Source organism: Candidatus Contubernalis alkalaceticus (assembly GCF_022558445.1).
Lineage (GTDB): Bacteria > Bacillota > Dethiobacteria > SKNC01 > SKNC01 > Contubernalis > Contubernalis alkaliaceticus.
Genome location: NZ_CP054699.1, coordinates 1095755 through 2018500, shown reverse-complemented (window position 1 = coordinate 2018500; position 922746 = coordinate 1095755). Strand labels below are relative to the sequence as shown.

The 922746-nt window shown below is 40.3% G+C and carries 974 protein-coding genes, 5 tRNA genes, 28 pseudogenes, 6 riboswitches and 2 other annotated features (2 of these 1015 only partly in view); of the genes and pseudogenes, 507 read left to right on the top strand and 500 right to left on the bottom strand.

The features are described 5' to 3' along the window. Together HUE98_RS10080 and HUE98_RS10075 are read right to left on the bottom strand one after the other, a co-directional pair. Nucleotides 1-569, bottom strand: the beginning of a protein-coding gene (locus HUE98_RS10080; RefSeq protein ID WP_241420528.1) for a tyrosine-type recombinase/integrase. The gene continues 814 nt to the left of window position 1, outside the view; the window shows 569 of its 1383 coding nt (coding positions 1-569); it begins with the start codon at nt 567-569; the stop codon falls past the left edge of the window. Between the two features lie 19 nt (nt 570-588). Further along, nucleotides 589-1479, bottom strand: coding sequence for a hypothetical protein (locus HUE98_RS10075; protein WP_241420527.1), 891 nt, complete (start codon nt 1477-1479; stop codon nt 589-591). 142 nt (nt 1480-1621) lie between these two features. Between HUE98_RS10075 and HUE98_RS10070 the strand changes: the two genes are divergently transcribed. From HUE98_RS10070 to HUE98_RS10010, 13 genes are all read left to right on the top strand, one after another. After that, on the top strand, nt 1622-1807 hold the full coding sequence (locus HUE98_RS10070) for an excisionase family DNA-binding protein (protein WP_241420526.1): 186 nt from the start codon (nt 1622-1624) through the stop codon (nt 1805-1807). Nucleotides 1808-1931: 124 nt separating this feature from the next. Further along, nucleotides 1932-2663 (top strand): hypothetical protein, encoded by a 732-nt coding sequence (locus HUE98_RS10065; RefSeq protein ID WP_241420525.1) that lies wholly within the window; start codon nt 1932-1934, stop codon nt 2661-2663. Between the two features lie 211 nt (nt 2664-2874). Further along, nucleotides 2875-3063, top strand: coding sequence for a hypothetical protein (locus HUE98_RS10060; RefSeq protein WP_241420524.1), 189 nt, complete (start codon nt 2875-2877; stop codon nt 3061-3063). A 65-nt stretch (nt 3064-3128) separates the two neighbouring features. After that, nucleotides 3129-3290: a hypothetical protein gene (locus tag HUE98_RS10055; protein ID WP_241420523.1), complete on the top strand. Its 162-nt coding sequence runs from the start codon at nt 3129-3131 to the stop codon at nt 3288-3290. Further along, on the top strand, nt 3287-3505 hold the full coding sequence (locus tag HUE98_RS10050; RefSeq protein ID WP_241423538.1) for a cold-shock protein: 219 nt from the start codon (nt 3287-3289) through the stop codon (nt 3503-3505). The genes HUE98_RS10055 and HUE98_RS10050 overlap by 4 nt, the downstream gene beginning before the upstream one ends. Nucleotides 3506-3586: 81 nt before the next feature. After that, nucleotides 3587-3730: a hypothetical protein gene (locus HUE98_RS10045; protein ID WP_241423602.1), complete on the top strand. Its 144-nt coding sequence runs from the start codon at nt 3587-3589 to the stop codon at nt 3728-3730. Further along, the gene (locus HUE98_RS10040) at nt 3676-3861 is read left to right on the top strand and encodes an HNH endonuclease (protein WP_241423537.1); all 186 of its coding nucleotides are present in this window, start codon (nt 3676-3678) and stop codon (nt 3859-3861) included. The genes HUE98_RS10045 and HUE98_RS10040 overlap by 55 nt, the downstream gene beginning before the upstream one ends. Before the next feature lie 213 nt (nt 3862-4074). Continuing rightward, nucleotides 4075-4557: a phage terminase small subunit P27 family gene (locus HUE98_RS10035; RefSeq protein WP_241420522.1), complete on the top strand. Its 483-nt coding sequence runs from the start codon at nt 4075-4077 to the stop codon at nt 4555-4557. A 3-nt stretch (nt 4558-4560) separates the two neighbouring features. Next, nucleotides 4561-5139 carry a hypothetical protein gene (locus tag HUE98_RS10030; RefSeq protein ID WP_241420521.1) on the top strand — a complete coding sequence of 193 codons (579 nt, stop codon included), beginning with the start codon at nt 4561-4563 and terminating at the stop codon, nt 5137-5139. Continuing rightward, a complete protein-coding gene (locus tag HUE98_RS10025; protein WP_241420520.1) occupies nt 5123-5692 on the top strand; it encodes a hypothetical protein in 570 nt (189 codons plus the stop codon). The genes HUE98_RS10030 and HUE98_RS10025 overlap by 17 nt, the downstream gene beginning before the upstream one ends. A gap of 10 nt (nt 5693-5702) precedes the next feature. Next, the gene (locus tag HUE98_RS10020; RefSeq protein ID WP_241420519.1) at nt 5703-6077 is read left to right on the top strand and encodes a hypothetical protein; all 375 of its coding nucleotides are present in this window, start codon (nt 5703-5705) and stop codon (nt 6075-6077) included. Then, on the top strand, nt 6078-7973 hold the full coding sequence (locus tag HUE98_RS10015) for a phage tail protein (RefSeq protein WP_241420518.1): 1896 nt from the start codon (nt 6078-6080) through the stop codon (nt 7971-7973). It abuts the gene before it with no gap. A gap of 141 nt (nt 7974-8114) precedes the next feature. Then, entirely contained in the window at nt 8115-8579 is a 465-nt protein-coding gene (locus HUE98_RS10010) for a hypothetical protein (RefSeq protein ID WP_241420517.1), read from the top strand. A gap of 460 nt (nt 8580-9039) precedes the next feature. Here HUE98_RS10010 and HUE98_RS10005 read toward each other — a convergent pair whose 3' ends face one another. Both HUE98_RS10005 and HUE98_RS10000 read right to left on the bottom strand, forming a co-directional pair. Beyond that, entirely contained in the window at nt 9040-9909 is an 870-nt protein-coding gene (locus HUE98_RS10005) for an IS3 family transposase (protein ID WP_407080286.1), read from the bottom strand. Nucleotides 9910-9938: 29 nt separating this feature from the next. Beyond that, nucleotides 9939-10226, bottom strand: a complete 288-nt coding sequence (locus HUE98_RS10000) for a transposase (protein WP_241420515.1) — start codon at nt 10224-10226, stop codon at nt 9939-9941. Nucleotides 10227-10436: 210 nt separating this feature from the next. Here HUE98_RS10000 and HUE98_RS09995 point away from each other — a divergent pair, with 210 nt between their 5' ends. The 4 genes from HUE98_RS09995 (at nt 10437) to HUE98_RS09980 (ending at nt 12276) form a co-directional block, all read left to right on the top strand. Beyond that, nucleotides 10437-10607, top strand: coding sequence for a helix-turn-helix domain-containing protein (locus HUE98_RS09995; RefSeq protein ID WP_241420514.1), 171 nt, complete (start codon nt 10437-10439; stop codon nt 10605-10607). A gap of 407 nt (nt 10608-11014) precedes the next feature. Continuing rightward, entirely contained in the window at nt 11015-11164 is a 150-nt protein-coding gene (locus HUE98_RS09990) for a hypothetical protein (protein ID WP_241420513.1), read from the top strand. A 349-nt stretch (nt 11165-11513) separates the two neighbouring features. Continuing rightward, nucleotides 11514-11687 (top strand): hypothetical protein, encoded by a 174-nt coding sequence (locus HUE98_RS09985; RefSeq protein WP_241420512.1) that lies wholly within the window; start codon nt 11514-11516, stop codon nt 11685-11687. 307 nt (nt 11688-11994) lie between these two features. Continuing rightward, entirely contained in the window at nt 11995-12276 is a 282-nt protein-coding gene (locus HUE98_RS09980; protein ID WP_241420511.1) for a hypothetical protein, read from the top strand. A 51-nt stretch (nt 12277-12327) separates the two neighbouring features. On the opposite strand, the gene HUE98_RS09975 is transcribed toward HUE98_RS09980, so the two are convergent. Then, the gene (locus HUE98_RS09975) at nt 12328-12501 is read right to left on the bottom strand and encodes a helix-turn-helix domain-containing protein (protein WP_241420510.1); all 174 of its coding nucleotides are present in this window, start codon (nt 12499-12501) and stop codon (nt 12328-12330) included. Between the two features lie 212 nt (nt 12502-12713). Here HUE98_RS09975 and HUE98_RS09970 point away from each other — a divergent pair. Further along, nucleotides 12714-13265 (top strand): annotated as a pseudogene (locus HUE98_RS09970) (site-specific integrase). Between the two features lie 165 nt (nt 13266-13430). After that, on the top strand, nt 13431-13688 hold the full coding sequence (locus HUE98_RS09965) for a hypothetical protein (protein ID WP_241420509.1): 258 nt from the start codon (nt 13431-13433) through the stop codon (nt 13686-13688). A 160-nt stretch (nt 13689-13848) separates the two neighbouring features. Here HUE98_RS09965 and HUE98_RS09960 read toward each other — a convergent pair. Then, nucleotides 13849-14007: pseudogene (locus HUE98_RS09960) on the bottom strand (helix-turn-helix domain-containing protein); the annotation flags it as partial. Nucleotides 14008-14068: 61 nt separating this feature from the next. Here HUE98_RS09960 and HUE98_RS17655 point away from each other — a divergent pair. Next, nucleotides 14069-14203, top strand: coding sequence for a hypothetical protein (locus HUE98_RS17655; RefSeq protein ID WP_277623663.1), 135 nt, complete (start codon nt 14069-14071; stop codon nt 14201-14203). Between the two features lie 279 nt (nt 14204-14482). Here HUE98_RS17655 and HUE98_RS09955 read toward each other — a convergent pair. Beyond that, nucleotides 14483-14557 (bottom strand) — tRNA-Trp (locus tag HUE98_RS09955). Between the two features lie 145 nt (nt 14558-14702). On the opposite strand from HUE98_RS09955, the gene proC reads away from it, so the two are divergent. The 13 genes from proC (at nt 14703) to HUE98_RS09890 (ending at nt 32390) form a co-directional block, all read left to right on the top strand. Continuing rightward, nucleotides 14703-15524, top strand: coding sequence for a pyrroline-5-carboxylate reductase (gene proC / locus HUE98_RS09950; RefSeq protein WP_241420507.1), 822 nt, complete (start codon nt 14703-14705; stop codon nt 15522-15524). 6 nt (nt 15525-15530) lie between these two features. Then, complete coding sequence (gene proB, locus HUE98_RS09945; RefSeq protein ID WP_241420506.1) at nt 15531-16661, top strand: glutamate 5-kinase; 1131 nt, start codon at nt 15531-15533, stop codon at nt 16659-16661. 72 nt (nt 16662-16733) lie between these two features. Beyond that, a complete protein-coding gene (locus tag HUE98_RS09940; protein ID WP_241420505.1) occupies nt 16734-17981 on the top strand; it encodes a glutamate-5-semialdehyde dehydrogenase in 1248 nt (415 codons plus the stop codon). A 261-nt stretch (nt 17982-18242) separates the two neighbouring features. Further along, entirely contained in the window at nt 18243-20732 is a 2490-nt protein-coding gene (locus HUE98_RS09935) for an HD domain-containing phosphohydrolase (RefSeq protein WP_241420504.1), read from the top strand. Between the two features lie 134 nt (nt 20733-20866). Then, nucleotides 20867-21172: a phasin family protein gene (locus tag HUE98_RS09930; protein WP_241420503.1), complete on the top strand. Its 306-nt coding sequence runs from the start codon at nt 20867-20869 to the stop codon at nt 21170-21172. Nucleotides 21173-21190: 18 nt separating this feature from the next. Beyond that, nucleotides 21191-22852 carry an ABC1 kinase family protein gene (locus HUE98_RS09925; protein WP_241420502.1) on the top strand — a complete coding sequence of 554 codons (1662 nt, stop codon included), beginning with the start codon at nt 21191-21193 and terminating at the stop codon, nt 22850-22852. 135 nt (nt 22853-22987) lie between these two features. Then, complete coding sequence (locus HUE98_RS09920) at nt 22988-23626, top strand: anthranilate synthase component II (protein WP_241420501.1); 639 nt, start codon at nt 22988-22990, stop codon at nt 23624-23626. Next, nucleotides 23574-25034, top strand: coding sequence for an aminodeoxychorismate synthase component I (pabB, locus tag HUE98_RS09915; RefSeq protein WP_241420500.1), 1461 nt, complete (start codon nt 23574-23576; stop codon nt 25032-25034). Before HUE98_RS09920 ends, pabB begins: the two co-directional genes overlap by 53 nt. 268 nt (nt 25035-25302) lie before the next feature. After that, the gene (locus HUE98_RS09910; RefSeq protein ID WP_241420499.1) at nt 25303-26445 is read left to right on the top strand and encodes a metallophosphoesterase family protein; all 1143 of its coding nucleotides are present in this window, start codon (nt 25303-25305) and stop codon (nt 26443-26445) included. Beyond that, nucleotides 26442-29261 (top strand): AAA family ATPase, encoded by a 2820-nt coding sequence (locus HUE98_RS09905; protein WP_241420498.1) that lies wholly within the window; start codon nt 26442-26444, stop codon nt 29259-29261. Before HUE98_RS09910 ends, HUE98_RS09905 begins: the two co-directional genes overlap by 4 nt. A gap of 236 nt (nt 29262-29497) precedes the next feature. Further along, nucleotides 29498-30664 carry a glycosyltransferase family 4 protein gene (locus tag HUE98_RS09900; RefSeq protein WP_241420497.1) on the top strand — a complete coding sequence of 389 codons (1167 nt, stop codon included), beginning with the start codon at nt 29498-29500 and terminating at the stop codon, nt 30662-30664. A gap of 62 nt (nt 30665-30726) precedes the next feature. Further along, entirely contained in the window at nt 30727-31461 is a 735-nt protein-coding gene (locus HUE98_RS09895; protein ID WP_241420496.1) for an MBL fold metallo-hydrolase, read from the top strand. Between the two features lie 59 nt (nt 31462-31520). Beyond that, nucleotides 31521-32390 (top strand): aminotransferase class IV, encoded by an 870-nt coding sequence (locus HUE98_RS09890; protein WP_241420495.1) that lies wholly within the window; start codon nt 31521-31523, stop codon nt 32388-32390. Here HUE98_RS09890 and thiD read toward each other — a convergent pair. Further along, the gene (gene thiD, locus HUE98_RS17795) at nt 32365-33738 is read right to left on the bottom strand and encodes a bifunctional hydroxymethylpyrimidine kinase/phosphomethylpyrimidine kinase (protein WP_318036491.1); all 1374 of its coding nucleotides are present in this window, start codon (nt 33736-33738) and stop codon (nt 32365-32367) included. The two genes, HUE98_RS09890 and thiD, sit on opposite strands and share 26 nt — an antisense overlap. 352 nt (nt 33739-34090) lie before the next feature. On the opposite strand from thiD, the gene HUE98_RS09875 reads away from it, so the two are divergent. Next, complete coding sequence (locus tag HUE98_RS09875; RefSeq protein ID WP_241420494.1) at nt 34091-34291, top strand: cold-shock protein; 201 nt, start codon at nt 34091-34093, stop codon at nt 34289-34291. A 132-nt stretch (nt 34292-34423) separates the two neighbouring features. On the opposite strand, the gene HUE98_RS09870 is transcribed toward HUE98_RS09875, so the two are convergent. From HUE98_RS09870 to HUE98_RS09855, 4 genes are all read right to left on the bottom strand, one after another. Next, nucleotides 34424-34684, bottom strand: coding sequence for a spore coat protein (locus HUE98_RS09870; RefSeq protein WP_241420493.1), 261 nt, complete (start codon nt 34682-34684; stop codon nt 34424-34426). Nucleotides 34685-34700: 16 nt separating this feature from the next. After that, nucleotides 34701-34901, bottom strand: coding sequence for a hypothetical protein (locus HUE98_RS09865; RefSeq protein ID WP_241420492.1), 201 nt, complete (start codon nt 34899-34901; stop codon nt 34701-34703). 119 nt (nt 34902-35020) lie between these two features. Next, nucleotides 35021-35617, bottom strand: coding sequence for a spore coat protein (locus HUE98_RS09860; protein ID WP_241420491.1), 597 nt, complete (start codon nt 35615-35617; stop codon nt 35021-35023). A 23-nt stretch (nt 35618-35640) separates the two neighbouring features. Beyond that, nucleotides 35641-35868 (bottom strand): hypothetical protein, encoded by a 228-nt coding sequence (locus HUE98_RS09855; protein ID WP_241420490.1) that lies wholly within the window; start codon nt 35866-35868, stop codon nt 35641-35643. 280 nt (nt 35869-36148) lie between these two features. Between HUE98_RS09855 and HUE98_RS09850 the strand changes: the two genes are divergently transcribed. After that, nucleotides 36149-36973 carry an MBL fold metallo-hydrolase gene (locus HUE98_RS09850; RefSeq protein WP_241420489.1) on the top strand — a complete coding sequence of 275 codons (825 nt, stop codon included), beginning with the start codon at nt 36149-36151 and terminating at the stop codon, nt 36971-36973. Nucleotides 36974-37000: 27 nt separating this feature from the next. On the opposite strand, the gene HUE98_RS17650 is transcribed toward HUE98_RS09850, so the two are convergent. Next, nucleotides 37001-37132 carry a hypothetical protein gene (locus HUE98_RS17650; protein WP_277623662.1) on the bottom strand — a complete coding sequence of 44 codons (132 nt, stop codon included), beginning with the start codon at nt 37130-37132 and terminating at the stop codon, nt 37001-37003. 355 nt (nt 37133-37487) lie between these two features. Here HUE98_RS17650 and HUE98_RS09845 point away from each other — a divergent pair, with 355 nt between their 5' ends. From HUE98_RS09845 to HUE98_RS09785, 14 genes are all read left to right on the top strand, one after another. Then, nucleotides 37488-38522 (top strand): DUF1786 domain-containing protein, encoded by a 1035-nt coding sequence (locus HUE98_RS09845; protein WP_241420488.1) that lies wholly within the window; start codon nt 37488-37490, stop codon nt 38520-38522. Between the two features lie 135 nt (nt 38523-38657). Further along, a complete protein-coding gene (locus tag HUE98_RS09840) occupies nt 38658-38957 on the top strand; it encodes an MTH1187 family thiamine-binding protein (RefSeq protein ID WP_241420487.1) in 300 nt (99 codons plus the stop codon). A gap of 162 nt (nt 38958-39119) precedes the next feature. Beyond that, nucleotides 39120-39362, top strand: a complete 243-nt coding sequence (locus tag HUE98_RS18115) for a zinc-ribbon domain-containing protein (protein WP_407080258.1) — start codon at nt 39120-39122, stop codon at nt 39360-39362. Then, the gene (locus HUE98_RS09835; protein WP_318036554.1) at nt 39344-40222 is read left to right on the top strand and encodes a deoxyribonuclease IV; all 879 of its coding nucleotides are present in this window, start codon (nt 39344-39346) and stop codon (nt 40220-40222) included. Before HUE98_RS18115 ends, HUE98_RS09835 begins: the two co-directional genes overlap by 19 nt. A gap of 119 nt (nt 40223-40341) precedes the next feature. Continuing rightward, nucleotides 40342-40545: a glutaredoxin family protein gene (locus HUE98_RS09830; protein ID WP_407080257.1), complete on the top strand. Its 204-nt coding sequence runs from the start codon at nt 40342-40344 to the stop codon at nt 40543-40545. A 58-nt stretch (nt 40546-40603) separates the two neighbouring features. After that, nucleotides 40604-41155, top strand: a complete 552-nt coding sequence (gene yfcE / locus HUE98_RS09825; protein ID WP_241420484.1) for a phosphodiesterase — start codon at nt 40604-40606, stop codon at nt 41153-41155. Nucleotides 41156-41219: 64 nt separating this feature from the next. Next, a complete protein-coding gene (locus HUE98_RS09820; RefSeq protein WP_241420483.1) occupies nt 41220-41495 on the top strand; it encodes an amphi-Trp domain-containing protein in 276 nt (91 codons plus the stop codon). 302 nt (nt 41496-41797) lie between these two features. Continuing rightward, nucleotides 41798-43627: an adenosylcobalamin-dependent ribonucleoside-diphosphate reductase gene (locus HUE98_RS09815; RefSeq protein WP_241420482.1), complete on the top strand. Its 1830-nt coding sequence runs from the start codon at nt 41798-41800 to the stop codon at nt 43625-43627. 183 nt (nt 43628-43810) lie between these two features. After that, nucleotides 43811-44233, top strand: coding sequence for a hypothetical protein (locus HUE98_RS09810; protein ID WP_241420481.1), 423 nt, complete (start codon nt 43811-43813; stop codon nt 44231-44233). 326 nt (nt 44234-44559) lie between these two features. Next, nucleotides 44560-44958 (top strand): 6-carboxytetrahydropterin synthase QueD, encoded by a 399-nt coding sequence (gene queD / locus HUE98_RS09805; RefSeq protein ID WP_318036553.1) that lies wholly within the window; start codon nt 44560-44562, stop codon nt 44956-44958. Nucleotide 44959: 1 nt separating this feature from the next. After that, the gene (locus HUE98_RS09800) at nt 44960-45619 is read left to right on the top strand and encodes a 7-cyano-7-deazaguanine synthase (RefSeq protein WP_241420480.1); all 660 of its coding nucleotides are present in this window, start codon (nt 44960-44962) and stop codon (nt 45617-45619) included. A gap of 33 nt (nt 45620-45652) precedes the next feature. Further along, the gene (locus HUE98_RS09795; RefSeq protein WP_241420479.1) at nt 45653-46393 is read left to right on the top strand and encodes a 7-carboxy-7-deazaguanine synthase QueE; all 741 of its coding nucleotides are present in this window, start codon (nt 45653-45655) and stop codon (nt 46391-46393) included. 124 nt (nt 46394-46517) lie between these two features. After that, nucleotides 46518-48563: a hydantoinase/oxoprolinase family protein gene (locus HUE98_RS09790; protein ID WP_241420478.1), complete on the top strand. Its 2046-nt coding sequence runs from the start codon at nt 46518-46520 to the stop codon at nt 48561-48563. A gap of 36 nt (nt 48564-48599) precedes the next feature. Beyond that, a complete protein-coding gene (locus HUE98_RS09785; RefSeq protein WP_241420477.1) occupies nt 48600-50330 on the top strand; it encodes a hydantoinase B/oxoprolinase family protein in 1731 nt (576 codons plus the stop codon). 33 nt (nt 50331-50363) lie between these two features. Here the strand turns inward: HUE98_RS09785 and HUE98_RS09780 are convergent, their stop codons facing one another. Beyond that, nucleotides 50364-50843: a DUF456 domain-containing protein gene (locus HUE98_RS09780; RefSeq protein ID WP_241420476.1), complete on the bottom strand. Its 480-nt coding sequence runs from the start codon at nt 50841-50843 to the stop codon at nt 50364-50366. A 189-nt stretch (nt 50844-51032) separates the two neighbouring features. Here HUE98_RS09780 and HUE98_RS09775 point away from each other — a divergent pair, with 189 nt between their 5' ends. Together HUE98_RS09775 and HUE98_RS09770 are read left to right on the top strand one after the other, a co-directional pair. Then, the gene (locus HUE98_RS09775; protein ID WP_241420475.1) at nt 51033-51590 is read left to right on the top strand and encodes a LemA family protein; all 558 of its coding nucleotides are present in this window, start codon (nt 51033-51035) and stop codon (nt 51588-51590) included. 39 nt (nt 51591-51629) lie between these two features. Then, nucleotides 51630-52688 (top strand): uroporphyrinogen decarboxylase/cobalamine-independent methonine synthase family protein, encoded by a 1059-nt coding sequence (locus tag HUE98_RS09770; protein ID WP_241420474.1) that lies wholly within the window; start codon nt 51630-51632, stop codon nt 52686-52688. Nucleotides 52689-52713: 25 nt separating this feature from the next. Here HUE98_RS09770 and HUE98_RS18110 read toward each other — a convergent pair whose 3' ends face one another. The 3 genes from HUE98_RS18110 to HUE98_RS09760 form a co-directional block, all read right to left on the bottom strand. Next, nucleotides 52714-52932, bottom strand: a complete 219-nt coding sequence (locus tag HUE98_RS18110; protein WP_407080256.1) for a DUF2273 domain-containing protein — start codon at nt 52930-52932, stop codon at nt 52714-52716. Between the two features lie 5 nt (nt 52933-52937). After that, on the bottom strand, nt 52938-53486 hold the full coding sequence (amaP, locus tag HUE98_RS09765) for an alkaline shock response membrane anchor protein AmaP (protein WP_241420473.1): 549 nt from the start codon (nt 53484-53486) through the stop codon (nt 52938-52940). A 75-nt stretch (nt 53487-53561) separates the two neighbouring features. Next, nucleotides 53562-53963 carry an Asp23/Gls24 family envelope stress response protein gene (locus HUE98_RS09760; protein WP_241420472.1) on the bottom strand — a complete coding sequence of 134 codons (402 nt, stop codon included), beginning with the start codon at nt 53961-53963 and terminating at the stop codon, nt 53562-53564. A 399-nt stretch (nt 53964-54362) separates the two neighbouring features. On the opposite strand from HUE98_RS09760, the gene HUE98_RS09755 reads away from it, so the two are divergent. The 4 genes from HUE98_RS09755 to HUE98_RS09740 all read left to right on the top strand — a co-directional run bounded on the left by HUE98_RS09755 (nt 54363) and on the right by HUE98_RS09740 (nt 57282). Beyond that, the gene (locus tag HUE98_RS09755) at nt 54363-54785 is read left to right on the top strand and encodes a universal stress protein (protein WP_241420471.1); all 423 of its coding nucleotides are present in this window, start codon (nt 54363-54365) and stop codon (nt 54783-54785) included. A gap of 104 nt (nt 54786-54889) precedes the next feature. Next, the gene (locus HUE98_RS09750) at nt 54890-56044 is read left to right on the top strand and encodes a M28 family metallopeptidase (RefSeq protein ID WP_241420470.1); all 1155 of its coding nucleotides are present in this window, start codon (nt 54890-54892) and stop codon (nt 56042-56044) included. A 115-nt stretch (nt 56045-56159) separates the two neighbouring features. Continuing rightward, on the top strand, nt 56160-56795 hold the full coding sequence (gene nth, locus HUE98_RS09745; RefSeq protein ID WP_241420469.1) for an endonuclease III: 636 nt from the start codon (nt 56160-56162) through the stop codon (nt 56793-56795). Between the two features lie 292 nt (nt 56796-57087). Further along, nucleotides 57088-57282, top strand: a complete 195-nt coding sequence (locus HUE98_RS09740; RefSeq protein WP_241420468.1) for a hypothetical protein — start codon at nt 57088-57090, stop codon at nt 57280-57282. Between the two features lie 113 nt (nt 57283-57395). Here the strand turns inward: HUE98_RS09740 and HUE98_RS09735 are convergent, their stop codons facing one another. Further along, nucleotides 57396-58454, bottom strand: a complete 1059-nt coding sequence (locus HUE98_RS09735) for a 3-isopropylmalate dehydrogenase (protein WP_241420467.1) — start codon at nt 58452-58454, stop codon at nt 57396-57398. Between the two features lie 215 nt (nt 58455-58669). Between HUE98_RS09735 and HUE98_RS09730 the strand changes: the two genes are divergently transcribed. Next, nucleotides 58670-59689, top strand: coding sequence for a GerMN domain-containing protein (locus tag HUE98_RS09730; protein ID WP_241420466.1), 1020 nt, complete (start codon nt 58670-58672; stop codon nt 59687-59689). Between the two features lie 52 nt (nt 59690-59741). Here HUE98_RS09730 and HUE98_RS09725 read toward each other — a convergent pair whose 3' ends face one another. Then, nucleotides 59742-60041, bottom strand: a complete 300-nt coding sequence (locus HUE98_RS09725) for a hypothetical protein (protein ID WP_241420465.1) — start codon at nt 60039-60041, stop codon at nt 59742-59744. 463 nt (nt 60042-60504) lie between these two features. Here HUE98_RS09725 and glgP (HUE98_RS09720) point away from each other — a divergent pair, with 463 nt between their 5' ends. From glgP (HUE98_RS09720) to HUE98_RS09660, 13 genes are all read left to right on the top strand, one after another. Then, nucleotides 60505-62184, top strand: a complete 1680-nt coding sequence (glgP, locus tag HUE98_RS09720) for an alpha-glucan family phosphorylase (protein WP_241420464.1) — start codon at nt 60505-60507, stop codon at nt 62182-62184. A gap of 263 nt (nt 62185-62447) precedes the next feature. Next, on the top strand, nt 62448-64040 hold the full coding sequence (gene asnB / locus HUE98_RS09715) for an asparagine synthase B (protein WP_241420463.1): 1593 nt from the start codon (nt 62448-62450) through the stop codon (nt 64038-64040). Between the two features lie 49 nt (nt 64041-64089). After that, nucleotides 64090-64860: a sugar phosphate isomerase/epimerase family protein gene (locus HUE98_RS09710; RefSeq protein WP_241420462.1), complete on the top strand. Its 771-nt coding sequence runs from the start codon at nt 64090-64092 to the stop codon at nt 64858-64860. A 156-nt stretch (nt 64861-65016) separates the two neighbouring features. Beyond that, entirely contained in the window at nt 65017-65217 is a 201-nt protein-coding gene (locus HUE98_RS09705; RefSeq protein WP_241420461.1) for a cold-shock protein, read from the top strand. A 157-nt stretch (nt 65218-65374) separates the two neighbouring features. Next, complete coding sequence (gene thrC, locus HUE98_RS09700; protein WP_241420460.1) at nt 65375-66871, top strand: threonine synthase; 1497 nt, start codon at nt 65375-65377, stop codon at nt 66869-66871. A 37-nt stretch (nt 66872-66908) separates the two neighbouring features. Then, nucleotides 66909-67874 (top strand): GTPase, encoded by a 966-nt coding sequence (locus tag HUE98_RS09695; RefSeq protein WP_241420459.1) that lies wholly within the window; start codon nt 66909-66911, stop codon nt 67872-67874. Between the two features lie 419 nt (nt 67875-68293). Beyond that, complete coding sequence (locus HUE98_RS09690) at nt 68294-68662, top strand: helix-turn-helix transcriptional regulator (RefSeq protein ID WP_241420458.1); 369 nt, start codon at nt 68294-68296, stop codon at nt 68660-68662. Nucleotides 68663-68694: 32 nt separating this feature from the next. After that, nucleotides 68695-69180 (top strand): AraC family transcriptional regulator, encoded by a 486-nt coding sequence (locus tag HUE98_RS09685; protein WP_241420457.1) that lies wholly within the window; start codon nt 68695-68697, stop codon nt 69178-69180. 159 nt (nt 69181-69339) lie between these two features. Next, nucleotides 69340-69984 carry a GNAT family N-acetyltransferase gene (locus tag HUE98_RS09680; protein WP_241420456.1) on the top strand — a complete coding sequence of 215 codons (645 nt, stop codon included), beginning with the start codon at nt 69340-69342 and terminating at the stop codon, nt 69982-69984. A gap of 54 nt (nt 69985-70038) precedes the next feature. After that, nucleotides 70039-70536 carry a GNAT family N-acetyltransferase gene (locus tag HUE98_RS09675; protein WP_241420455.1) on the top strand — a complete coding sequence of 166 codons (498 nt, stop codon included), beginning with the start codon at nt 70039-70041 and terminating at the stop codon, nt 70534-70536. Then, a complete protein-coding gene (locus HUE98_RS09670; protein WP_241420454.1) occupies nt 70499-70957 on the top strand; it encodes a DUF3788 family protein in 459 nt (152 codons plus the stop codon). Before HUE98_RS09675 ends, HUE98_RS09670 begins: the two co-directional genes overlap by 38 nt. 9 nt (nt 70958-70966) lie before the next feature. Continuing rightward, nucleotides 70967-71353, top strand: coding sequence for a GNAT family N-acetyltransferase (locus HUE98_RS09665; RefSeq protein ID WP_241420453.1), 387 nt, complete (start codon nt 70967-70969; stop codon nt 71351-71353). Between the two features lie 19 nt (nt 71354-71372). Beyond that, nucleotides 71373-72146: an aminoglycoside adenylyltransferase domain-containing protein gene (locus HUE98_RS09660; protein WP_241420452.1), complete on the top strand. Its 774-nt coding sequence runs from the start codon at nt 71373-71375 to the stop codon at nt 72144-72146. A 44-nt stretch (nt 72147-72190) separates the two neighbouring features. Here HUE98_RS09660 and HUE98_RS18105 read toward each other — a convergent pair. After that, nucleotides 72191-72325, bottom strand: a pseudogene (locus HUE98_RS18105) (resolvase); the annotation flags it as partial. A 91-nt stretch (nt 72326-72416) separates the two neighbouring features. Between HUE98_RS18105 and tnpA (HUE98_RS09650) the strand changes: the two are divergent. The 3 genes from tnpA (HUE98_RS09650) (at nt 72417) to tnpC (HUE98_RS09640) (ending at nt 74727) form a co-directional block, all read left to right on the top strand. Beyond that, on the top strand, nt 72417-72731 hold the full coding sequence (tnpA, locus tag HUE98_RS09650; RefSeq protein ID WP_241420451.1) for an IS66 family insertion sequence element accessory protein TnpA: 315 nt from the start codon (nt 72417-72419) through the stop codon (nt 72729-72731). Next, entirely contained in the window at nt 72725-73081 is a 357-nt protein-coding gene (gene tnpB / locus HUE98_RS09645) for an IS66 family insertion sequence element accessory protein TnpB (protein ID WP_241420450.1), read from the top strand. Before tnpA (HUE98_RS09650) ends, tnpB (HUE98_RS09645) begins: the two co-directional genes overlap by 7 nt. Nucleotides 73082-73152: 71 nt before the next feature. Then, a complete protein-coding gene (gene tnpC / locus HUE98_RS09640) occupies nt 73153-74727 on the top strand; it encodes an IS66 family transposase (protein WP_241420449.1) in 1575 nt (524 codons plus the stop codon). Nucleotides 74728-74773: 46 nt separating this feature from the next. Here the strand turns inward: tnpC (HUE98_RS09640) and HUE98_RS09635 are convergent. Further along, a pseudogene (locus HUE98_RS09635) lies at nt 74774-75463 on the bottom strand (recombinase zinc beta ribbon domain-containing protein); the annotation flags it as partial. Nucleotides 75464-75540: 77 nt separating this feature from the next. On the opposite strand from HUE98_RS09635, the gene HUE98_RS18100 reads away from it, so the two are divergent. Then, nucleotides 75541-75678: an FMN-binding protein gene (locus HUE98_RS18100; protein WP_407080255.1), complete on the top strand. Its 138-nt coding sequence runs from the start codon at nt 75541-75543 to the stop codon at nt 75676-75678. Nucleotides 75679-75697: 19 nt separating this feature from the next. Here the strand turns inward: HUE98_RS18100 and HUE98_RS09625 are convergent, their stop codons facing one another. Then, a complete protein-coding gene (locus HUE98_RS09625) occupies nt 75698-75850 on the bottom strand; it encodes a hypothetical protein (protein WP_241420448.1) in 153 nt (50 codons plus the stop codon). A 259-nt stretch (nt 75851-76109) separates the two neighbouring features. Beyond that, nucleotides 76110-76208 (bottom strand): annotated as a pseudogene (locus HUE98_RS18095) (AAA family ATPase); the annotation flags it as partial. 184 nt (nt 76209-76392) lie between these two features. Here HUE98_RS18095 and HUE98_RS17645 point away from each other — a divergent pair. The 8 genes from HUE98_RS17645 to HUE98_RS09585 all read left to right on the top strand — a co-directional run bounded on the left by HUE98_RS17645 (nt 76393) and on the right by HUE98_RS09585 (nt 81263). Continuing rightward, on the top strand, nt 76393-76524 hold the full coding sequence (locus HUE98_RS17645; protein ID WP_277623661.1) for a hypothetical protein: 132 nt from the start codon (nt 76393-76395) through the stop codon (nt 76522-76524). Nucleotides 76525-76602: 78 nt separating this feature from the next. Beyond that, the gene (locus HUE98_RS18090; RefSeq protein WP_241420447.1) at nt 76603-76746 is read left to right on the top strand and encodes a hypothetical protein; all 144 of its coding nucleotides are present in this window, start codon (nt 76603-76605) and stop codon (nt 76744-76746) included. Nucleotides 76747-77193: 447 nt separating this feature from the next. After that, nucleotides 77194-77481, top strand: coding sequence for a DUF1905 domain-containing protein (locus HUE98_RS09610; protein ID WP_241420446.1), 288 nt, complete (start codon nt 77194-77196; stop codon nt 77479-77481). A gap of 6 nt (nt 77482-77487) precedes the next feature. After that, complete coding sequence (locus HUE98_RS09605; RefSeq protein WP_241420445.1) at nt 77488-77925, top strand: VOC family protein; 438 nt, start codon at nt 77488-77490, stop codon at nt 77923-77925. 422 nt (nt 77926-78347) lie between these two features. After that, nucleotides 78348-78575, top strand: coding sequence for an AbrB/MazE/SpoVT family DNA-binding domain-containing protein (locus tag HUE98_RS09600; RefSeq protein ID WP_241423534.1), 228 nt, complete (start codon nt 78348-78350; stop codon nt 78573-78575). Beyond that, on the top strand, nt 78575-79021 hold the full coding sequence (locus HUE98_RS09595) for a hypothetical protein (RefSeq protein WP_241420444.1): 447 nt from the start codon (nt 78575-78577) through the stop codon (nt 79019-79021). Before HUE98_RS09600 ends, HUE98_RS09595 begins: the two co-directional genes overlap by 1 nt. A gap of 213 nt (nt 79022-79234) precedes the next feature. Next, nucleotides 79235-80494: a uracil-xanthine permease family protein gene (locus HUE98_RS09590; RefSeq protein ID WP_241420443.1), complete on the top strand. Its 1260-nt coding sequence runs from the start codon at nt 79235-79237 to the stop codon at nt 80492-80494. A 331-nt stretch (nt 80495-80825) separates the two neighbouring features. Continuing rightward, the gene (locus HUE98_RS09585) at nt 80826-81263 is read left to right on the top strand and encodes a nucleoside deaminase (RefSeq protein ID WP_241420442.1); all 438 of its coding nucleotides are present in this window, start codon (nt 80826-80828) and stop codon (nt 81261-81263) included. Between the two features lie 326 nt (nt 81264-81589). Here HUE98_RS09585 and HUE98_RS09580 read toward each other — a convergent pair whose 3' ends face one another. The 3 genes from HUE98_RS09580 to HUE98_RS09570 all read right to left on the bottom strand — a co-directional run bounded on the left by HUE98_RS09580 (nt 81590) and on the right by HUE98_RS09570 (nt 86982). Beyond that, on the bottom strand, nt 81590-84712 hold the full coding sequence (locus HUE98_RS09580) for an efflux RND transporter permease subunit (RefSeq protein ID WP_241420441.1): 3123 nt from the start codon (nt 84710-84712) through the stop codon (nt 81590-81592). Continuing rightward, a complete protein-coding gene (locus HUE98_RS09575; protein ID WP_241420440.1) occupies nt 84709-85962 on the bottom strand; it encodes an efflux RND transporter periplasmic adaptor subunit in 1254 nt (417 codons plus the stop codon). The genes HUE98_RS09580 and HUE98_RS09575 overlap by 4 nt, the downstream gene beginning before the upstream one ends. Nucleotides 85963-86424: 462 nt before the next feature. Continuing rightward, the gene (locus tag HUE98_RS09570) at nt 86425-86982 is read right to left on the bottom strand and encodes a hypothetical protein (RefSeq protein WP_241420439.1); all 558 of its coding nucleotides are present in this window, start codon (nt 86980-86982) and stop codon (nt 86425-86427) included. Nucleotides 86983-87649: 667 nt separating this feature from the next. On the opposite strand from HUE98_RS09570, the gene HUE98_RS09565 reads away from it, so the two are divergent. The 8 genes from HUE98_RS09565 to HUE98_RS09530 all read left to right on the top strand — a co-directional run bounded on the left by HUE98_RS09565 (nt 87650) and on the right by HUE98_RS09530 (nt 96554). Further along, a complete protein-coding gene (locus HUE98_RS09565) occupies nt 87650-88321 on the top strand; it encodes a hypothetical protein (protein WP_241420438.1) in 672 nt (223 codons plus the stop codon). A gap of 44 nt (nt 88322-88365) precedes the next feature. Then, a complete protein-coding gene (locus HUE98_RS09560; RefSeq protein WP_241420437.1) occupies nt 88366-89004 on the top strand; it encodes a hypothetical protein in 639 nt (212 codons plus the stop codon). Between the two features lie 92 nt (nt 89005-89096). Continuing rightward, nucleotides 89097-89492, top strand: coding sequence for a response regulator (locus HUE98_RS09555; RefSeq protein ID WP_241420436.1), 396 nt, complete (start codon nt 89097-89099; stop codon nt 89490-89492). A gap of 106 nt (nt 89493-89598) precedes the next feature. Beyond that, nucleotides 89599-90306 (top strand): hypothetical protein, encoded by a 708-nt coding sequence (locus HUE98_RS09550; RefSeq protein ID WP_241420435.1) that lies wholly within the window; start codon nt 89599-89601, stop codon nt 90304-90306. A 309-nt stretch (nt 90307-90615) separates the two neighbouring features. Continuing rightward, nucleotides 90616-91311 (top strand): DUF3153 domain-containing protein, encoded by a 696-nt coding sequence (locus HUE98_RS09545; RefSeq protein ID WP_241420434.1) that lies wholly within the window; start codon nt 90616-90618, stop codon nt 91309-91311. A 216-nt stretch (nt 91312-91527) separates the two neighbouring features. Next, nucleotides 91528-91767 carry a hypothetical protein gene (locus tag HUE98_RS09540; protein ID WP_241420433.1) on the top strand — a complete coding sequence of 80 codons (240 nt, stop codon included), beginning with the start codon at nt 91528-91530 and terminating at the stop codon, nt 91765-91767. An 80-nt stretch (nt 91768-91847) separates the two neighbouring features. Further along, nucleotides 91848-94382, top strand: coding sequence for an excinuclease ABC subunit UvrA (gene uvrA, locus HUE98_RS09535; RefSeq protein WP_241420432.1), 2535 nt, complete (start codon nt 91848-91850; stop codon nt 94380-94382). A 279-nt stretch (nt 94383-94661) separates the two neighbouring features. Then, the gene (locus tag HUE98_RS09530; protein WP_241420431.1) at nt 94662-96554 is read left to right on the top strand and encodes a serine hydrolase domain-containing protein; all 1893 of its coding nucleotides are present in this window, start codon (nt 94662-94664) and stop codon (nt 96552-96554) included. A gap of 440 nt (nt 96555-96994) precedes the next feature. On the opposite strand, the gene ald is transcribed toward HUE98_RS09530, so the two are convergent. Continuing rightward, the gene (gene ald, locus HUE98_RS09525) at nt 96995-98101 is read right to left on the bottom strand and encodes an alanine dehydrogenase (RefSeq protein ID WP_241420430.1); all 1107 of its coding nucleotides are present in this window, start codon (nt 98099-98101) and stop codon (nt 96995-96997) included. Nucleotides 98102-98424: 323 nt separating this feature from the next. On the opposite strand from ald, the gene HUE98_RS09520 reads away from it, so the two are divergent. After that, on the top strand, nt 98425-99003 hold the full coding sequence (locus HUE98_RS09520; protein ID WP_241420429.1) for a TetR/AcrR family transcriptional regulator: 579 nt from the start codon (nt 98425-98427) through the stop codon (nt 99001-99003). Further along, entirely contained in the window at nt 99000-100499 is a 1500-nt protein-coding gene (locus HUE98_RS09515; protein ID WP_241420428.1) for a phytoene desaturase family protein, read from the top strand. Before HUE98_RS09520 ends, HUE98_RS09515 begins: the two co-directional genes overlap by 4 nt. A gap of 29 nt (nt 100500-100528) precedes the next feature. Here the strand turns inward: HUE98_RS09515 and HUE98_RS09510 are convergent, their stop codons facing one another. From HUE98_RS09510 to HUE98_RS09480, 7 genes are all read right to left on the bottom strand, one after another. Then, nucleotides 100529-101308 (bottom strand): D-alanyl-D-alanine carboxypeptidase family protein, encoded by a 780-nt coding sequence (locus HUE98_RS09510; protein WP_241420427.1) that lies wholly within the window; start codon nt 101306-101308, stop codon nt 100529-100531. A gap of 46 nt (nt 101309-101354) precedes the next feature. Continuing rightward, the gene (locus HUE98_RS09505) at nt 101355-102458 is read right to left on the bottom strand and encodes a UDP-N-acetylmuramoyl-tripeptide--D-alanyl-D-alanine ligase (protein WP_241420426.1); all 1104 of its coding nucleotides are present in this window, start codon (nt 102456-102458) and stop codon (nt 101355-101357) included. 213 nt (nt 102459-102671) lie between these two features. Beyond that, nucleotides 102672-104210, bottom strand: coding sequence for an IS66 family transposase (gene tnpC / locus HUE98_RS09500; RefSeq protein ID WP_241420425.1), 1539 nt, complete (start codon nt 104208-104210; stop codon nt 102672-102674). A 96-nt stretch (nt 104211-104306) separates the two neighbouring features. Next, nucleotides 104307-104663 (bottom strand): IS66 family insertion sequence element accessory protein TnpB, encoded by a 357-nt coding sequence (gene tnpB, locus HUE98_RS09495; RefSeq protein ID WP_241420424.1) that lies wholly within the window; start codon nt 104661-104663, stop codon nt 104307-104309. Continuing rightward, entirely contained in the window at nt 104653-105009 is a 357-nt protein-coding gene (tnpA, locus tag HUE98_RS09490) for an IS66 family insertion sequence element accessory protein TnpA (protein WP_241420423.1), read from the bottom strand. Before tnpA (HUE98_RS09490) ends, tnpB (HUE98_RS09495) begins: the two co-directional genes overlap by 11 nt. A 234-nt stretch (nt 105010-105243) precedes the next feature. Next, nucleotides 105244-106632 (bottom strand): YheC/YheD family endospore coat-associated protein, encoded by a 1389-nt coding sequence (locus tag HUE98_RS09485; RefSeq protein WP_241420422.1) that lies wholly within the window; start codon nt 106630-106632, stop codon nt 105244-105246. 228 nt (nt 106633-106860) lie between these two features. Next, the gene (locus tag HUE98_RS09480; protein ID WP_241420421.1) at nt 106861-108273 is read right to left on the bottom strand and encodes a YheC/YheD family endospore coat-associated protein; all 1413 of its coding nucleotides are present in this window, start codon (nt 108271-108273) and stop codon (nt 106861-106863) included. Nucleotides 108274-108516: 243 nt separating this feature from the next. Between HUE98_RS09480 and HUE98_RS09475 the strand changes: the two genes are divergently transcribed. The 3 genes from HUE98_RS09475 to HUE98_RS09465 all read left to right on the top strand — a co-directional run bounded on the left by HUE98_RS09475 (nt 108517) and on the right by HUE98_RS09465 (nt 112033). Beyond that, nucleotides 108517-109653, top strand: coding sequence for a DegT/DnrJ/EryC1/StrS family aminotransferase (locus HUE98_RS09475; RefSeq protein ID WP_241420420.1), 1137 nt, complete (start codon nt 108517-108519; stop codon nt 109651-109653). Between the two features lie 116 nt (nt 109654-109769). Continuing rightward, complete coding sequence (locus HUE98_RS09470) at nt 109770-111077, top strand: nucleotide sugar dehydrogenase (protein ID WP_241420419.1); 1308 nt, start codon at nt 109770-109772, stop codon at nt 111075-111077. Beyond that, on the top strand, nt 111074-112033 hold the full coding sequence (locus tag HUE98_RS09465) for a Gfo/Idh/MocA family protein (protein ID WP_241420418.1): 960 nt from the start codon (nt 111074-111076) through the stop codon (nt 112031-112033). Before HUE98_RS09470 ends, HUE98_RS09465 begins: the two co-directional genes overlap by 4 nt. A gap of 230 nt (nt 112034-112263) precedes the next feature. Here the strand turns inward: HUE98_RS09465 and HUE98_RS09460 are convergent, their stop codons facing one another. Beyond that, on the bottom strand, nt 112264-114261 hold the full coding sequence (locus tag HUE98_RS09460; RefSeq protein ID WP_241420417.1) for a glycosyltransferase: 1998 nt from the start codon (nt 114259-114261) through the stop codon (nt 112264-112266). A 332-nt stretch (nt 114262-114593) separates the two neighbouring features. Here HUE98_RS09460 and HUE98_RS09455 point away from each other — a divergent pair, with 332 nt between their 5' ends. From HUE98_RS09455 to HUE98_RS09445, 3 genes are all read left to right on the top strand, one after another. Next, nucleotides 114594-116879: an NTTRR-F1 domain gene (locus tag HUE98_RS09455; RefSeq protein ID WP_241420416.1), complete on the top strand. Its 2286-nt coding sequence runs from the start codon at nt 114594-114596 to the stop codon at nt 116877-116879. A gap of 82 nt (nt 116880-116961) precedes the next feature. Next, on the top strand, nt 116962-118161 hold the full coding sequence (locus HUE98_RS09450) for a hypothetical protein (protein WP_241420415.1): 1200 nt from the start codon (nt 116962-116964) through the stop codon (nt 118159-118161). A 320-nt stretch (nt 118162-118481) separates the two neighbouring features. Then, nucleotides 118482-119564 carry a glycosyltransferase gene (locus tag HUE98_RS09445; protein WP_241420414.1) on the top strand — a complete coding sequence of 361 codons (1083 nt, stop codon included), beginning with the start codon at nt 118482-118484 and terminating at the stop codon, nt 119562-119564. Nucleotides 119565-119727: 163 nt separating this feature from the next. On the opposite strand, the gene HUE98_RS09440 is transcribed toward HUE98_RS09445, so the two are convergent. The 8 genes from HUE98_RS09440 to HUE98_RS09405 all read right to left on the bottom strand — a co-directional run bounded on the left by HUE98_RS09440 (nt 119728) and on the right by HUE98_RS09405 (nt 125703). Further along, on the bottom strand, nt 119728-120042 hold the full coding sequence (locus tag HUE98_RS09440) for a hypothetical protein (protein WP_241420413.1): 315 nt from the start codon (nt 120040-120042) through the stop codon (nt 119728-119730). A 236-nt stretch (nt 120043-120278) separates the two neighbouring features. Continuing rightward, entirely contained in the window at nt 120279-121271 is a 993-nt protein-coding gene (locus HUE98_RS09435; RefSeq protein WP_241420412.1) for a glycosyltransferase family 4 protein, read from the bottom strand. A 7-nt stretch (nt 121272-121278) separates the two neighbouring features. Next, nucleotides 121279-122238 (bottom strand): NAD-dependent epimerase/dehydratase family protein, encoded by a 960-nt coding sequence (locus HUE98_RS09430; protein ID WP_241420411.1) that lies wholly within the window; start codon nt 122236-122238, stop codon nt 121279-121281. A 16-nt stretch (nt 122239-122254) separates the two neighbouring features. Next, nucleotides 122255-123235, bottom strand: coding sequence for a CgeB family protein (locus tag HUE98_RS09425; protein WP_241420410.1), 981 nt, complete (start codon nt 123233-123235; stop codon nt 122255-122257). Between the two features lie 319 nt (nt 123236-123554). Next, nucleotides 123555-123947 (bottom strand): P-II family nitrogen regulator, encoded by a 393-nt coding sequence (locus HUE98_RS09420; protein ID WP_241420409.1) that lies wholly within the window; start codon nt 123945-123947, stop codon nt 123555-123557. A 1-nt stretch (nt 123948) separates the two neighbouring features. Next, complete coding sequence (locus HUE98_RS09415) at nt 123949-124290, bottom strand: P-II family nitrogen regulator (RefSeq protein WP_241420408.1); 342 nt, start codon at nt 124288-124290, stop codon at nt 123949-123951. Beyond that, a complete protein-coding gene (locus HUE98_RS09410; protein WP_241420407.1) occupies nt 124262-125014 on the bottom strand; it encodes a DUF1538 domain-containing protein in 753 nt (250 codons plus the stop codon). Before HUE98_RS09410 ends, HUE98_RS09415 begins: the two co-directional genes overlap by 29 nt. Continuing rightward, entirely contained in the window at nt 125011-125703 is a 693-nt protein-coding gene (locus HUE98_RS09405) for a DUF1538 domain-containing protein (protein ID WP_241420406.1), read from the bottom strand. Before HUE98_RS09405 ends, HUE98_RS09410 begins: the two co-directional genes overlap by 4 nt. An 896-nt stretch (nt 125704-126599) precedes the next feature. Between HUE98_RS09405 and HUE98_RS09400 the strand changes: the two genes are divergently transcribed. Beyond that, the gene (locus HUE98_RS09400; RefSeq protein WP_318036490.1) at nt 126600-126800 is read left to right on the top strand and encodes a helix-turn-helix transcriptional regulator; all 201 of its coding nucleotides are present in this window, start codon (nt 126600-126602) and stop codon (nt 126798-126800) included. Nucleotide 126801: 1 nt separating this feature from the next. After that, nucleotides 126802-127248 carry a DUF6773 family protein gene (locus HUE98_RS09395; RefSeq protein ID WP_241420404.1) on the top strand — a complete coding sequence of 149 codons (447 nt, stop codon included), beginning with the start codon at nt 126802-126804 and terminating at the stop codon, nt 127246-127248. Between the two features lie 195 nt (nt 127249-127443). On the opposite strand, the gene hypE is transcribed toward HUE98_RS09395, so the two are convergent. From hypE to hypA, 6 genes are all read right to left on the bottom strand, one after another. Beyond that, on the bottom strand, nt 127444-128454 hold the full coding sequence (gene hypE, locus HUE98_RS09390; RefSeq protein WP_241420403.1) for a hydrogenase expression/formation protein HypE: 1011 nt from the start codon (nt 128452-128454) through the stop codon (nt 127444-127446). 11 nt (nt 128455-128465) lie between these two features. Then, nucleotides 128466-129611: a hydrogenase formation protein HypD gene (gene hypD / locus HUE98_RS09385; RefSeq protein ID WP_241420402.1), complete on the bottom strand. Its 1146-nt coding sequence runs from the start codon at nt 129609-129611 to the stop codon at nt 128466-128468. 18 nt (nt 129612-129629) lie between these two features. Beyond that, the gene (locus HUE98_RS09380; protein WP_241420401.1) at nt 129630-129863 is read right to left on the bottom strand and encodes a HypC/HybG/HupF family hydrogenase formation chaperone; all 234 of its coding nucleotides are present in this window, start codon (nt 129861-129863) and stop codon (nt 129630-129632) included. Next, complete coding sequence (hypF, locus tag HUE98_RS09375) at nt 129826-132201, bottom strand: carbamoyltransferase HypF (protein WP_241420400.1); 2376 nt, start codon at nt 132199-132201, stop codon at nt 129826-129828. The genes HUE98_RS09380 and hypF overlap by 38 nt, the downstream gene beginning before the upstream one ends. Next, a complete protein-coding gene (gene hypB / locus HUE98_RS09370; RefSeq protein WP_241420399.1) occupies nt 132153-132821 on the bottom strand; it encodes a hydrogenase nickel incorporation protein HypB in 669 nt (222 codons plus the stop codon). The genes hypF and hypB overlap by 49 nt, the downstream gene beginning before the upstream one ends. 167 nt (nt 132822-132988) lie before the next feature. Further along, nucleotides 132989-133330, bottom strand: coding sequence for a hydrogenase maturation nickel metallochaperone HypA (gene hypA / locus HUE98_RS09365; RefSeq protein WP_241420398.1), 342 nt, complete (start codon nt 133328-133330; stop codon nt 132989-132991). 597 nt (nt 133331-133927) lie between these two features. Here hypA and HUE98_RS09360 point away from each other — a divergent pair. From HUE98_RS09360 to HUE98_RS09295, 14 genes are all read left to right on the top strand, one after another. Continuing rightward, nucleotides 133928-134803: a hydrogenase small subunit gene (locus HUE98_RS09360; RefSeq protein ID WP_241420397.1), complete on the top strand. Its 876-nt coding sequence runs from the start codon at nt 133928-133930 to the stop codon at nt 134801-134803. Between the two features lie 29 nt (nt 134804-134832). Further along, nucleotides 134833-136398 carry a nickel-dependent hydrogenase large subunit gene (locus tag HUE98_RS09355; protein ID WP_241420396.1) on the top strand — a complete coding sequence of 522 codons (1566 nt, stop codon included), beginning with the start codon at nt 134833-134835 and terminating at the stop codon, nt 136396-136398. Between the two features lie 30 nt (nt 136399-136428). Then, entirely contained in the window at nt 136429-137112 is a 684-nt protein-coding gene (locus tag HUE98_RS09350; protein ID WP_241420395.1) for a methylenetetrahydrofolate reductase C-terminal domain-containing protein, read from the top strand. 1 nt (nt 137113) lies between these two features. Next, a complete protein-coding gene (locus tag HUE98_RS09345) occupies nt 137114-137989 on the top strand; it encodes a methylenetetrahydrofolate reductase (protein ID WP_241420394.1) in 876 nt (291 codons plus the stop codon). A 32-nt stretch (nt 137990-138021) separates the two neighbouring features. Further along, on the top strand, nt 138022-138519 hold the full coding sequence (locus HUE98_RS09340; protein WP_241420393.1) for a HyaD/HybD family hydrogenase maturation endopeptidase: 498 nt from the start codon (nt 138022-138024) through the stop codon (nt 138517-138519). Between the two features lie 363 nt (nt 138520-138882). Continuing rightward, nucleotides 138883-139764, top strand: coding sequence for an ABC transporter ATP-binding protein (locus HUE98_RS09335; protein ID WP_241420392.1), 882 nt, complete (start codon nt 138883-138885; stop codon nt 139762-139764). Next, nucleotides 139765-140562, top strand: coding sequence for an ABC transporter permease subunit (locus HUE98_RS09330; protein ID WP_241420391.1), 798 nt, complete (start codon nt 139765-139767; stop codon nt 140560-140562). 523 nt (nt 140563-141085) lie between these two features. Next, complete coding sequence (locus tag HUE98_RS09325) at nt 141086-141619, top strand: RNA polymerase sigma factor (protein ID WP_241420390.1); 534 nt, start codon at nt 141086-141088, stop codon at nt 141617-141619. Then, complete coding sequence (locus HUE98_RS09320) at nt 141606-142709, top strand: hypothetical protein (RefSeq protein WP_241420389.1); 1104 nt, start codon at nt 141606-141608, stop codon at nt 142707-142709. The genes HUE98_RS09325 and HUE98_RS09320 overlap by 14 nt, the downstream gene beginning before the upstream one ends. A gap of 520 nt (nt 142710-143229) precedes the next feature. After that, nucleotides 143230-144507 carry a coproporphyrinogen-III oxidase family protein gene (locus HUE98_RS09315; protein WP_241420388.1) on the top strand — a complete coding sequence of 426 codons (1278 nt, stop codon included), beginning with the start codon at nt 143230-143232 and terminating at the stop codon, nt 144505-144507. A 66-nt stretch (nt 144508-144573) separates the two neighbouring features. Further along, nucleotides 144574-146424 (top strand): ABC-F family ATP-binding cassette domain-containing protein, encoded by a 1851-nt coding sequence (locus HUE98_RS09310; RefSeq protein WP_241420387.1) that lies wholly within the window; start codon nt 144574-144576, stop codon nt 146422-146424. 1 nt (nt 146425) lies between these two features. Then, nucleotides 146426-147133, top strand: coding sequence for a DUF3784 domain-containing protein (locus HUE98_RS09305; RefSeq protein ID WP_241420386.1), 708 nt, complete (start codon nt 146426-146428; stop codon nt 147131-147133). Nucleotides 147134-147679: 546 nt separating this feature from the next. Continuing rightward, on the top strand, nt 147680-148759 hold the full coding sequence (rsgA, locus tag HUE98_RS09300; RefSeq protein ID WP_241420385.1) for a ribosome small subunit-dependent GTPase A: 1080 nt from the start codon (nt 147680-147682) through the stop codon (nt 148757-148759). A 213-nt stretch (nt 148760-148972) separates the two neighbouring features. Further along, the gene (locus tag HUE98_RS09295; RefSeq protein WP_241420384.1) at nt 148973-150493 is read left to right on the top strand and encodes a bifunctional metallophosphatase/5'-nucleotidase; all 1521 of its coding nucleotides are present in this window, start codon (nt 148973-148975) and stop codon (nt 150491-150493) included. A 27-nt stretch (nt 150494-150520) separates the two neighbouring features. On the opposite strand, the gene cas5 is transcribed toward HUE98_RS09295, so the two are convergent. Beyond that, a complete protein-coding gene (gene cas5 / locus HUE98_RS18085; protein WP_407080254.1) occupies nt 150521-150634 on the bottom strand; it encodes a CRISPR-associated protein Cas5 in 114 nt (37 codons plus the stop codon). Nucleotides 150635-150801: 167 nt separating this feature from the next. On the opposite strand from cas5, the gene HUE98_RS09290 reads away from it, so the two are divergent. The 26 genes from HUE98_RS09290 to HUE98_RS09165 all read left to right on the top strand — a co-directional run bounded on the left by HUE98_RS09290 (nt 150802) and on the right by HUE98_RS09165 (nt 178617). Continuing rightward, on the top strand, nt 150802-152472 hold the full coding sequence (locus HUE98_RS09290; RefSeq protein ID WP_241420383.1) for an IS1634 family transposase: 1671 nt from the start codon (nt 150802-150804) through the stop codon (nt 152470-152472). Between the two features lie 521 nt (nt 152473-152993). Next, nucleotides 152994-153581 carry a hypothetical protein gene (locus HUE98_RS09285; protein ID WP_241420382.1) on the top strand — a complete coding sequence of 196 codons (588 nt, stop codon included), beginning with the start codon at nt 152994-152996 and terminating at the stop codon, nt 153579-153581. Between the two features lie 139 nt (nt 153582-153720). Next, a complete protein-coding gene (locus HUE98_RS09280) occupies nt 153721-154623 on the top strand; it encodes a helix-turn-helix transcriptional regulator (RefSeq protein WP_241420381.1) in 903 nt (300 codons plus the stop codon). Nucleotides 154624-154680: 57 nt separating this feature from the next. Beyond that, the gene (locus HUE98_RS09275; protein WP_241420380.1) at nt 154681-155337 is read left to right on the top strand and encodes a GyrI-like domain-containing protein; all 657 of its coding nucleotides are present in this window, start codon (nt 154681-154683) and stop codon (nt 155335-155337) included. 5 nt (nt 155338-155342) lie between these two features. Next, complete coding sequence (locus HUE98_RS09270; protein WP_241420379.1) at nt 155343-156104, top strand: N-acetyltransferase; 762 nt, start codon at nt 155343-155345, stop codon at nt 156102-156104. Nucleotides 156105-156617: 513 nt separating this feature from the next. After that, nucleotides 156618-157454 carry an amidohydrolase family protein gene (locus tag HUE98_RS09265; protein WP_241420378.1) on the top strand — a complete coding sequence of 279 codons (837 nt, stop codon included), beginning with the start codon at nt 156618-156620 and terminating at the stop codon, nt 157452-157454. A gap of 2 nt (nt 157455-157456) precedes the next feature. After that, nucleotides 157457-157822: a DUF192 domain-containing protein gene (locus HUE98_RS09260; RefSeq protein WP_241420377.1), complete on the top strand. Its 366-nt coding sequence runs from the start codon at nt 157457-157459 to the stop codon at nt 157820-157822. A gap of 479 nt (nt 157823-158301) precedes the next feature. Further along, complete coding sequence (locus tag HUE98_RS09255) at nt 158302-160398, top strand: thioredoxin domain-containing protein (RefSeq protein ID WP_241420376.1); 2097 nt, start codon at nt 158302-158304, stop codon at nt 160396-160398. 175 nt (nt 160399-160573) lie between these two features. Then, entirely contained in the window at nt 160574-161281 is a 708-nt protein-coding gene (locus HUE98_RS09250; RefSeq protein ID WP_241420375.1) for an SAM-dependent methyltransferase, read from the top strand. A gap of 256 nt (nt 161282-161537) precedes the next feature. Then, nucleotides 161538-163505, top strand: a complete 1968-nt coding sequence (gene mnmG / locus HUE98_RS09245) for a tRNA uridine-5-carboxymethylaminomethyl(34) synthesis enzyme MnmG (protein WP_241420374.1) — start codon at nt 161538-161540, stop codon at nt 163503-163505. After that, nucleotides 163506-164444 (top strand): TIGR01212 family radical SAM protein, encoded by a 939-nt coding sequence (locus HUE98_RS09240; protein WP_241420373.1) that lies wholly within the window; start codon nt 163506-163508, stop codon nt 164442-164444. A gap of 111 nt (nt 164445-164555) precedes the next feature. After that, entirely contained in the window at nt 164556-164867 is a 312-nt protein-coding gene (locus HUE98_RS09235; protein ID WP_241420372.1) for a PadR family transcriptional regulator, read from the top strand. Between the two features lie 22 nt (nt 164868-164889). Continuing rightward, nucleotides 164890-165528 (top strand): ABC transporter ATP-binding protein, encoded by a 639-nt coding sequence (locus HUE98_RS09230; RefSeq protein WP_241420371.1) that lies wholly within the window; start codon nt 164890-164892, stop codon nt 165526-165528. Between the two features lie 6 nt (nt 165529-165534). Beyond that, complete coding sequence (locus HUE98_RS09225; protein ID WP_241420370.1) at nt 165535-166323, top strand: ABC transporter permease; 789 nt, start codon at nt 165535-165537, stop codon at nt 166321-166323. A 354-nt stretch (nt 166324-166677) separates the two neighbouring features. Beyond that, nucleotides 166678-167460: a sugar phosphate isomerase/epimerase family protein gene (locus HUE98_RS09220; RefSeq protein WP_241420369.1), complete on the top strand. Its 783-nt coding sequence runs from the start codon at nt 166678-166680 to the stop codon at nt 167458-167460. Nucleotides 167461-167565: 105 nt separating this feature from the next. Continuing rightward, on the top strand, nt 167566-168432 hold the full coding sequence (locus HUE98_RS09215) for an SPL family radical SAM protein (RefSeq protein ID WP_241420368.1): 867 nt from the start codon (nt 167566-167568) through the stop codon (nt 168430-168432). Between the two features lie 3 nt (nt 168433-168435). Further along, nucleotides 168436-169665, top strand: a complete 1230-nt coding sequence (locus tag HUE98_RS09210; RefSeq protein ID WP_241420367.1) for an NAD(P)/FAD-dependent oxidoreductase — start codon at nt 168436-168438, stop codon at nt 169663-169665. 305 nt (nt 169666-169970) lie between these two features. Then, on the top strand, nt 169971-171827 hold the full coding sequence (locus HUE98_RS09205) for a sensor histidine kinase (protein ID WP_241420366.1): 1857 nt from the start codon (nt 169971-169973) through the stop codon (nt 171825-171827). 62 nt (nt 171828-171889) lie between these two features. Beyond that, nucleotides 171890-172255 carry a response regulator transcription factor gene (locus HUE98_RS09200; RefSeq protein ID WP_241420365.1) on the top strand — a complete coding sequence of 122 codons (366 nt, stop codon included), beginning with the start codon at nt 171890-171892 and terminating at the stop codon, nt 172253-172255. Nucleotides 172256-172390: 135 nt separating this feature from the next. Then, nucleotides 172391-173080 carry a response regulator gene (locus HUE98_RS09195; protein ID WP_241420364.1) on the top strand — a complete coding sequence of 230 codons (690 nt, stop codon included), beginning with the start codon at nt 172391-172393 and terminating at the stop codon, nt 173078-173080. Between the two features lie 40 nt (nt 173081-173120). Next, nucleotides 173121-173540: a potassium channel family protein gene (locus HUE98_RS09190; RefSeq protein WP_241420363.1), complete on the top strand. Its 420-nt coding sequence runs from the start codon at nt 173121-173123 to the stop codon at nt 173538-173540. Beyond that, nucleotides 173540-174211, top strand: a complete 672-nt coding sequence (locus tag HUE98_RS09185) for a potassium channel family protein (RefSeq protein ID WP_241420362.1) — start codon at nt 173540-173542, stop codon at nt 174209-174211. The genes HUE98_RS09190 and HUE98_RS09185 overlap by 1 nt, the downstream gene beginning before the upstream one ends. A 10-nt stretch (nt 174212-174221) precedes the next feature. Further along, complete coding sequence (locus HUE98_RS09180) at nt 174222-175703, top strand: TrkH family potassium uptake protein (protein WP_241420361.1); 1482 nt, start codon at nt 174222-174224, stop codon at nt 175701-175703. A 183-nt stretch (nt 175704-175886) separates the two neighbouring features. After that, nucleotides 175887-176360: a hypothetical protein gene (locus HUE98_RS09175; protein ID WP_241420360.1), complete on the top strand. Its 474-nt coding sequence runs from the start codon at nt 175887-175889 to the stop codon at nt 176358-176360. Beyond that, nucleotides 176353-176508, top strand: a complete 156-nt coding sequence (locus HUE98_RS09170; RefSeq protein ID WP_241420359.1) for a cyclic lactone autoinducer peptide — start codon at nt 176353-176355, stop codon at nt 176506-176508. The genes HUE98_RS09175 and HUE98_RS09170 overlap by 8 nt, the downstream gene beginning before the upstream one ends. A 24-nt stretch (nt 176509-176532) precedes the next feature. Continuing rightward, nucleotides 176533-178617: a hybrid sensor histidine kinase/response regulator gene (locus HUE98_RS09165; RefSeq protein WP_241420358.1), complete on the top strand. Its 2085-nt coding sequence runs from the start codon at nt 176533-176535 to the stop codon at nt 178615-178617. 55 nt (nt 178618-178672) lie between these two features. Here the strand turns inward: HUE98_RS09165 and HUE98_RS09160 are convergent, their stop codons facing one another. Next, a complete protein-coding gene (locus HUE98_RS09160) occupies nt 178673-179023 on the bottom strand; it encodes a DUF4870 domain-containing protein (RefSeq protein WP_241420357.1) in 351 nt (116 codons plus the stop codon). A gap of 337 nt (nt 179024-179360) precedes the next feature. On the opposite strand from HUE98_RS09160, the gene HUE98_RS09155 reads away from it, so the two are divergent. Together HUE98_RS09155 and HUE98_RS09150 are read left to right on the top strand one after the other, a co-directional pair. Beyond that, complete coding sequence (locus tag HUE98_RS09155) at nt 179361-180521, top strand: FprA family A-type flavoprotein (RefSeq protein ID WP_241420356.1); 1161 nt, start codon at nt 179361-179363, stop codon at nt 180519-180521. A gap of 191 nt (nt 180522-180712) precedes the next feature. After that, a complete protein-coding gene (locus HUE98_RS09150; protein ID WP_241420355.1) occupies nt 180713-181279 on the top strand; it encodes a TMEM165/GDT1 family protein in 567 nt (188 codons plus the stop codon). On the opposite strand, the gene asnB (HUE98_RS09145) is transcribed toward HUE98_RS09150, so the two are convergent. The 3 genes from asnB (HUE98_RS09145) to HUE98_RS09135 all read right to left on the bottom strand — a co-directional run bounded on the left by asnB (HUE98_RS09145) (nt 181276) and on the right by HUE98_RS09135 (nt 184719). Then, nucleotides 181276-183123, bottom strand: a complete 1848-nt coding sequence (gene asnB / locus HUE98_RS09145) for an asparagine synthase (glutamine-hydrolyzing) (protein WP_241420354.1) — start codon at nt 183121-183123, stop codon at nt 181276-181278. The genes HUE98_RS09150 and asnB (HUE98_RS09145) overlap by 4 nt on opposite strands. 242 nt (nt 183124-183365) lie before the next feature. Then, a complete protein-coding gene (locus HUE98_RS09140) occupies nt 183366-183671 on the bottom strand; it encodes a chaperone modulator CbpM (protein ID WP_241420353.1) in 306 nt (101 codons plus the stop codon). Nucleotides 183672-183690: 19 nt separating this feature from the next. After that, complete coding sequence (locus HUE98_RS09135; protein ID WP_241420352.1) at nt 183691-184719, bottom strand: DnaJ C-terminal domain-containing protein; 1029 nt, start codon at nt 184717-184719, stop codon at nt 183691-183693. A 208-nt stretch (nt 184720-184927) separates the two neighbouring features. On the opposite strand from HUE98_RS09135, the gene HUE98_RS09130 reads away from it, so the two are divergent. From HUE98_RS09130 to HUE98_RS09115, 4 genes and pseudogenes are all read left to right on the top strand, one after another. Beyond that, nucleotides 184928-186058 carry a pyridoxal phosphate-dependent aminotransferase gene (locus HUE98_RS09130; RefSeq protein WP_241420351.1) on the top strand — a complete coding sequence of 377 codons (1131 nt, stop codon included), beginning with the start codon at nt 184928-184930 and terminating at the stop codon, nt 186056-186058. Between the two features lie 205 nt (nt 186059-186263). Next, nucleotides 186264-186355, top strand: a riboswitch (cyclic di-GMP riboswitch). A 124-nt stretch (nt 186356-186479) separates the two neighbouring features. Beyond that, nucleotides 186480-187805, top strand: a pseudogene (locus tag HUE98_RS09125) (CpaF family protein); the annotation flags it as partial. Continuing rightward, nucleotides 187782-188372 carry an RcpC/CpaB family pilus assembly protein gene (locus HUE98_RS18080; RefSeq protein ID WP_318036552.1) on the top strand — a complete coding sequence of 197 codons (591 nt, stop codon included), beginning with the start codon at nt 187782-187784 and terminating at the stop codon, nt 188370-188372. The pseudogene HUE98_RS09125 and the gene HUE98_RS18080, both read left to right, overlap by 24 nt. Nucleotides 188373-188578: 206 nt before the next feature. Beyond that, nucleotides 188579-189238, top strand: a complete 660-nt coding sequence (locus HUE98_RS09115) for a PIG-L deacetylase family protein (protein ID WP_241420350.1) — start codon at nt 188579-188581, stop codon at nt 189236-189238. Between the two features lie 55 nt (nt 189239-189293). Here the strand turns inward: HUE98_RS09115 and HUE98_RS09110 are convergent, their stop codons facing one another. Then, nucleotides 189294-190022: a YheC/YheD family protein gene (locus tag HUE98_RS09110; protein ID WP_407080253.1), complete on the bottom strand. Its 729-nt coding sequence runs from the start codon at nt 190020-190022 to the stop codon at nt 189294-189296. Nucleotides 190023-190070: 48 nt separating this feature from the next. Further along, the gene (locus tag HUE98_RS09105; protein ID WP_241420348.1) at nt 190071-191210 is read right to left on the bottom strand and encodes a YheC/YheD family endospore coat-associated protein; all 1140 of its coding nucleotides are present in this window, start codon (nt 191208-191210) and stop codon (nt 190071-190073) included. Between the two features lie 294 nt (nt 191211-191504). Between HUE98_RS09105 and HUE98_RS09100 the strand changes: the two genes are divergently transcribed. From HUE98_RS09100 to thiE, 3 genes are all read left to right on the top strand, one after another. Beyond that, a complete protein-coding gene (locus HUE98_RS09100) occupies nt 191505-193700 on the top strand; it encodes a DUF5050 domain-containing protein (RefSeq protein ID WP_241420347.1) in 2196 nt (731 codons plus the stop codon). Nucleotides 193701-193860: 160 nt separating this feature from the next. Continuing rightward, nucleotides 193861-194361: an energy coupling factor transporter S component ThiW gene (thiW, locus tag HUE98_RS09095; protein ID WP_241420346.1), complete on the top strand. Its 501-nt coding sequence runs from the start codon at nt 193861-193863 to the stop codon at nt 194359-194361. Nucleotides 194362-194400: 39 nt separating this feature from the next. Continuing rightward, nucleotides 194401-195042 (top strand): thiamine phosphate synthase, encoded by a 642-nt coding sequence (gene thiE / locus HUE98_RS09090; RefSeq protein WP_241420345.1) that lies wholly within the window; start codon nt 194401-194403, stop codon nt 195040-195042. Nucleotides 195043-195068: 26 nt separating this feature from the next. On the opposite strand, the gene HUE98_RS09085 is transcribed toward thiE, so the two are convergent. Next, nucleotides 195069-195749, bottom strand: coding sequence for a YetF domain-containing protein (locus HUE98_RS09085; protein WP_241420344.1), 681 nt, complete (start codon nt 195747-195749; stop codon nt 195069-195071). A 231-nt stretch (nt 195750-195980) separates the two neighbouring features. Here HUE98_RS09085 and HUE98_RS09080 point away from each other — a divergent pair, with 231 nt between their 5' ends. From HUE98_RS09080 to HUE98_RS09070, 3 genes are all read left to right on the top strand, one after another. Next, on the top strand, nt 195981-199799 hold the full coding sequence (locus HUE98_RS09080; protein ID WP_241423532.1) for a phosphoribosylformylglycinamidine synthase: 3819 nt from the start codon (nt 195981-195983) through the stop codon (nt 199797-199799). Between the two features lie 41 nt (nt 199800-199840). Continuing rightward, nucleotides 199841-200626: a S1 family peptidase gene (locus HUE98_RS09075; RefSeq protein ID WP_241420343.1), complete on the top strand. Its 786-nt coding sequence runs from the start codon at nt 199841-199843 to the stop codon at nt 200624-200626. Nucleotides 200627-200830: 204 nt separating this feature from the next. Then, a complete protein-coding gene (locus tag HUE98_RS09070; protein ID WP_241420342.1) occupies nt 200831-201811 on the top strand; it encodes a hypothetical protein in 981 nt (326 codons plus the stop codon). Between the two features lie 56 nt (nt 201812-201867). Here HUE98_RS09070 and HUE98_RS09065 read toward each other — a convergent pair whose 3' ends face one another. Then, nucleotides 201868-202362: a glutamate ligase domain-containing protein gene (locus HUE98_RS09065; RefSeq protein WP_241420341.1), complete on the bottom strand. Its 495-nt coding sequence runs from the start codon at nt 202360-202362 to the stop codon at nt 201868-201870. Then, entirely contained in the window at nt 202340-203671 is a 1332-nt protein-coding gene (locus HUE98_RS09060) for a YheC/YheD family endospore coat-associated protein (RefSeq protein WP_241420340.1), read from the bottom strand. Before HUE98_RS09060 ends, HUE98_RS09065 begins: the two co-directional genes overlap by 23 nt. Nucleotides 203672-203770: 99 nt before the next feature. Between HUE98_RS09060 and HUE98_RS09055 the strand changes: the two genes are divergently transcribed. The 6 genes from HUE98_RS09055 (at nt 203771) to HUE98_RS09030 (ending at nt 210441) form a co-directional block, all read left to right on the top strand. After that, nucleotides 203771-204955 carry a hypothetical protein gene (locus HUE98_RS09055; protein WP_241420339.1) on the top strand — a complete coding sequence of 395 codons (1185 nt, stop codon included), beginning with the start codon at nt 203771-203773 and terminating at the stop codon, nt 204953-204955. Between the two features lie 34 nt (nt 204956-204989). Further along, complete coding sequence (locus HUE98_RS09050; RefSeq protein WP_241420338.1) at nt 204990-206291, top strand: YheC/YheD family protein; 1302 nt, start codon at nt 204990-204992, stop codon at nt 206289-206291. A gap of 25 nt (nt 206292-206316) precedes the next feature. After that, nucleotides 206317-207021 carry a cysteate racemase gene (cuyB, locus tag HUE98_RS09045; protein WP_241420337.1) on the top strand — a complete coding sequence of 235 codons (705 nt, stop codon included), beginning with the start codon at nt 206317-206319 and terminating at the stop codon, nt 207019-207021. 261 nt (nt 207022-207282) lie between these two features. Beyond that, nucleotides 207283-207708, top strand: a complete 426-nt coding sequence (locus tag HUE98_RS09040; RefSeq protein WP_241420336.1) for an arsenate reductase ArsC — start codon at nt 207283-207285, stop codon at nt 207706-207708. Between the two features lie 235 nt (nt 207709-207943). Continuing rightward, the gene (gene preA, locus HUE98_RS09035; protein WP_241420335.1) at nt 207944-209134 is read left to right on the top strand and encodes an NAD-dependent dihydropyrimidine dehydrogenase subunit PreA; all 1191 of its coding nucleotides are present in this window, start codon (nt 207944-207946) and stop codon (nt 209132-209134) included. Between the two features lie 179 nt (nt 209135-209313). After that, nucleotides 209314-210441: a glycerate kinase family protein gene (locus HUE98_RS09030; protein ID WP_241420334.1), complete on the top strand. Its 1128-nt coding sequence runs from the start codon at nt 209314-209316 to the stop codon at nt 210439-210441. A 315-nt stretch (nt 210442-210756) separates the two neighbouring features. Here the strand turns inward: HUE98_RS09030 and HUE98_RS09025 are convergent, their stop codons facing one another. Continuing rightward, nucleotides 210757-212049, bottom strand: coding sequence for an amidase (locus tag HUE98_RS09025; RefSeq protein ID WP_407080313.1), 1293 nt, complete (start codon nt 212047-212049; stop codon nt 210757-210759). A gap of 412 nt (nt 212050-212461) precedes the next feature. Between HUE98_RS09025 and HUE98_RS09020 the strand changes: the two genes are divergently transcribed. The 4 genes from HUE98_RS09020 (at nt 212462) to HUE98_RS09005 (ending at nt 214979) form a co-directional block, all read left to right on the top strand. Beyond that, a complete protein-coding gene (locus HUE98_RS09020; protein ID WP_241420332.1) occupies nt 212462-212650 on the top strand; it encodes a hypothetical protein in 189 nt (62 codons plus the stop codon). Between the two features lie 207 nt (nt 212651-212857). After that, the gene (locus HUE98_RS09015; RefSeq protein ID WP_241420331.1) at nt 212858-213106 is read left to right on the top strand and encodes a TetR/AcrR family transcriptional regulator; all 249 of its coding nucleotides are present in this window, start codon (nt 212858-212860) and stop codon (nt 213104-213106) included. 193 nt (nt 213107-213299) lie between these two features. Further along, entirely contained in the window at nt 213300-214235 is a 936-nt protein-coding gene (locus HUE98_RS09010; protein WP_241420330.1) for an ABC transporter ATP-binding protein, read from the top strand. Between the two features lie 18 nt (nt 214236-214253). After that, nucleotides 214254-214979 (top strand): ABC transporter permease, encoded by a 726-nt coding sequence (locus HUE98_RS09005; RefSeq protein ID WP_241420329.1) that lies wholly within the window; start codon nt 214254-214256, stop codon nt 214977-214979. A gap of 66 nt (nt 214980-215045) precedes the next feature. Here HUE98_RS09005 and HUE98_RS09000 read toward each other — a convergent pair whose 3' ends face one another. Next, on the bottom strand, nt 215046-216407 hold the full coding sequence (locus HUE98_RS09000) for a citrate/2-methylcitrate synthase (RefSeq protein ID WP_241420328.1): 1362 nt from the start codon (nt 216405-216407) through the stop codon (nt 215046-215048). A gap of 266 nt (nt 216408-216673) precedes the next feature. After that, nucleotides 216674-217765: a trigger factor gene (locus HUE98_RS08995; RefSeq protein WP_241420327.1), complete on the bottom strand. Its 1092-nt coding sequence runs from the start codon at nt 217763-217765 to the stop codon at nt 216674-216676. Nucleotides 217766-218300: 535 nt separating this feature from the next. On the opposite strand from HUE98_RS08995, the gene HUE98_RS08990 reads away from it, so the two are divergent. The 17 genes and pseudogenes from HUE98_RS08990 to HUE98_RS08910 all read left to right on the top strand — a co-directional run bounded on the left by HUE98_RS08990 (nt 218301) and on the right by HUE98_RS08910 (nt 237001). Continuing rightward, complete coding sequence (locus HUE98_RS08990; protein WP_241420326.1) at nt 218301-219005, top strand: hypothetical protein; 705 nt, start codon at nt 218301-218303, stop codon at nt 219003-219005. 213 nt (nt 219006-219218) lie between these two features. Beyond that, the gene (locus HUE98_RS08985) at nt 219219-220040 is read left to right on the top strand and encodes an alpha/beta hydrolase family protein (RefSeq protein WP_241420325.1); all 822 of its coding nucleotides are present in this window, start codon (nt 219219-219221) and stop codon (nt 220038-220040) included. 474 nt (nt 220041-220514) lie between these two features. Beyond that, a complete protein-coding gene (locus HUE98_RS08980) occupies nt 220515-221384 on the top strand; it encodes an MBL fold metallo-hydrolase (RefSeq protein WP_241420324.1) in 870 nt (289 codons plus the stop codon). A gap of 65 nt (nt 221385-221449) precedes the next feature. Beyond that, nucleotides 221450-222250 (top strand): hypothetical protein, encoded by an 801-nt coding sequence (locus tag HUE98_RS08975; RefSeq protein ID WP_241420323.1) that lies wholly within the window; start codon nt 221450-221452, stop codon nt 222248-222250. Nucleotides 222251-222413: 163 nt separating this feature from the next. Further along, nucleotides 222414-223295, top strand: coding sequence for an ABC transporter ATP-binding protein (locus HUE98_RS08970; protein WP_241420322.1), 882 nt, complete (start codon nt 222414-222416; stop codon nt 223293-223295). Further along, nucleotides 223292-224860 (top strand): hypothetical protein, encoded by a 1569-nt coding sequence (locus tag HUE98_RS08965; RefSeq protein ID WP_241420321.1) that lies wholly within the window; start codon nt 223292-223294, stop codon nt 224858-224860. The genes HUE98_RS08970 and HUE98_RS08965 overlap by 4 nt, the downstream gene beginning before the upstream one ends. Next, entirely contained in the window at nt 224861-225184 is a 324-nt protein-coding gene (locus tag HUE98_RS08960; protein ID WP_241420320.1) for a DUF3784 domain-containing protein, read from the top strand. A gap of 201 nt (nt 225185-225385) precedes the next feature. Beyond that, nucleotides 225386-225466, top strand: a pseudogene (locus HUE98_RS18075) (helix-turn-helix transcriptional regulator); the annotation flags it as partial. A gap of 52 nt (nt 225467-225518) precedes the next feature. Beyond that, nucleotides 225519-225704: a hypothetical protein gene (locus HUE98_RS08950; protein ID WP_241420319.1), complete on the top strand. Its 186-nt coding sequence runs from the start codon at nt 225519-225521 to the stop codon at nt 225702-225704. Nucleotides 225705-226192: 488 nt separating this feature from the next. Next, a complete protein-coding gene (locus HUE98_RS08945; protein ID WP_241420318.1) occupies nt 226193-226366 on the top strand; it encodes a hypothetical protein in 174 nt (57 codons plus the stop codon). Between the two features lie 41 nt (nt 226367-226407). Continuing rightward, nucleotides 226408-227850, top strand: coding sequence for a cytosine permease (locus HUE98_RS08940; RefSeq protein ID WP_241420317.1), 1443 nt, complete (start codon nt 226408-226410; stop codon nt 227848-227850). Between the two features lie 29 nt (nt 227851-227879). After that, nucleotides 227880-228689, top strand: coding sequence for a hypothetical protein (locus tag HUE98_RS08935; RefSeq protein WP_241420316.1), 810 nt, complete (start codon nt 227880-227882; stop codon nt 228687-228689). Between the two features lie 149 nt (nt 228690-228838). After that, a complete protein-coding gene (locus HUE98_RS08930; protein WP_241420315.1) occupies nt 228839-230284 on the top strand; it encodes a trimethylamine methyltransferase family protein in 1446 nt (481 codons plus the stop codon). A 10-nt stretch (nt 230285-230294) separates the two neighbouring features. Then, the gene (locus tag HUE98_RS08925; RefSeq protein ID WP_241420314.1) at nt 230295-231563 is read left to right on the top strand and encodes a PocR ligand-binding domain-containing protein; all 1269 of its coding nucleotides are present in this window, start codon (nt 230295-230297) and stop codon (nt 231561-231563) included. A gap of 12 nt (nt 231564-231575) precedes the next feature. Continuing rightward, a complete protein-coding gene (locus tag HUE98_RS08920) occupies nt 231576-232217 on the top strand; it encodes a corrinoid protein (RefSeq protein WP_241420313.1) in 642 nt (213 codons plus the stop codon). Between the two features lie 539 nt (nt 232218-232756). After that, complete coding sequence (locus tag HUE98_RS08915; protein WP_241420312.1) at nt 232757-235534, top strand: cation-translocating P-type ATPase; 2778 nt, start codon at nt 232757-232759, stop codon at nt 235532-235534. Between the two features lie 489 nt (nt 235535-236023). Beyond that, nucleotides 236024-237001, top strand: coding sequence for an ABC transporter substrate-binding protein (locus HUE98_RS08910; RefSeq protein WP_241420311.1), 978 nt, complete (start codon nt 236024-236026; stop codon nt 236999-237001). A 549-nt stretch (nt 237002-237550) separates the two neighbouring features. Here HUE98_RS08910 and katG read toward each other — a convergent pair. Next, a complete protein-coding gene (gene katG, locus HUE98_RS08905; protein WP_241423464.1) occupies nt 237551-239746 on the bottom strand; it encodes a catalase/peroxidase HPI in 2196 nt (731 codons plus the stop codon). Nucleotides 239747-240300: 554 nt separating this feature from the next. On the opposite strand from katG, the gene HUE98_RS08900 reads away from it, so the two are divergent. From HUE98_RS08900 to HUE98_RS17640, 10 genes and pseudogenes are all read left to right on the top strand, one after another. Further along, nucleotides 240301-240912, top strand: coding sequence for a TetR/AcrR family transcriptional regulator (locus HUE98_RS08900; protein WP_241423463.1), 612 nt, complete (start codon nt 240301-240303; stop codon nt 240910-240912). Between the two features lie 127 nt (nt 240913-241039). After that, on the top strand, nt 241040-241279 hold the full coding sequence (locus HUE98_RS18070; RefSeq protein ID WP_407080285.1) for a DUF6608 family protein: 240 nt from the start codon (nt 241040-241042) through the stop codon (nt 241277-241279). A 475-nt stretch (nt 241280-241754) separates the two neighbouring features. Then, nucleotides 241755-242441 (top strand): methyltransferase family protein, encoded by a 687-nt coding sequence (locus tag HUE98_RS08895; protein ID WP_241423462.1) that lies wholly within the window; start codon nt 241755-241757, stop codon nt 242439-242441. 315 nt (nt 242442-242756) lie between these two features. After that, nucleotides 242757-242900: pseudogene (locus tag HUE98_RS18220) on the top strand (ADP-ribosylglycohydrolase family protein); the annotation flags it as partial. A gap of 80 nt (nt 242901-242980) precedes the next feature. Next, nucleotides 242981-243190, top strand: a complete 210-nt coding sequence (locus HUE98_RS18215; RefSeq protein ID WP_241423461.1) for an ADP-ribosylglycohydrolase family protein — start codon at nt 242981-242983, stop codon at nt 243188-243190. 259 nt (nt 243191-243449) lie between these two features. After that, complete coding sequence (locus HUE98_RS08880) at nt 243450-243770, top strand: hypothetical protein (protein ID WP_241423460.1); 321 nt, start codon at nt 243450-243452, stop codon at nt 243768-243770. A 215-nt stretch (nt 243771-243985) separates the two neighbouring features. Next, complete coding sequence (locus HUE98_RS08875; protein ID WP_241423459.1) at nt 243986-244579, top strand: DUF998 domain-containing protein; 594 nt, start codon at nt 243986-243988, stop codon at nt 244577-244579. A gap of 126 nt (nt 244580-244705) precedes the next feature. Then, nucleotides 244706-245332 (top strand): GNAT family N-acetyltransferase, encoded by a 627-nt coding sequence (locus HUE98_RS08870; protein ID WP_241423458.1) that lies wholly within the window; start codon nt 244706-244708, stop codon nt 245330-245332. A 417-nt stretch (nt 245333-245749) separates the two neighbouring features. Next, entirely contained in the window at nt 245750-246829 is a 1080-nt protein-coding gene (locus HUE98_RS08865) for an alpha/beta fold hydrolase (protein WP_241423457.1), read from the top strand. A 170-nt stretch (nt 246830-246999) separates the two neighbouring features. Continuing rightward, nucleotides 247000-247122, top strand: a complete 123-nt coding sequence (locus HUE98_RS17640; protein ID WP_277623721.1) for a hypothetical protein — start codon at nt 247000-247002, stop codon at nt 247120-247122. Nucleotides 247123-247509: 387 nt separating this feature from the next. Here HUE98_RS17640 and HUE98_RS08860 read toward each other — a convergent pair whose 3' ends face one another. From HUE98_RS08860 to HUE98_RS18065, 8 genes and pseudogenes are all read right to left on the bottom strand, one after another. Continuing rightward, nucleotides 247510-248436, bottom strand: coding sequence for an alpha/beta hydrolase (locus HUE98_RS08860; RefSeq protein ID WP_241423456.1), 927 nt, complete (start codon nt 248434-248436; stop codon nt 247510-247512). Nucleotides 248437-248447: 11 nt separating this feature from the next. Next, nucleotides 248448-249224 carry a hypothetical protein gene (locus HUE98_RS08855; RefSeq protein WP_241423455.1) on the bottom strand — a complete coding sequence of 259 codons (777 nt, stop codon included), beginning with the start codon at nt 249222-249224 and terminating at the stop codon, nt 248448-248450. After that, a complete protein-coding gene (locus tag HUE98_RS08850) occupies nt 249214-250134 on the bottom strand; it encodes an ABC transporter ATP-binding protein (RefSeq protein WP_241423454.1) in 921 nt (306 codons plus the stop codon). The genes HUE98_RS08855 and HUE98_RS08850 overlap by 11 nt, the downstream gene beginning before the upstream one ends. Then, entirely contained in the window at nt 250134-250343 is a 210-nt protein-coding gene (locus tag HUE98_RS08845) for a PLDc N-terminal domain-containing protein (RefSeq protein WP_241423453.1), read from the bottom strand. The genes HUE98_RS08850 and HUE98_RS08845 overlap by 1 nt, the downstream gene beginning before the upstream one ends. A gap of 183 nt (nt 250344-250526) precedes the next feature. Next, nucleotides 250527-251189 (bottom strand): response regulator, encoded by a 663-nt coding sequence (locus HUE98_RS08840; protein WP_241423452.1) that lies wholly within the window; start codon nt 251187-251189, stop codon nt 250527-250529. Then, complete coding sequence (locus HUE98_RS08835) at nt 251176-252363, bottom strand: sensor histidine kinase (RefSeq protein ID WP_241423451.1); 1188 nt, start codon at nt 252361-252363, stop codon at nt 251176-251178. Before HUE98_RS08835 ends, HUE98_RS08840 begins: the two co-directional genes overlap by 14 nt. A gap of 199 nt (nt 252364-252562) precedes the next feature. Beyond that, nucleotides 252563-252856, bottom strand: a complete 294-nt coding sequence (locus HUE98_RS08830) for a hypothetical protein (RefSeq protein ID WP_241423450.1) — start codon at nt 252854-252856, stop codon at nt 252563-252565. Nucleotides 252857-252889: 33 nt separating this feature from the next. Next, nucleotides 252890-253168, bottom strand: a pseudogene (locus tag HUE98_RS18065) (IS200/IS605 family accessory protein TnpB-related protein); the annotation flags it as partial. Between the two features lie 854 nt (nt 253169-254022). On the opposite strand from HUE98_RS18065, the gene HUE98_RS08825 reads away from it, so the two are divergent. From HUE98_RS08825 to HUE98_RS08810, 4 genes are all read left to right on the top strand, one after another. Beyond that, nucleotides 254023-254244 (top strand): response regulator, encoded by a 222-nt coding sequence (locus HUE98_RS08825; RefSeq protein ID WP_241423449.1) that lies wholly within the window; start codon nt 254023-254025, stop codon nt 254242-254244. Nucleotides 254245-254590: 346 nt separating this feature from the next. Next, nucleotides 254591-255202, top strand: coding sequence for a DUF6518 family protein (locus tag HUE98_RS08820; protein WP_241423448.1), 612 nt, complete (start codon nt 254591-254593; stop codon nt 255200-255202). A gap of 119 nt (nt 255203-255321) precedes the next feature. After that, a complete protein-coding gene (locus HUE98_RS08815; protein WP_241423447.1) occupies nt 255322-255918 on the top strand; it encodes a permease in 597 nt (198 codons plus the stop codon). Next, entirely contained in the window at nt 255911-256390 is a 480-nt protein-coding gene (locus HUE98_RS08810; RefSeq protein WP_241423446.1) for a permease, read from the top strand. The genes HUE98_RS08815 and HUE98_RS08810 overlap by 8 nt, the downstream gene beginning before the upstream one ends. A gap of 126 nt (nt 256391-256516) precedes the next feature. Here HUE98_RS08810 and HUE98_RS18060 read toward each other — a convergent pair. Beyond that, a pseudogene (locus HUE98_RS18060) lies at nt 256517-256993 on the bottom strand (peroxidase family protein); the annotation flags it as partial. Between the two features lie 333 nt (nt 256994-257326). Here HUE98_RS18060 and HUE98_RS08800 point away from each other — a divergent pair. From HUE98_RS08800 to HUE98_RS08740, 17 genes and pseudogenes are all read left to right on the top strand, one after another. After that, on the top strand, nt 257327-257521 hold the full coding sequence (locus HUE98_RS08800; protein WP_241423445.1) for a YwbE family protein: 195 nt from the start codon (nt 257327-257329) through the stop codon (nt 257519-257521). A 12-nt stretch (nt 257522-257533) separates the two neighbouring features. Continuing rightward, entirely contained in the window at nt 257534-257872 is a 339-nt protein-coding gene (locus HUE98_RS08795; protein ID WP_241423444.1) for an arsenate reductase family protein, read from the top strand. Between the two features lie 200 nt (nt 257873-258072). Then, nucleotides 258073-258252 carry a DUF1294 domain-containing protein gene (locus tag HUE98_RS18055; RefSeq protein WP_407080284.1) on the top strand — a complete coding sequence of 60 codons (180 nt, stop codon included), beginning with the start codon at nt 258073-258075 and terminating at the stop codon, nt 258250-258252. Further along, nucleotides 258233-258337: a DUF1294 domain-containing protein gene (locus HUE98_RS18050; protein ID WP_241423443.1), complete on the top strand. Its 105-nt coding sequence runs from the start codon at nt 258233-258235 to the stop codon at nt 258335-258337. The genes HUE98_RS18055 and HUE98_RS18050 overlap by 20 nt, the downstream gene beginning before the upstream one ends. Nucleotides 258338-258751: 414 nt before the next feature. Further along, the gene (locus HUE98_RS08785) at nt 258752-259411 is read left to right on the top strand and encodes a TetR/AcrR family transcriptional regulator (protein ID WP_241423442.1); all 660 of its coding nucleotides are present in this window, start codon (nt 258752-258754) and stop codon (nt 259409-259411) included. Between the two features lie 2 nt (nt 259412-259413). Continuing rightward, nucleotides 259414-259815, top strand: coding sequence for a hypothetical protein (locus tag HUE98_RS08780; protein ID WP_241423441.1), 402 nt, complete (start codon nt 259414-259416; stop codon nt 259813-259815). Nucleotides 259816-259938: 123 nt separating this feature from the next. Next, complete coding sequence (locus HUE98_RS08775) at nt 259939-260337, top strand: hypothetical protein (RefSeq protein ID WP_241423440.1); 399 nt, start codon at nt 259939-259941, stop codon at nt 260335-260337. Continuing rightward, nucleotides 260268-260975 (top strand): DUF3267 domain-containing protein, encoded by a 708-nt coding sequence (locus HUE98_RS08770; protein WP_241423439.1) that lies wholly within the window; start codon nt 260268-260270, stop codon nt 260973-260975. The genes HUE98_RS08775 and HUE98_RS08770 overlap by 70 nt, the downstream gene beginning before the upstream one ends. A 175-nt stretch (nt 260976-261150) precedes the next feature. Further along, a complete protein-coding gene (locus HUE98_RS08765) occupies nt 261151-261597 on the top strand; it encodes a DUF3795 domain-containing protein (RefSeq protein ID WP_241423438.1) in 447 nt (148 codons plus the stop codon). Between the two features lie 32 nt (nt 261598-261629). Continuing rightward, nucleotides 261630-261761 carry a CPBP family intramembrane glutamic endopeptidase gene (locus tag HUE98_RS18045; protein WP_407080283.1) on the top strand — a complete coding sequence of 44 codons (132 nt, stop codon included), beginning with the start codon at nt 261630-261632 and terminating at the stop codon, nt 261759-261761. A 12-nt stretch (nt 261762-261773) separates the two neighbouring features. Next, nucleotides 261774-262103 carry a hypothetical protein gene (locus HUE98_RS08760; RefSeq protein WP_241423437.1) on the top strand — a complete coding sequence of 110 codons (330 nt, stop codon included), beginning with the start codon at nt 261774-261776 and terminating at the stop codon, nt 262101-262103. 66 nt (nt 262104-262169) lie between these two features. Next, nucleotides 262170-263018 carry an SDR family oxidoreductase gene (locus HUE98_RS08755; protein WP_241423436.1) on the top strand — a complete coding sequence of 283 codons (849 nt, stop codon included), beginning with the start codon at nt 262170-262172 and terminating at the stop codon, nt 263016-263018. Between the two features lie 1047 nt (nt 263019-264065). Continuing rightward, nucleotides 264066-264920 carry an EFR1 family ferrodoxin gene (locus HUE98_RS08750; protein WP_241423435.1) on the top strand — a complete coding sequence of 285 codons (855 nt, stop codon included), beginning with the start codon at nt 264066-264068 and terminating at the stop codon, nt 264918-264920. A 26-nt stretch (nt 264921-264946) separates the two neighbouring features. After that, nucleotides 264947-265171, top strand: a pseudogene (locus tag HUE98_RS18040) (SPL family radical SAM protein); the annotation flags it as partial. Between the two features lie 259 nt (nt 265172-265430). Next, on the top strand, nt 265431-265577 hold the full coding sequence (locus HUE98_RS08745; RefSeq protein WP_241423434.1) for a hypothetical protein: 147 nt from the start codon (nt 265431-265433) through the stop codon (nt 265575-265577). 67 nt (nt 265578-265644) lie between these two features. Next, the gene (locus HUE98_RS17635) at nt 265645-265767 is read left to right on the top strand and encodes a hypothetical protein (protein ID WP_277623720.1); all 123 of its coding nucleotides are present in this window, start codon (nt 265645-265647) and stop codon (nt 265765-265767) included. A gap of 608 nt (nt 265768-266375) precedes the next feature. Next, a pseudogene (locus HUE98_RS08740) lies at nt 266376-266624 on the top strand (single-stranded DNA-binding protein). A gap of 94 nt (nt 266625-266718) precedes the next feature. Here the strand turns inward: HUE98_RS08740 and tnpC (HUE98_RS08735) are convergent. The 3 genes from tnpC (HUE98_RS08735) to tnpA (HUE98_RS08725) form a co-directional block, all read right to left on the bottom strand. After that, entirely contained in the window at nt 266719-268293 is a 1575-nt protein-coding gene (gene tnpC / locus HUE98_RS08735) for an IS66 family transposase (RefSeq protein WP_241423317.1), read from the bottom strand. Nucleotides 268294-268364: 71 nt separating this feature from the next. Further along, entirely contained in the window at nt 268365-268721 is a 357-nt protein-coding gene (gene tnpB, locus HUE98_RS08730) for an IS66 family insertion sequence element accessory protein TnpB (protein WP_241420450.1), read from the bottom strand. Then, on the bottom strand, nt 268715-269029 hold the full coding sequence (tnpA, locus tag HUE98_RS08725; RefSeq protein WP_241420451.1) for an IS66 family insertion sequence element accessory protein TnpA: 315 nt from the start codon (nt 269027-269029) through the stop codon (nt 268715-268717). The genes tnpB (HUE98_RS08730) and tnpA (HUE98_RS08725) overlap by 7 nt, the downstream gene beginning before the upstream one ends. A 190-nt stretch (nt 269030-269219) precedes the next feature. Here tnpA (HUE98_RS08725) and HUE98_RS08720 point away from each other — a divergent pair. The 5 genes and pseudogenes from HUE98_RS08720 to HUE98_RS08700 all read left to right on the top strand — a co-directional run bounded on the left by HUE98_RS08720 (nt 269220) and on the right by HUE98_RS08700 (nt 271815). Next, nucleotides 269220-269468 (top strand): annotated as a pseudogene (locus HUE98_RS08720) (single-stranded DNA-binding protein). Nucleotides 269469-269623: 155 nt separating this feature from the next. Then, entirely contained in the window at nt 269624-270352 is a 729-nt protein-coding gene (locus HUE98_RS08715; protein ID WP_241423433.1) for a hypothetical protein, read from the top strand. A gap of 580 nt (nt 270353-270932) precedes the next feature. Further along, a complete protein-coding gene (locus tag HUE98_RS08710; RefSeq protein ID WP_241423432.1) occupies nt 270933-271145 on the top strand; it encodes a helix-turn-helix transcriptional regulator in 213 nt (70 codons plus the stop codon). Next, nucleotides 271135-271572, top strand: coding sequence for a hypothetical protein (locus HUE98_RS08705; RefSeq protein ID WP_241423431.1), 438 nt, complete (start codon nt 271135-271137; stop codon nt 271570-271572). The genes HUE98_RS08710 and HUE98_RS08705 overlap by 11 nt, the downstream gene beginning before the upstream one ends. A gap of 99 nt (nt 271573-271671) precedes the next feature. Further along, nucleotides 271672-271815, top strand: coding sequence for a hypothetical protein (locus HUE98_RS08700; RefSeq protein WP_241423430.1), 144 nt, complete (start codon nt 271672-271674; stop codon nt 271813-271815). On the opposite strand, the pseudogene HUE98_RS17770 reads toward HUE98_RS08700, so the two are convergent. Beyond that, a pseudogene (locus HUE98_RS17770) lies at nt 271811-271894 on the bottom strand (ATP-dependent helicase); the annotation flags it as partial. The gene HUE98_RS08700 and the pseudogene HUE98_RS17770 sit on opposite strands and share 5 nt — an antisense overlap. A gap of 90 nt (nt 271895-271984) precedes the next feature. On the opposite strand from HUE98_RS17770, the gene HUE98_RS08695 reads away from it, so the two are divergent. From HUE98_RS08695 to HUE98_RS08640, 13 genes are all read left to right on the top strand, one after another. Continuing rightward, a complete protein-coding gene (locus HUE98_RS08695) occupies nt 271985-272371 on the top strand; it encodes a GntR family transcriptional regulator (protein ID WP_241423429.1) in 387 nt (128 codons plus the stop codon). Between the two features lie 159 nt (nt 272372-272530). Further along, nucleotides 272531-273139 carry a rhomboid family intramembrane serine protease gene (locus HUE98_RS08690; protein WP_241423428.1) on the top strand — a complete coding sequence of 203 codons (609 nt, stop codon included), beginning with the start codon at nt 272531-272533 and terminating at the stop codon, nt 273137-273139. 342 nt (nt 273140-273481) lie between these two features. Continuing rightward, nucleotides 273482-273769: a recombinase zinc beta ribbon domain-containing protein gene (locus HUE98_RS18035; RefSeq protein ID WP_407080312.1), complete on the top strand. Its 288-nt coding sequence runs from the start codon at nt 273482-273484 to the stop codon at nt 273767-273769. 32 nt (nt 273770-273801) lie between these two features. Continuing rightward, complete coding sequence (locus HUE98_RS08685) at nt 273802-274044, top strand: hypothetical protein (RefSeq protein ID WP_241423427.1); 243 nt, start codon at nt 273802-273804, stop codon at nt 274042-274044. Nucleotides 274045-274104: 60 nt separating this feature from the next. After that, nucleotides 274105-274695, top strand: coding sequence for a TetR/AcrR family transcriptional regulator (locus HUE98_RS08680; RefSeq protein WP_241423426.1), 591 nt, complete (start codon nt 274105-274107; stop codon nt 274693-274695). 168 nt (nt 274696-274863) lie between these two features. Continuing rightward, nucleotides 274864-275277, top strand: coding sequence for an FMN-binding protein (locus HUE98_RS08675; RefSeq protein WP_241423425.1), 414 nt, complete (start codon nt 274864-274866; stop codon nt 275275-275277). A 41-nt stretch (nt 275278-275318) separates the two neighbouring features. Next, nucleotides 275319-275726 carry an FMN-binding protein gene (locus HUE98_RS08670; protein WP_241423424.1) on the top strand — a complete coding sequence of 136 codons (408 nt, stop codon included), beginning with the start codon at nt 275319-275321 and terminating at the stop codon, nt 275724-275726. Between the two features lie 107 nt (nt 275727-275833). Continuing rightward, nucleotides 275834-276601 (top strand): flavodoxin family protein, encoded by a 768-nt coding sequence (locus HUE98_RS08665; RefSeq protein WP_241423423.1) that lies wholly within the window; start codon nt 275834-275836, stop codon nt 276599-276601. 152 nt (nt 276602-276753) lie between these two features. Beyond that, nucleotides 276754-277110: a hypothetical protein gene (locus tag HUE98_RS08660; RefSeq protein ID WP_241423422.1), complete on the top strand. Its 357-nt coding sequence runs from the start codon at nt 276754-276756 to the stop codon at nt 277108-277110. Between the two features lie 525 nt (nt 277111-277635). Beyond that, nucleotides 277636-278157: a DUF6431 domain-containing protein gene (locus HUE98_RS08655; RefSeq protein ID WP_241423421.1), complete on the top strand. Its 522-nt coding sequence runs from the start codon at nt 277636-277638 to the stop codon at nt 278155-278157. Nucleotides 278158-278326: 169 nt separating this feature from the next. After that, nucleotides 278327-278674, top strand: a complete 348-nt coding sequence (locus HUE98_RS08650) for a hypothetical protein (RefSeq protein WP_241423420.1) — start codon at nt 278327-278329, stop codon at nt 278672-278674. Nucleotides 278675-278966: 292 nt separating this feature from the next. Continuing rightward, nucleotides 278967-279116: a hypothetical protein gene (locus tag HUE98_RS08645; RefSeq protein WP_241423419.1), complete on the top strand. Its 150-nt coding sequence runs from the start codon at nt 278967-278969 to the stop codon at nt 279114-279116. Nucleotides 279117-279347: 231 nt separating this feature from the next. Beyond that, on the top strand, nt 279348-279710 hold the full coding sequence (locus HUE98_RS08640; protein ID WP_241423418.1) for a DUF6483 family protein: 363 nt from the start codon (nt 279348-279350) through the stop codon (nt 279708-279710). A gap of 96 nt (nt 279711-279806) precedes the next feature. Here HUE98_RS08640 and HUE98_RS08635 read toward each other — a convergent pair whose 3' ends face one another. The 3 genes from HUE98_RS08635 to HUE98_RS08625 all read right to left on the bottom strand — a co-directional run bounded on the left by HUE98_RS08635 (nt 279807) and on the right by HUE98_RS08625 (nt 282798). Continuing rightward, on the bottom strand, nt 279807-280847 hold the full coding sequence (locus HUE98_RS08635) for an ABC transporter permease (RefSeq protein WP_241423417.1): 1041 nt from the start codon (nt 280845-280847) through the stop codon (nt 279807-279809). After that, entirely contained in the window at nt 280847-281698 is an 852-nt protein-coding gene (locus HUE98_RS08630) for an ABC transporter ATP-binding protein (protein ID WP_241423416.1), read from the bottom strand. Before HUE98_RS08630 ends, HUE98_RS08635 begins: the two co-directional genes overlap by 1 nt. A 107-nt stretch (nt 281699-281805) precedes the next feature. Next, nucleotides 281806-282798, bottom strand: a complete 993-nt coding sequence (locus tag HUE98_RS08625; protein ID WP_241423415.1) for a LytTR family transcriptional regulator DNA-binding domain-containing protein — start codon at nt 282796-282798, stop codon at nt 281806-281808. A gap of 878 nt (nt 282799-283676) precedes the next feature. Between HUE98_RS08625 and HUE98_RS08620 the strand changes: the two genes are divergently transcribed. From HUE98_RS08620 to HUE98_RS08605, 4 genes and pseudogenes are all read left to right on the top strand, one after another. Further along, nucleotides 283677-284006: a hypothetical protein gene (locus tag HUE98_RS08620; RefSeq protein ID WP_241423414.1), complete on the top strand. Its 330-nt coding sequence runs from the start codon at nt 283677-283679 to the stop codon at nt 284004-284006. A gap of 366 nt (nt 284007-284372) precedes the next feature. Next, entirely contained in the window at nt 284373-284522 is a 150-nt protein-coding gene (locus HUE98_RS08615) for a hypothetical protein (RefSeq protein ID WP_241423413.1), read from the top strand. Between the two features lie 257 nt (nt 284523-284779). Continuing rightward, a pseudogene (gene tnpA / locus HUE98_RS08610) lies at nt 284780-285137 on the top strand (IS200/IS605 family transposase). Continuing rightward, nucleotides 285137-285958: an RNA-guided endonuclease InsQ/TnpB family protein gene (locus HUE98_RS08605; RefSeq protein WP_241423412.1), complete on the top strand. Its 822-nt coding sequence runs from the start codon at nt 285137-285139 to the stop codon at nt 285956-285958. Before tnpA (HUE98_RS08610) ends, HUE98_RS08605 begins: the two are co-directional and overlap by 1 nt. Here HUE98_RS08605 and HUE98_RS08600 read toward each other — a convergent pair. Continuing rightward, entirely contained in the window at nt 285955-286188 is a 234-nt protein-coding gene (locus tag HUE98_RS08600; RefSeq protein ID WP_241423411.1) for a hypothetical protein, read from the bottom strand. The two genes, HUE98_RS08605 and HUE98_RS08600, sit on opposite strands and share 4 nt — an antisense overlap. On the opposite strand from HUE98_RS08600, the gene HUE98_RS18030 reads away from it, so the two are divergent. The 4 genes from HUE98_RS18030 to HUE98_RS08580 all read left to right on the top strand — a co-directional run bounded on the left by HUE98_RS18030 (nt 286117) and on the right by HUE98_RS08580 (nt 288699). Further along, complete coding sequence (locus tag HUE98_RS18030) at nt 286117-286431, top strand: transposase (protein WP_241420533.1); 315 nt, start codon at nt 286117-286119, stop codon at nt 286429-286431. The two genes, HUE98_RS08600 and HUE98_RS18030, sit on opposite strands and share 72 nt — an antisense overlap. Before the next feature lie 96 nt (nt 286432-286527). Further along, nucleotides 286528-286995 carry a flavodoxin family protein gene (locus HUE98_RS08590; protein ID WP_241423409.1) on the top strand — a complete coding sequence of 156 codons (468 nt, stop codon included), beginning with the start codon at nt 286528-286530 and terminating at the stop codon, nt 286993-286995. Between the two features lie 19 nt (nt 286996-287014). Beyond that, a complete protein-coding gene (locus HUE98_RS08585; RefSeq protein WP_241423408.1) occupies nt 287015-287413 on the top strand; it encodes an FMN-binding protein in 399 nt (132 codons plus the stop codon). Nucleotides 287414-287979: 566 nt separating this feature from the next. Then, nucleotides 287980-288699 (top strand): class I SAM-dependent methyltransferase, encoded by a 720-nt coding sequence (locus HUE98_RS08580; RefSeq protein ID WP_407080282.1) that lies wholly within the window; start codon nt 287980-287982, stop codon nt 288697-288699. Between the two features lie 216 nt (nt 288700-288915). Here HUE98_RS08580 and HUE98_RS08575 read toward each other — a convergent pair whose 3' ends face one another. Next, nucleotides 288916-289176 carry a hypothetical protein gene (locus HUE98_RS08575; RefSeq protein WP_241423406.1) on the bottom strand — a complete coding sequence of 87 codons (261 nt, stop codon included), beginning with the start codon at nt 289174-289176 and terminating at the stop codon, nt 288916-288918. Then, entirely contained in the window at nt 289173-289442 is a 270-nt protein-coding gene (locus HUE98_RS08570) for an AbrB/MazE/SpoVT family DNA-binding domain-containing protein (protein ID WP_241423405.1), read from the bottom strand. The genes HUE98_RS08575 and HUE98_RS08570 overlap by 4 nt, the downstream gene beginning before the upstream one ends. A 326-nt stretch (nt 289443-289768) precedes the next feature. Here HUE98_RS08570 and HUE98_RS08565 point away from each other — a divergent pair. From HUE98_RS08565 to HUE98_RS08415, 34 genes and pseudogenes are all read left to right on the top strand, one after another. Further along, nucleotides 289769-293971 (top strand): annotated as a pseudogene (locus tag HUE98_RS08565) (RecQ family ATP-dependent DNA helicase); the annotation flags it as partial. A gap of 387 nt (nt 293972-294358) precedes the next feature. Further along, nucleotides 294359-296029 carry an IS1634 family transposase gene (locus tag HUE98_RS08555; RefSeq protein WP_241420383.1) on the top strand — a complete coding sequence of 557 codons (1671 nt, stop codon included), beginning with the start codon at nt 294359-294361 and terminating at the stop codon, nt 296027-296029. Between the two features lie 213 nt (nt 296030-296242). Next, nucleotides 296243-296875, top strand: coding sequence for a hypothetical protein (locus HUE98_RS08550; RefSeq protein ID WP_241423404.1), 633 nt, complete (start codon nt 296243-296245; stop codon nt 296873-296875). A gap of 344 nt (nt 296876-297219) precedes the next feature. After that, nucleotides 297220-297366 carry a hypothetical protein gene (locus HUE98_RS08545; protein ID WP_241423403.1) on the top strand — a complete coding sequence of 49 codons (147 nt, stop codon included), beginning with the start codon at nt 297220-297222 and terminating at the stop codon, nt 297364-297366. Nucleotides 297367-297385: 19 nt separating this feature from the next. Beyond that, nucleotides 297386-297769 (top strand): hypothetical protein, encoded by a 384-nt coding sequence (locus tag HUE98_RS08540; RefSeq protein WP_241423402.1) that lies wholly within the window; start codon nt 297386-297388, stop codon nt 297767-297769. 92 nt (nt 297770-297861) lie between these two features. Further along, entirely contained in the window at nt 297862-298359 is a 498-nt protein-coding gene (locus HUE98_RS08535; RefSeq protein ID WP_241423401.1) for a flavodoxin domain-containing protein, read from the top strand. 118 nt (nt 298360-298477) lie between these two features. After that, nucleotides 298478-298606 (top strand): hypothetical protein, encoded by a 129-nt coding sequence (locus tag HUE98_RS17620; RefSeq protein ID WP_277623718.1) that lies wholly within the window; start codon nt 298478-298480, stop codon nt 298604-298606. Between the two features lie 15 nt (nt 298607-298621). After that, nucleotides 298622-298822: a DUF3795 domain-containing protein gene (locus HUE98_RS18025; RefSeq protein WP_318036528.1), complete on the top strand. Its 201-nt coding sequence runs from the start codon at nt 298622-298624 to the stop codon at nt 298820-298822. Between the two features lie 420 nt (nt 298823-299242). Further along, complete coding sequence (locus HUE98_RS18020) at nt 299243-299470, top strand: tyrosine-type recombinase/integrase (RefSeq protein WP_277623717.1); 228 nt, start codon at nt 299243-299245, stop codon at nt 299468-299470. Beyond that, the gene (locus tag HUE98_RS18015; RefSeq protein ID WP_407080311.1) at nt 299467-299568 is read left to right on the top strand and encodes a hypothetical protein; all 102 of its coding nucleotides are present in this window, start codon (nt 299467-299469) and stop codon (nt 299566-299568) included. Before HUE98_RS18020 ends, HUE98_RS18015 begins: the two co-directional genes overlap by 4 nt. 162 nt (nt 299569-299730) lie before the next feature. After that, nucleotides 299731-302244, top strand: a complete 2514-nt coding sequence (locus HUE98_RS08530) for a DEAD/DEAH box helicase (protein WP_241423400.1) — start codon at nt 299731-299733, stop codon at nt 302242-302244. A 101-nt stretch (nt 302245-302345) separates the two neighbouring features. Then, entirely contained in the window at nt 302346-303035 is a 690-nt protein-coding gene (locus HUE98_RS08525) for a DUF5343 domain-containing protein (RefSeq protein WP_241423399.1), read from the top strand. A 16-nt stretch (nt 303036-303051) separates the two neighbouring features. Continuing rightward, nucleotides 303052-303627, top strand: a complete 576-nt coding sequence (locus tag HUE98_RS08520; RefSeq protein WP_241423398.1) for a Swt1 family HEPN domain-containing protein — start codon at nt 303052-303054, stop codon at nt 303625-303627. 384 nt (nt 303628-304011) lie between these two features. After that, nucleotides 304012-304368 carry an IS66 family insertion sequence element accessory protein TnpA gene (tnpA, locus tag HUE98_RS08515; RefSeq protein ID WP_241420423.1) on the top strand — a complete coding sequence of 119 codons (357 nt, stop codon included), beginning with the start codon at nt 304012-304014 and terminating at the stop codon, nt 304366-304368. Further along, the gene (gene tnpB / locus HUE98_RS08510; protein ID WP_241420424.1) at nt 304358-304714 is read left to right on the top strand and encodes an IS66 family insertion sequence element accessory protein TnpB; all 357 of its coding nucleotides are present in this window, start codon (nt 304358-304360) and stop codon (nt 304712-304714) included. Before tnpA (HUE98_RS08515) ends, tnpB (HUE98_RS08510) begins: the two co-directional genes overlap by 11 nt. A gap of 96 nt (nt 304715-304810) precedes the next feature. After that, a pseudogene (locus HUE98_RS08505) lies at nt 304811-305065 on the top strand (transposase domain-containing protein); the annotation flags it as partial. Between the two features lie 304 nt (nt 305066-305369). Further along, nucleotides 305370-306899, top strand: coding sequence for an IS21 family transposase (istA, locus tag HUE98_RS08500; protein WP_241423271.1), 1530 nt, complete (start codon nt 305370-305372; stop codon nt 306897-306899). After that, entirely contained in the window at nt 306886-307425 is a 540-nt protein-coding gene (locus HUE98_RS08495; protein WP_277623716.1) for an ATP-binding protein, read from the top strand. Before istA (HUE98_RS08500) ends, HUE98_RS08495 begins: the two co-directional genes overlap by 14 nt. Nucleotides 307426-307519: 94 nt before the next feature. After that, the gene (locus HUE98_RS08490; RefSeq protein WP_241423397.1) at nt 307520-308743 is read left to right on the top strand and encodes a site-specific integrase; all 1224 of its coding nucleotides are present in this window, start codon (nt 307520-307522) and stop codon (nt 308741-308743) included. Next, nucleotides 308733-309734, top strand: coding sequence for a tyrosine-type recombinase/integrase (locus tag HUE98_RS08485; protein ID WP_241423396.1), 1002 nt, complete (start codon nt 308733-308735; stop codon nt 309732-309734). The genes HUE98_RS08490 and HUE98_RS08485 overlap by 11 nt, the downstream gene beginning before the upstream one ends. Beyond that, nucleotides 309727-310749: a site-specific integrase gene (locus tag HUE98_RS08480; RefSeq protein ID WP_241423395.1), complete on the top strand. Its 1023-nt coding sequence runs from the start codon at nt 309727-309729 to the stop codon at nt 310747-310749. The genes HUE98_RS08485 and HUE98_RS08480 overlap by 8 nt, the downstream gene beginning before the upstream one ends. Before the next feature lie 87 nt (nt 310750-310836). Next, nucleotides 310837-311076: pseudogene (locus HUE98_RS08475) on the top strand (ATP-binding protein); the annotation flags it as partial. 197 nt (nt 311077-311273) lie between these two features. Then, nucleotides 311274-311711, top strand: coding sequence for an IS66 family insertion sequence element accessory protein TnpA (gene tnpA, locus HUE98_RS08470; protein WP_241423394.1), 438 nt, complete (start codon nt 311274-311276; stop codon nt 311709-311711). Next, nucleotides 311701-312057, top strand: a complete 357-nt coding sequence (gene tnpB / locus HUE98_RS08465) for an IS66 family insertion sequence element accessory protein TnpB (protein ID WP_241420424.1) — start codon at nt 311701-311703, stop codon at nt 312055-312057. The genes tnpA (HUE98_RS08470) and tnpB (HUE98_RS08465) overlap by 11 nt, the downstream gene beginning before the upstream one ends. Nucleotides 312058-312153: 96 nt before the next feature. Continuing rightward, entirely contained in the window at nt 312154-313680 is a 1527-nt protein-coding gene (gene tnpC / locus HUE98_RS08460; protein WP_241423393.1) for an IS66 family transposase, read from the top strand. A 34-nt stretch (nt 313681-313714) separates the two neighbouring features. Beyond that, a protein-coding gene (locus HUE98_RS08455; protein ID WP_241422524.1) for an IS3 family transposase occupies nt 313715-314874 on the top strand; the annotation gives its coding sequence in 2 pieces (ribosomal slippage) (nt 313715-313973 and nt 313973-314874; 1161 coding nt in all). A gap of 617 nt (nt 314875-315491) precedes the next feature. Next, complete coding sequence (locus HUE98_RS08450; protein ID WP_241423392.1) at nt 315492-315884, top strand: hypothetical protein; 393 nt, start codon at nt 315492-315494, stop codon at nt 315882-315884. 147 nt (nt 315885-316031) lie between these two features. Next, entirely contained in the window at nt 316032-316190 is a 159-nt protein-coding gene (locus tag HUE98_RS08445; protein ID WP_241423391.1) for a hypothetical protein, read from the top strand. 50 nt (nt 316191-316240) lie between these two features. Further along, nucleotides 316241-316528, top strand: coding sequence for a transposase (locus HUE98_RS08440; RefSeq protein ID WP_241420515.1), 288 nt, complete (start codon nt 316241-316243; stop codon nt 316526-316528). A gap of 11 nt (nt 316529-316539) precedes the next feature. Next, the gene (locus HUE98_RS08435) at nt 316540-317427 is read left to right on the top strand and encodes an IS3 family transposase (RefSeq protein WP_407080303.1); all 888 of its coding nucleotides are present in this window, start codon (nt 316540-316542) and stop codon (nt 317425-317427) included. 252 nt (nt 317428-317679) lie between these two features. Further along, complete coding sequence (locus HUE98_RS08430; protein ID WP_241423390.1) at nt 317680-318006, top strand: hypothetical protein; 327 nt, start codon at nt 317680-317682, stop codon at nt 318004-318006. Nucleotides 318007-318272: 266 nt separating this feature from the next. Next, complete coding sequence (locus HUE98_RS08425) at nt 318273-319886, top strand: DUF2075 domain-containing protein (protein WP_241423389.1); 1614 nt, start codon at nt 318273-318275, stop codon at nt 319884-319886. Between the two features lie 77 nt (nt 319887-319963). After that, nucleotides 319964-320329 (top strand): nucleotide pyrophosphohydrolase, encoded by a 366-nt coding sequence (locus HUE98_RS08420; RefSeq protein ID WP_241423388.1) that lies wholly within the window; start codon nt 319964-319966, stop codon nt 320327-320329. Nucleotides 320330-320451: 122 nt separating this feature from the next. Continuing rightward, nucleotides 320452-321108 carry a hypothetical protein gene (locus tag HUE98_RS08415; RefSeq protein ID WP_241423387.1) on the top strand — a complete coding sequence of 219 codons (657 nt, stop codon included), beginning with the start codon at nt 320452-320454 and terminating at the stop codon, nt 321106-321108. A 2-nt stretch (nt 321109-321110) separates the two neighbouring features. On the opposite strand, the gene HUE98_RS08410 is transcribed toward HUE98_RS08415, so the two are convergent. Continuing rightward, the gene (locus HUE98_RS08410) at nt 321111-321311 is read right to left on the bottom strand and encodes a hypothetical protein (RefSeq protein ID WP_241423386.1); all 201 of its coding nucleotides are present in this window, start codon (nt 321309-321311) and stop codon (nt 321111-321113) included. A 219-nt stretch (nt 321312-321530) separates the two neighbouring features. Here HUE98_RS08410 and arr point away from each other — a divergent pair, with 219 nt between their 5' ends. The 7 genes and pseudogenes from arr (at nt 321531) to HUE98_RS08375 (ending at nt 326528) form a co-directional block, all read left to right on the top strand. After that, the gene (gene arr, locus HUE98_RS08405) at nt 321531-321965 is read left to right on the top strand and encodes an NAD(+)--rifampin ADP-ribosyltransferase (protein WP_241423385.1); all 435 of its coding nucleotides are present in this window, start codon (nt 321531-321533) and stop codon (nt 321963-321965) included. 102 nt (nt 321966-322067) lie between these two features. Then, entirely contained in the window at nt 322068-322316 is a 249-nt protein-coding gene (locus HUE98_RS08400) for a ribbon-helix-helix domain-containing protein (RefSeq protein WP_241423384.1), read from the top strand. After that, a complete protein-coding gene (locus tag HUE98_RS08395) occupies nt 322306-322776 on the top strand; it encodes a type II toxin-antitoxin system VapC family toxin (protein WP_241423383.1) in 471 nt (156 codons plus the stop codon). The genes HUE98_RS08400 and HUE98_RS08395 overlap by 11 nt, the downstream gene beginning before the upstream one ends. A gap of 92 nt (nt 322777-322868) precedes the next feature. Beyond that, nucleotides 322869-324041 carry a serine hydrolase domain-containing protein gene (locus tag HUE98_RS08390; protein WP_241423382.1) on the top strand — a complete coding sequence of 391 codons (1173 nt, stop codon included), beginning with the start codon at nt 322869-322871 and terminating at the stop codon, nt 324039-324041. 54 nt (nt 324042-324095) lie between these two features. Beyond that, a pseudogene (locus HUE98_RS08385) lies at nt 324096-324293 on the top strand (sigma-70 family RNA polymerase sigma factor); the annotation flags it as partial. Next, nucleotides 324290-325684, top strand: a complete 1395-nt coding sequence (locus tag HUE98_RS08380) for a DUF4179 domain-containing protein (protein ID WP_241423380.1) — start codon at nt 324290-324292, stop codon at nt 325682-325684. The pseudogene HUE98_RS08385 and the gene HUE98_RS08380, both read left to right, overlap by 4 nt. Nucleotides 325685-325727: 43 nt before the next feature. Beyond that, nucleotides 325728-326528, top strand: coding sequence for an alpha/beta fold hydrolase (locus tag HUE98_RS08375; RefSeq protein ID WP_241423379.1), 801 nt, complete (start codon nt 325728-325730; stop codon nt 326526-326528). Nucleotides 326529-326667: 139 nt separating this feature from the next. Here HUE98_RS08375 and HUE98_RS08370 read toward each other — a convergent pair whose 3' ends face one another. Genes HUE98_RS08370 through HUE98_RS08360 form a run of 3 tightly spaced genes read right to left on the bottom strand, consistent with a single transcriptional unit; the run spans nt 326668 to nt 328116 of the window. Continuing rightward, a complete protein-coding gene (locus tag HUE98_RS08370; protein ID WP_241423378.1) occupies nt 326668-326829 on the bottom strand; it encodes a hypothetical protein in 162 nt (53 codons plus the stop codon). Between the two features lie 25 nt (nt 326830-326854). Beyond that, nucleotides 326855-327604: a DMT family transporter gene (locus HUE98_RS08365; RefSeq protein WP_241423377.1), complete on the bottom strand. Its 750-nt coding sequence runs from the start codon at nt 327602-327604 to the stop codon at nt 326855-326857. Next, nucleotides 327493-328116 carry a DUF4126 domain-containing protein gene (locus HUE98_RS08360; RefSeq protein WP_241423376.1) on the bottom strand — a complete coding sequence of 208 codons (624 nt, stop codon included), beginning with the start codon at nt 328114-328116 and terminating at the stop codon, nt 327493-327495. Before HUE98_RS08360 ends, HUE98_RS08365 begins: the two co-directional genes overlap by 112 nt. 384 nt (nt 328117-328500) lie before the next feature. On the opposite strand from HUE98_RS08360, the gene HUE98_RS08355 reads away from it, so the two are divergent. The 6 genes from HUE98_RS08355 to HUE98_RS08335 all read left to right on the top strand — a co-directional run bounded on the left by HUE98_RS08355 (nt 328501) and on the right by HUE98_RS08335 (nt 331825). After that, a complete protein-coding gene (locus HUE98_RS08355) occupies nt 328501-328941 on the top strand; it encodes a sigma-70 family RNA polymerase sigma factor (RefSeq protein ID WP_318036551.1) in 441 nt (146 codons plus the stop codon). Next, nucleotides 328931-329554, top strand: coding sequence for a hypothetical protein (locus HUE98_RS08350; protein WP_241423375.1), 624 nt, complete (start codon nt 328931-328933; stop codon nt 329552-329554). The genes HUE98_RS08355 and HUE98_RS08350 overlap by 11 nt, the downstream gene beginning before the upstream one ends. 100 nt (nt 329555-329654) lie before the next feature. Next, a complete protein-coding gene (locus tag HUE98_RS08345) occupies nt 329655-330020 on the top strand; it encodes a nucleotide pyrophosphohydrolase (RefSeq protein WP_241423374.1) in 366 nt (121 codons plus the stop codon). Between the two features lie 125 nt (nt 330021-330145). Then, the gene (locus HUE98_RS18010; RefSeq protein WP_407080281.1) at nt 330146-330238 is read left to right on the top strand and encodes an SEC-C metal-binding domain-containing protein; all 93 of its coding nucleotides are present in this window, start codon (nt 330146-330148) and stop codon (nt 330236-330238) included. Further along, nucleotides 330235-331092 carry a tetratricopeptide repeat protein gene (locus tag HUE98_RS08340; RefSeq protein WP_241423373.1) on the top strand — a complete coding sequence of 286 codons (858 nt, stop codon included), beginning with the start codon at nt 330235-330237 and terminating at the stop codon, nt 331090-331092. Before HUE98_RS18010 ends, HUE98_RS08340 begins: the two co-directional genes overlap by 4 nt. A gap of 91 nt (nt 331093-331183) precedes the next feature. Further along, complete coding sequence (locus tag HUE98_RS08335) at nt 331184-331825, top strand: DUF6933 domain-containing protein (protein WP_407080280.1); 642 nt, start codon at nt 331184-331186, stop codon at nt 331823-331825. A gap of 131 nt (nt 331826-331956) precedes the next feature. On the opposite strand, the gene HUE98_RS08330 is transcribed toward HUE98_RS08335, so the two are convergent. Continuing rightward, a complete protein-coding gene (locus HUE98_RS08330) occupies nt 331957-333159 on the bottom strand; it encodes an RNA-guided endonuclease InsQ/TnpB family protein (protein ID WP_241423371.1) in 1203 nt (400 codons plus the stop codon). 647 nt (nt 333160-333806) lie between these two features. Here HUE98_RS08330 and HUE98_RS08325 point away from each other — a divergent pair. From HUE98_RS08325 to HUE98_RS08300, 6 genes are all read left to right on the top strand, one after another. Then, the gene (locus tag HUE98_RS08325; protein WP_241423370.1) at nt 333807-334103 is read left to right on the top strand and encodes a type II toxin-antitoxin system Phd/YefM family antitoxin; all 297 of its coding nucleotides are present in this window, start codon (nt 333807-333809) and stop codon (nt 334101-334103) included. Further along, nucleotides 334096-334551: a type II toxin-antitoxin system VapC family toxin gene (locus tag HUE98_RS08320; protein WP_241423369.1), complete on the top strand. Its 456-nt coding sequence runs from the start codon at nt 334096-334098 to the stop codon at nt 334549-334551. The genes HUE98_RS08325 and HUE98_RS08320 overlap by 8 nt, the downstream gene beginning before the upstream one ends. Before the next feature lie 116 nt (nt 334552-334667). Next, entirely contained in the window at nt 334668-335255 is a 588-nt protein-coding gene (locus HUE98_RS08315) for a DUF998 domain-containing protein (RefSeq protein WP_241423368.1), read from the top strand. Nucleotides 335256-335448: 193 nt separating this feature from the next. Beyond that, nucleotides 335449-335925, top strand: a complete 477-nt coding sequence (locus tag HUE98_RS08310) for an alpha/beta fold hydrolase (protein WP_241423367.1) — start codon at nt 335449-335451, stop codon at nt 335923-335925. Continuing rightward, nucleotides 335922-336230: an alpha/beta fold hydrolase gene (locus tag HUE98_RS08305; RefSeq protein WP_241423366.1), complete on the top strand. Its 309-nt coding sequence runs from the start codon at nt 335922-335924 to the stop codon at nt 336228-336230. The genes HUE98_RS08310 and HUE98_RS08305 overlap by 4 nt, the downstream gene beginning before the upstream one ends. Before the next feature lie 297 nt (nt 336231-336527). Beyond that, a complete protein-coding gene (locus tag HUE98_RS08300) occupies nt 336528-336791 on the top strand; it encodes a DUF1294 domain-containing protein (protein ID WP_241423365.1) in 264 nt (87 codons plus the stop codon). Nucleotides 336792-337129: 338 nt separating this feature from the next. On the opposite strand, the gene HUE98_RS08295 is transcribed toward HUE98_RS08300, so the two are convergent. Both HUE98_RS08295 and HUE98_RS08290 read right to left on the bottom strand, forming a co-directional pair. Next, nucleotides 337130-338236: a hypothetical protein gene (locus HUE98_RS08295; protein WP_241423364.1), complete on the bottom strand. Its 1107-nt coding sequence runs from the start codon at nt 338234-338236 to the stop codon at nt 337130-337132. 1 nt (nt 338237) lies between these two features. Further along, nucleotides 338238-338633: a DUF6608 family protein gene (locus tag HUE98_RS08290; protein ID WP_241423363.1), complete on the bottom strand. Its 396-nt coding sequence runs from the start codon at nt 338631-338633 to the stop codon at nt 338238-338240. Nucleotides 338634-338899: 266 nt separating this feature from the next. Here HUE98_RS08290 and HUE98_RS08285 point away from each other — a divergent pair, with 266 nt between their 5' ends. The 4 genes from HUE98_RS08285 to HUE98_RS08270 all read left to right on the top strand — a co-directional run bounded on the left by HUE98_RS08285 (nt 338900) and on the right by HUE98_RS08270 (nt 341952). Continuing rightward, entirely contained in the window at nt 338900-339775 is an 876-nt protein-coding gene (locus tag HUE98_RS08285; protein WP_241423362.1) for an SPL family radical SAM protein, read from the top strand. Nucleotides 339776-340314: 539 nt separating this feature from the next. Next, complete coding sequence (locus HUE98_RS08280; RefSeq protein ID WP_241423361.1) at nt 340315-340707, top strand: hypothetical protein; 393 nt, start codon at nt 340315-340317, stop codon at nt 340705-340707. Between the two features lie 237 nt (nt 340708-340944). Continuing rightward, complete coding sequence (locus HUE98_RS08275) at nt 340945-341253, top strand: DUF3784 domain-containing protein (RefSeq protein ID WP_241423360.1); 309 nt, start codon at nt 340945-340947, stop codon at nt 341251-341253. Nucleotides 341254-341613: 360 nt separating this feature from the next. After that, complete coding sequence (locus HUE98_RS08270; protein WP_241423359.1) at nt 341614-341952, top strand: arsenate reductase family protein; 339 nt, start codon at nt 341614-341616, stop codon at nt 341950-341952. A 307-nt stretch (nt 341953-342259) separates the two neighbouring features. On the opposite strand, the gene HUE98_RS08265 is transcribed toward HUE98_RS08270, so the two are convergent. Continuing rightward, entirely contained in the window at nt 342260-342424 is a 165-nt protein-coding gene (locus tag HUE98_RS08265; protein WP_241423358.1) for a hypothetical protein, read from the bottom strand. 293 nt (nt 342425-342717) lie between these two features. On the opposite strand from HUE98_RS08265, the gene HUE98_RS08260 reads away from it, so the two are divergent. After that, nucleotides 342718-343164: a DUF3795 domain-containing protein gene (locus tag HUE98_RS08260; protein WP_241423357.1), complete on the top strand. Its 447-nt coding sequence runs from the start codon at nt 342718-342720 to the stop codon at nt 343162-343164. A gap of 81 nt (nt 343165-343245) precedes the next feature. Here the strand turns inward: HUE98_RS08260 and HUE98_RS08255 are convergent, their stop codons facing one another. Further along, nucleotides 343246-343419 carry an alpha/beta fold hydrolase gene (locus HUE98_RS08255; RefSeq protein ID WP_241423356.1) on the bottom strand — a complete coding sequence of 58 codons (174 nt, stop codon included), beginning with the start codon at nt 343417-343419 and terminating at the stop codon, nt 343246-343248. Between the two features lie 277 nt (nt 343420-343696). Here HUE98_RS08255 and HUE98_RS08250 point away from each other — a divergent pair, with 277 nt between their 5' ends. From HUE98_RS08250 to HUE98_RS08215, 8 genes are all read left to right on the top strand, one after another. Then, nucleotides 343697-344413 (top strand): zinc metalloprotease, encoded by a 717-nt coding sequence (locus tag HUE98_RS08250; RefSeq protein ID WP_241423355.1) that lies wholly within the window; start codon nt 343697-343699, stop codon nt 344411-344413. 102 nt (nt 344414-344515) lie between these two features. Beyond that, nucleotides 344516-345175 carry an alpha/beta fold hydrolase gene (locus tag HUE98_RS08245; protein ID WP_241423354.1) on the top strand — a complete coding sequence of 220 codons (660 nt, stop codon included), beginning with the start codon at nt 344516-344518 and terminating at the stop codon, nt 345173-345175. A 9-nt stretch (nt 345176-345184) separates the two neighbouring features. Then, complete coding sequence (locus HUE98_RS08240; protein ID WP_241423353.1) at nt 345185-345484, top strand: hypothetical protein; 300 nt, start codon at nt 345185-345187, stop codon at nt 345482-345484. Nucleotides 345485-345523: 39 nt separating this feature from the next. Next, nucleotides 345524-346615, top strand: coding sequence for an alpha/beta fold hydrolase (locus tag HUE98_RS08235; protein ID WP_241423352.1), 1092 nt, complete (start codon nt 345524-345526; stop codon nt 346613-346615). A 127-nt stretch (nt 346616-346742) separates the two neighbouring features. Next, nucleotides 346743-347012, top strand: a binding site (T-box leader). A 59-nt stretch (nt 347013-347071) separates the two neighbouring features. After that, a complete protein-coding gene (gene metG, locus HUE98_RS08230; protein WP_241423351.1) occupies nt 347072-348700 on the top strand; it encodes a methionine--tRNA ligase in 1629 nt (542 codons plus the stop codon). A gap of 227 nt (nt 348701-348927) precedes the next feature. Further along, nucleotides 348928-349239 (top strand): hypothetical protein, encoded by a 312-nt coding sequence (locus tag HUE98_RS08225; protein ID WP_241423350.1) that lies wholly within the window; start codon nt 348928-348930, stop codon nt 349237-349239. Nucleotides 349240-349536: 297 nt separating this feature from the next. Then, on the top strand, nt 349537-350181 hold the full coding sequence (locus HUE98_RS08220) for a TetR/AcrR family transcriptional regulator (RefSeq protein WP_407080279.1): 645 nt from the start codon (nt 349537-349539) through the stop codon (nt 350179-350181). A 17-nt stretch (nt 350182-350198) separates the two neighbouring features. Continuing rightward, nucleotides 350199-351404 carry a glycosyltransferase gene (locus HUE98_RS08215; protein ID WP_241423348.1) on the top strand — a complete coding sequence of 402 codons (1206 nt, stop codon included), beginning with the start codon at nt 350199-350201 and terminating at the stop codon, nt 351402-351404. A gap of 80 nt (nt 351405-351484) precedes the next feature. On the opposite strand, the gene HUE98_RS17860 is transcribed toward HUE98_RS08215, so the two are convergent. Beyond that, the gene (locus tag HUE98_RS17860) at nt 351485-351628 is read right to left on the bottom strand and encodes a hypothetical protein (protein ID WP_320415675.1); all 144 of its coding nucleotides are present in this window, start codon (nt 351626-351628) and stop codon (nt 351485-351487) included. A 201-nt stretch (nt 351629-351829) separates the two neighbouring features. Between HUE98_RS17860 and HUE98_RS08205 the strand changes: the two genes are divergently transcribed. The 7 genes from HUE98_RS08205 to HUE98_RS08175 all read left to right on the top strand — a co-directional run bounded on the left by HUE98_RS08205 (nt 351830) and on the right by HUE98_RS08175 (nt 359573). Continuing rightward, the gene (locus HUE98_RS08205; RefSeq protein ID WP_241423347.1) at nt 351830-352534 is read left to right on the top strand and encodes a response regulator transcription factor; all 705 of its coding nucleotides are present in this window, start codon (nt 351830-351832) and stop codon (nt 352532-352534) included. Between the two features lie 2 nt (nt 352535-352536). Beyond that, the gene (locus HUE98_RS08200; RefSeq protein WP_241423346.1) at nt 352537-353961 is read left to right on the top strand and encodes a sensor histidine kinase; all 1425 of its coding nucleotides are present in this window, start codon (nt 352537-352539) and stop codon (nt 353959-353961) included. 330 nt (nt 353962-354291) lie between these two features. After that, on the top strand, nt 354292-355050 hold the full coding sequence (locus HUE98_RS08195; RefSeq protein WP_241423345.1) for an ABC transporter ATP-binding protein: 759 nt from the start codon (nt 354292-354294) through the stop codon (nt 355048-355050). 1 nt (nt 355051) lies between these two features. Further along, nucleotides 355052-357421: an ABC transporter permease gene (locus tag HUE98_RS08190; RefSeq protein ID WP_241423344.1), complete on the top strand. Its 2370-nt coding sequence runs from the start codon at nt 355052-355054 to the stop codon at nt 357419-357421. Nucleotides 357422-357467: 46 nt separating this feature from the next. Continuing rightward, a complete protein-coding gene (locus HUE98_RS08185; RefSeq protein WP_241423343.1) occupies nt 357468-357668 on the top strand; it encodes a CPBP family glutamic-type intramembrane protease in 201 nt (66 codons plus the stop codon). 281 nt (nt 357669-357949) lie between these two features. Then, the gene (locus HUE98_RS08180) at nt 357950-358567 is read left to right on the top strand and encodes a TetR/AcrR family transcriptional regulator (protein ID WP_241423342.1); all 618 of its coding nucleotides are present in this window, start codon (nt 357950-357952) and stop codon (nt 358565-358567) included. Between the two features lie 88 nt (nt 358568-358655). Continuing rightward, nucleotides 358656-359573 carry an alpha/beta hydrolase gene (locus HUE98_RS08175; protein WP_241423341.1) on the top strand — a complete coding sequence of 306 codons (918 nt, stop codon included), beginning with the start codon at nt 358656-358658 and terminating at the stop codon, nt 359571-359573. Here HUE98_RS08175 and HUE98_RS08170 read toward each other — a convergent pair. The 5 genes from HUE98_RS08170 to HUE98_RS08150 form a co-directional block, all read right to left on the bottom strand. After that, nucleotides 359570-360349: an MBL fold metallo-hydrolase gene (locus HUE98_RS08170; RefSeq protein ID WP_241423340.1), complete on the bottom strand. Its 780-nt coding sequence runs from the start codon at nt 360347-360349 to the stop codon at nt 359570-359572. The genes HUE98_RS08175 and HUE98_RS08170 overlap by 4 nt on opposite strands. A gap of 531 nt (nt 360350-360880) precedes the next feature. Continuing rightward, nucleotides 360881-361165, bottom strand: coding sequence for a helix-turn-helix transcriptional regulator (locus HUE98_RS08165; protein WP_241423529.1), 285 nt, complete (start codon nt 361163-361165; stop codon nt 360881-360883). Nucleotides 361166-361438: 273 nt separating this feature from the next. After that, nucleotides 361439-362308, bottom strand: coding sequence for an IS3 family transposase (locus HUE98_RS08160; RefSeq protein ID WP_407080286.1), 870 nt, complete (start codon nt 362306-362308; stop codon nt 361439-361441). Between the two features lie 29 nt (nt 362309-362337). Then, the gene (locus HUE98_RS08155; RefSeq protein WP_241420515.1) at nt 362338-362625 is read right to left on the bottom strand and encodes a transposase; all 288 of its coding nucleotides are present in this window, start codon (nt 362623-362625) and stop codon (nt 362338-362340) included. A 54-nt stretch (nt 362626-362679) separates the two neighbouring features. Then, the gene (locus HUE98_RS08150; protein WP_407080310.1) at nt 362680-363003 is read right to left on the bottom strand and encodes a type II toxin-antitoxin system RelE/ParE family toxin; all 324 of its coding nucleotides are present in this window, start codon (nt 363001-363003) and stop codon (nt 362680-362682) included. Nucleotides 363004-363573: 570 nt separating this feature from the next. On the opposite strand from HUE98_RS08150, the gene HUE98_RS08145 reads away from it, so the two are divergent. Continuing rightward, on the top strand, nt 363574-365208 hold the full coding sequence (locus tag HUE98_RS08145) for an IS1634 family transposase (RefSeq protein WP_241421052.1): 1635 nt from the start codon (nt 363574-363576) through the stop codon (nt 365206-365208). A gap of 252 nt (nt 365209-365460) precedes the next feature. Here the strand turns inward: HUE98_RS08145 and HUE98_RS08140 are convergent, their stop codons facing one another. Next, on the bottom strand, nt 365461-365805 hold the full coding sequence (locus tag HUE98_RS08140; protein ID WP_241423338.1) for a type II toxin-antitoxin system PemK/MazF family toxin: 345 nt from the start codon (nt 365803-365805) through the stop codon (nt 365461-365463). Then, nucleotides 365805-366044: an AbrB/MazE/SpoVT family DNA-binding domain-containing protein gene (locus HUE98_RS08135; RefSeq protein ID WP_241423337.1), complete on the bottom strand. Its 240-nt coding sequence runs from the start codon at nt 366042-366044 to the stop codon at nt 365805-365807. The genes HUE98_RS08140 and HUE98_RS08135 overlap by 1 nt, the downstream gene beginning before the upstream one ends. Before the next feature lie 170 nt (nt 366045-366214). Between HUE98_RS08135 and HUE98_RS08130 the strand changes: the two genes are divergently transcribed. From HUE98_RS08130 to HUE98_RS08110, 6 genes are all read left to right on the top strand, one after another. Continuing rightward, entirely contained in the window at nt 366215-366532 is a 318-nt protein-coding gene (locus HUE98_RS08130) for a hypothetical protein (protein ID WP_241423336.1), read from the top strand. A gap of 845 nt (nt 366533-367377) precedes the next feature. Continuing rightward, complete coding sequence (locus HUE98_RS08125) at nt 367378-367650, top strand: AbrB/MazE/SpoVT family DNA-binding domain-containing protein (RefSeq protein ID WP_241423335.1); 273 nt, start codon at nt 367378-367380, stop codon at nt 367648-367650. Beyond that, entirely contained in the window at nt 367638-368039 is a 402-nt protein-coding gene (locus HUE98_RS08120; protein ID WP_241423334.1) for a type II toxin-antitoxin system VapC family toxin, read from the top strand. The genes HUE98_RS08125 and HUE98_RS08120 overlap by 13 nt, the downstream gene beginning before the upstream one ends. A gap of 75 nt (nt 368040-368114) precedes the next feature. Then, on the top strand, nt 368115-368246 hold the full coding sequence (locus HUE98_RS17610; RefSeq protein WP_277623715.1) for a hypothetical protein: 132 nt from the start codon (nt 368115-368117) through the stop codon (nt 368244-368246). A 181-nt stretch (nt 368247-368427) separates the two neighbouring features. Then, entirely contained in the window at nt 368428-368568 is a 141-nt protein-coding gene (locus HUE98_RS08115; protein WP_241423333.1) for a hypothetical protein, read from the top strand. A gap of 75 nt (nt 368569-368643) precedes the next feature. Then, a complete protein-coding gene (locus HUE98_RS08110; protein WP_407080309.1) occupies nt 368644-369252 on the top strand; it encodes an N-acetylmuramoyl-L-alanine amidase family protein in 609 nt (202 codons plus the stop codon). 191 nt (nt 369253-369443) lie between these two features. Here the strand turns inward: HUE98_RS08110 and HUE98_RS08105 are convergent, their stop codons facing one another. Then, nucleotides 369444-369626 carry a TetR/AcrR family transcriptional regulator gene (locus tag HUE98_RS08105; RefSeq protein ID WP_241423331.1) on the bottom strand — a complete coding sequence of 61 codons (183 nt, stop codon included), beginning with the start codon at nt 369624-369626 and terminating at the stop codon, nt 369444-369446. Nucleotides 369627-369968: 342 nt separating this feature from the next. Between HUE98_RS08105 and HUE98_RS08100 the strand changes: the two are divergent. Next, a pseudogene (locus tag HUE98_RS08100) lies at nt 369969-370202 on the top strand (radical SAM protein); the annotation flags it as partial. Between the two features lie 236 nt (nt 370203-370438). Here HUE98_RS08100 and HUE98_RS08095 read toward each other — a convergent pair. Next, nucleotides 370439-371600, bottom strand: a protein-coding gene (locus HUE98_RS08095; RefSeq protein ID WP_407080262.1) for an IS3 family transposase whose coding sequence is annotated in 2 segments (ribosomal slippage) — nt 370439-371327 and nt 371326-371600 — 1164 coding nt in all. Because the reading frame shifts where the segments join, the coding sequence is not laid out codon by codon here. A 101-nt stretch (nt 371601-371701) separates the two neighbouring features. On the opposite strand from HUE98_RS08095, the gene HUE98_RS08090 reads away from it, so the two are divergent. From HUE98_RS08090 to HUE98_RS07985, 22 genes and pseudogenes are all read left to right on the top strand, one after another. Continuing rightward, nucleotides 371702-372364, top strand: coding sequence for a hypothetical protein (locus HUE98_RS08090; protein WP_241423330.1), 663 nt, complete (start codon nt 371702-371704; stop codon nt 372362-372364). Nucleotides 372365-372594: 230 nt separating this feature from the next. Beyond that, nucleotides 372595-373164, top strand: coding sequence for a DUF6609 family protein (locus tag HUE98_RS08085; RefSeq protein WP_407080278.1), 570 nt, complete (start codon nt 372595-372597; stop codon nt 373162-373164). A gap of 12 nt (nt 373165-373176) precedes the next feature. Then, nucleotides 373177-373551: a hypothetical protein gene (locus HUE98_RS08080; RefSeq protein ID WP_241423328.1), complete on the top strand. Its 375-nt coding sequence runs from the start codon at nt 373177-373179 to the stop codon at nt 373549-373551. Nucleotides 373552-373704: 153 nt separating this feature from the next. Next, complete coding sequence (locus HUE98_RS08075; protein WP_241423327.1) at nt 373705-373941, top strand: DUF6075 family protein; 237 nt, start codon at nt 373705-373707, stop codon at nt 373939-373941. 33 nt (nt 373942-373974) lie between these two features. Continuing rightward, on the top strand, nt 373975-374340 hold the full coding sequence (locus HUE98_RS08070) for a hypothetical protein (protein ID WP_241423326.1): 366 nt from the start codon (nt 373975-373977) through the stop codon (nt 374338-374340). A gap of 186 nt (nt 374341-374526) precedes the next feature. Then, the gene (locus HUE98_RS08065; RefSeq protein ID WP_241420383.1) at nt 374527-376197 is read left to right on the top strand and encodes an IS1634 family transposase; all 1671 of its coding nucleotides are present in this window, start codon (nt 374527-374529) and stop codon (nt 376195-376197) included. Nucleotides 376198-376690: 493 nt separating this feature from the next. Continuing rightward, complete coding sequence (locus tag HUE98_RS08060; RefSeq protein ID WP_241423325.1) at nt 376691-377443, top strand: MerR family transcriptional regulator; 753 nt, start codon at nt 376691-376693, stop codon at nt 377441-377443. 85 nt (nt 377444-377528) lie between these two features. Then, nucleotides 377529-378509: an ATP-binding cassette domain-containing protein gene (locus tag HUE98_RS08055; protein WP_241423324.1), complete on the top strand. Its 981-nt coding sequence runs from the start codon at nt 377529-377531 to the stop codon at nt 378507-378509. Nucleotides 378510-378542: 33 nt separating this feature from the next. Continuing rightward, nucleotides 378543-379322: an ABC transporter permease gene (locus HUE98_RS08050; RefSeq protein WP_241423323.1), complete on the top strand. Its 780-nt coding sequence runs from the start codon at nt 378543-378545 to the stop codon at nt 379320-379322. A gap of 372 nt (nt 379323-379694) precedes the next feature. Next, the gene (locus tag HUE98_RS08045; RefSeq protein ID WP_241423322.1) at nt 379695-380018 is read left to right on the top strand and encodes a PadR family transcriptional regulator; all 324 of its coding nucleotides are present in this window, start codon (nt 379695-379697) and stop codon (nt 380016-380018) included. Beyond that, entirely contained in the window at nt 380011-380403 is a 393-nt protein-coding gene (locus HUE98_RS08040; RefSeq protein WP_241423321.1) for an HAAS signaling domain-containing protein, read from the top strand. The genes HUE98_RS08045 and HUE98_RS08040 overlap by 8 nt, the downstream gene beginning before the upstream one ends. Before the next feature lie 123 nt (nt 380404-380526). Further along, a pseudogene (locus HUE98_RS18005) lies at nt 380527-380655 on the top strand (rRNA adenine methyltransferase); the annotation flags it as partial. Next, nucleotides 380656-380736 (top strand): annotated as a pseudogene (locus HUE98_RS08030) (DUF3852 family protein); the annotation flags it as partial. A gap of 121 nt (nt 380737-380857) precedes the next feature. Beyond that, the gene (locus HUE98_RS08025) at nt 380858-381538 is read left to right on the top strand and encodes a helix-turn-helix transcriptional regulator (protein WP_241423320.1); all 681 of its coding nucleotides are present in this window, start codon (nt 380858-380860) and stop codon (nt 381536-381538) included. A gap of 92 nt (nt 381539-381630) precedes the next feature. Beyond that, nucleotides 381631-382509 carry a DUF2268 domain-containing protein gene (locus HUE98_RS08020; RefSeq protein WP_241423319.1) on the top strand — a complete coding sequence of 293 codons (879 nt, stop codon included), beginning with the start codon at nt 381631-381633 and terminating at the stop codon, nt 382507-382509. Between the two features lie 2 nt (nt 382510-382511). Further along, a complete protein-coding gene (locus HUE98_RS08015; protein WP_241423318.1) occupies nt 382512-382955 on the top strand; it encodes a hypothetical protein in 444 nt (147 codons plus the stop codon). A gap of 178 nt (nt 382956-383133) precedes the next feature. Beyond that, complete coding sequence (tnpA, locus tag HUE98_RS08010) at nt 383134-383448, top strand: IS66 family insertion sequence element accessory protein TnpA (RefSeq protein WP_241420451.1); 315 nt, start codon at nt 383134-383136, stop codon at nt 383446-383448. Continuing rightward, the gene (tnpB, locus tag HUE98_RS08005; protein ID WP_241420450.1) at nt 383442-383798 is read left to right on the top strand and encodes an IS66 family insertion sequence element accessory protein TnpB; all 357 of its coding nucleotides are present in this window, start codon (nt 383442-383444) and stop codon (nt 383796-383798) included. Before tnpA (HUE98_RS08010) ends, tnpB (HUE98_RS08005) begins: the two co-directional genes overlap by 7 nt. 71 nt (nt 383799-383869) lie before the next feature. Then, on the top strand, nt 383870-385444 hold the full coding sequence (gene tnpC / locus HUE98_RS08000; protein WP_241423317.1) for an IS66 family transposase: 1575 nt from the start codon (nt 383870-383872) through the stop codon (nt 385442-385444). Between the two features lie 65 nt (nt 385445-385509). Then, nucleotides 385510-385710: a DUF6904 family protein gene (locus tag HUE98_RS07995; protein ID WP_241423316.1), complete on the top strand. Its 201-nt coding sequence runs from the start codon at nt 385510-385512 to the stop codon at nt 385708-385710. Between the two features lie 3 nt (nt 385711-385713). Continuing rightward, nucleotides 385714-386679, top strand: a complete 966-nt coding sequence (locus HUE98_RS07990) for a GNAT family N-acetyltransferase (protein ID WP_241423315.1) — start codon at nt 385714-385716, stop codon at nt 386677-386679. A 261-nt stretch (nt 386680-386940) separates the two neighbouring features. Further along, nucleotides 386941-387270: a hypothetical protein gene (locus HUE98_RS07985; RefSeq protein WP_241423314.1), complete on the top strand. Its 330-nt coding sequence runs from the start codon at nt 386941-386943 to the stop codon at nt 387268-387270. A gap of 62 nt (nt 387271-387332) precedes the next feature. On the opposite strand, the gene HUE98_RS07980 is transcribed toward HUE98_RS07985, so the two are convergent. The 7 genes from HUE98_RS07980 to HUE98_RS07950 form a co-directional block, all read right to left on the bottom strand. Then, nucleotides 387333-388403 carry a heparan-alpha-glucosaminide N-acetyltransferase domain-containing protein gene (locus HUE98_RS07980; protein WP_241423313.1) on the bottom strand — a complete coding sequence of 357 codons (1071 nt, stop codon included), beginning with the start codon at nt 388401-388403 and terminating at the stop codon, nt 387333-387335. Nucleotides 388404-388417: 14 nt separating this feature from the next. Continuing rightward, nucleotides 388418-389161, bottom strand: a complete 744-nt coding sequence (locus HUE98_RS07975) for a hypothetical protein (RefSeq protein WP_241423312.1) — start codon at nt 389159-389161, stop codon at nt 388418-388420. Nucleotides 389162-389163: 2 nt separating this feature from the next. Further along, nucleotides 389164-389865 (bottom strand): ABC transporter permease, encoded by a 702-nt coding sequence (locus tag HUE98_RS07970; protein ID WP_241423311.1) that lies wholly within the window; start codon nt 389863-389865, stop codon nt 389164-389166. Further along, nucleotides 389862-390716 (bottom strand): ABC transporter ATP-binding protein, encoded by an 855-nt coding sequence (locus HUE98_RS07965; RefSeq protein ID WP_241423310.1) that lies wholly within the window; start codon nt 390714-390716, stop codon nt 389862-389864. The genes HUE98_RS07970 and HUE98_RS07965 overlap by 4 nt, the downstream gene beginning before the upstream one ends. A 2-nt stretch (nt 390717-390718) precedes the next feature. Then, complete coding sequence (locus HUE98_RS07960) at nt 390719-391357, bottom strand: TetR/AcrR family transcriptional regulator (protein WP_241423309.1); 639 nt, start codon at nt 391355-391357, stop codon at nt 390719-390721. A gap of 243 nt (nt 391358-391600) precedes the next feature. Then, the gene (locus HUE98_RS07955; RefSeq protein ID WP_241423308.1) at nt 391601-392503 is read right to left on the bottom strand and encodes an AraC family transcriptional regulator; all 903 of its coding nucleotides are present in this window, start codon (nt 392501-392503) and stop codon (nt 391601-391603) included. A gap of 134 nt (nt 392504-392637) precedes the next feature. Next, nucleotides 392638-393132 carry an SHOCT domain-containing protein gene (locus tag HUE98_RS07950; protein WP_241423307.1) on the bottom strand — a complete coding sequence of 165 codons (495 nt, stop codon included), beginning with the start codon at nt 393130-393132 and terminating at the stop codon, nt 392638-392640. A gap of 304 nt (nt 393133-393436) precedes the next feature. On the opposite strand from HUE98_RS07950, the gene HUE98_RS07945 reads away from it, so the two are divergent. Together HUE98_RS07945 and HUE98_RS07940 are read left to right on the top strand one after the other, a co-directional pair. Beyond that, the gene (locus HUE98_RS07945) at nt 393437-393718 is read left to right on the top strand and encodes a transposase (RefSeq protein ID WP_241422816.1); all 282 of its coding nucleotides are present in this window, start codon (nt 393437-393439) and stop codon (nt 393716-393718) included. Then, entirely contained in the window at nt 393715-394602 is an 888-nt protein-coding gene (locus tag HUE98_RS07940) for an IS3 family transposase (protein WP_318036550.1), read from the top strand. Before HUE98_RS07945 ends, HUE98_RS07940 begins: the two co-directional genes overlap by 4 nt. Before the next feature lie 166 nt (nt 394603-394768). Here HUE98_RS07940 and HUE98_RS07935 read toward each other — a convergent pair whose 3' ends face one another. Next, the gene (locus HUE98_RS07935) at nt 394769-395413 is read right to left on the bottom strand and encodes a response regulator (protein ID WP_241423306.1); all 645 of its coding nucleotides are present in this window, start codon (nt 395411-395413) and stop codon (nt 394769-394771) included. Between the two features lie 706 nt (nt 395414-396119). Here HUE98_RS07935 and HUE98_RS07930 point away from each other — a divergent pair. The 6 genes from HUE98_RS07930 to HUE98_RS07905 all read left to right on the top strand — a co-directional run bounded on the left by HUE98_RS07930 (nt 396120) and on the right by HUE98_RS07905 (nt 403026). Beyond that, nucleotides 396120-396821 carry a response regulator transcription factor gene (locus HUE98_RS07930; protein ID WP_241423305.1) on the top strand — a complete coding sequence of 234 codons (702 nt, stop codon included), beginning with the start codon at nt 396120-396122 and terminating at the stop codon, nt 396819-396821. Further along, the gene (locus HUE98_RS07925) at nt 396814-397833 is read left to right on the top strand and encodes a sensor histidine kinase (RefSeq protein ID WP_241423304.1); all 1020 of its coding nucleotides are present in this window, start codon (nt 396814-396816) and stop codon (nt 397831-397833) included. The genes HUE98_RS07930 and HUE98_RS07925 overlap by 8 nt, the downstream gene beginning before the upstream one ends. A gap of 85 nt (nt 397834-397918) precedes the next feature. Next, nucleotides 397919-398683 carry an ABC transporter ATP-binding protein gene (locus tag HUE98_RS07920; protein WP_241423303.1) on the top strand — a complete coding sequence of 255 codons (765 nt, stop codon included), beginning with the start codon at nt 397919-397921 and terminating at the stop codon, nt 398681-398683. Next, nucleotides 398673-400658 (top strand): FtsX-like permease family protein, encoded by a 1986-nt coding sequence (locus tag HUE98_RS07915; RefSeq protein ID WP_241423302.1) that lies wholly within the window; start codon nt 398673-398675, stop codon nt 400656-400658. The genes HUE98_RS07920 and HUE98_RS07915 overlap by 11 nt, the downstream gene beginning before the upstream one ends. Before the next feature lie 311 nt (nt 400659-400969). Continuing rightward, nucleotides 400970-401698, top strand: coding sequence for a PDC sensor domain-containing protein (locus HUE98_RS07910; protein ID WP_241423301.1), 729 nt, complete (start codon nt 400970-400972; stop codon nt 401696-401698). Nucleotides 401699-401778: 80 nt separating this feature from the next. Then, nucleotides 401779-403026, top strand: coding sequence for an EAL domain-containing protein (locus HUE98_RS07905; protein ID WP_241423300.1), 1248 nt, complete (start codon nt 401779-401781; stop codon nt 403024-403026). Between the two features lie 69 nt (nt 403027-403095). On the opposite strand, the gene HUE98_RS07900 is transcribed toward HUE98_RS07905, so the two are convergent. After that, nucleotides 403096-403269: an addiction module protein gene (locus HUE98_RS07900; protein WP_407080308.1), complete on the bottom strand. Its 174-nt coding sequence runs from the start codon at nt 403267-403269 to the stop codon at nt 403096-403098. A 24-nt stretch (nt 403270-403293) separates the two neighbouring features. On the opposite strand from HUE98_RS07900, the gene HUE98_RS18000 reads away from it, so the two are divergent. Both HUE98_RS18000 and HUE98_RS17605 read left to right on the top strand, forming a co-directional pair. Further along, nucleotides 403294-403485, top strand: coding sequence for an ABC transporter ATP-binding protein (locus HUE98_RS18000; RefSeq protein ID WP_318036549.1), 192 nt, complete (start codon nt 403294-403296; stop codon nt 403483-403485). Nucleotides 403486-403705: 220 nt separating this feature from the next. Further along, a complete protein-coding gene (locus HUE98_RS17605) occupies nt 403706-403837 on the top strand; it encodes a hypothetical protein (protein ID WP_277623703.1) in 132 nt (43 codons plus the stop codon). Between the two features lie 783 nt (nt 403838-404620). Here the strand turns inward: HUE98_RS17605 and HUE98_RS07890 are convergent. After that, nucleotides 404621-406255: an IS1634 family transposase gene (locus HUE98_RS07890; RefSeq protein WP_241421052.1), complete on the bottom strand. Its 1635-nt coding sequence runs from the start codon at nt 406253-406255 to the stop codon at nt 404621-404623. A 145-nt stretch (nt 406256-406400) separates the two neighbouring features. Here HUE98_RS07890 and HUE98_RS07885 point away from each other — a divergent pair, with 145 nt between their 5' ends. The 3 genes from HUE98_RS07885 to HUE98_RS07880 all read left to right on the top strand — a co-directional run bounded on the left by HUE98_RS07885 (nt 406401) and on the right by HUE98_RS07880 (nt 407614). Next, on the top strand, nt 406401-406817 hold the full coding sequence (locus HUE98_RS07885; RefSeq protein ID WP_241423298.1) for a hypothetical protein: 417 nt from the start codon (nt 406401-406403) through the stop codon (nt 406815-406817). Nucleotides 406818-406913: 96 nt separating this feature from the next. Next, entirely contained in the window at nt 406914-407168 is a 255-nt protein-coding gene (locus tag HUE98_RS17600) for a site-specific integrase (RefSeq protein ID WP_277623714.1), read from the top strand. Continuing rightward, nucleotides 407078-407614: a tyrosine-type recombinase/integrase gene (locus HUE98_RS07880; RefSeq protein ID WP_277623713.1), complete on the top strand. Its 537-nt coding sequence runs from the start codon at nt 407078-407080 to the stop codon at nt 407612-407614. The genes HUE98_RS17600 and HUE98_RS07880 overlap by 91 nt, the downstream gene beginning before the upstream one ends. Nucleotides 407615-407662: 48 nt before the next feature. On the opposite strand, the gene HUE98_RS07875 is transcribed toward HUE98_RS07880, so the two are convergent. From HUE98_RS07875 to HUE98_RS07855, 5 genes are all read right to left on the bottom strand, one after another. Then, entirely contained in the window at nt 407663-408226 is a 564-nt protein-coding gene (locus HUE98_RS07875) for an ExeA family protein (RefSeq protein WP_241423297.1), read from the bottom strand. Nucleotide 408227: 1 nt separating this feature from the next. Beyond that, entirely contained in the window at nt 408228-409580 is a 1353-nt protein-coding gene (locus tag HUE98_RS07870) for a DDE-type integrase/transposase/recombinase (RefSeq protein ID WP_241423296.1), read from the bottom strand. Between the two features lie 161 nt (nt 409581-409741). Further along, complete coding sequence (locus HUE98_RS07865) at nt 409742-410338, bottom strand: hypothetical protein (protein WP_241423295.1); 597 nt, start codon at nt 410336-410338, stop codon at nt 409742-409744. Nucleotides 410339-410476: 138 nt separating this feature from the next. Then, the gene (hgcA, locus tag HUE98_RS07860) at nt 410477-411250 is read right to left on the bottom strand and encodes a mercury methylation corrinoid protein HgcA (protein ID WP_241423294.1); all 774 of its coding nucleotides are present in this window, start codon (nt 411248-411250) and stop codon (nt 410477-410479) included. Beyond that, complete coding sequence (locus HUE98_RS07855) at nt 411243-411713, bottom strand: MarR family winged helix-turn-helix transcriptional regulator (RefSeq protein WP_241423293.1); 471 nt, start codon at nt 411711-411713, stop codon at nt 411243-411245. The genes hgcA and HUE98_RS07855 overlap by 8 nt, the downstream gene beginning before the upstream one ends. Before the next feature lie 311 nt (nt 411714-412024). Between HUE98_RS07855 and HUE98_RS17595 the strand changes: the two genes are divergently transcribed. The 4 genes from HUE98_RS17595 (at nt 412025) to HUE98_RS07840 (ending at nt 413343) form a co-directional block, all read left to right on the top strand. Beyond that, on the top strand, nt 412025-412150 hold the full coding sequence (locus HUE98_RS17595) for a hypothetical protein (RefSeq protein ID WP_277623712.1): 126 nt from the start codon (nt 412025-412027) through the stop codon (nt 412148-412150). Nucleotides 412151-412336: 186 nt separating this feature from the next. Continuing rightward, nucleotides 412337-412627, top strand: coding sequence for a nucleotidyltransferase family protein (locus HUE98_RS07850; protein WP_241423292.1), 291 nt, complete (start codon nt 412337-412339; stop codon nt 412625-412627). 47 nt (nt 412628-412674) lie between these two features. Continuing rightward, nucleotides 412675-412965: a HepT-like ribonuclease domain-containing protein gene (locus tag HUE98_RS07845; protein ID WP_241423291.1), complete on the top strand. Its 291-nt coding sequence runs from the start codon at nt 412675-412677 to the stop codon at nt 412963-412965. A gap of 102 nt (nt 412966-413067) precedes the next feature. Then, on the top strand, nt 413068-413343 hold the full coding sequence (locus HUE98_RS07840) for a hypothetical protein (protein WP_241423290.1): 276 nt from the start codon (nt 413068-413070) through the stop codon (nt 413341-413343). Nucleotides 413344-413897: 554 nt separating this feature from the next. On the opposite strand, the gene HUE98_RS07835 is transcribed toward HUE98_RS07840, so the two are convergent. Next, nucleotides 413898-414671 (bottom strand): type II toxin-antitoxin system Phd/YefM family antitoxin, encoded by a 774-nt coding sequence (locus HUE98_RS07835; protein WP_320415672.1) that lies wholly within the window; start codon nt 414669-414671, stop codon nt 413898-413900. Between the two features lie 694 nt (nt 414672-415365). Here HUE98_RS07835 and HUE98_RS07830 point away from each other — a divergent pair. The 12 genes from HUE98_RS07830 to HUE98_RS07775 all read left to right on the top strand — a co-directional run bounded on the left by HUE98_RS07830 (nt 415366) and on the right by HUE98_RS07775 (nt 429910). Next, entirely contained in the window at nt 415366-416733 is a 1368-nt protein-coding gene (locus tag HUE98_RS07830; RefSeq protein ID WP_241423289.1) for an alpha/beta fold hydrolase, read from the top strand. Nucleotides 416734-416898: 165 nt separating this feature from the next. After that, on the top strand, nt 416899-417468 hold the full coding sequence (locus HUE98_RS07825) for a hypothetical protein (RefSeq protein ID WP_241423288.1): 570 nt from the start codon (nt 416899-416901) through the stop codon (nt 417466-417468). Between the two features lie 45 nt (nt 417469-417513). Continuing rightward, nucleotides 417514-417753: a hypothetical protein gene (locus HUE98_RS07820; protein WP_241423287.1), complete on the top strand. Its 240-nt coding sequence runs from the start codon at nt 417514-417516 to the stop codon at nt 417751-417753. Nucleotides 417754-417999: 246 nt separating this feature from the next. Continuing rightward, nucleotides 418000-419088 carry a DUF362 domain-containing protein gene (locus HUE98_RS07815; protein WP_241423286.1) on the top strand — a complete coding sequence of 363 codons (1089 nt, stop codon included), beginning with the start codon at nt 418000-418002 and terminating at the stop codon, nt 419086-419088. 162 nt (nt 419089-419250) lie between these two features. After that, nucleotides 419251-419619: a GntR family transcriptional regulator gene (locus tag HUE98_RS07810; RefSeq protein WP_318036527.1), complete on the top strand. Its 369-nt coding sequence runs from the start codon at nt 419251-419253 to the stop codon at nt 419617-419619. Further along, the gene (locus HUE98_RS07805; RefSeq protein WP_241423285.1) at nt 419616-420491 is read left to right on the top strand and encodes an ATP-binding cassette domain-containing protein; all 876 of its coding nucleotides are present in this window, start codon (nt 419616-419618) and stop codon (nt 420489-420491) included. The genes HUE98_RS07810 and HUE98_RS07805 overlap by 4 nt, the downstream gene beginning before the upstream one ends. Further along, nucleotides 420488-421198, top strand: coding sequence for a hypothetical protein (locus tag HUE98_RS07800; protein ID WP_241423284.1), 711 nt, complete (start codon nt 420488-420490; stop codon nt 421196-421198). Before HUE98_RS07805 ends, HUE98_RS07800 begins: the two co-directional genes overlap by 4 nt. 659 nt (nt 421199-421857) lie before the next feature. Further along, on the top strand, nt 421858-422664 hold the full coding sequence (locus HUE98_RS07795) for a sensor histidine kinase (RefSeq protein WP_241423283.1): 807 nt from the start codon (nt 421858-421860) through the stop codon (nt 422662-422664). Between the two features lie 5 nt (nt 422665-422669). Then, complete coding sequence (locus HUE98_RS07790; protein WP_241423282.1) at nt 422670-424376, top strand: EAL domain-containing response regulator; 1707 nt, start codon at nt 422670-422672, stop codon at nt 424374-424376. Beyond that, nucleotides 424339-425457 carry an FIST signal transduction protein gene (locus HUE98_RS07785; RefSeq protein WP_241423281.1) on the top strand — a complete coding sequence of 373 codons (1119 nt, stop codon included), beginning with the start codon at nt 424339-424341 and terminating at the stop codon, nt 425455-425457. Before HUE98_RS07790 ends, HUE98_RS07785 begins: the two co-directional genes overlap by 38 nt. Next, nucleotides 425450-428953, top strand: a complete 3504-nt coding sequence (locus HUE98_RS07780; protein WP_241423280.1) for a response regulator — start codon at nt 425450-425452, stop codon at nt 428951-428953. Before HUE98_RS07785 ends, HUE98_RS07780 begins: the two co-directional genes overlap by 8 nt. A gap of 339 nt (nt 428954-429292) precedes the next feature. Then, nucleotides 429293-429910, top strand: coding sequence for a TetR/AcrR family transcriptional regulator (locus tag HUE98_RS07775; RefSeq protein WP_241423279.1), 618 nt, complete (start codon nt 429293-429295; stop codon nt 429908-429910). A gap of 139 nt (nt 429911-430049) precedes the next feature. On the opposite strand, the gene HUE98_RS07770 is transcribed toward HUE98_RS07775, so the two are convergent. Next, nucleotides 430050-431300 carry an IS110 family RNA-guided transposase gene (locus tag HUE98_RS07770; RefSeq protein ID WP_241421312.1) on the bottom strand — a complete coding sequence of 417 codons (1251 nt, stop codon included), beginning with the start codon at nt 431298-431300 and terminating at the stop codon, nt 430050-430052. Between the two features lie 32 nt (nt 431301-431332). On the opposite strand from HUE98_RS07770, the gene HUE98_RS07765 reads away from it, so the two are divergent. The 4 genes from HUE98_RS07765 to HUE98_RS07750 all read left to right on the top strand — a co-directional run bounded on the left by HUE98_RS07765 (nt 431333) and on the right by HUE98_RS07750 (nt 434203). Next, nucleotides 431333-431506 carry a hypothetical protein gene (locus HUE98_RS07765; RefSeq protein WP_241421311.1) on the top strand — a complete coding sequence of 58 codons (174 nt, stop codon included), beginning with the start codon at nt 431333-431335 and terminating at the stop codon, nt 431504-431506. 422 nt (nt 431507-431928) lie between these two features. After that, on the top strand, nt 431929-432780 hold the full coding sequence (locus HUE98_RS07760) for an ABC transporter ATP-binding protein (protein ID WP_241423278.1): 852 nt from the start codon (nt 431929-431931) through the stop codon (nt 432778-432780). 11 nt (nt 432781-432791) lie between these two features. Further along, nucleotides 432792-433472, top strand: coding sequence for a fluoroquinolone export ABC transporter permease subunit (locus HUE98_RS07755; RefSeq protein WP_241423277.1), 681 nt, complete (start codon nt 432792-432794; stop codon nt 433470-433472). A 5-nt stretch (nt 433473-433477) separates the two neighbouring features. Further along, a complete protein-coding gene (locus HUE98_RS07750) occupies nt 433478-434203 on the top strand; it encodes a hypothetical protein (RefSeq protein WP_241423276.1) in 726 nt (241 codons plus the stop codon). 210 nt (nt 434204-434413) lie between these two features. Here the strand turns inward: HUE98_RS07750 and HUE98_RS07745 are convergent, their stop codons facing one another. Continuing rightward, nucleotides 434414-434707, bottom strand: a complete 294-nt coding sequence (locus tag HUE98_RS07745) for a DUF4126 domain-containing protein (protein WP_407080307.1) — start codon at nt 434705-434707, stop codon at nt 434414-434416. A gap of 276 nt (nt 434708-434983) precedes the next feature. Between HUE98_RS07745 and HUE98_RS07740 the strand changes: the two genes are divergently transcribed. The 3 genes from HUE98_RS07740 to HUE98_RS07730 all read left to right on the top strand — a co-directional run bounded on the left by HUE98_RS07740 (nt 434984) and on the right by HUE98_RS07730 (nt 436806). Next, nucleotides 434984-435256, top strand: coding sequence for a 4Fe-4S binding protein (locus HUE98_RS07740; RefSeq protein ID WP_241423274.1), 273 nt, complete (start codon nt 434984-434986; stop codon nt 435254-435256). 222 nt (nt 435257-435478) lie between these two features. After that, the gene (locus HUE98_RS07735) at nt 435479-435817 is read left to right on the top strand and encodes a 4Fe-4S binding protein (protein ID WP_241423273.1); all 339 of its coding nucleotides are present in this window, start codon (nt 435479-435481) and stop codon (nt 435815-435817) included. Nucleotides 435818-435945: 128 nt separating this feature from the next. Next, a complete protein-coding gene (locus HUE98_RS07730) occupies nt 435946-436806 on the top strand; it encodes a UbiA family prenyltransferase (RefSeq protein ID WP_241423272.1) in 861 nt (286 codons plus the stop codon). Between the two features lie 393 nt (nt 436807-437199). On the opposite strand, the gene istB is transcribed toward HUE98_RS07730, so the two are convergent. Together istB and istA (HUE98_RS07720) are read right to left on the bottom strand one after the other, a co-directional pair. Further along, nucleotides 437200-437922 carry an IS21-like element helper ATPase IstB gene (gene istB / locus HUE98_RS07725; RefSeq protein ID WP_241421684.1) on the bottom strand — a complete coding sequence of 241 codons (723 nt, stop codon included), beginning with the start codon at nt 437920-437922 and terminating at the stop codon, nt 437200-437202. Next, nucleotides 437909-439438, bottom strand: a complete 1530-nt coding sequence (gene istA, locus HUE98_RS07720; protein ID WP_241423271.1) for an IS21 family transposase — start codon at nt 439436-439438, stop codon at nt 437909-437911. The genes istB and istA (HUE98_RS07720) overlap by 14 nt, the downstream gene beginning before the upstream one ends. 402 nt (nt 439439-439840) lie before the next feature. Here istA (HUE98_RS07720) and HUE98_RS07715 point away from each other — a divergent pair, with 402 nt between their 5' ends. Continuing rightward, the gene (locus HUE98_RS07715) at nt 439841-440596 is read left to right on the top strand and encodes a Uma2 family endonuclease (RefSeq protein WP_241423270.1); all 756 of its coding nucleotides are present in this window, start codon (nt 439841-439843) and stop codon (nt 440594-440596) included. Nucleotides 440597-441144: 548 nt separating this feature from the next. Here the strand turns inward: HUE98_RS07715 and HUE98_RS07710 are convergent. The 6 genes from HUE98_RS07710 to HUE98_RS07685 form a co-directional block, all read right to left on the bottom strand. Beyond that, on the bottom strand, nt 441145-442482 hold the full coding sequence (locus HUE98_RS07710) for a COG1361 S-layer family protein (RefSeq protein ID WP_241423269.1): 1338 nt from the start codon (nt 442480-442482) through the stop codon (nt 441145-441147). An 88-nt stretch (nt 442483-442570) separates the two neighbouring features. Then, nucleotides 442571-443479, bottom strand: coding sequence for an FtsX-like permease family protein (locus tag HUE98_RS07705; RefSeq protein WP_241423268.1), 909 nt, complete (start codon nt 443477-443479; stop codon nt 442571-442573). Continuing rightward, a complete protein-coding gene (locus HUE98_RS07700) occupies nt 443424-445388 on the bottom strand; it encodes an ABC transporter permease (RefSeq protein WP_241423267.1) in 1965 nt (654 codons plus the stop codon). The genes HUE98_RS07705 and HUE98_RS07700 overlap by 56 nt, the downstream gene beginning before the upstream one ends. Nucleotides 445389-445391: 3 nt before the next feature. Then, nucleotides 445392-446078, bottom strand: coding sequence for an ABC transporter ATP-binding protein (locus HUE98_RS07695; RefSeq protein ID WP_241423266.1), 687 nt, complete (start codon nt 446076-446078; stop codon nt 445392-445394). An 80-nt stretch (nt 446079-446158) separates the two neighbouring features. Next, nucleotides 446159-447139 carry a sensor histidine kinase gene (locus HUE98_RS07690; RefSeq protein WP_241423265.1) on the bottom strand — a complete coding sequence of 327 codons (981 nt, stop codon included), beginning with the start codon at nt 447137-447139 and terminating at the stop codon, nt 446159-446161. Further along, a complete protein-coding gene (locus HUE98_RS07685; RefSeq protein WP_241423264.1) occupies nt 447136-447798 on the bottom strand; it encodes a response regulator transcription factor in 663 nt (220 codons plus the stop codon). Before HUE98_RS07685 ends, HUE98_RS07690 begins: the two co-directional genes overlap by 4 nt. 240 nt (nt 447799-448038) lie before the next feature. Between HUE98_RS07685 and HUE98_RS07680 the strand changes: the two genes are divergently transcribed. The 10 genes from HUE98_RS07680 to HUE98_RS07640 all read left to right on the top strand — a co-directional run bounded on the left by HUE98_RS07680 (nt 448039) and on the right by HUE98_RS07640 (nt 456959). Further along, on the top strand, nt 448039-448359 hold the full coding sequence (locus HUE98_RS07680; RefSeq protein ID WP_241423263.1) for a PadR family transcriptional regulator: 321 nt from the start codon (nt 448039-448041) through the stop codon (nt 448357-448359). 22 nt (nt 448360-448381) lie between these two features. Beyond that, nucleotides 448382-449002 (top strand): DUF2812 domain-containing protein, encoded by a 621-nt coding sequence (locus HUE98_RS07675; RefSeq protein ID WP_241423262.1) that lies wholly within the window; start codon nt 448382-448384, stop codon nt 449000-449002. Nucleotides 449003-449397: 395 nt separating this feature from the next. Then, nucleotides 449398-450963 carry a spore germination protein gene (locus HUE98_RS07670; RefSeq protein ID WP_241423261.1) on the top strand — a complete coding sequence of 522 codons (1566 nt, stop codon included), beginning with the start codon at nt 449398-449400 and terminating at the stop codon, nt 450961-450963. Between the two features lie 10 nt (nt 450964-450973). Continuing rightward, nucleotides 450974-452176, top strand: a complete 1203-nt coding sequence (locus HUE98_RS07665) for a Ger(x)C family spore germination protein (protein ID WP_241423260.1) — start codon at nt 450974-450976, stop codon at nt 452174-452176. A gap of 1 nt (nt 452177) precedes the next feature. Next, nucleotides 452178-452417 carry a hypothetical protein gene (locus tag HUE98_RS07660; RefSeq protein WP_241423259.1) on the top strand — a complete coding sequence of 80 codons (240 nt, stop codon included), beginning with the start codon at nt 452178-452180 and terminating at the stop codon, nt 452415-452417. A gap of 97 nt (nt 452418-452514) precedes the next feature. Further along, nucleotides 452515-453621, top strand: coding sequence for a GerAB/ArcD/ProY family transporter (locus HUE98_RS07655; protein WP_241423258.1), 1107 nt, complete (start codon nt 452515-452517; stop codon nt 453619-453621). An 89-nt stretch (nt 453622-453710) separates the two neighbouring features. Continuing rightward, on the top strand, nt 453711-454067 hold the full coding sequence (locus HUE98_RS17995; RefSeq protein WP_407080306.1) for an amidohydrolase family protein: 357 nt from the start codon (nt 453711-453713) through the stop codon (nt 454065-454067). Further along, on the top strand, nt 454064-454261 hold the full coding sequence (locus tag HUE98_RS17590) for an amidohydrolase family protein (protein ID WP_277623730.1): 198 nt from the start codon (nt 454064-454066) through the stop codon (nt 454259-454261). The genes HUE98_RS17995 and HUE98_RS17590 overlap by 4 nt, the downstream gene beginning before the upstream one ends. 30 nt (nt 454262-454291) lie before the next feature. Further along, nucleotides 454292-456067, top strand: a complete 1776-nt coding sequence (recQ, locus tag HUE98_RS07645) for a DNA helicase RecQ (protein ID WP_241423257.1) — start codon at nt 454292-454294, stop codon at nt 456065-456067. A 628-nt stretch (nt 456068-456695) separates the two neighbouring features. Further along, nucleotides 456696-456959, top strand: coding sequence for a hypothetical protein (locus tag HUE98_RS07640; RefSeq protein WP_241423256.1), 264 nt, complete (start codon nt 456696-456698; stop codon nt 456957-456959). 21 nt (nt 456960-456980) lie between these two features. Here HUE98_RS07640 and HUE98_RS07635 read toward each other — a convergent pair whose 3' ends face one another. Beyond that, entirely contained in the window at nt 456981-457943 is a 963-nt protein-coding gene (locus HUE98_RS07635) for a DMT family transporter (RefSeq protein ID WP_241423255.1), read from the bottom strand. 895 nt (nt 457944-458838) lie between these two features. On the opposite strand from HUE98_RS07635, the gene HUE98_RS07630 reads away from it, so the two are divergent. The 7 genes from HUE98_RS07630 to HUE98_RS07600 all read left to right on the top strand — a co-directional run bounded on the left by HUE98_RS07630 (nt 458839) and on the right by HUE98_RS07600 (nt 464804). Further along, nucleotides 458839-459255: a MarR family winged helix-turn-helix transcriptional regulator gene (locus HUE98_RS07630; protein WP_241423254.1), complete on the top strand. Its 417-nt coding sequence runs from the start codon at nt 458839-458841 to the stop codon at nt 459253-459255. Between the two features lie 77 nt (nt 459256-459332). Beyond that, entirely contained in the window at nt 459333-459665 is a 333-nt protein-coding gene (locus tag HUE98_RS07625) for a carboxymuconolactone decarboxylase family protein (protein WP_241423253.1), read from the top strand. 22 nt (nt 459666-459687) lie between these two features. Beyond that, complete coding sequence (locus HUE98_RS07620) at nt 459688-460059, top strand: helix-turn-helix domain-containing protein (protein WP_241423252.1); 372 nt, start codon at nt 459688-459690, stop codon at nt 460057-460059. Nucleotides 460060-460566: 507 nt separating this feature from the next. Beyond that, nucleotides 460567-462222 (top strand): PAS domain S-box protein, encoded by a 1656-nt coding sequence (locus HUE98_RS07615; RefSeq protein WP_241423251.1) that lies wholly within the window; start codon nt 460567-460569, stop codon nt 462220-462222. Nucleotide 462223: 1 nt separating this feature from the next. Then, on the top strand, nt 462224-463387 hold the full coding sequence (locus tag HUE98_RS07610) for an HD domain-containing phosphohydrolase (protein ID WP_241423250.1): 1164 nt from the start codon (nt 462224-462226) through the stop codon (nt 463385-463387). A gap of 134 nt (nt 463388-463521) precedes the next feature. Then, on the top strand, nt 463522-464523 hold the full coding sequence (locus HUE98_RS07605) for a ComEC/Rec2 family competence protein (protein ID WP_241423249.1): 1002 nt from the start codon (nt 463522-463524) through the stop codon (nt 464521-464523). Nucleotides 464524-464588: 65 nt separating this feature from the next. After that, nucleotides 464589-464804, top strand: a complete 216-nt coding sequence (locus HUE98_RS07600; RefSeq protein ID WP_241423248.1) for a DUF3006 domain-containing protein — start codon at nt 464589-464591, stop codon at nt 464802-464804. 50 nt (nt 464805-464854) lie between these two features. Here HUE98_RS07600 and HUE98_RS07595 read toward each other — a convergent pair whose 3' ends face one another. Together HUE98_RS07595 and HUE98_RS07590 are read right to left on the bottom strand one after the other, a co-directional pair. Continuing rightward, nucleotides 464855-466150: an ABC transporter permease gene (locus HUE98_RS07595; RefSeq protein ID WP_241423247.1), complete on the bottom strand. Its 1296-nt coding sequence runs from the start codon at nt 466148-466150 to the stop codon at nt 464855-464857. Beyond that, complete coding sequence (locus HUE98_RS07590; RefSeq protein WP_241423246.1) at nt 466143-467072, bottom strand: ABC transporter ATP-binding protein; 930 nt, start codon at nt 467070-467072, stop codon at nt 466143-466145. Before HUE98_RS07590 ends, HUE98_RS07595 begins: the two co-directional genes overlap by 8 nt. Nucleotides 467073-467297: 225 nt before the next feature. Between HUE98_RS07590 and HUE98_RS07585 the strand changes: the two genes are divergently transcribed. The 4 genes from HUE98_RS07585 (at nt 467298) to HUE98_RS07570 (ending at nt 469782) form a co-directional block, all read left to right on the top strand. Further along, the gene (locus HUE98_RS07585; protein WP_241423245.1) at nt 467298-467693 is read left to right on the top strand and encodes a GntR family transcriptional regulator; all 396 of its coding nucleotides are present in this window, start codon (nt 467298-467300) and stop codon (nt 467691-467693) included. A 3-nt stretch (nt 467694-467696) separates the two neighbouring features. Next, complete coding sequence (locus HUE98_RS07580; protein ID WP_241423244.1) at nt 467697-468590, top strand: ABC transporter ATP-binding protein; 894 nt, start codon at nt 467697-467699, stop codon at nt 468588-468590. Then, entirely contained in the window at nt 468583-469338 is a 756-nt protein-coding gene (locus HUE98_RS07575) for an ABC transporter permease (RefSeq protein ID WP_241423243.1), read from the top strand. Before HUE98_RS07580 ends, HUE98_RS07575 begins: the two co-directional genes overlap by 8 nt. Nucleotides 469339-469479: 141 nt before the next feature. After that, nucleotides 469480-469782, top strand: a complete 303-nt coding sequence (locus HUE98_RS07570; protein ID WP_241423242.1) for a YbjQ family protein — start codon at nt 469480-469482, stop codon at nt 469780-469782. 135 nt (nt 469783-469917) lie between these two features. Here HUE98_RS07570 and HUE98_RS07565 read toward each other — a convergent pair whose 3' ends face one another. Further along, nucleotides 469918-470103, bottom strand: coding sequence for an H-type small acid-soluble spore protein (locus HUE98_RS07565; protein WP_241423241.1), 186 nt, complete (start codon nt 470101-470103; stop codon nt 469918-469920). Between the two features lie 212 nt (nt 470104-470315). On the opposite strand from HUE98_RS07565, the gene HUE98_RS07560 reads away from it, so the two are divergent. The 6 genes from HUE98_RS07560 (at nt 470316) to HUE98_RS07535 (ending at nt 475107) form a co-directional block, all read left to right on the top strand. Next, nucleotides 470316-471023: an ABC transporter ATP-binding protein gene (locus tag HUE98_RS07560; protein WP_241423240.1), complete on the top strand. Its 708-nt coding sequence runs from the start codon at nt 470316-470318 to the stop codon at nt 471021-471023. Next, nucleotides 471024-471881 carry a COG1361 family protein gene (locus HUE98_RS07555; RefSeq protein WP_241423239.1) on the top strand — a complete coding sequence of 286 codons (858 nt, stop codon included), beginning with the start codon at nt 471024-471026 and terminating at the stop codon, nt 471879-471881. Between the two features lie 5 nt (nt 471882-471886). Then, complete coding sequence (locus HUE98_RS07550; RefSeq protein WP_241423238.1) at nt 471887-473146, top strand: ABC transporter permease; 1260 nt, start codon at nt 471887-471889, stop codon at nt 473144-473146. Between the two features lie 27 nt (nt 473147-473173). Next, nucleotides 473174-473875, top strand: a complete 702-nt coding sequence (locus tag HUE98_RS07545) for a Yip1 family protein (RefSeq protein ID WP_241423237.1) — start codon at nt 473174-473176, stop codon at nt 473873-473875. Nucleotides 473876-474016: 141 nt separating this feature from the next. Continuing rightward, a complete protein-coding gene (locus HUE98_RS07540) occupies nt 474017-474388 on the top strand; it encodes a DUF4363 family protein (protein ID WP_241423525.1) in 372 nt (123 codons plus the stop codon). Between the two features lie 368 nt (nt 474389-474756). Then, nucleotides 474757-475107 (top strand): YlbF family regulator, encoded by a 351-nt coding sequence (locus HUE98_RS07535; protein ID WP_241423236.1) that lies wholly within the window; start codon nt 474757-474759, stop codon nt 475105-475107. Nucleotides 475108-475265: 158 nt separating this feature from the next. Here HUE98_RS07535 and HUE98_RS07530 read toward each other — a convergent pair whose 3' ends face one another. The 3 genes from HUE98_RS07530 to HUE98_RS07520 all read right to left on the bottom strand — a co-directional run bounded on the left by HUE98_RS07530 (nt 475266) and on the right by HUE98_RS07520 (nt 477878). Continuing rightward, complete coding sequence (locus tag HUE98_RS07530) at nt 475266-476186, bottom strand: metal ABC transporter solute-binding protein, Zn/Mn family (RefSeq protein WP_241423235.1); 921 nt, start codon at nt 476184-476186, stop codon at nt 475266-475268. Between the two features lie 73 nt (nt 476187-476259). Beyond that, the gene (locus HUE98_RS07525) at nt 476260-477123 is read right to left on the bottom strand and encodes a metal ABC transporter permease (RefSeq protein WP_318036548.1); all 864 of its coding nucleotides are present in this window, start codon (nt 477121-477123) and stop codon (nt 476260-476262) included. After that, nucleotides 477123-477878: a metal ABC transporter ATP-binding protein gene (locus HUE98_RS07520; protein WP_241423233.1), complete on the bottom strand. Its 756-nt coding sequence runs from the start codon at nt 477876-477878 to the stop codon at nt 477123-477125. The genes HUE98_RS07525 and HUE98_RS07520 overlap by 1 nt, the downstream gene beginning before the upstream one ends. Nucleotides 477879-478067: 189 nt before the next feature. Here HUE98_RS07520 and mntR point away from each other — a divergent pair, with 189 nt between their 5' ends. The 22 genes from mntR to HUE98_RS07410 all read left to right on the top strand — a co-directional run bounded on the left by mntR (nt 478068) and on the right by HUE98_RS07410 (nt 497726). Then, on the top strand, nt 478068-478529 hold the full coding sequence (mntR, locus tag HUE98_RS07515; RefSeq protein ID WP_241423232.1) for a transcriptional regulator MntR: 462 nt from the start codon (nt 478068-478070) through the stop codon (nt 478527-478529). Nucleotides 478530-478618: 89 nt separating this feature from the next. Then, nucleotides 478619-478738: riboswitch (molybdenum cofactor riboswitch) on the top strand. Nucleotides 478739-478948: 210 nt separating this feature from the next. Continuing rightward, nucleotides 478949-479830, top strand: coding sequence for a substrate-binding domain-containing protein (locus tag HUE98_RS07510; protein ID WP_241423231.1), 882 nt, complete (start codon nt 478949-478951; stop codon nt 479828-479830). Nucleotides 479831-479871: 41 nt separating this feature from the next. Next, nucleotides 479872-480576 (top strand): ABC transporter permease, encoded by a 705-nt coding sequence (locus tag HUE98_RS07505; RefSeq protein WP_241423230.1) that lies wholly within the window; start codon nt 479872-479874, stop codon nt 480574-480576. Further along, complete coding sequence (locus HUE98_RS07500; RefSeq protein ID WP_318036547.1) at nt 480527-481306, top strand: ABC transporter ATP-binding protein; 780 nt, start codon at nt 480527-480529, stop codon at nt 481304-481306. The genes HUE98_RS07505 and HUE98_RS07500 overlap by 50 nt, the downstream gene beginning before the upstream one ends. 177 nt (nt 481307-481483) lie before the next feature. Continuing rightward, complete coding sequence (locus HUE98_RS07495) at nt 481484-481681, top strand: hypothetical protein (RefSeq protein WP_241423228.1); 198 nt, start codon at nt 481484-481486, stop codon at nt 481679-481681. Between the two features lie 44 nt (nt 481682-481725). Next, nucleotides 481726-481846, top strand: a riboswitch (molybdenum cofactor riboswitch). A 356-nt stretch (nt 481847-482202) separates the two neighbouring features. After that, nucleotides 482203-482751: a molybdopterin-dependent oxidoreductase gene (locus HUE98_RS07490; protein ID WP_241423227.1), complete on the top strand. Its 549-nt coding sequence runs from the start codon at nt 482203-482205 to the stop codon at nt 482749-482751. Between the two features lie 55 nt (nt 482752-482806). After that, nucleotides 482807-483361, top strand: a complete 555-nt coding sequence (locus tag HUE98_RS07485; RefSeq protein ID WP_241423226.1) for an ECF transporter S component — start codon at nt 482807-482809, stop codon at nt 483359-483361. 36 nt (nt 483362-483397) lie between these two features. Continuing rightward, a complete protein-coding gene (locus HUE98_RS07480; protein ID WP_241423225.1) occupies nt 483398-483916 on the top strand; it encodes a molybdopterin-dependent oxidoreductase in 519 nt (172 codons plus the stop codon). Between the two features lie 61 nt (nt 483917-483977). Further along, nucleotides 483978-484715, top strand: coding sequence for an energy-coupling factor ABC transporter ATP-binding protein (locus tag HUE98_RS07475; RefSeq protein WP_241423224.1), 738 nt, complete (start codon nt 483978-483980; stop codon nt 484713-484715). A 5-nt stretch (nt 484716-484720) separates the two neighbouring features. Continuing rightward, complete coding sequence (locus tag HUE98_RS07470) at nt 484721-485377, top strand: energy-coupling factor ABC transporter ATP-binding protein (protein WP_241423223.1); 657 nt, start codon at nt 484721-484723, stop codon at nt 485375-485377. Then, nucleotides 485367-486122: an energy-coupling factor transporter transmembrane component T family protein gene (locus HUE98_RS07465; protein ID WP_241423222.1), complete on the top strand. Its 756-nt coding sequence runs from the start codon at nt 485367-485369 to the stop codon at nt 486120-486122. Before HUE98_RS07470 ends, HUE98_RS07465 begins: the two co-directional genes overlap by 11 nt. Before the next feature lies 1 nt (nt 486123). Beyond that, a complete protein-coding gene (gene mobB, locus HUE98_RS07460) occupies nt 486124-486894 on the top strand; it encodes a molybdopterin-guanine dinucleotide biosynthesis protein B (RefSeq protein ID WP_241423221.1) in 771 nt (256 codons plus the stop codon). Then, nucleotides 486881-487624: a BUD32 family EKC/KEOPS complex subunit gene (locus tag HUE98_RS07455; protein WP_241423220.1), complete on the top strand. Its 744-nt coding sequence runs from the start codon at nt 486881-486883 to the stop codon at nt 487622-487624. The genes mobB and HUE98_RS07455 overlap by 14 nt, the downstream gene beginning before the upstream one ends. A 188-nt stretch (nt 487625-487812) precedes the next feature. Beyond that, complete coding sequence (locus HUE98_RS07450; protein WP_241423219.1) at nt 487813-488331, top strand: ferritin-like domain-containing protein; 519 nt, start codon at nt 487813-487815, stop codon at nt 488329-488331. Between the two features lie 191 nt (nt 488332-488522). Further along, a complete protein-coding gene (locus HUE98_RS07445) occupies nt 488523-488819 on the top strand; it encodes a hypothetical protein (RefSeq protein ID WP_241423218.1) in 297 nt (98 codons plus the stop codon). Between the two features lie 249 nt (nt 488820-489068). Further along, complete coding sequence (locus HUE98_RS07440) at nt 489069-490886, top strand: YgiQ family radical SAM protein (RefSeq protein WP_241423217.1); 1818 nt, start codon at nt 489069-489071, stop codon at nt 490884-490886. Between the two features lie 360 nt (nt 490887-491246). Next, the gene (locus HUE98_RS07435) at nt 491247-492080 is read left to right on the top strand and encodes a methyl-accepting chemotaxis protein (RefSeq protein WP_241423216.1); all 834 of its coding nucleotides are present in this window, start codon (nt 491247-491249) and stop codon (nt 492078-492080) included. Nucleotides 492081-492413: 333 nt separating this feature from the next. Then, nucleotides 492414-492773, top strand: a complete 360-nt coding sequence (locus tag HUE98_RS07430) for a hypothetical protein (protein ID WP_241423215.1) — start codon at nt 492414-492416, stop codon at nt 492771-492773. Beyond that, nucleotides 492761-494206, top strand: a complete 1446-nt coding sequence (locus tag HUE98_RS07425) for an ATPase domain-containing protein (RefSeq protein ID WP_241423214.1) — start codon at nt 492761-492763, stop codon at nt 494204-494206. Before HUE98_RS07430 ends, HUE98_RS07425 begins: the two co-directional genes overlap by 13 nt. A 2-nt stretch (nt 494207-494208) precedes the next feature. Further along, the gene (locus tag HUE98_RS07420) at nt 494209-496215 is read left to right on the top strand and encodes a two-component system sensor histidine kinase NtrB (RefSeq protein ID WP_241423213.1); all 2007 of its coding nucleotides are present in this window, start codon (nt 494209-494211) and stop codon (nt 496213-496215) included. Further along, nucleotides 496208-496624: a response regulator gene (locus HUE98_RS07415; RefSeq protein WP_241423212.1), complete on the top strand. Its 417-nt coding sequence runs from the start codon at nt 496208-496210 to the stop codon at nt 496622-496624. The genes HUE98_RS07420 and HUE98_RS07415 overlap by 8 nt, the downstream gene beginning before the upstream one ends. Nucleotides 496625-496811: 187 nt before the next feature. Then, nucleotides 496812-497726, top strand: a complete 915-nt coding sequence (locus tag HUE98_RS07410; RefSeq protein ID WP_241423211.1) for a hypothetical protein — start codon at nt 496812-496814, stop codon at nt 497724-497726. Between the two features lie 88 nt (nt 497727-497814). On the opposite strand, the gene HUE98_RS07405 is transcribed toward HUE98_RS07410, so the two are convergent. The 9 genes from HUE98_RS07405 to HUE98_RS07365 form a co-directional block, all read right to left on the bottom strand. Beyond that, the gene (locus HUE98_RS07405; RefSeq protein ID WP_241423210.1) at nt 497815-499242 is read right to left on the bottom strand and encodes a bifunctional diguanylate cyclase/phosphohydrolase; all 1428 of its coding nucleotides are present in this window, start codon (nt 499240-499242) and stop codon (nt 497815-497817) included. Nucleotides 499243-499609: 367 nt separating this feature from the next. Continuing rightward, nucleotides 499610-500275: a TlpA family protein disulfide reductase gene (locus HUE98_RS07400; protein WP_241423209.1), complete on the bottom strand. Its 666-nt coding sequence runs from the start codon at nt 500273-500275 to the stop codon at nt 499610-499612. Between the two features lie 73 nt (nt 500276-500348). Continuing rightward, on the bottom strand, nt 500349-500507 hold the full coding sequence (rd, locus tag HUE98_RS07395) for a rubredoxin (protein WP_241423208.1): 159 nt from the start codon (nt 500505-500507) through the stop codon (nt 500349-500351). Between the two features lie 72 nt (nt 500508-500579). After that, a complete protein-coding gene (gene rd, locus HUE98_RS07390; RefSeq protein WP_241423207.1) occupies nt 500580-500744 on the bottom strand; it encodes a rubredoxin in 165 nt (54 codons plus the stop codon). 242 nt (nt 500745-500986) lie between these two features. Then, a complete protein-coding gene (locus HUE98_RS07385; RefSeq protein ID WP_241423206.1) occupies nt 500987-502228 on the bottom strand; it encodes a BaiN/RdsA family NAD(P)/FAD-dependent oxidoreductase in 1242 nt (413 codons plus the stop codon). A gap of 17 nt (nt 502229-502245) precedes the next feature. Next, nucleotides 502246-502863 (bottom strand): poly-gamma-glutamate hydrolase family protein, encoded by a 618-nt coding sequence (locus HUE98_RS07380; RefSeq protein WP_241423205.1) that lies wholly within the window; start codon nt 502861-502863, stop codon nt 502246-502248. A 10-nt stretch (nt 502864-502873) separates the two neighbouring features. Then, nucleotides 502874-503449: a nitroreductase family protein gene (locus tag HUE98_RS07375; protein ID WP_241423204.1), complete on the bottom strand. Its 576-nt coding sequence runs from the start codon at nt 503447-503449 to the stop codon at nt 502874-502876. Between the two features lie 140 nt (nt 503450-503589). Continuing rightward, the gene (locus tag HUE98_RS07370) at nt 503590-504333 is read right to left on the bottom strand and encodes a LiaF domain-containing protein (protein WP_241423203.1); all 744 of its coding nucleotides are present in this window, start codon (nt 504331-504333) and stop codon (nt 503590-503592) included. Nucleotides 504334-504398: 65 nt separating this feature from the next. Continuing rightward, the gene (locus HUE98_RS07365) at nt 504399-506291 is read right to left on the bottom strand and encodes a diguanylate cyclase (protein ID WP_241423202.1); all 1893 of its coding nucleotides are present in this window, start codon (nt 506289-506291) and stop codon (nt 504399-504401) included. A 257-nt stretch (nt 506292-506548) separates the two neighbouring features. Here HUE98_RS07365 and HUE98_RS07360 point away from each other — a divergent pair, with 257 nt between their 5' ends. Further along, complete coding sequence (locus HUE98_RS07360; protein ID WP_241423201.1) at nt 506549-507550, top strand: SDH family Clp fold serine proteinase; 1002 nt, start codon at nt 506549-506551, stop codon at nt 507548-507550. A gap of 337 nt (nt 507551-507887) precedes the next feature. Here the strand turns inward: HUE98_RS07360 and HUE98_RS07355 are convergent, their stop codons facing one another. The 4 genes from HUE98_RS07355 to HUE98_RS07340 all read right to left on the bottom strand — a co-directional run bounded on the left by HUE98_RS07355 (nt 507888) and on the right by HUE98_RS07340 (nt 510605). Further along, complete coding sequence (locus HUE98_RS07355) at nt 507888-508346, bottom strand: Hsp20/alpha crystallin family protein (protein ID WP_241423200.1); 459 nt, start codon at nt 508344-508346, stop codon at nt 507888-507890. 49 nt (nt 508347-508395) lie between these two features. Continuing rightward, the gene (locus HUE98_RS07350) at nt 508396-509076 is read right to left on the bottom strand and encodes an Hsp20/alpha crystallin family protein (RefSeq protein WP_241423199.1); all 681 of its coding nucleotides are present in this window, start codon (nt 509074-509076) and stop codon (nt 508396-508398) included. A gap of 133 nt (nt 509077-509209) precedes the next feature. Then, the gene (locus HUE98_RS07345; protein WP_241423198.1) at nt 509210-509998 is read right to left on the bottom strand and encodes an amidohydrolase family protein; all 789 of its coding nucleotides are present in this window, start codon (nt 509996-509998) and stop codon (nt 509210-509212) included. Nucleotides 509999-510101: 103 nt separating this feature from the next. Beyond that, nucleotides 510102-510605 carry a hypothetical protein gene (locus HUE98_RS07340; RefSeq protein ID WP_241423197.1) on the bottom strand — a complete coding sequence of 168 codons (504 nt, stop codon included), beginning with the start codon at nt 510603-510605 and terminating at the stop codon, nt 510102-510104. Between the two features lie 202 nt (nt 510606-510807). Here HUE98_RS07340 and HUE98_RS07335 point away from each other — a divergent pair, with 202 nt between their 5' ends. Next, a complete protein-coding gene (locus tag HUE98_RS07335; RefSeq protein ID WP_241423196.1) occupies nt 510808-510975 on the top strand; it encodes a hypothetical protein in 168 nt (55 codons plus the stop codon). Between the two features lie 32 nt (nt 510976-511007). On the opposite strand, the gene HUE98_RS07330 is transcribed toward HUE98_RS07335, so the two are convergent. From HUE98_RS07330 to HUE98_RS07285, 10 genes are all read right to left on the bottom strand, one after another. Beyond that, entirely contained in the window at nt 511008-511181 is a 174-nt protein-coding gene (locus HUE98_RS07330; RefSeq protein ID WP_241423195.1) for a hypothetical protein, read from the bottom strand. 15 nt (nt 511182-511196) lie between these two features. Further along, nucleotides 511197-512147 carry a P1 family peptidase gene (locus HUE98_RS07325; RefSeq protein ID WP_241423194.1) on the bottom strand — a complete coding sequence of 317 codons (951 nt, stop codon included), beginning with the start codon at nt 512145-512147 and terminating at the stop codon, nt 511197-511199. A 54-nt stretch (nt 512148-512201) separates the two neighbouring features. After that, nucleotides 512202-512360: a rubredoxin gene (locus HUE98_RS07320; RefSeq protein WP_241423193.1), complete on the bottom strand. Its 159-nt coding sequence runs from the start codon at nt 512358-512360 to the stop codon at nt 512202-512204. Between the two features lie 121 nt (nt 512361-512481). After that, a complete protein-coding gene (locus HUE98_RS07315; protein WP_241423192.1) occupies nt 512482-515787 on the bottom strand; it encodes a PAS domain S-box protein in 3306 nt (1101 codons plus the stop codon). A 1085-nt stretch (nt 515788-516872) separates the two neighbouring features. Then, complete coding sequence (locus tag HUE98_RS07310) at nt 516873-517694, bottom strand: class I SAM-dependent methyltransferase (RefSeq protein WP_241423191.1); 822 nt, start codon at nt 517692-517694, stop codon at nt 516873-516875. A gap of 176 nt (nt 517695-517870) precedes the next feature. Then, the gene (locus tag HUE98_RS07305) at nt 517871-518341 is read right to left on the bottom strand and encodes a VOC family protein (protein ID WP_241423190.1); all 471 of its coding nucleotides are present in this window, start codon (nt 518339-518341) and stop codon (nt 517871-517873) included. Between the two features lie 828 nt (nt 518342-519169). Next, a tRNA-Ala gene (locus tag HUE98_RS07300) sits at nt 519170-519245 on the bottom strand. A 188-nt stretch (nt 519246-519433) separates the two neighbouring features. Continuing rightward, complete coding sequence (locus HUE98_RS07295) at nt 519434-519712, bottom strand: EscU/YscU/HrcU family type III secretion system export apparatus switch protein (RefSeq protein WP_241423189.1); 279 nt, start codon at nt 519710-519712, stop codon at nt 519434-519436. 22 nt (nt 519713-519734) lie between these two features. Then, nucleotides 519735-520364 (bottom strand): hypothetical protein, encoded by a 630-nt coding sequence (locus HUE98_RS07290; protein ID WP_241423188.1) that lies wholly within the window; start codon nt 520362-520364, stop codon nt 519735-519737. Nucleotides 520365-520705: 341 nt separating this feature from the next. After that, complete coding sequence (locus tag HUE98_RS07285; protein ID WP_241423187.1) at nt 520706-522412, bottom strand: right-handed parallel beta-helix repeat-containing protein; 1707 nt, start codon at nt 522410-522412, stop codon at nt 520706-520708. 600 nt (nt 522413-523012) lie between these two features. Between HUE98_RS07285 and HUE98_RS07280 the strand changes: the two genes are divergently transcribed. Further along, the gene (locus HUE98_RS07280; RefSeq protein WP_241423186.1) at nt 523013-524059 is read left to right on the top strand and encodes a YheC/YheD family endospore coat-associated protein; all 1047 of its coding nucleotides are present in this window, start codon (nt 523013-523015) and stop codon (nt 524057-524059) included. A gap of 194 nt (nt 524060-524253) precedes the next feature. Here the strand turns inward: HUE98_RS07280 and HUE98_RS07275 are convergent, their stop codons facing one another. The 5 genes from HUE98_RS07275 to HUE98_RS07255 form a co-directional block, all read right to left on the bottom strand. Further along, nucleotides 524254-524883, bottom strand: a complete 630-nt coding sequence (locus tag HUE98_RS07275; protein WP_241423185.1) for a cell wall hydrolase — start codon at nt 524881-524883, stop codon at nt 524254-524256. Nucleotides 524884-525435: 552 nt separating this feature from the next. After that, the gene (glgP, locus tag HUE98_RS07270) at nt 525436-527136 is read right to left on the bottom strand and encodes an alpha-glucan family phosphorylase (RefSeq protein ID WP_241423184.1); all 1701 of its coding nucleotides are present in this window, start codon (nt 527134-527136) and stop codon (nt 525436-525438) included. Nucleotides 527137-527253: 117 nt separating this feature from the next. Next, nucleotides 527254-527895, bottom strand: a complete 642-nt coding sequence (locus HUE98_RS07265) for an alpha/beta hydrolase (RefSeq protein WP_241423183.1) — start codon at nt 527893-527895, stop codon at nt 527254-527256. Nucleotides 527896-528094: 199 nt separating this feature from the next. After that, nucleotides 528095-530032, bottom strand: coding sequence for an aconitate hydratase (locus tag HUE98_RS07260; RefSeq protein WP_241423182.1), 1938 nt, complete (start codon nt 530030-530032; stop codon nt 528095-528097). A gap of 268 nt (nt 530033-530300) precedes the next feature. Beyond that, nucleotides 530301-530477 carry a DUF1540 domain-containing protein gene (locus HUE98_RS07255; protein WP_241423181.1) on the bottom strand — a complete coding sequence of 59 codons (177 nt, stop codon included), beginning with the start codon at nt 530475-530477 and terminating at the stop codon, nt 530301-530303. 236 nt (nt 530478-530713) lie between these two features. Here HUE98_RS07255 and HUE98_RS07250 point away from each other — a divergent pair, with 236 nt between their 5' ends. Then, a complete protein-coding gene (locus HUE98_RS07250; RefSeq protein WP_241423180.1) occupies nt 530714-532123 on the top strand; it encodes an aspartate aminotransferase family protein in 1410 nt (469 codons plus the stop codon). A 202-nt stretch (nt 532124-532325) separates the two neighbouring features. Next, nucleotides 532326-533996, top strand: coding sequence for an IS1634 family transposase (locus HUE98_RS07245; protein WP_241420383.1), 1671 nt, complete (start codon nt 532326-532328; stop codon nt 533994-533996). Nucleotides 533997-534262: 266 nt separating this feature from the next. On the opposite strand, the gene HUE98_RS07240 is transcribed toward HUE98_RS07245, so the two are convergent. From HUE98_RS07240 to HUE98_RS07225, 4 genes are all read right to left on the bottom strand, one after another. Then, a complete protein-coding gene (locus HUE98_RS07240; protein WP_241423179.1) occupies nt 534263-534601 on the bottom strand; it encodes a P-II family nitrogen regulator in 339 nt (112 codons plus the stop codon). A 30-nt stretch (nt 534602-534631) separates the two neighbouring features. Continuing rightward, a complete protein-coding gene (locus tag HUE98_RS07235; RefSeq protein WP_241423178.1) occupies nt 534632-535867 on the bottom strand; it encodes an ammonium transporter in 1236 nt (411 codons plus the stop codon). Nucleotides 535868-536112: 245 nt separating this feature from the next. Then, nucleotides 536113-537444: a type I glutamate--ammonia ligase gene (glnA, locus tag HUE98_RS07230; RefSeq protein WP_241423177.1), complete on the bottom strand. Its 1332-nt coding sequence runs from the start codon at nt 537442-537444 to the stop codon at nt 536113-536115. A 180-nt stretch (nt 537445-537624) separates the two neighbouring features. Beyond that, nucleotides 537625-538209, bottom strand: a complete 585-nt coding sequence (locus tag HUE98_RS07225) for an ANTAR domain-containing response regulator (protein ID WP_241423176.1) — start codon at nt 538207-538209, stop codon at nt 537625-537627. A 443-nt stretch (nt 538210-538652) separates the two neighbouring features. On the opposite strand from HUE98_RS07225, the gene carA reads away from it, so the two are divergent. Continuing rightward, nucleotides 538653-539741, top strand: coding sequence for a glutamine-hydrolyzing carbamoyl-phosphate synthase small subunit (gene carA, locus HUE98_RS07220; protein ID WP_241423175.1), 1089 nt, complete (start codon nt 538653-538655; stop codon nt 539739-539741). Nucleotides 539742-539744: 3 nt separating this feature from the next. Here carA and HUE98_RS07215 read toward each other — a convergent pair whose 3' ends face one another. The 3 genes from HUE98_RS07215 to HUE98_RS07205 all read right to left on the bottom strand — a co-directional run bounded on the left by HUE98_RS07215 (nt 539745) and on the right by HUE98_RS07205 (nt 541942). After that, nucleotides 539745-541235, bottom strand: coding sequence for an HD domain-containing protein (locus HUE98_RS07215; protein WP_241423174.1), 1491 nt, complete (start codon nt 541233-541235; stop codon nt 539745-539747). An 88-nt stretch (nt 541236-541323) separates the two neighbouring features. Next, nucleotides 541324-541533, bottom strand: coding sequence for a hypothetical protein (locus tag HUE98_RS07210; protein ID WP_241423173.1), 210 nt, complete (start codon nt 541531-541533; stop codon nt 541324-541326). Nucleotides 541534-541612: 79 nt separating this feature from the next. After that, complete coding sequence (locus HUE98_RS07205; protein WP_241423172.1) at nt 541613-541942, bottom strand: LysM peptidoglycan-binding domain-containing protein; 330 nt, start codon at nt 541940-541942, stop codon at nt 541613-541615. A 183-nt stretch (nt 541943-542125) separates the two neighbouring features. On the opposite strand from HUE98_RS07205, the gene lexA reads away from it, so the two are divergent. Continuing rightward, complete coding sequence (lexA, locus tag HUE98_RS07200) at nt 542126-542737, top strand: transcriptional repressor LexA (protein ID WP_241423171.1); 612 nt, start codon at nt 542126-542128, stop codon at nt 542735-542737. A 192-nt stretch (nt 542738-542929) separates the two neighbouring features. Here the strand turns inward: lexA and glnA (HUE98_RS07195) are convergent, their stop codons facing one another. The 23 genes from glnA (HUE98_RS07195) to HUE98_RS07085 all read right to left on the bottom strand — a co-directional run bounded on the left by glnA (HUE98_RS07195) (nt 542930) and on the right by HUE98_RS07085 (nt 566882). Further along, nucleotides 542930-544264 (bottom strand): type I glutamate--ammonia ligase, encoded by a 1335-nt coding sequence (glnA, locus tag HUE98_RS07195; protein WP_318036546.1) that lies wholly within the window; start codon nt 544262-544264, stop codon nt 542930-542932. 68 nt (nt 544265-544332) lie between these two features. After that, the gene (locus HUE98_RS07190; protein ID WP_241423169.1) at nt 544333-545625 is read right to left on the bottom strand and encodes a methionine gamma-lyase family protein; all 1293 of its coding nucleotides are present in this window, start codon (nt 545623-545625) and stop codon (nt 544333-544335) included. A gap of 75 nt (nt 545626-545700) precedes the next feature. Next, a complete protein-coding gene (hflX, locus tag HUE98_RS07185; protein WP_407080305.1) occupies nt 545701-546930 on the bottom strand; it encodes a GTPase HflX in 1230 nt (409 codons plus the stop codon). 84 nt (nt 546931-547014) lie between these two features. Further along, nucleotides 547015-547203, bottom strand: coding sequence for a hypothetical protein (locus HUE98_RS07180; RefSeq protein WP_241423167.1), 189 nt, complete (start codon nt 547201-547203; stop codon nt 547015-547017). Then, nucleotides 547204-547785: a hypothetical protein gene (locus HUE98_RS07175; protein WP_241423166.1), complete on the bottom strand. Its 582-nt coding sequence runs from the start codon at nt 547783-547785 to the stop codon at nt 547204-547206. After that, nucleotides 547766-548383, bottom strand: a complete 618-nt coding sequence (locus HUE98_RS07170) for a GTPase domain-containing protein (protein WP_241423165.1) — start codon at nt 548381-548383, stop codon at nt 547766-547768. Before HUE98_RS07170 ends, HUE98_RS07175 begins: the two co-directional genes overlap by 20 nt. Continuing rightward, complete coding sequence (locus HUE98_RS07165) at nt 548358-549410, bottom strand: AAA family ATPase (RefSeq protein WP_241423164.1); 1053 nt, start codon at nt 549408-549410, stop codon at nt 548358-548360. Before HUE98_RS07165 ends, HUE98_RS07170 begins: the two co-directional genes overlap by 26 nt. Before the next feature lie 180 nt (nt 549411-549590). Continuing rightward, complete coding sequence (gene hfq, locus HUE98_RS07160) at nt 549591-549824, bottom strand: RNA chaperone Hfq (RefSeq protein WP_241423163.1); 234 nt, start codon at nt 549822-549824, stop codon at nt 549591-549593. A gap of 79 nt (nt 549825-549903) precedes the next feature. Continuing rightward, entirely contained in the window at nt 549904-550836 is a 933-nt protein-coding gene (miaA, locus tag HUE98_RS07155) for a tRNA (adenosine(37)-N6)-dimethylallyltransferase MiaA (protein WP_241423162.1), read from the bottom strand. A 42-nt stretch (nt 550837-550878) separates the two neighbouring features. Continuing rightward, on the bottom strand, nt 550879-552756 hold the full coding sequence (gene mutL / locus HUE98_RS07150; RefSeq protein ID WP_241423161.1) for a DNA mismatch repair endonuclease MutL: 1878 nt from the start codon (nt 552754-552756) through the stop codon (nt 550879-550881). Between the two features lie 48 nt (nt 552757-552804). Beyond that, nucleotides 552805-555489, bottom strand: a complete 2685-nt coding sequence (gene mutS / locus HUE98_RS07145; RefSeq protein WP_241423160.1) for a DNA mismatch repair protein MutS — start codon at nt 555487-555489, stop codon at nt 552805-552807. Further along, entirely contained in the window at nt 555482-556108 is a 627-nt protein-coding gene (locus tag HUE98_RS07140) for a hypothetical protein (protein WP_241423159.1), read from the bottom strand. The genes mutS and HUE98_RS07140 overlap by 8 nt, the downstream gene beginning before the upstream one ends. Nucleotides 556109-556120: 12 nt before the next feature. Beyond that, a complete protein-coding gene (gene miaB / locus HUE98_RS07135; protein ID WP_241423158.1) occupies nt 556121-557467 on the bottom strand; it encodes a tRNA (N6-isopentenyl adenosine(37)-C2)-methylthiotransferase MiaB in 1347 nt (448 codons plus the stop codon). Between the two features lie 178 nt (nt 557468-557645). Next, nucleotides 557646-558377, bottom strand: a complete 732-nt coding sequence (locus tag HUE98_RS07130) for a GltB/FmdC/FwdC-like GXGXG domain-containing protein (RefSeq protein ID WP_241423157.1) — start codon at nt 558375-558377, stop codon at nt 557646-557648. Further along, nucleotides 558355-559638, bottom strand: a complete 1284-nt coding sequence (locus HUE98_RS07125) for an NAD(P)/FAD-dependent oxidoreductase (RefSeq protein WP_241423156.1) — start codon at nt 559636-559638, stop codon at nt 558355-558357. Before HUE98_RS07125 ends, HUE98_RS07130 begins: the two co-directional genes overlap by 23 nt. Beyond that, nucleotides 559638-560084: a 4Fe-4S dicluster domain-containing protein gene (locus HUE98_RS07120; RefSeq protein WP_241423155.1), complete on the bottom strand. Its 447-nt coding sequence runs from the start codon at nt 560082-560084 to the stop codon at nt 559638-559640. Before HUE98_RS07120 ends, HUE98_RS07125 begins: the two co-directional genes overlap by 1 nt. A gap of 12 nt (nt 560085-560096) precedes the next feature. After that, nucleotides 560097-561602: a glutamate synthase-related protein gene (locus HUE98_RS07115; RefSeq protein ID WP_241423154.1), complete on the bottom strand. Its 1506-nt coding sequence runs from the start codon at nt 561600-561602 to the stop codon at nt 560097-560099. Further along, the gene (locus tag HUE98_RS07110; protein WP_241423153.1) at nt 561593-562720 is read right to left on the bottom strand and encodes a class II glutamine amidotransferase; all 1128 of its coding nucleotides are present in this window, start codon (nt 562718-562720) and stop codon (nt 561593-561595) included. The genes HUE98_RS07115 and HUE98_RS07110 overlap by 10 nt, the downstream gene beginning before the upstream one ends. 364 nt (nt 562721-563084) lie before the next feature. Next, the gene (locus HUE98_RS07105; protein WP_241423152.1) at nt 563085-563561 is read right to left on the bottom strand and encodes a Fur family transcriptional regulator; all 477 of its coding nucleotides are present in this window, start codon (nt 563559-563561) and stop codon (nt 563085-563087) included. 119 nt (nt 563562-563680) lie between these two features. Continuing rightward, nucleotides 563681-563965, bottom strand: a complete 285-nt coding sequence (locus HUE98_RS07100) for a DUF3343 domain-containing protein (RefSeq protein ID WP_241423151.1) — start codon at nt 563963-563965, stop codon at nt 563681-563683. A 321-nt stretch (nt 563966-564286) separates the two neighbouring features. Then, nucleotides 564287-564508: a sulfurtransferase TusA family protein gene (locus tag HUE98_RS07095; RefSeq protein ID WP_241423150.1), complete on the bottom strand. Its 222-nt coding sequence runs from the start codon at nt 564506-564508 to the stop codon at nt 564287-564289. Between the two features lie 51 nt (nt 564509-564559). Beyond that, a complete protein-coding gene (gene yedE, locus HUE98_RS07090; RefSeq protein WP_241423149.1) occupies nt 564560-565657 on the bottom strand; it encodes a YedE family putative selenium transporter in 1098 nt (365 codons plus the stop codon). 67 nt (nt 565658-565724) lie between these two features. Beyond that, nucleotides 565725-566882 (bottom strand): aminotransferase class V-fold PLP-dependent enzyme, encoded by a 1158-nt coding sequence (locus tag HUE98_RS07085; RefSeq protein ID WP_241423148.1) that lies wholly within the window; start codon nt 566880-566882, stop codon nt 565725-565727. Nucleotides 566883-567449: 567 nt separating this feature from the next. On the opposite strand from HUE98_RS07085, the gene HUE98_RS07080 reads away from it, so the two are divergent. Continuing rightward, nucleotides 567450-568589: a LysM peptidoglycan-binding domain-containing protein gene (locus HUE98_RS07080; RefSeq protein WP_241423147.1), complete on the top strand. Its 1140-nt coding sequence runs from the start codon at nt 567450-567452 to the stop codon at nt 568587-568589. Nucleotides 568590-568693: 104 nt separating this feature from the next. Here the strand turns inward: HUE98_RS07080 and HUE98_RS07075 are convergent, their stop codons facing one another. Genes HUE98_RS07075 through HUE98_RS07065 form a run of 3 tightly spaced genes read right to left on the bottom strand, consistent with a single transcriptional unit; the run spans nt 568694 to nt 571906 of the window. Continuing rightward, nucleotides 568694-570046 carry a dicarboxylate/amino acid:cation symporter gene (locus HUE98_RS07075; RefSeq protein WP_241423146.1) on the bottom strand — a complete coding sequence of 451 codons (1353 nt, stop codon included), beginning with the start codon at nt 570044-570046 and terminating at the stop codon, nt 568694-568696. A gap of 43 nt (nt 570047-570089) precedes the next feature. Then, nucleotides 570090-571307: a DNA recombination protein RmuC gene (locus tag HUE98_RS07070; protein WP_241423145.1), complete on the bottom strand. Its 1218-nt coding sequence runs from the start codon at nt 571305-571307 to the stop codon at nt 570090-570092. 44 nt (nt 571308-571351) lie between these two features. After that, entirely contained in the window at nt 571352-571906 is a 555-nt protein-coding gene (locus HUE98_RS07065; RefSeq protein WP_241423144.1) for a GDSL-type esterase/lipase family protein, read from the bottom strand. Nucleotides 571907-572112: 206 nt separating this feature from the next. Here HUE98_RS07065 and HUE98_RS07060 point away from each other — a divergent pair, with 206 nt between their 5' ends. Together HUE98_RS07060 and HUE98_RS07055 are read left to right on the top strand one after the other, a co-directional pair. Then, on the top strand, nt 572113-572316 hold the full coding sequence (locus tag HUE98_RS07060) for a hypothetical protein (RefSeq protein ID WP_241423143.1): 204 nt from the start codon (nt 572113-572115) through the stop codon (nt 572314-572316). Continuing rightward, on the top strand, nt 572317-572505 hold the full coding sequence (locus HUE98_RS07055; RefSeq protein WP_241423142.1) for a hypothetical protein: 189 nt from the start codon (nt 572317-572319) through the stop codon (nt 572503-572505). Here the strand turns inward: HUE98_RS07055 and HUE98_RS07050 are convergent. The 28 genes from HUE98_RS07050 to HUE98_RS06915 form a co-directional block, all read right to left on the bottom strand. Then, nucleotides 572479-573969: a VanW family protein gene (locus tag HUE98_RS07050; protein ID WP_241423141.1), complete on the bottom strand. Its 1491-nt coding sequence runs from the start codon at nt 573967-573969 to the stop codon at nt 572479-572481. The two genes, HUE98_RS07055 and HUE98_RS07050, sit on opposite strands and share 27 nt — an antisense overlap. Before the next feature lie 694 nt (nt 573970-574663). Continuing rightward, nucleotides 574664-575794 carry a sodium ion-translocating decarboxylase subunit beta gene (locus tag HUE98_RS07045; RefSeq protein WP_241423140.1) on the bottom strand — a complete coding sequence of 377 codons (1131 nt, stop codon included), beginning with the start codon at nt 575792-575794 and terminating at the stop codon, nt 574664-574666. Between the two features lie 17 nt (nt 575795-575811). Beyond that, on the bottom strand, nt 575812-576177 hold the full coding sequence (locus HUE98_RS07040; RefSeq protein WP_241423139.1) for a biotin/lipoyl-containing protein: 366 nt from the start codon (nt 576175-576177) through the stop codon (nt 575812-575814). Then, complete coding sequence (locus HUE98_RS07035; RefSeq protein WP_241423138.1) at nt 576164-576574, bottom strand: OadG family protein; 411 nt, start codon at nt 576572-576574, stop codon at nt 576164-576166. Before HUE98_RS07035 ends, HUE98_RS07040 begins: the two co-directional genes overlap by 14 nt. A gap of 12 nt (nt 576575-576586) precedes the next feature. Further along, nucleotides 576587-578023: an acyl-CoA carboxylase subunit beta gene (locus HUE98_RS07030; protein ID WP_241423137.1), complete on the bottom strand. Its 1437-nt coding sequence runs from the start codon at nt 578021-578023 to the stop codon at nt 576587-576589. A gap of 111 nt (nt 578024-578134) precedes the next feature. Further along, entirely contained in the window at nt 578135-578989 is an 855-nt protein-coding gene (locus HUE98_RS07025; RefSeq protein ID WP_241423136.1) for a PHP domain-containing protein, read from the bottom strand. A 35-nt stretch (nt 578990-579024) separates the two neighbouring features. Then, nucleotides 579025-580023: a dipeptidase gene (locus HUE98_RS07020; RefSeq protein WP_241423135.1), complete on the bottom strand. Its 999-nt coding sequence runs from the start codon at nt 580021-580023 to the stop codon at nt 579025-579027. Between the two features lie 121 nt (nt 580024-580144). After that, on the bottom strand, nt 580145-580405 hold the full coding sequence (locus tag HUE98_RS07015; RefSeq protein WP_241423134.1) for a stage V sporulation protein S: 261 nt from the start codon (nt 580403-580405) through the stop codon (nt 580145-580147). 130 nt (nt 580406-580535) lie between these two features. Further along, on the bottom strand, nt 580536-581321 hold the full coding sequence (locus HUE98_RS07010) for a TIGR00282 family metallophosphoesterase (protein ID WP_241423133.1): 786 nt from the start codon (nt 581319-581321) through the stop codon (nt 580536-580538). Nucleotides 581322-581447: 126 nt separating this feature from the next. Next, a complete protein-coding gene (locus tag HUE98_RS07005) occupies nt 581448-581969 on the bottom strand; it encodes a hypothetical protein (RefSeq protein WP_241423132.1) in 522 nt (173 codons plus the stop codon). Between the two features lie 134 nt (nt 581970-582103). After that, the gene (rny, locus tag HUE98_RS07000) at nt 582104-583654 is read right to left on the bottom strand and encodes a ribonuclease Y (RefSeq protein ID WP_241423131.1); all 1551 of its coding nucleotides are present in this window, start codon (nt 583652-583654) and stop codon (nt 582104-582106) included. A 343-nt stretch (nt 583655-583997) separates the two neighbouring features. Next, nucleotides 583998-585092: a recombinase RecA gene (gene recA, locus HUE98_RS06995; protein ID WP_241423130.1), complete on the bottom strand. Its 1095-nt coding sequence runs from the start codon at nt 585090-585092 to the stop codon at nt 583998-584000. 165 nt (nt 585093-585257) lie between these two features. Then, complete coding sequence (locus HUE98_RS06990; protein ID WP_241423524.1) at nt 585258-586769, bottom strand: metallophosphoesterase family protein; 1512 nt, start codon at nt 586767-586769, stop codon at nt 585258-585260. Nucleotides 586770-586774: 5 nt separating this feature from the next. Further along, the gene (locus HUE98_RS06985; protein WP_241423129.1) at nt 586775-588025 is read right to left on the bottom strand and encodes a competence/damage-inducible protein A; all 1251 of its coding nucleotides are present in this window, start codon (nt 588023-588025) and stop codon (nt 586775-586777) included. Nucleotides 588026-588113: 88 nt separating this feature from the next. Beyond that, on the bottom strand, nt 588114-589613 hold the full coding sequence (locus HUE98_RS06980; RefSeq protein WP_241423128.1) for an AAA family ATPase: 1500 nt from the start codon (nt 589611-589613) through the stop codon (nt 588114-588116). Next, complete coding sequence (locus HUE98_RS06975) at nt 589610-590164, bottom strand: hypothetical protein (RefSeq protein ID WP_241423127.1); 555 nt, start codon at nt 590162-590164, stop codon at nt 589610-589612. The genes HUE98_RS06980 and HUE98_RS06975 overlap by 4 nt, the downstream gene beginning before the upstream one ends. A gap of 294 nt (nt 590165-590458) precedes the next feature. Continuing rightward, nucleotides 590459-591394, bottom strand: a complete 936-nt coding sequence (gene fmt, locus HUE98_RS06970; protein ID WP_241423126.1) for a methionyl-tRNA formyltransferase — start codon at nt 591392-591394, stop codon at nt 590459-590461. 61 nt (nt 591395-591455) lie between these two features. Next, nucleotides 591456-592802, bottom strand: a complete 1347-nt coding sequence (gene rimO / locus HUE98_RS06965; protein WP_241423125.1) for a 30S ribosomal protein S12 methylthiotransferase RimO — start codon at nt 592800-592802, stop codon at nt 591456-591458. A gap of 282 nt (nt 592803-593084) precedes the next feature. Further along, nucleotides 593085-593897 (bottom strand): helix-turn-helix domain-containing protein, encoded by an 813-nt coding sequence (locus tag HUE98_RS06960; protein WP_241423124.1) that lies wholly within the window; start codon nt 593895-593897, stop codon nt 593085-593087. Between the two features lie 136 nt (nt 593898-594033). Then, on the bottom strand, nt 594034-596328 hold the full coding sequence (locus tag HUE98_RS06955; RefSeq protein WP_241423123.1) for an FtsK/SpoIIIE family DNA translocase: 2295 nt from the start codon (nt 596326-596328) through the stop codon (nt 594034-594036). Nucleotides 596329-596415: 87 nt separating this feature from the next. Beyond that, entirely contained in the window at nt 596416-597219 is an 804-nt protein-coding gene (locus tag HUE98_RS06950) for an undecaprenyl-diphosphate phosphatase (RefSeq protein ID WP_241423122.1), read from the bottom strand. Between the two features lie 114 nt (nt 597220-597333). Further along, nucleotides 597334-598329 (bottom strand): Na/Pi cotransporter family protein, encoded by a 996-nt coding sequence (locus tag HUE98_RS06945; RefSeq protein WP_407080277.1) that lies wholly within the window; start codon nt 598327-598329, stop codon nt 597334-597336. Nucleotides 598330-598420: 91 nt separating this feature from the next. Then, entirely contained in the window at nt 598421-598651 is a 231-nt protein-coding gene (locus HUE98_RS06940; protein WP_241423120.1) for a YlzJ-like family protein, read from the bottom strand. Further along, nucleotides 598648-599358, bottom strand: a complete 711-nt coding sequence (locus HUE98_RS06935; RefSeq protein ID WP_241423523.1) for a ClpP family protease — start codon at nt 599356-599358, stop codon at nt 598648-598650. Before HUE98_RS06935 ends, HUE98_RS06940 begins: the two co-directional genes overlap by 4 nt. 163 nt (nt 599359-599521) lie before the next feature. After that, nucleotides 599522-600124: a flavodoxin family protein gene (locus HUE98_RS06930; RefSeq protein ID WP_241423119.1), complete on the bottom strand. Its 603-nt coding sequence runs from the start codon at nt 600122-600124 to the stop codon at nt 599522-599524. 75 nt (nt 600125-600199) lie between these two features. After that, nucleotides 600200-601123, bottom strand: a complete 924-nt coding sequence (locus tag HUE98_RS06925; protein ID WP_241423522.1) for a SufB/SufD family protein — start codon at nt 601121-601123, stop codon at nt 600200-600202. Next, nucleotides 601101-601847, bottom strand: a complete 747-nt coding sequence (locus tag HUE98_RS06920) for an ABC transporter ATP-binding protein (RefSeq protein ID WP_241423118.1) — start codon at nt 601845-601847, stop codon at nt 601101-601103. The genes HUE98_RS06925 and HUE98_RS06920 overlap by 23 nt, the downstream gene beginning before the upstream one ends. Nucleotides 601848-602118: 271 nt before the next feature. Next, nucleotides 602119-603792, bottom strand: a complete 1674-nt coding sequence (locus HUE98_RS06915) for a ribonuclease J (protein ID WP_241423117.1) — start codon at nt 603790-603792, stop codon at nt 602119-602121. 363 nt (nt 603793-604155) lie between these two features. On the opposite strand from HUE98_RS06915, the gene HUE98_RS06910 reads away from it, so the two are divergent. Further along, complete coding sequence (locus HUE98_RS06910) at nt 604156-605868, top strand: IS1634 family transposase (protein ID WP_241420768.1); 1713 nt, start codon at nt 604156-604158, stop codon at nt 605866-605868. Between the two features lie 286 nt (nt 605869-606154). On the opposite strand, the gene dapA is transcribed toward HUE98_RS06910, so the two are convergent. The 55 genes and pseudogenes from dapA to nuoE all read right to left on the bottom strand — a co-directional run bounded on the left by dapA (nt 606155) and on the right by nuoE (nt 659831). Then, nucleotides 606155-607036, bottom strand: coding sequence for a 4-hydroxy-tetrahydrodipicolinate synthase (dapA, locus tag HUE98_RS06905; RefSeq protein ID WP_320415669.1), 882 nt, complete (start codon nt 607034-607036; stop codon nt 606155-606157). Between the two features lie 96 nt (nt 607037-607132). Continuing rightward, nucleotides 607133-607669, bottom strand: a pseudogene (locus HUE98_RS06900) (dipicolinate synthase subunit B); the annotation flags it as partial. Nucleotides 607670-607743: 74 nt separating this feature from the next. Beyond that, entirely contained in the window at nt 607744-608613 is an 870-nt protein-coding gene (gene dpsA, locus HUE98_RS06895) for a dipicolinate synthase subunit DpsA (protein ID WP_241423115.1), read from the bottom strand. Between the two features lie 126 nt (nt 608614-608739). Continuing rightward, on the bottom strand, nt 608740-609228 hold the full coding sequence (locus tag HUE98_RS06890) for a general stress protein (protein ID WP_241423114.1): 489 nt from the start codon (nt 609226-609228) through the stop codon (nt 608740-608742). A 60-nt stretch (nt 609229-609288) separates the two neighbouring features. Next, on the bottom strand, nt 609289-609561 hold the full coding sequence (locus HUE98_RS06885; RefSeq protein WP_241423113.1) for a YlmC/YmxH family sporulation protein: 273 nt from the start codon (nt 609559-609561) through the stop codon (nt 609289-609291). Between the two features lie 3 nt (nt 609562-609564). Beyond that, a complete protein-coding gene (locus HUE98_RS06880) occupies nt 609565-609891 on the bottom strand; it encodes a hypothetical protein (protein WP_241423112.1) in 327 nt (108 codons plus the stop codon). A 139-nt stretch (nt 609892-610030) separates the two neighbouring features. Further along, nucleotides 610031-610483 carry a dUTP diphosphatase gene (gene dut / locus HUE98_RS06875; protein WP_241423111.1) on the bottom strand — a complete coding sequence of 151 codons (453 nt, stop codon included), beginning with the start codon at nt 610481-610483 and terminating at the stop codon, nt 610031-610033. A gap of 300 nt (nt 610484-610783) precedes the next feature. Next, the gene (locus HUE98_RS06870; RefSeq protein WP_241423110.1) at nt 610784-611620 is read right to left on the bottom strand and encodes a VanW family protein; all 837 of its coding nucleotides are present in this window, start codon (nt 611618-611620) and stop codon (nt 610784-610786) included. Between the two features lie 14 nt (nt 611621-611634). Next, nucleotides 611635-612651 (bottom strand): polysaccharide deacetylase family protein, encoded by a 1017-nt coding sequence (locus tag HUE98_RS06865; protein ID WP_241423109.1) that lies wholly within the window; start codon nt 612649-612651, stop codon nt 611635-611637. Continuing rightward, complete coding sequence (locus HUE98_RS06860; RefSeq protein ID WP_241423108.1) at nt 612648-613442, bottom strand: polysaccharide deacetylase family protein; 795 nt, start codon at nt 613440-613442, stop codon at nt 612648-612650. Before HUE98_RS06860 ends, HUE98_RS06865 begins: the two co-directional genes overlap by 4 nt. A gap of 100 nt (nt 613443-613542) precedes the next feature. Next, a complete protein-coding gene (pnp, locus tag HUE98_RS06855) occupies nt 613543-615723 on the bottom strand; it encodes a polyribonucleotide nucleotidyltransferase (RefSeq protein ID WP_241423107.1) in 2181 nt (726 codons plus the stop codon). Nucleotides 615724-615781: 58 nt separating this feature from the next. Further along, on the bottom strand, nt 615782-616051 hold the full coding sequence (rpsO, locus tag HUE98_RS06850; protein WP_241423106.1) for a 30S ribosomal protein S15: 270 nt from the start codon (nt 616049-616051) through the stop codon (nt 615782-615784). Between the two features lie 135 nt (nt 616052-616186). Continuing rightward, entirely contained in the window at nt 616187-617137 is a 951-nt protein-coding gene (locus HUE98_RS06845; protein WP_241423105.1) for a bifunctional riboflavin kinase/FAD synthetase, read from the bottom strand. A gap of 37 nt (nt 617138-617174) precedes the next feature. Continuing rightward, nucleotides 617175-618077: a tRNA pseudouridine(55) synthase TruB gene (truB, locus tag HUE98_RS06840; protein WP_241423104.1), complete on the bottom strand. Its 903-nt coding sequence runs from the start codon at nt 618075-618077 to the stop codon at nt 617175-617177. Nucleotides 618078-618083: 6 nt separating this feature from the next. Next, a complete protein-coding gene (locus HUE98_RS06835; RefSeq protein ID WP_241423103.1) occupies nt 618084-619073 on the bottom strand; it encodes a DHH family phosphoesterase in 990 nt (329 codons plus the stop codon). Then, nucleotides 619066-619443, bottom strand: coding sequence for a 30S ribosome-binding factor RbfA (rbfA, locus tag HUE98_RS06830; RefSeq protein ID WP_241423102.1), 378 nt, complete (start codon nt 619441-619443; stop codon nt 619066-619068). The genes HUE98_RS06835 and rbfA overlap by 8 nt, the downstream gene beginning before the upstream one ends. A 20-nt stretch (nt 619444-619463) precedes the next feature. Next, nucleotides 619464-619745 carry a DUF503 domain-containing protein gene (locus tag HUE98_RS06825; protein WP_241423101.1) on the bottom strand — a complete coding sequence of 94 codons (282 nt, stop codon included), beginning with the start codon at nt 619743-619745 and terminating at the stop codon, nt 619464-619466. A gap of 13 nt (nt 619746-619758) precedes the next feature. Beyond that, entirely contained in the window at nt 619759-621834 is a 2076-nt protein-coding gene (gene infB, locus HUE98_RS06820) for a translation initiation factor IF-2 (RefSeq protein ID WP_241423100.1), read from the bottom strand. 67 nt (nt 621835-621901) lie between these two features. Next, on the bottom strand, nt 621902-622180 hold the full coding sequence (gene rnpM, locus HUE98_RS06815) for an RNase P modulator RnpM (RefSeq protein WP_241423099.1): 279 nt from the start codon (nt 622178-622180) through the stop codon (nt 621902-621904). Between the two features lie 47 nt (nt 622181-622227). Beyond that, a complete protein-coding gene (gene nusA / locus HUE98_RS06810) occupies nt 622228-623436 on the bottom strand; it encodes a transcription termination factor NusA (protein ID WP_241423098.1) in 1209 nt (402 codons plus the stop codon). 23 nt (nt 623437-623459) lie between these two features. After that, nucleotides 623460-623924 (bottom strand): ribosome maturation factor RimP, encoded by a 465-nt coding sequence (gene rimP / locus HUE98_RS06805; protein ID WP_241423097.1) that lies wholly within the window; start codon nt 623922-623924, stop codon nt 623460-623462. A 123-nt stretch (nt 623925-624047) separates the two neighbouring features. Further along, the gene (locus HUE98_RS06800; protein ID WP_277623727.1) at nt 624048-624773 is read right to left on the bottom strand and encodes a glycosyltransferase family 2 protein; all 726 of its coding nucleotides are present in this window, start codon (nt 624771-624773) and stop codon (nt 624048-624050) included. Further along, a pseudogene (gene ispG / locus HUE98_RS06795) lies at nt 624753-625805 on the bottom strand (flavodoxin-dependent (E)-4-hydroxy-3-methylbut-2-enyl-diphosphate synthase); the annotation flags it as partial. The pseudogene ispG and the gene HUE98_RS06800, both read right to left, overlap by 21 nt. Before the next feature lie 30 nt (nt 625806-625835). After that, a complete protein-coding gene (gene rseP, locus HUE98_RS06790) occupies nt 625836-626849 on the bottom strand; it encodes an RIP metalloprotease RseP (protein WP_241423096.1) in 1014 nt (337 codons plus the stop codon). A gap of 34 nt (nt 626850-626883) precedes the next feature. Continuing rightward, nucleotides 626884-628053: a 1-deoxy-D-xylulose-5-phosphate reductoisomerase gene (locus HUE98_RS06785; RefSeq protein WP_241423095.1), complete on the bottom strand. Its 1170-nt coding sequence runs from the start codon at nt 628051-628053 to the stop codon at nt 626884-626886. A gap of 111 nt (nt 628054-628164) precedes the next feature. After that, the gene (locus HUE98_RS06780) at nt 628165-628953 is read right to left on the bottom strand and encodes a phosphatidate cytidylyltransferase (RefSeq protein WP_241423094.1); all 789 of its coding nucleotides are present in this window, start codon (nt 628951-628953) and stop codon (nt 628165-628167) included. Beyond that, nucleotides 628954-629706 (bottom strand): isoprenyl transferase, encoded by a 753-nt coding sequence (locus HUE98_RS06775; protein ID WP_241423093.1) that lies wholly within the window; start codon nt 629704-629706, stop codon nt 628954-628956. 50 nt (nt 629707-629756) lie between these two features. Then, nucleotides 629757-629981 (bottom strand): hypothetical protein, encoded by a 225-nt coding sequence (locus tag HUE98_RS06770; RefSeq protein ID WP_241423092.1) that lies wholly within the window; start codon nt 629979-629981, stop codon nt 629757-629759. 19 nt (nt 629982-630000) lie between these two features. Further along, complete coding sequence (frr, locus tag HUE98_RS06765) at nt 630001-630558, bottom strand: ribosome recycling factor (RefSeq protein WP_241423091.1); 558 nt, start codon at nt 630556-630558, stop codon at nt 630001-630003. A 14-nt stretch (nt 630559-630572) separates the two neighbouring features. Next, nucleotides 630573-631283: a UMP kinase gene (gene pyrH, locus HUE98_RS06760; protein ID WP_320415668.1), complete on the bottom strand. Its 711-nt coding sequence runs from the start codon at nt 631281-631283 to the stop codon at nt 630573-630575. A 93-nt stretch (nt 631284-631376) separates the two neighbouring features. Further along, nucleotides 631377-632027, bottom strand: coding sequence for a translation elongation factor Ts (gene tsf / locus HUE98_RS06755; RefSeq protein ID WP_241423090.1), 651 nt, complete (start codon nt 632025-632027; stop codon nt 631377-631379). 110 nt (nt 632028-632137) lie between these two features. Next, a complete protein-coding gene (gene rpsB, locus HUE98_RS06750) occupies nt 632138-632962 on the bottom strand; it encodes a 30S ribosomal protein S2 (protein ID WP_241423089.1) in 825 nt (274 codons plus the stop codon). A 215-nt stretch (nt 632963-633177) separates the two neighbouring features. Further along, nucleotides 633178-633729 (bottom strand): hypothetical protein, encoded by a 552-nt coding sequence (locus HUE98_RS06745; RefSeq protein WP_241423088.1) that lies wholly within the window; start codon nt 633727-633729, stop codon nt 633178-633180. Between the two features lie 112 nt (nt 633730-633841). Then, the gene (codY, locus tag HUE98_RS06740) at nt 633842-634624 is read right to left on the bottom strand and encodes a GTP-sensing pleiotropic transcriptional regulator CodY (RefSeq protein WP_241423087.1); all 783 of its coding nucleotides are present in this window, start codon (nt 634622-634624) and stop codon (nt 633842-633844) included. A gap of 23 nt (nt 634625-634647) precedes the next feature. Continuing rightward, entirely contained in the window at nt 634648-636057 is a 1410-nt protein-coding gene (gene hslU / locus HUE98_RS06735; RefSeq protein WP_241423086.1) for an ATP-dependent protease ATPase subunit HslU, read from the bottom strand. Between the two features lie 156 nt (nt 636058-636213). Beyond that, nucleotides 636214-636747, bottom strand: a complete 534-nt coding sequence (gene hslV, locus HUE98_RS06730) for an ATP-dependent protease subunit HslV (protein ID WP_241423085.1) — start codon at nt 636745-636747, stop codon at nt 636214-636216. Between the two features lie 17 nt (nt 636748-636764). Then, nucleotides 636765-637658, bottom strand: a complete 894-nt coding sequence (gene xerC / locus HUE98_RS06725) for a tyrosine recombinase XerC (protein WP_241423084.1) — start codon at nt 637656-637658, stop codon at nt 636765-636767. A gap of 46 nt (nt 637659-637704) precedes the next feature. After that, a complete protein-coding gene (gene trmFO / locus HUE98_RS06720) occupies nt 637705-639039 on the bottom strand; it encodes a methylenetetrahydrofolate--tRNA-(uracil(54)-C(5))-methyltransferase (FADH(2)-oxidizing) TrmFO (RefSeq protein WP_407080304.1) in 1335 nt (444 codons plus the stop codon). Nucleotides 639040-639079: 40 nt separating this feature from the next. After that, a complete protein-coding gene (gene topA / locus HUE98_RS06715; protein WP_241423082.1) occupies nt 639080-641167 on the bottom strand; it encodes a type I DNA topoisomerase in 2088 nt (695 codons plus the stop codon). Between the two features lie 76 nt (nt 641168-641243). Beyond that, nucleotides 641244-642242, bottom strand: coding sequence for a DNA-processing protein DprA (dprA, locus tag HUE98_RS06710; protein ID WP_241423081.1), 999 nt, complete (start codon nt 642240-642242; stop codon nt 641244-641246). Between the two features lie 218 nt (nt 642243-642460). Continuing rightward, nucleotides 642461-643717, bottom strand: a complete 1257-nt coding sequence (gene eam, locus HUE98_RS06705; protein WP_241423080.1) for a glutamate 2,3-aminomutase — start codon at nt 643715-643717, stop codon at nt 642461-642463. Between the two features lie 232 nt (nt 643718-643949). Beyond that, nucleotides 643950-644324 carry an aspartate 1-decarboxylase gene (gene panD, locus HUE98_RS06700; RefSeq protein WP_241423079.1) on the bottom strand — a complete coding sequence of 125 codons (375 nt, stop codon included), beginning with the start codon at nt 644322-644324 and terminating at the stop codon, nt 643950-643952. A gap of 3 nt (nt 644325-644327) precedes the next feature. Next, nucleotides 644328-645173 (bottom strand): pantoate--beta-alanine ligase, encoded by an 846-nt coding sequence (gene panC / locus HUE98_RS06695; RefSeq protein WP_241423078.1) that lies wholly within the window; start codon nt 645171-645173, stop codon nt 644328-644330. 11 nt (nt 645174-645184) lie between these two features. Beyond that, the gene (panB, locus tag HUE98_RS06690; RefSeq protein WP_241423077.1) at nt 645185-646027 is read right to left on the bottom strand and encodes a 3-methyl-2-oxobutanoate hydroxymethyltransferase; all 843 of its coding nucleotides are present in this window, start codon (nt 646025-646027) and stop codon (nt 645185-645187) included. A gap of 2 nt (nt 646028-646029) precedes the next feature. Continuing rightward, entirely contained in the window at nt 646030-646896 is an 867-nt protein-coding gene (locus tag HUE98_RS06685) for a Rossmann-like and DUF2520 domain-containing protein (protein WP_241423076.1), read from the bottom strand. Between the two features lie 237 nt (nt 646897-647133). After that, nucleotides 647134-648120, bottom strand: a complete 987-nt coding sequence (locus HUE98_RS06680) for a M42 family metallopeptidase (RefSeq protein WP_241423075.1) — start codon at nt 648118-648120, stop codon at nt 647134-647136. After that, the gene (locus HUE98_RS06675; RefSeq protein WP_241423074.1) at nt 648104-649144 is read right to left on the bottom strand and encodes a M42 family metallopeptidase; all 1041 of its coding nucleotides are present in this window, start codon (nt 649142-649144) and stop codon (nt 648104-648106) included. The genes HUE98_RS06680 and HUE98_RS06675 overlap by 17 nt, the downstream gene beginning before the upstream one ends. Beyond that, entirely contained in the window at nt 649135-650196 is a 1062-nt protein-coding gene (locus HUE98_RS06670) for a M42 family metallopeptidase (protein WP_241423073.1), read from the bottom strand. The genes HUE98_RS06675 and HUE98_RS06670 overlap by 10 nt, the downstream gene beginning before the upstream one ends. Before the next feature lie 439 nt (nt 650197-650635). Further along, on the bottom strand, nt 650636-652411 hold the full coding sequence (locus tag HUE98_RS06665) for an ABC transporter ATP-binding protein (RefSeq protein WP_241423072.1): 1776 nt from the start codon (nt 652409-652411) through the stop codon (nt 650636-650638). 60 nt (nt 652412-652471) lie between these two features. After that, nucleotides 652472-654211: an ABC transporter ATP-binding protein gene (locus tag HUE98_RS06660; protein ID WP_241423071.1), complete on the bottom strand. Its 1740-nt coding sequence runs from the start codon at nt 654209-654211 to the stop codon at nt 652472-652474. A 19-nt stretch (nt 654212-654230) separates the two neighbouring features. Beyond that, entirely contained in the window at nt 654231-655835 is a 1605-nt protein-coding gene (gene cimA, locus HUE98_RS06655) for a citramalate synthase (protein ID WP_318036526.1), read from the bottom strand. A 204-nt stretch (nt 655836-656039) separates the two neighbouring features. Beyond that, on the bottom strand, nt 656040-656477 hold the full coding sequence (locus HUE98_RS06650) for a universal stress protein (RefSeq protein ID WP_241423069.1): 438 nt from the start codon (nt 656475-656477) through the stop codon (nt 656040-656042). A gap of 230 nt (nt 656478-656707) precedes the next feature. After that, a complete protein-coding gene (locus HUE98_RS06645; protein ID WP_241423068.1) occupies nt 656708-657373 on the bottom strand; it encodes a 2Fe-2S iron-sulfur cluster-binding protein in 666 nt (221 codons plus the stop codon). Then, the gene (locus tag HUE98_RS06640) at nt 657370-659286 is read right to left on the bottom strand and encodes an NADH-quinone oxidoreductase subunit NuoF (RefSeq protein WP_241423067.1); all 1917 of its coding nucleotides are present in this window, start codon (nt 659284-659286) and stop codon (nt 657370-657372) included. Before HUE98_RS06640 ends, HUE98_RS06645 begins: the two co-directional genes overlap by 4 nt. Beyond that, nucleotides 659286-659831, bottom strand: coding sequence for an NADH-quinone oxidoreductase subunit NuoE (nuoE, locus tag HUE98_RS06635; protein WP_241423066.1), 546 nt, complete (start codon nt 659829-659831; stop codon nt 659286-659288). Before nuoE ends, HUE98_RS06640 begins: the two co-directional genes overlap by 1 nt. Nucleotides 659832-660165: 334 nt before the next feature. On the opposite strand from nuoE, the gene queF reads away from it, so the two are divergent. After that, nucleotides 660166-660552, top strand: a complete 387-nt coding sequence (gene queF / locus HUE98_RS06630) for a preQ(1) synthase (RefSeq protein ID WP_241423065.1) — start codon at nt 660166-660168, stop codon at nt 660550-660552. A 201-nt stretch (nt 660553-660753) separates the two neighbouring features. Here queF and HUE98_RS06625 read toward each other — a convergent pair whose 3' ends face one another. Both HUE98_RS06625 and HUE98_RS06620 read right to left on the bottom strand, forming a co-directional pair. Beyond that, the gene (locus HUE98_RS06625; protein ID WP_241423064.1) at nt 660754-661398 is read right to left on the bottom strand and encodes a protein-L-isoaspartate(D-aspartate) O-methyltransferase; all 645 of its coding nucleotides are present in this window, start codon (nt 661396-661398) and stop codon (nt 660754-660756) included. A 66-nt stretch (nt 661399-661464) separates the two neighbouring features. After that, complete coding sequence (locus HUE98_RS06620; protein WP_241423063.1) at nt 661465-661974, bottom strand: nitrogenase-stabilizing/protective protein NifW; 510 nt, start codon at nt 661972-661974, stop codon at nt 661465-661467. Between the two features lie 188 nt (nt 661975-662162). On the opposite strand from HUE98_RS06620, the gene HUE98_RS06615 reads away from it, so the two are divergent. Then, the gene (locus HUE98_RS06615) at nt 662163-662870 is read left to right on the top strand and encodes a DUF421 domain-containing protein (protein WP_241423062.1); all 708 of its coding nucleotides are present in this window, start codon (nt 662163-662165) and stop codon (nt 662868-662870) included. A 39-nt stretch (nt 662871-662909) separates the two neighbouring features. Here the strand turns inward: HUE98_RS06615 and HUE98_RS06610 are convergent, their stop codons facing one another. Together HUE98_RS06610 and addB are read right to left on the bottom strand one after the other, a co-directional pair. Beyond that, nucleotides 662910-666809, bottom strand: coding sequence for a UvrD-helicase domain-containing protein (locus HUE98_RS06610; protein ID WP_241423061.1), 3900 nt, complete (start codon nt 666807-666809; stop codon nt 662910-662912). Beyond that, nucleotides 666790-670305 carry a helicase-exonuclease AddAB subunit AddB gene (gene addB / locus HUE98_RS06605; RefSeq protein ID WP_241423060.1) on the bottom strand — a complete coding sequence of 1172 codons (3516 nt, stop codon included), beginning with the start codon at nt 670303-670305 and terminating at the stop codon, nt 666790-666792. Before addB ends, HUE98_RS06610 begins: the two co-directional genes overlap by 20 nt. 401 nt (nt 670306-670706) lie before the next feature. Between addB and HUE98_RS06600 the strand changes: the two genes are divergently transcribed. From HUE98_RS06600 to HUE98_RS06580, 5 genes are all read left to right on the top strand, one after another. After that, the gene (locus tag HUE98_RS06600; RefSeq protein WP_241423059.1) at nt 670707-671051 is read left to right on the top strand and encodes a MerR family transcriptional regulator; all 345 of its coding nucleotides are present in this window, start codon (nt 670707-670709) and stop codon (nt 671049-671051) included. 16 nt (nt 671052-671067) lie between these two features. Next, nucleotides 671068-671517, top strand: coding sequence for an Hsp20/alpha crystallin family protein (locus HUE98_RS06595; protein ID WP_241423058.1), 450 nt, complete (start codon nt 671068-671070; stop codon nt 671515-671517). A 312-nt stretch (nt 671518-671829) separates the two neighbouring features. Beyond that, nucleotides 671830-672672: a zinc metalloprotease HtpX gene (locus HUE98_RS06590; protein WP_241423057.1), complete on the top strand. Its 843-nt coding sequence runs from the start codon at nt 671830-671832 to the stop codon at nt 672670-672672. A 98-nt stretch (nt 672673-672770) separates the two neighbouring features. Continuing rightward, nucleotides 672771-673535, top strand: a complete 765-nt coding sequence (locus tag HUE98_RS06585; RefSeq protein ID WP_241423056.1) for a histone deacetylase family protein — start codon at nt 672771-672773, stop codon at nt 673533-673535. Between the two features lie 6 nt (nt 673536-673541). Beyond that, nucleotides 673542-674306 (top strand): heparan-alpha-glucosaminide N-acetyltransferase, encoded by a 765-nt coding sequence (locus tag HUE98_RS06580; RefSeq protein ID WP_241423055.1) that lies wholly within the window; start codon nt 673542-673544, stop codon nt 674304-674306. 181 nt (nt 674307-674487) lie between these two features. On the opposite strand, the gene HUE98_RS06575 is transcribed toward HUE98_RS06580, so the two are convergent. Next, nucleotides 674488-675156 carry a hypothetical protein gene (locus HUE98_RS06575; protein ID WP_241423054.1) on the bottom strand — a complete coding sequence of 223 codons (669 nt, stop codon included), beginning with the start codon at nt 675154-675156 and terminating at the stop codon, nt 674488-674490. A 197-nt stretch (nt 675157-675353) separates the two neighbouring features. On the opposite strand from HUE98_RS06575, the gene HUE98_RS06570 reads away from it, so the two are divergent. After that, nucleotides 675354-677021 (top strand): coiled-coil domain-containing protein, encoded by a 1668-nt coding sequence (locus tag HUE98_RS06570; RefSeq protein ID WP_241423053.1) that lies wholly within the window; start codon nt 675354-675356, stop codon nt 677019-677021. A gap of 7 nt (nt 677022-677028) precedes the next feature. Here HUE98_RS06570 and HUE98_RS06565 read toward each other — a convergent pair whose 3' ends face one another. Continuing rightward, entirely contained in the window at nt 677029-677670 is a 642-nt protein-coding gene (locus HUE98_RS06565; RefSeq protein ID WP_241423052.1) for a hypothetical protein, read from the bottom strand. Between the two features lie 188 nt (nt 677671-677858). On the opposite strand from HUE98_RS06565, the gene HUE98_RS06560 reads away from it, so the two are divergent. Then, on the top strand, nt 677859-679544 hold the full coding sequence (locus HUE98_RS06560; protein WP_241423051.1) for an L-lactate permease: 1686 nt from the start codon (nt 677859-677861) through the stop codon (nt 679542-679544). A gap of 71 nt (nt 679545-679615) precedes the next feature. On the opposite strand, the gene HUE98_RS06555 is transcribed toward HUE98_RS06560, so the two are convergent. Further along, complete coding sequence (locus tag HUE98_RS06555; RefSeq protein ID WP_241423050.1) at nt 679616-679765, bottom strand: hypothetical protein; 150 nt, start codon at nt 679763-679765, stop codon at nt 679616-679618. Between the two features lie 142 nt (nt 679766-679907). Here HUE98_RS06555 and cysK point away from each other — a divergent pair, with 142 nt between their 5' ends. Beyond that, nucleotides 679908-680858, top strand: coding sequence for a cysteine synthase A (cysK, locus tag HUE98_RS06550; protein WP_241423049.1), 951 nt, complete (start codon nt 679908-679910; stop codon nt 680856-680858). A 26-nt stretch (nt 680859-680884) separates the two neighbouring features. On the opposite strand, the gene HUE98_RS06545 is transcribed toward cysK, so the two are convergent. The 4 genes from HUE98_RS06545 to HUE98_RS06530 form a co-directional block, all read right to left on the bottom strand. Beyond that, a complete protein-coding gene (locus HUE98_RS06545; RefSeq protein WP_241423048.1) occupies nt 680885-681199 on the bottom strand; it encodes a DUF6951 family protein in 315 nt (104 codons plus the stop codon). A gap of 53 nt (nt 681200-681252) precedes the next feature. Further along, a complete protein-coding gene (locus HUE98_RS06540) occupies nt 681253-681747 on the bottom strand; it encodes a shikimate kinase (protein WP_241423047.1) in 495 nt (164 codons plus the stop codon). A 68-nt stretch (nt 681748-681815) separates the two neighbouring features. After that, complete coding sequence (locus HUE98_RS06535; RefSeq protein ID WP_241423046.1) at nt 681816-682490, bottom strand: HAD-IB family phosphatase; 675 nt, start codon at nt 682488-682490, stop codon at nt 681816-681818. 42 nt (nt 682491-682532) lie between these two features. Next, nucleotides 682533-683195, bottom strand: coding sequence for a CAP domain-containing protein (locus HUE98_RS06530; RefSeq protein WP_241423045.1), 663 nt, complete (start codon nt 683193-683195; stop codon nt 682533-682535). 247 nt (nt 683196-683442) lie between these two features. On the opposite strand from HUE98_RS06530, the gene safA reads away from it, so the two are divergent. After that, nucleotides 683443-685161: a SafA/ExsA family spore coat assembly protein gene (gene safA, locus HUE98_RS06525; RefSeq protein ID WP_241423044.1), complete on the top strand. Its 1719-nt coding sequence runs from the start codon at nt 683443-683445 to the stop codon at nt 685159-685161. A 197-nt stretch (nt 685162-685358) separates the two neighbouring features. Here safA and HUE98_RS06520 read toward each other — a convergent pair whose 3' ends face one another. The 10 genes from HUE98_RS06520 to fliM all read right to left on the bottom strand — a co-directional run bounded on the left by HUE98_RS06520 (nt 685359) and on the right by fliM (nt 694390). Continuing rightward, nucleotides 685359-686132, bottom strand: coding sequence for a CheR family methyltransferase (locus tag HUE98_RS06520; RefSeq protein WP_241423043.1), 774 nt, complete (start codon nt 686130-686132; stop codon nt 685359-685361). A 17-nt stretch (nt 686133-686149) separates the two neighbouring features. Further along, nucleotides 686150-687211 carry a protein-glutamate methylesterase/protein-glutamine glutaminase gene (locus HUE98_RS06515; RefSeq protein WP_241423042.1) on the bottom strand — a complete coding sequence of 354 codons (1062 nt, stop codon included), beginning with the start codon at nt 687209-687211 and terminating at the stop codon, nt 686150-686152. Nucleotides 687212-687235: 24 nt separating this feature from the next. Next, complete coding sequence (locus HUE98_RS06510) at nt 687236-687715, bottom strand: chemotaxis protein CheD (RefSeq protein WP_241423041.1); 480 nt, start codon at nt 687713-687715, stop codon at nt 687236-687238. Nucleotides 687716-687717: 2 nt separating this feature from the next. Further along, entirely contained in the window at nt 687718-688320 is a 603-nt protein-coding gene (locus tag HUE98_RS06505; protein WP_241423040.1) for a chemotaxis protein CheC, read from the bottom strand. A gap of 17 nt (nt 688321-688337) precedes the next feature. After that, on the bottom strand, nt 688338-688700 hold the full coding sequence (locus tag HUE98_RS06500) for a response regulator (RefSeq protein ID WP_241423039.1): 363 nt from the start codon (nt 688698-688700) through the stop codon (nt 688338-688340). A 15-nt stretch (nt 688701-688715) separates the two neighbouring features. Beyond that, complete coding sequence (locus HUE98_RS06495; RefSeq protein WP_241423038.1) at nt 688716-690728, bottom strand: chemotaxis protein CheA; 2013 nt, start codon at nt 690726-690728, stop codon at nt 688716-688718. A 14-nt stretch (nt 690729-690742) separates the two neighbouring features. After that, on the bottom strand, nt 690743-691252 hold the full coding sequence (locus HUE98_RS06490) for a chemotaxis protein CheW (RefSeq protein ID WP_241423037.1): 510 nt from the start codon (nt 691250-691252) through the stop codon (nt 690743-690745). A 25-nt stretch (nt 691253-691277) separates the two neighbouring features. After that, nucleotides 691278-692894, bottom strand: a complete 1617-nt coding sequence (gene fliY / locus HUE98_RS06485; protein ID WP_241423036.1) for a flagellar motor switch phosphatase FliY — start codon at nt 692892-692894, stop codon at nt 691278-691280. Nucleotides 692895-693012: 118 nt separating this feature from the next. Further along, nucleotides 693013-693390 (bottom strand): FliM/FliN family flagellar motor switch protein, encoded by a 378-nt coding sequence (locus HUE98_RS06480; protein ID WP_241423035.1) that lies wholly within the window; start codon nt 693388-693390, stop codon nt 693013-693015. Continuing rightward, nucleotides 693383-694390, bottom strand: a complete 1008-nt coding sequence (gene fliM / locus HUE98_RS06475; RefSeq protein ID WP_241423034.1) for a flagellar motor switch protein FliM — start codon at nt 694388-694390, stop codon at nt 693383-693385. Before fliM ends, HUE98_RS06480 begins: the two co-directional genes overlap by 8 nt. Before the next feature lie 189 nt (nt 694391-694579). Between fliM and HUE98_RS06470 the strand changes: the two genes are divergently transcribed. Further along, a complete protein-coding gene (locus tag HUE98_RS06470) occupies nt 694580-696349 on the top strand; it encodes a DUF342 domain-containing protein (protein ID WP_241423033.1) in 1770 nt (589 codons plus the stop codon). Nucleotides 696350-696371: 22 nt separating this feature from the next. On the opposite strand, the gene HUE98_RS06465 is transcribed toward HUE98_RS06470, so the two are convergent. The 33 genes from HUE98_RS06465 to HUE98_RS06305 form a co-directional block, all read right to left on the bottom strand. Beyond that, a complete protein-coding gene (locus HUE98_RS06465; RefSeq protein WP_241423032.1) occupies nt 696372-696656 on the bottom strand; it encodes a hypothetical protein in 285 nt (94 codons plus the stop codon). A 53-nt stretch (nt 696657-696709) separates the two neighbouring features. Next, nucleotides 696710-697495, bottom strand: a complete 786-nt coding sequence (flgG, locus tag HUE98_RS06460; RefSeq protein ID WP_241423031.1) for a flagellar basal-body rod protein FlgG — start codon at nt 697493-697495, stop codon at nt 696710-696712. A 12-nt stretch (nt 697496-697507) separates the two neighbouring features. Further along, nucleotides 697508-698317: a flagellar hook-basal body protein gene (locus tag HUE98_RS06455; RefSeq protein WP_241423030.1), complete on the bottom strand. Its 810-nt coding sequence runs from the start codon at nt 698315-698317 to the stop codon at nt 697508-697510. A 38-nt stretch (nt 698318-698355) separates the two neighbouring features. Beyond that, complete coding sequence (locus tag HUE98_RS06450; protein WP_241423029.1) at nt 698356-698601, bottom strand: hypothetical protein; 246 nt, start codon at nt 698599-698601, stop codon at nt 698356-698358. Nucleotides 698602-698609: 8 nt separating this feature from the next. Continuing rightward, nucleotides 698610-699155 carry a DUF6115 domain-containing protein gene (locus HUE98_RS06445; RefSeq protein WP_241423028.1) on the bottom strand — a complete coding sequence of 182 codons (546 nt, stop codon included), beginning with the start codon at nt 699153-699155 and terminating at the stop codon, nt 698610-698612. A 2-nt stretch (nt 699156-699157) separates the two neighbouring features. After that, nucleotides 699158-699889: a FliA/WhiG family RNA polymerase sigma factor gene (locus HUE98_RS06440; RefSeq protein WP_241423027.1), complete on the bottom strand. Its 732-nt coding sequence runs from the start codon at nt 699887-699889 to the stop codon at nt 699158-699160. An 11-nt stretch (nt 699890-699900) separates the two neighbouring features. Then, a complete protein-coding gene (locus HUE98_RS06435; RefSeq protein WP_241423026.1) occupies nt 699901-700554 on the bottom strand; it encodes a flagellar brake protein in 654 nt (217 codons plus the stop codon). An 11-nt stretch (nt 700555-700565) separates the two neighbouring features. After that, complete coding sequence (locus HUE98_RS06430) at nt 700566-701441, bottom strand: MinD/ParA family protein (RefSeq protein WP_241423025.1); 876 nt, start codon at nt 701439-701441, stop codon at nt 700566-700568. A gap of 1 nt (nt 701442) precedes the next feature. After that, nucleotides 701443-702522, bottom strand: coding sequence for a flagellar biosynthesis protein FlhF (gene flhF, locus HUE98_RS06425; protein WP_241423024.1), 1080 nt, complete (start codon nt 702520-702522; stop codon nt 701443-701445). After that, nucleotides 702523-704592, bottom strand: a complete 2070-nt coding sequence (gene flhA / locus HUE98_RS06420) for a flagellar biosynthesis protein FlhA (RefSeq protein ID WP_241423023.1) — start codon at nt 704590-704592, stop codon at nt 702523-702525. A gap of 63 nt (nt 704593-704655) precedes the next feature. Then, a complete protein-coding gene (gene flhB, locus HUE98_RS06415) occupies nt 704656-705726 on the bottom strand; it encodes a flagellar biosynthesis protein FlhB (protein WP_241423022.1) in 1071 nt (356 codons plus the stop codon). Continuing rightward, nucleotides 705723-706490: a flagellar biosynthetic protein FliR gene (fliR, locus tag HUE98_RS06410; RefSeq protein WP_241423021.1), complete on the bottom strand. Its 768-nt coding sequence runs from the start codon at nt 706488-706490 to the stop codon at nt 705723-705725. Before fliR ends, flhB begins: the two co-directional genes overlap by 4 nt. 14 nt (nt 706491-706504) lie before the next feature. Next, nucleotides 706505-706774 carry a flagellar biosynthesis protein FliQ gene (fliQ, locus tag HUE98_RS06405; RefSeq protein WP_241423020.1) on the bottom strand — a complete coding sequence of 90 codons (270 nt, stop codon included), beginning with the start codon at nt 706772-706774 and terminating at the stop codon, nt 706505-706507. Between the two features lie 16 nt (nt 706775-706790). Next, complete coding sequence (gene fliP / locus HUE98_RS06400) at nt 706791-707570, bottom strand: flagellar type III secretion system pore protein FliP (RefSeq protein WP_241423019.1); 780 nt, start codon at nt 707568-707570, stop codon at nt 706791-706793. Between the two features lie 76 nt (nt 707571-707646). Next, entirely contained in the window at nt 707647-708069 is a 423-nt protein-coding gene (locus HUE98_RS06395) for a FliO/MopB family protein (RefSeq protein ID WP_241423018.1), read from the bottom strand. A 5-nt stretch (nt 708070-708074) separates the two neighbouring features. Further along, nucleotides 708075-708569: a FliM/FliN family flagellar motor switch protein gene (locus tag HUE98_RS06390; protein WP_241423017.1), complete on the bottom strand. Its 495-nt coding sequence runs from the start codon at nt 708567-708569 to the stop codon at nt 708075-708077. 10 nt (nt 708570-708579) lie between these two features. Continuing rightward, nucleotides 708580-709077 carry a flagellar basal body-associated FliL family protein gene (locus HUE98_RS06385; RefSeq protein WP_241423016.1) on the bottom strand — a complete coding sequence of 166 codons (498 nt, stop codon included), beginning with the start codon at nt 709075-709077 and terminating at the stop codon, nt 708580-708582. Next, nucleotides 709058-709816 carry an OmpA family protein gene (locus HUE98_RS06380; RefSeq protein ID WP_241423015.1) on the bottom strand — a complete coding sequence of 253 codons (759 nt, stop codon included), beginning with the start codon at nt 709814-709816 and terminating at the stop codon, nt 709058-709060. The genes HUE98_RS06385 and HUE98_RS06380 overlap by 20 nt, the downstream gene beginning before the upstream one ends. Continuing rightward, on the bottom strand, nt 709809-710627 hold the full coding sequence (locus HUE98_RS06375) for a motility protein A (protein ID WP_241423014.1): 819 nt from the start codon (nt 710625-710627) through the stop codon (nt 709809-709811). Before HUE98_RS06375 ends, HUE98_RS06380 begins: the two co-directional genes overlap by 8 nt. A 66-nt stretch (nt 710628-710693) precedes the next feature. Further along, nucleotides 710694-713009: a flagellar hook-basal body complex protein gene (locus HUE98_RS06370; protein ID WP_241423013.1), complete on the bottom strand. Its 2316-nt coding sequence runs from the start codon at nt 713007-713009 to the stop codon at nt 710694-710696. A 77-nt stretch (nt 713010-713086) separates the two neighbouring features. Further along, entirely contained in the window at nt 713087-713482 is a 396-nt protein-coding gene (locus HUE98_RS06365; protein WP_241423012.1) for a TIGR02530 family flagellar biosynthesis protein, read from the bottom strand. Next, a complete protein-coding gene (locus tag HUE98_RS06360) occupies nt 713475-713975 on the bottom strand; it encodes a flagellar hook capping FlgD N-terminal domain-containing protein (RefSeq protein ID WP_241423011.1) in 501 nt (166 codons plus the stop codon). Before HUE98_RS06360 ends, HUE98_RS06365 begins: the two co-directional genes overlap by 8 nt. A gap of 18 nt (nt 713976-713993) precedes the next feature. Then, entirely contained in the window at nt 713994-717143 is a 3150-nt protein-coding gene (locus HUE98_RS06355; protein WP_241423010.1) for a flagellar hook-length control protein FliK, read from the bottom strand. Nucleotides 717144-717217: 74 nt separating this feature from the next. Continuing rightward, nucleotides 717218-717676, bottom strand: a complete 459-nt coding sequence (fliJ, locus tag HUE98_RS06350) for a flagellar export protein FliJ (protein ID WP_241423009.1) — start codon at nt 717674-717676, stop codon at nt 717218-717220. Continuing rightward, nucleotides 717673-718995 carry a flagellar protein export ATPase FliI gene (gene fliI, locus HUE98_RS06345; protein ID WP_277623711.1) on the bottom strand — a complete coding sequence of 441 codons (1323 nt, stop codon included), beginning with the start codon at nt 718993-718995 and terminating at the stop codon, nt 717673-717675. Before fliI ends, fliJ begins: the two co-directional genes overlap by 4 nt. After that, nucleotides 718961-719710, bottom strand: coding sequence for a FliH/SctL family protein (locus HUE98_RS06340; RefSeq protein WP_241423008.1), 750 nt, complete (start codon nt 719708-719710; stop codon nt 718961-718963). Before HUE98_RS06340 ends, fliI begins: the two co-directional genes overlap by 35 nt. Continuing rightward, a complete protein-coding gene (gene fliG / locus HUE98_RS06335) occupies nt 719703-720713 on the bottom strand; it encodes a flagellar motor switch protein FliG (protein ID WP_320415666.1) in 1011 nt (336 codons plus the stop codon). Before fliG ends, HUE98_RS06340 begins: the two co-directional genes overlap by 8 nt. 7 nt (nt 720714-720720) lie before the next feature. Continuing rightward, nucleotides 720721-722292 carry a flagellar basal-body MS-ring/collar protein FliF gene (fliF, locus tag HUE98_RS06330; protein ID WP_241423007.1) on the bottom strand — a complete coding sequence of 524 codons (1572 nt, stop codon included), beginning with the start codon at nt 722290-722292 and terminating at the stop codon, nt 720721-720723. Nucleotides 722293-722365: 73 nt separating this feature from the next. Next, a riboswitch (cyclic di-GMP riboswitch) is annotated at nt 722366-722449 on the bottom strand. Nucleotides 722450-722484: 35 nt separating this feature from the next. Further along, nucleotides 722485-722781, bottom strand: coding sequence for a flagellar hook-basal body complex protein FliE (gene fliE, locus HUE98_RS06325; RefSeq protein ID WP_241423006.1), 297 nt, complete (start codon nt 722779-722781; stop codon nt 722485-722487). A 17-nt stretch (nt 722782-722798) separates the two neighbouring features. Then, nucleotides 722799-723215 carry a flagellar basal body rod protein FlgC gene (gene flgC, locus HUE98_RS06320; protein ID WP_241423516.1) on the bottom strand — a complete coding sequence of 139 codons (417 nt, stop codon included), beginning with the start codon at nt 723213-723215 and terminating at the stop codon, nt 722799-722801. Nucleotides 723216-723224: 9 nt separating this feature from the next. Next, nucleotides 723225-723641: a flagellar basal body rod protein FlgB gene (gene flgB / locus HUE98_RS06315; RefSeq protein WP_241423005.1), complete on the bottom strand. Its 417-nt coding sequence runs from the start codon at nt 723639-723641 to the stop codon at nt 723225-723227. Between the two features lie 412 nt (nt 723642-724053). Beyond that, nucleotides 724054-724428 (bottom strand): flagellar export chaperone FliS, encoded by a 375-nt coding sequence (fliS, locus tag HUE98_RS06310; protein ID WP_241423515.1) that lies wholly within the window; start codon nt 724426-724428, stop codon nt 724054-724056. A gap of 35 nt (nt 724429-724463) precedes the next feature. Then, nucleotides 724464-724850, bottom strand: a complete 387-nt coding sequence (locus tag HUE98_RS06305) for a flagellar protein FlaG (protein WP_241423004.1) — start codon at nt 724848-724850, stop codon at nt 724464-724466. A gap of 213 nt (nt 724851-725063) precedes the next feature. On the opposite strand from HUE98_RS06305, the gene fliD reads away from it, so the two are divergent. The 7 genes and pseudogenes from fliD (at nt 725064) to HUE98_RS17755 (ending at nt 736097) form a co-directional block, all read left to right on the top strand. Then, nucleotides 725064-726992, top strand: a complete 1929-nt coding sequence (gene fliD / locus HUE98_RS06300) for a flagellar filament capping protein FliD (protein WP_241423003.1) — start codon at nt 725064-725066, stop codon at nt 726990-726992. Nucleotides 726993-727209: 217 nt separating this feature from the next. After that, nucleotides 727210-727710 (top strand): flagellar export chaperone FlgN, encoded by a 501-nt coding sequence (flgN, locus tag HUE98_RS06295; protein WP_241423002.1) that lies wholly within the window; start codon nt 727210-727212, stop codon nt 727708-727710. Between the two features lie 189 nt (nt 727711-727899). Then, a pseudogene (locus tag HUE98_RS17990) lies at nt 727900-728256 on the top strand (flagellin N-terminal helical domain-containing protein); the annotation flags it as partial. Between the two features lie 2424 nt (nt 728257-730680). Beyond that, nucleotides 730681-730983 (top strand): annotated as a pseudogene (locus tag HUE98_RS17985) (flagellin); the annotation flags it as partial. Between the two features lie 63 nt (nt 730984-731046). After that, nucleotides 731047-731211 carry a carbon storage regulator gene (locus HUE98_RS06280; protein ID WP_241423001.1) on the top strand — a complete coding sequence of 55 codons (165 nt, stop codon included), beginning with the start codon at nt 731047-731049 and terminating at the stop codon, nt 731209-731211. A 237-nt stretch (nt 731212-731448) separates the two neighbouring features. Then, nucleotides 731449-731619, top strand: a complete 171-nt coding sequence (locus tag HUE98_RS06275) for a carbon storage regulator (RefSeq protein WP_241423000.1) — start codon at nt 731449-731451, stop codon at nt 731617-731619. Between the two features lie 236 nt (nt 731620-731855). Further along, nucleotides 731856-736097 (top strand): flagellin N-terminal helical domain-containing protein, encoded by a 4242-nt coding sequence (locus HUE98_RS17755; RefSeq protein ID WP_318036523.1) that lies wholly within the window; start codon nt 731856-731858, stop codon nt 736095-736097. A 480-nt stretch (nt 736098-736577) separates the two neighbouring features. Here HUE98_RS17755 and HUE98_RS06260 read toward each other — a convergent pair whose 3' ends face one another. The 3 genes from HUE98_RS06260 to HUE98_RS06250 form a co-directional block, all read right to left on the bottom strand. Beyond that, nucleotides 736578-736892 (bottom strand): type II toxin-antitoxin system RelE/ParE family toxin, encoded by a 315-nt coding sequence (locus tag HUE98_RS06260; RefSeq protein ID WP_241422999.1) that lies wholly within the window; start codon nt 736890-736892, stop codon nt 736578-736580. After that, complete coding sequence (locus HUE98_RS06255; RefSeq protein WP_241422998.1) at nt 736889-737152, bottom strand: type II toxin-antitoxin system prevent-host-death family antitoxin; 264 nt, start codon at nt 737150-737152, stop codon at nt 736889-736891. The genes HUE98_RS06260 and HUE98_RS06255 overlap by 4 nt, the downstream gene beginning before the upstream one ends. A 394-nt stretch (nt 737153-737546) precedes the next feature. After that, nucleotides 737547-738314 carry an IS200/IS605 family accessory protein TnpB-related protein gene (locus HUE98_RS06250; protein WP_241422997.1) on the bottom strand — a complete coding sequence of 256 codons (768 nt, stop codon included), beginning with the start codon at nt 738312-738314 and terminating at the stop codon, nt 737547-737549. A gap of 112 nt (nt 738315-738426) precedes the next feature. Between HUE98_RS06250 and HUE98_RS06245 the strand changes: the two genes are divergently transcribed. After that, a complete protein-coding gene (locus HUE98_RS06245; protein ID WP_241420515.1) occupies nt 738427-738714 on the top strand; it encodes a transposase in 288 nt (95 codons plus the stop codon). 11 nt (nt 738715-738725) lie between these two features. Next, the gene (locus HUE98_RS06240) at nt 738726-739613 is read left to right on the top strand and encodes an IS3 family transposase (RefSeq protein WP_407080303.1); all 888 of its coding nucleotides are present in this window, start codon (nt 738726-738728) and stop codon (nt 739611-739613) included. A gap of 241 nt (nt 739614-739854) precedes the next feature. Here the strand turns inward: HUE98_RS06240 and HUE98_RS06235 are convergent, their stop codons facing one another. From HUE98_RS06235 to mntA, 7 genes are all read right to left on the bottom strand, one after another. Then, nucleotides 739855-740202, bottom strand: a complete 348-nt coding sequence (locus HUE98_RS06235) for a hypothetical protein (RefSeq protein WP_241422996.1) — start codon at nt 740200-740202, stop codon at nt 739855-739857. A 14-nt stretch (nt 740203-740216) separates the two neighbouring features. Beyond that, nucleotides 740217-740732 (bottom strand): hypothetical protein, encoded by a 516-nt coding sequence (locus tag HUE98_RS06230; protein ID WP_241422995.1) that lies wholly within the window; start codon nt 740730-740732, stop codon nt 740217-740219. Nucleotides 740733-740847: 115 nt separating this feature from the next. Beyond that, nucleotides 740848-741087, bottom strand: coding sequence for a type II toxin-antitoxin system RelE/ParE family toxin (locus HUE98_RS06225; RefSeq protein ID WP_241422994.1), 240 nt, complete (start codon nt 741085-741087; stop codon nt 740848-740850). A 37-nt stretch (nt 741088-741124) separates the two neighbouring features. Next, nucleotides 741125-741343, bottom strand: coding sequence for a type II toxin-antitoxin system Phd/YefM family antitoxin (locus tag HUE98_RS06220; protein WP_241422993.1), 219 nt, complete (start codon nt 741341-741343; stop codon nt 741125-741127). A 31-nt stretch (nt 741344-741374) separates the two neighbouring features. Further along, on the bottom strand, nt 741375-741524 hold the full coding sequence (locus tag HUE98_RS17980; RefSeq protein WP_277623710.1) for a HepT-like ribonuclease domain-containing protein: 150 nt from the start codon (nt 741522-741524) through the stop codon (nt 741375-741377). Nucleotides 741525-741547: 23 nt separating this feature from the next. Continuing rightward, on the bottom strand, nt 741548-741802 hold the full coding sequence (locus tag HUE98_RS17580; protein ID WP_277623709.1) for a DUF86 domain-containing protein: 255 nt from the start codon (nt 741800-741802) through the stop codon (nt 741548-741550). A 20-nt stretch (nt 741803-741822) separates the two neighbouring features. After that, the gene (mntA, locus tag HUE98_RS06210) at nt 741823-742242 is read right to left on the bottom strand and encodes a type VII toxin-antitoxin system MntA family adenylyltransferase antitoxin (RefSeq protein ID WP_241422992.1); all 420 of its coding nucleotides are present in this window, start codon (nt 742240-742242) and stop codon (nt 741823-741825) included. Nucleotides 742243-742663: 421 nt separating this feature from the next. On the opposite strand from mntA, the gene HUE98_RS06205 reads away from it, so the two are divergent. The 4 genes from HUE98_RS06205 to HUE98_RS06190 all read left to right on the top strand — a co-directional run bounded on the left by HUE98_RS06205 (nt 742664) and on the right by HUE98_RS06190 (nt 744585). After that, a complete protein-coding gene (locus tag HUE98_RS06205) occupies nt 742664-742972 on the top strand; it encodes a flagellar protein FlaG (protein WP_241422991.1) in 309 nt (102 codons plus the stop codon). A 161-nt stretch (nt 742973-743133) separates the two neighbouring features. Continuing rightward, nucleotides 743134-743361: a hypothetical protein gene (locus HUE98_RS06200; protein ID WP_241422990.1), complete on the top strand. Its 228-nt coding sequence runs from the start codon at nt 743134-743136 to the stop codon at nt 743359-743361. Between the two features lie 262 nt (nt 743362-743623). Continuing rightward, nucleotides 743624-744169 (top strand): hypothetical protein, encoded by a 546-nt coding sequence (locus HUE98_RS06195; protein ID WP_241422989.1) that lies wholly within the window; start codon nt 743624-743626, stop codon nt 744167-744169. Between the two features lie 47 nt (nt 744170-744216). Next, the gene (locus tag HUE98_RS06190) at nt 744217-744585 is read left to right on the top strand and encodes a hypothetical protein (RefSeq protein ID WP_241422988.1); all 369 of its coding nucleotides are present in this window, start codon (nt 744217-744219) and stop codon (nt 744583-744585) included. A gap of 59 nt (nt 744586-744644) precedes the next feature. On the opposite strand, the gene csrA is transcribed toward HUE98_RS06190, so the two are convergent. The 6 genes from csrA to flgM form a co-directional block, all read right to left on the bottom strand. Next, nucleotides 744645-744893 carry a carbon storage regulator CsrA gene (gene csrA, locus HUE98_RS06185; protein WP_241422987.1) on the bottom strand — a complete coding sequence of 83 codons (249 nt, stop codon included), beginning with the start codon at nt 744891-744893 and terminating at the stop codon, nt 744645-744647. A 12-nt stretch (nt 744894-744905) separates the two neighbouring features. Then, complete coding sequence (gene fliW, locus HUE98_RS06180; protein ID WP_241422986.1) at nt 744906-745307, bottom strand: flagellar assembly protein FliW; 402 nt, start codon at nt 745305-745307, stop codon at nt 744906-744908. A 95-nt stretch (nt 745308-745402) separates the two neighbouring features. Further along, nucleotides 745403-746305, bottom strand: a complete 903-nt coding sequence (flgL, locus tag HUE98_RS06175; protein ID WP_241422985.1) for a flagellar hook-associated protein FlgL — start codon at nt 746303-746305, stop codon at nt 745403-745405. A gap of 19 nt (nt 746306-746324) precedes the next feature. Continuing rightward, nucleotides 746325-747791 carry a flagellar hook-associated protein FlgK gene (gene flgK / locus HUE98_RS06170; RefSeq protein ID WP_241422984.1) on the bottom strand — a complete coding sequence of 489 codons (1467 nt, stop codon included), beginning with the start codon at nt 747789-747791 and terminating at the stop codon, nt 746325-746327. A gap of 54 nt (nt 747792-747845) precedes the next feature. Next, nucleotides 747846-748307, bottom strand: coding sequence for a flagellar export chaperone FlgN (flgN, locus tag HUE98_RS06165; RefSeq protein ID WP_241422983.1), 462 nt, complete (start codon nt 748305-748307; stop codon nt 747846-747848). Between the two features lie 11 nt (nt 748308-748318). Further along, entirely contained in the window at nt 748319-748612 is a 294-nt protein-coding gene (flgM, locus tag HUE98_RS06160) for a flagellar biosynthesis anti-sigma factor FlgM (RefSeq protein ID WP_241422982.1), read from the bottom strand. 316 nt (nt 748613-748928) lie between these two features. On the opposite strand from flgM, the gene HUE98_RS06155 reads away from it, so the two are divergent. The 9 genes from HUE98_RS06155 (at nt 748929) to HUE98_RS06115 (ending at nt 756131) form a co-directional block, all read left to right on the top strand. Further along, entirely contained in the window at nt 748929-749192 is a 264-nt protein-coding gene (locus HUE98_RS06155; RefSeq protein ID WP_241422981.1) for a late competence development ComFB family protein, read from the top strand. A 37-nt stretch (nt 749193-749229) separates the two neighbouring features. Beyond that, complete coding sequence (locus HUE98_RS06150; protein WP_241422980.1) at nt 749230-749469, top strand: AbrB/MazE/SpoVT family DNA-binding domain-containing protein; 240 nt, start codon at nt 749230-749232, stop codon at nt 749467-749469. After that, nucleotides 749466-749849 carry a type II toxin-antitoxin system death-on-curing family toxin gene (locus tag HUE98_RS06145; protein ID WP_241422979.1) on the top strand — a complete coding sequence of 128 codons (384 nt, stop codon included), beginning with the start codon at nt 749466-749468 and terminating at the stop codon, nt 749847-749849. Before HUE98_RS06150 ends, HUE98_RS06145 begins: the two co-directional genes overlap by 4 nt. A 13-nt stretch (nt 749850-749862) precedes the next feature. Continuing rightward, nucleotides 749863-751011, top strand: a complete 1149-nt coding sequence (locus HUE98_RS06140; protein WP_241422978.1) for a CapA family protein — start codon at nt 749863-749865, stop codon at nt 751009-751011. A 14-nt stretch (nt 751012-751025) separates the two neighbouring features. Beyond that, nucleotides 751026-752252 carry a poly-gamma-glutamate synthase PgsB gene (pgsB, locus tag HUE98_RS06135; protein ID WP_241422977.1) on the top strand — a complete coding sequence of 409 codons (1227 nt, stop codon included), beginning with the start codon at nt 751026-751028 and terminating at the stop codon, nt 752250-752252. Next, on the top strand, nt 752234-752683 hold the full coding sequence (gene pgsC / locus HUE98_RS06130) for a poly-gamma-glutamate biosynthesis protein PgsC (RefSeq protein WP_241422976.1): 450 nt from the start codon (nt 752234-752236) through the stop codon (nt 752681-752683). The genes pgsB and pgsC overlap by 19 nt, the downstream gene beginning before the upstream one ends. 76 nt (nt 752684-752759) lie before the next feature. Further along, on the top strand, nt 752760-755312 hold the full coding sequence (ggt, locus tag HUE98_RS06125) for a gamma-glutamyltransferase (RefSeq protein WP_241422975.1): 2553 nt from the start codon (nt 752760-752762) through the stop codon (nt 755310-755312). Nucleotides 755313-755403: 91 nt separating this feature from the next. Beyond that, nucleotides 755404-755488: transfer RNA gene (locus tag HUE98_RS06120), tRNA-Leu, on the top strand. A 199-nt stretch (nt 755489-755687) separates the two neighbouring features. After that, entirely contained in the window at nt 755688-756131 is a 444-nt protein-coding gene (locus HUE98_RS06115) for a helix-turn-helix domain-containing protein (protein WP_241422974.1), read from the top strand. A 456-nt stretch (nt 756132-756587) separates the two neighbouring features. On the opposite strand, the gene HUE98_RS06110 is transcribed toward HUE98_RS06115, so the two are convergent. From HUE98_RS06110 to HUE98_RS06055, 12 genes are all read right to left on the bottom strand, one after another. Then, nucleotides 756588-756929 carry a hypothetical protein gene (locus HUE98_RS06110; protein ID WP_241422973.1) on the bottom strand — a complete coding sequence of 114 codons (342 nt, stop codon included), beginning with the start codon at nt 756927-756929 and terminating at the stop codon, nt 756588-756590. Between the two features lie 16 nt (nt 756930-756945). Then, nucleotides 756946-759072 carry an N-acetylmuramoyl-L-alanine amidase gene (locus HUE98_RS06105; protein WP_241422972.1) on the bottom strand — a complete coding sequence of 709 codons (2127 nt, stop codon included), beginning with the start codon at nt 759070-759072 and terminating at the stop codon, nt 756946-756948. After that, entirely contained in the window at nt 759059-759289 is a 231-nt protein-coding gene (locus HUE98_RS06100; protein ID WP_241422971.1) for a BhlA/UviB family holin-like peptide, read from the bottom strand. Before HUE98_RS06100 ends, HUE98_RS06105 begins: the two co-directional genes overlap by 14 nt. Nucleotides 759290-759320: 31 nt before the next feature. Next, entirely contained in the window at nt 759321-759692 is a 372-nt protein-coding gene (locus HUE98_RS06095) for a hypothetical protein (RefSeq protein WP_241422970.1), read from the bottom strand. Nucleotides 759693-759696: 4 nt separating this feature from the next. Next, a complete protein-coding gene (locus HUE98_RS06090; protein ID WP_241422969.1) occupies nt 759697-762087 on the bottom strand; it encodes a phage tail spike protein in 2391 nt (796 codons plus the stop codon). A 746-nt stretch (nt 762088-762833) separates the two neighbouring features. Then, entirely contained in the window at nt 762834-764891 is a 2058-nt protein-coding gene (locus HUE98_RS06085) for a hypothetical protein (RefSeq protein WP_241422968.1), read from the bottom strand. Continuing rightward, nucleotides 764892-765173, bottom strand: coding sequence for a hypothetical protein (locus HUE98_RS06080; protein WP_241422967.1), 282 nt, complete (start codon nt 765171-765173; stop codon nt 764892-764894). An 18-nt stretch (nt 765174-765191) separates the two neighbouring features. Continuing rightward, nucleotides 765192-766046, bottom strand: a complete 855-nt coding sequence (locus HUE98_RS06075; RefSeq protein ID WP_241422966.1) for a distal tail protein Dit — start codon at nt 766044-766046, stop codon at nt 765192-765194. Beyond that, on the bottom strand, nt 766043-769072 hold the full coding sequence (locus HUE98_RS06070) for a phage tail tape measure protein (RefSeq protein WP_241422965.1): 3030 nt from the start codon (nt 769070-769072) through the stop codon (nt 766043-766045). Before HUE98_RS06070 ends, HUE98_RS06075 begins: the two co-directional genes overlap by 4 nt. Nucleotides 769073-769086: 14 nt before the next feature. Continuing rightward, nucleotides 769087-769260 carry a hypothetical protein gene (locus tag HUE98_RS06065; RefSeq protein WP_241422964.1) on the bottom strand — a complete coding sequence of 58 codons (174 nt, stop codon included), beginning with the start codon at nt 769258-769260 and terminating at the stop codon, nt 769087-769089. Nucleotides 769261-769280: 20 nt separating this feature from the next. Then, the gene (gpG, locus tag HUE98_RS06060) at nt 769281-769637 is read right to left on the bottom strand and encodes a phage tail assembly chaperone G (protein WP_241422963.1); all 357 of its coding nucleotides are present in this window, start codon (nt 769635-769637) and stop codon (nt 769281-769283) included. 325 nt (nt 769638-769962) lie between these two features. Next, nucleotides 769963-770235, bottom strand: a complete 273-nt coding sequence (locus HUE98_RS06055) for a hypothetical protein (protein WP_241420570.1) — start codon at nt 770233-770235, stop codon at nt 769963-769965. 32 nt (nt 770236-770267) lie between these two features. Here HUE98_RS06055 and HUE98_RS06050 point away from each other — a divergent pair, with 32 nt between their 5' ends. Beyond that, a complete protein-coding gene (locus tag HUE98_RS06050) occupies nt 770268-771518 on the top strand; it encodes an IS110 family RNA-guided transposase (RefSeq protein WP_241422696.1) in 1251 nt (416 codons plus the stop codon). A 230-nt stretch (nt 771519-771748) separates the two neighbouring features. On the opposite strand, the gene HUE98_RS06045 is transcribed toward HUE98_RS06050, so the two are convergent. From HUE98_RS06045 to HUE98_RS05825, 45 genes are all read right to left on the bottom strand, one after another. Then, entirely contained in the window at nt 771749-772642 is an 894-nt protein-coding gene (locus HUE98_RS06045; protein ID WP_241422962.1) for a major tail protein, read from the bottom strand. A 13-nt stretch (nt 772643-772655) separates the two neighbouring features. Beyond that, nucleotides 772656-773009, bottom strand: coding sequence for a tail completion protein gp17 (gp17, locus tag HUE98_RS06040; RefSeq protein ID WP_241422961.1), 354 nt, complete (start codon nt 773007-773009; stop codon nt 772656-772658). A 1-nt stretch (nt 773010) separates the two neighbouring features. Further along, a complete protein-coding gene (locus tag HUE98_RS06035) occupies nt 773011-773448 on the bottom strand; it encodes an HK97-gp10 family putative phage morphogenesis protein (protein WP_241422960.1) in 438 nt (145 codons plus the stop codon). Continuing rightward, nucleotides 773448-773786, bottom strand: coding sequence for a head-tail adaptor protein (locus HUE98_RS06030; RefSeq protein WP_241422959.1), 339 nt, complete (start codon nt 773784-773786; stop codon nt 773448-773450). Before HUE98_RS06030 ends, HUE98_RS06035 begins: the two co-directional genes overlap by 1 nt. A gap of 13 nt (nt 773787-773799) precedes the next feature. Then, the gene (locus HUE98_RS06025; protein ID WP_241422958.1) at nt 773800-774522 is read right to left on the bottom strand and encodes a hypothetical protein; all 723 of its coding nucleotides are present in this window, start codon (nt 774520-774522) and stop codon (nt 773800-773802) included. Continuing rightward, nucleotides 774522-774782: a hypothetical protein gene (locus HUE98_RS06020; RefSeq protein WP_241422957.1), complete on the bottom strand. Its 261-nt coding sequence runs from the start codon at nt 774780-774782 to the stop codon at nt 774522-774524. Before HUE98_RS06020 ends, HUE98_RS06025 begins: the two co-directional genes overlap by 1 nt. Continuing rightward, the gene (locus tag HUE98_RS06015; RefSeq protein ID WP_241422956.1) at nt 774779-775069 is read right to left on the bottom strand and encodes a hypothetical protein; all 291 of its coding nucleotides are present in this window, start codon (nt 775067-775069) and stop codon (nt 774779-774781) included. The genes HUE98_RS06020 and HUE98_RS06015 overlap by 4 nt, the downstream gene beginning before the upstream one ends. Before the next feature lie 3 nt (nt 775070-775072). After that, nucleotides 775073-776320, bottom strand: coding sequence for a phage major capsid protein (locus HUE98_RS06010; RefSeq protein WP_241422955.1), 1248 nt, complete (start codon nt 776318-776320; stop codon nt 775073-775075). Next, nucleotides 776321-777085, bottom strand: a complete 765-nt coding sequence (locus HUE98_RS06005) for a head maturation protease, ClpP-related (RefSeq protein WP_241422954.1) — start codon at nt 777083-777085, stop codon at nt 776321-776323. It lies immediately after the preceding gene. 2 nt (nt 777086-777087) lie between these two features. Further along, nucleotides 777088-778293 (bottom strand): phage portal protein, encoded by a 1206-nt coding sequence (locus tag HUE98_RS06000; RefSeq protein ID WP_241422953.1) that lies wholly within the window; start codon nt 778291-778293, stop codon nt 777088-777090. 7 nt (nt 778294-778300) lie between these two features. After that, nucleotides 778301-780001 (bottom strand): terminase large subunit, encoded by a 1701-nt coding sequence (locus tag HUE98_RS05995; RefSeq protein WP_241422952.1) that lies wholly within the window; start codon nt 779999-780001, stop codon nt 778301-778303. Next, nucleotides 779979-780338 (bottom strand): P27 family phage terminase small subunit, encoded by a 360-nt coding sequence (locus HUE98_RS05990; protein WP_241422951.1) that lies wholly within the window; start codon nt 780336-780338, stop codon nt 779979-779981. The genes HUE98_RS05995 and HUE98_RS05990 overlap by 23 nt, the downstream gene beginning before the upstream one ends. Nucleotides 780339-780455: 117 nt before the next feature. Further along, a complete protein-coding gene (locus tag HUE98_RS05985) occupies nt 780456-780788 on the bottom strand; it encodes an HNH endonuclease signature motif containing protein (protein ID WP_241422950.1) in 333 nt (110 codons plus the stop codon). Between the two features lie 681 nt (nt 780789-781469). Continuing rightward, the gene (locus HUE98_RS05980) at nt 781470-781700 is read right to left on the bottom strand and encodes a hypothetical protein (RefSeq protein WP_241422949.1); all 231 of its coding nucleotides are present in this window, start codon (nt 781698-781700) and stop codon (nt 781470-781472) included. A 63-nt stretch (nt 781701-781763) separates the two neighbouring features. Beyond that, nucleotides 781764-782243, bottom strand: a complete 480-nt coding sequence (locus HUE98_RS05975) for a hypothetical protein (RefSeq protein WP_241422948.1) — start codon at nt 782241-782243, stop codon at nt 781764-781766. 264 nt (nt 782244-782507) lie between these two features. Further along, nucleotides 782508-782954 carry a hypothetical protein gene (locus HUE98_RS05970; RefSeq protein ID WP_241422947.1) on the bottom strand — a complete coding sequence of 149 codons (447 nt, stop codon included), beginning with the start codon at nt 782952-782954 and terminating at the stop codon, nt 782508-782510. Nucleotides 782955-782979: 25 nt separating this feature from the next. Continuing rightward, nucleotides 782980-783138 (bottom strand): hypothetical protein, encoded by a 159-nt coding sequence (locus HUE98_RS05965; RefSeq protein WP_241422946.1) that lies wholly within the window; start codon nt 783136-783138, stop codon nt 782980-782982. A 21-nt stretch (nt 783139-783159) separates the two neighbouring features. Continuing rightward, the gene (locus tag HUE98_RS05960; protein ID WP_241422945.1) at nt 783160-783492 is read right to left on the bottom strand and encodes a hypothetical protein; all 333 of its coding nucleotides are present in this window, start codon (nt 783490-783492) and stop codon (nt 783160-783162) included. A 14-nt stretch (nt 783493-783506) separates the two neighbouring features. Further along, nucleotides 783507-783725 carry a hypothetical protein gene (locus HUE98_RS05955; RefSeq protein ID WP_241422944.1) on the bottom strand — a complete coding sequence of 73 codons (219 nt, stop codon included), beginning with the start codon at nt 783723-783725 and terminating at the stop codon, nt 783507-783509. A 50-nt stretch (nt 783726-783775) separates the two neighbouring features. Further along, nucleotides 783776-784840 (bottom strand): ParB N-terminal domain-containing protein, encoded by a 1065-nt coding sequence (locus HUE98_RS05950; RefSeq protein WP_241422943.1) that lies wholly within the window; start codon nt 784838-784840, stop codon nt 783776-783778. 242 nt (nt 784841-785082) lie between these two features. Next, nucleotides 785083-786705 carry a PcfJ domain-containing protein gene (locus HUE98_RS05945; RefSeq protein ID WP_241422942.1) on the bottom strand — a complete coding sequence of 541 codons (1623 nt, stop codon included), beginning with the start codon at nt 786703-786705 and terminating at the stop codon, nt 785083-785085. 13 nt (nt 786706-786718) lie between these two features. Beyond that, a complete protein-coding gene (locus HUE98_RS05940) occupies nt 786719-787060 on the bottom strand; it encodes a Cas9 inhibitor AcrIIA9 family protein (protein ID WP_241422941.1) in 342 nt (113 codons plus the stop codon). Nucleotides 787061-787080: 20 nt separating this feature from the next. Beyond that, nucleotides 787081-787647: a hypothetical protein gene (locus HUE98_RS05935; protein WP_241422940.1), complete on the bottom strand. Its 567-nt coding sequence runs from the start codon at nt 787645-787647 to the stop codon at nt 787081-787083. Next, the gene (locus HUE98_RS05930) at nt 787644-787946 is read right to left on the bottom strand and encodes a hypothetical protein (RefSeq protein WP_241422939.1); all 303 of its coding nucleotides are present in this window, start codon (nt 787944-787946) and stop codon (nt 787644-787646) included. The genes HUE98_RS05935 and HUE98_RS05930 overlap by 4 nt, the downstream gene beginning before the upstream one ends. A 23-nt stretch (nt 787947-787969) precedes the next feature. Then, nucleotides 787970-788524, bottom strand: a complete 555-nt coding sequence (locus HUE98_RS05925; RefSeq protein ID WP_241422938.1) for a hypothetical protein — start codon at nt 788522-788524, stop codon at nt 787970-787972. A gap of 15 nt (nt 788525-788539) precedes the next feature. After that, the gene (locus tag HUE98_RS05920; RefSeq protein ID WP_241422937.1) at nt 788540-788929 is read right to left on the bottom strand and encodes a hypothetical protein; all 390 of its coding nucleotides are present in this window, start codon (nt 788927-788929) and stop codon (nt 788540-788542) included. A 15-nt stretch (nt 788930-788944) separates the two neighbouring features. Beyond that, nucleotides 788945-789020: transfer RNA gene (locus HUE98_RS05915), tRNA-Ala, on the bottom strand. A 28-nt stretch (nt 789021-789048) separates the two neighbouring features. After that, nucleotides 789049-789315: a hypothetical protein gene (locus tag HUE98_RS05910; protein WP_241422936.1), complete on the bottom strand. Its 267-nt coding sequence runs from the start codon at nt 789313-789315 to the stop codon at nt 789049-789051. Continuing rightward, entirely contained in the window at nt 789312-789647 is a 336-nt protein-coding gene (locus HUE98_RS05905; protein WP_241422935.1) for a hypothetical protein, read from the bottom strand. The genes HUE98_RS05910 and HUE98_RS05905 overlap by 4 nt, the downstream gene beginning before the upstream one ends. 5 nt (nt 789648-789652) lie before the next feature. Beyond that, nucleotides 789653-790933 (bottom strand): replicative DNA helicase, encoded by a 1281-nt coding sequence (locus HUE98_RS05900; protein ID WP_241422934.1) that lies wholly within the window; start codon nt 790931-790933, stop codon nt 789653-789655. Next, the gene (locus HUE98_RS05895) at nt 790933-791784 is read right to left on the bottom strand and encodes a DUF4373 domain-containing protein (protein WP_241422933.1); all 852 of its coding nucleotides are present in this window, start codon (nt 791782-791784) and stop codon (nt 790933-790935) included. Before HUE98_RS05895 ends, HUE98_RS05900 begins: the two co-directional genes overlap by 1 nt. Continuing rightward, complete coding sequence (locus HUE98_RS05890; RefSeq protein WP_241422932.1) at nt 791785-791976, bottom strand: hypothetical protein; 192 nt, start codon at nt 791974-791976, stop codon at nt 791785-791787. Nucleotides 791977-792095: 119 nt separating this feature from the next. Then, nucleotides 792096-792413, bottom strand: coding sequence for a hypothetical protein (locus tag HUE98_RS05885; RefSeq protein ID WP_241422931.1), 318 nt, complete (start codon nt 792411-792413; stop codon nt 792096-792098). 43 nt (nt 792414-792456) lie between these two features. Further along, nucleotides 792457-793194 carry a hypothetical protein gene (locus HUE98_RS05880; RefSeq protein WP_241422930.1) on the bottom strand — a complete coding sequence of 246 codons (738 nt, stop codon included), beginning with the start codon at nt 793192-793194 and terminating at the stop codon, nt 792457-792459. A gap of 37 nt (nt 793195-793231) precedes the next feature. Further along, nucleotides 793232-793399, bottom strand: a complete 168-nt coding sequence (locus HUE98_RS05875) for a DUF6906 family protein (RefSeq protein WP_241422929.1) — start codon at nt 793397-793399, stop codon at nt 793232-793234. Between the two features lie 110 nt (nt 793400-793509). Beyond that, complete coding sequence (locus HUE98_RS05870; RefSeq protein ID WP_241422928.1) at nt 793510-794061, bottom strand: phosphohydrolase; 552 nt, start codon at nt 794059-794061, stop codon at nt 793510-793512. A gap of 271 nt (nt 794062-794332) precedes the next feature. Continuing rightward, on the bottom strand, nt 794333-795541 hold the full coding sequence (locus tag HUE98_RS05865) for a tyrosine-type recombinase/integrase (protein WP_241422927.1): 1209 nt from the start codon (nt 795539-795541) through the stop codon (nt 794333-794335). A 62-nt stretch (nt 795542-795603) separates the two neighbouring features. Further along, on the bottom strand, nt 795604-795789 hold the full coding sequence (locus tag HUE98_RS05860) for a hypothetical protein (RefSeq protein WP_241422926.1): 186 nt from the start codon (nt 795787-795789) through the stop codon (nt 795604-795606). Then, a complete protein-coding gene (locus tag HUE98_RS05855) occupies nt 795789-796019 on the bottom strand; it encodes a hypothetical protein (protein WP_241422925.1) in 231 nt (76 codons plus the stop codon). The genes HUE98_RS05860 and HUE98_RS05855 overlap by 1 nt, the downstream gene beginning before the upstream one ends. After that, on the bottom strand, nt 796019-796339 hold the full coding sequence (locus tag HUE98_RS05850) for a hypothetical protein (protein ID WP_241422924.1): 321 nt from the start codon (nt 796337-796339) through the stop codon (nt 796019-796021). The genes HUE98_RS05855 and HUE98_RS05850 overlap by 1 nt, the downstream gene beginning before the upstream one ends. Nucleotides 796340-796520: 181 nt before the next feature. Beyond that, complete coding sequence (locus tag HUE98_RS05845) at nt 796521-796862, bottom strand: hypothetical protein (RefSeq protein ID WP_241422923.1); 342 nt, start codon at nt 796860-796862, stop codon at nt 796521-796523. Nucleotides 796863-797056: 194 nt separating this feature from the next. Next, entirely contained in the window at nt 797057-797293 is a 237-nt protein-coding gene (locus tag HUE98_RS05840; RefSeq protein WP_241422922.1) for a hypothetical protein, read from the bottom strand. A gap of 104 nt (nt 797294-797397) precedes the next feature. Next, nucleotides 797398-797580, bottom strand: coding sequence for a tudor domain-containing protein (locus tag HUE98_RS05835; RefSeq protein ID WP_241422921.1), 183 nt, complete (start codon nt 797578-797580; stop codon nt 797398-797400). Further along, a complete protein-coding gene (locus tag HUE98_RS05830; protein ID WP_241422920.1) occupies nt 797580-798131 on the bottom strand; it encodes a helix-turn-helix domain-containing protein in 552 nt (183 codons plus the stop codon). Before HUE98_RS05830 ends, HUE98_RS05835 begins: the two co-directional genes overlap by 1 nt. A 168-nt stretch (nt 798132-798299) precedes the next feature. Then, nucleotides 798300-798644 (bottom strand): hypothetical protein, encoded by a 345-nt coding sequence (locus HUE98_RS05825; RefSeq protein ID WP_241422919.1) that lies wholly within the window; start codon nt 798642-798644, stop codon nt 798300-798302. Between the two features lie 264 nt (nt 798645-798908). On the opposite strand from HUE98_RS05825, the gene HUE98_RS05820 reads away from it, so the two are divergent. Beyond that, nucleotides 798909-799148 carry a zinc-ribbon domain-containing protein gene (locus tag HUE98_RS05820; protein ID WP_241422918.1) on the top strand — a complete coding sequence of 80 codons (240 nt, stop codon included), beginning with the start codon at nt 798909-798911 and terminating at the stop codon, nt 799146-799148. Between the two features lie 5 nt (nt 799149-799153). On the opposite strand, the gene HUE98_RS05815 is transcribed toward HUE98_RS05820, so the two are convergent. Further along, nucleotides 799154-799312 carry a hypothetical protein gene (locus HUE98_RS05815; protein ID WP_241422917.1) on the bottom strand — a complete coding sequence of 53 codons (159 nt, stop codon included), beginning with the start codon at nt 799310-799312 and terminating at the stop codon, nt 799154-799156. A gap of 54 nt (nt 799313-799366) precedes the next feature. Here HUE98_RS05815 and HUE98_RS05810 point away from each other — a divergent pair, with 54 nt between their 5' ends. After that, the gene (locus HUE98_RS05810) at nt 799367-799891 is read left to right on the top strand and encodes a hypothetical protein (RefSeq protein WP_241422916.1); all 525 of its coding nucleotides are present in this window, start codon (nt 799367-799369) and stop codon (nt 799889-799891) included. A gap of 151 nt (nt 799892-800042) precedes the next feature. Here HUE98_RS05810 and HUE98_RS05805 read toward each other — a convergent pair whose 3' ends face one another. Next, the gene (locus tag HUE98_RS05805; protein ID WP_241422915.1) at nt 800043-800273 is read right to left on the bottom strand and encodes a helix-turn-helix transcriptional regulator; all 231 of its coding nucleotides are present in this window, start codon (nt 800271-800273) and stop codon (nt 800043-800045) included. Between the two features lie 186 nt (nt 800274-800459). On the opposite strand from HUE98_RS05805, the gene HUE98_RS05800 reads away from it, so the two are divergent. The 12 genes from HUE98_RS05800 (at nt 800460) to HUE98_RS05745 (ending at nt 809295) form a co-directional block, all read left to right on the top strand. Next, nucleotides 800460-801107 carry a helix-turn-helix domain-containing protein gene (locus tag HUE98_RS05800; RefSeq protein WP_241422914.1) on the top strand — a complete coding sequence of 216 codons (648 nt, stop codon included), beginning with the start codon at nt 800460-800462 and terminating at the stop codon, nt 801105-801107. Nucleotides 801108-801112: 5 nt separating this feature from the next. Next, nucleotides 801113-801514 carry a hypothetical protein gene (locus HUE98_RS05795; RefSeq protein WP_241422913.1) on the top strand — a complete coding sequence of 134 codons (402 nt, stop codon included), beginning with the start codon at nt 801113-801115 and terminating at the stop codon, nt 801512-801514. Nucleotides 801515-801521: 7 nt separating this feature from the next. Next, nucleotides 801522-802028, top strand: a complete 507-nt coding sequence (locus HUE98_RS05790; protein ID WP_241422912.1) for a hypothetical protein — start codon at nt 801522-801524, stop codon at nt 802026-802028. A gap of 143 nt (nt 802029-802171) precedes the next feature. Next, nucleotides 802172-802783, top strand: a complete 612-nt coding sequence (locus HUE98_RS05785; protein WP_241422911.1) for a hypothetical protein — start codon at nt 802172-802174, stop codon at nt 802781-802783. Between the two features lie 88 nt (nt 802784-802871). Beyond that, complete coding sequence (locus tag HUE98_RS05780) at nt 802872-803999, top strand: SAP domain-containing protein (protein ID WP_241422910.1); 1128 nt, start codon at nt 802872-802874, stop codon at nt 803997-803999. Nucleotides 804000-804155: 156 nt separating this feature from the next. Beyond that, entirely contained in the window at nt 804156-804878 is a 723-nt protein-coding gene (locus HUE98_RS05775) for an abortive infection system antitoxin AbiGi family protein (protein ID WP_241422909.1), read from the top strand. Nucleotides 804879-805296: 418 nt separating this feature from the next. Continuing rightward, nucleotides 805297-805932, top strand: coding sequence for a DUF4145 domain-containing protein (locus HUE98_RS05770; protein WP_241422908.1), 636 nt, complete (start codon nt 805297-805299; stop codon nt 805930-805932). A gap of 32 nt (nt 805933-805964) precedes the next feature. Next, complete coding sequence (locus HUE98_RS05765; protein WP_241422907.1) at nt 805965-806153, top strand: hypothetical protein; 189 nt, start codon at nt 805965-805967, stop codon at nt 806151-806153. Nucleotides 806154-806170: 17 nt separating this feature from the next. Continuing rightward, nucleotides 806171-806845, top strand: coding sequence for a TIGR04255 family protein (locus HUE98_RS05760; protein ID WP_241422906.1), 675 nt, complete (start codon nt 806171-806173; stop codon nt 806843-806845). Nucleotides 806846-806856: 11 nt separating this feature from the next. Beyond that, the gene (locus HUE98_RS05755) at nt 806857-807378 is read left to right on the top strand and encodes a hypothetical protein (protein ID WP_241422905.1); all 522 of its coding nucleotides are present in this window, start codon (nt 806857-806859) and stop codon (nt 807376-807378) included. Then, nucleotides 807371-807700 carry a hypothetical protein gene (locus tag HUE98_RS05750; RefSeq protein ID WP_241422904.1) on the top strand — a complete coding sequence of 110 codons (330 nt, stop codon included), beginning with the start codon at nt 807371-807373 and terminating at the stop codon, nt 807698-807700. The genes HUE98_RS05755 and HUE98_RS05750 overlap by 8 nt, the downstream gene beginning before the upstream one ends. A gap of 53 nt (nt 807701-807753) precedes the next feature. After that, nucleotides 807754-809295 (top strand): recombinase family protein, encoded by a 1542-nt coding sequence (locus tag HUE98_RS05745; RefSeq protein ID WP_241422903.1) that lies wholly within the window; start codon nt 807754-807756, stop codon nt 809293-809295. 67 nt (nt 809296-809362) lie between these two features. Here HUE98_RS05745 and HUE98_RS05740 read toward each other — a convergent pair whose 3' ends face one another. Then, nucleotides 809363-809695, bottom strand: a complete 333-nt coding sequence (locus HUE98_RS05740; RefSeq protein WP_241422902.1) for a hypothetical protein — start codon at nt 809693-809695, stop codon at nt 809363-809365. Between the two features lie 320 nt (nt 809696-810015). Here HUE98_RS05740 and HUE98_RS17975 point away from each other — a divergent pair. The 7 genes and pseudogenes from HUE98_RS17975 to HUE98_RS05710 all read left to right on the top strand — a co-directional run. Further along, a pseudogene (locus HUE98_RS17975) lies at nt 810016-810147 on the top strand (helix-turn-helix domain-containing protein); the annotation flags it as partial. A 9-nt stretch (nt 810148-810156) separates the two neighbouring features. Beyond that, nucleotides 810157-810465: a hypothetical protein gene (locus HUE98_RS05735; RefSeq protein WP_241422901.1), complete on the top strand. Its 309-nt coding sequence runs from the start codon at nt 810157-810159 to the stop codon at nt 810463-810465. Beyond that, complete coding sequence (locus tag HUE98_RS05730; RefSeq protein ID WP_241422900.1) at nt 810458-810793, top strand: hypothetical protein; 336 nt, start codon at nt 810458-810460, stop codon at nt 810791-810793. The genes HUE98_RS05735 and HUE98_RS05730 overlap by 8 nt, the downstream gene beginning before the upstream one ends. Before the next feature lie 46 nt (nt 810794-810839). Then, nucleotides 810840-811304: a hypothetical protein gene (locus HUE98_RS05725; protein WP_241422899.1), complete on the top strand. Its 465-nt coding sequence runs from the start codon at nt 810840-810842 to the stop codon at nt 811302-811304. An 81-nt stretch (nt 811305-811385) separates the two neighbouring features. Further along, entirely contained in the window at nt 811386-812108 is a 723-nt protein-coding gene (locus tag HUE98_RS05720; RefSeq protein WP_241422898.1) for a DUF4875 domain-containing protein, read from the top strand. Between the two features lie 166 nt (nt 812109-812274). Beyond that, complete coding sequence (locus tag HUE98_RS05715; protein WP_241422897.1) at nt 812275-812571, top strand: hypothetical protein; 297 nt, start codon at nt 812275-812277, stop codon at nt 812569-812571. Nucleotides 812572-812620: 49 nt separating this feature from the next. Further along, nucleotides 812621-812797, top strand: a complete 177-nt coding sequence (locus HUE98_RS05710; protein WP_241422896.1) for a hypothetical protein — start codon at nt 812621-812623, stop codon at nt 812795-812797. 71 nt (nt 812798-812868) lie between these two features. On the opposite strand, the gene HUE98_RS05705 is transcribed toward HUE98_RS05710, so the two are convergent. From HUE98_RS05705 to HUE98_RS05655, 11 genes are all read right to left on the bottom strand, one after another. Next, nucleotides 812869-814026 (bottom strand): EAL and HDOD domain-containing protein, encoded by a 1158-nt coding sequence (locus HUE98_RS05705; RefSeq protein WP_241422895.1) that lies wholly within the window; start codon nt 814024-814026, stop codon nt 812869-812871. 169 nt (nt 814027-814195) lie between these two features. Further along, complete coding sequence (locus tag HUE98_RS05700) at nt 814196-815260, bottom strand: HD domain-containing phosphohydrolase (protein WP_241422894.1); 1065 nt, start codon at nt 815258-815260, stop codon at nt 814196-814198. Between the two features lie 28 nt (nt 815261-815288). Next, the gene (locus HUE98_RS05695) at nt 815289-818321 is read right to left on the bottom strand and encodes a PAS domain S-box protein (RefSeq protein ID WP_241422893.1); all 3033 of its coding nucleotides are present in this window, start codon (nt 818319-818321) and stop codon (nt 815289-815291) included. A gap of 214 nt (nt 818322-818535) precedes the next feature. Continuing rightward, on the bottom strand, nt 818536-820503 hold the full coding sequence (locus HUE98_RS05690) for a methyl-accepting chemotaxis protein (RefSeq protein WP_241422892.1): 1968 nt from the start codon (nt 820501-820503) through the stop codon (nt 818536-818538). Between the two features lie 213 nt (nt 820504-820716). After that, nucleotides 820717-820803, bottom strand: a riboswitch (cyclic di-GMP riboswitch). Between the two features lie 341 nt (nt 820804-821144). After that, a complete protein-coding gene (locus HUE98_RS05685; protein ID WP_241422891.1) occupies nt 821145-821654 on the bottom strand; it encodes a chemotaxis protein CheW in 510 nt (169 codons plus the stop codon). A gap of 42 nt (nt 821655-821696) precedes the next feature. Next, a complete protein-coding gene (locus HUE98_RS05680; RefSeq protein WP_241422890.1) occupies nt 821697-823658 on the bottom strand; it encodes a methyl-accepting chemotaxis protein in 1962 nt (653 codons plus the stop codon). 113 nt (nt 823659-823771) lie between these two features. Continuing rightward, a riboswitch (cyclic di-GMP riboswitch) is annotated at nt 823772-823857 on the bottom strand. A 497-nt stretch (nt 823858-824354) separates the two neighbouring features. Next, nucleotides 824355-826199, bottom strand: a complete 1845-nt coding sequence (locus HUE98_RS05675) for a sensor domain-containing diguanylate cyclase/phosphohydrolase (RefSeq protein WP_241422889.1) — start codon at nt 826197-826199, stop codon at nt 824355-824357. 23 nt (nt 826200-826222) lie between these two features. After that, nucleotides 826223-827305, bottom strand: a complete 1083-nt coding sequence (locus tag HUE98_RS05670) for an HD-GYP domain-containing protein (protein ID WP_241422888.1) — start codon at nt 827303-827305, stop codon at nt 826223-826225. Between the two features lie 278 nt (nt 827306-827583). Next, the gene (locus HUE98_RS05665; RefSeq protein WP_241422887.1) at nt 827584-828048 is read right to left on the bottom strand and encodes a hypothetical protein; all 465 of its coding nucleotides are present in this window, start codon (nt 828046-828048) and stop codon (nt 827584-827586) included. A 98-nt stretch (nt 828049-828146) separates the two neighbouring features. After that, nucleotides 828147-828338 (bottom strand): hypothetical protein, encoded by a 192-nt coding sequence (locus HUE98_RS05660; RefSeq protein ID WP_241422886.1) that lies wholly within the window; start codon nt 828336-828338, stop codon nt 828147-828149. A gap of 36 nt (nt 828339-828374) precedes the next feature. Next, the gene (locus HUE98_RS05655; protein WP_241422885.1) at nt 828375-828548 is read right to left on the bottom strand and encodes a hypothetical protein; all 174 of its coding nucleotides are present in this window, start codon (nt 828546-828548) and stop codon (nt 828375-828377) included. A gap of 371 nt (nt 828549-828919) precedes the next feature. Between HUE98_RS05655 and HUE98_RS05650 the strand changes: the two genes are divergently transcribed. Beyond that, the gene (locus tag HUE98_RS05650) at nt 828920-830134 is read left to right on the top strand and encodes an MFS transporter (protein WP_241422884.1); all 1215 of its coding nucleotides are present in this window, start codon (nt 828920-828922) and stop codon (nt 830132-830134) included. Here the strand turns inward: HUE98_RS05650 and HUE98_RS05645 are convergent. From HUE98_RS05645 to HUE98_RS05635, 3 genes are all read right to left on the bottom strand, one after another. After that, on the bottom strand, nt 830124-830558 hold the full coding sequence (locus tag HUE98_RS05645) for an RrF2 family transcriptional regulator (RefSeq protein WP_241422883.1): 435 nt from the start codon (nt 830556-830558) through the stop codon (nt 830124-830126). The genes HUE98_RS05650 and HUE98_RS05645 overlap by 11 nt on opposite strands. Nucleotides 830559-830716: 158 nt before the next feature. Further along, entirely contained in the window at nt 830717-831235 is a 519-nt protein-coding gene (locus HUE98_RS05640) for a DUF3231 family protein (protein WP_241422882.1), read from the bottom strand. A gap of 228 nt (nt 831236-831463) precedes the next feature. Then, nucleotides 831464-832468: an NAD(P)/FAD-dependent oxidoreductase gene (locus tag HUE98_RS05635; RefSeq protein ID WP_241422881.1), complete on the bottom strand. Its 1005-nt coding sequence runs from the start codon at nt 832466-832468 to the stop codon at nt 831464-831466. Nucleotides 832469-832623: 155 nt separating this feature from the next. Here HUE98_RS05635 and HUE98_RS05630 point away from each other — a divergent pair, with 155 nt between their 5' ends. Next, nucleotides 832624-833811 carry an MFS transporter gene (locus HUE98_RS05630; protein WP_241422880.1) on the top strand — a complete coding sequence of 396 codons (1188 nt, stop codon included), beginning with the start codon at nt 832624-832626 and terminating at the stop codon, nt 833809-833811. A gap of 23 nt (nt 833812-833834) precedes the next feature. Here HUE98_RS05630 and HUE98_RS05625 read toward each other — a convergent pair whose 3' ends face one another. Together HUE98_RS05625 and HUE98_RS05620 are read right to left on the bottom strand one after the other, a co-directional pair. After that, entirely contained in the window at nt 833835-835028 is a 1194-nt protein-coding gene (locus tag HUE98_RS05625) for an aminotransferase class I/II-fold pyridoxal phosphate-dependent enzyme (protein WP_241422879.1), read from the bottom strand. Next, nucleotides 835025-835519 (bottom strand): Lrp/AsnC family transcriptional regulator, encoded by a 495-nt coding sequence (locus HUE98_RS05620; RefSeq protein WP_241422878.1) that lies wholly within the window; start codon nt 835517-835519, stop codon nt 835025-835027. The genes HUE98_RS05625 and HUE98_RS05620 overlap by 4 nt, the downstream gene beginning before the upstream one ends. Before the next feature lie 54 nt (nt 835520-835573). After that, nucleotides 835574-835802: a binding site (T-box leader), on the bottom strand. 443 nt (nt 835803-836245) lie between these two features. On the opposite strand from HUE98_RS05620, the gene HUE98_RS05615 reads away from it, so the two are divergent. Continuing rightward, entirely contained in the window at nt 836246-837622 is a 1377-nt protein-coding gene (locus tag HUE98_RS05615) for a citrate/2-methylcitrate synthase (RefSeq protein WP_241422877.1), read from the top strand. A 177-nt stretch (nt 837623-837799) separates the two neighbouring features. Here the strand turns inward: HUE98_RS05615 and HUE98_RS05610 are convergent, their stop codons facing one another. Together HUE98_RS05610 and HUE98_RS05605 are read right to left on the bottom strand one after the other, a co-directional pair. Then, a complete protein-coding gene (locus HUE98_RS05610; protein WP_241422876.1) occupies nt 837800-838969 on the bottom strand; it encodes a polysaccharide deacetylase family protein in 1170 nt (389 codons plus the stop codon). Between the two features lie 132 nt (nt 838970-839101). Further along, nucleotides 839102-840856, bottom strand: a complete 1755-nt coding sequence (locus HUE98_RS05605) for a putative glycoside hydrolase (RefSeq protein WP_241422875.1) — start codon at nt 840854-840856, stop codon at nt 839102-839104. Between the two features lie 417 nt (nt 840857-841273). Here HUE98_RS05605 and HUE98_RS05600 point away from each other — a divergent pair. Next, nucleotides 841274-841582 (top strand): annotated as a pseudogene (locus HUE98_RS05600) (arsenate reductase family protein); the annotation flags it as partial. Between the two features lie 207 nt (nt 841583-841789). Here the strand turns inward: HUE98_RS05600 and HUE98_RS05595 are convergent. Beyond that, nucleotides 841790-842065 carry an acylphosphatase gene (locus HUE98_RS05595; RefSeq protein WP_241422873.1) on the bottom strand — a complete coding sequence of 92 codons (276 nt, stop codon included), beginning with the start codon at nt 842063-842065 and terminating at the stop codon, nt 841790-841792. A gap of 183 nt (nt 842066-842248) precedes the next feature. Between HUE98_RS05595 and HUE98_RS05590 the strand changes: the two genes are divergently transcribed. Continuing rightward, nucleotides 842249-842701 (top strand): FMN-binding protein, encoded by a 453-nt coding sequence (locus tag HUE98_RS05590; RefSeq protein ID WP_241422872.1) that lies wholly within the window; start codon nt 842249-842251, stop codon nt 842699-842701. Nucleotides 842702-842777: 76 nt separating this feature from the next. Here HUE98_RS05590 and HUE98_RS05585 read toward each other — a convergent pair whose 3' ends face one another. Continuing rightward, the gene (locus HUE98_RS05585) at nt 842778-843023 is read right to left on the bottom strand and encodes a hypothetical protein (RefSeq protein WP_241422871.1); all 246 of its coding nucleotides are present in this window, start codon (nt 843021-843023) and stop codon (nt 842778-842780) included. 29 nt (nt 843024-843052) lie between these two features. After that, nucleotides 843053-844153: a DUF3179 domain-containing protein gene (locus tag HUE98_RS05580; RefSeq protein ID WP_241422870.1), complete on the bottom strand. Its 1101-nt coding sequence runs from the start codon at nt 844151-844153 to the stop codon at nt 843053-843055. Nucleotides 844154-844295: 142 nt separating this feature from the next. On the opposite strand from HUE98_RS05580, the gene HUE98_RS05575 reads away from it, so the two are divergent. Next, nucleotides 844296-844433: a hypothetical protein gene (locus tag HUE98_RS05575; protein WP_241422869.1), complete on the top strand. Its 138-nt coding sequence runs from the start codon at nt 844296-844298 to the stop codon at nt 844431-844433. A 147-nt stretch (nt 844434-844580) separates the two neighbouring features. Here the strand turns inward: HUE98_RS05575 and HUE98_RS05570 are convergent, their stop codons facing one another. From HUE98_RS05570 to HUE98_RS05330, 50 genes are all read right to left on the bottom strand, one after another. After that, nucleotides 844581-845432 carry an MBL fold metallo-hydrolase gene (locus tag HUE98_RS05570; protein ID WP_241422868.1) on the bottom strand — a complete coding sequence of 284 codons (852 nt, stop codon included), beginning with the start codon at nt 845430-845432 and terminating at the stop codon, nt 844581-844583. A 144-nt stretch (nt 845433-845576) separates the two neighbouring features. Then, a complete protein-coding gene (locus HUE98_RS05565) occupies nt 845577-845768 on the bottom strand; it encodes a hypothetical protein (protein WP_241422867.1) in 192 nt (63 codons plus the stop codon). A gap of 187 nt (nt 845769-845955) precedes the next feature. Further along, nucleotides 845956-846951: an isocitrate/isopropylmalate dehydrogenase family protein gene (locus HUE98_RS05560; protein ID WP_241423513.1), complete on the bottom strand. Its 996-nt coding sequence runs from the start codon at nt 846949-846951 to the stop codon at nt 845956-845958. A gap of 58 nt (nt 846952-847009) precedes the next feature. Next, nucleotides 847010-847981 (bottom strand): ABC transporter ATP-binding protein, encoded by a 972-nt coding sequence (locus tag HUE98_RS05555; protein WP_241422866.1) that lies wholly within the window; start codon nt 847979-847981, stop codon nt 847010-847012. Next, a complete protein-coding gene (locus tag HUE98_RS05550; protein ID WP_241423512.1) occupies nt 847978-848988 on the bottom strand; it encodes an ABC transporter ATP-binding protein in 1011 nt (336 codons plus the stop codon). The genes HUE98_RS05555 and HUE98_RS05550 overlap by 4 nt, the downstream gene beginning before the upstream one ends. A 56-nt stretch (nt 848989-849044) precedes the next feature. Further along, nucleotides 849045-849884, bottom strand: coding sequence for an oligopeptide ABC transporter permease (gene opp4C / locus HUE98_RS05545; RefSeq protein ID WP_241422865.1), 840 nt, complete (start codon nt 849882-849884; stop codon nt 849045-849047). Next, nucleotides 849881-850831, bottom strand: coding sequence for an ABC transporter permease (locus HUE98_RS05540; RefSeq protein ID WP_241422864.1), 951 nt, complete (start codon nt 850829-850831; stop codon nt 849881-849883). The genes opp4C and HUE98_RS05540 overlap by 4 nt, the downstream gene beginning before the upstream one ends. A gap of 66 nt (nt 850832-850897) precedes the next feature. After that, nucleotides 850898-852490 (bottom strand): ABC transporter substrate-binding protein, encoded by a 1593-nt coding sequence (locus HUE98_RS05535; protein ID WP_241422863.1) that lies wholly within the window; start codon nt 852488-852490, stop codon nt 850898-850900. 97 nt (nt 852491-852587) lie between these two features. Then, nucleotides 852588-853148, bottom strand: coding sequence for a lytic transglycosylase domain-containing protein (locus HUE98_RS05530; protein ID WP_241422862.1), 561 nt, complete (start codon nt 853146-853148; stop codon nt 852588-852590). Between the two features lie 56 nt (nt 853149-853204). Beyond that, nucleotides 853205-853822 (bottom strand): dephospho-CoA kinase, encoded by a 618-nt coding sequence (gene coaE / locus HUE98_RS05525; protein WP_241422861.1) that lies wholly within the window; start codon nt 853820-853822, stop codon nt 853205-853207. Between the two features lie 30 nt (nt 853823-853852). After that, nucleotides 853853-854539 carry a sporulation membrane protein YtaF gene (gene ytaF, locus HUE98_RS05520; RefSeq protein ID WP_241422860.1) on the bottom strand — a complete coding sequence of 229 codons (687 nt, stop codon included), beginning with the start codon at nt 854537-854539 and terminating at the stop codon, nt 853853-853855. A gap of 86 nt (nt 854540-854625) precedes the next feature. Beyond that, nucleotides 854626-855513 (bottom strand): DNA-formamidopyrimidine glycosylase, encoded by an 888-nt coding sequence (gene mutM, locus HUE98_RS05515; RefSeq protein ID WP_241422859.1) that lies wholly within the window; start codon nt 855511-855513, stop codon nt 854626-854628. Nucleotides 855514-855528: 15 nt separating this feature from the next. Further along, on the bottom strand, nt 855529-858249 hold the full coding sequence (gene polA / locus HUE98_RS05510) for a DNA polymerase I (RefSeq protein WP_241422858.1): 2721 nt from the start codon (nt 858247-858249) through the stop codon (nt 855529-855531). 2 nt (nt 858250-858251) lie between these two features. Next, nucleotides 858252-858812: a Fe-S-containing hydro-lyase gene (locus HUE98_RS05505; protein WP_241423511.1), complete on the bottom strand. Its 561-nt coding sequence runs from the start codon at nt 858810-858812 to the stop codon at nt 858252-858254. Nucleotides 858813-858833: 21 nt separating this feature from the next. Next, entirely contained in the window at nt 858834-859676 is an 843-nt protein-coding gene (locus tag HUE98_RS05500; protein ID WP_241422857.1) for a fumarate hydratase, read from the bottom strand. A 157-nt stretch (nt 859677-859833) separates the two neighbouring features. Continuing rightward, nucleotides 859834-860268 (bottom strand): SH3 domain-containing protein, encoded by a 435-nt coding sequence (locus HUE98_RS05495; RefSeq protein WP_241422856.1) that lies wholly within the window; start codon nt 860266-860268, stop codon nt 859834-859836. A 66-nt stretch (nt 860269-860334) separates the two neighbouring features. Continuing rightward, nucleotides 860335-862275, bottom strand: a complete 1941-nt coding sequence (locus HUE98_RS05490; protein ID WP_241422855.1) for an ABC-F family ATP-binding cassette domain-containing protein — start codon at nt 862273-862275, stop codon at nt 860335-860337. 10 nt (nt 862276-862285) lie between these two features. Continuing rightward, a complete protein-coding gene (locus HUE98_RS05485; RefSeq protein ID WP_241422854.1) occupies nt 862286-862660 on the bottom strand; it encodes a hypothetical protein in 375 nt (124 codons plus the stop codon). A 327-nt stretch (nt 862661-862987) separates the two neighbouring features. After that, entirely contained in the window at nt 862988-863839 is an 852-nt protein-coding gene (locus HUE98_RS05480; RefSeq protein ID WP_241422853.1) for an MIP/aquaporin family protein, read from the bottom strand. Nucleotides 863840-863886: 47 nt separating this feature from the next. Beyond that, nucleotides 863887-864939 (bottom strand): uroporphyrinogen decarboxylase family protein, encoded by a 1053-nt coding sequence (locus tag HUE98_RS05475; RefSeq protein ID WP_241422852.1) that lies wholly within the window; start codon nt 864937-864939, stop codon nt 863887-863889. 33 nt (nt 864940-864972) lie between these two features. Further along, nucleotides 864973-865701 (bottom strand): 4Fe-4S double cluster binding domain-containing protein, encoded by a 729-nt coding sequence (locus HUE98_RS05470; protein ID WP_241422851.1) that lies wholly within the window; start codon nt 865699-865701, stop codon nt 864973-864975. A 164-nt stretch (nt 865702-865865) separates the two neighbouring features. Then, nucleotides 865866-866204 (bottom strand): DUF6951 family protein, encoded by a 339-nt coding sequence (locus tag HUE98_RS05465; RefSeq protein WP_241422850.1) that lies wholly within the window; start codon nt 866202-866204, stop codon nt 865866-865868. 410 nt (nt 866205-866614) lie between these two features. Beyond that, nucleotides 866615-866995, bottom strand: coding sequence for a PadR family transcriptional regulator (locus HUE98_RS05460; protein WP_241422849.1), 381 nt, complete (start codon nt 866993-866995; stop codon nt 866615-866617). Between the two features lie 42 nt (nt 866996-867037). Beyond that, on the bottom strand, nt 867038-867550 hold the full coding sequence (locus HUE98_RS05455; protein ID WP_241422848.1) for a glycine cleavage system protein H: 513 nt from the start codon (nt 867548-867550) through the stop codon (nt 867038-867040). 31 nt (nt 867551-867581) lie between these two features. Further along, nucleotides 867582-868958 carry a dihydrolipoyl dehydrogenase gene (gene lpdA, locus HUE98_RS05450; protein WP_241422847.1) on the bottom strand — a complete coding sequence of 459 codons (1377 nt, stop codon included), beginning with the start codon at nt 868956-868958 and terminating at the stop codon, nt 867582-867584. 152 nt (nt 868959-869110) lie between these two features. After that, a complete protein-coding gene (locus HUE98_RS05445; protein WP_241422846.1) occupies nt 869111-869962 on the bottom strand; it encodes a lipoyl synthase in 852 nt (283 codons plus the stop codon). Between the two features lie 106 nt (nt 869963-870068). Next, entirely contained in the window at nt 870069-870392 is a 324-nt protein-coding gene (locus HUE98_RS05440; protein ID WP_241422845.1) for a hypothetical protein, read from the bottom strand. 1 nt (nt 870393) lies between these two features. Continuing rightward, nucleotides 870394-870531: a hypothetical protein gene (locus tag HUE98_RS05435; protein ID WP_241422844.1), complete on the bottom strand. Its 138-nt coding sequence runs from the start codon at nt 870529-870531 to the stop codon at nt 870394-870396. A gap of 3 nt (nt 870532-870534) precedes the next feature. Continuing rightward, nucleotides 870535-871467, bottom strand: coding sequence for a uroporphyrinogen decarboxylase family protein (locus HUE98_RS05430; protein WP_241422843.1), 933 nt, complete (start codon nt 871465-871467; stop codon nt 870535-870537). 179 nt (nt 871468-871646) lie between these two features. Further along, nucleotides 871647-871772, bottom strand: coding sequence for a thioredoxin domain-containing protein (locus HUE98_RS17575; protein ID WP_277623708.1), 126 nt, complete (start codon nt 871770-871772; stop codon nt 871647-871649). A gap of 211 nt (nt 871773-871983) precedes the next feature. Beyond that, nucleotides 871984-872223: a thioredoxin domain-containing protein gene (locus tag HUE98_RS05425; RefSeq protein WP_241422842.1), complete on the bottom strand. Its 240-nt coding sequence runs from the start codon at nt 872221-872223 to the stop codon at nt 871984-871986. 69 nt (nt 872224-872292) lie between these two features. After that, nucleotides 872293-872772, bottom strand: a complete 480-nt coding sequence (locus HUE98_RS05420; RefSeq protein ID WP_241422841.1) for a biotin/lipoyl-containing protein — start codon at nt 872770-872772, stop codon at nt 872293-872295. A gap of 50 nt (nt 872773-872822) precedes the next feature. Next, nucleotides 872823-873410, bottom strand: coding sequence for a putative zinc-binding protein (locus HUE98_RS05415; RefSeq protein WP_241422840.1), 588 nt, complete (start codon nt 873408-873410; stop codon nt 872823-872825). A gap of 6 nt (nt 873411-873416) precedes the next feature. Beyond that, a complete protein-coding gene (locus HUE98_RS05410) occupies nt 873417-873965 on the bottom strand; it encodes a putative zinc-binding protein (protein WP_241422839.1) in 549 nt (182 codons plus the stop codon). 363 nt (nt 873966-874328) lie between these two features. Then, entirely contained in the window at nt 874329-875396 is a 1068-nt protein-coding gene (locus HUE98_RS05405; protein WP_241422838.1) for a uroporphyrinogen decarboxylase family protein, read from the bottom strand. Between the two features lie 40 nt (nt 875397-875436). Beyond that, nucleotides 875437-876381 (bottom strand): tetrahydromethanopterin S-methyltransferase subunit H family protein, encoded by a 945-nt coding sequence (locus HUE98_RS05400; RefSeq protein WP_241422837.1) that lies wholly within the window; start codon nt 876379-876381, stop codon nt 875437-875439. A gap of 38 nt (nt 876382-876419) precedes the next feature. Next, nucleotides 876420-878357: an ASKHA domain-containing protein gene (locus HUE98_RS05395; protein ID WP_241422836.1), complete on the bottom strand. Its 1938-nt coding sequence runs from the start codon at nt 878355-878357 to the stop codon at nt 876420-876422. 43 nt (nt 878358-878400) lie between these two features. Continuing rightward, nucleotides 878401-879084, bottom strand: coding sequence for a corrinoid protein (locus tag HUE98_RS05390; RefSeq protein ID WP_241422835.1), 684 nt, complete (start codon nt 879082-879084; stop codon nt 878401-878403). Nucleotides 879085-879694: 610 nt separating this feature from the next. Beyond that, entirely contained in the window at nt 879695-880243 is a 549-nt protein-coding gene (locus tag HUE98_RS05385; RefSeq protein ID WP_241422834.1) for a DUF2284 domain-containing protein, read from the bottom strand. A 24-nt stretch (nt 880244-880267) separates the two neighbouring features. Then, a complete protein-coding gene (locus HUE98_RS05380) occupies nt 880268-883078 on the bottom strand; it encodes a nitric oxide reductase activation protein NorD (RefSeq protein WP_241422833.1) in 2811 nt (936 codons plus the stop codon). A 19-nt stretch (nt 883079-883097) separates the two neighbouring features. Next, complete coding sequence (locus tag HUE98_RS05375) at nt 883098-883910, bottom strand: CbbQ/NirQ/NorQ/GpvN family protein (protein WP_241422832.1); 813 nt, start codon at nt 883908-883910, stop codon at nt 883098-883100. Between the two features lie 137 nt (nt 883911-884047). Then, nucleotides 884048-885109: a uroporphyrinogen decarboxylase family protein gene (locus HUE98_RS05370; RefSeq protein ID WP_241422831.1), complete on the bottom strand. Its 1062-nt coding sequence runs from the start codon at nt 885107-885109 to the stop codon at nt 884048-884050. A 311-nt stretch (nt 885110-885420) separates the two neighbouring features. Continuing rightward, on the bottom strand, nt 885421-886320 hold the full coding sequence (locus HUE98_RS05365) for a CobW family GTP-binding protein (protein WP_241422830.1): 900 nt from the start codon (nt 886318-886320) through the stop codon (nt 885421-885423). Nucleotides 886321-886434: 114 nt separating this feature from the next. Then, on the bottom strand, nt 886435-887673 hold the full coding sequence (locus HUE98_RS05360; RefSeq protein ID WP_241422829.1) for an MFS transporter: 1239 nt from the start codon (nt 887671-887673) through the stop codon (nt 886435-886437). Between the two features lie 393 nt (nt 887674-888066). Further along, nucleotides 888067-888750 carry a corrinoid protein gene (locus HUE98_RS05355; RefSeq protein ID WP_241422828.1) on the bottom strand — a complete coding sequence of 228 codons (684 nt, stop codon included), beginning with the start codon at nt 888748-888750 and terminating at the stop codon, nt 888067-888069. A 36-nt stretch (nt 888751-888786) separates the two neighbouring features. Continuing rightward, nucleotides 888787-889554: a helix-turn-helix domain-containing protein gene (locus HUE98_RS05350; RefSeq protein ID WP_241422827.1), complete on the bottom strand. Its 768-nt coding sequence runs from the start codon at nt 889552-889554 to the stop codon at nt 888787-888789. 37 nt (nt 889555-889591) lie between these two features. Beyond that, nucleotides 889592-890122 (bottom strand): cob(I)yrinic acid a,c-diamide adenosyltransferase, encoded by a 531-nt coding sequence (locus HUE98_RS05345; protein WP_241422826.1) that lies wholly within the window; start codon nt 890120-890122, stop codon nt 889592-889594. Between the two features lie 190 nt (nt 890123-890312). Further along, on the bottom strand, nt 890313-891410 hold the full coding sequence (locus HUE98_RS05340) for an SPFH domain-containing protein (RefSeq protein ID WP_241422825.1): 1098 nt from the start codon (nt 891408-891410) through the stop codon (nt 890313-890315). Between the two features lie 69 nt (nt 891411-891479). After that, nucleotides 891480-892142, bottom strand: coding sequence for a PspA/IM30 family protein (locus tag HUE98_RS05335; protein WP_241422824.1), 663 nt, complete (start codon nt 892140-892142; stop codon nt 891480-891482). Nucleotides 892143-892312: 170 nt separating this feature from the next. Next, entirely contained in the window at nt 892313-892771 is a 459-nt protein-coding gene (locus HUE98_RS05330) for a DUF4178 domain-containing protein (protein WP_241422823.1), read from the bottom strand. 286 nt (nt 892772-893057) lie between these two features. Here HUE98_RS05330 and HUE98_RS05325 point away from each other — a divergent pair. Together HUE98_RS05325 and HUE98_RS05320 are read left to right on the top strand one after the other, a co-directional pair. Continuing rightward, nucleotides 893058-893143 (top strand) — tRNA-Leu (locus tag HUE98_RS05325). 424 nt (nt 893144-893567) lie between these two features. Continuing rightward, nucleotides 893568-893888, top strand: a complete 321-nt coding sequence (locus HUE98_RS05320; RefSeq protein ID WP_241422822.1) for a hypothetical protein — start codon at nt 893568-893570, stop codon at nt 893886-893888. A 230-nt stretch (nt 893889-894118) separates the two neighbouring features. On the opposite strand, the gene HUE98_RS05315 is transcribed toward HUE98_RS05320, so the two are convergent. The 3 genes from HUE98_RS05315 to HUE98_RS05305 all read right to left on the bottom strand — a co-directional run bounded on the left by HUE98_RS05315 (nt 894119) and on the right by HUE98_RS05305 (nt 896042). Beyond that, nucleotides 894119-894832: an SAM-dependent methyltransferase gene (locus HUE98_RS05315; protein ID WP_241422821.1), complete on the bottom strand. Its 714-nt coding sequence runs from the start codon at nt 894830-894832 to the stop codon at nt 894119-894121. Nucleotides 894833-895121: 289 nt separating this feature from the next. Next, nucleotides 895122-895460 carry a nitroreductase family protein gene (locus tag HUE98_RS05310; RefSeq protein ID WP_241422820.1) on the bottom strand — a complete coding sequence of 113 codons (339 nt, stop codon included), beginning with the start codon at nt 895458-895460 and terminating at the stop codon, nt 895122-895124. A 57-nt stretch (nt 895461-895517) separates the two neighbouring features. After that, nucleotides 895518-896042, bottom strand: coding sequence for a DinB family protein (locus HUE98_RS05305; RefSeq protein ID WP_241422819.1), 525 nt, complete (start codon nt 896040-896042; stop codon nt 895518-895520). Nucleotides 896043-896222: 180 nt separating this feature from the next. Here HUE98_RS05305 and HUE98_RS05300 point away from each other — a divergent pair, with 180 nt between their 5' ends. Next, nucleotides 896223-896357 (top strand): transposase, encoded by a 135-nt coding sequence (locus HUE98_RS05300; protein WP_241422818.1) that lies wholly within the window; start codon nt 896223-896225, stop codon nt 896355-896357. 381 nt (nt 896358-896738) lie between these two features. On the opposite strand, the gene HUE98_RS05295 is transcribed toward HUE98_RS05300, so the two are convergent. The 3 genes from HUE98_RS05295 to HUE98_RS05285 form a co-directional block, all read right to left on the bottom strand. After that, nucleotides 896739-897209 carry a GNAT family N-acetyltransferase gene (locus tag HUE98_RS05295; RefSeq protein WP_241422817.1) on the bottom strand — a complete coding sequence of 157 codons (471 nt, stop codon included), beginning with the start codon at nt 897207-897209 and terminating at the stop codon, nt 896739-896741. Between the two features lie 324 nt (nt 897210-897533). Next, nucleotides 897534-898406 carry an IS3 family transposase gene (locus HUE98_RS05290; protein ID WP_241423510.1) on the bottom strand — a complete coding sequence of 291 codons (873 nt, stop codon included), beginning with the start codon at nt 898404-898406 and terminating at the stop codon, nt 897534-897536. Nucleotides 898407-898417: 11 nt separating this feature from the next. Further along, nucleotides 898418-898699 (bottom strand): transposase, encoded by a 282-nt coding sequence (locus HUE98_RS05285; RefSeq protein WP_241422816.1) that lies wholly within the window; start codon nt 898697-898699, stop codon nt 898418-898420. 142 nt (nt 898700-898841) lie between these two features. Here HUE98_RS05285 and HUE98_RS05280 point away from each other — a divergent pair, with 142 nt between their 5' ends. The 3 genes from HUE98_RS05280 (at nt 898842) to HUE98_RS05265 (ending at nt 900457) form a co-directional block, all read left to right on the top strand. Continuing rightward, nucleotides 898842-899144, top strand: a complete 303-nt coding sequence (locus tag HUE98_RS05280; RefSeq protein ID WP_241422815.1) for a transposase — start codon at nt 898842-898844, stop codon at nt 899142-899144. Between the two features lie 47 nt (nt 899145-899191). After that, complete coding sequence (locus HUE98_RS05275; RefSeq protein ID WP_241422814.1) at nt 899192-899602, top strand: IS3 family transposase; 411 nt, start codon at nt 899192-899194, stop codon at nt 899600-899602. A 378-nt stretch (nt 899603-899980) separates the two neighbouring features. Next, the gene (locus tag HUE98_RS05265) at nt 899981-900457 is read left to right on the top strand and encodes a hypothetical protein (RefSeq protein ID WP_241422812.1); all 477 of its coding nucleotides are present in this window, start codon (nt 899981-899983) and stop codon (nt 900455-900457) included. Nucleotides 900458-900680: 223 nt separating this feature from the next. Here HUE98_RS05265 and HUE98_RS05260 read toward each other — a convergent pair whose 3' ends face one another. The 4 genes from HUE98_RS05260 to HUE98_RS05245 all read right to left on the bottom strand — a co-directional run bounded on the left by HUE98_RS05260 (nt 900681) and on the right by HUE98_RS05245 (nt 905306). Then, a complete protein-coding gene (locus tag HUE98_RS05260; protein ID WP_241422811.1) occupies nt 900681-901772 on the bottom strand; it encodes a hypothetical protein in 1092 nt (363 codons plus the stop codon). Between the two features lie 34 nt (nt 901773-901806). Next, the gene (locus tag HUE98_RS05255; RefSeq protein ID WP_241422810.1) at nt 901807-902106 is read right to left on the bottom strand and encodes a MoaD/ThiS family protein; all 300 of its coding nucleotides are present in this window, start codon (nt 902104-902106) and stop codon (nt 901807-901809) included. Nucleotides 902107-902135: 29 nt separating this feature from the next. Then, complete coding sequence (locus tag HUE98_RS05250) at nt 902136-904010, bottom strand: aldehyde ferredoxin oxidoreductase family protein (protein WP_241422809.1); 1875 nt, start codon at nt 904008-904010, stop codon at nt 902136-902138. A gap of 195 nt (nt 904011-904205) precedes the next feature. Further along, on the bottom strand, nt 904206-905306 hold the full coding sequence (locus tag HUE98_RS05245) for a hypothetical protein (protein ID WP_241422808.1): 1101 nt from the start codon (nt 905304-905306) through the stop codon (nt 904206-904208). A 443-nt stretch (nt 905307-905749) separates the two neighbouring features. Here HUE98_RS05245 and HUE98_RS05240 point away from each other — a divergent pair, with 443 nt between their 5' ends. Then, the gene (locus tag HUE98_RS05240) at nt 905750-906748 is read left to right on the top strand and encodes a LysR family transcriptional regulator (RefSeq protein ID WP_241422807.1); all 999 of its coding nucleotides are present in this window, start codon (nt 905750-905752) and stop codon (nt 906746-906748) included. Nucleotides 906749-907080: 332 nt separating this feature from the next. Here HUE98_RS05240 and HUE98_RS05235 read toward each other — a convergent pair whose 3' ends face one another. Beyond that, nucleotides 907081-907548 carry a hypothetical protein gene (locus HUE98_RS05235; protein WP_241422806.1) on the bottom strand — a complete coding sequence of 156 codons (468 nt, stop codon included), beginning with the start codon at nt 907546-907548 and terminating at the stop codon, nt 907081-907083. Nucleotides 907549-907816: 268 nt separating this feature from the next. Here HUE98_RS05235 and HUE98_RS05230 point away from each other — a divergent pair, with 268 nt between their 5' ends. Next, the gene (locus HUE98_RS05230; protein ID WP_241422805.1) at nt 907817-909073 is read left to right on the top strand and encodes a hypothetical protein; all 1257 of its coding nucleotides are present in this window, start codon (nt 907817-907819) and stop codon (nt 909071-909073) included. 193 nt (nt 909074-909266) lie between these two features. On the opposite strand, the gene HUE98_RS05225 is transcribed toward HUE98_RS05230, so the two are convergent. After that, on the bottom strand, nt 909267-910415 hold the full coding sequence (locus tag HUE98_RS05225) for a DUF2812 domain-containing protein (RefSeq protein WP_241422804.1): 1149 nt from the start codon (nt 910413-910415) through the stop codon (nt 909267-909269). Beyond that, on the bottom strand, nt 910408-910740 hold the full coding sequence (locus tag HUE98_RS05220) for a PadR family transcriptional regulator (protein ID WP_318036522.1): 333 nt from the start codon (nt 910738-910740) through the stop codon (nt 910408-910410). Before HUE98_RS05220 ends, HUE98_RS05225 begins: the two co-directional genes overlap by 8 nt. Before the next feature lie 198 nt (nt 910741-910938). Between HUE98_RS05220 and HUE98_RS05215 the strand changes: the two genes are divergently transcribed. Both HUE98_RS05215 and HUE98_RS05210 read left to right on the top strand, forming a co-directional pair. Beyond that, nucleotides 910939-911280, top strand: a complete 342-nt coding sequence (locus HUE98_RS05215) for a DUF1622 domain-containing protein (protein WP_241422803.1) — start codon at nt 910939-910941, stop codon at nt 911278-911280. An 82-nt stretch (nt 911281-911362) separates the two neighbouring features. Next, nucleotides 911363-912679 carry a DUF1015 domain-containing protein gene (locus tag HUE98_RS05210; RefSeq protein ID WP_241422802.1) on the top strand — a complete coding sequence of 439 codons (1317 nt, stop codon included), beginning with the start codon at nt 911363-911365 and terminating at the stop codon, nt 912677-912679. 109 nt (nt 912680-912788) lie between these two features. Here HUE98_RS05210 and HUE98_RS05205 read toward each other — a convergent pair whose 3' ends face one another. The 8 genes from HUE98_RS05205 to HUE98_RS05170 form a co-directional block, all read right to left on the bottom strand. Next, on the bottom strand, nt 912789-913841 hold the full coding sequence (locus HUE98_RS05205; RefSeq protein ID WP_241422801.1) for a histone deacetylase family protein: 1053 nt from the start codon (nt 913839-913841) through the stop codon (nt 912789-912791). Between the two features lie 43 nt (nt 913842-913884). Further along, nucleotides 913885-914277, bottom strand: a complete 393-nt coding sequence (locus HUE98_RS05200) for an FxsA family protein (protein ID WP_241422800.1) — start codon at nt 914275-914277, stop codon at nt 913885-913887. Nucleotides 914278-914287: 10 nt separating this feature from the next. Next, nucleotides 914288-914716, bottom strand: a complete 429-nt coding sequence (locus tag HUE98_RS05195) for an acyl-CoA thioesterase (protein ID WP_241422799.1) — start codon at nt 914714-914716, stop codon at nt 914288-914290. 20 nt (nt 914717-914736) lie between these two features. Beyond that, nucleotides 914737-916482: a pyruvate kinase gene (gene pyk / locus HUE98_RS05190; protein ID WP_241422798.1), complete on the bottom strand. Its 1746-nt coding sequence runs from the start codon at nt 916480-916482 to the stop codon at nt 914737-914739. Between the two features lie 44 nt (nt 916483-916526). Next, on the bottom strand, nt 916527-917489 hold the full coding sequence (gene pfkA / locus HUE98_RS05185) for a 6-phosphofructokinase (RefSeq protein WP_241422797.1): 963 nt from the start codon (nt 917487-917489) through the stop codon (nt 916527-916529). 33 nt (nt 917490-917522) lie between these two features. Continuing rightward, entirely contained in the window at nt 917523-918485 is a 963-nt protein-coding gene (locus HUE98_RS05180) for an acetyl-CoA carboxylase carboxyltransferase subunit alpha (RefSeq protein ID WP_241422796.1), read from the bottom strand. Continuing rightward, nucleotides 918475-919362, bottom strand: a complete 888-nt coding sequence (accD, locus tag HUE98_RS05175) for an acetyl-CoA carboxylase, carboxyltransferase subunit beta (protein WP_241422795.1) — start codon at nt 919360-919362, stop codon at nt 918475-918477. Before accD ends, HUE98_RS05180 begins: the two co-directional genes overlap by 11 nt. Nucleotides 919363-919452: 90 nt before the next feature. Next, on the bottom strand, nt 919453-922746 hold the 3' portion of the coding sequence (locus HUE98_RS05170) for a DNA polymerase III subunit alpha (protein WP_241422794.1). The gene runs 141 nt beyond the window's last position; the window shows 3294 of its 3435 coding nt (coding positions 142-3435); its start codon lies off the right edge, out of view; its stop codon occupies nt 919453-919455.

Sequence of the window (922746 nt, the reverse complement as noted above, 5' to 3'; positions counted from 1 at the left end):
AGGGTTTTACTTACGGCCAATGCGGTCCCGTGGGAAACCGGTTTACCATTAAGCACCCTTGTTAGTGTCCTTCTGTCAATGCTTGACTGCTCAGCTAGTTCTTTTAAGTCTATATTATCTTTTATAAGCAATTCCTGTAAATATGGTTGTGCAAGATATTTCCCATTAAGCCTTGTGCCTTCCTTTCTAAGGGTATTATAAAACTCTAATAAGTGCATAGGCTTAATATGTTCAACTTTGTGATGTCCAAGGGCAGGTATTATACGGGTTTCAAGAATATCCTTATATCGGTGAATGGTTTTAGGGGCAAGTTCAATTTCCGCATATTCTTTTAACCATTTTTCGCAAAACTCTTTAAAACTCATTCTTCCGGTCCCGGTGATACCTGCTTCCACTTCAGCCACAAACAAATCCAAAGCCTTTTCAGCTTCTTTCCTGGAAGCACTATCTGACTTTGCATTTGTTTTAATTGTGCGGGTTTTTTTAATCTGTTTTCCCTTGCTGTCAATTCCACAGCTTACGGTCAACCTCCATGAATTTTTACCCCGTTTTTCTATACTCCCGGCCATTTTTTAATACCTCCTTGAATTATTTTGAACGGTAATTTCTCATTCTGTATCTAGCTCCACACAAGGAGCCTTTTGAATATTCATCTCCCGGACAAAACTGCTGCCGTTTATCAGTAACAATAAAGGGAAGGCCACATTCTTTACAAGTTCGGATTCCTTTACCGTTTTTCTCCTGAGATAAAAGGGCAGCGTCCCCGATCATATACCATATAGCTTCTATTAAGGAACGGGAATAAAAAGATTGCATAAAGCGATCCAATTTCTTTCCGCCTAAAAATAATGTGCGCCTAACTCTTTTTGTGTTTTCATCAATTAAGTGACTAACCATTAATATTGCAATCATCTGATATTTATTTTGAGGATTGTCGCTTAAAATTTGGCTCCCAAGTAATATTTCTGGAGTCTGAATAAATGCGTCAGTATATGAAATATTAGGACCTTCGGCAATAACGTGAGCCTTGGTTTTTACTTTTTCAGAAGCCTTTTGTGCTTCAGTTTTTTTTATCTCGGGAGCTCCTTCCCAAAGCATTTTACGAGTTATTTCAACAATTGAGCTATCAATTATTGATTTAATTATTTTTTCGTTCTTGTTTTGCATGGCTTCAATCAAATAAAGAACAAGCTTAACAGTTTTGGCATGACATATAAACCAATCTAGTGGCTCCCCTACCGATAAAAGACTTACCGTTTTTTCATCGTCAAAAGTGAAGTAACCCAAAAAACCATACCTTTTAACGAAATCAACAGCCTGTTCTGCATTGTCAACCTTTGCAAGAGCATTAGGCATGTTAGGAAAATCGAAGGGATAATATTTGGATTCCCATTCTCCTTCCCATAAAATACGATTGTCTTTAATTTTTACAGTATCAGCTTTGGGCTGAGCCCATTTCCATTTTACCAATTCTTGCATATAGTTGTCCTCCTATTGTTACGGTAATTGTTACGCTAATGTTATGTTAAACATCATTGAAATAACACAACAATCAATGCTATACTAATAATAACATAACGAGTTAAAAATATCCATTAAAATTTATGAAAGGATGAAAAAAATGGTTAAGGAAGTTTTGACGGTGAAGGATGCTGCCAGTTATATGCTATCGTCAACGTGGAAGGTTTACATGATGGTAAAAGCCGGGGAGCTGCCTCATTTCCGGGTAGGTGGGAAAATTCTTTTCAGAAAGGAAACCCTGGATCAGTGGATGGCAGAGCAGGAAAAAAAGTCAGTAAATGTTTAAAAACAAAAATCCCGGAGCTGGGGGGCTGGCCGGGGTAAGGAGAAAACTTATGATTTTTCTTATCAATATTTTACCACAAAACAAGTTATATGGCAATTATTGGCCCTCGGTGGGGGTGTAGGGGTTGAGCGGAAGTTTTTTTCCTTTTACAAAAGGACTTGCTGAAAATGAAATCTTTAAGAGAATATCCCCGGCCCACAGGTTATACTTCTTTTTACTCATATCAGAGTTTAACCTCCGGGGGAAATTTTACAAATCAGATTTGGAGGCTGCCGTTACGATTTCAACAAGTTTAGATACCATCAGGAGAGCGAGAAAAGAATTTCAACGGTTGGAATGGGCAAAGGCTAGGCCGGGATTTTTAGAGAAGGGAAAACGGCCAGTAGCAACGACATATTTTGACGTTGCATTCTCACAGGTAGAAAAAGGAGAATTTTTCTCCCCGATACATCGGTACGCATTCGAGGCACTTCTTTACTACATGAGACGCGGGACGATGGGCCATAAAGAATTATTAACGTTCTTTTACGTGTGCTACCTTAGCACCAAATACCGAGAGGATGAAGACTTCTTCATCAGCAAGCGGGAACTATGCGAATTAACAGGATTGCCTGAATCCCCGGCTGCGGTGCTTAAACTTAACGAAGTTAAATTTTTCGGTGATGAATCACTCTTTGTAATAGAAGACGTTTACCACAAAATAAAAATATTAAAACATTGGGGGTTCGTCGATCCAGAGGATAGCGAAAATAACAGAATGCAGGCCGTCAAATACCGGGAAGACATCAGCCGCCGGGTGAGTGTAGCAAAAACACAGGCCGTAAAAAAGCCCCGTAAGAAAAAAGCTGTTATGTAGGCAACGTTATGTATGCAAGGTTATGTAGGCAACGTTATGTATGCAAGGTTATGTATGCAAGGTTATGTATGCAGAAATCAATAGATATCTACCGGGTTTTGCATACTCACTAAATAAGAAGACTTATAAGAGTTAAAAAAGCTATAAGACCCTGCAGCCTGCCGGCTGCGGTGTATCTCTTTTTCTACATCAAGGACCAGGAGGTAAAACAGTGACAAAGTTTATCGAGATTAAATTGAGTGGTAAGGCGGTAATGTATTTGACGGAGAGAGAATTACTTAACGGCCTGGACCCAAACATCTATATTGCGGCAATAAAAAGGGGTAAGGCCTTCTCCCGGTCAAGGAAAATGCGGGAACATCAGCCGAAACTTCCCACAAGGGACAGGCTGTCATTTTAAATTCAATACTATGTTAAAAAGTATGCAACTAGCTAAAGATTTTTTAACAAAGGGGGTTGATAGGTATGCTTACACCTATAAAGTCAATAAGGGCAAAATGTGTTGATTGTAGTGGGGGTAGTTTTGCAGAGGTGCGGGAATGTCCGATTAAAGATTGTGCGCTGTATCCTTACCGTTTCGGTAAGCGACCGGGGACAGTGGAAAAACAAAAAAAGGAGGGAAGATAATGCAGGGTTACGTTAAAGCGTGGAAATCTGATAAGGGTTACGGGTTTCTTGCCGGTCAGGACGGCGATGATTACTTTGTGCACTTCACCAACATAGAGGGGGAAGGTTACCAGGAGCTGTTGGAAGGCCGCGACGTTGAATTTGACATTGAGGAAGTAGAGCAGGGACGGCCAAAAGCGGTTAATGTAAAAATGTTAGAGGAAGGGAGAATCTAATGGCCCCAATACGACGGCCGATGGTCCCATGTTCACAGCCCGGTTGCCCAAACTTAATAATGCCTAATACCGGGGGGAGATGTGAGAAGCACAAAAGAAAACCATGGGACGGACGAACCTGGAAAGATTCCCCTTGGGCCTCACCAGAGGGGCAACGATTACGGCGGCAGGTGTTGCGAGAAGAAAAAGTGTGCCGGTGGTGTGGTTCCCCGGCTAATTCAGTAGACCATATTCTGCCCAGGGCATGGGGCGGAACCCATGACAGAAGCAACCTGCAAGCCTTGTGTTCTGAGTGTAGGAAAAAGAAAGATATCCAGGACGCAGCAGAAGGACGGAGAAGGAGCAGGGGGGTATAGGGACATACATCTCTATAGCCCCTGCGGTGTTCTCGATGTGGCGGGTTGGTGGGTTTCTGTACGAGTCTGGGAATTTTACCCTGGGGGGTATAGGGGGTTAACTCTCTACGCATACACGGCCAAAAACTCATTGTGGCAACTGAACGCGAATCTTTTAAGCGAAGGGGTTTTTAGTCTTTAGCACGATAAAGTAATTAAAAAGAGGGTGATTTTTTGAGAGGCGGTCAAAATAAGAAATCTTCACAGTTGAAAATTTTAGAAGGACGGCCCGTGGGGGATTATTCACCGAAGCCAGCGCCTATATTTCCGGTGAAGCCTCCAAGGGGAATCTTCCCTAAAGAGGCGAAATTTGCCCGGCAGTTGTGGGAAACTTACGGGCCGATGCTGGAACGGTGCGGCATTGTTACCGAGTTGGATATACCTGCCTTTGGGAATCTCTGCATGACTTACGAGACTATTCGACAGAGTGAAGTAAAAATACAAGAGGATGGCCTTTTGATTGAAGGCCGCAAGGGTGAGCCGGTGAAGAATCCTTTAACATCTGTTTTAAACGCAGCAAGGCAGGCGTTCAGACTCCAAGCCCAGGAATTCGGCTTATCTCCTCATTCCAGGGAACGGCTGAACGTGCAGCAGGATCCAGGCAAAGAGGAACCTATGGAAAAATTATTGAGCGGTATAAAAACAAGGGAGTGTTAAAAAATGATAAACTTTTCATATTCACTAATTGAGAGAAGCCCGGGATATGGGGAACGGCTAAAGCAGGTGGAAAAGTTGGAAGCTGAAATTGTTGCCCTGGTGGAGGAATTGGATGCGCTAAAGCCAAAAATTAACGAACTTGAGGATGAATCCGTTGACGCGGAAATTTCATCAATTTGGGATCCCCGGCATAAGCGTAAGGCAGAGGCAGCGGGCAAGGAATTAGCGGCGGCCAAGGATAAACTAAAAACTCTAACTGCTAAAAAAAATAAGTATGAAATGGTTTTTGCAAGGGTAAAGCCAGAAATGGAGATTGAGAGACAACAAGCTATTGAAATAGCGAAGAATGACAGCCGAAAGGATCACGAAAACGCCGTTAAGCGGATAGTCCAGGCAATGCGGGAGTTATCGAAGGCCTTCCAGGAAGAAAGAGTTGTCAGGGAGGCGGTTAGAGACGACATTGGGGTTACGGGCCATATCCTCCCACCAAGCCCCGTTAACGATCCGGGATCAGAATCCGATGTTAATTCAAATTTAAGCATAGCAATAAGGGAGTGGAAACAGTTTGGTTATAAGATATGAGGAACTTTTAACTCAAGAAGTGCCTAATTCTCAGCGGAGCATAGCATGGGAAGCCAAGCGTTTTGTTGAAAAAGATTTACAAATAAAAATTAATATAGTTTTTTTTAGGCAAGCCGATAGCGGGGACCCGGACCGGAAAAGCATTGAAGCGTCCAGACAGATAGCTGGGCGTGCAGAACGTGACGAATTTGGGACGGTGTGGGTCCGGGAAGGTTTGCACTTTTCAGAAACAATTAAAACCATAGCCCACGAAGGCCGCCATATATGGCAATACAATAGAGACATAAATTCAGATGTTGAAAATGACGCCGTAAAATACGAAAAAGAGGTAGCCAGCAGAATTTTAGGTTATAACTTGCCAGCCGCTGAAAAAGTGTTAAAGCGTGAAAAACCACAAAAACCAAAAAAGAGGGAGGAGCCAGAAGGTGTCCCAGTATGCGGGCGGGAACTTTTTGAGATTAGAAGCAAGATTGACAAATACAATTCAAAATTAAGGCGAGCGTTGGGGCTTGATTCTAAAAATGAAATACTTGAAGTTAGAATTTCACCTTAGGAGTGATAAAATGAATGATTATTTAACCAAGTTTGATAAAATAAAAAATTCCGTCGGTCCCTTGGTGGAGAATTTAGGGAAACAAATGGAGGCCGGGGATTCTGAAAAGTTAACGGTAGAGTGCAAAAGGTTTATTAATGAATTGGCGGCGGCAGAAAAAAACTTTTCTATGCTAACACCACCACCAGCCTATAAAAAAATACATTGGTTGTTTGCCAAACTTTTAAAAAGTTATGGACCGTTGGTTAAGCAGCTAAAAAAATATCTTAGGACCGGGGACGGCAATTATTTGTTAACACTCCCCGACCTGCTGCCCGTTGTGGAAGATAGGCTTAATCGGTTTTATGATGAAGTGTTACGGCACAACAGGGAGGGGGTAATTTAATTGTCAGGAATTACGGAATTAATGGTTCGCATTAGTGCGGATGTAAAACAATTTGAGCAGGGCATGGCTGGGTTCCAGAAAAAGATTTACGGCGTAAGGGACACCGTGGCAACAGCAGGAAAATCATTGAGCAAAAACTTTACAGTTCCCGTTCTAGCTGCCGCGGGTGCTGTAGTTGGGCTAATGACCAAATACGGAGCCTATGCGGACGAGCTTTTAGATGCCTCTGCAATCACCGGTCTGTCAACTGATGAAATGCAGAAGTGGAGGAAGATGGCCGTGGATGCAGGGGTTGATGTGGACATTGTGACCAAATCCGTGCAAACGTTTAACAAGCAGCTCGAAAGAGGGAACGAGCTATCCCCTCGTCTGGCAAAAGGGTTTGACACCATGAACATAAGTGTAGAGGACTTTAAAAAGCTAGAGCCGGACGAGCAGATGCGAAAAATAATTGGCACTATGACGGAGCTTGAAGAAGCCGACGCCAGGGCCTTTGCAAACCAAATGGGCATGCCGGACTTGCTACCTATCATTGGGGATTTAGTAGCAGACGGGAGAGACCTTGACCAGATAATGGCCGAAATAGACATACCCTTTAGCACCGAAGATTTAGAGCAAATGAATGAGTTTAGAAAAGAATGGGACAATCTGAAAGAATCTTTATCCCTGCTAATGGGACAGGCTTTACAACCTCTCTTTAAACTATTTAGCGAAAACAGAGAAGCAATACAGGGCAAACTTATGCCAGCCGTGGAAAACTTAGTGCAAATGGTAATAAGCCTGTTTGAATGGTTTGCAGAGCTTAATCCAGAAACACAAAAAATGATAGGCATGGCCGTAGGGTTAGCCGTAGCATTGGGTCCAGTATTAGGCGTTATTGCACTTCTTATAACGGCCATAGGTGCGATTATATCGCCTATTGGGCTGGTAGTAGTGGCGGTAATTGCCCTGGTTGCCGCTGCAATTTACCTGTGGAAAAACTGGGACGAGATTATCACATGGTTGAATAACCTATGGGACACATTCGTCAACTGGATTTTAGAACGGACAGAAAAACTCAGGGAACGTATGCACGAAAACATTGACAAAATCAAACAGTTTTTTGAGACAGGTTTCTCTGATATGGTTCAGACCGCCAAAAACAAGGTAGAAGAAATAAAACAGGCTATCATTCAGCGATTTATTGAGATTGTCGCTTCCGTTGGTATGAAGATTATAGAACTATACACCAACGTAAGAAACCGCTTCACACAGATGCAGACTTCTATCCGCCAGACCATGGAAAACATAAAAACCGCCGCAATAAACGCCTGGACCGCTCTGAAAACTGGCGTTGTAACTAAGGCACAAGAACTTTACACCGAGGCTAGGGCAAAGCTAGAACAAACATGGAACTATATTAAGGGATTGCCTGCCCAGGCTGTCCAGTGGGGCAAAGACATTATACAAGGGTTAATAAACGGCATAAAAAACATGGCGGGGAACTTGGGTGGTGCTATCAAGGGAGTAGCCGAAAACGCCGTAAACGCTGCAAAATCTTTTCTCGGTATCCGCTCCCCCTCAAAAGTATTCGAGGGAATCGGCTTAAACATGGGCGAGGGCATGTCGATAGGACTTGGAAACGCTCAAAGAATGATAGGGCAGTCGATAGAAAAAATGTCCATGGGTGGTATGAACCTGGCTGTCTCAGGCGCAACTTCCGGAGGGGCAACCTCTGGCGGGACACTTTCTGTCCGCCATGAAATAGACTTACGAAACACGCCAGAGGGGTTAAACACTCACGAGCTGAAATCATTCCTTTTCAACATGTTCAATGACCCAGGCTACCAACGAGAAATCGACAGAGCCGTATATAAAAGTTCCGCCAGTAGAAACAGACCGGGAGGGGTCAGATGAACACTGGCAGGCGATAAGATTGACCGCTGAAAAGGTCAGGGCAGCGGTCAATGGGGGGCCATTATAGGCCCTTTTTTTATTTGGCCTACTGTCCTTTATGGTATAATAAAGGAAAAACGGGAGGGCGTTCCTATCCTGAAAATGCAGCGTTATTATACTTTTAACGAGTTGGCGGAAACTATGTTAAGGGGTTACGTGTTCAGAAGTGAACAGTTGAAGCGTTGGGAACAGGAAAGGGAGGATCTAAAATTAAGTCTTATGTATTCTTCCCCGGTGGCCGTGGGTGTGGGCGGCGGTAAACATCGAGAACGACGGAGCGTGTCGGAATCGGCCGTTATGAAGTTTGAAGAAGGCCGCATAAAAGAACTTACTCGAATGGTAGAAGGGGAAAAAAGAGTTTTGGCCCTGATGGACAATGTTTTAAATAAAGCGGATCCACAGGAAAGGGAATTAATAAAACATAGATATATTGACGGCGAAACGGAATATGCGACTTATCAAAAATTAGGAATCACTAGGGACGAATATTTAAGTTTGAAACAGACGGTAAAGAAAAGTATTATTGAACCCCTGGCGGAATCATTCGCGGCATATTTGGGGTATTAGAATCAATTTTAACCACGGTTGCAGCCCCCAGGAGGCCCAGGAAGGGCCTTTTTTTTATTTGGTGATACATTTACCCTTGCTGGCAAGGGATAAACCTCTAGTCATCTATGCCATAAATCCTTATTTGATTACCTTTCAGCTTGTACAAAATTCGTTCATTAAAATATGAGATACTACTTAAACGCTATTATGAAAGTGGAGTTGTCAAATTTGGGTTAGCCCCAAAACTCGTAATTTTTGGATTCGTTAATAAATGGATTCCTTTTGGAAATACTATTTACGGCTCTTATCTACAGGCAGAATAGTGCTCTGCTGGAGAGCAACACGAGCGGCCTGTAGAGTTCTGCCAGGGATAGCCAGGGGAATCGTTTAATAAACCCTGGTTGTCTTCTTTTCTATCCCTGGGAGAACCAAAGCGAAAAAACTCCGGGGGTTCGGGGGCAGAGCCCCTGAATACTGTTTACCCTGCCTGGGATAAGTTTTCCTGATAATAGAGCGAACGCTTGACCAAGGGTGGGTAGCCTCCATTTGTAGTGTAAATTCTTTTTCGGTTGTAGTAGATTTCAATAAATCTAAATATGATGCTTTTGACGGTTTCCATTTTCATGGTTTCAGTTTTAAATTTGTAGATGCTTTCTTTTTTCAGTGTGGCAAAAAAAGACTCCATCCGTGCGTTGTCAAAGCATTTACCTGTGTTGCTCATGCTTTGTATTGCTCCATATCGGGCAAGGGTTTGACGGAAAAGTGTGCTAGTGTATTGACTCCCCCTGTCTGAATGGAAAATCATACCATATGCCTGATGTTTTTTGACACCGGCTGTAAAAGCTTCGACGCAAAGCTCAGCGCGCATGTGATTAGCCATTTTTAGTCCGACAATGCTTCCATCAAAACAGTCCATTACGGCGGCTACATAAAGCTTACCGTCAGCCGTTGGAATTTCTGTAATGTCACTCAGCCATTTTTCATTAGGTGATTCAGCTGTAAAGTCTTGCTGGATCAGGTTTTCACTAGCTTGTGCAGCAAGATCAGCCTTGGTTATCCCCTTGCTGTGACGTTTTTTCTTCAGCATTAGATGGTGTTTTTTACAGAGCGCGAGGATTAGATAATAACTGCCCTTATAGTCCTGAAAAAGTTGTAAATGCAGATATATCCTATACGCTCCATAGTCCGGGTTGTCTGCACGAATTTGAAGAATCTTTGCCAAAAGAGCATCATATTTGTAGGGCCTGGACTGTCTTTTTAACCACTTATAAAATCCGTTTTCACTAACCCCTAATACCTCGCACATGGTCTTTATGCTGTGCTTAGATTTTCCTTGGGTTTTTTCCAGGCATATCCACTTAAACAGTTCTCGTGCAGCTACTTCTTTTGGCTCATTGCGAAAAAAGCCAGGGCTCTTTTCAAAATATCATTGGTTGCTTCAAGTTCCTTGAGTTGTTTTTCTAATGCTCTGATTTCAGCGGTTTTTGGATCTACACGCTTATGACCACTGCCGACAATAGCCATATTTCCATAACGATTTGCATTGCTTCGCCATGTGTAAAGAGTAGTGACTGGAATTCCCAGCTTTTCAGCAGCTACTGTCGGACCTACTTCACCGGACAGCTTAATGGCTTCTTCTTTAAATTCTTTATCATATACTCGCATCTGGACACCTCTTTCTTTTTGGGTTATTATTTCCAGAATTACGAGTTTTGTTACTTAACTAAAATGATACCACTCCAAAGAACCTTTAAAAGAACGTCCGGAAACGGGGGTTATGGAAACATAAAAATTACAAATAATATATTGACATATAACTAGATATAAGTTAATATTAATATATAGTATTAAATAATAAGATAGGAGGTAACACGAATGACCGAGAAAACAGAAGTGTATACGATAGATATGGCAGCAGAGTATTTAAAAGTATCAGCACAAACCATAAGAAAACTAATTGAAACCGAGGAATTACCCGCAAAGAAGATCGGCAGGTTGTGGAGGATTCGGCAGGAGGATTTGCAAGAATTTTTAAAAAGTGAATAAAGGGCATATATCGTAACCGTATTTTTAACCTTGCCATGTAATACGACATAACAGAGCCCGCCGAATTTTGCGGGCTTTCGCCGAAACATGGGGGGAGCAAGCCACAGTTAAAATGCCTGCTGGGGGTGAGCCTGAGAGCTTGTCTAAGGGGTGTTGTGTAACCGTAGGGGGTTAAGGGGCAGGGGGTGCTTGTCCGGTAAGGGCGGCGAAACTTTCTATTGTTTAGGGTGATCAGGTATTAATTGAATAAATTTCTGAGGGGGTGGGTGATGTTAGCTATTGTTTGCGAAATTAAAAAACAGGGAACGCCGGACCGCAAAGACCAGGCAATTCCCTGCCGGAAGGATTTAAGAAAATCCTCTTAATTATTTTATCACAGGTAAAAAATTAAAAAAAGGAGTGCTGAAATGAAAAAGGTATGGTTGACGTTACCGGGAGAAGTTGAAGCCTTAAAAATGGACGGCACGTTATATATTAACTTGTTACATTATCCAGAGGGAGAGGAACCGGAAGTTAATATAAAAGACATTGGAAGCGTTTCAATTAGCGAACTTTAATTTATTAACCTGGCCCCGGTGAATACAGCCGGGGTTGGGTTTTTATTGTGTGGCGGAATCACGGCGGAATAAAAAACCACCACGGCATAGAGGCCCGTTTTACAAGGGGTGGACTTCCGAGGGGATGGAGGTTACATTGTAGCCCCCCTTCTATCCATACTGCAGGAAGCCACAAAGCTCCTGTCAAGGCTAATGGGGGCCTTTAATGGCACCTTTTTTAATTGTTAGTTTGTGGAATGCTTCCGCTGCACTCCGGCGAATCCAGGCCGGGAACCTCTAGTTTAATTCAGTTTAACATAATAACCATTATGATATAATATAAAAAAATGGGAGGAGTTGCATTAAGTTAGTGAACAGAAAAGCTAAAAATAGTAATTCAAGTAAGGAAAATTATGTACGCTACGAATACGAGGATTGCATAGTTGAGATACATGGCCCCAAGCCAGGACCGGAGAGGCTTGAGAAAATTAAGAAAGTGTGTGAGGATATTTGGAAGGATTCAGAAGAAAATGACAGCCACTGAACCCTTATGTAGATCTTTTCATACAGTTTAATTTGAAAATTGTTACAGTAAAACCAAACGGCCTAATAGGCCGTCCTTTTTTGTTTAATGGCAAACTTTGCCTAATAAATGATAGCAGCAAAAAATCAGTTAACTTGTATAAGAAAAATGACAATGCTTAATAGGCAGCATTGTCACAGGGTTTTTTACATGGCCCCTTGCAGGCATTCAAACGTTTTTTTTCTTCACCAAATACAACCAAAAGAAGGTATTTTAACCTATATATAGTATTTAATAAAGATAAATACTTTTCAAAGGAGGTGTTTTTATGGGTCTTTTTGGCGGGAAGGACAAAGAAGATAAAAAACAGGAAGAAATGGAAAAGTTCATGAGAAAGTACAGACTTGCCAATTTAGACGATAATGACTTAGAGGCAGTTAGGGAAATTTCTCAGGAATTTATGGGTTTGGGCCTAATGAAAGCTGGCATGGCTCTTTCTTTAGCTAAAGCCGAAGAACAAGCTAAAGTTGGTTATCTAGCTGCCCTTGTTAAGCAAAACTGGATAATCATAAGAAAACTTGATGAAATTAGCAAAAAGCTAGATAAATAGATTTTTAATATAAAACACAAATAATTATTTTTAACCCCTCACGGGGGTTTTTTATTCCCAAGGAATAGGATGACCTAAAAATTCTTCCAGGCCTTCCCTAGCAACTCTCCACATTTTACCGTCTTTGAAGGCTTTTAGTTCTCCTTTTTTAAGCCATTTATAAACGACCATTTTAGATACTTTTAGCTTTCCAGATAATTCTTCGGGAGTAAATATTCCTTGCATTGGCAACTCCCTTCTTCTTATAAGGAAATATTTTTACGGTAAAACCAGGGCTGGGAGGCCTCTCTCCCCGCTCCGTCAAGTATATTCATACCGTTATACATTCATCCTTAGAACAGGCCAAACTAGAATACAAAATAACCTTTAATCCTGCAGATGCCGTAAAATCACAGAAACAGCATAAAAAAAAATGTCCACACTGGATATAAGTTTATATTGTAGCACTCACGACAGGCTTGAGGCGGGGCGAATTGTTGGGGTTACGGTGGAAGGATACCGACCTCAACAAAAGCACTATAACAGTTAGCCAGGGGCTGGTAAGGGTAAAGGGTAAAGGGCTTCTTTTCCAGGAGCCGAAAACAGGAACTTCCAACAGGCCTATAAATATACCCCAAACGTAGTAAAGAAACTCAAGGCCCACAAATCAAAACAGGCCGAAAAAAAGTTATTTATGGGGCCAGCATATGGATAACGACCTTGTTTTTACTAGAGAGGATGGGAAACCGATTGACTTCAGGGGATTAACAAGGCACTTTGAAAGGGTTTTAAACCGGGCAGGGCTGCCGAAAATATGTTTCCATGACTTGAGAAATACCTATGCTACCCTATCGCTTGAGCAGAGCGTTTCAGGCAGGGCCATTCAAGAAACTTTAGGACATCATGATGCAAGTTTGACAATGAGTGTATATACTCATGTTACGAACAAAATGAAACAGGAGGCCACAGATAAAATCGGGAACCTGTTAACCTCCTGCCTAAATGAATAACCTCTGGATTTGAACCCGCGAACTCTTGAATTCCAGGCCGGCACTTGTGGCCGTGGCCGGCGGGAAACAGCGGGAGAGGCGAAGCGTCCAGGAATCCTCGGTTATGAAGTATGAGGCAAGCAGAATAAAATATTTAACCTCCATGATAGAAGGCGACAAAGAGTTTTGGCGATTGTGGACAGTGTTCTGGACACAGGCGACACCACAGGAAGGGAATTAATAAAACACAGATACATTGACGGTGAAACGGAATACATGACTTATCAGAAAATGAACATCACTAGGGACGAATATCTGGACCTAAAACAGACGGCAAAGAAAAGTGTTATCGAGCCTTTGGCGGAAGCGTTCACGGCATATCTAGGTATTAATATCATACTGAGAGCAACCAGGCGGCTCCATCACAGCGGGCCTTTTTATTGAGTGATACTTTCGCCTTATAAAATATGGCCTTTTTAGCTTTAATATCAAACGAACGGACGAAGTATTTACGAAAGATTTACGAAAGATTTACGAAACATTTACGAAACAAATGGAACGAAGGTATAAACGAATAGACTGAATGTTGGACATTAACAGTTTACTTCCCTTCTAGAAAATGGGTTAGTTCTGATTCAGGTATTCGCCAGCCTTTACCGGCTTTAAGTGCTTTTAACTTTCCTTCTTTAATCCAGCGATAAACTGTTCTAACGTCTACTTTTAATTTTTTTGATACTTCTTGCGGGGTGAAATATTCCTGCACTGTAATCCTCCTTATGCTGTCACTAATGTTAACTAATATACACAAAGGAGGATTATAAAAAATGGTTGTGTGTTCAAAGGACGAAACATTCTTACAGAGGTTTGAAGAATTGGCAAGTATGCGGATTAATGACCTGGGGTTGATGTCGGGAATGAAAAAATATAAAGCTCAGAAAAGGCCATATCAAAATTCTTGAACTAACAGAGGAGGATTATAAAAAATTTCGAGAGCTTTACACAGTGTTGGAAGGTGATGTTATCTCATATGATTTAGAAAAAGCAAAACAGTCTTATCATCAGGGATTAAGGGACGGCTTACAATTAAAGGAATTACTGAAAACTTGAACATATTAAGAAAGCCCGGTAATATGCCGGGTTTTTTCTTTACTATCCCCAATTTATCCCCAATTCGTATATTTTTGATTATTCCCAAAAAAACAAAAAACCACGGAATCTCCGTGGTTACTTTAATCTTATGGCAGGGGTGACAGGGCTCGAACCTGCAACCAACGGTTTTGGAGACCGCTACTCTTCCATTGAGCTACACCCCTGCAAATGCTCGAACTCTATTATAGCGAATTTACGAATAAATGTCAATCCAAGCGAGCTTTTTTTGAAAACTCCGTATTTCTTGCAAAATATGGTGCTTTATAATACAATATTTAAGAGTATTCTTATTATAAAGGGGAGTTTTTTTTGAACAGTTATAAAGTCGGAGTGATTGGCTGTGGGGTGATGGGGACTGCTCTATTAAGTGGCATTATACACAGCAATCTGGTACATCCTACAGATATTATGGTCTGGGATGTGCTTTCCCAAAAGACAGAAGATATAAAGAAGCAGTATAAAGTGGTTGCTGCCTCTCAAATGAAAGATATGTTTGATTTACCCCGAATGATATTTTTAGCAGTGAAGCCGGCAGACATGCCCCAAGTTCTGGACCACATAAGGGATTTCTTGAAAGATGATCATCTAATAATTTCCGTAGCAGCCGGCATCTCCATAGACCAAATAATTAAGGTTGTTGGCACTGACCAAAAGGTAATCAGGCTTATGCCAAATACACCCTGCTTGATTAGCATGGGCATGACCGTTGTTTCACCGGGAAATAATGTAGCTGAAAATGAGCTGAGTTTTGTAATGAAGCTGATGGAGGCTTTGGGGAAAGTGGTTATCCTGGAAGAAAAGCTCATGGATGCTGCTACCGGCTTAAGCGGTAGTGGGCCTGCTTATGTATTTATGTTTGTGGAAGCGTTGGCAGACGGGGGAGTAAAAATGGGACTCCCCAGGGACAAGGCTCTGCTTTTAGCTGCCCAGACCGTCTCAGGTGCTGCTGAAATGGTGATTCAATCAGGGGAACACCCTTCAACCTTAAAGGATAGGGTGGCCTCTCCGGGAGGCACCACTATTGAAGGCATTTATGCCTTAGAAAAGAAATCTTTCCGAGGAACCATAATGAAGGCAGTAGAAGCCGCTGTAAAACGGGCTGGAGAATTGGGGAAAGAAAGGGAAGGGTAGGTAAGAGTGGAAGAGGCATATAGAAAAAGACTAAGAAATGTTAAAAATGTGCTGATTAAGGTAGGAACTTCTACCCTGACTTATCCTAGCGGTAAGTTGAATCTGAACTATATTGAAAGAATAGTTCGGGAACTGGCGGATTTAAAAAACCAGGGGAAGGAAGTTTTGCTGGTATCTTCTGGAGCCATTGGAGCAGGATTGGGCAAGCTGGGTTTTAAAAGAAGGCCTAAGACTACTCCTGAAAAACAGGCTATCGCTGCAGTGGGACAGGGAATGCTGATTCAGGTTTATGAAAAAATATTTTCTGAATACGGTCATACGGTAGCACAGCTTCTTTTAACCCGGGATGACCTGGTGAATAGACAGAGGTACATAAACGCCAGAAACACCCTGATTACTCTGTTGAAGTATGGTGTGGTTCCTATCATTAATGAAAATGATACTGTTTCTGTGGATGAAATTGAGTTTGGAGATAATGACAATCTTTCCGCACTGGTGGCCAGCTTAATAGATGTAGATCTTTTGATCAATCTTTCGGATATTGATGGACTCTATACATCTAATCCTCATACGGATTCTGAAGCCAAGCTGGTAACCTATGTTCCTGAAATTACCGCTGAGATAGAAAATTTAGCCCAGAGTACCTGTGGTTCATTGGGCACCGGTGGGATGAAGGCCAAGCTGCAGGCGGCGAATATTGCAGTGTGCTCTGGTGTACCTATGGTGATTGCCAACGGTCAAAAACCTGGTATTATCCATGACATAATATGTGGTGAAAGAATAGGGACTTTGTTTTTGCCCAAAGAAAAACCCATGCACAGCCGCAAGAGGTGGATTGCTTTTGGGCTTACGGTGCAGGGTACTTTAACTGTCGATTCCGGTGCCAAGATAGCAGTGGTGAGAGATGGAAAAAGTCTTCTGCCCAGTGGAATTAATTATGTTGAAGGAAATTTTGAACGGGGCGAGACGGTCTGTATCGCCGATGAGGATGGCATTGTATTTGCCCGAGGATTGGTAAATTACCCATCCAGTGATTTAATAAAGATTATGGGGTTAAAATCCTCAGAAATTTCGAAAGTATTGAGGGAAAATGGAGTGAGTGAGGTAATACATCGGGATAATTTAGTAATCATATGAGTAGTTGTATCAATCATCAGGAAAGGTAAATTTTATATATAGATAGTTAAAAATATTAAAGGAGTGAGTTACATGTCAGAAGTAAAAACAAAGGCTGCGGAATGCAGGAAAGCTGCCGCCAGGCTGGCCTATACTTCCACCCAGGTAAAGGATAAGGCACTGATTAAGATGGCTGAATACTTAGAAGAGAACGAGAAAGACATTCTAGCTGCCAACAAGATTGACTTAGAAAATCTGGCTAAAAAACCGGGATATACTAAGGCCTTTCATGACCGGTTGGAACTTAATCCAGCCAGGATTAAAGACATGGCTGACGGATTAAGGGATATTCAAAACCTTATGGACCCTATCGGTGAGGTAATTACCATGTGGAAGCGTCCCAATGAACTGCAGATCGGACAGGTGCGGGTTCCTCTAGGAGTGGTAGGGATCATCTACGAGGCCAGGCCCAACGTTACGGTAGATGCTGCTGCACTCTGTGTTAAGGCGGGTAACGCGGTAATCTTAAGGGGCAGTTCTGAGGCTATTGAGTCCAACAAAAAACTGGTGGAGATTTTGAAAAAAGCCTGTATTGAAACGGGCCTTCCTTCCGGTACAATAAACCTTATTGAAGACACAGACAGGGCCGCGGCCAGAGAACTTATGCAGATGAATGGATATGTGGATGTGTTGATTCCCCGGGGAAGCGGTGGCCTGATTAAATCGGTTATCGAAAATGCCACGGTACCGGTAATAGAAACAGGCGAAGGAAACTGCCACACCTATGTGGATAAGGAAACCGATTTGGATATGGCAGTCAGCATTGCTTTTAATGCCAAAACTCACCGTCCAGGAGTCTGTAATGCTATGGAAACCCTTTTGGTTCACTCAGACATAGCTAATGATTATCTGCCTAAAGTATCTAAACTTTTAGAAGATGCCGGTGTAGAAATTAGAGCATGCTCCAAAACCCGGGAAATAATACCCCAGGGGGTTTTGGCAGAGGAAAAGGATTGGGCCACTGAATACCTGGATATGATTTTGGCGGTGAAAGTAGTGGAAAGCATAGATGAAGCCATAGAACACATTAATAAGTACGGCACCAAACACTCTGAAGCCATTGTTACCACCAGTTATTCCCGTTCCCGTAAGTTTTTAAACCAGGTAGATGCGGCGGCAGTATATGTGAATGCATCAACCCGGTTTACCGACGGAGCTGTATTTGGATTGGGAGGCGAAATGGGCATAAGTACACAGAAGCTCCATACCCGAGGGCCCATGGGCCTAAAAGCTTTGACTTCTATTAAATATGTTATTTATGGAGACGGACAAGTTAGATAGTTTTTTATCACCTGATTGTATCTTCAAATAGTAGAAAAACCTTTACATTTTTTTTGTTGTTAGAAAAGTAAGCAGTCTGTTTTTATAGAACGGACTGCTTACTTTTCTATGTTAAAATTTATAATTACAAAAAAATCTGACACTGTTATTATTTGCTTTTTAAATAGAGGTATATGTTGGAAAGTGTAGAAAAAAGCTTTAAGTTATTTTTTTTACTCCATACGGAACAGCAATTTAAACGAAGGGGGTATTTTTCTGTAAATGAAAAGTATGACCTTGCGTCTTCGGACATTAGCTGTACTGGGAAGCCTGCATATTGTATTGGTATTAGTTATATATATGCTGTTTCATACAATTATGATGAACAGCGTTATTCAATTGGAAAAACAATATGTTCAAGAACATATAGAGCGGGCAATACGTTTGATAGAAGAAGAGATTTATTTGATGTCTATGATTGCAGAAGATTGGGCCCCCTGGGACGATACATATCATTTTGTGAATTATCTAAACCAGGACTATATTACCAAAAATGACCCTGCCGCCAGTTTAATAAATCTTCAATCCAATGTAATGGCTATTATTAATACATCAGGAGAAATAGTTTATGCTGTTAACATAGACCTGGTGAGTGGGGAGCAGCTGTCTATTTCCCGGGACTTGAAAAAACAGTTTGAGGACAGCTTACTGGTAAGTAACTTTGATTCGGACTTTTTGGTTCAAGGTATCATTTTAATAGAAGAAGGTATCATGGTAATTGGCTCTCACCCTATTCTTACTAATGATTATCAAGGCCCCTCAAGGGGAAATCTGGTGATGGGCAGATTCCTGGACTCTGAAAGGGTTAGCTTAATTGGGAAAAAAATAAATCTAGATTTATTGCTATTACCGTTGGATCAATTACAAGAGGAAAAGTTTAATTTAATCAGTGAAGATAAACCAATTTTAGTTAAGGAATTAAATAATGATTTTGTTTCCGGACATGCAGTTTTGAAGGATATCTATAATAAGCCTGTTGTTGGGTTGTTAATTAATCTGCCCCGGGATATTTTTAATATTGGTAGGGATGCCATGAAATATATGCTTTATTCTCTCATAGCAGTGGGATTGATTTTTACATTTGGGGCTTTACTATTCTTAGAGAAAAATGTTCTCTCCAGGTTAGTTAGTTTAAGTCAGGCGGTAAGTAAAATAGGTGATGCCAGTACTTCAACAGAAACTCTTCAGTCAGATGAACGCTTTGATGAATTGTCCTTTGTTTCTCATGAAATTAAAAATATGTTGAGCAAATTGCATGACTCACAACAGATAGTTATCGAAAACGAGAAAAGATTTCGTGCCCTTGTAACCAATGTTCCCGGTGCAATTTTTAGAAGGGCTAACTATTCTCATGGTACTATGGAATATATGAGTGATACTATAAAAGAAATATCCGGATATCCAACCTCTGATTTTTTTGATTTCGAAGTCCAAGCTTATCCTCATATCATATATCCGGAGGACAGGATGAGGATAGATCAAGTAATTCAAGAACACCTTTTTTTAAAAAAACCGTATACCGTAAGATATCGAATAAAAGACATTAACGGAGATATTAAGTGGGTTCAAGAAAATGGACAGGGGGTTTTTGATAAGGGTGGAAAGCTGCAGTATATTGATGGTATCATTATAGATATCAATGATTCTAAACAGGCGGAAGAAAAAATTCGATACATGAGTTTTCATGACTGTCTTACGGGGCTTTACAACCGAGCTTATCTGGAACAGGAGATGCAAAGGCTGGATACAAAACGACAACTGCCCATCAGTATAATTATGGGTGATTTAAATGGTCTAAAGCTGGTAAATGATACCTATGGACACTGTGTAGGGGATGAGATGTTGGTTAGCACTGCCGAAATTTTAAAAAAAACCTGTCGTGAAGAAGATATTGTTGCCCGCTGGAGCGGTGATGAATTTGTTATCCTCCTGCCTCAAACAACAAAAGAGGAAGCAAGTTTAATGTGTAAAAGAATTAACAATTTATGTAGTAATACTTATGTAAGAAAATTACCCTTCTCTATAGCTTTAGGGGTTGCCAGCAAGAAAAGTATGGGAAAGGATCTTGTCGAGACAATAAAAGAGGCTGAAGATAATATGTATAAACATAAGCTGGCTGAAAGCCGCAGTACCAAGAGTGCAGTTTTGAATGCTTTACTTAAAACATTGGAAGAAAAAAGCTGTGAAACAGAGGAACATGCCCGGCGTATGCAGGAAATAGCCATGAAGATTGGGGAGAAAATTAATCTTCCCGAAACAGAATTAGATAGGTTAACACTTTTAGTTTACCTTCACGACATAGGAAAAATTACTGTTCCGGAGGAAATATTAATAAAAAAGAAAAAATTAACAGAAAGAGAATGGGAACATATAAAAAAACATCCGGAAACAGGTTACCGAATAGCCCGGTCTATGGAGGAATTTGCCCATGTAGCAGAAGATATCCTTTCCCATCATGAACACTGGGATGGTTCGGGATATCCCCAAGGCTTAAAGGGAAAAGAGATTCCTTTATTGGCTCGTATTGCATCTATAGCGGATGCTTATGAGGTTATGACCCATGGGCGGCCGTATAAGGAACCCATTTCTCAACAGGAAGTTATTGCAGAATTAAAAAGGTGTGCTGGCACTCATTTTGATCCGGACCTGGTGGAGATTTTAGTTTCTTATATTGAAGAGAGAAAGAATGAAAATGTTTTTAGAAAAAGATAAAGAGATAATGTTTATATATTTTATTATTTTTTCTTTAAATCTGTTGGTAAATATTGAAAATGGGATTTTTCATAATATAATTAGGGTAAGCTTTTAAAATCTGTAAATAATAATTTAAAGAGGAGGTTTATATCATGATGAATGACTTTTTTAATAAAACTATTCTTTTCGGCTTGGGAGCCATTTCTTTAACTAAGGAAAAAGCAGAAGAAATGGTGGATATGATGGTGAAAAAAGGAGAGGTTAATAAGGATGAAGCTCAAAAAGTAGTAAACGATTTTGTGGAAAAGGGGAAAAAAGAAAGAGAGGTATTACAAGAAACCATAAAAAATGAGTTAAATCAGATTTTAAACCAGGCTGAACTGGCCACCAAAGAAGATATTGGCAGGCTGGAGAATAAAATTGATGAGTTGAAAGGGCTGCTGGAATCAAAAATGTAAGGAATCGGAGAGTGACCCATGAGGCTGCAGAAACGCTATAAACATTTCCATCGATACAGAGAAATAGCTCAAACACTCACTAAGCATGGTTTTGGTTATTTAATTAAACAGCTGGGCCTGAAGGAATTTTTAAAGGGTTGGAGGACGGGAGGCAGTGAAGAAGGACATCAGTTATCTACAGCAGAAAGAATTCGCCTGGTTTTAGAGGAATTAGGGACTACTTTTATTAAGCTGGGGCAGATATTGAGTACTCGGCCAGACCTGATTCCTAAAGAAATAACTGATGAACTGTCTAAACTCCAGGACCAGGTTCCACCATTTCCCTTTTCGGAGGTCAGGAAACAGATTGAAACTGAACTGGGGGATACTTTAGAAAATCTTTTTAAAGAGATTGACCCAATTCCCTTGGCCGCCGCTTCTATTGGACAGGTTCATCGGGCCACTCTATTAGATGGGAAAAAGATGGTAGTAAAGGTCCAGAGACCAGATATAGAAGAAAATATTAAAATTGATTTGGAAATACTCTTTGATATTGCTCGATTGGTTGAAAAGCATACAGAGTGGTCGCAGTTTTTTAATTTTAAAGAGGCTGTTTTAGAATATGAAGACATTTTGTTAAATGAACTGGATTATCTTGTTGAGGGTCAAAACATTGATGTTTTTCAAAAAAACTTTAAAGACCAGGAAGAAGTTTGTATTCCTGAAGTGCATTGGGATTATACCACTCGAAGAGTTTTGACCATGGAGTATATCGAAGGAATAAAACTGGACAATGTCCAGAAGCTCTCTGAAAAGGGAGTGGACACTAAAAAGATTGCGCAGGTGCTGAGTAAATCGGTTTTTAAACAGATGCTGTACCATGGGTTTTTTCATGGGGACCCTCATCCCGGAAATATATTGGTTATAGACAATAATACAATTGCATTACTGGATTTTGGAATCGTTGGAATGATTGATGAGGAGATGAAAGAGCAGTTTTCCAACCTTTTGATTGCGCAGGTAAACAAGAATACGGAAGCGGTGATGAGGTCATTTTTAACTTTGGGCATTACTCCCCCGGATATAAACCGGCGTGAACTGAAACAGGATATAGAAAGAATGAGGTATAAATATTATGATCGTCCCCTGGATAAAATTAAAGTGGGGGATACCATGAAGGAATTCATGGAACTGGCTTATAAATATAAAATATTACTGCCGGCGGAATTCACATTAATGGGTAAGACTTTTGTCATTCTGGAGGGACAAATAACCAGGTTATCTCCCGAAACCAGCCTGATGGAGATTGCCGAGCCTTTTGGCAGGGAGTTAATTAAAGAAAGGTTTTCTTTTGGATATTTGAGAAAGACCCTGTCTAAAAATGTTCATGAATATGGACAGATATTGGGTGCACTTCCAAAACAAATTGTTGATTTAGTTGAAATAATGGAAAGGGGTCAATTCAAGGCAACCCTCAAGCATGATTATGATGAAAAAATTCTTATTAAAATTAGCCACATGGTAAACCGTCTGGCTTTCAGTATAGTATTAGCCAGTTTGATTATTGGTCTTTCCTATTTAATTCAGATAACAGAACAGTCAATTATTTGGAAACTGCCCGTGGCTGAAATTGGCTTTCTGATAGCGGGAGCCATGGGTTTTGGACTTCTAATTTCAATTATTCGTTCCGGCAGATTTTAAGTTTCCTTTGACATTTCTAAGTATCTGTGATAATAATATTAATAATACAATTGAACGGACGCGAATCGCTGGGATGCGAACCAGTACATTTATATGTGCTGGTTTTTTATTTTTCTCCCAAAGGAGGTAAGTTTTATGATATTAATGATTGATAATTATGATTCTTTTACCTTTAACCTGGTTCAATATCTCTTTGAATTGAATGAAGATGTGCTGGTTTACCGAAATGACAGGATTACTTTAGAACAGATTGAATTATTGAAGCCTGATCAAATCATTATTTCTCCAGGTCCCTGCACTCCTAATGAGGCGGGAATAACCCTACAGCTGATTGATCGTTTTGCTGGTAAAATCCCAATTTTGGGAGTATGCCTGGGTCATCAGTCTATGGGTCAAGTTTTTGGGGGGAATGTGGTTCGGGCCCCCAGGCTGATGCACGGTAAAACTTCTAAAATATTTCATCAGGGAAAGACTATTTTTAAAGGATTAAAAAATCCTCTAACAGTTACCAGATATCACTCATTAATCCTGGAACCTAATAGTTTACCCCAATGTTTTGAGGTTAGTGCCTGGACACAGCAGGGTGAAATCATGGGAATTACCCATAAGGATTATTTGCTGGAGGGAGTACAATTCCATCCCGAAGCAATTCTAACTGAGCAGGGACATGACCTGCTCCGAAACTTCCTGGATTTAAGCCGTGAAAGGAGTGCGGAACATATTGAAAGTTGCTGCAGCCGTAAAAGAACTAAAGCCTATAATATCTCCCTTTGATGTTTACTGTCACATAAAGGATAAACCCTATAGTTTTATTCTTGACAGCAGAATGGATCCAGACCGCCTGGGAAGGTATTCTTTTGTGGGGGCTGACCCCTTTGCTTTGTTCCGTTCCAAGGGAAACCAGGTATATATTTGGCAGGAAAAACAAGGAGAAACTCGCTTAATAGGCAGTCCCTTTAAACTGCTTAAGGAATTCTTAAACAACTACCAGATGATTACAGAGCTTCCCTCAGAAGTTCCTCCATTTTCCGGAGGAGCTGTGGGATACTTTGGTTATGAATTGGGAGAAGTAATTGAAGAACTGCCGGGAAACAGCTCTGATGATCTTATGCTGCCGGACTGTCTCTTGGGTTTTTACGATCGAATATATGCCTTTGATCATCTTTTAAATAAAGTTTTCATTTTTACCCTTGGCAGGTCAAAAACTGAGGAAGAAGCAGTAGTTAAGGCAGATGAAATGATGAAAGAATTTTCCAAAGAAATTGAAAACATTCAAGACCAGGGCGCTAAAGAACCTGACGTATTGAAAAAAGATCCGTTTCAAGAAAATAGTAAAGATGAAAAGAACTTCTGTGAAATTAAGCATAAACTAAAGTCCAATTTTACACGGGAACAATATTGCAGCACTGTTCAGAAGGTTAAACAATATATTGCTGCGGGGGACATTTACCAGGCCAATCTTTCCCAACGATTTGAAACAGACCTTACTATTAGTCCCTTTGACCTTTACTGCAGGTTAAGGACTATTAACCCTGCACCCTTTGCTTCTTTTTTAAATTTTGGTGATGTAGTGGTAGCCAGTGCATCTCCAGAAAGGTTTTTACTTTTGTCTGATAAAATCGTTGAAACCCGGCCCATTAAAGGTACCAGGCCCAGAAGCAGTGACCCTAAAAAAGACCTGGAGTATAGGGAAGAACTGCTGAATAGTGAAAAAGACCGGGCAGAACTGATTATGATTGTAGATTTAGAACGAAATGACCTGGGAAGAGTATGCCTTCCAGGTACGGTGAAAGTCACAGAATTATTCGCCCTGGAGGCCTATGCTACCGTATACCATCTGGTTTCTACTGTAACCGGAGTACTGCCGGAGGATAAAGATATTACAGATCTTCTCTATGCATCTTTTCCTGGAGGGTCAATTACCGGGGCCCCAAAAATTCGGGCTATGGAAATTATTGATGAGTTGGAGGGGTTGAAAAGAAACGTTTATACCGGTTCCATTGGTTATATCACCCTGGATGGAAAAGCTGACCTTAATATTGTCATAAGAACTTTTGTTGTTAAAAATAACAAGGTGTATTTTCAAGTAGGAGGAGGAATTGTTGCCGACTCTGAGCCGGAGAAGGAATATCAGGAAACATTGGACAAGGCTAAAGCTTTAATAGAAAGTCTTTCCATTTAAGTAATAAGATGTAGAATATCATTATCGCTTTCACACTATAACGTGCTAAAGTATTTACATTTCATGCTCTTAATAATTAATAAAATAATAATTACAACCGTGGAACACCTTGTATTATCAGGTTTTCCACGGTTTTTTTTGCAGTTGAAACCAGTTTGTCGAAAAATTTTTAAAAAATACTATAATTTGGCAGGAATTTTTAAATAGAGCTAGAATAACATATTAGGTTATAAATGGAATTCCGTATAAATTATGGGGGTGAAGGGTTATGAAGGAAATAAAATTTTTGCAAACTGGTGATATTCATCTGGAAACTGCTTTTACCGGGCAAAATTTTTCTTTGGAGATGGCCAGAAGAAGGAGAAATGAAATAAAGGAGGTCTTCAGCAGAATTATTAAAATTGCTGAAGAAAGTAAGGTTGATTTGATTTTAATTACCGGTGATTTGTTTGAACACAAGTTTGTTACCAAGTCGGTTATAAGATTTATGCAGAGAAAACTACTTAGGATTCCACATATTAAAGTATTTATTACTCCTGGAGATAGTGACCCAGCTCTTGCTGATTCTTATTATCGAACTTTTTGTTGGCCTAAGAATGTGCATATCTTTTTAGAAGACCATTGGAAATATGTTGACCTTCCTCATTTAAATCTTAGGGTTTATGGTTTTGGGTGGAATCAATGGGAAATTAAAAAGCCTCTTTTGAGGGAATTAAAAATTGAATCGGGGAATTGTCTTAATTTAGTTATGCTTCATGGAGACACTTTTGGTCGTTTGGGGGAATCTAATTCTTTACCTATCAGTGAAAGTGATTTACGGGAATGTAAAGCAGATTATGTTGCTCTAGGACATATACATCAAAATCATCGGGTACCCAGCAAAGGTAAAATTATTGCAAACTATGCGGGTTCTCCAGAACCTTTAGGGTTTGGGGAACCTGGTGAGCATGGGGTTTTGATGGGGGTTTTAAGTAAAAAAGGAGTTAATTTGAAATTCCTTTCTACCGCTAAAAGAACATATTTTGAAAATAAGTTTCGAATCACCAGTGAAATGAGTATTAAAGATATTTGTAATGGAATTAGAGACTCTGCAAAAAAAGAGGACAGAATGCACCATCTATATCGTTTAAAATTGACAGGAGAGAAAGATGAAGCTGTAAATCTCAGCAATGAGGTTTTTCAGGAACTTCTCAAAGATGATTATTTTTATCTGGAGGTTAAGGACTATACCAACCCGGACTATGATCTGGAGGCAGTGATTAGAGAAAACCTGCATACAGCCCCAGGCATTTTCACTTTAAAGATGAAAGAAGAAATAGACCGGGAAAAGGGTAGAGAGCGGGAAGTTATTAATAAAGCCCTATATTATGGATTGGATACTCTTTTAGGAAAGAAGGTGTCTTTGAGGTGATTATCAGGAAACTGGAATTAAATGGTTTTGGAAAGTTTAGAAATAAGGAAATTCAGCTTTCGGATGGGTTAAATGTTATTTACGGCCCTAATGAAGCCGGGAAATCAACTATGCAAAAATTTGTTGAGGGCATGTTTTTTGGTTTTAAAAAACCCTATAAAAGCCGCAGGGTATTTACCTATGAGCTGCTGGCTTACCAGCCTTGGGAAGGAGAACAGTACCAGGGGGCCCTGGAATTTGAAAATCAAGGAAAAGTATATCGGATTGACAGAAATTTTAAAGAGGATGACGTGATCATCGGAAATGCTCAAACAGGAGAAATCCTGAACAAAAAGTTTAAACAGCATAAAGGCACAAAAGAGTTTAACTTAGCAGAGACACATATGAATTTGAACCGAAATATATTCAGCAATACCATCAGCATAAGCCAAGGGGATTGTATTAGTGATGAAGAACTGACCCAGGAGATCTGTAGTAAACTTACAAATTTAAGTTATTCCGGAAGTGCAAATATATCCATTCGAAAAGCTTCAATGGAATTGGAAAGGGTTTTGAAAGAAGAAGTAGGTTCGGAAAAAGTGCTTAAAAGTCCTTTAGGACAACTGACCCGTCAGATTCAGCAGTTGGAAGAAGAAAAGGGTAGGCTTGAAACCATGGTGAACAGTATCCGCAGTTATGAACTGCAGTTGGCTGAAACTAGACCCATAATAATGGAAAGTATTGAGAAAAAAAGAAAAAAAGAAGAAGAAACAAAAAGGCTAAAAGATTCTCTTCTGGCTAAGAAATTAAAAAACATCAGAGAACAGGAAAAGAAAATTAAGAAGATAAACAGTATTATTTATGAGCTAGAGAAATATCGTTATTTCCCCATTCAACAACGGGAAAGGGTTGTTGAATTAAAAGAAGGTATAAAAAATGTAGAGAATAATTTAAAAGAAATCAATGAATCATTAAAGAAACAGAAACAATTAGTTAAGCAGCCCCGAAAATACATTGAAAAGAATGCACATTTTCAAGATTTAGATTTTGAAGCTGCCTCACTTATCAGCAGAGATTACGCTTTATATAAATCGTTTAATGATCAGTTAATTCAAAAAAAGAATTTCATGGAAAAAACAAAAGAATCTTTAAATGAAATATATGAAGAATTAAGTAAAGAATTTTGGAAAAAATGTGGCAATAAAGATTTATATGAAGCTGAAAAGCTGGAGGACAGCATAAATAGTCTGAAAAATTCTTCGTTGAAAAGTAAAATAGACCTTTTAGAAGAGAAAAAAAATATTTTAGAAAATCAGTTGAAAGGTTCCAAGAATTTGCTTCTTTTTGTCCTGTCTCTGGTGGGGGTAATATTGGTACCCACTGTTATGCTAAATCACCTGTTTGCTTTTATGATGACCGTCCCTTTTCTTTTATCGGTTAATGTATTCAAACAAAGAAATCAATTAGATCAAGACCTGCAAAAAATAACCAATGAGATGCAGGAGCTGATCGAACAAGATTGTGATGAGCAGGAGAATATTGAAGATATGCATAAGAAACTGGATAAAATACTTAAGAGGAATCAGGTTCAGAATCCCCGGGATTTGCGGTTAAAAATAAGTCAGTATGGTGTATTGCTGACTGAAAAGGATAGATTAGAAAAAGACCTGAAAGTTGTTAATAGAGAAATAAAAGACCTGTCTCAACGATATCGAGAGTTCGAGAATGATATTACTCATATGTTAGAGAAAGCCTCCTTGTGGAGAAAGGGAGAGGAAATTACCGAATTAAAGATTGAAGAGTTCAAAAATAGATTAAGTGACTATCAAAGTACTTTTAATATGCTGATGAACTCAGAAGAAAAAATAGTAGAACTGGAAAAAGCCAGCAACAAATATGAAGTAGAAATGTTTAATTTACAAGAAGAGTCGGAATATATATTTATATCTGCCGGAGTAAAATGTTTTGAAGAATATTTTGAAGGATGCCGTCGTCACCGAGAAGTTGAAATTCTGTTGGAACAAAGGTTAAAGTATGAAGAAGTCTTAAATGCACTGCTGGAGGGCACTTCCCTGCAGGAACTGAGAAAAGTAGACTTATCTTTGATAGATTCCCAAGAGGTTCAATCGGAGGTAAGTGAGGCACAAATTAAGATGAAACAGAGAGAGCTGGAAAAAATTAACGAAGAATTAACACGAATAAAAAGCAGACACGCAGAATTGGAAGCAAAAATTGAAGCTACTGTTAAAGATTATCGACCGTTGACTGAAGTGGAAGAACAGCTTTCTATAAAGATTATGGAGAGGGATAATCTTCGGGAACAGGGGGATGCGTTACGAGCTGCTATTAAAATGATAGAGATTGTAGCTAAAGAAATACACAGGGATTTTGCTCCAAAACTAAATGAAAAGGTCAGCAGTTTAATTTCAAAAATTACTAATAATCGGTATCAGCAGGTAAAAATTAGCAAAGAGATGGATATAACTGTAATGGCTCCCGAAACCGGCAAACATGTGAGTATTCATGATTTAAGCGGTGGCACCATCGACCAGTTTTATTTTTCAGTAAGAGTTATGATTGCGGACTTAGTGACTGGCAACAACAGCCTTCCATTAATTCTAGATGATTGTTTTGTGCAGTACGATAGGAAAAGATTAAATGAAGTTCTAAAGTGTTTGATTGAACTATCTAAAAAAAGACAGGTGATATTTTTTACATGCCATTCCCGGGAGATTGACATGTTAAGGGAAATCAAAGGTAAGTTTAAATTAATAGATTTGGAGGAACCAAAACTGTTGTTTCTGGACAGGCTTCATAAAAAAACAGAAAAAGCATAAATTCAATCCTATAGATATATATTATTAAAAGCCGGATAAAAGGTATTTCCGGCTTTTAATATGTTAAAATATCTTAAGGCAGGATTAAATTTGGTTTATATGGAAGGGATTTATGAAAAACTAATAGAAAAAATACATATAATAAAAGAGATTTATATTGGATAAAATTTAATAATAGAGATAGTATTCTTTATGGATACCTAAATTAAGAAGTAGTTATACCGGGAGGTATTTACATGAAAATAGGTATTTTTACAGACAGTTTTAGACCTTATAAAAGCGGTGTGGTTCGTTCTATCGAAAGCTTTTCAAGCCAGTTAACTTTAATGGGTCATGAAGTATATGTATTTGGCCCCGATTATCCCAATTGTGAAAAGGAAGATAGGGTGTTCCGTTTCATCTCCATTCCAGCTCCTACTCAACCTGACTTTACCCTGGCTATCCCTTTTTCACCTAAGTTAGGTAAAACTATTAAAGAACTGGGGATTGATATAATTCACCTTCAGTCTCCTTTTTTACTGGGACGTTTAGGCCTCAGATATGCTAAAAAGTATAATATTCCGCTAGTCTTTACGTATCACACCATGTACGACCAGTACGTGCATTATCTTCCTATTGCCAAAAACTTTTCCAAGGTATTGATGCAGAGATGGAGCAAGGATTTCTGCAACCATTGTGATTTAGTGATTACCCCCACTGAAATAGTGCAGGAACATATAAAAAGTTCCGGGGTAGAAGTTCCGGTAATTAATCTATCTACAGGTATAGATACAAAAGAATTTGAAGATACGGATTCCACTTGGCTGCGCAAGAATTTTGGGTTTAAAGACGATGAGACTATTTTGCTTCATATTGGCCGATTGGGGAAAGAAAAAAATGTATCTTTTCTTTTAAAAGCATTTAAGGAAATTTTGAATCATCAGCCTAAAGGAAAGTTAGTAATTGTGGGTGGAGGTCCAGATTTAAAAAATCTGCAGAATACAGCAGAAGATTTAAATATTCACGAAAATGTAATTTTTACTGGAATAATACCCAGAGAGCAGCTGATTAATGCCTACGCAGGAGCAGACATTTTTATATTTGCTTCCCTTACGGAAACTCAAGGATTGGTCTTATGTGAAGCAAAGGCGGCGGGACTTCCTGTGGTGGCTGTTAAGGCCCTGGGAGCCTCAGAAATGATTAATAATGGGTTGGATGGATATCTAACCAGTTATTCCCAGGGGCAATTCGTTGAAAAAGTACTGGTTCTTATGGAAAACCGGGAACTTAGGGAAGATATGAGTCAAAGGGCTAAAGAAAGTGCCTTTGAAATGTCTTCATACAATCAGACCAAAAAGCTTTTGAATGCCTATAAAGGTCTTCTGGAGTGGAAGAACAAGTATGCTTATATTAATGCAAAGTGAATAAATTTTTCTAAACTCTTGCCGCCATGAAGAGGATTAACTGTAAGGAGCGAAAAAGTAATATGAAGATAACTGTGCTGGGAAGCTCGGGACCTTATCCTGATGCGGGGGGAAACTGTTCCGGATACCTTTTGGAGGGCAGTGAAACAAAAGTAATGTTGGACTGCGGTAATGGAACCTTTAGCGTTCTTCAAAATTATACTGATTTTTTTGAATTGGATGCTGTCATTCTTTCACATCTTCATATGGACCATATTGCCGATTGCTTTGTAGTCCGCTATGCCTTTGAAACGGCGCAGGTACTGGGCAAAAGAAAGGACCCCTTAAAAATATATGCTCCGGCCAAACCCTTTGAGCTGTATAATATGTTGAAGTATAAAGATGTTGTTGAGTTATTTCCTATAGACCACCGCTTACAATTATCTATTAAGGAATTTGAATTAAGTTTTCTCCCTACGGTTCATTCTTTGTACTGCTGTGCGGTTAAAGTGAATCAAGGTAACAGTAAAATGGTATATTCGGCGGATACAGAGTATTTTGACGGGTTGGCAGATTTTGTCAGGGGGGCAAACCTGTTTCTTTGTGAAGCTAATTATACTTCAGAGGATCTTTCTCTGGGCAGGAAAAATCACCTGGCGTCTTTTCAATCTGCTCAAATTGCAAAAAAGGCTGAAGTGGATAGATTATTATTGACACATTTGCATCCTAAAAATGCACGATCTGTAGTCCTTTCTGAGGCAGTGGAGGAATTTGCCGAAACGGAGCTGGCAGAAGAGGGTTTGATTTTTAAGGTTTAACAACTTCGGAGGCATTATATAATTTGGATAAATCATAGAAAAGTGTGGGGGAGAAATATATGGAGGGGATTTGTTATTTTAATGGAAATTATATAAACAGTGAAGAAGTGATGATTTCAGCCTCTGATCGGGGCTTTCTTTATGGAGATGGTTTATTTGAAACCCTCCGAGTCTATCAAGGAAAAGTTTTTTTGGCTGAACAGCACCTGACCCGTTTGTTTAGAGCATCCTCACTACTGCAAATTCCTATAGACAAAGATATGAAAAAATATGATGAGATATTTAAAAAAGTAATTAGAATGAATCAGTTAGGGGAGGGGTTTTTACGGCTCAGCCTTTCTAGAGGGGTGGGAAAAAGGGGACTGCTTCCTCAAGATTCTACCAACTCTGTGGTAATAGTGGTGCCTAATTTTACAATACCGTATAGTGAGGAAACATACTTAAAGGGTTTTACTGCAGTTATTATAAACAATACCCGTAGGAATCCTTTTTCACCTCTATCCAAACTAAAAACCTTAAACTATCTGGATAATATAATAGCAAAAATGGAAGCAGAAGAAAGGAAGGCGGAGGAGGGTCTCCTTCTAAATGTTTTTGGGAACTTGTCTGGAGGCACAGTGAGCAACTTATTTATTATAAAAAACCGGATTCTGTTTACTCCTACTTTAAATTGCGGAATATTAAACGGAATCACCAGGCAGAGAGTAATAGAGTTGGCGGCAAGAAAAAATATTGAGATAAAGGAAAAATCTCTAAATCCCAACCGGCTTTTTGATGCACAGGAGGCTTTTTTAACCAATTCATTAATGGAAATTATGCCCCTGGTTCAGGTTGACGGCAACCTGGTGGGTAATGGAGAACCGGGACCCATAGCCCGGCTCTTAAGAAGTGAATATAAAAAGTCTATTGTAAATCTTCGTTCTGTTTGAACTTGAAATAGTTTTCTGCTATGATTGAAACTTTGTGTGCCACATCTAAGGCATCCCTACCAAAAATTCGGATCATTCCTTCTTTCCCGAAACCACCTTTATCATAAATAGCATCTGGGACAAAACCTGTCCCCCTTAAAACAGTATCTGTTCCCCACTCGGCGTTTTCATACTGGGAATCCAGGGCTAAATTCGGTGGTTCTTCTTCCCGTTTAAAACTTTCCACGATAAACCCTGCTTTTCTCACGGTTTTGATTATGTCCGTGCTGTATTTTATATTCATAGTTGAACGCCAAGCAAAATTGTTTTTGGTAACAGCCAGAATTACCCGGGACATCCAGCGGGAACAATTAAATTGTGGTTCTGCCAGGGTGGTGATTTTATTACCTAATTTAATAATTCTGCCGGGAAATGCAGCAACTTCATCAATGCTGGAGGCTTTTGGCAGAGCCATTACCAGGTTAGATTGTACTTCTGGAATCAGGGGGGTTATGGGAACACTTTTTAAAATTAAAAGGGCTTTATTTAAATTTTCTAGAATTTCTGTCTTTTCTCTTTCATTTAATATTTCTGCCAGGGGCTGAACCGGGCCATATCCCAGTCCGGGTTTGTATGAATATTTTATGGCTGTGGTAATAAAATATTTGCTTTTTTCCACTGCTTTTAATACATCATATTCCAGGGCCAGGTAAGAGGCCAGGGCAGCGGAAAAAGTACAGCCGGTACCATGGGTGTTCTTGGTATCTACCAGGGGTGCTTCAAAGGAATGAATATCCTTTCCGTCATAAAGTATGTCTATGGCTTTGTTTTGATGAGTAAGATGTCCCCCTTTTATTATCACATATTCAGGCCCATATTCTTTGATAATTTTTGCCGCCTTTCTTACTCCCTCCATATCATTTATTTCCATATCAGCCAGGATTTCAGCTTCATCAATGTTAGGTGTAATGATCAGGGATAGAGGAAGCAGTTTCTCTTTTAATATTTTAACTGCCTGTGATTTCAGCAGCGGATCACCGCTTTGAGCCACCATTACAGGGTCTACTACAAGGTTTTTCAATTGATATTTATTAATGATATTTGATACTGTTTGGATAATTTCATTGTTGGCCAGCATACCGGTTTTTAAGGCAGAGACTTTAAAGTCTTTTAAAACTGCTTCTAACTGAGCTTCCACAAAATCTCCCGGGGTTTCCCTTATTCCCATTACACCCAGGCTATTTTGGGCGGTCAATGCAGTGATCGCCGAAAGGCCGTGGAGACCTAAAGCAGCAAACGTTTTAAGGTCTGCCTGGATTCCTGCACCGCCACCAGAATCAGAACCGGCTATGGTAAGAACTTTTTTCATGTTTTTTATCCTCATTTCTTTAACTATTTTCACCAATTAGTATTGATAATATGGCTCTTTACAATTTGCAGCTGGACAGCTGCCTGTATATCTAGGGTACATTATAATAAAAAATGATTCAACAAAAAAACTAACAAAAATAAATTTTTATTAGTTTTTTAGGAAATAATAAAAATAAAAATATTTAAAAAATATTTATGAAAAACTTGTGGAAGACCTTGGTATGTGGTATTGTAGACATAACGATTAAAAAGTGAAGATTGCTGTTCTCATCCATGTTAAAAAAACATAAGGGTGGAAGGGCTTAAGATTCCACTTTTTAATGAATAATTTTTTTAAGGAGGCCCAAGATTTGGAAGAAGGAAAAGTAAAATGGTTTAGTACAGAAAAAGGTTATGGATTTATTGAAAGGGAGCAGGGTGGCGATGTCTTTGTTCACTTTTCTGCCATCGAAGGGGATGGGTTTAAAACCCTGGAAGAAGGACAGAGAGTAAGTTTTGAGGTTGTTGAAGGCAGCCGTGGACCCCAGGCCGCCAATGTTAACATTCTCTAAATATTGTTAAACAGATGATTAAAGCATTTTCTGGATTTTTCGGAGAATGCTTTATTCTTGTACAGCAGTTATGCAAGCATTTAAAATAAAAAAAACCGCCTCAGAACGTATAAGGCGGCTGTTACAGGTAGTTTAGAGTTGTACCTTTGCATATTGCTGTTGTGCCCTGGCGATTTCAGACATATCCGCATTCTGCACTTGATACCAACCTTTTTGACTCATGGTGTCAAACATTTGCTTTTGGCAGTTGTACATATCCTGAAGGACATTTATGTAGTCATTTCTTAAGTTTTGATTTTGTGCTTCGGTAATATATGTGTTAATACTGCTGCACATTAACTTGTAGTCATTTAAAATGGAATTGGCAATATCCTGGTCTTTCATAGCAGGCATTTCATTTACCCTCCTTTTATTGTAAATTTTTATCTTTGATATGTTTAACTATAGTTTGAAAGTTATTTTTGTGGTTTTGAATGAATTGTCCACAAATGTTTTTAACTTCTGGATCTACAGCCATTTCTTGACACTGGGTTAATTTTTTAACCATTAATTCTTCCATATTTAGATGATCCTCCAGGTGCATAAGCTCTTTACCACTTAGATGATGCATTAAATCCCTCCTTTCTTTAAACTTTATTATTCCTTGAAGAATTGCAATATATACATTTCATATCCATAATAAAAAACCCCTGTAATTAGGGGTTTTTCAAAATAACTGGCTAAAAAAAATTATCGTTTCATGTCTTTTTTAATGCTGTTTTTTGGATCAGATATTTTAGGATTGGTACTGGTGTTTAAGTTCCTGGCAAAATTTTGGACAGGCTGCAGACCTGTTTTTAAATTGCTGGATTGAGGATTGGTATCAGTATTAATACTTATGCTTACATTAGAACCCTGTAATCCTTTTGTAAGGTCACTGGATTTTGGGTTTGTGTTTGTGTTGATACTTTGTCTGGCCTGAAAGCCTTCCTGAATTCCGGAAGAAATACTGCTGACTTGGGGATTAGTGTTGGTATTGACTTGGCTTCCCATTTGAGGGTTGCTCTGCATCCCCATGTTTAAGTTCATATTCCCGCCTAAGGTTGGACTGGCTTCCATGTTTTCATCGTGTATTCTTGGAACTTTGTACATTCCCTGCTGTTTCATATATTGAAAGAGCTGTTCTTGAGCGTTTATACTTTGATTTAAAAAATCTTTAAAGTTGTTCCGGAAATAGGGTTCCGAAGATTCCAGTACCGCATAGGCGTAACCTGTAACACTCATATTGATGTCCTTTAACAGGTCTCCTGCCATATCATTTTCTGTCAGGAATTGGTTCGTATTCATTTTTCAAACCCCCTCTTATTGTTTTATGATAATAAATGTCCTCCGCCGGCTTCCCTGAGATCTTGGGAGAGACGGTCGGCTCTGTTCTGACATTGGGATCCTATATCCTGAATTATGCTTTTTAAAGACTGATCCTGAATTTGATTCGAAAAGACCTGACATTTTTTGCTGCAGAGACTTTCATTTTGGTACTGCTCGTAAAGAGCCATAAATTCTGCTTTGCCTACATTTTTATTGATTTGTACAGACATGATATTCACTCCTTTCGTTTCTTTAATATTTTTACCGTGTGGAAAGTTTATATACTCATTAAAAAAAGGCAGATTTTAAAATATACGAAATAAGGATAAGGTTTTTTAGTGTGAAAATAATAAAGATAACAACAAGTAATTGATTTAGGTTATAATTATAGTAGAAATATTTACCTTAAAATTATTTTAATTTGATCATTAGAGAGATTAGAGGAGTAGATAAGAGGGAACAGGGGCCTGTAAGTTTTTTGAGACAAGTAAAAAAAATGAGGGATTGATTATGAGGGAATTGATAGTTAGAGTATTAATTGAAAATACAGTGACCAGCAAAGGGCTCTTGGCGGAACATGGGCTGTCATTTTATATTCGTAAAGATAGTCAAAGCTTTATATTTGACAGCGGACAGGGGTTAGGTCTGAAAAACAATATTCGGCAGTTGGGGTTAAACCTTAGAAATGTATCTTCAGTAATCTTATCTCATGGACATTATGACCATACCGGTGGAGTTGGGGTTCTACTTGAGGCTAATCCTAATCTAACCTTTCGGGGCCATTTAGATTTATTGAACAAAAAATATAAAGTTCAGGGGAACGAATTTATAGAAATTGGGATTCCTCATGAGATTAAGAATCAAATTTCTGAAAATATTATTTTTAATACGGAAACTGTAGAAATAGAGGATTGTATTTTTCTATCTGGAGAACTGCCTTATGGTATTTTTAAGAATCAAGAAGGAATTTTTAAGATTTGGAATGATGAATATGTAGAGGATACCTTCCGGGATGAACAAGTACTATATATAAAAACACCTCAGGGTTTGGTGGTTTTTTCAGGATGTTCCCATAACAGCATAACTTTAACCTTACAGCACATTAAAAGGATTACCGGAGAAAAAATATACGCTGTGATGGGTGGCTTTCATTTAAACGGATTGAAAGATGAAGAAATAATTAAAATCGTCAGGGAAATGGAGAAACTTGAGGTAGAATTCTTTGGCCTCTGCCACTGTACAGGGTTAAAGGCGTTTTGCCTTTTTAAACAAAAATTTAAGGAGAAAGTATTTGCCTGCCCTGTCGGTACTGAAATAAATTTATTGACATTGTAATTGTAAAAAGAAAAAAAAGGAGGGGCATTACCCCCTTTTATGCAGCATATCCTTATTCATCATGTCTCCCACCATTTTCCCTAACAGAAATGCAGCCAGGGGCAATGCAATCAAAACAGACCAGTTCTTATTCCGCTTTTTATCCATACTAAGAAACATATTGATCCCTCCTTTATGTTATTATTTTGCTATATAAATGAAAAAATAATCCTGTTAAATATTATCTATAAGCAGGTGGGGATAGGGCTTGTCTTGTGAAAGGTGTTTGAAGTTGGAAAAAAAATTTATATAGGGGGCTTTTAGGGAATGGATTTTTTTACCATATTATTAATCGTATTTGTTTTATTTGTATCTGTGTCCGGTTTTTTTGGGGTTTCTTCATGAGGGAAGGATTCCGCACAAGGTTCTTGTGCAGTCAAATCAGATGAGAATCGCCTGCATTTAAAAGATGAGGAGGAACAACAAGAAGAAGAAAAAGAAGAGCAGGACACTCTTTAATTTGGAGGAGAGAGAAATGAACGTTTTAAAAAAAAGAATATTGGCGGTAGATGTAGGAGGAGGTACCCAGGATATACTGGTGTACGATCCTGCTTACCCCATGGAAAACTGTTACAAGATGATTTTGCCTTCCCAAACGGTGGTATTGGCCAGAAAAATAAGAAAACTAACAAATGATAATAAACCGCTATTTTTAAACGGAGACGTGATGGGAGGCGGACCTTGTGTGCGGGCGCTGAAAAATCACTTGAATAAAGGACTTAAGGTATACGCCACTGCACAGGCGGCAAAAACCATAAAAGATGATCCGAAAAAGGTTAAAGACTTGGGAGTGGAAATAACTTACAGCGCTCCTGCCGGCGTGGAAAACCTGCAAATGGGAGATATTGACCTGGATTCTTTAAGAAAGATATTTAATAATTTTGAAATAGAAATGCCTGAGGTTTTTGCCGTTGCTGTTCAGGATCATGGAGAGTCTTTGGATATGAGCAACCGGCTTTTTAGATTTAAACACTGGAAGAGATTTATTAAAGAAGGTGGAGAAATTAAAAACCTTGCATATTATAGTGTCCCTTCCTATCTAACCCGGATGCAGTCGGTCCAGAGGCTTTTGCCCGGGGCTTTGATGATGGATACTTGTTCCGCTGCAGTCTGGGGAGCCTTAGAGGATAAGGAGATTTCCGGGCATAGGGAAAATGGATTAACCTTGATAAATATGGGAAACCAGCATACCTTTGCGGTACTGCTCCGGGGCTCTGCAATTCATGGCTTGTTTGAACATCATACAGGGATATTAAACCCTTCCCAAATTGATTATTATGTAAAAAAACTTCAGGATTTTTCTCTAACTCATGATGAAGTCTTTGACAGTGGGGGGCACGGGTGTTATATCAGTGAAGAGATTCAAGGAGATTTCAGTTTTACTGCTGTCACCGGACCCCAGAGGAATCTGGCTGTTGAACTGGGATATTATCCTGCAGCACCTTATGGGGATATGATGCTGACCGGTCCTTTCGGGTTGGTATCAGCAGCTCTATCGGTTCAACCATAATTGATATAATTGGCTTGATTAAAAAGGCAGGTCCTATTTATTCCTGGTTTGCGCTTGCTTCTGAATATTTTATGATTTTATGAAAAAAATAAGTTTAACACAATAAGATTTATTAGATTTTAGGGAGGTGGATATGTGGCTATATTACAGATAAATGTGGTTCCATTGGGGACTGATGAGGCCAGTATAAGTTCATTTGTAACCAAGGCCTGTAAGGCTGCCCAGGAAATGGGTTTAAAATATGAAGTGAATGCCATGTCAACCATTATTGAAGGGGATCAAGATGAGCTTTTTGAGGCCGCCAAAAGAATGCACGAAATTACTTTGAAGATGGGTGCCGAGAGAGTAATCACATCTTTTTCATTGGATGAAAGAATTGATAAATCAACAGACATGGAAAATATGGTTGAAGCGGTAATTGATCCTATGGAATAAGTCCCTTTAGGGACTTATTTTTAAGTGCGGGGATAAGTCCTTTCTCAAAAATTATCCTCATCGGTTCTATTAAGGTTATTTCCCAGTTGGAGAGATAAATACTTTAATTTTCCATATGAATAATGATATAATATTTATTGTAGGGATTGGAGTGGTTTTATTTTGATACTTCTGGGAATCGGTGAGAAAATAGAAACTTTGGGAAAAGCAGGTTTCTATAAGTGTCCTAACTGCCATAATGAGTGCCTTTTTAATATCGTGGAAATAAAAAAGAGGCTGGGCCTTTTTTTCATCCCGGTTTTAAGTTGGGATAAAAAATATTTTTTAAGTTGTACCATTTGTAAGTATGGATACCAGCTGAAACAGGAGGAATTAAAAGACTATAAATTTATTCAAAATATCTGACTGTACGGGAGGAATATATCATTTTACGTCTAGGTTGTCATCTGTCGATTGCTAAAGGATTGGACAAAACCGCAAAGATGGCCGGGGAAGTCCGAGCAAACACCTTTCAATATTTTACACGGAATCCCAGAGGAGGCGCCGCTAGAAAAATATCTGAAGAGGAAATTAAGCTGTGGAAAGAGGTAAGGGCAGCAGAAAACCTCTACCCCATTGTGGGACATCTTCCCTACGTAGTAAATTTGGCTACTCCTAAAGAAGGGATACATAAATTTGCCAGCAAAGTGCTTCTGGAGGATTTAGAAAGAATGGAGGCCATTGGGGCAGAATACCTGGTTGTGCATCCCGGCAGCCATCTGGGGGAGGGAAAAGAAAAGGGCATTTATCGAATCATAAAAGCCTTGGAAGAATCTTTATTGCAATTTTCCGGGAAAACCTCCCTTCTTCTGGAAACCATGGCTGGGCAGGGAAGTGAAGTGGGAAGCCTGAAGGATATTCGTGCCATTATGGAGGGGTTGGGGAATCCTGAAAGTTTGGGAGTCTGCCTTGATTCCTGTCATCTTTTTGCCGCCGGTTATGATTTTAGAAGCAGCCAGGGATTAGAGATATTAATAGAAGAAATCCATGAGATGTTCGGTCTGGACAAAGTGAAAGTTTTTCACCTTAATGACTGTAAGTTTCCTTTGGGCAGCAAAAAGGATCGACATGAAAGGTTGGGGCAGGGATACATAAAGAAAGAGGGATTTTTGAATATATTAAGTAACCCTGCTTTTCAAGAAGTTCCGTATATTATCGAGACCCCTGTTGAAAATTATAAAGAGTATGGTGAGGAAATAGAGCAAGTCTATTCTTGGCTGGAGTAAGTCCACGGGAACTAATCAAACTTAGATAATTAATTTTTTCTCCCGGGTAGTGATTACTATTCTTTTAACTATTACATTTTAAAAGAAAGGAGGGGAAAGAAATTAACCCTAAAGATTTAATGGTTTATATTAAGACTGGCTGTCCGCATTGTCAGAAATTAATGGAGGATTTAAAAAGTAAAAGTATATCCTATGTAGAGATTGACGTTTCTAAAGACCAGGATGCCAAATCTTTTGTCAAAGATATTTTAAAGGTAGACAAGGTGCCGGTAGTGATTAAAGAAGGTAAGGTAGAGTCTGTTGGGTTCGAGGGAAAAGGCTGAAAAATATAAGTAAACAGCCTTGCGCTGTTAAATAATTTTCTTGTTGGAGGTTTTCTAAATGAAAATAGGTGTAATTAGTGATACCCATGGTTCTCTCGATGCCTGGAATAAGGCAATGGAACATTTTGCGGGGTGTCAGTTCATTCTTCATGCGGGAGATGTCCTTTATCACGGACCCAGGAACCCTCTGCCTCAGGGTTATGACCCCAAGGAACTGGCAGCAGCTTTAAATAATTCCCCCATACCGGTATTTGTGGTCAGGGGAAACTGTGATGCAGAAGTAGAGGAGGTAATGCTAGAGGTTCCTATTATGAGCCCTTATTTCTTCTGCAGTTTGGAGGGCCTTCAGATATTAATGCTGCATGGGACAAACTGTTCAGAAGAGCAGCTTTCTGAACTGGGAAATAAATATAATGCTGACATCTTAGTTTTTGGGCATATACATACTCCCACTGCCAATCTTTCAGGAAATACCATATTGTTTAATCCCGGCTCACCTTCCATTTCTTTTCATACGGAACCTACGGTAGGAATTATCGATACTGAAGAAAAGAAAGCAAGAATTATAACTCTGGATAAAGGGGAGCCTTTTAAAGAGATATCATTTTAAGAACGTATTAAAACAGTGTAGAGAAAAAATAGATATTCCAATAAGAAATAAAGGAGGTGAATTTATGTCTGGGAAATCAGAAGAAGTAATCTTTTCCAGTGAAGAACCCAGGTCCGTTCAGGAGATTGCAGATTTCTTGATTCTGGCAGGACAAAAGTTAAAAGAACAAGGTTTTTTCAATCTAACCCAGGGAGACCGACAGATTGAGGTCCGCCCCGATGGTTCTACCAAGCTGGAGCTTAAATATGAGATTAAAGGGGAAACAAAACACCAGTTTGAGATTGAATTAGAGTGGAAACCCGGCGTAGGCGGGCAGGGCGGAAAGGTAGACATTGTGTAATGTAGGATCAGAGGTTCCTTTAGAACAGAATTGCAAAATATAAGAAAACCCGGCGCAGATTGTTTGTTCTTGCACAGGGTTTTCTTATATTTTGTAAGTCAAGGCCCTGCTGGATTGCTGTGGAGAGGAGAGAAGCGTCTTTTAAGGAAAACCTCTTGTTTGATATAATATGTTTTAGCAGGTTTTATGAACATTTAAACGCTGCCCTGCAGTTAGAACAGGAATATCATGGCTTTGCCGGGGAGATTATAGGATAGTAATAATTTTTAGGTACTAAGTCAGTTTTTAAGGGGGAAACCTTTATGAAGTTAAGTGATAACGCCAAAATAACGCTGGCAAAACGTTACCTGATGAAAGATGCTGGGGGGGGGATCCTGGAAACTCCAGAGCAGATGTTAAAAAGGGTAGCTGCTAATATCGCTCATGTGGACTGTCTTTACTATGGTAAGTCAGAAGAGGAAACCCAGAAAATAGAGAGCAGTTTTTTTGAGGTAATGAATAACTTAGAATTCTTACCCAATTCCCCAACTTTGATGAATGCCGGCAGGGAATTTCAACAGTTGTCTGCCTGTTTTGTGCTGCCTATAGAGGACAGCATAGAATCAATATTTGAAACGTTAAAACATATGGCTCTGGTGCAGAAAACCGGGGGAGGAACCGGATTTGCCTTTGACCGGCTCCGGCCCGCCGGGGATTTTGTTAAATCCACCTTTGGGGTGGCCAGCGGTCCCATATCTTTTCTAAAAATATATGACAGCGGCACGGAAGCGGTAAAACAGGGGGGAAGCCGTCGGGGGGCAAGTATGGGGACTTTGCCTTATGACCATCCCGATATAGTTGATTTTGTTACCTGTAAGGAGTCAGATTTAGACATTACAAATTTTAATATTTCCGTTACTGTTTCCGACAGCTTCATGGAAAAAGTAAGGGGGGATGATCCTGACCCGGATTATTATTTGGTAAATCCCCGCACAAAAAACCCCCATATTGACCCGGAGACAGGCAATTTAAAAAGGATGAACGCCCGGGGCCTTTTTCAGCTGATTTTAGAAAGAGCCTGGAGAAATGGGGAACCGGGAATAATTTTTATAGATAGGATGAATGAATTTAATCCAACCCCTCACCTTGGGAAATATGAAACCAGTAATCCTTGTGGAGAGCAGCCTCTTTTGCCTTACGAGGCCTGTTGTTTAGGTTCCATTAACTTGGGATTGATGGTGAACTCAAAAATTCAGGTAGACTGGGATAGGCTGCGGAAGGTAGTTCACACAGCGGTGCATTTTGAAGATAACGTGATTGATGCCAGTCAGTATGCGATTCCTCAGATTACAAAAATGCATCAGGGAAATCGGAAAATTGGGATTGGAGTTATGGGTTGGCATGACATGCTGGTTAGGTTGGGTTTTTGTTATGATAGTATAAAAGCTCTGAAGTTGGCTGAGAAAGTGATGTCTTTCATTAATCAAGAAGCTAAAAAGAAATCTGTTGAACTGGCTCTTAAGCGGGGGGTATTTCCAAACTTTAAAGACAGTATCTATGACACCGGAAAAGAAGAAGACAGAGTGAGGAATGCCACCAGGACCACTATTGCCCCTACCGGCACAATCTCCATCATTGCCGGGGCCAGCAGTGGGATAGAACCGTATTTCAGTATTGCCTTCGCAAGAAAGAATGTCCTGGGGGGCATTGACCTGCTGGAGGTAAATCCGTTATTTATGGAAATAGCAAAGCGGGATGGTTTTTACTCCATGGAACTGGAGAAGCGTATTGTTGAAAGCGGTAGTGTCCAAAATGACAAACAGGTTCCAGAGGAGATTCAAAACATTTTTAAAAATGCACTGGAAATTGATTATACCTGGCATGTCCGGCACCAGGCGGCTTTTCAGAAATATACCGATAATGCTGTGAGCAAAACTATAAATCTACCTTTTAATGCTTCCCTAAAAGAGCTGGATGAGGCCATTAAACTTTCCTGGAAGTCAGGATGCAAAGGAATTACTGTCTATCGTAATTGTTCCAGGGCCTCCCAGGTTTTAAACATTGGGATACCCGGGAAGGATGAATCTTTGAAAACCCCCATTATACCAAAAATTAACGGCACTACGAAAAAAAATTGTCCAGAATGCGGTTGAAGCACCCTGGTTCAATGGGAAAGCAGTGGTAAATGTCAACCATGTGGATTTTAATAAGTATTAATAGTTGGAATAGTCTGTATTTATCTATTGTTTTCTGTCTAATAGTTATATACAATAGGGAAAAAGGTAACAATTACTGTTAAAGGAAAGTTTTGATTTTAGAAAAAAAGGGGGTAGAGCATGAAGAAGATTTTTTATTGCTTTTTGGTATTAATGTTAATGCTGTCACTGGTATTTTTCGGTGTTGGCTGTGGTAATGGCGGTGAAGAACCTGTTCCTCAGGAGGATACAACTACTGAAGCTGATGTTGAAGAAACAGAAATAACTATCGAGGAAGAAGAAGAGGAAGCGGCAGGAGAAACGGCTGCCGCGGAGTTACCTAAATATCCCGGTTCAGCTGAAGAAGACGAATTTCCAGGAATCTTTATAACTTCGGACAGTGTTGAGGATGTAAAGGATTTTTATGAAAAGAATCTGCCAAACTACACCGTCGAGGAAGACGAAGTTATGAATTGTTTTGTTTTTTCTGCCGATGGAGAGATGAGCGTTATCCTTTGGGTAGGGGATAACGACACTGTTTTAATTGAATTTGCTGATTATTAAAAAGAAAAGTTAAAAAAGGCAGCCAGAGGGCTGCCTTTTTTTCATTTCCATTTTACTAAAAAAGGAGCTTTCATCTCACAGTGCTTTTCAGGTATAAAGTATTGGAATATAGTTACAGGTTCAGACTTGATAGTTATTATAAATTATGATATGTTTATACCCATAAAAGTGAACTGGTTTCAGCAAGCTCAAAACACATCAAGGAATCAGGTGGAGACTCTACTCCCCTGATTAAAGCCCCACCTACGCTAACGCTTAGAGGTAGGGGTCTTATACCCTAAAAAAAAGAGATAATAAGGTTTTTATGAGAAAGGGGAAATCCTGCTCTGGGAAAAGGCATCTTTACTTTAAGTGTAACAATTAAATTTTCATCTGCCCATTCTTTAAGAAATTATCAAGGAAAATGTGCCAATATCCACGGACATACATTTACGGCCCAATGTTTGGTAAGGGGAAGCCGGTTAAATTCTCAAGGGATGGTAATGGATTTTCATGCTCTGGAAGACCTGGTTGAACAGATTACTGATGAATTTGACCACCGCTTAATAAATGAACACCCTTCTTTTACTGAGGAAGGGTTAAACCCTACGGCGGAAAACCTTGCCGGTTACATATATGAGAAATTGAAAGATGTTTTAGAAGTAGTTGACCAATCTATTACTGTGCATGAAGTCACGGTCTGGGAATCAGATGATGCCTATGCATCATACCGGGAGGAAGATTAAGATGAAATCCATAGTTCTTTTGTCCGGGGGAATTGATTCTGCGGTATCTCTGGCCTGGGCAAAAAGAAATCAGTATCCGATCCTATGCTTGAACTTTGATTACGGGCAAAATTCAGCAGCTAAGGAGAAACTGGCTTCGGAAAGATTGGCCCAATATTTCGAAGTAGACTTAAATGTGGTGGAGGTACCTTTGTTTAAAAATATTCTACATAACGCCCTGGTTTCCGACGAAAAGAAAGCATTGGGCTTGTCTTCCAACGAACAGGATAATAAATCAAACGACCTTAATTCATTTAGGGTTTCAAACCGTAACGGATTTTTTTTAAACATCGCTGCAGCCTATGCTGAGAGCCTGGATGCTCCTTTAATTATTGCCGGCTTTAACAAGGATGATGCGGACATGTTCCCCCGTAACAGTTTTCAGCAGGTTAAGGATTCCATTAATAGCCAATTAGAGATGTCCACGCTAAAGGAGTTAAAAGTTCTCTGTCCCACTCAGAACTTGAGCAAAGAAGAAATAGTAAACCTGGGCATGAAACTGGAACTCCCCTTTGAACATATATGGCCTTGTGAATCAGGGGGAGATAAGTTATGTACTCAATGTGAGGGTTGCCTTTGTTATTTAAAGGCTCTTCATTACAATGATTTAAAACGTACATAATAACACAGATTCCTAAAATCTGAGGTGTTAGGCATGAAAGCACGGCTGATTGAGATATTTTCTTCCATTCAAGGGGAGGGAATATATATTGGGCACCGTCAGTTATTTCTTCGTTTTTTTGGATGTAACCTTCAGTGTTCTTTTTGTGATACTGTTCAAAATAAACTCCCTTTAAAATGTCGTGTAGAACTGAAAGAAACTGCCGGGGAGTATCTTTTAAGGGACAATCCTTTGAATACGCAGGAACTTTTAAAAATTGTTACTTTATTTCCTGTTAAACTACATCACTCTGTGAGCCTTACCGGGGGAGAACCTCTTTTGCATCATAAATTTTTAAAAAAATTTTTACCGGCCTTTAGAGAGGAAACCGGTCTTGAGATTTTTTTAGAAACCAATGGAACCTTAATTGAAGAATTAAAGGAACTGCTTCCCTGGATTGATTATATAGCTATGGATTTTAAGCTTCCCCATTTGTTGGGTGGGGATAATTATCTGAAACAACACCTGGAATTTTTAACGCTTTCCCTGCAAAAAAAGGTTTTTGTGAAAATTGTGGTTACCGGAGACAGCAGTAAAGAAGAGCTTATGGAATACATAAGAGCTGTAAGAGACGTCTCCTCATCTGTTCCAGTGGTACTGCAGCCGGTGACTGCCAAAACTGACAGCCTGGGGATATCCAACAGTTATTTAATGGAGTTACATTCATCTTCTCTTAAAATATTATCCGGAGTAAGGGTGATTCCACAAACTCATATAATTATGGGGTATCTCTAAAATATTAAAATCAGTTGGTCAGGGGTCAGGCTTGAAATATTCACTTATAAGCACCGTCTTTCCCCGTCGTTCATAATCTCTAAAGCCAGCTAAATATTTATGTAACAAATTAGGAGGACTGGAAGTGACTTTTAGAATAGCTGTAGATTCCGGGGGGACTTTTACCGATATTGCCCTGCTGGATGAGAATCGAAAGAAACTACATATTACGAAGGTTCCTTCAACTCCTGATAATCCCGCCATAGCGGTAATGACAGGAGTTTTAAAAGTTTTAACTGAAAATAAAGTCAGCTCACAGGAAGTTTCATACTTTCTCCATGGAACTACTGTAGCTACTAATGCACTGCTGGAATTAAAGGGAGCTGTTACTGCTTTAATTACCACACAGGGTTTCCGTGATGTCTTGGAAATTGCCAGGCAGACCCGCCCTTCCCTGTATAATTTCTTTCAGACGAAAGCTCCACCTATTGTTCCCAGAGAGCTAAGTTTTGAAGTAGAGGAAAGAATTCTCTATAACGGCCAGATTGAAACACCTTTGAACCAGGAACATTTATCTGTTCTGGTAAAAATACTCAAGGAAAAAGGCATAGAATCGGCGGCAGTTTGTTTTTTGCATTCGTATCTTGACCCACAGCATGAAAAAATAGTAAAAAAAATACTTACAAAGGAGCTGCCGCAGGTATTTGTAAGTTGTTCCTCAGAAATTCTTCCCGAATTTAGAGAATATGAGAGGGCCAGCACGGTATGTATAAATGCCTATGTTATGCCGACCATAAAAAAATATCTGGAAGACCTTGAGATGAGGTTGACAGATGAAAAAATTAAATCACCCCTTTATATAATGCAGTCCAACGGTGGCATCATTTCCTCTAAGATGGCCCGGGAACATAGTGCCAGGACACTTTTATCAGGCCCGGCAGGGGGAGTTAACGCCGGGGTACACTTATCCCGGTTAATGGAAGAACCAAATCTTATTACCATGGATATGGGGGGGACCAGCCTGGATGTTTCTCTTATTGTTGAGGGTCAACCCCGTTATTCTACGGAAAGTTCCATAGGCAGTTATCCCTTACGACTACCCATGATAGAAATTCATACCATGGGTGCCGGGGGCGGAAGTATTGCTTTTATTGATTCCGGTGGAGCGCTAAAAGTAGGGCCCGAAAGTGCTGGAGCTGTTCCAGGGCCGGCCTGTTACGGTAGAGGGGGAGACAGGCCTACAGTAACTGATGCAAACCTGGTATTGGGCAGGATTAACCCTGAATATATTTTAGCGGGTGATATGAAGATATTCCCGGAAAAATCGGTTCAGGCAATTCAGAAACATATTGCGGCACCTTTGGGTTTGACCTTAGAAGAAGCAGCGGAGGGAATTATTAAAGTTGTCAATGCCAACATGGTCAGGGGAATTCGGGTGGTTTCTGTAGAAAAAGGCTTTGACCCCAGGGAGTTTGCTCTGGTAGCCTTTGGTGGGGCAGGTCCTTTACATGCTCTGGAGCTGGCTCAGGAATTGGCCATAAATAAGGTAATAGTTCCAGCTCAGCCGGGGATCAATTCTGCAATGGGTATGTTGGCGGCAGATATTAGAAGAGATTATGTTTTAACCCGGATTATGAGGGAAGAAAATATCCAGGTTGACTATCTAGAGGATTTATTTAAGGAATTACAGTCAAAAGCCCTGAAGGAACTGGAAAGAGAAGGGTTTAAATATGAGAATCTGCTGTTTTACCGTAGTGCAGACCTGAGATATCCCCGGCAGGCGTATGAAATAAATATTCCTTTGGGTGCAGAGGAACTGAATAAAAAAACCTTAGAACAAATGGTTAACGAATTTCATGATATTCATTTAAAAGCCTATGGTTATAATCGTCAGGAGGAAATTATTGAAATTGTTAATGTAAGGCTATCTGTGGTAGGGAAGATGCATTCTTTCCAGCATAAAGCCGAAAGACTGGTTGACAGAGACCTTTCCAGGGCTTCAAATATTTTTCGAAGTATTTATTATAATGGGAAATATATTAAAACTCCTGTATATAATCGGGATGAAATGGCTCCGGGGGGTAAAATAAAGGGACCGGCGCTTTTGGAGCAGCTAGATTCAACTACTGTGATTACACCGGGAAAAACAGCGTATATCGATTCATATAGAAACTTGATTATCACCGGTTAATAATTATCTAACATAAGGCAGAAGGAGGAAATTCCTGTGGTGGATGCTATAACCTTAGAAGTTATGAGAAACGCGCTGCAATCGATCGCGGAGGAAATGGGTGTGACCTTAATCCGGACTGCGCTTTCTCCCAACATAAAAGATAGAAAAGATTGTTCCACGGCAATTTATACCAGGGATGGACGCCTGGTAGCCCAGGCTGAGCATATCCCTCTTCATCTGGGTTTGATGCAGTCCGTGGTGAAAGAGGTTTTAAAGGCATACCCGGTACAAAATTTAGCACCGGGGGATGCTTTAATTATAAATGACCCATATATAAGCGGCTCTCACCTGCCGGATATCTGTATTTTTATGCCGGTGTTTTATCAAGGGGAATTGATTGCTGTGATGGCAAACCTGGCTCACCATGTAGATGTAGGGGGCAGAACTCCAGGGAGTACTCCCACCAATGCAGCTTCAATCTTTGAAGAGGGTTTGAGGATTCCCCCGGTTAAGATTCTAAAAAAAGGATTGTTTGATCAAGAGCTAATGAAAGTCCTGTCTCATAATGTAAGAACTGGTTTTGAGTTTAACGGAGATATAAGAGCACAGATAGCTGCCAATTCTGTAGGAGCTAAACGACTGTTGGAACTGGTGCAAAAGTATGGACTTCAAAAAATATTAATTTATATGGAGGAGTTAATTAACTATTCGGAGCGTTCTTTACGGGAGGAAATAAAAAAATTAGAAGAAGGAACCTGGCAATTTACCGATTACCTGGAGGGGGACGGCATAACCTCCAATAGAATTACCATTAAAGCAGCAGTTACTGTCAGGGAAGACAATATTAAGGTAGATTTTACCGGCAGTGACCTTCAAACCCGGGGTCCTGTAAACTCAACCCGGGCTGTAACCCTGGCCTGTGTCTACTTTGCGGTAAAAGCGGTTTTGAATCCGGAAATACCGTCAAATGAAGGAATTTCTCTTCCCTTGGAGGTAATCACTCCACCGGGTACCATAGTAAACCCTGAATTCCCCTCACCGGTTTCAGGTGCCAACATCAATACGGCACAGCGAATTGCTGATGTAATATTGGGTTGTTTTGCTCAATTTCTTGCCCATAAAGTAACTGCTGCCAGTGCTGGAACCATGGGGCTTTTTACCATTGGAGGGATAGACCCCCGTACTAAAGAGTTTTATTCTTATGTAGAGACCTACGGTGGAGGACAGGGGGCAAATGTTATGGGTGATGGAATGGATGGAGTTCATACCAATATGACCAATACCCTCAACACCCCCTCAGAGGTGATAGAAATATCTTATCCCCTACAGGTTGTAAGCTATAGTTTGAGGCCTGATACCGAGGGCCCAGGGAGACATAGGGGTGGCATGGGCTTATGTCGAGCAGTTAAGGTAATGGGACATACAGCTCAGGTTACACTGAGTTCAGAGAGGGGAGATCTTAGGCCCTGGGGGATGAATGGAGGACTGCCGGGGGGTAATTCCCAGAACATTTTAATAGATTCAAAGGGAAAAGAGGAAAGAAAACAGCCGAAATTAACCACAGAGGTGGAAGAGGGAACCGTAATTATCTATAATACTCCCGGAGGCGGCGGATATGGTTCTCCTCTAAAAAGAGATCCCCAAGAAGTTGCCGGGGACGTCAGTAAAGCGCTGGTTTCTATTCAAAGGGCCCGGGATTTATATGGGGTGGTAATTGACCCCGAAACATATGAGGTGGATCAGAGGCAAACTGAGGCTTTACGGAAAAGTGAAATGGAAATTTAGAAATAAAGCAATGAGAGCGTATGAAATGAGTTATTAAAATATCTTAATTAAAAACCAAATGACCATTACACCTTCTATCAATAATTTGATAAAGGTACCCCCCAGAAATCCTAACAGGGTACCTATTCCAACCTTGATTGCTTCTTGAGCAGTGCGTCCCCTTACTACTTCTACCAGCACAGCTCCGGCAAAGGGTCCAACAATAACACCAAGAGGTCCCAGGGTAAAAAGGCCTACAAGAATACCGGCCGCTGCCCCCCAGCCCGCAAACTTGGAACCGCCATATTTTTTTGCGCCCAGAACCACTGAAAAGTAGTCTATCAAATAAATCAGTCCCACTACCAGGGCTTGTGAGACGTAAAACATGACCGGTAGATTGTTGAAATCAACAAAAAAACCATAGACCAGCATTCCAGCCCAGATTAAAATGGGGCCGGGAAGGGCAGGGAGAATGGTTCCTAAAAAACCCAGGATAAAAATAACCAAAGCAGTAATTAAGCCTGTTATTGACAAGAAAATATCACTCCTTACATTTTTTAATTAAATACAACACAGGGGTTTAATATCCTTCCTGTTACCATATTATATTTTAATAATATTATAGATAATACATAGAGATGAACAGAAGGAATTATATACATAAAAAAGAAATCAAAGTGTAAGAAATGTGACAAACAACTTGAAAGGAGGTAATGTTTTAGTATGTGGGATTATATATTTATTTTTATATTTGTAATTGTTGTTTTATTTATTGTTTTTGTCATAAAAACTTATAATTCACTGGTAGTTTTAAGACAAAGAGTGAACAACTCATGGGCTCAGATTGATGTTCAGCTGAAAAGGCGCTATGACCTGATTCCTAATCTGATGGAAACCGTCAAAGGTTATGCTGCCCATGAAAAGGAGGTTTTTCAAAAGGTTACCGAAGCCAGAACCAAGGCTATTAATGCACAGGGGGTTGAGGCCCAGGGACAGGCAGAAAACATGTTGTCCGGGGCATTAAAATCTTTGTTTGCCGTAGCAGAGAATTACCCGGAATTAAAAGCTAACCAGAACTTTTTAAGTCTTCAGGAGGAGCTCTCCAATACTGAAGGGAAGATTGCCTTTTCCCGCCAGTTTTATAACGATACGGTGATGAAGTTTAACACAAAAATTCAGGTGTTTCCTCAAAATATTATTGCTGGATTTATGGGTTTTAATATTATTCCTTACTTTGAAGTGGCAGAAGGGGAGAGGGGAGCAGTTAACGTCAAGTTTTAAGAACACATAAAAAAGCAGAAATAACAGGAGTGCTAATATATGAATAAACCATACCGGATGGCAACGGGTATCGGCAGTCTTCCTTTTACTGACGAAAACCAGGCTTTATCCCTAATATTTAAAAACATGCCTTTTGTGCCTCATTGGCCCCAGCTGCCCAAACTTAGTAAAACTGAAGGTATAATTGAGCAGTTTCTTTTTCCTCTTATTGAAACAGGAATACTAAGATATAATCAAAAAGGAAACCCGTTTTTTGATACCGGCAATCCCGCTTTTACAGACAGTGCTGCAAATTTTTATAATTTTTACTTAGCTGCCGGGGAGAATGACCCCCAGGCTCAAAAAATGTTTACCATGCATCCGAAATATGCTTCAGGATATTATGCCTTTATTAAGAGATTAAAACAACAGGGAGTAGGAGAGGCAAAATTTATTAAGGGACAGGTCAGCGGCCCATTAACCGTTGGGATAAAACTCACCGATGCTGACCTTGAGCCTTCCTTTTATAAGGATGAATTAAGGGATATTATGGTCAGGGCTTTAGAAATGCAGATGATACAGCAGGTAAAGGAAATGCATCAGTTTAAACTTCCGGTGATAATATTTATTGATGACCCGGGACTTTGCTATTTTGGCCAGGCGCCCTACATTGGTTTAAACAGAAATCATATTATTGAGAGTTATTCGGTAATGATTGAGAGTATTCACAAGCTAGGGGCTCTGGTGGGGGTACACGTTTGTTCCGGGATTGATTGGTCTATTCTCGTGGAAGCAGGAGTGGACATAATAAATTTAGATGCTGTTAATTATAGTGACTCTCTTCTGGTTTACACCGAATCTCTGCAGGAATTTATGAATCAGGGAGGTATCATTGCCTGGGGGATTGTTGCTACCCTAAATCGAAGTATTTCAGATGATGCAAAAACAGTGATTAACAGGCTGGAGAAGTGCTTGAATACCCTGGTAAACAAAGGATTTTCCCAAGGGCTTCTCAACAAACAGCTGATGATCACTCCCAGTTGTGGAACAGGAACTCTATCTTCGGAACTGGCTGAAAAGGTATATACATTAACCGGTGAAGTTCAAAATTTGTTATAAAAAAATCCCCGGATCCGGGGATTTTTTACTTGTTATTTCCTATTTTATCCAGCCAACTTTTGAAGTTTTGGTTTTTTTCCAGTTGAAAACCTAAAAATATGCCTGCTGCAAGGCATCCTATGATTAAAAGAGTTTTCCAAAACCCATACAAGATGAATAATAATCCCAATAAGAGGCCGCATATAGCTCCTAGTATTTTCCCCCAATTATTCAAAATGAGTTCTTTCAAAAGAGAAGTGTCCATAAGAATTACACCTCTTTTTCCCGGGGGATTCGATTGATACCCTGTTCAGCTACGTTCTCAATGAAAATTTTAACAGTGAAAACAGATATTCCAGCCATCTCCTCAATATAGTTTTTTACATTTTCTTGCAGCTGTTGGCTTACTGCAGGGATTTCATACCCTGAAAAAAACACAGTCTTAATGAATATAATTAAGTTGCCATCACTGTAAATAATTTGAGGTTCTAATTCTTTAACACCTTCTATTTCTTTAGAAGACCTTAACACCATGCTCTCCAAAGCTGTAAAGGAAACCATATACTCTCCCTGGGGGGTGCTCTGGGTAATCAGTTTTGCATTTTCTTTGGCTTTAAAACTTTTTGAAAAAAGCCAAAGGCTTATTATAAGGACTAGAAGGGCAATCAATGCCCCATACAGGTTCCCGTATAAATAGCTTATATATGCATCTACCTGTTCCAAGGGCAGTATTGAAAAAGCAAAACCTAAGAAGAGCAGCGCTGCTAATAAAAGAATTAATGATAAAATCAGGTAGACCAACCGTTCTCTAAAATTCAAAACTAAACCCCCTTATTACCAGCCCAGCAGCCCCCTGAAGTTATAATTTCAGGGGGCTGCTGGTTTTAAATCCTATTACTCAGCAGCTTCGTCTTCTTCTTTTTCTACGATCTGCTCTTCTTTAAATTTAATTCCTTGAATATGTACATTAACATAGGTGACATTTAATCCGGTCATATTTTCAACTGCGGATTTTGTTTTTTCCTGAACTTCTTTGGCAACTTCATGGATTCTAGTGCCATAGTCCGCTATTACATATAAATCAATAAAAGTTTCATTTTCTTCGATTTTTACTTTTACACCTTTGGATAGATTCTTCCTACCAAGAATTTCAGCAATGCCTCCAGCAATGCCTCCGCTCATCCCAGCAACACCTTCAACCTCTGTGCTGGCCAATCCGGAAATAATTGCCACAACCTCGTCCGCAATGCGAACTGAACCAAGCTCATTAATATCCTGGATTTTTTCTTCAGACATTTTTTTTTTCACCTCCAGTTTTTTTGAAACTTGTCTACATCAATCATACCAGAAATTACCCTTTTTATCAAATCTATTATATGTAACTTAGTTATTAATATGTTTCATTAAATGAAAAATATTACGTTTTTATAACAATGGCCTGAGGAGTGTAGTCCAAGAAATCTAAATGTTAAATAATTGTTAACAGAATTTTAAGAATATTATTATTGTTATAGATTCATTATTTTTCTAAATGTGATATAATCAATATATAAAACAATTATAATAAACATATCTTATTTTTTTCTTTCATGAAAGGAGGTTTAAAAGAAGCTTACATAGAAAACACTGATATTCTTATATAAATACTACTATAAAACATAATGGAAATTATTAGAAATACAAGGAGGTAGCAAAATGAAAAAAATATTGGCACCGGTCGATGGTTCCCAGAACTCCTTTGAAGCTCTAATGAGCGCCAAGGATATGGCTGAAAAGTTTGGTGGACAACTTATTATATTAAATATTCAAAAGCCTGCTTCTTTTGATACTCCTCACCCCGTTCCTGATTATCAAATCGACCCTGAGGCTCTGAAGAGAAGAGGAAAGGAAATTTTGGATAAAGCAGAAGAATTAGTTAAAGGGACCTCTGCAGAGGTTAAAACTCTTTTCACCGTTGGTGACCCGGCTGATCAAATTTTAAACTTGATTGAAAAAGAAGGGGCAGATATGGTAGTTATGGGTTCCCACGGCCTTTCAGGAATCCGAAGGTTCTTAATTGGGAGTGTTTCAAATAAAGTGCTTCAGCACTCTCCTAAACCGGTCATGGTAATAAAATAATTTAATAATTAAATATAATTACAGCCTCCAATCTGGGGGCTTTTTAATTTGATATTTATGATATAATGATGGGTATATATCTATTGCTTTTTGAGGAGAGTTTCATGGAAGAACTAAAACATCTTCATATGTTGACCGAACAGATAGGGCCCCGGGGTTCTACCAAAAGAAATGAACAGCTTGCCGCCCACTACATAAAAGAGTCCATGGAGAAATCAGGATTGGGGGTGGAAGTTCAAGAATTTACCTCAGTTAAATCATTTTCGTGGACATATGGTCTTATATATTCATTATTTTGCTTCAGCTTTATTATTTTTCCCTTCAGCCGATTTGTGTCTTTTTTACTATGTTTATTCGGCTTGTACGTATTTATAAGGGAAGTTAACACCAGGGAAATCATTAGTAAATTTATGCCTGGTGGCCTTAGTCAAAATGTTTTAGGCAAAATAAAAGCAAAAAAATATCCTGTAAAAACAGTAATTTTTACAGCGCACTATGATACATCTCGCTCAGGGTTGATGTTTGATCCGGAAAGCGTCAAAAATTTTAGAGTGATTTTTCTTTTTAATTATATTTCCATGGGTATAATATCCGTTTTATATGGTTTATCAAATTTTCTGGTTAACCCTCATATTTTAACCCTATGGTATTTATCATTTCCCTTTGCTCTTTTTCTTTTTACTTCCCTTTTAATGTTAATTCAAAGAGAATTACGAGGGGATTATATATCTGGTGCAAATGATAATGCATCAGGAGTAAGTGTACTTTTGGAGTTGGCCCGAGAATTTTCCTCTAACCCCTTTGACTTTGTGGAACCCTGGTTTTTAGCTACAGGCAGTAAAGAGGCAGGTACAGTAGGGATGATTAAATTTTTAGATCATTATAAATTAAATAAAGAGAATACTTTTTTTGTTAATTTGGATAGTATTGGTACAGGAGATTTGAAATATATTTTAAAAGAAGGCATATTAAAACAGCATCACGCTGATAGTAAACTCTTAAAAATGGCCAGACTTTCTGCTGAAGAAAAGCCCAAATTAAACTTTACGGGTGCCTCTTACAACTTACTGGCAACGGATGCTACTGCGGCTATGGCCCGGGGATATAAAGCTATGACTCTGATAGCATTAGATGATGAAGGGATGGTTTCAAACTGGCATTGGCATACAGACACTTATGAACGGGTTGAAAAAGGAAATTTACAGGCGGCCAAAGAAATGTCTAAGAGAATTATAGCCAGGATCCACCAATCAATTTAATTAAAACAAATACTTAAAAACAAAGAAGGGCATCAGCCTGATGATTTTACACAATTAAATAGAAAATATTATTATAGATTGTTGGTAATCTAAGAAGGGATTAATTAGGAACAAAATGAATAAAAATGAAGCAGCAGAAATTTTAAAATTGCTGGACAAAATGTATCCAAACCCCAGGACAGACCTGCTCTTTAACAATTCTTTTGAATTGTTAATAGCTGTGATGTTATCAGCACAGACCACGGATAAACAGGTGAACAGGGTTACAGAAAAATTATTTAAAAAATACCCTACGCCATGGGATTTTATAAATCTAACCCCTGAAGAATTGGAAAAGGATATTAAAAAGTGCGGACTCTTTAGAAATAAAAGCAGAAACATTGTAACCACAGCTAATATCATCGTTCAGGAATATAATGGAAAAGTTCCAGACAGGCTGGAGCAATTACTAAAGCTGCCTGGGGTGGGAAGAAAAACTGCCAGCGTAGTGTTAGCAAATGCTTTTGGGATACCGGCGTTTCCTGTGGATACTCATGTTTACCGGGTATCATACCGGTTGGGGCTGGCGGGTGGAAAGAATCCTCTGGTGACGGAGAAGGAGTTAAAGGAAATAATACCAGAGTCATTGTGGAATAAAGCTCACCACTGGTTGATTGCCCACGGACGTACTTTTTGCAGCGCCCGTCGCCCCCAATGCCAGGAATGTCCTCTGCTAGATTATTGTAAAAACGGGAAAAAAAATATTTTATAAAACTATTAAAAAGCTTTTATGGTCAAACATATGTGTGGCATTTTTTTAAGAAACTTTATTCTTGAATAGAATGTTGCCATGACCCTGAATAGCTTTTTTTTAATTTAATTAAAAGGTGACAAACAGGGGATAAAACTCATAAGATATTCCAAATTATTAAAAGAGGAGAAAGCTGGTGAGTGGCAACATGTTAACCGTTTCAGATCGCGCACAAGAAAAATTAAAGGAAATTCTTAAAGCTCAGGGAAATACGGCCCTTGTTAGATTTTTTATAAGAAGCATGAAGTGAGGCGTGCCACAAATAGGAGTGGCTCTGGAAGAGTCTAGAAAAAAAGATGACATTGCAATTCGGGTGGCAAAAGATATTATAATCATACTTGATCCTTCCACCGCAAGACGCCTTAAGGGTAAAATTGTAGAATATCATAATTCATGGCATGGCACCGGTTTTAGCGTGAGAAGAAGAATTGCAAAGTATTCCTGTTAAGCCAGAATAATAATGTTGTCAAATGCAACACGGAAATGTCAACAAAACGGGCACAATGTTGTCAATTAAACATTGTGCCCGTTTTGTTAGTTTAATTGTTAATTAGAGATAAGTTATAGATCCTGTAGATACTTAATCACCAAATCACCTACTTCAGAGGTAGTATGTCCCATAGCTCCTGCAGAAAGGCTTTTTAAATTATTAACACATACTTGAACCACTGATTGTTCTATCTCTTTTGCGGCTCTGTATTCACCCAACGTTTCCAACATCATAGATAGGGCATTGATTGCAGCCAGGGGATTAATTATATTTTTCCCCGCATATTTAGGAGCAGACCCGCCGATGGGTTCAAACATAGAGACTCCTTCAGGATTGATATTGCCTCCAGCAGCTATTCCCATTCCTCCTTGGACCATAGCTCCTAAATCAGTTATTATATCCCCAAACATATTATCAGTAACAATGACATCAAACCACTCGGGATTTTTTATCATCCACATGCAGATGGCATCAACATGAGCATATTCTGTCTTAATATTTGGATATTCCTGGGCAATCTCATAAAACGCCCTTTCCCATAAATCAAAAGCATAAGTTAATACGTTTGTTTTCCCACAAAGGGTGACTGTTTTTTTATATTTTCTTTTTTCACAGTAATCAAAAGCATACCTTAGGCATCGATCAACACCTTTTCTGGTATTAATGGATTCCTGAATGGCCACTTCATCTGATGTACCCTTTTTAAGGAACCCCCCTGCCCCAGCGTATAGTCCCTCAGTATTCTCTCTAACCACAATAAAATCAATATCTTCAGGGCCTTTTTCTTTTATAGGTGTTTCTACCCCAGGATAAAGCTTTACCGGCCTTAGATTAATATATTGATCCAATTCAAATCGGAGCTTTAGGAGAATTCCTTTTTCTAGAATTCCCGGCTTAACCTCCGGATGACCAATGGCGCCCAGGTACATGGCGTTAAAACCTTTCAGCTCATCAATAACACTATCGGGAAGCGCCTCGCCGCTGCGGAGATATCTTTCGCCTCCCAGGTCATAAGTAACCGTCTCAAAATTAATTTTAAATTTTTCGCTGACTGCTTCTAATACTTTTAATCCTTCTCTTATCTGTTCAGGACCGGTACCATCACCGGGTATTACCGCAATTTTATACATTATTAACCTCCAGTCATATTTGTCTTTTTTGCTGTTTTAAGTTAAAACACCATAATAACTAATTTTAATATAAAATAGAATAATAGTAAAATTATTTCCCACAAATATTTTTATATTTTTAAGAATAAAAATTATGTTTTTTAAGTATTTATAATTTTATTGAAAAGGGTATATTGTAAACAAAGAGAACATTATTATGAGGGAGAGTGATAAAATTGAAAGTCATTAGTAAGGTTATTTATTTGTCATTTATGGTGGTCATATTTTTGATTTTTTCCATAGGATGTAATCTTAATGAAGGACCGGTAACTGACCTTGGGCCAGATCCAGATCTAGATCCCGGGATAGATCCCGGGGATAATCAGGATTTAGTGGACAACAATGGTGATACTATGACCCTTACGCTTTATTTTCAAGATGTAACACAAAGTGACCATGATCTTGAACAGTTTGGTTTGGTCATACCCGTAGAAAAGAAAGTGTCAAAAAGTGATAATGCTCCTAAAATAGCTTTAGAAGAATTAATTAAAGGACCGGAAGATAAAACTACAGCCGGGGCCGTTATTCAAAGTGATGCAAAAATATTGGATTTTTTTATTATAGAAGGAACCTGTGTGGTAAACCTCTCTCATGGGTTTCCCCTGGTGGAGACGGGGGGGAAAAAAGAATCACAAGTATTTATGGAATCAATCATTATGACTCTTACTGAATATCCTGAAATCCACAATGTGTGGGTATTTTTGGATGGAGAGTGTTGGGAGGATGGACACATGGTTTGGGCAGGGCCTTTGAACCGGCCCATGGATACTCAGTCCTTGACACTATATTTTGGAGAAGATGAAGCAATTATTACAGGGGTTCAAGGTCAATATGGTTTTGTTTCACCAATCGAAAGGGAATTGGAATGGAGTACGACTCCTCTAATCAATGTGATGGAACAGCTTATCAAGGGACCCTTACCTGGCGAATTATCTCTTGAGCAAAATTCCTTAAGCCCCTCCCTTCCTGATAATATATCCATTATTTCTATCACCTGTCCCCGCCTTGAGGATAGGGTGGTAACCATTAATCTCAAAGGGCCGGCACCCTCTGGAACCCTGGGAGGGAGCATTTTTGTTCAATCCATAGTCTATAGTTTCACTGAGTTTCCCTTGGTAGACCGTGTTATGGTTCTGTCGGAAGGGAAAACCTGGGATGATGGCCATTCTACCTGGGATGAGCCCATTGGAAGGTAAACTTTATAAATTAAAAACGGATCCGCTGCCGGCGGATCCGTTTTTTTTATGATTAGTCTTTTCCGGTTATCACACAAAAATTTTTGCCACATCGGGCACATTTCAAGTAATAATTTCCTTTGCATTCTCCTGTTTTTTTAATATTATTGCCACCGCATCCCGGGCAAACCCACTTCTCAATTCCAACTGTTTTTTTTTCTAATATACGGTTAATAGTTTTTATGGATTCAAAAACACCCGCAGCAAAACCCTTAGAAAAAGGGTTATTTTCTATTAACCCTTCCTGTCTGTATTTCTGTCCCAGTATTTCTAACTTATTTAAAATTTCTTTAATTTTTTCATCAGGCACCATGATCTATTGAACTTAACCTCCCTAAGGATAAATCATACCTATAATATTTAAAATTGGACACGAAAAACGTGGGGGACGATTTATTTATATATATAACTTCAATTTAGGAATTAGAACAATAATGAATAGTCCCTTTACACATAAAAATGGAAAAGGATAAATTTTATTATATTTTTTAAATTAATTAAAGGAGTTTTCATTAATTTGTAGAAACTGTAACAGGTTGATTTTATAAAATGAAAATGATTTTTATATTTAAAACCTTCAACAAAAAGAGATTTCTGCATAAACATAAATGATAACCTGTGCGTTTTGTCGACAAAAAGGGTATGGTTTGTGGGTGTTACCTTAATTGGCAATATTTTTTAAGGACATTATGTTAACTAATGTGCTATACTAATGTAGAATACTCAAAATGTAGAATACTCAAATAATTAGTTAACCTTTAGAAAGGAGGGTTAGTATGAATAACAAAGAAAACCTTCCAAGAGTTGCCTATCTGTGTATGGAGTATGGTATGCATGAAGAATTACCAATTTACTCAGGTGGTTTAGGGGTTCTAGCCGGTGATGTTATTAAATGTGCCGGGGAAAAGAAATTTCCAGTGGTGGGAATCGGAATTTTGTGGAGACAGGGTTACACCACTCAGCGAATCTGCAGCAATGGAAAACCCTATGATGTTTTTGAAGATATTGATTTAAGCCTGCTTAAGGACACAGGTATTAAGGTGAATGTTACCGTTAAGAATAAAGAAGTGGTATGTAAAGTTTGGCTTCTGGACAGATATGGTAATGCACCTCTTTATCTTTTGGATACCTATCTTCCAGAAAACGAAGACAATATGAATATTACACACAGATTGTATCTGGGTTCAGATGATGACCGTGTAGCTCAAGAAATTGTATTGGGTGTTGGGGGTATCAGAGCATTGAGGGCCTTAGGCATCTCAGTTGAACTGTACCATTTCAACGAGGGTCATGCAGTTTTAGGTGCGGTAGAAATTATTCGAGAAAAAATGAAAAATGGAATTTCCTTTGAAGAAGCCTGGGCTGAAACTAAAAATGTTGTGGTATTTACCACACATACTCCGGTTGCTGCAGGGAACGGTTCATATAATCATGAGACTCTGTTCAATATGGGTGCTTACAATGGCCTTAACTATGAACAAATGTCCAGGATTGGAGGAGATCCCTTCAGTATCACGGTAGCAGGTCTCCGTTTGTCCAGAAGGACCAACGCTGTATCCAAAATACACGGAGAAACAGCCAGGAAAATGTGGGACCATGTAAAAGATGCTTCACCAATTATATCTATTACCAATGGTGTTCATCGCAGCACCTGGCAGGACCCGCGAATTAAAGAAGCCTATGATAAGGATAATGATTTATGGGTTCCTCATCTGGAGGCTAAAAGGGAACTGGTTTCAGAGATTTATAAAACAAACAATGTACTGTTTAACCCGGAGGCATTAACCATAGGATTTGCCCGAAGGGTTACGGCTTACAAAAGGTGTGACCTTATTTTAGGGAGGCCGGGGGAAATAGAGCCCCTGTTGGCAAACGGCACTTTGCAGTTAGTTTTCTCAGGGAAATTCCATCCCTATGATGAATACGGCAGGTGTGTTATTCCTAGAATTATTGAATTGTCTAAAAAATATCCACAGGGGATTGTATTTTTAGAAAATTATGATATAAGGCTGGGTAAACTTCTTACCCGGGGGTGTGATGTTTGGCTGAACACTCCCCGTCGTCCACTGGAAGCCAGCGGAACCTCGGGGATGAAGGCGGCTATGAATGGAGTACTAAACATGAGTATTCTGGACGGATGGTGGCCGGAAGCATGCATGCATGGAGTAAACGGTTGGCAGATAGGACACGGTTATGAAGGATGCAACCAGGATGAACATGATTTGAGCTGTTTATATCAGGTGCTGATGAAGGAAGTAATTCCTGTTTATTATGAAGACCGTACCCGGTGGATCAACATGATGAAGGAAAGTATTAAATCATCAATATGGAATTTTTCTTCAGAAAGAATGATCACAGACTATTTCTCCCGGTTGTATGCAGAGGGAGAGGTTGAAGTAGATGATGAATTACCTGAAATTATAACAGAATTTTCTACCTGTGCTCAACAAAGATAAATCCGGGAACCCCCGGGTTTTTTTTTGTAATCTTATTTCTAACCTTGTATTAAAGTTTTTTTATCATGCTATTTATAATCCTTCCCGGGCACTTTCCTTATTGTGAAAGTGGTTTTCAAAATATATGAAATAGCTGTAATGACCGTGTTATAAGGCTAAAGCCGGGGCATTCCCCTTGGATGTCCCTTGACAAATAGTAAATAGCATTTTACAATAATAACTATTCCAAAAGGAAAATATAAACAAAGTAGGTGGTTTTTTTTATGTGCGGCATTGCCGGGTGTTTTGGAGTGAAAGATTTAGAGACCGTCAGCAAGATGCTGGAGGCCCTACCCCATCGTGGCCCCGATGATCGCGGTATGCATACTTTCAACAACATCGTTTTTGGCCATACAAGGCTTTCCATTGTCGATGTTAAGAAGGGTCATCAGCCTATCCTGACCAACGGAGGTCGAACAGGTATTATCTGCAACGGTGAAATCTACAACTTCAAAAAGATTAGGGAAAGGTTGGCCGGAAAGTATCATTTTACGACCGGTTCCGATACTGAGGTGATTTTGCACCTTTATCAGGAAAAGGGACCGGAATGCGTCAAGGAGCTGGACGGTATGTTTGCCCTGGCCCTTTTCCACGGTGATGAATTTATGTTAGCCCGCGACCCTATTGGTATAAAGCCCCTTTATTATGGATATGTAAGCGGCAGCCTTTATTTTGCCTCAGAACTGGGAGCCATGAGCCTGGCTGGCGTAAACGAGGTGCACGAGTTCCCCGCCGGACACTATTATACTCCCCGGGAAGGGTTTGTTCATTACTATGAAATTCCGGAGATCCAGGATCATCTTCTTTCCGATGTGGAAGAGGCGTGTGAGCAGATCAGGGAAACTTTTATCGCTGCCGTTAAAAAAAGACTCCTGGCCGATAAAGAAATTCACGTCGGATCCTTCTGCAGCGGTGGTATTGACAGCAGTCTGGTGGCTGCTATTGCTGCCGAGGAAATCCCCAATCTGCATACCTTTGTGGTTGGAATGCAGGACAAAAACGGTAAAGAAAGCGATGACCTTATAGCCTCCCGTATTGCCGCAGAACATATTGGCTCTACTCATCATGAGTTAATTTTTACCGAAGATGATTATTACGAAGTTCTGCCCACGGTCATTAATAAACTGGAGAGTTACGACCCATCATTGGTGCGTTGTGCTGTTCCCTGCTATTTTACAAACAAATTGGCTGCCGACTACGTAACGGTGGTGCTGACCGGAGAGGGCGCCGATGAGCTGTTCAGCGGCTATCATTACATGAAGAATTACCCCATGGATGTGCAAAATAAGGAGGCCCGGCGCTGTATAGGCACTCTACATAACATTAACCTGCAGCGTGCGGACCGTATGGGAATGTACTTCAGCCTGGAATTGAGAGTGCCTTTCCTGGATGTGGCCATGGTTGACCTGGCGATGAAGATACCTCCTGAGTTGAAAATCCTCCAGTCTCAAAACGGGAGTAAAATAGAGAAATGGATTTTACGGAAGGCATTTCAGGGTACAGATTATCTGCCGGAGGATATTTTGTGGCGTTATAAGGTCCAATATACACAGGGGGCCGGTTGTGAGAGCCTGGGAGAAAAACTGGCCGAGAGCGAAATTAGTGAGGCTGAATTTGAACGTATTAAGGCTGAGAACCCCAAGGCAACGATTAACAGTAGGGAAGCAGCTTATTATTTTAAGATCTTTCGGCAGTTCCATCCCCAGGACTCGGTTCTCGGTTCCATCGGCATTTGGACGGGCTTCGATTTTGCCGAGGAGAGAGAACATGTGCAGGGTACTATGGACGGAGGCCTTAAGCACGATAAATGTTCTTAGAAAATCACCCATTAACTGACTCATTTTCAAAGGGTAGGTGATTGATAAAATGAAGGTAGGATTTCCTAATAATCCTCGAAAGGAAATATGTAATGAAATAAAGTGGATAGCGAATAACGGTTTCGATTTCATTGACTTGTTTTTGGAACCGGATAAAGGGGAATTGGGAAAGTTCAATCTTAAGGATCTCAAGGGGCGGCTTGATTATTATGGCCTGGAACGGATTGGCCATACTGCATGGTATCTTCCCATTGGTTCGCCGGTAAGTAAGTTGAGGGTTTGCGCCGTCGAAATTATTAAGCAATACCTGGAGGCTTTTGTGGAGATTGGTTGTGATAAGGTAACCATACATACAAACTGGCCTCCGTCTCTGTTTTCGGAGGATGAAGGAGTAAAATTTCAAACTGAGTCTATACAAAGTATTTTGGGATTTGCCGGAGAATTAGGAGCCAAAATCATGCTGGAGCCGCTGGGAACAGCTCACGACCATGCCCATAACATTGACAGTCTCCTGGCATTAAATAAGGACCTTTATTTTCATGCTGATATTGGCCACTTAAATATTTTTGGCCGGGAACCGGTAGAGTATTTATGCCGGTACAAAGATAAACTAATGCATGTTCACCTGCACGACAACAACGGGATTGATGACCTGCATTTGCCCGTAGGGTCTGGAAATATTGATTGGGACCACCTGGTTAGGGTTTTAAAATCCTTCTACGACAGCACCATAACCTTAGAGATTTTCTCAGATGAAAAGGAGTATGTTCTGTATTCAAAGAATAAGTTGTTAGAAAAATGGAATGAAAACCATAAGTAATCAAGTGAATGAGCAGGGTATTGGTTTCTGGCAGGGAAGAGCATAGGGAGAAGGATTGTATTACTGTCATTTAAATTATTTGACACCCTATAAAAAGAATGTTACTATAATTCATAGAATATTAAGAAGGTAAAACTAGGAGGTAAAAAGCATCAGATGAAACAAGGAACAGTTAAGTGGTTTAACAATCAAAAAGGTTATGGATTTATTGAAGTGGAAGGTGAAAATGACGTATTTGTTCATTTTTCAGCAATCCAAAAAGAAGGTTTTAAAACCTTAGAAGAAGGTCAAAAAGTTGAGTTTGAAGTTATTGAAGGCGATAGAGGACCTCAAGCTGCAAACGTAATAGAAATATAATAATGCCTTACCGGCTTTAATAATATTATTATTACGTTCGGTTAAAAGCGCCTTTCTCAGACGAAAGGCGCTTTTAATATAATTATCTTGAAAATAAGACAAGGGATAGCTCCACTGTCTTTAATTCATATTTTTTATTTAAGGGAGGGGGGAGGGAATGTACTATATCAGCACCAGAAAAAATTACCATAAAGTTTCCGCGGCGGAAGCCATTAAGCTGGGTATGGTACCTAAAGAGGGTCTTTTTGTCCCGGAGAATATACCTGATATCACCGGTGAGCAGTTGATGGGAATGGCCAGGCTTTCTTACCAACAATTGACCCAAGAAATCTTACGTCTTTTTTTGACCGATTATTCCCGGGAAGAAGTAAATGAGTGTGTTGCCCAAGCATACCGCCCGGGTGTTTTTGACAGTAAAGATATTGTACCGTTACATAAACTCAGTGAACATTCTTTTATTATGGAGCTTTGGCATGGCCCTACTGCTGCTTTTAAAGATGTTGCCCTGCAGATAATGCCTTATTTTTTATCCAAAGCTAAACAAAAATTAAAGATTAAAAAAGACACAGTAATTTTAGTCGCTACCTCCGGAGATACCGGTAAAGCAGCTTTAGAAGGATTTAAAGATGTGCAAGGAATAAAGATTATTGTTTTTTATCCCTATGGAGGGGTAAGCAGTGTCCAGGAACTGCAGATGACCACAACGGAGGGCAGCAACACTCATGTAGTCTCTCTGAAAGGAAACTTTGACGACTGTCAAAATGCTGTTAAAGAAATCTTTTCTGATCAGGAATTCAACCAAGATATTAGTGACAGCGGGTATGAGCTTTCCTCTGCCAACTCCATTAACTGGGGACGACTGGCCCCGCAAATAGTTTACTATTTCTGGGCTTATTTAAAGCTTTTAAAAACAAATGCAATTAAAGAAAATGAAAAGATTAACTTTTGTATTCCCACCGGTAATTTTGGCAACATACTGGCCGGTTACTATGCCTGTTTAATGGGACTCCCTATAAAGAGATTAATTTGTGCTTCCAACGAAAATAAAGTTCTGACGGATTTTATCAACACAGGAATGTATGACCGAAAGCGGGAATTTATAAAGACCAACAGCCCCTCCATGGATATATTAATTTCCAGTAACCTGGAACGTTTTTTATTTGAAATAAGCGGACGCCGGGGTGAAAAGGTGAAGCAGTGGTTTGAAGAACTTCAAACAGAGGGAAGTTTCCAGGTGGAGTCATCCCTCCTGGAAAAAATACAAAATATTATGGTAGGCTATTATGCTGATCAGGGGGAAATCCTGTCTACCATAAAAGAGGTTTTTGAAAACCATAATTATCTTTTGGATACCCATACAGCTGTGGGAGTCAATGTGTATCAAAACTACCGCCTAAAAGACCCTGAGACAGTTACGGTAATCGGTTCTACCGCTAATCCCTATAAATTTAATTCTTCCGTGCTGGAAGCTTTAAAGGGAAAGGAAGCCCTGACGGGGAAAAACGAATTTATACTATTGGAAGAGCTGAAGAGAATTAGCGGGCAAGAAATACATCCCGGGCTTAAAAACCTGGACAATAAGAAGGTAAATCATACCATTTCCGGTGAAGTAAAAGATATAAAAAGAATTATCAAGGCCATACTGGGAATATAATTTCACAGTAAACTTTCATTAGAAAGGGGTTTTATTAATGCCTGCGAATTTAACTCCCCAGTATTATTCTGCAGAAGAAGCTTATAAAAAAGCAGCGACGCATGAAGAAAAAATAGAAGCCCTGCAGAACATGCTGGCCATGATCCCCAAGCATAAGGGAACGGAAAAACTGCAGGGAGAAATTAAAAAAAAGTTAGCTGTTCTGCGGAAAGAGGGAAAGAAAAAAAAGAGCGGTAAAAGCACTTATAATCCTTTTCACGTGGAAAGGCAGGGAGCAGGACAGGTGGTACTGGTGGGGTTCCCCAACACAGGTAAATCTTCTCTGGTGGGAGCACTTACCCGGGCCAAAGTAAAAACTGCTGAATACCCTTTTTCCACAGCCCTGCCCCAGGCGGGTATGATGCCCTATGAAAATATACATATACAGCTGGTGGATACCCCCCCTATTACGGAGGATATGATACCTCCCGGCCTGATTGGCACTATCCGGGAGGCAGATGCCCTGTTGATTCTTATAGATGCCGGCGCTGACGACTGCCTGGAACAGCTGGATTCAACCTTAACCTTTCTAAGAGAAAGAAATGTTATACCGGAAGAAATAGATGATGATTCATTCCCTTATTTAATCTTAGCCAATAAAGTGGACAGGGAAAACAGTCAGGACAATCTGGAAATAATCAAGGAAATGTATCCGGACCTCACCTTACATGAGATTTCTGTGCTTCAAGGGGATTTAGAGTTTTTAAGAAAACTGATCTATAAAGCAGTAGATGTGATTCGAATCTACAGCAAAGCCCCCGGACAGCAAAAACCAGACCTGGAAAAGCCTTTCACCCTAAAGAAAGGCGGAACCATATTGGATTTTGCCGAAGCCATACACCGGGATTTCCCTGATAAATTAAAGAATTCCTATGTGTGGGGTTCAACAAAATTTGACGGTCAGGCGGTTGCAAAGGATTATGTGCTGGAAGAGGGAGATATTGTGGAACTGGATGTGGAGTGAAGATGGGACATTATTGGTTTTTGTGTTTAATGTGACTTCTTTTAACTGGTATAGGAATTTGAGTTTTTTATAAAAAGCTCCTTATGTAGGACAGCTTGTGGATAGGTTTCCTCAGACTAGCCACGTCGAGTGCGTAGTATTGATGTCAAGGGTTGAAGGGTGAGTGTGTTAGAAGTCCAGTAATACTGGGCTTATGGAGGTTTGAGAGTAAAAATCCGATGAGTAAAAATCGTAAAAATATTGCTTCGTGGGAACAAGTCCAAAGGCATGATTTTCAACGTGACAGAGTGATTTAGATGTCAGTGTTTGGTGAGTGGTCGATTTAGATGCTATTTTCAGCGAGAGAGCGGATTAGATGTTGGGTGTAATTCACCCTTTTGTGGTTGGTTATTAATATTGGTAAAAGTGAGGATAACGATATGAGTATTGATCATTACAGAAGACTGATAAACAAGACAGAAGATTATATTGAAGCAAATTTAAATCATAAAATTACTTTATCCGATGTTGCTAACAATGTTAACATTTCCGAATTTCATTTTCACAGATTGTTTTCAAAATACTCGACTGAAACATTGAAACAGTTTATTACACGCATAAAAATGGAACGTTCGGCAATTTTCTTAGCATTAAATTCTGAAATAAGTATTACAGAGATTGCCTTTAAATATGGATATAGCAGTTCAAGTAACTATAATAAAGCATTTAAGAAGCATTATAGTATTAGTCCTACTGAGTTTCGAAAAGAGCAAGAAAGGAAAAGAACTAATATATTAGCTGACGTATAATAAGTTATATTGAATTCGGAGGTGCGTTAGTAATGGAAAAACCAAGTATTACCATAGAATACTTTAACACAAAAGTTATTTATGTAAGATTTCAAGGTAGTTATGTAGCGTTTAGAAAAAACAGCAGGAAAATGTTTAATCAGTTGTTTTCTTTTGCAACAACGAATAACTTAATAATTCCGGGAGAAACAAAGGTTCTTACTATGTATCATGACAATCCGTTTATTACAGATGCGAAGAATTTAAGAACGAGCGTAGCTATGACAATACCGAGTGATACTGTCATAAATGAAATTGAAGATATTAATGTTTTACAGATTAGTGGTAAGTTTGGTATTGGCCATTTTGAAATATCAGCTATGGAATATGAAGCGGCATGGCAGTATATGTATCAGGAGTGGCTATTTAAAGGAAAAGAGAAACCTAGAGACTCATTTCCATTTGAACTATATGTGACAGAACCACCGAAGCGATTAAAAGAGAAAAGTTTTACTGACATCTATATTCCGATAGAGTGATTTTGAAATAAAATTCGAGCGGAGTTTGAGTGTGAAAATACGATTTGTGAGTGGTTAGGTTGGATGCTGGGATGAATCTGAGTCGGTAGTAACGTTGGGCGTTTAGCATAAACAACCAACAACCTCCGGCGTGAATCATGCACAAAATTGGAGGGGAAAATGGGAATCAATATAAGAAATGAAGAATCAAAAGATTATAGAAAAACTGAAGAAATAGCGAGAGAGGCATTTTGGAATTTATATTTTCCGGGAGGACATGAACATTATGTTGTTCATAAAATGAGAAAGCACCCGGATTTTATAAAGGAACTCGCTTTTGTCCTCGAAGTTGATGATGAAATTGCCGGGGGTATATTCTACACACACTCAAAAATCGTATCAGAGGATCACATTGAATATAAGACCATAAGTTTTGGACCAGTGTTTATTTCTCCAGAGTTCCACAGAAAAGGGCTAGGAAGAGAGCTCATTCTCCATTCTATCAATAAAGCGAAAGAAATGGGTTACCGAGCCATTCTTACTCTGGGATATCCATATCACTATGAGCCATACGGATTCTTGGGTGGTAGAAAATATAAGATTTCTATGGCGGATGGAAAGTTCTATAAAGGATTATTGGTGTTGCCACTTTATGAAGGCGCATTAGATGAGGTCTCCGGCTATGCTGATTTTTCAGATGTGTTTGATGTGACGCAAGAAGAAGTTGACGAATTTGATAAGTCTTTCACGCCGAAAGAAAAAAAATATCAGGCAAGTCAGGATGAGTACAAGGCTACAAGTTCAATGCTCGATGACGAAGAGTGAACTTGATCCTGACGCAATCAGGTATAGACCTGTTCCCTTCATGTGAGGATTGTTATGGAGATAAGAAAAGTAACAGAAAATAAAAAACAGTACATTGACTTGTTGTTGCTGGCAGACGAGCAGGAAGATATGATAGATAAATATCTAAATCGTGGTGAAATGTTCGTTTTAGATGACTGCGGTATAAAGGCCGAATGCGTAATTACAAAAGAAGCGGAAGGTGTTTATGAACTCAAAAACATTGCGGTTAGGGCTGATTTCCAACGTAATGGCTATAGCAATAGACTCATAGAGTTTCTGTTTTCCTATTACCCCGATTGCAAAACTATGCTTGTAGGAACCGGAGACAGCCCTAATATACTCCGTTTTTATCACAAATGTGGATTTACAGAATCGCATCGAATAAAAAAAATTTTTACGGACAATTATAACCACCCGATATTTGAAAACGGGAAACAGCTCGTTGATATGATTTATCTAAAGTGGGAGCGCAAAGCCCAAGAAAGAGGAAGAGATGCAATCAACCAAGCAACAATTACTCAGAAATCCTGATATTCAACCTTCAAGTGATATTGTTGCAAACGCGCTTGGAGAATCGAACAATGCCTATGTGAAGTTTGTCAACGAACTAGCGAGCCACGATATTCAGTTAGAATGGCGTTACTACAGTGATGGCAAGGCGTGGCTGGCAAAGGGACTCTATAAGTGGACAGGCGTTCGAGGCGGTCAAAATGAAACAACCGTTTTTTGGCTATCGATTTGGGACGGTTTTTTCAAGGTGACCATCTATGTTCCTGAAAAAGCCCGTGCAGATGTATTCAGTCTTCCGCTTGATAATGAGGTCAAGCTAATTATTGCGGACTCAAAACAAATGGGGAAACTGAAGTACTTTCCTCTTGTTTTCGACTTGTGTTCGGATGAAATGTTTGAGGCAGTTTTTTCTCTTGCTGATTTTAGAAAAAGCATTAAATAGGTGGTTAATATGGAGATTAAGAAATACAGCAAAGCCGATGAATCTTTACTTTTTGATTTGATTGCTGATGAGGGAGATGAGTGGATCGATTACCATGGGTCAACCGGCCGTGATAAATACATTAAGGCGCTTGAAACGAGCACAACCTATATAGCTTGCGATGAAACTCTTGTGTGCGGCTACGCTCGTTGCCGAGAAGATGATGGTTTCGGCGTCTATATTTATGATTTACTTGTTAGAAAATCATACAGGGGAAGGCAAATTGGAAAAAGCCTTATGGAACGGGTATGCCAAGACTTTCCGGATCAACCCGTCTATGTTATGAGTGATATAGACCCGTATTACGAAAAACTTAGATATCGTAGAGAGGGATCAATATTTGAGGTTAAAGGATAGTATTGAAAGGGAACGATTTATGCAGACAAAAGAAAAAGAACTTCTTGATCAGATCAAAAAATCATATCAAGGTATTCTCGGTGATAATCTTATTGGAATTTATGTTCATGGTTCCATTGCATTTAATTGCTTTCATTGGGATATAAGTGATATTGATTTTTTAGTTGTAACTAAAGAAACGCCGTCTTTACTTGAGAAAGAAGAGTTGATAAATGTTCTATTACATAAAGACAATATATCCCCTCCCAAGGGAATTGAAATGAGTTTGATTCTTAAAAAGCATTGCAAAAATTTCATATATCCTACTCCATTTGAACTTCATTTTTCCAATACACACAAAGAAGAATGCCAAACGAATCTGGAAAATTACTGTAAGTCTATGAATGGTGTCGACAAAGATTTAGCCGCACATTTCACCGTGGTTCGTAAGGCTGGAATTGTTCTTAGCGGAGAAGATATCAAATTCGTTTTTGGTACCGTACCAAAAGCAGACTATATTGATAGCATCAAGTGTGATATTGAAAATGCAGTAAACGATATTAAAGAAAATCCTGTTTATATTATTTTAAGTCTTTGCCGTGTTCTCGCTTATATTAAGGATGATATTGTTTTATCAAAAAAGCAAGGCGGCCAATGGGGAATGAGGAACCTCCCGGCGAGATACAAGCAGATTATTAATAAAGCTGTAAATAGTTATTGCGGGAATGAAATTTTTAGTATGGATACAAGTGCAAGCGCTTCTCAAGCATTTGCTGAATATATGATTAATCAAATATTCAATCATGACAATTAAGGCACCCTATGTTGTAATCCGTAGAGTGCCTTGTTTGTTTTTCCTTATTCTTCCACATCCACTGTCACGCCGGACTTGAATTCAATGGTGAATTTATCCTCATAAACGGTGACTTTTTCAATCAACCGTCGGACAAGCTGCTCATCGTATTCGGTTATGGTGGTGGGTTGCTCCCGAAGGAGTAAGCGTCAAACTGTGCCCACATAGTAATCTTCCATAAAATATGCGATAATTTTCCTCAAGTAAACCAAGTGAGGAGGATTTGCATTTATGACAAAAGAAGAACTGAGAAAAATGTGGGAAGCACGGGTATCGGCTTTTAGAGTCAGTGGGCAGAGCACCACAGAATGGTGCGCTACACATGATATTAAACTTCATCAGTTACGCTACTGGCTTCGCAAATATAAAAACATAGAAAACTCTGCTGCTCCAGCACAATGGATGTCAATAGAAATAGACAGTTTAGGTTCCAACCCTGGGAACGCCATGCTAGTAAGAATAGGCAAAGCAGCCATAGAAGTAAAACCAGGATTTGACAAACAGCTACTCTCAGACCTGGTAATGACATTAGCAGACATATGCTGAACGAAAATACCGTAGAACGGGTATACCTGGCCTGCGGAAGCACGGATTTGAGAAAGGCGATCGACGGATTGGCAGTTCTGGTAAAAGAAGGCTTTGAACTGGACCCCTTCTCCCCCTGTTTATTTGTATTTTGCAACAGAAAGAGAGATAAGCTAAAGATTCTTCATTGGGAACACAATGGTTTTTGGCTATATTATCGACGTTTGGAGCGAGGCAAATTCCAATGGCCGGAACAGCCCAGCTTTAAGCCGATAAAAATCAGCTGCCGTCAGCTGCGCTGGTTACTGGATGGTCTGTCCTTAGATCAGCAACAGGCTCATTCGGCAGTAACAGCTCGTACGGTCATATAAAACATAGCAATTTCACAAAAAACCACTGTTTTTAGGAGGAATTAGCCTTATATTAGTCGAATTAATAATATATGAAAACAAAACCTAAAAATACCGCCAATTCTATAGATTACTATCAAAAACGCTGCGAAGAACTGGAAAAAGAAAATGCCGAGCTTAATGCCAAGGTAAACTGGTTTTTAGAACAATTTCGGCTCAACAAACAGCGGCAATTCGGATCATCCAGTGAAAAGACCAATCCAGATCAAATGCAGCTTTTTGATGAAGCAGAGGTAGAAGCACAGCCCCTTCTGGCTGAGCCTACAATTGAAACCATTACTTACCAACGACGTAAGAAAAAGAAGGGCCACCGTGAGGCCATGTTAAAAGATCTGCCCGTGGAGACGGTAGAGTACCGCCTGCCAGAAGAAGAGCAAATCTGCTCTTGTGGTCATCCTTTGCACGAGATGAGCACGGAGGTCAGGCAGGAGCTTAAAATCATTCCCGCTCAGGTAAAGGTAGTAAAGCATGTGCGCTATGTCTATTCCTGCCGAAACTGTGAAAAAAATGAGACAAACAACAGTCCTATAGTAACTGCTCCAATGCCTAACCCTGTGCTAAAGGGGAGCCTGGTTTCCCCGTCGTTCATGGCCTACGTTATGAGCCAAAAGTATTTAAATAGCATGCCTCTTTATCGGCAGGAACAGCAGTTTAAGTACCTGGGAATTGAATTATCCCGTCAGACCCTGGCCAACTGGGTGGTCTACGGAGCTGATAAGTGGTTAAAACTTCTATACGACCGTATGCACACTCACCTACTAAATCATGAAGTGCTACAAGCAGACGAAACCACCTTGCAGGTGCTAAAGGAACCGGAACGGCCAGCAGAATCAACTTCATACATGTGGTTGTATCGAACCGGTCGGGAAGGGCCGTCCATCGTCCTCTATGACTACCAAGAGACACGGGCCAAGGTCCATCCCCACAAGTTCCTTTCCGGTTTCAAAGGTTATCTGCAGGTTGATGGCTACGCTGGCTACAACGGTTTATCGGACGTTACCCTAGTCGGTTGTTTGAGCCACGCAAGACGGAAATTTGATGAGACGCTTAAGGCTCTGCCTAAGTCCAAAAAAAATGCTGAAGTAGCAGCAAAGAAAGGCCTGGACTTTTGCAACCGCCTATTTGCTATTGAACGTGATTTAAGCGAAAAAACCTTTGATGAACGTTATGAAAAACGCCTGGAGCGCAGCCGTCCTGTGCTGGATGCTTTTTTAGCATGGCTTAATCAACAAAAACCGCAGGTGCTCCCAAAAAGCTCTTTCGGTCAAGCTATTAATTACTGCCTAAACCAGTGGGATAAGCTTGAAGCTTTTATGCTGGATGGTCGCCTGGATATTGATAATAATCGTGCTGAGCGCTCCATCAAGCCTTTTGTAATCGGAAGAAAAAACTTCTTATTTGCTAATACCCCCCGGGGGGCTAAGTCCAGTGCTACTATCTACAGTGTCGTTGAAACGGCCAAGGAAAATGGATTAAATCCCTTTAATTACTTGAACTATTTGTTTGAGAAACTGCCTAACATAGATATTGAAAAACAGAATATTCTGGATCAACTGTTACCATGGTCTGATACTTTACCTGATAGTTGCCGGTTAAAAAATAGGTAGTTTAAATACCCTGCCTTAATTAAGGTGGGGATTATTTTACGCTTACTTCAATCAACCGTCGGACAAGCTGCTCATCGTATTCGATTATGGTGGTGGGTTGCTCCCGAAGGAAAGTGCTCATGTCATCAATCCTTTTACGAATTTCGTCCCGTCCGATGCTTTCCACCTGAGCCTTTTGCTTCTGCTCACGCAGGCTGTAAATCTCATCTGCGACATCCTCGTAGTCGGCTTTGGAGCTGGCAAGCTTTAAAAGCTGGGTTTGCAGTTCTTCCAACCGTCTATCAATTCCGACCAGGGTCTTATCATTTTCATAGCATAGAACAGTTTCAATGTTTTTCTGCAAAGTGGTGAGGAAAGCATCCTTATCACATAGTGTTTGGTTGATGGCCGTAATCAGTACCTGCTCGATGGTGCTTTCCAAAACTGTGCGAGCGTCACAAAACAGACCGGTGTTTTCCAAGCGGCTGACACACCGCCAGACAATAGATTTCTTCCCACGGTTGTTCCAGTGAACCCTGCGAAACACCTCGCCGCAGTTACCGCAGATGACCATGTTAGAGAAGCAGTGGTTGCTGCTGAAACTGCGTTTTTTGCCGTTCTTGCTGAGATGGACACACCGCCGCCTGACCAGTTCTTCCTGTACCTGCATGAAAATTTCACGCGGGATGATAGCTTCATGGCTGTTTTCCACATAATATTGTGGAACAAGACCGTTGTTGGTTATAATGCCTTTTGTGGTTACGAACGCAATTACACCTATAACGAACAGCCCGATAAGAACGCAGGAAATTATAACAAGAACGTTGTGCTTTTTTGTGCCATTTACGGCGGCAATATGGCTCTCTTTTTATTGAATCACAAACACTTCAGGTTGACTGTATCAGCGGAGCCACAAGGAGCAGCAAATCGATATTAAAAGCGGTAGAAAACGCATTAAGCAAAACTGAATAATAGGTCTACTGAGGTATGCTCAGTATAAAAACCACTCTTTCATCTCATTACATATGTGATCCACACCGTCATCATCTAAAACCCAGTGACCTCTTCCTTCAAGTTCCACATATTTCTTGTTTTGTGTTCCAAGTGTGTCATATGCTTTTTTTGTGAATTTCGCAGGCGTCATCTTGTCCGCACCAGGCTGAATAACCAGAATAGGCACCAATCTAAGTTAAAGCTTGAATGTTTTTTGCATGCTGTCTTTTTTGTGCAGAAATTGAGAGGAAAACATTACATTATCCATTTAAACTTTAATTACAAGGAATTGATACAATGGAGTGGCTGGACAGGTTGAATCAATCTATAAGCTATATTGAGAACAACCTTGAAGCTGAAATAGACTCTGAACAGGCAGCAAGAATTGCTTGTTGCTCACCTTTCAGACTGATGTGATGAATCCCCCGCATCAGTTCAATCTCCCGGTGTAGCTGCCGTTTGGCATCGCCCCGGTAAAACTTGGCTTCACAATAGATTTGTTCCAAGATATGTTAAGAGAAATAAATTATTTGAAAGATAATGCCAAAACAGTAGCAAAAAATGAAATTCCTATCAGCACCCCCATTTACTTTTTTATTTCCGATGACCAAGAGGCTAGCGTAATTGGTTGGAAAGAAGCATTAAGAAAACCCGTTTCGGGAAATAAAAAAATTCTGAAAGGAGTAGGTATTTATGGAATATTTCGGTCTTTTGGCACCTATTGCTTTTGTTTTTGCTTTAGCAGCACTGGCACAGGTAGGTTCACTCAAAAAAGAAGTAGAGAAGTTAAAAGAAGAGTTGCAGTCAAAAAGTAATATTTTGTAGATTATACATGAAAGACCAACTATAAGAAGTCAAGTACTTAATGAAAAAAACAAAAAATCATATACTTTTCTGCCTCAAATGCCGCTAATATTTACGTGGCTGGGGAGATTGGTTGTACCAATATTCTTCTTCTTTGTAGTTGAGGGGTTTTTTTGTACCAGAAATAAGGGAAGATACCTAATTCGCTTATTTCTGGGCGGGAATCATGTTTATAGGAACTAAAGTCCTAAAGCAGGGAATTGTAACTGATTCGGATGCTCAGGAAGCTAATCTATCTCCATGGCATTTGGGTTGTTATGTTGGGTATAATCATCGCAATTACCAATTCAATCACACTTTAATTGGTTAATCCGGAGCAGCCGCCTGAAGCTGGAAAGACGTACCGGACTTCTTTCTCCCCCGACAAAGGTTGGCAGCCGTGGATCGATTATACCCAGATTCATGACAACTCGGTTTTTTACATACAAGGGATCTTCTCACATCCATCAGACGTTGTTAAATAGTGAGTTGTCTTCCGAAACATCATTCTTTGGAAAACTAAACTTCTCTTCGATGGTTTGATATTACTGGTAACGTTGCGTTATAATAATATCAAACCATCAGTTATTGGGAAGATTTTTTATAAAGACCATTTATAGGAATGCCCTACAATGCGAAAGGTTGATGAAAATGAATTCTAAAATATACGAATTTGACGCCGTCATCCAAAAAGTTCCTGAAATAAACGGCGCATATGTCGAGTTTCCCTTTGACGTCCGAGCGGAGTTCGGCAAAGGGCGTATCAAGGTTCACGCTACTTTTGACGGCGAGTCGTACGATGGTAGCATCGTTAATATGGGCGTGAAAAACCCAGACGGCTCAGTTTGTTATATCATCGGGCTTCGTAAGGACATTCGCGCTAAAATCGGTAAACAAGCGGGTGATAGCGTTCGCGTTACAATAAAGGAAAGGGGGTAATTAGAAATGATCGGTGTTGAAATTGATATGGTCGTAAGCGACAGCGTGAAGGCGCTTGAACTTTACGAGCGTGTTTTCGGTGCGGAGCGTGTTGAAGTTACGGCTTACGAAAAGGGTTTGAACGAAGCGGTATTTACGATTTTTGGAACAAGGTTTCACCTTCTTGACGAAAACGCTGAATATCAGCTTTTTGGCCCGAAAGACGGCGAGTGCAAACATATGTGGCTGAATGTCCTCGTCCCGGACATCAAAGCAATCTTTGAGAAGGCAATCGAGAGTGGTTTTAACGTAATCCAGCCGATAACCGAAATGCCTGAAATGGGCGTGAGCAACGCGGTATGTACAGACCCATACGGATATATGTGGATGCTTCACCAAATCCACAGCGAAGTTAGTTTTGAGGAACGGACGAAAATTTGGGATGAGAAATTGAAAAATGAGTAAGTTCTGTCAAGAACACCTGAAATATCAGGTTTACGAGAGAGGGTGTGCAAAATGCACACCCTCCCTTGAAATAGTTGAAAGTTGACGAGGGGGTCCTCTCGAGCCATGATGTGGATTGTGTGGTATTGATGTCAAGGGTGGGAAAGTAAAGCGACTGAAAATGTGCTTAAACAAAGGGTTTCTGGATATTGAGTTTTTCTCGCGGCTGTTTTGCCGGAGGTGCCAATGTCTGGAAACCCTTATTTTTGATGTTAATGGAAACATGTCAACCGTCTTAATATAGGGATAGTTGAGTTGACAGATTTTACTCTGGTCAGTCGTTATGCATTTATTTTTATTTCTTGACTTCATTCAAGAATAAAGTATAATTAAGTTATACTAATCATACTTATCTCACTTGGTAAATGAAAGGAGGGTTATTTATAAAGCATCCAAAAGGCAAATACGCATGGACTGTAAAAATAGGCGAAAAAGGTCAATTTGTAATTCCAAAGGAAGCTCGCGACATTTTTGATATTAGGCCGGGAGATACAATAATCGTTCTTGCCGATGAGAAAAAAGGTATTGCCATTCCACCAAAGTCAATGTTTTCAAAGCTACTTGAAACGATTTTTGATAGAAGTATACCAGAAAATGAAGGTGAACAATAATGATTGTAAACGAACATCGTATTAAAGTACCATGGCACTTTTGGTTAATAGGATTATTCTTTGTTTTCATTTATGCCATTGGTGCCTATGATTATTTTATGATGCTTGGGCTTAATGAAGCCTACTATAGTTATAATAACTTCGGAAAGGGAGTATATGCGTATTTTACTAATTACCCTATGTTGCCTTTGATATTCTGGACTACAAATATCTTTAGCGGTATTGTTGCTCCAATCTTGCTGTTTTTTCGCTTGCGTTGGGCTGTACAGGCATCATTTATTTCCGTCGTTTCCATAATGCTTCTGCAATTTATTACGTTTGGATTTATGGATAGGTGGAATGTTTTTGGCACCTGGTTATCTCTTTTTGATATAGTAATAATGCTAACGACATTCGGATTTTTTCTCTACTGCAGGGCAATGGCCAAGCGAGGGGTGTTAATTTAAATGTTACGGGTATATACTATATTCTTTTTGGCTGTAGTGGAAAAAATATTCACAGTTTATGTACAGCCGCGATTGAAACAGACACTTGAAAAAATAAAAATTTAACCTATATTATGGTATAATTTATTATGATAATTCTATAAAATTTTACCTTTTGATGGAACCAGCTCAGACGTTTGGAATTTACCGTTTAGTGACTCATAAGGAGAATATATGACACCGTTTTCTTTTTTTCGTTTTGACTGGAAAGACCTGATTATGGGAATGCAGTATTTATTTGTAGCTTCCGGGGCCACTATTCTTGTCCCAATCCTTACGGGGATACCCGTTTCTGCATGTTTATTTGCTGCCGGGATAGGAACTCTTCTTTTTCATGCCATTACAAAGGGAAAAGTTCCCGTTCTTCTTTCTTCTTCATTTGCATTTATCGCTCCTGTCATCACCGTCAGTGAAATGTATGGTCTGCCATATGCCTTTGGCGGGATAGTCGCAGCGGGACTTTTATATTTGCCCCTGGCTGGGATCATATATGTTGCAGGCATAGAGAAAGTTTTACGGTTTTTCCCTGCTGTTATAACATCAACCATGGTTATTCTTATAGGTCTTATTTTAGCTCCTGTAGCAATTAACAACGCTTCAACCCATTGGCCGGTAGCTATTCTGACTCTTATCACCTGCGTTGTGATAAAAGGATTTTTTGAAAAAAACCTTTTTGGTTCTTTATCTGTGATAATTGCTATTATCACAGGAACAATTATTTCAATTCCATTCGGTCTCCTTGATATATCAGCCGCGTCATCCTCCGGTTTTATCGAGCTCCCTGTTTTTACAATCCCCCGATTTTCATTTGCTGCAATTTCCATTATAGCGCCTGTGGCCATCGTAACCTTTCTTGAGCACTTTGCCGACATCTCAGCGGTTAGCAAGGTAGTTGAAGAAGATTTTCTTAAAGATCCAGGCATTCACAGAACATTAATGGGAGACGGTGTCGCCACAGCGATATCAGGATTATTTGGCGGATGCCCCAATACTACATACTCAGAAAATATTGGAGCGCTGGAAATGACTGGTGTGAAAAAACCGGGAACACTCAGAATTACCGCAGTTTTGCTTTTTTTATTGGCCTTCTTTCCAACCTTTGCTTACCTCATTCACGCTATTCCCAAAGCTGTTGTCGGCGGAATCTCCATACTTCTTTTTGGCATGATTGCATCAAGCGGTATTAAGGGTTTAGTATCGGACAAAGTAAATTTTAAGGATTTTAAAAATATGATAATTGTAGCAACCATGCTTATTATCGGTGTTGGTGGAACAGTAATTGATATTTTTGGAATTCAGTTTTCTTCTTTGGCAATCGCTGCCGTAACCGGAATAATCCTAAATTTATTTTTTGATCTTAACGACTGGGTAAAAAGAATATATTGTCAGGTTCATTCTCAGGAGGTGGTTTCAAGCTGTGATGATAAAGGTTAACGGTAATCCATAAATCTTTATCCCAAATAATAATGTTTTTTATTTATGCAACTGCTTTATAATAAAGTGGTGGGGGACAGACCATATTTGGGATATTCCGGGAATTGTCTAAGGCTATGGCCGGAAGTCTCGGGCAGGAGGCACCTGCTAGATTGTTCTATCAGAGGGTGAAGCAAAAATTGATTACATTACCGGCTTCTACATGGTTCTTTCTGATACTGAGGAATTTGGGGAGCCGGATTTGTCTCGAGACCGGCATGATGAACTGAAAAAAGTGGAGCAAAATCCATATGAGTAAATCTCAAGGAAATAACAAAGGAGTGTCTTGTAAATGGATCAGTTTATGCATGCTGCTATCGAAGAAGCCAAAAAAGGACTTACAGAAGGAGGCATTCCTATCGGTGCCGTTCTGGTTATTGATGGTCAGATAGCTGCCCGGGGTCATAATCGCCGCCTTCAACAGGGAAGTGCTATACTGCATGCTGAGATGGACTGTCTTGAAAATGCCGGCCGTCTCGAAGCTGTTAAATACAGGCAGTCTGTTTTATATACAACTCTTTCACCATGTGATATGTGCAGCGGTGCTGTTTTGCTTTATAAGATTCCGGAGATAGTTATTGGTGAAAACAAGTCTTTTCGAGGACCGGAAGAATATCTGAAATTCAGGGGAGTTAAACTTAAAGTATTAGATAATGAAGAGTGTATAAGGTTGATGGATGAGTTCATTAAGCTTAATCCTCTTATATGGAATGAGGATATCGGCGGGTAGAATGTCTGTCATTGCACGAGATTTATGGAAGGGACAATCCTTTCATAAACCCCAAAACCAACATGCCGTGACCGGTAAGTCACTCGTAGATGCCTGTGTAACAATGGCGCTAACAGTCATTGCTGTTGCCCCTACTGCACCTGCATCTCGGTATGTAGACTTGGGTGGTTCGATAGTTGTTGCGGCATATCTCATTGTGAACGGTATTATTACAATACGTAGTAGAAATACTGAGACCATCTCCAAAGCATCTGGATAGGTGCTCCTATCGGGAAATTATGTAAGTTTTATGAAAGATCAATGTAGCGATGAAAACATCGGTAGCATTATTGCTCCGCAGTAACCTCACCGGGTTCAAGCTTTTCCTGTCTCAGTTTTCTGGCCAGCCACTTCCCGCCATCGTCCATCATGGCATATACCACGGGAACCAGCAGCAGGGTCATGATGCTGGAAACCGTAAGTCCCCCGATGATTACAGTAGCCATGGGAGCTAAGGCCTCGGTTCCTTCCCCGATATTCAGGGCCAGGGGCAGCATTCCCAGGATGGTTGTCATGGTAGTCATCATAATGGGCCGCAGGCGTACTGTGCCTGCCTCACGGATGGCATCATCCCGGGCATAATTTCTCTCCCGCCTGAGAATATTGATATAGTCCACCAGCACAATTCCATTGTTCACCACAATCCCCGCCAGCATAATCACTCCGATGAAAGAGGAGGCATTCAGGGTCCTGCCGGTAATCACCAGGGCCAGCATTACCCCGATAAAGGTCTGGGGTAAGGAGAACATGATGATGAAGGGATAAAGCAGGGATTCAAACTGAGCCGCCATAATCATATACACCAGAAGTATGGCCATAATAAGGGCCAGGGTCAGGTCCCCAAAGGACTGCATCATGTCCGCCTGTTCTCCTTGAAAATCCCAAATGTAGCCCAAGGGCATCTGCATATCTTCCAGTTCCCTTTCAATATCCCGGGATACTCGGCCGATGTCTCGGTCAAATACCTGGCTGGTAACGTTGGCAGCCCTCACCTGACCGTCCCGCTGAATTTGAACCGGGCCTACCTCCCGGGTGATGGATGCTACCTCTCCGATGGGAACGGTGCTCCCCAGGGCTGTGGTAATGGTCAGCTGCTCCAGGGCTGCCATGTTGTGGCTGTGCAGGTTGGTGGTTTGAACACGCACGTCCACTTCTTCGCCCCCCACCCGGTAGCGGGTGGCCACCTGCCCCTCCAGGGCCAGGCGCACTGCCGAGGCCACCTGGTAGGTGCTTATACCTAAAGACCCGGCCCGCTCCCGGTCCAGCTTAATCCTCAGTTCTGGTCGTCCCTCACTGAAACTGGTTTCAATCTCCCGGGTGCCCTCCACCCTGGCAACCCTTTGGGCAATCTCCCAGGTTAATGTGCGCAGTACCTCCAGGTCATCACCCTTGACAGAAATGTTTACGGCACCCCCTTCCATAGCACCGTAGGCAATGTCCTGTTCTGTCACGTTAATCTCTACTCCAGGCATTCCTTGAACCTGCTGCCTCAGCTGCTCCGTCAGCTGCACAGTAGAAAGCTGCCGCTTTCCCAGGTCCACCAGCCGAAGTTGGAGGGAAGCCTTTTCTGGTGCTGCTTCTCCGGAAAAATCTCCGCCGGAACCTACCGATGCAAAAACAGCCTCTATATCAGGGTATTCCCCTAAAATTTCCTCCACATGCCTCACCGCCCGGTCAGTTTCCTCCAGGGTTGAACCTACGGGCAGTCGAATATGAACCATAATTTCTCCCATATCTACAGGAGGAAGAAACTCATACCCCACGTAAGGAATGAGAAAAATACTGGAGCTCAGTAAAGCCAGCAGCAGTACAACCATCAGCCAGCGGTAGTCCAGAACCCGGGTAAGGGCTCTGCCGTAAAATAAGGAAAGCCGCATCATAAATCTCTGCCATATCTGGTGGGGCAGGTATAAAAGAGATTTTTTCTCCTCTTTTCTGCTTGCCTTAAGGATTTTAGAAGAAAGCACCGGGATTATAGTCAGGGCCACAATCAGTGAGGCAAAGAGAGAGAATGCCACCGTCCAGGCCAGGGAGGAAAAAATCATGCTGGCCATACCTTCGGTAAAAATCACCGGTAGAAACACAACCATGGTGGTCAGTGTAGCGGCAATGATGGCCCCGCTCACCTCGCGGCTTCCCCGGAGGGCTGCTTCTTCCCTGCCTTTCCCCTTCTGCCGGTAGCGAAAGATATTTTCTAAGATAACAATAGAATTGTCCACCATCATTCCAATCCCTAACCCCAGTCCTGCCATGGTAAGGATGTTCAATGTCAGGTTTTGGAAATACATCATGGCAAAGGTAGCCACAATGGATATAGGGATGGAAAGGCCAATAATCACCGTACTGGTAACGTTTCCAAGAAAAAGGAGCAGTATCAGTACAGCCAAAATTCCCCCCACAACGGCCACTTGGGCCACGTTGTTGATGGACTCCTGAATAAACTCGCTCTGGTCAAAGGCCATCTGAAATTCAATGTTTCCAGGCATCTCCCTTTCCAGCACAGCCAGTTCCTGTTTAATCCGCTCCGCCACCTGTACGGTATTGCTGTCGGTCTGCTTGCGGATAGAAAGGGATAGTGTGGGTTCCCCATTCATTCGGTTTAAACTCTGATGCTCCTGAAATCCTTCTTCAATATCCGCCAGATCCCTGAGAAACAGGGGCCCTGTCTGGCTGGCTCCCACCACCAGTTCACCCATCTCCCGGATGCTGGTCAACTCCCCGGTGGTACGCACCATGTACTGCCGGGCGCCCTCCTCAATCTCGCCGCTGCTGAAGGTCAGGTTCTCTGCTCTCAGCACTTGGATAATCTGCTCCAGGCTCACATCGTAGGCAGATAGTTTGTAGGGGTCCAGCTGTACGGAGACCTCCCGGCTTAATCCGCCGCTGACTTCGCAGACCGCCACACCGTCCAGTCTTTCCAGGCGGTTTTTGATTACATCCTGGGTCAAGTTGTTCAGGGCTACCGCGTCCATATCCCCACTTATTCCCACCTGCAGAACCGGCAGCATTCCAGGATCAAATTGAAAAACTAAGGGGTCCTCCACCTCATCGGGCAGGAACCCCTTTACCATGTCCAGTTTTTCCCGAAGGTCCAGGCTGGCGAAATCCATATCGGTACCCCAGCCAAAAGTTGCCACAATCATGGAACTGCCGGCACCGGAATTGGAGCTTATGGACTCCAGATTGTTGACCGTGCTGACCGCCTCTTCCAGAGGACGGGTAACCATGTTTTCTATTTCATAGGGACCCGCTCCTTCATAGTTGGTAATAACGACTGCCACGGGAAAATTCATCTCTGGATACAGGTCTACCGGCAGCCGCGTTAAAGAAACCACCCCCAGCATCAAAACAATCAAAACTACCATAAAAACCGCAATGGGACGCTTTACCGAAAGATCTGTCAGGCTCATGGGGTATCCTCCTCCATCACTTCCACTTCCATTCCGTTGAGGAGGCTGCCCTGTCCCCGAGTAATCACCCGGTCTCCTGAGCTGAGGCCCTCCAGGATTTCCACCCGGGTTTCATCCCTGAGGCCCAGCTGAACCTGCTTTTTAACCGCTTTGTTATTATCTACGACAAAGACAGAGTCCGCCCCTTCTTCCAGTAACAGCGCTTCCAGGGGAATAAGGATCGCTTCCTCTCGCTGTTCCACCGGAATCTCCATTCGGGCGTACATTCCTCCCTTTAAAAGGCCCTGGTTGTTGTCCAGAACCACCTTGACTGGATAGGAACGGCTGCCGTCGGGGGTGAAGCTCATGACTTCCTCCACTTCCCCTTCAAAGGGTTCTTCCCGAACTGCGGGAACAAAAACCGATACTTTCAGGCCGGGAAATACCCGGTTCACGGCTCCCTCAGGTAGCGCTGCCTGTACATACATGGTATCTATTTCCGTGAGAATAACCGCCGGCATGGAGGGAGAGGCAATTTCCCCCTCTTTCAGGTTCACCATGGCCACGGTTCCCTCTCTGGGAGCTTCCAGCGTCATTTTGCTGTAGAGCAGTTCAGCCAGCTGCACCTGAATCCTGGCCTGCTCCACCTGAATTTCTATCATTTTAAGCTGCTGAGGAGTAACCCCCATCAGGCCTCTCAAGCTGGATTCGAGGGCTTCGGACTGTGACTGGTACTGAGATTGGTACAGCTCAATAAGGCTGCGGAAATTGTTCCGTTCCTCTTCGGTAATTTCCTTCTCCTCATACATCTCCTCCAGCTGATCCAGCTGCTCCTGAAAATCCTGTTGACTCTGTGCAGCACGGGAAGACAGGTTCTGCTCTCGTTCCTTTTGCTGCTCATAATTTTCCCGGGCATTGGCCAGCTGGGCCTGCGCCAGTCTCAGGGACGCCCGGGCCTGCTCCAGCTGCAGCCGCTGGCTCTCAGCATCCAGCTTTGCCAGCTGCTGACACTTGGTAACATAATCCCCTTCCTGGACTTCTATCTTAACCACTCTGCCCGCAATCTCCGGAATTACGTTAATATGTACCCGGGGAGTCACCTGTCCCGAAAGAACCAGCGTCTCCTGAATTTCTCCTATTTGGGCCCTGGTTGTCATAACCACCGGCTTTTGTAACCCGGCTTCCCCTACCACCTGGGATGGGGTACAACCTATAACACCGCTCCATAACAGCAGCAGACATACTAAAACCGCCAACACTCTGCATCTCAATTATTTTCGCTCCTCGCAAATAAAATGTCAAAAGTTATTAATGTACACTTATTTAGACCCCGGGAGCATACAGAATGTCCGGGGAAAACCGACTGGTCAGACACTATGTTTATACTACCAGTGCCGGAGAAATATGTCAATAATAAAGGACTTTTGACCTGTCTATAACTTTTTGAGAAAGCATGCAGATGAAGGTTCTTCGGTTTATTCACCACTCATATGTTAGAAATTGCCGAAAGATTGCTTGACAAAATTGGTGTTATATGACAGGGAATTAATAGCAGAAGGAACAGTTACGGAGCATAGAAAAAAGTTAGAAAAACCCGGTTCAACACTGGTTTGAATCTCCCGGGCATCCAAAAAGTGAAGTGATGTAAGAATTTAAGCGGTTAACACTAATTACTAAACCCCGGAAGCAGCCTGCCTTCGGGGTTTAGTAATTAGATTATTTTAAATTTTTTTTTACAAATCAATATCAAAATCAGGCATATCTATGATTTTCCATTGGCCATTTTCCATTATCAATTCGACGGTTATGTTTTCTTCTAAGTCCGGGGTTTCTGCCATTATTTCTTGAAAAGAGTCCAATAATATTTCGTAATCTTCGTCTGTTAAATCTTCATCTTCAAACATCATGATTTCAAACATTACGGTAAAGAAGTTTTCAAAGAAATGATCCATGTTGGGATAGGTTAAAATACCTTCTACTGTAGCATTGCTGCCGTCAATTTCGTGACCGGTCGTTTTTATTTTAAACCGACCAAACATAACAGAGAGCATTTCTTCGCCAAACAATTCATCTTTCATTTCATCCTTTAGGTTTCTTATTTCATCCTGATGGTCACTGATTACATAATCAGCTGCCGTTTCAAAATCTGTCTTGGCAAAAGCTTCCCAATATGATCTTACTACATCTTCGGGATTTGATGCTTTCTCACTTCCACCCTTTCCTCCGCAGCCGGAAAAAGCCAGGCAGCATATTAGTATCAGTGTTATGGTGATTAAAGATAATTTCTTCATTAATTTGACCCTCCTTTTTTGATTCGCATTTAATTTTGCTAAAATAAGCCCCCAAAAAATTTGTTATGGCACTGGTTGTGACTGTGCCAGTCTTCTCTTTAAGGTTTTATCCCGTGACTTCAATACATTATAGCATTTATATACAGTTCACAGCAATTCAGAAATATCATTATAATATTCATAGTATTTTTCTAGGGGTTCATGAAAGATTTAACAAGGTTGTCGTCGTGTCCATGAGATTTCTCATTTCCCGTAGTTAAATGTACTTATAAGGAAAAGAAGCTGGTTTGTAAATTTAATGATAAACTTCATTCCACTAAATTCAAATTTTTATCTCTTCCAATGAATAATTTAATGTTTCATTCAAGATAAAAGATTAGAAAAATGATTAGAATCCTGAATTGTTGTATGTGCTGAATCTAAATATACTGGAGTTATAACAAAGCAGGAGGTGATGTGTGAATGGCTGGGCTGGTACTGCAGAAGAAATGATTTGACGGGATACTGTGGTAGATTATTTTCAGTCCAGACGAGACGGGCATAATAGCTGGGATAAGTAGTGAATATATTATTGATGATGGGATGTTTTCTGTAAATATAATCGCTGGAGGTTTTGAAAAAAAATAAGTTTTTGAATGTTAAAAAAAAGTAAATGGAGTGCTGCCATTTGTTAGATTATTTGCCAACAATTTTAATACTTTTGGGGTTAGGTATAATGGCCGTTATATTAACAAAAAGCAATAAAAGCGGTCATGAGGAGAGATCTGCTGCGGCACAGGAAAACAACTGGGAATATACCTCCAAAGATAGTTCAGTAGTGTTAGGTAAATCATTAGATGAACGGAATATCTTTTATGAAGTAGAAGGGGTTACGAAAAAGGGGGATTCCTGGAAACTAACTGCTCGTTATCGTACCACGGTTGATAGCAGTAAACAGTTGTATGAATCTACCTGGTGGCAGTCAGATCATTCTTTTAATAACGCGATTTTGATTATCCCTATAGATGGAGTGCCTATTCCAGATATTATAGTCAATGAAATATTTAAACAGTTTGAACTTCCGCCTACCATAAATCGTCTGACACCTGGGGAACTGCCGGGAAACATGTCCGGTAAATATGAAGTATTTTTAGAAGACAAAAAGGATATAGAACTTTTGTCAACCAATGCATCACTGCTGATGCATTGGCGTAATGAGTATAAAAAGTCAGGCCAGGGAATTACCCTGTCAGCCGGGGCACAAGGCATAAAAATGAGAGTTGATTGGACACTGGAAAAGTCTCGTGATATGGTAGCTTTTATTAATATAGGATTGGCTTTTGTAGAAAACCAAGTATAATTATCTCTTCCTCTGCCAGGAGGAATATGAAAGGAAGGATTATATTGAAAAAGAAATTACCAATATTAATTGTGATTTTGACGCTGTTGTTGATTTTGGTGTCCGTAACTGGATGCACCAAGGAAGATTCAACCGAATCCGGTAATTTGCCGGCAGAACAAGGAAATGGAGAAGTTTCTGAAAAAGAAAATGATGAGGATGAAGGGGAAAAAGAAGTTAGTAAAAGTACTGAAAGCTGGATAAAGGTAGAATCAACTAATGGTGCTTATAAGAATGCCGAACCCTTAAACTGGAATCAAGTGGGAACCCAAAATGCCCACGTGGAAAAATATTCTAACTACAGTGCCTGTTTTGTTTACATAGCTAACTTTGAAACCACAGAAGTGCTGAGAGATGTTGCCCTTGAAGAAGGCCAGGCTGTGGCTTACTTTGTTCTCACTCTGCCTCCGGAAAGTGACCCTGAGGCAGGTTCGTATGATTATTTTGGGGCTTCCGGTCCTTACAGGGTCAGCCAGGTAACCATCCGTTTACCCGGAGGTACCAATATTAATCTGAGTCCAGCCTCCATGACAACGGCGGAAATGGAAGTTACGGAAGTGATGGATTCTACCATAAGCGGTCGTTTTAACATAGAAGAAAAGTGGACTCAAATGTCAGGGGAGTTTCAAGTAGCTTACGAGTAAGTAAGTTTAGTTTCTAAAACAATAGAATAGTTTTTTTATGAGAGGAAAAGTCAATATACCGGAGTTACAATAAAGCAGGAGGTGATATGTGAATGGCTGGGCTGGTACTGTTTGCAGCAGAAAATATTTACCGGGAGGCTGCGGTGGATTATTTTCAGTCCAGACCAGACGGGCATAATATCTTGGGCATTATAGATACCTTAGAGGAATTAGAAGAGGTTTGTTCACGACTGGAGCCTGACGCTGTTTTATTTTTATCTGTACCTGCTGAGCGCAGGCTGAAAGCCAGGTTGAAAAATATTCGTGAAAAAACCCCTAATACCCGGGTTATTGTGGTGACAAACAGGCATTACAGCTTTTCGGGCAATAAAAGGTTAGCAGAGATGGCAGATACCGTTATTTCCGATCAGAATGACCCACAAACCTTAATATCTGCAATTCTTATGACTCTCAAAGGGTATAGTATTAAACCTAAAAAAAATTTATAAAAACTAAGCCATACCCTAATACCCTATTTTTCAGAAATGGATATATGGTATGAGAGGTTTGTGCAGGAAAAAATTTTGAGAAAAATAATAAGAGGAGGTCTAAAAATTGCGGAAAATTAATCTGGCAGTATTTTTGATTCTGGTTATGGCTTTTAGCTTTGTCCTGGGATGTGGTTCCGACAGCGAAACTGCGCCTGCGGAAGAAACCAAAAAGCAGGAAACCAATGGAACCAGCAAGGAGGAGGAACAAGGGAACGGGGAGGAGGAACCAAGCCTCTCCAACAATCAAAGCGCAGTTCTCTGCACGTCATATGAAGCATACCTGGTTTTCACCGGGCTGGAACTGGGGACAGGCATGGAGGAGGTCATAGCAGAAGTAACCGAACTGGGCATGGTGGAGAAAAAACCCATGGAAGAGACTGTTTTTAAAACACAATCGGCACAATATGCCTTTGAAGATGAGATGAAAGAATCATATTTTGAAATAGAGTTTTCGGGAGATAACCTCGTCAGGAAATTGTATCATGTTCCTTTAAACATAAATCTTGAAACCGGTTTTCATCCCACTAAAAGTATCTATGATGATATGCATGAAAAAATTAAAGCAGGGGAAGTAAATAACCTGAAGGACGTGGAGGCATATTTTGGTCCTTCTTATCTCTTTGCAGAAGTTTTTGGCAATTACGATAAGCCAGAGGATGGGATTAAAAGAACCTATCGGTGGCATGGAGGAAACCATTATATTGACGTATACACCGACGGAAAGGATGACCTGGAAGGTTTTAAAATTGGTTCTTCTGCACTGCCTGATTAGCATACCATTTGTGTAATTATTTGGTAGAGAAGATGAGGCCGGTTGGTTGATATCTGCAGCTGCAGTTAAACCCGCCGGTCGTTATTATATTTAATTAAATAGCACTCTGTCAGTCTATTTATTTACATTTTCAACATAAAATTCTTGAAAAAACAGGAAAAAAACAGTAGACTTTTATTATGTTGCAGGCCAAACAGGTAAGCCGGAAATGGTGCGGTTCTTCCAAAGCTGGCTGACGGGTTCAGCCGGTCTATTTCTAAAAAAGTTGGCTGGACAGCTTAAAAAAAGTTATTAAAAAGGAGAAGTAGCATGGGCAAGAACCGGGCGGGTTTTATCTTGGTTTTAATCATACTGTTGTTGCTTACAGGATGTATGGACGTAGATATTGAGCTGACAGTTAATACAGATGGAAGTGGAGAGGTACTGTATCGTATTTCCATGGATTCTTTTTTCTATTCTTTAGTTAAAGAAAATGATTCTGATCCGTTTGCTGAGATTATAGAGGAGGCAGAAAATGAAGATTTCTCAGTTTCTACCTTTCAAGGGATAAAAACAGGGATTGAGGTTCGAAAAAAGATTGAAAATATAGGAGATCAGATAAATGGGTTAAGTATTACTGAAGAATCAGGGTTAGAACATTTGGAGATAACAGAGGGATTTTTAAAAAATCTTTATATATTAGACACTAACTTTGATTTAACAGCCTTTGATAACGGGTTTGCAGGGGAGACGGAACAGTTAATTGGAGAGAATCTCAGGGATGTACTGCGATTTACCTTTACTTTACACCTGCCTGTTAAACCTACCCGGCACAATGCTTCGGCAGAAGACAATGACGGGAAAACATTAATTTGGAACCTGACTCCCGGAAGTACAAATTCTATATATATGGAAGCGGAAGTATTAAATGTAAAAAATATAGGAATTATGACCGGATTATTATTGGTAACGACTGTGGTAATCGTTATGTTCCTACTAGTAAGGAAGAAACGGCAGAACCCATGAAAGCTTTAATACATAAATACTGTTTTCTTATACGAGATTGCTTCTGCGGTCTTTTTCTTTTTTTAGGGAGAATTGTGTGACATCTATGAATGGAAAACAGGTGTCAGGATACCAGAGGAACTTATTTTCTATACAAGAACAGGTTTTATGCTTATTACACAAAAGATTGGCAAAGGGGTTTATATTTCACTCTGAAAGGGGGCTGTCAATATTAGTATGATGGCCATATACCTTATGATGAGGCATCTTGATAAAGGTGAGAATATTAATATTTCTGAGGTTTTAAACACCCCTGGTGATGACGAGGACATTGTCAGTGCAGCGGATCAATGGATCGTTACGCTGGAACAAACAGAGAAGGATGCCCGGGAGATGATTTGCCAGCTGAAAAAGATGATAGATTTTTTAAATTTTAACCCTCCAGTATTGCACCAGAGTTACACTCCTGATTTATAATCAATCATGAAAACAAAAATGACATAATGAAGTAGTTTTTGATTAAGTGGTTTATTATAAAATAAGGGAGAGAAAAGATAATGCATAATGAAATTATAATAAAAGGTGCATTGGAGAACAATTTAAAAAATATCGATGTCAGTATACCTAAGAACAAACTGGTTGTATTGACAGGGCTTTCAGGTTCGGGCAAGTCTTCCCTTGCATACGATACACTTCAGAAGGAATGCCAGAGGCAATACATGGAATCCATGGGAATGGTAACGGATTTAATCAGTAAACCAAAGGTTTTATCAATTTCAGGCCTTTCACCATCCATCAGTGTTGACCAGCACCACACCAATAGAAGCCCACGTTCTACTATGGGCACTGCAACAGAAGTCTATACATATCTTAGGATTCTGTTTGCAAAAATCGGCAAAAGAGATTGTCCCCATTGTGGTAGAATGGTCAGCCCTCCCATGGATGCAGAATATGATACTGAAACTCTGGGATTTGATGAAGAAGTAGGGGAAGATACATTTCCATGTCCTTTCTGTGGTGGAGCTGTTTCCCAGCTTTCAATGACACATTTTTCATTTAATAAACCTCAAGGTGCATGTGAAATGTGTACAGGTCTCGGTACAATTTATGAAGCTGACTGGGACAGTCTGATTGATGATGAAAAGAGTATTGTTGATGGTGCAGTCAGAGAATGGGACATACACTATATTAACCGAAACAGGGAAACCTTTGCTGCTGCGGCCTGTCACTATGGATTTGATTTTAACATTCACAAACCTGTAAAATTTTTAAGCAAAATAGAAAAAAATCTTTTGTTCTATGGTGTAAATCACGATATCTTCAAAAAACATTTTCCTGATATTGAGCCACCCGAAACAGCAAGCAAGGGAAGATTTGAGGGGGTATCCTCAAACATTTTAAGAAGGTATGCAGAGCATACTGGGAACAGTGATTATCAGCAAAAAATAGAGAAATCATTGATAAAAATAGTTTGTCCGTCATGCAATGGAAGCAGGCTTAAAGTATACAGCACAAAAGTTACTGTGGCAGATACGAATATTGTGGAGGTTTCCAAAATGCCTCTTTCTGTTCTGGCAGACTGGGTGGCATCACTGGAAGCTGGGCTTTCTATTGCAGAAAAAACAGTAGCAGAACCTGTTATTAATGACTTAGTTGAAAGAATTGGAAGATTGGTAGAAGCAGGTATTGGTTACCTTACAATTGACAGAGGTATAACCACGCTTTCAGGGGGAGAGGCGCAAAGGCTCCGACTTGCAGCTTTACTGGGCTCAGGACTTACGGGTGTGCTGTATATTCTTGATGAACCCACCACAGGACTTCATTCAAGAGATACCAACAGGCTGATATCTGTATTAAACAAGCTTCGTGATATGGGAAACACAATACTTGTAATTGAACATGATATGGAGGTCATGCTTAAGTCAGATTATATCATTGATATGGGGCCGGGTGCAGGGGTTGACGGAGGAAAAATAATTGGCGCAGGAACACCAGAAGAGCTGATGGAGCAGCCCGATTCAATTACCGGAAGATGCCTTAAAGAAAGTATGCAAAATAAAACAGGTAAAAAAACACTGGTTCCCAAAGATCACATTATTATAAAAGGAGCAGCTGAGTACAATCTGAAAAGCATAGATGTATCTATACCATTAGGCGCGCTTACAGCAATAACAGGAGTTTCAGGTTCAGGAAAATCAACCCTCATTTTTGATGTTTTAAGTAATGAGCTGGATTTCAGGTTAAACAAAACTACTTTCGCACCGAATAAGTGTCATAATATGATAGGGTCAGAAAAGATCGACAGGGTCATAACTGTAGACCAGACCCCCATAGGCAGGGGGTCAAGGTCAAATGCAGCAACCTATATTGATATTTTTACACCGATAAGGAATCTTTATGCAAGTCTTCCTGAAGCAATTGTCGGCAAGCTTACAGCAAGAGATTTTTCCTTTAATGTTCCTGGTGGAAGGTGTGATAGGTGTGAAGGGGCAGGGGTGCTGACGGTTGAAATGCATTTTTTGCCTGATATAGAAATGACATGTCCCGGTTGTAAAGGAAAACGTTTTAAGAAGCACACACTGTCAGTAAACTATATGGGTAGCAATATATCAGATGTGCTTGACATGTCAGTACAGGAAGCTTATGAATTATTCAGGGACAAGGAGAGTATTTCATCCAGATTAAAAATTCTTGTAGAATTGGGGATGGGTTATCTGAAGCTGGGGCAAAGCGCAACCACACTTTCTGGAGGTGAAGCACAAAGGGTCAAGCTGTCAAAAGAGCTTAGCAAGAAAAAAAAAGGAAACACTCTTTATCTTCTGGATGAACCGACAACTGGGCTTCATCCTGAGGACACAAAAAGGCTTAAAAGATTATTGCACAGGCTTGTTGATAGCGGAAACACCGTGATTGCAGTTGAACATAATCTGGACTTGATTTCGGATTGCGACTGGATTATTGACTTAGGGCCTGAAGGAGGAGAACAGGGAGGAAAAGTTATTGCACAGGGAACACCTGAGGATGTTATGAAGATATTTGCTTCATATACAGGAAGGTGTCTTGCAGATGCCTACAATCCTAGAAGGAATTAAGGCATGAGATTATAAGTCTGGTGGAAGCAAAGTGCAAAGCTATTGTAATAAGTGCGCAAAGGAATAAGATGCAATATTGAAGGTTATTCCAAATGCAGCGTATAACGCAAACATGGATAATCATGTTGAATTTAACAAGCTATTGGATGAATTTCTTCAACATATAGCATAAAATTAGAAAAATGATTGGGGAGTTTATTCTTGATGATGTTTACAAAAAAGTTTTTTTTGCTTTTAATTGTCATAATATTTATTACTGCTGTTCTGCCGCAGGCAGCAGTGTTCAGTATTGAAATGCTGGAGCATAAGCCTTTTGATTATGAGGAATTTGAAGAATTCATAGATACTTTTTTTGAAGAGAAAATGAAGGAATATCATGTGCCGGGCGCTGCATTTGTTTTAGTTAAAGATGGAAGCACATTCATTTCTAAAGGATACGGTTATGCTGATCTAGAAAGCAATATTCCTGTAGAAGTTGACAAAACACTTTTCAGGGTTGCATCTGTTTCTAAAACTTTTACCATATTGGGTGTGCTGCAATTAGCAGAAAGAGGGCTTGTTGATCTTGATAAAAATGTAGATACTTACTTGAAGAGCTTAAAAATAAATAATAGTTCTAATGAACCTGTGATGGTTTCACACCTTCTGACTCATACTGATGGATTTGAAACCAGGGACTTAAATACTTTCTCATACACATCTGACCAAATGAATCCTCTGGGTCAGCTGCTTAAAAGAGAATTAAAATCACCTGTACAAAAGCCTGGAAGCATGGTTACATACGGTGGATATGGAACTGCGCTGGCGGGCTTTTTAGTGGAGGAGCTATCAAGGGAATCCTTTGAAGATTACATTGAGAAAAATGTTTTTGAACCTTTAAGTATGAACAGAAGCAGTTTTTATCAGGTTTTACCTGATAATCTTGCCTCAGACGTAGCAACCACATATTATTATGATGATAAAAAACATGCGTATAACCCGATAGAGTTTTTATATGTTAACACACCTCCTACAGGAGGAGCAAGTACAACAGCAATGGATATGGCAAGGTTTATTTCAGCTATTCTGAGTAAAGAAAAAGAGAATCATAATACACAGTTTTTAAGTGGATTAACAGTTGAAAAAATGTTTTCTCGGCAATATGCTGCTCATCCTGCACTTCCTGGAGTTACCTATGGCTTCATGGAGCATTTCTATAACAACCAGCGTGGACTAATCCGGGATGGAAGTGGGCTGGGTATAAGAAGCCAGATATATTTACTGCCTGAACATAACATTGGTTATTTTTTTGTGCAAAATAGTAGAGGAGACAGGCTTATTAATGACTTCAATAAAGCTTTTCTAAAACGTTATTTTACAGCAAAGGATAAAGATATCACGAAAGATAACCAGATAATAATTGAAGGCTTAGAAAAATTTAATGGAGTCTATAGGCCTGTTCAAACTGCAGAACATACACTGGTAAAACTTGAAGCATTGGTTATGGGTGAAATAAGAGTTAGGGAAGATAAAGGCAGATTGACTATAAAGCCCATGGGTATGGGAGATGTATATGGAGGCTTTGATGAAGTAACACAATGGGAACAGATTGAACAATATCTTTTCAGACAAAAAGATGACGAAGCTTATTTGGCTTTTGGAACAGATGAAACAGGACGCATTAATTATTTGTTTTCAGGTTCAGGATACCATGGCAGTTATTACAGAATACCTTGGTATGAAACTGCAAAGGTTCAATTGGTAGTTTTGGGGTTATTAGTGAGTATCTTTCTGTTAAACATTATTTTATGGCCAATAAGGATCATTAAAAAGGATAAGGCGAATGTCAGATGTTCAATAAAAAAGCCATTGCAATATGCAGGTTGGTCAGCATTTGTTATAAGTCTGCTAAATATCTCAGGGCTTACTTTGCTGCTATATGAACTTTTTATAAAACAAATTGCAGGACTGCCGGCTTTTGCCTTTGGAGTATCTTCTCTTGCAAAAGTTATGCTTGGTTTACTGATTATTACAATGGTTGTTTCTGGAGTTTTTTTCATAGCCTTGTTGGCAGGGTTGATAAAAAGGCGATATATGATAAGGGAATGTGTGTATTTGTTGGGAACAGCAGTTGGCTTTATTGTTTTTTATTTATGGCTTGATTATTGGAATATTCTTGGGTTTAAATATTAGAGGCTCGCCTTTTCGGGGCGGGCTGTGTTTTTGCTAACTGCAGCGTTCATGATCAAAAAAATAGTTAGTAGGTGCAGATATAAGGGATATTTACGATCAGTTATATGTACTCGTGAGAAAAGGTATTGCAGACGAGGAGTTTATTAATAATTATTTTGAAACCACCTCGTGAACTCGTTTCAGCAAGCTGAAACATCGGGGAATCAGGTGGAGGTTCTACTCCACCTGATTAAGAGCCCCACCTACGCTAACGCTTAGAGGTGGGGCTCTTATACCCTAATAAATAAAAGGAAATGTAAATTTTTTTTCTGTAAACGGTATGATAATGTGGACCTGGTCGCTATGGAAGCGACCCAGTCTTTATATTGGGTCAACAACTCAAGGAACACCTATCAATCTACAGGAAGCTGTTAATTAATGTTGGATTCTTCTTCTAGCATTTAATAGCAGGCGGAAACAAAAGGCAGTTCAAGAGCTTCAGCTACTGCCTTATGTACCACTTTACCATCAAACACATTCAACCCCTTGGAGAGAGGGGAATTCTCCTCAATAACACGTAAATAACCTTTTTGGGCCAGTTCCAGGGCATAAGGCAGTGTAACATTGCTTAAGGCATAAGTGGATGTCAAAGGGACAGCCCCAGGCATATTGGGCACAGCGTAATGCAATACTCCGAACTTGTCATAGGTAGGATCGCTGTGACAGGAAGTTCGATCAATGGTCTCAACACATCCTCCCTGGTCAACAGCCACGTCAACAATGACTGAACCTGGCTCCATACTTTTTATCATTTCTTCCGAGCAAAGTTTTGGAGCTTTCGCACCGGGAATCAGCACAGCACCAATAAGCAGGTCTGTTCTGGCTACTGCCAACGCCATATTGTATGGATTGGAAGCCAGGGTAAGCACTCGCCCTCTAAACAAATCGTCTAAGTAACGCAATCTTTGAGTATCTATGTCCAGGATAGTTACACGTGCTCCCATACCTGCTGCGATTTTTGCAGCATTGACTCCTACAATGCCGCCTCCGATAACGGTGACTTCGGCAGGAGCAACTCCTGGAACCCCTCCCAACATTATTCCTTTTCCACCATACGCTTTTTCCAAAAAATGTGCTCCAACCTGGGTAGCCATGCGTCCTGCCACTTCACTCATGGGTGCCAGGATGGGAATACTGTCATTTACCTCTATGGTTTCATAAGCGAAAGCAGCTACTTTTTGCTGTATTAGTGCCTGCGTTACTTCTGATTCGGCTGCTAAATGAAGAAAAGCAAACAGAATCTGTCCTTCTCTTAAAAGATCGTACTCTTCTACCTGAGGCTCCTTTACCTTGTAGATTAAATCTGCTTGGCTATAAACCTCCTCCAGGGTAGGCACGATCTCTCCTCCTGCCTTACGAAATTCTTCGTCGCTTATATTGCTGCCCAGGCCAGCTCCGTGCTGAATTAATACCTTGTGACCGGCCTGGACAAGAGATGATACAGCACCAGGGATTACACTTATCCTATTTTCGTCTTTTTTTATCTCCTTCGGAACTCCAATGATCATGATGTGACTCGCCATCTCCTTTAATTCTGGAAAACTGGTTTTGTGATACTACCGTAATCTTCTCCAGTTATTATCAATGCATAATACCAAAAATTCGACGTGATTGTTGATATTCCTGCAAAAATAATTTAAGTTTAGGTTTACCAAACAAGTGTATTTCTTAAGTAAATGGTGATTTACCCCATTGTTTTGCAACAATTCTTTTTTAAAAAACCATAATATGCAGGCAAGTGCAGTTGACAAGTAAAAAATTATGCAGCATTATATAACTATAGTTATATAATATGTATTATATAATATAGACTATATAAAGGATGGTTTGTATGCCGCCAAAAACCAAGTTTGAAAAAGAAGTTATTGTTGAAGCAGGTTTAGAGATCGCTAAAGAAAAGGGTTTTTCCGGAATCACCGCCCGCAGTGTGGCGAATCGCCTTCGCTCCTCAGTTGCCCCCATCTATGTCAACTTCGCCACTATTGATGATTTGATTGAAGCTGTGGTTCAGAGAGTTTTTGCCATATCGGAAGAATTGTTAGCAAAACAAAAAGGACAAAGTGTTTTTGAAATCATAGGGAAAGCCAGCTTAGCTTTCGCCCGGGATTATCCTGTATTGTTTCGTGAATTGTCAATACAGCCAAATCCATATATGTCTTCTTATGAAACCATAGAAAATAACATGATTGAGGCTATGGCTGAGGATGAGGCCATGCGGGGTTGGACTATTGAGGAACGTAAGTGGTTATTATTAAAAATGCGGGTCTTTCAAATGGGACTCTCAGTAATGGTTGCTAACGGCCATGTTCCCTCATGGCTAGAAAATCAAGATTTTGAAAATTTGCTAATGGAAGTGGGAGATGACTTATTGCAAGTGCAGCAATTGAAACGAAGGGGGAAATTGTCATGAAGAAGGTAGTTATTATTGGTGGAGGAGTTGCCGGGTTAAGTGCAGGTATCTTTGCCCAAAAAAATGGTTTTGAAAGCGTTATTCTGGAGAAACACCATACTTTTGGTGGAGAGTGTGCTGGTTGGAACCGCCAGGGTTATCACATAGATGGCTGCATACATTGGTTAGTGGGGACAAAAGCAGACACCCCTATCCGCAAGCTTTGGGATACCGTAGGTGCTCTGGATGGAGTGGATATACATGAACCGGAAAGCTTCATGGCTGTTGAGCACGACGGCTTTATAGTAAATTTCTATCGTGACCTTGAACGGCTCGAATCCAGTTGGCTGGAGATATCACCGGAAGACAAAGACATCATCCAGGAGTTTTCAAGGGACATCAAAAAGCTGCATTCCTTTTCTTTCCCGGTTGGAAAGCCAATGGATATGATGAATATAATTGAAAAGTTTAAATACTTCCTATCAATGAAGGATATTGGTACCATTATGCAAAAATATGATAAGATAAGTGTGCAGGAATTTGCCAAGAAATTCAAGCACCCTGCCCTTAGAGAAGCCCTGGCATCTTTTATGCCGGAAGGAGATTATAGCTCCTCATCCCTTATTTTTCCTCTCGGCACCTTTACAGGGGGGCAGTCTTCAATTCCTAAAGGAGGGTCCAAGGCATTGGCTCTCCGCATGGCAGAGCGATATCTCTCACTGGGAGGAATAGTTGAGGCTTCATGTGAAGTTATGGATTTAGATATTGAGGATGACATGGTAACACGTATCAGCTGCAAGAACGGCAAATCCTTCCAGGCCGATTACGTAATTGCAGCCTGCGATGCCCATGTGCTGTATGAGCGGCTGCTCAAGGGGCGTTACCCTGATTCAGAGTATCAGAAAAGGTTTAATAATCCGACTGTCTACCCTCTGGCATCAAATATATATATTGGAATCGGGTATGAGGGTACCATGGAGGATATTCCCCGAACCCTTAAATTTAATGTAAATAATGTGGACATCAACCAAAACCAGAAACCAATTGAGCATTTACAAATGACACACTATGCTTACGAACCAGAATTTGCTCCAAAAGGTCACACCGTAATAACCCTGGCTGTTAATCAGTTCCAGCCGGAATTGGATTTTTGGGAGGCCCTGGTAATAGATAATGAAGCTTACGCCCGGGAAAAAGAACGGATTGGCCGGGCAGTTATCCATGCGATGGAAACTCGTTTCCCACGCATGAAAGGAAAGCTAAAATTGCTTGATGTAGCCAGCCCGCAAACCTACAATCGATATTGCAACGCATATCGAGGTGCCTTCATGGCCTTTTGGCCTACCCTTCGCGGGAAGTCACTGGTCCATACAGGTCGTATTGAGGGTCTGACTAATATAGTATTGAGTGGGCAGTGGCTTCAACCACCGGGAGGTCTTCCCGTAGCACTGATTACCGGAAAAGATACGATTATGCGTCTTTGTAAGAAAGAAAAACAACCGTTTACCGGTGTTTAGATAATACCGGTCGGCTGTATGTTCTGCAACTAACGGATCTTTAATAAGATAGCTTTAAATCCATAATCAAGCATTTTTATCACTTCTTTATCTCTGGCTGCTTTGCTTGGTTCACCTAAAACGACTGCTAACAGCCTGATATTGTCCATGAGAGCAGTTGCTACCAAGCAATAACCTGCTAAAGGAGTATGCCCGGTTTTTAAACCGTCTGCTTCAGGTATAATTCCTATTAATCTATTAGTATTTACCAGCTTTTTTAACTGATTATTTTCTCTTCTAATATAATCATATTTTAATTTTGAGTATTTTATTATTTCTTCTCTTTTTAGTGACACAATTGCCATTTTCGCTATATCTAGGGCTGAAGAATAATGATTATCTTCAAATAATCCATGGGAATTCACAAAGTGTGAGTTTCTAAGACCTAACTCCTTAGCTTTTCTATTCATTCTATCTGCAAAATTATTCATAGTCCCGGAAAAATGTTCAGCCAAAGCAATAGCTGCATCATTACCTGAAGCAATAATCATCGATTTAAACATATTTTTTACAGATAATTTCTCTCCTGCTTTTAAATTAATTCTAGAACCATATATTGAAGCTGCAGCAGAACTGGTTTCTACCATGTCAGTCCATTTTATTTCTCCAGAATCTAAACCATCCAAAACTATAAGCATAGTCATTAATTTTGTGATACTGGCTATATGAAGCTTTTTATTAGCTCTTTTTTTAAAAAGTACTTTGTTATTCGGACCAATCTGAACTAAAATGGCAGCCTTTGCATTAGGTGCAAGGGTAGTTTTTCTCATTTAAACCTCCTTAAGCAGCTTTTAAAAAAATATATCTACATACCTACTATTTTGAAAAAACACTTAATAGATAATCTAGCGTTTTATGCATTTCCATGAGTTTAGATCCTTTAAGAAGAATTACAGTATTCGGTTCAATAAGCTTTTGTAGGCCTGCGTGCATTTTATCACGGTTTCTAAAAAGCAAAATATTAGAAGCAGTAAATCCAGCTTTAATTGCACCCTTTTTGATGCAACGGGCTTCATTGCCAAAGGTTAGAATTTTATCTACCTTATTTCGAGCCAGGTATTTACCGACTTTCATATGACCCTTAACTGTATATTTTCCTAATTCTAGCATACTTCCTATTATAACTACTTTTTTTTGATTTTTTCCCAATTCAACCAGTACATCAATTGCAGCTTTAGTTGCTTCTGGGTTAGCACTATAGCTATCATCGATAATAACCAACCCATTAGGAAGTTCATAACGATTTATTCTTCGCACTGGAATCTTATATTTCTTTAAACCTGACTTCATTTTCGAAGGAGGAAGCTTAAGGTAATGGCAAACTGCTATAGCAAATAGGGCATTTATAACATTATGGCGGCCAAATGAAGGGATAAAAAAAACTTCACTTTTGTTATATAATTTAACTTGAAATGACATTCCCTGAGCCAGATATTTTATATTAACTGCTTGATAATCTGAATTATTTTTAATGCCAACAGAGAAGATTTTACCTTTAAAATCCTTCGTCTGTAATAACTTTGAATTTACATCATCATTATTAATATATAAAATCCCCTCAGGCTTCATATACTTAATGAGCTCAGACTTTGCTTTAGCAGTTAGTATAATGTTGTTTCCAAACATACCAAAATGAGCAGAGCCTACATTAGTAATAATCCCTATATTGGGTTGGATATAGCTGCAATGCATTTTGCCTGTATTACCTTTTCCCATTCCGAATTCTAAGACAACTGCTTGGTGCCATGGTTTGATCATCTTAGCATGATTTTTAGTACATCTCACAAAATTTCTATTTCTTTTTGATTTGAAAATTTTAAACTTTGTTTCTAATATAGAAGAAATCATCTCTTTAGTCGTCGTTTTACCAGCACTCCCTGTAATGGCAATAGTGGGTATTTTTGGTATGAGCTGTTTCATATAGGATTAACCCCTTTTGTTTTTACGTTAGATTAGTCTATATAATATATGAGATAACATCAATAATGTGAGCTGCTTAATATACAAATTTTTATTTATACTTTTAATCGTTATCTTACTTCAGTAGAGGCTATATCAGGGTAAGCGTCTAATAAGTCAGTGGATATAAAAAAAGCAAAAACTAGTGTAAACTAAGTTTTTGCCTCTTTTTCTTTACTTGCAGTTTTCCTGGACATCCTGACTCCATGGAAGATAATCTTCAAGGAACTCTGGATGTTGCCCAAACTGTACGCCTGGAAGCTCGCTAAAGATGAAATATAGGTATTTGTATGGATTTAGGCCATTAGCCTTGGCACTTTCAATGATACTGTAAACGGCTGCACTTGCTGCAGCTCCTTTAGGGCTTCCGCTGAAAAGCCAGTTCTTTCGTCCAATAGTGAAGGGACGGATACTGTTTTCTGCCAGGTTGTTGGAAATAGAGCAGCTACCATCCTTAAGATAATTCGTTAGCTCCTTCTTATGGTTTAGGGCATAGTTCAAGGCTTCGCTCAATTTGGATTTGGGAAGCACCTTTTTCTTTGTGGAATAAATCCACGCCCAAAAGGCCTCCAAAACAGGCTTTTCCTGCTTCAGACGCTCTACTTTGCGCTGTTCACTTGGTAGCTTCTCGAGATTTTTTTCAATCTCAAAAAGTTTGTTGCAGTAGGCAATGCCTTGGCTTGAAAAGGTAGCTTCAGGTCGATGGGCATCTTTGGGAAGTGCATCGACAAACTTCCTTCTGACATGTGCCCAGCACAGGCATCTTATGATTCCTGGAATCTTTTTGTACCCAGAGTATGCATCCGAGTGGAGATACCCTTCATAGTCTTTCAGGAACTCCTGCGGGTACTTGCCGCTCCTTCCCGGTTGATACTCGAAGATCCGGATGGGGTGTTTGGCATGCTGGCCAGAACTGTATAACCACATGTAGGAATCTGTTGTGTTCTTGCGCCCCACTTCGTTCATTACTTGCACGGGCGTTTCATCTGCATGTATATAATGCTCCTGCATCAGCTTTTGGTGCATCAGCTCCACCAAAGGACGCAACCAGTCACGGGATGCAGCCAGAATCCAATTGGACATGGTAGCGCGGCTTAGGTTCACACCAAGTGTCTTCCATTCCTTTTCCTGCCGATAAAGGGGAAGGGCATTGACGAATTTCTGATGCATAACCCAAGCCACTGTAGATGGAGACGCCATGGAATGCTGAATTACCGGATAAGGCATCGGCGACTTCTCCATGTATGGTTTTCCATCTTTACGACAGGTTCGGCACTCGAAGGTTTCACGGTAATAATCAATGACCCTGACTTTGGCAGGAATATACTCAACTTCGGTGCGGATAAATTCTTCACCAACTGATAAAAGAGTGGTGTCACATTCTTCACAGAAGCGATCTTCTTCAGCAAGAGTGCAGAGGCGTTTATCGCGAGGGATATCTTTCAATAGCTCCATTCGCTGTCCCTTAAATTTCTTTCTTCGATAACCCTGCACTTCCTTAAGGTCAGGTTCTGGGGCCTTCGGATTCGCTTCTATTTCTGCCTCATCAAAAAGAGACATCTGTCCCGTGGGTAGGGACGATGTCTTCTCAGAGCTTTTCCCGAAAAGTTTACGTGTCAGATACTCGACTGTATCGTGGAGCTTTTTGTTTTCCTGCTCCAGTTGGGATATACGGTTTTCTAATTTTTCTAACAACTGCTCGGATGCGCTCATAAATGATGGTTTCCTTTGGTATTTTTACTATATTTAGTATAGCATAAAAACGTCCAGAAAGCCAGTGTTTATGGGCATTCTTAGCACTTTTTTTAGTTAAAAACCACCCTCTATCTTAACTTTTTTTACGGCCTTTGGTTGGTCAATGGAAAGTCCCTCCAAGAGCCACCGAAGCTCCTGATTTGTAATAGAACGAACTGCTTCGGCGTTCATTGGCCACTGGAACTTTCCGTTTTCTAATCGCTTGTACAGGAGCACGAATCCATCTTCTTCCCAGTAGAGTGCTTTGATTCGATCGCGGCGCCGGCCACAGAAGAGAAACAAACTGTTCTGAAAGGGATTTAACTGAAAGTTTTGTTGGACGATAGCAGCAAGTCCATCAATTGCCTTTCTCATGTCAGTATAACCACAAGCAATATATATTTTCTCGGCTTTGGAGATATCACCGAACATTTTGTAGTGCCCTTAAGGTATTTTCGATTAACGTCGTGGATGCATTGTTGCGAAGCTCCAATGTAACAGAACCAAACCGCAGAATAATTTGTGAAGTCGACTCTGAAACTGGACCGTCTGCATTTGCTGGAATGTTTACTGGTACGATTGAACTATTTTCTTCAAGAGATGGGATGGCTTCGCATGCCGCCTCACGTACTTTCCGCAACCAATAGTAGTAAGTTTTTGGGTTGATGTCATGGTCAGCGCACCATACCTTGACGGTTTGTCCACTGCTGCGACATTCGCGGATAATTTGAGTCCATTGATTCAGCCGGTACTTTCTAGTAACTTCCCTGGTGTTCAACTCTAAACCTCCTTTTGGAGTTTTTCGACCTGGTCGAAAAACTCTACAAATTCTAATTTAGAGAATTGTCTCATATTACTAGGGAAGTTACCATACACCGACTTATTGGGCGCTTACATATCAGGGATATTCCTGCATCTAAAACCACTTAAAAACCCCTCCAAAGTCATCTAAATAAAACAACTGAAAAGAGGGGTCCTGTAACACAGGATATCTTAACCTCATTGATTTTTACTAAAATCCTGCTAATGCCTTAGCATATTTAAATGGAGTTGTTGCAACTTTTTCATACAATTTCCGTAATCCTTTTGTATGCCATCCGGTGATACTATAATATAATTGCAATTCTAATAACCAAATATTTAGATTTGAATCTAAAGTTATATCTGCCGCCACATCTCCCAAATGGAAGCCAAGCTTTTCATACATTTTAACTACTCTAATAATTATATTAGTTATTTCTAATTCAATCCGTTTAGCTCTTTTTTCACTTACTCCATAAATAGATGTTAATGCTTTTCTTCCGGAAATCATTTTTTTTCTACCACGTTTGTTTGTAATAATGCTTCCCTCTTGGGCAATTCGTCCAACTAAACCTGAAGAAGCCCATTTCATTTTGCTATTCTTTTGTAAAATTATTCTGAAATCTACCTGCTGATTATTTATCTCAAAATGAACTGATTGTTGGACTATAAAAGGTGTTTTTAACTTATTTCCCAAGAATTGAGATAGAAAACGACTATTTGTTTTGGCATCGACAGATTGTTCATTTATATAAGATATTCTATTCTTCAAGAATTCAGATAACATTTTATATTTACTAAAGTGATGTGCCTTACCTCTGTTATCAATCAAAGTTATACCGTTCTTTAATTTATCCACCTTCATTATACCTATACCTCCGCTATTGTTGGAGGGTTTGAGGTAAAGGGACCCATATTGATTTAGAAGAGACTTCAACTGTTCTATACCTAAAAATTTTTCTGTATAGGGCAGATGCTTTTTTAATGTATCATCTTTTGATAAGAATTCCCAAGTTTGCCATTTGTCAAGATTCAACAAATAAGAATTAAAGATTTTATTGCCTATTTTATTTTGTATAGCTCTAATTTTCTTTTGAGGCATAAATGAACGATTAAACATAGCATTTGGAAGAGGAAATTTTCCATATCTCCAGGCATTTTTAAGATTTTTTGCATTCGGATCTAAATAGTAACCCTCAACTATACCGGAATCTACATTTATAGAGCTCTCAGTGCAGGTAATAATTAATCCTTTAATAGAATTATAGTCTAAAAACACTGGCAGGTTAAAAGCATAAGATTTTTTTTTAAATTGCTTAGATCCCGACGATACATAAGCAATTACAGGCCCAAGATAAAGGGCACCTTCTTTGTAGTAGATTTCATAAGGTATATTTTCAGGTATGGTATATTTATCCGTTAAATTTGTTGAAAGAGCCAAATAATTATCTAAAATATCATTTTTGATAATAACATTTAGTTTCATTTTTAACATACCAATATTAATGACGAGGCTTTTTGGTCTATTAAATTTATTAAATAAGTTAGAATTAATTGCTATCTGGTTTGGTTTAAGTGATTTTAGCCAAATACATTTCAAATTCCTCACTCCTAAGCTTTCTTTTCCTTTATTATATATACCTTTTTCCAAGGATGTGCATAGTTACTATTGAAAGAGATATGTTATGGAAAGGGGATAATTACATTCCAGTTTAAGGATGGTAATGAAGTACATCAGGAAATATAGGACGAGGGATAGCCTGAAAGCTATTCTACGTGATTTTATTATTTTAAAGTTAACAGGTTACAGATTGTATTAAGGGTCTGACTAACATAGCCCTGAGTGGGCAGTGGTTTCAACCACCGGGATGTTGTAACTGGAAATATCATTTGGGCTAAAACTTGAAATAAATTGGTTATTTACCAGGAACGTGGCATAGTCAAATGGGAGTCCGAATATATGTTTAAAATCCTCGGTGGGAGCATCCCTGTAAGCCCTACTGCTGGGTCTACTGTTGGCTTCAATTAACCACAGGATACCTTTTTCGTCTATGGCTATATCAAAACCTATTTCTCCTAAGGGCCCAAAAAAGTTCTCCATCGCATCAGCTGCATTAACAGTAAATACGGTTAATTTATCCCAGGACAATCCCGGGTGAAGCAATTCCTCCCGGGGAGATGAAAAGATGTCTGTGGCACCGGCAGAGAAGTTTGTAACCACTGCTTTTGGCTGTGCAATTCGATAGTTCAAGGCAGATATGACCCATTTATTGTAGATGTTTTTTTGAACTAAAATTCGCATATCGAAAGGAGAATTATTCATTTTAGCTAAAATTATTCCCTGCTGCAAAATGATATCTCTGCCCAGGGTTTTATAGATAAATGATAATAACCTGCTTAGCTTATTGAATCTCCAGCTTTCTATCTCAGCACATCCTCTTTGGCAGATATAGTGTTGTTTATATTTTTGAATGCGCAGTACTTTTTTACCGTTTCTGCTAAAATTGTGTTTAACAAAACAACTGCTGTATTTTTTAAGAAATCGTTTAAGGGCTGCTGAAGAAAACAATGTAGTCTCCGGCATGTAACCATTAGTATCTTCATTGGAGTTTAAAGCCAAAAATGTTTCCCACTTTCTAAAGGTTCGAGTATTATTTATCCATAGGAGGGATTTTACTTTCTCCTTGTGAGAAAAACTGTATATGGTGCCAGGGCCCGGATAAGACCCCCGGTCAAAAATAACCTGTGGAACAGGAACCTTGCTATTCATCCATTCTTTTGTGTTCGGATTAAGACTGTATGCGTTAATCAGGTTATTTTTCCAGTCAACTTTTTTCAGGTAAAAGCAGTAGAGCAGGATACCTTTTTCAAGAGCTACAAGAGCTCTTTTTTTTATTAAAGTATTTTCATTTATGTTTTTCCATGATTTTCTTGACAATGTCAATCCTATGCTGAGGCCTAAAACTAAATTAATCTTTGAACAAAAAACAAGCTGCAGCGGTTCTCCCTGGTAAAATGAAAATTTTAGTAATACTTCTGGTGATAAATAAATTATCTCTGGAGAATTGTCAAAACTTTGTTTTTCTGTCTTAACAAGAACTTTAACTGATCCTACCTGCAAGGTTATAAATCCTGTAGGGGGGATTTTTAACATAGAAAACTGATAGCTATTGAGATATATACATTTTCTTTTAGAACCCTGTTCAAAGAGTTTTAGTCTAAAAATCATTCTTAACCCCATTTGTAAGAGGCTCCTTTAAAATATTCTTGTTTAAAGAAATAATTAAGTATTTTTTTACCGTGAGACAATGAACTTAGGTTAAATCTCTCACTCAGGTTACCGTATGATTATACGCTATGAGTAAAGCCATGATTATGTGTATGGTAATGTAAAAAAATATGCTGGAGGGTAGATATTCATGTGTATCATTTTACTTAGTTAATCCGTATAATGAATAAACTTTAGTAGAAAGCAGGTTAAAAAATGCGTCAGGATCAAAATAAAAATACTATCCCCGGCTTTGACCTGGGCCGTCAGAATTGCATTTTGCATAACGATTTAATTGAATGTATTTCCGGAATTATAAAAAACGGTAAATTTATTCTCGGTGAAAATGTTGAGTTATTGGAAAAAAACATATCCCGTTACTGTGGAGCAGCTTATGGGATAGGAGTAGCCAGCGGCAGCGATGCGCTTTACCTGTCATTATCTGCTCTGGAGATAGGCCCTGGTGATGAAGTCATAACAACACCATTTAGTTTTTTTGCTACTGCGGGGTCCATTAGCAGGGTTGGAGCTAAGCCGGTGTTTGTGGACATAAATCCAGAAACCTTTAACATTGATGTAAATTTAATAGAAAAGAAAATTAACCGAAAAACCAGGGCTATTATTCCCGTTCATTTATACGGCTGCCCGGCTGATATGAAGGAGATTTTCAGCATAACGGAAAGCCATAATATAAAAATTATTGAAGATGCGGCTCAGGCATTAGGAGCCAGCTACAATAAACACAGAACGGGTTCCCTGGGGGATACCGGCTGTTTCAGCTTTTTCCCAACAAAGAACCTGGGTTCTTTTGGCGATGGAGGTATGATTGTTACAAATAACATAGAACTGGCAGAAAAGATAAGGTTGCTCAGGGTTCATGGCTCGAAGAAAAAGTATTTTCACGACTTTTTAGGATTTAACAGCAGGTTGGATGAACTGCAGGCGGCAGTTCTTAATGTTAAGTTCAAGTATCTTGAACAATGGACTAAGAGACGAAGGGTGATTGCAAGGTTATATAATGTTCTATTGAAAGAACAAATAGACAAAGGAAGAATACATGTTAAACTTCCCCTTGAGCCTGACAACGCACTTCATGTATACCACCAATATACGATTCAAACCCAACGTCGAAATCAACTGCAGCGGTATTTGCATGAACGTGGAATCGGTTCAACAGTTTATTATCCATCTCCACTGCATTTACAAAAGGCATTTTCTTTCCTGGGGCATAAACATGGGGATTATCCTGTTTCTGAAAGAGCATGCAGCGAAGTTTTGTCACTGCCTGTCTATCCCGAACTAACTGATGAGGAAGTAATTCGTGTGGTAGAAGCAGTGGTGGATTTTTTTTAATCAAGTTTATATTCATTAATTATCTTAACAATTAAAGCATAGCGACATCGGGATTTGAGAAGGTTCAACTCAGCGTTATCATAAGATTATAAAGGGATTCAGGTAGGGGAGTGATTATGAGACATTTATTAAAAGAAATGATAATAAATAAAGATGTAAGAGTGTGTGTATTGGGATTGGGGTACGTGGGGCTGCCATTAGCTGTAGAATTAGCAAAGATTGGATATCTTACAATCGGAATAGACAAAAACATAGACCGTGTCGAACAAGTAAAACAGGGTTACCATTATGTTTCGGGAAAAAATGACGAAGAACTGAAACAATTAGTTCAACAGGGAAAGCTTAATGTGTTCAGCAGTCTGCCAACAGGGATGGATATGGATGTTATTGTTATTTGTGTGCCTACATCATTAACCAAAAATTTAACTCCAGATCTGCAGCATGTCCGCAGTGCTTCTGAAGAAATAAGCAAAATAATAAAACCAGGACAGCTGATATGCCTGGAATCCACTGTATATCCTGGGACTACCGAAGATGTGGTTCTGCCTGTTCTGGAAAGTACCGGGTTACAAGTGGAAAAAGATTTTTTTCTATGTCACTCTCCGGAAAGAGTTGACCCCGGTAATAAAACTTATACTACAGAAAATACAAATAAAATTGTGGGTGGGATTGGCCCTCATTCACTGGATTTAGGCTTGTGCTTTTATGAACAAACCATCAGTCATGTAGTGCCGGTTACAGATGTTAAAGCAGCAGAATTGGCCAAAATTTATGAAAATACTTTTCGTGCGGTAAATATAGCTTTAGCAAACGAATTTGCTCTACTGTGCGACAAGATGAAAATATGTGTGTGGGATGTTCTTGAGGCAGCCTTTACAAAACCCTTTGGTATCATGCCATTTTACCCGGGACCAGGAGTGGGAGGGCACTGTATACCAATAGACCCTCATTATATTGAATGGAAAGCCAGGGAGTACAATTTTTTAACAAGGTTTATTAACATTGCGGGTGAAATAAATCGCAAAATGCCCGAACATGTAAGGGAAATAATCATACGTACTTTAAATAATAACGGCCTGGCTCCCTCCTGTTCTAAAATATTGATTCTAGGTATGTCATATAAAAAAGATGTAAATGATTCCAGGGAATCACCTGCTGTTTGTTTGGCTGAGCTGCTTCTTAAGGATGGAATAGAGCTTATGTACCATGACCCTTTTGTAAGTGAAGTGACGTTATCTACAAAAAAAATATACTCCGTTCCATTGTGCGGTAGGGTTGTTAATGATGTTGACATAGTTTTAATTATCACGGACCATTCTACCATTGATTATCATTGGTTAGTGAATAATGCCCGAACAATTGTGGATACAAGAAATGCAACGAAAGGGATTCCAGGGCGGGAAAAAAAGGTTGTTCTGATATGAAGAAATTTAAAATTGGTATTATTGGAGCAGGAAATTGGGGTGCTAATTATGTTAGAATACTATCTAAATTGGGATTTTTAGGTGCAGTGGCTGACTCAAGAGAGTCAATTACAAAGGATTTTAAAAAAAAATATCCTGACGTATTGATAACGGAAAATTACTTGGAAATATTAAAGGATTCTTTCATTAATGGTGTTGTAGTGGCTTCTCCCGCACATACTCATTATGAGATAGTAAAAAATTGTTTAAAAGTCGGTAAAGACGTGCTGGTGGAGAAGCCAATGACCTTATGTGTACAGGATGCCCGGGAGCTGGCAGCAATTGCTGAAAGTATGGATAAAATTCTTATGGTAGGGCACCTTCTGCTGTATAAACCTGCTGTGAAAAAAATGATTGAGTGTGTTCGCAAACAAGTAATTGGGGAGATTTATTTCGTTGAAATGAACAGGCTTAAGCTGGGTAAAGTCCGAAGCAGAGAGAATGTCCTTTGGAGCTTTGCCCCTCATGATATTGCAGTCCTGCTGTCGTTAGTTGATTCTGAGGTAGAACAGGTTACGTCAGTAGGTACCTCCGCGATCCAGTCAATGGTGGAGGACGATGTATATCTTCACATTAAATTTAAAAATGGAGTGAAGGCCAGTGTTCATCTTTCATGGTTGTGGCCCTGTGACCAGCGGAAAACAATAATTGTGGGTTCCAGGGGAATGATTTGTTATGAGGAGAATATAGAAAAATTAACTATATATCGAAAAGGAATAAGTAATGACTTAACTATTTGGGATGAAGGTAATGAAGTACTGGAGTTTGATAAAATTGACGTTTTGGAAATAGAAGTGCTGCATTTTATAGAATGCATAGAAAAGAGAATTATACCTGATACGGAAGGAAAAAGCGGAGCCCGTGTAATAAAATTATTAACGGATGCAGAAGCCCAGTTAAAAAAGCCTCCCTGGTAGTAGGCTTAAGTGAACTCGTTTCAGCAGCTGAAACATCGAAGAATCAGGTGGAGACTCTACTCCACCTGATTAATACCCCTACCTACGTTAACGCTTAGAGGTGGGGGTATTATTAAAGACCTCCATACAACAGATTAGTGTATGGAGGTTTAATTTTTAGGGGTTTATTTTAAAGATACAACAGCCCGCGGGATATCTTCTTTTCTTATCAGCAATAATAAAAAGCTTAATTATATAATTTCATGATCATTATTATTATGATATGATTTGCTGCAGTTTTTTTCTATTTGGTTGTAAAGTTTGTGAATAGCGGCTATCGTTTCGTTTTGGAATAAAATTTTAAGCCTGATTTTGGTTGTGTTATTAATTATATCATCATCTATCTTGATTATATCTTGTAGTCTGAAATTATACTTTTGCTCGGCAGCACTTTTTTGTATAATTAGTAATTTTTCGGATAGGCCGAAGTTACATTTATGAATTAACTGTTTTTCTATAGTGGATAAATATGCGCCTATTATTGACTTATCATCCACGGTGAAAAGACTGCTGGCAAATGTACGAATAATTATATTATATAATTCCAGCACATAGCTTTCTTGATTTCCCAGGATATTTCTATCAAATGGATAATTCAAAAAAAATGAAATAGGAAAAATATTAACCAGTTCAAGCTGGTTATCTTCCAATACTTTTTCTACATATTCTTTGTTACGAATTACTGCATGGTCGGCTGTGCTTCTTGTATTGATTACACTTATCGGGTCCATCAGTACACAGAGCCCATTGTCATCCAGGTGGGCGGCAATATTGCTGATTGCTTTCTCATAATTTTTTTCGTTGGTAATATGAAGCAGCACATCTGCAGCCAAAATCAAGTCGTGTTTTCCTTCAAAATTACTGCGTTTGCATATATCTCCTTGTTTGAAATGGTAGCACTTATATTTTTTACTTAACTCGACAACTGATTTTTTAACAATGTCTACAGCATAATACTGTTTAATCTTTTTTTGATGAAAAAAATCAGTAAATATTCCTGTCCCAGGGCCTAGTTCCATAACTCTTATATTGTCAATTTTTTTAAAGCAAAGATTTAAAACGTTATCCAATATATCAATCCTGTTTTTATACAGTAACCTATTATGAATTTCCCCCAGCCCAATATTACCTACACCTTGAATATTAAAACGAGAGTTAAGCCTGTTTTCCCAATAAGTTTTATAATTAAACTCTTCCCTTTCGCATTTAATTGTTTGATTGATGAGAGAGACTATTGTATTTACCTGTTTTTCTAATGAATAATTTTTTTCAATGAAGCTTTTATATTCAATGGAACTATATTTCTGTTCAGTTACCATTTCGAAAGCTTCTTCTACGGTATTCCATAGATATCTTTTGGGATAAATATTTTGGGCTCCGGCAAAATTATGAATTACCGGCTTAATCCCTTTCGACATCGCCTGCATGATACTCATATTCTGGGACTCTAAAACACTGGTATTCAATACGAAATTCTTATCGTTTAACCAGTTATCCAGGTCATTTTGCCAACCCTGGAAAAAGAAATTATTTTCAATATTTAGTTCTTTAATCATTTGCTGGTAGTATAAGTAGTATCGGTGATCTTGAAACTGCCCTGCAATATACAATTTGTATCTGCTATCTCTATCAAAGAGATATTTAAAAGCCTGAAGCAGCAGCATAGGCCCTTTTTTATAATTTATATAACCGATATATGCAATATTGAATCCAGGGTTCCTTGTATTAAATGTCCACTTGTTCATGTTGACTCCGTTTGGAATTACAGCAGTTTTTTCATCGAGGATACGATATTTTTTTACCACTATGTTTTTAATATGCTCTGCAATAAAAATTACCTTATCAACGTTATTCCAGTTAACCTTGCCCGGGTACTGAGTAAATGCTTCATAACTGTGCAATCTGCATACTATTTTTTTATTCTTTGCCAGAGGCAGCTTGCTACCATATAATAACAATTTATCGCACCATTCGAACCAGCAAAGATCCCCCCATTCCATCCACTTATCTATAAGGGGAAAATCATCATCCTTTTTAATTACTATTTTACGAACCGAGTAAAGTTGGGATAATTGACTGATAAGATCATGTAAAAAAGAGTCTGCGCCCTGATAGACAAAAAAGACAATTTTATAATTAATATATTCCAACTGACTGCTGATGTTTTCAATAGCGTTTGAACTTTCCATAAAACCACACCCCTTAGGTACATAGTAATTGTTTCAAATAATACCTGTTAATTATCAGGTATTATTTTTTTATTCGATAGATCAACATTATGTGCGGATTACTAAGGGTGCAGGATTAATTTATTCATTCATCATCATCATCATTGATATATTACAGTATTCAGTATATTGCAGAAACCAGTAAGTAACAATACATTACCTTAGAGCATAAACTTTAATAATATCAAATGTATGTATAAGAGCAATTATTGTATTGGAGGTGATAATTGTTATTGATTCATCAGGTGTTTTTTATATCTATAAATGTATTACCATAAAAGGGGTGAAGCAGGTTGTCCTTTAATGACCTTATTATTAATGGAGGGTTTGAAACCGGTTCCTTCCCACCGTGGGTTACGCTAAATGCAGTCATAACAACTCAATTTAACCATTCTGGGTTTTTTGCCGCACGATTAACTGGTGGAACTGTTAATTCATTTGTTTATCAAATTGTGCCTGTAAACGAAGGTGAAAGTTTTGAGATAATTGTGTCCTTATCAAAAGTGGGAACAGCCTCCGGTGCACCAGTATCAATATCGATTCCAACTTATGATGCAGGGTTTAATTTTGTCGGGTACATTCTTATTACAAATATTGCGCCTAATCGTCTCACAGGTGTAGACGGAAGAGACTGGCTGGAAATATATCAGACTACTGATCCCGTACCTGCAGGTGCAACTCAGGCCCTTGTACTTGTAAACAAACTATCTTTAGCAGATACTGCTGATGTTATTGTAGATGATGTGTCTTTATTAGTTGTTGAAGGTGTACAAGGACCCACAGGCCCCACAGGCGCCACGGGAGTAACGGGCGCCACGGGTGCAACCGGAGTAACAGGAGCAACGGGTGCAACAGGAGCCACGGGAGTAACGGGTGCAACAGGAGCCACGGGAGTAACGGGAGCCACGGGCGCAACAGGAGTCACAGGACCTACGGGCGCAACAGGAGTAACAGGAGCCACGGGAGCAACGGGTGCAACAGGAGTCACGGGCGCAACAGGAGTAACAGGAGCCACGGGTGCAACAGGAGTAACAGGAGCCACGGGTGCAACAGGAGTAACAGGAGCCACGGGTGCAACAGGAGCCACCGGAGTAACGGGAGTAACAGGAGTAACGGGCGCCACGGGAGTAACGGGAGCCACAGGAGCCACAGGAGTAACAGGAGCAACAGGAGTAACAGGAGCCACAGGAGCCACAGGAGTAACAGGAGCAACAGGAGTAACAGGAGCCACGGGAGTAACGGGAGCCACAGGAGTAACAGGAGCCACGGGAGTAACGGGAGCCACAGGCGCAACAGGCGCAACAGGAGCCACGGGTGCAACAGGCGCAACAGGAGCCACGGGTGCAACAGGCGCAACAGGAGCAACGGGGACAGTTGAGGATGTGGTCATTGAAGGTGTTGGACCAAGTGTAAGTTCACAGTTTGACGAATTGCGCACAGCAGAGAGAACGGCTCTTGTTGAATTGACATCTGTATATGGTTTATCCGATTTACGTGACCATGTAGAAACTACAGGAGCAGGAACGGTTACAAATACAACAGTTGAATATCAGGTAAGTACCACAACAGGTGCTGATGATAGTGCCACATTGGACAGCGTGGAAAGAGGAAGATATATGCCCGGGTTTGCAGGCGAAGCGGGAATCGGTGTGCGTATCCCTGCACCACCAACAGAAAATCAGGTGTATCGTTGGGGAATGGTTGATGATGAAAATGGCGCTTACTTTGGTCAAAGTGTGGCAGACGGAATATTTGTTGCCATAAGACGTGCCGGCGTTGAAACCATCATTCCACAAACAGCCTGGAATATTGATCCACTGGATGGCACAGGTCCCAGCGGTATTACGCTTGATCCGGCACTTGGAAATATCTATCAAATTGTTTTCTCCTGGTATGGATATGGTGTCATCGAATTTAACGTAGTTGTGCAGAATCCAGTTACACTTGCTCAGGAAGTTATTACAGTAAATCGATATAGGCCAGCTAATGAAACAAGTCTTGCAGATCCCAATTTACCTCTCCGAGCCCAAATAGAAAATAATGGGGCAACAGATGAAGCCCGAGACCTGTTTGTAGGAGGTAGAGAATACAACATTATCGGTGATTTTAATCCTGAATTCAGAATTACTTCAGACCGAAGAAACGAAACAGTAGGTATTGCAGGTTTGCCGGTATTATCCTTTCAGAGAAAAGCTATTTTCCCTGCCGGATCTGCCAGGCCTAATTCTGTGAGTGTTACCCTTGAAGGGGTGGATATTGTCACAGGTTCAGATATCTACTTCCAGGTTATTGTGAATGGATCGCTTAATACACCATTTTCTAACTTCCCAACGTTGAATACAGCTATCCCAGATAATGAGACAGCGCTATTAGTGAACAATACAGCTACAACTATAACTGGAGGGCAAGTGGTTTATCAAGGTGTTGCTGCAGGAGTAATGGGAGCAGCTAGAAACCTGGCTACAGCAGCTCTGCTCAAGTTTGAACTTCCTGATCAGCAGCCTGTGTCATTGGTAATTGGAACCTTCAGTGGTACTTCAGCTGTATCTGCTGTATTCCGGGTAACGGAAGAGTGGTAATTAAATAAGGGTGTGGTTGTGGTCGCACCCTTTTTTCCTTAGATTATGGTCATGGAAATTTGATGTTGAAAGGAGTTTTAATATGGCTATCATTGAAGGGGTTGGCCCAAATGTCAGTTCCCAGTTTGATGAACTGCGTACGGCAAAAAGATTTGCCGTTATTGAATTAAAATCTGTATATGGTTTGTCTCAGCTGCGGGATATTGTAGAGACTACCGGAGCAGGTTCAGTTACCAATACAACTGTTGAATTTCAGGTAAGTACTACTGCCGATGGAATAGATTCTGCCACTTTGGACAGTGCTGAGAGAGGCAGATATATGCCTGGTTTCGCTGGCCAGGCCGGCATAGGGGTAAGAATTCCAGCCTCTCCCACAGGAGATCAAGTATTCCGATGGGGAATGTTCGACGATGAGAATGGAGCTTTCTTTGGCCAAAGTACAGCAGACGGAATATTCGTTGCCATAAGACGTGCCGGTATTGATACCATCATCCCGCAAACAGCCTGGAATGTTGATCCACTGGACGGCACAGGCCCCAGCGGCATTACGTTGGACCTGGCATTAGGGAGTATATTTCAGGTTACTTTCTCCTGGTATGGATATGGCGTCATCGAATTTAATGTTGTTGTACAGAATCCATTTACCCTTGCGCAAGAAGTTGTAACCGTAAATCGTTTTAGACCTGCCAATGAAACCAGTTTTGCAGACCCCAATTTACCCCTGCGAGCCCAAATAGAAAATAATGGAACGGCATCTGCTTCAGACTTATTTGTAGGTGGGAGGCAGTACAGCATAATTGGGAACTTTAATCCTGAATTTAGAATTACATCTGAACGCAGAACTGTTACAGTACCAACGGCAGGATTACCTGTAATATCTTTCCAGAGAAAACCAATCTTTCCTACTGGTTCAGCACGACCCAACTCAGTAAGTGTCAGCCTGGAGGGGATAGATATTGTTACGTCAGCAGATGTATTTTTTCAAATTATTATTGGAGGGGCCCTGAATACAGCATTTACCAATTTTCCAACATTAACAACAAATATACCTGGTAACGAGACAGGTTTGATGGTAAATAATGACGCTACAACAATTACCGGAGGTGAAGTGGTGTTTCAAGGGGTAGCCTCCGGTGTACCAGGCGCAGCTAATCGGGATCTGGCTACTGCAGTTCTGCTGGATTTTGAACTTCCCGATCAAGAACCTGTATCCCTGGTTATTGGGACATTCACCGGTACTTCTTCTGTCTCGGCAGTCTTCCGGGTAACTGAGGAATGGTAATGCAGCAACAAACGCTGCACAACGATCCCTTTGTTTAATATCAAGATAGTTATATATAATTACCGGAGCGCAGGTTGTTTATAAGGCTAATCAAAAATTGTATAAAATTCTAAAAAAGCTAGTTCGGAATTATTTATAGGGTGAAGTTAATATGATTCTATTGAGAGACAAATATTTGTCAACAGGTTTTATGCAAGGGATTACTCAAATACAGGACGCAGTATTCGAGTATTCCCAGAGAGTGTGTAATCCAGGATGTCTTCCGTAAGGTAGGCACCCTGGATTAAACTGCTTAACTAAAAATGGGAAGGAGTAACGATATGATCACTATTAGTCTGTGTATGATAGTAAAAAACGAGGAAGAGTTACTGGCCCGCTGTTTAGATACAGCTAAAGATATTGTCGATGAAATAAATATTGTTGATACCGGTTCCACGGATAAGACAAAGGAGATTGCTAAACAATATACGGATCGGATTTTTGATTTTCCGTGGATTGATAATTTTGCAGCAGCCAGAAATGAATCCTTTAAATATGCTACCAAAGATTATATTTTATACCTGGATGCTGATGATGTTATCTTAGAAGAAGATCGGGTTAAATTTAAAAAGCTTAAAGAAACCTTGGATCCCTCAGTAGACTCGGTTTCTATGTATTATAATGCTGGTTCTGATGAGTACGGTAATGTTACTTTAAGATACCGCCGTAATCGACTGATTAAGAGGGAAAAAAACTATGAATGGCGGGGAGATTGTCATCAATACTTAGATGTTCACGGCAAGATAATTAATTCAGATATCGCCATTACCCATAAAAAAATCCGTCATGCTGTTGGTCGAACTATATCAATATACGAAAAAAAGATAGCACGGGGGGATATTTTTTCACCAAGGGACTATTTTTATTATGGCAATGAATTAAGAGAAAATGGTCATTATGAAAAAGCCATAGAAAGCTATGATAAAAATCTCTCAATGCCAGAAGGTTGGATAGAAGATAAAATCTTTGCTTGTATCTTTAAAGGAGACTGTTACCGTCATTTGGGAGATCTAAAGAATGAAAATTTTTCTTTGTTTCAATCTTTTCAATATTCATCTCCCAGAGCAGAGGCATGCTCCCGTATAGGTTATAATTTTCATCGGCAAAAGAATTATAAGACGGCTATTTTCTGGTATGAATTGGCTATCCAACAAGAACCAGATCCAGAGCGTTGGAGTTTTATTTATCCAGCTTATTATACATGGTACCCTCATCTGCAGTTATGTGTTTGTTATTATAATTTGGGGGATTATCAAAAAGCTTATTATCATAATGAACAGGCCAGAAAGTATAGACTAGAAGATAATAGCGTGCAGCATAATAAAAAATTACTTGAGGGTTTACTAAAAACTGATAAGACCTGAAAGTAACTCCTATTTTTATCGAAAATTAGAAGAAAGTAGTTCTAGGCCTTATCAGTGCTAAAACACGCAGTATTGCAGAATATTTAAAATATAAATTATGTTCATTCCCGCCTGTTTCATTTTACAGCAGGCGGGTAATATTATGACTTGGCTCATTGTTCAATTAAATAGTATCTGTGATTACATAAGGATAATCATATTGATTTGTATTATTATTTTTGTTTTTTATTTTTATATATATTCCATGGTTAGATTTTATTTTCTTACGACATATCTTATAATATTCTGTCACGTTTATAACAATTTCTTCCTGTCCAGGACTGGTTTTAAGAAACTTTTGGGTTTTGGAAAGCCGGGGTAAGCTTCCCTCTTTTAGAGATTTTTCATTCCATTGTGTTTTAATTTCCTTTACATAAATTTTAGTGGATGTTGGAAGCTTAGGGAGGGGTAAGTGAAGATTCATATTAGTTATTTTCATATCCCTGGGAATGACCTTTAAATTAAAAGAAACAAAAAGTTCATTTCTTTTTACAAAAAATCTGTTGGGGATAAAAAACATTTTTTTCTCCAGCGAACTCAAATTATATCAGCTCCTTATTTCAGAAATATATCCCGATGCTGCCCACAAAGCAGTGGCAGCATTGGAAGAATGAATATATGACAGTAGAACCGTTTCCTTGTCTTATTTGTTTATAAAACAGCGGCACCATCGTCTTAGGATAAATTTCTGTAAATGGATAACAATTTTTTTACTACTACTTGTCTGGAATGATATTTTCGTACATACTTTCTTCCTTCAATTCCTAAACTTTTTCTTTTGCCAGGATTTTCTATTAAAAATATTAGTTTTTCTATAATGTTGTTAGGATTTCCGTTTACTATGGGTAATGGTATTTCCGTTGGAAATTTATCTATTATGTCTGGACGGATATAGGCAATTACCGGTTTCCCGAGAGCCATAGATTCAACACATAAAAGACCGTAAGAACCACAAAGGATTTGATCCACAATTATATCTGCCTTTCGATATAAACTAATTGCTTTGGCATGACTCATTTTTTCTATACGTATATATTTGAAATTGTAATAAGGCTTTAACTGGTTAATTGCTTCTTCAATGTAGGTGGTTCCTTTAAAATCAGGATTGGTGGGTGCATGTAAAATTAAGGGCTGCTTAGTATTTTCATTGGGGTATTCTGGGATGAATTTACGAAGGTCAATGGCCAGGGGCAAAACATGGACTTTTTTATAATATGGCTCAACATAAGGTAGGACCTCGTAGTCCTGTACTATAGCTTCAGAGATATATTGTGAAATATTTTTTAAATTCTTATGAATTACGTTATCAGGGGGAGAATCTCCTGTATAAACATAAGGATTGTTTATTCGGGCTAAATTATGAAAGCGTACATCATTGCCCCAGTGGTGCATAATCATTTTTTTACCCCTGGCTTTATTTATTTTTAAGTCTTTAAATTGTCCATACATTGAAACTCCATAATGGTAATGAAACACATCAAAAAAATTTAAGATATGTTTGGACATTTTTTGTATTTCAAATAGGTCAGTATTAATAAGATGGTCCTGATACCCTAAATAAGTATGAAACGTATTATACCCGGCAGCTAAATGTCCTCTTTCTTTTAAAGCCCCACAGAGTATTCCCATTTGTCCGGCTATTTCTATTACTCCTTGAAAAATTTTCATTTATCCTCTAACCTTTCATCCATTGGAAAGTTTTTAACAGTCCTTCATGAAGATTATATTGGGGTTTCCAGTTAAGCTCTTTTTGAATCTTTTTAGCATCTATGTTTCGTCTTGCGACAATATCAATCTGTCTTTTTGGCCTAAACTCAATAGTGCCTTTAGTAAACCCTGTAATATATTTAATTTTTTCTGCCAGTTCTATAATATTTGTTTCTACTCCCATTCCTACATTGTATATCTGTCCAATTGCCTTTTCTTTTACAGCAGAAAGCAGTAAAGCATCTAATGCATCCTCTATATAGGTAAAATCCCGAGTTTGCTGTCCATCCATATAAACCATAAGGGGCTGTTTTTTTTGAGCGGCTTCAAAAAATTTGGCTACCACACCGCAGTAGGGATTTGATGTGGTTTGCCCGGGGCCATATACGTTTGATAAGCGCAGAACAGTAGTGGGAAGTTGATACATATGGTTATAGACATCACAATAATGTTCGCTAGAGAATTTGCTTGCGGCATAAGGAAGGCTTATTTTATAATAAGTTTCCGGAGTAGGCAGAATAGAAGCATCGCTGTAAATTGATGCTGTAGAAGTATATACGAATCTTTTTAAATCGGGACAATGTGATTTGGCACACTGCAGCATCACAAATCCACCAAAAAGATTTGTTTGAAAATCTTTTTCCAGGTCTCGTACAGATTGTAAAAGGTTTGAACAGGCTAAATGAAAGATGTGTTTTACTTTAGGCATTATTTCAAATAAGAGTTTTTTATTGGTAATACAGTCATGATGAAAAGTAATTTTTTCTGATACGGGAACTGCATTTTTTTGCCCGGTAGACAAATCATCAATAATATAGATGTGCCGGCATAAGGGAAGCAGTTTTTTAATAAGTTGTGAACCGATAAAACCAGCGCCGCCGGTGACTAATATATTTTCAAAGATGGATGATGTATTAGTATAATTCAAAAATTCACCCCTCACATTAATTAAGTAACGACTCAGCCATAGGCCAAACCTCACGTAAACGTTGGACGTAAGTGTGGCTTTTCAATATTTTACGACGGGCATTATTACCAATATATTGTCTTAAATCCGGTCGATTCAGGTAATAAGTTACTAGTTCAACAGTTTCCTGGGGGCAACTGGTTAGAACGACCTCTTTGTTAGTGAACAGTTCTTTAATTGCTTTAGTTCGGCTGGCAATCATAAAAGCACCGGTTCCTAAGATCTCAAATGTCCGCTGGGTAACCTGGTCTTCGGCATTTTGAATACCTAAAACGACTTTAGAGGAACGGTAAACACCGGCTGACTTTTTATATGCCAGGTGTCCGTGAAGCCATCCATCAGGTATGGTTTCCCCAAATTCTTTCTTAATATATGATTGTTGTTTGCGCCATCCAATACCCCATATATGGGTTTTTATGTTTTCCCTGACCAGGGGGAATAGAAGATGCCTGAGGCTTTCAAATCGGTATGTTTCCTTAAAGAAGTGAGTGGAACCAACCAGGGATATGTTATATTTTTTTTTCTGTTTACTTTTCTTAGGCAGAAAAACTCTCGGATTGCAGGCAAAATTTAAATAACTGGCGGAAATACCTAATTTCTCATACTTCGCTACGCAAGAAGGATGGATGGTCCAAATCAAATCAGGCTTAGCCCTTTGGACAGCCTGAAGAGACCAGTCTGTATGGTTTATCAGGTCTTCTGTTGCCCAATAAATATGGAAAAGTTGGTATTTATGGCATAAGCCAGGGAGCAAATCCAGAAATCCTCCAAACAGCTTTCGATTAAAACCAACAGTTATTAATATTTTTGGTTTGAAATATGCAATTCCCTTTTCAACTTCTTGAGGCGACCAGGAGGATTGAAAGTATATTTTATGGCCTAGTTGAGCTAAAGAGTCTCCCAGGCTGTTAATACAGTACGATCGGTGGTCTAACATAAATATTTTGTATTTCTGCAATGATTTCACCTCTGGAGGGGTTGATTTCTTCATATGAATGAACTTTTTTTAAAAACAAGAGAAATGCAAAAAAAAGCTAATCAATACTCAAATTATTGAAAACATCCATATAAATTTGATAGCTATTTGTATATTCTATGCAAAGGTTACTGAAAGAGTAATTAATAAAAGGGATTTATTTTTTATGATTTTATGGCAGGACTATTAGGAGGCTTTGTTTAAAGTAAAGGTTTGTATATAAACGGGGTCCTCCATGTTTTAAAATTTAAAACATGGAGGAAATTGCAGAAAATAGGAAGAGGTAAATCGGCATAAAACTTTAAAAATTATTTTTTTTTAATTTATCTCTTAAGTCACTATCTAGCAAGTGCGTAATCCCAGCAACTCTTTTAACTTCTAAAACAAAAGTTATGCCCTTGCCAGGCTTATTAAGTTCTGCTTCCTGAATAACTGTATCAAGAACTTTATCTGTCATTTCTCTAGGAACCAATGTCAAAATTATTTCTTTTTCAGGCTCTATAGTTATGCCAAAAAGCTTAGCTTTTTCATGAATTCCTGTGCCCCGACCCCCTAAGATAGTTCCACCTTCAGCTCCAGCCTTTTTAGAAGCTTCTACCACCAATTGTGAGCGTCCTTTGTTAACAATCGTAATTATAAGGTCAAATTTTATTTTGCATTCCTTACAATCCTGATAATCGTTTTGTTTATTCATTTCAAAGGCCTCCTTTTAACAAATGGACAATGCCATCGACTTTCTTTAAATCTATTATAAATGTAATACCACTTCCAGGTTTATTGAGTTTGCATTTATTTATAATTTCATTAAAAACTATGTCTTCTATTTCATGTTTAACTACTGTGAAAACTACTTCTCTTTCTTCATCCAAAAATAAACCAAATATTTTTTGAAATTCCTTGACACTGGTACCTTTACTTATTATAGTTGTACCACCTTCAGCACCAGCCTTTTTAGCAGTTTCACATACTTTTTTTGCTTTCCCTTTTTTCACAATAGTTATAATAACACTATGATTCCTCTGTAAGGCTTCGTTCATTTTGCTTCTCCTTTCTATCATATATAAACCCCAAGAGCAATACAGATAATATCGGTATTAAAGCCACCAGGGATATCATGCCAAAGCCCTCAATCAGCGGGTCTCTTCCTTCTATTTGAGAAGCTACCCCTATTGAAAAAGCCATAATAAATGTAACGGTCATAGGGCCTGTAGCTACACCACCAGAATCAAAAGCAATAGAGACAAAATTATCCTTTGATATAAAAGAAGTAGCCAATGCTAACCCATAGCCTGGAACCAGCAAGTACATTAAAGGTATCCCATATATAATTCGAATCATAGCCAGGGCAATAGAAAGTCCTACCCCTAAAGAAAGTGTGACTAATAAGATAATTTGTGGTATATATCCAGAAGAAACCTTTTCAACTTCATTGCTTAATGCCCTTACAGCAGGTTCTGCAAATGTTGCCACGGCTCCTAAAATAAAACCTACTGGAATAACAAACCACTTTCCAGTGCTTTGAACCATACCTTGTCCTAATAATTCTCCAATAGGCAAAAACCCAATGTGAACACCTTGTAGGAAAAAAACTATACCTATAAAGGTTAAAAGAACTCCTTTTATCATATTCATAATTTCTAAACGAGGCAGCTTTAGGTAAACTATTTGAAAAAAAGTAAAGAATAAAACCAAAGGTAGTAAGGCTATTGATACTTCCTTCACTGTATCCCAAAGTCCTTCAAATATAATAACTTCACTCATCCGTAAATCACCCCCAGAATCATCACACCAATCACAGGACCAATTGAAGCTAAAGCAACAAATCCAAAATTATCATGAGAAGATTTTCGGCTGCTCAAAACAGAAGTTACCCCCACACCTAATGCAATAATAAAGGGAGCTGTTAACGGTCCTGTAGTTACCCCTCCTGCATCAAAAGATATAGGCACAAAATAAATAGGTGTAAAAGCTGATAAAATAAAAACACCAATATAACAAACAATAAGTATGTATTTTAGTGATACTCCAAATACTACTTTTATCATGGATAAAGCTACAAATATCCCTACTCCAATAGCTACTGTATAGATCAATACATAATGGGGAATCGCACTATCAGACACTACATCAATTTGTGATGCAAGCACTCTAACATCAGGTTCAGCTGCTGTCACAAGAAAACCTAATAAAAAAGCATAAAAAATAATAAGTCCTAATTTTTTAGTTTGGGGGATGGCATTACCAATGGACTCTCCCATGGGAAGTAAACCAATTCGAATCCCAACAAGAAATAATATAAGGCCAATGGTTACATATATCAGTCCCACTAAAAACTGAAGTATTTCCTCTAAAGGTGAAGATAATACAACTATTTGTAATAAAAAAACCACAATAGTTAAAGGAAGAACAGCTTGTAAAACTTCAATTGATATTTCTTTTAACACTTTCATTTTCTATTGGCCACCTTATTTCTCTTTTGTAGTTATTTATGTTTTCTTTACAGTTCAATTAGCTGCTGCGTAATCAAAGGATTTAAGTATTAACATTACATAATTTATCTTCGTCAATAAAACTTAAAATTCCTTTTTTTAAATGCTACTGCATATAAACTATCCAGGTCGTGGAGGGACAAAGGGGGACGTACCTTGAATGTCAACTATTTTTTATTGATAAATAGATTTGAAAGTCAGCTAATGCCCGGGAGAAAGATTCTTCCAGGTTCGGTCTTCCAGAATCTCCTAGGTTACTAACGAAGTTCACTTAAGTTAATTCAACAGCCTGTTCGCTGGTGATGGTTTCTAGCATGTTTCAGACAGTCATTCCAAGTTTCCTTAACCGTCAGACGTTCAGAATTTTTGAGGTCAGACCCCTCATGGGAGTAACTGGGAGACCGTCAGATTTAAGGTTTCCACCAAGCAGGTGATAAAAAAGAATTTGTTATTCCAATGAAAAGTCCTTGATACAAAGGGCTTTTTTTTTTGACGTTACGGGTTAATCAAATATTCAATTATTCTATATTATCGGACTCATCCTATCCCAGGTAATTTGAAAAAAGCAGAGGAACTGAGGCGTTAATAACAGTTTAAGGAAAACTTATCGAGATTTTTTATCACATATTCGCAAGGCAGAAATTTTCACGGTAACTGATTAAAATGGCAGTGGCCCAAGAAACTCAAATGGAAGAAATGAAGCCTGAGTTAATATTGATATCAGAGTAGTATTTATTTCAGGAGCATGTAATATAAAATAAATAAGATATTAAGTAAAATATAATTGACATAGTGCCAAGAATATATTACTATTAGTTTAGAAAAGCAGGTAGTCAGGTAAGATGTGGGGTGATATATTGAGTAAAAATTTAAGACTGAAGTCTGCACGAGCGGCAAAGGATATGTCTCAAAAAGATATCGCCGATGCTGTAGGTGTTACCAGGCAAACGATTAATGCAATTGAAAAAGGAGATTATAATCCAACGATTAATTTATGTATCTCAATATGCAAAGTATTGGACAAATCATTAAATGATTTATTCTGGGAGGATGAATGACTTGAATAAAAAAGGTTTAGACGAAATGCAAATGCAAAGAAAAAATAAAATTGGTAATCAAGCATTTCTTATGCTTCTTTATTTGTTGATGCTTGATGCGGGTCTTCATGGTTATGGATTTAGATGGGTTAATTATCCGGCGAACGTAATGATAATTTTAACCATATGCTCTGGAACTTTTGTTGTACGGTTAATATTAGCAAACGCCTTTGTAGGACCGTCTGCAGAAGAAGAAAAACCATTCTTGAAAGTGCTTCTAACAATGATGTTAGCTATTGTGGTTTCTGCAGCCATTTTGGTTCTTTTAAAGAATGCAAGTTTTAGCAATCCAAATCAGATTGATGAAATGGCTGCACCTATTTTGTTTATTACGGCTGGTGTTGCTATTGTAATTGCAGTAACAACCATCGTAATAAAAAGGATCCAAAACAAGAATGATTCAGAATAAAATCTTCAGATATTTAAGAGAAGATGAATCATAGAATCTTTGCAGCCAAGACGTTTTACACCTCTAAAAGGGCTGACAATGCCGCAATTAGGCATTGTCAGCATGGCTGCCAAAGGGGTTAATGACATTGTTGATAATTGCAACAGCAGCAGGGTTTTCCCCTTTAATTTTAAGAATTTTTTACCGTTGTCAAAGCTAGCAAATGCGGGGTAGAGGGGTGCCTGCCAGGTAGTGCAGGTATTTAGTTCCCCCGAAAAAGGTCTTAAGATATACTTTCCCACTTCCATCTTCCACTTTACCTATGATTTGAGCTTCCTTGCCAAGGGGGTCCTCTCTCAGCAGTTGAACAAGAGCATCTGCCTGGGCGCTTTCCACAATGGTAATAAATTTTCCTTCATTAGCCAGGTAAAGGGGATCTAGACCCAGCATTTCCGCTGTGCTTCTTACCTCCTCTGCTACGGGAACCTGCTCTTCAAAAATTGTAAAATCCAACCTTGAAAATACCGCGATTTCCTTTAACGTGGTAGCCAGCCCTCCCCGGGTGGGGTCCCGCATTATTTTTATCCCTTTAATTTCTTTTAAAGCCTTCTGGATAATGCCATTTAATGGAGCGCAGTCACTCTGCAGCCCTTCTCCCAAACCCAGTTCCTGACGTCGGGTCAGCACTGTCAGGCCGTGGTCTCCTAAAGTACCGTTAATAACGATTTTATCTCCCGGCTTTACAGCTTCATAGCCCAGGACAGCTTCTTCTTCTGACGTTCCGATTCCGGTAGTATTAATAAATATTTTATCCCCATGACCTTTCTCTACCACCTTAGTGTCACCGGCTACGATAACCACCCCTGCTTCTTCAGCAGTCCGGGCCATGGATACCACAACTTCTTCCAGTTCCGAAAGGAGAAGCCCTTCTTCTAGAATAAACCCCACCGTTAAAAATAGGGGCCGGGCTCCACTTACTGCTAAATCATTAACCGTTCCGCAGACCGCCAGTTTTCCAATATCTCCCCCTGGAAAAAAGATTGGAGATACCACAAAGGAATCTGTTGACACCACAATTCCCTTCCCTTCACCAGGGAAATTTAAAAAAACAGAATCTGTCAGCTGGATTAAATAAGGATTTTTAAAATATTTCAAGAAAATATCGTTTACCAGGTTATGGGTTAAAATACCTCCATCTCCATGGGAAAGAATAATTATGTCCGACAAAAAATCACCCTCTATTCTCTAAAATCATAGTGAAAATAAGCGGAACAGGCACCTTCGGAAGATACCATACAGGGGCCAACCGGCCGGGAAGGAGTGCATTCCTTCCCAAACATACCGCAGAATGTAGGAACTATTTTGCCTGTAAGCACCTCTCCACAACGGCATCCCTCTTTATTAAACGGCCTGGATATTTCTACGGGAAAGCGTTTCAAAGCATCGTATTTTTGCAAATTATCCTGCAAAACCAGGGAACTGGCAGGTATTTTCCCCAGTCCTCTCCAGGAACCTTCTGCAGTATCAAAGAACTCCCGGATTACTGTCTGGGCAGTTTTGTTTCCTTCTTCACGGACCAACCGGCTGTATTCATTATCTATCCGGCATTCTCCCCGGTCCATCTGATAAATCAAGTTTTCCAGCGCCCCCAACAGGTCCATGGGTTCAAACCCTGCAATAACCCCTGGAATATTAAATTCCTGGGCTAAAAAGCCAAAGGCTTTTCTTCCAATAACTGCACTGACATGACCGGGAAGAATAAAACCATCTACACCCGGACCCTTGTCATTCAGTAGAGCTCTCAAGGCAGGTATCACCAGCTTATGAACAGAGTATACGGAATAATTCTTTACTCCTAAATCCTCTGCTTCCCGTATACTTAAAGCCACCACCGGAGCCGTGGTTTCAAATCCTATTCCCAAAAAAATCATCTGTTTCCCTGGGTTTCTCAAGGCCCACTGCACTGCATCGGAAGGAGAATAAAATATTTTTACCCAGGCTCCCCGGGCTTTCTCCTGTTCCAGGGAAGTACGGCTTCCCGGGACTCTCACCATATCGCCAAAAGTTCCCAGCACTACATTTTCTAGAGAACTTAACTGAATCATGCGGTCAATGTCCTCTTGATCGGTAACACATACAGGACATCCGGGGCCGCTCCTTAAATCTACTATTTCCTCCAGGGCTTTTCTCAATCCTGTCTTGGAAAAAGCTACTGTATGGGTCCCACAAACCTCCATGAATACCGGCCGTCTTCCCAGCTTTTCTTTCAAACACTTTCCTTTGAGTTTAATTTCCTGAAGCAGCTGGCAGGAAAGCTGCCGGTCTCTGAACTTCAAAAGACTGGCCCTTTCTTCTTTCTCCTGTTTTAAAATCCACCTGGCCATTATTGTGCCCCTCCCAATTTACAATTCCTCTTCTAAGGTTAACATTTCTTCCCAGATTTTTATTCTCCCCTCTGCATCCTGAAGATCAATTTTTTCCAGGGCATATCCCGCATGAATAAGAACATAATCATCCTCTTTTACATCGGGAACCAGGGTAATTCCCACCCAGCGGGACACCCCAAAGGAGTCAACCAGAGCAGTTCGGTTTTCATCATTAATCATCATAACTTTTGCCGGAACTCCCAGACACATGATTTAGCCACCTCCAGTAAGTGATAACCGCCTGCCCCAGGGAAATTCCTCCATCGTTAGGCGGCACATTTTGATGAGTAAATACCTCAAATCCCAGCTTATTCAATAATTCTTCAGAGCGGATCAGGAGATACTGGTTATGCCAGGCTCCTCCGCTAAAAACTACTTTTTTTATTGCACTTCTTTCACTGATTATCAATACTGCTTTTTCTATAATAGACACCAGCGTATCATGAAAACGGCGGGCTGCTAAATCTTTCTCCTTATGACTCTGAAAATCCTCCACCAAAGCCTTCCAGGTAGAAGCCGGATCTATAATTCCCCCTTCAATAGTGAAGGGATAGGGTTCTATTTCTGTACATTTACAAAGTTTCCTGTCTAAAACTAACTCCCCTAGTTCAATTGCTGCCTGACCTTCATAACTGCTTGTTTCGCAAACTCCTAAAAATGCAGAAACTGCATCGAAAAATCGGCCGCAGCTGGAGGCCGGGGGACAGTTAAAATTTTTTTCCAAAAGAATAACGATGGCTTCCAGTTCTTTCCCTTTATCTATAAACCTCTCCCGGGCAATAGTTTTTCCCTTCTCCCCCAGGCAGGTAATGAGATATGACACAGCAGCTCTCCAGGGCTGCTTCACAGCCATTTCTCCACCGGGCAGCGGCAGGTATGACAGGTGAATTTCCCTCTGAAAATCCAGATAATCCCCGGTAAAAAATTCAAAACCCCACATTTTTCCATCCAGTCCGTATCCGGTGCCGTCAAGGATTATCCCAATTACCGGCTCATTTAGACCATTTTCTGCCATACAGCTAGCCATGTGGGCGTGGTGATGCTGTACTGAAAATTTTTCTTCCGCCGGTATTTCCCCGGCCATCCTGGTCGTCCAGTAGTGAGGATGCATATCGTAAGCCAGGATTTTGGGCTCCAGCTGAAAAAATCTTTTAAAGTGCTCCAGACTGGCAAGGAAGTGCTCTTCAGATTCCACGGAATCCATTTCTCCGATATACTGGCTGAGAAATGCCTGCTCACCCCTCATAAGGCAGAAAGTATTCTTCATTTCACTGCCCAGGGCCAGCACCACTTCTTTTTTTTCTTCTTTGCCCGTGTTGGTGTTTTCCCTGACCCCCTGTGGGATGGGAATAACTATGGGCTTGGGAACATACCCCCTGGACCGCCGGTACATCTGCGGCTTATCTTTTATTACTGTCATCAGGGAATCGTCACAGCGGTTGACTATGTCCCGGTTGTGCCATAAAAAATAATCGGCAGTTTCCTTCAGTTCTATCAGAGCTTTTTCATTGTCCCGGGTTAAAGGCAGGTCTTTTAAGTTAGCGCTGGTCATAACCAGTAGTTCAAAGGGGCCGTTAAAAAGTAAAAAGTGGAGGGGGGTATAAGGCAGCATAATTCCTAGAGTTTTCAAATTTGGAGCAATGTCTTCAAACAGATCCCTTTTTCTCTTTTTTAAGATTACAATGGGCGCTTCCGGAGACAGGAGAAGTTCCTCCTCCTGTTCTCCCAGAAAACAGTATGTTTTAATTGTGTCTAAATCCCTGGCCATTACCGCAAAGGGCTTAAACGGCCGGTTTTTTCTTTTTCTCAAGGCAGCCAGGGCCTTCCGGCTGTGGGCGTCACAGGCCAGGTGAAAACCGCCTAAACTCTTTATCGCAATAACCATTCCTTCCCCCATGAACTTCCAAAAATTGTCCAGCCAGTTCCCCGGAACATCACAGCCTTTTTCATCCACCAGTGCTACCTCCGGGCCGCATCGGGAACAGGCAATGGGTTGAGCATGAAACCTTCTGTCTGTTGGTTCATGGTAATCCCGGTAACATTCATCGCACATGGGGAAAGGCTCCATAGAGGTTTTGTCCCGGTCATAGGGTACATCTTTAATCAGGGTAAACCGGGGTCCGCAGTTGGTACAGTTGGTAAAGGGATAGAGGTAATGTCGGTCCTTTGGATTCAGCATATCCTGCTTACATTCCTGGCAGCAGCCCACGTCCGGTGGAACCAGGGCTTCTCTCCGGGATTCCTTTTGGCTGGTCAAAATGGTAAACCCTTTAAAACATTTTTGGGGTATTACTTCCCTGGTAATATGTCTAATCACCGAAAGGCGGGGAGGCTTGTTTAACAAATCGTTATAAAATCCTTCAACTTTGTTTTCCTCCCCCAAAATTTCTATGATCACTCCGAGAGTGGAATTTAAAACAGTCCCAATAAGGCCGTGTTTTAAAGCCAGGTTATAAACATAAGGGCGAAAACCTACTCCCTGTACAATTCCTTTAACAGTTATTCGCCAACAGAGCTGTTTTTTGCTTTTTGCATATCCCTGATCCATGCAATCCACTCTCCCATTCCATCTCCTTTTGTAGCAGAAGCAGGAAATACCTCCAGACTACCGTTAATATCCTTAATTTCATCAATTACTTGTTCCAGTTGAAAGTCTGTATAAGGTATAAGGTCAATTTTATTAATAATACAGCCCCTTGACTGTCTGAAAATCAGGGGATATTTTGCCGGCTTATCACTGCCTTCGCTGACACTTAAAACCGCAATCTTAAAATCTTCACCCAGGTCGAACTCTGCAGGGCAGACCAGGTTGCCCACATTTTCTATCACAATCATATCCAGGTTTTCCAGGGGAAGTTCCTTCAATACCCCGCCTATCATACCCGCATCCAGGTGGCAGGCACCGGCGGTATTAATCTGTATGACCTCAACGTTTTTATTTTCCAATCGCTCCGCATCCCGACTGGTATAAATATCTCCTTCAATGACTGCAATATTCATTTCCCCAGCCAGCGCATCCAGCATCTTCTCCAGGAGAGTAGTTTTTCCTGCCCCCGGTGAACTGATTAAGTTGATGGTTAAAATGTTATTACGGGAAAAAATGCCCCGATTTCTCTCAGCCATACCAGTATTGACTTTTAATAAATCCTGGGCCATAAACACTTTCACAAGAACCGCCTCCTTATATTTGTAAATATGCAGACTTAATTATAATTTATCTCTTTTTTTTAGGGTATAAGACCCCCACCTCTAAGCGTTAGCGTAGGTGGGGCTTATAATCAGGTGGAGTAGAGTCTCCACCTGATTCCCCGATGTTTCAGCTTGCTGAAACGAGTTCACTCACCTTCAATATATTCCACAGACAGCTCTCTACCTTGTACTATCTCAGTCCTGCTGCCGGCACATTCAGGACAGCTATATTTTAAGCCCTTGGGCCTAAACAACAAATGACAATCCTGACAGGAAAGCTTTATGGGCCTGATTTCAATTTCCAGAACCGCCCCCTGGGCAGGAGTATCCCTGCTCAGTACCTCAAAAGCAAACTGTAGTGCTTCAGGCATTGCTGAGGTCATTTTTCCCACAACAATTTTTATTTTTTCTATTTTTTTAATTTTATGCGTTTCCGCCTGTTCCAGCACTGCCTCCAGCATGCCTTTTACCAGGGCCAGCTCATGCATAATTCCACCTTACCTTATAAATTAGTTTAAGAGTTGAAATCTCCGGGATAAAGCTCTTTTTTCTTATTTGATGATGGCTTTCTAAGCATTTAAATTTAAATTTTTCACTATTATGATAAACAATATTATTTCAGCAAAATAATATTTTTACATTATGAAAAAGGATTCTTAAAAATTAAAGTGAATAATTCAATTAACATATATTAACTATATACCCATATTAGTCTAGTACCTATTATATATTATTATATATTAGTGTATAGCAGGAATTAAGAATAGGTTGAAAGAGAAGTATGTTTGATTTAAAAAAATTTCCTTGAAGCTGTTATTTTTGTCACATGCTGTTATATTTTGTCGTATTATACATAAACTGCTTTTATTTTTGTTGATATTATTTTAGTATTTTTTTCATTCTGGTTGTGACTATAGTAACATATTTTGTGATTTATATACCATGTTAACATAATTAAGCAAATTTGTAAATAATATGTTTTTATTCTTCGGTGTTTATGCACCAGATATAAATAAGGATGTGATGCCCGGGATAAAAAAATCTTAAACATCCAATATTACATTAAGCTAAAGGAGGCGAAACTAATGTCCAAGGAAGTAACAGAATATCCTGTGATTTGGCTGCAGGCCGCAGCATGTACCGGCTGTTCCATATCCCTCCTCAACACAGCCAGCCCTACTATTAAAAACATCCTGATCGACGAACTGATTCCAGGTAAACATGTCAGCTTACGGGTTCACCCCAATGTTATGGGCGGTGCCGGTGAACAGGTGATAGAACTGCTGGAAAAAACCGTACAGGAAAAAGGAAAATATATTTTAGTGGTTGAAGGAGCCGTCCCCACTGCAGAAGATGCAGTATATGGAGCGGTGGGAGAAAAAGATGGAAAACCAGTCTCCATGTTAGAACGAGTAAAAACTTTAGGAGAAAATGCTTTGGCCGTATTAGCGGTAGGAACCTGTGCAGCCTTTGGAGGACTGCCCGCGGGAGATCCAAACCCCACAGGTTGTAAATCGGTTATGGATGTTTTTAAACAGAATGGGATCAACACCCCGGTTATCAATATAGCCGGATGCCCCCCCCACCCGGATTGGTTTGTAGGAGTGGTAGCCCAGGTAGTTATATACGGTATACCCGGACCTGAAGCTTTTGATGATTTTGGCCGTCCGCTGCTTTTCTTTAAAGACTTGATTCATGAAAACTGCCCCCGCAGGGCTTACTTTGATGAAGGCAAATTCGCCAAAAAACAGGGAGATCCCGAGTGCCTTTATGAAATAGGATGCCGTGGGCCCATCGCTTATGCCGACTGTCCTACCCGGATGTGGAACAACGGTAAAAACTGGTGTATTGGCAGCGGGGCTCCCTGCAGCGCCTGCACACAGCCGGAATTTCCCGACTTAGGTTCTCCGTTTTTTGAAAAAATTAAAGATGATGACCTACCTAACATCGGTGAAGAATAAATTAATTGCAACGGAAAGGAGGGTAATTTATGGGAAGTGTAAAAATTAATATTGATCCTGTAACCAGGATTGAAGGACACCTGAAAATAGAAACCATTGTTGAAGATGGAGTAGTAAAAGAAGCGAAGAGTTCCGGAATGCTTTTTAGAGGATTGGAGCTGATTTTAAAAGGAAGGGATCCCCGGGATGCACAGGTAATCACCCAGAGAATTTGTGGAGTCTGTCCAACACCCCACGCCATTGCAGCGGTAACCAACCTGGACAGCGCTTTTGGTATTGCCGACCAGGTTCCTACCAATGGAAGAATTGTCCGAAACCTGATTCAAGGTATGTGTGATGTTCAGGACCATATTCTGCATTTTTACCACCTGGCAGCCCTGGACTATGTGGATGTGGCCCAGGTTGCCAAATACGAAGGTAGTGACCCTGTTATAAACTCTATTAAGGATTTTGTTGCCCGGGGAGAACTGGGACCATTTCTCCCCCGCTATGAAGGGGACTACCGGCTTCCTGCCGATATAACCCAGGAAGTTGTGGGCCACTATGTGAAAGCCCTGGAGATGAGGCGCAAAGGACAAGAGGCTGTGGCCATTTTTAATGGCAAGATGCCCCACGGCTGCGGTGTGGTACCAGGAGGAGCCGTTGAACTTCCCAGCGTAGATAAGATCGCTGCTTTTATCTGGATGCTTAATGAATTAAAGGATTTTGTTGATAATGTATACCTGCCCGATGTGGTAGCGGTAGCCCAGGCATACAGCGACTACTTTGGCATTGGTGCCGGATGTAAAAATTACATGTGCTACGGCAGCTATGACCTGGAGGACGGACAGGCGGACCAGTTGAAACGGGAACGTTTCTATGGACATGGAACCACCTCCGCCGACCTGGTCCACCAGGAATTGGACCCCTCAAAAATTTCCGAACAGGTTAAATATTCCTGGTATGCTGATTCTACCTCAGGGAAACATCCTTCCCAGGGAGAAACAAAGGTAGATTATCAAAAAGAAGAAGCTTACTCATGGCTGAAAGCTCCCCGCTACGACGGAAAGGTTTATGAGGTAGGCCCTCTGTCCACGATCCTGGTAAACTACACCAGGGGACAGGCGCAGGTAAAAGATCTGGTAGATGCATACTTAGCTAAATTGAATGCAGGACCTGAAGTTCTCTTCTCTGTTCTGGGAAGGCACCTGGCCAGGGCTCTTCACACTAAACTCACTGCAGATAACATGGTTAACTGGGCACTGGGTGTAAAACCCGGCGAGCCGGTTAATATACAGTATGAAATTCCCGATGAAGGAACCGGAATGGGCCTGACGGAAGCAACTCGTGGAGCCCTGGGACACTTTATTGAAATTAAAGATAAAAAAATCGCCAACTACCACTGCGTTGTTCCTACCACCTGGAACGCTTCACCTAAAGACGACCAGGGAGTTCCTGGACCAATTGAACAGGCATTAATAGGAACACCGGTAAAAGATAATGATAATCCCTTTGAACTGGTCAGAATTGTTCGTTCCTTTGACCCGTGTATAGCCTGTGCAGTCCATATCGTATCACCCAAAGGCCGGGATTTATCCCGGTTCCGCATAACTTAAAGTAAATTCCTGAAAAAGGAGGGGTGTAGAATGTTATTATCTGAATTTAAGCCAATGGAAGAAATTCTAGATTTTTTAAAAAATGATAATAAAGTATTCCTGCTGGGATGTAAGGGCTGTGCCGAGTCCAGCGGAACCGGCGGAATGGCTGATGTGAAAGAAATGAAGGTCAAATTGGAAGCTGAAGGCAAAGAGGTTACTGGATTTACAACCGTGGACTTTCTTTGTCAAAAAACCCTGATAAAGTCCAGGCTGGCTCCCCTTACCGACCAAGTAATGGCAGCTGATTCAGTATTGGTAGCCTCCTGCGGCATAGGCGTACAGGCTTCTGCCAGTTCTATCAATAAGTACTGCCGCCCCCTGTGTAATACTATCTCTTTGGGTGATCAGCGGGGTAAGTGGGTCAGTTTTGAGCGGTGCAGAGAATGTGGAGACTGCGTACTTGATTATACCGGGGGAATCTGCCCCATTACCAAGTGTTCCAAGAGTCTCTTAAACGGGGCTTGCGGCGGAGCTTCCAAAGGGAAATGTGAAGTAACCCCGGAAATGGACTGTGGTTGGGAGCTAATTTACAAACGTCTTAAAGAGCTAAATCAGCTGGATAAGCTGAAGGTTTATATTCCGCCCAAAGACTATGCAAAGTTCCATGTTCCAAGCAAATTAATTAATTCAACCCTTTATGATATTGAATTTACCGAAGAAGGGGGTGCTTAATATGATGTCATTTCAGGAGTCTCTGGATAAATTTACCATAACTTGCGAAATGGGACCGTTAAAAGGTTGCGACACTCATGAAATTGTTGAAGTAGCGCATTTATTAAAAGGAAAGGTTCATGCAGCTAATGTGACAGACCAGCAGAGTTCCGTTTTGAGGTTGGGCCCACTGGTTACCAGCCACCTGCTCCAGGAGAATGGGCTGGAGGCTGTCCTACAGATGACCAACCGGGACAGGAACCGGATTGCTATTCAATCAGACCTGCTCAGCGCCGCTGCATTGGGTATCAACAATGTGCTCTCACTCACCGGTGACTACCAATCCCTGGGGGATCACCCCCATGCCAAAGGAGTATTCGATTTGGATTCCGTGCAGTTTCTGGCCACGGTAAAAACCCTAAATGATGGAAAAGACCTCTCCGGTCTTGAACTTACTGGAGTTCCCAATTTCTGTGCCGGCGCCGTGGTAAACCCTGGCGCCGATACGGAAGCTTCCTACGAACTTCAAATCATCAAAATGGAAAAGAAAGCGGAACTGGGAGCAAGGTTCTTCCAAACCCAGGCAGTTTACGACTTTGATGTATTCGAAAAATTCATGAAGCGGGTTTCTCACATCAATGTTCCGGTACTGGTGGGCATTATTCCCTTAAAAAATGCTGGTATGGCCAAGTATATGAACAAATTTGTTTCTGGAGTTTTTGTCCCTGAACATTATATTGAAAGAATGGCCAAAGCAGAAAACAAGGAACAGGAAGGAATTAAGATTGCTGCTGAGCTGATTAAAGGCTTAAAAGATATGTGCCAGGGGGTACACGTTATGGCCATTGGTTGGGAAAAGGCAGTGCCTGAAATCCTGGCAGAGAGCGGCCTTTTGTAATAACTCAAGAAAAACAGGGGAGACTAACATTTATGGGAAATAATGCTTCTGAGATTCAGGCTCAAAAAAACACAGGCAGCAATATTTTGGTGCTGGGTGTTGGCAACATATTGATGGCTGATGAAGGAATAGGGGTACAAATTATAAACAAAATGCAGAACCTGGACCTTCCGGAAAACGTCGAACTGCTGGATGGAGGAACAGCAGGGCTTGACCTCATTCCTTACATGAAAGATAAAAAGAAAATTATAGTTATCGACTGTGTTGACACAGAAGATCCTCCGGGCACTGTTTACAGGATGACTTCCCTGGACCTGGAGGAAATCAATACCTTTACCATCAGCTCCATGCACCAAATTGGTCTGGCGGAAACCATTAAACTTTCCCGGATATTAGGCAACAACGCGGAAATGATTATTATTGGAATCACTCCAAAAAATTATAAAGAATACAGCCTGAAAATTAGTCCGGAGTTGGAGGCCGTAGTAGACAAAGTGATAGAAATCGTTATACAGGAAATAGAATTATAAAAAAAGCCGGTGAAATACCGGCTTTTTTTATGAATCTTTTCTTCCCAAGTAATTTGCGATTTTAACCATGTTTTCCAAATGCTTTTTTTAAAACCATAAAGCTCGCCAGAAATCATTAATTCTTCTATAGTCATTTTCTTAAAAGAAACATGCATATACAAAAAGAAGGTGTATACAAATAAATTTAATGCTAAAATAATACTATGCATTGCAATTGGGAGCGAGTTTTATGAAAAAAACTACTATCGGTAGTTCACCGCAGATGGCTTAATTTACATATATAATTGACTTAAGCAATCAATATAAATTATGATGAAGAAAAGGGAGTTTAGATCATATGGCTAAACAAAGGGGGAAAGGCTATTGAACGCTATTGAAACCAGGGCCCTGACTAAGTATTACGGTAAATCCCGAGGCATGGTGGATGTGGACCTAACGGTAAAGGAAGGAGATATATTCGGTTTTATCGGACCTAACGGCGCTGGCAAGTCTACCATGATCCGTACACTGCTCAATTTTATCTTCCCTACCAGCGGGACTGCAAAGGTGTTGGGTTTGGATGCTATTAAAGAAACGAAAAAAATCAAAGGACAAGTAGGTTACCTGCCCGGTGAAGTGGATTACTATGATGATATGAGTGCAGGGGAACTACTCCACTATTCTGGGCGTTTTTACAAAAAGGATTACACCAAAAACCTGGAGGAATTGGTGGAATTATTTGATTTAGACATCAAAAAAAGTATTCACTCTCTTTCCTTGGGCAACAAAAAAAAGGTGGCTATTATCCAGGCTTTACTTCATGAGCCAAAACTACTTATTTTAGATGAGCCCACCGGCGGTCTTGATCCACTTATGCAGAAACGTTTCTTTACCCGTCTGCAGGAGGAAAACAAAAAAGGTACTACAATCTTCTTCTCATCTCATGTACTCAGTGAAGTGCAAAGACTGTGCCATCGGGTGGCCATCATTAAAGAAGGCCGCATTCTCAAGGTTGAAGATATGGATGCCCTGCGAAACAACCAGTTTCGCAACGTCCGCATCAATTTTGCTGAAACCATACCAAAGCTGAACATTCCGGGGATCCTGAATTCCCATCAAGAAAACCGCACCCTTCATCTGTTTTTTAATGGCGATGTCAACCAATTGGTTCGGGAGTTGGGACGTTATCAGCTTAATGGCCTTTGGTTGGAGGAGCCCACTTTGGATGAGGTATTCATGCACTACTACGAGAAGGAGGAATACTAGATGAATATCCTGCTGCGAGAGTTAAAATCTAACCGCCGATCCCTTATTATTTGGGGGATTGCATTGGCGCTCCTCAGTTTCTTGATGATGGCTATTTATCCCTCTTTCGCTGCTGATGCTGCCCAAATGGAAGAACTCTTTTCTGTTTATCCCGAAGGGTTTATGAAGGCCTTTGGGATGGATAAACTGAGTTTGGGCGATGCCATGGGTTGGTTTGCTCTGGAAGCTTATTTAATGATAATTCTCTTTGGAAGCATGTTTGCTGTGATTTTAAGTTCTTCCATGCTGTCCAAAGAAGAGGATGAAAAAACCATAGAATTTTTACTGGCCAAACCCGTTACCCGCAATCATGTGGTAACCAGCAAGTTACTGGCCTATGTAGGTTATCTGCTGGCCTTTAATGCCGGGGTCGGGGTGGTGACTTTTATCGGGTTTGAGATCTTTGCCGAAGAATATTCCCGCATAGAACTGCTCAGGCTTATAGTCGCCCCTTTTCTAGCTCATCTGTCCTTTGCCAGTGTTGGGTTTTTATTATCACTATTTTTTACCCGCAGAAAATCTGCCTATTCGGTGGGAATAGGTTTAGTCTTGCTGATTTATTTTATTAATATAATGGCAACCCTGTCAGATAAGGTAGAATTTCTTCGCTATGTATCACCTTTTTATTACATGGACGCCGCGGACATCATTGTGAACGGAAGGATTAATCCTCTGCACACGTTGATTTTGCTTATGGTTTCTGCCTTGGCCATGAGTGCCACCTATCTCCTCTATAACCGCCGGGACATTACTATTTGATGAGCCGACCAACCACTTGGATAACGACATGGTCTTATAGCTTGAGAATTATCTCATAAAATAAGATGTCTGATAAAAATGGGTCAAATTTAAAATTTATAAATCAAACAGCGGTGTATTCAAACAGGATACGCCGCATTTTTGTATTGCATTTCATGGTTGACATAATTATTAAGATAATTTAAGATTTGCCATTAAATTAATAAAGGGAGTATCTTATCAGTGAACTCGTTTCAGCAAGCTGAAACATCGGGGAATCAGGTGGAGACTCTACTCCACCTGATTAAAAGCCCCACCTACGCTAACGCTTAGAGGTGGGGGTCTTATACCCTAAAAAAAAGAGATAAAATTTGTGTCTTTTAGCAAAGAAAAAAAAGTGTAACCGGTATAGCGGTGGGTTGTTAGATAAGAGCTTCTTTTTTTGCAGGAAAAATTTATTTGTAAAATGAACTTTTTTACGTGCCATGACAATATATAAGTGAATGGCCATTCTAGAGGAAATATTGTGGAAAGGAGAAGCTCCTTGGATATTACAGAATTAAGCGATCTTGTTATTGTACACGGAAAATATATCTATAGGTTTTGTTACAAGCTTGAAAAGAACGGTCCCGATGCGGATGACCTGTACCAAGAAACATTTCTAAAAGCGATGGAACTGTGCCATAAAATTGATAATAACAGCAATCCTAAGGGGTTTCTCATTTCCATTGCTTTAGGGTTATGGAAAAATAAATGCCGCAAATTTGCCTGGCGGCAAAGAATAGCACCGACAAAGGAACTAAAGGAAAATGTAAGTAATCATTGGATTTTCATGGAAGAATCAACCCCGGAGGAAATCGTCATATATAATGAACAATGGGTGATGCTTCAAGCTGCTGCGGATACACTAACCAATAAATTAAAAATTCCTTTGTATATGTACTATGTTGCAGAAATGTCCGTTAACGATATTGCCTCGGTTCTGAAGATTCCGCAGGGAACGGTAAAAAGCAGGTTGCATAAGGCCCGGAAAATCTTGAAAAAAATTTTGGAGGTTCATGAGTATGAAAACTTTTGATGATTTTGATCAATTGTTAAAGCAATCTCTTTCTCCGACAGTTGAGCCCAGTGAAGAATTAAACCGAAAGATTATAAATCGATTAAAGGAGAGGAATAAAATGAGAAACAAGGTTCCTAAAAAAATGTTTCCAGCGGCACTGATTGCTACTTCACTTATCTTTGCCATGTTCGTTACTGTTTTTGCAGCAATACATCTTCTCAACTCAAAGCAAGTAGCTGAGCACCTTGGCGATCAAACCCTAGCCCAAGCTTTTGATGGGCAAGATGCTGTTGAAGTTAACGAATTGGTTGTTTCCGGCGGATATAACTTTACTTTGCATGGTATTGTTTCAGGGCAAGGTCTAACTGACTTTGCTGTCTCCGGGCAGGAGATATCCCCCGATAGAACTTATGCTGTAGTTTCAATCGCCAAGCAAGACGGTAGTAAAATGACTGATATCCAAGATGAGGAGTATGACGAGGTTTCGTTTTTTGTGTCTCCGCTGATCAAGGGCCAAAATCCTTGGCAATTTAATATAGCGTCCATGAACGGCGGATATAGTGAATTCGTAATTGATGGAGTTATGTATAGGTTGATTGATTGCGACGGAGTAGAAATATTTGCCGATAGAGGGGTTTATCTTGCTATAAGCAGCAGTAATTTTTATGATATAAATGCGTTTAACTATAATGAGGAAACCGGTGAAATCAGCCTTAACGAAGATTACGAAGGAGCCAACGCTCTTTTTGATTTGCCGCTGGATATAACAAAGGCGGATCCTGATAAAGCTGAAAAATATTTGCAGCAATTATGGGATAATACAGAGGATTCAGGGAGTAGCGAAGAAAAAATTTTTGATTGGGATGACGAGCTGGCTAACGCTGTGATGGTGCGTGAATCTCTTAAAGAAGTTACTTATGATGAAGACGGCCTGGCCTGTTATGAATATAAAAACCATAAAATTGCTTTTAATCCAGATGTTTTTTTTGCAGAAGATCAGACACCCAAACTAGTAAGTATTGCCGAGGCGGATGGGGAACGGACTGCTATTTTATGCTCAAAAGATGCTGAGGGCTTAATTTTCTGTAGTGTATGGCTGTTAAACTGAACCGGACCGCCCGCCACTGGCGGAGTAAGTCCATATTAAATACTACAACCATGGGATTTAAACTCCCGTGGTTGTTTTTGCTCCCATCTATTTCGAAAAGTAAATGAACTTTCCCTTGGGGCAGCAGAGCTGATTGCCGTTATAAATGTTTTCATTCCAACCTGGCAGCACTCTTTTTGGGCGGTATGGAAGCGGAACATGCAAAAAACTGTTGTCCTGGATAAAAAAAAGATAAATGATTTGGATAAACGTGACAAATGCTTGACAAATGGGGTACGTCCCCCTGTGTCTTCGGGAGGGGTCTGGCTTGAGTTATTCCCTTACTTAGTATTTAGGGAAGGATTTGTAGAATATTTCTTGAATTGATTAGTGAACTCGTTTCAGCAAGCTGGGATGTGATGCATATACAGCAGAAAACTTTATTGCAAAAGTTCTAGATTTTTTAAGATAAAGATTAAAATCTAAAGGTTACGGTGGATAAATCAATTACACTGTTTAATCTGTTAAGGACTGGTGAGTAATGGGGCTGATAAATTTCACTACCAGGGTTGTTCGAAGTTACCTGGTGGGTAAGGACCAGGATTTTTCTTTTAAAGCCACAAGAGATATAGATTTCGTTTCGATTAATGAGACAGGCCTTTATCTACACATCCCTTTTTGCAAAAATATCTGCCCTTACTGCCCGTATAATAAGATAAAGTACGATAAAAAGTGGGTTGGCCCGTATGTAAGTTCTCTGCTCTCAGAAATTGAACAATACTATAATCGTTTTGGAAGACTTGAGATCACCTCCATTTATATCGGTGGAGGTACCCCCACAACCCTGATTAATGAACTAGGAACGGTTCTGGATAAAATCCGAGAAAGATTCAATGTAACCGGTGATATCTGTGTGGAAACAAATCCCGGGGATCTCAATCAAAATATAATCAATAGTTTAAATGATTATGGGGTTGACATGGTCAGCTTGGGAGTTCAGAGTTTCAATGACCGTTACCTTCAACTGTTGGGAAGAAGTTATCACTGCGATATTCTGAATTACACCATAGAAATGCTGCTGTCCTCGGATTTTAAATCTATAAATCTTGATCTGATGTTTGCCCTACCCGGGCAGACTTTGCCCCAATTAGAGCGTGACCTGGAAAGAGCGGTGGCATCTGGTGTAAATCAGGTCACCGCGTATCCTCTTTTTTCCTTTCCCTATTCCACCATAGGCCAATATCAAAAACTTAAGAAAGTTAAAATGCCAAACTTTGCTGTCAGAAGGAAAATGTACCGCGCCCTTCATTCATTTTTTCTAAATCAAGGATTTCGACGGGTTTCAGTATGGGGTTTTATGCGGGGGGAAGCTCCCAGGTATTCTTCAGTAACCAGGGACCACTATATTGGGCTGGGTGCCGGTGCCGGGTCCCATATCCCGGGTTGCTTTTTCTTGAATACATTTTCAGTTCCAGAATATATAAACAGATGTACTTCTGGGCATCTTCCTGTGGTTATGAGCATTGACTTTACTGAATTACTGACCATCTACTACTGGCTTTACTGGCGACTGTATGACACCCATATTCCTAAAATACAGCTTTATGAGCTATTTGGAGAAGACAATGCAAAATTAAAGCTGTTGTTAGGGCTAATAAGTGTCCTAAGAATGGCGGATGAAGATGAGAACAAGATTACGTTGAATGAGCGAGGTGCTTTCTGGCTGCACCTGATGCAGAATTACTTTTCATTGAATTATATTAACAAAGTTTGGACTGCCGCCCGAGAAGAACCCTATCCGGAAAAAATCAGTATCTAAGGTTATTTAAAAAAATCTTGCTTTCTAATTAAGTAAGGCCAAACAATTGTGAGAGGTGCGGTTTCTTTGAACTTATTATCTGCAGAAAAAATTACCAAAAGCTATGGTGAAAAAATGCTGCTCAAAGATCTTACCTTACATTTAAGTAAAGTGGATAAAGTCGGGGTGATCGGAATTAATGGCACCGGCAAATCTACCCTTTTGAAGATCATGGCAGAACTTGAGCAGCCTGACAGTGGAAAGATTAGCAAGGCTGCCGGAACAGTGACAGGCTATTTACCACAAAACCCTATTTACGGCGAAAAAATGACCGTATTGGAGGAGGTATTTAAAGGTGTTTCCACCGAAATTATAGAGCTAAAGGAGTATGAGGCGAAATCGATTTTAACCAGACTGGGTATTACAGAATTTTATACAGATGTGAGCCGTTTATCTGGGGGAGAGAAAAAAAAGGTAGCCATAGCCAGTGCCCTGATTAAACCATGTGAAATTCTTATACTAGATGAGCCGACCAACCACTTGGATAACTACATGGTCTTATGGCTTGAGAATTATCTCATAAAGTATCCGGGCGCCATTTTAATGGTTACCCATGATCGCTATTTTTTGGATAGAATCACCAATCGAATCGTCGAAATTAGCAAGGCAAACCTCTACAATTATCAAGCAAACTATTCACAATATATGGAGCTGAAAGCCAGGCGAGAGGAAATGGAAATCAGCACAGAACGGAAGAATAAGAGTTTGTATAGAACAGAATTGGAATGGATTAAGCGTGGGGCGAGAGCCCGGGGCACGAAAAGTAAAGAACGTATAGACCGGTTTGAAAAATTAAGTGCAAGGGAAAAGCCTACGACGGGTGAGAAACTGAACCTTAGCTCAGTGACAACTCGCCTTGGCAAAAAAACCGTAGAGATTAACAGCATATCTAAAAGCTTTGGGGTAAAGCAGTTAATTTCTGACTTTAGCTATATCTTTCTGCGGGATGCAAGAATAGGGATCATCGGTAAAAATGGGTGTGGCAAGTCCACCTTATTGAAGATGATTACTGGTGAGGTCTTCCCTGACCATGGGACGGTAGTTATTGGCGATACTGTTAAACTTGGATATTTTTCACAAGAAAATGAAGAAATGGACACTTCTTTAAGGGTGATCGACTATATCCGAGGAATTGCTGAAAACATAGAAACCGTAAAAGGCACTTTTTCTGCATCACAGATGTTGGAGAAGTTTCTTTTTCCAGCGGATTTACAGTGGAATCGCATTGATAAACTCTCCGGAGGAGAGAGGAGAAGATTATTTTTACTGAGGGTGCTCATGGATGCTCCTAATGTTTTACTGATGGATGAACCTTCCAATGATCTGGATATTGAAACCCTGGTGATCCTAGAAGATTATTTGGAAAACTTCAATGGAGCTGTGCTAGTCGTATCCCATGATCGCTATTTCTTAGATAAGGTGGTTGATCGGATTTTTGAGTTTCAAAGTGACGGAACCTTAAAACAATATGTGGGCGGTTATAGCGATTATTTAGAGAACTGTACAGCACAAGCTGAACAAAAGAAACAGGAAGCAGCAATAAATCAATGCAAGAACAACGAAAAAGACAAAAGAAGTGAAAATATCTCTCCAGCTGAAAACCCTTGGAAGCAAAGAAAAATGAAATTTACCTACAAAGAAAAATTGGAATATGAAGAAATAGAAGGTGTTATTGCTGATCTTGAAGAACAGCTTAAGGTATTAGAGAAGGCCATTCAAAGCGAAGCCAGTAACTATCCCAGGCTAGTGGAATTATTGACACAGAAAGAAGACTTAGAAAAAACATTAGCTTTAAAAATGGATCATTGGATATATCTTAACGATTTGGCAGAAAGAATTGCATCTATTTTAAGAGCTGCATCGCTGAGGGAGGAATAAAATGATTTATTTTACGGCCATTTTTTTTGCTTTTCTTGCCATAGGGGTTAAATATTTTAAATGGTATTGGTTAATAGCCGGATATAACACAATGCCAAAGAAAGAGAAGGAAAATGTTGATAAAGATGGACTGGCCAATTTTATAGGAAACTGGCTCTTTGTTTTAGCCGGCCTTTTAGTCTCGTTAGAAGTTCTTCCTCCATATGGAAACGTATCAATAATTGTTTTTGTTGTCTCCTTTATCATGGTCATTACTTACATGGTGGTAGGAGCACAAAAGTATATAAAGTCTAATGAAATTAGTAAGTCCGATAAAATATTTAATAACGCAAGAGCTGGTTTTGCCGTGATAGTAGGACTCATTGTGTTGGGGTTAATTTTTTTGGGCAGCAGAGATCCCAGGGTAGAAATTACTGAACATAGTTTAAAATTTGTTCCCGGTTCAACAGTTTCTCTTTCTAAAATAACAGAAATACAATTAAAAGAAGAAATGCCTGAGGTTATAAAAAAAAAAGGAGGCTTTGATGCGGGAGAAATACGAAGAGGCAGGTTTTTGTTAGAAGAAATGGGGGCAGGTACTATCTATGTTCATTCTTCCAATCAAGGCCCCTATATCTATATTTATCATGAGGATGGTTTTATCATTTTTCAGCATAGAGATCAGAAAAAAACCGAAGAACTATATGAGTACCTGAAAATTAATTTATAATTTGGGGAGCCTGTAGAAACCAGGCTTCCACGGTACCGCCGAGGTTGCTGCTGCTTGGCAATGGCGGTGGTAAAACTCTAATTATACAGCTCATTGAGACTATAGTGAGGATACCTTTTACAGCTCCTCCGGTATCACCGGTGCTCCCTTTGCTTACACCTTCTTTTACATTCACCCGGCGGGTAGAAGAATCCGATATAACAGACCTGGAAATTTTCCTGTCTCCTGGTCAGGCGCTGTTTACAGATAGATTTTAAAACAAAGTTTTTGCCATTTAATTATTTAGTAAGCGGCTCTCGTCCTAGTTTTTTCAGGAGCGAGAGGCGCTTATGTTTTTTAAAATTTCTTTGACATTTAAGAGTTAGTAGAATTATAATTTAAGACGAGTGAAATATGTAAAATAAATGAAAAAAGAAGGAGTTGTTATTTTATGTTAAATAATAATAAATTAGAGATTGTAACTCATAGGGAGGTAGATACAAAATAAATTAGTGTATTTACCTCCCACAAGTTAATTACTATAAAAAACTTAGGAGGATAAATATATTGAGTAAAATAGATATGAAAAGTTTAGGCCTCAGCCAAAGTTTTTCTAATGAGGCAGCCAAATATAAAGGTCTATATATTGGCCGAATAATTTCTCAGTACAAAAACCTATACAAGGTCGTAACAGATAATGGTGAAATCACAGCAGAAATTTCTGGAAGATTTCGTTTTGATGTGACAGTTTCATCCGATTACCCGGCGGTAGGAGATTTCGTTATGCTTGACCGAAATGAGGATATTAGCGGAAATGCTATAATTCACAAAGTACTGACAAGAAAAAGTGCCTTTATTAGAAAGGCTCCAGGAACATCGAATTGTGAGCAAATTGTTGCGGCAAACATAGACATGGTTTTTATTTGTATGTCTCTGAATAATGATTACAACCTTCGCAGATTAGAACGATATATTGGGATTGCCTGGGATAGTGATGCAGTTCCAGTCATCGTACTTACTAAAGCTGATTTATGCGATAATCTTTCACAGAAACTGGCAGAGCTTGATACTGTTGCCTGTGGGGTGGATGTGCTTGTTACGTCATGTTTGTCTGATGAAGGATATTTACCTGTTAAAAAATATCTTGAAAGCGGTAAAACCATTGCATTCATAGGCTCATCTGGCGTTGGAAAATCAACATTGATTAACATGCTCATTGGTGAAAACACTCTTATTACAAGAGAAATTAGAAATGATGATAAAGGTAGGCATACGACTACCAGGAGGGAAATTATTGTCCTTCCAGGTGGGGGTGTTGTCATTGATACTCCAGGGATGAGAGAGCTGGGGATTGATAGCGTTGATCTATCAAAAACCTTTGCGGATATTGATGAATTAGCAACTAAATGTAAATTTTATGACTGTACTCATTCTAGTGAGCCAAGCTGTGCAGTACAAAAAGCTATAAATGATGGTTTATTAACTAGGGATAGGTTTTTAAGTTATTTAAAACTAAAAAAAGAAGCTAAATATGAGGGTTTAAATTTTAAGCAGATTGAAACTGAAAAGCTGAATGTAATGTTCAAAGAAGTAGGCGGCATGAAAAATGCACGAAAGGTTATCAAGGGTAAAAATAAAAAAAGATGACTTTTTATTAGCTGACTTCTCTTTTTTAACGAATTGCTTGAATGATTTATCACCTGTCTAAGCCATATGTCAAGTAAGAGGAACGAAAGAGGGACGTACCTTAAATGTCAATTTAATGTCAACAATTTCCAGGATATAAATGCAAATTGTTGACATTGGGGTATGTCCCCTTATGTCCCACTTATGGCCCAAAAAGAAAGGAGGAATTTTTGTATGAAATTATTTTTAAACTTGAAGACATTTTTTGCTGGGTTGCTATTGGTTGTGCTGATGCTTTTCCCTGCCGGTTGTACACAAGAGAGTGAAATGCCTCCGGAGGATATGGTGTTTACTATAGTGCATACAAACGATTTGCACGGGCGGGTTTCCGGGGGAGCAGACGAAGAAATCGGACTTGCACTGATTGCAGAAAAAGTAGAGGAGCTCCGACAGCAGGGGGAAAGGATTCTGCTGCTGGATGCTGGTGATAGCTTTCACGGAACAGCCTATGCTGTGCTGCACCGGGGAGAGAGCGTTGTAGCTTTAATGAACGCCATGGGTTATGATGCCATGGTTCCGGGTAATCATGATTTCAATTATGGAACTGACCGATTGATGGAACTGGAGGAAATTGCTGAATTTCCGCTTATAGCCGCCAACGTTCGCACCAATGACGAAACTCTCTTTCCCCCATATGTTATTATTGAGACCGGTGAATTCAGGGTTGCTGTCTTTGGCCTGGTTACGCAGGAAACCATGTTCAAGAACCATCCCGATAACGTTTTGGGTTTATACTTCGATGATCCCATTGAAACAGCCCGCAGCGTAGTGGAAGATCTCAAAGTGGAAGATGTACAGATGGTTATCGCTCTGACTCACCTGGGTTACTGGGAGGAAGATGATGCCGTCTCCAGCAATCAGCTGGCAGCATCGGTTGATGGGATTGACCTGATTATCGATGGTCACAGTCACCATTTTTTCCCTGATGGACTTGTAGTAAACAATACTGTAATAGTTCAGGCCGGTTATAACAGCCGCGCTCTCGGCTTGGTAAGGATAACCAGCCGGGGCGGTGAGCTGGTAGAAATAACACCATCACTGTTAACCGTTGAGCAAATTGATTTGCATAATGGTTATGCTCCCGTAGCTGAAGTAATTACCAATTATGAAAAACTAAGCGAACCCATACTTAATGAAGTAATAGCATCCAGTGATGTTGACCTGATCGGTGAAAGAGAACTGGTCCGAACCAGGTCCACCAACTTAGGTCAGCTAATTAACGCGGCTATGCTGGAGGCCAGTAAAGCCGATGTGGCCATGATTAATGGAGGTGCTATCAGGAGTTCAATTGATTCGGGACCGATAACCCGCGGCGATATGCTCAGCGTTTTTCCATTCGATAATTATGTGGTTGTTCTGGAAGTAAGTGGCGAAGACCTTATAGCTATGCTGGAAATTGGTCTATCAGAGTATCCAGAACCCAGCGGTGCTTATCCCCATACCACCGGTATTGAATACATTTTTGATGCCGAGGAAGAACCCGGGAACAGAACTTCCGACTGGAAGGTAGGTGGACATCCCTTGGAACCGCAAGGTTATTATCGTTTAGTTACTAACGACTTTATCGCTGCCGGCGGTGACCGATACGATATCTTTAAAAATAAAAATACCATGGCCGAGTACGGTAACCTGGATGAACTGCTGACTAACTACCTGGCCGCAATGGTGAATATTGATAGTGACTTCAGTGATTAACAAACCAGACCCCAGCATCATCGGGAGTTAAAAAAAAGTGGGATAAGGGGACAAGGGATAGCTTCTTTGTTCCACTTTTTTTTGATCATTTTTAAAAAGGCCTAGAAAGCCAAAGGAGACATACCTTAAACCGAAGTTCAACCTAAAGCATAATTAGAAATTGAAAATAGCCTATTTTAGCTGATTTACCCAGGCAATGTAGTGTAGACTATTGGACATATTTATTGGTGATATATCCAAATAATTCTTGATATACGAGGCATTATCCCTTATAATAGTAGTATAGACTATTTAAGGGGGAATGCCGAGTGTTTGTTAAGATAACTCCCCGTAAAAAAGACGGGAAGACCTATTATTACGCTGAATTAGTAGAGTCTTACCGGGAACAGGGAAAGATTAAACATCGACGTCTACTCTACTTTGGTAGTGTAGACCAGGACACGGCCAAAAGGCTTAAGATCGCCTTTTCTCGTGATTTCGATTCTTTCACCAATATAGATAAGGTTGATTTTTCAACAGCTGTTCCTTATGGTAATTTTTTTCTTATCGATTCTTTAATTAAACAACTAGATTTATTGGAGCATTTTAGTTCCAAATTTGTTTCATCGGACCCTCATATAACCGTTCCTACTGCAATCAGGTATATTAAGGCTATGCTATTCCAGAGGATTATACAGCCGGACAGTAAATTGGCCCTTTTAGAATGGTTGCCACTGACACCGCTTAAGCATTTTCTGGATATAGAAAAAGTAGATTTACAGAGTTTATACCGCAGCCTAGAAATTCTTCAGGGAAACTTCAGCATAGTAGAACAGTATCTATATGATACAGCGGTTAAAAAGTTTAATCAGGACGATAAAGAACTTTATTACGATATAACCAGCAGCTATTTTGAGGGATGTAAGTGTATCATAGCTGAGTATGGCTATTCCAGAGATAAACGCAGAGATAGAAAGCAAATTGTGATTGGACTTGTCACCACCTCTGATGGATTTCCCATTAAATGCAAGGTCTATCCGGGAAATAGAGTAGACAAAACAACCGTTACAGAGGTTTTATCCGAACTGAAGGAAAAATACCCCATAGACGAGATTGTTTTTGTCGGTGATCGAGGGATGTTAACTGCTGATAATGTCGATGCAATTGAACAGCTTAATCAAAAGTATGTTATGGCCATCCCCCGGGCCTGGACCAAGAAATTTATTCAAAATACTTTCATTGATGAAAAAGAAATGAGAAAAATCAAAAAGGACCTTTATGCCGTATTTCTTCCTTCGGCAGAGAACCAAAGGCTTTTGTTATGTCTTAATACTCAGAAACGGGAAGACGACCAAAAATATCGCACATTTTGTATTGAAGCCATTAAAGAAGAGTTAGATAAGCTAAATAGTAGCCTGGGTAAAAACAAAAATATCAGCACTCGGGATGAAGCCATGAAAAGAGTGGGGCTTATCTTAAAGCTAAACTCTACCCGCAAATATTTCAGTGTAAAAACTGTTGACAGTAAAAAGAACAATCTGGGTTTTGAAATTCACTATGAGCTAAAAACAGCAAAAATACAAAGCGATGAGAAGTTGGATGGCACTTTCGTAATTCAATCCAATAAAAAAGATTACAGTGATGAAAAGCTTATAAACACATATAAAAATTTAAACAGGGTAGAAAACGCCTTTAAAGTAATCAAAAATGATCTAGACATCAGACCTGTTAATCATCGTAAAAAAGTAAGAGTTGAGGGGCATGTATATATCTGCGTATTGGCCTATTTTATAACTACTGCTATTGAGTATATTGCCATGGATAAAAAGCTTAATAAGTCTTCTCGGAAAATATTAAGACAGCTAAGCCAAATTAGCTTACTTGACATTAACCTGACTGACAGCAAAAAGAAGTATTCGATCACTACAGTACAAAAAGAACATAAAAAAATTCTCAATGCTTACAAAATTAAAAAAGTGGAAGTGCCAAATGTAGTATAGAATTTTTTTTAAAAAACAGCTATACATGGGAGCAATTTAAGTTATCGGGTTGAACTTCGGCTTAAATGCCAACTTAATGATACTTTAAAATATGGTTTTTTTTAGAAAATAATCGTTGTCAAACAAATGCTCTTATAATAAAATATGTGTAAAATAATTAGCTTTACCTGCATTCTACAATGTTATAAGGTAATAGTAATTCAATACTAGTAATGTAGTTTCCACTTGTTTCGACATGTTGTTTTATTTAACAACATTATACAGTGGAGTACGATAAAAAATTAAATAAACTAACAGGTACATGTTTTATTTGACAACATATCTGACCGGATATGAAAATATTGTCGTTATATATGTAGTAAAAAGATATCCATGACAATGACATCTCCAAGATAATAATGAAAGTAATAGGAGTTACTTATTCTTTAATAAGCGAATTAATAAAGTATTGATGTCTGCAGACTATATATTTATGCAGCTTGAGCAGTGGAAAATTAAATTTGCCAGGAGAGATATTTAATATGAAAAACAGGGGAATAACAATAATATTGATCTTCAGTGGGGTTACCCTTCTACTGTTGTGGTTGGCGCCAGCAGAAAAAACCTTGGGACAATGGGTTAAATTAATTTACTTTCATTCAACTCTAAGCTACACTGGAATTTACACTTTCTATGCTGCCGGTATTCTGGGATTACTTTATGCCTCTTTACGGATAAACTTTCTTGGGGACTGGTCCCTGGAACTGGGCCGCAGTGGGCTTCTTATTTGGGCTGTTTCCATTGTCCTGTCATTAATATCCATGCAGGTAATTTGGGGCGGGCTCTTATTGAATGAACCCCGGACTATAGCCTCGATAGTTTTACTGGGAATTGGACTGGGAAAAGAAATTGCCTTTTCTCAGTTCAATACACTTATAAAATCCCTATCCAACACCGTTTTTGCCCTTATAGTATTTCTCATCCTGAGTAATCTCACCCGCATCATGCATCCGGATAATCCCATCCGTTCCTCTCATTCCATGGCCATACGGATCTATCCATTTCTATTATTGGTTTGTACTCTGGCGGCACTTTTTGAGTTTACCCGCTGGAGGCTATCCCAAAAATAGTTTCAACAGGAACAAATCCTTATACTCTTATATGCCGTTGCTTTCTTTCCCATTCCTGGGCATTTTTCTAGGTCGTTTACGGAGTGATACCATTAACCATAGAATGTTAAAATATATTAATTAATCAGGGTGATGGAATATGCAGATTAATAGATTACTGGAAATTGTATATATTTTGCTGGAGAAGAAGCTGGTAACCGCCAAAGAATTAGCTGGGCATTTTGAAGTATCTCAGAGGACAATATACCGTGATGTAGATGTACTTAGTGCGGCAGGGATACCGGTTTATGCAAATAGGGGAAAAGGCGGCGGTATTTGCCTCCTTGAGAACTTTGTGCTCAACAAAACAGTACTTTCTGATAAGGAACAGATTGACATTTTATCTTCACTTCAAAGCTTGAAAGCACTCAATGTATCAAACATTGAACCGGTGCTGAGAAAGCTATCTGCTATGTTTGATAAAGAGCAGTTAAACTGGATCGAGGTGGATTTTTCCCCCTGGAGCAGCAGCACCACAGAACAAGAAAAGTTTAATATTATTAAAACTGCAATTTTTAACAACATTATTGTGACTTTTGATTATTATAGTTCATATGGGAAAAAAACAACAAGAACAGTTGAACCTGTAAAGCTTCTTTTTAAAAGTCAAGCTTGGTATCTTTACGGTTTTTGCAGAGACAAGGAGGATTTTCGTATTTTTAAAGTTACCCGGATAAAGAATCTAACAAGCTCTGAGGAAACATTTACACGAAAAATTCCCGAGAATATTTGGTATAAATCCCATGAATACAATAACAAGCTGATTAAATTGGTAATGCAAATTGATTCATTTATGGCCTACAGGGTCTATGATGAATTTGATCATGACCATATTGTAAGAAATTCAGACGGAAGTTTAACAGTAAACGTTTGTTTTCCAGAGGACCAGTGGGTTTACAACTATATTTTGTCTTATGGCAATTATGCAGAGGTTTTGCAGCCGGATCATGTGCGTGAAATCATCAAAACGAAGATTAAAGACAGCTTGAAAAAATATTCATAATATGACATCAGTTGTCCTATTACATATGGTATTCTAAAAGAAACGGGAGGAAGAGCCATGTCAGGTAAAATGGACTATAAAAAAGAGTATAAATATTTATACCTGCCCAAGGATAAACCGGTACTTGTTGAAGTGCCTGAAATTCGCTTTATCATGATTGAGGGTAAGGGCAATCCAAATGAAGAGAACGGCGAATATCAAAAGGCTGTAGAACTGCTATATGCACTTTCATACACTTTAAAAATGAGCCCCAAAAATCATTATACACCGGCAAATTATTTTGAGTACGTAGTTCCGCCGCTGGAGGGTTTATGGTGGCTTGCAGATAGTACCAGTACTGACTTTACACAAAAGGATAGGTATTGCTGGATCTCTATGATACGTCAGCCGGAATTCGTTACTGAGGATGTTTTTGCCTGGGCTTGCGAGCAAGTGAAAACAAAGAAAGCTCATCTTGAAACTGCAAAGGCAGTGCTTAAAGACTTCCAGGAAGGATTGTGTGTACAGTTGATGCATATCGGCCCTTATGACCATGAGCCCGAATCTATTGCCAAAATTGAAAGCTATATTGAGCAAAACGGCCTCGTGAATGATATCGGCAGCCATCTGCTAGACGGTTTTATACGACGGCATCATGAAATATACCTGAATGACCCGCGTAAAACACAACCTGGTAAACTTAAGACAGTTCTTAGGCATCCGGTAAGGCGGTGAAAGTTATGGAGTATATAACAATAAATGAAACTAATATTGATTCAGAGCACATTTGCTGCGCTTTTTCCGATAAAAAGTGTTCAGAAGGTTATGAACTAAAAAAGCAGTGGCTGAAAAGAGAATTTGATAATGGTTATATATTTCGCAGACTGAATGAACGTGCAAAAGTATTTATTGAATATGGTCCGGCTGAAAAGGCATGGCTGCCTGTAACAGCGCCAAACTATATAATGATAAATTGTTTTTGGGTCTCAGGCAAATATAAAGGAACCGGCCATGGCAAGGCTTTGCTGGCCCATGCAATTCAGGATGCCCGAGCACAAGGAAAAGACGGCTTAGTAACTGTTGCCGGCACAAAAAAGTACCATTTCATGAGTGATGCCAAATGGCTGCAGAGACAAGGGTTTGAAATATCTGAAAGCACACCCTCTGGGTTTAGTCTTCTAGTGAAATATCTAAACCCTCATGGGATGCAGCCTGTTTTTAATGAACCGGTAAAAACAGGGGAATGCCAGCAAAAGAAAGGTTTAGTTGTTTATTATTCTAATCGTTGTCCTTATTCCGAGTATCATGTTAACAATTCCTTAATAGAAACGGTAAAGAAGAGAAAGTTGCCCCTAAAAATTATTAAGTTGGAAACTTTGGAGCAAGCTAAGTCTTCTCCATCTCCAGCCACTATTTTCAGTCTATTTTACAATGGTAAATTTATAACAACTGATATTAGTGTTTGTATGGATAAACGCTTTGACAAAATTACAGGGCTTTAGCCTGCTGCTTGAATAGACATATAGGAACGAGATAGTTAGTGGGAGCATATTTTCCATCCAGCACTTTTACCTCTCCTGTAAGTTTTTCCTTAACGGTCATACGTTCAGACGTTCTCAGAAAATTCAGGGGCAGACCCTTTATGGGAGTAACTGGAAGACCGTCAGATTTAAGGTTTCCACAATTAGGTGATAAAAGAGAATTTTTATTCCAATGAAAAGTCCTTGATATAAAGGGCTTTTCTGACGTTACGAGTTAACCAAACATTTAGACCTAGTTATTATTGATATTAGAGCAGTATTTATTTCAGGAACAATGTAAAATAAATAAGATAATAAGTAAAATATAATTGATATATTTTCTAAAGTTATTTAACAAAAATATCTGCCCTTACTGCCCGTATAATAAGATAAAGTACGATAACCTACGAGTACAATAATGATTAATTAAAAGGGAAAGTAACAATTCATATGGAATATTAATCTAAAATGTAATTATGAAGGAGGAAAAGACTGTTGAAAATTGATGTTCATGTACACATCCTTTCCCCAGATTTTATTGCTGATGTGGAGAACTATAAGAAAAGGGAAGCTCACTTTTGTTTAATACATACCGGACCTAAGGTGAAGTATGCCACTGTGGATAGTGTTTTGGCGGACATGGAAAAGTCCGGGGTGGATCGTACGGTGGTTTTTGGATTTCCTTTTAAAGATATTGGGATCTGTCGGGAAGCCAATGATTATATTATAGATGTGGTTAATAAGTATCCGGACAAGCTTACAGGGTTTGCTGTAGCGCCCCCCTTGGATCCAGGATGCGCAGCAGAAATTGCCCGATGTCATGACCAGGGGCTGAAGGGGGTTGGAGAATTAATTCCTGACGCACAACAATTTGATATCTCTGACCAGGATCAGATGAAAAGCCTGGTAGGTATATGCCGGGAGAGAAATCTGCCCATTCTAATGCATGCCAATGAACAGGTGGGCCACTATTATCCTGGTAAAGGTGAGACCGGGCCCCGGCGCGCCTTCTGTTTTGCTCAGGATAACCAGGATCTTACTATTATATTTGCTCACTGGGGCGGGGGACTGTTTTTTTACGAACTGATGCCGGAACTAAAAAAAGAGATGACCCATGTTTATTATGATAATGCTGCCTCCCCGTACCTGTATGCTCCCCAGGTTTATGAAGCAGCCCGCACGGCAGGAATCCTGGACAAGGTAATGCTGGGCAGTGATTTCCCACTGCTTTCTCCCACCCGTTATTATAAAGAACTTTCTAAGACCAATCTTACTCAAGAAGAGAAGGATATGGTGTTGGGCAAAAATGCTGAAAGAGTCCTTTTTAGCTAATCATGAAGGAAGTATGCATTTTCAACGAAACTCGGGATAGCTTCCTGGCTCAAAGGGCTTGTGTTGCCGACAGTTTTTTTCCCAGGCTGAAAGGCCTCTTGGGCAAAAAATGCCTTCCCCCTCAGGGAGGATTAGTAATTATACCCTGCAGCAGTGTGCACTGCATGGGGATGAAGTTTCCTATCGATGTTTTATATGTTTCTTTAGAACATAAGGTGTTGAAAGTGGTGGAAAACCTAAGGCCCAACCGCCTGGGACCAATAGTGAAAGGGTCTAAATATGTAGTTGAACTTCCCGCCGGTACTATTTCTGCCACCTCTACAGGAGAAGGCGACATTCTTCATCTTAAGAATATAAATGATGACTGAAGACCACTTTAAAGGCTCTAATGGTTATATGTTTAATAAGTCTCAAAGGGGTTCCTTGTGCAGCTAATTCCCGACCTTAAAAAGAAATGGAATATTTAATAGCTTAAATAAAAACACCTGAAATTTTAAATCAGGTGTTTTTTTGATGAAAACAACTAACTCCAGTATAAAAGAAAATTCTTTCTTGTTTGTGTGAAAAAAAATAAGGAAGAAAGTTAAAAATAATATCAAATATTCTTTTATTATTTGTAAAAGATAATATAAGCAAATTATTCACTCATTGGAGCAGGCCAAAAGTTTAAATGTCCAATAAATAACAGCAGAATTATCAGAAGTAGAAAATAAGACCATAGAACCGTCCCCTTGACTTAATTTTAAGATAGTTATGGAAAATTAATCTATAACGGTTATTATGTAAGATATAATATTATTAATTCACATTTTATGATATATGTAAAACTAAAAATGGAGGTGTTATTTTGAATAAGGAAAACCGGCTGATTTTTGAAAAAAGTCCATACCTGCTGCAGCATGCCTATAATCCGGTGGACTGGTATCCCTGGGGGAACGAGGCTTTTGAAAAGGCGTTGCAGGAGGATAAACCGATATTTTTAAGTATAGGATATTCAACCTGTCACTGGTGTCATGTTATGGAGAGGGAATCTTTTGAAAAGGAAGATGCCGCAGAAATTCTTAACAAGCATTTCGTGTGCATCAAGGTGGACCGGGAGGAACGTCCTGATGTGGATTCTGTTTACATGACGGTCTGCCAGGCCATGACCGGCCGGGGAGGTTGGCCCTTGACCATTTTTTTAACCCCGGACAAGAAACCGTTTTTTGCCGGCACCTACTTCCCTAAAAAAAGCATACAGGGTAGACCGGGTCTGATGGAGCTGGTGGACAGAGTTGCCCACCTGTGGAAAAATGAACGGGAAGACCTTTTAGAATCTGCGGAGAATTTACTGGGACACTTGAAGAAGAATATCTATGAAAAGGATGAAGTGGAAATATCTTTGGGAATAGAATCCCTGGACGAAGCCTACGACTCTCTGGCTCAACGTTTTGATAAAGTATGGGGAGGGTTTGGTTCAGCTCCTAAGTTTCCCACCCCCCATTACCTTACTTTTCTATTGCGTTACCATAAGCGAACCGGAGAAGAGAAAGCGCTGGAAATGGTAGAGAAAACCCTTGAGAATATGTCCCGAGGAGGAATTTATGACCATTTAGGCTATGGTTTTCACCGCTATTCTACAAATCGGGAGTGGCTTCTACCTCACTTTGAGAAGATGCTGTATGACCAGGCCCTTTTAAGCATGGCTTATATTGAGGCCTATCAGGTTACTGGAAAGGAAGATTACAGAGATAAAGTAAAAGAGATTATGTCCTATGTGCTGAGAGACATGGTATCAGCAGAAGGCGGCTTTTACTCTGCTGAAGATGCTGACAGCGAAGGAGAAGAGGGAAAGTTTTATGTCTGGGAAACCAGGGAGATGAAAGAAATTCTGGAGGAAAATCAGTACAACATTGCTGCCCGGGTTTTTAATACTAGAGATGAAGGGAATTTTCGAGATGAAGCCACTGGAAAAAGAAACGGTAAAAATATTTTGTTTCTAAAGAAATCTGTGGAAGAATTGGCGAGAGAACTTAAAATAGACAAAGCTCTGCTGAAGGATGAAATTAATAATATAAAAAATAAGCTTTTTATAAAAAGAGAAAAAAGAATCAGGCCGCACCTGGATGATAAAATTCTAACTGACTGGAACGGGCTGATGATTGCCGCCATGGCCAGGGCGGGAAGTGCTTTAAAGGAGGAAAAATATATCCGTGCCGCCCGGAAAGCTGCAGATTTTGTTTTAACAAATCTGAGGACTCCCCAGGGTAGGCTGCTTAAGAGTTACCGGGAAGGCCCCTCCAACCTACCCGGTCATGCAGACGACTATGCCTTTTTAATTTGGGGGCTCCTGGAGCTTTATGAAGCTACCTTCAAGGGGAAATACCTGGAAAATGCCCTGCGGCTGAACGATATACTGATCCATTTGTTCTGGGATAAGGAAATAGGAGGCCTTTATTTTACAGCAGAGGACAGTGAAGACCTCCCCTTGCGTCCTAAAGAAATTTATGATGGAGCCATCCCTTCTGCCAATTCCGTCACCGCCCTGAATTTGATTCGCCTGGCCCGTTTAACGGGAGACACAAGCTTGGAGAAAAAGTCGGTTCAAATAGGAAATGCTTTTGCAGGAGAAATAAGCCAACATCCTGCTGCAAGCACACAGTTTCTATCTGCTATTGATTTTACCCTGGGGCCGGCTGTAGAAATTGTAATTGTTGGTGAGAAACAAGATCCTATCTCCCGGGAGATGCTTGATAGATTATACAGCTCTTTTGTTCCAAACAAGGTAATAATTTTTAAGGATATTAAAAACACTGAAGAGGAAAAGCTCATCAACGAGCTGGCACCTTACACACGGGAACAAAAGAGCCTTGAGGGTAAAACTACTGCCTATGTATGCCGCAATTTTTCCTGTCTTTCTCCCATACACAGTCCAGAACAGCTTTTCTCCCAGGTCCAGGATTAAATCCACAAAACAGGCTGCATTGGCTGTATCCTGGCAGGATAATTGATCCTCTTGAAAGAAAATAATTATATACAAATCTGCATCTGGACAATGGACTAAGACAGCAGTACGGAGAATTCGTTGGAATTGAGCTGCAGTATAGTTTAAGAAAAATTTGCTGCAAGGGGGAAAAATCATGAAAGGTATTTTATACGGGGTGGGTACCGGGCCGGGGGACCCGGAACTGATAACGTTAAAGGCCTTAAAAATCTTGAATGACGCTGACATTATCCTCACCCTTCGGAATGAGCGGGAAGAGGAGAATTCAGCATTATCTGTTATTGTTCATCATCTGAAAGAAGCCGCAGATAAACATCGAGAAATTGTCTTACCTTGGAAAGGACGCTGTCATACTTTTATGGATTTCTGGATTAATACGGCTAGAATTATCCAAGGTTATTTGGAAGAGGGTGTAAAAGTAGCATTTGCGGTACCTGAAGACCCGGTACTGTTTAGCACCTTTTCATATCTGGTGGATATGCTGGAGGGAGAAATGGATGATGTACCAATAGAGATTATACCGGGTATCAATCTTTTCAGCGCTGGAACCGGTTTTCTTAAAATTCCTTTGGTTATGGAAAATGAAAAATTAGCGGTCCTGCAGGCTCCGGTTTCTTACCAGAACCTGTCTGATTTCTCCCAGGCCTTTGATGCCTTGGTGATATTTAAGGGAGATAATAAACTAAAGGTAACTTTAGAAAACCTGGAGAAACTGAATTTAATAGAAAAAACTTATTTTTTAGTTTATTCAAAACAACAAAATGAGTTTTTATCTCTAGGTAAGGATGATTTGGAAAAGAAAGAGATAGAAGGGGAACTGTTAATAATAATTAAAATGTACTAAAATTATAAAACCAAAAAATTTATTTGACTTACCGGAGGTCACGAGAATACGATCTATCATTTTATATGTGTCACAAATATATTCCTGAATTATTATCGTTAAAATACTGCCCCGGGGCGGTATTTTATGTTTTTAAGAAATAATACTTTACTATGTTTATAATTCAATCTATGATTATAAGAAGAATTTCTTGAAGAATAGTTTAGGAAGACTATGGAAATGAATAAGGAATATATCTATTTCGAGGTGAAAAAGTATGAATGAGGAACATTCCAACGTATTCGATGTAATAGTTATTGGAGCTGGACATGCAGGGTGTGAAGCCGCTCTGGCTGCCGCCCGTCTGGGCTGTACAGCGCTGTTAATAACTTTAAACTTAGACCAGGTGGCTCATATGGCCTGTAACCCTTCAATTGGGGGGCCGGCCAAAGGTCATCTGGTAAAAGAAATTGACGCCCTGGGCGGACAGATGGGTATTGCTGCTGACCAGAATACTCTGCAGCTTCGACTCTTGAATACCAAGAAGGGCCCGGCGGTAAGAGCCCTTAGGGCACAGATTAACAAAAATGAATATCAGAGATCCATGAAATGGGCACTGGAAAATCAAGAGGGCTTGCTGCTCAGGGAAGGGGTGGCCAGCCAGATAATAGTAGAAAACAATAGAGTGCAGGGTGTTAAGACCCTGAACGGAGGCATATACCGTGCAAAAACGGTGATAGTGACCACCGGCGTTTATCTCCGCTCTAAAATATTCCTAGGCTATAATATTTATGATGCCGGGCCTAACAATTCTCTTTCTTCAGTACATCTGGGAAAGAACTTAGCTTCCCTTGGTATTCGATTAGAAAGGTTCAAGACCGGCACGCCCCCTAGAATTTATAAAGACAGCATTGATTTGGACTCCCTGGAAGTGGTAACCGGAGAACAGGATATAGGTAATTTTTCTTTTCTGACGCCTCCGGAAAAGAAACTACAGTATCACTGCTGGATGACCTATACCAACCACGAAACCCACCGGATTATTCGAGAAAATATTGATCAAGCTTCCCTCTATGCCGGTTTAATTAAAGGAGCAGGCCCCCGCTATTGTCCCTCCATTGAGGGCAAGGTAGTCCGCTTCCCCGGACGGGACAGGCATCCGATATTTATTGAACCTGAAGGGGACGACACCTTAGAAATGTATATTCAAGGGATGTCTTCCAGTTTTCCTGAGGACCTTCAGTTAAAATACCTTCGAACTATCAAGGGGCTGGAAAAGGCAGAGATTACCCGAGCGGCCTACGCTATTGAATATGATTTTGCTCCACCTTCCCAATTGAAGCCTTCCCTGGAGACAAAAATTATTTCAGGGCTTTTCCTGGCGGGACAGATTAACGGGACCACCGGTTACGAGGAAGCGGCGGCCCAGGGCCTTTTTGCTGGGGTAAATGCCGTTCACTTTTGTAAGGGGAAAGAACCCTTGTTTTTGGATAGATCCCAAGGTTACATGGGGGTTTTAATTGACGACCTGATTACTAAGGATATTATTGAAGAACCTTATCGGGTGTTCACCTCCCGGGCGGAATACCGTTTGCATTTGCGTCACGAGAACGCGGACCTTCGGCTTACAGAAATCGGATATCAGATTGGATTGGTGACCGAAGAACGTTATGCCAAATACATGGAAAAAAAAGAAGCTATAGAGAGGGAAAAGGGGTGGCTCAGTCAGTATGTGCTTTATCCTAATGAAGAAACCAACAGTCTGCTGAACCAACGCAGTATGGCTCCCCTTTCCAAGAAAAGTACTGGTGAAGAACTGCTGCGTAGGCCGGAGATGAGCTACCGATTGTTTAGCCAGCTTTTTCCCAATGAATGGGGGGGGGACCCTTCTCTGGAGGTAATCCGGGAAGTGGAAAACCAGATTAAATACAGCGGATATATTGAAAAAGAGTTAAGCCGCGTAAAAAAAATGCAAAACCTGGAGAAGAAGCTGATTCCACCAGATTTTGATTACGAAAAAGTTCATAACCTGTCCTCGGAAGCCAGGCAGAAATTGATCCGTCAGGCTCCTACAACCCTGGGTCAGGCCTCCCGTATAGACGGGGTCTCTCCTTCGGATGTCTCCATCCTGGCTGTTTCCCTGGAGAAAAGCAGAAGAGAAAAGGACCTAAAGAAGAAACAGCATAATACTAGTATTGCAGAAAACAAAAAGCAGCAGGATAGTAGCAAAAGGGAAGGTGATTGAATGGTTCAAGAAATGATAGATAAGCCTTTTGGCTGGCATTATCGGCTTAGTGAATTTTTTGAAAAACATTTCCCCTTTCGTATTCGAAAGATACCGGTACATGCTGGATTAGATTGTCCCAATCGGGACGGAACCCTGTCCGCATTGGGTTGTAACTTCTGCTACAATCCCAGCTTTAGCCCGTTTCTTGCGTCCCCCGGCTCTATACAGGAACAAATCAGGGCATCCTATGAAAGGTTAAGCCCCAAAGGCCGGGAGAATACCCGTTTTTTAGCTTATTTCCAATCCTATACAAACACGTACGGAAAAACTAACCTCTTACAGAAAATGTACCGGGAAGCTCTCTCTTCAGATCAGGTGATAGGGCTTTCCATATCTACCCGTCCCGACTGCATATCTGATGAAGTGTTGGATATTTTGGAGGAGTATGCTGAAGATAAACATATTTGGCTGGAATACGGCCTGCAGTCAGCCCATGACCAGACCCTTTTGAGGATTAACCGAGGACACACCGCAGCCCATTTTAGCGATGCCGTAGAAAGAACCAAAAATCGGGGAATTTTTATCTGTGCCCATGTTATCCTGGGCCTGCCGGGAGAAGGTATGGAAGAGATAATGGAGACCGTCAGGTTTTTAAATGCATCTCAAATTGATGGTGTTAAAATTCACCATCTACAGGTGATAAAAAATACAACTATGGCTGAAGAATACTCTCAAAATAAATTTAAAGTATTTTCCTATGAAGAATATTTGGAAATACTGGTGAATGTGTTGGAACTTATTAGTCCCCACCTGGTTATACACCGCCTGATGAGTGAGGTTACGGACCCAAAACTGCTTATAGCTCCTCACTGGAAGCAGGGTAAAGCACAGCTGCATCAGGAGGTAGAGAAGCTGCTGAAGAGGAGGTCTACTTTTCAAGGGGTCAGATATAGATAATAATTTATGAAATAGTTGTATTCATTTGTCAATTTAGTTATTGACACATTATTATTTTTAGTTTACAATATCGACAAGCGATATCGAAATATGATTTTAGGAGGGATGCCTATGAAAGATCAGGTGCTGCGTAAGCTATTTTTAGGTTTTGTTCAGATACACATTCTCTATCATGCAGGGAAAGAACCTATTTTTGGATTATACATGATTGAAGAGTTGAAGAGACATGGTTATGAAATCAGCCCAGGGACTCTTTACCCGCTGCTGCACAGTATGGAGTCCAAAGGCCTGCTAAAGAAGCAGGAGGAAGTGGTGGAGGGGAAGGTTAGAAAATACTATACCCTCACGGCCCAGGGACAGGAAGTGTTGGAGGAAGCCCGGGAAAAAGCTTTGGAACTTTTTAAAGAAATCCAAGAGATATAGAGTGTTGGGGAGGGGTGTAAAAGTGTTTGTTTTAAAAAATGTATCCTTTAAGCATATCTTAAAAATTGAACAGCTCAGAATACCGCAAAGAAAAATCACCTGCATTGTAGGGGAAAGTGGTAGTGGAAAGACCACACTTTTAAAATTGTTAAACCACATGATCAGCAGTGACAATGGAGATATATTTTACCAGGGGAAAAATCTTCAGAATTATGACCCCATTCAACTTCGACGGGAAGTAGTCATGCTTTCCCAGGTTCCTTTAATATTTCCTGGAACCATATTAGATAATTTGATTATTGGGCTGGAATTTTCCGAAAAGCCCCCGGTTACGGAGGGAGAATTGCGGCAGCTTTTAAAAAGTGTTAAATTGGGCAAAGATCTTTCTGACAATGCACTGGAATTATCTGGAGGTGAAAAACAGAGGTTGGCCCTCTGTAGGATATTGTTGATGGAACCTGAGGTTTTCCTTTTGGATGAACCCTCCTCAGCATTAGACGATGAGACGGAAGAAATGATTATTGAGCAAATGGTGAGCTTTACCAAGAAAAAAAAGAAAACCCTGGTCATGGTTACTCATTCCAAAAGAATTGCTCGAAGCTATGGGGAGTTCATTGTTACTATGGATCGAGGGAAAATTACTCAGGTAGAGGGGGGGTAAGGTAAGATGAACGGAATTATTGAAATCGGTGTAATACAGCTTTTTGCCGCCTATATTTTTTTAATTATTCTATTGGCAATCACCCGAAGACAGGGTATCGGCAAAGAAAAGGAAATTCTTATTTCATCGCTGCGTATGACCATACAGTTAATTATCATGGGGTATGTCCTGGTTTATATGTTCACAGTAAATCATTATCTGCTTTCTATTGGGGCCCTGGTATTCATGGAGTACTTCGCCATTCGCAACATCTACAGTCGTATTAAAGTAAAAATTAACCGACGCCTGAGAAAGGTAATTTCTCTTTCTATGATATCCGGCACTACCCTGACTATTCTTTTTTTTCTGCTGGTGGTTATAGGCCTTAGTCCCTGGTATGAAACCCGATATTTTATTCCCATTGCCGGAATGATTATTGGCAACTCCATGACCGGCATTTCCTTGGGGGCAGAACGACTAATTGATGGAATAAAAAACAGAAAGGACCTGGTGGAAGGAGCCCTGATGCTGGGGGCTACCCCGGAACGGGCCACCAAGAGCATTGTTAACGACGCTTTTACCGCAGCCATTCTGCCCACCATCAATTCCATGGTGGGTATGGGGATTGTCTTTTTGCCGGGAATGATGACCGGGCAAATTCTCTCGGGTGTATCACCCCTTACGGCCATCGAGTATCAAATTGCCATTATGCTGGGTATTATGGGAAGTGTTTCTCTCACCGTGTTTGTGATGGTCCAGCTGGGATATAAAACTTTTTTCAACGAGAGAAGTCAGCTGGAGTACGGGGAACTATAAGTCTTTTTAGTCTCTTAAAAATATCCTGGTGACACAATTGAGTCAGTTTGTTATCTTTAAAGTATTTTTATCATGTATCATTGATAAAATACTTTTTCTTTTGTATAATTAACCGCAAAGAGTGAACTCGTTTCAGCAAGCTAAAAATATCGGGGAATCAGGTGGAGACTCTACTCCACCTGATTAAAAGCCCCACCTACGCTAACGCTTAGAGGTGGGGGTCTTATACCAAAAAAAAAGGAGATAAACTCTAAAGAATATTATTCCCAGAAGCTTTTTTTATCTATTGGGGCAAAATGAACTAACTACTTTATTATTATCATTAAAAATTTTACTAAATTGAGGGGATACATAATGAAAATCGGTACCGGCCTGTACTTACAGCTTTTGGAAGAGGACCCGGAATTTTATTCAAATCAATTCCAGCATATAGAAATTCAGGAATTTGTACTACCTGATAACATTGACGTGTACGCCAAAGATATCATCAAAAATTATCAGAAGATATTAAGGGACTTCAAGGGAACAATTTCGCTGCACGGCCCTTTTAAAGAGCTGGCTCTCAGCAGTATGGATTCCATGGTCAGGGAATTGGCAGATAAAAGATTTTCTGCTGCTCTAGAATTTGGAATTGAGCTGGGGTGTACTACTTTGGTGGTTCATTCCTGTTACAATACTCTGATGAATTATCCCGGATACAAAGAAAACTGGTTGGAAAACTGCTCCCTATTCTGGGACAAATTTCTGCCCAAGTGTGAAAATGCCGGAATCACCGCAGTGTTGGAAAATATATGGGATAAAAAACCAGGACACATGGTAGAATTATTGAAATCCTTTGACTGTAAATACTTTAAAGCCTGCCTGGACACTGGACATGCCAATATCTTTTCACACTTAACTATAGAACAGTGGGTGCAGGAACTGGGGGAATTTCTGGTTCATGCACATGTCCATGACAACCACGGAATAGAAGACGAGCACCTGCTGGTGGGAAAAGGATCTATTAATTTCAAAGGACTGCTTCCTCCCCAAAATGGAACATCCATAACCATGGTCAATGAAGCTTTTGGAACTCTGGAAGAGGAAGCTTCCTATGTCAAGTACCTTACTTCTTGCTTGCCCGGGAATACAACATAGTATTGACATAATCGTCTTTGTATTTTCATGCTGTTTATAAAACGGCGTTAAATTATATAATAAAATGCCATTATATTTAAATAAGTTATTGTAGGAGTTAAGGATATGAAATCTTCATATAAAGAAATGACCGTCAAAACCGCATTAACTAAGTTAAAAAGAAAAATCCCTTACGGTTGGGACCTTAATATTTACCGGGGATGTGAACACGGGTGCACCTACTGTTTTGCCCGTTATACACAAAAATACCTTAATTCAGAAGACTTTTTCGGTGAAGTATTTGTTAAAACTAATATTGTGGAAGTTTTGGAAAGAACCCTGTCCAGCCACAAATGGAAGGGTGAAGTAATTAATATTGGTGGGATTACCGACAGCTATCAACCCTGTGAAGAGAAATATCGATTGATGCCGGAAATACTCAAATTGATGATAAAATACAAAACTCCGGTTATCATATCTTCAAAATCTGACTTGATATTAAGAGATTATCATCTGATTGACCAGCTTTCCCGGATTACTTATGTTAACATTGCCCAAAGCATTATCACCTTGGATGAGAACTTGCGAAAAGCTGTGGAACCTGGTTCAAGTCCCGTAGAGAATCGGTTTAACGTATTGAAGGAATTTAAAAAAACCAGGGCCAGCATCGGACTGCACATGATGCCGATTCTTCCATATCTTACGGACAGCCGGGAGAACTTGGAATTTATCATCAAGAAGGCGGGAGATATCGGAGTTGACTATATGCTGCCCGGCACTCTTTACCTTAGAGGGACCACTAAGCCTGCTTTTATGAGTTTTCTTGAAAGTAACTTTTCTGAAGTTTACCCTCGTTATAAAAAGCTCTACTCCAGAGGAAGCGCCGGGAAAGAGTATAAAAATTCTCTTTACAAAAACGTTAATGAATTTCGTAAAATCTATTGCGTTCCGTCCAGTTATATGAAGCCCATGAGAGAAAGGATGGAGGAATGATTTATGTCTGGCATCGTTATTATAGGTAATGGAATTGCCGCAGTTTCTGCCGCTATGGCTGTACGAAGAGTAACTGACTCAGAGGAAATCTTAATTTGCAGCGCAGAACCTTATATGACCTATTACCGGATTCAACTTTCCAATCGACTGGGCACCAGTTTTTCTGCTGAGGATATCCTGGTGTATCAACCATCATGGTATAAGAAAAACAAAATAGATTTACTGCTGGGGCAAAAAGTGGTTGACATTAACCTGGCAGGAAAAGAAATTTCAACCCAAGATAATAAAATAATCTTCTATGATAAACTGATTATCGCCTCGGGAAGTCGTCCAAAAATTCCAGAAGTATCGGGTTTAGAAAAAAAAGGATTGTTCACCCTAAGGTCTTATAAGGATACCCAAATCATTAAAGAATACGGTGAAAACTGCCAAGATTTTATTATTATTGGTGGTGGAGTTTTGGGAATGGAAACCGCAGGTGCCCTACGAAGATGGAAAAAGAACGTTAAACTCTTGGTAAACTCTAATAAGCTTTTAAACAGGCAGCTGGATCCGGAGGGAGCTTCTGTAATTGACCAAATGGTACGGAATCAGGGAGTTGAGATTTTTTATGATAGCCAAGTGAAAGAAATCTCCGGCCAAGAAAAGGTAGATGGGGTATTATTAAAAAATGGTGATTATATTAGAGGTGAAGTAGTTATCTTTGCTGCCGGGGTTACGCCGGAAACCCGATTTTTACGGAGTTCCAGCATACTGGGCACAAGAGGTGTAACGGTGGATGAGAACTTGAGAACCTCTAATCCCCATGTCTATGCAGCCGGGGACGTAACAGAGTTTAATGGGTCAATTCAAGGGAGATGGCCGGTGGCCAAAACTCAGGGTGAAATTGCGGGATTCAATGCTGCCGGGAAAGAGACCATATACAAAGAAATCCCTTCTTATAGTTTAATCCAAGCTATGGGCATGCAGATTTATTCAGCCGGTGATGTAAATGAAAAAGACAAGGAAACATATACCAGTGGAGATTCTACTTCTGGGTATTTTAGAAAGCTTTTCTTTACTAAAGGGAGGCTGGTGGGTGCTGTTTTGATCGGGGATGTGACCTATGGATATCTTCTAAAAGAGGCTATCATTTCGGGAAAAGACTACTCAATTTTATTAAACAGGAGTCATAATACAGAAGAATTAATGTCTAACCTGGTCAAGGATTATCAATACGGAGACAAATTCTAACTTTCTTGGCAGTATCACTGCAGCGCATCTAAGAACTGATTAGAAGAGGATGTTTTTATTCCGGAATGTGACATTGTAAATCTAAGCGTAAAAGAGATAATGAGGGATATTAAAAGATATATTTAATATTTATGTTCTTTTATACGAATGAATTGTATATATGGATATATTCTTCTCTTTACAATCATTTACTACAGGTATACACTTAGAATAACAGTTAAATCAACGTCATACAGTTTGCAGCAGAATGCCAGCAGGCCCTATCATTAGGGGTCTTTATTTTTACTAGAGGAGTAGTGCTGAAAATGGGCCAATTAAATTTTAAGAGCCTACAAACGAAAATCCTGTTTGGCTTTCTTCTTCTGTCGCTTATAACCATTGTAGTGAGTTCTTGGGCGATCTACAATTTTTTTCGTTTAAGTGAAGCTACCAATAACATCATGGTTGAAAATTATAGGAGTGTGGTTGCTGCGGAGAATATGATGAGGGCTTTGGAAAGACAGGATAGCGCGGAACTACTGTTTCTTTTTAATCAGGATCCTGATTCTTTAACCCTTTTTATAGAAAATGAAGAAAAATTCTTGAGCTGGTTGAACCGGGCGGAGGATAACATAACTATACCACAGGAGGCCCCGCTATTGGATGAGATCAGAAAGAGCTACGTGGTCTATTTATCGAAGTTTCCAAGGCTCAGGGAAACTTTTGAACGGGATGGAACAGAAGACGCACAGCAGCTGTATGTAAATGAAATAATGCCCCTGTTTGAAGATATCATTGAATATTGTCAGATGCTTTTAGAGACTAACCAGGAAGCAATGGTGGAAGCCAACGAATTTGCCTCAGCCTCCGCTTACTGGGCTACTTATTCAACCATTTTTGTTTCTATTACAGCGGTGATTATCAGTTTAATTCTAGGGTTTAATATTGCCAATGTAATCATAAAACCTATCCGCCAGCTTACTAATAGTGTAAGAAAAGTGGCCCAGGGAAACCTGGAACAGGTAATAGAGATTGATTCGCGGGATGAAATTGGCGCATTGGCTCAGGAATTCAATAAAATGACTCAACAACTTTTTACTTATGAACAGGCCAATATCAGCAAATTGATTGCCGAGCAGAAAAAATCTGAAGCCATTGTCCGGAGCATTTCCGATGGCATTATTGTCACCGATGCAGAATATAAAATACTTTTGGTCAATCATCAGGGAGAACATATATTTAATATAAAAGAAAAAAACAGCACCCATAATCATTTCTTAGAGGTAATAAATAACGAGACCATATTTAAGATGATTAAGGAAACTATGCTAAGCAGAAGAGCCGCTGGTTCAGAAGAGCAAAGAATAATAGAAATAGTTCAGGGTAATAAGAAACACTTTTTTAAATTAGAAGTAACTCCAGTAGTTAACGAGTCCAGGCAGCTTTTAGGAGCGGTAACGCTCTTAAAGGATATTACCCATTATAAAGAAGTGGATCAGTTAAAATCTGACTTTGTTTCCACGGTTTCCCATGAATTTCGCAGTCCTCTGACCTCTATCGTTATGGGCGTAGGTCTTTTAAAAAGCGGCATGCTGGGTAGAGTGGATCTTGAAACCCAAGAATTGTTAGACGCTCTAGAAGAGGATTGTCAGAGGCTGATTCGTTTGGTAAATAATCTGTTGGATCTTTCTAAACTTGAATCAGGAAAAATTAATATGGAAATTGAGCCGGTGGAGGTAAAAAGTATTGTTGAAGCCAGTGTGGCTGCATTAAAATCCCAGGCAGAGGAAAAATCCATTGGTATTCTGTGGGCATTTCCCGAAAACCTTTCCAGGGTAAACGCAGATTACAATAAAATTATTTGGGTATTAACCAATCTTATAGGAAATGCTTTACGGTATACGGAAAATGATGGTGAAATTAAGATTCTGGTGGAGGAAAAAGGAAATCGTTTATATTTTTCTGTAGCTGATAATGGCACTGGTATACCAGAAGAGTATCAGGATAAAATATTTGAAAAATTTGTCCAGGTTCCGGGGAAATCCGGCACTAATTCCGGCGGTGCCGGTTTAGGTTTGGCCATCGCTAAAGAGATTGTCCAGGCCCACGGCGGAAGAATTTGGGTGGAAAGCACTCCGGATAAGGGATGTACTTTTACCTTTACCCTTCCGGTATCCGCATAAATCCGAATATTACAATCTTAAAATCTTATTAGATTTGAACAGCATTCGGCAAGGAGACAGCGATGTCACAAAAAATACTGTTGGTAGAAGATGAAAAAAATATTATAATAGCTCTAAAGCTGTGCCTTATAAACTATGGGTATGAGGTCCTATTGGCAGAAGATGGTATTACGGCGGTAGAAACTGCACTAAAGGAACTTCCTGACCTGGTATTGCTGGATATAATTATTCCAAAACTAAATGGTTTTTTGGTATGTGAAGCTTTAAAGGAAAATGATTTAACAAAAGGAATCCCAATTATTATGTTGAGTGCTAAGGCCCAGGAAGAAGATATAAAAAAAGCCAGGGACTGCGGTGCATCGGAGTACCTGGTAAAACCTTTAAAACCAGAGGAGTTAATAAAACAAATTAAAAAATATACTGAATAAACATCCATAGTGCCCCTAAATTATTAACACAATGAAAATTTCTATTATAAATGACGCAATTGAGTTTAATAGTTAATAAGTTGACCAATAGGCTTCGGGTTTTGGCTTAAGATTAATGATAAGGAGGTTTTATAAGTGCCCCAGGAAAATATATTAATTGTAGACGATGAAAAGAACATTCGCCTCATGCTGAGACACTGTTTAGAGGGAAACAATTATATAGTGGACACAGCGGTAAATGGAGAAGATGCTCTGGATAAATTAAAGGAAAAGGAATTTGACCTGATTCTTTTGGATATGAAGCTTCCTGGAATGAGCGGAATGGAAGTCCTACAATGGGTTAGTTTTAACAAAAAAAATACAGGCGTAATTATGATTACTGCCTTCGGGACCATTGAATCTGCCGTTGAAGCTATGAAGATGGGAGCTTTTGACTATCTCAGAAAACCGTTTTCTACAGAGGAAATCCGCAGATTGGTACAGGAGGTGCTGGAGCGGAGAACTTTAAAGGAGGAGGATTTGGATTCTTTTCAGGATATTTTACAGTTTGCTAAAAAATGTATAGTAGAAAGAAACTTCCAAAAAGCTTTAGGATATCTTCACAAGGCCATTTCTGAAGAATCAACCAAACCGGAACCATTTAATCTTCTGGGTATTTTAAATGAAGTTAAAGGAAATAAAAATGAAGCTCAAAAAATGTATCGAGTAGCGCTGGCGTTAGATCCCACTTACGGACCTGCGGAAAGTAATCTACGCAGAACTGCACAGTTTTTATACCAGCGGGAACAGTTTGATTTTGGTGATAAATCGGAAAATCAACCATAATTAAGAATTGCCAGATAATGAGGAAGGGCGTGAAACAGCAGTGTATGTCCTAATAATCGGCTGTGGAAAGCTGGGTTCTTACATTGCCAACCTTCTGTCTTCAGAGGGACAGGATGTAGTAGTAATAGACAAAGATTCCGATTCCTTTAAAGGATTGTCTTCTGATTTCAGCGGTTTCAGCCTGGTGGGCGATGCCACAGAAATTGAAATGCTGGAGGAAGCAAAAATAAAAAATGCCGATATCGTAGTTACGGTTACAGAAAATGACAATGTAAATATGATGCTGGCCCAAATTGCTAGAGATATATATAACGTGCCCCAGGTTTTTGCTCGAGTTTTTGAACCTGCAAAAACCAGTATTTATGACGATTTAAATATAAATACCATCTGTCCTACTACATTATCCGCATTAAGATTTCGAGATTTAATATTAAAGAAAGAACAGATGGAGGACTTATAATGAAAATTATTTTGGTTGGCGGTGGAAAAGTTATTTACTTTCTAACTAAGACATTTCTTTCTAAAGGATATGAAGTGGTAATTATAAATAAGGATAAAGAGGACAGCGAACAGATCGCCCGTAAACTGGAGGTTATGGTAATCTGCGGGGATGGCGCAGACCCTGCTTACCTGGAGGATGCCGGTGCCAATGATGCTGATGTGGTGGTTGCGTTAACCCCTTTTGACCCGGAAAACCTGATGATTTGCAACCTGGCCAAAAAAAGGTTTAATGTGCCTAGGACTTTTGCCCTGGTTAATGACCCGGCTCATGAGCAGATTTTTCTGCGCTTGGGGGTAACTTCGGCTTTCAGTACAGCAACATTGTTGAGTTCCCTGGTAGAACAGCAGGTTTCCTTTGACAACATTACTCATCTGATTCCCTTAGAAGCTGGAAAGATTACCATGACGGAGGTAATTTTGGATGAAAAATGCCCATCCGTTGGTTCATGTATATCGGACCTGGGACTTCCCCAGGATTCTATTCTGGCAACAGTAATAAGAAAAGATGATATTCTTATACCAAAGGGCAGCACTTGCCTGCAGGCGGGGGATAAAGTTGTAATTATATCTCTTCCTAAGAGTCAGTCTAAAATGCTAAACAAATTGTGTGGTCCGGATCAACGAAGCTGAGGTGGTTACTGTGCGGCATAGGTTATTATTAAGGGAACGATATCTAACCATTTTTAAATATGTAGGGGTAATTGTAACTGCAGTAGGTATTTTCTTACTGGTTCCCCTGTTTTTTTTAATATCATATTCTCAAGAATTGCCATATGCAGCATCCTTTTTGTGGGCGTCTTCATTAGCTCTCATAACGGGAGGAACTTTATATTTCTTCAGTACTGGAAAGATAAAGAATGAACCTGCCTTGACCATCGCTGAAGGTGGAGTAATTGTGGTAATGGCATGGTTTCTTACCATCCTGTTTTCTACCCTTCCTTTTATAATATCCGGATTATGTAGTCCACTACATGCTCTTTTTGAAACAGTTAGTGGGTGGACTACCACTGGTCTATCGGTGATGAATGTGGAGGAAACTCCAGCTCTTTTTCTGTTTTGGAGGAGTTTTATGCAGTTTCTCGGGGGTGCCGGTCTAGCGGTTATCATGTTATCAGCCATTATCGGTCCCCATGGTCTGGGGCTGTATCAGGCAGAAGGACGGACGGAACTGCTGCTGCCCCAAATTCGACGTTCAGCTAAGTTGATTCTTACCATTTATTTTGGTTATACCCTTACAGGTCTGGTGTTGTACCTTACAGCCGGTATGTCTTTTTTTGATGCATTAAATCATTCCATGGCTGCATTGTCTACGGGGGGATTTTCTACCAAAACCAACAGCATCGGGGAATGGAACAGCCTGACGGTGGAAATGGTAACCATGGTGCTGATGCTTTTGGGCACCATCAACTTTGCTACTCATTATCTGCTCTTACGGGGGAGAATCAAAGATTTTTTCCGCAGTGGTGAAATTCAGTTGGTGATTGTCCTGACTTCATTGGCTGTACCGGCAGTTGCTTTTTTAGGCCTGAGACAGATCTATTTTGGTCTGGGACAGACCTTTAGAATTTCCTTATTTCAGACTATATCAGCCTTATCCACCACCGGTTTTTCTACCGTCTCCTTTAACAACTGGAATATGTTTGGAATTCTTGTGGTTATCCTTTTAATGCTGGTGGGGGGAGGGGTAAACTCCACTGCCGGCGGTATAAAACAGTACCGCATATATGTTATGTTTAAATCGTTAACCTGGGAATTTAAAAAATATTTTTTGCCTCGAAGCGCGGTAATCCAAAATTATGTGTGGAAGGGAGAGAGTAAAGATTACCTGTCGCCTCAACAAATTAACCAGGTATCAAACTTTATATATTTGTTTGTAATCACTTATTTTCTAGGAGTTTTAATTTTCGTGGCCAGTGGTTACCCTCTGGGGGATTCTATGTTTGAACTTGCCTCATCCCTAGGAACGGTGGGATTATCCGTGGGAATTGTATCTTCTCAGGCCCCTCCTCATATCCTCTGGACCGTAATATTTGGCATGACCTTGGGACGCTTGGAATTCATCATTATCTTCGTATCTCTATTTAAATTAGGAAGGGATTTTAAAAATTACATTATAAAATAAAACAGCACCAGTAGGTGCTGTTTTATTTGTACCCTACATATTTTAATGATGAGGTGGAGACTTGCCTTTTATTCTAATACTAAAAACTCTATAAAAATATCAAATAACTTTGGGTAAAGGGTTTTTTTGGGTTTTTGTAGAATTATATTGTGAATCAGCAATTATTAACAGGAGATGAAATCTTTGAAACTTAATTTGTTATTTTGGTTATGCCAAACTTTGCCTGAAGCCCTGGCTGTGACCAGTCTGGCGGTAGTTCTCTGTAAGAAAAGATTGGAGGTTAAACCAATCTTACTCATCGGTGTTTTTTTTGCTGTAATTGTTTATTTGGTCCGGTTGATGCCCCTTGACTTCGGTGTTCATTTTATTATTTTGATGATCATACTGGCATTACTGCTCACCATACAGCTGAAAATCAATTTTAGCCGGTGTCTGTTGATAACGCTGGTAATTGGTATTATTCTTGCCGTTTCTGAAACAGTTTTTATATATCTTTTTTTGCTGTTAACAGATACCAATATGGATCAAATAGCTCTAGGTGAAACGATACACATTCTGATTGCCTGGCCTCATATAATCTTTTTGTTTTTGATAGCTTTGGCGGTAAACCAATGGAGAAAAGTCCACCCCGTAAGAGAAGGGGAGAATTATGACTAGGTACCTGGGACAGAGTGTCGCCGAAAAGATTGGCCTGCTGGCTGGACTGCCCCCCGAAGAACGGGAAGTGGTGGCTAACGCCGGTGCTGCTTCTGCATCATGGTGGTTTTCTTACGAACCCAAAATGCCGGCCAAGCTGCGCCGCTGAGATAACATAAAGGGGTAGTAAAAAATGAAGGATTGGCAAGAAAAACGACAAAAATCTTTGGCAGAGCTGAGCCTGGCTGCACACATTATGGCTTATCTGATAACTATTATCATCTTAATCGTCGTCGCTAATTTGAAAGAATATACTTTTTACACTTCCACGATAATACTTATGAGTACTATTTTACCGGCAGCAATATTTATTCTGATGGATTATCATTATTTTCAGCGGGGGCATAAACAAAGTGTACTGTTGTGTTGGAATATTACCAAACACACAGTATTATTCCTAGTAATAACCGTAGTACTAGCTAACTCTCAGAGGGAGCACCTTTGGCTTTTTGGCTCTATTTATTTACTGCCGGTAGCCCTTTCCTGTATTACCTTAGGAAAACGTTGGGGGATAGCCTTTGCCGGCGCTTCTATGATAAGCTTGTTTCTACTATGGAGGGGCATGGATTTCACCTGGAATCAGGCCGCAGAACCCTTTGAAGCGCTCCTGGTTCTCGGTGGTATTTTATTTATCTTGGCTTGGTTTTTGAGTGGTATACTGGAGGTGGAAAAAGAGAACGCCGGACAACTTAGGCAGGAGCGAGACTTAATCGCACGAATGATGGACACCAGCCCGGCGGGGATTATGGTGTTAGACCGCTGCTGCAATATTATATATGTCAACACTCGGCTTGAACAAATTTTTGATTTAAAAGGACCTGCACTACAGGAATTATTTAATAAAAAGATTACCGGTTCTGAGGATAACGTTTTCCGCAGCCCCGCAGAAGTCTTCTGGAAAGTCCTGGCCGGGGGGGAACCGGTTTACAATAATTCGGGAACTATTCACCATAACGAAGAAGAAACAATTTACCTCTCTATCAGCGGCGCACCCATTTTTGATCCGGCCGGTGATGTGGAACAGGTTGTTTTAACTGTGAACGATATTACTCAGCAGAAGAAAATGAATGAAGAGATTCTTAAAGCAGATAAGCTTGATTCCATCGGACTTTTAGCTGGAGGAATTGCTCACGATTTTAATAATTTTATGGCGGTTATTCTTGGGAATATCTCCCTGGTTAAAATACGAAATAAAGATAAAAAAATTAGTGTAAACCTTGAACATATGGAGAATGCATCCCTTCAGGCCCGGGAGCTAACCCGAAAATTGTTCGTTTTTGCCAAGGGAGGCGCACCAGTCAAGAAAACTGTCCATATGCAAAAGCTGTTAATGGATACCGTTGGTTTCGTTTTATCAGGGTCTATGTCAGTTCACGAAATCCAGGTTGCAGAGGATCTTTACCCGGTAGAGGCGGATGAATCACAGATCGGGCAGGTAATAAATAATATTGTGATTAACGCCGTTCAAGCAATGCCCGGAGGAGGCAAAATATCCTTGAGTGCTTGTAACATAACCTTAGAAGGAAATGAAATAAAAAATGTTTTACCCCTTCCTCCGGGAGATTATGTTCGCATAAGTATTGTTGATGAAGGAGTCGGTATTCCAGCCAACCAGTTGGATAAAATATTTGATCCTTTTTATTCCACTAAATTAAAAGGAAGCGGCCTTGGTCTGGCAACCTCCCATACAATCATTCAAAATCACGGAGGCATAATTCAAGTAGAGTCTCAACCAGGACTGGGTTCAAATTTTTTTGTTTATCTACCTGCTTATGCTGGACCTTATCTGGAACCTCAAGAAAATAAACAATTATATTTTGGTGAGGGCCGTATCTTGATTATGGACGACGATGAATTGATCTTGAAGACCTGCAGTGAAATGCTGAAATACCTTGGTTACCACGTTTCCTGCGCATACAACGGTGCAGAAGCTATACGCCTCTACAAAGAGGCTTTGTCTGAGAAAGCTGAATCCCCTTTTATTGCCGTAATTTTAGATTTAACCATACCTGGGGGAATGGGAGGTAAAGAAGCTATCAAGCAGTTACGGAAAATTGATCCTGAAGTTAAAGCAATCGTTTCCAGCGGTTACTCCGATGATCCCGTCATTGCAAATTATCAATACTATGGTTTTTCCGAATGTGTTAATAAACCCTATCAAATTAAACAAATAAGCAGGGCTTTAGCAAAAATTATCGATAATAAAGTTAAAGTTTGAATGAGTATATTAGGTGAGATACCCTTTGGTAATATGCTATTTTTTTTGCCAATAACTAATTAATGAATCTTATGGTCAGGGGATAGCGATACGGTTCACCGTTGCTGGTTTTAATTGAAGCAGTGATAACCAATACAAAGTAGAGAATAAAAAGGGCAATGGAGGTAAATATCCCGATGACAAGAATAATCAATATACTTGATATAATTCCATAAATAGTGATAGAAATTTGGAAGTTTAAAGCTTCCTTTCCTTGTTCATCCACAAAATTATATTCCTCTTTTTTAATCAACCAGATTATCAGGGGTCCAAGTACATTTGAAAAGGGAATCCCTGTCAACAACAAGAGTCCTGAAAGGTGACAAAGCATACCCCAAAGGCGTGATTGTTTTTCAAAGTCGTCCATATGATTTTTTCTCCTCTCAAATTATTGTGATATGTGAATCAGTTTTAATACTTTAATTAAAATTTAATGAGGCGCCTACAGCAATATGTATTAATCTAATTATAACACAATTTATTTTTCTTTAGCTCTTATTTATCTATCTTTTATATTGTTAGTATAGAAAATAAGCTGTAGAATTCTAAATATAAATGCTATGTCAGGTTATCCGAAAGAATAATATTTATATTATAAAAAAATCATATTTCCAGGCAGGATTTTGAAGCTATCTTAGCCAATAATTATTATTAGTTAAAATTATTGTATAATAATCTTTATAAACACACAAAGGAGGAATTGTATGAAGCCGGTACTGGTTAAAGATAATATTTATTGGGTAGGTGCTATTGACTGGGATGTAAGAGATTTTCATGGTTATAAAACCCAAAGGGGGAGTACCTATAACGCTTATCTGGTTATAGATGAGAAAATTACGTTAATTGACACCGTTAAACACTATCTCTTCGATGAGATGTTAGCAAGAATTTCTCAAGTAGTGAACCCTTCAAAAATTGATTATATAATTTCAAATCATGTAGAGATGGACCACTCGGGAAGTCTGCCGAAATTAATGAAGGTGGCTGATAATGCCCAACTTTACACCTCTCCCAATGGAGAGAAAGGATTAAACGCCCACTATAAAAATGATTGGAATTTTACAGTGGTTAAAAGCGGAGATAGCCTAAATATAGGGGAGAGGAGCCTGAGCTTTGTACAAACTCCCATGGTTCACTGGCCAGATAACATGGTAAGCTATATGCCTGAAGAAAAGATGCTTTTCTCCAATGATGCTTTCGGACAGCATATAGCAAGTGCAGAAAGGTTTGATGACCAGATCCCTTTAGATATTGTAATTGAAGAAGCACAAAAATATTATGCTAACATCGTGCTGCCCTATGGAGCTCAGGTACAGAAAGCCTTGGAGGCAGCTTCGGGATTGGAAATTGAAACTATCTGTCCCAGCCATGGGCTAATCTGGCGTTCAAAGATACCTGCTATTTTAAAAGAATATGTGAAATGGGCAGGTAATGAAACCCAGGAAAAAGCAGTTATTATCTATGATTCCATGTGGAATTCCACCAAGCAAATTGCTTATGCAGTCCAATCTGCCTTTGAAAGTAAGGGAATCATTACGCAAATGAGGAGTCTTAAGAGCACTCATATTTCTGATATTATGACCGATGTAATCACATCCAAATATATATGTGTAGGATCCCCAACGTTGAACAACGGAATTCTTCCCTCGGTTTCAGCTTTTTTAACCTATATGAAGGGATTAGCCCCCAAAAAAAGAATTGGGCTGGCCTTTGGTTCATACGGTTGGAGTGGTGAAAGTGTAGGTGTAGTGGAGGAGATCTTAAAAAACTGTAAATTTGAAATGCTGGACAATATTAGAATTAAATATGTTCCCAATGAAGATGATTTGCAGGAAGTGACTGAAAACTTATTGAAAACCCTATAATTATATATCTGCTCATTGAAATTGCATAAAGCTGATATTTAGGAGGAAAAAAAAACCCCTTTGGAGAAGTAATTCTCTTAAGGGGTATAGATAGTATTTAATGTGTTAAAAATGCTTAACATAAGAACTGGGGTAGAGCATTTGCCTTCTCTTGAGAACTAGAAATATAAATTATAAGGAAGAGATCTTAGATGTTTACTGCATTCTTTACTACTTTTTTAGCTGTTCTGTTTGCTGAACTGGGAGATAAAAGTCAGTTTATTACCTTAACTCTAAGTTCTAGATACACCCCACTAAAAGTTTTTTGGGGTGTAATGATGTCCCTTTCTATTCTAACCGCTATGGGAATCGGCCTGGGTCATTTAATATCAGATTACCTGCGGCCAGATATTATTGCCGTTGTAAGCGGAACATTTTTTATTGTAATGGGATTATATACGTATTATAAAAAAGAGCAAAAGGATGAATTAAAATCTTCAGACCGTTCTGCCTTCACGGAAGCCTTTATAACAGTTTTTTTTGCTGAAATGGGAGATAAAACCCAGTTTGCTGTCCTGGCTTTTTCTGCTATTTATCAGGCTCCCCTACCGGTATTTTTCGGGGCAATGAGCGCTCAGGCTGTAAATCAAGGGATTGCCGCCTTCTTAGGAGGAAAATATCTTTCAAAAATTCCTGAAAAAAATCTTACATATATATCCACCGGTGTTTTTTTATTTTTTGGGTTATTAATTCTTTGGCAGGGGTTAGCGTTGTTTTAACATATTTTTATTCGGTACTCTCTGAGCCAGCTGTCTAGCTGAATATAATAAGCATATAATTGTGGAGTGCTCATTAACTGTCCAAACCAGGGTATACCGTATTCATCCTTTGTCATTTTTAAAAGTGAAAACATGGCGTTAGAGTTTACCAGTGGCAGAAGGGGAGAGTTATGATCGGCTAGTTTTTCTGTAAGGATTTTTTTTAGAATTTTGGTATAAGCCGGGTTATGAGTTTTTGGATATGGGCTTTTTTTTCGTTCTATGATTTTGGGAGGGACTACTCCGGACAATGCATTTCTTAAAATTCCCTTTTCCCGTCCCCCGCAGGTTTTCATGCTCCAGGGAATATTCCAGACATACTCTACTAACCTATGGTCACAAAAAGGCACCCTTACCTCCAGCCCATGGGCCATGCTCATGCGGTCTTTCCTGTCTAACAATGTGGTCATAAACCAAATAATATTCAGATAAAATATCTCTCTCCGTCGGGCCTCCAGCGGTTCTTCCCCCTCTAGTATAGGTACTTCTGCAAGAGTTTCTTGATAACGGTTCCTTAAGTAATCCTCCGGTTGGATTAAACTGACTAAATCCGGGGAAAGGATTTTAAGCCGATCTTTTAAAGAACGAATCCAGGGGAAAGAATCTGAATTCAAACTTTCTTCATTGTGAAACCAGGGATAACCACCAAATATTTCGTCCGCTGCTTCCCCAGAAAGGGCTACAGTGGCTTTCTTTTTTATCTCCTTACAAAAGAGATAAAGAGAAGAGTCCACATCCGCCATTCCCGGCAGATCCCTGGCTCGCATGGCACCCATAAGGGATTCAGTGAGATCAGGAATTTTTACAACCCTCCGGTGGTGTACTGTTCCTAAATAATCCGATGCATAATCTACCCATTTGGAGTCAGAGTCTGGTTGAAAACTGTTTGCCAGAAAAAAATCATCATTATCCTCATAATCTATGGAAAAAGTATGAAGGGGCCCCCTATCATTTTTCTTAAAGGCATCGGCTGCAAAAGCGGTTAAGGCTGTAGAGTCCAGGCCACCGGAGAGAAGAGTGCAGACTCCGACATCTGAAACCAGCTGACGCTCTACGGCATTCCTCAACAAATACTTAACTCTACGTACTGTTCCCTCCAGGTCGTCTCTATGAACTTTACTTTTCAGCTGCCAGTAGCGTCGTTTTTGAATTGTTTCCCGGTTGCAAATTATGTAATGTCCTTGCTTTACTTCATACATCCCTTTAAAAACACCATGTCCCGGAGTCCTGGAAGGGCCCATCACAAAGATTTCTGCCAAACCTTCAGCCTCCACTGCCGGTGTCACCTCGGGATGGATGAGAATAGATTTTGGCTCTGAGGCAAAAAGCAGTCCGTCTTTTGTTGGATAATAGAAGAGGGGTTTTACCCCCAGGCGGTCTCGGGCTAAAAACAGGCTTTGTTCCAATTCATCAAAAACAGCGAAGGCAAATATTCCATTTAAGCGCAGAAGACTATCGGCTCCCCATTCCATAAAAGCGGTCAGCAGGGTTTCCGTATCGGAATGCCGGCTTTCAAACTGATATCCTAAACCCTGTAGTTCTTTTCTGAGTCCCAGGGTGTTATAAAGTTCACCGTTGTAAACAATGGTATAGCCGTATTTTCCCCTTTTTCGGGTCATAGGCTGGATTCCCCCTTCAGGGTCCACTACCACCAGACGACGATGTCCTAGAGCTGCTCTGGGGGAAATCCAGTAACCATAATCATCTGGACCTCTATTATGTAGAGCTTCAGTCATTCTACTTAAAATATGATTTTCTTTTGTTAAATCTTTTTTCCAGTGAATCCACCCTGTAATTCCACACATGTATTGATTCCTCCTTAAATATATAAGACATATCCTTTTAAATTATTTCGATTACTTTAAATTTATCAGAAATTTACTTAAAGCAGTTAAATATCTTAATGATTTTAATGCAAAGGTGCCACAAATAACCATTTGTGGCACCTTTGCCAAAATAGATACATAAAGTACCTGAGGATATATCTCTTATTTATTAATAATCTATGCATAGAATTGCCCGGAGGTTACTCAAAAAAAAAGAGAGTTTAGAAAAACTCTCTTTTTAATCTCTTTATTTCTTCCCTCAAAGATTCCATTTCCTCCATAAGATCCAGGATTACTCCGGCTCCGGCCAGGTTAATCCCTAAATTCTGTCGCAAGCGCAGTGCTTTATAGATGCGGCCAATTTGGTCGGAACGGACATTATTATTCTGCATTTCTACTATGCCCGTTTCGGACATCTTCCGAATCAGTTCTTCCGGTAAACCCAGTTGGGACAGATCTACCCAGTTAAAATCTTCATCACATATTTTAGCTTCAAAGCAAAATATTTCTAACTGATACTTTTTCATGAGTTTTACTCCTCATTAGTTAGTGATTGATTTCGGAAAGCTTTCGATATAATTCTTCTTCCTGGGAAGTAACTTCCTGGGGAATATCTACCACAACTTTCAAATAGTAATCTCCTCTGGAACCGTCTTTTTTAGGCATTCCTTTTCCCCGAAGCCGCATTTTATGTCCGCTGTGGGTACGGGGTGGAATTTTTACCCGAACAGATCCTTCCAAGGTAGGAGCAGAAATCCTGTCACCTAAGACTGCCTGCCAGGGCTGAACCAAAAGGTCAGCCTCCAGGTCATTTCCTTTTAACTTATAAACTGAGTGCGGCTTTATTTTTAGTTTTAAGTAAAGGTCACCCCGCTGTGCTCCGGGTTCAGCTTCACCACCCTGTCCCTTCAATCTAATCTTTTTGCCTTCCCGGGCATCCTTGGGGACTTTAATTTTTAAAGTTTTTATATTGTTCGTATGTCCAGTGCCTCCGCAGCCGGAACAGAAACTGTTTTCCTGAACTCCGGTACCCCCACAGACACCACATAAATCCTGCATAGATATTTGAAATTGTTTTTCTTCCCCAAAAAAGATTTCCTCCAGAGTGACCTCCAGTTCTGCCGTAACATCCATTCCCTTCCGGGGCCTGCGGGGCCTTTGAAAGCCGCCGGCCCTCTGGAAATCTCCGGCACCCCTGTCCCGGAAAGCCTGGCCAAACATAGCCTCAAAAAAATCACTGAAGCCGCTGCCGCCGGATTCTGAACCGAAGTCAAAGGAATGGGTGCTGCTTCTGTGTTCAGTATTCCACTGCTGTTGTTGGGCAGAGAAATCTTCCCCATGCTTCCAGTCGGCGCCAAAGCGATCATACAGCTTTCTTTTTTCTGGATCTTTCAAAACCTCATAGGCTTCGTTAATCAGCTTAAACTTTTCTTCCGCTTCTTTTTTCTTTTCCTTGGGCTGAAGATCGGGATGGCTTTCCCTGGCCAATTTTCTGTAGGCATTTCTAATTTCTTTTTCTGAGGCACTTCGTTCTATGCCTAATAATTTATAATAGTCTTGATATTTTACTCCCATGGTCTGCTACCCCTCAACATATATAGTAATTTCCGCAACTATTAAACTAAATGATTGTTCATTAATCTTTATAGTTACTTTATTCTAAATGAAATTATACTAAAATTACACAGTAAAAACAATGCTGTCTAGAGGGATTAAAACAACCTTTAGAGAAATTTAATAATTGTAAATATGATGAATTTAAAGAGAGAGAAGGAGATTGTAAATGGAAATAAAACCATTTATGGTTATGGAGGTTTTAGAAAAAGCCAAGCAGATGGAGGCCCGAGGAGAAAATATAATACACTTAGAAATTGGAGAACCTGACTTTAATACTCCGGAACCGGTGAAAGAAGCAGTCATTAAAGCTATTAAAGATGGGGATACCCAATACACTCACAGTCTGGGGAAATGGGATCTAAGGGAAGATATTGCTCATTATTATGATCAAAATTATGGAGTAAATATTTCTCCTGAACAGGTGATCATTACCTCTGGAGCTTCCCCGGCCATGCTCATAGCTTTTTCAACTTTACTGGTAGAGGGAGGGGAGATAGTGATATCTAATCCTCATTACGCCTGTTACCCTAATTTTATTCGTTTCTCCGGGGGCACTCCCCGGGAAGTTAGTGTGAAGGAAGAGGATGGGTTTAAGTATAGACCTGAAGAATTAATTAAACAGCTGACTCCTACTACCAAGGCAGTTTTGATTAATTCTCCCTGTAACCCCACGGGAAACGTTTTTTCACCGGAAGAACTGAAAAAAATAGCTGATATTGGATGCTGCATTATTTCTGATGAAGTATATCATGGATTGAATTATGAAAGCCGGGACCACAGCATCCTGGAATTTACAGACCGGGCTATTGTGATAAATAGTTTTTCAAAAAAATATGCCATGACCGGATGGCGCCTGGGTTACCTGATTGCTCCGCCGGAATACATCCGTTATATGCAGGTACTGCAGCAGAACATATTTATTAGCGTCACCTCCTTTGTGCAGGAGGCCGGCCGTGCTGCCTTAAAATATTGTCAAAAAGAAGTTGAAGAGATGACAAAGGTTTATAACCAAAGACGGCTTTATCTGTTGACTCGACTAAAGGCTATGGGAATTGCCGCTAAGGTGCCACCCACTGGTGCATTTTACGCACTGGCCAATATAAGTAAATACACTACTGATTCTTATACTTTTTCCTTTGAAATCCTAAAAAAGGCCAAGGTAGCCCTTACTCCTGGAATTGATTTTGGGTCAAATGGTGAGGGATACCTGCGTATTTCCTATGCCAACTCCCTGGAAAATATTGCTGAGGGGATGAACAGACTGGAAAATTATTTAAATGATCGTATACAAATATAAGTAAATTGTTGAGGGGAACCCTTGTGAATCTCTATCAGTGCTTTTTCTGTGTTCTAAATTCTAGCTAAAAAATTACCGTAAGCAGTCCTCCCATAATCTATTGGGATCTCGGGTTAGCTTAAATTAGACAAAAAGTAACGGACATGTTATAATGTGATAGAGTGTATATTATTTGTATTAAATACTATTTATTAACTTTATTCCTGAAAGTAAAGGGCAAACCTTCCGAAAGGTTGGGACGCAAAGTCAGGATCTAAGGTTCCTTATAAAGGAACTATGATTGCCTTGGCCGCCTATACAGGAATTTTTATGTATGAAAATAACCTGTAAACCCGGCCTGTCGGGTTTTTTATTTTACAAAAAATAAATTAGAAAGACCTTTCACCATTAAAAAATTAATCTTTGGAAAGGGGGATAATTTATGTTTTCAAAAAGTACATACAAGCTAAACGAAGTAAAATCAACACAGTCACAATTAGAGAAACAAAAAACAGTTAATACTCATAAAAAAAAGGAAATGGATCAGATTGCTAATCAGACGCTCCGACAAGTAATTGATACACTAGACGAGCATATCCAAATGGATAATATCAATGAGTTTCAAAAAAAGCAGTTTGATGAAAAAGTTCTTGAATCTCTGAATGAAATATTAATGGAAAACAGAATACCCCTATCCCAAGGAGAAAAACAGAAAGTAATTGAGTATGTTACAAATGAAATGTTCGGTTTTGGCCCCATAAATAATCTAATTAGTGATCCCAACGTTACAGAAATAATGGTTAACGGATCTGATAAAATTTACGTGGAAAAGGGTGGGAAGCTTCACAAAACCGACGTAAGTTTCCGGGATGATGACCATGTACTGCACATTATTAATAAAATAATTAACCCTCTGGGCAGAAGGATTGATGAGAGCAGTCCCGCCGTTGATGCCCGGCTGCCTGATGGTTCAAGGGTGAATGCAGTTATTTCACCCTTGTCAATAACAGGGCCTTCACTGACTATCCGAAAATTTTCTACAGATCCCTTTCAGACGGAAGATTTGATTAACTTCAATAGTATAACCAAGGATATGATTGATTTTCTTGAAGCCTGTGTTAGGACAAGGTTGAACATTATTGTATCCGGGGGAACTGGCAGTGGCAAAACTACTACGCTGAATGTCCTTTCCAGCTTTATTCCTGAGGGGGAAAGAATAGTAACCATTGAAGATACGGCAGAACTTCAGCTTCGACAGGAACACGTCATTACTTTGGAAAGCAGGTCTGCTAATATTGAGGGAAAAGGAGAGTATTCCATTAGAGAACTGGTCCGTAACTGTTTGCGAATGAGACCAGATCGTATCGTAGTGGGAGAAGTTCGGGGAGGAGAGACACTGGACATGCTTCAGGCCATGAATACCGGTCATGATGGTTCAATTTCCACACTCCATGCCAACAGTCCTCGAGATGCAATAGTACGTTTGGAAACTATGGTACTAATGGCGGGAATGGAATTACCTCTTTGTGCCATAAGGGAACAGATAGCTTCATCTGTTAATATTATTGTTCAACAGGCTCGTATGTCTGATGGAACCAGGAAAATTACAAAAATTACTGAGCTTATAGGTATGGAAGATGATAATATTAAAACCCAGGATATTTTTGTCTATGAGCAAAAAGGAACAGATCCGGAAGGTATGGTTCAAGGGAAACACAAACCTACAGGTATCGTTCCTCAATGTATGGAAAAAATTCTTCTACGGGGAGAAGATTTTTCTATAGAAAGAATACCTGAATGGAAACAGCAAAATAATGTCATTGAGTCTGAACCAGATTACCAGGCATTCCATGAGCCAGAAAAAAATTCATCAGGAGAATCTGGTAAAGTGGTCCGGCCGGATATTTTTGCTTTAGAAGAACTGGAAGTTCCACTAACATCAACTGGTTCTACCTGCTTTTCTCAGGTGAACGAAACACAACCAACAGGGTTTTACAGAGATCGAGAGAGAAACCTCTGCAGCTTAATACCGGAAAATATGAGGGGTATTAATATATCGGTCAGCGGGTTAGAGCCAATAGCCAATTTCATTAGTTATGGCAGTAAAGTAGATATTCTAGTTGTTTATGCTGATGAAAGGGATAACAGAGGGCTTTCTGCTTCCACCATTGTTGAAAATGCATTGGTTCTGTCGGATCCATGGAAAACTGAAACCTTAGAGGGATCTCCCGGAAAACCTGAGGTTATATTTATTGCAGCAACCCCTGAACAGGCAGAAAAACTAGTATATGCCAGCGTGAAAGGAACTTTCTATATAACAGTAAGGACACATTAAAGCCTTTCCATGGAAATGGAGTGGCTTTTTTTAAGAGATACTAAAAGCCAGTTAGCCTTGACAATTTCATAGGAATTAAATAATTAGTTCCAGTTTCTATGGTGATGGAATAGTATACAAAGTATAATATTGGAATTTTATATATTTCAAACATATAATTATTTAAGTGTTAATGAAAGAAATAGTTAATTCAAGGAGGGAGTATAATGAAAGTTTTAGTTTTTGCTCCCCATCCAGATGATGATCTGATAGGCTGTGGAGGAAGTCTGGCTAAACATGTCAAGAGAGGCAGCCAAGTTACCGCAGTGTATATGACTTCTGGAGATGCTGGCAGCAAAAGATACTCAAAGGAAAAACTTGCCAAGATTCGAGAAAATGAGTCTAGAGAAGCAGCTAAATTAATCGGTATAAATAAACTAATCTATCTTAGAAATCAGGATGGCTTATTATGCTGTAATGAAAAAAATATATACAGTGTTACAAATATTATTAAAATTGAAAAACCCTGTGTGGTGTATGTTCCACATATTAATGATGGGCATAGAGATCATAAAAAAACTAATGAAATTGTTATTGAAGCTATAAAAAGAGCTGGCCTGCCAATTCTTTTTGAGTTTGACAGGCCACCATGGATGGTGAGAAAAGTCTTGTGTTATGAAACTTGGACGCCATTACCAGTCGTAACTTTTAAAGAAGATATATCAAATTATTTTGAATTAAAGGAAAAAGCATTAAAACTACATAAATCTCAAATCGAAAATATTAATCATCTAAAATCTATAAAAAAATTATACGAAAAAAATGATATTTTGGTCAGCAAAGAAAAGAAATGGGAATTATTTCAAGTATTAAAGGTAAATAAATAATTATATTTGATAAATCTCCTAAGACATGATTCTAATTTGCCGCAGGTTCTTCTATTTATATTAAACTATCAATGATTATTCTATGGTACTGTAGTATTTTAGCATTTCCAATAATAATCCTGGGTTTTGTGTTCACTTCTATTATCCATGGCCAAAACCTTTGGTCAAGACCGATATCAATACCTAATTCCCTTAAATTGCTATATTCTTTATTCAAGACCTTTGCTGTATGATCCCCAATGTGATAAAGCATTGATGTTAATTCTTTAATTTCCCTGAAATCAGCACCCGTCTTATTAATGACCTCTTTAAAAGGTAAAAGTGTTCCTCCCTGGCGGTAATTTGTTACTACTCTTTTGGGTGCAGCCAGTACAGCAGTAATACCGGTTATCTCCCAAGCATTATACGGTTTCTGTACCCATATCCTTAAATTAAAAGGTCTCTCATTAATTTGCAGGACATCAATTCCCTGCTGAATTAAGAATTTTTTACCGCCGGAAAGTACCTTAACAAAGTCGTTAACATTTGAAATTTCTTTCATTAATAATCTGTTGCAATTGTAGTGGACTATAAAATGTTCATTATATCTTTTAATCCCAGCTACTTTTAACCCTTTTCTTCCGCGGTCGGGTTTAACAAATATTAGGCAATAACTGTTTAACATCTCGATTAAATTACTTTTATTATATATTATTGTTTTTGGAATGAATTTACATAAATTATCGTCACTCTGCATAACCCTGGTTTTTTTTAGTTTACTGCGGACAACCTGGTAACGTGTCATATAAATCAATTCCTTTGTATAAATTTCACTCCATTCTTAAGATTTTTTTTAACCTGCGGCGTTATTTAACTCACAGCTGATATACTTTGCATACTCCAAGGGATTAAGGAATGCTTTTTCAATTGTTTCTTTATCCCCTGTATTACACAAAGAAACTTTGGCAGACTTAGCATTACACTCAATTAACCATACTTTACCATTTTTATCTAAGCCGACATCAATTCCGATTTCCCCAAATAATCCATAAGATTCCTCAAGATACTTGTAAACAGCAATAAGAAAGCAGTCAACAGTATTTTTTAACTCTTTAATTTTATCATCTGAAAGTTGAAAATGTTTTTTAAATAATACTTCGAAAGGGTAACTTTTGCCCCGGGTAGCAATTGGAGCATTTTTTGTTCCCATCCTGGCAGGAGCAGCCGTAATTTCTAATTCTCCATTTCCATTCCTTTGAAGCTCACCTCGAATATCTATAATTCGGTTGTCAACGGTCAGTAAGTCAATAGCCTGCTGAACTAAAACTTTTTTCCCTTGAAAAAACCAATGAATTACTCTAAAAAGAGCATATAAATCCTTTACTTCACCCACAACAACTTGTTTAGAATAGAAGCTATATTTATATTTAGTATCTGATATTTTAGTTATGGCCATAACCTGCTTACCCCGACTTCCCCTGCAGGCCTTTAAGTATATACTTCTGCTTTTTTCCAAGATGAATTTAAGATCGGTGGTGCTTTCCAGGAGTCTGGTTATAGGTAAATTGGGACGTAAAGTATCATTTTTTTCTATTAGTTTATATAATTCATACTTATCAAAGTAATCCAGAGGATTTATTTTTTTAATCCCCATCTCTTTAAATCTCTCACGAACAAGCTTAAAATTTTTTCTTTGTTGTAAATTTCCTTTAACCCGGTCGTAGAGAACATCGGGGAAAGGGAAGTCATTTTCTTTCCAAATTTGTTCAGTTTCATCAAAATAGATTCCTTTAATTATACAATGTTCAAAATCTACGTCTTTGTAAGAGAATAAATACAAAGTAGTACCGGCAATCTTATTAACCTGATTCAATTTTTTAAGCCTGAAATAACAATTATTCTTTCGATTTTTTAACTTATTTATTACTCTCCTGCTTACAAATACAGCTACTATAGGTCTCTTTAACTCTGTTATTAAATTTGTTTCACTCATAATGATCCTCCAAAATTCTTTTTTTAATTACCATGAAGAGTGCCATATATTGTTTTTTCTATAACAACATAAATATTAGAACACATCTTTTGGCACAGTCATTTTTTAATACTACAGTATGCAAAGATTGTATGGTAAGTTACTCTATGAAAAAAATAAGATTTTCACTAAATTAAATTAATAACCATTACTTAATTCAAAGGATATTTAAGGTTGCATAGTTAATATATATGAGATAAATATTTTTATCTGAGGTTTAATTTTTACAAGCTTATTAAAAATTGGGGTGATATCATGAATTTAAATTATTTATGTTTAGGCTGTTTGGAAGATAAGGGTGAAGCCTTGGAATGTCCTCATTGTGGATTTATTGAAGGGACACCTCCAGAATCGCCGGCTCACTTACCCCCGGGCACAATTTTAAACGAAAAACTTTTAATCGGGCGGGCGCTGGGACAGGGTGGTTTTGGAATTACATATTTAGCCTGGGATATGAACTTAAATATTAAGTTAGCCATCAAGGAATATTATCCTCAAGATCTTGCATCTCGAACCGTGGGACAGAGCCAGGTTTCTGCTTATTCGGGCAGTTTAAACAGCCAGTATGAATATGGGTTGGAGAAATTTTTACAGGAGGCTCGAACTCTAGCCCAATTTGAGGACCACCCATCCATTGTATCGGTGCGGGATTATTTTCAGGCTAATCAAACGGCATACATAGTAATGAGCTATATAGAAGGAGTCACTTTAAAAGGTTATTTGAAACTCTCAGGAGATAAACTCCCTGTTGATAAAGCCATGAATATAATTATGCCTGTGCTGGATGCCCTGCATGAAGTTCATGAAATAAACGTATTACATCGGGATGTCTCTCCAGACAATATCTTTATCAACCGCAAGGGCCAAGTAATTTTAATAGACTTTGGAGCGGCTCGCCAGTCCATAAAGGACAAAGGACGTAGTTTATCCATTATACTAAAACCCGGCTTTACGCCGGAGGAGCAGTACCGAAGTAAGGGTATCCAGGGTCCCTGGACGGATATTTATGCCACGGCAGCTACTCTATATCGGATGATTACCGGGCAAATGCCTCCTGAATCTCTGGATCGATTGGAACAGGACACACTGGAGCCTCCTTCAAAACTGGGGGTGACAATTGATGAAAACCAGGAACGGGCAATACTGAAAGCTATGGCAGTCCGTGGAGCCGATCGTTTTCAGACAGTGCGGGAATTTCAACAAGCACTCTTAGGGGAAGCTGCTGTCCCTCCTCCGGAACTTCCCTCTTCTGGGGAAAGTTCTTCAGAGGTTCAGCCTGAGTCCGGGCCTTCACCTGGGGAAGCCTTGAAAGCCAAAGCTGCACCTCCATCAAAAAAACCCAACTACTTTTTAATTACTCTGGGAGTCTTTGGCGTTTTAGTTCTGTTAGGCATTATATCATTAAATATTATTAGTTTTTTGTCGAGCTATTTAGATGGAGAATTAATATCTCTAGATGACAAGACTGCATCGGTTGAAAATACGTTAAGTGGACTGCCATATGATGATAATTTTACAGGGCCGGGGGAAGTTCAAGGACATAATCAGGAGCAGGGCTTGGAAGTACAAAAGGAAGTCAGGGGCAATACCACAGGAAATATTGTTAATGGTGCTTTTGTTGCCCACCAGGGTGAATGGATCTATTATTCTAACCCCAGCGATAGGGGAAATCTTTATAAAATTAAAAAAGATGGTAGTGAATATACCCGTCTAAATAATGATGATTCAGGCTATATAAATGTAGTTGGAGATTGGATATATTACAGCAATTATGATGATGACAACAGGATTTACAAGATTGGCACCGATGGTCTTGGAAGAACCCTTTTAAGTGATTATTATTGGAATTTTTTCATTAGTGTTGTAGATAATTGGGTTTATTTCACTGGATGTGAATTTCATGATGATGATTACTCTAATCTTTATAAGATGAGAACCGATGGCAGTGAACTAACTATCTTGGATAAAGGTTTTGATGGACATTTTAGTTTCACAGGAGTCAATGTAGTTGGTGACTGGATATATTATTCTGATATGATAAATATTTATAAGATAAGGCTTGATGGCAGGGAGAAGACTAGTGTGGTGGGGGATGGAGCTGTTTCTTTAAATGTAGTGGATGACTGGATTTATTACGTTAATATAGACGACGATTATACGATTTATAAAATTACAACCGATGGAAGCAATCGAACCCGCCTTAATTACCACGATTCTGATTCTCTTAATGTATACGGTGACCAGATATATTTTAATTGCTGGGAAGATGATTATAGTATTTACAGTCTCTATAATATGAGAACAGATGGAAGTAATCTTAATAATGTATATAGTGATGATTTTTATTCATATTTAAATGTATTAGATGATTGGATATATTTTGTTAAATGGGAAGAAGAAGTTTTATATAGGATTAGTCTTGACGGCAGTATCTTGCAGTATTTTGATTAGAGTTTACGGTTTTTAACCTTTTAATCCTTTGAGCCAGTTTTTTTAAACGGATATAAACTGTTGTCATGGTTTTTATTCTGCTTAATTTCAGCGTAGGGAAAGTAATAAGACTCCTACCTCTAAGCGTTAGCGTAGGTGGGAGGTTCACTAGGAGGAAAACATGCATCATTCAATTACCGGCGGATACTCCTTGAGGAAAATAACAGCCATAGGGCTTCTGGTAGCGGTGGGAACTATTGCAGCCCCTTTCTCTATTCCTATAGGGGTGGCACGAGTCTACCCTGTACAGCATACTATTAATGTGCTGATGGCGGTTTTATTTGGTCCAGGCCCAGCTGTTACAGCTGCTGTTTTAACATCAATTATTCGTAATCTGATGGGAACAGGAACAGTTTTGGCTTTTCCGGGTAGTATTTTTGGTGCACTTTTGGCAGGATTGTCCTACCACTATATAAAAAGAGATCACGTGGCAATGTTAGGAGAGATACTGGGAACTGGACTGCTTGGTGCATTGGCGGCATTCCCATTAGCAAAATGGCTTTTGGGATTTGCCGGTATAGTTTTAGCTTTAATCATTCCTTTTTTTCTCAGCAGCCTTGTGGGAGCCATTATGGGAGTGGTAATCTTAAGGCTTATGAGAAAGACAGGTTTTTTATATTAATATTATTAATAATTATAGAGGGAGGGTAAACAGATAACTGTGGATAAACCAAAAATAAATCTAAGTCTTTATGTCGTAACGGACCGTTATCTTTCTGGAGAACTCCTACCGGGTAAGGTAGTGGAACAAGCTATCAAAGGGGGAGCTGCCTGCATACAGCTGAGGGATAAAGAGGGAGCTGGCGGGGAATTATTTAAAAGCGCCCTGGAATTAAAAGAGATTACTGAAAAAAGAAATGTTACATTTATTATTAATGACCGTTTGGATATAGCTTTGGCTGTTAAAGCCGATGGAGTGCACCTGGGACAGGAGGACCTGCCTGCAGCGGTGGCCCGCAGTATTATGCCTGAGGCCATGATTTTGGGAGTATCGGTAAACACTGTTCAACAGGCTCTTGAAGCCCAGGAAGCAGGGGCTTCGTATCTGGGAGTAGGCCCTGTGTTTTCTACCACAACAAAGATTGATGCCAGGCCGCCTATAGGGCTGGATGCCCTTTCAAAAATTTGTTCACAGGTTAATATTCCGGTGGTTGGAATAGGGGGAATTGATGCCGGCAATGCCAGCTTAGTAATAGAATCAGGGGCACATGGGGTAGCTGTGGTATCATCTGTGGTGGGAGCAAAAGATATAACCAGGGCAGCAGAAATAATATCCTGTGCTGTATCAAAAGTCTTAAAATAGAACAGCATATAAAAGTATAATAACTATTAAGAATTATTTTGTTTTCTTTGATAATAAAGTTTTCCATTGGGATCTATGCTGGCAAAAATAATTTCTTTTGAATTATCTATCCCAAACTTTTTTAGTTCATTATTTAACCATTCTTCGGTCAATCCAATATTTTTTAAATTTTTTCGTTCCAATTGACCGTCGATAATTAAGGGGTGGCAGAGACCCTCATATTGGGTTTCTATATTTAAGTCTTCAGGAGTTACCGGCCTTTTCTGAGATTTTGGTATAACGCTAATTTGTCCAGTGGTCTCCATGATAGCAAATTCCACGTCTGAAATATTTGAATAGCCGCTAATGCGCAGCTGTTCTAAAAGGTCATTTAAATTAACCCTAAGATTAGTCAATTCCGATTGAACAATTTTACCATTTTCGATAACTATAGCAGGTCTTCCAGAAAATATAGCACTGAGTTTTTCAGATTTCATAGATAACGTTGATACTGTTACCTGAAATATTAACAACAGCAAAATAGGAAGCACACTGTTTATCAAGGGAATGCTGATATCTTCCATGGGTAGGGCAGCCAGTGCTGAAATCATTATAGCTACTGCTAACTCTATAGGCTGCAATTGCCCAATCTGCCTTTTTCCCATTATTCGCATAACAATAAAAACTAGAACATAAAGAATAACTGTTCTAATCATAACAACAAACATATTTTAATTAGACCTTCTTTCTACTAACCTTAAAAAAACATCTTGTATTATTATCACCGATGAGAAAATAAATATCCGTTATTAATCTTTAAATTTTATCAGTGATTACTAAAATATTTAATCCGTTTTATGATAATATGTTGAAGAGAGATGAACCAGTTTATGTTGAAAGTTCTGTTATGTTATAATGTTATAGACAGAACTTTTGTTTTTTTCTTAATCTTGTTAAGCATGATATATAAGCGAACGGGAGGGCTGACATTGTCAGAAGTTGTAAAAAGAATTTACGTAGAAAAACGCAGGGTTTTCAATATTCAAGCCCGTGAATTATTACAGGACCTGAAAGAGAATCTCCGTATCCATGGATTAAAAGAGGTACGCATTGTTAACCGCTATGATATTTCAGGAATTTCCCAGGAAGAATATAACATAGCCAGAAATATAATTTTTTCTGAACCTCCTGTGGATCTTGCCTATGATGAAGAACTTCCCATCAGCCCAAAGGAAAAGGTTTTTGCCGTAGAATATCTTCCGGGACAGTTTGACCAGAGGGCGGATTCAGCGGCTCAATGTATCCAGATTTTAACCCAAAAACATCAGCCTCTAGTCCAGACCGCACAATTAATCGTCTTACAGGGGGAAATTTCTCCCGATGAGTTTACAAAGATAAAAGAATACTGTATTAACCCCGTGGAGTCCAGGGAAGCCTCCCTGGAAAAACCGGAAACCCTGGAAATGGAAACTGTTGCCCCGGAGGATGTGGCCATTTTGGAAGGGTTTATTTCTATGACTGCAGAAGAACTTTTTTTACTTCTGCAGGAACTGGGACTGGCCATGACTATGGAGGACCTGTTTTTATGCCGGCAGTATTTTAGGGATGTGGAAAAGAGAAATCCAACGATTACGGAAATCAGGGTTCTGGATACCTATTGGTCCGATCACTGTCGTCATACAACTTTTATGGCCAGCATTGAAGAAGTGAAGATTGAAAAAGGCCGGTTTTCCGCCCCTATTGAAAATGCTTACCAAAAATATCTGGACTCCCGGGAATATCTTTACGGGCAGGAACAGAATCAGCGGGAAATTTGCCTGATGGACATTGCCCTTATAGGGATGAAAGAACTTAAAAAACGAGGAAAACTCCAAGACCTTGATGAATCTGATGAGATTAACGCCTGCAGCATTATTGTCCCTGCCGACGTGGATGGACGCCGGGAGGAATGGCTGGTAATGTTTAAAAATGAAACCCACAACCATCCTACAGAGATTGAGCCTTTTGGGGGTGCAGCTACCTGTCTAGGAGGTGCTATCCGGGATCCTCTGTCAGGCAGGGTTTATGTTTATCAGGCCATGCGGGTTACCGGAAGCGGGGATCCAAGGGCAGCCGTGGAGGATACTCTGCCGGGCAAACTACCTCAGAGGAAGATAACCACCGGGGCTGCTTCAGGTTTCAGTTCTTACGGAAACCAGATCGGACTGGCTACTGGACAGGTGGCAGAAGTTTATGACCCAAGATTTATTGCCAAACGCATGGAGATTGGAGCTGTTATCGGTGCTGCTCCCCGGGAAAACATAGTACGTAAAAAACCCGTTGAGGGGGATTTGGTGCTTCTGGTAGGAGGGAGGACCGGGCGGGACGGCTGCGGTGGAGCCACCGGTTCATCCAAGGAGCATACGGTGGACTCACTTTCCTCCTGCGGGGCAGAAGTCCAGAAAGGGAACCCCCCAACGGAGAGAAAAATTCAAAGATTATTTAGAAACCCCAAGGCCAGTACCCTTATTAAAAAATGCAATGATTTTGGTGCTGGTGGCGTTTCTGTAGCGATTGGTGAGCTTACGGACAGTCTGGAGATTGATCTGGATGCTGTCCCTAAAAAATACGAAGGATTGGATGGCACGGAACTGGCCATCTCCGAATCTCAGGAAAGAATGGCTGTTCTGATAGCCCCGGAGGACGTGGATATTTTCTGCCGTCTGGCCCGGGAAGAAAACCTGGAGGCCACCGTGGTGGCCAAGGTTACCTCCAGTGGGAGGCTCAAGATGTTTTGGCGGGGAAAGACCATTGTGGACCTCAGCAGAGATTTTCTCAACACCAGCGGTGCAAGGCAGAAGGCCAGGGTAAAAGTAGTCCCACCGGCGGAAGAGAGCTGTTATTTTGAAAAAATTCCCGAGGCCGTATCTGCTAAACTTACGGATTTGTCCAAAGCCTGGCTGGCTAATTTAGGAGATCTTAATGTCTGCAGTCAAAAAGGCCTGGGAGAGCGCTTTGACAGCACCATTGGAGCCGGATCAGTGCTGACCCCCTTTGGGGGGAAATACCAGGAAACCCCTGCTCAGGGGATGGTGGCTAAACTCCCTGTCTTAAATGGAGAAACTACCACGGCTACCGCTATGACCTATGGTTATAATCCCGTTCTGGCCTGTTGGAGCCCTTTCCACGGTGCCATGTTCGCTGTAGTGGAAGCAGTAACCAAGATAGTTGCTTTGGGAGGAGAATATCAAACAGTTCGACTCACTCTTCAAGAATACTTTGAAAAACTTGGTGAAGAACCCTCCCGGTGGGGAAAGCCCTTCAGCGCACTTTTGGGAGCCTTTTACTCACAAAAGGAATTAGAAATACCGGCCATTGGCGGAAAAGACAGTATGTCCGGGACTTTTATGGATCTTGATGTTCCCCCGACCCTGGTAGCTTTTGCCGTAGCCGCCATGGATGCAGAAAAAACTGTTTCCCAGGAGTTTAAAAAGGCAGGCAGTAGAGTAGTTCTAGTACAGGTTCCCAGGAATGAAAGAGACCATATGCCTGATTTTACTATCCTAAAGAAAAATTTTGATAGCATCAGTCAGCTGATATCCAAAGGATTGGTTTTATCTTCCCACACTATAGGAATGGGAGGATTGGCAGCGGCCATAAGTAAAATGGCTTTCGGCAACAGGGTGGGCATGGTGTTTAGTGAAACACTTGACCCCAAAAGACTCTTTGTCCCGGATTATGGTTCAGTTATTTTGGAGGTGGAGAAAGGGATAGATCTTCAAGAATTCTTCAGTGATCTACATTATATAATCTTGGGTCACACTTGCTCCAGTGAAGTAATCACCATTAATGGTGTAAATATTGATCTTAAAGAGGCCTTTGACCAGTGGATTAAACCTTTAGAAAAAGTATTTCCCAACAAAAAAAATGAGTCAGTTGAAAAGCCTCCGCAGATTTCTTATAAAAAAAGAAATACTATAAAGCCCAGGATTCAGGCAGCTCGACCCAGGGTATTTATTCCAATTTTCCCAGGAACAAACTGTGAGTACGATACCGTTAGAGTTTTTGAAAAAGCCGGAGCACAGGCAGATACCCTGGTAATAAACAACATTAACCCGGCTGGCGTTGAATCTTCAATTAAAGAAATGGAAAAATATATATCCCAGGCCCAAATTATCATGATACCCGGAGGGTTCAGCGCCGGGGATGAACCGGAAGGTTCGGGGAAATTTATTGCCGCCATGTTTAGAAACCCTCGAATCAAGGAGGCCGTTACCAACCTGCTCCAGGTAAGAGATGGGCTTATGCTGGGGATCTGCAACGGTTTTCAGGCCCTCATCAAACTGGGGCTTCTACCATTCGGTGATATTGGAGAAGTTACGGAGAACTCTCCAACTCTGACCTTCAACACCATCGGGCGCCATGTTTCCCGCATGGTTCAGACTAAAGTAACATCAGTCCACTCTCCATGGTTCCGCTGTATGGAGGTGGGTGAAATTCATACTGTGTCCGTATCCCACGGAGAGGGAAGATTTGTTGCCGATGAAACACAGCTTAATGATTTGTCTAAAAAAGGCCAGATTGCTACCCAGTATGTTGACCTGGAGGGCGAGGCCAGCTCAGATTTTAACTTTAACCCCAACGGTTCATACTGGGCCATTGAAGGAATTACCAGTCCTGATGGACGAATACTGGGCAAAATGGGACATTCAGAGCGAATCGGTTCCCTGGTAGCTATTAATGTGCCCGGGGAAAAAGATCAGCGCCTCTTTGAAGCCGGGGTTAAATACTTTAAATAACCAGTAATTATCCAGAAAGCAGTCACTGGAGGATTAAATATATGAACAAAGAACTTGATGATGCAGAACTAAAGCAGGAATTAAACGAAATGTATGGTGATGAAGAAATAAATCAAGATATGCAGCGCAAGAAGCCCTGTTGGGTAATCCGTATTATTGCTTTTTTAGTAGTTATTTTGTTTTTAGGATATACCCTTAATAGATGGTTTGTCATTTGGCAGTGGCCAAAAGATATAATAGAACAGCACCATACAGTTCTGGCTCATGATGCAGAGATAAAGGAACTGCAAAAAAGTGTTGTAACTCTAAAAGCCTACACCTCTGATGGTGAGCTAAAAGGAACAGGGTTTAATATAGAAGAAGACGGACTGGTGGTTACAAATCGTCATTTGGTGGAGGGAGCGTATCTAATAACTGTTTCTTTTTTGGAAGAAGGTATCTTTAAAGTGGTTAACTGGAGTTACTCAGAAGAATATGATCTGGCTGTGCTGGAGCTGGAGGCAGAGGGATTGCCCTTTGTGAATATGCAGGAAGAGTTTATCCCTGGAATAGATGATGAGCTGCTGATCATTGGCAATCCACTAAGTCATAGAAGGATCGCCAGTTTGGGAGAAATGAAAGGGTATAGGGAATCCCAACAGGGCAGCCGAACACTATTAATCTCCGCTTCAATATTTCCTGGTTCCAGCGGCAGTCCCGTTTTTGACAAAGACAAGAAAGTCGTGGGTGTAATTTTCGCCTTCTTAAAACAAAATGTAGAAGAAAACAATTCTATGGGATTAGCAGTGCCATCTTCAGAGATTTTATATTTTATATCTACAATGTAGGTTTCTTTTCTAGTTTGTTTTTCAAAGTTTATAGCCAAGGAATTCCTGCAGGTTTCTAGATCAGACAACAATTGGTCTAGAAACCTGTTTTATTTTACAACAAATAGACTAAAAAAAAACAAAATAATTTCCCTTTTTTCGTAATAACTAAGCTGTTAATACGTCTTCATAAGTGAAGCTAAACAAAAAGGGGGAGATATTTAAATGAATAAGAAATTTATCATCATCGGTGCCATAGTATTTATGCTGGCGGCAGCTGGTGGAAGTATTGCCGCACAGGGTGGCTGGGAAAATGGCTGGGAAAAAGTTTCACGTCAAGCTGCTGAGGAGACTTTCCAAGAAGTATTAATTGGTGAAGGGCAGCTGAACGGCCGTATTGACAACAATTCGGTGGAGATCGAAGTTAATGGTGAAATAAAAGCTTTTGGATTAAGCGATGAAATTATTGAGCAGGAGTTTACAGATGGCAGCCCGGTAAAGTTTGAATATTTTATTGATAAAAACCAACGGGGCTTAATTACAAAGCTTGAAGTTTGTGATCAAAAAAAGGATACCATCATGACGGCGGCAGGTGTTTTTGTCGGTTTTGCAGACAGCCATACTGTGGAAATTAAAGTAGAGGGAGAAGCAAAAGCCTTTGGGCTGAATGAAGGCATATCTACAGCAAATCTCCAGAAGGGAGATAACATTACTTTTAAATACAAAGAGAATCAGTCAGGCAGGCTGGTAATTATTGAACTTGAAAAGAAGGGTAATGATCATGATAAGGAATTGCAGAGTGCAGAAGGGATACTTACCGGCCGCATTGACAGTCATTCAGTTGAGATTAAAGTTAACGGAAAGCACCAGGCCTTTGGTTTGAGTGAGGCTCTGCTGGAAAAGGAATTTGCCGTAGGAGAAATCAGTTTTAAATACTATATAGATAAAAATGGACGTTCAATTATAACTGAAGCCGATTTTCAGAAACCAAGAAAAGATGAAATAAAAACAGCCCAAGGTATTTTCTCTGGACTGGCAGATAACCATACTGTAGAAATTGAAATTAATGGGAAACCTACATCCTTTGGACTGGAGGATTACGTTACTTTCATTGGAGTTGAAGAGGGGCAGGAGATATTTATCGCTTACCAAGAGGACGCCGCCAGAGAAAGGCCCGTAATAATTAAGATAGAGGTTGTATTCTAATTTAATAGGTCAAAGTCTATTAAGTGAATAAAAAAAAGGCTCTTGAGAAAGTGAATTTAAGAGCCTTTTTTACTTCCTGCAAAAAATCTAGAAACTGGTATGGGAGTATAAATATCTTTAATTAATTGTTTAAATGATGGGAATTTACTTAAACGGTATTTGTAAGGAAACTTAAATAAAACCAAAGTATTTTTATTCAACAGAGGTTTTAATACATCATATACTTCCTTTCCAGTACTACAATTTATAACCTTAATTTTATTCATACCCAATTCAACAGCTCTATCTTCTATATTCTTTGCTTCATCTCCAATGGTCACCAGCAGGTCTACTGATGCTTTAACAACACTTTCACCAATGAGGGAATATTCTTTTTTCCCCTTTTCACCTAATTGCGGCATATATCCAATAACTGCAACTTTTTTTCTTCCCTCAGCCGTTTCTCTCAATACTTCAAGGGCAGACTTTACAGAGGGTGGTGTGCAGTTCCAGGTATCATCAATAATAGTGCTTCCATTAAAACCCTTCCTAAACTGTAAATGCTGGCGCATTATTGCTAAATCCCGCTAATGCCTTAGCATATCTAAATGGCGTTACCATAATTTTTTTATATCTTTCAGGAAATACTTCTGTTGTTCTATGGTTTAATTGAAGCTCCAGTAACCATAAATGTAGATTAGAATCTAAAATTATGTCTGCCGCCACATCACCGAGATGCATTCCTGATCTTTCATAAATGTGAATGGCTTTTATAGTTAAAGTAATCATTTTCTCTTCCATTCTATCTGCTGCTGTTTCACTTAGATTATAAATAGTTGTTAAAGCATCTTTTCCTATTAAAGCTTGTTGTCTGCATTGTTTGTTGGTAATAACACTACCTTCCTGGGATATTTTAGCAACACATCCTTTATAGGACCATTTTTTATCCTCATCTCTTTGCAGAATTATTCTAAAATCCACCAGTTTTTTTTCCGTCTCAAAGGGAACTGCCTGCTGAATAATAGATGGCTTAATTACTCTTTTGTTTAAGAATTTACCCATGCTATTATAATCTTGAAAATAATACCTTTGCTTTCTTTCATCGATAACTAAGAATTTTTTATTTGATTTCAAAACACATAGAATGCCTTTCCCTTGAGATTTACTGAAAGGTTTTAAATAAAGAGATTTATATTTCTTTAACAGGCCTATTAACTGTCTTACACTTTTATAATTCTCGGTGTAAGGTAAGTGTTTTATAAGTTTTTTGTCTTTTGACAGTTTCCTATATATATTCCATTTATTCAAGTTGCGAAAATATGAATTAAAAATATTGTTACCTATCTTTTTCTGTAATGCTCTTACTTTATTTTGACTTAAAAAAGAACGATTAAAAATGGCATCAGGAAGGGGAAATTCGCCATACCACCATGCTCTACCTGAAATTACCCCTTTGGGATCGTAATAGTAGCCTTTTATTCTGTTTCGAGCTAGATCAATAGAATCTTTTGTGCAGATATAAATTAATCCCTTTATAGACATATAATCAGAAAATCTAGGTAAATGGGTTGTTAATTTTTTTTTGTTTAAATTATAAAAACTTCCCATAACAATGTAGGCAATAACTGGTCCAAGATGAATCTCCCTATCTTTATGGTATATTTCATAAGGGATTTCTGTGGGAATTGTATACTTATTTGATAAGCTTATAGGAAGACCTATAGTGTTATCTAAAAGATCATTGTTAATAATTACTTTCAAGTGTTTTTTTAATGTACCAACATTGATGATAATGAGGTTTGAACACTGCAATCGATTATATAAATTTAAGTTCACTGCCGCTTCCGTTGATTTTAGTGATTTAAACCATAAATAATTCATTATTTCTCTCCTGATTGCTTTTTTTAAATATTCTATTCAACATTTTTGTATTACGTTCATAAGCTGATATCAAACAATATGTTGTATGGAGTGATTTTTATGAGTATAAATAAATCAAAGATATTGCCTGTTGTTACACTCTTTGATATTTTTGGTAAGGATTTTATTTTAAATTCTAGAGCTTCTTCTTCGGATTACCGATGGCTGCCTAAAAATCTGGATTTTCTCACAGGGCCACCCCTCACCATAGCCGGTAATATGCCTGTGATCTGTAGTTATTCAGTTGCTGCAGAAGATGTAATAACTCTTATGAAGAGTGCAAATCTTGAAGTAAATCCTATTCTACATGTATACCGTTCATATAAAGAATATAGAGATTTAGCAGCCTATTTCCTCAGTCAAAAAAAGAAAATAGTTTTTAATTATCCTCATCCCTCCTCAGAATTTAATAAGGAAGGATATTGGATTGACCCAAAGCTTGTAAAATTTTTAAATAATAAAGCTAATTTGGAAAGGCTGGTACCTAAAGAACATGTTCCGAAGAGAATTATTGTTCATCCCAGTGAGATAATTAAAACTGCTAATAAATTCAATAAATTACCCCTGGTAATCAAGGCTGCAACTGATCAGCCCACCGGAGGAGGTTGTGATGTAATCATCTGCAAAGATAGAAATGATATTAATAACGCCTGGGATTATTTTCAAACATGCAGCACAGTTGTGTTGGAGGAATATATTGAAATAAATCAAAATTATAATCTTCAGTTTGCTAAAACAATTAACCATCAAATCATATATCTAGGAGCTTCCCAGCAAATCAGCAACCCTACCGGCCACTATTTAGGTAATTGGCTTGTAAAAAACAATGAGCCACCCGGGCTATTAATCCAATTGGGACGCTTAATCATGGAACGCGCCTGTTCTTTAGGTTTCATGGGTATAGTTGGATTTGACATAGTTATTTCTAAGGAAAATCGGGTGCTGGCAATTGACCTGAATTTCCGCATAAACGGCTCAACACCAGCACTGCTTCTCAAAGAAAGCATTTTTAAAATCCATAATGCATCCGTTTTATTATCCAGAAGCTGGAAACCTAATATGAACTGGAATAAATTCAAGCTTACCTGCCAAAATGCTATAGAAAGCGGTTACCTTATACCCATTTCCATATATAATCCATTAGTAGATTCCAATTCCCATTCTATTCCTCATATATCAGGTATTTTAATCGGATCTTCTAAAGAAGATATTTTAAAAAAAGAGCGCCTGCTTGGCTTTAGTTAAGAGGTAAGCTGAATTTTTAATGGAGGGGTTATTAATGTCCTTAATAAAAATAGATAATAATATCCAACCAAATTCAATTTATTTGAATAGTTCAATACTTAAAAAAGCCAATATTAAATCAAAAAACATAATACTTCATTTTGGCGCATTCAAAAAAGTGCTCGCCATTAATATTGACAGCTATATACAACCGGCAGATATCATTATTCCCGGTAAATTAACAGAACAAATCTCAATTCCTGATGTACCTTATGATTTTTACTTTCGAGGAAATGATTTATTCTTAGGTCCGGTTATTGGCTTTTTGACAGCTGTTTATTATAAGAATCCAAGAAAGGCTATCCTGCGATTTACAAATTATGAAAACATAAAAGGGCTTATATATATATTTAAAAAAGAGTCAATTAACATGAAAAATAAAGACATTACAGGCTATTATTTTGAACCTCAAACCAAAACGTTTTTAGAAGGGATATTTCCTTACCCCAGCTCAATTTTTTGCCAACAAAACGTAAATAAAAAAACCTTTAGATATTTAAATAAACACATAGGAGATAAAATTTTTAACAGACCCTGCAATATAGATAAATTCAGTTTGTGGAACATTTTGTCTAAAGATTCTATTTTGGTGGATCATTTACCAAATACAGTTGAATTTAAAAATGTAGAAACCCTATTACAGATACTCATAAATCTAAATCCTGTTTATTTAAAACCCTTTAATAAAGCCGGGGGAATTGGAATTTTACACGTAAAAAAAATTGAAAGAAATTATATGCTTACAGATATTTATGACAGAAAGTATTATATGGAAAATGAAAAAGACGTAAGAAACATATTGAAAAAAAAGTTAAAAAGAAAAAGAAAATATTTAATTCAACAGGACATACCTTTTACGTATCAACAGCAAAAAGTTGATTTTAGAATTTATCTTCAAAAAGACTATACAAAAAATTGGATTTATTCCGGTATGGAGACTAAAATTGCAAAAAAAGAAAGTATCATATCTAACAAAAAAAAGCGGTCTAAAATGATGCCTGCGGAAATAGCTCTTAAAGAAATTTTTAATTTAGATACCCAAAAAACACATCAGGTAATAAACAATGCCGTTGAACTTTGCATAAAAGCCCTTAAAATAATAGAAGAAAATGGCTATCACCTGGGTGATGCTGCGGTAGATCTAATAATTGATCAAAATTTTAAAGTTTGGATAATTGAAGTTCAATTAGTCTACGCATCACTTAGAAAAACAGTTAGATCAATAGATGAACAACAAGTGCTGCCGGCAGTACTTCCTACACCTTTTGAGTATGCTAAAGCTTTGGCAGGCTTTTAATTTTCCATGAGAGGGAGATAACATTATGTCTAGAACAATAGGCATTCTTGGGGGAATGGGACCCTTAGCAACACTAGATTTATTTGAAAAAATAATTAGAAATACTGATGTCACGAAAGATCAGGACCATCTTCCCATAATAATTTATAATAATACGAAGATTCCTCCACGAACTGAAGCTTACTTTGAAGGGGAGGAAAGACTATTACCAGAGTTAGAAAGGTCAGCTCAATTACTGGAACGTGCAGGAGCTGACTTTATTATTATGCCTTGTAATACTTCTCATATCTGGATTAAAATAATAAAAGCCAGCGTTAATATTCCCATATACAGCATGATAGAAAATACAGCAAATTACGTACAAAAACAAGATTCTCTTATTAATAGTCAAATTTTGCTGGTTGCAACAACCGCCACTGTAAACAGCCAGATATATCAAAGAGCTTTGCAATCTTCTAACAATAAAATAATCATCCCAGATCCGGATGAACAAATTATTATCTCATCCATGATAGAACACTTAAAAGCTGGGTTGACTTATAATAACCCTGATCTTAATTCATTCAAAAATATTTTAAATAAGTATAAAGAAATTGGAGTTTTTGTTATATTGGGAGCATGTACAGAAATACCGATTTTATTCCCTTTATTAGACAAAAGCTTAGTAATGATTGACCCAAATTTGTTATTAGCTGAAATGGCAGTAAAAATAGCTAAAGGGAGAACATAAAAACACCGGCATTTACTGCCGTTGCCCTGACAGTTACTAAAACCACCTTAGTTTTTATCAGACGTTTTCGGAAGTACAGAAGCCGGAAATAAAAAGGTTTTTCTGACTTCCCCTTATATTTACATAATTTAAAGCTTACCTTTACAATAACTTTAAAATAAATGAAAGGTTTTTTCTGTTATTTTAAGAATAAAAAACACATATATAAGGGCAAACCTTAAATAACTTTGCTCAAATCTTTTACCAGGAGGAAAAATAACATTGAAAAAGAAAAAAATCCTGTTTGTATGTATTCATAATTCTGCCAGAAGTCAGATGGCCGAAGCCTTTGTTGAACTGCTGGCCGGTGACCGCTTTGAGGCCCATAGTGCAGGGCTGGAGCCGGGTAATCTTAACCCTTTGGTTGTTGAGGTTATGAAAGAAATTGATATTGATATCTCAGGAAAAAAAACAAAAAATGTCTTTGATTACTATAAAAACGGTACTCTATTTAGTTATGTCATTACTGTATGTGACCAAGCCGGTGGGGAGAGGTGCCCCTTGTTTCCGGGTCTGGTTAAAAGAATACACTGGGGTTTTCCTGATCCGTCATCCTTTGAGGGCTCTTACCAGGAAAAATTAGAAAAAACCAGAATTGTAAGGGATGAAATTAAGGAAACTGTAACTCAATGGCTGGAAACAATATAACCCAAAAATTTTTCATCCTTCATAGGTGTTTAAATCAGGCAATCTAAAATCCTGCAATATCTGTCCCTTTCTTTTATGTGAGAGCCGCTATTGCCTTTGTGTTTATTTTCATGTTACTATTACAGTAGATTTAACATTTTTAGAGTCATGTCAAATTATGGATTTAAGTTTATTATCAATTAAGATGTAAGAGAGTAGATGCTGGATAGATTTTAGACTTAGAGGGAGGTTTGTTATGGATTTATTTGTTAAAATGTCCGGGCTGCACTTTCCAAATCCATTTATACTATCTTCAGCTCCACCAACAGCCAGGGGAGATATGATTAAAGAGGCTTTTAGATTGGGATGGGGAGGGGTTGTTACTAAAACTATAAAACCAGACAAAATGGCTTTAGAAAATGTATCACCCCGTTTTACTCCTTTAAGAAATTCCAAAAAAAGTATTATAGGATTCCAAAATATCGAACTTTTGACTACACGTTCTTTAAAATCGTGGTTACAGGATATTAAAGAAATAAAGGATGAATACCCTGAAAATATATTAATAGCCAGTATCATGGCTGAAGTAAAAAAAGAAGACTGGCAGGAACTGTCTCTTGCTGTTCAGGATGCAGGAGCTGATGCCCTGGAGCTTAATTTTTCTTGTCCCCATGGGATGCCTGAACAAGGGGTAGGACAAGCGATTGGTCAAGATCATCAAATTACCGGAGAGATAACCAGATGGGTAAAAAAGGTGGCAGACGTTCCGGTTATTGTAAAACTAACACCTAACGTTACTGATATTACCATAGTGGGAAAAGCAGCTAAAGATAATGGTGCCGATGCATTATCAGCCATAAACACCGTTCAGGTATTAGCTAATATAGATTTAAATACATTTGAACCGCAGCCATCTGTGGAAGGGAAATCAACCTTTGGTGGGTATTCAGGTTTAGCTGTTAAGCCAATTGGGCTGCGCTGTGTGGCTCAATTAGCCTCCAGCGTTGAATTACCAATATTAGGAATAGGCGGTATTGGAAACTGGCAGCATGCAGCTGAGTATATGCTGGCAGGAGCTTCTACAGTTCAGATATGTACTGCTGTAATGTTAGAAGGATATGAAATAATCAGTGAAATGAAAGCAGGATTAAGTAGATATTTAACAGATAAGAATTTAAAAACTGTTCAGGAGTTAACGGGATTGGCTTTACCTAAATTGACTAGTCACGAAAATCTTAGTCGGCAGTACCGTGTAACAGCTGAAATTAATGAGGATAGTTGTGTCGCAGGTTGTAATAAATGTGTGGTTGCGTGCAGTGATGGGGGCAGACAGGCAATAGAACTCAATGAACATAAAAAGGCAGTGGTAAATGAAAGTAAATGTGATGGGTGCTCTTTATGTAGTCATGTTTGCAATAATAACAGCATAAGTATGAGAGTTAATTGATTCCATACTGAATGAAGTAACCGCCAGGAGTGATGTTGACCTGATTGGTGACAAAGAGTTCAGCCCTGACAATATCACGGAGCACTGCACCACTGCTGCAGTAACCAGCCGCCTTAAGTTAGCAGATTGGGTGCGGACCAGATGACCTTTAATTGAGAGAAAAAAAGGAGTTAAACAATATGCGTATAGTGCTGGCACCTGATTCCTTTAAAGGCAGCCTTACAGCTGCTCAAGCGGCAGAAAACATGGCAATAGGTATTAAAAAAGTTCTGCCTGAAGCCCAAATCATCAAACTACCCCTCTCCGACGGGGGGGAAGGTCTGGTTGATTCACTGGTAGGGTCAATGAACGGGGAAATACGGCGGGAACTTGTATCGGGACCTCTTAAAGTACCGGTAGAGGCATATTGGGGAGTGTCGGAAGACGGAAAAACAGGAGTGATAGAGATGGCAGCCGCCTCCGGCTTAACGCTGGTGCCACAGGAGAAGAGAAATCCTATGTTCACTACCACCTATGGCACAGGAGAATTAATTAAGGCAGCCCTGAAATACGGATGTACAAAATTGATTATTGGCATTGGAGGCAGTGGCACCAACGATGGAGGGATGGGGATGGCGCAGGCTCTGGGAGTAAAGTTCCTGGATAAAGAGAGGGGAACTCTAGGTTTGGGAGGCGGACAATTGATTAAACTCGATCACATCGATATCAGCGGCCTAGATCCCACATTAGAGAAAGCTTCTATCCTGGTTGCCTGTGATGTGAACAATCCCCTGACAGGGACGCAGGGCGCATCTGCAGTTTATGGGCCGCAAAAAGGGGCTGATGGGGAAATGGTGAACAAATTGGATAACGGATTAAAACATTTTGCCAAGATTATTAGAAGGGACCTGGGAGTAGAGGTGGAGCACGTACCTGGTGCCGGGGCCGCAGGAGGCCTTGGGGCCGGTATCATGGCTTTTCTCAAGGGACAGTTGACTCCGGGTATCGATCTTGTTATGGACATGGTTGGCCTGGAAAAGGAGTTGGCTCACTGTGATCTGGTTCTTACAGGAGAAGGAAGGCTGGATGCCCAGTCCGTTTTCGGCAAAGTTCCTGTTGGGGTAGCCCGTAGGGGTCGCAAATTTGGTGTTCCTGTGATTGCTCTGGCAGGCAGTATTGCAGCAGGGGCGGAAACTCTACATAGAGAGGGGATAACCGCTTATTTTTGCATTATTGATGCACCTATCTCTCTGACTGAAGCAAAAGAAAGAGCAGCCGAGAATATTCAGCGTACCACAATGGAAATCATGCGTTTGATAAACTTATGATATTGTCCTAATATAGAACATTGTTCTATGCATAAGAATAGTAACGACGAATATCGAAAAAATATGACTAAACATAACATAACATAACATAACATAACATAACATAACATATAATAATATAAAAAAGGAATTCTATAATAAAAATATAATCATTTAAGTATTAAAAATAATAGATTTTTTAGGAAAGCGATAATATGAATTCTACCTAGACACCTTTGTCCAGATGTAGATAAACAGCATCACCGACAAGATTTATTAGGGTCGGTTTTTTGTTATTATGGGATAATATTTTAGTACATTTTCTACTTTTTTTCGTTAATTATTGTTAGTTTCTACCTGGAGGATTGCTTCTTCAAACGCTGCAGAAGCTTGAAGTACTAAATGGTCACTATATCGCCTGCCTATAATCTGTAATCCAACAGGAAGTCCACTTTTGGTAAAGCCACAGGGAATAGAAGCTGCAGGCTGTCCGGTAAAATTAAATGGATCTGTTAAAGAGGTCCAAGAAAACTCTGACACCTCTTTGTTATCAATGATTGTAGGGCCAATAGGCCCTCCTTCACCTGAGTCAAAAGCAGTTACAGCGCTGGTAGGGGTTATAAGCAGGTCATATTCATCAAAAATCTTTCTTACTTTCTCCCAAAGAACTTGTTCTCTTACAAATTGGTCCCTAACAAGGTCTTTATTGGCAATATCAAATATTTTATCAAAAATATATTGATTAGCTGGATAGGCTACTTCTTTCCATTTATTTAATTGCTGCTCATTAGCAGTAATCATGTTGGTTATAGTAATGGTTTCCAGGGCCTTTAACATATCAGGAAGATTTGGTTTTATTTCTTCAACTTTACAGCCAAGGCTTTCAAAGGTAAGTGCTGCTTTATAAACTATGCTCTTAATTTCAGGGTCTACGATAGCATAACCTAAATCATGGCTGTAAGCTGCAGTAAGCCCTTTTACTCCCTTGTTTAAAGTAGACAAATAATCAGTTGTACCTGCCGGTAGACTTAAACGATCCCGTTCATCTGGACCAGCTAATACCTCCAGCGTAAGGGCGGCATCTGCTACTGTCCTGGTTATTGGACCTTCGTGAATTAATGAATCCCATCCCGGCAGCCTGGGATATATCGGAACACGTCCAAAAGAAGGTTTAAACCCATAAACCCCACAAAGACTGGCAGGGATACGGAGAGACCCGCCTGTATCATTTCCTATGGAAATGGGACATAATCCTGCAGCCACTGCTGCAGCGGAGCCCCCACTGGAGCCTCCGCTGGTTTTTTTATGATCCCAAGGATTTTGAGTTGAACCAAAAATGAGATTGTCAGTTATGGGGAGCAGGCCAAACTCAGGCATGTTGGTTTTACCCAGAATTATTGCACCGGCTCTTTTTAACCGTGCAACCAAGACAGCATCGCTATCAGGTACAAAATTTTCATATAATTTTGACCCAAAAGTAGTCCGAACACCCTGGGTATAAATATTGTCTTTTAAAGTTACAGGAATTCCATGAAGGAGTCCCAGCTGTTCCCTTTTATTTACACTTTCCTCCGCTTTTTTTGCCTGATCCCTTGCTGAATCCTCCATAAAGGTGACCACAGCATTGATTTGGAGATTTTTTTTTTAATTGTCTCAAGATAACATTCCAGTACTTCAACGGGGGAGACCTTTTTATTTTTAATTAACCGGACAATATCCAAACCACTGCTCCAGCAAATATCTGTCATCATTTAATCACTATCCTTCAATTAATTAATATTTGCGTTGTTTAATTACTAGTTTTTTAGTCAAATAAATAGATAAGTGATATAATATGCCGTGAAAGTATGTAAAAATATGCTGCAAGGTTAGCGTTTACAGTTGAGCCGCTGGTTATACCATAACCCAAAAAACTCCTCCGATTACAGAAATATTCACCTCTTACGGAGGGCATTAGCACACAAATTAGCTAATGAATTGATAAAAAATGGTGCCACGGTAATGAGAGAAATCTAATTATAACTATTGGAGGTGTCACTTTTTGTTAAAATTATGGGGAGTATTTCTAGATTGGGTAATTGCTATGATAGCTGTTTTTGCTCTTGCACGAGTGCTTGGATACGAAAGTGTGAATGACATTGGAGTATGGCGTTTTGTGGTTATAGGTAGTTCTTTATTTATGATTACTCAATTAATACGCTATAAAATTACCGGGAAAGTTCCCTGGTAACAACATATTTTTATTTTTTAGAGCCATAAAAAGACCCTACATTACAATAATATGTGGGGTCTTTTTAATTATAAAAAAAAATCTTTAAAAACCCTTGACATTATAACTGGTGTTATATACAATAACAGTAGTTATTCTTTATAACATAAGTTTTATTTTAAAACTTATGTTATAAAGAATAACAAGAGTTATGTCGGAGGTGGTTTTATGATTCAACCCAGTGTGTATTCCTATTCCCAAATTATTGAGGCTGACTTTCAGCTAATTCAGGAACAGGGTTGGGATGCGGTTTCCACCCGAGCTATTGCTAAAAAAATTGGATCATCAACCATGCCTATTTACTCCTACGTGAAGTCTGTGGAGGAGCTGCAAAAGGTTCTTCGGATAAAAGCCCGGGGACTTCTTAAGGAATTCCAGCAGCGTAAATATACCGAACATATTCCACGGTGTTGGTAAACTCGGACGCCTTCGGTTCAAACTCTGATCAAGCTATTCTACGGTACCTTAAGAATGCAGGGGAGGCGTTTAAATCTGGGGAACCAATAATGCACAGGGAGGAGATAATCCCAAAAAAATCAAGATTAACCAATTGTGGGGTTACAGCGGAGTATTTGAACATTTTAAACAAAAAAAAATGGGGGTGTGAATTATGGCGTTACTGGAGGTAAAGGATTTAAAAAAAGCTTTTGGTTCAAGGCAGGCTGTCAATGGTGCTAGCTTCTCTGTCCAGGAGGGAGAAATTTTTGGTCTTCTTGGTCCAAACGGTGCAGGGAAATCAACTACTCTTTCCTTAATCTGTGGTTTACTAAAAGCAAATTCTGGAAAGATTATGGTCGATAATTGGGATGTGGCTAAAGATGGAGCTAAAGCCAAAAAATTGATTGGTATTGTTCCTCAGGAACCGGCCCTTTATCCAATGCTTTCCGCTAAGGCAAATCTTGGTTTCTGGGGGACTATTAATGGCCTTACTTCCAATGAGTTGGAAAAAGCCATCGATGAAGTTCTTAAGGTTGTAGGCCTTGAAGACAGAGCAGATGGAAAAATTAGTAAATATTCAGGAGGTATGAAACGAAGGCTAAATATAGCGGCAGGACTTATTCATAGTCCCAGGCTGCTGATCATGGATGAGCCTACGGTAGGAATTGACCCTCAATCAAGAAACCACATACTGGAAACAGTAAAACACCTTAGGGAGAGGGATATAACCGTTATCTATACCAGCCACTATGTTGAAGAAGTTGAGTATCTCTGTGACCGTGTTGCTATAATGGATAATGGGCAGATAATTTCGGAGGGCACATTGGCTGAACTACTAAAACGGGGTTCTGAATACCAGGAACTGACTATAAACATGAACAGCTTCTCTGAAGAAATTCAAAACACTATTCAAACCCTGCCGGGAGTTGAAAAGGCCTTTTCATTAAACGAAAAGTTAAAAATTATTACATCCAATGCAGAGAAGATTTTACCTCTGGCCTTTGAAACAATTGTTGGCCATGGAGGGATTGTTTCTGAAATTAAAATCCATAAGCCTAACCTGGAAAGCTTATTTTTAAAGCTAACCGGAAAAGCTTTGCGAGATTAAACGAAGGGGGAGAATATCATGAAAAAAACAATAGCGATTGTATCAGTTGGGATTCGTCAGATGTTAGCAGACCCTGTATATATTATGTTTCTAATAGGGCTTCCAATAATGATGACTTGGGTCATGAGTTTCCTTCCTGTAGAAGGTGGAATGTATGAAATGGCTGCACTGGGAGTTTTGGTCATGTTTGTAGCCTTAAACATCATTACTTCAGCAGGGGGATATATCCTGGAGGAAAAACAAAATGGCACATGGCATAGAATTTTAGCCAGTTCCACCTCATACTGGAACATAATGGCGGGATACTTCATCAAACTATTCATGATGGCTATAATGCAGTCAGCGGTTTTGCTGCTTTCCAGTAAATATCTTTTCGGTGCGCCCTGGAACCAGGGATACCTTGAAATGGTTGTTGTATTAATAGTATATATCTTTACCATGACAGGACTTGGACTTTTTTTAGCTGGTTTTTTAAAGAGCCAAGGTCAGATTCAGGCGGTGGCTATGGCCGTAGTCATGATTGGAACCATGTTGGGGGGAGTTTTTTTCCCCATAGATAATTCAAACACTATCATCAGAGTTATTGCTTCCATATCTCCCCAAAGCTGGGCAGCCAATACGTTAAAAGAGATTTTAACCGTAGGCGTAAGCCTTTCATCTCTCTTAACACCTCTCCTTTGGATGAGTGTAATTGGACTGCTGCTTCTTATAGGTGGAGTTATTAAACTTCAGATGGAAGGATAGCACCAGAGTGGGACAGTTACTAAGACAGAAGGAGGACAGGGGGAACTTGTCCTCCTCCTGTCCCCCTTAACGAGCTTCCAACGGAATATATTTTTGACACGCTGAAACCGCCTTATAAGCAGGTCGAATCATTTTGCCGGAATTTACAATTTCTTCTAAGCGATGAGCTGACCATCCGGAAATGCGGGCAATGGCAAACAAGGGCGTGTATAATTGCAGCGGCAGATCCAGCATATTGTATACAAAACCGCTGTAAAAGTCAACATTTGCACTGACTCCTTTGTAAATACGCCGTTCCCTCCCGATAATTTCCGGGGCCAGTCTTTCTACCAACGAGTAAAGCTGGAATTCTTCGATACGATTTTTCTCTTTTGAAAGGCTCTCTACGAATCTTTTTAACACATTTGCACGGGGGTCAGACAGGGAGTATACAGCATGTCCCATCCCGTAAATCAGTCCACAACGATCAAATGCCTGTTTATTTAACAATCTGGTGAGATAGTCTGCCACACTGGACTCATTGGTCCAATCTTTAATATTCGCTTTCATATCCTCAAACATTTGTCCCACTTTAATGTTGGCACCACCGTGCCTTGGCCCTTTCAGTGACCCAAGTGCCGCCGTAATTGTGGAATAAGTGTCTGTTCCTGAGGAAGTAACCACATGAGTTGTAAAACTAGAATTATTTCCGCCACCGTGCTCAGCATGCAGTACCAGGGCCAAGTCAAGTATCTTGGCTTCCAATGATGTATACTGGCTGTCTAACCTTAGTATGTGCAGAATATTCTCCGCTGTGGACAGTTCAGGTTTTGGAGCATGAATATAGAGGCTCTTGTTATCATGGTAGTGACAATAAGCCTGGTACCCATACACGGCCAGTAAAGGGAACAGGGCCAACAACTGCAGCGACTGTCGCAATACGTTAGGTAAAGAAATGTCATCGGCGTAATCATCGTAGGAATACATTGTCAACACGCTGCGAGCCAGTGTATTCATCATATCCTGACTGGGAGCCTTCATGATGATATCGCGGACGAAGTTAGTGGGCAGCGAACGATATTTGTCCAATAGCCGGGTAAAATTGATCAACTTCTGGGCATCGGGCAGCTGACCGAACATTAATAAATAGGCTACCTCTTCAAATCCGAAGCGGTCTTCTCTTAGAAACCCTTCCACGATATTTTCAACATCAATACCCCTATAATAAAGTTTACCTTCGCAAGGATGTTCTTTTCCATCAATATTTTTGGAGGAGACAATCTCGGAAATCTCCGTCAAACCAGCCAGCACACCTTTTCCACTTATATCACGAAGGCCTCTTTTTACATCGTATCGATCATAAAGCGCAGGATCAATTTTACTATTTCTTTCACACAAATCTGAAAGTTCTAATAATTCGGGTGTTATCTGAGAAAAACGGTTGCTCATTAATTCCTTCACCCCTTTTTTTATTACATATACTCTTTGATTATAACACTGATATTTCTACCCTGCCACACTGGAAACAAATTTCTATAAAAAGCATTGCAGGAAAAACTCCGCTTTTTTTAGAAAAATTTATTGACAACTACACCCAATATATTGAGATTTTTGTTTGTTTAATGTTCTGAGAATCTTTTCATTGAGAACATTACCATTCAACCCTTCCGGCGGGAATGGCTTCCTCCTCATATACCTACAGGAAGGGTATCAGGTTAATCCATAACGATGTTATCTTCGAGATAATCCAGAACTGACTGATGGAGAACCATTAACTTAAGATAAGGCATGCCGTAATATTCCTCTAACTCCGAGTAATCCTGTGCCCCTACAAACTCTGTGAAATGTGCCACCACATCATCATCATTGACGGAAATGCTGGCATCTTCAGCAATAGCCTGCATGATAAGGTTGAACTTAGCAGTTTCTGTATTATTATCAAGGTATTCTTTAAGCAGCTCTTCAGTGGTTGATACGCCCATATAAGTAATCAGAAATTCCTCAAAATCCATGTCGTTATAATCCGCATAATCCTGATAGTAGTAGATCAGCGAATTTTCCTGATACTCCAAAAGGCTTTTGGGAAGAGATGTAATAGCCGTATTCTCAAAAATGTATTCCTGTACATAGAATAATATGGCTGAACTTTGTAAGCTGTTCTTAACATATGTTTCCATCTCTGCAGCAGTGTCAAAGCCGTAATATAACGATAAGTTTTCTGCAACAAAATCGTCGGTCAATTCGGGTGTGGTCATTTCAACGATATAGTTAAGCGTTACTTTAAACACAGCGTCCTTTCCATTAATTTCTTCATTGCCATAATCCTCAGGGAACGTCACCTCAATATCAAATGATTCACCGGGAGAACGCTGAATAAGCTGTTCAAAGAAGCCATCAATATAGTTTGTAACTCCGATGGTAACCTCTGTGCCTAAACCATGAGTGCTGCCTCCATCAAAATTTACGCCATCAACGCTACCGACATAATCGATATTGACAGTGTCACCATCTACTACAGCACGATCTTTTACTTGCTTCTCATGGGTGAAATCAGCTAAAATCTTGTTAACTTCTGTTTGAACAGATTCATCCGAAATCTCATGAATATCTCTTGGTATCGATATTCCCATATACTCACACAGTTCTACATAATCAAGTGCTGTAATATCTTTCCAAAAGCCATTTTCATCGATGCCATGACTGTAGGTAAACGTTTCATTGGTAGAGCAGCCTACATAAGTGAATAGCGCAAGGGTAATGTAGAGCATAAGTTTAAATATTGCTTTTATTTTTTTCATTTTTTTCATTTTTTAACCTCCATTAATTCATATTGTTTGATTTATTCAGGTTCAGTTGTAACTGTTCAAGTGAGAAGTCGCTCTTTTAATTATACACTTTTAATTATACACTTTTGATTATACACTAGGAAAGTCATGAAAAAGTGAAGATATTGTGAATGGTTAAAAAAAAATTAATGAAACTAAAATAACCGATCTGTACGTCAAGATACCCATTAGTTTGCGTAAATAATGTTGCATTTGACAACAATCAACTTAAAACATAAGAAAGCTGTTATTTTTTGCGGCAACGATTGTATTATTTGACAACATTTTTCTAGTATTTTGGTGGGATGAGGGACAGGGGGCAGAATGAAAAAATGGTCCTGTTATGTACTCACTATAACTTGGGGGCAATGGACAACGCATCAGGCTGCATCTTTAGTGCTGTTGAATCTACAGCTCAGAAAGTTGAAACTTAAAAAAAAAAAAAAAAGAAAATTGCCTGCCTTAACGGTGATATAATAATAGTTATAATGGAACCGTAGGTCGGGAGGAGTAAATTTTGATTGAAAGGAAACCAATACGAAGAAAATTTATTTTTCGTACAATAGTATTTTTGGTAATTCTTTATCTGTATATGTTTAATTTGGAGATGCTTACGGAGATAATTAATTATCGTCTGGGGGACGTTAAGGTTTATCATGTGATATGGCTGCTGCTCATGCTGGAAATGCTTCAAATTTTATTACCTAAATATAACCGCCATATCTCCTGCGGGAAGATTTTTGCTAGACATTTTCGTGAAAAAAAGGTGCCTTATGATAAAAAGGAAGTTCTGGAATATACAAAAAAATATAACCGCCGGGCAGGCTGGGCTGGGTTTTTCTGGTTGACTCTGCTCTTTTTAATAGGGATTTTTTATTTTGCCAGGATTATAGATTTGATTTCGATTCATTTGATTGCTGTTTTCTTTTATTTTAGTGATGAATTTTGCATAAATGTTTGGTGTCCTTTTCGAGCCTGGATTGTGAGAAATAAGTGCTGTAATGCTTGTCGAATATATAACTGGAGTCATTTTATGATTTTTTCACCCTTCATTTTTATTTTTTCTTTTTGGACGTACAGCCTGTTAGTCATGTCATTAGTAATATTTATACAATGGGAATACCTGCACTACAAGTATCCTGAACGTTTTTCTGAACTTTCCAATGCTAACCTCAAGTGTGGGGATTGCCCGGAGAGAGTACAAAACTGTAGATTTGTATGAGGAAACGTTTATAAGGGTTATATACCGGAGTCAGAGGAGCTTGAGCTTATCTTAGTTGATATCAATATCACAGCAATTTTTTCTTTCTCTAGATAAAGCTCAGACCTTTAGCAGTTGTTAAAAAAACGAGGGGGTGATGGGCAGAAAATTATTGATACCAAAAAGTTTTTAAGAGTTTTTACAAAAGTTAAATTATTTTGGGGAGGGAATTTGATGAAAAAGAACCATTTAACCATATTCCTGATTATTATCATCACGAGTTTTCTTGTTTTAGGCTGCTCAAACACGGATGAAGCTATTATGGAACCCCAAAACATCATTGATGAGACAAATGAAGAAATAATAGAAGAAGTAAAAGAGGAAACGAAAGCTGAAGAAGAAAAAAAGGAAGAAGAGAATACGGAAGTATCTACTGAGCCTGAGGATGTAACTTTTATTACCGACGATGGCCTCACTATTCATGGAATGCTGTTTGGAAAAGGAGAAACAGGGGTTATTCTGGCCCATATGTTTCCCAGCGACCAGAGCAGCTGGTATGATGTGGCCGTTATTCTGGCATCTAAGGGATACCAGGTTCTTACCTTTGACTTTCGAGGATACGGAAATTCTGAGGGGGAAAAGGAGATTGCACTAATACATAGAGATGTAGATGCTGCCTGGAACTTTATGAAGGGAAAGGGCATTGATAAGGTTGTTCTCATAGGGGCCAGTATGGGAGGGACGGCATCTATGAAGGTGGCAGCTCAACGACCTGCAGCAGGTGTGGTTGCTATCTCCGCACCTACTGATTTTCGGGGGTTGAGTGCCAAAGATGAGGTCTTTCAGATTAAGGCTCCTAAACTCATTTTGGCTAGCGAAGGAGATAACGCTGCTGTAATCAGTGCCGAAGAATTCTTCGTTTTAGCAAATGAACCCAAAGAAATTAAGATTTTTTCAGGAAAAGCTCATGGTACAGACATGCTGCAAGACCAACAAGGTACGGAAGTATTGGAAGAGATTTTAGGATTTGTGGATCAAATAAACGAATCCATGTGATGGAGGTTGGTAGTATATATACAACTTAACCATGATTTAATATCCCACAATATGTAAAATATTGAGTAAAAATTATTTTGGGGCTTTAATTTTATCAATCCAATTTTTTGCATTTATTTGACTTTGTATATAATTAAAATAACCCATTCCAAATGTTAAGATAAAAAACAATGCAGCTGCCAGATAATTTAGCATGGTAATTAGCTCCTTTAAAAAGTTACTTACTTGTTGTGGGTTACTGAATAATTAAATTGTATAATAATTAGTTTAATTTAATGTAAATGTTACGTTAAATTCAGGTAAAAAAAAATGGGACAGGCGGGACAAGCCAGGACAGTCCCCTTGTCCCATTTTTTATACTATAAAGAGAATAAAATATGAAAATATTATTATTATTGGACTTATTGTTTTGCTTGCTTTGCAGGAAATATTGTTACCACCTTTCGCTGCTTTAAAAGGAGAATTAAGATAACTATGAAAATGGTAGAAATAAATCTGCATAAAGAACATTTATTTTTGCAAACAGAAGATATAGATGAAGAAAGTATAACGTGTTTTATATTAACCGGCAGGGTAAATATTATTAACTCCAATTGTGTTATAATAAAATCTCCAGAACAAATTGTTATTATTGACCCCGGTGGATTACAAAGTCAAGCGGAATATATTGAAGAGATTATTGGACATTATAATTATAACAATTCCCCGGTATACGTTTTGTTAACCCATTGTCATATTGATCACTCTTATAATTTATTTAGACTTTTTCAACAGAAGAAAATTAAGTTTAAGACTATAATGAACCAGGTTTGCGCAGATATTTTCGCAGTGGTAATAAACCGTAATGTATTGCTAGAAGATTTTTTGGATTTCAAGATTCCATCTTATATACCTGATATAATCTTGCCGGATATTTCGGAGATATCCGGGTCCGGGTTAAATGTAGAAATAGATATCTGCTGCAGTAATAATCAATTAATATACAAAAAGACTTCTGTCTTAAAGGAAATTGAAATAAGCAGTTACCAGTTGATCGTCGGTGATATAGTCATAGAATGTCTTAGTACTCCAGGGCATTCACCGGACAGCACTTGTTTTCGGGTCGAAAATGTTTTAATTACAGGCGATATACTTTTTGCCGCCAATATGGGGATAGCCGGGACTATTGGCTGGTCCCTTAAAGATTTAAAACATTCAGTATGGGCTCTATTTAACTATTTGCTCCAGGAAGAATTTATTGATGCTATTGTATCAGGACACGGTCCAATCATTAATAAAACTCAAGCACTATCAATAATAGAGAAAAAAATTTCTTATCTAAAAATTTTGAAGATATTAAATTAATTGATAACGAAAGAAAGAAAAAATTAATCCATGCTTCTAATATTTTATTAAAAAAGAGCGAGGTCATGTTTGCCGCTATAGCCGGGAGACTGCACAGAATAGAATATTATTTAAATGAATTGGGAGAAAACGCTGCGGCTATGAAAGTACAAGGATTAATTGATAGTCATACCATTGACGTTTATATATCAGATTTCAGCCGTTTTGCCCGGAATTTTAATAATACAGGACTGCCCGATCCTGCTTTTTTTCTAAAAGGTCTAGAATTTGTTTCCCGTCTGAAAAAAATATTTCAAGCGGAATTACTTACAGATATAATTGATAAATACTATTTGAGGTTATGCCAACGCTTAATTAATTCATATTTAAGTACGGTAGGAGGAAATATTTTTAAAAGCCCGCCACCCTTTAATCTTGTTCACCTGACAAAGGATATGGTGGAATATGTAAATAATCAGAAACATGTTTCATCTTCAATACCTGCAGGTATTGAAGATGAAACATGTTTTACCCGGACACTGATTCAGAGATTATCTCATAAACCCCTGGTGGCCTTTACTCCGGAAATAATAATAATTAATAATCTGGGTCTGGTAGAACCTGCAATAAATGCTGACAGGGAAGCTATAGAAGATATCCTGTATTCAATATTTGAATTTTATGCCAGAAAAAAAACCAGTTTAATAAAAATTAAAATACATCTTGATAAAAACTTAATAAAATTATCAATTATTCCCGGGGATCATATAAAGTTTCCAATAGAAACCATAGATTTTTATAATATGCTCATGGATGATACAGGCAGTTACCTTTCTTTTGAAGATAATGATATCGTCTTCAACTTTATGAATGCTATTGAAGGATAACACACATTTCTCAAGGGATGGTAATGGCATTGGAGTCACCATATCTCTGTGATATTATTGCTGTTGTAAATGATCAATTTGTTTGGAATGAAGAAAGATATCCCCTGTTGCGTTCAATGTTATTTTAAAGAAACCATTAGGTATGAGGGAGGAGCATAATGTTATGGAACTCCTTATAAATAATGTCAGTAAACAGTACAAAGGAAAGGTTTGGGGACTGCAGGATTTCAGCCTGAAGCTGAGTCCGGGGGTATTGGGCCTGTTGGGCCCTAACGGGTCCGGTAAATCTACACTGATGCGTATTGTTGCTACCATTACAAAACCTACTTCCGGGTTTGTTTTCTGGAATGGGACCGATATAGTAAAAAAACCAGATGCTGTCCGGGCAGATTTAGGCTACCTGCCACAGGATTTTGGGATCTATCCAAACCTAAACGCCATAGAATTTTTAGAATACATGGCTGCGATGAAAGGCCTCGAGCCAAAAAACTCACGTAAACGGGTCACGGAACTCATTGAGCTGTTAAACTTAACCGGAGTATGTAAGCGGGCTATGGGGGGCTATTCCGGAGGGTTAAAACAGCGAGTGGGCATCGCCCAGGCACTGCTAAACGATCCCCGTCTGCTAATGGTGGACGAACCCACCACCGGACTTGATCCGGAAGAGAGGCTGCGCTTCCGAAACCTGCTGTCGGATCTGAGCGGAGAAAGAATCGTAATATTGTCCACGCATATCGTCCCTGATGTAGAAACTGTGGCCACAGATATAGCTATTATTAAAAGAGGAAGGCTGCTCTCATTTTCGTCTCCGGAAGAACTGCTGGGACTGGTAGAGGGCAAGGTCTGGGAATGGTTGATACCGGCTTCTGAACTTGCGGGAGTAAAGGAAAAACACTTAATTACCCAGATAACCCGACGCAGTGACGGAATCCACGTCAGGCTGATAAATGATTCATCCCCCGGAAGCAGCGCTGCCGAAGCAATTCCTAAACTGGAAGATGCATATATCTTCTATACCAGGGATCAAGGAGGAAAAGAGGCATGAGCCCTTTTATTACCTTATACCACCTGGCCAGGGCAGATTTTCTGGAGCGCATAAGAAGGTACAGCTTTCTTATGGTTTTAGGTGCCACCATTTTGGCTTCTTACCTGCTTGTTCCCGTAGATGAAGCAGCCTATAATGTGATGCGTTTTTCCGGCTATCGCGGAATCTATAACTCTGCCTGGATAGGGATGATGGTGGCCATGCTCACTGCAGTATTTTATTCCTTACCTGGTTTTTATATTGTAAAAAATACTATTACCCGGGATCTGGAAACAGGAGTAGGACAGATTATTGCCACCACAACTCTGAGCAGGCTGAATTATATAACAGGAAAATTTCTCAGCAATTTTCTGGTTCTAATATTTGGTATGGCTGTAATAGTTCTCTCGGCATTGGCCATGCAGTTCATCCGGGGAGAGAGTTACCAACTGGAGCTTTGGCCTCTACTATCGCCATTTGTTTACCTTACCCTTCCGGTCATGGCAGTAGTATCCGCCGCAGCAGTGCTCTTTGAAAGTGTCTTCTGGCTGCGCAGGGGGTTTGGCAACGTCGTCTATTTTTTCTTATGGCTTAATGCCATAGTTTTGTCGGCAGATCAACAGTCTTTTGACCTGTTTGGTTTAAATATGGTACTGCCTAAAGTTCAAGCAGATGCCGCTGCCTACACAGGAGTACCTGGCAGCAGTGTAATATTGTTGGGAATTGGTGAAAAAGCCGGTAATTTCCCCTGGCAGGGTATTGATTGGACAGCATCTATGCTTTTAGAACGACTGTTTTGGATTGGGGCGGCAATGCTCATCCTGTCCTTTTCTGCTTTGCTTTTTAGCCGGTTCGATTCCTCCCGGGAAAAAAAACCGTTAGTACGGCTTAAAAATAAACAGAAAACCACTCAACACATATCTGCTCCTGCATTTGCTGAATTAAATACTGACAGTCTCACCACTGCAGTAAGAGGGTTTAGTTTTGCACGGCTGATGATGATGGAACTACGCTTGATGCTTAAAGGATTACGCTGGTGGTGGTACATTGTGGCTGCCGGCCTTTTTACTGCTGCTTTAGTTTCGCAGGAGATAGGGGACATAGCCCTCTTACTCTCCCTGACCTGGATTTGGCCGGTGCTGATTTGGTCAAATATGGGATGTCGTGAGGATAACTCCGGAACAGAAGAAATTATTTTTTCGACTCCACGAATAATCAACCGGCAGCTGCCGGCCATCTGGCTGGCAGGATTTGCCGTAGCAGCTGTTACGGCAGGAGGGGTAATACTGCGTTTGGCCATTACGGGTTATTGGGAATATCTTCCCAATATTATCATTGGGGCCGCCTTCGTAACCTCTCTAGCTTTAGCTCTGGGGGTGATCAGTAAAGGCAGCAAACTTTTTGAAGTAATCTATGTTGCCTTTTTCTGGTATTTCGGACTGATGAACGGCGTACCCTATTTAGACTTTATTGGATTGTCAGGACAGGCCCTGGCGCCGGTTTCCCCTTTGTTTCACCTGACTGCGGCACTGCTACTATTTGCTGCAGCAGTGCTGGCCCGCATTCGTCAGATAGGAGTGGTATAAATGATTCATCTTCTTATTTTCATTTCACTAATCCTGCTGGGAATCCTGATTAAGTATACAAAATGGACCTGGCTTATCGCAGGATATAATACATCCCCCAAGAAAGAAAAGGAAAAATATGATACTGCCTCCCTGTGTAATGGCGTAGGTAATTTTCTATTTATTCTGGGAGCCGTTATGCTTATAGGTTCATTGGGAGAATTTTTTAATACAAATTGGCTAATATCAGTAAGCTGGATATTGTTTGTGCTGGCAGCTATAGTATTCCTTATTTATGCGAATACTGGTAATCGTTATATGAAAAGCGATACGAAAGATAAATAATAGGATTTTTTTCATCTTGTATACCCGTTTTAGTTTTATAATTGGGGGGAAGTTATTTATTGTATTTATCAAACAACGTCAGGTAATCCCTGGCTTTTTCTTTTTTTGTAAATACTCCGTTACGATTTTTCTAAAACCAAAGCCTTTTTTGCAGCCGGCAGGAATTAATTACAGTTCTTATCACAGTACTTTAGTGTTATTGAGAATGGCAACTATAACCCAACGATTAATTTGTGTGTCGCAATATGTAAGGTGTTGGATAAGACTTTGAACGATATATTTGGGAGGATGACAAAAATGAATAGAAAAGCCATTCTTAAAAGTGTTTCTTACCATGGTCTTAGCGGTTGCAGTTTCTGCATCTATTTTGGTTCTGGTAAAGAATGCAAGCTTCAGTAATTCTAATCATATTGATGAAATGGCTGCACCACTTTTGTTTATTACGGCTGCTGTTGCTATTATTATCGCAGTAACAACTATTTTTATAAACAGGATTCAAAACAAGAGAGATGAAGAATAGTGCTATTATACCAATGCTACGGTGTTAAATAAGCCTGGATACTGGAGTTAATTATTAAACAATACAAACAAAAGTGTAAATTAAATTAAACATCGCTCAAAACCGGTAATTATTTAACAATTACTGGTTTTTTCCTTAATGACCATTAAGGAAAATGAATTAGATAAAAAAACGTAAGTTAAGTTTTCAAAACATTATAAATATCGAGTCACTTTGTGCTTGTTTAAAGAATTAGAAATGGAGTAACGTCGTCTATTTCTGCTGCTTAGTTTCGCGGAGATAGGGGACTTAGCCCTCTTACTCTCCCTGACCTAGATTTGGCCGGTGCTGATTTGGTCAAATATGGGATTTTGTTATTTACTATTTTTTAAAAAATAGAACAATGGATTGATATGTATTAAAATGAGCATATATGTGCTATTTCAAAAAATTCAGCGTCATGTTATCATTTATACAAGCCAATATAATAATAGAAAGGAGGGTTAGTTGTGGGAAATGAGGTTGATTTGCTGGAGGTAATTGATAAGGAAGCCCTGGAAAGATGTGAATTTCTTGAATCAAATCCCGATGCCTATGTAGAACGAATCGAAACGAAAGATTGGTATGGATTGGTAGCAGCCGTCGTCGTATCGGCCATAGTATTAGCCCTGGGTTGGGTCTAAGTCAAAGCGCTACAATATTCAACAGAAGGGAGTTATTGCAATTGTCAATAGAATCTCAAGTAAATAATGAAGTTGTATATGGAATAATCCCCATGAAAAAGGGAGAACGAATTTACAATTTTTTTGATATTTTACTGGTTACCGGAGGGTATGCCATAGCAACATGGTGTTACTACCAGGGCGGCCATATTGCCACAATGGTGGGGTTAAAAGAATTTTTGACCAGCACCTTCGGCATCATATCTCTGGGCGGAATACTGCTCGCTTTAATTGGCATTATAGGATGCAGGTATGGTATTGATCACTGGATTTATGCCAGGGCAGTTTTTGGTTACAAAGGTGTTTTTGCTATTTTGTTTTTAGCGATTGTACCGGTCTGGGGTTGGTATGCCATCAATGCCCAGATGTACGGTTTATCTATTTGGCGGATTTTGGCGGAGGTGGGCTTACCCTTATCTGAAGGTTGGGTTGCTTATATAGCTTTAACCTGCGTTATTTTTGGCTGGTGGATAGCCATCCGGGGACCCGTTGCAGTTAAAATGGCCACCCGTATCATGGTTCCTTCACTGTTCCTGGTGGGAGTATTGATTTTAATTCTGGTTTTTAGCAATGCTTCCTTAAGCGAACTTTCCAGGATGGAACCTTTATATGCCAGCTCTTACGATGATCTCAAGACTCCTTATATGCTGGTTAACGAATGGAACTTAGCCTTTGTTTTTGCATGGCTTCCGGCAATCGGGGTTCTGACCCGACTGGTTAAGCGGGAAAGGCCTGCATGCTGGGGAACATGGCTTGGCTATTCAGTTATTATGGCAGGCTTTATTGTTCTGGGAGCTTTTACAGGTTTGTTAATGGGGGATATGGTTGGCGAGGTCAGTACCGACCCTACTGAATGGTTGTTACATTTAGGTGGTCCTGCATTAGGAATATTATCCCTTATTTTTATTGGGGTAGCCAATATAACCACCATGGCTATCGGGCTGTATAGTATGAGCGTAAGCACAAAGATTTTGAAACCCGTTTGGAGCTACAGGGTGGTTGCTTCCATCTGGGCTGCTTGGACAGGTATCCTGGTTCTGTGGGGCGGCGTTTGGGTATATTATGAAACCTTTATCGCCATCGCAGGAGTAATATGTGGTCCTGTAATTGCATTGATTATTGCTGATTACTTTGTTGTTAGAAGACAGAAAGTTTCTGTGAGATCCCTTTTCTCTTTGAAGACTGGCTGCTATAACTTTACTGGTGGCTTTAACATCATCTCTGCAGTAGCCTTTGTTCTGGGAGTTATCTCATATTTTCTAACGTACGACCCCATTACATTTATGCCAAAAAATCAAATGTTTTATTACTTCACAGCCACAGGGCTGGCAACCATTGTCAGTTTTGTCAGCTATGTTGTTTTGGCATATATACCGGGCTTACGGAGCTATGTTCTACCGGAAAATAAAGCTTGTGGAGATATAGTTACAAGCAAAGCAAATTAAATGATTAAAAATAAAGTGAGGTAACTATTATGGACTTTAAAGAGAAATTAATGTGTGCTTCTGCAATAGTAAATAAAGCAAAAGAACTGGGTGCCTCCCTGGTAGGAATTTGCAGTGTTGAAGAATTAAAAAAGGCTCCTTCCTTTACACTGGCTCCTAAAATACCAAAGGGCGATGTAGGCAGTGTAGAAAGCGATCGGGGCCTGGGGCCTGGCGAAGTCTGCTGGCCAGAAGATGCAAAAAGCGTTATTGTTATTGCTTATGCTCATCCCGAGAGCGAGCCCCGGCTGGATTGGTGGTACGGGGATGAAAACCCACCGGGCAACAAGGTATTAATTAAAATTAACAAAGATTTATCCCAATGGATTGAATCCCAGTATGAAATAAAAACATACTCCCTGCATTATTTTATCGAAAAGGGTGGGATTTTCTTAAAAGATGCAGCGGCCCAATCGGGATTAGGCTGTATAGGGAAAAACAATATGCTCATTACACCGGAGTATGGCCCCAGGGTCAGGCTAAGGGCTATGCTGGTAACTGAAACCCTGCCGGTGACAGGTACCCGAAAGTTTAACCCCTGTGAACTTTGCCAGGCACCCTGTTTAAATGTTTGTCAAAAGGAAGCTTTCTCCGAAATAATCTATTCAAAGGATGAAATGGGGCAGAGCCTGCTTCCCGGTTTGATAGGAAATTACAGCAGGCCAAAATGCAACATCCAGATGGTTGAAGATGAAAAGGCGGCTGTCATGGAACCTGTCCCCGGGGTTAGCAAAGAACCCATCAAAATAACCAAATATTGCAGAAGTTGTGAATTGTCCTGTCCTGTAGGACGGGAATAAAGTTTTTATTTAGGGGATTTCACAAATTTACTGTGGGATCCCTTAAATCTGTCATAGAAATATTTTAATTGATTATACTGCCGCTCAAATATATAATAGCTTTAAGGGGTAGCTTAAACTTTTTAGGCCTGTATTAGAGGTGAATGTTAATGAATTTGTTACACTTAGACGTATTAACCCACAGCAAGGTAGAAACTATACACCAGGCAACTCTGAATGTCCTTTATAATACTGGGCTGAAAGTGGCCGGCATTGAAGCATTGGAACTATTTGCCGATGCAGGTGCTGTAGTAGAAAAGATTGGAGAAGACAATATAGTAAAACTGCCTCCTCAACTTGTAGAGGACTGCATTAAGTGGGCCCCCAGAAATGTAGTTTACCAGGGTAGGATTCCCTTACTAGATTATCAGGGGGAGTGCGGAAAGCTATCTTTTACCACATTTGGTGAATGCATTGGAATTATTGATTTAAAAAGTGGGCAATTTCGTAAGTCACTGAAACAAGACTGCCAGGAGACAGCCCTTATCTGCGATTATTTTGAAGACATTAGGGTGTTCAGTCACATTGTAAATCCCTCCGATACACCATCAGTTAGTCAGTCGCTTCAAAGTGCCCAAGCTATTTTTTCCAACACACCAAAACATGCCTTTATAGATGCCAGAAGTGTAGATTCATTAAAGTTTATTTCAAAGATGGCCGAGGCTTGTCTGCAATTACCTGAGCATTCAGATATAAGAAAAATATTTACTGCTACCATCTGCCCTTTAAGCCCTCTGGTGTTAAATAAATCTTACTGTGAAATTATTATAGAATCTGCCAGGCAGGGTATTGGAATACTCATTATTCCCATGCCAATGGCTGGGGCCACATCCAGCGTTACTCTAGGGGGAACTTTAGTTGTATCCAACGCAGAAGCCCTTGGCAGCGTCGTTTTAGCCCAGTTAACTGTTAAGGGAACTCCCTGTACCTATGGGAGCGCAGCCACTATTATGGATTTAACTTTTGTAGATGCTTCCCTGGGAGCTCCAGAGTTTTCTTTACTCAGCGGAGCCGCGGCCTCCATGGCTAAGTTTTATGAACTGCCCAGCTATATTTGCAGCGGCCTTACTGACAGCAAGTTGCCCGATGCCCAGACCGGTTATGAATTTGGATACAGTGCCATGCTGTGTGGTCTTTCCCAGGCAGACTTTATAAGTGGGCTGGGAGTGCTGGAGCAGGGCCTTACCTTTGATTACGCAAAACTTCTGATGGATGTAGAAACAACAAGGTATATTTCCAAGATAAGAGGAGGCATAGATACCTTTCCCGAAAGCATTGCCCTTGATGTAATCAGTGAGATCGGGCCAGCTGGGGAATACCTCAGCCATATGCACACTTATAAGAATAGGCACTGCCAATCCAAAGTGCTGAACTATGATCGCAGAAAGAGGGAAACATGGGCCAGGGCCGGGGGAAAAGACCTGGCAGAAAAGGCTTATGAACAAGCCAGAAATATTCTTGCCAAACACCAACCAGCCCCTTTACCCAGAGGAGCTGAAGAAAAAATGACTGATCTTATTTCTGAGTTTGAAAGGGAAACAGGACTTAAATTATAGAGGTATTAAAATGAGTTTACTAAGGACAACGCAAGGTATAAATGAAGTAGAATATCTTGACAAGTTTTTGGGGAGCTTTTGCAGTGCTACTGGTCTGTATGCCGAGGCTGTAACGCTAAATGGAGATACCCTTTACGCCCCGGAAGGGCTGTCCCGCTGTCAGTTCTGCCAAATTGTAAGGAGTGGACCCGGAGGAGTAAAACAGTGCAGAGCCTCTTACAAAAGGGCTGCAACTGAGGCCTCTAAATGGGAAGAGCCGTATTTCTTTCGTTGTCATGCCGGTTTAGTTATCTGGGCCATTCCCATTATTATTAGGGGCGAAGCCCTGGGGGCTATTATGTGCGGCCAGGTTCTGTTGTGGGAGCCCGATGATTATTTTTGGCAGGAGCAGCAGTTTTTCAACTCCAAGCATGACCAGTTCGAGAAGCTTATTCTGGCCGTGCGAAAGTTAGAGGTAGTTACTCCTGCAAGGACTCAGGCGGCGGCGGACCTGCTATTTGTAGTAGTAAATCATATTGTGGAAAGAAATGTAAGGGTTTTGGAGGATGCAGACCAGGCGAGAAAAGTGCAGCAGGAGATTCGGCAGGAGATGGAAAGGAAAAAAAGGGATCCCAAAGATAAAAACCTTAGTTACGAAGCATACCTGGAAAAGGAAAGAGAATTATTAAGGTGTATCAGGTTAGGAGATAGAACCAATGCGGAAATCATACTCTCGGGACTTTTTGCTGACCTTTTCACCAAAGCCAAAGGAAAAGCAAACGAGATTAATCAAAGGACTTTTGAACTGGTCTGTCTGGTTTCCCGGGCTGCCATAGAGGGCGGTGTTGATGCTGACAGGGCCATGGAGGTTTTAAAGGAGTATAATAAAGAATTAAAAAAAGTGGGGGATATTTTTTACCAGGCAAAGAAAACCATCGAACATTATCTTGACGGTATTTTTGCATTAACAAACAAAAAACATATAAACACTGTCAAAAAAGCCAGGGAATACATTATGGAGAACTGCTCCCAATCCCTTACCACTCAGGATATAGCCACCCACATTTATATCAGTCCCTCCCATCTGAGTCGTTTGTTTAGAAAGGAATTAGACTGCACTGTGTTGGAATATCTTACCAGGGTAAGAATTGAGAAAGCGCTGCAGCTGTTGAAAAACAATGAGCAAAGTATTGAGGAAGTAGCCCGGAGTGTTGGATTTAAAAACACTAGCTATTTTGCCAGGATTTTTAAGGAGCGCGTAGGAGTTACTCCTTTGACTTTTCGTAATAGTCTGTTTTAGGAGAGGATACCATTGTTGGCCTATGAATTGATCAGTGAAACAGTAATTGATGGAGATGTTGAAAAGCTTATCAAGCTGATAGAAGGGGCTTTAAGGGATGGCTGTTCCGCGGACGATATTTTTGAATATGGCTTGGTTAATGGAATGAACAGGATCGCTGAAAAATTTAGGTACGAAAGGGTAATGATTCCTGAAGTTCTGGTTTCAGCCCGGGCAATGCATGCAGGGCTTATGACCATTGATCCTTATATTGAAAAAACTGGACAGCTAAATTCCTATAAAGTGGTCATTGGCACTGTAGCGGGAGATTTACATGATATTGGAAAGAGCTTAATTATCATGCTTCTATCAGCAATGGGCATTCAGATTACAGATCTTGGCGTTGATGTTTCTGTAAAGAAATTTATCCAGGCTGTCAAGAAAGAGCAACCCCATTATCTGATGTTGTCCTCCCTATTGACAACCACAATGCCGGCTATGCAGGAAGTTATTGAAGAATTAGACAAGAGGGGCTTAAGGTCAAATATGAAAGTAGTGATTGGTGGGGGTCCCATAAGACAAGTTTTCGCCGATGAAATAGGTGCAGACTTATATTTTGAAGATGCCTTTCAAGTAAGGGAATATTTGGCAAAAAAATTTAAAAATAATAAATAGAGAGCTGGAAGCATTTCCATTCAGTTTATATAACCCTTACAAACGTGCGGAGAGTAAGGGTATTTTTTACCTTTAAGGTCTGCTAGTTCTTGAACTGTAAGTAATTTTTCCATGAAATCATGCTTCTACCACCATTATACGACCAAACACAGTTTTAAGATAAGGCAGCACAAACAGTGTTTTAGGATAATTAAGGAGTGGTATAAATGATTCATCTTCTTAAAGCATTTTAGTAGTATCACCAATTAGGGCTGGTAGAAACAGCGGTCAACCCGGTCCTACTTATTATAGAAGGAACTAACATTTTTTGATGACAGAATATTGACAATCATGTAAGAAAGTATTATTTGACTTCGAAGGTCTCTTCTTATCTCCTTCCTTATCCATAGCATCTCCTTCAATTTCCTCAGCAAGATTAATAAACAATACCAACAGACTGATAATCAAATTGCAGCTTAAATTTGTATAGATTTTAACATAAAGTGAAAGCTAAAATTGTATTTATGTCGCTTAATTACTGGTAAAGGAAGAATAGAGCATTGAAAGATAATAATTACTACCTGATGGATACAGAAGAAGTGTTTAGATCTCTTGATACCAGTCCTCAAGGACTGACCGGAGAAAAAGTAGAAGAGAGAAAAAAAAAGTATGGACTGAATAAAATTGAAGAAGAACAGAAAATAGGCGTTCTGCATATACTTTTAGAGCAGTTTCAAGACCCCTTGATATATATTCTTTTAGTGGCCGGGGTCATAACAACTGCTTTGGGAGAGCTTATCGATACATATGTAATCCTGGCTGTTGTATTGTTAAACGCCGTAATCGGTTTTACCCAGGAATTTAAGGCTGAAAAAGCCATAAGTGCTTTGGCCCAGCTGGCTTCTCCCCGGGCAAGAGTGCTCCGACAAGGAAATACAAGTGAAATAGAAACGGAGGAACTGGTCCCGGGAGACGTTGTACTTCTCACCTCAGGCTCCAGGGTTCCAGCTGATTTAAGGCTTTTTGAAACAACTCTTCTGGAAATTAATGAATCGACCCTGACGGGTGAATCCCTGGGAGTCAGGAAAAAAACTAAAAAGCTGGAGGATGAAAGCTCCTCTTTAACCGACCGCACCAACCTGGCATACATGGGCACCATTGTTTTGTCCGGGAGGGGAAAGGGTGTGGTGGTAAAAACAGGTAGAGAAACCGAAATTGGAAAAATATCTGAAACTGTAAAGGACATAAAGCAGGCCCCTACCCCCTTACAGGTCCAGTTTATAAGGATGGGTAAAATCATTGGTGGTGTAATAGTAGGCCTGTCAGTACTTACTTTCTTTTTAGGTATTATTATAGGCCTTCCGCCTTCCCAAATCCTGCTCACCGCCATAGCCCTGGCGGTAGCAGCAATTCCCGAGGGACTCCCCATTGTATTTACCTTAACTCTTGCTATAGGTGTAAGCCGTATGGCCAAAAGGGGAGCCATTATGCGCAGGCTTCCTGCTGTGGAAACCCTGGGAAGCTGTTCAATCATTGCTTCCGATAAAACTGGAACCCTGACCAAAAACGAAATGACCGTCCTTTCCATTTTTGCCGGTGACACCCTTTACGATGTTACCGGCACTGGTTTTGAACCCCATGGAGAAATAACACTGCCTGGCACAAAAGAAAAGGAAGACCTGGAAAGCAATTCAGCTCTGGAACTGTGCCTGAGAGCCGGTTTCCTGGCAAATGAATCGGGACTTAACTATTCCAAAGAAAAAGGATACACAGCAGAAGGTGACCCAACGGAAACAGCCCTTATTGTTTCCGCTCTAAAGGGCGGCATAAACAGGAATGAAGAAGGAACCAAATTTCAAAAACTCCATGAAATACCCTTTGAATCCGAAAAGCTGTACATGGCTACCCTCAACAGAAGCCAAGAAGGTGAACACTACATCTTTGTAAAAGGAGCACCTGAAAAGGTCTTAGAAATGACAGCTCCTACCGCTTTATACCGGGATGGCAAACCAGGAACTTTAGATAAAAAAAAGATACTGGAACAATACGAACAGATGGGGAGAGAGGGCCTCCGGGTTCTGGCAATGGCATATAAGAAGGTCAGCCCTTCACTTACTGAACTATCCTCCTCAGATGTAGAAAAAGATTTATTATTTTTGGGATTGCAGGGGATGATTGACCCTCCCCGGGAAGAAGCGCTGGAGGCCATCAGACAGTCAAAAAAAGCCGGGATTAGAATAATAATGGTTACGGGAGACCATCAGATAACGGCAGAAGCCATAGCCCGAAAGCTAGATATAATACCGGAAGGGGAAACAGCCGTTCTTACTGGCAAAGAAATAGACAGGATGGATGATGACGAGCTCTATGAAAGAGTAGGCCAAGTTTCCATATATGCCCGGGTTTCACCCCTGAATAAACTTCAAATAGTACAACAGCTTATCAGACAGGGGGAAATAGTGGCCGTAACGGGTGACGGGGTTAACGATGCTCCGGCACTTAAAGCAGCCCACATTGGTGTGGCCATGGGCAAAACTGGCACTGATGTGGCTAAAGAAACTTCCGATATGATTATTACAGATGATAACTTTGCCAGCATTTTTTCGGCAGTGGCTGAAGGCCGGGTGGTTTTTTCCAATCTAAGAAAAGTTGTATTCTTTCTACTGGGGACTGGAGCGGGAATGATCCTTTTAATTCTCTTCATAGTACTGACCGGGTTCCCCCTTCCTTTTCTGCCGGCCCAGATTCTGTGGGTAAACCTGGTCACCAACGGACTTCAGGATATGGCCCTGGCCTTTGAACCTCCGGAAGAAGGGGTCATCCAACAGCTCCCCCGCAGGCGTGAAGAACCTATAATTTCCAGCCTGATCCTTGAAAGGCTGGTACTGGTAGGACTTGTTATCATGCTGGGCACCTTCCTGACATACCTGTGGCAGTTGAATATTGGTGCTCCTCTGGCCCAGGCCCGAACAGTAGCTCTAACTACCATGGTCTTTTTTCAGCTGTTCCATGTTTTTAACAGCCGCTCAGAGTTAACCTCCATGTTTAAAATGAATCCCTTGTCCAACCCGTTTCTCTTTTACAGCACCATAGCCTCTCTTTCTGCTCATCTGCTGGTTATCTACTGGCCTCCCCTGCAGTTTGTATTCAGGACTGTGCCGCTGCTTCCAATTCACTGGTTAGCTGCTGCTTTAGCAGCTTCTACAATAATCATAATTATAGAAATAGAAAAAGCCTTCCGCCGTAAATCAATGGAAAGCCAAGCTCTGCTGCTGAGACAATTTCCAACCAGATTTAGATTAGCCGCAATTCTCAATCTTTTTAAAAAAATAAAATAACTATAGATATGATTATCATCCCAAAATGCCCTTGCTAAGTAATAAAATCACAAGGGGAACGTTCCATAGTGCAAACTTGTTGTGAAAAAAAGTGAATTCGTTTCAGCAAGCTGAAACGAATTCACTTACAACTTTTTGCCGGAAAAAGGCTTTTTTGATAATATGATTTTATGAAATTTAGTGTTAAATAATGGATTGTCTGGGTTCAGAAATAGTGGTAATATTTAATTGCTGGTGGTGCAGCACTTTTCCGCAAGCATAGACTAGTAACGATGTCCGTAGCAGCAAGGGTCTGCCCTTTGTTCCAGTTACCTATCTTAATGATTGTATCGGGGTGGTCTTGTAAGATCTGGTTAGCTATTTTGTGCAGGTAGTGTTTGGTCTGAGTGCGTATTTTGCGGTACAAGCTGCTGATTTTCTTGTACAGCCTGTGCTAATGCCCGGAGTGTTTAGTACTTTTGCTATTTTTTAGATTACGGAGGGATAAGAATGAAAAAATTATCAGTAACAATATTAGTCGTAGGAATGTTGGTGGCAATGTTGGCGGGATGTTCAAGTAATGATGTACCGGTGATTGGCATATCGCAATATGGAGAACACGCGTCTTTGGACAATTGCCGGGAAGGTTTTTTGCAGGGCTTGAAAAATGCCGGTTTAGTTGAAGGGAAGGATTTCAAGATAGATTATCAAAATGCCGGTTTTGATGATGAGATTAACATACGAATTGCACAAACTTTTGCCAGCAATAATGTGAACTTGATGGTGGGAATCGCAACACCTTCAGCAACAGCACTCTATGCTGCAGCGGAAGGCAAGGATATTCCGGTGGTCTTTACCGCTATTACAGATCCGGTGGAAGCCAAGCTGGATTCAGGAAATGTGACAGGAACAAGCGACAAATTACCGGTGGAAGCACAACTTGAATTAATTCGTGAGATGCAGCCGGATGCAGATACCATTGGTATTATCTATACTACAAGCGAGCCTAATTCAGTTTCAGCTATCAGAGAATATAAAGAGAAGGCACCGGAGTATAATTTTACCATTGATGCGATTGGTGTTACTCAACAATCAGAGGTTACACTGGCAACAGATACGTTGATTGCCAGTGGCGTGGATGCTTTTTCAAATTTGACAGACAACAACGTGGTTGGTGTGTTGCCATCGATTTTGGATAAAACGAATAAAGCATCCATACCGGTGTACGGGAGTGAAGTAGAACAAGTTAAAATTGGCTGTGTTGCCGCCGCGGGGATTGATTATTACAAACTCGGTATTCAAACCGGCGAAATTGCCGTCAAAATATTAAACGGCGAGTTTAATGCCAGTGAGATTCCTTATGAAACTATCCTAGAATTTAGCATCTACATCAATAAGAGTGCAATCGATGAAATGGGAATGAGCTTGCCGGATTATCTTGAAGGAAAAACTATTGATATACAAACCCCTACACCACAAGACTTATAATTCAAAGCATTTAGAGTGTAACTTGTTGGGTCCATATATGAAGGAAACAATATAAAGACAAAAGACTTTGACAGTCAGCTTTGGCTCAATTGCATGGGCAAAGAATAATCTGTCATTTATAGCAATGCAATTTGTAAATGCTGGAAAAAAATTTGGTTTTGACACGATTTGGGTAGGGACAGAAATAAAGTCGCCGGAAATTGACAGGGCAGCCTGAAAGTTTTAAAAAAGAATTATATTCAGAAGAATTATTAGAAATAAAAAAGAAGATGGAAAAGCAAGTGCAACAAGAATCTGTCGTAAATCATATCAGAGAAATCTATAAGGAATGAAGACGAGGCACCTTCGCCTGATACAGTATTGCCGGTTATGTTCCTTCGTCACTACAACCAAATCCGGCAACCTGAGATAAGAGCTATCTGGAGTGTGAAAAGGCAACATTTCCCAAGAAAATATGCACACCCCAAATGCTAGTTTATGCAGGGGTGTGCATATTTTCTTGGTACAAAACAATTGAGACAAAACCCTCAAAGTCGTTTATGATGCGATTTAGGCAAGGTCGAAACGATCTGCATTCATCACTTTATTCCAGGCAGACACGAAGTCATGTAAAAACTTATCCTGACAGTCGTCACATGCATAGACTTCCGCAATGGCCCGAAGTTGGGAGTTTGAACCGAAGATGAGATCAACACGGGTGCCTGTCCACTTGAGTTCGCCCGTGGCGCGATCACGGCCCTGGAACAGTTCTTCGTCTTCAGATGCTTCCTTCCATTCTGTACTCATATCGAGAAGATTCACAAAGAAGTCATTGGTAAGCGCTTCTGGCTTCTTTGTGAAAACGCCGTGCTGAGACTGTCCGTAATTGGCATTCAAAACCCGCATGCCGCCAACCAGAACTGTCATTTCAGGAGCGGTCAATGTCAGCAGCTGTGCACGATCAATCAACAGCTCCTCTGCGATTACAGAATATTTGGTTTTAAGGTAGTTGCGAAACCCATCTGCAGCTGGTTCGAGCACTGTGAATGCCTCTACGTCTGTCTGTTTCTGTGATGCATCCGTACGTCCCGGTGAAAAAGGAACGGATATATTGTTACCGGCGTTCTCTACAGCTTTTTCTACAGCCGCACATCCACCCAGGACGATCAAGTCGGCCAGTGAAACTTTCTTTTGGCCTGACTGCGCACTGTTGAACTCCTGTTGGATTTTTTCAAGGGCCTCAAGCACGATATTGAGTTGATTCGGCTGGTTGACTTCCCAATCCTTCTGCGGCTCAAGACGGATACGCGCCCCGTTTGCCCCTCCGCGCTTATCGGAGCCCCGGAAGGTAGAGGCTGAAGCCCAGGCAGTGTAGACCAGCTGGGAAATTGACAGACCGGAAGCTAAGATTTTGCCCTTAAGGCCTGCGATATCGTTTTCGTCAATCAGTTCATAATCGACTGGGGGCACCGGGTCCTGCCAGATCAGTTCCTCCTCAGGAACCTCCGGCCCAAGATAGCGTGAGAGTGGGCCCATGTCACGGTGGGTCAGCTTGAACCACGCGCGGGCGAAGGCCTCCTCAAACTCTTTCGGGTTCTCTTGGAACCTCTTTGCAATCGGTTTATAGATGGGATCCATCCTCAAAGAAAGGTCCGCTGTAGTCATCATAGGTGCGTGTCGTATGGATGGATCTTCGGCATCCGGCACCGTTTCCGCTGCGGCTGGATCCGTGGGAACCCATTGATAGGCGCCAGCAGGACTTTTCACGAGATTCCAATCATACTTAAACAGGGTGTCAAAATAGCTGTTGTCCCATTTTGTTGGGGTCGGTGTCCAGGCTCCTTCAATGCCGCTGGTGATGGTATCACGGCCTTTACCGCTGCCGTAACTATTCTTCCAGCCAAGCCCTTGTTCTTCGATGCTGGCAGCCTCGGGCTCCGGACCCAAATGGGAATCCTCGGAGGCACCGTGACATTTGCCAAATGTGTGACCTCCGGCAACCAGTGCCACAGTCTCTTCGTCGTTCATAGCCATGCGCTCAAAGGTTTCTCGAACATCACGGCCTGAAGCGACGGCGTCGGGTTCACCGTTCGGCCCTTCCGGGTTTACATAGATGAGACCCATCTGCACGGCGGCCAGAGGATTTTCCAGCTCCCGATCACCAAAATAGCGCTTGTCCCCAAGCCACTCGCTCTCGGAACCCCAGTAAATATCCTCTTCCGGCTCCCACACATCCTGGCGCCCCCCACCAAAACCGAAGGTCTTGAATCCCATGGACTCTAGAGCGCAATTACCGGCGAGGATCATGAGGTCTGCCCAGGAAATTTTATTGCCATATTTTTGTTTGATTGGCCAAAGTAAACGGCGTGCCTTATCCAGGTTGGCATTGTCCGGCCAGCTGTTGAGGGGCGCCAGGCGCTGGGTCCCTGTCCCTGAGCCCCCGCGACCATCGCCTTTGCGGTATGTACCTGCGCTGTGCCAGGCCATCCGGATAAAAAGGCCGCCGTAGTGACCGTAATCGGCAGGCCACCAATCCTGCGAGTCGGTCATCAAATCATATAAGTCTTTTTTAACGGCCTCTAAATCGAGCTTTTTAAATTCTTTGGCATAGTTGAAGTCTTTACCCATAGGGTTAACCAGCTCTGAATTCTGATGAAGAATACTGAGATTTAACTGGTTAGGCCACCAATCCCTGATGGAAGGTCTTCCAATTACAGTGGGGATTTTAGTTCTGCCCGTTACTGGACATTTGCCTTCTTCACTCATAAATTTGCTCCTTTCGATCATTGTGATTTATATTTAAAAGGATCTTGGACAAACACCTTTAAAATATACTTTTTTCCAATGTCCTTGAGACCGGTTATTATCCTTACTAAACCGGCTTCAAGAAATACATTTAATGTGTAGTGAATAATAGATTTCAATAAAGTTGAAATTTCACATTGCCAGATCTTGTAATATTTGGTCCACCGTAGGAGGGCATAGGCGGTGAAAACAATTGTACCATTTAACAATGTTTCAGTCTATTATAATAATAATAATATTTATTATATGAATTTAATGATTCTTCTCCTAAATGTTAAGCTAAATATATTGACCAGCAAGAATAGCCTCGTAGAATCAAAAGTTCTGCGGGGCTTTTTTGATTTTTAATCAGCATGGCTTGTGGGGTCTTTTAATTAAATAAAAATATTTTGTGAAAAGCTATTGACAATATAACTACTGTTATATATAATAACGCTAGTTATAATATATAACGATAGATATAGAATATAACATTAGTTATAAATAATAACACTAGTTATCAAGGAGGTGATATCTTGATTCAACCCAGTGTTTACTCATACTCCCAAATTATTGAGGCCGCTTTCCAGCTTATCCGGGAACAAGGTTGGAGTGCAGTTTCTGCTCGAGCTATAGCAAAAAAACTTGGTTCGTCAACGATGCCTATTTACTCTCACGTGAGCTCTATAGAAGAGTTGGAAAAGAAACTTCGCATAAAAGCCCGGGAACTTCTCAAGGAATTCCAGCAGCAGCAGTATACGGAACACACTCTTTTAAACCTGGCATTCGGTTATGTAGTTTTTGCACGGGATGAAAAAAACCTGTTTCGGTTTCTCTATCTGGAGAGCCCTGAAATGCTTGATTCGGAGGATACCTCAGTGATTAAAAAAACTTTTTTTAAAGAATTCGGCGAGGATAGTGCAGAGGGAAAGGCTCTCTTAGAAATGAAAGAGTCCGGCCAAGAGACGCTGGTCCAATACACCTGGATCTTTACCCATGGCCTTGCCATGTTGGTAAACTCCGGTGCTTTCGGTTCAAACTCAGATCAGGCTATTCTGCGCTTTCTCATGGATGCGGGCGAGGCGTTTTATGTCTGGGGAATCAATAAGGAAGAGGAAAGACAAACGTCTAAAAAGGAACAAAAGTGAACTCGTTTCAGCAAGCTGAAACATCGGGGATTGCTTCAATTTCTCCCTAAAGCTGGGCAGCCAATGCTTTGAACGAGATTTTAACCGTCGGAGTAACCTTTCTTCTCTCTTAACACCATTAATTTGGATGGGAGCAATAAGAAAGGGGCTTTCCTTTAAGCTGGTTCACCTTATACATTACATAGCCACATTAATAGCCGTGTTTTTCCTTGTCTGGTTCACCGGATTATTTGCTGACCTTCATCCCGATGCCTATCAAGATATTTTCTTTAATTATACAGGAGTATATGTCATAATTATATTGGTTGAAATAATCTATTTCAAGGTAACGAAAAGAACGTTATTTGAGGTAAATAATAATGAATGAGGAGATAATTGAAAATGAGGCTCGTATATCTTCTATTATTTGCTTTACACCTGTTTGTAGGGATAGGAGCCGTATTTAGAGAACTGGCTGCTATCTTGGATCCCCAATAACCCCTTGGGATTTCCGCTGATTTCTTGGTTAATTCACTGTTCACAAATTTTCTTATCCCTGGCATTATCCTGTTTACAATCATTGGGCTTGGAAATATTATCAGTTCTTTAAGGTATTGCCCCCTTTGTTCTTTTATCTATTATGACGAAGGGAACAGGGAGTAAGTTTCACCTGCAGCCGTATAAACACGTTAAGATTTCTTTACAAATTATAAGTTCAGGGGTAATGCAAAATTATTTTTAAAATAATAAGGTTCCCCTTTATTTCACCTGACTGCCGCACCTCTATTTGCTGCAGCGGTGCTGGCCCGCAGCCGTCAGTCGATAAACAACTGATTTGCAATCTTTTATAAGGGGTAAACATAATGAAATTAAACAGAGTGGAAGGCATACAAAAATGGTGGTTTAAAAATATTGCTTATTTAATAATTACATGGGCTGCCTTGTTTTTGTCATCAGGAAGAATAGACTGGTTGATGGCTTGGGTTTATCTATCCAGCATTTTTATATTAATTATTGCTAATGCATTGGTCATGGACCAGAAACTGCTGGTAGAGCGCTCTAGATTACAGGAGGGAACAAAAAAGTGGGATATTGCCCTTGCCAGTATAGTTGCAATATGGGGGCCACTTTTAATCTGGATAACATCAGGGCTGGATATCCGATTTGGATGGACGCAGGGATTGCTGCCAGGGCTACAAATTGTTTCCATGATTTTTGTACTTTTGGGAGGATTAACTGTTACATGGTCAATGGAAGCCAATAAGTTTTTTTCAGCCACAGTACGAATTCAATCTGATAGAAATCACACAGTTGTAACCCGGGGACCTTATATGTATGTGCGTCATCCTGGATATTTAGGCGGAATCATTCATACAATTATGACACCCGTTGCCCTGGGATCATGGGCAGCACTTCTGCCGGGTCTTTTCATTGTTGGAATTTTCATAGTTCGAACCGGCCTTGAAGATAAGGTACTACAGAGAGAACTTGATGGGTATCGAGATTACTCCAGGACAGTCCGTTATCGATTAATCCCCGGTATCTGGTAAGGGCTCCCTATTAATTGACATTATTCATTGCCGTAATTATTAGTATGAAGAAATAAAAGAGTATGAATTGATAAGTCCATGGTGGTAGGGCCTGGAGTAAAAGTCCCTGAAGGTGATTTCCGCAACTGGGATGATATCACAAAATGGAGCCGTGATTTAGCTGACAAACTGAATTGATTTTAAGAAAGCTGGCGCGGCCAGTCTGAACTCAAAAAGGCCGTCATAAAATGGACATAAATATATAATGGTTGTCGAAACTGAAACAATTAGTAGAGATAGACCTGAGAGCAACCTTTTGATGATGGGGGTACTGAGATGTACGGAGCAATAATAGGAGATATCGTTGGGTCCATATATGAAAGAAACAATATAAAGACAAAAGACTTTGGCCTATTCGGAAGAGGATGTTGCTTTACAGACGACACAGTCATGACCTGCGCTGTGGCTTCAGCCCTCATGATCTGGAAAAAGTCAAGCAAAAGTATGGACCTTTATCAGATATTTGTAAATGAAATGCAAAATTTACTATCGTATCATTTTTGGAATCTGAAGACTTTGAAAGCACTATTAGAAACGCTATCTCAATCGGTGGGGACAGCGACACAATCGGAGCCATCGCAGGCGGCATAGGAGATGCCTTCTACGGAGTCCCGAGATATCTCAAAGAAAAAGCTTCTGCCTACCTTCGCAGGGATCTGACAAATATAGTAGAAGAGTTTGGACTTCTATTAAATTACTCTCCCACTTAACCTCTTCCGAGGTTTGAAAAGGTTAAGTAGGAGTAGTTCATTCCTTGTTATAAACCTTTTAATATGAAATTTACAAAAGCAAATTTTTGTATTATAATTTAAAAAAACGTAATCTAACATATTTCATTGTTTACTTGTTACAATATCCATGCACCACAGGACTTATAATTCAAAGCATTCAGAGAGTAACTTAGCCGCTAAAAATAATCTATTGGCTTTTTGTGTGCAACCCGGCCATGTAATCCAAGGAGGTGAATCTGTGATACGGGATTTACGCAACTGGAGAAAGGCGTGGGAATTTAATAAAAAAAGCTGGCATTTATTCAGAAAGAAAGTAAATTTCCGTTACTGGCTCCTTTGGTCAATTAATATGTTCGCAGCATATAACATTGTATTTTGGTTAGATTTAGCCAATGGCTTTTCGCTTAAGGTCATAACAGTCATTCTCTTGTATTTCGCTGTGTCACCGCTGTCTCTGGTATTGTGGCTCCCCCATTATATCAAGCAAAAAAAACCAATGAACTATAATGGTGTTATAATGTCTATTGGAGAATGGATAGGATTGCCATATCGGGTCTAACGCCGGATGACATAGGAACAGGCTTTTAGGAGTTACTGGAAATTTCCGTAAGGCGAGTTACGGAATCTCCGGGGAAGTCTAGATTATGCATATATTGGAGTCAGGTCATCCTCTAATCCTGTACAGATTTTGTCTATCCTGCAATTCTCACAACCTGTACAGGATGAGTAGGTCATCTCAGGAAGGCTAATTAAGTTTTCCCCGAGGGAAATAAAATGAGCAAATCTAGCTTAAAAAAAAGACATCTGCTGTTACCAGTATACATTATCATGGTTCTGGTTATTTTTATATTGCCCTTTTTTAGCAGTGAAGGATATTCAATCATATATCATACAACCAGTCAGTTGGGTGCGCAAATGACGCCTAATGCCTGGGTCATGAATATTGTCTTTTTTTTTTTAGGCATTGCCTGTATTATAGAAAGCTGGCTTTATCTTAAAAAATACTGGTTTCAAAAGATTTTGTTAACTATTTTTGGTTTATCACTTATCTTTACTGCGATCTTTAAGCATGCCCCTATCCATATGGACCTGGTATATGATCTACGGGAGGACCAGCTTCATTCGTTTTTTGCCAGCATGGTAGGATTTTCTTTTACTATTTTTGCTTTTTCTGCGGCTTTCATTGAATTAAAACCAGCCAGACGTCTTTTGGCTGTGCTGGCTGCAGTCATTGCAGTGTGCTTTTCATTACTTATCTTTAATACGGTCTACGCGGGAATATGGCAGCGCCTGATGTTTATCATTTCTTTTGCATGGTTAATTATATTTCTTAAAGAAGCAGCGTTGGATTTTAAAAAGTCAACTTGAGTACACCTACCTTGATAATTGGGTGCAGGTCACGGTTATATTGTGTGCTCAGTCGACCAAGATTACATCAAAAACTCCCGAAATTCAAAAAGCAATTGATAAAATAACTTCTTAGGAGGCATAACCTTGATAAATAATAATTACACAGTCCGTTTGGAAATGAAAAAAGACTGGAATGAAGTAGAAAATCTTACCAGAGAGGCTTTTTGGAATAAATACTGTCCCGGCTGCTCGGAGCATTTTATTCTTCATCAATTCCGGAATCGTCCTGATTTCGTGAAGGAATTAGATTACGTTATTGAAAAAAATGACAGAATTGTGGCTCATATCATGTACTGCAAATCTGAAATAGTGCATGATAACGGACAAATTATCCCGATTATGACATTTGGCCCGGTCAGCGTGCTGCCGGAATGTCAAGGCAAAGGATACGGTAGTGAGCTGATTCGTTTTACAATGGGGAAAGCACTGGAGCTTGGTTGTGGAGCGATTGTGATTACAGGAAATCCAGATTACTATCATAGATTTGGATTTGTCAGCGGTCATTCTATGCAAATTTATTACGCTGCTGTTCCACGAGATGAAGAGGCTCCGTTCTTTATGGTGAAGGAATTGCAATCAGGTTATCTTTCGGGGGTAACCGGCATTTTTCAAGACCCGGACGGTTATATGGTTGAAGATACGGACGTTGAAAAATTTGACGTGAACTTTTCACCGAAAGAAAAAAAGAAGCTGCCGGGGCAGTTAGCATGATAACAGTATATTATAAAAACAAAGGCGGCTGACACACCGCCAGAAGACGGACTTCTTACCCCTGTTGTTCCAGTGAACCCCTGCGGAAAACCTCACCGCAGCCTCCGCAGAATTTCATGGGGACGAAGGGATTAATTTAAATGGGGCAGATATTCTGGAATACATTTACGACAGCAAACGAAGGTATAAAGAGTTAATTTTTTCAACGTTTTTATCTTCGCGGTATCCCTTTCGATGTGAAACTGCCGCAAAATAAACCGTTATCCATCAGCAGTCTAAGCGAAGAGCATTTCTATTTAATACCGAGCTGCTCTTTTAATGTGACTTGTAAAGTCTGAGAAAAGTTAATACCAGCTTTTTCAGCTTTAGAATTTAACCAGTCATATTTTTATAGTAAAACATATGGAGAGATTATTTATGAAACTAATTAAAAAAGCCTTAAAGATACTTTTAGTAATTTTAATAATATGCTTATTAATTATATTATTTGTACCATCCAGAACACCACAGATTGAAGGAAATAATAGTGTAGCATCAATACAGAAAGTTGAACTTGGTGGAATAGATCAGTATATAATGATAAGAGGTAGAAATATTAATAATCCAATCCTTCTTTTTTTACATGGTGGTCCTGGGTATGCACAAATTTCATTTGCACGAAAATATCAAGAAGAATTAGAAGATAGCTTCACTGTTGTCAATTGGGACCAAAGAGGGTCTGGCATGTCGTATTCATTTAATATTCCTAAAGAATCTATGAACAAAGAACAGTTTATAGAAGATAGTAAAGAACTGATTGACTATCTATGTAAAAAGTATGGCAAAGAAAAAATATATTTGGCTGGTCATTCTTGGGGTAGTGAATTAGGTTTACATGTGATAGATCAATACCCGGAAAAGGTTGCAGCATTTATAAGTATTGGACAAGTAGTCAATGGACTCGACAATGAAGTAGTTTCATATGATTTTGTTTTAGAGAAGGCTCAAAAAAATAATGATAATAAAGCGTTAGAAGATTTAACGAAGATTGGACGACCTCCATACAAAAACATAGTTAGGGATACAATGACCCAAAGAAAATGGTTAGAGAAATATGGTGGCGTGGAAAGAAAGGTGAATACTTTAAATGACATCATCCTCTCAAGTATTTTTTCTCCAGAATATACAGGGATTGATGGGTTAAAATTTGCTTTGGGGAGTAAATTTACAGCAGATACCATGTGGGGATATAATGTAGACTTAGACTTTATAAGAGATTTACCTGAAGTGAAAGTACCTATTTACTTTTGTGCAGGTAAATATGATTACAATACCCCTTCTATCTTAATAGAGAACTATTATAGCCATATAATTGCTCCTGAAAAAGGATTTATATGGTTTGAAGAGTCAGCACACTTCCCACACTTTGAAGAACCTGAAAAATTTGCGCAATTAGCTATACAGATAAGAGAAGATATTGAAGGGATAACCAACGATAACAAGTTTCCGGATAAGTGAGATAATTTTTGTAGGATAATTGCCGAAAAAAGGGATTGCCTTAAACGTGTAATGGAATAAAGTCATTTTTTGAAAGGAGAATGGGATATGCCAGGTCATGGGCGTTCAAGCAATGCAAGGTTAGAAAGGCCATGCAGTTCTTCAGTGCCTACCATAGGGTGACTTCCCGCATGGATTTGCTGGAACGTTTAAACCTGTCAGAGAAAAGAGAAGCAGAGTATCATACTCTTTCCACTGGACAGCAGCGGAGGCTGGCCCTGGCCTTGGCAGCAGCACACGAGCCGCCAGTCTAATTTTTGGACGAGCCTACTGCTGGTGCTTATGCCATTTATTTTAGGGATGATCCTGCTGCCCCTGGGAGAGCGAACGGGACTCTTTGGTATAACAGCAGGTGCAGTTCCTGGCACCGCTTATGTAAATTCTACCCTGTGGTGATGGAAGAGGAGCCAACTTTTTGAATATATCCCGAAAAACTATACCCTGGATCAAGTTGTGACAGTGCATACACTGCAGCTGGCCAGGGGAAAGAATCATACCGCTTATACATTAACGTTTACCGATTATTGTTGTGAGTGAACTCGTTTCAGCAAGCTGAAACATCGAGGAATCAGGTGGAGACTCTACTCCACCTGATTATACGCCCCACCTACGCTAACGCTTAGAAGTGGGGGTCTTATACCCTAAAAAAAAGAGATAAATTCAACTATCCCTGGAACAAGTTCATTATGCAGTGGATACGATGGATCGCTGTAGGAAGCTATATTATCATCGTCAGTAAAAACCTCTTTCATTACATGATTCATGTTTTTTATGATAAGTGCCTCTGCATCCTTGGATCCTGCCTTAAGCGCTTCAAAGTCAGCGTTGTCAACTTGAGAGTCTGCTTCACCATGAATGAGGAGTATAGGAATATCTAATCTGCTGATGATCTCTCCAGGGTCATGCTCCATCCATGTTAGAAAGAAACGTTGATTTTCTAAATTGAATAGAGGGTGTTCATCGCTTATAGTAGGATCGGTTTTTCCTTCCTTTAAGGATTGAAGCGTCTTCATTTCCAGGCTTTCCTCCGAGTAATAAGTTGAAAGCTGCTTCTCCAGGGTTACATCAATGGGCACACCCGTGCCTCCAATGGATATAAATCCATCAATGGGTTCTTCTAACGATGCCAACATACCCACAAGGGAGCCCTTGCTGTGGCCCATGACAAAAATCTTTTGGTAGCCCTGTTCTTTCAAATACCTGATGACACCTACAAAATCATCCACAAACCGTTCAAATTCCATGTTCGTAAAATCAAAGGACCCCGCACTTTTCCCAGCAGTTCTTTTATCATACCGAAAAGTAGATATGCCTTCCCGTTCTAAACTTTTGGCCATTTGAAGAAAACAATCATTTCTGCCCTGGAGAAGGGGGCTGTTGCCATCCATGTCTGTTGGGCCTGAGCCGGCAGCGATTAAAACCACCAGGTCCTTGTCCTTACCCGAAGCTTTACCGTATAAAATGCCGTCATCCAATTGAATCTTATGATACCCTACGTTATCCAAAGCGATATGGGTTACTATGGCGAAGACCACCATAACGGCCATTATTAAATATATTCTTTTCATTTATTTCACCTCTATAACAATTCTATTTTAGTGAGACGAATCATAGTAAACCCAATCAGCAATACCATAACTGCAAGAGTAGATACCAAAGAACCAATCCATGAAACCGAAGGGATTACGGCCAGCATTTCTGCCTCAACCAGCAGACCGGAGGGTAGGTACCTGTTGATATTCAACAAGTCCCCCATTATACGGGTGCCGTACGCTGGGATTAGAACTAACAACCCTGCGGTAACAGGCTTCTTGACCAGGGACCCTATGAAAATTAATAAAGCTAAAACATACACCATATAAAACCCTTGAAACAATCCGGCCCTCAGAACAGGCATAAAAGAGGGGAGATCGAATCCAAAAAGGGCTCCTGCATACACGTAATTGACCATTGCCGAGAATATTGAACTGATTACTAATACGCTCCCATAAACACTCAGCTTTGCCAGCAGTAATCCACTGTAACTTTTCCCGGAACAGATAGGGAATATCAAGGTTTTATCAGATATCTCCTGAGCCATGATACCCGAAAGGGCAAAAGCTATGATTAAGGTGCTAATCTGAAAAACATCTCCCAGGTAGGCTCGAATATTTGCATTTTGAGTTGTAATCAGCATCCCCTGCATGACCTCTTCTGTCATGTTGGGAAACTGACTTTTTAGCAGTTCCGGCAAAACTAACTTGTTCATTACGGGATCAAATATTGCAAAAAACAAAATCCCTGCCAACAGAATCAAAAACCGGTAATTCCGGAGGCCATCCATAATCTCTTTTCGTATCATTGCTTTAATGTCCATTCTTAGCGACCTCCTCCAAAAAAATATCTTCCAAGCTGGCTCTACGCAGTGTAAAGGATTCTACCATAAGGTCCGTTGATGCGAAAAAGTTCAGGAGAGTTTTCCCCGAATTCTCCGGGGAATCCACAGAAATGGATATTTTGTCTCCCGCAGCTTCAACACTATGAATTCCGGGTAAGCGGGATAATCTATTAATGAGCCCGGTATCCTGCATAGTTTTTGGTATGGTTACATCATAAATTGACTGTACATTTTCTGCATAAAGGGCTTCCAGCGTTTTTTCCACCACCATTTGACCGTGAGCAAGGATGCCTACACGGTCGCAAACCCTTTCGGCATCACTTAAAATATGAGTAGACAAAAAAACGGTTTTTCCCCTGGCTTTTAAATCCAGGATAAGACTCAGCACATCACTTCGTCCTTCCGGGTCTAAGGCGGATGATGGTTCATCCAGTAAAATCAGATCAGAATCATAGAACAAGGCAGCGGCCATGCCCAATCGCTGTTTCATGCCCCGGGAGTAGCCACCCACACGACGGTTGGCAGCTTCCATAAGCCCAACCCACCCCAGCATTTCCTGGACACGCTTCTCCACATTACCCTGCCAGCGGCTTCCCAGATATTGCAGGGTTTCCCTACCTGTCATCCAGGGATAAAAACTGGGTTCTTCCGGCAGGTAGCCGATGTGTAAATCCCCTGGGTGCGCAATCTTGGCAAGATCCCAGCCATTCACCTCGCAGGTTCCGGCATTAGCTTTGGAAAGCCCCGCAAGAATGTTCATGGCGGTAGATTTACCAGCACCGTTTTGTCCAAGGAATCCGTAGATCTCGCCCTTTTCAACCCGTAAATCAATCCCTTTCAGGGCTTGAAAGCTGCCAAAATTTTTACGCAGCCCTTCTGTCTGAATCATTAGATATCCCTCCTCCGTCCCCAAATTAAAAAGCTAATGGGCCCCAGGGTTGAAATAAACAATACAATTGCCAGCCAAACCCATTTGCTTAAGCTTGTCACACCTTCCCTAAAAATCTTTACAATACAAATCCCCTTTAAAACAAACTCAAATAAAAGCAGCGGAGCCAGAATCAACAGGTACTCAACAGTTAATAAATCTGTCATCATTTTTCCCTCCATATAAATTATTAACTTAATAATACTACAACAAGAGGTCATATGATAAGTGACGGAAGTCACATCCATGGTCATAATTCAAGAAGATACTTATGTCAGTTTCAGATACATTTTAAATTAAAAAACGGAGGTTTTACCTCCGGAATTCCACGATATCGAGATATAAAACAGATATCACTCATCATCAAGCTGTTGAATAAGAAGTCCTGCCTTGGTTCGATTATTTGTTCCTAATTTGGCATAGATATCACTGATATAATTTTTGACGGTTCCTTCACTTAAAAATAGCTCTTTCGCAATTTGCCGGTTGCTCAGTCCCTGGGCCAATAGTAAACCTATCTCTTTTTCCCGGTCGCTGAAGAGAGGCTCTTTGTGGATATCTACTCCCTGTCGGGTTTTAAAAGAAGATTTCTGTTTAGACAAGCGAGCCGCCAGTTTTGCAGCAATCCTTCCAGGTAACATCATTTGACCTCTATGAGCATCACGAATGGACATGATTAAATGGGAAGCATCGATATCTTTAAGAATGTATCCAGCAGCCCCATTGGTCAGGGCATCAATGATATAATCGTCATTGTCAAAGGTAGTGAGGATGATAATTGACGTTTCAGGGAATTCCTCTTTTATAACGGCACATGCTTCAACCCCGTTGAGAACGGGCATACAAATATCCATCAAAATCACATCAACTATTTTTTTCTCCATCTGTTCAATGGCCATTTTACCGTGTTCCGCTTCTGCCACCACTTCCATGTCTTCCTGCAGGTTAATAATGGTCTTCAGGCCTTCCCTCAGGAGCATCTGGTCATCCACCAACATAATTCTAATCTTTTCCATCCTCATTCTCCTCCTGATAAAAGACGGGCACTTCTGCCACCAGGCCAAACCAACCGTCCTCATTTATGGTCATAGTTAAATTGCCTCCCAGGCTTTTTAATTGTTCTTTCATCGTAGTTAAACCGTACCCATATTTAATATCTTGGGGTACAGTACCATCATTGAAGCAGGAAAGAGAGATGATCCCCGCCTTCTTTTCTAAATTCATCTTGATATATTGACAGTGTCCATGTTTAATGGCATTGGTAATAGACTCTAGAATCATATGATAAAGGGTTTTCTTCAGTATAAGTTTTGCTTCTTCAATGTCATCAAAGCTGCAGTCTACATTTATTTTTGTATGGGACCTGACCTGCTCCATCAAACGATGCACTGTTTCTGGAAAGTTATCGTATTCCTTATCTACTTTAATGGCATGAACAGCCTGCCGTATTTCCTGAAGGCCTTTCCGCACCTGGTCTTTAATAATGCCCAGGCGCCTTTTGCTTTCTGCAAGGTCTTTATCCATAAGCATTCGGGCAGCTTCTATCTGTACTAATGCCGTTGTCAATTGATGCCCCACCGTATTGTGGATTTCCAAAGCAATCCGGTTGCGCTCTTTTAACAGCGTCATTTCTTCCATGGCAATCATCTTTGCATACAGCTGTGCCGAAGTTTCCCGAAGCTGCCTGCTCTGAATGCTGTACTCCTTTGCCAGAAAAGCAAAACCAACAAAGAGGATGAACTGAATCCCTCCAATAATGAATAGGAGAATGATGTTTCCCAGGGGCAAATGCAGGAAGTTCGCCACATAGATAGACATATACGCCATATATCCAAAAATGATATAGACAATACCGTATGAATATTTGTAATCCAAAGCAATATCATAGACAATAAGGACAATCAAACCAAGGCCGGTATTATTTACATCTATTAAAGTAATGTAATAGATAACGCCCCCCTCCAGGTAAGGGAAGACCAACTGCCAGATATTGTTTTTCAAATTAGAAAGATAAAAATGACGAAAGGCCGCCATAATAAAATAAAGGGAGTAACCGGCGATAAGGATGAAACGCTGCTCTTGATTTAAGGATACGATGTAAGCCGACAACAGCAAAAATAAAACCACCATGATTAGGTGTATGCGTTTAAATATGGTTTCTTGTGTTTTCCATCCAGACAGAACAGGCACGATAAACCCTCCTATGACAAGTAAACTTGGCGAACAGGGCCGGCTATACGTTTCTATTTTCATTATACTAGTTATTGGTTAATTGAACTACTCCCATTTAACCTCTTCGAGGTTTGAAGAGGGAGATTCCGGCTATCTAACCGGAACCAAGCATCCCGTCAACAAGGGCTTGTAGGAAAAATATGGCAACGTTAACACGCTACGCAGAAAAGGGTATTAAGTATTCTCCCTCTCCTGTTAGCTCTAATCGATTTCTTAGGTCCTTTAGAGAGCCTACGTTTTCCATATTCCCTAACTCTTGATACAAAGCCTGGGGCTTTACATCTTTAAGCATGCGAGTTATGTAGCTCCAATGCGTCCAATGATGCCTGACTGCTATCTTCTCCGGCAGCAAACCAGACAAAACCGGTGGAACTTTTTCGCTAAAACCCATCCTGCGGCGGGCAATGACATAAGCTGCTGCAAGATGGACCGATAAGCCTTTAGGTTTCATGTATTTGAACTTCCCCTTTTGAGAAGTGTAAGCTGGGTTTACTAAAAATATGGCTATCCCAACTTTATAAGCCCTGGACTGGATGGAATCAATTATCTTTTTATAAGCAAATTGAGTTATCTTGCGATTAGACTTTTTGCTGCCATAAGAAAGTTTTGATTTAGAATCAGTTGTATTTAGATCCTCTAATACAATAGGCTTTTTCTTATTATTAGCAATGTCAATTAACTGGATAGCTGCATCTGTCTTTTTGGGGCAAGTCTTTTTTATAGATCCTGTTTGAAAAAAAGCATTTTTCCACTTGAGATGCACCTCCTAAACGTAGCTTATATAGTAATATTATACATTGCTGAACATATGTTTGTCTAGTGTTTTTTTAAAAGCAAAGCGATTCATCCCCTACCTTCGCTTTGCTTAGAGGAAGGGGTCTTCTCGCTAAGATGATAAATTAGGGTCAATCAGCTCCTCCTGATTCTTACCTTTGACTTATAACCGAGTTGTCCAACTCACATTAGTTAGATATAATAAGATATAATAATCATGTGTTCTAAAGTGTAATTCATTGGAAGTATTTTGAGGGTAATCAAATCAAAATCTATCATGATAAATAATTTAAAGGGGAACAATGTTATGAACATACTGGGAGTTTCAATATATATTTGGATTGCATTATTTGTTGTGATGTCTGTGAGTTCTTTTCTTATAGCTGTTCGAATATTTAAAGATTTATATAAAAAATAGAGATAATAAGGGAACATAAATTTGCTTATGTCGAGAAGATTTTCAATATATTAAATCAAATTATATAATGATATGATGAGCAAGTTTTTATAACCTAAATTTGAACAAAAAACAAATTTTACAACAAAGAATATTTATTGAACAACATAACCGACAGGATTTAAAATGTCGGTTATGTAATATTAAGGATCTTGTTTAAAAATATCTTTAATTTTTTTTGTCGGGTTTTAATCTGGTGACTTAAGATTTTTTATACTGACCATTTAACTCTTTTTGACTTGAAAGAACTGCTTTAGCTGTCTGGACAGCGGTGTTGGCAAAGTAATCATTTAAACCGTATCTATTTTTTATCTGAAGATGAATAGAAATGTCGTATTTTAAATTATAATTATATTCATCTAGGTATTAGAGAGGCAGCCTGCGATATGTTATCCCAACTGGGGTATAAGGCCCATTATGCTGTAGATGGAGCTGAAGCCATCATAAAAAACCTGGAAGCTAAGAAAACAGACCATCCTTTTGACCTGGTGGTGATAGACTTGACAATTCTCGGTGGTATGGGGGGCAAGGATACGATAAAATATTGCTTGATGAAGATCCATAAATTAAAGCTGTTGTTTCCAGCGGCTATTCAACCGAACCCATAATGGCCAATTTTGATAAATATGGTTTTAAAGGTGTAATCCAAAAATCGTATCAAATAAGCGTATTTTCTAAAGTAATTTTTGAAATCATAAATTCAGCTGAATGATCATAAACTTTAGTCCGCCGGCCAAGCCCTCGATCGTCTTCAATAGGTTCCAGGGCTATAATTTTATCTGAACGTACGAACTTGCCCTAACCTAAGGGAACTACTAGTAATTATCCAAAGCTTCTTCTTCTTGGAAGGAAATCAGTTTATAAAGTCCTGCTGCAGGCTTTAGGGGAAAAAGCTACAGTATGCCTTAAAACATCTGGTGCTGGGAAAAGTTTGAACTAGGTGAGGACAGAGAAATGAAAGATAAGTTGAGTCAAATAAGAACAAAATCGGATAACGTGCTCACTATGCAACAAAACTTATGGCGAGTCTTGTTAGTATTATTACTAGGTGCTGTTTTAGGCTTTTTAGCAAAATATACAGATGGTTCAGTTGTTGGAGAAATTGGAACTTATCTAGGGTTTTGGATATTGGTAACTACTATACTTGTAGCATGGAGCCGCTCACCTGAAACTGCGGCTTTACACGCATTTGTATTTTTGGTAGCTATGATTGTTGTATATTATATTTACTCTATGATTTTATTTGGTGTATTTCCCAAATATTATTTTATAGCATGGGGTAGTATTGCTTTGCTTGCACCAATAGGCGGTTATGTTGTGTGGTACGCTCGGGGAAATGGCTGGATAGCCGCTTTTTGTGCCGCATTTCCAATCAGTTTGTTATTGGCAGAAGGCTATAGCTTTACCTATACTTTTTCTATACCGAGAGGTTTCGAATTGTTTTCAGCAATTTTACTATTTAAGATTCTACCCAAAAATTATCTACAACGCATACGCATTCTTCCTATTGTGGTAATTATGTTTCTTATCATTAAACATTTTGGACTAGTTAATTTATTGCCATGATAATTAAGCCAACCAAGTGTTAACCGCACAGAAGGAGCACAGTTAAATTAAGGTATTTACCAAAAGGATAGAAACATTACGATAATGAGAAGGGGATCACTAGTAGAGGACAGAAACTATTGAAAAAGGAAAGTGTGATCATAGGGATGAATAAAACAATCTTAGGAATAGGAATAGTCGCTGGTATTTTAGCCATAATCGCCTTTTTTCAAGGAGGCTTCTCATTAGTCGCTAAAGGATTATTACTAGGTGGACAAACGCTTCTCGGCGTCTTTCCTCTTCTAATTATTGCTTTTATAGTGGCTGGGTTAGTTTCCAACTTAATCTCGAACAAAATGGTATCTAAGTGGCTCGGGAAAGAAGCGGGCTGGAAAGGACCACTTTGGGGGTCATTGATGGGAGCCTTGGTTCCCGGTGGACCATTCTTTTTCTATCCTTTAATGGCAACTTTAATAGTTTCTGGAGCAAGTGTTGGTACAATGATTAGTTTTGTGGCTGCAAAAACCCTCTGGAATATTGCTCGAATTCCAGTTGAAATAGCATTTGTTGGAGTGGAACTTACAGCTATTAGATTCTTAATCACTTTTGCATTTCCAATATTGGCGGGAGGCGCTGTAAATATCTTTTTACCTGGGTATTCTGAGAAAATTAGGGAGCAAGTAATACAACTTCAGATGAAAAACAAACCTGGGGAAAGTAGTGAACAAAATGACTAATGCACTTGTGGTATTATCTTTAATGGCAATAATACTTTTGTTCGTGGCGTACCGACAGGATAAACATATAGAAGGCCTGAAAGAAGCAAAAAGTATGTTTTTAGCCGTCTTGCCAATGCTTTTATTTGCTTTTATAATTGTAGGTTTCATTGATATATTAATACCTAAAGAAGCATTGCAAGCTTGGCTGGGAGAAGAATCTGGTTGGAGAGGTTTAATCATTGGACCTGCAATCGGTGCACTTATCCAAGGAGGCCCCTTTGCTTTTTTCCCTTTGTTTAATACTATATTCCGTGATAGTGTAACCACCGGAACAGCAGTTGCTATGATAACAGCCTGGGGAATGATTAATATAGGACACCTACCCTATGAATTCACCTTTTTAGGTCCTCGTTTTGTAGCACTTAAATACAGTATTTACATAGCAATACCATCACTGGCCGGTCTATTGGCAAATCTTCTGTTTAGATAATAAGTGTGAAGCTTTTCCCTGCAAAAGGTTGAAATCCTTGAATAAGCGCTACCGCACAAAATACCATATGAGTATGAAAATTCCCTGCATTTGCCCGCGCATCGTACACGGACTTAGTGGTTCTTTCTTTGCAGCTTGCTCTACAGCCCCACATCCACCCAGGACGATCAAGTCGGCCAGTGATACTTTCTTTTGGCCTGACTGCGCACGGTTGAACTCCTGTTGGATTTTTTCAAGGGCCTCAAGCACGATATTGAGTTGATTCGGCTGGTTGACTTCCCAATCCTTCTGCGGCCCAAGACGGATACGCGCCCCGTTTGCCCCTCCGCGCTTATCGGAGCCCTGGAAGGTAGAGGCTGAAGCCCAGGCAGTGTGTCGTATGGATGGATCTTCGGCATCCGGCACCGTTTCAACTGCGGCTGGATCCGTGGGAACCCATTGATAGGCGCCAGCAGGACTTTTCACGAGATTCCAATCATACTTAAACAGGGTGTCAAAATAGCTGTTGTCCCATTTTGTCGGGGTCGGTGTCCAGACTCCTTCAATGCCGCTGGTGATGGTATCACGGCCTTTATTATATGAATTTAATGATTCTTCTCCTAAATGTTAAGCTAAATATAGTGACCGGCAAGAATAGCCACTGTAATAACAGAAAAAATTCTTAGAATAAGAAGACAGTATAATTAAAAAAAGGAGTAAATAAATCAGAATGCGTATTATATAAAAAAGCAACCTTAAGATAAAAGACAGTTCTGTCTTAGGAGTGAAGTGTTCCCATACCTGCATGGATGGGAACAGCTTTTATACAATGGTCTATAACTGGGGGCAAATCTGCAGACAGTGTACCCTTGAAATAATTATAATTGATGAAAATGGAATTTGTGATTTAAGAAATGGATTATTTATAAAATAGCGTAAAAATCAAGGAGACAGATTATGAATGGAAATATTCGTGAAAATCTAAAACCTGGTGCCCGAGTCTTAATAGTTCAAAAACAAGATCAGCATACCGGAAAAATGACCGAGGGTGTAGTTGAATCTATTCTTACCAGTGCTGCTACTCACCCCCATGGCATTAAAGTTAGGCTCATTGGAGGCTTAGTGGGTAGGGTCAAGAAAATCATTCCTTAAGGAGAATATTTGATGGGCATACAAATATTTGGAGCAGCAAAATGCTTTGATACAAAAAAGGCAAAGCGGTACTTTAAAGAGAGAAAAATTAAATATCAGTTCATTGACCTCTTTAAATATGGATTAAGTAAAGGTGAGTTGGCAAACGTGAAAGCTGCCGTAAGTTTACATAATTTATTTAATCAGGATACGGGTTATTATAAGAGACTTAACCTTCAGTATATTGGAAGTAGCAGTGTCCGAGAAGAAATTCTTTTCAAAAACCCTAAGCTTTACAAAACTCCAATTGTAAGAAACGGCAAAAATGCTACGTTAGGTTATCGACCTGATGTGTGGAAGGATTGGGAGTAAAGGGCTATAATATCGCCTGCCACACAGCAACGCTTATTAATAATATTTTTTATGGTAAGTGTGGTGTTACAACAATAGTGGGTTATATTTTACATAATAACCTTTTTAGGGTGGTTCTTAAAGGTATATGCAAGAAGTGCAGCATGGACGTAGCGAGACTTGTTGAAGATGGTTAAACAATATAAAAACGGAGTGATGATTTGGAAAAATTAGCTACATCTTTCTTGATAATAAACATTGTTAGCTTCATTGTTTTGGGTTTAGATAAAAACAGGGCTAAAACCGGTAACTGGAGGATATCGGAAAGAAGTTTGTTTGTGTTAGCATTTTTTTGGCGGGGCTATTGGTATTTACCTGGGAATGAGGATTTTTCGCCATAAAACAAAGCAACTACACTTCACCCATGGCATATCACTCATAATATTTTTGAATTTATTTGTAACATATTTTTACTTAAACCGGTAGCACATTTTATCATAACTTGAGGTTATTTATTTTAACTTCAGGCACAAGGCTTTGACTCCAGGTTACTGGCCGGATACACATGGCCATGGAGTAAGATATTACAACAAAACGTTCACTGCCTGAAAATATTTTTCATTTCAACCCCCTGTACAAATATTATGACTTAAAGCCCCTCACGGATGATTATAAACACAATCTTCTTTGTTGTCTGAACCAAAAAACTCTTTCCTGTTAACCATTGTTTCGCTAATCCACAAGTTTTTCCTGCCGTTATCAGAAGATTCATTAATTATAAAGAAAGGTTGGAAATTTATCGTCGTGAAGGAAAAAAGCCTTGCAATTTTTAAAAAGGCATGCTATTATTAGACTAGGTAGTCTAGACCGCTTGGTCTAATATGAAAGGATGTGAAATTTGTGGTTAAACCAGGGTTTGTCAATTTATCCAGGGAGGAACAGGAAAAGATCCTGGAAGCAGCCGTGGATGAATTTTCCCAAAAAGATTATGACTCTGCTTCTATAAACCAAATCATACAAAATGCAGGTATTTCAAAGGGCAGCATGTATCACTATTTTCATAGTAAAGAAGACCTTTATATGTATATGCTGAACAGGGTAATGGAAGAAAAAGCAAAGTTCCTTCAAACGGTTATGCAAAATTTGGATCGCCCTCTCCATGAGCTGGATTTTTTTGAAAGCCTGGCTTTTCAGATGGAAGCAGCCGTTCAATTCGCAAAAAAGAATTATCGCTATCACATGATAAATAACCATCTGCAGAATATGCCGGACAATGAACTTAAAGAGAGGATCTGGGGAAAATTTAGAGATGCCTTTGACCAGTACATTGCTTCCATGGTTGACCAAGCCATTGAAGCCGGAGAGGTGCGAAAGGGCTTAGGAAGGGATTTTATAATACGTGTTCTTGGGTTCATAATCATAAGGTTTGCCGATATTTACCCGGATTATCGAGAACTTCTGCAAAAGGGCGATGATGTCATGATAAAAGAAATGAAAAAATTATTTGATTTTTTAAAGTTTGGCCTTTCCCAAGACCCACAACCAACAGAGGAGGAATAACCATGAATTATTTTAAAGCTTTGGGGATTATGTTTGGACTGCTGGCGCTGCTGAAACCTGTGTACATGCACCTGCTTCCCTGGGATGAGAACGCGTTTATTGAGAAGTTTTACAGTGAGAAACGCCCTCCCTGGATTGTACCTGTCGCCCTGCTTGGTTTGGCTTTAATCGGTATTACCTGGTATCTGCACTTTACCCTGGATGTACCCAATTCCATATATATCACTATCATTTTTTCATTAACTGCGGTTAAAGCCCTGGCTCTGCTTTTTGATTACGGAAGGTTCCAAAAAATGGTGGCCCGGATGCTGAGAAAAGATAAAGGACGGGATATTGTTCTGATTGATATCGGAGCCAGCATCATAGGGTTAATAATATTGGTAATCATATTTCAGGTGTATTAGTTTGGCAAAACGGGTAACAAATAAATTACATTATTCCATATCTGAAAGACAGCTTTAAGAACATTAATTCACTTTTTAATAGAGTAAAAGAAAGTATTGTTAATTTAGAAGGGGGATAGTTAAATGTCATTGGTACAAATTTTTGGATTAGTTATTGCTGCAGCTGTGTTAGGTACCAGTATACTAATTGCGGTTATGGGAGGACGGTTTCAAAAAGTGGAGCAGGCCGCTTACTCAGAGAAGGGAAAGCCCTGGTGGTTTTATCTGAGTCTGGCTGCTTATATCATCTTTTATCTTGCCGTATTAGTCAGCTTTATCACCAGTCCGGACAAGACCTGGGCAGGATGGGTACTGGTTATTGTTATACCCATTGGTGCTTTGATTAAGGGATCCCTGATAATTTTCAATAAAAAAGGTCAGGAGAAGGTTACTTCCATTGAAGGAGACCAGGCGTGGATGAAGATTGCTTTGGCCAGGCTGGTCCTGGTTCCACTGTTCCTGGTGCTGGCTTACTATGCGTAAACCTGAAAGGAGTTTACTATTTTGTGAAAATAATAAAACGAAAGCAGCTGCCGGAGTTTGACGAGAACCTCCATCAAGAATTAGTTAACAGCGGATGGATAACATTAAGAGAACCTGGGACCTTAGCAGCTGCAATTATATTATCAGTTCCTTTTATGGTTGCCAACCTCTTTATTTCCGTAATGTCAATAGGGGTTTTTTCTACAATATCTTTGGAAGAATTCGGGTTTACCCCCGACTCGTTTTCCATAACCATCGATCCGGGTGTAATTATTTCACTGGTATTTGTTATTATATTCCATGAACTGCTCCACTTGATGTTCATCCCAAACTTCATGAGCTCAACAAAAACTTATGTTGGACTAGCTTTATTTGGGGGTTTTGTCTATACGGAAGAGGAGATTGAGAAATCAAGGTTTAAATTAATAACAGTGGCACCATTTCTTATAGTCTCAATCATATTGCCGATTATATTAGGCCTTTTCGGAATATTAACATCACCTTTAAAGCTTTTAATATTACTCAACGCCACGGCCTCGTCTGTAGATATGCTATCCCTTTTATTTGTTATAATGCAAGTGCCAAACAAGGCCATGCTAAAAAACAACGGGCCGAAAACTTATTGGAAGCCTCATTGAACTTGCACATGTGAACTATGATAAACTTAAGAGAGGGTTCACACCGTATTTTCTAAAGTCACATTGGCTGGATGTTTTTGAACTTCTTTCTTGTGAATCAGTTATCAGAACTGAACATGATGTATTGGATTTGGTTGCCTTATGTGGAGAAAATTTCAGGAGAGATGGGTTTATAATGAATGAAAAGCTAATTGCTCCTTGTGGAATGAATTGCAGCTTATGCATTTCTTATCAATTCATGAAAAATGACTTGAACAAACAAGGATTCCGCAAGAAATATTGTCCCGGCTGTATTCCGAGAGGAAAAAACTGTACTCACATGAGTGATGGATGTGAATTGCTTGGAAAAGGGAAAGTCCGATTTTGCTATGAGTGTGAAGCCTTTCCCTGCAAAAGGTTGAAATCATTGGATAAGCGCTACCGCTCAAAATACCATATGAGCATGATAGAAAATCTTACATATATTCAAGAAAATGGCATAGAGGGATTCCTGAAAAAGGAAGAGGAAAAGTGGCAGTGCCAGGAATGCGGCACAGTGATATGCTGTCATAACGGACTGTGCTTGAATTGTAATCTTGAAACACTACAACGGAATAAAAAATACCGCTGGAATGAGGAGTAGGCTTATAGAATCAATGACATCCTCATGGTTCTTTGGTTTTTTTCTTAATTTATCTTGTTTTTGGTCCAATTCCAGAGGAACTTAGATGGCGTGGTTATGGAATAGATAGTTTAAGATCACGATTTAACTTTTTTACAGCTAGTTTAGTTATGAGTATAATCTAGATATTTTGGCATTTGCCTTTTGTCTTTATACCTGGTTACTTTCATAATCAACTTTTAGAAACTCCGCTTGTTTTTTCTGCTTTTGCTCTGGGAATGATTCCAGCTACTTTTATAATACATTGGGCATGGTTTAAGACTAATCGTAGTATTCTAGGGGCTATTGTTTTTCGTTTTGCTTTTAATTTCTTTGGAGAATTAATTCAAATAGGTGATATTGCTCGTATTATCCAAAACGTTCTACTGGGTATATTTGCTATAGCTCTAGTTTTATATGATAAGAATTTATTTTTTAACCAGAAGTTTACTATAGATGAATTAAAGTTGGAAACATCAAAAAAATGATGAGGTTTATATACTCTTAAAATATTTATACTCATACTAATTTGTGAAGAGACAGGAAAGATGGATATGAGAAGTATTGTTGTTATCACAGGTGCAAATTCAGGGATGGGTAAGGCGACTTCCATTGAGCTTGCTAAGATCGGAGCAGTTATAGTAATGCTTTGTCGAAGCAAGGAGCGGGGAGAAGAAGCTCTTCAAAATGTTCGAGCTATAAGTGGAAATAATTCCGTGGAACTAATGCTCTGTGACTTAGGTTCTATAAAAAGTATAAGGAATTTTTGTGTAGAATTTAAGAAAAAGTATCAACAGCTTAATGTGCTTATTAATAATGCAGGCGTTATTCTGCCCGGATATCATCAGACAGCCGATGGATTTGAACTTCATTTCGGAGTTAACCACTTGGGTCACTTTCTTCTTACTAATGTGCTTCTTAACATTCTTATTGCAAGTGCTCCTGCAAGAATTATCAATGTTACATCAGGTGCACATAAAACTGGCAAAATATATTTTGAAGATGTTAATTTAAAGAAAAACTATACATTTTGGCGTGCCTATGCACAATCTAAGCTGGCGAATATTATGTTTACATATGAACTGTCAGAAAGGCTGAAAGGAACGGGTGTTACTGCGAACTGTCTTCACCCTGGTGCAGTTGCTACTAGCATGGGGATTAATAGAGATACTGGCTTTGGCACATTAATTACTCGACTGTTAAGACCATTCTTCCAGACTCCAGAACAGGGAGCAGAAACGGCAATATATCTTGCAACTTCTAGCGACATAGAAGGCGTAACTGGGAGATATTTTTATCGTAAAAGATCGGTACCGTCCTCGAAAAGTTCATATGATAAAGCTATTGCAAAAAAACTTTGGGATCTAAGTAAAAAATTGGTTGAATTTAAGGGTTTGAGTTAGGGTCATATGATTGGATTGTTTTCAGAAATCAGCGTTCAATTCCGTTTCATAAGTAAGAAGCTTTCCCACCCCCCACCCGGTAATTTTACCTCCACAAAATTACCGAAGCTAATAAGTTATTTTGCTGTTGACGGGGTATTTCTGCGGGCGGAGACTGTGGGGAGTCGTCGTAACGCTGTTGTCGGCCCTCATCTTGACCGCCGGTCCCTACATGGTCGTGCCGCGTGTTCAGTGGGCGGCATCATTCATTACAACTCCAAGGTCTATACAAAGGAGGTGAAACCAACCAGGAATTTTCAGATACTTTGATTAAGGTTGATGGTGTAGAGGAATTTGTAGTTTATATGGCACCGTTAGGGAAGTATCTATAAAAAAGACTTGCCCCAAAAAGACGTTTCCGCTATTCAAGATGCGCTCCTCATTTTTAATAAAGCAAAACACTCTGCTTATAAGTTTTTCTTAAATGAATATCAGATAGAGCTTTTGTAAACAGACTGCTATGATGATAGAATTTGTATAAACATATCTAAAAAACTATTTTGATTCACATTTAAACAAACATCCATGTTTGGTGGCTGTTGTAACAGATTAAAATCAGGTTGCTGAGGGTATATTCCGGATATTGCCCCTTGGCAATTTCCTCTTCATCATGAAAAAATTCAATATTTTGCTTCTCTGCAGCCCTTAGAAAAAGATTGCCAAACAGATAACTGACTCTCAAGTTAATAGAAGGCTGTTTTACCCCCTAAACTAAAAAGGGTTGAAGAACACACTATTTCCATAGAAGCTGCAGGAGCAGGTCTTGCAGCTTCTGCCCGGGAGTTTCTGGAAATTACCGTAAGGCAAGTTACGGAAACTCGGGCACGAAAAGCAAATAAATTCAAATTGATTGTAAATGGAAGTATTGTCAAAGAAGGACACAAGATTTACTTGATAACTTCATTTAAGCCAATCTGAATTAAGTGAACGGATTCATAAGGATAGCCATAGATTTGGGATAACGTATGCTTGCACTGGGAACGGACCTTATTGCACGAGGGCTGGGGTTTGATCTGTCTGTCAGGTTCTGGCTTGGCTAACAATACTAAGTTGCATATTGGAGATGGAAAAGATAAAATGAAACTCAAGCTCTATTATTTCACAGGAACCGGAAACTCACTGGTGGTTGCCCGTAACATAGGTAAAGAATTTGCTCATGCTGAATTGATCTCTATGCCAAAGCTTATGTGTGTGGGTAAAGAAATAGTTATAGCCGGCGATATAATCGGGTTTGTCTTTCCGATATATTTTGCCAGACCTCCAGCCTTTATCCGGGAGTTCATCCAACAGGCCCATTTTGGGGATATATCATATACATTTGCTGTAGTAAACGGTGGGGGTTTATTTGGCAGGGCATTGCATCAGTTTAGTGGGCTGCTTAAACAGAAAGGTATCAGTCTGAATGCAGGGTTTCTCATCGGTATGCCGGGCAATCATCCAAAGATTGCTTCGATACAACGTAAAAGCCCCGAAGCTCACTACGCGGCAGCAACTGTTAAAACAAAAGCAATTGCTCAACTGGTGAAGGCTAAACAACCAGGTAAGCTTGAATCAAAATGGGGGTTCCTGGGGCATATCATTGCCCTTACGGCTTTCCGAAAGCCATACCAGCTTTCTCTGATTAAAAAGCTTGATTCTGCCTACTGGGTCAATGATAATTGTGTGCAGTGCGGTAACTGTGAGCGCATTTGTCCGATGCAGAATATAACCGATTCTCAAACTAAACCAAGGTGGCATCACAACTGCATTAACTGTGCTGCCTGCTATCATTACTGTGCATCCAAAGCGATCTGCCTGGATAAAGAAGATCCCTCGTTTAGGTACAAACATCCCGAAGTTACAGCTGAAGACCTTATCGAGTAGCAAATTGTAAAAACTTGGCTTAGTGTTTGCCAGGAACTCTTTATTTAAGGGGAAAAACAAGGAGAGTGTTTTTTGATTTTATAAAAAAGGAGTTCACCGGGCTTTATAATCATTTTTTAGCACTATATAAAACAGGTGATGCAGACAAGGATTATAAGAATACCTTATATAAGACCGTAAACTTGCTTAGAGATAAGTATTCTCTTTCCAGCAGTTATTCTAAGCCAATGAAAGAAAAATTAAAAAAATAGATTATGCTGTAGTGGATAAAGTATGTAGCATCGTCGGAATTGCCCTTGGTTTGATCTCCATAATTATTGTAGTAGGCGGTTTGGCGATGTTCTCTTTCAGAACGAGCATTTACTAAGGGCTTTGAGGGGGAATTAAACAAAAAGTTTTGAGATAGATGTCATTCCTTTTGGCACTGTCTGTTTAAAGCTGGCAGTTTATTTTCCGCTCCTATAACACCTTTTCAGACTTACCTGACTATACAGGAAAGGAAGATGTAAATTGAAACAGTATGAATATAAGTGTGTGTTCATTTGGGGAATGGGAGAGGCTACGACCAGGAGGCTAAACGAATACGGCCGGGAAGGCTGGGAACTTATTGAGGTATTTTGGTGCTGGCATTATTTCAAGAGGGATCTTCAAAATTAGTGACTGAATTTACTGCCGAGATTTTCGATCGTTAAGAACTAAAACGATGAAGGGAGTCTGTGTACCAATGGCACCTGAACTGTTTCTTCCGCTAGTTCATATCGGTATGGGGTTGCTGCTTGTCGTACTGGGTTACCTGATGAAGGATAAGCAGTGGGCCTGGCTCATATCGGGCTATAACAATATCTAGCTTTCACTCTGCCGGAGTTGTGACTCAATCACTGGAATAGTTGGTTCTTTAAAAACGTAATATGCATTTTGAAAACATACAGAGTAGCGGTGCTTGGGGGTGTGAATTGTATCATTTTATTGTAGATTAGCCATCGTGGTCATGGAAGCATATCAAAAACTAGAGGGGGTGTGCATACTTTTTAGCAGAAATCCTAAACCTTTTAACAGATCAAACCTATTAGCGTTAATGCAATATCGCTAAATTGTATCAATAGTTAGCTCATTAGACACGAGCCAATCATTCCACGCGAAATTTATTTGATGGTACAAGAAGAGATGATACGACGAGCAAATCTGCATGCCGAAAAATTGGGAAAAAACGTGTCTATAGCAGCAAGTACGCCTTGTCCAGTATTGTGTATTGCGGCAACTGCGGTGAAACTATTGAGTTTAAGTCCTGTGTTAAGATATATATAAGCAGAGCATGACCGTCAGTTGAGGAAAGTAGTTCCTTGCTTGGCGGTTTTTTCATTATAACTGTTGTGATATTTTATGATAATGAACATTAATTGTGATACAATGTTGATTACCAGAAGGATAACAACATTGTTTAGTGAGGGGAGAGAAATGTTTGATGTGAATAAATTGCTGGAGGATGCTATTAATGAAACCAGGAACCTGAATGATGGTGAAATTTTCCTTGTTAAAGATTTGTTTATGGGTTACTTTTGGAAAAGAATTCCTCATGGGAATTGATTGCTGCTTGGCACTTTGTTTCTGAATTACGTCAACAAAACAACAGGCAGTATTCAGAAAATAGATAAAACATCTTCAAAACAACAAAGATACAAGAAAGTTGAAATTATACATGATTAGATCATAGGCCCGGAGTAAGTGGAGAATATCAGACAAATTTATTTAAACGTAAGCGTAAAATAATCCCCACCTTAATTAAGGCAGGGTATTTAAACTACCTATTTTTTAACCGGCAACTATCAGGTAAAGTATCAGACCATGGTAACAGTTGATCCAGAATATCCTGTTTTTCAATATCTATGTTAGGCAGTTTCTCAAACAAATAGTTCAAGTAATTAAAGGGATTTAATCCATTTTCCTTGGCCGTTTCAACGACACTGTAGATAGTAGCACTGGACTTAGCCCCCCGGGGGGTATTAGCAAATAAGAAGTTTTTTCTTCCGATTACAAAAGGCTTGATGGAGCGCTCAGCACGATTATTATCAATATCCAGGCGACCATCCAGCATAAAAGCTTCAAGCTTATCCCACTGGTTTAGGCAGTAATTAATAGCTTGACCGAAAGAGCTTTTTGGGAGCACCTGCGGTTTTTGTTGATTAAGCCATGCTAAAAAAGCATCCAGCACAGGACGGCTGCGCTCCAGGCGTTTTTCATAACGTTCATCAAAGGTTTTTTCGCTTAAATCACGTTCAATAGCAAATAGGCGGTTGCAAAAGTCCAGGCCTTTCTTTGCTGCTACTTCAGCATTTTTTTTGGACTTAGGCAGAGCCTTAAGCGTCTCATCAAATTTCCGTCTTGCGTGGCTCAAACAACCGACTAGGGTAACGTCCGATAAACCGTTGTAGCCAGCGTAGCCATCAACCTGCAGATAACCTTTGAAACCGGAAAGGAACTTGTGGGGATGGACCTTGGCCCGTGTCTCTTGGTAGTCATAGAGGACGATGGACGGCCCTTCCCGACCGGTTCGATACAACCACATGTATGAAGTTGATTCTGCTGGCCGTTCCGGTTCCTTTAGCACCTGCAAGGTGGTTTCGTCTGCTTGTAGCACTTCATGATTTAGTAGGTGAGTGTGCATACGGTCGTATAGAAGTTTTAACCACTTATCAGCTCCGTAGACCACCCAGTTGGCCAGGGTCTGACGGGATAATTCAATTCCCAGGTACTTAAACTGCTGTTCCTGCCGATAAAGAGGCATGCTATTTAAATACTTTTGGCTCATAACGTAGGCCATGAACGACGGGGAAACCAGGCTCCCCTTTAGCACAGGGTTAGGCATTGGAGCAGTTACTATAGGACTGTTGTTTGTCTCATTTTTTTCACAGTTTCGGCAGGAATAGACATAGCGCACATGCTTTACTACCTTTACCTGAGCGGGAATGATTTTAAGCTCCTGCCTGACCTCCGTGCTCATCTCGTGCAAAGGATGACCACAAGAGCAGATTTGCTCTTCTTCTGGCAGGCGGTACTCTACCGTCTCCACGGGCAGATCTTTTAACATGGCCTCACGGTGGCCCTTCTTTTTCTTACGTCGTTGGTAAGTAATGGTTTCAATTGTAGGCTCAGCCAGAAGGGGCTGTGCTTCTACCTCTGCTTCATCAAAAAGCTGCATTTGATCTGGATTGGTCTTTTCACTGGATGATCCGAATTGCCGCTGTTTGTTGAGCCGAAATTGTTCTAAAAACCAGTTTACCTTGGCATTAAGCTCGGCATTTTCTTTTTCCAGTTCTTCGCAGCGTTTTTGATAGTAATCTATAGAATTGGCGGTATTTTTAGGTTTTGTTTTCATATATTATTAATTCGACTAATATAAGGCTAATTCCTCCTAAAAACAGTGGTTTTTTGTGAAATTGCTATGTTTTATATGACCGTACGAGCTGTTACTGCCGAATGAGCCTGTTGCTGATCTAAGGACAGACCATCCAGTAACCAGCGCAGCTGACGGCAGCTGATTTTTATCGGCTTAAAGCTGGGCTGTTCCGGCCATTGGAATTTGCCTCGCTCCAAACGTCGATAATATAGCCAAAAACCATTGTGTTCCCAATGAAGAATCTTTAGCTTATCTCTCTTTCTGTTGCAAAATACAAATAAACAGGGGGAGAAGGGGTCCAGTTCAAAGCCTTCTTTTACCAGAACTGCCAATCCGTCGATCGCCTTTCTCAAATCCGTGCTTCCGCAGGCCAGGTATACCCGTTCTACGGTATTTTCGTTCAGCATATGTCTGCTAATGTCATTACCAGGTCTGAGAGTAGCTGTTTGTCAAATCCTGGTTTTACTTCTATGGCTGCTTTGCCTATTCTTACTAGCATGGCGTTCCCAGGGTTGGAACCTAAACTGTCTATTTCTATTGACATCCATTGTGCTGGAGCAGCAGAGTTTTCTATGTTTTTATATTTGCGAAGCCAGTAGCGTAACTGATGAAGTTTAATATCATGTGTAGCGCACCATTCTGTGGTGCTCTGCCCACTGACTCTAAAAGCCGATACCCGTGCTTCCCACATTTTTCTCAGTTCTTCTTTTGTCATAAATGCAAATCCTCCTCACTTGGTTTACTTGAGGAAAATTATCGCATATTTTATGGAAGATTACTATGTGGGCACAGTTTGACGCTTACTTTCATTATAACTGTTGTGATATTTTATGATAATGAACATTAATTGTGATACAATGTTGATTACCAGAAGGATAACAACATTGTTTAGTGAGGGGAGAGAAATGTTTGATGTGAATAAATTGCTGGAGGATGCTATTAATGAAACCAGGAACCTGAATGATGGTGAAATTTTCCTTGTTAAAGATTTGTTTATGGGTTACTTTTGGAAAAGAATTCCTCATGGGAATTGATTGCTGCTTGGCACTTTGTTTCTGAATTACGTCAACAAAACAACAGGCAGTATTCAGAAAATAGATAAAACATCTTCAAAACAACAAAGATACAAGAAAGTTGAAATTATACATGATTAGATCATAGGCCCGGAGTAAGTGGAGAATATCAGACAAATTTATTTAAACAATGTGGTAGATGTTGGGAATTCTGTGTAGAAATTTTGCAGAAGATAAATTGCTCCATTAAGAAAACATGTCAAAGCATTGAATTTTTAAGAGGGGGAAATAGTGAAATGGAAAAAAGTTTACCCTATATCATACCACTTTTTCGGAGTGCTTTATTTATAATTGGCGGGTTGTTTTTTGCTGCGATAACAAATCAATCGTTGGATGAAAGCACTAAGTGGTGGCCTGTTCTTTGCATTGTTTTCAATGTGATCACAATTCTTGTTTTAGTTTTAGTCTGCAAATACGAAGGCTCTGATTACAGGGATTTGATTCAATATAAAAAAGGGCAATTAAACTTTAAAAACTTATTGATTATAATCATTTTGATGATGTCAATTGGAGTGGGTGGGATGTATGTCTTTGGACTCGCTATTTATGGGCATGTTCTAACCATTCTAATCCAGCCAATTCCAATTTGGATTGCTATCATTAATATAATCCTATTGCCTGTAACGATCGTATTTGCGGAACTACCCTTATACTACGGATATTCGTTTAACAAGATTGAAGAGAATACAGGCAATAAATTTCTGGCAATGAGTTATATCATATTCTTTTATGCCTTACAACATAGTTTTATTCCGTTATTGTTTGATTGGAAATATATATTGTTTCGATTTTTATCATTCCTGCCCTTGATGATTGTTCTGGGCATTATTTACAACAAAAATAGAGCCCTGACACCTTTGATGATAGGACATGGGTTTTTAGATCTGGCAACAGGTATACAGATATTGATATCGTCGTTATTCCCGGCAATATTTGAAATCATGCAACACTCAGTGAGTACATGATTCGCATGTAACCAAATGTAAAAAAAATATGTTACATTTGAAAGGATTAAACCTGGGGAAGACCAAGGGCTTTCCAGCGTGTGCTGCTTAATGCTACAAAATAGCTGGCGGCAGATTGACTGGGAAGCCCTATTTTTGTTATGTGTGGGAACATGTCAACGGCATTAATTGAGAGAGGGCCGAGTTGACAGATTAGATAACGGTCGTTTTTGTATAGGTGTGGAGACAGGATAGATGTAAGTTAATCAGCAGTATTATATAAGCTTGGTACGTTACGACGCTGCCCAAAACGGGTTAAAGAAACTAACTGACAAGTGTTTGGCTCGCAAATGTAAAAACGTGAAAGCAACAACAATAAAGGCCTTTATTCAGATGCTCGAGAAGAGCGATACATTCTTGACTGAATAATTATCGATGAAGTCATGTCTATGTCTTAATACTTGAATTTGAAGGTAAGGCTTTGGCAGTGAGGACATACAGAAATAGTTGACTTATTCATGGAAAGTACACTTGACATTTTTTCTGACAGTGCTACAATAATAATGAAAAGCAAACTTTCCGTGATGGGAGGGTGTCGGCTATGAAGAATCGGTTGGAAGAAATTCGAAAGCAGAGAGGTATAAAACAGGAAGAACTGGCCGCTGCTTTGGAAGTATCAAGACAAACGATAGGATCCCTGGAAAATGGGCGATATAATCCGTCTATTATCCTTGCCTTCAAGCTTGCCCGATTCTTCGAAATGCGCATCGAAGAGATTTTTATTTTTGAGGAGGAGCAAAGCAATGATAAATAAGGGTATTAAAAAACATGTTGCGCTTGCGGTATTCGGCTTTGTATTGCTGATTACGGGATTTATTCTTGTAATATCGCTGTCGGATGCGCAGGGCATCATGCGCACGCTGCCTTATATCTGTATCGGGGTGGGCGCAGGCTTATTCGGAGGTACTCTTGGTTCGGCAATAAAGAACCGTATATTAAATAAAAGCCCAAATGTTGCCAAGCAAATAGAAATTGACACAAAGGATGAGCGCAACATGGCAATTAGCAACAAAGCTAAAGCAAAAGCGTATGACCTGATGCTGATTGTATACGGCGCGCTGACTTTAGCGTTTGTACTCATGCAAGTTGATATGTATGTATATTTAACTTTATTTGCGGCCTACTTATTCATAGTGTTTTCTATGGTCTATTATATCAACAAATATCACAAAGAGATGTAGCTACAAGTTTAATTTTCTTCTGCCTGTGAACCGCTGAGTCGGAGAAATAACAACAGAAAGGCTTTCAGTTAGGTAGCCAGGCAGGAAAACATCTCTCATGTGGCTGTGGTTAAGCGGCACATCAATTTTGAAGATTTGTCGCCGGAAAAACTGGATCAGCTAACGGATTACGTGGTGGAAAAGCGTGTTTTGCTAATAAATGGGGAAGGTGTAAAGCCTTATAGAGTTCAAGACTTCAGGTAAGACCAAACCAAATGATGGTGCAGCCGCCTTCCTGAAGATTGAGCCCATGTCCCGCTGAAGCCGGATGACAAAGGGCTAATGTTGTGAGTTGAATGATGAGAGTTGAATAAAACAACCTTGATATCCTACTGTGATTATTGTATGGTAACAGTAGGATGAGGTGGCATACATGAATATTCTTATTTCTACCCTGTCTCAAACGCCCATATATGAACAAATACGGGGACAATTCAAGGAAATGGTTCTTACGGGGAAGTTGAAATCCGGGGAACAGCTCCCTTCTATACGACTGTTGTCCAAGGACTTAAAAGTTGGAGTTGTGACCGTAAAACGGGCTTATGAGGAACTGGAAAAGGAAGGCATAGTCATTAACCTGCAGGGCCGAGGCTGCTTTGTGGCTGAGATTGATGCTGCAAAAATAAAGAAAATACACCTAAATATTTTGTCAGAAAGGCTGCATGAAATCAAAGATTTTTCTTCGACGGCAGGCATTTCCCGGGAAGAAGTAATTAGTGTTTTAAATAAAGTCTATCGAGGTGGCAACGATGACCGCTAATGCGCTGGAAACAAGAAATCTAACTTCATATATAGGGGACTTTGCCTTAAGGGATATTAGCCAAAGGCTTTTTCTTTGGCCCCGATTAGCGTAAATACTCTTCCCATTGGTAGAGATGATACAGAAGTGCTTAAAAACATAACACAAGGAGGACTAAAAATGAATAACAAGATGGTCGAGAAGTACAAAGAAATAATCCGTGATGGACAAGGGACGTTAGTTATTATATTTATAAATTTAATTGTATTTATCGCTTTAAATATAATTCCTAGCCTTGGAGCGAAATTATTGTTGAATCATGAGATATCTTTGATACTAGAAAAACCTTGGACATTAGTTACTGTATTTTTCTCACATCAAGTGCTTATTCACATAATTTTAAATATGGGTTTATTTTTATATTTTGGTTCAAGATTAGAAAAGATTACAAACGCAAAAACAGTAGTAATGGTCTATTTGATAGCAGGGCTGATGGGTAGTCTGGCATTTCCATTTAACGGATTAATAATTGAGCGAACAGGGCTTATTGCGGGGGCTTCTGCAGCCGTTATGGGAGTAGTTTCTGCATTCGCAGTTATGCGCCCTAGTACAGTAATACTAAAATCGAAGGCTATGTGGTGGGTATTAGCTTTGATTGTCTTTAGTGTATTTTCTGCAATTTTAATTCCTCAAGCATTAGATAGTGGTGTTGCTCATCTTACAGGAATTTTTGTGGGACTAATTTCTGGATATTATATTAAAAACAAAGAAAATATAAAGTCTAAATGACAGCGAGATATGCCGCAATTTTATAAAAGCAAAGAAAGTTGATATGTTCCCTTGAACGTCCCTTTTCGGAAAAACAGCCAAAAACCCATTGATATGTTTCCTCATACGCAAGGTGCAAAAATCGCCCTCTGCCATCAATGCTATCCTCTCGAGCCACGTGGAGTGCGTAGTATTGATGTCTATAATTTAAAGTTCGAAAAGTATTGAAATTACTAAGTTTCATAAAATGAAAGTAAATCTGTCCACTCGACTTAACCCCTCGATATGCGTTCATGGGAACATATTGAGGGTGTTTTTTTGGATAAAATACGACCTCAAAAATGGTAGGGTTGAGGAGACAGAATAGATGGAGCCATCCAAAGGGTTCATTGGAACAATCGAGGATGCAGGTCCATTGTCTGGCGATGCGTCAGCCGCCTTGAAGAAAAAGGTTCCGACTGCCCCTCCCCAACCATCAATGAAGAGGCTTTAAAGGTAGCAGTTGTAAAAGCAATAAATGATGTGCTGGCCGAAAAAGACATTTTCCTTGCAGTCTTAATCGAAAATATTGCCACCGTTTTAAATGAAGAATGCGACAAAGCCACAAAAGACATTGATGAAAAACTGGACGAGCTTCAAAAGAATTATTAAGACTGGCCAATTCCAAAGCGAATTATGAGGATGTGGCAGATGAGATCTATCGCCTTAGGGAATTGAAGCAAAACGCCCTGATTGAAAATGCAGAGCGTGAAGGAAAAAGACAACGCATTATTGAAATGGCAGAGTTCTTAGATGATCAACCAAGAGAATTGGAAGAATATGATGAACAGCTAGTAAGAAGGCTTATTAAGAAAGTGAGAGTTTTTGAAGAGAAGTTTACGGTGGAATTTAAGTCGGGCGTTGGAGCCGATGTTGACTATTATTAAGAATAATGATAAGATACGAATGAATAAAATAAAATGTTCATTCACTCGGAGGGATACTTTATGTTAGACAAACGACAAGAGATATTTAAAAGTGCGAGGGAATTATTCTATATAAAAGGCTTTAAAGAAATTGGTGTTGCAGACATTGCAAAGCTAGCTGGAATAGGTGTAGGTACATTTTATAACTACTACGACTCAAAAGAGCAGATTTTCTTTGAAGTCCTTATGAAAGAAAATGAAAAGCAAAAAAAGAGCTTGCTGGAATCTTTTAACCTCAATGAAGATGATCCATTAGCGCTAGTTACAAAATTAGTGACACAGAATCTTAACGCAATGAACACAAATAAGATTCTAAGGGAATGGAATAACAAGGAACTGGTCAGTAAATTGGAGCAACATTTCCATGAACAAGACGGTATAGAAAGCATAGGAGAGTTGTTCCAGAGCACTGCATCAGAACTGATAAAAAAATGGAAAGCTGAAGATAAAATCAGAATTGACCTGGATGATGAGCTTATATTAGCTTTATTGAACTCTGTACATTATATCGACGTTCATAAGGGAGATATTGGAGTTCACCACTTTCCGCAGATTATATATTACTTAGTAGAGTTCATAATGAAAGGGTTAACTGACTGTCATAAGGAATAGATAGACCAGGCAGTTATTTTTTGTTATTACATGAATGAATTACATTCAATATTCATTCACTCTTGTAAAAGGATGGGTGAAAAGTGAGAAGCATAATCTCCGTGAGAGCAAAGAAACGTGGATTTCGGTTTGATAGTATGTTTGAAAAAATGAAGGGAGGAACTATGTGTGCGAAAAATACTGTTAGTGGTACTAGTGATTACTCTTGTAGCAGTTTTAGGATTTGTAACATTTTTAGCCGTTGAAACCTGGCGTGAAAACAGAAGTCTCTCTGTGGGCGCTGTAGATTTTAATAATCTCAATGACGGTACTTATATTGGAGAGTATGGCGGCTATGCCGGAAATCTCAGATTAAGGGCCAAGAAACTACAGGTTACAATAAATTCAGGAAAGATCACTGCCATTCAATTATTGGAGGAAGACCATCCATCCGAAGTCTCTGAAGGGAATATGAATGAATTAATTAATTCCATAATTACGTTACAATCATTGGATGTGGATACCATCAGCGGAGCTACCGTTACCTCAAAAACTTACCTCAGTGCGGTTGAAGACGCTCTGCTCAAAGCACTAATTGAATAAAAAAAGGATAAACATGCTTGGTCAAGGGAGGAAAAGTTAAAATGCTAAAAAGAAAACTAAAATTATTGTCGGTGTTTCTGGTTTTGGCGCTGGCAGCAGGATGGACGATATTAGCTATTGAACGGCTTGAGGGCAGAAATCTTACTATTAATAACGTGGATTTTAACAATCTTAAAGAGGGCACTTATTTTGGTGAATATGATGGTGGTATGCTCAAAATGAGAGCAAAAAAAGTGATGGTGACAGTGACTTCTGGAAATGTCACAGATATCCAGCTATTAAAGCCTGAACTAACTCGACAAAACAAGTATCATCCCAGTGAATTGTTCAACAGAGTCATCAATGCACAATCATTGGAGGTGGATGTAACCAGCGGTGCAACTGTCACTCATAAAGCATTTCTTAAGTCCTTGGAAATTGCTTTAAGCAAAGCGAAAAATAGTGATTAGTTATTATGAACTGGGGTTTTGAAACATGATTACGTTTCTCTTAGCTGGGTTCCTTATGATACAAGGTTGTTAGGTAAAGTAAGAGCAATTTATGGGGGAGTGTTCTTATGAAGAAAGTGGTTGCGGTAATTGGGAGTCAGAGCAAAAACGCTACTTATAACGCTGTCCAGAAAATGGAAAGCAACTTGATGCAATATGTAGATATAGAATTTGAGTATATTTTTTTAAGCGAGTTTCACCTAGAGTTTTGCCAAGGATGCAAGCTATGTTTTGAAAAAGGAGAACAATATTGTCCTTTAAAAGATGATAGAGATAAGTTGCTGGAGAAATTGGATAATTCTGATGGGGTTATTTTTGCTACTCCTGTTTATGGATTTCAGGTGACGGCTCGAATGAAAAATTTTATAGATAGATCTTCTTATATTTTTCATCGTCCATGTTTTTTTAGTAAAACTTATATAGCTGTCGTAACCCAAGGAGTTTTTGGTGGAAGGGGAGTTCTTAAATATTTGGAGTTCGTAGGGAAGAGATTAGGTTTTGAGGTAATTAAAGGCAGTTGTGTGCGAACATCAGAACCAATCACCGATTATCAGCAAAAATGGATCGAAAAAGAAATGAAAAAATCTGCTGAAAGGTTTTACAAAGGACTTATTCAGTCAAAATTAAGTACGCCATCATTTTTTAGTTTAATCCTTTTTAGATTAATAAGAACATGTTTACAATTTGAAGATAGTTGCTCGCGTGATTTTTCTTATTATAATGAAAAGGGATGGTTTCACTCTGACTATTATTATGAGGCTAAATTGGGCCTTATAAAAAAAAGTGCAGGGAACCTATGTGATAGGATAGCTTATACCATTAGGAAAAACTGGTGAGAAAAAAATGATGCAAGAAAATTATCAAGTCATTTTTTATTTATACCCAAATCTTAGAAAGGCGGTCAAATAGAATGAAAGGGTGCAATAAGATTCTATTAATAGCAGGTCTTGCATTGCTCATTGTGTTAATTGTAGGAGGTGCGATATTTATGTTTGGTATAAAAAAAGAAGAATTCCTTGAAAAATATTTTGTTGAGCCAGGGGCACTACTGCAAGTTTACAACAAAACAGGAAGCATATCAATTACAAGTTGGGAACAGGACTATATAGAGGTTGTAGCTGTCAAACAGAGCGTGTTAGGGCTATTTCTGGATCAGGTAAATATTGAGGTAAAAGTTAGCGATAGAATTGTTATAAGCAGTGAATACAGTAATAGAGCATCCCTAATAGTTGGCGTTGAGTACCAAATAAGAGTGCCTGAAGGAATACTAGTGTCCCAGGTAGATAATTCAACAGGAAGTATCAATGTTGAGAATGTCGCAGGAGATGTCATTGCACAGACATAAAGTGGCAGTATCAATGTAAAGAATATTGCTGGGGAAGTCTCAGTCCAAACGTCCACAGGCGGGATTGAAATTAATGGAGTTACTGGTTTAGTAAATGCAATAACCGATAATGGCAAAATTAGCGTTACCGAAGCAGGCGGTATACATAAGATCTGTACCAAGCGTGGTAGCATTTCAGTTGAAGTTTCAGCTATTCAAGAAGACTTGGAAATTGGCTCTCAATCCGGCACAATTACAGTTTTTCTTTATCCAGGTATAGATGCATATATCAAGGTAGGAACTTCTAGTGGAAATATTTCATATGAAGGTTTGAATCTTACAGTCATTGAATCAACTAATAATTGTTTAAGATAGCAAAAAATGACCAATTGCTGACTGACTTGCCTGTCCGAAAATTGCCAGATATAATGACCATAACTACTCTTAAGAAAGGAAAGACGCCCCTTTTTGATAGACTGCTCACCACAGCAGTCTCAGGGACGTCTCACACAACTCTTATGGTCATTCTATCAGAATATGAGTTGATTGAAAACCCTGAAACCAGTGTTTTTTGTTAGGAGTCTGGAGCCATTTTGTTGTCCCTGTTGTCGTGGCGAGAAAGCCACTGTCATTGGAAGCCGCAACAGGAAAATCATTGAAACCAGTGAAGGCAACCCTCAGACTAAGACCATCCGCATCAGACGGTTGAAATGTGAATCCTGCAGCAGGATCCATCACGAACTTCCCGGCAGTGTGATCCCCTACAAACGCCATGCAGTCAAAAGTGTTGAAGCCGTTCTGGAAGGAAACATCTCACTGGTCATTGTGGAAAATTCCACCATTAGACGCTGGGTTTCCTGGTTTGACGGTCTCACCTGCCACCTGCTGGGTGTGTTGAACACCATGACAAAAGACAATACAGTGGAAAAAACTCCCTTTCCCGGAACCCGACTCCAACGGCTCCGGCAGTACGTAGGCGAGACAACTGGATGGCTAAGCCGCGTTGTCCACCAGGCAGTGAAACAAAATCTTTGGGTACAGACCCGTTCGGCCTTTTCTGCCGGGTAAAGCCGGTGTATGGTGATGACAATCCCCTTTTAGAAAGGAAGATGGTCATGACCAAGGAAGGATTGGGAGCAAAAGTTTTTCTGATTAGTTGTAATAAAAAAATATGTTAAAATGTAAATATTTAAAGTAGGCTGTGCGATAATCTCTACTATGGGGTGAAATTTATAAAATGCACAAAAATGAAACAATTAAATTATTTTTCATTAAATTATTCCATACAATCATTTGGGTTGTTTTTGTGATATTAATATCCTACATACTTTACTCATCAATAAAGAACATAGTTAATGCATTCACATTTATTGCAATATTAATAGTAGGAATAGAAGGTGTAATACTTTTTCTAAATGGATGGAAATGTCCATTAACAACTATCGCAGAAAAGTACGATAATAAAAGAGAAATTGGATTTGATATATTTCTTCCGAAATGGTTAGCTAAGGACAATAAAGTTATATTCACAGTTTTGTATCTATCAGGCATAACAATTGTTATTCTTAGGTTGCTTACAAAATAATTAAAAAAGAGTAATTATCTAGGGATTTTTCAGTCTCGTTATTAATCGACATGTTCCCTCATACCTCGGTTTCTTAAAAATAAGTAAAAAACCGATTGATATGTTCCCACATACGTCGGGGGTCAAAAATCAACTTCTGACATCAATGCCATCAACTCGAGTCACCTTGTTTGCGGGAACATATCAAGGAATACGGGGTGTGCAAACCTTGCCGGAGCGCTATTATCCGGTAGTTTCCGGCCCTTGCCCCTTGGCAATTTTTTAGAAACTCTCTCTCGGGGCCAGTAACACGGTGAGGGACAGGCCCCTATTAGGATATTCTGTGGCCCAAAAGCTGAAAGAACAACTTGCCGCCAGGGGCCACAAAGTTACCACCGAGCAGGTTACCATCAGCGGAGAAGCATCTCCCGGAAAGAGGAATTTCCAATTCACTGCCGTATAAAGAGAATTATAGAAAACTTTATTTTCATTATTTGAGGACACTTGACATCTAGCTATCTGATTTCTAAAATTCCTTGTGCTGAGATTGAGCGGTGGGGACCAAGGATTTCTCTGTGACATCCTCACGGGGTCAATAGACCCCAAAGATACTCGCTGGTATTTTCTAATATAATCCATAGAAATGATTATCGTGCAAATTATCTAAAAAACACACCCACCAGGAGGAAAACATATGTTTAACAATGACTATATAATGCGAGAAATAGAAAACCTGTCGAAGGCAGCAGTCAGATTTTTTAAAAAAGATATTATTACGATTGAGATATTTGATGAACAAGAAAACATTTCAGACAGCGGCTTTTTATATTACAGATTGAAAAAATTAATTCAGGATAGAAAGATTAATGAAGCAGAGGACCTTCTTTTTGAAGAGGTTGAACGCAATAGAAGCAAAGAGCACTTAAAAGTTGCCATTGCATTTTTTAAGGATTTAAACGAATTGACTGATGAAACATTGCTTAACTGTGACTATTCACGGAATGAAATTTATGAAGGAATTCAAGCTGTTCAAAAGTACTACAGAACTCCGAAATAACAGCAGCTTCACTGAAGTGAAGCTGCTGGCTAGTATTACTATAAAAAAGAAAAGATAGTTTTAGAAAGCTTTCGTCTGCAGTTAGCCATAGCACTACTATGCCACCCGCTCGCTTGCTCTCCGAAGTGTAATTACCGCTGCAAAAAACAGTATACAATTGGCAGCGGTTAAAATAAACAGAGGTAAATACAGCCTGCCCCAATCAACTGCTGGTAAAAGGGATAGGTAGAAAGCATCTATTATCCAATTAGTGGGAATTACCATCATGATTTTTTCTATAATGGGATGAAGGGCAACATTTTGAAGAAGAACGGGAACCAGTAAAAAAATCATCACCATGGATGATATTTCATTCAGGGTCATCAGGTCTTCCGTCAATCCACCTACTATTAGACCTGTTAAAGTAGTAAGTATTGCCCCCAAAATTAGAAAAGTGAAAAAGACACCCGGAGAGCTTATATTCAAGCTGCTAACCAAAGCGGTTAGCAGGCCTACTATGCTGCACAATAAAAATCCGGTAATGGCTTTGCTGGTAATAATCACAGGAAAACTGATCCCTGCGGTCACCATCGCTCTCAGGGTTCCTTTTTCTTTTTCCTCAACAATCAAGGAGGGTACCAGCAGAGTACCAATCATTACTAATCCCATAACCACACTTATTACTGAGATCTGGGTATGCATACCCCTAGGGGGTGTTTCGTCATCTTTCACGATACGCTCTACCTCTACATCTGGCATAACCTGTTCTCCTGCAGCGCTAAGGTACATAAACAAAATCATATTTGCCAGCGGGTGATTCTCCGTGTTTTCCAAAATCGTTATTTTTTTCGGGTTTCCCTCTTCCAGGGCCTCCTGGTATCCCTGGGGGAGAATCACTCCTATCTGGATATTTCGTCCCAATGCTTCTTTCAGTTCATTTTCTCTGGTGTATTCCCTCAGGTATATTTCCTCAGTTTCGGCCATCTCTGCCAGGAATACCGGTGCTTCTCCCAGGTAACCTACACTGATCAGGCCGTCGGGAAGCAGGTAGGTATACCCTCCGCCAATTATCAGCGGCATCATAATAATAAAAATAAATGACATATTGCGAACCATATCCTTTACGTCTTTTAAGAAAATGATAAGTGCATGGTACATTATGAAGCCAGCTCCTTTCCGGTAAGCCTGACATATACATCCTCCAGGGTAGCTTCACCTAAACGCAGGGAGCGGAGCTTTCCACAGTTCAATAGTTCAACGATGTGATTTTCTTTTTCCCTGGGCAAAAAAAGCTCCCGGGTTTGTCCTTCCTCTTCTATAACCACGTTCCATTCATTACGCCCGTAACGCTTTTTTAAATTTTGCGGCGAATCCACTGCCACCAGCTGTCCCTGATTTAAAAAACCAATTCGGTGGCATAATTCATCTGCCTCCTCCATGTAGTGGGTAGTAAGAAAAACGGTTACCCTGCTGTCAACAATATTTTTTATTACCTGACGCAGCTTGCGGGCTCCCAGTGGATCCAGCCCCAGTGTCGGTTCATCTAAAAAAAGAAACTGAGGCTTGTTAATAAGGGCACGGGCCAGTTCCAGCCGCTGACGCATCCCCCGGGAAAAATGTTTTACCGTTTTTCTACCGGTGTCTTCCAGGTCAACCATTTGCAGAACTTCGTCGGGGCTGTGTATGTCTTTCCCCTGGTAAAGAGAACTAAAAAATTGCAAATTTTCCCTGGAAGTTAGTCTTTCATACAGACTTCCGGTAAACGTAGCCCCAATTTTTTGCCGGTACTCATGGTTTGTAGGAGTATATTTCCCATCCAGCACTTTTACCTCTCCTGCGGTAGGAGTAAGCAGCCCGGTCAGCATCTTAATTGTGGTAGTTTTACCCGAACCGTTTGGGCCCAGCAGTCCAAAGAGTTCACCTTTCATAACCCGAAGATTCAAATTTTTCACTGCCGGCACCTTACCAAAATTTTTCCCTAAATTAATGGTTTCGATTGCCACCGTCATTCAACCACCTGCCTTCGTTTTTTTAATATTATAATTAGAAAAGAGCGGCAGTGCGATAAATATCAGCCAGGTGGAGAAAAAAGAGCCTTGACTGGAGCATTGGGGTGCTACAGATTAAGAAGGGATTTAAGTTCGTCTACCCGGTGTTTGCTTAATGGTACCTTAAAGCCGGGGGTACGAAGATTCAGTTCGAAAGAATTCTTGCTCCACTTTACAATTTCTTTGACTTCTTGTAAATTGACCAGGCAGCTGCGATGAGAGCGGAAAAAGCCCTCTCCTACCAGTTTCTCCTCCAAAGCTGAAAGAGTATAACGAGCTTCAAAAGTACCTGATGTGGTCACCACTTCCATCTGCCCTCCTGTGGTCTGAATATATAAGATTTCCTCCGGTGAAAGCAGAACCGTTGTGTCATCTTTATAAACAGGAATTCTCTGCCAGGGGCTTGAAGACAGTTGTGATTTTTGTGTTTTTTTATCTCCATCTTCATTGATTATTTTCTCATCGTTAACTTTATCTAAAGCAGTCGGAACAATCTCGCCTGTTTCCAGGTAAAGAAGACGCTGGCAGCAATTAACCGCTTCTCTCTGGCCAAAGGTTGTCAATATTAAAGAGCATCCCTCTTCTACGAGATTGTTGATTACTTCCTGCATGACAAAGTGAGACAGGCGATCTATTTTTAGAAACGGTTCGTCTAAAAGAAGCACCTGCGGGCTGCCGAGAAGAACTACAGCCAGGTTTAAACGGCGTAGAATACCGGTTTCCAACAGCGAACACTTGTGGTTGAGGAATTCCTGGAGGCTAAATTCTTCCACTAAACGGTTTACAGATTTATAAGCAGTTCCATATAAAGATGCAAAAAAAGATAGATTTTCCTTAACGGTTAAACGTTCATATGAAAAATTTTCTTCAAAGAGAATCCCTCGTTTTTGTGCGCAAATCACTTTTCCGGAGGGAGGGGGTATGGTACCGGCTAAAATTTTTTGGAGGGTTGTTTTTCCGCTGCCCGGGCTGCCTATTACGCCCATAATTTCACCGGGATTCACAGTAAAAGTAATATGATGTGAAATCGCTACAAGTTTAATCCTTTGTGCCTGAATCAATATATTCACCCCTCTTGATTCAATAACCATGCATCCAACTGTTATTTCCAAACGTCAACAATTATTAAAACTTGTTGACGAATAATTACAGTTAAGATTTTATGTTATCAATTAAAGTGCTCTGCATGGTATTCTATCCCTTTCGAATATACAGCAATCCATACATCAGCTTTCAAAGCCTGATTACATTGCCTGATAATAGGAGTTTATTCTTTCAAACATGTATCCACTTTGCTGTGGCAGTTTTATGATGTTAATATTCCATAAAAACAGAAATTTCCCTTTAAAAACAAAAATAATCTCAAATTAGGGGAACTGGACATAGTTTTCACTGAGCTTTTTATGCCCAGTTCATCAAGGACTGATGCTTCCATTGATGAAATATTTAATTTTTCTAGTGGCAGCTAGACTCATAAACAAAGTCTGCACACACTGTTTAATTAGTGCAGTTGCTTGACATAATTCTAAATAACTAGATAAAATCCACTTTAATGCTCAATTTTTGAGTATTTTTTGTTTTTTCGATAATATTACCTGAATCGGGAAGGAATTTACAGATTAAAATGTAAATGTATAAAATAGGTATTAATAGTATTGTATGGATAATTATCTTTGCATGAAGATAAGTTTAATACTTCCTTAAGATTCCAAAAAAGATAAAACTGGACAAAATTTCTTTTAGGCGAACCTATGAAGACTGAAAGAACCTTACTATTACAAAGCTAAAAATTCATACGTACATAAAAACAACTAAAATAACTAAAATAACTAAAACAAAGGCCAGCTCTTTGAGTTCTATATAGCTGCAAAAATTTAATATTAAGTAAAATTATGATAAATACTATAGGTAGTTTTTTAAAAAAAAGGAGGAAATTAGCATGGGTATTTTAGGGGTAATAGTAGTAATAGTTTTAGTGTTAGCATATTTTGGATTGCTTATATTCTGCATGATTGCAAAAGTAAGCAAAAAAACAGAAAAATTATTTAGAATTGTGGGGGTATTATTATGTATAGCAGGTTTAGTACTAGCAATACATGATATATTTGAACCTACTATATTACAAAATCTAATTACTGATTTAGGGGTTAGCCCGTTAGTTATAGGTGCTCAACTTATAAACATTAGCATATGGATTACATTTATTAACGTAAATAAAAAAGAGAACAGGAAGGATGACATAGAAAGAATAAGTAGAGAAAACAATTGATATTAAAGGCTTTTATAAAGAATAATGAAAAAAAATTGAGCTGCTTAATAGACAATATCGTTTAGATTATATATTATTGATTTACAACTTCTGCTAATCCATATAATTCGAGATATCGGATCTTAAGCTTCCGTCGCTAACGACGCTATTAATGCCAGCAACGTGAACGACGTGATTATTGACCACAGGGAGGAGAGGCTCACATGGATGACGTTATGACGGACATGGCCAGCAATGCTGTTATTTTCAAAGTAGATATATTAAAACAAATACAATGATTAACAATGTAAATGATTTTGAATATATAAACTCTCATATAAATCAAACGCTGCAAATTGACTTGTTGGAGTTAAGGGAGGTGTATGAATGAAAGAACCCTATATTTCTCCTTCAGTGCATCAAATGGGTGGTGGAGATGATATGCAGCCAATAGCACCATTGCTTGCCGCGTTGTATGTAGTAATAGTTGCTGCTGATAAATACGGCAGCATACGTGTTAGTTGCTACCAAAAATAATCTTTCTGGCTAAACTGTATTACTCCTCCATTTCTATATCATGGTAAGTGTGTTTTATTCATCTAAATGTGCATGGAGATTTAGAAAATACCGGCGGGAATCCTTGGGGTCTATTGACCCCGAGATGAAAGCCGGAAAAGCTACTATATGTCGCAAAATTAATGGATACAACACTTGCATTTGCATCATGAGCATGCTATACTATTTGCATGGAGAACATACGTTCCAGGACATGCGTTTACAACATCTGATATCATATTGTTTGGTCAACTAAATACCGTAAAAAGATCTTAACTGGTAAAATAGCCGATTACTGTCATCAGCTATTTTATGAAATCGCTGATGAGTTCGAGTTTCAAATAGCCAACATGGAAATTATGCCGGATCATATACATCTTTTTGTGACTGCACATCCCAAAAAAGCGCCTGGAGATATTGTAAAAAAACTAAAAGGAATTTCTGGCAGGAAGCTTTTCATACAGTTCCCTTGAGTTAAGGAAAGTATATTGGAAAAATCAAATATGGAACCCATCAACGTATTATGGAACTGCAGGATGTATTACACAGGAAACTATCCAAAGATATATTGAAAATCAAAAAAAGCAGGTGAAATAGTGAGTGCCTTTTACCTATCTGACAAAATACGCATTACCCCGAACAAAACAGCTATAGACAAACTTTGGGCGGTTTCTTATGCTTGCAAAGACGTCTGGAACCGATTGAACGGAGAGCATTATGATAGGGATAAGAAAACCAACTATTATCAACAGAAAAAACAGCTTCCGCTGCTAAAACAACAACACACTGCATTGAAAGTGCCCTCTTCCCAGGTTTTACAGGAAGTAGTCAAATCCCTCAATGCCAGCTGGCAGATGTATTTCACCAAGCATAAAAAAGGTGATCCAGGTGTTAAGCCTCCGAGGTTCAAATCATACAAATATTTCTTCACCCAGAAATACCCACAGCAGGGTGTTTCCTTTGAAATCCACTGCGGCATCTTGCGCCTGGCCTACGGCAAGAATAAATCCAGTTGGATTGAGATTAAATTACCACAACGGGAGTATGATTTCCAGGCGGTCAAGAATGTTGTTGTTTCTTATGACCAGCGGGACAAGAAATGGTACGTATCGCTGAATCGTCATGTCCAGCTGCCCGAAAAACGGGTCAATGCCCATACTATCTATTTTGACCCAGGTTGCAAGATGACATTGACCGGTATAAAGACAGATTATTCAGTTGTAGAGTATGACATCAACCCCTTAAGAGAGCTAAACTTAAAGCATTACCTGCTAATCAATCATCTAAAGTCTCTAAGAGATACAAAACAGAAACACTCCGGGCGTTGGCGCAGGCTGAACAAGAAAATCAGCGGCTTGTACCGCAAAATACGCACCCAGACAAACACTACCTGCACAAACTGGCTAACCAGATATTAAAAAACCACCCGGATACAAACTTTAAGATAGGTAACTGGAACAAAGGGCAGACCCTTGCTGCTACGGGCATCGTTATTATTGACAAGCGCATCAACCGTCAGGTTCAAAATAACAACCCTGTCAAGAAACTCATCGGATACCTGCGTTACAAAGCCATTATGAACGCTCAGCAGGTCGAAGAATTCGATGAGAGGGGTACAACCAGAACCTGTTCCGGTTGCGGCAGCCAACAGCAGATGCCACCAAACAAAAGGGTTTACCTTTGTCCAAAGTGTGGCTTTAAGGTGGAACGTGATATTAACTCGGTGCTTAATTTTTTAAAAAACGATAATTATGCCATGTGGCATGGCCTGGGCGAAGTGCTCAGTATCGTCAGTTATCGTTTTAACCCTGTAACTGGCGCAAACCAAAGGATCGAAAGTCGATCTGTCATCCTGAACTACCAGGATGCACGGGGTCTATTGACCCCGTGAGGATGTCACGAGATTGGTAATTCATGCAAGACAAGTTACTGAATCTCCAGGCATTAGCAGTTGTTGAAGACTTGAAATCAGTGCGGGAGGTTAAAAATGAATATTGGTATCATTGTTTATTCTCAAACGGGGAACACCTATTTTGTGGCACAAAAACTGAAGGAGCAACTTGCCGCCAGGGGCCACAAAGTTACCACCGAACAGGTTACCATCAGCGGAGAAGTATCTCCCGGAAAGAGGAATTTCCAATTCTCTGCCGTACCCTCAGTGAAACCTTACGACGCCCTCGTTTTCGGTTCACCGGTACAGGCCTTCTCCCTTAGTGTGGTCATGGAAGATTACTTGGACCAACTTTCCTCCCTGAAGGGGAAAAAGGTGGCCTTTCTGGTCACCAAACACCTGCCTTTCTATTGGACGGGGGCAAACCGGGCCCTCAGGCACATGCAGAAGATCTGCGAGGGTAAGGGTGGGGAGGTCCTGGGTTCGGGGATTGTCATCTGGTCCGGGTCCAGAAAAGTCAAAACCATGAAAAGTGCCCTGGAAAACCTGACACAGTTATTCTAATGGGATTTGGAGGTTAACTATGAGCAGTATAAAAAAGATCGCCCTGGTTTTTCTGTCCTTAATAGTTGTTCTGGCGCTGGTCCTGGCAGGAGCTATAAAAAAAATTGAATCCAATATGGAAGCCCTGAGGACCCTGTCCCTGGAACAAATCGATATCGCCGGCATCGAAAATGGCACCTACACCGGTAGCTTCAGTTCCTTTCCCGTAGCTGCCGAGGTACGGGTGACGGTGGAGGGGCAGGCAATAAGTGAAATTGAACTGGTTAAACACAACCACGGCCAGGGAGAGGCGGCGGAGGTCCTGACCGGGCATGTGCTGGATGCCCAAAGCCTGGATGTAGATGTAATTTCCCAGGCTACTTACAGCAGTATTGTAATTCTAAAAGCGATAGAAGATGCCCTTATGGGGGCTAATTAAGAGATGGGAATAGGACAGGAAGAATGACGGACTCCCCTTTCAAAGTATTCCGAGCAAGCAACGGTTGAAATATTGACCGATGCAATAAAAGAAATTATTGATTACCATAACGCACAAAGAAATACTGTAGTTACTGATATTAAGGCAGCAAAGAAGTGAGCTAAAATATCGCCTGCCACACAGCAACTGCTTATTAATAATGTTTTTTGTGGTAAGTGTGGCGTTACAACAATAGTAGATTATATTTTACATAATGATCGTTTTGGGGTGGTGCTTAAAGGTAAATGCAAGAAGTGCGGCAAGGATGTAGCGAGGCTTGTTGAAGATGGTTAAACATAACATATGGCTGCAAATAACGATAAAAAACTACTTAAAATATGATGTTTATGTTTTATTTGACAACAAATAGCATTACCTTTATCACTGTCGGAGTATCTTGCATCCTGGTCACCCTTCCGACACGTTTAACGGCAACCTGCTCAAGTAACTTAAAAAAAAGGTTGTTCGATTATAAGTAAAGGTTGGTTGAGCATAATTTTCTTTACTCTAACCTAAGAATTAGAAAGGTGGAAAGTTCATTGAAATCAGTTTCCAGGTGGTACTTTGATGAGCTGGAGCAGATTGGCCTTGATTATACTGATATTAAAGAAGTTCAAGCATATGACCAGCGTATGCAGAAAATAAGGGACATAAGTAAAGAAATTCAAGAAATAATGGCTGAAATCAACGTAAAAGAAGAACACGTGATTCTTGAAATTGGTACAGGAACAGGAGAGTTGGCTGTAGAAGTTTCTAAATATTGTAAAGAATTGATTGCTTTAGATGTGTCTGGTACCATGTTAGAGTTTGCCCGGCATAAAGCGAAAGCTCAAAATAGAAATAACATAACTCTTGTCCAGGGTGGATTTTTAACCTATGAGCATCAAAAGCAACCATTTGATGCCGTTATATCACAATTGGCTTTGCACCATCTTCCGGATTTTTGGAAAATGATTGCATTAAAACGGGTTTATGAAATGTTAAAAGATGGCGGCAAATTTTTTCTAAGAGATGTAGTGTTTCCTTCTAATGTTGAAAACTATAATAAGTTTTTCAATGAGCTGCTAATTCACATAAGAGAGAACGCTGGACAGGAGATTGCTGGAGAAACAGAGATTCATATTAAAGAAGAGTTTTCTACTTTGGATTGGATAGCAGAGGAGATGTTAAAGAGAGCAGGATTTAAGATAGATAAAGCAGAGTATTATAATAATTTTTTAGCGACTTACGTTTGTACTAAGCAATAAAGTGGCTTTTGGAAAATGAGTTATAAGGATGTGCACTCTGAGACATTGTCTAATTTTCTAGTCCAAAATCCTATTGTAGGAGATAGGTGCCAAATGAATGAAAAGCTAATCGCTCCTTGCAATTGCAGCTTATACATTGCTTATCAATTTACGAAAAATAACTTGAACAAACAAGGATTCCACAAGAATTTGCATGTTACTTCAGGATAAAGCCATTTAAGGATTCTTTAAGGTTTTATCATGTTCACCAATATTTCGCAGAAGGATACCATCCTTATAGTATTGCCATGTCATACGATAATTCATGGTAATACTTGCCTCATATATATCTTTAGTACCCTTGATTTTCTTGGTTCTTAAAGAAGGATGTTTTGGATTCTCCTCCATTAGCTCTAGTTTGCTTTTTAAAGCTTTTTTAACGTTTTCTTCTAATAGTTTTGTCTTTTGCTTGAAAAGGTTTGAATAGTAATATTTCATAATTCCAGGTCCTTGAATAATTGTTCTTTGGAATCAGCTGAATTAATTTTCTCATTTTCAATTTCTTTTTCTACTTGTTTTTCTTCCTGTTGCCATTTATTAGTCCAAAAAAAAGCTTGTTCTTTTGGCACCGTAACTACAGGACGTAATATTATTTGATCACCATCAACTTTTATTTCTAAGGTATCACCCTTTTTAAGATCTAACTTTTTAATTATTTCAACCGGGATGGTTATTTGAGATCTGCTTCTAATTTCAGTTAACATTTAAATCACCTCCGAGCAAAAGTGTGAATTTCTTACATTCTTATTATACGAAAATTTCAAACAAAGTGCAAGCATTATTGAAAAATGTAGACAACAACGCCTGCAAAAATAAGGTGTTTTTTTGTATTGCTGATTCACTACTAGAACCGGTCCGGGTATTAGAACAAAATTCGTAAATGCTAGATTTATTTCAGTTGAAAATAACAACCCTAAAAATAGCTTTTAAACCTTAAATGCTCAAATTTATGAGCATTATTTCTCATTTTCGATAATATTTTCTACCATAAGAAGGAAATTATAAGGTAAAAATGAAAATATATAAATATCAGAATTATCCTGAAGTAGAACGAATAATGAATCTTTTAAGAAATAACCCCTGTCTTAAAGGATGTTCTTACTGTAAACAAGCCCTTGATCCGCACCAGGGGTTGAAACGGTATTTTGGATTTGACGCCTATAGAACCTTTAGTGGAGAACCGCTGCAGGAAAATGCAGTGAAAGCAGCCATTGATAATAAGTCACTTTTGGCTATCTTTCCTACGGGAGGCGGGAAGTCCATCACTTTCCAGGTGCCTGCTTTAATGAGTGGAGAAAACGTTAAAGGCCTTACGGTTGTTATCTCCCCATTACAGTCTTTGATGAAAGATCAGGTGGACAACCTGGAAAAAGTAGGGATAATGGATGCGGTGACAATTAACGATTTATTAGATCCCATTGAACGAGCGAAGTCCTTTGAAAGATTGGAGGACGGCTCAGCTTCAATTTTATACATATCTCCGGAATCGCTGCGTTCCAGAAGCATTGAGCATATATTGCTGGGCAGAAAGGTTGTTCGCTTTGTCATAGATGAGGCCCATTGTTTTTCTGCCTGGGGGCAGGATTTCCGAGTTGATTATCTGTATATTGGCGATTTTATTAAAACCATACAGGAGAAAAAGAATCTTGCAGAAAACATCCCTGTATCCTGCTTTACAGCCACAGCAAAGCAAAAGGTAATTGAAGATATTAAGGCCTACTTTAAGGAAAAGCTGTCAATAGATTTGGAGGTATTTACCACCAGTGTTGCTCGGACTAACTTGATATACAAGGTTATAGAAAAAACGTGTCAGGAAGAAAAATATAATACGTTAAGGAATTTAATAGAACAGAAAGAATGTCCCACCATTATTTATGTTTCCAGAACAAGGAGAGCCTATCAGCTTGCCGAGAGGCTAACCAAGGACGGGTATCTTGCCAAACCATATCATGGCAAAATGGATAAGAAAGAAAAATCAGAAAACCAGGATGCTTTTATTGCCGGGGAGGTACCCATCATTGTAGCCACCTCTGCTTTTGGTATGGGTGTAGATAAGAAGGATGTAGGCATGGTCATCCACTTTGAAATTTCAGATTCTTTGGAAAACTACATCCAGGAAGCAGGCAGAGCCGGAAGGGATGAGAAAATTACGGCAGACTGCTATATTTTATACTGCGAGGATGACCTGGATAACCATTTTGTGCTATTAAATCAGACAAAAATTAACATTAAGGAAATCCAACAGGTTTGGAAAGCAATCAAAGGGATTACCCGTTTTCTCATGACTATCTCCCAATCCGCCCTGGAAATTGCCAGAAAGGCAGGTTGGGATGAAAACATAAGTGAAATTGAAATGCGTGTAAAAACTGCCATTGCTGCTTTGGAAGAATCGGGGTATATCCGGCGGGGCCAGAACATGCCAAGAGTTTTTGCAGACAGCATCCTTTGTAGAAATGTACAGGAAGCTATTGAAAAAATCAATGTTTCAGAGCTATTTGATGATAAAGAAAAGGAAGATGCTATACGGATTATAAAAAAACTTATTTCCAGCAGGAGCCGAAGTCAAGCTCAAGATCAGAACGCAGAATCACGGGTGGACTATATATCTGACCATCTGGGGATTGAAAAAGAAAAGGTCATTAGGACCCTTAATCTGCTTCGTGAAGAAGGAATTCTGGCAGATACCAAGGATCTCATGGCTTATATTAAACAAGGAGAAAAGATAAACCGTTCATTGCAGATTTTTAAGTCTTTTAGCAGTATCGAAAAGTATTTAGCAGCGGTTTTTGAAGAGCAGGAGGCTACCTATAATATAAAAGAATTGAATGAGGAAATGGAAAGAATAGGGTGTAAAGAAGTAACGCCTAATAAAATACGGGTGATTTTAAATTATTGGGCAATTAAAAAGAGGATTAAATATACGAACTTAGAGTATTCTAAAAATCATGTGCGACTCATCACTCTGGAGCCCAAAGAAAAGTTCCAGGACCGATTAGAAAAAAGGCAGGAACTTGCTAAATTTGTGATTGAATATCTTTATTCTCAAGGCAGTCAGTTTAAAGGAGAAGTCGAGACTGAAGAAATACTGGTAGGTTTTTCGGTAAATGAATTAAAGAAAGCATATGAAGAGAGTATGAACCTATTTAAAATTGAGGTTAGTATTACAGATATTGAGGATACACTTTTTTATTTATCTCGTATTGATGCAATAAAAATTGAAGGCGGCTTCTTGGTGGTCTATAATCCTATGACCATCAAACGGCTGGAGGAAGATAATAAAAGAAGATATAAAATAGAAGATTATCAGAAGCTGGATCAGTTCTATGAAAATAAGGTACAGCAGATTCATATTGTAGGGGAATATGCCAAAAAAATGATTGATAATTACCGGGAAGCCCTGCAATTTGTAGAAGATTACTTCCGCCAGAATTATACTACTTTCCTGCAGAAGTATTTTAAAGGAAGCAGAGGAGAGGAGATTCGGAGAAATATTAGCCCTGGGAAATTTAAACAATTGTTTGGTGAATTGTCACCAACACAGTTGAGTATTATTAAGGATAATCAAAATAAACATATTGCGGTTTTAGCAGGCCCAGGAAGTGGTAAAACCAGAATTCTCGTTCATAAATTAGCTTCCCTGATTTTGATGGAAGATGTCAAGCATGAGTAGTTATTAATGCTTACTTTCTCTCGCGCTGCAGCTACTGAGTTTAAGAAACGACTAATAAAACTAGTTGGCAGTACGGCGAATTTTATTGAGATTAAGACCTTCCATTCTTATTGTTTTGATTTGCTTGGCAGAGTCGGTAATGCTGAGAAGTTTGAAAATGCAATAAAGGAAACGGTTGAGAAAATTCTCAACGGGGAAGTGGAACCTAGCAGGATTACAAAAACAGTACTTGTCATTGATGAAGCACAGGATTTGGATCAGGATGTGTTTAGCCTGGTGCAAGCCTTAATGGTACAGAATGAAGATATGCGGGTCATTGTTGTAGATGATGACGATCACAACATATTTGAATTCCGTGGCTCAAGTGCAAAATATATGGGAAAATTTATGTTAGAGAATCAGGCAGCAAATTACGAACTATTGGAAAACTATCGCAGCAAAAGAAATCTAGTTGAATTTTCTAATCAGTTTTCTGGTTTGATACGAGGACGTTTAAAGAAAAATGAAATTTTGGCGCATAGTAAGGACAATGGAGATATAAGGATTATACGGTACACTAATAACAAACTGCTTGTTCCCTTTATTGAAGATCTTTCTGGTACAGAGCTTATAGGTAGTACTTGTGTGTTAACTCATACCAATGATGAAGCGCTTCAGGTGACTAGCCTGTTGCTCCAAAAAGGAATACTGGCAAGATTGATTCAAACTAATGAAGGGTTCTATTTATACGATCTTGTAGAACTTCGATTCTTTCTGGAGCAATTATCTATTGATCCAACGACATCAATTATTAGTGATGATATCTGGAACATGGCAAAAAGGGCCCTCGTGAAGAGATATGGGAAAAGTGAAATACTGGATATTTGCAAAAAAATTATCCTGGATTTTGAAGCCATCTATCCGCAAAGAAAGTATATAACTGATTTTGAAGTATTTGTTAAAGAATCTAGACTTGAAGATTTTATTTCAGAATCCAGAGAAATTATTTTTGTCTCAACCATTCATAAAGCAAAAGGCAAAGAATTTGATAATGTGTTTCTTTTGCTTGAAAACTTCGAGATCGGCACAGAAGAGCAGAAGCGACAGCTTTATGTGGCAATAACACGTGCAAAAAGTAACCTAACCATACATTTGAATAGGCGTTACCTGGATCATATTCAGGTGGTAAATTTGACAAGGTCTGAAGACAGGGCTCACTACGAATTGCCGGGAAAACTAGCAATGCAGTTAAGTTATCGAGATATATGGCTGGATTATTTCATTGGACGGCAATATTTAGTTGAGTCCTTGCGAAGTGGCGATATCTTGGAGTATAAAAACGAGGAGTGGCTGACGGATAAGGGGAAAAGTGTTTTCAGATTTTCTCAAAAGTGTGCAACACAATTGGAGAGAATTCGGAAAAATGGTTATGAGCCCCAATTTGCCAAAGTTAACTTCATTGTATTTTGGCGAAAGAAAGAAGAAGAACAGGAGATAAAGATTGTTCTCCCTGAATTGCATTTTGTAAGAAAAGATTTAGGACATGAAATAAACCAAGATAAACAACTATTTGGGAAGATTTAAAAATGAACTTGGCTTTAGGCTTTGCGCAATTAAAAACCTGAAAAGGTATTTAGGGACAGACTTGTAAGTTTTGGCTTTAATCAAGATGAAGTTATTAGTAGAAGTATTTAAAATTCACTCCCCAAAATGTACCCGGGGTCCCAGTCCCCCACGTTTTTGTCCAAGGGCTTTCCCTGTGTGAGCGTCAAAATATGAACTCTGTTTTTTAACCGAAGTTCAACCTAAAGCATAATTAGAAATTGAAAATAGCCTATTTTAGCTGATTTACCCAGGCAATGTAGTGTAGACTATTGGACATATTTATTGGTGATATATCCAAATAATTCTTGATATACGAGGCATTATCCCTTATAATAGTAGTATAGACTATTTAAGGGGGAATGCCGAGTGTTTGTTAAGATAACTCCCCGTAAAAAAGACGGGAAGACCTATTATTACGCTGAATTAGTAGAGTCTTACCGGGAACAGGGAAAGATTAAACATCGACGTCTACTCTACTTTGGTAGTGTAGACCAGGACACGGCCAAAAGGCTTAAGATCGCCTTTTCTCGTGATTTCGATTCTTTCACCAATATAGATAAGGTTGATTTTTCAACAGCTGTTCCTTATGGTAATTTTTTTCTTATCGATTCTTTAATTAAACAACTAGATTTATTGGAGCATTTTAGTTCCAAATTTGTTTCATCGGACCCTCATATAACCGTTCCTACTGCAATCAGGTATATTAAGGCTATGCTATTCCAGAGGATTATACAGCCGGACAGTAAATTGGCCCTTTTAGAATGGTTGCCACTGACACCGCTTAAGCATTTTCTGGATATAGAAAAAGTAGATTTACAGAGTTTATACCGCAGCCTAGAAATTCTTCAGGGAAACTTCAGCATAGTAGAACAGTATCTATATGATACAGCGGTTAAAAAGTTTAATCAGGACGATAAAGAACTTTATTACGATATAACCAGCAGCTATTTTGAGGGATGTAAGTGTATCATAGCTGAGTATGGCTATTCCAGAGATAAACGCAGAGATAGAAAGCAAATTGTGATTGGACTTGTCACCACCTCTGATGGATTTCCCATTAAATGCAAGGTCTATCCGGGAAATAGAGTAGACAAAACAACCGTTACAGAGGTTTTATCCGAACTGAAGGAAAAATACCCCATAGACGAGATTGTTTTTGTCGGTGATCGAGGGATGTTAACTGCTGATAATGTCGATGCAATTGAACAGCTTAATCAAAAGTATGTTATGGCCATCCCCCGGGCCTGGACCAAGAAATTTATTCAAAATACTTTCATTGATGAAAAAGAAATGAGAAAAATCAAAAAGGACCTTTATGCCGTATTTCTTCCTTCGGCAGAGAACCAAAGGCTTTTGTTATGTCTTAATACTCAGAAACGGGAAGACGACCAAAAATATCGCACATTTTGTATTGAAGCCATTAAAGAAGAGTTAGATAAGCTAAATAGTAGCCTGGGTAAAAACAAAAATATCAGCACTCGGGATGAAGCCATGAAAAGAGTGGGGCTTATCTTAAAGCTAAACTCTACCCGCAAATATTTCAGTGTAAAAACTGTTGACAGTAAAAAGAACAATCTGGGTTTTGAAATTCACTATGAGCTAAAAACAGCAAAAATACAAAGCGATGAGAAGTTGGATGGCACTTTCGTAATTCAATCCAATAAAAAAGATTACAGTGATGAAAAGCTTATAAACACATATAAAAATTTAAACAGGGTAGAAAACGCCTTTAAAGTAATCAAAAATGATCTAGACATCAGACCTGTTAATCATCGTAAAAAAGTAAGAGTTGAGGGGCATGTATATATCTGCGTATTGGCCTATTTTATAACTACTGCTATTGAGTATATTGCCATGGATAAAAAGCTTAATAAGTCTTCTCGGAAAATATTAAGACAGCTAAGCCAAATTAGCTTACTTGACATTAACCTGACTGACAGCAAAAAGAAGTATTCGATCACTACAGTACAAAAAGAACATAAAAAAATTCTCAATGCTTACAAAATTAAAAAAGTGGAAGTGCCAAATGTAGTATAGAATTTTTTTTAAAAAACAGCTATACATGGGAGCAATTTAAGTTATCGGGTTGAACTTCGGTTTTAAAAGCTATGTAATTCTACCGACACAATATTTTGGAAAAAGTAATAAAAGTAATATTTCATTATTATGAAAGAGGTGTTTTAAATTAATGAAATATTGAATCAAAAAAACCTTTCTGAAATCCACATTTGGTTTAAATTTACAGGTTGTGTGTTAGCCTTTATACTATTAATACACTACGGAACCCCGTGGGGCAGGTTTCAATTTAAAGAGGAATGTAAAAATTACTTCCAGGAAAAATACCAGGAAGAACTGGTTATAGAAAGAACAGTGTATTATATCCCTCATGGTATTTACAGTGCACGTGGATATTCCCAAAATTATCCAAAAGCAGTTTTTAATATTGGACAGGATTATAAAACAAAAGATCTTGTTGATGGTTATGTTGAGGCAGTTTGGAACTATAATGCAAAAAATGACTTTAGCCCAATTATTGAAAAAGTGTATCCTGATAGACGTAATTATATTGTTGAATTAAGATTCAAGAGTGAAGGAATGGCAGAATGGAACCGCTTAGTTGAGATGCGGGATATTCCAGATTACAAAGAAGAAAATACTCTGGAAATAGGAATTTCAATGAAACATAAAAATCTTCACGATGAAGAGATAATGAATGAATTAGAAAGAGCTTTAAAAGTGATAAATTTTATAAAAGAAGAACAAATTGAATTATCACTCTTTAGCGTTGACTATAAAAATAAATACCTCCAGTTAGAACATTCCGCTATTTTAACGGCAACCTGCTCAAGTGACTTAATGATAGGGCTGTTTGATTATAAATAAGGAGCTGATAAAAAATGCTTAAGAAATGCTGGCCAAAAATTATACCACTATTATTTTTCACAATTTTATTTGCTTCCGTTTCCGCTGCTCAAGGACCCTTGGATAGCGACACAAGTTTATTTGATGATAAGAGAGCCTGGGAAGAACTTTAAAAAAATTACCTCGGAGAGGTAATTCTCGTCTCTACGGAACGACTTATGCTATTGCAACGTTTTTCACACAAATTTTCAAGGATATGGAAAACAGGAACACCGATATAATGGAGTTAGACGACAGGCAAATTGAAAAACTAAAAATATTACAGGCCCTTAGTAATTCATGGAACACAATTAGCATGAAATATAGTGATACTTACAATGAAAACCTGTATGATATTAAAAAGCGGCACTGGATTGATATGTTTTAAGGAAATGGATTCAATTATAGATGAAATCCCGGGAAGTGATAGGTTTAAGGACATGGAGACAATATATCATGATGAATATGAATAATTGTTAAGGGGGCGTTAAAGTGTTTGGGAAAATAGGGGTTACTGAAGTTTTAATAGTAGGATATTTCTCAATTGGTATGCCTTTACTGGTTCTTTTTTTATCTTATTTTGCGATTAAACTGGCAATTAAAAATGCAGTAAAAAACCATAAAAACACTACTTTGAAAGTCATAAATGATTTATGTGATAAAGATGCTTTAATTACAGTCGTACGCAGGAAATCTAAGTTGATCGCTTTGTGTATTTTTTTATTTATTTTTTTAGCTATAGTAAGCAGCTTAGTAGAAGCTCTGTTTGCTATTCTTGCTCCCATAGTTATTTTAGTAATTATTTATTTTGTCGTATATTTTTCTGTGCTCCATGCTTTAGACGAATTAAAAGATGAAAACATTCTTGAACTCTAAACTTTTTTAGAGCATGGTAATACTTAGTGGCCATACTATTGTTATTTTAGAAAGACGAAAGTATTATATCAATATTGACAGGAGCTGATTTCATGTCAGGTAAAATTCTGGTAGCTTATGCGACTAAAAGCGGTTCCACAAAAGGTGTTGCAGAAGCTGTAGGTCGAGAATTAAAAAAATTGGGATTTGAAGTAGATATTATTCCTGCCTCAAAGGTTAAAAGCATCGAACCGTACCGGGCTATTATCATTGGCAGCGCCGCAAGGGTAGGACGGTTACTGCCTGAGGCAATGAAGTTCGCACAGCAATATGGTAAACAGCTGATTAAAAAAGAAACTGCTTACTTTACTGTCTGTATGACCATGGAAAAAGATACTCCTGAAAATCAGAAAACGGTGACTGCTTATCTGGATCCCCTGGTTAAGATAAAAGAGCCTCTGAGCATCGGGCTTTTTGCCGGAAAGTACGACAGCAAATCCGTAGGATTACCGTTCCGCTTTCTATTGAAAAAACTAAAAGTACCTGAAGGTGATTTCCGCAAATGGGATAAAATTTCAAAATGGAGCAGTGACCTGGCTGAAAAACTGTAAATAATTATTATGACAGCGGCCTGATGAATGTTGACAGCTGGAATTTCATTCTTGTCAGCATAGTTTTTCTGCCTGGAATATTAGACAAAACTCACAAAATTAGAAAGGTGGAAGGTCATTGAAATCATTTCCCAGGTGGTACTTTGATGAGCTGAATCAGGTTGGCATTGATTATACTGATGTTAAAGAAGTTCAAGCTTATGACCTGCAAATGCAGAAAATAAGAAGAAGAACATGTGATTCTTGAAATTCTTATCAATTTATGAAAAATGACTTAAACAAACAAGGATTCCATAAAAAATATTGTCCCGGCTGTATTCCAAGAGGAGAAAGCTGCACCCACATGTCTAATCGATGCGAATTGCTTGGCAAAGGGAAAGTCCGTTTTTGCTATGAGTGCGAAGCTTTTCCCTGTAAAAGGTTGAAATCTCAGACAAGCGCTACCGAACAAAATACCATATGAGTATGATAGAAAATCTCATATTTATTAAAGAGTACCCTTTAACGCGATGAGGGACAGGGAACCTTTTGGTAGATTCTTTAAATATTGCAAGGCAAGTTCCAGAAGCTTGCTGGAAGAATTTCCGGGCAGTGTTAAAGTAGAAAATCATATTTGCGTTTGCCGTGAATTACGCGCCTTATTTCTACAGTATTATCTACATAGTCTTAAATGCTAGATTAGTGCAGTTGGAGGGTTCTAAAATTTTTATTTTCATAAGATACAGGAAAATTTTATAAAAATAATTATATCCGACAAAACATTACAAAACATGTCAATTTATAACAAGGAAGATGTTGTATTTATGTAGAAATTATAATATATAGCCTTTAAAACGACAAAGATGCTGAAATAGAAGAAGGATAGTAACGGAGGAAATAAGGTATGAGTGTTATAGGGTGTAATAGCCGGGGTGAAGTTTTAAAAATATTGAACTTTAAACCTGCCGACTGGTTGTTTCCAGGAAGCAAAAAGGGGAGCCATATCACAGAGCGTACAGTGCAAAAAATTTTTAAAGTTGCAGCCCAAAAAGCTGGAATAATAAAAGAAGTATCGGTGCATAACCTAAGAAATTTTTTTCCACGCACTTGCTGGAGTGAGGGACTGACATAAGATATATCCAGAAACTATTAGGGCACAAAAACACTAAGACTACAGAAATATATACACACATTAACAAAAGCATATCTCTGGCATTAAAAATCCATTAGATAGGATTAGAGAAGAGAATGATGATATGTTATATGGAGTATTCACAAACTATCAAACATTCGGGAATACTCCATATTCTACATATCATGAGAACAATGTTACGGTCATAACTAAGTTATATGAAAATTATCAGTATCAGAGATGAGAGGGAGTTGTTTTAAATGGTAGATTTCAAGAAAAGATTAGGGAAAAGAGAAATTGCAAGAACTATTCATCCATGTGAAATTTATGAGACTCTGGACAGGGCGAGTGATAAAGGTCCACTAAGGCCTGTGCAAGAGCAAATATTGCAGCAATGGTATGCTGACTTTATACAACAAAGAGACGTAATACTCAAACTACATACTGGACAGGGAAAAACATTAATTGGTTTACTAATTCTACAATCTCGAATAAATCAGGAAACGGGTCCAGCGATTTACTTATGTCCGGATAATTACCTTGTAGAACAAACTTGTAAGCAAGCCGAAAGTTTTGGTATCAATTATACAGTGATAGATAAAGAATTGCCTGATGACTTTATTGATGGGAAAGCAATTTTAATAACTACAGTTAAAAAGTTATTCAATGGTGAGACAAAATTTAGACTTGGAGCAAAATCTATAACAATATCTACAATCTTAATGGATGATGCCCATGCATGTATAGGCTATATTAAAGATACCTTTACTATCTCGTTAAAAAAGAATATACAGGCGTATCAAGATATATTAACGCTATTCGGACCTGAGTTAGAGAAGCAGGGAGTAGGGTCGTATGCAGATATTAAGAACAATGAATATGATGCATTTTTAAGTGTACCATACTGGGATTGGCAAGATAAAGTTGCCGAAGTGGCCAAAATATTATCAGCTAATCGTAGCATCCCAGAAATTAGATTCGTATGGCCATTGATTAAAGATATTCTTAGAGAGTGTAGGTGCATTATTTCTGGACAAAACTTAGATATCTCTCCTTATGCCCTACCACTAGGGATATTTGGATCATATTGGCATGCTCAGCACAGAATTTTCATGTCGGCAACAGTAAATGATGATTCTTTCTTTATTAAAGGCTTAGGATTAGATGCAAAAACAGTTTCAAACCCACTTTGTATTAAGGACGAAAAATGGTCCGGAGAAAAAATGATATTAATTCCTTCTTTAATAGATTCATCTCTCGAGAGGTCTGAAATTGTTAATCTCTTAGCAAAACCAAAAAGTAAGGCAAAGTTTGGTATTGTCGCTTTAGTCCCTAGTTTCAAAGGAACATCGGATTGGGAGAAATATGGAAGTGTAGTAGCAGATAAAACATCTATATATCAAGAAATAGAGAGACTTAAAAATAAAGATTTTGAAAAAACACTCGTAATCGTTAATAGGTATGATGGTATAGATCTTCCTGATCATTGCTGTAGGATATTGGTTATTGATTCAAAACCTTTTTCGGAAGCTCTTGAAGATAGATATATGGAGTTATGTCGTAGTAAAAGCGAAATTATTGCTATAAAGCAAGCACAAATTATTGAGCAAGGTCTTGGTAGAGGAGTAAGAGGAGAGAAAGATTACTGTGTAATCCTATTAATAGGGACAGAACTCATCAAAACTATAAGAAGCAAAGAAACAAGAAAACACTTTTCTCAACAGACAAATACTCAAGTTGAAATAGGTCTCCAAATAGCTGCCTTTGCTAAAGATGATATAAAAAATGAGATTTCTCCCAACATGGCATTGAAGAACTTAGTTAATCACTGTTTAATGAGAGACGATGGTTGGAAAGAATTTTATACCGAAAATATGGATAATATGGTTCAAAGTAAAAGTTCCAATAGGATTTTAGAGATATTTGAGGCTGAGAAAAAAGCGGAAAGAGAATATGCGCAAGGAAATAGTACTGAAGCTTGTAAAACAATTCAGAACCTTATAGACATGCATATTACAACTGATGAAGAAAAGGGCTGGTATCTACAAGAAATGGCGAGATATACTTATTCAGCATCGAAAAGTCAAGCAAATGTATATCAAATCTCTGCTCATAAGAATAACATTTATCTCTTTAAACCAAAAGAAGGTATGTCAATTACAAAGATTCCTTCAGTTAGTCTTAGAAGAATTGAGAATATTATCTTATGGATTCAAAGTTTTGAAAATTTTGAACAGCTACAAATTCAAATAGATAGTATACTTAGTCTTCTTAGATTTGGTGTCGATGCAGAACGTTTCGAAAAAGCAATCGATGATTTAGCAAAAGCTTTAGGTTTTGTTAGTCAACGACCTGATAGAGAATGGAATGAAGGCCCCGATAATTTATGGAAAGTTCGAGATAATGAGTACTTATTAATCGAATGCAAAAGCAAAGTTAGCACTAGTCGAAAGGAAATAAATAAAGATGAAACGGGTCAAATGAATAATGCTTGTGCTTGGTTCTCTAAGACTTATGGAGACGCTCAAGTTAAAAGATTAATGATTATTCCAACCAAAAAAGTAAGTCATGCTGCGGGATTCAATCTTAATGTGGAAATTATTAGGGAGGGCAACTTGAAGCGCCTTACTACCAATGTAAATAATTTCTTTATGGAGTTTAAGAATCTAGATTTAATGGATATTCCCGATAAAAAAGTTCAGGAATATCTAACATTACATCGATTAACGGTGGATGATTTGTTAGGATCGTATTCAGAAATTCCTAGAATTTAGCTATCCTTTGGAGAACTGATAACTTCACAGTGAATTTCCAAAATCTCAGAGTAGATGAATGTAATAACCAGACTTAGGGAATTCACAGGACGTTATCCGAAATGGCGAAAAAAATAGAAAAAAATAAATATTGGGAGGGGAATATAATGTCTTTAACAAATGCGTACTTAATGACAACTAAGAACATCAATGAGTTTTTTAATGCGATTTTATCAGCGAGAGCACCTGAGAGATTTACTAACAGTTTGTTAAGTCAGTTGGGGTTTACAAGTTCAAATGACAGATTATATATTGCGGTTATGAAGGGGCTAGGATTTTTAGATGAAGCCTCTGCTCCAACACAAAGGTATTATGACTTTCTTGATCAAAGCCAGTCTGGAATTATAATGGCCGAAGCTATTAAAGAAGCTTATGAAGACTTATTTATGATAAACAATAATGCTTATAATATGTCAATAGAAGAGGTAAAAAACAAACTTAAAACACTAACGCAGGGACAAAAAACTGAAAAAGTAATTCACTTAATGGCTAATACATTTAAAGCATTATGTGATTATGCTGACTGGAGTAAACTGCCGGAAAAGAGAGAAGGAGAAAAAATAGATTCTAAGAAGAAAGACTTAGGAGAGGAAAAAATTATTGGTACAAAAGAAATAGTTAAAAATAAAGTAGAAAAGGATAGTTCATGTCTTAGAGAACTTCATTATAATATTCAGATTCATCTTCCTGAAACCAGAGATCCTGCTGTTTATGATGCAATTTTTAGAAGCTTAAAAGAACACTTATTATAAAAGGTGGCGATAAAAAATGCCTAATCAAATTTATTCTTATGTGTTTAGAGGCCTTCTAACAGAAGAGGCTTTAGATAGAACTGATAAACGAAATAAGTATCCTTTATCAGTTATACTAGAACAAGAAATTGCAGCAAGATTATCTATTGATTTGTTAGATGAAAACTATGTTGTAGGTGCAAGAAAGATGGCAACAGTATATACAGCAATTGCAGCTTTTGAGAATTCTGTGCGAGAATTTGTGTCGAAAAGACTTATTGAAGAGTATGGTGAAAGTTGGTGGGAACAAGCGGTTTCAGAAAAAATTAGAAATAAAGCCGAAGCTAGAAAATTAGAAGAAAATAAAATTAAGTGGCATACCCCTAGAGGGGACAACCTTATTAACTATACTGAATTTGGAGACTTAGCATCAGTAATTAGTCAAAATTGGGCTTTGTTTGAGGATTATTTACACTCTCAAGATTGGGTAAGACAAATAATCAATACCTTGGAGCGCTCCCGCAATGTAATTATGCATAGTGGCGAACTCGGTAATCAAGATATTGAACGTATTGGTACCTCAATAAGAGATTGGATAAGGCAGGTCGGTTAATATTACTGGCCACCTCGGATAACACGAGCTTTCCCGCGAGAGGCGGTGGGGCTATATAGTAATCAAATTGCAACTTTCTTAAGAGTTGTTTAATGCCTTTAAATAATGAATTATATCTAATCTTTCTTTGCTCGGAAGTAACCGGAAACCTAACGGTGTACCAGCTCCTCCCAGAAGGGGTCTGGGGGACTGCTCCCATATTAGTGGACACTGGATAAGAGAATATAGTAAAAAGTTCTGTCTTTTAATCAATACATAAAAATCTTCGTAAGCGCCCAATAAGTCGGTGTATGGTAACTTCCCTAGTAATATGAGACAATTCTCTAAATTAGAATTTGTAGAGTTTTTCGACCAGGTCGAAAAACTCCAAAAGGAGGTTTAGAGTTGAACACCAGGGAAGTTACTAGAAAGTACCGGCTGAATCAATGGACTCAAATTATCCGCGAATGTCGCAGTAGTGGACAAACCGTCAAGGTATGGTGCGCTGACCATGACATCAACCCAAAAACTTACTACTATTGGTTGCGGAAAGTACGTGAGGCGGCATGCGAAGCCATCCCATCTCTTGAAGAAAATAGTTCAATCGTACCAGTAAACATTCCAGCAAATGCAGACGGTCCAGTTTCAGAGTCGACTTCACAAATTATTCTGCGGTTTGGTTCTGTTACATTGGAGCTTCGCAACAATGCATCCACGACGTTAATCGAAAATACCTTAAGGGCACTACAAAATGTTCGGTGATATCTCCAAAGCCGAGAAAATATATATTGCTTGTGGTTATACTGACATGAGAAAGGCAATTGATGGACTTGCTGCTATCGTCCAACAAAACTTTCAGTTAAATCCCTTTCAGAACAGTTTGTTTCTCTTCTGTGGCCGGCGCCGCGATCGAATCAAAGCACTCTACTGGGAAGAAGATGGATTCGTGCTCCTGTACAAGCGATTAGAAAACGGAAAGTTCCAGTGGCCAATGAACGCCGAAGCAGTTCGTTCTATTACAAATCAGGAGCTTCGGTGGCTCTTGGAGGGACTTTCCATTGACCAACCAAAGGCCGTAAAAAAAGTTAAGATAGAGGGTGGTTTTTAACTAAAAAAAGTGCTAAGAATGCCCATAAACACTGGCTTTCTGGACGTTTTTATGCTATACTAAATATAGTAAAAATACCAAAGGAAACCATCATTTATGAGCGCATCCGAGCAGTTGTTAGAAAAATTAGAAAACCGTATATCCCAACTGGAGCAGGAAAACAAAAAGCTCCACGATACAGTCGAGTATCTGACACGTAAACTTTTCGGGAAAAGCTCTGAGAAGACATCGTCCCTACCCACGGGACAGATGTCTCTTTTTGATGAGGCAGAAATAGAAGCGAATCCGAAGGCCCCAGAACCTGACCTTAAGGAAGTGCAGGGTTATCGAAGAAAGAAAGTAAGCGCCCAATAAGTCGGTGTATGGTAACTTCCCTAGTAATATGAGACAATTCTCTAAATTAGAATTTGTAGAGTTTTTCGACCAGGTCGAAAAACTCCAAAAGGAGGTTTAGAGTTGAACACCAGGGAAGTTACTAGAAAGTACCGGCTGAATTATTTATTGCATAATAGAATTGGACAAAGTTGCAAAAGGAATTCCTCACTTTTGCAACAGTAAATTCCCCAATTTTGCAAAAGGCCATTGAAGGCACCACCCAAAAATAATATCCTTGTAATTGGAACTAGATTACGAGGAGGAATGGAGGATGCTTACAATGACCCAAGTAAAGTATATCAGAAAACTATTTTTCGAGGAAGGTAAGAATGTTAGCGAAATAAAACGGGAAACAGGGCATGATCGAAAGACAATAAACATTTATCTTGAAAAAGAAGACTGGAATGAAGAGGAGCCTACTATCAAGTCAACATCGCAGTTTCCAAAACTTGACCCTTACAAAGAAGATATAGACACATGGCTTTTAGACGACAAAAAAGCCAAAGTCAAACAACGGCATACAGCCCAGAGAGTCTTTAACAGACTGAATGAAAAGTACAAAGAAGAATTTGACTGCTCTTACAGATCTGTAGCCGGTTATGTATCTCAGAAGAAAAAAGAGATATTCGGCAAATGTAAACAATCCGGACACCTTCCACTGGAGCATATCCCGGGAGAAGCACAAGGTGATTTTGGAGACGCTGATTTTTATGAAAACAGCCAGATTCACAGCGGCAAATACCTAAACCTTTCCTTCCCTTACAGCAACCAAGGTTACTGCCAATTGTTTAAGGGAGAGAACCAGGAATGCCTTTTTGAAGGACTAATGCTCATCTTCGAACACGTCGGTGGCGTTCCTCAAAGAATTTGGTTTGATAATGCAAGCACCATGGTCACCAAGATTCTGAAAAACGGAGAGCGCAACTTGACTGACGGTTTTATAAGATTTATGGAACACTACCGATTTGAAGCAGCCTTTTGTAATGCAGACTCTGGGCACGAAAAAGGCAATGTTGAGGGTAAAGTCGGCTACCACCGAAGAAATATGTTAGTGCCAATTCCACAGTTTAAAAGCCTAGCTGAGTTTAACAAAGAGCTGCTGCAAAAATGTGAAATCGATGCCCAACGGGAGCATTATCGAAAAGACGGCACTATAGAAATGCTGCATTCTGAAGATAGGCAAGCACTTTTGGAATTGCCGGCAGTACCTCTAGATGTCAGCAAATACATAACCGTTAAAACCAACGGATATGGCAGATTTTATCTTAACAACGGCCTTTATGAATATTCCGTGTCCCCCAAATATGCAAACAGCCGGGTCTTAATTAAAATTACGGCCAATAAAGTAATTCCCTTGGATGAAAGCCATCGGGAAATCGTCCGGCATGATCGGTTTTACGGAAACTACAAGCAACAGAGCATGAAGTGGCTTCCTTACCTGACTCAGCTGTCCCGTTGTCCTGGAGCATTGAAATATACTGGCATCTACCAAATGTTGCCCGAATCCATTAATGATTATCTGGAAAAATGCAGTAAAAGCGATAAAGGCAAAATCCTACAGATAATTGCCACACTGACAGAAAAAAGCGGGTTTACTTGTGCTGTAGAAACAGTTGCTAGCGCCCTGCAATACGATGTAACAGATACCGACAGTCTGGTAAGCCTCCATAATCGTTTACACGGAAACGTGATTGAACTTGCCCCCATCAGGGTAGCAAAAAATATACCAGAGTTCAAACTGTATGCTCCCAATCTGGCTGACTATGACGCAAAACTCAATGAGGCAGGTGAACAAAATGCTGACCAGTGAAATTGCCACCTGCTGCAAAGAGTTGAGATTAAGCCGAAACATTGTGGAAATGTCTGAGAAAATAGAAGCCCAGAGCCATCAGGAATACCTGTTAAAATTACTTAAATCGGAACTGGAACATCGTGATGCGGCTAGGAAAGATAAACTCCTCAAAAGTGCTGGATTTTACACAATCAAGACATTTGAAGGCTTCAAATTTGATGAAGTTACCTTGCCAAAAGCCGTAACACCTGAATATCTTAAGAACTGCGAGTTTATTGATACAAACACCAATATTGTTATGTATGGCAATGTTGGTACCGGAAAAACCTTTTTATCAATCGCCTTAGGAGTAGAGGCCTGTAAAAAAGGCATAAAAACTAAGTTCTTTAGGACAGCAGCGTTGGTGAATAAGCTTTCAGAATCAAAGAAAAACGGTACCTTGTCAAAGTTTATGAAGCAAATACTAAAAGCAGATATTATAGTCTGTGATGAGTTATGCGAAGCTTTACATAACTCATCTTATGAAAAGTTGTTTGTTATGTGAAGTTCGGAACAGGAATCCCCTAATTTTAACAATCTTCCTGTTCCGAACTTTGCATAATAATGTGTTATGGTAGAATCAAAAAGGAGGTCTTTGATTGAATTCTACCATTTCTCTGGCACAGTTAATTGACCAGGCGAAACACACCTTGCAGGAAAAAGGCTATCGTAAAAGTACTAAGGAGCAGTATCACAGAACATGGCATCAATTATTGAAGGAATGTACGCAATTAGGCATCACCACCTTTTCTTTCGAAGTGTGCATGGAAATTCTTCAGAACCGGTATCGAATTTTCCCGAACAGCCCATTAAAAGATCATCAGAGGAATCGCATCCGCCATTTGAAAGTACTCGATGACCTTTGGAACGGTGTTGAGATACGACGCTGTCACCAAAAACCAGGCTCTAAAGCCCCGGAAATATTTAACAGCAACATCGACAATTATGTGGCTTATTGCTGGGATCAACTGCTGGCAGAGAAAACTGTTACAGGAAAGCGCATTCATATGATTAGCTTTCTATGTTATCTTCATGAAAATGAGGTGAATCAATTATCTTCCCTGGACCCGTCCATCATCCTGGATTATGTCAGAAGCCTCTCGGAGAAAGGTTATACAGAGCAGACACAAGCCGGTATTCTTTTTACACTGAGAGATTTTCTTTCATTTCTTTTTCGATCAGGACAGGTTTCTGAATCCTGCGGCCAGCTTTTTCCCATTGTATTTACCCGAAAGAATCATCAAATTCCTTCTACCTATTCCGTTGAAGAAAGAAAGAAGCTGTTATCTCTCGTTGACAGGAATAGCTGCATTGGAAAACGTGACTATGCCATTTTGATCCTAGCGGTGCAGTTTGGAATCCGAGCCGGTGATATCCGTTTGATGAAAATGGAGCATCTTCAATGGTCTAGAGATACGATTGAATTCGTACAGCAGAAAACAGGAAACGCTATCATATTGCCGATGTATGATAATACAAAGTTGGCTTTAATTGACTACATCAGGCATAGTCGGCCAAAGAGCGACTCGCCTTTTCTTTTTGTGCGAATGCGTGCGCCTTTTGAACCCTACAGTGATATGAACACCTTTCAGTATATCATTGCCTCCTACCTTGACAAAGCAGAGATTGACTATTCCGGGAGGAAGCATGGGCTGCATTCGATGCGACACAGCCTAGCTAACAGTCTTTTGCAGGAAAATACGCCTTACCCTATTATTTCAGGGATTCTTGGCCATGAAAATTCCAATACTACAAAGCGCTATCTGGCCATTGATACGGAGCAACTCCGCAAGGTTGCACTGGAGGTGCCCTATGAGAGGTAAAGCCAATATTTATGATCAGGACTTTGATGGCCCTTTCAGTGAATGTTGTCATCGGTACGTCGATTACAAAAAAAGCCTTGGCTTCAAGATGGGTGATTCAATTTTTTACCTCATTCGCGGGATGAATCGTTTTTTTAAACCATACAAGATGACTCCGGATGCATTGGTGTTAACTCAGGAAATGGTGGAAGACTACGTTGCCTATCGACCTGATGAATCCACCAAGACCCAGCATATCCGCATGAGCTTTATTCGACAGTTTGCACTGTTCATGAACCGAACCTATAACCACTCTTTCTATGTGTATCCTCTGAAAGATTTTGTCAAAATTCGAGATGGTTTCGTGCCCTATATCTTCACACATGATGAAATTGACAGGTTAGCAGAAGTGGTCGACCTCATTCCTGAATCAAAAAGGTATCCACAATATCATATTATCTATCCGATGCTTTTCAGAATGCTGTATGGCTGTGGACTTCGGATCAACGAGGCCCTTGGGCTGACCGTGGACCAAATTGATGTGAACAGCGGCATCATTCATTTAAAAGACAGCAAAAACGGTTGTGAACGCCTACTTCCAATGTCAATCTCTCTGACGCACTACTGTTGGTATTACATGGATCGGATGAATATTTCAAATAGGTATAACGGTCTTTTTTATCCGTCCTATTATGGCGGTGAATACAACAGCACACCTGTATATTGTCAGATGCGAAAATTCATGAAGCAGGCGAGTATTTATCGTTCAAATGGCACCTCACCCAGGGTTCATGACCTCAGGCATACCTTTGCTGTCCATGCTTTGGAGAAGATGGTCGCAGAGGGCATGGATATTTACTGTAGTCTTCCGATCTTGTCCCAATACTTGGGCCATCGTGGGATTGAAAGCACTGAAAAGTATCTTCGACTGACGGAATCAGCTTACCATTCCATCATTGACCCTATGCAGGATTTCTATGGCGGCATCTTTCCAGAGGTGCCACATGAATAAACTGAATCCGTTTCACCAAATGCTGTCAAACTATTTTCTCAAACATATCCCGAACCGTTCTGATTACAGCACCAATACTATTAAATCATATCGAGATGCTTTCATCCTGTTGTTTCAATACCATCAGACCTGTAAACATCAGCCGATCTCGTACATGACTTTTGCCATCATCGATAACGAATACCTTCAGGGATTTCTTTCCTGGCTGGAACAGGAAAGAACCTATTCGGTCACCAGTATCAACCTGCGTCTGGCGGCCATCCACGCATTTTATCGTTATGTCCAAAGCTATGCGCCGGAATACGCCGCATGCTGCGAGGTGATTTTCAGCATCAAAAGTCGAAAAGTGCCAATATTTCCAGTAAATTATCTGACGATTAAAACGGTCCAATGCCTTTTGGAGTTGCCGGATGCAAATACAGCGGACGGAATCCGTGATTTGGCTGTGCTGACACTCCTTTACGATTCAGGAGCTCGTGTTCAGGAGATTGTCGATTTATCTTTTGGCGATCTTCGATTTGAAAAACCAGGCACCCTTCGCATCACCGGGAAGGGAAACAAAACCAGGATCATTCCCATCATGCCGCAAACATTGGATATTCTGAATGCGTATGTCAAGAGCTGCCGGTGTGCATCAAAAGATACTTCTTTGACGGCACCATTTTTTTTTAACAAAAGTCATCGCAAACTGACTCGAGCCGGCATTGCCTACATCTTGCAAAAATACGTTGAGAAAGGGTGGCGCACAAAACCGGAATTATTTCCAGATAAAGTTTCGCCTCATACGCTTCGCCACAGTAAAGCGATGCACCTTCTTGAAGCCGGGGTCAACCTTGTTTACATCAGAGATTTTCTAGGCCATTCATCCGTATTGACCACAGAAGTCTATGCGAAAGCGAATCCCGAGATTAAGCGTAAAGCTATCGAGGCTGCCGGTAAAGCTGTGCTTCCCCACGAACATTATTCCGTAGAAGAAAAACAGGAAATGATGGACTGGCTTAAAAACTTAGTATAAAATTATTATGCAAAGTTCGGAACAGGAAGACCATTGCTATTCAGGAATTCCTGTTCTCAACTTCACATAACAAACAACTTTTCATAAGATGAGTGGGGATACGTTCCCCTGGACCGGATAGGTGCCCAACTGCTGTTTGAAGTAGTATCCGAGTGCTATGAAAAAAAGTCCTTAATCATAAACACAAATATTGAATTCTCCAGATGGGTTAATGTGTTTTATGATGAACAGATGACAGGAGCCATATTGGATAGGGTGTTGCATCATTGCCACCTGCTGCTGTTCCCAGGGCCGAGCAATCGGATGAGAGAGTCTTCATTAACCTAGCTTTAAGCCGAGTCAGTGAAAATGAAGTGCTATTTTTTTAGATACAAGGGGTGCGGGATCTTGCCGCAATAATAATCCAGGCCAATGGTGTCATGCTGTAATGTCTGGAGAAGCTTTCCTTCTTTTCAGTAGGTAGCTTTTGTACAGCATGGCACTTTAAAACAGGTATATTTTAACATAAATGGTGTTTTGGTTTTATGATTTTATGTTATTTCAAAGAAAATGGCCCAAAAGTTAACATAAAAATTCCCCACCGGTGCCTGGGGGAAAATTTTTGCAAAAGTGAGGAATTTTCACTTGCAAAAAACAGGCTGAATCAATGGACTCAAATTATCCGCGAATGTCGCAGCAGTGGACAAACCGTCAAGGTATGGTGCGCTGACCATGACATCAACCCAAAAACTTACTACTATTGGTTGCGGAAAGTACGTGAGGCGGCATGCGAAGCCATCCCATCTCTTGAAGAAAATAGTTCAATCGTACCAGTAAACATTCCAGCAAATGCAGACGGTCCAGTTTCAGAGTCGACTTCACAAATTATTCTGCGGTTTGGTTCTGTTACATTGGAGCTTCGCAACAATGCATCCACGACGTTAATCGAAAATACCTTAAGGGCACTACAAAATGTTCGGTGATATCTCCAAAGCCGAGAAAATATATATTGCTTGTGGTTATACTGACATGAGAAAGGCAATTGATGGACTTGCTGCTATCGTCCAACAAAACTTTCAGTTAAATCCCTTTCAGAACAGTTTGTTTCTCTTCTGTGGCCGGCGCCGCGATCGAATCAAAGCACTCTACTGGGAAGAAGATGGATTCGTGCTCCTGTACAAGCGATTAGAAAACGGAAAGTTCCAGTGGCCAATGAACGCCGAAGCAGTTCGCTCTATTACAAATCAGGAGCTTCGGTGGCTCTTGGAGGGACTTTCCATTGACCAACCAAAGGCCGTAAAAAAAGTTAAGATAGAGGGTGGTTTTTAACTAAAAAAAGTGCTAAGAATGCCCATAAACACTGGCTTTCTGGACGTTTTTATGCTATACTAAATATAGTAAAAATACCAAAGGAAACCATCATTTATGAGCGCATCCGAGCAGTTGTTAGAAAAATTAGAAAACCGTATATCCCAACTGGAGCAGGAAAACAAAAAGCTCCACGATACAGTCGAGTATCTGACACGTAAACTTTTCGGGAAAAGCTCTGAGAAGACATCGTCCCTACCCACGGGACAGATGTCTCTTTTTGATGAGGCAGAAATAGAAGCGAATCCGAAGGCCCCAGAACCTGACCTTAAGGAAGTGCAGGGTTATCGAAGAAAGAAATTTAAGGGACAGCGAATGGAGCTATTGAAAGATATCCCTCGCGATAAACGCCTCTGCACTCTTGCTGAAGAAGATCGCTTCTGTGAAGAATGTGACACCACTCTTTTATCAGTTGGTGAAGAATTTATCCGCACCGAAGTTGAGTATATTCCTGCCAAAGTCAGGGTCATTGATTATTACCGTGAAACCTTCGAGTGCCGAACCTGTCGTAAAGATGGAAAACCATACATGGAGAAGTCGCCGATGCCTTATCCGGTAATTCAGCATTCCATGGCGTCTCCATCTACAGTGGCTTGGGTTATGCATCAGAAATTCGTCAATGCCCTTCCCCTTTATCGGCAGGAAAAGGAATGGAAGACACTTGGTGTGAACCTAAGCCGCGCTACCATGTCCAATTGGATTCTGGCTGCATCCCGTGACTGGTTGCGTCCTTTGGTGGAGCTGATGCACCAAAAGCTGATGCAGGAGCATTATATACATGCAGATGAAACGCCCGTGCAAGTAATGAACGAAGTGGGGCGCAAGAACACAACAGATTCCTACATGTGGTTATACAGTTCTGGCCAGCATGCCAAACACCCCATCCGGATCTTCGAGTATCAACCGGGAAGGAGCGGCAAGTACCCGCAGGAGTTCCTGAAAGACTATGAAGGGTATCTCCACTCGGATGCATACTCTGGGTACAAAAAGATTCCAGGAATCATAAGATGCCTGTGCTGGGCACATGTCAGAAGGAAGTTTGTCGATGCACTTCCCAAAGATGCCCATCGACCTGAAGCTACCTTTTCAAGCCAAGGCATTGCCTACTGCAACAAACTTTTTGAGATTGAAAAAAATCTCGAGAAGCTACCAAGTGAACAGCGCAAAGTAGAGCGTCTGAAGCAGGAAAAGCCTGTTTTGGAGGCCTTTTGGGCGTGGATTTATTCCACAAAGAAAAAGGTGCTTCCCAAATCCAAATTGAGCGAAGCCTTGAACTATGCCCTAAACCATAAGAAGGAGCTAACGAATTATCTTAAGGATGGTAGCTGCTCTATTTCCAACAACCTGGCAGAAAACAGTATCCGTCCCTTCACTATTGGACGAAAGAACTGGCTTTTCAGCGGAAGCCCTAAAGGAGCTGCAGCAAGTGCAGCCGTTTACAGTATCATTGAAAGTGCCAAGGCTAATGGCCTAAATCCATACAAATACCTATATTTCATCTTTAGCGAGCTTCCAGGCGTACAGTTTGGGCAACATCCAGAGTTCCTTGAAGTGACTTATACCCGATTTGTCGGACACACATGAGTTAGGTATAATAAATCATGTGGAGGAGATATAAATGTCAAATTATTCAAATAGGTATAGTTATGAATTTAAGAATGATGCCATCAAACTTGTTAAAGAAGATAAACGGTCCATTCCAAGTGTTGCAAAGGACCTTGGAATCAATCCCCAGACATTGCGAAACTGGATTAACGAACAAAGGCACCGGGAGAAGCCTGAAACTGCAAGGATTTCAGAGCTTGAAGCGGAACTTAAGGCCGAAAAACGCAGAAATGCAGAGCTTGAGGAGGCAGTAGCAATATTAAAAAAAGCGACAGCACTTTTCGTGACAAAAGACCGGAAATAACTTACGCATTTATTAGTAAGCACAGCTCCGAATTTCCGGTTGCGAATATGTGCACAGTACTTGAAGTAACCCGGAGCAGTTATTATGACTGGGAAAATAAAGAACCTAGTAAACGAGATCTTGAAAATCAGGAAATACTTGAAACTGCCCAAGAAAGCTACAATGATAGCGGCGGCATATATGGACTGGATAAATTACTTGAAGATGTTCGAGAAAAATTCCCCAAATGTGGTCGAAACAGATTGTATAGAATCCAAAAAGAGAACAACCTGTATTCAAAACGTAAGAGAAAATTTAAAGCTACCACTGACTCAAACCACCAGCTGCCGGTAGCAGAAAACCTTTTAAACCAGGACTTCACAACCGACAGACCAAATGCCGTATGGGTAACAGATATCAGTTACTTGGACACCTCAGAGGGCTGGCTGTATTTAGCCACCGTTAAAGACATACATACAAAAGATATTGTAGGCTGGGCCACCGCAGATAATATGAAAACATCACTTTGCAAAAGAGCACTGGAAAATGCAATTAACCGGTACATGCCCATAGAGGGACTGATTCATCATTCAGATCGCGGGGTCCAATATTGCAGTAAAGAATACCAGAAACTACTAAATGAACACGGCATGATATGCAGCATGAGCCGTAAAGGGAACTGTTACGATAATGCCTGTGCCGAGACCTTTTTCAGCACCATCAAATGTGAAATGCTCTACCATAATAAATATCAGACCCACGAAGAAGCCCATAAAGACATATTCTGGTACATCGAGATCTTTTATAACCGCAAAAGGAGACACCAGGCCCTGGGCTACATGACGCCAGCAGGATATAGAGAATCTTTTGCAGAGAAATTAGCTGCTTAAAAGCTCAAACTAACTCAGGCTGTCAAGGGCGAGCGCAGCGAGTTCAACGGAGGCGCAGCCGGAGACCCTTTACAGCCAAGACGATTTATCACCCTATAGAAGGGCTGCCAATGCCGCAATTTGGCATTGGAGCATGACTACAAGAAGGGGGTTTTCGAAATAATCAGCAATTGGCTGAATCTAGGAGAATAGCTAACTTAATAGTGTCCGGTTTAACGGGAAAACCTCAAAGATTATCTTCCATGGAGTCAGGATGTCCAGGAAAACTGCAAGTAAAGAAAAAGAGGCAAAAACTTAGTTTACACTAGTTTTTGCTTTTTTTATATCCACTGACTTATTAGACGCTTACAAATCTTCTTGCATATGCCATAGAGGATTTTTTATATAGAAAGAAGAAACAATGGTAAGTTAAGACAAGCTTTAAAAATGTAAGATAAATAAAAATGTTATTTATTAAAGTAAATGACTTGGGCCAACCCCCTGGTGTCTTGGCTGTATACGGACGTTTTGGCTAGTGTGAGTTAGTGGAATTACAGACCCCGAAAAAGAGATTTTCTTTAGAAAGGGGGTGTTAAAGTGAAATTAGTAAAGGAGCACTTTATAGAAAAAGGATTATTATGGCCAGTTATAATTTTTTATATATAACAATTTTTGGTCAACTACTCATACACTTAAGAATCATGTTAGGACGAACATATAGACCATACCCGTTATTATGGGCTAGTTTATTAATGCCTTTAATATTTGGAATTTTGCTTAGACTTCCTAGCTTAATAGAGAGATGGAACAGTAATCATAAATTTAATTGGTCTAAATCTATATATCAAGGTATTCCTGCATTAATATTGGTTTTTTTATCACATCCATTTTCTGTGATGCTATTTGGTAATATTATCCCCATTTATTCAGTTCAACGTCAACTTTTTATGGTTACAGAAATAAAAATTTTAGCAGCTATTTGGCTTGGAGTTGTAGTAACAGATTCAATCAAATGCTCTCAAGAGTCTTAAAAGTTATAAAGGGTGTCAAACATAAATTTCAAGAAATTGAAAATAATGATCGTGTGATAACTGCAGCCGATTCTGGCCCGGTCTTATATAGAAATAAGAAAACAATGGTAAGTTAAGACAAGCTTTTAATTCAAAGGTAGGGTTAATATGATTATTTACAGAAGCAGTACTGCACATTTTGATTTGGATGTTCGATTCAATAAGATTGTTGATAAGCTGGAGAACGAATTTATCCGAACCCTTGGCAGAAAGGTTTCTGACCCGGAGAGAAGGTCATTTTGGAGTGGTATCATTTTAGTTAAGTAACAAAACTCGTAATTCTGGAAATAATAACCCAAAAAGAAAGAGGTGTCCAGATGCGAGTATATGATAAAGAATTTAAAGAAGAAGCCATTAAGCTGTCCGGTGAAGTAGGTCCGACAGTAGCTGCTGAAAAGCTGGGAATTCCAGTCACTACTCTTTACACATGGCGAAGCAATGCAAATCGTTATGGAAATATGGCTATTGTCGGCAGTGGTCATAAGCGTGTAGATCCAAAAACCGCTGAAATCAGAGCATTAGAAAAACAACTCAAGGAACTTGAAGCAACCAATGATATTTTGAAAAGAGCCCTGGCTTTTTTCGCAATGAGCCAAAAGAAGTAGCTGCACGAGAACTGTTTAAGTGGATATGCCTGGAAAAAACCCAAGGAAAATCTAAGCACAGCATAAAGACCATGTGCGAGGTATTAGGGGTTAGTGAAAACGGATTTTATAAGTGGTTAAAAAGACAGTCCAGGCCCTACAAATATGATGCTCTTTTGGCAAAGATTCTTCAAATTCGTGCAGACAACCCGGACTATGGAGCGTATAGGATATATCTGCATTTACAACTTTTTCAGGACTATAAGGGCAGTTATTATCTAATCCTCGCGCTCTGTAAAAAACACCATCTAATGCTGAAGAAAAAACGTCACAGCAAGGGGATAACCAAGGCTGATCTTGCTGCACAAGCTAGTGAAAACCTGATCCAGCAAGACTTTACAGCTGAATCACCTAATGAAAAATGGCTGAGTGACATTACAGAAATTCCAACGGCTGACGGTAAGCTTTATGTAGCCGCCGTAATGGACTGTTTTGATGGAAGCATTGTCGGACTAAAAATGGCTAATCACATGCGCGCTGAGCTTTGCGTCGAAGCTTTTACAGCCGGTGTCAAAAAACATCAGGCATATGGTATGATTTTCCATTCAGACAGGGGGAGTCAATACACTAGCACACTTTTCCGTCAAACCCTTGCCCGATATGGAGCAATACAAAGCATGAGCAACACAGGTAAATGCTTTGACAACGCACGGATGGAGTCTTTTTTTGCCACACTGAAAAAAGAAAGCATCTACAAATTTAAAACTGAAACCATGAAAATGGAAACCGTCAAAAGCATCATATTTAGATTTATTGAAATCTACTACAACCGAAAAAGAATTTACACTACAAATGGAGGCTACCCACCCTTGGTCAAGCGTTCGCTCTATTATCAGGAAAACTTATCCCAGGCAGGGTAAACAGTATTCAGGGGCTCTGCCCCCGAACCCCCGGAGTTTTTTCGCTTTGGTTCTCCCAGGGATAGAAAAGAAGACAACCAGGGTTTATTAAACGATTCCCCTGGCTATCCCTGGCAGAACTCTACAGGCCGCTCGTGTTGCTCTCCAGCAGAGCACTATTCTGCCTGTAGATAAGAGCCGTAAATAGTATTTCCAAAAGGAATCCATTTATTAACGAATCCAAAAATTACGAGTTTTGGGGCTAACCCAAATTTGACAACTCCATTTCAGAATTCATTAAGTAAAATGAATGAAGTACTCATCAACGAAGAGCTGAACAGTGTTAATTGCGGTGTATTAATAGAATATCATCTGCCTCAGTCATCGATGCGCCTGGATTTTATGATCACCGGTAAGGATAAGTTTTTGAATCCCAATGCGGTAATTGTAGAACTGAAGCAATGGGAAAGCGTTAAGGAGTCCAATACAGACAGACAAGTCTATACCTATACAGGGGGCGCTTTGAGAGAAGTAAACCATCCAGCCGTTCAGGTAACCAATTACAAGCAGTTTTTCATACTGATGGTGAAGATGCCCTGAGATTATACTCATGCTCATATCTCCATAACTATAAGAAGAATGAGCAGGATAAGCTTTTTGATGATAAATTCAGCTTATATATTGATCAGAGTCCTGTATATACAAAAGCAGATACGAAAAGAATTGGTCATTTTATTAAAAACCATGTGGAAAAAGGAGACGGGCTTGAACTCGTTGACTATATTGCATCTTCAATCCCCCAACCCAGCAAAAAACTGATTAATCACATAAATAACATTATCGATGCAAAGTCAGAGTTTATATTAATGGATCAGCAGCTTGTGGTCTTTGACAGAGTCATGCAGATTGTCAGAGATCATCAGCTTGATGGTACAAACGGAAGATATGTAGTAATGATTAAAGGTGGTCCTGGGACAGGTAAATCTGTTGTGGGATTGAACCTCCTTAGTAAAATATTGAGAGAAGAAAAACAATGTGTCTATTTAGCTCCCAATGCGGCATTTAAAAATTGTATGGCAAACAAAATAGACCGCGAAAGAGCCGGTCGACTTTTCAAACACCCCTATTTCTATAACCGCGAATTAACTGAAAGCCAGAAATCATTTCAGGTGGCCATCGTAGATGAGGCTCATCGCATCAGCTCAACACCGCCGCCAATGCAAAAGAAGTTAGAGAAAAGCCTGGTGGAATGCATTATTGAAAAGACCTATCTGACGATCTTTTTTACCGACGATAATCAAATGATCCGTCCCAAGGATATTGGCTCATATAGCCACGTAAAAGAAACCGCCCAAAAGCTAGGCTGCCAGATTTACGAATATGAACTGGATGCCCAATTCAGGTGTACCGGTTCAGAGGGGTATTTAAACTGGCTTGATGATGTTTTGGGTATCCGCTCTACCGCTAATGCCAGCGGCTGGGAAAACCTTGACGACTTAGAGTTTTATATAGTTGATGACCCAAATGTAATGAAAGAACATCTCATTCAACTGCAGGCACAAGGTTTTGACTCCAGGTTACTGGCCGGATACGCATGGCCTTGGAGTAAGACATTACAACAGAACGGCCAGTTAATGAATGATGTCAAAATATACGACGGAGATACCCTGACTTTTGAGATGCCATGGAACCCACAGGATTCCTATAAAGAAACAAAAAGAGCGCGCGGAATACCTACCAGTGGATCTGACTGGGCAGTTAACCCGGAAGGTGTGAACCAAATCGGTTGCATACACACTTGTCAGGGTTTAGAATTTGATTACGTAGGCGTCATCATCGGTGAAGAGTTCAGATATAACCCAAAAACAGAAACCTGGGAAGCAGATGTGAAAAAGTGCCATGATAAAAAAATCGGTAGTAACAGCCAGACACAGTTCCTCAGGTTAGCACAAAACACCTATAAGACATTACTGTCAAGAGGCATGAAAGGCGTCTTCGTATACGCAGTAGATAAAAACACTAGAGAGTACTTAAAACGAAGACTTAAAGTAGTAAAAGACATTGATAAAGCAAGGTTCTATCATAAGAAATTAACCTCTATTCGAGAGTTGTTTGTAGGTGAAAGAATACAAATAGTAGCGGAAGAAGCGCCCGGTTATTATTCCACCGACCTGGTAATCCCCCTACACCAATATAGCCTTAAACCGATAAGCCATGGTTATTATTTCTGCGACATCACTGACGAACAGCTTTTTTTTGAGAACATCACACAAATACTTGAAAATGATGAAAAGGAACCAGATGATTTTATAAAAAACATGCTCAAAGAAACACCGCAAATCCGCAACTATGCCAAAGCACCCAGCGGCTTGATTGTTGATATCGATATTCTTAAGTTTGAGCCGATTGTCATTGTGAAAAGAATTGTTGAGGGTAAAGAGGTCACTTCAATGGTATTTAGAACAGAAGTTCTAAATTAAATGTACTTATTTTATGTAGGTTATTTTGAAGATAATAAAGAAATTATTAATCATACCGAAGTAACAGGAGGCCACCGTTGGAAAAACATTTAAACATAGACGAATTAAATAAACTTATAAAAACATTCTGTGAAGACAGAGATTGGGACCAATATCATAATGCCAAAGATTTATCTATTGGTATCGTTACGGAAGCTTCAGAATTATTACAGTTATTTAGATTTAAGTCAAATTTAGAAGTTGATAATATGCTAACTGACGAAACTATAAGAACTGAAATAGGAGAGGAGCTAGCAGACATCCTTTTTTTTATATTACGCTTCGCTCAAAAATATAACTTTGATTTGTCATATGAATTGAACCGTAAGGTGGAAATAAATGAAAAGCGATATCCAATAAGCGAATACAAGGGTTCTAACAAGAAGAACACAAATGATAAGTAGAAATGAGCTTTCATTATTGACTACTTGCACTAAAAGTCAAATAAATGCAAACGTTTGTTCCATTTCGCCGAGATAATTTAGGTAGTGAGTTATTACTTTTATGTTAAGGATTGTGATTAGCAATGGTAAAATATAACTCTGAAAATATTTCTTCAAAAGTAAATTGGACAGGAAAAATTATATCTATTCAACCAAGAACAAGAGTTTGGAGATATCTCACAGATAATAGAACACATTATCATTTAGGATACAACTTATTTATCGAAGGGCAAAGTAGTGACTACAAAAAGCAGTTTACAGTCGCAATTTCTGAAAAACAGCAGTTAAAAGGATTGTTTCGGATAGGTGATTTGCTCGAAGGCACAGCATGGACAAAAAAATATAATGAAAAAGAATTTGCAGATTATTATAGGGCAGGTTCATTAAAACTTTTGGATAGAGTAAATGAAACTATTGAAGTACTATCACCACCATGGATAATGGTGCCCCCAACCATGCAAATCTATGAGGAAAGAGGAGCTAGATTATTAAGTAAAAGTTTGTGGAAAACAAAATGCTTTAAATGCATTTGGGCAAATATGGCCAATGTTGAAATTCAATGGGATTTTGATAGAAATATTAAGAAATACCGGTTTGAATCTTTTTGTTATGGTCCAAAATCATGTAAAAATTATAAAATGGGTAGACCCCGGACAGTTCCATATAAGAATAGGGGTTCGGCTCTTGATGATGGATACTTAGATGAGCTTTGTACTGAAGGTAGAGATGAAAACGATTAAAATTACTGCTCGGCAATTTTTATACCAGATGATAAATAATTCACCGATGGTACTGCCCCCAGGACAGCACCAATCCCTGCGTATGAGCAGGGTACAATTCTCTCATATAGATTCTGTAGTAATCTTTTTTGAGAATCCGTTTGCTCAGTATGATTACCACTGTATTTCTTCTTCCAGTAATTATTTTTCAGATATGAATTCAAACCATTTTCCTTCCCTACCTTGGTGTTTCGCTGAACCCCTTCCACATCACCAATTACTAACTTCTTTATTTGGTTCGCTTCAGCCCACTTGACAAACTGAAAGCTGGTTTTATGTTATTGATGTAATAACAATCGTGTAAAGATATTTGCCAATAAATTATGATATTCGAGGAGTGGGTAATGGCAACACACTGTTTCCCAAGGGAGGTAAAGACAGAAATGAATATGAAGAACGAACGGAAGCCGTTCAGTACAATGGATCCCGGACCTTTCTACCACGGCACAAAAGCCGACCTGAAGGCGGGGGACATGCTGGAACCTGGCTATAGCTCTAACTATGGCGAGAGAAAGAAGGCTAACTACGTCTATCTGACTGCGACATTGGATGCGGCTACGTGGGGAGCTGAACTGGCAGCGGGCGACGGGCCGGGTCGAATCTATTGTGTAGAGCCCACAGGTCCCATTGAGGATGATCCCAATCTGACGGACAAGAAGTTTCCGGGGAATCCAACGAGATCCTACCGAAACCAACACCCACTACGAGTAATGAGCGAGGTTTTGGACTGGGAGGGGCACTCTCCGGAGAAGCTCAAAAGCATGCGAGATCACCTTGACAAGCTTAAGCGGCTAGGCATCGAGGCAATCAACGATTGACTGCGTCTTAACTGAGAGTTTTTTATTGAAAAATAAATATCAGAGTGGGGAGTGGTGTATAATAATGTTAATAATATACACCATCACACAGGAGGTGATTTGATGATTCGCAAACAGATTTATTTAGAAGAAGCTTTGGTTGAACAAATTAAAAAAATTGCTGACAAAAATAATATCTCTCAATCTGAACTTATCCGTCAGTCCATCAAGCATTTCATTAATGAAGAACAAATAAAGGGTGAAGATGAAGACCCTTTACTGAAATTGATTGGACTATTTAGTTCAGATGTTACCGACGGATCAACTAATCATGATCATTATATATATGGAGCTAAAAAACATGAAAAATGAAGTATTTGTAGATACCGGGGGATGGTTGGCCTGTATGAACAAAAAGGATGAGCATCACAGTGCAGCGAAGGAATATCTTATGAAACTTAAAAAAGATGGTATTCCATTAAATACGTCTAATTATGTTATGTCTGAAACTCTAACCTGGTTAAATTATAATAATTTTCACGATACTGCAGTTAAGGGAATGAACCTCTGGAAAGAAGCGGAACAAATGAATATGTTATCAATTCAATGGGTAGATAGGACTATCGTGGAAGAAGCCTGGGAAATATTTAAAATTTTTTCCGACCATAAATTATCTTTCACTGACTGTACTTCTTTTGCCATTTGCAAAAAAGCTAAAATTAAGAAGGTCTTCGGTTTTGATAAACATTTTAATGTTCTGGGATTTTTACTGAGCCCCTATCAAGTTCATGAAAATAATGCCGAATATGATGTTCTGCAGCCAATCATGTAAAAACCAAAAGAGGAGCTGCTGAATTCATTGGGTAATAAATTCATGCAGGGAAATATAACTAGAGATTGAATACATGAAAGGAGATACTGAAAATGTCTTTCAGCGATGGAAAAAAACAAGTCAAACCCGGAACAAAATCAGGTGATCTTGACGAACGTCTGCAGGCTCTCCTGCAAAACCTGATGAGAAAAAAACATATAAAGCACGCTATTGCTGCTGTTGAAAGCGGAGACCGCTCCTTCCGGTGGATTGGATTCGAAGGGGAAGCCAATCCGGATGGTACCCCCATGAAAGCTGACACCCCGTTCTGGATTGCCAGCGTAACAAAACTGTATATTGCAGCCACAATCTTTAAACTCCATGAACAAAAACGCATTTCTATTAATAATCCCATGTCAGATTACCTGCCGGGGGATTTGATTGAAGGTCTGCACAGAATAAACGATGTAGATTACACTGACAAGATCACCCTTCAACACCTGCTGGGTCATTCCTCCGGCCTGCCTGATTATATAGAAATCCATCCCAAAGGAGAAAAAAGCCTGTTTGATAGGATCCTGGAGGAGGGAGACCGGACCTGGACCATTGAAGAAATCGTTGAAGTTGTCCGGAGGGTAAACACTCCGCTGTTTGCTCCACAGCCTCTAGATGCAGAGAAAAAAAAGATTCGCTACTCCGATACCAATTTCCAACTGCTGATTGCCATCATCGAAACAGTAACCGGTAAGCCGATTCATGCCGTGTTTGAGGAATTGCTTTATAAACCTCTGGGGCTGGAAGAGACTTTCCATCCCGGTACCTCACCGGAAAAACCACTGAAGCCGGCTGCCACAGTTTATTATCAAGACAAGCCTCTGAACATTCCTGAAGCTATGAGATCCTTTGGAGATTTAAACAGCACAGTGAACGATCTGTTTACATTTATGCGGGCACTGGTGAGTGGTGGAGTTTTTGATGACCCGGACACAATAAACCTCATGAGAGAGGGGTGGAATCAATTTGGCTTCTCCATAAGTCCCATTGGTCCTGGCTGGCCCATAGAGTACAGCCTTGGCATCATGCGATTTCGCATCCCGCGTATTATTTCTCCATTCCGCCCTGTACCGGAGATAATTGGACACACGGGAGCTTCCGGTTCATGGCTTTTTTACTGCCCGCCGCTGGATATCTATCTGGCCGGTGATGTCAGCCAGATTACTGCCGGACCCGTGCCATTTCAGTTCGCACCAAAATTGCTGGGTTTGCTGAATACTCATTTCACCTAACAGCAGTATTTAGAAGCTTTACAGACATTACTTTCACCGGAAAAAGTATTTGAAGACAAGGATGTTTGGCTCACTTTGGCATCATTGAGTGATAACCAGCGTCAGGTTGTCATACTGCGTTATCTGGCTGATCTATCCTTGCGTGAGATTGCGGAGGAACTGGAAGTCCCTTTAAGTACTGTGAAATCCCGATTATACCGGGCCCTGGCCCAGCTGCGAGAAAATTGGGAAAGGAGTGGGGATGCGTTATGAGAAACATAGAATTTGATAGGGATATGGATATGAAATTCAAAGAAGTTTTAAATGACTGGGCTGCCGGGGGTAGATTATCCCAGGAGCATTCAAACATGCTCAAGGAAAATGTAAAAAAAATGTCCAGAATGGAAAGAAATAAAAAGAAACCTCTGCTGGCTTGGATAAGCACCACTGCTGCAGCCGCTGTATTGTTGTTCGCCGTTCTGGTTATGAATGTTCCCGAAGTACGAACCTGGGCCGCTGAAAATATACCCATAATTAACAGATATATTGGGGAATGGACTGAAATAGAGAAGGGTTGGGAATGGGCTGAGGAACACGATATGTTTCAGGAAGTACTGGTGAGCACAACGGCTAGGGGTTATACTGTTAATATCCATAAAGTGCTGGCTGACCCCATTCAAACTACTGTTTTTTATTCACTGGAGGGCAGTTCCCCAAAGCCTGTTTACTTTGACGAGATTTTGTTCAACGGCAGTAAGTTTGTTACCGGCATGGGCGCCCGGGGAGATGTTATAGACGGTGTTTACGTTGGCAGCATGGAATTTGACCCTCTTCCGGAATATAATGGTATATTGACCTTCATAATAGAAAGTATCGGAGATATAAAAGGAAACTGGCAGGTATCGTTCTCCGTTACCAGGGAACCATTAAGCCAGCTTACCAGGAGTGTTTTAATCAATAAAGAGTTTGAAGTCCCCGCAGGCTTGATTACTGTGGAAGAATTACGGCTTGCTCCTACCCAAACAGAGCTAGTAATAAAATATCACGGAGACTTTCATGGACCTGACCTGTCATCCAGGTTTGTAACCCTTTCACTGGACGGAAATGAGGTAGGGTCTAGAGGAGGTGGGGGACAGGGAACTCTGCAGGAGGATGGAACCTGGAAAGAGCAGTATCAGGTGCATTTTCAACCCCTGGAAGGGCTGTCCCAAGACTCTGTAGTGACCATCGGGCTGTCTGGCTTATTGTTTCATGAAGGAGAAACAATTTTGCCATTTAAAGGTGACAGGTCCTCACAATCTCCGGATGGGCGCAGGGTTAAGATAGTAGAATTTGATACAAATAATGAAAAGGGAAAGGCGGTTATCAGTGTTGAGGTAGATGAAAAGAACCCGGATCCATTTTTAATAAGTTACTGGCAGGTCATAGACGATGAAGGCAGTATACATATGACGGAATTTCCAGAGGTTACGGGCCAATCAGAATCCACAGCCAGATTCGTTTTTCCCGGAGAAGAACCGAAGGAAATACAGGAAAGAAGCTGGAAAATCCAATGGAAGCTTCCTGCGGACCGCACAGCTGTAGCTCTGATTAATATGGGATACTGGGCTTATGATGATATCGGTACCGTAACTGTGGAAATACCGCTGGATATGCTTAATTAAATTTGCAGATGGAGTTATTAAAAAAGAAAGGCGGCGTACAGGGATGTTTCATATCAAAGAAGGCGTCCTGCAGATTGAAGACAGCAATATGCATTACGTTTCCCTGGGGAAAGGGAACAAGCCTCTAATAATCATCCCCGGTCTTTCCGACGGCCTCAAGACGGTTAAGGGTACGGGGATGCTAATGTGGCTTATGTATCGCGGCTTTGCCAAGGAATACCGGGTTTGGATTTTTAGCCGTAAAAATCAACTTAAGCCCGGGATGACTACCAGAGAGATGGCTCAGGACCAGGCAGCCGCCATGGATATATTAAATTTAAACAATGCTGTGGTTATGGGCGTATCCCAGGGAGGGATGATTTCTCAATGGCTTGCCATTGATTCCCCAGAAAAAGTCAAAAAACTAGTGCTTGTGGTTACACTTTCCCGTCAAAACCAGACCATACAAAAAGTTGTGGTAAACTGGATAGACATGGCAGAAAATGAACGCTATGGGGACCTGGCGGTGGATACCATGGAAAAAGCCTACATCGAAAAAGCTCTGAGGAAGTGGCGGCCGTTTTACTGGCTGATAAGAAGAACAGGAAAACCAGTTTCGAAGGAGCGTTATCTGATTCAGGCTAACTCATGTATCACCCACAACGCCTATCCGGAACTGAGTAAAATAAAATGCCCCACCCTGATAGCTGGAGGAGGGGAAGACAAAATTGTTGGAGGGGCTGAAGTACAACAGGAAATGGCTGAACATATACCAGACAACCAGCTGTTAATATATCCCGACCTGGGGCATGATGCGTATACAGCAAAAAACTTTATTACAAAAGTGCTGGATTTTTTAAGGTAAATGCTCATTTAGATGAAGCCTCGGTGAACCTCCCCAGTTTTATTTGTCAACAAACACCTTTAATATCGTTTTTGAAAATATAAAAAACCTTTCTTATATATGTTGTTTTACAAAGAGGGCCGGAGTGACAGGAACACTATTAGATAAGCTTATAGATTACCGTGGCATAGAGGCTGCCAAAAGTACCTGACATTTTGATGTCAATAACTTCAATCTTATCTTCGTTTTGTTTTAAAAAATCATTAATTTTATTCTCCAACTCTTTGACCGTAAAAAATGAACCAAATATTTTTACCCGCATTTTACAAACATCCTTTCTAAAAGAATTATAACTTCTTATTCTCGTTTTTTTGATGCATTACAGCATGTTCTTCTTTCGTTCTTTTGGTCCTCAAGCTGGTAAGGGTTACTCCGGTGATGATAATAAATCCCCCCAGAATCTGCAGATATCCCAGCTGTTCACCCAAAACGACGCCTGCAGTCAGCACAGTTACCAGAGGTATTCCATTAATGAAAACAGCGGCATGAGAAGTTTTAATTTTTGATAATGCATAATTATAGGCCAGGAAAGCGGCAACAGTAGATAGAATAATCAAAAACCCCAGTGCTGCCACGGCTGCCGGTTCTATGAGCAGCCAATCCATGGCATTATACTGCAGCAAAAACAGCGGAAGAAAAAATAAACCACCGTAAAAAAACTGGTATGCAGTAATGTTCATAACCGAAATTTTCGTAGTTAAGCGTCGAGCCAGGACCATGTATACGGCAGCAGAAATAACCGCCAGAAATACCAGGAAATTACCCTTCACAGAACTAACCGCATATTGGGGATTGTCATCGAAAAAAGCCAGCAGCACTACCCCGGCCACAGACAACAATATGCCTGTCCATTCCCGCTGGTTTAATCTTTCCTTAAGAAAGAGGCTGGCCATTAGAGAAGCGGCCGCGGGAACTCCTGCAATTATCATGGAAGCGCTGGACGCAGAGGTGAGCTGTAAGCCCAGGGTTTCAAAGGTGAAGTAAAGTCCTGGCTGGAACCAGGCTTCATCTTCTTCATCATTTTTGCTAAAACCCACCCTATGATCCCTACAAATAGAATCACCAGCAGGGGAAATAAGACCGATAGTACTGCCATTACCGTGGAAATAACCGTTTCCACAAAGGAAACTCCTAGATTAGCGCTTCCTCCAGTCATTGTTGTAGAACCGGTATGAACCACATTACTGGTAACCTTTCCAGCCAGTGAAAAGCCCCCACCGGCAATAACTGCCAGTGTCCAGGTAAGAAGGGGGCTCATTCCTGTAACCACAGAAGCGGTAATAATAATGCCGGCAATTACAGATACAGGTGAGCTTATTAGACTCAAAATATTGTCCAGGTACGGGATAAAATATGCCAGAACTTCTATAACGGTTGCCACTAAAAATATTACAAGGGCAGGGTAAGAACCAATCCATTGGAAACCGTGGGAAAACTCCAGATGTCCAGACAGTGAAGCAATGCTCATAATTAATAAAGGTACAAAAACTCTGAAACCCGAAGTCGCGCTGAGTCCAATTCCAATAAGTAGGCTGAGGATTATTTCCATATTTTTTATCTCCTCATTTCACTGGATTATTTAAAGCTATTTCTCACATTTTGTTAAATTAATATTCTATTCAATATCAATTTTCACCTTTAAATTTGGAAGTAATGAAGAATAATTTAAAACGCATGAACCTTGTTTTATTTGACAACATTTTTTAAAACTGCAACCTGGAACAATATTTTGCTAAACTTTTTAAATAATTTGTCGATGAAGTAAGTACCTGTTAAATGGTTTTTTTTGAAAGAGGTGCTTACAAAGGATAGTTCTGCTGTCTCAAACAGAAGAAAATTCATTAATTGCCCAGGCTGATGATGATAGTGCCTTTACTGAGCTTTATAACTATTATTTTCCTCGAATTTATATGTACAATACCGTGTTGCCGACATCAATGCTGTTGAAGATTTAACCAGTCAGATTTTTGAAAAATTATTCTCTAAAATTAGACACTATCAACCGGAAAGGGCGGCATTCTCCGCATGGCTTTTTAGTATTGCTCGTAATACTATAACTGATTATTATCGCAGTCGTAATCGGACCAATTTTACTTCCCTCAATTTAACTGCGGATATCATTGATTCTAAGCCTGATCCTGCTGAGATCACAGCTTTTAATGAAACAAAACAGCATTTATTAAAGGCTTTAGTTTCTTTAAATCAACGGGAACGAGATATTATAGCATTGAAGTTCTGGAGCGGGCACTCAAACAGAGATATTGCCAAACTTATCGGCATTAGTGAAAGTAATACCGGTGTTATATTGTTTCGGGCCATGCGGCGGCTGCGAATTATTCTGGAAAGCCAGGGGGTGAACATCTATGAAAGTTGAGGAAAAAGCAAGTATTTATCTGGCATACCTGGATAAAATTTTGGCCGGGGAAGATGATATTGGGCCTGTTAAAGATGTAGAGATTGAAAAGCTTCTTCTAATGGCAAAAACAATGATATCTGCTGATTTTAGCGTTGACAGCAAAGTTAGAGAATCCCTAAGAAAGAAGCTTTTAGCTCAACTGAAAGAAATAAATAAATCATCAAGGTTCTATCATAAGAAATTAACCTCTATTCGAGAGTTGTTTGTAGGAGAAAAAATACAAATAGTAGCGGAAGAAGCACCCGGTTATTATTCCACCGACCTGGTAATCCCCCTACACCAATATAGCCTTAAACCCATAAGCCGGGGTTATTATTTCTGCGACATCACTGACGAACAGCTTTTTTTTGAGAAAATCAAACATATCCTTGGAAATGATCAAAAAGAACCAGACGACTTTATTAAAAACATGCTCAAAGAAACCCCACAAATCCGCAACTATGCCAAAGCACCCAGCGGCTTAATTGTTGATATCGGAATTCTTAAGTTTGAGCCAATTGTTATTGTGAAAAGAATCGTTGAGGGTAAAGAGGTCACTTCAATGGTATTTAGAACAGAAGTTCTAAATTAGATATGCATTATTGTATGTAAATTATTTAAGAAGGATAATAAAGTGGAATATAGAAATATATTCCTTATTATTTATCATATTGAAGTTACAGGAGGCACCATTGGAAAAACATTTAAACATAGACCAATTAAATAAACTTATAAAAACATTCTGTGAAGACAGAGATTGGGACCAATATCATAATGCCAAAGATTTATCTATTGGTATCGTTACGGAAGCTTCAGAATTATTACAGTTATTTAGATTTAAGTCAAATTTAGAAGTTGATAATATGCTAACTGACGAAACTATAAGAACTGAAATAGGAGAGGAGCTAGCAGACATCCTTTTTTTTATATTACGCTTCGCTCAAAAATATAACTTTGATTTGTCGTATGAATTGAACCGTAAGGTGGAAATTAATAAAAAGCGATATCCAATTAGCGAATACAAGGGTTCTAACAAGAAGAACACAAATGATAAGTAGAAATGACATAACTGACCACTTGCACTAAAGGTCAATTATATACATTATTAACTAATTTGCATTATAAAGTCAATGCTCTTCGAGGCAGAGCATTAAGAAATAAGAAGCGTAAGGAGAATCGAACTATGGGGAAAATAGGTAGAAATGAGTCCTGCCCTTGTGGAAGCAATAAAAAATATAAAAATGCTGTATTGATAAGCCTGATAAGAGTTATATGAATGAAGGCTTTGTTCAATATATGCAAAATTTCATGACATACGAAGAAGTAAACAATATAAGCACTAATGAAATTATTCAACGGTTAGAGAGTATCGGTATCGCATTTGATCAAGAGGTTTTTTTAAGAGATGTAGAAAATTTTTATTCTGCACAACAAATATCAGAGAACTGGTTTACTAATTTTAAGGTAAGGGTAAAAGGTAGGGAAGAAGATTTTCCCTGGTTGGCTGCATGGATTTTATGGGAGAGATTAGCACCAGCGCACTTATTATCAAAAGAACAAATGAGTGAATTGATTAAAAAGGGCTTCGAACATTTATCAACAAATGATTCTCAAACAGCCTGCAATATCTGGCTAAAAGTATGGGAAGCATTAAAATACAGGTTCAACCTCAATTATAAAAATCTGGATTTCCTTGACAAACAGTATAAAGGAAACTTTTTTATTAGAAACTTCTGTCAAGACCTGGAATGTGCGTTGCAGAACGCGGGACTGGAAGATAAATTTTATCTTGAAAAAAGAATTCATTTTTGCAAAGAATTTTTAGAAAATTTCCCCGGCGAGGAGGAATTAATGATTCATAATATGAGACGAAATATTGCAGAATCCTATTCAAGCCTGGGTGACTATGAACAGGCTGAATTAGAGTTTAAAAATTTAGTGCAAGATTTTCCCGATAATCCCTGGGGCTACATTGGATGGGGGGATATGTATTATTTGGAACAAAATCAAAATTACGCTTCAGCAAAAGAACTTTACAAAAAAGCTCTAACTATGGCAAAAGATGAAATGGATATAGATGCTGTACAGGAAAGATTAGAAGACTTAGAATACGAAATGAAAAACCGATAATTAGATTCAATGTTTGGCCTGTAAGAAGGTGAGCACAGCCCAAGACATTTTATTTAAAGCAGTTTACATTTTCTTAGGGTAGGTGAAATACATGCTGATTCAATGCACCAAAGCCTTACTGGACAAAATGAATATTACTAGAGATCAGCTGAAGTCCCCCGAGGGACATGAATGTTTCCCGGACAGCCTAAAGGCCTGGCATGCCAATATTGTCAATATAAACAGAAGGAAAGCAGTTATTCTGATGAATAACGAAACAAGATATCCGGTGGTTATTTACAGGCCAAAACCAAAGAGTTTTGCAAGAATGAAAGAACTTATTAGAGAGGCTATAAGAGTTACATTGCGTATGGAAGGCATACGTGAAGATGTGATAAATAACTATATGGCTGATGCTGGCGAAATTGTGTTTTCAAAAACTGCAAATAAAAGTATGGTAGCAAAGATGAATAACACCGTTTATGAAGTGGGATTTATGGAGGAGTTTCTGGATGAAAGGACACAGATTCAAAGATACATAAGCATTGTAACAGGCAGACTAATTCAAAAATCTGTTACAAACGAGTATTTTCACCCAATACAAAAAATGATCGAGTGCCTGAGCATTTATTGTGGTAGTGATGACAAAAGTAATCCGGAAGATATTTTAGATGTAAATCTCTATCAACTTAAGGTGAACCTCCCCCACCTACACTTTCAGTTTAGAGGTAGGGGCTTCCAGGAGAATGACTAATGATATACCCGGGACGATTACTCGTTAGAGGAACCTCATTCACAAAGAATGCTCGAATATCCACTGACTCTCCTGACAACAAGAGGTTTAGCTTTCCTCCTGGCCCGGAACAGGGCTTCTACTACTTTCCGCTAACTGGCGGGCCGTAGATACGTTATCTTGCTTATGGGTATTCCCAAATCTTTTATTTCTCCATATTTGTGTTTTGCTAATATGTTTTTAGCACCATGGATATCCCGGTGTTCATTATAGCCACAATGACACCGGTAAGTTCTACCGGATACTTTTTTCTTCCGGTTACAGACAGGACATGTCTGTGTGGTGTATGATTCATCTATCCTGTTTAGGTCAATCCCTGCTGCAGCCAGCTTGTAGGTAAGATACATTAGCAGAATACCAAAGGGCCATTGACTCAACTTTTGATTTACTTTGCGGCTCCTGTGTTTCTTTTTGGGATTTTTTTTGTGAGCTTTTGTGTTTCGCTGAACCCCTTCCACATCACCAACGACTACCTGTTTAATTTGGTTCGCTTCAGCCCACCTGACAAACTGGCAGCTGGTTTTATGAAGGATATCCCGCTGTTGTCTTTGTGTCTTTTGCTGGGTTTTAACCAGTGCCCGGCGAAGTTTTTTCCATCTTCTTGAGCCTTTTTGGCATCTGCTTAGCTTTTTTTGGAGTTCAGTATATTTTTTGTTCCGCAGGCGTTTTTGGGAGCGAAGCTTCCGGGAAGTGATAATAAGTGACTGGCCGTTGTCCGCCAGGGAGGCTATCCCATGAATTTCACCCATATCAATGGCGGCAGTAAACTGTCCGTTATTTTCTTTAGGCTGCCTGCCATCTTCATAGCTAACAGCCAGCATTAGCTTTCTGTCCCAAATTAGTTCAATTTCTTTGATTTGACCTTGGGGCAGGTGAGCCAGCTTTACCCGGATTGGAGGTGTGCGTTTGCCATTAATTAAGCACATTTTTAATTCAATTAACCCGTTAGAGTGGACTGTAAAACCGTCTTTTTTCCACCGTGCAGGATAGTGTTTTTTCTCTTTGTAAGGGTAGCGAATATATTTAAAGCCTTTTTGTCTGGCCTTCCAAGCATTTGTCCTTGCTTGTAAGTATCTTTCCTGGACTGACTGGATGCTTTGACTGTGAAGGTGATATTGTTTACGGGTGAGTTGTTGTAGTTCACTTAAGTTAATCCAACAGCCTGTTTGCTGGTGATGGTTTCTAGCATGTTTCAGGCAATCATTCCAAATTGTGGCTGAAATGCGGTTACAAGCAAATAGTCTTTCTAAGTCTTTTTTGGAAACCCGAAAGGTTGTTTTGTGGGTACGAATCACTGATTTTCACCTCCCTCTAATTGCTTTTTATATTTCCATTATATCACAATTAAGGAGAGTGGGGAACAATAGTTCGTAACAGTTTTCGATTTTTTCAGCATTCATCTCCCACCTGTAGAGGATGGAGGTCTTCTGCCTAAGAATAGAGAAAAACGATTCATCCCCTACCTTCGCTTTGCTTAGAGGAAGGGGTCTTCTCGCTAAGATGATAAATCAGATCCTGAATATGAGAGTATGAAAACCTGGGCTGAATCACAAAAGGAAAGAAGACTAAGCCGGGAAAAGATAAATGATCGACTAAGGCTTTCTATAAGTGGGTACCGCTATTCACCTCTATGAGAAAACACCTGTTTATGGTTGGTTTTAATTAAAGACCGGACGGACCCGATGTCCGCACTTTTTTCCCAAGGCGGACTAAAGTCAAAACGTATCATGATAAGTCGAGATACAATTTCACAATATCTTTAATTTTCTTTCTACATTCTTCACACTCTATTGATCTATTGATCCGCATTTATTTCCAGGGCGGGTTTTTAAGGTTTGCCCAAAATATATTCCATTGACATTTCATGAGCTAATGAGAACATCTTTATTCTTTTAATTTTTAATGTTATAATGCTTTTAAAGGTACGTTTAGGAGGGATATTATGCGGATGGTTAGTATTACTGAAATAAGGAGAAATGCAAAAGCAGTACTTGCAGAATTAGTAAAAAATAAAAAGCCGATTGCTATTTTACAAAGATCAAAACCTGTTGCATATATAATAGATGCCGAAAGCTTTGATAAGCTGCAATTATTGGAAGATAACGATTTAAAGGAAAGTCGAAAAAGGTTCTTAGAAAAAATAACGAAAGTTAAAAAGCGGATTGTTAAAAAAGGAGTGCCTGAAGATTCTATTATGTTAATAAGGGATTTACGAGAAGGAAAAAACCGGTATGAGTAAGTTCATTTGTTTAGACACGTCTGTATTAGTAAAAGTTTTTTTTGAAGAACAAGACAGTTCAAAGGCAGTTTTTTTAATGCAAAACATCATAGAAAAAAATCAAATAATAATATTGCCTTCCTTTGCCTGGGCAGAAATGGGAAGTATTATTAGGAAAAAAATTAGATCTAAGCAAATTACTTTTCAAGATGGTGAAGAGATATGGACAAATTATACTAATTTCCCGGGGATTGAATACTTAGAAGGAGATTCAATAATACATAGAGCCTGGAAAATCAGTTGTTCTTTTGACATGCCTACCTTGTATGATGCAGCCTTTTTAGCTGTATCAGAAGAAATAAGAGAAAAAACAAAAAAAACTTGTGAATTATGGACAGCAGACGAGAAATTAATTAATTCCTTAAGAGGCAAGAAACAATATGTAAAATCTATAAAGGAACTGCAGTGAAAAATGGCTGCAATTGTATTGTAACCAGGGTTGGCCTGTTAGTTCCCGGATCAATTAATTGAAAAGGGACTCAATCTTTGACTTGGAATACATCAGTTTTCCCCGGGGGAAATGAAATGAGCAAATCTGGCTTTAGAAAAAGACATCTGCTGTTACCGGTATACATTATCATGGTTCTGGTTATTTTTATCCTGCCCTTTTTCAGCATTGAAGGTTATTCAATCATATATCATACAACCAGTCAGTTGGGTGCGCAGATGACGCCCAATGCCTGGATCATGAATATTGTCTTTCTCTTTTTAGGAATCGCCTGTATTATAGAAAGCTGGCTTTATTTAAAAAAATACTGGTTTCAAAAGATTTTGTTGACTATTTTTGGTTTATCACTTATTTTTACCGCTATCTTTAAGCATGCCCCATTCCATATGGACCTGTTATACAACCTACGGGAGGACCAGCTACATTCGTTTTTTGCCAGCATGGTAGGATTTTCTTTTACTATTTTTGCTTTTTCTGCTGCTTTCATTGAATTAAAACCAGCCAGACGTCTTTTGGCTGTGCTGGTGGCAGTCATCGCCGTGTTCTTTTCAATACTTATCTTTAATACGCCCTACGCCGGAATATGGCAGCGCCTGATGTTTATTATTTCTTTTGGATGGTTAATAATATTTCTTAAGGGAGCAGCGGTTAATTTTAAAAAGTAAACTGGAAGAATAAAGAACTATTATAGCGACGATGGGTTTTCGGAATAGAATGATACATCTCTATCAGTGAAACTTATATGGGGAGAGGCGGCAAAAAATATGGCTGTATCTATTTACAAAACAAAAGAAGGAGAAAAAATAGTAAAAGAATTATATGATCGGCAGGTTCAGAGCTTAGAAGTAGAATATAAAGATGTTTTATGTGGACACAAGATTTGGGAAAACCCACATCTTAAAGGTAGGCAAGGAAGATGCAAAGCCAATATTGTTATTTCATGGTGGAAACAGTACCGCTCCATTTTCATTAAAACAAAACTTGTATTTAATTAAAGACTATCAAGTATATGCACCTGATACTATTGGACACCCTGGAAAAAGCGATCAGAGCGTTTTATCATCAAATACACTTGAATATGGTGAATGGGCATCGGATGTCATTGATTCCTTAGGTTTTGAGAGAATTATCTGCATGGGAGAGTCCTTTGGTGGCGGTATTCTAGCTAAGCTTATGTGCATTTCTCCTGAAAAGATTTCAAAAGCAATACTACTTGTACCAGCTGGAATATATAATGCTTCAAAATCAAGACTTATTTTCAGCATGGGAATACCAATGATGATGTACATTGAACAAAGAAAGAAAAGTGGTTCGAGAAAGCATTTTTACCTATGACAACCAAAGGGGAACCGATTGATAAAGATACATTGGAAATGATTCGCATAAGCTTCCACCATGTTAAAGTTAATCCTAATATGCCAAGTAATGTTATTAAAGAAGAGATAAAGAATTATCAGGCACCCACATTATTACTGGCGGGTGAAAATGATGTATTATTCCCAGGTGAAAAAGTAATTCAAAGAGCAAAGGAAATAATTTCTAATGTTGAAGCATACCTTTTGCAAGATTGTGGGCATTTGTATTTTTCTTCAGAGAAAAGGAAGCAATACATGAAAAGAATAATAAATGACTTTTTGTAATAGCTGATAAGTAAGCTTTACAAAACTCCAATTGTAAGAAACGGCAAAATGCTACGGTAGGTTATCAACCTGATGTGTGGAAGGATTGGGGGTAAATGGGCTATAATATCGCATGCCACACGGCAACTGCTTATTAATAATGTTTTTTGTGGTAAGTGTGGTGTTACAACAATAGTGGATTATACTTTACATAATAACCGTTTTGGGGTGGTTCTTTAAGGTATATGAAAGAAGTGCAGCATGGATGTAGCGAGGCTTGTTGAAGATGGTTAAACAATTTAAAAACGGAGTGATGATTTGGTAAAATTAGCTACATCTTTCCTGATAATAAACGTTGTTAGCTTTATTGTTTTGGGTTTAGATAAAAACAGGGCTAAAACCGGTAACTGGAGGATATCGGAAAGAAGTTTGTTTGTGTTAGCATTTATTGGCGGGGCTATTGGTATTTACCTGGGAATGAGGATTTTTCGCCATAAAACAAAGCAACTACACTTCACCCATGGCATACCACTCATAATATTTTTTAATTTATTTGTAATATATTTTTACTTAAGCCGGTAGCACATTTTATCATAACTGGAGGTTATTTATTTTAACTTCAGGCACAAGGCTTTGACTCCAGGTTACTGTAAAACACGCCATTGCTGCCGTGGAGAGCTGGGTCTGCTGAATACCCATTTCCGCTAACAGCAGAAGAGACTTTTTTCCCTCCGTACGTCAAAAGTAAGTAGGATAGGTTAGGTTTCAAGATAAAACTACCATATAAGAACCGGCAGTCAAGATGAGGGCCAACGACAGCGTCAAAGACGACTCCCCACCCCTTTGTCTTAAGAAGAAGGACGGCGACCAGCCGGCTCAGTATTGTCTCACGTATAATGTCTTACGCCTAAAGCCTGGGGTTAAATTCTCGTCCATCTGGACTCCATAAAGGGGGGAACGCCTTCACTAAGCTTGATCTTAGCCGTCCACAGGTAGGTTTTTGGCCACTGGCGGAAGATCTTGGCAGCGTTAAACAGGAACTTCAGGAAAAGGGTCTTGGGGCGTGGCTCCCACCCGCCTCTGGGGTTAAGGGTTACTTCCACCTCTTCACCACTGCGGCTAACCTCATAAGTACCTCTCACCACCCCTGCAGACTCATCCGCGCCAAGGACGAATTCGCCGCGAAGGGAAGTATTATCCGCGATGTGGGTGATTTCCGGAAAGGGTGGGTGAAACTCGGCTGCAAAGCTATGGCTTTTGCGGCTTGAACTAATGCGGGCAAAGGAGGGATAGTTCTGTTGCTCTAAAAGCTCATAAAAAGTGTCATTCGGCCCGTAAAGCTTGTTTCCTTCCCCTCTAAGTGGCTCAAGCGCCTGTGACTGTGCCGGGCACCAGTCCACCAGAAATGTATCGGCACTGTAGCGCATAAAGTACACGCGAGAACCATTAAGTGGGAATGGGAAGGTATCTGCTTTATGAGTGCGGCCGTTAATGCTGATGGTTACGTCAGTATTGGCCCGGCGGACAAAATCAAACTTAAACATCAGATAGACCGGTAGAGACGAGGGATTAGCCGAGGAGCTTCCCACAGGCGCCAATAGCGAAAAGGGTTTGGTTGGCTTCTGGCTTTTTTCCACAATTTCAACTTCCACCTTGCGGCCAGCTTTGTCCTCAAAGGCGAAGGCCACATCAACGCCGCTTGTGGTCACGCTAAACCGGGCATTGATCATGGGACTTACAGTGGTATCAGCCAGCCCCTTTGCTGCTACGTCTATTTTATATTCTTTGGACAGGCCAGGTTGCTGGTACACATCGATATAGCCGTCCTTGCGCCAGGCTATAATTCTTAAGCCTGTACCGTAAGAAACATCATCAAACCACTGCGGCTCAAAGCCAATGTAGATTTCGTCCGGATCCTTCTCAAAATTGATGAGGAACAATCGTTCCATGGGACTTATGTTTAATGTAAAAGGCGAATACATGTGAAAACCTCCAGTCGTGCTTGCATAGTCATCCTCCTGAATCATTTTACTTTCTTCTTAGTTTAACCTTTTCAATGATGATCATAACTGCAATCACAATGGCAGCTATGACAGTGAAATTGAGGAAGATGTCCCGGTACGCATCAGGATGCAGAGGTTGAAACCGACCAAAGAGCCAGGTATAGCCAAGGACCAGACCCATTGATATGGCATAGGGCAACAGGTAACGCAGGACTTGATTTTTGACCTGAACCTTAAAAAATAAATGGATTGTGGCGACAGCAATGAATATTACAGCGGCTCTGTTAAGCAAGTGCACGTTTGTATCGGTCAACTGGCCTGTGTAGAGCTGCCATGCGCTGCTGGTGATTGTGGTAAATGTGTAAAGAATGGAAAACAGAATGATGCCTTTTTTGATTTCTACCAAGATGAGATTTGTCATTTCAGCCCCCTGTGCAAATATTATAATTTAAAGTCCCTCACGGATGATTATAGACATAATCTCCCTTGTTACCTGATCTAAAACAACTTTTTATGCTAACCATTGTTTCGCCAAACCCCCGAGTTTTTCCTGCCGTTATCAGAAGACGGAAAAAAGTCTTGCAATTAGCACATAGGGTTAATAATATTGGTAGTCACATTCCAGGTGTATTAGTTTGGCGTAACGGGAAATTGAAAAATAGATTATACACAAACGAGGGTTTATCAATGGGAGCTAGAAAATATAAGGAAATCAATTGTGAAATTGCATTAAACCAGCTTAAAAGAAGGATGCCGTACAGCTGGGACTTAAACATTTATCGGGGCTGCGAACATGGCTGCAAATACTGCTTCGCTATTTATTCCCATGAATATTTAGGTTCTGATAATTATTGTAAGGATATATATGTGAAAACAAATATTATAGAGCAGCTTGAAAAACAGCTGAGCAGCGGGAACTGGAAAAGAGAGATTGTGAATATTGGCGGGGTAAGTGACAGCTACCAGCCGGCAGAGGAGCATTATAAACTAATGCCGGAAATTTTAAGGTTACTTATCAAATACCAAACTCCTGCGATTATTTCAACAAAATCGGATTTAATTCTTAGAGACTATGATTTAATTAATGAATTGTCGAGGATAACCTATATTAATATCGCCGCAACCATTACAACCGTGGACGAAGAATTAAGAAAGCTAATTGAACCTGGTGGGGTGGAATCCAACAGGCGTTTCAAAATGCTCAAAACATTTAGAGAAACCAATGCTTCTGTGGGATTGCATGTAATGCCCATTATTCCATATCTGACAGACAGCTTTAAGAACATTGATTCACTTTTTAATAAAGCAAAAGAAAGTAATGTTCATTATGTTTTGCCAGGAACTCTTTATTTAAGGGGAAAAACAAGGAGGGTGTTTTTTGATTTTATAAAAAAGGAGTTCTCCGGTCTTTATAATCATTTTTTAGCACTATATAAAACAGGTGGTGCAGACAAGGATTATAAGAATACCTTATATAAGACCGTAAATTTGCTCAGAGATAAGTATTCTCTTTCCAGCAGTTATTCTAAGCCAATGAAAGAAAAATTGAAAAAAATTGAATAACAGCAGCTCACATCTAGAAAGCTGGTTTGTTATTTTAAAAAATAATCAATAGAAGGGGGAAATTTAAAATGTCATTGGTACAAATTTTTGGGTTAGTTACTAGGGGGCGGTTCTTAACTATATTTAGTTTAAATCTTATTGGGAGGTTATTTATGTTATAGGTAATATTTTTTTACGTGTGAAATACTTTTCCTTTGGATATTTAGTACCATTAGCTTGGATGATTATGTATGGTGCCACTTTAAGAACAAATTCATTTCTATACAAATGGTAGAAAGAATGGCTCCTATATTGGCTGTTTTTAGCCGTGCTGGTTTATATGAAATAATGGCAGGTGTGCTTTTGGCTGTAGCAACTAATACTATCTCAGTTAATAAGTCAGAGAGTTTTTTCTCCAAGTCTAAACCGGTCCCTAATTATTAGCAGGAGCTGCTTTGCGAGAAGCCTATATGATTGTAAACCTATAATAAAATCGGGGATCGGGGCCATTCCCTTTTTAATTGAGGCAGTTACTGCACAAAAAGATGGGAGGACAAATAGTGTCGAGAAAATATGCTTTTAACCTGGCTGCTTCAGTATTAACATTTTTTATGGGATTTTCACATTTTTTCGTTCCCTTGTTTTTGCCCTGGGAACAGCATGCGGCTGACCTGTATGCACCAATTAGCTGGGCCTTGTATGCAATGAACTTTTCCTTTAGTTATTTACTTACACTGGGAGGTATTCTTACATACGTTTCTTTCAACCATATCGCCATACGAAAATGGATTGTAGGTGGAATGGCATCATTTTGGATTGCCGGGGGGGTTTATCAGCTGGTAATCCCTTTTCCACTAGACGAGGCCAGGTGGATTTTACCCGTTATATCATTCGTCATTGCTATACTATATTTGGCAGTCTTATTCCCCTTAGAAAAGGTTGAACAACAATAGAGAAATAATACTTTGGTATCAGTATTCAGGGGGTAAATTAGAATATATTTTTGAGAGGTGCAGGTATCACTGTCGCTGGTGAGACTCCTTGCTAGATCGCGTGACATTGTCCCACGGCAGTTGAAATGGCCAATCATTGGGAGTTCAATTCTTTATAGAATTGCTGGTACTGGAATTTAAGAGTATATTAATAGAGCTTAAAGAGATTATTTTGCAAGAGGGAGGTTTGATTGAATTATGGTATTGATTGCAATTACTGCATTTATGGGGCTAACTTGTTTTGTCCTGGGTTATCTGGTAGGTAAAAAGCAAATGGTGGAGATTCTGGCGGGTTATGATCCGAAAAAAGTAAAAGACCAGGAGAGGCTCGCCAAGTGGGTCGGGGCCAATCTAATTTTGATGGGAATCCTGGCGTTTGTTTCCGTAGGGCTGATGGCAGTTGTACCTGAAGGAAGAGGAGTATTGTTTTTGGTGTATGCTCTGGGCGCCATACCCTTGCTTTCCATGAGAATTGTTCTGGGAAATCGGAGATTTATTATTAAATGATTTGCATTTGCTCCGGTTTTGGTATTGACTGGCTCAAAAGCATAAAGATTTAGAGAGGACACATTAATACGTTTGAAAGAAGAACTTGAAGAGCTTTTAAATAAACCTGTTGATGTAGTAACAGAAAATGCTGTTAACCCAATTTTTAGAAAACAGGTTATTAATCAAGCGGTGCAAGTATGAAAGAAGACAAGGTTTATTTGAATCATATCATTAAGTGTATCTTAAAAGAAGTCTTCTAATCTTTCCTGTACAGCTATTATATCAATTTCATCTTTTGCTATAGCTAAAGCTTTTTCATAAAGTTCTTTCGCTGTAGCATAATTCTGATTCCAAATCATTCCTTAAGGAGATTATTTGATGGGCATACAAATATTTGGAGCAACAAAATGCTTTGATACTAAAAAGGCAGAGCGGTACTTTAAAGAGAGAAAAATTAAATATCAGTTCATTGACCTCTTTAAATATGGATTAAGTAAAGGTGAGTTGGCAAACGTGAAAGCTGCCGTAGGTTTGAATAATTTATTTAATCAGGATACGGGTGAGTATAAGAGACTTAACCTTCAATATATTGGAAGTAGCAGTGTCCGAGAAGAAATTCTTTTCAAAAACCCTAAGCTTTACAAAACTCCAATTGTAAGAAACGGCAAAAATGCTACGGTAGGTTATCAACCTGATGTGTGGAAGGATTGGGAGTAAATGGGCTATAATATCGCATGCCACACGGCAACTGCTTATTAATAATGTTTTTCGTTATAGGAGACTTTTTTCCCTCCGTACGTCAAAAGTAAGTAGGATAGGTTAGGTTTCAAGATAAAACTACCATGTAAGAACCGGCAGTCAAGATGAAGGCCAACGACAGCGTCAAAGACGACTCCACACCCCTTTGTCTTAAGAAGAAGGAAGGCGACCAGGCTCAGTATTGTCTCACGTATAATGTCTTACGCCTAACGCCTGGGGTTAAATTCTCGTCCATCTGGACTCCATAAAGGGGGGAACGCCTTCACTAAGCTTGATAGCGATAATTCTTTTTTGCGAATTTAACGGCTACTTCCATCTGAAAAGCCAGGCTTTCAAAAAAATCCAATTCATGGAGAGGACGATTCAATTTTTGAATAGCCGTTTGAAGAAACTTTGCTTTTTCTTCCATTACCCTGTTCAGCATATACATATAAAGGTCTTCTTACATGATCAATAACCATCTGCAGAATATGCCGGACAATTAGCTTTAAAGAGAGGATCTGGGGAAAATTTAGAGATGCCTTTGATCAGTACATTACTTCCATGGTTAACCAGGCCATAGAAGCCGGAGAGGTGCGAAAAGACTTAGTGGCCTTTCCGAAGACAGCAGTTATTCTAAGCCAATGAAAGAAAATTTAAAAAGTGAATCAGCTATCAGAACTGAACAGGATGCATTGGATTTGGTGCCTTATGTGGAAAACATTCTAGGAGGTGGGGTTTAAAATGTATGAAAAGCTAATTGCTCCTTGTGGAATGAATTGCAGCTTATGCATTTCTTATCAATTCATGAAAAATGACTTGAACAAACAAGGATTCCGCAAGAAATATTGTCCCGGCTGTATTCCGAGAGGAGAAAACTGTACTCACATGGGTGATCGATGTGAGTTGCTTGGAAAAGGGAAAGTCCGATTATGCTATGAGTGCAAAGCTTTTCCCTGCAAAAGATTGAAATCTTTGGATAAACGCTACCGCACAAAATACCATATGAGCATGATAGAAAATCTTAAATTTATTAAAGAAAATGGCCTGGAGGGATTCCTGAAAAAGGAAGAGGAAAAGTGGCAGTGCCCGGAATGCGGCACAGTGATATGCTGCCATAACGGACTGTGCTTGAATTGTAATCTTGAAACATTACAACGGAATAAAAAATACCGCTGGAATGAGGAATAGGCTTATAGCCTCAGTTACATCCTCACGCGTCAATAGGCCCTGGGAGAATGTAACGTTTATTCAGGTAATAGCGGCAGTAAATCATTCTACATTTTGTCGTTCTTTCAGAAAATCTAACAAAATCTTGTTCAATTCCTCCGGTTTGTCCTGGTTGACAATATGATGTGCGTTTTCAACCATCTTCAGCTGGCTTTCAGGCCGGTCTGCATACCATTTTAACAGACATATTTTTAATGAAACTGATGTTCTTTTCAATATTCAATGCTTTAAATTGCCTGAGGTTTTTGACAAAAAACCTGCCGTGTCTTGACACGATCAACGCTTACGTCATTATTGCAGGGAATTTTATTCCTGTGTAGAATATTTTATACCAAATACATATTAACCGTATACCAACCCCGGCCGCAACCTCTGGGTCTTCGTGGGCACCGATTCCGGTTTCGAAGGAAAGACCACACTGTAAAATACATGGATCAAGGTCAACATTGTTTTAGTTGACTATATTCTTTTGATTGAAAGGTGTAGAAGCTAGATGATAGATGTATTATTATTTTTGTTGATGTTTATTGTTAGCTATCTTATTTCTGGAGTTATTCACGAGTTAGGACACATATTAGCTGGTCTTCTCCAGGGATTTAAATTTTTTTTGTTAGTTGTAGGTCCTTTTGGACTAAAGCGTAATGAGGATGATAGAATTGTTTTTTATATCGAAAAGAACTATACGTTTTGGGGTGGTATTGGAGGAGTATTTCCACAGAATGAAGACAACGATAGTTTTGAGAAGTTTGGCAAAGTGCTGCTTTTTGGACCCCTGACATCAATAATATTTGGCCTGCTAATGTTACCGTTAGCAATTCTAACGGATAGCAATATTTTTGTTTGGTTAAGCGCAATGCCGATAGGTATGGGCGTTGCATCCCTTATTCCAGGGAAGATGGGCGCATTTTATACAGATGGTGGCAGATGGTTGAGAATGAAAAGAGAGCATACAAGAAAAGTCGAACTCGCTTTGTGGAATGTTATTCGAAAAGCGGGATTCAACGAAAATTATGCGGATATAAATTTAGACGATGTATGTGTTTTAATTAATGATAAAGAACAAAACATCAAATACTTGGGGCATTACTTTTTATACCTGCATTACAAAGAAAAAAACAATATAGAACAGGTAGAGAAACAAAAATATCTTCTCAAAGAGTTGTCATCACAAGTATCAAAACAAATGCTAAAGGTATATCCTGTCGAGTAATAATCCATTAGCTGGATTAACTGCTCATATATAGCAGAGCCGTCAGTGGTGCTGCAGGTCTTTACCAGCGGAAAGATCTATGTGGGGAAAGAGTGAGTAAGTGTGAACATATTAGAGATAATTTTCATAATTCTTTTAATTGTATGTGGCTTGATAGGAATTCTCCTGGTCACTTCTACCATAAATCATAACTACCAACTGCGAAAAGAAGCCAAAAAATATCCGCCACCAGGGAAGCTAGTCAAAGTAAAGAATCACAAAACTCATATCTATGTAGACGGTCACGGGGATAATACATTGATCTTCATGTCTGGTCATGGGACCACCAATCCAACTATAGATTTTAAACCTTTATGGATGAGAATGGTGGATGAATATCGAATTGCTGTAGTAGAAAAGGCGGGTTATGGTTGGAGTGAAACGTCATCAAGCCCAAGAGATATTGATACCATGCTTAAAGAAACCAGGCAAGCTCTGGAATTTGCCGGAGAAAAAGAGCCATATGTACTGGTTCCTCACTCAATGTCGGGTTTAGAAGCAATATACTGGGCACAGAAATATCCCTATGAGGTAAAAGCAATCATTGGGCTTGATCCAACGGTTCCTGATTTTGTTGACCAATCTCTACAAATGCCTCACAAAACTCAATTATATTTCATGTATTTAGTATCAAGAATGGGTTTATCCCGATTCATGCCTGAGTCTGAAGTAGAAAAGACTTTCCCCCTAATGAAATCTAAAGACCTGACCAACGAAGATTAAGAACAGTACATGGCAATACTTTATAAAAGTGCCTATTCCAAAAACATGTTAAGCGAAATTGACTTTTTGTTGGACAATGCAAAAAAAGTACAAGCCAATAAAATTCCAATTCATACGCCTATATACTTTTTTATCTCTGACGGTAAAGAAGTTCCAGGGACTAATTGGAGAGAATTGCTGTCTAACTATGTGCTGAAGATTGATGTGGGAAAATACAAATACCTTGACTGTGGTCATTATCTTCATCATAAAAAAGCGGATACTATAGTTGATGAGATAAAGGCCTTTATCAGACAAATTAAAATGTGATTGTTAACATTTAATTCTGAGAACAGGGAGAACTAAACAATGCAGAAAACAAAGAAGATTCTTCAATACATTATTATCTTCATTACCACCCTGTCGGTTATATTAATAGGAACAGGCCTTCTTTATATATCTTATGAAAAACACCAGGTTCGCAGGGCCTTTGCCATCGATACCGTCAACGGTATTGAAACTCTGGAGCCAGTCGTCCTGGGTGAGGTTGAACAGTGGATATCTATTCGAGGAACTAATACCCAAAATCCTGTGCTTCTTTTCCTCCACGGTGGACCTGGAGGTTCTGCCCTGCCTAATTTGCGGCATTTTCACCGGGAGTTGGAGGAGCATTTCACACTGGTCAACTGGGATCAGAGAGGTGCCGGCAAATCATATTCTGTCCGTATCCCTGAAGATTCTTTTACTATTGACCAGTTCGTCTCAGACACACACCAGCTGACCCTGCTTTTAATTGAACGTTTCGAAACAGACAAAATATATCTCATGGGCCACTCCTGGGGCACTATTATCGGGATGAAAGCAGTTTACCAGCGTCCTGAACTATACCATGCCTATTTTGGCACTGCCCAGGTAGTCAATCCTGCAAAGGGGGAAGCCATATCCTACCACTACACTTTGGAGTCAGCTTACGCTGACAATAATAACAAGGCTGTAGAAGAGCTGAGGGCAGCCGGTGCTGCTCCTTATGAATTTGACGATACATTTTGGGACAAACTACTGGTTCAACGTAAATGGCTCTCATATTACGGCGGTAATGTACACAATAATAAGAATCTGTTTTCGGACTCATTAAACCTCTTTGCTCCGGAATACAGCATCATAGATTTCTTTAACCTTAAGCGGGGCAATCAGTCCTCGGTATACTATCTATGGGATGAACTGTTAACGGTAAACCTCATGGAACAGGTCACTGAGGTGGAGATTCCTGTCTACTTTATTACAGGCAGGCACGATTATATCGCACCCTTTGAACTAGTGGAAGAATACTACCATCATTTAAAAGCCCCTTCCAAGGAACTCATATGGTTTGAAAATTCAGCCCACAGCCCTATCTTTGAAGAAATTGAACTTTTTCAGCAAATTCTCGTCCAAAAAATTCGCCATGAACCTGAAAATTGACTATTCTAAAAAAAGAATAAATTAAAAAAAACAACAAAAAAAGTTACTGGAAGGTACAATTATAAAAAAATCAGATAAATGTTGACATTATAACTTAGCAATACTATACTAAAGAAATCAATAATGTTTAAAAACGATGAAGAGGAAGAGTAAGAAGAGGATTTCTTTTACAGAGAGCCCCGGCCTGCTGAAATGGGGTAAAGAGTATTCTTTTGAACATGGCCTCTGAGTTGCACTTCGAACCCTTTTTACGGGCGTAGGCTGTGCCGGTCTCTCTCGCACCCGTTATAGTGCTAGAGTATAAACACATTGTTTATGTGTCGTACTCGAAGAGGTCAATGCCGTGAGGTATTGGTAAAATGGGGTGGTAACACGGGAATCTGCTCTCGTCCCTTAGATTTTTCTAAGAGACGAGAGTTTTTTATTGTTCAAAAATATATTTGAGAGGTGAATAGTATGAATATATTAATCGGTGGAGCCTGGCCTTATGCAAATGGTTCCCTTCATCTGGGACACATCGCCGCACTGCTTCCGGGAGACATTCTGGCCAGGTATTACCGTCTAACTGGCAAAAACATATTGTATGTGTCCGGAAGTGACTGCCACGGCACTCCTATAGCCATACGGGCCAGGCAGGAAAAGGTATCCCCAAAAGAAATCGCAGACCGCTACCATGAAGAATTTGTTGAATGCTTTCAAAAGCTGGGATTTTCTTATGATTTATATACCCGCACCGACCAGGAATATCATCACCGGCTGGTTCAACAACTGTTTTTAACCCTGCTTGAAAAGGGCTTAATTTACCCCAAAACAATAAAGCAGACTTATTGTATAACCTGTGAGCAGTTTTTACCCGATCGATTTGTGGAAGGCATATGCCCATACTGCTTCAACCAAGCCCGGGGAGACCAGTGTGATAACTGCTCCGCAATCCTGGACCCCATAGATTTGAAAGATAAGAAATGCAGCCTGTGCGGGAGTTCACCATCGGTTAGAGATACGGAGCACTTTTATTTGGCTTTGTCAAAATTTCAACGGGACCTGGAAGAATATCTGAACAGTCATGATGACTGGAGAGAGAATGCCCTCCAGCTGACAAAGCGGTACCTGAGGGAAGGGTTACAGGACCGTGCAGTGACTAGAGACTTAACCTGGGGGATTGATGTGCCCCTGAAGGGCTTTGAAGGAAAGAAAATTTATGTGTGGATTGAAGCAGTATGGGGCTATTTTACTGCAGCCAGGAGATGGTGTGAACTCAAGGGCGTCCCTTGGGAAACGTACTGGAGGGGAGATGTGACCGCCTTTTATGTACATGGTAAAGACAATATTCCTTTTCACACGTTAATATTACCTGCCTTACTCAAGGGGTATGATGATCTGCATGTTCCTGACCAGATAATTTCTAGTGAATATCTGACTATTGAAGGAAGAAAATTATCAACCAGCAGTAATTGGGCAGTCTGGGTCCCATATATCTTACAGAATTATCATCCTGACTCGATTCGTTACTACCTTACTATAAACGGGCCAGAAAAACGCGATTCTGATTTTTCATGGCGGGAGTTTATTTACAGCCATAACGGGGAATTGTTAGGGGCATTTGGAAACCTGGTCAACAGGAGCCTGGTCTTTATTCATAAATCTTTTGAAGGAAAGGTTCCTGAAGGAACTGTCAATAAAGAAATACACAGCCAGATTGATGTACTGTACAGACAGACAGGAAACAAAATTGAATCGGGGGAGTTCAAGGGTGCGTTAGAGCAGATCTTTCAATTCATAAGGAAATCAAATAAATATTTTGATGAGCGCCAGCCGTGGGTTACAATAAAGCAGAATCCATCAGATTGTGCGGACACTATTTACACCTGCGTTCAGATTATTGCCAATTTATCTAATCTGCTGTCTCCCTTCATCCCTTTTAGCTCCAAAAAGATAAGGGAGTTTCTGAGTATCCCTGAAAATACCTGGCAGTATACGGCAGTTTCTCCACTGCAGCCGGTCAATCAGGTGGAAATACTTTTTCAACGGATAAATAAGAAAAGAATTGAAGAAGAGGTTAATAAACTAAAGGGCAGTACTGTCTAATGGGGCTCAAGCAAAAAACTGTGGGTATTAATTGTTTAGACGAAGGGAATGATGTATAATAATTTCAATGATATACATCGAATATAATTTCCTGCAGCCAATCACGTAAACACGGGGCCAATGGGAAAGGTGGTAAAATGAAATGTGAAGGATTTTGATAACTTTTTTTTTGGTTGTCAGTAGCGTAAACTAAGATACGTTAAAATTAAAGATAGGAGCTATATCAAATGATAGTAGTTGCAATCATTGGCTTTGTCTGTTTGGTGTATTCAATTTTTGCTTTTCAACAGAAAGGTCCATTATTAACAACAATGTATTTTTTAGTAAATCCAGAAGAACGGAAGAAAATGAAAACAAAGACTGAATATCTATTTGTTGCAACAGTTTATTTAGGTATAGCTATTATGTTCTTTTCAATATTGATCGGGGAATTATTCAATTTATCATGGATGCCGAAGGTGACGATTATATTTGCAATCTTTTTGGTTATCTACGTGATTGTGGCATCCATATGGAGCGAAATGGCTAAAAAGAAATAATCCCATAAACAAGAATATCCTCATGCATTCCACTATTTTCCACGCTTTCTGAAACCATTTTAATAGCAGTAACAAACCCAAGCGATTACCAATAATTAGGGGGGACGCTTGTTTTCTTTTGTTTACGAATATCTGAGCTCTTGCAGCAAATGCCGGATTCTGAAGCGGTGAATGCCGGGAAACTGTTTGACTTTTAGGAGAAGAAAAAGCGCGACGGGTTCAAGGAAAAAAATACTGAATTACCATTGACAACTTCTGACGGTATCTTTATAATAATGGTATAGACAGAAGTTGTCAATGGTAAGAGATAAGGAGTTACAAATGAATAATATAAATTTTAAACATATTGATACTGAAAATGAAAAAGTGAAGCGAATCATCAAAGCCGGATTTGAGGTGTATAGCAGAAATGAGATTGATAAAGCCTCAACCAATATGATTGTTAAACGAGCGGGTATATCTAGAGGACTTTTATATCATTATTTTAAGGATAAACAAGAGGTATTTGATTTTTTGGTCTACTATTCAATTAAAGTAATTATTCACGATATAAAAAACAGTATTGATTGGAATGATGGCGATATAATCAATAGGGAACGGGAAATTTCATTATCAATATTGCACGCCACGAAGGAGTATCCATACATCTTTGAATTCTATCAAAAACATTTATTAAAGCTTTCCAACGCGACAATAACAAAATATGCGGATGATATCAGTCAAGATATCAGCAAAAAGCTGTATAATCAGGGAATCGATAAAAATATGATCAAAGATGATGTAGATATTGATAAGATGATAGCAATTATTCGATATACAGTAATCGGACTTTTAACTGACCGATTTCGGGATACCCAAAGTAGTACTTTGGACACAGATCAGGATATTGAACATCATCTCAATGAATACTTTCAGTTTTTTAGAGATTTATTCTATAAGTGATATGAGGAGGTTAGTAGATGAGAGTACTAATACTTACAATTGGAACAAGAGGTGATATTGAACCTTATGTTGGGTTAGCTCAAGCACTAATTAAGGATAGTATTCCTGTAACTCTTGTCACAAACGACATACATAAAAAACGTGTTCAATCCCAGAAAATAGATTTTTTTTCTATAGACAATGATAATAGTGAAGATAAAAACGATTCTGTTGCGAAGCTTCTTGAGAATCAGGGGTTGAGCGCTGTAAAAAAAGGTATATCCCTTATGTTTGATGGTATGGAGAAGGCACATTACAAAATCAACAAAATTGTCCCTGATTATGATGTCGTTATTGGACATGGATGGTTTGGTGAACTTGAGGCAGATCTGCACAATAAAAAATTCATCCGAGCAGGTCTTAATCCTAGCTTGGCAAGACTTACTCAAAATAAGCTTTCGAATTCCCTTAAGAATTTGATTGGAGCTATTTTTTTAAAACAATTGATTTTCAAACCTTATAATGAGTTTCGTACTCAGTTTGGTGGTGCATCCATATCAATGGATAATTTTTATGCTAAACCTTTTTTACTTCCTATTCCAACTTTGCTAACACCAGTGCATGATTTTGAGGCTTCTGTATTTCAATCTGATTATTGGTTTCCTGATTATGATTCACCCATTTTGTCAGAGGAATTGGACGCTTTTTTACATAGAAATACCAAAAAGTTATTAGTCAGCTTTGGCTCGATTACATGGGCAAACAATAATCTGTCATCTATAGCAATGCAATTTGTAAATGCTGGGAGAAGATTTGGTTTTGACACGATATGGGTAGGAACAGAAATAAAGTCGCCGGAAATTGACAGGGCAGCAAATGAAGGTTGCTTCATCCAGATGGAAGAGTACCCTTTTCATTTTCTGTTGCCAAAAGTTGACCTGATTGCACATCATTGTGGTTTAGGGACAACATGTTCAACTTTAAGGGCAGGTGTTCCAACCATTCCAGTTCCGCATTTAGTTGATCAATTTGATTGGGCTAAAAGGCTCTATCAGATGGGAATAGCTTCAAAGCCTATTCATATTAAGAATTTAAATGAACGAGCTATCATTAATCGACTTGAAAGTGCTTTAAAAAAAGAATTGTATTCAGAAGAATTATTAGAGATAAAAAAGAAGATGGAAAAGCAAGTACAAAAAGAATCTGTCGTAAATCGTATCAGAGAAATCTATAAGGAAAACTAACTACCGGAGAGCATAACTTATCAAAGGTCTCCCTGGTAATACCTCTCTTACTGAAATTTTAAATCAATTAATCCTTTATTTTAAGAGTTTATCTCTTTAATCGCTATACTTAATAATCCTGAAAATTTAAATCCGATAGTTAGCAGAAGACCGTACCGGGCCAGTAAATAAATCTCGCCGTTAATAAATTCCATTCTCAGTGTACTTTTCTCAGAAATCTCCATAAACTCCTCATAGGAAACCTTCTTCCCACCGTACTGATAATCCAGCGCATTTTTCCTTGTGATAAAATACTGTTCAATATCTGTTACATATGGAGTCGGCTGTACTTTTTTGTGTACAAAATATTTCCATGGTTTTCTGACACGAATGTATAGTGTTATAATGTAAGAGGTGGACATAATGTGCCGGGAGTGAGAGTAAGTATGAGCAATGAAAAAATCTTGATTGTGGATGATGAAGTTGAACTGGCAGAAATCCTCCGAGATTACCTGAATCAAGAGGGTTTTAAAACCTGCCTGGCCTTCAATGGAGAGGAGGCCCTGGAACAATTTCATAAATTTCAACCTCAACTGGTAATTCTGGATATCATGATGCCGAATATTGACGGGATGGAGGTCTGCAGGATTATCCGCTCCAAATCCAACATACCTATTCTCATGCTCAGCTCTAAAAGTACGGATATCGATAAAATTCTGGGCCTGGGATTGGGCGCAGACGATTACATTACCAAGCCCTTCAGCCCCACAGAGGTGGTAGCCAGAGTTAAGGCCCAGTTAAGAAGGTTTATGCATCTTTCTAATGTCTACAAGGATTCCCCACTGCATAAGATTGGCAATCTCATCATTAACAGCAGTTCTTATTCAGTGCACGTAAAGAACTCAAAAGTAGAGCTGGCCGCCAAGGAATTTGAACTACTTAATTACCTGGCACAACATCCCAAACAGGTTTTCAACCGGGAACAGCTTTACAACCAGATTTGGGGTTATGATGAGTTTGGCGATATCAATACCATCACAGTGCATATCCGAAAAATCCGTGAAAAGATAGAGGAAGACCCCTCCAGGCCAAAATACATAAAGACTGTTTGGGGCGTTGGCTACAAATTCGACTTTGATGAAGAGGAATAGACATGGAAATCATGAAGAAACCACTGCGGCTATTAGCCATCTATTTGCTTTTTTCATTGATAGTATTAACAGCCTCTTACCTTTTATTATCCAATATTTTGGTAAACCAGAACAGCATGTACACTTTTAACCAGGCAAGGCTGCTGACCAACGGCATAATGAATGAAGCGGAAAATAATTACCACAATGTTTCGGACTTTGACCTTTTTGCCCCACGGATTCTTTCTGATATAGATGAAATGAATGCCCGTTTGGAAATCATCGACAACTGGGGAAGGCTGGTTTTTGACTCAGAGAATGAACTGGCCTATGACAGTCATATTATCCTGGACATCAAGTCGCAGGTTCACTACGATGCCAGTTTTTCAACCCTGGAAGACGGTCTGGTCAGGTTTGCTTTTCCCCTGGTGGTAGGAGGGCATCTGGAAGCCAGCGCTGTTTTTACGCTTCCTCAACACCTGGTTTTAAACCAAAGTGAGTTCCACATGAAAGCCCTGCTGCTGCTTCCTGTCTTTATACTCCTGGCCGCAGTATTTTTTGCCGCTCTTATTTTATATCGAAGGGTTAACAGGCTTTATCACCTGCCTATCCAAAGGCTCAACACGGCCGTTAATGAAATTTCCCGCGGAAACCTTGAGGGCCAAATAAATTATTTGGAAGACAACGAACTGGGAAAATTCTGCCGGTCCTTTGATATTATGAGATTGGAACTAAAGGACTCCCTGGAAAGACAATCCCGGTATGAAAAATCCCGCAGGGAATTGGTCACAAAAATATCTCATGACTTGAGAACGCCCATTGCTTCCATAAAAGCATACGTGGAAGGCCTGAAAAAAGGGGTGGCAAAAGACCCCTCCATGGTGGACAAGTACCTGTCGGTAATAGATAAAAAAACCGACAGCCTGGTAAGCCTGATCGATGACCTGTTCCAGCATTCCCTCCAGGAACTAGGCCAGCTGCGCATTAATAAACAGGAACTATACAGTAAAAAATTTTTAGAGGATATTCTTGAACCCATTATAGTGCAGTTTGATAACAGCCCCGTCTCTTTTTGCATAGAAGGGGAAATTCCCGATGTGTTGATAAATGTTGATGAATCCCGGATAGAACAGGTAATTATAAATTTAGTACAGAATGCCAATAAATACACCTCCGAAGGGGGAAATATTACCTTCACTGCTGAAAATCAAGAGGAATTTATTAAAATCTCTATTAAAGATACCGGTTTTGGCGTTTCTCAAGAGGATCTGCCCCATATATTTGACAGTTTCTACCGGGGCCAAAAGTTCCGAAACAGGGACTTTGAAGGTTCCGGGTTGGGGCTTTCCATCTGTAAGTACATCATTGAACAGCATGGGGGAAGTATCTGGGTTGAAAGCAGGCTGAACGAAGGAAGCACCTTCTGCTTTACCCTGTCAAAAGTATAATTCCTTTGTATAATTCCTTGAAGCCGGATTGAAATTCCGGCTTTTTCTGATGCTATTTAAAAACTATCACTTCTCTGATAACAAGACGTGAGTTAATAAATTCTTAATAAGTTTATAAGGGCTTAAAAAGATTTTCCGTTTAACATGATAGTAGAGTCACAACAGGTAACCACGAAAAATGACTTAAGCTGATTCAACATATCCGCCGTACCGTATTAAAACCAATACTGCCGTATTTCACAGGCTGTCGGTATGAATCCGCCTTTTAATAATTCGGCTGTAGTGACCATAATTAGCAGGTAAAATAACCACAAGAGGGAGGAATAGTTTATGCAAAATGTCATTCTCAGTACAAAAGATTTGTGTAAAACCTACGTTAGTGACGGGATTCAATTCCATGCTATACGGAATATCAACCTGGAAATATACCGGCAGGATTTTACGGTGATCATGGGAAGTTCCGGGTCCGGCAAATCCACACTCTTGTATCTCCTGAGCGGTATCGATTCCGTAACCGCCGGTGAAGTAAGCTTCCAGGGATCCCGGGTGGATTTGATGGATGAAAAGAAAACGGCAGAATTCAGACGTAAAAGTATAGGCTTTATTTTCCAGGCCATCAACCTGGTCCCCAATCTAACGCTTTTTGAAAATATAGCTATTTCCGGGTACCTGGTTTCCAGCAACCGGAAACAGGTAAACGAAAAAACAAAAGAGCTTCTGGCCGTGATGGGTTTGGAACAGGAAGCTCAAAGGCTGCCTTCTCAGGTTTCGGGGGGACAGCAGCAGAGGGCCGCCATAGCCAGGGGGTTGATTAACTCGCCTACGGTGCTTTTTGCCGATGAGCCTACAGGAAGCCTCAATTCTCAGCAAAGCCAAAATGTGCTGGATATCCTCACCGATATCAACACAGAAGGACAGACTATTGTTATGGTAACCCATGATATTAAGGCAGCCTGCAGGGCAGATAGAATACTTTTTATCAAAGACGGTAAAATCGGTGGAGACCTGAAGTTAGAGAAATACAGCAAGAACGACAGTGAACAAAGAGAAAAAGAGATATTCCGGTATCTTACAGAGAAGGGGTGGTAACGTGAGAAGCATATTCATGATGTCCACTGCGAATTTGAGAAAACGGAAAAACCAGTCCCTGTTAATCGGGTTTACCCTCCTGCTTTCAGCGCTGCTGCTGTCTGCATCCGTTGGAATTCTGGAAAACCTGAAAAATCCTTTCCATGAAATGTTTGAGCAGCAGAACGGTTCTCATATAACCCTGCAGCTCCGGGGCAGGATACACGATGACCACCAGATTGCCCGGTGGTGGGAAACCAGTGAGTTTGTTGAAGGGGTCCATGTGATGGACTATTACATGACCGGAGAAAGCATTAATCATAATGGAAAATCACAATCCGTTGGAGACCTGATCGTGACCGAACACCCGGGTATGGCCATGACCCAGGACAAACTGACCGTGGTTGAGGGAGAAACCAAAGATGCCCCCGGCAAAAATGAACTTTGGATTCCCACCGGTTTTGCCTATTCCTGGGGAATAAAACCGGGAGATGAGTTGGAAATTCATATTAATGGACAAATGAAGAGTTTTGAGGTATCTGCTGTTGTGGTGGATCCGCAGTACAGCGCCAGCATGATGAATCCTGTTCGGATATGGGCCTACAACGGCATGTTGACAGAAAACTTACTGGATGCACAGGACATGGATGCAATGATCGGTATTAGACTCTTTGATTATTCTTCATTCAGCACTCTTTGGACAGAATTTGAAGATTACCTGGGAACACCCTTTTTCGGCTTTGTATTTGATTATGAATCCATAGAATATTTTTACAGCGTGATACAAAGTATCATTGGAATCATTATGCTTCTATTTTCCATCATCATCATTTTGGTTTCCGTATTTGTTATCGCCTTTACCATCTCTAACGCGGTGATTTCTGATTATAAAGTTATCGGGATTTTAAAATCCCAGGGATTTTCAGCCCGGGAGGTAAAAAGGATTTATTCCCTGCAGTATTTGTTCCTGGCCGCCATTTTTGTCCCTCCGGGAATTTTATTCAGTAAACCGGTGGTTAATGGCATCATGTCGCAGATGATTAAAAGCCTGGGCACGTCACAGCTCAACATTTCATTTATCAATCCAGGCATTTTGACCTCAGCCGTGATGCTGATTGTTGTATTCCTGGCATCCTATGTCAGTTCATCCAAAGCGGGGGGCATTAAGCCGGCAGAGGCCATACGGAATGCTGCCCCTTCGAAAAATACTGCATCCGGAAAAAGATTCAATATTACCACATGTATGAGAATGCCCCTTTCCCTGCTGCTGGGAATAAAAAATATTGCTGCCGGGAAGAGGGATGCCGTATTTACCATTGTATCCGCAGCAGTGATGGCTTTTGTCCTGGTATTCTCTATAAACACTTACAATTCTGTGAAGAATATGGATAAAAACCTGGCATTCTGGGGTTTTGATGACTCCGAAGTCTTGATTTCCCAGGACACCGGCTCACACCATGTTTCTAATGAACAGGTGCTTAAAACCCTGTATGCTGATGACCGGGTAAAGGCAGCAGTACCCTACAGCGTCATTATAAACGCTGCTGCTGCGGCACAGTCAGGGGAGATTTCTACAAATGTTATAGCTTTCACCTATGATGGGGATATGGATTCCATCGGCCTTTTAAACCTGGAGGGTAGAAGTCCGGAACAAGATAATGAAGTTTCTATCTCATACTTGACAGCCCGGAGATATAACAAAAATGTAGGAGATTTCATAGACCTGTATATAGAAGGCGAAAAGGGAACATACCTGGTAACCGGCATTTATCAGTCCATGAACGCCATGGGATGGGGTTTCAGGATACAGGAAAAGGCGGTTCAGAAGAGCAGCCCGGATTTCCGGTCAGGCAGCTACTCTGTAAAGTTAAAAGAGGGAAATGATATTGACCTTTTCGTTGGTGACATGAAAAAGATATTTGACGATTCATTCAGCATCAGGTCTGTTTACGAAAGTGGGGAAATTAATATTTCGTCCATTACCTCCAACATGGCACTGGTAGCATTAATGTTAAGTATCATCTTTATGACCGTTGCCTTCATCATAAGCTTTAATGCAAACCTTATGAGCATTTTCAGCCATAAGAAAAGCTTTGGAATATATAAAGCACTGGGCATGACCCCTGTTCAGATTAGGGTGTCCATGGTCTGGAAGGATCTGGTACTGGCTTCCTCAGGCATTCTGGCAGGGATACCCCTTTCTTTGGTTATTTCTCCAAAGATATTGAGCATGCTGCTCTCCGGCATGGGTCTGGTCAACTTCCCCTTCGATGTGACGCTTTGGGGAACTCTGGCCGCCATACCCATCTGCATGATGGTAGTACTGTTCAGCGCCTGGATTCCCTCCGGTAAAATATTAGGTATCAGCCCAAGAGACCTGATTGTGGAATAGTAATAATGGCTTTTATCATCAGGAGAGAAAATTAGAGGAGGAAAAAATGAAAGTTTTTTTCACCAAACTGCCCCGGGTTACTCTGCTAATTATTTTAGCATCTTTAGCCCTTGCATTAATTAATGCGACGGCTGACGAAATTCTATGGCGGGGGGTTTACATCAGGGAATTCTCTGGCAGCTTGTTTATGGGTTACCTGTATCCTACTTTTGGCTTTGCCATATGGCACCTGGCTCCCCAGGCTTAAAATAATTCTAAAAGCTGGCAAAGAAAAACTACTAATTCATAACTGTAGAGCAGGAATATTTCAATAATGGAATAATCCTTTGGTTTGCGCCAGTTACAGGGTTAAAACGATAACTAACGATACTGAGCACTTCGCCCCGGCCGTGCCGCATGGCCTAATTGTCGGTTTTTAAAAAATTAACTGTTGACTATGTTGTACATAGTGCTATAATATACATATTGCATAATTGAACTGCGTCCAATGTTACATGCTGTTTAACTAATCTCTTGAGGGGGTAAAACATGAGTGCCGAAGAAAAGGCCGGTGAAAGTAGGACTGAACGAAAAAAAGAAAAGACCAGGCAGAAAATTTTAACCTCAGCGATAAACTTATTTAAGAAACAGGGTATTGATGTAACCACAATGGAACAGATAGCTGAGGAAGTTGACATAGCCAAAACAACCCTTTATAACTACTTCTCTAACAAGGAAGCAATCATCAGCGAATTTATGCAGCGGTCATTCAAAGAGAAAAACTTTCGCAGAATAATGAAATTTAAGGATATGCCTGACACCCGCTCACGCATGATACTAATATTTGAAGAATTGATTGAGGGAATACAGGGACATAAAGAAATATTCGAAAGATACCTGGTCTACCGTATGCAGAAAGTGATCTCTTTTCACCAGCATGAACCCGATAGAAGCGGTTTTAACTTGTTGAGAACCGAAATTATTAAAATGGGACAAAAAGACAGTGAAATCAGGGATGATTTGCCCCTTCATGTGTTAGAGGAGCTGTTTGAATTTGCCTTCATTGAAGCAGTAAAACAATTCTACATTGAACCGGCAAATTTTGACGGACGTCAGTTTATTGAAAGCTGTGTAGATCTTTTTTTAAATGGCGCTAAACGCAATTAGAAAAATTACCACAAGATTAAACAGGTGTTTGGAATGATCTTAAAATATTACCGATAGCTTAATTAAGCTTAATTGGAGGAATAAAAATATGCCAAGTCTGCGGGGCCGTCTTATAACATTTTTGTTGAGACATCGAAATATACGACAAAAAAAGGAAGCCATTGATTGGAATACGTACGAAGCAGTGCTCAGTTTCCGTAAAGAGGTTGAAGAAGGTGCCGGTAAATTTGGAAAAATGCCCAAGGATATAGACGTATCCCCGGTAAATATTGATGAATTGTATGCAGAATGGATTTTCCCTGCCCAGGGGAAAAAAGATAGGATAATACTGTATTTTCATGGTGGAGGGTATGTATCAGGCACATGTAAAGCTCACCGGTCAATTGCTGCTAAGTTTGTAAAAAACAGTAAAGTGGGGGCTCTGTTATTTGAGTACCGTTTGGCTCCAGAAAACCCCTTCCCTGCTGCACTGGATGACTCACTGGCAGCCTATAATTATTTGTTGACCGAAGGGTTCTCACCCTCCAATATTGTCTTTGTGGGTGATTCTGCTGGAGGAGGCCTATGTTTAGCTGCTTTACTCGCCCTACGGGATCAAAAGAAACCGCTTCCTGCAGCAGCAGTATCCATCTCCCCCGTAACTGATTTCAAGTGCACGGGAGAATCATATAAAACCAATGCCAAAGTATGTCTGTCCCCGGAAGGCACTGGACTTGCCTTCGGCAAACACTATGCCGGGAGTAATGATCCAGGGTTACCTTATATATCTCCCCTCTATGGGGACCTCCACCAGCTCCCACCAGCGTTGATTTATGCCGGAGGAAATGAAACCCTGCGGGACGACGCCGTTAGATTTGCAAAAAAAGCCAGAGAAGCAGGAGTAGATATTACATTGAAGGTTGGGGAAGGTTTGTTTCACTGCTACCCTGTTATGGCCCCCCTGTTTCCAGAGGCAAAACAGGCTATGGAGGAGATATGTGCTTTCATAAGATATTTAAGTATCTAGATATTCAAATTCATACCATCATGAGCAGCAATAACCTGCACTCCAGTTTCTAAAGATAACTGTTCCGCCAGTTTCCAGGGTTTTTTCTTTAACATGGTTAGGCCAAAATGAGTAATAACCGCCATTTTCGGTCTAATTATTTCAATTATTTTTCTACAATCCTTATAATCTAAATGTTCAATTGTGGAATGAACCGGATGCTCGTAAAGAACCACATTTAATATAATTATATCTGTGTCATATTGTTCCACTATATCATGGCAAAAAGCCGTGTCAGCTATGAATGAAACTTCTTTTTCCCCCAGTATAAATTTTAAACCGTAGGTCTCTACGGAATGTCGGTGACGCAGTGGAGTTATCAACTTAACTTCTTCACCTATAGTATAAGTAGAGCCTGCCCTAAGCATTTCGACTTTTTCTACTGCCTCTTGAAGATAACCGAAAACAACCGGTTCGTGCCCTGATAGAGCATCGGAAGGGGCCAAAATTATACCTTTCTTCCTCACCCTGCCTCCGGTCATAGCTTCAATCATAATATTAGCATCACAGGAATGATCCAGGTGCCGGTGCGTTAGTATGATTGTATCCAGGCTTTCCGGGTTTAGCCTGGGCCTGCTGGCTAAACAGCGCAATAGAGTTCCGGGACCCGGGTCAATTAAAATATTTTTACCATTAAAACAACACCAGATTCCCCCTGAATGACGGAGCTGCCTGGAAACAACAAAGCGGGCTCCCCCGGTGCCCAGAAATTTAATAGTATTCTTATGTGAATCCATATCAGGATTACCCCTTTATCAGTCTCTGCACTTTTTTCTATGGTTACTATCGGAATCCAAAAGAACTCCTTATCGTATCAGAGGAAAAAGCAATTTTTATATTTTTGCTTTACCCAGGACCCTCTGAGTTTCTTTATATCCCAGCGTAATAAGCTCCTTGCTAGTACATAAAGCCCCTCCTCCGGTTACTTGTATTTCGTCAAAAGATAGTACTATTCCTGTTAGTATTAATAGATATCTGTTATGTACATGAAAATTTATCCAAAAGACAGCTCAAGCTTCAATAATACTTCCTATATTGGAGAATGGCAGGCCTACAGCCATAATTAGGACCTGGTTATTTAAAATAATCAAATTCATGGGATAATCGGTATTCAAAACGGGGATACTCAAATCCCCATTTACCAAAAAAACCCGGAGAGTGTTATCTTTCGGGGTTTCCTTTTTGTTGCTTTACTGCCAGGCATTTCTGAGTTAGGCCCTTTTGGGCAGAACTGGAAGCCTGTGTGGCTTACGGTTCCCACCGAGCATTTATTTAATCTCAATGTGTACCTCCTTGCCCAGACCTTTAGCAATTTTAATCAGAAAATCTAAAGATGGATTATATGAACCGTTTTCAAATCTTGAAATATTTGATTTCTGCGTTCCTACTCGTAAAGCCAATTCTTCTTGTGTGATATTTTGTTCATTTCTAGCTTCAATAATCTGTGATATAACCTCATAGCGTGGCTTTAACTTCTCATATTCAGCCTTAAATTCTTTGTCTTTCAACAGCTGCTCTTTAACCACATTAGAATTGACACCTGCTTTACTCATCAATACACCTGGAGTTGTCAAATTTGGGTTAGCCCCAAAACTCGTAATTTTTGGATTCGTTAATAAATGGATTCCTTTTGGAAATACTATTTACGGCTCTTATCTACAGGCAGAATAGTGCTCTGCTGGAGAGCAACACGAGCGGCCTGTAGAGTTCTGCCAGGGATAGCCAGGGGAATCGTTTAATAAACCCTGGTTGTCTTCTTTTCTATCCCTGGGAGAACCAAAGCGAAAAAACTCCGGGGGTTCGGGGGCAGAGCCCCTGAATACTGTTTACCCTGCCTGGGATAAGTTTTCCTGATAATAGAGCGAACGCTTGACCAAGGGTGGGTAGCCTCCATTTGTAGTGTAAATTCTTTTTCGGTTGTAGTAGATTTCAATAAATCTAAATATGATGCTTTTGACGGTTTCCATTTTCATGGTTTCAGTTTTAAATTTGTAGATGCTTTCTTTTTTCAGTGTGGCAAAAAAAGACTCCATCCGTGCGTTGTCAAAGCATTTACCTGTGTTGCTCATGCTTTGTATTGCTCCATATCGGGCAAGGGTTTGACGGAAAAGTGTGCTAGTGTATTGACTCCCCCTGTCTGAATGGAAAATCATACCATATGCCTGATGTTTTTTGACACCGGCTGTAAAAGCTTCGACGCAAAGCTCAGCGCGCATGTGATTAGCCATTTTTAGTCCGACAATGCTTCCATCAAAACAGTCCATTACGGCGGCTACATAAAGCTTACCGTCAGCCGTTGGAATTTCTGTAATGTCACTCAGCCATTTTTCATTAGGTGATTCAGCTGTAAAGTCTTGCTGGATCAGGTTTTCACTAGCTTGTGCAGCAAGATCAGCCTTGGTTATCCCCTTGCTGTGACGTTTTTTCTTCAGCATTAGATGGTGTTTTTTACAGAGCGCGAGGATTAGATAATAACTGCCCTTATAGTCCTGAAAAAGTTGTAAATGCAGATATATCCTATACGCTCCATAGTCCGGGTTGTCTGCACGAATTTGAAGAATCTTTGCCAAAAGAGCATCATATTTGTAGGGCCTGGACTGTCTTTTTAACCACTTATAAAATCCGTTTTCACTAACCCCTAATACCTCGCACATGGTCTTTATGCTGTGCTTAGATTTTCCTTGGGTTTTTTCCAGGCATATCCACTTAAACAGTTCTCGTGCAGCTACTTCTTTTGGCTCATTGCGAAAAAAGCCAGGGCTCTTTTCAAAATATCATTGGTTGCTTCAAGTTCCTTGAGTTGTTTTTCTAATGCTCTGATTTCAGCGGTTTTTGGATCTACACGCTTATGACCACTGCCGACAATAGCCATATTTCCATAACGATTTGCATTGCTTCGCCATGTGTAAAGAGTAGTGACTGGAATTCCCAGCTTTTCAGCAGCTACTGTCGGACCTACTTCACCGGACAGCTTAATGGCTTCTTCTTTAAATTCTTTATCATATACTCGCATCTGGACACCTCTTTCTTTTTGGGTTATTATTTCCAGAATTACGAGTTTTGTTACTTAACTAAAATGATACCACTCCAACCTTCTTTCATAGTCAGCTTTGTATTTTCTTGCTCTTTCTAATTCTCGTTCAGGAATTTTATTACTTTTCTTCACAAAACCATTAAGTAAAACGAATGTATTAGCTTGACACAAAAAATAAAATATACGCGATATATCTGATGAAAACTTTACTCGAAGTTCATATAATCCTGTATTCTTACTCCCTTTTATCGGTTTTACATAAGGCTCTCTAAGTGCAGGACCATGTTTTTTAATCAGCTCAATCTCACTAAATGCTTTTGCTCTCATCTTCGGCGGAAGTGATAATAAAAAATCCATCACCGGTACATCTCCGTTTTCTTTTTTATAAAACTCTAAATCATAGGCCACTAACATGCCTCCTGTTATTAGTATATTCACCTTTAATACTTTTTATGTTATCATATATGATAACATTTTGCAAAATAATTTGTACCTAAAATATCATATAAATTTGATAATTATCCTTTGCAAATTCAAGGCCAAGTCCTGAACTACATTGTTCATAATAGCTAATAGCTTCAAGAAATTCTTCCTTAGCTTTGGAATGCCCGGTAGTTTCCGGACCTTGCCCCTTGGCAATTTCCAGAAACTACCTCTCGGGCCAGTCCCCCACAACTTTAAAGCAATAAAGTATTTTTCTTGTAAAAGTGTTTTTTTTAGAAGGAATTTATACAATTATGTGTAATTACTAATTAACAGTACTACAATATTATATTAGACATTCAACAACCTAATTTTTCCCATTCGAGCTAATTATACTAGATAATCACATTTAAGAAAAATATTTTCATAAATAGCGTTAATTTACAGATATTGCCTTGTACTATTTTCCCTTCTGTTATATGATAAAAACAGGAGGGGATGAACATGACTGCTGATATTGAAATGTACCATTGTGGCCCTGCTGCACTAATTTCAGCTCTATATGACCAGTTGAAGATTGGCAATACCATTGATGAAATGGTTTACTGGGATCCGGCACAGTGCCGACTTTCTCCTGGCACAAGAATTAAAGCACTGGTCATCAATATGTTTGGAGGACGCAAACCCCTATATCGAATGGATGAATTTTATGCAAATTTGGATATTGAAAACCTTTTCGGCAAGGGTGTAATCAAAAAAGATCTGACGGACTATACCCTGGCCCGTTCTTTAGATAAACTTGCAGATCGAGGGCCCCAGGAGGTGTTTTCCACCTTATGCCTTAGGGCCATATGTCATGAGCAAATTAAAATAAAGTATTTACACAATGACACAACATCTGTATCTGTGTACGGTGCTTATAACGAAGAAGACGGAGACGACTTTATCATTACGCAAGGACACAGCAAAGCCAAGAGGCCCGATCTTAACCAATTCTTATTTGGCCTTAGTGTAACTCAAGACAAAGTACCGGTCTGTGCGGAGGTAAAAAGCGGAAATACCAGCGATAAGACCTGGAACTTTAAATTTATCGAAAAACTAGCAGAAAATTTTGACCCAGATACTTTAAAAGACATTATATACGTGGCTGACTCATCTCTGGTTACTGAGAATAATTTGATGCAAATCGACAAGCACAAGCTAAAGTTTATTTCCCGACTCCCGGGCAATTTTTCACTGGAAAAAGAAATCAAGGCTAGGGCCTGGAAAGAAGATAGCTTTATAGAACTGGGAACCTTTTCTGATAAAAAAGATTCAGCTGTTTACCGGGTTCAGGAATTTACAGAGGAGCTCTGTGGAAAAAGCTATCGTTTTCTGGTGATGCATTCATCCAAGCTAGACGGTCGTAAAACCCGGTCTCTTGAAAAAAAGCTTCTTAAAAGGCAAAAAGAGCTAGAAAAGGCCATTGACGAACTAGAGAAAAATGCCTATGCCTGTGCACCTGATGCCGAAGCTGCTCTAAAAGCCTTTAAAAAACAGTGCGGGGATTCAATTTATCCCGTAACAGGTGAAGTCTTGGCTCGGGAAAAGCGAAAGCCCGGTCGACCGGGGAAGAATACCCCCAAAGAAATTGTCTATTTTCTTAAGCTTCAGTATTCCACCGATGAAAAAGAGATACAAAAAGAAAAGGAACGTCTGAGTTGTTTTGTGCTAATTACCAACCTGAATGAGTATACATCGTCTGAGATTTTAAAAGAATACAAAGCCCAGAGCAGTGTGGAAACTTCTTTTAAGTTTCTCAAAGACCCGTTTTTTGTCGGTCCTATTTACCTGAAGAACCCGGAACGGGTAGAAGCATTGGCCTATGTTTTGTTAATTGCTCTACTTATATTTGGTATCCTGGAACGTCGAGTCAGGGAAGCATTAAAAAAAGAAACGGAACCACTCGTCATCCCTGGAAAAGTGAAAACATTTAATCCAACCGGTAAAAAGATTCTGCAAAGCCTGGAATATGTGTTGGTAATGACCACTTCAAACCCTGATCGCCGTGCTTTTTCTAAAAGTTTTAAAGTGCCCAGAGTATTAGCACTCGCTGGTTTTGAGCCGGATATTTATCTTGATGTTAAAGATAATTCCTAGAAATTCCAGAAATTAACTAAAGATTTTTGTGTCCCAGGGTGTTGAATATCTATTATATTATGTAATACTATTTTTTTTGGACAAAGGATGTTACGAAAATTATAAAGATACTACATAAAAGCTGCTTTTAAAGCAGGTTTTATCTATCAATATTGAATTGGAACAGCTAAAAGAACTGTTCCTGGAAATAGAAGGGGAGCTGGAAGAGATTACACAGAATTAATTAAATATACAGCCTTGCAGGCTCAGATCCTAATCGGAGAATATTTCAACAAAGCCAAACAGTATATCAATTATTTCCTCCAAAATATCTCTGGGAGCTTTTTCTAAAAATACAGTATCTCTGGCTGAAATATCCAGGGATTTAACCTGTTCACACAGAACGACACCGGAGGTTTTTGTCCTGTTATCCAGGGAGACATGCAGGGGAAATTTTCGGTCGGTTTTTGTCACCGGGCATACGATAGCTATCCTGGTAAACCGGTTAAAAGTATTATTACTGATAACGACAGCCGGCCGCCTTCCTTTCTGCTCATGGCCGGCCTGGGGATTGAATTCTAAAAGGATAATATCTCCTTGTTCAGGAATATATGCCATTACCAGACCTCTTTTCCTGCAGGCTTTCCTGTATCCCATTCACTGCACTCATAATCTCCATTATGTTCAGCAATTCTTTCTTTAAGGGACTTATGTTTTTTTACAGGACGAATAATAATACTTCCATTTTCTACCTTTAATTCTACCCGGTCTTTCTCCTGTATTTTTGCCAGCTCAAGAATTGCTTTGGGAAGCCTGACGGCCTGGCTGTTTCCCCATTTTTGAATCGTTGTATACATTTTAACATCACCTCTGAAATAAGAATTATAATAAGTATATACCGTGTATATACGCCTATCAATGGTACAATTCTCTCTAAGGATTGAATTAACGGGAAATTACATTTAATCGGTTCTACTAAAATATGTAAGAATTTGAACACTAAAACTTTCTGAAAGGAAGAATAGCCATGAAATTTACCCTGAAAGACATAGTTTTTGCGGCCATCGTGGCGGCGGCCATGAATGTGCTGAGCTTTGTAACGGTTCCCCTGGTGGTGGCGTTACCCATTCCTGGAATCCGGTTGGTGGTAGTGGCACCCTTTTACGGGCTGCTTCTGGCCCTGGCCCTGATGCGGATTAAAAAAACCGGAACGGCTTCCCCTTTTTTTTTAAACCGGGGCGGTTCTGCTCTTTGTGGGCCCGGTCATACTGGTGTTCCTTATGGCCAGCGCCATAAGAGGGAACATGGCCGAAGATGCCCGGTAGTTTCCGGACCTTGCCCCTAGTCAATTTCCAGAAACTACCTTTCAGGGTCAGTCCCCCACAACTTTAAAGCACTAAAGTATTTTTCTTGTAAATATTTAATACTCTTGTGCTTAATCCGGCTAAATGGGACACCAGTTCCAGCAGAATTGGACAAACCGTTTTGGAAAAGATAAGGACAAGGGGTTTCGATAGCCCTTTATTAGGAGGTCTTAGAAAATTACGAAAAAAGGGGCCGAATTTTCAGGCAATTAAATGACAAAACTAGACAATTTACTCCAAAGGGATTACGACAAGTTTGCAGAAATAAGATGTAATTAGAATAATTATCCATTAATGATTCACTTTGAATAAGTGAAGAGTGCGGAGCTAAAATAGTTTCTATTTCTTTTACGAATGTGAAGTTAGTGTTTTATTATTGTAGAACATTTCCGAATTACGCTTTAACACATTAAATTGGTGGGGGACTGACCCTATTTAGGAGATTCTGGAAATTGCCGAAGGCAAGGGCCTGAATCTCCGGGCAGTTTATGGGAGGTTGGAGATTCTGGAAATTAGGTCGGCTTTTTTGTCAAATATAGAGCAAGCCAAACAAAACGTCCCCTTGGCTCCGAGAGATTTGGGCAAGGACTACCCTATATCTCTATTATAATGGATTTTTTCTTTTGGTACAATACTATATTGCAATTTCTTTAAAATAATCGTTATTTCATCGGTTTTCGTGGCTTGACATTTTAAGTATTAATTTATGCAAGGCTAGTGACCAAATATAAGCATTACCCCAGTAATTTTAATAAAAAGAGTTGTTAAAAACATACATTTATAGTATGCTTCAAGTAAGAATTACTTACCTGAAGGAGGAAAATATATGGACAAAGAAATAATGAGAATATCTACCAAGGGCCAGTTGACGATTCCTATTTCTATAAGAAAAAATCTTAACATTAAAGATGGAGATTATCTCCAAATTATAGTCGAGGGAGAAGAAATTCGACTAAAAAAGGTTAAAACCTCAAATCCTTTAAGTAAAGACGATCCAATGTGGGAACTGGTTGGAGCAGGTGAGAGTGGATATACGGATGTATCTCAAAAACATGACCAGTATCTGGCAGAAGGAGAAGCCAAGGGATGGAAAAAATAATGGTAGATACCAGTGCCATTTATGCATTACTGGATAGGTCTGACCGAATGCATGAAGAGGCTAAAAATAGTTTAATTAAATTGTCTAAAGAAAAAGTAATTACTATCATAACAAACTTTATCAAGGCAGAATCCCACGCTCTTATTTCCAGTAGACTAGGGCATGATTTAGCCAGGAAATGGCTAGGAAAAATGATATGGCCGGTAGAAAGGATAACAGAAGTAGATGAGAAAAGAGCTGTGGAAATAATTAATTATTATACTGATAAAACTTATTCTTTCACGGATGCGACTACTTTTGCAGCCATGGAACGTTTAGATATAACCAAGGCATTTACTTACGATAGGCACTTTGTTCAATATGGTTTTCATGTTTGGAATAACCTTTGATAATTTACAACAAAGGAATTGTCCTATGTATGCAGAGATAAGAAAGAATTAGTATAATTAGAAGCAGGCCCTATATTGTTACCATTGGAAACCATGTTTTTGTTAGATGAGGGAAACAATGGTTGTTATACTTTTAAAGAACCAATTGTGCAGCAACAGAGCGGACATCTCGAACAGGGGATGTCCACTCTTTATTTACCGGAATAATAAATGTAAATGAAGTACATGCCTGTAAAGAAATTTACACTACCGTTAAGTATTTATTACAGTAACAAATTCCTGCCATATATGCATATTATGTTACAACAGATTTGATACAAAGGTAAAAAATAATTTATGCGGGGAAGTTAGAATATTCAAAAAAAAAATTGAAAGGAAAAAAAAATATATGAAGGAAGAAAATATGAGAGAAGAATGCGTGGTCTGTGCAGAAGAATTTGAAGTTCATGATGATGATATTCTGCAGGGAAAAACAGGAAAACCAGTATGCCCGAAATGTAAAGAAGAGGAGGCTGTTAAGCATGACTAAACTATACCTCAGGGCAGGGCACGGAGGAGCATACAGCGGTGCTGCTGGTAACGGACTGGTAGAAAAAACTTAACCCTGGAGCATATACTGGCAGTTGCAAAAGGGTTGGCTGATTACGAATTAGAGATTAACCTTGCCAGGGATAGTGACAGGACCGTTTTAATCCGGGACAGCGTGGCAGAAGCCAACAGGTGGGGAGCAGACCTTTACTACTCTGCCCATAACAATGGGTTTACAGATAGTTCGGCAAATGGCTATGAAAGCTTTATATTTACTTCTCCATCCCAGGAAAGTATTGCTATTCAAAACGCAATTCATCTGGCCCAGGCTGCCGTTTGGACGGCGGAGGGCAGACGGGACAGGGGGCGGAAGCGGGCCAATTTTTATGAGCTAAAAGAAACCAGAATGCCTGCTATACTGGTGGAGAATGATTTTGTAACCAATACCGCTGATGCACGGCTGCTGAAAGATTCAAATTTTAAACAGCGGATCGTGGATGCTACAGTGAAGGCTTTTGCTGATTTCTATAAACTGAAGAAAAAGGTTTCTGAAGCCCTCTTGAAACGGGTATTTGTTAATGATACACAGGTAGGGGCTTTTCGTACCAATGAAGCATTAATCCGGTTTGTAACTCAGCTGATTGAAGAAAACCGCTATGATATTATCATTAGAGAGGTCAAGTAGGGAAGAACAAAAATCTATCAAGGCTGGTCTTAAAAGGGTTTTAAATAATTGTCTTTAATCTTAAAATTAGGTATACTTCTAATAGAGGTGATGTTTTTAAAAGGAGAACTTCTATACCAAGTTATAGAAAATTAGCAAATCAAATAGAGCTAAACTTGAGCACCTTAGAAGGTGCTTTTTTTATGCCCTTTTCAGCAGAACAGATTCTTTTTATTCTTAATATAGTAAAAAAGTGTCCCTTTTGATATCCCTGCCGCATTACAAATACTGTCTGTAGATGCTGCAGTATATCCTTTTTGAGCAAATTCCCTGATTGCAGTATTTATAATGTTTTTTCTTTTTTCAGCTGACAGCTTCATAAATGTCTTGTTCAAGTGTACATCCTCTTGTTCTACATGCAAATCATAAGAGAGAAAAATAATTATGGAGAACCGTTTTAAGCCTGAATAAGACAATAAGCTTATAGTAAACTTTATCTTGATAGTATTTACTTGATATGGTATGTTTATGTCATCCAAAAGGGAGTAGCAAGTGGCTTAGCCACTGGCTGTATCCGTCAATACGATACTGTTGAAGCGGCACAGTAATCCGGGTACAGTAATCATTTTATCGAATGATATGCAAGACTTTTGGCTCTTGATTAATGAGCCCAGTCTTGCATTTTTTATTTGTTTTTTTTTAGTAGTTTGACAATATGTTGATGATATCCAAAAGGGAAAGAAGTGTCTTTACTTGAAGCACTCAAATTACCATTATTTCAAGAATACCATAAAGGGCAGCCGTTTAATGAAAATCACCTTCGTCCCTGCCCGCTGCTGGATAACAAAGAACGTCTGGCAGAGATGGTAGAGAGATCAGTCGCGAAATCTACTGATTTACAAAACCCAGAAAACATTCGCGATCTGAGTGCAAAGTGTGAAAAGGCAGCGGAAAACTGGGCACCGGTATGATGGACCCCAATGTCAAGACACGATTTTTAACTTTTTAAGCGACACGGGGACCTCCTTTCTTGTTTAGTCTTTAGGGTCTTTAAATCTTTTAAAATATAAAAGTCTTTTTGTAAGTAGCAGAGGCTGTGGATATGTGGGCAACACGCAGTGTTGTCCAAGCAGGTGTGGAGCTTGTGGATAACCCTGCTTTTTGGGTTATCCATAAATCCACGCCTGCGGCATATCCACGGCCCAGGTTACGCAATCTGTTTCTGCTGCCAATAAGAATGGGCATAGTAGATATCTGCGGGTTTGCACTTATTCAGAGATTGATGCCCTCGCTCATAATTGTAGTAGCGGATAAAATCATCGATTCCCTGGCGGAGAGCTTTTGGTGTTTCATATTGCTTAATGTAGATATCTTCCCATTTAATAGTTCTAAAAAACCTTTCTGTAATCGCGTTATCGAGAGCCCTGCCTTTACCGTCCATACTTATCTTGATGCCGTGTTGTTTTAATGTATCGACATAGGTGGAGCTGGTGAATTGACTGCCCTGATCTGAATTAAGAATGATCGGCGCTCCGTGGTTGTTAACTGCTTTATTGACAGCTTTGATTACAAATTCTTTATTCATGGTTTGAGATAATTCATGTCCCACAATTTTCCGTGAATACCAGTCAATGATTATGACAAGATACATCCATCGGCCCTGCATAGCACAGTATGTAATGTCTATTCCCCAAACATGATTGGGGTGAGCCGGCGTAACGCTCCGCAGCAGGTAAGGGTAAACATATTGTGCCCTGTTGCGTTTGCTCAGATTGGGGCCGGGGCAAATGACTTTTATGCCCATATCCCTCATATAGCGTTGGATGCGTTTGCGGTTTACCTTAAAGCCCAGTTTCATGTCATTGATGTCATCCCTGATGCGCCTGGTTCCTTTAAATGGATGTTTTGTGTGAATTCTGTCGATCAGGTGCTTAATCTTAACTTCCAGTTCCGACGGTTCTTTCACTTTACGATACAGCCCTGTGCGGTTTAAGCTGAGAAGCTCAGCTTGTTCCTTAATGTTAGGGTCTGAATTATCCCAGTCTACCATTGCTGCCCGGTCCCTGACGGGGTATAATTCCTTTAGATTTTTTTTTCAGCCATTCCAACTGCGTAGTTAGACGGCCAACTTGAGAGTATAGGTTTTCAATTTCTTCTTCCTGCTGTTGTTTCTCTTTAGCAGCAGCTTTAGCGTTCTTAGAGGCGGCAAAAACTCTATCCGGATTTTCCAGCAATTCCTTCTTCCAGCGGTGGATCACGCTGGGATGGATATCATAATCTGAAGCAATATCAGTAACAAGGCGTTCTTCTTTAAGGGCCTCAAGTACTATTTTTAATTTTTCTTCTGGTGAATATTGGTTCTTTGGCATTGGGATATGCTCCTTTCCGGTTTGTCGTAATACTTCAACATCGGTGTCGCTTTTCCTCTGCCAAATCGTGTCTCATTTCCTGGGTCCATTATAGAAAGATAATGAATAAATTAGCAAAGGAATTATTAAAGAAAAATAACAGTAGAGAAAAAGCGATTTCTGATGATAACAAGGAAATTTATACAAATATGATTGTCTACTTACGAGGTTCTGATTTAACAGAATATAATCAAGAAGTTGTAAGAGAAGATATTATTGAATTAATTATAGATGGTCAGCAACGAGGTGATAATATTCAAAAGGTCATGGGGGGAAGGTATAAGGAAACCTGTGATGAGATTATTGAAGCTATGCCTAAGAAGACAAATAAAGATAAGATTATGGGGCACTTAGGTACCTCTCTTAATGTAATATGGATTTTAGGGCTTATTGCTTTAGTCAAAAACTTAGTAATTAGCTTCATATCAGACGAAGCTGCGTTTAATTTTGTCTTAACGGTTGGAGACGTTATAACTATACTTGCTATTATTCTTATAGCAAACTTTATTGTGTGGTTTATTACTAAAACGGCATTTAATTCTAAAAACAATAGTAAAGTAGTATCATTTTTGAAAGAATGGCTTATTGCGGGTGCCGCTTTCACTATAATAATACTAGGTAGTATATATTTTAAAACCATTATAGTAACCATTCCGTTATGGTTAGCAACGATTATAGTCATGTTCATTTTTGTTACTAGTAAAATAGTAAATGATAAAGTATAGTATGGTGTATTGATATAAAAAAACATATTGAAAAATCAAAAAGGTACGCGGAGGGAACCCCTATTCTCTTTTCTATTAATTTTGAAAGTGATGTTGAACAAGCGATTGAATTAATAAAATATAAGTTGTGCTGACAGAAGTACCGAAAGAATAATATGAATAACACTTGTTTAGTTTTTGATCAGAATATCGGGTTGTAGTATATTAGGGATAAAATCAGGGAGGTCAATATGGAGTACGCAGCAAAAAGTAAAGCAGTAAAATACCCACTCGTCCGGGTTATTGGAGTCTGGCTGATGTTAATTGGATCTGTTCTTGTTTTAGCAACTCTGGTTGGGGGCAGTTTTGAATTAAATCCGTTTGTCTTTATGATTGGTTATGGCCTTAGCCTTTATGTTACTGAGCTTAATCCTTATGTGAAGAGAAAATATAGTCTTAAGGGCGAAATGAACTCCCTGCAGAAAAAAATGGCTAAGTATGGTGATATCTCACTGTTTCCGTTGGTGTTTATTATGGGTGGATCGTTTATATCCAGCGGTGATTGGCGTATGGTATGGCTGGGTACTTTACTGGCCACAGGGATTCATTTTCTCTTGTTCATTCCTGTCCATGGCCGGGTTATGTTATACCTCAGTATATTGTGTTCAATTATACCGATTGCAGGAATATTTTTTGCAAATACACCGTTTTTAGTCTTTGGTCTTCTGGATGGAGTGGTGAAAATTAGCTTTGGATTATACATGTTCTATAGATGGGAGGCCTATCTGGCCGGAAACACCTCATTTGCTGAACAATCATAAAGTAACTTTTTTTTGGAATTAGAGAAAATTACCACCACAAAAATTTTCATCCTACTCTGCTTAATTTCTAGCTTTATTGGCAGCCTGTCAATAATTTCGGTAGCTTACCTCATAGACTGGACCGAGCATGTTGTCGGTTCCTCAGGTGCGGTTTTGGTAGAGATGTATGATAAAAAAGTTCTATATAAAAAAGCAGGATATTTCTTTGAGAGACACCAAGAGTCATTGGGAATAAAGAAAAATTTGTTGAGCGTAATGGAAAAAAGAACCGGTAATATGAAGAAATATCTAAATGAAGAAGCATTGAACGGGGACGGTGTCCTTGTTAAAAGATGGGGTTTAATCGTGCCGAAGACATTGCAGGAAGAGGGTGATGTTTTTGTTTAACCCAGACAGTGCGTAGATTAGAGTGTTCAGGCATGTTATATTACGCAATATAAAGCAAATTTGAGACTGGGCAATTATGAGAGAATGTCGGTTTTTTAACTGGTATTCTCTTTTTATATATATAGTTTGCGAGATTAATGGAATAAATAAAAAATGATTAAGGAGTTTGAAGCCAGGCACAGGAGGCATCTTTTTGGTGAGATTAAAGAATACCTGCTTGTGAAATACGGGCATAGGAACCGTTTCCATAAAGAAAACCGCTCTACCCCCTATAAACTGCTTGACTGCAGCTTTGCGCCATACCTCATGGAAGCCATCAGGCTGCGCTATCCCGAGTATTGCCGGAGCATGAAACGCCTATTGCCGTATTCTTTCCTAAAAGAGCGGTAACAGTCAGAGAAATTCCGATAGGAGGTGTGCCTGTTGAAGGTGATCAAGACCAAATCCACCATAAAGGACATCAAGGTTTTAGATAAAAGTGCAGATGTGACCCACAGGATGAAAAATGCCTTTATCTGCACTAAGGAGCAGGCGGAGCAGACCCAGCAGGCAAATCATGACAGTTATGTGGAGCATGCTGAGGATCAGGCGCAGGAAGGAGCAGCTACTCTTCTGCACAAAGTCGAACACGCAGCGGAGTATCAAGGTAGAAAAGGGATTAAGAAAATCAAGGAACACGCCATAGCACAGGTGAGAATAACAATTATACAAGTGCTGAAGATGGACATACAGGGGAACAAACATCATACTCTGAGACTCGCTATTCCCGGGCAGATAACCGAGTTGTAACTGATAAACCGAAGTTCAACCTAAAGCATAATTAGAAATTGAAAATAGCCTATTTTAGCTGATTTACCCAGGCAATGTAGTGTAGACTATTGGACATATTTATTGGTGATATATCCAAATAATTCTTGATATACGAGGCATTATCCCTTATAATAGTAGTATAGACTATTTAAGGGGGAATGCCGAGTGTTTGTTAAGATAACTCCCCGTAAAAAAGACGGGAAGACCTATTATTACGCTGAATTAGTAGAGTCTTACCGGGAACAGGGAAAGATTAAACATCGACGTCTACTCTACTTTGGTAGTGTAGACCAGGACACGGCCAAAAGGCTTAAGATCGCCTTTTCTCGTGATTTCGATTCTTTCACCAATATAGATAAGGTTGATTTTTCAACAGCTGTTCCTTATGGTAATTTTTTTCTTATCGATTCTTTAATTAAACAACTAGATTTATTGGAGCATTTTAGTTCCAAATTTGTTTCATCGGACCCTCATATAACCGTTCCTACTGCAATCAGGTATATTAAGGCTATGCTATTCCAGAGGATTATACAGCCGGACAGTAAATTGGCCCTTTTAGAATGGTTGCCACTGACACCGCTTAAGCATTTTCTGGATATAGAAAAAGTAGATTTACAGAGTTTATACCGCAGCCTAGAAATTCTTCAGGGAAACTTCAGCATAGTAGAACAGTATCTATATGATACAGCGGTTAAAAAGTTTAATCAGGACGATAAAGAACTTTATTACGATATAACCAGCAGCTATTTTGAGGGATGTAAGTGTATCATAGCTGAGTATGGCTATTCCAGAGATAAACGCAGAGATAGAAAGCAAATTGTGATTGGACTTGTCACCACCTCTGATGGATTTCCCATTAAATGCAAGGTCTATCCGGGAAATAGAGTAGACAAAACAACCGTTACAGAGGTTTTATCCGAACTGAAGGAAAAATACCCCATAGACGAGATTGTTTTTGTCGGTGATCGAGGGATGTTAACTGCTGATAATGTCGATGCAATTGAACAGCTTAATCAAAAGTATGTTATGGCCATCCCCCGGGCCTGGACCAAGAAATTTATTCAAAATACTTTCATTGATGAAAAAGAAATGAGAAAAATCAAAAAGGACCTTTATGCCGTATTTCTTCCTTCGGCAGAGAACCAAAGGCTTTTGTTATGTCTTAATACTCAGAAACGGGAAGACGACCAAAAATATCGCACATTTTGTATTGAAGCCATTAAAGAAGAGTTAGATAAGCTAAATAGTAGCCTGGGTAAAAACAAAAATATCAGCACTCGGGATGAAGCCATGAAAAGAGTGGGGCTTATCTTAAAGCTAAACTCTACCCGCAAATATTTCAGTGTAAAAACTGTTGACAGTAAAAAGAACAATCTGGGTTTTGAAATTCACTATGAGCTAAAAACAGCAAAAATACAAAGCGATGAGAAGTTGGATGGCACTTTCGTAATTCAATCCAATAAAAAAGATTACAGTGATGAAAAGCTTATAAACACATATAAAAATTTAAACAGGGTAGAAAACGCCTTTAAAGTAATCAAAAATGATCTAGACATCAGACCTGTTAATCATCGTAAAAAAGTAAGAGTTGAGGGGCATGTATATATCTGCGTATTGGCCTATTTTATAACTACTGCTATTGAGTATATTGCCATGGATAAAAAGCTTAATAAGTCTTCTCGGAAAATATTAAGACAGCTAAGCCAAATTAGCTTACTTGACATTAACCTGACTGACAGCAAAAAGAAGTATTCGATCACTACAGTACAAAAAGAACATAAAAAAATTCTCAATGCTTACAAAATTAAAAAAGTGGAAGTGCCAAATGTAGTATAGAATTTTTTTTAAAAAACAGCTATACATGGGAGCAATTTAAGTTATCGGGTTGAACTTCGGGATAAACTAGAGTTAACACGAGGCACCGGCATCACTTCCTCCAAAGAAAAGAAAGCCACCTCGACTACGTCTGGAGAAGCACCTGAGCAGTATCATACTCCAATACAGGCAAAACAGGCTGCACAGAAAAAAGCCTTCTCTTCCAACGCAAAGGAAACGGTGAAACGCAAATACACCCTGATCAGACCGAATGAACCGGTCAAGCGCAGATTCATTTTAAGCAGAGCAAAAGGGCGCTTTGCCAAGGCCGGGAAGATCCGGGCGGCGGGAAGAAAAGTGGCGCAAACCGTGAGTAGACAGTGTACCAAAAGCAGTTTCTGAAAGCCGTTTGGAAGGCTAGGTTTTTACAGGAGCCAAATATCTGAAAAAATATAAAAAAAGACCTTTACTCTAACCTTAGGTAAGAGTTTATACTTATTTTGGAGTTGAAAAAATGTCATATACAGTCCATGAAATAGCACAGTTATCAGGTGTAACCATTAAGGCAATGTATCATTATCATAAAATTGGACTGCTGAATCCTCAGAAAACAACAGAGGCAGGCTATCGGATTTATGGTGAAGAGCAACTTAATAGGTTACAGCAAATTCTTTTTTATCGTGAACTGAAATTTTCATTAGAGGATATTAAAAGTCTTCTGGCGGACGAACCAAACCGTTTGCATTGCCTGCAAAGTCAATATTCCCTTTTAAGAGGACAACAGCAGAGGATGGATGCTATTCTAAAAACACTGGAAACTACTATCCAGTACGAACAGAAAGGAGAACAAATGGATAAATCTGAAATGTTTCGAGGTCTTAACAAAGAAGAATGGGAAGAAGTGCTTGCCGAACAAAATGAGTATCTCAAAAAGGAGTATGATTATGATCCCCTTGAATCAAGGGAGGTTGAACCAGAAAAATTGAATGAACAAGCTGTTGAAGTTACAAAATTTCTATCATTTATGGCTGAGTCGCTAAAAACTGGTCGCAGGGCAGATGATCGTGAGGTAAAGATAGCCATTAAAAATCATATTGAGTTTATAAATGACAAAATTTATCCCACGGATTCAAAATCGTTTGTTGAGGAAGCTGAATTCTTTTTGACAGATGATTTCCACCGGAATATGTATGAGAGTCACCAAACCGGTCTTAGCTATTACATCTTTACAGCAGCAAAAATGTATGCAGCAAAAGAGGAATGTTAGTTACTCCTGCATTACATAGGGCAAGAAATCCTTGTCCTATGTAATCAATTTTCAATAACAGGGAAATTATTTTGGGGGTGAAATGATGAGTAAAGAGATCTCTATAAGTGTTCAAAATGTTATAAAAACATATGGAGGAAGTATCAGAGCACTGGATAAACTGAATTTCTATGTAAGCACAGGCTCTGTTTTTAGACTGGTTGGACCAAATGGAGCCGGTAAATCTACTGCTGTTAAGATAATGACTACGTTGACAAAAGCTGATTCAGGAATAGTTACCATAGCAGGACACGACATTTTGCAAAATCCTAATGAGATAAGAAAACGAATTGGATGCGTTTTTCAAAAATCCGGGGCGTTTTTAGATGGAACAGGTAGAGAAAACCTTACTTTACAGGGTGAGATATATGGTCTTAGAGGTCAAGGGCTAAAGAAAAAAGTAACAGAACTACTGGATTTTTTCAAGTTGATTGATGCAGCAGATCGTCACGTTGCAGGTTATTCCGGTGGCATGATGCGAAAATTAGATATTGCTATGGGACTGATTCATAGTCCATCGATATTGTTTTTAGATGAGCCAACTACTGGGTTAGATCCTGAGTCCCGCTCTGAGTTGTGGAAAACCATTGCATTTTTATCTAATGAAAAAAAAGTAACAATATTACTCACAACACACTATTTAGAGGAAGTGGATCATCTTGCCGACAGACTTGCCATTATTAACAAAGGAAAGATTGTGGTGGAAGGAGTCCCGGATGCCTTAAAAAGAGAACTTAAAGGAGATATTATCCAAATTTCTCTTTCAGAAGCAAATACCAATCTTCCATCACTTGAAACTTCTCTTCTTAATTTAAATGGTGTTAATCAAGCAGATCTTTGCAATGACAATATTAGACTTCGGGTATATGATGGCTCAAAGGTGTTGGTTGAAGTATTGCAGTTACTGTATGCAGTGAATACTCATGTATTATCTGCAACTGTTATTCCACCTTCTCTTGATGAAGTATACTTAAAGCATACTGGAGAGCACTACAAAATTAATCAGATTAGTCAGATGAATTCATAATTTTGAAAGATAATTTTCAGGAGGAGGGGTTCCATGCAATTTAATATATGTTACAATGTCAGGAAAATGTCACTAAGAAAACTTAGGCCGATGTTTAAAAATCCTTTGTCAATAATTTTATCCATGATTCAGTCAATTATATGGTTACTCTTGTTTGGATCTCTATTTTCAAAGATTACAAACATTCCTGGATTTATTACAGATTCATATGTTACTTATCTAATACCAGGTATTCTTGTAATGAACGCTTTATTTGCAGGCGTATTTTTGGGGATGGGAACTTTGTATGATATACATGTGGGTGTAATGGAGCGATTTTTGGTTGCACCTGTAAGTAGAGTTGCACTCATCCTTAGCGAATTAGTGTCTTTAGTTATCATCCAATTCATTCAGTCCGTTATTATTGTTTCGATAGGATACATTATAGGTGCCAGATATTCTTTCAATTTTTTTAGCTTGATATTGTTCATTACAATGCCAATTATTTTTGGTATGGCCATAGGAACTCTATCTATTAGTGCAGCATTGATTACCCAGAAGCATGAAGCTATGGTTAGTGTTATGCAGTTTTTCACATTACCACTTATGTTTCTATCCTCTGCCTTTATGTCACAAGATTTAATGCCTGATTGGATGATGTGGATAAGCAGATTTACCCCTGTGAATTGGGTTGTACACGTGGGAAGGTTAATGATGGAAGGTTGGGAAAACTGGATAGAATGGGCTTCAAGTACATCACTTATAATTGTCTTTTTAGTAGTATGTATTGTGTTTTGTTCAAAAACATTTCAAATTTACCAGAATAGACTATAAAATAAGCAAAAATGTCTGGCAGATTTATTTGATTTTTATATTATGATTGTTTCACAAAAAGCACTTTAATTCATTTAGTGATATAGTCGCTTATTGAAAACAATGAGAAACGGAATGAGTTTCTTTCTATACTTAGGGATTCCTCATTCAGAGGTATCCTTTTGGGACAGTCTGCTATTAGGCAGGCAAAATGCCGGGAAGTACTCTGTTTATTTCCAGATCATAATCCGCCTTTGTTGAGGAAGGATGAAATAATTAAAATATTACGTTGCAATGAATTTTGCTTCGTGGTATAATACTTTATATACTACCATATAATATATAGTAGTATACATTATACAAATCATCAGAAAATAGAAGAGTGGTGATATTTTGAATATACAATTTAAAAAAGGGGTGCTAGAGCTTTGTATCCTTGTGTTGTTGGAAAAGCAGGACCGATACGGGTATGAGCTGGTACAGAAAATCTCCGAACAGATTGAAATATCGGAAGGTACCGTTTATCCAATATTGAGAAAATTAACAAAAGAAAATTATTGTACAACATATATACAAGAATCCAGCGAAGGCCCTGCAAGAAAATATTACAAGTTAACTGATCAAGGGCATGAATACCTTCATCAGTTAGTTGACGAATGGCAAGAATTCTCTATAGGAGTTAGCAAATTGATTAAGGAGGGGAGCTCTAATGAGTAAAAAGGAATTTTTATCGCATTTATCTAGGCATCTACAAAATGTTCCGGCAAATGAAAGAGAAGATATACTACAAGATTATGAAGAATATTTTACTCTTGGAGAAGCCGAAGGAAAAACAGAAAGTCAGATTGCAGAATCTCTTGGTTCACCAAAACTATTAGCACGAGAGCTGCTGACTGCTTATCACGTTGATAAAATGGACGTAACCTCATCGGCCATAAATATTTTCCGTGCTGTGTGGTTTTTAATCGGTTTAGGCTTTGTGAACTTAATCATTGTTCTCAGCCCTTTTCTTGGGCTGTTTGCTTTGCTGGCGGCCGGATGGATGATAGGGGTAGTTGGTATTGCAAGTCCACTCAATATATGGAAAATCCAATGGCGGTAATATTGAAATTGAAACTGAACAAGAACCGATTGACTTCCGATTTGATGTAACAACAAATTCTGGTAATGTAAGCTTATTTAATCAATATAGTCAACAGGCTGTAATGGGCAAAGGCAATGTGCTCCAATTATGAAAAAATTGCTTAATAACCCGCGGAGTGTTTTACAGAGAAGTATAATAGTAATGGAAAAAGGGGCTGCCAAGCGTTTTACAGCGAAGGAAATTAAAAACTCTTATGTCTTAGCATGGAGAGCAGCGCCCGCAATTCTTTTTGGCTGCCTGGTATTTACCATGACCGCACCCTTGTATATTTGGACGATTTTGGGTATGTAGCATTTACAGAAGCCATGACATCAGCAAGACAAATACTTAAATATGTCTTGCTGATGTCATATTATCCTCTTATAATAAAAGTAAGAGGTGTGAAGATATGCAAATGAACAGATTATTTGAGATGGTATATTTACTGCTGGGTAAAGAGAGTGTTACCGCAGGTGAAATGGCAAAGTATTTCGAGGTTTCTTCTCGCACAATTTATCGTGATGTGGAGCTGCTGTCCTCGGCTGGAATTCCAATCTATATGACCAAAGGCAAGGGCGGCGGAATTTCTCTTTTACCTGACTTTGTTTTGAATAAAGCAGTGCTCACCGAAAATGAAAAGGCCGATATTCTTTCTGCACTGCACGCTATGGATGCTGTAAGTCTCCAAAAAACAGTTACGGCGGTCAAAAAACTTTCCTCCCTTTTTGGAAATGCTGATAGCGACTGGGTTGAGGTGGATTTTTCAGGATGGGCAAATGCAGAGGAAGAATCCAGGATATTCGCAACACTTAAAAATGCCATTTTGGAGAAATATACAGTACAATTCCTTTACCATGGTGGCGAAAGCAATATGCAGCGAGTGGTTGAACCTCTTAAGCTTGTGTTTAAGGGACAAGGTTGGTACTTCTATGGATATTGCCGAGTAAGAAGCGATTACCGATTTTTTAAACTTCGCCGTATTAAAAATCTAACAGTTCTAACAGAGCAATTTGAGCGACAAAAACCACCCGAAAAAGTATTTGATGGGGCTAAGGTGCTATTAGGTTTTAAATATAGAAAAATAACTAGAAGGAAAAGGGGAAATTTAAAATAAACTATTGACCTTTACGTAGCGTCATAGTTTATATTGTATATGAGATCAATAAGAGGCAAAAAAGTGATTGAAAAAAATCGGAGGATGAGAAAATGAAGATTAATATTCTGGATACGCGCAAGCTCTATATAGAGATGCTGTCGCTGCCTGACAATGAGCGAAGTTCCTTTTTTGATGAAGAGTTTTTGCAGCCTTTCGCCCCAATGTTTGAACTGACAAGAATGCCCCGCAGTACAGAAGCCTTATCCTGTTTGGCGCTATCGGGAGTGGACGACACCGCCAAAGATATGCTTAATCGGCTAATTACTGTGGACGCATGGAATGAAGCCAAAAAAACTATTGAATTTGCCATATTTAATCTGCAAAAGTTTGGAATAAAAATACCAGAGGAAATCACACTTGGTATCTTCTTGGGTGATCCTGTAAGACTTGCTCAAAGCGAAGGGTATACCGGAGTTGGCTCTATGCCCGGATATGTTCAGATAATAATTGTCCCTAACGCGCAAAACCTTCCAAAGCTCCCTGCGTGTATTGCCCATGAGTTTCACCACAATACACTGTTCTTGAACGTAAAATGGAATTTCATGAATGTAACATTAAGCCAATATCTGGCTGTCGAAGGTATGGCGGAAAGCTTCGCAGCGGAATTATATGGCGAAGACTTTATCGGGCCATGGGTGACGGGCATTGGGGAAGCGGATTTGAAAAAGGCGAATGAAATTATCGGAAAAAATCTTGGCGCTGCAGGTTTTATGGAAGTAAGAAAGTACATTTTCGGTGACCATCCAATGCTTCCCAAAAGCGAAGCGCTCGGTGTCCCCTATTGTGGGGGATATGCAGCCGGGTACCATGCAATACAAACCTATATACGCAAGACCGGCAAGACGATTACAGAAGTGACCAAAGACTTCATTGATGGAGAAGATATTGTAAAACAGTCAGGGTATTTTAATAATTCTAAGAAGGGATGAATATGGAATATACATCAATAAGCTGGCGAAGCTGTGGCTATCATTGCAATCTGCATGTTGACGCCGGACATAGCGTATCGAGCCTTGCATGTCGCCGGAGGAATACCGGAGCCAAGAAGCAAAGAGCCTACTGGAAAAGCTATCCTGCCGAACCGTCTATTATCCAGAAAGTACTACCATCAACCGGTTTTTCCCCCAAGAACGCGATAATAGCAACAGAAGGGAATAAGGTTGTTGCATCAACCTTGGGGCAGGAGGATTATCCCGCGATTGTGAACCAGTCCGACTCATCCGTTGCAAGTATTGATGATGTTTCAAATATAACCTATAAAGAGGCTCTGCTTCTTTCAGTAAAGTTATCTGATGAGCGCCACTTTACACAGGAAGAATGGAAGGACATCCTTACAAAGATTGAAAGCGGAGAAATTAAGCTGGAAGCCGAATAATAAGCAGTTTTGTTCTTAGCATACCAATGCTATGTTGCAAGCTGGCGGAATTGCCGCCAGCTTGCTTACACAAAATCTATCGGAGGTAAGTAAGCGTCAAACTGTGCCCACATAGTAATCTTCCATAAAATATGCGATAATTTTCCTCAAGTAAACCAAGTGAGGAGGATTTGCATTTATGACAAAAGAAGAACTGAGAAAAATGTGGGAAGCACGGGTATCGGCTTTTAGAGTCAGTGGGCAGAGCACCACAGAATGGTGCGCTACACATGATATTAAACTTCATCAGTTACGCTACTGGCTTCGCAAATATAAAAACATAGAAAACTCTGCTGCTCCAGCACAATGGATGTCAATAGAAATAGACAGTTTAGGTTCCAACCCTGGGAACGCCATGCTAGTAAGAATAGGCAAAGCAGCCATAGAAGTAAAACCAGGATTTGACAAACAGCTACTCTCAGACCTGGTAATGACATTAGCAGACATATGCTGAACGAAAATACCGTAGAACGGGTATACCTGGCCTGCGGAAGCACGGATTTGAGAAAGGCGATCGACGGATTGGCAGTTCTGGTAAAAGAAGGCTTTGAACTGGACCCCTTCTCCCCCTGTTTATTTGTATTTTGCAACAGAAAGAGAGATAAGCTAAAGATTCTTCATTGGGAACACAATGGTTTTTGGCTATATTATCGACGTTTGGAGCGAGGCAAATTCCAATGGCCGGAACAGCCCAGCTTTAAGCCGATAAAAATCAGCTGCCGTCAGCTGCGCTGGTTACTGGATGGTCTGTCCTTAGATCAGCAACAGGCTCATTCGGCAGTAACAGCTCGTACGGTCATATAAAACATAGCAATTTCACAAAAAACCACTGTTTTTAGGAGGAATTAGCCTTATATTAGTCGAATTAATAATATATGAAAACAAAACCTAAAAATACCGCCAATTCTATAGATTACTATCAAAAACGCTGCGAAGAACTGGAAAAAGAAAATGCCGAGCTTAATGCCAAGGTAAACTGGTTTTTAGAACAATTTCGGCTCAACAAACAGCGGCAATTCGGATCATCCAGTGAAAAGACCAATCCAGATCAAATGCAGCTTTTTGATGAAGCAGAGGTAGAAGCACAGCCCCTTCTGGCTGAGCCTACAATTGAAACCATTACTTACCAACGACGTAAGAAAAAGAAGGGCCACCGTGAGGCCATGTTAAAAGATCTGCCCGTGGAGACGGTAGAGTACCGCCTGCCAGAAGAAGAGCAAATCTGCTCTTGTGGTCATCCTTTGCACGAGATGAGCACGGAGGTCAGGCAGGAGCTTAAAATCATTCCCGCTCAGGTAAAGGTAGTAAAGCATGTGCGCTATGTCTATTCCTGCCGAAACTGTGAAAAAAATGAGACAAACAACAGTCCTATAGTAACTGCTCCAATGCCTAACCCTGTGCTAAAGGGGAGCCTGGTTTCCCCGTCGTTCATGGCCTACGTTATGAGCCAAAAGTATTTAAATAGCATGCCTCTTTATCGGCAGGAACAGCAGTTTAAGTACCTGGGAATTGAATTATCCCGTCAGACCCTGGCCAACTGGGTGGTCTACGGAGCTGATAAGTGGTTAAAACTTCTATACGACCGTATGCACACTCACCTACTAAATCATGAAGTGCTACAAGCAGACGAAACCACCTTGCAGGTGCTAAAGGAACCGGAACGGCCAGCAGAATCAACTTCATACATGTGGTTGTATCGAACCGGTCGGGAAGGGCCGTCCATCGTCCTCTATGACTACCAAGAGACACGGGCCAAGGTCCATCCCCACAAGTTCCTTTCCGGTTTCAAAGGTTATCTGCAGGTTGATGGCTACGCTGGCTACAACGGTTTATCGGACGTTACCCTAGTCGGTTGTTTGAGCCACGCAAGACGGAAATTTGATGAGACGCTTAAGGCTCTGCCTAAGTCCAAAAAAAATGCTGAAGTAGCAGCAAAGAAAGGCCTGGACTTTTGCAACCGCCTATTTGCTATTGAACGTGATTTAAGCGAAAAAACCTTTGATGAACGTTATGAAAAACGCCTGGAGCGCAGCCGTCCTGTGCTGGATGCTTTTTTAGCATGGCTTAATCAACAAAAACCGCAGGTGCTCCCAAAAAGCTCTTTCGGTCAAGCTATTAATTACTGCCTAAACCAGTGGGATAAGCTTGAAGCTTTTATGCTGGATGGTCGCCTGGATATTGATAATAATCGTGCTGAGCGCTCCATCAAGCCTTTTGTAATCGGAAGAAAAAACTTCTTATTTGCTAATACCCCCCGGGGGGCTAAGTCCAGTGCTACTATCTACAGTGTCGTTGAAACGGCCAAGGAAAATGGATTAAATCCCTTTAATTACTTGAACTATTTGTTTGAGAAACTGCCTAACATAGATATTGAAAAACAGGATATTCTGGATCAACTGTTACCATGGTCTGATACTTTACCTGATAGTTGCCGGTTAAAAAATAGGTAGTTTAAATACCCTGCCTTAATTAAGGTGGGGATTATTTTACGCTTACATATATAAAAAATATTTCTATGAATGTGTACGTTGATTTAGAGGCTTTGGTTACTGCTTTGCACGAGATAACAATTGATGAATACTCTGAGAAAAATTCAAACTATATTGATATTTCTACTCGTGTATTGGGTCTATGTTACGATGTGAGGCATGCTATGCAGGGGGACAGAGAGGTAGAGCTTATTGCCGAACCATTCAGCCTAACGAAAGAGGGGTGAACTATGCAGAAAACAAACAGTGAAAAAGGGAGCAAAGTAAGTAAGTGTTTAATTATTGTCTACTCATATCATCATTACAATACTGCTAAAATTGCCAGTAAATTTTCAGAGGTATTGAATGCACAGGTAAAGACACCAGAAGAGGTAATTCCCGAGCAGCTTAAGGATTATGATTTGATAGGTTTTGGGGCAGGTATAGACAGCGGAAAGCACTATAAGCCTCTGCTTGATCTTGCCGACAGATTGCTGGAAGTTAAGAAAAAAGCAGGCTTCATTTTCTCAACGAGTGCAGTACAAGGAAAGGCCAAGGTTGAAAAGGATCACTCATTGCTGAGACAGAAGCTGCAGTCAAAGGGTTTTTTTATTGTTGATGAATTCAGTTGCAAAGGGTTTAATACAAACAGTTTTCTCAAGTATTTCGGGGGAATGAATAAGGGTAAACCTGACGATTTAGATCTCAAGCATATTAATGCTGATACTCCCGAACTCGCTGTTTCGATATTTCCGGAATTTCGGGGATATGGAATTGGAGTCAAACTTATGAGAAAACTGTTTCAAGTTTTACGCGCAAACGGGTATAGGCAAACGTCGCTTTCCGTTCAAAAAGATAATCCGGCAGTACGGTTTTATACACGGCTGGGATATAGAATCACAGAAGAAAAACATGATCATGTGGGAAATGAAGACTATATTATGATGAAAGATTTGGTAAAAGCTATGAAATCTGAATTAACCAAAATTCCAGGTATCGGGGTTAATATGGCAGAACACTTGGTTCGGGCAGGTTTCCCAACAATAGAGTCTTTGCGAGGTAAGAATCCGGATGATATTTATGCCGCTGACTGCCATGCACAAGGTATGCCCGTGGATAGGTGTGCTTTGTACTGCTATCGTCTGGCCGTGCATTACGCCGATCATAACGGGCAATTGCCGGAGGACAAACAAAACTGGTGGGATTGGAAAGACTGATCATTTGATGAAGCAGACAGGAGAGGGGACCATGGTGCCTGTCACTTGATTTATTAAATTAAAAGGGAAGTAAGTTTCTACAATGGATTCAAAAACCTTAAGAGTGGCATTATTAATAAGGTCGCAAACGCTACAGGTAAAAATTCCAATAATAGAATTGTTGAAGATGAGCTATATGTTGCAGTAAAAATTAATGTTGACAATAAATAGAGTATTTAATAAAGGAAGGATATTTATGAATAGTTAATTGCTGAATATCTTATGAAGCGTAATATAGTCAGTGATCCAAAGGGAGAAGAAAAATTAGGCATAAAAAAATACTTTGAAAAGGTTACTCCCTGTGAAACTGTAGGTATTTTCTTTGCGTTGCTAACAGTTATCAATAGCATAATGATGCTTGCCGGAGCAGATGTACCCAAGGAAGGGGTTTTTGCATATGTACATTTGATGTCGAGACTAGGGATAATTACTTTGATTGTGACCCTAATCTCCTTTAGGGAGATTATTGCTCCTTTATATTTCGCTATATTTCTCATACATTACTGTTTCCTCAAGAGGTTTTCTTTCAGTGGCATGGTGGTCAGGACTTAAAAGCCCTTGTCAGGATAGCCCAAAAAAATTCAAAGTCCACTTAAAGCCTCCTCCTTTTGATTCTAGATCTTTAAAGGCAGCCTATGAACCAGAATTCTGGTAAGGCGGTCAGTGACAATTAACAGTAGCAGCATAGCTAAAAGATTGGCCCAGTAGCCCAGGTTGTAATAGCCAAGGATTAGAACGCTCCAGCCAATAAGGAGCCAATGTATGATGTAAAAACTAAAGATATGGCGGCTCCAAAAAACCAGTATATCCTTGAGTGCTCGGGGGATAACGGATTTTGCCAGGAATAAAAGGGCTACCCACAGCACAATCATGGATGTAAAAATTAAATTGCCCAATAAGTCATGATGGTAGTATTTGTAGTCGTCCTCAAAGCCAAGGTCGTATCCCTGAATATAACCGGTGGCAAACGAGGCAGCAAAGAATATGACAATGGCTATGACGGAAACCAAGAGATAAAACCGTTTTTTATTATTACATCTAATCAGGAAACTGCCAAAATAGACACCGACAAGGGGGTAGAAAGCCCAGATAAGTAAAGGGAAGCAGGAAATTATACCGGTGCCCCAAAAAAGACCAAGCAGAGCGTTTATGGTCTGATTGGCTGCGGTTATATCCTGGACAAAGTAGTGAAGAGCTGCAAATAAGACAGCTGCTAACGGATATAACCCCACAGGCAGCCGCAGTTTTTTAAAGAGGCCAATTACCATTAGACTAAGGCCGGCTAACATTAAAATGTCTACCACCAGAAGGTTGCCCATTAACCCTCCGTACCTTAAGGTTTCCGGGTCTACCAGGTTTAACCTAATGCCTAGGGATAGGGGAATAAAGCCACGAAGCGCATTGAGTAAATAACCCGCTGCTGTCAGCATTGCACCCCGTTTGATAAAATAGCCGGATTCTGTTCTACGGGAGTAGGCTACTCCTATGCCCATGGTAAACATGAAGACGGGAGCAGCTGGCACCCCGCCTAAAAAATGCACCAGGGCTCCGACAAAGGTTTCTTCTACTTGTGGGTTTGAAAGATATAGCAAAACATGAGCATTAAGCATGAAAAACACAGCCAGTCCTCGTGCCAAATCAAGTTCGACTTGCCTTTTGTTGTTAATCTTTTCTGCAGCCAGCATATTTTTATCTCCTTTTAATCTGCCTGATAAACCTTACGGTCAAAAAGTCTGAGCAGCAAGTATAACAGGATTCCGCAATAAAGCCACCCGGCAAGAAGTGTCGGAAGTATTGGTTTGCCTTCAGTAATTACCTGATAAAGTCGGCAGGGCCAATATAAAGGAACTATGCCTAACAGGTACTGCCAGGGCGGCAAGATATAAAAAGCTGCAATAGGGGCAATCCACAAGGCAATTGTACCTTTCATGAGAGCGAAGCCCTGTATTTTGTTTTCTGCAAAGCAGGCCACTGCAAAGGCCAGCAGCTGTGCCAGCGGTGCGGCGGATAGTGAAAGACCGAACAAGCTTAAAAGTCCCAAATCTGCCATGCCTGCTAGGAGCAGGGCTAACCATGTGCCCAAGAGCGAACCGAAAAACGGCAGCATTAGGTTGTAAAGCATATATTGCCCGGGTGCAACAGGGGTTACCAGCAACACAGACATTATTTTGTTATCTTTTTGATCCAAATGAAGAAACCCAGCAATGGCCCCGGATATTATGGGCAGAAGCAACAGAACGGAACAGACAGCTATAGCCGAATAGTAAGAACTTAAGTCCGCTGCAAAATAACTGCCCAGAGCATCAAGTGCTGCCGGCAGTCCCCAGCGCAGCAGCAGTCCAAGACCAAGGAGCATGAAGACCAGGTAACTGATATAGTCATCCCGCATAATGTTTTTTAAATCACTTTTCCCCAGTGTTTTAATTACCTGTGATGTTTTCATTGCTATCCCTCCATATCCCGAATAACCATACCCTGATACAATCTGATGCAGATATAACAGAGGGCAATTAAGCTGATTATTGAATACAGTACACCGTATGCCAACAAACCAGAATCAATAGGTGCAAAAGCCGACTGTAAAATTACTAATACTGCTTGAATAGGATGAAGAAACAAAAGAGGACTCTCAAATTGTGCCAGCCCTGTAATTAATGATAAAGAGGCAAGAGCACCGTACAGTACGGAAGGCAGCAGGTATTCTTCCAAGGAATTATAGCTAGTGACACTGATAAAGCCTATTAGTGCATAGAAAGCGGAAGCCAATAAAATGCTGCTAATAAAAGGGAACCAATTAAAATTAATCCCGTAAAGCACAATTGCCAGCACAACGCTTTCTATAACTGCCAAAAAACTAAGAGTGATTATTTTAGAGCAGAGATAATGCAGGGGAGAAAAGGGCATAACTGCACGTATTACAGAAACACCTTCGTCTTTTTCCAGCAGCACCTGTGCTGCGATAAAGTAGTAAGCTGTCATGTTCATATATATAAGTATTGCCAGCGGCAAAAGCCAGCCCCAATCAACTTCAGGCAGGCGGCTTAAGCCAAGTGCCACAAGAAATAACACAAAAAAGGTAGCCGTATAGAACCCATTTCTAAGCTGGATTAAAAAGTCACAGTAAATAGTGGAGAGAAGCTGTTTCATGTCAGATTTCTCCCTGTTACCTTAATAAAGATATTTTCCAGGGTGGCATCTTTGCTATGTATGGAAAGCACCTTGTGCTGCCGGATAAATGATAAAAACGATTCATTATAGCCCAGCCCTTCCAGGGGGAAGTCTGCAGTCATTTGGGTGCCGCTTTGTAGATACCTTACCTGGACAACAGGTTCCTGGTGTTTAATTGCAAGTTCAGTAGGATTTGCAGTAAGCTTCAATTTGCCTTCCACAATAAACCCTACCCGGTCACATAGCTCAGCTGCAACACTCATATCGTGAGTTGTCAGAAAGACAGTTTTGCCCTTTCTTCGCAGCGATAAAATGATATCTTTAACTTTGCGGACATGAAGTGGATCTAAACCGGAGCTTGGTTCGTCAAGAAACAGGACAGCAGGCTTATGGATTAAAGCGCGAGCAAGGCTGAGGCGGTTTTTCATGCCCTTTGAAAACCTGCCAACAGGGATATCAGCGCTATCGTGCAAGCCAAGCTCTTCCAGTATTTCTATGGGTTCTGTAGTGGCTTTGCTGTAGAGGGAGGCGAAATAGTTTAGGTTTTCTAATGCAGTTAGCTTGTTAAAATGATGAGGCAGCTCAAAAGAGACACCAATTTCTTCATAGAAATCCCGTTTAAATTGATTTAAACTATGCCCTAAAACTTTCACTGTTCCCTGATAACCCTTTAAGAGCCCTATGAGGATTTTCTGCGTGGTTGATTTCCCCGACCCGCTAGGACCAAGAAAACCAAAAACTTCACCCTGTTTAACAGAAAAACTCAAATCGCAAACGGCAGGGGCAGCACCTTTAGGATAAGTGTAAGAGAGCTGTTTTACCTCAATCATCGTTAATCCCCGTCCTCATGAGTACTGTTGTTTTCTGCGCTGTTCCTTGCAATATATTCAGCAATCAGGTCAAACAAAGTGTCAATAACCTTGGGGAATATATCTGCTGGAAAGCGTTCTTCATGCAAAGACACCAAAAAAACTGAACGCAACAGGCCGCTTACAAGCTGCGGCTCCTGCCCCATATTTATACCTGCGTCACTGCATAATTCCAACAGTTGTTTTGAAAAATCCGCATCGTCAGACATATGCTCTTCTATCAGCTCAGGCGGCATTTTCCTCAGCACATATTCTAAATCATCACTGTCTAATCGTGCTGATAACGGATTCTCAGTCCATGACTTAACTGCCTGCCTGAAGATATGTTTTAGATGGTCTGATTTGTTGTCCGAAGGGGTATTCTCTGCTGCAGCCAGAATACTTTTTTTAAACTTTTCCTGGGCTTCGTCAAGAAGAGCAAAATATAGATCCTCCTTAGAAGCAAAAAATTTGTAGAAAGCACCTTTAGAAATGTTTGCCTCCTGGACCAGTTCATCAACGCTGACTTTACGTACCCCCCGTGAGCCGAATAAATCTAGCCCAGCATCTAAAAGCTTTTTTCTGATATAACGTTTTTCTTGTTCAGTAAACGCTCGCGGCATTCTTGTGTGCCTCCAGTGTGACCAAAAATAATAATATAGTCACATTGTCGCACAGGCAGTGCAATATGTCAATAGCTTCCACATCAAATCTATAATTAGGCACCGTATACGGTACCTAATTATAGATCTATAAAGAAGACACATGCACACCATTCCCGTACATGTGTCTCGCTGTTTAATGCAAACCTGTTTCCCCAAGAAAAACTGTATTATCTGGAATAACACAGTTAAGACCCTTAATCTTTAAATCTCAGGCATTACCCATATTTCCATACTGGTGGTATCCGGGCTGTGGCTGGCATAGCGTTCCGCTGCAAATGGTTTGACATTGAGCTTGTGGTTGGGAAGCCATGTCTCAAACAGGTATTTATGAGCCTTGTACAATGCATCCATAATGAGATGCTCGAAATCCTCAGCCTCAAAAGAACAGACAATATACTCTCCGGCAGACAGCTCCCAGGAAGTGTAGTTTTCAGGAGTTTTGTCCGTTATTGCTTCAGCACCGGCAAAATAGCGATAATACCCTTCTTTTGTACCGGCAGAGGCAACGCCAAGTTCATCACCGCCTGCTGCCAGTTCAGAGAGAGACGATTTCTTTTCATGAAATGAATCCCATAGCTGTCCCAGTGTGTCAACTCCTGTTCCACCGCTGCCGGGCATTTGCTCAACAGGTTCTTCCGTTGTAAGTCCAATAAAGTACTGCGGTTTTGAGATCTTTTTACGTGTAACCTCAAGAACAATCCCATCGGCAATCAAGGGTACGTCCTCATCAATCAGTGTGTAATTCAAGAGCAGTTGAGGTTTTACAAAATTATTCAGCCGGACAGGATTGGCTCGGTATGCTTCCGGTGTCATCCCAAATGCGTCCTTAAAGCTTCTGGTCAGTATTTCATGTGAGGAAAATCCATTCTCCAAGGCAATATCCAGAATCCTTTTGCTCTTATCTTGCATAGCTTCGGCTGCCCTTGCAAGGCGGCGCAGCCTGATGTACTCATTTACCGGTTTTTTTACTAAGCGGCTAAAGAGCCTCTGATAATAAAACTGTGAAAGTGAAGCAAGCTTCGCCAGGTTTTCAATTCTTATTTCTTCAGCTAAATGTTTCTCAATGTAGTCAACAGTTTTTTGTATTTGTTCCCATGCGTGCATATGAAAGCACCTCCTTACAAACAGGATAGCATGTCGGAGAGCAGCCCCGCTTGACTGTCAATGCCCTCTTTTTGAACATAGCTAATTTAAAGATATCATTTCCGCGTTGGGTAATTACGTACTTTAACAGAAAACTATATACCAAGCAACTGTTTTTTCTTTGCATCGAATTCTTCCTGAGTAATAATGCCTTGCTCCAAAAGGTTTTTATATTTTAGAATTTCATCTGCATTTGATGATTGCTGAACTATTTGTTGACGGTTATTATTTTTAAATTCACGTAGTTTGTTTTGAATAAACTTATTAATTGGTTCCATTTCCGCTGCCAATTTTTTTGCCGCCCATATAGTTGGTTTGCCAAAAACATATCTATTATCGTTATTCATCCCACTCCAAACACCACCTGGTTTATCAATACCACCTGCAAAAGAAAATTCAAAAAAGCCATTTGTCCAACCACAGTTTTTAAACTGAACACTGGAAATATCGCTGTAATAAAATGTTTTTGAACCTTTTAACCCTTGTGTAATAAATCCAGCAGCACCTTTTTGTGTTAACTCTATTTTATCCTCATAAATGTACATCACTTGTCCAGTTATGCTTTTTACTTCAAAAATGTAATCTCCCATTTTTACCTCCCACACAATTAAAATTATTCAGCACAAAGCTGATTGGACCAAAAATACATATAATTGATTTAATGTTTATACCAACATCGAAAATCTGCCTTAACATCTAAATAGTATATCATACAGGAGAGCAACCCCGCTTGACTGTCAAAGCTTTTTTTTGAAATTGTTATTTCTAATCCCTTGTATAACCTTGATTATGGTATTATAAGAACAAAACATAAGAAAGGGATTATTGACTCGTTCCGACTTTGACGGACACACAATCGTGATTGTATAATTAAATCATGAAAGGGTGTTTAGAATGGGTAAAAATAATATTAGATATGATGATGAATTTAAGTCAGGTGCTGTAAAAATGGTTGTAGAAAAAGGTGTCCCAGTAAGTAAGGTAGCAAAGGATCTAGGAGTATCAGAGCCTGCCATTAGAAGATGGGTAAATAATAAGACTTTACCGAAAGACGCTGCTGCCAAAAAGCTTTTAGAGCTTGAAGCAGAGAATAAAAAGCTTAGAAAAGAGCTTAGCGACGCTAATGATACTGTAAACATTTTAAAAAAGTCAGTAGCCATTTTCGTAAAACCATAGAAAAAGTAACAATTAGTGACAAATTTAAATTTATTAAAACTCACAAATTCGGGCATTCTATGGAGAAAATGTGTATGCTATTAAAAGTTTCCCGAAGTGGTTATTATGACTGGGTGGACAGGCCACCATCTAATCGAGAAAAAAAGGATCAAAAAATCCTTAAGATAATAAAAAAGACCCATATCAAGCACCCAGTATGGGGCGTCGACCCTATCTGGGCAGAGGTTAAAGAAACCATACACTGCAGCCGTGGAACAGTCTATAGGCTGATGAAAGAAAACGGCATCAAGTCAAAGCGTAGAGCTAAGTGGAAAGCAACAACCAACAGCAAGCACAATTTACCGGTAGCACCAAACTTATTAGAGCAGAACTTCAATACAGAGCTACCAAATACTGTCTGGGTGGGAGACATTACATATAATTGGACAGATGAAGGCTGGCTATATACAGCCATAGTAAAGGATTTATGCACCAAAGATGTCGTAGGTTACGCTATGGGAGATAGAATTGTCAAAGACCTGGTTATAAGAGCAATGGCGATGGCCGTAAGAAACGAAAAACCCAAAAAAGATCTAATATTTCATTCAGATAGAGGAAGTCAATACTGCTCAAATGATTTCAAAGACCTATTAAAAACTAGTAATATCAGGCAAAGCATGAGTCGCAAGGGCAATCCTTACGATAATGCCTGTGCAGAAAATTTCTTTAGCTGTTTAAAATGTGAATGCACTAATTTTTATATATTTGAAACCCGAGATGAAGCAAAACAGGCCATTTTTGAATATATAGAAGTTTATTACAACAGACAAAGGCGACACGCCTCTTTGGGGTGGATTACACCGCTGGCATATAAAAAGCTTTTTGCCCATGACATTGTGGCTTAAATAATGAATGGTTTTAGAGTTTTTAAAAAACAAAAATCATTTTAGCAGTAAAGGTTGTGGGTATGTGGTCAACGCGAAGTGTTGTCCAAGCAGTTGTGGAGCTTGTGGGTAACTCCGGAGGAGTTATCCGTCAAATCCACATCTGCGGCATATCCATCAACCAGGACTAATATTTCAAAACTTTATGAAATGTCACGATATCTTCACGAAACGGTGTCCGATTTAGAGAGAATGGCTCATATTCACCGGAAAAAAAACTCTTCCCTGAGTATGATTCAGGACTTTTTACTGCTACAAATAAGAAGATGATTGTCAGCAAGGGGCTTAGCAACGGAAAATTAGGGTTTCGTTTCCTCAACGGTCCTGAGATTGTTACTATAACATTTGAATTGTTACCACATTTCAGCAGAAGTTTGCTTTGGGAAAAATAACAATCGCCGCAAGCAAGCTTGTCCCCAATGGCATTTGCATATTCACCGTAAACCCGACGAAGCTGTGCATTGACTTTTGCAGTAACCACTTCAAAGGAAAACGGCTTTGTGATATAGTCATCTCCTCCGTTTGAAATGGCAAATACTTGATCAGAATCGGAGTTTCGAGAAGACAAAAACAATATTGGGCATGAAGATTTTGTGCATAGCTTCGCACACCAATAAAAAACATCAAAAGATGGCAAATTCACATCAAGGAGAACGAGATGTGGTTGTTCCTTTTCAAACTCACTCAAAATATTTGAAAATTTTTCGCAGCGATAAACCACAAAACCAAATTTAGATAAATGAGCCGATAAAAGCTCGGCTATAATTATCATCTTCAACTATCATTATTTTATATGTCAATCCTTAAACACTCCTTTCAACAAAAAATTATATGGTAAAAGCGAACATATTGAAGAATTGAAGTTGAACGGTTGAAGTATACCATTATAGAATCGGATAAAGCAATTGTTGCTGGGAATATACAATACGTCCCTTGCATTAGCTCTAATAAGAATAGTCTTTAATGTGCCATTGTATGAAGTTTTAATTGGATTATATGCTGTTTTTTACAAAATGTATTGAGGTGCATATTGGCATCTTTTAAGGATTATATCATTTAACAAATACCAATGGTAGGGGGACAACTTTATGTTCAATAATAACAGGCATCTCAATATATCTGAGCATTATACTCAAAAAGGCTCATTGCTGATAGCAAAGAATTATTGATAAACTAAAAGAATGTTTCAAAGTAACATAGTTCCAGGGAGGAATTGTTATGGAGGATAATAAGAATAAGCTGCAAAGAGGCAGCTAAAGAGTATGGCTGCGATGAAGGGAACATTAGGTTACAGGGTGTCGATTACCCTGAATCAATTGGCGGAAATATACCTTTACGCAAGCTTTCGGCCCTTTAAGTTCAGGTAAGCATTAAGCCTACGTTCTATCCTGTTAGTTTGTGTAAGCTGAGAAAATTCTGTATACTTAAAACAGTTAACTAGTTTACCAGGCGTTTAGGAGAAGCGGGGAGGCGTTAGGATGTATAGGGTAGCTTTGATTGAGGATGATATTCAGCTAAGAGAGTTGATATCCGGGATGTTAAAACGATACGGCTATGAAGTATTGGCAATAGATGATTTCAAGCATATTATGGAGTATCTAAAGCAGGAAAACCCGGATATAATTCTTTTAGATATTAATCTGCCGTATTTCGACGGTTTTGAAATTTGTAAAGCCATTAGACGGAAAAGTAATGTACCGATAATAATTATTTCGGCAAGAAACAGTGAGGCTGAGCAGGTAATGGGAATCGAATTTGGAGCAGATGACTATGTAACCAAACCTTTTAGTATGGAGGTTCTCAGAGCTAAAATAACTGCCTGCATCAGACGTGTATACGGTAAATACATCTACGAAAAAAACATGCTGGAGTATGGATACTTTATGCTTGATTACAATACCTTTTCTGTATCCTACCGGAAAAAGTGCGTGGATCTTACCAAAAATGAGTTCAGAATACTAAAACGGTTGGCGGAAAAGAGCAAAACCATTGTGGAGCGGGAAGAATTGTTAAGGGAGCTTTGGGATGATATCGACTTTGTTGATAATAACACCCTTAACGTAAACGTCTCTAGGATTAAAGCCAAGTTAAAAGAAATCGGCATCGGCGAAGCGATAGTTGCGAAACGGGGACAGGGATATATTTTTACGCCTTATTGGCTGGAGGAGCACAATGAATAGAAAGTTACCGGGGGAATTCCTCAAGGACCATATTTCTCTTACCATATTTTACTATGTGGCGGTTTCCCTGCTCATATTATATTTTACTTTGGAGATAGATGAAGGAATTGACCTGTTTTACCCGTTAGCTCTTGCCACCCTTGTCTATCTTGTCTTTATCTCAATTAAGGCCGTAAATTATCTGCGCTTTGCAAACCTTCTGTTTTCTCTGCGGACAGGGGCATTTGGACATAGTATGAGCAATGCAGGTCTTAGCTCTCAGCAAAAAATTACAGTGGCAACTATTAATGAAATAACTAAAACAGCTCTAAACAGACAGCATCAGCTACAACTGCAAAACCAAGAAAAACAGCGGGTGATATCACACATTGTTCATAACATTAAGACTCCCGCTGCTGTGATAGACTTAGCGGTGCAGAACTGCAAAGAAGGAGAGGACGCTACCAGAGCACTGGAACAGATACAACAGGAAAACAGAAATATCAACGACAATTTGGACCAGGTTCTAAACTATCTGCGCCTTGATAAATTCCAGCATGACTACTTAATCGAAAGGGTTGATTTGGTCTGCCAATTACGGGAGAAAATCAACCAAAAGAAAGATAGCTTTATTTATAACAATGTTTTCCCCAAAATGTCTGTGACAGGAGAGTTATACGTCTTAACCGACAGAAAGTGGAATGGTATAATACTGGATCAGGTTATTTCTAATGCCATTAAATATACAGCCGTTAAGGAAGAAGATGGGATAATTAGCTTTCGCATCTTTGCTGCTGCAGAAAAGGTTAATCTGGAGATTGAAGATAATGGAATTGGCATATTCCAATTTGATTTAAAAAGAGTTTTTGAGCAGTTTTTTACCGGTAAGAATGGCCGTCAGGTGAAAACAGCTTCTGGCATAGGGCTATATATCTGTAAAAAAATAGCTGATGAGCTCAATCATCAGATTAAAATAACCTCTGAGGTAGGTATAGGCACCAAGGTGGTAATCACTTACCTTACAAAAACGTAATCCTATCGTAAGGCAATTTAATTGTAAGTAATTAGCTGCTACTATATAATATCCCTGAAATAAATAAGAAGCTTGGGGGATGAATATGAGCATACTAAAAGCCACAACTGTAAGAAAGGTTTACGGAGGAGGGCTGAACCATGCGGAAACGGTGGCCTTAAATAATGTTGATATCTATGTAGACAAAGGTGAATTCGTCTCTGTTATGGGCCCTTCAGGGAGCGGAAAGAGCACCCTTCTCAATATACTAAGTGGGTTCGACTATGCTACTTCCGGGGAAGTGGTAATTAATGAGACAAACATTACCGCCATGGAGCCAGATCGGCTGGCCATTTTTAGACGTGCAAATATCGGTTATGTGTTTCAGGAATATAATTTGTTAGATAGCCTGACCATCAAGGAAAACATCATGTTGCCCATGATCCTTGATAACAGGGATATTGTACAAATGCAGCAGAAAGCTGATGATTTGCTCGCTCTCCTTGGAATTAGTGAAATTAAGGAAAAGCGTCCTTTCAGTGTGTCTGGAGGCCAACAGCAAAGGGCAGCGATTGGACGAGCCCTAATTAACGATACTGCAATTTTGTTTGCCGACGAACCCACCGGCAACTTGGATTCCAAAGCATCCAGGGTTGTACTGCACAATTTCTTAAAAATGAACAAAGAGAGAAGCATTACTATCTTAATGGTGACTCATAATCCATACGCTGCCAGCTTTAGCGACAGAGTCTTATTTTTGCAGGACGGTAATATTAAGACACAGTTATACAAAAAGGATGACCAAGAGGACTTCTTTCAGCAAATCTTAGATAATTTGGCGGCCCTGGAGGAGAGAAGTTATGACTTTTAGGCAGCTGGTTTTAAAAAATTTGCGGACTAATCTGAGAAGATATCTGGCTTATTTTTTGTGTGTCCTGTTTTCCATGACAATATTTTTCCTCTTTGCCGCAATTTGGTTTGTGCCAGATTTTACGGAGCAGACTTCGGCCGGCATGCGGCAGATCATCTTAATAGGGTGGATAATAACCGGCCTCTTCTCGCTCTTTTTTATCTCATATGCCCATAATCAGTTCAGTAAAGCAAGAGCCAGGGAGTTTGGTATCTTGCTCTCGTACGGCTTACTGCAACGAGATATAAAAAAGATGGTGATACTAGAGAATATCATCATCTACCTGGCTGCATTGCTGAGTGCTTTTTTAGGAGGAGCCGTTTTTTCCAGACTGTTTTTTCTGATAATAACTAGTCTATTGAGGATTGAAAACATTCACTTTGCGTTAACAGTACAAAGTTTTCTTCTCACAGCTGTCAGCTTTGTGCCGGTACTGGCCGCTGTAGCTCTTTTGACCATGATGAAAACAGCTAACACGACTGTAATGTCGCTATTAAAGGAAGCAGGTCATCCCGAACTTCAACAGTCAGGTAACTTGAGCTTAGCAATGCTGGGGATAGTTATTATCATCCTTACTGTGGGGTCACTTTTTTTCTATACCAGTGATCCGGCCAACACCTTAAGTATGCAAAGAGTTATCATCGCTGCCTTTGTTCTTTGCCTTACCGGATTATATCTGTTCATCCATAATTTCGGTTCCATCTATTATGCCATGATTAAAAGTCGGCCGAACAGTTATTATGCAAACATTATCAACCTGGCAGAGGTTGCTCACCGTTTCGGGCAAAACAGAACAGTAACATTTGTAGTTTGCTTACTCAGTGTGGGAGTGGTGATGTTTACTTCTCTTTCATATACCCTTTTTACCCAGACGTATTGGGTTGTAGAGCAGGAGCAGCTCTATGATGTGATGATTAAAGAATTCAGTACGCTGAATCACCATATGGGGTCCGATTATGAAGACATCCTCAACTCGTCGGATGCTTCAGTGATCAACTCTGGTTCACTGGACGTTATTTACCTGCAGGCGCCACAAATAATAAATGACCTGTGGCGGCCAAATAAATGGGTACCAATAACACCTCTTACCCAATACAACAGTGTTTTTAACTCAGATTACCAGCTTGCTGACGGTGCTGCAATAACTGTGGTCTATAACAGGCTTGAAAATGACAGGGAGTTCTTCATTGAGGAAATACACCTGCAGGATGGCAATGTTTCCATAATTCTACATCAAGAGCAGACTATCTATAAAAAGATCTTTGACCGCTACGCCTTTGGCCAGCCTGTCATAATAGTCATAAGTGACAGTGATTTTGCCCAATTTGCCCACCAAGCTGAGGAGGTTAATAAAGGCGCTTTGCACTTATATAAATATGATGACTGGACAAAAAGCGGGCTGGCAGTACAAAAGCTGGTGGATGAACAGCAAGTAACGCTCTCTGTGTTAAGTGCAACTTATCCTGAAGAAATAGCTGTAATAACCAGTAGGCATCCTCATGCCTTTAACCCTGTTTCTAAGTACATGAGGTACGACCATAATAAGCAGGTGGGAGGATTTGCCCTGTTTATCATGGGATTTATCAGCTTACTGTTTGTGGTAGCCATCTGTATTTTGGTTTACTTTAAGATTTTTTCCGATCACCAAGACGATAAAGAAAAAATCGCTTTGCTCTCCACGGTGGGGATCACCAGCTTCCAGATAAAAAGATACCTCTACGGAAAACTGAAGTTGATTATGACTATACCCATTTTTTTAGGCAGCCTTTTAGCCATTGCCTTCAGCCTAGCTCTGAATCTGGGTAATGTGGTGGAGATGGAAATTTCCAATATGGTTATCTTATCAAATACCTTGATTATAACAATTGTTTACTGGCTTTTTGTGCAGTTGTTCTATCATTGGCTCAAGTTTGATTATTATAGATCGCTAAACTAACTATCGGAGGGGACATTGCTGTGGGAGCGGTACTAGAGTTAAATGGCATCAATAAGTCCTTTGGGCACTACCAGATATTACAAAATTTCTCACTGTCAATGGAGGGATGGTAGGTATTTGGTTTTCTGGGTCCAAAAAAGGAAGACATTCCTTGGCCGGGAAGTGTAGTAGTTGTTGTGGGTATGTGGGTAAAGCAACGCTTTGTCCAAGGGATGTGGTTTTGATGGGTAACCTCGCAGAGGTTATCCATCAAAACCCATATACCGGAATATCCATAACCATAAAAAAATGGAGTTAAGGCGACAACTTACTTGACAAACGCCGATACCGAGGAAATTTTACTATCTTTAGGTGAAGAAGTAGAAAAAGTTGTACATAAAGTAATGGAAGGAAAGAAAAATATTGAAGCAGGCGTTCACCATAACTACATTGTAGAAAAGGGGTTGTTCAGTATTTCTAAGGCTGTAAATGGCATGGCTTTTAATATTGAGTCCAGTAATAAGGAAATAACTAACTATCTATCCCAAGTCAATTCAGCCGCCATTTCTCAAAAACAAAGCTTGGAAAAGATAACTGGTGTAGGCGAAATATTAAAAAAGGCTGCATTGATGCTGGAGGAAAGCAGCAGCAGGATTAAATCAAATGAAGAAGGCCTGGCTTCTTTCAAAGAACTGACACCCCTGGTTAATCGGCTAAAAAATGTTTTACTTGAATCGGCTGCAAAAGAAAAAATACGGTCAATGAGTGTTGATAATCACAGGGATGTTATACTAGATATCATAAACAATCATAAAGAGCTGGAGGTAGTCTGGTCAAATCGAGCCGATGGTTCTTTCGTTATTTCCGAACCTCCCGCAGGTCTAGCCAACGCCAAAGTAAGACAGTGGTGGCAAAGATCTATGGCGGGGGAGAATTATGTCTCTGAAATCTATATTTCATCAATTACCAGGAAGCCATGCCTTACCTTATCTGTTCCCATCCGGAGCAAAGATGGAAGTATTATAGGAGTTTTAGGTTCTGATATACGCCTTAAAACTTAATCAATTAAAAACAAAAAACCACCTAAAGCTTTGTAACGTAAGAATTATGAGAAAGAATAAATAAAACAAAGGGTGAAACCATGAAAAATGTAACAAAAACAAGTCTTTTAGATGATTTGGAATTATCACCTGTTAGCTTACAAGATAATTTATTACCTTATTTTCAAGCAATCGTTTGTGTAAATACCCTTAAGGTTATTGGTTATGAAGCACTTGGAAGAAAGATTTCAACTAAAGGAATAGAAAGCCTGGGACCGTATTTCCATAATCCTGACATATCTGTAGAAAACAAAATACAGGTTGATCGTATTTTACGGAAAAAATCAATCGAAGCTTTTAGTAAAATCGATAATAGTCATCATCTCTTGTTCTTAAATATTCAACCCCAGTGGATTTATTTATATAAAGATTCGCCACAGAAATTGCCAACTATTAACTACTTGCAAAGATATGGTATATCTGGAGAACAAATAGTTATTGAAATTTCCGAATCAGAATTTGTAGGAGATATTACTCTTTTAAATAATTTGATTTCAAGGTATCGTAGTATTGGCTGCAGGATTGCTATTGATGATGTGGGCTGTGGTTTTAGCAATTTTGACCGGATTGCTTACTTGCATCCAGATTATTTAAAAATCGATGCAAGTATCGTGCAGCATAGCAGTAAAGAGGAATTAACACTCTGTCTTTTAGAATCCCTGGGCATTTTTGCCCAGAGGATGGGTATAGACCTTATATTCGAAGGAATAGAAAACGACAGACAATTTTCTATTGGTCTCCATGCTGGAGCCAGGTATTATCAAGGTTTCTTCTTTTCTCATCCTTCTCCTGATATGGATGAGAAAAATAATTGGGTTAATAATATTGAAGTAGACTTAGAAAGTCGAATAAGAGTAGAAGGAACACTTTTTGACCAGCAGATGAAATTATCCAAAAAAATAACCCGGTTATTACGTCACCTTTCTTCTTCAAGTTCATTTGTGAGCCAGGAAGAATATATCACTGTTCTTCTTAATGTTGCTCCCTTGGAATGGTTTCGAATATACATATGCAACAACCGTGGTTTTCAGATTACTCCTAATTATTGCAGAAGTTCTAAAAAAGAATGGAAAATACAACCAGAGTATATTAACCATTACTGGGGTTGGCGCCCTTACTATGTTCCCACTCTTGTAAGGTCACAACGACTAAAAAGAGCTGTATTTTCTGAGTCTTATTTAGATATGGAGTCATCAACCAGGGTATATACATTTTGTTATCCACTTGATTTAAAAACTTATATTTTTATTGATGTACGTTTACCACACAACCTACACGATTTTTTGTAATAAAAACCATTTCTTTAAATTGAAATGCAGGCTTGCAAAAATATGAAGTTTACTTAGAAAATATTACTCTCATAACTCTTCCTTAAATATCTCTTCCATAGGGAAAGCTTCTAATTTTCCTTCTCTATACGCTTTAAGCCTTTTTTCTGATTCCTCTATCCATAAATCATCGATCTTCTTATCTGGCTCATCAATACTCTTAATTAAACCTTCCACAAGTATAACCCTCTGTTCAGGTTTCAGCTTAAGTGCTTGCTTTAGTATTTTATTTTTAAAAATCCACTACATCCTTACACGCAGGGATCACTAAATTCTATACCGGTTTTTGGGAAAAAAGAAAGGTTAACCCCAAAACAATATCAACAGTCAATCTATTTTCATACGCAATACCAGGGTTGTCCTTTTTATCTTAAATGTCCAGTCAGTATAAGCTACCAAAATGAATACGATATACGTTAATACTTTGAAACAGCTTGTTAGAGTTCGATCCACGGAACTCCAACAGACTGTTTTATTTTTTGTCAGAAACGGTAATTGGCCTAACAAGTAATTTTACCTGAACTTAACGCTGTGTTTACAATAAATTGAAGTTGCAGTAGTAAAATTATATTAAATAGTATTTACAGGATATTACCATCACATAAAGCACGTAAATTAAACAAAAAGGAGGCTGTTTATTATGCTGGACTTAATGACGGCCATATTCTTCTTGGTTTATATGTTTATAATAGGGTACTTTCATTACAAGCAAAGCAAATATAATGCAGACCGATGGCTTAATGAAATCCAAAAAAACAAGGCAAAAGTGTAATATGAGCTCGAGGACAAACTCTCAGTATGTTAAAGTGAAAAGGAATTTATCATAACAAACTTTATCAAGGCAGAATCCCACGCTTTTATTTCCAGTAAACTAGGGCATGATTTAGCCAGGAAATGGCTAGGGAAAATGATATGGCCGGTAAAAGGATAACAGAGGTAGATGAGAAAAGAGCTGTGGAAATAATTAATTATTATACTGCTTATTCCGGCTGATTGGTATATCAATTCCGTCAGAAATTGGACAAACGGTTTTAGAAAGGTAAGGACGAGGGGTTTCGATAGCCCTTTATGGCGGATTCTGAAAATACCGAAGGCAGGGGTCGGATAGTCGGGCAATAAAACGGCAAAACTAGACAATTTGCAACAAAGGGATTACGGCAAGTTTGCAGAAATAAGATGTAATTAGAATAATTATCCATTAATAATTCACTTGGAATCAGTGAAGAGTGCGGAGCTAAAATAGTTTTTACCTCTCCGGATAACGCTTTTACACGTTAAATTGGTGGGAGACTGACCCCAATTAGGAGATTCTGGAAATTGCCGAAGGCAATGGCCTGAATTTCCGGGCACCAGGAGTATTAGCTTCTGGACTTGTTGGAGTAAAACCACAGTAATAATATGGAGACTAATAAATGGGAGAAAAATTAACTTGGGTGTTGAGCTAAGAGAAGTAATAACCTTAATGGTATTTTCAGTCTTGATGATTTTACTTGGAGCTTTTATTAGATATTCAACACCCTGGGACACAAAAATCTTTAGTTAATTTCTGGAATTTCTAGGAATTATCTTTAACATCAAGATAAATATCCGGCTCAAAACCAGCGAGTGCTAATACTCTGGGCACTTTAAAACTTTTAGAAAAAGCACGGCGATCAGGGTTTGAAGTGGTCATTACCAACACATATTCCAGGCTTTGCAGAATCTTTTTACCGGTTGGATTAAATGTTTTCACTTTTCCAGGGATGACGAGTGGTTCCGTTTCTTTTTTTAATGCTTCCCTGACTCGACGTTCCAGGATACCAAATATAAGTAGAGCAATTAACAAAACATAGGCCAATGCTTCTACCCGTTCCGGGTTCTTCAGGTAAATAGGACCGACAAAAAACGGGTCTTTGAGAAACTTAAAAGAAGTTTCCACACTGCTCTGGGCTTTGTATTCTTTTAAAATCTCAGACGATGTATACTCATTCAGGTTGGTAATTAGCACAAAACAACTCAGACGTTCCTTTTCTTTTTGTATCTCTTTTTCATCGGTGGAATACTGAAGCTTAAGAAAATAGACAATTTCTTTGGGGGTATTCTTCCCCGGTCGACCGGGCTTTCGCTTTTCCCGAGCCAAGACTTCACCTGTTACGGGATAAATTGAATCCCCGCACTGTTTTTTAAAGGCTTTTAGAGCAGCTTCGGCATCAGGTGCACAGGCATAGGCATTTTTCTCTAGTTCGTCAATGGCCTTTTCTAGCTCTTTTTGCCTTTTAAGAAGCTTTTTTTCAAGAGACCGGGTTTTACGACCGTCTAGCTTGGATGAATGCATCACCAGAAAACGATAGCTTTTTCCACAGAGCTCCTCTGTAAATTCCTGAACCCGGTAAACAGCTGAATCTTTTTTATCAGAAAAGGTTCCCAGTTCTATAAAGCTATCTTCTTTCCAGGCCCTAGCCTTGATTTCTTTTTCCAGTGAAAAATTGCCCGGGAGTCGGGAAATAAACTTTAGCTTGTGCTTGTCGATTTGCATCAAATTATTCTCAGTAACCAGAGATGAGTCAGCCACGTATATAATGTCTTTTAAAGTATCTGGGTCAAAATTTTCTGCTAGTTTTTCGATAAATTTAAAGTTCCAGGTCTTATCGCTGGTATTTCCGCTTTTTACCTCCGCACAGACCGGTACTTTGTCTTGAGTTACACTAAGGCCAAATAAGAATTGGTTAAGATCGGGCCTCTTGGCTTTGCTGTGTCCTTGCGTAATGATAAAGTCGTCTCCGTCTTCTTCGTTATAAGCACCGTACACAGATACAGATGTTGTGTCATTGTGTAAATACTTTATTTTAATTTGCTCATGACATATGGCCCTAAGGCATAAGGTGGAAAACACCTCCTGGGGCCCTCGATCTGCAAGTTTATCTAAAGAACGGGCCAGGGTATAGTCCGTCAGATCTTTTTTGATTACACCCTTGCCGAAAAGGTTTTCAATATCCAAATTTGCATAAAATTCATCCATTCGATATAGGGGTTTGCGTCCTCCAAACATATTGATGACCAGTGCTTTAATTCTTGTGCCAGGAGAAAGTCGGCACTGTGCCGGATCCCAGTAAACCATTTCATCAATGGTATTGCCAATCTTCAACTGGTCATATAGAGCTGAAATTAGTGCAGCAGGGCCACAATGGTACATTTCAATATCAGCAGTCATGTTCATCCCCTCCTGTTTTTATCATATAACAGAAGGGAAAATAGTACAAGGCAATATCTGTAAATTAACGCTATTTATGAAAATATTTTTCTTAAATGTGATTATCTAGTATAATTAGCTCGAATGGGAAAAATTAGGTTGTTGAATGTCTATTGAATATATTTTTGATACGGAAAATATTGACTTGAGTGAAATGAAACTTATGGGATTTTTTATTTCAAGTGGTAATTATATAGAAGGGGACTGGAGAAGCACATTCCACCTTGAGGCTGTAAAGGAAGAAAAGCAAAGGGAATATAATATCGAATTTGATACATGGACAGCAAGTCAAGTTTCTATCTCACCAATGGGCATAACATTAGTGGGCAGAGGTGAAATCGATGGAATAGAAAAAATAGTTAATAGTGCTAACATGATGGATGGGAGTGTTAAAACATTTGACTCTATGATGAGATACAGGGAAAACAAAGAGATTAGACTAAAAGTCACTTCTTCCTTACCCCTGGATATTTCTAAGGTTGAGTCAATCAATATTGATGGTCATATTATAGAGTTTAATTAACTGGAATTGATCATTCGAGATGCCTCTTTTATGTAAGGGGCATCTTTTTATCAATTCTGAGGCAGAAGACTCCCATCCTCTACAGGTGGGAGATGAATGCCGTTAAAACAGCAAACAATTACAAACCGCCTGCGTTCACCTCTATATCCTATTCAAATTCAATTGCTGCTAAAACTGCCTGATACATCAAAAGCGATCGGACAGCGCAATGTCGCGATGCTGGCGACATTATATGCTACTGGCGCACGGGCGCAGGAACTGTGCGACATAACTTTGAAAGACATCACGTTAGCAACACCGTCTTTTCCGACAAAGGTACGCTTGACTGGAAAAGGAACAAATCTCGAATAGTTACTATCCCTACGAGCTGTACCGCAATCATAATCGAGTATTTGCGGGTAAGAAAATACGATTTAAACAACAAGTCAACTTACGACCGGCATCTATTCTCAAGCCAAACCAATGAGCAAATGTCAATCTCTTGCGTTGAGGAAGTTGTCCGGAAATATGTGGTTAGAGCAAAGGAACTCTATCCGAAGCTTTTTAGACAGAACGACTACACGCCGCACTCATTTAGGCACTCAATTGCGGCTCATATGCTTGAAGCAGGTGAATCACTTATTGCAATTAAGGCGTTTTTAGGCCATGCATCGATTTCTTCTACTGTTGTTTACGCCAAGCTTACGCCAGAATTAGCTAACAAATTTCTTGATGAACGCGGCAAACCATTAGAAAATACGATAATACAGTCGATTCCGCAGTCCCTCCCCGATGCGATGCCATTCCTATACAGATAGTTTTGTCCTCAGAAATTATCCGAGGAGTCTAAAGCAGATTCCTCGGAGTTACAACACTTCAGAAGAATTATGGTGGATAATATAATTGCTGGGATATGGCCAGTTATCTGACTTCTGAGATAACTGGCCTGATAATATAAAAATAAACGGGTTTTCCGAGTCCATTTTGAAGCTAAGGAGTAACCTGATATCTTCCAGTATAGCACTGGAAACCAGCTGCACCTCATCTAGCATAATTACCGGTGTGATTTTTTGGTCATAGTAAAGGGTGCAAATGCTCTCTTGAATCTGATTAAACATGGTAACCTTCTTATGGGAAGGAATTTCTCCCAGTGACATTAATAGTCCCCTGTAAAAATCCATCACCGTAACGGTAGATAAGGTGAAATACGAAGGCTTATACAGCCCGGGGTTTAACCCTTTTGAAAACATTCTAAGGGCGGTAGACTTACCGGTGCCGGACTCTCCTATGAGAAGGAATATCCCTCGGGATGCCTGTATATACTTAAATCTTGATTTCAATTCTTTAATATCATTGCTTTCATAAGCATTACTGAGGTCCAGTTCCTTGCCAAAAGGATTAAACTTTAAACCATAATATTGTAAAAACATTTTACTCCTCCTCCATCATTTCAGAAAAAGATATGGTTTGCCGTACACTGGTATCTTCCAGGCACTCATTTTCAACGAACTCTACCTCAGCATGAGACTTAGATGGAGGCCGGCCCCTGCGTTTTACGTGGGCATTATCCTGAAAGTTTACCCGCCGTGCTTCACCAACCGGCTTATCGTCTAAGTATATTAAAAGCGGTTTAAAAGGTTCATCAAGCCATGACGGCTCATACCTTACCTCTACACTAAAACCACCAAACCTTGTACTGGTTTCAAAGAGTATTTTATCAATGCTAAAGGTGCCGTCATGGTGAACCGTTCTTCTTTTCTTCAGCAAAAACTTTTCATCCATGAGCTTTGGGTCACTGCATAATTTAGCCCTGTTAATCTGGCTCATATATAAATCCAGAGGAGTTAAACCATCTAAAGAGGTATGAGGCTTTTTATTGTAATCCTGGTCCAGCCACTTAAAAAACCGATTGTTTAAATCATCAATATCTTTAATACTGTTGGCATCCAGTGTGGATAAGAACCTTTTTCTCACTGCCAAGAAGAACCTCTCAATTTTTCCACGGGTGTTAGGTTGCAGGGGTTTCGAATGAATAAGAGTTACCCCAAGGCCTGCACATATCAGCTCAAACTGCTGCGATCTATAAATTTTTGCATTATCGGTGTACAGGAGAGTAGGCAGCCCTCTCTTCAGGAGAGCTTCTTTAAAGGAATGCCTCAGGGTTTCAAAGTTTTGAGAAAAGTAAAACTGACCGTGACAGCAAATTCTGGAGCAATCATCCAGGTATGCAAAAAGATATGTCCGCCGTTTCTTCTTGCCATCTTTAATGTAAATTCCATACATTGCATCAGTTTGCCATAATTCATTGATATATTCGTGGGAAAACCGTTTCATTTCTTTTTCTTCTTCATCATCAACGGTAACGGTAACCTTTTGCCGGATTGATTTTAGATACCTGTATACGGTGGATATGGATACTTTAGCAGGATCTATCAGGCCCTCTTTAACCAGCATCTCATAGATAACGGTATTAGGAGCCTTTGGATAACACTTCTTCTTTTCCAGAATCTTTTCTCCCAGCTCTTCACTGATCTGACGGCTGCCGCCTTTATCACCTCTGGGCCTGGGCATTAAAGCATCGAGCCCACCGCGCATGTAGTCACAGTACCAGGATTCTATGGTTTTAGGTGCATATTTCCTGGGTCCATAATGAGGCATTTCAATCGGTTCTTCTGTGATTTTACAAAAATATTCGATATTGTTTGTTACCTGGCGGTTTATGACCGGACTTATTAATGAAAATCTCTTTAAAGCGATAGCATTTCTTGTGTTCTCATCAAGCATTTACTCATGCCTCCTTCAAGAGTTTTAGGAAGCCGTAACCGGTTATGGCTTTTTACCTTGTAAAAATAGTATCAAACTTAATGTCTAAATAATAGGAAAATGAAGTGTTGGAGAATTTTTTATCACGCCGGTCTTAAAATTTAATGCTGGAAATGCTATAATTATCTGCAAAGAGCAAGGATTGTTTTGTTGGTGGTCTCATAAAACTTTTGTGAGAAGGAGTCTACCCTGTCAGGAACATCCTTTATCATCATCAACAACTTCTTTGCTCTTTCTCTCTTATTCAGTGTGCTGTCCGGCAGCTTAACCTTTGGGTTCATTTGCCTGAGTCCTGTCTGTATCAGGTTCAGGTTTTCCATAAACCTCTTCCTGTAGTGATACAAAAGCTGTCTTGTAATGCCTAACCCCTTACTTATGACATTTAATTTCTCCAGACAGGATGTCAGGGTACTGCTGGATAAAAATGAATGATAAGTATATGAAAATATATGTTCTAATCCGTAAATAAATCTTGGAAGACAGAAGCTTGGAAGATATGAGATGGTATGTCCACAAGCAGGGCATATGTACCGTCGTATGTAGATTTTATCTTTAAAAAAGGTAGTAACCAGAAACCTTCCATAAAATCCATGCTTCTTGAACTGAACGGTTTTTCTGCAGTTATGACATCTCATTAGCGGGGGTGGAGGGAAGGGATAATTCTTTCCCATTTGAATGTAAATGTTTATGCCTTCTTTAACAGTAAAATATATTTGCATTATCAATCACTCTCCTTTGCAAAATATTTTACAATAAAAAACCCTACTGTAAAGTGAAAATAATTTTGCACCTTATAGTAGGATTACCCTTTTCAATCATCTATTTTAATGTGAAAAAATCCGCCGGTTTTGGATAGATTAATTTGCTAATTTACAAAGCAAAGTCAGGGCGTTAAGTAAAAACAGCGCCGTAAGGATAATAAGAACAGGCTTGAGCAGAACTACCAATTCCATTGGGACAACTTGAAGGCGTTCCAATAAGCTGAAAGTAACCTGGCACATCCTGGGCGTAGCCCTGCATTCCATCTGAAGAAAAGCAGGGATGTGACGTGCCTGCACAGGCCCATATAAAACCTTGAAACCCGATTGCTTTAACACTTCGTGAGCCGCTACGCCAGGGCCCGCTAATTGAGGTAGAACAATTTCACGATGAGATACTATATCTTTTAAGCGCACTTTAACAATACGCTGGACAACTTCCTCAGTACTGAAAGTGCCTTTTCCTGCTGCACACCAGACATTAATACCCCTGGTATTAATTATCATCAACCAAAGATGGAGTCCAGAAAGCTCTCGTCGAAGGGTGTCAAAACTTAACTTGTAATTACCAGATACCAAAACGGGAGAATTATGGTCTGGTTCTCCCACAGCGTAAAGTCCAGGTGGGATAATATAGTTCATCCTTCCCAGATTCCAGCGCACCTTCCAGCTTCCAAGTTTATCTCGCAAGCTCAATACAGTAGCTATCCTGGCAGCCGGGCCGGCAGGTGTATTTATTATCCCTTTCTGCCAGGAAAAACCCGTAACAGACATTTCCTTTTTCTTTTCCCCATGCTGTTTAGGCCCCTGCTTGCAATCCTGAGCACCTTCCTGGCAGCAGGTAACAGCCAGTTTATCTTTGTTGTTATTCAATTGTGAATTCCTCCTTGCAGCAGACCAGGCTGCCCAGTTTATCAACAGCTTCAGCAAATAAGTAAAAACTTTCAAGAACCTGTCCATGTTTTTCTTTTGGAATCAAATCAAATACACTAGAAAAATATTCGTTAAAAAAACTATCAATACTATTATAGATAGAATGACCTTTTGTTGTCAGAGAAACTATTACATACCGCCGGTCTTCCGGATTTACATGGCGCATTACCAGGCCCAACTGTACCATCCCGTCAATAGTCCGGCTAAGAGTGCTGTTATCCAGTTGGAGAATACCGGCTAGATCTATTAGTGATATTTCCTTTTTTGTACCCACTTTCATTAGAGCATGACACTGGGCAACGGTAATGCCACAGCATTTAGCATCATTTTTCAACTGCCCACCCAAATTACGATGTAACTGTAGTATTAATTCCCGGAATTGCCTGATTTCTTGCGTTTTCATTTCTTCACTCAGCCCCTTTATAACACCAATAAATAATTGCTAGTTACATTAGTTGTATTACACACATATTAAAAAATAACATCAATACTTCTTTTAAACAATTTAAAGCATTTAGCAAATAACAGTAAAACATTCAATTTATTGAATATACAATCATGAACTATCATTAGTTTTAAACTGTTACAGTTTGACAAACTGTAACTCCACAGCACTGGTTCTTTGTGTCCAGTTATTAAGAATAACCCCGTGATGGTTCTTATTACGCAGAAGATATTAAAAAGCTATTCCACCGGGAGGTTCAGGATAAAATTATGGAATTCCACAGCAGCCCGGAATTAGAAAGAATAATCAATAAAGTTGAGGAAAATGCTTATCGTGAATTCAATGAAATAATTGGTACAGTGGGACAGTGGGACAAGTCCCTTGTCCCACTTTAAATTACAAATGACAGATCGTAATAAACATATAGGGGTTCACAAGGATGTGATCTTTTCCAAAATATGGTGGCCATTTAATATTGCACTTTATGGTTAGAAAACTGGATGATTTTCTCCTTGCTAAAAATACATATATTGGTTAAAATATTATTATAATATAATGATTAAATTGTGAGGATGATAAATATGTTAAGTAGGAACGAGATAGAAAGAATAATTAAACAAAACAAAGCCTTGCTACAGGAGAAATATAAGGTTAAGGAGATAGGAATTTTTGGTTCTTATGCAAAAGAACAGGGAACAAAGGAAAGCGATATCGATATTTTAGTTGCTTTTAATGAGCCAATTGGATTAGAATTTATCGAGTTAAAAGAGTATTTAGAATTTATTTTAGGTAAAAAGGTTGATCTTGTAACAGAAGGTGCTTTAAAACCTCAAATTAAAGATAAAATATTAAGAGAAGTTGTATATCAATGAATAAAAGTAGGAACTATGTTATGTTTCTAGAGGATATGATAGATTGCATGAACAAAATACAGGAGTATATTGGTGATTTATCATATGAAGAATTTTCTACTAAAAACATCGTAATAGATGCTGTAGTCAGAAACCTAGAAGTAATAGGTGAAGCAGCAAAAAATGTCCCTGTAGATGTTAGAGAAAAGCATGCACAAATTCCCTGGAGACAAATGGCCGGCTTAAGGAATATTTTAATCCACGAATATTTTGGCATCGATTTAAATATTGTGTGGACAATAGCGACAAAAGATATACCTAAGGCAAAAAAACAAATAAAAGAGTTGATAAAAATTTAATACTTTTGACGGATATATAGGAGATAAGTAAGAATGCCTGTAATTCCAAGAAACACTTCATGAGCATTCCAGGATTTCCCTAACGAGGCCCTATTCCTCAGCTTGTTAAAGATTCTTAAATACATCCTGATTCTCATTAGCACCCTGGCAGTTTTAATAATGGGAACAGGCTTTCTTTATGTATCTTATGAGAAAGACCAGGTTCGCAGCGCCTTTGCCATCAATACAGTCAATGGTATTGAAACTCCGGAGCCATTCGTCTTGGGTGAGGTTAAACAGTGGATATCTATTCGAGGAACTAATACCAAAAATCCTGTGCTACTTTTCCTCCACGGCGGCCCTGGGGTGTTACTGCTAATGCAAAGTGTACAGAAATAGACGTTGTTAATTGTCCGTAGATTGCCGGAAATTTAGTCCGCTAAAGAGTAGGGACAAAAATACTTGGGTTGTGGATATGCCGCAGTTGTGGATTCTGATGGATAACTCTAAAGAGTTACCCACAGACCCCACAAACTGCTTGGACAACGCTTCGCGTTGACCACATATCCACAACCCCGGCTGCTGTAATTTTTAATTGTATTTTTATTAATTTGCAATAATGCCCGGGGTCAGTCCCCATAACTTTAAAGCACTAAAGTATTTTTAGTAAATTTCCGTTACTGGTTCCTTTAGTCAATCAATATTTTTTTAGCATACAACCTTGTATTTTGGTTAGATTTAGCCAATGGCTTTTCGCTTAAGGTCATAGCAGTCATTCTCTTGTATTTCGCTGTATCACCGCTGTCTATAGTATTGTGGCTCCCCCAGTATATCAAGCAAAGCCCTGCGAGAGAGAAATGAAGGGAGTCAAGGGGACGGGGAGGGGAGTCATGGGGACGTTTTGTTTGACTTGCCGATATTTCATAATTTGTCGGGCGTTGCGTCATAATTAACTATGGAGACAACAATTCATTAAACAAAGCATCCACATTTGTCGATAATCCATTAAAAAATTGTGACTCTGCATTAGCGCCTTTTTCAAAAGTCTTTACCCGGTAGATTTCGTAGTTAGTAAAACCATAAATCATTATACTCTCTTGTTTTGGGTCAATAATCCAATATTCATGCACTCCCGAGAGTCTGTAAGTATCAAGCTTCGTAATCATATCCTTGCTGCGCGTATTATCAGATAGAATTTCAACAACCAATGTCGGCGTGCCCATATAACGGCTATTTTCCGTAACATTACCCTCCAGGTCACAGACTACAAGCATATCGGGCTGCATGACATCAGTCTCATTAATAATGTTCTTTTTAAAATGCACATCGAAAGGAGCAAAAAATACTCTGCACTTATTGTCTTTGAAATATTCATTAACCGTTAAGTGTAATCTTGCAAGAATCTCCTGATGCCTGATATCAGGAGAAGCCAGTAAATAAATTTCGCCATTAATAAATTCCATTCTCAGTGTACTTTTCTCAGAAATCTCCATAAACTCTTCATAGGAAACCTTCTTCCCACCGTACTGATAATCCAGCGCATTTTCCCTTGTGATAAAATACTGTTCAATATCTGTTACATATGGAGTTAAGCGGGCAATTTTACTGCCGTTTTTTGTGATTACCACATCATTTTGCTGTTCAACAAAATCCAGATACTTCCCTAAATTTTGCTTAAGCTCAGTTGCTGTTATCACAACACCTTCTTTGTAATTAATCGATTTCACAACTAACCACCTCCGGTAATATTTTACCAGAGAAGACCTTTATATGCAAGAAATTAGTACGCTATATTATATATTTTTGCACTATATTATGCATTTTTTCGTACGCTGTGTGGCTAAAAACGAGATCTATGATGAAGGATCTTTATAATTCTTACGGGAAACTCTGGCATATGTCTGGTCAACTAAATACCGTAATAAGATCTTAACCGGTAAAATACCGATTACTGTGATCAGCTATTACATTAAATCGCTAATAAGTTCGAGTTTCAAATAGCCCACGACTCTGATTTTCATGGCGGATATACACCAAATATGATGTCCTGCAGACAATCACGTAAAAACACGGTGCAAATTAGGCTGTAATCAGCGTTGAGGTAGATGAAAAAAGCATGACAAATTAACTGGTAACTGGTGGAAATTGCCGTAAGGCAAGTTACGGAATCTCCGGGCATATATAAAAGTGATATTTAAAATTAGTCAAAACAGTCCTAATCCCTCAACATTTGGGTCTCAAATAAAAATTTTTATACCTTGTCTCCGGTATAGTAGATAAGGGGCAGGGTGAAGCCATACAGTTCAATAGGGGTATTTCCAAGGGTGATTTGTGCCTGGCATTGTCCAGTAAGGTAACATCATGTTCTTGAAGAACCCTTAGGTATGTGGTATGTTAGAATCTAGAAAGGGGTGATTTTTTTTGTTAAAACGTGGGCTATTGTTGTTTCTTGTTATGATGCTGGCAGTAACTGCTCTGTCCTGCGGCAGTGACACTAAGGTGGATGATCCTCCTCTGGAGGGTGAGATTACAGACCTGGCTGAAGATTTCGTTAATAAAATGGCAGCAGGTGAATTTGAACGGGTCGTGGATTACTACTTTGATGCTCCTATGAAACGGGCCATGTCTGCAAAAACACTTTCCGAAACCTGGGAAACTTTGTTAGGACAGGTAGGATCTTATACCGGGCAAGTGGACAAGGGGACAGATGTAGTCAATGGGTACGATGTGGTCTTTGTAACCACTCAGTTTGAAAATGACAAGATTGTCATCCAGGTGGTATTCAATGAGGACAAAAGAATATCCGGCTTATGGTTCCTGCCTGCGGAAGGAGTCGATGACAGCTCATACAGCACACCTTCCTATGTACAGCCGGGCCTTTTCTCAGAAAGTGAGGTTGTAATTGGCACCGACCCATGGGATCTACCGGGAACACTTTCCGTTCCCGGTGGTTCCGGCCCATTCCCTGCAGTAGTTTTAGTCCACGGCTCCGGCCCACAGGACCGTGACGAAGCAATAGGCCCCAACAAGCCCTTCAAGGACCTGGCTCAGGGTCTGGCTTCCCAGGGTATTGCAGTGCTCCGCTACGAAAAGCGTACAAAAGAGCATGCGCATAAACTTGTCGGTCAAACAGACATTTTAACCATATGGGAAGAAACCGCAGAAGATGCTCTGGAAGCAGTATCTCTTCTAAGAAATACAGAAAATATTGACCCCAGTCAGATATACATTCTCGGACACAGCCTGGGCGCTACTGCAGCCCCTCGTATAGGGGATGAGGGCCCTGACATCGCCGGGTTGATTCTCCTGGCCGGCGCAGCACGCCCACTGGAGGATTTGATCCTGGAACAGGTTACTTACCTGACTTATTTAGACGGCCCCCCTGCTCCTGAAATGGAAGAGGAGTTAAAAAAAATAGAGGAGCAGGTAACCAGAGTTAAAGACCCTGCCCTGTCTCCAGATACCTCTCCCCAGGACCTGCCACTGGAAATACCGGCGGCCTACTGGCTTGACCTGAGAGATTACAACCCTCCTCAGATGGCAAAAGAACTATCAATGCCCCTGCTAATCTTGCAGGGAGAAAGAGATTACCAGGTCACCATGGAGGACTTTGAAGTATGGCAGGAAACCCTATTATCCCGGGAAGATGTGGTATTTAAATCTTATCCCGGTTTAAACCATCTATTTATTGAGGGACAGGGAAAAAGCACTCCAGAGGAATATTTCCAACCCGGAAATGTTTCCAAGGAAGTTGTGGACGACATAGCCAGCTGGATAATACCAAAATAATATTTTATTACTTCAAACACGCAATCTTCCATATCCAAACAGCCAACAAAAAGCCCTAGACTGTTTCGGCAGATGCAGGGTTCGGCTCTAAAGATAATTAAACTAGAGCCCTGGTCTTATTTTAGTGATTTAAAAAGGCTGGTTAGAGCTTGGGAGGAGTTTTAATTGTACTGGAACTATTATAACAACCTTTTCTGGGGATTTTTGCTGGTGCTGATAAATATTAGATTCGGAGGGTTTAATATCCTACCTGAATTTATTGGCTTCATTATTATTTATAATGCTTTAAACGGACTGGCTCAGCAGCATGATTACTTTTATAAAGCCAGGCCTTTTGCGGGAGCGTTAATTCTTTTATCACTTCCCAACCTTTATGAAACCCCTGAACAAAACTTATTAATGTATCCAATCACAAATCAGAACTTACTGATGGTACTAATCGGGCAGGCCTATATAATCATTCACATATTAATGGTTTATTACATATCCCGGGCTATTTCAGAACTGGCAGAGGAGATGGCATTAGCTGACCTTTACCATTATAATAATTCAGTCTGGCGATTTTACCTGGCATTATCTTCAGCAATGCTGGCTGCTGCTCCATTTATGTATACTATACTGGCTGAATTTAAAGGATTATTGGTGATTCTCATAATCTTGGCATTTATTTCATTAATTTTCCTCCAACACTTGATTCATCGTGCCGGCCAAGAACTGGGTTCACATAATTCATAAGGGTTCTGCCAACACAGTGTCAGCATCCTTTTAGAACCTTCCTCTATGAATATTATTTTTCTTAATAGCGCCGGGCAGGTTAAAGAAATTTACGAAACCGGCCTGGGCAGCCTGCCCTTAGTTATATTATCTTCACCGGAGAAAAAACAAGATTATCCGAAGATGTCTTTTGACGATTCAAAAAAAGTTAACCACTTCAGAACCAGAAAGCCTAACGCCCTTTCAGTTACTCTCAGAAGGGGCCTGGCCCAGAAAGAGCTGACAGAATACATTTGCTCTTATTAGAAGGAATTTGCAAGTAAATAAGTAAATGTATAATTAACAGGATATTCATCCGAACAGATTGATCAAAAATAGAAATATCTTTAGAATAATAAGAAATAATATTCAATAATGTTACTTTTTTAGAATACCCCCCTATCGGAAAGAAATTTGTTTATGTTAGCATTTATTGGCGGGGCTATCGGTACCTGGGAATGAGAATCACCTGCCAAAAGGCAGCTTCCTACAGGAAAGGAGTATATTGATATCTTGCTGCATGTTATATACGGAAGAGACTCTTATTCTATGGTCAGAGAACTGCTGGAGAGCATGAGTCCCGAAAAAGAATGGAATAAAGATGCCCTAATTGCTTTGAAACCCAATTTGGTGGTCTCTAAGCCTTCCGATTCTGGAGCTACCACTTCACCCCAGGTGACAAGAGGGGTTATCGAGCATTTAATAGAAAAAGGGTTTAACAACCTGGTGATTATGGAAAGTTCCTGGGTTGGGGACAGCACAATGAAAGCGTTTAAAGTTTGCGGATATGAAAAGCTTGCCAGGGAATACAATATTGACCTGATTGACATGAAAAAAGATAAAGCGATTAAGAAAAAGGGAAAGAATCTGACCATTTCCCTTTGTGAAATGGTGTTGGAAATTGATTATCTCATTAACTTACCCGTGCTGAAATCCCACTGCCAAACCAGGCTTACCTGCGCCCTTAAAAATTTAAAAGGCTTAATTCCTGACAAAGAGAAGAGGCGGTTTCATGATTTGGGACTGCATAAGCCCATTGCTGAACTTAACTCCCTAGTAAAAACAGACCTGATCATTGTGGATGCCGTCATCGGGGATTTGACCCATGAAGAGGGAGGTAACCCGGTGGAAATGGGGCGAATTATTGGGGGGACGGATCCGGTTCTCGTTGATTCTTATTCAGCAGAACTAATCGGAGTGGAGGTTGAAGAAATTCCTTACATATCTATGTCAAACCAAATGGGGATTGGAAAGCTGTTTAATAACGATACCGTGGTGAAAGAATACCGGCTGGACAACTATCCCCAAATTACCCTAAAACCTTCTCCCCGGGTAAGAAGGCTGGCCGAACATATTGAAGAGGGGGGAGCCTGTTCCCCTTGTTACGGAGCACTTATCCATGCCCTTTCCCGCCTGGAGGAGAGGGGAGCACTGGAGAAAATACCAGTGAAAATATTTATCGGCAGAAAATATAAAGATATTGAATCATCCTCCCTGGGCATAGGAATGTGTACGGCAAAGTTTAACAGAAATGTTTCCGGTTGCCCTCCAAAAGCCCGGGACATTGTAAAATATTTGGAGGAACATTTTATCAATAACTGAGCAGTGGTTTAATACTCTCTTCCCTGTTTTCCCGGGGTGAGGGTTTTTTTAATTTAAGCCTTTACTATCGCTGCCCAATGTGGTATGGTTGATTATACAAGTATACAACCTAGCAATTTAAATCATAAGAATCCATTCACAAGCAAGGAGGGAGGGAACTTTTTGAAAGCGTATTTAGACGAATCTCAACCGATCTTCCAACAAATTGCCCAAATGATCATGGATGAGATTATTGAAGGCCATATAAAAGAAGAAGAAAAGATCCCTTCCGAAAATGAAATATCCCGTTTTTATAACATCAACAGGGCTACTGTCCGTAATGGACTTCAATCCTTAGTTGAAGCAGAGATAATATACAAACAACGGGGCATAGGGATGTTTGTCAAAAAGGGAGCCAGAGCAAAATTATTGGCAGAAAGACAAAATCAGTACCGCAGTAATTATATCCTACCGCTTTTAAATGAGGCAAAGAGACTTGGAATGAGTGTGAAAGAGGTCATTGAAATCATAAAGGAGGATGAGAGAAAGTGATTCGTATCGATAACGTCATTTTTGGCTACGAAAAGGATAACCCTATACTGCGGAGCATTACCCTTGAAGAAAATGAGCCTGTCATCACTTGCCTTTGGGGCCGTAACGGAGCCGGTAAAACAACGCTTATGAAGCTTCTGGCCGGACACCTGAGGCCTGATGAGGGAAGCATTCAAATTATGGGCCTGGCTCCTTACAATAATGAACAGGCAGTACAGCATCTTTGTTTTATGCAGGAAGATCACCCTTTCAGTACACTTTGGACTGTTCGTAACGCTTTTCGTTTCGGCCAATATTACAACCCAAATTGGAGTCAAGAGACTGCGGAACAACTGCTTAACATATTTAAATTAGATGAAAAGAAAACAATAACTAAATTGTCCAAGGGAATGAAAACTGCGCTGCAGTTTATCATAGGCCTTTCCAGTCATGCAAATATCACTATATTTGATGAACCAATCAGCGGACTGGATGCAGGAATAAGAAAAAAACTGTATAAGGCATTACTGGAAAGCCATGAAAATCATCCAAGACTGATATTACTCTCTACTCACCATATAGAGGAAGTCCAGCCATTATGTGAATCTCTCATAGTACTTCATAATGGCAAATTGCTTATGCACAAAGAAATAGAAGGAATGAGAGAAAGAGGAATCTGGTTAACTGGGGAAAAAAATACTTTGGAAAAAGTAGTGACCAGCCAAAAGATTCTGGAACATATTGAAGCCGGAAACATGGTGAAAGCCATGATCGATGCTGCTTATTCCAAAGAATGGAAAGAAACGGCGCAAACTTACGGGCTTTCTATTGAGAAGGCAAAAATGCAGGATTATTTACTAAATATTACCAGAGATGAGGAGGTATCAGTATGAACACTTTCTATGGAAACACTCTTTTAATTTATAATGAGATGAAATGGTACTTTGGCAGAGTACTTTTTCTCTATATCACAATCCCTCTGATGATAGCTTGGATCATTACCGGGCTGGTATTCAACCTGCATGAAGGGGTTATTACTAGTATCCCAGTTCCAGCTTACATTCATATTGTCCTCTTTTCTATGGTAGCATTTAAAATGTACTTTCCAATTGCCATTGGCATGGGCAGCACGAGGATACATTTTTTGAAAGCGTTTTATGTAACCGGCCTGGGGGTTGTCGCTTTTACCATACTCTTCCTGAATTTCTGTCAATATATCATGATAATTGTATATAATCAGCTTTTTGGCTGGTCAAGTATTTTGCATCCTGCCATATTTTTTAGGCCCGAGTACCAGTTTTTACCATATTTATGGATTGATATAATGTTTGGCCTCTTTATCTTTGGATTATCTTTCTTACTTTTTTGCGCATGGTACCGCCTGGGCTCCGTGCGAATGCTATTTTTAATTACGGTATTAACAATTATTTGTTTATTCCTGTACTATGGTGGAGTGCTGGAGACATGGTTTCAATGGGTAAGGTCCTTGGGATTGGATGCTGTGATAGGTTTTACCATTCTTGGATCATTGGGTCTGTTTGCACTATTCAGCACGTATCCCATGATGCGGGATGCATCCCTTAATCCCAAACCCAGATAAATCACTAAGTTCTTAGATAAATAGCAGCCTCAATGTAAATAAAAGCTTTTTGTAATATAATAGACTACACATATCATTTTTTGTATCATCGTTTACATTCCTATCACTTTCAGCTTCTATGGCTTTGTTTTCAGCTTCTATAAGTCCTTCTACAACATTTTGAATCGCCTTCTCAGGACTACCACCACCACAGCCTGTGTGTTTGACTAGAATTTCAGTTTTTTTTTCAGTTTTTAAGATAAACCCTCTTCAAAAATTGAAGGGGGTTTTCTTTTTTTTTATTAATATTTGTGCTGCTCAGCAGGCAGTAACTGCTTCTTTGCAGTAAAAAGGTGTACCTGCAATTATGTGCATTTAAAATAGGATGTATTTTGCTTCACTAAAAATTTTTTTCAATAAGATTTGTTCACCAGCTTGAAGAAAAAAGCTCAGCTTACTTAGTGTGATTTAATCATGTTATATTTAAAAACAATATTTATAAAGTCACTTACGTTGGAAAAAGAAATTTTAAACATGTCAAGTAATGATAATGCTTGACGATAAAAGTATTAATAAGAATAAAGTCACCCTAGGGAAAAACTGTATCCAAGGGATAGTGAAGTAATCAGTCATAATAATGTGAAAATAGTTCTTTGAGAATATACCTGGGAGGTTTTTTCATGAAAAGTCAACATGAATTACAGGAAAAAGTGCAAAAATTACAGCTTTTAATAGATAAGCTTTCTTGTTCAAATGAGGATTTAAAAACCATAGTAGAAAAAGAGCAATTAAAAAATCAGGAAAAGAATACGTTTCTAATTCAAAAATCACGACAGGCGTTAATTGGAGACATTATTAATTCTATAGCGCATCAATGGAGACAGCCATTAAACAGTATTAGTTTAGCTGCAGCAAATGTTGCTATTTCTGTAGAATTAGATGAAGATAAGAGAGAAATAATTGAAACTACCAATTTAATTGTTAAGATTGCTGGCGACTTAGCCCAAACGATGACCGACTTTATGGAGTTTTTTAATCAGGAGGATATCCCTGTAAAGATTGACTTAAATGAAGTATTAAACTCGATTATTGATATGCTGCAGACACAGCTATACAAGAAAAACATAAAAATTAAAAATGAAATAGATGACCAGATAACAATTAATACATATAAGAATGATTTACAGTATGTATTCCTAGGTGTTATTTCCAGTATTATAAAATCCTTTGCAGATCATGAACCAGAGAATAGAAAGATTATTATTAGAGCCTGGCCTAGTAATAATTCCGCGTATCAACTTATGATAGAAATCAGCCACAATGCAGGTGTCATTTTAAGTAAGAAAGAACCTGCTTATGAACTAGATATAATAAATCATATAATTCAAGAAGCTTTAGGAGGGGAATTGAAAATCTATGATAAAAATGGTAATACACATTTTATCATCTATCTACCAAAAAGAGTAAAAGAAATGGATAAGAAGTAGGTGATATGTTGAACTTAAAAGATATTCGTAAAGAAACTGCTTTAATGAAAGTGCTGTATGTTGAGGATGACAAGAAAAGTAGAGAGCAAATGACTGCACTATTAAACAAGTTTTTTAAAAAAGTTGAGGTTGCTGAGAATGGTGAACTGGGTTTGTCCAAGTTTACCCGAGAACCATCTAAGTTTGATATTGTTTTTTCAGACATTTCCATGCCTGTTATGGATGGACTTGAAATGATCAAGCAGATAAAGGAAATCAACAGGGATATTTACTCTGTAATAATTTCTGCACATAATGATACGAATACTTTAATCAATGCTATTGAAACAGGAGTGAAATTTTTTCTAATTAAACCAGTTAATATGAAAAAATTTACTCAGACTGTTTCTAGAATTATTCAGAGCAGCATAAAGGATAGGGAGATAAATGCAATTGCACGACTCTATAATGATCCATTGACAGGACTGCCAAGCAGAACCAGGTTATTGCTTGACCTTGAACAAAAAGAGCTAGGATTTCTTATTATTTTGGATATTGATTCTTTTAAAGAAATTGTAGATTTTTTTGGTAATACAGCAGCTGATCACATATTAGTTGCTATTGCTAACAAGTTATTAATTTTTTTTGAAGATTATACTTCAACTGTATACAGGTTACAAGCTGATGAATTCGCCATCTTTCTAGAAATTGATACTTCAAATAATACGCTGGAAAAAATATTGAAAGAGTTATATATGGTCTTAACAAAAAAATTATACGATTATGATAATGTAAGTATTGGAATCAATATAAGTATTGGTGCAGAAGTATTTACTCGTTCCATATCAGGAGAGAAGGTTATATCTAATGCCTTTATGGCTCTGGGTGACGCCAAGGAGCATAGAGAAGAATACTGTGTTTATAATGAAACGATAAGAAAAGATAAAGACTTTCTCGCAAATATACAATGTACTAGAAATATTAAAGAAGCCATTGAGGATGACAGGGTGCTGGTTTATTATCAACCTATAATTAGTAATTTAACAGGATTAGTTGTTAAACATGAGTGTTTATTAAGGATTGAAGAGAAAAATGGCAAAATCATTATGCCAGGAGAATTTTTGCACTTTGCAAAAAGGGCAAAGGTATATCCCCAGTTAACAAGATTAGTATTTGACAGGGCCATAGAATTTTGTATGGAAATGAAAGGAGACTTTTCAATTAATATATCGATAGAAGATATGTTAAGTAATAACACGAAGGAATATATGTTTGATATATTAGAAAAGAACATAAGCTCTGCAGCAAAGTTAACTTTTGAAATTCTTGAAGTAGAAAATATTAAAAACTACACACAAGTAAACAGTTTTATTCAAAAAGTTAAAAAAGCGGGATGCAAAATTGCCATTGATGATTTTGGTACAGGTTATTCAAACTTTTCTCATTTGCTGAATATGGGGGTAGACTATTTGAAAATAGACGGTTCTATCATATCAAGCCTGGCAAATGAGGGAGCATCAATGGCAATAGTAGAATCAATAGTGGCCTTTTCAAAAAAGATGGGTATAAAAACCATAGCGGAATTTGTCAGTAATAAAGAAATATATGAAATACAAAAAAAGATAGGAATTGACTATGCCCAGGGGTACTATATGGGAAAACCGGCTGCGGAATTAATAAAGGGAGGGGAGTTTAATGTACTTATCCAACCCAGAAGTTCAAGAAATTGTTAGAGCTACTAAAGAGTTGAATTCTTCAGAAGGAAGAGTTGTATTTATTGTGATGGGAGAAAAAAGCACTGTAAATGTGCCGGAACTCATCTCAGGCTTAAATGATGAAAAAATTAATTTTTTTGGCGGTATCTTCCCTGGAGTTATTTATGATGAGAAACAGACGGATAGTGGAGTTGTGTTAGAAAGCTTTCCGGTTTTATACGGTCCTTATGTCATAAACGATTTGGATAGGAATGATTTTCAACTTCCAGAGTTTACAGCAATACATGGGGAAGCTGACAAAAAACATTCGGCCCTAATTCTGGTTGACGGTCTTACAGGCAATATAGCTGACTTCTTATCCCAGCTTTTTAGCAGACTGGCACGTTCTGTTAATTATTTCGGTGGTGGAGCAGGTTCAATTTCACTAGAGCAAAAACCTTGTCTTTTTTCACCCCAGGGGTTTTTCCAGGATGCAGCTATAGTTACATTTCTAGCACTGGAATGTAAATTAGGAGTCAGGCATGGTTGGGAGCGGATTATGGGACCATTGGTGGCAACAAAAACCAGCAAGAACAGGGTAATTGAACTTAATTGGCAAAAGGCTTATGATGTTTATAGAGAAATTGTGGAGGATAATTCAGAAAAAAAATTCACAGCCAATAACTTTTTTGACATTGCAAAGGGCTTTCCATTTGGCATGCTAAAAGATTATGTAGAATGTGTTGTGCGTGATCCTATAGCTGTTGGTGAAGAAGGGGAACTTATCTGTGTAGGAGAAGTTCCGGAAAATAGTGTTCTGGATATTTTAAAAGGGACTGATACTGCCCTTATAGAGGCGGCAGGGCAGGCAGCTGCAGACTGTATGGAGGCAAAAGGGGAAAAAATTACCCACACTATGGTTATAGATTGTATTTCCAGGGTGCTGTTTCTAGAAAAGAATTTTCCTGTAGAATTAAAAAAAGTTAAACAAAACCTTTCAGCCATTTGTGAAGACATTTTGCCCTTTGGGATGTTGACTCTAGGTGAAATCTCTTCTTATGGAGAAGGATATCTTGAATTTTTTAACAAAACAATTGTGACAGGAGTTTTTTATGAATAGAAAAGGTTACTTTGATAATGTTATCCAGGATATATCTCTTCTGTATGAGCTGGCATTGGTTATTGGGCAATCTTTAGAGTTAGAAGAAAACTGCGATTTTTTCCTGAAAAGGCTAATGGGACGGAAAAACTTAAGCTTCAGTGCCGTTTGGATTTATGATCGACTTTTAAAGGGTAATAACAAAGACCAAGGAGCTTCCCTTGTCTATGCAAACCCTGATTTTTATATGTCATCAAAACACGTTTCTCCTGAACATCCTATTTTTTCTATAATATATGATAATGACTACTTTATTACAACAACTCCTCTTGATATTTTAAGTGGATTGGTTGATGAAAACTGGATTAAAGATGGAGCATGCATGGTAATTCCATTAAAAGAAATAGGGCTATTAACGCTGTTTTCCTTTAATGCTGACGCTTTTTTTAGAAGAGAAGAATTAAATAAAATGAAGAATGCATTCTTAAAGTTTACTGTCTCATTGAAAGGATGCCTTGCTCATAAACAATTATTAAGAGAAGTTGAAGAACGGGAGAAGAGGACTTTAGCTTTAAAAGAAAGTGAAAGGAAGTACCGTGAGCTATCAGAACTATTAGAAGGTGTCTTAAACGGTATTCCTGATATAATAGGGGTACAGAAACCTGACCACACTATACTACGCTACAATAAAGCCGGTTATGAGTTTTTAGGTAAAACACCAGAGGAAGTTTTTGGGAAAAAATGCTATGAACTTTTAGGCTGGCAGGAGTGCTGCCGGCCTTGTGTAACTGAGAAAGCCCTGGCAACTAATAGTATTTCAGCTCTTGAAAAATATGTCCCAGAATTTAATGTGTTTTTAGATTGTCGCAGTACCCCTGTCTTTAACGAAAATAGAGAATTAATTCTAATAATTGAACAGCTGCGGGATATTACAGAGAGTAAACGGATGGAAAAGGCTTTAATGAAAAGTGAGCAGCGCCTAAGACGCATCAATGATAACATGATGGATATGATTACCCAGGTAGATGTTAATGGCATAATCAAGTATGCCAGCCTTTCAAATAAAGCTATTTTGGGTTATGAACCTGAAGAACTCTTGGGGCATTCAATCTTTGAATATGTTCATCCTGAAGACTTGAACATGGTATTAAAGACATTTCAGAAGGCACTAAAAACATTATCGCCGAACAGGTTAGAATTTCGTTATCGTCATGCAGATGGTCATTACTTACAAATTGAAACTATTGGTAATCTTCTTTTTGATGAAGATCAAAGAGTAAATGGTGCTATTTTTTCTTCTCGAGATAATAGTGCCCTTCACTACCGTTTAGATTTTGAACACATTATTACCTCCATTTCAACAAAGTTCATAAACCTGTCTTCTGATGATATAGACAACAGTATTAATGACGCCCTGGGAACAATAGGAGAGTTTGTAAATGTAGATCGCAGCTACGTGTTTCTTTTAAATCCCAATGCATCGGCAGTGGATAATACTCATGAGTGGTGTGCTCAAAGTATTGAATCTCAAATAGATAATCTCAAAGGAATTCCAGTGGAATTGATACCCTGGTGGATGAAAAAGATTGAGCGCAGAGAACATATTTACATTCCTAACGTAGAAGAAATGCCATCAGAAGCCTCATCTGAACAGAGCATGTTAAAAGCACAGGGTATTCGTTCTGTAGTCGTGTTACCGCTGTTTTACCGAAAAACTCTGTCGGGATTTCTGGGTTTTGATGCCGTCAAAGAGTTTAGAACATGGAGTGAGGAAAACATTGCCCTGCTAAATGTTGCAGGAGAAATATTTATTAATGCCATAGAACGTAAGAAGGCAGATAAACAAATAGCCCATTACACCATGGAGATCGAGCGGAAAAACAAAGAGTTGGAGGCAGCCAAGCTTCAGGCCGAAAAAGCTAATAGATTAAAAAGTGAATTTTTGGCAAATATGAGCCATGAAATTCGCACTCCTCTAAATGTGATTACCGGGGTGACAGATCTTGTTATGGATATGGAGGTAAAGTCAGAACAGCGGGAGTATATAGAAATGATAAATGATTCTGCCGGTTCTCTGCTTAATATCATTAATGACATTCTTGATTTTTCCAAAATAGAGGCTGGGAAGCTGGAGATAAATGAAATGCTTTTTAATGTTAATGAAACAGTGGAAAGGGCTATATCAAGTTTAGCCATGCGTGCTCATCAAAAAGGGCTGGAACTTCTATTATATATAAAAAAGGATGTGCCGGCCATTTTAATGGGTGATCCATCTCGCTTGCAACAGGTGTTGGTTAATCTTATAAGTAATGCTATCAAATTTACAGAAACAGGAGAAATAATGGTAACTGTGGAAAAAGTAGATGGCAGTATCGGAAAAGCGAAGTTAGAGTTTGCTGTGCACGATACTGGTATAGGCATCCCAAAAGATGAACAAGAATCTATATTTCAAAGTTTTAGTCAAGTAGATGGTTCTATGAGCAGAAAATTCGGCGGCACAGGTCTGGGACTTGCTATCTCAAAAAGACTGGTAGAAATGATGGGGGGGGCAATCCGAGTAAAAAGCAAAGAAGGTGTCGGGAGTACATTTGCCTTCAGTATAGTTTTCAAAGTGTCCTCTCAAGAGACTCTCGAAGAGGTTGAACCTGTTGAATTTGAACTTACATCCCTTCAAGTTTTAATCATTGATGATAATAAAGCTAATCGCATGATATTGCAAGAGATACTTAACAAATGGAAAATTAAAAACACGGCAGTTGCTAGCGGCAAAGAAGGTTTAGATAAGCTTAAAGAATTTTATGAAGGTCCCATGCCATTTAATCTAGTGTTACTAGATGCCCAGATGCCTGAAATGGATGGTTTTACAGTTGCTGATATAATCAGGAAAGAAATTTCCTTCGAAAATATTATTATCATGATGCTTTCTTCGATAGATATACGTTTTGATAAAATGGACAAAAATAAACTGAAGATAGATGCCTTTTTAGTAAAACCTGTTAAACAGTCTGAACTCTATAACGCTTTAATAGAAGTTGCTGGTAAGCAGTATCAAGCTCCAAATATAACTTATATAGAATCTGAGGAAGATATAACTGAGAATGAAATAACTCCTCAGATTGACTCTGGTGATATAATTAAGATTCTTCTGGTAGAAGATAATATAATGAATCAGAAATTAGCCACGACTATTTTGAGCAGGAAAGGTTGGAAGGTTGGTGTGGCAAACAATGGAATGGAAGCTTTGGAATGCTTGGGAAATAATCCTTATGATCTTATATTGATGGATGTTCAGATGCCTGAGATGGACGGTTTCCAAGCAACAGCACGCATCAGGCAAAAAGAGCAGGAAACAGGGAAGCACATTCCAATTATTGCCATGACAGCTCATGCTATGAAAGGTGATATGGAAAGATGTTTGCAGGCGGGTATGGATGATTATATTTCTAAGCCCATTGATGCTAAAAAACTTTATTTAATGGTGGAGGAAGGTATCCAGAAAATCAGGGCAAAGCATTAAGCTTGCACCAGAGAAGAAATTAAGAACTCTTCTCTGGTTGAGTTGGAAGAACAGTTAGATGGTCAAGAACTCCTGATTAAGAAAAAAAATTGACTTGATTACTGGTTAAAATTGTGGGTGAGCATGAAAGCAACAGGTGCGCTTACATAATAATTTATCCTGATCTGGGACATGAACAGCTTATGCGGCGGTAGACTTTAATTCCAGGGCACTGGAATTTTTTAGATTGACATATTTTCCATCGTTCAATTGTAAAAATACACTTGACAGGTTAATAGTTATATGTTACCATTATCCAAATGACCAATTAAGAAATAATAGTCATAGGGGAGATAGAGAATGCCAAAGCATTTTACAAGTAATGAACGAGAAATTATTTATCAGCGATTAATCGAAGCTGGTAAGGAGTATTGGGAGCGCTATGGCATTAAACGGACTAATGTTCAGGATTTAGCCAGGGCTGCCGGCATTTCCAAGGGAACCTTTTATCTCTTTTTTAAGAGCAAAGAGCTTTTTTTCATGGAAGTTTTGCAAAAGAGCCATGATCAAATTAAACAACAATTGATGCAGGTGCTGATGAGCGAGCAGGGAAGTCTAAAAGAACGTTTTGTCAGTGCTGTTATGAAGTTATTTGAGGAGATTAAGCTAAACCCATGGATGGTGAGGCTGATGAGCGGTAACGGCGAATACGCATATTTAATCCGTAAGCTACCCAGGGAAAAGGTGGAGCAGCATATTGTAGGTGATGATGAAGATACAAAGCAGCTGTTGGAGATGCTTTGTATTACCGGCGACATTGATACCAAGACGGTATCGGCAGCGCTCCGTGGACTTTTCTTTATTCTGCTGCACAGGCAGGAAGTCGGAGAAGAGCAGGTGGATGATGCCTTCAGGCTATTAATCGAGGGGTTGTCCATGCGCATATTCAAGAGCAGCGGTGTGATGTCAAGTAGTTAACTGGAAATTATTTAAGAAATTCGCTGCTGTTAAGGGGGTGCTTGCCCAAAAAAGGCATCACTTAACTAAGCCACCCAAATTAACAGTACTAAAATTACATTAACGGTAAATTATGGGTGGATGGAATCGCAGCTAATCTTTATAATATTTCTTGTTGGTTTCCTCCTCTCTGTTGGTAGAGTTGGTTCGTCTTTAGCAGATGAAAGACCAACCGTACCAGTTTACGTGCTGTAAGAGCAAGGGCCCGTTTATGGGCGAACTGTTTCGGCTCTGCCTTTTTCTTGGCATAATACTCTGCAAAAACAGGGTCGTGCACCCGAACACTGTTAGCCGCCTCCATTAAGTAATATCGTAAATAGCGGTTCCCAGAGTGAATTAGCCGTGTTTGGCTGGCCGTAAAGTTTCCCGATTGATTCTCAGTCCAGGCAATGCCCGCATGCTTAGCCAACTGCTTATGGCTGGCAAACTGGTGGATGTCACCAATTTCAGCCAAGATACCAGAAGAAAAGATAGGACCGATACCCGGGACAGAATCTAGAGTTTGAGGAATCGTTTTTAAATGGTCTTCAATAGCCTTTTTTATAGACTTAATCTGTTCCTGAATTGTCCGAATGACCCGAATACTGGAGGCCATAGCTAGGTTAACAGAATCAGCCATAGCCTTAGATAATCGGTAAGAAGAACGAGCTGCTTTCTGTAACTCCTTAGCCACAGATTGAGGATCATCAAATCGATTTTTACCATGCTGGATTAAAAATTCCACCAGCTGGTCCACAGAGATTTCTGCTAAAGCTTCTGTGGATTCAAACTCCTCCATGACGGCCAAAGAAGTTGCCGACAGCTTGTTTTCAAAAACAAGCGTGTAATCGCTGCATTTTAAATACAGGTTGGTCATAAGGAAATTACTTTCTCTTACCAGTGCCTTCATGAGATGGTACCTGGTCCGGGTCAGCCGCTGCAGTGCCATCATCGGTTCACTCCAGGTGAAGGGATGAGGTAAGTGGCCGGACCGAACCTTGGCGGCAATATACCAGGCATCCACCCGGTCATTTTTAGGGGGGGAAAGGAAATGAGACTTTTTATACTCCTTAATTAGGCTCGGGTTAAACATATAGACTTTAACATTAGAGCACCCAAAATCTAAATGCCGATGTAAGTATATGGCGGCGTGAGTCGAGTAGCAGCCGGTATGTTCCAGTCCAAAACGAATTTCATCAAAACTATGCTTATCTACCAGCTGATTAATCCGTTTCTGCAGCTCCATGATACCGGGTCGGTTATTTAGAACAGTAAAGCGGCATAAAGCTCGTTTCTCTTCTTCATCGGTTAAACAGCATACTACATTTTCCTTGCTGCTTACATCAATACCGACAAACAAAGGGATAGTCATCGTCGTTTTCACCTCCTTAGAAAAAGGATGTGATGTCTACAGTCCTGGGATGTCCCTGGGAAACCCATGAACGACAGCCTTGCGAGCTATTGGAATACACCGGTTCCCCTCGGTGCACTGGTCTCCCTCTGCTGGCAGGAGAGAGGGGCAACCGGGAAACAGTCAGCGTGTTGGTCTATAACATGGGGCCAGGGGAACACTCTTAAAAAGGAAGACACCCGATAACGGGGCAACGGGAGAAAATTGAACATTCCCTTGGTAGACACCTATGGCTATATTTTCCCAAAGACATCCCAGAACTGTAAACCCTTTTTTCAATTAATTTGACATGATACGCGGAAACGTATTGTTTGATAGGCTTGTGAATATGCCGCAGTTGTGGATTCTGATGGATAACTCTTCGAGTTACCCACAGACCCCACGAACTGCTTGGACAACGCTTCGCGTTGACCACATATTCACAACCCCTGCTGCTAATTTTTTTAATCTTTTTTTAAAAAGATCATAAGTAAGTTAGATAACAAGATTTGATTCTGTATAAAGTTTTCAAAGAACAAATGAGCACCATCCGAACTGGAAATTTACGTCCAAATCGTCTGCTGCTCATAGTATACAAGGAGGAAACAATATGATTACCGTACGGCAGTTGGCTTTTTCCTATGATCAGCGCAAGGATTTTATAAAAGGGATGTCATTTGATGTGAATAAAGGCGAGATTTTTGGCTTTCTTGGCCCTTCTGGCGCCGGCAAAAGCACATTACAAAAAATTCTCAGTGGTATACTTAGAAACTATCGAGGTAGGGTGAAAGTATTAAATACAGAAGTAAAAAACCGCAAAAACAGTTTTTACGAGAATATTGGAGTTGATTTTGAATTCCCCAATTTATACGGCAAATTCACAGCCCTGGAAAATCTGCTTTTCTTTTCATCACTTTACAACAAAAAATCTCAGGACCCTATGCCTTATTTAGAGCGAGTTGGCCTATCAGCCGATGCGAACAAAAAAGTTTCCAGCTTCTCCAAGGGAATGAAAATGCGTTTGGCTTTTGTAAGGGCTATTCTGCACAATCCTTTACTATTATTTCTTGATGAACCCACCAGCGGTCTGGATCCCGTTTACAACCGGATTTTGAAAGATATGATCCTGGAACAGAAAAGAGAAGGTAAAACAATTATTCTTACAACCCATAACATGCACGACGCGGAGGAGCTTTGTGACCGGGTAGCATTTATTGTAGACGGGGAAATTAAAGCATTAGACAGCCCTCATGCACTGAGAAGCAAAAAAAGCGGAGTGGAGGTAAGTTACACCTATGTAGAAGAGGGTCGGGAAAAAACCGGAGCGGCTATGCTCACATCCCTCTATCAGGACCCTGTTTTTATGAACAATCTGCAGGGCAGCAGCCTGACCGGCATACATTCTAAGGAACCGACACTGGATGATGTATTTATTGAATTAACAGGCAGGTGTCTCAAATGAGGTTTGCCCGCATGTTTATATGTGATATTCGCTACCAGTATAAATACGGTTTTTATTTTCTCTATGCAGTAATAGCGGCAGCATACATCGGAATTCTTTTCATACTGCCTGAAGAATGGCTGCGCCCAGCCGCTGCTCTGATTATTTTGTCTGACCCTGCTGCCCTTGGTTTTTTCTTCATTGGGGGGATAGTATTATTGGAAAAGGGAGAGGGGCTTCACAGCTATTTTTCCATTCTGCCGGCTGCAGCTGGAGAGTATGTTATGGCCAAGGCGTTATCGCTATCGCTGATTTCTACACTGGTAGGAACTGTTATTGCCGCGGCATCCCTTGGAAGCCAGGTTAATTACCTTATATTGGTTGTGGGATTACTTACAGGTTCTGCAGTATTTACTATGTTTGGTTTAATGGTGGGTACTATGGCCCGATCCGTTAATCATTATTTTGTTATCGGCCTTATAGTAGGAACTATAATAATGCTGCCTGCCATCCTTACACTGTCTGACATTACACATCCTTTTTTTGAAATATTTCCAGCGGCACTGCTTCTGCGTCTTCTTTATGGTGCAGTGGGTCTTGGTTTGCCCTATAATGTGAACTTTGCTGTGATAGGCTTGATTATATGGGTGCTCCTTATATATAGGCTGGCAGCAAGGCGGTTTTCACTCTATTTGATGGAGGCAGGAGGGTAAAGTCTATGATTACTGTTTGGAAAATTTTTTCCATAGGTTTTCGTCAGATTCTGCGGGACGGGATGCTGTTCATACTGCTGCCGGCACCATTTTTATTAGGAGCAGCCCTGCGTTTTATCATTCCCTATGCAGATGGAATACTCAGTCAGCAGCTAAACCTTTCTCTTTTCCCCTGGTATCCCATTAGTGACGCATTTCTATTAACAATGACTCCGGTTATGATTGCCATGGTATGTGCATTTATTGTGCTGGATGAACGGGATGAATCGATCGGTGTTTATTACAGTATCACCCCTTCAGCCGGATGGAATTACCTGATTGCCCGCATAGGGCTGCCAATGGTTTGGGCTTTTGCATCGTCTGTTATAGTTGTTTTGCTGTTTGGCCTGGCAGTGGATAATATTCCAGTCATATTAACTGTTAGCGTTATTTCAACTCTGCAGGGAATCATTTTCTTTATGCTGCTGGTCACCCTGGCCGGGAATAAAGTTGAGGGCCTGGCCCTGTCCAAAATAACCAACATTTTATCCCTGGGTCTGTTCGTTCCCTGGTTTTTGGAAGCTCCGTATAGATATCTGTTTGGTTTTTTACCCAGCTTTTGGATAGGGCAAATGATTCACTTTGCCAGTCAGTTTGGCCAATCTATTCCCCTATCCTACATTGCCATGGGTGTTTTAAGTTGGCTGATTTGGACAATATTTTTATCCCGATGGTTTTTGCAGCGGACCTGATATGTTAATGTCAGGCTCATTTAAATTATCACAATATATATGAATTGCGTCTCTAAGTAACATAGAAAACCCTGGTTTAATTTTGCCAGTATGATTTAGGTGCCGTTATAATTTTTAGGGGAGGGGGGTGAGACATATGTGGCGAGACTTTCGACTAAAATGGAAAGAAAGGTGGCTTTCCCTTCACATACTAACCACCGCATGTGGTAATCAGACTGGTTTTCTTCCTCCACGCTTCATCTTCTTCACAATTTTTACTACAACCCATCCTATGATCCCTACAAATAAAATTACCAGCATAGGAAATAAGACCGAAATTACTGCCATTACAGTGGAAATAACTGTTTCCAGAAAAGAAACTGCCGGATTGGCGCTTCCTCCAGTCATTGTTGTAGAACCGGTATGAACCACATTACTGGCAACCTTTCCGGCCAGTGAAAACCCCCCACCGGCAATAAATGCCAGCATCCAGGTAAGAAGGGGGCTTGAAGTATTTAAAGATATTTCTTATTTTTTGTTATATAATTATTCTGTTCATTATCAAATTTCACCTTTAAATTTGGAAGAATAACTAACCCCATAGACTGTGTTTTATTTAACAACATTTTATTTTAGGGTTTAGCCTTTTCCAGGAAGGGCCCACTTAATACCGAAGTTTTTGAGATGCTGATAATTGCTTAAAAATAAGAAAGGGATGAGGATGAGGATGAGGAGTTTGTGGTATGAAAAGCCTGCCCGGGAATACAAAATTAATCTGGTTGACTTGAAAGAGAAAATAAAATGAAAAGGCAAAGCATAAGAAAGACCCTTATACTTATTTCATTTTTACTGTTTCCCATCACAATTTATTACCTTTCCCCTTATTTAATTATCCTGGGAGCTCTAGAAGGAATCGCCGCAGGAAGTTTCGTATTTTTCGCATTATTATTTGTTTTTTCCTTATTTCTTGGCAGGGCTTACTGCGGATGGCTGTGCCCTGGCGGAGGTCTTCAGGAATGCTGTCAGATAGTTTCCACACGAAAAGCAAAGGGAGGAAAGTTTGACCGGATATAATATTTTATATGGGTCCCCTGGTTTACAGGTATTATTATTTCAATCATAGCTGCCGGAGGACTACAAAGGATTGATATATTTTACCATACCTGGCATGGAATATCCGTTACCCAACCCGGGGACTATATTATTTATTTCGGTGTGGTCATCTTGATCGTAGCGCTGGCACTTACCGCTGGGAAACGCTCTTTCTGCCATTATAGCTGTTGGATAGCACCTTTTATGGTGATAGGATCAAAAATTAAAGACCTGGTCAAAATCCCATCACTTCACCTTGAATCCCAAAGGGAAAAGTGTATCCAGTGCAAAAAGTGTGACAAAGTTTGTCAGATGAGCTTAGCTGTACAGGGTATGGTGGAAAGTGGCTCAATGTCAAATATGGAATGTATACTCTGCGGACAATGTGTAGATTCCTGCCCCAAAGGGGTCATTCACTACAGCTTTGGACTACCCAAAAAAGAAGCTGTCATTAGAATTTCCTCTACTGGAAATAAATTTCCCACTAATTCACCTCCAGGTAACAATTCTAAAAAAGATTATATTAACGATCACTCCAAATAGCTAAATGATTCTAGGAAAGCCAGATATTCTTCCATGAATATAAGTGGTGAAAAAGGTGCACAGTCTAAGAAATTTTGTCTTTAAGTATGATTTAAAAAATTAATTATTGGAATAAAAGGAAGAACAACATGATAAATACCCAGAAAGTTAGAGGTCTAATTGAATTAATACGGCCAGAACTACCATTTGCTGCGGGAGTTAGTGTAATCATAGGGGAAGTAATTGCCCTTGGCAGTTTTCCTTCGTTTTTTGACTTAATCGTAGGTTTTCTATGGGGCTTTTTTTTATCGAGCCCGGCAATGATTTTAAATGATTATTTTGATATTGAAGTTGACAGGATCAATGCACCCCACAGACCATTACCCTCCGGATTAATTTCACCTGCTGAGATTATTTACTTAACTGTCGTTACTACATTGATAGGCTTGGCAGTCTCTTTTTTTATCGGACTGTCGGCTGTATTCTTATACATTGTTTTCTGGTTGGTTGGTTTCCTGTACAATTGGAAGTTTAAAGAATTGGGCATAGCGGGGAATTTAATGGTCAGTTCTTCGGTAGCCGTTACAATAATCCTTGGCAGTTTAGTTGTTGGACAGCCATGGAATAAAGTTGTATGGAGCATTAGCCTCATGTTATTTTTCTTTAATCTTGGAGAGGAAATCGCCGCAGATGCAATGGATATGGAGGGAGATAAGAAAAGAAATGTTAAATCCATAGCCATACTTATTGGGAAAAAAAACACCCTTCGCCTTTCTGCTTTATTATTTATACTTGTGATAATTCTTAGTTTTCTCCCAGTCTTTTGGAATTTACTAGGAACCAGTTACTTGATAATAATTTCTATCATGGATCTGATGATACTATACTTTGGAATCAAGTTGTTAAAAAGTCAAACCACCAAAGAAGGCCGGGTTTATATTCGCAAATTATACCTCAGTGCGCTGATTGGAATGCTTGCCATAATCATTAGCAAGCTAATTGTATGGTGACGGTATGGTTCCGTATTAAATTGAGAAATTCTTAGAAAATGGGAACTCAAAAGGGTAAAGACCATTGCATTCTACCGGAAATATTGTTTTTTGCAAGTGAAAATTCCTCACTTTTGCAAAAATTTTCCCCCAGGCACCGGTGGGGAATTTTTATGTTAACTTTTGGGCCATTTTCTTTGAAATAACATAAAATCATAAAACCAAAACACCATTTATGTTAAAATATACCTGTTTTAAAGTGCCATGCTGTACAAAAGCTACCTACTGAAAAGAAGGAAAGCTTCTCCAGACATTACAGCATGACACCATTGGCCTGGATTATTATTGCGGCAAGATCCCGCACCCCTTGTATCTAAAAAAATAGCACTTCATTTTCACTGACTCGGCTTAAAGCTAGGTTAATGAAGACTCTCTCATCCGATTGCTCGGCCCTGGGAACAGCAGCAGGTGGCAATGATGCAACACCCTATCCAATATGGCTCCTGTCATCTGTTCATCATAAAACACATTAACCCATCTGGAGAATTCAATATTTGTGTTTATGATTAAGGACTTTTTTTCATAGCACTCGGATACTACTTCAAACAGCAGTTGGGCACCTATCCGGTCCAGGGGAACGTATCCCCACTCATCACAGACTATAATATCTGCTTTTAGTATTTGCTTCATAAACTTTGACAAGGTACCGTTTTTCTTTGATTCTGAAAGCTTATTCACCAACGCTGCTGTCCTAAAGAACTTAGTTTTTATGCCTTTTTTACAGGCCTCTACTCCTAAGGCGATTGATAAAAAGGTTTTTCCGGTACCAACATTGCCATACATAACAATATTGGTGTTTGTATCAATAAACTCGCAGTTCTTAAGATATTCAGGTGTTACGGCTTTTGGCAAGGTAACTTCATCAAATTTGAAGCCTTCAAATGTCTTGATTGTGTAAAATCCAGCACTTTTGAGGAGTTTATCTTTCCTAGCCGCATCACGATGTTCCAGTTCCGATTTAAGTAATTTTAACAGGTATTCCTGATGGCTCTGGGCTTCTATTTTCTCAGACATTTCCACAATGTTTCGGCTTAATCTCAACTCTTTGCAGCAGGTGGCAATTTCACTGGTCAGCATTTTGTTCACCTGCCTCATTGAGTTTTGCGTCATAGTCAGCCAGATTGGGAGCATACAGTTTGAACTCTGGTATATTTTTTGCTACCCTGATGGGGGCAAGTTCAATCACGTTTCCGTGTAAACGATTATGGAGGCTTACCAGACTGTCGGTATCTGTTACATCGTATTGCAGGGCGCTAGCAACTGTTTCTACAGCACAAGTAAACCCGCTTTTTTCTGTCAGTGTGGCAATTATCTGTAGGATTTTGCCTTTATCGCTTTTACTGCATTTTTCCAGATAATCATTAATGGATTCGGGCAACATTTGGTAGATGCCAGTATATTTCAATGCTCCAGGACAACGGGACAGCTGAGTCAGGTAAGGAAGCCACTTCATGCTCTGTTGCTTGTAGTTTCCGTAAAACCGATCATGCCGGACGATTTCCCGATGGCTTTCATCCAAGGGAATTACTTTATTGGCCGTAATTTTAATTAAGACCCGGCTGTTTGCATATTTGGGGGACACGGAATATTCATAAAGGCCGTTGTTAAGATAAAATCTGCCATATCCGTTGGTTTTAACGGTTATGTATTTGCTGACATCTAGAGGTACTGCCGGCAATTCCAAAAGTGCTTGCCTATCTTCAGAATGCAGCATTTCTATAGTGCCGTCTTTTCGATAATGCTCCCGTTGGGCATCGATTTCACATTTTTGCAGCAGCTCTTTGTTAAACTCAGCTAGGCTTTTAAACTGTGGAATTGGCACTAACATATTTCTTCGGTGGTAGCCGACTTTACCCTCAACATTGCCTTTTTCGTGCCCAGAGTCTGCATTACAAAAGGCTGCTTCAAATCGGTAGTGTTCCATAAATCTTATAAAACCGTCAGTCAAGTTGCGCTCTCCGTTTTTCAGAATCTTGGTGACCATGGTGCTTGCATTATCAAACCAAATTCTTTGAGGAACGCCACCGACGTGTTCGAAGATGAGCATTAGTCCTTCAAAAAGGCATTCCTGGTTCTCTCCCTTAAACAATTGGCAGTAACCTTGGTTGCTGTAAGGGAAGGAAAGGTTTAGGTATTTGCCGCTGTGAATCTGGCTGTTTTCATAAAAATCAGCGTCTCCAAAATCACCTTGTGCTTCTCCCGGGATATGCTCCAGTGGAAGGTGTCCGGATTGTTTACATTTGCCGAATATCTCTTTTTTCTTCTGAGATACATAACCGGCTACAGATCTGTAAGAGCAGTCAAATTCTTCTTTGTACTTTTCATTCAGTCTGTTAAAGACTCTCTGGGCTGTATGCCGTTGTTTGACTTTGGCTTTTTTGTCGTCTAAAAGCCATGTGTCTATATCTTCTTTGTAAGGGTCAAGTTTTGGAAACTGCGATGTTGACTTGATAGTAGGCTCCTCTTCATTCCAGTCTTCTTTTTCAAGATAAATGTTTATTGTCTTTCGATCATGCCCTGTTTCCCGTTTTATTTCGCTAACATTCTTACCTTCCTCGAAAAATAGTTTTCTGATATACTTTACTTGGGTCATTGTAAGCATCCTCCATTCCTCTTCGTAATCTAGTTCCAATTACAAGGATATTATTTTTGGGTGGTGCCTTCAATGGCCTTTTGCAAAATTGGGGAATTTACTGTTGCAAAAGTGAGGAATTCCTTTTGCAACTTTGTCCAATTCTATTATGCAATAAATAGGAAATATGAAAGAGTGGATATGAAGACGGTGACAGATAATCCCGATGGAGATGGGTTAATTAAACTTAAGAAAAAAAATGGCCAGAGCATCAGAAGAATGCAAAAGCCTTTTTTTTTAAAAATCCTGTTCGGTGTTCAATTGACCTGGACAGGATTTTTAGATTTTTCATTGGTTAGCTCCTTATTGCTTTTACTTGATTGCAGATGTGTTTGGTTATATAATTAAAGCGGAGGTGGTAACATGGAAAAATTACTAACAGCTCAAGAATTAGCAGAAATATTAAATTTATCGGTGGATACTATCTGGAGGTATACTCGACAAAAAAAAATACCTGTAGTAGAGCTGGGCGAAAAACAATACCGGTATGAAATAAAAGCAGTATTAAGCACTCTGGAAACACGAAATCTATCTGTTAAAGAAGAAGAATATTCAAAATACTCAAAAAAGAATAAGTATACTTACGATGATTACCTGAAGATTCCTGAAGAACCGGGCTATCGATTTGAAATCCTAGAAGGATTTCTGGTAAAAGAACCATCTCCCTCCGTTCAGCACCAACGAATATCTCGGGAATTAGGACGTCAGTTATTAACTTTTTTTGATAACTTTGATCCTGAGGGCGAGCTTTTTTTTGCACCTTTGGATGTTACTCTATCAACCAGTATTGTTCTTCAGCCAGATATAATGTTTGTGTCTGGGACTCGAAAACAAATCATTCTCAAGGATCGAATTGACGGTATTTGTAATTTAATCATTGAAATCATGTCACCAACAAATCGTCGAAAAGATCGCCTGCATAAGATGGATATCTATCGAAAGGCAGGGATTCCTCACTACTGGATTATAGATCCTGAGGAAAACACATTAGAAGTTTTTATGCTTAAAGATGGAAGTTATTCTCTGATAAATGCATTTAGCCCAGGCGATAATTTTAACCATCCTGAATTTTCCGGTTTGAATTTAAATCTGGATAAGGTATTTCAACGTCCTGAATAACTGGTGAACCTCTCTCGAGGGTACCATTTGCTGTGGGGGTTAGTGTAATCATAAGGGAAGTAATTGCCCTGGGCAGTTTTTCTTCTTTTTTTACAGGATGGAAAGCTGGTTAACGTTAAAAGCAAACAGGTCCTCATTTGATACAGCATATATTCCTGTTACCTTTTCTAGCGTTAACCATATACTGATAGTATATATAATGATTAATTGAAAGAAATCTGGTTAAATCATAGATAGATTCTAGACCTAATAGACCTAATAATAAGATTAGAAGAATTTCTTCCAGTTATATTTTTTTGAAAGGGTGATCATATGCCTACGGTTACTGCGAGCAAACTATGTAAAGTTATGAACGGAAAATGGATCAAAGGAAAAAGAAAAACAAAAATTTATGGCATAATCAACAGATATACTAAGGTAAAACCGGGTTTTTTGTAATTTGATGTTAAAGAGGCATTTCAGGGCAAGACCCCTTTTGGGGATTTTTGGAAGGAGTTGCCCCTTCCTGAAATCCCCAAGCAACAACTGATAAGGATTTTCTGCTGTTCCTACAACCTCATTTCGTCCTCCTCCCGCTGTTTTTTTTGTTTAAGCCAGCGGGAGGCAAAAAGGTAAGTTAAAGCGATAAGAATCGCACCGCCGGCAAAGGCAGCCCCTGGGAAACGGGAGGCAGTAGTTTCTGCATCGGCATCCGCAAGAGCTGCTGTATCCAGTTTCTTTTCAATGGTGGTGGAAAGAGGGATCTCTTTTTCATAAAGTTCGCCGTATTCATCTTCATAAGACAGAAACAGCGTTCCCGCGGCCCTGCCCGGCGTTTCCGAATCGACCCGAAAGTTAGTGGTCCCGGTTTGGGATTCCCCGGGGGGAATTGTGCCCACCAGGAGGCTGCCCCCGGTGCTGAGCCCCGGCACTTCAAATTTCAGCAGCGCGTTGTAAATTGTGCTCTTCCCCAGGTTCATCAACGTCATGGTGAAAGGAGCAGTATCTCCCTGTGTTACCCGGGGTGGTAGGGAAGGCTCTTCATATTCCAGGCGTACAGGCTGGCGCACCGGCAGGATGATGCGGTCGGAAGCGCTTATTGCACCTCCCTGGCTGTCCTCATATTCCATCATAATAGTGGCGGTGTGGGGTTTAGACTGTGCCACTGCCACTGCGGCAACTGAAAAGCTCCAGGTATAGCTGCCTCCTTTGGCAATCTGCCTCTGATATTCTGCCCCGGTACCCCCGGGCAAAATCTCACCGCTGTCTTCTACAAAGGAAAGCTTAATATTTTTTACATCCTGCAGGCTGCTGGTGTTTCGTATGGTCACGGCAACCTGTGAACTTTCCCCCGCTTCCAAATAACTGCGGTCCAGGACATAGCTTTCCACCATCAGCCTGGGTTGAGAGGAGGAGGGTGAGGGCTCAAGTTCTGAGGTCATGGGGTCGATGCCGTCGCTGATGTGAACATACAGTATAAACTCCTGGGAAAAAGCTTCTCCGTCATCAGACTTTCCGCTGACCGTAAAGGTGATAGGGTAATTTCCGTTGACCCGTTCCGCCGCCAGGGCAAAGGAGAATTGGATTAAATAGCACTCTACTGTCTGGCTGTCAAAGGTATAGTTTTTTTTGCTGAACTGTTTCTCATAGTTCTTATAAACGAAGGGAGAAACTGCCGGGTCCCCCAGGTTGACGCCGGCCGTAATTGGGGCCGTTACCGATTCAGACAGCAGGGGGAGGGCCACAGCGGCTGTACCGCCGGATACGGAAGGCAAATAGCCCTCTGCATAGCTGTTTTTCATCCCTTCGTAAGCATGCCCGGTATCGATGGACAGCGCCGGGCCAAAACCAAATACATCAGTCTGATTTATCTCTGCCGCTGACACAGCTTCATCATCACGCCCCAAAGCCGCAGTAACGGTGCAAAAAAACCATGGTTATTAAGATGAGGCAAACCGTCCTTTTCATTTCATCCCTCCGTTCATACCGCTGCTCTCAAAGCTCACGGATGTTTTCCACGATGCTGTCCCTGAAGATACCGTTCACCTTGGAGCGCAGGTTTAGATAACATATCCCAAAGAGCACTGCCACGAACAGGAGCGGTTGCCAGGAAGGAATAGCTCCACTGAGATCCATCCGTTCGACGGTCAGCAGCCAGCCGCACAGTGCCAGCTGTACTGCCATACCGATGGCTGTGCCCCAGGAAAACATGGATATAAGCTGCCACAGGTACGAGCGTACTATCTCCCGCTGAGAGGCTCCCACTGCCCGAATGGTGCCAATTTCCCGCCGACTGGCCCGTATGCGGGCAGACAGAGCGTTGTTTATCATGCTGACACATATGGCGAAGAACAGCAGCAGCACCGCGCCGGCTGCCATGATCAGTCCGTAAACCATTTCTCTGTTTTCTCTGGCCATGGACACGTATGATCTCAGATCCACGCCGGAGGTCCGTGCCGCAATCTGCCTCAGGTTTGCCTCCAGGTATTCCTCCATGGCTGCATCGGGACTCTCGGATAGGGTGATGGCAAGGGAATCATAAGGAACATCAAACCCCAGCGCAATAAGCCCCTCTGTGGTGGTGAGGATACTGCCCACTTCGTGAATATAGGTATTAAAGTAACTCTGCAGATACCTTTCCCCGGCACGGGGTTCCAAAATAGCACCGATGGTGACCGTTCTGTCGATTCTCACCACGTTCTCCGGCAGCTTACGGCTGCCATCTTCGTTAAACTGCTCCGGCCCTTCAGGATGTGCCGGGTCATCATTGAACAGCAGGCTTAAGGTAATGGTATCCCCTGCACGAAACATGTCATTTTGATATACAAAACTGTAATTGATGGCATCGTCAATAACGTAATCGTAGCGATAAAGATAGGTATCGCTGCCGTAGGTTTTCCTCATAGAGGCCGTACTCCGCCGGGGCAATGATGAGGACCTCTTCCCCGAAGGAGAGCCTGTCAATATTGATTCTACCCGCAGAAACGAAGGGAGAAAGCTTTTCAAGAACCTCTGCATCTACCCCGCAGCAGTCCACGGTGAGATAATCTTGTGCATACCCGTATTTTGCCTTACTTTCCAAGTAGTCCAGGTGCTGCTGATCCTGTCGCTGTTGAGCCTCCCACTGACTGGCTTCTGGAATATGAATTATGGTATTTGCCTGTAATTCCGGGGAGAGATAGGTGAAGCCGTAGTGGTTGCTTTTGGTAATATAAGGTGTGATGTTGTCCGTGAGAATCTTCAGGCGCAAAAATTTTTCACCTGTAACCGTTTTAACCATAGAAAGTGCAGCGGCATCATTTTTATCCTGCTGGGTAATGCCCGGCTGGTTGATTGAGTATTCTATCAGCCAGTCCCCGTGCCGGGAGGTTTTCAACAGTTGGTAGTCGGCTCCATAGTCCCATACGGCCTCCTTTAACACGGGAGCTGCCACCAATACCACCAGCGACATCAACACGATGCTCACTGCCAGCATGGCAGTAATGCTGATCTGCTTGTTTTTATAGAGCGTCAGGCTGCGGTGGGCGATGAGACGGGGAACATCAAAAAAATGCCTGCTCTCTACTCTGCATTTCCTTATCTTACGGGACAGTTCCACCTCCCGTATTGCCTGCATGGGGGGGATTCTGGCCGCCTTTCTCAAGGGGATCCAGGCGGCGGGGATGACGCACAGGACTCCGGCCGCTGCCGCTGCGGCGATGAGCAGCGGGTCAGGGCGAAAGGTGTAATAGTCACCCATGGCTGCGGTGATGCCCCATACCGTCAGGCAGGAGAGTACCAATGCCAGGGGGATGGAAAAAACAGAAAGCAGAAGTGTTTCCCGGCCGAAGATATGGCGAATCTGATTTTTGGTGGCGCCCACTGCCCGGAGCAGGCCGATCTGCCGTTTCCGTGATTCCAGGCTGGCGGAGAATGCGTTGACAATGCCCAGACAGGCTGCCAGCACCAGCACTAAGGCTATGACCATGAAGAATACAGAGGTGGTTACGATAGAATTGCTGGCTTCATCGTAGTACCGGTTGGAGAACTGGTAGCTGGTGCTGGCGATGTTAGCCAGGCCGTAATCATTCGTTAATTTATATTCTTCACAGAAAAGTTTCAACTGTTCATATGAGGTGCCGATGTCCCGGCTGGCATAGCGTCCATAGCAGTTTATAACTGCCCTGCCTCCCGGGGGAATCTGCTCCTCTGCCGAGAGAACCCCTGCGGGAAAATCATTGTACACGGGAAAATTAGGGACCCATTGTTTCAAATTAACCTGTTTGTCGTTAAGTATTCCCACCAGAGTATAACTATTTTGCACCGGTGAATCCATAAAGCCGCTGCCGTCGGGGACCATCAGGGTAAGCTTTAGGGTGTCGCCCACCCCTGAATCTGTCCTGAGCCGTGCCAGGGCGCTCTGTTCCAGGGCGATTTCCCCGGCTTTTTCGGGCAGCCTGCCCTCCAGAGGATCATTGTGAGCCAGGTTAAGGGCGGTATCATCGAAAACCGCAATGGAAAAGCCATTAGCCTGGTTCTGCCCGTCGGGGAGGACGTAGCCCAGGATTTCTGCAGTTCCGTACCGAGAAAAAACGCCGCTTACCAGCAGTTCCTCCAGCGGGGCATCCTGGCAGTTTAATAAGATGGCATCCTGTTCCCCCATACGGTGGTAGTGCCTTTCCCTCAGGGAGGTGGACATGGCGGAGGCAAAAAGCAGCGCTGTGGCGGTAAAAAAAACCGCCAACACTATAGCTGTAATCAAAAGTACATACTGCCTGCGCCTGCCCCGAATGTTGCCCATTGCGATGGAGTTGATTGAAAGATTTGTCTGCACCCCTCACACCTCCTGCCGGGAGCTGTCCTGGGCGATGCTTCCATCCTCCAGGGTAATAATACGCTCCGCCTGTTCAGCAATGTTCAGGTCGTGGGTGACCAGGATGAGGGTAACACCCATCTCTTTGCCCACATATTTTAGCAGAGAGAGTACCTCTTTACCGGTCTTCCCGTCCAGATTACCTGTCGGTTCGTCGGCAAACAGAATAGCAGGTTTGTTAGCCAGAGCCCGGGCGATGGCAATGCGCTGCTGCTGGCCGCCGGAAAGGGCACCGGGCAGATGATGAAGCCGGTCTTGAATCCCCAGCAGTTCCACCAGCATGGAAATATACTTTTCTTCCGGCTTTTTCTTGTCCAGCAGCACAGGCAGCAGTATATTCTCATAGGCTGTCAGCTCCTGAACAAGATTATACGCCTGAAAAACGAACCCAAACCGGCGCCGGCGCAGGATGGAAAGCTGGTTGTCATTATAAGCGAAAAGATTTTTGGACTGATAAAGAACATCGCCTGAGGTAGGATACTCCAGTCCGCCCAGAATATGAAGAAGCGTTGATTTCCCTGAGCCGCTGGGCCCTTTTACTGCACAAATCTCTCCCTGTTCAAAGCCAACAGTAATGCTGCGCAGGGCATGAACGGTGCTTTCACCGCTGGCATAGGTTTTATTCAAGCTGCTGCATTGTAAAATTTTCATGATTGTTATACCCCCTTATGCCTTAATCCTATCAGCCATACCTTTCATTTCCGTGACGCCGGCCTTACAATTCCGTAAGATTAACCTATAGCCAATACTCCTTCCAATATGGGAAAACACAGTATGACCTTTAGACCTTGCTTCGTATTTTCAGCATAGATAGTCCCGTGGTGCTTTTCTACAATAGCCCTGGTGATGGCAAGCCCGATACCAACGCCTTCATTTGACGGGGCCCGGGAAGAGCGGTAAAAGCGCTGAAATATTTTCAGCAGTTCATCTTCCGGTATCCCGCCGCCGTTGTCTTCAACAGTTACGTTAACAGAGGTATCTGTGGTTTCAAGGGAGACCTGAATCCTGCCCTCCGGTTCGGTATGTTCACAGGAATTTTTCAAAATATTCTTCAGCGCCTCCCCCATCCAGTACTCATCACAGCGCATGGCAGCGCTGCCTGTAACCCGGTATGTTTTTTCGGGATACAGTATCTGCAGCTCTTCCCAAACCTGTTGGGACAGCTGGAATAAATCCTGTTGGGAATACTGCATTTCGTAAGTGTCTGCCCGGAGTTTTTCCAGCCTCAGCAGAGAGTAGATCAGATGCTCCATGCGTTCTATCAGCACCAGCTGTTTCGGAAGGTGCTGGCTGCGATTGTTATTGTTATCCATCTCACAGTAGAGTTTCAATGCCGTAAGGGGTGTTTTCAGCTGATGGGAAACGTCGGTGATGAAGTCGGCATTTTTTTGACATGACTTCTGAGTGTTGTGATGTTCCAAAAGCAGCCTGTTTTCCAGCTCAACGACTGAGTTTTCCAAAAGGGCAAACATATCGTCGTCCACACTAAATATTGGGGTTTCAATCCTGCCCTGGAGGAAACCCATAATTTGCTCATGCATATTATAAATTTTTTTCTCCTGCTGCCTGCCCATGCAGATACACAGTACCGATGCCGCAGCACCTGCCACCAGCACCCCTAAACCAATCCACCGGGTTGCTCCCGTACCAAAGCAAAATAAATAAGCGCCCAAGGCCGCTGCAGTTCCTGAGAGTATAGCGATGAGCCTCATTGTTTGTCCTCCCATCGATAACCGATTCCCCGTACTGTTTGAATATGGGTGCCGCCAATTTTTTCCCGCAGGCGGCTGATGTGTACAGAAAGGGTGTTATCATCTATAAACAGACCTCCATCATCCCAGATGGTCTGCAGCAGGATCCGCCGGGTCAACACTTTTCCAGCGTTGCGAATCAAAGCGGATAAAAGCTGAAATTCGGTGGGCGTTAAAAACAATGGTTCATCTTTGTAATAGACGCTCATTTTTTGCAGGTCTACCCGCAGACCATCCTTATTGTAGACAAGAAAGTTATTCCTCCTAAGCAGTGCTCGTACACGGGAAAGAAGTTCTAAAAGGCGAAAGGGCTTTGTCACATAATCGTCACCGCCGGCATCTAATCCCCGTACTATTTGGATTTCGTCATCTCTTGCGGTTAAAAAGAGAATAGGAGTGTCTTTCCCGGTGCTGCGCCAGGCGGTGCAGAGATCCAGGCCACTGCCGTCCGGAAGCATGATATCCAATATAATTAAACTGTAGGTGTTTTCTTCTACCAGGCGCAGCGCTTCTGTGCAAGTACCGGCACAATGAAGGGAGTATCCCTCCTGTCGGAGCAGCTGGCACAGGCCGTCCTGTAAAAAAATATCGTCCTCTACAATAAGCAATTTTATATTCATGGCAAAAACCTCTAAGAAGATTTTAGATTCAATATCAGTATACCACAAGGAAATACTCGTGGAATATGTGGTGGAAAGGCTTACGATATTGTAAGAAAACACCATGATTTTTTTATGTCATTAATCCTAAATTCCTAAATTCATATTGACATATACAGTTTATCTATATATACTGATACTATATAGCTAATCTTCATATAGCAGAACTGTATAGATCTATTGAAAGGATGAATATTGATTATGAATCGAGAAAAGTTTTTGCCATTAACAGAAACCACATATTACATCTTGTTGGCTTTATCATCCAAGCCGTTTCACGGTTATGCAATTATGCAAAAAATAGAAGAGTTAAGTAAAGGTACGGTGAGAATTGCTGCAGGTACATTGTATGGCGCATTAGAAAACCTGGTAAAACAAAAGTTAATTATACCGGTGCAAAGTGAAAATAAGCGAAGAAAAACATACAAATTAACAGATATGGGTAAGAGCATTTTATTTTTAGACTGTGAACGTATGGAACACATGGTAGCAATAACTAAGGCAACAAATTTTATTATCTAAAGGAAGAGGAGGCTAAAAATTCGTGATTAAATATAGGTTTTTTATCGACTTTAGCAAAGAAGAGAAGTGGTTAAATAAAATGTCTAAAAGCGGATATGAATTTGTATCAAAAAACAAGCTGGGAGGATATATTTTTCGTGAAGCTGAACCCAATGATACCACAATACGTATGGATTATCGATTATTTAAAAAAGAGATTGATTTTCAAGATTATTGTACATTATTCGAGGATAGTGGTTGGAAGCACATTGCAGGGAAAAAAAGTTCAGGAAATCAATATTTTGCTAAAATAAAAGAGAATGCAGCAAATGATATCTTTTCTGACAATGCTTCTAAAGCCGGCAGGTACAAAAGAATATCTGAGATGTGGTTAACCACATCCATTATATTTATACCAATGATGGTTGCTCTCTTATGCACAGGTGCAATTGATGTTAATGCATTGTTGAACCCTAAATTGCTTTACTTTACCCCAATGCTGTGGGAGAAGACAGGATTAGAGTTTTGGTACGCCTTTTTATTTGAGACACCCTTTGCTTTGGTGAGAGGATTATTATGTATTTTTTTTCCAATTGCTATTTTTCTTTCTCTTTATTTTGCTCTTCGAGCATATTTCTTCCATAAACAATCATTTAGTAATTAAGTATTCTAATTTAAATGTCAAGAAAAAATCAAAAAAATATCTCAATTGAGCAATCCAAATTCTTTGGGTTAAAAACGCACCGTATTCAAGGAACCCTTGATGTTTTAAGAAAGCTAGTCATGGGGCAGTGGGATGAAAAATTTCAGGTAGTTCCCCCCGGTAAGGAAATCAAACTATGGGACTTTTCTTAGGGACTTTTCTGAGGTGACTTGCATGATAAAAGGTAAAAATATATTTAAGAGCACGGCTGAAGCAGCAATTTAATAGAAAGAACCTGTCCTGCTGTAAAGTGAAAAAATACTATCACCCGTATTTTTTATGTTATTTTTGGAAGAATACAGATAAATAGTTAAATTAGTAAAAATATATTAGACACAGCAGTAACAGGAGATGAGATGAAATTTTTTAATATTTTTTTTAAAAAAAGTCAAAAAAATAAAGACAATTATTCCATAAATATTAGTAAAGACATAAACAAAAATATAAACAAACTGAAAAACGATTTTGGGCACTGCACAGATTTGGTTGTAAATTATCTGATAAACCATAAAAATTTAATATGCTTAATTGTATATATAAAAAGTTTAGTAGATGACAGCACGATCAACAGTTTATCTTTAGAACAGGCTAAATTAAAATGGGAATATGTAAATACAGCACCTGGCCCTAATTTTAATGAGTTAATGGGTTATTTTTCAGGGTTAAGGGATACCAAAGAAGGTTCTGATTATGAAGCTCTGTGTGCTGAGTTGTTATCGGGAAATACGATTTTTTTGATTGACGGCTGCAATAAATATTTTTCAATAGACACCGATACCGATGAAGGCAGGTCTATTGATGAACCTACTTCACAAACCGTAATAAGAGGCCCTAAAGATGCATTTACAGAAAGAATAGAAAAAAATACCATGCTTATTAGAAAACGTATTAAAAACAGGGCATTAAGAGTAGAAAATTATTCTTTGGGGAGCATCACCAATACAACTGTGAATTTGATGTACATAGACAAAGTAGCCCAAGAAGAAATAGTACAGGAAATAAGAAACAGGCTTGGCAGGATAGAAATTGACGGAATACTGGAAGGATCTTACATTGAAGAATTAATTAAAGATAACAGGTACTCCATATTTCCTACTTTCTTGAGTTCCGAAAATCCTGATTCCGTTGCTGCTGCTTTACTGGAAGGTAAGGTGGCAATTTTAGTTGAGGGGACCCCTTATGTATTGACAGCACCTGCACTGATGGTTGAGTTCCTGCAGGCGAGGGAAGACTATTACCATCATTTTATTATATCTTCAATGATGAGGATCTTAAGGTTTATAGTTTTTTTTATCACTCTTTTGGTGCCGGCAATATATATATCGGTGACAACATTTCACCAGGAAATAATTCCAACTCCGTTACTGATCAGTATCGTTGCACAGCGGGAGGGAGTTCCTTTTCCTGCCTTGGCTGAAGCCCTTCTTATGGAATTTACTTTTGAGATATTAAGAGAAACCGGCGTAAGGATGCCCAGGGCCATAGGGCCTGCGATTTCTATCGTTGGGGCGTTGGTGCTTGGGCAGGCAGCGGTAGAAGCCGGGATTGTATCGGCGGCTATGGTTATTGTGGTTTCAATTACTGCCATATCCAGTTTTGCCATACCTAATTATGAATTGTCCAACGCCATAAGATCCATAAGGTTTGCTTTAATGCTTTTAGCAGGAGCATTTGGATTGTACGGCGTAATAATGGGATTGATAGTGCTGGTACTTCATTTGTGCAGTATAAAATCTATAACCTGCCCGTATTTAATGCCCATTGCCCCCAAAATAGCAGGTGAAAACAAAGATACTTTTTTCAGGTTTCCACTGTGGAAAATGAAATACAGGCCTGCAGGGATCAGCGGGACGGATGCGGCAAGGATTGATGAGGGCAGCGCAGTAAGCAAAAAACAAAGAGGAAAACAGGAAATCAGGTGATTGGAACAAAGTGAAAAAAATATTAATTATCCTGTTAATGATTTCAGCCATATTCTCTTCTGGATGCTGGAGCAGTAAAGAAATAGATACTCTTGCTATTACGGTAGCTGTAGGTATTGATAAATCCAAAGATGGTTATTTACTGACAATGCAGTTTTTAAATCCCAGAGCCATAGCTTCAGATAATCCCAATATATCTCCTTTTACAAATTATTCGGAAGAAGGAAAAGACTTAAATGAGATAATGAGGAGATTATCTACAAAAACAGGTAGAAAGATATATAACTCACATTTAAGAATTGTTGTAATTAACGAAGACATTGCTAAAGAAGGGATAAAAGATTTGCTTGATTTTTTTGCCCGTCATCACGAATTCCGCACTGACTTTTATTTTGTTGTAGCCAGGGGAACAACTGCAAGGGAAGTGCTATGCATATTACCTCCCCTGGAACTGGTATCTGGTATAAAATTGCATGATTCGCTGGATATTTCTGAGAAGGAATGGGCCCCAACAAAATCAGTTAGAATAATTGAACTGGTTAACGATATTATTGCAGATGGGATAAATCCGGTACTAACCGGAGTTGAAATCAGTGATGAAGAAATTTCAACTAATATGATGCCTACAAAAACACTAGAGTCCTTGGGAGCAAGTGAATTAGCCAACAGAGCACAGTATGTTGGGTTGGGGGCCTTTAAGGAAGATAAGCTGGTAGGTTGGCTTAATGAGGATGAGAGCAAAGGATACAATTATATAATTGGAAATGTAAAAAGAACTGTAGGATACGTAAACTACGGGGAAAAAGTAAAAGTTACATCTCAAGTGATGAAGGCTAAATCGGTTAAGAAAGCTTTTTTCATTGATGGGGGACCTGCTGTGGAAGTGGCAATAAGCCTGGAAGCAGATATTGAAGCGATAGAAGGCGATTTTGATATTTTAAAGGAAGAAAATAAAAAAATAATAGAAGAATTAATTGCTGAAAAAATTAAATTAATGTGTGAAAATATTGTGAAAAAAGCACAAAAAGAATTTAAAACCGATATTTTTGGTTTTGGGGAGGTTATACGGAGAGAATATCCTAAATTTTGGAGAGAAATAAAAGATGATTGGAACAGCGAATTTGTAGAGCTTCCTGTTAGTATTGCCGTGGAAACAAAAATTAAGCAGTTAGGGCAGATAACAGAATCGTTATTTGTAAAAGGGCAGGACTAAAATGGCTATAATTATGATATTAGCGGTATTAGTTTTGGGAGCAGTATTATTTAGGGTGGAAGTGCCCAGAATGAAAAAAGAAAAACTTCACAGAGAATTGTGGGCATTTTCGATTCTCCTTGGAGTGGGGATAGCACTTGTGGCAATGAAAAGCCTTGATGTAGAGGTGCCAAATCCCTCAGATTTTATCGCCTGGTTGTATTCTCCGGCTGCCGATATTATGAAAAGCCTGTTGGAATGAGAAGTTATTAAATTGAAAACTGAAATATAACTGCTGCAAATGGCTGTGTTCAGAATGAAAAATAAGCATTAGCTATGGATTTGGGTGGTGTGCATATTTGAACAATATTAAAATAACGGATCATCAACTGTTTTCATTAACCGCCAATGGTGCTATTGGAGGTGCTGTTATAGTTATCGGCGCCACATTAGCGGGGATTGCAAAACAGGATGCATGGATAACAGCTTTAATCACTCCACTATTTGGAATTCCGGTTATATGGGTATACTGGTATTTGGGCAGTCAACATCCAAACATGACCTTTGTTGAAATAATAAAAAGGATACTGGGAAAATGGATTGGGTTTATTGCTGCAGCTTGTTTTGTATTTTTATGCCTGCAGATAGCTGCTCATCTGCCCTGGTATATTGGCAATTTTATAACTATTCAAGTAATGCCCGAAACACCGGCATACGCCATTAACTTTTTATTTGTGGCAGCATTTATGATAGCGCTGTTGTATGGAATAGAAACAATTGCCCGGGCTTCTGAGATGTTTATATATTTTGTATCATTCTTATTTTTTTTGGCAATGATTCTTGTTTTACCCAATGCAAATATAGAGAATCTGCAGCCTGTGTTGGAAAACGGCGTGATTCCAATATTAAAGGGTTCTGTATTTTTATCATCTTTTATAACGTTTCCTTTAATTACTCTAATGATGATATTTCCAGTGAATATTAATGATATGCAACAGGCTAAAAAAGCACTATTCAAAGGCTATCTTTTTGCGGGCTTAATCATTTTTATTACAATTCTTATGTCTATTCTGATACTGGGGGCAGTAATGACTGCCAAGTCTCAGTTTCCGACATATATGCTTGCGAAAGAAATAAATGTGGGAATTGTATTTTCAAGGCTTGAGTTTATTATTACAGCTTTATGGCTTTTTACGCAATTTATAATCGGTCTTTTGTTTTTTTATGCAGGGGTGATAGGACTTTCACAGCTGCTGGGGTTGAAGGACTATAAAAAGATTGTAATACCCCTCAGCCTTATTATTTTAGTCATGACAGAGGTAGTATTTCCAGATACTGTATATCAAGTTAACTGGGTAAATACTGTGTGGGTACCATACATTATTACCTACGGGTTAATTCTACCTGTTTTGCTGCTGCTGGTTTTTTTGATTAAAAAATTGGTATTAAAAGTTGAGATACTATAAAAAGTTAAAGGGATTAGCAAGTATGATGTAGAAAAAAAGAGTATATATTTTCCAATCAATAGTGTAGAAAAGATGTGACTTAAAGTGATATTGCCCACATAGTAGATGAAACAGGTACTCGCGCAGTTCTGGCAAAAGGTATTATTGACTTTCCTGTTCCAAACAGTGCCACGCCTGAGGAAGCCCTGCGTATTTCAGAAGAGTCGTTTAAGAACTGGAACTCTCATCCTCGAATTACTATTTCTTTTTCTGCTCATGCACCTTACACCTGCGCCCCGGAACTGATTCAAAAAGTCAAAGCTCTTGCCGATCAATATCAAGTACCTTTTAACATTCACCTGGCTGAAACCGAAGCAGAAGTAGAGCAGATTATAGAACAGTACGGATTTACCCCAGTTGGTCACCTGGAAAACCTTGGAGTTTTGAGTAGAGTAGTAATGTTATAGCGGCCCACGGAGTGCACTTAACGAAGAAGGATATTAATATTCTTGCTCTACATGATGTTTCGGTGGCACATAATCCCGTAAGCAATATGAAACTTTCCAGTGGAGTTGCACCTGTTCCGCAGCTGTTGGAAGCGGGAATTAAGGTTGGTTTAGGTCCCGATGGAGCGGCCAGCAAAAATAATCTTGATGAATAGCTTAAAATATAATTATAAGGCGGAATTACCATGCTGGAACAAGCAAAAAAAATACTAAAGAAATATTATGGTTATGACTCCTTTAAGCCAGGGCAGGAAAAAGTGATTGGATCGCTGCTGGAGGGCAGAGATACTTTAGCAGTTATGCCGACTGGAGCCGGGAAGTCTGTTTGCTACCAGATACCGGCTGCGGTTTTTGACGGGGTAACCATTGTAATTTCTCCGCTGATTTCTTTGATGAAAGACCAGGTAGATGTTTTGGACAACCTGGGACTGCCGGCCACATTTATTAACAGTTCTTTAAAAGGCTCTGAAGTGAAAAATAGATTGGCCCAGGCGGCTCAAGGTAATTACAAGCTTATTTATGTAGCCCCAGAGCGGCTGGAAACCGAAGATTTTGTTGAACTGCTGAAAGGTATAAATGTTTCTTTTTTGGCAGTGGATGAAGCTCATTGTGTTTCGCAATGGGGCCATGATTTCAGACCCAGCTATAGAAAAATAGGTCCCTTTGCGGAAAAGCTTTCGAAAAATATTTTAATCGGAGCATTTACCGCCACAGCTACGGAAGGAATAACAAAGGATATAGGCAAGTTCCTAAACCTTAAAAGGCCCAATGTCTATGTCACCGGTTTTGACCGGGCTAACCTGTCTTTTGCTGTTCTTCGGGGTGAGAATAAAAGTAGATTTGTGCAGGATTTTCTTGGAGAGGATAGGAACAAGTCAGGAATCATTTACACCGCTACTCGAAAAGAAGTGGACAATTTGTTTGAAACATTGGTTAGGAAAGGTATCAAATGCGGCAGATACCACGCAGGCATGACAGAAAAAGAGCGGACCTCGGCACAAGAAGCTTTTCTAAAGGATGACATAGCGATCATTGTTGCTACCAATGCCTTCGGCATGGGAATTGACAAATCCAACGTACGTTTTGTAATTCACAATAACATGCCCAAGAACATGGAAGCTTATTACCAAGAAGCAGGACGAGCCGGCAGGGACGGTGAGTATGCTGAGTGCATTTTGCTTTTTTCTGCTCATGATATTATGCTGCAAAAATATTTAATTGAGCAAACCGTTTTTTCGCCCCAGCGCCGTACAAATGAATATAAAAAGCTTCAGCAGATGGTAGATTACTGCCATACCTCAAGGTGTTTGCGTAAATATATTCTGGAATATTTTGGAGAAGAAGAAATTAAAGATAATTGCGGTAATTGCAGCAACTGCAGTGAAGATTACGACTCCGCAGACATCACAGTAGAGGCGCAAAAAATATTATCCTGCGTATTTCGCATAAAGGAGCGTTTTGGCGCTACGGTGGTGGCCGAAGTTTTAAAAGGTTCTCAGAACAAAAAGGTAAGGCAATTAGGATTTAACAGCCTTTCCACCTATGGTTTGATGAAAGATTATACCCTTCAGGAAATTAAAGATATGATAAACCTGCTTACAGCGGAAGGTTACCTGCACTTAACTGAGGGAGGTTTCCCGGTACTGAAACTAGGGACTGGTGCCGCTGCAGTTCTGAAACAGAAAGAAAAGGTCTGGCAGAAAAAACGTAAAAGAAAAGAGATGGTTAGGGATGATACCTTGTTTGAGAAACTACGGATTTTGAGGAAAGAAATTGCTGACAGAGAAAATATACCACCCTATATAGTATTTGCAGACAGCACCCTGCGGGAGTTAAGTGCTCTTCGTCCTCTAGATGGAGAGTCTATGCTCAAGGTTAAGGGTGTCGGAGAGAATAAACTGGCCCGTTTTGGTGAAGAGTTTTTATGGGTAATTAGACAGCATAATACTGAGGAAGAGTAATTTAACAGAAGTGGCTTTTAAATAACAACTTTGAAGTTGGGATGGAACTGGCTATCGTCCCTATAAGACATACGCCGTAAAACGTTCTTTAAATAGTAATATTTGCATAGCAGAAACTGTTAATATTTGCTGAAACCTCTTTTAAAAATAGCAATCGGAGTGGCCGCCGTTAGCCGGGTGACAAGGAACCTGTCACCCTTGTCACATTGAGCATCTTCACACTAATATCTGTAATTCAAAGTGATCCGAATCCATACCAAAAACATCATTGGGCAGGTCAACCTGAAGTACTCGCAGAGGGGTCAATTGATTTGTTTCAAAATAGTCATTGATTTTTTGTTGCTGCGTTAGAGCATTATCTTTATTATAGCAAACACAAACATAATTCCCGCCTTCAATTGTAGATAATACTGAGTTATTGGAGTTTTCATCTCCAATAACTGTATTATAGATTTGAGCTGGATAAAATTGTCTATTTTGTTCAGTTGCACATATTATTCCGGTTTCATAAGCATTAATAAGATTGTTTTCTTCTATAATCTTAATCTTGGGCTTCCTACTTCCAATTATTGGACTTAGCTTTATTCTGGGAGGGATTCAGCTTCTTTTTAAAAAAATTGATGCCTTTATGCAGCTGGTACAATTTGCTTTGATTGCATTTGTAGCGCTTCCGGTGGATGGGCCTTTCTTCTGGGCACGTTTTCTTCCAGGTACTCTGGCGTCCCATCTAGTAAGAGAGGTTATGGTTACCGAAATAAGGATTCTACATTTCCCTCCAGTCATATTACTAACAACTGCTATTGTAGGACTTATATATCTTTTCGGTGGCTGGTTTGTTTTTAAACAATGTGAGCAAAAAGCAATGAAAGATGGCCGTCTGGCACATTACTAAAGGGAAAAAAAAATCTTTTACTTATTCCTTTAATTGTACTTTTTTTCCAAGCTTCTTATTAATTTTTTTTGGTCTCAGGTTTGTAAGGGTCACTCCAGCAATAATAATCAGCCCTCCCATAAGCTGAAGATATCCAAGCTTCTCACCCAAAACAAATCCTGCAGTCAGAATGGTTACCAATGGTATTCCATTAATAAACACAGCGACGTGGGAGGTTTTTATTTTGGATAATGCATAATTATAAGCTAGAAATGCGACAACCGTAGATAATATGATCAAAAATCCTAATGCTGCTATGGCATTTGGCTCTATGAGCAGCCAGTCCATAGTATCATATTGTATTAAAAACAGCGGTAGAAAGAATAACCCCCCATAAAAAAACTGATATGCTGTAATGTTAATCACTGAAATCTTTGTGGTTAGGCTGCGGACAAGAACCATGTAAACTGCAGCAGAAATAACCGCTAGAAATACCAGGAAATTTCCCCTAACAGAACTAACTGCATATTGAGGATTGTCATCAAATAACGCTATTAACAGTACTCCCGCCACAGATAATATTATACCTATCCATTCCCTTTTATTTAAACGTTCCTGAAGGAAGAGACTGGCCATTAAGGAAACAGCCGCAGGTACACCTGCAATAATCATTGAAGCACTGGAGGCAGAAGTTAGTTGTAACCCTAATGTTTCAAAAGCGAAGTAAAGCCCTGGCTGAAACAGCGCCAGCAAAGCAAGCTTACCATGGGTTTTAACATCCAACGCTTTTGATCGCTGAATAAGCAGCAGCAGACCAAATAAAATGGAAGCCCCTGCAAACCGAATGAACATATAGCTCATGGGGGTAAAGCTCCTGAGCACAATTTTAGTAGCTACAAATGAACTCCCCCATAACAAGACAGGGAGAATGATTAAAATATAGATAAATGAACTAAGAAATAAAGATTGAAGTCTTTTGATTGTAGCGGTTATCGCAGGCACCATTTTATTCTGCCCCCTCTAAAATATGTTATCATATAAAAAGGGTATACTCCATTTTTAAATATTAAATTAATTTGTTGAGTTAAATTTTATGTTAGGGGAACATAGGGACATAAGGGAGAGAGGACAGGGGGAAAAGCAAAACTTTAACAGAGGAAGCAATACATCATTCAAAAAACCGCCATCGGCTTTATTGGCGGCCTGGTGGTATCTTTACTGACAGCACTACTTCTGATAGATTTATTTCAAGGACAGACACTAATCATTCTCCCCTGTTCATCCCTGTCCCTCTGACCCTCGTAAGAGATAATACCTTAAAAGACAATTAATAATATTCTTATAACGCTACCCAAAATTAAAAAAACAGAAAGCGCAATATTAAAATAATACCATGAAGGTTTAAACCTACTCTTTTGGTAAGCCGGTTCTTTCAACCGGATAATGGAATTAAACAGATAACTGAATCCAACGAAAATAAATGTAATTGACATCAATAAATAATTATCTGTCTGTGAATTAAAAATAACATAAATAAACAATCCCGCCCCTAAAAGAATAAATATAATTGAAAAAAAAGATAAAACTGATGACCATTTAATTTTAATATCCATAACAAGACCAACCCTCTCACTTAATTGATAAATATAATACATCCTTCTTGTGATACCAATGCTTTAAATGAGCATGATAATCATCCTCAAAAAAAAATTATTAATCATTATTATTTTAACATACTAAAAGAAACGCCTCAATAAAAACCCTTTTATGGTAATTTTCATGATTCAAAATAATCCTTGACAGAGAGAATAAATAATACTATAATACTTAGTGCCCTAATTATTAGTATGCTAACTATTATCTGAAATACTCTACTTAGGTAAAAGGGGGAGCAGACAAAATGAACAGTATAGAAAATAGTCTGGGATTTTTACTTTCCAAGTGCCATCGAAAAGCTTTTCAAATGCTTAAACAGAGACTGGAACCCTATGGAATTACACCACCTCAGTTTGCAGTAATGTCCTTTTTGTGGCAGAGAGAAGGAATCAATCAAAATCAGCTGGGGGAACTCATGAACACGGATAATGCTACCTTAAGTGGGATTATTGATCGATTGGAGAAAGTAGGATACATAAAAAGAGAAAAAAATCTCCAGGATCGTCGTTCCTTCAGTCTAGTTGTAACTGAAGACGGAGTAAAAATACAGAAGGAACTTGAGTCAATAGTAATGGAACATTATAAAATACTTACAAAGCCATTGGAAGAAGACGAATTAATGACATTAATTCAACTGTTAAAAAAATTAAAATCAGGTTAATCATTTTTAAAAAAGGAAGCTGTATTTTTGGTTTGAAATTTTTTTTTAAATAAATTATTCTTTAAGGAGGGAGCAAGTTGTCTAAGGAGAGAATTATTAAGTTAAATGAGTGTAAAGAAAAAATAGGTGATGCTATCCCTGATGTTATGGAGAGCTTCGGTAAAATGTATGAATCAGTATTTCAGGAAGGGAAACTAACAGCCAGGGAAAAACAGCTGGTTGCCTTGGGAATTGTTATTGCTAAACAATGTCCAGACTGCATTGTCAGCAACCTTAATAAGGCCATCGAAATGGGAATTACCTTTGAGGAAATCATGGAAGTCTGTGGAGTTAGTATTTTGATGGGTGGAGGGCCCGGAGTGGCCTATTCATGTAAAATAGTAGAAACTTATGAAAAGCTGAAAAAATAATTAACAGTTGAGGTGATTTTTAATGAAATGTGAAAAATGCGATATACAAATAACCGAAGCAGAAGCATATACGCAGGGTAAAAAAACTTTTTGCGAAGATTGCTACATTGAAGAAAACATGAAAAGGCCCCAGCCCTGTGACCCGGGAGCTGTCCGTTCTGCTGTAAAAACCCGGGAGATGCTGGGTCAAACCGGTACAGACGGATTGCTGCCACTTCAAAAAAATATTTATGAGTTCATAAAAGATAAGGGAAAAGCAACTCACCAAGAAATCATGGAAGAATTCAATCTCTCACCAAAGGATCTTCAAAAAGACCTTGCCATCCTCAGGCACTGCGAACTGGTTAAGGGCACAAAAGAAGGAAATACTATTTACATGTTATTGATGAATTAGAATCTTAATTTATTCATCTTATCTATTGCTAAGAGCCGTTATGCGGCTCTTAGCATTTTTTTTTACATCAGTGAACTCGTTTCAGCAAGCTGAAACATCGAGGAATCAGGCGGAGACGATTTTAAAAGATCAGCATTTAAATATTTGAATCAACCCTGCAGAAAATTTCAGAAAAATGTGTGGAAAGTAATATACAAAGATAATAGCATTTTGTTGTAAAATAAAACAATCCCATGAAATCAGTCAAAAACCTCGTTAGACTACCATAGTTCTGTTATATTTGACAACATTTTTTCATATTACCAGGAGACAGATACCCCTCTATGCCGAAAAAAGACCTCGATTAAAAAACTTAGATACTTTATTAAAGAAAAACAGTTACATTTTTCATGGACGGCGTAATCTAACTTGTCAAAAATAATATTACGCTGTTTAAAAGAAAGGAAATTAACCTTCATTTGAAGAAATGTTTAGAGATTTTATATTTATCCGCTGGAGGATACTCTTTTGGATATTACTAACAAACACAAATCTAATTTTGCAGAACAAAATCTTTTGTATGACGAAAATTTAGAACTTTTAAGAACCCTCGTTAACTCAATGGGCGACGTGTTATACACTTTGGATTGTGAGCAGCGCTATGTTGGGATTTTTGGCTCATGGACTAACCATATGGGTTTAACACCTGAGAACTGTTTAGGAAAAACCAACAAAGATATTTTTAAATATCATAATACTTCAATCCATGATACAGCTAACCAACTTGCGTTAAAGGGTGAAAAAGTAGTATATGAATGGAAATTGAAAGGTCCAAAAAAAATTCATTTTTTTCACAATGTGTTAACACCGATTTTAGATTCACAAGGTAATACCACCGGGATAGTAGGAGTTGGAAGAGATATTACCCAACTTAAATTAACCCAAAATAAATTTGCGGCTGAAAAGGAACAGCTTGCTGTTACTCTCCGCAGTATTGGTGATGGTGTAATTACAACAGACACAAAAGGAAAGATTTCTTTAATTAATCAGGCTGCCGAAGGTATTACCGGATGGAATCAGAAAGAGGTACAAGGTAAACATTTCGCCGAGATATTTTGCATTATAAATGAGAATAATAAACAAGTTTGTCAAGATCCACTGGGTAAATTAATTGATAATAATAACAAAAAAACTGCTGCTGACTATATTACATTTGTAGCCCGGAACAACGCCAGAAAAATAATTTCCGCCAATGCTACCCCTATAAAAGACAATAAAAATAGTATAATTGGCTATGTTATCGTTTTCAGAGACATAACTGAACAAAAAAAGACCGAAGCACAGTTTGCATTGTTGCAAAAACTCAATTCTATCGGTCAATTAGCTGCCGGTATAGCCCATGAAATAAACACACCTATGCAGTATATCGGTGACAACACCAGGTTTATACAACACGCATTTAACAATATTTACGCCTTTAGAAATTACTACAAACAGACAAAAAAACTCATTACAGAAATTAATATGTCAAAATTAATCTCTGACATAGACGATAAAGAAATAGAATTAGATATAGAATATTTAATAAAAGAGATCCCCAAGGCGGTTAATCAGTCCTTAGAAGGTATCGACCGGGTAAGTAAGTTAGTTTTAGCAATGAAAGAATTTGCACACCCCGGGACGAAAGAAAAAATCCCTTCAGATTTGAACAGAGCCATTGAAAATACCTTAACTATATCCCGAAGTGAATGGAAGTACATAGCCGACATCGAAACAGAATTGGAACAAAACTTACCTATGGTATGGTGTGTTATTGATGAAATCAACCAGGTGTTTTTAAATATTATTGTTAATGCAGCCCAGGCCATAGAAGAAGCTATCGAAAAAAAATATTTAAATAAAGGTGTAATAACTGTAAAAACTAAAAGTGACGGAGCTTTTGTATTTATTTCCATTAAAGATAATGGGATAGGTATACCTGGTGATATTATCGATAAAATATTTGATCCCTTCTTTACTACCAAAGATATAGGTAAAGGTACTGGACAAGGACTTCTTATTGCTTATGACATTATTTCCAACAAACACAATGGCAGTATTGAAGTAAATTCAAAAAAAGTAGGAAAGGGAACCACCTTTACCATCCGCCTGCCAATAGACAATAGAAATACGGGAGAAATCTGATATGAAAGAAAAAATACTGTTTGTGGATGATGATCAAAACGTATTGGATGCTTACAAAAGACAATTTCATAGGAGATTTAAAATAATAACAGCTCAAAGCGGGGCAGATGGAATATCTGCTTTAAAAGAGCAGGGGCCATTTTCAGTTATCATATCCGACTATCGCATGCCGGAAATGGACGGAATTCAGTTTCTTTCCACTGCCAGAGAATTATCACCTGATACTGTTCGTATAATTCTTACCGGATATGCCGATATGAATGCTGCTATTGATGCAGTGAATAGAGGCAATATATTTCGTTTTCTTACCAAACCTTGTCCCTCTGAAGTGTTTATAAATGCTGTAACGGCAGGAGTAGGACAGTACCGACTTATTACGGGAGAACGGGAACTAATAGAAAAAACCCTCAAGGGCAGCGTAAAAGTACTCATTGACATTCTTTCTATAGTAAGTCCTTTTGCTTTTGGACAGGCTTCCCGCATAAGTAAACTTGCCAAAAATATAGCTGAAAGGCTTACTATGGAAAGACCCTTTGAAGTTGAACTTGCAGCAATGTTGTCGCAAATTGGCTGTATAACATTACCGGTTTCAATTATTGAAAAAAAATTAAAAGGAGAAACACTAACAAAAGATGAAAGCAAAATGTTTTTTGAACACCCATCCATAGGAGAAAAACTATTATCAAACATACCCCGATTAGAAGGTATTGCCGAAGCTATTGGTTATCAATTTAAGCAGTATAATGGGAAAGGTACACCCAATGATGATTTAAAAGGTAATGCTATTCCACTGACCTCAAGGATTCTTAAGGTTGTTATTGAATTTGATACACTGAAAAACTTAGGATACAATGATAAAAATATTATTGATAAAATGTATAAATATTCAGGAGGGTATGACCCTAATGTGTTAGCTGCTCTTGATGCAGAATTAATGAGTATTGATAAAGGATTTATTGTAAGATCAATAAGTCTAACGGATATTTTGCCGGGGAAAATATTGGCTGACGATATTAGAGATGTTTCAGGGACTGTGCTTATCACAAAAGGTGCTGAGATTACTAATGTTTTAAAATTTCGTTTATTAAACTTTGCCCGGTATAATAAAATTATCGAACCAATAAAAATATTAGAGCTTAAGGATTCGGACACTAAGATTACTTAGTGAACTAATTTCAGCAAGCTTTAAAATCGGGGAATCAGGCGAAGTAGAGTCTCCACCTACGCTAACGCTTAACGGTGGCGGCCTTATTTAATAATGTGGGAAATTTTTATAATTGTAGGAGGGGAATATAGAATATGAAAAAAACACATATTTTTATACTATCTTTTTTATTAATTCTATTGTTACTATCAGGGTGCGGAAACATAACAACCGATAAAATTATTAATTCTCTGGAAGAAATAGTAATGGATGTATTGGATTCCCCTGTAGATTCTGACCCAGAAACAATACAGGAACCTGCAGATCCAGAATATCAAGGGCAGCTTCAAGTCCACTTTATTGATGTAGGCCAAGGAGATGCCATATTTATTAAATCACCTTCTCACAATATTTTAATTGACGGTGGAGAACGGGGAAACACAGTATTAAATTACCTTGAAGAACAAGGAATAGATGAGCTTCATTTAGTTATAGGCACCCATCCTCATTCAGACCATATCGGTGGTCTGATAAATATTTTAGAAAGCATGCCCGTAACAGAAGTAATAGATTCCGGCGCTGTCCACACCACAAAAACATTTGAAGACTACTTAGAAGTGATAGATAAAAAAGAAATAAAATATACCGAAGGCCGCGCAGGCTTGGCCAGACACCTGGGAAGCGGCGTATCAATGCAAATACTGCACCCCTCTCAAGCCTCCGGTTCTAATTTAAATGATTCCTCAATTGTAGTAAAACTCACCTTTGGGAAAATTAGTTTTATGTTCACAGGAGATGCGGAAGAAGCCAGTGAAAAAGCAATTCTCAAAAGAGGATATAATCTAAAAAGCACATTTTTGAAAGTAGGTCACCATGGAAGCAGCACAAGCACAACTGATTCATTTTTAAGCGCTTTAGATGCAGACGCTGCCATCATCATGGTGGGAGAAAACAATGAATATGGATTTCCACACCATGAAACCCTATCCAAATTAAATGATGCCCATATAGACATATACATGACTAGTGTTCACGGTACCATTGTAATAACCACCGATGGTCAAACCTATGACATTAACGTAAAACAACCTTACCAATATACTAAAGGACAAGAATCTGAGCCGGAGCCGGAACCGGATGAACCCTCAGAAAATTAGCCACATAAGCTGGACTAAATAAAATAAACACTACTTATAATTATTGGGAGGCAAGAACAAACAAAATGAAAGCTGTCATTGATAGAATAGAAAGTAATTATGCTGTGGTTTTAATGGGAGATGAAGAGATTAAAATTAATATTCCTTTAGACTTTTTACCCAAAAACGCCCCAGAGGGCAGTTGGCTGAAAATTACTTTTGAGTTGGATGCTGAAGAAACAAAAAAACAAGAAAAAAAGATTTCTGATTTGATTGAAAAACTTAAAAATAAAAACAATTGACAAGAGAAAAAAGAAAGCAGGGAGACAGGGAACCTGTCCCCCTGTTCTATTTATTTTGCTGGGGATTTTTTCGTCAGGGTGTTCATCATATCCTTTATTGTGGAAGCCCTGTCATACTGAAGGATGCTGCCTTCAAATATTTTAGCTGAGATTTTAATAAAAACTACTAAGGAAACAGCCAAGACCAGCAAAGTCCCTACAGTTTCCCACAGAGGAATATCAGCTATACCAATTCTTAAAAGCATCATACCCGGCGTGAATATGGGAATAAAACTTAATACTTTTACCCAGGTGGCATCTGGAAACATCATTATAGGTGTAGCTATAAACATGGGAAGCATAGGAATAAGCACGATCATTCCCTGGACTTGGCTGCCGCTTTCAGCGTCTTTCATGATAGATCCCAGAACAGCAAAAAGTGAAGAAAGAAGGAAATATCCCAGGACAAAATATAGGAGCAAAGGAACCATCGTTCCGGCACTGACCTGCAAAGAAAATGGTATTTCTACAAGGTATGTTACAACAAAAAGTCCAGTGATTACCCAAATCAATATTTGTATCATGCTGAGAATACCAAAACTAATAAGCTTTCCCCATAAAAGTTCCACAGCGGAAAGAGAAGAAAGAAGTATCTCCACAATTCTATTCTTTTTTTCCTTGATAACGCCATACATTAGAATTTGCCCTAAAACTAAAACAGAAATAAAAAGAAGCACCCCAAAAACTAAAGGCAGTATTTCTTCTGCTCCAACTTCAAAATGAAATTCACCTTCCTGCATTCTCTCCTCTTCAGACAATCCATCTTCCCCGGCACCACCATTCATAGACGATTCCTGAACAGGTGGCAGAACTTGAAGGTGTAACGGTGAAGCTAATATTTCTTTATCCTCTTGAGAAAGGCCTATTTGATTCATTTTTTCTTCAAATATCAGTGGTTGTAAAAAAGAATCAACTCTAAAATATGCGGGATTATTATAACTTGTATCCTCAAGATAAAAAGGAATAACACCCTGGGCTAATTCTTCCTGATTAAAAACCAGTCCGCCGTCATAATCACCTGAAGCCACTTTCTGCCGGAGCTCCTCCCGGGAAGCAGAGAAAAGCTCAAAACTAAGATTATCACTTTCCATCTGAGACAGCCTGGTGCCAAAAAAACAATCCTGAGTTTCATCCAGCACAGCAACTGTTTTTTCTTCTCCCATAATTCCATCCCCAATCAACCCAGGTAAAGCTCCGCCAATCAGCATGACAATGGGAATTAATAGAGTAAAGATGATAAATCCGGCACTCTTTATCGTATTATTAATTTCCCACTTAACCACAGTCTTTACATTCTTGCTAAACATTTTTCATCCCCCTCTCCCTGACTGTATTTACAAATATTTCGTGTAGAGGAGGTTTCTGTATTACAACCCGCTCCAAATGGCAGTAAGAAGTCAATTGGTTTATAAAATCATTTAAATCAAATGAGCTGGAAATTCGAAAATCCGCTTTTTCTGACGTGATGTGTAAGCTTTTAACTTCTGGCAGCAAAGTAAGAAATTGATGAAGCGCCTCTCCTTGGGTAAAGGACAAATTAACAGAGTATTGATGATAGTCATCTTTAATTCCCTGTACTGTTCCGTACAGTATTTCTTCTCCTTTATCAATTAAAAAGATCCTGTTGCAAAGCTCCTCTACCACACTCATTTGGTGAGCAGAAAGAAGGATTGTAATCCCTTCCCCTTGAAGCTTTCTAATTAGTTCTTTGAATAAATCTTGGTTAATGGGATCCAGCCCAGAAAAAGGCTCATCCAATAAAACCAGGTCTGGGCGGTGCAGAACCGAAGCGATAAACTGTATTTTCTGCTGCATACCCTTTGATAATTTTTCCAGTTTGCTTTCTGCATACTCAACAAGGTTCATAACTTCAAGCCATTCTAGAGCTCTTTTTTTTGCCTCCGCTGTGGACACACCCTTGAGCTCCCCCAAATAAATGAGAGTTTGTATAACTTTAACGTTATCATATAGTCCCCTTTCCTCCGGCAGATACCCCAGCTTTGTTTTATCCAATAGACCTGTCTTTCCATTCAAACGAAAATTAACTTCCCCTTGATCTGGCATCATAACTCCCATTATCATCCTGATAGCTGTAGTTTTACCTGCCCCATTGGGTCCTAGAACTCCAAATATTTCCCCCGGGCATACATCAAATGACACATCCTTAACAACTACTTTGTCACCAAAACTTTTTCGTAACCCTCGCACAGACAATACTGGCTGTCCCAATATCCTCAACTCCTTAGATGTAAAATATTATTAAATAAATGGATTTTTTATAAGTTGCTTTATAATTTTTACATTCTTATTCATACATCCCATTTCCTGCTCATTTAATATTAATTAATTAATTAATTAATATTAAGACAGTTACTTGAAAAAAAACAATTCATATGGTAAGATTACTGCATACTGTATTACAGTTATAGTACAGCATGAGAGGAGAGTATAATAATGCATTTTTACCTCCTACCCAGCAGCGGAATTCCAATTTATAAACAAATCATTAAACAGATTAAGCATTCTGCCGCTGGTGGCCTGCTTAATCCAGGGGATCAACTTCCTTCCGTTAGGGAACTCTCCGAAAACCTCACCATAAACCCCAATACGGTGAGTAAAGCCTACCAGGAGTTGGAGAGGGAAGGGATTATCAACATTATTCATGGAGTAGGCACCTTTGTTTCAAAAGGGAAATATTCCATGGAAGAGTCCCAAAAAGAGGATTTAATGAAAAATTCTATCAGACAGCTATTTACAGAATCCTTTCATTTGGGATTAAGTCAAGAAAGGTTAAAGATTCTTTTTTTGGAGGAATACGAAAACGGAGTGATAAATAGAAAGGGGGAATAGAAGTTGGTACTGGCAATTGACACTATAAACTTAACAAAGGAATTTAATTCTTTTAAAGCAGTGAATGGTTTGAACCTGCAGGTGCCCCAGGGAAGCGTGTTTGGTTTCTTAGGGCCTAACGGTTCTGGAAAAACTACCACCATAAGAATGCTTTTAGGAATTACAAGAGCTACTTCCGGGGAAGGAAAAATATTAGGTTTTGATATCTCCAAGGATAGTTTAAAAATTCGAACCAAAACAGGATATATGTCTGAAGTCCCTGAGATGTATGGTTATATGACCGGATATGAACTAATTAATTTCTGCCGCGGATTTTATCCCAACTGGGAAGACTCACTGGTTAAAAAATATTGTAATTTGTTTAATCTTCCATTAAAAAACAAAATAAGTTCCCTATCCAAAGGGATGAAATCTCAGTTAGCTTTGATCATTGCGATGGCACCTAATCCTGCTTTATTAATATTGGATGAACCTACCAGTGGCTTGGATCCCATCAAGAGAGTACAATTTCTTAACATAATTCTTAAAGAAATTGTCGGGTCCGGTAAAACTGTGTTCTTTTCTTCTCACCTTTTAAGTGATGTAGAAAGGGTATGTGACCAGGTTGCATTTCTAAAAGAAGGAAAACTTATAAAAACAGCTTCTATGGATAAGTTAAAAACCCAAGAAAAGGTCATCCGGGCTGTATTTCAAAAGGAACCACCAACAGACCTCTTTGAACGACCGGGTATAAAGAAAGTAGAAAAAGAAGGGAACGGATATTTAATATTTATCGATGATCATTTTGAAGATATATTTGAAGACTGCAAGAAAATTCCTCACTTCCTGTTAGAAATAATAGACCAAAACCTAGAAGATCTTTTTATGGATTATGTGGGAGGTGACACTGATGTTTAACAAGTCACTGTTTAAGAAAGAACTTAGGGAATCTCGATGGAAGATAATAGTCGGCCTCATTATTTTAATCATAACTGCCGTTAGTATTCCCCTAACCTTTACGTACGTAAAAGAATTAGTTGATCTATTTCCCCAAATTCCCGGACTTGAAGGCTTTGATAGATTTTTAGAAAATTACAGCATTTATACCTGGAGTCAATGGAACGGGAAAAACCTATATCAGATCGGTACAATTTTAGGTATAATCATGGGCATGAATCTTATTGCAGGGGAAAAAGTATCAAAAACATTGGAATTCCTGTTGGCTAAACCTATGTCCAGAGCTTCTCTCTATCTAACTAAGTTCGCTACAGCGGCTATCAGTCTTGGGATTATAGTTTTGGGTTCCACAGCGCTTCTATATATTGTTTCACTGATTATGGGATATCAAATACTTCCTGGAGAACTTTTCATATCCACAATAGTTACTCTAATTGGCTTTATCTTTGTACTCACCCTAACAATGCTAATTTCTACAGTATTGGATGAACCTGTAAAGGTTGGGCTGTTGTCGGCCTTCATTCTCTTTTTATTGGCCGTACCGGGGTGGTTCCAAAAAACATACTTTCTTTCAGTTTTTCATCATATGACGGCTTCAGAATATATGTTAGAAGGAAGCTTTCCTTTTACATCTTTAATAATAATCCTTCTACTTATAGGGGGTATGTATTATATGGGATTTAAACTATTTGAAAAAAAAGAACCTTAATCATAAAATGATTTTTTAGAGATAAGAATACTTTATTAAAAAAATTAAAAAAAGGACTTCTAAATAATTGTTAGTTTTGAGTTCTAAAAATAGGTGAGGAAATGAAAGAAAAAACTCAATTTATAGAGGGAGGAATTAAAAATGTTATTAACCACAACTGACTTAAGAACAGATTATGAGGTGTTAGGAATCGTAAGGGGTAATAAGGTAAAAGCAGTACACCTGGGAAAAGATATTATCGCCTTTTTTAAAAATATTTTTGGAGGAGATATCAGTGAATACGAAGAGCTTTTCAGCAGCGTGAGAGATGCAGCCGTGGCGGAGATGGTTTCTGAAGCAGAACAACTGGGCGCAAATGCTATTATTGGCATCCGTTTTTCTTCAGCTCAAATTGGTTCCAATATGGCGGAGATAATTGTGTTTGGAACAGCAGTAAAATTATAAACACCATTTCCTTTTACCGCTTCTGTTCTTCCTTTAGAAAAAAAAGGTGAGTTTAAAATAATAAGCAGCCTGTTATTTTTACAACTCAAATTAAGAATTTATCTCTAATCTAAAGGGCAGCGAAAACGCTGCCCTTTACTCTAACATAATTCCTTTTTCCTGCAGTTCATAAACGGGAACTTCCATAGACTTACATGTTCCCATAACCGTAACATTGGCTGTATCGTTCTTAATATCTTCAATCCAAACTGGAGTACCGTCAAAATGAACTTCAATTTTTTCTGGAGCAGAAATAATTTCTCTTGCCCGTTGAATTTCCATTCAGCTAATCACCTCTTTATTTATATATTATGCCTTAAAATAAGCAGTATAATGTGCCAAAACATTCTTTGTGCCGAATTGGTGAGAGAAAATCAATCTTTTACATTAATTGCTATATTATATTTAAATAAAAGAAAATTTTAAGGTAATATTTGAAAATAAGCAGGTATTTAATAGGGAATAAACGAAAATACATATAATTATGTGAATAAATGGAAGAGGAGGTTCTCATACTGCAGGAAATAGCCATCAATAATGTCACTAAAATATATCCCATGGGGAACACCAAGGTGTATGCATTAAAAGATATTAACACCTCCATTGAAAAAGGAGACCTAACCTGCCTGCTGGGACCTTCAGGTTCCGGTAAATCTACACTACTTTACCTCCTGGGTGGATTGGAATCTTCGTCAGAGGGATGCATAACTGTTGGAAATACAGAAATAACCCGGTTGGATCAAAATCAGCTGAGCCTATTTAGAAGAAATCATGTCGGTTTTATATTTCAATCTTTCAATCTGCTCCCCCAGTATAATGCCCTGGAAAATGTAGAAATTCCCCTTTTTTTTGCCCGAGTATCCAAAAAGGAAAGGCGGAAGAGAGCCATAGAGGTTCTGGAGTTGGTAGGACTGTCCGACCGGATGACCCATAAGCCCAGTGAACTTAGCGGGGGACAGCAACAGAGGGTCAGCATTGCCAGGGCCCTGGTGACAGAACCCCCGATAATATTGGCGGATGAACCCACAGGCAACCTGGACACCAAAACGGGGGAAGAAATTGTGAAGATATTAGTAAAGATGAACCAGGAACGAAAAAAAACTATAGTAATAGCTACCCATGACATAGAGGTAGCAGAATTTGCTCACAAAGTAATTTACTTAAGAGACGGCCAGGTACAAAAAATTGAGGAGGTAAGTTAAGTGAAGAAAAAGATTGCTGCAATTCTCGCTATCATTTTGTTATTAATTATGCCTGCCCTGCCGGCAGAAGCTTCCGTAAACCGTCCGGTGGTACTTATTGACGCAGTGGAAACCGAGCCGCATCCGGTAACCTCCGGCAGTGAATTTACCTTGAAAATAACGTTAAATAACCACGGCAACCAGTCAGCCCGTCGAATCAACTTAACTCTGGATTCGATAGAAGGCCAGGAAACCCTGGAAGGGTTCTCTCCTTTGAAAAAAACCAATACCATACATTTTGGCCGAATAGATGCTAATAAAGAGGCTTCGGAAGAAATCACCATGATTACAGCAGGAGATTTAGAGCCCGGCCTGTATAACCTTGTTTACAATCTTGAATACTGGAATCATCAGGGAATCCATTATGAGTCCCGCCATGTATCTGGAATCATCGTCTCAGGAGAAAGTGCCATGTCCTTACATAATGTTATGCTGCCCTTAGAGGTTGTAGGTCCCCAAAATGTCACTTTGGAAGGAGAAGTGGTAAACGGAGGACGTTATCCCTTGGAAAATGTCCTGTTAACAATATCGGGAGATATTGATTTTTATCCATCAGCCTATTTTCTAGGTACATTCAACCCGGGAGATATGGACTTTTTTTCAGCCAATGGACAAGCACTAAAGTCGGGAAAAAACCGGGTAACTATTGAAGTATCCTACCTGGATTCCATGAATCAAAAACAGTCTTCTGTCCTTGAAAAAGAAATAACGGTAACACAGATAGAAGAAAATTCAGAACCGGAAAAAGGGGAAGATTCAGGAAATGGCTTTTTTAGTTCTTTCGGCAGTTTCTTTAGAAGAATCTTTGGTTTGGGGTAAAGCATATGTTTAGATTAGAACTAATATTATTTATTTGGGGAAATCTTTGGCGAACCAAACTTCGAACGATATTAACGCTGATTGGAGTTATCATTGGGACAGGAGCTATAATGACCATGGTCTCCTTGGGAGTGGGGCTGCAGGACAACGTTACCCGGGAATTCTCTCAATTAGCCGACCTTCAGGTCCTTGAAGTAATGCCCGGTTATAGCCTAACAGAAGGACAGCTCTTTTTCGGAGGAGGAAGTCAGCCCGACTATCCCTTAGACAGTAAAGCTATTAGAGATATAAAAAGAATAGAAGGAGTGGAGGCTGTTTCCCCCATGGTCCAGGTTTACATGGCCTCTATTGAAATTCGTGGTCAGTCCTTTCATGTGGATTTTGTAGGGATGGATTTCCTCAGTTTAAGGGAATTCGGCATTCGGTTGGAAGACGGAAGAGAAATTGATAGACAGCCCCGGGGAGTGCTTATAGGAAGTAAAGTCCATGAAAGTATGGGGCAGGCTAAAACACTGCTAGAACGAGGATCCTTTCAGGTAAATGTCACCCGTTTTAACGAGACCGAAGAAGAGAGTAAAAACTTCCGTATGACCTCCTCGGGAACCCTGGAAGAAAGAGGAGATAGCAACGATTATTCCATTCTTATTCCCCTGGAAATGGCGGAGGAAATGTATTTGTGGTCTATGGGTGAAGAAATAAATTTCTCCAGGGATGGTTATGACCGGGTTCAGGTAAAAGTGACCACTGCCCAGGAGGTAGACTACGTAACTGAGGAGCTTCAATCCCGAGGATTCTTCATCTTTTCACTGAAACAGATCCTAGACTCAATGAATACAATCTTTCGTATCCTGCAGATTTTACTGGGATCTATCGGAGCCATCGCTTTGGTGGTAGCTTCCCTGGGTATCGTAAATACCATGCTTATGTCCATATACGAGAGAACCCGGGAGATAGGGGTAATGAAGGTTGTAGGTGCATCTTTGAACGACATCAGAAACATGTTTATACTGGAGGCTTTGGCTATTGGACTGATTGGGGGCTTTGCTGGAGTTTTCTGCGGCTGGATTTTTGGTCAGATAATAAACTTTGGAGCAAATATTTATATAACCTCTCAGGGAGGAGATTCCATTCAACTGATTTCAACTCCTCCGGGTCTGGTGGTTTTTATCTTGATTTTTGCTGTAGTAGTTGGCATGGGGTCCGGCCTTTACCCTGCTATAAAAGCCATGAAATTAAGCCCTCTGGAGGCTATCAGGCACGATTAATAAAGAAACTTGGAAGGGTGATTTAATATGAAAGAAGAAATTATGATAGAACAAGAAAATGAACAACAAAGTTTGAGCAGCAGCTTAAAGAACATTTTTTTTAAGCCATCCCGAGCCTTTGAGAATATAAACCTCAAAAGAATTATCATTTTTTCAATTATCATAATGGCTGCAGCTGGATTTCTTACGGGTTGGATTGGTGCCTCCGTATTGGGAGACACAGAGGCGGCATTAGAAGAAGTACGGGGAATGGAAGGGATGACCGAAGAAGGTTTAGCCCAGACCGAAGAAATGCTGACCAGCGGAATATTTACTACAATCATTTCTTCATTTCTTATCATTGGAGGTATAATAGGCACTATTTTCGGCTGGTTGATTATGGGGGGAATACTCACCCTGGTATTTAACTTGATGGGAGGAGAAGCTAAATATTCTAAAACCCTGGCAGTTTTAGGGTTATCCTGGATTCCTTTATTTTTACGGGAAGTTTTTAAAACTATTTGGTTTTTTTCCACTGGCGAATTTGCATCCGCAACTAGTGTTTTACATAATCAAGCGGATATTTTTGTTCTGTGGAATGTAATCCTGTTAATTGTTGGTTTCTCTATCGTCTATGGTTTGTCAAAAAAGAAATCTGCAGCAGCAGTACTGGGCTATAAAGCATTCTACCTGCTGCTTATATATGGGTTATCTTCTTTAAACCAATTCATAGCAGGAGGATTCATGTAGTCAAACAAAAAATTATCCTAAATCTATCTAACGGGGCAATATTCATAGAAAAGAATGGTTCGATTATTTTGTAATGATTAGGAAATACTTATATTATCACTTAATCACTACAAAATAAAGGATGCGATTATTTTGAAAATAATGATGGGAATGGCTTTACTGCTTGCGTTATTACTAGTTTTTTCTTTCTATACTTATTTTCAAGTTTCACAAATTTCAGAAGAACTGACTTCTACTCTTGATAAGCTTGAACAAAGAATTGAAGAAGACCAATGGGAAGAATCAACACATTTAATAGAAAACCTACAAGATAAATGGGAACGGGCTATCTTATGGTGGAACCCTCTCATGGACCATAGAGAAATTGACCAATTGGATCATGCTTTTATTAGGCTGGCCAGACTAGTTAATATTGAACAGAAAGAAGATGCATTAGTAGAGGTCAGTCTAACCAGGAGGATGGTACATCGGATAAAAGATAGGGAAAAACCCATCTTAAGTAATATTTTTTGAAGGATTACTCATTTCATCGGTGCTTTTACCATTAGTTTTGTAAGAGTTATAATACCCGTTATTGGATGGTTTATCATTGCAACACTTGTAAACTTGGCCTGCTGGTATTTGCTGTATTAGGAATACTTTTAATTTAAAAGGAGAAAAAAGACCCCTAACTCTAGTTGGTGGAATTAGTATTATAAAAAAAGAATATAAAATAATAGAAACTGCCATTTAAGACAAAAAAAGCTGCTGATTAAATATCAGCAGCTTTTTTTGTCTTAAAAGTTATCATATTATTTTGCCTTTTGAAAAGGATATTGTAGGTATATAAAGAAGATAATAATAAATAAGCTGTTTTTATAACAGAAATGGGAGGGAATTTTTTGTCTTCAATACAAAAAGCAAAAGAACTGGGTCGAGAAATAAGAAACAGTTCAGAATTTCTGGAATTAAAAGTTAAGGAAGAGAATCTTTCAAAAGACCCGGCGGCTCAGGAAATTATTCAGAATGTACAAGAAGTGCAGCAGGAGCTTGAAACAGCACAAAGAATGGGCGTTCAGCCTAACCAGGAGCAGATGACTAAATTTAATGCCCTGAGAGAGAAAATGCATGGAAATCAAACTTTAAGAGATTTAGTCCAGGCTCAAGAAGATTTAAATGAGTTTATGAAAGAAGTCAACCAGGCTATCACTGATGGTATACAAGAGGGAGAAGAAAAAAGTAATAATCAATAACAAATTATTTTTTTTAAAAATACCATAAAAAAAAGGTGGCCACTTAATTAAAAAGGTCACCTTTTTTAATAAATATAAAAACCCTTGCTGAACTTACAATTAAATCTATCTAAAAGTCCACCTCTTAAAAGGGAAAGTACAGTGAAAGGTAAAATAGATTAGTTTTTTAATCCCTCCACAAATAATCGTGTATTATATTTCATCATTTCAATATAGGTTTCCGCACCGCTGCCTGCTGGACCCAGAGCATCTGTAAATACTTCCCCGGCTATTTGAACCCCGGTCTCCCGGGAGACCGTTTCCATGTATCTCTGATCCACTGTGGTTTCCACAAACAAAGCAGGTATTTGATTATTTCTAACCAATTCTACCACTCGGGAAATCTGCTGAGGAGTCCCCTCCTCATGGGAGTTCAATTCCCAAATGCCCTCAGTTTGAAAACCGTACGCTTCTCCGTAATACTTGTAAGCATTTTCACTAACTACGATAACCCGATTATTTTCTGGAATTTCTACTGTTTCACTTCGAATCCATGCATCCAGTTCCTCCAACTGCAGCAAATAATCTGCCGTGTTTTCTCTGTATGCTCTTTCTCCACCAGGGTCCAGTTCTATAATAGACTCCATTATATTTTCCACGTATTTCATCATTATTACGGCATCTAGCCAGGCATGGGGGTCCGGAGCATCATCTCCTTCCAGGGGGATTGCTTTAATTCCTGCTGTGACCGAAATTATAGGAGTTTCTGTTACCCTTGCAAACGCATCCTTCATACTCCCCTCCAGGCCCATACCATTAATAAATATTATATCGGCATCGGTGGCCATCCTCATTTCTCCCGGCAGTAGTTCGTAATCTTCAGGGTTTTCACCAATAGGAACAATATATTGGACATTTCCTCGATCTCTTACTATATTTTCCACTACATCTGCCAAGATAGAGAAACTGGTAACCACCTTCAAATGCTTTTCTTTTAATTCCCCGTTTTGTTCTAATGAGCTCCCGCAGCCCCCTAACCCTAAGGATACAATAATTAAAGATAAAATAAGATAGGTTGTAATAACATTCTTTTTTAACAAGATATGACCTCCAATAATATTTTTAAATTTGCTAATACCTTAACTTTCCATCTCTAAAATTATTCAATTGGTTCTATACCCCTGCCCTCCAAACCCGATATTTTTGCACTAAAAGCCCCTGTTTTGGTGATAAGAAGAAGCTCAAAGCAAAAAGAAGTGAAGCAACCATTACGATGGAGGCTCCAGTGGCCACATCAAAAATGAAAGAAAGGTAGACTCCCGTTACTGCTGAAACAATACCAAACACAGCGGATAAAGCCAGCATAGAAGGCAGACGTTCTGTTAACAAATAAGCTGTAGCACCCGGTGCAATAAACATGGCTACCACCAGGACAATTCCTACCGTTTTAAGAGAGGCAACAGTAACCAGTGAAAGAAGAAGCATCATCAGATAGTGAATAATATTGGTGGGAACTCCCACAGCACGAGCCATTATTGGATCGAAGGTGCTTAAAAGAATCTGTTTATAAAAAAGGAAAATACAGCCCACCACCAAAAGCCCTATAATTAATATCAGCATAAGGTCCTCCCGGGATACTGCCAGCACATTACCAAATAGTATATGCCACAGATCTACCCCGGTTCCTCTCTGCAGGGTAATTAAAATCACTCCCAACGCAAAGGCGGAGGTAAACATCAAGCCAATAGCAGTATCATCCTTTAATTTGCTGTTTTGAGTAATATAACCTATTGCTATTGAGGTTAGAACACCCGTAATGACCGCTCCAATAAAGATGCTAAAACCAAAGATATAAGCTGCAGCAACGCCTGGCAGAACAGCATGGGAAATTGCATCACCCATCAGAGCCATTCCCCTAAGTATAATAAAACAACCAATGAATCCACAGATGGTTCCAACCATGATCCCACCTGCCATAGCATTCTGTAAATAACTATAGTTCATCAGAGAGTCTATAAAAAAATGTAGGCTATCCATCATCCGTTAACCACCATTAGTTTGTCAGAACCAGAAAAAGTAGATACCCTACCTTCATATGCCTCCCTCAGAGTCTCTTCCCGAAAAACCATATCTTTACTGCCAAATGCCACTAGACGATTCTTTAAAAGAACCAGAGTATCGAAGTATATTTCTGCCTTACTTAAGTCATGGTGTACTACAAAGATGCTCTTCCCCTGGTCCCGCAAACCCTTTAGAAGATCCATGATCATACTTTCTGAAGACATATCAATTCCGGCAAAAGGTTCGTCGAGGAAAAAGAGCTCCGCTTCTTGTGCCAAAGCCCTGGCTAAAAAAACTCTCTGCAGCTGTCCACCGGAAAGCTGACCGATCTGTCGATGCCTATAGGCAATCATATCAACTTCTTCTAAACTTTCCGTCACCACCTTTCGATCATTTTTCCTGGGCATTCCCCACCAGGTCAAATGAGGAAAACGGCCCATCATCACTACATCTTCAACAGAGACAGGGAAATCCAGGTTGATGTCGTTCCTTTGAGGAACATAAGCAATTTTTCTGCGGGCGCTGCCAACTGAACCGTTTAAAATCTTAACTTCTCCCCGGTCTATGGCCATCAGGCCCAAAATAGACTTCAACAGGGTTGATTTGCCAGCACCATTAGGACCGATAATGCCCACTAACTGGCCGGCTCCCACAGAAAAAGATATGTTTTCAAAAACTTTTTTTCCACTGTAAGATACAGTTAAATTGTTTACTTTTACTTTAACTTCCATGTTTTTTTAAGCCTCCTTATTCTGTTTATCCAAAAAAAATAGCGGTGTGAAAAAATGTTAACCCCGGCTAATACTTTAGCTAAAATCATTATATTAAGTAACGACATTTTTGGTGTTTGTCTACCTGTAAGAACCTGTAGACATGAATAAATAATTTCCTGCATATTAATTCCTTAAGGGGGTTACCAGATGAAAGATGAAAATGAGAAATTTTACACTGCCAGGGGTTATGAAATAACAGCGGACAAAGATATGCTGACCCCCAGTATGGAAGACTACATCGAAATGATCTACCGCCTGAGCCAATCCAGCGGATATACCCGGGTAAATGATCTGTCTGAAAAGCTAAACGTGCAGCCTCCATCAGTAACCCGAATGATGAAAAAACTCCATGAAAAATCTTTGCTGAATTATGAAAAATATGGAATGATACAATTAACAGAGGAAGGAAAAAGAATGGGGAAATTCTTTCTGGACCGTCACAATACTCTGAAAGAATTTTTTCTGCTGCTGGGTATTGAAGACCAAGTACAAAAAGAGGTAGAACAGATTGAACACCATATTAGCTGGGGATCCTTCCTGATTATTAATCGTTTTGTGAATTTTTTAAAAAATAGACCTGAGATCATTAATGAATTCAAAAATATTTGATCAAGTAAACTTAAGATAATTAAAAATCCCTAAAACAAGTTGACTATTGTTGACATTTTTTAAAAATTTGTATTATAATTAAGATGTAAAAAAAAAAATAACTCCGAGTCTTGTAGACCTAAAGGTAAAACCTACGGTACTAGACCGATAGGGTGTCACTGGAAACGGTGGTGCCTCCCGTTGAGGAAAGGAGAACCATAAAGGCAGCTCATAAATGAGCCGGTTAATATGCTTTTGTGCGTCTTGTTTAGGCGCTTTTTTATTTTATTGAATATTTCCCTAAGCACTTTTATAAAAAGCCTTTAAGTTCGGCTCCTTGTTCTTTTGTGCAGGGGTTTTTTATTAAAAAATATTTCTTATGTTGAATAATTTACTAGCACTCATCCAGATATGCCCTAAATTAAAGGAGAGGATTAAAAGTGTTTGTTGAAAAACTTTTAAAAATTTTTTGGAACCAAAAAATCCCTCCGTTATTTACCTATTGCCTGCTGGTCCTGATTATAATATTTAGCACAATGGTTGGTTGTGAACAGGTTGCCTCGGCCCCGGCATCAAATGAGTTTATCCTCCTGGCCACCACCACCAGCACATATGACTCCGGCCTACTGGATTATATGCTTCCAGCCTTTGAAGAAAAATATGGTATTGAAGTCAGGGTTCTTCCTAAGGGAACAGGACAAGCCCTGGAACTAGGCAAAGGAGGAGACGTGGACGTTCTTTTGGTACACGACCGAAGTTCTGAATTAAAAATGGTAGAAGAAGGCTTTTTTGTGGATAGATACGATGTTATGTTCAACGACTTCATTATTGTCGGGCCGACTAAAGATCCTGCCGGCATAAAAGAGATTGATGAGGTCAAAGAGGCTTTAAAAGCTATAATCCAGGGCAATCATACTTTTATTTCCAGAGGTGATAACTCCGGCACTCACAGCATGGAACTTTCTCTTTGGGAAGCAGCAGGGATTTCCAATTTCGGAGAAGGTTATAAATCTGTAGGTCAGGGCATGGGGGATACCCTGCGCATAACCGATGAACAGGAGGGCTACACCCTGACGGATCGTGCCACATATATTGCCCTCAAGGAAACCCTGGAAGTTGATATCCTGCTGGAGGGAGACCAAACCCTTTTCAATCAGTATGGTATTATGGCAGTAAACCCGAAAAAACACTCTCATAATAAGTATGAAAGTGCTTTGAAGTTAATTGAGTTTTTTATGTCAGAAGAGGGACAGCAGATGATTACCGATTATAAGCTGCAGGGAGAAGTTCTGTTCTTCCCAGGGATGTGCCTGAAATATTAAATACAAACACTATATTAACTCAATACATGGAGAGTGGTTCTTTGAATCAATTTGCAGCAGGTATCATAGAAGCATTTAAGTTAATATTCAGCCTGGATCCGTACCTCATGGAAATTGTAATATTATCCCTAACTGTTTCGGGTATGGCAGTGATCATCAGCACTATGATCGGAGTTCCCCTGGGTACTTACCTGGGCATGAGACCCGAAGAAAAAACGGGTTTCATAAGTAGGATACTGTACACCCTGATGGGAATGCCTCCAGTGGTTGCTGGACTGTTAATTTACATGCTTATTGCCAGGCGTGGCCCTTTAGGTCCTCTTGGTATTCTGTATACACCCACAGCTATGGTGGTAGTCCAGGTTTTTCTAGCTCTACCCATCGTAGTGGGGTTAACTATGCTTGCCATTCGCAGCCAGGGAAAAGAAGTAGAGGAAACCGCCCTTACCTTAGGCGCCGCACCAATACTAACAGCCTGGACAGTAATTCGAGAATCCAAGGTTTCCTTATTGGGCGCCATAGTAACGGGTTTTGGACGAATTATTGCTGAGGTAGGGGCCGTCATGATTGTAGGGGGAAATATTCAGGGACACACCCGGGTTATGACCACTGCCATCGTCCTTGAAACCAGCAAAGGTAATTTTGAACTGGCAATTGGGCTAGGAATCATTTTATTAACTATCTTCTTTATTATCAATTCTGTTATGTACCGCTTTCAGAAGGGGGGGGGACGTCATCCCTGGTAAAAAAGGCCTAATTCAAGTAAAAAACCTGACTAAAGTATATAATCGGGAAGTATTAAACATACAGGACATGACCATCAATGAAGGAAAAATATACGGGATAATAGGGCCCAGTGGCTGTGGAAAAAGTACCCTTCTTCGCCTACTTAACCTGCTTATTAAACCAACCACCGGCACCATCAGCTTTAATGAAAGTTCAGTTCCTTTAAATAGGTCTACTGCTCTATCTTTCCGCAGAAAAATGACTCTGGTATTCCAAAATCCCACACTTTTTAAGACCTCAGTGAGGGAAAATATTGCCTACGGGCTGAAAGCCCGAGGAATAAACGGGGAAGAAATTCACAAAAAAGTATCTCTTTTGCTAGAAAAAATTGGCCTGCAGGAAGTTGCCGATCAGCAGGCACTTTCCCTCTCCGGAGGAGAGGCACAGCGGGTGGCCCTGGCACGGGCGGTGGCTTTTGATCCAAAAATATTACTACTGGACGAACCTACGGCAAACCTGGACCCTACAAATGTAGAAGTAATTGAAAATCTAGTGGTAGAGCTGAATAAAACCCTGGGTATTACCATTATCATAGTTACTCACAATATTTTTCAGGCCCGACGGATTACCGACTGCACCATTTTTCTGTACGATGGAAAAATTGTAGAAATGGATGACACAGAAAAAATATTCACCTCTCCCCAGGACCCAAGGACAAAAGCATTTGTCGAGGGCCGTATGATTTATTAACGGTTTTCTGTTTTGTCAAGGGGACGGTTCCATCTTTACCAGAGCGTATCGGAGGTCGAAGACCTGGAGGATGAAACCGTCTCTATGGCTTAGAGATGTAGTTCATAATAAGTAACTTTTCGCTGTAATGCTTGAGAATAATTCAAATAAACCCATATCAGGGAGGCATGATATATTTTGAAGCTTTATGGATGCAACAGATATCTATGTGATAACTGCGGAGCAGGCAACAACACCAGAACTTACGCCCTGGGCAGTAAAGGAACAGCCTGCAATTGTGAAAGGATTATTACCCTATGTGACAGATGCAGAGAAAGGCTGCTGGAATTGCTGGAGGATGAAACAAAAATCTCTGATATTAGACTAAATTCTTAAGAAACCGGTTGACATTTTTTTTAACTTCGTATTATAATTAGTTTGAAATTACATAACTCCGAGTCTAACAGTTCTAAGGGTTTATACCTAAGGCTACAGACCGATAGGGTGCTGCTGGAAACGGCGATGCCTCCCGTTGAGGAAAGGAGAATCATAAAGGCAGCTCATAAATGAGCCGGTTAATATGCTTTTGTGCGTCTTGTTTAGGACGCTTTTTTTATTGCATATTACTGTTACTTTACATAATGTCTTAAACTGAACTCCCCTTCCTTTACAGTATGGGAGTTTTTTTTGAGCCAAAAATTTATCATGTTATAACATGCACTGTATTTTAACAAAAAATGAAAACAAAGCCCTAGTGAATAAAGGGGGTGCTTTAAAAAGCTTACATACTAAATGGTCAATACAGGAGCATTTATTTAGAAAGTTTCTATAAAAGCAAGAAAAAAGATAAACCCGAAAGGGTAGGACAATAAGAGAAAAAGCATAATTAAATTTCTATAAAAGAGGAGGAAAAATCTTTGAAACAAATTAAAATGATTTTCTGTATTACCTTGTGTATGCTGTTATTTTTTGGCTTAGCAGTGGGCTGCGGACAGGATGCTCCTGTAGAGGATAATACCACTGCGCAGCCGGAAGAAAATAGAGAAGAAGCTTCTAACAATGGTGAGAATGAGAATGAAGAAGATCCTGCGGAAGAGTCCACCTGGGAATTTACTATTTCATGGGCTGATGGAGAGGCTTTATTTACCATAGAGGAACTGAAGGAAATGCAAAGAGTAACCCTTACAGCAGAAGTGAAAGAAGAGACCAATGAATATACCGGCGTTATACTTAAAAACTTACTGGAAAAAGCCAATATTAAGGAAGCAGCAGAAGTTACCCTGGTGGCAGCTGATGGTTACTCCGCCGCCCTGGAGGGAGATACAGCTTTTTCCGACAATACCATTATTGCTTTTAAAATAAATGGGGAGGCACTGGAAGATAAGTCAGCCCCTATCATGCTGGTCACTACAGAAGCTTCTCCTCAGGTCTGGGTTGGGCAGCTAAAAACAATTAAGGTGGAATAAAATTTGAAGGTCCAAAAGGATGTTTTTTAGAATTTTAGAACCGGGGGATACTGCGATGAAAAAAGGTTTTTTGAAAAAATTCTCCATGTTTGACCTGGTTATTATAACAATGATGGCTGCCCTGGGAGTAGCCATAAAACCTATCATAGTTCCCCTGGCCCATATTATCACCGGGCCCTTCTTTATCCCGGGTGGGGTAATAGCCGGAGGTTTTTATATGCTCTGGATCGTGCTGGGGCACGGTCTGGTCAACAAACGGGGGACCGGGACATTAATTGGGGTTATACAGGCGATTCTGGTAATATCCATGGGTATTTTCGGAACTCACGGGGCCATCAGCATTATTACCTATGTAGCCCCGGGAATTATGGTAGACCTTTTGTATATCATTTTAAGAGGTGGAGTCAATTCCCCTTTGAACGCTTTTTTAGGAGGCGTAGCAGCTAATGTTACGGGAACGGTACTGGTGACCATTGTCTTTTTTAGACTGCCTTTAATCCCTCTCCTTTTAAGCCTCAGCGCAGCCTCCCTTTCCGGGGGACTGGGGGGACTGGTTGCCTTCAGGCTGATTAAACAGTTACAAAAGTTTAATATCGGCGTCGCGCCTTAAATAACTGATATATTAATGGACAGGAGGAAATGGAAAATGAAGGGAAGAATACTGACACTTATCGTAGTCGCCCTGCTCATAACAGTAGGAGGGTTGGCATATTTGAACCAGAAACAACTGACTCATACAGACCAAAATTCTGAAAACCCATCGGTAATGATTAAGGCGGACGGCGAGGAAACAGGTGTCATTACATTAGAGGAAATAAAAGCCCTGGGAGAAGTAGAATTCGTGACTACCCTACGCTCCAGCGGTAAACCACCTTCTGACCATACTTATAAAGGTGTACCCCTAAAGGAGGTCATCCTTGCTGTAGACAAGACCCTGCTGGAGCAGGGAGAGCAGGTAACAGCCCAAGCTGTAGACGGTTACGTAGTGGCTTATACGGTAGAGGAAGTCATGGAAAGCGAACACATTTACCTGGTATACCAGCAGGAGGGTGAACCCTTAAAGAGTAAAAATGAGGGAGGCTCAGGTCCCTTCCTGGTGCTTGCCCGGCAGGACGAATTTGGCCAGCGCTGGTGCAAATTTACCGTGGAAATAAACATTCAGTAAGATGCCGTTATAAATAATTTTTGTAGGACAATATAATAAACATAAGAAGGTAGGGACAATAATGGTCCTTGAAGTAAAAAGGCTGACCTTTTATTACCAGAAGGATGGTAGAAGGATAATCGATAATATCAGCTTTAGTATGGGGGCAGGAGAAATCTTAGGAGTAATCGGCCTCAGCGGCTGTGGCAAGAGCACCCTGTGCATGGCTCTGTGCGGAATTATCCCCCACAGCCATCAGGGTTTTATGGAAGGAGATGTATTGTTATTTGGGGAGAACACCCGAGACATGTCCATTCCCAATATCGCTTCCCGAGTGGGAATCGTCTTCCAGGATCCTGAGACCCAGCTATTTCTCCCCGTGATTCGAAATGAACTGGCCTTTGGCCCCGAAAATCTCTGCTTCCCCCGGGAAAAAATTCTCCAGGTGGTGGAGAGAACATCAGAAATGACGGAAATTAAAGATCTGCTGTCAGGTAACCCTAACGAGATATCCGGAGGGCAGCAGCAGATTACAGCCTTAGCCGCTGTTCTCTGCTTAAATCCGGAAATATTAATTCTGGACGAAGCGGCCTCACAGCTGGACGGCAAAAACAGCGATAGAATATTGGAAATTGTCCTCCGGCTAAAAGAAAAAGGGAAAACGGTAATCATGGTGGACCACAACCTGGACAGGCTGAAAATTGCCGACCGGGTTATGGCTTTAAAAGACGGTAGAATACTTAGCCTGGAGCCGGTGGATAAGGTACTTCAAAATAAAGAAATGTTAAAAGATTGTTATTATCAGACGGCGGCGAGGTGATTTTCTTGAATTTTATTAACCTGCAGGGGGTGAGCTATGCATACCCCCGGAAGGAAGAAGTCTTTTCCGATCTTTCTTTCAGCATCAAAACTGGTGATACGGTAGCCCTCAATGGCCCTAATGGCTGCGGGAAAACCACCCTGGGAAAAGTGATCATGGGTATATATCAACCTACCAGAGGAAAGGTCCTGCTGGAGGGTAAAAAAATGCAGGAACTGAGCCTGGGAGAAATAGGGCAGAGGCTGGGGTATATATTTCAAAACCCTGAAAAACAAATATTTACCCCTTCGGTTCAGGAGGAAGTCAGTTTCGGCCTGCGCTACCGGGGCTTGGAAGAGAAAGAGATCGAGAACAAGGTTGAAGCAATGCTAAGCTACTTCGACCTGCAGCACTGTCGGGATAATTTCCCTTTTAACCTGAGCCAGGGGGAAAAGCAGAGGCTGGTAATTGCGGCTATCCTGGCCCTGGAGCCGAAATTTATAATTTTCGATGAACCCACCACCGGTCTGGATTACGTAAGAAAACACAAGTTTGCAGAACTGCTGCACCGGATTAAAGAAAAAGGCGTGGGATATATCTTAATCAGCCATGATTATGAATTCAGCCAAAGCTGCACAAACCGAACCTTGAGTATGAAAGAGGGGAAAATCTATGAGCAGTAACGGAATGAAGGATAACCTGGATCCCCGTTCAATCATCACCATGGTGCTGGTGGTTTCAACCCTGGCCATCCTGATACGAGAGGTAATTTGGCTGTTTGCCATCCTGGCCACTACACTGGCACTGCTTAAGATATTTGGCATTAAAGTGATGCAGGTTTTTCCCCGGCTAAAACGATTTATATCCCTTTTCTTCTTTTTATTAATTGTACAAAGCATATTTGCACCATCAGGACAACCCCTGCTGGTGATTAAAGGAATACAGGTAATTACCATGGGCGGCATAATTACCGGCGTGTCCGTAATATTGAGGATGATGATTATTATAACCAGCGCCATGCTGCTCATTACGGTAAACCCCACCAAAATGGTGTTGGGATTGACCCGCTGGCGGATTCCTTACGAGATTGCCTATATGGTATTATTAGCTGCCCGATTTCTACCTATTTTCATAGAGGAAATGAAGGATGCCCTGGTAGCCGTACAGCTCCGAGGGGTTCCCCTGAAAAACATTCCTCTGGGTGAAAAGCTAAAGGTATACAGCTATATTCTAATGCCTGTGGTAGCCGGAGCAATCCTGAAAGCTAAAAAAACTGCGGTAGCCATGGAGGCCAGGGCCTTCCGGGCACACTCCAGGCGAACTTATATCGATGAAATTTCCCTGGGGAAAAAAGATTACGGAGTAATCATTACATGCCTTTTCCTGGGCGTGCTCTGTTATTCCGCATACTTATGGAGGTGGTTATAAAATGAAGGTTTTTTCTGTTTTTGGGATTACCCAATCAGGCAAAACTACCACTGTTGAAAAAATTATAACAGAATTAAGGCGGCGAAGGTACACGGTGGGTTCTGTAAAAGATATCCATTTCGAAGACTTTGCTATCGATACTGAGGGGACCAATACAGACCGACACAAAAAAGCAGGGGCCCAGTTGGTCACCGCCCGGGGCCTTTTTGAAACAGACATCCTTTTTCCCTCCCAACTGCCGGTGGAAAAAATCCTGGAGTTTTACGACCATGATTTTGTAGTCCTGGAAGGAGTTTCTGACTACAACGTCCCCAAAATTGTCTGCGGTCATACCACAAAAGAACTGGATGAAAGAATCAATCCATCTGTCTTTGCCATCTCCGGAGTGATATCCAATGAATTAACAGAGTACCAAGGCCTCCCGGCCTTTAACGCTGTGGAAGACATTGATTCCCTGGTGGATTATATTGAAAAAAAAGTATTTCCCAAACTGCCCAATGTGGCTCCGGAATGCTGCGGACTCTGCGGACTCAGCTGTGAAAAACTGCTGTATGCCATACTCAGTGGAGAAAAAAAACGGGGCGACTGTCTCCTGGACAGCAGTCAAGTTAAACTTACCATAAACAATCAGGAAATTTCCATGGTAGAATTCGTGCAAGAAATTTTAACAAAGACAGTGGTGGGCCTGGTATCCACCCTGGATGGCTACAAAAAATATGGGGAAATTCATCTGGAAATCAGCCAGAAGGGAGAAGAGGATGATACCCAATAAAGAAATTAGTGCTCCTCTGGAGGAAAAGTTTATTAAACAGTGGGAAATAAAGGAGTATTGTCTGATTAAAAAGTTCAAAAGTAAAAAAAACCAGGTTTACTTAATAAAAGCCGAAATGGAATCCGGGTTAACAGAAAGTTTTGTTTTAAAAGAATATGCTGACGGGACAAAAGATATGGAAAAAGAAGCCAGTATTCTTCATAAACTCCAGGAAAAGAAAATCCATGCTCCAATACTTTACTATATGGGAAAGAAGCACATTGTCATGGAGTATATTCAAGGTCAGCTGTTTTTAGATTTTTTTGAGGAAATGGAAATGGCCGGGCCTCTGGAAAAGGAAGCCTGGCATACCGCCTGCGCTACAGCATCCTCCCTGGCCTATTGGTTTAAAAATTTTTATAAAGTAATGGAAAACCATTATGGGAAGACCATGATAATGTATGATATAAATTTAAGAAATTTTATTATAAGAGATGAAATTTATGGATTTGATTTTGAGGACTGCCGCCTGGGAAAAAAGGAAACAGACACAGGCAGGCTTTGCGCCTACTTACTTACTTATGAACCGGCTTTTACAGATTGGAAGAAAGAATTAGTAAGAGAGTTTTTTATAATATTTACCAAAAACCTTGATCTTGACCCTTCATTGGTAAAAGAAGAAATGTTCAAAGAACTAGAATCTATATCTCAAAGAAGGAAACTAGTTTATCCGATGGAATTTAAAACATGATGCACATTCTGTGCTTCACGCCTAAGAGAGATTAAATACTGTGCAAAACATAAAACAGGTAACAATGGGACATTATAAAAATATTATGAACTATTAAATATTGCTTTAAGATATGTTAATTATAGAAGGATTTACAATTGGATGAAAAGAACAGTATAAGAAGAAGGAAAAATAAAAGGAGGTAGAACATGGTTCAAGGTTCTAGAGAAGAAAGAAGAGGTAAAGTTATTGAAGTGTTAAATAAAGCTCGTTCTATGGAGCTTCAGGCAGTTCATCAATACATGAATCAGCATTATAATCTTGATGATATGGACTATGGCAAACTAGCTGTTGAACTTAAACAGATTGCTATAGACGAGATGAGACACGCTGAAGCAACGGCAGAGCGAGTTAAGGAACTGGGCGGAGAGCCTACCACAGATCTGGCGGGGAGCGTAGTAAAAGGTCAGGACCTGGAAACTATTTATTCTTTTAACGCCGGGGAGGAAGAAGGCGCCATAGATGCATACAACCAGTTTGCCCTTGTCTGCAGAGAAAACGGCGACAGCATATCCATGAAACTGTTTGAAACCCTTATTGATTCAGAACAGGAACATCTAAATTACTTTGATAATATCAGCAAACACATAAAAAATCTTGGGGCTTCATATCTTGCCCGTATAGCCGGAGCTCCAACTGATACAGGCGGCGCAACTGAAGCAGAATAACATTCTTCATTTCAAATCTTCAAGGTTGTCTTTCTACATACATTAGGAGGGCAGCTTTTTTTTCTGCAATTATTTAATAATTTTAAATAACCTTAGGTCAACTTTTTTCATATATCGAACAAATGTGCTGTAAATATATAGCTTTTTGTTGTATAATGTATTTATAAAATATGTTTTGGAGAGTGATAAAAATGGACCATAAGGCCTTTGATCTATTAGAAAAGGTATATATTGAATTACAAGATACCAAAAAAGAGGTTAAGAAGGATATTTCTGAGGTTAAGAAAGATGTTAAACAATTAAATAACCGAGTTATAAAGACAGAAATACTAATTGAAAATAGTATTGCTCTTCAGATAAATTCTTTATTTGAAGCTCAGATGATTACAAATGAAAAACTTGGTAGAGTGGAGGAAAAGCTTGAAGAAATTTCACAAAAAGTTAATAAGCATGATATAAAAATTCAGGTCATTGAAGGTGGTAATTAAAGGAGTCCCGTAGAAAGAATCTTTATGTAAGAACAGACTTATAATAACTATTATTAATACAGTGGAAAGTGAACTCGTTTCAGTAAGCTAAAAACATCGGGGAATCAGGTGGAGACTCTACTCCACCTGATTAAAAGCCCACTCACGCTAACACTTAGAGTTGGGGTCTCATACCCTAAAAAATGAGATTAGCAATTCTCCTACTAAAAAATATAATAATAATTGAAAAAGGTGCGGAAGGAATTTCCTATGAAAAATGATTATTTACCTGTGTCAAAAAAAGATATGGAAGAACGAGGATGGGATAAGCTTGATTTCATCATCATCAGCGGGGATGCCTATGTAGACCATCCTTCCTTTGGTGTGGCTATCATCGGAAGGCTGTTGGAAGCTCACGGTTTCAAAACAGGCATTATCACTCAGCCTAACTGGAAAGACTTAAATGAGTTTAAAAAGTTGGGTAAACCATTACTTGGGTTTTTTGTTTCCAGCGGAAATATTGATTCCATGGTAAATCATTACACCGCAGCAAAAAAAAGAAGAAAAAAGGATGTCTATTCTCCCGGCGGCAGGGGAGGCCAAAGGCCAGACCGTGCCGCCATAGTATATTCTCAAAAAGTTAAAGAAGCTTATAAAAAGGTTCCTGTTATCTTAGGTGGGTTAGAGGCCAGCCTGCGTAGGTTAGCCCATTATGACTACTGGGAGGACAGGGTACGCAGTTCAATCCTCCTGGATGCAAAAGCAGATCTGCTGGTTTATGGGATGGGAGAAAAACAGGTTGTTGAGATAGCGGAGGCCCTGAAAAGCGGCCTTTTCATAAAAGATATTACATATATCAAAGGTACTGTATACAAGACCGGCTCAATAGATAATGTATATGAAGGAAAAATGCTGCCTTCCTATGATGATATTATTGCTTCAAAAGAAACCTATGCAAAAAGTTTTATGATACAACATAGAAATACTGATTCCATCACCGCTGTCCCGCTGATAGAACCCTATAGACACACCTTTATCGTACAAAATCCGCCGGCAGAACCCCTGACTTCTTCTGAGTTAGACAGCATATACAATCTACCCTTTACAAAAACATACCATCCTATGTACGAAAAAGAGGGTGGAGTACCTGCCATAGAAGAAGTTAAGCACAGCCTGGTCAGCAGCAGAGGTTGTTTTGGGGGCTGTAATTTTTGTGCCCTGCATTTTCATCAGGGAAGAACCGTGCAGGCCAGGAGTATACCCTCAATTATTAAAGAAGCAGAAGAGATGATAAAAGATGAAGGTTTTAAAGGTTATATCCATGATGTAGGGGGCCCTACGGCAAACTTCAGGAAAAGGGCCTGTCAACAGCAAATAGAGCACGGCGTTTGTCAGGATAAAAAATGTCTGTTCCCCAGGCCATGTAAAAACCTTGAGGTAGATCATGTAGAGTATCTTGATCTTTTAAGAAAGCTGCGAAACCTGGAAGGGGTAAAAAAAGTATTTGTCCGCTCGGGAATCAGATACGATTATTTAGTTTATGACCAGAATCAAGAATTCTTTGAAGAACTCTGCAGGTACCATATTAGCGGACAGCTTAAAGTAGCCCCTGAACATATTGCCCCTGAAGTTCTTAAAAAAATGGGAAAGCCGGAATTTGAAGTTTATGAAAGATTCAAAAAAAAGTATGAGGCAATCAATAAGAAACACGGTATGAATCAATTTCTCGTTCCTTACCTTATGTCCAGCCATCCCGGGTCGGACTTAAATGCGGCGATTCAGCTGGCAGAATATTTAAGAGATATTAAACATATGCCCAAACAGGTGCAGGATTTTTATCCTACACCGGGAACCCTATCCACCTGTATGTATTATACGGAACTGGACCCTCGGACCATGAAAAAAGTGTATGTTCCCAAATCTCTTCGGGAAAAAGCCATGCAGAAGGCCTTGATACAGTATCGGGAGCCAAAAAACTATCCACTGGTATTAGAAGCTTTAATAAAAGCAGGCCGAGAAGATTTAATTGGTTTCGGGAAAAAATGCTTAATTCGTCCCCGGAAAAAAGCCAGCCGTCATAAGCGTTAGAGTGCAGTGGTTAACTTTATTTCCACGTCTTTTCTAACCTAACATCTCCACTCCTATAAAGTTTTTACAACTTATGCCGATAAAAATAAGATAGGAATTTATATTTTTTTCTATAATATAATAAATTTTTTGCTGAGGGAGGTTATAATTTTTCTTGATAATATACAAAAAAAATATAAAAGGATTTATTTGACCTGATAAAATGAAATCTCTTTTGTTTCCAGTTAGGGCTTCCAGTTAAAATGTTTTAATTTAAAAGATCAGTTCTATGCATATTTGCTAATAGGGAAAAAAATAAAATCTGTAATATTTATCTAATAATATTAAAGGACGAAATATCAGGAAGGGGAGAGAGAATTTATGACTAAATTAGTGGGAAAACATCTTTTGGAGCAAATGACAAGTTTTGCCCCATACATTAAAGAATTTTTCTTGCAGGAGGCTGTAATTGGTGTAGTGGACAATGAAAAGTATTTACATTACGAAGGATGTCAAACCTTTGACCTGGGCATTGTAAATGGAGACCCTGTAAAGGATGGCAGTGCTACCCACCAAGCTATGATGGCGAAAGAGAGAATATTGGTCGAAATTCCCCGTGAAATATGGGGTGTCGCTATCAAAGCGATATCTATACCTGTGTTTGACGAAGATGATAATGTGATTGGAGCTATTGCTTTTTGTTATAGCGTTGAAAACCAGTCTAAAATGCAGGAGGTAGTAGCACAATTCTCTTCAGCTTTTCAACAAGTAAATAGCGGTGCACAAGAAATTGCAGCAGGAGCTCATAACCTTGCAAATACAGGAGAAAGTCTAACTATAGCTGCTGCAAACTCGAAAACTGAGTTGGAAAAGACAAATAGTATAATTCAAATGATTAGTAAAGTAGCCCACAGCACAAAATTACTTGGCCTAAATGCTGCGATTGAAGCAGCAAGGTCCGGCGAACACGGCAGAGGTTTTGCAGTCGTTGCCGACGAAATTCATCGTCTTTCAGATCAAAGCAATAGTTTTGCCAAAGAAATCGAAAGCACTCTGAAAACCATTGTAGATTCCTTAAATACAGTAATTTATTCAATACAAGAAACAAGCTCAATAAGTGAAGAGCAGTCAGCAGCTACACAAGAAATAGTAGCTTCCATGCAAGAACTCTATGCACAGTTAAACGTCCTAGATGATCTTGCCAAATATATATAAGTTGTCAAGGGTGTCAAGGGTGTCAAGGGGAATGTTCTTGTGTTATCACGAAGAACATTCCCCTTGGCACCCTTCCTTTTTGTGCAGCAAAACTATCGTCTGCTCAGCATCAACAAAACTCTACTGAACAATCAAATTTTATATTATCTAATAATTGACAAAAAAATACAATTTACAACAAAGGAAATATTTACTTTGGAATAGAATATAATTAAAATAAATAGCTAATGAAAGATATCTTAAGTATCTTTCTAATAATTTCAATTTAGCAGTTAAGGCAAAAATACCTTATTGCTGGAAATTAATGTACACATACGAGGGGGATGATATCTTATGTCCAATGATAAAACTGATGTTATCACTTTATATAATGACCTGGCCAATATAATTTGGCAGAGAATAATTGATATAGCCGGTATTCACAGTGCAATAGTTCTGGTCCAACGAACAACCTGGATTACTCAACAAAAATATTCTGAAGCGGAAGCCATTCAATTTGATAAGAAAGGAATTTCTTTTCTAGGACTAAAAGAGAAAGCTGAAGAGGAAAAATTAAAGCTAATTATTGAAGAATTTTTTGCTTCCCTTATTAATATCTTAACCCGCCTAATAGGAGAGGACATATCTAATAAAATCGCTCAAGAAATTAACGAAATTATTAAGGCAGAAGGAGGACAGGCATGGACAAAATAAAAACGGGAGTGTCTGGGCTGGATCAGATTTTATACGGTGGATTTCCCAAAAACTCCACTATTCTTATATCTGGAGCCCCGGGTACTGGAAAAACAATTCTCACACAAAATATTTTATTTAATATAAATAAACAAAAAGAATCAAAGATACTTTACCTTACCACTGTTTCGGAACCACAAATTAAAATTCTGAAGAACCAACAACAGTTTTCATATTTTGATTCAAATGCTTTTATGGATTCTGTTATTTTCCATGATATAGGCAGTAAGATTATTTCAGAAGGCATAGGCGAAATCCCGGAAATAATTGATAAATTAATTGAACAACATCGACCCGTTTTGATAGCCATAGATAGTATAAAAGCAATTATTGATCTGCTTTCAGAGCAGGAGGCTCGAAAGTTAATTTATGAACTGAATGTAAAATTAACCTTTTGGGAAATAAATACACTTCTCATCGGTGAATATATTGATGGTGATGAGGTTCAAAGACGTCCTGAAGCATCAATCGCTGATGGGATTATACACCTGTATGGAACAGAGGAACGGAAACATCAAAAACGTTACCTGCGAGTTTTAAAAATGCGTGGGACTGACTTTTTAACGGGTGAACACTGCATGAAAATTTCAGGAGATGGCATTCTACTCTATCCCCGGCTAAATCCTGTTGTGAAAAAACAAACTTATGAAATTAATAGTACTTATCAACCCACCGGAATTTCTGGCCTAGATGAGATGTTACACGGGGGTATTCCCTCGGGAACCACAACAATTATTAGCGGGAGCACAGGGACAGGGAAAACCTTATTAGGTCTGAGCTGGATCTGCCGTGGAGCGGAAGCAAATGAAACAGGGCTTATTATTGCCTTGGAAGAAAGCCCAGAATTATTAATCAAGTCAGCAGAATCCTTTGGATGGGATTTGCTAAAATACATGAATTACGGACTGATTAAGATATTACATATTTCCTCTATTGAGATGGATTTAGATGAACTTGTTTATAATACACAAATGATGGTAGAGGAAAACAAAATTAAACGAGTATTAATCAACAGCATATCTTCCATAGAGGTTGGAGTTGCAGATAAAATTAAATATACCGACTGGTTATGGGCCGCTGCTGACTTTTTTAAATCTCAAGGGATATCCCTTATGCTTGTTAACGAAAGCCCGAATCTTTTTGGTGTTTCTCAGATAACAAAACACACAGTTAGCTATATTGCAGATAATATCATTATGTTATTCTTAAAACGTTCAAATTATCAAATATACAAATTTATTAATGTCTTAAAAATGAGAGGTCACTCCCATTCAGATAGTATTCGCTCATTTACTGTAACGAATAAAGGGCCTGTTGTTCTAAAACGAATACCGGAAAATGAAAATAATGCTTCATTCATAGAAATAGATAATAACAATATAGGAGTAGAATAGTAATGATAGAATTTATAACCGCCCCAAAATGGAATAACTTTCATGATTCTATTGCCGGAATGTTAAATATTACGGTTGTATTAATTGACTCCCAAGGAAAACCAGTAACCATTTATCCTGAACATTCCTTTTCAGAGTTAAACAATAACAAAGATTTAATATATGCCTACCATGATTTTTTTCTTAACCTTACCAGATTTAAGGATGAGAAGAGCAGTAAAATACTCTATGATCCTCTTGGTTTACCTGTAGGATTTATTAATCTTGGAAACGTTAGCATTATTTTGGGAGGAATTTTAGATAAAAATGATCCTCATTCATCTGATAAACTAAAAAGAATGATGAAAACTTTTGATATCCCAGATAATGAATTTATGTGGCAAAAACTAAATTTCTTAAGTTTAGAAGAATTAAAAGAAACCATTAATTACGTGGAAAATTTTTACACCAGATTAGTGGGGGCATTAAACGAAACATCAAAACTTGGGCATCAGATGATGCTCTTAGCTGCGGTAGAAGAAATAAACAAGCTTACAGTTAGCCTTCTAACACCGGACAATTTTGAGCTGAATACTATTCAGGATTTAATAACTAATACTCTTATAATTTTATTTGATGCCGATAGTTCATGGGTCTTTACCCACCGAAAGTACGATAAAAGTATTACAACACATAAAGGAAATACTAATGAGTTCCTTCAAAGGTTGGAGCAGGACTGGAAGTCTACCATTAAAAAGCAAAAGAAAACTCAATTACAAAATAAGTGGGGGAAAAAGATTTTAGACCCTGACCTAAAAATAAAAAACACGTTTAAGCAAATAGATGGACTTTACTGTGCTTCTATCGGAGTAGTAAATCCAAGAAATAATAATGTAGAAGTAGCCCTTTCCGCTTTTCAAAGGCAGTTAACCATTGCTTTGGAGTTTGACTCTTTATATCAGGTACTGCTTCAAAGAATGGGCACCATCCTTAATTCTATACGCCATGGAATTGTAGTTACTAACCAAAAAGGCCAGTTGGCATTGATAAATGAGTCAGCTAAGAATACATTTAATAAAATAGGAATAGCATTACCTTTTGGTGAAACTTTGCTTGGGAAGAAACTCTCCCGCTCTATGGAAACTGCTGTTCATGATGCTATCCAATACGGTAACTCTTTTATTAAACAAAATTCAATTCTGGGAGATGAACATATATCTCTATATTTAAACTGGGATATAATTCCTCTACTTAATGAAGATGGCAGGATTATGGGGACTATATTAGTGATTGAGGATATTACAGACAATGTAAATATTTCCAGGCAGCTGCAGGAGTGGGAAAGGCTGGCCACCGCAGGACAGGTGGCCGCTGGCCTGGCTCATGAAATTCGCAATCCCATGGCAGCAGCAACCGCTGCTATTCAGTTCTTTGAAATGGTCAAGGACAAGGAAAAACAAAAAGAAGTCCTTAACATGTTAAACAGTGAACTGGAAAGAATGAACAATATCCTAACTGATTTTATGAATGTTTGTAAACCCAGCAGCCAGGAAAACCTTGAGTCTGTAGATCTCACACAGATAGTTAATGAAATAAAGTCACTGCTTAAAAGTGAAGCGTACCTCTATGACATAGACTTTGTAATACACCAGGTTTCAGATAGTTTACCCTTGATAAAAGGTAATAAAAACAGCCTGAAACAGGTGTTGTTAAATATTGCCAAAAACTCAATAGAAGCAATGAAAGAAGGAGGGAGGCTTGAAATATATCAGGATTTCAATGATAGTATTACTTGGGTGACCATTAAGGATAACGGTCCAGGAATTCCAAAGGATATCTTAGATAATATATTCAGACCTTTTTTTACAACTAAGCCCGAGGGAAGTGGCTTAGGTCTTTCTGTTTCATCCTCTATTGTTAAAAATATGGGAGGTAAGCTTTTTATAGAAAGTAAAGTTGGACAGGGGACTAGTGTAAAGATTATTTTCCCTATATATAAATCAATAGAAAGGGTGTTAACAAATGACTGATATTGATGTTGTTTTAATTGATGACGATGATAATGTAAGATGGATTTTGCAGGAAATACTCTCCCTGGAAAATATCTCTCATCGGGCAGCCGGGACAGGTCCCGAAGGACTTGGTCTTATTAAAGAACATAAACCTCATTTAGCCATCTTAGATGTAAAGCTTGGGACAATGAATGGTTTAGACGTAGCCAAAAAAATACCAGATATCTGTAGTTATACTAAAATTCTTTTTATCACCGGCTACAGCGAGGTAATTAAAGAGAAGATAGATGATTTTCACTATGTAGCAGGTGTTATTGAAAAACCCTTTAATATAAGTGAATTCTTAAAAAAAATAAAAGATATTTTAAGTGAAGGACAAGCCTTGAATATTGGGTATAGGAAAAAAACAATTATTGCAAGTAATTAGGGAATTATAAGGAAGTAGAAAAATCAGAATGAAATTTAGAGTTTTATGATATGCCCCCACCACTTAAGAAATGGGGGCTTCTTAGTTCCACGATGGCGTAAGCGAAAATATCAGCATCCTGTGAAAGGGTTCATGATATTTGTATTCTCTTTTAAAAGACCGGATATACTATATCTGAGGTGATAGTATGCTGTTTAAGAAAAAAACATTTTTCCTCACATTACTGATCTTAATACTATTAATTGCCGGATGTAGAATCCCTGGATGTGGTTCTGAAGAAGAAAACTCAGGGGAAAATACCCAGAACGAAATTGAGATGCCAGAGGAAGTAGAGGAAATAGAATCTGCCTTATTAGAAATTATGCATGAGGCTGATTTAATTCCATTAGTAACCTTAGTTTCTCAACAGTCCGGTGAAGGTGCTGAATCAGGGAATCAGCAATCTGATGAACAGGAAAATCAGGAATCAGAGGGTGAGGAAGGCCAGGAAGTGGAGATAACTTTTGAAAAAACTATTTTAGGTGAAGTGTTACAAAGGGAACTGGATGAAGAAAACGATGGTGGAGAAAATAATCAACTACCCACAAATACCGAAGAAATCTGGGATAATATTAAAACAAATATAACTGAAGTTCATTACCAGTGGAATGAATTGGAACCTAAACTTATCCAGGAAAATATGTACACAGATACAATAAACTCTTTTGAAGAATCTTTAGAGGGTTTAACCTTATTTAGCTCAGAACAAAATCACTTCGGTACTTTGACTGAAGCAAATGAGCTTACTAATTATTTATCAAAATTTATGGTTCCCTTTGCAGAAAACACTATTTCCACAGTAAATGAATTGAAATACCACACAAGAAATATCGTCCTCAGTGCAGCAGTTGATAATTATGAAGAAGCTCAAGAAAGCCTAACCTATATGAAAGAACAAAGTCTAGTTGTGACAAGGGATTTAGAAAATTATAACGTTGAAGATCTTGACACAGCATTAAACAATCTTCAAAGAGCCCTAGACACACAAGATGTTGGGCTTATTGATATAAAAGCTGCTATTGTTATGGAAGAATTAATTCAGATAAATGATGAATTAGAGTAGCCCCTTTGTTTTTGCCTTTTTTTCCCGCTACTTAACATAATATTTATTACCGGACCTTCCGAGGAATTTGTTTTTCCAGTGATATTATTTATTTTGCTTGCACTAGACAGCTTGAGTTTAAGATTGAAAGGAAAATATCTACCAGTTCAGGATCAAACTTGCTGCCGGAACTCATTAAAATTTCCTCAAAAGCTTCTTCTTTACTTAATGCTTTCTCGAAATTATTACCCCTGGTTATAACATCATAATAATCGCAAATAGCAATTATCCTTGAAATCAAGGGAATTTCCTCTCTTTTAAGACCCTGAGGATAACCCATTCCGTCCCATCTTTCATGATGAGCTAAAATAGCTTCACTAATGTGGGCCAAACCAGGAGAAAAATTTGAAATTCTATAACCTGTTTCTGGATGCTTGCACATAATTTCAAACTCTTCATCAGAAAGATTACCAATGTTTCTTAATATACTATCTGAGATAGCTATCTTTCCAATGTCATGCAGTTCCGCCAACAGTGTAAGATTCTCCAAAACCTTTTCCGGTAAATTAAGGAGATTTCCCATTTTTAAGGCGAAATTTTGAATGTTGAGAATATGTTCTTCAGTTTCATACGTTCTTTCCTTTAAGGTTTCAAGTAAGAAAAAAACAACAGAACTACGAATATTTTTGCTGTCCATTAATTTATATTTGTACATTTTATTCTCAGCTTCTTTGATAACCATATAAATTTCCTGAGAAAGCTTTTCTTTAGTAGCAACTCCTAAAGAAATGCTTAACTGAATGGGATCGGCAGCAGCTTCACTACAGGACTTCCTTATTCGGTTAGAAATTCTATTAGCGGTGCTCTCATCAGTATTAGTCAAGAGTACTGCAAACTCATCCCCACCCCATCGGGAAATAACATCCCCTTGACGACATGAACTTTTCAATATATTAGCTAATTTTTTAAGCAGTTTATCCCCTTGATCATGGCCAAAGGCATCATTAACCAGCTTTAAGCCATTTACATCGCCCATAATGATGCTTAAAGGCAGTTGTTGCCCGTTATCCACCCGCTTTAATTCTTCCTCAAAAAAGGTTCTATTATAAAGACCGGTCATACTATCATGATAGCTTAGATAAATAAGCTGTTCTTCAGTTTGTTTAAGATCCGTAATATCATTTTTTAAAGTTTCTTCTTCCTGTTTTCGCCTTAATAATTCCTGCTGCAGTTGACTATTGACACTTTCCAACTCCCGCGTTCTTTCAATAATTTTTTCCTCCAGCTCACCTTTTATATTTAGCAGTATATTTTCTGCTTCATCCTTTTTTTCCGTAAGATAACCAACCATGAAAGCAATTAGAAAAAACATAACACTACGAATTATAGTACTGGATAAAATAGTACCTTGAAATAAAATATTAGCAGAAATATGAAAAAAACTTAAGAAAGCGGCAGTCCATAAGGCTTTTCTGTAAAACCATATTCCCGACAGCACCAGGGGGATATAAAATAAATGAGTATATACTACTTCCATTCCCAATTGTAGATTTATATAACTAGTGATAACTATACATAACAACAAAACAGTTATAAGCGTAAATAACTTAAATCTTTTATTTAAAAAAAATTCATTAAAAAACAAATCACACTAACCTCACATTCTTTAAATAAAAATGTTTAAAATATAGTAAATACTGTTTTTATTAATTTTTATTAATATTTTATATACTTCTATACCCATCCATGGTTTACCTACTAAGGTTCTATTAATATATTTGATTTTACGTTTTTTTCTGCAAAAATACTTTAATGTAAAAAAAAAAAAAGCCTTATGGCTCAAGAAAAAAGGATACCATTTGCGAATATTTTTAGCCGAAATGACCTTTCGGCAGTGGAATGCTTCATTTTATAATTGGGTATAGTTCCATCATCTCCAGGGCACTTCTCCGCAGCATTTCTAAATTATCTTTCCCCATAGGGCCTTTTTGAATAAAAGTAATTTCCCCTCGAGAATTAATGGCGATGGTAACCGGAACCTCTTTCAGTAAATATTGTTGTTTAAAAACCTCTCCTTTAGTGTCTAATAGTATTTGGAAAGAATATCCTTTTTTCTGCGCAAAGCTTTTAACAACTTCTTGCTGCTCTCTAACATTAATAGCGATTACCGTAATACGCTCATCAGAAGTATTTAACTCCTCCAATAGATTCATATCTTCAATACAGGGTGAACAAATTGTATCCCAGAACATAACAATCAAGCTATGACCACAGAAATCCTCTAAACTCCAATCATTCCCGTCCAGATCAGTTAGGGTAAACCCAGGGGCAAAGCAGCCTGTTTGGGGAGCAGTTTCTATGACTTCTTCCCGTTCCAACTGCATATGAAAATCGTCTTTTTTTATAAACTGATCCGGTTGCTGGGGCTCATCAAACTCTTCTATTCCATTATTATTGGTAAGAAATCCACATGCAGTTAGGAAGAATATAAAACAAATTAATAACACAGCACCCAGAACAGAATTCAAAATAAGATTTTTGTTGTATTTCATAAATTTCTTGGATGCCATAGTGGAACGTAACCTCCTAAAAAAAAATAATTATCGTAAGGGAGTGTCTAATAGACACTCCCTTACATCTTACCTAAATTTTTATAAAATCTTCTTTTCCCGCACTACAAATGGGGCAAACCCAATCATCGGGCAGGTCTTCAAATGAGGTTTTAGGGTTTATATCATTATCCGGATCCCCTGCTTCAGGGTCATAAACATATCCACAAATTTCACATTCATATTTATCCAATAAAAACACCTCCTGATTAATTATTCCCTACCTTATATCATGCCATCTATTTCTACCGATTACTGACTTTTATTACTCAAATAAAGTAAATTGTCCCTTACCTGCTCCACAAACAGGACAGACCCAATCATCGGGCAGCTTTTCAAATGAAGTTCCAGGTTCTATACCGTTATCAGGGTCACCCAATTTAGGCATATAGATATAATTACAAATTTTACATTTATATTTCTCCGACATAACCACCTCCCTATTTTTTAACGTATACTATGACGATCTTGATGAAATTGGCTTAATATCAATGTTTCATTTTAATTATTATTTGACAGAAAAAAAGATTCTCCTTCTGTTTTTACAATATGTAACTATTAATTTTTTTTAATAATACTTATTATGTTATAATTTTAACTAGCTAATAAAATAACAAGATTCATCCCTCAGATTTTTAGCAGTAAAATGTCTAAACAAAGAAACACTTAATATTATTTTCTACAGGACTCTGCGGCAGCTTTACCGGCAGCATATCCGGTAGAAAAAGCACACTGGAGATTGTATCCCCCTGTATTTGCATCAATATCCAAAACCTCTCCGGAAAAATAAAGTCCAGAAATCAATTTAGATTCTAATGTTTTTGGATTTACCTCCTGGACCTTGACTCCACCCCGAGTAACGATGGCCTCCTCTAGAGGCCTAACTCTTTTTACTCGCATTTCTAATCTTTTCAGTAATCCTGCCAACCCTGCTCTTTCCTCCCGGGATAACTGATTAACCGGTTTATCCTCTGGAATGCCGCTGAGTTTAATAATAACAGGTATCATTTTCTGCGGTAAAAGTTCTTTTAGACTATTTTTATAGTTCTTTCTGGAATATTTTTCAAAATCCCTCTGAAGTCTCAAGTCCAGTTGTTCTAAAGTTAAAGCAGGTTTTAAATCCAGTACCAGCGTAACTTTACTTTTTTTAGTTAAGTTGTCGGCAACAGCATTACTTAATGTAAGGACAATGGGGCCTGAGATACCAAAATGAGTAAAAAGCATCTCTCCAAACTGGCTGCCCAGACTTTTTCCTCCGGCAATGGCCTCCAGATTGACATTTTTCAAAGAAAGCCCCTGTAATTCAACAGCCCATTTTTCTATTATCTCCAAAGGTACCAAGCCCGGACGTAAAGATATAATAGTGTGACCTACCTCCTTAGCCATCTTATAACCGTCTCCAGTAGAACCGGTCACCGGATAAGAAGAACCACCGGCGGCTAAAATTACCCTTTTGCTGAATAAATTTTCTTTATCTGTCTTTACCCCTTTGACCGAAGAGCCCTCAATTAATACTTTCTGTGCTTTTTCCGCTGTTCTCACCGTCACTTTTTTTTCTTTTATATAATTAATAAAAGCTTCCAGCACATCTTTGGATCTTCCCGACTGAGGGAATACCCGTTCTCCCCGTTCAACCGCAGTTTTTACGCCTCTGCTTTCCATAAAGCTAATCATATCTTGATTATCAAAAAGGTTAAATGAAGCATATAAAAATTTAGGATTAGAATTTATCTCCTGTAAGAGAATATCCCTTTCAGCTGCATTGGTGATATTACACCTGCCTTTTCCGGTAATCAGCAGTTTTCTGCCCAGATCCGGCTTTTTCTCCAATAGCACTACATTCAAACCATATTCTGCAGCTTTCCCAGCTGCCATCATACCAGATGCCCCACCACCAATCACAATTACATCCATAAATGCCTCCTAAATCATTAATTAAAAAAAATCTGTCTGTACCCCCTCAACGCTTTATCCACCGCTTCCACAAACCGGTAAAAAACCTGAGTGACCTTTTCTCTTCCTTGTCGCCGATCTACATTTTCAAACATGCTTTTCCTCAATCCATAAGACAGCTCCAACTGCAGGCCTTTTTTTCCCAAGCAGCGGTTGCATATGTTTTTTGGAGATTTAGCCGCCAAAGCTTTGGGAGCATCTTTAACCTGGAAACCATGCTGGAGCAACATACATGTAGTGAGTAATATAAGCTTATTATTCAGCCCCCCAATGTAAATCAGCTCTTCATCCCCTTCACAGCCGTGCAAGGCCAGGCAGACCTCAACCTCTGCCAAAAGCTCCAGAGCCTCGGGTTCATCAAAAAAAGTGCTTTTCACATGAAGATCTTGATTATTTGCATAGCGTTTCCCCAAAAAACAGTATAGATGATATCCCTTATGGGCGATGCTTTCAGCCAGTTCACTGGTCCCCGGCTCAATTCCACCACCGTGGGGTGCTATTATAGCAAAAGGGGAACTTATAACTTTCCTACATATGATTTCACAGTCCTGACTATTAGAACCAGAAAGAGGAAAACCTGACATTTCTTCATTCATCCCCTCCCCTTTAATACGCTTTAACTATTAATTCCTCTAAAGGCCTTTTAGGTACATGATGAATCCCCTGGTCATCCCGCCAGTATTTAATGTCTCCATTTTTATTTTTCTCCTCCAACACAATCTGTTCTGCCGGTTTTCCCAGAGCCAGAACCAGCAAAATGTCATAATCCTTAGGAATACTCAGCCCCTCATAAAGGATCTCCCGGTCTATGGTGCCAATCATACAGCCTGCCAGCCCTTTTTCCACCGCTCCCAAAAGAATTGTCTGTGCCGTAATACCATGATCACACCAATAATTATCAGTTACATTCTTGTCTCCTAAAATAATTATATATGCTGAGGGCCTTTCCCCTTTTTCCGGACCATTCCAGTCTTTAAGATAGCCTGCCCAACCCAGGGCAGAAAAAATAATGGAGTTTGTTTTAGGATCACTGCTTAATATATACTTCAAAGGCTGCATATTCCTGGCCGAAGGAGTAAGCCTGGCCAGGTCAACCAGTTCCCTAAGAGTTTCAGATTCAATCAAAAATTCTTCTTTAAATCGACGTATACTTCTGTTTTGTAAGACCAATTCACGAATCATATCTATACTCCTCTCCCATACCATTTTAAATCTTTTTGTCTTTTAAAAAAATGATTATTCATTTAGTTTTGGTTAGATTGATTCCGTATATTCACAGTGGCCTCAGGATAAAAAACAAACACGGTAGTTTTGAATCATGGTTAATGTTTAATGCTTACTCCACCCATAAGGGTCCTAACCACAAAACGGATCCTTGGTTGATTATTTCCCGGACGATATTCCATTTTTTTAGTTGATATTATTCCTCCGGTGGACTCCTTTAAAAAATCTATCCCTCCAAGTAGAGTTGTTCCTTCACAAATTATAGGCAGATCTCTGGGAACAATAATGTCAATACCTCCCATGATTGCAGTCAAGTCTAAAACCGTTTCCCCTTCAGGTATTTCTGCTTTATTTAAATCAAGGTCAATACCACCCATGACAGCAAAATAGGTTCCACTCTGCAGCTTAAATGAACTCTTTCCCATTTCAATGCCCCCCATGAAAGCCCAATGGTTTTTTCCACCTTCTTTTGGTACTCTTCCTCGGATCATACTGATTCCAAAAATAATAATAATCACCGGCCAGAACAGCTTCCAAAATAGTCTAAAATCTACTCCTATAAGATCCAGATTTCCTCCTAAAAATAATACTCCCAATGCCAGGACAATCAAACCCGATACCAGCTCCCCCAGAGACCGCAGCACCCTGGTTTCCTCTTCTCCGGAACCACGAAAATAATCCATTAAAGAATTCAAACCCCAGAGAATTAAAATAACAGGCCAATACGTTTTTATTAAACCCCCAATATTAATAGTAGCTATTTCCAAAGCATTAAGCATTGCCGAAACACCTATAAATACAATAAGAATTCCGATAGTAAATCGTGTATTTAGAAACCTCAACTTATTCTCCTCCTGTCTATTTTGGCATATAAAACCTCTAAATATTATTTTATCATTTATTCTCATCATTTAGACTGGTATTTTAATTTTTTGTCAATATACATATTCTCATCCGCAATTTTTAAAACCTCTTCAATCCTTTTACTTGAACCCGGAATAAATTGAGCGGTTCCTATAGCCAAGGTCAGATCAAAATCTAAAATATTATTATTATGGTTCCAATCCTGTACGGCTTTTTCTATTTTATCCTTTACCGCCTTGGCAGATTTACAATTAGGTAAAACTATTAAATACTCATCTCCCCCGAAGCGAACCACCCAATCGTTCTTTCTTAGAGTTTCTTGTAATAAAATTGCTACCTCCTTAAGGATAAGATCTCCAGTAACATGACCATACCGATCATTCACCTCTTTAAAACGGTTTATATCAACCATTATTAAACCGATAACCTTTTTATCCCTCTCAGAACGATATATTTCGTTTACGATCACTTCATTAAAAAAGTTACGGTTATACAACCCGGTAAGACCATCCTTAACCGCCTGTTCCCAAAGTATCTTGTCCATCCGAATTCTTTTTATAGTTTCCCCGGCATAACCAGCTGTAAGCTCAATCATATATGCCTGATCATCGGTAAATCCCCTCTCCTCTAACAATAAAATTTGCAGCACACCTATACTCTCTAACGGAGTATTAATTAAAACTCTATATCTATTATTTAAAAGATCTGTTGAGCTGTAATAATTTATGGTCGTTTCTCCTGAATTAAAGGTTTCATTAGCTTTTAATTCTAGAGGTTCTACCAGACAATTAATGTCATTTGATTCAAAGTGGGAGGAAAACATTTTTACACTAACATTATTATCTTCCATGATGCTTATTAGAGAATACCTATAACCCATTATCTCTTCAACTGCCTCAAGAGTAAGTCTATAAACACTTTGTTCGTTCTTTTCTTGAGCAAGGCAGTTGGCTACTTTATGCAGTTTTTGTAATTCAATAAATTTTTGTTCCAGATCATGGGTTTTTATATCTACCTGTTCCTTCAACTTGTCCCTTTCCTTCTCCAATAAATTTTCGTAATTTTTAATAGTTAGAGACATTCGGTTAAAATTTTTAAAAAGATCTCCTAGTTCATCATTCTTTGTTTTAAGAAATCTTTCTCCAATTCTCTGCTTTCCTGTTAAAATTCCGGAAAAATACTGGTTTAGCTGGTCCAGTCTTAGAAATATGTCTGTTTCTGTAACTCTTGAGAATATAAATGAAGCCAAAAAAACTACAATCAGGGCAATAACTGCCATTAACATGCTGAATCTGTTGGCTGTAGCATAGGCTTCAGACAAGGGAATTGCTACGGATTGAGCTGAAACTATTTCTCCCACTGTCTTGTGAAAACCCCTGTTCTCACCATAAATATCCAGTAAACCTTGAGGAGCTTTCTCCGGAACACTGTGGCATCTGAGACAATTTTCTTCAAGCACTTCGCCTTTTTTTATGTACACAAAGTTGGTTACACCATTTCTTTCCATAACTCTCGTATGTACCGTAATATCTGAACTCAGATTAAATAATTGTAAAATCTCTTTCTCATAATCATCTGCTTGATTTTCAGGATTTCTAGGGAAATCGGCTATTTCTTTAAAATAGTAATTCTCATCAATTCTCTCATTAAATATTTTATTGATTTCTCTAACTGCATACGTTGAAGACATGATTTCCGGCCGAAAATAAGTTTCTGAGACCTCGTATTCATCCATCAACTCAAAAATAACCGGCCTTGCCACCTGGTTTATGTATTCATGAATAGCATTGGTCCGGGTCATCATAATATTCATTTTATCGTAAGCTTCCAGGTATGCCATCCTTTTCATAAAAAAATTTGTCAATACAATAAGAACAAATGATGGAACCATAATAAATAAAATAATTAGCAGTTTATACTTATTCTTCAAAGGCATCTCTGTTCCTCCCGGGTCCATAAAGTATAATTTTTTAACAGTATCACCTTTTTATCCTAACTCAAACGCTATTATCTTAAAATTATAACACCTGGATATTCTTTCTACAATTAGAATCTAAAAAATAGTTTTAATTATCATAATATTCTTTTAATATTATAAGATTATTTTGTTATTTTACTTTCAAGCTATGTAAAAAGACTAAAATGTTATAAACCTACTTATCCCGGGAATAATAGAGATAGGCAGGTGAAAACATGGAGCGTAGTAATAGAATAAATTTAATCAATCAAATCCAAGAAGAATTGAACGCCTCTATAATCTGTTATGTAACGGGAGATAGAGAAAATCTCAGCACCAGGATTGCCCCGGATGTAATAAGAATTTTTTACCAACATTTAGAAAAATTAAAACATCAGAAAAATCTTTGCCTTTTTCTTTACACCCGGGGGGGAGATGTGTTGACCCCTTGGAGATTGGTAAACTTGATTAGGGAATATTGCAGCCATTTTTCTGTTCTTCTTCCCTTTCGCGGTTACAGTGCAGGAACTTTAATCTGCCTGGGTGCAGACGATATTATTATGGGTAAAATGAGTGAACTAAGTCCTATCGACCCCAGTGTTGCCAATGCTTTTAACCCGGAAGACCCCTATAATAAAACGGCTAAAATTCCGGTCAGTGTAGAGGATGTCTCATCATTTCTGAACCTGGCTCGAGAAAAAGCATTAATTAAAGAAGACGAACATATGGCTCAAATTTTTTTAAGACTGTCCAAAAAGGTTCACCCTTTGGCCCTGGGAAACGTACATCGAAATTATTCTTTAATCCGTTCTCTAGCTGAAAAGCTATTGGAACTGCACTCCCGGGAAAGATCCCCTGAACACATCAAAGAGATCATTGACAACCTGACGGAAAAACTTTATGCCCATAATCACATGATCTCCCGATACGAAGCACAAAAATATATAAAACTTCACGTTGTCGAACCTAATGAAAAACTTGAATCTTTAGCCTGGACTCTTTATGAAAACTATGAAAATGAATTACAACTTTCTGAACCATTTAATCCTGCAGTCCTAATGAAAGAACACGAACAACAGGTAGATTTTGAAGCTACCGGCGGAATTATTGAAAGCATCGAACAACAGCACGCCTTTATTTTTGAGGGAAGAGTTACCCGCCATACCCGTCCCAAACATGATAATGCTCAAATTAAGTTTGAAATGCTCCGCCAGGGGTGGAGATTGTATAATAATTAAAAGGAGTGGTTCTTATATCTGTAAAAAAAAAGAAAACCAATCAACGACTGGCTCCTCTCCTTTCCAAAAATATTACCCGTTATCGAAAATTAAATAACACCACCAGCTTTGTCCCATCAATCTATACTGAAATTGAAAATTCTCTTCCAAACCTCAACTCAGAAAATAGCATTACCATAGTCAATGAACAGGACTGGAGCAGTTCCCATGAGTAAAACCAGGTAATTAATTACCTGGTTTTACTCAAATTACTTATAAAAAGGTAACTACTCAGGTTATGAACCTTAAGACATAGGAAGTTCCAATCAGCAGCTATATATATGTGTGTGTTTGTGTTTTAAGAATAATTATTATGCTGCTGATATGCCATCTGTTGGCTTGACTGAGGCTGGGACTGATGGTGCTGATTAATGTTTAAACGTCTTCCTTCATTAATTTTAGGAAATCTTACTGTTAATATACCATTAGCTACATTTGCCTGGGCCTGCTCTTTTTGAACTTCAGGAGGAATAAACATGATACGCTTGTAACTGCTGTTATGATGTCTTTCCCTATATAAATAGTTTATTTCTTCTGTGCCCAAGCCATAATCAACCGTTCCTTCTACCATAAGAGTATCGTTATTTATATCTACGTTTATCATGTTAGAATCAGCTCCAGGCACATCAATTATGTAGATGACCTCCCCTTTTGTCTCTATCACATCAATGGAGGGGATCTGTGTTTCCATTCGGGGAACCGACCCTTCTTGACCCAAAAATTGATGATAAGGTGGATAACCCTGTATGTGGTACATAATATCACATCCTCTTTTAAGTAAATTGGGTGAAAGCAAAACTTGTTATTTAGCCGGTAACGTTTACTTTAACCCTTCTTCGGGCTGAAAAATCTGACTTGGGAAGACGGCACTCTAAAGTACCATTTGAATAACTGACATCAAGATGCTCCGATTTTACGCTGGTGGGTAGAGCAACGGTCCTGTGAAGGCTACTGCTCATTCCACTCATTTGTGACAGAGCAGAAATGCTCAGTGAATCATCGGTTACTGTAAGGTAGATATTGTTGGGATCAACATTAGGCAGTTCAGCAGTAACAATTACGTCACTGTTGGTTTCAGCCAGTTCTACTCTGGGCTGAGCCATACCAGATGAAGACCTGATTCCTGAACTAATACCCATTTGCTGATGCATCATAGAGCTGCTAATTTGGGGATTAATCTGACCCATCATAGCATTTGAGCCCTGCTGCCAACCAATGTTGGGATTAAATGAAGCATAGCTGATGGGTACCTGAGGAATGATGCCCCCCATTTGAAAACTGTTGCTCCAGGGAGTAATACTTACTGCGCCGGTCTGCAGTGGAACATTATATCCCTGTGCCTGAGGGCTGAACTGGGAATTTGGATAAGCTTGAACAAAGGAACTGGTCTGCCATGGTTGGATCGAAGAGAATGCAGATTGAAGGGGAAGAAAAGATTGTGTTGGGAAACTGCTGCTCTGCCATGGATTAGTGTTTGTAATATACATTTTTTACCTCCTGATAATATAGTTATTGTAATTATTTTGCTTTCACCCATTTTTATTATGTCTTTGGGCTCAAATATTATACAAAAAAAATAGAGGTTAACACCTCTATTTTCCAATTAAGTTAAAAATGTTTTTATATACTTAATAACTTTGCAGCGTTTTCCCCCATAATTTTCTTTTTATCTTGAATGGTGAGCTTAAGGTTGGTAATATTTGTTGCTTCCACCTGTTGTTCCGTCCAGGGAGAGTCGGTGGCAAACAATACCTTATCAGTGCCATGAAGCTCAATCAACCTTAACATTTTTTCAGGGCCTAAATCATTAAAGCTATATGAGGTATCAATATAAATATCTTTCCCTACCAAAAGACATTCCACTTGATCCCAGTAATCATAACCTCCCATATGGGCTGCTACAATTTTCCCTCCGGGAAACATCTCCATAATCTTTAACAATCTATCGGGAGTGCAGTGATAAGGAGGATCCAGCCCAATATCCAATCCAGCATGAAAAAGAACAATTAAATCCAGCTCAAATATTCTTTCGTATAGTTTAAACATTTTTTCATCATCAATAAAGAATCTCTGATAATCCGGATGAAATTTTAAGCCTTTAATCCCAAAGTCTTTAATTCGGATTAGCTCATCTTCCCAGTGGGGATAATCCGGATGAATAGACCCAAAAGAAATAATCCCATTACCCTGTACTTTAGCTGCCCAATCATTAATAATAGGCGTCTGACTGGGTTTAGTAGCAATGTTTTGTATTACACAGAAGTCTATCCCTGCCACTTTCATTGATTCTTTCAAACCAGTTAGGGTGCCATTTAAAAAAGGCTTAATTCCTGCTGCCTTCGCAAGATGAGGTACTACTTTGATAGCCATATCATCAGGAAAACAGTGGGTATGGAAATCAATAATCATATTTTTAAAAACCTTCCTCTTATTTATATATTTCCATATTATTTCTACAGCAGGTTTTTAAATCCTGCTTAAAGATTAAGAGGATTAGATTTTAAATAATATTTTAAATCTCTCGAACCCACAATGGATAGTCACTACCCTCCAATTGATGAATCCCTATTATCATGTCCTTGGCATTTTTTATAGCTTTTTCTACTGTTTCCAGGGTAAGCTGCTCATAAACTTCTTCCCCCTGCTCATCACTGCTGTAATGAACAATCTTGTTTCGCATGTAGTTCATTTCTTTAAAAGTTCTATATGGCTCTTTTTTATTTTTTAAGCTGTCTCCGGTAATAATTTTCAAACCAACCGTCAATTTTGTGTGAATGGATATTTCAGATGTTAAGTATTTTTCTATATCCTTTTCCAAAGAATCCTTATTCTTTTCTACATAATCAAGGATGAAGTTATTTACATAACCCTCAACCGCTATACATACGTACAGAAGAGAGGCTCTTAGATATCGCCTGCTCATCTCCCGGTCTTCCGGGGACTTTCTGGCCATCTTAAGGAAAAACTTAGAGTCATTTAACATTTCTTTTGTCATATTTACTCTTACTGCCAGCAAAAAAACACCTCATTTTTTGTTTTTATAATAAAAAGATAGCCTAAAAAGCTTTTTTTTATACTAACTTATATTTTAATGTCACTTTTACTTTTTTATTTTTTAACAGTTGCCAAAAGACCAATACATATATTAGTCATATTTACTATAAACTACCGGTTTATTTTTAATCTGCCGGGCAAAACTATTATGGGAGGTGTTTTCTTTGAAAAGAAACAATACCAGTATGCTGGTAGGTGGCTTAGGTTTGCTGGTTACGGGTATCGGAGCAACCCTGCTTCGTGGAAAAACTAAGGCTGGAGTAGTCGGTTTCGGCCTGGCCCACATAGTGTTGGGCGGCGCGGATATGCTGAGGCAAAAGCTTCGCCATTAATAATAATCTCCCAGGTAGCACCGCTTAAGGTGCTACCTTGTTTTTAAGTAGTCATGGATATTTAAAGTCATTCCATCATGGGCAGCAATTACCTGCACTCCCGTTTCTAAAGATAACTGTTCTGCCAGTTTCCAGGGTTTATTCTTTAACACAAAACGGGCTCCTCCGGTGCCTAGAAATTTAATAGTATCCTTATGCGAATCCATATTAGGATTACTCCTTTATTTTAACAATTCTGCCCGACAAGGTATACCTGCTAATGACTGGGCTTTCAACACCGCTCTGGCAGAAGCTTCTGCCAACGCTTCTGCAGCCATAATACCCACAAGGTTTGGGTCTGCTTCTTCTTCCCCTGCTGAAAGACTAAAAATTGTATCGCCATCCCACATGGTATGAACCGGCCAAATTGACCTGGCCAATCCATCATGAGCCATTTGTGCAACTTTTCCCAGGGCCTCTTTGGACAATTTAGCATTAGTTGCCACTACTCCCAGGGTAGTATTACCAGAAAAGCCCTGGGGATTTCCACCAAAAAACAGATCAATCGTTTTCTCCATCACTCCTGTTTCCGGGTTGCGAGGTCCGGCCAGCAGTAGGCCACTGCTGTCATAAACATCCCCCAAGGCATTTACCACTACCAGAGCGGCCGTCACTACCTTACCCCGATGACGGGAGGCAGAACCCTGTCCAGATTTTACTGCCTGCAGAGGTCCATAAAATTTACCCACAGTAGCTCCGGTTCCCGCTCCCACCGACCCCTCGGGAACCGGTCCAGAGGAAGCATTTAGACAGGCCTGATAACCCATTTGAGCATCAGGACGAACACTACTGCTTCCGATAAAAAGATCAAAAAGGATGGCTGCTGGGACAATTGGTATTTTTAATGGACTGATAGAATAACCGAATCCTCCCTCTTCCAGGTAACGGACAACTCCAGAAGCAGCGTCTAAACCATAAATACTGCCTCCGGCCAAGACCAACGCCTGTACTTCCTCCACCAATCTCCCCGGCTGAAGCAGATCCGTTTCTCTGGTTCCAGGTGCCGATCCCCTGACCTCCACTCCGGCGCCAGCGCCTTCTTCCACTAAAATAACTGTCACGCCGGTGGCAGCATCCCTGTCGTGACATACACCAACTTTAATTCCGGGTATTTCCGTTAAACCACCAGACATTACTGCATTAACCCCCTGAAAATTAAAATAAGCTTTCTTCTATTTCTTCTTCTACTACAACTCTTGAAAATCAAAATGTTCAGCTCCACATATAGGGCAGCACCATTCTTCCGGAAGGTCATCAAAAATTGTAATTGGGTCTACTCCCCGGTCCGGATCAGCTATTTCTGGATCATAAATATAACTGCAGACCATACAAATATATTTTTGCATAAGCAGATACCACCTTTTATCTGTATTTTTCTATCATTATAATACTATTTACAAAATTGAACTACTTAAATCTCCTAGAACGAATATCAAATTTATCTGTTCTCTATTTCATATAAAGAATTTAAGCTTCAATAATACTGAGAAAAACCTTCACCAATTCAGGATCAAACTGGGTTCCAGCGCACCTTTTTAGCTCATCAACTACTTGATTTTTCAATAAAGGTGCCTTGTAAGGCCTTCCATTGATCATTACCTCGTACGCATCCACAATTGCTAAAATACGTGCCAATAAGGGTATTTCCTTTTCTTTTAGTCCTTCGGGATATCCTAATCCATCCCAGCGTTCATGATGTCGAAGAATATCCTCGGCTATATGTGCAAATTCTTCCATAGATCGGGCAATCCGATAACCTGATTCCGGGTGCTTTTTAATATGCTCCCAGTCTTTTTTGGTTAACCTTTCCTTTTTCGTTAATACCTCCTCTGGCACAGTAATTTTTCCTATGTCGTGAAGATATACTAAGAGAGTTAACCGATCTAACTCTGTTTCCGGCAGATTTATTTTTTCTCCTACTTTCATAGCTATTTGCTGCATTCGCTGGACATGTCCTTCTGTTTCATAGCTTTTTTCTTCTAGGGTTTTTAGCAAAGCATTTAAAACCGCACTCTTAGTACTGCGGCTTTCGGACAGCTTATGTTTATACATGTTATTTTCGGCCTCTTTTAAAACATCAGTAAGATCTTTTCCCAAACTATTTTTGCTGGCAGTTCCTAACGCCATAGAAAGAGGAATAGTCTTTACATCAGTAATTCTGCACTCATCCACAATCCTTTTACAAATAACTTGTGACTCTATAATGTTAGTTTTGGGCAAAAGGACAACAAACTCATCACCGCTCCATCGGGAGATTACATCTTCTTTCCTGCAGGTTTTTTTCAATATCTCTGCAGTATGCCTTAGCATCTCATCACCTACACTATGACCGTATGTGTCATTTATCAGCTTTAAGCCATTTAAATCAGCCATTATAATACTAATAGGCAGCTGTCTTTCTGTATCCAGGCTCTGCATCTCCTGCTCCAGATAACTTCGGTTATAAAGCCCTGTAAGACTGTCATGAAGACTGGTGTAGCGAATTTTTTCTTCTGATTGCTTGTGCTCAGTGATGTCCAGGCCTATTTCCAGCACTAATTCCGCACCATCACTGTCAATAAAAGGATAATCATAAATAACATAAGTTCGGCCAAGGGGCGTATGACACCATTCCCGAATATGGGGTGCTTTTGTTGCAAAAACCTTGAATGTATGACATACCTCGCAGGGTTGACTGCGGCCAAAAAAAATCTCGTAACAAAATCGGTCTTTGGGGTCACCAAAATGTTGTATAAAATATTGATTAGCGTAACGCACAGTATAATCCGGAGATTGAAGATAAATATAACCGGGAAAAGTTTCAAGAAGCATGGAAAACCTTCTTCTTTCAAGCATTAGCGCCTCTTCTACCTGCTTTTGTTCAGTGATATCACGAGCAACACCTATAAAAATGAATTCACCGTCTTTTTCTATGGTAGAACCTTTAGAAGAATGCCATCTCAAATTCCCAGCTTTATTACGAACTCTGTATTCGACACTTTCAGTTAGCTGACCTTCTTTTAGCACCTTCCTTAGAAACTGGAAACAGAGCTCTGCATCTTCTTCCGGCACAAAAGAAGTAAACGGTTGTCCCTCTATTTCACTAACATCGTGACCTAATAAATACTTCCAGTTTGGAGACACATAGGTAAAGGTTCCATCTTCCCTTAAAGTATAAATAATATCACTGGCATTTTCCACAAAGCTTCTAAACCTTTCTTCACTTTCCCTTAGTTCCTGCCGGGCCTTGTACTTCTCTGTTACATCAGAAAAAACCATAACTGCGCCAATCACAGTCCCCCCACTATCACGAATGGGAGCAGCGCTGTCGGCTATTTGACGCCGGGTACCATCTTTGGCAATTAAAATTGTATCATTGGCCAGGCTTTCAATATTACCAGTTTTAATCACGGAATTAACCGGATTAACTAAGGCCTCTCCGGTTTTCTCTCTTATAATATTAAAAATTTCTATTAACGGCCTACCCTGGGCCTCTTCACAGGTCCAACCCGTAAGCTTTTCGGCCTGTTTGTTCATACGGGTTATGTATTCATTTGAATCCGTGGCAATAACCCCGTCACCAATGGATTGAAGGGTTATAGAAAGGTTCTGTTCACTTTTCTGCAGCTCTTCCTCATACAGTTTGCGCTGGGTGACATCCCAAACTGTTGATATCATTAATGGTTTATCAGGAATTGGTATATTCATTGCCGTAATATAAAAATCTTCTTGCCCCTTCCGGGCAACCTGAATATTCTCCCAACGCATTCGCTTCGGGTCACCTGTTGAACAATCATCCAATACCCTCTTCTTAAGTTTTTTCCTAAATTCAGCATCCTCGTAAACCTCGTCCCAAAAACTGTCGGAGTTGGTAAGGGCCTCCCTAGTAGTACGGTAATACTTGATAAAATTATCATTCATATACTCAAATTTCACAGTTGGATCAACAGAGTTTACAGCTATGCCAATAGGAAGGTTATCCATTACGGATTTAATAAAGGCCTCACTTTGCTGTAATGATTTTTCTACCTGCTTTCGCTGGGTAACATCTCTTGTACTGAACAATATTTCCTTTGGATTCCCTTTTTCGTCTAGAATAATTTTCCCAATAGTCTCAAGCCAGAGATAATTACTATCAGCACATAGGTATCTATATTCAACTTTTCCAGAGTCTTGCCACTGTTGGTTGGCTAAAAAAGCCTTAAACGCAGATGATACTTTTGATAAATCATCAGGATGGACAAAATCTAATACGTTCCTTCCAATTAAAGAGTTAATATCATAGCCCAATATTTTATGTGATTTTCCAAGGAATTTGAAATTGCCTTTCATATCAGTTAATGAAACCAGGTCAAACATATTATCTATTATTTGCTGCAGAAATTGCTCACTCTCCTGCACCTTTTTTTCGGCCTTTTTATGATCCGTGATGTCATAAAAAACTGCAATAAAATAACCGGGCTTATCAGAATAATTAATTACTTTATACCAACGATTTAGATATTCGGAGCATTCCTCAAACCTGGTGCTTTCTCTGGTATAATTCACATTCTCATATTTATATTCACCTAACCAATTAAAATTGCAATCCAAAATTCCTGGTAACACTTCAGTAACCTTTTTACCGAGAATATTTTCCTTTTTTAAATTGGTCATTTTTTCAAAAGCGGTGTTAATCTCTATAAATTCAAAATCAACTGGATTTTCTTCATCATCTAAAATTTCTTTAAAATAAGCAAAAGCATCCAACATATTTTCAACCAATGAGCGATATATTCTACTCTCTTGGCACATAAGATCCCTCCAGTAAAAAAAGAAATAAATAATATTTTTTTGCACAAAAGTCTAAATATTTTTATATTTCAACACTTACCAACATATCCCTCTATTTCTATTACGTTATAAATGACAATTTTTCTTTTGGTATAGATCCATACTCCAAAAAAAAATGTCTTTATAGCAAATATAGTAAAAGTTGAATAATTATTTTTTCCCAACGACCTCTCACCCCACCTTTGGAACATTTATCGGACGTACGTTTCGATATATGTCGGGCACCATGCTCTTGACTAACCGTTGTACTTCCTACCATATAGAACTTTTCACTGACGAACGTCCTTCATCCCAGGACGCACTAAAAAAGGGCCCCTCTATATATAAAAGGGTCCCTTTAATTTCAGTTTTTTTCGTTTTATACCGTGTTGATTACCGGTTGGAAGTCAGCACCCTTTCAGGTCTGTTATCCAACACTATTCGCCCAGTTATTTCTTGTTCCTGTGGGTTTGCACCCTGGCGACATTTGCTTTTTCCAACGCTCCGTTATCCTCTGGAGATTGTATCTTCCTTGCGGTTGACCTACCAAATAAATGGACTCCATAGGACTTACCAAGTTCAGCTTCTGTTAGATACGGATGGGTTAGGTTCATTCAATACACCGGCAGATATGTAGGTAGTAACATACACACACAGGCAGTTGCGTTTTCTAATCTGCAATACAATGGCAAGTATATCCCAACCATTGCTGCTAATGACGATGCTTAATCGTAAACCATACCACCCTTTCCCTTGCCCCTGTTTGCCATGGATACTAGGCAGTCAGTTGGGCTTTTCCTCATGCAACCCACCCCCAGGTTACCCCGGACGCAGTTTCGGATGGGAATATCCCTACTACTGGGACATCGGACTGTTATCTGCACTAACCTTTCAAGAAGAAGCCGCTTCTTGTCGCACGCCAGTTATTAGCCTAACGTGTATATTGATTTATGGTAGGTAGTATTTTGATAATGTGCTAAAAGCAAGGCGAACCGATAGGATTTTCTGAGCCGTGAGCAATGTCGTATCCGATGTTAGGTCTCGGGAAAAAATCTAAACCTTGCTCTTTATCCTTCTTTATTTGCTTCCACGAACATTACCTGGCTGCTGGTGAAGGTGTTATTAGAAACCAGCCTCGTATTGAAAGAGGCTACCCCCAGGCCATATGACAACAGCAGTTCCTTTATTTCAGCTTCCGTGAAATAGTGGTCCCAAATAATGAATTCCCTGGCCTCTTTCCCTTCTTCCATCACGACGTTTCGAGTGCCCCAGGCTTTTTGGTCGGGGAAGTGTCTCACCTCCTCCAGAAGGATGTGGGGCTTACCGCTCCAAAACCCCCTCCCGGGAGAGGATTGCCAGGTTTTTTTCTCCTTCAGCTCCAAGCAAATCTCAGGCTTAAAAACGTCGAAGATAAAAGTTCCTTCCCGTTTCAAGGCATCCCTGACTTTATGTAAAAGAATCTCCAACTCTGCAGGAAGAAGGGCACCAAAATCACAATAGATGCATAGAACTCCATCATACCCTGTGCCTATGTCATCCCTCAGGTAGTCAGCCCAGCGGTAATCGATCCGGATGTTTTCTTCCAAAGCCTTCTCCCTGGCATAGGCAACAGACCTCTTGGATATATCAATTCCCGTTACATCGTATCCTTTTTTGCCCAGCCTGGAAGCATAAAGCCCCGGTCCGCATCCCAAATCCAGAACCCGGCCTCCATGAGGGATTTTTTGGGAAATCCACTCAACGGTCCGATCAATTGTCCTGATATTCCTGCTGGCGGCATCACTGGTAAAATCTAGATGGGCTGCCAGCATACCCTTCGAAATATGCTCGTCGGTCCAGATAAAATCTTCACTCCTTCGGTACAGGCTTAGTTCATCAGGAATACGCATCAATACTTCCTCCCTCTATACGGTTAAAGAACATTTGCCATGATAATTTTAAATATAGTAAATATAGGCAAGTCAGGTTATTACTGCCCATTATTGCTATAATCGCTAGCTTCTGAAACTGACCATTATTAGCCAAATCTGAAGTCCGGCACGGTCAATCGAACTTGTTATTATTCTCATCTTCTACACAATAATGATTTCACATAATCTACAGGAACATCCATACGTTCGGCAGTTTGTTCAACTGTCAGTCCACTATCAATAAATCTTTTAACAACAACTGGCATGTTTTCTCCAACTTCAATAATGTGTTTATCTAAGTCATAGAAGCGCACGACGCGCTGACCCCACGAATGTTCTTTAAGAGGATGAACATATTCAACTTCAACGCTGTTCAACTTAGTCATAAAATTGTCTATGTCATCTTCTTCAAAATACAATTCCGCATCATTGTTTCCATATGAAACTTCGTTCTCTTCCTTATTTATAAACCCTTGCCAGCTTTCAGCTTCCTGTAATGAAAAGCCTCCAGTCAATGTAACATTAGCGCCTAAATCTTCGATGACCTCCTGTTCTAATAAATCACGATAAAACTTCTTTGATTGCTCTATATTCTTCACCACAATCAATGTACACACATATTTCATCCAAATATCCCTCTCATTCTTGTTATAAACAAAAAAGTCACTTGTATTTGTTCAGGCCCCAATTATTAGCCTAATTTGAAGTTAGCACGGTCAATTGAACTTGATATTATGCTCATAACTGAAAACCCTATATGTGGTGTAAACCGGCTGATTATGCAGCAGTTTCAGCAACAACAATTAGACGCCAACTGTTTTGCTATATGCGCTCATATCATAATCCCCATAAACCTGAATGTTGGTAAAACCCGCTTGTGAAAGCAATATCCGGTAAACATTATCGTATTGATTACTTTCCAACCGATGCGTGCTGTGGAACAAGTCCAGCACATGAATCGTTTGAAATTGATTATTATGCTCCTTGACAAATATGCAGGAAAAGTCCTCCCGATAACAACAACTTCTATTGACAGCAAAGATAGCCTGAAATGGGTTGTGCCCTACGTTGTACACTATAACCAGTTTCAATTAGCTCGAATATAGCCAAGTAAGTTAGTTTACGCATATATGATTTACCTCCTCCTTTACTAGCAGAGCTTATTTTAACCCTGTAGCCCGGTCCCTGATTGACATATATCTATTTCTCAACAGACAGGAAGACCGCCAGGACAACAGATCCATAACACCCCCCTATATAATACATATTACTGATATAATTACAAATAACTGTAAATTCATGGTGGGAAATGAATTTAGCAATTAATAGTATAATATTGATATTGACCCAATTTTTATCTTAACTTTGGCGTAAAGTTGCTTATACTGTTACTTATTCAATACATAAAAGCAAGGAGAATATTCCCCTTGCTTTTATAACAATTTTAAAAATAATGGTGGAGATAAGGAGGCTCGAACTCCTGACCTCTTGACTGCCAGTCAAGCGCTCTCCCAGCTGAGCTATACCCCCACACAGTTGCTACAATAGGTAATATAACATATTTAGATTATAAAATCAACCTCTTTAAACAGGTTTTCAGTTCTTGTGAAGTAAAAAACTCAATTGACATAGTAAGTGCACCCAGGCTAAGGGAAAGGGGTTACAGTTACTTTGATCAGTCAACATTTCGTTTAACAGCTGTTTAATAATTACTTATTCTATTCTTGTTTCCCCATTAAATCATCCAGGTGCATTACAAATGCTAGAAGTTGAGCGACGGCTTCATAAAGGTCAGGGGGTATTTCTTCTCCAACATTTAGTTTGGAAAGGCTTTCAGCCAGGAATGGATTTTTTTCTAAAGGCACCTTGTGCTGCTTGGCCAGTTCTATTATTTTTTCAGCCATATGTCCTTTCCCAATAGCAGTTATTACCGGAGCTGAAGGTTTATCTTTAATGTACGTAAGAGCTACAGCTTTTTTTAACTTTTTTTTCTCCAAGGGAAAAACCTTCCTCTCATTTTTACGCTTTTTGGTTTAAAAACGAACTACCCCGCAGGTACTCATTGGTGTTTATAACCTGGAACTGTTGAAAAGTTACCGGAAATTCATTCTTGTCAAATCCTGAAAACCATACTGCTGCTGTGCTTTGAAGTAATTCTCCACATTCTTCTTTTTCAACTAAAAAACAGCAGGGGAAAGGTTTCCTGAAAGAAAAGAACCGAATACCCACAAATCCAAGACTTGAGGTGGGAAAGACGATATCCATGCAGGGATCCTTTAGACCTCCTGCTTTATTCTTGTAGTGCCTTACTGTAAATAGAGTTGGGTGGTTTTTATCTTCGGGGTATAAAAGTAATTGCCATCCCATATAATTATCCTGCTGTCCCTGTTCTGAACGGGCCAGCACTTTATATAACTGCTGGCCATCGTTTTCTCCATTAAATTGCAGAAGCAAAGTCTCCCCTATTTTTGCTGTTGTTTCAAGCCTGGCCGAAATAAACTGATTATTCCATTTAAGCAAAACCTGGTCCCCTTCCACTTTACTCACTTTAGCAGAAAAGAGGTGTGGTATTATCTGAGTAGAATCAGTTTGCAAATTAGTCCCGATAATATTTTTAATAAATGAAGCTATGGAGCTTACCGCATCCAAATGGCATCCCCTCTTATCTCTTTTTCTTTTTTTAAAAAACAAAATTTTTATATATACAGATACTATCGTCAAATACCATTAAAACTTAAGATACCCTTAATTATTTTCCCGAATGGTAATATCATAACGGTTTTCAATGATAAATTCGGTTACAAAGCTAATTAAAGCTTCACTAGTATTAAAAGCCCCCACCTGGTTTTTCCTTCAAAAATATCATCATCCAAAATATCAAATTCTTCTACGCAAATAACACCTTCTTTTCTCATGCTGTTAACCACCTTGTCCCCAGGATAACAAGAGTATTCTTTTTTCGGGTAGGATCAGAATATTAATTATTTGCGCTAAAAAATTACCGTATTACCAACCACTTCAAATACATCCAGAGTCAATCCAGGAGGTGCACCAACATCGCTAAAACCTATGGGATAATTGGGGTCTACCGTAAACCCAGGGCCTCCCCACGGTTCTGCAATATTAAAGGAATTTAAAAAAACTTTGATTTGTTCAAAATTGGGGACCCCGGTGGGTGCTCCAAACCGATAATCCAAAAGAACAGCCAAACGATTAATGTTGGGATTAACGATGCCATTATTTTCAATGAAGATTGTGTCAAATTGATTAAAGTCTGCGAAAGGTAGAAAGATGACAGAACTACCGCTGCGATCTTGATGATCAATTTGATTGCCTTTGACCAGTAGCTGGTCAATATCTCCCCAAAGCGCTGTGTTAAACAAAACAAATTGCGAATGTCGGTTCATAATGTTATCGCGAATAATAATGGTGCCGCTGGTTATTTCATTGCCGCCTGTTTCATAAGTGATGGATGCCAAACTGCTGGCACCACCTTGAAATGTATTGCGGGCAATCAAGGTATATCCCTGCGTTGCAACTATATTCAATGAATTTCGGTTACCGGTGTGTATAAATGTACAGCCCACAATTGACAGGTTTGAAACATATATAAAGGCGTTTCTCCGTCCTCCTTCAACAATACAGCTGCTGATGGTAATGTTATCGTAAAAATCAGAAGGGAATGCTTTTAATGCAATTTCAAAAAGCCAGTTATCACCTGCCGGCATGGTAGGACCAATTAAATGAAGATTCTCGATGGTCACATTATCGGAAGCAATTCTCAAACTGACAACAAGAGAAGAGTCAAATTCAATGATGGTACTGCTAGCAGAAAAGCCGCGCAGGGTTAGTGGCTGAGTGATTTGTATTTGTGTCGCCTGAATATACGTTTCGGGAAATAATAGAATTTCATCAAAGGGATCAGCGGCTGCCAGGGCATCGTCAATAGTTGGAAAGAACATTAACTGTGTTGCATTATAAATCGTATTAACATTAAGAGTAACATTGCTTCCGATGGTAATAAAAGTTAAATCTTGATCCACGGCAAAGTGAATCTCCGCTCCGGGAGCGATTGATTGAAGAAGGACCGCTGTTGTTCTCATCACGGCAGAATCACCACTTAAATCATAGGAGCCCGGTTCCAGGTTAATTATACTGATATCCGGATCCTGCAGTGCTGCTAAAAGTTCTAAAGATGTGCTTACATTAATACTGGTTCTTTCATTCAATCTTTGTATATAGATTGCAGCGGTCACATTGGTCTCACTTCCTCCTTGTGCAGACTGCAGAGCAACCCTGGTTTCCGATGTATGATTACGAAGGTTCAAAACAGAAGGATTGGGATTGGAAATGGAAATGATGACCTGACCAGTATTTTGCTGATCAGTATCTCCAGAGCCATAAATGGTGCCAGGGACAAGGGTATCGTCTAAAAAAAGAGCAAATTGATTAACGTCCGCTCCTGTTACAGAAAAGGTAACCATATAGTCTCCTGGCGTAGAGAGAAAGATATTTTCCTCTCCAACAAGATGACCGATACTTCCTAAGATAATCCCATTAGAATCAAAGTTTATGTTTTCACCCGGTTCAACAACTTGATCCGTTTGATTGAATATATAGGCATAGTCTGTAATAGCTGTCGGTCCTGGTGGTCCTGGTGGTCCTGGTGGTCCTGGTGGTCCTGGAATTTTACCCATGTTATCATCTCCTTATTACAATAAACTCAATTCAAATTTAATATATTCAATATTCTATAAATATGTGATATTCAGCAGTAATCATAATTTTGTCATCCCTTACACCATCCTCTTCCCTTTTACAATTCAGACATACAGGTTTCCTTTTTTCTCTCCAAGGATATCTTTATCACAAATATCAAATTCTTCTGCACAAATAACACATTTTTTCTCATGTTTTCATCCACCTTTTTTCCCCTGTACAATACGCATTCTTTCTTGCAGAAAAACTGCTGTATTATAATATGCAGGCAAAGCAGCTATTTGTTCCTTCAAATTCAATCCCGTTTGCCGTTTTTATGTGGTTTGATATCTACTTTATCGCTTCGGTCTTTATCTCTTTTTTTCAGACAATGTAGAGGTATTTGCTCACATTTTTATATATTTTGCATATACTGTGATTGAGTTGAATTGAATTTTGCAAAAAAGGAGATATAAATATGGGAAAATGTAAACTGTGCCCTCCGGGACCACCAGGCCCGAATAATTGCTTGGTTTATACCGATTTTTAAGCTTCTTTTTTTTGGTTATTCAGACAGACTGTCCAGGGAGTGAATCAATATGAATGATTGCCCATTAATAGGTATTCATGTAAGTAAAAGAAAATATAGAAAAAGAATTTTGAAGCTTTATGGGCGTTATCACGGTTTAAACCTGAAACTTTTCTCTTTTACTTCCTCAGATATTCTATGGAAGGAACAAGGCATTATAGGGCTTCATCTGGTTGGGAACAAATGTAAAGAAAGCATATTGCCTTTTCCTCAAGCCGTTTACAACCGGTGTTACAACAAAAGAATAAAAAAAATTAAGCGCCTTGAAAACATAATTGGTTGGAACAAGTGTTTCAACGTTATAAATTTTTTTAATAAATGGCATGTCTATAACCTGTTAAACCAGTCTAAACTTAAACGCCATTTACCAGATACATTTATATATGATGAAGTGAACGTATCAGAACTATTGAAGAAATATAAACTGGTATACATTAAGCCTTTTTATGGAAATAAGGGAAAGAGAGTGTACCGGGTAGAACTAACGGATAATGGGGACATTCATATATCTTCGCACAGCACGGCCCCAAGATATATCTGTAGAAAAAATGAAGATGTTCAAAAAATATTACGCAAACTTCTCCAAGGGAAAAAGTTTATTGTGCAAAAAGGGATTCGATCCAGGCAAATCGATAATCAATATTGTGATATTCGGGTACTCGTTCAAAAAGATATTTTGGGAAAATGGGCGATTTCCACCAAGACTATAAAAATAGCCTACGAACATTTCTTTAACACCAGTATATATGAAACCATTTATGAGGCTGAAAAACTTATTCCAAACTTAATTCCTAAAAACACAGAGAAGAGCAAGATTCTCCGATCACTGAACAAAATAAGTAAAAACGCCGCAAAAGTATTAGATACTCATATGGGTCCTTTGGGAGAATTAAGTGTAGACTTTATAATAGATGAAGATGGGAAGCTATGGATTACTGAAATTAACGGAAAGCCCCAAAAAAGCATCTACAAAGATATTAAAAACTTTAAAGATAAGCAGCTAATTTATCGCAGACCGATGGAATATGCTTATTATCTTTCTCAAATCTTGATATAATTACGAAAAAAGTGACTTTATAAATATTGAATCTTCTTTTTCTATGCAAAAAAAAAACAGGCCCTTTTAACATAAGGGGCCTGTTGAACAAGTGTATAAGATAACCTTTATCTTAACTGACTTTTTTTAATGTTTACTTGTAACTACTCAGGTATAGCGATAGTGACTAAACCTTTTGACCTGAGTAGTTACGTTTACCTTACAAAAACGTGGTTTCCAATAGTAGTAACATATGGCCTGCTTCGAATCCATTGGTTTAAGGACTTAGATGGGTTGTAAAAGGATATGGCTCCCTGGGCAGGATCTCTCCCCCGCAGAGCCTCCTTTACCGCTTCTTTAGTTATTTCGTCGGCAGCACGATTAATTTCTCCATTTCTTACAGGACAGTATTGATACCCCTGATTGTATTCATAAATTACCTCTGGAATACTATCAGGATAATCAGCATTCTCTACACGGTTCAATACCGTTGCGGCCACTGCCACCTTGCCGGTATAGTTTTCACCTTTGGCTTCAGCATATACCAGTCGTTCTAATAAGTCTATATGCTCCCTGCAATAACCAGCAGTATCTTCTTCCTTCTTCGTCTTATTTGATTTTTGATGATTCTCTTTATCCATTTTTTCTATTATATTTTCTCTTTTATGCATATATCTGAGACTGGGATTAATGCCTAATTGGCTTAAATTTAATAATATTTCCTCCCGATCTTCCTGGTTTCCTGAAACAGTCCCAACAGTCGCTGCTTCCATTGTTCCACCTGACATCATTATCACACAAATTAATATAATTAAAACTCTTTTATAAATTATATTTTTTAACATTTTTAATTCCCCCTGCCTTCGGAGTTAGTTGCTGGATTAGGACTTAAGGGGCGCTGCCAAAAGGTTTCACCCCTCCTGTTTTCCCCTTTTTTCCCTCTTTTCCTTGCCTGCAGGTTGAATTATACATGTTAAAAGGTTTTTATTCAAACAAGCATACACACAAAGAGAGGGAGAATATCATTATATCAATAGCTTATAGACAATTAAGTATAAAAATGGTTAGTAATAGTATGTAGAAATAGATATATGCTGGCAATTGTCAATCAACGCAATTTATTCCCTGTTAATACCATGGCTTGTTTTTTTTCCTAATTTGCTGACATCCTATCTCTATGATAGTGAACTCGTTTCAGCAAGCTCAAAAAAAAAAAAAAAAAAACACACACATCTGGGAATCAGATGGAGGCTCTATTCCATTTGATTAAAAGCCCCACCTATGCTAACGCTTAAAGGTGGGAGTCTTATACCCTAAAAAAAAGAGTAATAAAAAATAAGAACCCCATCTTAACAGATAGGGTTTACGAAGTTTACTATAATTATATAAGAATCAGTTTAAAGAAAATAAGCATTAACTGTATATTCATACACCATCCGGTGGGTATTAAAGAAAGAACCATTTACCGCGATGGAGTGGCGCATCACATCAATCCACTTTTCTCTCTCATAGTAGAATTGAGGTACAATCACCTCTTCTAGTTTCTCATAAAGTTCCCGGGCATCTCTTTCGTCTTGATCCCCCTGGTTTTCTATCCCCCTGGAACCAATAGACCATCCTGTAATCCCTTCAATATGCCCCTCCAACCACCAACCGTCTAAAATGCTGAAATTAGGAATCCCGTTCATAACCACCTTCATACCTGAAGTTCCAGAGGCCTCCATGGGCCTTTTGGGTGTATTTAACCACAGGTCTACCCCTGACGTTAAAAACTTCGCTGTTCGAATATTATAGTTTTCCAGGTAAGCAATTTTAATAGAATCTTTCAGCTCCCGGGCATGTTGGAATACTTTTTTTATCAATTCTTTCCCCCGGGAATCTGAAGGATGAGCCTTTCCGGCAAAAACCAACTGTATTTTACCCACTTTATTAGAAATAGAAGCCAGCCTTTGTAGATCAGTGAAAATCAAGTCTACCCTTTTATATGCCGTTGATCTTCGAGCAAAACCGATAGTAAGATGATGGTAGCTCATTCCAGCGTTTGTATTCTGATTAACAAAATCGATCATCTTACGCTTTGATTCCATGTGGGCCTCCCAGATTTCTTCTCTAGGAATGGCCAGGGAATAACGGAGGGCGAAGGGATCATTGCACCATCCCTGGATGTAACGTTCATAAAGACGATAAAAACTACTAGAGGTCCAGTTGCAGACATGAACTCCATTAGTAATGGAATCAATGGGATATCCGGGAAACATTTTTCGGGATATTTCTCCGTGCTTACGGGCTACGCCATTTACGTAACGGCTTAAATTTAAAGCCAGAAGAGTCATATTCAAAAACTCCTGCCCTCCCAACTTTTTTAAAACCTCCCAGGGAATAAATTCACCCAAAACCTTTTCTACAATCGTATAAGAAAACTGGTCATGACCTGCAGGTACCGGAGTATGAGTGGTAAAGACACAGCGAGTTCTTACTTCCTCAATATCCCACAAATCCTGGCCTTTTTCACTGTGCTCTCTTTTCTCCTTCAACTGTCTTAACATTTCCAGAGCTAATAGACTGGAATGTCCTTCATTCATATGATACTTTTTAATCCCCGTGTAACCCAACTTCTGCAGCATCCTGAAACCCCCAATTCCCAGAATAATTTCCTGGGCCAGGCGGTAAGTAAGATCACCACCATATAAATAAGTGGTCAGGGTTCGGGCCTCCTGATCATTTTCAGGAATATTGGTATCCAGAAACAGTACAGGAACTTGAGAACCGGAAACACCCTCCACAGTATACTGCCACGCCTGTATGTAAACTTCCCTTCCTTCAATGTTCACACTAACTTTTTCTGGAAGTAATTCCAACAAATCCTGAGGATTCCAATACACCGGTTCCTCCGTCTGTTCCCCAACATTATTAAGCTTTTGATAAAAATATCCTTTCTCACTAATCAAACTTACAGCTACTACAGGCACTTTCAAATCAGCAAAGGAGCGTATGGTATCTCCTGCCAGGACGCCCAATCCGCCACTGTAGGTGGGAATGCTGGGTTCCAATCCGATTTCCATGGAATAATAAGCAACTTTTCTTTCACTTCTCTTCAAATCTGTTCATCCTTCCTTCCTTCCATTATTCTTATGATTTTCATGCCACATTATTCAAAAATACAGGTAAATATAATTGTCTCTTCAACTTTTTTCTCATGCTCTAACCAACTATATCTATTTGTTGAAAAATTTCACCATCTCTAAACATAGGGTTTTCATCCTTAGGATAGAACCTATACAATCTCCAGGAATCTCTAACCCGTGATCCGTTCCCTCCAACACCAACAGTTGAAAATCCTTTTGAGATTTTAAATCTTGAATTAATTCAGGACTGTAAAAGGGATCTTTTGTACCGATGACCATAAAAACTTCTTGTTTCACCCCAGCTGTGGCATCATTAAAAACTCTGGAAAAAACCGGGGTAAGATAAACCGCTTTTGCTCTATCCAGCAACTTACGTTGGCTCAAAAGATGCGTTAAAACCCTGGTTCCCAGAGATTTGCCCACCAAAATAAATTCCGAATACCCTAATTTTTCAATGGAATCCATAACTTTTTCTCCGTCCTCCAGCACCTCCTGAATCCGATCCGGATCAAACATCTCCCCCTGATTTTGAAAACTGTATTCTAAAGATAAAACATCATATTTTTGAGACAAAAGAATACTACGGCTGTAATACAAGGCCGGCATATCACAAGTATAACCGGCCCCAGGAAATAAAAGGGCAAGTCCTTTTTTACCGCTTCCCGGGGAAAACAAGGTATTTCTCAACGGAAAACCTCTGCTTCCATGAATATTCAATTTGTTAAATTTCACACGACATCCTCCTTAATGTGGTTCCTTATAAAAAGAAAACTATAATCACATTAAATCCATTAGTATAAATCCCGCATTATTACATGCTTTTTTAAAATGTCCTCTGCAATCTACTATAAAAGGGTACAAAGAAACCGGCCCTAAGCCGGCTTCTATTAGGAATATAGTAGGACATAATTTGCCTCTCAAAAGTCTCCCTTTATACGTTTTTTTCAGCCTGGTTCCGGGTATAATTCAAAAGGCCTCCGGCCAAAATAATTTCTATAAAACGCGGGCTTAAGTTGTGATTCACGCTGTAGGTCTCATCTCTTTCCAGGTTTCTAATCTCCAACTGTCCCTTGGACAACCCTTCCCGATTAATGTCTTCCACCACCAGTCGATCTCCCTGCCGTATTTTTACGTAATCTTCCATATCTTCAAATATTAATGGCAGTATTCCAAAGTTTACCAGGTTGGTATGATGAATTCGTGCAAAGGATTTGGCCACCACCGACTTAACTCCTAGATACATGGGGGCTAGAGCTGCATGCTCTCGGCTGGAGCCCTGACCATAGTTTTCCCCTCCGACAATAAAGCCTCCGTTCTTTTCCCGGGCTCTCTCGGGAAATCCTGAATCCAGCCCGTTGAATACATACTCAGCAATAGCAGGAATATTGGACCTCAGGGGCAATATTTTTGCTCCCGCCGGCATAATATCATCGGTAGTAATATTATCCCCAGTTTTCAAAAGTACCTCCCCAGTTAACGGACTCTGCAGGGATTCCTTCAAGGGAAGGGGTTGAATATTAGGCCCCCGAATAATTTCTATCTCCTCAGGTGTCTTTGAGGGAGGAATAATCATACGATCATCAATGATAAACTTTAACGGAATTTCAACCCTCTTAAATTCACCTAAATCTCTGGGGTCCGTTATCAAGCCAGTAAGAGCCGAAGCGGCTGCAGTTTCAGGTCCAACAAGATAAATATCGGCATCTGCCGTTCCGCTTCTTCCTTTAAAGTTTCGGTTAAAGGTTCTGACAGAAACACTCCCCGTGGGAGGCGCTTGTCCCATGCCAATACACGGGCCACAGGCTGACTCTAAAATCCTGGCCCCGGAGTCTAATAAATCTGCCAACGCTCCCTCCTGGGCCAGCATTTGATAAACCTGCCTGGAACCAGGGGCAATCACCAGGCTCACATCGGGATGAACTATCTTTCCTTTTAAAATACAGGCTGCCTGAATAAGATCAGCATAAGAAGAATTGGTACAGCTGCCTATGGCCACCTGATTTACTTTTATTTCAGAAAGCTCAACGATGGGCCTTACCGCATCAGGACTGTGAGGACAGGCAGCCAGGGGTTCCAATTCCGACAAGTTTATTATGATTTCCTGGTCGTATTTTGCCCCTGCATCAGCTTTAAGCTCTACCCATACGTCACTTCTATCTTGAGCCTCCAAAAATCTTTTAGTAATTTCGTCACTGGGAAATATTGAAGTGGTAGCTCCCAGTTCCGCACCCATGTTGGTTATGGTGGCTCTTTCGGGTACCGTTAGAGAGGTTACTCCTTCTCCGCCATATTCAAATACTTTACCAACCCCACCTTTAACGGAAAGCCTTCTTAAAACCTCTAATATCACATCTTTTGCCCCCACCCAAGGAGGAAGTGTTCCAGTCAGGTGAATTTTTATTACCTCCGGCATGCTGAGATAAAATGGCCCGCCGCCCATAGCTACGGCTACATCCAGTCCACCGGCCCCCATAGCCATCATACCCAGTCCACCGGCAGTAGGGGTATGGCTGTCAGACCCTAAGAGAGTTTGTCCTGGCACCCCAAACCTTTCTAAATGTACCTGGTGACAGATACCGTTACCAGGCCTAGAAAAGTGAATCCCGTATCGAGCGGCAATGCTCTGCAAAAAGAGATGATCATCGGCATTTTCAAAGCTGGCCTGCAGAGTATTATGGTCGATATAGCTGACCGACCGTTTAGTTTTAACTTTTGGAATCCCTAAGGCCTCAAACTGCAGATAGGCCATGGTCCCTGTGGCATCCTGAGTTAAAGTCTGGTCTATGGTGATTGCCATTTCTTTACCTTTTTCCATGATTCCCGAAACCAGGTGACTACCTACTATTTTTTGAACAATATTTTTCTCCATAAGTTCAATAAATGCCTCCTTGTTTTTCCCCTTGTTTTTATATCCAGTTCTTAAATTAACCTATTTATTTTTTAATTCCATTATATATAAATTTATATCAAAAAAACCTAAATTAAACAAGATAAAAAAGCTTTGCCTGTTAAATCCAATTGATAAATCTTTAACTTACTTAATTCAATTTGGAAAACTATCTTTCCTGCATAAACAATAAAAAATTGAAAACCCGTGGGAACGGGTTTTCATATTTTTCAAGATTTTTTTTTATTATTTAACTTTCGTGTTTAGGATAAAATGTTGCGCAATCTGTTTCTTCTGTATCGCTGGCATTGCGTGGTTGAATTTCAATTTCGCTGGCTAAACAATGATCTCCAGACTCATAAAAACCACAGGTATTAACCACACACTTCACACGGGAAATGGGATTTTGTCCTTTTTCTAATCTCACCTTAATAAAAACCTCCTTTTATTAAGAATTATTTTTTATAGCATTCCCTACAAAGGATAACTATTATACCAAAGAGTTTTGTCAATTATTATCTATCTTCTAACTTATGTTATATCCAAGTAAAAGAATATAATTAAATCATTTGCTTTTTATGAAGTTCTCTCAAAATCTTGACTTTGTTTGTAAAAATCTGCTAAGATGGAATTATTGAATATTAAAAAAGTGAGGTTTGTCCCATGTCAAACTATAAAAAAATAAAACTGGATGAGGCCATTGGGCTGAATTATTCAGAAAACCTGGAAAACCATAAGAAGTATATGAACTCAGGGCTGGTAGACTATTTAAGCCTTGTAGATCTATACCGCCGCTATGTAAAGGCTAAAGGCTCCTCACTGTGGGATGAACAGGGAAATGAATATTTAGATTTCTTGGGAGGTTATGGTTCTTTAAACATAGGTCATAATCATCCTAAGGTTATCGAAGCTATGGATAAAGTGAAGGAACTGCCAAATCTAATGCAGGCCTCCTTTAACCCACTGGCCGGTGCCCTGGCCCACAACCTGGCTCAAATTACTCCAGGAGAACTGCAGAGATCGTTCTTCTGCAACAGTGGAGCGGAAGCAGTAGAAGCAGCCGTTAAGCTGGCAAAGGCCTCAACCTGCCGAGAAAAAATTATTTACTGTGATGCCTCTTTCCACGGAAAGACCCTGGGTTCCCTGTCCTTTTCTGGAAGGGAAAAATATAAGGAAGCTTTTTATCCCCTGCTGAACTGGGGCTGTAAAATTCCTTTTGGCAGCACAGAAATCCTGGAAGACAGTTTAAAGGATAGACAAGTAGCAGCCTTTATGGTAGAGCCTATACAGGGAGAAGGAGGAATTATCATTCCACCCCAGGGCTACCTGAAAAAGGTCCGGGAAATCTGTGACCGTTATAACACCTTGTTAATACTGGATGAAATCCAAACAGGAATGGGAAGAACCGGAAAAATGTTTGCCTTTGAAGAAGAGGGAGTTGTCCCTGATATCCTCTGCCTGGCCAAATCCTTAGGAGGCGGCATCATGCCCGTAGGAGCTATGATTACTACAGATCTTATCTGGCAGAAAGCATACGGTTCTATTGATAAATGTCTTATCCACACCACCACCTTTGGTGGAAACACCTGGGCAATGGCTTCCTGTCTCGCTGCTCTAGAAGTCATTGAGGAAGAAGGACTGGCTCAGCAGGCTCAAGAAAAAGGAGTATATATTTTAGAAAAACTAGAAGGCTTTAAAAATAAATATGATTTAGTGAAGGATGTACGGGGCCGAGGTCTACTAATCGGTGTAGAGCTTAATTCTGCGGAAGGTACCCTTAATAAAATCTCTGGAGGTCTAGTTAAGAACCTGTCCAAAGATTTCACCGGAGCTTTAATCACTGGAGAGCTTTTAAATCGATATAACATAATTGTTGCCTATACTCTAAATAACCCCAATGTAATCAGACTGGAACCACCTCTGAATATATCTTATGAGCAGATTGATTACATGCTGGATTCTTTAGAAAAAGTCTTGACAAAAAATAAAGGATTTTTGAGCCTGGCTTCCAAGAGTTCAAAAAGTCTTATACGGGGTTCAAAGCATATATTGAAGTCTATCACCGGCAAGTAATCTTCTTTTACTACATTTTTTAAACCGAAGTTCAACCTAAAGCATAATTAGAAATTGAAAATAGCCTATTTTAGCTGATTTACCCAGGCAATGTAGTGTAGACTATTGGACATATTTATTGGTGATATATCCAAATAATTCTTGATATACGAGGCATTATCCCTTATAATAGTAGTATAGACTATTTAAGGGGGAATGCCGAGTGTTTGTTAAGATAACTCCCCGTAAAAAAGACGGGAAGACCTATTATTACGCTGAATTAGTAGAGTCTTACCGGGAACAGGGAAAGATTAAACATCGACGTCTACTCTACTTTGGTAGTGTAGACCAGGACACGGCCAAAAGGCTTAAGATCGCCTTTTCTCGTGATTTCGATTCTTTCACCAATATAGATAAGGTTGATTTTTCAACAGCTGTTCCTTATGGTAATTTTTTTCTTATCGATTCTTTAATTAAACAACTAGATTTATTGGAGCATTTTAGTTCCAAATTTGTTTCATCGGACCCTCATATAACCGTTCCTACTGCAATCAGGTATATTAAGGCTATGCTATTCCAGAGGATTATACAGCCGGACAGTAAATTGGCCCTTTTAGAATGGTTGCCACTGACACCGCTTAAGCATTTTCTGGATATAGAAAAAGTAGATTTACAGAGTTTATACCGCAGCCTAGAAATTCTTCAGGGAAACTTCAGCATAGTAGAACAGTATCTATATGATACAGCGGTTAAAAAGTTTAATCAGGACGATAAAGAACTTTATTACGATATAACCAGCAGCTATTTTGAGGGATGTAAGTGTATCATAGCTGAGTATGGCTATTCCAGAGATAAACGCAGAGATAGAAAGCAAATTGTGATTGGACTTGTCACCACCTCTGATGGATTTCCCATTAAATGCAAGGTCTATCCGGGAAATAGAGTAGACAAAACAACCGTTACAGAGGTTTTATCCGAACTGAAGGAAAAATACCCCATAGACGAGATTGTTTTTGTCGGTGATCGAGGGATGTTAACTGCTGATAATGTCGATGCAATTGAACAGCTTAATCAAAAGTATGTTATGGCCATCCCCCGGGCCTGGACCAAGAAATTTATTCAAAATACTTTCATTGATGAAAAAGAAATGAGAAAAATCAAAAAGGACCTTTATGCCGTATTTCTTCCTTCGGCAGAGAACCAAAGGCTTTTGTTATGTCTTAATACTCAGAAACGGGAAGACGACCAAAAATATCGCACATTTTGTATTGAAGCCATTAAAGAAGAGTTAGATAAGCTAAATAGTAGCCTGGGTAAAAACAAAAATATCAGCACTCGGGATGAAGCCATGAAAAGAGTGGGGCTTATCTTAAAGCTAAACTCTACCCGCAAATATTTCAGTGTAAAAACTGTTGACAGTAAAAAGAACAATCTGGGTTTTGAAATTCACTATGAGCTAAAAACAGCAAAAATACAAAGCGATGAGAAGTTGGATGGCACTTTCGTAATTCAATCCAATAAAAAAGATTACAGTGATGAAAAGCTTATAAACACATATAAAAATTTAAACAGGGTAGAAAACGCCTTTAAAGTAATCAAAAATGATCTAGACATCAGACCTGTTAATCATCGTAAAAAAGTAAGAGTTGAGGGGCATGTATATATCTGCGTATTGGCCTATTTTATAACTACTGCTATTGAGTATATTGCCATGGATAAAAAGCTTAATAAGTCTTCTCGGAAAATATTAAGACAGCTAAGCCAAATTAGCTTACTTGACATTAACCTGACTGACAGCAAAAAGAAGTATTCGATCACTACAGTACAAAAAGAACATAAAAAAATTCTCAATGCTTACAAAATTAAAAAAGTGGAAGTGCCAAATGTAGTATAGAATTTTTTTTAAAAAACAGCTATACATGGGAGCAATTTAAGTTATCGGGTTGAACTTCGGTTTAAACATTCGTCTAAAAACTTATTAAAGATATGACTTTTGTGGAAAGTAGATGATAAAAACAGCTGCCTCCGGCCTTGACCGGGACAGCTGCTCATCGGTTATTTTTAGTAATTATTGTTTTTAACGTTTTTCTTTAAACTTTCTATTTTTTTTATTTATTATTTTTCCCAATGCAGCAGGTTACTTTTCGGTAACCTGTTTTTTTATATTGCTGTTTCTCCCTTTTCACCGGTTCTGATTCGGACAGCATCCTGCATATCATATATAAAAATCTTACCGTCCCCTATTTGACCGGTCCGTGCTGTTTCTACAATCAAATTTACTAATGTATCTACGTTTTCATTTTGAACTACCAGCTCAATTTTTACTTTTGGCAGAAGATTAACAGTATATTTGCTTCCCCGATAATATTCAGTCTTACCTCCCTGTAATCCGCAGCCGGTCACATGGGTTACTGTCATACTGGCTAACCCCTGTCGGGTCAAAGCATCCTTAACCAATTCAAACGTCTCTGGCCTAATAATAGCCTCCACTTTTTTCATTATCTGCACCTCCTTAATCTAAATAGTCTCTTAACTGGCTTTATTTCCAACCACTATGTTGTAAGCACGCATGCCATGTTCCCCAATATCCAGGCCTTCTTTTTCCTCTTCCGGAGTAACCCTGATTCCACCAACAATCTTACTGATAATAAAGTAACCAGTTCCCACCACTACCACCGTCCAGGCAAAAACTGCAGCCACACCAATAACTTGAGCAATAAGGAGAGACACTCCCCCACCATAGAACAAACCTTCACCTACCGCAAACAATCCAACACAGATGGTTCCAAAAGCTCCTGCCGCACCGTGAACAGATATTGCACCTACAGGATCATCAATTCTTATCACCTTGTCAAACAATTCAACCGCCAGGATCATCACAATGCTGGCACAAAATCCTACAATCATTGCACCCACCGGATTAAAAACGTCTGCTCCAGCAGTAATACCTACTAATCCAGCCAGGATTCCATTTAAAATCAAACTGGGGTCCGGTTTCCCATAACGAATCCAAGTAAAGATCATTGCTCCAACAGCTCCAGCGGCACCCCCCAGTAAAGTTACCACAATAATGCTGGAAATCAGGCCGGGATCAGAAGCAGCAATTGTGCTTCCACCGTTAAAACCAAACCAACCAAACCAGAGAATAAATACACCAAATCCACCTAGTGGGATGTTATGGCCCGGGATCGCATTAACCTGCTTTCCAGTGTATTTTCCAGTTCTGGGACCCACCATGTAAGCACCCACCATGGCTGCAAAGGCACCTACAGAGTGCACCACCGTTGAACCGGCAAAATCTAGGAATCCTAACTCCCCAAGCCAACCGTCGCCCCATACCCAGTGACCTACAATGGGATAAACCAGGGCAGTCATGAGAATAGTAGAAAGAATATAAGCGGAAAATTTCATCCTTTCCGCAACTGCTCCCGAAACTATGGTTGCAGCTGTTGCAGCAAATACCGCCTGAAATACCCAGAATGCCAGGGTAGGCACTCCAAAGTCAAATCCCTGGGCTCCGGAAAGAAAGAATCCATTGCTTCCAATGAAACCACCTATGGAATCACCAAACATAATGCCAAACCCTACCATAAAATATACAACTGCACCGGTGCAAACATCAATAACATTTTTCATCAAAATGTTCAAAGAGTTTTTTGCCCGGGTAAAACCAATCTCTACCATTGCAAAACCTACCTGCATTAGAAAAACTAAAAAAGCTGCCAACAATACCCACACTGTATCAATAATCATAATCTGATCCATTTGCTTACCTCCTCTGGTAATTTGATATAGTTCTTTCACTTAGTTAAAAATGTCTTTTATATACCTTAGAGGAAGCGTCTTTGCTTCAATTTACTTCTTCGTAAAAATAGATGGTATAAATCACCTCCCTTTGTTCTGCTCTTAGTTAGAACAATATAAATGTGAAAAATTATAAGAAAAGAACAGTCAGTATTTGGCTAACTGTTCTTTTCTTTTTCAAAAAAGGCTTTTTATAAAGCTAACAGTTAAAACTTAGCCAAATAAGCATCTAATTCCCAGGGATGAACGGCCATGGAAAACTGCTTATATTCTATTCTTTTGGCAGTAACAAAACGTTCGTAAATATGTTCTCCTAAAGCCTCCTGGATCACCGTATCTTTTTCCAGTTCATCCAGGGCTTCCGACAGGCTGCCAGGCAGACTGTCTATCCCTAATTCAACCAGATCCTGAGGCGTAAGGTTATAAATATTTCTCTCTACAGATGCCGGAGGCTCTATTTTGTTGTTAATTCCGTCCATACCGGCTTTCAACATAACCGCCAGGGCCAGATACGGGTTGCAGGAGGGATCGGGACTCCGCAATTCTACCCGAGTACCTTCACCTCTCCTGGCAGGAACCCTGATGAGAGGGCTGCGGTTCCGTTCCGACCAGGCCAGGTAAACAGGTGCCTCGTAGCCGGGGACAAGTCTCTTATAAGAGTTAATAGTAGGATTGGTAACTGCTGTAAAAGCTCGGGCATGCTTCAGCAGTCCGCCAATATAGTAAAGAGCTTCTTTACTCAACTGCTGTGGGGCACTTTCATCATAGAATATGTTAGTTCCCCCTTTAAACAGCGACATGTGTGTGTGCATTCCAGAGCCATTAATTCCAAAGATTGGCTTCGGCATAAAAGTAGCATGCAGTCCATGACGATATGCTACTGTCCTGACCACAAATTTAAAGGTTACCAGATGGTCTGCTGTAATTAACGCTTCATCATATTTAAAATCTATCTCATGTTGTCCTTCTGCCACTTCGTGATGAGAGGCTTCTATTTCAAACCCCATATCCTGTAAGGTCAGCACCATTTCCCTCCGGGCATTTTCCGCCAGGTCTACCGGGGACATATCAAAATATCCGCCTGAATCATGAGTATTTACTGTGGGACGGCCCTCGGCGTCCTTCAGGAAAAGAAAGAATTCCGCTTCTGGACCAGCATTCAGATCAAACCCTTTAGCTGAAGCCTCTTTCAAAACCCTCTGTAAATTACATCGGGGGCAGCCAGCAAAGGGGGTTCCGTCGGGATTATAAACATCACAGATTAAACGAGCTACAGCCCCTTCCTTGGGCCTCCAGGGAAATAGGGTAAAAGTTGTGGGATCTGGTTTTAAATACATATCAGACTCTTCAATCCTTACAAAACCTTCAATAGAAGAACCGTCAAACATTAATTCCCCATCCAATGCTTTTTCTAACTGTACAGAAGGGATAGCAACATTTTTCTGCACTCCGAAAATATCAGTAAACTGCAGTCTGATAAACTTTACATTTAGTTCATCCGCGATCTTCAAAACATCTTCTTTGGTTTTAGCTTTCATAAGTAAATCCTCCCTTTTTTTGCGGCTGGGCAATTTTCAGGGCCATCAACCCTGATGGTTACCCGCCAAATAAATAAAACGCCTTAACCAGAACGTAAACTTAACGCTGGTTTCGGGCGCCTTTGCCTGTGGTATTAGAACTTCATTGTTCTGGTATTTAATTATATTATAATGGCTGTTTTAAGTTATTCTTTCTTCCATTTCCGCTGCCATAATTATGGCTTCAGAAACCTTTCTCATGGAAACCCTCTTGTTCATACTCTGCTTTTGTATTCGCCTGAAAGCTTCTCTTTCAGACAGTCCCGTGGTATTCATAAGAATCCCCTTCGCTTTTTCTATCACCTTACGATCTACCAACTCTTTCTTTAACCTCTTTACTTCCCTTTCCAAACGTTGTATATTTTTTGATGAATTTACTGTTATGTCGATAACGAATGGCAACACCTCCTCATTTATAGGTTTAATAATAAATGGAGAAAAACCATTTTCCGTCATTTTACTAATTTTATCCCTCTGAGGATAATCAATCATTAAGAACACTGGATAACCATCTTCCGAAATGATGTGAGCTAAATCTATAAAATCCCCCGCATGTTCTGAAATATCGATAATCACCAAATCAGGTTCAATACTTTTTATCTGTCTTAAGCTCTCTGAACTATTTAATGATAGTCCTATCACTTTGTGTCCTGTTGAATTAATTACGGGTATAATTTTATTTAAATCCTCGGAAGCCCCGGCTAAAAAAATCCTATATGTATCCAATTCTTCACCCCCCAGAATGTAAAACTGCCTTGAAAAATATCTCAAGGCATCCCTATAGGCTACCTTGCCCTTAGTTACTTCTTTGTGCTTGTGCATTTTTTATTAAACTAATTTTACAACAGGTGGACAGCGTAAGTCAACACAATTTTTACTATTTAAAACATGTTTTTGCATTGCGAAAACATCTAAAATTGATAAATACTTTTCATTTCTTGAAATACCTTTTCTTATATTGAAATTGCTCTCATTTTTGCCCGAAAGAAGGGCAAGACAACCTTTGATTTATTTTTTTTTATATGTTACTATTGTAAAAATGTATGGCACCACCTTTAAACCAGTCCCGAGAGGCTGAGAAGGGTTAACAGTAACGGTTATATCCGGCTGTCATTTAACTATCCTAAACCTATCGGGGTTGAGGATTTTTTAGTATGGGAGGGGAACTTATGAAAGCCAGGTTAGTTTTAGAAGACGGCAGAATTTTTTATGGTGAGAGTTTTGGCTGCCAGGGAGAAAAGGGCGGCGAAGTAGTTTTTAACACGGGAATGACCGGATACCAGGAAATCATGTCTGATCCTTCTTATTGCGGACAAATTGTTGTTTTAACCTATCCTTTAATTGGAAACTACGGCATTAATCCCTTTGATTTTCAATCCAAGAATTCATTAATTAAAGGACTGATTGTTCGTGAATATTGTGATTATCCCAACCACTGGCAGGCTGATTATAACATTTCCGACTATTTAAAACAGCAAAATATTATCGGCCTATCCGGAATAGATACCCGGGCTTTGACCAAACACCTTCGTAATCAAGGAACCATGAGGGGTATCATATCAACTGTGGAGGAGGAAACTGACCAGTCATTAATAGATAAGGCTAAGAAAGTTCCCAGCCTCTCCGATATGGATCATGTGATGACAGCTACCACAAAGCAATCCTATGAGATCCACGGAAACGGACCTCATGTGGCTCTTTTGGATCTGGGCTGCAAATCCAGTATCATTCAATCCTTACAAGAGAAAGGCTGCAGAATTACGGTCCTTCCCGCCAAAACCGGCCCGGATGAAATTCTGGCTATTAAACCTGACGGACTGCTGCTTTCCAACGGACCCGGAGACCCAAAAAAAGTGCCCTACGTGGCTGGCACCGTAAAAAGTCTTTTAGGGAAGCTGCCCATATTCGGCATATGCCTGGGTCATCAGGTGTTGGGGTTATCTCTGGGGGGAGATACGTATAAGTTAAAATTTGGACACCGGGGAACTAACCATCCAGTAAAAGATTTAAAAACAGAAAAAGTATTTATCACTTCACAAAATCACGGATATGCTCTCAAAAAGAAAAGTATCGAGAATTTACCGATAGACATTTCCCATATCAACCTTAACGATCATACAGTGGAAGGAATGAGGCACAAAGAACTTCCCCTTTTTTCCGTTCAGTTTCACCCGGAGGGAAGCCCGGGACCCTATGATTCCATTGAGATATTTAAAGAATTCTTAGATTTGATTCTTGACAAACAAAAGGTCGGGTAATAATTACCGGCCTTTTCCCAAATGAAACCGTTTTCGATAGGTATCTGTTTTTACTATTTGAGAAGCCAGATTTAAGGCTTCTCTCCTGTTTTTTACCTTCCCATCAGATTGGGCTTCCTTCACTTTTGCCAATAAATAACCTACCCCTGGTGAAGGATGTAGTTTGAGATACTCCATAATTTCCTCTCCACTAATAATGTCCGGTGGAGAAACAAATATTTCCCTTTTAAAAAAATATTTTTCAAAGGTTTCATGAATAAATTCCTGGTAAAACTTTATTTCCTGAAAATTACCTTTAGCCTCTCTCTTAGCAATAAAATCTGATAAAGAATGCATCAACACTTCAACCGTTTCCTCGCCACATTTATTAAATAGTTTATAAAAGGCCCTGGGAGAAACATTTTTGGCCACTTGAAGAAAAAGAGGATGCATATGATTTCTGGTAAGGCTGCTCAAAATTCTCCTTTCCTTACTGCTCAATTTCAAGACTCCGCTGTAATTTTCCAAAATAGGAATCCCCTCCACTTCGTGGCGGTGAAAAACAATTCTTCCCGAATCCAAAACTTTTTTAGTCTTTATTTTACCTACATCATGAAACAGAGCAAAAAACTTTAAAAGTTGTTTTCTTTTCCGAGGGAAAACCAGTTCCTGTTTCATGTGTTGGTTAATTAACATAGCCAGTTCCGATGAAAAGGGTGGGGATACAATGTTTTGCTCAATACTCTTAAAAGTGTGAAGGCAGTGACTCCATACCTCTTCCCCATGAAAAAAATTTTGTTCCGTAGTCTTCATCAGACTAACTTCAGGAAACAATACACTGAGGAAACCTAACGTTTCTTCCATAAATTTGACCCAGGGGTAGGAAACGTCTAAATCAAATATTTTCCACAGTTCATCTCTTATTCTTTCTCCGGAAACTTCTTTCAGAAGTTTCCGGGAATGTAACATCTTATACTGGGTCTGCCCATCCAAATTAAAACCCAGGGATGCACACAACCTTATACCCCGAATCAAACGAGAAGGGTCCTCTTGAAAAGCCTTAGGAGAAACCATCCTTATTTTTTTTTCCTTTAAATCTTCCAGTCCGCCATTTATATCAATTAAACAATGCTGCCATGAAGAAGATTTTTGTAAATAGTCCCCCAAATGCAAAGCCAAACTGTTCACTGTAAAGTCTCTTCGCTTCAAGTCCTCAACTAAATTCCTGCCCTTAAGACTTGTAAAATCTAATATTTTGTAATTTTTCTTTTCCTGTTTTATCACAACCCGGTAAATTCCAAAATTTTTATCCAATTCTACCAGAGAACTTTGTAATGACTTTGCTGCTTTCTCAACAAAGGGCTCAACCGGTCCACCGGTTACCAGAAAATCAATATCTATTACTTCCACCGAATGGTTCAATAACAGTGCTCTAATATAACCTCCCGTAATATAAACCTTAAGCCGGGCCTGTTCTGCCAGGTTATTAATTATTTCCAAGATTTTTTTTTCCATAATTATCACCTACCAACCTTCTTACCCTTGAGTAGTTACTTTATATTATATATCAAGTTGAAAAAAATAATCCCCTGTTTTCAGGGGATTAAAGACATGGTTCTTCTTCTACTGCAGGAAACCAGTCTTGTATTGACTGTATATCCATTATTCCTTGGGTCTGACCCGGAAGTTCTACATCTTCAGTAATTTCAGCAAAGAATGAATAGTGGCCAAAATCACCAGGTTCTTCTGATTCCGGTACCAGGTTAGGCTGTAAAGCCAGAGTAGGAAACCTTTCAAAACCCTGTAAGCACATCTTCAAAACTCCTTATTTTTTAAAATTGATTTGTTAATATATTATTATTGTTATTGTTAAATTTTTTTATGCGTATTGATCATTTAGGTATGATTAATTCCTGTCCTGGGTAAATACAGGCATCGTCTAAACTGTTAATTTTTCTGATTTCGAAAACCAGGGATCTAATATCTTTTCCTGGTTCCTTGTGGTTTTTAGCAATACCCCAAATGGTATCACCCTTTTGCACTTCCACCACTAAAAGAGATTCATCCTTCTCAGCTGCAGCCTGTCCTCTTCCATTATAGATAAAACCCAAAGATATAAAACCCAAAAGTAAGACTGCTGTAGCAATCAGAAATAAAAGCTTTTTCCTCATGAAATTTTTTTTATTTTCTTTTTCATTTTTCACCGGAAATTGATAACCCACCTGATTTTTCCCCCTATCCTGGATACCAAACTTACGTTTGCACACATTATAACCTAGAACATTTGTTCATGTCAACAGTTTAGTAAAATTTCTTCGAACTTGCGTTTGCCAAATGTATGTTTTTATGCTATAATTATTGGTAGTTTTAGACATGTTATAAATATATGTGAGGTGAATAACAATATGACTGAACCTTTAACCAATCGTCAGGAGGAAATTCTAAATTTTATAAAGAAAGAAGTTCAGGTAAAGGGCTATCCTCCCTCCGTTAGGGAAATCGGAAAGGCCGTTGGCTTGAGTTCCAGTTCTACCGTTCATGCTCATCTTTCTCAATTGGAAAAGAAGGGATATATCCGTAGAGACCCAACAAAACCAAGGGCCATTGAGCTGTTGGAGGAGAATTTCTTTTTATGCTCCCGGGACATTTCCCCGGTGCCGGTTGTAGGAAATGTAACGGCAGGCCAACCTATTCTGGCAGAGGAAAACATAATTCAATATTTCCCCCTACCCAGAGACTTTGTAAAAGAAGACAGCATCTTTATGCTCCGTGTGCAGGGGGACAGCATGATCAATGCGGGAATTTTTGATGGCGACTATATTACCGTTAGACAGCAGGCTGCTGCTGTAAACGGGGATATTGTTGTTGCCCTGATTGATGATGAAGCCACGGTTAAGACTTTTTACCGGGAAAATGACCGTATTCGGCTCCAACCGGAAAATGATTATTATGAACCCATTATAGTAGACAATTTGGAAATACTAGGTAAAGTAATCGGGCTGTTTAGAAAGTTTTAACAAAAAATAGGCTGTCTCAGATTAGAACAGCCTATTTTGTATTTATCTTTTTTTTTAGGGTATAGACCCCCACCTCTAAGCATTAGCGTAGGCAGGGCTTTTAATCAGGTGGAGTAGAGTCTCCACCTGATTCCTTGATGTTTCAGTTTGCTGAAACGAGTTCATTCAAATAAATATATTGTGGAAAAATAATTAAAATATGGCCAGATACTCCTGAACTTCCCACTTGTGTACCTGCTTTCTATAACGATCCCATTCAATTCTTTTTGCATTCATGTAGCGATTAAAAATATGCTCTCCCAGAGCCTCTCTGATCAGGGTGTTCTTTTCCAGCTCATCTAGAGCTTCTACGAGACAGGTCGGTAGATTCTCAATTCCTTTTTCAACTCTTTCTTCTAAAGACATTTCATAAATGTTTTCATCTACAGGTGTCGGTGGCATAATTTTATTTTTTATTCCATCCAAACCGGCTTTCATGGTTACCGCCAGCGCCAGATACGGGTTACAGGAGGGATCTGGGCTTCTAATTTCTATACGGGTACCTGTTCCCCTTCTGGCTGGGACCCGAATAAGTGGACTTCTGTTCCGCTGGGACCAGGCAATATAAACCGGCGCTTCATGACCAGGTACCAACCTCTTGTATGAATTTACCAGGGGGTTAGTTATAGCCGTAAAACCCTTAACATGCTGAATCAATCCGCCGATATAATGAATGGCCGTTTCACTCAACTGATTGGGAGCAGAAGGGTCATAGAAAGCATTCTCATCCCCCTTAAATAAGGACTGGTGAGTATGCATACCAGAACCATTGATGCCGTATATGGGCTTTGGCATAAAGGTAGCATGAAGATTATGACTCAGAGCGATAGTTCTTACCACCAATTTAAAAGAAGTTACATTGTCTGCGGTGGTCAGAGCATCAGCATATTTAAAAGCAATCTCATGCTGGCTGGGGGCCACTTCATGATGGGAGGCCTCAATCTCAAATCCCATCTGCTGTAAAGTTAACACCATATCCCGCCGGGCGGTTTCTCCCAAATCAACCGGCAGAAGATCAAAATAACCTCCACAGTCATGGGTCCGGGTAGTCCCCCGGCCGTGTTCATCCCTTAAAAACAGAAAAAATTCTGCTTCAGGACCGCAGTTCATGGTATAACCCATTTCTTCCCCTTCCGCGATTACTCTTTTTAGAGTGTTCCGGGGACAACCAGAAAAAGGAGACCCATCGTGGTTATAAATATCACAGATTAAGCGGGCTTCTGCTCCGGCCCCCTCCCGATTTTTCCAGGGAAACAAGGCAAAAGTATTTATATCCGGTTTCAGATACATATCCGATTCCTCAATCCTGACAAATCCCTCAATGGAGGAACCGTCAAACATCATCTCTCCGTCCAGAGCCTTTCCCAACTGTTCCACAGGAATAGCTACGTTTTTAATAGTCCCTAAAATATCCGAAAACTGCAGGCGAATAAATTTAACATCATGAAGCTGAATCAATTCATAGATTTGATCTTTATTGTACACCAGAAAACTCCCCCTTCGGTTAGAAATTATCTCTTTGTTTATTCTTGGCTTTCAATTCTTTTTTTTATAGTTCACTCTTTATTTCTATTTATTGTTTCTAAAACCTCTTTAATCGCTCCAATTAAAGCAATTTTCCCATGCTCAAAAGTGAGTCCTCCCTGCAGATAGGCAGTATAAGGAGAACGGTATGGGGCATCTGCAGTCATCTCCAATGAAGCCCCCTGGATAAATGTACCTGCAGCCATGATCACCTTATCCCCATACCCCGCCATGTTAGCCGGTTGAGGCTGCACATAGGAATCTACCGGTGAATGTTTCTGAATTCCTTGGCAAAAAGAAAGCAAATAATCAGGTTGAGTAAACCTGACAGCCTGCACTATATCTCCCCTTTCCTCACCAAAGGTTGGCGATACCTCAAATCCATATTCCTCCAACAAGGCCGCTGCAAAAATAGCAGTTTTTAAAGCTTCCCCCACTGCATGGGGTGCCAAAAAAAGCCCCTGAAAAAGCGACCGGTTATGGGCTAATGTGGCTCCCACCTCTTTCCCAAGTCCAGGGGCCGTGAGGCGGTCAGCAATCAATTCTATTAAATCTTTACGCCCCACCGCATATCCCCCCGCAGGAGCCAATCCCCCGCCGGGATTCTTTATTAATGAACCGGCGATTAAGTCTGCCCCTATTTCCAGTGGTTCCACAGGATTAACAAATTCTCCATAACAATTATCTACAAAATAAATTATGTTTGGATTGATTTTTTTAATCAGATTTGAAAGCTTTTCTATTTCTGCCAGACTAACTGAGGGACGCCATGCATATCCCCTGGATCTTTGAAGCAGGACAACAGTAACACTCTTAATTTTTTTAAGAACCCTTTCAAGCTCTTGAAAATCCAGCCTTCCTTCAGGAGTCAAATCTACCTGACGGTAGCTGACCCCTTTTGCAGCTAAAGTTCCTTTTTGGGGTAACGTGTTGATACCAATAACCTTCTGCAAGGTATCATAGGGTGCTCCTGCTGCCGACAAAAGGGTTTCTGCCGGGGATAACAGGGCATCCAGGCAGACAAACAGGGTATGGGTCCCAGAAACGAAATGGGTCCTGACCAGGGCTTCTTCCCCGTTAAATGCTTCCGCATAAATATTTTCCAGCACCTGACGTCCGATGTCATGATAACCGTATCCAGTGGAACCTGCAAAGTGAAACTCGCTAACTCTGTTTTCTTTAAAAGCCCGGAGTACTTTGGCCTGGTTGTCTAAGACAATTTCCTTTATTAGATTAATGGAAGGCTGAATTTTTTCTTCAGCCTTTTCTATTTTTTTTAGGAACTTTGAGTCCAACTGAAAATACTTTTTATATAAATAAGACATAAACTGCCATCCTCCATATTATACTGTGGCACCTTCTATAATAGTGAAATCCGCTAGAATTACCGCCGGTTTTTTCTAACCCTGAGTATACTTCTTAAGTTTGTTGGCCCATTTTTCCTGCAAAAAAACCTCAACAAAATAGTTTTCTCCCTGAACATCCATACTGACTACCTGTCCCTTTTCATGGAGCAGGGCAATAGTTCGGCTGTCTTCAAAGGGTATAGTAAAAGTGAACCTTTCCCAGTCAGCCCGGAGAATTTCCGACAGTTTATCCATTAATTCCTCTAGATTTTTTCTCCTACCGGCGGAAATGGCCACACTGTTAGGATATTCGGCTTTTAGTCTTCTGATCAAGAAAGGATCATTATTCAAATCCATCTTGTTAAAAACTAAAAGGCAGCGCTTTTCTGTTACCTCCAGGTCCATCAAGATTTTATGAACCGCCTCCATCTGTTCTTCCATCTGTGGATGAGACAAATCAACTACATGCATCAAAACATCTGCCTCCTGGACCTCTTCCAGGGTGGCACGAAAAGCAGCAACCAGATGAGTGGGAAGTTTTTGAATAAATCCCACAGTATCCGTTATAAGCACTGTCTGATTGTCGGTCATATTTACTCTGCGGGTAGTGGGGTCAAGAGTGGCAAATAATTTATCTTCTGTAAAAACAGAAGAATCCGTAAGGGCATTTAGCAGTGTGGACTTGCCGGCATTGGTATATCCTACTAAAGCTATCACCGGAAAAGGCACTTTCTGTCTGGACCTTCTCTGCAGAGAACGGTGTTTTTTTATGGATTCTATTTCCTTATTTAAATCGCTTATTTTCTGCCGAATGGTTCGACGATCAACCTCCAGCTTGGTTTCTCCGGGACCCCGGGTTCCAATTCCTCCCCCTAGCCGAGACAATGCACTGTAATGCCCTGTCAGTCTGGGAAGGAGATAATTCAACTGAGCCAGCTCCACCTGCAGCTTCCCTTCTCTGGTCCTGGCCCTCTGAGCGAAGATATCCAAAATCAAAGCTGTCCGGTCAATGACTCTCAATTCCAGGAGCTCCTCCAGGTTTTTGGCCTGAGAAGGAGTTAACTCATCATCTATAATTAACATGTCTGCTTTTACTTCTTCTGCCAGGAGGGATATTTCCTCAGCCTTTCCTTTCCCAATATAGTAAGAAGCGTGAGGTTTACTGCGCTTTTGAACCACTTCAAAAACCACTTCCGCCCCAGCTGTATCAGACAGCTGGGCTAACTCCCTCATAGAAGCTTCCAGATGCCACTCTTCCCTTCCGGGCAGTAGTATTCCTGCGATAATCGCTTTTTCCTTTATGTCATATCTTCCTTTCCAGTTCTGACCTTTTTGTTAATTTTAACATAAGATTTTTTTAAATTCAATTTAAGCATCATCTTCAACCCTGCTATTACAAATAACACAGGTCCCATTTTCCAAGGTTTCTTTTTTTAGGAACAGGGGAAGCATTTTTTCCATCTGAGTTCTGCCCTCATTTAATCCAATTCTTCTTCCCAGGGCATAACCGAACAAAAAAACAATCATAATAAAAAGTATTAATGTGGTAACTTTCATTTAAATTGCCTCTTTCCATGGGGTTTTATCTAAAAAAATAGTGATTACCAGATATGCCAACATCACTAGAAACAGCTTATAAGCTGAATAAAACAAAGCCGCCATAATAAGTATTCCGCAGATGATTATAACCTCCCCTGAGCCCCAAAGAGTGACAAAGTTTTTTTCTCCGGTCTCCCGGTCCCGGGAATGATCTATAAGGTCATCCACCAATTGAATAGCTAAAAGCACGGCCAGTGAAGTCAATCCGTTCTGCCACCCAAAAAAAATCACAACTATAGTAATAATAATTAAGGATTCTGTCCAACCGACAATCCCCAGGAGATATCTTGAACTATATTCTTTACCCATACCCACTACGTAAGCAGACAAAAATAAAGGGATTGTTAAGTTTTTATTAAAGATCACCGCCAGGCTAAATAAAATAAAAATGTAAGGGAGAATGCCTGTCCCTACGTAGTTAAACCAGTTTATCTTCCCGTTAGTTTTGTCCATTTCAGCATCAATAATATCATCTAAAAATTTTATGGTAATACCAATAAAGAGTACGGAAAGAAAATCCCTAAACACTATTCCATACATATGATTTCACCTCCGGAAAACCCTCGCCGGTCACAGAGGAAATTAAAAAAACCGGGATACCGGAAAATTGTTGTTTAATTTTTTCCCTGTTTTGGTAAGACTGGAGCAGGTCAATCTTATTAATAAGCAAAAGGTAACCGCTCCGTTCCCGGCCTAAATCCATGATCTGCCGATCAATATATTCCATATCCAAGATAGTGCTTTCACGATTGGCATAAATCATTTTAGAAATGTCTACCATATGTAAAATCAAATCAGCTTCTAAAAGAGACTCAAGAGTCTGAGCCATAGCCTTGCGGATTTCCGCCTTTGGATGGATACCATCTTTCAATCCGGTGCTGTCTGTTAATATCAAATTTTTTTTCCCCTTGCCTTCTGCCAGTTTTATGGTAATTTTTTGAAGACAACGGGTGTGATGAGGTTTAACACCGGTCAAATATTTTTTGGCCATTTCTTTTGTATAATCCCGGTTATGCTGCCGTCCCAAACTATCCACAAAAGTAAATTTTATTTTTTTTAAGCCCAAATATATGGCAAAATTTATTACAAAAAGAGTCTTTCCTACATTAGGTTTACCAATCACCAAACAATTTTTCAAAGGTCAACTCCTCCCCAACAACCTCCTCCTCTATTTCCAACCGTATATCCTCTCTGGCAATTAACATCAGTTCGTCCCGGGTAGTTTCTTTTTTGCGCACTAACCTAAGGGCCTGCCTTCGTATAGATTGTTCTATTAAATTCCTCATAAACCGAGCATTGCTGAAATTATTCTTCCGGTCTTTCTTGTCCAGCAAGCCTTTTAAAAACACACGGGCTTCGCCTGACAAACGGTATTGTCTGTTTTTTAACATCAATTCTGCAATCGCCAATAATTCTTCCTGACTGTAATCTGGAAAATCTAAATGTATAGGGAAACGGGACTTCAACCCTGGATTCACCGTCAGGAAATGCGCCATTTCCCGAGGATATCCCGCCAAAATTAAAATAAACTCTGTCTTGTAATCCTCCATGGCTTTTACCATAGTATCAATGGCTTCCTTCCCAAAGTCTTTTTGTCCTCCCCGGGCCAGGGAATAAGCCTCATCCACAAAAAGGATCCCCCCAATGGCTTTTTTTATTTGTTCCCTGGTTCTTTGGGCGGTGTGTCCTATGTATTCCCCAACCAAATCCGCCCTCTCTACTTCCACTAAATGACCCTGGGGGAGCACTTTCATCTCTTTAAACAGTTCCCCCAAAATTCGTGCAACAGTTGTTTTTCCGGTCCCAGGATTTCCGGTAAAAATCATATGCAATACCAGGGATTCATTGTTCAAGTTGTAAAATTGTCGACGTCGCTGAATTTCAATATAAGCCTCTGCTTCTTTTACTAATGTTTTAACCCGCTGTAGTCCAATTAACTGATCCAACTGCTGCAGAATGATGGCAATGTTTGCAATATTCTCTGTGGAATTTTCCTGGCTTCCATTTCTCAGTTGACTATCATAATCTTTCATATAACGTAGTACCTGGCCTGCTGAGATTTCTCCACTTTCCAGGCCCCGAAACATTATTTTTTTTGGCAGATGTTTGTTTTTTCCTTTATTCTTAGGTGCACCAGATGTGTTTGAGCCTTTTGTAAAATTCATATTTTTCACTCCAAAAGTTAATCACTATTACATTATACGCATTGATATTAAAAATAGTAACAACAAAAAGGAGGCGTCTCTCAAAGCCTCCTTTAAGTGTTATGTATATTCAATTTAAATAACCTTTCCTTATTCACAGAAAATTTTTCTTTTATAAAGAGTTATAATCCTAATAGGAGGTTAATCCTCCTGGGGGTTGACATTAATATTTTTTAGAGGAATGATAGTTGAAACAGCATGTTTGTAAACCAGCTGTTGTTTGCTTTCCACCTCAAGAAGAATGGTAAAATTATCGAAACTTTTTACAATCCCCTTTATTTGATATCCGTTTACCAAAAAAACGGTTAGAAACATATTTTCTCTTCTTGCTTGATTCAAAAAATTATCCTGTAAATTTACAGGTCCCTTGTTCACAGTCCATCGCCTCCATTCTTTTTCTTGGAAGATTACTTTGAGTACTTAGAGTACTTAAACAATAAATTCTATGCCACTATTAGATATTCCTGCCAAAATAACATATTTTTTCTACTATTTCATCCTGCTCTAAATATTTATCCAAATCAATCCAAACTATTTTATCATTGCGCTTAAATAAAGTCAGCTGTCTCTTGGCAAAACGCCGGGTATCTCTTTTTAACAGCTCAACTGCTTCTTCTTTAGTATACCGCTCCTTCAAAAAATTAATCATATGTCTATAGCCTAAACCCTGCATAGACACCAGTTGAGGGCTGTAACCACGTTTCAGTAAATCTCTGACTTCCTGCTCCAACCCCCCGGCCATCATCTGTTCAACCCTCAAATTAATTCTATTATACAATCTGCTGCGATTCATAGTTAATCCAATAATCAAGGGTTTTAAAGGAAACCTTTTTTCAGGAGCTAATTCATTAAAACTGGAAATGGGTCTTCCAGTAGTTAAAAATACCTCCAGGGCCCTTATAATCCTTTTCAGGTCATTAGGGTGAATTTTTTCAGCACTTTTGGGATCCACTATTCTTAACTTCCGATATAAATGTTGATTACCCAGTGAATTGGCCTGTTCTCTTAGTTTTTCCCGTAATTCCCAATTTGCACTGATTTCACCAAAGTTATATTGATCAACGATGGCTTTTAAATACAAACCTGTCCCTCCCGCTAAAATAGGAAGTCTATTTCGGGAAAAAATCTGCGGAATCAGCTTAAAGGCCTCACTTTGAAAATCAGCGACACTAAAGGGCTCATGGGGTAAAAGAATATCCACCAGATGGTGGGGGACCCCTCTTCTCTCCTTTAATGAAGGTTTTGCTGTCCCGATATCCATATAGCGGTAAACCTGCATAGAGTCACCGGATATGATTTCCCCCCGGATTTTTAAAGCAGTTTCTACAGAAATTGTGGTCTTGCCTACCGCCGTAGGACCTACAATACAAAGCAGTGGATATAACAAAATACAATACCCCCGATTGAATTAATCATTACCTTTAAAACTTTAAAGTCGGCGTTTAAAATTCTTTTCCAATTCGTCCTGGGTCAACACAATCATAGTGGGCCTTCCATGAGGACAGGTATAGGGCAATTCAGTTTTAAACAGGTCTTCCACCAAAGCTTTCATTCCCTCTATAGTCATTTTCATGTTAGCCTTACAGGCTGCCTTACAAGCCATCATGATTATAGATTCCTCTTTGGCTTTTTCCTGATTATTTCCCCCACTTAAAAAAGAACTGATAAGGTCTTCCACAAAACTCAAGCTATAAATATCCTTAATAAAGTTGGGGACCCCCCGCAGCACCAAGGAACCACTGCCAAAAATATCTACTTCAAAATTTAGCTCCCTGCAGAAATCCCGAATCTCTTCTGACATGGTTTCGGTACCTGCCTCTAGTTCTAACACCCTGGGAATTACTTCTTGTACCCTTATCTCCCGCTGAAACTGCCCTTTTAATTTCTCATAAAGGATTCGTTCATGGGCGGCATGCTGATCCACCAACAGCAGATCCTGTTCTCTCTGTACCAGAATATAAGTCCCTAGAAACTGGCCCAGCACTTTTATTTCTTGAATTAATTGTTCACCGATTATTTCGTGATTATCAACTTTCCTACCCTCAAATAATAGAACTGCCTTTTCATCACGGGTAACGCTTGAATCATGGTTTTGGCTGCGAATTTGTTCATGGGCAGATTCATGATTACAGGTATTGGCAGTATTGGTAATTCTCTTTTCTGAAGGAATTTTATCCATATCCTCTATCATGCTGACTTTATGGTATGGTTTACAAGAAGACTCCTGATTTGTAGTATTTACCCCTTCCAAGAAAAAGGATACCTGTTTATAATTTTTTTCTTTTGTTTTTTTTGACAAAGAGACTTCCGGGATGAGAGTATGCTTTTTCAGGGAATCTTTAATGGACTCAAATATCAAACTATGTATTTCCTTTTCATCGGCAAAACGCACCTCTGCTTTTCCGGGATGTACATTAACATCGACTTTGTCAGGTTCCACAGTAATAAAAAGCACTGCTGAAGGATAAAAATTCTTTAAAAGCAGTGTCCCATAGGCTTCTTCAAGAGCCCGGCTTATTACAATGCTTTTTATATACCGATTGTTTATAAAAAAAGTCTGCTGACCGCGATTGGAACGGCAGAGAGAAGGTTTTCCCGTATATCCGTTGATTTTTAGACTGTTCTGTGTAAAATCCACTGGAATAAACTGCCGGGCTTTTTCCCTGCCGTAGACTTGAGCTATAATCTCCAGAAGGTCTCCACTTCCCCGGGTTTTTAAAACCTGACGGCCATCTATGGCCAAAGAAAAAGAAATGGTAGGATAAGACAAGGCCATCCTGTTCACCAGGTCCGTTATCCTTCCTGTCTCCAGCGACGGTTTTTTTAAAAACTTCCTCCGGGCAGGAGTGTTAAAAAAAAGGTCCTCCACCTGAACTTCAGTCCCTACGGGACATCCTTTCTCAGATAACCCGGAAACCTCTCCCCCGACAACTTTTATTTCTGTGGCGGAAAGCTCGCCCTCAAGACGGGTCCGAAGGCGCATTCGGGAAACAGCAGCAATACTGGAAAGGGCTTCCCCCCTGAACCCCAATGTTTGTATGCGCTGTAAATCTTCTGCCCTTTTTATCTTGCTGGTGGCATGCCTTTCCAGGGCCAGGAGGGTATCCTGACGGGACATTCCGGTTCCGTTGTCCACAATCCTTATGAAGGATAGTCCACCTTCTTTAACCTCAATATCTATTTTCTCAGCAGAAGCATCAATGGAGTTTTCCACCAGTTCTTTGATTACAGAGGCAGGCCTTTCAATAACCTCCCCTGCTGCGATTTGGTTCACCGTTTCCGGGTCCAAAATAATAATGCCGGCCATTTTTCCCCTCCTCTATCTATCTCAGAAATAAGACCAGGGCTTGGTCATTTAAAGTTCTTCTTCAAGATCAATATCCAGTCTTTTTAGTATTTCATAAATCTCATGAAGTACATTCAATGCTTCCATGGGAGTGGTTCTCAAAGGATCAGCACTTTTTATTTTTAATAATGTATCTGTTATAGTGGTGCGGTGCTCTTCCATAACACCCCATGAATTTACACCAACTTTTAAACCTTTACGTAAGTTACAGTCTCCAAAAACTTCGGAGGTTGTCCTTTCGGTTTCGCAAAGAACAGTTGAGAAATTCTTATGCTTTTCATGCTCCAGTTCAGATAAAATGTCAGCTGCCCTGGTGATCAATTCCGTGGGAAGTCCGGCCAATCTTGCCACCTGAATTCCGTAACTACGGTCTGCCTTTTGAGGAATTACCTTACGCAGAAAAACTATATCCTCACCCTCTTCTTTTACAGCGATAGAATAGTTTTTTACCGCCGGCAGACTCTCTTCTAAGTCTGTCAGTTCATGATAATGAGTGGCAAAAAGTGTTTTAGCCCCTGAAGACCTCATATCATGGAGGTATTCTACCACTGCCCAGGCAATGCTCATACCATCAAAGGTACTGGTGCCTCTCCCTATCTCATCTAGAACTACCAGGCTTTGAGGGGTAGCATTATTTAAGATATTTGCCAATTCGTTCATTTCCACCATGAAAGTGCTCTGTCCACCGGCCAGGTCATCTGCTGCCCCCACCCTGGCAAATATTCTGTCTACCGGACATAGTTCAGCACTCTGGGCGGGCACAAAGGAACCCATCTGAGCCATCAGGCAAATCAAGGCTACCTGACGCATGTATGTAGACTTTCCAGCCATATTAGGGCCGGTAATAATAAGGATTCTGTATTCCTCTTCATCCAGTATGGTATCATTGGGAACAAACTGCTGATCCAAAAGGCACTTTTCTACCACCGGGTGCCTTCCTTCCCGTATCACTACCCGGTTCTCTTGGTTTATAGATGGTCGGCAGTAATGGTTCTGAATGGCTGCCCTGGCCAGGCTTAACAAGCAATCCAAAACAGCGATAACCCGGGCGCTTCTCTGAATTTGGGGGGTCTTCTTGGCGGCAGCGCTTCTCACCTGTTCGAATAAATAATACTCTCTGGCCTCAATTTTTTCATCTGCTCCTAGAATTTTCTCCTCTAATTCCTTTAGACGGGGAGTAATAAATCTTTCGGAATTCACCAGGGTTTGTTTTCTAATATAATCTTCAGGGATATTGTTCAGCCTGGATTTACTGATATCAATATAATAACCGAAAACTTTGTTAAAACCTATTTTAAGGGTCTTAATTCCCGTCCTTTCCCTTTCTTCTTTTTCCAGCTCCAGGATCCAGTTTTTACCCTGCCGGGAAATCTTTCGTATTTCATCCAGTTCTAAATCGTACCCGTCTTTAATCAGTCCGCCTTCTTTTATGGAAACCGGAGGGTTGTCCACCAGACATTCTTCAATTAAACTGTACAGTTCCTCCAGAGTATTAAATTTTTCCTTCAATTCTTTATAAATAGAACTTTGCAGTTGGTGCAGCAGGTCTTTAATAAAAGGAAATTCTTTCAACGTTTTTTTTAATTGGATTAAATCCCGAGCATGGGCGCTGCCAAAATTTATACGTCCCATAATCCTTTCCAGGTCATAAACATTATCCAATACCCGCTGACAGTCCTCCCGAATAAAGGGAGTGTCCATAAACTCCTGAACCCCCTGCAATCGAAGTTCAATTTGGTTTTTTTCATTTAGTGGTTCAAGGATCCATTTTCTCAAGAGCCTACCACCGTTGGAGGTCAGGGTATGATCAAGCACCCCCAGTAGGGAGCCGCTTTTTTTACTTGTTCTGATGGTCTGAGTCAGTTCCAGATTCCTCCGAGTTACCCCATCAATCATCATATAGTTTTTCGGTTGATAAAACTTAAGGCGGTTTATATGGGACAGGGAGCCTATATGCAGTTCTTTAAGATAGGCTGTAACCGCTGCTGCAGCCCCGGCTGCCAGGGGGAAATCTGTACAGCCCAGGCTTTCCAAGGAGAGAATATTAAATAGTGCGGAAAAAGTTTCTTTTATCTTTTCTGGGGAGAAACAGTAATCCCTAAAAGGGGTGCGCAGTGCTCCCGATATCCTATCCAAAACCTTCGTCAAGTGTGGATTCTCTGCGGCTGAGGCATTGAAAACACACTCTGCAGGATTAAATTTCATAAGTTCCTCCTGCAGTTTTGCAAACCTGTCCTCCCCCGTAAATTGAACTGCAAGAAATTCACCGGTAGATACATCCAACGCAGAAAGGCCAATTCCCTCTTCCGATATATAGAGCCCACACAGGTAATTGTTCTGTGAACCCTGAAGGAGGTTTTCATCTAAAACCGTTCCCGGAGTGATTACCCGAGTTACTTCCCTTTTTACCAGTCCTTTTGCTAACCTGGCATCCTCCACCTGGTCACACAGGGCAACCTTATACCCTTTTTCAATCAGCCTGGCAATATATGAATTTACGGCATGATAAGGGACACCTGCCAAAGGGACATTATTGTCCCGAGAAGTCAGAACGATTTCCAACTCCCTGGCAGCCGCTTTAGCGTCTTCGAAAAACATCTCATAAAAATCCCCTACCCGGAAAAATAATAATTTATCCTGATGCTTATTTTTTATTTCCCAATACTGCTTTATCATAGGTGTTTCCTTAGCCAATGTTGTCCCCTCCAAAAATCTGTGTTTCTTCATCCTGAGGGACTGTCTGTTGAGAGGTTTCCCCTTGAACCTCCTGTTGATAATCCTTTTGCTCCTCCTGATTTTCCAGTGCAGCCGCTGATTCCATTCTTGACTGTACATAGGGAGCTTTTTCTTGTCCACCTTTTGAATATTTTCCCGAAAAACCACAGAGGTGACAAAATCCCCCTTTCCGTAAAGTAATACCTTTACAGCTGGGGCACGTCCGATTTCTGATATAATAAATAATCAAATAAAAGAATAAGAACACCCCATATACTATAAAAAGGGGTACAGAAAAACTTAAAGGTAAGGGATATTCCACTGCCCCCTGGATGACTGGTACCATGAAATAGAAATCAACAGTACCGACTAAAAGCCCTACTGATAAAAAAACCATTATGGAGGCAAAAGCATTCCCGTGAAGAGGTGAGAAAATTATTGAAAAAATCAACTCTGTTATTTTCCCCAGAACCAGACCTGCCCCATATACCACCCATATGGAGGCAGCAAAAACAATGTTTTCCGTAAAATAATAGATTAGGCCGGATAAAACCCCGCAAATCACTAGATAAAAAAATAATATTTTAATAATTTTCATGTCAGCTTCCTCCTATCTCTTCCTAACTGTCTCCTGGACCATCTCTCCGTCTAGACTCCAGGTTTTTGCCTCGGTAATTTTTACCGGAATAATTTTTCCTACTATTTCTTTGTTTCCCGTAAAATTTACCAGCTTATTAGTACGGGTTCTCCCGGTCAAATATGAATCATTTTCCCGGCTGAATCCCTCCACCAAAACATTCACTATGCTTCCTTTGAGGACTTCATGAATCTCCCGGCTTATACGGTTTTGAATTTCATTCAAGCGATAAAGCCTTTCTTTCTTTACCTCCTCTGGAATCTGGTTCGGCATATCTGCCGCTTTGGTACCCTTACGAACAGAATAAATAAAAGTAAAAGACGCATCAAACCTGACCTTTTCCACAATTTCCAGAGTATCCAAAAAATCCTCCTCTGTCTCCCCTGGAAAACCCACAATAAAATCCGTAGTAATACTTGAGTTGGGGATCATCTTTTGTATGTCAGCAACCACCTTTAAATAGTGCTCTCGGGTATATCCCCGGTTCATTTTATCCAATATTTTACTGCTCCCTGACTGTATAGGAAGATGAAAATGCTCACAAACCTTTTGTGAACGGGATATCACCTCTATAAGCTCCCGGTTGAAATCCCGAGGATGAGAAGTCATATAACGTATCCTTTCCAGCCCCTGAATATTTCCCATTTTTTCAAGAAGCAGAGCAAAAGAAACCCCCTGTCCTAAATCCTTTCCATAGGAATTCACATTTTGCCCTAAAAGGGTCACTTCTTTATAACCTTCTTTAGCCAGTCCTTCAACTTCCATCATAATATTGACAATTTCCCGACTCTTTTCCCGGCCCCGGACATAGGGAACCACGCAATAAGAACAGAAATTATTGCACCCATAAGTTATATTCACCCAGGCCTTAATTCCATCCTTGCGGGATATTGGCAGCCCCTCCACAACCTCCTTACCCTCGGGCCAAATATCCAAAATCGTCTCCCTGCTCTCCTGGGCTTCTGTTAAAAGTTCTGAAAAACGGTGTAGGTTATGAGTCCCAAAAATCAGATCCACATAGGGAAAACGACTTTTTATCATTTCTGCTGTCTTTTCCTGCTGCACCATACAACCACATATACCGATAATCAGGCTTGGATTTTCCCTTTTAAGCTTTTTCAGCTTCCCAATCATGCCCACTACTTTCTCTTCGGCTTTCTGGCGTATGGCACAGGTATTCATAATAACTATATCTGTTTCCTTTACATCATCAACCTCCTGGTAACCCAGGCCTTCTAAAAAGCCCGCCAGAACTTCTGAGTCATGAACATTCATCTGACAGCCGAAGGTCTTAAGATGAAATTTTTTATGTTGGTTCACTTTTTTAAAACCACCTTCTAATAATACATTTACTTTAATAAAATTTTTAAGATACTAAGACTTATTTTACCATGACACGCAAAAGGTCACAACATGCTGATTATTATTCCATAAAAACCTACCCTTTATAAGATCAAAAAAAAACAGCCCAAAGGGCTGGTAAGAAGGGTGAGTCTAATTAGTATGCATAAAGATTTCCATAAGGCCTTGAACCTTTGGGAACAAATTTATGAAAATCCTTTAAGTTTATTTCTTCATAGGGATAATCGAAATAACTACAGTACTTTTTAACTTTACTTTCCAATAAACTATAATCCTCTTCCTCCAGAGCAACCTCTTTTACTTCCCTGCCAAATTTATAAGAGGGGATTTCTCCCCGGAGGTATATTCGCCCTCCATGCATTCCGGTACCACAGAAACTTCCAATGGATTCTTCCGGTGAATATCCGATCCCCAAAACAATAATAACTCCTCCGGCCATGTATTCTCCTAGAAAATTGCCTGCAGAACCTCCAATAATCAGCTGAGGGATCTGCTCTCCAAATTCTTTCATATGGATGCCCACCCGATATCCTACTTCAGTCTTCACATAGATTTCACCGCCCCGCATAGCATAACCCATGATATCTCCGGCATGACCGTGTATGATAATTTCCCCTTTGTTCATAGTGTTTCCCACACCATCCTGGGCATTTCCGCTGACCACTATATGAGCACCGTTCATAAAAGAACCCATATCATTCCCGGGGACACCGTCCAAAAATAAAGTGCACCCTTCATTCAAAGTCCCTCCAATAAACCGCTGTCCCCTGACATTTTTAATTCTTATTTCTTTTTCACGGGGGGCTTCTGCTTTAATGATATCATTTAACTCTTTATAATATAATTTATGCGCATCCAATACTTTCAACGTTTTCCCCTCCCCTCATGCGATCTCTTCGCAGTGCTAAAGGCAGATCCAATAAACAAAAATCAGGTTTTAAGAGATTCTCTTTAAAAGTGCTGCAATCAATACGATCTTTAATTAACCAGGTCAAAATACCAGCCCGGTCCACCTCTCCAACTTTTATAAAGCCTAAAAGACGATTATTCCTGAATACTAATTGAAGAAAACTATTGGGTTTTTCCCGACATAAAACTTCTTCGTTCCCCTCCTTAGCTTCGAAAACCCCGGCAGTAATGATGGGAAAACCGAAGAAACCAATAGAATTCAGGGCAAAGCCCCCGACGTCTTCTGTTTTTAGTCCAGCCATGTTCAGTCCTGCTAAAAAACCCTGCCGATAAGCTCCAGGCCAGATAGGAATCACTCGGTTTTCTTCCTGAAGCGTATCCCATCCCTCTGCCACATCCCCTGCAGCGAAGATGTCCTCCAGGTCCGTCTGCATATACTGATTTACCTTAACTCCCTGGTTTTTACCCAGAGGCAGCTCTTCCACCAGTTCCAGTCGAGGTCGTGCCCCAGCAGCCACGATGAGAAGATCTGTCAGCACCCCCTGTCCGTCGGAGAGAATCACTCCCTGAGGGTCCTGCCCCCAGGGGACTTCTTTTACGGATTTTTCAAAAATAAAACGGATTCCCTTTTCCTCCATCCTGCGCTGCACCATCCGGGCGGGGGCTTCACTGAGTATAGATCCCAAAATATGGGGACCTAACTCCACCACCGTTACAGATAACCCTAACAGAGCCAGGGCTTCGGCAGCTTTCATACCTACAAGGCCGGCTCCGATAATCAAAGGCTGAGTAACCTGTTTATTCATAATTTTATGTTCTATTTCCTTAACATCGTTAAAATAGTTAAAAAAATAATAATCTTGATTATCAATCCCTTTTATGGGAGGCAGATAAGGACTGCTTCCCACAGCCAAAAGCAGACGATCATACGGGATAGGCTGCTGACCTTCAACTTCCACAGTTCCTTGCTTCTGTGCAATCCCAATAACTTTTTTGCCCATCAGCAGTTCCACCCGGTTTTTTTCATAGAAGTCCGGGTCTCGATAATACATATCTTCTTCCTTAACCTTTCCCGCAAGGTAATAGGAAATTAATGGCCTGGAATAAGCCGGATATGATTCCTCAGATAAAACCATGATGGTTCCCTCAGGATCAACCTTCCGAATACCTTCTACTGCACCCACTGAGGCGGCCGAATTACCAACAATAACGTATTTCATTATTCCACGCCCCTTTCTTCAAAGACAATAGCCCGATTTGGGCAGTGACTCACACAAAATGGTTCCGATTCCCCGCTGCAAAGGTCACATTTAACAATCTTTTTCTTTTCACTATCTCCCCTTTTTATTGCACCAAAGGGACATACCGTAATACAGGTCCAGCAGCCTACACATTTATCTTCATTACAAAGTACTGCTCCCTCTTCATTTTTACTTAAAGCCCCGGTAATACAGGCTTCCACACAAACCGGTTGGTCACAATGCCTGCATTGAAATGCAAAGGATAGAGGGCCCTTCTCCCACACCACAACCCTGGGTGCGGGGCGATCTTCTTCTTTTTTATAGGTTTTGATGATATCTTTGGATTTGGAATGCCCAACCACACAGAATATTTCACACAATCGACATCCAACACAGTATTCTTCACGGGCATAGATTCTCTTCACTTAAAATTCCTCCTATTCCCCGGCGGCCTTAATGCCCAGAATGTCCAATTCACGAGTGTTCAGGTCCACTCCCCGCAGCATGTGCCGGTTTCCCCTGAGGCTGTCGATGGCATTAATGCCCATCCCACCTAATATTTCTTTTATTTCATGTTTCCAACCGGTTATAAGGTTCACTAAACGTTCCGTTCCTATTTCCGGATTTAACCTCTTTATTAAATGTGGTTGTTGAGTGGCAATTCCCCAGCTGCATTTGCCCATATAGCATTTCCGGCAGAGATGACAGCCCATAGCCAGCAGCGCTGCAGTTCCGATATATACAGCATCAGCCCCTAAGGCTATGGCTTTAATGATATCCGCACTGCTGCGGATACTTCCAGCAGCTACCACAGAAACCTGACTGCGTATTCCTTCATCCTTCAGCCGGTTATCCACTGCCGAGATGGCAAATTCTATTGGAATTCCTACATTATCACGTATTCGAGTGGGGGCTGCTCCTGTGCCTCCTCTAAATCCATCGATGGTAATAATATCTGCACCAGCCCGGGCCATTCCCGAAGCTATGGCAGCTGCATTGTGAACAGCGGCTATTTTTACCGATACCGGCTTTTTATAACCAGATGCTTCCTTCAAAGCAAATATCAACTGCTTTAAATCTTCAATTGAATATATGTCATGATGTGGTGCTGGCGATATAGCATCAGTGCCTATGGGAATCATCCGGGTGGCAGCAACTTCCTCTCTGACTTTCTCTCCCGGCAGATGCCCACCAATCCCTGGTTTTGCCCCCTGACCGATTTTAATCTCTATACCTGCTCCAATGTTTAAATATTCACTATTAACCCCAAAACGTCCGGAGGCTACCTGAACGATGGTATTATCCGCAAACTGGTAAAGACTCTGATGCAGTCCACCTTCCCCGGTATTATAACAAATCCCCAACTGCTGCGCAGATTCCGCCAACACCCGACATGCATTCAGGCTTATAGACCCAAAGGACATGGCTGAAAACATAATAGGAGCTGACAGCTCCAGCTGCGGTGGAATTTTTGTCTTTAGATTGCCGTCAGATCCTATCTCCAGTCTCTCCGGTTTTCTCCCCAGGAAAGTTTTCAGCTCCATGGGCTCCCTGAGAGGGTCAATAGATGGATTAGTAACCTGACTGGCGTTTAGAAGTATTTTATCCCAAATCACCGGCAGAGATTTGGGATTTCCCATCCCCGAAAGCAAAATCCCACCGGTTTCTGACTGTTTCTGAATCTGGCGAATGTCTATCCCCTGCCAACTACCATTTTCCCTGAATTCCAGAGGATATTTTCTAATTATCAATGCCCGGGTAGGACAGAGGGCCACACAACGGTGGCAGTTCACACAATTTTCCTCCCTGGCAAAAACTTTTCCCTCGTCCTCATCAAAATAGTGAACTTCATAAGGACATTGGTTCACGCATACTTTACAATCTATACACCTATCCTTATCCCGATCAACTCTGTATTCCGGCATTAGCAAACTTAAACCCATAACACAGCCTCCTCCAATTGACCGATTACTGGTTGGCCGGCGCGGGGAGTCCAAACTTTTGTAGGACAGGCACAAACTTCAATAATAGCCGCTTCCTCGCTGGCCACATACAGCATATCTCCCTGTTCTGCCGCTACCAAAGGTCTAAGCTTAATACGGTCATTTATAGCAACCATACCAGAGCTGGATCCCAGAATGATGGAAAAGGGGCCATTTAAAAGACCCTTTCCGTATACCATACGCAGAGCACGGGCAATTTCTTTTTCCTTCTCGGGCATTCTTTCAATTTCGTCCCAGAACGGCGGCGCCAACACCTGGCAGGCGGCCTTCAGCGGGAGTCCATGACACCTTAAAAGCAGGTCAAACAGGTAAGTCGCTGCCTCCGTATCTGTTTGAAGAGCACATTCATATTCGAACTCCTCCAAATAGCGGCGATTGGTGCCATAAGAAGAAATCTCCCCGTTATGAACAACAGACCAGTCTAACAGTGTAAAAGGGTGAGCTCCCCCCCACCATCCCGGAGTATTGGTGGGAAATCTACCATGGGCTGTCCATAAATAACCTTTATAACCTGCCAGGTCATAGAACTCTCCAATATCCTCTGGATACCCAACTCCTTTAAAAGCTCCCATATTCTTTCCACTGGAAGAAACATAAGCCCCGTCAAAACTGCTGTTAATAAACATTACCTGCCGGACCATAAACTCATCTGGAGTCATACACATATTTTCACAAATATCTCCCCGGGGTTTTACAAAATATCGATAAATGATGGGTGCATCCAAAATTACTTGCACTTTTTGAGTGGGAATTCTCTCTCCCTTTTCCACCAGAAAATTTTCTTTTAAGTAATGTTCAACTTCTCTCCTGTTTTCTTCACATTCAAAAAAAAGGTGAAGAGCATAAAACTCTTTGTAATCAGGATAAATGCCGTAAGCGGCAAATCCTCCCCCCAGCCCATTAGACCGATCCCTCATTATGCTGATAGATTTTATAATGGTTTCCCCTGAGAAAAGCTTTCCCTTTTTATTGAATATGCCAGAAACGGCACAACCGGATGGAATTCTCACATCCCCTTCGATAGGTTTCCGGTTCAACCTTTTTCCAGAGCGCCACATTGCTCCCCACTTCCTTTCTGTAAACAAAGGCGCCTTAAAAATTAAAAAATTTTTAAGGCGCCTTTGCCTTTTTTGATACGAAGTTGTATCAATTTCATTTTCATATTGTAAAATCTTATTTTGTTTGGTGAAACCATTATATTTTACATCTAATTTCTTGTCAATAGATATTTCGTATTTTTTATAACTTTTATACCAACCTAATACCAATCTAAAAAGTGAAGGGAGATAGGGGACGGTTCTCTTGACATACATCATAAAACAAAAACAGGTGCGTCAGGGGAACGATTCTCTTGACACACCTTAATGCACCTAATGAAATATATTGTAACAACCGCCCCCTTGACAACCAATGGCAAAGTCATTAATATTTGTCAGAAGAAACGTCTCCCTGGGAATGTATGTCAGAAGAACCGTCCCCCTGGCACACCTGTTTTTTACAAGTAAGGCAGAAACCGAAATACATGGTTTCTTCTTTTAGTAGTTTATAACCTGTAGCTTTCTCAGCAGGTTCTATCAAGCATTCCAGACTTAAACCATAAATATCATCTACTCTTCCACATTTCATACAGGTCACATGGGGGTGTGGTTCTATATTAGCATCATAACGGGACACGTCCCCTGTTAAGCACAACTCCTGTATAAGATTGGAACGTACAAATAGCTCTACTGTTTTATATACCGTGGCTAAACTGATAGAAGGAAACTGTTTTTTTACCCTTTTGTAAATTTCCTCTACCCCGGGATGCTCTTTGGTATTATTTAACACCTCTAAAATAGCTGCCCTTTGGGGAGTTACCTTAATCCTTTTTTCTCTCAACTTTTTATCAGAATTATACACTGTCAAATCCCCACCCTGTCTCTTATTGTAATATGATATTTAAAAATAGAAATTAGCTGATAATCATTTTCAGTTATTTTTCTATTATATTATATACAAAAAAAATAACCTTATCAAGGTTATTTCTCAAGTTTTAATTCCCCATCGTGTAATGGAGTAAATTTTAAATTATTGCCTTCTTTTTCCACTCTAAATAAATCCTCTACTTCTATTACCCCCTCTTTTAACAGGTTAAAGAAAGCAGCCAAAGCTTCCATGTCCATACGAGCAGCCAGTCCACAATTTGAACTAACCTGCCGGGGAACCGGAATTAATTTAATATTTACACTGCTATTCTTCAAGATTTTCTCACATTTCAAGGCATAGTTGGTAGAGTAAAACGTCGCTACATAATATTCAATCACTTTTTAATCACCTTCTAAATATTTTCTGCAAAAAGCTTTGTCTTTATAGTTTATAACCACAAAAGTTAAGGCCGGAAATTTAACTGTTCCGATATATTATAACATAGTTGAACGCTTACTTCATTCTTATTGCAGTTATAAAGTTTAAAAAATTGGGCAAAAAAAATGGAAGAAAAATTTTATTTTGACAGATGAATGAATATGAAAAGACCTCACTTTTTTATTGCTCCAACAACATAATATCGCTGAAGAAACTTTAATCAGGTGAGGTCTACCCAAGCTTTTATTTTCAGTCCTAACCGGACCAATTATACCCATTTTTCATCGTTTAATAGTAATAAGATAGTCTCCATCCTCATCATTAATAGTAACTTTATATCCTTGCTTTTTAGCGAGACGGGAAACATTTTCCTTAGCCACTGGTGAATCCACCAGGATTAACAAGGCTTCACCAGGAAAAGTATCCATGGCTTTTCGGGTCAATACCACCGGTTCCGGGCACAGCTTTCCCCTGGCATCAATGGCCTGAATTTCCTCTGACATATTATCTCTCCTCATCTTTTTTCTAAATCCTTCTTATTAATTACTTTACCATTAAAACTTTTTGGGAGTTCCCGAGGGGAAACTCTTTGACGATTTGACCGGCATGCTTACCTTACAATTGCTGACCGCTATAACCACCAGAACTACCAAAGATATGACCACCGCAATCTGTCCGTTTACAGGTACACCGGCGGGACTGGCAGCAAGCCCAAAATTATGCATGAAAGCTGCTCCAGTAAGCATCCCTAAAAAAGTCAACCCGGCATCTGTATCTCCTTCTGACCCCATTATAATCTGCCTTAAAGGACATCCTCCCAGCAGCACAGAACCTAATCCAACCACCAGCATCCCTATAAAGTTCCATGCTCCATCAGTATGAGCAATAGGCTGATCTAAAAAACCCAGTTGAAAATAACCAAAGGCCAAGCTGCTGACCAGGGCTGCCAAGAACAGAGCCAGAGTACCGTAAAACAGGTGAGGGTCCTTTATTAAGAATAAATCTCGAATTCCCCCGGCCATACAGAGCCGACTTCGCTGTACCAATGCTCCTACCACTAACCCTGCCAGCAGAGATAGAAAAATGGGGGCAAACAAAGAACCCGGTCCAGATTCACTAAAAAAGATAAAAGAAGGCCTTATAATTACCAGTAATAACAGTATTATGGCTATGGCTGGAAGGACATAACCGTTGGAGGAGCCCATAGAATAGTTTCGTCCCAGGGAAAAACCCCTGCGCAAAAAAATAATACCTATATAAATCCCTGCAGTAAAACCTCCCAATCCCACCAGTGCATTCAGATCACCAGCGGCTAACCTCAGTACCATTCGCAGAGGGCATCCCAAGAAGATTAAGGCCCCTACAATAACAATAAAGCCTAAAATAAACCGTAATAATGGTGAAGAACCTCCTCGAGCCCTAAACTCTCCCGCGAGAAGAGCAATAATAAAGGCCCCCAGTATAAAACCAGAGACTTCGGGACGAATATACTGCACTACTTCGGCACGGTGCAGTCCTAACCCTCCGGCAATATCCCGTATAAAACAGGCCACACAGATTCCATAGTTCCGTGCATTACCCAGGAATACCAGTAATACACCCAGCATACCAATTACCGCACCGGATAAAGCAATTAACTTTTTTTCATCCATAATTTGCCAACAACATCCTTTCAATTTTAATTAAAACAAAAACCAGGTTCAGACGCTATAATTAATGTTATACTCTCACCTCCTCCCGAGTTATCTCCCGGACCGCCTCTAATAATGTATCAACCTCACTTAAAGTATTAAGATAGCTGAGGCTTATTCTTACAGTACCCTCCGGATAGGTCCCCATAGTCTCATGAGCCCAGGGGGAGCAGTGCAGCCCTACCCGGGTCATAATATTATACCTTTCATCCAATATTTCTCCTATCGTTGAAGGGGAAACATGCTCCATTAGAAATGAAACCAGAGGCATACGATTTTGTGCTTTTTCTTCCCCAATAATTTTAATTCCGGGAATGTCTGTCAGTCCCCGCATCAGTGAGTTGGTTAATTCTATTTCCTTTTCCCTAATTTTTGTCAGGCCTTCTTTCAGTATAAAATGTACTCCTGCTCCCAGCCCGGCCAATCCCATTGCATTAGGGGTACCGCTCTCTAAGGAGTCCGGCATAAACTCCGGCTGCCGATCCGCCTCAGACATGCTGCCTGTACCACCCCGGTATAATTTCTCCAGTTTAACTTTCGGATCCACATATAAGCCCCCTGTCCCCTGGGGCCCAAACAGTCCTTTGTGACCCGTAAATGCCAGCAGATGGATTCCAGCTTTTTGAACATCAATTGTGTAAGCCCCTGCTGTCTGCGCCGCATCCACCAGGAAATAAACTCCGTGTTTCTGAGCTATCTTCCCAACTTCTTCTAAAGGAAAAACAGTTCCCACTACATTGGAACCATGTAGAATGGCTATTAAACGAGTATTTTTTCGTATACTTTTCTCTAACTGTACCAGGTCTAACTGATAATTTGGAGCTGGACAGCTTACCCGGGTAAGTTCCACTCCATTATCCTCCAGATGCCTGAGGGGCCTGGCCACAGAATTATGCTCCAAAACACTGGTAACAACATGGTCTCCAGGTTTTAAAAGACCTGATAATGCAGTATTGACAGCCATAGTAGCATTTAAAGTAAATACAATTTGTAAAGGGTCTTCAATGTTAAATAGCTGGGCTAAAGCATCCCGGGTATCATAAACAATTTCCCCCGATTCCAAGGAAAGTCTGTGCCCGGACCTTCCGGGATTCCCCCCAATTTCATGAAAAAAATGATTCATGGCAGCCAAGACTTCTTTTGGCTTGGGATAGGATGTGGCAGCATTATCCATATAGATAACCATGTGTACTCCCCTCTGTTGCGCAACCGTAATGCACACATTTTTAGAATAGTTATTACATTTATTAATTAATTCGAGAAAAAAAAGCTCTTTCCTTCATACCTGTCATAACCTTTTGTTTTGTTTGTTTCGTTGTTTTCAAACTAAAAGTAATACCACCTACCATACTTAACTAAATTGAATCGTATTTTAGTTCTCCAGAGCACATATTCTTTATTCGTATTATGTGAGCTCAATTTTTAACACTGTTGTTATATATTACTATTTAACTAAAATATTTTCTCTTATCCAAAAAAGATATTAAATTTATCCCCGTATTTATTAAGTTTTTGTTTATTTTACTTAATATTTGCACTGCAATAATTAGCCACCTTTTACCATATTACTGTAATTGTATATTTTTTGGTTCTCTATAGTAAAAACATTAGTTTAAGTTACCTGTTATACCGCCTGGAGCCATTTTTTTATTTTTGTTTCCTTTTTTCCCACATGTTATAATTTTTTCGCAGCTTAGTTAACATAATCTATGTAAGGGAGGAAAATATTATTAAACGTGCAGCCGCTTTTTTAATGGTAATCTTGATGGTAATAATCTTTACAGTATCAGCCGGAGCCACATCATATCAAGCAATCCCCGGGGACAGCCTTTGGAAAATTGCTAAGAGTTACAATGTAAGTGTGGAACAGCTAAAAGCTGTAAACAATCTTAACACAAATCAAATATTAGTAGGTCAAGTCCTCAACATACCTGATACTGCAAAACCAGCTGTACATAAAGTACAACCGGGGGACACATTATGGATACTTGCCCAGAGGTATAATGTAAGTGTGGAACAGTTAAAAACCGCAAATAATCTAAAATCCAATGAAATTATGGTGGGACAAGCTTTAACGATCCCCGGCGGTATGGTTAACCTTGCCATACACAGAGTACAAGCAGGAGATACCTTGTTTAATATTGCTCAAAGATACGGTTCCAACGTAAGCAGTATAATGAGCCTGAATCAACTAACCTCCACACTCATATATCCAGGTCAAGTGCTGAATATTCCTGGTCCATCCCAGGCGGGTTCTCCTTCTGGTTCTCAAGAGTCCGGGTCCAATACCCTTACCCAACAAGGAGTGGTATACACCGTAAAAAGTGGAGATACACTCTCCACTCTGGCTAATCGGTTCAACACCAATATACAGGCAATCATGCAGACCAACCGGTTAAATTCACAGCTTTTAATGGTGGGACAGCTTCTGGTAATCCCCCAAAACTCACAAACAGCGGTGGACATGCAGGTTCCTTCTCGACAGAGAATCGCAAATTTCGGTGAATACCTGGAATGGCCTTATGCCAGCATGCTGTTTAATGTAGGAGCTACTGCAACCATAACGGATGTAGCCACAGGTCTGAAGTTCAGAGTGAAACGATTGGGCGGAGGAAATCACGCTGACGTGGAGCCTCTTACCTCTCAGGACACGGAAACCTTGAGAAGGATATACGGAGGCAGCTGGAGCTGGAACACCAGGGCTATCCTAGTGGAAGTGGGTGGAAGATATATCGCAGCTTCTATGAATGGAATGCCCCACAGTATCCAAACCATTTACAATAATAATTTCAACGGTCATATCTGTGTGCATTTCTTGAACAGCCGCACCCATAACACCAACAGTGTTTGCCCGAATCATGCTGCTATGGTGAGAAGAGCTGCCGGGCGATAATAATAAAAACCAAAAAAATATTTACTATCCATAAAAAAAGGCGGGAGAATTTATCTCCTTCCTTTTTTTATGGATCATATTCAATCTAGCTCTTAGTCTAATTATTAACCGGTTTTCCTACTCTTCCCTCCAACCCAGCGATTCATCACCAGGCAGGCGGTTAAGTCTCCAGTTACGTTAATGGCTGTTCTACTCATATCCAATATTCTGTCCACTCCGATAATCAAAGCAATTCCACTGGCGGGTATTCCTACACTGGCCAGCACCGTGGATAAAATTACTATACCTACACCAGGAGTTGCCGGTGAACCGATGGAAGCACCCACGGTCATAACTACAATCAGCAGCAAAGAAGCCAGGCTTAAATTAACTTCAAACACCTGGGCTAAAAAAACAGCTGCCACCCCCTGATACAGTGCAGTACCATTCATGTTCACAGTGGCTCCCAGTGGTATTAAGAACTGGGAAATAGAAGGCCTGACCTTAAGTTTTTCTTCGGCAATCTTAATAGAAAGGGGCATAACCGCCGCTGAACTGGAAGTGGAAAAAGCCAGAAGCTGCACCTCTCTGATGTCTTCCAAAAATACCCAGGGGTTTTTACCTGATACCACCATTACTATAACCAAATAAACTAACATTAAAACTAACAGTCCACCCAATACTGTAGCCACGTACACCGCCATCCCCAGCAAAGCTCCTAACCCGGTGCTCATAGTGGTTTGAGCCAAAAGGCCAAATACCGCTACAGGAGCTAACAGCATGGCCCACTGCACTACGGTCATAGAAACCTCCTGGATAGAACTAAGCAGATCTAATAAAGGCTTAGACTGTTTCGCCGACAATGAAATTAACGCTAACCCGAATATTAAAGCAAACAACACCACCTGCAGCATCTGCTTTTCTACCATAGCGCTAAGGGGGTTCTGAGGAAGTATATCTGCTATAATATCGGGAACCTGAGTGAGAGCCGGAGTTTCTAACTCTTGCGTCTCCTGAGGAAGCTCAACCGGCTCTGCCACTGCCTCCAGAGCATTGCTGTCAATAAAATTCCCCGGTTGAATAACAAGCGCCAGGCTGAGTCCTATGAAGATGGCCAGAGTTGTAGTCACCACAAAATAAAATACCAGTTTTGATCCCATACTTTTTAACTGTTCCATATCCTCTGTTGAAGCAAGCCCTGTAATCACAGAAGCAAAAACCAATGGTACCACAATCATCTGAATTAGCCCTAAAAATATTTGACCAGGAAGAGCCAGCCAACTGCCTATAACTACAGCCACTTCCCTTTCCACCAGTCCTGTGGAGGGGCCCAAAAGAATCCCCACACCAACCCCCATAAACATAGCCAATAATATTTTCAACCAAAGTCTTCCCCTGGTCAATCCCTGAAGGTGATTTGCCAGGTCTTTCAGTGGTTTAGGTTTTAAAATTTCCAATGGATCCTTAAAAAATTTCAACACATCCTTTCAAAAAGATTACATAAAAAACAAGTTTTACTTATCATCTTTCTTGATTTTCCTGTTCCTCCTGAGGTAGAGAAGCTGAACACAAACCCTTTTGGGTTCTAAGCTCCTCAATCTTGTCTAAAGGTCTCTCCAACTGTCGGCGCCGGGTAGTAGATAAAACCTCGTAGTCTTTCTGCAGGTCAACAATTTTCCGTCCTAAGGATTCCAATTTTTTATGAAACTGGTCCCACTGTTTTTTAAAACTTCCGAAAAGGGATAATATCTCGTTGGAGGTCTCCTCCAGAGCAAAATTATCAACCGCCTGACGAATTACAGCTAGAACAGCAAACAAGGTTATGGGAGAACAGACAATAACCCGGTGACCCAAGGCAAAATCCAATATAGAGCCCTCCTGCTCATGAATAAAACTGTATATCTGGTCGTTAGGGATAAATAGCACTACATAATCCACAGTCTTTTGCTCAGGATTTATGTAATCTCTAGTAGTAATTTCCTTAATGCGATTTTTAACATCCCTCAAAAAATCATTTTTATATTTTAATTTTTCTTGATGGGACTTTGCCTCCAGGCAGCGCACATAGTTATCTAAAGAAAATTTAACATCCATGTTAAGCTTCAGGTTCTTGGGAAGTAAGAAGGTAAAATCAGGCCGAGTCCCTAAACCCTCAATATTCTTTTGCTTTACATAGTTGACATTTTCCATTAAACCGGCAGCCTTAAGTATGTCCTCTGCCATCCTTTCCCCCCACTGCCCCCGGGCCCTGGAATTGGAAAGGACTTCCCTGATCATACCGGTGGTCTGCAGTAATGCGGCAGTCTGTTCACCAGCGCTTTTTAACTGACTGGACAATTCCCCAAACTTCTTTTCCCTATCCTGCTCCAAATCCCTGACCAGACGGACAACATTATCAATTTCCAGGTTCATACGCTGAAGCTGTTGGTCTATCAAGCTTTTCCTGACATCAATTTCCCTGACACCCACTTCTCTCTCGGACTCCAAACAGGTTTTTGCCAGTTTCAAAAATTCTTCTGTAGATTTTGAAAGTGCATCCAAGGCCAGGTTCCCAAAATTTAGTTTAACACTTTCCAATACGGTTTCCATATTCTCCTGCTGCCGGGTCTCATTCTTTCTGTATAGTTCCTCAGCTATTTCCCGGGAGGCTTTCAGCTGATTCAGCTTCAATAAATAAGCGGTAAGAAACCCCAAAACAAAACCCACTGCCAGGACTACCGCTATAAAAAGCCAGTCCATCCGCCCACCTCCTCTCAATAAAATTACGATATGTGACTTTTAAATTACTCTATAAAATGTTCCTTTTTTACTGCTTGAGTCATAGCCTCATATCCGTATAAGCTGGGATGAACACCATCTACATGATAATCACTTTGAATCCCACCTGTTTCGGGATCCAATATAGACCTGTAAAAATCTATGATTTTTATTCCCCTCTCTTCCGCAAAAATACTCATACGTTCCCGATACAAGGCTAATATGTGTTCATAGGGTTTTTCATTTACGGGAGTGGGCAGGCCGATTATGGGCCTGATTTTAGCTTCTTCTGCATGGTTACACATTTTTATTATGTTTTCCCCCACAGTTCCCGGTGAAATATTGGAAAAAGCATCATTAACACCCCCCATAATAATTACGTGGGTAGGTTTATAGTGCACCACCGACTGAAAAAACCGATACAACATAAATGATGTAGTATCTCCGCAATCACCCTGGTTAATAATCTGCATATTCAAAATATCCCCAGCCATAGCTACCCAAGATTCCTGGGGAGAATAGGGAAAACCATAGGTTATGGAGTCTCCCAATGCAACTATTTTCATTTTTCCTTTGGACATAAAAAAAGCCTCCAGTAATTTTGTTTATATATATTGTAACATAATTATAAGAAAATTAGAACGTATGTTTTAATAATTGATATTTCACCTTCACTTTCAGTTAAAAAAAAGGGTCTTTAACCAAAAAGGATAATTAATAAAATCTGAAGAAATAATAAATATAAAAAGATAGTTATAGTAAACTACAGTTCATGAAGGAGGTTTTTATGAACGTTTCCTCAGGAGAAATTAACTTGCTTAAAAAAACTATTAAAAATTTACAGATAGAAATAAAGAAATATAAAAAATACCAGGAAGAAACTACTGACCCCGGCATACAAAATGCTTTTCACCAGATAACCACCGCCAAAATAGACCACTTAATCCTTATGAAAACTATCCTAAATAGAGTATCTAAAGGAGAGAAATAAATGGATGACATGGATCGTCTAATAGAATCCTTAAAAGATCTTAAATGTAATGCCGCCCAATACAGCAACCATGCTGCAGAATGCACTGCTTCTGAAATTAGAAATCTTTTTATTAGAGTATGGAAAGACTCTCAAGACCATGTCCTGCTTATTAAGTCCCTTTTACCGGAGGAATACAAAATCATGTAACATCTCTAGATTTATAGATTCTTGATGTTCTCTATCCTCTTCACCTCTATACTCTCTTTCTTCTTCCCCTTCCACATAATCCTCAACAGATTCATTATTACCCGGAAGATTGTCCACCGGAGCTTCTGCCTGAACCTGAGGACCTACATGGTAGATCACCGGGGAGGGCTTATAATAATCTCTAGACAATCTTTCCCGGTTAACTTCTTCTTCCCCTATATATACAATCCTCCAAACAGTCACACGGTAACCGGGTGACCCTGATTGAACTATTTTTTTTTCTCCTGACTTCAGCTGATTGTTAACCTCCGTTTTTATTTCCGGCTCAATCCTAACAACATCTGTCGTTTTAATTTCAACCCTTTGCTCCGAGACGGGATTTCCAAAAATCCGTATAACCAGTTTATTATCTTCCACCCTGGAAGAAATTAAAATATGATGAGAATGACTATTTTTAAACTTCAAATCTAAATAATCATAGGCAATGGTAGCATCTCTTCCCAGGGGAAGGTAACCTACTGCACGGCCGTGGTTAGTCCTTTCAATAATTTCCATATTACTCAGCAGTGCAGCATTGTATAATGTAGAAGATACCTGACATATTCCCCCACCAACTCCCTGCACAAACTGTCCACCAACAATAATGGGAGCCTCTTTAAATCCTCTTTCTGCCGTAGCATTACCCACTACCTGGTTAAATGAAAATACCTCCCCTGGTGCCATCATATAAAGATTAATAAATCCACTGGCCAATTTAATATTTTGATTTCTATTTTGATCATTTTGACTAAACACCGTATGAAAGTTAACCAACATTTGATTAATTCCTGTTTCTTCCAAAGTTTCGGTTGTGAGTTCCGGTTCAACTTCCTTACACATTATAGAAAATTCTATAGGAGCTTTTACTTCTCTTAATTCTTTTAAAGCATGATAAAAACACTCTTTGCTTTTCTCATTATCTAACTCAATACCGTTTTCCCCTGGGATAATAGATATTTCGTCCCCCTTTATATCAAAATCAGCATCTTTTGCTTCAATTTTTATTTTACCAGAAAGTTCTTGCAGTATAGAATCAATCTTTTGCTCATTTACTATAAAACATAGGGAAATATCTTTTCCTTCCCGTAAAACCTCCAGACGTTTTACTATGTTTTCATTAATATTTCCCTCACGACCTATTTGTAATGCTCTGTCAGATAGACATTGATAGTCAGGAATAATTCCCAGTGTCTCCAGACTATACTTTTCTACTTCCTTTGGATATTTAAACAATACCTCCTGCTGTTCAAAGCCTCGGGACTTTAAAGCTTCTTTGATTTCTTCAGCTTTTAATAGACCAACTGCTTCCTGCCCAATAGATACTCCTGGATATACTTTATTTAAAAAATATAGATAGTCACCTAATCCTATCAGCAAAATAACCAGCAGTATAATTCCTGCAGTTACAAGAACTTTTTTACCCATACAAGGCTCCTTTTTCCTTAAAAATTTCTTCTATCTTATATTTATAATTTTTTATAGTAATTTATAATTAAATTTTTAAATTTATTTTTATATTTTCTAGTATAATTCTCATAAATTTGACCATAATATAAATAAGCTTCACAACAAAGAAAGTTCTTTGTAAGCTGCTCTTACAAAAACCAAACAAATTGTTGTGAAGCTCATTTATTATCTTAGTAATTTATCTTTTTTTTTTAGGGTATAAGACCCCCACCTCTAAGCGTTAGCGTAGGTGAGGGTCTTAATCAGGTGGAGTAGGGTCTTTACCTGATTCCCCAATGTTTTGAGCTTGCTGAAACGAGTTCACTCAAATGAGAAAAAAACAAACCATTAACTTATTTATATTGGAAAAAAACCAGGCAGAACAAAAAAACGGTAAGGCAGCGATGATTCACTGTCCTACCGTTTTTTAGTTCTGCCTGGTTTTTAGGTATAAGACCCCCACCTCTAAGCGTTAGCGTAGGTGGGGGTCTTAATCAGGTGGATTAGAGTCTCCACCTGATTCCCCGATGTTTTGAGCTTGCTGAAACGGGTTCACTTTAGAATTCTAAAAATTTACTTATTCTTAAAAAATTAACTACAAGTTGATATGTCTGCATAGAAGGCTTTTAATTAAAATATAAAACAACTTGATAAGTTTGTTAATCTCCTTAACTTATAATATTGACAGCAGGATACCTGCTGCTACAGCGGAACCAATAACTCCGGCTACGTTTGGGCCCATAGCATGCATTAAAAGGTGATTGTTGGGATTGTATTCCCTTCCTACAGTTTGTGATACTCTGGCCGCCATGGGAACTGCGGAAACTCCAGCTGAACCAATCAGCGGATTTATTTTCCCACCGCTTAGCTTACACATAACTTTACCTAAAATTACCCCAGCTGCTGTTCCTATAGCAAACGCCACCAAACCTAAGCCAATAATCATCAGAGTTTCAACCCGTAAAAAAGCATCAGCGCTGGCTTTTGCCCCGACAGTTACACCTAAGAAAATAACAACTATATTATTCAGTTCATTTTGGGCGGTCTTGCTGAGACGATCCGTCACACCAGATTCTTTTAAGAGATTCCCGAACATCAACATTCCCACCAGGGGTATCGATGCAGGAATTACCAGCCCTGTTAACAATGTAACGATTATAGGAAATAAGATCTTTTCCCTACGGGAGACAGGACGAAGCTGTTCCATCACGATTTCTCTTTCTTTCGGCGTGGTAAGGGCTTTCATGATGGGCGGCTGTATGATAGGAACTAGAGCCATATAGGAATAGGCCGCTATGGCTACAGACCCTAAAAGTTCCGGAGCAAGGTTTGCTGTTAAATATATTGCCGTAGGACCGTCGGCCCCACCAATAATACCAATGGCTCCGGCTTCCCTGGCTGTAAAACCCAAAAGGGTAGCTCCTATCACCGTAGTAAAAATACCGAACTGGGCAGCTGCCCCTAATAAAAAAGTTTTAGGATTTGCAATCAATGGGCCAAAATCTGTCATTGCCCCAACTCCCAGGAAGATAAGCGGAGGGAATATCCCTAAATCTACCCCTTGAAAAAGATACCAAAATAGACCTCCCAACTGACCGTCAATGGGAGGAGCCATCAACCCTCCCAAGGGTAAGTTGACCAAAAACATACCAAAACCGATGGGCAGCAAAAGAAGCGGTTCGTATTTCTTTTCAATGGCCAGATAAATTAAAATGGCAGCAATGAAGACCATAATAAACTGCGTCAAAGTCATGTTCATGAAACCAGTACTATCAATGAACATAACTAGCTTGTCAATAAGCATGTTCTTTCCCCCTATTCTTAGCCGATGGTTAGGATTGTATCATTTACATCTACACTGGCTCCCTTATTAAAAGAGATAGAAAGTACCTTCCCCGAAACCGGTGCACTCAATTCGTTTTCCATCTTCATGGCCTCCAGAACAGCCACTATATCCCCCTCTTCTACCTGGTCTCCTACATTCACTTTTATATCTAATATTGCCCCGGGCATAGGGGCCGTTACCGGAGTACCTGCAGCAGAGGCAGAAGGGGCAGAAACAGTTTCCGTTTTTGCAGGTTGAGCCTGAGGTTCAACAGAAGGGACAGCAGTTTGAGCACTACCCCCAATTTCCTCTACTTCCACTTCGTAAGTTTGTCCGTTGACTGTAATCTTAAATTTTTTCATTAGTTAAATTTCCCTCCCGTAAGTAATTATCACATCTTAAAGACCCTGATAAAACCCATGGCGCCAAAGAATCTCCCCTCCGGATCTTTTTGACCCGCAGTTGATATCCCGGCCTTTCCAGATAAGCGCTGACTGCACTTGTAATAACAGCGATAATCTCCGGAGAAATCCCGGAGGCGGCAGCCTCCGTTTCCTTTAGTAACCCTTTAGGTTCTGTAGATATATCTTTTTTCTCCTGCTCCATTACCTTATCAGCGTGCCTGCTCTCTTTCCGGGCAGTATCATTTGTTAAAAACGTACCAAAGGCTTGGAATATAATATTTAACAAGAATAGAACCACTAAAACTACGGTGAAACCTAAAGCCATTAACTCTATACTAAACCATAAACCCTGCATAACGATTCCCTCCTATACCGGAAAATTCCCGTGTTTTTTAACAGGCATCTGCTTTCTTTTATTCCTAATAAATTCAAAAGCATAAATAATTTTAGCCCTGCTTTCTTCGGGAACAATTACATCATCGATTAGACCCTTTGCTGCAGCATCGTACGGTGCAACAAACTGATCTGTTTCTTCACTGGAGAGGGATAACAATCCGGCTAAAGCCTGAGAGGTCAACGCACCTATTTCCGCTGTAGGCCAGGCAAATACCTGGTCTATACCTAAAAACTTGCTCCCCATACTGACCCCGGCTGACCCGTAACATTTCCCGGTAATTACAGTAATTTTGGGGACTACCGATTCCGAATAAGCAAATATTAGCTTTGCTCCGTTCCTGATGATTCCCCTTTGTTCCTGGGTTACGGAGGGCAAAAATCCTGGTACGTCCACCAACGTAAGGATAGGCATGTTAAAAGCATCACAAAAACGAATAAAACTAGCTCCTTTTTGACAGGAATTTAAATCTAAAGCTCCAGACAATTCGCCGGGCTGATTAGCTAAAACTCCCACGCTCTGCCCACCTAACCGGATAAAACCCGTCACCAGATTATCTGCATAACCGGCCTGTACTTCAAAAAATGTAGATTGATCTGCTATCCCCTTTATCATGTCCTTTACATTGTACTCCCATTTACCCAAGGGCAGCACATCTTTCAGATCCGGCCCTATCCTGTTTAAATCATCTGCAGAGTCCATTAACGGTGGTTCTTCCATGTTATTTAGAGGAAGATATTGAAATAGATTCTTAACTTTGGGAAAAAGCTCCTCCTCTTTCTCAACCTGAAAGTGAGAAACTCCACTCTTTTGAGTTAAAACTCCTGCACCCCCAAGGTCCAAACCGGATACCTCTTCACCAGTTACCTCCTTAATAGCCTGGGGAGAATTAATAAAAACTTCTGTTTTTTGCTGAACACTGAAAACAAAATCACTCAGTCCAGCAATAAATCCCAGACCACCGGGGCACGGACCGGCTGCTACAGTAATTAAGGGAATAACCCCGGAATAAGTAGTATACCCTGAAAAAAGCTGACCGAAATCCTGTAATGCCCTAATATTATCCTCAACCTGTATCCCACTTCCGTCAAAAATCCCAATAAGGGGCGTGCCGGTACTTCCTGCCTGTTCTAACAGAGCAAGAATTTTTCTAACTCCCTGGCCTGATAATACACCCCCATTAGAAGAAGGACACTGAGAAAAAATAAATACAGGCCTTTCATCAATGGTGCCGGCACCGATTATAATTTCTTTACCCCAACCGCCTGAAGTTGTAACAAAAGTATTTAACTCCAAAAAACTATCTTGATCCAAGATATTTTCAATTCTTTTTCGTGACTCTGACCCTGCTTCAGCAATCCTTTCCCCTCGAGTATCTTCAAATAATTTTAATTTGCTTTCTACATCCATAAAGTACCACCTCTGCTTTCGATAATGAGTAAAAAAAATTATTGTTTTAATTTTATCTTTTTTTTAAAATAAATACAAGAATTATTGGAAATTATTTTTCCTGCAATTTGCTTAACCTTGTAATGACTCCTGCTGGTTTTTCCTCTTAATTTCCCTGGCCGCCTGCTCCAGTTTCTTTACATGGTACATAGAGACCGTCACCCTACCCAGTTGAGACCCCGTCCGGCTATCTATCCCGTGACAGTCAGACCCACCGGTGATTAAAAGTTTATTTTTCAAAGCCATTACCTCAAGTTTTTGAACCTCTTCTTCATTATGCTCCGGATGGAATACTTCTAAACCCTTTAGGCCTTCATTAATAATTTCATAAATGAGAGAATCGTTTTTTATTAAACCGGGATGAGCCAAAACAGGCACCCCTCCAGCTTTCAAGACCAGTTCAATTACCTCTTTGGGAAGAAGTTTATACCTTTCCACATAGGCCGGAGCATTGAACCCAATAAATCGTTCAAAAGCGTCCTTCACACTATTTACATAACCCTTTTGAGCCAGCACCCTGGCAATATGTGGCCTTCCCACAGAACCTTCCCTGGCCAGGTTTGACACCTCATCCAGGTTCACTTTACAGCCCAGACCATTTAATTTTTTAATAATATTCTTAACTCTTTTTTGTCTGGCTTTTCTTAAGTGCTCCAATAGAATCTGAAAATTCTCATTCTTTTGGTCAACAAAATATCCTAGTATGTGAATATCTTTATTTTTGTATTCTGTGCTCATTTCCACTCCAGGAATTACTTTAATTTTCAATTTTTCACCCTCTGCCAGGGCCTCAGATATGCCGCCCATGGTGTCATGATCAGTAATGGAAAGTACCTCTAAATTAATTTCTTTTGCTAACCTGACTGCTTCCTTAGGGCTTAAACAGCCGTCTGACACAGTGGTGTGAATGTGGAGATCAGCATCCATATTATTCCTCCATTTTATTTAAATATGAATATTTTCTATAAATTTTTTTGAAAAAAATTATAAAAATTCTCACCCATTATCTTTTCTACATCTCTTTTTTCATATCCCCTAATAAGCAATTGGCTTGTCAAATTATTCAAGCAGCTTACATCCTCCAGCCCTTCGGGAGTTTCATCAATTCCATCAAAATCCCCGCCCAGGCACAAATAATCTATTCCAACCAGGTTTGTTAAATAATCAATATGGTCTATAATACTATGAATCCCTGGATTATTAGAACCAATAAAGCCTGGATAAAAATTAATGCCCATAATACCACCCTTTTGGGCCAATGCTTTAATCTGCTCTTCTTTAAGATTCCGGACATGTGGAAACACAGAATTTGCATTGGAGTGACTGGCAATTACGGGACATTCAGAAAGCTCAATCACATCCCAAAAGCCTCCTTCAGACAGGTGAGAAACATCAATGATCATTTTTAAACTGTTCATTTCTTTAACTACCTCCCGCCCAAAGGTAGTAAGTCCACCACCGGACTGAGATTCCATAACCCCATCGGCCAGCTGATTCCGGTGGTTCCAGGTAAGAGTAAGTATACGGACACCTAAACGATATAAGAGTCTTAATATGTCCAGGCTTCCTTCCAAACACTCTCCCCCTTCAACCGCTAAAAGGGCAGCTATTTTGTTATGATTCAGTATGTTATCAATCTCCCCCTGTGAAGTGGCAAGTTCAATCTCTAAATTATTATTATCAAAAGCACTCATCAATAATTCATATAGTTGAAGGCACCTTTTTAAGGAGCGGTCCGGATGGTATAATTGCTCAACGAAAAGGGCAAAAACCTGAATGTTCATTCCCGTCTCCTTAAATCTGGGAATATCTACGTGACCCCTTTCATTTCTTTTACAAAAATCATATTGTTCTATGGGTAGAAGAAGGTTGTATACAGAATCACAATGACAATCGGCAATGATAGAATTTTCATGAATATCATTACTCATATTTTCAATTTCAGGAGTTATGTACAACATTACTACCTCCCCTTGAATAAATACATCTATTTTACTATATTCCTATCAATTTCAAAAGTCAACGAAGATATTAAAAAAACACCCGCGACCGGGTGTTTTTTTAATATCTAATTGGCTGCACCTACCTGGGTTCAATAATTAATTTCATGGCGGTTCTCTCTTCATTATCTATAATAATGTCCGTAAATGCCGGTATACAAATAAGGTCAATTCCGCTGGGTGCAACAAACCCTCTTGCTATGGCTACTGCTTTAACTGCCTGATTTAAGGCACCTGCTCCAATAGCCTGGATTTCCGCGGCGCCCCGCTCTCTCAAAACCCCTGCTAATGCCCCGGCAACTGAATTTGGATTGGACTTTGCTGAAACTTTTAATACATCCACTCAATATGACATCCTTATCTTGATAATTTTATTATGTTTTCTAATTTATTAATAGATGTATACCCTAGATACATATTCTATATGACTGATATATTCTCCTGCCAAGGGTAATAAAATTAAGTTAGAATTTTCAAACACTATGCTGGTCAAATATCCTGGTTATCTCCTTCGCCCTGCCGGATTCAGCATCAATCTCAATTACCACTGCATTGAACTGAGCCTTTTCCCCCCGGGCAACTTCAAACCTTACCGGCAGTTGAGTAATGAACTTGTCAATCACCAAATCCCGGTCAACTCCGATAATACTGTCGTAGGGACCGGTCATCCCTACATCGCTAATAAACGCTGTATGGTCATTTATAATTCTTTCATCAGCCGTCTGTACATGGGTATGGGTTCCCAGCACAGCACTTGCCCTGCCCTCTAAGAAATAAGCCAGGGCAATCTTTTCTGATGTAGCTTCGGCATGAATATCTACTATTATAATAGGAGTAATCTTTAGCATTTCAGAAATTTCTTTTTCTACAGTACGAAAAGGACAATCCAGGGGAAGTAAAAACACTCTTCCCAATACATTAATTATACCAATAGAAATATTTTTCACCTTTACAATTCTAGAACCCACCCCCGGTGTCCCTTGAGGATAATTGGCGGGTCTAACAATTTTATCCTCCTGATCTATAAAATTATAAATATCCTTATTATCCCAGGTGTGATTCCCCATAGTTAAAAAATCAACCCCATAAGAATAAAGCTGGGCTGCTACTTTTTTGGTGATACCTGTTCCACCAGCGGCATTTTCACCATTTGCTATAGTAAAATCAATACAATAATTCTCCTTTACTTTTTCAAGCATATCTCTTACACACTGCCGGCCAATTCTTCCAACTATATCGCCAATCATCAATACTCTCAAAAATAACCCTCCTGATATTATTTGTATAGTTTAAAAACGGACTCATAAAGAGCAGGCCGCCAACTGCAGCCTGATCAATTTAATATATTCTATTCATAGCCTACCGGTATAGTTTTTATGCTTGTCTTATTTATCAAAAATAAATACTTTTCCTTTTTGACGAAAAGCAAAAATATTTTCCTGCTTAGATGATGAATAATTAATAGTCAAATGCTTAATTAGCTCTTCATGCCTGTCCAAGTCTTCCTTAAACTCATTTAAGTTTTCTGAACCCTCAGAGATTAGTAGATGTTCAAAATAATTCTTTGTTACCGAATTTACAATATGTACTTCTTCCAGAGATATAGTCTTTAATTTTCGAATAATTTCAATTAAAGTTAAACCATTATAGTCTGTTTTGTTAACCGATGTTTCCACAGGTTTTTTTAAAATTAGGTCATCATATGTGGAAAGATTGGACAATACTACTTCCTTAAATAGAAAAAAATCTTTCTCTGATAGAGCCTTGTTTACCATATAAGAAAATTTAAACTTGTGTTTATTAACATGAAAGTTTAATGCAAATATTTCAGGAAAATGAATCAATACAGAAACCAGCCAGTTTACGCTGAGTGATTCCTGTCTATTTGTCTTTTCTTTATCCCCCATGAAATGTACCACATCCCCTATTAAAATATGTTAACAATTAAGTAGTTCCATAATGATTGATTAAATCCTGCAAAATAAATAAAAATTAAGTGCCCCAAATAGAGGCACTTAAGGTTTAATTTAGCATGGCTTTTTTATTTGGCATAATCTACTGCTCTAGTTTCACGGATTACCATTACTTTTATTTGTCCGGGATATTCCATCTCATCTTCAATTTTTTTCACAATATCCCTGGCTACTTTCGGCGTATGGTTATCATCCACTTTGTCAGGCTTTACCATGATCCTAATTTCTCTGCCGGCTTGAATAGCAAAGGCTTTGTCTACCCCTTCGAAGGAATCAGCAATTTCCTCCAACTTTTCTAATCGTTTAATATATGCCTCAAGGGTTTCTCTTCGGGCTCCCGGCCGTGAGGCTGAGATAGCATCGGCAGCCTGTACCAATGCAGCTTCCAAAGTTTTATAATCCTCATCCCCATGATGGGCACCAATTCCATTTATAACATTAGGAGATTCCTTATATTTTTTGGCCAGTTCTGCACCGATAACCACGTGAGGACCTTCCACTTCATGGTCAACAGCCTTCCCTATGTCATGAAGCAGCCCTGCCCTTTTAGCAAGTTTAACATCCAGACCTAATTCCGAGGCCATAACTCCGGCTAAATGAGATACCTCTATGGAATGTTTTAAAACATTTTGTCCATAACTGGTTCGAAAACGAAGTCTTCCTAAAAGCTTTACCAATTCAGGATGAACACCATGTACTCCCACTTCAAAAATCGCCTGTTCTCCCTGTTCCCTAATTTCCACTTCAACTTCCTGCTGTGCCTTATTTACCATCTCTTCAATTCTGGCAGGATGAATCCGACCGTCAGAGATAAGTTTTTCCAAGGCAATCCTGGCCACTTCTCTACGAATGGGGTCAAACCCCGACAGTATAACGGCTTCAGGAGTATCATCAATAATTAAATCAATCCCCGTCAATGTTTCCAAAGTACGGATGTTTCTTCCTTCCCTTCCGATAATCCTACCCTTCATCTCATCATTGGGCAGGGAAACTACCGAAACAGTAGATTCTGCCGCATGATCCGCAGCACATCTTTGAATAGCCATGGTTATAACCTCCCTGGCTTTCTTATCTGCTTCCTCTTTAGCCCTGGTCTCCAATTCTTTAATCATAATAGCCATTTCATGTTTTATTTCATCCTTAACCCTGGCTAAAAGCAGTTCCTTGGCTTCTTCGGAGGTCATGCTGGAAAGTCTTTCCAATTCCTGAAGCTGTTTTTTAAAGAGTTCAAATAATTCTCTTCTTTTTTTATCTGCTTCTACTTCTATAGATTTAACTTCTTCTTCTTTTTTCTCAATTAAGGATAATTTCTTGTCTAGAGACTCTTCTTTCTGTATCATTCTTCTTTCCAGACGTTGAGATTCACTTCTTCTTTCTTTACTTTCCCTTTCTATTTCCGCCCTCTGTTTATGAATTTCTTCCTTAGCTTCCAAAATAGCTTCCCTTTTTACGGACTGGGCCTGTTTTTTTGCTTCTTCTAATATCTTTGAAGCCTCGTCCTCCGCAGAAACGATTTTAGCTTCGGCGGTGCTTTTCCTCATATAATAACCGATGATAAATGCAGCTAAGGCTGTGCCTAATACAATTACTACTACGATCCATATATTAATATCAGTCATCTTGTGTATCACCCCCTAATTTATAGTTTCTAATAAAAGAATAAAAGCCGTGTAAAAACGGCTCTTAAAAGAGAATTTCAGACTTTAAAATAATAAAACACCATGAAGGGGCACATAATTACTTAATGTACCTCTATCTATTATGCAGTTTAATGTTTTTATTATAAAAAAGCCTTTATTTTTCCCAAGGTCTTCAAAAAGGTACTTACCTTAAGGATTATTTCTCTTATTTCACCTGTTCTTACTTTCATAGTTTCTATGAACTAACTAAATGGTTGAACTATCCTGTACGGTTACGTGATAATTGTACCTTTTTTTCGTTTTTATGTCAAGGAATTAACGGTTAACTATCTTTCTTTATCTTTTTTTCGGTTTGAGTTTTTTTCGTCGCTTCATTCCCCGAAGCCGTATCTGTATGAACATTTTTATCTTCTTTCTCCCCCAGTAAACATGAAGTAAGCCCAAAAACTTCCCTTATTTTGTTTTCCAGAGTTTCACAGATTTCCGGACGTTCTTTAAGATACTGCCGGGCATTATCCTTCCCCTGTCCTAATCTCTCTTCCCCTAAAGAATACCAGGCCCCGCTTTTATTAATTAAGTCAATGCTCAATCCCACATCCAGCACACAGCTCTCCCTGGATATGCCTTCTCCATAGATAATATCGAACTCAGCTTGTTTAAAGGGAGCTGCAACCTTGTTTTTCGCTACTTTAATACGGGTCCTGTTTCCAATCATATCGTTCCCCTGCTTTAAAGTCTCAATCCTCCTGACATCCAACCTTACGGAGGAATAAAATTTTAAAGCTCTGCCCCCTGGAGTAGTTTCCGGGTTACCAAAAAATACCCCTACCTTTTCCCGGAGCTGATTAATAAATATTGCAATGGTCCTGGACCGGCTTATTACACCAGATAGCTTCCTCAGTGCCTGAGACATTAACCGGGCCTGCAGACCCACATGGGCATCCCCCATATCCCCCTCAAGTTCTGCTCGGGGCACCAGCGCTGCAACAGAGTCAACCACCAGGACATCTATGGCCCCACTTCTCACCAACGTTTCTGCAATTTCCAATCCCTGCTCCGCAGTATCTGGTTGGGATATAAGCAGATTGTCAATATCTACTCCAAGTCTTTTTGCATAAACCGGGTCCATGGCATTTTCAGCATCAATAAAGGCCACATAACCACCCCTCTTTTGAGCTTCCGCCACCACGTGCAGAGCAACAGTGGTTTTCCCTGAAGACTCCGGGCCATAAATCTCTACAACCCTTCCCCGGGGCAATCCTCCCACACCTAAAGCGATGTCTAAGGGTAGGCATCCCGTGGGAATCACATCCACATTTAATAGGGCTGATGACTCACCCAGCTTCATTATAGAACCTTTACCAAACTGCTTTTCGATTTGATGTAAAGCCATCTCCAGGGCTTTTGTTTTTTCCATAATAATTAACCTCCTAAATTACTTATTGGTGAACAAAACTCCTCCAAGAACATTTGTTTGTATATTTCGTCAGCCCTGGCACTTTTTCCTGCCTGATTTTGAAAAAAAACATTTATTTTAAATTTTATTTAAAGCAGAATAGATTTGCATTACTTATGGCAAATATTACTCTTCTAACTGCTCTTCTACTTCCTCTTCTACTTCCTCTTCTACTTCCTCTTCTACTTCCTCTTTTACTTCCTCTTTTACTTCTTGTGGGGAGAACAGCACCCGTTCCAAACTGAAACCGCTGTGAAGCTGAAATACTTTTATAATATCAGCAGCAACCAGCCGGGCCTCTCCCTCTTCCCAGGAATAATGAAGCAAAACCACGCTGTAGGGAACTTCCTGCCGGGTTTGGAACCCCCGGATTCCCGCGGCCCCGGTGGTGCCTGCGTTAAACACCACCGAATCCTGCTCTTCCCTGAATCTAAGAGAATGAGTATGACCATTTAGAATCACGGGAACTGCACCTGTAAGGCCTTCGGAGATTCTAGGATGGTGAACCGCCACAATATCCGTAGGTTCACCTTCTTCAACTACTGCCTCCAGCCTTTGAGCATAGTCATCTAATACCCACTGGTCCAACACAGCCATCTCCACGGAGCGGGAAGAAGGGTCGGCTATCCCAGCAATTACCAGTCCTAAAATGTTTATCTTGCCCTCCTCTAATACAATTACATTATCTATTTGTTTCATACGGTTAATCACTTCTGGTGAATCGTGATTGCCGGGGACAAAGACATAAGGGACATCAAATTCCGCAACCCCTGCAATCAGCTCAGCTTCCAGAGGTGTCCCAAAATCCGTAATATCTCCAGTATCAATAACTATGTCTACGTTAAAGGTATTGATTACCTGATTGGTAAATTTAACTCCTACCGGATTATTGTGAATATCTGAAACATGAAGCACCTTTAACTCCCCATCCGCAGTTCCTAGAGGTTCAATTCTTTCTATTTTTTCAAAAACATTATATACGCTGAGGGCCATCACTTCCATCTGTTCGCCCAATGTGTTCACCTTTAAAATACTTTCTTCCACCAGGCCCACCATCCAGGGAGCGGCACTTAGCGCCCCTTCAAACTCCGGATTGTTAAAAGCCATGGTATTAAAAGAAAGAATAGCCATTAAGATAAAAATACCAATAAGAATTAAGCCGATACTACCTCCCAGCATAACCGGTTTAATTTTTCTTATCCCCAACAGATAAACTCCAGCAGCCCCCCCTAAAAATCCCAGTGCCAGCACCCGCAGGAAAAAATTATATAAAAATGAGCGAATCTGGTTTTGTAATTGGTCTATAAAATCGTCTTGCGCAAATCTTGGAATCACTTCTGAAAGTGTATCCAAGTTAATATTGTTTAAGGCTACTTGAAATGTTAATGGCGGTAAGTGAGTCTGAGCCCTGACCATACCAAATGGGGGCAGCGTTAGCTGCGTATAACCCCCTTGAAACAAACTCAAATTCAGCTCCAGCTCTAAAGCACTCAAAGGAACCAGAACATTGCTAAAAAGGCTGACAAAAATAATCATCCCGATTACTGCCGCTATTCCAATTTTAAGATAATCTTTTCGCTGCATATAATCACCTTTCACTGTATTTATAGAAATGAACTCCTTAGAGAGTAAGGACACCAACTTTAGTCCTCCGAATCAAGAAAACCCAGTAAGTACAACCGGAGCATGTTCAAAGCATAAACCGCCGACTGTTCCTTAATACTTCTCCGGCCTCCCCAAAAGTTGCATCTCTGACAAAAGGTTCCCTTATTTGTGCTGAGGCCTATATAGACCAACCCTACAGGATCCAAAGAACCTTGGGATGGGCCGGCATAACCGGTGATAGAAAGGCCAAAATCAGCAGAAGCAAAAGACCTTATATTTTCGGCCATAATACGGGCTGTTTCTTCACTTACTGCCCCTACCGTATCCAAAGTCTCCCGGGGAACTTTTAAAATCTCCACCTTGGCCTCATTGTTGTAACTAACAATTCCCCGCAGAAAATAATTTGAACTACCGGGTATATTTGTAAATTTGTCAGCCAAAAGCCCTCCACTGCAGGATTCCGCAGCAGCCACCGTATATCCCCCATCCAAAAGGATTTGGGAAACTACCTGCTCCAGGGTCTCTTCATCTGTTCCATAGAGATAAGAACCCAGCTCTTCTTTAATAATGTTTTCTTTTTCCTGGATCATCTTTTCTACCCGGGCCTGGTCATTTCCCTTTCCGGTGATATAAATATGAACTTCTGTAGACTGGGCCATTAAAACAACCCTGGGGTTTCCCTCTCCGTCAATTAACCGGGAAAGGCTATCCTCCAAGGTAGCTTCACCTAAACCCATCACCCGGAGTACCCGGGTTTTAATAATACCAACAGGGACATTTAACTGCAAATAGGGCATCACCGTCTGATCTACCATAGGTTTCAATTCCTCCGGAGGGCCGGGCAGAAGTATTATCATCATATCCTGGCGGTCAATTATTATTCCCGGAGCAGTACCATTTTCATTGGGAATGAGAATACTCCCTTTGGGGACGTAAGCCTGTCTGCGCCTTTTTTCATCCAGTTCTGTCCCTACTTTTGAATAGAGTTTCTCTAGATGTTCCTCCCACTGAGCGCTTTTTACCAAAGGAAGTCCTATTTCATTACAAACTACTTCTTTTGTAAGGTCATCCACCGTAGTTCCCAATCCTCCGGTGAAAATAATCATCTCAGCCCTTTTTTTGGCTTGAGCAAAAGCTTCCCCTATGTTTCCACTCTGATCACCCACTACAGTGTGATACATCAATTCTATCCCTAAAGAAGCCAGCCTCATGGAAAGAAAACAGGCATTTTCATTGAGTACATATCCCAGCAAAACCTCATTGCCCACATTTATAATCTCTGCCCTCATCTTAGGTTTACCCTCCCAATTTACAAGTACAATATAAATAAATTGTAACCGTTTCCTCAGGATTATGCAAAAAAATAAGCAGCTATTTTTAGCTGCTTATTTTTAATTTCTCTCCGCAGGAGAAGAGCATTTTTCGAAACGCTTCCCCAGATATTTTTTCCTGGTTAAGAAGGTAATCTGCCACCTCTTTTATCAGATTACTGGAGCAGCTGATAACTTCTTTAACCTTGGACTCTTCCTTTTCAAGAATACTGCTGATTACATCATGGAGTATAGTTCCCGGAATATCCGATAGAGAAACAACCCCCAGGGTTGACATCCCTGAACTAATCAATTCTTTAGCAATACCAATGGCCTGTTGAAAATCCGCAGAGGCTCCAGTACTTCTGCTGCCTAAAATCTCCTCCTCTGCTAGGGAACCGGCCAGGAGTATGTTAATTTGTCCTTCCAGATACTCCTTGGTATAAAGGTGAAAATCTCTATCCGGAGTCTGTCTCATATACCCTAAAGCTTTTCCCCGGGAAGTAGTAGTGATGCTGGATACTGAGCCGGGACGAATAGTCTCACTCATCAAGGCATGTCCAGTCTCATGAACAGCAATTCTCCACAACTCATCGATGTCCGGTTTCCGGTCCATCTTTTCCCCCATCATCACTTTATCCACCGCTTCCAAGAAATAACGCTGACTGATAAATTTCTTTTTATCCCTCATAGCCAAAATGGCCGCTTCATTGGTAAGGCTCTCCAGGTGTGCCCCGGAAAAACCAAAAGTATCCTGGGCTACAGCCTTAAGATTTACATCCTTGCTCATAGGCTTATTTCGGGTATGAAGTTTGAGTATCTGTTCCCTGCCCTCCAGGTCCGGAAGATCAACATTCACCATCCGGTCAAAACGACCGGGCCTTACCAGGGCAGAATCCAGAAGTTCCGAGCGGTTGGTAGCAGCAATTACCAAAATCTTAGTCTGGTCATTACAGCTAATACCATCCATCTCCACCAGCAATTGATTTAGCGTCTGGTCATACTCCAAATGACCGCCATGACTGCCTCTCTTTCCCCCCAGGATTTCTATTTCATCAATAAAGATGATAGCACTATTTTTATTCTGCTTTTTGGTCATTTCTTTGGCCTGGTTAAAAATCTGCCGCACTCTCTGGGCTCCCACCCCTGCATATACTTCAATAAATTCGCTTCCCGATGCAGATAAAAAAACGGAATCGGTATAGCCGGCCGCCGCTTTTGCCAGAAGCGTTTTTCCGGTCCCCGGAGGGCCCATCAGTAGAATTCCCTTCAAAGGCCGTATGCCCATCTTCATAATCAATTTTGAGTTTTTAACAAATTCCAAGGCTTCTAATAGCTCTTTTTTGGCGGAATCATGTCCTCCAATTCGGTCAAAATTAATCTTTTCAATACTTCCCTTACTACCGTCAACTGCACTAAAACTCTTATTTAACCCCTTGAAACCTACCATGTAGTACAGTACCAGAATCAACCCCGCCATAAAAAACCAGGGGACTACGTTAAAACCCTGCTGTATCATTATTATGGCTGCAGCAGCTGCAAATCCAATGGATAATTCTTTAATCACAAATTACCACTCTCCCCCACGGGTTCTTTACCTTCTGTGCCAGGTAGACGGGGAACAATCTCAAACAAATAATGATTTGACTGCTTTACTTGAAAAAATATTTTATCTTCCCCTACAATTAATCGATAATCCTCTACATCAAATTGATGCATAATTACCCCTACCCTTTCAGCCATCTCAACAAAATTTCCCTTTACCGCTGCTTCCTGAAGATGGTAGTGGACTTTATAGTATATACTCTCTAATTCCTGATTTCGGTGATCTGTAAAAGTTACGCGGTACTTCCTGTTTCCCAAGATTTGCAAAACCTCTTTATTAATGATGTTCTCTTCTTCCCTTAAATTACTGACATATTCCAACTGAAGCATGATATTCATCACGTCCCCCTGTTGGCTTATGTCTACCTCCTTGATCTTTTCATTTTCATCAAATAATTTAACTAAGGGCTCCTCCACAGTTTGTTTTTCCTGATAGAATTGGAAACCATAAAAAATACTGATGAGAAAAAGAAAAGCCACGAGAACCACGGGCCACTTTATATTCTTTATCATCCCGTAACATCCTCTCATTTGCAAATAGCATTTTTAACTTTGGTTGACATAATGATTATAACACAGGAGAAAAACCCAGTTCAATGGAAATTATAGCCTTGCCCTGCGAAAAAACCTGATTTAAAGAATCGGGTTCCCTTTTTCATCATCTAAAAAGCAAACAACCCCTACCATGGACGATACTTTAGGTTCTCCCTGGAAACTGCATAATTTAGTAGATGTATCTTATGGAAATTTTTTTGACAATTTAAAAAGCAGGAGGCATTTACCTCCTGCTTAAAGAATTATAATTAGCTAACCCAGCTTCTCTCCAGGTTTTAGATCTGTTTTTTTAATAAACTCAACAGCAGAAATCTTAGCTTCTCCCGGCAGCTGTACTTTTTTTACAATTATGGAGCTGTTTTTCGCCGCCACTTTAAAACCTTTTTTCTCTACCAGTTCCACTACTTCTCCAGGTTTTGAACCGGAGACAGTTTTAGAAAGCTCCCCCTCCCAAATTTTAATTTTTTGTCCCCGGTAAATAGAATGGGCTCCCGGGGAGGGGTTAGACCCGCGAATTAAATTATGGATTTCTTCCCCATCTTTTCCCCAATCAATTTGCACATCCTTTTCAGTAATAACCGGTTGGAAAGAGGACCAGCTTTCCTCCTGAGGTATACTGGGGGCTCTTCCCTCCCGGATGAGCTTAACCGCCTCGGATATCAGCCGCACACCCAGGGGATAAAGCCCGTTAAAATAAACTGAACCCACGCTGTCCTCAAAGGTAATGGGAAACTTTTCCTGCAGAATAATATCGCCGGTATCAACTCCTTCATCTATGTAATGCACTGTTACCCCGGTTTCTTTCTCTCCATTGATAACCGCCCAGTTAATAGCCGAACCCCCTCGATATTTGGGAAGCAGAGAAGGATGATAGTTGATTCCGCCGTAAGTAGCCATTTTTATTACTTCAAAAGGCATAAAATCCGTTACAAAAACCAGCACAAATAAATCCGGTTCCAAATCTCTAACCCAGGGAATTACTAAAGGATCTTTTAATCGATGGGGACTCCTACCAGGGGTCTGTAGAACAGGGATGTTTTTCTCCAAAGCTAAATCTTTCACCGGATTTGGCCTGCCTTTAAGATCATCAGGAACAGTAATTACTCCCACTATCTGTTCCCCCTGCTCCAGCATGGTTTCCAGGCAGTCCTTCCCAAAAGGTGCCTGCCCAACCAAAACAATTCTCATTTATAAAAACACCTCCCTCAAATAAACCTCTTTATAATTATATTTTAAATTGCTTGAAAATTCAATCATTATTCACATTGTTTCCCTGAAGGTCATAAGCAACAACTGATGATATTTTTACCTGAACTATCTCTCCCGCCTTCAATGGCGAAGTGCTTTTTACATACACCACTCCGTCCACCTCAGGTGCCTGCCCCCTATACCGACCTACATACAGATTCTTTACCTTTGGGACCTTTCCCTCCATGAGAACCTCCAAAGTAGAACTTAAAAGTTCCCGATTTTTTTGCAGAGATATGTTTTTCTGCAATTCCATAAGCCTCTGATACCTTTCTGCCTTAACCTCCTCCGAAACCTGCCGGCCCATCAGAGCCGCCGTTGTACCTTCTTCCAAGGAGTAACGAAAGATACCTACTCGATCAAATCTTACTTCCTCTAAAAAGGAGTACAGCACCTCAAAATGCTCCTCTGTTTCTCCGGGAAATCCCACAATAAAAGAACTCCTCAGTGTAATTCCAGGAATTTTTAACCTCAACTGTTCCATCTGTTCTTGAACCTTTGTTTTACGGAAAGGTCGACGCATTCTTTTTAATATTTCCCCATGGGCATGCTGAAGTGGAATGTCCAGGTAATTGCAAATCTTATCCTCCTGAGACATTATCTGAATAAGATCTCCGGATATTCCCCCAGGATATCCATACAAAACTCTTATCCAATTAATTCCCTGAATCTGGGCCAACTCTCTCAGAAGGGCAGGAAGATTAGCCCTTCCCGGCCCTAAGTCCCTTCCATATCCGGTGGTATCCTGGGCAATAAGGTTTAGTTCCTTAACCCCCTGCCAGGCCAAGACCTCCACCTCCTGCACCACAGACCGAGGTTCCCGACTGCGGTATTTGCCCCTAAGCTTAGGAATAATACAAAAAGAGCAGCGGTGATTGCACCCTTCGGCAATTTTCACATAGGCCATATGGGGAGAAGTGCTTACAACCCTGGGGAAAGTGTGATCATAAAGGAACCTGGGCTGCTCAATGTATACAGGCCTATTTCCCTCTAAAGACTCAGCCAGAATCTCAGGCAACCGGTCAAAACATCCCGTCCCTACCACCCCGTCCAGTTCCGGTATCTCTTTTAAAAGTTCCTCACCATATCTCTGGGAAAGACAACCTGCCGCCAGCAGTATACTGCAGTTCCCCTTATTTTTATACTCCGCCATCTCCAACAGGGTATTTATAGACTCCTCTTTGGCATCACCGATAAAACCACAGGTGTTTACAATCAATATGTGAGCACTGGAAGCTTCAGCTGTAATCTCATACCCCGCCTTCATTAAAAGTCCCAACATAACCTCTGTATCAACTAAATTTTTAGCACATCCCAGGGAAATAACCCCTACTTTTTTTGCTGTCATTCTGCTAACCCTCCTGGTTTCTAGTTACATCATTTAGTATGCTAAAGAAAGAGGACAAGGTTCGATTCTACTGCCTTTTTTAGCCAAGCAGAGAACCGAAAAAAAATTGTGAACTGGCTTCAGCCAAGCTGAAACATCGAAAAATCAAGTGGAGATTCTACTCACCTGATTAAAAACCCCACCTACTCTAACACTTAAGAGGTGGGGCATTATACTCTAAAAGAAAAATAGATAGATAAAACCCTGCCAAAAGAAACAATTGTCTGGCAGGGAATAATTATATTAATCTTCCTGAGAAAGAATGACGGTAATATTCACCGCGATGGAGTAATCCTCCAGGGGAATTTCCAATCCACCGGCAGTTACGTGAATTACTCTAGGGTCACCCACCCGCAGCCTAATCTCATTTTCCGCCTGTAGGCTCACCTGTTCTCCCGATTGATAAATTTTTTCCTCTCTATCGCCGTTATCTATTACCTTTCTGACCCAGCAGGGTCCAGTAAACGTTAATTCCAGATCTATTTCCTCAACATTTTGTAATTCATATAAGATATCCCCGGCAGAACTTTCCACCAGTAGAAGTTGGGGTTCTTCGGGCACCTCAACAATCTCATCCTCTTCGATGGAATTAGAATCGCCGTTACCATTATTATCTACAGCATTGTTGTCTTGAGAGTTAGAAGAATCTACCGGCCTTCCGTTTTCATAGTCACCAAAAAAGCTCTGATAACCCTTTATCCCTCCCCACAACAAAAATATCACTAAAATACCCACAACCAGGTTCTTCCATATTGCATCTTCACTGGTATACAGAGGCTTTTCTCTTCTCTCCTTCATCTCCACCTGGGGAGTTTCCTGGATTTGATTTGTTAACTGGTAATATTTATTCATAAGCTCAGCGTCATCCAGCTTTAAAACTCTGGCATAATTGCGCAGTGAACCCTTAATGTAAACTTCTCCCGGAAACATTTTAGTATCTCCCTCTTCCAAGGCTTGAAGATAGCGGGATTGAATTTTAGTTATTTCCGAAATCTCTTCATAAGTTAACCCCTTTTCTTCCCGGGCATTTCTTAATATATCCCCAATTTCCTTCATGCCGTGCCTCCTTCTTCACGATAGTTGTTAAAAAAACAACAACATTGTTGTATAAAAGAAAGGTCAAACCGGTATCCTTCATATGAAAAAACAAAGAAAGTAATCCATAAAACCTGTAATTAAAATAAGTCTTTCATCATGAAAGATCTTTTAAGTAGGCAGGCAGTTGTTCCAGTGTAATTAGAACTCTGCGGGCTTTACTTCCTTCATATCCACTGACGATGCCCCTTCTTTCCATCTCATCAATTAACCTTCCTGCTCTCACATGCCCAATACGAAACTTTCGCTGTAAAAATGAGATAGAAGCTTGACCCGACTGAACCACTTCTTTAAGTGCATCAGGGAAAACTTCGTCAAGTTCTTCCGGTTCTCCTGCTTGTTCCTCTGATTCATTCATGATTTTTTGGTCAATAACAACGATTCCCTGACCCTTAATAAAATCAACTATTCTTTTTACATCTTTTTCTGATATAAAGGCTCCCTGGATTCTCTTGGGCTTCAAGATTCCCACGGGATGGTACAACATATCTCCCTGACCGATGAGTTTTTCCGCCCCTCCCATGTCCAAAATAACCCGGGAATCAGCATTAGAAGAAACCGCAAAAGCAATTCTGGTAGTAATATTTGCCTTAATGACTCCGGTAATTACATTTACTGAAGGACGCTGTGTTGCGATTACCAGATGAATTCCCGCAGCCCGGGCCATCTGTGCCAGACGGGCGATAGCATCCTCTACATCATGAGGCGCTACCATCATAATATCCGCCAATTCATCAATTACTACGATAATGTATGGCAGCACATTATAAGAAACTCCCTGCTGTCGTACTAAATCATTATAGCTTACGATATCCCGAACTCCTTCCCGGGCAAATCTCTCATATCGTTCCTCCATTTCTTTCACCATCTTTTTAAGAGCCACCGAAGCTTTTTTCTTATCAGAAATCACCGGTGAAAGCAGATGGGGAATTCCATTATACGTATTAAGTTCTACATACTTTGGGTCAATCATCAAAAACTTTACTTCCTCCGGGTTCGCTTTAAATAAAATACTGACAATAATGGCGCTTAGGCATACACTCTTTCCGGAACCGGTTGCTCCGGCAATCAAAAGGTGCGGCATTTTAGAAAGATCAGCAACTACCGGATTTCCATAGATATCATTCCCTAAGCCTATAGATAGAGGCGATCTGGACTCCATGAAAACCGGAGACTCCAATACATGCCTTAGATATACAGGGGAAATAATCTGGTTGGGAACTTCAATCCCTACCGCAGCCTTACCGGGAATCGGAGCTTCAATCCTCACCCCCGGTGCCGCCATACTCAGGGCCAGATCATCTGCCAGGCTTACAATATGGCTTACCTTAACCCCCTTGGCCGGCTGTAATTCATAGCGGGTTACCGTGGGGCCGGAATGAACTTGTATGTCATTCACCTTGACCCCAAAATTTTTCAGTGTATTTTCCAGCACTTTGCCCCGTTCCAGGGCCAGTTTATTCTGCTGTTTGTCTTTCACAGTGGTTCTTTGGGGTAATAATGAAAGTTCAGGTAGTTTGTAGCTCAAAATCTCCTCATTGTTCACCACTACAGTCAACTGCCCAGTTTTCTGCCTATTAACTTTATCCTCTTCCTTACCACTCCTGTTTTTTATTTCTTCGCCCTCTGGGACAAATCCCCCGTCTTCTATTTCCTCCTGATAACATTCTTCAGTTGAGTACGGTTTCAATGCCACCGCCGGTTCCATATCATGAACAGGATACTCCGGTAGGCTCTGGCTTTGCGAAAACATGGAGCCCTCAGAAACTGTGACTTCACTTTGTTCTTCCACTTCCTCGGTGAAGAGGATGTGATACAGGTCCAGGAAAAAGGGTTTAATTTTGGGAGATAAGCCATTCATATTTTTCCCCAACATAGCAAAAAGCTGAGTTAAAGAAATATTGATTATTAATAAGAACGCAATGATTCCCAGGGTTGATACCACGATATAACTGCCAATCTCTCCAAAAAAGTAGAAGAGCACAATAGCTAGAAGGGCACCAATTAAGCCTCCCCCTTGTCTTTGAATACCCATTCTGTAACTGGCTTCAAAAATGCTCATCCCCTCCAGGGGCGCTTCCACCATCAGGTTAAGGTGAACGGTAACCAGCAAAAGGAGAAGCAGTATCACCACTCCCGCTAGTCGGGTTCGGCAGCTTTTAATTTTATTAGGAATTATATTCTTAAGCCCCAGCAAACATACCATAAAAGGAATGACAAATGCTAAATCCCCCGCCACAAAATGCAGAAAACTGCTGAGCACTTCCCCAATAGTTCCAGTCTGATGAGTAAATCTCAAACCGGCAAAGCTGATAAGACCGGCCGCCAAGAGAAAAAGGCCTCTTAACTGAAATCGAAAGTCCTCTTTTAATTCATTAAACAATCCAAACATTAAAAACACCTCTTTAGTAACAGCCTGTACACTTCTTGCTTGAAACTATCTCTCTCCCTTTGGACTGTAAATCCCCTTTTAGAGAGATTATAACAACTGAGATCCCTGCCATAGAATAATCAATGACCCTACCATCCAGCAGTAATAGGAAAAATAGTGCAGTTTTCCGGTATTCAGCACCTGAATAAAAGCTCGGATGGCCAAAACTCCTGAAACAAAGGCGGCAGCTGTACCCAAAGCCAAAGGAACCACGGAAATACTTTCCACCCCCGCAGTGAACAGCTCCCGACATTCCAAAACAGTCGCTCCCAATATGGCCGGCAGCGCTAACAGAAAAGAATATTTGATAGCGGTTTCCCGGTTCAGTTCCCTAAAAAGAGCAGCGGAAATGGTTGATCCGGACCTGGATATTCCGGGAATAATGGCAAACCCCTGAAAAAGACCCACCACCAGCGCATCACTGACACTCATTTTCTCCGTAGTCTTTCTTCCCGGCACCTTCCAGTTAATCAGCCAAAGAATACTCCCTGTAACAAGAAGCATTATACCTACGGTAAGAATAGAACTAAACAACCCTACAAAAAATGGCTGAAATACAATACCAATAATTCCGGTAGGGATACAACCCACGATGATTAAAAAAATCATTTTCCTGCTGACTTTATCATCATTTAGAAATAATCCCGCCATAACCAACTTCTTAATATCCGGAAAGAATACCCAGAATATAGATCCTAAAGTACCAAAATGAACAAACACTTCAAAAGTAATACCCGGCTCCTTTACTCCCAACAAAAACTGCGTAATCACCAGATGGCCTGAACTACTTACAGGTAAAAACTCGGTTAATCCTTGCACCAACCCTAAAAATAGCGCTTCCCAAATAGTCATATCTTCCCCCTTACTATCTCATCTCTAATTCTTCATGATAAAAATGCTTTACTTATATTTTACTATTTCACATAAAATAAAAAAACCCTTTAAATAGAGTAAATGCTTAAAATATCACTTATCTGATAACTTTTTAAAATTGTGGCCCTTTCCTTTATTAAAAAAAAAGGTAGGCCTGATTTCTCCTTCTTTTCTACCAGGCATAAGAAATATAATAAAACGGGTAAAAAAATTAATAAAAGGAATGATGATAATGGCATTAAATATATTATAAAAAGTGTGGGCATTGGCAATCTGTCGGGGCATATAAGAGGAAGTTTCCATAACTATGTGGGTGAAATAATGAAAAAAGGGCAGCATACAAAAAGCCCCGATCACATTAAAAATGAGATGAGCCAAGGCCGCTCTGCGGGCATTCAGGTTTGTTCCCACGCTGGCAATCATAGAGGTTATACAGGTTCCCATATCTGCACCCAGTATGATAGCAATCCCCGCGGGTAAAGAGACAATCCCCCTTTGAGCCATGGCCATAATAATGGCAATTACGGCACTGCTGCTTTGAAAAAAAAAGGTAGTTACAGCTCCCATAAGGATTCCCTTAAACGGCACTTCTCCGGCTTCTATGAGCAGGGGAATAATCCAGGTTGATTCCCGTAGGGGACTTAGAGAGGAGGACATCAGGTTTAAACCTATAAATAAAAAACTCCCCCCTAACAATATTTTCCCCAACCGGAATATAGACTTTGATTTTATTCTGGACAACAAGAGAAATATTAATCCTAAAACCGCAGCCGGCACAGCCCATTCATGTAAAGGAAAAGCGATTACTTGGGCAGTAACAGTAGTCCCAATATTAGCCCCTACAATCATGCTGATTCCTTGTTTTAGAGTAATCAATTCTGAATTCACCAAACCTACTACCATAACCGTAGTAATACTGGAGCTCTGCAGGACAACAGCAGCTGCAGTGCCAACCATTAGTCCCATTAAAGGATTCCCGGCTAAGCGGCGCAGGCCCTGCTTTACGCTGTAAGAAGCTGCCTCTTTTAGACCTTTACTCATTACCTGCAGTCCGCCAATAAATAAAAATAATCCGGTTATGAGTCCCAAAAAGTGAAATAATTTAATAAAAAAACACCTGCCAACAGTTATTTAATGACCCTTTTATCTTATTCATATAACTGCAGCAGGCACTTTAGAATCAATCTTTTTGTGAACTATCCATTATGTTGATGATTTCTCCCGGCTGAAAGGAGGGATTCATATAATCCTGGGGATTACTGCTGATTAACCGTACAACCTTTCCCTGGTTAAAAGAAAGAGGTTCAATTAATAATATTCGGCCGCCTTTAGTAATTTCCTGATACTTGGGTGAAAAATCAGAGTATCCCTCCCAAATCAATTCCTGGGGCAGGGCAGTGTATAAAATCAAGATGACTCTCCTCCTTCAGATGAAGAACCTTGAGTAAGCTCTGTTAAGATTTTGATAGCTTCTCCCAAGCCTCCCACCTGATTTATCAGGCCTACTTCTACAGCATCATCTCCCACCAGAACTGTTCCAATATCCCTGGCCAGTTCCCCAGTCTTAAACATTAAATCCCTGAATTTTTTTTCGGTAATAGTGGAATGCTTACACACAAAATTTATAACCCGATCCTGCATTTTATCTAGATATTCATAGGTCTGGGGCACCCCTATAACCAGGCCTGACAGTCTTATGGGGTGAATGGTCATGGTAGCTGTCCGGGCAATAATTGAATGTTTAGCTCCTACAGCAATAGGAACTCCAATACTGTGGCCGCCCCCTAAAACTAGGGAAACAGTAGGTTTGGAAAGGCTTTCAATCAGCTCAGCAATGGCTAATCCCGCTTCCACATCCCCCCCTACAGTATTTAAAATTACCAACAGCCCTTTAATTTCAGGGTTTTGCTCGACAGCAACCAGCTGGGGTATAACATGTTCATATTTTGTAGTTTTATTTTGAGGAGGCAGAACTAAATGCCCTTCTATTTGTCCCACAATAGATATACAGTGCAGACTGCTTTCAAGTTTTGGAACATTAATCTGACCCAGCTGTTGAATATTTTGGATCGGAGAATCCTGCTGAACTGGTTGAACCGGCGGGGCAGGCGGCTTCATCCTGCGAATACCGGGCTTTCGTCGATAGTATAAGCTCAAATTAAGAACACTCCCGATTTATTATTTAGTACTTCATTGGGTGCCCTTTTATTTTTTGCCTCAAAAATAATATTATACGAAAAAATCCAAAAGGACGGCATAGCCGCCCTTTTTTAATTGATGGTTATTTCCTTTTTATAATTTCTTCAGCGAATTCCATCCCCGCCTGATAAACCTGCTCCATGGCCTGCGGATTGTCCCGAATCCCGGGAGGAGCACTTCGGACCTCACTGTAACACAACATTCCCCTGTCCTGCACATTTAGAATATCATAAAAAACTTTTATAATATCATAGGCGTTGTGGCAAAACTTTTTCACGGGACTTCCTTCCACACAAATAAAAAACCCGATCTTTCCTTCTTCTTCACCAATTCGGGGTTTTTCCAACACATGCTTGGCCGCCCAAAAAGCCTGAAAGCGGTCAATCATCATTTTAGTCTGAGAAGACATGCTGCCAAAGTGTATAGGAGCCGCCACCACAATCCCCCGGGCCTGAGACGCTAATTTGTGTACCTCCTGCATATCATCCCTTAAAACACAAACCCCGTCTCTGCTGCAGGCTCCACAGGCCTGACAGGGCCTAAAATTTAATTTATTTATGATAATTAAATCTCCCTTGATGCCTTTTTCCCCGGCTCCCCTCAAAAACTCTTCCAACAGAGATTTGGAATTCCCTGTTACCCGGGGACTTCCACTAATGGCTAAAATATCTACAGAATTATTCATTCGGTTCTCCTCCTTACTCACCCGGTATCCTACTATCTTTATTAAAAAATGCCTTTCTACATAAATAACTTTTAATTATCGTAAGAAACCTTCAAGGATTTTGTCCACCGCTTCCTTTTCCGAAAGTCCCAGGGACATTAATTTTAACATCTGCTCCCCGGCAATTTTTCCTATGGCTGCCTCATGAGTCAGCTCTGCCTCGGCATGATAAGCAGCAATTTCTGGGACCGACCTTACCTTAGCCCGATCCATAATAATGGAATCACACTCCACATAACCCTGGGATTTAGCATGAGCTATGACCCTGGGATAAAATATTTGCTCAGAGTCATCCTGGGCAACTGTTCTGGAGGTAACCTGAGTAAAAGAGTCCTCTCCTAAAAGATTTACCACCACATCAGACCTGGCCATTTGACTGCCGTGGGTTAAAAGCCTTTCCACGATAATGAGGCTGGCATCCTTATGGAGATTGGCTTCCGTAACCCGTACAGTATGATCTACACCCCTGATTTGCACCATTTCCAGTTCGGCCATTCCACCTTCTTCAATTTCTATCACCGTCTTGGGGTTTAGTACCTTCCCCCCGGTACCATCTCCTTCACCGTAATGTTTCTCTACATAGTGAAGTCGAGCCCCTTTTCTTACATATACAGTGTGTATTCCATCATGCCTGGTTTCCTCTGAGCCGGAATTGTGTATGCCGCAGCCGGCGACTACCATTACATCTGCCCCTTCTCCTATTTCAAAAGTGTTATAGACCAGGTCATTTACCCCACTCTTTGTTACCAGAACAGGTATATGGACAGATTCATTTTTTGTGCCGGGTTTAACAATAATATCAATACCGGGCTTATCTTCTTTTACTCTAATATCAATGTTTTCCGTGGACTGTCGGGAAATCCCTTCCCCATCCCTGCGAATGTTGTAAGCCCCCTGCGGTACATCATGCAGCGAGGCAACCTCCTCTAGAATCTTTTTATCTACGGCACTCAGTTTCATCTTCTTCATCCCCCCTGCATACTTTATACCACTGACAGCCTACTACATCCTTAATAATGGGCCAGATTCTATCCTTAGTACCAACATCCTGAATCTTTCCATTTACCACTAAAATAATCTCATCCACCAGGGATAAAATTCTTTCCTGATGACTAATCAAAACTGTGGTTAAGCCTTCTTTCTCATGTTTTTTTCGAATAACCTCCAACAGAAGGTCAAAGCTCCAAAGATCTACTCCGGCATCCGGTTCGTCATAAATGGTAAACTCAGGATTTTTGGCAAAAAGGGTAGCTATCTCAATTCTCTTCATTTCGCCCCCCGACAGGCTGGCATCAGCATCTCTTTCCAGGTAATCCTCGGGACAAAGTCCAACCTGCCTCAAGTATCCACGGACTACATTCCTCTCTTCAATCCCCGACGCCAGCTGCAGTAAATCTAAAACCCTCAAACCTTTAAAACGGGGAGGATACTGAAAAGCATATCCGATTCCCTTTTGAGAGCGTTCATTTATATCCAGAGAAGTTATATCCTCTCCCTTGAATGATATGCTGCCGCTGGAAGCCTTGTAAATTCCCATAATTATTTTTGCCAGGGATGTTTTACCGCTTCCGTTGGGCCCAGTGATGGCATATAGTTTGCCCTGCTCAAACTCAAGATCTACTCCTTTGATGATTTCCTTTTCTTCCCCCGGAATTTTATAGGTTATTCCCTTTAACTTCAGCAAAATATAACCCCCTATAGATAATCTTTTAAAAAAAATATTCTACATGAAAATTAATATCTCCTGCTTTATATTTTCATTTAGTATTCTTTTAAGCCTGGCTCTTAATTTATTTAAATTCATTAATACTGTTTATATCTTCCCCTAAGCTTGACAACTCCTTTAGACATGGGCTATAATTTATCTTCTCCCACATACAACTAATATACCAATTTTAAAAAATGCTATCAATAATTAATTATTGATAGCATTTTTTTTATTCATCATATATTGTCTATATTTCCGTGATAATTGGTAGTATCATCGGCTTTCTTCTGGTCTTATCCCAGAAATATCTGTTTAGAACATCCCTTACAATATTTTTTACGGTGGACCATTCAGACATCTTATCTAGACTAGTAGATTCCAGGGCACGGGCTACCTGGTTCCTGGCTTCTTCAATCAGCTTTTCAGACTCCCTCACATAAACGAAGCCCCTGGATAATATATCTGGCCCAGCCAAAACCCTGTTGCTGTCCTTGTCAATAGCAATTACCACGATGAGTATACCGTCCTCCGAAAGGATTTTCCGGTCCCTTAAAACGATATTACCTACATCTCCTACCCCAAGGCCGTCCACCAGGACTTTTCCTACAGGAACTTTCCCAGTCTTCTTCACGCCTTTCGTACTAAACTCTAACACGGTTCCCAGTTCTGTCACTATAACATTCTTTTTGGGAATCCCCACCTTCTCTGCCAGTTCTGCATGGTGGATCAAATGGCGATATTCTCCATGAACCGGAATCAAGTATTTGGGTTTAGTCAGGTTCAGCATTAGTTTTAATTCTTCCTGGCTTCCATGTCCGGAAGCATGTATTCCTGACACTGATTCATAAAAAACCTTAGCCCCTCTTCTAAAAAGGTTATCAATGGTTCTGGAAACCAGTTTTTCATTTCCGGGAATCGGAGAAGCGGCAATAATCACCGTGTCACCAGGAATAATTTCCACCTTCCGGTGTTCCGATATGGAGATTCGGGTAAGTGCAGACATGGGCTCGCCCTGACTCCCCGTGGTTAGTAAAACCAGTTTATTCTCCGGATAATTTCCAATCTGTTCAACTTCAATAAGGTTCTTGTCAGGCACCTTAAGATAACCTAACTCCCTGGAAATACCTGCAACATTCACCATACTTCTTCCTATAACAGCTACCCTGCGGTCGTGTATACAGGCTGCATCCATAACCTGCTGAATACGGTGGACATTAGATGCAAAAGTGGCCAGAATAATCCTTCCTTCTGCCGCCCTGAATATATCTTGAATGGTTTCACCTACAACTTTTTCTGATAGGGTATAGCCGGGCCTTTCCGCATTGGTACTATCAGATAAAAGCACCAGCACCCCTTTCCTTCCCAGTTCCGCCAGCTTGTGATAATCGGTCAATTCCCCATGTACCGGAGTCTGGTCAAACTTAAAATCACTGGTATACACAACAGTGCCTGCAGGGGTATAGACTGCTACACCCACAGTATCCGGTATGCTGTGGTTGGTTCTAAAAAACTCAACCTTAAAATGATCGCTGATCTTCATGCTGCACCCAGGTTTAATGAGATTTAAGGAGGATGATTGGAGCAGATTATGTTCCTTCAGTTTTCCTTCCACCAACCCCAGGGTTAGTTTTGTCCCATATACGGGTACATTCAGATAAGGAAGAACATACGGAAGGGCTCCTATATGATCCTCATGGCCGTGGGTTACAATAATCCCCTTAATCTTTTCCTTGTTCTCCTTCAGAAATGTAATGTCGGGAATAACAATATCTATACCAAACATTTCTTCCTCCGGAAACTTTAATCCCGAATCAAGAACCAATATTTCATCCTCATATCTCAAGACGAACATATTCTTTCCAATTTCTCCAATGCCGCCCAGGGGAATTACTTGTATCTTATTTTGTTTTTCTTTGCTCAATGAATCCTAACACCTCCTGATTTTAAAAAAATGCCCGTTCAATACTACCATAGGTTTATTATATAGTATTAGCAGATACAGTGCAAGTTTCCCCTTAGGCGTGTTACATCTGATGGGTGCAATGGATTCCCTGGATTAATATGGGCTCTTCCTAAGAAATACTTTGTAAAATTAAAACCCGCCTTATCCCGATAATATTTTCGGAGAGTTAAGCGGGTTTAAAATCCGGGTCTTTGACAGTTTAATAATAAAAAATCGCTCAAGCCTTTGAAAAGGCTTATTTTTTTTGTCAAATTTGCCAAGTTTATCTTTCGTAATGCCTCGTAATGTGGTATAATATAAGGGATTGGAGGAGTTGACTTTATGAGATTATCGTTTTCAAAATCTAAAAATGCCACTTCACTTTATGTAATAAAAGATGTTATTGAAAAGAATAAGCGCACTACTAAAATTGTAGAAAAACTCGGAACCATTACAGAGTTAGAGAAAAAATTAAACGGCCAAGATCCCATTGAATGGGCAAAAAAGTATATTGAGGAGCTTAACGAGAAAGAAAAAGAAACAAAACGAGAAGTGCTGGTTAAATATTCTCCCTCAAAACTGATCAACAAAGATGAACAGCACTCTTTTAACGGTGGATATCTTTTCCTGCAAAAAATTTACTATGAACTCGGAATACATAAGATTTGTAAGAAAATAACTCAGAAGTATAAATTCAATTTTGATTTGGATTCAATTCTTTCCAGACTGATTTATGGCAGGGTTATCTTCCCTTCTTCAAAACTCGCGACTTATCAACTTTCTAAGAAGTTTATAGAGCAGCCGAATTTTGATCTCCATCAAATATATAGAGCTCTTGAAGTTTTGGCTAAGGAAACAGATTTTATACAATCCTCATTATATGAAAACAGTTTAAAGGTTTCCAAGAGGAATACCGGTATTCTTTACTATGATTGCACCAATTACTTTTTTGAAATTGAACAAGAAGAAGGCAAAAAGCAATACGGCCCATCAAAAGAGCATAAACCAAACCCTATTGTTCAAATGGGTCTATTTATGGATGGGGACGGTATTCCTCTTGCTTTTAGTATTAATAGGGGAAATATGAATGAACAGCTCACATTAAAACCTTTAGAAAAGATGATTTTATCCGATTTTGAGCTTTCTAAGTTTATCGTCTGCACCGATGCCGGTCTTGCTTCTGAGGCTAATCGAAAGTTTAATGATAAGGATGATCGAGCTTTCATTACAACCCAGTCTATAAAAAAATTAAAAAAACACCTTAAAAAATGGGCACTTGCTACAGATGGCTGGCAACGTTCGGGAGATATGAAATCTTATGATATCTCCAAACTTGATGAGAATAAGGATAAAAACAAAGTCTTTTACAAGGAGCGCTGGATTAAAGAGAACGGTTTTGAGCAAAAACTTATTGTAACATACTCCATTAAATACAGGGATTATCAGCGCAAAATCCGCAATTCTCAAATAGAACGAGCTCAAAAAACAATAGATACTAACCCTGCAAAAATAAAGAAATGCAGGCAAAACGATTACAAAAGATTTATTCATAAAACAAACTGCACTCCAGACGGTGAAGTTGCAGAAAATGAAATATATCATATTGATACCGTTCTTATCCAAAAAGAAGAAGCATTTGATGGTTTTTATGGGGTTTGTACCAATCTTGATGATGATGCCACTGAAATAATTAAGGTGAATCATAGAAGATGGGAAATAGAAGAATGTTTTAGAATTATGAAAAGCGAGTTTAAAGCAAGACCTGTATATTTAAGTAATGATGATAGGATAGAAGCACATTTCAACACTTGCTTTATATCATTAATTATTTATAGATTACTGGAAAAGAAGCTTAGTGAAAATTTTACATGTCATGAAATTATTAGTGAATTGCGCGAAATGAATTTCAAAGTAATTAAGGGTGAAGGTTATGAACCAATATATACAAGAACAGATTTTACTGATGCCTTACATGAAGCTTTTGGCTTTCGCACTGACTATCAGATTGTTACTACAAGTATGATGAAAAAAATTTTTAAAAGTACAAAATCATAAAAACATTACGCACTTTTTACATTAACATGAAATCCTGCAAATACCCTAATATCAAGGTGTTGCAGGATTTTTATTTCTATCAAGTGTCAAATACGGGATAGTATTAGCAGATACAGTGCAAGTTTCCCCTTAGGCGTGTTACATCTGATGGGTGCAATGGATTCCCTGGATTAATATGGGCTCTTCCTAAGAAATACTTTGTAAAATTAAAACCCGCCTTATCCCGATAATATTTTCGGAGAGTTAAGCGGGTTTAAAATCCTCAATTCCTCTGATTTGGTTTAGATTACAAAAGCCCAGCCCTCATTAAAATACCCTTTAACTCCTCCTGCTGGCCAGGAGTCATTTGAACCAAGGGTAAACGAACGGGTCCAACTTCATTACCCAGCTGGTTCAGTGCCGTTTTTACAGGAATGGGATTGGTGCTGATGAACATACCTTTAAAAATCGGCATCAGTTTTCTATGTAGGGCAGCCGCTTCATCTGGTTGGCCGCTGGTGAAAGCCCCTATCATTTCTGTAATTTTTTCTCCAATAATATGCCCGGCAACACTTACTACACCATACCCCCCAATGGACATGATGGGTAAAGTCATACTGTCATCGCCGCTGTAAACTAAGAAATCCTCCGGGGTCTCAGTGATAATCTGACTGATTTGTTCCAGGTCACCGCTGGCCTCTTTAATAGCAAAAACATTGTCTAATTGAGCTAATTTAATGGTAGTTTGAGCAGAAAGATTTACACTAGTCCTGCCGGGAACATTGTAAAGCATGATGGGCAGGTGAGTGGACTCAGCAATCATTTTAAAATGTGAATAAAGTCCCTCCTGAGGAGGCTTATTATAATAGGGGACCACCAACATTACTCCATCAACTCCCGCAGCCTCCGCTTTCCTGGTGATTTCCATAGACTGCTCTGTAGAATTGGAGCCGGACCCTGCAATTACTCTGGCCTTTCCTTTAACTGCATCCACAACAGTCTTAAACAGGTTTTCTTTTTCCTCTACGCTAAGAGTAGGGGATTCTCCTGTCGTCCCCGCCACAACAATAGACTGGGACCCTGTAGCTGCCAAATGCTCAGCCAGTTCTTTGGCCCTTTGGTAATCCACTTTCATTTTTTCATTAAATGGAGTAACCATTGCTGTTATTAGCCTTCCAAAATCTGTCAACTTAACTTCACCTCCTTCGTTCTAATATTTTCAAAAAAATTGGTTTTTAAAAATTGATTTTATTATAGCAAAAGAATAGCCTTTTTTAAACCATTATTATTGAACAGATTGATATTCTATCAATATAGGCTGAATCTGTCTGCCCTCCCTGGCTTTCTCAATGGTTTTTATTAGAAGATCCATTCTGGCTACTAGTGAATTCTCTTTTTTTATGGGATTATCCTGCCCAAAAGGAACTAAAAATATATTTTTCATATTAATTAGAATTCCAAGGTTTTTGGCATTCAATCCCAACCCATCATTAGTCGATATGGCGATTACTACCGGCTTTACATTTCTTAACTGTGCTTTCACTGCCATCAATACCGCTGTATCCGTAATTCCGTTGGCCAACTTAGCCAAAGTATTACCGGTGCAGGGTGCCACCACCATTACATCCAGATAACTTTTCGGACCTACAGGTTCCGCTCCAACGATAGTATATATAGGTTCCCTTCCGGTAACCTCCTTAATTCTCTCCTTCCAATATTCCGCTTTTCCAAACCTTGTATCAATATAATTAACAGCAGGAGTAATAATTGGATGAATTTCCGCACCCAACCGGGTCATCTCCTCCAGTACCGGTACAATTTTATCAAAGGTGCAGTAAGAACCGGTAATGCCAATTCCTATATTTAATCCATTTAATGACATTTTTTCGCCTCCTATCAATAAAGATACTTTTGAATTAACCGGGGATATATGCCGGCCAGCATTCTTCCAGCTGTTTTTGGAGCTACCAAACCAGGTAAACTCAGAGTTAGGATTGCTTTTATGCCTTTTTCCCGGGCCGCCTCAAAATCTACCCCTCCAGGCAATGATGCGATATCAATAATTAACGTTTCCAAATTAATTTTTTCAATCTTTTCCCTGTTTAAAATCATTACAGGTACTGTATTGAATATAATCTCATAGCTGTTTAGTTTATTATCTAATTCCCTGAGATGAATGGATTCAAAACCCATTTCCCAGGCCCGAGCCAGTGCAGCTCCATTTCTTGCGGCTACCGTCACCCTGGCCCCTAAGGCATGAAGTGTTCTGGCCAGAGTGATACCGCAGCGCCCAAAGCCAATTACCAGGGAATGGCTGTGATGTATGGTTATGGGCGTATTTTCCATAGCAAATTGGATGGCGCCTTCAGCGGTGGGGATAGAATTTAATATAGCAATTTCGTCCAGGTCACCCACTTCAACCACTTTCACCCCTTTGGCCTCCAGCACATCCTTTATAATTCCTTTAGCCCTGCCGATTAAAAAAAGAACTCCTGTTTTAACCTGAATTAAGATCTCTTCTGTTAAAAATATATCTTTTGCAGTGTGCCTGGCATAAAGTTTACCTTTATAGTCTGTTCCGGCTAAAGGAGCAATAATTACCTGGGCAGAACTAACAGCTTCTTCAATATCCATATTTTTAAAAGGAAATTTTCCTGAATAGTTATCAAAACCAACTGTCCTAACTTGAAAACCTAATTCTTCCAGTTTCAACGCTACCTCTATTTCTCTGTCATCGCCCCCTAAAATAGTAACTTTAATACTCATGTGATTCTCCTCCTGTCACCCCACGGAAATAGGTTAATATAATAGTATGACTCCCACCTGCATTGTGTGAAAATTACACACAAAAAAAAACGCGTCTCTCAACGCGTTTTTTACCTGCTAAAAAAATTACTTGGAATGACTCTCCACATCTTTTGCACCGTACTCCCTGAGTATAGATGCGGCTGTATCCACTTTATTTTCATTTGTCTTGATGGCCACCAGAATATCTCCCTGTTTGACTCTCTCTTCAAAATGCCTTCCTCTTTCTTCTGGTATTCCAAAATCAATCAATCCCCCAGCAATTCCACCGGTTACTACACCGGTCAGTGCTCCTGCCAGGGGTCCTGCTGCAATAATGGGGCCAACCCCTGGAATCAATAAAGCTCCAGCGCCCATCAGTAATCCTGCAACTCCTCCCAGAGCACCCCCTGTAACGCTGCCGTCGGCTAAATTCTGTTCGCTGTAGGAGAGGTCTCCCTGTCCTTCATTTTTTTGGCCTTCGTCCTTTGCTACAATGGAAATTTCATTTTCATTAAAACCTTTTTCCCGCAAAGATCTTACAGCTTCCTCTGCTCGGCTGTGGTCCTTCATAACTCCTATCACAGTTGTATCCATAAATTTTGCCTCCTATTTTGGTAAATTTTCAATTTTTAGTATTACCACAACCAATGTTTCTTATACCTGATTTCTACCATTTCTAGACCGTAACTTCTGAGAATGCAGATCTACCAGCATCATATCTGTCCCAACTTTGCGTATAGATTCCCAGGGTATGGTTATATCCTCTTTATTTTGAAATTTTAAAAAACCCTGAAAACCGGGAAGCAGCAGTGCCTTGATAATTCCGGTTTCCGGTTCAAAAACTACTTCTGCATTTCCCAGAGTACCCAAACGGGTTCCATCATATAAGTTGATAATCTCTTTTCCTTCCAGCTCACTGAGATACATTTTTTAGCCTCCCCAATATTGTTTTATTTCCACCACATAGGGTTGAACTAAAGTAAAAACTATAGAAATAAAAGCCAATGGTTCTATTTCCATTCCAAAGATATCTACCATTGAGGGCACTTCAATTTTCAAAAAAGAAACCAGCATCAACAAGGCCAGGTATATTCCACCGGCTGTCCCCAACATATCTGAAAGAGCCTGGGACAGCGGTGATGGTATGGGATCCGTCGGAAGGTTCTTAATATTTGACAACCACTGTTTTCTGCTTACAACTCTTTTTGCCAGCGACAATACCAATAATACTATAAAACATAAAGAGTGAATTATCATAGTTCGACCCTCCTACCTATTCATATGCATACAAGCTTTTCATAATGAAAAAAATACACCGGATTGATGTATTTTTTTAAAAGATTTTTTAAAGATTTTTCAAAAGTCCAAGCATGACAAGGGAGCGGTTTCTACTGCCTTATTCTACACCGCTGTGGCCAAAACCACCTTCCCCCCGTGAAGTATTAGAAAGTTGACCTGATTTAACCACCTGCGCCCTGGATACCGGAACCAAAACTAATTGTGCTATCCGGTCTCCCCTTTTAATAACGTAAGGTTCCTTACCTAAATTAATTAAAATCACTTTAACCTCTCCCCGATAGTCGGAATCAATGGTTCCTGGACTATTAAGCAGTGTAATCCCATGCTTTAAAGCCAGGCCGCTTCTGGGTCGAACCTGACCTTCAAAGTTCTCAGGAATTTCTATGATTAAACCTGTAGGCACCAGAGTATACTCCCCAGGCTGCAGGATAAATTCCTCTGTCAGGGCGGCCCTTAAATCCATTCCCGCGGAACCAGGACTGGCATAATCAGGAAGGGGTAAATCCTGGGCTTCTTTTAGCTGCACAATCTTCAATACAATTTTATCCATTGTTATATTCAACTCCTGCTAAACGATAAGGTTACATTTGCTTTAATGTTTATCTGTTTTATTAATTAATAAAACCCCCACCTCTAAGCGTTAGCGTAGGTGGGGCTTAAAATCTGGTGGAGTAGAGTCTCCACCTGGTTCCCCGATGTTTCAGCTTGCTGAAACCAGTTAACTTATTCTTAAAGTGTGGTATGACGCTTACGCTTTTTAATTCCACATGGACATGTTATTTCCTGCATAAAAACTTACGTTTCACTAAAAGCTCTTAAAAGCTCAGTAAAACCTTACAGGAGAAATCATTTAACTGCTCCATATCTCTACCTCTATTTTTCCCCCATAACTGCTGGCCTTTACCAAAAGAAATTTATCTGTATTATTTCTGAACTTAAAATCCAAATAATTAGAAACTGTAGCATCTTTACCTTTAGGCACATACCCTACCGGCTTACTGTGGGGATAACGCTCCACCACCTCTAATTGAGATTGCAGCACCGCATTGTATAGAGTTGAGGAGGTTTGACAAATCCCACCTCCCAGACCCAAAACTACTGACCCATGAACAATAATGGGAGCATATTGATAGCCCCTTTCTGCCGTTCTGGGACCTGTAGCCTGATTGAATGAAAACACCTGTCCCGGGTGCAGCAGGGTGTTGTTGATGGCCTCTCCGGCTACCATGATGTTGGTCACCCTACTAAAACCAGAGCCCATCCAGGTATAATAACTGCCTATCACTTTGTCGATGGACTCAATCAACTTCGCTGTGATTTCCGGATCAAGTTCCACAACAATCAGTTCTATGCTGAGATTTTCTTCTGCCTCCATAACTTTATTAACCGTATTTAAGACATCGATCTCCCGGCCTATAACCTCCTGCACTATTTCACCGTTATCCCGGCTGATATAGGCATTTTGGGGGATTACCCTTTCTTCCTCGCCCCTTTTTGTGACCAAATCCTCCACTTCCCGGCGGAGAAATCCCGACATATCTTTCCCCTCCAGGGTAACTCCGGGCTTAACCCCATAAAAGTGCCTTTCTAAAGTTTCTCCAACATTGTAGAACAAAAACAAAAAAACTAAAATTGCCAAAAAAGCCATTATACTGCTGAAGCGTAAAAACAAACTGTATTTTTTCATGCTTCACCCTTATTTTATAAATTTTCGCTGTAGTAGTCAGGATCAATTAACCGGGACAAAGGAACCAGTTGATACCCCTGTTCCTCAAGCCCCTGAATAATTATCTCCAGAGCCTCTGGAGTCTGCTCCGTAGGATGCATAAGCACGGTAGCCCCGTTATGAGCCCCTCCTAAAACCTTATCCACCATTACCTTCACCCCGGGAAGCATCCAATCCACTGTGTCCAGGGACCACATAACTGTTCTCATATTCAACCCTGCAGTCACTTCCAAAAGATCCTGGTTCAGCTCACCACAATGGGAACTGAAAAACTGCGGAACACTACCCGTCAATTCCCGTAACACCTCATTGGTCTTTTGGATATCTTCTTTCATCTCTTCTGAGGAAAGCTGTGACATTAATACCGAATCCCGATAACCGTGATTGGCTGCTTCATGTCCTCTGGAAATAATTTGCCTCACCATATCAGGGTTTTTTTCCGCCCACTTTCCTACAAAAAAATATGTACAGCTAACCTGGTACCGGTCCAGCACCTCCAGCATATCTTCCATGTATTCATTCCCCCAGGCAACATTGATTAAAAAAGAAATCTCATTTTTCTCAGGGTTTCCTCGATAAAGAGGAGCATTAGGAAAATCCTTTAGAGTTTTTTGGGGTTCTACTATTTCTGTCACCGGAGAAACAACCTCCCTTGAGTCTACCCTGAGGATTTTTTCTGCGGTAGCCTGAATATCCACCATAAGGCCGTTCAATTCTGGAATAACTCCACCGTTAACGGGATCCACTACAGCATCCACGGGAGGTTGTTCTACTTCTCCAACCTTCCCTGTAACCAATGAGATCACTTCCTCCTGCTTTAGTCCACCCACCTCTTCCCCCAGATAAATTACGCCGGGTTTCACCTTTAGTGGTTCAAGCACCTTAACTTGTTTTATCCCGGCCCATAATAAAATTAGAGTGACAGCCATAATTATCAGTAAAATTATTATTTTTTTTGAGGACAAAGATTTAAAAATAATATACTTTTTCAATGAATTTTATCCTCCAAGCTTAAAAAGGGATCCACCTGATGCACCGTTTTTTCATGCCTGACATTTTTACCGGTGATCCCTAAAAGTTCAGAAATAGTTACTACCTTAAATTTCCTAAGCTTAAGAGAGTGAATAATCATGGGCAGAGCCTTAACCCCTTGGGGAGAGCAATTGTGCAGCAGAATAATCCCGCCCTTATGAGTCCTTTTAACCACCCGGTCGATAATCTTATCCACCCCCGGATTAAGCCAATCTTCAGTCTCAATGCTCCAGAGCACCGTATAGTAACCCATTTCTTCTGCAATATTTAGAACTCTTTCATCATATTCCCCAAAGGGGGGTCGAAAGAATAATGCATGATAATCAAAGTTTTCCTTTAATAGATTATCTGCTTTAATAATTTCCTTTCTAATCTCTTCTTCTTCCAGCTCCTTCATATGATTGTGGGAATAAGAATGGTTGCCTATTTCATGCCCTCTCTTTAATATTTCTTCGGTCATTTCCGGATAATTTTCCATCCATTTCCCGGTAACAAAAAATGTAGCCTTCTGGTCATACCGGTCCAGGGTCTCTAAAAGGTCTTCGGTGTACTCATCGCTCCAGACCACATCAAAGGTCAAGGCAATTATATTTTCACCGGTTTCCACCCTATAAATTCCCGTATCCTTTCTGGGGGCAAATACCCCATGAAGTATCTGATAGCTCAAGATAAACCAAAGAGCCGCCAGGAAAAGAATAACCATAATAACCTTTTTTATGTTCTTAGAGGTAAGCGTAAAATTATAAAACATTCTTCTCCCCCTTACAACATTTTTGTATATTAGATTATTATTACTAATAATTTTTTTTAGACCAATAAAAAAAACATAAACCATTACTGGTTTATGTTTCTTACCTTCTTTGATTAGACCTTGGGCCGGATCTTCCTCCGGAACCCCCGCCAGGCCTTCCACCGGTTCTTCTGTCTTCCCGGGGTTTATCATGAATCTCCTTATCGTAGCCCGGCATTGCGGCTTTTCTGGATATATTAATTCTTCCCCTATCGTCGATATCCAATACCTTTACTAATAATTCATCTCCTACTTTGACAACATCTTCCGTTTTCGCTACCCGGTTCAGGTCCAGTTGGGAAATATGACACAGACCTTCTTTGCCGGGAAGCACTTCCATAAAGGCGCCGTATTTTTCTACCCGGGTTACTTTACCCATGTAGACAACTCCTGCCTCTACATCTTTAGTCAGAGCTTCAATCATCTCCCGAGCCTTTGTTCCGCCTTCCTGGTCAAAGGCAGCGATATATATTGTGCCATCGTTTTCAATATCTATTTTTACTCCTGTCTCGGATACAATCTTGTTGATGATCTTGCCTCCTGGGCCAATAACCTCCCTAATCTTATCGGGGTGAATATGCATGGTAAAAATTCTGGGAGCATAGGGAGAAAGCTCACCCCTGGGCTCTGGAATTACTTCTGCCATTTTATCCATGATGAACATGTACCCCGCCTTACCCTGTTTTAATGCAACCTCCAGGACTTCTCTGGATACTCCTTTAATCTTTATATCCATCTGCAGGGCGGTAATTCCTTCCCGGGTTCCGGCTACCTTAAAGTCCATATCCCCGTAAAAGTCTTCCATCCCCTGGATATCCGAAAGGACGGCAACTTTGTCCTCTTCTTTAATTAAACCCATGGCAATACCCGATATCATTCTTTTTATGGGTACCCCTGCGTCCATAAGAGAGAGGCAGCTGGCACAAACACTGCCCATGGAAGTTGAACCGTTGGATTCCAACACCTCAGAAACCAACCTGATGGTGTATGGAAAATCCTCTTCATCGGGCAAAAGCGACAGAATAGCTTTTTCCGCCAGGGCTCCATGACCAATTTCCCTTCTACCGGGGCCCCGCATAAATCCACTTTCCCCTACACTAAAGGGAGGGAAATTATAATGATGCATGAATTTCTTAGATTCTTCCAGTCCTAAACCATCCAACATTTGGACATCTCCCATTGCCCCCAGGGTGCAGACCGTCAAAACTTGAGTCTGTCCTCGGGTAAACAGTCCCGAACCATGGGTCCTGGGCAGTATTCCCACTTCAGACGTGATCTGCCTGATTTCATCAGTTTTCCTGCCATCGGGCCTGATTCCTTCATGGACGATTTTCTTTCTTGTTTCTTCTTTTAAAATGGTTTCAGTAAGTTTACTGATCTGTCTTTCCATTTCAGGATATTCTTCTTCGAAATGAAGCAGGGCCTCTTTTCGAATCTCATCCACTTTGGTTTCTCTTTCTATCTTGTCTTTAATTCCTAAAACCCCTGACAGCTTTTCTGTTACCTGTCCCCTGACAGCATTTTCAAATGCCTCATCCAGCTGAGCTTCCTGATGCTTCATTTTTTCAACGCCTACTTTTAAGACCATCTCTTCCTGTAATTGAACAATTTTTTTAATCTCTTCATGTCCAAAAAGAATCGCTTCCAACATTTTTTCCTCTGGAAGCTCCAGGGCTCCGGCCTCTACCATCATAATAGCATCTTTGGTACCGGCCACAATTAATTTAAGGGAACTCTTTTCAGATTCTTCTTGGTTAGGATTGATTACCAACTGGCCGTCTACCATCCCCACCATAACTGCAGCTATAGGGCCTAGAAAAGGGATTTTTGAAATGCTTAAAGCAGCAGAAGCTCCAATCAATGCAGGAATCTCCGGGGGACAATCCTGATCTACAGAAAGAACTGTAGCTACAACATGTACCGCATTTCTAAATACCTTTGGGAAAAGCGGCCTGATGGGACGATCAATAAGCCTGGCAGACAAAATTGCTTTTTCTGTAGGCCTTCCCTCTCTTTTAATAAAACCACCGGGAATTTTTCCTACAGAATAAAGCCTTTCCTCATAATCCACGGTCAATGGAAAGAAATCTATGCCTTCCCTGGGCTCCTTAGAAACAGTTGCTGTAACCAGGACAGCTGTATCTTTAATGCGGACTAAAACTGCTCCATGGGCCTGTTTCGCCAGTCTACCGGTTTCAATAATAAGCATGTCACCGGCAACATCCATTTGAAATTGCTCCATGCAATACCTCCTCTTTTTATATATGAATAAAAGCGGGATAACCCGCTTTTATTGCTGCTTACTTTCTTAAGCCTAAACTTTTAATCAAACTTAGATATCTATCCGGGGTTCGATCCTTCAAATAGTTTAGAAGTCCCCGCCTCTGACCTACCATTTTCAGTAAGCCTCTACGAGAATGGTGATCCTTTTTATGGCTTTTAAGATGTTCATTTAAATGATTAATTCTTTTTGTTAAAATGGCCACCTGTACCTCCGGTGAGCCCGTATCACTTTCATGCAGTTTATATTGATTGATAATTTCTTGTTTCTGATCAACACTCATGGTCATTGACTTTTCACCTCCTCATTTTAATTATCCCCCAAAGCCAAGAATATCGTCGGAGCATCAATAATCCTAGCTAAAGGTTCTTAAAAAGCATACTTATTGTATCATAACCAAATTTCCTTGTAAAGGAAATTAAGGTTATCTAAAATCAGCTAACCCATGGTTAAAACTTTTTATAATTTTTAAGGCCTTCTCAAAATCCATGGCTATTTGTTCCTTTAATTTTTCTGAATTAGGAAATGTCCTTTCCTCCCTTATCTTTCTCAAAAAGGTTAATCTCAATTCACTTTTATAGATACTATTTTGAAATCCAAATATATACGTTTCTATAGTTTTTATTTTTCCCTTAAAGGTAGGGTTATGTCCGATATTAGTCAAACTGTAATAATCATGGTTTTTATAAGCTGTCAAGGTTAGATACACTCCATCGGCAGGGATAATCCTATCTGAAGGAACCTCCAGATTGGCAGTAGGGTAACCCAAAAACTTCCCTCTTCCTTCACCGGGAATCACCTGTCCCTTTAAATAATAGGGATAACCCAGATAAAAGGCAGCCTCTTCAACCTGCCCCTGAACCACCAGCTTCCTGACCAGGGAACTGCTAACCACTTTATTTTTCAAAACCACAGGTTTTACTACCTCAACCTTAAAATCATAATTTCCAGCAGAACTTATCAAATCTTCCACCCTGCCGGCCCCTTTGAAGCCAAAAGAGTAATCAAAACCTACCACAACTAATGATGCCTGCAGCTTTTGCACTAAGATTCTTTTAATAAATTTTTCCGGGCTGAGGGAAGCAAATTCCTGGTCAAAAGGGATTACCAAGAGTATATCAATTCCCAACTGCTCCATTAGGGCTGCTTTTTCTTGAAGGGGGGTTAAGATTAACGTCCTTTTTTCAGGTTTAATAAGATTCAAAGGATGAGGCTCAAAGACCAGGGCTGCACTTTGGGCACCTGATAGACGGGCTTTCTGTACCGTGATATTTAATATTTCTCTATGCCCTTTATGAACCCCGTCAAAGTTGCCCAGAGCCAATACTAATCCTTTCGTATTTTTAAATTCCTTTAACCCATGGTATACTTTCAAAAACCCTCACTCCCCCTTATCTCCTGAAGTCTTAAAATCAACCCTGCCTGAAGATTTTTTTCGGTTTGAGCATCGGTTGACTGCAGCCTGTCTGCCATTCCCCCAGGGCTAAAAAGGTACCTTCAGGAGAATAAACCCTTAATATTTTATCCCAAAGCGAATAATTTTTCAAGCCTGTAAGAGGCTGAGGTACACCATTAATAAAAGGAATTAAGGCCTCCTCCTTCAGAACAGCATCAGGAAAATGCCCATAGGCGTAATCCAGGGGAAGTATGCACTGTTGGATATTTCCTTCCCCCATTTTTACTTCCAATTCTTCTTGAGTATAAGATTCTTCTATCATAAAGGGTCCCGATTTAACTCTTAGTAAAAAAGAGAGATAAGCTCCAGTTCCCAGCCTTTCTCCAATGTCAACAGCCAGAGTCCTTACATATGTCCCTTTAGAACATTCTACCTGAAATAATACCCTGGGCAGATTAATGTCTAATATCTCCAGGGAGTAAATCATAACCTCCCGGGCCTTACGGGGGATAACTTCTCCCTGGCGGGCCAATTTATAGAGAGGCTTCCCCTTATGCTTAACTGCAGAGTACATAGGTGGAACCTGAGTAATTTTCCCCCTGAATTCACCAAAGATTTCCCTTACCCGTTCCTCACTTATATCTTTAAAACATGAACCTCCAGTAATTTTTCCGTAAGCATCCTGGGTATCTGTGGTTACCCCCAAATACAGCTCAGCCCGGTAAATTTTAGAGGATTCCAGGAGATAATCAGCCGCTTTTGTCCCCTTCCCTAAACAAATTGGTAAAACCCCGGCAGCACCAGGGTCAAGGGTTCCGGCGTGTCCAATTTTTTTCATACCCAACATTTTTCTAAAAAAAGCTACACATTGATGAGAGGTATTACCGGGGGCTTTAAGAAAATTAATATAACCTTCCATATTCATTCACCCATTCACAGGATTTTTACATTCCTCTAAAAATTTTCCGGCACTTTTTATAACCTCCGGCCTGGCTTGGGATATGCTTTTTTCCAACTGACAGCCGGCTGCCCGGGGATGTCCCCCTCCGCCGTAAATCTCCGCCAGTTTACTCACATCCACACCATGGGAACGGAATCCCACCCTTACCTTTTCCGCACAAATTTCTTTAAAAATTATCCCGATTTCAACGCCGCCAATATTACGGGTATAATTCACCAGCCCTTCAGTATCCTCATCTCTAGCCCCGGTCCGCTCCATCATTTCCCGGGTTACAGTGATATGGGCAATTTGTCCTTGACACTCAAAATGTAAGGTATTTAATGCCTCTTTAATCAACAGGGTCCCTTCCCGGGTGACATTTTCATAGATATACCGGGTAATTTCCGCCGGCTTAACTCCCAAGTCTATTAATGCCCCGGCAATTCTATGGGTTCTAGAGGTGGTGTTAGCATATCTAAATGAGCCGGTATCAGTGTTTAAAGCGGTATAAAGGCATACGGCCATTTCTTTAGATATTTGAACCTTCATCTGTTTTATAATTTCAAATATGATTTCCCCCACAGAACCCGCCTGAGAATCTATATGATTGTACATGCCATATCTTTCATTAGTTATATGGTGATCAATGTTTAGAATTTTTTGGCTCTGGGCCAAAGAAAGTAAAGGCTCAATTCGTCTTAAATCACTGCTGTCCAGAATAATAAATAAGCCATATGCCTTACTTTTAACCTCCTGCCAGACTTTCACCTGTTCCCAACAGGGAAGAAAACGATACTTAAAAGGAACCGGGTCTACGGTAGTTACCTCAGTCGTTTTTCCCAGTGCCTGCAAAGCCATCCATAAAGCCAGGGCAGAACCCACACTGTCACCGTCAGGACTCATATGGGAGGCTATTAAAAAATTGTCTTCTTCTAATAAAAGTTTAGAAATAGTTTCAAGGCTTGCGCTAATCACTATCTTCTCCTCTATTCTCTTTTTCCTTTAAGTTTTTTAATATTCCCGATATATGAGCCCCGTATTCAATGGATTGATCCAGACGAAAACTTACTTCCGGTACATGCCTTAATTGAATTCTTTTTCCTACTTCTGTACGAATAAAACCCTGAGCACTGTCCAGTGCCCTGAGGGTTAATTGTTTTTCGGATTCAGTACCGTATATACTGACAAAAATTTTGGCAGCTCCCAGATCTCTGGTTACCTCAACATCGGTAACACTTAAAAAACCGGTAATCCTGGGGTCTTTTATTTCTGACTGAAGAATTTGACTGACCTCTTTTTTAATCTGTTCTGCTACCCTGTTTGCACGAGCCTTTTGTCTGGACATGTTAAAATACCCCCAAAAAATCAAATTATTTCTACTTTAAAATCGATTACATAACCTTCCTTATGATTCTCAAGTTCCCTAACAATCTGATTTACTACTTGACTTGCAAACCCGGAATCATTACTTACACAGGCAACCGCCAAAGTAGTTTTCTGCCACTTATCATGGTCACCGATTTCTGCAACAGATATATTATATTTTTGCCTCAATTTTGCCTGAATACTCTTTAATATTCGTCGTTTATCTTTTAAAGACTGGAGATTTGGAAAAAACATTTCTAGAGTACAAAGCCCAATAACCATTTCATCCTCCAGCTTATGCTTTCACTTCCTGCATTACAAAAGCTTCCAAAATATCTTGTTCTTTTATATCATTAAACCTTTCCAACATGATACCGCACTCGTACCCATCCACTACTTCCCGCACATCATCTTTAAATCTTTTTAAAGAATCAATCTTACCCTCATGAATTACAATTCCGTTTCTAATAACCCTGATCCCGGAATCCCTGGTAATTTTGCCATCAATTACATGACAACCGGCGATGGTTCCCAGCCTGGATACTTTAAAAGTCTGGCGAATTTCAGCCCTACCTAAAATCACCTCTTCAAACTTAGGATCCAGCATTCCGGTCATGGCGGCATTAATATCCTCAATAATTTCATAAATAACCCGGTACAGCTTAACCTCAACATTTTCCTGTTCAGCCATTTTTCGGGCATTAGGCTCAGGCCTTACGTTAAAACCAATAATTATAGCATTTGAGGCATCTGCCAGCATAATATCAGATTCAGTAACTGCTCCTACTCCAGTATGAATAACCTGCAAACGGACCTCTTCATTCCCAATTTTCAACAGAGAATCCTTCAGCGCTTCTACAGAACCTTGAACGTCTCCTTTAATGATAATATTTAAATCTTTCAGATATCCTTCCTGAATCTGTTTATAAAGATCATCCAGGGAAACCTTTTTAGTCTTCTGCAGTTCAGCTTCCCGTCTTTTAATGGACCTTTTTTCAGCAATCTGACGTGCTATTTTTTCATCCTTGACCACCTGAAATATATCCCCGGCTTCAGGTATTTCTGAAAACCCTTGAACTTCAACAGGCATAGACGGAAGAGCCTTTTTTACTTGCTTCCCTTTATCATTAATCATGGCTCTTACTTTCCCACTAATAGAACCACAAACAATGGAGTCTCCTACTTTCAAACTGCCGTTTTGAATTAGTATGGTTGCCACCGGGCCCTTGCCCTTATCTAACTGGGCCTCAATCACAATTCCCCTGGCTGTTGCTGTGGGATTGGCTTTTAACTCAGACATTTCCGCCAGCAAAATAATCATCTCCAGCAGATGATCCAATCCCTCTCCCTTAAGGGCGGAAACTGGTGCGAATATGGTTTCGCCTCCCCATTCCTCAGGAACCAGCCCGTATTCTGAAAGCTGCTGTTTCACCCTATCAGGATTAGCATTAGCTTTATCAATCTTATTTACCGCAACAATAATAGGAACACCGGCTGCCCGAACATGGTTGATAGCCTCAATAGTCTGGGGCATAACTCCATCATCTGCTGCTACTACCAGGATAGCTACATCAGTTACTTGGGCACCCCTGGCTCTCATAGAAGTAAAGGCTTCGTGACCAGGAGTATCCAGGAAAACAACTTTTTGATCATTGACTACGGCCTGATAGGCCCCAATGTGCTGAGTTATTCCTCCGGCTTCCTGTGAAGTTACTTTGGTTTCTCGAATGGCATCTAAAAGAGAGGTTTTGCCGTGATCCACATGACCTAAGACAGTGACCACCGGGGCCCTTGGTTTAAGATTTTTAGGATCATCTTCAACCTCTATTAATTCGTTTTCAATCTCTTCTTTTTCTGCGGCTTTCAATTCAACTAAATACCCAAATTCTTCCCCCACGATTTTTACAGCATCAGGATCTACCTCTTGATTAATGCTGGCTAAAACTCCTAAGGTCATAAGTTTTTTAATAAGTTCCCCAGGAGAAACCTTTAAAATATCTGCCAAACTTTTAACAATTATTGGGGTTTCCACCACTATGCTATTCTTTTCTCCCTGGTTCTCTCTACCTTGTTTCTTATCAAAACGTTTTTCTTTTCTCGTATCTTTCTTTGGGTTCTTTTCCTTTTGCTCTTTCACATCCGGGTTTATACCCTCTTTTACTTTCACCTCTGGTTCTTTCACCTCTGGTTCATTAACCTCATCTTTATCCTTTTTGGTTAACAAATCAACAACCATAGCTGCTGTTTCATCATCAATACTGCTCATATGGTTTTTAATATGTTTTATATCTAGATCCTTTAAAATTAAAACTAATTCTTTGCTGGATATATCTAATTTTTTAGCCAGCTCATATACCCTTATTTTTTCCATAAACTACACCTCCATTTAATTGACCCCCTTATAGAAATTGGTCATTTAAGTTTTTTAAACTCTGTATTCAATGGTCATCCATTTCCTTCAGAGTTTTTTCCAACTGGGTAATTACCTCTGGTGATACCGGACGCTGTAGATTTTTTTCTATGCGTTTCCCCTTGACCGCCTGCTGAAAACAGGATAATGAGAGACAAATGTAAGTGCCGCGACCAGAACGTTTTCCAGTAAAGTCTATTTCTATAGTGTCTTCAGGAGTCCTTACAATTCTTATCAGGTCTTTTTTACTTTTTTTCTCCTGACATCCTATGCAGACCCTCAGGGGAATCGTTTTTTTTCTGGCCATTTCGCCCTCCTTCTTAAATTCTTGCTGGACAATATTACAGCAAAAACTTAGGTAATCTCTTCCTCTTCGATTTCAGCATCTAACTCCGTATCTAGAGCATTCTCCTCCTCAGTTTCAAGATCCGATTGTAAAGAATTCTCCTCTTGGTTTTCCTTTTGCTCATCCTCATTCAGCACTGCCTCTTCCATCTGAGGGTCTTTATCCATTTCCTCCGGCAGCTGCTTTTTCACCTGGGACTCACTGTTAATATCTATTTTCCAACCGGTCAGCTTTGCAGCCAACCTGGCATTTTGTCCTTCTTTACCAATAGCCAAAGACAGCTGATAATCAGGAACCACAACACCTGCAATTTTTTTATCTTCTTTTATTTCTACAAAGGTTACCTTTGCCGGGCTCAAAGCATTGGAGACAAATTCTTTGGGTTCTTCACTCCATTTAATAATATCTATCTTTTCTCCTTTTAATTCAGTTACAATGGTCTGCACCCTTACCCCTTTTGGCCCTACACAGGAACCCACGGGATCTACCTCATGATTCCTGGAAAAAACCGCAGCTTTTGAACGAAATCCAGCTTCTCGCGCAATAGATTTAATTTCAACGGTACCGTCGAATATTTCTGGGACCTCCAGTTCAAATAGTCTTTTTAAAAGGCCCGGATGAGTTCGAGAAACCAAAATCTGAGGACCTTTTGTTGTTTTCTTTACTTCAACCACATAGGTTTTTATCCGGTCCCCCTGTTTATAGGTTTCATTAGGCATCTGTTCTGAAGGGGCTAAAATTGCCTCAGCCTTACCCAGGTCAATAATAATATTTTTCTGGTCTGCTCTCTGAACAATCCCGGTAACTATGTCATCTTCTCGGTCAACATATTCCCTATATATAATTTCTCTTTCTGCTTCCCGAATCCTCTGAATTACCACCTGTTTGGCCGTTTGTGCTGCAATTCTACCAAAGTTTTTTGGAGTAACCTCCATGTCTACAATATCCCCGGCCTGATATTTAGAACTTATTGCTCTAGCTTCTGCCAGAGATAATTCCTGCTGTGAATCCTTTACATCTTCCACTATAGTAAGACATGAGAAAACCTTTATCTCCCCAGAATCCCGGTCAATGCTCACCTTCACATTAGGAGCCGTATTAAAATTCTTTTTATAGGCTGAAATCAATGCCGCTTCAATGGCTTCAAAGAGTATATCTTTGCTGATACCCTTTTCCTTCTCAATCTGTTCCAAAGCGTCTATAAACTCATAATTCATAAAATAACCTCCCCAAAGGCTCTTTAAAAAACAACCATTAGATTTGCTTTCGCTACTTTTTCCAGGGGAATTTCCTTAATCTCACCCTTTTCATTCTGAAGGGACACTATTTCATCCTTAAACCCCTTTAGAATCCCTGTAAATACTTTTTGACCTTCCAGGGGTACAAAGGTTTTGATTTTAATTTCCCTTCCGGTAAATCTTATGTAGTCCTTTTCTTTTTTAAGTGGACGTTCCAATCCAGGAGAAGAAACTTCCAAAATATAACTCTCAGGGATTGGATCCTCCCGATCCAATCCCTGGCTCAGTTCTTCATTAACCAGTGTACAGTCCTCCAGGGTAATCCCCTTAGGCTTATCAATAAAAACCCTTAAATAGTAATTTGCACCTTCCTTAACATACTCTATGTCAACTAATTCCAGTCCGTCTATACCCTGTAGAGGCTCAAAAATTTTTCCAACAATTTCGTTAATTTTATTTTTACTCAATCTCTTACCTCCAAAATAATAAAACGAATATGAAAGAGTGGGAAAAACCCACTCTTCAGAAAAACTTCCCTAATTTTCCGTATACATTCTAACATAATAAACGGGTTTGTGCAAGGGCGGCCATCAATTGTACTCCTTTTTGACTAAAAAACTGACAATCTCCCAATACATTTTTGCCCGGGCAGCAAGCCCTTTAATAACGCCTAACTTTTCCTCTTTAGTAACATGGGACATATCCTTTAGAAGAACTTCTTTAACCTTTACTCTGCTGTTTTCAATATGTTTTGTTAAAGCCACCTCTACACCAAAACGTGCCATGTCCATTCCACTGACGTTTTCCAAAAGAGTCCTCTTAACCGCTCTCTGGCCAGAGAGATAAGGAGCCACTTTTTGAGCCAGGTCTGTAGCCACCCTACCCTTTTCAAACAGTCCCACAGTCATTTCTGCTTCTCCTTCAATAACCGGCTGAACCAATTCATATACGTGAGTGGTAGTCAACCCCAACAGATCAGCATCCAGAAACAAAATAATGTCTGCTACAGTACATTCCAGCCCTGCCTTCATGGCACCTCCCTTGCCCCGATTCTCCACCAGTTCAATCAACTTGACACCCAAATCCTTGACCACCTGGACGGTAGAATCCGTCGAACCGTCGCTAACCACAATGATATCGTTTATTAGAGGAACCCCTTTTAAAACTGACACTACATTTCCTATGGTTTTCCCTTCATTATAAGCCGGAATAATTGCAATAGTTCTATAAATTTGTTCCTCCGGCTTAACCGTAATGTCTTTCTCCCTAAAGTTAATGCCTTTTTTTTCCTCGGCCAGGGAGTTAATTTCTTCCATTAATTCCTCAAAGAGATTATCCTCGGGGACTTTTTTTAATACTTCTCCCTTTTTAAAAATGACTCCTGTTCCTCTGCCCCCGGCAATCCCAATATCTGCCTCCCTGGCTTCCCCTGGTCCATTGACCACACAACCCATTATAGCTACTTTAAGGGGATAAGGGAAAGTCTCCAGCTGCTTTTCTACCTTTTCAGTCAGAGATATTAAATCTATCTCACACCTGCCGCAGGTAGGGCAGGAAATAATTTCGGGCCCAATCTCCCGAAGGCCCACAGAACGTAAAATTTCCCGTGCCACCAGGATTTCCGTTAAGGGGTTACCCGTGATGGAAACTCGAATGGTATCACCGATTCCCTTCATTAATAAATTCCCTATACCCACTCCGGATTTCACTGCAGATCTTAGGGCAGTTCCTGCTTCCGTTACCCCAAGGTGCAGGGGATAGTTGGTTTTTTCTGAAATCAGGTCATAAGCCTTAATCATTTTAAGAACATCAGCCGATTTTAGGGAAATAATTATATTGTCAAAATTAAAATCCTCCAGCATTCCTGCTTGACTTAAAGCAGAATCCACCATTGCTTCTGCAGTAGGTCCTCCATATTTTTCCAATAGCCTTTTTTCCAGGGATCCCGCGTTTACTCCTATTCGGATGGGAACTCCATACTCCCCTGCCGCTTTGGCTACTTCTTTAACCCTTTCTTTGCTGCCTATATTTCCGGGGTTGATTCTGACCTTGTCCACTCCATTTTCTACAGCTTTCAATGCATATTTATAGTTAAAATGAATATCTGCAATGAGAGGAATTGAAATACGGCTCTTTATTTGTTTTAGAGCCTGGGCTGCATCCATATCAGGGACGGCCACACGAACCAGTTCACACCCGGATTCTTGTAACTTTATGATTTGTTGAACTGTTTTCTCTACATCTCGGGTGTCAGTATTGGTCATGGACTGAATGCTGACCGGGGCATCTCCTCCTAAAAACATGTTCCCCACCTTAATTTTTTTTGTTTCTTTTCTATGATTAAACAATTGAGGTCACCTTCCACTCAAGTTATAGGCTCAAAATAACTGCAGCCTGGCGATATCTTGAAAAGCAATCAGAATCATTAGAAGAATAAGCAGCGTGAAACCAACGAAATGAATAAAACTTTCTTTATGGGGATCTACCGGTTTCCCGCGAATTCCCTCCAGCAGAAAAAATACCAACCTGCTGCCATCCAGGGCAGGTATGGGTAAAAGATTCAAAAGCCCCAGGTGAATGCTCAAAATAGCAGCCAGGGTTAAAAGGTTGGAAATTCCCGTCTGGGCTACTTCGCCTACCATTTGAACAATACCAATGGGCCCAGCTACATCCGGAGAAGCCTGTCGGGTAATGATTTCAGACAGACTAACCACGATAAACCGGGTAAAAAACCAGGTATTTTCTATTCCCAGGCGTAAAGATCCCAGTAAAGAAAATTTCCTGCCGGCATGAGCAATACCAATGAGTCCCCTCTGGGTTTCCGGTTCTTCCATGGGGACCACCTTGATTTCCTGTAAACTCCCATCTCTCTCTATGGTTAAAGCCAGTTCTTCTTCGGGACTGGCATTAATGGCAGCAATAATATCATCCCAACTGCGCATTTCTGCTCCATCTATAGCCCGAATCACGTCGCCGGCCTGAAGTTCAGTTTGAGCAGCCCTACCATCAGGCAGGACTTCTCCTACTTGAGTAGATGGCACCCCAAAAATAAAGAAATAAATTAAAAAAAACAAAATTACCGCCAGAACAAAATTCATCAATGGTCCTGCTACAATCACTGCAAAACGTTGAGCCAGTGGTCGTTTCTGAAAGCTTGCCTGATCTTCCACTTCTTCCGGGTCTTCCCCCATGAGTCGGCAAAAACCTCCTAAAGGCAGTGCTCTGAGGGAATACCGGGTGCCATCTCTTTCTACAGAAATCAGCTTAGGCCCAAAGCCTATGGCAAACTCCAGGACACCGATCCCGACCCTCTTTGCTACTATAAAATGTCCCAACTCATGAAAAAAGATTAACAGACCAAAAATAACGATGGACGCTACCAGTGTAGTCAAATAATCTTTCACTCCCTGTATATAATAATGATTACTATTTACTTCTGATAATCTGCTCTCTGACCTCTTTATCTACCCTGATAATATCTGACAAAGATGGACTGAGAATCACTTTATGTTTATGCATAGTTTCTTCAATTATTCTGGGGATATCTAGAAAGGTTATCCGGCCCTCAAGGAAAAAATTTACTGCTGCTTCATTGGCTGCATTCATCACTGCAGGCATAGTTCCCCCGATTTTTCCCGCCTCAAAAGCCAGCCCAAGACAGGGGAAAGCTTTTTTATCAGGCATCTCAAATGTCATTTTATCCATCTTACGCCAATCAATCCTTTCCATGCTGTTGGCCCAACGCTCAGGATAAGTCAATGCATACTGAATTGGCACACCCATGTCAGGCACACCCAACTGCGCTTTCACTGAACCATCTACAAATTCAACCATAGAATGAATAATGCTCTGAGGATGCACCAATACTTGAATTTGTTCTAAATCTAAGTTAAAAAGTACCTGCGCCTCCAGCACCTCTAATCCTTTGTTCATCAGTGTGGCAGAATCTATGGTAATTTTTCTGCCCATCACCCAGTTTGGGTGCAAAAGAGCCTGGGCTAGAGTCACCTTAGACAGTTCTTCCAAAGTGCAGCCCCGGAAAGGCCCCCCGGAAGCCGTCAAAAGGATTTTTGAAACTTCTTCTCTCTTTTCACCCTGCAGGCACTGAAATATAGCAGAGTGCTCACTATCAATGGGAACAATGGATACTCCTTTTTTTTCCGCCAGGTTCATTATTAACTCTCCCCCGGCAACCAGGGTCTCCTTGTTGGCCAGGGCAATGTTTTTTCCTTCCTCCATGGCCGTTACCGTAGGTGCTAAACCATCAAAACCCACCAGGGCATTTACAACCCAGTCTGCATCGGGACTGGAAACAATCTCTAAAAGGCCCTGGTGACCATAAAGCACTTTTATATCAGTATCCCTTAGCTTTGCCCGCAGTTCCCTGGCCCCCTTTTCCTGTGCCAGGGAAACATAATGAGGTTTAAACTTTCTGGCCTGCTCCTCCAAGAGATTACCATTGGAACCCGCTGCCAAAGCAGTTATCTTAAAGCGATCCGGCCATCTTTCTACCATGGAAAGGGTTTGAGTTCCAATGGAGCCGGTGGAGCCCAAAAGAATTAAATTCTTCCTTTTATATTGTCTCCTTAAATCCATAAAATTACAACACCTCTGCTAAAAAAATTTTTCCTAATCAAGGCTAAAAATAACACAGTATGAATGTTTTTCTTGCATGATTGGTATCTTATGATTGGTATCTTATGATTGCTATATATGATTAGATAAAAATATTAAATAAAAATAAAAAAACGGTGCTGCGAAAATAACACTGTCAAACCTGTCCAGAACCCCGCCGTGTCCTGGAATTAATGCCCCAGAGTCCTTCGTCTTTAAATACCTCTTAAGAGCAGATTCCATTAAATCCCCCACCTGTCCCAAAAGAGAAATTAAACCCCCCGCCAGTATGGCTGTAATGGGTTCCATATTCACATAACCTCGTAGAAGATATACAAATAACATGGTCCCCAAAAGCCCACCCAATGCACCTTCCACAGACTTATTAGGGCTAATCCGGGGTATCAGCTTGCGCCTACCCAGATTGCTTCCTATAAAGAATGCAGCAGTATCACTTATCCAAATTGAGAAAAACAAAAGCAGTGTATGATTTAGCCCATTGGGGAGATTTCTCAACACAATTAAAAAACTAAAAAGCCACACAATGTAAATAACTCCCCAGGCAGAAAACATCAGATCCCGAAAGCTATAATCTTTGTTAAAAAAAATATATAAACAAAAAGGCAAGAAAAGAAACAGAGGAGCAGCCTCTAATACATTTGGAACTTCAAAATAGAGCAATAATAAATAAACCCCTGCTGCTGCAAAGGAAAGATAGCGGGGGAAATAATAATTTCCCCGGATTGACAGTCGCCGATACTCCTCCAACCCCAGCAAGGTAATAATAAATACCGTCAAAAAGTATACGATTCCGCCCTCAAAAATTATAAGTAAAGCCAGGGCTACTCCAACCAGGCCGCTTAACACTCGTTTTTTTAACACTTATTTTGTTAACCCTCCATACCTGCGGTTCCGCTTTTGATAATCTAAAATCGCCTGTAAAAAATCTTCTTTTTTAAAGTCCGGCCAGTATGTTTCCGAAAACCAAAATTCAGTATAAGCCATCTGCCATAAAAGAAAATTGCTCAACCTTAATTCACCGCTGGGCCTAATGAGTAGATCTGGATCTGGCTGTCCCCCACTATAAAGAAATCTGGATATCATTTCTTCGGTAATATCTTCCTCATTTATACTCCCCCCGGAGGCCAACCGGGAAATTTTTTTAACAGCCCGGACTATCTCACCTCGGCTGCCGTAGTTTAAAGCGAAATTCACAATTAACCCTGTATTCTCCGCTGTCTTATCCATAGCATCTTCAATAGCATTCCGGGTATGCTCTGGCAGCCCTTCCATTTCTCCCATCTGCTTAATACAGACATTTTTAGCACAGAGCTCATCAATTTCCTTGGAAAGATACTCCTCCGGCAGTTTCATTAGGAACCTGACTTCCTTGCTGGGCCTTTTCCAATTCTCCGTAGAAAAAGTGTATAGAGTTAATATTTTTACCCCTACCTGATCGGCTGCTCTTATGGTTTCCCTCAAAGAATTCACCCCTGCCCTGTGGCCGGCAATTCTGGGAAGCCCTCTTTTCCTGGCCCACCTTCCATTGCCATCCATAATAATTGCCACATGATGAGGAATGCTCTGCAGGTCTAATTTCTGATAAAGCTCTTTTTCTTTTGGGTGTAAACTCATAATTTCTCCTCCTGTACAAACAAACCCCCTCCTTTGAGGGGGCAGAACACCTAAACCTCATCTATAACTTCGCAAAGAGCATAAACCGCAACAATTTCAACTGTATTATTTGGGTTTATTATCTGTCTGGCCACCCGTAAATCCCACCAATCCGGGTTTTTAAACTCACCTAAAATCTTCACTTCAACTTGAAAATTTTGTTTTTGCAGAACTTCTCTTGCCGTAACCAGGGGATATGCCAGAACATCAGGAGTTTCTCTATTATCTTCATTCATTGTATAAAATACTCACCTTTTAAACTTCCATCATTTCTGTTTCTTTAGTGCTTAAAACCTGGTCAACCTTTTCAATGTACTCATCGGTTAGTTTTTGTACCTCTTCCTGTGAGCGTTTTAGATCATCCTTAGTAATTTCTCCATCCTTTTCCAGGCTTTTAAGCTGATCATTGGCGTCACGCCGAATATTTCTAATAGCCACCTTGCTCTCTTCAGCTTTTTTACGAATCATTTTTACTAGTTCCTTACGTCTTTCTTCGGTCAATTGCGGTACCGGAAGCCGAATTACATTTCCATCATTACTGGGGGTCAACCCCAGGTCTGATTTTAAAATAGTCTTCTCCACATCAGCCATCACATTCTTATCCCAAGGCTGGACCACTAAAAGACGAGGCTCCGGAGCACTGATATTTGCCAGCTGATTTAAAGGTGTAGGAGTTCCATAGTAATCAACGGTAATCTTGTCCAAAAGAGATGTGGTGGCACGTCCTGCTCTAATGGTACTTAAATCACTTTTAAAAACCTCCACTGCTTTTCCCATCTTATGTTTCGCGGTATCAAAGACTTCACTGCTCATAAAACTAACCCCCTTTAACTTATAAAGGTTCCTATTTTTTCTCCCATAACTGCCTTTAAAATATTTCCTGATTTTAATTGAAAAACAATCAGCGGAATATTGTTATCCATGCAAAGAGATGCTGCCGTGGAATCCATAACCCCTAAACCCAAGTTCAATACCTCCAAATAGGTAAGCTCCGCGAATTTTTTGGCAGAGGGATTAGTGTTTGGATCATCATCATATACAGCATCCACCTTACCCTTAGCCAGTAGAATAGCTTCCGCTTCAATCTCTGCAGCCCTGAGAGCTGCCGCGGTATCTGTAGAAAAATAAGGATTACCTGTGCCGGCGGCAAATATCACCACCCGGCCTTTTTCCAAATGCCTGATGGCCCTTCTCCTAATATAGGGTTCTGCCATCTGCCTCATATCCACTGCCGACTGAACCCTGGTGTCAACATGATTCTGCTCTAAGGCATCCTGCAGCGCTAACCCATTAATGACCGTAGCCAGCATTCCCATATGATCCGCCGTAGCCCTATCCATTCCCCGAGCGTTAGCTTCAGCGCCTCTCCAAATATTGCCACCACCAACTACTATGGCGGTTTGAATATTTTCCTTCTTCAGCTCTTTTACCTGTTGGGCAATACAAACTAGAACATCGGGGTCAATTCCAAAACCTGCTTTTCCAGCCAAAGCCTCCCCACTTAGTTTTAAAATTATTCTTTTAAATCTAGGTGTCATTATATGTTAACCCCCAGTCCTTGTAATTAATTCTACACTTTGGAGTAAAATTCCTTTTTAGCCATTTAAGAAAAAAAGCACTACTGTGCTTTTTTATTTTTTCGAGGTCATCGCTTTCACTTCGTCAGCAAGGTTATCTTCTCTCTTCTCCAAACCTTCACCCATTACAAAACGGGAAAAACGACGAATAGAAATATTTTCACCCACTTTAGATACTTGATCTTTCAACAGGTCCATAATCTTACGATCAGTATCCTTTATGAACTGCTGCTCCAACAGGCAGGCTTCGGCATAAAACTTTTCCAGCCTTCCATCTACTATTTTTTCTACAATTTTTTCCGGCTTGCCTTCCCTGAGAGCCTGATTTCGATATATTTCCCTTTCCTTTTCTATCTCTTCTTGAGGAAATTCTTCTCTGGAAATATATTGGGGATTAGTTGCTGCGATCTGCATGCAGACGTCCCTGACAAATTGTTTAAATTCTTCATTTTTAGCGACAAAATCTGTCTCACAGTTTACTTCCACCAAAACACCGATTTTGCCTCCCATATGTACATAAGAGTCCACCAGCCCCTCAGCAGTTACCCGTCCAGTCTTTTTCGCAGCAGCAGATAGTCCTTTTTCCCTAAGTAAGTTCACCGCTTTTTCAAAGTCGCCCTCGGTTTCAACCAGGGCTTTTTTGCAGTCCATCATGCCTGCTCCAGTCTTTTCTCTTAATTCCTTAACTACAGCAGCCTTTATCATCTAATACAACCTCCTAAGTTCTTATAATTACTGTCTCTGTTTATCCTTTTCCACTGGCAATAATGGGGAAAAGATTTTTGGAAAAAGCAAGGGTAAGCGTTAACCTACCCTTACTCAGTAACTTCGTTTACTTCCCTAATTTCTTCAACTACTTCTTTTTCTTCTACTTCTACCTGTTCTTGAGCTTCTGCTTCTACCTGTGCTAAAGCTTCTGCTTCAGCCATTTCTTTTTCCTTTTCTTCTCTCATCTGACGTCCCTGCTTACCTTCCAGGACAGCATCCGCCATCTTTCCGGTAATCAATTTTACCGCCCGAATCGCATCATCATTCCCCGGAATAATAAGATCTATTTCATCGGGATCGCAGTTGGTATCCACAATAGCGACAATGGGAATACCCAGCTTCCTTGCTTCAGCCACGGCAATTCTTTCCTTACGTGGGTCAATGATGAAAATAGCAGCGGGAAGCTTCTTCATATGCTTTATGCCGCCCAGAAATTTTTCCAGCTTGTCTTTTTCATGATTCAGTCGAATCACTTCTTTTTTTGACAAAACTTCAAATATTCCGTCCTCTTCCATCTTCTCCAGCTCAAAGAGACGATCAATTCTTTTTTTAATTGTGCTGAAATTGGTCAGCATACCACCCAGCCATCTTTGGTTAACATAAAACATTTCACACCGATCTGCTTCTTTTTGAACAGATTCCTGTGCCTGTTTCTTAGTTCCCACAAACATGACTTTCTCTCCATTAGCTGCTAAATCTTTAAAATAATTGTAAGCTTCGTCAATTCTTTTAACGGTCCTCTGTAAGTCAATAATATAGATTCCGTTACGCTCCGTAAATATATAGCTTTTCATTTTAGGATTCCATCTACGGGTCTGATGGCCAAAATGAACTCCGGCTTCCAGTAACTGTTTCATGGAAATAACTGACAATTATTACACCTCCTCCCTTGATGGTTTTTTACCTCCGTACTTTTCATCCTTTCAAGAAACCGCATATTTAAAACGGCACCCTCTCAAAAGTCCAATATACGTGTGTTTTGGCACTTTTTGTAGTATACCACAATTTATAAATATTAGCAATAACTTTACATCAACGCTGAAGAAGCCCATGCCCCCATGAAACCAAAGAGAGTGTAAAGGCATCTTTATTCCGATGCTGACCCTTCCTCCACTTCCAGAGTAACCAGAATACTCAGCCATTCCATTGGTTTTACGGTAAAACTTTTACCCCGATATTCCTCCTCCAATGCTTTTTTCACGATGAAATAAGCATTATCCCCAAGAACCTGAGAAAGTTCTTCGTTGTCCATGCCGTCAATAATACTATAGATTCCGGTTTCAATATTCTCTTTTAGCATACCTTCAAGACTTAAAATAAAATCTTCAGGTAAGCTAAAGCTGAATCCAGCGATTTCTAACTTCCCTGAGTTAAACTGTCCTTTTATCTGTTCTTCCACTATTTGGGGGACATCCTTCTTTGCCTGATCCATAAATATTGGAATATTATCTGCTGTATGCTGAGTAACCTGATATTGAACGGTTCTGGCTACCTCTTCACTGTCTATATAAACAATGACTCCCTTCTGAGAAATAAACCCCAATACAGCACCAAATAAAAACAGTACAAAAAATGCTCCCACTAAAAAACCGGTAATTAGAGACTTCGTATGGTAAACTCTTTTTAAAATTTTTCGCAAAAAAATACACCCCTAACTTATTATTCCTCTAAATCTAAAAATTATAACAACGTTGGTTATAACTTATTATCATACAGGAATAAAAATGACACAGGGGTGAAGAAGATTACCATTACTGTTTTAATTTCTTCAATTCTTCATGTAAATACCGGTTCAGTATCTTTATAAAGGTTCCCTTCATACCCAAGGACCTGGATTCTATAACCCCGGCACTTTCAAATTTACGCAGCGCATTTACAATAACTGAACGGGTAATTCCCACCTGATCAGCAATTTTGCTGGCAACCAACAGTCCTTCATTTCCATCCAGCTTATCAAAGATGTGCTCGATTGCCTCCAACTCCGAGTAAGAAAGTGTTCCAACCGCCAGCTGGACTATAGCTTTACTCCGAGCTTCTTCTTCTATCTTTTCTGCTATTTCCCGTAAAACTTCCATGCCCACCACTGTAGCTCCCGTTTCCGCTAAAATAATATCTTCCGTATCAAAAGGTTCTGCGAATCTGGCTAAAAGCAGCGTTCCAAGACGCCTTCCCCCTCCTAAAATAGGGACGATGGTTGTTAATTTATTGGTGAAAAGGCAGTCTGCATTGTCCATAAAAACACAGAGATTAGATTTCTGCATTAAATTAACTCTTGTTTCATTAATTTTTAATAAAGGTTCATTGTAATCTTCAGGAAATCGATTCTCCTGCAGTACCTGGTTTACCATAATCTCACACTCAAACTGCTTAACCAAGGAATACCCTAATATTCCGCCATCTTTGTCAGCAATATATATATTTGCATTAATTACTTTTCTTAAAACCTCTGCAATCTCCCCAAAGTCTACATGTTGCCCAGCTGATTTCTGCAGGATGCTGTTAATTTGTCTTGTTCTTTCTAGTAAATTTTCCAATTTCACCTCTCCTTTTCACCATATTATAGTATATATTTGCTTAAATCCCTGTTTTGAACAATATCTTTTAATGATTCCTGAACATAATGTGCATCAATAACAACTTCCTTCTCAATCATATCCGGTGCTTCAAAGGAAACTTCTTCCAAAAGCTTTTCTAGTATGGTTTGGAGTCTTCGGGCCCCAATGTTTTCCATTTGCTCATTTAGATTGTAGGCCAGTTCTGCAATTTCTTCAATGGCTTCTTCTTTAAAAATAATATTAATTCCCTCTGTTGAAAGAAGGGCAATATACTGTTTAATAATTGCATTTTCAGGTTTAATAAGAATCTGTTTAAAATCATTTTTAGTCAGGCTGTTCAATTCTACTCGAATTGGAAACCTCCCCTGCAGCTCCGGTATTAAGTCCGAAGGTTTAGCAATATGAAAAGCTCCTGCAGCAATAAACAGTACAAAATCAGTTTTTACCGGGCCATATTTGGTCATCACCGTGGAGCCTTCAACAATAGGCAGTATATCCCTTTGAACCCCTTCCCGGGAAACATCAGGACCCACGGAAGAATCCTTGCCGGATATCTTATCAATTTCATCTAAAAAAATAATTCCCGACTGTTCAGCCCTCATAATTGCCTCATTGGTAACCTGATCCATATCTATTAGCCTCTGAGCCTCTTCTTGAATGAGTATTTTCCGAGCTTGACTTACGGTTACTTTCCGTTTTTTCTTTTTTTTAGGCATCATATTCCCTAAAATATCTTGAAAATTAATTCCCATTTCTTCGACACCATGACCGGAGAATATTTCTACCATTGGAGAAGATATGTCCTCAACTTCTATTTCAACATATTGTTCCTCCAGTTTTCCCTCCTTCAGTTCCTGGCCAAGGCGATTTCTTTTGGTAAAAATTTCCTCATGCTTTTGGTCTTCATCTTCTGTCTTCTGCTCATCATCTGCTTCTTCTCCTGAAAAATTCTGGAATAAAGCCCCTAATGGATTAGCAAAGCTTTTTTCTTTCTTAGGTAAGGGCAGTAAAATTTTTACCAGCCGTTCCTCTGCCATCTGCCTGGCTTTATCCTCTACCGAAGCCATTTTTTCAGATTTTACAATTCTAATAGCAGTCTCTACCAGGTCCCTCACCATGGTTTCCACATCTCGTCCCACGTATCCAACTTCTGTAAACTTAGTAGCTTCCACCTTAACAAAAGGAGCATTAACCAACCTGGCCAATCGTCTGGCGATCTCTGTTTTTCCAACCCCCGTGGGACCAATCAAAATAATATTTTTAGGAATAATTTCATCCCTCATCTCTAAAGGAAGTTTTTTGCGGCGAAACCTGTTGCGAAGAGCAACGGCCACGCTTTTTTTGGCATTTTCCTGCCCAATAATAAACTTATCTAGTTCCTGCACAATTTGTTTTGGAGTCAAATCTTCCATATTTACTTGTTCCTCCCATCAGCCATAAATATGGCCGGATACATTGTGTTCTTATTAATTTCCTGACAGCAATACGGGACGCTTAAGATTCTCAGGATATAAAATATATTATACTGCAATTTCGAATATTTAGAATTAAATATCCCAAAAAAAATATCAATCAAGGGTTAATACCGTGATCTCGTGATTTGTATATACACAAATGTCAGCAGTAATAGCTAATGAATTATAAACAATTTCCGCAGGGGATAAATCCGAATAATCCACCATAGCCCGAGCGGCTGCCAAAGCATATGGGCCCCCTGAGCCAATGGCTGCTATCTGATTATCAGGCTCAATCACCTCACCGGTTCCTGACAGAATAAGTAAGCTCATCTCATCTACCACAATCAAAAGCGCTTCCAAACGACGGAGCAGCTTATCTGTCCTCCATTCTTTGGCAAGCTCTACGGCAGCTCTTTTTAGATTTCCCTGATATTTCTCCAGTTGTTCTTCAAATTTATCAAACAGGGTAAGGGCATCAGCCACAGAACCAGCAAAACCGGCCAATACTTTCTGATTATAAATCTTTCTCACTTTACAGGCTTTATGTTTCATTACTATATTTTGTCCAAAAGTGACCTGTCCGTCTCCGGCAATGGCCACGGAATTATCCTTTTTTACGGCAACTATAGTTGTCCCTTTAAGCATAATACCGTCCTTCCTTTTTATGACCTGGGATGAGCTTGATCATACACTTTTTTAATGCCCTCCCGGGTAAGATGTGTATAAATTTGGGTGGTAGATATATTTACATGGCCTAATAGTTCCTGTACTGACCTCAGGTCTGCACCGGCATCCATAAGATGGGTAGCAAAAGAGTGTCTTAAGGTATGGGGACTGGCCTTGGTTTTAATAGAGGTAAGAGCTACATATTTATCCATCATTCTTCTAATACTACGGTCTGTAAGACGATAACCGAATCGATTTAGGAAAAGTGCCGGTTCCGGATTGGTATCTTTTCTTTTGCTCAAAAGCTGAAACCTACTTTCCTCCAGATAGGTCCGAAGTGCATTTTCAGCGTATTGACCAAACAGGACTATTCTTTCTTTAGAACCTTTTCCCATTACCTTTATATCCTTCTTCTCCATGGAGATACTTGTGATATCCAGAGCTGTCAGTTCACTAATTCTGATTCCTGCAGCATAAAGGGTCTCTAAAATAGCGCTGTCCCGACGTCCCAATACTGTATTGGGGTCTGGAGATTCCAGAAGGTCAATTAACTCCTCTAGATATAAAAATTTGGGTAATTTTTTACCCAGTTTTGGAGTATTTACAGAAAGTCGATCATTTAGCTGTAAATTAGTCTCTCGATTAATAAATCGAATAAAGGTTCTGAGGGCCGACAGTTTTCGAGCGATAGAGGCCCGAGCATATCCTTGTCCCTGCAGATGTGCTAAAAATCTACGTATTACCAGGTGATCCAAGTCTTCAATACCTTTGTTTAACTCTTTTAGAAAACCAATGAACTGCTGGAGATCTTCCATATACTTTCTCTGAGTCCAGGAAGAGTAATTTCGTTCCACTCTTAAGTATATAATAAATTTATCCAGCAAATCCACCGTGATAACACCTCTTTCATTTAAAATCTTACCATATTGCCTATGGTTATGCAAGATTAAGGGAAGCATTTTTGATATAATCCGACAATTCCTGCAGGGCTCTTTGGGAATAATATAATTTTCGTTCTTTTTTCTTAATCTTCTCTCGGGAAGGAGGAAGCAGGCCGAAATTTACATTCATGGGCTGAAATTTTTCAGGGTCTGCCGTAGTAATATAATGACACAGGGCTCCATGGGCTGTAGTATTGGGAAAAATCAGAGGTTCTCTACCCTGGGCCAGAAGTGATGCATTAATTCCTGCTACCAATCCAGATGAAGTTGATTCAACATATCCCTCCACACCAGTAATTTGACCAGCAAACATGATACCTGGTCTATTCTTTAACTGCAGCGTAGGTTTTAACACCCGGGGAGAATTTATAAAGGTGTTCCGGTGCATTACTCCGTACCTGACAAATTCTGCCTTTTCCAATCCAGGAATCATACTAAAGACTCGTTTCTGTTCCGCCCAGGTAAGGCTGGTCTGAAAACCTACCATATTGTATAGTGTGCCGGACAAATTGTCCTGCCTTAACTGAACAACCCCATAGGATTGCATTCCAGTACGGGGATCCTCCAACCCTACAGGTTTTAACGGGCCATATAAAAGAGTCTGATAACCCCGATTAGCCATTTCCTCCACCGGCATACACCCTTCAAAAAAAACTTCTTTTTCAAATTCCTTTGGCTGATGACGCTCCGCTTCAGTCAACGCCTTCCAAAAACGATTATATTCCTCTTCAGTCATAGGACAGTTCAAATAGTCCGCAGAACCTCTTCCATACCGGGAGGCCCTGAACACTTTATTCATATCAATAGATTCCAGGGTTACAATAGGAGCAGCCGCATCAAAAAAATACAGATGCTCACTACCGGTCATTCCCTTAATATCTTCTGCCAATGCCTGAGATGTAAGAGGCCCGGTGGCCACAACTACCGGGATATCCTTTAGATCAATGGGAATAGTTTCCATTTCCTGTCTGATTATTTCTACTAAATCATTTTTTTCCAAAGACTCCTGTATCAACCCGGAGAACATCTCCCGATCCACAGCCAGGGCTTTACCGGCAGGCACAGAACTTTTTTCCGCAGAACTCATAATTAATGAATCCAGCATCTTCATCTCTTCCTTTAAAAGTCCCACCGCATTTTCCAATCCGGAAGCCCGCAAAGAGTTGCTGCATACCAGCTCAGAAAGTAATCCCGTATGGTGGGCAGGGGTCATTTTATTTGGGCGCATCTCATATAAAGTGACCTTGATCCCCCGTCGTGCCGCCTGCCAGGCAGCCTCACACCCTGCCAGGCCTCCGCCGATAATCACTATTTCATTTTTCATTTGAATACCTCCGACATTTTTGTCTTATAAAAAAACAATATAATAATCAGGTTTGTTTTTGGTCAGCCATGATAATCTGGTAATCACAGCTTTTGTTCATACATTCCCGGGTCACCTTTTGCTTGCTTCTTTTCTCTACCAGCACCGAATCACACTGAGGGCACTTCTCTTTAACAGGCTGATTCCAGGATATAAATTCACACTCAGGGTAACTGCTGCAGCCAAAAAATATTCTGCCTTTTTTTGTTCTTCGTTCCACAACTTCTCCAGAACAAACCGGACAATCTACTCCCGTTGGTTTTAAAATTGGCTTGGTATTGCGACAGTCAGGAAATCCCGGACAGGCCAGGAATTTTCCATAGCGTCCAAGTTTATATACCATATGGCGTCCACATTTTTCGCAAATTTCCTCACTGACTTCGTCTAGTATTTCAATTTTCTCCATGTCTTTTTCTGCCTTCTGAAGACTATTTTGAAAAGGACCGTAAAAATTATCTACCACATCGATCCATGGAGATTTTCCCACCTCTACCTGGTCCAACTTTTGCTCAAGTTCTGCGGTAAAGTCAACGTCAATAATATCGGGGAAATAGTCTTTCATGATATCCACCACTATCTGGCCCAATTCCGTAGGCACCAGAGCCTTTTGTTCCTTCACCACATAACCTCGGGCCTGTATAGTTCCAATAATAGGAGCATAAGTGCTGGGCCTACCAATTCTCAACTCCTCCAATGTCTTTACCAGGGATGCTTCGGTGTAACGAGGTGGAGGCTGGGTAAAATGCTGCTGTGGTTCCAGTTTTAAGAGACTCAATTCCTGACCTTCCTCTAGATCCGGAAGAGCGCTCTGCTTTTCCTTTTCATCTTTTTCCTGGTCATCGTATAGAACCAAAAATCCCGGAAACTTCACTGTAGACCCGGAAGCCTTAAAGAGGTACTCAGATGCGGTTATATCTATAGAAACAACATTAAAAACCGCAGAGGCCATCTGACTGGCGGTAAACCTTTCCCAAATCAATTTATATAGACGGTATTGGTCTTTAGATAACTGGGATTTTATAGTTTCCGGATCTCGCAAAATGGAGGTAGGACGTACAGCTTCATGGGCCTCCTGTGCACCTTTCTTTGATTTATACTCCCTGGGCGTTGAAGGGTAATAATTGTCACCATATTTATCCAGGATATACTGTTTTGCCTCTTCTCTGGCACTCTCGGCAATCTTGGTGGAATCAGTGCGCATATAGGTAATAAGTCCCACATTGCCCTCTTTTTTCAAATTTATCCCTTCATACAGCTGCTGGGCTACAGACATGGTCTTTCGCACTGTAAACCCCAATCTTCTTGAAGCATCCTGCTGCAGGCTGCTGGTGGTAAAAGGAGGAGAAGGGTTTCTTTTTCTCTCTCGTTTCTTAATAGTCTTAATTATATATACAGCGTTTTCTAACGCTTTCATAATAATATTGACAGAGTTTTCATTGGGAAGCTTTGTTTTTTCTTTTTCCTTTCCCCAGAACTTAGCGGGGAAAGCATCCTTTTTATACTTAGATGTTAATTGGGCACCAATACTCCAGTATTCTTCCTGGACAAAGGCATTAATCTCTTCTTCCCGATCACAAATTAATCGAATTGTAACTGATTGGACCCGGCCGGCACTGAGACCTTTTTTAACTTTTTTCCAGAGTAGTGGACTGATCTTATATCCTACCAGCCGGTCCAGAACCCGCCTTGCCTGCTGGGCATCAACACGGTTTTTATCAATTCTCCTGGGTTTCTTAAAGGCATCTTTTACAGCATTTTTGGTTATTTCATGAAACTCAACCCGGCAGAGTTCCGTTTCGTCTACATCCAGGGCCCTCATCAGGTGCCAGCTTATGGCCTCCCCCTCTCGATCAGGGTCAGCGGCAAAGTACACTCTGTCAACCCCTTTTCCGGCGGTTTTTAATTTCTTTAAGATATCTCCCTTGCCTCGGATAGTGATGTACTTAGGACTGTATTGTTTATCCACGTCAATACCGAATTGACTTTTAGGTAAATCAATTAAATGTCCCATAGATGCTTCTACTTTATATTTTTTTCCTAAAAACTTTTTAATAGTACGGGCTTTTGCCGGTGATTCGACGATAACCAGGTACATTGATACACCCCCACAATGATTTGACCTGATAAATAATATATCATATCTTTCACTTTATATTCCAGGTTATACATATTTATATCCTGACAAAGTATTTACCTGGAAACTGCTTAATAATTTTTTTCAATTCCAATAATGTAAGCAGGGCATTCAACTGCCGGGAGGAAAGGCCGCACTGTTCCCTCAAGGAATCAACGTGTATAGGCTGCGATGTTAAAAAACGTAAGAGCTCTTCCTCCTGTAAAGTCAAGCAAACATTCTCCTGTTCCTCAGATTCATAAATTACATCATAACCCAATTCCTGCAAAATGTCTATTGGGCTATCCAATAATACGGCCCCTTGTTTAATCAAGCGGTTACAGCCCCTGCTGTATGGACTATCTATATTCCCTGGAACGGCAAATACTTCCCTGCCTTGTTCCAACGCACAATCAGCTGTAATGAGAGCACCGCTCTTATGGGCGGATTCCACCACGACTACACCCAAAGAAAGCCCGCTAATAATACGGTTTCTCATGGGAAAATTTCTGGGGAGCGGCTTAGTCCCCAGAGGAAACTCAGATACCAGGGCACCATTTTCCACTATTTTTTTGGACAAACTTTCATTTTCTCGGGGATATATCACATCCAGCCCGCTTCCCAGGACTGCAATAGTTCTGCCTCCCGCTTTTAGACAGCTAAGATGGGCTAATGTATCAATCCCCCTGGCCATGCCGCTTACCACAGTAAATCCCTGTTCTGCCAGGGTTTGACTGACCTCCACGGCTATTTTCTTACCATAGGGAGTACATTTACGGGTTCCCACCACCGCAATCCTTGGATGCTTTTCAAAAAGGGCCGCCCCCTTCACATATAAGAGAGCAGGTGGAGCATGGATATGTTTTAAAGATTCCGGATAATCTTCATCCTCATAAGTAATTACCTGAATCCCCTTGGCCTTTATCTCCTGCCAGCCGCCATAAACATCCACATTCTTCCTTTCCTCAATAATCCTATTGCATATTTTTGATGTAATTCCCTTGACCCTTTCCAGTTCCTCTCTAGAACTATGCCAAACCTCTTTTGCAGATGCCATACTTTTTATTAAGTTTATAATTCTTATAGGCCCGAGGCAGGAAATTTTTGCAAGAGCAGCCCAGTATTTTTGATCTGACAGGTCAAATCCCTTCTTTCCTTTTATTAAAGCATAAAAGACGAAACTTTTTCATAAATTGGATAATTCCTACATTCGACAGCTAGAAAATTATTCCTGCCAAAAACAAAAGAAAAAAGGCCCTAATGGGCCTTTAGGTTTTAATAGCGAGGGTTGATGTACTCATATATTTTCTTTTCCCAGTTTCGAATAAATATTTTATCCGAACTCATAGATATCAGATACTCCGGAAGCATAGGAGTCTTACCACAACCCTTGGGAGCATTAATAATAAATGTAGGAATTGCCAAGCCGGAGGTTTTTCCCCTCAGATGCTCCATGATTTCCAACCCGTCCTCTACAGGGGTTCGAAAGTGAGAGGTTCCCTTTACTCTTTTGGCATGAAAAATATAATATGGCCTGACTGAAATTTTCAATAGTTCCTGGTTTAATTTTTTCATGACATGGGGATTATTATTGATATCCTTTAAAAGTACTGCCTGGTTACCTAAGGGAATACCGGCTTTAGCCAGTTTTTTACAGGCACGGCGAGATTCTTCTGTGATTTCCTTAGGATGATTAAACTGGGTATTTACATAAACAGCATCATGTTTTTCCAGAATGGAACACAGTTCATCATCTATCCTCATGGGCATGGTCACCAAGGTTCGAGTACCCAGTCTTTTCATTTCTACGTGAGGAATCTTCTCCAACTCCGTCAAAAGCCAATCAATTTCCTGATTGGAGAGCATAAAGGCATCTCCCCCGGTGAGAAGAACATCCCTAATTTCCTCGTTGTTTCTTACGTAATTTAAAGCTTCTATAATTTCTTCTCTGGGAGTGCCTACATCTTCTTCACCAATGTTTCTTCTCCTTTGACAGTGACGGCAGTACATGGCACACTGATTAGTCACATTTATAATCAGCCGATCTGGATATCTCCGAGTAACTGCCGAAGCAGGAGAGGTTTCTTCCTCAGCCATGGGATCCAATTGTCCCAATTCATCGGTAAATTCCAAAATAGAGGGGACGGCCTGTTTTCTTACGGGACACTGGGGGTTACTGCTATCTATCAGACTCAGATAATATGGAGAAACAGCCCACCGATATTGGGTTCCAATCTGTTTGATCTCTTCTTTTTCTTTTTCTGATAAATCTATAAATATGGAAAGTTTTTCTTCGTCAAATATGCGATTTTCAATTTGCCATTTCCAATCCTGCCACTGCTCTTCTGTTGCACCAAAATGATTTTTAATTTTTTCTTTATTCTCCTGAAACTGCTCCTGTAAATTTAAACCCGAAACTATGTTACCGCGGTATTCCATATAATCCCGGATACTTTCCTTTAATTCTCCGGCTCTTTGCAGTGCTTTTTTTCTATTTTTATCTTTCGCCGGTTTTTCAATTTTGTTCACCATTTTAACAACACCTCCATGAAGTTTCTCCGCTCCTTTGCGTTAACCTCCGCCAACATCTTATAGTATAACATAAGGTTACGATATTTCAACAAATTAGCAATTCTGTTTTTCTTTTCTATAATATGCCTACTGTAGAAAGATTGCCATCCTGAAGTTCTTCTGGGATACAATATACAATTTAATTCACAAAAAAAAACTGACTTTACAGTCAGCATAAGAATTGATTGACAGCTTATTTTATAACCTTATCTCGATTTATTCTAACGATTTTGTTTTGGGAGTCCACCAGGACTGTTTTCACTTCAAATTGATTCAGTTCATTTTCCGGCACCATGGAATAAGTAATGATAATTACTAAATCTCCGGAATGAACCAGACGGGCTGCTGCTCCGTTTATACATATTTCTCCAGACCCAGGTTTTCCTTCAATGACATAGGTTTCAAATCTGTTACCGTTATTGATATTCACCACGTGGACCTGTTCGTAAGGAAGTATCCCTGAGGCTTCCAAAAGTTCACTGTCTATAGTGATACTCCCATTATAATTCAAGTCAGCATCAGTCACCGTTGCCCGGTGGATCTTAGATTTAAACATATTGCGAAACAATAGTTACACCTCCACAATCATATTGTCAATTAAACGGGTTTGGCCTACCCTGACGGCTAAGGCGATGAGCACTTCAGCCTCCAACTCCTCCATAGTATCCAGTTTGTGGGTATCCACAATTTCTATGTATTCTAAATGAGCCGACGGTTCTCCGGCAATAATCTCTTTCATAGCACCTGAAATCTTCGATGCTTTTCTCACGCCCCCCTGAATCATTTCCTCTGCCCGGGTTAAACTTTTAAAAAGTACCAGGGCTGCTTCTCGTTCTTCTAAAGACAGGTAGACGTTCCGGGAACTCATGGCCAGACCATCTTCATCCCTTAAAGTGGGCATAATCTTTAGGGTTAAATTCATGTTCAAGTCTTCCACCATCTTTTTCAAAACCAGGGCCTGCTGAGCATCCTTTTGTCCAAAATAAGCGATGTCTGGTTCCAGCAAATTGAAAAGTTTGGTGACCACAGTGGTGACTCCCCGAAAATGACCGGGGCGTCCTCGGCCGCAAAGACCCTGGGTTAGCTGTTCCACCTCCACAAATGAAGCATAACCACCAGGGTACATATCCTGGTCCCCGGGTGAAAAAATCAGGTCCACTCCCTCCTGCTGACACATTTGGGCATCAGCGGTCAGGTCTCTAGGATAGCTTTCAAAATCTTCCCCTACTCCAAATTGAATGGGATTTACATAAATACTTACTGCCACAAAATCGCATTCCTTAACTGCAGCCTTCACCAGAGAGAGATGTCCCTGGTGAAGATACCCCATAGTAGGTACAAACCCTATGGTACGACCCATACTTCGCACTTTACCAATAGCTTCCTTTAATTCCGGTATGGTCCTTATTATAATCAATTTGGCCGCCCCTATTCCTCTAACAGGCTCTCCAGGTTCATCCCCAAGTTAAAGATATGTTCCTCTGCAGGAAAAACACCTGTCTTGACTTCACCCACATAATCTTTAATCCCTTTTACCATTTCCTCCCGTAAGTTTAAATATTGCTTAACAAACTTAGGCCTAAACTCATCGAAAAGGCCCATAACATCATGAAATACCAGAACCTGACCATCACACTGCTTCCCGGCTCCAATGCCGATTATAGGGATGGATAACTGCTCAGTAATAAAAGCGGCCAGCTCCCAGGGGACACATTCCAGCACAATGGCAAAGGCACCGGCCTCTTCTAATGCTTTAGCATCCTCAATCATTTTTCTGGCGGCCCCTTTATCTTTCCCCTGCACCTTGTAACCTCCCAGCTGTCCAACTGACTGAGGGGTTAATCCCAAATGACCCATCACCGGAACCCCGGCTTCCACAATTCCTTTCACCGCTTCAATTACTTCGATTCCGCCCTCCAGCTTTACGGCCTGGGCTCCCGTCTCCTGAATAACCCTACCTGCATTTCTCAGGGCGTCATCCCGATTCACCTGATAAGTCAAAAAGGGCAAGTCCATTACCACCATAGCACTCTTACTGCCTTTAACTACCGCCTTTCCATGATGAATCATTTCCTCCAAGGTTACTGCCAAAGTACTCTCGTAACCCAACATCACCATCCCCAACGAATCTCCCACCAGGATCATATCTACCCCGGCTTCGTCTACAACTTTTGCTTGGGAATAGTCATAGGCGGTAAGCATGGTTGACTTTTCGCCCTTCCTTTTTTTCTCTCTTAAATCAAAAGTTGTTACTCTACCCTTCTTTGACATAACTACACCTCCAGAGCTTTCTGCAGCCGTTGGGCCTGCTTTTTATCTATACTACCCTTTTCCAGGGCAACCTTAACCGTATATTTCCCTAATTCCCCGTAAAGAGGAACACAATCAGGCATTTCCTTGTTCATCACCTTTAAATGGTCCCGGATGGTAGAATCATCCCCCCGGGAAATGGGCCCCGTTAACCCTTGAGGGACTCCTACTGTTTCAATGTTCTGCAGTGCTCCCGAGATTAGGGGAAGCATTGCCTTAAGAGCATTTTCCTTAGTTACCCCCAATTGTTCCATCATACTGAGTCCCAGACGTACAATAGCCACAAAATAATTAGAAACAACACAAGCCGAGGCATGATACAGAGGTTTCATTTCTGTTGGAATTTCCAGCAGATGCCCCTCCAAATCCGAAATTAATTTGCGAACAAAGAACAGGCCCTGTTCATCTCCTTCTACAGCAAAATAGGAGCCGGGAAGATTTCTAATCCCCGCCTCCGGTCCGGGTATCGTTTGCAGAGGATGTACAGACATTACCGATGCACCACTGGCCCGGGCAGATGATAATATCTCGGAACTGTGAGAACCACTAAAATGTATTACCAGGTCTCCTGCTTTAAAACCACCTTGTCGGGCTATGCTTTGGCATGATTCTTCAATGACTCGGTCAGGAGTAGTAATAAAAATAATATTGGCAGTCTCAAGCAGAGGAAATATTTCAGTATATCCTTCTGTACCAATAATTTCTGCGCCTCTTTGAGCAGATTCTCGGGTCCTGCTAATAACACCATCAACCTGTCGGCCTTTTTTCTTTAAAAGACACCCCAAGGTAATTCCCACGTTTCCTGCACCTACAATAGCTATGGACTCCACTTAATTTTCCTTCCTTTTTCTGAAATATTTTAAAAAAAATATACCTCCTCGACACAGTCAAGAAGGCATAGTACTCCGAAAAATAATAACGCTCCTTCTGTCCCGGTCCAACCGTTGGCTCCAGGCAGATCCATCGTTAGTATTAACTTATACATACATTTCACCTACGATTATATAGGGACATATGAAAATTTTCAAGAAAAAAATAAGAAAAAACAAATAATAAATGTTTTCTGATTATTCCAGAGGCTTTTCTAATATACTTTTTAACAGTTTTACACCATTAACCACATCATCGTAATCCACCATTTCCGAAGGAGTATGGATATAGCGGCAGGGTATAGACATTACACCAGAGGGCACTCCTTCTCTGCTTAAATGGATGGCTCCGGAATCTGTCCCACCCCTTTCTAAAATTTCCAACTGGTAAGGAATTCCTGCTTTTTCGGCGGCTTCTTCCATAATTTTTTTGATTTTTGGGTGAACTATGATTAATGTATCCTTTACCTTAACCGTAGGCCCTTTGCCCAAAGACACCGCCATGGTTTCGGATTCCGGAGTATCTCCGGTCCGGGTTACATCTACTGCCAGGCCGTAATCCGGCTTAATTCTATAAGCGGAAGTCCGGGCACCTCTAACCCCCACTTCCTCTTGAACCGTAAACACAAAGTACAAATCATTAGCCGGTGATTCTATTTCCTTTAACACCTGAATTAATAAGGCACAGCCAACCCGATCGTCTAATGCTTTAGAAATAATGCGCTTTCCCAGATCCTGAAAACCTCTCTGATAGACAGCCACATCCCCAATATTCACCTTTTCTTTCGCTTCTTTTTCATCAGAAGCACCGATATCAATATACAGTTTTTGAAAGTTTAAATCCTTCCAGCTGTCAATCTTCTCACATCCAATTGTACCTGCAGTCCCATTGGCAAAAACTACTCTTTCTCCCAGAAGAATATGGGGTGTAATTCCACCAACATTGGAAAATCTCAAGAAACCATTTTTATCCACAAAGGTTACCATAAGCCCCAGTTCATCCATATGGGCCGCCAACATTATTTTCTTCCCCGGCCCCTTTTTACGAGCAATTAAATTGCCCAGGCTGTCAACTTCGATTTCATCCACCAAAGGTTTTATTTTTTCCTGGATTACATTCCTGATTACTTCCTCCCTGCCGGAAGGACCATATATTTCTGTTAATTCCCTAATTAATTCCTTCATCATTAAATCCCCCTTCCGGTAAATTCATTAAGAAAGCCTCTACCAGTTTTTTAGTATTTTCTAAATCCTTAAAACTTGATATACCCGCAGGATTATGGATATAACGACAGGGCACTGAAACTACCGCCGAAGGAATACCTTCCCGGGTAAGGGCAATTCTGCCGGCATCAGTCCCGGCACCTGTAAAACGTCTGATCTGATAAGGGATACCTTTCTCCTCCGCCAGCTTTCTTAAAAAGCTGACCATACCCCGGTGGGCAATTACGGAGGCATCCATGATAGAAAGAGCAGGCCCTCTCCCTAACGTAGTAACATGGCCTTCCTCTTTAACTTCAGGTATGTCCGCTGCGGTTGTACCTTCCACCACTAAAGCCAAATCTGGTTTTATGCTGTAGGCCGCTGTCCCGGCACCCCTCATCCCTACCTCCTCTTGAACGCTAAAAACTCCATAAAAAGAAAAGGGGTAGTTATTCTTTTTTAACATTTCAATAAGGATAAAGCAGCCCACCCGATTATCCAAGGCTTTACCCTTAAAACAGTGGTCACCGATTTCCTCAAACCCAGTAGTAAATGAAACATAGTCTCCCAGTTTAACCTTTTTTTCTGCTTCATCCTGGCTTCTGGCACCAATATCAATATACATCTCTTCAATTTTAATAGATTTATTTCTTTCCTCCGGTTGTTGAAGGTGAATGGCTTTAGCTCCAATGACCCCAGGCACTTTTTGAGGCCCAATCTGAACCACCTTAGAGACCAAAACCCGGTCATCCAACCCTCCGACTTTGGAAAACCTCAGCAGTCCACTTCTCTCAAAACCCGCTACAATCATCCCCACCTCATCCATGTGGGCAACCACCATAAGGACAGGCCCGTCCTTTTCACCTTTTTTGTGCACAATCAGGTTGCCCAGGACATCCGTCCTGACTTCATCACAATAGGGACTGACCTCCTGCCGAATAATACTCCTTATTTCCTGTTCCCCGCCAGAAACTCCCGATGCCTCCGATAACACTTTTAATAGCATTCCATCAACTCCTTCAGTTCATCAATTTTTTGAGCAGCGATGAACCTTGCCAGCAGTCTGGCAGAATGTTTAATATCCTCCATGTTCAGTAATTCCACCGAGGTATGCATGTACCTGAGAGGTATGGATACCAGACCGGTGGCAATTCCCTGCCGGGATATCTGCAGCGCCCAGGCATCTGTGCCGGTGGGCCCTGGAGCAGTATCTGCCTGATAAGGAATCCGATATTCCTCTGCTGTTTCTTTCAACCTTTTGTATATAATTGGATGAATATTGGGACCTGTGGTGATTACAGTACCTTTGCCCAGGACAGATGTTTTATAATCCGGAACCCCGGGCATATCTCCATGACAAACATCGATAGCAATCCCTATATCCGGGGCTACTCCATAGGAGGACACAATAGCTCCCCGTACCCCTACCTCCTCCTGGACTGTGGCAACAGCAAAAACATCAGCTGAGTGCTTTAATCCCTGAAGCTCCTGCAGGCACTGCAGAACAACAGCAACACCGGCCCGGTCATCCATGGCTTTACCCGCCACCATCTGTTCTCCTAAACTAACAAAATCCCTCCGAATAGTGATTATATCCCCCACAGATACCACTTCCGTTACTTTTTCCTCCGAAAGCCCCAGGTCTATGTAGAGCTTATCCATCTTTACACCCTTATTCATTTCCTCTGGCTCTAAAATGTGAGGTGACTTGGCCCCAATGACACCAGAGCAATCTTTCTTCCCATGTACCAGCACCTCCTGGTTCAATAAAGACCTGGGATCAATACCTCCCACAGGAGAAATTCGTAAAAAACCGCCCTTTTCAATTTTTGAAACCATAAGGCCAATCTCATCCATATGGGCGGCCAACATAATCTTCATTCGGTCAGACCCGTTATCCGTGCCCCTTTTAAGGGCAATTACGTTTCCCAGGGCATCCCGGTTGACCTGGTGGCAATACTTTTTAAATTCAGCAGCCACAATTTCCGCCACCCCGTCTTCATATCCGGAAACACCGGGTGTTGTTGATATTTTTTGCAGGAAATCTTTAATATCCACCGGTTAACTCCTTCCTACCCCTATAAGGAATAATTTTCTTTTAACCACGTATATTCTATAAAAATTGTAAATACCCCTTTTAGTATGGAAATTTATTATTAAAATTATTTTTATCCAAAAGTCCCTGGGGATATACGCTATTCTCTTTTCCCAGCCAGTTTTTATTTTTTACAAAAAAAAAGAAACCAGTTAAGGCCTTCGATATAATAATTGATAATTCCGGATAGAATAATTCCGGGGATAATTCCGGTAATTCCGGTAATTCCGGGGGTAATTCCAATTCCGGGGCGAATTCCGGGGACACCATACTTAATTATTAATTCCCTTCCAGTTTATCCTGATCCCCTTGTCTTATTTAATAATTAAGTATGGTGTCCCCGGAATTACGGTCAATTTTAATTTGTTTGGGAACAAAAAAAATTCCAGTTCATACCTTATACTATTCCATCAACTGCATATCTAAAAGATCCTTGTAAAGGCCAGGGACAGAAACCAGTTCCTGGTGACTGCCCTGCTGAACCACCCTACCCTGATCCATGACCAGAATCTTGTCGGCACTCCTGATGGTAGAAAGTCGATGAGCAATAATAAAAGAAGTCCGTTTTGAAGTTATCGCCTTTAGAGCACTGCGGATACTGAGCTCAGTATGGGTATCCACACTGGAGGTAGCTTCATCCAAAATCATAATTTTAGGGTCCCTCAAAAGTACCCGGGCAAAGCTGATTAGCTGACGCTGCCCCATGGAAAAGTTGCTTCCCCTTTCCTCAACCTTTGTATCATACCCTTCAGGTAGAGAAGAAATAAAATCATGAATATAAACCGTGCCGGCAGCCTGCTCCACTTCACTGACACTGGCACCAGGCCTGCCATAACGAATATTATCTTTTATGGTACCGGAAAATAATAGGGCATCCTGCAGAGCCAGGCCTATCTGCTCCCGTAAGGAAACCACTTTAACCTTTTTTAGGTCATAATCGTCAATTTTGACAGAACCCTTTTGGGGGTCATAAAACCTGCACAAAAGACTGACCAGGGTAGTCTTACCAGCACCGGTGGGACCTACCAACGCCACAGTCTGTCCAGGTTCCACAGTTATGGTTATATCTTCTAAAACATTTTTCCCCTCTTGGTAGGCGAAAGATACTGCCTTAAATTCAACCCTCCCTTTAATTTCCGGCAGTTTTAAGGCTCTAAAATCCTCCTTTACATTGGGTTCCGCGTCCATAATTTGAAAATATTTTTCCCCCGCCGCCATGGCTGATTGAAAATTATTATATATCTGGCTCAAATCCCTCAAAGGAGAATAAAAACGGGTAAGATAATCCAGAAACAAATACAGGGTTCCGATTTGAATCGCCCCTCGAATCACCTCACGACCCCCAAACCAAATCAACAGCGCCATACCCAATGCCCCTACCACCTCCACCACCGGAAGATAAATGGCAAACAACCCCGCTGCCCTGATATTAGCTTTCAGATTCTTATGATTAATCAATGAAAAAACTTTGGAATTTTCACCCTCCCGGGCAAAACTCTGCACCACCTTAAACCCGCTGATGTTTTCCTGCAGGAAAGAGTTCACCTCTGCCATTTTGCTGCGCACTTCCCGGTAGGCTTCAATTACATGATTCCTAAAAAGAGTGCTGACCAGCAGAAAAAAAGGAAAGGTAACCAGGCTCACCACCGTCAACAGCAGATGCTCAGATAACATGATGATGATTATACCCACCAGCACAATCAAATCTCCTGCAATATGCACAACTCCCCAGGTGATGAATTCATTCAAAGCATCAATATCATTAATAACCCTAGACATGATTTCACCCGTGGAACGACGGTCATAGAATTTAAAACCCAACCCCTGCAGTTTTTCAAAAAGAGCCTGTCGTAGATTAAAAATTACCCTCTGTCCAACCCAGGACATTAAATAATTCTGCCAGTACGAACTGAACCAGTTTATGAAATAAGTAAGGGCATAAAGAAAGGTGAGCATATTTAAAAGATTATAATCAAATGTAAGAATAGCAGAGTCTATAGCCACCTTAATGATATAAGGTCCGGCCAGGGCAGTAACTGTAGCCATAAGCATCATCATTGAGGCCAGCAGTACCCTCCCCCGGTAAGGCCACACATGCCCAAGCAGACGGAAAAGAATACGGTAATTAACTTTTTCAGGTTTTTCCTGATATCCCAAATCAGAAACATGCAGATCCATTGATACAATTCCTTCCCTTATATCAGATTATCTCTCTTCTGGTAAGTCTCTCCTTACCCTTTATGAAGCCGAAGGTTCCAGACCATAATACTGCATTTTATATATTTGGGCATAACGGCCGCCAGCCTGAATTAACTCATGATGACTTCCCTGTTCCACGATTTCCCCCTGGTCCAAAACCACTATCCTATCTGCACTCTTCAGGCTGGAAAGCCTCTGGGCCACCATAAAAACAGTCTTCCCCTTCATTAGTACACTCAAAGCCTTTCGGACCAAATACTCTGTTCCGGCATCAATGTTTGCCGTAATATCATCCAGTATTAATATTTGAGGGTCTACCAGCAGAGTACGAGCTATGGATATCCGCTGTTTTTGCCCACCCGACAACCCCAGGCCCCTTTCCCCGATTACCGTTTGGTACCCTTGCGGTAAGGAATCAATAAAATCATGAATCTGTGCTGCTTTGGCGGCCTTAATAATTTCATCCTCTGAAGCATGAGGTTTCCCAAAGGCAATATTTTCAGCCAGGGAAGCAGAAAAGAGAAAGCTTTCCTGGAAAACAATCCCTATATTCTTTCTCAAGGATTTAAGGGTAATAGATTTAATGTCCCTGCCGTCCAGCAAAATTGTTCCCTGTTGAGTATCGTAGAAACGGGGGATCAGCTCAACCATGGCACTCTTCCCACAACCTGTAGCGCCTACCAGGGCAGTCACCTGACCGGGGGCTACCTGTAAATTTATATCCTTCAGAACCAGCTTGTTTTCTTCATATCCAAAACTAACCCCATTGAATTCCACAGAACCTTTTACCTCTTCTAAGGTTAAAGCATCGGGCAGATCCCTAATCTCCGGCTGGGAATCCAAAATTTCAAATATTCTTTCCCCGGAACTAACCGCCCTCTGAATCAGGCTGATAATCCAACCCAGCATCCGGAGAGGCATAACCAAAAGCAGGAGATAACTGTTAAAGGCAATCAATTCCCCCAACAGCAGTTGTCCAGATATAACCAACCTTCCACCATACCAAAATATAAGGGCTGTGCCTAATCCCGACACAAAATGCATCAGGGGCAGGTAAAAAGACCAGAGCTTTGCTGTGAAGACATTAGAAAGGAATAACTTTTTATTTTGTTCCCGGAACTTTTTGGCTTCACCTTCTTCCCGGGTATTGGTCTGCACCAGCCTGATCCCGGCAATGTTCTCCTGTAAAACCGAACTGAGCTGGGCAACATCCTGCTGAATTTCAGAAAAAGCTGGTTTTACCCTCCTGGCAAACTTCCCTACGGTAATGATTAAAAAAGGAATACTGGCTAAGGAAACTAGTGCCAACTGTGGATGCATAAAAAGCATTACGGTTAAAATCCCCACAATAGTAAGAAAGCTTTGGAGAAAATGTATCACCCCAAAATCCAAAAACCGCCGCAGAGTTTCCACATCGCTGGTAACTCTAGACATCAGCTGGCCGGTGGATATTTTTCCTAAATAGCTTAAGGAAAGACGCTGAAGATGGCTGTAAAGTTTGTTCCTTAAGTCAAATATCACCTTTTGGGCCACAAATTCCATAGAATACCGCTGGAGAAAAATAAAAACTGCCTTAATAAGGTGAACCCCCACAACCCCTACTGCAATTAAATATAGTAAATTCATTTGTTTTTCCAGAGCCACCTGGTCAATGACAACCCTAATCAGCTGGGGGATGATTAAATTAGCCGCCATCACAAAAAGGGCGGCAATAAAAGATACTGCCACCCAATTCCTGTATGGTAAAAGAAGTTTTAATAATTTTTTTAAGACATCCATAAAATCACCAAATATTTATTTATTTATTTAATTCTTTCAGCACTTCCTGGGCTTTAATCTCCTCCCTGAGAAGTCCATATTCTATACTATCCACCAGGGCCAGCCAGCTGGCTTCAATTATATTAGGCGAAACCCCCACTGTACCCCATCTCTTTTTGTCATCGCTGGACTCTATAAGTACCCTAACCTTTGAGCCCGTCCCATCCTGACCATCCAGCACCCGAACCTTATAATCTTCCAGTTTAATCTTATTAATCTCCGGATAAATTTCTTCTAGGGCTTTGCGCAGCGCATTATCCAGGGCATTAACCGGGCCATTTCCTTCAGAAGCAGTGTGAACCCTATGCTCATCCACTTTAACCTTGATTGTAGCTTCAGAAATCAGGGGACTATCTTTCCGCTTTTCAACAATTACCCTAAATCCCTCCAGCTCAAACAAATTACGGTACGAATTCATCGCTTTCCAAATCAACAGTTCAAAAGAGCCCTCGGCCCCTTCAAATTGATATCCCTGGTACTCCAGTCTTTTAATCAATTCTAATATCTTTTTAATCTCCGGATGATCCTTCTCCAGCGTGAAATTATTTTCTCTGACTTTGTACAGCACATTACTCTTACCAGAAAGTTCAGATACCAGGATCCTCCGCTGGTTTCCCACCCGGTTGGGGTCAATATGTTCATACGCCTTTCCGTATTTACTTACTGCACTGACATGCACCCCTGCTTTATGAGCAAAGGCATTATTCCCCACAAAGGGCTGTGATCCCTGATGACTCAGGTTGGCAATCTCAGATACATACCGTGATGCTCCTGTGAGACTTTTCAACTGTCCCTCTCCGATACAGTCAATGTTTAATTTTAGTTCAAGATTGGGGATAATGGTACACAGGTTAGCATTCCCGCACCTCTCCCCGTACCCGTTAAAAGTACCCTGAATATGGCGTAATCCCATCTGGGCAGCAATTATAGAATTAGCCGCAGCCATACCGGAATCGTTATGGGCATGCATTCCCAGAGGTGCCTGAATTTTCATCTTTACCTCAGTAATAATCTCCATCAACTCCAGGGGAAGAATGCCACCATTGGTATCACACAAAACAATGGTATCCGCACCTGCCTCCTGAGCAGCTTCAAGTGTTGACAGCGCATACTGCGGATTATTTTTATAACCATCAAAAAAATGTTCAGCATCATAAATAACTTCTTTTTTCTTACTCTTTAAATACCCAATAGTATCTGTAATCATATTCAAGTTCTCTTTTAAAGTGGCCCCTAAAATATTGGTCACTTGAAAATCCCAGCTTTTCCCAAAAATAGTAATCACTTGGGTGCCGGCAGCTAATAACTGCTCAATATTGGGATCAAAGGTAACATCAATATCTGGTCTTCGGGTACTTCCAAAGGCTGTTACTTTGACATTTATTAAGGGTATCTCCTGAATCCTTTGAAAATATTCCATATCTTTTGGATTAGAACCGGGCCATCCCCCCTCAACATAGGAAATACCCAACTGGTCTAATTTTTGAGTTATTTTTATCTTATCTGAAACTGAAAAGGAAATACCCTCCCTTTGAGCCCCATCCCGCAGAGTAGTGTCATATATCTTAAGAGCAGTCAACTCCATTAACCTCCTTTGGAAAACAACCGTTCTGTATTGATTTATTATACTATACCCATTGATAGTTGTCTATTACACATCTTGGCATAACCCTTCCAATACTCCAAAGGGTACGGCAGCCTTCCATTTCCTAAGGGTGTCCCAAATTAGCGACCTATCACAAATAAAAAGACTCCCCACATTAAAGGAGAGCCCGATATTTTTAATCAACTAATGTTTAACCACCAGAACCGGAATACTAGAATAATTAACAACTTTGGTGGAAACACTCCCCATCAAAAACCTTTTTACTCCGGTAGCACCCAGTGAGCCCATGACAATCATATCAACTCTGGCTCTTTCAGCTGTGTCAATAATTTGATCTGCAGGATCGCCCAACTTTACACAGGCATCCACCTTTACATTAGTTCCTTCTATGCAATTCTTTGCCTTATTAAGTACTATGTTTCCTGTTTCATTTAGGACCTCAGGGTCATCCGTAATAAATTCTGAAATTTCAAATTCGTTAACATTAGGCCTTGAGACAATTCTTCTCTGAACATTTAACAAAAACAGAGTGCTGTCTTCATATTTTTCAGCAATATCCTTGGCCATCTGCAGGGCTGCGGAACAATAATTTGAACCATCCACAGGAACTAATATTTTCATAAAAAAACCTCCTTTTATAATTGGTTATCCGCTAATCTATTATAGAATATTATACCATAGTAAAAATAAAAATTAAACTTATAATACACAGCATTCCTTTTAATTTATCCATAATTTATCCATAATTTACCCATACATTAAACTAACGTATTACACAGTATAAATATTTCTTTTATATGGATATATACTTTTTACCACCCCCATAACACAATACAGATAAAGAAAACATATTATTTGATAGAAACCTCAAGGTTCTTTTTAAAGCTAAGGGCCCCTACCGGGCAGACTTTAACACACTCCCCACACTGAGTACAGGTAGAATCTACCAGCAGTTTATCACCAAAAGTAGATACCTTCCTCTTAATTCCTCGCATTGAAAATCCGATGGCTCCGACTAAAGCAGCATGATGATCTACCCAAACACAGCGTCCACAGAGCACACACCTGTTACGGTCCAGCACAAAAACATCGGTACTATCATCCACAGGATAATCCTTTTCCAGCATTTCCAAACGCTTTGGAGTAAGTTTTAGCTTTCTCTCTTTAGCAATCCGCTGAAGCTTACAGGACTTATTCTTAGGACATTTGCTGCAGCCCAGTAGGTGGTCCGAGAGCAGAAGTTCAAAAGCAGTTTGCACCAGTCTATCCACTTGGGGGCTTCTAGTCCTTACCACCATACCTTCAGTCACCGGCTGGGTACAGGAGGTGACCGGCTGACACATCCCTTCTACCTCCACAAAACATAAACGACAGCTGGCTGAAGGCCGGGCTTTTTCTTTCATAGCACAGAGATTAGGTATATATATATCATTTTCCAGGGCAGCCCACAAAAGCATACTGCCTTCCTCTGCATTTATTTGTTTTCCGTCAATGGTAATGGTAACTATTGTGTTCATGCGTTCTCCTTCTCCAACTCCTCCACCACTTCCGGTGGGGATACTTTAATTATGGCATCATACTCCGGCGGACAAGCAGCGGGACAGCTGTTGCATTTTACACATTTGTCCAGATCAATCGCCTTTAAACCATCATCCCGGGTAAAAATTGCTTCCACCGGACAGCTGCCTACACAGGCGCTGCACAATTTACTGCACTTCTTGGGCACAATATAAAAGTTAATTAGCTCCTGACACATCAATGCCGGGCATCGTTTCCCCTCAATGTGCTCCACATATTCATCCATGAAATAACGCAGTGTAGTAAGCACCGGATTGGGAGCCGTTTTCCCCAGGCCGCACAATGAACCGTTCTTTATATCCAGGGCCAGTTCTCCCAAAATTTCAATATGCTCCATCTCACCCTGCCCTATGGTGATTCTCTTCAAAATATCCAGCATATGTTTGGTCCCCAGTCGGCAGAAGGTACATTTGCCGCAGGATTCTTTTTGAGTAAAATCCAAAAAGAAACGGGCAATTTCTACCATACAGTCATTTTCATCTAAAACAACCAGTCCCCCTGAACCCATAACTGCCCCGGCCTCCTGCAGGGAATCAAAATCTATAGGGATATCCAGAGCTGACTCCGGCAGACACCCACCGGAAGGACCTCCGATTTGTACTGCTTTAAATTCCTTTTCCTTGCGTATGCCTCCCCCTACGTCAAAAACCAGAGTTCTTAGGGTTGTTCCCATAGGAACCTCAACCAAACCAGTATTTTCTACCTTGCCCACTAGCGCAAACACAGCAGTACCCGGACTATCCGGAGTGCCAATACCTTTAAACCAATCCACCCCTTTGCGCAGGATATGAGGGACGTATGAAAGGGTCTTTACATTATTGATGATGGATGGTTTCCCCCTGAACCCTTCCACAGCCGGATAGGGAGGCCGATGCCGAGGCATTCCGGTCTTCCCTTCCATGGAATTAATCAAAGCGGTTTCTTCACCGCAGACAAAGGCGCCTGAGCCCAAAAAAACTTCTATATCAAAATCAAATCCGGTATCCAATATATTCTCACCCAACAGTCCTTTTTCCCGAGCCTGTTTGAGAGCAGTATTAATCCTCCTTACAGCCTGGGGATATTCCGAACGTACATATATAAAACCCTGGGAAGCTCCCACCGCATAACCACTAATCATCAAACCTTCTATCACCTGATGAGGATTGGATTCCAGAATACTCCTATCCATAAAAGCTCCCGGGTCACCTTCATCAGCATTGCAGATCACATATTTAACCGGGCCAATGGCATTTCTGCAAATTTCCCACTTTGTCCCTGTAGAAAAACCTGCTCCGCCCCTTCCCCTGAGATTGGATTCTTTAATCATCTCCACCACATCGCCTGGCTCCTTACCCAAGGCATTAACCAGAGCATGATAACCATCAACAGCAATATACTGATCAATATCCTCCGGGTCAATCAAACCACACTGCTCAAGAATTACCTTTTCCTCGAATACCCCCCTGGGAAAATCAGAAAAAGTGGGAAACTCATCGTTGGGATCCAGAGCTGCCAGGGCAAATTCGTAACAAGGGTCATCCCCAATCAAAAAATCTTCCACCAATCGTCTAGAAAGCCCCTCATCCACATTCCCATAAGAAAGGGAAGGAAAACCCGGTTTGGATATAATAATTAAAGGTTCCGCATAACAGTGGCCGATACAACCCACCTCTACAACCTCTGCATTTATATTCTTATGCTTAATCTCTTCTATAAAGGCTTCCCTAACATCAATAGCTCCGGCCGCCTTGCCGCAAGTGGCTGTCCCCACCATAACGATGGTTTTATCTTCCCGGGCACTATTTATCTCTTCGGCCTTTGATTTCAAATCCGTATATATTTTTTCTGCCCCTTGATTTATATTACTCATTATTCCTGACCCTCTCCCTTTTCCTCCTGCTGCTCCTGTTTTTTATCCTTACCAGTATTCTCAAAAGCCAGCAGAATTCCATCTACCCGGGTAGGTGTCACCTTCCCGTCTACATAATCATCAACCACAACCACCGGAGCAATGGCACAGCAGCCTACACAGGCAACCCTCTCCAGGCTGAATTTGCGATCCAGAGTAGTTTCACCTTCAACAATTTCTAACCGCCGCTCAAAAGAATCCAGTATAATCTGTCCTCCGATCATATGACAGGCAGTACCCATACATACTTTAATCTCATGGTCTCCAGGGGGATTTAAGCGTAATTGATTATAAAAAGTGACAATACCGTATACTGAGACTGCCGGTACCCCCAAAGCATCAGCAATTATTTCCATAGCTAATTCGGGAACATACCCCAATTTTTGTTGAACCTCCTGAAGCATCGGCACAAGATTTTCACAGTTGTGCTTATGCTGACCCAGTATTTCAGAAACCTGAGATATAATTACTTCTTTTTCCTCTGCTGACAGTTCCAAGTCAAACATTCCCTTCTATCCGGATAAATAACCTTTTTCATTATAACACACTAAAATACTTAAAAATCAGAAAATTAAAATTTGTCCCTACTAACATGTTTACTTTCGACACACATATTTAATTTCCTTCGTAAAAAGCTTAAAATAAACCTGTTAAACAATGATTTTTCTATGGTTATCTCCCCTCTAAGCCTTTCCACAGGTCACCCTTTGCTTTATAATGTAAGTGGTTTATAATTAAAGTAATTACAAATTGCCAATGTTATCAAGAAGTTGTCAAAAAAACCGTCCCCTTGACAACAATCAAAAACAATAAGCCTGAAAACAATAAGGAGGGTGCCCCATGGAACGCAGATATGATATAGAAGGGCCTGAAGTAGTTGACAAAGAAGTTTTAGAGGTCATTGATTTTGAGTATCCAGGAACTTATTCTACCGTAGAGATTTCAACACAAGAGTTTACCTCGGTATGCCCTTGGTCAGGTTTGCCAGACTTTGGGGAAATATTTATCGAATACGTTCCCAATATACATTTAATTGAATTGAAATCCCTTAAATTTTATCTCCTTTCCTTCAGAAATGTAGGAATTCTTCAAGAACATGCCGCCAATAAAATATTAAAAGACCTGGTTGAAACCTGCGATCCCTTGGAAATGAAGGTCACCGGTTACTTCAGCCTGAGGGGAGGTCTTAAAACAAAAGTTACAGTGAAATATAATAAAGAAAAATAGTGAACTCGTTTCAGCAAGCTAAAAACATCGAGGAATCAGGTGGAGACTCTACTCCACCTGATTAAAAGCCCCACCTACGCTAACGCTTAGAGGTGGGGTCTTATACCCTAAAAAAAGAGATAAAAATAAAAAGAGATTAAAAGGTCCGGAGAAAAACCTCCGGACCAGGGCATTTACCTATTTACCTTTCTCTTTTCTTGGTTATGAATCCCAACCCTCTTCTCCCAAAAGGGGCACAAAGCGGCAGTCCCCCAAATTAATAGTTTTCATCTCTCCATCCAATGTCTTTACCAAAAGCATCAATTTTTGAAAATACCTGTCCCCTACAGGGATCACCATTCTGCCCTGGGGAGAAAGCTGCTCCAATAAAGAGGGAGGAACCTGAGGACTGGCTGCCGTTACCATGATAGCGTCGTAGGGAGCATTTTTTTTCCAACCCTTGGTACCGTCACCTACTTTTACCTGAACATTCTCATATCCTAAATTTTTCAATTTTTTATCTGCAGCCTTGGCCAGCGCAGACACTTTCTCAACACTATACACCTGCCCGGCCAGGTTGGCCAATATGGCTGTCTGGTACCCCGACCCTGTACCGATTTCCATCACCCGGTCGGTCTTTTTTATTTCCAATGCCTCTGTCATCAAGGCAACAATATAGGGTTGAGAAATAGTTTGTCCATGACCAATGGGAAGAGGTCCATCTGCGTAAGCATAGTCATTGTCCTCATCCTGTACAAATTCCTGCCTGGGGACCTGGCGAAAGGACTCCAGCACCTTTTCATCTTTAATACCCCGGTTAACCAGCTGTTTGGCAATCATCTTCTCTCTTTGCTGCTCACTAATCAAAAACCCCTCCTCTAAAAAAAGAAAAGTGCTTCTTTTTAAAAGCACTTTTCTGATAAATGAACTTCCTTACCTGTAAGTTATAGTATCCTTATAGGCATTTACCAGCAGCTGCTTTTGTATCTCCGCAATTTCCTGTGCGGAAAACTTTTTAGTATGGTTCATATCCAAAAAATGCTTATAGTATGAAAGAAACTGTTCCATCACTTCAAAATTATTTTCTCTCACGACCTTAGGGTTATAATCCACCTGTGCCCTTTCTAAATATTGTTCTGCCAAAAAACACCCATCAAAATAGTTAAACTCATTAAACCTGAGCTTGCTCTTTCTCGGTATTACCGGTTTTACTGATTGAATATACCAGGTGAGGTCCTGCTCTAATCCTAATTTTATTTTGAGTTCTTTATTAAGCTCAGGGTTGTTTTTGAGCTCATTTATTACATCATCCAATTCACTGTCATTTTCACGATAATAGGACATGGGTTTTGGAAGATTTAAGAACACAAATATATCAGAACGAGGATCTGCCTTTTCATTCGAAACCTGGATTTTCACCCGTTTCACCATGACTCCCTCCATCTGATTCCCCTCCAAAAATAAATTGAAAAACTTCTTATATACTAATTCTTCGAAGGAAGAAAGTTTTCCTTCTATTATTATAAGCAATATTTGTAAAAAAACTTTAATCCTTTGTTATAAAAACAAATCATATTATTAATTATTATGGGGGAATTTATTTATAATGTCTTTTCTATAGGAGAAAATCAGTGGATTTTTTAAATATATTTTTTCGTGTGGTCACAGTTTTAATCGTTTTCCAGATAGTAATATTGATTATGGGTAAAAGACAAATTGGCCAACTCCAGGTCTTTGATTTTATTATTGCCATTACCATTGGTTCTGTGGCCGGTGCAGATATCGCGGACCCTTCTGTGGAGCACCTGCCCACGGTATTTGCGATTATAGTTTTGGGAGCTTTTCAATGGCTGTTCAGTAAAGCAGTCATCAAATACCGCTCCTTTGGTCATTTCACTACCTTTGAACCTACCATAGTCATTCAGAACGGCAAAATACTCAATAAACGATTAAAAGAGATACGCTTTTCCTTAGATACCCTTCTAGAACTTTTACGGGGAAAAGGGGTATTCCGGGTAAATGAAGTAGAATTTGCCCTCATTGAGGCCAACGGCACTCTAAGCGTTTTAAGAAAATCCCAGTATGAATCAGTACAGCCATCGGACCTTCAGATTTCCACGGATTATAATGGTCTGTCTACTCCACTGATTGTAGAGGGCAGGATACACCTAAATTCTCTAAAACAGCTAAATCTTAATGAAAACTGGCTGCGGAAAGAACTAAGTAAACTTGGAATCAACTGTGAAAAAGAAGTATTTTATGGAGAAATTGACAGCCAGGGTCAGCTGCATATTTCACCTTACCAATCTTCAGTAGTTAACCAGGACTTGCGTCTCTAGCCAAAAAAATACAAAATCTATTATCTTAAAAAATTTTATTCACTTCAATGGAACAGCAAAACCGCCGTTAAAAAAATAAAGAAATTTCTCCATCACCTTTACCCTCCATATCTTTTCTACAGCCTGTCCATACAGTGTCAGCTGGTAATGATATTTCTTTTTTAAAGCATCCTGAGTAAGCCTGGAAGTATCATCACTTTTATAATCAATAATTATAAGGCCCTCTTTCTCCACCAAAATACAGTCTACTACTCCCTGCAGAATCAATCGGTCATCTTCGTGAATTAACAACAGTTCACTATTATGCCCTTTACTCTTCTTCCGCAGCAGCATTTCTGACGGCGGCACAGACAGGGTAAAAGGCACTTCCCTATATACATCTCGGGCTTTCTTCATTCTCTCACCTAATGGACTTGAGAAAAACTTAAATATATCCTCGGTATTCACTAACTCTATCTCTGAATGACTTAATATCCCACAGCCTACCATCTGCTCTAACTGTCGGCAAATAGACTCCCTGGAAAAAGAAAGCCCCAGATTAATATGCTGCATAACGGTATGATAAGCCATTCCTCTTTCTACAGGGGTCAAATCTTCTGTTTTTGGAAAGAAAAAATGAGGGTGAAAATTTTGTTTCTCTGACAAGGTATGTTGAGCTAAATAATCACCTTCCATATGTTCCTGATGCCGATTCTTTAGCTCTGATACGGTCATTTTTGCCGGCTGCCCTACAGAATTTACATATGGATACCGCCAGGAAAGGTTCCTGTCTATATCCCCGAACCCTTCATCCTCCAGGGGCACGGGTTCCAGCTTTATAATTTTTTCCAGACATTCTGCTGTCATGCCATCTTTATAACCATAATCCTTTAGCTTCTCATCCACCGTTAAATCCCCACAGCTTAAAAGGGTAACTTTCCATCTTGAACCCTCTTTTTTTGGCTCTCCTGAGAAAGATTCAACATTGGGTAACAAGTCCCTTAATTTCTCTGCTGCAGGATGGTTAAGCATAGAAGGGCCGACCCAATCTAAATAGCTTTTGGCCGAAGCCCTGGCATAACTGGAAAAAATTACTTTTTTAGAAATTTTATCCTGTACAAGGGTGCCGCTCCATTTAATTGTTTCTTTACATAAATCATTTACTGTTCCCACCATGATAAGTTTTTCCTCTGCTCGAGTCATGGCCACATAGAGAACCCGCATTTCCTCCGCCAGCATTTCCATCCCCAAACGCTTTTTTACCGCTAGAAATGGAAGTGTAGGATAAATCACTTTCTTGTCCATATCTACCCTTTTGGGGCCAAAACCCAACTTTTTGTGCAGTAGAAAATCTCCATGAAGGTCTCTACGGTTGAATTGTCTACCCATGCCCGCCAAAAACACAATAGGAAATTCTAATCCTTTGCTTTTATGTATGGTCATAATTCTAACCACGTTTTCCTGCTCTCCCAAGGTCCGGGCAGCCCCCAGGTCTCCCCCCATATCCCTCAATTTTTCAATAAATCGCAAAAAGCGAAATAGGCCTCGAAAAGAGGTGGATTCATATTGGCGGGCCCGATCATAAAGCGCCCGGAGATTTGCCTGTCTCTGCATCCCCCCCTCCATACATCCCATCAGTTCATAATATCGGGTTTCCTGATATATTTTCCAGATAAGTTCCCCCAATTCTCCCTGGTGGACAAAGGACTGCCATTTCTTTAGACGCTTCAAAAACCTTTGTATCTTTTCCTTCAACTCATAATGATCTGAACTGTTAAAAACCGTAAGGGCATCGAAAAAACTCATCCCCATATTCTCAGCTTTAATTACGGCCATCTCTTCTGCAGATAATCCGGCCAGGGGAGATCGAAGCACTGCCGCTAAAGGGATATCCTGATAAGGATTATCAATGACCTTGAGAAGTGAGAGCATCACTTCCACCTCCACCGCCTCAAAGTAACCGGACCTCTGCTCCCCATAGGCCGGAATATCTGAGCGCTGAAGCTCCTCCAGTATAATTGAAGTCCAGTTGGGTGCGGAGCGCAGCAAAATTACTATATCCCTGTAAGTCACGGGACGAATTCTTTTTTCTTTTTTACAAAAAAACCTTACCGGTTCTCTATCTCCCCGGCCGATATACTCTCTTATTTTTTCTGCAATATAACGACCCTCCATCTGAGCATTCTCCAGTTCTTCCCTATCCTCCAATGCCTCTACATCACTATCTTCTTCCGTATCCTCTTTATCTTTCTCCCATTTTGGAGTTTCCAGGCCGAGGTTTCCCTGGGCACAAGGCTTGTTTTGAAGTTCACTCCTGGAAATAATCACAATTTCAGGAATGATAAAATCACCAGGTTCATTAACTTCTCCCTCTTCTCCATTTAGTGACGAAAGACAGGGCACAATACCACTGGTAAGTTCAGCTTCCCTATCATAATCCATCTCTCCTACAGCTTCATCCATAATCTGCCGAAACAGGTAATTAACTCCCTCTAATACTTCCTTTCTGCTTCGAAAGTTTTTATTTAGTATTATAGTTTTACCCATTCCCTGTTTTTGTTTATACCGACTCAACTTTTCCAAGAAGAGTTCTGGTTCAGCCAGTCGGAATCTATATATGCTCTGCTTAACATCCCCAACCATAAATAGATTTCCGCCCACTCCCTCTTCCCGGGAAACCCTCTTAATAATCGCCTCCTGAACCAGGTTAATATCTTGATATTCGTCTACCATCACATGATTAAACCGATCCTGATAGTATTTGGCTGCCTCTGTTAGTGTAACGGTACCTTCATGGTGATTAGGAGTTCCTAATATCTGCAAAGTACAATGTTCCAGGTCAGAAAAATCTACTGCCCCTCTCTCTCTTTTAAGGGCAGTATAAGCTTTTTCAAAGGAAAGAACTAAATTTACCAATATCTCCATCAGGGGAGCCATTTTCCCCAGTTCCACGGCATACTCCTCCAGAGAACATTGAAAAATTTCCTCCTGCAGCTTTTTAAAAGAGCTTTTTACTTTATCCCGCAGCTGTTTCACTTTTTCTTTTAAGCTTTCCTCATATGCATCTCCCTTACAGCCCTTTAACCTTCCAAAATCACAGTGCTTGAGCAATGAATAAATTTCTGCCCAGGAAACCCTGGAGGCCCGCAGTGATTTATCAATCATATCTTTTTCTTTTATGAGATTGTCTAAGTAGGGGAGGGGTCCTCCGGCCTGATTGCATAAAGTTTCAGCCTTTTTCAGCTGCTGCATCATTCCTTCTAGTTCAAGACGGGTGTCCTTTAACAAAATATTAACCCAAGGACTCTGTTCCACCTCCTCCAAGTTTTTAATTCGAAATGTTTCCACCTGATTTAAGAGCCACTCCCTGGGGTAAGGATGACTGCGGGAAAATTCATACATTTTCAATACTAATTCTTTTAAATGGTCATCTCCTCTTTCGCTGCTGTAAGCATCCACCAAACTGTAAAAAGGACTATTTTCGGTATGATCTAAATAATAATTTTCCATAACCTGCTCCAGAACCTCCTGACGCAGCAAATCTCCCTCGGTCTGGTCTATAATGCGAAAAGAAGGGTCCAGGTCCAATAGATAGTAAAACTGCTGCATAACCTCCATGCAGAAGGAATGAATTGTACATATAGATGCACGGTTAAGGATCATCTGTTGGCGGCGAAGATACGCAGATTCCGGTCTATTTTTAAAAGAATCCTGCAGGGCACGGTTTATACGACGCTTCATCTCTGCTGCCGCTGCATTGGTAAAGGTAACCACCAGAAACCTGTCTATTTCCTCAGGATTATTTTGATCTGTGATTTTTTCTATAATCCGCTCCACTAAAACCCGGGTCTTGCCGGAACCTGCCCCGGCAGAAACCAGAACATGACTATCTTTCCAGTCTATAGCCTGCCGCTGTTCCAGGGTCCAGTCACTGCCTGCTTTATCCTTGCCGGTCTTCATATTGAGATCCTCCCTTTGGGATTTGTCCATTCTCCAGCATAAGCTCTACCTCTTCATCCGGCCACCTGTTTAGGACTTCAAAACAGTTTTCCTCCAGCCGAAGGTCAAACTGGCATACCGCCTTATATGCACAAAACCTGCAGGCTTTTTTCTTCCCTATCTGTATTGGCTTAATATCCACTCTTCCCTGGGAAATGCCCCAGGAGGCTTCTGTCAACTTTTGCCGCACATGCTGTCTAAACCTATCAAATGAGAGAGCATCCATGGTTTGAGAACCCTTATAAAAACCCCCTTGTTTTTTTACCGCAGCGGGAATAATGTCTGAATAACCCGGTGAATTTAGACTGTGGTCCATAAGCGTAACTGCCTCCAACTCCGCCAGCACTTTCCCTTTCATTTTATAGCGTTGGATAATCATTTTTTCAATTTCTTTAGGCTTGAGGATTTTATTTGTTTTTATCAGTGGAGCATGTACATAAAAGTATAATATCCCCGCAGGTTCAGCCTCTACTCCCAACCAATCCCGGGCATAGGTCAAGACTACATCCATGTATACCATAAGCTGAAGGGAAAGGCCGTGATATATTTCCGCCAGGTTTAGTTCTGGACGACCGGATTTATAATCTATAATCCTCACATAAGCAGTGCCGTCTTCACGCCGGGCCAGGTCAACCCGGTCAATTCTTCCCCCCATTACCACTTGAAAACCGTCAGGCAGCTTAAATATTACCGGAGGAAGCACCCCTTTTACCCCGAAAGACAGTTCTAAAGCCACAGGATCAAAACTGCTCACTTTAGCATGTTTCCCTAAAATCACTGCGGTCCTACCCATTGTATCCTTTAATTTTTTAATTAAATAACGATAACGGGCTGTACTAAAAAGCACTTCTTTTTGAAGCCTGGGAGCCAACTTTTCTACCTCTTCCTCTGCTAATTCAACACATTTTTCCGGGGAAAGTTCTCCCCAAGTTAATCCCTCTTCTTGGACCCTTCCCCCAAAACTCAAAAGCGCCCCATGGAATAACTGTCCGATATCGGGAACTTCCAGACGATACATTTTTCTTTCCTCAAGCCTCAACCCATACTGTATAAAATGAGCAAAGGGACAGGCCCGGTATTTTTCAAGGCGGGAAATACTGGCCTTAAGCCCTTTTCCGTAAAGATCCCGGGCAACCTCTAACCTCAAGGGGTTCTCCCGGTTTTTGTATGCCAACCCCGACAGTATATATTTTACCGGCCCTCTCCACTCTTCCTTATCTATATACCAGTTGTAAATTCCCCACCAGTTCGGGTGCAGTTTCTGGCCTTTTTGCCAGCATTTTAATTGACGTGCCAGGGAATTTAGACTGCTTCCAGGATGAACAATATCTGACAAAACAAGATCTCTATTTCCTGTCTCAAATATTTCCTGTATACTGGGAATCATCTCTTTTAAACGCTCCACCAGGGGTGAGGGCAAAAGAGCATTCCCTTCCTCATCGGCCAGGGGATAACTTAACCACAAACTCTCTGATGCCCGGGTTAACACTGTATATATCAAAAATTGCTTATCAAACAGGCGCCGGAGGCTTCCCGGGGCCAGGTCTACCCCGGAATCAATTAATAATTCTCTCTCCTGCTCCGTAATAATACCATCTTCTTTCGGCCGGGAGGGTAGAGTTCCTTCGTTGGCCCCGGGGATAAAGGCAATTTTTATATTACCTGGACGAGTCCTCTCCAGATCGCCGATAAGCACCTGATCCAACGAAGAAGGCTCAAGGCCCAGCCTCATGCTTTCAAAACCGGTTTCCAACATATTCAAAAAAATAGCCGATGTAACGTTATCCTCTGCCATAATTTCCTCCATCTGGTCCAAAAGCCCTGACAGAGCCTTGCAAACCTGCAGATGTTCCCTAGCTTTTTCTGGCTTCCCTTCCTCTAAAGATTTTTGACTCCATCTCTCCAGGCGATGCACAGCCTGTATCTCCTGCAGCAGCTGCTGAAGGGCTTTTATTTTTGCAGAAACCTTTACAGCATTTTCAACGTTTCTTTGAAAACGAACCAAGGGCTCTCTTATTACCTCCTTAGCCATATTGATCATATTTAAATAATGTTCTTGCTCCTCAGTTACTTTCTCTTTCTCCTCCTCTAGAGCCCCCCCCTGAAGGTAATCCCAGGGCTTATCCGACTGCCATTGGTCACTAGATATACCAAAGGCAAGCACATAATTCTCCAGCTGCCACATATGCTCCTGCCAATTTTTACCTTGAAGCCTCTCTTCTTCCGGGGGAAGGAGCAGCTCCGTTTTTATACATCGGAAGACAGCGTCATAATTCCAGTTAAAACAAACTACTTCCAGGGCGGAGCGGACAAACTCAATCAAGGGGTGATGCAGTACAGTTCTTTTATGTTCCAGGAAAAATGGAATGTCATACTCTCTAAAAACTGTAGAAATAATATCTTTATAACTCTCCAGGTCAGGGGCCATTATACTCATATCCCGCCAGCGATACCCTTTATCCCGGGCTAAAATAATCATCTGCCCGGCAATATGTTCTATCTCCCAGCGACGGTTTACAGCAGTTAAAATGCCAACCGAGTCCTCTGCTTTTCCTTCGTAGGGTTTTGGGAAAGTTAGGGTAAGATTCTTTTCTAAATGCATTAGTTGAGGGCGTTGGCTGAAACGAGTCATTTGACCGGATTTTAAAATGATAGCCTTTGCATTAACCCCCACCCTTTCAACCATTTCATTCAACTTCCGACAGGTTAAGGCGGTAGGGTAAAAAGGGCTTAGTTCCTCAATTTTTTCCTTGGAAGAATAATTCTTGTCCAGGCAAAGGGTAACGGTAACCTCCAGGCCTTTTGTCAGCAAACCTTCCAACACTTTATATTCCTGATTGGTAAATTCGTAAAAATCATCTACCCAAATTTCTGCATTGGAAAGATAACTGGAATGATTAAGGCTGCAGGCCAGAAGTTCCAGAAAATCTTCAGAATCTTGGTATAACCCGGCTAGTTTTTTTTCCAATTTCAAAAATATGAATGCCAGGTCTTTAAACTTATCATGGCACCGGGAATGCTGTTCAAAAAGCCGTAATGTTACCCTGGATCGTTTCAACTGGTTATAAAACTCAACCATTTTGGCTATAGTTCCTGCTTTTTCCCCGGCCAGCTTTAGCACCCTTAAATCTTCTTTATGATTTTCCAGTATCTTTCTAATCATCAGGCCTTTTCCGAAATCATCTATGTATTGGAGAGCGCCTCCTCCCACCTCCTGCATAACCTTCCAGGCCAGACGGCGAAAACTTAAAACCTGTGCCCTGATTATTCCCTCCAATCCCGGTGTCGAAGCCAAAGCATGCTCAAATTGAAAAACCACCTGATCCGGAACAATATAAATTAACGGTTCTCCTATTGGATTTTCCTTTAGCTTATGACGTACTTCCTCCAGGCAAAACCGACTTTTTCCGGTACCGGCCCTGCCCAAAACCAAGCTTAATTTATTTTTCCCCTTCATGAGTAACCCTGCTTTCATGTTTATTAACAACTAATTTTTGCAGGCTTAAATTTTTATTAAGCCGGGCAGAGTCAAAAGACCCCGAGTATTTCCGCAAGTTTTATAAAAAAATAGAAATGATAAGATAAAGTCCGATTATTTATAATTATAGCACACATATGTTCTTGTATCAATGTTCCATGAACAGTAACTAGGCGTCCCGGCTGAAGACAGGCTTCTAAATTTTGCAACCTAATTCGCTATCTGTAGTCTGATTGCTGCCAAAGAGAGAAATCAGTATATGTTAATAATTTCAATTAAATTTAACCAATTTTAGTTATATTTTTTAATTTTTTTAGTTAATATATTGACATTTGTTTGGTGATATTTTATAATTTTATTTGAAAGGGATGGTGGCAGAAATGAAAAATCGAGATAGAGAACCTCTTTTCAGCATCAGTGTTGCCTCCCGTCTGCTGGGTATTACTCCACGGGTCTTAAGAAGTTATGAAGAAGCAGAACTCATCCATCCTTACCGAACTGAAGGAAATACCCGGCTTTATTCAGAACAGGATATAAGGAAAATTCAAGTAATTTATTACCTTCATAAAAACATGGAAGTAAATTTTTCAGGAATTAAAATAATATTAAAAATAATAACAGTAGATACTACAAATAAAGGCCAGGGAGAGAAACCTCATGATGTTATTAACAAAATAAGGGAAATCGCTCCGGAACTTTTATTCCCCTACAAAAAAGAAAAATAATTTGGAGGTGACTAAAATGACAAACATCATTAGGAGGCGTCCCATGACAGAATTTATGGGACTGAGAAATGACATGGACCGCTTTTTGAGCGATGCTTTCCGCAGCTTTTTTGATGAAGGGTACCATGATAAGTTCCACTTTAGGCCGGCAGTTGACATGGAGGAAAGCGGAGATAAAATTATTATTTCAGCCGAACTTCCCGGCATTAAAAAAGAGGATATTAAGATTTCTATAATGGACAACAAAGTGGTAATATCCGGAGAAATTAACGAAGAAAAAAATGTTGAAGAAACTAACTATTACCTGAAAGAAAGGGTGCGAGGAAAATTCAGCCGCAGCTTTACACTGCCCTCCCCGGTAGATTCCAATAAGGTGGAAGCAAATTATAGAAATGGTATCCTCAGTCTCACCCTTCCAAAAGCTGAAGAGGCAAAGCCCAAACAAATTGAAATTCAAAGCGATTAACTTTTCAAGGGTTTTTAAGCTTTCAAATATGGTGTTTTATCAAATAATCGGAGCGAGTTTCCCAATAATATAACAGGGAGGTTTTACCCTCCCTGTATTTATTTCTCCTACCCTTTTTTTAACAGAGGTCATCCATACAGTAAAAACATTACCATAATAATATAAAAAAAAGATAGGCGCCGTCACGTCTTACCTCGTCTATTTTTTTATATATTGCTTCTTAAAAGATATTTTTTTTGATATTATAGAATAATAACACTATAAATATAATATAAAACCACTAAAAAATTATTTCTTGGAGGTGTTTATTAAATGAACCAGCTAAAAACCTTTTTTTTAATGACCGTACTCACTGTGGTATTTGTTGTTCTGGGAGGAGCCATAGCGGGAGAACAGGGTTTATATATTGCCTTTTTCCTTGCAGTAGCCTTAAACTTTATGGCCTATTGGTTCAGTGACCGCATGGCCATCGCTATGACCCGCTCCAAACCCTTAAAACAATCCGAAGCTCCGGAGCTTTATGAAATGGTTAAGCGGCTTTCCCGAGATGCTAATATGCCCATGCCCCGTATTTATTCTATGCCTACAGATCAACCTAATGCTTTTGCAACGGGCAGAAACCCTAACAATGCTGTTATTTCTGTAACTGATGGATTGAGAAGGCTGTTAAGCAGAGATGAGATTGAAGGAGTCCTGGCTCATGAATTGGCCCACATTAAAAATCGAGATATTTTAATAAGTTCAATTGCTGCGGTAATGGCTGGTGCCCTGACTATAATAGCCCGTATGGGCATGTGGCAGAACATGCTGGGAGGTGGTCGCAGAAGGCAGGGGGGAGGTGCTGCTGTAGTTTTACAATTGGTAGCCATAGTTTTAGCCCCTATTGCAGCTCTGCTCATCCGTATGGCCATATCCCGCTCTATGGAATATCATGCCGATGCCACGGCAGCTAAAATTACCGGCAGACCGGAAAATCTGGCCAACGCTCTTTTAAGGCTGCAAAGCGGTGCACAACACCGGCCTTATCCGGTGAATGAAGCAGCTTCACACATGTTTATTATTAACCCTCTATCCGGTAACCGGGCTTCCATGGCAAACCTGTTCAGCACTCATCCACCTATTGAAGATAGGGTTAGAAGACTCCTGGGAAGGTAATAGTGGGGTAACGGTGGTAAGCCTTAAGGTTATAAATGTAACAACAGGTAAAAATCTTTTTTATTCATGAAAGGGGGAAGGTACACAGTACCGAAATAATGAAAGTTGTTTTTCATGATAGTTTTTTAAACACATACACCAGGGATCCTGCAGCAGCCTATGGACGCCTGGATCCCACCCTGAAAGCAGTCAAAGAACATCATACCCTGATTACACCAAAGCCCTGCCTGGATGAGGATGTTTTGCTGGTTCATACCCAAAACCATCTGGAGGATGTAAAATACGAAGAATACGTATATAAAACTGCTCTTCTGGCTGTTGGATCAACAATTAAGGCTTCAGAGATTGCCATGGAGGGTGATTATTCGTTTGCCCTGTGCAGACCCCCCGGACACCATGCCAGTCCTGATTCCTGCTGGGGTTTTTGTTATTTTAACAATATTGCTATCGCTGTTTTAAAACTGCTGACTGAGGAAAAAATTAATTCCGCTCTAATTGTAGACTTTGACCTGCATTTTGGTGATGGCACCAGCAATACTTTTGCTGAGAATGAAAAAGTAAACTATTACCATGTTAAGGGAGAAAACAGAACCTCCTTCGTGGACAACCTGCAGGCATACCTGGACAAAACATCCGCAGCAGATGTGGTGGCAGTTTCCGCTGGTTTTGACCGTCATTACTCCGACTGGGGGCATATGTTGTATACCGAGGATTACCACACCATGGGATTTATGCTGGGAAATTATGCACGAAAAAATTCCCAGGGTCGTCTCTTTGCCGCCCTTGAAGGTGGATATAATGCTAACTCCCTGGGAGACGGTATTATGGCATTTTTAAGAGGATTAGAAGACTCCAAGGGATAACAGCCTATGAAAAAATTCAACAATATTAGTATGAAACGTTTTTATGAACTGGATTTTCTGCGGGGCTCAGCCATCATTCTAATGATAATCGTTCACATTCTTCATATATTAAACCTCCTGGGGAACAACTATAATTACCCTTTAGGAACCGGTTTTTGGCTCTATTTCTCCCGGTCGGCAGCATCAATGTTTATCCTTCTGGCCGGGATATCCCTTACTCTCAGTACTAAAATTTCTGCATCCCCCCCTCTAATAAAAATTTTGAAAAGAGGATTGAAAATTTTTTCCTGGGGATTAATAATTACCTTTATTACCTGGTTTGCCTTAAAAGAAGGGTTCGTCGTTTTTGGAATTCTTCACTTTATTGGGCTCTCCCTAATAATCTCATATCCTTTTTTATCTTTTAGTCCCGCCCTTAATCTGTTACTGGGGATAGCTATCATCCTGCTCAGCCTTCCCATTTCACAACTAATTCTACAAACCCCCTGGCTTTTATGGTTAGGGCTGAGGCCTGCAGGATTCCACAGCATAGATTATTTCCCCCTATTCCCCTGGTTTGGCATTTTTTTAACGGGAATCGCTTTAGGCAATACGTATTACCCAAAAAGCGTACGTAAATATCCCATACCTGATTTATCAAAAATTTTTCCTGTAAAATGTCTTTGTTTTATAGGAAGAAACTCCCTGGCAATTTATCTCATGCACATACCCGCTCTTATAATTGCCTTGTTACTCATGGGTTATATCGACATAACCCTGCTGTTTAATTAAATTGCAATATCATATGAAAAATATTATTGAACAATTTAACTTTTTTTGCATAATCGGTAAAGCTATTATTTATATAAAACTTTTTTTTGGGACATAAAGAAAGCCAGTGAAGGCACTGGCTTTAATTATGTTCATATTCATACTGATATGTTCTTATCCATCCAGTAAAAATTAATTCTGGCTACCTATCCTGTTCAGGATAAAAGGGAGGCCAAATAATCGTATCCAGCCAATCAGAAGGTGTTGGGCATGCATCAGGAACAACCTTCCTGCAGTCTGGGGGCTCGGGACAGAAACCATAAGCCGGCACCAACAGCTGCACATTTGCAAATAGTTTGAAAACTATCAGATTGCCAATGCAGCAGCGCACCACCGTGTGATTGATAAGAAAACATTCGATGCAGTCAACAAAGATTTCACACCGAACATCCAACCTCGGTTCATTGGCCCGGTTCATCCGGGCAATTTTCTCTACCAGGATAGGGTCACTGGTGAAAGTATGAACCCCCGCATCATCTGTCCATCTAAATATGAACCTGTAATAAAAAGCTGATCGCACCCTGCTGCAGGGCAGCTTTTCACAGACAAGGGGATGATCCTCATCAACAAACAGTTCGGCCCGCACACATGTTACATCGGTAATCTCACCCACGGCAATTGCTGTAAGGTCTGTATCTACGGTGTTTACTTGGGTAACCTTGCACTCTTCATAAACTTTGTCAACCATTATACATTCAATTTCTGTGGGAGGGGGACAACCTTCGTAAGGATCACAGGGTCCCGGTCTTATGCCGTTATCATTAACCTGACTAAATTGAAATTCACTACCTTTTCCGCCACAACCATCCATATAAAAAAACCTCCTTCCTTTCTTATCACCTAATACCTTCGTTGCTGAAGGGATTTGGGCTTATTTTTACAACATTATATGCATATGTATAAGAAGGTGTGCAATCTAACCCGGGGAAAAAAATAATCATATTTTTTCGTATCCATGATTGTTTCCAAGCATATAAATTATTAATACTTCAACAGGAGGTGGATTTTGTGGAAGTGGATGAAAAATATTTACATCTCTCTCCAAGTATATTAAATGAAAATAACCTTCGTTACTGGTTTATTTATCCTACAGATAAAACCTTAAACTACTTATTTTCCTCCGACCAGGGCAGCAGCTGGTCAAAGGAAAAAATTGCTCTTCATGAAACGGTACAGAGTTACGCAGCAGCCATAGACACTCAAAATGCAATTCATATTATTTATAGAGATAAGGATCAAAATATTATGTACCTTAAACAAAAAGACCGTAGATGGGAAAAAAAGATCATATCCAGAGAGAAAGATGGTCAAAAAGCAGGTTTTTTTTGCTTATTATCTACTGAGAATGCCCTTCATCTTTGTTATTTAACCCTGGACCCCTCCGGCAGCCGTTGGAGGCTGATTCATCACATCATGAGAGGTGACTTATGGGAAACAGGAAAAATCCTGGAGGAGGGCTCTGGCTTATTCCATAACTATGCAATACTTTCTGCCGGACAACAAAACAGAGTCCATATGATTCAAAGACGCTTCCGAGAGGGCTGCTATGTTCTTTATTACAGAAACCTGAACCCTACCACTGATTTATGGAACAACCCAACTATAATTTCAACCAAAGATGAAAACCATTTTTTCCCCCTGGTCCTGGAAGATGAACAAAATGATCTACATTCCTTTTGGATTAATTATCAAGATTCAGAATATAAACTTATATACCGAAAAAGATGTTCGGGAGGGTGGCCTGAAGGAGGGTGGGGAGAACCAAAAACCTTAGGATTATCAAAATTAAAATCACCTCCTCTGCCGGTAGTCTTATTAAATAATACCGGCTTAACTGCTTATTGGAAACAGGAAAATACCGTTTTTTATCGCAGCTCCCGGGATAAAGGAGTAAATTGGACTACACCGGAAAGCTACACATTTAAAAACAGCTATGTTATTAGATATTCCCAAAACCCCCGGACAGCCAATAGAGAAAAATGTCAATGGCTTTTGGCAGATGAATACCCGCCCGGTAAGCTTATTCCCAAAATACCCGGAACCTACATACAGAAGAAGGAACCTGAAATAACTTCCCTCTCTCCTACTCAAAAAAAAGATATCCAAAATCTACAGCCCATAAAAGAACAAAAATTGCCTGAACCTGAGATTGATGCGGATATCCTGGAAGATGCCTTTTTAAAACTTGAAGGATATTCAGACCACCTGGTTAAACATGCCTCCAATCTTTGGAAAGAAAGGTCCCAAATGGAAAATATCTTGAATAAAAGGCAGCAGCAATACAACACTTTTTATAAATATGCGGGAGAAAAAGTCAGAGAACTAAACCAGGCAATATCCTCCCGGGAAAAAGACCTGGATAAACTAAAAAAACAATTAAAAGATACCCTTAAGGGAATTAATGAACAGCTTAAGAATGAAAAAATCAGATATAAACAGGAAAAAGAAACATATGACCAAAAAATTTTATCTCTTACTGAAGAAATCAAAAACTATAAATTACAATTGGAGAAATATAAAGATCATAATACCTGCTTAGAAAATGAATTGCAAAATGAGAAGAACATAAATGAAAAATTAAAAGAAGATATCCTAAAATTAAAAGAGACCACTTCTAAAAAAAGCAGCCTCTGGAGCAAAATTACAAAAACTATTTACCCACCCAAAAACATGTAACACTTGCCTATTGTTTTTCTATGTTCTCTGTTTCATAAGAAAAATATTCCGTGAAATCAAGAAATTCGCTGTCCCTTTGATTATACCATTTTTTATATACAAGATAATAAATCCAGCCCAATATACGAATCTTGGCGGTAATATAACTTCTCATATTGGCCAATGAAACTTCTTCTGTCACCTTTATAACTTCTAAAGGATCCTCTGCCTCCTGGCTGCTGCTCTGATTATTAACAATATCGTAAGATTTGAGCCCACTGTAATGGTCAGTTAATACCATTTCTGCTTTTCCCACCTTTGGGAGAAAATCAACCAAATCCCCAAGGTACCTGTTAAATATTTGCTTTTTTGTCTTCATAGAATCTAATTCCAGCTTTGTTTCTTCAGCTAAATTCTCAACAATATTCATGCTGTTTAAATATGGATTGTCTATCCTTTTATCCCTGCGTATAAACCACTCCACCAGGTAATCGATGTCATCTAATGTGCGGAAGGTAGGCGGCTTGTTCAGCACCCCATGATTATCCTCCTCATCCACTTCCTGTGAACGGATGAATCCCAACCTTTTTTCTAAGTATTTTAAAACAATAAGTCCTAACACCACAACGGTAACAAAAAGTACGGTTGTAAGAATTACAGGGGTTTCCACTAAAATTACCTCCCACTTTCAGATAAAACTAGTATATCACTACGGAATTAAACTTACAATTTTCTAGACATTTTTCTAACTTTATCGTAGAGGTTGTTAAAAGAGGTAACTGGATGTGCTTAAAATGTTTAGTGGGGGGAATAATAAAGGAAGAACCGTATAAGTTTTTTTGAAAGGATAATTTACTAATGGATTATTCCCTATCCTTCTTAGCATTCGCTGCATCTATTCCCCTTCTAATCACCATTATCTTAATGGCCATTTTTAACTGGCCTGCGGTCAAAGCTATGCCCGCTGCCTGGACTGCTGCGGTATTGATATCCTCTCTTTTGTGGATGATGAGCCCAAAGCGAATTCTAGCCGCCAGCATTTTAGGTTCCCTTCAAGCCTTTAACATACTGCTCATCGTTTTTGGGGCAATACTGATTTTAAATACCTTAAAAAAAAGTGGAGCCATGGAAACGATAAACCACAGCTTCCATAAAATATCTCCGGATAAACGGATACAGGCCATTATTATCGGATGGTTCTTCGGTTCTTTTATTGAAGGGGCAGCAGGATTTGGGACCCCTGCTGCCTTGGGAGCCCCCCTAATGGTTGGTTTAGGATTTCCTCCCCTGGCCGCAGCTATGGCCGCGCTTATTTTCAACAGCACTGCCGTAACTTTTGGTGCCGTAGGGACGCCAATTATTGGCGGCTTAGGAGCTGTGCTCAACACTCCCTACGTTCGGGAACAGCTCCCCGCCGGCCTCACCTATGGAGGATTTTTAAGAGAGTTGGGTATCTGGTCAGCTTTGCACCACGTTATTATAGGCACCTTCTTACCCCTTCTGGCCGTTTCTATGCTAACGGGCTTTTTTGGAGAAAAAAGATCTTTTAAAGAGGGCCTGGAGATATGGCCCTTTGCTCTTTTTTCCGGATTAATTTTTACGATTCCCTATTACTTCATGGCAGTATATTTCGGTCCGGAACTTCCCTCCGTAATCGGCGGGCTCTTGGGTCTGGGCATTATCATCCCGGCCGCCTCCCGAAATTTTTTAATTCCAAAAAAAGCCTGGAACTTTGCCCCTCCCGATAAATGGCAATACCGTTGGGGTAAAGCCAGTTTTTCACCGCTTAACAGAGAGGCTCCTTCTCTTTCTTTAGCCATCTCCTGGCTGCCATACCTGTTAATCGCTATAATTTTGTTAGTTACCCGCCTTCCAGCCCTAAAAATTGGTCCACTGCTTAGGAGTATTTCCTTGAATTGGAACAATATCTTAGGGGAAGGGATCAATTTTTCACTTCAGCCTCTTTATATACCGGGGATTATTCCATTTACCCTGGTTGCTGTAATAACTGTCTGGCTGCACCGCATGAAAAAGAGTGAAGTCAAAGAAGCCTGGCTGAAAACCATCAGACAGATGATTCCTACAACTGCAGCTCTTATTTTTACCGTATCCATGGTACAGGTCATGGTCATGTCTGATGTGAACAATTCAGGTTTAGACAGCATGATGCTGGTCATGTCCAAAACGGCTTCCTTAACTTTCAGAGATTTATGGCCGCTGGTCTCTCCCTTTATAGGAGCTCTGGGAACGTTTATCTCCGGCAGCAGTACTGTTTCAAATATTCTGTTTGGGAGCTTTCAGTACCAGGTAGCCAATGAATTAAATATTTCCAGGTTAATTACCGCAGGTCTCCAGGGCACAGGGAGTTCTATCGGCAACATGATCAGCATTCATAATATTGTAGCTGTCCTGGCTACAGTTGGCATCAGTGGTGTAGAGGGTGAGATAATTAAAAAAAATTTTCTCCCTGCTTTCATTTATGCCTTCCTGGTAGGAATTATAGGCCTTCTGTTCACCTACATAATTTTTCCCCATACTTTTTAAAACTCTCCCTATCCCTTCCCTTCCTTTTCAGAACTGATAACTTTCTATCACTACAGCGAAAGGCTGTTTATTCAAACTACCGCTAAGCCGTGGGGACGGTTCCATCGTCCAAGTTTTTTTACCTCCGCTCTTGCTCCAGTGACGCTGGAACCGACCCCACGGCACCGCTTAACTGCAGTTTTAGCCGTAATAATAATAGTAAGTTTTAACGCCTGAGCCATATGACAGGTTCCAATATGGCGATTTTTTTATACAACTTATAATAAACATTAGATATTGTAGAAGGACGTTGATGCCTTTTGTAGAATATAAACATAATCTGGTGATATTTGTTCAAATATTTGGAGGTGCACCTTTAAGAAAATGAATAAATTATGCAAAAATATTCTAAAAGCTGTGGGAAACACTCCCCTGATCCAACTTCAACATCTGGCTGGACCAAAAGACGCCCGGGTTTTAGTCAAATATGAAGGACTAAACATCGGGGGCAGTATCAAAACCCGTACGGCCCTGGGAATGATTGAAACTGCTGAAAAACAGGGACTGCTAAATAAAGACTCGATTATTGTCGAATTTACCAGCGGAAACCAGGGGATTGGCCTTTCTTTGATCTCCGCTGTAAAAGGATACAAATGTAAAATTGTTATGCCGGAGAACATGAGCCTGGAAAGAAGAAAATTAATTGCTTCATACGGTGCAGAAATTGTTTTAACCCCAGAAGGTGAAAATATTGGTGATACCTTTGATATTGCCAGAGAGGCTGCTAAAAAAATGGCCCAGGAAGATTCCCGGGTCTGGCTGGCCAATCAATTTGGGAATCCTGCAAACCCTGACATACACCGCCTCACCACTGCCAGGGAAATAGTAAAACAAGCCGGTGGACCAATCCATGCTTTCTGCAGTGGTATTGGTACCGGTGGAACCATTACCGGTATAGGAGAAGTTCTAAAAGAACACTATCCTGAAGTCAAAATAATAGCCGTAGAACCTGAAGAAGCAGCGGTGCTGGATGGCGGACCCATAGGCCAACATGTAATTCAGGGGATGGGGGATGGTATTATACCGGACATATTAAACAAAGAAATTATCGATGAAATAGCCCTGATTTCCGATAAAAATGCCTTGGACACTGCCCGGGCTCTGGCTAGAGAAGAAGGACTTCTAGTGGGGATTTCCTCAGGGGCCAATACCTGGATAGCCCTGCAGTTAGCTAAGAAATTAGGTTCGGGAAAAACTGTGGTAACCATTCTTCCTGATACCGGTGAACGATATTTAAGCACCATTCTCTTCTCCTCCTGCAGGGATACCAATTAATAATTAAAAAATTACATTTTGACTACTTATTCTTTATATATTTTAATCGTAACATCCTTAGGGATAGCCAGGCCGCAAGCGGCCTCTATCCCTTTTATAATAGCCATAGGAACCGGACAAGCGGCATGACAGCGTTTCCCCGCCGCAATATAAACCGGAGAACCGCCAATCCTGGATAAACATCCCTTGCGTGAATCTACCTCTTTTAAATCTTCACCCATAGCCTTTACCGCAGGGCAATCAGAAGTTATGTCTACAGCTGCAGTCTTTTCATCATTTGAATTTACAGTAATTTTAGACATTAACCCACAGATTCCAGGATCCACCTCAACCACGATCATTTTCATCACTCCAATTATATTCTCTTTTATGAGCTATTTGTTCAAAACTCGCTTTAATTAAATTCTGTGACCATCAGTTCTACCACCTGCTCCATGGTTAAACCGACACAATCAATGGTAATATCCGCATACTGTTCATACAAAGGAACCCTCTTCATAAAAAGTGCCTCTAAACTCTGCCCTTTTTCCATAGCAACGCCCCGGGTCTTTATGTTTTGAACTCTTTTTCTGATCTCTTCAAAGGGTAGGCTCAAGTATAATACTACTCCATACTTTTTCAACCAATTCACAGCCTTTTGACTGTAAACTACGCTTCCTCCGGTGGCTACAACATAATTGTTTATTTCTAATTCTAAAATAACTTCCTCCTCTATCGTAAGGAAATATTGAATTCCCTTTTGATCTATAATACTCTGCAGCAATTTTCCTTCTCTTTTTTGTATGAGAAGATCGGTATCCACAAAAGGCCTTCCCAGCGCCTTAGCCAAAAGCACACCCAGGGTGCTTTTCCCTGCACCAGGCATACCAATCAAAACAATATTTTTCATCCATCTCCCCCTGATCTTTATAGGAACCAACTTAAGAATCTAGAATTAATTCTCTCTTAATTTAAATATTACTCAAACCCTAATGCCTCAGGAACTCCAGTGATGCATTGGACATCTAAAACACCAGTTACTTCCCTTAGAATGATTTCTCTCTCCTCAAGGCAGCAATTTACCAGCAGGGGAACCCCCGCTGCCTTAAACATGTCCAAATCCCCCAGGCCATCACCTACCGCAGCGACTTCAACAGGGGAAATATTTAAACTGCTGGTCAATCGGTTTAAATATGCTCCCTTGGATAGTTCCCATACATCCAGGGAAACATTTACTTTCGCCTCACCGGTGAGTATCCCTTCCTCTACCACCAGCTCATTGCCTGTAAAATGCTTTATCTCTAATTCATGAGCAACCCTTTCTACCAGGGGAAGTAATCCACTGGAGATAAGGGCCACCTCAACATGGTTCTGTTTTATCTTTTCCACCGCTTCTTTGGCTTTTTCCATCACAGATATCTCTTCTAAAATATTAATCAATCTATCCCAGGAAATCCCCTTCCACCTCAAAGCGTCCAACCGGGCAAACTCAGCGTAAGTTATTTCTCCTGCACGAAACTGATTCAGATACTTTTCCCCCACATCCTCCCAAATTCCCAGCTTCCTGTGTATATAAGCCCAGGCACTCTTTTCAACAGTAAGTGTGCCATCCACATCAAAGGCTACCAGTTTTACCTTATTATTTGTTATCACTTAAGTCACCTCATCTATTTTTAACAGGCTTCAACCAAATGATTATATGCCCGCAAATATGATAATATAAAAACGATGAACGATAACATCCCGGTCATATACTTCTACAACCCCCACCCCCAGATCTGTAAAACTTTCCGCCAACAGGTTGCTCTTTTGATGAGGTATTTTCATCATGCTATTTAGAACATCCCCGGCATTACTACTGCTCTTGACAAAGTTTACTGCCACGTTGGTATAATGGGCCATGCCGGCATTACTGACCATCTCCAGGGAATCACTATAACTGGGCAAAACATGGTCATAATAATCCAATTCCAGAAGGTCCAAAGCCTGAAACCTGGCCAGTTCCCTCAAACCCGGCTGGTGGGATAAAACATCTAGCCCGGCCTTTCTCCTCTCCTGATTGATCAGCATAATCACAGCCTGCTCCTCCTGAAGATTGTAACTTGACTCCACCGCCGAACCGTTTATTTCCTCTTCCCCAATCTCCTGACTAAAAGGCATGGACCATCCACCGGTACCGCTGTTGGTAAAAAGGATAATAACTCCTATCAGAACAACGGCAGATATAATGGCTGCATAATTTAAAATTTTTTCTTGTTTAATTTCCTTTTGACTTTTTTCCAGCTTATTTCTATTTCTAAAATATATCAAAATAACGACTACAATAAAAATGGTTAAAAAGAAATCTATTGGTATCACCTTTTTCTACTTTTTTTTAATAATGAAATTGCTACGTAGTTCTTTTAACGATTTTTAATTTCCTTATATAATGCTAAATACTAATTCCATTCTCTAATTTTTTAAACCTTTTATGTACATTATAGCATATTTAATATGTACAAATAGGGCTTTCTTAGTGCCTTTGTGGAATAGTTTTTATACTGTCACATTTTTTTCTGTACAGCATATTATGGAAAGAAAATAAATAAACAAGGAGGGAAGTAGTATGCATACAGCATTAGACGTAAAAAAACGTTTACTAAAAGTAGATAAGGTAATCGGTGAAACCACCGTTACTAAAGTATTTGAAAGTACTGTCACCTTACCCATCAAAGCTATCAAGATATTTGATGTAGTGGCCAGCCTGAGTAATGTCAGGGGAGAGGTACGGGAAGGTGGGGTACTGGTCACCGGTCTAATCAAAAAACAGCTGTTTATCGTCGATGAGGGTGACCTGGTCAGACATGTGCCGGAAGAAATTCCTTTCAGACAGTTTATTGAAGTACCCGGTGCAAAACCTAACCTGAAAGTTCAAATTAAAGCCACCATCGTTGACATACAAACACACTTGACGGATAAAGGAAAAAAAGTCCGACAGGAAGTTATCATAGAAATATTTGTAAAAGTTACTGAAACAGAACAATTGATGGTAGTCACCGACGTTAAAGGCGGCCCCAAAGACCTGAAAGTTGAGAAAAAGCTGTTAAAGGTTGAAAGTGTAATTGGTGAAGACAGAGTCTCAGAAGTAATTAAAAATACTGTAGAACTGCCGATTACCGCCAAAAAGATTTTTCAAATTGTTTCAGAAGTAAGGGATGTTAAAACAGAAATTAAACGTGATATTGTGATAGTTCGGGGCATAGTCCATAAACAAATCTTCCTGGTGGATGAAGGAGATCTAGTAAGGCACGTTGCTGAAGATGTACCCTTTAGCGTTGCTGTGAACATTCCCGGAGCCCGGGATGGCTTAAATGTGCAGGTGGATGTCAATGCTATTGTGGATGACTTTGAACTTATTAGACCTCCCAGCAAAAAACTTCGGCAGAATATTATTCTGGATATCTTCGTAAAAGTTACCGAAACTCTTCAAATTGAAGTAGTTACTAACGTTACCGGCACCGGTATTATCGTAGACAGAAAACTGCTTAAAGTTGAACAGGTAGTTGCAGACGTTATCCAAACTACCACGGTTGAAGCAGAAGTAGAATTGCCGATGAAAGCCGAGAAGATATTCCGTATCATGGCTGAAATTGTTAACATTCAAACGGAAATCGTTAACGGCAAAGTAATTATCAGAGCTGTTCTCCATAAGCAGATATTCTTTGTAGATATGGGCGGCCTGCTGAGACATGTCAGAGAGGATGTACCCTTCCAAATTGTTGCCAACGTACCTCCCGCTGTCCCAGACATGAATGTACAGGTAAGATTAAGAATTGTAGGAGATATTGATTTCGAAATTATTAAAGGGAAAAAGGTCCTGCAAACAGCTGTAATTGAAGCCTTTATTAAAATTACAGAAACAGAACAGCTGAAGGTTGTGATTGACGTTAGAGCTGAAAAACCTTTTCCGCCCAAGCCGCCGAAACCGCCAATACCACCTAAGCCACCCTTTCCACCCAGACCTACTACGAGATTTGTAATCGTTCAAAAAGGTGATACCCTGTTTAAAATTGCCCAACGGGAGGGAGTCTCTCTGGATGCTTTAATCAGGGCAAATCCCCAGATTAAGGACCCCAACCTGATTTTCCCAGGACAAAAGGTATTTATCCCAACTAAGCCGAAACCACCTACGAAATTTGTAATCGTTCAAAAGGGCGATACTCTATTTAAAATTGCCCAACGGGAGGGAGTTTCTCTGGATGCTTTAATCAGAGCAAATCCTCAGATTAAGGACCCCAATCTGATTTTCCCAGGACAAAAGGTATTCATCCCAACAAAATGGTAGAATAATTTTAGGGAGCCGGCTTGCCGGCTCCCTAAATTATTCTTTTGAATCCCTGTGAAAAACCATTAACTCAAGAGGCACCCTTTGCATTCGGTTAAAAATTGGCTGTCTTGCAATGAAATAATTCATATGCCCTCCCTAAACATTCTTCCGGGCTTTGCTTCCATTTTTTGTCTTACCTTAAAGAGGAACTATACTTAAACTTTTTCATATATGGAAAAAGCTTTTTTTCTAAATCCAAAATCCTCTGTCTGTGTAACAAATTCAGAAGTGCCTAAAATGAAGTAACCACCTTGCTTAAGTGATTTTGAAAATTTGTGCAGAAGTGCGTTTTGGGTTTCGGGAGTAAAATATATGAATACATTTCGACAGAGGATTAAATTATACCCCTGGGGATATGGGTCGCTTAACAAGTTATGCTGCTTAAAATGAATGTTTTCCTTAATCCGCTTTTTTATTCGGTACTCTTCCCCCTCTGCCTCAAAATATTTAGACTTAAGATTCTCAGAAATATTCTTCAAAACATTGGCTTTATACCTGCCGGCTTCAGCCGTCTGCAAAATATTTTCATCAAAATCCGTGGCATCAATACGGAAGGAACGAGCCTTTGCCTCATGCAATAAAATGGCTAAAGAATAAGGCTCAGCGCCTATAGAACAGCCGGCACTCCATATCTTTAGTGAACCGTTTTTTTTCGATAGGTTTGGAAGAATATTGTCTCTCAAATTATTATACATTTTAATATCCCGAAAAAATTCCGAAGTGTTTATAGTCAAATAATCTCGGAATCGTTTCAACACAGCCTTATCTTTAGATAATACAATATAAAAGTCAGAAAAGCGGGAAACCCCATGCTTTGTCATAAACTGCGTTATGCGCCTTTTTACCTGTCGTTCTTTATACTGGTTTAAGTCCAAACCAATTTTATTATAGAGATTTTCTTTGAATTTTTCATAATCAGAATCTATCAACACGGCCCCCCCTTAGGTTAGCTCTTAAGTCCTACCATTCTTATTAAGGCTTTTGGTATATCCTCAAGCGGCAGAACATAGTCTGCCGCCCCCAATTCCACCACTGCCCTGGGCATTCTATATATTACTGAGGTCGCCTCATCTTGAACCACGGTCCTGCCGCCTTTCTCTTTTATGTTAACCATAGCTTCAGCACCGTCTTTTCCCATTCCTGTTAAGATAACCCCAATCATGATGTCACCATACACCTGTACTGCAGAATCAATCATGACATTGGCAGAAGGACGGACATGCTCTACCGGAGGATCCTGATTCAAATTCACAAAACCATCCCGGGTAACTACCATATGATACCCACCAGGAGCTATATAAGCAGTTCCAGCCATAAGCTTATCCCCCCTGTCCCCCTCCTTTACCTGGATATCACAAATTTTATCTAACCGCTGGGCCAAAGCATTGGTAAAACCCGGAGGCATATGCTGCGTAATGATTAAGGGAGCAGGAAAGTCTCCCGGCAAATTTATAAGAACATGTTCTAAGGCTTTGGGCCCTCCCGTGGAGGAACCAATAGCTACCACATTTTTAAAACCCTCCCGGGACTTGAACCGGGGAGAAACAGAAGGAACGGCAAACAAATCCCTTTTTTGCCGTTGATCATCTCTAGGGGATATTTTTAAATTCTTAGCCCGAGCCGCCAGCCGTGCCCTGTGAAGAAGTTCCTCCCCGACAGTTTTTAAATCTTTACTCAGATACCCGGGCTTTGGTATAAAGTCTACAGCCCCTAAGGAAAGGGCCTCAATGGTAATTTCACTTCCCCTGCGGGTGTGGCTGCTTAACATGATTACCGGTACCGGATTATCCTGCATAATGACTTTAAGTACTTCAATTCCGTTCATGCGGGGCATTTCCACATCTAAAGTTATTAAGTCAGGTTTAAATCTTTTTATTTTTTTCAAAGCGTCTTCCCCGTCCCTGGCCGTGGCTACCACCTGAAACTCATCACTTGAACCAAATATATCGGAAACGATTTTACGCATTAAGGCAGTGTCGTCAACTACCAGCACCTTTATCTGCTCCATATGTCCTAAGGTCCTCCTCAAATGTTATAGCTCTACTTCTTTCTGTCCTACTTTTGTAATCAGAACCTGTCCACTATCTGCCAAAAGTTTCATAGTTCTACCGGAATTACCCCCCACATCTTGAGAAAGGAGGGGTATCTTCACCAGGGCCAGGGTTTCTATAACAGCTTTAATATTTTTTTCGCCAATGCTTTCACCATTAAACTTATATTTAAAAAGTTCACTGCCACCAGCTATTTTAGCTCTAATTCTTTCCTTCCTGGCTCCCAACTTGATCATTTCCGTAAGCATGAGAGGAACAGCTGTATCAGCGAACTTTGCCAGGTTATCCCGATTGCTGAACAAAGTACTGTTAGAAAGAATTATATGAGATAATCCAGCCACCTTCACTAAAGGATCATAAAGAGCTATGCCCACACAGGACCCCAAACCGATAGTAACCAAAATACCTTCTTTTTTTAATACTGCTAAATCTGCAATTTTTACACGAACGACATTTTCCATAACTAGGCACCCTTCAACAGCATATTGTAAATAACCTCAAAAGCATCCTTTTCTGGAATTATTGTTAAGAACCCCTGAATATTTGTTTTCTCCGTAACAAAAGAAGTTTTAATCAAAACAATAAAATCCTCCACCACCTGACTCTCCGCCAGGATTGTACCCAATATAGCTTCAGTCATATCCACAGCCACTCCCGGAGGTTCGGGGACTAAGGTCATATCCATCAAAAAAGATAGAGCATTTAAATACCCCGCTGTCAAAATATTCCCAACTTCTGCCACTGCCGAAAGGCCAAATTCATCCAACCCTTCAGCCATGCCCTCTGTAACCGTAAATGCTAAATTTTCGGCACTATCCAAAGGAACTATAAAAATCATATAAAGCCCAATATCTCCCCCAACCTTAACATAAATTCCAGTTACTTGCTTTTCAGGCCCGCCCATGCAATCAGGAAGCTCACTTAAGGGGACCACTGACACTTCCGGGACAAACATATTCACTCTTTCTTCCTTTAACATGGCCGATAGAGATGAGGTTGCATTACCCATACCAATATTTCCCAATTCTTTTAATAAATCTAATTGTTGGCTGTTTATATTTTTCATTTTGACATCACCCCATATTATCCTAAAACTTTTTTAACTGCATCAAGTATCCGGTCGGGTTGGAAGGGTTTAACTATAAAATCTTTTGCCCCGGAACTGAGGGCTTCTATTACTAACGATTTTTGTCCCATGGCGCTACAGACGATGATTTTTGCCTTAGCGTCATAACTCATAATTTCTTTAATGGCAGAAATACCGTCCATGTTGGGCATGGTGATATCCATAGTAACCAGGTCAGGCTGTTCTGTTTTATATTTCTCTACTGCCTGCAGTCCGTCTTCTGCTTCTCCTGCAATTTCATATCCATTTTTTTGTAAAATATTTTTTAAAGTCATGCGCATGAATGCCGTGTCATCTGTTATCAAAATTTTATTAGCCAAGTATATAACCTCCTTTTAAATCAGGGTTGAGATATTAAGTATGAATGCCACCTTGCCGTTACCCAGAACTGTTGCTCCTGCCACACCCTTAATCTCTCCTAAAATCCTGCTTAATGACTTAATTACTATCTCCTGCTGCTCTAAAAGATCATCAACAATAAGTCCTGCCTTCTTGTCTCCAGCTGTTACGATAACTACAGGAATTTCTTCTGGCCTCTTACAGGTCAAGCCCCGCAGCTGCTCCTGGAGGGAAACCAGGGGCAAAACCTCCTTACGAAGAGAAATAACCTCCTGTTTTTGTATAGTTTTTATTTCTTTTTCAGTAATATAGAGGCTTTCATTAATTGTTTCAATGGGTATAGCATAAATATCTCCAGCAGCTTTTACCAGGAGGGCTCTGATAATGGCCAGAGTCAAAGGCATACGGATCGTAAAGCTGGTGCCCTGTCCTGGCTTTGCCTGCACATCAATAAGTCCACTTAAGCTTTCTACTATTTTACTGACAGCATCCATACCTACCCCCCGGCCGGATACATCTGTAACTTCTTTTACTGTACTGAATCCGTTTTTAAAGATAAGCTTATATGCATCTTCCTTTTTATAATGTTCTGCCTCTTCACTGGAAATAATTCCTTTAGCTACAGCAATACTTATAAGCTTTTTCTCATCTAATCCACTTCCATCATCAGAAACTTGAATAGCCACATAACTACCTTCGTGACGGGCTTCTAGTTTTACTAAACCCTCTTTCGGCTTACCTGCTTTTTGCCTCTCCTCCTCAGACTCTATTCCATGATCTACAGCATTGCGCAGCAGATGAACCAGAGGATCGCCAATTTGATTCACAATTGATCTATCCAGCTCAGTTTCTTCACCGCTTATCTCAAACCTTATCTTCTTTCCCCTCTCAAGGCTTAAATCCCTTATCATGCGGGGAAAGCGGTCGAAAACCTGCTTAACTGGTACCATCCTCAGTTTCATTACAGCACTCTGCAGGTCTGTGGTGATTCGATTTAAATGTTCTGCAGCCCCTATTATTTCTCCATTTTCATTCCTTTTTGCTACATCCACAATGCGAGTCCTGTTTATTACCAGCTCTCCTACTAGATTGATCAATTGGTCTAATTTTTCTGTCTCCACCCGGATTGTTTTCTCAGAGCGCTTGGTAGACTGTATTTTGGGCTGCTGCTCCAACAAAGAAGCCTTGACATTATCGGAAGAAGTATTGATTTTTTCTAACTGTTCAACGGGAACATCAGCGGGCGGAGAATCTGAATCCACTGAGTTAACAACTTCTTCCGTGTATTCTTCTATCTCTACCTTTTCAATCTCCAATATGTTGAGAAGTTCTGCCTTTATTACTGCAGCATCAGTACTGCTTTGACAAAGAACAAAGAAATCTTTATCAAAGTTATCATCTTCCAAATCCGTAACCGGAGGTTTTACCTTTAAAACCACCCCATTGTTTTCTAAAACCTTGATTACCATATATGCTCTGACGGATTTAAGAAGACAATCTTCCGTAAGAGATACAGCTATGTAGTATATTTTATCCTCTTTACCTCTAACCTCTTTTACAATTTCTTTTTCAAATTCATCCAAACGAAGTGAAAAATTTTCCTTAATTGAGGAAACCTCCTCTTCCTCTTCGCCTTCAACTAATCTCCTTAACCCTTCTAATAAATCGGAGGTGTCTACCGGGGGAAGCTCCGGGTTTTCCACCCGATTAGACAACCCTTCCAAGGCATCTAAAGATTTAAACAGGATATCAGCAAACTCCTTGCTTAAATTTATAGTCCCTTCCCTAAGTAGATTCAAAGCATTTTCCATCTCATGGGTAAGCCCTGCTATATCGTCATACCCCATGGTAGCCGACATACCTTTTAAGCTGTGAGCAGACCGAAAAATCTCCTGAATCAGTTCATTATTTTCCGGTTCATTTTCCAATTTTAAAAGGGCATCGTTCAGGGATTGAAGGTGCTCCTGAGCTTCTGCCAGGTAAATATCTTTATATTCACTAAAATCCATACGCCCACTCTCCCTTACACTTGCTGTGTCACAACTTGTTTTTTAATATCTTCAATAATAATTTGATCTAATGGAACTCTTTCCTGGGAAGAAATTATCTTCTCAGGTTTTAAAATTATAATCAAGCGTTCTGCTATTTTGCCGATACCCTGAATAAAATCGATGATACAACCGGACACACTGCTGGGAGGTGGTTCGATTTGCTCTCCAGTTAAGTGCAGCACTTCAGAAACTTGATCAACAATCAAGCCTATGAGGTCTTCTCTTATTTCCACAATTATTATCCTAGTATGACTGTCCTGTTCTCCTGAATCAAGGCCAAAACGCTTTCTCAGATCAATGACAGGGATTACCTCACCCCTTAAATTAATTACTCCTTCAATAAACTGGGAGGTTTGAGGCAGAGGAGTAATATCTGTGTACTTGAGTACCTCCCGGAGCTGTTGAATATCAATAGCAAACTCTTCATCCTCCAGACAGAAAGCTACCACTTGTATTTCCCTGCTGATTCCTTCATCAGCCATCTTTTCTCACCTCTTTAATATTATCTTAATGCTGCTTAGTAATGATTTCCCGCAGCCGTATACCATAGAAATCGCTAACCGCTACAATGTCTGCCCGAGCTATCAGCTTACCATTGGCATAAATATCAATAGGTTCCCCAGCATAACTATCAAACTCCATCACGGAGCCTTTGCCCAGCTTTAATATCTCCCTCAAAGGAACTTTTACCTTACCAACAATCCCTTGAAGTTCAATGGTAATATCTTTAACTAACTCTAACCCTTCCATTTCCAACGGACTGTAAATATTACCTACATCAGAGGGATATGACGTTACAATTGAATCCTCCCCGGATGATTCTTCTTTTTCTCCTTCTACCCCTAAAACCTCCTTTTCCCTTTCTGACTCCTTTGAAGGAGACATCTCTTCCCCATTCTTATAGCCCCCTAAAAGGTATGAAGTCATATCTTTTGCAAAATCCAAGGGTATTAACTGGAGTATTTCACTATCTATTAAACCCTCAACTTCAATTTTAAAGGCAATCTGAATAAGCCCTTCCTCTATATCAAAGATGCCTCCTTCTCTATCTGTGCTTGTATCTATTTCTTTATACTCCAGTCGGGGAGGTGAAATGTTAATCATTCTGTTAAATAGATCAGACATGGCTGTAGCTGAAGCCCCCATCATTTGGTTCATAGCCTCGCTGACGGCACTGATACTTATTTCATCTATCTCCCCTTTTCCATCAGGCTCCTGCATCATCATCAACTGAGCAATTATGACAGCATCTTGGGCATTAATAATTAACACATTTTTTCCTATAAGCCCTTCTGAGTAAGATACTTCCACAATAACACAAGGTGCCGGGTATCTGTGTTTTATATCTTCTACGCTTGTATAGCTAAGCTTTGGAGCAGTAATATTAATCCGCCGGGATACCAGCTGAGATAAAGTGGTAGCAGAAGAACCCAAAGAAATGTTGCCGATTTCCTTAAGGGTTTCCTTTTCCATATCATTAAAGTTATCTAGAGGATTGTCAATAGAAGGCTGTGACTTTTCTTCTGGCTCTGGAAACATATCTCCCAAAAGGCAAGAAGCCATCTCAGAGGCCAACTTTAACGACCAAAACTGCACCAGACGCCCCTCGGGTAAACCCTCCACTACCATCTGAAAAGTTACCTGGAGAACTGCCCCCTCTTCCCCTATCAATTCCTGAAAATCCTCCTGGGTTAAAAGTCTATGCTCCACCTGAGGAGAAACAAGGCCTACATTACGGTTTAGCATTTCTGACATGGCCGTAGCCCCAGCCCCCAAAACCTGATTTAGAGCTTCGGTTAGAGCACTTAAATGCATCTCCGACAATTCTGATTCCAAAGATGACTCCTGCATCATCATAATTTGTCCAATAAACACCGCATAGTCCCTGGGAAAAATAATAAGACTCTTTCCTGAAAGACCATCGCTATACCCCATCTTAACCAAAACATCAGAAACAGCAAAAAAAGAAGACAGCTCCCCTGCTTCAACAACCTGCAGGGAAGGCATAGTAATATTGGCACTACGCCCCAATAATTGAGATAGGGCAGTACCCCCTGCCCCAAAAGCAATATTGCTCAGTTCCTTTAACGCTTCCTGCTGCATATCTTCTAAAGAAATACTCATATACCTTTCCTACCTTTCCTAATAAAGGTATTTTCGACATTATTTTCTCATTCCCTGCTGCAATGTACTACAAATTTCACAATATTTCTCCCTAAAATTAAAATAAGCCCTTATGGGCTTATTTTAATTTTTGAATTCTATCTTCCGGTGTTAGAATGTGTTTAATACGAAGTCCAAAGCTCTCATCTACCACTACAATTTCACCCCGGGCCACAATTTTATCGTTAATACAAAAATCCACCAGCTCTGAAATATTTTTCTCAGTCTCTACAATCTTCCCCAACTGCAGCTCCAAAAGCTCCGATAGGCTTCTCCGAGTCTTTGCCAGAACCACTCTTCCTTTCACGGGAATCTCTAAAATTAGATCCAGCTTCCTCTGATCTAATGTTGTATTATGATGATAATCTGAAGAGGAAGGAGCAGCTTTCACTTCTGCTTCTTTTAAGCCTTCCTTCAACAATGCATCAATTTCTTCCTGACCTAAAAAATCATCCACCAGATTTCCCCCCCTGTGACCTGACATCATTAATTACACACCCCATTTTCTCCCCAATAACTCCCAGGCTGGCTTTAAAAACAGGTTCTTTTTCTATATATAAGTCTACCGGTTCATTTATCCTTCGATCTAACCGGATAACATCACCTTTTTCAAAGTTTAAAAAGTCTTGGACTGTAATGGTTGCCTTTCCCAGCAGCGCCACCATTTCCACCTCTGCCTCTTTCAGCTTTTTTGAAACTCTTTCTTCATCTTGAGAAGACTTTTCCCGAAATTTAGACTTGCCGGAAAACCAGGATTGAGCCGAGAGCTTGGTTAAAACTTTTTCCAAAGTTAAATAGGGAAAACAGATATTTAGAAAACCATCAATGCTGCCAATATCTGTGGAGAAGGTCAGCAAAACTACAGTTTCATTGGAGGCAACCATCTGATTAAACTGAGGGTTGACATCCAAACCCTCAATTTCAGGAGAAATAGGCGTAATATCTTTCCATGCATAGCTTAGATTATCTAAAATCTTGCTGTTAACCCTTTTCATGACACTTAATTCTATTTCCGTAAGTTCCCTTGCTTTTTTTAAAACATTTCCTTCACCACCAAAGAGTATATCAATGATAGGAAACATAAAGTAAGGATTAGTTTCCAACATGGCACTGCCCATTCGGTCGGAAAGACGAAAAACAGTCATTAATGTGGGTAAGGGAAGGTTGAATATAAACTCCTCATAACTAACCTGTCCGATAGATACTAGTTTTATCATCACAGGCAGCCGCAGATAAGCGGAAAGAAAATTGGATATAACCCGGGCAAAATTTTCATGTACTATTTTTAATGTCCTGATATGTTCTTTAGAAAACTTGTTAGGCTTACGAAAGTCATAAAGTACTGCATCTCCTGGTTGAACTTCTACTTTTGTGGTTTGGTCATCTGGCAGATCTCCGGTATGCAGGGCACTAATTAAAGAATCTATTTCTGATTGAGACAGAATGTCTTTATCCAACTTCTTTTAACCTCCTTCCTTAAAAAATATATATTCGACAATTCTCGTTTCTTTCCTGTAAAAATAATAACATCTTTTAGGCAAATGCTATTATTTTGGAGAAAATAGAGGATAATTCATAACCTAAAGCGAATCTACCAACAACCGTTTACGATTTTTTTCATCCCACATATAAAGGAGTAAGATAATATGGAAGGTGAAAATGGCACCATAAAAATAGTTGACCAAAAAGTAATAGTTTCGCCTCCCCAAGGCCAGGGACAGCACCCTCAGATAATGCCCGCTGATGGCTTAATTATACTGGTTAATAACCAAGAGATTAACTCCCCCACTCCTGTTACCACGGAGGATGAAATAATTATTACTGATAGGGAAGAAATCTTGGAAAACGGAAAAATAACGGTAGAAATTAGCCCTGATGGCTTAACAGCTATACTCCATCTTAAACCTGTTCTAAAAGCCCGCTTTTATGCCCGGGATTCAAAAGAAGAATTTATCCTAAAACCTGCAGCAGAACGGACCATTATAAAAGAACCTGCTGCAGATTTAGATACTGTAAAAAGCCTGCTGAAAGAAAACCAAATTATCTATGGCATAGATGAAGATGTTTTAAGAAAAGCCATTTTCTCCATGAACGCAGAAGGGATAATAATTGCCCAGGGGGTACCCCCAATTAATGGCAAAGATGCTAAAATACAATTTTTCTTCACAGAAAATAGCGCCGTTACCTTCGATGAAGAATCTCTTAATAACATAGACTACCGGGAAAAAGGCGATATCTTCTCTGTAGAAAAAGATTTTCTCCTTGCTGAAAAGATTCCAGCAAAGGAAGGAACACCCGGAATGTCGGTCACCGGCAAAGAGATCCCTTTCCTGCCACCTAAAGATTTTAAGTTTTTAGCCGCCTCAAACATTTACCTGGATGAAGACCAGCTTAAGGTTTATGCCAAAGATATAGGAAGGCCTCGAGTAGAAAAAGGGCCGGGTTATTATAAGATTAAAGTACTGCCCCTTTATATAGTGCAGGAGGATGTCGCTTTAAGTTCCGGTCATGTCCGCTTCCGTGGAGATGTTCAGATAAACGGCAAGGTTCAGGAATCCATGGAAGTGCTGGCAGGAGGGAGTCTGCAAATTTATGGTGGTGTTAACGGGGCAAATATCCGAGCCGGCGGATCTATTACTATTTTTAAAAATGTAATTAACAGCAGAATAGAAGCTGGAGCCAAACAATCCTTTGTCTTAAAAGTTTCTCCTTACCTCCTGGAATTTGAAAAAGCCTTGTTAAACATATTAAAATCTTATAAACAAATCATCACCAGGCCTGAATTTAAAAAAGCCCGATTTGGCTTTATTTTAGACCTGTTGGTAGAAAAAAAATTTACCACGTTTCCAAAACAGCTTAAAGAACTACATGAAATGTTAAAAATTGAATTAAAAGGTGACTTCCCCGAAGAAATGGTGCAGTCTGTTAAACTCTTAAATAAAACCATTGGGGATTTCAATCCCCTACCGTACCAGGAATTAACAAAAACTGTAGAACTACTGCAAATAACAAGAGCATTAAAAGAACTTTTTCAAGAACAACCCCAGGAAAAAAGCAGTATTACTATTATTTACGCGTTAAATTCCATTTTAGAAGCCAGCGGCAGCATCACCGTAGAAGGGCAGGGCTGCTATCACACTGACATTATTTCCCAAGACACCGTTGAAGTTAAGGGAGTGATTAGAGGGGGGACAATTACAGCAAAAAATGATGTTCGAATTAATAAGATTGGTTCTGATGCTGCCATTGAAACTACGGTTATAATCCCCGAAAATAAAACAGTTTACATGAATAAAGTCTTTGAAAATACCATTGTTCAAGCAGGAAAATCCTCCTACAAGTTCACCTCCCCCAAGAGCAGGGTAAAGGTTTTCTTTGACAAGATAAGTTCCACCGCAAAGGTAGACAATTTTTAAGTGATGGTTCTATTGTTTTGTTTTATTTCTTTAATTGATTGTAAATTTCAACAGCCAGGGGAGAAGCAGGTGATTTGGCTGCTTCCGTTGATATTTGCCACAGCATATGCTCCCACCACATGTCTTCCTCGGGGCACTTTTCGGTTAAGACTGCCTTAGATATGCTGCTTAACATTTTTTCATAAAGGATAGCCGCAAACTCCTGGCTTACTTTTTTTAGCTCTTTATCCTCACTGGTACTGTCGCTGCTTTTATTTGTGTCTGCCACCTGCAGCAAATTTGCATTCATCATATTATCTACAATCACCGGATCAGCCCCTCTCTTTATTGCTGATATTTTATAGCCCCAAAAAATCCTCTCTATCTGCGGAGTTGATTCGCCATTCCCCACATCTCATCTGCAGTCAGGATAGAACGGGAGCTCACCTCAAAAGCCCTCTGGGCCATGATAAGTCGGGTCATTTCCTCTATAAGACTAACATTTGAACTTTCTAGATGCTGCTGCCGGATAAAACCAAAACCCTCTTCTCCTGGAAATCCAGCTTCCGGTTCCCCGGAGTTGCCTGTGGCTGCCCAAAGGTTATCACCCTGTGCTTCTAAACCGGCAGGGTTATTAAAGCGATATACTACTACCCGGCCTTCTTCGATTATTTCCCCCTGGTCGTCCATAACCATTATATGACCTTTTTCATCTACTATAAAAGTAGTTCCTTCTATCCCCCGCAAATTCTCCGGCAGCAGTTCTACCAGATAACCTTGAGCAGTTACCAGATTGCCTGCCCCGTCCCTATAAAAGTTTCCATTTCTAGTAAATGCTTCACTGCCGTCAGGAAGCCTTACCCGAAAAAAACCGTCTCCATCTATAGCAAAATCCAGATCACTCCTGGTTTCTCTAATTATTCCCTGAGCGAAAGAGGTTCTGGTAGCCGAGACTTTTACCCCCGTTCCAACAAATAACCCTGTATGTTCCCCAGGTATAACCGGTTTGCCCGGGCCCAGTATATTTTTATAATACAAATCCTGAAAGGTTGCATCCTTCTTCTTAAAGCCTTCTGTATTTACGTTAGCAATATTGTTGGCAATGGTGTCTATTTTAAGTGACTGGGCTAACAGCCCTGATGCACCGCTCCACAAATTATATATCATAGCCATCCTCCTTTACCTTAGATTGCCTACCTCATTAACACTCTTCCCCAGCATTTCATCCTGAGCCTGCAGTGCCTTCTGATTTGCTTCGTAGGTACGCAGTCCGGCAATTACATTTATCATTTCTGTAAGAACGTTAACATTGGACTGCTCCAACACCCCCTGCCTGACTTCCGCCAATCCCTGCGGCATTGGGTTTACTTCCACAGCCTCAAAAAGGTTCTGTCCCCGTTTTTCCAAACCCTGCAGGTCTTCCAGGGCAAAAACAGCAATTGCCAGCTGACCGGCTTCCTCCACCCCCTGTTCATCCTCCAACCAGATTATACCGGCAGCATCTATATACACCTTGTCCGTATTTATCTGCAGAGGCTCATTGTCAATCCCTAAAACATAGTAACCATCGCTGGTAACCAGAAAACCTTCCCTGTCTAAAGAAAAACTGCCGTCTCGAGTATACCTTAACCCTTGGGGAGCTGCCACCATAAAGAATGCAGTCCCTTCTGCCTGCCCGGCTTCACCTTCAACAGGATAAAAACCGTTTCCAACAATGGCCAAATCAAAAGATCTTCCTGTTTCCTCCAAAGACCCCGATAAGTGGCGGGTAATAATATCACTTAACAAAGCCCCTTGTCCACTGACCCCTATAACTGCTGCGTGACCTTTTTCTGTCCTTAAGGTTAGAAGCTCCGGAAAACTGTGCACCAAAGCAATATCCTCTTTATACCCCACTGTATTGCTATTTGCCAGGTTATTTGATAATATTTCCTGCTTCTTTAACTCCACAGCCATGCCTCTGGCTGCTGTATAAATGCCTCTTATCATTTTTGTCTCACCTCCCATTAGAGATTACTAAGATTATATCAGTTCTCCCCTGTTTCTTCCAATGGAATATCTGTAACCTCATCTTCTGTAAAATGATTTTTGTCCTTTGTCTCCAATTTTTCTCCTTCATTGAGGATTAAAATCTCATGGGGATAGACCATTCCCATGCTTCGGGCTTCATCTTCTATTTGACCAGGATTCATCCTGCCGGGTGGGAAAATCAGCAGCAAGAGAGAAGCCAACACCAGACCCAAGCCAAAACCAAAAAGCACCCTGATATCCAATTTACTGTTTATTTTCTTAAACCAAGTATTAATTCAACTTCCCCCTTCCCCAGCCCTACCTGTTTTGCTATTTCCGCCAAAGGAATCTTCTGGTCATAAAGCAGATATACATCGTTATGGAGCCTGGCCCTATCCAGGGCATCCTCATTTAAAGAAATAACTTCATTTTTCTGTTTTTCCAACTTGCCCTGGGCCCTTTTTTCTGCTTTTTTTACCTCTACCCTCTCTTCAACAGGTTGGCTGTCCAATTTTTTTTCCACCCGCATCATCATATGGGACACCAATTCCCTTTGAATGGCCAACTCAGAAAGCTGTACTTCAACTTTTTCCTTTAATTCGTATAAAAGTTTTCCCTCCACTGCTTCCTCTGAACCTGATATATAATCCTGAAAAGCTAATTGCACAACCTTGTCCTCCTGGCTCATAAACTTTTCCTCTGAGGACACCGGGGCAGACATAGGCTTGTTCTCTTTGTTAGTAGAGTGATCCTTTGCCAAATGAAACAGTGAATATATTATAATTGCCAGACCGAAAAATAAAATTATATAGACCATTTTTATCCATCCTTTAACTGCTGGCGCAGTTTTACCATCGCCCTGCCATGAAGCTGCGATACTCTAGACTCAGACACCCCTAAGATATTGCCAATTTCCCTTAAAGTTAGTTCTTCCCGGTAATAAAGATGGAGAACCAACTGCTCTCGTTCAGTAAGACCTTCTATGGCCTTGGCAAGCCTTTCTTTTTTTTCCTTTTCTGTAAGGCTTTCCTCCGGGTTGTTCTCTATTTTGTTATCGGGTAATAAATCAGAAAGCTTCTTCTCCCCCTCATCCCCGACAAAGAGGTATTCATCTATGGAAAGCAGGCTCTTCTGGTTAACATGGGCCATTATACTACTTAAATCCTTGATTTCTAAGCCCAGTTGATACGCCACTTCCATTTCCGTAGGTTCCCTGAGCAGCTCTCCTCGCAATTGAGTATAAGCGCTTTCCACCTCCTTAAGCTTGGATATGAGGGTGCGGGGCAGCCAGCTCATCTTTCGCAAATGATCCAGCATAGTTCCCTGGATACGAAGAGCCACATAATTTTTCATGGGCCCCTTGGAAGGGTTATATTTCTCCAAGGCATCTAAAAGCCCCATAATTCCGCTCCCCACCAGGTCATCCCGATCCACATGGGAAGGAAGGCCTAAAGCTAATCGACCAGCCATACGGTTTACTAAGGGTAAAAATTTCTCAATATAGCTGTCCCGGTTTTCTATTGAGTTTTTATACCCTTGATAATTAGCCATAAATACCTCCTCTAGCGGACTTTATCCTTCATAGATAAAAAGATAAAGCTGATTATCCGATCTCTCTGTCTCTCTTGTATATTAGTAAACATGATGCTCACACTGTGTTTGTATCCCTTTGTGCTTGAGGGTGCCACCCGGACCACGCGGCTTTCTGCTTCAATAATTTCATTTAATTGGCTGTCGCTGCGAGTTAAATACAATCGAATTTTCATTTCAGTTCCAATTAAAAAGCTCTTATCATTAATAAACTTTATGCCACCGCCCCCAATGTTTATGGTTTTTGTGCGATACCACTTTTTAGTATCGTCATTGTCTTGAAGCAGCTTATAATCCATACTTAAAAATATGGGGTGGCGGTAATAGTTGCGTCGCTGACGCCTGTAGAGCCGCTGGGGTTTATCCAGCTTGATTAAAGGTATAATATCCCCACTGAGCCTATCTATGACTCGGGTCTCAAAGACATATAGGGCTTCGTCAAACACAAAGCACCCTTTAATCATACTACCATCTTCCGGCAAGAAGTAATTCCCTGATTTCATGGGAATAGCAATAGAAATAGAATCAGGCAGGACTTCCTGAACTATGGTCTTATAGTAGGCCTTTTCTTCTAAATCCGCTACTTCTATGTTTTGGTTGACCCAAAAATATTGTTTTTCCTGCATAACGCTCCACCCTAAGAAAATATTTTAGAAATTTTACTAAAAAAACCACGCATGCCGCTAATTTCATTACTGTTGGAACCAGGGCTCAGCAAGTTGTCAGCAATATTTTCGATACATTGAGCCGCTTTACTGTCGGGGTATAATATAATAAAGGGCTGCTGCTCCCTCACTGAACGAAGAACGGCATTGTCGTGTAAAATATACCCCAGATAGTCAATCTTAAGCTGCAAATAATTATCTGAAACTTTTGAAAAGCGGACGGCTACTTCCTGACCCTCCTGAGCATTTTTCACCTGATTTACCACCAGCTTTACTTCCTTTTGCAAATCGTATTTATTAATAACCTTGGAAATACCATAAGCATCCGTAATAGATGTAGGTTCCGGTGTAGTGATCACCAAAACATCATGGGCAGCAGCGATAAAACCAATAACCGTCTTTGAAATTCCGGCTCCAGTATCAATGAGTATAATATCCGCCTCTTTTTCCAGCTCTAAAAGCTGATTTAAAAGCCTCTGCCTTTGAAAATCCATAAGATTAGCCAATTCCAAAAAACCTGTGCCGCCCGGGACAATTTTTATCCCTTTTGGACCATGCAATATGATTTCTTCCAGATTTTTTTGCCCCTTCACCACATCATAAAGGTTTAAACGGGGGATTAGGCCAAAGATTATATCCACATTGGCCATGCCAAAATCAGCATCCAAAATTACTACTTTTTCCCCCTTATTGGCCATGGCCAGAGCTAAGTTGGCGGTTAAATTAGACTTTCCTACACCGCCCTTTCCACTGGTAATGGTAATAATACGGGACTTATGTGTTAGTTTATTATGGCAGCCACTTTTATTGGCCGCAATATCCCTTAAAGCTTTAGCTTGATCGACCATATCAGTCCACTCCCATTACCATATTCGCCAGCTTACCGTCATCGGAAGCTTCAATGTCTTCCGGAACATTTTGGCCGGTTGTTATGTAAACTATGGGCATTCCTGTATAGCAGCACATATTGAAAAGAACCCCATAGGTCTCTGTTTCATCCATCTTTGTAAATACCAAATAATTATAGCCTAATCTTTTATACCCTTGAGCAATCCTTTTTAAATCCCGGGGCTTTGTTGTGGCACTGACTACTAAAAATACTGCCCCTGCTCCCTTTGGCAGGCAGTTTAAGAAAGAAGCCGTTTCGCTTAACTGTACAACACTTTTTGAACTGCGTCCAGCAGTGTCCACCAAAACGATGTCTTTATCCTTAAACTTTTCTATTGTCTCCTTCATTTCTTCTGAGGTAAAAACCACCTCCACAGGGATACCTGTAATGCCCGCATAGGCCTTCAACTGCTCCACCGCTCCTATACGATACGTATCAACGGTTATTATACCTACTTTTTTTTGCTCCTCAAAGGTGTGATAGGCGGCTAATTTGGCTAAAGTTGTAGTTTTCCCAACCCCGGTTGGTCCAACAAAGGAAATATATTTAATTTTACCGGGAACCTCTGAAGTAACAAGCATATCCTTAATCTTATTAGTGATAAGAATTTCTAACATCTCCAGGGATACATCTTTGTCCTGGGCGCTTTCTTGTATACCGGCCAACAAATCCCTGGCAATTTCGCTATCCAAATCATTGTCCACCAGCCTTTTCAACCAGCTGTTATAGGAAGAACTGCCCTCAACCTGGCTTTTTTCCTGCTGTTTTAAAAGCCTGTTCATCATGCCTTTTAAATAGTACATTTCCTGTTCCATTCGGCTGTTGGAACTAATAGTTTCCCGCTCCAAAGTATTATCATGGGGCAAGACAAAGGTATCAATAGCTGCAGTTATTTCTATGCCCTTGCCCACAAAGAAACCTTTTATACCCTTCTGCCTCACCTTCTTACTTTCTATGATGACAGCGTCCGGCCCCAATTCCCTTTTGACTTGTGCCAGGCCCTCCTGCATAGTTAGGGCTCTGTACTTTTTAATTTTCATCTAACCCTTCACCACCCCTACTACCTGAACATCTATTCCCGGCACTACTTCATTAAAAGACATGACAGACACCTGCGGGAACCCCCGCTCTAAAAGCCTCCTAAAGGGCAGCCGAATGCGGGGGGAAACCAGAATTAAAGGATTCAACCCTTTTACAGCCATAGTCTCTACATGCTCAGAAAGGCTTTTAAGTATATTCTGAGTTTTTTCAGGTTTAATTACCGGATAAGTACCCTGGGGAGACTGCTGCAGGGAGTTGGCTATGACCTGCTCCAGTTCTGTATCCAGAGTCAATACATGAAGCTTTTTTTCATCCCCTACAAACTGAGAACAAATTGTGCGGGACATGGACTGGCGAACCATTTCAGTCAAATAGTCTAAATCTTTACTGCTGGAAACATGATTTGCCAAAGTTTCTAAAATGGTGACCATATCTTTAACGGGTACTCGCTCCAGGAGAAAATTTTGCAATATCTTCTGTACCTCTCCGATACTCATCATATTAGGAATAAGTTCCTCTACTACGGCAGAATTGTTTTCCTTTACCATATCCACCAAAACTTTAACCTCCTGCCTGCCCAGCAGTTCATGAGCATGGCTCTTAATAATCTCTGTCAAATGAGTAATAAGTACAGTAGCGGCATCTACTACAGTGTAGCCTGACATCTCTGCAACATCCTTATTTTCTGCAGATATCCACAGTGCATCTAACCCAAAGGCGGGCTCTTTTGTAGGAATACCCTCTATTTCTTTTTCCACACCTCCGGGGTCCATAGCCAGGAAGTGTCCCGTTCGAATTTCCCCGGAACCTATTGTATTGCCTTTGAGCTTTATTACGTAACCAAAAGGAGGAAGCTGCAGGTTGTCCCGCATACGAATGGGCTGCAGTACCAGTCCCATGTCCAATGCAAATTGTCTACGGGCTGCTGTAACCCTCTCCAAGAGATCTCCCCCCTCTTTCTTTTCTGTAAGGGGTAACAGATTATATCCCAATTCCAATTCTAATAGTTCGATGGAAACCAGAGGGAGAAAATCTTCCGGCCCCTCTGAGCCTTCCACCGCTTTTCTGGCGGTATCAACCTCCTCCTGGCTTTTTTGCTGATTCTTTTCACTTTGGAGTAGATAGGCAGCATAGCCAGACCCCACAGACAGAACAAAAAAGGGCCAAAAAGGGATATTGGGGATAAAACCTAAAATTAAAATAAATGCGGAAGCGATGGCAATAACCTTGGGAAACCCCAACAGCTGACTGGAAAGATCATCCCCCAGGCTGCGGTCATTGGCTGAACGGGTAACCAAAATACCCGATGCAGTAGAAATTAGAAGAGCAGGGATCTGGGATACAAGGCCATCCCCAATAGTTAAAATGGCATAGACTTGCACTGCTTCCTCTATGGGCAGCCCCAACTGGATTACCCCGATGGCTAACCCTCCCAAAACATTTATTAGAACAATTATGATGCCGGCGATGGCATCCCCTTTAACAAACTTACTGGCACCATCCATGGAGCCATAAAAATCAGCTTCCTGCTGTATGGTTTTTCTGCGGGTACGGGCTGTGTCCTCATCTATAAGACCGGAGCTGTAATCAGCGTCAATGCTCATCTGCTTCCCCGGCATAGCATCCAGGGTAAAACGAGCCCCGACTTCTGCCACCCGGCCAGCTCCATTAGTAATTACTACAAACTGAATCACTGTAATGATTATAAATACAACAAAGCCGACTACGTAATTTCCCCCCACCACAAAGTTACCGAAGGCATTTATAACCTCCCCTGCCATAGCATCCCGTAAAATAAGGCGGGTGGAGGAAACATTTAAAGAAAGCCTGAATAGGGTCACCACTAAAAGAAGGGTAGGGAAAACAGAAAACTGCAGTGTTTCAGTAGTAAACATAGTTAAAAGAAATACTACCAGGGAAAAAGTAATACTTAAAACCAACAGTAGATCCAGTAAAAAAGCAGGGATAGGAACAATGATTATAACGATGATGGAAACAATAGCCAATGCTACCAATATGTCCGAATGTTTTAAAGCCTTACGCACCAGTTCCTTGTTAAATACGGACATCTTACCCCTCCTTCCACGGCCTAATTTCAAAGTTTTTTCTGCCAAACACCTTTTGGGTTGATGTTACCGGCCTTTCAATTTATAAACCAGCGCTAATATTTCAGCTACCGCCTGGTAAAGCTCTGCCGGGATCTCCTCCCCTATATCCACATGCTGGTAGAGAAACCTGGCCACTGGCCGGTTCTCCACAACAGGCACCCTATGTTCTTTGGCCACTTTCTTGATACGAACAGCAATTAAAGCCGCCCCCTTGGCTACCACCCTGGGAACCCCTCTCCCGTCTTCTCCCTGGTCATACCTGAGAGCTATTGCTAACTCTGTAGGGTTGGTAACCACCACTGTAGACGTAGGGACCTCCTGCATCATACGCTGGTTTACCATGGCCCTCTGCTTCTCTTTCAGCTTTGACTTAATCAGGGGATCCCCTTCCATCTGTTTATATTCTTCTTTTACATCCTGCTTGGTCATACGCATACTCTTCATAAACTCCTGGCGCTGGTAAATATAATCTAATACCGCCATGATTAAAAATACTACTGCTACCTGAAGCCCAAGACTTAAAGCCAGGCTGCTGAATCCGGCAAAAAACCCCTCGGGCATCGTATAGAGAAAACTTAAAAAACCTTCAAAACGAGAATTAATAAACAGATATGTAACCAATCCCACTAAAGATATCTTAAAAAGAGCCTTAAAAAGCTCAAAGAGAGCACGGCGGGATATTATTTTCTTAATGCCCTCCAAAGGATTCAACTTATCAAACTTAGGAGAAAGAACTTCACTGGTTACCAGAAAACCCACCTGGGCATAATTTATAAGGAGCCCTGCCACCAAACCCACAATTAAAATAGGACTTATAAGCTTAAAAAAATTAAGCATAGCATTAATGAACAATGAATTAAAATTAGCAAAAGATACCGTCATTGATAGCCCATCAGTTAAGAAAGAGGTAAGCATATCCACATGCCAGCCAAAGAGCACATCCCCAAAAAGCATAAAGAACAACACCATGATCATCAAGGTAAAAGCAGAATTTAGCTCCGTACTTTTAACCACCTGGCCTTTTTTCCTGGCCTCCTGTAATCGGTGCGGCGTCGGTTGTTCCGTTTTTTCACCTTGACTTTGGGAATCACTCATGTCAAACTCCCCATTATCTTAAAAATATCAGTATAAATACCCTGAAAAATGTCCCCTATCAACGGCTCAAGGTAAGGGATAGACAAATATACAACCAACAACCCTAAAAATATTTTTAATGGAAGCCCCACGATAAAAACCTGCAGTTGGGGTACCGTTTTAGAGATAAGCCCCAGGGAAATATCAGTAATAATAATAACAATGATAACGGGTGCCGCCATCTGAAAAGCCAGAGCAAAAACCCCATAAAATAGTTCCGTCACCTGCTTTAGCACAGCCCCGGAAAAACTAGCTCCACCTACAGGTATTAGAAGATAACTCCTGGACAACGCCAAAAAAAGATGGTGATGACCATTTACCGACAGATATAGAACCAATGAAAATAAGTAAAAAAACTGACCCATAAGGGTTACAGTGCTGCCGAACTGAGGGTCAAGGATGCTGGCCATGGACAAACCCAGCTTTACATCGATAGTCTGGCCCATCATACGGAAGGCAGAGAATACCAGGATTACCACAAAGCCCAGTCCTAAGCCCACCATTGCTTCTCCAGCTATATACAGAATATAGGCCGCGCTTCCCTCAGGCACTTCCACTAAACCGTAACCACCGCTTAAATAAATCAGATAAGAAACCACCAGGCCAAAGAAAATTTTCATCAGGTTTGGCACCCCCCGATAACTTAAAAAGGGGAGGGTAACAAAAAAACTGCTAACCCTTACAAAGATTAAAACAAAAACCTGCCATTGGATTAAATCTATCATAATTATCAATGCCTTTAACGAATTATATTAGACATATCCCCCAGGAGGGTAACTGTAAATTGTATTATCAAGTTGAGCATCCAGGATCCGAAAACCAAAAGGCCGATAAAAACAGCCATAATTTTAGGTACAAAGGTAAGCGTTGGTTCCTGAATCTGTGTAGCAGCTTGAAATATACTAACGGTTAAACCTACCCCCAGGCTCAATAACAGAACGGGGGCAGCCATTAAAAGCATCAAACTAATGGCTTCCCTGGCCAGTCCCATCACAAATTCTTGCGACACTTATCTCAACCCCCCTCTAGGCAAAACTCTCCACCAGGGACTTTACCACCAAATGCCAGCCGTCCACCATAATAAACAGGAGCAGCTTGAAGGGCAGGGAAATCATCACCGGTGGCAGCATAAACATACCCATAGCCATCAGAGTAGAGGCCACTACCATATCTATTATAAGAAAAGGAATAAACAATAGAAATCCCATCTGAAAAGCCGTCTTCAATTCACTTATAACAAAAGCCGGTATAAGAACCGTTAACGGAATATCATTCCGGGTGTTAGGCTGCTCTAGATTAGCAATATTAACAAAAAGAGCCAAATCTTTTTCCCGGGTTTGATTAAACATAAAAGACCGTATGGGAACGGCTGCCAGGTCTAAGGCTTCCTCCTGTTCTATTTCCTCTGCCAGATAAGGCTCCAGAGCCTCCTGGTTTATTTGTGTATAGATGGGCGACATAATAAAGATGGTAAGAAAGAGAGCCAACCCCACTACAATCTGATTGGGCGGAGTCTGTTGAGTCCCCAAGGCATTTCTCACAAAACCTAAAACAATAACAATCCGGGTAAAGGAGGTCATGAGAACCAGAAATGCAGGAACTAAAGATAGCACGGTCAATAAAAGAAACAAGCGCAGGGAGGCTACCATTTCCTCAGCGTCCCCTGCTGTACCCACGTCTATGTTAAGATTGGGGAAGGGAAGCAAAGGTTGGGCCGCCGCCTGTCCCCCACTAAAAGCGAAATAAACTGCAGCTGAAAGAAATAAGATCAGGATGACTTTTTTGTTTCTGTTGTTTTTTTTCATGAGTTTACCTTCCTAATCTTAAATTCCATTTCAAATACCTGTTCAAGCATACAAATCTTATGTTCTGCTTGAAAAATCAATTTACTGTATCGTCTAACTTATCCGCTGTATTTCTAAGAACCCCTGACAACTTCTGTTTCAAATTTACCAACCCGGCTTTCTTTGCGGCACTATCCCTTTGATATTCATTGAGGTATTTTTGAAAATCCTTTTTTTCTTCTTTGGGGAGTATGGCAGCCACATCTTCTGGCGATAACTCTCCTAAACTATTTATGCCACCGGAGGTAACGCCTAAAAGCAGGTATTTTTCCCCTGCCTGCACCAGGCAAATCCAACTCTTCTGGGTAAGGTGCAGCCTCTCTATAATTTTTAGTCCTCCCCGCTGAATATAATGATCTGGATAAAGCCTGGTAAGGCCAAACTTGATGACATAAACAGCCGTTATTAACACCAGGGGCAAGACAATGATTAACTTAACGAACTGCCAAAAAAAATCCACTGTTCCTATTTTTCCTCCTCTTTCCTGTGCCCTTGATCCTCCTTGGAGCTGCCCCCACCGGCTATATCATTAATACGCATGGCAAAACAATCGTTTAAAACTACTACTTCTCCTTCTGCCAGAGGTTTGTCATTTAAAATTAAAGTAGAATTTTCACCGGCAAGAAGATCTAAAACAATAACAGAACCGTTGTCTAAGTTAAGAAGCTCTCCCACTGTCAAGGTAATCTCCCCCAATACAATCTCCAAAGAAAAGTTGAGATTTGAGAATTCCTCCATTGTTGAAAACTCTTTAGCAGATTGGTTGGATTTTATAGGAGCAAAAACTACACTTTTAGTCTCTGCACATGATTCCGGCTCTGCATTCTTTGAATCTTGTTTCTTTTCCCTGCACTCCCTAACTTTTTCACTGCTAATGAGGTTATCTTCCAAAGCGTCCTCCTGGTTAAGTTGTGATACCAGTGCAGAAATTTCCTCGGGAGATAGAAATGAGTCACTCATAAAATACCACCTACTGTATAAGAAATTCTGTAAAATAAACTTCCCTAAGTTTTCCTTCAATCAAGCTGTTATCCAATTGCTTCGTTATTTCCAACCTGAGGCTTTCGGTACCTTCAGAAGAAGAAATGTCTTTTACACTTTTTGTCCGTAATATATTGATGACAATATCCCGAAGCTCAGCCTCTTTTTTTTCAATCTCTTTAGTCATATTCTTTTGATCATACCCCAATTCAATAGTTACCCTTAAATAACGACGCTGCTCGGGTTCTGCCAGATTAACCGTAAAGTGCATGGGATGAGAAGTAAACTCTGGATCCTTCTCCGTTACGGCTTTCTCACTTTCCGCTCCCCCCCTGTTAGCCCAGAGTATACTTGCACCAAACCCCGCTCCTGCCAGCACCAGTAATGCCAACAGAATGAAAATAATTTTTACTACTGTACCTTTCTTCTTTTTTCCCTGTGGTGGTGTTGGTAGTGCTGCTGCAGCCTCATTGATCTGTTGATTCATTAGTGTCTCTGCCTCCTGCCAAAGGATAGTCTAATGAAGATATTACTATGTTCACCCGACGGTTTCTCGATCTTCCATCGGAGGTCAGGTTTGAAGCTACCGGGTGAAACTCCCCATAACCTGCTGCCACCAGGCGAAGTGGATCAACACCCTTTGCTTCAACTAAAAACCTGGTTACCGTAACTGCTCTTCCAACTGACAATTCCCAGTTAGAAGGAAAGAGCAATGTATTTATGGGGACATTATCGGTATGGCCCTCCACAATAATTTGATTATCCACCTGTTCTAAAAGATCAGCCACATTAACTAAAATTTCCTGGGCCTCAGCTTTTAGCTCAGCATCAGCAGGAGCAAAAAGCAGGGCATCAGGAATTACCAATACGATGCCTCGTTCTTCAAGATAAACCTCCATACTGCCTGTCATGCCGGATTCTTCAATATATTTCAAAATATTGTGATAGGTGATATAAATTTGATCTATGTCATTAAAGTCATACGGCCCATCCTCATCGGTAACAGTTGGCTGATACGCACCCGGCAGTATCCCTTCATTTCCCAAAAAACTTACTCGAATAGAAGAAAGGACCTCAAAAAATTTAGCATCATCAACCACTGAAAAGGAAAATAACAAAATAAAAAAGGCCAAAACCAGGGTTATCATATCAGAATATGTTACCATCCAGAGAGGCGCCCCGGCTTCTTCTCCCTTGTTTTTACGGCTTCTTTTTCCCCTAGGCATTATCGATCATCACTTCCTCGTCACTCTTAGCACCGGAATTCTCTGCCATTGATTCCCTTTCCTTGGGGGAAACATAGGCTTTCAGTTTTTCCTGCAGCACCCGGGGGTTAGTGCCGGCTTGAATAGAAAGAACTCCTTCAATAATAGCCACCTTGACAGCAACCTCGGCATCACTGCGTATAGCCAGTTTTCCGGCAATAGGGATAAATAGTAGGTTAGCCGCCAGCGCACCATATAAAGTAGTAAGCAGAGCCACAGCCATCCCAGGCCCAATAGCGTTAACATCATCCAGGTTGGCCAACATCTGAATAAGGCCGATAAGAGTACCAATCATACCAAAAGCCGGGGCTGAAGCCCCCCAAAATTTAAAAACCTCCTGGCCTATGCTGTGCCGGCTCTCCAAAGATTCAAGCTCTGTTTCCATGATATCTCTAATAAGTTCTGGCTCCAGGCCGTCCACCACCATCTGAAGCCCACTCCTAATAAAAGGATCCTCCATGGCTGTGATGTCGTCTTCCAGGGAGAGAAGGCCTTCCCTGCGAGCCTTTTGGCTTAAATTGATAAAACTGTAAATAATGTCCCCCATATCATCTACTTTTGAGGTAAAAACATTTTGGGTAATCTTAAATACCTTGCGCACCTGTTCCAGTTGAAATTTAATCAACAAAGAGCTGAAGGATCCTCCAATAGTAATTACTAAAGAAGAAAAACTCCAAAACATTACCAGTTCACCCTGCAAAACAATAGCGCCTAATATCAGGCTTATCCCTAAAACTATACCGATTACTGTCAAGAAATCCATGCGTTTCATTAATTCACCTTCAAACTTTATGTTCTAAAAAATAGTAGGGGGAGGGATTAACCTCCCCATTATTATCTATCGCTTAAGGTTAACAACTTCTTGTAACAGCTCATCGGAAGAGGAGATGACCCGAGAGTTAGCCTGGAATGCTCTAGATGTGGTAATCATCTCTGTAAACTCAAAAGCTAAATTAACATTAGACATCTCCAATGAAGAAGACCGAATGGAGCCCCTTCCCTGGACTCCGGGCGCGCCCACTTGGGCAAGCCCTGAATTGGCTGAAGGCAGATACAAGTTGGAACCCATCTTATTCAAGCCCTCAGGGTTTTCAAAACGGCATAAAGCAATCTGACCTAAAACCCCCACCATGCCGTTGGAATAAGCACCGGTTACTATGCCCAGGTTATCGATATTAAAGGAATTAAGTATACCTTCGGGATATCCATCCTGACTGCGCAATAGAGCAGTAGTATTACCAACCAACTGAGACATGTATGTAAAGTCCAGGTTGATATCAAGATCATTTATTCCAACGCCGGTTAAGGACACAGTTGATATGCCCCCCTGACTGTAAATACCCGCACTAACAAAGGGAATAGGGTTAGCCCCTCCAACTGCTGCGGTAATGGCAACCTGCCCTGCTCCATTATCTGTCAAGTTCCAATTAGGGATAACACCATCTAAAGCTATTATAGCGTTTTTAACAGCTTCAGCATTATTGAAATCTCGAGTATCAAAAAGATGAGCTACCCCTAATGCTTCCCGGGCTGCAGAAGCATCTTCAAACATGTTGCTCCCACTGTCCCAGAACCCAACGTTAACATCACCCACAAGGACAACTGAACCTTCTTCTGGAACGTTGTTGAAGGTGATTGTGCCTAAAGCTGGTAAAGCATTTACACCATAATCTGCTAAATTATGAACCATCCCGGTTAATGCCGCTGCATCTAAAGCATCTGCCCCGGCATGTGTGATTGTAACCTCTCTGTTAGCTGCACCTGGATCGTTTGATGAAATAGTAATGTTTGAGCCATCGTGATTTATGGTCGCAGCAGTTGATAATGCTGTGCCGCCATTATCTGCCGTTCCTAAGAATGCTATTAGGGCATCCAGGTTACCGGTACCATCCCAGCCACTCATATCCAGGGTATAACCTACGCCATCAATGGTAATGGTTGTAGTTGCATCCTTTGCAGCTGTCCCAGCATGTGTTAAGCCATCTGCCAGGCCGGTCAATGCTTCTGCAACTAAAGCATCTACACCGGCATGTATAATAGTAACTTCTCTGTTCAATGCATCCGGATCGTTTGATGAAATAGTAATGTTTGAGCCATCGTGATTTATGGTTGCAGCAGTTGATAATGCTATGCCGCCATTATCTGCTGTTCCTAAGAATGCTGCTAAAGCATCAAGGTCACCGGTACCATCCCAGCCACTCATATCAAGGGTATAGACTGCACCATCAATGGTAATGGTTGTGGTTGCATCTAAACCTGTTAAATCGGTACCCGTATTAGCGGGGCCTGCACCAGTAACACTTGCCGCTACTGCCCGCAGCACGGTGCCTGTATTAGCAGGATCTGCACCGGTAACACTTGCCGCTGCTGCATCACTACCCATACCTATCAGAGCAGTATTCACACTATCATTTTGGCCTGACACTACGCTTTCTACGCTGCCATTATTGTCAAATCTTATGGTGCCACTTCCAGTACCTGTCAATATACCGCCCGGCTCTGGAACTTCCCAATTCCATAGATTAGTTCCTACTTTTGTGAATACAACATCAATCCCATGCAGCCCCCCTAAAGAATCATAAATATTCATCCTTAAGGCGTAAGTATCACCAATAGTGCTGTTGGCATTAAGGTTCCCTCCAAATATAATCTCACCGGTAGCCCAAGCATCAGCTTTATAACCAATGGGTATATTTAAAGGTACAGTTATAGATTCGTCAATTCTACCAAATTGATCCACTCCAAAACCCATAACCCGATATCCACTGGAATTAACCAATGTGCCATCAGCATCCAGGGAAAAAGACCCATCCCGTGTATATAGATCCCTTGTGCCGTCGTTTACAATGAAAAAGCCGCTCCCTTGGATAGACAAATCTGTATCTCTACCGGTGTTTATTGGACTTCCATCACTATAATCAGTAGAAATAGAAGCCACCTGCATTCCCTGGCCCACCTGTATAGGATTTGTCCCGCCTCGATTATCTTGAGGAACTGTAGCCCCTGTTAAAGTCTGGTTTAATATATCTTGAAACCTTACACTGCTGGATTTAAAAGCAGTTGTGTTAACATTGGCAATATTATTACCGATAACATCCAGCTTAGTCTGGTGGTTGGTCAAACCGGAAATAGCCGTAAATAATGACCTTTGCATATTAATTAACCTCCTTTTAATTAACGGGCTGCTTCTATCGCTCCACAACCCCGGCTTCCTCAAAAGAGGTCCAGCCGTTATTTTTCAATAATCACCGCACTATCAATGCCTGTAAAAACATGATCTTTCATTCCCTGCTTGTCTAAAGCAGTTATAATGGTATTGTTTTTTACACTGGCCACCAGGGCCACATCTCCATACAACAAAAGTGAGGACTCAGCCCCTTTATTTCGGGCTTTATTCACAGCTTCCTTTATTTTTGAGATGTCTGTTTTCTCAAATCCCAGCTGTCTCTCCTCCAACCTTTTCATGGCATGGGCTGAAAACTTAATGTCGGAAGCCTTATTCAGGTTTTCTTTAAAAATATCCTGAAAAGCTTCTCCTGCCTTTTTCGTCTGTTCCATTTTCCCTGGAGCTTTAGACGGAGATAAGGGATATATAGGTTGAGGATGATACTTTATATCGTTACTCATCTAATCCACCGCTTTCAACTGCACTGCTGTCCTCCACTACATCCTGTCCCTCTGCTGTACCGCCTAATTCCAACCTGACCAACTGCTCCAACCCATAGGCTTGACCGTCTACTATTAATTGAGGAATGCCTTCAAAAAACTCTAAAGCAGTAACCATTCCTGTTATATGTTCACCCTTTTCGTTCTCCACCGTTACAACCCTTCCTAAAAGGGATAGCTGAAACATCTCCTGACTTTGAAAAAGCATTTCATACTGAACCTGGAGCAGTTTTTCCATATTATCATTCGTGTTTTGCAGCTGCTCTAGAGATGTAAATTGGGCCATCTGGGCTACAAACTCACTGTTATCCTGGGGATTTAAAGGGTCCTGGTAACGAAGCTGGGTTACTAAAAGCATCATAAAAGCATTCTTATCTAAGGTATTAAAACCATCTACCTGACTAGAATTGGACTGTTGGCTGTAACTGTTTGTAATTCCTGAAATTGTATTCATCAACAATAACTCCTTTCTTTAGACTAAAATGTTCAATCTTTCTGAACATTTTGCACTGCTTCCAGCTAAGGTCACTGCTTCTGCCGAAAGACTGTTATTACCTCTGCTTATAGAGTTCAGCATTTTTTCCCTCTTTAAAAACCGTGCCTGCCCTTTCCCTTCTTTTTCCTGGCCTTCACCGCCCATAAAAAAGGTAACATCACCCAGGTTAATATTTTGTTCTGACAAACGCTGTCGAAGCTGAGTAAGGTTTGCTTCCAATGCTTCTCTCACCAGTGGATTCTCTACAAAGATTCTACCAATAATAGAACCATCTTCCCTGCTCAGGTGGATAACTACCTCTCCCAGTGATTCCGGTTTAAGCCTTACTCTTATCTCACTATCCCCCTTACCTGTTAACCGGCTTACCTGAACTTCTTCCAAGATCGGAGTTATGATGCGGGAAAATAATTGTTCCGGCTCAAGTCCCCCGGCACTAATGCCCGCAGGCTCAAAAGCTAAAGACGTAAAGGATACGCTGCTGATAGTTTCTAAACTACCTTCCTTTTGAGAGTCAACAGGAACTACTTTGCCGCCTTTATCTGCAGTTTCTGGCCTTACTATCTTTACTTCCAGGGATTTTAAAGGCTCCAATGTATCCAGCAGGTTTTTTAGATTTCCTTCTGAAACGGGATGATTCTGTTCCTGAATGGTCGCCGCCCTTTCCTCTCCTGAAAGTTCTGTCTTATCCTCGCCTAAGAGCTCTGTCTTTTGTTCTCCTGAGAGCTCCGCCTTATGTTCAAATAAGTTACTGACGGGCTCATCCTGTTGGTTGAATTCATTTGAAGCCTGAATCACAGGTGGAAATGCTTGTTCCAGCTTTATTACCTTTGCCTCTAAGGATTCTAGACGCTCTAACGGGCCTTGAGACTGTAAAGGATAAAGCAGGATTTTTAGATTTCCTTCTAAAACAGGACGGACCTGTTCCTGAACGGGCGCTGCTTTTCCCAATAGTTCTGTCTTTTCTTCTTCTAAGAGACCTACCTTTTCTAAAAGCTCTGTATTTCCTAAGAACTCTGCCTTTTGTTCTCCTGAAAGCTCTGACTTATCCTCAAATGAATTTCTGACGGGCTCATCCGGTGGGATGGATTCATTTAAGGCCTGTATCACAGGTGGAAATGCTTGTTCCAGCTTTAGTACCTTTGCTTCTATGGATTCCAGGCGCTCCAACGGATACTTGGGCTCTACCTTTTCCTCTAATGAATTTCTGACGGGCTCATCTTGTTGTTTGGATTCATTTGGGGCCTGTATCACCGGCGGAATTGCTTGTTCCAGCTTTAGTACCTTTGCTTCTATGGATTCCAGGCGCTCCAACGGATACTTGGGCTCTGCCTTTTCCTCTATTGAATTTCTGACGGGCTCATCTTGTTGTTTGGATTCCTTTGAGGCCTGTATCACAGGTTGAGCTGCTTGTTCCAGCTTTAGTACCTTTGCTTCTATGGATTCCAGGCGCTCCAACGGATACTTGGGCTCTACCTTTTCCTCTAATGAATTTCTGACGGGCTCATCTTGTTGTTTGGATTCCTTTGGGGCCTGTATCACAGGTTGAGCTGCTTGTTCCAGCTTTAGTACCTTTGCTTCTATGGATTCCAGGCGCTCCAACGGGTACTTGGGCTCTACCTTTTCCTCTAATGAATTTCTGACGGGCTCATCTTGTTGTTTGGATTCCTTTGGGGCCTGTATCACAGGTTGAGCTGCTTGTTCCAGCTTTAGTACCTTTGCTTCTATGGATTCCAGGCGCTCCAACGGGTACTTGGGCTCTACCTTTTCCTCTATTGAATTTCTGACGGGCTCATCTGGTTGTTTGGATTCATTTAGGGCCTGTATCACCGGCGGAATTGCTTGTTCCAGCGTTAGTACCTTTGCTTCTATGGATTCCAGGCGCTCCAACGGGTACTTGGGCTCTACCTTTTCCTCTATTGAATTTCTGACGGGCTCATCTGGTTGTTTGGATTCATTTGGGGCCTGTATCACCGGCGGAATTGCTTGTTCCAGCTTTAGTACCTTTGCTTCTATGGATTCCAGGCGCTCCAACGGGTACTTGGGCTCTACCTTTTCCTCTAATGAATTTCTGACGGGCTCATCTTGTTGTTTGGATTCATTTAGGGCCTGTATCACCGGTGGAATTGCTTGTTCCAGCGTTAGTACCTTTGCTTCTATGGATTCCAGGCGCTCCAACGGGTACTTGGGCTCTACCTTTTCCTCTAATGAATTTCTGACGGGCTCATCTTGTTGTTTGGATTCATTTAGGGCCTGTATCACCGGTGGAATTGCTTGTTCCAGCGTTAGTACCTTTGCTTCTATGGATTCCAGGCGCTCCAACGGGTACTTGGGCTCTACCTTTTCCTCTAATGAATTTCTGACGGGCTCATCTTGTTGTTTGGATTCATTTAGGGCCTGTATCACCGGTGGAATTGCTTGTTCCAGCGTTAGTACCTTTGCTTCTATGGATTCCAGGCGCTCCAACGGGTACTTGGGCTCTACCTTTTCCTCTAATGAATTTCTGACGGGCTCATCTTGTTGTTTGGATTCATTTAGGGCCTGTATCACCGGTGGAATTGCTTGTTCCAGCGTTAGTACCTTTGCTTCTATGGATTCCAGGCGCTCCAACGGGTACTTGGGCTCTACCTTTTCCTCTATTGAATTTCTGACGGGCTCATCTTGTTGTTTGGATTCATTTGGGGCCTGTATCACCGGTGGAATTGCTTGTTCCAGCGTTAGTAACTTTGCTTCTATGGATTCCAGGCGCTCCAACGGGTCCATCCGGTTTTTTGATAGATACTTACCCCTATCAGATGTATTTACCCGTTCTTTGCTATCAAGCAAAACTGCCTCAATATCAGAAGTATCCTTGTTTCTCAAAAGTTCCCGAACCATTACCGGCTTAAGATCAAGGTACTTTCCTAACTCTAATGTTCCAGCTGGCAACGGGGAGCTGACGGGTGTCCCTTCCTCTCCTGAACAGCTTCTCTCCTTTTCTTCCGATAGAGCCAGGGGCATAGGAATATTTGTCATCAGGCTGATTAATACCTGTCCAAAACCCTCATGAGATTCCCTACACTCTAAACCTTTAACTCTCTTTGAGGGCTGTTCCAAAGCCATGCCGGTGAAAAAAACAGCTGCGTCCACCAATTCACCTCCTCTCTTCAATTTTTATGCTGCAATTTCCCCTATTGGCACCACCTCCTTATCAGGTTACTCTTCTATTTCTCCTGTCTACATCGACGGTTGTAGATAGAAAGAGCAAACTCGTCACTTAACTTTTGTTCCTTTATATCCATATCCTTTAAAAAAAGATTATACTGCTTTTCCTCTAAGGTGCTGAGTATCTTTCTCTCCCGGGTTCTCTCTAAGATTTCACAGCGTTTATCCTCCAGGACTCCTTTTTTCTCCGATACCCGATGCTGCTGTTCACAAATACACACATCCAGATAGTCCATATAACGACAGCTGGTGATGGCCTCCTGAAGATCCAGCAGATTACCTTCTCCCTTCGCCGTTATGTTTACATTATTAAGTTCATCTTTTAAGGAGGAAAGCCGGCCCTCTTCATTCATCAGAATTATACGGGCCTCGGTTAAGCTCTTTTGTGCTTGTTTCACTTTCTCTTCCCGGTATTCCAATACTTTTTTCAGTCGAAATTCAAACCCCTGGCTCATCATTTTAACAACCCCTTAAGAAGCGACAAAGTCTGGTCGAAAGGCACTTCATCCCCTAACGTTTGACGTAGAAACTTGTTTATTTCCGGCACATATTTTCTGGCTTTATCTACTTTTGGATCGCTTCCATTCACATAAGCCCCAATGTTTATCAAATCTTCTGCCTCCCTATAAACTGCCAGCAGATCCTTTGTCTTTCCAGCCATTTCAAGATGCTCCTGAGCCGCAATATCCGGCATAAGACGGCTGATACTACCTAAAACATCAATGGCTGGAAAATGGTTTTTAGCAGCCAGGGAACGGGATAAGACAATATGTCCATCCAATATCCCCCGAACAGCATCAGTAATGGGCTCATTAAAGTCATCTCCCTCCACCAACACCGTATAAAAGGCTGTTATGGACCCTCCTTCTACCTTTCCAGCTCGTTCTAAAATCCTGGGGAGCATTGCAAAGACCGAGGGAGTATATCCTTTGGTGGCCGGAGGCTCACCAATAGCCAGCCCCACTTCCCTTTGAGCCATAGCCAGGCGGGTAACAGAATCCATCATCAACAGTACTTTTAATCCTTGGTCCCTGAAATACTCAGCCATAGTAGCTGCCACCATGGCCCCTTTTATCCGAACCAGAGCCGGCTGGTCAGAAGTGGCGGCTACAACCACGGAACGTTTTAGCCCTTCTTTTCCCAAATCCTTTTCTAAAAAATCCCCTACCTCCCGGCCCCGCTCACCGATAAGGCCTATAACATTGACATCAGCTTCGCTGTAACGAGCCATCATCCCCAACAGAGTGCTCTTCCCCACGCCACTGCCGGCAAAAATCCCCACCCGCTGACCTTCACCACAGGTTAATAGACTATCAATGGCCCTGACTCCGGTAGGGAGAATCTTTTCTATACGGCGTCGTTTTAAAGGGTTTATGGGATCAGCATCTACCGGACTCTGAACTAAATCAGTTGGCAGCCTTTCTTCCAACAAAGGCCGACCTAAACCGTCTAAGACTTTACCTAAAAGCTCAAACCCCACAGAAACAGCGAAAGTATTTCCCATGGGTAACACCGGGCTGCCGGGAGCAATCCCTTTTAAACCTCCCAGAGGCATAGCCAAGACAGTCTCGTCCTTAAAACCAACCACCTCTAAGGGGACAGATAAAGAACCATTGCACCGCACCTGGCATAACTCCCCCAAAGCAGCTTTTATACCTCTTATCTCTATGGTTAATCCAATCACCTGGCTTACTTTCCCCGCTCTCTTGAGAGTTGAGGTATTTTCTACCAGCCTAAAATATTTATCTAGATTCATCTCTCTGGACAAGATAGGCATTGTCTGCCTCCTTTAAAAGAGCTTCTTTTAGAGCTTTAAAACGCTCATCAAGGAAGGACTCTACTAAGCTGTCCTGAGTAAAAACCCGACAGCTTCCCTGGGGCACATTTTCATCCTGAAGTAGCTTGAACTTCGCTCCTTCCGATATAATATCTTGAAAAAAATCCTTATATTTAGAACAAGTTTTTAGATCATTAGGGTTCACCTTGACCATGATACTTTCCTCCCCGACTACTAAAGCAAGAGCTTCCGCCACTATATCCACAACAAAATTCTTTTCCGTCTCCAATTTTTTATGTATTAAAGCTTCCGCTATCTTCAGGGCCAGTTCCACCACCTGGGATTCCGCTGCTTGAAGCACCATCTCTCTTAACTTAACCGTTTGGGTCAAAACATCCCTGGCATCTTTTAAAATTTTCTCTTCTTTCCTTTGGACAGCCGCCATGCCTTCTGCTTGTCCCGTTTCTAAACCTTTTTTGTATGCAGCTTCCTGTAAAGACTTGGCTTCGCTTTCTGCTTTATTAATTATAGCTTTAACTTCCTGCCGTGCTTCTTCTAGAAGCTGAAAAGACATATTGTCAGGAGAAGGGGCCCCATTCTCCCCTTCATCTTTTTCCTGGCCCGAAGGCTCCACGGGTTTTTCTATCTCTTTTTCCTTTTTTAAGGGTATCTGACATACTCCTGACTCCCTGGGAGCTTTAATTACTTTATTCAATAACTACATCCTCCCCACCCCGAGAAATAATAATTTCCCTGGATTCGTCCAGACGTCTGATAACAGCCACAATCCGCTGTTGAGCTTCTTCCACTTCCCGCAGGCGAACAGGACCCATAAACTCAATATCTTCCTTGAGCATTTCTGCTCCACGTTTGGAAATGTTTTTGAAAATACGAACGCTGACATCTTCGTTCACACCTTTAAGGGCCAGTGCCAGATCTTTGGTATCCACTTCCCGGATAACCCGTTGGATGGAGGAATCATCAAGCCCCACTATATCCTCAAAAACAAACATGCGCTTGCGAATCTCATCAACCAGCTCTGCATTCTGCATTTCCAGTTCTTCTAAAATCAGTTTTTCTGTAGAGCGGTCTACCTGATTTAAAATATCTACCAGAGATGGGATGCCCCCCGCCAAAGTATAATCCTGACCTACCAGGGCAGAAAGACGGGTCTCCAATACATTCTCCACTTCCTTTAAAATCTCTGGGGAGGTTCTTTCCATAACAGCAATACGACGAGCAATGTCAGGCTGCATATCAGAAGGTAATACGGAAAGAACCACAGCTGCCTGTTCTGAGTTTAAATAGGACATAATTAAAGCAATCGTCTGAGGATGTTCACTCCCAATGATATTAGCCAGCTGCCTGGGGTCAGCCTTCCTCACAAAGTCAAAAGGCTTAATCTGAGAATTTTCCTGAAGTTTTTTAATTATTATATTAGCCTTTTGGGTACCTAAAGTTTTTTCTAAAATTTCTCTGGCATAGGTTATTCCGCCATCTAACATATACTGACGGGCTTCTGAAAGGAGAGAAAATTCATCCACCACAAGGCTTATGGTATCTGCAGACACTGAAGTAGTATTAGCTATCTCCATGGTTATGCGTTCAATCTCAGTTTCCGTAAAACCTTTCAAAATTTTAGATGACAAATCAGGCCCAAGAGACATTAATAAAACAGCTACTTTCTCTATCCCCTTAAGCTCGCTCTCCCGTTTCAAAGAAAAATCACCCCTTGTCTTCCGCCATCCAAGTCCTTAGCAGTGAAACCACACCCTCCGGCTGTTTTGCTACATATTCTTTTAGGCGACGCTGTTTTTTTGCTTCTTCTGATAGCTCCGGCATTTTAAGTTCGGGCTCATCTTCTTCCTCTTCTTGCACTTCCCCCTGAGCAGCTGCCATTTGACTGTACATGGCCTTATCCTGAATAATTTCAAAGGATTTTCGAACAACTATTATAATTAACACAAAGAGCAGTATTAATCCTAACGCAATTAGCCCATATTGAATATAGACATTGCGGCGTTCTAACTGAGCCGCTTCTTCCATAGCAATAATAGTCTCTTCTAAGTGAGTGGTATCAAAGTTTATGGAGGCTACACTAATTTGATCTCTCTCCTCAACCATCCCGAGAGCAGTGGCCACCAGATCTTCAATGTCCTCCATCTGCCGGGGAGACAACGTCCCCCGCTGATTATCATATATAATCGAGGCAGAAATGCTCCGAACCTCTCCAGGGGCTTTAACAGTATGAGTAACAACCTCCGATACCTCAAAGTTTTCTATCTCTTCATAATGGGTATAATAGCTTTCCCCAGCTCCTACCTCTCCAAAGGGATAACCCGGGATATTAGATTCCACACCGGCGATTCCTCCCGGAACCATGCCCGTTCCCTCGTACTCTTCTTCACTGGAGTGACGGCTTCTAATGACCGGTTCCCCATATATAATCTCTGTTACTTCCTCTGAGTTAAAATCCAAGTCTGCCGTTACCATGGCCACCACGGTTCCCGCGCCCAGGACCCGCTCCAGCACACTCTGAACTCGATTTTCCATTTCCTTTTCAAAGGCTTTCTTTATCTCCATTTGACTTAAGGTAGCAGAGGCCAAACCTCCTCCAAAGGGTCCACCTTCCTCCTGTAAATGAGAAAGGATATGACCCTGGGTATCAATAACCGTTACATCCTCTGCCTTAAGTTTTTCCACACTGCCCGCTACTAAGTAAACAATACCGTTTACCTGATCTTGGCGAATGGTGCTTAGGGGATTTAATTTTAAAAATATTGAAGCTGTAGGAGCAGAGGTTTCCATTAAAAAAACACTGGGCTCCGGGAGGACCAAATGAACCCGGGCCATTTCTACCCCTTCAATTTGATTTATAGTGCGCTGCAGTTCCCCCTCCAGGGCCCGCTGATAATTAATATTCCGTTCTGCTTCTGTGGTGCCAAGCTTGGTTTGGTCAAAAAGCTCAAATCCAATACCCCCACTATAGAGGCCACCATCACTGCTTAAACGGATCCGCAGCTCGTCCACAGTATCCCGATGTACCAATATGGACCCTCCGGGAGCGACTTCATAAGGAACTGCCATCTCATCTAGACGGGCCAGTACTGAAGAGGAATTCTCGGGGCTAAGCCCCCGAAACAGAACCTCCATCTGAGGAGAGGAGAAATAGCTAATAAACAGAATGAGAGCTAAAGTCAGAGCCCCTAAAAAAACCAATATGCTTATTTTTTTATTCCTGCTCATGTTCTGCCATAGGGCCATATAGGAATTAATACTTTTTTGCTCTTCCTCCAAGAATCCACACCTCAATTCTGCCTTTGCCGCAAGTTCGAAATTTTACAATAAATAACTATTAAAAAAATCCTGTTTCGGCTGCCTGGCGGTCATAGCAAACTGCTTTAGACCCATAGCTTTGCGCATCAGCCTTTCGACTGAATTGCCACTTCGATCAGAATGAAAAACATTTACTATGGTTTTAAACCAGGCTTAAAACTGCATCCGTGACACTTCCTGGTAAGCCTCTATCAGTTTATTGCGAATCTGTACCGTCAACTGCAGGGCCATCTTAGCCTGCTCCGAGGCCAGCATAACCTCATGAACATCTTCAACTTCTCCAAGAACCATCCGGGCTGTTAAGTCATCTGCTTGTACCTGCAGGGAATTAACATCCTGCAGAGCCTGTTGGAGAACCTGTCCAAAGGATTTAGCGTTCTCCACCTGGTCATTTTTTTGAATCCTGGCTGCCGGTTCAGGCATCAACAAATTTATTGGATTTATCCTCATTTTACCTGTACCTCCTTCTAACCACGTCCAATTTCCAGAGCCTTTAAGAACATACTTTTATAGGCGTTAGTAGCTGTAACATTGGCCTCATAAGCCCTGGTGGCAGTAATCATATCCACCATCTCATTTATGACATTTACATTGGGCATGGCCACGTAACCTTCTTCATCTGCATCGGGATGAGTGGGATCATAGTTCAACCGGGGCGGGGTCTCATCCCGAGCAACACCAACTACCCGAACTCCAGCGCTTTTGGTGGGGGCACCATTTAAGGCCTGGGTAAGCGCTTCAGAAAAAATGGCCGACTGCCTTCTGTAAGGGCCTCCTTCAGCCGTCCTGGTAGTATTTATATTGGCCAGATTGTTGGCGATCAAATCCAGGCGAAAACGCTCCGCGGTCATTCCACTGGCACTAACACTCAAGGCATGAAACATCTTCACTTCTTACCGCCTCCCATCATTAATAACATACCGTAACATACCTAACTTTCCATCTATCGATTGAGACAGGGCATTATAGTAGAGCTGATTCATGGTTAGCTCTGCCATTTCCCGGTCCACATCCACGTTGTTGCCGTCACTTCGCATGCGGGTGGCAGTATCCTTCTCCACCCGAGGGTTAACGTCTTTTGTGTTAGAAGCACCGCCACCCATATGGCCGGGCCTGGTAACCGCCAACCCGGCACCCGCCTTTTTGTAAGCCTGTGCCAGGTGGTCTTGAAAAACCACTTGGGAACGCTTAAAATAAGGAGTATTAACATTGGCGATGTTGTTGGCAGACACCTTCTGACTTAGTGACGCTGCACCTAAACCTTTTTGCAGCAGGGTAAGCACATCCCCTGAAAAGATTGAGTTTGCCAAACTAAACCCTCCTTTATCCTTGTTGAAAGGGTTAAACTATTAGTAAAATATCTCAAGATGACATAATGTTTCCTATTTAAGGAATATTTCGTTGAAAATATACAAAATCCTGCATAATAATTAGAAAAGATAAGAAATATTTTTCTTTAAATACATACTTAATTTGCGGTATTGCAAATTATTTCTAAAATGCGACAAAAAAAGACAGTTTGGGGCTGTCTTTTTAGAGTAAATATTCAATTCTTACCGTCTATCTTTAGTGCTTACATTAAAGCGAAAGGCTGTTCACTTTGAAGTACACCCCTAAGCCATGGGGACGGTTCCATGGTCCAGGCCTTCGGGCCTCAGCTCTTGCCATGGTGACGCTGCAACCGTCCCCATGGCACCGCTTATCTGCCGGTTTTCGCTTTCGTTAATTATTATTAAGGATGGCCTCTTTCCAGGTATCCCTCAGGCTTTCCAGCATACCTTCCACTTCCGCCAGTATTTTATCATCTTTTTTAATATTGGCTTCTATTAAACGTTGATTCATATAATCATAAAGGGCATACAGGTTTTCCGCTATTTTCCCCTGCTCAAAGTTCAGAGAAGACATTAATTCAAAGATTATATCCTGAGCCCGGCCAATTTTATTGTTGACCTTTTCTATATTTTTCTCCTCTGCTGCTTTTCTGGCTTCCCTAATAAATTTTAGGGCACCATTATATAACATAAGCAAAAGCTTCCCAGGTGTAGACGTCTCCACCTGGTTGTGCTGATATTTCTGATATGGGTTAGCCAGCATGATATTTTCCTCCTTCATATTCTAAGAATTTTTTAAAATCACCTTTTCTCATCCAACATAAGACCGATCATCTCCTGAATCTGCCCAACTAAGTTAAGCACTTTTTCCGGAGGAATCTCTTTTATCACCTCGTCTTCTGCCAAATTCACCACCCTAACCATAACCCGTTGGGAGCTCTCGTGAATTTCAAAACGGAGGCTCAAGTTTACTGCCTCCGCAGTCTCATTGGCCTGTTTTACTGCACTTTCCAACCTTTCATTATAGTTTTGATTTTCCTCCCGGGGGGTATTTTTACCCCGTATGGTCTCCTGGCGATTCTTCATCTGGGTATCGGTAAATACTTCTCCGGAACTCTGTACCTGCAGCTTTTGTGTCTGATCCTTTATCTTATTTAAAGTCAAGGGATCGGTGCCGTCAATCTTCATCTGGATTCACCTCTTCCGATTTATTATAGCTCTTTTTTATTAATCGGGAAAAACTAATAAATCTTTAGCAATTTAAAGAAACTTTTAAACTATACTAAAAAATATGAGTAAACTCTAAAGTTTTCTCCCTTTAAAACGATTAAATATATGAGCAGGAATTATTTACCCGCTTATAACATGTTTTTAAAAAATCACCAAAGGGGTGCCAATCATATGAACAGCTTACGAATAGGCGGTATTGCCTCCGGTTTTGATACCAATCAAATTGTCAAAGATCTCATGAGAATAGAAAAAATGAAGATAGATAAATTCTACCAACAGCGGCAGCTGACAGAATGGCGAAAGACACAGTATCGAGAGGTCATTAACAGCATCCGCTCCTTCAAAGATACTTTCTTCGATGTACTAAGGCCAGAGACCAATCTCCTCTCCCCTACCTCCCTAAAAAAGATGCAGGCCTCCTCCAACAATTCAGAGATTGTTACAGCTGCTGCCAATGCCAACGCCAACGTAGGGGATATAGACTTTAAAGTAATTCAAAGCGCCTCAGCTGCCAGAGTAGAAGCAGCCGGGTTCTCTGCGGGACTAGAAAGCAGTGAGACCATTACAGAGCCCATTACCGTTATGGAGGGCAAAAATATTATCAAAGCCACTTTAAATAACACAACTGTTGAGATAACCCTTTCAGCAGGAGAATACGAAACCCTGGAGGATTTAACAACTGAGATCCAGGAACAATTGAACACAGCCTTTGGAGAAGACCGGGTTTCTGTAACAGATAACCAAGGACGGCTGAAATTTACAGCCACCTACGGGTCGGATACCTTTTCCCTAGCCTCCGACACCTACCATGCTGAAGAGGATATAGATAGTGAGGACATCCTGGCCCAGCTGAACATAAAAAGTGGAGCTAACAACCAAAAAATAACCCTAACAGATACTATGGAGAAAATAAGTGACCGCCTGGCCGGAGGCAGCTTTGAATTTGATGAAGAGGGCAGATCCTCCTTTTTAATAAACGGCCAGGAAATTACTTTTAATAAAACGGACACCTTTCAAAAAGTCATCAACAGGATAAATGACAGCAAAGCAGGAGTCCAGGCCTCCTACAGTTCCTACAGCGACACCTTCACATTAGTTTCCCGAACAACCGGGAATAGTCATATCACCACCGATAACGGAGGCAACTTCTTCTCCGCCTTTGGCATAGAATCAGTGGAGGGTAAAATTGGAGAAGCCGGAAGAAATGCTATCTTCGAAATTAACGGAACCTTAGATACCCATGTTAACAACACCTTTACCATTGAAGGGGTTACTTACACCATAAACAAAGAAATCAATCCGGGAGACGAACCGGAGACTGCCAAAATTTCCGTATCTTTAGATACCGAGGCCACCTTTCAGGTGATTGAAAAGTTCGTCAACGACTATAATACCCTGATTGATGAAATAAACGGAAAGCTAAAAGAAGAAAGCTTCCGAGATTTTCAACCCTTGACCGATGAACAAAAAGAAGCCATGAGTGACAAAGAAATCGAAATATGGGAAGAAAAAGCCCAAAGCGGCCTCCTCAGGAGAGACTCCACCCTGACAAATATGCTCTTTAGTATGCGTCAGGCCCTCTACGATACCGTAGGAGACCTCCACTTAACGGAAATGGGCATCCAAACCAGCAGCAACTATCAAGATAACGGAAAGCTGGTCTTAAAAGACGGAGGCAGTGCCCTGCGCATGGCCATCGAGAACAACCCCGACCGGGTAATGGATGTCTTTTCCCGCAGGTCTGATATCAGCTACAGTCCCAATATGACTCAGGAAAATCGGTCCCAGCGTTATAGTGAATCAGGCCTGGCCCACCGTTTAAGCGATATTATAAATGACAATATCCGCACCATCCGAGACAACAGCGGCCGCAAAGGCTTTCTGTTAGAAAAAGCTGGCATCGAGGGAGATACTACCCAGTTTAACAATTTCCTGGATAGAAATATCACCAATATTGATAAGCGGATTATTCGTATGGAGGAAATCCTTTTTAAGCGGGAAGAACAGTATTACCGTCAGTTTATGGCCATGGAAAAAGCCCTGCAGCAGCTTTACTCCCAAGGGGATTGGCTGATGATGCAGCTGGATCAAGGAAGGTAGGCAACCATATGCAGGAGTGAACTCGTTTCAGCAAGCTTTAAAATCGGGAAATCAGGTGGATACTCTACTCCACCTGATTCTAAGCCCCACCTACGCTAACGCTTAGAGGTGGGGGTCTTATACCCTAAAAAAAAGAGATAAAAGATGTGTGCAGTTCTTTATAATGACAGTCTCCTGCCTGAAAACAAATATGAATCATCATATTGGAGGTTTTTAAATGGTACAAGAACTTATAGTTAAACTGACAGAGGAATACGAAAAACAGATAAAACTGTATCAATCCATGCAAGAGGCAGCTAAAGTACAAATGATATTATGCACCGAAGCAGATTTTAAAGAAGAAGGCAATATTAAAAAATTAACCCGGCTTCTCTTTAAAAAGCAGGAACAGATGGAAAAAATTGAAGAAAGCCAGAGCAAAACCAATACTATCAAAGATTCTCTACAAAAAGAACTGGGAGTTAGTGAGATTAACGGCCCAACCCTTGCCAGCCTTTACCCCCATCCGGAAACGGAAAAGCTTCAGAAAATACTTGCAAGGCTCAACTCCCTTCTTACGAAAATTACAGCGCTTGACACCACCAGCCAAAAAGCCCTGCAGGATAAACTGTGCCTGGTCAAAGATGATCTGCAGAAAATCCAAAAAGGCAAACAAGCAAAAAAAGCTTATAAACCGGTCAAAAAACAACCGGAGGGTTTTTTCTTCGATCAAAAATAGCTCTGCTCTCTCCTGTTTATCCTTACCTGTAAAAATATATATACTATTAATATAAAGAATTATCCATACCTGTCGATATAGTAAATATGGGCAAAACATCTTCCCTCTAATATGTCAACAAAGCGAAGATGTTTTATCAAATAACGTCCCCAAAGGACTGGGGATGATAAATTCAAGGAGGAATGTTTTATGCGTATTAATACAAATATCAGTGCGTTGAATGCTCACAGGCAGTTGGCCATGAACCAGTCCCAAAGCGCAAAATCTTTAGAAAGGTTATCCTCCGGATACCGCATCAACCGGGCCAAGGATGACGCAGCGGGCCTGGCCATCTCAGAAAAAATGAGATCACAAATTAAAGGATTAAACCAGGCATCCAGGAATGCCCAGGATGGCATCTCTATGATTCAGACCGCCGAAGGTGCCTTACAGGAGGTGCACACCGTCCTGCAAAGGATGAGGGAACTGGCTGTCCAGGCCGCTAACGGCACCCTGGACACTACTGACCGACAGGCTATACAAAACGAAATTAACCAGCTCAGTGCTGAAGTTAATCGCATTGGCAACACTACCGAGTTTAATGCTATGAAATTGTTGGATGGGGGAAAACCTACAGCCCTCCATTTTACGGAGTTTGGGCAGGAGGTTTTGTCCGGTGGAGCCAATGTGATGATGCACAATATGGAAGCAGCTGTAACCAGTATGGGTAGTGATGCGAAAGCGGCAGTACTGTCAGGTAATGATATCAGCAGCATTTTTTCTAATAACTATACAGATGAACCGGCAGTCATTGAAGGTTTAGATAATATAGACGGCCTATTTAATACAAATTTTTCAGATGGAGCCGGAAAAGCATCATTTATTTCTCAAGATATAAGTGCCTTATTTGGAACTGACGTAGATGTTGGCACTGTTTTGATTAACACTGAAACAGTTACTTTTAACGCAGTAAATGCACTAGACGGTAGTGTGGATCCATTTGATATTGATGATTTTGTAAGTGCCCTTCAGACTGACCTGGATACAGTCTTTGGTGAAGGATACTTTGTAGTAGAAGGAAATGATGCAGACACTTATATAATAACTACTGCAGGCTCAGGAGCTAACGCACAAATTAATATTACCGCCAATGCTGATTCTGAAGACCTGGGATTGACAGCCGGGGCCGCCTCACCGGGTGATGATCGTATTGAGACAGGCACAGGCGCCAACGCTCTAGATGCCCTAATTGTGAATGATAAAGCCGTAGCATTAGATCACATAAACGCCTTAGATGGTTCAGTAACCCCTTTAGAAATTGGTGATTTTGTGGAAGCCCTACAAAATGACTTAGATGCAGTGTTTACCTCAGGAGATTTCATAGTAGGTAATGACGGAGATAAATTAACCATTACATCGAAAGAAAAAGGTCTGACTGCAGAGATAACCATTACCGGAAACTCTGCATCTGATACTTTAAAGTTAACACCTGACGCCTCCTCTGATAATTTTATGCACGGTATGGACAACGGTCTTACTGATATTATTTTTAATGGACAAGCGGTAGCATTAACAAATTTCAATCAATTAGACGGAACAGAAACTCCCTTTAATATTGAAGCAGTCGTAACTGCACTGCAGGCAGACATAGATGCAGTATTTGATGGCACAGCCCACGATGGGGCTGCTTTCACTATTGGCAGTGATGGGGACCAATTGACCATCACTTCACTTCAGACAAATGAAACAGCAGAAATAGTAATCACCGCCAATGATGCCACGGCTATATTGGGATTAACAGCTGATGACTTAACAGACAGAACCGAAAATGGAGCAAATGCTCAAACTGCCTCAGGCACACTCACCTTTTCCGACGTTCCAGATCAGGGCTCGGTTCTCCTTGTGGGTGACGTAACTGTTGGTTTTTGGGATAGTGATAACGATATGTTTGAAGATGCTCAAACGGCAAAAACAGCATTAGAAGTAGACCACCTGCTGGATATTCAAGATTTAAATGACGCTGATGCAGCCGCTTCAGCAATTGCAGACCTAAATGATGCTATAGCCGGTTGGACTGTTGAGGTAGATGGAGGCAGCTCCAATCAAATCAATGTCACCGCTTTAAATGCGGAAGAAAAAACCGGCCAGTTTATCGGTATAGGCAGTCAGGCAGGCATATCTATTCCTGACTTTAATGGTACGGGTGAATCTTTAAGCCTTACTTTAAAAGGTGCATTTCACGGTTATGATGTTATTTTTTCTCAAGGGACTGATGACGTAACCCTCAGCCATACCGATAAAACAATTACCATAACCACTGACCTGGAAACTGCTGATGCAGAATCTATGGTAAATTTAATGGAAGGAACCCTGGGGGAAGACACCGTAACGCTTGAGTATGAGGGAGATTTCACCGGGGCTATTTTGGACGGTGAAAGGTTCACCTTAAATGCTGACATACCCGAAGCACTCTCCGCATGGGGCACAATGACCTTCACCGGCGTTCCTCTGGAAGGAGCCACCCTGACCCTGGGAGAAGAGGTTGTTGGCTTCTGGAACAGTGCCGGCGGACAATATGCTGATGCTGATGAAGCCATGGAAACACTGGGTGCTAACCACTTAATCGACGTCAGTGCCCTGGAAACCGCTGAAGAAGCAGCTGATGCTTTTACCGGCCTTAACCTGGCCGGCTTTGCCAGCATGACTGCCAATGGGGCAGAAATAACCATTACAGCCGAAGCAGGCTTTGCCGGCAGCTCTATTGTGACTGAAGCAGACGGATCTGCCGTCACCGGATTTGACTGCGGCTTACAGATTGGTGCCAGCCACGCTCAGGGTTTTACCATCAAGATTGGTGATATGCGTTCACAGGCCCTCACTATTACCGGAGCCGCAGGGGAAACCATACTATCACAAGATGGCACAGCAGCAGCATCGTATACAGAGAGCAATGTGGTAAGTGACGGGGTATCGGAAATAGTGTCTGAAGCAGCGCTAGATATCTCAACCTATGAAAAAGCATCTGCAGCCATAACCATTTTCAATGATGCCATTAATCTAGTTTCTGCTGAAAGGTCTAAGCTGGGGGCTTTTCAAAACCGGTTGGAACACACCATCAGCAACCTGGGAGCATCATCGGAAAATCTGTCTGCTGCCGAATCCCGTATTAGAGACATAGATATGGCCGCTGAAATGATGGAATTCACCAAGAACAACATACTCAACCAGGCCGCCACCGCCATGTTAGCCCAGGCCAACGCAGCGCCTCAAACAGTATTACAACTTCTTGGATAATATTTAGAAAAGATCCCACTAATTGCTTTAGAAACATTAATCCAAATTCAAGGAGGAAAAAACATGCTGGTTATAGGTAGAAAACCAGGGCAGTACATTGTAATTAACAATTCCATCACCATTAAAGTGGTGAAAACTGATAAAGGTGAAATACGGTTAGCAGTAAATGCACCAGAGGATATAAAGGTATTAAGAGGCGAAATATATACAAAAACAGCTTCTGATTAATCTAAACAAAGGGTTATAAAAAAAAGAGATAAATCTAAAAAATTATTATAAACAGGTATACAGTTTTTATATCAACTGCCGATAGTTATAAATAAGGAATAAAATATCAAAATCAAATAGGTATTAAAACCATGGACGATTCGCATACCCAATCTTTTCCTGCAGGAGGCAGGAGGGATTGGAGATGAAGTCGTCTTTTTGTTTTTTAACTGAAAACTTCTCAAAGGAGGGATGATCATGCTGGTTCTTGGTAGAAAACCCGGAGAATATATCATGTTAGGGGATTCAATAAAGGTCAAAGTGGTTAAAAGTGAAAAGGGAGATTTAAGACTGGCAATCGATGCACCCAGGCATATACCTATAGTTAGAGGTGAGGTGTACGAAACCAACAAAAGTAAGGCTATCTAAGTCAAGTTAACAAAAAGCCAATAATTTAATATCTTTGGTTTCAGGGACGAGTTAATTTTAATTTTACAGACCGGTAGGACGCCGGCTTTAAAACATAATATTGCTCGTCTTTTTGTTTTTTTAAAAAGGAGTAACCTATTATTGTTAATAAGCCTGATGGCCACAGGCTTGTTATAGAAGTAAGTTGTGAAAATGGAAGTTCACAACAGAATCAAAAATACAAGGAGGTAATATTAATGAGGATTAACACAAACATCAGTGCCATGAACGCCCACAGGCAGTTGGGTGCCAATCAGGCGAACAGCTCAAAGTCAATGGAACGGTTATCATCGGGTATGAGAATTAACAGAGCCGGTGATGATGCCGCAGGCCTGGCGATTTCAGAGAAGATGCGGGGGCAGATTAGGGGTTTGAGGCAGGCTTCAGCAAATGCTCAGGATGCAATTTCTCTTATTCAGACGGCTGAGGGTGCGCTGAACGAGACCCACAACATCCTACAGCGGATGCGGGAACTGGCAACCCAGGCAGCGTCTGATACAAATGTAGGCGTTGACCGGGAGGAGATTCAAAAAGAGCTTAACCAGTTAACTTCCGAGATTAACCGGATTGGGAACACTACAGAGTTTAACACCATGAAACTGTTGGATGGTGGGACAGGATCGGTGGGCAATATCCGCTACAGCATAGATACTAAAGGTGTCGCGGGTCAAGAGGCTGTCGGTGAAGTCAGTGATGTAAACATACAGACAGCCAGCAGGGCGTTGGGGACTGGTGCTGCCAGTGATATTGATTTAGTCCGGGAAAGCACGGCAGGTGTTGCTGGCGTAGACCGCATTGACAACTTCGATGAGCAAACAGAGAGCATTACGGCTGGAACTGGTGCTGCTAGTACCATCACTAAGAACAACGACAGTGTTCAAGGTGCTATTGCTGTTGGAGTGATTAACGGTCCCGTAGAAACACAAGCAAGTATCGTTGCAGGTACCGTTGAGACAGGCAACTTCCAGGTGGTTACCAACAGTGTAAAGGCTGCTAATGCTGGTACAGTTGGTGAGTTTGATATCGTTCAAGAGAGTATTCTTCAAGGAACATATGAAGCGCAACGAAGTCAAATTGCAACAGGTAATGGTATTGACACTTATGACACCTTTGCTCTTGAGATCACCTCGAACTTTACAGCGGGTGATTCGGTAGACATATTTGGAACAACATTTACTGCGGTAACTGCTGGAGCGGGCGCAAATGAATTCGTAATAGGTAGTACGATAGAGGAAACAAGAGACAATTTATACGCTGCCATTGATGCAGGTGGCGATACATTTGTGAGTGCCGATGGAGCTGGTCAAACATATGACTTGTCTATCTCAGATCCAAGTTTTGCTGGTGGCGGTTATGCAGATAACAACTTAATTGTGTTTACGAATCAAGCGACTGCAACGAGCGCAGCTGATATAACAGAGTTTACAACTACTGATAATGATACTCAAGTTGGCGCGCTGGAAGGTGAATACCGTTTTGAGATCGCAACAGATTTTGAGGTAGGCCAGACAGTAACGATTAATGGCTACGATTTTACCGCAGTAGCTGTTGGTGAAGGTAATACGGCTACTACCTTTGAGATTGGAACCGATGTAACCGAAGCTGCAGACAATTTACGATTGGCTATTATCGCGGCACAGGGAGACGGTGGTGCAGGTGCCGCAGCGTTAGGGCATTTCGACGCACCGACGGTTGGCACCGGGATCTACGCTGATACCATCACGCTAACAGAATCAGCAGCTACAGGTACAGATTTGGCTGCACCTACTGTAGGTAATGTAACAGAAGTTCAGGGTGTCTACACCTTCGAGATAACAGAAAACTTCTCGGTGGGAGATAAGGTCACTGTGGCTGGTCAAGAATTTATCGCCGTGGCAGATGGAGCAGTTGTTGATGCAGCTCGTGACTTTGTCGTTGGTGGTAATATTGCTGAAACTGCAACGAATTTAGCTGCAGCCATGGACAATAATGGTTTTGATGGCCGATTTGAAGTAGCAAGAATTGCAGACCAATGGGGTAACAACAACACCATTGAACTTACTGAAGCAGCTACTGAAGCAACCGGTACTGACCTGGCCGGAGGTGATGTCGTTGATACTCAAGTGGCAGAACAAGTAGGTATTTATGATATGCTGCTCAGCACCAATTTTGTAGCTGGGGAAACGATTGAAATTGCTGGAGAAACCTTTACTGCCGTAGCATCTGGTGCAACTGCGGCCGACGGAGAGTTTGAGGTGGGCGGCGATGTCAATGTTACCGCTACAAATCTAAAAGCTGCCCTAGACGTAGTGTTGGCCGATCGTTATATTGTTGATAGAACAGATAATCTCTTGACATTCACAGAGGTTGCCACCACTGCTACCGGTACGGAGATTGACTTGGGCGCAACTGCTGGTGTTGGTGCAAAACAAGGGAGCTATGAGTTCTCTCTCTCAGCCAATTTTGCTGAAGGGGATACCATCACAATCGGTACCGAAACCTTTACTGCCAAGGAGTCAGATGCTAATTTGGCTGCGGGTGAGTTTAACATTGGCTCTGATGTCAATGCCACAACCCAGAACTTGCTTGATGCAATCCAAGCAAATGATACTTTGAACGATCGGTTTACGTCAACAAAAGTGGATACACAAGTAGACCCGTTGACTGTAGAGAGCAAGATAACTCTTGTTGAGAAGGGCGGTCAAGAAGCGGGAACAGACCTGACAGATCCCGCTGTCGTTCAAAGATCGGCTGAAAACGGCGTGTATACCTTTGATGTAGTGAGCAACTTTGAAGCTGGCGATACTCTGACCATCAACGGGGAGGTGTTCACCGCTGTTGCCAGTGTAGAAGCTGGCAAAGAAGGAGAGCAATTCGAAGTCGGTGCTGATGCTGCAACAACAGCTGCAAACATTAAAGCGGCCATTGAAGCAAATGCTGCATTGAACGCTGCCTATACTGTGGTGCAGTCAGGAGACTCCATCGGATTGACGGAACAAACCGCAACAGGCCAAGCTGCTGCAGTATCATTCACCAGTGGTGTAACAGAAATAACAGGCCGGTATGAGTTCAGCCTTGAATCAAACTTTGCTGTTGGTGATACAATCCAGATTGGTGGCGAAACCTTTACGGCAGTAGACGCTGATGGTAAGGACGCTGATGGTATTGCTGTGGCAAATGGTGGGTTCCAGGTTGGTCAGGATATTAATGAAACAACCGAAAACCTGGCTGCAGCCATCGCTGCTGACGCTACTCTTGGAGACCGCTTCGTTGTTACTGTCAAATCGGAGCAGGTGGACGCATTTACCGTTGAAAAGTCGATCTATCTCGAAGAGGATGCCACCAAGGCTACCGGCGTGGATCTAACAGACCCCGCTGTTGTTAACATTTCTGCTATAGAAGGTGTATATAGCTTTGATGTAGATACCAACTTTGCGGTCGGTGATCGAGTTAACATTGATGGGGAAATATTCCTGGCTGTTGCAGCAGGTGAAGGTAATACAGCCTCCACGTTTGAGGTTGGCGAAGACACTACAGCTACAGCTACCAATTTGGGAGCAGCCATCTCCGCTAATGCTGCTCTTGGCGGCGCCTACGATGTACTCACCAACGGGAATTCTATTGCCTTGACAGAGAGTACAGCAACTGGTGAGAATCTCGGTGACCCACAAGTCATTAATGGAGTAGGAACGGCTGGAGAATACAAATTCCAAATGAGCGCTCTGGGAGAAGGTTCAAAGGTAACCATCGACGGAGAACAAGTAACCCTGGCCAGTGGTGGAACCGAAGCTGAAGCTGCTTCCGCTCTGAAAACTGCCATAGAAGGCAATTCAACCCTGGACGCAAAATACACCGTTAATGTATCTAACTCTGAAGTAACTTTAACTCAGAAAGAAGGCCAGGAAACTGCTACCGCTCCGACTCTATCCTTTCAAACACTGGCTGGCTCTGGTTTTAGAAACTCCATGCAGATTGGTGCCAATACAGGACAGAGCATGGCTATCGACGTAAATGACATGCGTTCCGGTGCCCTGGGTGTAGCTTCCCAGACTGGTACAGCCGGACAGACAGTAACGGTGGAAGGTAAAGAATTTGTTGTCAACTGGACCGAAGGCGTATCGGTAACTAACGGTACCGACGATATCCAGATTGAGTATGCTCTGGATGTCTCCAACCATGACAATGCTACTGCAGCCGTTCGAGTTATCAACGATGCTATTGAACAGGTTTCTGCTGAGCGATCCAAGATGGGTGCTTTCCAGAACAGGTTAGAACACACCATCAGCAACCTGGGAACATCTGCTGAAAACATGCAGGCTGCTGAATCCCGGATTAGAGACCTGGATATGGCTGCTGAGATGATGGACTTCACCAAGAACAATATCCTGCAGCAGGCTGCTACAGCTATGCTGGCTCAAGCCAATATGGCTCCCCAAGCTGTATTACAGCTTCTTGGATAGTTTATTCCTTAAGAGACCCTGGAATGTTTCCAGGGTCTCTTTTCTTTCTTAACGACGGAGATTCTTCCAGACAAGCTTCCAGAATCTCCCCAAAGGGGTCCCCCATAACTTTACAGCACTAAAGTGATACCATTATTCTAACTAAATTCTATTTTTTTTAACATGAATGCTGGGGGATTTCCGGAAGGTGTCTGGCCCTGAATTGATTGGCGAAAATTCAAAATTAGGAAGTCCCCGGAGGGAGGTTTCCCTTTCCGGGGACTTCTTTTTTTTAGCTTGACTTATAAGGGTGGTGATACCTGTTGTTTGCCCAAGACATCACTGCTTGTATCCTACATTCCCGGAATTTAGAACAAGAACGGTTCTACCCCTAATGCTGTGTAGATATCTTCCTGCTTCTTAGTTAACCATATTGCCAGCTACGAATATTTCAGAAATGGCACATAACGATGCTTGGTTGTAGCCCCAAGCGTCTCGGGGTTACAACCAATGCTCCCAATCCCGCCGGCCATATAAAATCCGAATAACCGTAACGATTTCATCTACTTCAGATATCACATAAAACGCGATATAGTTTTCCACAATCAGCTTGCGAATCCCCTGCGCGGCAAGACGTTCATCTGCTACCAGAGCGTGACGGGTCGGTAATTTCTCCAGACCCATCACGGCCTCTTTGATTTTGCCTACCAATTTTTTCGCTATAACAGGCTCAAGTAGTTCATCGGAAATGTATTTGACAATTGCCTGCAAGTCGTCCACCGCAGGTTCAGTCATCAAAACCTTATATTGTTTCATTTAGACAATCCATTTTCAATTTTTTCAAATACACTCTCTGCAGGTACAACTCTGCAGCTTTTTACAGCTTCCATTCCTTCATCCAGCAGCTTATTCAATTCAAACTTTCCAACAAGCCTTTCATAAGTAGCTATACTCATAACTGCCAAATCTCCCTGTCCGTTTTTAGTAATATAAACAGGCTCGGAATACTTGTGGCAAAACTCCGAAATCTCGTTATACTTATTTCTCAAATCAGAGCTTGGTCTAATGGTTGGCATATTTTGCACCTCCAACTATAGTATATGCATATTCTATCTAAATATTGATATAAGGTCAAGATGGTTTACCCGCCAGCGTCCACTGAATCTCGCGGACGTGCGGGAGAAGTCGGTCCCCCATAGTAACTTTTTTTTATATTAACTACAAGAATAAGCTATTCTTGTGTATCAAATAATTCACGAAGATAGTCCCGGCGACTATGTAATATACGATGTATGACAACGGTACTATCTATTATTCTGTAAAAAACCAGAACCAGATATGGATGTACAACATTGAACTACTCCCACTTAACCTCTTTCGAGGTTTGAAGAGGGAGATTCCGGCTATTTAAACCAGAACCAAGCATCCCGTCAACAAGGGCTTGTAGGCAAATATGGTAACGTAAACACGCTACGCAGAAAAGGGTATTAAGTCTCCCTCTCCTCTTAGCTCTAATCGATTTCTTAATTCTTTTAGAGAGCTTATGTTTTCCATATTCCCTAACTCTTGATACAAAGCCTGGGGCTTTACATCTTTAAGCATGCGAGTTATGTATCTCCAATGCGCCCAATGATGCCTGACTGCTATCTTCTCCGGTAGCAAACCAGACAAAACCGGTGGAACTTTTTCGCTAAAACCCATCTTGCGGCGGGCAATGACATAAGCTGCTGCAAGATGGACCGATAAGCCTTTAGGTTTCATATATTTAAACTTCCCCATTTGAGAAGTGTAAGCCGGGTTTACTAAAAATATAGCTATCCCAACTTTATGAGCCCTGGACTGGATGGCATCAATTATCTTTTTATAAGCAAATTGAGTTATCTTGCGATTAGCCTTTTTGCTGCCATAAGCCAATTTTGATTTAGAATCCGTTGTATTTAGATCCTCTAAAACGATAGGCTTATTTTTTTTATTAGCAATATCAATTAACTGGATAGCTATATTTTCGATAATCTTGACTGACTGACCGGTAGTTTTTTCTTCTAAGTTAAATTTAAGAACTTTCTTGTTTAGGATATTTCCAAATCGGTCTATTTCCACTACAGCCAGATGGTCATAATTTATATCTACCCCTATAAGGCCGTCTTCTTTGGAGTAATTGATATTTTTATTTGAGGGGATATGGACTACTGCCTTAAAGATATAATAGTCTCCTTTATCGACTATCTCCCAGGCCACAGGTTTTTTAAAGCTGCTTCGGTTAACTAGAACATTGGAGTGGTATCATTTTAGTTAAGTAACAAAACTCGTAATTCTGGAAATAATAACCCAAAAAGAAAGAGGTGTCCAGATGCGAGTATATGATAAAGAATTTAAAGAAGAAGCCATTAAGCTGTCCGGTGAAGTAGGTCCGACAGTAGCTGCTGAAAAGCTGGGAATTCCAGTCACTACTCTTTACACATGGCGAAGCAATGCAAATCGTTATGGAAATATGGCTATTGTCGGCAGTGGTCATAAGCGTGTAGATCCAAAAACCGCTGAAATCAGAGCATTAGAAAAACAACTCAAGGAACTTGAAGCAACCAATGATATTTTGAAAAGAGCCCTGGCTTTTTTCGCAATGAGCCAAAAGAAGTAGCTGCACGAGAACTGTTTAAGTGGATATGCCTGGAAAAAACCCAAGGAAAATCTAAGCACAGCATAAAGACCATGTGCGAGGTATTAGGGGTTAGTGAAAACGGATTTTATAAGTGGTTAAAAAGACAGTCCAGGCCCTACAAATATGATGCTCTTTTGGCAAAGATTCTTCAAATTCGTGCAGACAACCCGGACTATGGAGCGTATAGGATATATCTGCATTTACAACTTTTTCAGGACTATAAGGGCAGTTATTATCTAATCCTCGCGCTCTGTAAAAAACACCATCTAATGCTGAAGAAAAAACGTCACAGCAAGGGGATAACCAAGGCTGATCTTGCTGCACAAGCTAGTGAAAACCTGATCCAGCAAGACTTTACAGCTGAATCACCTAATGAAAAATGGCTGAGTGACATTACAGAAATTCCAACGGCTGACGGTAAGCTTTATGTAGCCGCCGTAATGGACTGTTTTGATGGAAGCATTGTCGGACTAAAAATGGCTAATCACATGCGCGCTGAGCTTTGCGTCGAAGCTTTTACAGCCGGTGTCAAAAAACATCAGGCATATGGTATGATTTTCCATTCAGACAGGGGGAGTCAATACACTAGCACACTTTTCCGTCAAACCCTTGCCCGATATGGAGCAATACAAAGCATGAGCAACACAGGTAAATGCTTTGACAACGCACGGATGGAGTCTTTTTTTGCCACACTGAAAAAAGAAAGCATCTACAAATTTAAAACTGAAACCATGAAAATGGAAACCGTCAAAAGCATCATATTTAGATTTATTGAAATCTACTACAACCGAAAAAGAATTTACACTACAAATGGAGGCTACCCACCCTTGGTCAAGCGTTCGCTCTATTATCAGGAAAACTTATCCCAGGCAGGGTAAACAGTATTCAGGGGCTCTGCCCCCGAACCCCCGGAGTTTTTTCGCTTTGGTTCTCCCAGGGATAGAAAAGAAGACAACCAGGGTTTATTAAACGATTCCCCTGGCTATCCCTGGCAGAACTCTACAGGCCGCTCGTGTTGCTCTCCAGCAGAGCACTATTCTGCCTGTAGATAAGAGCCGTAAATAGTATTTCCAAAAGGAATCCATTTATTAACGAATCCAAAAATTACGAGTTTTGGGGCTAACCCAAATTTGACAACTCCACATTATTGACAAGCTCTTGGCCGTAGGGAAAAGATAAGCTTTCGATAACAACCTTACCTTTGGGCAATCCAATTTCCAAAAATTTATTTTGCCAATCATACTTAAAGACAAAGTTTCCGAACTTTGCATCTTTTCGGCCGCTTATCTGCATAGAAGAATACCTGGCTTTCCTAAAATCATCCAGCCATTTAGAGTGGTCGTTAATATATTCTTTCTTAGTGTACTGAGCTTTAAATAGCTTTTTTGTACCAAAGGTTGCTCCTGTAAGACGAGATTTCAGTTTTTCAAGTTTGAGAGCTTTTCTTTCGATAGAGATCTTAATCATTTTAATGCGGTGTTTTAGTTTTTTATCTCGGGCCTAAGATACTGGTACTCAAAGTCGTAAGCATTAAAGAAAATACGGGTATGCTTTTTGTATCTAATTCCATAGATTCTGCCTTTTTTGAACTCCCGGGCTCCGGGGTAAATATTAAAATTACCATTAACTAAAGAATTTAAAACCTTCTCTTTTTTGTTTATTTTTTTAGAAATATCTTTAATCTTTTTTTGTCGGGTTTTAATCTGGTGATTCAAGTTTTTTTGATACTGACCATTTAACTCCTTCTGACTTGAAAGAACTACTTTAGCTGCCTGGACAGCGCTGTTGGCAAAGTAATCGTTTAAACCGTATCTATTTTTTATCTGGAGGTGAATAGAGATGTCGTATTTAAGATTATGATTATATTCATCTAAGAAAAACTTATAAGCAGTGTGTTTTGCTTTATTAAAAATGAGGAGCGCATCTTGAATAACAGAAACGTCTTTTTGGGGCAAGTCTTTTTTATAGATCCTGTTTGAAAAAAAGCATTTTTCCACTTGAGATGCACCTCCGTGAACGCAGCTTATATAGTAATATTATACATTGCTGAACATATGTTTGTCTAGTGTTTTTTTAAAAAGAAAAGCGATTTATCCCCTACCTTCGCTTTACTTAGAGGAAGGGGTCTTCTCGCTTAAATGATAAAGCGGTACCCACGATTAACAAGAGTATATTCATCTTCTGACAGTATCGAACCCATATTGGAAAATCTACAAGTCTAGTAATTCCACCGTTTATTTTTCCAAGCAAAGTTTCAGTGCTTACAACATTATCCTGGGATATATACGAGAAAATCTCATCCATATCATCAATTGCTGCCGGAGTATATTTTATCCTATTCCTTTGCGGCATCGATCTTCATCCGCATTCTTGCTATGACCTCATCGTGTTAAATCAATTGTTCACCTTCGGCAACCTGCTTTTCTGCAACTAGTAACTTAGACTGCAATTTAATGCGAGCCTCCATGCGTCGAAAAGCTTCATGACTCATGACAACTAAGTCTGCTTCCCCATTACGCGTAAGCAATACCGGCTCGTCAAGCTGGTGGCAGAGTTTTGAAAACCCATTATAGTCCTGTCTAATAGTTGTAGAGGGCTTAATATGCATTTTGTAAACCTCCTTTTCGGCTAACATTATTCTAACTAAATTCTATCATTTTTATAACGTGAGTACAACGTCCCAAAGGAAGGGGATCTGCTCGGAAGAGGTCATCTATAATAATGCGATACACCATTGACCGATTTATTTTTACATAGTCATGTACCAATATATTTCGAAAAGAGGCCATATTTCCTAAATTTTCTTTAATTTTTAGGGATAATTTTCATATAATACCTCAAACACATCTCCATTGCTTTCAGGCTTTCTATATCTCTTATCAGAAACAATATGATTGCCAATGTCGATGGCACACTCAATTGCTAAATGTAAAAACCTCTCGCTAGCTCCATAGATGAAGGGGTTCCTCACATATTCTTCCTCAGTATATTTTTCTATGCCCTCCAAAAAATTAATATATTCCATTAGTTTATCTAATCTGGTCATTAATATATCTTTGATTGCCATTTATCCCACCACCCCTCAACCTAAATTTGTTTATGAATTAATTGTATCATGGCTTCGTTGTAAATTTCTGCATAGTAACGAAAATCAAAATATTCTCTTACAGCTAAAGATTCAAAAGCTGCTCTTTTACTACTTTCCTTTACAGGTATGCCTCTAACTACAACCTCATATCTTAACAATGGTGCAGCATTGTTAAGGGAGACAATGTCTAGTTTTCTCTTAAAATACTTCATCCCCATATCAATTATGTTTCCTTTAATTAACATTTCCCTTTTATTTTCATATTTTTTCTGAAACATAACAGCAACATCAATATCACTTTCTTTGTTAGCTTTTTCTGTAGAAAATGATCCAAACAAATAAGCAAATTCAATGGGATATTCTCTATTTATTTCCTGAATAAATCTAGAAAGTTTTGCCAACATATCTAGTTTCTTCATAAGACAAAACACCTTCCTCTATTGAAAATCCTCTTTTCTTAAGTTATACTAAAAATCTTTCTGTTGATTTATGTACTGCTTAAACAATATCTCTTGAGATTTTCATAAAACATTTAATCTCCTACATTTGAATTTTTTAGTAGTTTAGTTATTCTACATAACTTTTACCATTCCTTCCATTTTATTCAGTTATTTTTCCTTCGGAGGTTCTTTCAGGAACTCCCAAAAAAGATGAAATAATACAAGCTTCAACAGATGCAGGAATTAGCACAATCTCTCCCTAATTTAAAGCCTAAAGGTTTTGGTTTTTTTGACGATAAAATCAATAGATGAAAAATTTTCAGGCTAGAAAAATAAGAGGCTTATAATTCTTGGTTTGTTAACTGTTTTTTAGCCTTACACACTACCCGTGGAGGTGATTATGATAAAAATACCTGATGATAATACCAATACTAACACCTACATAAAAAAACACCATGATTTACTTAAAGGAGAAGTACGTAAAGTGGCACCAAAGCTAACCAATAACGTTGATGACGTTAATTTTAAAGAGCATAAAAAAAACCATCGGGTCAGCTTCAAGCATAATAAGGAGCTGGGAAGAAATGTTGCCCATATTGTGGATAATTTATCAGGGGAGACAGTAAAGAAAGTTCCTTCTGATGCAGAGGTTGATAGAATCATCCGCACTGAAAGGCTAAAGGGAATATACTTGAACAAAAAAGCATAAATATAATATGCTGCCGGTCTTTTTCTATTAAGTTCTCCTTTTGTGTTAGTACTTCCCAAGGAACGGTAATCTTCCCTATATCATGGAGATACACTAAAAGAGTTAGCCGGTCCAGTGCTGATTCAGTAAGATTAAGAAAAAGTTATAGGGAAGTGATTACAGTGGAAGATATTAACCGATACAAGCAGTGGCTGGCCTGGGTAAACAATAGACTAAAGGCCCTTGATGAAATAGAAAACAAACTCCAACAGATGCGGCAATTAGCAGTACAGGTGCAGGAAGGCCTCCTTAACCAACAACAAATAGAAGATATGAATCAAAAGTTCAAGCTGCTGGAGCAGGAGGTTAAACAGCTAGATGAACTAAGCAGAAACTATATACTTCATTAAATGCCTCTACCGGCTGTAATATGGTAGAGGCATTCTTGTATCTAAAAACCTGATTATCCTTCTTCCCCCTCTCCTATGCCAAAGAAGTGTCTTTCACAAAAAACAATCTCCCCTTAAGCTGGGGCCTAAAGTTTTTAGTTTTTTTGTCGATTAAAGATATAGATATAGATAGAATCATCCGCACTGAAAGGCTTAAGGGAATATATTTGAACAAAAAGGTGTTAAGCAATTGTTTTTTTAGAAAATTCCAGGAGGTAAAAAAATGAATATCAATACTGCTAACACAGCAGCAAATCCGTTAAAAACTGTAACCGGCAGTCCGCGCAGCAAAACGGCCAATGCAGCAATTGAACCTAAAGCTGAACTTAAAAAGGATGAATATGTACCTGGAAACCATAAAAGAGTTGATACCTATGGAAAAGACATTGCCAGGTTAAAGAAAAAAAGTGAAGAAACTTATCAAACTCTGAGAATGATTGTTTCCCAGCTGCTGGAACGGCAGGGGTATACCCTGGAGCAATTAAAAGGTAACAGTATTGAATCTTTTGAGGTGGATGAAACCGCCAGGGCCGAAGCAGCCCAGCTGATTGCCGATGACGGCCCCCTGGGGCCGGAAGCAGTAAGCAGCCGCATTGTTGACTTTGCTATTGCCATCTCCGGCGGGGATACATCCAAATTAGACAAGTTAAAGGGTGCCATCGACAAGGCTTTTAAACTGGTTGAGGAACAGCTGGGCTCTCTCCCTGAGGTTTCCTTGAGAACTTATGACATGATCATGGAAAAGTTGGACAGCTGGGCAGCAGAATAATCACAAAGATAAACCACCGCATTATCAAAAAGAAAGAAGGTGATTAAGTGAATGATCAAATAGAGGTTATGAAACAGATTGTAGAACTGACAGATACCATGGAAGAAGGATTGGAACATGTTAAGGGTCAACTGGATCAAAGGTCACCGGAAAAAGCGATTCAGCTGCTCTTTGACACCACTAATGCCTTTACCCACATCGAAAAAGCAGTACAGCCTATTTTATCAGAAATTCCTGAAAACAACATACAGGAAAAAACAGACAAGCTCCGCAGTGCCCTGTCTGCAATGGTCGGCGAATATGAAGGTAACAGCGGCCTGAAAGGCCGGGAAATCCTTCAGTTTATACTGGAGCCTGCTTTTAAAAACTGGCGCTTTGAACTAAAAGAGGTGCTTATGCCTTATACCCTTTCTTAAAAAGTCTCATGAAAAGTAAAAGCCCTTGAATAATTTCAAGGGCCTTTACTTTGTTCCGCTTAGCTTTCATCCTCCTGCGGGGACAATGAAAACTGTTCATGTAAAGAAGAGAATACGTCTTTTTTCACCTGGGCCGCCGCCAGGTTTTCCTTTTCAATGGCCTCATAGATTTCCTGACGGTGTACCGGGATTTCCCGGGGGGCTTCTATGCCAACTTTTACAACATCCCCTTTAACCTCCAGTATTCTCACCTTTATTTTTTCTCCAATGGCTAAACTTTCTCCTACTCGACGGGAAAGTATCAGCATGCTTCTCCCCCCTTATCCACAGCTGCGCCGCCTTTCAGGAGAGAACAAATAGTGGCGGGTGGTATAATGCGTATCATGAAGAACCACCTGCCGGGCCAGGCCCTCTTTCTCATTAATAAACACAGGAGCTAACAGGTTAGCTGTCATATCAGCAGTTCTCTCAGGTACGGTAATAATATTGTAAACTTCTATTGGCCCAACATTTGGATGTAACTCATCTATACATTCTTTTTCCAATTCAATTTTATACTGGGGGAAAAAAAACCCCGGCTTCGTAACCAGAAACCCGGGACCATCTTCTGCTTCTAACCAGAAAAAATATGAATTGTTAGGTACAGGTTTTAACGTATAGTCAGTAATCTCCTCAAAACCCAACAAACCCTGGACCATTTTTACAGATATTTCGTTAGCCATAATGCACCCTCCAAAAGGAATAATAATCCAACTACCGATGATTTATATTCTGCTTCATTAAAATTACCTTCTATTAAGAAGGAAAATGATTCATTTTATCTTAGAAAGTCTAACAAGCTGGGTTGAATAATTTGTGCTCCGCTGGCGATGGCGGCTCGATATATGTTTTCCATAACCGTAAAGTTCATTATGGTCTCAGCGAAATCAATGTCCTCTAAGCCGGAACACAGTTCAGTAAAGTTTATTTTTTGTGACATATAGTTCTCCAAAGTCAGCTCTAAACCATTGACGGTGGCCCCTAAGCTGGCCCGCTTATCTAAAACATGGTCTGTAGCATTGGAAAGATCAAGAATGGCCTTGTCTATGGCCTCATTATCGCTGCTCTTAAGAGCTTGTTCCAATTTATCCATTATATCAAAGATACTTTGGGTTTCAGTGCCATCTTCCAGGAAAAAGAGTTCATGACCATGGATGTTTCCCTTAATATTTACCCCGGGAGCTACTTCCCAGTTAATATCTGCTTTATTTCCTTTATATTCTACAGCTTCCCCAGCCTCCCTGACAAAGGGGACTTCTGTAGTCTTGTAACCGCCAAATATGTAGCGGCCTTCATAACTGCTGTTGCCAAACTGTACCAGGACATTTGCTAACTCTACTACTTCCATAGCTAAAGCGTCCCTGGCACTCTGAGGCATGGAACCATTTGCACCGGTTATGGCCAGCTCCTTTGCCCGATGTAAAATCTCCGTTACTCCCTCCAGGGCATAATCTCCTGTTTCCATCCATGATCTGGCAGCATTTATATTTTTTTGATACTGCTCATTCTGAGACAAGGTTGTTCTATAACTCATGACCCTGGCTACCTTTATGGGGTCATCAGAAGGCCTGCGTAGAACCTTGCCGGAAGAAAGCATATTTTGATACCTCTCCATATGTGAAAGATTCCTTTGAATATTACTAATAACCGTATTTTTTACCAGTTGATGAGTGACCCGCATTGGCTATAGTCCTCCCTATCTACATTCTATTAATAATGGTATCATAAATCTCATTAAGAGTAGTAATAAGCCGGGCTGAAGCCTGATACGCCAGCTGAAATTGAATCATGTTAGATAATTCTTCATCCAAAGAAACTCCGGAAATGGAATCCCTTCTTCTGTTCATCATATCTAAAAGTGCCACCTGATTTTCTGCCATGTGCTGGCTTTCCTGGGCATCTACCCCCAAGCGGGCTATACTGTCACGGTAAAAGTTTTCAAAGGTTGATCCTCCAATGGGGTCTAATTTTATTCTCACTTTTAAATTATTGGGATCACTGGGGTCGGGAGTAGTTTCTATACGGCTGTAACGCAGCTTTGCAATGGCTAATGCATTGCTGCCGTCCCCAGGATTAGCTTCAACATCTTCACCCTCGAAAACATCAACAGCAGTTGACGCTGCAACAAGCTTTAAGTCCCGCATTATGTCCTGGTTTACCTGTAAATCTTCCAGGTACTCCCCATTAAAAAATGACAATCCTTTATCCCCATTTAAGTCCATACCGCCTACATGCATATCATTTACTATATTAATTATGCCCCAAACCAGGGCTTCAAAATCTTCCATGTATGACCTTAAGTATACATCCCGGGTTTCTATTAAGCCTGCTATTTCTCCATTGTTCATATTTACTTCCCGGCCGTCTCGTTCCCAGACAACTTTTGAAGCCAGGGGCCAATCACCATTACTGCCCCCGCTTTCGGTTTTTAATTTGAAAGAAACTCCTTCATTAACCAGTTCCCGGCCGCCAATATAAATGTTCACAGACCCTCTCTCGGTTTCTATGGCATTAAACTCTATGATTTCTGCCAAACGGTCCATAAGCAGATCCCGACGATCCATCAAATCTGAAGGCATCTCGTTTATAGCTACCAGCCTTATGATTTGCAGGTTTAAATCTTTTATTTGTTCCCCCAATGTATTAACTTCCTTCACCTTCAAATCAATATTAAAATCTATATCAGAACGAACGGTCTTAAGCTGCTCATTGATATGCTTTACGGTGTTAATCATGGTGCTGGAATTTTGCACCAGGGTAGCCCGGACAGGAGAGCTTTCCGGGTTTAGGCTCAACTCCTGCCAGCTGTCAAAAAACTTGCCCAAGACTGTGCTGAAACCCGTATCGGTAGGCTCCATAAAAATTTGTTCAACCTGATTTAAAACGTGGCGGCGACTTTCCCATTGACCCAATGTCTGCAGCTCTTTACGGATCTGCATGTCCAAAAATCCATCCCTAACCCGGGCTATTTCATTAACTAAGACCCCGCTCCCCAACATCCCATTTCCTTCTGGATAAGATATAGGTGCGTTAGGAACCATACGAGCTACCTGACGGCTGTATCCGGGAGTATTGGCATTGGCAATATTGTGAGACGTAACTTCCAGGGCTTTCTGCTGGGCCTGCATCCCTGAACGAGCTATATTTAATCCAAAAAACGTAGACATATGGGTTCATCCTCCTGCCGCTATTTACTGATAAGTTCTTTAATGGAACCGACGTTACGCATAACTGCTTACAAGGAAATTGGTTCCCTGCTGTTTCCTATTAAAACGGGCGTCCTTCCCGTATTGTTTAGCCTTTCTTTCAGGGCTTAAGCTTTCCTGCATCTTATTGATATAGGCCAATCCACTTTTTAAAAGAAGGATATTCATTTCGCTTAACTGCTGCAGTTCCCAGGCCTTCTCCTTCATTTCCTTCCCCAGAACTGCCAATTCTTCTCTTCTTCCTTCTGGAAAAAGCTCCATCAATTCCACTAGTTTCATTTCACCGGTTATGGCCAGGCGTTCTTCTTCTAAAGCCTTCAGTTCCTTTTTAACCCTGGCCTTCTCCCCCAGGAATTGTTGTAAAGCAGTCAAGTTATGGCCTGCGATGGCCTCCCCTTCCCGTCTGGTTATATCTATGAACTGAATAAGCTTCTCTTTTTCTTCCTTCAGTAAAACTAACAATGCCCCTGTATCCATCCTGCAACCCCCTAGCTCTCATCTTGGGCGAGCATCTTTGCAGCCAGTTTTTTGCTGTCTAAATCATACTCTCCTCTGGCTATTTTCTCCTTTAACTGCTGAACCTTTACTTGTTCCTTTTCTGTCCCCTGGTAATTAGCCATCATTTCTTCCAGCTTTTCCATCTGGGGGGAGAGGTTAACGGAGTCCTTGGACACTGCCGATGCAGAATGCTCTTTCTCTGCTGGTTTTACCTTCTCCGGTTCTACCTTGTTATTTTTTTCTAAAAACTTTCCTATTTGTGAATTCAAATTATTTATCTTCATAACGTTACACCACCTTTTTTTCCTTTCACATATTTTATCGCCCCATTGAGAGAAAACTTTAGGTTTCTATAAAAAAAAATACGTTTATTTTGCTATTACAAATAATTAAATACCATTTAGGCCAATACGTTAACCCTTCTTGAAAACAGGCCTGTATTTTTAGGAAGGAAAGCAGGAGAAAATAATAATTTGGTGAACCTTTTTAAAGAAGGAAATTTAGGAACATTTCGTGAAAAATAACAAAAATTGTTGAAATGTGTCAGTCTCATGTCTTTGAAATAAATTCCCTAAAAAGTGTTTAAGAGGAGGAATTGAAATGGAGCTTAAAAATTTAATGGAAGAGGTGGCTCCAGAGGTTTTAGAAGACCTCTGGAAAAAAGAAAATATGTGCCGCTGTGAAAAATGCAGGCTGGACATTTTGGCTATGGCCTTAAATAATCTCTCCCCTCGGTATGTGGTGACAGATAGAGGTAAAACCTTTTCCCGGACTGATTTTCTTGAATTACAAAATCGGGTGGATGTTATCACGGCTATTTCCAATGCCCTGAGGATAGTTAAAAATAATCCTCACCATGAATAAAAACTACAGACAATAATTTTTAAGGGAGTAGATACCTTTGGAGATTAGAAAAATTTTTAGATCAGGAAACAGCCAGGTAGTCACTATTCCTAGCAAAATCCTGGAAGAACTAAACCTAGAAGAAGGAGACCACGTAACCCTGGAGACGAAAGGTAAGGACAAAAGCCTGATTATTCGCCCACTCCAGGAGAAGCTTTCCGGAGGAAATGAGTTCTTTGACCAGGTGGAAGACTTTTTGGATAACTATAAAGAAGCACTGGACAAGTTAGAGAAATGAAAGAGCTAACGGAAAAAGAAATTCTTTATATTCACTATACCCTGGCTAAACGAAAAGGGGAGGCAGCAGGGGTCCGGGATACCAGCCTTTTAAAAGCAGCGGTCCTTAGGCCCAATTCTAAATTTCAAGGGGAAGAGTTATATCCGGATGTTTATGCAAAAGCAGCCGCCCTTACCCAGTTCATCTTAAAAAGCCGACCATTTAACTCCTTAAACACTTCTGCCGGTATAGTTATTGGCGCCCTTTACCTAAAAAAGAACAACATATCTCTAAAAGCCCCCGAAGAAGAATTGCTGAGGTTAGGGGAAAGGGCCATGGATGCAAACCTGGAGGTTAAAGAACTTATAACATGGTTTCGTCATTATTCTGAAGAAAGGTAACTTCTCCTATATTATGAAGGCAACTAAGAAAAAAGCATTAGCCTTTATGAAGGCCAGCAAAAAGAAAGGGGCTCTGATTCCTCTTTTATCCACAGCCTTCCTTCTTTTATACTTGATATATCAGGTCTCTGGAAACTCTATATTACCTGTTTTTAAGGAGGAAAACCTGGACAATTTAGTTTACCTTGAAACCCTGCCAGGCCTAGAAAATAGCTTGGTCATATCCATAGGGGGCAATGTTAATCCCCTGCCTGTTTCCAGGCTTCCTGACAATGTGGAGCCGCCTTTTTTTTGTCCCACTGTTTCTGAAACATTATCTTTTTCAGATTTAAATATAGCCAACTTGATGGCCCCTATTGTTGAAGATGATTATGAGGCCCTGGATAAAGCCAATGCCTGGGGAGATACACCAGAAACCGCACCCCTGCTTAAAAAAGCAGGTATTGATTTGATTCAGGTTTCCGGCCACCATATTTTAGACTACGGAGCCCCGGGGCTGATTAATACTCTGACTATGCTAAAAAGCCAAGATATAACTGCTCTGGGTGCAGGTCTAAATTCTGAAGAGGCTTTTACTCCCTATTACTATACAAAAGAAGGGTTAACTGTGGGAATATTGGCCTTTAATGCCTCCCCTCCCCTGGGCTGGACAGCTGGTACAAACCGCCTGGGAGTGACTGGAGGGGAGGAGGAAATGATTAAAACAATCTTAAAAGAAATGGAACAGAAAAGTCAACTGTCCCTGGTTTTAGTGTCTTTTAAAGACAGCCACTCCTCTAAAGCATCGGCAGAACAAAAAGAGTTTGCCCGGCAGTTGGTAAATATGGGGACACATATAGTTGTAGGGACAGGAGCTAATATAGTTCAGGAGACAGAGCTTTACCAGGGAGGCATTATTTTTTATAATTTAGGAAACTTCACTGCTCCTCCCTCCATGTACAGCTATCAAAGAGAGGGAGTTCTCATAACCCTCATCTTAACACCCCAGGGTGAAAACCTGATCTTTGCTTTACCCCTGCAGGTAGACCGGCCTGTTAACTCAAGTTGTCCTATTGAGCTTAGAAAAAAAATTCTTGATTTTAAAATCTTTAGTAGAATTAAAGGGGAAACTCCCTGGGAACAGCATCAAGGCTACCTAAAACTCCTACCAGGGAACTTATAGGAGGAAAAGATACTATGTGGCTCCATCTTCTTCCGGGCACTGCCATATTAGGGTTGGGGGCAGCCCTGGCCGTAAAAGAAAAACAAGTTATTAATAAACAGCTGGCAGGAATCAAACACCGAATTATAGTTAATGGTACCCGAGGCAAGTCCACTGTTACCCGCCTGTTAACGTCAACACTGCTGGAACAGGGCCTTGTCACCATGGGTAAAACTACCGGCAGTGAGGCCCGCATTCTCAGCTGCCGGCAGCAGGAGAACGGCAGCTTATGCCTGGTGGAAGAGGAACAAAAACGCCCCCCCGAAGGAGCTAATATAAAAGAGATACGTTCTTTTCTCAGAAAAGCAAACCGAAATAAGACAGAAGCCATTGTGGTAGAATGCATGGCCATTGAGCCCCAGTATCAAAGGGTTCTTTCCAATGATTTTTTAAAAGTAAATACAGCCATTATTGTCAATGTGCTGGAGGACCATCTGGAGACTCTGGGACCCACCTTACAGGAGGCGGCAGAGGATTTTGCCTGCTGCATTCCCCAAAATGGGCTCTTGGTTACTTCTCCTGGAAAACATCTTCCCTATTTTAAAGAAACAGCAGATCAAAAGGGAACGAAAACGATTATTGCCGATGTAAAATGCTTACCCTCCGGATACTGGGAAGAATTCCCCTACCCGGTTTTTCCAGAAACTCTGGCTATAAGCCTGGCAGCAGCTTTGGCCCTGGGAGTTGACAGGGATAAAGCCTTCCAAGGAATGTTAAAAGCCGGGCCGGATCCCGGGAACCTGCTTCTGGAGGAAATTAAAGATGTGAAAAACCAAAATAATGGTTCAAAGGGCCTTTTAGTAAAAGCTTTCGCTGCAAATGACCCTTCCTCTGCCCTAAACATATGGGAGCATTTTCAGGAAAAAGGTTTATTGGATGAAGATACTGTGATTTTAATGAACTGCCGTCGGGATCGAGTGGAAAGAAGTGAAAATTTTGCCTTACATGTTCTGCCAAAAATGAAGGGAAAAAGCCTGCTGGTGATGGGGGAGTTAACCAAACCGGTTGTTTCACGGTATAAAAACCTGCCTTTTGAAGAAATTTTAGATTTAGAAGGGCTTAAGGCTAAAGATATTGCTGCAATGATTCGAAATAAATACAGCGGGAATGTTTTCTTTGGTACAGGCAACTACTGCGGTGTAGCCAGGGAACTCTGCCGGGAACTCATGAGAGGAGAGGGAATATGTACGGTGGTGAATTGATGGTAGCTTTAGCAGCAGGTATTACATTGAGCATAATCTTTGCAGATTATTTTGGCATCATCCCAGCTGGAATCATAGTGCCCCCTTACCTGGCCTTAGTTTTCGACCGTCCTATGGCTTTGGCAGGCATTCTGTTGGTAGCCCTGCTGGCCTACTTTCTGGTCAACTTTCTAGGCCGCTTCATGATCCTCTATGGAAGACGAAAGTTCGGAGCTATGGTTTTAACGGCCCTGCTTTTAAAGCTCCTCCTCTATTTCCTTTTCCCACTTTTTTCTTTGGATGTCCTATCCCTACAGGGGATGGGCGTGGTCATTCCTGGTTTAATAGCTAACAGCATCGACAGGCAGGGTTTTGCCCCCACCTTGTTGAGCATGTTTTTTTTAGGGGGAGCCACCTACCTGATTCTCCTATTATATTTGTTCCTTCTTTAGGGTAACACAGCAAAAAAATATTTTTTCTCTGAGAGTGTTTTACAGTAATCCATCATATATATCAACAGGTGAAATCATGAAAAAATTATTAACAGCCATAAAACTACTTATTACATTTTCCCTTGGTGCACTGGTGGCTGTAGCTTTCTGGTTTTATATTTTATTACCGGGAGCGGGAGCAGGAGCAGTAGAATTAAAGAATGAACCTATGGCTGAGCTGATGGTTATAGGGGAAATAGCCGGCAATAATGTATCCCTTTCCCGCTGGCTCAGGAGCAAGGATTATACTGCCTTCAAGCGTACTCTAGAAGGCCTTAATAGCCCTCCCGTCCTCAGTCACTATAACAACTCTCTGCCCACCGCCAAAGAAAAACAAACCTTAGAAGAGATAGGGCTTTCTTTCGTTACCCTTCCCTTTCTGCCCCTGGAAGACCTGGAATATGTATTAGAAGAAGATATCACAGAAAAATATGATGAATTGCAGAGGGACCTGGCAGCCCTCAGCCTGATGGATAGTGAAAAAGATTCGGCTATAATCCTTTTACCCCTACCTTTAGAAATAAACCCTGAGGAAGTAAAAGCTCTGGTTTCTCCTTATAAAGATGTAACGGATAAGGGCCTTCTTATAGTTAAATTTACAGATGCCTCAGATAATGTCGATACTGAGGACAGTTTTATTTCAAAAGCCAAATTGGCCATCGAAAACGGGGCCCACCTGGTAATTGGAAATCATAGAAAAAGCCTTGTACCCCTGCAAATCTATCAGGATGCTTTAATCGTGGAAAGCCTGGATTATTTTCTGGGGGATAAGAACGAAGAAAGTGCCTCTATCCTTTTTCGCAGTTATGAGGAAGGGATCCAGGTGGAAGTCCACCCTCTACTGGTGGAAAGAGGGCTACCCAAACCTTTAACTAGGCCCTGGCAGTATTTAAAGGGAAAAGATATTTTAGAGAAAGCTGCCGGGGAAGAATTTTCTTATGTAGGTTTAAAGGCCATATACACCTCTCCCTCCCTCTTACCCCAGGAGGAGGAAGAAAAAAATGAGGAAGCAGCAGACTTAAAACCTGCAGGGGATACTGAAATATCAGAAATCGGCAGCTTTGGAGTAGCGGCCGGCCATCCTCTTGCTGTGGAAGCAGGGATGAAAATCCTCAGGGCCGGCGGCAGTGCCGTAGACGCTGCCATAGCCGCTTCCTACGCCCTGGCGGTTGTTGAGCCTCACTGCTCCGGCCTGGGGGGTGGAGGCATTATGCTGATCCATTTAGCTGCAGAAGACCGCCAGGTGGTTATAGACTACCGGGAAACAGCCCCCTATACCCTGGATAGAGGAGAAATTAGCAAGATAATGAACTGGCCCAGTACAGGCATACCCGGTTTTGTCCGGGGATTGGAGAAAGCTATAACAGACTACGGTACCATGGCTTATAGTGACGTAATTGAACCTGCCTACCTGCTGGCAAAGGAGGGCTTCCCCATGTACCCGGAGCTAAACTCCATGGTACGAAACAACTCAGGCAAGCTGGCCCGAAGTTCCGACGCCCTGCAGAATTTTTTCCGCCGGGGTTGGGCAGCTCCCATAGGTGAAATCATCACCCAGCCCACGTTAGCCGTAACCTTAAAGAGTATTATGGAGGGAGGAAGTGAAGTCTTCTATGAGGGATATATAGGTGAGAGTATCATGGAAACCCTGGCCCAGCAAGGGATGAACATGTCCACACAGGATTTAACCAATTACCATCCCATGGTGCGGGAGGCTCTGACAGGCACTTACCGAGACTACAATATAATTACTGTCCCCCCTCCTGCCGGAGGTTTCAACCTGCTGCAGCAGTTAAAAATCCTGGAATCTTATGACTTATCAACTTATACTGAAGCAGAGGGCGAAGTATACTATCTCTTAGAGCAGGTAATGAAAGCAACCTACAGTGATCGACGTAATTATGTAGGGGACCCTAACTTTGTCAATGTTCCCATAGACGAACTCTTAAGCGAAAACTATATTCAGGAAAAAATAAATGAAATAGACAGTGGAACAGTTTCTCAAGAATTGTATATGGATCCCCACCGGCCTTCCGATAACACCACCCACATAGTTGCGGTAGACGCAGAGGGAAACTGGGTTAGTGTCACCAATACAATCAGCTACTTCTTTGGTTACGGACTGCAGGCGGAGGGGTTTTTCTTGAACACCCAGCTAAACAATTTTAGCTCTAACGCCTCTTCACCTAACTACTTTCAACCGGGTAAAAGGCCCTTCAGCCACATCAGCCCCACTTTAGTTTTTAAAAGAGGTGAGCCAATCATGGCCCTGGGGACACCAGGGGGCAGGCGTATTCCCGCCTATTTGGCCCAAATCCTGGTACAGCATATAGATTTTGGAGCAGACATAATAGAAGCCGTAGACTCCCCCCGTTTCTGGTCTGAAGGTAAAGAAATCCGTTTTGAAAAGGGGATGCCACAGGAAACACTGGATTATTTTAGAAAACAGGGCTACCGGGTAATCGTACAAAACCCCAGCTATTATTTTGGCAGAACCGCAGCCCTATATCTGGACAAAAAGGAGGAAAAACTTAGCGGAACAGGGGATCCCTTAAGAAGTGAAGGAACGGCTGAAGTAGAGAATAATTAACCAAAACTTCTCTTCCCTGTCTTGTCCCAAGTTACTTGACCTTTTTAGCAGTTTGAGCTATACTATACATTGTGAAAAGTCACTTTTATATGTCGGGGTGGCGGAACAGGCAGACGCGCACGGTTGAGGGCCGTGTGGTTAACACCATGTGGGTTCGATTCCCATCCCCGACACCACCTTTATCCGAATTATTAGAAATGCTTAGAGAGAAGACCTGCTTATAGCAGGCTTTTTTATTTCGGCCGAAATAAATATCTTCCTAAAAATTACTTATATGTCGAAAATAATTATTGATTATTTTTCCACCATATATTATAATTGAGCAAGCTAAATTAAATCACTTCACTAGCTAAATGAACTAGGGAGGGAGGGAACATGAATAACTTTGACTATTTCACGGCAAAACAAGTATGTAAAATTACCGGAATCGAGTATTCCACGTTAGACTACTGGGATCGTACAGGCTTTATTAAGCCCAGCTGCGCTGAAGGGAATGGGACAGGTTCAAGGAGACAATATTCATTTCAAGATCTTATTGCCATAAAAGTAGCTATGGCACTAAAAAATCAGGGCGTTACTCTTCAGAAATTAAGAAAAGTAGTAGATTACCTTAAAATAAGAAATGAGCTTGTTCACCAACCCCTTACCAACGCAATTTTAATCTCAGACGGAAAAGATGTTTTTGAAATTACTGAAAGCAAGGATATACTAGTTGATATCTTATCTGGAGGACAACTTGTATGGGCTCTAGCAATGGACAAATTTATACATAAACTAGAAATTAGGGCAAAAAGGATTTTAAGGCAGGACGCAGCTTAAATTTAAAAAAAAGGGGAGGTTTGTTTATGGACAAAGAAAATCGCCGGGGCAAGTCTTGCAGAAGCCCTACCGGCGAAGGGTAAAAAGGTTGACGACATGGTAAGCCGCCTCAATGATTGATACTCAACTTATCATCATTGTACCATGCTTTGGTCCTTCCTGGCAAGATAAAAATTTCGCCGGAGGAAGGAAGGTACTGTTAATGATCATCTTTCGTCCATGGAGAACATTGCCAAACGGCAAAAAGATTTACGCGAAAGATTACGGTCTTAAGGCTTTCCCTATCAAGATTAAGGGAAAGCGCCGGAAAAAATAAGTAGACTAAGAGGCCTCTAGGCGGTAGGCCTCTTTTTTATTTTTACCAATAAAAATGTGAATTATTCTTAATGCTGCAGCAGAAATAAAAAAGCCTCCCTTGCGGGAGGCCATAAAGGGGTATTAAATTGACAATACAGTTTATGCATAAGGGTTTTTAAATGAGTCTCTCAACCGCTGATTTTCAGCCCACTTTACCATATTATCAAAAATGCTCTGCACCAAGACTTTAAAAGCCTCTTCGCTTATAATTAACTTTAGCCAAATCGGCAGATAATTGTACCCGTTCTTAACAACCCACTCAAACTTCTCCTGCCCACTCCTCAGGCACTTCTCCCGGGCTTGTTCTTCAGCCACAAAAATTAAAACCGCAATCTTTTTCTTTGCGGCTTCGTAGTCATAGAATAAATACCCAACCAGGACCATGGTCAACAGAAGTAAGCCCCACCACTGCTGAGCAAAAATTAAAACTGTATTCATCATAATTACATCACTCTCCTTAAATGAGTTTTGTGCTTTCGGCAGCAATCAACCTCATTGATGCCTCAAGCGCATGAATTTTCTTTTCTTTCTGGTCCAGCAGTGCATCCAGCTGGCCAATATGATCTTCAAGCTCCGCACACTTGGAACAATGTTCTTCTTCTGGATTCCCAGGTTCACCATGCGGCGGTTCTTCCGTGTCCATCAAGCCTACCAAGTAGTCCCGGACAACGCTGGGCCCATAGTCAGCTGCAGGGGCCCACTTTCCGGACATTTCCTCAACGTTTTTGACCGTCCCTGCCCAGGCAATAGTGAGCACCAGGTAGTACCTTCCATGGGGCTCACCTATAGGCTCCAACCCTACATACGCTGAAATATGATTAAAGTGTGCCCTCACGCCCTCCTCCGGTGTAGAAAACTGCTGATGGTCCTCCGGCTTGTCCCCGGTGGCTTCCCTGGTTTTTATCCCGGCCCAGTTGTTGTAGCTGGCTGGGACCACTCCGGTATACCTTCCGAAGGCAGTCTCTTTTGCTGATTGGGCATAGAGAATCTCTGGCCTGATGCCAGTCTGCTCACCATAGGCCCAGTAGACCGGTGCAATATCAATGAATCTCTGGTGCGCTCCTCTGTTTCGTGCCCATTCCTTAGCTTGTCCAACAGATACTCGCGGTTCTCCGATAATCAAAGTTCCCACTGCCTCACTGGAGACATCTTCAATAAACTTTTCCCATGGGAAGTTGCTCCCCGGGCATTCAGTGGGCCGAAGGTCTTTGTGCCTTACGTGCGTTATCCCCGGAACAGCCTGGCTGATCTTTTTGGCCAGCTCCACAGCACTGGAATATTGTTCAGGCCTGGAAAGCAGGTTTTCCTGACTGAAATTCCCGGAAAGACATACCCCAATACTCTCATGGTTGTGGTGCAACGTATGAGCCCCCTGCTTATTTAGAGGTCTCCCAAGCTCTACCTGGCCAGAAAATCTGATTTGAGCATGATACCCTATACCTGGCCAACCATTATTGTTCCGGTGATATGTATTCGTGTTTGCAGCGGAACTGTCTGTGGCCACTCCGGTATGGTGCCAGATACAGTATTTCATTTTTTTAGGATCCCGCTCAGTCATGCGGCTTAAATCCATCGGAAAATCTGCCGGCTTAACCGGATACGGAAATCCTGAAAAGTCAATCATGATATCATCCTCCTCCTGTGGTGGTGCTTCTTCCATCCGCCTGATATGGGCCAGGATATCAGCTGTGACTCCAGTCATCCTGGTGTAAAAGTTTGACATGTCGGTACGTTCAAACAACAGAACCTGCTTCCCCCCTGGCATATCCCGGCTGATGGTGCCGTTAGTGTTGGCCCGGATAGATACTGATATAAACCTAAAGGGATAACTCAAATCCGGTCTTGGAATAGCCCTAAATATTCCGGCACCAAATAAATCTTTAAAATGGCCACGGATAAGCTCCCAGGGATAAAGCCCGCCCTCAGGCCTCTCCGTTGAGAGTGCCCCGATGTAAAAATCCCTTACCTGGTTACTGGCTTTTTCGAATAACTTGTCGTACCGGGAGAAATGGAAACCGGCATGCTTCATCTGTTCTCCGTCGCTGGTGTTCGGCCTGGGTAACCCTCCGTCAAAGCAGGGCACCCATACGATTTGCAGATCAGATCCCATGATGCCGGTGAAGGCAGGGGGATCGATGGCCACATTGTACTCCAATCCACCAGGAAAGTAGCTTTTCCCATCCCGGTGACCACGGGCTGGATTCTCCTGAGCATCGCCGGCAAACATCCAAACTGCCTCTATTCTTGACCGGCACAAATTTGGGTTTTGCAAGTATGCCTGCCATAGTGCAGTTACAGATCCCACCACAATGACCGTTACTTGTCCGGGAGAAGCCTGAAGAGTTTCTAGGATGTGTCCTGGCCCCTCACCATGGGGAATATTTAAGTTGCAAACCTGGTTGAGTTTTTCAACAAAAATGCTCCCCGGATGAGTAATCGGTCGGTGGGGAACGTCTATGTTAACGGCCAGCAGATTAATTTCTCCCGCACAGTGAAGGCCGTAGCATGTCATCAAATCTATGTCATCGTCTAAGTCTGATGGCTTATATACGTCAGTAGTAAGCAGCACGTTAACCATTTCCATCACTCCAGCTTCCTATTTTTTTCTCGATCCGACTTACGCCTTTTTTAATGTCGTTCACGATACTCAAATCCTTCCTGAGACAATCAATGATTTCAATCAACCTACGCTCTCTTTCACCTCCCGTTTTCAATACATAAAAAAACAGCGCTACAAATAGCACTGCCCAGATCCCCTGGCTAATTGCCAGGTCAACTATTTTACTTTCGGTGCCACCCAAAGCCATCACCACCTGGAAATAAAATGCCTTGCTACCTTGCCTTTCGTTCTGACTCCACTTCCCTCCTAAAATTCTTCAATTCTTCGATATCCTTCTCCAGCTGATCTATCCTTTTTGATTCAGGCACAATGCCTTCTTCTAAGTGCCTAAGGGCCTCTGAACGGGATACATATTTCACATCCTGACACTTGCTTTTTGTCTCAGCTGCCACAACCAAATCTTCAACCGCATACTTAATTTTTTTTGCATCAAGAAGCTTTTTTGCCTTGTTTAACTCCGTTTCGGTAAAACAAATAACACCGTCGCAATTTTTATGAAAAGGTAAATCAATTTCTTTTTCTAGGCTAACCCTAATCATCCAGCGAGCAAAGTGAACCACGCCATCTATTGTGCATATATCCATTTAATCAACTCCTGTTCCCGGCATCTGTAACAGTATCTGTACCGACATCTTGAAGGCCCCCCGCGGCATTTCCGTACAGATCATTGTTGGTAACCAAGTTTTGGGTTGCGCCGCTAAACACAGTTATTCCATAATCACCGTTATCGCGACACTTATTTGTTTGTATTTCGTTATAATTTCCCTGAACAGCTATCCCGCGTAGGTTGTTTTCTTTACAAATATTATCTGTAACGATGTTATGGTCGCTGTTTAATACATTTATACCACTCGCATATACTGACTCATTGCATGTATTTCCGTTTACGATGTTATCATCACTATCTATTAAAATGATGCCCTGGTAGCCGTTTTTGTTACTTATATTGCCATCAATGGTATTGTCGTGAGACAGGTAAAGCCCTATGCCTGCATACCCCGTTTCAACTCCTGACTGCTTACAAGTATTACCTGATACCGAGCTGTCCATCATTCTTTCGCTGTAAATACCATATCTATTGTTTCCCTTTACGATGTTATCTGAAATAATAGCAGAAATGATAGATTGCCCCACTTGCGCTACTAAAGAAATTCCCGTTCGTCCATTATTTAAGCACCTGTTTGCAGATAACAAAACATCGACTGCGCTTCCTTGAACAGAAATCCCGTGACGCTCATTATGGGCACAATAGTTATCCTGGACCTCTCCGTTTCCCGACTCAAACAACGCGATTCCTGATAATGTACTATTTTCTGCCTTGACGTTATTAACCCTAAAATCACTGCATTCCACTAATGCAACACAATAAGTGTCTCCACTTACCTGATTGCCCTTGTTAGAGTCCATAGAAATGTCTGTTATCTCAATCCCGGTTTTTTGGAACGCAACAATGCCTGATACACTTGCATTGATGTTGTTTTTGAGCTTTAATTTAGTTCCCTCTCCCTGGCCGCTTACTTTAATTTTATTTTTAGGAATATTTATGTTTCCTTCATAAACATATTCTCCTTCTAACACAACTACTCGGCCGCCTTCATCGGGCAAAAGAGATACAGCCTGAGTAAAATAGCTCTGGAAATTCTGAGCTCCAGCCGGAACTATTATATTGGCATACCAGGGTGCCCGGGACGTGTCTTCTGACGCGATAGTTACTGTCGCCGGCCCTCTGCCCCGGTCAAGCTCCCGCCGGCGCTTGTCTTTATAAGTTATGTCTCTCTTTAACCGCCTAACGTAGTCACTCCCAAGAGGGATATGATCCCCAAACGTTACTTGTGTGCTACCGGGGTCCTTGAGATATCTATGTATCCGAATTATTTTAGCATCCAGGGCAGCAATGAGGTCTTTTTTTCGGGCAATGATGTAACAAACATTGTGGAGCCTAATTTTTTCGTGGCTAAGCTGTGCCGGCGCATCTGTGAGAATGTCAACTAATTGTATCTGTTCCAGGTCGGTCACGGAAGCATCCACGGTAAATCGGGGGCGGCTTTGGTCCCCTACCTCGTGCCACGTGTCTAAAAGCAGGTCTTCTTCCGTTTCTGCCTGGCTTTCGTGCAGCCCATACCGGTGCAACATCCCCTCTTCATTATCAGCAATGCCATATAACTCCCTGGCATCCTCACATCCAACCCAGTCCTGGCCAAGGGGCTTATTGACAGGATCCCCGTTGGCCACTGACCACTCAAAATTTTTAAATGTTAGTGGGAGAGGCTCATCTGTCGCCGGGTCAATTTCCTCCCCTATTGCAACGCCCACCAGGGCAGTTTTTAGTCCCTTTCTGGTAACATTAATGTTTATCCCATGCAGGTTCCAGCCAAATTCAAACCGCTGCCCCTTGAACTCGTCATCTATTTCCAATAAGTCAACGTACCGGGTCACGTGGCCATGGCTGTCAAATTCAACCCTAAACTTTAGCCGCGCCTTATACTTTAGCTCAATTATCCGAAGAAACTGCAGTGGGTTGAGGTAATAATCATAAAAATTTTCGGTAATGGCCGTTAGCGAGGGACTGATGTATCCCAGCTGCCAGGGTGTACCAACAAGGGCTGCAGATATGACCGTTGAAGGAACAGCATTAACCAGAATGTAATTACGGATTGGGCCGTCTCCTAACTCGAAATACAGATGGTTACACTTAACGCTTCGAATATCTTCCGCCGCTGCTGACACATCTGAGTCATCAACCAAGTAAGGCTGCAGGTCGCCGTCTGCATCGGGAATTACAATACACTGCCCATCCTCGGGCCAATTTTCATAGCTGCCTGGCTCAAATATCTTCTCATGAGCATAAAGGGGGTATGAGAAAAACAGCTGGTGTTCATGAGTATTCGCATCCTCAATTGTCTGAGGATCTATGACCAACTCCGGATGCAGCTGGCACAGTTGTTTTAAGTTTTTATCCAGCAAAATTATCCTGTCCATTGTCTCAGTTCACCTCAAAAACAAAAAAGGCCGGATGGCCTTTAAAGTATAATTTACATAAAAATTTTTCTAAAAAAATTTTTATAAATATTGTCCATTTACGACGTATTTCTCTGTTTTTCTCAACTGTATACTTTTTATATACTATATTTTGTATGATTATTTAGTTTTTTCCTGCTATAATTAAATTGAAGGTCGGATGAAGTCTCTGTAGAGAGGAGCAACTATGTGCAAAATATCAGTTCAGAGGTTAACCCTGTCTCTTGAAGTGGTAAGTTTAACAAGTAGTTTTGATTTTCAAACTCTTTTTTACGTCACTCTTGCTATTTTCTTTTTTTTAGGTCCTTTGGAAAACTTAAAAACATAGTGAGAGCAAAAATGGTATTTACGCTCCTGCTCTTCATGGAGCAGGATTGACGACCTTTAAAAATTTATCATGTTACAGAGAGCAATGATGATACCATCGACGTGGAAAAAGAAAGACCCAAGCTGCTACTTGGGTCTTTCTTTTTTCCGGGCTTAGGAATTGTCGTAAATACCAATGCCTTGCTTTAAGCAAACAAGAATTGTTTGGCCATTAAGAATAGTCTTCAATACCCCCTTGTCCGGAAGGTTTGAAGAGAAGCTATTGCACTGATATCAGTCCATCATGCCCCGTCTCTTTGTGTAAAGTATATCAATAAACCCCGGGCTTTGTAAAGTCAATTGGTTATTATTTTAAAAACGTTACTCAACTCTCGCAAGTACTAAAGTAAATATCTAGCGAGAGGGAGCTCACCTAAATAAAGTGAACAACTAGCTTCAAGCTCGTCACCTACGTCTAAATCTAAGTGGTAGATTTGATGTGGGTAAAGTTTTTGCATAGTCGTATCTCTATGTTCGAGCCATACTATACGGGTAGAAAGACCACCCCTCCCTCGATTACCCTGCCCTTGACGCATTGTCTTCGCTAAATTATGCAGAGTCATTGCCAAAACAGTATCGCCCTTTTCACTTGTCCCAGTTTTATTAATAACCGCGAAAGTAGAGTTGAGGTCATACTCTTCTGATAAATAAGTGGCACTACCATCGGTTGCTATTGACGGATATTTATTTCCGATTCCAGTAACGAGTTCCTCACCGAAACTGTTGAGCCAAGGCAACATGCACAAATAACCTGCACTTGAAAAAGTTGGCTTTCTAAATATAATCTTAACTTTATAATGCACACCATTTGTTGTAATGGTGTGGACACAGTAAATATCACAAGTTATTTCACCATTATCATCGGGATGAATACCTACCATCTTTTGTATAACTTTTACTGATTTAACCGAAGTATATTCATCATCCAGCGTTGTTCTATCTATCAACGCATCATCAAAATATATCTTTTGATAGCCGTCTGTACCTACAAATACAGTTCCGTCTCCGTGGTCAGGTATAAATTTATTAGAGAACCCACTATCCTTAGGGGAAATGAGTATAGCGAATTCTTTATTACTATGTCCTACGGATGCGTTAAAAGCCACTGTAGTGTTTATACCCATATCAAGAACTAAAAATGTCCAAGCATCGCGGTATGTTGTTCCCTCTGGGTCCCGAAAAGCTATCCAACCTCTACCATGAGTGCTCCCATCTCCGGGAGGATGTTCCGGGTCTGCCCCACGATAAACTCCTGTTACAACATATGTGTCATAATCAAGCCCACTCCATAAAGGAAACGCGGAAATAGCAAGTGTTGACTGCTCCCTCCAACAACTTAGTGTTACTTGATTGCTATAATCTCCACCAGAGAATAAGAAGGTGTATCTATTCTCTGCGTCATCAGGGTTAATATTAGCCCACCCCCTACTGGTTCCTCCCTCAGGCGGATTTTCGGGGTCATCACCAATAAATGTTCCTACCAAAGTATGCTCTTCATAGGCTAAATCCAAGAATATTTGTTTATATTGGTCCTGGGTTCCAGATGAACGCCACGTACTTATTTGAACTTTGTTTTCTGTATCGCAGTCAATAACAAATTCCCACACACCACCACGATTATCGGCATAATGTCTAAATCCTATTTCTGTACCTGTGAAAGTTATGGTCATAGTTGCCCCAACTTCTGATGTGTGGGAGTTTGGTGCATGGGCAAGTATCCAATTACCAGTTCGACTGTCCATATCACGTTGGTCTTGTGTTATATTAGCGTCTAAGTAAAAATCCCAAATACCGCCCCTGTAGTCTCTTGGGAGCTGAACTTCAACTCCGGTTCCAGTAAAAACTCCCTCAAACCGAGCACCCGGAGTACCTGTCCAAGCGAAAGGCAGGTGTGAATGTGTAAAATTACCAAATTCAGTATCCGAGTCATAATTCTTCCTGCTCAATATTCCTTCCATAATACCGACTTCGCCCATCTGTATATTGGCGAATTTGATAAAATCGTCATTATGGTCTTTTACAAAGTCGTAGATTGCAGCTTTTTTTCCTCTTAATGGAACCGCTACTTGTAAACTTCTATCCCCCAACATTTTAGCATAAATGTGTTCATTAACTTGATTATGTTTACGAACTTCATTCACAAAATCCACAGTATTTTGTTTAACTTTTTTATCAACTCTATCTAACCTATTATATAACAAGGGTTCGCTACCGCGAGCTTGAACCAATTCCGCATCACTAGTTCCACTTTCTAAAATAATCCCATCTAACTGCTGTTGAGTTTGGTTAGATTTAAACTCAGCGTCCTCTGATTTATTTTTTGCTATAGTAGCTTTGCTGTCAGCAAGTTGAGCTACTATTTGAGCTCTCTTGGATTCTAAATACGCGAGAATATTCACCTATACCACCTCCACCCATGCAGTTCCGTTCCAATACAACACTGTCAATGTATGGTCTGCGTTCACTCTTATCCCTAACGCCCTGTCAAAATCGGGTGTCGGTTCAGGGTCAGAATGTAGCCAAGGCCCATACTCAGGAATATTCCCCATTAATTGCATATGCCCCGGGTCGGTTTCGGTAAATATCTCCGTCCCGTCGGGTTTGGTTATTGCTACCCTGAAACGCCGGATATTCTCCACCGCATCAGTCACAATTTGTCTAAGAAGCGGAGTTAAGCTCATGCAAATCACTCCTAATTATTATTTAAATTTTTCCCGGAAGGTAACGGATAAATCAACGATATCCGGCTCCGGAGTAATCGAAAAACCCCCAGGCGGGAGCTTAAAAAACGTAGACGTAAATGTCACATGGGGTCGCGCATCTACGTCATTTACCAGCACTAACCGCCTTGAGGTATCAATGTATATGCTATCTCCTGCCCCCAGGTCTTGGATAATCGAAACAAATCCTCCGGCCTGCGAGGTTGCCGTGAAGCTGGCAGTGTCTAAAACGCCCTGACTGCTTACACCCAGCAAATAATCAAAAAGCTCCCAGACCGGGGCATCCAGGTCAAACTCGTAGTCCAAATCTACTTCATGGTCCAAATCCACTTCGGCGTCCAGGTCATATGCGTGGTCCCATACTTGGGCAGAGATAATACAGGGGGTATCAGCTGTGCCGGAATTAACACCAGTGCGGGGAGTGGTCTTTGCTTGAATCCCCACCGCATGCCTGGATGGGTCCATCATCAATACCCGCATAACACCATGCTTTACTATTTCTGCCATGCGTATTTCTGAGACCAGCACAGCCATATACCTTTTGTCCGGCTCATCACTAAAAATCAACGGTCCAGGTTGCTTGGTATCCAACCATGAGGCGATGTTGCGTACATACCCTGCTCGCTCCTCATAGGTTTTGCCCCTGACTGCTATTTCAAAGCCGACTACAGCGGGGTGACCGTCATAGCCCTGGAACAATGCGCCATCAAGGCCATGAATATAAAGCAATCGAACCTCCCCTCCCGGGGAAACGGGTCGGTCAATGCTCTGCAGTACTGTCCTGCCAAAGGCAGGATCCGTATTCAATATTCCGTTGTAGCTTACTGTTCTCACGCAAATACCCCCTTTGGACGGCCACCGTCAGAAATGCTCCCTGAAAAGGACTGGTCTATAATTCGCGCTACAGTCGGGTCCTTCAAAACTTTTAATAAAAATACTTTCAGATTTTTTTCGCTAACATGAGGCGGGACATTGGATAAATCTATTTCATGCCGAATAGTAGCTTCTGTTTTTTGCGTTGCGAGATGTTGGTATTCCGGCTTGTGCGTTGGAAGTATCGTCTCCCCACCATGGGCCATAATTATCTGAGGTGAACCGATAGGGCCTGGGACGGTACCGCCGGTGTCAAAGGACGGCATTGGATAATACTGAGGCATACCCCCAAAACTTATATTACTTAAAACCCCTTCCAGTCGTTTCCGCAATACCTGCCATTTCGATAAAACCTGGCCTGTATGCCAGTCCACTTCATTTAGGTGTGCCCGGGAATTATTTTGTGCTTCAGTTACTATTGTGCCGTGCATCCTCTCGACTTCTGCTACTACTCCATCGCGCTGGGTCTTAGCTCCACGAATCATTCTGGTAGCCGTTTCGTCTGTGATTTCCCCTAAATCATCGCGCATGAATATAATCTGCTTTACAGTTTCCTGGTATTGCCTTTCAGCTTCCGCAACGGACTTGTCCCGCTGCTCAATGCTGTTTGCCACCACCGCTGCAGCCTGCCTCGCGGTCTGAATTTCACCTTCTGCCCTCATGCGCTCCAGGATTGCTCTTTGTTCCAGCTCGGTCTCAGAAAGTGCTCCGATTGCAACTTCCTTCATATCCTGCCTGATTTGGTCAATCTCCCTCTGCTCTTCACGGGTCAGTCCGCGGTTTTCGTTCGATGCGTTTTCCAATATCTCCAGGATACGTGCACTTTGCTCTTCGATGATTCCCTTCCGGTTTTCGTAGCCCTCTTCCAGAGCATTGAGCATCTGTTCTTGCTCTTCTTCTGTTATGTCAGACGATTCTGCGAAAAACTTCTTTAAAGCCGCAATGCCCTCAACTCGGCTTTTTTCAAGCCCTGCAATTATTTGTTCCGACATATCATCGAAGTTCTTGCCTAAGGTTTCGGCCATTTCAGCAGATACCTCTGTCCCCGACCAAGCAAGCATCTTTAAGCTTCTATCGGCTTCATCGTATAAGTCTAAAAAACTGTTTATTGCCAGCTCGGTGGTTTCGGAAACCTCGTCTCCAAACTCCCTTATCGCTGGGATAGCATCCTGCTTCATATGTTCATGTAGTTTGTATGCGCCGTATCCAATGCCGGCGATTGCGGCTACTGCAAGGCCTGCGGGCCCTAGTACTCCCAGCAGCCCTCCACCAAAAAGACCTACGCTGCCCGTGGCCGTAGTGGTAGCTGCAGCCATTGCCGTAGTTGCAGCAGTTTTTGTGCCGATGAATTTAGCAGCAGTACCGGCCATTTTAGCCAGTGACCCCACTGATCCAGTTAACTTGCTGGTGACCATCAGTACAGGCCCAGCAGCTGCGGCCAACGCAACAAACTTAAATATATTTTGCTGCGTTTCTTTGTCCAGGCTGGCGAACCATGATGCCAGGCTTTCTACCTTCCCTGCTAATTCCTCCACCATCGGGATTACCACGTTTGTAATGGTGGGCCCCAGGGTTTCATACATGGTTAACGCCGAATCAATTAATCTATCCTTCAGTAGGCCCAGCTGGTCCCAAAGATTTTGGATCTGCTTTGAGGCTACCTCATCTGTGGTGCCGGCTGCATTTCTCAGCTCCTTCTCGTATTCCCGAAGAGCATCACTGCTACCCAGCAGAGTTAAAATCCCGCGCCGTGCCCGTTCGTTGAATCCCAGCTGGGCCAGCTCAGCACTTCTCTGCTCGGTGGTCATTCCTGCAAAGGCCTTCTCCATATCAAAGATAATGTCGGCCATATTCCGCATTTCGCCCTGGCCGTCAAAAACTTCAATGCCCAGCGCTTTAAATTCTTTTGAGCTCTTCCGGGCCCTTTCCTCAATGCCTTCGATGGTTCGGGCAAGTATGGTTCCAGCTTCAGAACCTTTAAGGCCCTGGTCAGCAAATACTGCCAAGATTGCAACGCCTTCTTCAATTTCTTTGTTCATAAGTGTAAGTGCCTGGGCACCTTTATTAGTGAGAGAAAGCGCAAACTCTTCTACTGCAGCGTTTGCCAGGGTATTTCCCTTAACCAGCACGTCAGATACCCTGGTCATGTTCTCCATGTTCTGAGTAACATCATCTACGGAAAGGCCCAGGGCGCTCTGTGCGTCTGTTAAAAGGTCGGTAGCCCGGGCCATATCAAATGCGCCTGCCTGAGCAAAGGCAGCCACTCTCGGCATTGCTTCTATCGCCTGGGTGGCATCTAGCCCGGCAGATGCCAGGTAAAAATAACTTTCTGCCGCATCGGTAGCGCTAAAACGAGTTGTTTTGGCAACATCCCGAGCGGCCGTCTCCATGTCTTTTCGCATTTCATCAGACACGTTACCCATGATGGCCAAAGAACCGGTCATAGATTTTTCAAAATCAGCTCCGAATTTTACGATAGCAGCGGTTCCGGCTATAACGGGAGCGGTAACATTCCTGCTTAAGGACCGGCCCGCTGTATCCATTTGCCTGCTAACATTTTGGAGCCTTGTTCCTGCAGCATCAAGAGAGCTGCCCACTTTTGTCCATGCGGATGACTGCCGGGCCAACTCAGCGTTTGTAGCTCTCAACTGAGCATCCAACTTGTTGTATTCTGCCACAGCCCTGTTGAGCCTTACCTCAAGCTTTTGTGTCTCTACTGCATCCCGGCCCTTCTCTTGGACAGCCCTTGCATGTTCCTGCTGAAGCTTGGCCACTCGGGTGCCCTGGATCTGCATCTGCTTTGAGAGAGCATCAGATTTTAATTTTAGGCCTTCTGTGCCTTTGCCAAAATCGTTCAGCCCGGATGAAGCGGCGGCGAATTGTGTCTTGGTTAGGTTCATTTCCCGGCTGAGGCCGGCCATAGATTTTTCTAAATCTGAATCGTCAATGGCCAGCTTTGTAACCAGACCAGCAACTTCAATGTCCATAAGTGCTCACCCCCCTACATCAGCCCAAGGCTGTCAAACTTGGCCAGATCATCATCTTTCTGTTTTTTCTCTGTCCGTCTAAGCAGCTTAAAATAATAAAAGATGTCCATTTCATCAATTTGAGTCAATGTCCATCCTTGCTTTAAAAGTGATAGATAAAATTCTTCCATCCAGTCAGTCCATTCCATGGGGGCTGCAGTGTCCCCCTCTATACGTTTGGGTCAGGCTTACCTTCCTCATTGTCAGTTTTGGTCACTCCAAAAGCCTCTTCTCTGCCGGTTTGAACCAATCTTTTAATCCGGGTATATTCCGGCACAGCTTTATAAGATTCAACACCGTCAAGAAATTGTTCAGCCGTAAACTGATTATTAAAAACTTCTGAGACATACTCCGCTGCAAGCTCAAGGTCTTTGATGCGATCGTAGTTCTCAAAATTCTCTGCCCCGGCTTCCAGTAGTTCTTGAAATTTTTTATCGTATTCAAATGTCCTGCGTAAGATCCGAGCGGACACAAAGGGCTGGATAAAGGTTTTCTCTTCGTTGTCAACACGTAGCGTTATTTCCATAAGTCATCCTCCTTGTATACTATGAGCAGCAGACGATTTGGACGTAAATTTCCAGTTCGTATGGTGCTCATTTGTTCTTTGAAAACTTTATACAGAATCAAATTTATTGTTATCTAAAGTACTTATGATCTTTTTAAAAAGGATTAAAAAAATTAGTAGTAGGGGTTGTGAATATGTGGTCAACGCGAAGTGTTGTCCAAGCAGTTCGTGGGGTCTGTGGGTAACTCGAAGAGTTATCCATCAGAATCCACAACTGCGGCATATTCACAAGCCTATCAAACAATACGTTTCCGCTTATCATATCAAAATAATTTGAAAATAGGGTTTACAGTCCTGGGATGTCTTTGGGAAAATATAGCCATAGGTGTCTACCAAGGGAATGTTCAATCTCCTCCCGTTGCCCCGTTATCGGGTGTCTTCCTTTTTTAGAGTGTTCCCCTGGCCCCATGTTATAGACCAACACGCTGACTGTTTCCCGGTTGCCCCTCTCTCCTGCCAGCAGAGGGAGACCAGTGCACCGAGGGGAACCGGTGTATTCCAATAGCTCGCAAGGCTGTCGTTCATGGGTTTCCCAGGGACATCCCAGGACTGTAGACATCACATCCTTTTTCTTAAGGAGGTGAAACAACGATGACTATACCTTTGTTTGTCGGTATTGATGTAAGCAGCAAGGAAAATGTAGTATGCTGTTTAACCGATGAAGAAGAGAAACGAGCTTTATGCCGCTTTACTGTTCTAAATAACCGACCCGGTATCATGGAGCTGCAGAAACGGATTAATCAGCTGGTAGATAAGCATAGTTTTGATGAAATTCGTTTTGGACTGGAACATACCGGCTGCTACTCGACTCACGCCGCCATATACTTACATCGGCATTTAGATTTTGGGTGCTCTAATGTTAAAGTCTATATGTTTAACCCGAGCCTAATTAAGGAGTATAAAAAGTCTCATTTCCTTTCCCCCCCTAAAAATGACCGGGTGGATGCCTGGTATATTGCCGCCAAGGTTCGGTCCGGCCACTTACCTCATCCCTTCACCTGGAGTGAACCGATGATGGCACTGCAGCGGCTGACCCGGACCAGGTACCATCTCATGAAGGCACTGGTAAGAGAAAGTAATTTCCTTATGACCAACCTGTATTTAAAATGCAGCGATTACACGCTTGTTTTTGAAAACAAGCTGTCGGCAACTTCTTTGGCCGTCATGGAGGAGTTTGAATCCTCAGAAACTTTAGCAGAAATCTCTGTGGACCAGCTGGTGGAATTTTTAATCCAGCATGGTAAAAATCGATTTGATGATCCTCAATCTGTGGCTAAGGAATTACAGAAAGCAGCTCGTTCTTCTTACCGATTATCTAAGGCTATGGCTGATTCTGTTAACCTGGCTATGGCCTCCAGTATTCGGGTCATTCGGACAATTCAGGAACAGATTAAGTCTATAAAAAAGGCTATCGAAGACCATTTAAAAACGATTCCTCAAACTCTAGATTCTGTCCCGGGGATCGGTCCTATCTTTTCTTCTGGTATCTTGGCTGAAATTGGTGACATCCACCAGTTTGCCAGCCATAAGCAGTTGGCTAAGCATGCTGGCATTGCCTGGACTGAGAATCAATCGGGAAACTTTACGGCCAGCCAAACACGGCTAATTCACTCTGGTAACCGCTATTTGCGATATTACTTAATGGAGGCGGCTAACAGTGTTCGGGTGCACGACCCTGTTTTTGCAGAGTATTATGCCAAGAAAAAGGCAGAGCCGAAACAGTTCGCCCATAAACGGGCCCTTGCTCTTACAGCACGTAAACTGGTACGGTTGGTCTTTCATCTGCTAAAGACGAACCAACTCTACCAACCGAGAGGAGGAAACCAACAAGAAATATTATAAAGATTAGCTGCGATTCCATCCACCCATAATTTACCGTTAATGTAATTTTAGTACTGTTAATTTGGGTGGCTTAGTTAAGTGATGCCTTTTTTGAGCAAGCACCCCCTTAACAACAGTGAATTTCTTAAATAATTTCCAGTTAACTACTTGACATCACACCGCTGCTCTAAATGTAAAATAAAGAGAGGGGCCCGAAGCCCCTCTCCCTTAACTGCATCTATGTCCAAGTTCTAAGTTCCTAATTCAGTAATAAATGTGGTAATCTTGGGTGCTTCCAGGGAATTGCCGGCTACGTCCTTCACGCCGGTGGTAACAATGGTGGTATAGGTTTCATCGTTTCCGAGATCGCCTGCTGGGGTAAGGGTAACAACGGTTGCGGCAGAATTATAGTCCAGTGCACCGGCCACTTGCTCCATGCTAGAATCCAGAAGCATAAAATTACCAGAGTTAATTGTGTTGGTCCTGATAGGCTCACTGAATGTCCAGGTTACCTGGGTGCCTACTTCAACATTATTGGCTAAATTCGCAGGAACAACAGTTACAACAGTCGGCGGCACTTCATCAGCATCTTTCAAATAAACCGCATCGAACCAGTCGTCAAGAACTGCTTGCGACACCCCGGGATCTCCTTCGTTGACTACTGATTGCCAATCTCCATCTGTTTCCCGTGGTAAAAAGGTTGCGTTAATTGTCGTGGTCTGATATGATGCTTGCTCTGTTTTTGTGTTTGCATTTTGCTCTTCCAGCCTAAATTTACCTTTCAGTAACCAGACATATCGATATTTGTGGTTTGCCATCTTTCGTTTGTACCCTATCGCTACATAGGGCGCCTCATCCTCTTTGCTTCGGATAAGCACCCCGTTCGCATCAATGGCATGCCCCAGCAACGCAGCTAAGTCCGCAGTCGGAATGTCAGCGAGGTTAAGCGAAAGCGCTATGTCTCCCAGCGATGTAGCCATGTCATAGGCTATATCGTCCGCATATAGCGTGCTGCTGTTTGTTGTAGGGGAAACATTTGCTGTTATGCTGCCTGGAATATGGGCCGGAGCCTCATACGATTCTGCTTCCACATCATCCATCACGGCATAATGAAAATCTTTTAAGCCTATTGGGATGCTCTTCATCTAATCACCTTCCTTAAAATTTTTGACGATATCTGAGGGCTTTGTGGTGAATCCCGGTGTCCTGTTCATAGAACTCCTGCTTTCCGGATCGGCGCCAACCGTTCTCCTTCATGGTCTTGTCAATTTCCTCAAATATCGCCTGAGTGTCTTCCTGGTTCCATTCGTCCACCTGCAGAACTGACTCATCCGACATAGGCTCATCGTCTGCATAGTCACCGTTATTTCTATCAATTTCAAAAAGGGTTACCCGGGGAAATTCATCCCCATCCGGAGCGGGTCGCTTATAAACCCGCTTGCCCCCGAGAAGGTCAATGAGGTCAGCGTTCTGCAGTAACTGCTTGCGGACTTCTTCTTTTGTGTCTCTCACCTCACCTACCCAACCCCTTCCGGAATTCCTCAATTAAGACAGTCAGTGCCTGTCCCTTTTTTGCATGGAACGCCGGCTCACACCATGGCCTTGCTTCAATCTTTGATGAGCCGAATTCAAAAAACTTTAAGTAAAAGTATTTAGAGCTATCTCCCGGCTGAATTCCCGTTAAGATATATTTTTGCCCATCCTTCCGGATAACACGGCTCAGCTTAATGTTGTCAGCTGCGTGCTTTCCGGTCCGCCAGCTCTGGCTTCCCGATGTAGGCTGCCTGGGTGACCTGCTTCGAGGTGCCCGGGACCTCATCTCATCAGCAATAATTTCACTGCCCTTTTTCAATCCCTCTCTTTCAAGCCTTACAGATCCTTCACCTAAGTGCTTCCGGATATCCGCCAGTAGTTCATCTACTCCATGGAGTTCTATCCTTCCGCCTCCCATTATGGCCCCCTCCTTGTCCCAGGCCGGTTGCCTGGGCCGGTGCAAATTAGTTCTAAGAACCCGTTCCCTCTATCATAGGAACGGTAGACGGTATATTCCTCGCCTTCTTCTGCAGCAGGGTATTTGACGGTCTTCTCTCCCTCGTATTCCGATGAACGTATTTCAAACGCGATTTCGGGACGCAATCCGGATGCGGCTGCTTGGTAAAACTCTGTCTGGCGCACGCTTTTTTGGTTTGCCGGAACAAGGCGCTCCTGGGGAGTAATAACAAGATCATCATCCTCATTGTGGTCATGGGTAGTTTTAACCAGGTAAACAGCATCCCTAAAAAATGCCATGTCTCATCACCGCCTATACTTCCTGGACCATAACTAGTGTAGCGTCACCATCATCAGGCGCCTCAGCTGCATCCAGTTTAATCCGACCACCTAAGAAGCGGGGCCAGCCATCAAAGGGGCCAAGAACTATTATTTTGTCTGGGGCAGCAGTCAGTGAAAAAGCATTGATAACTTCTGCCCAAATATTTACCTTGCCCCCGGTAAAGTTTACCGGCTCGATTGCTTCGGTAAATGGAGTAGAGCCGTTTCCGGAAGCTTCAGCACTGAAATTTTCCAATTCTCCAACAGCTACAGCAATTAGTGCTGCTGTATTTTTGGCATCATCCGGAATAATTTCTTCGCCTTCTTCTTTTAGTGCCAGGGCAACAATGATTATTTTGTCTGCCAGGGTAACCTCAAGATCAGTGACCTCTTCAGCTTCCGGAACCACTACCTCAATACCGCATTCCTCTCCGTCGGGGCCGGGCCCATCTACCGTAACTGTAACAACCCCGTTGTCGCCTTCCCCAATCTTAGCCGTGGCCTGAGCATCATCTGTCCTGAGATGCTCTTCCAGGGTAATTGTCAGGGCTTTGCCGCAATCAGTATTATCCACGGCTATTTTCACGGGACGTAGAGAGCCTAGCGGGACATTAACGGCTGCCTCTGTGGATTCTCCGTCCCACTCAATTTTTTCAGATATAAGCCCTGCCGCTGCTCCTTGCCTGATTTGCTTCCAACTTTTTGGCAGGCCCATTATCCTTCACCGCCATCAATTTCAGATTTCCTTACTTTGCGCCCATCGGGGAGCTGATACCAACCGCCGCCCAAATTAATGGGTTCGGCGCTGTCCCCCTTAGGTGATGGCGGAGGGTCTTCGGCTAAAGTATCTCCCAGCGCCTTCGCTTCCTGGAGAAATTTTATCCGCTTTTCATCCTGGTGCTCGTATATATCACCGGGAATATACAGCACTTTAGTGTATTTATCCCGGAATTCCTTTGTAACTATTGCTTTCACTCTGCCTCACCTCCATCTCCGTCGCTCCGCATTTGTAGGACCATGCCTTCTACAGACCTGGCAAGGTCTCCCGTCGGATCTCCGTCGTAAAATATTTTTACTTTAATTGCTACTGCCAGCGCATACAGGGCCATTTCATTTTCTTCCGTTTGGCCCACCTGTTCCACCCCTGCGTTTTTTAGGGCTTGCTTGGCTCCCAGGATAGCCAAAGCGAGGGTGTTGCCACCCCCGCTTTCAGAATATCCTAACAGTTCTCTAACAAACTCCTCCAGATCAAATCCTGCCATGGCTTATAGGCTTTCTACGACTTTGGCAATGCGGAAGGCAGATGCGAGTTTTTTCCTCTGATCCAGCCATGCGGTCAGCACCCAAATGTATTCCCCCTTGTCCACGTCCTTATCAGAATCGTAGATGGTGGAAGGATCGTAGTTTAAGTGCATGTAATTGAAATCGCCTACAATGGGCCGGCCGTAAATTCCGTCAGTATCGTAGATGGCAGCGGCATCAGAGAAGAATACGGGCTTGCCGATTACTTCTTCGGGCTGCTTCCCGTACAGGTCAACGGCACCATTACTTAGGGCTTTTATCATGGTCACGTAATCGGAGTAACGCATGCATACCTGAGCATTCTCCCGGAAGTCCTCATGCAGAGCAGCGATGGCGTTGGTGATGGCTTCAAACATGTCTTCGCCGGTGACCTCTTTGATAACGGAGGCGCTTTGTGCGTCAACTTCATAGAATGTCATGTGCTTTTCTGCTGCTACTACGGGGCGAGGCGAGGTCACGGGGTCAGTCACAGCCCCATGAGCAAAGGATACTTTCCGCTCTTTCGCGGCTAGGCCGGAGCGCAGAGCATTCTCGACATACTGCACCAGCTCAACATCGGAACCGTGAAGCACTGTGTCGGAAAGTCGAACTTTCACCTTGAACTTGAACTTACCAAATTCAACCTTGTCACCAGTTGTCTCGATTTCTTCCGCAGTGCCTGCGTCAGTGATGAAGTCGCAATCATCAAGCTCAAAAGCTATTTTAGGCAGCTCCAGGCCTTTAATTGCAGACATTCCGATTTTTCCGCGAAGCGGATTCTTTACAAAAGGCTCATGGATAACTTCGTTAGACAGGGTGGTCGGTAAGAAATTTTCTCCACCGGTACCGCCACCGGCAGGCAGTGCCCGTAGGGGAGTTGTGGTGGCCAGGATTTCTTGCGCCTCGGGAGAAATCTCTTTCCCTAGCACCTTTGCCCGGATAAACTCAGCCTTGGCGGCAATCAGTCGCTCTTCATCATTTTTGGCACCCTCAATGCCGTTTTTCCTTATCTTGTCGTGAAACTGCTTCTTTTGCTCTTCTTCCATGAAGTCATGCTCACTCTTGATAATATCGAAGCGTTTCTGCAGCTGCGCCTTTTTCTTCTCCAGGGCATCTACATCTTCCAGGCTGGCATTAGGATCGCCGGCCTTCCTCATAAGTTCGTTGTTTACCTCTTTAAGCTCGGCCCCAACAGTAGCCAGACTCATTTTCAGTTCATATAGAGTTGCCACTTAAATCACTCCTAATATAAGATTTATTGTTTCATCATCTTGCCTGCATTCTTTAACCAGTTTTTCTCTCCGGTCCTTGTCTAATCGACATTCCCCCTTATCGTGGTCGTTAACTTTTTCAAGAATCTCTTTAATCTCTTCTGGCACATTTTTGTAATGTGCGAACAGCTCTGTGCTGACGGAAGCCGCTATTTTTTTTTCTTCCAACAGCTCATCACAGAAACCATAGTCAAAGCATTCCTGGGCTGTAAGCCAGGTTTCATCATCCAGTAGCTCCGATAATTTTTCTTCTGCGGTTTTCCCATCCAGCTTGGCCATATAGGCTGCTACGGTGCTCTGGCCAATCTTGTCCAGATCGTCAGCCATCTTGCGAAATTCCTTGGCATTCCCATAAGCAAAGGTCCATGGCCAATGAATCATCATCATGGCATTGGCAGGCATAGAGACTTTATCCCCGGCCATGGCTATCATTGAAGCGGCTGAAGCAGCAACACCATCCACATACACGTTTTTTTGTGCTGAGTGCCTTTTTAAGATGGAATATATCGCCTGGGCCTGGAATACTGAGCCGCCCAGGGAATTGATGTATAGGTTCAGGGTTTTTATCTCCCCAAGAGCCTTCAGGTCATCCTTGAAACTGTTTGCGGTCGTGTCTTCGTCATCCCATTTCCACGAAACAATATCGCCGTAAATATAAAGCTCTCCGACATCATCTGCGGAGGCTTTAAATTCCCAAAATTTCTTTTGTTTTGGAATCGATTGCACTGCTAATTCACCTTCCTTTCATCAATCGGTGACAGGTCTCTGCTCATGAAAAGCTTATCCCCGCCTGGTAACGGCGGCCTGTCTTCCAGCGCCCTTGCTTCGTTCGGGGTTAGTTGCCCGGAGCGGATCCCTTTGAAATAAAACTCTCCGCGGGTTTTCATATCGCCGCGAAGAAGGGCATTGACGTTAAACTTAAAATATAATCCCTGTTGCCGCTCCCGGTCTGTCAAGAGTTTTCGGTTGAATTCTTTCTCATACTGGGTGCATATAGGCACCAATGTCCCCTGCGTATACTCCAGCTGCAGCTGTTCCATGCTGGAGAAGCTCACCCCATCTGCTTCCCCTAGCATATGCGGTGACATAGTGTAGACCACTGCCACCCGGGTGCGGGTAATTTTTTCAACCTCAAAAACATTAGTATCAAGAAACTTACGGTCAATTGGAGTGATTTCAGTCCCTAATTCCTGAATAAGCACTCCACCGTTTTCTTGATAGAAGGTTTTAAAACTGTCTAGTGTTTCCTCTTTTTTATCTTTACTCAGCTGTGTGGCAAGTTTGAGAATAAAAGATGCCTTGACTGCACTGTCCAGCTGTTCAAGGCTGAATTCCTTCACTTTGGCGTCGAAATCAATAGTGTTCTTCAACACGTCAATCGGACTGATGCCTTTATGCCCGGTAGCATGGATATGCTTTACGTGAAGCATCTCCATGTTATGGACGTAATAGGCGCCGTTATCGCCTTCGACCTCATACCATAATTCCCGGGAATCTTTTTCGATTACCGGGGTTACTTTACCCGGGTCAAGGATCCAAAGTGCCCTCACCTGGTATTTGCTGTCGTAGTCTTTCAGGGCGTAACCATTTCCGCTTGTGTTCCGGTGGGTTTCCATGGTTCGGATAAAGTCAAATCCAGTCATGTTTGGGTTAGGAGAATTTATTAAAAGGTCTGCATTCCTGCCGTAGGCCGGGTTAAAATCCTTATAAAGCTTCAGCGGCAGGCTGGCCATTGAATTTGACAGCTTTGATACTGCTGCAAAAATAGTCTCATTTGTGGCTAGAGTATTGCTGGCTTTTCGGGTAAAAATGTTGTAGGGCTCAAACCAAGACCGAAACCTGTCAAAAAGATTGTCGCTCCCCTTGTCCTGGCTCAAAAATTTTTCTAAGAGGTAACCAGCCACCTTTTCTTTCATGCGTCGCCATAATTTCACAATGTTTTCACCTCCCTAGAAGGTCTTTGACCGACACAAAGCCCACCCCGCCAGTCTCTTTGGGAGCGGCCATTAGCTTCATGGTTTCAGTGTGAGCGTTCAACCAGGCGGCGAAACCGTCTATTTTGCGGTAGCGGTTCTGCTTTGTGGGAAGCCAGTTGTTGTTACGGTCCTTTACCAGTCTGATATTGTTTAAATACCATCGGAACAGTTTGTTCCGATTAAATACCGCCTTTCCATCCAGAAGCATTTCTTTTATGTCTTTGAGAGCCGGGCTTAAGGTTGTAGCTCCCTGCCTGACCACCTTTGTCCATTCTTCCCCACCGTAAGCTTGCAGGTCCTGGACTAGGCGGTAAGCATTGGCCGGGTCGTATGTAATTAGCATGATGGAATATATTTTGGACATCTTAATAAACCAATCGTATACATAACTGTAATCAACGTAATCCCCCGGGCAGATGGTTAAGAGGCCTGCCTCTTCCCATTCTCGGAAAGGGAGTTTTTCATTGTCCATCAGAACCTTTCGCATCGGCACAAAGGAATGGGATATAATTTTAACCCTGCCGTCCTCCAGCGGAAACTCCAGGCAGGAACTAGTGAAGTCCTCTGTTGACGAAAGGTCAAAGCCGCCGATGCAGTTAGCGCCGGTCAGGGTCTCAGGGTCAATGTAATCGCTGTTGCGTTTTATTACCTCAAGGTCGATAAAACTCTGTTCATCAGACTGCACAAAAATGTTTAATCTTTTGGTTATGAAGTCGTTTTTCTCAGCTGGGATATGCTTGCGGCTTTCCCATTCCTCGATCATGTCTTCCAGCAGGACCGTTACCCCCAGATTAGGGTTGGACTTAATCCATGTGCTAGGGTCATCTACCTCATCGTCTTCATCCAGCTCGGCCATGTAATAAAAAGACCGCTCATCCTGGATTACTCCTTCCAGGACATCTGCGCCCTTTTCGTAGTAGTCCATAAGCGGACCGTCCAGCTGGTAGCCGGCAGTAGTGATGTAGAGAAACAGCGGTTGCCTCCTCGCGCCGGAACTGTTTTTAATAACGTTGATAAGCTTGTAGTTCTTATACTCATGTATTTCGTCGAATATCCCCAGGTGGCAGTTCAGGCCGTCAAGCTTTTCTGAATCTGATGCCTGGGGTTCTATTTTTGAATTTGTTTTGTCAAAATAGATGGCGTCCCGTAGAGCCCGAAAGTGTTTTTTAAGAACCGGCGATTCCTTGACCATGGCCTTACATTCATCGAAGGTCAGCCGAGCCTGTTTCATGGCGTTGGCCAGCGGGTATATCCTGGCACCTCTTTCGCCGTCTTTTGATGCACCATAGAGGGACAACCCGGAAACCTTCGCTGTCTTGCCCTGCTTCCTGGCCACAAAAATAAGCCCCTCTCTGAATCTCCGGAGCTTAGTTTTTTTGTGGATCCAGCCGTAAAGGGATCCGATTATGAAGTGCTGCCAGGGCTGAAGGTCTAGCTTTTCGAAGTCTCCCTGGGATGGCTTGCAAAATTTTTCTATAAACTCAATGGGGCGGTAAGCCCGTTCTTCGTCAAAAACATAAGGAAAATCTTTTGTCCCCTGCCGTGCCAAGTCTTTTAGGTGCCGTTTACAGGCTAACTGCACTTTTCGGCAGGCTGTGAGGCGACCGGCCACCACGTCTTTTGCGTATTGAGTTGTTTGTAGTTTAGAAGTCTTCGAAGTTGTCACCCTGAGCCACCGCCTTAGACACCTTCTTGTCTGAAGCCGGTGTGAGCTTGAGTTCGGCCTGGAGCTTGCGCTGCTGCTCTACGATTTTGAGAATGGATCCCACTGACTTATTTTCACGGTACATTTCCTGGGCGCCATTTTTGAAAAGCTCGACTACCCCACGGTCTTGAACGTCTTTAAAGTGGTCCTGCTTCAGCTGTTCCAGGAGAATCATGTTGTCGATAAGCAGGAGTGTCTTTTCATTGAACTGATTGCTGGCTTTTAGCTCCTCTGCCAGGATCCGAAACAGTCTCCTTGCATCATAGTTTGTTATGTCTCTTTTGGGATTGACTCTCACGGGTGACACCCCCTTGCATTTCAGATTTTTCCCGGGCGGCCCCCCCTCGTATTAAAAATTACCCCGGGGTGTGAACGAAGTAGGGCGCCGGTCCTGGGGGAGAGCCCTTTCCAGGCCTTAGGGTAGGGGGGGTATTATGTTGGGGTTGGCCTCTGCCTTAATTACCCTTACTTTCCCCAGTCTTTTCTCCGACTTCTTCTTCTTACGGTTTCCCCCACCCCTCTCCGGATGCTCCTTGTTGTGGCAAGAAGGACAAACACTTTCGCAGTTGTCGGGTTCCAGGGCTCGCTCTGGAAATAATTCAATGGGCTTTTTGTGGTGGACTATATTGGCAGTTCTCAACCTTTTTTTTCTCAGACAGTGCTGGCATAAATAATTGTCCCGGACTAAAATAAAAGCCCGGAATTTTAGCCAGGCAGTGGTTTTGTAGAAAGGATTTACTTTTTTCATTTTGCTATTTTACTTTTAACTCCTTACCGTTCTTCAGGATGGGATTTTCCGCAAGCCTAGCACTAACCTGTTTCAATTTAATATAATTAAAATGATAATATAATTATTTATAATTTACATATAATTAAATTAGCTCTTTCTTACATTAAATACCGCTTGTTTTTTTAATAATTTAAACATATACTAAATATAAGAAATTTATGAAGGGAGGAATCACTGTGAATAATTTATTAACATTTTTAGCGCTGTTGGTTTGCTTAGCTTTAATAATCACAGTTTGGATTTTACTCATTGGATAGGCATTAAAAAGACTGTGAGCAGAAATAGATAAGATAAAAGCTCATCGCAATATTAATGCAGTAACATATTTTTTTTTACATTTAGATTAATAAGATAAATGATATAAACACAAAGACTGCAGAAGTCTTTTTTTAGTGCCAAAAAACACAGCAAACACGGGACTTCTTTAAAACAATAATATGAAAATATTTTTCTTCTTGAATTATCAGCTTATGGTTATCTATATAAAAAGAGCCCAAAGGCCCTTGCTTGCTTGATTTTCTATTAATCATAAAATCATAATAAGATTAATAATATAATTATTTTACAAAAAAATACAAAAGAAACTTACGAAAAAGGTCTTTTTTAGTTTATAAAGAAAAAGAGCCCGTAGGCTCTAAGTTACTTTGTGTAATCAAAAGTATTAGTATAATCGCATTGCATACATCTGGCAATTAATACCTCTGGCTCATCATTTTCTTTTATACTAATTGCCTTCGCTGTCGCTTTATCAGGCTCTGCGGTATGAACGTCATAAATTCTATCACTTAATTTGTTTGGTATTACATAAATCCATTTAATCTCTTCCCCGCAATTTTTGCATTCTGTTTGTCCTTCAAGCTTAGGAATCATGCTCACCTCCCTCCCACCAACTCCTTTCGACAAAAAGGAAGGTATTTCTTCATTTATTCAGATTTACATTAATGAACGAACAATCGATATTATTAGTTTACAATAATCTTCTTGCCAATGCTGATTTACATCATCTTTGCTGCTAAGAATAAGTTCACTCTCATCTTTAAATTTTATTATTGCCTTATATTGTATTTTATGTCTAGCTTCAGTCAAGTTTCCACTTACATTTAAACTTGTAATGTCTTCTATTTTCTTTAATTCAACTTGAAACTTACAACCCTCATCTATAACCTTAGCAATAAATATTTTTCCATCCCTAGTAAATAAAACTACCTCAAGGTTATTCTCATTGCATTTTTCTTCTTCACTACTACTTAAAAGCTTCTTAGGATAAACTGTTTCAACTTCTTCATCAGCAACAAATAGCTTAGCTTGATACAAAAGTTTCAAAAGCAACATCCATGATTCTTCGCCTTCTCTATGTTGTTGGCTCACAGCGTAACTTTTTAAATTAGCGATATTTGTTATTCTCTCAATCACATGAAAGCACCTCCTTCACCATTTCCTATCTATTTCGGCAAAAAGAAGGCATTCCCTCTGTTGCAAATTGTAAGGTATTGTCGAATATAAGAAAACCCGCTGCTCATTGCAACGGGCTTAATTTACCCCGGCGGTAGCCGCCTACCCCCGCCGGAGAAAGGAGGAAAAACATCTGTTGAAGCATTCCTGAGGTCCTGCTCTTGCTGACTGTTCTTAGTATAAAACTATAACACGTTTTTCCACCCTTTCACTGTCAAAATCCTGTCAGGTTAGTCCGCAGTATTCCGCTACCCTCGTAACCACCTGTTTCCGGAGCCGATAGAAGGTGCTTTCAGATACATTCATAGTCCGCCAAACCTCGGGATTCTGCTTCCGTAAATCATATTTTAACCAGATTAGGTTATTTTCCTCATCACTTAGTGTTTCCCGGGCCCTGGCCATTGCTTTCCGGTGCCGCTTCTTTTCCTGTATTCTTCCCAGGAGGAATTTTGCCCTGAGGCTTTCGTTCCGCTTTATGGTCCACCGCTCCGGCTCCGATGAATCGGAATGGCCCTGGATATTAGTTAGGTCCAACACAGACCCCGGACCACTGGGATACATTTCGGCCAATTCTGCTTCCATCTGCTCGATGGCCGTGTCGTAGGTTTTGTACTCGTATAAAAGTTTCTCTATAAACCTGAAGTCAGCCTCACAAAGCTTTTCCTCGGTCACCAGAGCTATTCCCCCTCATCGTTATCTATTCTCCATCCAAATATCTACTTCTTCTCCGCAATGGTCTAACCTTGAGCTTAGCACCCTTTAACTTTTGCCCGATTACCGTTACTAGTAATTCTTTTTGCCATGGGTAAAGTTTAGTTTGCAGGGCTTTTTCTATCCTTTCAATTGTCTCTTCCATCAACATTCTTCTCTCAGGTGTTCAGCGGTCATTCTGGCCACGCTCCTTAAAATATTTTTCCAGCTCCTTCTTAATCCCAAGCTGCTGTTTCTTCAGCTTCTTATCCATTTTAACAAGCTTCCGGACCTCTTCTTCATTCCCCAGCCGAGAAGCCAGCTGAACATCATCTCGGATCCTCTTCCGCTCTTCTGAGAGATGCTTAGTTTCTGCTGTCTCATAATAACCGGTATATTCGGTCCCGCATTCCCAATGAGTGAAGTAATGCTCTCTTACTTTCTCACCCTTGTATTCCCGCTCTCTGATTTGAACATCTATGGTGAAGCTTTTACCGCAAACATCGCAAGTTACCTCCATAGGAACATGCCTCCTCAATCCCCCAAGCTACTTGACCTAAAAAATCCTTTTAACTCCTGCGTAATTTCTTTCCCCTCTATAACCTCTTTTAGTTTCAACTTCAGGTAAGTATTCTCCGATTCCAGGTCCGAACACTGGCCGATGTCCATAAGCGCCACCAAAAACCAGGTCACAGCCATGCCCAGAATCCCGCCCACCAGCATCCCCTGCCAGAATTCGCTCAGCTCTATCAATTGGATTCACTCTCCTTATAACCTCTCAAGCATTTTTCTGGCAAGACCGGCTATAGCACCCTTATAGCTCTGGCACTCTTCCGGAGCCACCTCTTTAATCTCATCCAATATATCCAGTAACGTCTTAAAATTATAGTCACCACTGTATCAAACTGCACCCGAAATTTCAGGATTTGCTCAGGTTGCCCAGCTTTATTCTCCAGTTGCCTGGTCTTTTCCCTCAGATCATTTAGCTCTTTTTCTACTTCTTCCGGAACCTTCTCGACCGGCTCATTTATTTTTTTCGTCAATTCCTCAACCTGGCCTTTGGCCGCTGCAAGTTCATTCTCCAACTGTTTTATTTTCTCATCTGACGAACCTGTCTTTTTGGCCTCATCCAGCAGGCCCACCAATCTTTCAACTTCTGTCTTACCTCTTTCCCTCTCTTTTTTTAATTCATCCTGGAGCATTTTAACAGTGCCTTGAGTGTCTTTTAATACCTGGTTTGTGGTGTTGACATTAGATTGCAGGCTTGAGGTTTCTTCTTTGAGCTTATTTCTCTCCTCAACTACCTGGTCTACTGTGTTTTGGGCTTTTTCAAGCTTAGCTTTCAGCTCATCCCGCTCCTTGAGAATTTTTTGATAAGCTGCATGAGTAGAGATATCTCCTTTATCCCACTTCTCCAATGTTTCCTCATCGGCGTTCTCTGAAATGAACTTTTCTTTATAGAATTGCGCCCTGCTTCCGATGCCCGACTCCTTCGATGCTTCCTGGGTTACTTGGTCTTCATCAAGGTCTAAATTTAGACCTTGTAAGCGCTTAAGTTCAATGAGTTTTTGAGCATATTCGAGCCGCTCTTTTCTGGTAAACTCTTTCCTGCTTTCATTTTCCGATATTTCCAAATTTAGCTGATGCTCGTAGTCTTTTACAGACATAACCCGGACCTCAACCTGACTGTAACCCAGTTTATTTATTGCTCTTAACCTTCTTTCCCCGGCAATCAGCTCATATTCAGGGGTTACAACAGGCGGATTGATTAAGCCGTTTTCCTTGATGTCCTGAGCAAGTTCATCTATGTCCCCATAGTCTTTACGAATACGGTCTTTGACTGTTATTTTCCCAATGTCGATAAGCATTCTAATTTTCCCTCCTTGTCCAATTTGTCCCATTCTTTTTAGTAATCCTACACGTTTATTTTTCTTGCCAAATCGCATTAGCAAAATATTAGCAACCAGGCAGTATACTAAAACCGTTGAATTTTTGTTATGCCCCGCAACCTCTTTATTGAAGGTTGTCTTTCCCATGATGCAATTCTTTATAAGTTATAACGACCAACGGACTGTTAATCCGTTGTTAAATACCGTGGTTTTGCCCTTTTCTATGCAGGCACGGCTTCCTTGGATTCCTTTTTGCTTGTCACCTTCACGTCTGATGTATTAATTTTGATGTTGGCATACTTTGCCCAGTCTAATATTTCACTATTTAATTTAACATTACTTGATACCGGCATGTTCCTATCTAGTTTAGCCTCAATTAATTCCTTACCTCTTATCCCCAAGCAAGCTGCCAGTCTTCCTGTATCATCAGCCACCAAAACAATCCAAAGCTTATTATCTTTCATATTATCACCGTATGCCGCCACACAGTTATGAAGCTCATGGCCAGCCTCCAGTAACTGCATGGACTCTTCAGGGAGAAAAAACTTCAGCCGGGACCGCTGCATGGACAGTCTTTTTACAATGTAGTCCGGAACGGTAAATTTTACATTCACGTGGGTTTGCCGTTTGTGCTGCAATGACATCCAATCGTGAAGATCTCTTAATTTAACTGGTTCCTCTTTAAGAGATTTCTTGTTTTCATCGTTCAGCTGGCCGTATAGCCTGGCACAGTCAAACATGTTTAACTCTGAGCTTTCCCAAACCAGTCGATTAACGCCAGCCTCACCATAAAGTTTTTTCATGGCTCTTAAAAACTTTGGGATTCCGTCATAATCTTGATGTCTCCATGTGTCAATCATTTTCCGAACTCCATAAAACGTGCTGATTGCATGGTCATAGTTTTTACACAGCCTAAAGGACGTTGAAAGCATCTTAATTGCAAACGGATCCTCTGTTAATATCCGCCTTACCAACGGCTTGTCCGGCAAAGAATGATTTTCTATCAGTGCGGTTAAAAAGTCTTTCTTCTGCCGGGTTTTGCTCATAATGCGGTCCATATAGCGGTATTTTTTAATTAATTTGTTTCTCCAAAAATCCCGGATATCAAGAGGAGCCCCTCTGTATTCCGCCGGCAGGTTGGGAGCATCCGGACACGCTACACGGTATGCTATGTTAAGGATTGGAATCAGCAGTATCCCCCAATAGGTACCGGAACTGACAAACATTGAGGGCACCTTGTGTTTTAAGCGCTTTTCTAGCTTACTTTTAACGGTTTCCCGAAGGACCTTCAGCAGTGCATTCAGTTCTGACTTTTGCTCTGCGTTGGCCAGACTGTTTGAACAAAAAAACCGGAGTATGCTTTTTAGAAAAAAATCCAGCTCGAAGGGATTCCCTATCTCAATCGACTCCTGTTTTATGCCGGTGCGATAATTTGTGAATGAAACAGATTGCTTCGCAATATCAAACCGAAAGGTTTCCTTGTATTGCCTTTCGTAAACGCCTAAATAGTCGTTGAATTCGAGTGTGTTGCTGTAGACCTCCAGGGTAACCACGGTTTTATACTCTTTGACTACTAAGCGCGCTCCATCAGGAGCCGGCGCCCCTCGTTCTATATAGGCCACATATTTGTCATGTTTTACCCTGCAGTAGGGGCAGGTAAAATAATTGCCGCGTTCATATCCGTGCATACTTTGTGGGAGCCTGCCCCAGGCTGAGGAAAATATCTGTCCACAGCCCTCACAGAAATATTGGAAATGATGCAGCCCAGTGTTGCGGTGGCCAAGGTCCTCCGCGTAGGCGGTAAACATATGGGGTATTATTACTTCTGCTGCTATTTTTGTCATTTGTCATTACCCCCTACGAAAGGAAATCGTCCAGGCTTACATCAAAGTCATTACTATTTTTTGTCACCAACTTTGAAACAACTGGTGCTCCCTGCTCAATCTCGAAGTATTTCAGTGCCACTTCAAAACCTTCCTGGTCCGTCAGCACCCCGCAGCCGTCTACCTGGTGCTTTCGGGCCTCTTCTTTCATCTCTACCAGGCTTCCCTTGATGGTTTTCCCCTCCGCCAGGATCTGCTCTGCTGCCTGGGGGTTGTTATTCAGGTATTCAATTAAAAACTCACCTACCACCTGGACATACTTATTGTTTTTATCTCCATCCATCTCGGTTTTTAGCTTTTCTAAGGCTTTTTCCATTGAGCTTTCCTCCTTTGCTTTTAATACCTTTCTTTCATTTTCCTTATGTGACGTTTGTTCTCCCTGGCAACGTCAACCCCCAGTTTCTTCAGATAACCATACAACGCCTGAATGACATCGAAGGCCTCTTCTGTCACCTGGTCAATCCTCAATTCACCGATTTGGGCACTGATAAACTCAGACCATTCCTCTAACACTTTATTAGCCTGGCCAGTTGCATCCAGACCATGCAACTCCAGCTCCGCAAGCTCGAGTTTTACCATTCCTGCACACCGTATTTCATCCATAAATCCGTGCATCCCCTTCTCTTTTATGTCGTCACTACAGCCTTCACGAATAATAGTTTTTACAAGCCAACTATATCCTTCCAACATTGCGTAGCATATAATCCATACCCCTGGTTCCACCTCTACCTTTAATGCGCCCCGCTCGTTAGGTATGGCACCCTTCATTACTTCGGTTTCGAGCCGCTGTTCTGCCAGTGCTTTAAAAGAATTAATTTTCCTTTTCGGGAGCCGCTGGTGAAAACGTTTTACTGCATGGGGTTCCAGCATAATTTTATACCGCCGCCGCTCTCTGCGCTTCACATCCGCCTCACCTGCCCGGAGCCAGCTTTGTTTAAAAACATCACATCCTCGATACAATCAGCAAGCACATAGAGTCCGCCGGCCGCTTCCAGATCTGTTTGGAATGTCACCTGCTCCTTCCGTTGCTTTCCCTCGGGGGCTTTCAGCTCGATGTGAACCACATTCCCATTTTTCACGGCTACAATATCCGAAAGCCCCGCATAACATCCCAAGCCCTGAAGGTTATGGTATACAAACCAGCCGGTAATTCTGAGATAATCTACTACTTGCTTTCGTATGTCTGACTCTTTTAGCGCCACCTTCCGCCACTCCTTTTCCGAAATCAGGATTGTTCTGCAGAAGTCCATACCTTTACTTCCACGGTTACCTTTGCATTCTCAAGCCTTTCCAGTGACTTTGCTGTGCCCAAGAGCTCAGCGGCGGCCACTTTGCCGGAAGAAGTGATGAATTTTTCGATGTCGGGCTTACTAGATTCTTTGATTTTCGGGGTTTCTTTGATTTTCTCCAGCCCATCTCTATCATCATGGGATTCATTTTCCTCGGTTTTGGGCGCTTGATAGTTAAGTCTTATTCTCTCTTCCTGAATGTCTTTTTCCTGAAGGTCAAAAAGCTTGCGAAGGATATGCACGCATGAAGGCTTTGCGTTAAGCCTCTTTGCCACCTCACTGGATTTAAGGCCTTCTCTCACCAAAAGGTCTTTAAGCTCCTCTCTGGAATATTCCATCACCTTTTCCACAGCGATTTTGCCCTTCATCCTTTTCTCTGCCAACAGCTTTTCAGCATCCTCATAACTCATGGTGGTCCTTACTACCGTGCAACCTAAATCACTATCTTCTTTCGTGTCTCCACTTGGGTTAACCAAAGGTTCCGTGTCCAATTTAATCACCCCTCTTTAATAGTCTTCCTCCGGCTCTTGGTGTTTCTGTGCTTCAAAATATTCCTCGATCTGCAGCCTGATTTCTCGGTGCTCTAGTTCCAGGTTGTCCGCGATTATTCGGATATGTCTAACTTCTTCTAAAACATCCTCATAAAGCTCCAGTGCCCCTTGCTTAAACTCAAGCTCTCCGTAGAGCTGTTCGTTAAGGTCCAAAACTCGCTGTTGGAATTGCAGGTCTTCTAAAAATTGTTCGGTCATCTCTAACACACTTTCCCTAACTTCTGTCTCCGAAAGTGCCGTGCGTCGCTCCGCTGTCCTGGTTCCCAACACAAAAGCTAATAACATGCAGACCAAAATAACCGCGGCTATTCTCCAGTTCCTGTTTGGCATAGTGTTTTCTTCCACACTCTCACCACCTTTTGGAGGCCAGGCCGGGAATTGAACCCGGTCCCTTCGCCTATGCCCGGCGAATACGCTGCCCTTACACCACCCGGCCTTTTTTGATACTCCGAATCACTTCGAATTTATTCGTTCTCCCAGTTAAAAGCCTCATGTCCTTCCCACTCATCTTGGGTGAGGACGTTCCACTCCTGGAGCCAGTCATTCATCAGCTCCTGGGTCTCGGAGTAAGGCTCCAGTTCTTCACGGATCTCCTCCCGGACCGCCTGGCGAATCACCTGCTCCAGCTCAGCATCCCGTTCTGGAAAGTCCACCTGGTTGTTACAGTTGACCTGCCACATGAGCAGTATGGCCAAAATCCAGCATGCTATGATACACAGCCACTTTTTCAAAAGTCCTCACCTCTCTGTGTTCCTGTTTTCTGCTTCATCGCGTTATCCAACCTCTGCACTGCCAGCACTGCTTCATCCAGACTTTTCAGTGCATCTGTGATAAAGCGCCGGCACTCTTTTTTAGCTCTGCGGTCCAACTTGCTGTTTTCCACTAACAAAATCATGCACTTTATGTCCATTATCGTTATGCCTATCTCTCGGGGATTAAGATTTTTCAGGCCTTCTCCATACATTTCGAGCATGGCCCACATGCGATTTTTGCGGATCTCTTCTAGCTGGCAACCGTTTAATAGGCCAAAGTTAGTTGTTGAATATTCGGTGGCTTCTTCCATGGCTCTCACTCCTCGCAATAATTATCAAACCGGGTATACTCCGGGGTCCACAACAACTTACATGCCCCCGTTGCTCCATCCCGAGTTTTAGCAGCTCCTATTTCCGCAATACCGGTATGGTTTGATTTATCCTTTTCATAATAATCCTCTCGGTAGATAAATAGGACCTTGTCCGCCGCTTCCTCAATATTTCCGCTTTCCCTTAAGTCACTTAAGGCAGGTCTTTTATTATTCCGGTCCTCCACTTTCCGGTTCAGCTGTGCCAGGGTAATAATTGGCACATTGTATGCATGTCCTATCTGCTGTATATTTTTTGCTATGTTCCCGATATGGTTATGAACACTACTGCCCCGTGGTTGAGGGTCGCTAAGAAGTGTAAGGAAGTCAATCATCACTAGTCCGACATCACCCTTTGCCGCTTCCCGGGCTATTATGCTTCTGATTTCCGTAGTAGTCCTCACATCGTCTCGGATTACTAAGGGCATTTGACCTACGTTACCCATAACAGTTATAAGCCTATTAAACTCTTCTTTTTCCAGCTTTCTGCGCTTAAAACGGGTGGCATTAATACTGCCTTCTGTGCAAACTATACGGTTAATAAGACGTTCCTTTCTCATCTCCAGAGAAAAGATAATTACCTTTTTCCCTCTCTTTGCTACATTACGGCAAATACACAGGCCAAAGGCTGTTTTGCCCATTGACGGTCTTGCGGCTATGATGATGTTCTCCCCCCTTTCCAACCCGTCAATAAGCTCGTCCAGGTCATAAAAACCGGTAGATATCATATTAGGATTTTTCCCTTGCTCATGCTCCTTACAGTATTCATCATAAGCAACCAGGACGATGTCTTTTACACTTGTTTCTTGAGAGCTGTTTATGATACCGAGTGCCTTTTCGGTCCCTTGTTCAATGGCTGTTACAACATCCAGGGGATTAGGGTATTTTTTTATGTCTAACGGGTCTACGGCCCGGAGCTCTGAGAGTAACCGCCTGGCATAATAATCCCTGACCATTTTTGCATAATCTTCAGCATGTGCGGAAGTAGGAGTTTCATTCACGGCATTCATAATCTGTTTTAAGGCTTCAGACTTCAGGTTGAGGGCATCATTTATGGTGGATATATCTACCTGGCGCCCATCAGCCTGTAAGGTAACGGCCATATCAAAAACTTTTCCCAGGAGAATATTTTTAAAATAACTCCCATCGGGCACATACTGACGAATTAAATCTATGCAGTTGGGCTCTGTAATGACAGAACCGATGAGAGATTTTTCTGATAGTGCCATTAGTGTCCTCCAAACTTGCCATAAAGCCTTTTAAAACCTTCTTCCAGTCCCGGGTAAGGAAGGTCTTCTTCGGATTTTTCCTCCGGGTCTGAACGGGGTTTAATTTGCCAGTATGAAGGAAGATCCTCTTCAATCTCAGGAGGCTCAATATAATCCTCAAATGGTTTTTTATCCCCAAGGAATGTTTTGCCGTGCTTTATGAATTGTTTTTCCTTTCCCTGACAGGCCTTTAAGTAATGTTTTGCGGATTTGATGAGTTCTTCTGGAGTATGTCCTTCCTTTAATCTGGCGTTCCATTTTTCATACGCTGCTTTCTTTTCATTTTTCCGGGGGTAATATTTCCAAAATTCTTCAAACTCGGGAGTATATTCTTTTATTTTATTTACTTTACTTTTATTTACTTTACTTTGTGTACTTTTGCTTTCATCATACTTACATTCTGCCGACATAGTGTCAACAATAACCCCAAAGGAACCGTCAATAAGCAGGTATTCCGATATCACTTCGACGTCTTTCCGCCGCCTAACTATCTCCTGATACCTCTTTTGGATGCCCGATGATGTAAGAATGCTGTATTTGTCAAAAAGTGTTTTATCAAAGATCCCTCGAGCCAAGCACTCTTTTATAACATCTAAAACCATAGAATAGTCAGCTTTAATATCATCGGAAAATAAAAGACATGTATCATCGTCCCAGTCAACGTAATATCCGTTTGCATAAATATATTGATACAGCTTAACAACGATACTGAAGCCGGCTATACCGTATTTCATTTCAATAAATTTAAACTTTTTACATAAATGAACATCAAGCGGAAAATAGTCTAAGCCCTGCTTGTTTGGCCTGGCCATCTAATCACCCTTTGTAAGTTTGTCCATTAATTCAGTTACTTGGCCACCAAACTCCAGCAATAATAAATATAAGTCTGTTTCATCAATAGGCTCTCCTGTCTGGAACCTGTAAAGCCTGCCTTTGGCCATTTCTTTGGCAGCATTCTGTACCTCGCTCGCATATTGGAATCCTGGCGCCTTAGTAGTGCTCATAATATCTCTCCTTTGTAGAACTTTTGTTCCCACTATACTAAATAATATTTTTTTATAAAGCAAATTTTATGTTTCACAGTGTTTCACAGAGAATTATCTTCCTTTCTCCTATATTTCAATTACAAGTCCATCTCAGCCGCCTTCTTTTTCCCGCATTTTTTACAAATATAAACCTTTGGGGTTATAACCATCCAAATATCCGAACTTCTTTTGAGCTGTTTTCCGCAATCTTCGCAGGACATCTCTCTTATTTTATAGTCACAAGATATACCTCTTGGCTTCCTTACTTCTGCCGATCGTCTTTCCCACCTTACCCCGGCGTGGTGACAGTAGCAGGTTGGTCGGGATGGCATCGGCTTACCAATCATCTTGGCAATACTGGGTGCAACCCCGGCGTGATACTGGTAATGCTGGCATGTTTGACATTTACTTGCCACAGGTTCACTCAACTCCCTTTGTTAACCACAAATTTAATGCATCTTACCTAAATTCTGCCTGAGGTTCTTCCTCCGGCTCAACCTCGTCCTCTAGATAATCAGAATCGACTTCAATTGTTGATCTAGCCTGATACAGCTTGAGAAGATAGAGCTTAAATGGATCTAAGTATCTTAAAGATTCGATAGAAGAATCGATTTTATCCTCAAACCTCCATGGGGATTCTTGGAATTTGGTAATGATAATTTCGTGATTCATTTTTTCATCTTCTTCACACTCAAAAATAATTTTTGCAGACTTATACCAGCTCCAGGATTTTTGTTCGTTATATTCTATTTCCATGGCGATATTAACATTTTCGTAAGAAGGCGAATCATCCATACATACTTCCAAGCCATCGGTATCTACATTTTCGGCCACATATTTTGCAAACTCTTCAAAAATCTCAGACACTTTAATAATTTTTGGCAGTTCACGATCAACCATTAATTCTTTAAAATTCTCAAGTATTTTTTTATTGTCCAGCGCTGTCTTCTTCAGGATTTCGGTTAAAATGCAGTCTAATTTAACAATGTATTTTGAGTAATCGTAACCGGATAGCTGCTCTAACATAACGCTTTTAATTTTTTCTTCGATTACTTTTGTAACGTCTCCGTAGTGGCCCAATAATTTTTCAAGGGCATTATTGATCCCTTTTTCAAGATTTTCAGCTATTAACTTTTCCACTATGCCTTCTTCTAGTTTCTTTGTAATTACGTCATTAATTGATTTTTCAATATTCACAAAATCACTCTCCTTTTCGCTAATCACAGATTAAACGCTAACCCCTCGCCAGCTTCCGGTATATTGTCTTCTTCTGCCCGGTCTCCCGATGCGCCAAGGTCAGCTTGTTCATCTCATTTTTGACATATAACCAATCAGCTGGATCCAGGCCTTCCTTTTCCAATACATCTATCATTGAACGGTGCAACTTTTTCCCGTTTTTCATCTTTCCACCTCACTTGTTCAGATTTCCCTGTTTGTCCACTAGTCAATCAACAGAGGAAAATATTTCTCCCAAAAGCAAAAATTTTTAGTCATTCGGTTAAGTTGTATTAATCACCTTAAAAGCATCTCCAATTGATTTACAAAAAGATGTTTAATGTCAGTAATAGGCCTCTCACAAATAACAGTTTCGTCATCTGGAGAAATATCAGTCAGCCAATCCCCCCAACTATCAAACGTCATCAGGACCTTGGCCTCTGTAACCAGCATGATTGTATCAATTTTAGAAATCGTATTCCCTTCTATGGAGTTCGGCGGCCGAACATTTAACGCTTCATAGACAGTTGTCATGATATTATTTTCAATGTTCTTAAACTGAGGTAAATACGGCTTTAAGGGCTTAGCCACATCTGAAACATAAGCCTCTGCCGCATCATGCAATAAGCAGAGTAACTGATACCTTTGCGGAAGTTTCATCCTCTTTGCATGTTCGGCACAATTTAAGCTGTGCTGGGCTACTGAAAAGAAAAACTTGCTTTGTCCGTTGTAGCGGCACATATGACTTAACCCGTGCGCTATATCCTTAATACAGATATCTTCCGGCCTGGGATCCAGCGGCCAAAACTTTCTACCGGTATATGTCTCAATCCAGTCACCTTTTCTCATGCTTGCAACGACACCTTCTTCCCGTTTGGTTTACCATACTTTCATCCATCACTCTCACCTCAACTTGCATTAGCAAAACATTAGCATTTAGTCTTTTATTTTAAAGTGTTAAGCGGATATTAAAAACAGATAAACCTTTATTTATAGTTGTTTTTTCCACCTTAGCCGACTAACTATTTATAAGCTGACCAACGGATTTAAAGTCCGTTGGTGGAACCCCTAAAAAGGCACTTCCATTGGGTTATTTAGATTCCCTTGGTTCCGCTGACCCCTAATTATTGAATAACATTTCTTGAATTTTGTCCGCTGCATGGGCCTGCATGTTTGGCAATACATGACTATAGAGGTCAGAGGTAATACCAATATTCGCATGGCCCAGCCTTTCCTGTACCACTTTGGTGGGCTCCCCAGCTTTAAGCAGTAGGGTAGCATGGGTATGGCGAATTTCATGGAACGTGAGCCGAGGGAGTAACGGCTGATCCTCTTTCACCAGCTCCCGGTTCAAGGCTTCCTGGGCATCGCTGAAATGTCGGATTAGGTTCCTTTTATTGATGGGGGTTCCACATCTAGTTTGGAACACTAGGTCATTTTCATCCCGGGCTTTAGCAGCCTTTTTGGTTTGCTCACCCTTGGCCTGCATTTCTGACTGGTAGCTCCTCAGCACATTAACGACGCTAGAGGGTAAAGATATGGTTCGTCGGGATTTTTGGCTTTTAGGTTCCTTAAACTGAACGCTTTTCCCAATATATTCTAAGACTTGACGGACGGCCAAAGCTTTAATATCTAGGTATACATCACGCCACCGCAGGCCCAAAATTTCTGACTGGCGCATCCCTGTTGCAAACGCGAGGAAGTATAGTGCGTAATAAGAATTATCTTTCATAAAATCCAAGAACCGCTTTACTTGGGGCTCTTCCCAAACATTCATATCTTTCTTCTTTCGCTCCGGAAGTTCAAGGCTTTCAGACGGGTTTGTGGCCAACATCTTCCACGGATATACGGCTTGTCCTAAGGCACGCCTGATAGTGGCGTGAATGTAGCGAACGGATCTTGGGGAAAGGGGTCCAGGTCTACCATCCAAGCGGCTACCTGGCTTTAATAAATCGTTATACATCTGCTGCAGGTGATGGGCTTGTAGCTTACCCAATTTAACGTCCCCCAGTTTTGGTATCAGGTGCCTTTTAACAATCCCTTCATATCGGCTGTAAGTGCTATGGGCAACCTTTGTTTGGGCATGGGTTAACCAGAATTTTAAATAATCAGCCACCGTCATGTCCTCTGTCACCACATAGGCCCCGGTATTTACCTTTTTAATGAGATCATTCATAATGGCCTCAGCCTCTTTTTTATTAGCTGGGCGTCCCTGGCTTAAGATTTTTGTAGCAGAAAACCACTTATATTCCGGCTTCCCACCAGGCCCAGTACCCATATAAAGAACAATAGTATAATGTTTGCCACGTTTTTTTAGGTGCCCACGCATTTATGCTCCTCCTGTTATTCTTTGGCCAAAGCAAACTGTGTCAGGCTACTTATTTTTAATCCCTATTCATCCATGTTATTCAGGCTATCATCAATCCCCTTAATGGCACATACACCAAAATTATCAGCCCACCAGGCGCATTTTTCTTTTGGGCATTCCACTATATGCAAGTCTGCGCTAGGCCCACTTAATGGACTATATTCACTTATTGGCCTTGACATCATAGGGCATATCTTCGCATCCGCCATCAGCAAATCACCTCTATTCCTTCTTCTTTTAGCGCCTTAATCCACATCTCTTTTACTTCCTCACTACAGTGTTCCATGGCATCCTTCCATGTGGGCCACCGACCATGTTTTGCATAAAAAGCATATTGGTAATAAAGGCTCTGCTGGTTGTGTGGTAGTTCAGAGGGGTGGTCTGTAGCACACTCTTGGCAAACGCCGGGCTTAGGAGGAAGCAACATCATTCTCGCCATCAGCAGATCACCTCTCCTTCCTCTATCAGCCATCTTACAGCTGTAGCAATCGTTTCGGCATCTACAGGATTCTCAAAGTCCAGGTATTCTTCAATGTCCCACCCCTGGCAGTCAGCCGGCACGAAACCGGCACGACTAAAGCCGGAAGAAGGAACCGAGACAAGGAATCCACGGGGCGTATCCATGACCGATACCAGCATGGCCGTACCCCGGCCTGCAACCCTGTAAAGATTGCTGCTCTCTTCGTATATCTCCACGGACCAAACAGTATAGCCCATTTTTGCTTGTGCTGTGCCGATAGGCTCTTTGGTTTTTGGCATTATGCTTCCTCCTTTTTAATGATTGGCGGGGGCAGGGATTTGAACTCTGCATGTCGCTCATCTACGAGATAAGAAAGTTCAGTGTTGCCTCTAACTCACTGGCACCTCAGAAACTCAACGACAGAATCCCATTGATTCTCTCGTAAAAGTGCGTCTACCCTTTCCGCCACCCCGCCGAAGGTTATTCACTCTCAAGCCAGTCCTCTACCGTAATTTCCTCAACAGCAACTCCAACCTCAAGCCCGCTTTTTATCAGGCAAGTTATTCGTGCACAATAGGCGCGCTCTCTATATACCCAAACAATTTCTCCCGGGTAAATATCAGCACCGCATCCTTGGCAATTCTCCACGGGTTCTTGCCACTCTTCCTGGCACTCCCCCTCTACCTCATCTAAAGCCTTATCAAGTTTTTCCATTATTTTGTATACTTTCTCATTGCCAGAAAAGGCCCATTCGTGGTTACTTGCTATATATCCAAGGAATATCGATAGTTCCCTTACCTCTTCTTTGCTTAACTGGAGCATTTAATCACCTTCCTTTAATTAGGCAGAGTGTTTGCCGGCATCCCTTTTCCCCGGCCCCAGCCTTGGTATTCCCCGCGGCTCATTCCGTCCACATCCATTACCCTGCATTTTATTTTCAGCCGGCCCGCGGGGGAGCTATTGCAGGCCGGCCTAACTTGTGATATTATCTTTTTAACAAATCAATCTTCGACGAATTACCTTACTACCGCCTCAAGGGCGGTTTTTTCTTTTTCCGAGCATCCCAGGATCCCCAGGCATTCTTCTAGCCATTCTTCTGTATGTTTGACCATGGCCATAAACCCCGAGCTCTGTCCCCGGACATAATCACCATCATCAGGATTGCACTGCATATCTTTTTTGACATTACGGAGTATTTGTAGCCGCTGCTTTATTGTAGCTTCTAACTCCTTGCATTTAAGACACCCTTCCACCAGCAGCAACTCCTTTCTTTCCTCTATTCCTTTCAGCCATCTTTTCCGCCAATGGTTTCCAGCCTTTGAGCCAACGCTTAAACCGTTTGTTAGAGCCTATAAACTTAACCATGATTCTCTGCTCTTTCATCCGCTTCCCTCGCTTTCCTCAGATTGTTTTTATGGATGATGTTCGTTTTGCCAGTATCCAGGCGCTCACACTCATAGTAGTGACCGTTGCTGAGAATGGATTTTATCCTGTGCCATATGCCGTATCTGGAAAGCACCCTTTCTCCCACCTCAAACATCACACCGCCTCCTCAAAAGATAGTTCCGGCTTCCTGCTGTCCACATACCGCTTTTCAAAACATTTCTGGTTATGTTCCTTGACCAGCTGGCCTACATCAAGGAAATCCCACAGTCTAAGCTTCAAGGTCTCAATCACATGCTCAAGGTCTAAAAGCTCCTGGGCCCATTTCCCTATTTGGGTTAGCTCCCCTTCCGTGCAATCACCTTTGTCCCTTTTATTCAGAAACAGCTCTGCCAGAACTTCTAGTGCCTCGGCTGCCTCCCTCTCCTCCATCCGGTATTTGGTCAGGATGGCAGTGGGTGAAAGGTCCACATTGTTCAGCACATCGTAGCAGTATCTGTGGCCTATTACACACTGTTTTCGGCAGTAAACCATTGTAAGAGTGGGGCAATCCAGAATGTCGGACAGTTGAAGGGCATCTTCAGGAGTCATGTTCTCTTCGTCAGTGATCAGGCGCTGGTAACTACTGAGTGACATATGTAACTTCTTCGCAACATAGCGCTGGGGGACTTTCTTACGGTATCTGGCAGCCTCGATTAAATCTCTCATGATGCTTTGTCACCTCCTTTTTCTCATAATTTGACAACTTGGGTTATTTCTTGACCCGGTAAATGTTGGTAAGATAATGGTTATAGAAGGAAAATGATAATCATGATTGCTATTGCTGCATAGGTAAATATCCAGGCGTTCCTATCATTTTCTAACCAGCGGATAAGCTTAGTGTAAATTGCCCTTAACCCCCTTTCTTTCATAAGCCTCTCTGATAGTGATGACTTTAGACCTTGAAGCAAACCGCTCAGCTTCGCACGTCCCCCCGCAGTAAATCTCTTCAGGAAAAGCCTCATTCACACTGGCGCTCTCTCCCAGCTCCTTCTCGCACCAGGAGCAGCTGTTAGGGTAGAGAGTGCCGCCCACCTCTACACATTCCTGGTATTCACGAGACATGACCTTGCCTATAACCTTTTTCATGAACTCTCTCACCGCCGGGTATTCTGTGCTTTCTGCGACGTCCCGGGCATCCTTGAGAATCTGGTCCCGGTTAATTCGGATGACTTTTTGCATGATTTCACCTCCTCCCCTTCAAATTCTTGAGCTTTTCCAGACCCCATGTGAAGCAATTTACAAAACGCCTGAATCTGCTCTGTGGATAGCTCTACCCATCGCTTTTCATCGTGTATGATTTTTCCGGTTTTTAAGTTTACAGTGCGTCGCACTGACAGGTAGGCTTTCATGGTTAGGCTCCTTTTTAAAACTTCTTCTGTTACAGGTAGCTCTTTCCAGTTATAATATTTATTAGAGGCAAGGAGATGGGGAAAGGAGTTACCTTTGAATAACATTAATTTTAAAGACTTGTTTAAAGGTAAAAACACTGATGTTACCTGTCCGAACTGCCATACAGCTTTCAAGGTTGCCGCCACAAAGCTGTTGGAATCCGGACACTTAATTGAATGTCCTTCGTGTGGGTTTAAGATGGTTACTGACGAATCGGTTAATAAATCAGTTGACAATGTTAATAAGAGCATTAAGAATCTGCAGAAAAACATTGACCGCTTAAACAAAAGCTAAAATAACTAAACTCCCTTCTCCTTGCCTTCTATCTGTGCAATTCTTTCTATTTTGACTAAGATAGAATCAACACGCTTTCCAAGTTCAGATATCTTTAATTCTGCTTCCTCTGTATCCAACGAGAACTTTGCCTTTATCTCTGTTGCTTTAGCCTGTTTGGTCACACTTTCACCTCCTATAGAACTGTAATCATATAAAGTAAAGAAAGGAGCGAAACAATGTCTGTTCTTCTAGGTTTGAATTGGCTATTTGAAGGCCTAGTAACTGCAATCTTGGTCTTCGGATTAACGGCTTACTGGGACTGGCGAAATAATAAACGTCACTATCAGAATCTTTTTAGAGTTCTCATGGAGGAACTTCAAACAAATTACCAAGCTATTGTTTTAATTGAGAAAGATATATTCGACCAAAGCCATTCCTTCAACACAACCGTTTGGAAAACAGTAAAATACGAATTAGCAAAATATTGTAAAAAAGATTTATTTGGGCTTCTTGTGAAAACTTATGAACATTTGGAAAGCTGGAAACTTCAGCACGATATTCTCTGCCCGCATTTCTCACAAATTAGAGAGCAAAGCATTATGAGCCTAAAACTTTTACTAAGAACATCCTTAGTTCATTTATCAAGGGCAGGCAAGGCAGAACAATTTCTGGATTTAGATGAAGAAGGAATATTAGGCCAAATTCCACCATGTGACCATGCCAAGCAGTGCAATAAAGATGATAGCAAATGTAACGCTTAATCTTTTTTTTATCCTGTTTTTCCTTGTTACATTTTCAACATATTTTTTTGCTTCTATGTTTTTTTCTTCATGGCGCCTTATATAGTCACACATATTTGATGGACATTTTTTTACTTGTTTTGCACTTTTGCCGGCCATTATTCTCACCTCCTTAGGCGGTACTAGATTTGGAGTGCCTCGTATCGTGGCAATTATCTTCAAAAAAAAGTTCTTTCACGTCAGCATTGAAATATTTAGCTATTTCCAATGCAAGCTTTATAGTGGGATTACGGTTTCCTGTTTCAATCATTCCATAAAAGCTTCTTGTAATGTGTAGGTCATCAGCTACTTCTTGCTGTGTTAGCTTTCTACTCTTTCTATGCTTAATTAAAATCTCTCTCATAAGATGTGCCCCCTTTAATGCCACTAAACGTTGCAACCTTAGCTTTATTATATTGCCACCTATCGTTGCATGTCAACCCCTTTTCCGAAGTTTTTGCACTTTTTTGTTGCACTTAATGATTGTGCTGTTTTTACCGTTTATCAATGCAACATTATGTGGTATTATGCTTATAAGGGTGGGGATACTTTGAAAGCCTTAGCACGTAGGTTAATTGAACTTAGAAAAGAAAAAAAATTAACTCAACATCAGCTTGCGGAGAAAATTAATATCTCACGTGGCTCTATTTCCATGTATGAACTTGGAGAACGCAATCCTGATTATGAAACGTTGCAAATAATAGCAGATTTCTATAACGTCACAACCGATTATCTTCTCTCACGTACCAACAACCGCAAAAAAGTTTTACCCGAACCCACCGACCAAGAACTGGAAGAACTCCTTAAACACAGAAATATTAAATTTCACGGCGAGCCCCTGGACGATGAAGACAAAGAATTCATTATCGACTTCACTAGGATGCTTAAAAGAAAAAAAGAACCCTCTACTATCAAAGAAAAACAAAAAAAAGACCTGCCCACAGTCAAAGAACAGCAATTCAATTACAACCCCGATTTGGAAAAACTTGTCCCCAGAGACGAACCCGACCTCGGTCAGGCGCTGGTGAAAATATCAGCCACAGCCTACAAACATAAACTGTCCCAAGAAGAAACACTTTACCTAACACAAAAGGCAATAGACCACTACGGGATACCTGAGGCACCAGAAGACAGCTGGGCGGCTCACGGCCCGAATATGCCGGGTCAAATTGGGCGTGAAGAAAATGAAAAGGAGTGAACCCCATGACTGACCGGCAGATGTTAGAGGCCATACTTAACAAAATCTCTGAAATGGATGCAAGTATGGCCACCAAAGGTGATCTATCCGGGGTTAAAGATGATTTAAAAGGAGTTAAAGGTGAACTATCCGGGGTTAAAGATGATTTAAAAGGAGTTAAAGGTGAACTATCCGGGGTTAAAGATGAAATTACAGAACTTAATACCGAAATAAAATTTGTAAAAGAAACCGTTATCAAAATCGAAAACGAGCACGGACAAAAATTAGCCGCTCTTTTTGACGGTTACAAGCACAATTCAGAGATCCTAACAGACCATACCCTTTGCTTAGAGCGCATCGAGAAAAAATTTACTACTCACGACATTCAAATTCACGTTCTGGAAAAAACTAAAGACAGCAAGCGGTGATACATGCATGATAGGCTTGGAATTTTTATTAGACCTATCCAGTAAAATGTTAATTAAGCTGCAATTTAAAAACCTCCAAGATAAACATCCCCAGTTATTAGCTTACACATCGGGCACAATCATAACCTTAGACACATCACTACAGGACAACCCTAGAAAATACAAATGCATACTGGCAGAAGAAATTGGCCACGTTCTCTACCCACCGGCTCCCGGGCACGTCAGCTATCACAAAGCTGGAACCTGGGCTGGACTGGACTTTACATCCCGGGGGAACATTGAATACATGGTTAGCAAAGATGAGCGCCGGGCACTAAAGTTTGCCACCGGCCTGCTGATCCCGGACCATGCTTTTTGGGAGTATGCCGACCAGGGACGTCACCACATATGGGAATGGTGCGAACACTTTGAAGTTGAGCAATGGTTTTTTGAGATGAAAGTAGGATTTGTCAGGGCCGGACAGCCACCAGGCAACCGGCTGAAATGGCGGCAGATAGTTTCGAGGACATCATAGAGAAAACAAAAATTGACAGCATCAAAGAAAAAACAACTACCAAAAGAAGGTAGTTTTTGTGTTTGTAAAGGGTTCGACATATTATGACAGGTATAAACATTTTATCTTATTATTAGAAAATAGAATTATTAAGGAGGATGAGAATGTTTAAAAAAACGTTTCTATGGTTGGCTTTATTACTCTGCTTATCTTTAATGTTTATGGGCTGCAGTTCAACCGAAATTGACTCTGTAAGAGACAATGGGGTAATGGGGGATCAGCCCGCAGCAAAAGTGTCTGAAAGTAGCAACGATGAGCAGCAAGAAGTCCAACAAGAAGCATCGGAAGATGAGTGGGAAGTTTATGAATTATCAATAGAGGAAGAATGGAAAGACCTAAAGGTAGAAATATTGGCACTCTCAATCGGAGAGCAAAAAGAAACCAGATATCTGGATGAACCAGCTGATGCAATTGCATTAAAATTCAGAATAGAAAACACCCGTGCAGATGGAGATGGCTCATTTAAGGTTTACCCAACACAAGGAACTCTTGTTACCTCTACAGGAGAACAGGTTAAGCCAATGACCGGCGAATCAGATTCCATTAGCGGAGAAATATATGAGGGTGTCATCAAAGATGGTGTCATAATATGGTTTTTAGAACGTGGCCATGTATTTGACATTGAATGGGTAAGGGTAAAATTTAATTGTTATGACGAGGCAGCTGAACGGACCAGCGTAAATGAATTTGATATAAGGATAGAAATCCCTGAATAAAAAACATGTTTAGTCTTCCAAATCAAATTCTCTTAGAATAAACAAATGGGGAGGGATTACAATATTATATCTTATTATCGGAGGTTTTTTGGGTCTTGTAGGATTAGGGGCACTAGCATCAGGGGATATTCTTCCGGGATTACTGCTTATTTTTTCATGTGCTATTCTTATTTCTAATGGAGTAAAGAAAAGAAAAAAAGTTTCTGAAGAACATACTATGTCAATTATATCAACACCCGAACTTAATGATTATGATAGTAAGGCGAATACCCATGTAAACACTGAAAAAGCAACTAATTTTATACAAACACCAAAACAGAAAAAGCCATCTATTTTTCCTTCTGGAATTACTAAGCAACAACAGGAACAGATTGAGTCAATTATTGATAATTATTCCTCGGATCCACGAGCAATGGAAAGAGAAATAATTGCATTGATGCTTGGCAGTTCATGGGAATGGCCAGAATTTGAAGAATGGCATAATAAGTTTTCAGAGCTAGGTTATTTCCCACATATGTGGTCATCTTTAGAAAACATACCCCCTGAAATTCCTGAAGAAGCTCTTAATGCCCTTGAAGTATTTTCAAAATTATCACTAAACACAAGAAGATTGCTAATAGGAAACTATGCCATTACATCAGCAAAACCAATAACCAAAGCAATAGCAGACTTAGGAAGAAGAGTAAATTTAATTGAAAGTCAGGCTAAGCCTTTAATATTAGAGCTCCAAGAATATGGGTTAGCACAATATTCTCTCAAATTAAACCAACAATTAATGGTCTTAAAAGTAGATGAGCTTAAAGAAATATGTAACGAATTTAATGTCGCTAAGTCAGGTAAAAAAGCAGATTTAATAGATCGCTTAGTCCAAGAAGTTCCAGAAGAAGAGCTTAAAAAGAATCTACCAAGTGAAGCACAGCGGGATAGTGCTGCAATTGGGTTCTCTCTTCCTTTGAGAGCTAGAAATGCAATACAATGGGAAATTAATAAAATACGACTCCTTGCCCATACTATCCAGTTCACTTTATACCGGTATAGGGATATTGAATCAATTAAACAAGGTGGCTTTAAAAAGGCAAAAGTTAGTGGTATTACAGATGATCCTTGTCCGATATGCGGTGCTAAAAACGGAATGTATATTTCGATAAAGCAAACTGACAAAATGCCTCCATATCATCCTGGATGTAGGTGTAGTATATTTGCATCATTTGATTAACTCAAAAAGGCATATTAGTAAAGGCTTTTTTAGGGCTGGATCCGGAGGGGACGGAGAAGCAGCAGAAAAAGATTGAGAATAAGATTAAGAGGTTGTTGGATAAAAATAGATAATTACTTTTTTAAAAATAAATATAAGTTACAGAAGGAGAATTATATGCAAAGATACTATTCAAATATTTATTGGCATTTTACAGGTGGACCTGAAGTAGATGACTGGAGTAAAGTAAAGGCACCAAAAGAAATAGAAGGCAAGTTAAAAAGCACTGAAAAAGCAGTCGATAATTTAAAATTAATACTTTCTTCTAAAAAATTAAAAGCTGGTAGCCCAGAAAAAATCCATGGAGATATAATTACCGGAGAGTTCTGTTGCGTTTGCGATATACCAATTAAGGACTTAACAAATCATGCTAAATATTATGGCAAGGTTGCAATAGGTTTTAATGCCAATGCAATTCATAGCTGTTTTAATCCGGTATTGTATATTGAAAAAAACTTCCCTATTCCTGATGATTTAAAATTTGATATGAACGCCAAAATTAGATTAGACACATTAGTTGATTTAGATGCTCCATTTGATCTTATTGATATTTTATTAGGACTAAATGAAAGTCCTGAATATAATCAGTATCTTAAAAAATATTTTGGAAATATGAAAAACTTAATTAAGATTACAAGATTTAGTGACAAAGATGATGAAACATTCTACAGGGAAAGAGAGTGGAGAAGCTTAAACGGAGATTTTAACTATAAGATAGAAGATGTTGAAGCGTTAATTGTTCCTGAAGAATTTATTGGTAAAATAAAAGAGCACTTGGAAAAATGTAAAATCATAAAATATATACCCATTATACCATTTGAGTTTTTGGAAAAGGCATAAGTTCTTTTTTTGGGCCCGGGAAAACAACTGGCTGAAGCTTATCCTTGAGCTGGATCCGGAGGGGACGGAAAAGCAGAAGGGAAAGATTGAGGGAAAGTTGAAGAGGTTGCTGGATAAAAACAAGTAATCCCGTAATTTAAAACGTAAGAAAGGAAGAATTTCAATTGTTAGAATTAATAAAGGTTTCTTTAGAATTTATTTCCTAGTTATTTCAAACTCTCATATTTTACCATTCACAATTGCTTGAATCTTCATAAGAATAGCTTACAATATTTTTGGTATATGATTTGGTAAAATTGGTAGAGTTATTTTATAATTAGTAATTTCTTTCATAATCTTCAAAGTAATTTAGATGTTGGCTACTTTTGAATTAAATATCCTTTTAATATTAAATAAAGATGAGATTGGAGGAACAAAAATGATTATAAAATTAGATGGAAACGTTGAAAGGCATAATAATGAAGAATCTTTAAATATGCGTTGTCCTTCTTGTCGTCAATTGGGCTCGTTCAAATCTTTATTATCTGAATGTATAAGAAAACATACTGGACAACAATTAATTTTCCTAGGCCACAGAGTTTGTCCAAATGAAGATTGTTTAGCACATGTATTTATAGTATGGGACAGTGATCGTAATATAATGATATCTTACCCTCCTGAACTTCTGGATTTCGATTCAAGTAACATTCCGCCTAATATAATAAATATCTTTGAAGAAGCATTAATTTGTCATGCGAATAAAACTTTTATTGCGAGTGCTATAATGGTTAGACGAACTTTAGAAGAACTTTGTAATGATAAAAGCGCACAAGGTGAGAACTTAAAAGAAAAAATAATTGCTTTAGGCAATAAAGTAATCATACCCAGTGAGTTATTAGAGGGTTTAGATAATCTTAGATTATTAGGTAATGATGCTGCACATGTTGAAGCCCAAATTTATCAAAATATCGGGAAAGAAGAAGTTGAACTGGCCATAGATGTAACCAAGGAAGTATTAAAAGCAGTATACCAGTATGCTTCTTTAGTTAAAAGATTAAATGATCTTAAAAAATAAAAAACCAGCAAATTACTAAAGGAAGTGATTCTTTGGGCTATGGTAAAAACGAGTTGGTTGGAGAATGGTCAAAAGAAAAACTTAAGTATTTACAAGCTTATTTGCCTGCTTATACGAATGCTACACAAAAAGCAAGACAAAAGTTTTACATTGATGGATTTGCCGGTAAGGGAGACTGGTTGAAGTCTCTCGTAGTTAAACTTAGAAAGAATAAAAATTAAAAAGGGGGAAAACAATTGTGGCAGCGTTTTCTTTGGAAAACTTATTTGTTGATAGAGCAATAATTGATATACAATATCCAGACTCTCTCAATTTTAACGAAGTAAAGGGTGAAATAGTAAATAAAATACAAGATATTTTTCCTATATATAACGTGCAACCTAATAATTCCATATCTTTTACCAACCCTGAAAAGGCAACAAATTTAAGCCTATCCATTAATCGAATTGGCCTTGACACAGAACCAGATAACATTAACTCGTTTATAAGTAGCTCAAAAATAATTATTGAAATATTACTTGATTTATTGAAACCCACAAAAATTAAAAGAATAGGCATTCGTTTTTTTCTTATTAAGCAATTTAGAGATATGGATGAAGCGGATAAATTTTTAAAATCAAAATTAATAAAAACTTCAAGTCTACCAAAAGAATTAAAGGAAGCAAAACATCGTACTCAACTTACCTTTTATATAAAGAAAGAATATCAGGTAAATATAAGATTACTTTCCGGTGCACATCAAAGAATTAATATTAAAGATTCAAAAATAATGCAAGATATAAAAATTGAAGGACTAATTATTGATGGAGATTTTTTTTATGAAAATATTAATGTTAAGAAAGCACTAGAATTTATTAATAATGTTAAAAACTATATTGAGTCAGACATTTGTTATTTTTTAAATTATTTATAGGGGATGAGTTTATGATAATTGCTAAAGATAGTCCTAAGCTAGAAGAAACTTCCGTAGAAACACCTGCCATTGTTAGTAATCCTTCTTCTGATTTCCCAATAAGAGCGTTCATAATAGTCCCACCAAACAGTACGGCAGAAACAAACATATACCCAAATACTTACTATAATGAGAAAAAAATAAGTGAAAAAAAGACTTCTACTCAATTCACAACTAGCAGCTTTTTGGAGTATAATGAAAAAGCAGGAATAAAAAATGCTTTTTCAGAATATTTTCTATCAAGCATTGTTAAGGAGAACATTATGATGAAGAAAAAAATTAAGCTTTTCTCACTTACTCCTTATTTATCATTTATTGTAATTAGCACCTTTGGTATTGCGATATTCCTCGTTTCATTGTTCTTGTCTTTATTTAAAGATATCCTTTTGTTCCATCCTTACTATATATTAACAGGGCTAATAGCTTCCATGGGACTTTTTGTTACGGTTATAATAGCATACAAATATAACAAGGAGAATATTTTTAATGAATAATAATGTTAACATTTCTCTGTTAAAAGAATTTGTAAATCCTAAAGATTGGAAGCCATACGAGAGATTTAACTTTAGTTTATGCCTACTACTATTAATAATTGCTGGATTAGTAATTACTCCAAAAATTGCTTTTTTAATATATTCTTTTATAACACAAACTGAAGTGCAACAACTACATCCACTTTTTCTTATTATTCCGGCTTTTTTTGAAATAACTTTATGTTCTATTTTTTGTTTTTTGCTCAGAATAAAATATCTGGAGATTAATGGACATACAATTTATAAGCATAGCTCAACAGGGAGTAATGTGTTGGAGGAATAACTTCTCTTTTTTTCCTTTTGCCCCAAACATATATTCGCTTAAGGAGTTTAAATATGACCAAGGCCGTCGCCTACACCCGATTCTCCTCAGACAACCAGCGAGAAGAATCAATAGAGGCCCAGATGAAATCCATAAAAGAATATGCTGACCGGAACAATATAACCATTATCCGGGAATACAAAGATGAAGCCATGACCGGCACAACAGATAAGCGCCCTGCCTTCCAGCAGATGATTAAAGACTCAGCTGGGGGCCTCTTCTCCCTTGCCCTGGTCCACAAGGGAAACCGTTTTGCCCGGAACCGCATTGAAAGCGCTATCAACAAGTATGCCCTTAAGCAAAATGGAGTGAAGGTAATTGCTGTAGCGGAAGACTTTGGAGATGGCCACCATGCAGTTTTGATGGAATCCGTCCTGGAAGGCCTTGCTGAGTTCTATTCCCTGGAGCTGGCGGCGGAGACCATGAAGGGTCTTCTGGTCAATGCAGACAAGTGTCTTTACAATGGAGGATGGGTTCTCTACGGCTACAAAGTAAATGATGAAAGAAAATATGAAATTGAACCGGAAGAAGCAAAAATAGTCCGGGAAATCTTTGACAGAGTTCATAATGGGTGGTCTTACGGTAAAATAATTCAGGACTTTAAAATTCGTGGTATCTTACGGCGGGGCAAACATTGGAACAAAAATACCATCTACGACATGCTTAAAAATGAGCGCTATACCGGTGTTTATATATATAATGAAACCCCCAGGAAGGTTAATGATAAGCGAAATAATCGAATTAAAAAAGAAAACGATGAAGTAGTCCGAATTCCCGGAGGCATGCCAGTAATAATTTCAAAGGAAACTTTCAACAGAGTTCAAGGTATTTTACGGGGGAGAGTCCGTCCTCGGGGACGGAAGAACACATATATTCTCACAGGCCTAATAGAATGCGGAAGCTGCGGAGCTGCATATGTAGGCACCAATTCATACTGTGATAAAAAAGAATACCTTTGGTATGAGTGCAGCGGAAAAAAGCGCCGGGGTAACTGTGAAAGTAAGGGCAGAATCCGAAAAGAAGTTCTTGAAGAAGCTGCTGTTAATTATATTGTCCAGCAGACCGAGGAATTGGACCCAGAAGAGTTTACCAGGGAATATAATGCTTTCCTTGACATGTTTACGGAAGGAGCATTTGAGAGGATTCATAGCATTAACAAAGAGCTAAAAGAAATATCCGTTAAAGTGGACAGACTGCTGGACGCCATCGAAGCTGGCGTAGATGTAAAGAGCCGGCTTAAGGCTCATACAGAACGGAAACAGCTCCTTCAGGAAACACTGAGAAAGGCAGAAGTAGAAAAACTTGCCCAGTATGTTACCCCCGAACAAGTGCAGGCGTTAATAGACATGTTTGATCCCAGAAAAGCAGAAACTGAAGAAGAAAAAAAAGCGGTTATACACCGCATTATTAAAAAAATCATTATTCGGGGAAAAGGTGAAGATGCCGAATTTCACACGGTTTGGGACCCTTCGGATACCGCTTATGTCGCCTCCCCGACACCATATTTATGCGCACTATTTGCGGATATAATCCGTGATGAACTTTTAACCCGTTAATTTAGACGGGTTATTTTATTTCGGCCGAAATAAAAAAGCCTCCCTTGCGGGAGGCCATGAGAAGGTATTAAATGTGTTTTGAGCCTTCCGCAACAATCAACCTCATTGATGCTTCAAGCGCATGAATTTTCTTTTCCTTTTTGTCCAGCAGCGCATCCAGTTGATCAATATGATCTTCAAGCTCTTGGCACTTGGAGCACTCATCATCCTCTGGCGGTTTTATCGACTCCTGCTCCTCCGTAGCCAACATATCTGTAAGATAATCCCGGACAATACTCTGCCCATAATCCACCGCAGGAGCCCATTTCCCCCCATCTCCTCTACTGTTTTGAGCCCGCCCGGTTTCTGCATGACCGTCCTTGCCCAAACCGAAAGCATCGGGGCTGGTCTCCGATATCATGAAGGCCAATTCCAGCAGTTTATCTATTTGTTTAAAAGCCGCTTCCAGCTGTGCGTCCCAGGTAAGGTACCGAGGCAGATTGCCAACTGTTTCTTCCTGGGGATCGACTTCAGTTGCTTCCAGATCCTCTTTTTCGATATACCAACACTGGTATCTCTCATCCCACTTCCCCTACTTGCATTTGCAAGCACTTCTTTAAGAAATTTATATACTTTTTTTGGATAAATGATTATAATATATGCAAGCAAATGCAAGCAGTAATTTGAAAACGAGGCTTTGATTATGGATTTTAAAACATGGTTTAAGAAAAAAAGAGAAAAATACGGTACACAAAGAAAGCTGGCAAAAAACTCGGTGTTTCTTCTCCTTATATTTCGCAGATTGAAACAGGCGAAAGAGGAACTCCTTCAGCAAAAGTACTTAAGAAGCTTGCGCCATTTCTAAAAGTTTCTGAAGAAGAAATGCTCGCTCGTACCGGCTATCTTACACATCTCCATACTTTAAAAAAAAATGAAAAAAAAAAAGAAAAAGATCAACCAACAATCAAAGAACAGCAGCTCACCTACAACCCCGACCTGGACAAACTTATCCCCAGATACGAGCCCGACCTTGGCCAGGCGCTAGTCAAAATATCAGCCATAGCCTACAAACACAAACTGTCTCAGGCGGAATACCTAAAGCGCCAGAAGGCAGCTGGGCAGCCCATGGGCCGAATATGCCAGGGCAGATTGGGCGTGAAGAAAATGAATAGGAGTGAACCCCATGACTGACCGGCAGCTGTTAGAGGCCATACTTAACAAAATCTCCGAAATAGATGCAAATATGGCGACCAAGAAAGAGCTGGCTGAGGTTAAAGCAAACATGGCCACTAAAGATGAGTTGGCTGAGGTTAAGGCTGATGTTAAATCTATTCAAGAAATCGTAATCAAAATAGAAAACGAGCATGGACAAAAACTAGCCGCTCTTTTTGACGGTTACAAACACAATTCAGAGACCCTAACAGACCATACCCTTCGCTTAGAGCGCATCGAGAAAAAAGTTGCTACACACGACATCCAAATTCACGTTCTGGAAAAAACTAAAGACAGCAAGCAGTGATACATGCATGATAGGCTTTGAATCTTTATTAGACCTACCCAGTTAAATGTTAATTAAGCTGCAATTTAAAAACCTCCAAGATAAGCATCCCCAGTTATTAGCCTACACATCGGGCACAATCATAACCTTATACACATCACTACAGGACAACCCTAGAAAATACAAATGCATACTGGCAGAGGAAATTGGCCACGTACTCTATCCACCGGTTCCCGGCCACGTCAGCTACCATATCGCTGGTGCCTGGACTGGGCTGGATTATACCTCCAGGGGAAATATAGAATACCTGGTCAGTAAGGATGAACGCCGGGCACTGAAATTTGCTACCGGCCTGCTGATTCCAGACCATGCGTTCTGGGAGTATGCTGACCGGGGCCTCCACCACATATGGGATTGGTGTGAATACTTCGATGTAGAAAAGTGGTTTTTTGAAATGAAAGTAGGGTTCATCAGGGCTGGGCAACCTCCGGGCAACCGGTTGAAGTGGCGGCAGATAGTTTCTAGGACCTAAAAAACAAAATTAGACAGCATCTAAGAAAAACAACTACCAGAAGAAGGTAGTTTTTATGTTTTATGGGAACTTCGACACAATATGACAGATATAGACAATTATTTTATGGGGCAAGCCCCCGATTGGAAAAAAATTAAAAAATATTTAAAGGAGAATAAAATGTATAACAAATTATTAATTATAGGATTGGTACTGTTACTCTTTTCTTTCTGTATAGGCTGCGGAAGTGACACTGCTGAACCCGAACAAGAAATAAAACTGGTTTCCTATGAAGTGGAATCTATAGAAAACATATCTTTTGGTAATGTAGACCGTTTTACCTGGCACGTAATAATTAATGAGCCCGCAACAACTGAAGAATTAAAAGAAGTTGCTAAAGAGGTGCTTGAAGAAGCTAAAGCAAAAGAAAAGTTTAATGCTCTATCGATTATGTTTTATGATTATCCAGAATATATGGGGCATGGATATACATTAGGGGACGCAATATTTGCCCCTGAAGGCGATTGGAGTAAAGCTGATAGTGTAAGGTCTGGAGAATATGACAAGATGTCTTTTTCCTGGAAGCTAAGAAATAAAGACTGGAGTCAACAGCTTTCTCCTGATGAAGTTAAAGTTTGGGCATCATGGAATGATGCTTATAGTAAAGTTTTTGAAGATATGGAAGATGAAATGGATGAAGATCCATTTGCTTTGCCAGATGAAGATGAAATAACTGCACAGGTAGCAGAAGAACATGGGATTAGCGCAGAAGAAGTAAGTAACATTTTGTCCAAACAATCATTATGGATGTTTATGGATGAATAATAAAATATTTTTTGACGACGTGTAAGATAGACATTCCCCGGGTCCTGCTCCCAAGAGGGCCGGGGAAGGAATCTGGGTGAAGTTTAACCTGGAGCTGGTTCCATTGGAGAGGGAAGAGCAGAAAAAAAATTAGTGAAATACAATCATCAAAAAGGAGGCCTGGATATTGGGACTATTTGAATCATTTTTATATGGTGTCCTGGGACAAGGGATAAGAGCTCTTATAGGAATAAAAAAACAACTTGAAGAGGCTAATAAGTCTGGTAAAAATTTTGAGGATTGGTTCAACTTGAAGCTTCTGCTGGTAAGCCTTATCATAGGAGGAATTGCCGGGATTATTGGATTGATGCTCCTTGATAAGGATTTAGAGATATTGAAATTAATGATAATAGCAACAGGATATGCCGGCGCTGATTTCATTGAAGGGCTTTTTAACTCACTGGTTAAGAAATTGGTTGAGTAGTTTCAGGGATGACTTGTTACCACTTTGCTCCCAAGGCCCGGGAAGGAAGTTGGCTGAAGTTAATCTGGAGCTGGATCCGGAGGGGACGGAGAAGCAGAAGGAAACATCTCAAATACTAATGAATATGGTCAAAAAGTTTTTGTTTCAGCTAATAAATATCAACCAGTGGGTATTATGGTATATGGAAATACTACATTTATGGATGTCCCCTGGGAAACCATTATAAAAATCTATAGAAAAAAACTAGGTACAAACACTAAGGGCTATGAAGAAAAGGGACCTGTCCCTCTGTTGCTCCTAAAGTACACCATTTAAAGCCTTAATATAAGCTCCGGTAATCTCTTGGGGAGCAAGATTAAAACTTTCAGTTATTTCTAATACTTTTTGAAAATTGCCTTGTTCGTAAAAACAAACTAAATCATAGATGATTTTATATTCATTATCTATTCCCAGCAAGGCATCTTTTATTTCTTTTGATATTGGAATTTCCTTTAGCACTTCCTCCATGGGACAGTCCAGCATGATATCCAGAAAAGAAAACATACCCATAATAAAAAAATGAAAACTGTTAATGTAGCCAATAAGCTCAGCAATTTCCTCAGAAAATATGGCCCTGATTAGGGATAGGGTAATTATCTCTCCAGGTTTTTTTTGTGACATTACACTTAACACTATCCAAGAAAGCCACTTAACCGTACCTTTTTGGCCCAGCAGTGCCAGCGTCTGTTGAACAGAGGTTATCTCATTTACAAAATAGAAAGCCCCGGAATTTATATATTTTAATAAGCTGTAAGTTATGGTTACGTCCTTTTTAATTAAATCCTCTATCTCTTCAAAGTCCGGGTTGGGAGTATTAACTGCTTTTAGAAGTTCAATATAGATATATCTGTTCCCGCTGAGGGGTTTTTTACCATCCACTAAGGGCAGTTTAAAATATTCCCCGTTAAAATAGGTGCACCCACTCAAAACAGCCTTGTCATAAATCTTTCTTGTAAAAATATTATCAGCTAAAACCTTTGGATTATAATATTTTGTTAATTCACCACAATAATATTCCGCATTCTCATCTGTAAAATCAACCACTATAAGGTCACAGTGATTAATAATATACTCCTGATTTTCTAAGCACCGGAAATCCAGGGCGATTGAATAACCTGTCCTTTTTAACTCTCTACATACTTTGAAAGGGTCACCATTGTTATTTGCCGTAACCAAAACAAAGGTATCCTTAAGATACAAGAAATTATTTTGAAGCAGTGAGCTTGAAAAATTTATAATTATTTTTTTTCCGGAAGAAAGAGTTTGTTTGCCAATAGACATTATATTGTCCAAAGGAGAGTCCTTTTCAACGCCTTCACCATCAATTACAGCAGCAAAAGGGCTGTAAAACAATTTATACCCAAATATAGATTCATTTTTATTAAAAATTGGCTGTCTGGCAATAAAAAAATTCATAGGACCTGTCCTTTATTAGATTTACATTTTTTTGGTGTCACTTACTATTCAATATTCCCTGGTTATAATATGAAATTTTTTAAATAAGTTTGTCTAAAAACATATTTATTATCACTTTTAATTACGCATACCCTAAAAGGGATGAGTTTTTAAAAAGATTAGAGATATGTTAATGGATATGAAAGAAATTTGTTTTACTAAAGGAATCCGTAATTTTGTAACCCTTGTCCCTGAATAATTGAAGACAAACTGTTACCGCCTGTGGGTCATACAACCTGCCGGAGTTCTCTTCTATTTCCTCCAATGCCATCTCTATTCCCAAGCTTGTTCGATAGGGCCGGTGAGAAGACATGGCCTCCACCACGTCTGCAACCATAAGGATTTTAGCTTCCGTTAAAATATCTTCATTTTTCAAGCCAATGGGATAGCCGCTGCCGTCCAGCCTCTCATGATGCTGGCAAACCACCTGGGCCACCGGCCATGGTAATTCTAAATCCTTCAAAATGGTGTACCCTTGAGCTGCATGGGTTTTTATAATTTCATATTCCAGTTCATTGATTTTCCCTGGCTTGGCCAATATCTCTGCCGGCAGTGCAATTTTTCCAATGTCGTGCAGGTAACCGGTAACCCGAAGCCCTTCTATTACATTGTTGGAGAGTCCTAATTCCCTGCCTATTGCCGAAGCTAAGTTGCCCGCCCGTCTCTGATGACCCGCTGTATATGGATCTCTCAGGTCCAACATGGATGCCAGAACCTTAATGGAACTCTGCATAGACTGGTGGAGTGCCCGAGTTCGTTCCTCCACCAGCTGCTCCAGATTCTCTTGATGGTGACGATTAGCCTCCTCCAGCCTTTGCTTTTTATCCGTAATTTCTTTCAGATGCAGAGCCTTCTTTACCACTTTAAGTAAAGTACTCTTCAGGATGGGTTTACTTATATAATCATACGCACCGACCTGTACAGCTTTCACCGCGGTCTCCACCGTGGGCTCCCCGGTCATTAAAATCACCTGCAGGTCAGGCATTATATTACGAATCTGTTCCAACAATTCCACCCCGGAGAGACAGGGCATAATGATGTCTGTTACCACCACATCAAAAGCATCCTGTTTAAGGAGTGCTAAGGCTTTTACCGCATCTTCGGCAGCCTCTACTTCATATCCCTCTCTACGAAGAAATTCCCGTAAGGTATAACGCATACTTTTTTCGTCATCCACAATTAGAACTTTCCCCATCTTAGCTTCCTTTCATTACTGATAATTATTACTCTTCAACGCTTTCAATGGCCCATCCATTATCAACAGGCAAGTCCAGGTAAAACTTAGTAAAACTTTCTACTTTTGTCTCAAAACTTATATGTCCATTATGTTCTTTTACAATTCCATAGCTGATGGCCAAACCTAATCCAGTCCCCTGTTCCCTAATTTTTGTAGTGAAAAAGGGTTCATAGAGCTTCTCATGAATGCTTTCAGGTATTCCTGTACCGCAATCTTCCACAGTAATTCGTATCCAGCGTCGACCATCTTTTATAATATGACTGCAAATAATTTTAATAATTTTGTTTACATGATACCCCGGAAATCTCACATTCAACGAATCCCGAGCGTTGGTCAACAAATTCATCAGTACCTGCTGAATCTGTTGGCTTCGGCATTTTATACTGGGCAGGCCTTCCGGAATAGTAACTTCCAAGACAATTTGCTCCTTTCGAAAAACAGAATCAATCAATAGCAGAGTTTTTGTGATAATGTCCTTAACCTGTGCCGGACTGTGTGACTGCTTTTCATGACGGGCAAACTGCAAAAGATTTTGAACTATGGAAGACACCCTTTCACATTCATCAATAATTTCACCTAAATATTTTGCATTAGTACTACCGGGCTCCTCGTTATCTAAGAGCAGCTGTCCGTAATTCATGATCCCATTGATGGGATTGTTTATTTCGTGAGCTACCCCGCTGGCCAGGACTCCAATGGCTTCCAACTTTTGCTGCTGCCGTAACAAAGCCAGTTCATACATTTTCTTCTGTTCTTTTCGCTTTCTTTCGGTGATATCCCGAATATACACCAGTGCGCCATCCCGGGAGGCAAAACGAATGGGAACTGCTGCCACCTCCACGTCTACAGAGGTGCCGTCCAATTTGAGATAAACTTGTTCCAACCAGGGAACCGGCTCTTTTTTTTGGTTTAAAATTTTTATTCTCTGTAAAACCTGTTGGTGGTAATCCGGATGAAAGCGTTCCATGACCGGCGTACCTATTAACTGCTCCCTGGACTCCGCACCAAAGAGATTCACCGCCGCCTGGTTGACGTAAACGAACTGCTTATCCGCCTGCACAAAGATGGCATCAGGAGCCAGTTCCACCAGGCTTCTGAATCGCTGTTCACTATCCTTAAGATCTAAATCCATACCCTTTTTTTCTGTTATATCCTGCCCCAACTTTATCACCCCAATAAGCCCCTGTTCATGATCCAGCACCGGGTAACCCCGCACAAACCAACAACGGCCGTCCGGGGTTATCACTTCACCCTCCTGAGGCTGTTTTGTATCATATGCATTTTGAATGGGACAGCCGGAGCAGGGCTCATCCTTCTGATACCACAATTCATAACACATTTTACCGGTTAATTCTTCTAACTTCATATCCACGGATTCGGCAGCCAGGCGGTTTGCCCAAATTACCTGGTATTTTGAATCTAGATATGAAATCCTTTCAGACATAGCGTTAAGAATCAAAGATTTTTCCTTTTCGGACTTTTTAAGGTTATCTTCCACCTGTTTCCTCTTAGTAATATCCGAGTGGATCCCTATTACCCGCAGAGGTTTACCTTCTTTGGTCCACTTAATTACTTTACCTCGGTCTAAAATCCATTTATAGGTACCATCTTTACATAAAACACGATGTTCACTTTGATAGACCGAGGTTTGACCACTGAAATGTTTTTCCAAATCTTCATAACAAGCTTTCTTATCTTCCGGGTGGATTCGCTTATCCCATTCCTGTAAAGTGCTGCCAACTTCATGTTCTTCATAACCCAACATCTTTTTCCACTGCCGAGAAAAAAACACTTCATCGGTTTGAGCATTCCAATCCCAAACCCCGTCCCCGGCCCCTTCCAGAGCAAACTGCCATCGTAACTCGCTTTCTTTAATATCTTTTCGCAAACCATATTCTTCACTTACATCGCGAAAGACTAACACTACTCCCACAATTCTCTTCTCATTGTTAACGATTGGGGCGGCACTATCAGCAATCTGATATTCACTGCCCTCTCTGGAAATAAGAGCAGTGTGATTAGCAAGTCCGACTATTTCACCCTTTTCCAAAACTACTTTAACCGGATCTGATACGGGCTTTCGGGTTTCAGAATTAATTATCTGGAAAACATCTGACAGCGGTTTTCCCTTTGCTTCTAAACATGACCAACCGCACAGTTTTTCAGCCACAGGATTCATTCTTACGACGAATCCATTTTCATCGGTTGTAATCACGGCGTCGCCAATAGAGTTAAGTGTAATCGATAAATATTCTTCACTTTTTCGTATCGACTCTTCCGCATACTCCTGATCAATAACTCGGCCCAGGTGCTCAGCAACTGTGGTAAGCATCAACTCCTCTTCTTTTAAAAAAGGACTTTTTTCTTGTCGGGATGGCTTTGAAGAGCACACTTCAATAAAACCCATTTGTTCACCCTGTAGTTCAATAAAAGAAACGATTTTCCAAGGGGTAGTTTTATAGTTTGGTGACTGGAATTCACGACCGTTTAAAACAATGCGCACACATACCTCCTGTGAATTCTGAAAATATGGGGGCAGTAGGTTAACCGCTTCCCGTAAGATTTTTTCCAAATTATATTTTTCTTTTCGGAGCAAACGGGAAAAATTATGAAGACAATTCAGTTCCTTAATCCGCTCTTCTTTTTCCTTCCTATCGGTAATGTCTCTAAAAACTACAGAAAAATAATTGTCCTTTTCACTGTAAGCAGTAACTTCATAATGCCATCCAAGGAATTCGGAATTCTGTTCAATATATATAGTTCCACCAGTAAGAGCAATTCTACCATAATTGCCCATATAATCAAAACTGAAGTCATCAGTCCCTGGGGGCAGCTCAGTAACCTTTTTTCCAATAATATTTTCTCTTTTTAGCCCTGTCATCTTTTCAAAAGCATGATTTACATCTATAAATTCATAATTAACGGGATTTCCCGAATCATCCATGATTATTCGATGGTAGGCAAAAGCATCAGGCATATTTTCTATTAGTGAGCGATATCGATCACTTTCTTGTCCCATAAAATACCTCCTGACAAAGCTTACATTTTATTTTTTCTCCATATTCCAACATATTCCTCTATTTCTTTTAAAACTAAAAACTATTTTCGTATTATAAATATCCTACTCATAAGGTCCCCAACTCTAAGGGGTAGCGTAGGTGGGGACCTTCTTCAGGTGGAGTAAAGTCTCCGCCTGATTCCCCGATGTTTTGAGCTTGCTGAAACCAGTTTACTTAAGCTTCCGCCTGGTCATATTTAAAACGTTCCATGGATTTATAAAGCTCATCGGCAGAATTCCGTAAATCTTCTGCGGTTGCAGTAATCTCTTCCATGGAAGAGGACTGTTCCTCTGTAGAGGCTGCAATCTCCTGGCTTCCGGAACTAATCTGTTCAGCGGCTGAAGTTACCTCATTGATTTTTTCAACGATTCTCTGTACTTCTCCCACGATTTGGTTGAAGGTTTCACTGTTGGACATGATGACATCAGAACCTTCGCGCACTTTTTCTACCCCTTTGTCCATGCTTTCTACTGCACGGCCGGTCTCCTCCTGGGTTTCCTTGATTAAGGCGGTGATGTCTACGGCGGCTTTTCCTGTCTGCTCTGCCAGCTTACGAACTTCTTCCGCTACCACGGCAAAACCCCGGCCCTGTTCTCCGGCCCGGGCGGCTTCTATGGCTGCGTTCAGGGCTAAAAGGTTGGTCTGGTCTGCTACGGCGGTAATCATGCTGACAATATTTCCAATTTCTGAGGAACGGTTGTCCAGGCCTTCGATGATACTCCGGAGGCCCTCCACCATGTCATTGATATCCTTCATTTGAGTTACAGCATTTTTGATAGCTTCGGCACCTTCTGAGGCGCTCTCTGACACCTCCCTGGATATGTCAGCCATCTCCTGAGCACCGATGCTGAGCTCCTGGCTGTTGCCGGCGAACTGGTTTGTGGTAGCGGCCACCTGCTCCAGGGTTGCGCTGGTGGACTCAGCGGCAGAAGATAATCCCTCGCTGGAATCCTTTACCCCTAGAGCTGTTTCAACTGCCTGCCGTATCAACTGGGATAGACTTGAATTCATGGTATTAAAGGCATTGGCCAGCTGGCCGATTTCGTCTTTACGGTTCATTTCGGTCTGCACAGTGAAGTCCCCTTGGGCTACCTGGTTGGCAACCTTAGTAATTTTTTGAATGGGATTGGCGATGCTGAGAGCTATGAAGTACCCTAAAACAGCAACGATTAAGACAGCGATGACAGCAACCATTACCATTAAGTTACGTAATACTGTAACCCCGGCAAAGGCCTCCGCCTGGTCAATCATTACGACTAAGCCCATGGGCATGTCCCCCAGTTCTACAACCTCTACAGTTCCTAAAACTGCATTACCCATGGTGTTTACATATTCACCTTGGGCACTGAAATCCAGGCTTCCGGAACTAATGGGTGCTGACAATACCTGTGCAGGCCAGGTAGTAACAGTCTGCTGCAGCACGGCTCCCTGGGATAATTCCCCATGCCTGAGGTTGCTGTGCAGCAGACCGTTAGCATCCACAAGGTAAGCATCCGCCGTTGTTCCCAGATTCTCAAGGCCGGTATGAACTAACTGGTCAATTCCTTGAGCATTTACAGAAACGTTAAATGTACCAATTATGCTTCCGGATTGACTATTGCTTCTGACGGGAGATACGGCGGTCATGATCGTATCAAGAGCAATGTTGGAATAAAACAGGTCAGACCAGGCCACACGGCCGGCCAGGCCATCTTGAACATACTGCCGTTGGGATAAATCAGCCCCCAAAAAATTGTTATCGGTGTTGGTGGTATATACCACTCTTCCGGTGGGGTCTGTTAAATAAAACAAAGCATAGCCCATCTCTGCCAAAACCGCGCTGCTTATATCATCTAAAATCTCTACCCTTTCAAGCCAACGGGGGTCCTGGGTGTCCCATTCCACTTCGCTTAAAATATTCATGCTCTGGTATACATCTCGGGTGGCAGCCAGCACCACAGCGTTATTTTTTATATCATCAAAATAGGTGTTTAACTGTTCTTCTACCAGGCCTGCGTACATATGACTGGCTGCTTCAATTTCCTCCTGAATGTTTGCACTGGCGCTGATGTATGAAATCACACTGATTGCAATAACCGGTACTAACCCGACCAATAAAAATAAAGAGATTAATTTAGTTTTAAGGCTCATTTTTTTAAACATTGTTTGTACCTCCCTAATTTGATTTCAAAAAGTGAACTCGTTTCAGCAAGCTTTAAAATCAGGGAATCAGGTAAAGACTCTACTCACCTGATTAAAAGCCCCACCTACGCTAACGCTTAGAGGTGGGGGTCTTATTATAAAGAACAAGCATTGCCATGTCCTTCTAAAAGCGCAGATTATAAATAATTAAGATAACTATAATCTTTAAAAAAAGTTGGCAACCGGCTGTCTTCAGCATGGAAATGTTTTAGACCCTTGGCTTTGCGTCCCCGGTTTTAAACGGGGTTGCCTTTATTCAACTTAATTTATTATAAAAGTTTTTCTAAGTTTTATCCCCCCTTCAAACAACGAAAATTTATTATGTAATTTTTTATTTATTCAAAATATTCTAATTATTTATATTCTACATCTGCGATATATTTCCTTGTTATAATATGTAATGTTTTAAAAAAAATTGCCTAAATAGTTTTCTTTTGTCACATATAATTGCACAAATTCTCGTTTAACGATGAAAAAAATATAAAAAACACAAATTATTAAAAACAAAAATATGAATTTACAAAAAAAGAGCAGAGGTTAAAGCCTCTGCTCCGGCTGATGCAATAAACTTATTTCTTCTCTAAATTGATAAAATATTTTACTTACTGCCCTGCCATTTCTTCTTTTAAAATTTCATTGCCGGCCTTTAATTCTTCTAACGATAGGATTTCTGAAGAGTTTAAGATGTTTTCCATTCCCAGAAGAATAATCAGGCGGTCATCATACCTGGCAATTCCCTCTAAAAAGTTCTTTGAGCCTGTTACCCCACTTAGAGAGTACTGTATATCACTATCTGCAACCTGCAGCACTTCTGTTACTGCATCCACTATGAGGCCTGTTTGATGACCGTTTATTTCTACGATGATAATTCTACTGTCACTGGTTCTGCATTCAGGCAAATTAAAACGTCTGCACAGGTCAATTACCGGTATTACTGTATTTCTTATATTAACTACTCCCTCTATAAAATCACTGGCGTGGGGTAATGAGGTTATGGGCAACAGTTTCAAAATTTCTTTGACACTATATATCCCGATGGCGTATTCTTCTTCCCTCAGCTTAAAAACTACAAACTGCTTATACTCTAAACCGGCTTTATTTTCAGTGTTCATAAATAACCTCCTCCTATGACTTTGTTTCCTTTTACTTTTAGCTTACGCCTGGTCATATTTAAAACGTTCCATGGATTTATAAAGCTCATCGGCAGAATTCCGTAAATCTTCTGCGGTTGCAGTAATCTCTTCCATGGAAGAGGACTGTTCCTCTGTAGAGGCTGCAATCTCCTGGCTTCCGGAACTAATCTGCTCCGCTGCCACAGTAACTTCAGTAATTTTTTCTACGATTCTCTGTACTTCTCCCACGATTTGGTTGAAGGTTTCACTGTTGGACATGATGACATCGGAACCTTCCCGGACTTTTTCTACCCCTTTGTCCATGCTTTCTACCGCACGGCCTGTCTCCTCCTGGGTTTCCTTGATTAATGCGGTGATGTCTACGGCAGCTTTTCCTGTCTGCTCTGCCAGCTTACGAACTTCTTCCGCTACCACCGCAAAACCCCGGCCCTGTTCTCCGGCCCGGGCGGCTTCTATGGCAGCATTCAAGGCCAAAAGGTTGGTCTGGTCTGCTACGGCGGTAATCATGCTGACTATATTTCCGATTTCTGAGGAACGGTTGTCCAGGCCTTCGATAATACTCCGCAGGCCCTCCACCATGTCATTAATATCCTTCATTTGAGTTACAGCATTTTTTATAGCTTCGGCACCTTCTGCGGCGCTCTCTGACACCTCTCTAGATATGTCAGCCATCTCCTGAGCACCGGTGCTGAGCTCCTGGCTGTTGCCGGCGAACTGGTTTGTGGTAGCGGCCACCTGCTCTAAGGTTGCGCTGGTGGACTCAGCGGCAGAAGATAATCCCTCGCTGGAATCCTTTACTCCCTGTGCTGTTTCGACTGCCTGCCGTATCAACTGGGATAGATTTGAATTCATGGTATTAAAGGCATTGGCCAGCTGACCGATTTCGTCTTTACGGTTCATTTCGGTCTGCACGGTGAAGTCCCCTTGGGCTACTTGATTGGCAATCTTAGTAATTTTTTGAATGGGATTGGCAATGCTGAGAGCTATGAAATACCCTAAAACAGCCACCATTAAGGCAGAGATGACAGCAACCATTACCATTAAGTTACGTAATATATCAACCCCGGCAAAGGCTTCCGCCTGGTCAATCATTACGACTAGGCCCATGGGCATGTCCCCTAGTTCTAGAACCTCTACAGTTCCCAAAACTGCATTACCCATGGTGTTTACATATTCACCTTGGGCACTGAAATCCAGGCTTCCGGAACTGATGGGTGCTGACAATACCTGTGCAGGCCAGGTAGTAACAGTCTGCTGCAGCACGGCTCCCTGGGATAATTCCCCATGCCTGAGGTTGCTGTGCAGCAGACCGTTAGAATCCACAAGGTAAGCATCCGCTGTTGACCCCAGATTCTCAAGTCCGTTATGAACTAACTGGTCAATTCCTTGAGCATTTACAGAAATGTTAAATGTACCAATTATGCTTCCCGATTGACCATCGCTTCTGACGGGAGATACGGCGGTCATAATGTTATCTAGAGCGACGTTGGAATAAAACAGGTCAGACCAGGCTACACGGCCGGCCAGGCCATCTTGAACATACTGCCGATCGGATAAATCAGCCCCCAAAAAATTGTTATCGGTGTTGGTGGTATATACCACTCTTCCGGTGGGGTCTGTTAAATAAAACAAGGCATAACCCATCTCTGCCAAAACCGCGCTGCTTATATCATCTAAAATCTCTACCCTTTCAAGCCAACGGGGGTCCTGGGTGTCCCATTCCACTTCACTTAAAATATTCATGCTCTGGTATACATCTCGGGTGGCAGCCAGCACCACAGCGTTATTTTTTACATCGTTAAAATAGGTGTCTAACTGTTCTTGTACCAGGCCGGCGTACATGTAATTGGCTGCTTCAATTTCCTCCTGAATGTTTGCACTGGCGCTGTTGTAAGAAATTACACTGATTGCAATAACCGGTACTAACCCGACCAATAAAAATAAAGAGATTAATTTAATTTTAAGGCTCATTTTTTTAAACATAAGATACTTCCCCTCCAATGAATTTAAAATAGTGCAAAAATAAAAAAACATGGCAGCGCCAGTTTTCTAAAAGCAAAAATTATAATTAGAAGAAACTATAATCTTTAGGAAAAGCTGGCAACCGGCTGTCTTCAGCATAAAAAGCTTTAGACCCTTGGTTTTGCGTCCCTGGTTTTCACCAGGTTTGCCTTTTTCAACTTATATATTATATTTTAACAGTTAAGCCTATCCCCCCTCATTCCAAATCAAATTCAAACCATGTCTAAAAGATTATTTGTTATGCCATAATATTCTAATATAATATATTCTATTAATACACAATATTTCCTTGTTGTATTTTGTCATTATATAAAAAAAAATGTCTAAAGATATTATTTGCTGTTACTAACAACAACGCATGCCCTTATAAACAAGTTTTATAAAAACGTCAATATTTAAGATAAAAAAACCATTATAAGTATTTTTATTGTTTTTTGCCCATTCAACTGCAATCCAAACTAATGTAATTGGTTTAGATTGCTAAAATGTTATATTAATGGATTATATTCTACAATTAAACATTATTTCCTTGTTACAATTTGTGGTAATTTTAGAATTTTTGTCGAAGAAATGACAAAGCCCCACCTACGCTAACGCTTAGAGGTGGGGATCTTATACCCTGAAAAAAAGAGATAAATTATTCCATATATATCTTAATCATTTTTCCAATACAGTGTTCTCTTCTAAAACCGCTAGAAAAACCTCCACCAACTCCGGATCAAACTGGCTTCCAGCACACCTTTTAACTTCAGCCGCAGCTTCTATTTGTGATAAAGGTTTTTTATAAGGTCTTCCGTTGGTCATTACATCATAGGCATCAACAATGGCTGTGATCCGAGCCAATAAAGGAATCTGCTGCTTTCTTAATCCTTCAGGGTAACCCTGCCCATCCCAGCGTTCATGATGGGAGATAATATCTTTTGCAACATGGGCAAATTCTTCCGTAGAACGAGCTATTCGATACCCTGTTTCAGGGTGCTTCTTAATAGCTGTCCATTCTTCTTCGGTTAAACTGTCCTTTTTCGTTAGGATTTCCTCAGAAATAGTAATTTTGCCTATATCATGCAGATAAATAAGAAGAGTTAACCTGTCCAATTCTGTTTCCGATAGATTAAACTTTTTGCCAATTTTTAAAGCCATATCCTGCATACGCCGGGCATGTTCCTCTGTCTCATAACTCTTTTCTTCCAGGGTTTTCAGTAGAGCATTTAGCACCGAACTCCTGACACTTCTACTTTCAGCCAGCTTATGTTTATACATATTGTCTTCAGCCTGTTTTAAAATCTCCGCAAGACAATCCTTCTCCCCCATCTGCTTACAAGCAATACCTAAGGCTATAGATAGAGGCACCGTTTTAACAAATGTTTTTTCACAATAAGATATAATTCTTTTACATATTCCCAGAGCATCTTCCTTTGTAACTTGGGGCAGAAGGACTACAAATTCATCCCCCCCCCAGCGGGCTATTATATCTTCTTGGCGGCAGGATTTCCTGAGGATATCAGCAGTACTTATCAGCATCTCGTCCCCTACACTGTGTCCATAGGTATCATTTACTAATTTAAGGCCGTTTAAATCCCCCATTATTATACTGATAGGCAGCTGACGGTCTGTATCCAACCTCTGCATTTCTTGCTCCATATATGCCCGATTATAAAGCCCCGTAGTAATGTCATGAAAACTTATGTAACGAATCTTATCTTCTGCCAGCTTACGCTCAGTAATGTTAACAGCAGCTAACAAAATACCGTCTACCTCTCCAGTAAGGTCATACAACGGCGCCAGGGAAAGGCTGACAAAGATAGGTGAACCGTCTTTCCTGAAACAATTTAATTCAAAATCATTAATTGATTTTCTCTCTACAATTACTTTGTTGCATTGATCATAAATACTGTTATGGATATCATACATGAAAAGGGAAACATCTTTTTCCAGCACTTCTTTTTCCGACCAACCAAAAATCCGTTCTGCCGCAGAGCTCCAGCTCTTCACCATGTGCAAAGAATTAAGGGAAATAAAAGCTACCGGTGAAGCATGGATTAATCCCCTGTACTTTTCTCCAATTTCCTGTAGTGCTTTCTTGGATTCCCTGTATTTGGTTACATCAGTTCCAGTCATAACAAAATATTTTATCGTGCCGTCCAGCTCCAACAAAACATTATAAGTCCAAAGTATTGTATAGATTAAACCATCTATTCCAATAAACTGTGTCTCTGATTCAAAGGGGTAATCTATCGGCTCCAAACTCATAAAGAAGGCTTTGTAGAGTTCTCTTTCCTCCGGCAGACAAAAAACATCCCAGTAATCCTTTTCTTTTGCCTCAGAAAAAGCAAGCCCGGTAATACTTTCACAGGCACGGTTATAACGAATGATCTTACCCCAATTATTGAGAACAATAACCAGGCTGCTGATGGTATCGTTCACAGCAGAAATGAAATCCCGTTCTTCCTGAAGGGTAAGTTTCTCTATATATTTATTATCTTTATCCCGATCAGCTTCCATACATCTTCCCCCTCCAGTAGACTTTATTCCTTTACTTTGACAATAGTTAAATCTAACACTCTTGACAAATCAATATCGTAGGGAGCAGGATGAGATGCCAGATCCTCCCCTGTATATAATATCCTGACTACGGGCCGCAAGGTAAAGCCCGGAGTATTAGCGATTACCAACCCGCTTTCCCCATTATTTAAGAATACGTGAAAACCTACAGGGTAAGCAGCTATGTTTGCAAGAAAGTGATTTAATATATTTAAATCGAAGAGTTCCCCCCCCCAGGAAAAAAGCATTTCTACCGCCTGATGGGGCTGAAAAGCCTTTCGATAAGGCCTGTCTGAAGTGAGAGCATCATAAACATCTGCAACAGCCAAAATTTGGGCCAGGGGATTAATGTTTTTACCTCTAAGCCCCTGGGGGTAACCCTTTCCTTGATACCGTTCATGATGTTGTAAAATTATTGCCCCTGACACAGAAGAAAAAAAAGAGGTTTTCTTAAAAATTTCATAACCGTAAAATGGATGATTTTTAATGGTTTCGTATTCATCATTTGTCAAGTCACCGGGCTTTTGCAAAATATTTTCCGGTACAGCGGCTAACCCTATATCGTGAAGCAGGGCACCTGTAGCCAGGCTTTTTAAAGATGCAGTGTCGTATTTCATTTTAACTGCCACAAGAGTTGCCAGCACACAACAATTGACACTATGTGCAAACTTATAGTCATCTTTACACCGAATATCCATTAATTGAGCCAGCATTTCTTTATTGTCTAGAAGTTCCTCTACAATTTTAGAAACCGTTTGAAGTATTTTTTCACCTTTAACATTAAGCCCTTTTTTTTGAATTTTGGAACTCTTTACCTCTTTCATACAGTCCTTAATCAATGAACAGGCTTCACGGCGAGTATCTTCGCTAATTACATCACATAATACTACATCATCCATTCTGCTGTCCTCTACATAAATATAATTTACACCCAGGCGTTTCAAGTAGGTAAGGTACTGGGGTTTAATCTTCACCCTGGCATGCAGTAAAACCTGACCTGCACTACCAGAAATAGTTTTACCCAAAACCATTCCAGGCTGAGCTGAGTCTAATGAAATTCTGCGCATAGAAGCCTCCTTTCTACATATTTTGCAGTAGTGTATTAATTATATGGTATTTTTATGAAAATGTTAACTACTATATAAAAAAATATTTCTATAAACATTATAAATAGTGCTGTGAGATAAGTTAAACAAAAGAGCCCCGGCGTTACAATTTATTTAGCAGCCGGGGCATGGATAACACTCCATTTATCAAAGCAGGGCTTCCCAGTCTATCCAAACCCATAATTTATAATAATTATTCGATACCTACGCTTATTTTCCCTCTTAATCTGACAATTAATTTAATCTTGGTTATAATTAACCTCTGCACTATTACTGGATCCATTTTGGTTGCAATTTATAATAAACAGTAATAATCTTATGCCGAGGTCCTTAAGGATTACTTCCTTAGACATACTAAGATTGGCCAGAAATTCAGCTGTTTTTTCCACATCAAAGTCTTTTAAAGAAACTGACCCTTTCTCGTCATTAGCTAGATACTGGCTCAATTCCTCCTGAAAAATATTGGCTGATCCATTCTGATTAACATTATAAATCCATAAAACAACAGTTTTTAAATCAGTTTTCTTTTCTTTTTCTAAATTATCACAGATAATTGGCCCCTGCTTTTTTCCCTTATTAATGCCGTATCTATTATCGCTGTATCTATTATTATTGAAGGAATTTGACCCTGTAAAAATTATGCAATCAGAGGTTTGACTCTCCCCGTGAGATGAGCCCCGGGTACTGTCCTTTCGTGCCCTCACTTACTTCTCATTCCTTTCTTATTAAATGCGGAGCATTCTTCTAATAAATACTTTAACAGAACTATTTAGAAAAGATAAAAGCAGGGAATATTAATTATTTAATCATTGGAAGTAGCAGTATTAGCCGAACCGTTTTGATTTATATTTTCACACTTTGATTTGGCACCGGCGGCTGCAGAGGCAGCTGCCGCCAAACCGGCAGCTGCCGCAATGGGTAACTGAATCTGGTTATCTTCAATATCTATAAACTGCCTGAAAACTTCCATAAATTTTACATATTCCTCAGACATTTTATTCCCCCCTTTTATAATTTGAAAAACCAAAAATTAACCTTGATTTTCGCCGGGATTAAAAGCATTATTAGCAGCCCCGTTTTGATTAATATTTTTACATTTGGACTTGGCAGCAGAAGCTGCAGCGGCGGCGGCGGCAAAAATTGCTGCCGCTGCAATGGGCACCTGAACCTGATTATCATCAAATAGTCTTTCTTTGTCTGACATATAAAGCCCTCCCTTCCATTATTAATCTCTTTTTTTAGGGTATAAGGCCCACACCTCTAAGCGTTAGCGTAGGTGGGGCTTAAAATCTGGTGGAGTAAAGTCTCCACCAGATTCCCCGATGTTTCAGCTTGCTGAAACGAGTTCACTCTTATAAAAAACATGCTCATTCCCTGCTCTTATCCAATACCATTATAGTTTTTGAGTTCATTTTTGCTACATTATCATGCCATATTAATTTATAAAATGATTTGCATGCTTCTTAGATAAAGAAAGAAGCTGCTTAAATCTAAATATTCTTTTTACTTCACATCATGCTATATTCCTGTTAAAATTTATCTAATGGTTAAATAGAAAGGCCGGGTGTTTTCGGCGTGATTTTAGAAAAGAATACTGAGGAACTTAAAGAAGAAAAAAAAAGAAGGAAAACGTTTATTAATTTGGGCCTTCTATTCGGGGCTGCTTTCATTGTTTTTATAAATTTCAGTTCATCTCTGACGGTGCTGCCTTTATATGTCCTGGAACTAGGGGGCACAGAATTTGTATCGGGCCTACAAAACACAATATTTTTTCTTGCAGCTATTTTTTTGCGTTTTTATTTTGGTCCCCTGGCAGACAGTAATGGCAGAAAACTTCCTTTAATAATTGGGGCTTTTGCTTTTGCCACCGCACCGCTTTTATTTTTAGTAAGCAACAGCCTATGGATGCTGCTTCTTTCCCGTGTTTATCAGGCTGTGGGCCTGGCTGCCTTTTTTTCCAGCAGCACTTCTCTGGTAGCCGACCTGGCTCCAGAAAATAAGAAGGGTACCTATATCAGTTCTTTCCGTATTCTCATGAGCCTGGCTCTTCTCACGGGGCCGACGGGCTCTATGATTCTGGTCAACCAATATGGTTACAGCATATGGTTTATATCCAGCTTTTCCATAGGTTTATTGGGGATTATTTTAACTGCACTCCTTACCCCCCCCACCCTGGTTAAAATTGATAAAATTGGCTCCTGGCAGCGATATAAGCTGGTTCTTATGAATTCTAAGTTAAGGTTAATACTACAAGGGGTTACATTGGTGGCTATCTGTATAGGAGCTCTTTTGACCTACGCCATTATTCATGTCTCCCGGTCCACAGAGCTGGCCAATCCTGCAGTTTATTTTACCTATTATGCCCTGGCAGGCATAACGGCCAATATATTTGTTGGCCGTCTCTCAGACCGACTGGGCCGACAGGCTGTACTATGGCCTGCTATTATACTTTCGGGCCTTGGGCTTATACTTTTATTTTTCCTTCCAAACCGGAGTGAAATTTTAATGTTCAGCAGCCTGTTATCGGGAATTGGAACAGCCGGCAGTATCTCCGTTGGTTATGCCTGGGTTGTAGACACCATAGAAGAAAAAATGAGAGCCACTGCTCTGGCTCTCCTGGAAAGTGTTATCGATTCATCTATCGCTTTGGGATCCTTCTTCTTTGGATTGTTAGGCACCTGGATAGGCCTGGGGTCAACCTTCGGTCTTACCGGACTGCTGGTAACCGCAGCAGGAGTTCTGTTTTTCTTAGGAAGTATAATTTCAAAGAATAAAAGTTCTATGACATAGATTTACGTTGTTCCAATATCAACTTATCTTTAACCAGATCTGCAATGGTGGTGTTTTTAACCACCTCTTGAATTCCATGCTGAATATTCTTCCACAAGGGGAATAGAGGACAACTTTCACTTTGACTACAGCTCCTGTCAGCAAACAGGCAATCCTTCACCGTCAGCCTGTTGTCTAAGGCTTCCATTACCTCCAGTACCGTCAATTCCCCAGGAACCGCAGAAATTCTAAGGCCACCCCCAGGCCCTCGACTGGAAATGACCCAACCTTTCTTAGTTAAAACCGAAGTAATTTGAGGCATAAAATTTGTTGGTATTCCACACTTTTCTGCAATATGTCTGGAAGGAATTAATCCCTGATCCTGTGCATTAACTAATTCTATCAAAATTTTTAATGCATATTCCAATTTGTTTCCTATGAGCATCTAACATCACCATCGTTTCCGCTATAAAATTACTTAGTTTATTACTTATTATATATCTCAAAATATTCCCTGTCAAGGAAACCAGAGTGTTTTTAACAAAAAAAAGACCTGCCAGGAGGGCAGGGCAACATTATTTTCCATTATTTCTTTTCTATGTCTTAAGCAAATTCCCGGACTCTTTCATGAATAGGAGGTATTACCATCCACCCCTTATCCTTGTTTAAGCGTAGAAGCCTGAGTCCATGCTGAGCCTTATTCATATGAAACTGACCAAACATAGCTCCAACATCCTCTCTAACAGAAATACCCATAATCTCACTGCAGGAAAGAAGGCCGCCGGCTATATCCATAGCTACAGCACCGGATATTTCCGGGTCATTAATCCTGGCCCCCGCAGGAATATCTTCCAGTGATGCTTTAGCTTTTTCTGGGGGAGCCGGGGGAAGTGCAATTCCAGTTACCTTTAATAATTCTTGTGTTTTTTCAATTTCTGGCCTTAAAACATTTTCAATCATGTCCCCAAGAAAATTCTTTAATTCTTTATCCCCTGCATGATTTATATAGGTTTGATAAGCAGACAATAATCCTTGAGAGACTAAAAGGTACGTCCAAATTCCGAACGCTTCTCCATAATGCAAATGGTCATTTTTACTTTTGTCATCGTTTAGGATACCCATTTTATACCTCCATCTTTTTTTAAAGGTTATATCCTTAGTATTTATTTTAACTGATGAAACTATACGATTAAATATTCCCTAAAACCAATTTCGCAGCCAATATTTTTCAAAGGCTATTTTTCCCCAGTAGGCAATTCGTGTGGGCCGTAATAGAGTGACAAAGGGTTTTGGTTTCACATAGTAACGTACGGTAGAATAACGGGCTCGACCGAACCCGGTGGCCATAAGTCACAAACCTTTGGCAGTGTAACGAAATTCTGGTTTTTCCCCCTTTAAAATACAGGCAATATTCCTGGCTACCACTTCAGCCTGGTAATGAGCAAATATACCCGCCTTAGGAGCCAAAGTATTGATCACAGGCAGCCTCAAAGCTGTGGCATCCCCCACGGCAAATATTTGTTTGTTATCTGTTTCCAAGGTAGTGGGATCCACTTTAATCCAGCCGCCCTCCTCCACCAAACCGCTGCTGTGAAGCACCTGAGGGCCCCAATGTGACGGAATACCCAAAAAAAGGTCTGCTTCCACAGAGACCCCCTGATCCAAATTAAGTTTCTTGTTCACAGGGTCCAGGGACAAAACCTTTGCTTCGGTAGTCAACTTAATATTTCGCTGTTCCATCATACGACGGACACTCTCCCCAACCTTTGGCCCTGCCAGAGGTTCTGGAGAAGTTTCAGGAGTAAACACCGATATCTCTATCTTTTCCCGAAGCCCCCTCTCTCGGAAATAATTATCCAGCAAAAAGCTCGTCTCATAGGGAGCAGGGGGACACGAAAAAGGAAGGCTTGAAATAAACAAAACAATTTTTCCATTTTTAAAATTTTTTAGTATTTTTTGAAGGCTAATTAAATCGTCAAAGTTGTAGATATTATATGCTGTTTCTGTGAACCCCGGGACGGTTTCCGGATGGTGTTCCACTCCTAAAGATATGATTAAATAATCATATTTCATGGGCCCTTGATCTGTAATCACCTTGCTTTCTTCAGGAGTTACTCCCTCTACGCGGGCCTGGTAATATTTAACGCCTTTTCTTTCCAGCCTCTCCAATTTACGGGTAATATCCCCAGGTTTTCTTTTGTTTACCAGGAGATGGGGGTATGCTGATTGAAAAACATGCTTATCTTTTTGGTCAATCAGCTTGATATTGTGCTTTTTTTTGTCCAGAGTTTTGCTTAAAACATTGGCAGCAACGATTCCCCCAATACCGCCGCCTAATATCAAAATATCACTCATTTGTAAAGCCCCCATTAGAAATATTATTTTTTAAAGCTTTTCCATAGGATTTTAGAAATATACGAAAAAGAAAGTACCCTTATTTTGGCACTTATTATTACTTACAGTATTGAAAAAAATAAATTATAAATGCTCTACAAATGAGGACATTATCCATGCAAAAACAACATAAGAATAATAAAATCCTGCTGGTATTAAGTACTGTGCCCTTTCTCATGGTTTTAGGGAATTCCATGTTAATCCCGGAATTTAACACCATTAAAAACATACTGGGAATAAATCAACTGCAGGTAGGACTTTTGATAACTTTTTTTTCAGCATCTGCTGCTATTACCATTCCCTTTGTAGGCTATTTTTCCGATCTATGGGGCAGAAAAAACATAATTGTACCCGGGATACTTTTATATGGTCTGGGAGGGATTCTTTCCGGTACGGCAGCTGCCTTAGTTCAAAACCCATACTACTACATTCTGGCAGGCCGGGTGGTCCAGGGAGTAGGTGCTGCAGGAACAGCCCCCATTGCTATGGCTTTGGCCGGCGATCTATTCCCTATAGAAGAACGCAGCGAAAGTATGGGGGCTATGGAAGCTGCCAACGGGTTAGGAAAAGCAATAAGCCCAATCATAGGATCAGCTACAGCACTATTGGTATGGTATGCTATTTTTTTCTCCTATGCCTTACTTTCCATTCCCATTGCCCTGATGATCTGGTTTTGGGTAAAAGAACCCCTTGAAGTAAAATCTAAAAATAGCATTAACTATTTTCAGGATATAAATCTGCTTTTTATAGATAAAGGTATTTACCTTTTGATAAATTTTACAGGAGGGTTGATGGTGCTCCTTATGCTTTTCGGTGCCCTTTCCTTTAGCTCCGATATTATTGTTAATAATTTTGACCTTTGGGGGATCAGCAGAGGTTTAATCCTTTCGGTTCCTCTCCTAAGCCTTGGTGTCACCGCTTACCTGACAGGACTATATTTGAAAAAGAAAACTCTTTTTTTTAGACATTCTTTTCTTTTGGGCTTTATCATTTTAAGTTTTTCCATGTTTATCTTCCCCCTTTGCATTGAAAGCCCCATTATCTTTCCTGTAATGCTTGGACTGTTGGGTGTAGGAAGCGGTCTGGTGCTCCCGGCCACAAATACCATGATTACCGGGGCTTCCAAAAGCAGTCAGAGGGGCAGTGTTACTGCACTCTATGGAAGTGCCCGGTTTATAGGTATTGCCCTGGGGCCCCCGGTATTTTCTCTTCTACAAATGGGAGACACTCATATGTTTTCCCTTGCCGCCGGGTTATCTCTGCTGATAGGCATCCTGGGTTTTTACTACTTGAAGGAAAAGTAAAAGCCCGCCTGAAGGCGGGCTTTTTATTGGGCTGCGCAGACATTTTTCTTTTTTTGATGCTTAATAATAAAATTTTGAATTCTTTCCAAAGCCTCGGTAATTTCTTGCAGAGACGCAGCATAGGAACAGCGCACATAACCTTCACCACAATTTCCAAAAGCATTTCCCGGTACCACGGCAACCTTTTCTTCTTTCAATAGTGCTTCACAAAAGGTTTCAGAGGTCATGCCGATAGATTTTATAGAGGGAAACACGTAAAAAGCTCCTTGAGGTTCAAAACAGGAAATCCCAATCTCCCTTAAACCATTCACCATAAGGTTTCTTCGTTGATCATACTGCTCAGCCATTCTTCTCACTTCTTCTTCCCCGTTTTTCAACGCTTCTAAAGCTGCCATCTGTCCCATAACCGGGGCACACATGATGGTGTACTGATGTATTTTTAACATGGCTCCAATAATCTCCTCCGGGGCGGCAGCGTATCCGATCCTCCAACCGGTCATAGCAAAAGATTTAGAAAAACCATTAACAACCACAGTGCGTTCCTTCATGCCCAGCAGTGAGGAAAAGGAAACATGTTCTCCTTCATACGTCAGTTCACTGTATATTTCATCGGAGATAACCAAAAGATCATGCTTCTCCACAATTCTGGAGATTTCTAATAATTCTCTCCTGTTCATTATGGCTCCGGTAGGATTATTGGGGTAACACAGAAGAAGCACCTTACTCTTTTCTGTAATAGCATTTTGCAGGTCCTCCGGTTTCAGCTTAAACTGATTTGACTCCCGGGTGACAACAGTTTTGGGGATTCCCCCAGCCATTATGGTACAAGGCTTATAAGAAACAAAACAGGGCTCGGGTATAATTACTTCATCTCCAATTTCCAGGACACACCGCAGAGCAATATCAACTGCTTCACTGACCCCTACAGTTACTAAAATTTCTCTATCATAATCATATAAAGTTCCATGCTTCCTTTCCAAATAACTGCTTATTTCCCGGCGAAGTTCCGGCAGCCCACAGTTAGAAGTATAATTGGTGTATCCCTTTTCCAGAGAATACACACTGGCTTCCCGAATATGCCAGGGAGTCACAAAGTCCGGCTCTCCCACCCCCAAAGAGATAATCCCCTTTACCCCGCTGGCCAGATCAAAAAACTTTCGGATGCCTGACGTCGGAAGCTGTTGAATATCTTTTTTAATAAAAGGCCTTCTGCTCATGGGCTCACCACCAGCCTGTGGTCTTTATTGTCTTCTTCAAAAATAATTCCATCCTGTTTATATTTCTTTAATACAAAATAGGTTGCTGTACTTTGAACATTATCCAGGGAAGCTAATTTCTCAGCCACAAAGAAGGCTACCTTTTTCATAGATGTACCTTCAATCATGACATGTAAATCGTGGCTTCCCGACATCAGGTAAACACTTTTAACCTCCGGAAACCTGCGAATTCTTTCAGCTATCTCATCAAAACCCACATCCCGCTGTGGCGTTACTTTAACATCAATAATAGCTGTAACATTATCATTGTTACCCGCCTTTTCCCAATCTACTAAAGTTACATAGCCAAGAATAATCTTCGCCTCTTCCAGTTCCTTTATCATTTCTTTTACATTATCTTCTGTCAACTTCAACATGGTAGCCAGGGTCTTTGTGGTCACTCTATGATTTTGTTCCAAGGTCTGTAAAAGACGAGTTTTCACATCATCCATTATTTGTGTCAGCTCCTTATAAAAAAATTCAAAAAACAAAAAACCCCTCTTCCCAACAGGGACGAGAGATTACCCGCGGTACCACCCTTATTGATTCAGGGTTAATCCTGAATCCTCTTTATTCCTCAAAAAAGTCTAGATAACGGCCAGCTGCCGTGGCGATTTACTTTATTCAATCGCCCACTCAAGGATGGCTTTCCTCTACAGTCCATACTGTCTTGCACCCTCCGACAGCTCTCTGGGTAAGAAACTGCAGATTACTCTTTCCTCTCATCGTTTTTTAATATAATGGGTAAAGGATACCATAATACAAACTATAATGTCAATAATCATTGAAAAGAAAACCCTAGAAATACTTTCCTTTTTAGCAATTTAACAATATATGGATAAACGAACCTTGTTCCTCCGGCAAAAACATACGGATTACCCTAAAAAAATGATACTGCCTTAAAAAACACCCTATGTTACCCATGCAACACCTATGGCACTTTTAAATCACCTTTGGGGCACCTTTGAAAACCGGGGCACCTTTGAAAACCGAAAAAGAATTTTATTTTATCCCTATTATCAAAGGCAAAAATATGATATAATTGGCTCAATATTATGTTCTGTAATCTCTTTTTATGTTACCAACATAATATCAGTACAAAGGCCATGCCTCATAAACTGATATATATGTTAATCTTTCATATAAAATATTTTGCATTAAAAAGGAGGCCTTAATATATGAAATCAAAACTTGATATTTTTGTAGCGAATGAAACTTTTTTTAATGAACTATCTTCGAAGGCTCAGCAAAACAACCAAATCGACCCCCAGTTATACAAGGACAGTGGGGCAAAACAAGGGCTGAGAAATGTGGATGGCACCGGGGTTCTGATTGGTTTTTCTAAAGTTGGTGAGGTGCAAGCCTATAGTCAGGATGATAATGGTGAAAAGATTCCCATGGAAGGACGACTTTTCTATAGGGGAATTGAAATTACAGACCTGGTAAAAGGATATCAAAATGAACAAAGGCACGGGTTCGAAGAAGTCTGTTATCTGCTCCTCTTCGGCAGTCTTCCCAACAAAAATCAGCTTCTTCAGTTCAAAGAAACACTGGGCAAAAACCGAACGTTACCTGATGGTTTCACTGAAGACATGATTCTTAAAGCCCCCAGCAGTGACATTATGAATAAATTAGCCAGAAATGTACTCACCTGCTACTCCTATGACAGCAATCCCGAAGACAACAGCCTCTCCAATGTTTTAAGGCAATCCATTGAGCTGATAGCTGAATTTCCTACCATGTCCGCCTATGGGTACCAGGCCAAAGTACATTTTTATGACCAGATGAGCCTGTTCATCCATATCCCGGATCCAGAATTATCTACATCGGAGAATTTTCTTCACCTTATTCGACCAAACAATCGATATACTAAACTGGAGGCAGAAGTTTTAGACCTGTGCCTGGTACTGCATGCGGAACACGGCGGAGGAAACAATTCTACCTTTACTGCACGGGTGGTAACCTCCACAGATACAGATACATATTCAGCTATTGCCGCCGCAGTAGGTTCTCTCAAAGGGCCCAAACATGGAGGAGCCAATATCAAGGTCACTCAGATGATGGAGGACATCAAGCAAAATGTAAAAGATTGGAACAACGAAAAAGAATTGGAAGACTACCTGGCGAAGATAATAAAGAAAGAAGCTTTTGACCGCACCGGCTTACTTTATGGAATTGGACATGCTGTCTATACCCTGTCTGACCCCAGAGCTATATTACTAAAGGAAAAAGCAAAGGAACTGGCCAAGGAAAAACACCTGGAGGAAGAATTCAACCTTTACTGTTCCATAGAAAAATTAGCTCCTCAAGTTTTTTCCGAAATTAACAAAGACGTCCGGACTATAGTACCTAATGTTGATTTCTATTCCGGTTTCGTCTACAAGATGCTGAACATTCCCCTGGAACTGTATACACCCATTTTTGCCATGTCCAGAGTCGCCGGATGGTGCGCCCACCGGATCGAAGAGCTGGTAAATAGTGGTAAAATTATCCGCCCGGCCTATAAAAACATCATAGAAAAAAGCAGTTTCATACCACTGGAACAAAGAACATAAATTACGAAAAAACATTCTCACGTGAACTCGTTTCAGAAAGCTGAAACATCGGGGAATTAATTGAGACTTTATACTCTAAAAAACAAGATATTAAAAAAAATAACCCGGCCTCCCGGGTTATTTTTTTTTATGGAACAAATCTGTTTTTACCTTCTATTTTAAAAAAATCATTATTACCTATGTCTCCTCACTTAAATCTTCTTCATCAACTGCGTAAAAAATTACTTCCCGTTCCCCCACCACCTCCGGAGACAGCTTGTGTCGTTGATCTTCCGGTGCAGTCAGGGTGCTTGTACTGCCATCACTGACGTAACGGCGGTCAGGATACGTTTCAAAATAAGAAAGCCAGTCATACAGGCCTACTTCTTCAACTTTCGTCTCGCTGGCTCTTATTCTAGGCAGCCGGTAGGGGTCCAAGGCTATACTAAATGGCGAAGGCGCCGGTCGATAGCCAACCAATAGAACCGCTTCGTTTTCAAAGTTAAACCCTTCGTATTCCCCCTGCTTCACCAGGTCATTATCCTGAGGGAAAATCCCAAAAGGAAGTGCCAGACTTCGCACCTGATAACCAGGAAGAATCTCCTGGGTTTTCCGTGCATGCTGTGCCAGCTCCTTTTCAACTTCTTCCGAACTGATTTTAGATAGGTTGGCATGAGTATAACTGTGGTTACCAATATCATAACCGTTTTCCCGTAAGTATTCCAGTTTGTCCTCAATGTATTCACTCTGACGGAAGGGCAGTGGATAATAGATATAGAAAGTAGCGGCACGACCAAAGTCAGGATTTTCAAGGTAAAAATCCTCCAATATTCCTACAGCACACTCAGGGTCAATGATTGGCCCGTTATCTCCCTCTATATAGTTAAACTGCCCTTGAGTCCCATCATCAAAGGTCAATATCACCGGACTTGTGCCCAAGGGTATATCTATTTCTCCCCGCACATAATCCAGCAGGCTGACCGTTCTATAACCCTGGCTATAAAGCTCTTCTAAATCCCTCTGAAAGTTTTCTGGGGTACGGGTCCATTCACTCTCAGGGTAACCAATTCGGTGATACATTAAAATCATAACTTCCCCCAGTTCGTTGGGCTGGAATAAACTCAGCTCTTCCCTGGTAAGATTACGGGAGACATCTAATTCCTCTCCCTGTTGAGAATTAACTCCCTCATTCTTTTCATTATTTTCTAAAGAAGATTCCCCGGGTTTCCCTTTAAAGCCAGGAATCAATGAATCAACATTTTCCTGTGATTTATCCTGGCTGGGAGTAACCATTTCACAACCAACGGCGAGCATAATAAACAATGTTAATAACATAAACAAATGCATAATAATCACAGTCTTTTTCATAGATTTATATCTCCTCATTAAAATCCATGGAATTATTCTACTCTTTCCCGAAAGGTTACTAGTTTACCTGGTGATTGTGCCATGCAACAGCCACCGGCCCAAAACATTTTTGTTCACTTGAAGGACGACAAGTTAATTATTAGTGTCCTGCTCTTCTTCCATCGTAGCTTCCGGGATAAATGCCAATGTCTCTATGAACTCTGTCGGTGGTTTTACCCTCCATATCATATTTTCCTTATACACTTCAAAATTTTTCCCCTTTGTTATAAGTTCATTGCCATCAATGGTAATGGTGAAATCCAAACTAAATACTTTCCCCTCAGAGAGATTATCCCGGGCGATTATATCATAGGAAGTAAGTCTGCCGGTCCATTGACCTACCCACTCCCGAAACTGGTGGTGATCATAAGAAAAACCTGTAGACTGATAGACCATTGCTTCACGCCAGTCTTTTCTACGCACCGATTCCAAATACTCTTCCAGAGCTTTCTCAGCAGTGTGACCCAAAACATCATGTCCCTTTTGTTCCCGATCGCTTTTTATTTTTTCTTCATTTATAAGAGCCTCCTCAGGGGATAGAAAAGCATCAGGCTGATACCTGTTTCCTGCATTCCAGATTAAATATTCGTCAATGCCCAACTCCAGGGCAGCATCGATCTGAGCCCTGACCTCTTGGGGGCCGTAAGGTATATTTCCCCGAATCCAGGAAGCTGTAAAACTTTGCAGCCACGGCCGGATTATTCCAGGATTTTCCATGTGTGCATTACGCTTAATAGCATCATTAAGGGCATGAGTTACAGTTCCAGCGGGATGAGCATCAGGCACGTCAAACCCAAAGTAACCACTTCCGTAATGACTGGGATAAATCATGGGACAGTTGTAATCTACAAGGGGAGCAATCTTCTCCCAGGTCTGGCCAATCTTATCGGTGTCTCCCCAAGATGTAGCAATTACACCAAAAACATCCGCAGCGATATACACATTATATTCCTCCAGCTGCTTCTGAGCATAAGTTAGAAAGTCCTGTATGGCTTTATCCTTTGGTTTTCCGTCTTCTCCAGGATAGTATGCCTCCCGGTCTACCCGATGAGCATTTTCCGGAAACCTAACATAATCAAACTGTATTTCCTGAAAACCCATGAGAGCTGCTTCCTTGGCAATAGCAATATTATAATCCCAGACGTTTTTATTATAAGGATTTACCCAGCCCATTCCTTTATTATCTCTCCAGACACCCCCCTGGTTTTTCTGGATAGCCCATTCCGGTTTAAACTCCGGAAGCAGGGGGTCTCTAAATACCACCACCCGGGCTATGGTATAAATACCCTTTTCTTTAAGCATAGCAACCACCTCCTGCATATCCTTAACAGGAGCAGATTTATTAGCACCGGACTGGATAAGAATATCAATTTCACTGCGATAGGTCATTAACCCATGGTCATTTTTCACATCTATAACCATGGCGTTTAATTCAGTAGCTGCCACCATATCTAAAAGCCGCTCAAACCGACTGGTTAACCCTACGGAGTTACCGGTGACATAGATGCCCTTGGCTTTTACAGGAGGGTTGTCCTCCTGTTCTAATGGAGGAAGCGGCACAAAGAAATGTCCCAAGTCTACCCTTAAGGCCTCTTCCCGCAATTTCCTCTCTTCCTCTAATTTCTTCTGCAGTTCTCTCTCCTCTTCTTCAACGCGCAGACGTTCTTCTTCCGGATCTTCTTCTTGAACTACCCCTTCACCCTCTTTTACATCTTCAGATTGAAAGTCTTCAGTTCCAGTTTCAGTTGATAGAGAACATCCCTGGAGACAAAAAGGAATAAAAATTGCAATTACTAAAATGCTTATCAATATAGCCTTATGGCCTTTACCAACAGGAACATATTTCACTATTATCTCTCCTCTTACGACAATTATTTACTTATACTGTATTTCAGGTTAGGGGTTAAAGTCAAACGATGTTTAATAAGTATAGATACTGTATAAGACCATAAGCCTGTCTTATAGTTACCGTTATTTTGCATAATCTTAGATTAAAAGAATGTTCTCAAAATATACCTGCTCATTACTCCCAAGAATTATGATTTTTAGGCCTTTATTTAGTTTTTTTAACCCTATGAAAATTTTTACATTATTATCTTTAGTAAAAAATAACATGTTCCCAAAACAACTGCAATCAGGTTAAGGAATTAGAATTTGCGTGAATTATTTCAATCATGATATAATTTACTCATTAAAATTATAACAAAGGAGGAATGTTGATTGCTTACATTTTACTGTTTCCCTGCTTGAAGAACCTGTCAAAAGGCAAAAGCGTGGCTTTTGGAAAAACAGATGGATTTTGAATACCGAAATATTTTAAAAGCACCTCTGTCAGAGGAGGAACTTCTGGGATTGGCAAACCTGGGCGGTATTTCCATAGTAGACCTTATTAATAAAAAAAGTAAAGGGTTTAAAGATCTTAAGATTGACCCATTAAAAATTTCAATAAATGAAGCCGTAAACATTATAATGGAAAATCCTCGCACCATGATTAGACCCCTTTTTTCTGATGGTTCCAGTATAGTAACAGGTTTTAAAGAGAAGGAAGTAGAAGTTTTAGCAGCTTCACAATAGTAAATTACCCGGCACTGGAAATTAAACTGTTCTGCGGATAGAATGTGTACAAGATGTATTGGTAAAAATTAAAAGGAGATGATTTATATATGAAGAACAAAGTAAGTTACTTAATGATTTCTCTTATTTTAACAGGATTAATGTTACTTTTAAGCGGATGCGGCGGCAGCGGCTGATAATATCGTTAAGGGAGCTGGTTCAGCTCCCTTAACGAATACGAAATTTCTTATATTCTTTAGCCGGGCACTGCCAATCCTCCTCTACCTCCGTCACTCGAGCCCGAGGAGGACCATGCTTTGCCCAATTAACAACCTTTTTAACATCCTCTTTCCTTCCCTGTAAAACAGCTTCCACCCGGCTATCGGGAAGATTTCTGGCCCATCCCGTAACATTATTTTTTAAAGCCTCTTCCTTTAAACTCTTCCTAAAATATACCCCCTGGACCAGACCATTTATAAATACATGCACGCTGACTCTCTCCAAAACGATTCTTCCACCTTCCTATTAATCTCTATTACAATTTTATTTTTGTTAGATCAAATTTGGAACCAAAATAATCGGGAATTAATTAATCTTATTTAATTTTTTTAACATTAAGAGGTTTAAAAAAGTATATATAGAATTTATCATTATAAGTATATACTATTTTTTAGGAGGGTTAAAAAAATGAAGCCAAGCAAAACGTTCATTTGTCTGCTATCCATTCTCTTAATAGGTGCTCTGGTTATGATGGCAGGTTGTGGAGAAACTACGCCAGATACTAAAGATGCCCCGGAAACTGAAGATGTTAAGGAAACCGAGGATATTGAAGATGCTGAGGACACTGAAGATGCCGTAGATAATGACATTGAGGAAGGTAGTCAGGTGTATACCGGTGAAGCTGAAGGTGGACACGGGCCGGTTATTGTAGAAGTAACTATGGATGACGGTAAAATTGTTAGCATTGAAGTGATTGAAGAAAATGAAACCAAAGGCCTGGGAGACGCAGCTTTTGAAGAACTTATCCCTAAAATCATCGAAGCTCAAAGTACTGAAGGAATAGACACCGTAAGCGGTGCTACAGTAAGTTCCAACGCACTTTTTGAAGCAGTAGATGAAGCTGTAGCAAAATCAAAATAGGCTTCTGTCAAGAGCGTGATAAATGCCGGGCTTTTCCAGCTCGGCTTTTTTTCATGCCCATTTACAATAAGACTTTCTACCTACCATGCCCTTTAACTTTATCATTCCCCAGGTCATCCAAATCTAAATCCAAAGGTTCAACTTCACAGTTACAGCTGGAACAGTCAACTAAACCTAAACCCAGATTCTTATAGGATTTTTTAAAATGCGGCCGACCTTTACCACACCGGGAACATTTTTCTTCAGGTTGAAATAAAAACCACAGCAAAGCCGCTAAACCGCCAACCATACTAATGATTAAGACCAATATTATGTTTTCCATAAGTATCCTTTCATTTAATTCATAATTATTTAACTTAAAATTTGTACCAGTTCCTCCGAATATATCTTCGTTTCAGGAAATAAAGTGGACCAGGCGAACCAAAAGGTATCATGGTGTTTTATTATTTCCAGCTCCTTTCCCTCTAATCTTCCCGTTAAACATTTCCCCAGCATAGACCAGTTACTTTCTGTTTCCCTATCCTTAAATCCTTCTTCTCCGGCATAAAAATGTAACCGCTTCCCCTCCAGGTAAGGGCAAAAAACTGCCGCGGAACCAATGTCCCTGGAAAAAGAGATAGATGCAGCATCCAGAGGAGAATTTGTGCCCCGTGAATAAAAAACAACCACTTCCAACCCCCAGAGTTCATCATGAATAACCCGTCGGTAATCTCCACCAAAAAGAGAATAGGGATAAGCTATCTTCCCCAGGTCATGAGAAACACCAACTATCTTTTCCTTAGGGAGAATCCTGTTGTCCAACTCCCCAAGAAAAAGAAGAGGGCGTTCATCGGGGCGCCCATATCTAACATATGGATTCCTGCCATATTTCCTTCTATGTCCTGTATATCTAGATAAAACCTCTCCCTTAGGATATGACTTCCTGTACTCCCTAAAAGAAGTTACCAAAACCGGCAGTAGTTCCATTTTGGCTGCGGCCATTTCCCCTCTAATACATAGACCTGAATAATGAAGCCAATATGAGCCGGTTTGACGGTCATAATATACTGAAGTACCTTTAAAAAGCTTCCCTGTTGTACCGAATTCTAAGTCATTACCCAGAATGTGCCTGTCCATAGCCACCACACTGTTAGACATAACACTGTAAGTTACAGCCACCGCCCTCCCATCTAGAAAGTCATTTACAATTTCATGCCAAATTAGTATTTGAAGTGGATATGCCTTAACCTCTCTTTTTCCTCTCAAAACAATCACGGGATCTCTATTGCTTAACCATTCCTCCACTTTATCGTTCTTTAAAAATATAGGGTTGTCAATAGAAGGGATCCCATCTGGAGGAGGTCCCCCATCTGTTAATTCCCTGATATCAATCAGAGAGTCATCAGCTGCAATAGGTTTTACAACGGCTGCAGCGATAAAAGCAAAGCCGACTATTAAAAGCAGTATATCCAAAAACAGACACCCCTAAATAAAACAAAATTTTGTTTCTTTATTATTTGAAAAACTTACCTCACTTATACAACTGCATTCTAAAATCACTGTAGTTTATTTTTAAAATCATTGGGAATACTAAAATAAAAATGAGGTGGTTTATATGGATTCCAAAGAAGATGTCAGGGAAAATGAAGTAGCTTCCCATGCTATAAAATACGGATCCTGGCTGTTAGGCCTCATAATTGTTCTGTATTTTGTTTCCAGGCACGTCTTTCCCTTTATCCAGGGCCTTTTTTAAGCATAGGCAAATATTACCAGGTGTCAATCTATTTCCTCCCCTATTCTCCAGTGTATCTCACTTAATATATTTTGTATAACTTTGAACAGTATTAAAAAATTTTAAAAATGCCCGGGTTTTTTAAATAAAACCGGGCATTTTTGTCCTTTACAAATTATCTCCTATTTCCTGAATTACTTTTTCAATGTTTTTAGTATGTTCTGGCATCAAAACTTCACCAATATAATCTCCCTTGTATCTTACTTCCCTTAATACCGAGTGAATCTCAGCTGTGGCCAGTCCCTGACAATAGTATTCTCTAATATTTACCATAAGATTGTCCAAATAGTCTATATCCTGCTCTACCCTTTTTTTCATTTCTTCCTTTTTGCCTGTCCAATTTCCATGCCCCGGAACCAAAAAATTAATATCATACTGTTCCAACAATGAACCGGCCAGCTGCAAGGTTTCTTTGTAATGCTGTGCATTGTAATGAATAAAGGGAAATTCCTGATCAGAAAGGGTATCCCCAGATAGCAGGACCCCTCTGTTTTTTAACACCACAAACAGGGAGTCTCGGGTATGACCGGGAGCAGCAAATAACGCCAAGGTTTCATTTTTTAAGGAAATTTCTAAGCTGTCTTTAAATGTGACTTCGGGGACAGGAAAACGAAAATCCAAACGAGTAATTCCCCGTTCCTTATCAGCTTCCTCCAGGTATTGAAACTGCTCTCCCTGAAAACACCTTAAAAAATTTTCCTGAGCGATTTCTTTTGCCAGTGGAAACTGCTGCCCCCCTACAATATGGTCAAAGTCAGAATGAGTATATATCAAGTAACTTTGGCCAGGGGGGCCCCCCTGTTCCTTTAAAAAATCATCTATCTCTCCTAATTCATCCGGCGAATAACCAGGGTCTATAAGAACACATTCCTCTTCATTATGCATTATTCCTGAGTTTAATTCCCAGTAAGAACTTTTAAAAACATAAAAATTTTCCCCCAGAGACATTAATTCAGACATTTTAATTCCCCCTCCAGAACAGATTATCTGTCCATAATATTCTAACAATTTTAATTATACTATCATATTATACCACTCTTTGAGAAACATTTTGAGCCTATAAAGTTAAAAACAGCACTTTTTCAAGTGCTGTAATTTGAATCATCAGTCTATCATCTCCAGACATTTATCCATACTCTTATACACTAATTTACCCAGCCGAGCCTTACAGTTAACGCAAGAATAAGAGCAGTTATAGTCTTTTGCCGGACAGAATTCAATATAATTGTCCACCAACTGAAATATTTCTTTAAAAGTCTGCTTATATAAAAGGCGCTGCTCAAAATCAACAGTCATACATTTTTCCTCCTTTGTACTCTTATTATGAGTTCAGCGCCTATTTTTATACAAGCTTCTTTTTAAATATTGTCAGGTTGTCAAGGGAGTTGTCAAGGGGACAGTTCTTTACAATCCTTCCATTGCCATTTTTAACAAAAATAGGATTGCCAGAAGAACCATCCCCTTGACAATCCTAAAATTTGATTTATACTCTGGCAGCAATAGCCTCTGCCATTTCAGAAGTTTTTGCCGTCCCGCCCAGGTCGTAAGTTACTACTTTTCCTTCAGCAACCACTTCTTTGACCGCCTTTAGGACCCGGTCTGCGGTTTCTTTTTCTCCTATATATTCCATCATCAACACTCCAGAGAGAATCATCGAGATGGGATTTACTTTATCCATACCGGCATACTTAGGTGCACTGCCATGGACCGGTTCAAATATTGCCTCTCTGGCACCTATGTTGGCTCCTGGAGCCATCCCTAATCCTCCTACCAGTCCCGCACACAGATCTGAGATAATATCTCCATAAAGGTTAGGCATCACCATAACATCATAAATCTCCGGCTTCTGCACCAACTGCATGCACATATTATCCACCAGGCGGTCTTCAAATTCTATCTCCGGATAATCCTCTGCTACCTTTCGGACACATTCCAGAAACAGGCCGTCTGTACACTTCATAATATTAGCCTTATGTACTGCGGTAACCTTCCTTCTGCCCGCCTTTACTGCGTAATCAAAGGCAAATCTGGCAACCCTCTCAGAGCCTTTTCTAGTAATAATCTTTATACTCTCCGCAGCATCTGCCCCTACCATATGCTCTATACCGGCATAAAGGTCTTCGGTATTTTCCCTGACAACTACCAGATCAATATTATCATAACGGGATTTTACTCCTATAAAAGTTCTGGTAGGACGAAGGTTAGCATAAAGATCTAATTCCTTTCTTAAAGTTACGTTTACACTACGAAAGCCAGTACCAATGGGAGTGGTGAGGGGACCCTTCAAAGCGATTTTATTCCTTTTAATAGAATCAATAACTTCCTGGGGCAGTGGAGTGCCGTATTTAGATATAGCGCCTTCACCGGCAATTTGTTCATCCCATTCAAACTTAAGCCCGGTGGCATCTAATACTTTTAAAGTTGCTGCTGTTATATCGGGCCCAATACCGTCACCGGGAATCAGTGTTATTTTCAAAATAAATCCCCCTTATATTTACAAATAGTCAATAGCTGTTATAACTAATTATAACAAAAAATTATAATAAATGACAAGCAATATAATGATTATGTTCCACCAGCTTTAATTCAGGCCTTTCTCTTTTACATATACTTTTAGCCTTGAAACACCGGGGATGGAAATGGCATCCAGAAGGAGGGTTCGTTAGGCTGGGAGCCTCCCCCTTTAAAGTGAAACGTTCCATTTTGATGTCTGAAAAGAATTGGGGCACTGCAGACATTAACGCCTGGGTGTATATATGCAGAGGGTTTTCAAACAGTTGTGAGGTTCTAGCCATTTCAACAATGCGTCCCAGATACATAATAGCCACTCTACTGCTAAATTGTCTTACCAGAGTCAAATCATGAGAAATAAAAAGAGTAGAAAACTTATATTTTTCCTGAGATTCCAGCAATAAATTAACGATTTGAGATTTGATGGAAATATCCAGGGCAGATACTGGTTCATCGGCAATAATTAAGCTGGGGCGCAGCACTAAGGCCCGGGCGATAGTAACTCTCTGTCTCTGTCCCCCGCTAAACTCTCTTGGGTATCTATCTTTATCCCTGGGGTTTAAACCTACTTCTTCTAATATAAGCTTGATAATAGCAGCCCGCTCAGTGCGGTTGAAAAGTCCGTGGATCTCAAGACCTTCTCCGATAATTTGCTGCACTGTTAATCTAGGGTTCAAGGATCCATATGGGTCTTGGAAAATCATTTGTATTTCTCTGCGCATCTTTCGCATTTTCTTATGACTTAACTGCAGCAAGTCATTACCCTTAAATATAATGCTGCCCCCTTGAGGTTCCACAAGTCTTACCAACATCTTAGCCAGGGTAGTCTTCCCACATCCACTTTCACCAATTATACTTAAGGTTTCACCCGCCTCAATATTAAAACTCACGTTGTCCACCGCCAAAAATTTTCCTTCCCCAGCCCAAAAGCTGTGGAAACCTTCTTCTATTGGATAGTATTTAGATAAAGATTGAACAGATAAAAGCGGCAAAGTCATGAACTGCTCTCCTTCTTACACATCTTAGTATATTCCCAGCACCTTACCCAACGTTCTTTCCCCGATAGACCGCTTTTTTGATAGCTTTTAAGTGTTGGTTCTACCTCCCGGCACAGCCTATGAACCTGGGAACAGCGGGGATGAAACTTACAGCCCTTGGGCAGTCCGGATAAATCGGCAGCCATGCCGGGAACAACCGGAAGCTTGTTCCCGGCATGGTAAAAACCACCAGAAACCTTCACTAAAGCCCGGGTATACGGATGAAGAGGTGTTTTAAAAATCTCCAAGGTAGTTCCGGTTTCAAGTATCCTTCCAGCATACATAACCATCACCCGGTCACATACCTCTCCGATTACCCCCAGATCATGACTGATAAAGAGCATAGACATCTGTCCTTTTTTCATCACCTGCTGAAGATAATCAAGTATTTGTCTCTGAATAGTCACATCCAGGGCGGTAGTAGGTTCATCGGCAATCAACAAGCCGGGTTTGCAGGCCAGTGCCATGGAAATCATTACCCTCTGCCTCATACCTCCGCTTAAGTGATGGGGATATGATTTCATCCGCCTTTCGGCATCGGGGATCCCTACATTTCTCAATAAATCCACAGCCATAACGTTGGCATCTTTGCGGGATACGCCAAAATGGGTGCAGATGACCTCCGTAATCTGAAGTCCCACATGAAGAACAGGGTTCAAGCTGGTCATAGGTTCCTGAAAAATAATCGCTATTTCACTGCCCCTGATTTTTCTTATTTTTTTTGGGGGCAGGGATAAAATTTCTTTACCTTTATATAATATCTCTCCGCTTTCAATTCTACCTTTCTTAAATGAGATAAGATTCAGTATTGAAAGTGCAGTTACACTTTTTCCTGAACCACTTTCCCCCACCAAACCCACCACTTCACCGGGCCAAATACTAAAACTAACCCCATCTACTGCCTTTACTGCTTCCCGGGTCTTAGAATCAAATACAATGGTTAAGTCTTTCACCTGCAGCAAAGGCACCCTCAACTGCCCTCCCCCTTATCCGTCAGGTAAAATAAATCTCCCTGGTCTTTTGCTTATGGATCCATGGAATCTCGAAGGCCTTCCCCTAACAAATTAAAAGCCATGACCGTCAGAAATATAAACGCGCCGGGGAAAGCAGCATACCACCAGGCTTGTCTCAAATACCCTTGAGCTTCCCTCAACATATTGCCCCAGCTGGGAATAGGGGCTGGAACTCCTAAACCCAGAAAGCTCAATCCTGCTTCAGCCAAAATAGCGGCAGGGACACTTAATGTAGCCGCAACGATAATAGTGCTCATGGCATTGGGAAGAATATGCCTGAATATAATTCTGATGTCTGAAGCCCCCAGAGCCCGGGCTGCCTGTACATATTCTCTCTCCCGTAAAGTAATAAATTCTGCCCGGACCAATCTAGCTGCACTGGTCCAACCCACAAAACCAATAACCAAAATAATATAGAGAATTCCCGGCTCAAACAGCAAAACCAATGTAATGATAAGAAATAATGTAGGAAATACCATGATTACATCGGTAAAACGCATAATTAAGGTATCCAATAATCCTCCATAATAACCGGACAAAGAACCCAAAATGGTACCCACTAAAATCACCAGAGCAGTAGAAACAAACCCTACTGCCAGAGATATCCGGGACCCATGGACAACCCGGCTGAAAACGTCCCTCCCCAATCTATCAGTTCCAAACCAGTTTTGTTCATCGGGAGAGCTCAACCAGTTCTCAGTATTGGTTTGATAAGGATCCTCCCTGGCCAAGATAGGAGCGAAAACTGCAGTACAGTAAAGAAGCAGCACAATCACCAGGCCGGCACAGGATAGAGGATTTTTTCTAAACTTTTTCCAATTAAAAAACAATGCAATAAAACCTCTTCTCATCTATATTTTATCCGTGGGTCAATAAATACGTACAGCAAATCTGCACCAAGATTACACAAAGTAACCAGAGCGGCCACAATAACATTAACTGCCAGGACAGATGGATAATCCCGGGACAAAGTAGCCATAATAATCCAGCGGCCCATACCGGGCCAGCTAAAAACATATTCCGTAACCATAGCACCGGTGAATAGATGGGGTAAAGAAAGTGAAACCACTGTTACCAGGGGAATCATGGCATTTCTTACGATATGACGAAAAAGTACCGTAGATTCATTTAACCCCTTAGCCTTAGCAGTCAGCACATAATCCTGTCCCAGTACCTCCAGGATAGCAGCCCTGATATACCGGATATAATAGGCAGCACTACCGGTGGACAATACAAAAACGGGAAGAATTAAATGTCTAATAGAATCCACAAAACCTATCTCTGCACCTACCGTCCTCAAACCTCCCGCAGGAAGCCAGTTAAACTGATAAGCAAATAATAAAATAAGGAGCATCCCCAGCCAGAAATTTGGTATAGACACTCCACAAAGGGTAAAAAATGATATAAATTTATCCAGAAAGGACCCTTGTTTTATCGCTGATAATAAACCTAACGGAATAGAAATTAAAAGAGCTGCCGCAAGGGAGGTAACAGTTAACAATAGAGTAGCCGGAAGCCTTTCAGTAATTAGTTCCAAAACAGGCCGGTTATGAATCAGTGAAATGCCAAAATCCCCTTTAATCAGATTTAACAGCCAGGAATAATACTGCTCATGAAGGGGACGATCTAACTGACGTATTTCTTTCCATCGGGCCACAGCTTCCGGATTCATCTTCATTTCCGAATCCATTATAAAAGGGTCTCCCGGAGCCAGATTCATCATAAAAAAAGTAAGTACGGAAACCCCCACCAGTACCACAATGGTCTGCATTATTCTTTTAGTAAGGAATAAACTCATAAGAAAACGGCCTCCCTCTCCCCCGGTCCCAGGGGACCGGGGGAAGGATTACCGAAATTAAAAACATTATTCTATCTCCCACTGATGCACCTTATAAAAAGTAATTTCAGGATGCGGGGCAAAATTACGCAGACCCTCTGACGCTGCATGCAGGGCCTCTCTGTAATAAAGCCACACCATAGGAGCATCTTCTACAATCATCTCTTGAGCACTACGGTACATCCGGGACCTTTCCTCCCTGTCCATTGACACCTGCGCTTCCTGGATAACAGTGTCCACCTGGTGGTTTACATACCCCAGTTCGTTAAGAGGGCTTTGACTGTGCCAGATGGAAATTAAGTCGGGATCAATACCTGTACCCTGTCCAGAAATTATTACATCAAAATCTCCCTGCATGGCTAATTCCATGTAAGTCTGCCATTCCAAGACTTGAATTGTAACCTCCACACCAATGGCATCTGCCGCCTCCTTAAACATCAAGGCAGTATTTTCCCTTACTTCATTACCGGCATTGACTATGAGCTTTAGCTCAAATCCATCACCATAACCGGATTCATCCAGCAGCTGCCGGGCTTTTTGTATATCCACAGAATAAGATGTGAAGTTTTCATCGAAGGGAAAATGCAGCGGTGCCAGAGGCCCATGGGCTACCCTCCCGTAACCCAGCAGTAAATCTCTAACCACAGCTTCCCTATCCAAAACCATAGACAAGGCCTGTCTCACCTCTTTTGTGTACAGAGGGCTTTCAGGATTAGCCATATTAAATCCCAAATAATCATAAACCAATCTCAAGTTGGAATAAATATTAATGTTTGAATCCTCTTTTAAATCTTCTACGTCTTCTATTTTAACAGCTGTAGGAATCAAGTCCAGGTTTCCACCCTTTAGATCAATAAGCTGTGCCTCCTGGTTGGGTATTATCCTGTAATAAATTTCATCAATTCCCGGCTGTCCTAAATAATAATTAGGATTGTACACAAAATGCAAATACTCATCAACTGCCCAATCATTTAAAATATAGGGTCCAGCAGTTATTTCAGGATTGAGACTGTAATCATGACCTTCCATTTGAGCTACCGGGACATCCCCCAAAACATGAGCTGGAAGGGGAAATAAATCCAGATAAGTTAAAAATGGAGCCATTACCTGATCCAACGTTATTTTTAATGTAATATCATCAATTACCTCTATGCCTTTAATACTTCCCTCCGCTAAAGGACTGTCGTGATTTAAGTGATAATCCCGGGAACCGGTTATTACATTAAAATACAGGGCATAATGATATCCGGTGAAGTCCGGGTGACATATCACCCTAAGAGTGAAGGCAACATCTTCAGCTGTTAATGGCTCACCATCAGACCATTTTACATCATCTCTTAATTGTAAAATATATACCGTCCCTTCCTCTTCCACAGACCATTGTTCCACCAGGGCCGGCTCTGCCTCTAATGTTTCATGATTAAAGGTAAACAGGTTTGCGTGCAGCAGGGAAACTACTTCAAAAGAATAATTATCCCTAATAAACAGCGGATTTAATGTGTTAGGGCTGCCTAGAGAAGCCACCCGCAGCTGTCCCTGTGGAGATTCTACCGGAGCACATCCAAAAATACTGAGCACTATCACCAGGGCCAACAGCAGAAAAATAAATTTTCTAGCCAATAAAACTCCTCCTTTTGTAACGAACTATGTCGATTTTATGTCAATTAATTATCTCAAGTTCGCTCTTCTTCAGCTATTTTCCTGCTTAAAATACCCATTACTCATAAATTTTTTGATATTTTCTATAATTAAACAGCACTTTTTTTACATATTCTCTGGTTTCAGGATAAGGAATGTCATATATTGTCTCTTCCTGTCCATCCCATATTTTCTGTTCCAGCCACTTATTAACATTTCCCCGGCCTCCATTATAAGCAGCAATAACCAAAGGATTTTTGTCTTGAAATTCCTTTTGGAGATTAGCAATATACCAGGTTCCCAACCGAATATTAAATTGGGGGTCCAAAAGCATAGAGGATTCAAAATCAGAAATACCTATCTGTTCCGCTGCCCATTCCCCCGTAGTTGGCATAATCTGCATTAACCCCATGGCACCTTTTTGAGAAACGGCCTTCTGATTAAACCTGCTTTCCACCCGGATCACTGCTGATACCAAAAGTGGGTCTACCTGATGTATTTCCGAATAATAATCAATAGTCTCCTTAAATTGTATCGGGTTTATCAGCCTTTGAAAACAATTAGAATAAAAAACCATGATCAACACAAGAACTAGAAGAACCCGGAAAACTAATCTTTTTTTTAATATTTTTACAGCCATATAATCACTCCATCAATGCCTGGCAAAAAAACAGGGGATCCCAAAGGCAGATACAACTATATGTTCTTCCCTTTTGAACTCAAGTTGACCCAAACATGATCCACTTGTTCAGCTGTATCATTTAGTGAACCGCTGTTATCAATAATAAAATCGGCATATTTGTTTTTTTCCTCCGGAGGCATTTGAGACCTGATTCTCCTCTCTGCCTCTATCTCATTAATATTCTCCCGCTCCATTAGCCTTTTTTTTTGAATTTCTTCACGACATATTACTACTATAATCATGTCTACCATATTATTCATACCCGCTTCAATTAATAGAGGAGCCATGATAACCAGTAACTTTTCAGCATTATTAGGATCAGAAAAAAATTTTTGTTTCCGCCCTAAAACTTTTTTTATAATTGGACCATGGGTAATTTCATTTAACTTCATTCGTAAGTTTACATCAGCAAAAATAATCTGTCCCAATTTTCCCCTGTCTAAATTTCCATCCTGGGCCAAAACATCTTGTCCAAAAAATGAAACGATTTTTAACCAGGCGGCTGTACCCGGCTGGACAACTTCTCTGGCAACCTGGTCTAAATCAATAACATAAGCCCCTTTTCGGGCTAACATCTTTGAAACTGCAGACTTTCCACAGGCAATACTTCCGGTTAATCCTACCGTAGGCACCTGGCCTCACCTCATAACATAAATTTACCATTAAATCACATTAAAAAGATTTAGCATTCCCAAAACTATCAGAACAAATCCCGACAGGTATGATGCCTTGCTGCCCAAATGTTTGGAAAAATAATAATTTCCTAGATAAAATCCTGCCGGAAGCATAACCAGCTTCGCTGCACCCACTGCAGCCGAAGTGATAAAGGGATTAAAACCCATCATGGCGGCTCCAAACCCTGCTCCAAAAGCGTCCATAGCCAGAGCAACTCCCAAGGCTACTGCCTCTCCACCCCTGATTTCTCCAGACCTATCAAAGTCTGCCTTCTGGGGGTCTTTTAAAATATCAGAAAAAAACGAGAGATATCTTCCGTCGGAAACATTTTTGCCCCCTTTAGCATTATTTAAACTTTCATTGTACTCAGTTTCTTCACCGGGCAGTAAGCGCTTGACATTTAAAAAGGCTTGAAAGCTAATCCAAGTACCTATGCCCACCAACATTATCCCCCCAACCATAGAGGCTGCTTCTGGAGAAAAAAAGGCAGACACAAGTTTTCCTGTCAGCATAGAAAACATAATAGCCAAAGCAGATGAAAGACTGATAATTATTATAGACAAAAATGGCAGCCTCATATTCCGAACACCATAGGCCATACCTACTCCAAAACCATCCAAACTTACGGCAAGGCCTAACAATATTATAGATAATAAAATGGACAACTCAACCAAAGCTGCTACCCCCTACTGGCTTGTTTTTTAAGTCAGTATCATACTATGGGGATAATCAGCTTTGCGTGCATGTCTTGAAGAGAGCTTTACTGGTTTAAACTCTCTGTGTTATCCCGGGGCCGCACCGTTTTACCCCTGCAGGAATTTGATGTCATAGGTTGACATTTTGGACAGAAATATGTTCCTCTGCCTGCCAGCACAATTCTTTTTATGGGGGTACTGCATACAAAACACAGCTCTCCAGTCCTTCGATATACTCTTAAAAAATCTTGAAAGCTGCCCTTTTTCCCATCACTATCTATATAATTCACTACACTGGTACCCCTTGCCCGAATTGCTTCCTCCAAAACCGAACGGATGGTATGGTATAGTTTTTCTCTCTCCTTTAAAGACAGGTCAGCGGCAGTTCTTTCTGGAGAAATCCCTGCCCTAAAGAGAATCTCATCCACATAAATATTTCCCAGCCCCGCCAAATTATTTTGGGAAAGCAGAAGATATTTAATTATACTTTTCTTGTTAAGTATGGTGTTAAAGTATTCCATTGAAAATTCCTGGCTTAAAGGCTCAGGCCCCAACTGAGCTAATCCCGACACAAACCTGAGACAGCCATCTTTAACTAACCATAAACAGCCAAATTTCCTGACATCTCTATACTGAAGCACTGTGTTATCTTCGAAATGAAAAAGCAGGTGGGTATGCTTATCCATCTGTAAAGGTAGATCAGAATATATCAACTGACCGGTCATTCCCAGGTGAACAACCAGGTTAGTGTTAAAGGTAAGCTTAATGATTAAATATTTTCCTCTTCTCTCCAAACTTTTAATCTTTTTATTCTTTATATCTTTAACAAATTGCAGCACTTCGGGAAACTTAATTAACTTTGCACAAAATACTTCTACTTCCTTAATTTTTTTAAATGAAATTGTTTCCTTCAGACTCTCTTTAATGGTTTCTACTTCAGGAAGCTCCGGCATTTCTTTCCCCCTCTCTTATAGCACAAGTTTATCCATGTCGTATAGATTTTTGCCTACTTTTAAATCTACCCTTAGAGGAACTTTTAACTGAAAAATACTTTCCATCATGTCCTTTATCAATTTGGAGCTTTCCGACAACTCCAAAACAGGCACTTCAAAGATTAACTCGTCGTGAACCTGTAGAAGCATCTTTGTCTTAAAATTATGATGGTTTAATTCATTGAAAATATCCAGCATAGATTTTTTAATGAGATCGGCGGCTGAGCCCTGTATGGGAGTGTTTACAGCCGTCCTTTCTGCAAAACTACGGATATTGTTATTCCGATGCTTAATATCGGGAAGATATCTTCTGCGGTTAAAAATAGTAGTCACATAACCATCGTCACGGGCTTTTTGAATAATTTCTTCAGAATATTTCCTAACTCCCGGATATTTTTCAAAATAACTTTGAATATATTTTTTTGCTTCCTTTCTTTCAATCCCCAGGTTTTGCGACAAACCATAATCGCTCATACCATAAATAATGCCGAAATTAACAACTTTAGCACTGTTCCTCATTTGAGAAGTAACAGCTTCCAGAGGGATTTCAAAGACTTCTGCCGCCGTCCTCCGATGAATATCCTCATCATTTAAAAAAGAGTCCACCAGTTGTTGATCCTCTGAAATATGAGCTAAAATCCTCAGTTCAATTTGAGAATAATCCGAAGCTAAAAGAAAGCTTTCCGGACTTTGGGACACGAAGGCTTTTCTAATTTTCCTGGCTTCCTCCATCCTGATGGGGATATTTTGAAGGTTAGGCTCAGTGCTGCTTAACCTTCCGGTGGCGGTTACATTCTGCTTAAAAGTAGAGTGTATTTTTCCGGTTTTAGAGTTTATTAATGGAATCAAACCATCAACATAGGTGCCCTGCAGTTTTACCAGCTGTCGATAATGCAGTATTTTTTCTGCTATTTCATACTTTGATGCCAGTTCCTCCAGTACCTCTGCACTGGTGGAATAACCTGTTTTCGTTTTTTTGAAGGCCGGCAGTTTTAACGTTTCAAACAATACAAAAGCCAGCTGTTTAGGGGAATTCAAATTAAATTCCTGACCTGCCAGTTCATATATGTGAGACCGGATTTTCTCCAGTTTGTCCTTTATTTCCACAGACATATGCTCCAAAATATCTTTTTGTACAGTAATTCCTTCGGTTTCCATGGCAGACAGAATTTCAATTAAGGGCATTTCCAAAGTAAAAAAGAGATTATCCAATTCCCTCATCTTTAATTGCCCGGATAAAACCCTGCAGAGGTCAAACAGCAGTGCGGCTTCACTGCAGCAGATATTTTTAAACTCCTCCGGTTTAATGTCCTTAATTTTTCTAGCCTTGGCTCCCTTACCCAGAAATTGTTCCCGGTCAGTAAGTTCCAGACCCAAAAATTCTTTAATCAATTCGGATACTTTTTGAGACGGCTTCCCTGGAGATAACAGATATGCAGCGATAAAAGGATCAAAATATAAACCTTGGAGAAAGATACCCTCTTTTTTTAAACAGTTTATTATAAACTTTGCATCGGGACAAATCTTTTTGATTTCCTGGTTTTCCAGATAAGGCTTAAGCTTCTCCAGCACCTCCTCTTTCCCCAAGCAATCGATTTTTGTCCCGTGACTCAAAGGAAGATAATAAGAGCTCTCAGGCCCCAGGCTGAGAGTTACTCCTACAATATCTGTCCTGAAGGGATTGGGGCCTGTTGTCTCCAGTAAGACAGCCAACTCTTTAGCGTTTACTATTTTTTCTGTCAGTTGAATCAGCTGAGCTGTATCCTTAATCACTGCCGCATTTTTAAAAACCTTTTGGCTGTCCTCCCCATCCGGTTTTGAGGCCTCTGGAAGCCTCTCCAAAAGAGTGTTAAATTCCAGGGTTTTAAAGAGCTCCCTTACCCTGCTGTAATCAATCGACTCCGTCTCAAACCTGCACTGCTTTAAATCAAAACTATCCTCCACGTCGGTTTTAATAGCAGCCAGCTTTTTACTCAGTATAGATTGTTCTCGATATTCCTCCACCTTTTCCCTTACCTTTTTTTGTTTTATCTGTTGAATATTTTCTAAAAGGTTTTCCAGTGAACCAAATTCATGTAAAAGCTTCAAAGCGGTTTTTTCGCCAATCCCTGGGATGCCGGGAATATTGTCCGAAGGGTCTCCCTTTAATGCTTTAAAATCAGCAACTTGACCGGGAGTTAATCCGAAATTGTCCTTTAACCTGTCCAGGTCAACCAATTCCACATGGGTAATCCCTTTACGGGTCATCAAGACTTTTATATTGGGAGAAATCAATTGAAAGGCATCAGCATCCCCGGTTACAATCAGGGTTTCCAGCAAGCTTTCCTCTGCTTTTTGGCTGTATGTGCCAATGAGATCATCTGCCTCAAACCCTTCCAACTGGTAATAGGGTATTGACATGGTGTTTAAAAACTCTTTAATTAATGGGATTTGTTCTCTATATTCCGCAGGGCTTTCCGCTCTCTGAGCCTTATACTCTTTATAGGCCTTATGCCTGAAGGTGGGAGCGGACATATCAAATGCTGCGGTAATATAGTCCGGCTTTTCCTCCTGCAGCAGCCGAAGAAACATAGAAATAAATCCGTACACAGCGTTAGTATACTGTCCTCTGGAGGTAGTTAATAGAGGAAGAGCATAAAAGGCCCTGCTGGCCAGGCTGTTGCCATCGATGATAATAAACTTTTCTTTTCTTTTCATTTTCACACCTTCTCTGGACCCTTTTTTTTATAAGCTTCCTGTCCTTCTTCATATAAATCATTCCCATAAATATCATTAATTACTACTACAGGAAACTCCTGCACTTCCAACTTGTATATGGCTTCTGAACCCAAATCAGCATAAGCAACCACTTCAGCCGATTTAATCCTCTGGGCCAGCAGGGCGCCTGCCCCCCCGGTGGCTGCCAGGTAAACTGCACGGTACTTAATTAACGCACTTTTTACTTCTGAAGATCTTTTCCCTTTACCGATCATACCCTTAAGCCCCTGTTTTAGGAGAGGTATGGTCATGGAATCCATCCTCATACTGGTAGTGGGGCCGGCCGCCCCTATAACCCGTCCTGGGGGTGCTGGGGTAGGCCCTGCATAATAAATAACCTGACCATTAAGCTCTACCGGCAGATCCTGTTTTTCCCCCAGGCTCTGCACCAATCGCTGGTGAGCAGCATCTCTAGCTGTAAATAAAAAACCGGATAGTAACAACTGGTCTCCGGATTTTAAAATATTAATTTTCTCTTCAGTCAATGGAAGGTTTATCTTAATTCCGGTCAATATATCACCCCATTATAAAATTCTCTGTAGATGCCTTGAAGCATGACAGTTTAGATTAACTGCTGCCGGAAGACAGGCGATATGGGTAGGCGCAAACTCGATGTGCACTGCCAATGCAGTAATACTCCCTCCAAAACCCTGAGGGCCGATGCCCAAATGGTTGACATCCTCCAAAATTCGCCCTTCTAAATCAGCATAATATTTATCCTTGTTTGGTTGGTTGAGGGGTCTCAAGAGAGCCTTTTTTGCCAGAAGTGTACAGGTTTCAAAAGTGCCTCCGATTCCTACTCCTACCACTATAGGAGGACAGGCATTGGCCCCGGCAGTATTTACAGTTTCCAGTACAAAGTCTATAATTCCCCTCTCCCCTTCAGCCGGTTTAAGCATTTTTACTCTGCTCATATTTTCACTTCCCCCACCCTTGGATACAAAGGTGATCTTAAAAGTATCTCCCGGAACAATGTCATAATGTATCACTGCTGGAGTATTATCTTCTGTATTTTCCCTCCGTAAAGGATCCTTAACTATAGATTTCCTTAAATAATAGCGTTGGTAACCTTCCCGGACTCCTTCATTAATCGCTTCCTCCAGGTCGCCTCCCACCACAACCACTTCCTGTCCAACTTCTAAAAATACTACTGCAAAACCGGTGTCCTGACACAAAGGGATTTTTTCCCTGAAAGAAATATCTGTATTCTCTATAAGCTGGTGAAGAACTTCTCTCCCCACCGGTGAATGCTCCTGATGAAATGCTTCTTTAAGGCCACTAAGTACATCCTTCCCCAGGTTAAAGTTTACCTCACAGCACATATCTGCAATATGTTGGGTAATTATTTCTACATTAATCTGTCTCAAGACACATCTACACTCCTTGAATTATACTTCATACCTTAGTTATTTAGACAAATCTTAATTAATTCCTTCCCTAAAGATAAAGATAAAAAACCCCAGGTTTTTAAGCGTAAGACAAAAAATACCGGGGCAGCTTCATATTATTTATCTTTTAAAACTCTTACGGCACTACCTCCAGCTTTTCTTCCAGTAAACTCTCACTGTCAGGCTGCGGCAGTTGGGCATCAGTCAGCCAACCTGCGATAAAACCTTCCTGTCCATCCTGGGTTTTGATACTAATCCAGTGTTCCATAAAAAAAACTACTTCCAACTGATCCCCGTTCTGAGTAGACCCCACCACATCAAAACTGGTGCCCGGACCTTCCCTTAAATAAACCGATGATCCCGTAACTGTAATGTAAACTGGATCAAACAGGTCATTCAATGTAAGTTCCTCGGAATCTAAATCAACTTCGTTTCCCTCCGGAGACTGTTCCGACTCTTCCCCTTCTACGTCAACCAGGGAATAATCCAATTCCTCACCGTTATCTTTCCCGCACCCGCTTAAGGGAAAAATCAGTAATATTATTAACAAAACATACAGAAATAATCTCATTTTTGCCACCTCTCCCGTAATATTACAGTAATTCTAATATTACTATAATATCTTAAAGGTTATTTTTCAAGGATTCTTTTCTATCATAACAGTTATTTTTTCCCACTGGTGATAGTAGTTCTCCAGTTTTTCCTTCAGGCGGCGGTGTTCTTCGTTAACTTTTCTTACTTCATCAAAATTATCATAAATATCAGGATCGGCCATTTTTTCTTCCAACTGCAGAGCTCGATTTTCTGCAGCCTCAATAATATCCTCCAGTTCATTTATTCTTGATTCCAGTGCCCTTTTTTCTCGACGGCGGGCCAGCATTTCCTCCCGCTGTTCCCTTTCCCGAAGACGGGCCTCCCGATTAGTTTCACTTTTCTTGCTGCCGGAAACTTTATTTGCTTCCTTTACTCTGCTCTTATGTTCCAGATACTCCTGGTAACCGAAAGGATAAAGGCCTACCTTTCCATTTTCAATTTCTAAAATCTTATCCGCCAGGCCGTCAATAAAATATCTATCATGAGAAACCACCAACAGAGTGCCCTGATATAGAGTGAGAGCCTGCTCCAATTCGGTCATACCTTTTATGTCCAGGTGGTTGGTGGGTTCATCCAGTATAAGAAAGTTCCCCTGAGAAAGGGCTGTTCTGGCTAAAACCAGCCTGCTTTTCTCTCCTCCACTTAAATCCCCGATTTTTTTAAAAACTTCATCCCCTTTAAAAAGATACCTGCCTAAATAACTCCTGGCTTCGGTTAATGTAAAAGAATCGTAATAATCCATAATATCCTCTAAAAGGGTTTTTGCCGGATTCAGCTGTGCCTGTTCCTGGTCAAAATAAGATATCTTTACGCTGGGCCCAATCTTTACCTGCCCCCGTGAAGGCTCCAGGGTTCCGGTAATCATCTTTAAAAGAGTAGTTTTCCCGGAACCGTTAGGTCCAATCAAGGCTGCCTTATCCCCCCATTTTAAAGTAAACGAAGCTCCTTTAAATAGTGCTGTCCCATCAAAAACCTTTGCCACCTCTTGAAAAACTACCACTTCCTGACCTGCCCGACCGCTAAATTCAAATGATAGAGATATACTCTTTTCCCGAGGCCCCTGATCCACTTTTTCTAACCTTTGCAATCTCTTCTCCCGGCTCCTGGCCTGACGTTTGTCCCTCTCCCCTGCACCAGAGGTTCTGATTAAGGCTTCTTCCTTCTTTATCAAAGAGTGTTGTTTTTTTAATGTTCTCTGCAGGCTGAGGCCTTCTACCTCATATTGTTTTTTGTATTCTGAGTAATTTCCCTTGTACCTTTTTAAAGAGCGGCTTTCTAAAGCTGCTATATGGTTTACCACACGGTCCAAAAAATAACGATCATGAGAAATTACCAGAAGAGCTCCCGGCCAACTTTTTAAGTAATCCTCCAACCACTCCATAGCCCTGGAATCCAGATAGTTGGTAGGTTCATCCAATAAAAGCAGGTCGTGACGTTCTAAAAGCAGTGATGCCAAATAAAGAGAAGTTTTTTCTCCACCGCTAAAACTTATTACCGGTCTTTCTAGATCCTCCGGAGTGAACCCCAGTCCACTGGCCACCTGCCGGATCCGATTCTCCATGGTATACCCGCCCTGATTTTCAAAAATATTTACTTGACGTGAATAACGTTCCATAACTCTGTCCAATGACTGCGGGTTATTCTTTATCTCCTCCCGCTGCATCTCTTGTTCCAGCTGAACCAACTCTTCCTTAAGACAGTAAAGGTGTTTTAAGGAACTCTTTAATTGTTCATAAAGAGTGATTTTCTGGGTAAGCTCATTGGTCTGCCTTAAATAGCCTACAGAGATATCCTTACCATAAACATAATATCCTTCATCGTGTTCTTCTTCACCGGTAATTATTTTGAACAAAGTAGTTTTCCCGGCACCGTTTGGGCCAATCAACCCCACTTTTTCATTTTCACTGATTTCCAGATTAATATCCTTTATAACCAGGCTGCTTCCATAATATTTTGTTATACCGCAAATATTTAGTGCTGCCATGTCTATCCTTTCAGTCAGTTATTGTATTTTCCTTTTGATATCTCAGCTCAAGTGCAGTAAGGGCAATTTTTAATTCAGGGCCTTTAAACTGACTAAAACAATCATTAACATCACATTCCAACCCAGCATAAAGGGCCCCGGCTAGACGTGATAACTCCTGATCCGGATAATCCATATTTAAAAATTCTTCTGAATCGATAAAGATTTCCAAATGAATAATCCTTCTACCGGTATCAATATATCGACCTAATAATTCAAATTCTCTGCTTCCACAGATCAGGTACAGAGCAGAAAATAATTTTTTCTCTGTACTTTCCAAATTTAAAACCTTTAAAAAATCTCCAAAAAATTTTCGGTGCATACTATCTCTAAAATAAAAATCCATATAAAAAAACATCCTTTCGTTAAGCGTTAAGTTTTTTTCAACTATTTACACATCTATATGTATCAAATTTTTACACAAATTGCAATAGCCCTTTACTAAAGGCCTTAGGTTTTTTATACATATAAAACCAATAAGACAAGGTAGGCTCTCCTGTCTTATCCCTTTGCCCTTAAAACTAATTATTAAAATCAAAAACACCACAGTGCTCTGTGGTTGTGGACAAAATTTTTCACATCTTCATTTACGCTTTAAATTAAAACTACAAAAACAAATTCCCAAGGTTACATAATTGTTACAGCTTTTTTCAAGAAAGTAGTTTTTATTATCTTAGGGATTTTTCATTATTTCTTCCCTTGATCCGCAAGAACAGCTTACTTCCAGATTTTTCTGAGTCATGGCCGGTTGGATCAATTTTGAAAAGAAGAAGGCAGAAGCAACTGCACCAATAATTGGACCTAAGACATAAACAATAATAATTCCGTAGGCAGGTTCGGGAAAAGCAGCATTACCCCAACCAGCTAAATAAGCAAATAACCTTGGAGACAAATCTCTGGCCGGATTTAACCCCGCCATAGTCAAAGGTGCCAGTATAGAAATAATCATTGTTAAAGTTAAACCTATAAAAACAGGGGCCAGTTTATCATCGGGCCTACCGATATTACAACCATCAGTAAGGGCAAAAATCATGAACACCAAAATAAATGTGCCTAATGCCTCCACTAAAAAAGCGTTTAACATGGTTATTTGTAAGAATTGGCCTGCAGAGGGGCTTGGATAATATTGGCTGAAAATCACAGCCGTTGCCACAGAACCGGGCTCTCCTCTAACAATACCATGTACCTGTTCAAAATATGTGATGGAACTGGAAAATATAATATACAAAGCAAAAGCCGCAAAAATAGCTCCTGTAAACTGGGCTAGCATATACCTGATCAATTTAGAAGCAGACATTCTCCCACCCAAAACCATAGCCAGGCTCACTGCTGGATTAAGGTGAGCACAAGAAAGATTTCTAGTAGCATAAATTGCCAGTGTTACAGCCAGGCCCCAGATTGATGCTAATTGAAAAAGCCCTACATGAGAAGAAAAAAGCACTGTTACCGCCACTGCTCCACAACCAAAGAAAACCAGAATAAAAGTTCCTATAAACTCACCATAGAAATCAAAGACATGCTTCATAAATATTCCCCCAGTTGCATGAGATACTGCATATTACCTTAAAGGATTTATTTCAAAGTCAAATATCCAGGAGGGACATGGTCAGGATATTTAGCAAAAAACTTCTCAAACCATTCTTTAGCTTCCAGAACTTTCAAAACATTCTCCGGCGGTACATGATAAGGCATGTTGCAGCCAGGTGCAAGTATATAGCCAGTCATGCCTCCAGCGGCCATACTCACCAAGGTATCTTTACCAGGGTCCATTAATCCCAGGGTAAGAGATTGTGCCACATTTAAACTTCCGGTAAAACCCAGTCCATATTTTAACGCCAGGTCCCGGGCGTAGGTAAGACTGACCTGTTCATCACAAGAAAAACTATCAACCCCCAACCGGCAGATTTCTTCCATCACCTTAGAAGCATCGCCACAAGTTAAAAAGCTGGAAATACGACCAGCACTCCTGATTACCTCTAGGGCAGGCTGACAGGCAGGTACTTCAAATTCCTTGAATATAACCGGATTAACCTGGGAAGCAACAGGGTCAACGATACCAATCACTTCACAGCCTATATCTCTATAAATGCTTGCGGAGTGGGCACAGACCTCACCACAAAAGGTAATAATTTCTTTAGCTAGAGGTTTATTTTTAACCATATCCGTAAAAAGCTTAACCCCCCGAAGGTGAGATGCTAGAGTTAAAGGCCCGCAGCAAAGGCCCAGCAGAGCCCAGTCTCCCTTCTCTTCCATAATTCGTTTTCCTGCTTCTATTAATATCGGCCAGCGGCCCTCCTCAGCTGTAGGAATTTTTAAAGCCGCCTCCTCTATGCTTTGTTCCGCCAGAGGGTGACTGAGAATGGTGGGAGCATTATCACTGTTCCACTTATATTCACACCCCATAGACATAGCTTCCACGCTTACATCAAACAGCAAAGGTATTCCGTCAACCTGATAACGCTGAGCAGCCTGCAAAACCCCTTTTACCATTAAATCAGGATTTTGTAGATATACCTCCGCTGACTCTTCTATTAAATATGCACAGTGTACCCCCGCATAAGGAACCCAGGGCACCTTATGCACTTTTTTACCCTGATAGGCATCCAGAATTAGTTTTATTGACATTGAAATACCCCCAAAATATAATTATGCATTTACCTAATGGTTTCCTTTACTTATTCCCTGAGGACATGCAAGAATGCAGATGCCACAAACAAACTGCCCATATTTTTCATTGTTCCTTTGGAGATAAGCTGAACATTTTTCAGTATCAATCATAGATTCATAACTCTCTAAACGTTTCCAGTGTTTCCCGGAAATTGCCCCGGCAGGACAAGCATTCACACACCTGCAGCATTCCCCACACTGGCTGGCTATAATTGGCTGAGGGGATACTTCCAGTGGAGCATCAGTTAATATAGTCGCCCAACTCATGCGGGATCCAAAATCACGGCTTATTAAAAGGCCGCTTTTCCCTACCCAACCCAATCCTGCACAGGTTGCAGCAGTCTTATGGGGAAAAAGGGGAAACAACCTGGAAATAAAACTGGTATCAACCCGGTGAGAATCTGGAGGTATAGGAAGTGCTCTCCACCCTGACTGCCGGAGGGCTTTACTAATTTTTTTCTGAATTTTCTGCAAACGCTTATCTATAGATATATATAGATGAGGGTAAAAATCCACATTGTTTATATCCTTTTCTATGGGCGGGTGCTTTATGCCCATAGAAATAGCTTTGGGCATGTGAGAAAACTCTCTTGCTAATCCGGTACTTACATCACCGAAATCTACCACACTGGCTCCCATCTTTTTAACATGCAGTTTAAAAGCATCACTGTCAATTAAATCTGTAGAAACTGCCAGTAACTTAGAAACCACCTTAGTCATCCTCCTTCCCATGACATCGCAAGGGGTTTTATAAAATTTGCTTACAATATATTCTCTATTACTAAATATTTGCACCAAATGCAATGATACATCTGTCTTAATTCTTCTCAAATATAACTAATGTTTCTCTACTACTAAACATTAACATACAATAAACTTATTTATTACATTTCATCTTCTTTCCCTATTCTTTCAAACTGCATACATACATTAGTAGGAACCATACCTTCCAGTTCAATTTGTATAACTTTTACAATGGCACAAGGCACTGGACAGTCTGTATGCATCAGATGCTTGTTGGCTGAACGGTAAATGATAGAGTTACTAATATTACAAAATAAATCTTTACGCCAATCCAAGAGTGCCAAATCTTCATTCATTTTACGAAGCATTTTACAAGCGGAAATTATCTTAACACTCACGTGCTTTTTATCCACTCGGGAAACTCTTACTACACTAGTAAAACCACATGCTCCGGCCATTACCCTTACCCTGGATGTCACGTAACTTTTCCTCCTCAATCACTGCAGCATTTTTTTCTATATGTATTACTATATATAATAGAATGCATGTATAATTATATTTCGATGTGTAATTATAGATATCCTCTTTAATAATAGTTTTTCTTAAAATAAATTAAAAATAATTATACATTCTGTAAGGAACTTTAATTGCTCCCCACCGGGGATGGCTCCGCTAATTCAGTTAGACCAGGAATCCATCCCTTGGAGAGCCTCATATTTATTTTTTATGGAGTTAAGAATCGCTTCCCTCTTGGAAAAATCCATAATAAAACCTCTCATTTTTTAATTAATTCATTTGACTTAAAAATTTATACATTCCTTTAGTAATTGTGTCTATTACGGGTTTCCTACTTAATAATAGATTAAATAACATGTTACCTATCAACTAACTATCTAATTTCACCAGCTTTGGCTTCATTAACGACATGTCGATCGGTGGTTCCCACTAAAATCTGGGTCATCTCATACCAGGACTCCATAGCAGCATCATATGCCTGGATACCTTTTTTGGTTAGGGTATACACTTTTCGCTGACGTCCAGACACCTTTTTCACTGTGCAGGTAACATATCCCCCCTCCATGAATTCACTTAATACCGGATACAATGCTCCCTCTGCCGGGGAACAACTACCGTGGGTCATCTGTGAAATACGCTTTGCCATAGCGTAACAATGCAGGGGCCCGCTGTAAAGAACTCTTAGAATAAAAAATCGAGAAAGCCCCATCTTCAATAAACTGCTCCAATAACTTTTGTCTAAATAATTTTCCATTTTTTTTGAACCTCCTATTTTTTTTAAAAATTTTATTATAATTTACTTTTCCTTCTGTTCTTTTATGGATTGATAAACACTCCTGCAGGTTGGAGATGTACCACCCTTAGTTCCGGGAGGCACTGCCCCTGCTTCAAACTTCTTAAGTATTTCTTTATATTCCGACAATGTCACCATATCTTCATAAACTTCCTTGGCATTTAAAATATTAATACTCAACAACCAGCCATCTTTAAAAAAATCCTTTAGAGTGTCTATGTCTTTTTCTAAATCCCGGTTCACCGCCACCACTCTGCCCTCTACCATACTGTCCAGGTATTTAATTTTTCCGGTAATGGCTACAGCAATTACCTCACCACAGGTTATTTCATCCCCTTCCTTTAAAGCAAATTCAACTGAACGGTATTCTCCTTCTTTTATATTACCGGTGGGAGTTAATCCCAATGTAATCAAATCTCTCTCCTCTTCAAGCTTTACCCAATAATCAAAGGGAATATAGTAACGGAGATTTTCATCCATTTGCACCGGTTTTGCCATAAATTGAAAAGATTCCAATGTATTATTTCACTCCTTCTTATTCGTTTACTTAACCGTGCAGTGGCTTCCCCCACGCAGAGAGAGATGCCTCCCATACTGCTTCTCCCAGGGTAGGATGAGGATGAATCGTTTCAACCATCTGTTTTAAAGTCAATGCGTTCTGTACTGCCAATACCCCTTCAATAATCAAATCTTCAGCATCGTTTCCTAACACCTGCATACCCAACACAACTTCATCAGATTCCCGGATCACAATTTTCACAAGCCCCTGGCTGTGTCCCTTAACCACAGCTCTCCCGTTACCGTTGAAGGAAAATCGCCCCATTTTACAAGGTATTTCCAAATCTTTGGCCTGCTTTTCAGTAATCCCAACCCAGGCCATCCCCGGCTGGGCTGCCAGGAAGAATGGAACTGCTTTCTTATCCAGCACTTTGTCTAAGCCCATAATATTTTCTGCAGCAGCAATCCCTTCAAAATAAGAAAGATGAGCTAAAAGGGGAGGTCCGGTTACATCTCCGGCAGCATAAACATGAGATACACCGGTTTCTTGTCTTTGATTCACCGTAATCCCCTGGGAAGTAATTTCAATACCCTTTATTCCACTGCCCAAAACTTCCATATTAGGCCTGCGCCCTACCGCTGAAATTACCTTATGGAATTTTAATACCTGTTCCCTAGAGGAAGTCTGAGTTAATAGGGATATTTCATCATCTACACATTCTACAGCCAAAAGAGTAGTATTAGTCAGTATTTTAATTCCCCGCCGCCTTAGAAGAAAAGCCAACATCTTGCTCAGTTCGTTATCCTCCAACCCAGACAGAAGTACCTTTTCCCTCTCTATTACAGTAACCTCAAAACCTAGAGAAATATAACTGCTGGCCAGTTCCAAGCCGGTATAACCTCCGCCAATTATAGCAACGCTGCAGATTTTTTGGGGAGGATGTAATGATTCATCAACGCAAGAGATTATTTTTGAACCTGGTATATCCAGTTCTGCCTCCCTGGAACCGGTGGCAATTAAAATATTATGAGCGTGATATTCCTCTTTTCCCTCATCCCTCTGCACAACCATAGTGTCAGGAGTTTTTAATACTGCCGACCCTTTAACTATTTTAACGCGCCTGTTTTTTAACACATTTTGCAGTCCCGTATAAAGCTTTGAGACTGTCTCCTGCTGCTGCTGTTTTATGATACTTAGATCAAGGGTAATATCCCCTTTGAAAAAACCACTTTTAAATGCATTTATACTTTTTTCGTGAGTTTGAGCATGCTCATGTAACACTTTGGTTGGGATACATCCCCTGTGCAGGCAGGTGCCACCAACTTTATCCTTTTCCACCATCAAAACTTTTGCTCCCATTTGCGCTGTTCTGACAGCCGCAGCATAACCCGCCGGTCCGCCTCCTGCAATAATTAAATCATACAAGGTAATCCCTCCCTATTCATGCATTTAAACAATAGATGGATCGATTTTTCATTCACAGTTAATCAATATTTTACTCATACTAAACATTACTTTATAGAAAAAACCTGTTATACTGGCGTTTTTAAAAAAAGAATTATAATCATAACAGCTTATCATTTTTTTGTCTTCAGCAGGTCTTTTATTTCTCCTGATCGATAGGAGCTGCGCACATAGGTTCCAGAAAATACTCTTTTATAATTTTTATTATATGCAAATTCTTCCCAATACTTAAACCCTTTTTCCAAAATAAAACGATGCACCGGTATCTGTTTGATTCCAGGCTGTCGATATTGTCCCAGGGTGAGGATGTCACAACCGGCATCCCGTAAATCCTTAAGTGCTTCCTCAATTTCAAAGTCCTCTTCGCCCATCCCCAGTATCAGTCCAGATTTAGTTAGCATCTTCGGATCAATTTCTTTTACCCTGCGTAAAAGTTCCAGAGAACGCCGGTAATCTGCTTCAGGCCTTATCATTAATTGTAATCTTTGCACCGTCTCCAAATTATGAGCCAAAACATCTGGCTTTGCCTCCACAACTCTTTTCAGGTCTGCAAAAGACCCCATGAAATCAGGAATCAATACTTCAATACTGGCATTGGTAGTTTCACGAATTGCTTTTATAGTCAAGAAAAACTGTTTAGACCCTCCATCTTCTAAATCATCCCGGCTTACAGAGGTCACCACCGCATGAGAAAGATTTAACTTATGAACCGTCTCTGCTACTCTCTCCGGTTCCATAGAATCCACCGTCAGCGGTGTGAAATGGTTCACTGCACAAAATTTACAGTTTCTGGTACAATTTTTTCCAAGAATCAAAAAAGTAACACACCCACGGCTGAAGCATTCCATGATATTGGGACAGGCAGCATGCCGGCACACTGTTTCCACTGAGGAAACGGTATGGCTTGTCCGGGCAAAATCATGATAATTGGGTATTTCTTTTACCAGCCACTTTGGTACTGCCACTTTAATACACCTTCCTTGAAAAAAAGATTTCATCCAGAAATTTTAAAAATTTGTAAGTAAGGGGATAAGAGATATTTTCCTATCCCCTTACTTATATGAAACTTAACTATTCAATTGCATCTCTAGCCTTACAAATCTCGGCCTTTAAATCATCATCTACTGCTCTTTCCTCTAGCGCATCCAGCAGTTCTTCGAAAGTTGGAATAATACTTTCAAAGACAATATCTCCGCTGATCACAATGGTGGGAAGCACTCTTCCACCAGACTCAACAAACTTGTTAACTCCTTCGGGAGTCTTGATGTTCCATTCTTTGAACTCAATTAAGTTCTTGATGTTGTCCGGTAGGGCGGAAATAGATTCCAGCATATACTGACATGCGGCACACTGTACAGCGTCCAGGGTAAGAATGTCTACTACCATTTTCGCCATATTATTTACCCCCTTTTAAATCCTCATTGGTAATGAATCCAGCAGGAACATTGGTAGGATACTTAGCATAATACTTCTCATAGAATTCTTTAGCTTCCAACACTTTGTCTACGTTCTCCACGGGAACGTCATAAGGCATGTCTCAGCCAGGTGCCAAGGTAAATCCTGTATAGCCCCCGGCGGCTAGACTGATTAAAGTGTCATAGAATGGGTCAATCATACCCAAGGACAGAGAAAGGGTCAGCTTCAAGTTTCCACCGAAACCTAAGCCGTATTTGGTAGCTAAATCCCGGATATAGTTCATGTTCATCTGCTCATCAATGGCGAAACCATGACAGCCAATTTTACATACTTCATCCATAACCTTGGTAGCATCACCACAAATGAAGAAACTAGAGGTCAGGTTGGCTTCATGAATTACTTCCAGAGCTTCCTGGCAGTATGGGGTTACGAACTCAGCAAATATGTCAGCCCGAATTTGAGAAGCTACGGGGTCAACGATAGCGATAATCTCACAGCCCATATCTCTATAAATTCTGGCGGACTCAGCACATACTTTTCCGCAGAACTCAAGAATCTCTTTAGCCAGCGGCTTATTCTTTACAACGTCCGTAAAGATTTTAACACCTCGAAGGTGAGAGGCCAGGGTTAAGGGGCCGCAGAACAGACCCATCAGGGCCCAATCCCCCTGCTGAGCTTTAACCTTTTTAGCGGCTTCTACTACTACAGGCCAGCGTCCATCAGCAGCCGTAGGAATTTTTAAATTAGCTTCGGCTAATGTTTTGTCTGCCAAAGGGTGACCCACAATGGAAGGAGGATTATCCTTGTACCATCTAGCTTCACAGCCCATGGACATACCTTCTACGTTCAGGTCAAATATCAGAGGGATTCCGTCAACTTTATAACGCTCTGCTGTATGCAGAACTCCCTTAGCAATCAAGTCAGCATCCTGCAGATATTTATCTGCAGGCTCTCCAATTAAGTAAGCGCAGTGTACTCCTGCATAAGGCACCCAAGGAACTGTATTGCCCGTAGGCTTACCGTTATAGGCATCAAGCAGTAATTGTTTAGCCATTTTTACACCATCCTCTTATAATTTTTCTTTCAATGCACTTGATAATAGCACTTGTCGATACACTTCATAAAACACTTTCAATGCATTTGATACAACACTCTTGCCGATACAATAGCTTTTCATTCACTTATTGCCCATTACCACCCCCTGGTAAATACTTTGCTATATCTTTTATAACATCACATCCTGGAACGGATGGCTTCCAGTATCACATCCTCTGAAGGGGTTTCACTTTTAAAAATAACTTCGCCGTTGATAGCAATGGCTGGAAATACAAATATGTTTAATTCATCAAACCTTGTCATGGCTTCCGGTGTTTTTAAATCCCACTCTTTTATTTCTACATTTTCTGCTAATTGACCTAAATTTTCCGGCAGTCTACTTACTGCTTCCAGCAGATAGATACAAGGTATTCATGAAAAATTTTTCACAATAAAGGCTTCAAACAATAGTTTTTTTTGGGGTATCAACTTAATCCCTCTTCCAATTTTTTTAACCAGAAAGGAAACTAATTAATTAATCATGTATCCTGGAACAAATAGCCTCCAATAATACTTCATAAGAAGGAATTACACTGTTAAAAACAATTTCGCCATTAATAGCAATGCTTGGGAATACACAAACATTTAATTCTAAAAATCTTTTTAAATCTTTTGGATTAGTCATATCCAATTCTCTAAATTCTACTTTTTCTGCCAGGTCACCCAGTGCCTCCGGCATTGCTCTCACTGCTTCCAGCAGATAGACACAGGGCATTCATTGGACGGTGTTCTCTACAAAAGCTTCAACTAAAACCCTTTCGTTCATCAACAACACACACCATCCCTATCTGTTTCTCCGTTTTACCCTGGCTCCGGCACCACAATGATCCACATCTCCTGCCTCCAGCGCCTCCAGATACTGCTGTGCAGTCATAAATACGTTGGCCGACTCCAGGTTTTCACACTTCAAAGCAAACATGAATTCCTGGTAATACTTTTCCTCCAAAATGGCTGCCCCTTCACCTACTAGTTTATCATTCAAGGCAATTACCTTACCTGATACAGGGGTTGTTAAATTTACCATAGCTTTATAGGTTTCTACAAAGAGTATGCTGTCATCAACATCTACTTCATCCTCTAACTCTACAGCATAGTCTAAAAACTTAAAGCCATTTACCAGAATCACACCGGCATGAGTCGCTCCAAATCTATAAACATTGTCCTCACAAACTTGTACCCAAAGATGTTCCTGCAAATAATAAAGATATTGGTCTTCAATGGTTACGCTCTGACCATAAAAGTCATCGAAATTGATTAAAGCCATGTCGACAACTCCTTCCATTAACTAATCTCTGCCAACTAACCCTTTAAGAATTACTCCAGGCCCAGTATGGCTGGCATATCCTCAGGCCGTTCTATCCTTTCATTAACCGTCACATACTTCATTTTTTTGGGAATATTTTCCACATAATCACAGATTATATTCTGTTCACAATTCACTTTTTGTCTTTCATAAGGATAATTCAGGTTTAGTATTGCAATGCAAGCATTTTGCGCCTGAGTTGCCACTTCCATGGCCAGGTTTCTTCCGGTTTCTCCAGGAACCCTGCGATTTGTTCCGGGAGCCAGTTTAGTCTCCTGTTTCTTGCAGTCACAAACAAAAGTTGGGGGCATTTTGGCAATAGGTGGAAGCAGTATCCTGGCAGCCGGCTTTATTCCCAAAAGCCTAAAAAGATTTGAACCACATTGATAAGCACAACCGTCCAATATAATGGATGGGTTTTCCTCTACCAGTTTAATTTCATCGGGAATCCCGGATATGAGCCTGACCGCATCCACAATCTCCGTCTGGCCCGGCAGCATATCTTCCGTTACTACATAAGCCGCATACCTGGCCACGCTGGATAAAACAAAGCCAACTCCTCCGCAGGGGTAAATGGCCACTTTACTCGCCTTCTCCATCCATCCTCACGCTCCCTCCGGAAAGAATTCAGGCATTTCTGCCGGTATGTAAATCCCTGGTGCTATTTTTTTATATTGAAAAGGATTTTCAGGAATAATACTGGCATTAGCCAGACAAGTGTTAGTTTTAATATTTTGTTTTGGGAACTCATAATTGGGATTCTCCAACATAGCTGAGGCTACCCGGGCAGTTTCTCTGGCAACAGCTGAAGCCAGCTCACTTCCCTGGTCATCCAGTTCACGCCGCTGGGCACTCATTTTGATAGAGTTAGCTTCTGCAATTTCTGGAATAAAAATACGAGCTGCCGGCTTAAGCCCGGCCATGTAAAACAGATTTGTTGCACAATTATCATCAGAACAGTCAATAATCACTGAGGGATAATCTTCAACCATAACTAAATCTTCTTCAACTCCCCGTAAAAATGCCGGGACACATAGAATTAAAGTTTTCTTGGGGAGAAAATCTTCATTTACAATATAAGCAGCTATCCTTGCCACACTGGACTCTACCCTTTTTATGCCACCACATGGATAGATACAAACACGTTCTACCATGTAAAACACCCCTTTTTAAGTAATTACCAAAAAGCTTTAAAAAGACATTTTTCAATGTACTTTTACTGGTTCAGTTAACAGCGGTATTGCTAATTCAATACATTTCAGGTGTTTATCTATCATCGTCAAATAATTTTGAATTATTCTGACATTTTAACTTTTTTGTCTGGCCCCCAATAAAATGGGGGCCAGACTTGGATAAGGAAGAGAAATTGTTTGGATTAAGCTGTATTTTTTTCCACATAAATTATTTCTAGATAACTGTAAGCCTTTGTATAATAATTACTATGTTTTTTGATGTGTTATTTTATTTATATAATTTTTATAGTGAGCTGCGTTTATTTCCTGTAATTATTAAATCACTTACTTTTTTCGGTTCCACTTTTCGGCACCATGCTTTGCTACCGCATCTACCATGGCTTTGACGTTTTCCGGCTTTGCTTCAGGCCAGATATCACATCCGGGCCAAATGCCATCGCATCCGACTTCCAGAGCACTTACTACAGCATTTTCCACGTCCTCAACAGAATCATGGCAGAGCAGTTTGTATGCATCTAGATTTCCGAAGATAATGGGTTCGGTTCCGATATCTTCCCGAGTCTTATTCATATCATTTTTAAACTCCACACTGATAGTATCTGCACCGGCTTCGTTCATGAACTTGATTACTGAGTTAGTGCTTCCACAAATGTGAAGGTTATTGGGAAAGTTCATCTCATTTAAAGCAGCAAATATTTTCTTCAGTGGAGGCATAATTAGTGAATTAAACAATTTCGGGCTGAGGATATCAGTTGTTGCTCCCATTTCCCGAACAGTAATGTAATCTGCCCCAGCTTCTTTAAATATCTTAGCCATAATGATCAAAAAGTCGGCCAATTTATCTAACACCACTGCCATTTTATCCTGCTTTTTAAAGGCCAGTTTAAATATTTTGTCCAGGTCAAAAATCTGTCCTAATAGAGTGAAGGGTCCAAGGTAGTATGTCCCAATGGGCACCTTATCGCCAATATCTGCTTTTAGTAATTGCATGGCTTCAATTACTACTGGAATTCTACCTAATTTTTTAATTTCTTCAATGTCTGTGGGGGGCTGGTAATTCCACAGTTCTTCTTCTTCGTGCAGTACCTTTTCTTTAATCGTAGGATATAAGAGTTGATCAACATTTTCATATGGGTTCATCATGCAGCCCAGCACTTCTGCCTCCAGGCAGAAATCAAAGGGAACCACAGCACACTCATAGCCAAACAGCTTATAAGTAGAGGCTGCCAGGGTAGCCATCATTTTAGCATCACCGTGAACTGCGGGGAAGCTGTAGTTCAGCTGGTTTAAACCCTCAGTAGTTACATTACCCATACCACTGAAGCAGGCTGGACGATCCACTTCTTCACCCTTAATTAGTTTAATTACTCGTTCTTTTGAAGTTAAAGTCATACTTACACCACCTTAATTATTTTAATTATATCCAACGCCACTATTTTAGTTTATCAGCGAAGTCGTTAAAGAACTTATACAGTGGATGGTTGGGGTTAGAGGGCAGTTTTCCGGTCTCATAGTATGCAAAGGTTGCCAGTTGGACAGCAGCACTGCTCACAGCTGGGAAAATCCGGTCAGCAATCACCTGGGGACCATAGAAAATCAGGTCGCACCAAAACATGGTAGATACAGCTTGTCCGGCAGCGTCCATTGCGGAGAAACCTTTAACTCCCCACATTTCTTTTGCTTCTTTCCACATAAAGGTTCCGTTGGAAGAAGCTATTCCGCAGGGAACACCGAACTCTTCTTTAATCATTTTGTTAGCAATGGAAGAAAATGCTGTAGCCGGAAGATTCATCACTGAGGTATCCACCAGTATACTTTCAAAGGTGTCTTTCCCAATCTTGTCCAACATATCCCGGAAACAGTTTACCCGTCCCGCAGGAGTGGGGTCATTGTCGTCATATACCTGAACAACCACGTGCTTCACACCAATTTCTTTCAACTCTTCAATTTGCCCGGGAATGTCTTTATCCCAAGGGGTAATACTGTTGTATAATACCTTGTCCATCAGGCCCTGTTCTGCAGCATACCGTACTGCTTCAATACGGGGTTCCTGCATCCACATGTCGATGGCAAAGGGCATATCGCTGACACTGGTGAAAAAATCAATATATCTTTTCATTTCATCGGCAGAGTTGGCCACCATAGCGGTCAGTGCAGGAATACCGGTCTGCTGGGAAAGCTCTTCCTGACGCTTGATATAATCGGTAGCTTTGGCTCTATCAAATTTTCCTTCTTTTCTTTTTTCCAGAAGACGGTCGCCCTTATGGAACATAGATGCTACCAGCAGGGGAGGGTTATCCCCGGGCTGTCCACCAATGGTCCAGGGACCTATCTTGCAGGCTTTATGTTCGCCCTTTAGAGTAAACATTTTATCCATCAGTTTCCCACCTTTCTTTAAATACTAAACCATATTACTTACTTAATTTTATCCAGGATATGTTGAATGCTGGGGAATTTATGGGTTAAGTGGGGGAAGGCCATTGCCTTAGCAAACCTCTCCTGGAAATCAGGTTCTGTTGCAGTCTCCACAAATTCAACTTTTCTAGCCCATAATTTAGCTTCGTCTCTCTTCTCCAGGCTCATCAATGCCATTTTAGCACCGTCACCGGCTGCGTTACCTACAGCATTTACAAACTCCAGGTCACAATCGGGAACCATTCCCATAACCATGGTGCTTTCTTTGTTGATGTAGCTGCCGAAAGCTCCCGCTAAAACAATCTTTTGGGGCTTATCTACGCCGCGCTTTTCTATCAAATACTCAGCACCGCAGTAGAGAGCAGACTTGGCCAACTGAATTGCCCGGATGTCTCCCTGGGTAACGGTAACATCTTTTCCAATGGAAGTATCTTTGGCGAAAACCAGGATATACTCCATTTTGCCATTTTCACCCTTACGCACCCTGGGATGTTCGATCTTTTTGAAACGTCCGGTCTTGTCGATAATACCGGCTTTAAACATCTCAGCCACCACATCAATGATACCGGAGCCGCAGATACCCTTGATTACAGGAGCGTCTCCCTCTTTATACCAGTCTTCTGCACCAATGATTTTAACTGAGGGCTCTTTTGTATCGGGATCAATTTTAACCCATTCAATAGCACCGGGGGCAGCTCTCATACCAAACTTAATTTGAGCACCCTCCAGGGCGGGTCCAGTGGCACAGGAGGTGGAAAACAGCTTATCTTTGTTTCCAAATAGAATTTCACCATTGGTGCCGATATCAATGATTAAGGCCATTGGCTCTAAATTATAAGGTTCTTCAGCAATCAGCACCGCTACGTTGTCAGCACCCACAAAGCCAGCTTCGATAGGCAGCATGTGAGAGTAAGCGCTTTTAGCAATTTGAATGCCTAGATCTCTGGCTTTAATGTCAATGCCGTCTCTGATAGCAGGGGCAAAAGGTGCACGGCCCACATATTTGGGGTCAATTCCCAGCTTAATGTGGTGCATCGCGGTGTTCCCTACCAAAGTGATATCCATAACATCTTCTGGAGTAAGCCCAACCTCTTCGGTCATCTGCTCCACCAGTTTGTTAATGGCTTCAATAACAGAAGAACGCATTTTTTCTAGCCCGTCATCGTTCATCATGGAGTAAGTTATCCGAGCAAGAACATCTTCACCATATCTTATTTGAGGGTTCATAACAGACTTTTTACTGATTACTTCACCGTTTTTCAGATTGCATAGATAGCCGGCTACGGTAGTACTTCCTACGTCAACACCGATTCCATACCAATCCTCTACCAGTCCCGGTAAAACCCTGATAATTTCCTTGCCCATCCATACAAACACGGTAACTTTCCAGTTGCCGCCGCGGATTGCCTCAGGCAGGTTAATTAATGTGGGATAATCTACTGATTCAACTTCAACTTCATACTTTTCCTTCAGGGCTCTCTTCATCCGTACAAAGTCGTCTGTCTGATCCTCCAAATTGGCTGGAGGCATTTCAATATAGTAAGTTTTCACTGCGGGGTTTAAGGTAAACGCTCTATCCTGACCCAGTTCCAGGATTACCTGCTCGGCTCCCCGGGATTCTTCGGGTACAAACAGGAGGATATCGCCTTTTATCTCGGTGCAGCAGGCTAAACGGTAGTCTTCGCTTAATTCTTTCTCACTCAACTGGTCTCTTTCTTCTTCAATTACGGGGGAGAGGTTTTCATTTTTGGACTCAATCCCAAATTTTTCAAAGAAACCTTCTTCCACCTTTACCTTACATTTTCCACAGACCTTTGCTGAACCGCAGGGGGCTTCAATATCAACACCCAGTTCCTGTGCTGCCTGCAGAAGAGTTTTTCCTTCTTCAACTTCCCCACGTCTCCCAGAAGGCTGGAATATAACCGTGTACGTTTTCATCTCTCTTTCCTCCTTAAAAAACTACTTAAATTGCTGTAAAATATTATTTATTTTGTTCTGCTTCTTCTTGAATGCTCTTCAGGGTGCTCAGCATGTTGATGGCATCTTTAAGCGCGTTGCTGGCATCTTCTGCAAATCCATCAGCACCAAACTTGTCGGCGATTTCTTCAGTTACAGGAGCTCCACCAATCAAGATTCTAGCATTGGGGTTCTTTTCTTTAATCTGCTTAATGATGTCCTTCATTCCTACCATGGTGGTAGTCATCATAGCGGAAAGACATACCAGGTCAGCATTGGTGTTCAGTTGTTCTTCTACGAATGTTTCCAGAGGAACGTCTCTGCCCAGGTCATGAACTTCAAAACCGGCTACGTCAAACATCATCTTAACAATATTTTTGCCGATATCGTGAACGTCACCCTGCACAACACCCATTACCACAACTCCACTAACTCCCATGTCTTTGCCATCCATATGAGGCCTTAAGATGTTCAAACCGGCATACATAGCATCTGCGCACATTAATAGTTCTGGAACAAAATATTCCTGCTGCTCATAGAGTTCTCCAACTTCTTCCATTCCGGGAATCAAGCCCTTAAATACTGCCGTAAAGGCGTCAATCCCTTCATCCAATACTAACTGTGCTGCCGCTGCTACATCGTCCTCATCGTAATTAATAACTCCTTCTCTCAGTCTTTCATACAGTTCTTGTGCCCTTTCCTCTGACATTCTTAGTCCTCCCTTTCATTTCTTGGATTTTTTTATTGGTAATTTTTTACCTGATTGGTATCAGGTAAAAATATGAAACCCTTTTAGAGAAATTCACTACCATATTACGAGAAATTTACTGCTACTAAAAATGTGTGTAAGGAAAACTACACTTTATAAATAATCAAAAATAATCGGTAAGCTTGTCCTTGTAAATTGCAAAAACTTACGGAATTTTTATTTAATTGTAAAGTTTTTTAATGACTTGTTCTCTACTACTAATATTCGAGGTTAAAATTAAATCCCCTGCAGAGCGAGAGAAATTTTTAAAATTTTATTTCGATGTTACTAAACACACTAGAAAAATAAATTATCTCCTACTAAACACGTTGATTTATGTAACACTTAACCTCTCAGAAAAAATAATATCAAACAATAATTTTGATGTCAAGGGATTATGTCTAGTTATTTATTTCACTTTTTATTTCTCTTTTTTGGGTATAAGATCCCACCTCTAAGCGTTAGCGTAGGTGGGGCTTTTAATCAGGTGGAGACTCTACTCCACCTGATTCCCCGATGTTTCAGCTTACTGAAACGATTTCACTTCTCTCACACTTTCTACTCCCTTCCTTCAAGAAAGCAGTAAAATCCCCGCAAAATAAAGCTCATCTCGATCCAGAGGGTTAAAGGGAACACCAGCATTTTTACTGGTTCTGAAAATATCCACACCGGCAGCATCCAGACTGGGACGTGCTTTAAAAGGATGACGGCACGGCTCTCCCGATTGAACTCCCACACATTCCGGACAAAGCCTGCAGCGGGTGGCAAAACCTGCAGCAAAGTAATTCCCCTCCATCAAGGCTTTAGTTTCCAATTCACTGATTAAGTTTTGTACTTTTAGCTCCGCCTGACGAACATCCTCATCTTCACATCCTGTGCCCTTCACCTGCAGCAGCAGTGCTCTGCTGTAATTCTTCAAAATCTCTCTGAATTCTGATACCGTTAAGGTATTGGGGGGACATGTCAGGTTACGATTATAATGGGCACACAGAGGAACTCGACATTTCAAACGGACCCGGTCATCCACAATAATTTGATCTGAATCAATCAAAACGGCACGGGCCGCTCCCCCATCTAGAGCATGCTTTACCAGTTGTTCAAAAGATTTTTTATCCTTCATGAATTTTCCCTCCTTCTATTTGATTTAAGTTGTCAAGCGGCGGTATATTTCCGGAAGTTTTGCCGGAAGCATATCCACATCATTAATTAAAACGTATCCCACCTGCCCAAATATTTTATCCATATACTGCTTGGCCTGCTTATCAACCGTTAGACAAAAAGGGGTGATTCCGTTGGACTTAGCCTCCCATAGAGCCATACGGGTATCCTCTTGGGGATACAGCATCTCATCCTGACGAAGCCACTGGCCGATACTCTTTTCATCCTGCTCCCGGGCGCGATAATCCATATCGTAGGGACGGCCATCACTTAATATAAAGAGCAGCTTTACCGCCGCTTTTACCCTTTTCATTTTTTCCACAGCATGCCTTACCGCTGCAGCCAAACGGGTCATTTCCATGCTTTTTAAACTCCCGAAACGCTGCCTTACATTATCATCGTATACCTGATCAAATTCCTTTACCACCTGGAAATCCACCTGCAGCCTCCCATCACTGGAAAAGGAATAAACTGCAAAATTATCTCCCAGCATCTCCAGAGCTTCGGCCATGATTATTACAGCCTCTTTCTCCAAATCCAAAATAGTTTTGCCTGCAGATATTTCTTCAATGGTGGAGCCGCTGCAGTCCATTAAAAAAGCCACAGCTACATCCCGGCTGCGCTTGTCCCTCCAGATATATAAATTCTCCGCATTTCCCATACCCTGACGTCTCTCCACCAAAGCCTCCACAACGGCATCCATGTCCACATGGTCTCCCTGAGGCTGGCGTTTTAACCGTTTGACCCGATCAGGCCTGAGCATGGCGAAATACCTTCTCATCAAAGTGATCAGGCTCCGGTGTTCCTCTAAAATAGAATCTACTTTGTTTACCAGGGTAGGCTGCAGATGTATTTCTCGAACCCGGCACCAATCCCTTTTGTAATCCTCCAGAGTCCAATCCCATTCATCGTAAAAGATAGTCCGGGCAAATCCCTCCTGGGCTTCCTGCTGATGTAGATGGATTAACTTTTTTACCAGAAAACGGATAAAGGTAACCGCCTTGTCCTGAATAAAACGGCTGCCAAGGCTCTTAATCAACCCTATAGAATCCACATCTCCCCCGGTCTCATCCCATTGTTTCTTGATTAACCCCTCCACTTCCACCAGCTCTTTGACGATAATTCCCCGGTAGGCAGCCCGGAAAGAAACCAGCAGTCGGCAAAGCTTAGATGTATCTAACGTACGGGCTAAGCTTTGAAAAATTTCATCGGCAGTATCCTTTACGTTTTCCCCATTACCATAAAATGCAGGGCTCTCCTCAGCAAATATAGGCAGAGACCAAACAATAAGCTCCTTTACTGCTGCCTCCTCCAGCTGAGATTCATCCAATTTCTGGAGATTTTTCACCAATTCCCCTAAAATAATTTTCAGGTCTTTTTTTAATCCAGGATTTATGGATAAAAGATGATTGTCAACGTTACGGCCAATTACCAACTGCAGGATCTCCCAGTACAACCTTTCAGAATCCGTATTCATAGTAGAGTCTCCGCTCCACTCTAGCCCCTCTAGAGTTCCGCTGGTCAAAAGAGTTGCTTGATGAAACAACATTATTTTATAAAGTTTAAAGTTTAATTCCTGATCCTCAAAAACACTGACTTTGCTTGGAAGATATATACGGTATCCGTCACAGGTAGGCAAATCAGCCTGTTCCTGGTATGTACCTTCCGGAAGAACTCCGGTTTCCCGAAGTACCACCTGCTGACCAAAGGAGGCCTGGAGCATAGCCTGAAGAGTCTTGTAAATTTTTTCAAGGGATAAGGAAAGCTGTCCTGCTTTTAAAGCTTCTGTACTTTCCTTAGAACGACGGGAAAAAAATAGTCGAAGCCTTCTATCTTCCATCACTTCCAACCCTGCCTCCGCCCACCGCTCCAAATCTTTATATCCCGTTTCTTTGACAATATCAATACTGGAAATAAAAAATTCTTTAGCTGATATTCCTTCCCTTTGAGCAATCCTTAAACCAAGTTCTCCCCACTGTAAAAGCTGCTGAGCACTCAAATGCCTTAATGCCTCAAAAGACTGGTGCATAAAAGATTCTGCCGCTTCCTCATGAGCTTTTCCCATCAGGAATACCAAATCCTTCCAACTATCAAAAATAATTACGCCTTCTTTCTCTGCCTCCAAAAAAACCTCTGGAGACAAAACCAAAAAACTGTTTGCCGTCCTGCTGGAAATCTCCAGGTTCATTGATACGGCAGATTGAAGCCACTGCCTGATCTCCTCACCGCCAATATTCCCAATAAGTTTGTAAGAACCAATAATATAATTTTTTAAAAGGACTGGATGATTATTAGCAATAATAAAAACCTGTTCTTTCCAACAATCAGCCTTCTCCTGTCCAACTGCCTGAATGACTTGGGGCAGATATTCAAAATAGGCCAGCCCGCCTTCCCAATTCACCTGCTGCAGTTTACGGCAGTCAGCCAGCAGCCAATCACACTGCTCAGCCAATAAATCAGAAAACTGACACAATCCCAACCGCATAAGATTTTGGGCGGCCTTACGGTCTATTTGAGCATAAAAACGAATTAAACTCAACCAATGGTCATACTGATTTAAAGAAATAGATTTTAACAGCCCAGGGGATTCTTTTAGAAGGAAGAAAAACAATTCCCAGTGAGTGCCGCTGAAATCTTTTATCATCTCCAACCAGGTGGCAAAACTTTCTGGGCTGTCCTCAAAGATTAAAGCCACCTCCGGCCATATCTCTTCAAACCATTTATGAACAATTTTTCCATCCCTTTGTAAAAGCTGTTCCGCTGCCTTTTTTGCCTGTTCAGTTTGTTGTGCGTCCACTAAAAATCCACCCTCTCTACTATTCTTCTACGGCAGCATCCACCAGTTCTCCCAGCCCTTTATGCATGTAAGCATCATCTGTAATAGGATAGATCATGGCTGTGCGAACAGCCTCTTTCAGGGAAACTCCGGAGCCAATTAGTTTTCCAGCATAAATCATGAGCCGGGTGCTGACGCCTTCTTCCAGGCCCTTATTCTTTAGGTTACGGAACTGGCTGCCAATCTGAATAATTTTTTCCGCTATTTGTTCCTTTACACCGGACTCCTTTATTAGAATCTTCTTCTCTATATCAGCTTCCGGAAAACCAAATTCCATAGAAATGAACCTCTGCTTGGTACTCTGCTTTAGATCCTTTAATATAGTTTGATAACCAGGATTATAGGAACAAACCAGCATAAAATTCTCATCCGCTTTAATCACTTCACCCATCTTTTCCAGGGGAAGTATTCTGCGATCATCCGTCAAAGGGTGAATGGCAACAACAGTATCCTTACGGGCTTCCACCACTTCATCTAGATAACATATTGCACCATGACGAACAGCCCGGGTAAGTGGACCATCTACCCACACAGTATCCTCTCCCTTAAGCAGGAACCTTCCTACCAAATCACCAGTAGTTAGATCCTCATGGCAGGCAATAGTAATTAAGGGACGATTAAGCCTGAAAGCCATATGTTCTAGAAAGCGTGTTTTTCCACAGCCTGTGGGCCCTTTCAGCATAACTGGGATTTGCTGATGATAGGCTAACTCAAAAAGTTGTAATTCATTTTCCTGAGGGATATAAAAAGGCTCCTCTTTTAGATAAAATTCTTCCAATTTCAATGTTTTCAAAAGACATGCATTCCTTTCATTAACCTAAATTCTAAAACTTTTTTAAAATGTTTAAACAGATTAAACAGAAATAGAGATGAGGAGGGGAACCCCTCCTTACTCTCTATTCTCCAATCCACCATGATAATCTTTAATTATTAATATCTGCAGTAGGCTTTAGAACCCTGAACCATGGCCATAGCGTTCAAGAGATGGCCGTTAGGTGGAAACTCACATCCACAGGCCAGAATAAATCCGCCGTTACAATCTTTAAAAGTTTCAAATTCCCGGCGGCATTCTTCCATAACCTCTTCAGGAGTCATCATCAGGCCGGTCATAGAGGGAGTCAGGTATCCTATGGTTACAATTTCTTTCCCCCACTTTTCAGCATGTTCAGCCCAATCTTTGCAATCATCAGCGGGATAAGCGTGAGAAATGGCAGCAGGTTTCATCCATTTTTCATGAACATCAAAGTAGATATCATTGCCGCAGTTATGGGCAATTAGAGGAACCCCGGCCTTATGTATGGCCTCGGCAAACTTCTTACAGTGTTCCGCTTCCATCTTCTCCCACATCTTTTTACTCATAATACTTCCCGAGGCATACAGAGTGTCAATACATATAGCATGAGCTCCCGCCTCAATCTGGGCCAAAGCAAAGTCAATAATGGTATCAGTAATTGCATCCTGGGCATGAAGAACCGCATCTGGATTTTTCAGGCAGTCTTTAAAAAGGCGCTCATGCCCCCGCATCTGGGATAAAACTCCTAAAGGGCCATAAACAAAACCAACGATGCCCACCTCTTTGCCTTTAGCCTTACTTAATGTCTTAGTTGCATCAATTAACATTTTCATCCTGGGGGTTTGAGTAGGGTCAATTTTTTTAATTTTATAATAATCATCAGCAGTTTTTATCATGGGATCACTGGTATCAGAATAAGCAGTACTGTTTTTAGGGAAAATCACTTTCTGACCAAAATCATACGCCTCCAGAGAAAGGTCAATCAAAGTAACAAAACAGTCAAAATCAATAATTTCTTGAGAATGTAAGAAAGATTGAGCTATCATTTCCGCATCCATAGACCATTTGTCAAAGGGTACCCCGGTTATCCGGCTGGCAGCACCGCTAAAAAGTGGTGCTACAGGAACCCTGTCCGGCTTTTGATAAGTTACCGCAGCGACGACTCTCTCCAAAGATGTCATTTCGTCTTTAATACTCATTAATTATCCCCCTTTAATTTTTGAATAAATTTTTCAGACCGTACAGTAAATTGCTTGTCCATTAATTAAAAATGAATAATTCCTTTATTCTTTTTTTCCTTTTCAACCTCCTTATTATGTATTTTTTTGAAAAAGCAGGCAAATATATTACCTGGTAAAATACATTTTTTACACTGCTTTCTAAGATTTTAAAAAACAGTTTTTACTGATAATAAGTTATAATTCCTGTAGTTTTACTAGGATATTGACAAAAATAAAAATGCCTTAATAAAAGAACCCAGAGTTTCCTGACTATTTTTCCTGCTTATGCGTTAAACAGCCGTCAAATCAACCTGACTGCCTAAATCAGGCAGACTTTCTCCAATAATAACAAATTTGCTTTCATTTAGAGGTTTTTCCCAACTGCTTATCTCCCACTTATCCCTAACCAACTCAAAATGATAGCTGCCTTCTACTCCTTGAAAGAATCCCTTTGCCCGGTAAACTCGGCCAAAATCACCCTTCACCAGTTGTGCCAAGAACTCTTTAACCTTTTCCGGGTCAAAGTTACCATTGCGCCTGTATGCAAGAGATTTTAGACTGTGTTCGCCTTCATGATGATGGTGATGTTCATCTTTCATTTTAACTTCACCACTGCTTACCAGTACCGGTAGGGTAACTTCACAGTATACCGCAGGCATAATGGTAGCTGTAGGGTTAATCTTTTGCAGTATTCCTGCTGCCTTTTCAATATCCTCCGGTGGATTAATGTCACATTTGTTGATTAAAATCAGGTCTGCATTCCCTATCTGATCGTAATAAAACCTGCCAAGGTTTTCAAATTCCTGGTCTTCCAAAAGCAGATCTGGTTCAATCACTGTAATTATGGCTTCTAGTTCTATAGGTGCTTTAATCAATTCAATGGTAAGGCTTTCCATGACATCCGACAGAGTTGCTACCCCTGAAGGTTCAATAATTAAAATTTTAGGATCCACCTTTTCATATAACTCATTAATACTTAAAATCAAGTCATTCTTAAGGGCACAACAGATACATCCACTGGGCAGCTCAACAATGTCCACATTTTCCCCCTGAAACAGTTCCCCATCAATTCCCACATCACCGAATTCATTAACCAGTACTGCTGTACCTGGACCACTGTGCTCCAAAAGATGTTTAACTAATGTTGTTTTTCCTGAACCCAAAAAACCGCTTACAATTTTAACCTTCATATTTTCACCAGCCCATTTATATTTTTTAAATCTATAAAATACAGCTGAAATTTATCCTTTCTGATACTGCCGCCTCAGCACCTCCAGAGGGCATACTACTTTCCATAATCGGCTTTACAATTCTTTTGTTTGATAACTCTCCTTTACTGGAACTCCGGGCTCTTTGGATGACTCCTGTATTAAAAAACTATTTATTCCAGATATAAACAAAATCAATGCTCCGGACAGGAAGGCCATTTGGTAACTCTCAGTATAATCAAATATATACCCTCCCAAGTATGCCCCCAGCGCCGCACCAATCTGATGGGACAAGAACACAAAACCGAACACCGTTCCCATAACCTTAACCCCCCAAATATCCCCGGTAAGAGCAGAGGTTAGAGGGCCGGTGGTAGTCCAGGAAAGGCCAAATATCACCGCTCCCACATATAAAGTGACAGGAGAGTAAGCAAAAGCAAAGACCATTAAAGCTGCGAACCTCATAAAATACACAATAGACAAGATATTTTTACGCCCAAACTTATCTGAAAGAGCTCCTGCGGAGGTAGTTCCCACAGCAGCAAACCCACCCATTATCCCAAAAGCAGTAGCGGCTACCAGGGGGTCCAGACCCAGATCAGTAGCATTGGCGGGGAAGTGTGTACTTATCATAGACATGGTATATCCACATCCAAAATAGGCTCCGGCTAGTTTTAAATACTGTTTGTTGGCAAGAAGGCCTTTGAAAGTTACCTTTTTCCTTTCTCCATCATCCACTGCTTTATTAGCTGCGGTTTCCGGATTATCTTTGACTAACAACAACACTAAAGGCATCAGCAAAACAATTAACAAGCCTCCAAGGATAAGAGCAGCAGTACGCCAATCAAAGGTTACAATTAAATATCCGATGAAGGGTGAAAATACTAAAGGGCCTAAAGGAAAACCGGTCATAGACAATCCCAGCGCCAACCCTTTCTTCTCTGTAAACCACTTGGTAATAAGTACTGAATTGGTCATTAAAGTAGTAGTGCTGTAACCAATCGCTGCCAATATTCCATAAGTAAAGAAAAACATAAAATATGAATTAACCTGTCCAAATATGATCAGAGTAACACCCAGTATAAACACACCCAGGGTAACCACAATCTTAGGGCCGTATCGGTCTATTAACCGGCCTACTAGAGGGGACAGCAAACCTTGGACCAGCATAAATGAAGAAACAGCAATGGAAACAGCCGTTCTGTCCCATTGAAATTCTGATGTTAATGGTTTCATAAAGATTCCAAAAGACAATACAATCCCACTGGTAACCAGGAGCATTAAAAACGAAATAAATACTATTACCCATCCATAGAAAAATTTTGGTTTATCCATAAAATCCCCCTTCTTGCTTTTTACTTATTCAATTTTTAATAATTTTTTACCGGTTTGACATTACCTCCTTTCTGTTAATCATGTGATTTTCAGGCAAAATACTAGTTAATTCATAAAAGCCTTGTTTTGCCAGTACTAAACATCGGCATAACAAAACAATTTTTCTTCCTATTTCCCCACGATAGACCATTGGTTAATCCTGCTGACAGCAAAATAAAAAATATTTTACTGTTACTAAACTTCAACGGCCAACAAATTTTTCTGACCCTTTTTATTTATCAAATAATTCTAATATTTCTCCGATAATATCAAACATAATATATTATGTCAATCATTTTCTAACAATTCAGAGAATTATTAGCTATGGTAATATTAGACTTATTAGTTCAAACTTTATGATGATAAATCTTTATCCTCAACTATTTCCTTCAACACACTTAAAAGATCGACTGCTTTTTGTATGGCATTTTTAGGGTCATCTGCATATCCGTCTGCTCCATACCTTTGGGCTATGTCTTCATTAACAGGAGCTCCCCCTATAAGAACTTTCACATTTGGATTCTTCTCTTTTATGCGTAAAATGACCTCCTTCATATTTACCATGGTGGTGGTCATCATAGCTGAAAGACAAACGATATCGACGTCGATACTTAATGCTTTCTCCACAAATTCTTCCACAGGAACATCTCGGCCTAAATCGTGAATTTCAAAACCTGTTACTTCAAAAACCATTTTTATAATATTTTTTCCAATATCATGTACATCACCCTGAACCACCCCAATGATTAAAGCTCCGGACACCCTGGCTTTCCTTTTTTTCATATTGGGTTCCAATATGTTTAGTCCCGCATATAAGGCTTCTGCACACAATAATAGCTCTGATATAAAATATTCCTGCTTTTCATATAAATCCCCAACCTCTTCCATCCCTGGGACCAACCCTTGATTAATTGCCTTGAATGCATCGATTCCTTCGTCAACCACAGCCTGTGCCGCAGAAGCAACTCTTTCTTCGTCAAAGATAATAACTCCCTGTTTTAATTCATTAAAAAGTTCTTTTGCTCTCTCTTCAGACATTTTAATTGCTCCTTAATAAAATAGTTTTTAAGATTATTAAGAAAGGATTTTTCTGTTTCTCTTGAAAAACTGAAGATAATTTAGAACATAACGAAGTTCATTGGAATTATAATCACTGACAGAACGCAGTACCGACTGGACCTTATGGTCACTAAGCAGTTCCAAGATATCTGGACCTAATGAAGATAAAAGGTTATCCACTTTCTCGTGTTCCATTAAAAAATAATGAAGAGTTGTCCCTAGACTGTTAGCAATTTTTTCAAGGGTGTCCAGGGAAGGAATTGTATAGTTGCTTTCTATTTGACTAATCAACCCCACAGAAACATCAACTTTATCTGCCAAAGCGGCTACCGTAAGCCCCTGGGATTCTCGAATCTGTTTAAGGCGTGTGCCAATACTGGTCTTGTAATAGCTTTTTTCTACAAAATAGGTAATGGTAAAATTTAATGCTTCAGCCAGCCGTTCTAACTGTTCATAGTCCGGCTCTACCTCATCAGATTCAAACTTATATATCAACTCTGCAGGAAGGTCGCTAATCTCTGCCAGTTCTTCTACAGATATTCCCCTTCCCTCCCTTAAAAATCGAAGCTTTTCTCCGGTAAACTTGTCCTCTTCGCTGTGAATAATTAATGCTGGGGATACATTCAGCGCTTCACTGATCTGCTTTAGGGCTGGAACCGAAGGTTTTTTTAATCCACGTTCTATAGTACTTAAATAAGAAGCCGACAAACCAGACATTTCTGCTAACTGTCCCAAAGTCAGCCCCCTTTCCAGGCGAAACTCTCTAATTCTGTTTCCAGGCATGCTAAAAACACACTCCCTTTATCAAAGTTTTGTATTATTAAAACTCCATACCTGCTCTAGCTTTAACACCAGTTTTATAGTGGTGTTTGATCATTTTTACTTCACTCACCATATCAGCTGCATCTATAATATCTTGATGAGCATTTCTTCCGGTTAATACTATATCCACGTGACTGGGGCGCTGGGACAGCATTTTCAAAACTTCCTCCAACGGCAGCACACCATAATCAACAGCCACATTAATTTCATCAAAAATCACCAGGTCGTATTTCCCACTCATAACGGCTTCTTTTCCCAGTACAAATCCATTCCAGGCCAGACTGCTGTCATCTTCAACCAATATTCCTTCTGGAGAAATACGGTTTCTTCCTGTCTGGACAAACTTTATATTTGGCAGGTACTTGTTAATTGCCTTAATCTCCCCGTAGTTTGGGTCACATTTTTTAAATTGAAGAAGAAATATCTTTTCGTCATGACCCGTAGCCCTTAGAGCCAATCCTAGTGCGGCCGTGGTCTTTCCCTTGCCTTTCCCTGTATACACCAACACAAGCCCTTTTTTATCCTGCATTTAATCCACCTCAACTTATATCGCTTTTTCCATCATTCTTCTGCTGTTTTCTACCTAAAAAAACTTATCTTAGCATACCTAAATTAATCAAGCATATTTATAAATTTCGATATAAGTATAACACAAACTTACTTCTTTGTCTTTCCTCAAAAATTTATAATGGTTGAGGTTTACAGTAACACATTTCTTACTATCCACTGAGGCTGCTGCCGCACTTTGAGCAGAACAAAGAATCATTTTTATTCTTGCCCCCGCATTTGGAGCAAAACACATCTTCTGCAGGAGCCGTCTGAATTTTTGTTCCACATTTTCTACAGAATAATGCATCTTCAGTGGCAGCTGTGCCACATTGCGAACAGTTAATTCCTCCCCCTTTAGGTGCATGGGGTTGTTGTTGAGGAGGTTGCTGTTGAGGAGTCTGGTCAGTTCCCTTCCTCTGCATATTCTGAGCCATGGCATTTCCCATGCCCATGCCCATACCCATACCCATGCCCGCCTGATTCATAGCGTTCATGCCGGGATTCTTTACACTTTCTTTCATTGCATCCACCATATTAATCTGACTATAATTATCAATACTGCCTAAAATATTGACAGAGGATCGTTTGCGAATAGCATCTTGAAGTTCTTTTTGAAGAGAAATGTTCTGCGTAACAAAAGATATCATTTCCAGGCCCAGCTTCTGAAACCTTTCATTAACAGAACCTAAAACTGCTTCATCAATAATCTGGTAGTTTTGAATTAACTCTGCTATAGTTACCCCCTGATTTGCCACCATAGGAGAAAAATTAGATATAATATAACTTCTTAACTGCCCACGGATGTCCTCCACCGTGTATACCTTGTTTGTGCTGGTCACATCAATCAAAAGCAAAGCCGGGTCCATTACACGAAAAGAAAAAGTCCCAAAGGCCTTAATCTCTACCTGTTCAAACTTGGGATCTGGGATCAATACCGGCTTAGGGGTTCCCCACTTTTGATCCAAAAAACGTTTGGTGCTAACATAATAAACATCCGATTTAAAAGGTGATTTGAATCCGTATGACCAGCTCTTTAGGTTAGTTAGAACTGGAAGTGTCTGAGTGCTTAAAGTATACGTGCCCGGCTCTAAAAAAACATCAGCAATCTTTCCTTCATTAACAAAAATTGCTCCCTGCCCAGGGCGGACCACCAGTTTCCCCCCGTTTTGAATTTCATTATCTTCCATGGGATATTTATAAACAAGGATTTCTTGACCCCGATCTTCCCATTCCAGAATATCTAAAAATTGTTTTCTAAAAAATCTCATTGCCGTTCCTCCCGTTAAGATGTCCGTCATTTAACTTGAATAACAGACGAACCCTCTACTTTATAACTTTTAATTCTTCAGTTTTTCTTTTAAGGCAGCCAGTTCATGGTCAATGCTGCTTTTCTTTTCTATTTCTTTAAACCTGCTCTCTAAACTATCATCCGTTTTAAGCTCGTTATATGCTTCAGCCATAGCCTCTTTTTGCCGTACCTTCTGCTCCATTTTTTCTAACTTGCCCAGGGCATCACTGGAAGAAGCCCCACCCATAGCCTTAGCAATGCTGCTTTGAGCTTTTGCGCTTCTGCTTCTGGCAATAAGGTTATTGCGTTTTCGCCTGGCTTCTTCAATTTTCTCATTAAGCTGTCTCAGATTTCCCTTGAGATTATTAACCTGTTCAACCTGCTGCTGGTGGAGCTCATAATATGTGGTATAGTCGCTGTCGAAGCTGTGTTTTTTATTAAGAGCTTCCCTGGCCAACTCTTCATCCCCAACCTTCAGGGCTTCCATGGCCCGCATCTCCCACCTATCCATTTCCGCCTTGTTTTGTTCCACAATGGACTTAAGCCTCTTCTCTTCAGCAATGGCATACGCTACTCCCTGGGCAGCTTCACCTAAGAGTTTTTCCAGATCTATAATAATCTGGTTAGCCATTTTCTCAGGATCCTCTGACTTGTCTATCAAGGCATTAATATTAGATTTTACTACATCCGTAAAACGATTTAATATTCCCATTTTTTTAACTCCTTCCTGTAATTGTGTATAAATTTAAGTATTACATATTACTTCTCATTAATACAGGGTAAACAACAGAACTGGACTTACCTCCATAATTCTATTACTTTTTTAAATGCTTCTCTTTCAGAGGGCATAAAAATTTAGCATTAGTAAAAAAACAAAGCTTATTACTTAGGCCTGGGATAAACCATTATGGCAGTACTAATAACAGGTTCCCCAATCATGAAAGTTACCTTACCGGAAATTATTTGCACAAACAAATATTCTAGTTTATCCTTTCTCAAGTAATCAAAAAAATCAATGTTTATATATTGTGGATAACCTAAATTTGATGTAGCTATTGCCCTGACACTTCCTTTATTTAAAATATCATAACCATTGTTATTATATGATAACTGGTCGGTAAAATCTCGAATCTCTAGAGTCATTTCATCACAGAGGACAAAAAAAACCTCACCATAATTTCTAAGGCAAAGCCATTTACGCAGTGAACCATCTTTAATTAAAATATTAACATTATTGTTATTCCCAGTTCCCAGCTTAATCACTTGATCAACCGTGTAATCTTGATTATAAATGGAAACAAAATCCCCTTTTTCAACATTATAAATATGATTATTACCCATATGAAACACCCCGTTACCATTAATTTCGAATAAAATTAGTCTGATAAACAACCCAAAAAAAAGTTGTCTAATGAGGAAGGTAAAACCAATTCTAATTAATAATATCATATATATGACTGCATAGGAACAGATAATCTTAAAAGGTGGGGCGATTTTAATAATTTAACGAAAACCCCCTTTCGCTTTTATCTATTAGACAATTGTAATCACCTTGTAATCACACTTTAATAGGCCGGGGTATTGTTTATTGACATTTTTAAAATCATGTGTTAATATAACGTCACATGCCGAAGTGGCGGAATTGGCAGACGCACTTGACTCAAAATCAAGCGTACTCTGTACGTGCCGGTTCGAGTCCGGCCTTCGGCACCAACTTAAAAACACAGTAACCACAACACTTTGATAGGCTGTGGTTACTTTTTTTGTTATTTATCTACTTACTCCAATACGGTGTATTTTGACTAAAATTTTGACTAGAATACTATAATTCATAGTGCCTGACACCAACTTATCTCTCATTGGCAATCCCAGAGTCGAACGACAGAGGAATCGGTCACGGGTCAGCGGTATATTAACCAATTAACCAATCAACCAGTCAAAAATCATGGTATTTACGTTCAATCATTTCATTTGCTTTGGGGGTAGCAAATGATACAAACCAGGAATCCATGATTAACAGTGACTGGTCAAAATCTATCCACTGCCCTTCAGTATCCTTGGTTACTACGAGGTATTCCGAAGAGTTCACTGGAATAACCGGGGTAAAAAATCCATCGTCTGGCGATGCGTCAGCCGATTGGAGAACACTGGCCTATTCTGTGATGCACGAACAGTCCTAGAAAGCACCATCGAACAAGTACTGGTTACTGCTATCAACCAAACACTATGTGATAAGAACTTCTTCCTAGTCACACTACAGAATAACATCAAAACCGTCCTGAACCGCAAAAATAATCAGACTTTAGCTGGTATCGTCAAGCGCCTGGAGGAACTTCAAATTGAGCTTCTGAAAATGGCCAACTCCAAGGCCGATTACAAAGATGTCGCCGAAGAGATTTACCGCCTACGTGAAGAAAAACAAAGGTTCAGCAGGAAAGCGCTGGACGGGATGAACTGAAAAAACGAATTGCCGATATGAATATATTCTTAAAAGAGCAACCCGCAGCCATAACCGGTTACGAGGAGCAGCTTGTCAGGCGGCTAATAGAAAAGGTCAACGTCTACGTAAACAAGTTCACCGTGGAATTCAAATCCGGCGTGGCGGTGTTTTTGAAATGTGACCCCCTAAAACGAGTAAGGCACTCTACGAAATTAGAGCGTAGGGTGCCTTGTTTTGTTTTTTATAGGTTATTTTCTTTTTCCTGTTACTGAGATAAGATTCAGATACTTGCCGTTATCGGCTTTCATCATATCTATATCCTGCTTTGCAATTGGATTATCGGTAGCAAGCCAATCACTCCACGCTGTGTCGGTGCAGTCCATTTCCTTAATCGAAAAGTCGTCTAAATGCTTTTCAAGAATTTGCGTCCACCATTCAATGCAATGCAATGTGGCAAAACCCTCGTCGTCTAAAAACGGCTTTAACGCATCAGGTATGATGCCGTTCATTTCCTGCTTTGTGCCGGGAATAGCAATTGCAACCGGTGCGCCCTTTTTAATCAGCGATTTCAAATGCTTCTCAAAATAGTCATCGTTGTTTCCGTAATAGTGGTAGGAATCAACGCTTATTAGTGCATCGAAGTACTCGTCTGCAAAAGGCAACTCCACCGTTGCGTCGGCATGGATAGGAACAACCAAGTCATCAACACCCATTTGCAGAAAACGCTTATAGTTATCGGTAGCTGTAATCCATAAATCAACTGCAAATGTTTGTACGCCGTATTCTTTAACTAGAAACACCGATGTTAACCCCGTGCCGCAGCCCAGATCTAAAACACGCATTTCCTTCGTGAGTTCAACACATTGGGTGATCTCGTCAAGCATAAGCATTGCGTTTGGACCCATAAAATTTTGCGATAGAAAGCGCTTATCATACTTTTCTGTACGATGATAGTTATACATTATTTTTACCTCCATATTTTTATGAAATAAAAATAGTGCCGGAGGCGGCTACATTACTGCCATGCCCCCGGCAATAATACGGACTCTCGTGTACTATATTTTGTGTTCATAAAACCCTCCTGATAATTTAAGCTTAATAAGCTTATGGAGCTATCTTATAATATTATGTATTGTCGCTATAGTCAACTATGTTAGCGTCCGCTTCCTCCTTCGCCTAATAATTTTAGTCCAATCATTCACTCGGCCATACACTCATACCCGATGGCTTCAAATTCATGATTATACTTATTTACCGAATAATGTGTATGACATTATTACGTGGTGAAGCTGGTTTGGGTTCCTCTGCTGCATAACCCATAACAACCGAGCCATATACAATATGGGTTGCCGGAATATCCAAGTCATTCAAAAGCTCACGGATTAAAGGCATATGAGTAAAACCTGGTAATTGACTCAACCAGCAGGAACCGATACCAAGGGCATGTGCAACCAACATCATATTTCCGATGGCTAATGCTGAATCGGGCATTGAGTTTCCGTTGTCTTCTAAATTAGAGACAATAACAAAGGTAGGTGCGTGATACAGGAATTCTGCGTTCTCGTCTTGCGCATTTTCAATCAGGCTCACAACATAATGGTGGGTTTCAGGCACAACGGGAATAGATAAAAGGGTCTTATAGTATTCTTATTTTATACAGGTTGCATATAAAAATCGCCCATAACCTATTTCCGCTGCATTTTTCATTAATTCTCCATTTAACCAAAGTGCAATATCGGCAAAGTTCCTATCTTCTAATGGCCATTTAGCATACTGCTTTAAATGATAATCTTCCTCCGACAACTCATTTAATTTTGATACCCATTTATCGTGTAGTAACTTTATTGTTTCTTTTGCCTTTTCAACATTTCCTGGCCAAGGGATGTCTTCTATATTTAATGTACCATCTCCAAAATTGCAATCCAATGCAGTAGTCCACCAATATATAATATGCCACATAGTCCATGCAATACTGGAGGGCCCAATCTCATAACTTTCCTTTTCAGGCCAATCTATACGCCATCCATCATCTTGCTTACGGACCTGAAGACCCGAGGGCTTGAATGCCCAAAGTGCCTCTGCATCTTCAAGATTTTCAGTATGATAAAGATAAAGTTGCCAGCACATGTCTAGCTGAAATAGTATATTCTCTTTTATGTGATGATCTCTCATTGATTGTAACACTCCCTCATTTATTAACATCGAGCCCGCTTTAAATATCATTATAGATTATCTGTATATACCACTAAACCATGGTTAATACAATAAACATATTGGAGTGGTATCATTTTAGTTAAGTAACAAAACTCGTAATTCTGGAAATAATAACCCAAAAAAGAAAGAGGTGTCCAGATGCGAGTATATGATAAAGAATTTAAAGAAGAGGCCATTAAGCTGTCCGGCGAAGTAGGTCCGACAGTAGCTGCTGAAAAGCTAAAAATTCCAGTCACTACTCTTTACACATGGCGAAGCAATGCAAACCGTTAAATGAATATCTGCAATTTGCAGCACTCGTTGATAGAAGATAAATAACCTCTATTTTCGTTTCCGGATAACAGTATCTTCTATATAAGGTTGTTGCCTTTACTCCGGCTGTGTAAATAGCTTTTATATCAATATGGGACAAGTCTCTAAAACGTATCACAATGCAATATGGTTTTCGAGCAACATTGTTTTCTTTTCTTCGATAGTAACAGGCAACTCCTTAGACAAGATCTCTGTGATTACACGCCAAAAACGGTTTCGCGGGTTAGCAGAATAAAAACCTGCTTCGCGGGATTTTTAGGATGGCATAGTTCCAAGAATTTAGATTCTTAAGTTGTCATCGAAAATCGGTTCAAGATTGTGTATAGCTTGCTCTTTCATCATTTAATACCCTCTGGCTTTCATCATTATGTACTCTGATATTCCTGTTTTGAATAAATCCGGGACTAGGCCATATTCTTTATAACCCAGGTTTTCATACAGTTTCTTTGCGTTCATGTTAAAATCACTGACATTAATAAATATTTTAGTTGAGTTAGCAAAACCAAGGCTTTCAAAGTGCTGCAACAAGGCGGTGCCAATACCTTGAGAACGGCACTCCTTTCTAACAGCAATAATTTTGCAATATGGAAATTCACAGAATACCCCTTTAGGGACTATCCATATAAATCCTAAGCAGACACTGTCTTCGTTAACAGCAACATATATCTCTTTGCTTTTTATGCCTTCTGTAAAGCAGGCTTGCAAATAATCAAAAGGTCTATTATACGCTTGCCCCAATTCAGAATTCTTAACTGCTTCTATACAGCCGGGTATATGCTTTTTCGTTCCGGTTATTATCATTATATTAAACATGATTACGGGGCTATCCCGTAATCACCTCCCCCTTTATGTTGTTTTTCCTCTTGGAGCAGCTCCAGTACAATTTCCATCTTAAATTTGAGCCATTCTCTCTAAATCGGACACCGTTTCGTGAAGATATCGTGACATTTCATAAAGTTTTGAAATATTAGTCCTGGTTGATGGATATGCCGCAGATGTGGATTTGACGGATAACTCCTCCGGAGTTACCCACAAGCTCCACAACTGCTTGGACAACACTTCGCGTTGACCACATACCCACAACCTTTACTGCTAAAATGATTTTTGTTTTTTAAAAACTCTAAAACCATTCATTATTTAAGCCACAATGTCATGGGCAAAAAGCTTTTTATATGCCAGCGGTGTAATCCACCCCAAAGAGGCGTGTCGCCTTTGTCTGTTGTAATAAACTTCTATATATTCAAAAATGGCCTGTTTTGCTTCATCTCGGGTTTCAAATATATAAAAATTAGTGCATTCACATTTTAAACAGCTAAAGAAATTTTCTGCACAGGCATTATCGTAAGGATTGCCCTTGCGACTCATGCTTTGCCTGATATTACTAGTTTTTAATAGGTCTTTGAAATCATTTGAGCAGTATTGACTTCCTCTATCTGAATGAAATATTAGATCTTTTTTGGGTTTTTCGTTTCTTACGGCCATCGCCATTGCTCTTATAACCAGGTCTTTGACAATTCTATCTCCCATAGCGTAACCTACGACATCTTTGGTGCATAAATCCTTTACTATGGCTGTATATAGCCAGCCTTCATCTGTCCAATTATATGTAATGTCTCCCACCCAGACAGTATTTGGTAGCTCTGTATTGAAGTTCTGCTCTAATAAGTTTGGTGCTACCGGTAAATTGTGCTTGCTGTTGGTTGTTGCTTTCCACTTAGCTCTACGCTTTGACTTGATGCCGTTTTCTTTCATCAGCCTATAGACTGTTCCACGGCTGCAGTGTATGGTTTCTTTAACCTCTGCCCAGATAGGGTCGACGCCCCATACTGGGTGCTTGATATGGGTCTTTTTTATTATCTTAAGGATTTTTTGATCCTTTTTTTCTCGATTAGATGGTGGCCTGTCCACCCAGTCATAATAACCACTTCGGGAAACTTTTAATAGCATACACATTTTCTCCATAGAATGCCCGAATTTGTGAGTTTTAATAAATTTAAATTTGTCACTAATTGTTACTTTTTCTATGGTTTTACGAAAATGGCTACTGACTTTTTTAAAATGTTTACAGTATCATTAGCGTCGCTAAGCTCTTTTCTAAGCTTTTTATTCTCTGCTTCAAGCTCTAAAAGCTTTTTGGCAGCAGCGTCTTTCGGTAAAGTCTTATTATTTACCCATCTTCTAATGGCAGGCTCTGATACTCCTAGATCCTTTGCTACCTTACTTACTGGGACACCTTTTTCTACAACCATTTTTACAGCACCTGACTTAAATTCATCATCATATCTAATATTATTTTTACCCATTCTAAACACCCTTTCATGATTTAATTATACAATCACGATTGTGTGTCCGTCAAAGTCGGAACGAGTCATTATGGAGATTACCGGATTTGCCGGACACGTAGAAACACTCTATAATTAATTATTGAAAGGACGTGTTTAGTAAATGTCTGGTAGCAAGTATCACAAGCGATTTGACCCGGAATATAAAAAAGAAATGGTTCGCTTGGTGGAGGAGCTAGGCAAGTCCCCCGCAGAGGTAGCTAAAGATATAGGTGTGACTGCCACCACTGTACGGCGCTGGGTTGTGCAATTTGGCAGTCAGGGCAGTGCTTCCTTCCCAGGTAAGGGGAATCTTCATCCCGTTGACGAAGAAGTTCGTAAACGGGATAAGCGCATTAAAGATCTGGAAGAGGAGAACGCCATTCTAAAAAAGGCCATGAGCATCTTCGCCAAAGACGGGAAATAAAATACTTGTTTATCAAGGACTATCGCTCCGAATTTTCCGTCACGAGGATGTGCACTGTTATAGACGTCAGTCGGAGCGCTTTTTACGAATGGCTTAAGAAGCCTCTAACCAAGACAGAGCAAGAAGACCGGGAGCTGGCAGAAAAAATAAAACAACTGTTTTTTGACTCCCGCTGCACTTATGGCCACCGCCGGATAAAGAAGAAATTAAGAAAAAAAGGGACTAAGTGCAGCAATGACCGGATTCGTCGTTTAATGAAGCAGGTGCATCTTGTGGCAACTATTAAAAAAGAGCTGATACGTAGAAAGCGTTTCAAAACCCGTTCCTGGGCAAGGCTAGCGGTAATTGATCATATTCTCTGGTACAATTCTGAAAGAATCCATAGCTACCTTGATGATATGTCTCCAATGGAATTTGAGCAGCAATACTATAACAATATGCGGTTAACAGCCGCTTGATATAGATGGCATTAAAAGAGTAAGCAATTTTGAGAATGGCAGATAAAATGAACGCTTTTTGGTGTCCGGCTGACCCCTAACACTCCATTATGATTGAATTCCTGGGGTAAGTGGTTGTAGCCATCTTTACTGAGCTGGTTATAAGAACGAAATAGATCTGGTAAACATGTGACAGAAAGAGAACGCTACCAGATAGAAATACTGTTGAAAGAGAGACTGCGCCCCATAGACATCGCTAATCGCCTGGGAAGAGACCGTATATAGGGGTTCACAAGGGTTGAGCTTTTCCAAAATATGGTGGGCATTTAATATTGCACTTTATGATACAATAAAATATCGTAAAAAGTCTTTAAAAAATAACAAAAAGGTGGAATAACAATGAGATTCTCAGTGGAATTATTTAGTTATCGCTCTATTTTTTTGAAAAGTAATAGCTTTTTTAAACTATGCCTGAGAAGCCGAGGGCTGATAGATAACGAAACAATAGGAATAGACAATTATAAAAAAGAATCTTTAGTGCTGCAGGATAAACGTCTGGGAGGGCTGGGCAGGGAGGTTAACTACAACCATATGATGATGCCGAGGGGAACAGGCATAGGAGAAGCTGAGCCGGGAATCATTGTCCAGTTTGAAGAATCCTTAGATGCCGCACTAATTGTAGAAACCAATGCAGTTAAAGATATTAACGAATTCCGTCAGATGTTTTGCATGCGCCTGGTAGACGTATTAGGCAACTCCCTTGATATCCCTCTGTCTCGTCCCGATGTAGAAGTTAATTGGAATGGTCTGCGCCGTTATGTTATTCCCATTGCTGAATTCCTAAACTCTAAGTTCTTCAAAAAAAAGCTTAAATGAAATATGTTCTTAACAAAAGTTTTTTCCCAAAACCATTAAAGACAGCCTATTTCAGCCGTCTTTAATGGTAATAATGTTTACTATTGCCCTACCTGCTAAAGTGATTATTAAAAATATTTCTATAATTATGCATCATATTTGTTGTAGAAACATTTCAATATATATAGGGCTGAGATAATAGCTTTTCAATCAAAACACCAAATTGAACAATTCATACTTAACCCTAAATAACCAACGGAGTAAGTATATATACGATTAAAGCAGTAGATACCAGTCGCATAACAGCACCCAATATAGCAGCCTTCATTGCTTCGCTTTCATTCAGGTCAGTTACTTGAGACCAAATAGCTGGAATCTGGCCAAATATAATCTGCAGCGGGAAACATGAAGCAGCCAATATGAAGGATCCTATTGCCAGCTTTGGATCAATGGAAGCATTCTGAACGGTATTCAGCAGTTGCCCCATAGCCATGGTGGGAGAAACCATAATTGAAAGAATACCTGTTTCAGGGTGAATGGACAAATATTCCAGTGCGCTGCTTATCCAGCCATTTACAGGACCCCAGATGCCTAAATAGTCCAAAGCGCCAATTATGCCAAGTATTACAGCACCGGCTGGTATAACCAGTAAGAAAAGGAGTTCGGCTCCTTCCTTAGCTGCACCAAATATTGTGGTCAATGCCGGAGTATTCGGTGTGAATTTTGGCATGCTATCCAACTCCATACTTTTTGTATCTCTATAAATAGTTAAGCGAAGGAAAAGTGGAACTACAATCAAGGGGACAAAGAGCATTATAAGAATTACTGGAAATACTTTAATTCCAAGAACAGTCAAGGCTGTCAGGCCCAACATAAAGGTTGCTAAAGACTGTTGGGATTGTACCATGGTAGCAATGGCAATTTTTTGCTCATCTTTGGTAGCGTTGGCTTTAGGCAAAATTGGCCCTGCTATCCTCCCGGCAGCATTACTGTCACCAATAATGTTGTAAACACTAGGTATGATCACTGCACAATTAACTCCGATGTATTTCATAATAGGAACAAAAATACGTATCAAGGCATCTGTAAATCCTAAACGCTCAAGGACTCGTCCTACAATGATACTAACTACAATAGCTATACCTACAATACCATCAAAAATAAAGATACTGAAAGCCCTGTAAGCACCATCCACCATGGCGTTAAAAATACCAGCAACAGTTTCAGGGATAAAAAGTAAACCAAGCATAGCTGCAATTACAAGAATCAATCCAACTATTTCAATTTTCTCATACGTACGGGCTTTCTCTTTGGTTTTCTGTTCCACAACTAACATATTATCCACTCCTCCCATAGTATTAAATTACTTTTTATCCACCAGCCAAAGGGGGGATTAATGAGATTTTATCTTTTTCATTTAACACCGTTGCTAAACCTTTTAAAAAGGCTATATCTCGTCCGTTCAGCAGCAATCTCACATCTTCACGGACAGAAATAGGTGTCCCGTCATCTTTGATTACTCTTTGATGAAATTTTTGGCCTAGTTTTTCAGTTAAGGCCGCCAAAAGATCATAAAGAGTGGATCCAGGGGGGAGAGTAAGCTCAATCTCCCCCCTAAACCCTATTATCTTGCCAATATCGGCAAGGCCTTTAACTGTTATGGTAATCATTATCTATATCACCTGATTTCTATTATTAACTACTTATCCTGCAGCAAACCAATTAAGTCGTCTAATCCTAAGGCACGAAGTTTTTCTTCTGTTGGAACACCTTCATTGGTCCAGCCACGGGCTTCATAGTATTCATTAAGCATTATATCCAGATTCTCTTGGCTGATACACTCACCTTTAGAGTTACCGTCCTTTAAAGGTTCATTCATAATACGCTCTGGGAAATTATCATCCTGGCGGGTAAGACCTGCAGCAGTATTGTAGACCTTTGCAACGTTATTAAGCCTTTCCCCTACAGTTTGGACGTCTTCAGCTGTAAACTTAAGGCCGCTGATAGCTTCCAGCAGAGAGGCAGTATTCTGTGTTGCAATCCCAGGAACTGCCATATCTAGTATAAAGGCACACATAGTAGCACAGTCACATGTTACTGCACGCACATCTTGATTCCATTTTGTCAGTTTTCCCTTACCTTCATATGCGAAACGGTCTACTTCTTCAGGAATGGGAATTCCGAATATCTCTTGGAAAGCATAGCCACGGTTGTGGTCTGCACCAGTGTAAGAAGTAGCGTAGTTTAGGCCCTGGGCTTTGGCCCCCCGCACATCATAGCCGGGCATTTCCAGGCCTTTAACGTGCATTGCAAACTTTTCTGAACCTCCACCGATCTTTGCTGCTGCAATTTTTGTCCCCTCAGCCAACAAGTCACCCAGACCACGGCGGTAGGTTATATCCAATAAGAGATCCATGAATGCAATGTCGTTTCCAAACTTCAGTTCCACTCCACCGGTGTCTTCTTTGGTTAATAGACCCTTCTCGTAACACTCCATGGCAAAACCTACCACCACACCTGCTGAGATTGTGTCTAACCCCAATTCATCACAAACACGGTCAGCCGTAATAACTACATCCAGGTCATCTATTCCAAGGGTGCTGCCCAGGGAGTAAATGGACTCAAATTCAGGACCTTCTGTCAGCATACCGGCATATCTTCCACCCCGGGCAAGTTTCATCTGACTGCAGCCAACAGGACATTTATAGCAGTGTTCACGGCCTATTTTCTTTTCATTATTTGCTTCCAATCCAAGCTTGTCTACTGGAATCCACTCACCAGTATCCGACCAATTTCTTGTGGGCAGTATTCCTAGTTCACCGGCTAAATCTACAACACAGGGTGTTCCGGCATTGGAGAACATTGAATAAAGAACATGGCTTTCTTTCATAGCTTTATTCATTACAGACCGGGCTGTTTTGTAAGCATCTTTGTCATTAATAGCTACTTCTTTTTGACCCCTTACAGCAATAGCCTTAAGGTTTTTTGAACCCATTACGGCTCCGAGACCCTTCCGGCCAAATGCCCTGCGCTCGTTAATTATGCAGGAATACTTTACCATATTTTCACCTGCAGGGCCAATACAGGCCACTCTGATATTTTGGTCTCCAAGATCATTTTTTATCATTTGCTGACAGTCAAAGGTTTTTGTTCCCCACAGCTGTTCAGCAGAACGGAAGGAAATTTTATCTTCGTTAATATAGACATAAACAGGTTTTTCTGCTTTTCCCTCAATAATTATAACATCATAGCCTGCAAACTTAACTTCCGCCGGGAAATAACCCCCGGAAGATGCCATTCCAATGGCTCCTGTCAAGGGAGATTTAGCCACAGCTGCAATTCTGCTGGCACATGGAACGTTAGTGCCGGTAAATGGACCCGGAGCAAAAATTAGTTTATTTTCTTCTCCCAGAGGATCTGCAGTTGGAGAAACTTCTTTCATTAAAATGTTAATCCCAAACCCTGCACCACCAATATAATTTTTGGCCATTTCTTCAGTAGTATCCTCTAAAGAGAAGGTCTGTGTTGTTAAGTTGAGCCGCAAAATTTTACCCTTATATCCGCCTTTTAACATCTAAATCCACTCCTTTGCTTTTTTCTTAAATGTTCTTATACTTTTACCAGTAATATCAGGGACATGTGTTAGCACTCACTACTCTAAACAAGTCTATACTATGTGTTTGTACTTTTTAACTCTCTCCCAGCAAATTCCTGCTGTAAACTCATGGTATTTCTGCATAAAAACATAAAGTTAAACATATTTAAACTATTACTTAATAAACAGTGGGGCTAAAAAGCCGGCTACCAATCCGGCAGTCACCAAACGAATAATTGAGCCAACGATTGCAGCCTTCATAGCTTCAGCTTCAGTAAGGTCGGTTACCTGGCCCCAAATAGCTGGAATCTGTCCAAAAATAATTTGAAGTGGGAAACATGAACATATTACAACAAAGGCACCTAAAACTAACCTTGGTTCTACAGCAGCTTCTTGAAGAGTAGAAACCAGCATCCCGATGGCTAAGGTGGGAGAAACCATAATGGCCATGATACCTGTTTCAGGATGGACAGATATAGCTCCCATTAAATTGGTAATCCAGGCGTTAATGGGGCCCCAAATACCCAGGTATTCTAAACCCCCAATGAGACCAAGGACTACAGCACCAGCAGGAACAACCAGTAAGAATACAAGTTCGGCCCCTTCTTTGGCTGCACCGAAAATTGTGGTGAGTGCCGGGGTATTTGGTGTAAACTTGGGTAATTCCTCTAACTCAACTTTTTTAGTGTCCCGGTAAATAGTAAAACGAAGCAATAGTGGCGTTAGGATTACAGGAACAAAGATAACCAAGACAATTACTGGGAATATATTAATGCCTACCATAGCCATAGCCGCCAGTCCCAACATAAAAGTTGCAAGAGTCTGCTGGGATTGGACTGTGGTAGCAACAGCTATTTTTTGCTCGTCTTTAGTAGCTTTAGCCTTGGACAGAATCGGCCCGGCAATCCTTCCGGCTGCGTTGCTGTCACCGATAATATTGTAAATAGGTGGAATAATTACGGCAGAGTTAATACCCAAATGCTTCATTACAGGAACAAAAATTCGTATTAGAGCGTCAGTAAAACCTAGACGTTCCAGCACTCTTCCAATAATAACACTTACGATAATAGCAATACCCACTTTGCCTTCAAAAATGAAATTTTGAAAAGAACGGAAAGCGCCATCCACCATGGCGTTAAAAACGCCGGCTACAGTTTCAGGAATAAAAAGTAATCCGAGCATAGAAGCAATAACTAGAACTAATCCCAAAATTTCTACTTTCGCAAGGGAACGGCTTTGCGTTTGTTTTTCAGCTTCTGATTTTAATGATGACATATCTACACTTCCTTTTCATTAAGATTTAAAATTTATGAATCAGCTAAAACATAATACCCTAATTTATATCACCACCTCCTTGCTAAATAACCGCTTTTAATAGCTGGCACACTCAGGCGTAAAGTTATTAACTAACCCCCCACAGGTTTCAAAGAAAAAGTCTTTATCTTAAACGTGAGATATTTCACTTAAATTTATTTTACAATTAAACATTAATTAAGAGAAATACCCGTTTCCTATTTCATTTATAACTTAATATAATTAATGATAATTTCCAGTTACATCTATCATTAAGAGTAATTAATGGTATAAGATATTTTGTTAACGTTTTATTATTAAGATGTTGTGTTATAATAATAGTAATGTTATAATTTTCACAAGGAATATTTGAAATTACTGCAATCTATATTACATAATTTATAAGGGAAGGGATATTATGTCATGTGATTTTTTTCTTTCCGTTCATCAAAGTCTTTATTAATAAATCATCTAGAAACATCGAAAAGAATCTTCATACAAGGGGGATTGCTATGGAATTACATCAATTGGAATACGTTTTGGCTGTTGCAAAATATCAAGGATTCACCCGTGCGGCTGAAGAGATAAAAGTTTCTCAGCCCTCCCTTTCTCAACAAATCAGCAAACTGGAGAGTGAGTTAGGGATTAGCATATTTGTTAGGACCACCCGTTCAGTGCGGTTAACGCAAGCAGGAGCCGAATTTGCTGCTCATGCTGAGCGAATCATGGCGGAAATAAAAAGAGCAGAACAATCTATAAAAAAATATTTATCTGTAGAAAAAGGCCAGCTCTCTATAGGGGCTATCCCAATAATTGGGCACTACCGAATTCCCAACCTCCTTGCTTCATTTCAAAGTAAATTTCCAGATATAAAAATAAATATTATAGAAGAACAATGCGAATTGCTTTTGGGAATGATACATTCTGCAAAGATAGATGCAGCCATTCTTTCACAGAACAACTTTGATTCAATGCTTAACTATTACCCGCTAGAAACTGACCACATGGTAGTAGTAATAAATAAAGATCATCCTTTCTCCCATAAAGATTATCTTGAACTGCGGGAATTAAAAACAGAAAAGTTTATTACTGCACCAAATACTTCCGGTAATTACCAGGACCTTTTAAGAGCCTGCAAATCTAACGGCTTTGTGCCAAAGGTACTGGTGAACTGCCATTCTGTAAATACAATCCTAGGGTTGGTTCAAGAGGGGCTTGGCATTGCTGTTCTCTCATCCCGTGGAGCTGAACAGAATTATAAAGCTGGTTTAGTGCTTGTCCCATTAATTCCACCTATAGAAAGGCCGCTATATCTGGCTGTGCAGAAAAACAACGAACATAACTACCAACTAAGAATCTTTTTAAAATTTGCATTAGAGTGGATTGATTCCAATAATATACATGCTAAAACTTCAGCTTTGTAACATCTTTATATAACTTCATAATCAATATCTTTCCTAAACTAAAATAATCAAATAACATTCCTAATATATATCCTTTTGTAATTGAAGTTGCAATTATACTCTAAAAGAAAAAACAAATTATTAAAGGCCTTTAAGACTCAAAATCAAGCGTACTCTGTACGTGCCGGTTCGAGTCCGGACTTTGGCACCAATACCATAAATAAAGGGCTTCCAGCGTTTGAGGCAAAAAACTTAAAGCCCACACTTTTTTCAAACACACATTTTTTAGGCTCCCCATAGGGGAGCCTAATTTTTGAAAAGGAAACAGATTTTTAGCTAAACATGTGATGTCTCTAATCATCTGAGAGCATTAAGTATTTTTCTTTATGGATTAAACTAATTGAGCTGCTCTCTGGATTTTCTTCATCTGGTTTAAAATCAAAAACATCTTCTGCCACTGTCTGCATAACTGTTTCTGTAACTCTTGTTTTTATTTGCATTTCTAGAACATTTAACTGTTCCTTCAATTTTTTATTTTTATTTTGTGAATTTTCTGCTACTTCCCTCCAAACTTCAGCATAAGCTTTATGTTTATCAGCTTCTTTAGTTGTTTTTGCTTCACCTGCCTTAATTTCTTCCATATCTGCTCTTAAATTAGCTTTTTTTGCTTCTTCATAATCTCTATTATTCAAGAATTCTTCAACTTTACGCATTGCCCACTCTAACACTTCTCCTAATACTCTCGTAAAAAATTTTAATATCATTGGCCATGCAATTCCCACAAACCACTTAATTAAAGAAGATATTAAACCCTTTTTCATTAATCACACTCCCTTGGTTGTTAGCCTTTTCGTTATAGACAAAAAAATAATATAATGTATAATTAAAAACCATTAATCTTACAATATATCTATGCTGTATAACCTTTAACGGTGCATCCTCCTTAGAAATATTTATTAGACTCATGGCTCAAAAACATGCTCCCGTCGGTAATGTCAACCTAAAAAATAAGATTAATTAAAAAGGGAATACAATACTTAAGTAGAAGGTAATGTTAAAATTGGAATTTATGATACTCTGGAGGTAATCATGAGAGGTTCAATTACACGTTTAGTTTTCATGGCAGGGATATTATTAGTGACAATGGTTTTATATAGCTTTGATGAAGAACAAAAAAATGTAATCCAAGGTCATACATTGACAGAAGATTATTATATGGATGAGATTGTAGATGAAAATAAGAATGATGAGCATGTAAATAGAATTGAAACTGCTGAATTAGAAAGAGATGCAGAAATATTAGCTGCGTTGGCGGGCCTAACAGAAACGGATTTAACGGAAGACAAAAAACAGTACATAAAAGAGGAAGCCTTAGAAACAGATAAGGCTGAAAAGGATAAAGCAGAACCTGATAATTATGTAACGGAACCCTTAGAAATTAAAAGGGTGATACACAGTTCAGACCTGTTTCACCCCCATGATGACTTCGATGATGTTTTAGATTTAATGAGCATGTTTGCTTTACATAGTGCAGGGGAGATAGATCTTCGTGCAGTCATACTAGATCAAAAAGATAAACAAGCCGGTAGGCCTGGCAGCGTTTTGGTAGATAAATTAAATAATCTAACCGGTTACAATATTCCCAGTGGAGTTGGCCCCCAGGCTCTACTAACTGCCTTAAAAAATTCCCCAGGGCCTGTAATTATAACCGTGGTAGGGAGCGTAACAGACTTATGGGAAGCTTATAAAACCGACCCAATTCTTTGCGAGAAAAAAATAGAAGCAGTATGGTTATTTGCAGGGGATGCTCAGCAGGATCCAACGAGAAATCATACATACGGAAAAGATTACCATCCCAGTGGATTAGAATATAATGTAGCTTTAAACCCCCCTGCCTTTACAGAAATCATAAGATCTGACCTTCCCATTGTCTGGATACCCTGTTATGATGGAGGACTGGTAGAAAGTCCCATGGATGGACTAGACAAACTGCACGGAAGTTATCATATGAATCAATACGAAAAATTATTCTCAAAATCAAATCAGGAAGTGATTAAATTTTTTTTAGAAGCCCTGAGCTCTGAACGTTTAGAAGGAGGCCTTTATGATTGGGATGAAATAAAAGGTCATCATAAATCCCTTTTTGGAGTTGGAATTTTTAGAGCAATCCCCAGGCCTGCCCTGGACTATCCCTTCGATTTTGTAAATGTCAGTATTACCGCTAATGATGACGGTACCATAAGTATTGGAGAAGGCAAAAACATCAAACTATTTAAAAGAACAGACAGAGCCAATTATTATGATAGAATGAGCGTGATAACTTCAAAACTATTATCCTACTTATAACAGTGAAAAGTGAACTCGTTTCAGCAAGCTTTAAAATCGGGGAACCAGATAACTCTACTCCACCTGATTAAGGCCCCCACCTACGCCAACGCTTAGAGGTGGGGGCCTTATCCCCTAAAAAAAAGAGATAAACAACGACAACGCATATATAATACAAAACATCAAATGGTAATCCTGTCTCCTTAAACATTTATCAGTTAGCATTTTTCATAAATCGATTTTTGAGGCGTCTGTAATACAGCCATGCCTGCATAATAAGGGAACCAAATATAATTATACTAATTCCAAAAAGCAGCATGCTGAATTGAAACGGTGCCCCATAATTCAATACACTGTAAATATGCTGCCATATAGCTATCCCATATATAAACACCAAAGGAAAGAATAATAATGAATAAGTGAAGGCAATCCTTCTGGCACTCTGCAGTAAGTCTGAATTGCTGCTGTAAAGCTGCGGCTCTTCTTGGCCTTCTGCATATTCCCGGGACCATATTGACCATCTTTCAAAAAAGGAGCCGCGGGTAAATAATAACTTCCATCCGGCATCACTATGTATATCGAAATAACTTTCATCTGCTTTGTTTTGGAAATCTGTACAGTATTTGACCCTGCGGGGTTTGCCTTTAATAAAATAATACGCTGTGCCGGACCATCCTATACGAAGCAGGTTATATCCCTGTCCTTCCATCTGTTCAAGCCATTTTTCCAGCTTATCCGGAGCATACATCCAGCCCAGTTTTATTTTCTTAAAGGCTTTACCATGGAGGGTTAACTTCTCTTCAGGGCTATAGGTATATGTGTCCGATATGTGGGGCTCCTGTCCTAGCTTTTTATTAGCCCGATAAAGCTTAATAAAAGAATAATAAACCCAGGTGTAAAAAATTAAGGTAACGGACCACATTGGGCTGGGTTCAATTGTTACAGGCTGGTTGGAGAAAAGTAACTGTATATATATTGAAACAAAAAATAAAACAAAATTTGTAACAGCAAAGTAACCGAAGATATACATGATGGTACCATTACGGGTTGTTAACAGGTTATCCCGAAGGGGATTGGTTCTAATTTCCTCTTTTGGCTTTTTATTAGAGAATACTTGCCACTTTCCGCGGCCAAAGACTCTGGCCCAGCCGTCATTTTGCATTGCAGAGGGCAGCGCCTCTCTCGGTGTTTTTTCATAATTAATAAAATACGTAATACACTTAGGCTCTCCTTTTGTAAAAACAAAGAAACTGGTTTTAGTGAATTTTTGTAAATAATAACCCTTTGCAGCCATAGAGGAAAGCCATTCTTCCGTCTCCTGCACATCATAACTCCAAAAAGGCCTGAATACTTTCTTAGTCATGAAACTCCCCCTCGTATCGCTCTGCATTCTGATGAAGTTCCCTGAGCCGGTTAATCTCAGCAGCAATCAATTTTTTGCCGGTATCGGTAATCTCATACACTGTTTTCCTACGCTCATCAGCATAAACAGTAATAATACCATTTTTTTGCATTTTGGTAAGGGTGCCATAAACGGTACCGGACCCTAAATGAATACGCTCTCTTGTTATTTCCGCCACATGCTTGATAATCCCGTATCCGTGACGGGGCTCTGTAAGTGACAGCAAGATATAAAAGGCAGTTTCTGTCATGGGCAGGTACGCTTTAATCACTTTATCCAGGCTCAAGTAATCACCTCGCTTCAAGATATGTCGCAGCACAACTATGTCACGACTTGACTATATCACGTCATAACATAGTTGTCAAGATAAAAACCCCCATTGCACCAACTGCCTAACTTTAGAAATAGATTTTTTCTTTTTAAGTATAAATACTCAAATTATCCACAACCTTAAAACAGAGCAAATATTTTTTAGGAGAAAGCCATGGAACATCTAGAACATCTTTTCGTTATTTATATTGAACCCTTTATTCTATTTTTGGCACATTTGCTGGACCTGTTCGGGGCTTTTGTCATAGTAATTTCTGCTTCCATAGTATTTATCCAGTTTTTAAAAACCAGCAAAGGGGGGAGAAGAATTAGACTCACTCTGGCGGCCTCCCTGGCCTTTGGGCTTGAGTTTAAATTGGGCGGTGAAATTTTGCGCACGGTAATTGTTAGAAGTATGGACGAAATAATTATTTTGGGAGCTATTATAATACTCAGGGGGTTGTTGAACTTAATCCTTCACTGGGAAATTAAATGTGATGCAGAAGGTCTTAAGTAAATTTTATTGATATTTATAGGAAAATAATATAAAATTTACTTTGAGGCATGAACCATGTTGTTCACCAAAGGAGGAAAAACATATGGCAGAGATTATTCCGTTTAGGGGGATACGATATAATTCAAAAATAATTAATGATTTGAATCAGGTAATTACCCCTCCTTACGATGTGATTAAGGAAAAAGCTCAAAAAACTTATTACGAAAAAAATCCATATAATATTATCAGGTTAGAATACGGGCTAACATTTACTGAGGACGATGAAGAAAACAACGTTTACAGCCGGGCAAAAAGTGAATTCACCCACTGGCTAAAACAGGAAATTCTCATCAGTGATGAACAGCCCTCTTTCTATTTATATGAGATTGATTATACGGTGCATGAAAAGAGGGTAACCCGTCAGGGGGTATTTGCTTGTATTAAAGTAGAGGATTTTCAAAAAAAGGTAGTTCTTCCCCATGAGCAGACCATGTCCAAACCAAAAGAAGATCGATTAAACCTTCTGCGGGCCTGTAAAGCAAACTTCAGTCCCATTTTTGGCCTTTTCCCGGACAAAGAATTCCAATTGGAAGATATTTTTAATAATTTAAAGGAAAAACCCGAAATCAGTTTTCAGGATGAAGAAGGTAACCACCACCGTCTTTGGGTTATCAAAGAAAACAGCACCATTGAGTTGATTAAAAAGATTTTAAAAGATAAACAAATATTTATTGCCGACGGACACCACCGGTATGAAACAGCCCTGGCTTATGCTGAGGAAATGAAATCATCGGGAAATCAGGGTTATAACTACATATTGATGGGACTGGTAAATTTGTACAACCCTGGGCTCATGGTTCTGCCCACCCATCGGTTGATTAAAGATCTAGCGGACTTTAAATTGGAAGAATTTTTAAATATTTTATCCGCCGACTTCAACGTATCCCGGCTATCCATAGATTACAAAAATAAAAAAGAAGCCGCAGAAAAACTTTTATCAGCTATGGAAGATGCCGGGAAAGAAAGTCACGCTTTCGGTCTTTACGGGGGAGAGAAAAGTTTTTATCTTCTTACCCTTAAAGATAAAAAAGCCATGGAAAAAATGAATCTGAATTGTTCTAAACATTGGAAAGCCCTGGACGTATCTGTTCTGCAGGTCTTAATTTTTGAAAAATATTTAAATATACACGATGATATGAGAGAGCGAGAATCCCATCTCTCATACGAACGGGATGAAATTAGTGCCCTGGAAGCAGTTGATAGCGGTTCCTATCAGTTGGCCTTTTTTATGAACCCCACTAAAGTAGATGAACTTACCAATGTGGCAGGAGGGGGAGAAAGGATGCCCCAAAAATCTACATTCTTTTATCCAAAACTAGGCACAGGACTGGTGCTCAACAAACTTCCCGTAAATTCATAAAGTATAAGGAGACCCTTTAAAAGGTCTCCTTTTTATTTCTATTTCCTGATCTTATATATACTATTTAATACTTGCTATTTATTCCTTTTTGTAGGCTTATTTTTACTCCTTATAAGTCAGGCCAGAATGGTTTTAATTTTTCCTTCGAAATGCTTACGGCATTTTCTGCACTCTGTCTCAAGAGGACTCCTTCTTTTTTTTCCCAGTTACTTATCCCCCACCCGGCCAGAGTATCCAAAACATTAAAAACTGACTCTGCCAGAGCATCCAGATTATAACCGCCCTCCAATAAAAGGACTATCTTACCCTGTGAATACTGCTCAGCAATCTCTTTAATTATTTTAGCCATCATGCCATACGCCTGAGAGGACAGGGCCATACCCGCCAAAGGGTCATTCTCATGGGCATCGTGACCGGAGGAAACAAGAATTAGCTGGGGCTTAAACTCATCACACAGCGGTTTAAGCAGTTCCTTAAAAACATACTCATAATCGGCATCTCCAGAACCTGGAGGCAGGGGAACATTTACTGTATAACCTTCCCCTTTTCCGGCACCAATCTCATGGAAGGACCCGGAACCCGGATAGGCGGGGTTCTGGTGGGTGGAAAAAAACATTACCCTGGGGTCATGATAAAACATTACCTGAGTGCCGTTACCATGGTGTACATCCCAATCTACAATCATAATTCTTTCCAGATTGTACTGTTTCATAGCATGGTAAGCAGCAACAGCCACGTTATTGAAGAGGCAAAAACCCATGCCACGATTGGGCTCAGCATGATGTCCAGGTGGACGGCCAAAGGAAAATACATGATCCAATTCACCCTGCATTACTTTATCTACAGCAGTGATGGCACCACCGGCTGAAAGCAGGGCTACTTCATAGCTGCTGCTGCAGATCATGGTGTCCATGTCAATAGCATTGTAACCTTTGGCACAGTAAGATTCTATTTCTTCTATGTAATTTTTATTGTGGGCATATTCTATCTCTTCCACCCTGGCTTTTCTAGGCTCAATCAGCTGCAGTTTATCTAAAACCTCTTTTTTTTCCAAAAAAGACATGATAGATTTTAGTCTTTCCTTTTTTTCAGGGTGCATGCCCGTCTCATGGAGTAGAAAACGATCATCATAGACGATTCCCGTCCTTATTCCTGATGTCATTTATTATTCAACCTCCCTTTAATAATTTCATCGTCATTAATTATTATTGGCGTCTTATTCTTAAATCTCCTTTAATTATCATCTTTTCTATAATTTTTTGTATATACTTTTTAATATAAAAACGGATTTGAGGCAGCAGCAGTGAAAATCCCAAAATATCAGTAAGCAGTCCGGGGGTTAATAAAAAAGCTGACCCTACCAGTATACAGGCCCCGTCGAAAATTTCTTGGGTAGGGAAACCTCCCCGTTCCAAAGCGCTTTTAAAGCGATAAATAGTATAAAACCCCTGGGCCTTAGCCAAAAAAACACCAATAAAACCTGTCATTGCCACAATCACTATGGTTGGAACTGCACCAATTTGCCCGCTTACTTGTATTAGGATAAATACTTCAATAATAGGAACCAGGGTAAAAAGTAATAAAAACTTCAGCAGCATTATTTACCTCCTAATTTTCCATTTCCTCAATTGTCTCCGTTAACCTTTTCCATAAAAAAGGATTTTGTTTTCTTAAAATTACCGGACGGCCTCTTCCGTTTACAAAAGTATGCTGTGAATGCCCTGTAGACAAAAGCTCTCCGTCTAAATCCCGAATAATGTCATATTCAAAAGTAATCCTGACTTCCTGAAAAGTTGATACCCGGGTAGTTACGGTCAACAGGTCATCATACCGGGCAGGCGCTCTGTAATGACAAAAAGCCTCCACCGCAGGAAGATACAGGTCATTTTTTTCAAATTCATCATAGGGCATACCAAAACTTCTAAAAAATTCCGTCCTACCCACTTCAAACCAAACGAAATAATTGGCGTAGTAAACTACACCCATTCGGTCTGTTTCTTGATACCTCACCCTAATTTTTGTTTTATTTGACTTCATGCTCATCAGTCCCTCTACTGCTATAATATTGTTGCTCTTCCCCGATAAATTAAACCTCTAACTGAATCTACAGATACTTCTGCCCCATTTTTCAAAATTTTCATAGCGTCTATGGCCCCTACAATCACCGGAATATTCAAGTTGAGCCCAACAATAGCCGAATGAGAAGTCATCCCTGCCGCCTCCACAATAATTGCACCGGCTTTTTGAAGGTAAGGCATGTATTCTTTATCGGTTTCATAAGTTACCAGGATTTCACCCTCCTGTATCTGAGCAACTTCCTTTGGCCCTGCAGCCTTAAATACCCTTCCGGTAACAGCTTTTTTGCCTATCCCGGTTCCTTTTAAAATAATTTGGCCTATGGTATGAACTTTTAAAAGATTTGTGGTTCCTGCCCCTACAGGAACTCCTGCGGTAATTACAACCAAATCTCCGTTTTGAACTAATTTAGCCTTCAAGGAAGCTGCAATGGCCGTGTCAAACATCTCATCTGTGTTTTCCGTCACCTTACACAATATGGGATAAACTCCCCAGGTCAGGGTCAGCAATCGTACCACCCGGTAATTGGGAGTCACCGCAATAATGGGAGCCTGAGGTTTATATTTAGAAACCATCCGGGCAGTATGGCCGGACTGGGTAGAAGTCAATACAGCGGAAGCCCCTAATTCTTGGGCCGTATGACAGGTAGCATAACTTATAGCATCGGTCACCGTCTTGTTCATCAGAGGTTCAAAGCTGGTAAGAATTTGCTTGAACTCCAGGGCACTTTCCGCTCTTACAGCAATACTATCCATAGTTTTGATAGACTCAATGGGAAAAAGTCCAATGGCGCTTTCTCCAGACAACATAACTGCATCAGTTCCGTCAAAAATGGCATTAGCTACATCGCTGGCCTCCGCCCGGGTAGGTCGAGGGTTTCGAATCATTGAATCAAGCATCTGGGTAGCAGTGACCACCGGCTTGCCTGCCTGATTACATTTCTTAATAATAATTTTTTGCACTATAGGTACATCCTCCGCCGGAATCTCAACCCCCAAATCACCCCGGGCCACCATAATCCCGTCACTAACCTCCAATATTTCATCAATATTTCTAACGCCCTCTTCATTCTCAATCTTGGCAATAATGTGCATCCGGCCATTGTTTTGTTCCATGAGGTGCCTGATTTCTAGAACATCAGAAGCCTTTCGTATAAATGAGGCGGCCACAAAATCTAAATCCTGGGAAATCCCGTATAATATATCGCTTTTGTCCTTTTCACACATGGGAGGAAGGTTCAAAGAAACTCCCGGGATATTTACCCCTTTGCGATTACTAAGTTCTCCGCCATACTCAACTACACAATGAACTTCTTTATCAGTAACTTCAACGACTTTTAATTTAATCAATCCGTCATCCAATAGCACCCTGCTCCCGATCTTAACATCCTTAACAATATCCCTGTAGGTTACGGAAACCCTGTCCCGGTCACCGGGAACAGCATCTGTAGTTAAAGTAAAACTGTTTCCTTTAACTAATGTAATGCCGCCCCCTATAAAGGTTCCAATTCTAATTTCTGGACCCCGGGTGTCCATGAGAATTCCTACATTTTTCCCAGTTTTTCGACAAGCTTCCCTAATCCTTCGAATTCTGGTTTCATGCTCTACCAGACTCCCGTGGGAGAAATTTAAACGGGCTACATCCATCCCCGCCCGCATCATATCCATAACCGTATTTAATGATTCACTGGCCGGGCCAATAGTACACACAATTTTTGTACGCCTCAAAGTTTTTCCTCCTAAAAGAGATAACATAATCTATCCTTAACTAATTAAATAGCCAATATTTTAGCCAGTTCAAATATTTCCTCGTCCACAACTTTTCTCTGACCTAAAGCATAGGTTAATTCCGTCCCGGTAATCTCTCCGTCCACCAGGCCAACCATCAAATTGGTCCTACCTTCTCTCAAAAAGTCCACTGCCCGGGAGGCCATTCTGCTGGCAATATTGCGATCAAAGGCCGTGGGAGTCCCACCCCTCTGCAGGTGCCCCAGTATAGTTACCCTTGTATCCATTCCAGTACACTTCTTTATGGCTTCCCCGATGGCAATACCGCTGGCAGCTCCTTCAGCCACCAGTATGATACTATGGAGTTTACCCCTTTCATAACCCCGCATCAGACGACTGCATATTTGATTGATATCAAAATCTATTTCCGGTATTAATATAGATTCAGCACCGCCGGCCAGTCCAGCATGAAGGGCCAGGGCGCCAGAATCCCTGCCCATTACTTCCAATACAAAAACCCTTTCATGGGAAGTAGCAGTATCTCTTAACTTATTAATAGCATCACAAATAGTGTTCATGGCAGTATCAAAACCGATGGTCACATCAGTACAGGCAATATCGTTATCAATGGTACCCGGCAGTCCAATGGTTTTAACCACTCCGGTGTTTCCTAAAGCCATAGCGCCACGAAAGGAACCGTCCCCTCCGATTACCACCAGGCCCTCCAACCCAAAGTCCCGAATTTGACTGAGGGCTTTTTCCTGACCTGCCTTGGTAACAAATTCAGGGCAGCGGGCTGTTCTTAAAATCGTTCCTCCCCGGTGTATAATGTCCGCCACAGAACCCAGTTCCATCTTCTTAAATTCTCCGTTAATCAGGCCGGAATAGCCCCTTTCTATGCCTAAAACTTCAATATTATAGTAAATACATTTTCTTACCACAGCTCTCACTGCGGCATTCATTCCTGGAGCATCCCCGCCACTGGTAAGTACACCAATTCGCTGCATCTTTAATCCTCCTAAATGGCTGCTTATGCCGTATTAATTTGTATTTTCTAAGAACTCACCAATTTTCCTAAACTTATCATAGCGCCGTTTAACCAGCTCTTCTATCGATATTTTGTCTAGTTCCTTTAATTGATTAGAAATTACCTCTTTTATTTTGAATGCCATCCCCTGAAAATCCCGGTGCGCACCACCTAAGGGTTCGGAGATAATCATATCGATAACTCCAAAACTCAACAAATCCTGTGCCGTGATTCTGAGCACAGAAGCAGCATCTTCAGCCCGATTAGCATCTTTCCACAGTATGCTGGCGCACCCTTCTGGTGAAATAACGGAATAAACTGCATGTTCCAGCATACATATCCTGTCTCCCACAGAAAGTGCCAGAGCTCCGCCGCTTCCCCCTTCTCCACAAATCACAGCCACCACGGGGGTCTTTAAACAGCTCAAGGCCATTAAGTTTTCGGCGATGGCTCTCCCCTGCCCTCTTTCTTCTGCCCCTATTCCTGGAAAAGCCCCTGGGGTATCAATGAATGAAATAACCGGCCTATTAAATTTTTCTGCCTGGCGCATCAAACGCAGAACTTTTTGATATCCTTCGGGATGAGGCATCCCAAAATTTCTCAGCACATTCTCTTTCATATCTTTACCCTTTCGGTGACCAATTATAGTCACCGGCCGTTGATCCAGGAAAGCCAATCCTCCCACCATGGCCTTATCGTCCCCAAACTGACGATCTCCATGAAGTTCTATAAAATCTTTAAATATATGCTTTATATAATCCATGGTGGAGGGCCTTTCCACGTAACGGGCAATCTGGGTTTTCTGCCAGGCACTTAGATTGTTATATATTTCTTTTTTTAATCTGGAAAGCCGTTCTTCTAAAGCCTTTATTTCCTCATCCATGCTGATTTCTTTTTCTTCAGAAAATGTTTTAATTTCCTTAATTTTCAGCTGAAGCTCATTTATAGGTAAATCAAATTCCAATTTATTGCTCATATCCATCCTCCTTAGGCCTTTTATGCACTAGAAAAAGCCTGGAAAGAGTCCTTCGGAGATCTTTCCTTTCCACAATCATATCAATCATTCCATGCTGCAGTTGAAACTCTGCTCTTTGAAAACCTGAAGGCAATTTTTGCCTTATGGTCTGTTCGATTACTCTGGGTCCCGCAAAACCAATTAGAGCTTTAGGCTCGGCAATAATAATGTCTCCCAGGAAAGCAAAACTGGCTGTAACGCCACCGGTAGTAGGGTTCGTCAGGACAGATATAAATAAAAGGCCCGCCTGGTTAAGCCTGGCAATGGCTGCACTGGTCTTAGCCATCTGCATCAAAGATAAAATCCCTTCCTGCATTCTAGCTCCGCCGGAGGCTGAAAATATAACCAGGGGAAGTTTTTTTTCAATGGCTTTTTCCACAGCCCGAGTGATTTTCTCCCCCACCACTGAGCCCATACTGGCGGAAATAAAAAACTGATCCATAACCGCAATCACTATTTTGTTATTCTCGATAGTCCCTTCTCCCGTAACCACTGCTTCCTTAAGTCCCGTAGCTTCCCTGGCGGCATTTAGCTTATCTTCGTACTCCGGAAAGTTCAAAGGATTTTTTGATTCCAGATGAGCATCGTATTCAACGAAACTCCCGGCATCCAGCAGCAGGGAAAGCCGCTCCCTGGCCGTTAATTTCAAAGGGAAACTGCATTTTTTGCAGACCTTAAAGTGTTTTCCCAGTTCTCCATTCCTACAATATATAAGTTCTCCACATTCATCACACTTAACCATCATCACTTCATCCTTGGGAGCAGCAGTTGGTCCGGGTATGTCCAATACGGCGTATTTAGAATATTTTGTTTTTTTAAAAAAATCTTTAATTGACATATTACACCCCACAAATAAAAATTGTTAAAATCAACTATTACAGTATATTAAAGTTAGTACATTTTATCACATTCAACTCTTAAAAACAAACTAGAGAGACACTTCTTTTAAGACTATATTGCTCTTTCCTAAAAGCTCCTGAAGCCTTACCAGAAGATTATCATCCTCGGGAACCCAGAACTCTTTTTTTGTCAATACCAGCTTGTTGTTTTCGTTAAAATACAGGTATACCGGGATTTCCCCCTGCCTGGAAACCAGGATATCTTTCAGCGCAAATAAATAGTTTTTGTCACCATTGCAAATCCTTAAATACAGCTGTTTTTGCACTTTGTTTAAAGGTTGTATCTTTTCCCCAATAATCTTAACCTCGTCTTCAGAGTTCCTATCTATTTTACCGGTCAAACTAATCACATTTTCGCTTTTCAAAAGCTCCCGGCTCTGTTCAAAGAGTTCGGGAAAAACCACCACTTCCACTTCCCCCCCCAGGTCCTCCAGAGTTAAGAATGCCATACTCTTACCGTTTTTGGTAACCAGGGGTTTTATATTGTGTATAATCCCTCCCAGGGTTACCCTCCCCAACTCCCTCAAATCCTTCAGATCCTTCATAGATACTGCTTGAGCCTCCAAGATTTCTCTATACTGGTCCAGGGGATGTCCGGAAATATATAAACCTAAAAGCTCCTTTTCAAAGGAGAGTTTTTCCTTCATAGTTAGATCCTCCAATTCCGGCAGGATATCCCTGGACATATTCCAGTCCTCTTCCTCTGAAAACAGCTCAAACATAGAAAGCTGACCGTTTTTCCTATCCTTATGATAGGACTGGGCCCTGGCCAGAGTCTCGTCCATAACGGCCATCAACTGAGAACGATACGATCCTAAAGAATCAAAGGCACCACTCTTTATGAGGCTTTCTACATTTTTTTTGTTGCAGGACCTCAAATCTACTTCATTGCAAAAATGCCTCAGGGATTTGAAGTGGCCAATCCTCTCCCGAGTCTCAATAATGGACTCAATAGAACTTAAGCCCACATTCTTCACCGCTGCCAGGCCAAAACGAATTTTACCTTCTACAACCGTAAAATTGGAAAAGCTTTCGTTCACATCCGGCGGGAGAACTTCAATCCCTTGACGACGGCAGTCATCTACATAAGCTGTAATTTTATCGGTATTGGACATATTTCCCGTCAGCAGTGCTGCCATAAATTCCAGGGGATAATTTGCTTTCAGATAGGCGGTTTGGTAAGATATCATGGCATAGGCCGCGGCATGGGATTTATTAAAACCATATGAAGCAAACTTTACAATCAAATCGTAAAGGTCATTGCCTAGCTTCTCAGGAAAACTTTTGTCAACACAGCCCTTAACAAATATTTCCCTCTGTTCTGTCAATATTTCCATCTTCTTCTTACCTATGGCCCGGCGCAGCAAGTCCGCCTGACCCAGGGTAAAACCGGCCATTTCTGCTGCCACCTGCATAATCTGCTCCTGGTAAACCATAACCCCATAGGTTTCCTTCAAAATTGGCTCCAACCGGGGATGCAGGTATGTAATGGGTTTTTTCCCGTGTTTACTATCAATGAAGGTAGGAATCTGTTCCATGGGCCCCGGTCGGTATAGAGCTACCACCGCAATGATATCTTCAAACTTACTGGGTTTAAGTTCTTTCAATATGTTCCTCATCCCGGCACTTTCCAACTGAAAAATCCCTGCAGTGTTTCCCTGGGAAAGCAGTTCAAAGGTTTTGGCATCCTTTAGGGGGATCTCCATAAGTTCAATTTTCTTATCCTGTGAATGTTCTAATATATCTACTGTTTCCTGCATTACCGTGAGTGTCTTCAAACCTAAAAAGTCCATCTTTAATAATCCCAATTCCTCCAGGGTCCCCATGGGAAATTGAGTTACATTTCCGGCATCGGCCGTCTTTTGCAGCGGCACATAGTTTACCAGAGGTTCCTTGGATATTACTACCCCGGCAGCATGGGTAGAGGCGTGCCTGGGCAGGCCTTCCAGGGAGCGGGAAATACTCAGCAATTTTTTTATGGTAGCATCCTTTTTAGTCAGCTCCTTTAGATCTTCGTTCAAAAGGGCCTTTTCAATAGTTACCCCTGGTTCAAAAGGAATCATTTTGGCTATCTTGTCCACCTCTGGATAAGGGATATTTAAAGCTCTGCCAACATCCCTCACTGCAGCCCGGGCGGCCATAGTTCCAAAGGTAATAATTTGAGCTACTTGGGCCTCTCCATATTTTTGGACCACATAATCAATCACTTTTTCCCGGAGTTCATAACAAAAATCAATATCAATATCCGGCATGCTTACCCTTTCAGGATTTAAAAAACGTTCAAACAGAAGTCCGTATTTCAAGGGATTAATGTTGGTTATAGAAAGACAATAGGCAACCAGGCTGCCCGCCGCCGAACCCCTTCCCGGGCCCACCAATATATTGTTTTCCAGAGCATATTTCACAAAATCCCAGACAATCAGAAAATAACTATCATATCCCATCTCTGAAATTACCCTTAGTTCATAATTTAACCGATCCTCCAGTTCAGGGGTAATCTCGGAAAACTTCTTTTTCAAACCTTCGTCACAGAGTTTTCTTAAATAAGATTTATCGTCATAACCCTCAGGAATATCATAGTGAGGTAAATAAGTTTGGCTGAAATCAAATTCCAAATTGCACTGTTCAGCAATCACTAGAGTATTTGATAAAGCTTGTGGCTGTTCAGTAAACAGCGAATACATTTCATCAGGAGATTTTAAATAGAACTCACTCCCGGGAAACTTCATGCGGTCTTCATCCTCCACAGTTTTCCCCGTCTGCACACAAAGGAGAACATCATGCACGGAAGCATCCGCCTTTTCTAAATAGTGGCTGTCATTGGTGGCCACCAATGGTATTCCGGTCCTTTCACTGATATTAACCAGTCCACGGTTTACCTTCTTTTGTTCAGGGATAAAATGGTCCTGAATTTCCAGATAATAGCTGCCTGGTCCAAATATATCCTGATAACTGCAGGCCAGCGTCTCCGCCTCTGAGATTTTATCTTTTAAAACCAGCTGAGCAACCTCTCCGGCCAAACAACCGCTGAGGCAGATGAGACCCTCTGTATTCTCCTTGAGCAGATCAAAATCTACCCTGGGCTTGTAATAGAACCCCTCCAAAAACCCCTTGGTAACAACCTTCATCAGGTTCCTGTAACCCTGCTGATTTTTTGCCAGCAAAACCAGATGATAAGAATTGTCATCAACCCGGGGGACCCGATCAAAACGAGTACGGCGGGCCACATAAACCTCACAGCCTATAACGGGTTTAATCCCTGCCTTTACGGCGGCTTTATAAAAATCAATTACTCCGTACATTACCCCGTGATCTGTAATGGC

Bases quoted from the DNA above. Each gene is read 5' to 3' on its own strand.
- HUE98_RS10075 (WP_241420527.1), bottom strand. From the start codon at position 1,479: ATGCAAGAATTGGTAAAATGGAAATGGGCTCAGCCCAAAGCTGATACT.
- HUE98_RS10070 (WP_241420526.1), top strand. From the start codon at position 1,622: ATGGTTAAGGAAGTTTTGACGGTGAAGGATGCTGCCAGTTATATGCTA.
- HUE98_RS10055 (WP_241420523.1), top strand. From the start codon at position 3,129: ATGCTTACACCTATAAAGTCAATAAGGGCAAAATGTGTTGATTGTAGT.
- HUE98_RS10030 (WP_241420521.1), top strand. From the start codon at position 4,561: ATGATAAACTTTTCATATTCACTAATTGAGAGAAGCCCGGGATATGGG.
- HUE98_RS10020 (WP_241420519.1), top strand. From the start codon at position 5,703: ATGAATGATTATTTAACCAAGTTTGATAAAATAAAAAATTCCGTCGGT.
- HUE98_RS10010 (WP_241420517.1), top strand. From the start codon at position 8,115: ATGCAGCGTTATTATACTTTTAACGAGTTGGCGGAAACTATGTTAAGG.
- HUE98_RS10000 (WP_241420515.1), bottom strand. From the start codon at position 10,226: ATGCGAGTATATGATAAAGAATTTAAAGAAGAAGCCATTAAGCTGTCC.
- HUE98_RS09995 (WP_241420514.1), top strand. From the start codon at position 10,437: ATGACCGAGAAAACAGAAGTGTATACGATAGATATGGCAGCAGAGTAT.
- HUE98_RS09990 (WP_241420513.1), top strand. From the start codon at position 11,015: ATGAAAAAGGTATGGTTGACGTTACCGGGAGAAGTTGAAGCCTTAAAA.
- HUE98_RS09980 (WP_241420511.1), top strand. From the start codon at position 11,995: ATGGGTCTTTTTGGCGGGAAGGACAAAGAAGATAAAAAACAGGAAGAA.
- HUE98_RS09975 (WP_241420510.1), bottom strand. From the start codon at position 12,501: ATGCAAGGAATATTTACTCCCGAAGAATTATCTGGAAAGCTAAAAGTA.
- HUE98_RS17655 (WP_277623663.1), top strand. From the start codon at position 14,069: ATGGTTGTGTGTTCAAAGGACGAAACATTCTTACAGAGGTTTGAAGAA.
- HUE98_RS09940 (WP_241420505.1), top strand. From the start codon at position 16,734: ATGTCAGAAGTAAAAACAAAGGCTGCGGAATGCAGGAAAGCTGCCGCC.
- HUE98_RS09935 (WP_241420504.1), top strand. From the start codon at position 18,243: ATGAAAAGTATGACCTTGCGTCTTCGGACATTAGCTGTACTGGGAAGC.
- HUE98_RS09930 (WP_241420503.1), top strand. From the start codon at position 20,867: ATGATGAATGACTTTTTTAATAAAACTATTCTTTTCGGCTTGGGAGCC.
- HUE98_RS09925 (WP_241420502.1), top strand. From the start codon at position 21,191: ATGAGGCTGCAGAAACGCTATAAACATTTCCATCGATACAGAGAAATA.
- HUE98_RS09920 (WP_241420501.1), top strand. From the start codon at position 22,988: ATGATATTAATGATTGATAATTATGATTCTTTTACCTTTAACCTGGTT.
- HUE98_RS09910 (WP_241420499.1), top strand. From the start codon at position 25,303: ATGAAGGAAATAAAATTTTTGCAAACTGGTGATATTCATCTGGAAACT.
- HUE98_RS09900 (WP_241420497.1), top strand. From the start codon at position 29,498: ATGAAAATAGGTATTTTTACAGACAGTTTTAGACCTTATAAAAGCGGT.
- HUE98_RS09895 (WP_241420496.1), top strand. From the start codon at position 30,727: ATGAAGATAACTGTGCTGGGAAGCTCGGGACCTTATCCTGATGCGGGG.
- HUE98_RS09890 (WP_241420495.1), top strand. From the start codon at position 31,521: ATGGAGGGGATTTGTTATTTTAATGGAAATTATATAAACAGTGAAGAA.
- thiD (WP_318036491.1), bottom strand. From the start codon at position 33,738: ATGAAAAAAGTTCTTACCATAGCCGGTTCTGATTCTGGTGGCGGTGCA.
- HUE98_RS09870 (WP_241420493.1), bottom strand. From the start codon at position 34,684: ATGCCTGCTATGAAAGACCAGGATATTGCCAATTCCATTTTAAATGAC.
- HUE98_RS09865 (WP_241420492.1), bottom strand. From the start codon at position 34,901: ATGCATCATCTAAGTGGTAAAGAGCTTATGCACCTGGAGGATCATCTA.
- HUE98_RS09860 (WP_241420491.1), bottom strand. From the start codon at position 35,617: ATGAATACGAACCAATTCCTGACAGAAAATGATATGGCAGGAGACCTG.
- HUE98_RS09855 (WP_241420490.1), bottom strand. From the start codon at position 35,868: ATGTCTGTACAAATCAATAAAAATGTAGGCAAAGCAGAATTTATGGCT.
- HUE98_RS09850 (WP_241420489.1), top strand. From the start codon at position 36,149: ATGAGGGAATTGATAGTTAGAGTATTAATTGAAAATACAGTGACCAGC.
- HUE98_RS17650 (WP_277623662.1), bottom strand. From the start codon at position 37,132: ATGTTTCTTAGTATGGATAAAAAGCGGAATAAGAACTGGTCTGTTTTG.
- HUE98_RS09845 (WP_241420488.1), top strand. From the start codon at position 37,488: ATGAACGTTTTAAAAAAAAGAATATTGGCGGTAGATGTAGGAGGAGGT.
- HUE98_RS09830 (WP_407080257.1), top strand. From the start codon at position 40,342: ATGGTTTATATTAAGACTGGCTGTCCGCATTGTCAGAAATTAATGGAG.
- yfcE (WP_241420484.1), top strand. From the start codon at position 40,604: ATGAAAATAGGTGTAATTAGTGATACCCATGGTTCTCTCGATGCCTGG.
- HUE98_RS09820 (WP_241420483.1), top strand. From the start codon at position 41,220: ATGTCTGGGAAATCAGAAGAAGTAATCTTTTCCAGTGAAGAACCCAGG.
- HUE98_RS09815 (WP_241420482.1), top strand. From the start codon at position 41,798: ATGAAGTTAAGTGATAACGCCAAAATAACGCTGGCAAAACGTTACCTG.
- HUE98_RS09810 (WP_241420481.1), top strand. From the start codon at position 43,811: ATGAAGAAGATTTTTTATTGCTTTTTGGTATTAATGTTAATGCTGTCA.
- HUE98_RS09800 (WP_241420480.1), top strand. From the start codon at position 44,960: ATGAAATCCATAGTTCTTTTGTCCGGGGGAATTGATTCTGCGGTATCT.
- HUE98_RS09795 (WP_241420479.1), top strand. From the start codon at position 45,653: ATGAAAGCACGGCTGATTGAGATATTTTCTTCCATTCAAGGGGAGGGA.
- HUE98_RS09775 (WP_241420475.1), top strand. From the start codon at position 51,033: ATGTGGGATTATATATTTATTTTTATATTTGTAATTGTTGTTTTATTT.
- HUE98_RS09770 (WP_241420474.1), top strand. From the start codon at position 51,630: ATGAATAAACCATACCGGATGGCAACGGGTATCGGCAGTCTTCCTTTT.
- HUE98_RS18110 (WP_407080256.1), bottom strand. From the start codon at position 52,932: ATGGACACTTCTCTTTTGAAAGAACTCATTTTGAATAATTGGGGGAAA.
- HUE98_RS09760 (WP_241420472.1), bottom strand. From the start codon at position 53,963: ATGTCTGAAGAAAAAATCCAGGATATTAATGAGCTTGGTTCAGTTCGC.
- HUE98_RS09755 (WP_241420471.1), top strand. From the start codon at position 54,363: ATGAAAAAAATATTGGCACCGGTCGATGGTTCCCAGAACTCCTTTGAA.
- HUE98_RS09750 (WP_241420470.1), top strand. From the start codon at position 54,890: ATGGAAGAACTAAAACATCTTCATATGTTGACCGAACAGATAGGGCCC.
- nth (WP_241420469.1), top strand. From the start codon at position 56,160: ATGAATAAAAATGAAGCAGCAGAAATTTTAAAATTGCTGGACAAAATG.
- HUE98_RS09735 (WP_241420467.1), bottom strand. From the start codon at position 58,454: ATGTATAAAATTGCGGTAATACCCGGTGATGGTACCGGTCCTGAACAG.
- HUE98_RS09725 (WP_241420465.1), bottom strand. From the start codon at position 60,041: ATGGTGCCTGATGAAAAAATTAAAGAAATTTTAAATAAGTTAGAAATA.
- glgP (WP_241420464.1), top strand. From the start codon at position 60,505: ATGAATAACAAAGAAAACCTTCCAAGAGTTGCCTATCTGTGTATGGAG.
- asnB (WP_241420463.1), top strand. From the start codon at position 62,448: ATGTGCGGCATTGCCGGGTGTTTTGGAGTGAAAGATTTAGAGACCGTC.
- HUE98_RS09710 (WP_241420462.1), top strand. From the start codon at position 64,090: ATGAAGGTAGGATTTCCTAATAATCCTCGAAAGGAAATATGTAATGAA.
- HUE98_RS09705 (WP_241420461.1), top strand. From the start codon at position 65,017: ATGAAACAAGGAACAGTTAAGTGGTTTAACAATCAAAAAGGTTATGGA.
- thrC (WP_241420460.1), top strand. From the start codon at position 65,375: ATGTACTATATCAGCACCAGAAAAAATTACCATAAAGTTTCCGCGGCG.
- HUE98_RS09695 (WP_241420459.1), top strand. From the start codon at position 66,909: ATGCCTGCGAATTTAACTCCCCAGTATTATTCTGCAGAAGAAGCTTAT.
- HUE98_RS09690 (WP_241420458.1), top strand. From the start codon at position 68,294: ATGAGTATTGATCATTACAGAAGACTGATAAACAAGACAGAAGATTAT.
- HUE98_RS09685 (WP_241420457.1), top strand. From the start codon at position 68,695: ATGGAAAAACCAAGTATTACCATAGAATACTTTAACACAAAAGTTATT.
- HUE98_RS09680 (WP_241420456.1), top strand. From the start codon at position 69,340: ATGGGAATCAATATAAGAAATGAAGAATCAAAAGATTATAGAAAAACT.
- HUE98_RS09675 (WP_241420455.1), top strand. From the start codon at position 70,039: ATGGAGATAAGAAAAGTAACAGAAAATAAAAAACAGTACATTGACTTG.
- HUE98_RS09670 (WP_241420454.1), top strand. From the start codon at position 70,499: ATGCAATCAACCAAGCAACAATTACTCAGAAATCCTGATATTCAACCT.
- HUE98_RS09665 (WP_241420453.1), top strand. From the start codon at position 70,967: ATGGAGATTAAGAAATACAGCAAAGCCGATGAATCTTTACTTTTTGAT.
- HUE98_RS09660 (WP_241420452.1), top strand. From the start codon at position 71,373: ATGCAGACAAAAGAAAAAGAACTTCTTGATCAGATCAAAAAATCATAT.
- tnpA (WP_241420451.1), top strand. From the start codon at position 72,417: ATGACAAAAGAAGAACTGAGAAAAATGTGGGAAGCACGGGTATCGGCT.
- tnpB (WP_241420450.1), top strand. From the start codon at position 72,725: ATGCTGAACGAAAATACCGTAGAACGGGTATACCTGGCCTGCGGAAGC.
- tnpC (WP_241420449.1), top strand. From the start codon at position 73,153: ATGAAAACAAAACCTAAAAATACCGCCAATTCTATAGATTACTATCAA.
- HUE98_RS09625 (WP_241420448.1), bottom strand. From the start codon at position 75,850: ATGACGCCTGCGAAATTCACAAAAAAAGCATATGACACACTTGGAACA.
- HUE98_RS17645 (WP_277623661.1), top strand. From the start codon at position 76,393: ATGGAATATTTCGGTCTTTTGGCACCTATTGCTTTTGTTTTTGCTTTA.
- HUE98_RS18090 (WP_241420447.1), top strand. From the start codon at position 76,603: ATGCCGCTAATATTTACGTGGCTGGGGAGATTGGTTGTACCAATATTC.
- HUE98_RS09610 (WP_241420446.1), top strand. From the start codon at position 77,194: ATGAATTCTAAAATATACGAATTTGACGCCGTCATCCAAAAAGTTCCT.
- HUE98_RS09605 (WP_241420445.1), top strand. From the start codon at position 77,488: ATGATCGGTGTTGAAATTGATATGGTCGTAAGCGACAGCGTGAAGGCG.
- HUE98_RS09595 (WP_241420444.1), top strand. From the start codon at position 78,575: ATGATTGTAAACGAACATCGTATTAAAGTACCATGGCACTTTTGGTTA.
- HUE98_RS09590 (WP_241420443.1), top strand. From the start codon at position 79,235: ATGACACCGTTTTCTTTTTTTCGTTTTGACTGGAAAGACCTGATTATG.
- HUE98_RS09585 (WP_241420442.1), top strand. From the start codon at position 80,826: ATGGATCAGTTTATGCATGCTGCTATCGAAGAAGCCAAAAAAGGACTT.
- HUE98_RS09580 (WP_241420441.1), bottom strand. From the start codon at position 84,712: ATGAGCCTGACAGATCTTTCGGTAAAGCGTCCCATTGCGGTTTTTATG.
- HUE98_RS09570 (WP_241420439.1), bottom strand. From the start codon at position 86,982: ATGAAGAAATTATCTTTAATCACCATAACACTGATACTAATATGCTGC.
- HUE98_RS09555 (WP_241420436.1), top strand. From the start codon at position 89,097: ATGGCTGGGCTGGTACTGTTTGCAGCAGAAAATATTTACCGGGAGGCT.
- HUE98_RS09545 (WP_241420434.1), top strand. From the start codon at position 90,616: ATGGGCAAGAACCGGGCGGGTTTTATCTTGGTTTTAATCATACTGTTG.
- HUE98_RS09540 (WP_241420433.1), top strand. From the start codon at position 91,528: ATGATGGCCATATACCTTATGATGAGGCATCTTGATAAAGGTGAGAAT.
- uvrA (WP_241420432.1), top strand. From the start codon at position 91,848: ATGCATAATGAAATTATAATAAAAGGTGCATTGGAGAACAATTTAAAA.
- ald (WP_241420430.1), bottom strand. From the start codon at position 98,101: ATGATCATTGGAGTTCCGAAGGAGATAAAAAAAGACGAAAATAGGATA.
- HUE98_RS09520 (WP_241420429.1), top strand. From the start codon at position 98,425: ATGCCGCCAAAAACCAAGTTTGAAAAAGAAGTTATTGTTGAAGCAGGT.
- HUE98_RS09515 (WP_241420428.1), top strand. From the start codon at position 99,000: ATGAAGAAGGTAGTTATTATTGGTGGAGGAGTTGCCGGGTTAAGTGCA.
- HUE98_RS09510 (WP_241420427.1), bottom strand. From the start codon at position 101,308: ATGAGAAAAACTACCCTTGCACCTAATGCAAAGGCTGCCATTTTAGTT.
- HUE98_RS09505 (WP_241420426.1), bottom strand. From the start codon at position 102,458: ATGAAACAGCTCATACCAAAAATACCCACTATTGCCATTACAGGGAGT.
- tnpC (WP_241420425.1), bottom strand. From the start codon at position 104,210: ATGAGCGCATCCGAGCAGTTGTTAGAAAAATTAGAAAACCGTATATCC.
- tnpB (WP_241420424.1), bottom strand. From the start codon at position 104,663: ATGTTCGGTGATATCTCCAAAGCCGAGAAAATATATATTGCTTGTGGT.
- HUE98_RS09480 (WP_241420421.1), bottom strand. From the start codon at position 108,273: ATGGGGTTAAGAATGATTTTTAGACTAAAACTCTTTGAACAGGGTTCT.
- HUE98_RS09475 (WP_241420420.1), top strand. From the start codon at position 108,517: ATGCGTCAGGATCAAAATAAAAATACTATCCCCGGCTTTGACCTGGGC.
- HUE98_RS09470 (WP_241420419.1), top strand. From the start codon at position 109,770: ATGAGACATTTATTAAAAGAAATGATAATAAATAAAGATGTAAGAGTG.
- HUE98_RS09465 (WP_241420418.1), top strand. From the start codon at position 111,074: ATGAAGAAATTTAAAATTGGTATTATTGGAGCAGGAAATTGGGGTGCT.
- HUE98_RS09460 (WP_241420417.1), bottom strand. From the start codon at position 114,261: ATGGAAAGTTCAAACGCTATTGAAAACATCAGCAGTCAGTTGGAATAT.
- HUE98_RS09450 (WP_241420415.1), top strand. From the start codon at position 116,962: ATGGCTATCATTGAAGGGGTTGGCCCAAATGTCAGTTCCCAGTTTGAT.
- HUE98_RS09445 (WP_241420414.1), top strand. From the start codon at position 118,482: ATGATCACTATTAGTCTGTGTATGATAGTAAAAAACGAGGAAGAGTTA.
- HUE98_RS09440 (WP_241420413.1), bottom strand. From the start codon at position 120,042: ATGAAAATAACTAATATGAATCTTCACTTACCCCTCCCTAAGCTTCCA.
- HUE98_RS09435 (WP_241420412.1), bottom strand. From the start codon at position 121,271: ATGAAAATTTTTCAAGGAGTAATAGAAATAGCCGGACAAATGGGAATA.
- HUE98_RS09420 (WP_241420409.1), bottom strand. From the start codon at position 123,947: ATGAATAAACAAAACGATTATCAGGATTGTAAGGAATGCAAAATAAAA.
- HUE98_RS09415 (WP_241420408.1), bottom strand. From the start codon at position 124,290: ATGAACGAAGCCTTACAGAGGAATCATAGTGTTATTATAACTATTGTG.
- HUE98_RS09410 (WP_241420407.1), bottom strand. From the start codon at position 125,014: ATGAGTGAAGTTATTATATTTGAAGGACTTTGGGATACAGTGAAGGAA.
- HUE98_RS09405 (WP_241420406.1), bottom strand. From the start codon at position 125,703: ATGAAAGTGTTAAAAGAAATATCAATTGAAGTTTTACAAGCTGTTCTT.
- hypD (WP_241420402.1), bottom strand. From the start codon at position 129,611: ATGGCCAGGTGGATTTTAAAACAGGAGAAAGAAGAAAGGGCCAGTCTT.
- HUE98_RS09380 (WP_241420401.1), bottom strand. From the start codon at position 129,863: ATGTGTCTGGGAGTTCCGGCAAAAGTTATGATGATTAATGATGAAAAC.
- hypF (WP_241420400.1), bottom strand. From the start codon at position 132,201: ATGGATCAGGGATATGCAAAAAGCAAAAAACAGCTCTGTTGGCGAATA.
- hypA (WP_241420398.1), bottom strand. From the start codon at position 133,330: ATGCATGAGCTGGCCCTGGTAAAAGGCATGCTGGAGGCAGTGCTGGAA.
- HUE98_RS09360 (WP_241420397.1), top strand. From the start codon at position 133,928: ATGTCCAAGGAAGTAACAGAATATCCTGTGATTTGGCTGCAGGCCGCA.
- HUE98_RS09355 (WP_241420396.1), top strand. From the start codon at position 134,833: ATGGGAAGTGTAAAAATTAATATTGATCCTGTAACCAGGATTGAAGGA.
- HUE98_RS09350 (WP_241420395.1), top strand. From the start codon at position 136,429: ATGTTATTATCTGAATTTAAGCCAATGGAAGAAATTCTAGATTTTTTA.
- HUE98_RS09345 (WP_241420394.1), top strand. From the start codon at position 137,114: ATGATGTCATTTCAGGAGTCTCTGGATAAATTTACCATAACTTGCGAA.
- HUE98_RS09340 (WP_241420393.1), top strand. From the start codon at position 138,022: ATGGGAAATAATGCTTCTGAGATTCAGGCTCAAAAAAACACAGGCAGC.
- HUE98_RS09330 (WP_241420391.1), top strand. From the start codon at position 139,765: ATGAATATCCTGCTGCGAGAGTTAAAATCTAACCGCCGATCCCTTATT.
- HUE98_RS09320 (WP_241420389.1), top strand. From the start codon at position 141,606: ATGAAAACTTTTGATGATTTTGATCAATTGTTAAAGCAATCTCTTTCT.
- HUE98_RS09315 (WP_241420388.1), top strand. From the start codon at position 143,230: ATGGGGCTGATAAATTTCACTACCAGGGTTGTTCGAAGTTACCTGGTG.
- HUE98_RS09305 (WP_241420386.1), top strand. From the start codon at position 146,426: ATGATTTATTTTACGGCCATTTTTTTTGCTTTTCTTGCCATAGGGGTT.
- HUE98_RS09295 (WP_241420384.1), top strand. From the start codon at position 148,973: ATGAAATTATTTTTAAACTTGAAGACATTTTTTGCTGGGTTGCTATTG.
- HUE98_RS09285 (WP_241420382.1), top strand. From the start codon at position 152,994: ATGAAAAACAGGGGAATAACAATAATATTGATCTTCAGTGGGGTTACC.
- HUE98_RS09280 (WP_241420381.1), top strand. From the start codon at position 153,721: ATGCAGATTAATAGATTACTGGAAATTGTATATATTTTGCTGGAGAAG.
- HUE98_RS09275 (WP_241420380.1), top strand. From the start codon at position 154,681: ATGTCAGGTAAAATGGACTATAAAAAAGAGTATAAATATTTATACCTG.
- HUE98_RS09270 (WP_241420379.1), top strand. From the start codon at position 155,343: ATGGAGTATATAACAATAAATGAAACTAATATTGATTCAGAGCACATT.
- HUE98_RS09260 (WP_241420377.1), top strand. From the start codon at position 157,457: ATGAAGGAAGTATGCATTTTCAACGAAACTCGGGATAGCTTCCTGGCT.
- HUE98_RS09250 (WP_241420375.1), top strand. From the start codon at position 160,574: ATGAAAGGTATTTTATACGGGGTGGGTACCGGGCCGGGGGACCCGGAA.
- mnmG (WP_241420374.1), top strand. From the start codon at position 161,538: ATGAATGAGGAACATTCCAACGTATTCGATGTAATAGTTATTGGAGCT.
- HUE98_RS09240 (WP_241420373.1), top strand. From the start codon at position 163,506: ATGGTTCAAGAAATGATAGATAAGCCTTTTGGCTGGCATTATCGGCTT.
- HUE98_RS09235 (WP_241420372.1), top strand. From the start codon at position 164,556: ATGAAAGATCAGGTGCTGCGTAAGCTATTTTTAGGTTTTGTTCAGATA.
- HUE98_RS09225 (WP_241420370.1), top strand. From the start codon at position 165,535: ATGAACGGAATTATTGAAATCGGTGTAATACAGCTTTTTGCCGCCTAT.
- HUE98_RS09220 (WP_241420369.1), top strand. From the start codon at position 166,678: ATGAAAATCGGTACCGGCCTGTACTTACAGCTTTTGGAAGAGGACCCG.
- HUE98_RS09215 (WP_241420368.1), top strand. From the start codon at position 167,566: ATGAAATCTTCATATAAAGAAATGACCGTCAAAACCGCATTAACTAAG.
- HUE98_RS09210 (WP_241420367.1), top strand. From the start codon at position 168,436: ATGTCTGGCATCGTTATTATAGGTAATGGAATTGCCGCAGTTTCTGCC.
- HUE98_RS09205 (WP_241420366.1), top strand. From the start codon at position 169,971: ATGGGCCAATTAAATTTTAAGAGCCTACAAACGAAAATCCTGTTTGGC.
- HUE98_RS09200 (WP_241420365.1), top strand. From the start codon at position 171,890: ATGTCACAAAAAATACTGTTGGTAGAAGATGAAAAAAATATTATAATA.
- HUE98_RS09185 (WP_241420362.1), top strand. From the start codon at position 173,540: ATGAAAATTATTTTGGTTGGCGGTGGAAAAGTTATTTACTTTCTAACT.
- HUE98_RS09170 (WP_241420359.1), top strand. From the start codon at position 176,353: ATGACTAGGTACCTGGGACAGAGTGTCGCCGAAAAGATTGGCCTGCTG.
- HUE98_RS09165 (WP_241420358.1), top strand. From the start codon at position 176,533: ATGAAGGATTGGCAAGAAAAACGACAAAAATCTTTGGCAGAGCTGAGC.
- HUE98_RS09160 (WP_241420357.1), bottom strand. From the start codon at position 179,023: ATGGACGACTTTGAAAAACAATCACGCCTTTGGGGTATGCTTTGTCAC.
- HUE98_RS09155 (WP_241420356.1), top strand. From the start codon at position 179,361: ATGAAGCCGGTACTGGTTAAAGATAATATTTATTGGGTAGGTGCTATT.
- HUE98_RS09150 (WP_241420355.1), top strand. From the start codon at position 180,713: ATGTTTACTGCATTCTTTACTACTTTTTTAGCTGTTCTGTTTGCTGAA.
- asnB (WP_241420354.1), bottom strand. From the start codon at position 183,123: ATGTGTGGAATTACAGGGTGGATTCACTGGAAAAAAGATTTAACAAAA.
- HUE98_RS09140 (WP_241420353.1), bottom strand. From the start codon at position 183,671: ATGAAAAAGTATCAGTTAGAAATATTTTGCTTTGAAGCTAAAATATGT.
- HUE98_RS09135 (WP_241420352.1), bottom strand. From the start codon at position 184,719: ATGGGAGTAAAATATCAAGACTATTATAAATTATTAGGCATAGAACGA.
- HUE98_RS09130 (WP_241420351.1), top strand. From the start codon at position 184,928: ATGGAAATAAAACCATTTATGGTTATGGAGGTTTTAGAAAAAGCCAAG.
- HUE98_RS18080 (WP_318036552.1), top strand. From the start codon at position 187,782: ATGGAAAAAATTCTTCTACGGGGAGAAGATTTTTCTATAGAAAGAATA.
- HUE98_RS09115 (WP_241420350.1), top strand. From the start codon at position 188,579: ATGAAAGTTTTAGTTTTTGCTCCCCATCCAGATGATGATCTGATAGGC.
- HUE98_RS09110 (WP_407080253.1), bottom strand. From the start codon at position 190,022: ATGACACGTTACCAGGTTGTCCGCAGTAAACTAAAAAAAACCAGGGTT.
- HUE98_RS09105 (WP_241420348.1), bottom strand. From the start codon at position 191,210: ATGAGTGAAACAAATTTAATAACAGAGTTAAAGAGACCTATAGTAGCT.
- HUE98_RS09100 (WP_241420347.1), top strand. From the start codon at position 191,505: ATGAATTTAAATTATTTATGTTTAGGCTGTTTGGAAGATAAGGGTGAA.
- thiW (WP_241420346.1), top strand. From the start codon at position 193,861: ATGCATCATTCAATTACCGGCGGATACTCCTTGAGGAAAATAACAGCC.
- HUE98_RS09085 (WP_241420344.1), bottom strand. From the start codon at position 195,749: ATGTTTGTTGTTATGATTAGAACAGTTATTCTTTATGTTCTAGTTTTT.
- HUE98_RS09080 (WP_241423532.1), top strand. From the start codon at position 195,981: ATGATATATAAGCGAACGGGAGGGCTGACATTGTCAGAAGTTGTAAAA.
- HUE98_RS09075 (WP_241420343.1), top strand. From the start codon at position 199,841: ATGAACAAAGAACTTGATGATGCAGAACTAAAGCAGGAATTAAACGAA.
- HUE98_RS09070 (WP_241420342.1), top strand. From the start codon at position 200,831: ATGAATAAGAAATTTATCATCATCGGTGCCATAGTATTTATGCTGGCG.
- HUE98_RS09065 (WP_241420341.1), bottom strand. From the start codon at position 202,362: ATGCGCCAGCATTTACAGTTTAGGAAGGGTTTTAATGGAAGCACTATT.
- HUE98_RS09060 (WP_241420340.1), bottom strand. From the start codon at position 203,671: ATGAATTATTTATGGTTTAAATCACTAAAATCAACGGAAGCGGCAGTG.
- HUE98_RS09055 (WP_241420339.1), top strand. From the start codon at position 203,771: ATGAGTATAAATAAATCAAAGATATTGCCTGTTGTTACACTCTTTGAT.
- HUE98_RS09050 (WP_241420338.1), top strand. From the start codon at position 204,990: ATGTCCTTAATAAAAATAGATAATAATATCCAACCAAATTCAATTTAT.
- cuyB (WP_241420337.1), top strand. From the start codon at position 206,317: ATGTCTAGAACAATAGGCATTCTTGGGGGAATGGGACCCTTAGCAACA.
- preA (WP_241420335.1), top strand. From the start codon at position 207,944: ATGGATTTATTTGTTAAAATGTCCGGGCTGCACTTTCCAAATCCATTT.
- HUE98_RS09030 (WP_241420334.1), top strand. From the start codon at position 209,314: ATGCGTATAGTGCTGGCACCTGATTCCTTTAAAGGCAGCCTTACAGCT.
- HUE98_RS09015 (WP_241420331.1), top strand. From the start codon at position 212,858: ATGATTCAACCCAGTGTGTATTCCTATTCCCAAATTATTGAGGCTGAC.
- HUE98_RS09010 (WP_241420330.1), top strand. From the start codon at position 213,300: ATGGCGTTACTGGAGGTAAAGGATTTAAAAAAAGCTTTTGGTTCAAGG.
- HUE98_RS09005 (WP_241420329.1), top strand. From the start codon at position 214,254: ATGAAAAAAACAATAGCGATTGTATCAGTTGGGATTCGTCAGATGTTA.
- HUE98_RS09000 (WP_241420328.1), bottom strand. From the start codon at position 216,407: ATGAGCAACCGTTTTTCTCAGATAACACCCGAATTATTAGAACTTTCA.
- HUE98_RS08995 (WP_241420327.1), bottom strand. From the start codon at position 217,765: ATGAAAAAAATGAAAAAAATAAAAGCAATATTTAAACTTATGCTCTAC.
- HUE98_RS08985 (WP_241420325.1), top strand. From the start codon at position 219,219: ATGAAAAAGAACCATTTAACCATATTCCTGATTATTATCATCACGAGT.
- HUE98_RS08980 (WP_241420324.1), top strand. From the start codon at position 220,515: ATGAAAATGGTAGAAATAAATCTGCATAAAGAACATTTATTTTTGCAA.
- HUE98_RS08975 (WP_241420323.1), top strand. From the start codon at position 221,450: ATGTTTGCCGCTATAGCCGGGAGACTGCACAGAATAGAATATTATTTA.
- HUE98_RS08970 (WP_241420322.1), top strand. From the start codon at position 222,414: ATGGAACTCCTTATAAATAATGTCAGTAAACAGTACAAAGGAAAGGTT.
- HUE98_RS08965 (WP_241420321.1), top strand. From the start codon at position 223,292: ATGAGCCCTTTTATTACCTTATACCACCTGGCCAGGGCAGATTTTCTG.
- HUE98_RS08960 (WP_241420320.1), top strand. From the start codon at position 224,861: ATGATTCATCTTCTTATTTTCATTTCACTAATCCTGCTGGGAATCCTG.
- HUE98_RS08950 (WP_241420319.1), top strand. From the start codon at position 225,519: ATGGTCTTAGCGGTTGCAGTTTCTGCATCTATTTTGGTTCTGGTAAAG.
- HUE98_RS08935 (WP_241420316.1), top strand. From the start codon at position 227,880: ATGGACTTTAAAGAGAAATTAATGTGTGCTTCTGCAATAGTAAATAAA.
- HUE98_RS08930 (WP_241420315.1), top strand. From the start codon at position 228,839: ATGAATTTGTTACACTTAGACGTATTAACCCACAGCAAGGTAGAAACT.
- HUE98_RS08925 (WP_241420314.1), top strand. From the start codon at position 230,295: ATGAGTTTACTAAGGACAACGCAAGGTATAAATGAAGTAGAATATCTT.
- HUE98_RS08910 (WP_241420311.1), top strand. From the start codon at position 236,024: ATGAAAAAATTATCAGTAACAATATTAGTCGTAGGAATGTTGGTGGCA.
- katG (WP_241423464.1), bottom strand. From the start codon at position 239,746: ATGAGTGAAGAAGGCAAATGTCCAGTAACGGGCAGAACTAAAATCCCC.
- HUE98_RS18070 (WP_407080285.1), top strand. From the start codon at position 241,040: ATGGGAGCAATAAGAAAGGGGCTTTCCTTTAAGCTGGTTCACCTTATA.
- HUE98_RS08895 (WP_241423462.1), top strand. From the start codon at position 241,755: ATGAAATTAAACAGAGTGGAAGGCATACAAAAATGGTGGTTTAAAAAT.
- HUE98_RS08875 (WP_241423459.1), top strand. From the start codon at position 243,986: ATGAGCAAATCTAGCTTAAAAAAAAGACATCTGCTGTTACCAGTATAC.
- HUE98_RS08865 (WP_241423457.1), top strand. From the start codon at position 245,750: ATGAAACTAATTAAAAAAGCCTTAAAGATACTTTTAGTAATTTTAATA.
- HUE98_RS17640 (WP_277623721.1), top strand. From the start codon at position 247,000: ATGGATTTGCTGGAACGTTTAAACCTGTCAGAGAAAAGAGAAGCAGAG.
- HUE98_RS08860 (WP_241423456.1), bottom strand. From the start codon at position 248,436: ATGAAAAGAATATATTTAATAATGGCCGTTATGGTGGTCTTCGCCATA.
- HUE98_RS08855 (WP_241423455.1), bottom strand. From the start codon at position 249,224: ATGGACATTAAAGCAATGATACGAAAAGAGATTATGGATGGCCTCCGG.
- HUE98_RS08850 (WP_241423454.1), bottom strand. From the start codon at position 250,134: ATGATTCAGACAGAAGGGCTGCGTAAAAATTTTGGCAGCTTTCAAGCC.
- HUE98_RS08845 (WP_241423453.1), bottom strand. From the start codon at position 250,343: ATGATGACAGATTTATTAACTGTTGAGTACCTGTTGATTCTGGCTCCG.
- HUE98_RS08840 (WP_241423452.1), bottom strand. From the start codon at position 251,189: ATGGAAAAGATTAGAATTATGTTGGTGGATGACCAGATGCTCCTGAGG.
- HUE98_RS08830 (WP_241423450.1), bottom strand. From the start codon at position 252,856: ATGAAACCTAAAGGCTTATCGGTCCATCTTGCAGCAGCTTATGTCATT.
- HUE98_RS08825 (WP_241423449.1), top strand. From the start codon at position 254,023: ATGTTATCCCAACTGGGGTATAAGGCCCATTATGCTGTAGATGGAGCT.
- HUE98_RS08820 (WP_241423448.1), top strand. From the start codon at position 254,591: ATGAAAGATAAGTTGAGTCAAATAAGAACAAAATCGGATAACGTGCTC.
- HUE98_RS08810 (WP_241423446.1), top strand. From the start codon at position 255,911: ATGACTAATGCACTTGTGGTATTATCTTTAATGGCAATAATACTTTTG.
- HUE98_RS08800 (WP_241423445.1), top strand. From the start codon at position 257,327: ATGAATGGAAATATTCGTGAAAATCTAAAACCTGGTGCCCGAGTCTTA.
- HUE98_RS08795 (WP_241423444.1), top strand. From the start codon at position 257,534: ATGGGCATACAAATATTTGGAGCAGCAAAATGCTTTGATACAAAAAAG.
- HUE98_RS18050 (WP_241423443.1), top strand. From the start codon at position 258,233: ATGAGGATTTTTCGCCATAAAACAAAGCAACTACACTTCACCCATGGC.
- HUE98_RS08780 (WP_241423441.1), top strand. From the start codon at position 259,414: ATGAATTATTTTAAAGCTTTGGGGATTATGTTTGGACTGCTGGCGCTG.
- HUE98_RS08775 (WP_241423440.1), top strand. From the start codon at position 259,939: ATGTCATTGGTACAAATTTTTGGATTAGTTATTGCTGCAGCTGTGTTA.
- HUE98_RS08765 (WP_241423438.1), top strand. From the start codon at position 261,151: ATGAATGAAAAGCTAATTGCTCCTTGTGGAATGAATTGCAGCTTATGC.
- HUE98_RS08755 (WP_241423436.1), top strand. From the start codon at position 262,170: ATGAGAAGTATTGTTGTTATCACAGGTGCAAATTCAGGGATGGGTAAG.
- HUE98_RS17635 (WP_277623720.1), top strand. From the start codon at position 265,645: ATGGCACCTGAACTGTTTCTTCCGCTAGTTCATATCGGTATGGGGTTG.
- tnpC (WP_241423317.1), bottom strand. From the start codon at position 268,293: ATGAAAACAAAACCTAAAAATACCGCCAATTCTATAGATTACTATCAA.
- tnpB (WP_241420450.1), bottom strand. From the start codon at position 268,721: ATGCTGAACGAAAATACCGTAGAACGGGTATACCTGGCCTGCGGAAGC.
- tnpA (WP_241420451.1), bottom strand. From the start codon at position 269,029: ATGACAAAAGAAGAACTGAGAAAAATGTGGGAAGCACGGGTATCGGCT.
- HUE98_RS08715 (WP_241423433.1), top strand. From the start codon at position 269,624: ATGGAAAAAAGTTTACCCTATATCATACCACTTTTTCGGAGTGCTTTA.
- HUE98_RS08710 (WP_241423432.1), top strand. From the start codon at position 270,933: ATGAAGAATCGGTTGGAAGAAATTCGAAAGCAGAGAGGTATAAAACAG.
- HUE98_RS08705 (WP_241423431.1), top strand. From the start codon at position 271,135: ATGATAAATAAGGGTATTAAAAAACATGTTGCGCTTGCGGTATTCGGC.
- HUE98_RS08695 (WP_241423429.1), top strand. From the start codon at position 271,985: ATGAATATTCTTATTTCTACCCTGTCTCAAACGCCCATATATGAACAA.
- HUE98_RS08690 (WP_241423428.1), top strand. From the start codon at position 272,531: ATGAATAACAAGATGGTCGAGAAGTACAAAGAAATAATCCGTGATGGA.
- HUE98_RS08680 (WP_241423426.1), top strand. From the start codon at position 274,105: ATGTTAGACAAACGACAAGAGATATTTAAAAGTGCGAGGGAATTATTC.
- HUE98_RS08670 (WP_241423424.1), top strand. From the start codon at position 275,319: ATGCTAAAAAGAAAACTAAAATTATTGTCGGTGTTTCTGGTTTTGGCG.
- HUE98_RS08665 (WP_241423423.1), top strand. From the start codon at position 275,834: ATGAAGAAAGTGGTTGCGGTAATTGGGAGTCAGAGCAAAAACGCTACT.
- HUE98_RS08660 (WP_241423422.1), top strand. From the start codon at position 276,754: ATGTTTGGTATAAAAAAAGAAGAATTCCTTGAAAAATATTTTGTTGAG.
- HUE98_RS08650 (WP_241423420.1), top strand. From the start codon at position 278,327: ATGCACAAAAATGAAACAATTAAATTATTTTTCATTAAATTATTCCAT.
- HUE98_RS08640 (WP_241423418.1), top strand. From the start codon at position 279,348: ATGTTTAACAATGACTATATAATGCGAGAAATAGAAAACCTGTCGAAG.
- HUE98_RS08635 (WP_241423417.1), bottom strand. From the start codon at position 280,847: ATGTACCATGCACTTATCATTTTCTTAAAAGACGTAAAGGATATGGTT.
- HUE98_RS08630 (WP_241423416.1), bottom strand. From the start codon at position 281,698: ATGACGGTGGCAATCGAAACCATTAATTTAGGGAAAAATTTTGGTAAG.
- HUE98_RS08620 (WP_241423414.1), top strand. From the start codon at position 283,677: ATGGGTATTTTAGGGGTAATAGTAGTAATAGTTTTAGTGTTAGCATAT.
- HUE98_RS08615 (WP_241423413.1), top strand. From the start codon at position 284,373: ATGAAAGAACCCTATATTTCTCCTTCAGTGCATCAAATGGGTGGTGGA.
- HUE98_RS18030 (WP_241420533.1), top strand. From the start codon at position 286,117: ATGAACGCTCAGCAGGTCGAAGAATTCGATGAGAGGGGTACAACCAGA.
- HUE98_RS08590 (WP_241423409.1), top strand. From the start codon at position 286,528: ATGAATATTGGTATCATTGTTTATTCTCAAACGGGGAACACCTATTTT.
- HUE98_RS08585 (WP_241423408.1), top strand. From the start codon at position 287,015: ATGAGCAGTATAAAAAAGATCGCCCTGGTTTTTCTGTCCTTAATAGTT.
- HUE98_RS08575 (WP_241423406.1), bottom strand. From the start codon at position 289,176: ATGAAATATTACTATTCAAACCTTTTCAAGCAAAAGACAAAACTATTA.
- HUE98_RS08570 (WP_241423405.1), bottom strand. From the start codon at position 289,442: ATGTTAACTGAAATTAGAAGCAGATCTCAAATAACCATCCCGGTTGAA.
- HUE98_RS08535 (WP_241423401.1), top strand. From the start codon at position 297,862: ATGTCAGGTAAAATTCTGGTAGCTTATGCGACTAAAAGCGGTTCCACA.
- HUE98_RS18025 (WP_318036528.1), top strand. From the start codon at position 298,622: ATGAAAAATGACTTAAACAAACAAGGATTCCATAAAAAATATTGTCCC.
- HUE98_RS18020 (WP_277623717.1), top strand. From the start codon at position 299,243: ATGAGTGTTATAGGGTGTAATAGCCGGGGTGAAGTTTTAAAAATATTG.
- HUE98_RS08530 (WP_241423400.1), top strand. From the start codon at position 299,731: ATGGTAGATTTCAAGAAAAGATTAGGGAAAAGAGAAATTGCAAGAACT.
- HUE98_RS08525 (WP_241423399.1), top strand. From the start codon at position 302,346: ATGGCGAAAAAAATAGAAAAAAATAAATATTGGGAGGGGAATATAATG.
- HUE98_RS08520 (WP_241423398.1), top strand. From the start codon at position 303,052: ATGCCTAATCAAATTTATTCTTATGTGTTTAGAGGCCTTCTAACAGAA.
- tnpB (WP_241420424.1), top strand. From the start codon at position 304,358: ATGTTCGGTGATATCTCCAAAGCCGAGAAAATATATATTGCTTGTGGT.
- istA (WP_241423271.1), top strand. From the start codon at position 305,370: ATGACCCAAGTAAAGTATATCAGAAAACTATTTTTCGAGGAAGGTAAG.
- HUE98_RS08495 (WP_277623716.1), top strand. From the start codon at position 306,886: ATGCTGACCAGTGAAATTGCCACCTGCTGCAAAGAGTTGAGATTAAGC.
- HUE98_RS08485 (WP_241423396.1), top strand. From the start codon at position 308,733: ATGAGAGGTAAAGCCAATATTTATGATCAGGACTTTGATGGCCCTTTC.
- HUE98_RS08480 (WP_241423395.1), top strand. From the start codon at position 309,727: ATGAATAAACTGAATCCGTTTCACCAAATGCTGTCAAACTATTTTCTC.
- tnpA (WP_241423394.1), top strand. From the start codon at position 311,274: ATGATTTTATGTTATTTCAAAGAAAATGGCCCAAAAGTTAACATAAAA.
- tnpB (WP_241420424.1), top strand. From the start codon at position 311,701: ATGTTCGGTGATATCTCCAAAGCCGAGAAAATATATATTGCTTGTGGT.
- tnpC (WP_241423393.1), top strand. From the start codon at position 312,154: ATGAGCGCATCCGAGCAGTTGTTAGAAAAATTAGAAAACCGTATATCC.
- HUE98_RS08450 (WP_241423392.1), top strand. From the start codon at position 315,492: ATGGCCAGTTATAATTTTTTATATATAACAATTTTTGGTCAACTACTC.
- HUE98_RS08445 (WP_241423391.1), top strand. From the start codon at position 316,032: ATGATTATTTACAGAAGCAGTACTGCACATTTTGATTTGGATGTTCGA.
- HUE98_RS08440 (WP_241420515.1), top strand. From the start codon at position 316,241: ATGCGAGTATATGATAAAGAATTTAAAGAAGAAGCCATTAAGCTGTCC.
- HUE98_RS08425 (WP_241423389.1), top strand. From the start codon at position 318,273: ATGGATCAGCAGCTTGTGGTCTTTGACAGAGTCATGCAGATTGTCAGA.
- HUE98_RS08415 (WP_241423387.1), top strand. From the start codon at position 320,452: ATGGTAAAATATAACTCTGAAAATATTTCTTCAAAAGTAAATTGGACA.
- arr (WP_241423385.1), top strand. From the start codon at position 321,531: ATGAATATGAAGAACGAACGGAAGCCGTTCAGTACAATGGATCCCGGA.
- HUE98_RS08400 (WP_241423384.1), top strand. From the start codon at position 322,068: ATGATTCGCAAACAGATTTATTTAGAAGAAGCTTTGGTTGAACAAATT.
- HUE98_RS08395 (WP_241423383.1), top strand. From the start codon at position 322,306: ATGAAAAATGAAGTATTTGTAGATACCGGGGGATGGTTGGCCTGTATG.
- HUE98_RS08390 (WP_241423382.1), top strand. From the start codon at position 322,869: ATGTCTTTCAGCGATGGAAAAAAACAAGTCAAACCCGGAACAAAATCA.
- HUE98_RS08380 (WP_241423380.1), top strand. From the start codon at position 324,290: ATGAGAAACATAGAATTTGATAGGGATATGGATATGAAATTCAAAGAA.
- HUE98_RS08375 (WP_241423379.1), top strand. From the start codon at position 325,728: ATGTTTCATATCAAAGAAGGCGTCCTGCAGATTGAAGACAGCAATATG.
- HUE98_RS08370 (WP_241423378.1), bottom strand. From the start codon at position 326,829: ATGCGGGTAAAAATATTTGGTTCATTTTTTACGGTCAAAGAGTTGGAG.
- HUE98_RS08360 (WP_241423376.1), bottom strand. From the start codon at position 328,116: ATGGAAATAATCCTCAGCCTACTTATTGGAATTGGACTCAGCGCGACT.
- HUE98_RS08350 (WP_241423375.1), top strand. From the start codon at position 328,931: ATGAAAGTTGAGGAAAAAGCAAGTATTTATCTGGCATACCTGGATAAA.
- HUE98_RS18010 (WP_407080281.1), top strand. From the start codon at position 330,146: ATGGGGAAAATAGGTAGAAATGAGTCCTGCCCTTGTGGAAGCAATAAA.
- HUE98_RS08340 (WP_241423373.1), top strand. From the start codon at position 330,235: ATGAATGAAGGCTTTGTTCAATATATGCAAAATTTCATGACATACGAA.
- HUE98_RS08335 (WP_407080280.1), top strand. From the start codon at position 331,184: ATGCTGATTCAATGCACCAAAGCCTTACTGGACAAAATGAATATTACT.
- HUE98_RS08325 (WP_241423370.1), top strand. From the start codon at position 333,807: ATGCGGATGGTTAGTATTACTGAAATAAGGAGAAATGCAAAAGCAGTA.
- HUE98_RS08320 (WP_241423369.1), top strand. From the start codon at position 334,096: ATGAGTAAGTTCATTTGTTTAGACACGTCTGTATTAGTAAAAGTTTTT.
- HUE98_RS08315 (WP_241423368.1), top strand. From the start codon at position 334,668: ATGAGCAAATCTGGCTTTAGAAAAAGACATCTGCTGTTACCGGTATAC.
- HUE98_RS08310 (WP_241423367.1), top strand. From the start codon at position 335,449: ATGTTTTATGTGGACACAAGATTTGGGAAAACCCACATCTTAAAGGTA.
- HUE98_RS08305 (WP_241423366.1), top strand. From the start codon at position 335,922: ATGACAACCAAAGGGGAACCGATTGATAAAGATACATTGGAAATGATT.
- HUE98_RS08295 (WP_241423364.1), bottom strand. From the start codon at position 338,236: ATGATTCAGGAGGATGACTATGCAAGCACGACTGGAGGTTTTCACATG.
- HUE98_RS08290 (WP_241423363.1), bottom strand. From the start codon at position 338,633: ATGACAAATCTCATCTTGGTAGAAATCAAAAAAGGCATCATTCTGTTT.
- HUE98_RS08285 (WP_241423362.1), top strand. From the start codon at position 338,900: ATGGGAGCTAGAAAATATAAGGAAATCAATTGTGAAATTGCATTAAAC.
- HUE98_RS08275 (WP_241423360.1), top strand. From the start codon at position 340,945: ATGGTATTGATTGCAATTACTGCATTTATGGGGCTAACTTGTTTTGTC.
- HUE98_RS08270 (WP_241423359.1), top strand. From the start codon at position 341,614: ATGGGCATACAAATATTTGGAGCAACAAAATGCTTTGATACTAAAAAG.
- HUE98_RS08265 (WP_241423358.1), bottom strand. From the start codon at position 342,424: ATGTATATGCTGAACAGGGTAATGGAAGAAAAAGCAAAGTTTCTTCAA.
- HUE98_RS08260 (WP_241423357.1), top strand. From the start codon at position 342,718: ATGTATGAAAAGCTAATTGCTCCTTGTGGAATGAATTGCAGCTTATGC.
- HUE98_RS08250 (WP_241423355.1), top strand. From the start codon at position 343,697: ATGATAGATGTATTATTATTTTTGTTGATGTTTATTGTTAGCTATCTT.
- HUE98_RS08240 (WP_241423353.1), top strand. From the start codon at position 345,185: ATGGCAATACTTTATAAAAGTGCCTATTCCAAAAACATGTTAAGCGAA.
- HUE98_RS08235 (WP_241423352.1), top strand. From the start codon at position 345,524: ATGCAGAAAACAAAGAAGATTCTTCAATACATTATTATCTTCATTACC.
- metG (WP_241423351.1), top strand. From the start codon at position 347,072: ATGAATATATTAATCGGTGGAGCCTGGCCTTATGCAAATGGTTCCCTT.
- HUE98_RS08225 (WP_241423350.1), top strand. From the start codon at position 348,928: ATGATAGTAGTTGCAATCATTGGCTTTGTCTGTTTGGTGTATTCAATT.
- HUE98_RS08220 (WP_407080279.1), top strand. From the start codon at position 349,537: ATGGTAAGAGATAAGGAGTTACAAATGAATAATATAAATTTTAAACAT.
- HUE98_RS08215 (WP_241423348.1), top strand. From the start codon at position 350,199: ATGAGAGTACTAATACTTACAATTGGAACAAGAGGTGATATTGAACCT.
- HUE98_RS17860 (WP_320415675.1), bottom strand. From the start codon at position 351,628: ATGGAGATTTCTGAGAAAAGTACACTGAGAATGGAATTTATTAACGGC.
- HUE98_RS08205 (WP_241423347.1), top strand. From the start codon at position 351,830: ATGAGCAATGAAAAAATCTTGATTGTGGATGATGAAGTTGAACTGGCA.
- HUE98_RS08200 (WP_241423346.1), top strand. From the start codon at position 352,537: ATGGAAATCATGAAGAAACCACTGCGGCTATTAGCCATCTATTTGCTT.
- HUE98_RS08195 (WP_241423345.1), top strand. From the start codon at position 354,292: ATGCAAAATGTCATTCTCAGTACAAAAGATTTGTGTAAAACCTACGTT.
- HUE98_RS08185 (WP_241423343.1), top strand. From the start codon at position 357,468: ATGAAAGTTTTTTTCACCAAACTGCCCCGGGTTACTCTGCTAATTATT.
- HUE98_RS08180 (WP_241423342.1), top strand. From the start codon at position 357,950: ATGAGTGCCGAAGAAAAGGCCGGTGAAAGTAGGACTGAACGAAAAAAA.
- HUE98_RS08175 (WP_241423341.1), top strand. From the start codon at position 358,656: ATGCCAAGTCTGCGGGGCCGTCTTATAACATTTTTGTTGAGACATCGA.
- HUE98_RS08170 (WP_241423340.1), bottom strand. From the start codon at position 360,349: ATGGATTCACATAAGAATACTATTAAATTTCTGGGCACCGGGGGAGCC.
- HUE98_RS08165 (WP_241423529.1), bottom strand. From the start codon at position 361,165: ATGAGTAAAGCAGGTGTCAATTCTAATGTGGTTAAAGAGCAGCTGTTG.
- HUE98_RS08155 (WP_241420515.1), bottom strand. From the start codon at position 362,625: ATGCGAGTATATGATAAAGAATTTAAAGAAGAAGCCATTAAGCTGTCC.
- HUE98_RS08150 (WP_407080310.1), bottom strand. From the start codon at position 363,003: ATGGATTTTTTATTATCACTTCCGCCGAAGATGAGAGCAAAAGCATTT.
- HUE98_RS08145 (WP_241421052.1), top strand. From the start codon at position 363,574: ATGACTGCTGATATTGAAATGTACCATTGTGGCCCTGCTGCACTAATT.
- HUE98_RS08140 (WP_241423338.1), bottom strand. From the start codon at position 365,805: ATGGCATATATTCCTGAACAAGGAGATATTATCCTTTTAGAATTCAAT.
- HUE98_RS08135 (WP_241423337.1), bottom strand. From the start codon at position 366,044: ATGTATACAACGATTCAAAAATGGGGAAACAGCCAGGCCGTCAGGCTT.
- HUE98_RS08130 (WP_241423336.1), top strand. From the start codon at position 366,215: ATGAAATTTACCCTGAAAGACATAGTTTTTGCGGCCATCGTGGCGGCG.
- HUE98_RS08125 (WP_241423335.1), top strand. From the start codon at position 367,378: ATGGACAAAGAAATAATGAGAATATCTACCAAGGGCCAGTTGACGATT.
- HUE98_RS08120 (WP_241423334.1), top strand. From the start codon at position 367,638: ATGGAAAAAATAATGGTAGATACCAGTGCCATTTATGCATTACTGGAT.
- HUE98_RS08115 (WP_241423333.1), top strand. From the start codon at position 368,428: ATGAAGGAAGAAAATATGAGAGAAGAATGCGTGGTCTGTGCAGAAGAA.
- HUE98_RS08090 (WP_241423330.1), top strand. From the start codon at position 371,702: ATGAATAAATTAGCAAAGGAATTATTAAAGAAAAATAACAGTAGAGAA.
- HUE98_RS08085 (WP_407080278.1), top strand. From the start codon at position 372,595: ATGGAGTACGCAGCAAAAAGTAAAGCAGTAAAATACCCACTCGTCCGG.
- HUE98_RS08075 (WP_241423327.1), top strand. From the start codon at position 373,705: ATGATTAAGGAGTTTGAAGCCAGGCACAGGAGGCATCTTTTTGGTGAG.
- HUE98_RS08060 (WP_241423325.1), top strand. From the start codon at position 376,691: ATGTCATATACAGTCCATGAAATAGCACAGTTATCAGGTGTAACCATT.
- HUE98_RS08055 (WP_241423324.1), top strand. From the start codon at position 377,529: ATGAGTAAAGAGATCTCTATAAGTGTTCAAAATGTTATAAAAACATAT.
- HUE98_RS08050 (WP_241423323.1), top strand. From the start codon at position 378,543: ATGCAATTTAATATATGTTACAATGTCAGGAAAATGTCACTAAGAAAA.
- HUE98_RS08040 (WP_241423321.1), top strand. From the start codon at position 380,011: ATGAGTAAAAAGGAATTTTTATCGCATTTATCTAGGCATCTACAAAAT.
- HUE98_RS08025 (WP_241423320.1), top strand. From the start codon at position 380,858: ATGGTATATTTACTGCTGGGTAAAGAGAGTGTTACCGCAGGTGAAATG.
- HUE98_RS08020 (WP_241423319.1), top strand. From the start codon at position 381,631: ATGAAGATTAATATTCTGGATACGCGCAAGCTCTATATAGAGATGCTG.
- HUE98_RS08015 (WP_241423318.1), top strand. From the start codon at position 382,512: ATGGAATATACATCAATAAGCTGGCGAAGCTGTGGCTATCATTGCAAT.
- tnpA (WP_241420451.1), top strand. From the start codon at position 383,134: ATGACAAAAGAAGAACTGAGAAAAATGTGGGAAGCACGGGTATCGGCT.
- tnpB (WP_241420450.1), top strand. From the start codon at position 383,442: ATGCTGAACGAAAATACCGTAGAACGGGTATACCTGGCCTGCGGAAGC.
- tnpC (WP_241423317.1), top strand. From the start codon at position 383,870: ATGAAAACAAAACCTAAAAATACCGCCAATTCTATAGATTACTATCAA.
- HUE98_RS07995 (WP_241423316.1), top strand. From the start codon at position 385,510: ATGAATGTGTACGTTGATTTAGAGGCTTTGGTTACTGCTTTGCACGAG.
- HUE98_RS07990 (WP_241423315.1), top strand. From the start codon at position 385,714: ATGCAGAAAACAAACAGTGAAAAAGGGAGCAAAGTAAGTAAGTGTTTA.
- HUE98_RS07985 (WP_241423314.1), top strand. From the start codon at position 386,941: ATGAAGCGTAATATAGTCAGTGATCCAAAGGGAGAAGAAAAATTAGGC.
- HUE98_RS07980 (WP_241423313.1), bottom strand. From the start codon at position 388,403: ATGCTGGCTGCAGAAAAGATTAACAACAAAAGGCAAGTCGAACTTGAT.
- HUE98_RS07975 (WP_241423312.1), bottom strand. From the start codon at position 389,161: ATGAAAACATCACAGGTAATTAAAACACTGGGGAAAAGTGATTTAAAA.
- HUE98_RS07970 (WP_241423311.1), bottom strand. From the start codon at position 389,865: ATGAAACAGCTTCTCTCCACTATTTACTGTGACTTTTTAATCCAGCTT.
- HUE98_RS07965 (WP_241423310.1), bottom strand. From the start codon at position 390,716: ATGATTGAGGTAAAACAGCTCTCTTACACTTATCCTAAAGGTGCTGCC.
- HUE98_RS07960 (WP_241423309.1), bottom strand. From the start codon at position 391,357: ATGCCGCGAGCGTTTACTGAACAAGAAAAACGTTATATCAGAAAAAAG.
- HUE98_RS07955 (WP_241423308.1), bottom strand. From the start codon at position 392,503: ATGCACGCATGGGAACAAATACAAAAAACTGTTGACTACATTGAGAAA.
- HUE98_RS07950 (WP_241423307.1), bottom strand. From the start codon at position 393,132: ATGGGAGATTACATTTTTGAAGTAAAAAGCATAACTGGACAAGTGATG.
- HUE98_RS07945 (WP_241422816.1), top strand. From the start codon at position 393,437: ATGGGTAAAAATAATATTAGATATGATGATGAATTTAAGTCAGGTGCT.
- HUE98_RS07935 (WP_241423306.1), bottom strand. From the start codon at position 395,413: ATGATAATTATAGCCGAGCTTTTATCGGCTCATTTATCTAAATTTGGT.
- HUE98_RS07930 (WP_241423305.1), top strand. From the start codon at position 396,120: ATGTATAGGGTAGCTTTGATTGAGGATGATATTCAGCTAAGAGAGTTG.
- HUE98_RS07925 (WP_241423304.1), top strand. From the start codon at position 396,814: ATGAATAGAAAGTTACCGGGGGAATTCCTCAAGGACCATATTTCTCTT.
- HUE98_RS07920 (WP_241423303.1), top strand. From the start codon at position 397,919: ATGAGCATACTAAAAGCCACAACTGTAAGAAAGGTTTACGGAGGAGGG.
- HUE98_RS07915 (WP_241423302.1), top strand. From the start codon at position 398,673: ATGACTTTTAGGCAGCTGGTTTTAAAAAATTTGCGGACTAATCTGAGA.
- HUE98_RS07905 (WP_241423300.1), top strand. From the start codon at position 401,779: ATGAAAAATGTAACAAAAACAAGTCTTTTAGATGATTTGGAATTATCA.
- HUE98_RS17605 (WP_277623703.1), top strand. From the start codon at position 403,706: ATGCTGGACTTAATGACGGCCATATTCTTCTTGGTTTATATGTTTATA.
- HUE98_RS07890 (WP_241421052.1), bottom strand. From the start codon at position 406,255: ATGACTGCTGATATTGAAATGTACCATTGTGGCCCTGCTGCACTAATT.
- HUE98_RS07885 (WP_241423298.1), top strand. From the start codon at position 406,401: ATGTCTATTGAATATATTTTTGATACGGAAAATATTGACTTGAGTGAA.
- HUE98_RS17600 (WP_277623714.1), top strand. From the start codon at position 406,914: ATGCCGTTAAAACAGCAAACAATTACAAACCGCCTGCGTTCACCTCTA.
- HUE98_RS07875 (WP_241423297.1), bottom strand. From the start codon at position 408,226: ATGTTTTTACAATATTATGGTTTAAAGTTTAATCCTTTTGGCAAGGAA.
- HUE98_RS07870 (WP_241423296.1), bottom strand. From the start codon at position 409,580: ATGCTTGATGAGAACACAAGAAATGCTATCGCTTTAAAGAGATTTTCA.
- HUE98_RS07865 (WP_241423295.1), bottom strand. From the start codon at position 410,338: ATGCAAATATATTTTACTGTTAAAGAAGGCATAAACATTTACATTCAA.
- HUE98_RS07855 (WP_241423293.1), bottom strand. From the start codon at position 411,713: ATGAAAACGCAAGAAATCAGGCAATTCCGGGAATTAATACTACAGTTA.
- HUE98_RS17595 (WP_277623712.1), top strand. From the start codon at position 412,025: ATGGAATTCCACAGCAGCCCGGAATTAGAAAGAATAATCAATAAAGTT.
- HUE98_RS07850 (WP_241423292.1), top strand. From the start codon at position 412,337: ATGTTAAGTAGGAACGAGATAGAAAGAATAATTAAACAAAACAAAGCC.
- HUE98_RS07845 (WP_241423291.1), top strand. From the start codon at position 412,675: ATGAACAAAATACAGGAGTATATTGGTGATTTATCATATGAAGAATTT.
- HUE98_RS07820 (WP_241423287.1), top strand. From the start codon at position 417,514: ATGAATATTATTTTTCTTAATAGCGCCGGGCAGGTTAAAGAAATTTAC.
- HUE98_RS07800 (WP_241423284.1), top strand. From the start codon at position 420,488: ATGAACACTTTCTATGGAAACACTCTTTTAATTTATAATGAGATGAAA.
- HUE98_RS07795 (WP_241423283.1), top strand. From the start codon at position 421,858: ATGAAAAGTCAACATGAATTACAGGAAAAAGTGCAAAAATTACAGCTT.
- HUE98_RS07790 (WP_241423282.1), top strand. From the start codon at position 422,670: ATGTTGAACTTAAAAGATATTCGTAAAGAAACTGCTTTAATGAAAGTG.
- HUE98_RS07785 (WP_241423281.1), top strand. From the start codon at position 424,339: ATGTACTTATCCAACCCAGAAGTTCAAGAAATTGTTAGAGCTACTAAA.
- HUE98_RS07780 (WP_241423280.1), top strand. From the start codon at position 425,450: ATGAATAGAAAAGGTTACTTTGATAATGTTATCCAGGATATATCTCTT.
- HUE98_RS07775 (WP_241423279.1), top strand. From the start codon at position 429,293: ATGCCAAAGCATTTTACAAGTAATGAACGAGAAATTATTTATCAGCGA.
- HUE98_RS07770 (WP_241421312.1), bottom strand. From the start codon at position 431,300: ATGACTATCCCTTTGTTTGTCGGTATTGATGTAAGCAGCAAGGAAAAT.
- HUE98_RS07765 (WP_241421311.1), top strand. From the start codon at position 431,333: ATGTCTACAGTCCTGGGATGTCCCTGGGAAACCCATGAACGACAGCCT.
- HUE98_RS07760 (WP_241423278.1), top strand. From the start codon at position 431,929: ATGATTACCGTACGGCAGTTGGCTTTTTCCTATGATCAGCGCAAGGAT.
- HUE98_RS07755 (WP_241423277.1), top strand. From the start codon at position 432,792: ATGTTTATATGTGATATTCGCTACCAGTATAAATACGGTTTTTATTTT.
- HUE98_RS07750 (WP_241423276.1), top strand. From the start codon at position 433,478: ATGATTACTGTTTGGAAAATTTTTTCCATAGGTTTTCGTCAGATTCTG.
- HUE98_RS07740 (WP_241423274.1), top strand. From the start codon at position 434,984: ATGAAAAGGCAAAGCATAAGAAAGACCCTTATACTTATTTCATTTTTA.
- HUE98_RS07735 (WP_241423273.1), top strand. From the start codon at position 435,479: ATGGTGATAGGATCAAAAATTAAAGACCTGGTCAAAATCCCATCACTT.
- HUE98_RS07730 (WP_241423272.1), top strand. From the start codon at position 435,946: ATGATAAATACCCAGAAAGTTAGAGGTCTAATTGAATTAATACGGCCA.
- istB (WP_241421684.1), bottom strand. From the start codon at position 437,922: ATGCTGACCAGTGAAATTGCCACCTGCTGCAAAGAGTTGAGATTAAGC.
- istA (WP_241423271.1), bottom strand. From the start codon at position 439,438: ATGACCCAAGTAAAGTATATCAGAAAACTATTTTTCGAGGAAGGTAAG.
- HUE98_RS07715 (WP_241423270.1), top strand. From the start codon at position 439,841: ATGGAAAAATTACTAACAGCTCAAGAATTAGCAGAAATATTAAATTTA.
- HUE98_RS07705 (WP_241423268.1), bottom strand. From the start codon at position 443,479: ATGAGGAAAACCTACGGCAGCGATACCTATCTTTATCGCTACGATTAC.
- HUE98_RS07695 (WP_241423266.1), bottom strand. From the start codon at position 446,078: ATGAAAATTTTACAATGCAGCAGCTTGAATAAAACCTATGCCAGCGGT.
- HUE98_RS07690 (WP_241423265.1), bottom strand. From the start codon at position 447,139: ATGAGGCTCATCGCTATACTCTCAGGAACTGCAGCGGCCTTGGGCGCT.
- HUE98_RS07685 (WP_241423264.1), bottom strand. From the start codon at position 447,798: ATGAATATAAAATTGCTTATTGTAGAGGACGATATTTTTTTACAGGAC.
- HUE98_RS07680 (WP_241423263.1), top strand. From the start codon at position 448,039: ATGAATCGAGAAAAGTTTTTGCCATTAACAGAAACCACATATTACATC.
- HUE98_RS07670 (WP_241423261.1), top strand. From the start codon at position 449,398: ATGAAATTTTTTAATATTTTTTTTAAAAAAAGTCAAAAAAATAAAGAC.
- HUE98_RS07660 (WP_241423259.1), top strand. From the start codon at position 452,178: ATGGCTATAATTATGATATTAGCGGTATTAGTTTTGGGAGCAGTATTA.
- recQ (WP_241423257.1), top strand. From the start codon at position 454,292: ATGCTGGAACAAGCAAAAAAAATACTAAAGAAATATTATGGTTATGAC.
- HUE98_RS07640 (WP_241423256.1), top strand. From the start codon at position 456,696: ATGCAGCTGGTACAATTTGCTTTGATTGCATTTGTAGCGCTTCCGGTG.
- HUE98_RS07635 (WP_241423255.1), bottom strand. From the start codon at position 457,943: ATGGTGCCTGCGATAACCGCTACAATCAAAAGACTTCAATCTTTATTT.
- HUE98_RS07630 (WP_241423254.1), top strand. From the start codon at position 458,839: ATGAACAGTATAGAAAATAGTCTGGGATTTTTACTTTCCAAGTGCCAT.
- HUE98_RS07620 (WP_241423252.1), top strand. From the start codon at position 459,688: ATGAAATGTGAAAAATGCGATATACAAATAACCGAAGCAGAAGCATAT.
- HUE98_RS07610 (WP_241423250.1), top strand. From the start codon at position 462,224: ATGAAAGAAAAAATACTGTTTGTGGATGATGATCAAAACGTATTGGAT.
- HUE98_RS07605 (WP_241423249.1), top strand. From the start codon at position 463,522: ATGAAAAAAACACATATTTTTATACTATCTTTTTTATTAATTCTATTG.
- HUE98_RS07600 (WP_241423248.1), top strand. From the start codon at position 464,589: ATGAAAGCTGTCATTGATAGAATAGAAAGTAATTATGCTGTGGTTTTA.
- HUE98_RS07595 (WP_241423247.1), bottom strand. From the start codon at position 466,150: ATGTTTAGCAAGAATGTAAAGACTGTGGTTAAGTGGGAAATTAATAAT.
- HUE98_RS07585 (WP_241423245.1), top strand. From the start codon at position 467,298: ATGCATTTTTACCTCCTACCCAGCAGCGGAATTCCAATTTATAAACAA.
- HUE98_RS07575 (WP_241423243.1), top strand. From the start codon at position 468,583: ATGTTTAACAAGTCACTGTTTAAGAAAGAACTTAGGGAATCTCGATGG.
- HUE98_RS07570 (WP_241423242.1), top strand. From the start codon at position 469,480: ATGTTATTAACCACAACTGACTTAAGAACAGATTATGAGGTGTTAGGA.
- HUE98_RS07565 (WP_241423241.1), bottom strand. From the start codon at position 470,103: ATGGAAATTCAACGGGCAAGAGAAATTATTTCTGCTCCAGAAAAAATT.
- HUE98_RS07560 (WP_241423240.1), top strand. From the start codon at position 470,316: ATGGAAGAGGAGGTTCTCATACTGCAGGAAATAGCCATCAATAATGTC.
- HUE98_RS07550 (WP_241423238.1), top strand. From the start codon at position 471,887: ATGTTTAGATTAGAACTAATATTATTTATTTGGGGAAATCTTTGGCGA.
- HUE98_RS07545 (WP_241423237.1), top strand. From the start codon at position 473,174: ATGAAAGAAGAAATTATGATAGAACAAGAAAATGAACAACAAAGTTTG.
- HUE98_RS07540 (WP_241423525.1), top strand. From the start codon at position 474,017: ATGATGGGAATGGCTTTACTGCTTGCGTTATTACTAGTTTTTTCTTTC.
- HUE98_RS07525 (WP_318036548.1), bottom strand. From the start codon at position 477,123: ATGGATAGCCTACATTTTTTTATAGACTCTCTGATGAACTATAGTTAT.
- HUE98_RS07520 (WP_241423233.1), bottom strand. From the start codon at position 477,878: ATGGAAGTTAAAGTAAAAGTAAACAATTTAACTGTATCTTACAGTGGA.
- mntR (WP_241423232.1), top strand. From the start codon at position 478,068: ATGAAAGATGAAAATGAGAAATTTTACACTGCCAGGGGTTATGAAATA.
- HUE98_RS07485 (WP_241423226.1), top strand. From the start codon at position 482,807: ATGAAAAAAGGTTTTTTGAAAAAATTCTCCATGTTTGACCTGGTTATT.
- HUE98_RS07480 (WP_241423225.1), top strand. From the start codon at position 483,398: ATGAAGGGAAGAATACTGACACTTATCGTAGTCGCCCTGCTCATAACA.
- HUE98_RS07475 (WP_241423224.1), top strand. From the start codon at position 483,978: ATGGTCCTTGAAGTAAAAAGGCTGACCTTTTATTACCAGAAGGATGGT.
- HUE98_RS07465 (WP_241423222.1), top strand. From the start codon at position 485,367: ATGAGCAGTAACGGAATGAAGGATAACCTGGATCCCCGTTCAATCATC.
- mobB (WP_241423221.1), top strand. From the start codon at position 486,124: ATGAAGGTTTTTTCTGTTTTTGGGATTACCCAATCAGGCAAAACTACC.
- HUE98_RS07455 (WP_241423220.1), top strand. From the start codon at position 486,881: ATGATACCCAATAAAGAAATTAGTGCTCCTCTGGAGGAAAAGTTTATT.
- HUE98_RS07450 (WP_241423219.1), top strand. From the start codon at position 487,813: ATGGTTCAAGGTTCTAGAGAAGAAAGAAGAGGTAAAGTTATTGAAGTG.
- HUE98_RS07445 (WP_241423218.1), top strand. From the start codon at position 488,523: ATGGACCATAAGGCCTTTGATCTATTAGAAAAGGTATATATTGAATTA.
- HUE98_RS07440 (WP_241423217.1), top strand. From the start codon at position 489,069: ATGAAAAATGATTATTTACCTGTGTCAAAAAAAGATATGGAAGAACGA.
- HUE98_RS07435 (WP_241423216.1), top strand. From the start codon at position 491,247: ATGACTAAATTAGTGGGAAAACATCTTTTGGAGCAAATGACAAGTTTT.
- HUE98_RS07430 (WP_241423215.1), top strand. From the start codon at position 492,414: ATGTCCAATGATAAAACTGATGTTATCACTTTATATAATGACCTGGCC.
- HUE98_RS07425 (WP_241423214.1), top strand. From the start codon at position 492,761: ATGGACAAAATAAAAACGGGAGTGTCTGGGCTGGATCAGATTTTATAC.
- HUE98_RS07420 (WP_241423213.1), top strand. From the start codon at position 494,209: ATGATAGAATTTATAACCGCCCCAAAATGGAATAACTTTCATGATTCT.
- HUE98_RS07415 (WP_241423212.1), top strand. From the start codon at position 496,208: ATGACTGATATTGATGTTGTTTTAATTGATGACGATGATAATGTAAGA.
- HUE98_RS07410 (WP_241423211.1), top strand. From the start codon at position 496,812: ATGCTGTTTAAGAAAAAAACATTTTTCCTCACATTACTGATCTTAATA.
- HUE98_RS07405 (WP_241423210.1), bottom strand. From the start codon at position 499,242: ATGGAAGTAGTATATACTCATTTATTTTATATCCCCCTGGTGCTGTCG.
- HUE98_RS07400 (WP_241423209.1), bottom strand. From the start codon at position 500,275: ATGGCATCCAAGAAATTTATGAAATACAACAAAAATCTTATTTTGAAT.
- rd (WP_241423207.1), bottom strand. From the start codon at position 500,744: ATGTCGGAGAAATATAAATGTAAAATTTGTAATTATATCTATATGCCT.
- HUE98_RS07385 (WP_241423206.1), bottom strand. From the start codon at position 502,228: ATGGATGTAATTGTGATTGGTGGTGGGGCATCTGGTATGATGGCAGCT.
- HUE98_RS07380 (WP_241423205.1), bottom strand. From the start codon at position 502,863: ATGAATGAAGAAATGTCAGGTTTTCCTCTTTCTGGTTCTAATAGTCAG.
- HUE98_RS07375 (WP_241423204.1), bottom strand. From the start codon at position 503,449: ATGATTCGTGAATTGGTCTTACAAAACAGAAGTATACGTCGATTTAAA.
- HUE98_RS07365 (WP_241423202.1), bottom strand. From the start codon at position 506,291: ATGCCTTTGAAGAATAAGTATAAACTGCTAATTATTTTATTTATTATG.
- HUE98_RS07360 (WP_241423201.1), top strand. From the start codon at position 506,549: ATGGAGCGTAGTAATAGAATAAATTTAATCAATCAAATCCAAGAAGAA.
- HUE98_RS07355 (WP_241423200.1), bottom strand. From the start codon at position 508,346: ATGTACCACATACAGGGTTATCCACCTTATCATCAATTTTTGGGTCAA.
- HUE98_RS07350 (WP_241423199.1), bottom strand. From the start codon at position 509,076: ATGTATATTACAAACACTAATCCATGGCAGAGCAGCAGTTTCCCAACA.
- HUE98_RS07345 (WP_241423198.1), bottom strand. From the start codon at position 509,998: ATGATTATTGATTTCCATACCCACTGTTTTCCTGATGATATGGCTATC.
- HUE98_RS07330 (WP_241423195.1), bottom strand. From the start codon at position 511,181: ATGGATTCGCATAAGGATACTATTAAATTTCTAGGCACCGGAGGAGCC.
- HUE98_RS07325 (WP_241423194.1), bottom strand. From the start codon at position 512,147: ATGTCTGGTGGTTTAACGGAAATACCCGGAATTAAAGTTGGTGTATGT.
- HUE98_RS07320 (WP_241423193.1), bottom strand. From the start codon at position 512,360: ATGCAAAAATATATTTGTATGGTCTGCAGTTATATTTATGATCCAGAA.
- HUE98_RS07315 (WP_241423192.1), bottom strand. From the start codon at position 515,787: ATGTGCCAAGAGAGTAGAATATATCGCTCATTGGTTGAAAATATGTTG.
- HUE98_RS07310 (WP_241423191.1), bottom strand. From the start codon at position 517,694: ATGCGTATTCCTGATGAACTAAGCCTGTACCGAAGGAGTGAAGATTTT.
- HUE98_RS07305 (WP_241423190.1), bottom strand. From the start codon at position 518,341: ATGAAATATGTGTGTACATTGATTGTGGTGAAGAATATAGAGCAATCA.
- HUE98_RS07285 (WP_241423187.1), bottom strand. From the start codon at position 522,412: ATGGGTAAAATTCCAGGACCACCAGGACCACCAGGACCACCAGGACCA.
- HUE98_RS07280 (WP_241423186.1), top strand. From the start codon at position 523,013: ATGAATGATTGCCCATTAATAGGTATTCATGTAAGTAAAAGAAAATAT.
- HUE98_RS07275 (WP_241423185.1), bottom strand. From the start codon at position 524,883: ATGTTAAAAAATATAATTTATAAAAGAGTTTTAATTATATTAATTTGT.
- HUE98_RS07260 (WP_241423182.1), bottom strand. From the start codon at position 530,032: ATGGAGAAAAATATTGTTCAAAAAATAGTAGGTAGTCACCTGGTTTCG.
- HUE98_RS07250 (WP_241423180.1), top strand. From the start codon at position 530,714: ATGTCAAACTATAAAAAAATAAAACTGGATGAGGCCATTGGGCTGAAT.
- HUE98_RS07240 (WP_241423179.1), bottom strand. From the start codon at position 534,601: ATGAAAAAAGTGGAGGCTATTATTAGGCCAGAGACGTTTGAATTGGTT.
- HUE98_RS07235 (WP_241423178.1), bottom strand. From the start codon at position 535,867: ATGGATCAGATTATGATTATTGATACAGTGTGGGTATTGTTGGCAGCT.
- glnA (WP_241423177.1), bottom strand. From the start codon at position 537,444: ATGAAAGCTAAAACCAAAGAAGATGTTTTGAAGATCGCGGATGAACTA.
- carA (WP_241423175.1), top strand. From the start codon at position 538,653: ATGAAAGCCAGGTTAGTTTTAGAAGACGGCAGAATTTTTTATGGTGAG.
- HUE98_RS07215 (WP_241423174.1), bottom strand. From the start codon at position 541,235: ATGGAAAAAAAAATCTTGGAAATAATTAATAACCTGGCAGAACAGGCC.
- HUE98_RS07210 (WP_241423173.1), bottom strand. From the start codon at position 541,533: ATGTGCTTACAGGGTTTTGAAAGGTTTCCTACTCTGGCTTTACAGCCT.
- lexA (WP_241423171.1), top strand. From the start codon at position 542,126: ATGACTGAACCTTTAACCAATCGTCAGGAGGAAATTCTAAATTTTATA.
- HUE98_RS07190 (WP_241423169.1), bottom strand. From the start codon at position 545,625: ATGTCTTATTTATATAAAAAGTATTTTCAGTTGGACTCAAAGTTCCTA.
- HUE98_RS07180 (WP_241423167.1), bottom strand. From the start codon at position 547,203: ATGAAAGTTACCACATTAATACTTTTTATTATGATTGTTTTTTTGTTC.
- HUE98_RS07175 (WP_241423166.1), bottom strand. From the start codon at position 547,785: ATGTATGGAATAGTGTTTAGGGATTTTCTTTCCGTACTCTTTATTGGT.
- HUE98_RS07165 (WP_241423164.1), bottom strand. From the start codon at position 549,410: ATGAATTTTACAAAAGGCTCAAACACATCTGGTGCACCTAAGAATAAA.
- mutL (WP_241423161.1), bottom strand. From the start codon at position 552,756: ATGGCCGGCATTATTATTTTGGACCCGGAAACGGTGAACCAAATCGCA.
- HUE98_RS07140 (WP_241423159.1), bottom strand. From the start codon at position 556,108: ATGAAAATTATTAAAATATTATTTTTTTATCTAGTGATTTGCGGGGTT.
- HUE98_RS07125 (WP_241423156.1), bottom strand. From the start codon at position 559,638: ATGAAATACGTTATTGTTGGTAATTCGGCCGCCTCAGTGGGTGCAGTA.
- HUE98_RS07115 (WP_241423154.1), bottom strand. From the start codon at position 561,602: ATGGGTTTAAGTTTGCTAATGCCGGAATACAGAGTTGATCGGGATAAG.
- HUE98_RS07110 (WP_241423153.1), bottom strand. From the start codon at position 562,720: ATGTGGCGCTCTGGAAAAAGGTTGAACCGGAAACCTATCGAAGGGGAT.
- HUE98_RS07095 (WP_241423150.1), bottom strand. From the start codon at position 564,508: ATGTCAGAGGAAATTCAGGCCATTGATGCCAGGGGAAAGCTGTGCCCG.
- yedE (WP_241423149.1), bottom strand. From the start codon at position 565,657: ATGGATGAAAAAAAGTTAATTGCTTTATCCGGTGCGGTAATTGGTATG.
- HUE98_RS07085 (WP_241423148.1), bottom strand. From the start codon at position 566,882: ATGGTTATCTATATGGATAATGCTGCCACATCCTATCCCAAGCCAAAA.
- HUE98_RS07080 (WP_241423147.1), top strand. From the start codon at position 567,450: ATGGTAATCTTGATGGTAATAATCTTTACAGTATCAGCCGGAGCCACA.
- HUE98_RS07070 (WP_241423145.1), bottom strand. From the start codon at position 571,307: ATGGACTGGCTTTTTATAGCGGTAGTCCTGGCAGTGGGTTTTGTTTTG.
- HUE98_RS07065 (WP_241423144.1), bottom strand. From the start codon at position 571,906: ATGTCCAAAGGAAAAATGAAAATAGTTGCATTGGGAGACTCCATAACC.
- HUE98_RS07060 (WP_241423143.1), top strand. From the start codon at position 572,113: ATGAACGTTTCCTCAGGAGAAATTAACTTGCTTAAAAAAACTATTAAA.
- HUE98_RS07055 (WP_241423142.1), top strand. From the start codon at position 572,317: ATGGATGACATGGATCGTCTAATAGAATCCTTAAAAGATCTTAAATGT.
- HUE98_RS07050 (WP_241423141.1), bottom strand. From the start codon at position 573,969: ATGGGTAAAAAAGTTCTTGTAACTGCAGGAATTATACTGCTGGTTATT.
- HUE98_RS07045 (WP_241423140.1), bottom strand. From the start codon at position 575,794: ATGCTTATTGACAAGCTAGTTATGTTCATTGATAGTACTGGTTTCATG.
- HUE98_RS07040 (WP_241423139.1), bottom strand. From the start codon at position 576,177: ATGAAAAAATTTAAGATTACAGTCAACGGACAAACTTACGAAGTGGAA.
- HUE98_RS07035 (WP_241423138.1), bottom strand. From the start codon at position 576,574: ATGCAGGGTTTATGGTTTAGTATAGAGTTAATGGCTTTAGGTTTCACC.
- HUE98_RS07030 (WP_241423137.1), bottom strand. From the start codon at position 578,023: ATGGATGTAGAAAGCAAATTAAAATTATTTGAAGATACTCGAGGGGAA.
- HUE98_RS07025 (WP_241423136.1), bottom strand. From the start codon at position 578,989: ATGGATGCTGATCTCCACATTCACACCACTGTGTCAGACGGCTGTTTA.
- HUE98_RS07020 (WP_241423135.1), bottom strand. From the start codon at position 580,023: ATGTTGTACATAACTCCTGAAATTGAAAATATGAGTAATGATATTCAT.
- HUE98_RS07005 (WP_241423132.1), bottom strand. From the start codon at position 581,969: ATGGGGGATAAAGAAAAGACAAATAGACAGGAATCACTCAGCGTAAAC.
- rny (WP_241423131.1), bottom strand. From the start codon at position 583,654: ATGACTGATATTAATATATGGATCGTAGTAGTAATTGTATTAGGCACA.
- recA (WP_241423130.1), bottom strand. From the start codon at position 585,092: ATGGAAAAAACAAAAGCCCTGGAGATGGCTTTACATCAAATCGAAAAG.
- HUE98_RS06985 (WP_241423129.1), bottom strand. From the start codon at position 588,025: ATGAGGGCAGAGATTATAAATGTGGGCAATGAGGTTTTGCTGGGATAT.
- HUE98_RS06975 (WP_241423127.1), bottom strand. From the start codon at position 590,164: ATGATAAAGAATATAAAGTGGCCCGTGGTTCTCGTGGCTTTTCTTTTT.
- fmt (WP_241423126.1), bottom strand. From the start codon at position 591,394: ATGAGAATTGTTTTGGTTGGGCAGGCACCTTTTGGGAAGGACTGCCTG.
- rimO (WP_241423125.1), bottom strand. From the start codon at position 592,802: ATGACAGCAAAAAAAGTAGGGGTTATTTCCCTGGGATGTGCTAAAAAT.
- HUE98_RS06960 (WP_241423124.1), bottom strand. From the start codon at position 593,897: ATGAAGGAAATTGGGGATATATTAAGAAATGCCCGGGAAGAAAAGGGG.
- HUE98_RS06955 (WP_241423123.1), bottom strand. From the start codon at position 596,328: ATGTTTGGATTGTTTAATGAATTAAAAGAGGACTTTCGATTTCAGTTA.
- HUE98_RS06950 (WP_241423122.1), bottom strand. From the start codon at position 597,219: ATGACTATTTGGGAAGCGCTATTTTTAGGGTTGGTGCAAGGATTAACC.
- HUE98_RS06935 (WP_241423523.1), bottom strand. From the start codon at position 599,358: ATGAAGCCGCCTGCCCCGCCGGTTCAACCAGTTCAGCAGGATTCTCCG.
- HUE98_RS06930 (WP_241423119.1), bottom strand. From the start codon at position 600,124: ATGAATAATTCTGTAGATATTTTAGCCATTAGTGGAAGTCCCCGGGTA.
- HUE98_RS06925 (WP_241423522.1), bottom strand. From the start codon at position 601,123: ATGAAACTGAGTGCCGTAGATAAAAAGATTCTAGAGGAGGTTGCCTCG.
- HUE98_RS06910 (WP_241420768.1), top strand. From the start codon at position 604,156: ATGAGATTATCGTTTTCAAAATCTAAAAATGCCACTTCACTTTATGTA.
- dpsA (WP_241423115.1), bottom strand. From the start codon at position 608,613: ATGAGTATTAAAGTTACTATTTTAGGGGGCGATGACAGAGAAATAGAG.
- HUE98_RS06890 (WP_241423114.1), bottom strand. From the start codon at position 609,228: ATGGATACAACTGTGATAGGAGTTATGAAGGACCACAGCCGAGCAGAG.
- HUE98_RS06885 (WP_241423113.1), bottom strand. From the start codon at position 609,561: ATGTATCTCAGTGAGCTGGAAGGAAAAGAGATTATCAACTTATATGAT.
- HUE98_RS06880 (WP_241423112.1), bottom strand. From the start codon at position 609,891: ATGATAATTCACTCTTTATGTTTTATAGTATTATTGGTATTGTCGCTG.
- dut (WP_241423111.1), bottom strand. From the start codon at position 610,483: ATGGATAAAATTGTATTGAAGATTGTGCAGCTAAAAGAAGCCCAGGAT.
- HUE98_RS06870 (WP_241423110.1), bottom strand. From the start codon at position 611,620: ATGAAAAAATACAGTTTGTTTTTACGCTTCAGCAGTATAATGGCTTTT.
- HUE98_RS06860 (WP_241423108.1), bottom strand. From the start codon at position 613,442: ATGTTTTATAATTTTACGCTTACCTCTAAGAACATAAAAAAGGTTATT.
- pnp (WP_241423107.1), bottom strand. From the start codon at position 615,723: ATGGAGCAATTTCAAATGGATGTTGCCGGTGACATGCTTATTATTGAA.
- rpsO (WP_241423106.1), bottom strand. From the start codon at position 616,051: ATGACCATGAGTGTTGATCAGAAACAAGAAATTATCAATCAATATAAA.
- truB (WP_241423104.1), bottom strand. From the start codon at position 618,077: ATGGAAGGTTATATTAATTTTCTTAAAGCCCCCGGTAATACCTCTCAT.
- rbfA (WP_241423102.1), bottom strand. From the start codon at position 619,443: ATGTCCAGACAAAAGGCTCGTGCAAACAGGGTAGCAGAACAGATTAAA.
- HUE98_RS06825 (WP_241423101.1), bottom strand. From the start codon at position 619,745: ATGGTTATTGGGCTTTGTACTCTAGAAATGTTTTTTCCAAATCTCCAG.
- infB (WP_241423100.1), bottom strand. From the start codon at position 621,834: ATGGAAAAAATAAGGGTATATGAGCTGGCTAAAAAATTAGATATATCC.
- rnpM (WP_241423099.1), bottom strand. From the start codon at position 622,180: ATGGCCAGAAAAAAAACGATTCCCCTGAGGGTCTGCATAGGATGTCAG.
- nusA (WP_241423098.1), bottom strand. From the start codon at position 623,436: ATGAATTATGAGTTTATAGACGCTTTGGAACAGATTGAGAAGGAAAAG.
- HUE98_RS06800 (WP_277623727.1), bottom strand. From the start codon at position 624,773: ATGGAAGAAATTAACTCCCTGGCCGAGGAAAAAAAAGGCATTAACTTT.
- HUE98_RS06785 (WP_241423095.1), bottom strand. From the start codon at position 628,053: ATGGATTTAAGGAGACAATATAAAAGGAAGAATTTAATTCTTTTGGGC.
- HUE98_RS06775 (WP_241423093.1), bottom strand. From the start codon at position 629,706: ATGAGTTTACACCCAAAAGAAAAAGAGCTTTATCAGAAATTAGACCTG.
- HUE98_RS06770 (WP_241423092.1), bottom strand. From the start codon at position 629,981: ATGAATGAAGATAATAGAGAAACTCCTGATGTTCTGGCATATCCCCTG.
- frr (WP_241423091.1), bottom strand. From the start codon at position 630,558: ATGAGCAGTGAAGTCTTTGATACCGCGAAACATAAGATGGGAAAAGCA.
- pyrH (WP_320415668.1), bottom strand. From the start codon at position 631,283: ATGACACCTAGATTTAAAAGAATAATTTTAAAACTAAGTGGGGAGGCT.
- tsf (WP_241423090.1), bottom strand. From the start codon at position 632,027: ATGATAAAGGCTGCTGTAGTTAAGGAATTAAGAGAAAAGACTGGAGCA.
- hslU (WP_241423086.1), bottom strand. From the start codon at position 636,057: ATGGAAGATTTGACTCCAAAACAAATTGTGCAGGAACTAGATAAGTTT.
- hslV (WP_241423085.1), bottom strand. From the start codon at position 636,747: ATGCTTAAAGGGACAACTATAGTTGCCGTAAAAAAGGATAATTCCGTG.
- topA (WP_241423082.1), bottom strand. From the start codon at position 641,167: ATGTACCTGGTTATCGTCGAATCACCGGCAAAAGCCCGTACTATTAAA.
- dprA (WP_241423081.1), bottom strand. From the start codon at position 642,242: ATGGCATCTGCAAAAGAGGTTTGGCATAGTTCTAGAGAGGAACTGGAA.
- eam (WP_241423080.1), bottom strand. From the start codon at position 643,717: ATGGTGAACAAAATTGAAAAACCGGCGAAAGATAAAAATAGAAAAAAA.
- panB (WP_241423077.1), bottom strand. From the start codon at position 646,027: ATGTCAAAGAAGGGTAGAGTAACAACTTTTGATTTAAGAGAGAAAAAA.
- HUE98_RS06680 (WP_241423075.1), bottom strand. From the start codon at position 648,120: ATGAAGGAATTAATTAGGGAATTAACAGAAATATATGGTCCTTCCGGC.
- HUE98_RS06675 (WP_241423074.1), bottom strand. From the start codon at position 649,144: ATGCTATTAAAAGTGTTATCGGAGGCATCGGGAGTTTCTGGCGGGGAA.
- HUE98_RS06665 (WP_241423072.1), bottom strand. From the start codon at position 652,411: ATGGATCTGCATGTTTCTGATTTGGGATATCAGGAAAAACCTGAAAAA.
- HUE98_RS06660 (WP_241423071.1), bottom strand. From the start codon at position 654,211: ATGGATGTCTTAAAAAAATTATTAAAACTTCTTTTACCATACAGGAAT.
- cimA (WP_318036526.1), bottom strand. From the start codon at position 655,835: ATGGAGTTGACTGCTCTTAAGATATATGACACTACTCTGCGGGATGGG.
- HUE98_RS06650 (WP_241423069.1), bottom strand. From the start codon at position 656,477: ATGAAAATATTAGTTCCTGTGGATGGTTCAAATTATTGTTCCGCAGCC.
- HUE98_RS06645 (WP_241423068.1), bottom strand. From the start codon at position 657,373: ATGAACACAATAGTTACCATTACCATTGACGGAAAACAAATAAATGCA.
- HUE98_RS06640 (WP_241423067.1), bottom strand. From the start codon at position 659,286: ATGAGTAATATAAATCAAGGGGCAGAAAAAATATATACGGATTTGAAA.
- nuoE (WP_241423066.1), bottom strand. From the start codon at position 659,831: ATGTTTGACTTGGAACTGTCAGCAGAGGAAAAAGAAGTAATTATATCT.
- queF (WP_241423065.1), top strand. From the start codon at position 660,166: ATGGAACGCAGATATGATATAGAAGGGCCTGAAGTAGTTGACAAAGAA.
- HUE98_RS06620 (WP_241423063.1), bottom strand. From the start codon at position 661,974: ATGGAGGGAGTCATGGTGAAACGGGTGAAAATCCAGGTTTCGAATGAA.
- HUE98_RS06610 (WP_241423061.1), bottom strand. From the start codon at position 666,809: ATGAAGACCGGCAAGGATAAAGCAGGCAGTGACTGGACCCTGGAACAG.
- addB (WP_241423060.1), bottom strand. From the start codon at position 670,305: ATGAAGGGGAAAAATAAATTAAGCTTGGTTTTGGGCAGGGCCGGTACC.
- HUE98_RS06600 (WP_241423059.1), top strand. From the start codon at position 670,707: ATGAAAAATCGAGATAGAGAACCTCTTTTCAGCATCAGTGTTGCCTCC.
- HUE98_RS06595 (WP_241423058.1), top strand. From the start codon at position 671,068: ATGACAAACATCATTAGGAGGCGTCCCATGACAGAATTTATGGGACTG.
- HUE98_RS06590 (WP_241423057.1), top strand. From the start codon at position 671,830: ATGAACCAGCTAAAAACCTTTTTTTTAATGACCGTACTCACTGTGGTA.
- HUE98_RS06585 (WP_241423056.1), top strand. From the start codon at position 672,771: ATGAAAGTTGTTTTTCATGATAGTTTTTTAAACACATACACCAGGGAT.
- HUE98_RS06580 (WP_241423055.1), top strand. From the start codon at position 673,542: ATGAAAAAATTCAACAATATTAGTATGAAACGTTTTTATGAACTGGAT.
- HUE98_RS06575 (WP_241423054.1), bottom strand. From the start codon at position 675,156: ATGGATGGTTGTGGCGGAAAAGGTAGTGAATTTCAATTTAGTCAGGTT.
- HUE98_RS06560 (WP_241423051.1), top strand. From the start codon at position 677,859: ATGGATTATTCCCTATCCTTCTTAGCATTCGCTGCATCTATTCCCCTT.
- HUE98_RS06555 (WP_241423050.1), bottom strand. From the start codon at position 679,765: ATGGCTCAGGCGTTAAAACTTACTATTATTATTACGGCTAAAACTGCA.
- cysK (WP_241423049.1), top strand. From the start codon at position 679,908: ATGAATAAATTATGCAAAAATATTCTAAAAGCTGTGGGAAACACTCCC.
- HUE98_RS06545 (WP_241423048.1), bottom strand. From the start codon at position 681,199: ATGATCGTGGTTGAGGTGGATCCTGGAATCTGTGGGTTAATGTCTAAA.
- HUE98_RS06540 (WP_241423047.1), bottom strand. From the start codon at position 681,747: ATGAAAAATATTGTTTTGATTGGTATGCCTGGTGCAGGGAAAAGCACC.
- safA (WP_241423044.1), top strand. From the start codon at position 683,443: ATGCATACAGCATTAGACGTAAAAAAACGTTTACTAAAAGTAGATAAG.
- HUE98_RS06515 (WP_241423042.1), bottom strand. From the start codon at position 687,211: ATGGAGCAGATAAAGGTGCTGGTAGTTGACGACACTGCCTTAATGCGT.
- HUE98_RS06510 (WP_241423041.1), bottom strand. From the start codon at position 687,715: ATGGAAAATGTCGTTCGTGTAAAAATTGCAGATTTAGCAGTATTAAAA.
- HUE98_RS06505 (WP_241423040.1), bottom strand. From the start codon at position 688,320: ATGAAAAATATAAACAGCCAACAATTAGATTTATTAAAAGAATTGGGA.
- HUE98_RS06495 (WP_241423038.1), bottom strand. From the start codon at position 690,728: ATGGATTTTAGTGAATATAAAGATATTTACCTGGCAGAAGCTCAGGAG.
- HUE98_RS06490 (WP_241423037.1), bottom strand. From the start codon at position 691,252: ATGGCTGATGAAGGAATCAGCAGGGAAATACAAGTGGTAGCTTTCTGT.
- fliY (WP_241423036.1), bottom strand. From the start codon at position 692,894: ATGAGTATTTCTTTAGAAGATATGCAGCAGGAAGCGTTAAAGGAACTG.
- HUE98_RS06470 (WP_241423033.1), top strand. From the start codon at position 694,580: ATGGAAGGTGAAAATGGCACCATAAAAATAGTTGACCAAAAAGTAATA.
- flgG (WP_241423031.1), bottom strand. From the start codon at position 697,495: ATGATATATAATTTGTGGAGCGGTGCATCAGGGCTGTTAGCCCAGTCA.
- HUE98_RS06455 (WP_241423030.1), bottom strand. From the start codon at position 698,317: ATGATAAGAGGCATTTATACAGCAGCCAGAGGCATGGCTGTGGAGTTA.
- HUE98_RS06445 (WP_241423028.1), bottom strand. From the start codon at position 699,155: ATGGTCTATATAATTTTATTTTTCGGTCTGGCAATTATAATATATTCA.
- HUE98_RS06440 (WP_241423027.1), bottom strand. From the start codon at position 699,889: ATGGCTAATTATCAAGGGTATAAAAACTCAATAGAAAACCGGGACAGC.
- HUE98_RS06435 (WP_241423026.1), bottom strand. From the start codon at position 700,554: ATGCAGGAAAAACAATATTTTTGGGTCAACCAAAACATAGAAGTAGCG.
- HUE98_RS06430 (WP_241423025.1), bottom strand. From the start codon at position 701,441: ATGGTCGATCAAGCTAAAGCTTTAAGGGATATTGCGGCCAATAAAAGT.
- flhF (WP_241423024.1), bottom strand. From the start codon at position 702,522: ATGAAAATTAAAAAGTACAGAGCCCTAACTATGCAGGAGGGCCTGGCA.
- flhA (WP_241423023.1), bottom strand. From the start codon at position 704,592: ATGTCCGTATTTAACAAGGAACTGGTGCGTAAGGCTTTAAAACATTCG.
- flhB (WP_241423022.1), bottom strand. From the start codon at position 705,726: ATGAGTGATTCCCAAAGTCAAGGTGAAAAAACGGAACAACCGACGCCG.
- fliR (WP_241423021.1), bottom strand. From the start codon at position 706,490: ATGATAGATTTAATCCAATGGCAGGTTTTTGTTTTAATCTTTGTAAGG.
- fliP (WP_241423019.1), bottom strand. From the start codon at position 707,570: ATGAAAAAAAACAACAGAAACAAAAAAGTCATCCTGATCTTATTTCTT.
- HUE98_RS06390 (WP_241423017.1), bottom strand. From the start codon at position 708,569: ATGAGTGACTCATTTCTATCTCCCGAGGAAATTTCTGCACTGGTATCA.
- HUE98_RS06385 (WP_241423016.1), bottom strand. From the start codon at position 709,077: ATGAATCAACAGATCAATGAGGCTGCAGCAGCACTACCAACACCACCA.
- HUE98_RS06380 (WP_241423015.1), bottom strand. From the start codon at position 709,816: ATGCCTAGGGGAAAAAGAAGCCGTAAAAACAAGGGAGAAGAAGCCGGG.
- HUE98_RS06375 (WP_241423014.1), bottom strand. From the start codon at position 710,627: ATGAAACGCATGGATTTCTTGACAGTAATCGGTATAGTTTTAGGGATA.
- HUE98_RS06370 (WP_241423013.1), bottom strand. From the start codon at position 713,009: ATGCAAAGGTCATTATTTACGGCTATTTCCGGTTTGACCAACCACCAG.
- HUE98_RS06365 (WP_241423012.1), bottom strand. From the start codon at position 713,482: ATGAGTAACGATATAAAGTATCATCCTCAACCTATATATCCCTTATCT.
- HUE98_RS06360 (WP_241423011.1), bottom strand. From the start codon at position 713,975: ATGAATACAATTTCAGGAATTACAAACAGTTACAGCCAACAGTCCAAT.
- fliJ (WP_241423009.1), bottom strand. From the start codon at position 717,676: ATGATGAGCCAGGGGTTTGAATTTCGACTGAAAAAAGTATTGGAATAC.
- fliI (WP_277623711.1), bottom strand. From the start codon at position 718,995: ATGCCTATCTTGTCCAGAGAGATGAATCTAGATAAATATTTTAGGCTG.
- fliE (WP_241423006.1), bottom strand. From the start codon at position 722,781: ATGAGGATAAATCCAATAAATTTGTTGATGCCTGAACCGGCAGCCAGG.
- flgC (WP_241423516.1), bottom strand. From the start codon at position 723,215: ATGTTTCATGCCTTGAGTGTTAGTGCCAGTGGAATGACCGCGGAGCGT.
- HUE98_RS06305 (WP_241423004.1), bottom strand. From the start codon at position 724,850: ATGAAGATTGACGGCACCGATCCCTTGACTTTAAATAAGATAAAGGAT.
- fliD (WP_241423003.1), top strand. From the start codon at position 725,064: ATGAACAGCTTACGAATAGGCGGTATTGCCTCCGGTTTTGATACCAAT.
- flgN (WP_241423002.1), top strand. From the start codon at position 727,210: ATGGTACAAGAACTTATAGTTAAACTGACAGAGGAATACGAAAAACAG.
- HUE98_RS06280 (WP_241423001.1), top strand. From the start codon at position 731,047: ATGCTGGTTATAGGTAGAAAACCAGGGCAGTACATTGTAATTAACAAT.
- HUE98_RS06275 (WP_241423000.1), top strand. From the start codon at position 731,449: ATGCTGGTTCTTGGTAGAAAACCCGGAGAATATATCATGTTAGGGGAT.
- HUE98_RS17755 (WP_318036523.1), top strand. From the start codon at position 731,856: ATGAGGATTAACACAAACATCAGTGCCATGAACGCCCACAGGCAGTTG.
- HUE98_RS06260 (WP_241422999.1), bottom strand. From the start codon at position 736,892: ATGAAACAATATAAGGTTTTGATGACTGAACCTGCGGTGGACGACTTG.
- HUE98_RS06255 (WP_241422998.1), bottom strand. From the start codon at position 737,152: ATGCCAACCATTAGACCAAGCTCTGATTTGAGAAATAAGTATAACGAG.
- HUE98_RS06245 (WP_241420515.1), top strand. From the start codon at position 738,427: ATGCGAGTATATGATAAAGAATTTAAAGAAGAAGCCATTAAGCTGTCC.
- HUE98_RS06235 (WP_241422996.1), bottom strand. From the start codon at position 740,202: ATGATTAAGATCTCTATCGAAAGAAAAGCTCTCAAACTTGAAAAACTG.
- HUE98_RS06225 (WP_241422994.1), bottom strand. From the start codon at position 741,087: ATGCCGCAAAGGAATAGGATAAAATATACTCCGGCAGCAATTGATGAT.
- HUE98_RS06220 (WP_241422993.1), bottom strand. From the start codon at position 741,343: ATGCATATTAAGCCCTCTACAACTATTAGACAGGACTATAATGGGTTT.
- HUE98_RS17980 (WP_277623710.1), bottom strand. From the start codon at position 741,524: ATGGCCTCTTTTCGAAATATATTGGTACATGACTATGTAAAAATAAAT.
- HUE98_RS17580 (WP_277623709.1), bottom strand. From the start codon at position 741,802: ATGGCAATCAAAGATATATTAATGACCAGATTAGATAAACTAATGGAA.
- mntA (WP_241422992.1), bottom strand. From the start codon at position 742,242: ATGAAGAAACTAGATATGTTGGCAAAACTTTCTAGATTTATTCAGGAA.
- HUE98_RS06205 (WP_241422991.1), top strand. From the start codon at position 742,664: ATGATAAAAATACCTGATGATAATACCAATACTAACACCTACATAAAA.
- HUE98_RS06195 (WP_241422989.1), top strand. From the start codon at position 743,624: ATGAATATCAATACTGCTAACACAGCAGCAAATCCGTTAAAAACTGTA.
- csrA (WP_241422987.1), bottom strand. From the start codon at position 744,893: ATGCTGATACTTTCCCGTCGAGTAGGAGAAAGTTTAGCCATTGGAGAA.
- fliW (WP_241422986.1), bottom strand. From the start codon at position 745,307: ATGGCTAACGAAATATCTGTAAAAATGGTCCAGGGTTTGTTGGGTTTT.
- flgL (WP_241422985.1), bottom strand. From the start codon at position 746,305: ATGCGGGTCACTCATCAACTGGTAAAAAATACGGTTATTAGTAATATT.
- flgK (WP_241422984.1), bottom strand. From the start codon at position 747,791: ATGTCTACGTTTTTTGGATTAAATATAGCTCGTTCAGGGATGCAGGCC.
- flgN (WP_241422983.1), bottom strand. From the start codon at position 748,307: ATGGATACAGGGGCATTGTTAGTTTTACTGAAGGAAGAAAAAGAGAAG.
- flgM (WP_241422982.1), bottom strand. From the start codon at position 748,612: ATGAAGATAAATAATTTGAATTCACAAATAGGAAAGTTTTTAGAAAAA.
- HUE98_RS06155 (WP_241422981.1), top strand. From the start codon at position 748,929: ATGGAGCTTAAAAATTTAATGGAAGAGGTGGCTCCAGAGGTTTTAGAA.
- HUE98_RS06145 (WP_241422979.1), top strand. From the start codon at position 749,466: ATGAAAGAGCTAACGGAAAAAGAAATTCTTTATATTCACTATACCCTG.
- HUE98_RS06140 (WP_241422978.1), top strand. From the start codon at position 749,863: ATGAAGGCAACTAAGAAAAAAGCATTAGCCTTTATGAAGGCCAGCAAA.
- pgsB (WP_241422977.1), top strand. From the start codon at position 751,026: ATGTGGCTCCATCTTCTTCCGGGCACTGCCATATTAGGGTTGGGGGCA.
- pgsC (WP_241422976.1), top strand. From the start codon at position 752,234: ATGTACGGTGGTGAATTGATGGTAGCTTTAGCAGCAGGTATTACATTG.
- ggt (WP_241422975.1), top strand. From the start codon at position 752,760: ATGAAAAAATTATTAACAGCCATAAAACTACTTATTACATTTTCCCTT.
- HUE98_RS06115 (WP_241422974.1), top strand. From the start codon at position 755,688: ATGAATAACTTTGACTATTTCACGGCAAAACAAGTATGTAAAATTACC.
- HUE98_RS06110 (WP_241422973.1), bottom strand. From the start codon at position 756,929: ATGATGAATACAGTTTTAATTTTTGCTCAGCAGTGGTGGGGCTTACTT.
- HUE98_RS06105 (WP_241422972.1), bottom strand. From the start codon at position 759,072: ATGGAAATGGTTAACGTGCTGCTTACTACTGACGTATATAAGCCATCA.
- HUE98_RS06095 (WP_241422970.1), bottom strand. From the start codon at position 759,692: ATGGATATATGCACAATAGATGGCGTGGTTCACTTTGCTCGCTGGATG.
- HUE98_RS06090 (WP_241422969.1), bottom strand. From the start codon at position 762,087: ATGGACAGGATAATTTTGCTGGATAAAAACTTAAAACAACTGTGCCAG.
- HUE98_RS06080 (WP_241422967.1), bottom strand. From the start codon at position 765,173: ATGAGCTTAACTCCGCTTCTTAGACAAATTGTGACTGATGCGGTGGAG.
- HUE98_RS06070 (WP_241422965.1), bottom strand. From the start codon at position 769,072: ATGGACATTGAAGTTGCTGGTCTGGTTACAAAGCTGGCCATTGACGAT.
- HUE98_RS06065 (WP_241422964.1), bottom strand. From the start codon at position 769,260: ATGGAATGGACTGACTGGATGGAAGAATTTTATCTATCACTTTTAAAG.
- gpG (WP_241422963.1), bottom strand. From the start codon at position 769,637: ATGGAAATAACGCTACGTGTTGACAACGAAGAGAAAACCTTTATCCAG.
- HUE98_RS06055 (WP_241420570.1), bottom strand. From the start codon at position 770,235: ATGTCTACAGTCCTGGGATGTCCCTGGGAAACCCATGAACGACAGCCT.
- HUE98_RS06050 (WP_241422696.1), top strand. From the start codon at position 770,268: ATGACTATACCTTTGTTTGTCGGTATTGATGTAAGCAGCAAGGAAAAT.
- HUE98_RS06045 (WP_241422962.1), bottom strand. From the start codon at position 772,642: ATGAAGAGCATCCCAATAGGCTTAAAAGATTTTCATTATGCCGTGATG.
- HUE98_RS06035 (WP_241422960.1), bottom strand. From the start codon at position 773,448: ATGGGAGGCGGAAGGATAGAACTCCATGGAGTAGATGAACTACTGGCG.
- HUE98_RS06030 (WP_241422959.1), bottom strand. From the start codon at position 773,786: ATGGCATTTTTTAGGGATGCTGTTTACCTGGTTAAAACTACCCATGAC.
- HUE98_RS06025 (WP_241422958.1), bottom strand. From the start codon at position 774,522: ATGGGCCTGCCAAAAAGTTGGAAGCAAATCAGGCAAGGAGCAGCGGCA.
- HUE98_RS06015 (WP_241422956.1), bottom strand. From the start codon at position 775,069: ATGGCAGGATTTGATCTGGAGGAGTTTGTTAGAGAACTGTTAGGATAT.
- HUE98_RS05985 (WP_241422950.1), bottom strand. From the start codon at position 780,788: ATGAAAAAAGTAAATCCTTTCTACAAAACCACTGCCTGGCTAAAATTC.
- HUE98_RS05980 (WP_241422949.1), bottom strand. From the start codon at position 781,700: ATGATTCCTAAGCTTGAAGGACAAACAGAATGCAAAAATTGCGGGGAA.
- HUE98_RS05965 (WP_241422946.1), bottom strand. From the start codon at position 783,138: ATGGAAGAGACAATTGAAAGGATAGAAAAAGCCCTGCAAACTAAACTT.
- HUE98_RS05960 (WP_241422945.1), bottom strand. From the start codon at position 783,492: ATGGAGGTAACTTGCGATGTTTGCGGTAAAAGCTTCACCATAGATGTT.
- HUE98_RS05950 (WP_241422943.1), bottom strand. From the start codon at position 784,840: ATGCTTATCGACATTGGGAAAATAACAGTCAAAGACCGTATTCGTAAA.
- HUE98_RS05945 (WP_241422942.1), bottom strand. From the start codon at position 786,705: ATGACAAAAATAGCAGCAGAAGTAATAATACCCCATATGTTTACCGCC.
- HUE98_RS05940 (WP_241422941.1), bottom strand. From the start codon at position 787,060: ATGGAAAAAGCCTTAGAAAAGCTAAAAACCGAGATGGATGGAGATAAA.
- HUE98_RS05905 (WP_241422935.1), bottom strand. From the start codon at position 789,647: ATGGAAGAAGCCACCGAATATTCAACAACTAACTTTGGCCTATTAAAC.
- HUE98_RS05900 (WP_241422934.1), bottom strand. From the start codon at position 790,933: ATGGCACTATCAGAAAAATCTCTCATCGGTTCTGTCATTACAGAGCCC.
- HUE98_RS05895 (WP_241422933.1), bottom strand. From the start codon at position 791,784: ATGGCCAGGCCAAACAAGCAGGGCTTAGACTATTTTCCGCTTGATGTT.
- HUE98_RS05890 (WP_241422932.1), bottom strand. From the start codon at position 791,976: ATGAGCACTACTAAGGCGCCAGGATTCCAATATGCGAGCGAGGTACAG.
- HUE98_RS05875 (WP_241422929.1), bottom strand. From the start codon at position 793,399: ATGAAAAACGGGAAAAAGTTGCACCGTTCAATGATAGATGTATTGGAA.
- HUE98_RS05870 (WP_241422928.1), bottom strand. From the start codon at position 794,061: ATGAGAAAAGGTGACTGGATTGAGACATATACCGGTAGAAAGTTTTGG.
- HUE98_RS05865 (WP_241422927.1), bottom strand. From the start codon at position 795,541: ATGCGTGGGCACCTAAAAAAACGTGGCAAACATTATACTATTGTTCTT.
- HUE98_RS05860 (WP_241422926.1), bottom strand. From the start codon at position 795,789: ATGGCGGATGCGAAGATATGCCCTATGATGTCAAGGCCAATAAGTGAA.
- HUE98_RS05855 (WP_241422925.1), bottom strand. From the start codon at position 796,019: ATGGCGAGAATGATGTTGCTTCCTCCTAAGCCCGGCGTTTGCCAAGAG.
- HUE98_RS05850 (WP_241422924.1), bottom strand. From the start codon at position 796,339: ATGCCAAAAACCAAAGAGCCTATCGGCACAGCACAAGCAAAAATGGGC.
- HUE98_RS05845 (WP_241422923.1), bottom strand. From the start codon at position 796,862: ATGCTCCAGTTAAGCAAAGAAGAGGTAAGGGAACTATCGATATTCCTT.
- HUE98_RS05835 (WP_241422921.1), bottom strand. From the start codon at position 797,580: ATGTTTGAGGTGGGAGAAAGGGTGCTTTCCAGATACGGCATATGGCAC.
- HUE98_RS05830 (WP_241422920.1), bottom strand. From the start codon at position 798,131: ATGAGAGATTTAATCGAGGCTGCCAGATACCGTAAGAAAGTCCCCCAG.
- HUE98_RS05825 (WP_241422919.1), bottom strand. From the start codon at position 798,644: ATGCAAAAAGTCATCCGAATTAACCGGGACCAGATTCTCAAGGATGCC.
- HUE98_RS05810 (WP_241422916.1), top strand. From the start codon at position 799,367: ATGTCTGTTCTTCTAGGTTTGAATTGGCTATTTGAAGGCCTAGTAACT.
- HUE98_RS05805 (WP_241422915.1), bottom strand. From the start codon at position 800,273: ATGAGAGAGATTTTAATTAAGCATAGAAAGAGTAGAAAGCTAACACAG.
- HUE98_RS05795 (WP_241422913.1), top strand. From the start codon at position 801,113: ATGACTGACCGGCAGATGTTAGAGGCCATACTTAACAAAATCTCTGAA.
- HUE98_RS05790 (WP_241422912.1), top strand. From the start codon at position 801,522: ATGATAGGCTTGGAATTTTTATTAGACCTATCCAGTAAAATGTTAATT.
- HUE98_RS05785 (WP_241422911.1), top strand. From the start codon at position 802,172: ATGTTTAAAAAAACGTTTCTATGGTTGGCTTTATTACTCTGCTTATCT.
- HUE98_RS05775 (WP_241422909.1), top strand. From the start codon at position 804,156: ATGCAAAGATACTATTCAAATATTTATTGGCATTTTACAGGTGGACCT.
- HUE98_RS05770 (WP_241422908.1), top strand. From the start codon at position 805,297: ATGATTATAAAATTAGATGGAAACGTTGAAAGGCATAATAATGAAGAA.
- HUE98_RS05755 (WP_241422905.1), top strand. From the start codon at position 806,857: ATGATAATTGCTAAAGATAGTCCTAAGCTAGAAGAAACTTCCGTAGAA.
- HUE98_RS05750 (WP_241422904.1), top strand. From the start codon at position 807,371: ATGAATAATAATGTTAACATTTCTCTGTTAAAAGAATTTGTAAATCCT.
- HUE98_RS05745 (WP_241422903.1), top strand. From the start codon at position 807,754: ATGACCAAGGCCGTCGCCTACACCCGATTCTCCTCAGACAACCAGCGA.
- HUE98_RS05740 (WP_241422902.1), bottom strand. From the start codon at position 809,695: ATGATATCGGAGACCAGCCCCGATGCTTTCGGTTTGGGCAAGGACGGT.
- HUE98_RS05735 (WP_241422901.1), top strand. From the start codon at position 810,157: ATGCTCGCTCGTACCGGCTATCTTACACATCTCCATACTTTAAAAAAA.
- HUE98_RS05730 (WP_241422900.1), top strand. From the start codon at position 810,458: ATGACTGACCGGCAGCTGTTAGAGGCCATACTTAACAAAATCTCCGAA.
- HUE98_RS05725 (WP_241422899.1), top strand. From the start codon at position 810,840: ATGTTAATTAAGCTGCAATTTAAAAACCTCCAAGATAAGCATCCCCAG.
- HUE98_RS05720 (WP_241422898.1), top strand. From the start codon at position 811,386: ATGACAGATATAGACAATTATTTTATGGGGCAAGCCCCCGATTGGAAA.
- HUE98_RS05705 (WP_241422895.1), bottom strand. From the start codon at position 814,026: ATGAATTTTTTTATTGCCAGACAGCCAATTTTTAATAAAAATGAATCT.
- HUE98_RS05700 (WP_241422894.1), bottom strand. From the start codon at position 815,260: ATGGGGAAAGTTCTAATTGTGGATGACGAAAAAAGTATGCGTTATACC.
- HUE98_RS05695 (WP_241422893.1), bottom strand. From the start codon at position 818,321: ATGGGACAAGAAAGTGATCGATATCGCTCACTAATAGAAAATATGCCT.
- HUE98_RS05690 (WP_241422892.1), bottom strand. From the start codon at position 820,503: ATGTTTAAAAAAATGAGCCTTAAAACTAAATTAATCTCTTTATTTTTA.
- HUE98_RS05685 (WP_241422891.1), bottom strand. From the start codon at position 821,654: ATGAACACTGAAAATAAAGCCGGTTTAGAGTATAAGCAGTTTGTAGTT.
- HUE98_RS05680 (WP_241422890.1), bottom strand. From the start codon at position 823,658: ATGTTTAAAAAAATGAGCCTTAAAATTAAATTAATCTCTTTATTTTTA.
- HUE98_RS05675 (WP_241422889.1), bottom strand. From the start codon at position 826,199: ATGGAAGCTGATCGGGATAAAGATAATAAATATATAGAGAAACTTACC.
- HUE98_RS05670 (WP_241422888.1), bottom strand. From the start codon at position 827,305: ATGCGCAGAATTTCATTAGACTCAGCTCAGCCTGGAATGGTTTTGGGT.
- HUE98_RS05660 (WP_241422886.1), bottom strand. From the start codon at position 828,338: ATGTCTGAGGAATATGTAAAATTTATGGAAGTTTTCAGGCAGTTTATA.
- HUE98_RS05655 (WP_241422885.1), bottom strand. From the start codon at position 828,548: ATGTCAGACAAAGAAAGACTATTTGATGATAATCAGGTTCAGGTGCCC.
- HUE98_RS05645 (WP_241422883.1), bottom strand. From the start codon at position 830,558: ATGCTCATAGGAAACAAATTGGAATATGCATTAAAAATTTTGATAGAA.
- HUE98_RS05640 (WP_241422882.1), bottom strand. From the start codon at position 831,235: ATGGGTATCCTAAACGATGACAAAAGTAAAAATGACCATTTGCATTAT.
- HUE98_RS05635 (WP_241422881.1), bottom strand. From the start codon at position 832,468: ATGAGTGATATTTTGATATTAGGCGGCGGTATTGGGGGAATCGTTGCT.
- HUE98_RS05630 (WP_241422880.1), top strand. From the start codon at position 832,624: ATGCAAAAACAACATAAGAATAATAAAATCCTGCTGGTATTAAGTACT.
- HUE98_RS05625 (WP_241422879.1), bottom strand. From the start codon at position 835,028: ATGAGCAGAAGGCCTTTTATTAAAAAAGATATTCAACAGCTTCCGACG.
- HUE98_RS05620 (WP_241422878.1), bottom strand. From the start codon at position 835,519: ATGGATGATGTGAAAACTCGTCTTTTACAGACCTTGGAACAAAATCAT.
- HUE98_RS05615 (WP_241422877.1), top strand. From the start codon at position 836,246: ATGAAATCAAAACTTGATATTTTTGTAGCGAATGAAACTTTTTTTAAT.
- HUE98_RS05610 (WP_241422876.1), bottom strand. From the start codon at position 838,969: ATGAAAAAGACTGTGATTATTATGCATTTGTTTATGTTATTAACATTG.
- HUE98_RS05590 (WP_241422872.1), top strand. From the start codon at position 842,249: ATGAAGCCAAGCAAAACGTTCATTTGTCTGCTATCCATTCTCTTAATA.
- HUE98_RS05585 (WP_241422871.1), bottom strand. From the start codon at position 843,023: ATGGAAAACATAATATTGGTCTTAATCATTAGTATGGTTGGCGGTTTA.
- HUE98_RS05575 (WP_241422869.1), top strand. From the start codon at position 844,296: ATGGATTCCAAAGAAGATGTCAGGGAAAATGAAGTAGCTTCCCATGCT.
- HUE98_RS05570 (WP_241422868.1), bottom strand. From the start codon at position 845,432: ATGTCTGAATTAATGTCTCTGGGGGAAAATTTTTATGTTTTTAAAAGT.
- HUE98_RS05565 (WP_241422867.1), bottom strand. From the start codon at position 845,768: ATGACTGTTGATTTTGAGCAGCGCCTTTTATATAAGCAGACTTTTAAA.
- HUE98_RS05555 (WP_241422866.1), bottom strand. From the start codon at position 847,981: ATGACTTTGCCGCTTTTATCTGTTCAATCTTTATCTAAATACTATCCA.
- opp4C (WP_241422865.1), bottom strand. From the start codon at position 849,884: ATGAGAAGAGGTTTTATTGCATTGTTTTTTAATTGGAAAAAGTTTAGA.
- HUE98_RS05540 (WP_241422864.1), bottom strand. From the start codon at position 850,831: ATGAGTTTATTCCTTACTAAAAGAATAATGCAGACCATTGTGGTACTG.
- HUE98_RS05530 (WP_241422862.1), bottom strand. From the start codon at position 853,148: ATGGCTGTAAAAATATTAAAAAAAAGATTAGTTTTCCGGGTTCTTCTA.
- mutM (WP_241422859.1), bottom strand. From the start codon at position 855,513: ATGCCGGAGCTTCCTGAAGTAGAAACCATTAAAGAGAGTCTGAAGGAA.
- polA (WP_241422858.1), bottom strand. From the start codon at position 858,249: ATGAAAAGAAAAGAAAAGTTTATTATCATCGATGGCAACAGCCTGGCC.
- HUE98_RS05495 (WP_241422856.1), bottom strand. From the start codon at position 860,268: ATGAGATTATTTCTGTATGTTTTGTTAATAATATTACTGATTTTTCCC.
- HUE98_RS05490 (WP_241422855.1), bottom strand. From the start codon at position 862,275: ATGGCAGCACTAAATATTTGCGGTATAACAAAATATTATGGAAGCAGC.
- HUE98_RS05485 (WP_241422854.1), bottom strand. From the start codon at position 862,660: ATGGATTTTTATTTTAGAGATAGTATGCACCGAAAATTTTTTGGAGAT.
- HUE98_RS05480 (WP_241422853.1), bottom strand. From the start codon at position 863,839: ATGAAGCATGTCTTTGATTTCTATGGTGAGTTTATAGGAACTTTTATT.
- HUE98_RS05475 (WP_241422852.1), bottom strand. From the start codon at position 864,939: ATGTCAATAAAACTAATTCTGGATGCCTATCAGGGTAAAAAAGTGCAT.
- HUE98_RS05470 (WP_241422851.1), bottom strand. From the start codon at position 865,701: ATGACTAAGGTGGTTTCTAAGTTACTGGCAGTTTCTACAGATTTAATT.
- HUE98_RS05460 (WP_241422849.1), bottom strand. From the start codon at position 866,995: ATGGAAAATTATTTAGACAAAAGTTATTGGAGCAGTTTATTGAAGATG.
- HUE98_RS05440 (WP_241422845.1), bottom strand. From the start codon at position 870,392: ATGGCGAAAATGGTAGTAGACATTCTTACCCTGGACGCTGTACAGTGT.
- HUE98_RS05435 (WP_241422844.1), bottom strand. From the start codon at position 870,531: ATGCCTTATGACGTTCCCGTGGAGAACGTAGACAAAGTGTTGGAAGCT.
- HUE98_RS05430 (WP_241422843.1), bottom strand. From the start codon at position 871,467: ATGGCTAAACAATTACTGCTTGATGCCTATAACGGTAAGCCTACGGGC.
- HUE98_RS17575 (WP_277623708.1), bottom strand. From the start codon at position 871,772: ATGACAAGGTTTGATGAATTAAACATATTTGTATTTCCAGCCATTGCT.
- HUE98_RS05425 (WP_241422842.1), bottom strand. From the start codon at position 872,223: ATGCCCTGTGTCTATCTGCTGGAAGCAGTGAGAGCAATGCCGGAGGCA.
- HUE98_RS05420 (WP_241422841.1), bottom strand. From the start codon at position 872,772: ATGGCTTTAATCAATTTCGATGACTTTTATGGTCAGAGCGTAACCATT.
- HUE98_RS05415 (WP_241422840.1), bottom strand. From the start codon at position 873,410: ATGGAGAAGGCGAGTAAAGTGGCCATTTACCCCTGCGGAGGAGTTGGC.
- HUE98_RS05410 (WP_241422839.1), bottom strand. From the start codon at position 873,965: ATGGTAGAACGTGTTTGTATCTATCCATGTGGTGGCATAAAAAGGGTA.
- HUE98_RS05405 (WP_241422838.1), bottom strand. From the start codon at position 875,396: ATGACTTTAACTTCAAAAGAACGAGTAATTAAACTAATTAAGGGTGAA.
- HUE98_RS05400 (WP_241422837.1), bottom strand. From the start codon at position 876,381: ATGGATAAAATGTTTACTCTAAAGGGCGAACATAAAGCCTGCAAGATA.
- HUE98_RS05395 (WP_241422836.1), bottom strand. From the start codon at position 878,357: ATGAAAACGTACACGGTTATATTCCAGCCTTCTGGGAGACGTGGGGAA.
- HUE98_RS05390 (WP_241422835.1), bottom strand. From the start codon at position 879,084: ATGTCAGAGGAAAGGGCACAAGAACTGTATGAAAGACTGAGAGAAGGA.
- HUE98_RS05385 (WP_241422834.1), bottom strand. From the start codon at position 880,243: ATGAAGGATAAAAAATCTTTTGAACAACTGGTAAAGCATGCTCTAGAT.
- HUE98_RS05370 (WP_241422831.1), bottom strand. From the start codon at position 885,109: ATGAGTATTAAAGACGAAATGACATCTTTGGAGAGAGTCGTCGCTGCG.
- HUE98_RS05365 (WP_241422830.1), bottom strand. From the start codon at position 886,320: ATGAAGGTTAAAATTGTAAGCGGTTTTTTGGGTTCAGGAAAAACAACA.
- HUE98_RS05360 (WP_241422829.1), bottom strand. From the start codon at position 887,673: ATGGATAAACCAAAATTTTTCTATGGATGGGTAATAGTATTTATTTCG.
- HUE98_RS05355 (WP_241422828.1), bottom strand. From the start codon at position 888,750: ATGTCTGAAGAGAGAGCAAAAGAACTTTTTAATGAATTAAAACAGGGA.
- HUE98_RS05350 (WP_241422827.1), bottom strand. From the start codon at position 889,554: ATGCCTGGAAACAGAATTAGAGAGTTTCGCCTGGAAAGGGGGCTGACT.
- HUE98_RS05345 (WP_241422826.1), bottom strand. From the start codon at position 890,122: ATGCAGGATAAAAAAGGGCTTGTGTTGGTGTATACAGGGAAAGGCAAG.
- HUE98_RS05340 (WP_241422825.1), bottom strand. From the start codon at position 891,410: ATGAGATTTTTTAGAAAACAATTTTTAGATATTCTGGAATGGGAAGAT.
- HUE98_RS05335 (WP_241422824.1), bottom strand. From the start codon at position 892,142: ATGGGAATATTAAATCGTTTTACGGATGTAGTAAAATCTAATATTAAT.
- HUE98_RS05330 (WP_241422823.1), bottom strand. From the start codon at position 892,771: ATGGGTAATAATCATATTTATAATGTTGAAAAAGGGGATTTTGTTTCC.
- HUE98_RS05315 (WP_241422821.1), bottom strand. From the start codon at position 894,832: ATGTATAACTATCATCGTACAGAAAAGTATGATAAGCGCTTTCTATCG.
- HUE98_RS05305 (WP_241422819.1), bottom strand. From the start codon at position 896,042: ATGAGAGATCATCACATAAAAGAGAATATACTATTTCAGCTAGACATG.
- HUE98_RS05300 (WP_241422818.1), top strand. From the start codon at position 896,223: ATGCGAGTATATGATAAAGAATTTAAAGAAGAGGCCATTAAGCTGTCC.
- HUE98_RS05295 (WP_241422817.1), bottom strand. From the start codon at position 897,209: ATGTTTAATATAATGATAATAACCGGAACGAAAAAGCATATACCCGGC.
- HUE98_RS05285 (WP_241422816.1), bottom strand. From the start codon at position 898,699: ATGGGTAAAAATAATATTAGATATGATGATGAATTTAAGTCAGGTGCT.
- HUE98_RS05280 (WP_241422815.1), top strand. From the start codon at position 898,842: ATGTCTGGTAGCAAGTATCACAAGCGATTTGACCCGGAATATAAAAAA.
- HUE98_RS05275 (WP_241422814.1), top strand. From the start codon at position 899,192: ATGTGCACTGTTATAGACGTCAGTCGGAGCGCTTTTTACGAATGGCTT.
- HUE98_RS05265 (WP_241422812.1), top strand. From the start codon at position 899,981: ATGAGATTCTCAGTGGAATTATTTAGTTATCGCTCTATTTTTTTGAAA.
- HUE98_RS05260 (WP_241422811.1), bottom strand. From the start codon at position 901,772: ATGTTAGTTGTGGAACAGAAAACCAAAGAGAAAGCCCGTACGTATGAG.
- HUE98_RS05255 (WP_241422810.1), bottom strand. From the start codon at position 902,106: ATGATTACCATAACAGTTAAAGGCCTTGCCGATATTGGCAAGATAATA.
- HUE98_RS05250 (WP_241422809.1), bottom strand. From the start codon at position 904,010: ATGTTAAAAGGCGGATATAAGGGTAAAATTTTGCGGCTCAACTTAACA.
- HUE98_RS05245 (WP_241422808.1), bottom strand. From the start codon at position 905,306: ATGTCATCATTAAAATCAGAAGCTGAAAAACAAACGCAAAGCCGTTCC.
- HUE98_RS05235 (WP_241422806.1), bottom strand. From the start codon at position 907,548: ATGAAAAAGGGTTTAATATCTTCTTTAATTAAGTGGTTTGTGGGAATT.
- HUE98_RS05230 (WP_241422805.1), top strand. From the start codon at position 907,817: ATGAGAGGTTCAATTACACGTTTAGTTTTCATGGCAGGGATATTATTA.
- HUE98_RS05225 (WP_241422804.1), bottom strand. From the start codon at position 910,415: ATGACTAAGAAAGTATTCAGGCCTTTTTGGAGTTATGATGTGCAGGAG.
- HUE98_RS05215 (WP_241422803.1), top strand. From the start codon at position 910,939: ATGGAACATCTAGAACATCTTTTCGTTATTTATATTGAACCCTTTATT.
- HUE98_RS05210 (WP_241422802.1), top strand. From the start codon at position 911,363: ATGGCAGAGATTATTCCGTTTAGGGGGATACGATATAATTCAAAAATA.
- HUE98_RS05205 (WP_241422801.1), bottom strand. From the start codon at position 913,841: ATGACATCAGGAATAAGGACGGGAATCGTCTATGATGATCGTTTTCTA.
- HUE98_RS05200 (WP_241422800.1), bottom strand. From the start codon at position 914,277: ATGCTGCTGAAGTTTTTATTACTTTTTACCCTGGTTCCTATTATTGAA.
- HUE98_RS05195 (WP_241422799.1), bottom strand. From the start codon at position 914,716: ATGAAGTCAAATAAAACAAAAATTAGGGTGAGGTATCAAGAAACAGAC.
- pfkA (WP_241422797.1), bottom strand. From the start codon at position 917,489: ATGCAGCGAATTGGTGTACTTACCAGTGGCGGGGATGCTCCAGGAATG.
- HUE98_RS05180 (WP_241422796.1), bottom strand. From the start codon at position 918,485: ATGAGCAATAAATTGGAATTTGATTTACCTATAAATGAGCTTCAGCTG.
- accD (WP_241422795.1), bottom strand. From the start codon at position 919,362: ATGTCAATTAAAGATTTTTTTAAAAAAACAAAATATTCTAAATACGCC.